Origin of the sequence: Nocardioides ochotonae, from assembly GCF_011420305.2 — a bacterium.
Taxonomy (GTDB): Bacteria; Actinomycetota; Actinomycetes; order Propionibacteriales; family Nocardioidaceae; genus Nocardioides; species Nocardioides ochotonae.
The window spans coordinates 1760631-2669839 of sequence record NZ_CP061769.1 but is presented as its reverse complement, the minus strand read 5'-3'; the positions used below and the strand labels follow the sequence as shown (position 1 = coordinate 2669839).

878 protein-coding genes, 7 tRNA genes, 3 rRNA genes, 1 other RNA gene, 6 pseudogenes and 3 riboswitches (1 of these 898 only partly in view) are annotated in these 909209 nt (G+C 72.0%); of the genes and pseudogenes, 508 read left to right on the top strand and 387 right to left on the bottom strand.

What is annotated here, in order from left to right:
- The 3 genes in view from HBO46_RS12955 to HBO46_RS12945 are tightly spaced (each overlapping or abutting the next) and all read left to right on the top strand, a layout consistent with a single transcriptional unit that may run on beyond the window.
- Nucleotides 1-292, top strand: partial view of a hypothetical protein gene (locus HBO46_RS12955; RefSeq protein ID WP_166140753.1) — the 3' portion only. The gene continues 128 nt to the left of window position 1, outside the view; the window shows 292 of its 420 coding nt (coding positions 129-420); the start codon falls outside the window, past its left edge; its stop codon occupies nt 290-292.
- A complete protein-coding gene (locus HBO46_RS12950) occupies nt 289-555 on the top strand; it encodes a hypothetical protein (protein ID WP_166140752.1) in 267 nt (88 codons plus the stop codon). Before HBO46_RS12955 ends, HBO46_RS12950 begins: the two co-directional genes overlap by 4 nt.
- On the top strand, nt 552-887 hold the full coding sequence (locus HBO46_RS12945; protein WP_166140751.1) for a rhodanese-like domain-containing protein: 336 nt from the start codon (nt 552-554) through the stop codon (nt 885-887). The genes HBO46_RS12950 and HBO46_RS12945 overlap by 4 nt, the downstream gene beginning before the upstream one ends.
- Nucleotides 888-983: 96 nt before the next feature.
- Here HBO46_RS12945 and rnpB read toward each other — a convergent pair.
- Nucleotides 984-1394: RNase P RNA component class A (rnpB, locus tag HBO46_RS12940), an RNA gene on the bottom strand.
- A gap of 52 nt (nt 1395-1446) precedes the next feature.
- Here rnpB and HBO46_RS12935 point away from each other — a divergent pair.
- A complete protein-coding gene (locus HBO46_RS12935; RefSeq protein WP_207950105.1) occupies nt 1447-1890 on the top strand; it encodes a tetratricopeptide repeat protein in 444 nt (147 codons plus the stop codon).
- A gap of 106 nt (nt 1891-1996) precedes the next feature.
- On the opposite strand, the gene map (HBO46_RS12930) is transcribed toward HBO46_RS12935, so the two are convergent.
- Nucleotides 1997-2845, bottom strand: a complete 849-nt coding sequence (map, locus tag HBO46_RS12930; protein WP_191480152.1) for a type I methionyl aminopeptidase — start codon at nt 2843-2845, stop codon at nt 1997-1999.
- 24 nt (nt 2846-2869) lie between these two features.
- On the opposite strand from map (HBO46_RS12930), the gene HBO46_RS12925 reads away from it, so the two are divergent.
- A complete protein-coding gene (locus HBO46_RS12925) occupies nt 2870-3073 on the top strand; it encodes a hypothetical protein (protein WP_166140749.1) in 204 nt (67 codons plus the stop codon).
- A gap of 45 nt (nt 3074-3118) precedes the next feature.
- Here the strand turns inward: HBO46_RS12925 and HBO46_RS12920 are convergent, their stop codons facing one another.
- From HBO46_RS12920 to HBO46_RS12895, 6 genes are all read right to left on the bottom strand, one after another.
- Nucleotides 3119-3532: a VOC family protein gene (locus HBO46_RS12920; protein WP_166140748.1), complete on the bottom strand. Its 414-nt coding sequence runs from the start codon at nt 3530-3532 to the stop codon at nt 3119-3121.
- A 26-nt stretch (nt 3533-3558) separates the two neighbouring features.
- On the bottom strand, nt 3559-4740 hold the full coding sequence (locus tag HBO46_RS12915) for a PQQ-dependent sugar dehydrogenase (RefSeq protein ID WP_166140747.1): 1182 nt from the start codon (nt 4738-4740) through the stop codon (nt 3559-3561).
- A gap of 76 nt (nt 4741-4816) precedes the next feature.
- Nucleotides 4817-5080, bottom strand: coding sequence for a response regulator transcription factor (locus HBO46_RS12910; RefSeq protein ID WP_224769037.1), 264 nt, complete (start codon nt 5078-5080; stop codon nt 4817-4819).
- The gene (locus HBO46_RS12905; protein ID WP_166140746.1) at nt 5077-5268 is read right to left on the bottom strand and encodes an ATP-binding protein; all 192 of its coding nucleotides are present in this window, start codon (nt 5266-5268) and stop codon (nt 5077-5079) included. Before HBO46_RS12905 ends, HBO46_RS12910 begins: the two co-directional genes overlap by 4 nt.
- Before the next feature lie 315 nt (nt 5269-5583).
- The gene (panB, locus tag HBO46_RS12900) at nt 5584-6441 is read right to left on the bottom strand and encodes a 3-methyl-2-oxobutanoate hydroxymethyltransferase (RefSeq protein ID WP_166140745.1); all 858 of its coding nucleotides are present in this window, start codon (nt 6439-6441) and stop codon (nt 5584-5586) included.
- A gap of 102 nt (nt 6442-6543) precedes the next feature.
- Nucleotides 6544-7041, bottom strand: a complete 498-nt coding sequence (locus HBO46_RS12895; RefSeq protein ID WP_166140744.1) for a VOC family protein — start codon at nt 7039-7041, stop codon at nt 6544-6546.
- 102 nt (nt 7042-7143) lie between these two features.
- Here HBO46_RS12895 and HBO46_RS12890 point away from each other — a divergent pair, with 102 nt between their 5' ends.
- The 10 genes from HBO46_RS12890 (at nt 7144) to HBO46_RS12845 (ending at nt 18552) form a co-directional block, all read left to right on the top strand.
- On the top strand, nt 7144-7902 hold the full coding sequence (locus tag HBO46_RS12890; protein WP_166140743.1) for a class I SAM-dependent methyltransferase: 759 nt from the start codon (nt 7144-7146) through the stop codon (nt 7900-7902).
- A gap of 74 nt (nt 7903-7976) precedes the next feature.
- Complete coding sequence (locus tag HBO46_RS12885) at nt 7977-10019, top strand: NAD(+) synthase (RefSeq protein WP_166140742.1); 2043 nt, start codon at nt 7977-7979, stop codon at nt 10017-10019.
- 151 nt (nt 10020-10170) lie between these two features.
- Nucleotides 10171-11508, top strand: a complete 1338-nt coding sequence (locus tag HBO46_RS12880) for a glutamine synthetase family protein (protein ID WP_166140741.1) — start codon at nt 10171-10173, stop codon at nt 11506-11508.
- Between the two features lie 37 nt (nt 11509-11545).
- Nucleotides 11546-11935: a hypothetical protein gene (locus HBO46_RS12875; protein ID WP_166140740.1), complete on the top strand. Its 390-nt coding sequence runs from the start codon at nt 11546-11548 to the stop codon at nt 11933-11935.
- On the top strand, nt 11932-14910 hold the full coding sequence (locus tag HBO46_RS12870; protein ID WP_166140739.1) for a bifunctional [glutamine synthetase] adenylyltransferase/[glutamine synthetase]-adenylyl-L-tyrosine phosphorylase: 2979 nt from the start codon (nt 11932-11934) through the stop codon (nt 14908-14910). The genes HBO46_RS12875 and HBO46_RS12870 overlap by 4 nt, the downstream gene beginning before the upstream one ends.
- Before the next feature lie 165 nt (nt 14911-15075).
- Nucleotides 15076-15699 (top strand): TasA family protein, encoded by a 624-nt coding sequence (locus HBO46_RS12865; RefSeq protein ID WP_166140738.1) that lies wholly within the window; start codon nt 15076-15078, stop codon nt 15697-15699.
- Between the two features lie 296 nt (nt 15700-15995).
- Nucleotides 15996-16643, top strand: coding sequence for a TasA family protein (locus HBO46_RS12860; RefSeq protein WP_166140737.1), 648 nt, complete (start codon nt 15996-15998; stop codon nt 16641-16643).
- Between the two features lie 76 nt (nt 16644-16719).
- Nucleotides 16720-17334, top strand: coding sequence for a TasA family protein (locus HBO46_RS12855; protein ID WP_166140736.1), 615 nt, complete (start codon nt 16720-16722; stop codon nt 17332-17334).
- Nucleotides 17335-17524: 190 nt separating this feature from the next.
- Complete coding sequence (locus HBO46_RS12850) at nt 17525-18187, top strand: signal peptidase I (protein WP_166140735.1); 663 nt, start codon at nt 17525-17527, stop codon at nt 18185-18187.
- Nucleotides 18184-18552 (top strand): Hpt domain-containing protein, encoded by a 369-nt coding sequence (locus tag HBO46_RS12845; RefSeq protein ID WP_166140734.1) that lies wholly within the window; start codon nt 18184-18186, stop codon nt 18550-18552. The genes HBO46_RS12850 and HBO46_RS12845 overlap by 4 nt, the downstream gene beginning before the upstream one ends.
- A gap of 10 nt (nt 18553-18562) precedes the next feature.
- On the opposite strand, the gene HBO46_RS12840 is transcribed toward HBO46_RS12845, so the two are convergent.
- On the bottom strand, nt 18563-19306 hold the full coding sequence (locus tag HBO46_RS12840) for a response regulator transcription factor (RefSeq protein WP_191480151.1): 744 nt from the start codon (nt 19304-19306) through the stop codon (nt 18563-18565).
- Nucleotides 19307-19430: 124 nt separating this feature from the next.
- Between HBO46_RS12840 and HBO46_RS12835 the strand changes: the two genes are divergently transcribed.
- A complete protein-coding gene (locus HBO46_RS12835) occupies nt 19431-19907 on the top strand; it encodes a hypothetical protein (RefSeq protein ID WP_166140733.1) in 477 nt (158 codons plus the stop codon).
- A gap of 139 nt (nt 19908-20046) precedes the next feature.
- On the opposite strand, the gene HBO46_RS12825 is transcribed toward HBO46_RS12835, so the two are convergent.
- Nucleotides 20047-21516 (bottom strand): NUDIX domain-containing protein, encoded by a 1470-nt coding sequence (locus HBO46_RS12825; protein WP_224769035.1) that lies wholly within the window; start codon nt 21514-21516, stop codon nt 20047-20049.
- Between the two features lie 109 nt (nt 21517-21625).
- On the opposite strand from HBO46_RS12825, the gene HBO46_RS12820 reads away from it, so the two are divergent.
- From HBO46_RS12820 to HBO46_RS12800, 5 genes are all read left to right on the top strand, one after another.
- A complete protein-coding gene (locus tag HBO46_RS12820) occupies nt 21626-22867 on the top strand; it encodes a lipase family protein (RefSeq protein ID WP_224769033.1) in 1242 nt (413 codons plus the stop codon).
- A gap of 34 nt (nt 22868-22901) precedes the next feature.
- Nucleotides 22902-23519 carry a GNAT family N-acetyltransferase gene (locus tag HBO46_RS12815; RefSeq protein WP_166140732.1) on the top strand — a complete coding sequence of 206 codons (618 nt, stop codon included), beginning with the start codon at nt 22902-22904 and terminating at the stop codon, nt 23517-23519.
- 76 nt (nt 23520-23595) lie between these two features.
- A complete protein-coding gene (locus tag HBO46_RS12810) occupies nt 23596-25128 on the top strand; it encodes an ABC transporter substrate-binding protein/permease (protein WP_224769032.1) in 1533 nt (510 codons plus the stop codon).
- A complete protein-coding gene (locus HBO46_RS12805) occupies nt 25125-25889 on the top strand; it encodes an amino acid ABC transporter ATP-binding protein (RefSeq protein ID WP_166140731.1) in 765 nt (254 codons plus the stop codon). The genes HBO46_RS12810 and HBO46_RS12805 overlap by 4 nt, the downstream gene beginning before the upstream one ends.
- A 52-nt stretch (nt 25890-25941) precedes the next feature.
- Nucleotides 25942-26017 (top strand) — tRNA-Gly (locus HBO46_RS12800).
- A gap of 82 nt (nt 26018-26099) precedes the next feature.
- Here the strand turns inward: HBO46_RS12800 and HBO46_RS12795 are convergent.
- Complete coding sequence (locus tag HBO46_RS12795; protein WP_166140730.1) at nt 26100-26390, bottom strand: DUF1540 domain-containing protein; 291 nt, start codon at nt 26388-26390, stop codon at nt 26100-26102.
- Nucleotides 26391-26631: 241 nt separating this feature from the next.
- Between HBO46_RS12795 and HBO46_RS12790 the strand changes: the two genes are divergently transcribed.
- Nucleotides 26632-27492 (top strand): calcium-binding protein, encoded by an 861-nt coding sequence (locus tag HBO46_RS12790; protein ID WP_166140729.1) that lies wholly within the window; start codon nt 26632-26634, stop codon nt 27490-27492.
- 46 nt (nt 27493-27538) lie between these two features.
- Nucleotides 27539-28090, top strand: a complete 552-nt coding sequence (locus HBO46_RS12785) for a pyridoxamine 5'-phosphate oxidase family protein (RefSeq protein ID WP_166140728.1) — start codon at nt 27539-27541, stop codon at nt 28088-28090.
- 66 nt (nt 28091-28156) lie between these two features.
- Here HBO46_RS12785 and HBO46_RS12780 read toward each other — a convergent pair whose 3' ends face one another.
- Nucleotides 28157-30334 (bottom strand): ABC transporter permease, encoded by a 2178-nt coding sequence (locus tag HBO46_RS12780; protein ID WP_166140727.1) that lies wholly within the window; start codon nt 30332-30334, stop codon nt 28157-28159.
- 157 nt (nt 30335-30491) lie between these two features.
- On the opposite strand from HBO46_RS12780, the gene HBO46_RS12775 reads away from it, so the two are divergent.
- Entirely contained in the window at nt 30492-31097 is a 606-nt protein-coding gene (locus tag HBO46_RS12775) for a TetR/AcrR family transcriptional regulator (RefSeq protein WP_166140726.1), read from the top strand.
- A 93-nt stretch (nt 31098-31190) separates the two neighbouring features.
- Nucleotides 31191-32258 (top strand): DUF2776 family protein, encoded by a 1068-nt coding sequence (locus tag HBO46_RS12770; protein ID WP_166140725.1) that lies wholly within the window; start codon nt 31191-31193, stop codon nt 32256-32258.
- Nucleotides 32259-32313: 55 nt separating this feature from the next.
- Here HBO46_RS12770 and HBO46_RS12765 read toward each other — a convergent pair whose 3' ends face one another.
- The 7 genes from HBO46_RS12765 to HBO46_RS12735 form a co-directional block, all read right to left on the bottom strand.
- Nucleotides 32314-32802, bottom strand: coding sequence for a DUF4234 domain-containing protein (locus HBO46_RS12765; RefSeq protein WP_166140724.1), 489 nt, complete (start codon nt 32800-32802; stop codon nt 32314-32316).
- 178 nt (nt 32803-32980) lie between these two features.
- Nucleotides 32981-33619 carry a DUF427 domain-containing protein gene (locus tag HBO46_RS20595; protein ID WP_224769031.1) on the bottom strand — a complete coding sequence of 213 codons (639 nt, stop codon included), beginning with the start codon at nt 33617-33619 and terminating at the stop codon, nt 32981-32983.
- Nucleotides 33620-33669: 50 nt separating this feature from the next.
- Nucleotides 33670-34092: a hypothetical protein gene (locus tag HBO46_RS12755; RefSeq protein WP_166140723.1), complete on the bottom strand. Its 423-nt coding sequence runs from the start codon at nt 34090-34092 to the stop codon at nt 33670-33672.
- 118 nt (nt 34093-34210) lie between these two features.
- A complete protein-coding gene (locus HBO46_RS12750) occupies nt 34211-35137 on the bottom strand; it encodes a calcium-binding protein (RefSeq protein WP_166140722.1) in 927 nt (308 codons plus the stop codon).
- A 148-nt stretch (nt 35138-35285) separates the two neighbouring features.
- A complete protein-coding gene (locus HBO46_RS12745; RefSeq protein ID WP_224769030.1) occupies nt 35286-37139 on the bottom strand; it encodes a RecQ family ATP-dependent DNA helicase in 1854 nt (617 codons plus the stop codon).
- Nucleotides 37140-37256: 117 nt separating this feature from the next.
- Nucleotides 37257-38150 (bottom strand): alpha/beta hydrolase family protein, encoded by an 894-nt coding sequence (locus tag HBO46_RS12740; RefSeq protein ID WP_166140721.1) that lies wholly within the window; start codon nt 38148-38150, stop codon nt 37257-37259.
- Nucleotides 38151-38251: 101 nt separating this feature from the next.
- On the bottom strand, nt 38252-38899 hold the full coding sequence (locus tag HBO46_RS12735) for an alpha/beta hydrolase (protein WP_166140720.1): 648 nt from the start codon (nt 38897-38899) through the stop codon (nt 38252-38254).
- 83 nt (nt 38900-38982) lie between these two features.
- On the opposite strand from HBO46_RS12735, the gene HBO46_RS12730 reads away from it, so the two are divergent.
- From HBO46_RS12730 to HBO46_RS12500, 47 genes are all read left to right on the top strand, one after another.
- Nucleotides 38983-40455: a recombinase family protein gene (locus HBO46_RS12730; protein WP_191480150.1), complete on the top strand. Its 1473-nt coding sequence runs from the start codon at nt 38983-38985 to the stop codon at nt 40453-40455.
- 465 nt (nt 40456-40920) lie between these two features.
- Nucleotides 40921-41238: a hypothetical protein gene (locus HBO46_RS12725; RefSeq protein WP_166140853.1), complete on the top strand. Its 318-nt coding sequence runs from the start codon at nt 40921-40923 to the stop codon at nt 41236-41238.
- 11 nt (nt 41239-41249) lie between these two features.
- Nucleotides 41250-41786, top strand: a complete 537-nt coding sequence (locus HBO46_RS12720; protein WP_166140854.1) for a hypothetical protein — start codon at nt 41250-41252, stop codon at nt 41784-41786.
- Between the two features lie 282 nt (nt 41787-42068).
- Nucleotides 42069-42440, top strand: coding sequence for a calponin homology domain-containing protein (locus HBO46_RS12715; RefSeq protein ID WP_166140855.1), 372 nt, complete (start codon nt 42069-42071; stop codon nt 42438-42440).
- Between the two features lie 255 nt (nt 42441-42695).
- Nucleotides 42696-42932, top strand: coding sequence for a hypothetical protein (locus HBO46_RS12710; protein ID WP_166140856.1), 237 nt, complete (start codon nt 42696-42698; stop codon nt 42930-42932).
- Between the two features lie 303 nt (nt 42933-43235).
- Complete coding sequence (locus tag HBO46_RS12705) at nt 43236-43448, top strand: hypothetical protein (RefSeq protein WP_191480149.1); 213 nt, start codon at nt 43236-43238, stop codon at nt 43446-43448.
- On the top strand, nt 43445-43603 hold the full coding sequence (locus HBO46_RS12700; RefSeq protein WP_191480148.1) for a hypothetical protein: 159 nt from the start codon (nt 43445-43447) through the stop codon (nt 43601-43603). Before HBO46_RS12705 ends, HBO46_RS12700 begins: the two co-directional genes overlap by 4 nt.
- A gap of 422 nt (nt 43604-44025) precedes the next feature.
- Nucleotides 44026-44355 (top strand): DUF7246 family protein, encoded by a 330-nt coding sequence (locus HBO46_RS12695; RefSeq protein ID WP_224768996.1) that lies wholly within the window; start codon nt 44026-44028, stop codon nt 44353-44355.
- Nucleotides 44356-44652: 297 nt separating this feature from the next.
- The gene (locus HBO46_RS20870; RefSeq protein ID WP_397185645.1) at nt 44653-45345 is read left to right on the top strand and encodes an HNH endonuclease; all 693 of its coding nucleotides are present in this window, start codon (nt 44653-44655) and stop codon (nt 45343-45345) included.
- Between the two features lie 858 nt (nt 45346-46203).
- A complete protein-coding gene (locus tag HBO46_RS12685) occupies nt 46204-46878 on the top strand; it encodes a hypothetical protein (RefSeq protein ID WP_166140836.1) in 675 nt (224 codons plus the stop codon).
- Nucleotides 46875-47114 carry a hypothetical protein gene (locus HBO46_RS12680; protein ID WP_166140837.1) on the top strand — a complete coding sequence of 80 codons (240 nt, stop codon included), beginning with the start codon at nt 46875-46877 and terminating at the stop codon, nt 47112-47114. The genes HBO46_RS12685 and HBO46_RS12680 overlap by 4 nt, the downstream gene beginning before the upstream one ends.
- Nucleotides 47115-47127: 13 nt before the next feature.
- On the top strand, nt 47128-48519 hold the full coding sequence (locus HBO46_RS12675) for a terminase large subunit (RefSeq protein ID WP_166140838.1): 1392 nt from the start codon (nt 47128-47130) through the stop codon (nt 48517-48519).
- A 21-nt stretch (nt 48520-48540) separates the two neighbouring features.
- Entirely contained in the window at nt 48541-49980 is a 1440-nt protein-coding gene (locus tag HBO46_RS12670; protein ID WP_166140839.1) for a phage portal protein, read from the top strand.
- Between the two features lie 175 nt (nt 49981-50155).
- Nucleotides 50156-50662: a hypothetical protein gene (locus HBO46_RS12665; protein ID WP_166140840.1), complete on the top strand. Its 507-nt coding sequence runs from the start codon at nt 50156-50158 to the stop codon at nt 50660-50662.
- 60 nt (nt 50663-50722) lie between these two features.
- The gene (locus HBO46_RS12660; protein ID WP_166140841.1) at nt 50723-51631 is read left to right on the top strand and encodes a phage major capsid protein; all 909 of its coding nucleotides are present in this window, start codon (nt 50723-50725) and stop codon (nt 51629-51631) included.
- An 83-nt stretch (nt 51632-51714) separates the two neighbouring features.
- Nucleotides 51715-52155, top strand: a complete 441-nt coding sequence (locus tag HBO46_RS12655) for a Gp19/Gp15/Gp42 family protein (RefSeq protein WP_191480147.1) — start codon at nt 51715-51717, stop codon at nt 52153-52155.
- Nucleotides 52152-52481, top strand: coding sequence for a hypothetical protein (locus HBO46_RS12650; RefSeq protein ID WP_191480146.1), 330 nt, complete (start codon nt 52152-52154; stop codon nt 52479-52481). The genes HBO46_RS12655 and HBO46_RS12650 overlap by 4 nt, the downstream gene beginning before the upstream one ends.
- Nucleotides 52478-52768 (top strand): hypothetical protein, encoded by a 291-nt coding sequence (locus HBO46_RS12645; RefSeq protein ID WP_191480126.1) that lies wholly within the window; start codon nt 52478-52480, stop codon nt 52766-52768. The genes HBO46_RS12650 and HBO46_RS12645 overlap by 4 nt, the downstream gene beginning before the upstream one ends.
- 5 nt (nt 52769-52773) lie before the next feature.
- Nucleotides 52774-53163: a hypothetical protein gene (locus HBO46_RS12640; protein ID WP_166140845.1), complete on the top strand. Its 390-nt coding sequence runs from the start codon at nt 52774-52776 to the stop codon at nt 53161-53163.
- Nucleotides 53160-53333 carry a hypothetical protein gene (locus HBO46_RS12635; RefSeq protein ID WP_166140846.1) on the top strand — a complete coding sequence of 58 codons (174 nt, stop codon included), beginning with the start codon at nt 53160-53162 and terminating at the stop codon, nt 53331-53333. The genes HBO46_RS12640 and HBO46_RS12635 overlap by 4 nt, the downstream gene beginning before the upstream one ends.
- 12 nt (nt 53334-53345) lie before the next feature.
- A complete protein-coding gene (locus tag HBO46_RS12630; protein WP_166140851.1) occupies nt 53346-53918 on the top strand; it encodes a phage tail tube protein in 573 nt (190 codons plus the stop codon).
- Between the two features lie 368 nt (nt 53919-54286).
- A complete protein-coding gene (locus HBO46_RS12625; protein WP_166140847.1) occupies nt 54287-54535 on the top strand; it encodes a hypothetical protein in 249 nt (82 codons plus the stop codon).
- A 52-nt stretch (nt 54536-54587) separates the two neighbouring features.
- The gene (locus HBO46_RS12620; protein WP_166140848.1) at nt 54588-54956 is read left to right on the top strand and encodes a hypothetical protein; all 369 of its coding nucleotides are present in this window, start codon (nt 54588-54590) and stop codon (nt 54954-54956) included.
- A 27-nt stretch (nt 54957-54983) separates the two neighbouring features.
- A complete protein-coding gene (locus HBO46_RS12615; protein ID WP_191480145.1) occupies nt 54984-57569 on the top strand; it encodes a tape measure protein in 2586 nt (861 codons plus the stop codon).
- The gene (locus HBO46_RS12610) at nt 57566-59386 is read left to right on the top strand and encodes a DNRLRE domain-containing protein (RefSeq protein WP_191480144.1); all 1821 of its coding nucleotides are present in this window, start codon (nt 57566-57568) and stop codon (nt 59384-59386) included. The genes HBO46_RS12615 and HBO46_RS12610 overlap by 4 nt, the downstream gene beginning before the upstream one ends.
- A gap of 13 nt (nt 59387-59399) precedes the next feature.
- Nucleotides 59400-60584: a hypothetical protein gene (locus HBO46_RS12605; RefSeq protein WP_166139616.1), complete on the top strand. Its 1185-nt coding sequence runs from the start codon at nt 59400-59402 to the stop codon at nt 60582-60584.
- Nucleotides 60581-63454 carry a hypothetical protein gene (locus HBO46_RS12600; RefSeq protein ID WP_166139614.1) on the top strand — a complete coding sequence of 958 codons (2874 nt, stop codon included), beginning with the start codon at nt 60581-60583 and terminating at the stop codon, nt 63452-63454. The genes HBO46_RS12605 and HBO46_RS12600 overlap by 4 nt, the downstream gene beginning before the upstream one ends.
- Nucleotides 63455-63526: 72 nt before the next feature.
- Complete coding sequence (locus tag HBO46_RS12595; RefSeq protein ID WP_166139612.1) at nt 63527-64357, top strand: N-acetylmuramoyl-L-alanine amidase; 831 nt, start codon at nt 63527-63529, stop codon at nt 64355-64357.
- Nucleotides 64354-64635: a hypothetical protein gene (locus HBO46_RS12590; protein ID WP_166139610.1), complete on the top strand. Its 282-nt coding sequence runs from the start codon at nt 64354-64356 to the stop codon at nt 64633-64635. Before HBO46_RS12595 ends, HBO46_RS12590 begins: the two co-directional genes overlap by 4 nt.
- Nucleotides 64636-64646: 11 nt before the next feature.
- Complete coding sequence (locus HBO46_RS12585) at nt 64647-64898, top strand: hypothetical protein (RefSeq protein WP_166139608.1); 252 nt, start codon at nt 64647-64649, stop codon at nt 64896-64898.
- Between the two features lie 127 nt (nt 64899-65025).
- Entirely contained in the window at nt 65026-65232 is a 207-nt protein-coding gene (locus tag HBO46_RS12580; protein WP_166139606.1) for a hypothetical protein, read from the top strand.
- Nucleotides 65223-65777: a deoxynucleotide monophosphate kinase family protein gene (locus tag HBO46_RS12575; RefSeq protein ID WP_166139604.1), complete on the top strand. Its 555-nt coding sequence runs from the start codon at nt 65223-65225 to the stop codon at nt 65775-65777. Before HBO46_RS12580 ends, HBO46_RS12575 begins: the two co-directional genes overlap by 10 nt.
- 183 nt (nt 65778-65960) lie before the next feature.
- Nucleotides 65961-66497, top strand: a complete 537-nt coding sequence (locus tag HBO46_RS12570; protein WP_191480130.1) for a hypothetical protein — start codon at nt 65961-65963, stop codon at nt 66495-66497.
- A 234-nt stretch (nt 66498-66731) separates the two neighbouring features.
- Entirely contained in the window at nt 66732-67553 is an 822-nt protein-coding gene (locus HBO46_RS12565; RefSeq protein ID WP_224769029.1) for a hypothetical protein, read from the top strand.
- Nucleotides 67550-67906 carry a hypothetical protein gene (locus tag HBO46_RS12560; protein ID WP_166139601.1) on the top strand — a complete coding sequence of 119 codons (357 nt, stop codon included), beginning with the start codon at nt 67550-67552 and terminating at the stop codon, nt 67904-67906. The genes HBO46_RS12565 and HBO46_RS12560 overlap by 4 nt, the downstream gene beginning before the upstream one ends.
- A 117-nt stretch (nt 67907-68023) precedes the next feature.
- Nucleotides 68024-68722, top strand: a complete 699-nt coding sequence (locus HBO46_RS12555; protein WP_224768999.1) for a recombination directionality factor — start codon at nt 68024-68026, stop codon at nt 68720-68722.
- Nucleotides 68719-68892 (top strand): hypothetical protein, encoded by a 174-nt coding sequence (locus HBO46_RS12550; RefSeq protein WP_166139597.1) that lies wholly within the window; start codon nt 68719-68721, stop codon nt 68890-68892. The genes HBO46_RS12555 and HBO46_RS12550 overlap by 4 nt, the downstream gene beginning before the upstream one ends.
- Before the next feature lie 242 nt (nt 68893-69134).
- Complete coding sequence (locus HBO46_RS12545; RefSeq protein WP_166139595.1) at nt 69135-69320, top strand: hypothetical protein; 186 nt, start codon at nt 69135-69137, stop codon at nt 69318-69320.
- A gap of 81 nt (nt 69321-69401) precedes the next feature.
- Nucleotides 69402-70151, top strand: a complete 750-nt coding sequence (locus HBO46_RS12540; protein WP_191480143.1) for a DNA adenine methylase — start codon at nt 69402-69404, stop codon at nt 70149-70151.
- Nucleotides 70148-72595, top strand: coding sequence for a phage/plasmid primase, P4 family (locus HBO46_RS12535; protein WP_191480142.1), 2448 nt, complete (start codon nt 70148-70150; stop codon nt 72593-72595). Before HBO46_RS12540 ends, HBO46_RS12535 begins: the two co-directional genes overlap by 4 nt.
- 230 nt (nt 72596-72825) lie before the next feature.
- A complete protein-coding gene (locus HBO46_RS12530) occupies nt 72826-74106 on the top strand; it encodes a DNA cytosine methyltransferase (protein ID WP_166139589.1) in 1281 nt (426 codons plus the stop codon).
- 29 nt (nt 74107-74135) lie between these two features.
- A complete protein-coding gene (locus HBO46_RS12525; RefSeq protein ID WP_317983900.1) occupies nt 74136-76055 on the top strand; it encodes a DNA polymerase in 1920 nt (639 codons plus the stop codon).
- A 31-nt stretch (nt 76056-76086) separates the two neighbouring features.
- Nucleotides 76087-76398, top strand: coding sequence for a DUF7169 domain-containing protein (locus tag HBO46_RS12520; protein ID WP_166139587.1), 312 nt, complete (start codon nt 76087-76089; stop codon nt 76396-76398).
- A gap of 154 nt (nt 76399-76552) precedes the next feature.
- Nucleotides 76553-77395: a sigma-70 family RNA polymerase sigma factor gene (locus HBO46_RS12515; protein WP_166139585.1), complete on the top strand. Its 843-nt coding sequence runs from the start codon at nt 76553-76555 to the stop codon at nt 77393-77395.
- A gap of 150 nt (nt 77396-77545) precedes the next feature.
- Nucleotides 77546-79624, top strand: a complete 2079-nt coding sequence (gene nrdJ / locus HBO46_RS12510) for a ribonucleoside-triphosphate reductase, adenosylcobalamin-dependent (RefSeq protein WP_224769028.1) — start codon at nt 77546-77548, stop codon at nt 79622-79624.
- A 213-nt stretch (nt 79625-79837) separates the two neighbouring features.
- Nucleotides 79838-80236: a hypothetical protein gene (locus HBO46_RS12505; protein ID WP_166139583.1), complete on the top strand. Its 399-nt coding sequence runs from the start codon at nt 79838-79840 to the stop codon at nt 80234-80236.
- A gap of 77 nt (nt 80237-80313) precedes the next feature.
- The gene (locus tag HBO46_RS12500) at nt 80314-80544 is read left to right on the top strand and encodes a hypothetical protein (protein ID WP_166139581.1); all 231 of its coding nucleotides are present in this window, start codon (nt 80314-80316) and stop codon (nt 80542-80544) included.
- A 595-nt stretch (nt 80545-81139) separates the two neighbouring features.
- Here HBO46_RS12500 and HBO46_RS12495 read toward each other — a convergent pair.
- A complete protein-coding gene (locus HBO46_RS12495; protein WP_166139010.1) occupies nt 81140-82705 on the bottom strand; it encodes a peptide chain release factor 3 in 1566 nt (521 codons plus the stop codon).
- A 140-nt stretch (nt 82706-82845) separates the two neighbouring features.
- On the opposite strand from HBO46_RS12495, the gene HBO46_RS12490 reads away from it, so the two are divergent.
- The 3 genes from HBO46_RS12490 to HBO46_RS12480 all read left to right on the top strand — a co-directional run bounded on the left by HBO46_RS12490 (nt 82846) and on the right by HBO46_RS12480 (nt 85163).
- Nucleotides 82846-84327, top strand: coding sequence for an APC family permease (locus HBO46_RS12490; protein WP_166139013.1), 1482 nt, complete (start codon nt 82846-82848; stop codon nt 84325-84327).
- A 5-nt stretch (nt 84328-84332) separates the two neighbouring features.
- Entirely contained in the window at nt 84333-84752 is a 420-nt protein-coding gene (locus HBO46_RS12485; protein WP_166139016.1) for a hypothetical protein, read from the top strand.
- 84 nt (nt 84753-84836) lie between these two features.
- A complete protein-coding gene (locus HBO46_RS12480; RefSeq protein ID WP_166139019.1) occupies nt 84837-85163 on the top strand; it encodes a carboxymuconolactone decarboxylase family protein in 327 nt (108 codons plus the stop codon).
- A gap of 8 nt (nt 85164-85171) precedes the next feature.
- Here the strand turns inward: HBO46_RS12480 and HBO46_RS12475 are convergent, their stop codons facing one another.
- The 5 genes from HBO46_RS12475 to HBO46_RS12455 all read right to left on the bottom strand — a co-directional run bounded on the left by HBO46_RS12475 (nt 85172) and on the right by HBO46_RS12455 (nt 90889).
- On the bottom strand, nt 85172-87436 hold the full coding sequence (locus tag HBO46_RS12475; protein WP_166139022.1) for a LuxR C-terminal-related transcriptional regulator: 2265 nt from the start codon (nt 87434-87436) through the stop codon (nt 85172-85174).
- Nucleotides 87433-89526 carry a YhgE/Pip domain-containing protein gene (locus HBO46_RS12470; protein WP_166139025.1) on the bottom strand — a complete coding sequence of 698 codons (2094 nt, stop codon included), beginning with the start codon at nt 89524-89526 and terminating at the stop codon, nt 87433-87435. The genes HBO46_RS12475 and HBO46_RS12470 overlap by 4 nt, the downstream gene beginning before the upstream one ends.
- Nucleotides 89523-90341 (bottom strand): ATP-binding cassette domain-containing protein, encoded by an 819-nt coding sequence (locus tag HBO46_RS12465; protein WP_166139028.1) that lies wholly within the window; start codon nt 90339-90341, stop codon nt 89523-89525. The genes HBO46_RS12470 and HBO46_RS12465 overlap by 4 nt, the downstream gene beginning before the upstream one ends.
- 69 nt (nt 90342-90410) lie before the next feature.
- A complete protein-coding gene (locus HBO46_RS12460; RefSeq protein WP_166139030.1) occupies nt 90411-90776 on the bottom strand; it encodes an urea transporter in 366 nt (121 codons plus the stop codon).
- A gap of 14 nt (nt 90777-90790) precedes the next feature.
- A complete protein-coding gene (locus tag HBO46_RS12455; RefSeq protein ID WP_224769027.1) occupies nt 90791-90889 on the bottom strand; it encodes an urease subunit gamma in 99 nt (32 codons plus the stop codon).
- A gap of 294 nt (nt 90890-91183) precedes the next feature.
- On the opposite strand from HBO46_RS12455, the gene HBO46_RS12450 reads away from it, so the two are divergent.
- The 3 genes from HBO46_RS12450 to crcB are packed head-to-tail and all read left to right on the top strand — an operon-like array spanning nt 91184 to nt 95519.
- The gene (locus tag HBO46_RS12450) at nt 91184-94660 is read left to right on the top strand and encodes an FUSC family protein (protein ID WP_166139033.1); all 3477 of its coding nucleotides are present in this window, start codon (nt 91184-91186) and stop codon (nt 94658-94660) included.
- Complete coding sequence (locus HBO46_RS12445; RefSeq protein WP_166139036.1) at nt 94660-95142, top strand: fluoride efflux transporter FluC; 483 nt, start codon at nt 94660-94662, stop codon at nt 95140-95142. The genes HBO46_RS12450 and HBO46_RS12445 overlap by 1 nt, the downstream gene beginning before the upstream one ends.
- On the top strand, nt 95139-95519 hold the full coding sequence (gene crcB, locus HBO46_RS12440) for a fluoride efflux transporter CrcB (RefSeq protein WP_153324187.1): 381 nt from the start codon (nt 95139-95141) through the stop codon (nt 95517-95519). Before HBO46_RS12445 ends, crcB begins: the two co-directional genes overlap by 4 nt.
- 29 nt (nt 95520-95548) lie before the next feature.
- Here crcB and HBO46_RS12435 read toward each other — a convergent pair whose 3' ends face one another.
- Together HBO46_RS12435 and HBO46_RS12430 are read right to left on the bottom strand one after the other, a co-directional pair.
- Entirely contained in the window at nt 95549-97141 is a 1593-nt protein-coding gene (locus HBO46_RS12435; RefSeq protein WP_166139038.1) for an ABC transporter permease, read from the bottom strand.
- Nucleotides 97138-98079: an ABC transporter ATP-binding protein gene (locus tag HBO46_RS12430; protein WP_166139041.1), complete on the bottom strand. Its 942-nt coding sequence runs from the start codon at nt 98077-98079 to the stop codon at nt 97138-97140. Before HBO46_RS12430 ends, HBO46_RS12435 begins: the two co-directional genes overlap by 4 nt.
- Before the next feature lie 182 nt (nt 98080-98261).
- On the opposite strand from HBO46_RS12430, the gene HBO46_RS12425 reads away from it, so the two are divergent.
- Nucleotides 98262-100685, top strand: coding sequence for a phosphoketolase family protein (locus HBO46_RS12425; RefSeq protein WP_166139044.1), 2424 nt, complete (start codon nt 98262-98264; stop codon nt 100683-100685).
- 88 nt (nt 100686-100773) lie between these two features.
- Here the strand turns inward: HBO46_RS12425 and HBO46_RS12420 are convergent, their stop codons facing one another.
- Entirely contained in the window at nt 100774-102084 is a 1311-nt protein-coding gene (locus HBO46_RS12420; RefSeq protein ID WP_166139047.1) for an HNH endonuclease signature motif containing protein, read from the bottom strand.
- Nucleotides 102085-102235: 151 nt separating this feature from the next.
- On the opposite strand from HBO46_RS12420, the pseudogene HBO46_RS12415 reads away from it, so the two are divergent.
- A pseudogene (locus HBO46_RS12415) lies at nt 102236-102521 on the top strand (hypothetical protein); the annotation flags it as partial.
- Nucleotides 102522-102835: 314 nt separating this feature from the next.
- On the opposite strand, the gene HBO46_RS12410 reads toward HBO46_RS12415, so the two are convergent.
- The gene (locus HBO46_RS12410) at nt 102836-103963 is read right to left on the bottom strand and encodes an acetate/propionate family kinase (RefSeq protein WP_166139050.1); all 1128 of its coding nucleotides are present in this window, start codon (nt 103961-103963) and stop codon (nt 102836-102838) included.
- Between the two features lie 116 nt (nt 103964-104079).
- Here HBO46_RS12410 and HBO46_RS12405 point away from each other — a divergent pair, with 116 nt between their 5' ends.
- The 3 genes from HBO46_RS12405 to HBO46_RS12395 all read left to right on the top strand — a co-directional run bounded on the left by HBO46_RS12405 (nt 104080) and on the right by HBO46_RS12395 (nt 105822).
- Complete coding sequence (locus tag HBO46_RS12405) at nt 104080-104286, top strand: DUF7218 family protein (RefSeq protein WP_166139053.1); 207 nt, start codon at nt 104080-104082, stop codon at nt 104284-104286.
- Nucleotides 104287-104288: 2 nt separating this feature from the next.
- Nucleotides 104289-104444, top strand: coding sequence for a hypothetical protein (locus tag HBO46_RS12400; protein WP_166139055.1), 156 nt, complete (start codon nt 104289-104291; stop codon nt 104442-104444).
- Nucleotides 104445-104523: 79 nt separating this feature from the next.
- Nucleotides 104524-105822 (top strand): HNH endonuclease signature motif containing protein, encoded by a 1299-nt coding sequence (locus HBO46_RS12395; RefSeq protein WP_166139058.1) that lies wholly within the window; start codon nt 104524-104526, stop codon nt 105820-105822.
- A gap of 33 nt (nt 105823-105855) precedes the next feature.
- Here HBO46_RS12395 and HBO46_RS12390 read toward each other — a convergent pair whose 3' ends face one another.
- The 5 genes from HBO46_RS12390 to HBO46_RS20805 form a co-directional block, all read right to left on the bottom strand.
- Complete coding sequence (locus tag HBO46_RS12390; RefSeq protein WP_166139061.1) at nt 105856-106491, bottom strand: HhH-GDP family DNA glycosylase; 636 nt, start codon at nt 106489-106491, stop codon at nt 105856-105858.
- A gap of 16 nt (nt 106492-106507) precedes the next feature.
- Nucleotides 106508-107239, bottom strand: coding sequence for a FliA/WhiG family RNA polymerase sigma factor (locus HBO46_RS12385; protein WP_166139064.1), 732 nt, complete (start codon nt 107237-107239; stop codon nt 106508-106510).
- A 123-nt stretch (nt 107240-107362) separates the two neighbouring features.
- Complete coding sequence (locus HBO46_RS12380; RefSeq protein WP_166139067.1) at nt 107363-107770, bottom strand: hypothetical protein; 408 nt, start codon at nt 107768-107770, stop codon at nt 107363-107365.
- Nucleotides 107767-108186, bottom strand: a complete 420-nt coding sequence (locus HBO46_RS12375; RefSeq protein WP_166139069.1) for a hypothetical protein — start codon at nt 108184-108186, stop codon at nt 107767-107769. Before HBO46_RS12375 ends, HBO46_RS12380 begins: the two co-directional genes overlap by 4 nt.
- Before the next feature lie 114 nt (nt 108187-108300).
- A complete protein-coding gene (locus HBO46_RS20805; protein ID WP_191480140.1) occupies nt 108301-108717 on the bottom strand; it encodes a prepilin-type N-terminal cleavage/methylation domain-containing protein in 417 nt (138 codons plus the stop codon).
- Nucleotides 108718-108935: 218 nt separating this feature from the next.
- Between HBO46_RS20805 and HBO46_RS12365 the strand changes: the two genes are divergently transcribed.
- The 3 genes from HBO46_RS12365 to HBO46_RS12355 are packed head-to-tail and all read left to right on the top strand — an operon-like array spanning nt 108936 to nt 112683.
- Nucleotides 108936-110249, top strand: a complete 1314-nt coding sequence (locus tag HBO46_RS12365) for a type IV pilus modification PilV family protein (RefSeq protein ID WP_224769026.1) — start codon at nt 108936-108938, stop codon at nt 110247-110249.
- Nucleotides 110246-110971, top strand: coding sequence for a PulJ/GspJ family protein (locus tag HBO46_RS12360; protein ID WP_166139074.1), 726 nt, complete (start codon nt 110246-110248; stop codon nt 110969-110971). The genes HBO46_RS12365 and HBO46_RS12360 overlap by 4 nt, the downstream gene beginning before the upstream one ends.
- 11 nt (nt 110972-110982) lie before the next feature.
- On the top strand, nt 110983-112683 hold the full coding sequence (locus HBO46_RS12355) for a pilus assembly PilX family protein (RefSeq protein WP_166139077.1): 1701 nt from the start codon (nt 110983-110985) through the stop codon (nt 112681-112683).
- A gap of 480 nt (nt 112684-113163) precedes the next feature.
- Here HBO46_RS12355 and HBO46_RS12350 read toward each other — a convergent pair whose 3' ends face one another.
- The 5 genes from HBO46_RS12350 to HBO46_RS12330 form a co-directional block, all read right to left on the bottom strand.
- On the bottom strand, nt 113164-114384 hold the full coding sequence (locus HBO46_RS12350; protein ID WP_166139079.1) for a type II secretion system F family protein: 1221 nt from the start codon (nt 114382-114384) through the stop codon (nt 113164-113166).
- A gap of 65 nt (nt 114385-114449) precedes the next feature.
- The gene (locus HBO46_RS12345) at nt 114450-115928 is read right to left on the bottom strand and encodes a type IV pilus twitching motility protein PilT (protein ID WP_224769025.1); all 1479 of its coding nucleotides are present in this window, start codon (nt 115926-115928) and stop codon (nt 114450-114452) included.
- A gap of 90 nt (nt 115929-116018) precedes the next feature.
- Complete coding sequence (locus HBO46_RS12340; protein ID WP_166139082.1) at nt 116019-117716, bottom strand: GspE/PulE family protein; 1698 nt, start codon at nt 117714-117716, stop codon at nt 116019-116021.
- Nucleotides 117713-118246: an RsiG family protein gene (locus HBO46_RS12335; protein ID WP_224769024.1), complete on the bottom strand. Its 534-nt coding sequence runs from the start codon at nt 118244-118246 to the stop codon at nt 117713-117715. The genes HBO46_RS12340 and HBO46_RS12335 overlap by 4 nt, the downstream gene beginning before the upstream one ends.
- Nucleotides 118246-119349: a type IV pilus twitching motility protein PilT gene (locus HBO46_RS12330; protein ID WP_224769023.1), complete on the bottom strand. Its 1104-nt coding sequence runs from the start codon at nt 119347-119349 to the stop codon at nt 118246-118248. Before HBO46_RS12330 ends, HBO46_RS12335 begins: the two co-directional genes overlap by 1 nt.
- Nucleotides 119350-119599: 250 nt before the next feature.
- Here HBO46_RS12330 and pilM point away from each other — a divergent pair, with 250 nt between their 5' ends.
- From pilM to HBO46_RS12295, 7 genes are all read left to right on the top strand, one after another.
- Nucleotides 119600-120700, top strand: coding sequence for a type IV pilus assembly protein PilM (gene pilM, locus HBO46_RS12325; RefSeq protein ID WP_166139087.1), 1101 nt, complete (start codon nt 119600-119602; stop codon nt 120698-120700).
- A complete protein-coding gene (locus HBO46_RS12320) occupies nt 120697-121455 on the top strand; it encodes a hypothetical protein (protein WP_166139090.1) in 759 nt (252 codons plus the stop codon). Before pilM ends, HBO46_RS12320 begins: the two co-directional genes overlap by 4 nt.
- Complete coding sequence (locus HBO46_RS12315) at nt 121452-122054, top strand: type 4a pilus biogenesis protein PilO (protein ID WP_166139093.1); 603 nt, start codon at nt 121452-121454, stop codon at nt 122052-122054. The genes HBO46_RS12320 and HBO46_RS12315 overlap by 4 nt, the downstream gene beginning before the upstream one ends.
- A 69-nt stretch (nt 122055-122123) precedes the next feature.
- Nucleotides 122124-123092 carry a hypothetical protein gene (locus HBO46_RS12310; RefSeq protein ID WP_166139096.1) on the top strand — a complete coding sequence of 323 codons (969 nt, stop codon included), beginning with the start codon at nt 122124-122126 and terminating at the stop codon, nt 123090-123092.
- The gene (locus HBO46_RS12305) at nt 123089-123880 is read left to right on the top strand and encodes a hypothetical protein (RefSeq protein ID WP_166139099.1); all 792 of its coding nucleotides are present in this window, start codon (nt 123089-123091) and stop codon (nt 123878-123880) included. Before HBO46_RS12310 ends, HBO46_RS12305 begins: the two co-directional genes overlap by 4 nt.
- A complete protein-coding gene (locus HBO46_RS12300) occupies nt 123877-124680 on the top strand; it encodes a prepilin peptidase (RefSeq protein ID WP_224769022.1) in 804 nt (267 codons plus the stop codon). Before HBO46_RS12305 ends, HBO46_RS12300 begins: the two co-directional genes overlap by 4 nt.
- 85 nt (nt 124681-124765) lie before the next feature.
- Complete coding sequence (locus HBO46_RS12295) at nt 124766-126076, top strand: sensor domain-containing diguanylate cyclase (protein WP_166139101.1); 1311 nt, start codon at nt 124766-124768, stop codon at nt 126074-126076.
- Nucleotides 126077-126104: 28 nt separating this feature from the next.
- Here HBO46_RS12295 and HBO46_RS12290 read toward each other — a convergent pair whose 3' ends face one another.
- Complete coding sequence (locus HBO46_RS12290; RefSeq protein WP_166139104.1) at nt 126105-128600, bottom strand: EAL domain-containing protein; 2496 nt, start codon at nt 128598-128600, stop codon at nt 126105-126107.
- Nucleotides 128601-128814: 214 nt separating this feature from the next.
- Here HBO46_RS12290 and HBO46_RS12285 point away from each other — a divergent pair, with 214 nt between their 5' ends.
- Nucleotides 128815-130116, top strand: coding sequence for an L-lactate MFS transporter (locus HBO46_RS12285; protein WP_166139107.1), 1302 nt, complete (start codon nt 128815-128817; stop codon nt 130114-130116).
- A 99-nt stretch (nt 130117-130215) separates the two neighbouring features.
- Nucleotides 130216-130407, top strand: coding sequence for a hypothetical protein (locus HBO46_RS12280; protein ID WP_166139109.1), 192 nt, complete (start codon nt 130216-130218; stop codon nt 130405-130407).
- A gap of 60 nt (nt 130408-130467) precedes the next feature.
- Here the strand turns inward: HBO46_RS12280 and HBO46_RS12275 are convergent, their stop codons facing one another.
- From HBO46_RS12275 to HBO46_RS12260, 4 genes are all read right to left on the bottom strand, one after another.
- Complete coding sequence (locus tag HBO46_RS12275) at nt 130468-132342, bottom strand: ABC transporter permease (RefSeq protein ID WP_166139112.1); 1875 nt, start codon at nt 132340-132342, stop codon at nt 130468-130470.
- The gene (locus HBO46_RS12270; protein WP_166139115.1) at nt 132339-133118 is read right to left on the bottom strand and encodes an ABC transporter ATP-binding protein; all 780 of its coding nucleotides are present in this window, start codon (nt 133116-133118) and stop codon (nt 132339-132341) included. Before HBO46_RS12270 ends, HBO46_RS12275 begins: the two co-directional genes overlap by 4 nt.
- A 124-nt stretch (nt 133119-133242) precedes the next feature.
- Entirely contained in the window at nt 133243-133896 is a 654-nt protein-coding gene (locus HBO46_RS12265) for a response regulator (protein WP_397185618.1), read from the bottom strand.
- 8 nt (nt 133897-133904) lie between these two features.
- Nucleotides 133905-135176: a sensor histidine kinase gene (locus tag HBO46_RS12260; RefSeq protein WP_166139120.1), complete on the bottom strand. Its 1272-nt coding sequence runs from the start codon at nt 135174-135176 to the stop codon at nt 133905-133907.
- Between the two features lie 157 nt (nt 135177-135333).
- On the opposite strand from HBO46_RS12260, the gene HBO46_RS12255 reads away from it, so the two are divergent.
- The 15 genes from HBO46_RS12255 (at nt 135334) to HBO46_RS12185 (ending at nt 151843) form a co-directional block, all read left to right on the top strand.
- Nucleotides 135334-136035 (top strand): hypothetical protein, encoded by a 702-nt coding sequence (locus tag HBO46_RS12255; protein WP_166139123.1) that lies wholly within the window; start codon nt 135334-135336, stop codon nt 136033-136035.
- A gap of 61 nt (nt 136036-136096) precedes the next feature.
- On the top strand, nt 136097-136549 hold the full coding sequence (locus HBO46_RS12250; protein WP_166139126.1) for a nuclear transport factor 2 family protein: 453 nt from the start codon (nt 136097-136099) through the stop codon (nt 136547-136549).
- Nucleotides 136550-136710: 161 nt separating this feature from the next.
- Nucleotides 136711-138348, top strand: coding sequence for a class I adenylate-forming enzyme family protein (locus HBO46_RS12245; protein WP_166139129.1), 1638 nt, complete (start codon nt 136711-136713; stop codon nt 138346-138348).
- A complete protein-coding gene (locus tag HBO46_RS12240) occupies nt 138345-139856 on the top strand; it encodes an acyl-CoA carboxylase subunit beta (RefSeq protein ID WP_224769021.1) in 1512 nt (503 codons plus the stop codon). Before HBO46_RS12245 ends, HBO46_RS12240 begins: the two co-directional genes overlap by 4 nt.
- The gene (locus HBO46_RS12235) at nt 139853-140677 is read left to right on the top strand and encodes an enoyl-CoA hydratase-related protein (RefSeq protein ID WP_166139132.1); all 825 of its coding nucleotides are present in this window, start codon (nt 139853-139855) and stop codon (nt 140675-140677) included. The genes HBO46_RS12240 and HBO46_RS12235 overlap by 4 nt, the downstream gene beginning before the upstream one ends.
- A gap of 148 nt (nt 140678-140825) precedes the next feature.
- Complete coding sequence (locus HBO46_RS12230) at nt 140826-142016, top strand: acyl-CoA dehydrogenase family protein (RefSeq protein ID WP_166139135.1); 1191 nt, start codon at nt 140826-140828, stop codon at nt 142014-142016.
- 12 nt (nt 142017-142028) lie between these two features.
- Nucleotides 142029-143171: an acyl-CoA dehydrogenase family protein gene (locus HBO46_RS12225; RefSeq protein WP_166139138.1), complete on the top strand. Its 1143-nt coding sequence runs from the start codon at nt 142029-142031 to the stop codon at nt 143169-143171.
- Complete coding sequence (locus tag HBO46_RS12220) at nt 143164-144423, top strand: CaiB/BaiF CoA transferase family protein (RefSeq protein ID WP_166139141.1); 1260 nt, start codon at nt 143164-143166, stop codon at nt 144421-144423. Before HBO46_RS12225 ends, HBO46_RS12220 begins: the two co-directional genes overlap by 8 nt.
- Complete coding sequence (locus HBO46_RS12215) at nt 144420-145712, top strand: CaiB/BaiF CoA transferase family protein (RefSeq protein ID WP_166139144.1); 1293 nt, start codon at nt 144420-144422, stop codon at nt 145710-145712. The genes HBO46_RS12220 and HBO46_RS12215 overlap by 4 nt, the downstream gene beginning before the upstream one ends.
- Nucleotides 145713-145722: 10 nt before the next feature.
- Nucleotides 145723-146247, top strand: a complete 525-nt coding sequence (locus HBO46_RS12210) for an FAS1-like dehydratase domain-containing protein (protein ID WP_166139147.1) — start codon at nt 145723-145725, stop codon at nt 146245-146247.
- Nucleotides 146248-146258: 11 nt separating this feature from the next.
- Nucleotides 146259-146726: a MaoC family dehydratase gene (locus HBO46_RS12205; RefSeq protein WP_224769020.1), complete on the top strand. Its 468-nt coding sequence runs from the start codon at nt 146259-146261 to the stop codon at nt 146724-146726.
- Complete coding sequence (locus HBO46_RS12200; RefSeq protein ID WP_166139150.1) at nt 146723-147928, top strand: thiolase family protein; 1206 nt, start codon at nt 146723-146725, stop codon at nt 147926-147928. The genes HBO46_RS12205 and HBO46_RS12200 overlap by 4 nt, the downstream gene beginning before the upstream one ends.
- A 3-nt stretch (nt 147929-147931) precedes the next feature.
- Entirely contained in the window at nt 147932-148393 is a 462-nt protein-coding gene (locus tag HBO46_RS12195; protein WP_166139153.1) for a Zn-ribbon domain-containing OB-fold protein, read from the top strand.
- A complete protein-coding gene (locus tag HBO46_RS12190; protein WP_166139155.1) occupies nt 148390-150117 on the top strand; it encodes an N-acyl-D-amino-acid deacylase family protein in 1728 nt (575 codons plus the stop codon). The genes HBO46_RS12195 and HBO46_RS12190 overlap by 4 nt, the downstream gene beginning before the upstream one ends.
- A gap of 106 nt (nt 150118-150223) precedes the next feature.
- Nucleotides 150224-151843, top strand: a complete 1620-nt coding sequence (locus tag HBO46_RS12185; RefSeq protein WP_166139157.1) for an ABC transporter substrate-binding protein — start codon at nt 150224-150226, stop codon at nt 151841-151843.
- A 75-nt stretch (nt 151844-151918) separates the two neighbouring features.
- Here HBO46_RS12185 and HBO46_RS12180 read toward each other — a convergent pair whose 3' ends face one another.
- From HBO46_RS12180 to HBO46_RS12170, 3 genes are read right to left on the bottom strand one after another with little or no spacing between them, the layout of a single operon-like run.
- Entirely contained in the window at nt 151919-153541 is a 1623-nt protein-coding gene (locus HBO46_RS12180) for a flavin-containing monooxygenase (protein WP_166139159.1), read from the bottom strand.
- Nucleotides 153538-154494: an alpha/beta hydrolase gene (locus HBO46_RS12175; RefSeq protein ID WP_166139161.1), complete on the bottom strand. Its 957-nt coding sequence runs from the start codon at nt 154492-154494 to the stop codon at nt 153538-153540. Before HBO46_RS12175 ends, HBO46_RS12180 begins: the two co-directional genes overlap by 4 nt.
- 25 nt (nt 154495-154519) lie before the next feature.
- Complete coding sequence (locus tag HBO46_RS12170; protein WP_166139163.1) at nt 154520-155938, bottom strand: aldehyde dehydrogenase family protein; 1419 nt, start codon at nt 155936-155938, stop codon at nt 154520-154522.
- A 121-nt stretch (nt 155939-156059) separates the two neighbouring features.
- Here HBO46_RS12170 and HBO46_RS12165 point away from each other — a divergent pair, with 121 nt between their 5' ends.
- Both HBO46_RS12165 and HBO46_RS12160 read left to right on the top strand, forming a co-directional pair.
- Nucleotides 156060-157475, top strand: coding sequence for an aldehyde dehydrogenase family protein (locus HBO46_RS12165; RefSeq protein ID WP_166139164.1), 1416 nt, complete (start codon nt 156060-156062; stop codon nt 157473-157475).
- Nucleotides 157472-158632: a Zn-dependent alcohol dehydrogenase gene (locus HBO46_RS12160; protein ID WP_166139166.1), complete on the top strand. Its 1161-nt coding sequence runs from the start codon at nt 157472-157474 to the stop codon at nt 158630-158632. Before HBO46_RS12165 ends, HBO46_RS12160 begins: the two co-directional genes overlap by 4 nt.
- 70 nt (nt 158633-158702) lie before the next feature.
- Here the strand turns inward: HBO46_RS12160 and HBO46_RS12155 are convergent, their stop codons facing one another.
- On the bottom strand, nt 158703-159359 hold the full coding sequence (locus HBO46_RS12155) for a PadR family transcriptional regulator (RefSeq protein ID WP_166139168.1): 657 nt from the start codon (nt 159357-159359) through the stop codon (nt 158703-158705).
- A 126-nt stretch (nt 159360-159485) separates the two neighbouring features.
- Here HBO46_RS12155 and HBO46_RS12150 point away from each other — a divergent pair, with 126 nt between their 5' ends.
- The 4 genes from HBO46_RS12150 (at nt 159486) to HBO46_RS12135 (ending at nt 164350) form a co-directional block, all read left to right on the top strand.
- Nucleotides 159486-160496 carry an alpha/beta hydrolase gene (locus HBO46_RS12150; RefSeq protein WP_224769019.1) on the top strand — a complete coding sequence of 337 codons (1011 nt, stop codon included), beginning with the start codon at nt 159486-159488 and terminating at the stop codon, nt 160494-160496.
- Nucleotides 160477-162075, top strand: a complete 1599-nt coding sequence (locus tag HBO46_RS12145; RefSeq protein ID WP_166139172.1) for a flavin-containing monooxygenase — start codon at nt 160477-160479, stop codon at nt 162073-162075. Before HBO46_RS12150 ends, HBO46_RS12145 begins: the two co-directional genes overlap by 20 nt.
- Nucleotides 162072-162797: an SDR family NAD(P)-dependent oxidoreductase gene (locus HBO46_RS12140; RefSeq protein ID WP_166139174.1), complete on the top strand. Its 726-nt coding sequence runs from the start codon at nt 162072-162074 to the stop codon at nt 162795-162797. Before HBO46_RS12145 ends, HBO46_RS12140 begins: the two co-directional genes overlap by 4 nt.
- Nucleotides 162798-162862: 65 nt before the next feature.
- Nucleotides 162863-164350 carry a class I adenylate-forming enzyme family protein gene (locus HBO46_RS12135; RefSeq protein WP_166139176.1) on the top strand — a complete coding sequence of 496 codons (1488 nt, stop codon included), beginning with the start codon at nt 162863-162865 and terminating at the stop codon, nt 164348-164350.
- Between the two features lie 11 nt (nt 164351-164361).
- On the opposite strand, the gene HBO46_RS12130 is transcribed toward HBO46_RS12135, so the two are convergent.
- From HBO46_RS12130 to HBO46_RS12120, 3 genes are all read right to left on the bottom strand, one after another.
- Nucleotides 164362-165195, bottom strand: coding sequence for a hypothetical protein (locus HBO46_RS12130; RefSeq protein ID WP_166139178.1), 834 nt, complete (start codon nt 165193-165195; stop codon nt 164362-164364).
- 53 nt (nt 165196-165248) lie between these two features.
- Nucleotides 165249-166112 carry a universal stress protein gene (locus tag HBO46_RS12125; RefSeq protein ID WP_166139180.1) on the bottom strand — a complete coding sequence of 288 codons (864 nt, stop codon included), beginning with the start codon at nt 166110-166112 and terminating at the stop codon, nt 165249-165251.
- A gap of 86 nt (nt 166113-166198) precedes the next feature.
- A complete protein-coding gene (locus HBO46_RS12120) occupies nt 166199-166813 on the bottom strand; it encodes a DedA family protein (protein ID WP_224769018.1) in 615 nt (204 codons plus the stop codon).
- 423 nt (nt 166814-167236) lie between these two features.
- On the opposite strand from HBO46_RS12120, the gene gap (HBO46_RS12115) reads away from it, so the two are divergent.
- The gene (gap, locus tag HBO46_RS12115) at nt 167237-168250 is read left to right on the top strand and encodes a type I glyceraldehyde-3-phosphate dehydrogenase (RefSeq protein ID WP_166139182.1); all 1014 of its coding nucleotides are present in this window, start codon (nt 167237-167239) and stop codon (nt 168248-168250) included.
- Between the two features lie 62 nt (nt 168251-168312).
- Here gap (HBO46_RS12115) and HBO46_RS12110 read toward each other — a convergent pair whose 3' ends face one another.
- Nucleotides 168313-168516, bottom strand: coding sequence for a cold-shock protein (locus HBO46_RS12110; RefSeq protein WP_153324115.1), 204 nt, complete (start codon nt 168514-168516; stop codon nt 168313-168315).
- Between the two features lie 313 nt (nt 168517-168829).
- On the opposite strand from HBO46_RS12110, the gene HBO46_RS12105 reads away from it, so the two are divergent.
- Nucleotides 168830-169192 (top strand): hypothetical protein, encoded by a 363-nt coding sequence (locus HBO46_RS12105; protein ID WP_166139184.1) that lies wholly within the window; start codon nt 168830-168832, stop codon nt 169190-169192.
- Here HBO46_RS12105 and HBO46_RS12100 read toward each other — a convergent pair.
- The gene (locus HBO46_RS12100; protein ID WP_166139186.1) at nt 169189-170010 is read right to left on the bottom strand and encodes a class II glutamine amidotransferase; all 822 of its coding nucleotides are present in this window, start codon (nt 170008-170010) and stop codon (nt 169189-169191) included. The two genes, HBO46_RS12105 and HBO46_RS12100, sit on opposite strands and share 4 nt — an antisense overlap.
- Before the next feature lie 109 nt (nt 170011-170119).
- Between HBO46_RS12100 and HBO46_RS12095 the strand changes: the two genes are divergently transcribed.
- Nucleotides 170120-172198: an HAD-IIIC family phosphatase gene (locus tag HBO46_RS12095; protein WP_166139188.1), complete on the top strand. Its 2079-nt coding sequence runs from the start codon at nt 170120-170122 to the stop codon at nt 172196-172198.
- A gap of 58 nt (nt 172199-172256) precedes the next feature.
- Entirely contained in the window at nt 172257-172727 is a 471-nt protein-coding gene (locus HBO46_RS12090; RefSeq protein WP_191480139.1) for a tRNA (cytidine(34)-2'-O)-methyltransferase, read from the top strand.
- Between the two features lie 16 nt (nt 172728-172743).
- Here the strand turns inward: HBO46_RS12090 and HBO46_RS12085 are convergent, their stop codons facing one another.
- Nucleotides 172744-173223 carry a helix-turn-helix transcriptional regulator gene (locus HBO46_RS12085; protein WP_166139190.1) on the bottom strand — a complete coding sequence of 160 codons (480 nt, stop codon included), beginning with the start codon at nt 173221-173223 and terminating at the stop codon, nt 172744-172746.
- A gap of 228 nt (nt 173224-173451) precedes the next feature.
- Between HBO46_RS12085 and HBO46_RS12080 the strand changes: the two genes are divergently transcribed.
- Nucleotides 173452-174291: an alpha/beta fold hydrolase gene (locus tag HBO46_RS12080; protein WP_166139191.1), complete on the top strand. Its 840-nt coding sequence runs from the start codon at nt 173452-173454 to the stop codon at nt 174289-174291.
- 59 nt (nt 174292-174350) lie between these two features.
- The gene (locus HBO46_RS12075) at nt 174351-174665 is read left to right on the top strand and encodes a GNAT family N-acetyltransferase (RefSeq protein ID WP_166139194.1); all 315 of its coding nucleotides are present in this window, start codon (nt 174351-174353) and stop codon (nt 174663-174665) included.
- Between the two features lie 11 nt (nt 174666-174676).
- Here the strand turns inward: HBO46_RS12075 and HBO46_RS12070 are convergent, their stop codons facing one another.
- Entirely contained in the window at nt 174677-175711 is a 1035-nt protein-coding gene (locus HBO46_RS12070; RefSeq protein ID WP_166139196.1) for an NAD(P)-dependent alcohol dehydrogenase, read from the bottom strand.
- A gap of 193 nt (nt 175712-175904) precedes the next feature.
- Between HBO46_RS12070 and HBO46_RS12065 the strand changes: the two genes are divergently transcribed.
- Nucleotides 175905-177602, top strand: a complete 1698-nt coding sequence (locus HBO46_RS12065; RefSeq protein ID WP_166139199.1) for a DUF726 domain-containing protein — start codon at nt 175905-175907, stop codon at nt 177600-177602.
- Between the two features lie 66 nt (nt 177603-177668).
- On the opposite strand, the gene HBO46_RS12060 is transcribed toward HBO46_RS12065, so the two are convergent.
- The gene (locus tag HBO46_RS12060) at nt 177669-178937 is read right to left on the bottom strand and encodes an HNH endonuclease signature motif containing protein (RefSeq protein WP_166139202.1); all 1269 of its coding nucleotides are present in this window, start codon (nt 178935-178937) and stop codon (nt 177669-177671) included.
- Between the two features lie 179 nt (nt 178938-179116).
- Here HBO46_RS12060 and HBO46_RS12055 point away from each other — a divergent pair, with 179 nt between their 5' ends.
- Both HBO46_RS12055 and HBO46_RS12050 read left to right on the top strand, forming a co-directional pair.
- The gene (locus tag HBO46_RS12055) at nt 179117-179638 is read left to right on the top strand and encodes a 2'-5' RNA ligase family protein (RefSeq protein WP_166139205.1); all 522 of its coding nucleotides are present in this window, start codon (nt 179117-179119) and stop codon (nt 179636-179638) included.
- A gap of 42 nt (nt 179639-179680) precedes the next feature.
- Nucleotides 179681-180058: a hypothetical protein gene (locus tag HBO46_RS12050; RefSeq protein WP_166139208.1), complete on the top strand. Its 378-nt coding sequence runs from the start codon at nt 179681-179683 to the stop codon at nt 180056-180058.
- On the opposite strand, the gene HBO46_RS12045 is transcribed toward HBO46_RS12050, so the two are convergent.
- Together HBO46_RS12045 and HBO46_RS12040 are read right to left on the bottom strand one after the other, a co-directional pair.
- Complete coding sequence (locus tag HBO46_RS12045) at nt 180055-180660, bottom strand: GNAT family N-acetyltransferase (protein WP_166139210.1); 606 nt, start codon at nt 180658-180660, stop codon at nt 180055-180057. The genes HBO46_RS12050 and HBO46_RS12045 overlap by 4 nt on opposite strands.
- Before the next feature lie 39 nt (nt 180661-180699).
- Nucleotides 180700-181440 (bottom strand): alpha/beta fold hydrolase, encoded by a 741-nt coding sequence (locus tag HBO46_RS12040; RefSeq protein ID WP_166139213.1) that lies wholly within the window; start codon nt 181438-181440, stop codon nt 180700-180702.
- A gap of 99 nt (nt 181441-181539) precedes the next feature.
- Between HBO46_RS12040 and HBO46_RS12035 the strand changes: the two genes are divergently transcribed.
- The 4 genes from HBO46_RS12035 (at nt 181540) to HBO46_RS12020 (ending at nt 185480) form a co-directional block, all read left to right on the top strand.
- Nucleotides 181540-182529: a helix-turn-helix transcriptional regulator gene (locus HBO46_RS12035; RefSeq protein WP_166139215.1), complete on the top strand. Its 990-nt coding sequence runs from the start codon at nt 181540-181542 to the stop codon at nt 182527-182529.
- 164 nt (nt 182530-182693) lie between these two features.
- A complete protein-coding gene (locus HBO46_RS12030; RefSeq protein WP_166139218.1) occupies nt 182694-183299 on the top strand; it encodes a DUF6518 family protein in 606 nt (201 codons plus the stop codon).
- Nucleotides 183300-183365: 66 nt separating this feature from the next.
- On the top strand, nt 183366-185165 hold the full coding sequence (locus HBO46_RS12025; protein ID WP_166139220.1) for an alkyl/aryl-sulfatase: 1800 nt from the start codon (nt 183366-183368) through the stop codon (nt 185163-185165).
- Nucleotides 185166-185198: 33 nt separating this feature from the next.
- Nucleotides 185199-185480 carry a hypothetical protein gene (locus HBO46_RS12020; protein ID WP_166139223.1) on the top strand — a complete coding sequence of 94 codons (282 nt, stop codon included), beginning with the start codon at nt 185199-185201 and terminating at the stop codon, nt 185478-185480.
- Between the two features lie 12 nt (nt 185481-185492).
- Here HBO46_RS12020 and HBO46_RS12015 read toward each other — a convergent pair whose 3' ends face one another.
- Nucleotides 185493-186668 (bottom strand): geranylgeranyl reductase family protein, encoded by a 1176-nt coding sequence (locus HBO46_RS12015; RefSeq protein ID WP_166139225.1) that lies wholly within the window; start codon nt 186666-186668, stop codon nt 185493-185495.
- A 169-nt stretch (nt 186669-186837) separates the two neighbouring features.
- Between HBO46_RS12015 and HBO46_RS12010 the strand changes: the two genes are divergently transcribed.
- Entirely contained in the window at nt 186838-189174 is a 2337-nt protein-coding gene (locus tag HBO46_RS12010; protein ID WP_166139228.1) for a transketolase-like TK C-terminal-containing protein, read from the top strand.
- Between the two features lie 147 nt (nt 189175-189321).
- Here HBO46_RS12010 and HBO46_RS12005 read toward each other — a convergent pair whose 3' ends face one another.
- Nucleotides 189322-189609, bottom strand: coding sequence for a hypothetical protein (locus HBO46_RS12005; RefSeq protein WP_166139230.1), 288 nt, complete (start codon nt 189607-189609; stop codon nt 189322-189324).
- Between the two features lie 173 nt (nt 189610-189782).
- On the opposite strand from HBO46_RS12005, the gene HBO46_RS12000 reads away from it, so the two are divergent.
- Together HBO46_RS12000 and HBO46_RS11995 are read left to right on the top strand one after the other, a co-directional pair.
- Nucleotides 189783-189953, top strand: coding sequence for a hypothetical protein (locus HBO46_RS12000; RefSeq protein WP_166139232.1), 171 nt, complete (start codon nt 189783-189785; stop codon nt 189951-189953).
- 5 nt (nt 189954-189958) lie between these two features.
- The gene (locus tag HBO46_RS11995) at nt 189959-190414 is read left to right on the top strand and encodes a rhodanese-like domain-containing protein (RefSeq protein WP_166139002.1); all 456 of its coding nucleotides are present in this window, start codon (nt 189959-189961) and stop codon (nt 190412-190414) included.
- 411 nt (nt 190415-190825) lie between these two features.
- On the opposite strand, the gene HBO46_RS11990 is transcribed toward HBO46_RS11995, so the two are convergent.
- Nucleotides 190826-191446: a hypothetical protein gene (locus tag HBO46_RS11990; RefSeq protein ID WP_166139234.1), complete on the bottom strand. Its 621-nt coding sequence runs from the start codon at nt 191444-191446 to the stop codon at nt 190826-190828.
- A 252-nt stretch (nt 191447-191698) separates the two neighbouring features.
- Complete coding sequence (gene glnA / locus HBO46_RS11985; protein ID WP_166139236.1) at nt 191699-193117, bottom strand: type I glutamate--ammonia ligase; 1419 nt, start codon at nt 193115-193117, stop codon at nt 191699-191701.
- A gap of 210 nt (nt 193118-193327) precedes the next feature.
- Here glnA and HBO46_RS11980 point away from each other — a divergent pair, with 210 nt between their 5' ends.
- Complete coding sequence (locus HBO46_RS11980; RefSeq protein WP_224769017.1) at nt 193328-193735, top strand: RDD family protein; 408 nt, start codon at nt 193328-193330, stop codon at nt 193733-193735.
- Nucleotides 193736-193797: 62 nt separating this feature from the next.
- Nucleotides 193798-194691 (top strand): DUF6612 family protein, encoded by an 894-nt coding sequence (locus HBO46_RS11975; RefSeq protein ID WP_166139237.1) that lies wholly within the window; start codon nt 193798-193800, stop codon nt 194689-194691.
- An 88-nt stretch (nt 194692-194779) separates the two neighbouring features.
- Here the strand turns inward: HBO46_RS11975 and HBO46_RS11970 are convergent, their stop codons facing one another.
- The 5 genes from HBO46_RS11970 to lipB form a co-directional block, all read right to left on the bottom strand.
- Entirely contained in the window at nt 194780-195541 is a 762-nt protein-coding gene (locus HBO46_RS11970) for a DUF4191 domain-containing protein (RefSeq protein WP_166139239.1), read from the bottom strand.
- A gap of 84 nt (nt 195542-195625) precedes the next feature.
- Entirely contained in the window at nt 195626-196567 is a 942-nt protein-coding gene (lipA, locus tag HBO46_RS11965) for a lipoyl synthase (protein WP_166139241.1), read from the bottom strand.
- Between the two features lie 94 nt (nt 196568-196661).
- A complete protein-coding gene (locus HBO46_RS11960) occupies nt 196662-197654 on the bottom strand; it encodes a hypothetical protein (protein ID WP_166139243.1) in 993 nt (330 codons plus the stop codon).
- Complete coding sequence (locus tag HBO46_RS11955) at nt 197654-198622, bottom strand: ABC transporter ATP-binding protein (protein WP_166139245.1); 969 nt, start codon at nt 198620-198622, stop codon at nt 197654-197656. Before HBO46_RS11955 ends, HBO46_RS11960 begins: the two co-directional genes overlap by 1 nt.
- Before the next feature lie 100 nt (nt 198623-198722).
- Nucleotides 198723-199457, bottom strand: a complete 735-nt coding sequence (lipB, locus tag HBO46_RS11950) for a lipoyl(octanoyl) transferase LipB (protein ID WP_166139247.1) — start codon at nt 199455-199457, stop codon at nt 198723-198725.
- A 96-nt stretch (nt 199458-199553) separates the two neighbouring features.
- Between lipB and HBO46_RS11945 the strand changes: the two genes are divergently transcribed.
- Entirely contained in the window at nt 199554-200126 is a 573-nt protein-coding gene (locus tag HBO46_RS11945) for a hypothetical protein (RefSeq protein ID WP_166139249.1), read from the top strand.
- On the opposite strand, the gene HBO46_RS11940 is transcribed toward HBO46_RS11945, so the two are convergent.
- The 4 genes from HBO46_RS11940 to lpdA form a co-directional block, all read right to left on the bottom strand.
- The gene (locus HBO46_RS11940; protein ID WP_166139251.1) at nt 200089-200946 is read right to left on the bottom strand and encodes an alpha/beta hydrolase family protein; all 858 of its coding nucleotides are present in this window, start codon (nt 200944-200946) and stop codon (nt 200089-200091) included. The two genes, HBO46_RS11945 and HBO46_RS11940, sit on opposite strands and share 38 nt — an antisense overlap.
- Nucleotides 200943-201848, bottom strand: a complete 906-nt coding sequence (locus HBO46_RS11935; RefSeq protein WP_166139253.1) for a TIGR01777 family oxidoreductase — start codon at nt 201846-201848, stop codon at nt 200943-200945. Before HBO46_RS11935 ends, HBO46_RS11940 begins: the two co-directional genes overlap by 4 nt.
- Before the next feature lie 123 nt (nt 201849-201971).
- Nucleotides 201972-203747 (bottom strand): 2-oxoglutarate dehydrogenase, E2 component, dihydrolipoamide succinyltransferase, encoded by a 1776-nt coding sequence (sucB, locus tag HBO46_RS11930; protein WP_166139255.1) that lies wholly within the window; start codon nt 203745-203747, stop codon nt 201972-201974.
- Between the two features lie 41 nt (nt 203748-203788).
- On the bottom strand, nt 203789-205168 hold the full coding sequence (gene lpdA / locus HBO46_RS11925) for a dihydrolipoyl dehydrogenase (protein WP_224769016.1): 1380 nt from the start codon (nt 205166-205168) through the stop codon (nt 203789-203791).
- 168 nt (nt 205169-205336) lie between these two features.
- Here lpdA and HBO46_RS11920 point away from each other — a divergent pair, with 168 nt between their 5' ends.
- Together HBO46_RS11920 and HBO46_RS11915 are read left to right on the top strand one after the other, a co-directional pair.
- Nucleotides 205337-205660 (top strand): hypothetical protein, encoded by a 324-nt coding sequence (locus tag HBO46_RS11920; RefSeq protein ID WP_166139258.1) that lies wholly within the window; start codon nt 205337-205339, stop codon nt 205658-205660.
- 250 nt (nt 205661-205910) lie between these two features.
- Nucleotides 205911-207041, top strand: a complete 1131-nt coding sequence (locus HBO46_RS11915) for an HNH endonuclease (RefSeq protein WP_166139260.1) — start codon at nt 205911-205913, stop codon at nt 207039-207041.
- A 100-nt stretch (nt 207042-207141) separates the two neighbouring features.
- Here HBO46_RS11915 and HBO46_RS11910 read toward each other — a convergent pair whose 3' ends face one another.
- Nucleotides 207142-208659, bottom strand: coding sequence for a leucyl aminopeptidase (locus tag HBO46_RS11910; RefSeq protein WP_166139262.1), 1518 nt, complete (start codon nt 208657-208659; stop codon nt 207142-207144).
- A gap of 42 nt (nt 208660-208701) precedes the next feature.
- Between HBO46_RS11910 and gcvT the strand changes: the two genes are divergently transcribed.
- Genes gcvT through HBO46_RS11860 form a run of 10 tightly spaced genes read left to right on the top strand, consistent with a single transcriptional unit; the run spans nt 208702 to nt 216671 of the window.
- On the top strand, nt 208702-209826 hold the full coding sequence (gcvT, locus tag HBO46_RS11905; protein ID WP_166139264.1) for a glycine cleavage system aminomethyltransferase GcvT: 1125 nt from the start codon (nt 208702-208704) through the stop codon (nt 209824-209826).
- Between the two features lie 2 nt (nt 209827-209828).
- Nucleotides 209829-210086: a hypothetical protein gene (locus tag HBO46_RS11900; protein ID WP_166139005.1), complete on the top strand. Its 258-nt coding sequence runs from the start codon at nt 209829-209831 to the stop codon at nt 210084-210086.
- 14 nt (nt 210087-210100) lie between these two features.
- Nucleotides 210101-210526: a hypothetical protein gene (locus tag HBO46_RS11895; protein WP_166139266.1), complete on the top strand. Its 426-nt coding sequence runs from the start codon at nt 210101-210103 to the stop codon at nt 210524-210526.
- Nucleotides 210527-210545: 19 nt separating this feature from the next.
- On the top strand, nt 210546-210890 hold the full coding sequence (locus tag HBO46_RS11890; RefSeq protein ID WP_166139268.1) for an aminoglycoside adenylyltransferase domain-containing protein: 345 nt from the start codon (nt 210546-210548) through the stop codon (nt 210888-210890).
- A gap of 40 nt (nt 210891-210930) precedes the next feature.
- Complete coding sequence (locus tag HBO46_RS11885) at nt 210931-211773, top strand: PhzF family phenazine biosynthesis protein (RefSeq protein WP_166139270.1); 843 nt, start codon at nt 210931-210933, stop codon at nt 211771-211773.
- Between the two features lie 9 nt (nt 211774-211782).
- A complete protein-coding gene (locus HBO46_RS11880) occupies nt 211783-212592 on the top strand; it encodes a thymidylate synthase (protein WP_166139272.1) in 810 nt (269 codons plus the stop codon).
- 13 nt (nt 212593-212605) lie between these two features.
- On the top strand, nt 212606-213073 hold the full coding sequence (locus tag HBO46_RS11875; RefSeq protein WP_224769015.1) for a dihydrofolate reductase: 468 nt from the start codon (nt 212606-212608) through the stop codon (nt 213071-213073).
- A gap of 25 nt (nt 213074-213098) precedes the next feature.
- A complete protein-coding gene (locus tag HBO46_RS11870) occupies nt 213099-214037 on the top strand; it encodes an LLM class F420-dependent oxidoreductase (RefSeq protein WP_166139275.1) in 939 nt (312 codons plus the stop codon).
- A 43-nt stretch (nt 214038-214080) separates the two neighbouring features.
- The gene (gene dapA / locus HBO46_RS11865; RefSeq protein ID WP_166139277.1) at nt 214081-214974 is read left to right on the top strand and encodes a 4-hydroxy-tetrahydrodipicolinate synthase; all 894 of its coding nucleotides are present in this window, start codon (nt 214081-214083) and stop codon (nt 214972-214974) included.
- A gap of 11 nt (nt 214975-214985) precedes the next feature.
- Nucleotides 214986-216671 carry a ribonuclease J gene (locus HBO46_RS11860; protein ID WP_166139279.1) on the top strand — a complete coding sequence of 562 codons (1686 nt, stop codon included), beginning with the start codon at nt 214986-214988 and terminating at the stop codon, nt 216669-216671.
- A 118-nt stretch (nt 216672-216789) separates the two neighbouring features.
- On the opposite strand, the gene HBO46_RS11855 is transcribed toward HBO46_RS11860, so the two are convergent.
- Nucleotides 216790-219924, bottom strand: a complete 3135-nt coding sequence (locus tag HBO46_RS11855) for a M4 family metallopeptidase (RefSeq protein ID WP_166139281.1) — start codon at nt 219922-219924, stop codon at nt 216790-216792.
- A gap of 740 nt (nt 219925-220664) precedes the next feature.
- Here HBO46_RS11855 and HBO46_RS11850 point away from each other — a divergent pair.
- The 8 genes from HBO46_RS11850 to HBO46_RS11815 all read left to right on the top strand — a co-directional run bounded on the left by HBO46_RS11850 (nt 220665) and on the right by HBO46_RS11815 (nt 233878).
- Nucleotides 220665-223367 carry an FtsK/SpoIIIE family DNA translocase gene (locus HBO46_RS11850; protein ID WP_191480138.1) on the top strand — a complete coding sequence of 901 codons (2703 nt, stop codon included), beginning with the start codon at nt 220665-220667 and terminating at the stop codon, nt 223365-223367.
- Nucleotides 223364-225265, top strand: coding sequence for a helix-turn-helix domain-containing protein (locus tag HBO46_RS11845; RefSeq protein ID WP_166139283.1), 1902 nt, complete (start codon nt 223364-223366; stop codon nt 225263-225265). The genes HBO46_RS11850 and HBO46_RS11845 overlap by 4 nt, the downstream gene beginning before the upstream one ends.
- A gap of 142 nt (nt 225266-225407) precedes the next feature.
- Nucleotides 225408-226883, top strand: a complete 1476-nt coding sequence (gene rimO, locus HBO46_RS11840) for a 30S ribosomal protein S12 methylthiotransferase RimO (RefSeq protein ID WP_166139285.1) — start codon at nt 225408-225410, stop codon at nt 226881-226883.
- Nucleotides 226880-227497 (top strand): CDP-diacylglycerol--glycerol-3-phosphate 3-phosphatidyltransferase, encoded by a 618-nt coding sequence (pgsA, locus tag HBO46_RS11835; RefSeq protein ID WP_166139287.1) that lies wholly within the window; start codon nt 226880-226882, stop codon nt 227495-227497. The genes rimO and pgsA (HBO46_RS11835) overlap by 4 nt, the downstream gene beginning before the upstream one ends.
- A gap of 231 nt (nt 227498-227728) precedes the next feature.
- Nucleotides 227729-229984 (top strand): bifunctional metallophosphatase/5'-nucleotidase, encoded by a 2256-nt coding sequence (locus HBO46_RS11830; protein ID WP_166139289.1) that lies wholly within the window; start codon nt 227729-227731, stop codon nt 229982-229984.
- Nucleotides 229985-230066: 82 nt separating this feature from the next.
- A complete protein-coding gene (locus HBO46_RS11825) occupies nt 230067-232937 on the top strand; it encodes an ExeM/NucH family extracellular endonuclease (RefSeq protein WP_166139309.1) in 2871 nt (956 codons plus the stop codon).
- A gap of 93 nt (nt 232938-233030) precedes the next feature.
- Nucleotides 233031-233531, top strand: coding sequence for a CinA family protein (locus tag HBO46_RS11820; protein WP_166139311.1), 501 nt, complete (start codon nt 233031-233033; stop codon nt 233529-233531).
- A 35-nt stretch (nt 233532-233566) separates the two neighbouring features.
- Nucleotides 233567-233878, top strand: a complete 312-nt coding sequence (locus tag HBO46_RS11815) for a helix-turn-helix domain-containing protein (RefSeq protein ID WP_166139313.1) — start codon at nt 233567-233569, stop codon at nt 233876-233878.
- Between the two features lie 22 nt (nt 233879-233900).
- On the opposite strand, the gene HBO46_RS11810 is transcribed toward HBO46_RS11815, so the two are convergent.
- The 3 genes from HBO46_RS11810 to HBO46_RS11800 are packed head-to-tail and all read right to left on the bottom strand — an operon-like array spanning nt 233901 to nt 240210.
- Nucleotides 233901-234728, bottom strand: a complete 828-nt coding sequence (locus tag HBO46_RS11810; protein ID WP_224769014.1) for a DNA-formamidopyrimidine glycosylase family protein — start codon at nt 234726-234728, stop codon at nt 233901-233903.
- The gene (locus HBO46_RS11805) at nt 234712-239334 is read right to left on the bottom strand and encodes an ATP-dependent helicase (protein ID WP_166139317.1); all 4623 of its coding nucleotides are present in this window, start codon (nt 239332-239334) and stop codon (nt 234712-234714) included. The genes HBO46_RS11810 and HBO46_RS11805 overlap by 17 nt, the downstream gene beginning before the upstream one ends.
- Nucleotides 239335-239373: 39 nt before the next feature.
- Nucleotides 239374-240210 carry an EamA family transporter gene (locus HBO46_RS11800; RefSeq protein WP_166139318.1) on the bottom strand — a complete coding sequence of 279 codons (837 nt, stop codon included), beginning with the start codon at nt 240208-240210 and terminating at the stop codon, nt 239374-239376.
- Between the two features lie 89 nt (nt 240211-240299).
- Here HBO46_RS11800 and HBO46_RS11795 point away from each other — a divergent pair, with 89 nt between their 5' ends.
- From HBO46_RS11795 to HBO46_RS11760, 8 genes are all read left to right on the top strand, one after another.
- A complete protein-coding gene (locus HBO46_RS11795; protein WP_449866937.1) occupies nt 240300-241244 on the top strand; it encodes an ABC transporter ATP-binding protein in 945 nt (314 codons plus the stop codon).
- On the top strand, nt 241244-242092 hold the full coding sequence (locus HBO46_RS11790) for an ABC transporter permease (protein ID WP_166139320.1): 849 nt from the start codon (nt 241244-241246) through the stop codon (nt 242090-242092). The genes HBO46_RS11795 and HBO46_RS11790 overlap by 1 nt, the downstream gene beginning before the upstream one ends.
- Complete coding sequence (locus HBO46_RS11785) at nt 242089-242895, top strand: ABC transporter permease (RefSeq protein WP_224769013.1); 807 nt, start codon at nt 242089-242091, stop codon at nt 242893-242895. Before HBO46_RS11790 ends, HBO46_RS11785 begins: the two co-directional genes overlap by 4 nt.
- Before the next feature lie 53 nt (nt 242896-242948).
- Nucleotides 242949-243143: a DUF3046 domain-containing protein gene (locus HBO46_RS11780; RefSeq protein ID WP_153323887.1), complete on the top strand. Its 195-nt coding sequence runs from the start codon at nt 242949-242951 to the stop codon at nt 243141-243143.
- Between the two features lie 190 nt (nt 243144-243333).
- Nucleotides 243334-244395, top strand: a complete 1062-nt coding sequence (gene recA / locus HBO46_RS11775; RefSeq protein WP_449866936.1) for a recombinase RecA — start codon at nt 243334-243336, stop codon at nt 244393-244395.
- An 11-nt stretch (nt 244396-244406) separates the two neighbouring features.
- Nucleotides 244407-245159: a regulatory protein RecX gene (locus tag HBO46_RS11770; RefSeq protein ID WP_166139324.1), complete on the top strand. Its 753-nt coding sequence runs from the start codon at nt 244407-244409 to the stop codon at nt 245157-245159.
- Nucleotides 245160-245208: 49 nt separating this feature from the next.
- Nucleotides 245209-245706, top strand: a complete 498-nt coding sequence (locus HBO46_RS11765; RefSeq protein WP_166139326.1) for a phosphoribosyltransferase — start codon at nt 245209-245211, stop codon at nt 245704-245706.
- Between the two features lie 65 nt (nt 245707-245771).
- A complete protein-coding gene (locus HBO46_RS11760; protein ID WP_166139327.1) occupies nt 245772-246617 on the top strand; it encodes a PPK2 family polyphosphate kinase in 846 nt (281 codons plus the stop codon).
- Between the two features lie 31 nt (nt 246618-246648).
- Here the strand turns inward: HBO46_RS11760 and HBO46_RS11755 are convergent, their stop codons facing one another.
- Nucleotides 246649-247326, bottom strand: coding sequence for a peptidase associated/transthyretin-like domain-containing protein (locus HBO46_RS11755; protein ID WP_166139329.1), 678 nt, complete (start codon nt 247324-247326; stop codon nt 246649-246651).
- Nucleotides 247327-247514: 188 nt separating this feature from the next.
- Between HBO46_RS11755 and HBO46_RS11750 the strand changes: the two genes are divergently transcribed.
- The gene (locus HBO46_RS11750) at nt 247515-248258 is read left to right on the top strand and encodes a HipA family kinase (protein ID WP_224769012.1); all 744 of its coding nucleotides are present in this window, start codon (nt 247515-247517) and stop codon (nt 248256-248258) included.
- Entirely contained in the window at nt 248255-248638 is a 384-nt protein-coding gene (locus HBO46_RS11745; RefSeq protein ID WP_166139333.1) for a DUF3037 domain-containing protein, read from the top strand. The genes HBO46_RS11750 and HBO46_RS11745 overlap by 4 nt, the downstream gene beginning before the upstream one ends.
- A gap of 72 nt (nt 248639-248710) precedes the next feature.
- Here HBO46_RS11745 and HBO46_RS11740 read toward each other — a convergent pair whose 3' ends face one another.
- The 4 genes from HBO46_RS11740 to HBO46_RS11725 all read right to left on the bottom strand — a co-directional run bounded on the left by HBO46_RS11740 (nt 248711) and on the right by HBO46_RS11725 (nt 252216).
- The gene (locus HBO46_RS11740; protein ID WP_166139334.1) at nt 248711-249454 is read right to left on the bottom strand and encodes a sirohydrochlorin chelatase; all 744 of its coding nucleotides are present in this window, start codon (nt 249452-249454) and stop codon (nt 248711-248713) included.
- A gap of 94 nt (nt 249455-249548) precedes the next feature.
- Nucleotides 249549-250295, bottom strand: a complete 747-nt coding sequence (locus HBO46_RS11735; RefSeq protein ID WP_166139336.1) for a phosphoadenylyl-sulfate reductase — start codon at nt 250293-250295, stop codon at nt 249549-249551.
- Nucleotides 250292-250510 (bottom strand): hypothetical protein, encoded by a 219-nt coding sequence (locus HBO46_RS11730; RefSeq protein WP_166139338.1) that lies wholly within the window; start codon nt 250508-250510, stop codon nt 250292-250294. The genes HBO46_RS11735 and HBO46_RS11730 overlap by 4 nt, the downstream gene beginning before the upstream one ends.
- The gene (locus HBO46_RS11725; RefSeq protein WP_166139340.1) at nt 250507-252216 is read right to left on the bottom strand and encodes a nitrite/sulfite reductase; all 1710 of its coding nucleotides are present in this window, start codon (nt 252214-252216) and stop codon (nt 250507-250509) included. The genes HBO46_RS11730 and HBO46_RS11725 overlap by 4 nt, the downstream gene beginning before the upstream one ends.
- 448 nt (nt 252217-252664) lie before the next feature.
- On the opposite strand from HBO46_RS11725, the gene HBO46_RS11720 reads away from it, so the two are divergent.
- Nucleotides 252665-254107: a glycine hydroxymethyltransferase gene (locus tag HBO46_RS11720; protein WP_166139342.1), complete on the top strand. Its 1443-nt coding sequence runs from the start codon at nt 252665-252667 to the stop codon at nt 254105-254107.
- A 77-nt stretch (nt 254108-254184) separates the two neighbouring features.
- Here the strand turns inward: HBO46_RS11720 and HBO46_RS11715 are convergent, their stop codons facing one another.
- From HBO46_RS11715 to HBO46_RS11705, 3 genes are all read right to left on the bottom strand, one after another.
- Nucleotides 254185-255243 carry a tartrate dehydrogenase gene (locus HBO46_RS11715; protein ID WP_166139344.1) on the bottom strand — a complete coding sequence of 353 codons (1059 nt, stop codon included), beginning with the start codon at nt 255241-255243 and terminating at the stop codon, nt 254185-254187.
- 1 nt (nt 255244) lies between these two features.
- A complete protein-coding gene (locus HBO46_RS11710; protein ID WP_166139346.1) occupies nt 255245-256861 on the bottom strand; it encodes an SLC13 family permease in 1617 nt (538 codons plus the stop codon).
- Nucleotides 256862-256938: 77 nt separating this feature from the next.
- A complete protein-coding gene (locus HBO46_RS11705; protein ID WP_166139348.1) occupies nt 256939-258606 on the bottom strand; it encodes an acyl-CoA dehydrogenase family protein in 1668 nt (555 codons plus the stop codon).
- 18 nt (nt 258607-258624) lie between these two features.
- Between HBO46_RS11705 and HBO46_RS11700 the strand changes: the two genes are divergently transcribed.
- From HBO46_RS11700 to HBO46_RS11690, 3 genes are all read left to right on the top strand, one after another.
- Nucleotides 258625-259620 carry a YihY/virulence factor BrkB family protein gene (locus HBO46_RS11700; protein WP_166139349.1) on the top strand — a complete coding sequence of 332 codons (996 nt, stop codon included), beginning with the start codon at nt 258625-258627 and terminating at the stop codon, nt 259618-259620.
- A gap of 94 nt (nt 259621-259714) precedes the next feature.
- Nucleotides 259715-260815: a potassium channel family protein gene (locus HBO46_RS11695; protein ID WP_224769011.1), complete on the top strand. Its 1101-nt coding sequence runs from the start codon at nt 259715-259717 to the stop codon at nt 260813-260815.
- A 116-nt stretch (nt 260816-260931) separates the two neighbouring features.
- The gene (locus HBO46_RS11690; protein ID WP_166139351.1) at nt 260932-261120 is read left to right on the top strand and encodes a hypothetical protein; all 189 of its coding nucleotides are present in this window, start codon (nt 260932-260934) and stop codon (nt 261118-261120) included.
- Between the two features lie 19 nt (nt 261121-261139).
- Here the strand turns inward: HBO46_RS11690 and HBO46_RS11685 are convergent, their stop codons facing one another.
- On the bottom strand, nt 261140-261898 hold the full coding sequence (locus HBO46_RS11685) for a PIG-L deacetylase family protein (protein ID WP_166139352.1): 759 nt from the start codon (nt 261896-261898) through the stop codon (nt 261140-261142).
- A 115-nt stretch (nt 261899-262013) separates the two neighbouring features.
- Between HBO46_RS11685 and HBO46_RS11680 the strand changes: the two genes are divergently transcribed.
- Genes HBO46_RS11680 through HBO46_RS11665 form a run of 4 tightly spaced genes read left to right on the top strand, consistent with a single transcriptional unit; the run spans nt 262014 to nt 265611 of the window.
- The gene (locus HBO46_RS11680; protein ID WP_166139354.1) at nt 262014-262589 is read left to right on the top strand and encodes a hypothetical protein; all 576 of its coding nucleotides are present in this window, start codon (nt 262014-262016) and stop codon (nt 262587-262589) included.
- A 50-nt stretch (nt 262590-262639) separates the two neighbouring features.
- On the top strand, nt 262640-264133 hold the full coding sequence (locus HBO46_RS11675) for a hypothetical protein (protein WP_166139356.1): 1494 nt from the start codon (nt 262640-262642) through the stop codon (nt 264131-264133).
- A 30-nt stretch (nt 264134-264163) separates the two neighbouring features.
- Complete coding sequence (locus tag HBO46_RS11670) at nt 264164-265210, top strand: glycosyltransferase family 2 protein (RefSeq protein WP_166139358.1); 1047 nt, start codon at nt 264164-264166, stop codon at nt 265208-265210.
- 8 nt (nt 265211-265218) lie between these two features.
- Nucleotides 265219-265611: a GtrA family protein gene (locus HBO46_RS11665; RefSeq protein ID WP_166139360.1), complete on the top strand. Its 393-nt coding sequence runs from the start codon at nt 265219-265221 to the stop codon at nt 265609-265611.
- Nucleotides 265612-265758: 147 nt separating this feature from the next.
- Here HBO46_RS11665 and HBO46_RS11660 read toward each other — a convergent pair whose 3' ends face one another.
- Nucleotides 265759-266049: a DUF4193 family protein gene (locus HBO46_RS11660; protein ID WP_153323850.1), complete on the bottom strand. Its 291-nt coding sequence runs from the start codon at nt 266047-266049 to the stop codon at nt 265759-265761.
- A gap of 299 nt (nt 266050-266348) precedes the next feature.
- Between HBO46_RS11660 and HBO46_RS11655 the strand changes: the two genes are divergently transcribed.
- From HBO46_RS11655 to HBO46_RS11645, 3 genes are all read left to right on the top strand, one after another.
- Complete coding sequence (locus tag HBO46_RS11655; RefSeq protein ID WP_224769010.1) at nt 266349-266861, top strand: DUF4383 domain-containing protein; 513 nt, start codon at nt 266349-266351, stop codon at nt 266859-266861.
- A gap of 61 nt (nt 266862-266922) precedes the next feature.
- Nucleotides 266923-267621 carry a histidine phosphatase family protein gene (locus HBO46_RS11650; protein ID WP_224769009.1) on the top strand — a complete coding sequence of 233 codons (699 nt, stop codon included), beginning with the start codon at nt 266923-266925 and terminating at the stop codon, nt 267619-267621.
- The gene (locus tag HBO46_RS11645; RefSeq protein WP_166139364.1) at nt 267618-268499 is read left to right on the top strand and encodes an NAD(P)H-hydrate dehydratase; all 882 of its coding nucleotides are present in this window, start codon (nt 267618-267620) and stop codon (nt 268497-268499) included. Before HBO46_RS11650 ends, HBO46_RS11645 begins: the two co-directional genes overlap by 4 nt.
- Nucleotides 268500-268537: 38 nt before the next feature.
- Here HBO46_RS11645 and HBO46_RS11640 read toward each other — a convergent pair whose 3' ends face one another.
- Nucleotides 268538-268711, bottom strand: a complete 174-nt coding sequence (locus HBO46_RS11640; RefSeq protein ID WP_166139366.1) for a hypothetical protein — start codon at nt 268709-268711, stop codon at nt 268538-268540.
- Between the two features lie 285 nt (nt 268712-268996).
- On the opposite strand from HBO46_RS11640, the gene HBO46_RS11635 reads away from it, so the two are divergent.
- Complete coding sequence (locus HBO46_RS11635) at nt 268997-269818, top strand: MBL fold metallo-hydrolase (protein WP_166139367.1); 822 nt, start codon at nt 268997-268999, stop codon at nt 269816-269818.
- A 118-nt stretch (nt 269819-269936) separates the two neighbouring features.
- On the opposite strand, the gene HBO46_RS11630 is transcribed toward HBO46_RS11635, so the two are convergent.
- From HBO46_RS11630 to HBO46_RS11615, 4 genes are all read right to left on the bottom strand, one after another.
- Entirely contained in the window at nt 269937-271001 is a 1065-nt protein-coding gene (locus HBO46_RS11630; protein ID WP_166139369.1) for an NAD(P)/FAD-dependent oxidoreductase, read from the bottom strand.
- Nucleotides 270998-271522 carry an isoprenylcysteine carboxyl methyltransferase family protein gene (locus tag HBO46_RS11625; RefSeq protein ID WP_166139371.1) on the bottom strand — a complete coding sequence of 175 codons (525 nt, stop codon included), beginning with the start codon at nt 271520-271522 and terminating at the stop codon, nt 270998-271000. The genes HBO46_RS11630 and HBO46_RS11625 overlap by 4 nt, the downstream gene beginning before the upstream one ends.
- Entirely contained in the window at nt 271519-272595 is a 1077-nt protein-coding gene (locus tag HBO46_RS11620; protein ID WP_166139373.1) for a type III polyketide synthase, read from the bottom strand. The genes HBO46_RS11625 and HBO46_RS11620 overlap by 4 nt, the downstream gene beginning before the upstream one ends.
- A 94-nt stretch (nt 272596-272689) precedes the next feature.
- The gene (locus HBO46_RS11615) at nt 272690-273565 is read right to left on the bottom strand and encodes a UbiA family prenyltransferase (RefSeq protein ID WP_166139375.1); all 876 of its coding nucleotides are present in this window, start codon (nt 273563-273565) and stop codon (nt 272690-272692) included.
- A 228-nt stretch (nt 273566-273793) separates the two neighbouring features.
- Between HBO46_RS11615 and ctaD the strand changes: the two genes are divergently transcribed.
- The 7 genes from ctaD (at nt 273794) to HBO46_RS11580 (ending at nt 280908) form a co-directional block, all read left to right on the top strand.
- Nucleotides 273794-275635 (top strand): aa3-type cytochrome oxidase subunit I, encoded by a 1842-nt coding sequence (gene ctaD, locus HBO46_RS11610; RefSeq protein WP_317983877.1) that lies wholly within the window; start codon nt 273794-273796, stop codon nt 275633-275635.
- A gap of 205 nt (nt 275636-275840) precedes the next feature.
- Nucleotides 275841-276986 carry a zinc-dependent alcohol dehydrogenase gene (locus HBO46_RS11605; RefSeq protein ID WP_166139378.1) on the top strand — a complete coding sequence of 382 codons (1146 nt, stop codon included), beginning with the start codon at nt 275841-275843 and terminating at the stop codon, nt 276984-276986.
- Nucleotides 276987-276998: 12 nt separating this feature from the next.
- Complete coding sequence (locus HBO46_RS11600; protein ID WP_224769008.1) at nt 276999-277628, top strand: hypothetical protein; 630 nt, start codon at nt 276999-277001, stop codon at nt 277626-277628.
- Nucleotides 277625-278143, top strand: a complete 519-nt coding sequence (locus HBO46_RS11595; protein ID WP_166139380.1) for a DUF1360 domain-containing protein — start codon at nt 277625-277627, stop codon at nt 278141-278143. The genes HBO46_RS11600 and HBO46_RS11595 overlap by 4 nt, the downstream gene beginning before the upstream one ends.
- Nucleotides 278144-278172: 29 nt before the next feature.
- Nucleotides 278173-279957 (top strand): thiamine pyrophosphate-requiring protein, encoded by a 1785-nt coding sequence (locus HBO46_RS11590; RefSeq protein ID WP_166139382.1) that lies wholly within the window; start codon nt 278173-278175, stop codon nt 279955-279957.
- Between the two features lie 119 nt (nt 279958-280076).
- Nucleotides 280077-280574, top strand: a complete 498-nt coding sequence (locus HBO46_RS11585) for a DUF1269 domain-containing protein (RefSeq protein ID WP_166139383.1) — start codon at nt 280077-280079, stop codon at nt 280572-280574.
- Nucleotides 280575-280716: 142 nt separating this feature from the next.
- On the top strand, nt 280717-280908 hold the full coding sequence (locus tag HBO46_RS11580; protein WP_166139385.1) for a hypothetical protein: 192 nt from the start codon (nt 280717-280719) through the stop codon (nt 280906-280908).
- 207 nt (nt 280909-281115) lie between these two features.
- On the opposite strand, the gene HBO46_RS11575 is transcribed toward HBO46_RS11580, so the two are convergent.
- Nucleotides 281116-282171 (bottom strand): hypothetical protein, encoded by a 1056-nt coding sequence (locus tag HBO46_RS11575; protein WP_166139387.1) that lies wholly within the window; start codon nt 282169-282171, stop codon nt 281116-281118.
- Nucleotides 282172-282262: 91 nt separating this feature from the next.
- A riboswitch (cobalamin riboswitch) is annotated at nt 282263-282395 on the bottom strand.
- An 88-nt stretch (nt 282396-282483) separates the two neighbouring features.
- Nucleotides 282484-282596, top strand: a riboswitch (cobalamin riboswitch).
- 69 nt (nt 282597-282665) lie between these two features.
- Between HBO46_RS11575 and HBO46_RS11570 the strand changes: the two genes are divergently transcribed.
- The 11 genes from HBO46_RS11570 to HBO46_RS11520 all read left to right on the top strand — a co-directional run bounded on the left by HBO46_RS11570 (nt 282666) and on the right by HBO46_RS11520 (nt 293497).
- Entirely contained in the window at nt 282666-284066 is a 1401-nt protein-coding gene (locus HBO46_RS11570) for a hypothetical protein (protein WP_166139388.1), read from the top strand.
- Nucleotides 284063-285070: a hypothetical protein gene (locus HBO46_RS11565; protein WP_166139390.1), complete on the top strand. Its 1008-nt coding sequence runs from the start codon at nt 284063-284065 to the stop codon at nt 285068-285070. Before HBO46_RS11570 ends, HBO46_RS11565 begins: the two co-directional genes overlap by 4 nt.
- Nucleotides 285067-285996, top strand: coding sequence for a hypothetical protein (locus HBO46_RS11560; protein WP_166139391.1), 930 nt, complete (start codon nt 285067-285069; stop codon nt 285994-285996). The genes HBO46_RS11565 and HBO46_RS11560 overlap by 4 nt, the downstream gene beginning before the upstream one ends.
- Nucleotides 285993-287387: a hypothetical protein gene (locus HBO46_RS11555; RefSeq protein WP_166139393.1), complete on the top strand. Its 1395-nt coding sequence runs from the start codon at nt 285993-285995 to the stop codon at nt 287385-287387. Before HBO46_RS11560 ends, HBO46_RS11555 begins: the two co-directional genes overlap by 4 nt.
- 104 nt (nt 287388-287491) lie before the next feature.
- The gene (locus HBO46_RS11550) at nt 287492-288322 is read left to right on the top strand and encodes a hypothetical protein (RefSeq protein WP_166139395.1); all 831 of its coding nucleotides are present in this window, start codon (nt 287492-287494) and stop codon (nt 288320-288322) included.
- A complete protein-coding gene (locus HBO46_RS11545; protein ID WP_166139397.1) occupies nt 288319-289338 on the top strand; it encodes an AAA family ATPase in 1020 nt (339 codons plus the stop codon). Before HBO46_RS11550 ends, HBO46_RS11545 begins: the two co-directional genes overlap by 4 nt.
- 3 nt (nt 289339-289341) lie before the next feature.
- Nucleotides 289342-290235 (top strand): DUF58 domain-containing protein, encoded by an 894-nt coding sequence (locus tag HBO46_RS11540; RefSeq protein ID WP_166139398.1) that lies wholly within the window; start codon nt 289342-289344, stop codon nt 290233-290235.
- On the top strand, nt 290225-290695 hold the full coding sequence (locus tag HBO46_RS11535; RefSeq protein WP_166139400.1) for a hypothetical protein: 471 nt from the start codon (nt 290225-290227) through the stop codon (nt 290693-290695). Before HBO46_RS11540 ends, HBO46_RS11535 begins: the two co-directional genes overlap by 11 nt.
- Nucleotides 290686-291645 carry a VWA domain-containing protein gene (locus HBO46_RS11530; RefSeq protein WP_166139402.1) on the top strand — a complete coding sequence of 320 codons (960 nt, stop codon included), beginning with the start codon at nt 290686-290688 and terminating at the stop codon, nt 291643-291645. The genes HBO46_RS11535 and HBO46_RS11530 overlap by 10 nt, the downstream gene beginning before the upstream one ends.
- Nucleotides 291642-292592 (top strand): VWA domain-containing protein, encoded by a 951-nt coding sequence (locus HBO46_RS11525; RefSeq protein WP_166139404.1) that lies wholly within the window; start codon nt 291642-291644, stop codon nt 292590-292592. Before HBO46_RS11530 ends, HBO46_RS11525 begins: the two co-directional genes overlap by 4 nt.
- Nucleotides 292589-293497, top strand: a complete 909-nt coding sequence (locus HBO46_RS11520) for a hypothetical protein (RefSeq protein ID WP_166139406.1) — start codon at nt 292589-292591, stop codon at nt 293495-293497. The genes HBO46_RS11525 and HBO46_RS11520 overlap by 4 nt, the downstream gene beginning before the upstream one ends.
- Before the next feature lie 92 nt (nt 293498-293589).
- Here the strand turns inward: HBO46_RS11520 and HBO46_RS11515 are convergent, their stop codons facing one another.
- A complete protein-coding gene (locus HBO46_RS11515; RefSeq protein ID WP_166139408.1) occupies nt 293590-294135 on the bottom strand; it encodes a hypothetical protein in 546 nt (181 codons plus the stop codon).
- A gap of 98 nt (nt 294136-294233) precedes the next feature.
- On the opposite strand from HBO46_RS11515, the gene HBO46_RS11510 reads away from it, so the two are divergent.
- Nucleotides 294234-294554, top strand: coding sequence for a hypothetical protein (locus tag HBO46_RS11510; RefSeq protein WP_166139307.1), 321 nt, complete (start codon nt 294234-294236; stop codon nt 294552-294554).
- A 59-nt stretch (nt 294555-294613) separates the two neighbouring features.
- On the opposite strand, the gene HBO46_RS11505 is transcribed toward HBO46_RS11510, so the two are convergent.
- Nucleotides 294614-295261, bottom strand: a complete 648-nt coding sequence (locus HBO46_RS11505) for a hypothetical protein (RefSeq protein WP_166139410.1) — start codon at nt 295259-295261, stop codon at nt 294614-294616.
- Between the two features lie 438 nt (nt 295262-295699).
- Between HBO46_RS11505 and HBO46_RS11500 the strand changes: the two genes are divergently transcribed.
- Nucleotides 295700-296176: a hypothetical protein gene (locus HBO46_RS11500; protein WP_166139412.1), complete on the top strand. Its 477-nt coding sequence runs from the start codon at nt 295700-295702 to the stop codon at nt 296174-296176.
- A 126-nt stretch (nt 296177-296302) separates the two neighbouring features.
- On the opposite strand, the gene HBO46_RS11495 is transcribed toward HBO46_RS11500, so the two are convergent.
- The 6 genes from HBO46_RS11495 to HBO46_RS11470 form a co-directional block, all read right to left on the bottom strand.
- Entirely contained in the window at nt 296303-297379 is a 1077-nt protein-coding gene (locus HBO46_RS11495; protein ID WP_166139414.1) for a hypothetical protein, read from the bottom strand.
- A 9-nt stretch (nt 297380-297388) separates the two neighbouring features.
- On the bottom strand, nt 297389-298018 hold the full coding sequence (locus tag HBO46_RS11490; protein ID WP_166139416.1) for a hypothetical protein: 630 nt from the start codon (nt 298016-298018) through the stop codon (nt 297389-297391).
- Nucleotides 298003-298404, bottom strand: coding sequence for a hypothetical protein (locus tag HBO46_RS11485; protein WP_166139418.1), 402 nt, complete (start codon nt 298402-298404; stop codon nt 298003-298005). The genes HBO46_RS11490 and HBO46_RS11485 overlap by 16 nt, the downstream gene beginning before the upstream one ends.
- Before the next feature lie 228 nt (nt 298405-298632).
- Nucleotides 298633-298707, bottom strand: a tRNA-Val gene (locus HBO46_RS11480).
- Nucleotides 298708-298731: 24 nt separating this feature from the next.
- Nucleotides 298732-298802, bottom strand: a tRNA-Cys gene (locus HBO46_RS11475).
- A gap of 44 nt (nt 298803-298846) precedes the next feature.
- Nucleotides 298847-298919, bottom strand: a tRNA-Gly gene (locus HBO46_RS11470).
- A gap of 142 nt (nt 298920-299061) precedes the next feature.
- On the opposite strand from HBO46_RS11470, the gene HBO46_RS11465 reads away from it, so the two are divergent.
- From HBO46_RS11465 to HBO46_RS11420, 10 genes are all read left to right on the top strand, one after another.
- Nucleotides 299062-299835, top strand: coding sequence for an aminotransferase class IV (locus HBO46_RS11465; protein WP_166139419.1), 774 nt, complete (start codon nt 299062-299064; stop codon nt 299833-299835).
- 21 nt (nt 299836-299856) lie between these two features.
- A tRNA-Val gene (locus tag HBO46_RS11460) sits at nt 299857-299928 on the top strand.
- Nucleotides 299929-300782: 854 nt separating this feature from the next.
- Nucleotides 300783-303401, top strand: a complete 2619-nt coding sequence (locus HBO46_RS11455; protein ID WP_166139421.1) for a vWA domain-containing protein — start codon at nt 300783-300785, stop codon at nt 303399-303401.
- Complete coding sequence (locus HBO46_RS11450; protein ID WP_166139423.1) at nt 303382-306861, top strand: tubulin-like doman-containing protein; 3480 nt, start codon at nt 303382-303384, stop codon at nt 306859-306861. The genes HBO46_RS11455 and HBO46_RS11450 overlap by 20 nt, the downstream gene beginning before the upstream one ends.
- On the top strand, nt 306839-309496 hold the full coding sequence (locus HBO46_RS11445) for a hypothetical protein (RefSeq protein WP_166139425.1): 2658 nt from the start codon (nt 306839-306841) through the stop codon (nt 309494-309496). Before HBO46_RS11450 ends, HBO46_RS11445 begins: the two co-directional genes overlap by 23 nt.
- Nucleotides 309497-310033: 537 nt before the next feature.
- Entirely contained in the window at nt 310034-312115 is a 2082-nt protein-coding gene (locus HBO46_RS11440; protein ID WP_166139426.1) for a hypothetical protein, read from the top strand.
- Nucleotides 312112-313578 (top strand): GAP1-N2 domain-containing protein, encoded by a 1467-nt coding sequence (locus HBO46_RS11435; RefSeq protein ID WP_166139428.1) that lies wholly within the window; start codon nt 312112-312114, stop codon nt 313576-313578. The genes HBO46_RS11440 and HBO46_RS11435 overlap by 4 nt, the downstream gene beginning before the upstream one ends.
- Entirely contained in the window at nt 313575-314624 is a 1050-nt protein-coding gene (locus HBO46_RS11430) for a hypothetical protein (RefSeq protein ID WP_166139430.1), read from the top strand. The genes HBO46_RS11435 and HBO46_RS11430 overlap by 4 nt, the downstream gene beginning before the upstream one ends.
- A 227-nt stretch (nt 314625-314851) precedes the next feature.
- Nucleotides 314852-315739: a TRAFAC clade GTPase domain-containing protein gene (locus HBO46_RS11425; protein WP_166139432.1), complete on the top strand. Its 888-nt coding sequence runs from the start codon at nt 314852-314854 to the stop codon at nt 315737-315739.
- Entirely contained in the window at nt 315736-316272 is a 537-nt protein-coding gene (locus HBO46_RS11420; RefSeq protein WP_166139434.1) for a TerD family protein, read from the top strand. Before HBO46_RS11425 ends, HBO46_RS11420 begins: the two co-directional genes overlap by 4 nt.
- Before the next feature lie 20 nt (nt 316273-316292).
- Here HBO46_RS11420 and HBO46_RS11415 read toward each other — a convergent pair whose 3' ends face one another.
- Nucleotides 316293-316796, bottom strand: coding sequence for an HNH endonuclease family protein (locus tag HBO46_RS11415; protein WP_166139435.1), 504 nt, complete (start codon nt 316794-316796; stop codon nt 316293-316295).
- A 516-nt stretch (nt 316797-317312) separates the two neighbouring features.
- On the opposite strand from HBO46_RS11415, the gene HBO46_RS11410 reads away from it, so the two are divergent.
- From HBO46_RS11410 to HBO46_RS11390, 5 genes are all read left to right on the top strand, one after another.
- On the top strand, nt 317313-318500 hold the full coding sequence (locus tag HBO46_RS11410; protein WP_166139437.1) for a hypothetical protein: 1188 nt from the start codon (nt 317313-317315) through the stop codon (nt 318498-318500).
- An 87-nt stretch (nt 318501-318587) separates the two neighbouring features.
- Entirely contained in the window at nt 318588-319034 is a 447-nt protein-coding gene (locus HBO46_RS11405) for a hypothetical protein (protein ID WP_166139439.1), read from the top strand.
- A gap of 221 nt (nt 319035-319255) precedes the next feature.
- On the top strand, nt 319256-320197 hold the full coding sequence (locus HBO46_RS11400; RefSeq protein WP_166139441.1) for a hypothetical protein: 942 nt from the start codon (nt 319256-319258) through the stop codon (nt 320195-320197).
- A 212-nt stretch (nt 320198-320409) separates the two neighbouring features.
- Nucleotides 320410-322596 (top strand): AAA family ATPase, encoded by a 2187-nt coding sequence (locus HBO46_RS11395; protein WP_224769503.1) that lies wholly within the window; start codon nt 320410-320412, stop codon nt 322594-322596.
- A 2-nt stretch (nt 322597-322598) separates the two neighbouring features.
- The gene (locus tag HBO46_RS11390) at nt 322599-323717 is read left to right on the top strand and encodes a 5-methylcytosine restriction system specificity protein McrC (protein WP_224769007.1); all 1119 of its coding nucleotides are present in this window, start codon (nt 322599-322601) and stop codon (nt 323715-323717) included.
- A 12-nt stretch (nt 323718-323729) separates the two neighbouring features.
- On the opposite strand, the pseudogene HBO46_RS11385 reads toward HBO46_RS11390, so the two are convergent.
- A pseudogene (locus tag HBO46_RS11385) lies at nt 323730-324871 on the bottom strand (IS3 family transposase); the annotation flags it as partial.
- Between the two features lie 380 nt (nt 324872-325251).
- On the opposite strand from HBO46_RS11385, the gene HBO46_RS11380 reads away from it, so the two are divergent.
- The 7 genes from HBO46_RS11380 to HBO46_RS11350 all read left to right on the top strand — a co-directional run bounded on the left by HBO46_RS11380 (nt 325252) and on the right by HBO46_RS11350 (nt 331770).
- Nucleotides 325252-326142, top strand: coding sequence for a collagen-like protein (locus HBO46_RS11380; RefSeq protein WP_166139447.1), 891 nt, complete (start codon nt 325252-325254; stop codon nt 326140-326142).
- Nucleotides 326143-326287: 145 nt separating this feature from the next.
- On the top strand, nt 326288-328417 hold the full coding sequence (locus tag HBO46_RS11375; protein ID WP_166139448.1) for an acyltransferase family protein: 2130 nt from the start codon (nt 326288-326290) through the stop codon (nt 328415-328417).
- Nucleotides 328418-328542: 125 nt separating this feature from the next.
- Complete coding sequence (locus HBO46_RS11370; RefSeq protein WP_166139450.1) at nt 328543-329490, top strand: YhjD/YihY/BrkB family envelope integrity protein; 948 nt, start codon at nt 328543-328545, stop codon at nt 329488-329490.
- Nucleotides 329491-329697: 207 nt separating this feature from the next.
- Nucleotides 329698-329850 (top strand): hypothetical protein, encoded by a 153-nt coding sequence (locus HBO46_RS11365; protein ID WP_166139452.1) that lies wholly within the window; start codon nt 329698-329700, stop codon nt 329848-329850.
- 28 nt (nt 329851-329878) lie between these two features.
- Entirely contained in the window at nt 329879-330133 is a 255-nt protein-coding gene (locus HBO46_RS11360) for a helix-turn-helix domain-containing protein (protein ID WP_224769006.1), read from the top strand.
- An 83-nt stretch (nt 330134-330216) separates the two neighbouring features.
- Entirely contained in the window at nt 330217-331476 is a 1260-nt protein-coding gene (locus HBO46_RS11355; RefSeq protein ID WP_166139456.1) for a cation:proton antiporter domain-containing protein, read from the top strand.
- A 123-nt stretch (nt 331477-331599) separates the two neighbouring features.
- A complete protein-coding gene (locus HBO46_RS11350) occupies nt 331600-331770 on the top strand; it encodes a hypothetical protein (RefSeq protein WP_166139458.1) in 171 nt (56 codons plus the stop codon).
- 12 nt (nt 331771-331782) lie between these two features.
- On the opposite strand, the gene HBO46_RS11345 is transcribed toward HBO46_RS11350, so the two are convergent.
- Together HBO46_RS11345 and HBO46_RS11340 are read right to left on the bottom strand one after the other, a co-directional pair.
- Nucleotides 331783-332289, bottom strand: coding sequence for a flavodoxin domain-containing protein (locus HBO46_RS11345; RefSeq protein ID WP_207950084.1), 507 nt, complete (start codon nt 332287-332289; stop codon nt 331783-331785).
- A gap of 34 nt (nt 332290-332323) precedes the next feature.
- The gene (locus tag HBO46_RS11340; protein ID WP_166139460.1) at nt 332324-333253 is read right to left on the bottom strand and encodes a universal stress protein; all 930 of its coding nucleotides are present in this window, start codon (nt 333251-333253) and stop codon (nt 332324-332326) included.
- A gap of 179 nt (nt 333254-333432) precedes the next feature.
- On the opposite strand from HBO46_RS11340, the gene HBO46_RS11335 reads away from it, so the two are divergent.
- The 4 genes from HBO46_RS11335 (at nt 333433) to HBO46_RS11320 (ending at nt 338109) form a co-directional block, all read left to right on the top strand.
- Nucleotides 333433-334305, top strand: a complete 873-nt coding sequence (locus tag HBO46_RS11335; protein ID WP_166139461.1) for a universal stress protein — start codon at nt 333433-333435, stop codon at nt 334303-334305.
- Nucleotides 334306-334307: 2 nt separating this feature from the next.
- Nucleotides 334308-335249 (top strand): ABC transporter ATP-binding protein, encoded by a 942-nt coding sequence (locus HBO46_RS11330; protein ID WP_166139463.1) that lies wholly within the window; start codon nt 334308-334310, stop codon nt 335247-335249.
- Nucleotides 335246-336820 (top strand): ABC transporter permease, encoded by a 1575-nt coding sequence (locus HBO46_RS11325; RefSeq protein WP_166139464.1) that lies wholly within the window; start codon nt 335246-335248, stop codon nt 336818-336820. Before HBO46_RS11330 ends, HBO46_RS11325 begins: the two co-directional genes overlap by 4 nt.
- Nucleotides 336821-337032: 212 nt before the next feature.
- On the top strand, nt 337033-338109 hold the full coding sequence (locus tag HBO46_RS11320) for a TolB family protein (RefSeq protein WP_166139466.1): 1077 nt from the start codon (nt 337033-337035) through the stop codon (nt 338107-338109).
- A 22-nt stretch (nt 338110-338131) separates the two neighbouring features.
- Here the strand turns inward: HBO46_RS11320 and HBO46_RS11315 are convergent, their stop codons facing one another.
- On the bottom strand, nt 338132-338341 hold the full coding sequence (locus HBO46_RS11315; RefSeq protein ID WP_166139468.1) for a PspC domain-containing protein: 210 nt from the start codon (nt 338339-338341) through the stop codon (nt 338132-338134).
- A 97-nt stretch (nt 338342-338438) separates the two neighbouring features.
- Nucleotides 338439-339149 carry a DUF4389 domain-containing protein gene (locus HBO46_RS11310; protein ID WP_166139470.1) on the bottom strand — a complete coding sequence of 237 codons (711 nt, stop codon included), beginning with the start codon at nt 339147-339149 and terminating at the stop codon, nt 338439-338441.
- A 165-nt stretch (nt 339150-339314) separates the two neighbouring features.
- Between HBO46_RS11310 and HBO46_RS11305 the strand changes: the two genes are divergently transcribed.
- The 8 genes from HBO46_RS11305 to HBO46_RS11270 all read left to right on the top strand — a co-directional run bounded on the left by HBO46_RS11305 (nt 339315) and on the right by HBO46_RS11270 (nt 345704).
- Nucleotides 339315-339935: a hypothetical protein gene (locus HBO46_RS11305; RefSeq protein ID WP_166139471.1), complete on the top strand. Its 621-nt coding sequence runs from the start codon at nt 339315-339317 to the stop codon at nt 339933-339935.
- Entirely contained in the window at nt 339916-340818 is a 903-nt protein-coding gene (locus HBO46_RS11300; RefSeq protein ID WP_166139473.1) for a DUF6544 family protein, read from the top strand. Before HBO46_RS11305 ends, HBO46_RS11300 begins: the two co-directional genes overlap by 20 nt.
- On the top strand, nt 340815-341459 hold the full coding sequence (locus HBO46_RS11295; protein ID WP_166139475.1) for a response regulator transcription factor: 645 nt from the start codon (nt 340815-340817) through the stop codon (nt 341457-341459). The genes HBO46_RS11300 and HBO46_RS11295 overlap by 4 nt, the downstream gene beginning before the upstream one ends.
- Before the next feature lie 88 nt (nt 341460-341547).
- On the top strand, nt 341548-342237 hold the full coding sequence (locus HBO46_RS11290) for a hypothetical protein (protein WP_166139477.1): 690 nt from the start codon (nt 341548-341550) through the stop codon (nt 342235-342237).
- A complete protein-coding gene (locus HBO46_RS11285; RefSeq protein WP_166139479.1) occupies nt 342227-342727 on the top strand; it encodes a hemerythrin domain-containing protein in 501 nt (166 codons plus the stop codon). Before HBO46_RS11290 ends, HBO46_RS11285 begins: the two co-directional genes overlap by 11 nt.
- 96 nt (nt 342728-342823) lie before the next feature.
- Nucleotides 342824-343018, top strand: a complete 195-nt coding sequence (locus tag HBO46_RS11280; RefSeq protein ID WP_166139480.1) for a hypothetical protein — start codon at nt 342824-342826, stop codon at nt 343016-343018.
- 117 nt (nt 343019-343135) lie between these two features.
- Nucleotides 343136-345178 carry an acyltransferase family protein gene (locus HBO46_RS11275; protein WP_166139483.1) on the top strand — a complete coding sequence of 681 codons (2043 nt, stop codon included), beginning with the start codon at nt 343136-343138 and terminating at the stop codon, nt 345176-345178.
- 28 nt (nt 345179-345206) lie between these two features.
- Nucleotides 345207-345704: an FBP domain-containing protein gene (locus HBO46_RS11270; RefSeq protein WP_166139485.1), complete on the top strand. Its 498-nt coding sequence runs from the start codon at nt 345207-345209 to the stop codon at nt 345702-345704.
- Between the two features lie 213 nt (nt 345705-345917).
- Here HBO46_RS11270 and HBO46_RS11265 read toward each other — a convergent pair whose 3' ends face one another.
- The 3 genes from HBO46_RS11265 to HBO46_RS11255 form a co-directional block, all read right to left on the bottom strand.
- Nucleotides 345918-346112 (bottom strand): hypothetical protein, encoded by a 195-nt coding sequence (locus HBO46_RS11265; RefSeq protein WP_166139486.1) that lies wholly within the window; start codon nt 346110-346112, stop codon nt 345918-345920.
- Between the two features lie 49 nt (nt 346113-346161).
- Nucleotides 346162-346668 (bottom strand): phage major capsid protein, encoded by a 507-nt coding sequence (locus tag HBO46_RS11260; protein WP_166139488.1) that lies wholly within the window; start codon nt 346666-346668, stop codon nt 346162-346164.
- Between the two features lie 444 nt (nt 346669-347112).
- Nucleotides 347113-348240 (bottom strand): hypothetical protein, encoded by a 1128-nt coding sequence (locus HBO46_RS11255; protein ID WP_166139490.1) that lies wholly within the window; start codon nt 348238-348240, stop codon nt 347113-347115.
- A gap of 241 nt (nt 348241-348481) precedes the next feature.
- Between HBO46_RS11255 and thrS the strand changes: the two genes are divergently transcribed.
- The 17 genes and pseudogenes from thrS (at nt 348482) to HBO46_RS11170 (ending at nt 366020) form a co-directional block, all read left to right on the top strand.
- Nucleotides 348482-350419, top strand: a complete 1938-nt coding sequence (gene thrS / locus HBO46_RS11250) for a threonine--tRNA ligase (RefSeq protein WP_166139659.1) — start codon at nt 348482-348484, stop codon at nt 350417-350419.
- Nucleotides 350420-350689: 270 nt separating this feature from the next.
- Nucleotides 350690-351646: a glycoside hydrolase family 25 domain-containing protein gene (locus HBO46_RS11245; protein WP_166139492.1), complete on the top strand. Its 957-nt coding sequence runs from the start codon at nt 350690-350692 to the stop codon at nt 351644-351646.
- Nucleotides 351647-351704: 58 nt separating this feature from the next.
- Entirely contained in the window at nt 351705-352256 is a 552-nt protein-coding gene (locus HBO46_RS11240) for an HIT family protein (protein ID WP_166139493.1), read from the top strand.
- Nucleotides 352253-353053 carry an inositol monophosphatase family protein gene (locus tag HBO46_RS11235; RefSeq protein WP_224769005.1) on the top strand — a complete coding sequence of 267 codons (801 nt, stop codon included), beginning with the start codon at nt 352253-352255 and terminating at the stop codon, nt 353051-353053. The genes HBO46_RS11240 and HBO46_RS11235 overlap by 4 nt, the downstream gene beginning before the upstream one ends.
- A 12-nt stretch (nt 353054-353065) precedes the next feature.
- Nucleotides 353066-353686 carry a phosphatidylinositol phosphate synthase gene (gene pgsA / locus HBO46_RS11230; protein WP_166139495.1) on the top strand — a complete coding sequence of 207 codons (621 nt, stop codon included), beginning with the start codon at nt 353066-353068 and terminating at the stop codon, nt 353684-353686.
- 41 nt (nt 353687-353727) lie between these two features.
- Complete coding sequence (pdxS, locus tag HBO46_RS11225; RefSeq protein WP_166139496.1) at nt 353728-354639, top strand: pyridoxal 5'-phosphate synthase lyase subunit PdxS; 912 nt, start codon at nt 353728-353730, stop codon at nt 354637-354639.
- Nucleotides 354640-354971: 332 nt separating this feature from the next.
- A pseudogene (locus HBO46_RS20865) lies at nt 354972-355577 on the top strand (metallophosphoesterase); the annotation flags it as partial.
- A gap of 247 nt (nt 355578-355824) precedes the next feature.
- A complete protein-coding gene (pdxT, locus tag HBO46_RS11215; protein WP_166139498.1) occupies nt 355825-356406 on the top strand; it encodes a pyridoxal 5'-phosphate synthase glutaminase subunit PdxT in 582 nt (193 codons plus the stop codon).
- A gap of 112 nt (nt 356407-356518) precedes the next feature.
- Nucleotides 356519-357283 (top strand): YebC/PmpR family DNA-binding transcriptional regulator, encoded by a 765-nt coding sequence (locus tag HBO46_RS11210; RefSeq protein WP_166139500.1) that lies wholly within the window; start codon nt 356519-356521, stop codon nt 357281-357283.
- A gap of 105 nt (nt 357284-357388) precedes the next feature.
- Nucleotides 357389-357943: a crossover junction endodeoxyribonuclease RuvC gene (gene ruvC, locus HBO46_RS11205; protein WP_166139502.1), complete on the top strand. Its 555-nt coding sequence runs from the start codon at nt 357389-357391 to the stop codon at nt 357941-357943.
- A complete protein-coding gene (gene ruvA, locus HBO46_RS11200) occupies nt 357940-358548 on the top strand; it encodes a Holliday junction branch migration protein RuvA (RefSeq protein WP_166139504.1) in 609 nt (202 codons plus the stop codon). Before ruvC ends, ruvA begins: the two co-directional genes overlap by 4 nt.
- A gap of 4 nt (nt 358549-358552) precedes the next feature.
- A complete protein-coding gene (ruvB, locus tag HBO46_RS11195) occupies nt 358553-359623 on the top strand; it encodes a Holliday junction branch migration DNA helicase RuvB (RefSeq protein ID WP_166139506.1) in 1071 nt (356 codons plus the stop codon).
- Nucleotides 359624-359799: 176 nt separating this feature from the next.
- Entirely contained in the window at nt 359800-360114 is a 315-nt protein-coding gene (gene yajC, locus HBO46_RS11190; protein ID WP_166139508.1) for a preprotein translocase subunit YajC, read from the top strand.
- Between the two features lies 1 nt (nt 360115).
- A complete protein-coding gene (gene secD, locus HBO46_RS11185; protein WP_166139510.1) occupies nt 360116-361894 on the top strand; it encodes a protein translocase subunit SecD in 1779 nt (592 codons plus the stop codon).
- The gene (gene secF / locus HBO46_RS11180) at nt 361894-363132 is read left to right on the top strand and encodes a protein translocase subunit SecF (RefSeq protein WP_166139511.1); all 1239 of its coding nucleotides are present in this window, start codon (nt 361894-361896) and stop codon (nt 363130-363132) included. The genes secD and secF overlap by 1 nt, the downstream gene beginning before the upstream one ends.
- Before the next feature lie 20 nt (nt 363133-363152).
- On the top strand, nt 363153-363692 hold the full coding sequence (locus HBO46_RS11175; protein WP_224769502.1) for an adenine phosphoribosyltransferase: 540 nt from the start codon (nt 363153-363155) through the stop codon (nt 363690-363692).
- Between the two features lie 96 nt (nt 363693-363788).
- Nucleotides 363789-366020, top strand: coding sequence for a RelA/SpoT family protein (locus HBO46_RS11170; RefSeq protein WP_166139667.1), 2232 nt, complete (start codon nt 363789-363791; stop codon nt 366018-366020).
- 166 nt (nt 366021-366186) lie between these two features.
- Here HBO46_RS11170 and HBO46_RS11165 read toward each other — a convergent pair whose 3' ends face one another.
- Entirely contained in the window at nt 366187-367416 is a 1230-nt protein-coding gene (locus tag HBO46_RS11165; protein WP_166139513.1) for a DUF349 domain-containing protein, read from the bottom strand.
- 130 nt (nt 367417-367546) lie between these two features.
- Between HBO46_RS11165 and HBO46_RS11160 the strand changes: the two genes are divergently transcribed.
- From HBO46_RS11160 to HBO46_RS11050, 23 genes are all read left to right on the top strand, one after another.
- Nucleotides 367547-368260: an MBL fold metallo-hydrolase gene (locus HBO46_RS11160; RefSeq protein ID WP_166139515.1), complete on the top strand. Its 714-nt coding sequence runs from the start codon at nt 367547-367549 to the stop codon at nt 368258-368260.
- 4 nt (nt 368261-368264) lie between these two features.
- Nucleotides 368265-369545: a histidine--tRNA ligase gene (gene hisS / locus HBO46_RS11155; RefSeq protein ID WP_166139516.1), complete on the top strand. Its 1281-nt coding sequence runs from the start codon at nt 368265-368267 to the stop codon at nt 369543-369545.
- Entirely contained in the window at nt 369542-371335 is a 1794-nt protein-coding gene (aspS, locus tag HBO46_RS11150; RefSeq protein WP_166139518.1) for an aspartate--tRNA ligase, read from the top strand. The genes hisS and aspS overlap by 4 nt, the downstream gene beginning before the upstream one ends.
- A 147-nt stretch (nt 371336-371482) precedes the next feature.
- Nucleotides 371483-372511 carry an ABC transporter permease gene (locus HBO46_RS11145; RefSeq protein ID WP_166139519.1) on the top strand — a complete coding sequence of 343 codons (1029 nt, stop codon included), beginning with the start codon at nt 371483-371485 and terminating at the stop codon, nt 372509-372511.
- Between the two features lie 68 nt (nt 372512-372579).
- The gene (locus tag HBO46_RS11140; protein WP_166139521.1) at nt 372580-374352 is read left to right on the top strand and encodes an ABC transporter substrate-binding protein; all 1773 of its coding nucleotides are present in this window, start codon (nt 372580-372582) and stop codon (nt 374350-374352) included.
- A gap of 216 nt (nt 374353-374568) precedes the next feature.
- The gene (locus HBO46_RS11135) at nt 374569-375576 is read left to right on the top strand and encodes an ABC transporter permease (protein ID WP_166139523.1); all 1008 of its coding nucleotides are present in this window, start codon (nt 374569-374571) and stop codon (nt 375574-375576) included.
- A gap of 47 nt (nt 375577-375623) precedes the next feature.
- A complete protein-coding gene (locus tag HBO46_RS11130; RefSeq protein ID WP_166139525.1) occupies nt 375624-376682 on the top strand; it encodes an ABC transporter ATP-binding protein in 1059 nt (352 codons plus the stop codon).
- Nucleotides 376682-377941 carry an ABC transporter ATP-binding protein gene (locus tag HBO46_RS11125; protein WP_166139526.1) on the top strand — a complete coding sequence of 420 codons (1260 nt, stop codon included), beginning with the start codon at nt 376682-376684 and terminating at the stop codon, nt 377939-377941. Before HBO46_RS11130 ends, HBO46_RS11125 begins: the two co-directional genes overlap by 1 nt.
- Nucleotides 377942-378000: 59 nt before the next feature.
- Nucleotides 378001-379398, top strand: a complete 1398-nt coding sequence (locus tag HBO46_RS11120) for a replication-associated recombination protein A (RefSeq protein ID WP_166139528.1) — start codon at nt 378001-378003, stop codon at nt 379396-379398.
- A gap of 35 nt (nt 379399-379433) precedes the next feature.
- Complete coding sequence (locus HBO46_RS11115) at nt 379434-379967, top strand: hypothetical protein (protein ID WP_166139530.1); 534 nt, start codon at nt 379434-379436, stop codon at nt 379965-379967.
- A complete protein-coding gene (locus tag HBO46_RS11110; protein WP_166139532.1) occupies nt 379964-380293 on the top strand; it encodes a DUF6167 family protein in 330 nt (109 codons plus the stop codon). The genes HBO46_RS11115 and HBO46_RS11110 overlap by 4 nt, the downstream gene beginning before the upstream one ends.
- Nucleotides 380293-382971: an alanine--tRNA ligase gene (alaS, locus tag HBO46_RS11105; RefSeq protein ID WP_166139534.1), complete on the top strand. Its 2679-nt coding sequence runs from the start codon at nt 380293-380295 to the stop codon at nt 382969-382971. Before HBO46_RS11110 ends, alaS begins: the two co-directional genes overlap by 1 nt.
- Before the next feature lie 3 nt (nt 382972-382974).
- Nucleotides 382975-383445 carry a Holliday junction resolvase RuvX gene (gene ruvX, locus HBO46_RS11100; RefSeq protein ID WP_166139536.1) on the top strand — a complete coding sequence of 157 codons (471 nt, stop codon included), beginning with the start codon at nt 382975-382977 and terminating at the stop codon, nt 383443-383445.
- On the top strand, nt 383442-384656 hold the full coding sequence (gene mltG, locus HBO46_RS11095; protein WP_166139538.1) for an endolytic transglycosylase MltG: 1215 nt from the start codon (nt 383442-383444) through the stop codon (nt 384654-384656). The genes ruvX and mltG overlap by 4 nt, the downstream gene beginning before the upstream one ends.
- Nucleotides 384656-385480: a shikimate dehydrogenase gene (locus HBO46_RS11090; protein WP_166139540.1), complete on the top strand. Its 825-nt coding sequence runs from the start codon at nt 384656-384658 to the stop codon at nt 385478-385480. The genes mltG and HBO46_RS11090 overlap by 1 nt, the downstream gene beginning before the upstream one ends.
- Before the next feature lie 3 nt (nt 385481-385483).
- The gene (locus HBO46_RS11085) at nt 385484-386212 is read left to right on the top strand and encodes a prepilin peptidase (RefSeq protein WP_166139542.1); all 729 of its coding nucleotides are present in this window, start codon (nt 385484-385486) and stop codon (nt 386210-386212) included.
- A 40-nt stretch (nt 386213-386252) separates the two neighbouring features.
- Nucleotides 386253-387431: a chorismate synthase gene (gene aroC / locus HBO46_RS11080; RefSeq protein ID WP_166139544.1), complete on the top strand. Its 1179-nt coding sequence runs from the start codon at nt 386253-386255 to the stop codon at nt 387429-387431.
- The gene (locus tag HBO46_RS11075) at nt 387428-387928 is read left to right on the top strand and encodes a shikimate kinase (protein WP_207950082.1); all 501 of its coding nucleotides are present in this window, start codon (nt 387428-387430) and stop codon (nt 387926-387928) included. Before aroC ends, HBO46_RS11075 begins: the two co-directional genes overlap by 4 nt.
- Nucleotides 387925-389046 (top strand): 3-dehydroquinate synthase, encoded by a 1122-nt coding sequence (aroB, locus tag HBO46_RS11070; protein ID WP_166139546.1) that lies wholly within the window; start codon nt 387925-387927, stop codon nt 389044-389046. Before HBO46_RS11075 ends, aroB begins: the two co-directional genes overlap by 4 nt.
- A 5-nt stretch (nt 389047-389051) precedes the next feature.
- A complete protein-coding gene (locus HBO46_RS11065; protein WP_166139671.1) occupies nt 389052-389486 on the top strand; it encodes a type II 3-dehydroquinate dehydratase in 435 nt (144 codons plus the stop codon).
- Between the two features lie 124 nt (nt 389487-389610).
- Nucleotides 389611-390924, top strand: a complete 1314-nt coding sequence (locus tag HBO46_RS11060) for an HNH endonuclease signature motif containing protein (protein WP_166139547.1) — start codon at nt 389611-389613, stop codon at nt 390922-390924.
- Nucleotides 390925-391067: 143 nt separating this feature from the next.
- Entirely contained in the window at nt 391068-391325 is a 258-nt protein-coding gene (locus HBO46_RS11055) for a hypothetical protein (RefSeq protein WP_166139549.1), read from the top strand.
- A gap of 316 nt (nt 391326-391641) precedes the next feature.
- On the top strand, nt 391642-392106 hold the full coding sequence (locus HBO46_RS11050; RefSeq protein WP_166139551.1) for an NUDIX domain-containing protein: 465 nt from the start codon (nt 391642-391644) through the stop codon (nt 392104-392106).
- A gap of 124 nt (nt 392107-392230) precedes the next feature.
- On the opposite strand, the gene HBO46_RS11045 is transcribed toward HBO46_RS11050, so the two are convergent.
- Complete coding sequence (locus tag HBO46_RS11045) at nt 392231-394318, bottom strand: 3-hydroxyacyl-CoA dehydrogenase NAD-binding domain-containing protein (protein WP_166139553.1); 2088 nt, start codon at nt 394316-394318, stop codon at nt 392231-392233.
- 1 nt (nt 394319) lies between these two features.
- Nucleotides 394320-395519: a thiolase family protein gene (locus HBO46_RS11040; protein WP_166139555.1), complete on the bottom strand. Its 1200-nt coding sequence runs from the start codon at nt 395517-395519 to the stop codon at nt 394320-394322.
- 148 nt (nt 395520-395667) lie between these two features.
- Between HBO46_RS11040 and HBO46_RS11035 the strand changes: the two genes are divergently transcribed.
- The 3 genes from HBO46_RS11035 to HBO46_RS11025 are packed head-to-tail and all read left to right on the top strand — an operon-like array spanning nt 395668 to nt 398332.
- A complete protein-coding gene (locus HBO46_RS11035) occupies nt 395668-396609 on the top strand; it encodes a proteasome assembly chaperone family protein (RefSeq protein WP_224769003.1) in 942 nt (313 codons plus the stop codon).
- Nucleotides 396609-397460, top strand: a complete 852-nt coding sequence (locus HBO46_RS11030) for an acyl-CoA thioesterase (RefSeq protein WP_166139557.1) — start codon at nt 396609-396611, stop codon at nt 397458-397460. The genes HBO46_RS11035 and HBO46_RS11030 overlap by 1 nt, the downstream gene beginning before the upstream one ends.
- A complete protein-coding gene (locus tag HBO46_RS11025; protein ID WP_166139559.1) occupies nt 397460-398332 on the top strand; it encodes an acyl-CoA thioesterase in 873 nt (290 codons plus the stop codon). Before HBO46_RS11030 ends, HBO46_RS11025 begins: the two co-directional genes overlap by 1 nt.
- Nucleotides 398333-398434: 102 nt before the next feature.
- Here HBO46_RS11025 and HBO46_RS11020 read toward each other — a convergent pair whose 3' ends face one another.
- From HBO46_RS11020 to HBO46_RS11010, 3 genes are read right to left on the bottom strand one after another with little or no spacing between them, the layout of a single operon-like run.
- The gene (locus HBO46_RS11020; RefSeq protein ID WP_166139560.1) at nt 398435-398656 is read right to left on the bottom strand and encodes a hypothetical protein; all 222 of its coding nucleotides are present in this window, start codon (nt 398654-398656) and stop codon (nt 398435-398437) included.
- Nucleotides 398657-398716: 60 nt separating this feature from the next.
- Nucleotides 398717-399568, bottom strand: coding sequence for a MaoC/PaaZ C-terminal domain-containing protein (locus HBO46_RS11015; protein ID WP_224769002.1), 852 nt, complete (start codon nt 399566-399568; stop codon nt 398717-398719).
- 2 nt (nt 399569-399570) lie between these two features.
- Complete coding sequence (locus tag HBO46_RS11010; RefSeq protein WP_166139562.1) at nt 399571-400929, bottom strand: 3-oxoacyl-ACP reductase; 1359 nt, start codon at nt 400927-400929, stop codon at nt 399571-399573.
- 100 nt (nt 400930-401029) lie between these two features.
- Between HBO46_RS11010 and HBO46_RS11005 the strand changes: the two genes are divergently transcribed.
- Nucleotides 401030-402328, top strand: a complete 1299-nt coding sequence (locus HBO46_RS11005; protein ID WP_166139564.1) for an acetyl-CoA C-acetyltransferase — start codon at nt 401030-401032, stop codon at nt 402326-402328.
- Nucleotides 402329-402356: 28 nt separating this feature from the next.
- Here the strand turns inward: HBO46_RS11005 and HBO46_RS11000 are convergent, their stop codons facing one another.
- Nucleotides 402357-403046 (bottom strand): TetR/AcrR family transcriptional regulator, encoded by a 690-nt coding sequence (locus HBO46_RS11000; protein WP_166139565.1) that lies wholly within the window; start codon nt 403044-403046, stop codon nt 402357-402359.
- Between the two features lie 152 nt (nt 403047-403198).
- On the opposite strand from HBO46_RS11000, the gene HBO46_RS10995 reads away from it, so the two are divergent.
- From HBO46_RS10995 to HBO46_RS10980, 4 genes are all read left to right on the top strand, one after another.
- Nucleotides 403199-404836, top strand: coding sequence for an ABC-F family ATP-binding cassette domain-containing protein (locus tag HBO46_RS10995; RefSeq protein ID WP_166139567.1), 1638 nt, complete (start codon nt 403199-403201; stop codon nt 404834-404836).
- Between the two features lie 1204 nt (nt 404837-406040).
- Nucleotides 406041-406928 (top strand): HNH endonuclease signature motif containing protein, encoded by an 888-nt coding sequence (locus HBO46_RS10990; RefSeq protein WP_263457777.1) that lies wholly within the window; start codon nt 406041-406043, stop codon nt 406926-406928.
- A gap of 76 nt (nt 406929-407004) precedes the next feature.
- Nucleotides 407005-408291, top strand: a complete 1287-nt coding sequence (locus HBO46_RS10985; protein WP_166139569.1) for an MFS transporter — start codon at nt 407005-407007, stop codon at nt 408289-408291.
- Nucleotides 408292-408393: 102 nt separating this feature from the next.
- Complete coding sequence (locus tag HBO46_RS10980; protein ID WP_166139571.1) at nt 408394-408957, top strand: dihydrofolate reductase family protein; 564 nt, start codon at nt 408394-408396, stop codon at nt 408955-408957.
- 16 nt (nt 408958-408973) lie between these two features.
- Here HBO46_RS10980 and HBO46_RS10975 read toward each other — a convergent pair whose 3' ends face one another.
- From HBO46_RS10975 to arsM, 3 genes are read right to left on the bottom strand one after another with little or no spacing between them, the layout of a single operon-like run.
- The gene (locus tag HBO46_RS10975; protein WP_166139573.1) at nt 408974-409414 is read right to left on the bottom strand and encodes an arsenate-mycothiol transferase ArsC; all 441 of its coding nucleotides are present in this window, start codon (nt 409412-409414) and stop codon (nt 408974-408976) included.
- Nucleotides 409411-410499, bottom strand: a complete 1089-nt coding sequence (arsB, locus tag HBO46_RS10970) for an ACR3 family arsenite efflux transporter (RefSeq protein WP_166139575.1) — start codon at nt 410497-410499, stop codon at nt 409411-409413. The genes HBO46_RS10975 and arsB overlap by 4 nt, the downstream gene beginning before the upstream one ends.
- The gene (gene arsM, locus HBO46_RS10965; protein WP_166139576.1) at nt 410496-411323 is read right to left on the bottom strand and encodes an arsenite methyltransferase; all 828 of its coding nucleotides are present in this window, start codon (nt 411321-411323) and stop codon (nt 410496-410498) included. Before arsM ends, arsB begins: the two co-directional genes overlap by 4 nt.
- Nucleotides 411324-411417: 94 nt before the next feature.
- On the opposite strand from arsM, the gene HBO46_RS10960 reads away from it, so the two are divergent.
- Entirely contained in the window at nt 411418-411765 is a 348-nt protein-coding gene (locus HBO46_RS10960) for an ArsR/SmtB family transcription factor (RefSeq protein ID WP_166139578.1), read from the top strand.
- A gap of 197 nt (nt 411766-411962) precedes the next feature.
- Here HBO46_RS10960 and HBO46_RS10955 read toward each other — a convergent pair whose 3' ends face one another.
- The 56 genes and pseudogenes from HBO46_RS10955 to HBO46_RS10700 all read right to left on the bottom strand — a co-directional run bounded on the left by HBO46_RS10955 (nt 411963) and on the right by HBO46_RS10700 (nt 456595).
- Nucleotides 411963-412592, bottom strand: a complete 630-nt coding sequence (locus tag HBO46_RS10955) for a hypothetical protein (protein WP_166139580.1) — start codon at nt 412590-412592, stop codon at nt 411963-411965.
- 225 nt (nt 412593-412817) lie between these two features.
- Nucleotides 412818-413000 (bottom strand): HIT family protein, encoded by a 183-nt coding sequence (locus HBO46_RS20860; protein ID WP_397187351.1) that lies wholly within the window; start codon nt 412998-413000, stop codon nt 412818-412820.
- Entirely contained in the window at nt 412915-413367 is a 453-nt protein-coding gene (locus HBO46_RS20855) for an HIT domain-containing protein (protein ID WP_397187349.1), read from the bottom strand. The genes HBO46_RS20860 and HBO46_RS20855 overlap by 86 nt, the downstream gene beginning before the upstream one ends.
- A complete protein-coding gene (locus HBO46_RS10945; RefSeq protein ID WP_317983876.1) occupies nt 413312-413551 on the bottom strand; it encodes an ATP dependent DNA ligase in 240 nt (79 codons plus the stop codon). Before HBO46_RS10945 ends, HBO46_RS20855 begins: the two co-directional genes overlap by 56 nt.
- A gap of 141 nt (nt 413552-413692) precedes the next feature.
- Nucleotides 413693-413923, bottom strand: coding sequence for a hypothetical protein (locus tag HBO46_RS10940; RefSeq protein WP_191480137.1), 231 nt, complete (start codon nt 413921-413923; stop codon nt 413693-413695).
- Nucleotides 413924-414000: 77 nt separating this feature from the next.
- Nucleotides 414001-414399: a hypothetical protein gene (locus HBO46_RS10935; RefSeq protein ID WP_166139583.1), complete on the bottom strand. Its 399-nt coding sequence runs from the start codon at nt 414397-414399 to the stop codon at nt 414001-414003.
- Nucleotides 414400-414611: 212 nt separating this feature from the next.
- Nucleotides 414612-415247 (bottom strand): hypothetical protein, encoded by a 636-nt coding sequence (locus HBO46_RS20585; RefSeq protein WP_224769001.1) that lies wholly within the window; start codon nt 415245-415247, stop codon nt 414612-414614.
- Between the two features lie 110 nt (nt 415248-415357).
- Nucleotides 415358-415672 (bottom strand): annotated as a pseudogene (locus HBO46_RS20850) (hypothetical protein); the annotation flags it as partial.
- A 53-nt stretch (nt 415673-415725) separates the two neighbouring features.
- Nucleotides 415726-416688, bottom strand: coding sequence for a hypothetical protein (locus HBO46_RS20575; RefSeq protein ID WP_224769000.1), 963 nt, complete (start codon nt 416686-416688; stop codon nt 415726-415728).
- Between the two features lie 150 nt (nt 416689-416838).
- Complete coding sequence (locus HBO46_RS10925; RefSeq protein ID WP_166139585.1) at nt 416839-417681, bottom strand: sigma-70 family RNA polymerase sigma factor; 843 nt, start codon at nt 417679-417681, stop codon at nt 416839-416841.
- Between the two features lie 153 nt (nt 417682-417834).
- Entirely contained in the window at nt 417835-418146 is a 312-nt protein-coding gene (locus tag HBO46_RS10920; protein WP_166139587.1) for a DUF7169 domain-containing protein, read from the bottom strand.
- A 31-nt stretch (nt 418147-418177) separates the two neighbouring features.
- Entirely contained in the window at nt 418178-419956 is a 1779-nt protein-coding gene (locus HBO46_RS10915; RefSeq protein WP_224769500.1) for a DNA polymerase, read from the bottom strand.
- Between the two features lie 170 nt (nt 419957-420126).
- Nucleotides 420127-421392 carry a DNA cytosine methyltransferase gene (locus tag HBO46_RS10910; protein WP_191480136.1) on the bottom strand — a complete coding sequence of 422 codons (1266 nt, stop codon included), beginning with the start codon at nt 421390-421392 and terminating at the stop codon, nt 420127-420129.
- A 245-nt stretch (nt 421393-421637) separates the two neighbouring features.
- Complete coding sequence (locus HBO46_RS10905; protein ID WP_191480135.1) at nt 421638-424085, bottom strand: phage/plasmid primase, P4 family; 2448 nt, start codon at nt 424083-424085, stop codon at nt 421638-421640.
- On the bottom strand, nt 424082-424831 hold the full coding sequence (locus HBO46_RS10900; protein WP_191480134.1) for a DNA adenine methylase: 750 nt from the start codon (nt 424829-424831) through the stop codon (nt 424082-424084). Before HBO46_RS10900 ends, HBO46_RS10905 begins: the two co-directional genes overlap by 4 nt.
- A gap of 81 nt (nt 424832-424912) precedes the next feature.
- A complete protein-coding gene (locus HBO46_RS10895) occupies nt 424913-425098 on the bottom strand; it encodes a hypothetical protein (protein ID WP_166139595.1) in 186 nt (61 codons plus the stop codon).
- Nucleotides 425099-425339: 241 nt separating this feature from the next.
- Nucleotides 425340-425513: a hypothetical protein gene (locus HBO46_RS10890; RefSeq protein ID WP_191480133.1), complete on the bottom strand. Its 174-nt coding sequence runs from the start codon at nt 425511-425513 to the stop codon at nt 425340-425342.
- Entirely contained in the window at nt 425510-426208 is a 699-nt protein-coding gene (locus HBO46_RS10885) for a recombination directionality factor (RefSeq protein WP_224768999.1), read from the bottom strand. The genes HBO46_RS10890 and HBO46_RS10885 overlap by 4 nt, the downstream gene beginning before the upstream one ends.
- Before the next feature lie 117 nt (nt 426209-426325).
- On the bottom strand, nt 426326-426682 hold the full coding sequence (locus HBO46_RS10880) for an LAGLIDADG family homing endonuclease (protein WP_191480131.1): 357 nt from the start codon (nt 426680-426682) through the stop codon (nt 426326-426328).
- Entirely contained in the window at nt 426679-426867 is a 189-nt protein-coding gene (locus tag HBO46_RS20570) for a hypothetical protein (protein ID WP_224768998.1), read from the bottom strand. Before HBO46_RS20570 ends, HBO46_RS10880 begins: the two co-directional genes overlap by 4 nt.
- A 292-nt stretch (nt 426868-427159) precedes the next feature.
- The gene (locus HBO46_RS20565) at nt 427160-427498 is read right to left on the bottom strand and encodes a hypothetical protein (protein ID WP_224768997.1); all 339 of its coding nucleotides are present in this window, start codon (nt 427496-427498) and stop codon (nt 427160-427162) included.
- 233 nt (nt 427499-427731) lie between these two features.
- Nucleotides 427732-428268, bottom strand: coding sequence for a hypothetical protein (locus HBO46_RS10870; RefSeq protein ID WP_191480130.1), 537 nt, complete (start codon nt 428266-428268; stop codon nt 427732-427734).
- A 183-nt stretch (nt 428269-428451) separates the two neighbouring features.
- Nucleotides 428452-429006, bottom strand: a complete 555-nt coding sequence (locus tag HBO46_RS10865; protein WP_166139604.1) for a deoxynucleotide monophosphate kinase family protein — start codon at nt 429004-429006, stop codon at nt 428452-428454.
- Entirely contained in the window at nt 428997-429203 is a 207-nt protein-coding gene (locus HBO46_RS10860; RefSeq protein ID WP_166139606.1) for a hypothetical protein, read from the bottom strand. The genes HBO46_RS10865 and HBO46_RS10860 overlap by 10 nt, the downstream gene beginning before the upstream one ends.
- Nucleotides 429204-429329: 126 nt before the next feature.
- Nucleotides 429330-429581 carry a hypothetical protein gene (locus HBO46_RS10855; RefSeq protein WP_166139608.1) on the bottom strand — a complete coding sequence of 84 codons (252 nt, stop codon included), beginning with the start codon at nt 429579-429581 and terminating at the stop codon, nt 429330-429332.
- 11 nt (nt 429582-429592) lie between these two features.
- Nucleotides 429593-429874, bottom strand: a complete 282-nt coding sequence (locus HBO46_RS10850) for a hypothetical protein (protein ID WP_166139610.1) — start codon at nt 429872-429874, stop codon at nt 429593-429595.
- The gene (locus tag HBO46_RS10845) at nt 429871-430701 is read right to left on the bottom strand and encodes an N-acetylmuramoyl-L-alanine amidase (RefSeq protein ID WP_166139612.1); all 831 of its coding nucleotides are present in this window, start codon (nt 430699-430701) and stop codon (nt 429871-429873) included. The genes HBO46_RS10850 and HBO46_RS10845 overlap by 4 nt, the downstream gene beginning before the upstream one ends.
- A 72-nt stretch (nt 430702-430773) precedes the next feature.
- Nucleotides 430774-433647 (bottom strand): hypothetical protein, encoded by a 2874-nt coding sequence (locus tag HBO46_RS10840; protein ID WP_166139614.1) that lies wholly within the window; start codon nt 433645-433647, stop codon nt 430774-430776.
- Nucleotides 433644-434828: a hypothetical protein gene (locus HBO46_RS10835; RefSeq protein ID WP_191480129.1), complete on the bottom strand. Its 1185-nt coding sequence runs from the start codon at nt 434826-434828 to the stop codon at nt 433644-433646. Before HBO46_RS10835 ends, HBO46_RS10840 begins: the two co-directional genes overlap by 4 nt.
- Before the next feature lie 13 nt (nt 434829-434841).
- Nucleotides 434842-436662 (bottom strand): DNRLRE domain-containing protein, encoded by a 1821-nt coding sequence (locus HBO46_RS10830; RefSeq protein ID WP_166139617.1) that lies wholly within the window; start codon nt 436660-436662, stop codon nt 434842-434844.
- A complete protein-coding gene (locus tag HBO46_RS10825) occupies nt 436659-439241 on the bottom strand; it encodes a tape measure protein (protein WP_191480128.1) in 2583 nt (860 codons plus the stop codon). Before HBO46_RS10825 ends, HBO46_RS10830 begins: the two co-directional genes overlap by 4 nt.
- A gap of 27 nt (nt 439242-439268) precedes the next feature.
- Nucleotides 439269-439460: a hypothetical protein gene (locus HBO46_RS10820; RefSeq protein ID WP_191480127.1), complete on the bottom strand. Its 192-nt coding sequence runs from the start codon at nt 439458-439460 to the stop codon at nt 439269-439271.
- 228 nt (nt 439461-439688) lie between these two features.
- Nucleotides 439689-439937 carry a hypothetical protein gene (locus HBO46_RS10815; protein WP_166140847.1) on the bottom strand — a complete coding sequence of 83 codons (249 nt, stop codon included), beginning with the start codon at nt 439935-439937 and terminating at the stop codon, nt 439689-439691.
- A gap of 368 nt (nt 439938-440305) precedes the next feature.
- Nucleotides 440306-440878 carry a phage tail tube protein gene (locus tag HBO46_RS10810; protein WP_166140851.1) on the bottom strand — a complete coding sequence of 191 codons (573 nt, stop codon included), beginning with the start codon at nt 440876-440878 and terminating at the stop codon, nt 440306-440308.
- Nucleotides 440879-440890: 12 nt separating this feature from the next.
- On the bottom strand, nt 440891-441064 hold the full coding sequence (locus tag HBO46_RS10805; RefSeq protein ID WP_166140846.1) for a hypothetical protein: 174 nt from the start codon (nt 441062-441064) through the stop codon (nt 440891-440893).
- Entirely contained in the window at nt 441061-441450 is a 390-nt protein-coding gene (locus HBO46_RS10800; RefSeq protein WP_166140845.1) for a hypothetical protein, read from the bottom strand. Before HBO46_RS10800 ends, HBO46_RS10805 begins: the two co-directional genes overlap by 4 nt.
- Before the next feature lie 5 nt (nt 441451-441455).
- On the bottom strand, nt 441456-441746 hold the full coding sequence (locus HBO46_RS10795) for a hypothetical protein (protein WP_191480126.1): 291 nt from the start codon (nt 441744-441746) through the stop codon (nt 441456-441458).
- A complete protein-coding gene (locus HBO46_RS10790) occupies nt 441743-442027 on the bottom strand; it encodes a hypothetical protein (RefSeq protein ID WP_166140843.1) in 285 nt (94 codons plus the stop codon). The genes HBO46_RS10795 and HBO46_RS10790 overlap by 4 nt, the downstream gene beginning before the upstream one ends.
- 41 nt (nt 442028-442068) lie before the next feature.
- Nucleotides 442069-442509, bottom strand: a complete 441-nt coding sequence (locus tag HBO46_RS10785) for a Gp19/Gp15/Gp42 family protein (protein ID WP_166140842.1) — start codon at nt 442507-442509, stop codon at nt 442069-442071.
- 83 nt (nt 442510-442592) lie between these two features.
- A complete protein-coding gene (locus HBO46_RS10780) occupies nt 442593-443501 on the bottom strand; it encodes a phage major capsid protein (RefSeq protein WP_166140841.1) in 909 nt (302 codons plus the stop codon).
- Nucleotides 443502-443561: 60 nt separating this feature from the next.
- Entirely contained in the window at nt 443562-444068 is a 507-nt protein-coding gene (locus tag HBO46_RS10775; RefSeq protein WP_166140840.1) for a hypothetical protein, read from the bottom strand.
- Between the two features lie 175 nt (nt 444069-444243).
- Nucleotides 444244-445683, bottom strand: coding sequence for a phage portal protein (locus HBO46_RS10770; protein WP_166140839.1), 1440 nt, complete (start codon nt 445681-445683; stop codon nt 444244-444246).
- A 21-nt stretch (nt 445684-445704) separates the two neighbouring features.
- On the bottom strand, nt 445705-447096 hold the full coding sequence (locus HBO46_RS10765) for a terminase large subunit (RefSeq protein ID WP_166140838.1): 1392 nt from the start codon (nt 447094-447096) through the stop codon (nt 445705-445707).
- Nucleotides 447097-447109: 13 nt separating this feature from the next.
- A complete protein-coding gene (locus tag HBO46_RS10760; protein WP_166140837.1) occupies nt 447110-447349 on the bottom strand; it encodes a hypothetical protein in 240 nt (79 codons plus the stop codon).
- Nucleotides 447346-448020 carry a hypothetical protein gene (locus HBO46_RS10755; RefSeq protein ID WP_166140836.1) on the bottom strand — a complete coding sequence of 225 codons (675 nt, stop codon included), beginning with the start codon at nt 448018-448020 and terminating at the stop codon, nt 447346-447348. The genes HBO46_RS10760 and HBO46_RS10755 overlap by 4 nt, the downstream gene beginning before the upstream one ends.
- A gap of 856 nt (nt 448021-448876) precedes the next feature.
- A complete protein-coding gene (locus HBO46_RS20845) occupies nt 448877-449116 on the bottom strand; it encodes an HNH endonuclease (RefSeq protein ID WP_166140835.1) in 240 nt (79 codons plus the stop codon).
- Between the two features lie 752 nt (nt 449117-449868).
- Entirely contained in the window at nt 449869-450198 is a 330-nt protein-coding gene (locus HBO46_RS10745; RefSeq protein WP_224768996.1) for a DUF7246 family protein, read from the bottom strand.
- Between the two features lie 425 nt (nt 450199-450623).
- A complete protein-coding gene (locus HBO46_RS10740; RefSeq protein ID WP_166140834.1) occupies nt 450624-450782 on the bottom strand; it encodes a hypothetical protein in 159 nt (52 codons plus the stop codon).
- Nucleotides 450779-451126 carry a hypothetical protein gene (locus HBO46_RS10735; protein WP_166140833.1) on the bottom strand — a complete coding sequence of 116 codons (348 nt, stop codon included), beginning with the start codon at nt 451124-451126 and terminating at the stop codon, nt 450779-450781. Before HBO46_RS10735 ends, HBO46_RS10740 begins: the two co-directional genes overlap by 4 nt.
- Nucleotides 451127-451138: 12 nt before the next feature.
- Complete coding sequence (locus HBO46_RS10730; protein ID WP_166140832.1) at nt 451139-451309, bottom strand: hypothetical protein; 171 nt, start codon at nt 451307-451309, stop codon at nt 451139-451141.
- A gap of 15 nt (nt 451310-451324) precedes the next feature.
- Nucleotides 451325-451561, bottom strand: coding sequence for a hypothetical protein (locus HBO46_RS10725; protein WP_166140856.1), 237 nt, complete (start codon nt 451559-451561; stop codon nt 451325-451327).
- A gap of 255 nt (nt 451562-451816) precedes the next feature.
- On the bottom strand, nt 451817-452188 hold the full coding sequence (locus HBO46_RS10720; RefSeq protein ID WP_191480125.1) for a calponin homology domain-containing protein: 372 nt from the start codon (nt 452186-452188) through the stop codon (nt 451817-451819).
- A gap of 281 nt (nt 452189-452469) precedes the next feature.
- Nucleotides 452470-453006 (bottom strand): hypothetical protein, encoded by a 537-nt coding sequence (locus HBO46_RS10715; protein WP_191480124.1) that lies wholly within the window; start codon nt 453004-453006, stop codon nt 452470-452472.
- 11 nt (nt 453007-453017) lie between these two features.
- Nucleotides 453018-453335, bottom strand: coding sequence for a hypothetical protein (locus tag HBO46_RS10710; RefSeq protein WP_191480123.1), 318 nt, complete (start codon nt 453333-453335; stop codon nt 453018-453020).
- Nucleotides 453336-453798: 463 nt separating this feature from the next.
- Entirely contained in the window at nt 453799-455271 is a 1473-nt protein-coding gene (locus tag HBO46_RS10705) for a recombinase family protein (protein ID WP_191480122.1), read from the bottom strand.
- Nucleotides 455264-456595, bottom strand: coding sequence for an ATP-dependent DNA ligase (locus tag HBO46_RS10700; RefSeq protein ID WP_166137885.1), 1332 nt, complete (start codon nt 456593-456595; stop codon nt 455264-455266). Before HBO46_RS10700 ends, HBO46_RS10705 begins: the two co-directional genes overlap by 8 nt.
- A 130-nt stretch (nt 456596-456725) precedes the next feature.
- Between HBO46_RS10700 and HBO46_RS10695 the strand changes: the two genes are divergently transcribed.
- The 32 genes from HBO46_RS10695 to HBO46_RS10540 all read left to right on the top strand — a co-directional run bounded on the left by HBO46_RS10695 (nt 456726) and on the right by HBO46_RS10540 (nt 494979).
- The gene (locus HBO46_RS10695; protein ID WP_166137888.1) at nt 456726-457907 is read left to right on the top strand and encodes an ROK family transcriptional regulator; all 1182 of its coding nucleotides are present in this window, start codon (nt 456726-456728) and stop codon (nt 457905-457907) included.
- 227 nt (nt 457908-458134) lie between these two features.
- Nucleotides 458135-459403, top strand: a complete 1269-nt coding sequence (locus HBO46_RS10690) for an ROK family transcriptional regulator (protein WP_166137891.1) — start codon at nt 458135-458137, stop codon at nt 459401-459403.
- Nucleotides 459400-460977 (top strand): sugar ABC transporter ATP-binding protein, encoded by a 1578-nt coding sequence (locus tag HBO46_RS10685; protein WP_166137894.1) that lies wholly within the window; start codon nt 459400-459402, stop codon nt 460975-460977. The genes HBO46_RS10690 and HBO46_RS10685 overlap by 4 nt, the downstream gene beginning before the upstream one ends.
- Complete coding sequence (locus tag HBO46_RS10680; protein ID WP_166137897.1) at nt 460974-462083, top strand: ABC transporter permease; 1110 nt, start codon at nt 460974-460976, stop codon at nt 462081-462083. The genes HBO46_RS10685 and HBO46_RS10680 overlap by 4 nt, the downstream gene beginning before the upstream one ends.
- Before the next feature lie 76 nt (nt 462084-462159).
- The gene (locus HBO46_RS10675; RefSeq protein WP_166137899.1) at nt 462160-463230 is read left to right on the top strand and encodes a substrate-binding domain-containing protein; all 1071 of its coding nucleotides are present in this window, start codon (nt 462160-462162) and stop codon (nt 463228-463230) included.
- A gap of 79 nt (nt 463231-463309) precedes the next feature.
- Nucleotides 463310-464509 carry a Gfo/Idh/MocA family protein gene (locus tag HBO46_RS10670; protein ID WP_166137902.1) on the top strand — a complete coding sequence of 400 codons (1200 nt, stop codon included), beginning with the start codon at nt 463310-463312 and terminating at the stop codon, nt 464507-464509.
- Nucleotides 464506-465669 carry a xylose isomerase gene (xylA, locus tag HBO46_RS10665; RefSeq protein ID WP_166137905.1) on the top strand — a complete coding sequence of 388 codons (1164 nt, stop codon included), beginning with the start codon at nt 464506-464508 and terminating at the stop codon, nt 465667-465669. Before HBO46_RS10670 ends, xylA begins: the two co-directional genes overlap by 4 nt.
- A 155-nt stretch (nt 465670-465824) precedes the next feature.
- The gene (locus HBO46_RS10660) at nt 465825-472094 is read left to right on the top strand and encodes a ThuA domain-containing protein (RefSeq protein ID WP_224768995.1); all 6270 of its coding nucleotides are present in this window, start codon (nt 465825-465827) and stop codon (nt 472092-472094) included.
- 304 nt (nt 472095-472398) lie between these two features.
- Nucleotides 472399-473406, top strand: coding sequence for a sugar phosphate isomerase/epimerase family protein (locus tag HBO46_RS10655; RefSeq protein WP_166137908.1), 1008 nt, complete (start codon nt 472399-472401; stop codon nt 473404-473406).
- Nucleotides 473407-473418: 12 nt separating this feature from the next.
- Nucleotides 473419-474810, top strand: a complete 1392-nt coding sequence (gene xylB, locus HBO46_RS10650; protein WP_166137911.1) for a xylulokinase — start codon at nt 473419-473421, stop codon at nt 474808-474810.
- 58 nt (nt 474811-474868) lie between these two features.
- The gene (locus HBO46_RS10645; protein WP_166137914.1) at nt 474869-476017 is read left to right on the top strand and encodes an inositol-3-phosphate synthase; all 1149 of its coding nucleotides are present in this window, start codon (nt 474869-474871) and stop codon (nt 476015-476017) included.
- Nucleotides 476014-476898 carry an SCO3242 family prenyltransferase gene (locus tag HBO46_RS10640; RefSeq protein ID WP_224768994.1) on the top strand — a complete coding sequence of 295 codons (885 nt, stop codon included), beginning with the start codon at nt 476014-476016 and terminating at the stop codon, nt 476896-476898. The genes HBO46_RS10645 and HBO46_RS10640 overlap by 4 nt, the downstream gene beginning before the upstream one ends.
- Nucleotides 476895-477764 carry a sugar phosphate isomerase/epimerase family protein gene (locus HBO46_RS10635; protein ID WP_166137917.1) on the top strand — a complete coding sequence of 290 codons (870 nt, stop codon included), beginning with the start codon at nt 476895-476897 and terminating at the stop codon, nt 477762-477764. The genes HBO46_RS10640 and HBO46_RS10635 overlap by 4 nt, the downstream gene beginning before the upstream one ends.
- Nucleotides 477761-478399 (top strand): EboA domain-containing protein, encoded by a 639-nt coding sequence (locus tag HBO46_RS10630; RefSeq protein ID WP_166137919.1) that lies wholly within the window; start codon nt 477761-477763, stop codon nt 478397-478399. The genes HBO46_RS10635 and HBO46_RS10630 overlap by 4 nt, the downstream gene beginning before the upstream one ends.
- A 1-nt stretch (nt 478400) precedes the next feature.
- Nucleotides 478401-479282, top strand: coding sequence for a TatD family hydrolase (locus HBO46_RS10625; RefSeq protein WP_166137922.1), 882 nt, complete (start codon nt 478401-478403; stop codon nt 479280-479282).
- Complete coding sequence (gene eboE, locus HBO46_RS10620) at nt 479282-480478, top strand: metabolite traffic protein EboE (protein ID WP_166137925.1); 1197 nt, start codon at nt 479282-479284, stop codon at nt 480476-480478. The genes HBO46_RS10625 and eboE overlap by 1 nt, the downstream gene beginning before the upstream one ends.
- Nucleotides 480479-480513: 35 nt before the next feature.
- Nucleotides 480514-481896 (top strand): nucleotide pyrophosphatase/phosphodiesterase family protein, encoded by a 1383-nt coding sequence (locus HBO46_RS10615; protein WP_166137928.1) that lies wholly within the window; start codon nt 480514-480516, stop codon nt 481894-481896.
- An 11-nt stretch (nt 481897-481907) separates the two neighbouring features.
- Nucleotides 481908-482465 (top strand): copper resistance CopC family protein, encoded by a 558-nt coding sequence (locus tag HBO46_RS10610; protein WP_166137931.1) that lies wholly within the window; start codon nt 481908-481910, stop codon nt 482463-482465.
- 87 nt (nt 482466-482552) lie between these two features.
- A complete protein-coding gene (locus HBO46_RS10605) occupies nt 482553-483155 on the top strand; it encodes a TetR/AcrR family transcriptional regulator (RefSeq protein WP_166137933.1) in 603 nt (200 codons plus the stop codon).
- Complete coding sequence (locus tag HBO46_RS10600) at nt 483152-484405, top strand: cytochrome P450 (protein ID WP_166137936.1); 1254 nt, start codon at nt 483152-483154, stop codon at nt 484403-484405. Before HBO46_RS10605 ends, HBO46_RS10600 begins: the two co-directional genes overlap by 4 nt.
- On the top strand, nt 484402-485199 hold the full coding sequence (locus HBO46_RS10595) for an SDR family oxidoreductase (protein WP_166137939.1): 798 nt from the start codon (nt 484402-484404) through the stop codon (nt 485197-485199). The genes HBO46_RS10600 and HBO46_RS10595 overlap by 4 nt, the downstream gene beginning before the upstream one ends.
- On the top strand, nt 485196-486590 hold the full coding sequence (locus tag HBO46_RS10590; RefSeq protein WP_166137942.1) for a cytochrome P450: 1395 nt from the start codon (nt 485196-485198) through the stop codon (nt 486588-486590). Before HBO46_RS10595 ends, HBO46_RS10590 begins: the two co-directional genes overlap by 4 nt.
- Nucleotides 486591-486603: 13 nt before the next feature.
- Nucleotides 486604-486810, top strand: coding sequence for a ferredoxin (locus tag HBO46_RS10585; RefSeq protein ID WP_166137947.1), 207 nt, complete (start codon nt 486604-486606; stop codon nt 486808-486810).
- The gene (locus tag HBO46_RS10580; protein WP_191480121.1) at nt 486803-487459 is read left to right on the top strand and encodes a nuclear transport factor 2-like protein; all 657 of its coding nucleotides are present in this window, start codon (nt 486803-486805) and stop codon (nt 487457-487459) included. Before HBO46_RS10585 ends, HBO46_RS10580 begins: the two co-directional genes overlap by 8 nt.
- Nucleotides 487456-488919, top strand: coding sequence for an aldehyde dehydrogenase (locus tag HBO46_RS10575; RefSeq protein WP_166137950.1), 1464 nt, complete (start codon nt 487456-487458; stop codon nt 488917-488919). Before HBO46_RS10580 ends, HBO46_RS10575 begins: the two co-directional genes overlap by 4 nt.
- A 33-nt stretch (nt 488920-488952) precedes the next feature.
- The gene (locus HBO46_RS10570; protein WP_166137953.1) at nt 488953-489699 is read left to right on the top strand and encodes an SDR family oxidoreductase; all 747 of its coding nucleotides are present in this window, start codon (nt 488953-488955) and stop codon (nt 489697-489699) included.
- Nucleotides 489692-490546, top strand: coding sequence for an NAD(P)-dependent oxidoreductase (locus tag HBO46_RS10565; protein ID WP_224768993.1), 855 nt, complete (start codon nt 489692-489694; stop codon nt 490544-490546). The genes HBO46_RS10570 and HBO46_RS10565 overlap by 8 nt, the downstream gene beginning before the upstream one ends.
- Nucleotides 490543-490941, top strand: a complete 399-nt coding sequence (locus tag HBO46_RS10560; protein WP_224768992.1) for a carboxymuconolactone decarboxylase family protein — start codon at nt 490543-490545, stop codon at nt 490939-490941. The genes HBO46_RS10565 and HBO46_RS10560 overlap by 4 nt, the downstream gene beginning before the upstream one ends.
- Nucleotides 490942-491061: 120 nt before the next feature.
- Nucleotides 491062-491778: a DinB family protein gene (locus HBO46_RS10555; protein WP_166137956.1), complete on the top strand. Its 717-nt coding sequence runs from the start codon at nt 491062-491064 to the stop codon at nt 491776-491778.
- Nucleotides 491775-492371 carry a mycothiol transferase gene (locus HBO46_RS10550; RefSeq protein WP_166137959.1) on the top strand — a complete coding sequence of 199 codons (597 nt, stop codon included), beginning with the start codon at nt 491775-491777 and terminating at the stop codon, nt 492369-492371. Before HBO46_RS10555 ends, HBO46_RS10550 begins: the two co-directional genes overlap by 4 nt.
- Nucleotides 492372-492562: 191 nt before the next feature.
- Nucleotides 492563-493969, top strand: coding sequence for a hemolysin family protein (locus tag HBO46_RS10545; protein WP_166137964.1), 1407 nt, complete (start codon nt 492563-492565; stop codon nt 493967-493969).
- Nucleotides 493969-494979, top strand: a complete 1011-nt coding sequence (locus HBO46_RS10540; RefSeq protein ID WP_166137967.1) for a hemolysin family protein — start codon at nt 493969-493971, stop codon at nt 494977-494979. Before HBO46_RS10545 ends, HBO46_RS10540 begins: the two co-directional genes overlap by 1 nt.
- A gap of 45 nt (nt 494980-495024) precedes the next feature.
- On the opposite strand, the gene HBO46_RS10535 is transcribed toward HBO46_RS10540, so the two are convergent.
- Nucleotides 495025-495810 (bottom strand): enoyl-CoA hydratase/isomerase family protein, encoded by a 786-nt coding sequence (locus HBO46_RS10535; protein ID WP_166137970.1) that lies wholly within the window; start codon nt 495808-495810, stop codon nt 495025-495027.
- Between the two features lie 93 nt (nt 495811-495903).
- On the opposite strand from HBO46_RS10535, the gene HBO46_RS10530 reads away from it, so the two are divergent.
- Together HBO46_RS10530 and HBO46_RS10525 are read left to right on the top strand one after the other, a co-directional pair.
- The gene (locus HBO46_RS10530) at nt 495904-496842 is read left to right on the top strand and encodes a DNA-3-methyladenine glycosylase family protein (RefSeq protein WP_224768991.1); all 939 of its coding nucleotides are present in this window, start codon (nt 495904-495906) and stop codon (nt 496840-496842) included.
- Between the two features lie 54 nt (nt 496843-496896).
- The gene (locus HBO46_RS10525; protein WP_166137973.1) at nt 496897-499047 is read left to right on the top strand and encodes a PI-PLC domain-containing protein; all 2151 of its coding nucleotides are present in this window, start codon (nt 496897-496899) and stop codon (nt 499045-499047) included.
- A 30-nt stretch (nt 499048-499077) separates the two neighbouring features.
- On the opposite strand, the gene HBO46_RS10520 is transcribed toward HBO46_RS10525, so the two are convergent.
- Complete coding sequence (locus HBO46_RS10520) at nt 499078-500337, bottom strand: phospholipase D-like domain-containing protein (RefSeq protein ID WP_224768990.1); 1260 nt, start codon at nt 500335-500337, stop codon at nt 499078-499080.
- Nucleotides 500338-500411: 74 nt separating this feature from the next.
- Between HBO46_RS10520 and uvrB the strand changes: the two genes are divergently transcribed.
- Nucleotides 500412-502535 carry an excinuclease ABC subunit UvrB gene (uvrB, locus tag HBO46_RS10515; protein ID WP_166137976.1) on the top strand — a complete coding sequence of 708 codons (2124 nt, stop codon included), beginning with the start codon at nt 500412-500414 and terminating at the stop codon, nt 502533-502535.
- A gap of 24 nt (nt 502536-502559) precedes the next feature.
- On the opposite strand, the gene HBO46_RS10510 is transcribed toward uvrB, so the two are convergent.
- Complete coding sequence (locus HBO46_RS10510; protein WP_166137979.1) at nt 502560-503129, bottom strand: DUF1707 SHOCT-like domain-containing protein; 570 nt, start codon at nt 503127-503129, stop codon at nt 502560-502562.
- Nucleotides 503130-503177: 48 nt separating this feature from the next.
- Between HBO46_RS10510 and HBO46_RS10505 the strand changes: the two genes are divergently transcribed.
- From HBO46_RS10505 to HBO46_RS10495, 3 genes are read left to right on the top strand one after another with little or no spacing between them, the layout of a single operon-like run.
- Nucleotides 503178-503615 (top strand): VOC family protein, encoded by a 438-nt coding sequence (locus HBO46_RS10505; RefSeq protein WP_166137982.1) that lies wholly within the window; start codon nt 503178-503180, stop codon nt 503613-503615.
- 20 nt (nt 503616-503635) lie between these two features.
- Nucleotides 503636-504925 (top strand): MFS transporter, encoded by a 1290-nt coding sequence (locus HBO46_RS10500; protein WP_224768989.1) that lies wholly within the window; start codon nt 503636-503638, stop codon nt 504923-504925.
- A 17-nt stretch (nt 504926-504942) separates the two neighbouring features.
- The gene (locus HBO46_RS10495) at nt 504943-505353 is read left to right on the top strand and encodes an MmcQ/YjbR family DNA-binding protein (RefSeq protein WP_166137985.1); all 411 of its coding nucleotides are present in this window, start codon (nt 504943-504945) and stop codon (nt 505351-505353) included.
- On the opposite strand, the gene HBO46_RS10490 is transcribed toward HBO46_RS10495, so the two are convergent.
- A complete protein-coding gene (locus tag HBO46_RS10490; protein WP_166137988.1) occupies nt 505328-506005 on the bottom strand; it encodes a two pore domain potassium channel family protein in 678 nt (225 codons plus the stop codon). The genes HBO46_RS10495 and HBO46_RS10490 overlap by 26 nt on opposite strands.
- Nucleotides 506006-506145: 140 nt before the next feature.
- Here HBO46_RS10490 and HBO46_RS10485 point away from each other — a divergent pair, with 140 nt between their 5' ends.
- From HBO46_RS10485 to HBO46_RS10465, 5 genes are read left to right on the top strand one after another with little or no spacing between them, the layout of a single operon-like run.
- Nucleotides 506146-507114 carry an NAD(P)/FAD-dependent oxidoreductase gene (locus HBO46_RS10485; protein ID WP_224768988.1) on the top strand — a complete coding sequence of 323 codons (969 nt, stop codon included), beginning with the start codon at nt 506146-506148 and terminating at the stop codon, nt 507112-507114.
- 10 nt (nt 507115-507124) lie between these two features.
- The gene (locus tag HBO46_RS10480) at nt 507125-507316 is read left to right on the top strand and encodes a ferredoxin (RefSeq protein WP_166137991.1); all 192 of its coding nucleotides are present in this window, start codon (nt 507125-507127) and stop codon (nt 507314-507316) included.
- A 4-nt stretch (nt 507317-507320) separates the two neighbouring features.
- Nucleotides 507321-508235, top strand: a complete 915-nt coding sequence (locus tag HBO46_RS10475; protein ID WP_224768987.1) for a 3-oxoacyl-ACP reductase — start codon at nt 507321-507323, stop codon at nt 508233-508235.
- On the top strand, nt 508235-508990 hold the full coding sequence (locus tag HBO46_RS10470; RefSeq protein ID WP_166137995.1) for an SDR family NAD(P)-dependent oxidoreductase: 756 nt from the start codon (nt 508235-508237) through the stop codon (nt 508988-508990). Before HBO46_RS10475 ends, HBO46_RS10470 begins: the two co-directional genes overlap by 1 nt.
- Nucleotides 508991-509030: 40 nt before the next feature.
- Nucleotides 509031-509534 (top strand): pyridoxamine 5'-phosphate oxidase family protein, encoded by a 504-nt coding sequence (locus HBO46_RS10465; RefSeq protein ID WP_166137998.1) that lies wholly within the window; start codon nt 509031-509033, stop codon nt 509532-509534.
- Between the two features lie 14 nt (nt 509535-509548).
- Here HBO46_RS10465 and HBO46_RS10460 read toward each other — a convergent pair whose 3' ends face one another.
- A complete protein-coding gene (locus tag HBO46_RS10460; RefSeq protein WP_166138001.1) occupies nt 509549-510154 on the bottom strand; it encodes a TetR family transcriptional regulator in 606 nt (201 codons plus the stop codon).
- Nucleotides 510155-510351: 197 nt separating this feature from the next.
- Here HBO46_RS10460 and HBO46_RS10455 point away from each other — a divergent pair, with 197 nt between their 5' ends.
- The 3 genes from HBO46_RS10455 to HBO46_RS10445 are packed head-to-tail and all read left to right on the top strand — an operon-like array spanning nt 510352 to nt 513449.
- Nucleotides 510352-511617 carry a glycosyltransferase family 4 protein gene (locus tag HBO46_RS10455; protein WP_166138004.1) on the top strand — a complete coding sequence of 422 codons (1266 nt, stop codon included), beginning with the start codon at nt 510352-510354 and terminating at the stop codon, nt 511615-511617.
- Complete coding sequence (locus HBO46_RS10450) at nt 511604-512329, top strand: class I SAM-dependent methyltransferase (protein ID WP_166138007.1); 726 nt, start codon at nt 511604-511606, stop codon at nt 512327-512329. The genes HBO46_RS10455 and HBO46_RS10450 overlap by 14 nt, the downstream gene beginning before the upstream one ends.
- On the top strand, nt 512322-513449 hold the full coding sequence (locus tag HBO46_RS10445) for a prenyltransferase (RefSeq protein WP_166138010.1): 1128 nt from the start codon (nt 512322-512324) through the stop codon (nt 513447-513449). Before HBO46_RS10450 ends, HBO46_RS10445 begins: the two co-directional genes overlap by 8 nt.
- On the opposite strand, the gene HBO46_RS10440 is transcribed toward HBO46_RS10445, so the two are convergent.
- A complete protein-coding gene (locus HBO46_RS10440; RefSeq protein WP_166138900.1) occupies nt 513417-514070 on the bottom strand; it encodes a class I SAM-dependent methyltransferase in 654 nt (217 codons plus the stop codon). The genes HBO46_RS10445 and HBO46_RS10440 overlap by 33 nt on opposite strands.
- Nucleotides 514071-514153: 83 nt before the next feature.
- Here HBO46_RS10440 and HBO46_RS10435 point away from each other — a divergent pair, with 83 nt between their 5' ends.
- Complete coding sequence (locus HBO46_RS10435; protein ID WP_166138013.1) at nt 514154-516232, top strand: acyl-CoA dehydrogenase; 2079 nt, start codon at nt 514154-514156, stop codon at nt 516230-516232.
- A gap of 76 nt (nt 516233-516308) precedes the next feature.
- Here the strand turns inward: HBO46_RS10435 and HBO46_RS10430 are convergent, their stop codons facing one another.
- The 3 genes from HBO46_RS10430 to kstD form a co-directional block, all read right to left on the bottom strand.
- The gene (locus HBO46_RS10430) at nt 516309-517559 is read right to left on the bottom strand and encodes an alpha/beta hydrolase (protein ID WP_166138016.1); all 1251 of its coding nucleotides are present in this window, start codon (nt 517557-517559) and stop codon (nt 516309-516311) included.
- Between the two features lie 26 nt (nt 517560-517585).
- Nucleotides 517586-518605, bottom strand: coding sequence for an LLM class flavin-dependent oxidoreductase (locus tag HBO46_RS10425; RefSeq protein ID WP_166138019.1), 1020 nt, complete (start codon nt 518603-518605; stop codon nt 517586-517588).
- Nucleotides 518606-518691: 86 nt separating this feature from the next.
- Nucleotides 518692-520419 carry a 3-oxosteroid 1-dehydrogenase gene (gene kstD, locus HBO46_RS10420; RefSeq protein WP_166138022.1) on the bottom strand — a complete coding sequence of 576 codons (1728 nt, stop codon included), beginning with the start codon at nt 520417-520419 and terminating at the stop codon, nt 518692-518694.
- Between the two features lie 64 nt (nt 520420-520483).
- On the opposite strand from kstD, the gene HBO46_RS10415 reads away from it, so the two are divergent.
- The 5 genes from HBO46_RS10415 (at nt 520484) to hsaB (ending at nt 524645) form a co-directional block, all read left to right on the top strand.
- Nucleotides 520484-520861, top strand: a complete 378-nt coding sequence (locus HBO46_RS10415; protein WP_166138025.1) for a VOC family protein — start codon at nt 520484-520486, stop codon at nt 520859-520861.
- Nucleotides 520862-520936: 75 nt separating this feature from the next.
- Entirely contained in the window at nt 520937-522103 is a 1167-nt protein-coding gene (gene hsaA, locus HBO46_RS10410; protein ID WP_166138028.1) for a 3-hydroxy-9,10-secoandrosta-1,3,5(10)-triene-9,17-dione monooxygenase oxygenase subunit, read from the top strand.
- Nucleotide 522104: 1 nt separating this feature from the next.
- A complete protein-coding gene (hsaD, locus tag HBO46_RS10405) occupies nt 522105-523025 on the top strand; it encodes a 4,5:9,10-diseco-3-hydroxy-5,9,17-trioxoandrosta-1(10),2-diene-4-oate hydrolase (RefSeq protein WP_166138031.1) in 921 nt (306 codons plus the stop codon).
- A gap of 31 nt (nt 523026-523056) precedes the next feature.
- Complete coding sequence (hsaC, locus tag HBO46_RS10400) at nt 523057-523953, top strand: iron-dependent extradiol dioxygenase HsaC (protein ID WP_207950075.1); 897 nt, start codon at nt 523057-523059, stop codon at nt 523951-523953.
- Nucleotides 523954-523997: 44 nt separating this feature from the next.
- Nucleotides 523998-524645, top strand: a complete 648-nt coding sequence (gene hsaB, locus HBO46_RS10395) for a 3-hydroxy-9,10-secoandrosta-1,3,5(10)-triene-9,17-dione monooxygenase reductase subunit (protein ID WP_166138034.1) — start codon at nt 523998-524000, stop codon at nt 524643-524645.
- A gap of 7 nt (nt 524646-524652) precedes the next feature.
- Here hsaB and HBO46_RS10390 read toward each other — a convergent pair whose 3' ends face one another.
- Together HBO46_RS10390 and HBO46_RS10385 are read right to left on the bottom strand one after the other, a co-directional pair.
- Nucleotides 524653-525006, bottom strand: a complete 354-nt coding sequence (locus HBO46_RS10390) for a hypothetical protein (protein WP_166138037.1) — start codon at nt 525004-525006, stop codon at nt 524653-524655.
- A gap of 53 nt (nt 525007-525059) precedes the next feature.
- Nucleotides 525060-526223, bottom strand: coding sequence for a steroid 3-ketoacyl-CoA thiolase (locus HBO46_RS10385; protein WP_166138040.1), 1164 nt, complete (start codon nt 526221-526223; stop codon nt 525060-525062).
- A 144-nt stretch (nt 526224-526367) separates the two neighbouring features.
- On the opposite strand from HBO46_RS10385, the gene HBO46_RS10380 reads away from it, so the two are divergent.
- Both HBO46_RS10380 and HBO46_RS10375 read left to right on the top strand, forming a co-directional pair.
- Nucleotides 526368-527603, top strand: a complete 1236-nt coding sequence (locus tag HBO46_RS10380) for a cytochrome P450 (protein ID WP_166138043.1) — start codon at nt 526368-526370, stop codon at nt 527601-527603.
- Nucleotides 527604-527650: 47 nt separating this feature from the next.
- Nucleotides 527651-528886 (top strand): cytochrome P450, encoded by a 1236-nt coding sequence (locus HBO46_RS10375; RefSeq protein WP_166138046.1) that lies wholly within the window; start codon nt 527651-527653, stop codon nt 528884-528886.
- Nucleotides 528887-528896: 10 nt separating this feature from the next.
- Here the strand turns inward: HBO46_RS10375 and map (HBO46_RS10370) are convergent, their stop codons facing one another.
- The 4 genes from map (HBO46_RS10370) to HBO46_RS10355 all read right to left on the bottom strand — a co-directional run bounded on the left by map (HBO46_RS10370) (nt 528897) and on the right by HBO46_RS10355 (nt 532941).
- The gene (map, locus tag HBO46_RS10370; protein WP_166138049.1) at nt 528897-529664 is read right to left on the bottom strand and encodes a type I methionyl aminopeptidase; all 768 of its coding nucleotides are present in this window, start codon (nt 529662-529664) and stop codon (nt 528897-528899) included.
- A gap of 79 nt (nt 529665-529743) precedes the next feature.
- A complete protein-coding gene (locus tag HBO46_RS10365; RefSeq protein ID WP_166138052.1) occupies nt 529744-530907 on the bottom strand; it encodes a thiolase domain-containing protein in 1164 nt (387 codons plus the stop codon).
- 1 nt (nt 530908) lies between these two features.
- Nucleotides 530909-531961, bottom strand: coding sequence for a thiolase domain-containing protein (locus HBO46_RS10360; protein WP_166138055.1), 1053 nt, complete (start codon nt 531959-531961; stop codon nt 530909-530911).
- A gap of 14 nt (nt 531962-531975) precedes the next feature.
- On the bottom strand, nt 531976-532941 hold the full coding sequence (locus tag HBO46_RS10355) for a Zn-ribbon domain-containing OB-fold protein (RefSeq protein ID WP_166138058.1): 966 nt from the start codon (nt 532939-532941) through the stop codon (nt 531976-531978).
- A gap of 59 nt (nt 532942-533000) precedes the next feature.
- Between HBO46_RS10355 and HBO46_RS10350 the strand changes: the two genes are divergently transcribed.
- Both HBO46_RS10350 and fadD8 read left to right on the top strand, forming a co-directional pair.
- Nucleotides 533001-534044 carry an LLM class F420-dependent oxidoreductase gene (locus tag HBO46_RS10350; protein ID WP_166138061.1) on the top strand — a complete coding sequence of 348 codons (1044 nt, stop codon included), beginning with the start codon at nt 533001-533003 and terminating at the stop codon, nt 534042-534044.
- Nucleotides 534045-534099: 55 nt separating this feature from the next.
- On the top strand, nt 534100-535692 hold the full coding sequence (gene fadD8 / locus HBO46_RS10345) for a fatty-acid--CoA ligase FadD8 (protein WP_166138066.1): 1593 nt from the start codon (nt 534100-534102) through the stop codon (nt 535690-535692).
- 21 nt (nt 535693-535713) lie between these two features.
- Here the strand turns inward: fadD8 and HBO46_RS10340 are convergent, their stop codons facing one another.
- Complete coding sequence (locus HBO46_RS10340) at nt 535714-536598, bottom strand: aldo/keto reductase (RefSeq protein WP_166138069.1); 885 nt, start codon at nt 536596-536598, stop codon at nt 535714-535716.
- 243 nt (nt 536599-536841) lie between these two features.
- On the opposite strand from HBO46_RS10340, the gene HBO46_RS10335 reads away from it, so the two are divergent.
- Nucleotides 536842-538080 carry a hypothetical protein gene (locus HBO46_RS10335; RefSeq protein ID WP_166138072.1) on the top strand — a complete coding sequence of 413 codons (1239 nt, stop codon included), beginning with the start codon at nt 536842-536844 and terminating at the stop codon, nt 538078-538080.
- A 130-nt stretch (nt 538081-538210) separates the two neighbouring features.
- On the opposite strand, the gene HBO46_RS10330 is transcribed toward HBO46_RS10335, so the two are convergent.
- Nucleotides 538211-539029 carry a crotonase/enoyl-CoA hydratase family protein gene (locus HBO46_RS10330; protein ID WP_166138075.1) on the bottom strand — a complete coding sequence of 273 codons (819 nt, stop codon included), beginning with the start codon at nt 539027-539029 and terminating at the stop codon, nt 538211-538213.
- Between the two features lie 46 nt (nt 539030-539075).
- Here HBO46_RS10330 and HBO46_RS10325 point away from each other — a divergent pair, with 46 nt between their 5' ends.
- On the top strand, nt 539076-540740 hold the full coding sequence (locus HBO46_RS10325; protein ID WP_166138078.1) for an acyl-CoA synthetase: 1665 nt from the start codon (nt 539076-539078) through the stop codon (nt 540738-540740).
- Complete coding sequence (locus HBO46_RS10320; protein WP_166138081.1) at nt 540740-541837, top strand: NAD(P)H-dependent flavin oxidoreductase; 1098 nt, start codon at nt 540740-540742, stop codon at nt 541835-541837. Before HBO46_RS10325 ends, HBO46_RS10320 begins: the two co-directional genes overlap by 1 nt.
- A 15-nt stretch (nt 541838-541852) precedes the next feature.
- Here the strand turns inward: HBO46_RS10320 and fadD1 are convergent, their stop codons facing one another.
- Together fadD1 and HBO46_RS10310 are read right to left on the bottom strand one after the other, a co-directional pair.
- A complete protein-coding gene (gene fadD1 / locus HBO46_RS10315) occupies nt 541853-543451 on the bottom strand; it encodes a fatty-acid--CoA ligase FadD1 (RefSeq protein WP_166138084.1) in 1599 nt (532 codons plus the stop codon).
- Nucleotides 543452-543724: 273 nt separating this feature from the next.
- The gene (locus HBO46_RS10310; protein ID WP_166138087.1) at nt 543725-545044 is read right to left on the bottom strand and encodes an HNH endonuclease signature motif containing protein; all 1320 of its coding nucleotides are present in this window, start codon (nt 545042-545044) and stop codon (nt 543725-543727) included.
- Between the two features lie 214 nt (nt 545045-545258).
- Here HBO46_RS10310 and HBO46_RS10305 point away from each other — a divergent pair, with 214 nt between their 5' ends.
- A complete protein-coding gene (locus HBO46_RS10305) occupies nt 545259-545498 on the top strand; it encodes a transposase (protein ID WP_166138090.1) in 240 nt (79 codons plus the stop codon).
- A 912-nt stretch (nt 545499-546410) separates the two neighbouring features.
- On the opposite strand, the gene HBO46_RS10300 is transcribed toward HBO46_RS10305, so the two are convergent.
- Both HBO46_RS10300 and HBO46_RS10295 read right to left on the bottom strand, forming a co-directional pair.
- Nucleotides 546411-547526 (bottom strand): acyl-CoA dehydrogenase family protein, encoded by a 1116-nt coding sequence (locus tag HBO46_RS10300; RefSeq protein ID WP_166138093.1) that lies wholly within the window; start codon nt 547524-547526, stop codon nt 546411-546413.
- 38 nt (nt 547527-547564) lie between these two features.
- Nucleotides 547565-548752 carry an acyl-CoA dehydrogenase family protein gene (locus HBO46_RS10295; RefSeq protein WP_166138096.1) on the bottom strand — a complete coding sequence of 396 codons (1188 nt, stop codon included), beginning with the start codon at nt 548750-548752 and terminating at the stop codon, nt 547565-547567.
- 122 nt (nt 548753-548874) lie between these two features.
- Here HBO46_RS10295 and HBO46_RS10290 point away from each other — a divergent pair, with 122 nt between their 5' ends.
- From HBO46_RS10290 to HBO46_RS10275, 4 genes are all read left to right on the top strand, one after another.
- Nucleotides 548875-550047, top strand: coding sequence for a Rieske 2Fe-2S domain-containing protein (locus HBO46_RS10290; RefSeq protein ID WP_166138098.1), 1173 nt, complete (start codon nt 548875-548877; stop codon nt 550045-550047).
- A gap of 5 nt (nt 550048-550052) precedes the next feature.
- Nucleotides 550053-550355: a hypothetical protein gene (locus HBO46_RS10285; protein ID WP_166138101.1), complete on the top strand. Its 303-nt coding sequence runs from the start codon at nt 550053-550055 to the stop codon at nt 550353-550355.
- A 71-nt stretch (nt 550356-550426) separates the two neighbouring features.
- Complete coding sequence (locus tag HBO46_RS10280; protein WP_166138104.1) at nt 550427-551539, top strand: ferredoxin--NADP reductase; 1113 nt, start codon at nt 550427-550429, stop codon at nt 551537-551539.
- Between the two features lie 201 nt (nt 551540-551740).
- Entirely contained in the window at nt 551741-552022 is a 282-nt protein-coding gene (locus HBO46_RS10275; RefSeq protein ID WP_166138107.1) for an HU family DNA-binding protein, read from the top strand.
- A 99-nt stretch (nt 552023-552121) separates the two neighbouring features.
- Here the strand turns inward: HBO46_RS10275 and HBO46_RS10270 are convergent, their stop codons facing one another.
- From HBO46_RS10270 to HBO46_RS10260, 3 genes are all read right to left on the bottom strand, one after another.
- Nucleotides 552122-552364 (bottom strand): hypothetical protein, encoded by a 243-nt coding sequence (locus tag HBO46_RS10270; protein ID WP_166138110.1) that lies wholly within the window; start codon nt 552362-552364, stop codon nt 552122-552124.
- 174 nt (nt 552365-552538) lie between these two features.
- The gene (locus HBO46_RS10265) at nt 552539-553219 is read right to left on the bottom strand and encodes an MBL fold metallo-hydrolase (protein WP_207950074.1); all 681 of its coding nucleotides are present in this window, start codon (nt 553217-553219) and stop codon (nt 552539-552541) included.
- The gene (locus HBO46_RS10260; RefSeq protein ID WP_166138116.1) at nt 553213-553947 is read right to left on the bottom strand and encodes a maleylpyruvate isomerase family mycothiol-dependent enzyme; all 735 of its coding nucleotides are present in this window, start codon (nt 553945-553947) and stop codon (nt 553213-553215) included. The genes HBO46_RS10265 and HBO46_RS10260 overlap by 7 nt, the downstream gene beginning before the upstream one ends.
- A gap of 200 nt (nt 553948-554147) precedes the next feature.
- Here HBO46_RS10260 and uvrA point away from each other — a divergent pair, with 200 nt between their 5' ends.
- The 11 genes from uvrA to HBO46_RS10205 all read left to right on the top strand — a co-directional run bounded on the left by uvrA (nt 554148) and on the right by HBO46_RS10205 (nt 566428).
- Nucleotides 554148-557117: an excinuclease ABC subunit UvrA gene (uvrA, locus tag HBO46_RS10255; protein WP_191480225.1), complete on the top strand. Its 2970-nt coding sequence runs from the start codon at nt 554148-554150 to the stop codon at nt 557115-557117.
- Nucleotides 557118-557150: 33 nt separating this feature from the next.
- Nucleotides 557151-557573: a Rieske (2Fe-2S) protein gene (locus HBO46_RS10250; RefSeq protein WP_166138121.1), complete on the top strand. Its 423-nt coding sequence runs from the start codon at nt 557151-557153 to the stop codon at nt 557571-557573.
- Between the two features lie 35 nt (nt 557574-557608).
- A complete protein-coding gene (gene uvrC, locus HBO46_RS10245; protein WP_166138124.1) occupies nt 557609-559639 on the top strand; it encodes an excinuclease ABC subunit UvrC in 2031 nt (676 codons plus the stop codon).
- A 32-nt stretch (nt 559640-559671) separates the two neighbouring features.
- On the top strand, nt 559672-560553 hold the full coding sequence (gene rapZ / locus HBO46_RS10240) for an RNase adapter RapZ (protein ID WP_263457799.1): 882 nt from the start codon (nt 559672-559674) through the stop codon (nt 560551-560553).
- Entirely contained in the window at nt 560554-561522 is a 969-nt protein-coding gene (locus tag HBO46_RS10235; RefSeq protein ID WP_166138129.1) for a gluconeogenesis factor YvcK family protein, read from the top strand.
- Between the two features lie 99 nt (nt 561523-561621).
- The gene (whiA, locus tag HBO46_RS10230) at nt 561622-562608 is read left to right on the top strand and encodes a DNA-binding protein WhiA (protein WP_166138132.1); all 987 of its coding nucleotides are present in this window, start codon (nt 561622-561624) and stop codon (nt 562606-562608) included.
- A 120-nt stretch (nt 562609-562728) separates the two neighbouring features.
- A complete protein-coding gene (gene gap / locus HBO46_RS10225) occupies nt 562729-563724 on the top strand; it encodes a type I glyceraldehyde-3-phosphate dehydrogenase (RefSeq protein ID WP_166138135.1) in 996 nt (331 codons plus the stop codon).
- 3 nt (nt 563725-563727) lie between these two features.
- Complete coding sequence (locus tag HBO46_RS10220; RefSeq protein ID WP_224769480.1) at nt 563728-564942, top strand: phosphoglycerate kinase; 1215 nt, start codon at nt 563728-563730, stop codon at nt 564940-564942.
- A gap of 5 nt (nt 564943-564947) precedes the next feature.
- The gene (gene tpiA, locus HBO46_RS10215; RefSeq protein ID WP_166138138.1) at nt 564948-565748 is read left to right on the top strand and encodes a triose-phosphate isomerase; all 801 of its coding nucleotides are present in this window, start codon (nt 564948-564950) and stop codon (nt 565746-565748) included.
- 30 nt (nt 565749-565778) lie between these two features.
- Nucleotides 565779-566012, top strand: a complete 234-nt coding sequence (secG, locus tag HBO46_RS10210) for a preprotein translocase subunit SecG (RefSeq protein WP_166138141.1) — start codon at nt 565779-565781, stop codon at nt 566010-566012.
- Nucleotides 566013-566068: 56 nt separating this feature from the next.
- Nucleotides 566069-566428 carry an RNA polymerase-binding protein RbpA gene (locus HBO46_RS10205; protein WP_166138144.1) on the top strand — a complete coding sequence of 120 codons (360 nt, stop codon included), beginning with the start codon at nt 566069-566071 and terminating at the stop codon, nt 566426-566428.
- A gap of 123 nt (nt 566429-566551) precedes the next feature.
- On the opposite strand, the gene pgl is transcribed toward HBO46_RS10205, so the two are convergent.
- Genes pgl through tkt form a run of 6 tightly spaced genes read right to left on the bottom strand, consistent with a single transcriptional unit; the run spans nt 566552 to nt 574645 of the window.
- Complete coding sequence (gene pgl, locus HBO46_RS10200; RefSeq protein WP_166138147.1) at nt 566552-567286, bottom strand: 6-phosphogluconolactonase; 735 nt, start codon at nt 567284-567286, stop codon at nt 566552-566554.
- Nucleotides 567283-568197 (bottom strand): glucose-6-phosphate dehydrogenase assembly protein OpcA, encoded by a 915-nt coding sequence (locus HBO46_RS10195; RefSeq protein ID WP_166138150.1) that lies wholly within the window; start codon nt 568195-568197, stop codon nt 567283-567285. The genes pgl and HBO46_RS10195 overlap by 4 nt, the downstream gene beginning before the upstream one ends.
- 13 nt (nt 568198-568210) lie before the next feature.
- On the bottom strand, nt 568211-569734 hold the full coding sequence (zwf, locus tag HBO46_RS10190) for a glucose-6-phosphate dehydrogenase (protein WP_166138153.1): 1524 nt from the start codon (nt 569732-569734) through the stop codon (nt 568211-568213).
- A gap of 13 nt (nt 569735-569747) precedes the next feature.
- Complete coding sequence (locus HBO46_RS10185) at nt 569748-571388, bottom strand: glucose-6-phosphate isomerase (RefSeq protein WP_224769479.1); 1641 nt, start codon at nt 571386-571388, stop codon at nt 569748-569750.
- On the bottom strand, nt 571385-572491 hold the full coding sequence (gene tal, locus HBO46_RS10180) for a transaldolase (protein WP_166138156.1): 1107 nt from the start codon (nt 572489-572491) through the stop codon (nt 571385-571387). Before tal ends, HBO46_RS10185 begins: the two co-directional genes overlap by 4 nt.
- Before the next feature lie 48 nt (nt 572492-572539).
- Entirely contained in the window at nt 572540-574645 is a 2106-nt protein-coding gene (tkt, locus tag HBO46_RS10175; protein WP_166138159.1) for a transketolase, read from the bottom strand.
- Between the two features lie 99 nt (nt 574646-574744).
- On the opposite strand from tkt, the gene HBO46_RS10170 reads away from it, so the two are divergent.
- The 3 genes from HBO46_RS10170 to HBO46_RS10160 all read left to right on the top strand — a co-directional run bounded on the left by HBO46_RS10170 (nt 574745) and on the right by HBO46_RS10160 (nt 577245).
- Complete coding sequence (locus HBO46_RS10170) at nt 574745-575701, top strand: heme o synthase (RefSeq protein ID WP_166138162.1); 957 nt, start codon at nt 574745-574747, stop codon at nt 575699-575701.
- Nucleotides 575702-575745: 44 nt separating this feature from the next.
- Nucleotides 575746-576633 (top strand): aminoglycoside phosphotransferase/kinase family protein, encoded by an 888-nt coding sequence (locus HBO46_RS10165; RefSeq protein ID WP_166138165.1) that lies wholly within the window; start codon nt 575746-575748, stop codon nt 576631-576633.
- Nucleotides 576634-576849: 216 nt separating this feature from the next.
- On the top strand, nt 576850-577245 hold the full coding sequence (locus HBO46_RS10160) for an AMIN-like domain-containing (lipo)protein (protein WP_166138167.1): 396 nt from the start codon (nt 576850-576852) through the stop codon (nt 577243-577245).
- 120 nt (nt 577246-577365) lie between these two features.
- Here HBO46_RS10160 and HBO46_RS10155 read toward each other — a convergent pair whose 3' ends face one another.
- The 3 genes from HBO46_RS10155 to HBO46_RS10145 are packed head-to-tail and all read right to left on the bottom strand — an operon-like array spanning nt 577366 to nt 580071.
- Complete coding sequence (locus HBO46_RS10155; protein ID WP_224769478.1) at nt 577366-578313, bottom strand: COX15/CtaA family protein; 948 nt, start codon at nt 578311-578313, stop codon at nt 577366-577368.
- Nucleotides 578314-578320: 7 nt separating this feature from the next.
- Nucleotides 578321-579139, bottom strand: a complete 819-nt coding sequence (locus HBO46_RS10150; protein ID WP_317983895.1) for an ABC transporter permease — start codon at nt 579137-579139, stop codon at nt 578321-578323.
- Nucleotides 579136-580071, bottom strand: coding sequence for an ABC transporter ATP-binding protein (locus HBO46_RS10145; protein ID WP_166138170.1), 936 nt, complete (start codon nt 580069-580071; stop codon nt 579136-579138). The genes HBO46_RS10150 and HBO46_RS10145 overlap by 4 nt, the downstream gene beginning before the upstream one ends.
- Nucleotides 580072-580145: 74 nt before the next feature.
- Between HBO46_RS10145 and HBO46_RS10140 the strand changes: the two genes are divergently transcribed.
- The 13 genes from HBO46_RS10140 to HBO46_RS10080 all read left to right on the top strand — a co-directional run bounded on the left by HBO46_RS10140 (nt 580146) and on the right by HBO46_RS10080 (nt 589607).
- Complete coding sequence (locus HBO46_RS10140; RefSeq protein WP_166138173.1) at nt 580146-580502, top strand: hypothetical protein; 357 nt, start codon at nt 580146-580148, stop codon at nt 580500-580502.
- Nucleotides 580495-580887, top strand: a complete 393-nt coding sequence (locus HBO46_RS10135) for a hypothetical protein (protein WP_166138176.1) — start codon at nt 580495-580497, stop codon at nt 580885-580887. The genes HBO46_RS10140 and HBO46_RS10135 overlap by 8 nt, the downstream gene beginning before the upstream one ends.
- Nucleotides 580888-580970: 83 nt before the next feature.
- On the top strand, nt 580971-581675 hold the full coding sequence (locus HBO46_RS10130; RefSeq protein ID WP_191480245.1) for a helix-turn-helix transcriptional regulator: 705 nt from the start codon (nt 580971-580973) through the stop codon (nt 581673-581675).
- A complete protein-coding gene (sufB, locus tag HBO46_RS10125) occupies nt 581672-583090 on the top strand; it encodes a Fe-S cluster assembly protein SufB (RefSeq protein WP_166138182.1) in 1419 nt (472 codons plus the stop codon). Before HBO46_RS10130 ends, sufB begins: the two co-directional genes overlap by 4 nt.
- A gap of 46 nt (nt 583091-583136) precedes the next feature.
- Nucleotides 583137-584327 carry a Fe-S cluster assembly protein SufD gene (gene sufD / locus HBO46_RS10120; RefSeq protein ID WP_166138185.1) on the top strand — a complete coding sequence of 397 codons (1191 nt, stop codon included), beginning with the start codon at nt 583137-583139 and terminating at the stop codon, nt 584325-584327.
- Nucleotides 584328-584329: 2 nt separating this feature from the next.
- Nucleotides 584330-584665 (top strand): non-heme iron oxygenase ferredoxin subunit, encoded by a 336-nt coding sequence (locus HBO46_RS10115; RefSeq protein ID WP_166138188.1) that lies wholly within the window; start codon nt 584330-584332, stop codon nt 584663-584665.
- Between the two features lie 50 nt (nt 584666-584715).
- Nucleotides 584716-585474, top strand: a complete 759-nt coding sequence (gene sufC, locus HBO46_RS10110) for a Fe-S cluster assembly ATPase SufC (protein WP_166138192.1) — start codon at nt 584716-584718, stop codon at nt 585472-585474.
- A gap of 2 nt (nt 585475-585476) precedes the next feature.
- Complete coding sequence (locus tag HBO46_RS10105; RefSeq protein WP_166138195.1) at nt 585477-586742, top strand: cysteine desulfurase; 1266 nt, start codon at nt 585477-585479, stop codon at nt 586740-586742.
- Between the two features lie 7 nt (nt 586743-586749).
- On the top strand, nt 586750-587220 hold the full coding sequence (gene sufU / locus HBO46_RS10100; RefSeq protein WP_166138198.1) for a Fe-S cluster assembly sulfur transfer protein SufU: 471 nt from the start codon (nt 586750-586752) through the stop codon (nt 587218-587220).
- Nucleotides 587213-587626 (top strand): metal-sulfur cluster assembly factor, encoded by a 414-nt coding sequence (locus HBO46_RS10095; RefSeq protein ID WP_166138201.1) that lies wholly within the window; start codon nt 587213-587215, stop codon nt 587624-587626. The genes sufU and HBO46_RS10095 overlap by 8 nt, the downstream gene beginning before the upstream one ends.
- Nucleotides 587627-587637: 11 nt before the next feature.
- On the top strand, nt 587638-587991 hold the full coding sequence (locus HBO46_RS10090; protein ID WP_166138204.1) for an ASCH domain-containing protein: 354 nt from the start codon (nt 587638-587640) through the stop codon (nt 587989-587991).
- Entirely contained in the window at nt 587988-588623 is a 636-nt protein-coding gene (locus HBO46_RS10085) for an acVLRF1 family peptidyl-tRNA hydrolase (protein ID WP_224769477.1), read from the top strand. Before HBO46_RS10090 ends, HBO46_RS10085 begins: the two co-directional genes overlap by 4 nt.
- 63 nt (nt 588624-588686) lie before the next feature.
- Nucleotides 588687-589607, top strand: coding sequence for a phosphotransferase (locus tag HBO46_RS10080; RefSeq protein ID WP_166138207.1), 921 nt, complete (start codon nt 588687-588689; stop codon nt 589605-589607).
- Between the two features lie 40 nt (nt 589608-589647).
- On the opposite strand, the gene HBO46_RS10075 is transcribed toward HBO46_RS10080, so the two are convergent.
- Entirely contained in the window at nt 589648-590073 is a 426-nt protein-coding gene (locus HBO46_RS10075; protein ID WP_166138210.1) for a response regulator, read from the bottom strand.
- Nucleotides 590074-590176: 103 nt separating this feature from the next.
- On the opposite strand from HBO46_RS10075, the gene HBO46_RS10070 reads away from it, so the two are divergent.
- From HBO46_RS10070 to HBO46_RS10060, 3 genes are all read left to right on the top strand, one after another.
- Nucleotides 590177-591775 (top strand): ABC-F family ATP-binding cassette domain-containing protein, encoded by a 1599-nt coding sequence (locus tag HBO46_RS10070; RefSeq protein ID WP_166138213.1) that lies wholly within the window; start codon nt 590177-590179, stop codon nt 591773-591775.
- A gap of 77 nt (nt 591776-591852) precedes the next feature.
- Nucleotides 591853-592656 carry an enoyl-CoA hydratase/isomerase family protein gene (locus tag HBO46_RS10065; protein ID WP_166138216.1) on the top strand — a complete coding sequence of 268 codons (804 nt, stop codon included), beginning with the start codon at nt 591853-591855 and terminating at the stop codon, nt 592654-592656.
- Between the two features lie 87 nt (nt 592657-592743).
- Entirely contained in the window at nt 592744-594618 is a 1875-nt protein-coding gene (locus tag HBO46_RS10060; protein WP_166138920.1) for an ABC transporter ATP-binding protein, read from the top strand.
- Nucleotides 594619-594697: 79 nt separating this feature from the next.
- On the opposite strand, the gene HBO46_RS10055 is transcribed toward HBO46_RS10060, so the two are convergent.
- Nucleotides 594698-595579 carry an SURF1 family cytochrome oxidase biogenesis protein gene (locus tag HBO46_RS10055; RefSeq protein WP_166138219.1) on the bottom strand — a complete coding sequence of 294 codons (882 nt, stop codon included), beginning with the start codon at nt 595577-595579 and terminating at the stop codon, nt 594698-594700.
- A 47-nt stretch (nt 595580-595626) separates the two neighbouring features.
- On the opposite strand from HBO46_RS10055, the gene moaA reads away from it, so the two are divergent.
- Complete coding sequence (moaA, locus tag HBO46_RS10050; protein ID WP_166138922.1) at nt 595627-596619, top strand: GTP 3',8-cyclase MoaA; 993 nt, start codon at nt 595627-595629, stop codon at nt 596617-596619.
- A gap of 7 nt (nt 596620-596626) precedes the next feature.
- Here the strand turns inward: moaA and HBO46_RS10045 are convergent, their stop codons facing one another.
- Both HBO46_RS10045 and HBO46_RS10040 read right to left on the bottom strand, forming a co-directional pair.
- Entirely contained in the window at nt 596627-596824 is a 198-nt protein-coding gene (locus HBO46_RS10045) for an acetone carboxylase (RefSeq protein WP_166138222.1), read from the bottom strand.
- Nucleotides 596824-597183, bottom strand: a complete 360-nt coding sequence (locus tag HBO46_RS10040) for a DUF3099 domain-containing protein (protein ID WP_166138225.1) — start codon at nt 597181-597183, stop codon at nt 596824-596826. Before HBO46_RS10040 ends, HBO46_RS10045 begins: the two co-directional genes overlap by 1 nt.
- 76 nt (nt 597184-597259) lie before the next feature.
- On the opposite strand from HBO46_RS10040, the gene HBO46_RS10035 reads away from it, so the two are divergent.
- From HBO46_RS10035 to HBO46_RS10020, 4 genes are all read left to right on the top strand, one after another.
- Complete coding sequence (locus tag HBO46_RS10035) at nt 597260-597472, top strand: dodecin (RefSeq protein WP_153323372.1); 213 nt, start codon at nt 597260-597262, stop codon at nt 597470-597472.
- 94 nt (nt 597473-597566) lie between these two features.
- The gene (fabG, locus tag HBO46_RS10030; protein WP_166138228.1) at nt 597567-598316 is read left to right on the top strand and encodes a 3-oxoacyl-ACP reductase FabG; all 750 of its coding nucleotides are present in this window, start codon (nt 597567-597569) and stop codon (nt 598314-598316) included.
- Between the two features lie 53 nt (nt 598317-598369).
- The gene (fabI, locus tag HBO46_RS10025; RefSeq protein ID WP_166138231.1) at nt 598370-599140 is read left to right on the top strand and encodes an enoyl-ACP reductase FabI; all 771 of its coding nucleotides are present in this window, start codon (nt 598370-598372) and stop codon (nt 599138-599140) included.
- A gap of 36 nt (nt 599141-599176) precedes the next feature.
- Nucleotides 599177-599695 carry a SixA phosphatase family protein gene (locus tag HBO46_RS10020; RefSeq protein WP_166138234.1) on the top strand — a complete coding sequence of 173 codons (519 nt, stop codon included), beginning with the start codon at nt 599177-599179 and terminating at the stop codon, nt 599693-599695.
- Between the two features lie 34 nt (nt 599696-599729).
- Here the strand turns inward: HBO46_RS10020 and serB are convergent, their stop codons facing one another.
- Both serB and HBO46_RS10010 read right to left on the bottom strand, forming a co-directional pair.
- Nucleotides 599730-600953, bottom strand: a complete 1224-nt coding sequence (gene serB, locus HBO46_RS10015; protein WP_166138237.1) for a phosphoserine phosphatase SerB — start codon at nt 600951-600953, stop codon at nt 599730-599732.
- A 45-nt stretch (nt 600954-600998) separates the two neighbouring features.
- The gene (locus HBO46_RS10010) at nt 600999-601745 is read right to left on the bottom strand and encodes a hypothetical protein (protein WP_166138239.1); all 747 of its coding nucleotides are present in this window, start codon (nt 601743-601745) and stop codon (nt 600999-601001) included.
- A gap of 51 nt (nt 601746-601796) precedes the next feature.
- On the opposite strand from HBO46_RS10010, the gene HBO46_RS10005 reads away from it, so the two are divergent.
- From HBO46_RS10005 to HBO46_RS09990, 4 genes are read left to right on the top strand one after another with little or no spacing between them, the layout of a single operon-like run.
- On the top strand, nt 601797-602591 hold the full coding sequence (locus HBO46_RS10005) for an ABC transporter ATP-binding protein (protein WP_166138242.1): 795 nt from the start codon (nt 601797-601799) through the stop codon (nt 602589-602591).
- 9 nt (nt 602592-602600) lie between these two features.
- Nucleotides 602601-603059 carry an NfeD family protein gene (locus HBO46_RS10000; protein ID WP_166138245.1) on the top strand — a complete coding sequence of 153 codons (459 nt, stop codon included), beginning with the start codon at nt 602601-602603 and terminating at the stop codon, nt 603057-603059.
- Nucleotides 603060-603116: 57 nt separating this feature from the next.
- The gene (locus tag HBO46_RS09995; protein WP_166138248.1) at nt 603117-604250 is read left to right on the top strand and encodes an SPFH domain-containing protein; all 1134 of its coding nucleotides are present in this window, start codon (nt 603117-603119) and stop codon (nt 604248-604250) included.
- Between the two features lie 3 nt (nt 604251-604253).
- A complete protein-coding gene (locus HBO46_RS09990) occupies nt 604254-605012 on the top strand; it encodes a sulfite exporter TauE/SafE family protein (RefSeq protein ID WP_166138251.1) in 759 nt (252 codons plus the stop codon).
- Between the two features lie 136 nt (nt 605013-605148).
- Here the strand turns inward: HBO46_RS09990 and HBO46_RS09985 are convergent, their stop codons facing one another.
- Genes HBO46_RS09985 through HBO46_RS09975 form a run of 3 tightly spaced genes read right to left on the bottom strand, consistent with a single transcriptional unit; the run spans nt 605149 to nt 607389 of the window.
- Nucleotides 605149-605511: a DUF4267 domain-containing protein gene (locus HBO46_RS09985; protein WP_166138254.1), complete on the bottom strand. Its 363-nt coding sequence runs from the start codon at nt 605509-605511 to the stop codon at nt 605149-605151.
- A 16-nt stretch (nt 605512-605527) separates the two neighbouring features.
- Nucleotides 605528-606529: an alpha/beta hydrolase gene (locus HBO46_RS09980; protein ID WP_166138256.1), complete on the bottom strand. Its 1002-nt coding sequence runs from the start codon at nt 606527-606529 to the stop codon at nt 605528-605530.
- Entirely contained in the window at nt 606526-607389 is an 864-nt protein-coding gene (locus HBO46_RS09975) for a glycerophosphodiester phosphodiesterase (protein WP_166138259.1), read from the bottom strand. Before HBO46_RS09975 ends, HBO46_RS09980 begins: the two co-directional genes overlap by 4 nt.
- 88 nt (nt 607390-607477) lie before the next feature.
- Here HBO46_RS09975 and HBO46_RS09970 point away from each other — a divergent pair, with 88 nt between their 5' ends.
- The 5 genes from HBO46_RS09970 to HBO46_RS09950 all read left to right on the top strand — a co-directional run bounded on the left by HBO46_RS09970 (nt 607478) and on the right by HBO46_RS09950 (nt 613357).
- A complete protein-coding gene (locus HBO46_RS09970) occupies nt 607478-608704 on the top strand; it encodes a PP2C family protein-serine/threonine phosphatase (protein ID WP_166138262.1) in 1227 nt (408 codons plus the stop codon).
- Nucleotides 608705-608722: 18 nt separating this feature from the next.
- Nucleotides 608723-609148, top strand: a complete 426-nt coding sequence (locus tag HBO46_RS09965) for a Fur family transcriptional regulator (protein ID WP_166138265.1) — start codon at nt 608723-608725, stop codon at nt 609146-609148.
- Between the two features lie 65 nt (nt 609149-609213).
- Nucleotides 609214-611391, top strand: coding sequence for a catalase/peroxidase HPI (gene katG, locus HBO46_RS09960; RefSeq protein WP_166138925.1), 2178 nt, complete (start codon nt 609214-609216; stop codon nt 611389-611391).
- 179 nt (nt 611392-611570) lie between these two features.
- Nucleotides 611571-612743, top strand: coding sequence for an LLM class flavin-dependent oxidoreductase (locus tag HBO46_RS09955; protein WP_166138267.1), 1173 nt, complete (start codon nt 611571-611573; stop codon nt 612741-612743).
- Complete coding sequence (locus HBO46_RS09950; RefSeq protein ID WP_166138270.1) at nt 612740-613357, top strand: FMN reductase; 618 nt, start codon at nt 612740-612742, stop codon at nt 613355-613357. The genes HBO46_RS09955 and HBO46_RS09950 overlap by 4 nt, the downstream gene beginning before the upstream one ends.
- Nucleotides 613358-613390: 33 nt before the next feature.
- Here HBO46_RS09950 and HBO46_RS09945 read toward each other — a convergent pair whose 3' ends face one another.
- Nucleotides 613391-613918: a YbhB/YbcL family Raf kinase inhibitor-like protein gene (locus tag HBO46_RS09945; RefSeq protein ID WP_166138273.1), complete on the bottom strand. Its 528-nt coding sequence runs from the start codon at nt 613916-613918 to the stop codon at nt 613391-613393.
- Nucleotides 613919-614042: 124 nt separating this feature from the next.
- Here HBO46_RS09945 and cobA point away from each other — a divergent pair, with 124 nt between their 5' ends.
- The 3 genes from cobA (at nt 614043) to HBO46_RS09930 (ending at nt 616774) form a co-directional block, all read left to right on the top strand.
- Entirely contained in the window at nt 614043-615272 is a 1230-nt protein-coding gene (cobA, locus tag HBO46_RS09940; RefSeq protein ID WP_224769476.1) for a uroporphyrinogen-III C-methyltransferase, read from the top strand.
- Nucleotides 615272-616075, top strand: a complete 804-nt coding sequence (locus tag HBO46_RS09935; RefSeq protein WP_166138280.1) for a TrmH family RNA methyltransferase — start codon at nt 615272-615274, stop codon at nt 616073-616075. The genes cobA and HBO46_RS09935 overlap by 1 nt, the downstream gene beginning before the upstream one ends.
- 75 nt (nt 616076-616150) lie before the next feature.
- The gene (locus tag HBO46_RS09930) at nt 616151-616774 is read left to right on the top strand and encodes a hypothetical protein (RefSeq protein WP_166138283.1); all 624 of its coding nucleotides are present in this window, start codon (nt 616151-616153) and stop codon (nt 616772-616774) included.
- A gap of 10 nt (nt 616775-616784) precedes the next feature.
- Here HBO46_RS09930 and def read toward each other — a convergent pair whose 3' ends face one another.
- Nucleotides 616785-617384: a peptide deformylase gene (def, locus tag HBO46_RS09925; RefSeq protein ID WP_166138286.1), complete on the bottom strand. Its 600-nt coding sequence runs from the start codon at nt 617382-617384 to the stop codon at nt 616785-616787.
- A 63-nt stretch (nt 617385-617447) separates the two neighbouring features.
- Here def and HBO46_RS09920 point away from each other — a divergent pair, with 63 nt between their 5' ends.
- The 8 genes from HBO46_RS09920 to HBO46_RS09885 all read left to right on the top strand — a co-directional run bounded on the left by HBO46_RS09920 (nt 617448) and on the right by HBO46_RS09885 (nt 627842).
- Nucleotides 617448-618419: a LysR substrate-binding domain-containing protein gene (locus HBO46_RS09920; RefSeq protein WP_166138289.1), complete on the top strand. Its 972-nt coding sequence runs from the start codon at nt 617448-617450 to the stop codon at nt 618417-618419.
- Between the two features lie 100 nt (nt 618420-618519).
- On the top strand, nt 618520-619893 hold the full coding sequence (locus HBO46_RS09915; RefSeq protein WP_166138292.1) for an MFS transporter: 1374 nt from the start codon (nt 618520-618522) through the stop codon (nt 619891-619893).
- Nucleotides 619890-621776, top strand: coding sequence for an FAD-dependent monooxygenase (locus HBO46_RS09910; protein ID WP_166138295.1), 1887 nt, complete (start codon nt 619890-619892; stop codon nt 621774-621776). The genes HBO46_RS09915 and HBO46_RS09910 overlap by 4 nt, the downstream gene beginning before the upstream one ends.
- A gap of 55 nt (nt 621777-621831) precedes the next feature.
- Nucleotides 621832-623046: a homogentisate 1,2-dioxygenase gene (locus HBO46_RS09905; protein ID WP_166138297.1), complete on the top strand. Its 1215-nt coding sequence runs from the start codon at nt 621832-621834 to the stop codon at nt 623044-623046.
- Entirely contained in the window at nt 623043-623945 is a 903-nt protein-coding gene (locus HBO46_RS09900) for a hypothetical protein (protein WP_166138300.1), read from the top strand. Before HBO46_RS09905 ends, HBO46_RS09900 begins: the two co-directional genes overlap by 4 nt.
- Nucleotides 623942-625135, top strand: a complete 1194-nt coding sequence (fahA, locus tag HBO46_RS09895) for a fumarylacetoacetase (protein WP_166138303.1) — start codon at nt 623942-623944, stop codon at nt 625133-625135. The genes HBO46_RS09900 and fahA overlap by 4 nt, the downstream gene beginning before the upstream one ends.
- Before the next feature lie 128 nt (nt 625136-625263).
- Nucleotides 625264-626628: an acyl-CoA dehydrogenase family protein gene (locus HBO46_RS09890; protein WP_166138306.1), complete on the top strand. Its 1365-nt coding sequence runs from the start codon at nt 625264-625266 to the stop codon at nt 626626-626628.
- On the top strand, nt 626628-627842 hold the full coding sequence (locus HBO46_RS09885) for an acyl-CoA dehydrogenase family protein (RefSeq protein ID WP_166138309.1): 1215 nt from the start codon (nt 626628-626630) through the stop codon (nt 627840-627842). The genes HBO46_RS09890 and HBO46_RS09885 overlap by 1 nt, the downstream gene beginning before the upstream one ends.
- 14 nt (nt 627843-627856) lie before the next feature.
- On the opposite strand, the gene HBO46_RS09880 is transcribed toward HBO46_RS09885, so the two are convergent.
- Nucleotides 627857-629017, bottom strand: a complete 1161-nt coding sequence (locus HBO46_RS09880; protein ID WP_166137882.1) for a hypothetical protein — start codon at nt 629015-629017, stop codon at nt 627857-627859.
- A 120-nt stretch (nt 629018-629137) separates the two neighbouring features.
- Entirely contained in the window at nt 629138-630340 is a 1203-nt protein-coding gene (galK, locus tag HBO46_RS09875) for a galactokinase (protein WP_166138312.1), read from the bottom strand.
- A gap of 65 nt (nt 630341-630405) precedes the next feature.
- On the opposite strand from galK, the gene HBO46_RS09870 reads away from it, so the two are divergent.
- The gene (locus HBO46_RS09870; protein WP_166138314.1) at nt 630406-631842 is read left to right on the top strand and encodes a GuaB1 family IMP dehydrogenase-related protein; all 1437 of its coding nucleotides are present in this window, start codon (nt 630406-630408) and stop codon (nt 631840-631842) included.
- On the opposite strand, the gene HBO46_RS09865 is transcribed toward HBO46_RS09870, so the two are convergent.
- The 3 genes from HBO46_RS09865 to HBO46_RS09855 form a co-directional block, all read right to left on the bottom strand.
- Nucleotides 631808-633616: a BCCT family transporter gene (locus HBO46_RS09865; RefSeq protein WP_317983894.1), complete on the bottom strand. Its 1809-nt coding sequence runs from the start codon at nt 633614-633616 to the stop codon at nt 631808-631810. The genes HBO46_RS09870 and HBO46_RS09865 overlap by 35 nt on opposite strands.
- Before the next feature lie 99 nt (nt 633617-633715).
- Nucleotides 633716-634294, bottom strand: a complete 579-nt coding sequence (locus HBO46_RS09860; RefSeq protein ID WP_166138317.1) for a LysR family substrate-binding domain-containing protein — start codon at nt 634292-634294, stop codon at nt 633716-633718.
- 45 nt (nt 634295-634339) lie between these two features.
- The gene (locus HBO46_RS09855) at nt 634340-634888 is read right to left on the bottom strand and encodes a type 1 glutamine amidotransferase domain-containing protein (RefSeq protein WP_166138320.1); all 549 of its coding nucleotides are present in this window, start codon (nt 634886-634888) and stop codon (nt 634340-634342) included.
- Between the two features lie 127 nt (nt 634889-635015).
- On the opposite strand from HBO46_RS09855, the gene HBO46_RS09850 reads away from it, so the two are divergent.
- Entirely contained in the window at nt 635016-635462 is a 447-nt protein-coding gene (locus tag HBO46_RS09850) for a GAF domain-containing protein (RefSeq protein ID WP_166138323.1), read from the top strand.
- A gap of 17 nt (nt 635463-635479) precedes the next feature.
- Here HBO46_RS09850 and HBO46_RS09845 read toward each other — a convergent pair whose 3' ends face one another.
- Complete coding sequence (locus HBO46_RS09845) at nt 635480-636277, bottom strand: SDR family NAD(P)-dependent oxidoreductase (RefSeq protein ID WP_166138326.1); 798 nt, start codon at nt 636275-636277, stop codon at nt 635480-635482.
- A gap of 94 nt (nt 636278-636371) precedes the next feature.
- Here HBO46_RS09845 and HBO46_RS09840 point away from each other — a divergent pair, with 94 nt between their 5' ends.
- Entirely contained in the window at nt 636372-637409 is a 1038-nt protein-coding gene (locus tag HBO46_RS09840) for a GmrSD restriction endonuclease domain-containing protein (RefSeq protein WP_166138329.1), read from the top strand.
- Nucleotides 637410-637455: 46 nt separating this feature from the next.
- Here HBO46_RS09840 and HBO46_RS09835 read toward each other — a convergent pair whose 3' ends face one another.
- From HBO46_RS09835 to HBO46_RS09820, 4 genes are all read right to left on the bottom strand, one after another.
- Nucleotides 637456-638028 carry an AAA family ATPase gene (locus tag HBO46_RS09835; RefSeq protein WP_166138332.1) on the bottom strand — a complete coding sequence of 191 codons (573 nt, stop codon included), beginning with the start codon at nt 638026-638028 and terminating at the stop codon, nt 637456-637458.
- Nucleotides 638025-638483, bottom strand: coding sequence for a TA system antitoxin ParD family protein (locus HBO46_RS09830; protein WP_166138335.1), 459 nt, complete (start codon nt 638481-638483; stop codon nt 638025-638027). Before HBO46_RS09830 ends, HBO46_RS09835 begins: the two co-directional genes overlap by 4 nt.
- Before the next feature lie 100 nt (nt 638484-638583).
- On the bottom strand, nt 638584-639096 hold the full coding sequence (locus HBO46_RS09825; RefSeq protein WP_166138338.1) for a hypothetical protein: 513 nt from the start codon (nt 639094-639096) through the stop codon (nt 638584-638586).
- A gap of 97 nt (nt 639097-639193) precedes the next feature.
- Nucleotides 639194-639282 (bottom strand) — tRNA-Leu (locus tag HBO46_RS09820).
- An 80-nt stretch (nt 639283-639362) separates the two neighbouring features.
- Here HBO46_RS09820 and HBO46_RS09815 point away from each other — a divergent pair.
- On the top strand, nt 639363-640697 hold the full coding sequence (locus HBO46_RS09815) for a M20/M25/M40 family metallo-hydrolase (RefSeq protein ID WP_166138341.1): 1335 nt from the start codon (nt 639363-639365) through the stop codon (nt 640695-640697).
- Between the two features lie 81 nt (nt 640698-640778).
- On the opposite strand, the gene HBO46_RS09810 is transcribed toward HBO46_RS09815, so the two are convergent.
- Nucleotides 640779-640997, bottom strand: a complete 219-nt coding sequence (locus tag HBO46_RS09810) for a DUF5703 family protein (protein WP_153337227.1) — start codon at nt 640995-640997, stop codon at nt 640779-640781.
- Nucleotides 640998-641001: 4 nt separating this feature from the next.
- A complete protein-coding gene (locus HBO46_RS09805; protein ID WP_166138344.1) occupies nt 641002-641949 on the bottom strand; it encodes an aldo/keto reductase in 948 nt (315 codons plus the stop codon).
- A 74-nt stretch (nt 641950-642023) separates the two neighbouring features.
- On the opposite strand from HBO46_RS09805, the gene HBO46_RS09800 reads away from it, so the two are divergent.
- Entirely contained in the window at nt 642024-642848 is an 825-nt protein-coding gene (locus HBO46_RS09800; protein WP_166138347.1) for an undecaprenyl-diphosphate phosphatase, read from the top strand.
- A 28-nt stretch (nt 642849-642876) separates the two neighbouring features.
- On the opposite strand, the gene corA is transcribed toward HBO46_RS09800, so the two are convergent.
- The gene (corA, locus tag HBO46_RS09795) at nt 642877-643860 is read right to left on the bottom strand and encodes a magnesium/cobalt transporter CorA (protein WP_166138350.1); all 984 of its coding nucleotides are present in this window, start codon (nt 643858-643860) and stop codon (nt 642877-642879) included.
- Nucleotides 643861-643913: 53 nt separating this feature from the next.
- Between corA and HBO46_RS09790 the strand changes: the two genes are divergently transcribed.
- The 4 genes from HBO46_RS09790 to mshC are packed head-to-tail and all read left to right on the top strand — an operon-like array spanning nt 643914 to nt 647276.
- Entirely contained in the window at nt 643914-644645 is a 732-nt protein-coding gene (locus tag HBO46_RS09790; protein ID WP_166138353.1) for a histidine phosphatase family protein, read from the top strand.
- 9 nt (nt 644646-644654) lie between these two features.
- Nucleotides 644655-645230 carry a DUF3090 domain-containing protein gene (locus HBO46_RS09785; RefSeq protein ID WP_166138356.1) on the top strand — a complete coding sequence of 192 codons (576 nt, stop codon included), beginning with the start codon at nt 644655-644657 and terminating at the stop codon, nt 645228-645230.
- Nucleotides 645231-645246: 16 nt separating this feature from the next.
- Nucleotides 645247-646014: an SCO1664 family protein gene (locus HBO46_RS09780; RefSeq protein WP_166138360.1), complete on the top strand. Its 768-nt coding sequence runs from the start codon at nt 645247-645249 to the stop codon at nt 646012-646014.
- A gap of 23 nt (nt 646015-646037) precedes the next feature.
- A complete protein-coding gene (gene mshC, locus HBO46_RS09775) occupies nt 646038-647276 on the top strand; it encodes a cysteine--1-D-myo-inosityl 2-amino-2-deoxy-alpha-D-glucopyranoside ligase (protein ID WP_166138363.1) in 1239 nt (412 codons plus the stop codon).
- A gap of 108 nt (nt 647277-647384) precedes the next feature.
- On the opposite strand, the gene HBO46_RS09770 is transcribed toward mshC, so the two are convergent.
- Nucleotides 647385-648233: a PAC2 family protein gene (locus tag HBO46_RS09770; RefSeq protein WP_207950070.1), complete on the bottom strand. Its 849-nt coding sequence runs from the start codon at nt 648231-648233 to the stop codon at nt 647385-647387.
- A 145-nt stretch (nt 648234-648378) separates the two neighbouring features.
- Between HBO46_RS09770 and metH the strand changes: the two genes are divergently transcribed.
- The 6 genes from metH to HBO46_RS09740 all read left to right on the top strand — a co-directional run bounded on the left by metH (nt 648379) and on the right by HBO46_RS09740 (nt 657873).
- Nucleotides 648379-652119 carry a methionine synthase gene (metH, locus tag HBO46_RS09765; RefSeq protein WP_224769475.1) on the top strand — a complete coding sequence of 1247 codons (3741 nt, stop codon included), beginning with the start codon at nt 648379-648381 and terminating at the stop codon, nt 652117-652119.
- Nucleotides 652120-653358: 1239 nt separating this feature from the next.
- Complete coding sequence (locus HBO46_RS09760; RefSeq protein WP_166138369.1) at nt 653359-654339, top strand: ABC transporter ATP-binding protein; 981 nt, start codon at nt 653359-653361, stop codon at nt 654337-654339.
- Nucleotides 654336-655145: an ABC transporter permease gene (locus HBO46_RS09755; RefSeq protein ID WP_166138372.1), complete on the top strand. Its 810-nt coding sequence runs from the start codon at nt 654336-654338 to the stop codon at nt 655143-655145. The genes HBO46_RS09760 and HBO46_RS09755 overlap by 4 nt, the downstream gene beginning before the upstream one ends.
- 17 nt (nt 655146-655162) lie before the next feature.
- On the top strand, nt 655163-656242 hold the full coding sequence (locus tag HBO46_RS09750; protein ID WP_166138375.1) for a sensor histidine kinase: 1080 nt from the start codon (nt 655163-655165) through the stop codon (nt 656240-656242).
- Nucleotides 656239-656913, top strand: a complete 675-nt coding sequence (locus tag HBO46_RS09745; protein WP_166138378.1) for a response regulator transcription factor — start codon at nt 656239-656241, stop codon at nt 656911-656913. The genes HBO46_RS09750 and HBO46_RS09745 overlap by 4 nt, the downstream gene beginning before the upstream one ends.
- A gap of 246 nt (nt 656914-657159) precedes the next feature.
- A complete protein-coding gene (locus HBO46_RS09740) occupies nt 657160-657873 on the top strand; it encodes an HAD family hydrolase (protein WP_317983899.1) in 714 nt (237 codons plus the stop codon).
- Here the strand turns inward: HBO46_RS09740 and HBO46_RS09735 are convergent.
- Complete coding sequence (locus tag HBO46_RS09735) at nt 657855-658748, bottom strand: RecB family exonuclease (protein ID WP_166138384.1); 894 nt, start codon at nt 658746-658748, stop codon at nt 657855-657857. The genes HBO46_RS09740 and HBO46_RS09735 overlap by 19 nt on opposite strands.
- Nucleotides 658749-658822: 74 nt before the next feature.
- Here HBO46_RS09735 and HBO46_RS09730 point away from each other — a divergent pair, with 74 nt between their 5' ends.
- From HBO46_RS09730 to HBO46_RS09645, 18 genes are all read left to right on the top strand, one after another.
- The gene (locus HBO46_RS09730; RefSeq protein ID WP_166138387.1) at nt 658823-659989 is read left to right on the top strand and encodes a site-2 protease family protein; all 1167 of its coding nucleotides are present in this window, start codon (nt 658823-658825) and stop codon (nt 659987-659989) included.
- A gap of 137 nt (nt 659990-660126) precedes the next feature.
- Nucleotides 660127-661026: a tRNA (adenine-N1)-methyltransferase gene (locus HBO46_RS09725; RefSeq protein WP_166138933.1), complete on the top strand. Its 900-nt coding sequence runs from the start codon at nt 660127-660129 to the stop codon at nt 661024-661026.
- A 225-nt stretch (nt 661027-661251) separates the two neighbouring features.
- The gene (gene arc / locus HBO46_RS09720) at nt 661252-662994 is read left to right on the top strand and encodes a proteasome ATPase (RefSeq protein ID WP_166138936.1); all 1743 of its coding nucleotides are present in this window, start codon (nt 661252-661254) and stop codon (nt 662992-662994) included.
- Nucleotides 662995-663317: 323 nt separating this feature from the next.
- Complete coding sequence (locus HBO46_RS09715; protein ID WP_166138390.1) at nt 663318-664700, top strand: glutamate decarboxylase; 1383 nt, start codon at nt 663318-663320, stop codon at nt 664698-664700.
- 208 nt (nt 664701-664908) lie between these two features.
- Entirely contained in the window at nt 664909-666420 is a 1512-nt protein-coding gene (dop, locus tag HBO46_RS09710; RefSeq protein ID WP_166138393.1) for a depupylase/deamidase Dop, read from the top strand.
- Between the two features lie 159 nt (nt 666421-666579).
- Entirely contained in the window at nt 666580-666777 is a 198-nt protein-coding gene (locus tag HBO46_RS09705) for a ubiquitin-like protein Pup (RefSeq protein WP_166138396.1), read from the top strand.
- A 4-nt stretch (nt 666778-666781) separates the two neighbouring features.
- Nucleotides 666782-667627, top strand: a complete 846-nt coding sequence (gene prcB / locus HBO46_RS09700) for a proteasome subunit beta (RefSeq protein WP_166138399.1) — start codon at nt 666782-666784, stop codon at nt 667625-667627.
- Nucleotides 667624-668424 carry a proteasome subunit alpha gene (gene prcA / locus HBO46_RS09695; protein ID WP_166138402.1) on the top strand — a complete coding sequence of 267 codons (801 nt, stop codon included), beginning with the start codon at nt 667624-667626 and terminating at the stop codon, nt 668422-668424. Before prcB ends, prcA begins: the two co-directional genes overlap by 4 nt.
- A 157-nt stretch (nt 668425-668581) precedes the next feature.
- Complete coding sequence (locus HBO46_RS09690; RefSeq protein ID WP_166138405.1) at nt 668582-669580, top strand: hypothetical protein; 999 nt, start codon at nt 668582-668584, stop codon at nt 669578-669580.
- Between the two features lie 100 nt (nt 669581-669680).
- The gene (pafA, locus tag HBO46_RS09685) at nt 669681-671042 is read left to right on the top strand and encodes a Pup--protein ligase (RefSeq protein ID WP_166138408.1); all 1362 of its coding nucleotides are present in this window, start codon (nt 669681-669683) and stop codon (nt 671040-671042) included.
- Between the two features lie 154 nt (nt 671043-671196).
- Nucleotides 671197-672159 (top strand): FKBP-type peptidyl-prolyl cis-trans isomerase, encoded by a 963-nt coding sequence (locus HBO46_RS09680; RefSeq protein ID WP_166138411.1) that lies wholly within the window; start codon nt 671197-671199, stop codon nt 672157-672159.
- A gap of 60 nt (nt 672160-672219) precedes the next feature.
- Complete coding sequence (locus HBO46_RS09675) at nt 672220-673239, top strand: helix-turn-helix transcriptional regulator (RefSeq protein ID WP_166138414.1); 1020 nt, start codon at nt 672220-672222, stop codon at nt 673237-673239.
- On the top strand, nt 673236-674222 hold the full coding sequence (locus HBO46_RS09670) for a helix-turn-helix transcriptional regulator (protein WP_166138417.1): 987 nt from the start codon (nt 673236-673238) through the stop codon (nt 674220-674222). Before HBO46_RS09675 ends, HBO46_RS09670 begins: the two co-directional genes overlap by 4 nt.
- 46 nt (nt 674223-674268) lie before the next feature.
- On the top strand, nt 674269-674550 hold the full coding sequence (tatA, locus tag HBO46_RS09665; protein ID WP_207950069.1) for a twin-arginine translocase TatA/TatE family subunit: 282 nt from the start codon (nt 674269-674271) through the stop codon (nt 674548-674550).
- 4 nt (nt 674551-674554) lie between these two features.
- Complete coding sequence (gene tatC, locus HBO46_RS09660) at nt 674555-675400, top strand: twin-arginine translocase subunit TatC (RefSeq protein WP_224769473.1); 846 nt, start codon at nt 674555-674557, stop codon at nt 675398-675400.
- Between the two features lie 7 nt (nt 675401-675407).
- Nucleotides 675408-675842, top strand: coding sequence for a hypothetical protein (locus HBO46_RS09655; RefSeq protein ID WP_166138420.1), 435 nt, complete (start codon nt 675408-675410; stop codon nt 675840-675842).
- Between the two features lie 32 nt (nt 675843-675874).
- Nucleotides 675875-676753: a diacylglycerol kinase gene (locus HBO46_RS09650; protein WP_166138423.1), complete on the top strand. Its 879-nt coding sequence runs from the start codon at nt 675875-675877 to the stop codon at nt 676751-676753.
- A gap of 20 nt (nt 676754-676773) precedes the next feature.
- Complete coding sequence (locus HBO46_RS09645) at nt 676774-679578, top strand: DEAD/DEAH box helicase (RefSeq protein ID WP_166138426.1); 2805 nt, start codon at nt 676774-676776, stop codon at nt 679576-679578.
- A 69-nt stretch (nt 679579-679647) separates the two neighbouring features.
- Here the strand turns inward: HBO46_RS09645 and HBO46_RS09640 are convergent, their stop codons facing one another.
- Complete coding sequence (locus HBO46_RS09640; protein ID WP_166138429.1) at nt 679648-680307, bottom strand: NAD(P)H-binding protein; 660 nt, start codon at nt 680305-680307, stop codon at nt 679648-679650.
- A gap of 239 nt (nt 680308-680546) precedes the next feature.
- Between HBO46_RS09640 and HBO46_RS09635 the strand changes: the two genes are divergently transcribed.
- Nucleotides 680547-680930, top strand: a complete 384-nt coding sequence (locus HBO46_RS09635; RefSeq protein WP_166138432.1) for a VOC family protein — start codon at nt 680547-680549, stop codon at nt 680928-680930.
- Nucleotides 680931-681039: 109 nt separating this feature from the next.
- Here HBO46_RS09635 and HBO46_RS09630 read toward each other — a convergent pair whose 3' ends face one another.
- Nucleotides 681040-681945, bottom strand: coding sequence for a 5'-3' exonuclease (locus HBO46_RS09630; protein ID WP_166138944.1), 906 nt, complete (start codon nt 681943-681945; stop codon nt 681040-681042).
- Nucleotides 681946-682014: 69 nt separating this feature from the next.
- Here HBO46_RS09630 and HBO46_RS09625 point away from each other — a divergent pair, with 69 nt between their 5' ends.
- Nucleotides 682015-682470 (top strand): Lrp/AsnC family transcriptional regulator, encoded by a 456-nt coding sequence (locus HBO46_RS09625; RefSeq protein WP_166138435.1) that lies wholly within the window; start codon nt 682015-682017, stop codon nt 682468-682470.
- Nucleotides 682471-682586: 116 nt separating this feature from the next.
- On the opposite strand, the gene HBO46_RS09620 is transcribed toward HBO46_RS09625, so the two are convergent.
- Nucleotides 682587-683978, bottom strand: coding sequence for a KamA family radical SAM protein (locus tag HBO46_RS09620; protein ID WP_166138438.1), 1392 nt, complete (start codon nt 683976-683978; stop codon nt 682587-682589).
- 150 nt (nt 683979-684128) lie between these two features.
- Here HBO46_RS09620 and kdd point away from each other — a divergent pair, with 150 nt between their 5' ends.
- The 7 genes from kdd (at nt 684129) to HBO46_RS09585 (ending at nt 691106) form a co-directional block, all read left to right on the top strand.
- Entirely contained in the window at nt 684129-685187 is a 1059-nt protein-coding gene (kdd, locus tag HBO46_RS09615) for an L-erythro-3,5-diaminohexanoate dehydrogenase (protein ID WP_166138440.1), read from the top strand.
- A complete protein-coding gene (gene kamD / locus HBO46_RS09610) occupies nt 685184-686743 on the top strand; it encodes a lysine 5,6-aminomutase subunit alpha (RefSeq protein WP_166138443.1) in 1560 nt (519 codons plus the stop codon). The genes kdd and kamD overlap by 4 nt, the downstream gene beginning before the upstream one ends.
- Nucleotides 686740-687480 (top strand): lysine 5,6-aminomutase subunit beta, encoded by a 741-nt coding sequence (gene kamE, locus HBO46_RS09605; protein ID WP_166138445.1) that lies wholly within the window; start codon nt 686740-686742, stop codon nt 687478-687480. Before kamD ends, kamE begins: the two co-directional genes overlap by 4 nt.
- Nucleotides 687477-687893, top strand: a complete 417-nt coding sequence (gene kal, locus HBO46_RS09600) for a 3-aminobutyryl-CoA ammonia lyase (protein WP_224769472.1) — start codon at nt 687477-687479, stop codon at nt 687891-687893. The genes kamE and kal overlap by 4 nt, the downstream gene beginning before the upstream one ends.
- A 390-nt stretch (nt 687894-688283) precedes the next feature.
- A complete protein-coding gene (gene lnt, locus HBO46_RS09595) occupies nt 688284-689834 on the top strand; it encodes an apolipoprotein N-acyltransferase (protein WP_224769471.1) in 1551 nt (516 codons plus the stop codon).
- A gap of 59 nt (nt 689835-689893) precedes the next feature.
- On the top strand, nt 689894-690613 hold the full coding sequence (locus HBO46_RS09590) for a polyprenol monophosphomannose synthase (protein WP_166138952.1): 720 nt from the start codon (nt 689894-689896) through the stop codon (nt 690611-690613).
- A 22-nt stretch (nt 690614-690635) separates the two neighbouring features.
- Nucleotides 690636-691106: an FxsA family protein gene (locus HBO46_RS09585; RefSeq protein ID WP_166138447.1), complete on the top strand. Its 471-nt coding sequence runs from the start codon at nt 690636-690638 to the stop codon at nt 691104-691106.
- An 11-nt stretch (nt 691107-691117) separates the two neighbouring features.
- Here HBO46_RS09585 and HBO46_RS09580 read toward each other — a convergent pair whose 3' ends face one another.
- The 4 genes from HBO46_RS09580 to HBO46_RS09565 form a co-directional block, all read right to left on the bottom strand.
- Nucleotides 691118-691504, bottom strand: a complete 387-nt coding sequence (locus tag HBO46_RS09580; protein ID WP_166138449.1) for an RNA polymerase-binding protein RbpA — start codon at nt 691502-691504, stop codon at nt 691118-691120.
- 157 nt (nt 691505-691661) lie between these two features.
- Nucleotides 691662-693062, bottom strand: a complete 1401-nt coding sequence (locus HBO46_RS09575; RefSeq protein ID WP_166138452.1) for an MFS transporter — start codon at nt 693060-693062, stop codon at nt 691662-691664.
- Nucleotides 693059-693883: a glycerophosphodiester phosphodiesterase gene (locus HBO46_RS09570; RefSeq protein WP_224769470.1), complete on the bottom strand. Its 825-nt coding sequence runs from the start codon at nt 693881-693883 to the stop codon at nt 693059-693061. The genes HBO46_RS09575 and HBO46_RS09570 overlap by 4 nt, the downstream gene beginning before the upstream one ends.
- Nucleotides 693884-694031: 148 nt before the next feature.
- Nucleotides 694032-695558 (bottom strand): helix-turn-helix domain-containing protein, encoded by a 1527-nt coding sequence (locus HBO46_RS09565; RefSeq protein WP_166138457.1) that lies wholly within the window; start codon nt 695556-695558, stop codon nt 694032-694034.
- Nucleotides 695559-695649: 91 nt separating this feature from the next.
- Between HBO46_RS09565 and HBO46_RS09560 the strand changes: the two genes are divergently transcribed.
- Nucleotides 695650-696666, top strand: coding sequence for a zinc-dependent alcohol dehydrogenase family protein (locus tag HBO46_RS09560; protein ID WP_166138459.1), 1017 nt, complete (start codon nt 695650-695652; stop codon nt 696664-696666).
- A 99-nt stretch (nt 696667-696765) separates the two neighbouring features.
- On the opposite strand, the gene HBO46_RS09555 is transcribed toward HBO46_RS09560, so the two are convergent.
- The 3 genes from HBO46_RS09555 to HBO46_RS09545 form a co-directional block, all read right to left on the bottom strand.
- A complete protein-coding gene (locus HBO46_RS09555) occupies nt 696766-697191 on the bottom strand; it encodes a hypothetical protein (protein WP_166138462.1) in 426 nt (141 codons plus the stop codon).
- Between the two features lie 114 nt (nt 697192-697305).
- Nucleotides 697306-697626: a Dabb family protein gene (locus tag HBO46_RS09550; RefSeq protein WP_166138463.1), complete on the bottom strand. Its 321-nt coding sequence runs from the start codon at nt 697624-697626 to the stop codon at nt 697306-697308.
- Between the two features lie 53 nt (nt 697627-697679).
- Nucleotides 697680-698426, bottom strand: coding sequence for a maleate cis-trans isomerase family protein (locus tag HBO46_RS09545; RefSeq protein ID WP_166138466.1), 747 nt, complete (start codon nt 698424-698426; stop codon nt 697680-697682).
- Between the two features lie 84 nt (nt 698427-698510).
- On the opposite strand from HBO46_RS09545, the gene HBO46_RS09540 reads away from it, so the two are divergent.
- The 5 genes from HBO46_RS09540 (at nt 698511) to HBO46_RS09520 (ending at nt 701680) form a co-directional block, all read left to right on the top strand.
- On the top strand, nt 698511-699362 hold the full coding sequence (locus HBO46_RS09540) for a class I SAM-dependent methyltransferase (protein WP_166138468.1): 852 nt from the start codon (nt 698511-698513) through the stop codon (nt 699360-699362).
- Nucleotides 699363-699371: 9 nt separating this feature from the next.
- Nucleotides 699372-700184, top strand: coding sequence for an alpha/beta fold hydrolase (locus HBO46_RS09535; RefSeq protein ID WP_166138471.1), 813 nt, complete (start codon nt 699372-699374; stop codon nt 700182-700184).
- 244 nt (nt 700185-700428) lie between these two features.
- The gene (locus HBO46_RS09530; RefSeq protein ID WP_166138473.1) at nt 700429-700743 is read left to right on the top strand and encodes an RES domain-containing protein; all 315 of its coding nucleotides are present in this window, start codon (nt 700429-700431) and stop codon (nt 700741-700743) included.
- A 98-nt stretch (nt 700744-700841) separates the two neighbouring features.
- Nucleotides 700842-701294, top strand: coding sequence for a hypothetical protein (locus HBO46_RS09525; protein ID WP_166138476.1), 453 nt, complete (start codon nt 700842-700844; stop codon nt 701292-701294).
- A 2-nt stretch (nt 701295-701296) separates the two neighbouring features.
- Nucleotides 701297-701680: a PadR family transcriptional regulator gene (locus tag HBO46_RS09520; RefSeq protein ID WP_224769469.1), complete on the top strand. Its 384-nt coding sequence runs from the start codon at nt 701297-701299 to the stop codon at nt 701678-701680.
- Nucleotides 701681-701683: 3 nt separating this feature from the next.
- On the opposite strand, the gene HBO46_RS09515 is transcribed toward HBO46_RS09520, so the two are convergent.
- The 3 genes from HBO46_RS09515 to HBO46_RS09505 all read right to left on the bottom strand — a co-directional run bounded on the left by HBO46_RS09515 (nt 701684) and on the right by HBO46_RS09505 (nt 703961).
- On the bottom strand, nt 701684-702538 hold the full coding sequence (locus tag HBO46_RS09515) for a hypothetical protein (RefSeq protein WP_166138478.1): 855 nt from the start codon (nt 702536-702538) through the stop codon (nt 701684-701686).
- A 216-nt stretch (nt 702539-702754) separates the two neighbouring features.
- Nucleotides 702755-702955 carry an Arc family DNA-binding protein gene (locus HBO46_RS09510; RefSeq protein ID WP_166138481.1) on the bottom strand — a complete coding sequence of 67 codons (201 nt, stop codon included), beginning with the start codon at nt 702953-702955 and terminating at the stop codon, nt 702755-702757.
- Between the two features lie 22 nt (nt 702956-702977).
- On the bottom strand, nt 702978-703961 hold the full coding sequence (locus tag HBO46_RS09505; RefSeq protein WP_224769468.1) for an SPFH domain-containing protein: 984 nt from the start codon (nt 703959-703961) through the stop codon (nt 702978-702980).
- A gap of 114 nt (nt 703962-704075) precedes the next feature.
- Here HBO46_RS09505 and HBO46_RS09500 point away from each other — a divergent pair, with 114 nt between their 5' ends.
- Complete coding sequence (locus HBO46_RS09500) at nt 704076-704987, top strand: metallophosphoesterase (protein WP_166138484.1); 912 nt, start codon at nt 704076-704078, stop codon at nt 704985-704987.
- Nucleotides 704988-705069: 82 nt separating this feature from the next.
- On the opposite strand, the gene HBO46_RS09495 is transcribed toward HBO46_RS09500, so the two are convergent.
- From HBO46_RS09495 to HBO46_RS09485, 3 genes are read right to left on the bottom strand one after another with little or no spacing between them, the layout of a single operon-like run.
- Nucleotides 705070-705960, bottom strand: a complete 891-nt coding sequence (locus HBO46_RS09495) for an aminoglycoside phosphotransferase family protein (protein ID WP_224769467.1) — start codon at nt 705958-705960, stop codon at nt 705070-705072.
- A 9-nt stretch (nt 705961-705969) separates the two neighbouring features.
- On the bottom strand, nt 705970-706386 hold the full coding sequence (locus HBO46_RS09490; RefSeq protein WP_224769466.1) for a type II toxin-antitoxin system death-on-curing family toxin: 417 nt from the start codon (nt 706384-706386) through the stop codon (nt 705970-705972).
- Complete coding sequence (locus HBO46_RS09485; RefSeq protein ID WP_166138487.1) at nt 706383-706583, bottom strand: type II toxin -antitoxin system TacA 1-like antitoxin; 201 nt, start codon at nt 706581-706583, stop codon at nt 706383-706385. The genes HBO46_RS09490 and HBO46_RS09485 overlap by 4 nt, the downstream gene beginning before the upstream one ends.
- 82 nt (nt 706584-706665) lie before the next feature.
- Here HBO46_RS09485 and HBO46_RS09480 point away from each other — a divergent pair, with 82 nt between their 5' ends.
- Entirely contained in the window at nt 706666-707709 is a 1044-nt protein-coding gene (locus HBO46_RS09480; RefSeq protein ID WP_166138490.1) for a S66 family peptidase, read from the top strand.
- Nucleotides 707710-707781: 72 nt separating this feature from the next.
- Here HBO46_RS09480 and HBO46_RS09475 read toward each other — a convergent pair whose 3' ends face one another.
- A complete protein-coding gene (locus HBO46_RS09475) occupies nt 707782-708465 on the bottom strand; it encodes a sortase domain-containing protein (protein ID WP_207950067.1) in 684 nt (227 codons plus the stop codon).
- Nucleotides 708466-708493: 28 nt separating this feature from the next.
- Nucleotides 708494-709360: an LLM class F420-dependent oxidoreductase gene (locus HBO46_RS09470; protein ID WP_166138495.1), complete on the bottom strand. Its 867-nt coding sequence runs from the start codon at nt 709358-709360 to the stop codon at nt 708494-708496.
- Nucleotides 709361-709402: 42 nt separating this feature from the next.
- Between HBO46_RS09470 and HBO46_RS09465 the strand changes: the two genes are divergently transcribed.
- Together HBO46_RS09465 and HBO46_RS09460 are read left to right on the top strand one after the other, a co-directional pair.
- Nucleotides 709403-709624, top strand: a complete 222-nt coding sequence (locus HBO46_RS09465; RefSeq protein WP_166138497.1) for a hypothetical protein — start codon at nt 709403-709405, stop codon at nt 709622-709624.
- Nucleotide 709625: 1 nt separating this feature from the next.
- Nucleotides 709626-710099, top strand: a complete 474-nt coding sequence (locus HBO46_RS09460; protein WP_166138500.1) for a hypothetical protein — start codon at nt 709626-709628, stop codon at nt 710097-710099.
- Between the two features lie 2 nt (nt 710100-710101).
- On the opposite strand, the gene HBO46_RS09455 is transcribed toward HBO46_RS09460, so the two are convergent.
- On the bottom strand, nt 710102-710917 hold the full coding sequence (locus tag HBO46_RS09455) for a pentapeptide repeat-containing protein (RefSeq protein WP_166138502.1): 816 nt from the start codon (nt 710915-710917) through the stop codon (nt 710102-710104).
- A 72-nt stretch (nt 710918-710989) separates the two neighbouring features.
- Here HBO46_RS09455 and HBO46_RS09450 point away from each other — a divergent pair, with 72 nt between their 5' ends.
- From HBO46_RS09450 to HBO46_RS09440, 3 genes are read left to right on the top strand one after another with little or no spacing between them, the layout of a single operon-like run.
- On the top strand, nt 710990-711826 hold the full coding sequence (locus HBO46_RS09450) for an aldo/keto reductase (RefSeq protein ID WP_166138505.1): 837 nt from the start codon (nt 710990-710992) through the stop codon (nt 711824-711826).
- Between the two features lie 5 nt (nt 711827-711831).
- Nucleotides 711832-712902: an alanine racemase gene (locus HBO46_RS09445; protein ID WP_166138965.1), complete on the top strand. Its 1071-nt coding sequence runs from the start codon at nt 711832-711834 to the stop codon at nt 712900-712902.
- Between the two features lie 22 nt (nt 712903-712924).
- On the top strand, nt 712925-713626 hold the full coding sequence (locus HBO46_RS09440) for a peptidylprolyl isomerase (protein ID WP_166138508.1): 702 nt from the start codon (nt 712925-712927) through the stop codon (nt 713624-713626).
- 1 nt (nt 713627) lies between these two features.
- Here the strand turns inward: HBO46_RS09440 and HBO46_RS09435 are convergent, their stop codons facing one another.
- Nucleotides 713628-714119, bottom strand: coding sequence for an OsmC family protein (locus HBO46_RS09435; protein ID WP_166138510.1), 492 nt, complete (start codon nt 714117-714119; stop codon nt 713628-713630).
- Between the two features lie 121 nt (nt 714120-714240).
- On the opposite strand from HBO46_RS09435, the gene HBO46_RS09430 reads away from it, so the two are divergent.
- From HBO46_RS09430 to HBO46_RS09420, 3 genes and pseudogenes are all read left to right on the top strand, one after another.
- Entirely contained in the window at nt 714241-714525 is a 285-nt protein-coding gene (locus tag HBO46_RS09430) for a Fe-S cluster assembly protein HesB (RefSeq protein WP_166138513.1), read from the top strand.
- A gap of 234 nt (nt 714526-714759) precedes the next feature.
- Complete coding sequence (locus HBO46_RS09425; protein WP_166138515.1) at nt 714760-715758, top strand: NADP-dependent oxidoreductase; 999 nt, start codon at nt 714760-714762, stop codon at nt 715756-715758.
- Between the two features lie 82 nt (nt 715759-715840).
- Nucleotides 715841-716272: pseudogene (locus tag HBO46_RS09420) on the top strand (HAD family hydrolase); the annotation flags it as partial.
- A gap of 16 nt (nt 716273-716288) precedes the next feature.
- Here the strand turns inward: HBO46_RS09420 and HBO46_RS09415 are convergent.
- Entirely contained in the window at nt 716289-716549 is a 261-nt protein-coding gene (locus tag HBO46_RS09415; RefSeq protein ID WP_166138522.1) for a hypothetical protein, read from the bottom strand.
- A 266-nt stretch (nt 716550-716815) separates the two neighbouring features.
- Here HBO46_RS09415 and HBO46_RS09410 point away from each other — a divergent pair, with 266 nt between their 5' ends.
- Nucleotides 716816-718084 (top strand): HNH endonuclease signature motif containing protein, encoded by a 1269-nt coding sequence (locus tag HBO46_RS09410; protein WP_166138524.1) that lies wholly within the window; start codon nt 716816-716818, stop codon nt 718082-718084.
- A gap of 319 nt (nt 718085-718403) precedes the next feature.
- Here HBO46_RS09410 and HBO46_RS09405 read toward each other — a convergent pair whose 3' ends face one another.
- From HBO46_RS09405 to HBO46_RS09395, 3 genes are all read right to left on the bottom strand, one after another.
- Nucleotides 718404-718868, bottom strand: a complete 465-nt coding sequence (locus tag HBO46_RS09405; protein WP_166138526.1) for a hypothetical protein — start codon at nt 718866-718868, stop codon at nt 718404-718406.
- Between the two features lie 193 nt (nt 718869-719061).
- Nucleotides 719062-720804: an aminotransferase class V-fold PLP-dependent enzyme gene (locus HBO46_RS09400; protein ID WP_166138529.1), complete on the bottom strand. Its 1743-nt coding sequence runs from the start codon at nt 720802-720804 to the stop codon at nt 719062-719064.
- 82 nt (nt 720805-720886) lie between these two features.
- Nucleotides 720887-722686 carry a hypothetical protein gene (locus tag HBO46_RS09395; protein WP_166138532.1) on the bottom strand — a complete coding sequence of 600 codons (1800 nt, stop codon included), beginning with the start codon at nt 722684-722686 and terminating at the stop codon, nt 720887-720889.
- Nucleotides 722687-722845: 159 nt separating this feature from the next.
- Here HBO46_RS09395 and pepN point away from each other — a divergent pair, with 159 nt between their 5' ends.
- Both pepN and HBO46_RS09385 read left to right on the top strand, forming a co-directional pair.
- On the top strand, nt 722846-725356 hold the full coding sequence (gene pepN, locus HBO46_RS09390) for an aminopeptidase N (protein WP_166138534.1): 2511 nt from the start codon (nt 722846-722848) through the stop codon (nt 725354-725356).
- Nucleotides 725353-726186, top strand: a complete 834-nt coding sequence (locus HBO46_RS09385; protein WP_166138537.1) for a formate dehydrogenase accessory sulfurtransferase FdhD — start codon at nt 725353-725355, stop codon at nt 726184-726186. Before pepN ends, HBO46_RS09385 begins: the two co-directional genes overlap by 4 nt.
- Before the next feature lie 7 nt (nt 726187-726193).
- Here HBO46_RS09385 and HBO46_RS09380 read toward each other — a convergent pair whose 3' ends face one another.
- The 4 genes from HBO46_RS09380 to HBO46_RS09365 all read right to left on the bottom strand — a co-directional run bounded on the left by HBO46_RS09380 (nt 726194) and on the right by HBO46_RS09365 (nt 729077).
- Nucleotides 726194-726598, bottom strand: coding sequence for a hypothetical protein (locus HBO46_RS09380; protein ID WP_153323174.1), 405 nt, complete (start codon nt 726596-726598; stop codon nt 726194-726196).
- Nucleotides 726599-726647: 49 nt separating this feature from the next.
- The gene (locus tag HBO46_RS09375) at nt 726648-727253 is read right to left on the bottom strand and encodes a TetR/AcrR family transcriptional regulator (RefSeq protein WP_166138539.1); all 606 of its coding nucleotides are present in this window, start codon (nt 727251-727253) and stop codon (nt 726648-726650) included.
- 64 nt (nt 727254-727317) lie between these two features.
- Nucleotides 727318-727983, bottom strand: coding sequence for an ABC transporter ATP-binding protein (locus HBO46_RS09370; RefSeq protein ID WP_224769464.1), 666 nt, complete (start codon nt 727981-727983; stop codon nt 727318-727320).
- A gap of 14 nt (nt 727984-727997) precedes the next feature.
- Nucleotides 727998-729077 carry an ABC transporter permease gene (locus HBO46_RS09365; RefSeq protein WP_224769463.1) on the bottom strand — a complete coding sequence of 360 codons (1080 nt, stop codon included), beginning with the start codon at nt 729075-729077 and terminating at the stop codon, nt 727998-728000.
- Between the two features lie 239 nt (nt 729078-729316).
- Here HBO46_RS09365 and HBO46_RS09360 point away from each other — a divergent pair, with 239 nt between their 5' ends.
- Both HBO46_RS09360 and HBO46_RS09355 read left to right on the top strand, forming a co-directional pair.
- Complete coding sequence (locus tag HBO46_RS09360; protein WP_166138549.1) at nt 729317-730474, top strand: exonuclease SbcCD subunit D; 1158 nt, start codon at nt 729317-729319, stop codon at nt 730472-730474.
- Nucleotides 730474-733485 carry an AAA family ATPase gene (locus tag HBO46_RS09355; protein ID WP_166138552.1) on the top strand — a complete coding sequence of 1004 codons (3012 nt, stop codon included), beginning with the start codon at nt 730474-730476 and terminating at the stop codon, nt 733483-733485. Before HBO46_RS09360 ends, HBO46_RS09355 begins: the two co-directional genes overlap by 1 nt.
- Here HBO46_RS09355 and HBO46_RS09350 read toward each other — a convergent pair.
- Nucleotides 733460-733882 (bottom strand): VOC family protein, encoded by a 423-nt coding sequence (locus HBO46_RS09350; RefSeq protein WP_166138555.1) that lies wholly within the window; start codon nt 733880-733882, stop codon nt 733460-733462. The genes HBO46_RS09355 and HBO46_RS09350 overlap by 26 nt on opposite strands.
- Before the next feature lie 111 nt (nt 733883-733993).
- Between HBO46_RS09350 and HBO46_RS09345 the strand changes: the two genes are divergently transcribed.
- The 3 genes from HBO46_RS09345 (at nt 733994) to HBO46_RS09335 (ending at nt 737939) form a co-directional block, all read left to right on the top strand.
- Nucleotides 733994-735532, top strand: coding sequence for a TldD/PmbA family protein (locus tag HBO46_RS09345; RefSeq protein WP_166138557.1), 1539 nt, complete (start codon nt 733994-733996; stop codon nt 735530-735532).
- Nucleotides 735529-736923: a metallopeptidase TldD-related protein gene (locus tag HBO46_RS09340; protein ID WP_166138560.1), complete on the top strand. Its 1395-nt coding sequence runs from the start codon at nt 735529-735531 to the stop codon at nt 736921-736923. Before HBO46_RS09345 ends, HBO46_RS09340 begins: the two co-directional genes overlap by 4 nt.
- A gap of 266 nt (nt 736924-737189) precedes the next feature.
- Nucleotides 737190-737939, top strand: a complete 750-nt coding sequence (locus tag HBO46_RS09335; protein ID WP_166138563.1) for an Ig-like domain-containing protein — start codon at nt 737190-737192, stop codon at nt 737937-737939.
- Between the two features lie 96 nt (nt 737940-738035).
- On the opposite strand, the gene gcvP is transcribed toward HBO46_RS09335, so the two are convergent.
- From gcvP to HBO46_RS09270, 13 genes are all read right to left on the bottom strand, one after another.
- A complete protein-coding gene (gene gcvP, locus HBO46_RS09330; RefSeq protein ID WP_397187335.1) occupies nt 738036-740810 on the bottom strand; it encodes an aminomethyl-transferring glycine dehydrogenase in 2775 nt (924 codons plus the stop codon).
- Between the two features lie 190 nt (nt 740811-741000).
- Nucleotides 741001-741110: riboswitch (glycine riboswitch) on the bottom strand.
- 112 nt (nt 741111-741222) lie between these two features.
- Nucleotides 741223-741789, bottom strand: a complete 567-nt coding sequence (locus HBO46_RS09325) for a MerR family transcriptional regulator (protein ID WP_224769461.1) — start codon at nt 741787-741789, stop codon at nt 741223-741225.
- A gap of 208 nt (nt 741790-741997) precedes the next feature.
- Entirely contained in the window at nt 741998-742471 is a 474-nt protein-coding gene (locus HBO46_RS09320; RefSeq protein ID WP_166138569.1) for a bifunctional nuclease family protein, read from the bottom strand.
- Nucleotides 742472-742545: 74 nt separating this feature from the next.
- Complete coding sequence (gene ftsR, locus HBO46_RS09315) at nt 742546-743244, bottom strand: transcriptional regulator FtsR (protein WP_191480224.1); 699 nt, start codon at nt 743242-743244, stop codon at nt 742546-742548.
- 51 nt (nt 743245-743295) lie between these two features.
- Nucleotides 743296-743814: an FHA domain-containing protein gene (locus HBO46_RS09310; RefSeq protein WP_166138571.1), complete on the bottom strand. Its 519-nt coding sequence runs from the start codon at nt 743812-743814 to the stop codon at nt 743296-743298.
- 131 nt (nt 743815-743945) lie between these two features.
- Complete coding sequence (gcvH, locus tag HBO46_RS09305; protein WP_166138574.1) at nt 743946-744332, bottom strand: glycine cleavage system protein GcvH; 387 nt, start codon at nt 744330-744332, stop codon at nt 743946-743948.
- A gap of 65 nt (nt 744333-744397) precedes the next feature.
- Nucleotides 744398-745180, bottom strand: coding sequence for a DUF881 domain-containing protein (locus tag HBO46_RS09300; protein WP_166138577.1), 783 nt, complete (start codon nt 745178-745180; stop codon nt 744398-744400).
- Nucleotides 745173-745505, bottom strand: a complete 333-nt coding sequence (locus HBO46_RS09295; protein WP_153323140.1) for a small basic family protein — start codon at nt 745503-745505, stop codon at nt 745173-745175. The genes HBO46_RS09300 and HBO46_RS09295 overlap by 8 nt, the downstream gene beginning before the upstream one ends.
- Nucleotides 745502-746416, bottom strand: coding sequence for a DUF881 domain-containing protein (locus HBO46_RS09290; RefSeq protein ID WP_191480223.1), 915 nt, complete (start codon nt 746414-746416; stop codon nt 745502-745504). Before HBO46_RS09290 ends, HBO46_RS09295 begins: the two co-directional genes overlap by 4 nt.
- Complete coding sequence (locus HBO46_RS09285) at nt 746409-746954, bottom strand: CDP-alcohol phosphatidyltransferase family protein (RefSeq protein WP_207950124.1); 546 nt, start codon at nt 746952-746954, stop codon at nt 746409-746411. Before HBO46_RS09285 ends, HBO46_RS09290 begins: the two co-directional genes overlap by 8 nt.
- Before the next feature lie 190 nt (nt 746955-747144).
- Entirely contained in the window at nt 747145-748194 is a 1050-nt protein-coding gene (locus HBO46_RS09280) for a hemolysin family protein (protein WP_166138586.1), read from the bottom strand.
- Complete coding sequence (locus HBO46_RS09275; protein ID WP_166138588.1) at nt 748191-749609, bottom strand: hemolysin family protein; 1419 nt, start codon at nt 749607-749609, stop codon at nt 748191-748193. The genes HBO46_RS09280 and HBO46_RS09275 overlap by 4 nt, the downstream gene beginning before the upstream one ends.
- A gap of 169 nt (nt 749610-749778) precedes the next feature.
- Nucleotides 749779-750231, bottom strand: a complete 453-nt coding sequence (locus tag HBO46_RS09270) for a hypothetical protein (protein ID WP_166138591.1) — start codon at nt 750229-750231, stop codon at nt 749779-749781.
- A gap of 117 nt (nt 750232-750348) precedes the next feature.
- On the opposite strand from HBO46_RS09270, the gene HBO46_RS09265 reads away from it, so the two are divergent.
- Complete coding sequence (locus HBO46_RS09265) at nt 750349-750495, top strand: hypothetical protein (RefSeq protein ID WP_166138594.1); 147 nt, start codon at nt 750349-750351, stop codon at nt 750493-750495.
- A 219-nt stretch (nt 750496-750714) separates the two neighbouring features.
- A complete protein-coding gene (locus tag HBO46_RS09260) occupies nt 750715-751203 on the top strand; it encodes an HNH endonuclease signature motif containing protein (protein WP_166138597.1) in 489 nt (162 codons plus the stop codon).
- A gap of 41 nt (nt 751204-751244) precedes the next feature.
- Here HBO46_RS09260 and HBO46_RS09255 read toward each other — a convergent pair whose 3' ends face one another.
- The gene (locus HBO46_RS09255) at nt 751245-752111 is read right to left on the bottom strand and encodes a phosphotransferase family protein (RefSeq protein ID WP_224769460.1); all 867 of its coding nucleotides are present in this window, start codon (nt 752109-752111) and stop codon (nt 751245-751247) included.
- Between the two features lie 201 nt (nt 752112-752312).
- Here HBO46_RS09255 and HBO46_RS09250 point away from each other — a divergent pair, with 201 nt between their 5' ends.
- Nucleotides 752313-753083 (top strand): HAD family hydrolase, encoded by a 771-nt coding sequence (locus HBO46_RS09250; protein WP_166138600.1) that lies wholly within the window; start codon nt 752313-752315, stop codon nt 753081-753083.
- Nucleotides 753080-755599 carry a glycoside hydrolase family 65 protein gene (locus HBO46_RS09245; protein WP_166138603.1) on the top strand — a complete coding sequence of 840 codons (2520 nt, stop codon included), beginning with the start codon at nt 753080-753082 and terminating at the stop codon, nt 755597-755599. Before HBO46_RS09250 ends, HBO46_RS09245 begins: the two co-directional genes overlap by 4 nt.
- Before the next feature lie 15 nt (nt 755600-755614).
- On the opposite strand, the gene HBO46_RS09240 is transcribed toward HBO46_RS09245, so the two are convergent.
- The 7 genes from HBO46_RS09240 to HBO46_RS09210 all read right to left on the bottom strand — a co-directional run bounded on the left by HBO46_RS09240 (nt 755615) and on the right by HBO46_RS09210 (nt 766582).
- On the bottom strand, nt 755615-757105 hold the full coding sequence (locus HBO46_RS09240; RefSeq protein ID WP_166138605.1) for a hypothetical protein: 1491 nt from the start codon (nt 757103-757105) through the stop codon (nt 755615-755617).
- Nucleotides 757102-759486: a transglycosylase domain-containing protein gene (locus HBO46_RS09235; protein ID WP_166138608.1), complete on the bottom strand. Its 2385-nt coding sequence runs from the start codon at nt 759484-759486 to the stop codon at nt 757102-757104. Before HBO46_RS09235 ends, HBO46_RS09240 begins: the two co-directional genes overlap by 4 nt.
- Before the next feature lie 57 nt (nt 759487-759543).
- Entirely contained in the window at nt 759544-759777 is a 234-nt protein-coding gene (locus tag HBO46_RS09230; RefSeq protein WP_166138611.1) for a DUF3099 domain-containing protein, read from the bottom strand.
- 54 nt (nt 759778-759831) lie between these two features.
- A complete protein-coding gene (locus HBO46_RS09225) occupies nt 759832-760566 on the bottom strand; it encodes a hypothetical protein (protein WP_166138614.1) in 735 nt (244 codons plus the stop codon).
- Between the two features lie 156 nt (nt 760567-760722).
- Complete coding sequence (locus HBO46_RS09220) at nt 760723-764304, bottom strand: ATP-binding protein (RefSeq protein WP_166138617.1); 3582 nt, start codon at nt 764302-764304, stop codon at nt 760723-760725.
- Nucleotides 764301-765050, bottom strand: coding sequence for a DUF4194 domain-containing protein (locus HBO46_RS09215; RefSeq protein ID WP_166138619.1), 750 nt, complete (start codon nt 765048-765050; stop codon nt 764301-764303). Before HBO46_RS09215 ends, HBO46_RS09220 begins: the two co-directional genes overlap by 4 nt.
- Nucleotides 765047-766582 carry a DUF3375 domain-containing protein gene (locus HBO46_RS09210; RefSeq protein WP_166138622.1) on the bottom strand — a complete coding sequence of 512 codons (1536 nt, stop codon included), beginning with the start codon at nt 766580-766582 and terminating at the stop codon, nt 765047-765049. The genes HBO46_RS09215 and HBO46_RS09210 overlap by 4 nt, the downstream gene beginning before the upstream one ends.
- Before the next feature lie 168 nt (nt 766583-766750).
- Here HBO46_RS09210 and HBO46_RS09205 point away from each other — a divergent pair, with 168 nt between their 5' ends.
- From HBO46_RS09205 to HBO46_RS09190, 4 genes are all read left to right on the top strand, one after another.
- Nucleotides 766751-767398: a helix-turn-helix transcriptional regulator gene (locus HBO46_RS09205; RefSeq protein ID WP_166138625.1), complete on the top strand. Its 648-nt coding sequence runs from the start codon at nt 766751-766753 to the stop codon at nt 767396-767398.
- 209 nt (nt 767399-767607) lie between these two features.
- On the top strand, nt 767608-768204 hold the full coding sequence (locus HBO46_RS09200) for a copper resistance CopC family protein (protein ID WP_166138627.1): 597 nt from the start codon (nt 767608-767610) through the stop codon (nt 768202-768204).
- Nucleotides 768201-770174, top strand: coding sequence for a cytochrome c oxidase assembly protein (locus HBO46_RS09195; RefSeq protein WP_166138630.1), 1974 nt, complete (start codon nt 768201-768203; stop codon nt 770172-770174). The genes HBO46_RS09200 and HBO46_RS09195 overlap by 4 nt, the downstream gene beginning before the upstream one ends.
- 86 nt (nt 770175-770260) lie before the next feature.
- Nucleotides 770261-770929 (top strand): hypothetical protein, encoded by a 669-nt coding sequence (locus tag HBO46_RS09190; RefSeq protein ID WP_166138632.1) that lies wholly within the window; start codon nt 770261-770263, stop codon nt 770927-770929.
- A 25-nt stretch (nt 770930-770954) separates the two neighbouring features.
- Here the strand turns inward: HBO46_RS09190 and HBO46_RS09185 are convergent, their stop codons facing one another.
- From HBO46_RS09185 to HBO46_RS09175, 3 genes are read right to left on the bottom strand one after another with little or no spacing between them, the layout of a single operon-like run.
- Complete coding sequence (locus HBO46_RS09185) at nt 770955-772691, bottom strand: ABC transporter ATP-binding protein (protein WP_166138634.1); 1737 nt, start codon at nt 772689-772691, stop codon at nt 770955-770957.
- Nucleotides 772688-774505 carry an ABC transporter ATP-binding protein gene (locus HBO46_RS09180; RefSeq protein WP_166138637.1) on the bottom strand — a complete coding sequence of 606 codons (1818 nt, stop codon included), beginning with the start codon at nt 774503-774505 and terminating at the stop codon, nt 772688-772690. The genes HBO46_RS09185 and HBO46_RS09180 overlap by 4 nt, the downstream gene beginning before the upstream one ends.
- Nucleotides 774502-775302: a siderophore-interacting protein gene (locus tag HBO46_RS09175; protein WP_166138639.1), complete on the bottom strand. Its 801-nt coding sequence runs from the start codon at nt 775300-775302 to the stop codon at nt 774502-774504. Before HBO46_RS09175 ends, HBO46_RS09180 begins: the two co-directional genes overlap by 4 nt.
- A 161-nt stretch (nt 775303-775463) precedes the next feature.
- Between HBO46_RS09175 and HBO46_RS09170 the strand changes: the two genes are divergently transcribed.
- The 5 genes from HBO46_RS09170 to HBO46_RS09150 all read left to right on the top strand — a co-directional run bounded on the left by HBO46_RS09170 (nt 775464) and on the right by HBO46_RS09150 (nt 781902).
- A complete protein-coding gene (locus HBO46_RS09170; RefSeq protein ID WP_166138642.1) occupies nt 775464-776501 on the top strand; it encodes an iron-siderophore ABC transporter substrate-binding protein in 1038 nt (345 codons plus the stop codon).
- Nucleotides 776498-777574, top strand: a complete 1077-nt coding sequence (locus HBO46_RS09165) for a FecCD family ABC transporter permease (RefSeq protein WP_166138644.1) — start codon at nt 776498-776500, stop codon at nt 777572-777574. The genes HBO46_RS09170 and HBO46_RS09165 overlap by 4 nt, the downstream gene beginning before the upstream one ends.
- Nucleotides 777575-777606: 32 nt before the next feature.
- The gene (locus HBO46_RS09160; protein ID WP_166138646.1) at nt 777607-778641 is read left to right on the top strand and encodes a FecCD family ABC transporter permease; all 1035 of its coding nucleotides are present in this window, start codon (nt 777607-777609) and stop codon (nt 778639-778641) included.
- On the top strand, nt 778638-779465 hold the full coding sequence (locus HBO46_RS09155; RefSeq protein ID WP_166138649.1) for an ABC transporter ATP-binding protein: 828 nt from the start codon (nt 778638-778640) through the stop codon (nt 779463-779465). Before HBO46_RS09160 ends, HBO46_RS09155 begins: the two co-directional genes overlap by 4 nt.
- 76 nt (nt 779466-779541) lie before the next feature.
- Nucleotides 779542-781902 (top strand): ATP-binding cassette domain-containing protein, encoded by a 2361-nt coding sequence (locus tag HBO46_RS09150; RefSeq protein ID WP_166138651.1) that lies wholly within the window; start codon nt 779542-779544, stop codon nt 781900-781902.
- 73 nt (nt 781903-781975) lie between these two features.
- Here HBO46_RS09150 and HBO46_RS09145 read toward each other — a convergent pair whose 3' ends face one another.
- The 8 genes from HBO46_RS09145 to HBO46_RS09110 all read right to left on the bottom strand — a co-directional run bounded on the left by HBO46_RS09145 (nt 781976) and on the right by HBO46_RS09110 (nt 790693).
- The gene (locus tag HBO46_RS09145) at nt 781976-783211 is read right to left on the bottom strand and encodes an enterochelin esterase domain-containing protein (protein WP_166138654.1); all 1236 of its coding nucleotides are present in this window, start codon (nt 783209-783211) and stop codon (nt 781976-781978) included.
- Nucleotides 783208-783993, bottom strand: a complete 786-nt coding sequence (locus tag HBO46_RS09140) for an ABC transporter ATP-binding protein (protein ID WP_207950063.1) — start codon at nt 783991-783993, stop codon at nt 783208-783210. Before HBO46_RS09140 ends, HBO46_RS09145 begins: the two co-directional genes overlap by 4 nt.
- Complete coding sequence (locus HBO46_RS09135; RefSeq protein ID WP_207950062.1) at nt 783990-785024, bottom strand: FecCD family ABC transporter permease; 1035 nt, start codon at nt 785022-785024, stop codon at nt 783990-783992. The genes HBO46_RS09140 and HBO46_RS09135 overlap by 4 nt, the downstream gene beginning before the upstream one ends.
- Nucleotides 785021-786097, bottom strand: a complete 1077-nt coding sequence (locus HBO46_RS09130) for a FecCD family ABC transporter permease (protein ID WP_224769459.1) — start codon at nt 786095-786097, stop codon at nt 785021-785023. The genes HBO46_RS09135 and HBO46_RS09130 overlap by 4 nt, the downstream gene beginning before the upstream one ends.
- On the bottom strand, nt 786090-786959 hold the full coding sequence (locus tag HBO46_RS09125; protein WP_166138658.1) for a hypothetical protein: 870 nt from the start codon (nt 786957-786959) through the stop codon (nt 786090-786092). The genes HBO46_RS09130 and HBO46_RS09125 overlap by 8 nt, the downstream gene beginning before the upstream one ends.
- The gene (locus HBO46_RS09120) at nt 786956-788986 is read right to left on the bottom strand and encodes a hypothetical protein (protein WP_166138661.1); all 2031 of its coding nucleotides are present in this window, start codon (nt 788984-788986) and stop codon (nt 786956-786958) included. Before HBO46_RS09120 ends, HBO46_RS09125 begins: the two co-directional genes overlap by 4 nt.
- Nucleotides 788983-789987 carry an ABC transporter substrate-binding protein gene (locus HBO46_RS09115; RefSeq protein ID WP_207950061.1) on the bottom strand — a complete coding sequence of 335 codons (1005 nt, stop codon included), beginning with the start codon at nt 789985-789987 and terminating at the stop codon, nt 788983-788985. Before HBO46_RS09115 ends, HBO46_RS09120 begins: the two co-directional genes overlap by 4 nt.
- Before the next feature lie 70 nt (nt 789988-790057).
- A complete protein-coding gene (locus tag HBO46_RS09110) occupies nt 790058-790693 on the bottom strand; it encodes a FadR/GntR family transcriptional regulator (protein WP_166138663.1) in 636 nt (211 codons plus the stop codon).
- A 194-nt stretch (nt 790694-790887) separates the two neighbouring features.
- Between HBO46_RS09110 and HBO46_RS09105 the strand changes: the two genes are divergently transcribed.
- Entirely contained in the window at nt 790888-792891 is a 2004-nt protein-coding gene (locus HBO46_RS09105; RefSeq protein WP_166138665.1) for a hypothetical protein, read from the top strand.
- Between the two features lie 89 nt (nt 792892-792980).
- Nucleotides 792981-794336 carry a hypothetical protein gene (locus HBO46_RS09100; RefSeq protein ID WP_166138667.1) on the top strand — a complete coding sequence of 452 codons (1356 nt, stop codon included), beginning with the start codon at nt 792981-792983 and terminating at the stop codon, nt 794334-794336.
- On the opposite strand, the gene HBO46_RS09095 is transcribed toward HBO46_RS09100, so the two are convergent.
- From HBO46_RS09095 to HBO46_RS09060, 8 genes are all read right to left on the bottom strand, one after another.
- Nucleotides 794323-794976: a 4'-phosphopantetheinyl transferase family protein gene (locus HBO46_RS09095; RefSeq protein WP_166138669.1), complete on the bottom strand. Its 654-nt coding sequence runs from the start codon at nt 794974-794976 to the stop codon at nt 794323-794325. The genes HBO46_RS09100 and HBO46_RS09095 overlap by 14 nt on opposite strands.
- A gap of 15 nt (nt 794977-794991) precedes the next feature.
- Nucleotides 794992-798966: a non-ribosomal peptide synthetase gene (locus HBO46_RS09090; protein ID WP_166138672.1), complete on the bottom strand. Its 3975-nt coding sequence runs from the start codon at nt 798964-798966 to the stop codon at nt 794992-794994.
- Entirely contained in the window at nt 798963-799922 is a 960-nt protein-coding gene (locus HBO46_RS09085; protein ID WP_166138675.1) for an isochorismatase family protein, read from the bottom strand. Before HBO46_RS09085 ends, HBO46_RS09090 begins: the two co-directional genes overlap by 4 nt.
- The gene (locus HBO46_RS09080) at nt 799919-801631 is read right to left on the bottom strand and encodes a (2,3-dihydroxybenzoyl)adenylate synthase (protein ID WP_166138678.1); all 1713 of its coding nucleotides are present in this window, start codon (nt 801629-801631) and stop codon (nt 799919-799921) included. The genes HBO46_RS09085 and HBO46_RS09080 overlap by 4 nt, the downstream gene beginning before the upstream one ends.
- A complete protein-coding gene (locus tag HBO46_RS09075) occupies nt 801628-802785 on the bottom strand; it encodes an isochorismate synthase (protein ID WP_166138680.1) in 1158 nt (385 codons plus the stop codon). The genes HBO46_RS09080 and HBO46_RS09075 overlap by 4 nt, the downstream gene beginning before the upstream one ends.
- Nucleotides 802782-803558: an SDR family oxidoreductase gene (locus tag HBO46_RS09070; RefSeq protein WP_166138682.1), complete on the bottom strand. Its 777-nt coding sequence runs from the start codon at nt 803556-803558 to the stop codon at nt 802782-802784. The genes HBO46_RS09075 and HBO46_RS09070 overlap by 4 nt, the downstream gene beginning before the upstream one ends.
- Nucleotides 803559-803701: 143 nt before the next feature.
- Complete coding sequence (locus HBO46_RS09065; protein ID WP_166138685.1) at nt 803702-803860, bottom strand: hypothetical protein; 159 nt, start codon at nt 803858-803860, stop codon at nt 803702-803704.
- Nucleotides 803861-803897: 37 nt separating this feature from the next.
- The gene (locus HBO46_RS09060; protein ID WP_224769457.1) at nt 803898-805439 is read right to left on the bottom strand and encodes an MFS transporter; all 1542 of its coding nucleotides are present in this window, start codon (nt 805437-805439) and stop codon (nt 803898-803900) included.
- 62 nt (nt 805440-805501) lie between these two features.
- On the opposite strand from HBO46_RS09060, the gene HBO46_RS09055 reads away from it, so the two are divergent.
- From HBO46_RS09055 to HBO46_RS09045, 3 genes are all read left to right on the top strand, one after another.
- A complete protein-coding gene (locus tag HBO46_RS09055; RefSeq protein ID WP_166138688.1) occupies nt 805502-805954 on the top strand; it encodes a MarR family winged helix-turn-helix transcriptional regulator in 453 nt (150 codons plus the stop codon).
- Nucleotides 805955-806221: 267 nt separating this feature from the next.
- The gene (locus tag HBO46_RS09050; RefSeq protein WP_166138690.1) at nt 806222-806527 is read left to right on the top strand and encodes a hypothetical protein; all 306 of its coding nucleotides are present in this window, start codon (nt 806222-806224) and stop codon (nt 806525-806527) included.
- 69 nt (nt 806528-806596) lie between these two features.
- On the top strand, nt 806597-806998 hold the full coding sequence (locus tag HBO46_RS09045) for a VOC family protein (protein WP_166138692.1): 402 nt from the start codon (nt 806597-806599) through the stop codon (nt 806996-806998).
- Between the two features lie 3 nt (nt 806999-807001).
- Here the strand turns inward: HBO46_RS09045 and HBO46_RS09040 are convergent, their stop codons facing one another.
- Genes HBO46_RS09040 through HBO46_RS09015 form a run of 6 tightly spaced genes read right to left on the bottom strand, consistent with a single transcriptional unit; the run spans nt 807002 to nt 814689 of the window.
- Complete coding sequence (locus tag HBO46_RS09040) at nt 807002-807682, bottom strand: response regulator (RefSeq protein ID WP_166138695.1); 681 nt, start codon at nt 807680-807682, stop codon at nt 807002-807004.
- Nucleotides 807679-810189 (bottom strand): ATP-binding protein, encoded by a 2511-nt coding sequence (locus tag HBO46_RS09035; protein WP_166138698.1) that lies wholly within the window; start codon nt 810187-810189, stop codon nt 807679-807681. Before HBO46_RS09035 ends, HBO46_RS09040 begins: the two co-directional genes overlap by 4 nt.
- 4 nt (nt 810190-810193) lie before the next feature.
- Nucleotides 810194-810808, bottom strand: coding sequence for a potassium-transporting ATPase subunit KdpC (gene kdpC, locus HBO46_RS09030; RefSeq protein WP_166138701.1), 615 nt, complete (start codon nt 810806-810808; stop codon nt 810194-810196).
- A gap of 4 nt (nt 810809-810812) precedes the next feature.
- Nucleotides 810813-812945, bottom strand: coding sequence for a potassium-transporting ATPase subunit KdpB (gene kdpB / locus HBO46_RS09025; RefSeq protein WP_166138704.1), 2133 nt, complete (start codon nt 812943-812945; stop codon nt 810813-810815).
- Nucleotides 812942-814600: a potassium-transporting ATPase subunit KdpA gene (kdpA, locus tag HBO46_RS09020; RefSeq protein WP_166138706.1), complete on the bottom strand. Its 1659-nt coding sequence runs from the start codon at nt 814598-814600 to the stop codon at nt 812942-812944. Before kdpA ends, kdpB begins: the two co-directional genes overlap by 4 nt.
- Nucleotides 814600-814689, bottom strand: coding sequence for a potassium-transporting ATPase subunit F (locus HBO46_RS09015; RefSeq protein ID WP_166138709.1), 90 nt, complete (start codon nt 814687-814689; stop codon nt 814600-814602). Before HBO46_RS09015 ends, kdpA begins: the two co-directional genes overlap by 1 nt.
- A gap of 178 nt (nt 814690-814867) precedes the next feature.
- On the opposite strand from HBO46_RS09015, the gene HBO46_RS09010 reads away from it, so the two are divergent.
- From HBO46_RS09010 to HBO46_RS09000, 3 genes are all read left to right on the top strand, one after another.
- A tRNA-Pro gene (locus HBO46_RS09010) sits at nt 814868-814941 on the top strand.
- Between the two features lie 137 nt (nt 814942-815078).
- The gene (locus HBO46_RS09005; protein ID WP_166138712.1) at nt 815079-816077 is read left to right on the top strand and encodes a GNAT family N-acetyltransferase; all 999 of its coding nucleotides are present in this window, start codon (nt 815079-815081) and stop codon (nt 816075-816077) included.
- Between the two features lie 49 nt (nt 816078-816126).
- A complete protein-coding gene (locus tag HBO46_RS09000; RefSeq protein WP_166138715.1) occupies nt 816127-816276 on the top strand; it encodes a hypothetical protein in 150 nt (49 codons plus the stop codon).
- Nucleotides 816277-816411: 135 nt separating this feature from the next.
- Here HBO46_RS09000 and HBO46_RS08995 read toward each other — a convergent pair whose 3' ends face one another.
- Complete coding sequence (locus HBO46_RS08995) at nt 816412-816708, bottom strand: STAS domain-containing protein (protein WP_166138717.1); 297 nt, start codon at nt 816706-816708, stop codon at nt 816412-816414.
- 206 nt (nt 816709-816914) lie between these two features.
- A complete protein-coding gene (locus HBO46_RS20555) occupies nt 816915-817364 on the bottom strand; it encodes a dihydrofolate reductase family protein (protein WP_224769456.1) in 450 nt (149 codons plus the stop codon).
- A 354-nt stretch (nt 817365-817718) separates the two neighbouring features.
- Between HBO46_RS20555 and HBO46_RS08985 the strand changes: the two genes are divergently transcribed.
- Nucleotides 817719-820394, top strand: a complete 2676-nt coding sequence (locus HBO46_RS08985; protein ID WP_224769455.1) for a choice-of-anchor Q domain-containing protein — start codon at nt 817719-817721, stop codon at nt 820392-820394.
- A gap of 155 nt (nt 820395-820549) precedes the next feature.
- Here the strand turns inward: HBO46_RS08985 and HBO46_RS08980 are convergent, their stop codons facing one another.
- Together HBO46_RS08980 and HBO46_RS20755 are read right to left on the bottom strand one after the other, a co-directional pair.
- The gene (locus tag HBO46_RS08980) at nt 820550-821164 is read right to left on the bottom strand and encodes a dihydrofolate reductase family protein (RefSeq protein ID WP_166138723.1); all 615 of its coding nucleotides are present in this window, start codon (nt 821162-821164) and stop codon (nt 820550-820552) included.
- A gap of 244 nt (nt 821165-821408) precedes the next feature.
- Nucleotides 821409-821681: pseudogene (locus HBO46_RS20755) on the bottom strand (NUDIX hydrolase); the annotation flags it as partial.
- Between the two features lie 199 nt (nt 821682-821880).
- Between HBO46_RS20755 and HBO46_RS08970 the strand changes: the two are divergent.
- From HBO46_RS08970 to HBO46_RS08960, 3 genes are read left to right on the top strand one after another with little or no spacing between them, the layout of a single operon-like run.
- Nucleotides 821881-822243 carry a hypothetical protein gene (locus tag HBO46_RS08970; protein WP_166138726.1) on the top strand — a complete coding sequence of 121 codons (363 nt, stop codon included), beginning with the start codon at nt 821881-821883 and terminating at the stop codon, nt 822241-822243.
- 54 nt (nt 822244-822297) lie between these two features.
- The gene (locus HBO46_RS08965) at nt 822298-822798 is read left to right on the top strand and encodes a SigE family RNA polymerase sigma factor (RefSeq protein WP_166138728.1); all 501 of its coding nucleotides are present in this window, start codon (nt 822298-822300) and stop codon (nt 822796-822798) included.
- Nucleotides 822795-823385 carry a hypothetical protein gene (locus HBO46_RS08960; RefSeq protein WP_166138731.1) on the top strand — a complete coding sequence of 197 codons (591 nt, stop codon included), beginning with the start codon at nt 822795-822797 and terminating at the stop codon, nt 823383-823385. Before HBO46_RS08965 ends, HBO46_RS08960 begins: the two co-directional genes overlap by 4 nt.
- Nucleotides 823386-823445: 60 nt before the next feature.
- Here HBO46_RS08960 and HBO46_RS08955 read toward each other — a convergent pair whose 3' ends face one another.
- Nucleotides 823446-824714: an HNH endonuclease signature motif containing protein gene (locus tag HBO46_RS08955; RefSeq protein ID WP_166138733.1), complete on the bottom strand. Its 1269-nt coding sequence runs from the start codon at nt 824712-824714 to the stop codon at nt 823446-823448.
- 149 nt (nt 824715-824863) lie between these two features.
- On the opposite strand from HBO46_RS08955, the gene HBO46_RS08950 reads away from it, so the two are divergent.
- Entirely contained in the window at nt 824864-825301 is a 438-nt protein-coding gene (locus tag HBO46_RS08950) for a hypothetical protein (protein WP_191480222.1), read from the top strand.
- A 174-nt stretch (nt 825302-825475) separates the two neighbouring features.
- Nucleotides 825476-825634 carry a hypothetical protein gene (locus HBO46_RS08945; protein ID WP_166138737.1) on the top strand — a complete coding sequence of 53 codons (159 nt, stop codon included), beginning with the start codon at nt 825476-825478 and terminating at the stop codon, nt 825632-825634.
- Nucleotides 825635-825701: 67 nt separating this feature from the next.
- Here HBO46_RS08945 and HBO46_RS08940 read toward each other — a convergent pair whose 3' ends face one another.
- From HBO46_RS08940 to HBO46_RS08930, 3 genes are read right to left on the bottom strand one after another with little or no spacing between them, the layout of a single operon-like run.
- Entirely contained in the window at nt 825702-826463 is a 762-nt protein-coding gene (locus tag HBO46_RS08940; protein ID WP_166138740.1) for an amino acid ABC transporter ATP-binding protein, read from the bottom strand.
- Nucleotides 826463-827254 (bottom strand): amino acid ABC transporter permease, encoded by a 792-nt coding sequence (locus HBO46_RS08935; protein WP_166138741.1) that lies wholly within the window; start codon nt 827252-827254, stop codon nt 826463-826465. The genes HBO46_RS08940 and HBO46_RS08935 overlap by 1 nt, the downstream gene beginning before the upstream one ends.
- A 47-nt stretch (nt 827255-827301) precedes the next feature.
- Nucleotides 827302-828090, bottom strand: a complete 789-nt coding sequence (locus HBO46_RS08930; RefSeq protein WP_166138744.1) for a transporter substrate-binding domain-containing protein — start codon at nt 828088-828090, stop codon at nt 827302-827304.
- A 257-nt stretch (nt 828091-828347) separates the two neighbouring features.
- Here HBO46_RS08930 and HBO46_RS08925 point away from each other — a divergent pair, with 257 nt between their 5' ends.
- The 4 genes from HBO46_RS08925 to HBO46_RS08910 all read left to right on the top strand — a co-directional run bounded on the left by HBO46_RS08925 (nt 828348) and on the right by HBO46_RS08910 (nt 831037).
- Nucleotides 828348-829790 (top strand): MFS transporter, encoded by a 1443-nt coding sequence (locus tag HBO46_RS08925; RefSeq protein WP_166138747.1) that lies wholly within the window; start codon nt 828348-828350, stop codon nt 829788-829790.
- Nucleotides 829791-829809: 19 nt separating this feature from the next.
- Nucleotides 829810-830238: a hypothetical protein gene (locus HBO46_RS08920; RefSeq protein ID WP_166138749.1), complete on the top strand. Its 429-nt coding sequence runs from the start codon at nt 829810-829812 to the stop codon at nt 830236-830238.
- A gap of 83 nt (nt 830239-830321) precedes the next feature.
- Nucleotides 830322-830522, top strand: coding sequence for a DUF5708 family protein (locus HBO46_RS08915; protein ID WP_166138752.1), 201 nt, complete (start codon nt 830322-830324; stop codon nt 830520-830522).
- The gene (locus HBO46_RS08910; RefSeq protein WP_166138754.1) at nt 830519-831037 is read left to right on the top strand and encodes a TetR family transcriptional regulator; all 519 of its coding nucleotides are present in this window, start codon (nt 830519-830521) and stop codon (nt 831035-831037) included. Before HBO46_RS08915 ends, HBO46_RS08910 begins: the two co-directional genes overlap by 4 nt.
- Nucleotides 831038-831344: 307 nt before the next feature.
- On the opposite strand, the gene HBO46_RS08905 is transcribed toward HBO46_RS08910, so the two are convergent.
- The 5 genes from HBO46_RS08905 to HBO46_RS08890 all read right to left on the bottom strand — a co-directional run bounded on the left by HBO46_RS08905 (nt 831345) and on the right by HBO46_RS08890 (nt 834849).
- Nucleotides 831345-832172 carry a class I SAM-dependent methyltransferase gene (locus tag HBO46_RS08905; RefSeq protein WP_166138757.1) on the bottom strand — a complete coding sequence of 276 codons (828 nt, stop codon included), beginning with the start codon at nt 832170-832172 and terminating at the stop codon, nt 831345-831347.
- 84 nt (nt 832173-832256) lie between these two features.
- On the bottom strand, nt 832257-832379 hold the full coding sequence (locus tag HBO46_RS20750) for a hypothetical protein (protein ID WP_263457790.1): 123 nt from the start codon (nt 832377-832379) through the stop codon (nt 832257-832259).
- 42 nt (nt 832380-832421) lie between these two features.
- Entirely contained in the window at nt 832422-832850 is a 429-nt protein-coding gene (locus HBO46_RS08900) for a DUF309 domain-containing protein (protein ID WP_166138760.1), read from the bottom strand.
- Between the two features lie 108 nt (nt 832851-832958).
- Nucleotides 832959-833576 carry a class I SAM-dependent methyltransferase gene (locus HBO46_RS08895; RefSeq protein ID WP_166138763.1) on the bottom strand — a complete coding sequence of 206 codons (618 nt, stop codon included), beginning with the start codon at nt 833574-833576 and terminating at the stop codon, nt 832959-832961.
- A 64-nt stretch (nt 833577-833640) separates the two neighbouring features.
- The gene (locus HBO46_RS08890) at nt 833641-834849 is read right to left on the bottom strand and encodes an MFS transporter (RefSeq protein WP_166138766.1); all 1209 of its coding nucleotides are present in this window, start codon (nt 834847-834849) and stop codon (nt 833641-833643) included.
- 348 nt (nt 834850-835197) lie between these two features.
- Here HBO46_RS08890 and HBO46_RS08885 point away from each other — a divergent pair, with 348 nt between their 5' ends.
- The gene (locus tag HBO46_RS08885) at nt 835198-835872 is read left to right on the top strand and encodes a hypothetical protein (RefSeq protein WP_166138769.1); all 675 of its coding nucleotides are present in this window, start codon (nt 835198-835200) and stop codon (nt 835870-835872) included.
- 16 nt (nt 835873-835888) lie between these two features.
- On the opposite strand, the gene HBO46_RS08880 is transcribed toward HBO46_RS08885, so the two are convergent.
- Nucleotides 835889-836908, bottom strand: a complete 1020-nt coding sequence (locus HBO46_RS08880) for a zinc-dependent alcohol dehydrogenase family protein (RefSeq protein ID WP_191480221.1) — start codon at nt 836906-836908, stop codon at nt 835889-835891.
- A 100-nt stretch (nt 836909-837008) separates the two neighbouring features.
- On the opposite strand from HBO46_RS08880, the gene HBO46_RS08875 reads away from it, so the two are divergent.
- Nucleotides 837009-837806 (top strand): hypothetical protein, encoded by a 798-nt coding sequence (locus tag HBO46_RS08875; RefSeq protein ID WP_166138771.1) that lies wholly within the window; start codon nt 837009-837011, stop codon nt 837804-837806.
- 47 nt (nt 837807-837853) lie between these two features.
- On the top strand, nt 837854-838369 hold the full coding sequence (locus HBO46_RS08870; protein ID WP_166138774.1) for a DUF2243 domain-containing protein: 516 nt from the start codon (nt 837854-837856) through the stop codon (nt 838367-838369).
- A gap of 13 nt (nt 838370-838382) precedes the next feature.
- Here the strand turns inward: HBO46_RS08870 and HBO46_RS08865 are convergent, their stop codons facing one another.
- From HBO46_RS08865 to HBO46_RS08820, 10 genes are all read right to left on the bottom strand, one after another.
- Complete coding sequence (locus HBO46_RS08865; RefSeq protein ID WP_191480220.1) at nt 838383-838550, bottom strand: hypothetical protein; 168 nt, start codon at nt 838548-838550, stop codon at nt 838383-838385.
- Nucleotides 838551-838648: 98 nt separating this feature from the next.
- Complete coding sequence (locus HBO46_RS08860; protein ID WP_207950056.1) at nt 838649-839470, bottom strand: glycosyltransferase family 2 protein; 822 nt, start codon at nt 839468-839470, stop codon at nt 838649-838651.
- Nucleotides 839467-840468, bottom strand: coding sequence for a glycosyltransferase (locus tag HBO46_RS08855; RefSeq protein WP_166138780.1), 1002 nt, complete (start codon nt 840466-840468; stop codon nt 839467-839469). The genes HBO46_RS08860 and HBO46_RS08855 overlap by 4 nt, the downstream gene beginning before the upstream one ends.
- A 16-nt stretch (nt 840469-840484) precedes the next feature.
- Nucleotides 840485-841555 (bottom strand): glycosyltransferase, encoded by a 1071-nt coding sequence (locus tag HBO46_RS08850; protein WP_166138782.1) that lies wholly within the window; start codon nt 841553-841555, stop codon nt 840485-840487.
- Nucleotides 841556-841559: 4 nt separating this feature from the next.
- Nucleotides 841560-842681 carry a glycosyltransferase family 4 protein gene (locus tag HBO46_RS08845; RefSeq protein WP_166138785.1) on the bottom strand — a complete coding sequence of 374 codons (1122 nt, stop codon included), beginning with the start codon at nt 842679-842681 and terminating at the stop codon, nt 841560-841562.
- A gap of 67 nt (nt 842682-842748) precedes the next feature.
- On the bottom strand, nt 842749-843555 hold the full coding sequence (locus tag HBO46_RS08840; protein ID WP_166138787.1) for an SDR family NAD(P)-dependent oxidoreductase: 807 nt from the start codon (nt 843553-843555) through the stop codon (nt 842749-842751).
- Between the two features lie 89 nt (nt 843556-843644).
- Complete coding sequence (locus HBO46_RS08835; RefSeq protein WP_166138790.1) at nt 843645-844703, bottom strand: NAD-dependent epimerase/dehydratase family protein; 1059 nt, start codon at nt 844701-844703, stop codon at nt 843645-843647.
- Nucleotides 844704-844759: 56 nt separating this feature from the next.
- On the bottom strand, nt 844760-846334 hold the full coding sequence (locus HBO46_RS08830) for a phytoene desaturase family protein (RefSeq protein ID WP_166138793.1): 1575 nt from the start codon (nt 846332-846334) through the stop codon (nt 844760-844762).
- Nucleotides 846327-846776 (bottom strand): SRPBCC family protein, encoded by a 450-nt coding sequence (locus tag HBO46_RS08825; protein WP_166138795.1) that lies wholly within the window; start codon nt 846774-846776, stop codon nt 846327-846329. Before HBO46_RS08825 ends, HBO46_RS08830 begins: the two co-directional genes overlap by 8 nt.
- Nucleotides 846776-847738 (bottom strand): TIGR03557 family F420-dependent LLM class oxidoreductase, encoded by a 963-nt coding sequence (locus HBO46_RS08820; protein ID WP_166138798.1) that lies wholly within the window; start codon nt 847736-847738, stop codon nt 846776-846778. The genes HBO46_RS08825 and HBO46_RS08820 overlap by 1 nt, the downstream gene beginning before the upstream one ends.
- 103 nt (nt 847739-847841) lie before the next feature.
- Between HBO46_RS08820 and HBO46_RS08815 the strand changes: the two genes are divergently transcribed.
- Nucleotides 847842-848504 (top strand): HAD family hydrolase, encoded by a 663-nt coding sequence (locus tag HBO46_RS08815; protein ID WP_166138800.1) that lies wholly within the window; start codon nt 847842-847844, stop codon nt 848502-848504.
- A 64-nt stretch (nt 848505-848568) separates the two neighbouring features.
- Here the strand turns inward: HBO46_RS08815 and HBO46_RS08810 are convergent, their stop codons facing one another.
- Both HBO46_RS08810 and HBO46_RS08805 read right to left on the bottom strand, forming a co-directional pair.
- Nucleotides 848569-849717 (bottom strand): alcohol dehydrogenase catalytic domain-containing protein, encoded by a 1149-nt coding sequence (locus tag HBO46_RS08810; protein WP_397187174.1) that lies wholly within the window; start codon nt 849715-849717, stop codon nt 848569-848571.
- A 106-nt stretch (nt 849718-849823) separates the two neighbouring features.
- The gene (locus HBO46_RS08805; protein ID WP_166138805.1) at nt 849824-850129 is read right to left on the bottom strand and encodes a MerR family transcriptional regulator; all 306 of its coding nucleotides are present in this window, start codon (nt 850127-850129) and stop codon (nt 849824-849826) included.
- Nucleotides 850130-850212: 83 nt separating this feature from the next.
- Between HBO46_RS08805 and HBO46_RS08800 the strand changes: the two genes are divergently transcribed.
- Entirely contained in the window at nt 850213-850650 is a 438-nt protein-coding gene (locus HBO46_RS08800) for an Hsp20/alpha crystallin family protein (RefSeq protein ID WP_166138808.1), read from the top strand.
- 55 nt (nt 850651-850705) lie between these two features.
- On the opposite strand, the gene HBO46_RS08795 is transcribed toward HBO46_RS08800, so the two are convergent.
- From HBO46_RS08795 to HBO46_RS08675, 25 genes are all read right to left on the bottom strand, one after another.
- Nucleotides 850706-851260 (bottom strand): DinB family protein, encoded by a 555-nt coding sequence (locus HBO46_RS08795; RefSeq protein WP_166138811.1) that lies wholly within the window; start codon nt 851258-851260, stop codon nt 850706-850708.
- Nucleotides 851261-851412: 152 nt separating this feature from the next.
- Nucleotides 851413-852792, bottom strand: coding sequence for a ribosome biogenesis GTPase Der (gene der / locus HBO46_RS08790; RefSeq protein WP_166138813.1), 1380 nt, complete (start codon nt 852790-852792; stop codon nt 851413-851415).
- Nucleotides 852789-853574 (bottom strand): lysophospholipid acyltransferase family protein, encoded by a 786-nt coding sequence (locus HBO46_RS08785; protein ID WP_166138815.1) that lies wholly within the window; start codon nt 853572-853574, stop codon nt 852789-852791. Before HBO46_RS08785 ends, der begins: the two co-directional genes overlap by 4 nt.
- Entirely contained in the window at nt 853571-854257 is a 687-nt protein-coding gene (gene cmk / locus HBO46_RS08780) for a (d)CMP kinase (protein WP_224769454.1), read from the bottom strand. Before cmk ends, HBO46_RS08785 begins: the two co-directional genes overlap by 4 nt.
- An 11-nt stretch (nt 854258-854268) precedes the next feature.
- Nucleotides 854269-855318, bottom strand: coding sequence for a prephenate dehydrogenase (locus HBO46_RS08775; protein WP_224769453.1), 1050 nt, complete (start codon nt 855316-855318; stop codon nt 854269-854271).
- A gap of 132 nt (nt 855319-855450) precedes the next feature.
- A complete protein-coding gene (locus HBO46_RS08770; protein ID WP_166138821.1) occupies nt 855451-855849 on the bottom strand; it encodes a VOC family protein in 399 nt (132 codons plus the stop codon).
- 4 nt (nt 855850-855853) lie between these two features.
- On the bottom strand, nt 855854-856657 hold the full coding sequence (locus HBO46_RS08765; protein WP_166138824.1) for a helix-turn-helix domain-containing protein: 804 nt from the start codon (nt 856655-856657) through the stop codon (nt 855854-855856).
- A gap of 51 nt (nt 856658-856708) precedes the next feature.
- Entirely contained in the window at nt 856709-857470 is a 762-nt protein-coding gene (locus tag HBO46_RS08760) for a pseudouridine synthase (protein ID WP_166138826.1), read from the bottom strand.
- Nucleotides 857467-858168: an SMC-Scp complex subunit ScpB gene (gene scpB, locus HBO46_RS08755; RefSeq protein WP_166138828.1), complete on the bottom strand. Its 702-nt coding sequence runs from the start codon at nt 858166-858168 to the stop codon at nt 857467-857469. Before scpB ends, HBO46_RS08760 begins: the two co-directional genes overlap by 4 nt.
- A complete protein-coding gene (locus tag HBO46_RS08750; RefSeq protein ID WP_166138831.1) occupies nt 858165-859034 on the bottom strand; it encodes a segregation and condensation protein A in 870 nt (289 codons plus the stop codon). Before HBO46_RS08750 ends, scpB begins: the two co-directional genes overlap by 4 nt.
- Nucleotides 859031-859423, bottom strand: a complete 393-nt coding sequence (locus HBO46_RS08745) for a hypothetical protein (RefSeq protein ID WP_166138834.1) — start codon at nt 859421-859423, stop codon at nt 859031-859033. Before HBO46_RS08745 ends, HBO46_RS08750 begins: the two co-directional genes overlap by 4 nt.
- On the bottom strand, nt 859408-860319 hold the full coding sequence (locus HBO46_RS08740) for a ParA family protein (RefSeq protein ID WP_449866944.1): 912 nt from the start codon (nt 860317-860319) through the stop codon (nt 859408-859410). Before HBO46_RS08740 ends, HBO46_RS08745 begins: the two co-directional genes overlap by 16 nt.
- A gap of 343 nt (nt 860320-860662) precedes the next feature.
- On the bottom strand, nt 860663-860956 hold the full coding sequence (locus HBO46_RS08735) for a GNAT family N-acetyltransferase (protein ID WP_166138835.1): 294 nt from the start codon (nt 860954-860956) through the stop codon (nt 860663-860665).
- Between the two features lie 41 nt (nt 860957-860997).
- Entirely contained in the window at nt 860998-863643 is a 2646-nt protein-coding gene (locus HBO46_RS08730; protein ID WP_166138838.1) for a DEAD/DEAH box helicase, read from the bottom strand.
- Nucleotides 863643-864590: a site-specific tyrosine recombinase XerD gene (xerD, locus tag HBO46_RS08725; protein ID WP_166138841.1), complete on the bottom strand. Its 948-nt coding sequence runs from the start codon at nt 864588-864590 to the stop codon at nt 863643-863645. Before xerD ends, HBO46_RS08730 begins: the two co-directional genes overlap by 1 nt.
- Nucleotides 864583-865707, bottom strand: coding sequence for an alanine dehydrogenase (ald, locus tag HBO46_RS08720; RefSeq protein ID WP_166138843.1), 1125 nt, complete (start codon nt 865705-865707; stop codon nt 864583-864585). Before ald ends, xerD begins: the two co-directional genes overlap by 8 nt.
- Nucleotides 865704-866339 (bottom strand): NUDIX domain-containing protein, encoded by a 636-nt coding sequence (locus HBO46_RS08715; RefSeq protein ID WP_166138846.1) that lies wholly within the window; start codon nt 866337-866339, stop codon nt 865704-865706. Before HBO46_RS08715 ends, ald begins: the two co-directional genes overlap by 4 nt.
- Nucleotides 866340-866400: 61 nt before the next feature.
- The gene (locus tag HBO46_RS08710) at nt 866401-868086 is read right to left on the bottom strand and encodes a CTP synthase (protein WP_166138849.1); all 1686 of its coding nucleotides are present in this window, start codon (nt 868084-868086) and stop codon (nt 866401-866403) included.
- An 11-nt stretch (nt 868087-868097) separates the two neighbouring features.
- The gene (locus HBO46_RS08705; protein WP_166138851.1) at nt 868098-868970 is read right to left on the bottom strand and encodes a copper transporter; all 873 of its coding nucleotides are present in this window, start codon (nt 868968-868970) and stop codon (nt 868098-868100) included.
- Nucleotides 868967-870145 (bottom strand): putative cytokinetic ring protein SteA, encoded by a 1179-nt coding sequence (steA, locus tag HBO46_RS08700; protein ID WP_166138854.1) that lies wholly within the window; start codon nt 870143-870145, stop codon nt 868967-868969. The genes HBO46_RS08705 and steA overlap by 4 nt, the downstream gene beginning before the upstream one ends.
- A 132-nt stretch (nt 870146-870277) precedes the next feature.
- Nucleotides 870278-872032: a DNA repair protein RecN gene (gene recN, locus HBO46_RS08695; RefSeq protein ID WP_166138856.1), complete on the bottom strand. Its 1755-nt coding sequence runs from the start codon at nt 872030-872032 to the stop codon at nt 870278-870280.
- Nucleotides 872025-872960: an NAD kinase gene (locus HBO46_RS08690; protein WP_166138860.1), complete on the bottom strand. Its 936-nt coding sequence runs from the start codon at nt 872958-872960 to the stop codon at nt 872025-872027. Before HBO46_RS08690 ends, recN begins: the two co-directional genes overlap by 8 nt.
- On the bottom strand, nt 872957-873832 hold the full coding sequence (locus HBO46_RS08685) for a TlyA family RNA methyltransferase (protein ID WP_166138862.1): 876 nt from the start codon (nt 873830-873832) through the stop codon (nt 872957-872959). The genes HBO46_RS08690 and HBO46_RS08685 overlap by 4 nt, the downstream gene beginning before the upstream one ends.
- An 11-nt stretch (nt 873833-873843) precedes the next feature.
- Nucleotides 873844-874056 (bottom strand): hypothetical protein, encoded by a 213-nt coding sequence (locus HBO46_RS08680; protein WP_166138865.1) that lies wholly within the window; start codon nt 874054-874056, stop codon nt 873844-873846.
- Nucleotides 874057-874065: 9 nt separating this feature from the next.
- Nucleotides 874066-875085 carry an HAD-IIA family hydrolase gene (locus tag HBO46_RS08675; RefSeq protein ID WP_166138868.1) on the bottom strand — a complete coding sequence of 340 codons (1020 nt, stop codon included), beginning with the start codon at nt 875083-875085 and terminating at the stop codon, nt 874066-874068.
- A gap of 51 nt (nt 875086-875136) precedes the next feature.
- Here HBO46_RS08675 and HBO46_RS08670 point away from each other — a divergent pair, with 51 nt between their 5' ends.
- Entirely contained in the window at nt 875137-876273 is a 1137-nt protein-coding gene (locus HBO46_RS08670) for a DUF1015 family protein (protein ID WP_166138870.1), read from the top strand.
- On the opposite strand, the gene HBO46_RS08665 is transcribed toward HBO46_RS08670, so the two are convergent.
- The 15 genes from HBO46_RS08665 to argC all read right to left on the bottom strand — a co-directional run bounded on the left by HBO46_RS08665 (nt 876236) and on the right by argC (nt 892912).
- Nucleotides 876236-876610, bottom strand: coding sequence for a single-stranded DNA-binding protein (locus HBO46_RS08665; RefSeq protein WP_166138873.1), 375 nt, complete (start codon nt 876608-876610; stop codon nt 876236-876238). The genes HBO46_RS08670 and HBO46_RS08665 overlap by 38 nt on opposite strands.
- Nucleotides 876611-876791: 181 nt before the next feature.
- Nucleotides 876792-876908 (bottom strand): 5S ribosomal RNA (gene rrf, locus HBO46_RS08660).
- Nucleotides 876909-877076: 168 nt separating this feature from the next.
- Nucleotides 877077-880196: ribosomal RNA gene (locus HBO46_RS08655) — 23S ribosomal RNA — on the bottom strand.
- Nucleotides 880197-880584: 388 nt separating this feature from the next.
- Nucleotides 880585-882103, bottom strand: a 16S ribosomal RNA gene (locus HBO46_RS08650).
- The 16S, 23S and 5S rRNA genes sit together here, the layout of an rRNA operon.
- A 447-nt stretch (nt 882104-882550) precedes the next feature.
- Nucleotides 882551-883144: a DNA-3-methyladenine glycosylase gene (locus tag HBO46_RS08645; RefSeq protein ID WP_166139927.1), complete on the bottom strand. Its 594-nt coding sequence runs from the start codon at nt 883142-883144 to the stop codon at nt 882551-882553.
- Nucleotides 883145-883157: 13 nt separating this feature from the next.
- Nucleotides 883158-884585, bottom strand: a complete 1428-nt coding sequence (argH, locus tag HBO46_RS08640; protein WP_166139926.1) for an argininosuccinate lyase — start codon at nt 884583-884585, stop codon at nt 883158-883160.
- A complete protein-coding gene (locus tag HBO46_RS08635) occupies nt 884582-885046 on the bottom strand; it encodes an NUDIX hydrolase (RefSeq protein ID WP_166139925.1) in 465 nt (154 codons plus the stop codon). Before HBO46_RS08635 ends, argH begins: the two co-directional genes overlap by 4 nt.
- Nucleotide 885047: 1 nt before the next feature.
- Nucleotides 885048-886478, bottom strand: a complete 1431-nt coding sequence (gene argG / locus HBO46_RS08630; protein WP_166139924.1) for an argininosuccinate synthase — start codon at nt 886476-886478, stop codon at nt 885048-885050.
- 104 nt (nt 886479-886582) lie between these two features.
- Nucleotides 886583-887128 (bottom strand): arginine repressor, encoded by a 546-nt coding sequence (locus HBO46_RS08625; protein ID WP_166139923.1) that lies wholly within the window; start codon nt 887126-887128, stop codon nt 886583-886585.
- Nucleotides 887125-888057 (bottom strand): ornithine carbamoyltransferase, encoded by a 933-nt coding sequence (gene argF, locus HBO46_RS08620; protein ID WP_166139922.1) that lies wholly within the window; start codon nt 888055-888057, stop codon nt 887125-887127. The genes HBO46_RS08625 and argF overlap by 4 nt, the downstream gene beginning before the upstream one ends.
- Nucleotides 888054-889238, bottom strand: coding sequence for an acetylornithine transaminase (locus HBO46_RS08615; protein WP_166139921.1), 1185 nt, complete (start codon nt 889236-889238; stop codon nt 888054-888056). Before HBO46_RS08615 ends, argF begins: the two co-directional genes overlap by 4 nt.
- Complete coding sequence (gene argB / locus HBO46_RS08610; RefSeq protein WP_224769496.1) at nt 889238-890158, bottom strand: acetylglutamate kinase; 921 nt, start codon at nt 890156-890158, stop codon at nt 889238-889240. Before argB ends, HBO46_RS08615 begins: the two co-directional genes overlap by 1 nt.
- Before the next feature lie 26 nt (nt 890159-890184).
- Nucleotides 890185-891336, bottom strand: coding sequence for a bifunctional glutamate N-acetyltransferase/amino-acid acetyltransferase ArgJ (gene argJ / locus HBO46_RS08605; protein ID WP_166139919.1), 1152 nt, complete (start codon nt 891334-891336; stop codon nt 890185-890187).
- Nucleotides 891333-891872, bottom strand: coding sequence for an ACT domain-containing protein (locus HBO46_RS08600; protein ID WP_166139918.1), 540 nt, complete (start codon nt 891870-891872; stop codon nt 891333-891335). The genes argJ and HBO46_RS08600 overlap by 4 nt, the downstream gene beginning before the upstream one ends.
- The gene (gene argC, locus HBO46_RS08595) at nt 891869-892912 is read right to left on the bottom strand and encodes an N-acetyl-gamma-glutamyl-phosphate reductase (protein ID WP_224769452.1); all 1044 of its coding nucleotides are present in this window, start codon (nt 892910-892912) and stop codon (nt 891869-891871) included. Before argC ends, HBO46_RS08600 begins: the two co-directional genes overlap by 4 nt.
- 83 nt (nt 892913-892995) lie before the next feature.
- Between argC and HBO46_RS08590 the strand changes: the two genes are divergently transcribed.
- Nucleotides 892996-893811, top strand: a complete 816-nt coding sequence (locus HBO46_RS08590) for a maleylpyruvate isomerase family mycothiol-dependent enzyme (RefSeq protein ID WP_166139916.1) — start codon at nt 892996-892998, stop codon at nt 893809-893811.
- Between the two features lie 61 nt (nt 893812-893872).
- On the opposite strand, the gene HBO46_RS08585 is transcribed toward HBO46_RS08590, so the two are convergent.
- Nucleotides 893873-894574 carry a PIG-L deacetylase family protein gene (locus tag HBO46_RS08585; RefSeq protein ID WP_224769451.1) on the bottom strand — a complete coding sequence of 234 codons (702 nt, stop codon included), beginning with the start codon at nt 894572-894574 and terminating at the stop codon, nt 893873-893875.
- 269 nt (nt 894575-894843) lie between these two features.
- Between HBO46_RS08585 and HBO46_RS08580 the strand changes: the two genes are divergently transcribed.
- Nucleotides 894844-896151 carry an HNH endonuclease signature motif containing protein gene (locus HBO46_RS08580; protein WP_166139914.1) on the top strand — a complete coding sequence of 436 codons (1308 nt, stop codon included), beginning with the start codon at nt 894844-894846 and terminating at the stop codon, nt 896149-896151.
- A 79-nt stretch (nt 896152-896230) separates the two neighbouring features.
- Here the strand turns inward: HBO46_RS08580 and pheT are convergent, their stop codons facing one another.
- The 8 genes from pheT to HBO46_RS08540 form a co-directional block, all read right to left on the bottom strand.
- The gene (pheT, locus tag HBO46_RS08575; RefSeq protein WP_166139913.1) at nt 896231-898726 is read right to left on the bottom strand and encodes a phenylalanine--tRNA ligase subunit beta; all 2496 of its coding nucleotides are present in this window, start codon (nt 898724-898726) and stop codon (nt 896231-896233) included.
- Nucleotides 898726-899832 carry a phenylalanine--tRNA ligase subunit alpha gene (gene pheS / locus HBO46_RS08570; RefSeq protein WP_166139912.1) on the bottom strand — a complete coding sequence of 369 codons (1107 nt, stop codon included), beginning with the start codon at nt 899830-899832 and terminating at the stop codon, nt 898726-898728. The genes pheT and pheS overlap by 1 nt, the downstream gene beginning before the upstream one ends.
- Before the next feature lie 96 nt (nt 899833-899928).
- Nucleotides 899929-900993 carry a sensor histidine kinase gene (locus HBO46_RS08565; RefSeq protein ID WP_224769450.1) on the bottom strand — a complete coding sequence of 355 codons (1065 nt, stop codon included), beginning with the start codon at nt 900991-900993 and terminating at the stop codon, nt 899929-899931.
- A 39-nt stretch (nt 900994-901032) separates the two neighbouring features.
- Nucleotides 901033-901818, bottom strand: coding sequence for a TrmH family RNA methyltransferase (locus HBO46_RS08560; protein WP_397187332.1), 786 nt, complete (start codon nt 901816-901818; stop codon nt 901033-901035).
- An 8-nt stretch (nt 901819-901826) separates the two neighbouring features.
- Entirely contained in the window at nt 901827-902219 is a 393-nt protein-coding gene (gene rplT / locus HBO46_RS08555; protein ID WP_166139911.1) for a 50S ribosomal protein L20, read from the bottom strand.
- Nucleotides 902220-902292: 73 nt separating this feature from the next.
- The gene (gene rpmI / locus HBO46_RS08550; RefSeq protein WP_028471567.1) at nt 902293-902487 is read right to left on the bottom strand and encodes a 50S ribosomal protein L35; all 195 of its coding nucleotides are present in this window, start codon (nt 902485-902487) and stop codon (nt 902293-902295) included.
- 79 nt (nt 902488-902566) lie between these two features.
- The gene (gene infC / locus HBO46_RS08545; RefSeq protein ID WP_397187149.1) at nt 902567-903337 is read right to left on the bottom strand and encodes a translation initiation factor IF-3; all 771 of its coding nucleotides are present in this window, start codon (nt 903335-903337) and stop codon (nt 902567-902569) included.
- Nucleotides 903338-903629: 292 nt separating this feature from the next.
- Nucleotides 903630-904208 (bottom strand): SseB family protein, encoded by a 579-nt coding sequence (locus tag HBO46_RS08540; RefSeq protein ID WP_166139910.1) that lies wholly within the window; start codon nt 904206-904208, stop codon nt 903630-903632.
- Between the two features lie 69 nt (nt 904209-904277).
- Here HBO46_RS08540 and HBO46_RS08535 point away from each other — a divergent pair, with 69 nt between their 5' ends.
- Genes HBO46_RS08535 through HBO46_RS08520 form a run of 4 tightly spaced genes read left to right on the top strand, consistent with a single transcriptional unit; the run spans nt 904278 to nt 907533 of the window.
- A complete protein-coding gene (locus tag HBO46_RS08535; protein ID WP_166139909.1) occupies nt 904278-904739 on the top strand; it encodes a cellulose synthase in 462 nt (153 codons plus the stop codon).
- Nucleotides 904739-905998: an amino acid deaminase/aldolase gene (locus HBO46_RS08530; RefSeq protein ID WP_166139908.1), complete on the top strand. Its 1260-nt coding sequence runs from the start codon at nt 904739-904741 to the stop codon at nt 905996-905998. The genes HBO46_RS08535 and HBO46_RS08530 overlap by 1 nt, the downstream gene beginning before the upstream one ends.
- Nucleotides 905976-906575 carry a nucleoside/nucleotide kinase family protein gene (locus tag HBO46_RS08525; protein ID WP_224769449.1) on the top strand — a complete coding sequence of 200 codons (600 nt, stop codon included), beginning with the start codon at nt 905976-905978 and terminating at the stop codon, nt 906573-906575. The genes HBO46_RS08530 and HBO46_RS08525 overlap by 23 nt, the downstream gene beginning before the upstream one ends.
- A 34-nt stretch (nt 906576-906609) precedes the next feature.
- Nucleotides 906610-907533: an aldose 1-epimerase family protein gene (locus HBO46_RS08520; RefSeq protein WP_166139907.1), complete on the top strand. Its 924-nt coding sequence runs from the start codon at nt 906610-906612 to the stop codon at nt 907531-907533.
- Between the two features lie 37 nt (nt 907534-907570).
- Here the strand turns inward: HBO46_RS08520 and HBO46_RS08515 are convergent, their stop codons facing one another.
- Genes HBO46_RS08515 through HBO46_RS08505 form a run of 3 tightly spaced genes read right to left on the bottom strand, consistent with a single transcriptional unit; the run spans nt 907571 to nt 909171 of the window.
- Nucleotides 907571-908047, bottom strand: a complete 477-nt coding sequence (locus HBO46_RS08515) for a PH domain-containing protein (RefSeq protein WP_166139906.1) — start codon at nt 908045-908047, stop codon at nt 907571-907573.
- Complete coding sequence (hisG, locus tag HBO46_RS08510) at nt 908031-908873, bottom strand: ATP phosphoribosyltransferase (RefSeq protein ID WP_166139958.1); 843 nt, start codon at nt 908871-908873, stop codon at nt 908031-908033. The genes HBO46_RS08515 and hisG overlap by 17 nt, the downstream gene beginning before the upstream one ends.
- 34 nt (nt 908874-908907) lie before the next feature.
- On the bottom strand, nt 908908-909171 hold the full coding sequence (locus HBO46_RS08505; RefSeq protein WP_153322989.1) for a phosphoribosyl-ATP diphosphatase: 264 nt from the start codon (nt 909169-909171) through the stop codon (nt 908908-908910).
- Nucleotides 909172-909209 lie beyond the last annotated feature (38 nt).

Below are 909209 nucleotides of genomic sequence, written 5' to 3'. Positions count from 1 at the left end.
CGTCACCCGCGCGTACGGCGGGTGGGCGCTCGCCGTACCCCTGGTCGGCCTCGCCCTGGCCGCCGTGCAGGGGCGGACGACGGAGGTCTGGGTGGTCGTCGCGATGGTGCTCACCGCGATCGCGGGCGGTCTGCTGGCCCTGCAGATCGTGCCCCGTCAACGCGAGGCGCTTCAGGGCGACGGCGCCGCCACCGGGCTGCGGACGCTCGCCATCCAGGCGGGCGTCTTCAATCTGCTGTGGAGCCTGGTGGTGGTCCTGATGATCACCCGCCCCGGATCGAGCAACGGGTGAGCCCGCTGCTGCGCACGCTCGCCGTGCTCTCCGTGCTGGAGCTGATCACCGTGGCCGTCCTGCTGGGCAACCTCGCGACCGTCCACGACGACGCGGTCACCAGCGTCCTGGGTCCCGCCCACGGGGCGACGTACCTGGCCGTTGCGACGACCGCGCTGCTGGGCCGTGGCCTGGCCGGGCGTACCCGAGCCGGAGCGCTGGTGCCCGCGATCGGCGGGCTGCTGACGCTGCTGAACGTACGCCGCGAGGCGGCCCGCGGATGAGCCTGCGCCACTACCTGCACCGGCCGCCGGCGATCTCCGCTGCCGACGCGGTCCGCCTGGTCGCCGAGGGGGCGCTCGTCGTCGACGTACGCCGCGACTTCGAGTGGCGCCGCGCGCACATTCCTGGTGCCGTGCACCTTCCCCTCGACGAGCTGCCGCAGCGCTGCCTGGAGCTGCCCGAGGACCGGCTGCTGATCACGTTCTGCACCGGCGGGATCCGCTCGGCCGGGGCCGCGAACCTGCTGGTCGAGAACGGCTTCGAGGCGGTGAACATGAGCCGCGGGCTGATCGACTGGCGCGCCGCGGGCGGCCCGCTCAGCACCGGGTCCTGACCTGGTGCGAAGGGGAGGTGCAACCCTGGGCACCCCGTCTGCGAGGCGCGGTGCCGAACGGCGTGGTACTGCTCGCGGTGCAGGTCAGGCGTTTTGCGGACGGGCTGGCCTGTAGGCCGGGTTCTGTCCCCGGGGCCCTTGCGGGCGTCCGGGTGGCGACCATCCATCTACGACTGCCGTTGCCGACAGCCTCCAGCGATCTACCCGCGTGCTCGGGCGGGCCGCCCTCGAACGCACGCGCACCGCGGTGCGAAACCGCGGCTTCTTGACCTTGCTCCGGGTGGGGTTTACCTAGCCGGCCCGGTCGCCCGAGCCGCTGGTGGTCTCTTGCACCACCGTTTCACCCTTACCTCCCGGCCCGGTTGCCCGAGCCCGGAGGCGGTCTGTTCTCTGTGGCACTGTCCCGCGGGTCACCCCGGGTGGGCGTTACCCACCACCCTGCCCTGTGGAGCCCGGACCTTCCTCGACGCACTCCGAGGAGTACGGCGCGGTCGCCCGGCCAGCCCATCCGCGGGCACAGCCTCTCACATCCACGACCTCACCCGTCTAGGTTGGTCGGATGGACGAGTCGTTCGAGGAGCTCCAGGCCCCGCCGGTGGTGTTTCCGGGCCAGCGCGGCCACGAGGCGGCGTACAGCACCGCCCACGACCTGCTGTCGCGCCGGGCGCCGGTGGAGGCCCTCGAGGTGATCGAGCCGGCCCTGGCCGAGGAGCCCACCAACACCGGACTGCGCTCGCTGCGGGCGTGGGCGTTCCTGATCCGCGCCCAGCTCGGGCGGGCCGAGGAGGAGCTCACGTCCCTGGTCGCCGACAACCCCGACGACGACTGGGCGCGCCACGCGCTCGGGCGTGCGCTGGAGCGCCAGTCGCGCTTCGCCGAGGCGCTCCCGCACCTGCGCCTCGCGGCGGCGATGAGCGGCGAGCCCGAGCACGAGACCGCGGTGCTGCGGGTGGAGCGGCGCCTCGCCGAGATCGGCGAGCGCTCGTACGACGACCTGGCCTGAGGCCGGCGTACCGAGCGACTTCCCACGTGCTGTGGACGCTTCGCACGCCGTACACCACGTGTGAAGCGACGATAACCCCGCGTTACAGGTGGTCGCGGGGGCGGACTCACACCTCCGTGAGCACCTCGGCGCCCTCGGGGGTGACGAGGAGGGTGTGCTCGAACTGGGCGCTGCGGCGGCGGTCGCGGGTGACGACCGTCCAGCCGTCGTCCCACATCTCCCACTCGTGGGTGCCGAGGTTGAGCATCGGCTCGATGGTGAAGGTCATGCCGACCTCGATCAGGTCGTCGTACTCGGACTCGTCGTAGTGCGGGACGATCAGGCCGGAGTGGAACGCGGTGCCGATGCCGTGGCCGGTGAACTCGCGGACCACGCCGTAGCCGAAGCGCTTGGCGTAGGACTCGATGACCCGGCCGATCACGTCGATCCGCCGGCCCGGGCGCACCGCGTTGATGCCCCGGCGCAGCGCCTCGCGGGTGCGCTCGACGAGCAGCCGGCTCTCCTCGTCGACCTCGCCGGCGAGGAAGGTCGCGTTGGTGTCGCCGTGCACGCCGTCGAGGAACGCGGTGATGTCGATGTTGACGATGTCGCCGTCCTCGATCACCCGGCTGTCCGGGATGCCGTGGCACACCACCTCGTTGACGCTGGAGCACAGCGACTTGGGGAACCCGCGGTAGCCCAGCGTGGAGGGGTAGGCGCCGTGGTCGCAGAGGAACTCGTGGCCGATCCGGTCCAGCTCGTCGGTGGTGATCCCGGGCCGCACGTGCGAGCCGACCAGCTCACGGGCCTGCGCGGCCAGGCGCCCCGCCCGGCGCATCCGCTCGATGGTCTCGGCGTCCTTGACCTCGCTGCCGGTGTACGCCGCGGGGGCGGGCTGGTCGACGTACTCGGGCCGCGGGATGTGGGCGGGGACGGGTCGGCGGGGGGAGACGGTCGCAGGAGCCACAGGAGTCACGGTCGGTGAGTGTAGGTTCTGGCCATGAGCGACGGTGAGTTCTGGTTCTGCCTCAAGCACCGCACGGTCGAGGGACGTGACGGGTGCCGCAACGCCGACCGGCTGGGGCCCTACGCCTCCGCCGCGGAGGCCTCGCAGGCCCTGCAGCGGGTCGAGGAGCGTAACGAGTCCTGGGACAACGACCCCGACTGGAACGACGACGCGGGGCCCGACACCGACGAGACCTGACGCCTCGACGCCGCCAGCGGCCCGATCGCCTGGGCCGCATCCGGCTCAGGCCACGAACAGGCAGAACGGGTGCCCGGACGGGTCGGCCAGCACGACCAGCGGCTCCTCGGGGTCGTCGGTGCGGTCCAGCAGCAGCCGCGCGCCCAGCATCTCCGCCCGCGCCGAGTGACGCGCGAGGGCGTCGAGATCCGGCACCGTGAGGTCAAGGTGCAGCTGCATGGGTACGTCGTGGCTCGGCCAGGTCGTCGGCTCCAGGGTCGGCACCTGCTGGAAGGCGAGCCGGCGTACGTCGTGCTCGTCGACCAGCACCAGCCAGTCCGCGTCGTCGGGGGCGCCGTCGGTCGACGGCTGGTCCCCGGCGCGGTAGCGCAGGCCGAGCAGCTCGCGGTAGAACTCCGCCAGGCCGCGCACGTCGGTGGTGTCGAGCACGGTGTGCAGCAGGTGCGGGACGTCCGGCATCGCTCCTCCTCGGGCCTGGCGGGTCCTCAGCGCCGCGGGGAGACCCGCAGCACCTGGTCGTTACCGCCGTTGGAGGTGGTGATCAGCAGAGAGCCGCCGGGCGCGACGGTGACCGAGCGCAGCCGGCCGTAGCGACGCAGCTCCTGAGGGGTGCGGGTGCGCACCAGCTTGCCGTTGCGGTCGAAGCGCAGGAACACCACGCGCTGGCCGGCCAGTGCGGCGACGGCGAGGTCGCCGGCGTAGGCGCCCCAGCCGCGGGCCGGCACGAACGCGGCGCCGCTGGTCGCGATCGTCGAGGGGCCCGAGCGCCAGCGGGCGGCCCGCTGGCGACCGGGCAGCGACTGGTCGGTCATCGGCACCGACTGGTTGTAGCCGGGCACCGGGTTCCACCCGTAGTCCCCGCCCTTGATGAGCCGGTTCACCTCGTCGTTGCGGTAGCTGCCGTGCTCGACCGACCACAGGGTCCCGTCGCTGCGCTGGGCCAGGCCCTGCACGTTGCGGTGGCCGTAGGTGAACACGTAGCGCTTGGCCTTCCGCTTCGCCTTCACGAACGGGTTGCCGGGCCACGGGGCGCCGGTGCGCAGCAGGCGCAGCGTCTTGCCGCCGTACGACGCGCGGTTGCGGGGGTTGGTCCCCACGGTGCCGTCCCCGGTGCCGACGAGCAGCGAGCCGTCGCGCAGCACCAGCAGCCGGCAGCCACCGTGACGCCCGTCCGCGGTGGCCGGCATTCCGGACAGCAGCGTGCGCACCCGGGTCGCGCGGCGGGCGCCGGGGCCCAGGCGCCAGGCGACCACGTCGACCTCGGGGCTCCCGCCCGCGGGCCGGTCGCCCTGACAGGTGTAGAAGCGGCGGTTGTCGGCGAAGTCCGGGTCGACCTCCAGCGACATCAGGCCGGTCTCGCCGGAGCGCCACACCTGGGCGCTGGGGAACCGGACCCGCCGCTTGGCGCCGTCGGCGACGACCCAGAGCCGGGCGGCGTTGCGCTCGGTGACCAGCAGCCGACCGCGCCCGATCGGCTGGACGTCCCAGGGGATGTCCAGGCCGCCGACGACGGTGCGCACCCGTAGGGCCGGGGCCTCGCGGGCGGCCGGGGCCGGGGCGGGGTCGGCGTTGGTGAGATCGGCTGCGGCGCCGGCCGAGGCCGGCGCGAGCAGACCCAGGCCGAGCAGGAGCGCGGCAGGGACCGAGACGAGCGAGGACCGGCGCATGGGGGGAAGGTATCCCGACGTCCGCGACCGACACCCGGGATCGACAGGCAGACCGCCAGGGGGAGCGGGGAGTGCCTCAGAGCCACCCGTGCCCGTCGGCGGTCAGCACCGCCTCGGCCCGGTTGGTGGCGCCAGTCTTGCCGATCGCGGCGGAGAGGTGGTTGCGCACCGTGCCCTCGGAGAGGAACAGCCGGGCGGCGATCACGGCCACCGAGGCGCCGTCGCGGGCGGCGCGCAGGACGTCGCTCTCGCGCGGCGTGAGCGGGGAGTCCCCGGCCACGAGGGTGTCGGCGGCCAGCATCGGGTCGACGGCGAGCAGCAGCCGGATGCTCCCGCTCACGGTCGGGCCACCTGCAGGCAGAACCCCGGCTCCAGGGCGCGGACCCGCACGGTGGCGCCGACGGCGGCCGCCCGCTCGCGCAGCCCGGCGAGGCCGGTGCCGTCGGACACGGTGAGCCCGGCCGGGGACGCGGCCGGAGGCCCGGCCCCGTCGTCGCGCACCTCCACGCCGGTGGGGGAGAGGGCCACCTCGCAGGAGCCTGCCCCGGAGTGCCGGATCACGTTGGTGACGCCGCCCTCGCGCACCGCCCAGGCGAACAGCTCGGTGGTGGTCTTGCCGGCGCCGTTGGGTCCGGGTGAGGGTGCTGGTGGGAGTCATGGCTCCACCCTCGGGCCGCTGCGGCCCGGCGCCCTCGCCCGGACGTCACGACCTGGCCATGACCGATGTCATGGGTGCGGGTACGGGGTGCGCTTTTCCGCGCAGTTGCGCGGAGAAGTACCGCTACCGGTGGGTAGGAGGTGCTTCCCAGCGCAGTTGCTGAGTTACGCGCACCCCGCGGCCGCTCAGAAGGTGTGCTCGGGCCCGGGGAACGTCCCGGCCCGGACGTCCTCGGCGTACGCGCGAGCGCCGTCGAGCAGGGCGGTGCGCACGTCGGCGTACTGCTTGACGAAGCGCGGCATCTTGCCGGTGCGCAGCCCGAAGGCGTCCTGCCACACCAGCACTTGGCCGTCGCACTGGTTGCCGGCGCCGATGCCGATGGTGGGGATCGACAGCTCGCGGGTGACCTCCGCGGCCACGTCGCCGGGCACCATCTCCATCACGACCGCGAACGCGCCGGCCGCCTCGACCGCGCGGGCGTCGGCGAGGATGCGCTGGGCGGTCTCGCCGCGGCCCTGGACGCGGTAGCCGCCGAGGGTGTGCTCGCTCTGCGGAGTGAAGCCGATGTGCGCCATCACCGGGATGCCGCCCTGGACCATGCGGGTGATGACCGGCGCCATCTCCTCGCCGCCCTCGAGCTTGACGCAGTGCGCCCCGCCCTCCTTCATGAACCGCACCGCGGTGAGGTAGCCCTGCTCGGGGGAGGCCTGGTAGGACCCGAACGGCAGGTCGCCGACGACCAGCGCCCGGCGCGCGGAGCGGGAGACCGCACGGGTGAGCGGGATCAGCTCGTCGACCGTGACCGGCAGCGAGGTCTCGTTGCCGAAGACGTTGTTGGAGGCGCTGTCGCCGACGAGCAGCACCTCGATGCCCGCCTCGTCGAAGACCTGGGCGGTGTACTGGTCGTAGGCGGTGAGCATCGCGAAGCGCTCGCCGCGCTCCTTCAGCTCGCGCAGGTGGTGGGTGCGGATCCGCTTGCGGGGGGTGGCGGCGGTCTCGGTGGCCGCCGCGCCGCTGCCGTACGGCGCGGTCTCTTCGCTCATCGTCGAGCTCCGTTTCCTGTGGCGTCTCGAGGCTCCCTCGTGGAGTCCCCGGACGGCCCTCAGGCTAGACCGGTGCAGCCGGTGCCTTCACCGTGAGGGCCATCACGCGGGGGCCGCGGCGTCCGCGGCGGCCTCCAGGTCGGCCACCACGATCCGACGCATCTGGAGCATCGCCTGCTGGGCCGCGTGCGCGCGGGCCGGGTCCGGGTCGCGCAGCAGCTCATAGAGGCGGCGGGGGGTCACCTGCCAGGAGACGCCGAAGCGGTCCTTGAGCCAGCCGCACATCGACTCCTCGCCGCCGTCGGTGAGCCGGTCCCAGTAGTGGTCGACCTCCGCCTGGTCGGCGCAGTCGATCTGGAAGGAGACCGCCTCGCTGAAGCGGAACTGCGGGCCGCCGTTGATGCCGCGGAACATCACCCCACCGAGGGTGAAGTCGGCGGCCAGGACGCCGCCGTCGGGACGACGCAGCACGTCGCCGACCGAGGAGGTCGGGAAGATCGGGGTGTAGAAGTCCATCGCCGCCTCGAGATCGTCGTCGAACCACAGGCACGGGCTGATCACGACGGTCGTCGGGGGCGAGGCGGAGTGCGGAGTGGACATCGTTACCTCCAGGGGTGGTGGCGCCGGGATGCGCTGCGAGTCAGACTGGATCGACGAGGCGAACTCATCGCCGACACAGGTGCCGAGTACCGGGAGCCAGGTGTGTCCTTCGAGGTGTCCGCGCAGGCGTACGACCGTTTCATGGGTCGCTACTCCGAGCCGCTCGCCGACCTGTTCGCCCAGGCCAGCGGCGCCGAGCCGGGTCACCGGGCGCTCGACGTCGGCTGCGGTCCCGGCGCCCTGACCGCGCGGCTGGTGGAGCGCCTCGGCGCCGCCCATGTGGCCGCGGTCGACCCGGTGCCGGCCTTCGTCGATGCCACCGCCGCACGCTGTCCCGGGTCGCTCGTACGACGCGGCGACGTCAGCCTGCTGCCCTTCGACGACGCGGCGTACGACCTGGTGCTGGGACAGCTGGTGGTGCAGTTCATGCCCGACCCGGTGGCCGGGCTCCGGGAGATGGCGCGGGTCGCGGGCCCGGGCGGCACGATCGGCGCCTGCGTGTGGGACCACGCCGGGGACAGCGGCCCGGTGTCGGCGTTCTGGGGCGCGGTCCGGGCCCTGGAGCCCGACGTGCACGGCGAGGCCGGCCTGCCCGGCACCGCCAAGGATGACCTGCCGCGCCTGGCCGAGGCCGCCGGGCTTCGGGTCACCTCCGCCGAGCGGCTCACCGTGCGGGTGCGCCACGAGTCCTTCGAGGACTGGTGGGAGCCCTACACGCTCGGTGTCGGTCCGGCCGGCGCGCACGTCGCGAGCTGCCGCGGTGACACCGCGGAGCGGCTGCGCGAGGAGTGCCGGCGCCGGTTGCCCGACGAGCCGTTCGACGTGCACGCGACCGCCTGGTCGATCCTCGCGCGGGCCTGACCCGAGTCCCGAGCGGTCGCCCGCGCGCGGGCGGCGGTCCACGGGCGGCGGCCGGGGGTGCGAAACTCACCCGCGTGGACTTCTACTCCGCCTACGCCCACGGCTTCGCACGCGTCGCCGCCGTCACCATGCCGGTGCGGGTCGCCGACCCGGCGACCAACCTCGCGAGCGTGCTCGAGCAGGCCCGGGCCTGCCACGACGAGGGCGTGGCGGTGGCGGTCTTCCCCGAGCTGTGCCTGTCCGGCTACGCCCTCGACGACCTGTTCCTCCAGGACCCGTTGCTCGACGCCGTGCGGGCGTCGATCGAGGTGCTGGTCAGCGCCTCGGTCGACCTGACCCCGGTGCTGGTCGTCGGCGCGCCGCTGGTCCACGGCAACCGGGTGCTCAACGCCGCGGTCGTGGTGCACCGCGGCCGGGTCCTGGGCGTGGCGCCGAAGTCCTACCTGCCGACGTACCGCGAGTTCTACGAGCGGCGCTGGTTCGCGCCCGGCGACGACGTCACCGGCACCGTGGTGCTGGCCGGTCAGGAGGCCCCGATCGGCCCGGACCTGATCTTCGACGCCGTCGACGTGCCCGGCCTGGTGCTGCACGCCGAGGTCTGCGAGGACATGTGGGTGCCGGTCCCGCCCAGCGCGGAGGCCGCCCTCGCCGGGGCCACCGTGCTCGCCAACCTCTCCGGGAGCCCGATCACCGTCGGGCGCGCGGAGGATCGCCGGCTGATGGTCCGCTCGGCGTCCTCGCGCTGCCTCGCGGCCTACGTGTACGCCGCGGCGGGTCAGGGCGAGTCCAGCACCGACCTGTCCTGGGACGGTCAGACGATGGTCTACGAGCACGGCGAGCTGCTGGGGGAGAGCGAGCGGTTCCCCGACGGCCCGCGCCGTACCGTGGTCGACCTCGACCTGGACCGGATCCGCCTGGAGCGGCTGCGCACCGGCACCTTCGACGACAACCGCCGGGCCGTGGCGGCCCGCTCCGCGGGCCGGGGGTTCCGCCGCGTCGAGTTCCGCCTCGACCCGCCCTCCGGCGACCTGGGGCTGCGGCGCAGCGTGGACCGCTTCCCGTTCGTGCCCGACGACCCCGAGCGGCTCGCGCAGGACTGCTACGAGGCCTACAACATCCAGGTCTCCGGGCTCGAGCAGCGGCTGCGCGCCATCGGCGACCCCAAGATCGTCATCGGCGTCTCCGGCGGGCTGGACTCCACCCACGCGCTGATCGTCGCGGCCAACGCGATGGACCGGCTGGGCCGCCCGCGCAGCGACATCCTCGCCTTCACGCTGCCCGGGTTCGCGACCAGCGAGGCGACCCGCACCAACGCCGTACGCCTGATGGAGTCGCTCGGCACCACCTACGAGACGATCGACATCACCGCGGCCGCGCGCCAGATGCTCAGCGACATGGGGCACCCGTTCGCCCGCGGCGAGGAGGTCTACGACGTCACCTTCGAGAACGTCCAGGCCGGGCTTCGCACCGACTACCTGTTCCGCCTGGCCAACCAGCGCGGCGGCATCGTGCTCGGCACCGGTGACCTCTCCGAGCTCGCCCTGGGCTGGTGCACCTACGGCGTGGGCGACCAGATGTCGCACTACAACGTCAACGCCGGGGTGCCGAAGACCCTGATCCAGCACCTGATCCGCTGGGTGATCGGCCACGACCAGTTCGACGCCGACACCGTCGAGGTGCTCCAGGAGATCCTCGAGCAGGAGATCTCCCCGGAGCTGGTGCCCAGCCGCGAGGACGAGCGGCCGCAGAGCACCGAGGACGTGGTGGGTCCTTACGCGCTGCAGGACTTCACCCTCTTCCACGTGCTGCGCTACGGCATGCGGCCCAGCCGGATCGCCTTCCTGGCCTGGCACGCCTGGCACGATGCCGCCGCGGGGCAGTGGCCCCCGGGCTTCCCGGCGGACAAGCGGGTGGCCTACGACCTCGACGAGGTGCGGCACTGGCTGGAGGTGTTCGTACGCCGCTTCTTCGCCTCCCAGTTCAAGCGCTCCGCGCTGCCGAACGGGCCGAAGGTCAGCGCCGGCGGCACCATGTCGCCGCGCGGGGACTGGCGGATGCCCTCGGACGCGAGCCCTGCCGCCTGGCTGGCCGACCTCGAGTCGGTGCCCCCGTCCTGAGCACCGTCCGGAGCGCGGTGACCGCATGAAACCGCGTCGAAACATGCCCGAAACACGCCGCGTCGGAGGCGTGGCCGACCTCACGTCGGGCGAGGTCGCCTCATGGGTGGGTGGCATCGCGACTGTCCCTGCACGTGGATAGGGTGCGGTCATGGGCAAGCAGGAAGACTTCGTTCTCCGCGCTCTTGAGGAGCGAGACGTCCGGTTCGTCCGGCTGTGGTTCACCGACGTGCTCGGGTTCCTCAAGTCGGTCGCGGTCGCTCCGGCGGAGCTGGAGGGCGCCTTCTCCGAGGGCATCGGCTTCGACGGCTCCGCGATCGAGGGCTTCGCCCGGGTGCACGAGGCCGACATGCTGGCCAAGCCGGACCCCACGACGTTCCAGATCCTGCCGTGGCGAGGCGACTCGCCCAGCACCGCGCGGATGTTCTGCGACATCGAGATGCCCGACGGCTCCCCGTCGTACGCCGACCCGCGCCACGTGCTCAAGCGCACCCTGGGCAAGGCGGCCGACAAGGGCTTCACCTTCTACACCCACCCCGAGATCGAGTTCTACCTCTTCAAGGACACCCCGGTGCCGGGCGCCGAGCCCGAGCCGGTCGACCGCAGCGGCTACTTCGACCACACCGCGCAGTCGATGGGTGCGGACTTCCGCCGCGAGGCGATCCACATGCTGGAGTCGATGGGCATCTCGGTGGAGTTCAGCCACCACGAGGCCGGCCCCGGCCAGCAGGAGATCGACCTGCGCTACGCCGACGCGCTCAGCACCGCCGACAACATCATGACCTTCCGCACCGTCATCCGTGAGGTGGCGCTCAACCAGGGCATCTGGGCCTCGTTCATGCCCAAGCCCTTCACCACCCACCCCGGCTCGGGCATGCACACCCACGTCTCGCTCTTCGAGGGCGACCAGAACGCCTTCTACGAGGCGGGCGCGGAGTACCAGCTCTCCCAGACCGGGCGCCAGTTCATCGCCGGCGTGCTGCGCCACGCCAGCGAGATCAGCGTGGTCACCAACCAGTGGGTCAACAGCTACAAGCGGATGATGACCGGCGGCGAGGCCCCCTCCTACATCTGCTGGGGCCACAACAACCGCTCGGCGATGATCCGGGTGCCGATGTACAAGCCCGAGAAGGGCCAGTCGACCCGCATCGAGCTGCGCACCATCGACGCCGCGTGCAACCCCTACCTCGCCTTCGCGGTCACCCTGGCCGCCGGCATGAAGGGGATCGAGGGCGGCTACGAGCTGCCCCGCGAGGCCGAGGACGACGTCTGGGCGCTCAGCGAGCGCGAGCGCAAGGCGCTCGGGATCCAGCCGCTGCCGCGCAGCCTGTCCGAGGCGATCAGCGTGGCCGAGGACTCCGAGCTGCTCGCCGAGACCCTCGGTGAGCACGTCTTCGACTACTTCCTGCGCAACAAGCGCGCGGAGTGGGACGAGTACCGCGGCCAGGTCTCCGCCTTCGAGCGCGACCAGATGCTGCCGGTCCTCTGACCCCGCGCCGGGTCTGGGCAGCGGTCACGGACTGCACGTGAACAGCGACGGGATGGCGCCGGTGCTCTACTCACCGCGCCGTGCCCGGGCGCTGCACGTCGCCTTGTGGGTGGCGTTCGTGCCGTCGGCACTGGTCGCGCTCGGCGCGCTGGCGGAGATCGTCGCCGATGCCCGCGACCTCCCCGACCGGCTGCCGCTCGTGGTGGCCCGGGCGCTGGTGGGGCTGGTGCTGGTCGGCCTGTGCGTGCTCGCGCTGCGGCGCCTCGAGGCCCGCGACCGGGGCGCCCGGACCGCCTGCCTGCTGCTCGGTCTCGCCCTGATCGTGCTGGCGGTGCCGCTGTTCGGCCTCGTGGTGGCCTTCGTGATGCCGCTCAGCGGCGTCGCGCTGCTCGCGCTCGCCCTGGTGCCCGGGCCGGTGGCCGCATGATCCGCCCGACGACCGGCCGGACCGCGCTGGTGCGCCTGGGGTTCGTCGACACCGAGACGGCGCGGGACCGGCTGCTGGCCCTCGGTGACGCCGCCGACCCGCTGCTGTCGGTGTTCGGACGGGCCGCCGACCCCGACGAGGCGTTGGCCGGACTCACCCGGCTGGTCGAGGCGGCCCCGGACGGCCACGAGCTGCTGGAGACCCTCGCCGACGACGAGGGCACCGCGATGCGCCTGCTGATGGTCCTCGGGGCCAGCCCCGCGCTGGGGGACCACCTCGTGCGCCATCCCGAGCACTGGCGTGAGCTCACCGATCCGCTGCTGGGATCGACCCGCCCCCCGGCGTACGCACTGCGCGAGAGCCTGCTGGGCGTCGTCGGTGCCGACCCGCACGCCGACTCGCCGGTGGCCGCCGTCCCGGACGCGCAGGCGGTGGACGCGCTGCGGGTGGAGTACCGCCGCCTGCTGCTGCGGCTGGCCGCCCGCGACCTCGCCCACGGCGTCGGCATCGACGACGTGGCCGCGGAGCTCTCCGACCTGGCCGCCGGCACCCTCGAGGCCGGGCTCGCGATCGCGCGGCAGCGGGTGGGGGAGCCCGCCGACCTGGTGCGCCTGGCGGTCGTCGCGATGGGCAAGTGCGGCGGCCACGAGCTCAACTACGTCTCCGACGTCGACGTGATCTTCGTCCACGAGCCCCTCGAGGGCGCCCCCGAGGCGGCCGCGCTGCGGGCTGCGACCCAGCTGGCCAGCAACCTGATCCAGATCTGCTCCGACCACACCGGCGAGGGCACCATCTGGCCGGTCGACGCCGCGTTGCGACCCGAGGGCAAGGCCGGGCCGCTGGTGCGCACGCTGGCCAGCCACCGTGGCTACTACGAGCGCTGGGCGAAGACCTGGGAGTTCCAAGCACTGCTCAAGGCGCGTCCGGTCGCCGGCGACCTCGCCCTCGGGGCGGCGTACGTCGACATGGTGGCCCCGATGGTGTGGAGCGCGGCCGAGCGCGACCACTTCGTCGAGGACACCCAGGCGATGCGCCGCCGGGTCATCGAGCACATCCCGGCCAAGGAGGCGGAGCGGCAGATCAAGCTGGGCTCCGGCGGGCTGCGCGACGTGGAGTTCGCGGTGCAGCTGCTCCAGCTGGTGCACGGTCGCGCCGACGAGCGGATCCGGGTGCCCACCACGCTGAGCGCGCTCGCCGAGCTCACCCGCGGCGGGTACGTCGGTCGTGAGGACGGCGAGGCGATGCACGAGGCCTACGCCTTCCTGCGCGCGCTCGAGCACCGCATCCAGCTGCGCCGCCTCCAGCGCACCCACGTGGTGCCCGACGACGAGGAGGCGCTGCGCTGCCTGGGGCGCAGCCTGGGGTTCATGAAGAGCCCCGCGGCGAGCTTCGCCAGGGTCTTCGAGCACCACCGCCGCGAGGTCCGGCGCCTGCACGAGAAGCTCTTCTACCGCCCCCTGCTCTCGGCCGTGGCGTCCATCCCCGGCCACGAGGTCCGACTCTCGCCCGAGGCGGCCGAGAAGCGCTTGAGCGCGCTGGGCTACCTCGACGCCCGCGCGGCGCTGCGCCACCTCGAGGCGCTCACCAGCGGGGTGTCGCGGCGCGCCAACATCCAGCGCACGCTGCTGCCCGCGATGCTCGACTGGTTCGCCGAGGGCGCCGACCCCGACGCCGGGCTGTTCGGCTTCCGCCGGATCAGCGAGTCGCTCGGCTCGACGCCTTGGTACCTCGCCACCCTGCGCGACGAGGGCGCGGTCGCCCAGCGGCTGGCGCGCCTGCTCGCCACCTCGCGCTACGTCACCGCCCTGCTCGAGCGCGAGCCCGAGGGGGTGCGGATGCTGGCCGGCGACCTGGTGCCCTCGGGCGCGGAGTCGCTGACCGCGGAGATGGTGGCGACCGCGCGCCGCCAGGACGACCCCGAGGAGGCGGTGCGCCGGATCCGTGCGATCCGTCGCCGCGAGCTGGTGCGCATCGCCTCCGGCGACGTGCTCGGGCTCACCGACGTCGCCGACGTGGGCGACGGCCTCACCCGGCTCACCGACGCCACGCTCGAGTCCACGCTGCAGGTCGTCGAGGCCGCCGTACGACGTCAGCGCGGGCTGGCGGAGGCCCCGACCCGGATGGCGATCGTCGCGATGGGCCGCTACGGCGGCTTCGAGCTGTCCTACGGCAGCGACGCCGACGTGCTGTTCGTGCACGACCCCGTCCCGGGTGCGGACCCGCAGCGGGCGTCGTCGTACGCCCAGGCCGTGGCCAACGAGCTGCGCCGCCTGTTGGCCGCGCCCGGTCCGGACCCGGCGCTCGACATCGACGCCGACCTGCGTCCCGAGGGTCGCCAGGGGGCGCTGGTGCGCACTCTGGACTCCTACGCCGCCTACTACGCGCGGTGGTCGAAGGTGTGGGAGGCCCAGGCCCTGCTGCGCGCCGACGCGGTGGTCGGTGATCCCGACGTGCGCCGCCGGTTCACCGAGCTCATCGACCCGCTGCGCTTCCCCGAGGCCGGGATCAGCGCCGACGACGTGCTGGAGGTACGCCGGATCAAGGCGCGCGTCGATCGCGAGCGGCTGCCGCGCGGCGCCGACCCGCAGACCCACCTCAAGCTCGGGCCGGGCGGGCTCACCGACATCGAGTGGACGGTGCAGCTGATCCAGATGCGCTTCGCCGGGCAGGTCCCTGGGCTGCGCACCCCACGCACGCTCTCCGCGCTGGCGGCCGCGCGTGAGGCCGGGCTGATCGAGGCGGCCGACGCCGAGGTGCTCGAGGAGGCCTGGCGGCGGGTGAGCCGCACGCGGAACGCCGCGACCCTGGTGCGCGGCAAGCCCAGCGACCAGCTCCCGCGCGACACCCGCGAGCGGGTCGGGGTGGCCAACATCCTCGGCTACGGGCCGGGGGAGTCCGAGGAGATGGTCAACGACCACCTGCGCTGCACCCGCAAGGCGCGCGCCGTGGTCGACCGGGTGTTCTGGGAGGACTGAGGCGCCTCACCGGGGCTTCCCGAAGCCCTTGTCCTTTCCTTGAGACAACGTGAGGCAAGGCGAGGGGGTTTGCCGGTCCTTGCCTTGAATCGCGGGCGGCAGAGTTCTGGTCATCGAGAGAACGCCAGCCGACACCCGGTCTGGCTCAGACCGGAGGAGATCCCGATGCGCAAGAACACCACCACCAACCGCCGCTCCAACGCCACCAAGGTGATCGCCTCGGTCGCCCTCCTCGCCGGCGCCGCGTCGGTCGCCGGCCTCGGCACCTTCGGTGCCTTCACCGACACCACCGCCGCCGACCAGAAGGTCAGCACCGGCACCGTCGAGTTCGACGGCCTCAAGACCGGCCTCGGTGTCGACGTCGCGGGCATGGTCCCCGGCGACTGGATCGAGCGCCCCCTCACCCTGACCCGCGCCGCGAACAGTGTCGACTTCGGCACCGTGACGCTCACCACCACCGCGACCGGTGACGCCCTTCTCACCAGCGACGTCACCAACGGTCTGCAGCTCGCCATCGACGCGTGCGATGTCGAGTGGAAGGTCAACGCTGACAAGAGCATGACCTGCTCTGGTACTGCTGCTTCCCCCGTGCCGCTGGTCGAGGGCGCGGTGCTCGGCGCGGACCGCACGCTCACCGGAGTGGCCGAGGCGCTGAACAAGGTGGGCAAGGAGTCCCACCTCCGGGTGACCCTGACGCTTCCGAAGGCCGCTGGCAACGACTTCAAGAACCTCAGCACCACCGTCAAGTTCGACCTCACCGCCACCCAGCGTGACGGCAAGGCGCTCTGACACCTGGCCGCAGCGCACCACCAAGCCCCCGGGCGGGCCTGGTACCCCGTCTCGTGCCCGCCCGGGCCTGCCACGACCCGGCCGCCCACCCCCGCGGTGGCCGGCCGGGTCGTGCACTTCCGCCGACTCGTCCAACCACTGGCTAGTCCAACCATTGGCGCCTTGCGAGTCCCTTGTGGCAAAGGCGCGGTTGTGCAGGGGCCGGCCTTGAGGCCGGAACGGCAGAGTCCTGTCCAGCGAAGCAGAAGCACCCGCCCGGCCGGGCGGTCACCCGACGTCACCGAGAAGGAGCCGACATGAGCCGCAGCACCGGGCGTCACGCCGCTCCTCGCCGCCGCGTGCGTCGTACGCCGACCCGCCGCCACTCGACCGCGACCAAGCTGGTCGCCTCGGTGGCCCTGGTCGCCGGCTCCGCGTCGGTCGCGGGCCTGGGCACCTTCGGCGCCTTCACCGACACCACCACGGCCAACCAGGCGGTCGCCTCAGGCACCGTCACGATCGGCGCCGACGCGGCCAGCATGAACCTGGCGGCCGCCGGCCTGGTCCCCGGTGACACGGTGCAGCGCGCGATCACCCTCACCCGCGGTGGGGGCGAGACCTTCGGCTCGGTCAAGCTGAGCACCACCGCCGGCGCCCAGAACAAGCTCGTCACCGACCCGACCAACGGCCTCCAGCTGACCGTCGAGCAGTGCCCCACGGCATGGACCGCGTCGGGCAACACCTGGCGCTGCTCGGGCACCGTGACGTCCGTGATCGCGAAGCGTGCCGTCATCGGCACCGGTCTCGACCTCGTCGCCCCCCTGGCGCGCCTCAACTCCGAGAAGCAGTCCTTCCTGCGGATCACCCTGACGCTGCCCACCGAGGCCAACAACGACTTCCAGGGCCTGAACAACACCCTCACCTTCACGTTCGACGCGCTCCAGCGCGCCGGCCAGCCGAAGTGAGTGCCGCGCCCGTCCACACCGCATCGACCGGACACCGGCCGACCAGACCTGGCCGACCAGACAAGAGGAGCACCCGATGAGCACGACCACCCGACCCGGCCGTCGTCGTACGGCGACCAAGGTGTTCGCCTCGCTCGCCCTTCTCGCCGGCGCAGCCTCGGTGGCTGGTCTCGGCACCTTCGGTGCCTTCACCGACACCACGACCGCGGACCAGAAGGTCTCCACCGGCACCATCGACCTGGGCGACCTCAAGGGGAGCATCAGTGAGCCTGTCAGCGGCCTGGTGCCGGGCGACTGGATCGAGCGCCGTGTCACCCTGACCCGTGCCGCGAACAGCGAGCGTTTCGGGTCCCTCACACTGACCACCAGCGTGAGCGAGGTCAAGGGTGCGGTGACCGACCCGACCAACGGGCCTCTGCTCGCCGTCGACGCGTGCAGCGTCCCGTGGGTCGACCAGGACGGCACCGCGGAGCTCACCTGTGGGGGAGAGACGACCGGCGTCGTCTCCAGCAGGTCGGCGCTCGGCAGGTTCGACCTCAAGGACGCGCTGCCCGCCCTGAACGACCACGCCACGGCGCACCTCCGGATCACGCTCAAGCTCGCGGAGACCGCCGGCAACGAGTACAAGAACGCGAGCGCCAAGGTGAGGTTCACCTTCGACGCCGGGCAGCTCGGCGGCAAGCCGCTCTGAGCACGGGTCCACGACCCGGTCGTCCACCCTGGGGGTGGCCGGCCGGGTCGTGGCCATTTCGGGTCCGCCCGCCTTGCGCCTTCCTTGAGGGAATGGCCCGGGTTCGCACGGTCCGGGCTTGAGGTCGAGGCGGCAGAGTTCTGTCCATCGAGAGAACAGCTCCACCACGGCAGATCCCCGGAGGTACGCCATGAGCACGATCGCACCGGTTCACCCCGGCCGCCGGCATGGCGTCGAGGACCCGACGGGTACGCCGTCCGAGGCCGGCCCGGGCCGGTTCCGCCGGGCAGTGGATTCGGTGTTCAGCATCCTGGTGACCGTGACCCTGGTGATCGCGCTGGGCGGGTTCTTGTTCCTCGTGATCGGCCCGCACGTGCTGGGCTACCGCACCTCGACCATGCTCACCGGCAGCATGGAGCCGATGATCTCGCCCGGCGACGTCATCGTCATCAAGCAGATCCCCTCCACCGAGCTGGAGGTCGGCGACATCGTCACCTACCACATCCCGGTCGAGGACCACCGTGTCGAGACGCACCGCGTGGTCGACGTGAGCAGGGTCGACGGCCAGGTCGCCATGCGGACCAAGGGCGACGCCAACGCGGGCGAGGACCCCTGGACCGCCATCATCGAGAGCGAGTCGGTCTGGGTGGTCGACGAGGTCGTGCCCCACATCGGCAAGGCGATCCGGTTCCTGCACACCCCCTGGGTCAACAAGGTCGTCCTCTGGATCGCCGTGGGCGGCGTGCTCGTGCTCGGGTTCCTCCAGATCTGGGGTCGCCCCGAGGACTCCGACGACGCAGCGGACACCGCGGACGCAGCGGGGACGGATCCCGACGAGGACGACGTGTCGTGACCGTCATGGACGACACCGCGTTGGACGTCGCCGTCCTCGAGCGCCTGGCCGCCGACCTGGGGGACCGGGCGTTCGTCGCCTCGCTGCTCGTGCGCTTCGAGGGCCTGCTCGAGCGCCGGCTGCACCGGATCGTTGCGTCCCTGCGGACCGACGACGCCGTCTCGGCGATGGACGCGACGCTGAGCCTCAAGTCCTCGGCCGCCACGATCGGTGCGCGCGAGCTGCTCGACCTCGCCGTCGTGATCGAGCACGACGTACGCCGTGGCGACCTCGCCCGGGCGCTCGCCGAGCTGCCGCGGCTGCACGACGCGGCGCACCGCTGCCGCCGGGCGCTCGCCGACTACCTCGGACGCGGCGAGCGCTGAGCGGTCCGGCTCAGGCCAGCGACTCCATGCGGTAGCCGACCCCACGCACGGTCCGCACGAACTTCGTCGTCTTGTCCTCGCCCAGCTTGCGGCGCAGGTTGCCGATGTGGACCTCGACGAGGTGGGTGTCGGAGGCCCACTCGGTGTCCCACACCGAGCGCAGCAGCGCCTCACGGGTCCACACGCGTGCCGGCGTGCGCATCAGCTCGGTGAGCAGGTCGAACTCGGTGCGGGTGAGCGTGAGCTCCTGGCGGTCGCGGAAGGCCCGGCGGCCGTCGACGTCGACCCGCAGCGGACCGTGCTGGAGCACCTCGTGGTCGGCGCCGTTCGCGCGGGCGGTCTGGGCGAGCGGGGTCGGGACGTCGGGCCCGCGGCGCGGGCGGCGGAACATCGCGTTGACGCGTGCCTTGAGCTCGTGGACGTCGAAGGGCTTGGAGATGAAGTCGTCGGCGCCGGTCTCCAGGCCGATCAGCCGGTCGATCTGCTCGTCGCGCGCGGTGATCATCACGACGTAGGCGTCGCTGAACTCGCGGATGCGCCGGCAGGTCTCGATGCCGTCGATGCCGGGCAGACCCAGGTCGAGGGTCACCAGGTCCGGGTCGCGCTCGCGCGCGTGGTCGACCCCCTCCATCCCGGACCCGACCGCTGTCACCGCGAACCCCTGGGTGGAGAGCGTGAACTCGATCAGCGATCGAATGTCCTCGTCATCCTCGACCACCAGTGCCTGACGTTCTGCCCCCGAAACGCTCCCCATGGGCCACATGGTGCCAGACCTTGAGAGTTCCTTGAGTTCGAACCGCGCACGACTTGAGGACCGTTCGACACAGTGGGGTCATCACGCCGCACCACTCGGTGCGTCACCCGGTGGAAAGGCGCCCATGAGCCCGCTGTCAGATCGGCTGCGCCGCGCGACGACGCTCGTGCTGGTCGTCGCTGCGCTGGTGCTCGGACCGCAGCTGGCCTTCGCGACCTTCGGCTCCTCGACGGCGGCGCCGGCGCTGAGCGTCGGGACGGCCACGATGGTGGCGCCGACCGGGGTGACCGGGACGTACGTATGCGAGCTGGGGTTCTTCGAGGAGTTCCTGCGCGTGGACGTCACGGGCTTCACCGACGACGGACCCTCCGGGGCGCAGTACGTCTACACGATCGTCCAGAACGGCCGGTCGCGTATCACCACCACATCATCGAACCGGCGGGTCTCGCTCCAGGGCAAGATCGATCTCCACGCTGGGCCGACGACGTGGGAAGTCACCATCACGTCCAAGCTTGGGAACTGGACCAGCCCGACGTCTTACCGCAGGAGCATCACCTGCCCGTGGTTCAACGCCGGCGAGACGGCCTCCGGCAACCTCTGACCCCCCGCCGGGCCGGCGCTCAGTCCATCCCCGGGATACGGACTGCGACGCCGACCGGCGCGACAGGGTGTCTGGACCAATTTGCCCAGCCCGGTCCGCGCCGAAACCCGTGCGCCCTGTCACGCGCCACGTGTGGCCCTCAGCCGACGGCGTCGGCCAGCAGTGCCGGCAGCACCCGGAGCTCCAGCAACGGCGCGAGGGCGACGTCCGGGGCCGCGGGGTCGATCCAGCGGGCCTCGGCGATCTCGGCGGCCGCGACCGGCGTACCGCTGGTCGCGGCGGTGAAGATCGTGGACTCCACGATCGCGCCGGGCTCGTTGGCGGCCGGTGCCTCGAAGCGGCCCAGCTCCTCGACGTCGGTGAGCTCGAGCCCGACCTCCTCGCGGGTCTCGCGGAGGCCGGCCGCGAGGGGAGTCTCGCCCGGCTCGAGCTTGCCGCCCGGCAGCTGGAAGAGCTTGCTGCTCGCCTTGCGCACCACCAGCAGGTGGCCGCGCTCGTCGCGCACGCACATGCCCGCGACCACGATGCGCTCCGGCCCCGGAGAGGAGACCGGAGAGGGCCCCGGAGCGGAGGCCGGGGGCTCGGTCAGCACCCGCAGCGCAAGCGCCGTCGTCGAGCCGACTCCGAGGAAGTCCACGACGCGCGCGACCCGTTCATGGTCGAGGGGGAGCAGGCCCCGGGAGCCGGGCACATCGGGGGTCAGCCCGAGGTCGAGGTCGGTGCGCCCGGACATGATCGCGAGGTTGAACTGGTAGCGCTCGCGGGCACCGGGCGCGCTGAGCCGCTTCAGCAGGGTGGACCCGATGCGGCGCAGTCCGTGCTCCTCGCAGTAGGAGTCGAGGGTGGCGACCAGGTTCGCGCCGCCGCAGTGGTCGATGTCGGCCCAGACCGCCTGCATCGAGCCCATCTGGGACAGCAGCAGCGGCGCGGTCTTCTCCCCGATGCCCGGTACGCCGGGCAGGTTGTCGCTGGCGTCCCCGCGCAGCGCGGCGAACTCGAGGTAGTGGTGCGCGGGCACGCCGTACAGCGCCTCGAGGCGGGCCGGGTTCAGCAGCGGTGACGCGGAGATGCCGCCGTTGATCAGCCGCAGCACCTGCGTGTGCTCGCTGATGTGGGCGAAGGAGTCGCGGTCGGAGGTGATGAGCACGCAGCGCCAGTCGTGCTCGACGGCCCAGGCAGCGGCGGAGGCGTTGACGTCGTCGGCCTCCAGGCCGCGCGGGGTCAGGGTGAGGAACCCGAGCGCATCGAGCAGGGCGCCTGCCCGGTCGAGCTGGTCGACGAGCGTGGCGTCCTTCGCGGCGCGCCCGGCCTTGTAGCCGGGGTAGAACCGCTCGCGCTGGGAGCTCACCCGGTCGTCGAGGCCGAAGAGCAGCGCATCGGGAGCGAACAGGTCGACGGCCTCGAGGATCTGGCGCAGCATGCCGTGCAGCGCCCAGGCCGGCCGGCCGTGCCGGTCGCGCAGGTCGGTGTGGGCGCGCGCGTGATGGTTGCGGTGCAGCAGCGAGGGCGCGTCGACGGCGAGCAGCAGGCGTCGCTCGCCGGGCTCGGGTGCGCGCCCCTGCGCGGCGAGGCGGGCGGCGTTCGGAGCGGGGGACTGATCGGTGTGCATGGCCGCTCGTACCTTACGTGCCCGCGCCGACAGGGGCCTTGTCGGTGACGGGCGTCACATGGTCTGCTGTGGCGCGCCGTCCCCCCACCCCCACCCAAGGAGCCCCGCTGTGTCCCACCGCCTCGGAAGGATGGTGGCCGCCGCGGCAGCCGCCGTCCTCGTCCCGCTCACCTCCCTGTCCGCCCCGAGTGGTCACGCCGCCGAGGCGTCGAGCACGCAGGAGGACCTGCCGGCCTTCTACCGTGCCCCCGCCACCCTGCCGCCGGCCAACGGCGACCTGGTCCGCAGCGAGCCGCTGCGCTTCACCCTCGACCCGGCCGGCGCCGCCCGGATCGCCCTCACCACGACGCGCGTGCTCTATCGCTCGACCGACCGCACCGGCACCCCGCACGCGGTCTCGGGCACGGTGCTGGTGCCCAAGACGCCGTGGATCGGTCCCGGGCGCCGCCCGGTGATCGGGTACGCCGCCGGGACCCAGGGCATCGGCGACACCTGCGCGCCCTCGCGCCAGCTCGGCGAGGGCATCGAGTACGAGAGCATCTTCATGTCGGGGATGCTGGCGCGCGGCTGGGCGGTCGCGATGACCGACTACGAGGGTCTCGGCACCGCCGGCATGCACACCTACATGGACCGCGAGTCGCAGGGCCGCGCCGTCCTCGACGCGGTGCGCGCCGCGCAGCGCCTCCCCGGCTCCGGCCTGACCGGCGCCAACCCGGTCGGCCTCTACGGCTACTCCCAGGGCGGCGCCGCGGCGGCGTCGGCCGCCGAGCTCGCCGGGTCCTACGCCCCCGAGCTCAAGGTCCGCGGCACCGTCGCCGGTGCGGCCCCGGCCGACCTGACCCAGCTGCCCGGCGCCATCGACGACAGCCTGTTCTCCGAGTTCAGCTGGTACGCCATCGCCGGCCTCACCGCCAGCTACGACGTCGACTTCGCGCCGTACCTCAACGAGGCGGGGCGCGAGATGTACGCCGAGATGGCCGACAACTGCGTCTTCGACCTCTTCGGCAGCGCGTTCACCAGCTCGGCCGACTACACCGCCGACGGGGCCTCGCTGGCCGAGCTCATCCAGCGCGAGCCGTTCCGCACCATGATCGACGACCAGCGCATCGGGCGGCGCGCGCCGTCGGCTCCGGTGCTGATCACCCACAGCCGCCTCGACGACGTGGTCCCGTTCGCTGTGGGCGAACAGCTGGTGCGCGACTGGTGTGCGCGCGGGGCGAAGGTGCGGTTCAGCCCGAACGTCACGCCCCTGCACGTCGGCGGCATGCTGAACAACGCCACCGAGGTCTATGCGTTCCTCGAGGCGCGGTTCCTCTCGCTCCCGGTCCTCTCCTCGTGCGGTCGCGTGTGAGTCAGGCCGTGGGCTCGGCTGCGAGGATGCTCCCGTGCCGATCATCGCCGGGGACCAGCGTCACGTCAGCGCAGCCGCTCGGCTGCTGGAGCGCTCGTTCCCGCCGGAGCTGCGGGCGCCCGAGCCGCAGCTGCGGGCGCGCCTGGAGTCCGGGGTTGCGCGGCTGAGGGTAGCCGTCGAGGGCGAGCAGGTCGTCGGCTGCGCGGTGCTCCGCGCGCTGCCGCTGGCGGCGACCTGCCTGGACTACCTCGCCGTGGACCCCGATGTCCGTTCCGGTGGGGTGGGCCGGGCGCTGCTCGACGACGCGGTCGCGGTGGCGGGGGAGCGCGGTGACGACTGGCTGGTGCTCGAGGTCGAGCCCGAGGAAAGTCCCGCCGCCGACCCGGCGTACGGCGACCCGGCGCGGCGGATGCGCTTCTACCGCCGCGCCGGCGCCTTCGCCGCCTGCACGGGGTACGCCGCCCCGGACCTGGCCGCCGGCTCGGGGCTCGTCGACCTCGAGCTGATGGTCATCGCCGCGCGACCCGGGGCCTCCGGGCCGACGATGAGCCAGGTTGTGGACTGGACCCGTGCCCTGTGGGGCCCCGAGGGCTACGGTCGCCCCGCCGACGACCCGGACCTGCGCACGGTGCTCGACCGGCTCGGCTACTGAGCGCGTCCCGGGGGTACCGGTCCGCTGGTCGTCCTCCGACCACCCGCCCGCCAGCCCTGCGACCCGAGTGAGCGCCGTGGACCAGCACCCCCGCACCCGCCTGTCGCGGCGTGCCTCCGCCGCGCGCCGCGCCGTCGGGCTCCTGCTGCTCGGCGGCCTCCTCGCCGGCCTGATCGGCGCCCTGGGCTTCGGCACGCCTGCCCCGGCGTACGCCGCCGACGAGGACGAGCGAACGGTGGTGCGGGTCGGCACCGAGGGCACCTACCCGCCGTTCACCTACGTCGACCCCGACGAGGGCCTCACCGGCTACGACATCGAGGTCATCGAGGCGGTCGCGGACCGGGCCGGCTGGGAGCTGGAGTTCGTCCGCGCCCAGTTCGACGCGCTGTTCCCCGCCCTGGACTCCGGGCGCGTCGACGTGCTCGCCAACCAGGTCACGATCAACCCCGAACGTCGCGCGCGCTACCTGTTCAGCACGCCGTACACGTTCTCGCGTGGCGTCATCGTCACCGCCGCGGACACCGATGACATCACCTCCCTGGACGACCTCCAGGGTCGCACCGTCGCGCAGTCCGAGACCAGCAACTGGGCCCAGGTCGCCCGCGATGCGGGGGCGGACGTGGAGTCCGTCGAGGGGTTCGCCCAGACCGCGGAGCTGCTGGTGCAGGGCCGGGTCGACGCGACGGTCAACGACAACATCGCGGTGCTCGACTACCTGGCCTCCAGCGGCACCGACGAGATCAAGATCGCCGGTGACGCCGAGGGGGAGGAGGGCCGCCAGGCGCTGGTCTTCCGCCGTGACGAGACCGCGCTGCGCGACCAGGCCGACGCCGCGCTCGCCGAGCTGCGTGCGGACGGCACGCTCGCGGAGATCTCCGAGGAGTACTTCGGCGCCGACGTCTCGGTCGCCGGCTCCGGGGACGTCGACGTGGCCGGCTCCGACCGTGACCGCGGCGCGGCGGAGGTGCTCCAGGACGCCGCCTGGCCGATGCTGCGCGGCGCGCTGCTCGGCACCATCCCGCTCACCGTGGTCAGCTTCGCGTGTGGCCTGCTGATCGCGTTGGCGGTGGCGCTCGCCCGGATGTCGCCCTCGCGGCTGCTGCGCGCACCGGCTCGGTTCTACGTCTCACTGGTGCGGGGCACGCCGCTGCTGGTGCAGCTGTTCATCGTCTTCTACGGGCTGCCGCAGATCGGTGTGGACCTGCCCAGCTTCGCCGCGGCCTGCCTGGCGCTCAGCCTCAACGTGGGCGGGTACGCCGCGGAGATCATCCGGGCCTCGATCCTCTCGGTGCCCACCGGCCAGGTCGAGGCGGCCGCGACCGTCGGCCTCGACGGCTGGGCGGCCATGCGCCGCATCGTGCTGCCGCAGGCCGCGCGGATCGCCGTACCCCCGCTGTCCAACACGCTGCTCTCGCTGGTCAAGGACACCTCGCTGGCGGCGGTGGTGCTGGTGACCGAGCTGTTCCGCGAGGCCCAGGTGGCGGCCGCGCTGAGCACCGAGTACCTCCCGCTGTACTGCCTCGCGGCGCTGTACTACTGGATCCTCTGCTACCTGATCACCCTGGCCCAGGAGCCGCTCGAGCGGCGGCTCGGGAGGTACGTCGCATGAGCGCGCTCATCCGCGCCGAGGGCCTGCGCAAGACCTTCGGGGACCAGGAGGTGCTGCGCGGCGTCGGCTTCGAGGCCGACGCCGGCACCTGCACCGTGCTGCTCGGGCCCTCGGGCTCGGGCAAGACCACCGTCCTGCGCTCGCTCAACGCCCTGGCCGAGCCCGACTCCGGCACGGTGCGCATCGGCGAGGTCGAGGTCGACTACGGGGCGCTCCCCGCTGGGCGGCGCGACCGGCGCGCGCTGCTGCGTCGGCTGCGGCTGCGCAGCGGCATGGTCTTCCAGTCCCACAACCTGTTCCCGCACCGCACGGTGCTCGGCAACGTGATCGAGGGCCCGGTGCGCGCCCAGGGCATCGCGCGTGACGAGGCGGTCGACCGGGCTCGCGAGCTGCTCGCGCAGGTCGGGCTGGCCGGGCGCGAGGACGCCTACCCCGCGCAGCTCTCGGGCGGCCAGCAGCAGCGCGTCGGGATCGCCCGGGCACTCGCGCTGCGCCCGGAGGTGGTGCTGTTCGACGAGCCCACCTCGGCGCTCGACCCGGAGCTGGTGGGGGAGGTGCTGGGCGTGGTGCGCGACCTCGCCGGCACCGGCTGGACGATGGTGATCGTGACCCACGAGGTGCGCTTCGCCCGCGACGTCGCCGACCAGGTGCTCTTCCTCGACGGCGGCGTGGTCGCCGAGCGGGGTGGTCCGGAGGTGCTGAGCGATCCGGTGACCGAGCGCGCGCGGCAGTTCCTGCGCCGGGTGCTCGAGGCGGGCTGAGCCCCCGATGTGGGACTGATGGGACGCATGGTGCATGATTGACCTCGCACCTGCGGACGTAGCTCAGTTGGTAGAGCGCAACCTTGCCAAGGTTGAGGTCGCGAGTTCGAGTCTCGTCGTCCGCTCCAGATGCAGCAGCCCCCGACCGGTCGGTCGGGGGCTGCTGTGCTTCTTGGGCTTCTCGGGCTTCTCGGGACCTCGCGGCCCAGGTCAGGCGCCCGGCGAGTAGGTCATGCAGTCGGCCTCGTCCCCGCCCCAGGCGATCGTCACCGAGTCGGCGTGGCACAGCAGGTCGTGGTTGTGGACGCAGTCGGCGCGCTGGCAGGCCCCGACATGGGCACGCACCGTGGGCAGCCCGCCGCTGACACCGAGCGAGATGAACGTCGCGCAGGTCGCGTGGTCGCCGGTGCTTCCGACGGTGATCGCGTCCGCCGTGCAGCCGTCGTGGTTGAACGAACAGGTCTCGACACTGCAGGTGCCGACATCGGCCATGGTGCTCATCGGGAGACCTCCGGGTGGGGTTGGGTCGGTCTTCCACAGTGCGCCCGGCCGCTGGATGGTGTCCAGACAGGACAGGCTGCCCTCAGCTCTGCGCTCCTGCTCACCTTGGGTACGCCTCCGGAGGACGCTACGGTGTGCGGCGCCACCTCGTGGCGACGGGGGCGAGGCGCTCCAGACGGGTATGCCTCGGTCGAGAGGGAGAGCGAAATCCTCGGGAGGATCCACCCCCATGCTCCGACGCATGCCTCTGCACGCAGCCCAGGCCCGTGGCCGCCGCTGGTCCCTCGGACTGCTCGCCACCGTGACCGCCGGCTCCCTGCTGGTCGGGTCGCCGGGAGCGTCCGCCGCCGACTCGCTGCCCACCCCCACCCCGCCGGACGGCGTGGGCACCGCCGGCCCGCCGTACGACTACACCACCGAGCTCATGGGCCAGTTCCCGTTCATCCCGCTCAAGGACCAGGCGCGGCTCGTCCGTACCGCTCACGGCTACCGCTACCTGACCGGACAGCAGGACAACCGGATCACGCTGCGGCAGCACGGCAACCGGATCAGGATCACCGACACCGGCACCCAGCGCTTCCACAAGCTGGCCAAGGCCTGCAAGCGGGTCAAGGTACGCCGCGGGGTCGGGGCGTCGTGCCGGCTGCCGAAGGCCAGCCCGCGCAAGCCGGTGCTGCTGGAGGTCTGGCCGCGCCTCGGCGACGACCACGTGGACGCCTCCACGCTCTCGGCCTCGTTCGCGGTGACGGTGCTCGGCGACGCCGGCAACGACCGGGTCCGCTTCGGTGCGGGGGACGACTTCTTCAACGGCCACACCGGTGTCGACCGGGTCTGGGGCGGCGGCGGCCGCGACTGGATCCGGGCGGGGTCGGGCAACGACGTGATCCACGGCGGTGCCGGGCGCGACCAGATCATCGGACAGGACGGCCGCGACCGGTTGCACGGCGACGCCGGTGACGACCGGGTCGGCGGCGACGACGGGAACGACCGGCTGTGGGGAGGCGGCGGACGCGACATGCTCCTGGGCGGGAACGGCCGCGACACGGTCTGGACCGACGGCCGCGACCGGCTGCTCACGACCGAGGTCGTCCGGCGCCGCTGAGCCCGCTCGCCGATGACTGCGCGCGGCGCGTGCGGTCCACACCGGTATGGAGACCATCAACCTCGCCGAGCTCTACGACTCGCCCACGATGAGCTGGGAGGCGGTGCACGACCGGCTGGAGGCCGATCTGGAGCCCGGGGCCAACGATCCGGGGACGAGGTCGGACAACCGGGGACCGCAGCGCTACACCTGCTGGTTGCACAGCCTCAACGCCGACGGGAGCCCGCACGCCAACGCCGTCGGTGCGACGTGGGCGGACGAGCGGTTCTGGTTCGTGACCGGGCTCGACACCCGACGGGGGCGCAACCTCGTCCGTGACCCGCGGTGCGTGCTCGCGGTGAGCCTGCGCGAGGTCGACCTGGTCATCGAGGGGCGCGCGGCGCTGGTGCAGGACCCGGCGCTGCTGGAGCGCCTCGCCGGGCGGTGGGCCGCGGAGGGCTGGCCGTGCGAGGTGGACGCCTCCGCCGGAGCGCTCACCGCGCCGTACAGCGCGCAGTCGGCAGGACCGCCGCCGTGGCACGTGTTCGGCATCGAGGCCGCGTCCGCCCACGGGGTCGAGGTCGTCGAGCCGTACGGCGCGACGCGCTGGAGGTTCTGAGGCCACGAGGAACGCCGAAGGGTCGGGGGCCGCTGGGCCCCCGCCCCTTCGTGGTGTGCTGCGTGCTCAGACTCCGGCGGGCTCCAGCGCCGCGTCGCCCGGGCGGGCGCCGGTGTCGTCGCCGTCGTCATCTGCCGCCGACTTCTTCGGACGCTCCGGGCGGTAGCGCGGGCCCATCGGGGCGGGCGGTCGTGCGGAGGCGCGGTTGACCCACGGGTCGACGACCAGCAGGTTGAGCGCGAGGCCGACGGCGCCCCAGATCGCCAGCACCAGCAGGTTGCCGCCCACGCCGCTGCCGTCGAGGTAGACGACCGAGCGGGCGATGTCGACCGCGGCCGGCAGCGGCAGGATGTCGGCGAGCGGGCGGAAGAACTCCGGGACCATGTAGATCGAGAGCCCGCCGCCGGAGGCCGGGACGCCGGCGAGCATGACCACGATCATCACCGGGACCAGCGCGCCGAGACCGAACAGGCGGGTGAAGACCGCGCTCGCCCAGCCCACGGCGAAGACCGTGAGCGCGCCGTACCCGATCATCTCCAGGGCGTGGCCGTTGACGGCGCCGATCAGGACGTCGAAGAGGAACCACAGCCAGACCGAGATGCCCACCGACCAGCCCGTGAGGAGCGGGGCCAGGCGGCGGGTGCGGGTCAGGTCCGGGGCGCCGCCGCGCATCACGGCGAAGAAGAGGAAGCCCGCCATGATCCACGACATGCCGACGTAGAGGCTGTTGCTGCCGTTGACGTCGTCCTCGCTCAGCGGGGCGATGTCCTCGACGACGAGCTCGGCGCCGCCCTCGGCCGCCACCGCGTCGAAGATCTGGGTGGCGACGGTCTGCTGGCTCATGCCCGCGCCGCTCGCGGTCAGCAGGGTCGGCGACTCGCCGGCCGCGGTCGGCAGCACGTAGGCCGCGACCAGCTCCTGGTCGATGATGAGGTCCTTGGCCTCCTCCACCGACTCCACGACCCGCAGGTCGGTGATCTCGCCCATGCCCTCCTCGAGCGCGGTGACGACCTGCTGGGCCTGCGCCGGCGAGGCCACGACGGCGACCGGGAGGCCGGAGACGTCCGGCTTGTGCATCGAGATGCCCATGACGGTGACGACCGTGACCATGATCGCCAGCGGGAAGAGCGCGACCGCGATCAGCCGGGTGCGGTAGCGGGCCACCGGGCCGCCGGAGAGCGCCGGGAGCGGGGCGTCGGGGGCGGTGTAGAGCGGACCGCCGACGATGAGCTCCCCGGACCTGCGCTCCTTGAGCGCGGCCAGCACGAGCGGGATGACGAACCACAGCGCGAGCGTCAGCACGTGGCGCCACGCCCCGTTGCCCTCGAAGTAGAGCACCGAGCGCAGCGTCTCGCCGGCGGCCGGCAGCGGCAGTACGCCGTGCAGCCAGCCGAAGAAGGCGGGCATGGTGTCCACGGACATGGCCAGGTTGGACGCCGGCATCCCGAGCACCACCAGCAGGAGCATGCCGAGCAGCACCGCGAACGGGCCCATCACCTTGGTGAACAGCAGCTGTGCGGTGGTGACGGCCACGACGGCGAGGGTGCCGACGCCGAGGAACAGCGGGTAGTGCCCCGAGACCGCGCCGACCACGGGGCCGAGGATCAGCCAGATCAGCGAGCTGGTCAGCACGCCCCAGCCGATCGCGAGCGGCATGAACCGGCGCAGGCGCAGCAGGTTCGGCGCGCCCATGAGCAGGCCGCTGAGCGGTACGTAGCCGGCCAGCATCATGCCCATCGCGGCGAACAGCACGAGCGTGCCCGTGCCGTCGCCCTCGGTCAGGGGTGCGTGGTCGACGGTCTCGACCTGCCAGCCCTCGGCGATCGCGGCGGGGGTGAGGAGCTGGGTGACGAGGGAGGCCTGCGAGGCGCCGCCACCCATCGCCTGGTGGAGGGTCGCGACGTTGTCGCGGCCCGGCAGCGAGATCGCGCCGACGACCTCTTGGTCGAGCATGAGGTCCTCGACCGTGTCGTCATCGGCGACGACCCGTACGTCGAGCGCACCGTCCGAGCCGGACTCCAGGACCTCGGCGAAGGTGGCCGCCGCCTCGCCCTCACCGACGACCGCGACCGGCATGTTCCGGGGCGTCGGCTCGTGCATGGTGCCCATGTAGGTCGCGTACATCATCGTGACCATCAAGAACGGCATCACGAACAGGGCGATGATGCGGCCCTTGCGCTCGGCAGCCGTCTCAGGCGGGGGCGGGGGGTACTTCTCGGTGGTCGCGACGGTTCCTGCGCTCAACGTGCGTCTCCTCGGGGCGACCGGCCCCGAGGGAGGGGCGGACGGTCGCGGGTCATCGGGGTCGGAAGCGACCCACCCGTCCAGAGTAAGTCAGATGGCGTAAAACGGGGAAAGTCCGTACCGTAACCGTCGTCACTGTCCGGTGGGAGGAGCCCCGATGCCCCGAGTCGACGCCAGCCAGTCCCTGCTGGACGCCGCGGAGCGGCTCTTCGCCGAGCAGGGCATCGCCCACGTGTCGGACCGCAAGATCGCCGAGGTCGCCGGCAACAGCAACCACTCGGCGGTCGGGTACTACTTCGGCGGGCGCGCCGGCCTGCTGCGGGCCCTCGTCGAGCGCCACCAGCGCGCGCTGGATCCGCTTCGCGAGGCGGCTCTGGCGGAGTCCGACTCGCTGGTCGGGGACATCCGAGCGCTCGTCGTGCCGCTGACCCAGGTGCTCGCGCAGCTGCCCGTCCCGAGCTGGCGGGCCAGGTTCTTGGACCAGGCGTTCCACGACCCCGCGATCGCGGAGATGCTCGGTGACGCCGACGACCTCATCCGGGCAGGGATCCAGGTCTACGACTCGATCGCGGCCCGTCTCTGTGATCTCGACCCGGAGATCGTCCGGGCCCGCGCGTCGCTGATGGGGCACATCGTCGCCACGGTCTGCGCTCGCATCGAGCTGCGAGTCCAGGAGAGCGGCGACACCGCGGAGTGGGGCGCGACGGCCGACTTCCTCAGCGACGCGATCGCCGGGATGCTTCAGGCGCCGATCACGCACTGACCCGGTCGGCCCGACCGGCTGTGTTTCACTGGATGGGCCGGCGCGACTTGGCCGGTCACTCCATCCGGCAATTCGGCTGAGGGTCGTGGTCGCGTGAACTATCTGGTGAGCGTCATCTTCCGTGCCATCCCGCTCGCGATGATGGGGGTGTGCGTCGGCTTCGGCCTCTACGTCGCGAACGCGGGGGACCAGCCCGGCAACTTCGTCGCGGGACGCGTCGTGACCGCGCTCGGCGCGATCTGCCTGTGCCTGTTCTGCACGGCCGCGACGATCATCCGCCAGCTGATCGGGCGGTTCAACGCCGTCGACCGGGTCCTGTACCCGGCGCTCGGCTACCTCGTCGCCGCGATCACCGTGGGCTACGGCGTCTCGGTGTTCGCCGGGGAGTCGGGCGCCGGGCAGAACGACCACTACGTCGCCGGTCACGTGGTGTTCGGGATCGGGCTGATCAGCGGCTGCGTGGCCACTGTCGCGCTGGCGTCCACGAAGTTCTCCCTGATCCCGGCGAACTCCCGGTTGCCGGTGGGGGAGCGGACCCCGCCCGCGGGTGCCTTCCCGCGCTCCGCGGTCACCGTGATGGCAGTGATCCCGGTGGTGCTGGCCGTCGTGGGGTGGGGGTTCGCGATCACCAACCTGGCGATGACCACGTCGCCCGCCCGCTTCACCGTGGGGCACGTGGTCGCCGGGCTCGCGATGATCTGCACCAGCCTGATCGGCCTGGTGCTGAGCATCCTGCGCCAGATCCAGGACGACTACGGCCCGCGGGACCGCTCGCTGTGGCCCGGGCTGGTGATCGCGATGGGCACGCTCAGCCTGGTCTGGGGCGTCGTCCTGCTCGTGCTCGACCGGGAGCCGTACTACCGCACCCCGGGGTTCGTGATGATCGGGCTGGGCCTGGTCTGCTTCAGCATCCTCAGCAAGGTCGGCCTGCTCGCCCTGGTCTGGCGGCACACCTTCGCCCTGGCCAACCGGGTGCCGCTGCTCCCGATCGGCACCGCGCTTGCCTGCCTGTTCCTGGCCGCGTTCGTGTTCCAGGCGGCGCTCACCGACACCAACGTCTTCATCGCCGCGCGGGTGCTCGTCGGGCTCGGCGCGATCTGCTTCTCGCTGTACTCCATCGTCAGCATCCTGGAGAGCGGTACGTCGTCCTCCGGCTCGTGAGGCGCACCGCGGGCGTCGCCGCACGCGGGGTGGCCGCGGGCGGCGTGCGGGTGGGTCAGGCGGCGCCCTGTGTGCGCCAGTAGTCGTTCAGGGCGCCGTTGGTCTTGATGAACCAGATGAGCGGGCCGACGATGATGAACGAGCCCGGGAAGTACCACAGACCGGTGGTGCCGGAGACCGGTGCGGGCCTGTTGCGGCGGGCGTACAGGTTCCCCACCTCGCTCGAGGTCAGGTACGGCATCACGATGCTGACGAAGAACGCCAGCAGCAGGGCGACGCCGCCGCCGAGGCCGGCGCCCGAGTGGTTCTTCATCTCCTGGTGCACCTTGTAGTACCAGACGAGCGTGTAGATGCCGAAGGTGCAGATCGCCAGCGCGATGCAGACGCCGGTGCCGCGGATCTGGCCCACGGGTCCGTTCCCTGCGTGGTACGGCGCGGGGGCGTGGCCGGGCGCGGGGGCGTAGCTCGGAGCCGGCGCGAAGGCCGGGGCCGCGGAGGGAAGCCCGGAGGCGTCACCGGGAGGGGGCGTGGTCTGCTCGGTCATCGTGCGTGCTCCTGACTGGCGGGAGTGCAGGCAGGCGCGCCGTGCACGGGCCTTCCCGCTGCGCGGGCCGGCCGGGCCGAACGTACAAAGCCGGCGCGGTGGGGGGACGGGGTTCGCCCACACCCGACCACGTGGTCTAGAACGGGTCGCTCGGTGGGCCGGACGGCGACCGGCGCTCTCAGCTGAACGGTGTCGTCGGCCGCTGGTGGATGACCCCGTCGACGGTGAGGTCGACGCGCTCGTCGTAGAACGCGACCCGGCCGGCGATCTTCGCGACGGCAGGCAACGGGTCGGCGTAGGACCAAGCGATGTCGTCCGCCTCAGGGTGGCCCGGGAGGCTCCAGTAGTCGTCGGTGGTGCCCTTGTAAGGGCAGGTGCTGCGGGTGTCGGATGCCTCGAGCAGTTCGAGGGCGACGTCCTCGCGGGGCAGGTAGTAGCGGGTCGGGAGGCCGGTCTCGAGCAGCAGCACCGGGCGCCTGCTCTCCGCGAGGCGTACGCCGTCGAGCTCGACGACCACGTGCCGGCTGCTGGCCAGCGCCTCGACCCGCTTGTGCGGGTCGCGCGGGTGCATGAGGACCGTCTCGTCCTCCTCGGTCCACCGGTCCAGGACCCCGGGCTGCCAGCTGAGGATCAGCAGGTCCGCGAGCGCGGGATCGTCGCGCACCCAGGCGGCGTGCGGGACCGTGCGCTCGCCGAGCGCCACGTCGTACCACTGCGCGACCGGGCCGTGCGGCCCGAAGAACGAGGACGGGTGGCGTGGCGCGTCGCGCGAGGGCCGGCTGTCGACGACCACCTGGTCGTCGAGGTGGGCGCGCACCCGCTTGTCGATCGGTTCGGTGCGCGGTGACGGACGCCCGCGACCGACTCTCAGCAGCGGGCGATGCTCGCGCGCCTCATCGTGCCGCCCAGCCCGCCGACGGTGACCTCCGAGATGCCGGAGCCGACGACGTCCCCGCGGGTCAGACGTAGCGACTTCGTGGCGGACTGCTTGCCGGCGGCGGCCCGCACCTTGACATTGGTCTGCTTCCCGTCGCGCTGGCGGTAGAGCAGGCCGATGTGGGCGTGCTCCGCCTTGCGGTTGTCGAGGCGCACGCGGACCCGCAGGTCGCCGCCGTCGAGGGGGACCTTGCAGACCAGGACGTTCCCACCGTGCACGAGGACGCCGCTCGTCCAGGCCGCCTGGGCGGGAGAGGCGAGCAGGGTGCCGGCGCCCAGGACGGACGCCACGACCGTCGCGGCCGCCGCCCGTCGGAGGGAGGCGCGGGCAGGGACATGGAGGGGATGAGGCATGCCAGGGTCCTACCCATCCGAGGAGGGGTTCAGACCTCCCTGAGTACGGCGAGCACGGGCCCACCCCGCCGCTCGAGCGCCGATGCCCCGAGCGACGCCGACGCCGGCGACCCCAGGGTCAGGGGATGCTCCGCCTGACCTCGCAGCTCTGCGCGACGTCACGGCCGGACCCGCCGTCGCAGCGGTCGCGGCTGGTGCCGCCCACGAGCACGTCGCGTCCGGTCCCACCGGAGATCCGGTCGCGACCGGAGAAGCCGCGCAGGATGTCGGCGCCGTCCTCGCCCCGGATGTTGTCCGCGCCGTCGCCACCGTTCACCCAGTCACCGTCGTCACCGGCCAAGATGGTGTCGGAGCCCAGGCCGCCGTACACCAGGTCCGCGCCGCCACCGCCTCGGATCACGTCGGCGCCGGTATCGCCGCACAGCACGTCGCGCCCGTTCGTGCCGACGAGGACGTTGCCGCCCGCACCTCCCGTCCTGGTGCAGCGCGGCGCGACCGTGATGTCGTCGGTGACCTCCGTGAGTGGGGCGGCCACACCGGCGGCGGTCACGTAGGTGAGGACCGCTCGATCGAAGACCCGAGCGTTGCCGTATCGGATCACCTGGTCCATGACGTCGTTGGCGTTCACCTCGACTTCGGTGCTGCCGACCTCGGTGGTGCCGCGGAAGACCTCCAGACGCGCCTTCGCGGTGGTGTCGACGATCGCAGGGTCGTCGTTGCCGAAGGCCATCTCGATGCTCGTGGTCGGGCGGGTGAGACGGATGTCGAGACCGGCCGTATCGCCGAAGGCGGCGATCGCCTGCCCGTTGCTTTGCGCGCCGTAGTTTCCGACGGAGATGTCCCCGGAGGTCGCGCGGAAGCTCACGTCGGGGGTCGCCACGCTGACGAAGCCTGCGGGTTTGTCACCCGGGGTGTCCCCGGTGAAGTCGATGACCGTGTCGGTCGGTACGACTGCGGCCGCCGGACCGGCGCCGAGCAGCGCCCCGGCGGCCCCGGCGGCCAGGGTCACGGACACGACGCTGGCCGTCCTGATCGTGGTGTGCATGGGAATCCCCTTCCACTCGTGCGGCGCCGGACGACGCCTCCCACCATCGAAGGACGGTCCTCGAGCAGGGTCAGCGCTGACCGCTGACCTCCCCGAGATCAGGGACGGCGGCGTTCACTGGGCGAAAGCGGGTGGGTGAGGGGCAGGCTCAGTGTCGGCCGAGCACCCCGAGCACCGACCCACCCCAGCGCTCGAGCTTCGTGGGCCCGATCCCGGCGACGTCGAGCAGCTGGGCGGTGTCGCGCGGGTTGCGCTCGGCGATCGAGACCAACGTGCGGTCCTGGAGGATGAGGAACGGCTGCAGACCGAGGGCAGTGGCCTGCTCGCGGCGCCACGCGTGCAGCGCGTCGAAGCGGTCCCGGGCCGCGGCGTCGAGGTCGCCGAGGACGACCGGAGCGGCGGCGGTGCGGGTCGTCGTACGCGTGCGGCCGCGGCCGGTACGACGACGCGAGCGCTTCGAGGTGCTGCGTCGCTTGCGGCTGGCCCGCGGCGCCCGGGCGGCCTCGACCGGCTGGTCGCGGCGCAGCTCGACGCGGACCTCCCCGCGCAGCACCCGCGCCGACGTCGGGGTCAGGTGCAGCGTCTGCCGGCCTCGGACGTCGCAGGCGAGGTGGCCCTGCGCGAGCAGCTGTCGTACGACGGCGCGCAGCCGCTCCGCGGGGACCTCCGTCTCGCCCAGGTGCTCGAGCAGGCCCGCGGTGTCGACCACCTGCCGGTCCTGGGCGAGCTCCGCGACGGCCCCGAGCAGGGCCTGGGCAGCAGGCGTGGCGTCGTACGCCGCGGGCGGCTCGGTGCAGGTGTCGCACCTCCCGCAGCGCTCGGGTGCCGGCTGGGCGAAGTAGGCCAGCAGCTGTCCGCGGCGGCACTGCAGGGTCTCGCACAGGGCGAGCATCGCCTCGAGGTTCGCGGTCTGCACCCGGCGCTGCGCCACGCCGCCGGGCGAGCGCGCGATGAAGCGGCGCAGCTGGGCCACGTCGCTGGTCCCGTAGGCGAGCCACGCGGTGGCGGGGCGCCCGTCGCGCCCCGCGCGGCCGGTCTCCTGGTAGTAGCCCTCGATCGACTTCGGCAGGTCCAGGTGGGCCACGAAGCGCACGTCGGGCTTGTCGATGCCCATGCCGAAGGCGATCGTCGCGACCACGACCAGCGGCTCGTGCTGGAACCGGGCCTGGGTGGCGCTGCGGACCTCCGTCGGCATCCCGGCGTGGTAGGCGAGCGCCTCGATGCCGTGCTCGGTGAGGAAGGCGGCGGTCTTCTCGACCGAGCGCCGGGTGAGGCAGTAGACGATGCCGGAGTCGCCGCGGTGCTCGCGGACGAGCAGGTCGAGCAGCTGGCGCCTCGGGTCCGCGTCCTTGGCCACGATCCGGTACTCGATGTTGGGCCGGTCGAAGGACGCCACGAACCGGCCCTCGCCGTCCGGGCCGAGTCGCAGGTCGAGCCGCTCGGCGATCTCGGTGGCGGTCGCCGCGATCGCGGTGGCGGTCAGGGCGATCCGCGGCACCTCGGGGAACCGCGCGGTGAGACGCGAGATCGTCAGGTAGTCGGGCCGGAAGTCGTGGCCCCACGAGGCCACGCAGTGCGCCTCGTCGATCGCGATCACGCTGATCGGCGCCCGGGCCAGCAGGTCGAGGGTGCCGGGCGCGGCGAGCCGCTCGGGGGAGAGGTAGAGCAGGTCGAGCTCGCCGGCGGCGTACGCGCGAGTGACCTCGCGGCGCGCGGCCGGGTCGAGGGATGAGTTCCAGAACGCCGCGCGGATCCCGAGCGCGCCCAGGGCCACGACCTGGTCGTGCATGAGGGCGATCAACGGCGAGACCACGACGCCGGTGCCGGGGCGCACCAGCGCCGGGACCTGGTAGCACAGCGACTTGCCGCCACCGGTCGGCATCAGGACCAGGGCGTCGCGGCCGGCGACGACGGTCTCGATGATCGCCGCCTGCTGGCCGCGGAACGCGTCGTGCCCGAACCGGGTCCGCAGGACGTGCAGGGCGGTCTCGGCGTCGGGCACGGGGTCAGCGTCTCGCACCGACCACGGACGGACCGCCACCGGGGTGGCGGCCCGTCCGGGCCGGAGCAGGCCAGATCAGCCAGGCCAGATCAGCCAGGTCAGATCAGCCAGGTCAGATCAGCGCACGCTGCTCACCGTGACGCTGGTGTCCGCGGCGTCGCCCGTCGTGTAGACGTACGTCGCCGCGGCGCTGTCGCCGAGCTGGGCACGCAGCCAGAGCGCCGACCACCGGGCGGCGGTCTCGATGCTCGCCGCCTGGGTGCTGGTCTGGGCGCTGGTCTCCGCCGTCGCCCCGCTGGGGTTCTGGACGTTGGTGATGCCGTAGTGGTTGGCACCGGAGACCCGGACGATCTGCTTGCGCCCGTTGGCGATCTTGGCGTAGGTGTTCTCGGCCTGCGCCGGCTCGGCCATGCCGTCGGACTGACCCTGCACGAGCTGCACCGGGATCTGGTTGTCGATGCTCGGGTGGATCCCGAGGATCGCGTTGTTGGTGCCGTAGAACGAGCCCGCCTTCACCGCCGCCGGCAGGTCGAAGGAGAGGGTCGTGCAGAACGGGATGGAGCACTTGTCCTCGGCGATGGACAGCCCGGTCGCACCTCCGAAGGAGTGGCCGAGCAGCACCATCGTGTCGGTGTCGATGCGCCCGTGCAGCGGCGAGGACGCCTTCGCGTTCTCGGTCGCCATCCACGACAGCGTCTCCCCGACCTGGCTGGTCGAGGTGTAGTAGTCGGTGTCGAAGAAGTTCAGCCGGCGGTGGTTGGGGGTCACCACCACGAAGCCGTACGACGCGACGGCCGCGGCGTACTGGCTGTAGTGCTGGCGGTGCACCTTGCCGCCCTGGAGCAGCAGCGCGACCGGCAGCTCGCCGGTGGCGTTCGTCGGGTAGTAGACGCTGGTGCCGTCGTTGGTGATCTGCGACTGGTAGGTCGAGACGGCCGCGGGCGTGATCGGGGATGCGGTTTCCGCGGTGGCCGTGCTCGGCGCCGCCAGCCCGAGGAGGGCGGTGAGCACCAGGGCCGAGAGTGCGCGCGTCGGTAGGGCGCGAAGTCGTGACATGGTCGTCCTTAGGTGGGGGGAGTGCCTGCGCCGCAGGGGCAGGCAGGTGACGAGGGTCAGCGGATCGGCGCGGCGAGCGGCAGGCTGCGGTCGACGAGGTCCTTCACCTTGGACCCGCAGGTGGAGACGACCGCCGCGTCGGTGCAGTAGTACGCCGCGGTGCGGGTGCCGGTCGCGAGGTCCTTGGCCCACGTGGAGCCGAAGTCACGCAGTCGCGCGGTCTGGGTCTTGTTGGCCGAGCAGCCGGCACCGGCGATGCCGATGATGTCGGTGTTCTCGCCCTCGACGTCGATGTGGCAGCTGCCGCCGACCGGCACGCCCAGGGTGTACTTCTCCCACACGAGCTGAAGGCCGACGTAGGGGTTGGCCAGCCCGATCAGCGCCTCGTGGGCGTTGTTGAAGCTGTTGGTCAGGCTCGGGCGGGCGGTCACGGCGAGCACCTGGCGGTTGCCGCCGTCGGAGATCGCCTGCAGGTTGGCGGTGAAGCCGCCGGCGGCGACGGGGTCGAACAGCACCGCGCCGGCGAGGTTGCCGTAGCCGTTGGCGTCGAGGCGGGCGCCCAGCGCGCTCGCGAAGTGACCGCCGGCGGAGTGCCCGCCGACGATGTAGCGGCTCGGCAGCGCCTTGCCGGCCGGCGGAGCGAAGGTCCGTGCCGTCATCAGGTCACCCAGGTCGTTGGCGAGCTCGGGGTTGCCGGCGGTCATGTCGCCGTTGACGAATCTTGAAACACAATCACGCACACCTAGACTGGATGCCGCACCACCCGCACGAACGAAGGACACGCACGATGACTGACCGCTGCTATGGCCGTATCTCACTGGACCGGGTCGACACGTCTGGCTCGATCAACAGGCAAGCCAACGCCCTGCACGAGAAGGTCGTGGGCGACTACGTCGACTACTTTGACCGGTCCGTGTCTGGGTCGGTGCCGTTCCGCAAGCGCCCTGAAGGCGCGCGCCTGCTGGCCGACATGAGGCGGGGCGACCGGTTCCTGGTAACGAAGATCGACCGCATGGCCCGCGACCTGAAGGACCTCCTGTGGCTGGTCGCCACACTGGACAAGGCGGGCGTCGAGCTGGTCGTCGTCGAGCAGGCTGGGCTGTCCGGTAGCGGCATGGGGAAGTTCATGCTGATGATCCTGGGTGCGGTCGCCGAGTTTGAGCGCGACCTGATTAGGGAGCGCCGCACTGAGTCCGCGAAGGCGTTCCGCCTGGACAAGCGGCACTCGTCGGGTCGCCCGCCCTACGGGCTGCGCGCCGTCCCTAACCCTGCCGGTCGCGGGCTGGTCCTGCGCCCCGACCCGGTCCAGGCCCCCCTCCTGCGGGACGCCGTCGCCGCGGTCATGGCGGGTGAGTCTGCCCGAAAGGTCGCGGCGGGCCTGGGGCTGTCGCCCGGCAACTTCTCGAAGTTGCTGCGCAACGAACGGCTCGCCGGAATCATCCCGCCCCCGCGCGTGCGCGACGCTAATGGGCGCGACACGAAGGAGCCTGTGCCCGGCGTCGCCGCGCTCGAGGATCCCGACATGGCAGTGTTCACGATGACCGAATGGGCGGATATCCAAGACTGGGTTAACCGTAAGGGCACTAAGACCTGGACCCCGAACGGCGGCTACGGCGCGGCCCTGGCCTGCGAGGCCTGCGGCGGACGCCTCTACAAGGTGCCGCACGCCCGCTCCGACGGATATCAGTACCACTGCCGCCGCGTGGACCCGGTCCACACGATCGACAAAGCCCCTGCCGGGTCGATTTCGGTCGCCCGCGCCGACGGCTACCTCGAGCGGCAGTTCCTGACCATGTTCGGATCCCTGCCGGTCATGGAGGTCGTCCAGGACAGTGACGACACCGCCAAGCGTGAGGCGATCGCCCGCGCGACCCACCACCTGCACGCGATCACTGAGGCAATCGCGCACGCCGACCTGGAGGACATGGACCGCGTCACTGAGCTCCAGGCCGAACAACTGGCAGCCATGCGCGCGCTAAAGGAGGCGCAGGCGATGGACGTTGCCAGTGTCAGGATCGAGCGTCCCACCGGTGAGACGTACGCCGACGTGTGGCACCGGGCGACCGACACTGAGCGCGCGGATCTGCTGACGAGGTTCGGGCCGTGGACGGTCCGCCCTGGGCGGATGAAGAACTGGGAGGAGCGCCTCTCCTGGACCCCGACTGACGCGGCCCTGCGCGACACTGCCACGGCCCTGGCCCCCGACTATCTGGCAGGCCAGACCGACGAGGTCGCCGTGGAATGGGATGCCACTGCCTGACCTGTAACCTGCGCCACCGTGAAGGGGTCGCCGGGACGCGATTAGCGTCCTAGCGGCCCCTTTGGCGTGTAGCAAGTGTCGAAACTACCTACATCCTCTATTAGTGCTAGAAGCGGTCGGTCGCTTCTAGCGGGAATAGGGAATGTAGGTAGTTTCGACATTTCCTACATCGGCAGGGCACAACTGCCCCACGCCCCCCGGTCGTTCGGCCCGACCCCGCCCCCGAGGCCGGGCGCAGGCTGAGGGACTGAGCCGAAACCGGGAGGGACGGATGCCTACCTATGTCTGCGAGGCGCGCCTAGACCTGTGCCGCCGCGAGTACCAATGTGCCCACACGACCACGGACTACGCCGCCCACTACCTGCACGAGGCCCGCGCGCAGCACGTCAACTACGACATACCCGACGACAAGGGCTACCCCGTCGCGGTCATGTGGCAAGACCACCCGCCGCTAGGGAGCCCGCGATGACCGCCATGAGTGGCGCGCCGCGGGTGTACCGGCTGACCGCCCTATTTCCCATCATCGACATGCCACCCGACGAGGTCGTGACCGACGCCGACGCTGTCGACTACGCCGCCGCGCAGCTCGATCGCATCCTCGGCGCGCGCCGCGCGTCGGTCCTGGTCGGCGACGTCGCTGGCGCGTCCCTAGTCCCTGGCGGGATGGCCGTCGCCGTGACGACATTTACCGTCGGCCCCCGTGAGGACCCCGACGTGGTCGGCGGCGGGATCCTGGCCCTGGCCGGCTGTATGGGCTACTGGGAACTAGTCCATACCCGATGAGGAGGACCGCTATGGAAACCACCCCCTACCGCTGCCCGTCCACCATCGTCGTCGGCGGCAAGATCCTCCAGTGTGCCTTCGAGGTCGGCACGTCTGCGCCGGTCTGGGAGGCGCACCGCTACACCGGGTCGCACTGGAACGAAGAACTAACCGACGACGACGGCGACGCGCTGACAATCTCCTGGGAGGCTGCCCGCCCCGCGCCCCCGCCGCAACATGTCACCGGGACGTATCAGATCACCCTCACCGCGTCGCCGGTCGCGCGTCCAGGCTGGAACAGTACGGAATCCGCCGACCGCCTGCGCCGCCTCATGCTGACCACCCTGGCCGACGCCCGGCGCACGGAGCTGACGGTCACGCCGGTACGCGACGACGACGGCGAGCCCGCCCTGGTCGTCGCCACGCAGTTCGCCGCCTACGACGACACGCACGCCCTGAGGATCGCCCACGCCCTGCGTCAAACTGCGGCGGGCATAGGCACGATCGCCACCACGAACCACCTGTGGGATATCGACCACCACCCGGCGCGCATCATCGAAGCGCCCTAACGCGCGCCACCCGACGCCCGCCCCCCGACGGCGACCCCGACGAGGGGCGGGTCTGGTGTCTAGGGCACTAGGTCCTGTCGACCCGCGCCGCCGTACCCCTTCCGCGCACCCCGTCCCTGAGGCACGCTAGGGATATCGCGTCGGGACCGCCGTACTGGCACGCGGACTCAACAACCCGACGCGCTAGGGCGCGGGACGTCCCGACCGTCCCCGGTCGCCACATAACTGACGTCCCGCGCCTGACCCCGGCCCGACTCACCTGCAGTGTCTAGGAGGTGCGGCATGTCCGAACTGATCGAGGTCCTACGCGAACGGCAGGCACGGGGCGGACGCCGACGCGCAGCCCTGTACCTGGGCGGATTCACCTACCCCGCTGTCGAGCTGGGCCACCGTCACGCGCACGCGCCGACCGGCCCCGACAACGCCCCCGTGCATACCCTCATGTGGGGCGGGCATCATGCCGCGGTCACTTTGGTTTCCGACCCGCGCCACGCGCACCGCTACGACGACGCCGACGACCTGGGCGCAGCCCTGACGCTGCTGGCGCACCTGGGATTCCACGGACGCCCCCGACAAGCTCCGCCGACGCCTGCGGACCTGGACGCCGACCCGCCCCCGACTCGCTGGCCGGCGGATCCCGGCGCACGGCGATAGGTGCCGCTTCCGCGCGAGACGCCCTCTCTTCCACCACTAACATACTACCGCGCACCGCGTCAAACCCCCAAAACGGCCCCGCCGTTCGCGCCGTTCCCTACCCCGTGGTCGGGACTGGTCGGAAGGTGACACCCGCAAAGTAAGGCGAGCGGCGGGGTCCGCAGAACCGTGCCCGCGCCCTGCCCCCGAGTCGCGCGAAACGTTGCGCGGAGGTACAATGAAAGCCCAAAGAGGGAAAGGGAAAGGAGAGGGACAATGGACTGGGAAGCTTTCGCAGAGGGTGTCTGGGAGGCAGTCTCCGCCCACGCTTGGGATGCCATGTACGAAGCCCCCGACGGGAGCGGGTGGACTGCCGCGGTCGGCGAGACTTGGGCGGGTGCCCTGTACGGGGTCGAATGGAACGCCTACGGTCAGCAGGCCGTCTACCACTTCGACACGGTCGAGGAACAAACCAATTGGTTCGACAACGTCGTCGCGGGTGCGGCGGCGTGAAAGGAGTTGAGCACGATGACCACCATGACCACTGACCACGAGGTCCACGTCGAGTACGTCGGCGGCAACTACTGCTGGAAGCCCGTTTGCACCTGCGGCGCGCACATGTGGGGGTACACCGCAAAGCACGCCGCCGAATGGGTCGGCGAGGACCACGTCAAGGGTCTACCTGGTCCTGGGTAACGAGCCCTACGAGCTGGTCGCCGACTACACCGTTAACCTGGACCCCTGGATGGACCCCATGACCCACGACTGGTGGGGGTATGAGTCCTGGGCACCCTGGAACTGAGGAGGCTGAGTCCGATGATCGTCCTGCACACCGAGCGGCACGGCACCTACGCCGTCCACGCGGACGCGCTAGCCAAGACCCTGCCTGAGTACGACGGCTGGCCGTCCGCGCACCTCACCGATGCGATCGTGGCCCTGGTCGGCGTGCCCGTCGGCGACTATTCCGACCTGACCGACCTCGAGAAGGTCATCGTCCTGACGTGGCTGACAGGAGGCGCAGTCGGATGAGTGACCTGATCTACGTGGCGTATACCGACGTCGACGGTGCGCAGCACATCGAGGGCGTGAGCCCGCCCCTGGCTGCGGTCCTGCTCGAGGCCGGCCTGGGTCGCCTAGCGACGTGGCGCGATAGCGGCGACCCGGTCATAACCGACCACGACTGACAACGCCCCCGACCCCTAACTAGGGACCGGGGGCGTTAGGCGTTTAGGGACGCGATCAGTTCCCACCTACCCGCGCACTGGACGACCTGCGCCGCTGCCTGGACGCCGCTGCGGTCGTCCGTATTGCCCTGACCGCCTTGCGTCCGGCGCGCAGTAGTGGGCGGGACTGCTCCTCAAACTGCGTCCAGCAATCCCGGCACATCTCCAGCTCCACGCGCTGGCGGTCGACTTCGACGGTATGGGTTTGGACGTCGAACAGTTCGCCGACGTGGTCGCATAGGTCGCATGACAGGACGACGATCGTTTTACTGGTCATGTCTGGCAAGGTACGCCGACCTGCCCCGGTTGTGAAGCATCTCTGAGCAACTGCCCCCGCACTGGCGCACTCACTCATCGTCAACCCCCGACATGAGGAGGCGCCTATGCCCCCGCGCCGTCGCAAGACTGCGCCACCCCCGCCGCGTCACGACCCCGCCGCGGGCTGGATCTTTACGACCGACTACGTCGCGCCGTCGGGTCGCCACCTGCGCCCCGGCGTGGAGTTCTCGGTGCGCGGCGAACGTGGCCGCTTCCGGTTCCTGCGCCACGTCCGAACGGAGACCGGGACCGAATGGGTCGAGGGCATCGGCGGGCCTAAGGGCTGCCACCAATGGCGCTCGTTCCGGCCCGACCGGATCCGGCGCGTCCACGTCAAGGCGCGCGTTATGCCGGTCAGTCGCGTCGGACTCAAGGCGGTGGGCCGTGCCCGATGAGCTCGAGGATCTGGCCCTGCGTTTCGTGGACGACCCCGACGACGTCGAGGCCCTGGTCGCCGCCACCCGTCGCCGGATCGAATGGCGCACCCGCCGCGGTGGGAAGCGCTGCTCCAGGTGCGGTGAGGTCCTGCCAGTCCGGCAGTTCGCCCGCGACTCTGGACGGTCCGACGGACTGGACCACCGCTGCCGCGCCTGCCGCCGACGGGCGTGACGACCCGCCCCGAATACGGGGCGTATGTGGGGCGGGCCGTCACTTAGGCGGCGACGCTACCCCACTACTGGCGCACTAACTATATGGACAGGGGCACACCTGTACGCCGTGCCGCGCGACCTTATATAGCGGGCAGGCTACCGGCTGCCCCTGTCCTTGACCCTGTCCCTGAGTCTGCCGCCGATGACGTTGCGCCGCGCCTGCTCGCCCGCGCCGCTTCGGTGGCCCGCCCCCGTGCTGCTCCCTGGTCACGTGCCGGGTCGAGCGCCGGGGGCGTTCTCGTTTTAGGAGCGCCCTCATGCCGACGATCACCGAGCCGCTGTTGCGTCTCCGCGTCATTCGGGCCGGTGGCTATCGGTGCGGGTGGCGTCCGCGTAAGAACGTCTCCCCGTGCGGCGCGCCCGCGCGTTTCGCCGGATTCTCGCCCGCTAGCCGCACCCCTATCCCTTTGTGCCCCCGCCATGCCGACGACGCCTAAGCCACGTAAGAAGCGGCCCCGGTCGTCGGCGAGGTGGCGCAGGTTGCGGGCGCACCTAATGCGAAAGGCGATCGCGCACGGTACTTTCAAGTGCGTCGAATGTGGCATCGCCCTGGACGCGAAGGCCCCTCGCTACACCCCGACCGCTGCCGAGCTGGACCACATCCTCCCCGTGGTCGATCGCCCAGACCTAGAGTTCACTCCCTCAAACCTTGCATGGCGCTGCCACCCTTGTAATCGGCGTAAGGGTCGCAACCCTGACCCGCTGATCTACATGCCTACGACGAGGCACTGGTAGGCCCCGCCCTGGGACATAGGGGCGGGGGTCGTAGGTGGCCCCCGGCGCGGGATCCAGGCGGGGCGGAGGGCGGACCGGGGGCAGTGGTGGGCGGTCCTGGACATGGCCCGGCCCTACTACTTGAGCCCGACCCTCGGACCTAGGCGTGGCGTGGGAACCGTGGCCGGCTGTTGGCTACTGACTGCACGGGCATCCCCCGTGCCTGCCCTCGACCACAACCAAGCGGCGCTCGGCACGGCGCATCCATGCACCAAGCACGCGCTTGGTAAGCGCGCGTTGACGCCCCAACCAAGCGACCGTTTGGTCGACCACCGAGCGCAACGAACGAAAGCAAACTACCAAGCACGCGCTTGGTTTAAAGACGGACCCCCGCACCGCACGCGCGTCGACGAGCGCGTCCCGACGACCAACCAAGCGTCCGCTTGGTCGCAATCGACCAAACACTTGCTTGGTTGACCCTGGGGACCGACCCCTAAAGGGGGCTGATTACACCCCCCTCGTTCCTTGTCCCCCCTACACACACGGCTGACGGATTCCACAGGGGCAGGCCGGCCGCTCGTCGACGAAGCGCCACCAACCAAGCGTCCGCTTGGTGACGCCACCCAAGCACCCGCTTGGTGCCCCCGGTCGGATTTAAAGACGGCCCCTATGCGTCGACCTAGCACTTGCTTGGTACCCCGCCCGCCGCAGCGGCAGGGTACCCAAGCACCCGATTGGTTTCTTACCAAGCGCCCGCTAGGGACGCGCGCCGCATCCCGCGTCATATCAACCGATGCGGGCCGTTCACCAAGCGCGCGCTTGGTTCCCTGCCGCACCTCTAGACAGGAAGGACCGCCCGTGGGCGACACATTTCGGGCCGTGACGTGGAACGTCCAACACGGCACGCCCCTCGACACGATCGAGCGCATCCTCATTGACCTCCTCCGCGACGGCGTTAGCGTGTTCCTGATCCAGGAGGCGACCGCCCCTGGACTGTGCGCGATGCTGCGCCGCCACGGCCTAGGCGTCGCCTTCGAGGCCCCCGAGTTTGTCGTGGCCTGGCGGCGTGATGAGTGGACCGCAGTGGCGAAGCGCGGACACGTCCTGAGCCCGACCCCGTACGGGCGCAACCGTCGGTCCCGCGCCGTGTCGGCGATCCTGTGCGACCGGCAGGGGCGCACCCTCGAGGCGCTCTGCTACCACACGCCGTCACAGGTCCAGAACGTCAACCCCCGCACCGATCGCCCCAACCGGGTCAAGGCCGTGCGCGAGTCGATGGCGACCCTGAAGACGATCGCCGACAAGTCGCACACCCGCGCGGTCCTGTTCGGCGGCGACGACAACGTAGACGAGCGGCACGGTCGCGGGTGGGACTTCATGCTGGCCGCGGCGACCGGGCTGCGGCAGCTCGTGGCCCCCGCGGGCACGCACGGCACGCGCAAGATCGACGACTTCCGCGTGCGCGGGCTGGTCCCGGTCGGAGCTGGCTCGGTCCGCCCCGGTGGCGGCGACCACCGGGCGCACGTTCGCCGCTTCCGGTGGGCGGGCCGATGAGGCCCCTCACCGACGCGGTCGCCGTGTCGCGCCTCGAGGGCTTGATCGCCCTCCGCGACCGACTGGCCGCGCAGATCGACGAGACCGCCTCGGCGCGCGACGTCGCCGCCCTCTCCAGACAACTGACCGAAGTGATGCACCAGATCGACGACCTTACGCCGAAGGAGGACGCCGCCGATGACCTCGCCGCCCTCATCCCCGGCCCCGCCTGCGGAGACCTCTCACCGACCCGGTGAGGCTGCGCCCCGCGTGCGGCACGCCCCGCCGCGCGTCGGCACCGTCGGCGAGAAGGTCGTCGGCCTGGCCCGAAACATCGGCCTAGTTCTCGATCCCTGGCAGCGCGACGTCATCCTCGACGCCCAATCTGTCGACCCGGTTACCGGCCTGTGGTCGACCCCGCGTGTCGCCGTTAGCGTCCCGCGGCAGAACGGTAAAGGCGCGATCATCGAGGCCCTCGAGGTCGCGTTCCTGCTGGGTGTGTTCGGCGACGCCCGACTCCTGATCCATTCCGCGCACGAGTTCAAGACCGCGCAGAACGGTTTCCAGCGCCTGCTCTCCTACTTTGAAACCGTGCCCGCCCTTGAGCGCGCACGCAACGAGAAGCGGGTCAAGATCGGCACCGCGGCGGCGCGCGAGTTTGTCACCGTCGACGGTCGGACCGTCAAGTTTCTGGCCCGCTCGAAGGGGTCTGGCCGTGGGTTCTCTGCGGATCTGCTAATCCTGGACGAGGCGCAGGAGCTGGGCGAAGAAGTGTTCGCCGCGATCCTGCCGACCGTGTCGGCGCGCCCTAACCCGCAGATTTGGCTGTTCGGCACGCCGCCGTCGCCGACGATGTGCGGCGAAGTGTTCACCCGCTTCCGTGAGTCTGCACTATCCGGCGACGATTCGCGCCTCACGTACCTCGAATGGTCGGCGACGACCGATGACCCATTCGATTCCCCGGCGACCTGGGCGGCGACAAACCCCGCGCTCGGCGTCCGCATTTCCGAGGACACGATCCGCGACGAGTTCTTCGCTATGGACGAAGAGACGTTCTGCCGCGAACGCCTCGGCATGTGGGATGGCAGCCTGGCCGCGCTCCGCGTGATCCCTGAGGACGCCTGGGCGGCGCTCGTCTCCGACGCCGACCCCGAGGGTCGCGTCGTATTCGCCGTCGACGTGTCGCCTAATCGGGATCATGCCTCGATCGCCGTCGCCGGGCGCATCGCCGACGGTCGCGTATCCGTCCAGGTCGTCGACAACCGTCGCGGCACCGGCTGGGTTGTCGACCGCCTCGCCTCACTTACCGCGCGCTGGCCGACCGCGTACGTCGCCGTCGATTCGATCGGCCCTGCCGCCTCACTGCTCCCCGAGATGAAGCGGGCAAAGATCAAGCGGATCAAGGTCCTATCGGGCCGTGAGGTCGCGCAGGCGTGCGGAGGGTTCTACGACGCCGCCGTGCAAGGCCGACTCGCGCACCCCGATCAACCCGTCCTAAACGACGCGCTAGCAGCGGCGCGGAAGCGCCCGCTCGGCGACGCCTGGGCATGGCACCGCAAGGACCCGACAACCGACCTGACCCCTCTGGTCGCCGTCACCTTCGCCGCCTTCGGCCTATCCCTCGCCCCTGAGCGCACCCCGTCGCGCGTCGTCATTCTTTGACCCCGAAAGGAGCCCCCCACGGTGGCCGTCGCTATCGACCTGTCGACCCTGCGCCTCACCGACGATGAGGCCGACCTGATTGCTGAGCACCTGCACACCCTGGCGCGCCTGCGTATGGGGAACCTGATGCGCGCCGCCTACTACGACGGAAGGCAGCGGGTCCGGCACCTGGGCATCGCAATCCCGCCCGCCCTGCGCAACATCGAGGTTGTCGTCGGCTGGCCCGGTACCGCCGTGGACGCCCTCGAGGAGCGCCTGGACTTTCAAGGCTGGACCTCGACGTCGGGCGGCGACCTGTTCGGTCTGGACGAGATCTTCGAGGACAACGGGCTGGCGATCGACGGTGCGCTGGGCCACCTGGACGCGCTGATCTACGGCGCGTCGTTCGTCATCCTGGGCGCTGCCTACGACGATGAGCCGAGCCCCCTCATTACCGTCGAGTCGCCCCTGCGCGTTACCGGCGAATGGTCTGGCCGGCTGCGCCGCCTGACGTCCGCCGTGTCGATCGACGAGGTTACCGACGCGGGCGACCCGCAGACCATCACCCTGTACCGGCCCGACTACAACGTGACCGCGACGTACCGCAGCGGCGTATGGCACGTCGAGGACACCGAAGGCCGGCCCGGTCGTGACCCGCACCGGCTGGGACGGGTCCAGGTCGTGCCCCTGGTCAACCGTCCGCGCGCGTCCCGGCCCTGGGGGCGCTCGGAGATCACCCGCGCAGTCCGGTCGACCACCGATCAGGCCGTGCGGACGTTGCTCGGCATGGAGGTCAACCGGGAGTTCTACAGTGCCCCGCAGCGGTACGCCCTGGGTGCCGATGAGTCGTCCTTCGCCGACGCGGATGGCAACCTGCGCACCGGCTGGGAGCTGGTCATGGGCCGGATGCTGGCCCTGCCCCGCGACGAGGACGGCGAACTGCCGCAGGTCGGCGAGTTCAACGCTGCCAGTCCCGCGCCCTACCTGGAACAGGTCAGGGGACTGGCGCAGTTGCTGGCCGCTGAGGCTGCGATCCCGGCGACTTACCTGGGCTTCATTTCCGACAACCCTGCCAGTGCCGACGCGATCCGCGCCGCTGAGGCGCGCCTGATTAAGCGCGCTGAGCGTCGACAGGTCACCTTCGGGCGTGCGTGGCGTGAGGTCGCCCGCCTGGCGCTGCTGATCCGTGAGGGACACGTCCCCGATGGTTTCAACGAGGTCGGTGTCAAGTGGCGCGACGCTGCGACCCCGACCCGTGCCGCTGCTGCCGATGAGGCCGTGAAGCTGGTCGCCGCGGACATCCTTCCGGCTGATTCTGAGGTCACCTACGACCGCCTGGGCCTGACCCCGCTGGAGAAGCGGGTCCTGGCCGCGGACAAGCGGCGCGCGCGCCCCGCGGTGACCGTCGCGGCCCCGGTCGCGCCGACCCCGGCGCAGGCAGGGCTCGAGGACACCGACGACGACGCGGATCCCGCCGCGTGAGCCTGGGCGCAGGCCACGGCCCCTGTGACTGCGTGCCCGTCCCTGTTTTTCCGGGAGCGGCCCTGCCCTACGGCTACCGACCCGGTCGCTACAGGACCCCCTGACGGTCCTGTCGCCCGCGCGTGACCGCACGGTCCCGCGCCACCAACCAACTACCCGCACGGGAGGACCCCTTATGTCTGCCATCGAAACCACCCCGACCCCTGACGCCCCTGAGGAGCCGCACGGCACCGATGAGGCCGCCGAGGCGCCGACCGTTGACGCCCTCAAGGCTGAGCTCGAGGACGTCAAGCGCCATTCCCGAAAGTGGGAGGAGCGCGCTAAGTCGAATAAGGCCGCAGCCGATCGCCTGGCTGAGCTCGAGCGCGAGCGCATGACCGACGACGAACGGCGCACCGCTGACCTCGACGCTGCGAACACCCGCGCCGATGAGGCTGAGGCCCGCGCCGCTGAGGCTGAGGCTGCCCTCGTCCGCCTGCGGCTGGCCGTCGAGCTGGGCCTGTCCAGTGAGGACGCCGAGGCACTTTCGAAGGTCAAGGGCGACGAGGACACCTTGCGCGCCCTGGCTGAGCGGCTGGCAGACCGTCCCGGCCCGCGCCCCAACCCTGGGCAGGGCAAGACCCGAAAGTCCACCGAGTCGACCGCGGATCAGTTCGCCGCGGTCCTGGGCGGGCTTCTCTGACCTACCTAACCACCGCGAACCGTCACGCGCGGCTCGCGCACCCCGAAAGGATTGACCCTCATGGCTGAGAAGATGCACCGCGGCGACGCCCCTGCCGCGATCCTGCCGAAGGAGGTTTCTGCTGAGATTTGGCAGGACGCGCAGGAGCAGTCTGCCGTTATGTCGCTGTGCAACCGGATCAACCTCCCCGGCGTCGGTATTTCCGTCCCGATGATTACCGGCGACCCGGCTGCCGACTGGGCCGGTGAGACCGACGAGATCGCCGTCGGTGACGCGGCTGTGGACTTCCGCGAGATGAAGGGCCACAAGATTGGCGTCATCGAGACCTTTAGCAAGGAGTTCCGCCGCGACCTGCCCGCCCTCTACGAGGAGCTGCGCCGTCGCCTGCCGGGCACCATCGCCGCGAAGTTTGACGCCACTGTGTTCCACGCCGAGAACGGCACTGGCCCGGTTAACGGGACCACCTTTGACAGCCTCAAGGCGAAGGTTACGCAGGAGGCCGGCCTGGCTGCTGCCACCGCGTACACCGACCTGGTCGAGATTGACGGTCTGGTGTCCGCCGCTAACGGCACCGTGACCGGTTTCGCGCTGGCCCCGAAGGCCCGCGGCATCCTCCTGTCCGCGACCGACGGCAACGAGCGTCCGCTCCTGCTCAACGACGTCGCCCGTGAGGGTTCCGTCAACTCCCTCCTCGGCGTCCCGGTCAAGCGGGTCGGCGCGGTCTACGCCCCCGCGGATGACGGGGCGGAGGTCCTCGGCTACGCCGGTGAGTGGTCGAACGCCTTCTATGGCGTTGTGCAGGATATCCAGGTCGAGGTGTCCGATCAGGCCACGATCACGAAGGGCGGTAAGGCCCTCAACCTGTGGCAGCGCGACATGTTCGCCGTCAAGGTGACCGCGCACCTGGGCTTCATGGTCCGTAAGGGCCGTGAGGACCGCTTCGTGCGGATCACTGGCGCGTCCGCCTGAGCGGATTAGCCCCGTAGCGGGGGTCAGGTGCCACGCCTGGCCCCCGCTCCTGGCATATCCGCCCCACACGAAAGGAGCCGCACATGGCCCTTCTTTGGTCGACCGTTAGCGACGTGTCAGACCGATGGATCGGCGATCCGGTGCCTGCGACGCCCGCGCAGATTGAAACGCTGCTGGGCGACGCTGAGGACCTGATCGTGCGCGAGTTCCCTGATATGCCGGACCGGATCGAGGCCGGTGCCGTGCCCCTGGCGCGCGTGCGGCGGGTCGCGGCGCGTGTCGTTATCCGGCACCTGCGCAACCCCGACGGGATCCGGTCGCGCATGGAAGGGGCGGGTCCGTTCCAGAAGAACACGACTTACGGGGGCGACGACCCCGGCGCACTGGTCCTGACCGACGAGGACCGCGCCGACCTGGGCGGTACGAAGTCGCGGCGCGCCTATCAGATCGACATGGTTCCTGCTCTGCCCGCCGACGCGGCCCGCCCGCTCTGGCGGTCGTCGACGAGCTGGGAGGACCTGTGATTGCCCGGCTGCCGGTCGGCGTGCGGCGCTTCGTGGCTGGCGTGACCGACGCGCACGGGAACGAGGTTCCTACCTGGCTGCCCCCGGTCGAGGTCCTGGTCTACGGCGCGTATCCGAGGACGACCTCTGAGCCGCTGGCCGACCGTGACGAGGCCTGCCTGCACTGGTCGCTACTGGTCCCGGCGTCATTCGTCATCGGATCCCGCGACCGCGTCGTCATCGGCGAACGGGAGTTTGAGGTCGAGGGCGACCCCCTGGACTACACCCGCGGGCCATTCGGCTGGGCGGCTGGCACTGAGGTCTACCTAAAGCGAACGGAGGGATGATGGTTGCACGCGACGCGCGCGGACGCTTTACGTCGTCCGGCACTACGCGCATTAGTTGGAACCTGCGCGCCTTCGAGGCCATTCGCCGTTCGCCCGGCGTGGACGCCGCCCTACGCGCCAAGGTCGACAAGGTCCTGGCGCAGGTTGGCCCCGGCTACGTCGGCCACGTCGAGGCGGGTCGTACGCGATCCCGCGGCGCAGTGGTCACGGCGACCGGCGAGGCTATGCGGGACAACGCCGAAAACCACACCCTTGTACGCGCCCTGTCGAACATTCGGGGCGGGTGAGGCGCATGGCTGAGGCGATTGTCTTTCCTGACCCCGAAGCCCTGCTGGTCACGCACCTGCGGGACGCGCTGGGCGTGCGGGTCGTGACCCGCGTGCCTAACCCCCGGCCCGACCGCTTCGTGCGGGTCGTGCGGGTCGGCGGCAACCGTCGCAACCTGGTCACGGATTCCGCGATGGTCGTCGTGGAGGCCTGGGCACCCGACGACGTCGCCGCGTCCGAGCTGGCCCGGCTGGCCCGCGCCTATGTCGGGGCGCTCGAGGGCGAGACCGTCGGTGGCGCGTTCACGCGGCGCGTGACTGAGGTCGCCGGTCCGCAGAACCTGCCCGACCCCACTAGTGCGACGCCCCGCTACGTGTTCACCGTCGCCCTGGACCTGAGAGGAGACGCCCTGTGATTGACCTGCGTCATCCCTACTTCCCTGACGTCGTGGTCGCCGTCCCTGCCGATCGTGTCGGCGCGTGGGCGGCTGCTGGGTGGCTGGCCCCTGAGCTCGAACCGGAGCCGCTGCCGACCCCCGCCGACCCCGACCCCGACACCGAATCTGACACCACCCCTGAGGAGTAAGTAATGCCTAACATGGCTGCCAACGTTGTCGCCGGTAAGCCGCTGGCGACTGGCGGCGTCCTGATCGCCGCCCTGGGGACTGTCCTGCCGACCGACGCCACGACCGCCCTCGATGAGGCGTTTAAGGGCGCGGGCTACATCGGTGAGGACGGACTCACTGAGACCACTGAGCGATCCACGGAGAAGGTCAAGGCCTGGGGCGGCGACACCGTCAAGGTCCTCCAGACCGACTTCGCCGTGTCGTACCAGTTCACCTTCCTTGAGACGCTTAACGGCGACGTCCTGCGCACCGTCTACGGCGACGCGAACGTGACCACCACCCCGGCGACCGCTGAGGCGGGCACCCTGCACGCCGTCAAGATCAACGGCGAGACCCTGCCGCACAAGACCTTCGTCTTCGAGGTCAAGGACGGCGAGGCCCGTATCCGCATCGTCGTCCCTGACGGGCAGATCACTGAGGTCGGTGAGGTCACCTACGCCGACGGTGAGGTCGTCGGCTATCAGGTGACCGTCGAGGCGTTCGTCGACCCGACCCTGGGCGCTAACGCCGTCAAGTATGTCGACGACGGTAAGAAGACCGCCTGAGGTCACGTCTAACGTCCTGCGCGACTAGCGCAGGTCCCTAGGCCCCCTGTCCGCGCGGTTTCTACGCGCAAAGGTCCGCCGCGCGGGCAGGGTCACCAACTGCACCCCCTGGACCGATGCGCAACCTGGGCGCGCCGTCAACATGACGCCGCCCACACCTGTCATGCGGCTGGCACTCATGCCCCGCGACTGCCAAAACGGCACCTTTCGCCCCCGCCCTGACCTGCGCCTTCGCGCGTAGTGGACGCCCCCGCTCGCCTGCGGGTGGTTGCCCGATGGGCGGGGGTCAGGCCGTCTGCGGGCCGTTTACGCCTGTCTGACGGCGTCCCACGATCTGAGACCAAACCCCGAAAGGACCTACGCGCACCATGACCACCGACCTGTTTACGTTCGAGCACGACGGCGAGACCTACACCTTCGAGCGTCCGCTTGACGTCGTCCGCACCCCCGGCTGGCTGCGCGCCAACCGTCGCCGTGACGAGCTGGACCTGGCCTTTACGATCCTCGAGGCCGTCGCTGGCGATGAGGCCCTCGAGGTCATCGACAACATGACCCCGGCGCAGTTTGAGGCCCTGGCGACCCGTCTGCACGAGGCCATTAACGCCTCCTTTCGGTGAGGTCATCCGCGCCGTCTACGGGCTGTCCTACGTCGATCTGCACTCACTCCTGGTGACGGTCGACCGCTACGCCGAGGCGATCGCCTACGACCTGATCGGCCTAGGGCTGCGCCTGCGGGACGTCGGGTCTGCGCACTTCTCGTGGGCAGACCTGTACGTCATCGTGCGGCAGTCGCCGCGGTCGTCGGCGCTGGCCCGCGCCCTGGATCCCGAGGCCGTCGACTGGGGCATGACCGAGCTGCTGCTGGCCGAGGTCGCCGACGCGGCCCGCGTCGCCAACTGGCAGCGATCTGGCGGCAAGCGGCGCGACTACCCGAAGCCGATCCCGCGCCCCGGCGTGGACGACCCCGACACCACCTACGGACGCGGCGCGCTGCCGATTGACGACATGGCCGCCTGGCTCGGCTGGTCGACCCCCTAACCCCTGCCCACTGAAGGAGGCTGCCCCGTGGCTATCGAACTAGGAGCCGCGTATATCTCAATCCTGCCTAGCACGAACAAACTGGCCTCGGGCGTCCGTTCCGAACTGAGCTCGATCGGTAAGCAAGGCCTCGGCGCGGGACAGACCCTGGGCGCTGGGCTGCTCAAGGGTGCGAAGGCTGCCGTCGGCGTGGCCGGTCTGGCTGCCACTGTCGTCGGCGGCGCGGCCCTCAAGGGCGGTATTTCGCGCCTGCTGGATATCGAGGACGCGCAAGCCAAGCTCCGCGGGCTGGGCCACGATGGGAAGTCCATCCAGAAGATCATGGACTCCGCCCTCGGGTCGGTTAAGGGCACGGCGTTCGGCCTGGGTGAGGCTGCCACCACCGCAGCGGGCGCGGTCGCCGCTGGGATCGAGCCCGGTAAGGAACTGACCAACTACCTGATGGCGGTCGCCGACGCCGCAACCATCGCTGGCGTGCCTATGGCCGAGATGGGGTCGATCCTTAACAAGACGACCACACAGGGTCGCGCCTACACGATGGAACTAAACCAACTGGCGGACCGCGGCATCCCGATCTTCCAGTGGCTGGCCGATGAGTACGGCGTAACGTCCGACGCCCTGCGCGAGATGGTCGCCGACGGCAAGGTCGACGCGGCGACGTTCCGCAAGGTCATCACTAAGAACATCGGCGGCGCGGCGCTTGAGTCCGGCGAAACGACGCGGGGCGCGTATAAGAACATGATGGCCGCCCTGGGTCGTATCGGGGCTAACTTCCTCGAGGGCGCAGGCTTCGGTCAGGCCAAGGACGTATTCAAGGGTCTGACCGACCTAATGGCCCCGATCGAGGGCACGGCGGCCCGCATCGGCACTGCGGTCGGCACGCACGTAAACGGCGCGGTCGACAAGGTGAAGGCGTCCCTGGCCGACGGTGGCGGCGTTGACCTGTCTGGCCTCGTCGGGTCGTTTGCCACGATCGGGACCGCCCTGGGCAACGCCTGGGGCAAGTTGTCGCCGGTCCTGTCGTCCCTGGGATCCGAACTGTTTGCCACCCTGGGCGACGGCGTTTCGAAGATCGCCGATATCTGGACGACAAAGTTTGCCCCTGCCCTGGCGGACCTAATTCCGATCGTTACGCCTATCGCGCAGTTCTTCCTCAAGGTATTCGGCAGTGCGGTAATCGGGGTCATTAACGGCATTATCCAGGGCTTTGGCGGTTTGATGACCGTTGTGGCCGGCGTTGTGTCGGTCATTTCCGGCCTGCTGCACGGCGATTTCAGTAAGGCCTGGCAGGGAATCAAGGACATTGTTAAGGGTGCCATTAACTTTGTCATCGGACTCATTAGGGTCTGGTGGAATATCGGCATCATTAACATTTTCAAGAAGGGCGCACTCAAGCTCCTGGGTTCCTGGAAGGGCGCATGGACGGCGCTAAAGAAGGTCCCCGGTCTGGCCCTGAAGTTGGCCGGGAAGGCGGTTTCGCTCGCTATTCGCCTGCTGTGGCACATTCTGAAGAATGGCGTCAAGAATATCGGTAAGATTTGGAAGGGAATGGGGAAGCTCCTTTCCAAGGTTACCAAGGCGATTTGGAACGGCATTAAGAACCTTTTCGTAAAGGCCTGGGAAGGTATCAAGTTCTATATCAAGGCCGGGCTTTTGAAGCTGAAGGACCTGTGGAACAAGGGACTGTCCAAGATTAAGGACGTCGCGTCTAATATCTGGGACAAGATCAAGTCCGGCGTTACGGGAATGTTCGACAAGGTTCGATCCGCCTTTAGCAACGGGGTCGAGGCCATTCGGAATATCTGGAATGGGATCAAGGACGCCGCCCGCAAGCCGGTCGAGTTCGTCGTTAACACGGTCTGGAATAACGGACTGCGAAAGGTCATTAACGCCATTCCTGGCGTTGGTGACCTGCCGACGATTACCTTCGCCCGCGGTGGTTACACCGGACCCGGCGCTAAGTTCGCCCCTGCTGGAATTGTCCACGCCGACGAGTTCGTTATCCGAAAGGAAGCGCGCCGTCGGTTTGAGCGCGACTTCCCCGGTGCCCTGGATTACCTTAACCGATACGGAACGCTGCCCGGTCTTGCGGGTGGTGGTCTTTTGTCCAGTATCCGCGATTTCGGATCCAAGGTATTCGGCACCGACAAGGACGACAAGAAGGACAAGAAGGGCGGGCGACTCAAGAAGTGGCTCGGCGTTATCACGAAGCTTAAGGACCTGATTTCCGGTTTTGACCTTAGTGGGCTGACCGGCGCGTGGGGCGATCTGATCCGCCCCGCGATTCAGTCCCTGGCTAATAGTGCCGTCGCCTACGTTAACCGTCTGATCCCTGATTGGGGTCCGATTCCCGATAACCCGATCCCGCAGATTTTTGACAATGGCGGGATCTTGGAGCCCGGCGCGCTTGCCTTTAACGCGAGCCGCAAGCCCGAGGCCGTATTCAACCATCGGCAGTTTGCGGCGTTCGCTGAGGCGAACAACGCCCGGCCCCGCCGCGTCGAGCTGGTCGTCGGCGATCGGCGATTTGACGCCTATATGCGTGAGGTCGCCGAGGACACCTACCACGGCGAAACTGCCTACGCCGGTACCACTAGGAGGATGATGCGATGAGTAGCGTGACCGTTAGGTCAGGCTTTGATACGCACGCCGCTAAGCGAAAGGAGGGGCGCAATTTTGCGGGGGCGAAGTCCCTGGAACTGCGCCCCGCTGAGGCCGTCGGTTTCGTCTACTTCCGGTCGCCGGTGCCGCAGGGCGCGACTGTCACGAAGGCGACCCTGCGCGTGTATGCGCGCGGGGCGTCTAAGGGTCCGTCGCGCACCGTGAGTGTTCACCGCGTGTCTGAGTCGTGGAAGCAACGGCAGGTCACCTGGAATCGTCGCCCTGACGTGACCGGGTCGCCTGCCGTTAGTGCGGCCCTGGGCAACCTGCGCGACGGGCGGGCGATCACGGTCGACGTCACGAGCATTGTCCAGGCCTGGGCGAACGGCGCGCCTAACTACGGCGTCCGCCTGTCCCTGTCCGCGGTCGACGACGCTGACCGCCTGCTGCGCCTGTATTCGTTCAACACCGGCAAGCGTCCGACGCTGGAGGTGTCGTGGTCGGACCGTCCCGCGACCCCGACCGACCTGCGCCCTGCTGGCGGCATCGTGTCCACGACGCACCCGACGCTCCGGTTTGACTACCTGGACGTCGGTGGTAACACGCGCCTGTCTGCGGTCCAGGTGGAGATCCGCGACCCTGACACCGGCGACACCTGGACGTCGCCTGTGACTGAGACGCGCGCCGCCGAGCTGGACCTGTCCGAGACCGACTTCGGTGGTTTCGGATCGACGGGGCTGGAATGGCGGGTGCGCGCCCGTGACGGCGCGGGGCTGTGGTCTACCAACTGGTCGGACTGGTCCGACGAGGTCACCTATGAGGCCCTGACCCCGCCGACGATCATTAGCCCTGCCGACGGCGTCGTGTGGGAAACCACCCCGCCGATCGTGTGGGAGCCCCACGACGGGCAGGTGCGTTATCAGGTCATCGTGCGCGATGAGGGCGGCGACAAGGTCTACGACTCCGGTGAGATTCCGAGCGACGACGTGGTGCATAACATCCGCACCCCACTGTCCGACGATCAGACCTACAGGGTGGTCGTGCGGGTCTGGGACGCGCGGCTCCGCGTGGAGACCCCTGGCGCACCTGCGCACGCCTCCAGCCCTGCTGTGTCGTTCGCCGTCCAGGTCGACGACACGATCCCGGCCCCGACCGACCTGACCTGTGCCCCGCCCTACCGCGGCGCGCCGTACGTCGAGCTGCGCTGGACGCGGCCCGACACCCCCGACAACTGGACGATCTACCGCGACGGTCGAGCCCTGGCCGTGGAAGTCCTGCCTGAGGAGACGATCCAGGACGACGGTGCGACGTTCGTCTGGCGCGACTATTCGGCGCAGCCGCACACCGCGCACCGCTATTACGTCCGCCCGAACGTAAACAACCGATTGGGCAACCGGAGCGCAGTCGTCACGACGACGATGGGCACCGAGGGACTCTGGCTGGTCAACACCGAAACCGGCGCGTCGGTCTGTCTGTTCGGCGACGACGACGGGTCCTGGTCGATGCCTGAGGAGTCCTCGGTCTATACCCCCGTCGGGGGTAGTCGCCCTATCCGCATCGTGTCTGCCATGCGTGGACTTGAGGGCAACCTGAGCGGCGACCTTATGGACGGTTTCGGGCGGACCTGCGCCGAATGGCAGGCCGACCTAATGGCGATTAAGGGCGACCCGACTGCCGTCCTGCGGCTGGTCGCGGGTGACGTCAATATCCCGGTACTGGTCGGAAACATCGCCATGTCGCCTAGCCCGAAGTCGCGGGCTGGGCAGTCCCTCATGTCCGTCACGTTCGACTTCTGGCAGACCGGAGAACTGCCGTTCAAGATCAAGTAAAGGAGGGCACCGGTTGAACACCCTAGGACTCAAGGACGGCGACCGGCTGCTATTCGAGGACGCGCTGCGGTCGACCCACCGCGTGCGCGTCCTGGTCAATGTGACTGACCTACAGGGCGCGGTCGTATCCCGCCTAGTCGACCCGAAGACTGGCGGGTCGGAGGTCCTGATCGACGGTCAGGTCACGGTCGACCGCGACGCCGACGTCACCCGCACGGCGTCCCTGACGCTGCTGGATCCCACCCACGCCCTGAGCTTCGACACCGACTCGCCCGACGACGGTGCCCTGTACGCCGATCGCATGATCCAAGTGATCTACGGCGTGTACGTCGAGGCCCTGGGGCGCTGGGTGGACGTGCCTGTGTTCCTGGGACCGGTCACGAAGCTGGACCGCGCGCGCGACGTCGTCACGGTTGAGGCGCAGGGCAAGGAGACGCTCGCCGCGGGCGCGATCTGGCGGACCCTCAAACTGACCCGCGGCACCCGGTCATCCGATGCGATCCGCACACTGATGATTAACCGGGCCGGTGAGGGCCGGGTCAGTGTCGCTAAGGGTCGCGGCCCGAAACTGCCGAAGGCGCGCAACCTTGACCGCACCCTGTCGATCTGGGAGACCGCCCAGAGTTTCGCCCGCGGCATGGGCGAGCAGTTGTTCTACACCGGCGACGGGACGCTAACCCTGCGCAAGCGACCGGAGAACGTCGTCTATACGTTCACCGACGGCGATGGGGGCGACGTCCTAAGCGACGTGCAGGTGTCCTACGAACTGACCGACCTGAAGAACACGATCCAGGTCCTGGGTAAGAAGCCCGAGGGAAAGGGCAAGCAACGGGTCCGCGCGCAGGCCACCGCGCCGCGCGATCACCCGCTGAGTCCCTGGCGACTGGGCCGAACCGGCGCGCCTAAGTACCTGCCCGAAACGATCGAGGACACCTCGATTAGGACCCGCAAGGATGCCGCCGAACGGGCACGGGCGACCCTGTCGGCGCGGCTGGCCGAGACCGTGACGGTCGCCTTCGATTCCCTGCCCATTCCGCACCTTGAGCCGGGCGACAAGGTGCGTGTTAAGACAGGCGACTTCACGACGACGTTCTACCTGCGGCAGTTCACGATCCCGCTAACCCCGTCGGGCGACCCGGTTATGTCCGTCGGCTATTTCAAGAAGACCACCCCGAACCGGAGGAGGATCCGTCGATGACCTACACCACCGGGCAGATCGTCGCCGTTAATGCGGAGACGGTCTGTGACGAGCTGGTCGTGTCCGCTGCCGTCGGCGACACGGTCCTGTACCTGGACACTGCCGACGAGTTCAATGAGGGCGGCGGGATCCTGCGGCTGGACGACGGCACCGACGTCGCCTACGCCGCTGCGGACCTGGACACCGGAGCGGTCACCCTGACTGACCCCCTGCCGGTCGCCCTGGAGGCGGGTGACCTGGTCGCGCCCCTGGACATTGACGGCGCGCCGATCACCCGAATGGTGGCGCATGTCGCCACTGAAGGACTTGAGGAGGCCGACGACGTCCTCGAGGCCGACGTGCCGCACAACCTGATCCCGTACCTGCCCGAGGGCATCCGCGACGAGGGCAGGGGCGAACCGGTCCGACTGGCCTACGACGGGTCTGACCTGTACGTCGTGGACGTCCTGGGCGTGACCCCGCGCCTGGACGGTGCGACGGTCGACACCTCTGGGATGGAGGTCATCCCGCCCCCTGCCCCTGAGGTGTCGCCGTCCCTGGTCGCCTACGGCAACCCCCGCGGGATCGTCCTCGAGGTCGTCGGGGCTGACCCCGCCCTGGTCCTGACGCTGGATTACCACATGTCGACCACGTCGGGCTTCACCCCCGACTCCGCGACACTGGTCACCACCACCGCGTCACAGGTCGTTTCTGTCCAGGCCCTGCCCGACGGATCGCCCCTGGATCCCGACGCGGTCTACTACTTCCGCACGGTCGCCCGCAACGTGTCCGGTGAGGCCGGCCCCGGCCCCGAAACCGAGGGCAGCCTGCGCCTGATTGACGACGACGCGGTCACGACCCTGGCCGCATCCAAGATCGTCGCGGGCGACCTGGTCGGCGGGTACGCCCTGCTGGGATCCCTGTCGGTCGGCGGGCGTATTTCGCTGTCGCACGAGCAGGGCATCATCGTCCAGCTCGAGAACGGTGGCGTTATCCACTTTCCTGCCGACGGTTCCGCTGCCACGATTACCGCCGAACTGATTGCCCTCGCCCTGACCGTCCAGAATGGCCTCCAGATTCTGGGTCGTAACAATGTCATCGCGCAGGGCGCGGAGGTCGCGCTAGCGGAGGGCGTTTCCGACCCCGCGAAGGTGCCGACGGTATTCTACGGCTGGCCGACGGTCGCGCTAAACGGTTTCGTGGACGACGACCACCGAAAGGCCGAGCGCGTTCTGGGCGTCGAAAACACCGACGGTTCCATTATCGCTATCGTCGCGCAGCACACCGGCGACCGCGCCGGACAGGTCTATTACGAGAAGATCATTCCGTCCACTGGCGCGGTCACGCGATATAGCGCGACTATCCGCAAGTTTACGCCGGGCAATATGTGGCTTCGCGGTATGGTCGTGGTCGGCGGGAAGCGTTACGTTCTCTACCGCGATACCGACGTTTCGGTCCACTGGCGCGTAATGCGCCTAAGCGGCACGACCATCGAAGCCGAGAATACGGTTGCGACGCAGATCGAGGTCGGTTCCCGAAACGATAACGGCGACCCGTCGCGCAATTTCGGCGCGCCCGCAATTGCGTCATGGCTGGATACGGAAGTGGCCGTCCTGTTCGTGGACAAGAATGGCACCGTGGTAAAGCGTTTCCTAAACACCGAAACGCTCGCGCCCGTCGGCGCGGGTGTATTCGGTGGCGACGCGACCATTACCGGCTATACCGCGCCGACTGGTGCGCGCCGTTTGGTGGCCGCCTATGGAAACGGTAACGGCACCGCCGATACCACGTCCTGGATCGCGTTCTGTAATACCGCCGATAACCGGGCACCGTACAATGGTCGGTTTACGGGTATTGCGGTCAGTTACTTGAACGAAAACCCCCTCGACCCGCACCATTCGTTTACGGTCGCCACGAGTGCCGAATATCCTGGCGTCCCTGATAGCGCGTCGACCAATTACCACCTGAGTCCTACGGATGAGGGATGGATCCTGTTCGCCTACGGGGCGGGCAAGTGGCCGACGCGCAGCGACGGTAACGCGCAGATCGGCAGTCTGTACGAGACCGTGCGGTACACCCTGCGCGACGATGCCGGGCACGAGACGCTGGCTAGTCCGCCGCGGCAGGTCACCTACCCGCCGCGGGCCGTCCTGGTCGTGTCCGCCCCGCCCGTGCCGTCCGACGTCGACTACGTGCGCGTATACACCTACTGGGCTGGCGACTCGACGGGCTGGACCGCCTGGGATGCGCCTGTGGGCGTCGAGACGATCGCCCTGGACATGAGGACCGGGACGCCGGGCCTGGCCCTGCCTGAGGCCAGTTCCTTCGCCGCGGCGGGCATCCCTGCCCGACTGGTAAGTGCGCGCACTGACGCCGCCGGGCCTCTCATCGAGCTGCGTGGCGACGGCGCGGGGCGGGTCGGCCCCCTGGCGTGGAACGCCGACGGCGCGCGCACCGACGACACGGGCTGGATCGACGTAACCCTGGCTAACTCCTGGGTGGCCTACGGCACGCCCTACGCGACGCCCGGTTATCGCCGGATCGGCAACCGGGTCCACCTGCGCGGCGTCCTCAAGTCGGGCACGGTCGGCAACATGTTCCGCCTTCCTGAAGGCCACCGACCCGCCTATGACGTCGAGCTGCCTGCCGTCGCTGCCGCGGTCACTGCGGACGTGACTGCCGCTCTGACGACGCACCGCACGACCACCCCAATTAACGATGCTGTGGCGACCCACCGACACGACGTAAACGTGCAACCCAGTGTCTCGGCAGTTACCCGATCGGTCGCGGTCCGGCTGACCGTTATGGCTGACGGTGCGGTCCATATCGGCGATTCCAACGTGGACCACACCTGGATATCGCTGGACGGGATCACGTTCCTGACCGACTGACCTACCCCGCCCTATCGCCCCTGTCGCCTCATGGCGGCGGGGGCGATTTGGCGTGCCCGAAAGGAGCCCCGCATGGCATACAAGTATCTGCCCGCCGACCTGCCTAAGCGACTGCGCGCGGCGGGTCTGACGGTAGTTGAGGTCGACGGGTGGCGCACCCGCGGACGACCCGCCTCGACCGGCGCACATGCCCCTGTCGGCGTCCTGTGCCACCACACCGCGACCGGTCGGTCAGTGTCCGACACCGCAGTAGTGGCGCTGCTCAAGAATGGCCGGTCGGACCTGGCCGGCCCCCTGGCGCACTTTGGTCTGTCCCGTAACGGAACGGTCTACATGATCGCCGCGGGGCGTGCCAATCACGCCGGGAAGGCGAAGGCGTCGGGCAGCGTGTCCGGTGGCGATGGTAACGCCCTCTATGTCGGCATCGAGGCGTTTAACGACGGCGTCGGTGAGCCCTGGCCGTCGGCGCAGTACGAGGCCTACGTGACCCTGTGCGCTGTCCTGTGTCTGCACGTCACGGGCAACTCCGCTAAGACGGTGCGCGGGCACCGCGAGACGTCGGTAACCGGCAAGATCGACCCGACGTTTGATATGGCGAAGTTCCGCGACCGGGTCGCCGCGCGGATGGGTGAACTGCGCGCCCCTGCTGACACCCGCCCCGCCGTGTCGCTCGAGCGGGTCAAGCGTGCCGCGCAAACCCCCGCATGGCGGCGCGCCCTGACCGGGAAGCGCGTCCTGGCCGATCGTCGCCGCGTACGCGCGGCCCTCAAGGCCGAGGGCTGCGCGACGTTCGCCGAATGGCAGCGGCGCCTCGGCTACACCGGTGCCGACGCCGACGGGATCCCTGGCCGTGCGTCCCTGACCGCCCTGGGCGACCGTCAGGGCTTCAGGGTCGTGCCGTGAGGCCCGAGGACGACGTCGTGCCCGATGAGTCCGTGCCGACCTGGGCGGTACGCCTGGAGGCGAAGGTCGACGTCGCCCTGGCCCGGCACGGGTCGCAACTGGACGCCCACGAGCGCGATATCGCCGACCTGCGCGCCGCGGCGCACGAGCACGATGCCCGCCTACGCGCCCTTGAGCGCGTCCCGGCGATCACGCCTAGGCAACTGGGCGCGGCTGCCCTGGGCGTCGTCGGCGCGGTCGGCGCGCTAGTTCCGTTCCTGGATCGTGTCTACACCTGAGGAGGTCACCTATGCCCCTGCCGTCTAACCCGTACGTCCGCATGTTCATCGGTGGTCTGGTCGCGGCGATCGCCGTTGCTACGCCGATCGTTGACGACGGCGTGACCATGTCGGAGGCCCTGTCGATCCTGGCTGCGTTCCTGTCCGGCACCGGTCTGACTGCCGTCCCGGCTGCCAACCGTCAGGCGGTCTGCGAGGCCCTTGAGCTCGATGAGGCCGACCTGGTCGATGACGAGCTGGCTGACGCCGATCTGGGCGGGTAGGCCCTGCCCTAATGAGCCCGCGGCATTAGGTCCACACCTGGGCAGTCCGCGCCTCACTGGCGCACTACCTCACCGGTAAGTCGCGGGGCGATTGCGCCCCGCCCCATCACTGGGAGAGGAGGACCTAATGTCGTGGGACGACGACCACGACCGGGCAGCCGACGCCCTGCACGACGAGGCCGAACTACTGGCCGATATGGCGCGCTTCGCCCACTTCGGCGACCCTGAGCGCGCCGCCGAACTGCGGCAACGCGCGACCGATCTGGTACGCCTCGCCGCCGCGATCCGCGCAGCGGGTGAGGCCGACAAGGGCGGCGGGTGCGAATGTCCCTAGTCGGAATCGTCGGCAAGAAGCGCGCCGGGAAGGACACCCTGGCCGGCTACCTGATCCCGCACGGTTACACCCGGTTTGCTTTCGCTGACCCCCTCAAGGTCGCGCTACTGGCGACTAACCCCCTTTACAAGGGCGGGCAGCGGCTGGGCGACCTGATCGACTCCACTGGCTGGGAGACCGCGAAGGCCCTGCCTGAGGTACGTCGGCTGCTACAGGAGTTCGGCGGCGCGGTCCGCGCGCTTGACCGCGACTTCTGGGTGCGCGCCACGCTGCCGCACGCCGTGGCGAACGGTCGCGCGGTCGTTACCGACGTGAGGTACCGAAACGAGGCCGACGGGATCCGCGCGGCGGGCGGCTACCTAGTCCGCGTCGTACGCCCTGACTGCCCGACCACCTTGCGCACCGGCGACGGGCAGACCGTCCCGCTGGACACGCACGATTCTGAGACTGAGCTCGATGGATACCCCGTGGACCTTGAGGTCGTAAACCACACCCTTGAGGACCTCGAGGCCGCGGCTGCGACGATCCTGGCGCGCGCCGCCTGACCACTGACCCCCGTCCCTGGACCTGACCGGTCTGGGGGCGGGGGTCTTTCGCGCTTCTAGGGACCTATAGCGGCGCGCTACAGATCCCTACAGGGGCGGCCCCTGAGTCGCGCGAAACGTCACGCGCGCTATCATGGGGGCATGAAGACGAAACCACTGCCCCTCAAGGTCACGCACGATCGGATGGTCAAGGCACTGCGGGAGTACCTGCGCAAGGACGAGGCCGACCGGACCCCCGACCTGCGCATGATCGCCGCCCTGACCGTCCTGGCGCGTGAGGCCATCCCGCAGGCCGACGGAGAACCGGACTGGCGCGGGCGTACACATGCGTACCGCGAGTGGATCAGTGAGGCCTACCGGGACGCCGGTATCTACGGCGAGGACGCACGCAAGATTCAGTCTGCGGCGCGCTATCACGTCGGGGTCGCCCTGCGCGACTACCTGGACGCCGACACCCTGGCTGACTACGGGCTGGCGCAGGCGTCGCCGGTCGACCGTGCCCGCACACACCGGCGCGTCCGCGCGCAGACTGCGCACGCCCTGAGCGACGCGGGTGGCCCTGGGTTGAAGCTGGGCGCGGCCCTGTCGATCCTCACCGACCTGGATCCCGCGGCCCTGGCAGCCCTGCCCCCTGAGGATCAGGCGACGGCGCGCGGGGCGCTGGCCGACCTGGAGCGCCGGGTCGCGGCCCTGATCGGGGGTCTGTCCGACGCCGGATGAGGCCCGGCAGTGTCGCAAGTGTCGAAACTACCTACATCCTGTATTAGTGCTAGAAGCGGTCGGTCGCTTCTAGCGGGAATGGGGAATGTAGGTAGTTTCGACACTTCCTACACGCAGTGACCTACATGACAGGCCGGCCCCGCCCCCGCCCCGTGCCCCGACCGGGCAGCGCCCTGCCCACTGGCGCACTAACTAGGTGTCCCTGACCCCTAGTTAGGAGGGAGCCGCCGCAAGGTGACCCAACCTAAGATCAACACGATTAAGCGCGGGGGCGCGCGCCTGTACGTCCACCCTGAGACCGCCGACAAGGTCCCCGGCGTTACGTCCATCCTCAACATGTTGCCGAAGGACTTCCTTCGGTTCTGGGCTGCCAAGGTCGTCGCCGAGACCGCAGTCGACAACCTGGGGTCTGTCGTCGGGCTGGCGCTTAACGACCGTCAGGGCGCGGTCGACTACCTGAAGCGCGCCCCGCAGCGCGACACCGGACAGGCCGCCGATATGGGGTCCGCAGTCCATGACCTGTTTGAGCGGCTGGCCCGCGGTGAGTCTGCGGGGCGGGTGCATCCCGACCTGAAGCCCTACCTGGCGATTTTCAAGGGCTTTGAGGATCAGTACGCCCCCGAGTTCCTGCACCTGGAGGAGACCGTCTGGTCGGACACCTACGGGTATGCGGGATCGTTCGACTTCATCGCCCGCGTGACTGACCCCGGCACGCGCGAACAGATCACGGTCGTCGGCGACTGGAAGACGACCCGGTCGGGTGTCCATGAGGAGGTCGCCCTACAGGAGACCGCCTACAGTCGCGCGGACTACATCATCCGGCCCGACGGTGGCCGCGTCCCGCTGCCGCGCCTTGACGGGGGTCTGGTGGTCCACGCCCGCCCCGAGGGCGGCAAGGTCGTCCCGGCCCGCCTGGGCGATGACCTGTTCGACGTATTCCTGGCGCTGCTCAAGGTCTACGAATACGAGAAGGACCTGAAGCGCGGCGTCCTGGGCGCTGACCTGCCGATCGCGCCGGTGGAGGACACCCGCACCCGTCGGGGGCGCTCCGCATGAGCCGGGACGACCTGATCTGGCTGGCCGGTCTGCTGGAGGGCGAAGGGTCATTCGACCTGCACCGCGGACGCTACCCCCGCGTGCGGCTGGCGATGACTGACCGCGACGTCGTCGGTCGAGCTGCGACGCTGCTGGGCGGGTCGGTCCGCCTGAGCCTCAAGCCTGCGCCGCATCGGGCTATGTGGCACGTCGAGGTATCCGGCACGAAGGCGTCCGCTGCCATGCGCGCGATCCTGCCCTTCATGGGCGCGCGCCGCTCTGCGCGGATCGCCGACGTCCTGGGCCACGCGACCCTCGAGCCGGGCACATCCGGCGCGCCTGGCCCCGCGATCTGCCGCCCGCCTGCCATGTGACCCGCACCCCCTGAGCAATCGCCGCCTCCCTGGCGCACTGACCTACTGACGCGCCTACACAACGCCGTCACAACACACCCCCCAACTAGAAGAAGCGAAAGGACGACACCCGCACACATGGCTGGTCTTCGTATCTTTGGCGACGCTGACACCGCTACCACCGCGCCTAAGCGGCGTACTGATGACGTCGTGGGCCGGTTCCGTTCGGGCTACGTGGCTAACAACATGCCGGTTGCCCTGTCCGACTGGCGCGTGACCACGGGTGACCCTGAGGTCGCCGAGCGCGTGGCTGAGCTCCTCAACGGCGATGAGCCGCAGACCTGGGACGCGACCGGTGAGGACAACCTCGAGGTCTTTACGAAGTCGACGTCGGTTGAGGTCATCCTCGACGGCCCGCGCGCACTGCGGCAGGCGATGGTCCTCTACGGGCGTAAGGGCATCCTCCGCGTGTCCGACGGCGAAACGATCACCTACCCCGAGGAGGACAAGGGCAAGCCTGACCCGCAGGCCGGACAGTCGCTCCAGGAGCGCAAGGACGCCGCCCGCGCAGGCACCGGCGCGGAGCCGCGGATCGAGCTGTTCTTCCGGCTGGCCGACGCCCCCGACCTGGGCGTATTCAAGTTCCAGTCGGGGTCCTGGTCCCTGGCCCGCGACCTTGCCTACTTTGGCACCGAGGACGAGCTGGCCGACTACGACGGACCGGTGCGCGCGACCCTGGCCCTGGAGCCGGTTTCTTTCGTGGCTAAGTCTGGTCCCCGCGCGGGTCAGAACGTGTCCTACACGAAGCCGGTTATCAAGATCCTGGGCGACGCATGATCGTGACTGTCCTGCTGGTCGTCGGCGCGTTCCTGCTGGCGATCCTGCTGGGCGTGACCGCAGGTCTGGTCGCCGAGGGCTTCAACCTGCCCCCGACCGCCTGCGGCGCGGTCTGCCTGTCCGTGACGATGCTGGCCCTGGTTGAGGGGCTGGCCGCGGCCCTGCCGTAACCCCACCCCCACACGCGAAGCGCCCCTGCCTGTCCTGGCGGGGGCGCTTTCGTGCGTTCCGAAAGGACCCACCCGTGTCTAATCCGCAGAAGGCTAAGGGCACCCGCTGGGAGACCGCAGTCTGTCGGTTCCTACAGGATCAAGGCCTCCAGGCCTACAAGCCCCGGCAGGCAGGTCGCCGCGATATCGGCGATATCCACGTGCCCCCCTTTGTCCTACAGGCAAAGGACTACCGCGACGTCGTGACTGCCCTGCGTGAGGGCGTCGAGGGCGTGCGCGTCCAACGTCTGCACGCCGACCTGCCCTACGGCGCAGCGGTCGTCAAGCGTGCGCGCAAGCCGGTCGAGGACGCCTACGTGGTCCTGCGCCTGGGCGACTTTCCCCGGCTGGTCCGCGACCTGATCGCCGCTGAGTCCCGCGACGTGTGACGCAGGCCGCGCGGGCAGTTCCGGCCCCCTAGGCGCACTACCTAGTCGTAAGCAACCCGACCCGAAAGGAGGCCGGACCCTGTGAGGTATCAGGGCGGCAAGCATCGGCTCGCTAAGGAGCTGGGACGCATCATCATCGAACGTGCCGCGGGCCGGTCGACCTACGTCGAGCCCTTTGTCGGAGGCGCGTCGGTCCTGGCGCAGGTCGCACCCCATTTCCGCCGTGTCGTCGCCGCGGACGCGCAGGAGGACCTGATCCTCATGTGGCGCGCCGTCCAGGACGGCTGGATCCCGCCGACCACGATGCCCTCGGTGGAGGACTACTGGGCCATGCGCGACGACCCGACCCCGTCGCCGCTGCGCGCGTTCACCGGTTTCGGTTGCTCGTTCGGGGGCGGCTGGTTCGCCGGTTACGCACGGTCCAACACGCTCCGTGAGGACTTCGCTATGGCCGCGCACCGCGGGATCCTGCGCAAGGCCGCCAACTTCCCACACGCGGAGTTCCGGCACTGCGACTACAGGCTCCTGGGCGACGTCATCGGCCCCGACGCGGTCGTCTACTGCGACCCGCCGTACGCCGGGACGCGCACCTACAAGGGCACCCCGTCCGCGGGCTTTGACCACGACATGTTCTGGCGCGTCGCCGCCCGGTGGTCTGAGGCCGGCGCGGTGGTCCTGGTGTCTGAGTACGCCGCGCCGGATCACTGGGTGCCGATCTGGTCTAAGACCCGCCATGTCGACTTCTGTCTGGATAACAAGGGTCACAAGGCCGTCGAGCGCCTGTACGTCCACCCTGCCCACCTGACTGCCGCCGACCGGGAGGCCGCGTGACCCTCGACGACCTGATTTCACGCTTCGACGTAGTCGAGCACGACCCCGACGGCTACCGCGTCCACTGCCCCGCGCACCACGACACCGACCCGTCCCTGAGGATCACGGTTTCTGAGAAGGGCGCGGTTCTGGTCAAGTGCCGCGCCGGTTGCCCGACGGCGACGGTCGTGGCGCAGCTCGGCCTGACGATGCGCGACCTGGCGACCATGACCGCGGGCGATTCCCTGGACTTTCGCCGCGCGGCCTCGACGGACCGGCCCGCGTCGCCTGCCGACGTCGCCCGCCTGGCCGTCGACCTGGACCGGTGGTCGGCTGCCCTGGCCGACTGCCCTGAGGTCCAGGACTACGCCGCGCGCCGGTTCGGGCTGACCCCCGCGGACATGGAGCGCCTCGGGCTGGGCGCAGCCGACGACCTGCCCGGTGGCGTCCGGCTGGTCGTGCCGTTCCGTGACCCCGACGGCGTCGCCCGTGGTTTCCAGGCTCGAGCCCTCAAGCGGGACGCCGCCGTGCGGTGGTTCGGTCCGCGGTCGCCCGAGGGCGCGTCCTGGGCGAAGGTCGCCTACTTTCCTGGTGGCGCGAACTGGGACGAGGTCCTCATCACCGAGGGTCCTGGCGACTCACTGACCGGCGCGGCCCTGGGCTACGACACGATCGGCGTGCGTGGCGCAGGCCTGGCCTCTAACCCCGCCGTGGTCGAGGCGATCGCCGACATGTTGGACGACCGGCTGGCCGTAATCTGCGGCGACGGCGACCCCGCGGGTCGGACGTTCGCTACGACCCTGTCGCGCGAGTTGCTGGCCCGCGGCAAGCGGGTCAAGGTCCTGCCGGTCCCTGACGACCACGACCTGACCGACTGGCGTGAGGTCGACCCGGTCCGGTTCCCTGCGCAGGTCATTCGGGCGATCACTGACACCCGTGAGGAGACCACCGTCGCCGCCGTCCTGCGCGAACGTGACGAGACCCGCTACCCCCTGACCGACCTGGGCAACGCCTACTTCGCGCGCGACTTCATCGCCGCGCGCGGGTCTGGGGTCAAGTATTCGCCTGAGGTCGGTTTCTTCCTGCTGCACGGCGGGGTCTGGCGGCACGACCGACTGGACCGGACCCGCTCCCTGGTCCAGGCCGCGGCGCAGCAAGTCGCCGAACTGGCCGCCGACCTATCCGCGGCGTCCCTGGCTGAGCCTGAGAACACGACGAAGGCGCGGGTGGCCCGGCACTGGGCCGGATGGGCGCGCTATTCGCAATCGTCGCGCGGGATCGAGTCGGCACTCAAGGAGCTGGCGGCCCTGCGGGACGTGGCGATGGACGTCAACGACTTCGACCGACACCCCGACCTCCTGGCCGTCGCTAACGGCGTCGTGGACCTGCGCACCGGCACCCTGCGGCCCCACGACCCGGCGCTCCTGCTGACCCGGCGCGTCGAGGTCGACTACGACCCTGACGCCCGCTGCCCGCGGTGGGATGCGTTCCTGCGGGAGATCTTTCCTGCGCATCCCGACCTGCCCGACTTCATGCGCCGATGGGTCGGCTACGGGATCACAGGGCGCACCGACGAGCAGGCGTTCGCCGTCCTTTGGGGCACCGGCGCTAACGGTAAGTCTGTCCTAACCGACACCCTGACTGAGGTCTTTCGCGAGCTGACCGTCACGACGCCCTTCTCCACCTTTGAGGAGAAGTCTGCTGGCGGGATCCCGAACGACCTAGCGGCCCTCAAGGGCGCGCGGCTGGTCATGGCTAGCGAGGGCGATCAGGGGCGACCTATGGCTGAGGCCGTCCTCAAGCGGGTGACCGGGCGTGACCTGATCGCTGCCCGGTTCATGCGCAAAGAGTTCTTCGAGTTCCGCCCGACGTTCGCCCTCATGCTGGCGACGAACTACAAGCCCAACTTCCGCGGACAGGACGAGGGTCTGTGGCGTCGGGTGAAGCTGGTTCCGTTCGAGCGTTACTTTGCCCCCCATGAGCGCGACCACCGTCTAGGCGACACGCTGCTGGGCGAGCGCGCTGGGATCCTGGCGTGGGCTGTGCGGGGCGCGGTCGAGTGGTTTGCGCGTGGACTTGAGGACCCTGAGGTCATCCGGCACGCGACCGCCGAATACCGCGAGACGTCTAACGCCCTGGCCGGTTTCCTGCCCGGCGTATTCGTCGTCGAGGACGGCGAACGGCTGACCGGCAAAGCCCTCTTCGATGCCTACCTGGAATGGGCCGACGAGGAGAACCTGCCTGGCCGCGAACGTTGGACCCGCCGCACGTTCTTCGCCGCCCTTGAGGAGCGCGGGCTGGTCAAGCGGCGCGCAGCGGCGGGCGTTGTGTTTGAGGGCGTACGCCGTGCCCGCGCCGCCGACCGTGAGGAGGTCGGGGTCACACGGGCAGGACAGGCCCCGCTGGCGCACTCACCTACTGACACCGCGACGGCCCCTGGCGGTCCGTCCCTGTTCGACGTCTAAGGAGGTTTGCCCTGCTGGTCATCCCTGCCCACTGCCCCCGGTGCGGGTGCGGAGTGTTCGTGACCGAACTGCCGACGGTCTGCCCTGACTGCCTCGAGGAGGGCTACGTGGTCGACGTAGTCCCTGCACCCGCCGACTGACCAACCCACCAACTGCGGCCCTAGTGAGGCCCCGCCGCTTAACGGGATGAGCGGTCCGGGATTTGTACGATATCTAAAGGAGGATCGGTTGTGGACGCGCGTAGCGTGGACGCTATCGTATTGTTTTCGGGACCCGGCGGAGTCTGTGAAGGGCTCCGAATGGCTGGGATGAATAAGGTCGTTGGCGTCGAGCACGAGCCGGACGCCGTTGCTACGGCACGCGCGGCGGGCCATGCGGCTTTGCTGGAGGACGTCCGCGAGCTCGACCCGCGTGAGGTTGCCGACCTTTACGGGCTGGGAGCCGACGGGCGGCATTTGCTAATCCAGGCGTCTCCGCCGTGTCAGGGCCTTAGTATGGCTGGCCGTGGCGCGGGCCGTAAGGACCTGGCCGCGCTCGCCGCTGCTGTCGAGTCTGGCGCGCTGGGAGATTGTTACGACGAGCGTTCACCGCTCACTATCGAAGTGCTCCGCTGGATTGCGGCCCTGTCGCCTTCCTTTGTGATGCTGGAGCAGGTTCCCGCCGCTCTCGTGGTTTGGGAGGCAATCGGCCACAAGCTGGAGCGCGAAGGCTATAGCGTCTGGACCGGATATGTGCAGGCGGAGCAGTACGGCGTTCCCCAGACGCGAAAGCGCGCTATTCTGCTCGCGTCTCGCCTAGGGCCGGTTAGCGCGCCGACTCCGACGCACTCCCGGTATTACTCCCGCTCTCCGGAGCGGCTCGACCCGGACGTTTTGCCGTGGGTCAGTATGTCGGAGGCGCTGGGCTGGGCCGCGCCCGGCGCTCCGAAGGGTTACCTTTTTGGCCAGCACGATCGGCCGATCGCGGCGGAGCGGGCCGAGCGTGTGGCACGTCGAAAGGCGGACGATAACGGGCCCTGGGTTCCGCACGAGCGCGACGAGCCGTGCGACTGTCCGGTAACGCTTAGCGCGACAAATCCGCGCCCGAATTCCGCGCACCGTACGCCGTGCATGCCGTCGCCGACTCTGGCATTCGGCCACGAGCGCCCGCGCTGGAACCCGCGCGAGACGCTGGACGACGGTTCTCCGCGCTGGAATGACCAGAGCGGGACGCCGGTAGATGAGACCTGGCCGGATAAGCGACCCGCTACGACTGTCGCCGGTCGTGGACTCGTGCAGAATCCGGGCGCGACGGCCAACCGCTATAACGGCTCCACAAAGTCCCGTAATGATGGCGTACGCGTGTCCGTCGCGGAGGCTGGCGTACTCCAGAGCTTCCCAGCGGATTATCCGTGGCAGGGCAGCGCTACTAGCCAATTCGTCCAGGTTGGCAATGCCGTCCCGCCGCTTATGCAAATGCGCCTCACTGTTCACCTGCTGGCCGGCGTCGCGCATTCCCAGGAATCCCGCTAGCGCGTCCCGCCGACTGACCAACCCACCAACTGCGGCCCCCGTCCCTGTCCTGGGGCGGGGGTCGCCCCCTGCTGGGACCGATAACGAAAGGACCCCCCGCCCTGCACACCTACCGGCACACCCTGGCCGGGTCTGAGGTCGCTATCTACTTTCCTGAGACCGAGGACGACCTGGCCGGTTTCGATGCGTTCCTGGCCCGCGGCGACAAGGTCCTGGGCCTGGACACCGAGACCACCAATCTCAACGTCTACGCCCCCGGTTTCGCCGTCCGGCTGGTCCAGCTCGGAAACGACCGTGAGGCCTGGGTCCTGCGCGCCGACCGGTTCCGCGACCACATCGTGCGCGCCCTGAGGCAGCCGCGACGGTTCACCGTCCACAACGCCTCCTTTGACCTCCAGGTAATCGACCGCGCCCTGGGCGTGCCGATCGAGGACCTGGCCCCGCGCACCTTTGACACGCGGATCCTCGCGCACCTACTGGACCCCCGGCAGCGCCATGAGGGCGGCACCGGCCTGGCCCTCAAGGAGTTGTCGGAGGTCTACGTGGACCCGTCGGCCCCTGACACTCAAGCGGGCTTGCACGAGGTATTCCGCCGCGACTACCGCGCAACCAAGGAGACCGGCTGGGCTGTCATCGACGTCGACCACCCGACCTACGTGCGCTACGCCGGTCTGGATCCCATCCTGGCGCGCCGGTTGTTTGACGAGCTGCTGCCCCTGGTGCGCGACGTCGGCCTGGACCGCCTGTCTGTCTTCGAGCACCGGCTACAGGCGCTGCTAGCGATGATGCAACGGCGCGGCGTCCTGCTGGACGTGCCCTACATCCAGGACCTGAAGGGTCGTCTGGGCGATGAGGCCGAGCACTACCGGCAGGCCGCGGCACGCTACGGCGTCGCCAACGTCAACTCCACGGCGCAGATCGCTGAGGCCCTGACCGCGATGGGTGAGGACCTGACCGAGCGGACCCCGTCGGGTGCGCTCAAGGTCGACAAGGGCGTTCTCCTGCCCCTGGCCGACCTGGACACGCAGTGGCAGCGCATCGAGGCCCGCACGCCTAACCCGCTGGCCGACGCCGTCCTACGCGCGAAGCGGGCGGACAAGTGGTCGACCTCGTACGCGCAGGCGTTCCTAGACCTGCGCGACGACCGCGACCGGCTGCACCCGATGATTGGCGCACTACAGGCGCGCACGGCGCGTATGTCGATCAGTAACCCGCCCCTCCAGCAACTGCCCTCGTCGGACTGGACGATCCGCCGCGGCGTCATCGCCGACCCTGGACAGGTCATCGTCGCCGCCGACTATCAGGCCGTCGAGATGCGCGTCCTGGCTGCCCTGTCCGGCGACGAGCGCATGATCCAGGCGATCCTCGACGGTGAGGACCTGCACTCATTTACCGCACGAATGGTCTACGGGCCGGAGTTCACGAAGGCGCACCGCAAGATTAGCAAGGCCGTCGGATTTGGAAAGGTGTTCGGCGGGGGCGCGGCGACGATCCAGCGTCAGACCGGTGCCGACCTCGAGGCCGTGAGGACCGCCCTGCGCGGGTACGACGAGACCTTCCCTGGCATCCGCCGCTTCGCGCAGCGCCTACAGAACCGGGCCGACTACGGGAAGCGTGAGGTCGTGACCCCGACCGGTCGGCACCTGCCGCTGGACCGCGACCGCCTGTACGCCGCCACTAACTACATCGTCCAGTCCACGTCCCGCGATCTGCTGGCGCAGGCGATCGTCGACATCCACGAGGCCGGCCTGGGCGAGCACCTACTGCTGCCGGTCCATGACGAGCTGATCGCGCAGGCCCCCGCCGACGTCGCCGAAGACGTCATCCAGGAGATCGGGCGACTCATGGAGTCGACCTTCGGGGGCGTCCCGATCGTGTCTGAGCCTGAGGTCTATGGGCGGTCCTGGGGATCCGGCTACGGCTGCCCGCCCGAGGCCGACGCCGCCTGACCACCTACCCACCTGAGAGGAGCAAACCCCCGTGCGTGACCTAATCGAGCTGGTCGCCGCAGTCCGCACCGAAACCGACGCCCTGGCCGCCCTGCTGCCCGACGCCGCGGCGCGGCAGTGGTCGGCGTCGCCCGTGCCCCGCCCCCGCGAGGACACCACCGAACGAGCCACCGGTGGCCCCGCGTCCGACCCGACCGCCGACACCGTCCTGGACCCGCGCCGCCTGGCCGTGCGCGACACCGTCGCCCGGTCCCGGCAGGTCCTGCGCGAGACGGTCGACCGCGTCCACGCCGTCCGCGTCGCCATGACTCTGGCCGTGGACCGCTACGACGGCGACGCCTAGCGGAGGACGGCCCTCCACTTAGGACCGCCTAAGTGGACGGGATCACCCCCGCAACGTGGAAGACGCCGCCGGTTGGACTGGTTGTGTAGTGCAACTGTTGTCCCCGACAACCTTGTAACGACGAGCCCCCCACTACCAAGGAGGACCCGCCCTAATGTTCTACGGACCGGGCTTCATCGAGTCGGTCTTTAGCACCATGTCCGACCGGGTCGACCTGCCCGAGGACCTTGAGGTCGAGACGATCCGCGCCGCGCAGGCTGGCGACCACGGCGCGCAACTGCGCCTAGTCCAGGCGTACGCCCCGGCCCTGCGGCGACTTGCCACGACGTTCCTGCGCCGGTTCCCTGCTGAGGAGCGCGCGGCTGCGACTGAGGACGTACGCGCGGAGGCCCTGGTGGCGTTCCTGGGCATGATCCAGGATCACGACCTCGAGCGGTCGCCGCGGCTGGCCGGTCGCGTCGTCCAGGTCGTGACCGGTGCCCTGCGCCACGCCGCGCGGCTGGACGCCTCTATGGCCGTGCCGTCACGGACCCTGTCGCGGTTCTACACGATCCTGGGCAAGGTCGACGGCGACGTAGACCTGGCCCGCGCGATCGCCCCCGACTACGCGATGGCCGTCACGACCTTTGACGAGGTCCTGCGGATCGTGCGCGGCACCGTGCCCCTGAGCGATGAGGACGACGAGGGCGGCTGGCTCGTGGCTGCGCCCCTGGCCGACGGACAGGGCTCCCTGTCTGAGGTCGAGGACGCCCTCATGGTCGCCCATGCGCTGCGTGTCCTGAGCTCCGACGAGCGGCAGGTGGTCCGGTACGCCTATGGGTTTGAGACCGGCGAGCCGCTGAGTGACGCGGGCGTCGTCCAGGCCATGAGCGAGGCCGCCCTGGGCCGTGAGGCCGTCGACGCCGGACAGACCGTTGTATCCCGCCAAACCGTCCAGCGGCGACGCGGCGCTGCACTGGCGCGTATGCGTGAGGCCCTGGGCGCACCCCCGATCTGAGGAGGCCCCATGACGGCGACCTTCGCCGCCGTACGCCGCCCTGGCCTGTGTGTCTGGTGCGGCACCCGCGAACTACTGACCCCCGGTGGCGCTGTCGTCTGCCCCCGGTGCGACTGCTACACCCCCGACGATGAGAGGACCCGCTAGACCTTGTTCGACCTTGCCAACCTGCCTGCCCCGAACTGGGGACCGACTGGCGAGACTGTGTTTACCCGCACCTACGCCCGCCCCAACCCTGACGGTAGTCCTGAGACCTGGGCTGAGACCGTGCGGCGCGTCGTCGTGGGCAACCTGGGGCTCGTCTACGGCGACCCTGAGACCTGGCCCGCCGACGTCGTCGATGAGGCGCGGCTCCTGTTCGACTACATCTACCACTTCAAGATCCTGCCCGCGGGTCGCCACCTGTGGGCGTCCGGCGTCAAGGGTCGGCAATTTCTGTTCAACTGCCACGTCTCTGGGTGGGGCGACACGTTCGCCGGTCACTTTGCGTTCACCTTCCTGCGCCTCATGGAGGGCGGTGGCGTCGGCGCGAACTACTCATCGCGCTTCCTGACCCGCTACGGCGCGCCCCGGCGTCGCCTGCGGCTGCACATCGTGGCCGACCCCGAACACGCCGACTATGACGCCATGCGCGAGGCGGGGCTCCTGTCCGATGAGTACGCCGCCGACTGGCCCGGTGCCTACCGCATCGAGGACACCCGCGAGGGCTGGGCTGCCGCCCTGGTCGACCTGATCGAGACCTATTTCGCCGACGACGTCCGGCACCCGAACCGGGTCTACGACGTGTCCCTGGTCCGTCCTCGAGGCGCGCGGCTGCGCACGTTCGGCGGCACCGCGTCCGGCCCGCTGCCCCTGGCCGAGCTGCTGGCGACGGTGGTCGAGGTCCTCAACCGTGCCGCCGACGCCGGGCAGATCACGCCGCTGGACGCCATGTCGATGGATCACGCCGTGGGCAAGTGCGTTGTTGCTGGCGGCGTGCGTCGGTCCGCGCGCATGTCGATCGTCCACTGGGCCGACCCCTGGATCCACGACTTCATCGCGTGCAAGTCGGACCCGGCGCAGCACTGGACTACGAACATTTCGGTTGAGATTGACGAGGACTTCCTGCGCCTGATCGCCAACCCCGACGACGCCGACGACCCCGCCCGCGTCGAGCTGGCGCGCGCCGTGCATCGGGCCGTGGTCGACGGGATGCTGCGCAACGGTGAGCCGGGCTACTGGAATAGCACCCTGTCCAACGTCGGTGAGCCTGGCTACGTCGAGGCGACCAACCCGTGCGGTGAGATCGCCCTCCAGGCCTGGGAAAACTGCTGTCTCTCGAACGTCTGTTTGGAGGCGTTCGTCCACCCCGACGGGCAGGGCTACGACGAGGCCGGGCTGTTCATGGCGCACCGGCTGGCCGCGCGGTTCCTGATCCGCGCCACGTTCGGCGACGTCACCGACGACGCGCAGGCCGCGCGGATCGCCCGAAACCGGCGCATCGGCGTCGGGCACCTGGGCGTCCAGGGCTTCCTCGTCCGCCTGGGGATCCGCTATAGCGACGCCCCGCACATCCCTGAGGTCGCGGCGCTGCTGGCCGAGCTGCGGGACACCGTGCGCGCTGAGGCCCGCGGGTACGCCTTCGGGCTGCGGATCCCTGAGCCGGTCAAGGTCACGACCGTCGCGCCGACTGGCACGGTTGCCAAGCTCCCTGGCGCTACCGAGGGCATCCACCCGATCTACGCCCGTTACTTCATCCGGCGCGTGCGCTTCTCAACCCTGCGCCCTGAGGAGGTCGCGCAGGTCGAACAGTTCCGCGCCGAGGGCTACCACGTCGAGCCCTGCCTGTACGCGCCTAACACCCTGGTTGTGTCGATCCCAACCAAGGAGCGGCTCGTGGAGGCTGTTGAGGCCCTGGGCCGGCCTGCGGAGCTGGTTGAGTCCGCCGACGAACTGAGCCTCGACGCCCTGCTGGCGTTCCAGGCCATGTACCAGACCTACTACGCCGACAACGCCGTGTCCTACACCGTCAACGTCCCCGAGGGACGCTACGACGTGGACTACGTCGCCGACACCCTGGCCGGCTGGCTGCCGTTGCTCAAGGGCACGACCATGATGCCCGACGGCACCCGCCCGCAGTCGCCATACGAGCGCCTCACCCGCGAACAGTTCGAGGCCCTGACTGTCGCTGCGGTCGTGGATGACTCATACGACGAGGCCTGTGCGTCGGGGGCGTGCCCGATCAAGTAAGCCCCCACCCGACCGCCCGCCCCCGCCGATTCTGACCACCCCGCGTCGTCGTCAATCGGACAGGCACGGGGGCGGGAAACCACAAACGACCCCCGGCACCTCACCCGAACTGAGGACCGGGGGTCGTTTGCGTTAACCCCCCGTAGGCCGCTGCGCGTGGCCGCGACCTGCGGCGCTGTTCTATCACGAGGGCGCGGGCGTACCGTCGCTCGCATGGCCCGCGCACCACTACGCCCCGCCCCCACCCCCTACTTCGTCGAGGCCCTAGCGGTCTATCCGACGTCGCCGCCTGAGGTCATCGTCGTGCCGCGCCACCTGGGGGCGCTGCCGGGTCTGTTCGGCCCTGCCGGTTTCGACGTGGTCGCCCCCGACGAGGAGCCGCCGCCGTGGCTGGCCCTGGTGGACGCGCAAGGCGTCGCCGATGGGATGCGCCCGAACGGTATGGCGTCCGTGCTGATCGCCCTGAGTGGCTGCCGCGTCCACGCCGCGCCCCTGCTAGGGCTCGTCCTGTTCGTCGGTGCCGATGACTACCGCGTGGACAACGTCCCGGCAGACATGATCTACATGGCCCGCTGCCTGGACGACGACCTGCCCCGCGACCTGCTCCCGTAGCCACCCCCGCGAGTCGCGTCAAACGTTCCACGGAGGTACAATGTAAGCCCAAAGAGGGAAAGGGAAAGGAGAGGGAGATGGCCGCGCCGACCGTTACCTACACCGACGGGCTGTACGCCCACTACGCCGTCAAGGCGGACGCCCTCGACGTCACGCTGGACGTCGTCGCCGACTGGGACACCGGGCAGATCCAGGACGCGATCTGGTCGACCCCTGGGGCAGCCCTGGCCGCGCCTAAGACCGAGGGACTAAACAAGGTCGAGCTCGCGATCGTCCTCACCTACCTGACTGGTGGCGCTGCCGACTGACCGGCCCCGTAGGCTGGCCCCTGCCCTGGACCTCCCTGGCGTGGAGGTCCGGGGTCCAACCGGGGCGACATGGCCCCTGACCTGCGGATATGTCCAGGTAGGACTGTGCGTGATTCTGTTGAGGGATTCACGCAGAGCACCATCACGCCCTTCTCGGCGATCGCCTTGCTGGTGCCCCGCAGGTTGCCGCAGCCGCGGGTGAACCCGTGGTTGAGCACCATCAGCGCCGAGGCAGTCGAGTTGGGCAGGTACCAGTCGACGCTGTGGCTGGTCCCGTCGATGACGAGCTGGGTGTTGACGCACCTGCTGGTCGACGAGCTGTAGTTGTTGCACGCCTGCTCGGCGGCCTGCGCCGTCGGCGCCATGCCGACCAGTCCGCTGAGCATCGTGCCTGCGGCCAGCAGTCCGGCGAAGAGGGCCTTCTTCTTGCTGCTTCTCACAACATCCTCCGATGGTTGTGTGATGCGACACGTTTGCCGCATCCCCACGCGGAAGGTAGGGGCCGCTAACCATAGAAGGATATATCCTTTCGCCGGATGTCGGCGAATGTGATCGTGCCGTGACCTCGGTTCCGCTGTGCGGACCGTTCCGGCCCTCAGCTCCCGCCGGCCGGGAGCGCCTCGAGGCGGATGTCGGGGTTGTCGCGCGCGGTCACGTTGGCGCGCCACTGGTCGACGAAGAGCGCCAGGTGGGTGCCGTCGGTGCGCTGGAGGACCTCCACGCCGCGCTTGCCGCGCAGCGCCAGGGCGCCGTCGGCGTCGGTGATGCGGGCGACCTGGTAGTCCAGCCGGGAGAAGCGGATGGGGGAGTTGAACTCGTTCTTCATCCGGTCCTCGACGACCTCGAACTGCAGCGGGCCGACGGCGGCGAGCACCGGGCTCTGGTCGCCGCGCAGGTCCGAGCGCAGCACCTGCACGACGCCTTCTTGGTCGAGCTGCTCGATGCCGCGGCGGAACTGCTTGTAGCGGCCGATGTCGCCGGCGCTGGCGGCCATGAAGTGCTCGGGCGCGAAGCTCGGGACGGGCGGGTACTCGATCGGGTCGCCGACGTAGACGGTGTCGCCCACGCGGAGCGCCTGGGCGTTGACGAACCCGATGATGTCGCCGGGGGAGGCGTGGTCCACCGAGGCCGTGTCGCGCCCGAAGACCGACTGGGCGTACTTGGTCGCGAACGGGCGGCCGGTGGCCGCGTGGGTCACGACCATGCCGCGCTCGAACCGGCCGGAGACCACCCGGGCGTAGGCCAGCCGGTCGCGGTGGGCGTTGTTCATGCCCGACTGGACCTTGAAGACGAAGGCGCTGAAGTCGTCGTCGACCTCGCGCACGGTGCCGTCGACGCCCGCGGTCGCGCTCGGGCCGGGCGCGAGCTCCAGCAGCAGGTCGAGCAGCTGGGCGACACCGAAGTTCTGCAGTGCGGAGGCGAACATCACCGGCGTGGTGGCGCCGGCGAGGAAGCGCTCCTGGTCGTGGTCGGCCTCGTCGAGGGTGAGCAGCTCGTGCTCCTCGACCGCGTCGGCCCAGACACCGGCGTCGGTCTCGTCCACTTCGCTCGAGGACATCCGGCGCTCCGGGGCGATCGTGGCGCCGCCGGCGGTGCGGGTGTACTTCACGAACTCCCCGGTACGACGGTCCAGCACGCCGCGGAAGTCGCCGGCCTCGCCGACCGGCCAGGTCAGCGGGGTCGGGCGCAGCTTGATCCGGCGCTCGATCTCGTCCATCAGCTCCAGCGGGGAGAGGCCGGGTCGGTCCCACTTGTTGATCACGGTGATGACCGGGATGCCGCGCAGTGCGCACACCTTGAACAGCTTGAGCGTCTGCGGCTCCAGCCCCTTGCCGGCGTCGACCAGCATCACCGCGGAGTCGACGGCGGAGAGCACCCGGTAGGTGTCCTCGGAGAAGTCGCTGTGGCCGGGGGTGTCGACCAGGTTGATCACGTGGTCGCGGTAGACGAACTGCAGGGCCGCCGAGGTGATCGAGATCCCGCGCGCCTTCTCCATCGCCATCCAGTCCGAGACGGTGGCTCGTCGGTCGCCCTTGCCGTGGACCGCGCCGGCCTCGGTGATCACCCGCGCGTGCAGCGCGAGCGCCTCGGTGAGGGTGGACTTGCCGGCGTCAGGGTGGCTGATGACGGCGAACGTACGGCGGGGACGGGTGTCGGACACCCGCTGAACCTACCGGGGACCGGGCGTCGGGCCTCAGTCCGCGTCCTCGCCCTGTGACGTCACTCATCGTGAGTGATGACCCTTCCCGCGACCCCGCCGTAGCGTCGTAGCCCGGACCAAACCAGCGGAAGGCGGGGGTCATGGCGCACGCTCAGGACCAACAGCCCGAGGGGCCGGGATCACAGGCACAGGGACAGACGCCCGGAAAGTCGTTCATCAGCTGGACCTCGATGGCGATCCTGATCGCCACGGCGGTCGCCAGTGTGCGCGGCCTCCCGGCGATGGCCCCCTACGGGTGGGCATCGATCTTCCTCTACATCCTCCCCGCGATCCTCTTCATGGTGCCGGTCGCCCTCGTGGCCGCCGAGCTCGCCAGTGGGTGGAAGGGCGGGGTCTTCGTCTGGGTGAAGGAGGCGTACGGCGACCGGGTCGGGTTCATCGCGATCTGGCAGCAGTGGATGCAGAACGTCGCGTGGTACCCCGCCCAGCTGGCCTTCTTCGCCTCGGCGCTGGCCTACGTGTTCGACCCGAAGCTGGCCAACTCCGGCCTCTTCACCGGGATCGTCATCCTCGCCGTCTACTGGCTCTCGACGCTGATCGCGACCCGCGGCGTCGACGCCTTCGCCAAGGTGGGCACCTGGGGGTTCCTGGTCGGCACGCTCGTCCCGGCCGCGGCCCTGATCATCTTCGCGGTCGTCTTCATGGTCGATGGCGGGACGTCGAACCTGCAGTCGATCGACGACGCGAACTGGTTCCCGAAGTTCACCGGGTTGGCCAGCGTCGTCCTGATCGTGAGCAACTTCCTCTCCTACGCGGGCATGGAGATGAACGCCGTGCACGTGAACGAGATGCGCAGGCCCGGCCGGGAGTTCCCGAAGGCGATCGTGCTCTCGGTCGTCGTCATCCTCTTCGTGTTCATCCTGCCCACCCTCGCCATCTCCGTGGGCGTTCGGGGCTCCAGCGTCAACCTGACCCAGGGCGTGCTGCAGGCCTTCGACGTCTTCTTCGGACATCTCGGGATCCCTTGGGCGACCACCGTGATGGCCCTGCTGATCGTCATCGGAATCCTCGCCTCGGTGGTGACCTGGATCCCCGGCCCGAGCAAGGGCCTGCTCATGGTGGGCAAGGAGGGCTACCTCCCGCCGAGCCTGCAGAAGACCAACAACCGGGGGATGCAGGTCCCGATCATGCTGGTGCAGGGCCTGATCGTCACGGTCCTGGCGGTGCTGTTCGCGGTGCTGCCCTCGGTGCAGTCGGTGTTCTGGATCCTCACCGCGATGGCCGTGCAGATCTACCTGATCATGTACATGATCATGTTCCTGGCAGCCATGAAGCTGCGGCGCAGCCACCCCGACGTGAAGCGCGGATTCCGCACCCCCGCCATGACCTTGGTCGGATCCGTCGGGTTCCTCGCGAGTGCGGCCGCCTTCATCCTCGGGTTCGTCGAGCCCTCGGGCAACGCGGACTCGACGCCCCAGAGCATCTACATCCTGATCCTCGTGGCCGGCATCGTCCTGCTCGGCATCTGGCCGCTGGTGCTCTACAAGCTCCGCAAGCCCGAGTGGAAGGTCGAGCCTTCCGCGGACGACCCCACCCACGACGCGCCGGTCCAGGAGGCCTGATCGCGATGACCACCCACCGTCTCTACGCAGCCGCCCTCGCCGTCGCGGCCGGCGTCGCGCTCTCCTCCTGCTCGGCCGCGGGGACCGCGTCCGACACCGACGGCGACCGAGCCAAGGAACTTGCCCAGCAGCTGAACGAGAACCTCGCCGACGAGGGGCTGGTGCCTATCGATGAGGAGACGGCGACCTCGCTGTACGGCACCGACGGCGGGGTCAGCTGCGAGAACGTCGGTGAGCTGCAGCAACAGCTGTCGCTGTCGCAGTTCGGCAACAACGCGCTGCATCTGCGCCGCGTCGTGCTGGACCCGAGCGTCGTCGAGTACGACCTCACCGTCGTCGACACCTACTGCCCGGACAAGGCCGACGAGGTCCGCGACGAGCTCCAGGACCTGGGCACCGAGGAGACCATCCCGACACCCGACTAGCCGACCCGGCCTCGCCGGCCCACGGGCCGGGAGACCGCATCAGGCGCGGAGCGGGACGACGACGCCGGAGGACGGGACATCCTGATGGATCCACGTGAGGTGCTGCGCCGGCTGGCCTTCCACCAGCTGCCCGCAGGCACCGAGACGGCTGAGACCGGGTCTGAGGCCGCTCTCGATGCGAAGACGACGGCACTGGTCAGGCTGGGCGCGCTCGTGGCCGTCGGTGCGGGCGCCGGCGCTTCCTATGGCCGGCTCACCGATGAGGCCCTGAGCGCCGGGGCACGGGTCGAGGAGATCGTCGAGGTCCTCCTCTGTGTCCTGCCGGTCGTGGGCCCGGCGCGGGTCGTCGCGGCCGCACCCGCGCTGGGTCTGGCGTTGGGCTACGACACCGACGACCTGCCCGAGGTGTGAGCGTCCGTTCAGCCACCCAGCAGCCCGAGCACCGTCGCCTGCTGCACCGCCTCGCTTCGCGAGGAGACGCCCAGCTTGCGATAGATCGCGGAGACCTCGGTGGCGACGGTGTTGCGGGAGATCCGCAGCCGGTCGGCGATCTCGGCGATCTTGAGGTGCGTCTGGAGGTAGGGGAGGAGCCGCAGCTCGGCGGGTGTGAGCGGCGCCTCGTGGGGGACCGCGCCGGTCGTCGCGGTCGTGGCGGTCGTCGTCAGGGCACGGAACTCCGCGACCTCGTCGACCAGCGTGCCGAGGTCCGGCCGGTGCCGCAGCACGTCGTCGATCTCGCGCAGCAGGTGCCGCGTGCTCGCCCGGTCACCACGGGCCCAGTAGACCTTCGCCAGGTGGAGCCGGCCCCGCGCCGCCAAGTAGGGGAGTGCGAAGCTCGATGAGGGCCGGCACCGCATGGCCCGGACGAGCTGGCGGTCGGCCTCGACGAGGTCCGCCCTGTGCAGGGCGAGCCGTGCCGCGGCCGCACCGGCGAGGAGGCTGATCGCGTAGTCCGCCAGCCGGTGCTCCTCGATGGTGCGTTGGGCGAGCCGCACGTGCGTGGCCGCGTCGTCCCACCGCCCGGTCTCCATGGCGGCGAGGGCCAGGCTCGCCTCGCTGAGCACCACCGTCTCGGTATTCCCTGCCGCGAGGCCCAGCGCCGTCGCCTCCTCGAAGCTGCTCGCTGCTCGGTCCGGTGCGCCGACGAGCAGCTGTGCCTCCGCGAGGAGCCACAGCGCCGTGCCGCGCCAAGGGCTCCACAGCGGTTCTGCCTCGGCCGCGACCTCGGCGTCGCTCAGCATCTGGGCGGCGCCGTCCTCACACAGCAAGGCGCGCAGCATCGCGCGCGACGACGCCAGAGACGCCGTGCCGTCGGCGGGTGTCAGGTCGAAGGAGCTCGCGTCCGCGACCGCCGCCCATCTCCGCGCCTCGGTGGTCTCTCCCTCGACCGCTGCCATCCGTCCGGCGAGGACGGCAAGAGGCGGGTAGGCCTCGATCGCCGAGTCGCCGAGCGCTGACAGCCACCGTCGGAGCACCGCGATCTGCCCCTCGCCGTACGTCTTCAGCGCCAGCCCCGCCACGAGCTGAGCGCATCGGTGCCGCTGGCTCGTGGCCAGGAGGTGCTCGACCGCCATCCCGGGGGAGCCGTGGGCCTCGAACCAATCGGCGGCGCGCAGGTGCAGCTTCTCGATCAGCTCCGGCTCGGTCCGGCGCAGCTCGGCGAGCAGGAAGTCACGGAACAGGGTGTGGTGGCGGTACCACTCCCGGCGTCGGTCGAGGGGGGAGAGGAAGGCGTGAGACGCCTCGAGCTGCCGCAACAGGCTGGTGGACCCGGGCTCCTGCAGGACGGCGTCACACAGCGGACCGTGGAGGCGGTCGAGGATCGCGGTGCGTCGCAGGAACTCCCGGACCGTGGGGTCCAGCCCACGGAAGACCGCGAGGTGGAGGTAGTCGGCGACGAACGGGTCCTCGCCGGTGAGCTCCCAGTCCTCGGTGTGCCCCTCACGGGCGATCATGGCCGCGAGGCGCAGCCCGACCGGCCAGCCCTCTGTCCGCTCGGTCACCGCGCCGGCCTGCTCCGGTGTGAGGTCGACGTGGGCTGCGGAGAAGATCCGGGCAGCATCACGGGAGTCCAGGGTGAGGTCGTCCGTGGTGATCTCGAGGGCGTCGCCCGCCGCCCGCAGCAGCGGCAGGTGCGGCTGCTCGTGGCGGCTGGCGGTCACGACCTGCGAGCCGGGTGCGATCGCGGCCAGGACGACGGCCAGGACGTCGTGGCAGGCGGGGGTACGGAGCTCGTGCAGGTCGTCCACCAGCAGGACGAAGGGCACCGGCGCCTGGCTGAGGGCCGAGGCGACGTACGGCGCTCCGCGCGCGAGTGCGGCCGTGCCCAGGCCGCGCAGCGCCCCGGCCAGACCGGCCTGCTCCGGCATCGCCCGCTCGTACGCCGAGGCGAGCAGGAAGAGCAGCGTGCCGGGGTCGTCGTCGAGAGGATCGAGGGAGATCCACCCGGTCCTGCGCTGCTCGCGGCGCGCCCACTCGACCAACAGCGTCGACTTGCCGTAACCGGCGGGCGCGGTGACGCCGACCGCGCGGGCGCCGCTGTCCCGGGCCGTGTCCGTGAGCTCGGCGCGGCTCACGAGCCCCGGATGCTGCTGCGGAACCGACAGCTTGAGGTCGAGCAGGACGTCGTCGAGCGCCCTCGGTGACGGCGTGGCCTCGGGGCGACGCTCAGCGCGGCGGGTCACAGCACGAGCTCCGGTTGGAGCCGGTTGGGCGTCCAGACCTTCTGCCGCCGCGCCGCGAGCGCGGTCGCCAGCAGAGCGACGAGGCACACGCCGAGCAGCACCCCGAGGTTGCGCGCCACGATCGCCAGCTCCCCGCCGTACAGCGTCTGGCGCAGGCTGTCCACGGCATAGGTCATCGGCAGGAACCAGTGCAGCGCGCGCAGCGGCTCGGGGATCGTCTCCCACGGGAAGGTGCCGCCCGCGGTGACCAGCTGCACGAGCATCAGCACCAGGCCGATGAACTCCCCGACGGTGCCCAGCCAGGCGTTGAGCGCCTGGATGATGGCCACGAAGGTCACCGACGCGACCAGCAGCACCGCGGCGGTGGCGAGCTCGTGCACCGGGTCGATGCCCAGGCCGAAGCGGACGATCGCGAACATCACGGCGGTCTGGAAGACCCCGACCAACGCCGGCGGGACCAGGCCGCCCAGCGCGGTGCGGCCCGAGGGGCCGTCCGCCGCCAGCGCGCGCACCGAGAGCGGGCGCACCAGCAGGAAGAGCATGTAGGCGCCAATCCAGACAGCCAGGGACATGAAGAACGGGGCGAGGCCGGCGCCGTAGGACCCGGCGCGGGCGAGGGTGTCGTCACGGACGCCGACGGGGTCGCCGATGGTCTGCGCCGTCCGCCGCTGCGTCTGCTCGTCGAGGTTCGGGACCTTGCGGAGCCCCCGGGCGAGGCCGTTGCGCAGCTCGGCCGTGCCCGACTCCAGCTGCGCGCCTCCGTCGCGCAGCGTGGCGCTGGACGAGGCGAGCCGGCTCGCGCCCGCGGACAGCTCGGCGGTGCCGGACGCCAGCCGGCCGGTGTCGTCGGCCAGCGTGCGCGCACCGCTCGCGAGCGTGCTGCTGCCTGCGGCGATCTGGGAGCCACCGGAGGCGGCCCGCGCGATGCCGTCGGTGAGGGACGGCGCCGCCGCGGCCAGCCGCCGCGCGCCCGAGGCCACCTCGGCGGATCCCCGGCTGAGCCGGTCCAGCTGGGCGGCGGCGCGCTGGATGCGGGCGTTGGCGCGGTCGACCGGGATCGCGGTGACGGCGAGCTGACCGCGCAGCTGGTCGGCCTCGGCGCGGGTCAGCAGGCCGTCGGCGACCAGCTGCGTGAGCGCGTCGTCGAGCGACCTGCGGGCGACACCCAGCTGGGCGACGACGACCCGTGAGATGGCGGCCGCCTCCCGCCCGATGCTCGCCACCTCCCGGTTGCCGTCGGCCACCTCTTGCGCCCCGCTCGCCAGCCGGTCGGTGTCCGCGGGCAACGACGCGGTCCGCGTCTGCAGGGTCTGCAGGCCCGCGTCCAGGGTGGCGGTGCCCTGCTCGAGCTGGTCCGCCCCCTGGGAGAGCCGGGTCGTCCCCTCGGAGAGCCGCGTCGCGCCGCTGGCCGCCTGCTCGGCGCCGCCGGCCAGCCGCCCGGCGCCCTCGACGAGCTCGACGGTGCCGCGGGAGAGCCGGGTGGTCCCGGCGACGAGCCGCTGCGCGCCCTTCACCCCGCGTGTGAGGTCGGTGTGCACGACGCCGAGACCCTGGAGGAATCGACTGGCGGCCTTGGTGCCGACCTCCTGGGCGATCGTCTTGCGCACGTCGTTGGCGATGGTCGTGGCGATCGTGGTGGCGAGGTAGTTCGTCGCGTCGTTCGTGAGCAGGTCGAGGCTGGCCTGGCGCGGCTTGAACCGCGAGGTGGAGACGAGGTCGGCGGAGAAGCGCGGCCCGATGACGAGGGCGGCGTCGTAGCGTCCGGTCGCGACGCCCTCCTGGGCCTCCTTCTCGGTGGTCTCGACCCAGCCGAACCCGCCGTCCCCCTCGAGCAGGCGACGGGCGACCTCGTCGCCGTAGTTCACCTCCTGGGTCTCGCCCGGGACCGAGCTGCGCAGGGTCGCCCCTTGGTCCTGGACGACGAGCGCGGCCGGCACCCGCTCCAGCGCGTCGTAGGGGTCCTTGTTGGCATAGACGTAGAGCCCGGCGTACAGCGACGGGATCACGACCATGGCCAGGATGGCCATCTTGGGGAGCACCCCGGCGGAGATGCGCCGCAGCTCCGTGATGGCCAGACGGATGACGATCATCGCTCCTGCTCCCTCCGCTGTGGAGCCTGAGGCCCCAGGTGCGCCTCGCCGGCGGGGGGAGCGCCGAAGAGCCAGATCGTGTCGACGATGTCGGCCGCCGGCGGGGGCGCCGCGGCGCCGTCGTGCTGGTGCGCGTCGCGCTGCGGGCGCAGCCGCATCGCCTCCAGCGGTGTCGTGCGTTGGTCGCTGCCGTGTGCCGGTGGTGGCAGGGTCGCCCCGAGGTCGCGTGCGGAGGACAGGCCGCACTGCACGAGCACGCCGTACCCGACCGTGGCATAGGCCTGGGCGACGGCCCACCACTGCGACGGGTCGCCGCCGTGCCGGTCGGGCAAGGAGAGCACGAGGAACCGCACGCCCTTGCGCTCGGCGGCCAGCGCGGTCAGCAGCGCGGTGCGCACCGCGCCCGGCAGTGTGTCCACCCGGTTGCGCTCCAGCGAGGCCAGCCGGTGCGCGGAGAGCCACTTGACCGGCACCCCGGGCCACGCGGTGCGTCGAGCGAGGGAGAGGTCCTCGGCGACGACGGTCCCCACGTGCACCGCCTCGACGGGCTCGGAGACTGCTGGGAGGTCGACCACCGCGCTGCGCCGGCGCAGCTCCTTGCGCTGGGCCGTCTGCGAGCCGTCGTCGCGCAGCAGCCGGACCCGGCCGGCTTCCGGCGCCAGCCGCCCGGTCAGCACCAGCGCGAGCGCGGTGTGGCCCTGACCGGGCTCGCCGGCGAGGAGCACGCACTCACCGGTCTCGAGCTCGAGGTGGTCGAGTCGGAGCAGCGGGCCGCGCCGGCCCTGGACGTGGATCCGGTCCAGTGAGAGCTGCACGTCAGTGCCTTCCTGGTGCGGCGCGGAGGCCGGGTGCCGGGCGGGAGTGGGTGTCCCCGCGCGGCGTGCTCATGGCCGCCGCAGTGCGGGGATGTAGGCAGCGATGACGAGCAGGACGGCGTAGGCCCAGGCGGCGGCGTTGCCGACCAGGAACACCGCGGCCAGCGCGATGGCGGTCAGGACGCCGGAATAGCCGGAGAGTCCCTGGTCGATGGTCGCCGAGCTCTCGCCCATCGCCCAGGCGCACAGCGTGCCGATCAGGCTGCCCATGGCGGCCGCGAGCCCGACCTTCCAGGAGGCGACGAAGAGCCCGATCAGGATCAGTGCGCCCGACCGGACGCTGTTGACCAGCACCACCTCGGAGACGTTGGTGAGCAGAGAGCGCAGCATCGACTCGCCGGTGCCGTCGGCGATGTGCTGGGGGGTCGAGCGCACGTGCACGCTCGTGGTCAGGGCATGAGCTTCGTGCCCCGCTCCCGACGACGCCGGGCGAGGTCCGCGACCTGGTAGACGTAGAGCTTGTCGATCTCTCGAGGGGTCAGGTTCATGGCCTCGACGACCTTCCGGGTTGGGGACCGCCAGCACAGCCGGTGACGGAGTGTCGAATATCACGAACACCCTCGCCCAGAGCCGATGGGGCAGGTAGGGCCGAAGTCCCGCCCCCGGGCAGGGCCCTTGTCCTCCCCCGCCCGAGGGGGCCCAGATATAGGAAAACCCCGGCCCTGATACCCGCGCCCCCAGATTCGGCAGGCTCTGGCCAGGCCGACACCTCTGTGTGGTAATGGGGCTATGTCGTCTCCGCTCGCCAGCGAGCCACCCTCGACGAGCGGTTAGCCGGGTTGATGGACAACCTGTGGCTTCTTCTCGGGATCGTCGTCCTCACGGCGGCGCTGCTCGACGTCGTCCTCACGGCGCTGGACTTCGACGAGGCCGGCTTCATCTCCGGGCGACTGAGCCGGGGCGTCTGGCTCGTCGTGCGCCTGTTCACGCGCCGCATGTCGCGGCGCTGGCGGCGCGCCGTCCTGCGCCAGGTCACGTGGGTGCACATGGTGGTGATCATCATCGCCTGGCTGCTCGGGATCATCGTCGGGTTCGGCCTCATCTATTACGGCCAGATGTCGCGCAGCACCTTCTCGGTCTCGGGCACCGACGCCGGCCTGACCCTCTTCGATGCTCTCTACTTCAGCGCCGCGCAGCTCTCGACAGTGGGCGGCTCCGCCCTCACCGCCGAGACCGACCTGCTGCGCTTCCTCAGCATCGCCGAGACCCTGAGCGGGGTCCTTCTGCTGTCGCTGATCCTGACCTTCCTGCTCGGCGTGTTCTCGGTGATCAGCGACCTCAGCGCCCTGTGCCGGTATTTCTTCACCGCCGAGCGGGGGGCGGGGTCACCGGTCGCGAGCCTGGCGGCGTTCTTCCGTGAGGGCGAGCCCAGCGGTCTCGACGGCCACCTCGACGGCATCGCGGGCTCGTTCTCCTCCTACGTCGACGGACTGCGGTTCCACCACTCGGCGTACTACTTCCAGAGCGGGCAGGACCAGTTCGCGCTGCCGTACGCCGTCCGGATGCTCGCGGGGACACTGAGTGCGCTGCGGTGGGGGCTCCCGACCGGCCACCCGGCCGCCACCGAGCCGGGACTGGTACCGCTGACCTTCCAGTTCCTGGAGTTCGAGGACTACCTCGAGCGGATGGCCACCTGGCGCAACGTGACGGTCCCGGAGGTCGTGAGCCGCGAGGAGTTCGAGCGCATCGTGGGCCACCCGGAGCGTGACACGCAGGACCTGTGGGTGACGCGGTTCGTCGAGCTGAACGCCGCGATGGGCCAGTTGGCTCGCATCGACCCGCTCGCGGACCTCGACGACGCCTACCAGCGCTACCGCCAGTGGCTGCCGTTCGAGTTCCGCGCGCAACGCATGACCCTCGCCGTGAGCGACGACCTCGACTACCAGCCGGTGATCGTCAGCGACCGGCCCGTCTCCATGCTCCAGGCCGAGGACAGCGTCGCCCTGGACAGCGTGCAGACGGGGACGGTCCCGGACATCGACCCGCGCCTGCTGTCGGTGCGGGCCAGCCGTGAGCCCCCGACGCGTCGCCAGCTGTTCGCTGCCCGGTTCCTGTCCCTGACCGACCCCGGCAACGCCCGCCTCCGCGCGGCCACGCGTGCGATGCTCGCCGCGGTCGCCTCCGCGGGGGCGCTGTACGCGGTCTTCGACGAGCTCGACCGGACATCCGTCGAGCCGGCGGTCTTCGGCGGTTTCGTGGCGATGCTGAGCTCGGGCGCGGCCGTGGGCCAGACCCAGCGGGATCGGCGGATCACCAGCCTCGTCGTCGCCGTGCCCATCTCGGCGCTGGTGCTGCTCGGAGCGCTCGTCTCGGACTCCGTCTGGCTCACCGGTGTGCTCGTGGTGGCGGTGGCGACCCTCGCCGTGGCGGCCAGACGCTTCGGGCCACGCTGGTCGACGCTGGGGCAGGTGTCGTTCATGGGCTACTACTTCGCGCTGATCCTGCGCCTCGAGCCCTCCGACGTCCTCGCCTACGTCGCGGCCGCGGTGGTCGGCGTCGGGGCGGCGTTCGTCTTCAACCACGTCCTCATCCCCGAGCGGCCGCCGGTGGTCCTGCGTCAGGGCCTCGAGGGCTACGCCCGACGCATGGTCTCCTCGATGGACGCACTGCTGGATGCTGTCTCCTGGGCGCGCTGGGACCGCGCGGTGCGCGCGCACGTCGAGGTCGAGCTCCAGCAGCTGCGTGCTCACGCGACGTTCGTCGGCGGTCAGCTCCGGCAGGGAGAGGCCACGGCCGGGATGCCGGCCGGGCGCGCCGTGGCCCTGCGGCTCCGGCTCTTCGACTCCGAGCTCGCCCTGATGAGCCTGGTCGCGTCGGCTCGCGGCCTCGCCGGCGTCACGGTCTCGTTGGAGGCGCGTGCCCGCCTCGCCGGCCGTGTCGAGCTGCTCCAGGCCCATCTGGCCGAGCTGACGGTGGCCTCGCTGCCCGGCTCGGACGGGGGGAGACGGGCGCCGAGCGGGCTGGCGCCGTGGGTGGACGCCGACCCGCCCGCAGCATGGCCGCGTGCGGCGCGCCTGGTCTTCGAGTCCGTCGACGAGCTGCACCGTTCGGCCGTGCGGTTGCGTGACGCGGCGATCGCCGCGATGGACCCGCCGGTCGCCGAGGTGGCCGCGACCGCACAGGCCGAGGAGGAGCGCGAGGAGGAACGCCAGGAGGTCGCCGACACCACCACCATTCCCGCCGCGGGCGACACCGGTGTGGCAGCAGCGCCCGACGCAGGCCGGGGGAGCGGACTGCTGGCGCCGGCGGTGCGGCGGGCCGTCCAGGCCGGGGTCGCGAGCGCGGCCTCGCTGCTGGCCGGCTGGCTGGTCTCCACCACCCATCAGTACTGGGCGACGCTGTCGGCGTTCCAGGTGCTCGGCGACACCGACGGGGACACGTTCGTGAAGGGCGCGCGGCGGGTCGCGGGCACCGTGGTCGGCGCAGCCGTGGGCTTCGGGATCGCGCTGTCCGAGGCTGCGATCGCCCCCGTCATCATGCCGCTGCTGGCCCTCGCCGTGTTCGCCTCCGTCTACTACCGCCAGGTGAGTCCGGCGGTCGCGACGTTCTGGACGACCATGATCTTCGCGCTGCTCTACGAGTACCTCGGCAACCTGACCACCTTGGCGCTCGCGCAGCGGGTGGCGGAGACGCTTCTCGGCGCCGTCATCGCTCTCGTGGTGGCCTACGTCGTCCTGCCGACGCGGACCCGGACGGTGCTCGACGAGAACGTCAGCGTCCTGGCCCGCGACATCGATGCGATCGTCACCGCCAGCATGGGGCGGCTTGCCGGGGCGCCCCCGACCGCGCTCCCGGAGCTGAGGCAACGGGTGCTCACCGCCAGCCAGGACGTCCGCACGGTGGTGGCGACGGCCGAACCGCTGCGGCACGCGCCCGGGGCGCTCGGACCCGAGGGCATCGAGGGCCGCCTCACTGCGGTGTGGGCGCTGACCAGCCACGCGCGCCGTCTCGTGCGTGCCGCCGAGCGGGCGATCGTGACGGGGGTGGGGCCGCACGACCAGGACTGGCGCGGGATGGCCCGGTCCACGAGCACGAACATCGCCGCGCTCACCACCGCCCTGGACGGGCGGCTCCCCGGCCCGCTCGTGCTCGAGGTCGCGTCCTTCGAAATGAGCGGTAGCGGCCCGACGGACCGGCTGATGGACGACGTCATGCGCGAGCTGACCCGGATCAACCAGACGGTGCTGGCGCTGCTCGAACTGGTCTCTCCGGGTGCCCTCGAGGGTGTCGCCCCGGCGCACGACAGTACGGTCGCCTGATGCTCGACACCACCAGCACGCCCGGGGACTCCGGCGGCCGGCGACGCAGGCGTCCGGCGCACTTCCAACCGGCGTCGATCGGTCTGGTGCTGCTCGGCGGCGGCATCGGTGCGGGGTGCCGCGAGGTGCTGTCGCGGGAGATCCCGGACCTCGACGGGATCCCGGTGATGATCCCGGTCGTGAACGTGATCGGCGCCTTCCTGCTCGGGTTCCTCTACGAGGGGCTCAGCCGCACCGTTCCCAGGCCGATGGACACCGTGCGCCTCAAGGCGCTGCTCGGCGCAGGCTTCTGTGGCGGCCTCACCACGTACAGTGCCTTGGCGACCGACACCGCCGTGCTGCTCGACAACGGCCGGATCGGAATGGCGCTGGCCTACGCATGCGGCACCGTGGTCGTCGGGGCCGCGGCCACGATCGCGGGCATCGTGGCTGGGGCCCGGATCCAGCGGCACCCGGCACCGGGTGAGGAGGTGGAGCGGTGACCCTGCCGCTCTACCTGCTGCTCGTGCTCACCGGCGGCGTCGGCGCTGCGCTGCGCTATGTGCTCGACGGCCTGATCGGGTCCCGGACGAAGGGGTCGTCGTTCCCTTGGGCGACCACGATCATCAACGTCAGCGGCGCCTTCGTCCTCGGTCTGCTGACTGGCCTGGTGGCCGGGCGGATGGAGGACACCGACGTGCGCGCGATCCTCGCTGTGGGACCGCTGGGCGGGTACACGACCTTCAGCACCGCCAGCTACGAGGCGGTGCAGCTCGTGCGGCAGAAGCAGTACGGCCTGGCGCTGGCCTACGGCGTCGGCGTGCTGGTGGTCTGCGTCGGCGTCGCGTTCGTGGGCTACTACTACGGGTCGCGGGCCTAGACACCACCCGCGCGGCCGCGTGGGTCGGCTCAGGCGACGTCGCGGCGCCGGAACCCGGCGAAGCCGACGGCGAGCAGCGCGCCGACGACCACGCCCAGCCCGGTGAGGCCGGCCCAGTCGGGGGAGTCGGCCGTGACGTCGGGGACGTGGCGCAGCGGGCTGATGTCGAGGGCCCAGTCGGGCAGCTTGAACGTCGGGCCCAGCAGCGTGAGCCCGAAGGTCGCCACGACCCCGAGCCAGCCCACGAGGCGACGCGTGGGCGCGGCCCCGACGAAGGCGAGGGCGAGGGCCACCAGGGCCCAGACCCCCGGAACGGTCACCGCCGCCTGCGCCACGACGTCGCGGAAGGCGACCGTGTCGTCCCGGGTGGAGGCCACCAGCGCGAGCGTGGTGCCGGCGACGAGCATTGCGATCGCTGACCCCACCAGGGCGATGGTGACGTGGCTGGCGAGGAACGTCGTACGCCGCAACGACCCGGCCAGGAGCGGCTCGACGCGGTGCGCGACCTCCTCGCCGTAGATGCGCTGCGCGACCTGCACCCCGGTGATGGCGGCGACGATGGCGATGATCTGCAGGATCGTGGTGATGAACGCCGACGTGAGGTCGACGCCGGCGCCGCCGCCCGAGGCGACGATGTCTGCCAGTGCCGGGCTGTCTGCGGCGACGTCGCCGACCGAGGTGGCCAGGTTGCCGAAGACGAAGCCCAGGGCGACGAAGGCGATCAGCCAGGTGGCCAGGGCGCCGACGTTGAGCCTCAGCGCCAGCCCCCAGACGCTGCCGGCCAACCCGGCACGAGCCGGTCCCGGCCGTTGCGAGAGCATCCCCTGCGCGAAGTCGCGGTGCTGCTGCAGCACGAACGCGATGGCCACGAGCGCGATCGCGAGGACCAGGGCGAGGAGCAGCGGCCACGGGTTGTCCTCCGTGCCCGGCCGGGTCTGTGACAACCAGCCCAACGGCGTGAGCCAGGTGGCGTCGCTGTCGGGGTCCGAGGAGTCGACGTAGCCGCGCGCCACGTAGCAGACACCGAGGGTGCCGATCGCGATGCTCGACGCAGCGTGGGCGTCCGAGCCCAGCTGCGCAGCGATCGCAGCGACGCCGGTGAACATCAGCCCCGAGGCGGTGAACGTCGCCGACAGGATCAGCGTGGCGCTCGCCCCGCCTCCGCAGGCGAGGGTCACCGCGAAGCAGACCACACCGAGGGCGACCGAGGCGGTGCTCGCCATCAGCACGGCGACCGCGAGCCGGGTGCCCCGCGCCAGGACGCCCGAGGCGACCAGCTCCGCCTGCCCCGAGTCCTCCTGGGCGCGGCTGTTGCGCACGACGATCAGGATCGCCATCAGCGCGGCGAAGAACGCCCCCAGCATGCCGGCGCGCCAGCTGTTGAACCCATCCGCGGTCGTCAGGTCACGGGCCGGGCCGAAGATGAGAGCGAGGGCGGGGTTGACCCCCAGCGTCCGGGCGAGCTGCTCGCGGTCGGAGGCATCGGGGAAGATCCAGGCGTAGGCCAGGATCGAGGACGCGGAGAGCGCCGAGATCCCGGCCACCCACGGGGCGATGTGGCGGGCGTCCTGTCGCAACGACACCTTCAGCAGCGGACGGGTCCCGGTCAGCGCCGTGCTCACGGCCCAGCGTCCTCGGTGTGCTCGGTGTCGTAGTGGCGCAGGAAGAGATCCTCCAGCGACGCCGGCGACACGGTGAGCGCGGACAGGTCGTAGGCCACCAGCGCGGCCATCGCCTCGTTGATCCGGTCCGGATCGACGGTGGCGGTGAGGCGGTGCCGCGCGTCGAGCACGGCGTCGTGGAGCACGCCGTCCAGCGCGCCGAGACCGGACCGGTCCGCGGGTGGACGGCCGAGGGTGGCACTGATCGCGACCCGCGCCTGACCGCGCAGGTCGGCCAGTGTCCCGGTCTGGGCGATGGTGCCCTGGCGGATGATGCTCACCCGGTCGGCGAGCGCCTCGACCTCGCTCATGATGTGGCTCGACAGCAGGATGGTGCGTCCTCGGGCCTTCTCCGCGCCGACCTCGTCCTGGAAGACCGCCTCCATCAGCGGGTCGAGGCCGGAGGTCGGCTCATCGAGGATGAGGAGCTCGACGTCGGCTGCGAGGGCGGCGACGATCGCGACCTTCTGCCGGTTGCCCTTGGAGTACTGACGGCCCCGCTTGGTCGGGTCCAGCTCGAAGCGCTCGATGAGCCGATCGCGTCGCGCCGGGTCGAGCCCGCCGCGCAGGTTCCCGAGCAGATCGATCGCCTCGCCGCCGGAGAGCGACGGCCAGAGCACCACGTCACCGGGCACGTAGGCGAGCCGGCGGTGGAGCGCGACCACGTCGCGCCACGGGTCGCCGCCCAGCAGCTCGACCGTGCCCGCGTCGGCCCGCAACAGCCCGAGCAGCACCCGGATCGTCGTGGACTTGCCAGCGCCGTTCGGACCGAGGAAGCCGTGCACCTCGCCCCGCCCGACCCGCAGGTCCACGTGGTCCAGGGCAGTGAACGACCCGAACCTCTTGATCAGGCCCTCGATGCGGATCGCGGCGTCCGGGTCGGGTGTCGTCGTGGCCACGGCCTCTCCCTCGTCGCCGGGGTGCGCGCTCCTCACCGTACGCCTGCAGACCCCCGGTGACGGCCCGTTCGGACCGCTGTGGCGCGCGACGGCGCGGTAGGCGGTTCCGCTCCCGGCCGATCAGCCCTAGCGTGCAGACCAGCCCATCGGCACGCACCTCCTCACCAGCACAGGAGCGCCCCATGACCGAGCACGCCCTCGACGACGACCAGCTCGCGGACCTCGACGCGTGGTGGCGGGCGGCGAACTACCTGTCCGTCGGACAGATCTACCTGATGGACGACCCGCTCCTGAGGACGCCGCTGACCCGCGAGGACATCAAGCCGCGCCTGCTCGGCCACTGGGGGACCACCCCGGGACTGAACCTGCTGTGGACCCACCTCAACCGGCTGATCCGCGAGCGCGACGTCGACATGATCTTCCTCGCCGGCCCCGGGCACGGCGGGCCGGCGGCGATCGCGAACGCGTGGCTGGAGGGCACCTACAGCGAGGTGTACCCGCAGGTCAGCGAGGACGCCGAGGGGATGCGCCAGCTGTTCCGCCAGTTCTCCTTCCCGGGCGGGGTGCCCAGCCACGTGGCGCCGGAGACCCCCGGCTCGATCCACGAGGGCGGCGAGCTCGGCTACGTCTTGTCCCACGCGTACGGCGCGGCGATGGACAACCCCGACCTCGTGGTCACCGCCGTGGTCGGGGACGGGGAGTTCGAGACCGGCCCGCTGGCGGCGTCGTGGCACGCCAACAAGTTCGTCGACCCGGTGCACGACGGCGCCGTGCTGCCGGTCCTGCACCTCAACGGCTACAAGATCGCCAACCCCACCGTGCCGGCGCGGATCCCGCGCGAGGAGCTGCTCGCGCTGCTGCGCGGCTACGGCCACGAGGTGCTCACCGTGGAGGGCGACGACCCCGCCGACGTACACCGTCAGCTCGCTGCGGCGCTGGACCAGGCGCACGACCGGATCACCGAGATCCAGCGGGCGGCGCGTGAGGGCGGCGACCTGGAGCGCCGGCCCTGGCCGATGGTGCTGCTGGTGACCCCGAAGGGCTGGACCGGCCCGCACACCGTGGACGGGGTGCAGGTCGAGGGCACCTGGCGCGCCCACCAAGTGCCGCTGTCGGGCACCCGCGACAACGCCGAGCACCGCGCGATCCTGGAGTCGTGGCTGCGCTCCTACCGGCCCGAGGAGCTCTTCGACGCCGAGGGGAGTCCGGTCGCCCGGTTGCAGGAGCTGGCACCGCGGGGAAACCGGCGGATGAGCGCCAACCCGCACGCCAACGGCGGCCTGCTGCGCCGGCCGCTGCGGCTGCCGGACTTCCGCGGCTCGGCGGTGGACGTCCCGACCCCGGGGGCCTCCGTCCACGAGGCGACCCGGGTCCTGGGTCGCTACCTGATCGAGGTGGTGCGCCAGAACCCCGACAACTTCCGCATCTTCGGACCCGACGAGACGGCCTCCAACCGGCTCGACGCCGTCTACGAGGTCACCGACAAGGTCTTCGCCGGCGAGATCCTCGAGACCGACGAGCACCTCGCCCCGCACGGACGGGTGGTCGAGCTGCTCTCCGAGCACACCTGCCAGGGCTGGCTCGAGGGCTACCTGCTCACCGGTCGCCACGGCCTGTTCAGCTGCTACGAGGCGTTCATCCACCTCGTCGACTCGATGCTCAACCAGCACGCGAAGTGGCTCAAGACCACCCGGACGATGTCCTGGCGCCCGCCGATCTCCTCGCTCAACTACCTGCTCACCTCGCACGTGTGGCGCCAGGACCACAACGGCTTCTCCCACCAGGACCCCGGCTTCATCGACCACGTCGTGAACAAGAAGGCCGAGGTCGTGCGGGTCTACCTGCCGCCGGACACCAACACCCTGCTCTCCACGATGCGGCACTGCCTCGAGACCACCCACTACGTCAACGTCGTGGTCGCGGGCAAGCAGCCGACCTTCGACTGGCTCGACGCCGACGCCGCGGACCTGCACTGCGCGCGGGGGCTGGGCATCTGGGACTGGGCCTCCAGCGACGACGGCGACCCCGACGTGGTGATCGCGTGCGCCGGCGACGTACCGACCGTGGAGGCGCTCGCGGCGACCTCGATCCTGCGCGAGTACCTGCCCGAGCTGAAGGTCCGCTTCGTCAATGTCGTGGACCTGATGCGCCTGCAGGACGACACCGAGCACCCGCACGGGCTCTCGGCGCGCGACTTCGACACCGTCTTCACCGCCGACAAGCCGGTGGTCTTCGCCTACCACGGCTACCCGTGGCTGATCCACCGGCTGACCTACCGCCGCACCAACCACGCCAACCTGCACGTCCGCGGCTACAAGGAGGAGGGCACGACCACCACGCCCTTCGACATGGTGATGATGAACGACCTCGACCGCTTCCACCTGGTCATGGACGTCATCGACCGGGTGCCCTCGCTCGGACAGCGCGCCGCCGCCCTGCGCCAGCGGATGGTCGACACCCGCCGCCGGGCGCACCAGTGGACGCGTGAGTACGGCGAGGACCTGCCGGAGGTCCGTGACTGGTCCTGGACCCCCGGCGCCACCCCCGCCCGCGGCGCCTCACCCTCCACCACCGCCCGCCCCTCGGTCTCGTCCGAGCAGCGCTGAGGCCCGCTGTCGTCGGTCGAGCTTGTCGAGACCCACGCAGCGGTGTGGCCCCGCCGGCAAGGTGTCGGCGGGGTCCGGGGCGGTCGATCTACTCGTCCGGCGGGTGCGCGGTGACGAGGCGGGTGGTGCCTTGGTCCTTCACGAGGTGAAGTCCGTGCGGTGATCGCCAGAGGTAGGTCGCGGCGTCGGTCTTGTCGTAGGTCCACGCGGTGTGGGTCTTGGCGCGATGGTGTCGGCGGCACAGCGGCGCAAGGTTGCAGGAGCACGTCGGGCCATCGGTCCCGTGGGCGACGACGTGGTCGGTGTCGCAGCGGCGGGCCGGGCGTTCGCACCACGGGAACGCACACATCGGCTGGACCAGACGGGTCTGGTCGACGAGGCGGTCGGGGATGGCGTAGGCGTCGGTGTGGTGGTGGGCCTCGAGGTCGATGACCGGCTTGATGACCACCAGGGCGTCGCTGCTGCACCAGTCGCGGACCTGCTCGGTCGACACGATGGACCGGGTCTCCTCGACGTGCGCGATGCCCGCCTCGTTGCGAGTGATCGCGGCGTGGGACAGATGGACGTGGATGACGACCTGGCGCGGCTTCACCACCGAGGCAGCGTCTACGCCGGCGCTGCCGGCCTCGGCGCGCAGGTCGAGGGCCAGCTGGCGTCGGGCGAGCTCCCCGGCGGCCATCGAGCGGCGCACGTCGAGGGGCTCGGTCGACCCGAGAGTCGCGAGCTCCTCGGCGCCCTGCCGGATCGCGGTGTCGAGGTCGATCGCGTCGGCGAGGTCGAGGACACCCTCGACGTGGACGGTCCCGTCGTGGCTGGCTTCGCGCGTGTGGACGTCGAAGCGGCGCGACTCGGCGGCAGCGAGTCGGTCCTCCTCCGCACCCTCGGGGTCGAACGCGACGCGGGCCTGGTCGACGAGCCGCTCGATCCCGGCCCAGCTGATCTTTCCGACGAAGGCGGCGAGCTGGCGGTCCACGAACTCGGCACCGTCCATCGGCAGAGCGGTCGTCAGCTGCGCGAGTCGCCGGGCCTTCCACAGCGGGACCCTGCCGGCGCGGACCAACTGCCAGGTGCGCTTCAACCGGTGGGCCAGCTCGAGCGCGTCACCGACCAGCGAGCGGGCCGAGTCGGTGGACATGCCGAGCGCGGCGCCGAACTCCATCGGCGCGAACTCCGCCACCAGCGGCGCCCCCTCACCGGCCAGCGGGACGGCCACCTCCCCGAACACCAGCCCGGTCGTCGGCGCCACCTCGGCGACCGACTCCTCCGGGTGCATCGACGCCCACACCAGGGCCGCCTCCAGGACGTCGATCTCCGCCCGCTGGGCCGCCGCCCGACGGGCCTGCGCGAACGCCAGCACAGCAGCTGGGGAGTCGCAGTCGGGGAGCTCGGGGTCGGCCATGCCTCATCCTACTCGAACGCACGTTCGACGACAAGAGTCTTTCCACCACGGTCTCGATGTCATGTCTCAAGACATCGGTGACGGTTCTGTGTCAGGACATCGGTGACACAACTGGGGTGCTTGGTGGTGACACTTCTGGCTCTCTGGTGGGGTGCCTTCCGCCAATGAGCCTGTCGATCCTCGTGTCCGTCTCGCGATCGTCCAGTGGCCTGAGGATCCGCCACGAGGCGCGGTGACCACGTTCTGCGAAGAGCATCCCGATCTCACGTAAGACGTTCTACGCGATCCGTGCCCGGTCGCGACGGTTCGTCTACCCGGCCCCGAACGCGTGCTGGCAGCTCGACGCCACCGAGTACGTCCTGACCCGTGGGCGCAAGTGCGTGATCTTCCAGCTCATCGATGACCACTCCCGCTACGCGGCGGCGTCCCATGTCGCCTGGGGCGAGAGGGCTTGTCGGTGATCGGCTCGACACTCAGAGCCATGACGTGGTCCACCAGCTGGCCCAGCTGCAGGCCAAGGTCGACGCGTTCGACGAGGTCTACAACACCCAGGGACCTCGGAGCTCGACGGCGGGCAGTGGGGCGCCCGCTCGGTGCCCGCCCACTGAGCGGGGCGCCAGCGCACCCACGAAGGCACCGAGGACCGACCCCTTGGCCGCGCTCGAGGTGGTCCGGTGGCGCAGGTGCCCGATCCGGGGTTCGTGCGAGCCGAGCATCCAGGTCACCGTCACCGTCACCGCGTCGAGGACGCTCAGTCCGCCAACGCCTCGACGACCTGCCGGGCGATCGAGAGCTCCTCGCGGGTGGGGACGACCAGCACCGTCACCTCGGAGTCGTCGGCGGAGATGCGGGCGGGGCCACGGGCCGTGCCGTTGTGGACGGGATCGACGATGATCCCGAGCCGTTCGAGGCCGGCGAGGACGTCGGCGCGCAGGCGGGGGACGTGCTCGCCGGCGCCCGCGGTGAAGGTGATGACGTCGGCGCCGCCGAGCACGGCGAGGTAGGCGCCGAGGTACTTGCGCAGCCGGTGGCAGTAGACGGCGTACGCGGTCGTGGCAGCCTCGTCACCGGCGTCGCGGGCCGCCTGGAGGTCGCGGAAGTCCTGGAGTCCGCACAGTCCGCGGAGGCCGGAGCGGTGGTGCAGCAGGTCGTCGAGCTGATCGACGTCGAGGCCGCCGACGCGCAGCAGGTGCAGCAGCACGCCGGGGTCGAGGTCGCCGCCGCGGGTGCCCATCACCAGTCCTTCGAGCGGGGTCAGGCCCATCGAGGTCTCGACCGGGCGCCCGCCCTGGATCGCGGTGGCCGAGGCGCCGTTGCCGAGGTGGAGGACGATCTGGTCGAGCTCGGCGAGCGGGCGGCCGAGGAACGCCGCGACCTCGGCGGCGACGTAGTGGTGGCTGATGCCGTGCGCGCCGTAGCGCCGGATGCCGTGGCGCTCCGCGAGCGTGCGGTCCACGGCGTACGTCGCGGCCTCGACCGGCAGGTCGGCGAAGAACGCGGTGTCGAAGACCGCGACCTGCGGCAGGTCCGGGTAGACCTCTCGCGCGTGGCGCACGCCCTCGATCGCCGGCGGGTTGTGCAGCGGGGCCAGCGGCACGAGCTCCTCGAGGCCGGCCAGGACGGCGTCGTCGACCAGCGTCGGCACCACGAAGCGGGAGCCGCCGTGGACCACCCGGTGCCCGACCGCCGCGAGCGCGTCGGCGCCGAGGCCGGCGTCCGCCAACTCCGCGCTGACGCGGAGCAGGGCGGCGGCGAAGTCGTCGTGGTGCAGCCGCTCGAGGTGGCCGCCGAGCAGCGACTCGCCGGTGCCGGGACGCAGCACCTGGTACTTCAGCGAGGAGGAGCCGGCGTTGAGGACGAGCACGGGCCGATCGGACATGCCGGACTCCCTTCCGAGGTCCTTGCACGGTAGCCGTGGGCACCGACGCTGTCGCGCATGTGCGTGACGCGGCCGGGTACCGCGTCCGGCAACCGTGAGCGAGTCGGGGGTGCCAGATGGCCGGGAACATCAAGAACCAGAAGCAGTACGAGGCCCTCAAGGACAAGGGCATGTCGAAGGAGCGGGCCGCGAGGATCGCGGACGCCAAGGACTCCTCGAAGCACGGCGGTGAGCAGTCCGGCAAGGGCCGCAACGCCACGCAGGGCGGCACGACCGCGCAGAAGAAGGAGGCCGGCCGCAAGGGCGGCAAGGCCAGCCACTGACCATGACCCTGTTCGGCCTGATCCTGACGATCCTCCTCACCGCCGGTGTCGTGGCGGCGATCCTGCTCTTCGAGCGCAGCCGCGCCGAGGGCATCCGCCGCGACCTCGCCGAGGATGCCCGCCGCGACCGCGAGGAGCGCGAACGCCGGGAGCGCTGACCCACTCGTCCCTGAAGTCTTTACCTTCGGGTTCACCGCCCACGCTTCTCCTCGAACGTGCGTTCGAGTAGGATGAGGCATGGTCGACCCCGAGCTCCCCGACTGCGACACTCCAGCCGCCGTGCTGGCGTTCGCGCAGTGCCGACGGGCTGCGGTCCAGCGCGCGGAGTTCGACGTCCTGGACGCGGCGTTGGCGTGGGCGGCGATGCACCCGGCCGAGTCGGTCTCGGACGCGGCATCGACAGACGGCTGGATCTTCGCCGAGGTGGCGGTGCCGCTCGGTGGCGAGGGCACCCCGCTGGTGGCGGAGTTCGCGCCGATGGAGCTGGGTGCCGCGCTCGGGATGTCGACGGATTCCGCGCGGGCGCTGGTCGGATCCGCGCTCGAGCTGGCGCACCGGCTCCCGCGCACGTGGAAGATGATGCGGGCCGGTGTGGTGCCGGTCTGGAAGGGACGTCGGCTCGCGCAGTTGACCCTCGCTCTTCCGCCCGAGGGTGCCGACTTCGTCGACCGTCAGCTCGCTGCGGTCGTCGGCAAGGTCGGCTGGGCAGAGATCGAGCGGCTCGTCGACCACGCCCGGGCGACGTTCGATCCCGAAGGTGCGGAGAAGCGGCGCCGTCAGGCCGCGGACGGGCGCCGGTTCGAGGTCCGGACCCGTGACGTGACCCACGACGGCACCGCGTGGGTGGAAGGCGTCCTCGACCTCGCCGACGCCCTCGACCTGGATGCCGCGATCCGCCACGGCGCGGAGGAGCTCGCCGCCCTCGGCTCGACCGAGTCGTTGGACGTGCGGCGCTCGATGGCGGCCGGTGAGCTCGCCCGACGCCAGCTCGCGTTCGACCTGCGGGCAGAGACTGGCGAGGGTGCCGCGTCGGTGGTGAAGCCTCGCCAGGTCGTCATCCACGTGCACCTGTCGGAGGCGGCGATCAGCCGTGACGAGCCGGGCGTCGCCCACATCGAGGAGACGCGGTCGATCGTGTCGACCGAGCAGGTCCGCGACTGGTGCGGCGACGCGCAGGTGGTGATCAAGCCGGTGATCGATCTCGATGCCCACCACCACACCGACGCCTACGCGGTTCCGGACAAGCTGATCGAGCAGGCCCGTCTCGCCCAACCGGTCTGCGCGTTCCCGTGGTGCGAGCGACCCGCCCGGCGCTGCGACACCGACCACGTCGTCGCCCACGGTGCGGGTGGCTCGACCTGCTCGTGCAACCTCGCCCCGCTGTGCCGGCGACATCACCGGGCCAAGACCCACACCGCCTGGACCTACGACAAGACCGACGCCGCGACCTACCTCTGGCGATCCCCGCACGGGTTGCACCTGATCAAGGACGGCGGCACCACGCGGCTCGTCACCGCCCATCCGCCCGACGACTGACCGCGTTTCGTCGGTCGAGCCTGCCGAGACCCCTCAGGTCGGCCCAGCACCCCGCACGTCGTCGACGACCAACTTGTCGCGGGCGGCCCGCACGCAGCCGGCGACCAGCCGGGGCAGGTCCCGGTCGGGCACCAGGCCCGCCAGCGCGTCGGATGAGGTGGGCAGCCCGAGCCGCTCGGCCCCCTTGGCGGTGAGCTCGTCGACGTACGGTGCGAGGTCGGGCCAGACGCCCTGCACCTCGCGACAGAAGATCGCCGCGCCCGCGGGGCCGATGCCCTTGAACTGCTGCAGGTCGCGCCCGAGGTCGTCGCTCTGCTCGTGCAGGCGCCGCAGGTCCCCGTCGTACCGGTCCAGGACGGTGGTGGCGAGCTCGGCGAGCTGGGTGGCGGTGCGCTCGTCGTAGCGGCGGTACCCGGCGCGTCCGAGGGCCGCGATCAGCCGCGGACGCGGGGTGTCGCGGGTGCGCGGGGAAGTGGTGCAGCCGGCCGCGAAGAGCTCGCGGGCGGCGGCGACGGCAACCTCGGAGCGGATCCGCGCGGAGAGCAGCAGGCTGAGCACGAGCAGCTGCCAAAGCGGGGCCGGGGCGTCGTCGAGGCGGATCCCCGCGTCCTCGGCGTACGTCGTGCCGTGGCGCGCGAGCAGGGCCGCGACCGTGTCCTTCTCGTCCATGGACGGGCGGTACCCGTCAGGCGTCGGCCTGCTCGGCGATCCGGCGGCGCAGGGTGAGGGTGGCGCGGCTGTGCAGCTGGCTGACCCGGGACTCGGTCACGCCGAGGACCTGGCCGATCTCGGCGAGGGTGAGGCGGTCCCAGTAGTACAGCGCGATCAGGATCTGGTCGCGCTCGGGAAGACTGCGCACCGCCTGGAGGAAGCCGTCGGGCCAGTCCTCGCCGGGGCCGGGCAGGTAGCTGGCGGCCGGCGCCGGGTCGTCCTCGCCGGTGGTGCTGGCCTCGAGGCTGAGCACGTTGGTGTAGCTGGTCTGGGCGTACATCTCCTGGAGCTCGGTGATGCCGATCCCGAGCTCGGCGGCCACCTCGGTGTCGTCGGGGGAGCGGCCCAGACGTCGTTCGAGGGTGGTCTGCGCGGCGTTGAGGTCGCGGATCTTCTCGCGCACCGAGCGCGGCACCCAGTCGGTCGAGCGGAGGCCGTCGACGATCGCGCCGCGGATCCGGGACACCGCGTAGGTCTGGAACTGCAGGCCGCGCTCGGGATCGAACTTGTCGACCGCGTCGAGCAGGCCGAGGACGCCGTCGGAGGTCAGGTCGTCGCTGTCGACGCTGGCCGGGAGGCCGGAGCGGAGGCGACCCACGACGTACTTGACCAGCGGTGAGAACTGGAGGACCAGCTGGTCACGTGCCTGCGGGTCGTGGTCGTGCTTGAAGCGTCGCCAGAGGTCGTCGACGTCGTCGACCGGCATCTGAGTCCCCATCCCCGTGCTCCCCTCTGGAGTTCCGCACCACCGTAGTGGGTCGGAGGGGGCCAGGGGGACCAGTGGGACGTGATGGGATTCTCGGCACGTCTCCGGCCGGGCGCGTGGGGATCAGTCGTCGAGGAAGGCGAGCTCGGCCAGCAGGCCGACGTTGTGCCGCTCGGGGGCCGGCGGCAGCGGGTCGACCACCGCGAGGCGCGGGACCGCGGCGAGGGCCGGCATCCAGTCCGCGTCGTCCTCCGCCGGGGCGGCGTACGCCGCGGGGGCGGGCTCAGGGTCGGGCTCGACGGCCAGCTGGAGCGGCTCCGGCTCGGACGGCTGCGCGAGCGCCACGGGAGCGTGAGGGGGCGCGGCAGCGGGCGCAGCGCTCAGCGTCTCGGGTTCGGCGGGGGCCTGGAGCGCGACCCCGAGGATCACGCGGGTCACCGAGGCCATCGAGCGCAGCGTGGTGCGGGCGGTCTCGGCATCGAGCACCCGCTCGTCGAGCGGGTGACCCAGATGGGTGCTGTGAGTGCTCATCGGTTCCTCCCGGAACGCTGCCTGCTGCTGTCGATGGCGCGCGGCTCGACGCTCAGCGTCGTGACGACCTCGGCCAGGCCCTCCAGGAAGGGCACGTGCTTGAAGAGGAGGGTCGGCGCGGTGGTCGCGCCGGTCAGCTCGACGGTGTCGTCGGCGTAGATGGTGAAGTCGTCCTCGCGCACGGTGATGTCGTGCTTGCCCGCCTCGGCGCGGGCGGCCTCGAGGGCCGCCACCGCGGTCGTGCTCGTGGGCACCGGGTCGTTGCTGTGGCTGACCACGGCGGCCGCCTTGAACCCGGCCTCCTCGAGTTCGTCGGGGGTGGCGAGGGTGGTGAGCAGCACCGAGCCGCCGTCGATGGCGGTGAGCCCGATGATTGCGACCACGACCAGGCTGGCGATCTTGCGGACTGCGGACACGAGTTGCCCCCCGGCGTGTGGTTCAGAACGAACGAAGCGGCGTCGTTGTGTCGACGCCGCGTAGTGCGTGCGCGGGGTGGGCGAGAGACTCTCTCGCCCACCCCGCGCCGGCGATCAGCAGCCTGCGTCGTACGCGGCCTGCAGGCCACCCTTGGCGGAGTCGTAGACGACGAAGTCAACGTCCTCGCTCGAGGCGTCGTTCGTGGCCTGGATGCAGTACTCGCCGATGGTCCCGCCCGCCGTCACGGTGACGGTGTTGCCCTTGGTGGCCGTGAAGCCCTCGTACTCGTCCTCAGCGGCGCCGGCGGGGACCGCGGTGGAGGGGTTCTCGGTCATCCAGGTCTCGACGATCGTGGCGGCGTTCTTGACGTCGCTCTTCATCGAGGCGTCGACGCCCTTCTGGCGCTGGTTCAGGAAGGCCGGGATGGCGATCGCGGCCAGGATGCCGATGATGATGATGACGACGAGGAGCTCGATCAGGGTGAAGCCCTGGTCCTTCTCCTTCATCGACTTCTGCAGACGAGCGAGCATGTGATTCCCCTTTGCGGAAGGTGTGGTGCTGTGTGCCCTGCGCCCCTCCCCGGGGTCAGGTGCTCTTGTCGAAGGGAGATGTCGGCCCCGTCGGTCCCCGGCTTGAGGGCGGCGGCGAGAAAGTGCGGCCGGTCTGGTCACCCTCGCCGTTCCTCAAGTGAGGACGTCCGGCAGCCGATCTGATCCTCGGTCGAGTCCGTCACGAGGAGAGGAACGCGATGCTGCTGTCCACACGAGCCCGCTGCAGCGCCCCTGCGCGCCGGGACGACGGCATGACCCTCATCGAGGTGGTGGTCGCGCTCGCGCTGTTCCTGGTCATCACCGGCGCCGTGCTGAGCCTCCTGGGCAGCGCGATCCGGCTGGCCAAGGAGGACCGCTACCGGATGGTGGCCACGAGCCTGGCCACCCGCGAGCTGGAGATCACCCGCGATGCGTTCACGTCGCTGACCCGCGGACCGACCACCATCACCACCAACCAGGTGGTCAACCCCAACCAGGTGCCGGGCGGTGTGGCGAACGCGCCGCTGGTCGTCGACAACGTGCCTTACACCGTCACCCGCACGGCCCAGTGGGCCCAGGTCGGCTCGACCGCCGCGTCCACGTGCGACGACGGAAGCAGCGCGGAGCTCGCGTTCCTGCGGGTGCGGGTCGAGGTGACCTGGCCTGGGCTCGGCGCGGACCGCCCGCCGGTCTCGACCGACACCGTTATGACGCCACCGAAGGGCACCTACTCCCAGAGCACCGGACACATCGGGGTCCGGCTCCTCGGCGCCGAGGGCGAGCCGCTCGAGGGCAGGTCGGTGACGGTCTCGGGCCCCGGGGGCACGAGCAGCAGCCTGACGGCGGACGACGGGTGCGCGGTCTTCGCGTTCCTCCCGGAGGGCGCCTACACGATCACGCCCAACCTCCCGGGACACGTCAACCGCGACGGCACGACGTCCAAGACCGTGCAGGTCCAGGCCGGCCGGCTCGTGCGCACGACGATGGAGTACGCACTGGCGAGCCGCGTCGTGGTCACCTACGAGACGCGGCCCGGCCACGAGCCCAAGGGCGCGACCGGGTTCCCGGTGACGCTCGCCAACAGTGCCCTGCTGCCCAGCGGGATGACCGTGGTGCGCGGGGGCGTCGACAGCGCCGGCACGCAGGCCCTCACGAACCTGTGGCCCTATCCGGCGGGCTACGAGGTCTGGGCGGGCGCCTGCGCGGACAGCGATCCCTACCAGAGCGACCGCCCGCGTGCGCTGGTCACCGCCACCCCCGGTGGGACGAGCACGGTGACCCTTCCGTTGGCGGCGGTCGTGGCGGAGTGGGCAGGTGGCGGGTCGAAGTCGAACCGCGAGGTGATCGCGGAACGAGGCGACGACGCCGCGTGCCCCGGAGCCGCGAAGATCGTGCTCGGCAAGACCGACGGCACCGGCAAGCTCAGGACCAGCGTCCCCTTCGGCACGTGGCGGATCAGTGTCGGCAACCGGGGGCCGCAACAGGTCACGCTGCCCTGGGACGGCACCTACCCGCGCGTGGTGACGCCATGACCCGCCGGCGATGCTCGCCGGGCGCCTTCGGTGACCGGGGCATGACCCTCGCCGAGCTTCTGGTCGCGATGGCGATCTTCACCATCCTGATGACCGGTCTCGGGACCACCGCGGTGCTGGTCATCCGTACCACCGCGGCGCTGGAGAACAGGCTGGACAACGCCACCCAGAGCCAGGTCTCGGTCGACGCGGTCAGCAAGGTGCTGCGCACCGCAGTGCTGCCGGAGCAGGCCACGGAGCTGGCCTGCCCCACCTGTGCGGACACCGCGCTCAAGGCGGCCACGCGCACCCGGGTGCAGTTCTACGCCAACCTCAACACCGTCGGCTCCGCGCCACTGCTGGTGACCCTCGAGCTCGAGCGCGACACGCATGCCGCGCAGACCTCGGGACAGCTCGTGCAGCGGATCCAGCGTCCGATCATCAACACCGCCACCCAGTCCTACAGCTACTGCGACGCGACTCTGCCGACCTGTTCTGTGCAGAAGCGGGTGCTGGCCCGGGGCCTGGCCTGGCCGGCGGTGGACACGTTCTTCTACTACGACTCCGGCGGCACTCTGATCACCCTGGCGAGCCTGGGTGACGTCGAGCTGCCGCTGGTGTCCAGCGTGGAGATCGCGCTGAAGGTGCAGACCGTGCGCGGCAACACCCGTTACAAGCCGGCGACCGTGTTCAAGCGGGTGCGCCTGCCCAATGCCGAGATCAACGTCCTGGTGGACAACTGATGGGGGAGATCATGAGTCGCTGGCGCGTGCGCAATCGGGACGAGGGGTCGGCACTGATCGTGGTGCTCGGGACGACGATGGTGCTGATCATCCTGGCCACCGTGGCAGCCACGGCTGCGATGAACACCAACCGCGTCGCCCGGCACTCCAGCGACTGGAACCAGGCGCTCGCCGCCGCTGAGGCCGGCGTCGACGACTACCTGGCGCGGCTGAACAAGAACGACCTCTACTGGCAGACCGCGACCGACTGCTCGAACCCGGCGATGAAGCGGCCGAACGTCAGCTCGTGCGCCTGGGGCGCGGGCACGCCGGTCGGCTGGGTGAAGGTGCCCGGTGCCGACCGCGCCGAGTACCACTACGAGGCGGAGACGGGCAGCACGCCCGTCAACGGGACCATCAAGCTGACGGCCACCGGCCGGGTGGGCACGGTCACCCGGTCGGTGCAGACCGTGCTGCGGCGCGGTGGCTTCGGTGAGTTCCTCTACTACACGGTGTACGAGGAGGTCGACCCGGCGAACGACTCCACCTACAACGGGAACCCCCGCAGCACCACGTGGGCGGCCAACAACTGCGTGCGCTACTGGTGGCCGAGCAGCAGTCCCCGGCACTCCGACTGCGTCAACATTCAGTTCGCGGGCGGCGACGTGATCAACGGCCCGATGCACACCAACGACCGGATCCTCACCGGTGGCGCCGTCCGGTTCAAGGGCACGACCACGACCTCCTGGCCGGACTGTGCCAAGACCGGCAGCGCCAAGAAGTGCTACGAGAAGGCCGGCGGCAGCAACCCGATCTTCGAGAAGGGCGTCAGCTACCGCCCCGAGATCGAGCTGCCGACCACGATCGGTGACCTGCGGCAGTACGTGAACGGGACCAACCCGCTCGTCGCCAGGACCGGTTGCCTCTACACCGGCCCGACGCGGATCAAGCTCATCGCGACCTCGGCCACCCATTCCACGATGGAGGTCTGGAGTCCCTACTCGCGCACGACGCTCAACCCCGGGTGCGGCAACGCGGCGAGCTTCGCGAGCTCGCCGAACACGTCCCAGACGATGACGATCCCGCACAACAGCCTGATCATCGTGCAGGACATCCCGGCCAGCGCGCCGTTCACGGTGAAGCAGAACACGAACGGCTCGTGCCAGACAGGGACGATCAGCGTCTACCCGCAGGCCGAGGACTGGAACGAGACGCTCAGCGACGCGCGCTGCCGCTACGGCACGTTGTACGTCGAGGGGACGCTCAAGGGCCGCCTGACGCTCGTGGCGGACAACAACATCATCATCACCGACCACCTGACCTACAACGGCGGCAAGACCGGGGTCGACTCGCTGGGCCTGATCGCCGGGAACTCGGTGAAGATCTACCACCCGGTGAAGAAGTCCGGCAACAACTTCTCCGACCTGAACAGGCCCGAGTCGAAGGGGCTGTTCAAGAACGCGGTCGTCCACGCGTCCATCCTGACCCTGATGCACAGCTTCAACGTGCAGGCCTGGGACAAGGGCTCGACGAGCGGGCTCGGGAAGCTCAACCTCTTCGGCTCGTTCGCCCAGCGCTACCGCGGTCCGGTGGCGCTGACGTCGGGCACCGGGTACGAGAAGAACTACGAGTACGACACCCGGCTGCGCTACGCGCCGCCGCCGTACTTCCTGGACCCGGTGCGCTCCTCCTGGGGCATCAAGGCGTACGGCGAGATCTCGGCCGCCTACTGATCGAACGTGCCGGGCTGGTTCCGGCCGTGTCCGCGCAGGGCCGGGTTCCGAGGGGAGCCCGGCCCTGCGGCATTTCGGCGCCGTCGCCGAGCCAGCGGCGCGGCGTGGGTCTCGGCCGGGAGCGAGTCGTCGTTGGCCGGGTGCGCCTCTGCCGTGGGGCGGGCACCGGTGGCAGCCCTGCGTGTCCGTCCGGCGCCCGGAGTGCTCGTCACCGCGCAATCGCTGTTGCTCGAATGCGTGCCGCCCGGCGACGGGTCGCGTCCGGCGTCACTCGCCGCCTCGTGTGCCACCGCCCGTACACCACGCCCTGGCGTGTACGCCGAGCCTGTAGACCGGCTGACGCCAGGGGCTCGCGGCGGGACCCGGACGCGGCAGGGACAGGGGCCACGGACGGGGGCGGGACGGACAGAGGCACCCGCTGCCCCGGGGGACAGCGGGTGCCTCAGCAGCCGGGCGCGTCGGCGACGCGGGGAGTGAGCCTCAGAGCAGGTTGCCGACGTTGAAGATCGGCAGGTACAGCGCGACTAGCATGCTGCCGACGATGACGCCGAGGAAGGCGATCATCAGCGGCTCGACCATGGCGCTGAGCTGCTCGGTGGTGGCCTCGACCTCGGAGTCGTAGAAATCGGCGACCTTGTGCAGCATCTGGTCGATGGCGCCGGACTCCTCGCCGGAGGCGATCATCTGCTGCACCATCGTGGGGAAGATGGGGTGGTCCGCCAGCGGGCCGGCGAGGCTCTCGCCGCGGCGTACGGAGTCACGGACGTCGGCGAGCGCGCGGGTGACGACGATGGAGCCGGTGGTGTCGGCGACCACGTCGAGGGACTGCAGGATCGGGACACCGGAGCCCATCAGGGTGCCGAGGTTGCGGGCGAAGCGCGCCAGGGCGAGCTTCTGCACCAGGCCGCCGAAGACCGGCATCTTCAGCTTCAGCGGGTCCCAGACGTTGCGCACCCGCTCGGTGCGGTTGTACTTGCGCCACCAGGCGACGAACGCCACGATCGCGACGACCGTGATCGGGACGACGTACTTCATCGTGCCGGCGATCATCAGCAGGATCCGGGTGGGGAAGGGGAGCTGGCCGCCGAGGCTGGTGAAGATGCCCTCGAAGGTCGGCACGACGAACACCATCATTGCGCCGCACATCACGATCGCCATCACGAACACGACGACCGGGTAGGTCATCGCGGACTTGATCTTGGCGCGCAGCTTGACCTCCTTCTCGAAGTTGTCGGCGACCTGGTTCATCGCCCGGTCCAGGAAGCCGCCGGCCTCGCCGGCCTTCGCCAGGTTGACCATGATCGGCGGGAACGCGGTGTGCTTGCCCATCGCCCCCGAGAGGCTCGAGCCGGCCTCGACGTCCTGCTTGACCGCGCGCAGGACCTTGCGCAGCTCGAGGCTGTCGACCTGCTCGGAGAGGATCGTCAGCGCACGGAGCATCGTCAGTCCGGCGTTGATCATCGTGGAGAACTGCCGCGAGAAGATCGCGAGGTCCTTGAGCTTGATCCGCTTCGGCGGCCCGAAGGACAGCTCGCGCTGCAACCCGGCGTTGGCGAGCCGCACGTCGAGCGGCACGTAGCCCATCGAGAGCAGCTTCTCGGCGACGGCGGCCTCGTTGGGGGCCTCGACCTTGCCCTCGACCATCTTGCCCCGCTGGTCGCGGACCTTGTAGGCGTACGTCGTCGTGGTGGGTGCTGCCATGGCGGCCTCTTCGAGCTCGGGTGCGGATCAGCGGGTACGGCGCGCGGCCGGGCGGCCGCGGTGGGTCAGGACCAGGCGGGGGTCGGGCGCACGCTCGCCGACCGCGCCAGGGTCTCGAAGTCGTGACGGTCCGAGCAGGCCTCGAGGCCGGCCTCGAAGGTGATCCGCCCGGCCTTCACCAGCGCCGCGAGGTGCGAGTTCAGCGTCTGCATCCCGTCCTTGGCGCCGGCCTGGAGGGAGCCCTGGATCTGGTTGAGCTTGTCGTCGCGGATCATCGCGCGGATGCCGGGGTTGCAGACCATCACCTCGACGGCGGCGGCGCGGCCCTTGCCGTCGGAGGTCTTGACCAGGTTCTGGCAGACCACGGCCTGCAGGGTCGCGGCCAGCTGGGTGCGGATCTGCTGCTGCTGCCCGGCCGGGAAGACGTCGACCACGCGGGAGATCGTGTCCTGCGCCGACTGGGTGTGCAGGGTCGCGAAGACCAGGTGACCGGTCTCGGCGGCGGTCAGCGCGACCGAGATCGTCTCGAGGTCACGCAGCTCGCCGACCAGGATCACGTCGGGGTCCTGGCGCAGCACGTGCTTGAGGGCGGCCTGGAACCCATGGGTGTCCTCGCCGACCTCGCGCTGGTTCACCAGGCAGCGGCGGTGCTCGTGGAGGAACTCGATCGGGTCCTCGATGGTGACGATGTGTCCGCTGCGGGTCCGGTTGATCCGGTCGATCATCGCCGCCAGCGTGGTCGACTTGCCGGAGCCGGTCGCGCCGGTGACCAGCACCAGGCCGCGCTTGAGCTCGGTGAAGCTGTTGATGACCGGCGGCATGCCGAGGTCCTCGAGCGGCTTGATCTCCCACGGGATCAGGCGCATCACGGCGCCCACGGCCTCGCGCTGCTGGAACACGTTGACACGGAAGCGCGCCTGCCCGGGGACGGCGTAGGCGAAGTCGAGCTCGAGCTCCTCCTCGAACTCCTTGCGCTGGCGCTCGGTCATCACGCCGTACATCAGGTCCTGAAGCTGCTTGGCCTCCAGCGGCTCGTAGCCCTCCAGCGGCCGCATGTCACCGCGCAGGCGGATCATCGGCGGCGCGCCGCGGGTCAGGTGCAGGTCGGAGCCACCCGAGTCGACCAGCCCGAGGAGGAGGTCGTCGAGGGCCAGCGGCGCGGACTCCGCCGGAGGCTCCGGCTCGGGCGCGCGCGGTGCGGGCGCGGCAGCCGCCGGACGCGAGGCCGCCGGCTCCAGGAGGGTCGGCATCGTGATGGTCGGTGCCGGCACGGCCGGCGGGGGAGCCAGGGTGGCGACACCCAGCGGCGCCGCGATCGGTACGTCGAGGGGAAGCGGCGGCGGTGCCATCGGCAGGTCGAGCGGCGCGGGCGGGACCGCGGCGTGGGTCGGCGCGGGCGGGACCGCGGCGTGGGTCGGCGCGGGCCTCGGCGCCGGCGGCGCGTCCAGGCGGGGCACGTCGGGGCGCGCCTCGTCGGTCCGCGGCGCGTCGGTGCGCGGCGTGGTCGTCGGGAGGCCGAAACGGCTCCGGATCAGGTCGGACACGGTTCCTCCGGGCGAGACGAGGGGTGATCTGCCACCCTCCTCTTCGGCACCCCGACCACCCCACTTGAGACCGGGCGGGAGCGGATCGGGCTAGGCCACGACCCGCAGGACCTCCTCGATCGAGGTCTTGCCCGCGGCGACCTTGGCCCACCCGTCCTGCTTGAGGCCCACCATGCCGTCGGCGTACGCCGCCCGCGCGATCTCGTCGGTGGAGGCGCGGGTGACCGCCAGCCGGGCGATCTCCTCGCCCACCGTCATCACCTCGTGCAGCGCCATCCGGCCGCGGTAACCGGTGCGCGCGCAGCGCGAGCATCCGACCGGGCGGTGCAGCACCGGCAGGGACCCGTCCGCGGGGAGCGGGAAGCCGATCCGCTCGAGCTCGGCCCGCTCGGGCACGTACTCCTCCGCGCAGTGGCCGCACAGCGTGCGGCACAGCCGCTGGGCCAGCACCGCGTCCATCGCCGAGCCGACGAGGAACGGCTCTATGCCCATCTCGACCAGCCGGGTGACCGCGGAGGGCGCGTCGTTGGTGTGCAGCGTGGACAGCACGAGGTGGCCGGTGAGCGCGGACTCCACCGCGATCTGGGCGGTCTCGTGGTCGCGGATCTCACCGATCAGCACGATGTCGGGGTCGGAGCGCAGGATGCTGCGCAGCGCCGCGGCGAAGGTGAGGCCGGCCTTCTGGTTGACCTGCACCTGGTTGATGCCGGGGAGCCGGTACTCCACCGGGTCCTCGACGGTGATCACGTTGACCTCGGGCCGGTTCAGCTGGTTCAGGGTGGCGTAGAGGGTCGTCGACTTGCCCGAGCCGGTGGGGCCGGTGGCCAGGATCATCCCGTAGGGCTTGGTGAAGGAGCTGCGGAAGCGCGCGAAGTTGTCGGCGCTGAAGCCCAGGTCCTCGAGCCCGAGCCGGGTGTTGGAGTTGTCGAGGATTCGGGCCACGACCTTCTCGCCCCACACCGTCGGCAGCGCGGCGACACGCAGGTCGATGCGGCGGCCGCGGTGGGTGATCGACATCCGGCCGTCCTGCGGCACCCGCCGCTCGGCGATGTTCATCTCCGCCATGATCTTGAGCCGGGAGATCACGCCGTTCTGGATGTTCTTGGGGGAGCGGTGCGCGTCGACGAGCACGCCGTCGATGCGGTAGCGGACGCGCAGCTCGTGCTCGCCGGGCTCGATGTGGATGTCGGAGGCGCGGTCGGTGATGGCCTGCTCGATGAGCAGGTTGACGAAGCGCACCACCGGCGCCTCGTCGGAGACCTCGGTCAGGTCCGCGAGCGCGTCGCCGCCGCTGTCCTCATCGACCGTGAGGTCGGAGGTCAGGTCCTGCAGCTCGCCTTCGGCGCGGTAGATCTGGCCGATCTTGGTGATGATGTCGGCCCGGTTGGCGATCGCGAACCGGATCCGCTGGCGGGTGATCCGGGTCAGGTCGTCCTTGAGCTCGATGTTGCCGGCCTGGCGCACCGACACCGCCACCAGCAGCTCGCCGCCGTCACGGCTCAGCGGCAGCACCGCCGCCCGGTGGGCGTAGTCCGCGGGCAGCAGCGAGGCCGCCGAGGCGTCGACCTGGAAGTCGGTGAGGTCGACGTAGGCCAGCCCGGCCGCGGCCGCCGTCGTGCGCAGCACGGCGACGCGGTCCACGGTGCCCTGCTCGAGGAGCACCTCGACCACCGAGCGCGACCCCTCCCGGGCCACGTCGGTGGCGACCCGCAGCTGGTCCTCGTCGATCAGGCCGTGGTCGAGCAGGATCCGCGAGATCTCGCCGACCGTGGGAGCGGGGGCGTTCATGGACTCTCCTGGGGGATCAGGGTGAGCGCTGCCCGCGGGTCCTCGCGGTAGCGCAGGATCAGCTCGCCGGTCGCCTCGTCGATGCGCTCGTGCAGCGCCCGTCGGTACGCCGTGAGCTGGTGCTCGGCCTCGGCGAGGCGCTGGAGCGCGTCGGTGACCGCCTCGGGGTCGTCGGTGTCGACGCGGGTCACCCACATCTCGGCCAGCTCCGGCAGCTCGGGCAGCGGGTCCGCCGGCTTCACGCTGAGCAACACCCGTCGGGTGCGCCCGGTGGCGGTGTCCCCGAGAGCCCGGGCGAGCGCGGCGACGCTGAGCGTGAAGCCCGCCGTCGACTGGGCCTGGAGCACGTCGGTGCGCGCGTGCACGAGGCGGCGCCAGTAGGAGACCCGCTCCTCCTCCGCCTCGAGCCGCAGCCGGTAGGACCGCAGGGCCACCAGGTCGAGCTCGCTGAGGTGGGGGGACGGCTCGGCGGGGGCCAGGCTGGTCCGGCGCACCGGGCCGGCCTTGCGGGAGGCGCGCGCGGCCGTCATCACGACACCCGCGCGTCTCGGACCGCGACGTCGCCGCCGGCCCTCTTGAGCATCACCGAGAAGTCGTGCGGGCGGCTGCTGCAGGCCATCGCGACCTCGACGGACACCTCGCCCTGCTGGACGAGGGCGACCAGGTGCTGGTCGAAGGTCTGCATGCCGGAGTAGGCGCCGTCGGCGACGATCTCGGGGATCAGCGCGGTGCGGTCCGGCTCGGCGATCGCCTCGGCCAACCGCGGGGTGTTGACGGCGATCTCCATCACCGCGGTGCGGCTGCCGCCGTCGATCCGCGGGACCAGGCGCTGGCAGACGATGCCGCGCAGCGAGGACGACAGCGCATGGCGGATCTGCTGGTGCTCGTGGGCGGGGAAGAACTCGATGATGCGCCCGACGGTCTCCTTGGCGTCCTTGGTGTGCAGCGTGGAGAGCACCAGGTGACCGGTCTCGGCGGCCGCGAGCGCACTGCGGACGGTCTCGGCGTCGCGCATCTCGCCCACGAGGATGACGTCGGGGTCCTGGCGCATCGCGGCGCGCATGGCGGTGGACCAGTCGCCGGTGTCGGTGCCGACCTCGCGCTGGGTCACGCTGGCGAGCTTGTCGCGGTGCACGATCTCGATCGGGTCCTCGAGGGTCAGCACGTGCACGGCGCGGCTCTCGTTCACCGCGTCCACCATGCCGGCCAGCGTGGTCGACTTGCCCGACCCGGTCGGCCCCGTGACCAGCACCAGTCCGCGCGACTCCAGCGCCAGACGGCGTACGACGTCGGGCATGCCGAGCTCGTGCAGCGGGGTCGGGTCGTCACCGACGAGACGCAGCACGGCACCCACCTCGCCGCGAGCGCGGAAGGCGTTGACCCGGAACCGCCCGACCCCCTCGACCACGAGCGCGTAGTCGGCCTCGTTGGTCGCGTCGAAGTGCGCGGCGACGTCGTCGCTCATGGTCTCCCGCACCATCTCTGCCACGGCGTCGGGGGCGAGCGCGTCCACCTGCAGCGAGACCAGCGAGCCGGTGATCCGGATCCGCGGGGGGACCGAGGCCTTGAGGTGCAGGTCGGACCCGCCGTTGTGGACGACGGCACGCAGGTACGGCGTGATCTGTGGACTCAAGGCGGGGCCTCCTTGTGGCGGAGCGGGGGGAAGTGGTGGGGCGGCCCGAGCCAGATCCCGGGAGAACGATGGTGCAGGCGGCTGGGCCGCCGACATCTGGGTCTTCTTATCCGGGTCTTCGGCATCTCGCACGTCGCACTTGACCCCGCGGTCCCGGCGCGCCGATCCGCTGCGGCTCGGCCCTCAAGTCGTCGTCCGGAGTCGCCGATCAGGTCCTCGTAGCCCCGCCCACCACCCAAGGACGCGATCCATGTCATCCACGCTGATCGGCCTCGACATCGGCACGTCCGGTGTCCGGGCAGCCGAGCTGGTGCCGAAGCGACGCTCGTTCGCCCTCAAGCGCTTCGCCGAGGTCCCCCTTCCCAGCGGCGTGGTCCGCGCCGGGACGGTGGTCGACCCGACCCGGCTGTCCGAGGCGCTGCGCGAGCTGTGGGCGGTGGGCAAGTTCGGGCACCGCCGCGTCACCCTCGGCATCGCGAACGCCGGCGTGCTGGTGCGTCAGATGGACTTGGAGTGGATGCCGCCGGAGGACTTCGGCAAGGCGCTGCGCTACCAGGTCCAGGACGTCCTGCCCTTCCCGGTCGAGGACGCCAACCTCGACTACTACCTGCTTGGCGAGCCCGAGGTCCCCGACGCCCAGGGGGTGCTCCAGCGCAAGGCGCGGGTGCTCCTCGTGGCGGCCACGCGGGAGATGGTGGACTCCTTCGTGCTTGCGGTGCACGGCGCCAAGCTGCACGTCGACGCCGTCGACCTGATGCCGTTCGCGCTCGTCCGGGCGCGTACGCCGGGTGGGCTCGCGCCCGCCGGGGACGTCGAGGCGATCGTCGACATCGGCGCCGACATCACCTCCGTGGTGGTGCACGCCGGCGGGGTCCCGCGGTTCGTGCGGATCATCTCCGGGCTCGGCGGCGACTCGATCACCCGCGCGGTGCAGCAGCGCTACGACTGGACCTGGGAGGACGCCGAGCGCACCAAGGTCGCGCTCGGGCTCGTGGGCACGCCGGCCACCTCCACCGACCCGCTCGTCCCCGCGGAGTCGCACCCGGCGCTCGGCACGATCGTCGAGGCCACCGAGGCGCTCGTCGCCGAGATCGAGACCACCTTGGACTTCTATCGCAGCTCGACGGCGGACCCGCTGGGCGGTGCCGAGTCCGTCGGCATCGCGCGAGTGCTCCTCGCCGGTGCGGGCTCCCGCCTGAGCGGCCTCGACCAGCTGCTGAGCCTGCGGCTGGGGCTCGACACCGCGCCGCTGGACGTGCGTGGCCACCTGCGGGTCGGCGCCGCCGACCTCGCCCCCGACCAGTCCGGCGCCCTCACGGTGCCGACCGGCCTCTGCGTGGGCGCCCGATGAGCCGGCGTCGCCCGGCCGGGCACCCCGCCCCGTCGCTGCCCACGGTCAACCTGCTCTCGCCCGCGGCGTTCGAGCTGATCGCGGTGCGCCAGCTGCGCCGCCAGTTCGTGCTCGCCGGCGTCGCCCTTCTGGTGCTCCTGGTCGCCCTCACCGGCTTCCAGCACAAGCGCGTGCTCGACGCCGAGGGGCTCGTGGACCGCGAGTCCGTGCAGACCGCCAAGCTCACCGGCGAGGTCAACGAGCTGATGCCGGTGCAGACCTACGTCAGTGGCGTGCGCGCCCAGGTCGCTGCCCTGCAGGCGACGATGATGGGGGAGATCTGGTTCTCCAGCGTCTTCACCGGACTCCAGGACGCACTGCCCGAGAGCGCCAAGGTCGACACCCTCACCGTCGCCCTCGCCGACCTGGCTGGGGCGCTCAAGGCGGTCCAGGCGGCGGACGGGGGCGAGGTCGCGGAGGACGCCGTGGCCGCGGCCGTCGCGTCGCCGTGCCCCGGGCCGGACCCGTTCAACCTGCGCCTGGTCGTGGGCTGCGTGTCGATCGCCGGCACCGCGGCCAGCCGGGCCGCCGTCGGCGAGCTCGTGATCGCGCTCGGTGAGAACGGTCTCTTCGTCGAGCCGTTCATCACGACCACCACGTCGGCCGACTCGACCGGGGTCGCCTTCAGCGGCTCGGTCGGGCTCTCCGAGAAGGTCTTCAGCGGGCAGTACGTCGACCTGGCGGACGAGCTCTTCGACGAGAAGGCGGACAAGTGAACCTGAAGAGTGCCACCGGTACGAAGATCGCGGGCGCCCTCGCGCTGCTGGTCGTCGCCGCGCTCGGCTGGCTGCTGGTCCTGGGGCCCCGCACCGACGCGGTGGCCGAGGCCAACGAGCAGGTCGAGATCGTGCGCGAGCAGAACGCGGCCCTGGCCGCCCAGCTGGCCAACCTCCAGCGCCAGAAGGCGGACCTCCGCCCGGTCAAGAAGGTCGCCAAGAAGCTGGCCAAGGAGTTCCCGCCCACCGCCGACCAGCCGGGCCTCTTCGCCGAGATCACCGAGGCCGCGGTGGCCGCCGGGATCGGTGCGGAGGGCGTGACCGCGCTGTCCCCGAGCGCACCCACCCTCGGCGGTGCCGAGCAGGCGACCGGCGCCACCAGCGCGAGCCCGGTGCCCTCGAACGACCAGCTTGCCCGCCAGGAGGTCAGCGTCAGCGTCCAGGGCGACTACGGCCAGACCATCCGGCTCCTCGAGAACCTCGAGGACATGGACCGCGCCTACCTGGTGACCGCCGTCGACCTCACCGGCACCGAGGGCGACTACACCACGACCGTGGTCGGCAGCATGTTCGTCATGCGGCCCGTCCCGAAGCCCTGACCGGCTCCCGATCGACCTGACGGCGTCCTGCGTCGTCGACCCCGCACCCCACAGCCCCGGAGGACCGCCATGCAACCCGACTACCTGATGCCCGTCGCCGGCCTTGTCGCCGTGCTCGTGCTGCTGTCGGTGGTGGTCGTGATGCGCCGGCGGCGCGCGGCGGCGGAGCCTGACGCCGTCGAGGGCGAGGCAGCGGCCCAGTCGCCGTCGGCCGGGGCGGACACCTGGGAGGTCGGCCACCTCGACCACGTCGAGCAGGCCGGCTCCACCGGCGACCCGCTGGTCGGCACCGTCCACGACGCCCGAGGTGAGGTGGGGACCGACGCGGACCCCGACGGCCAGGTCGAGGTGCGGTGGCTGCGGGCCCAGGTGCACACCCTCGAGCAGACGCTGGAGCGGCTGAGCTCGGCCCCGGCACCCGGCGAGGAGCCCGAGCAGGTCAGCGTGACCGCCGGCCCCTCGCTGCACCTGGCCGGTCGCCGTACGGCCCGCCCGGAGGCGGCGACGCCTGCGGACGCCGCGCGCTACCGGCGCCAGGTCACCGCGACGCTTCGCGGGCTGGCCGGTCGCACCGCCCCCGACGAGGCCCCGGCGCGCACCATGGCCCGGGTGGTCGCCGCGGTGGAGCGCCTGGAGTCCACCGAGACCGTGGCCCGCCCGGTGCTGCCCACCGTCCCGGCCGGTACGGCGCTGGCGGCACCCGCCCATCCGCGACCCGCTGAGCTCTCGACGCCACCTGCCCCGCCCGCTGCCTCGGCCCCGGCCGCTTCCGCAGCCCCGGCCGAGCCGGCAGCCCCGGAGGCCCCGGTGGAGGACACCGCGCCCGCCACCCGGACCGTCCCCGAGCCGCCGCCGGCCGCGGCGTACGACGAGGTCGACGCACTCGGGCACGACGACGACGGCACGGAGCAGATCGCGCCCGTCGCTCCCGTGCCGGGGATCGCACCGGTCGGCGCGGTCCCGGTGGGCGGCGCACGCCGCAGCACCCGCTGGTCGCGCCGCGACGCCAGCCACAGCCAGGGGAGGAGCCGGTCATGACCGCGATCCAGCACACCAGCATCCAGCAGCCGCCCGTGCGTCAGCGTCTCGACGACCTCGCCCAGCGCTACGCGCGCCGTGGCGAGGTGTGGGCGGCCGTGCTGACCACCTGGGCCGTGGAGATCCACGGGCTCGAGGAGGTGCTGTGGGACCAAGGCCTGCAGGTGGCCTCCGACCCGCACGCCGAGCTCGCCGCCGTGGGTGCGGCCGTGGCCCGCTCCATGGAGGCCGCCGCCGATCGGGTGAGCGGCGACGTCACCGCCCGCGAGATCGTGCAGATCGCGCGGGACGCGCTGCTCGGCACCGTCGACGCCGCCGTGCGCGAGCTGGTCGTCGAGGGCTTCCAGCGCCTCGACCACCTCATCGACCTCCCGGCCTCGCAGGCGCGCCGCAACGGGCACGCGGTGGAGCGGCTCGAGGAGCGCACCGCCGAGCAGCTCGTGGTCGAGCTCCTCGGCGCGGCGGGCGACTGCATGGCGGTGGCCCGCGAGCTCCTCGTGGAGCACGAGTACGAGGCCGCGGCGCGGATGGCCCGGCAGGCCGACGTCGCCACCTTCGAGGCCTACCTGGTCGCCGCCGCGTCGCTCGCGGGGGAGGACGACCTGGGCTCGGTCCAGCTGCGCTGGGACCTCGCCCGCGACCTCGTGCCCCGTTCGTCCGAGACGATCACGGGCGCCGAGATGCTGGCCCAGGCGGTGCGCGAGCAGCGCGAGCAGCTGGTCGCGCTGCTGGGCTCGGCCGAGCAGGGCGTGCTGCTCCAGACGTTCGAATCCGCACCGTCGCCGTGAACGCCGCCAGTCTTCCGGGCGGCACCTTCCTGGCGCTGCTCGGCGTGCTCGGACTGCTGATCGGATCCTTCCTCAATGTCGTCGTGCACCGGGTCCCGCTCGGGCTCTCCATCGCCTCGCCGGGCTCGGCCTGCCCTGCCTGCGGCGACCCGGTCCGGCCCCGGGACAACGTGCCCGTGGTGTCCTGGCTGCTGCTGCGCGGACGCTGTCGCGGCTGCGCGGAGCCGATCTCGGTGCGCTACCCGCTGGTCGAGCTGAGCACCGGCCTGGTGTTCGTGCTCGCCGGCTGGCGCTTCGGCGTCTCGGCGTACACGCTCGGTGCCGTGGTGGTCCTCGCCGCCGGCGTCGCACACTTCCTGATCGACCTCGAGCACCAGCGGCTGCCGTTCCCGATCACCGGCGTCGCCGCGTGCGGGGCGCTGGCCGCCCTGGGCCTCGACGCCGCACTGAACGGCCCCGACGTGCTGTGGCCGGCCGTGGCCTCGGCCGGTGTCTGGCTGGCGGTGTACGGCGGGATCTGGCTGGGGACCGCGGGCCGAGGCATGGGGCTGGGCGACGTCGCGCTGGCGCCGGTGCTCGGACTGCTCCTCGGGTGGCTGGGCTGGGGACCGAGCCTGGTCGGCCTGGGCGCCGGCTTCGTCATCGGCGGGCTGGTGGGCGTCGCCCTGATCGCCTCCGGTCGGGTCGGCCGACGGGCGCGGGTGCCGCACGGGCCGTTCCTCCTGAGCGGGGCGGTGCTCGGCATGTTCGCCGGGGCGTCGCTGTGGGAGGGCTACCTCGGCGTGGTGGGGCTCACATGAGTCGCGCACCCTCGACCGGCCGGTCGAGCACTAGCCTCGGGCACTTGACCGCGGCGCCTCGGTGGCGCCGCTGCCGGGAGGTCCGATGGTGTTGGACGCACACGTCGTGCTGAGCGGCGTCTCCCTGGCGGCCGACGACTGCATCCTCTGCGTGGACACCGACCAGCAGATCGTCTTCGCGAGCGCCGCGACGCAGGCCGTGCTCGGCTGGGTCCCCGCCGACCTGGTCGGCCGTCCGGTGGCGACGGTGCTGCCCGACATCGCCGACGGCCCGGTCGGCTCGCCGTCCTGCTCCCCGGTCGCGCGCGCCCTGGGCGGCGAGGCGGTCCCGACGTACGTCACCCGCCGGCGGCTGCGCGATGGTGCACTGGGCAGCGCGGCGGTCTCCCTGGACACCCTGCGCAACGGCGGCGAGGCCGTCGGTGTGACTGCCGTGGTGCGCGCCGACTCCGGCGACCGGCGCGCCGCCGATCCCGCGCCACACGCCGTCGCGGACGCCCAGCCCGCCGACGCCACCGTCTACCGGGCGATCGTCGAGACCGCGGGGGAGGGCATCGCGGTGACCGGCCCGGACGGCGCGGTCGTGCTCGCCAACGCCCGCTTCACCGAGCTGCTCGGTCGCGACACCGCCGAGCTCGAGCACACGGACCTGCACGCGCTGCTCGGTCTGCCACCGGTCCCCGTGCAGGAGCAGGCCGGCGCCGAGGAGCCGGTGCAGCGCCAGAGCAGCTACCCGCACCCGGACGGCACCACCCGGCTGCTCAGCGCGAGCCGGAGCTCGCTGCGCGCCAGCGGCGACACCGGGTGGCTGCTGCGGGTCTCCGACGTGACCGAGGCCCGCCGCGCCGAGGACGAGCTGCGGCGCCTGGCGCTGCACGACGCGCTCACCGGGCTGCCGAATCGCCAGCTGGTCCACGACCGGCTGGAGATGGCCTCGGCGCGCGTGCACCGCCACGCGAGCGGCACGGTCGGGGTGCTCTTCCTCGACCTCGACGGCTTCAAGACCGTCAACGACACCCTGGGGCACGCCGCCGGCGACGCCGTGCTCGTCGAGGTCGGCCGCCGGCTGAGCGAGACCGTGCGGGCCAGCGACACCGTCGGCCGGCTCGGTGGCGACGAGTTCGCCATCATCTGCGAGCAGGTCGGCGAGGCCGCGCTCGCCGAGGTGGCGGCCCGGCTGCACCGCGCGATCCAGGAGCCCATCGAGCACGCCGGCGGTCGTCTGGTGGTCCGTGCCAGCATCGGCGTCGCGCTCGCGCCGCCCCACGAGGTCGGCGACCTCCTGCGCCGCGCCGACGAGGCGATGTACGACGCCAAGGTGCTCGGCCCCGGCGGCACCTCGCTGGCGGACCCGGACGGCGGCTCGCGGCCGCTCACCGTGGCCGGCGGGGACTAGCCGGCACCCACCCGCGTCCGGGGCAGCGTCAGGCGGTGGCCGTGGCAGCAGCGGCGCGCGGGCGGTGGAGGCCGGCGTACCCACGCACCAGCACCCGGCTGACCCGCGCCTCCTTCGGGGAGATGGCACGGCTCCACAGCCAGCCCTGACCCGAGGTGCAGCCCATCGCGGTGAGCAGACGCGCGTGTGCGACGGTCTCGACACCCTCGGCGACCACGCTGAGGCCCACCGCCCGGGCGAGCTCGACGACCATCTTCGCGATCGCGAGGTCCTGGTGGTTGTCCGCGATACCGGCGACGAAGCTGCGGTCGATCTTGAGCGTCGTGATCGGCAGGGTGCGCAGGTAGGCCAGGGAGCTGTGCCCGGTGCCGAAGTCGTCGAGCGCGATCTGGAAGCCCTGCTCGCGCAGCCGGCCGAGCATCGCGCGGGCGGCCTCGGGGTCGCTCATGACGCTGCCCTCGGTCACCTCCAGCACGATTCCGGCCGGGCAGATGCCCAGGGTCCGGGCGGTGGCGGCGATGTAGGCCTCCATGCCGGGCGCGCTGAGGCTGCGGGCGGAGAGGTTGATCGCGACGTACGCGCGACGGTCGAGCACGCCCCGGTCGCGCATCTGGCGTACGTCGCGAAGCGCCGTCCGCACGGCCCAGCGGTCGAGCTCGGGGGCCATCCCGGTCCGCTCGGCGATCGCGACGAACCGGCTCGGCTCGATCGGGCCAAGGGTGGGGTGGTCCCAGCGCGCCAGCGCCTCGACGCCGACGACGGCGCCGGTGCCCAGGTCGACGACCGGCTGGTAGTGCAGGCGCAGGCTGTCCTGGGACAGGGCGCGCCACAGGTCCGAGCCCAGCTCGAAGGCCTCCTTCGCCCGGTCCGACAGCTGCGGGTCGGAGACGAGGACCGTGCCCCGGCCGGCGGCCTTGGCCGCGTGCATCGCGGCGCTCGCGCTGCTCAGCAGCTGGTGCGCAGACTCGGCGGGGGAGACCGCGACGCCGGCGGAGGCGGTCACGTGGAGCTCGTGGCCCTGGATGTGGAACGGCGCCCGCATCGCGGCGGACAGGGCGGTGACCACCCCGAGGGCGCGCGCCTCGTCGGCGGGCTCGCAGACGATGACGAAGGTGTCGGCACCGAAGCGGGCGACGGTGTCGGTCTGCGGCACGTTCTCCTGCAGCCGCTCGGCGACGGCGACCAGGAGGTCGTCGCCGACCCGGTGACCGCAGGCGTCGTTGACGTGGCGGAACCCGTCGAGGTCCAGGGCGATCACGGCCGTACCGGCCCGGGTGCGGGTCAGCGCGAGCTCGAGACGGTCCAGGAGCAGCGCCTGGTTGGGCAGCCCGGTCAGCTGGTCGCGCAGGGCCGAGCGGCGCAGCTCGTCCTCGAGGCGGCGGGCCCGGGTGACGTCGGCGAGCAGCAGGAGGTACGCCGGGCGGTCCGCGACCTCGGCGTGCTCGATGGTCGTGAGCGCGATGGTGAGCACCAGCTCGGTGCCGTTCGGGTGCAGGTAGGTGGTCTCGTGGCGCACCCGCGCGACCTCCTCGCCCGCGGCGCTGTCGGCGCGCAGCTGGATCGGCACCTCACCGAGGAGGCCACCGAGCAGGGGCGGGTCGAGCTCGTCCGGGGCGACGCCGAGGATCTCGCTGAGCCGGTCGTTGGCGTAGAGCGTGCGGCCGTCGGGGTGCACCACCCACATGCCCTCGGTGGAGCGGTCGGCGATCGCGCGGTGCAGCGCGTCGGAGGCGCTCAGCGCCCGCTCGGCACGCAGCCGGTCGGTGACGTCGCGCAGGTTGAAGACCATGCCGCCGACGGCGGTGTCGAACATGTTGCTGACCGCGCCCTCGACCCAGCGCCAGGCGCCGTCCCGCCGGCGGATCCGGAACCGGGTCAGGGCGCCGCCGCCGCTGTCGACGGCCCGCACCGCGGCGACCGCGGCGGCCCGGTCCTCGGGGTGCACGAAGCGCCAGGCCTCGGCCCCGACGACATCGATGAGGTCGTAGGCCAGCATCCCGCTCACGCTCGGGGAGGCGTAGACGATCTGGCCGAGCGGGTCGAGCACGATGGCGAGGTCGCTGCTGCGACGCGACATCGACTCATAGAAGTCCAGTTGCACGCGTCGACGCCGCGCGCCGAGGCCGCGGCGGGGGGCACGGGGCTCGACGGCGACTGCGCCGGCCTCGGGGAGCTCGGCCGCGGCCGTGGTGGTGCCTGTGACGGGGGCGATCGGATGCAGCACCGCGGTCAGCCAGGTGGGCCGGTGCTCCGCGTCCTGCTCCAGGATCCAGGTGAGCGCCAGCGGGATGCTGCTCTCGGCGCCGCACCAGTCGACCCGGAGCTGGCCGGTGCGCTCGCCGTTGCGTGCCGCGGCCAGCTGCTCCTCCCAGACGCGGTACGTCGAGAACGTGGCGATGCGGTGCAGGGCGCGGCCGACGAGCTGCTCGGGGGCGCTGCCGACCAATCGGCAGAGGTCGTCGTTCGCCTCGACGAGCACGCCGGTGAGGTCGAGGCGGGCCACGGCGAGACGCGGGGACGCCACAGGAGCGTGTGACTCCGTGCGCACAGCCATCAGCCCTCCCCCCGGTCGGATACTTCGGACATTAGGGAGAGGACCGCCCATTTGTCCCCAATATCGATTAGTTGTCCAGTCCAGTGGCCAATTGCACGTTCTGCGCCCGGGCGGCCGGAGGGTCGGCTGCGGTTCGGATCGTGGCTGCGGGGTACTGCCCTCACGAGCGAGCGGAGGTCCGTCCATGAGCGAGATCCACGAGTCAGAGGCCACCACCGCGGACGGGGGTGTCCAGACCCCCTCAGCCAGCCGATGGGTGCTGGTCGGGGCCGGTCTGCTGCTGCAGTTCTCCATCGGCGCGGTCTACGCCTGGTCGGTCTTCGCCAAGGCCTACCAGGACGCGGAGCCGTGGCAGCTGTCGAAGGTCGAGTCGTCGCTGCCGTTCACGGTCACGATCGCGATGATCTTCATCGGCAGCTATCTCGGCGGGCGGGTCCAGGACCGCCGCGGCCCGCGGGTCGTGGCCCTCGCCGGCGGGGTGATCTACGCGATCGGCATTTTGCTGGCGTCGTTCACCCGCGGCTCCGAGGACCTGTGGCTGCTGGTGCTGAGCTACGGCGTGATCAGCGGATTCGGACTCGGTGTCGCCTACATCGTGCCGATCGCGATGCTGCAGAAGTGGTTCCCCGACAAGAAGGGGCTGATCACGGGTCTGGCGGTCGGCGGCTTCGGCTTCGGCGCGGTGCTCACCTCGCCGGTCGCGAGCTGGCTGATCGGGATGGACGAGGACCAGCCGTCCAAGGCGTTCCTCTGGCTCGGCCTGGCCTACCTGGTGATGTCGCTGGTCGGTGCCTCGTTCTTCCGCAACCCGCCCGAGGGCTACGTCGTGCCCGGGCACGAGAAGGAGACCGGCGCGGCCAGCGCCGAGGTCGCCAAGGACTACACCGAGAAGGAGGCGCTGCGCACGCCGCAGTGGTACCTGCTCACCGCCATCCTCACCCTCAACGTCGCCGCCGGCATCGCGCTGATCTCGCAGGCCGCGGGGAGCGCGGAGGGCATCGCGGCGTACAGCGGCGCGGCCGCGGCCACGGTGGTCGGCGTGCTCGCGGTGTTCAACGGCGGTGGCCGCATCGTCTGGGCAGCTGCCTCGGACTACATCGGGCGGATGCCGGCGTTCGCGGCGATGCTGGCGCTGCAGGGCGTGTGCCTGATCGTGCTGCCGCACGCCAGCAACCAGGCGCTGTGGTTAGTGCTGGCCGCGGTGATCTACCTCTGCTACGGCGGCGGCTTCGGCACCATGCCCGCCACCGCCGGGGACTTCTTCGGCGTCAAGAACGCGGGCGGGATCTACGGGCTGATGCTGGTCGGCTGGAGCCTCGGCGGCGTGCTGGGTCCGATCCTCATCTCGGCGCTGTTCGGCGACGGCGACGAGCCGAACTACACCCTCGGCTACACCACGATCGGCATCATCGCGCTGGTCTCGGTCGTCCTCACCCTGGTCACCAAGCTCCCGGGCGATCGGCGCGAGGTCGTCGCCAAGGGCTGACGCAGTTGTGCGCGCATAGCCTGCTGGTGTGGGCGCCGTACCGCCCAGGACTTCTGGGGGAGCCTGGAGCACAAGATCTTCTACAAGTACCACCGGGCGGTGCCGCGCGACCTGAGTGAGGCGCTGCGTGCCGCCGCCACGGCCGCGGAGCTCGTCCAGGAGATGGAACGGCTGTCGGTGGAGGTCCAGGAGCTCGGCGGCACCGACCCGGGCCCCGAGACGATCGCCGACCAGACGGTCGCCGACTTCCTGGCCCTCATCGCCTCCGCCCAGCAGGACCGGACCGACTGACCGGCCCAGCGGCGGACCGCCGGACCGGCTCCGCCGCTGAGGGCGGCCGACCGAGCGGCCTCAGGCGGCCGCCGGGTCCCGCGGGGCCAGCGCGGCGCGCGCCACCACCGGCACGACGGTCAGCAGCGGGATGAGCAGCACCGTGGCGCTCAGCGCGGCGTACGTCGTGAGGGCGACCGGCGGGACCGCGAGGCCGAGCAGCCCGACGCTCGCGCCCAGGACCGCCGGGACAACGGTGACGGTGCCGACCAGCCACGCCACGAACCCGGTGAGCAGCGCCTCGACGCCGGCCATCGCGACCAGCTGGCGCCGGGTGGCCCCGGTGCGCCAGAGCAGCAGCAGCTCCGCCCGGCGCCCGGCGGTGGCCAGCACCAGCGCGTTGGCGGCCGCCACGGCGACGAAGACCATCAGCAGGAGCAGCAGCATGGTGGAGAGGTCGCGTGCCCCTTCGCTCGCGGCGTCCGCGGCCGCGACGTACTCCTGCTCGTCGGTGACGGCGAGGCCGAGGTCGGCGAGCGCCGCGCGCGTGGAGGGGTCGCTGGTGCGCAGCAGCACGGTGTCGGGAGCGACGTCGACGCCGTGCGCGGCCGGCGTGCCCTGGCCGACGAGGTAGGCGCCGAAGCCCAGGCTGCGGTCGTAGACCGCCACGACGGTGGCATGGGTGAGGTCGCCGCCGTCCCAGCGCAGCGCGATCCGCTCGCCGATGCCCTTGCCGGTCTCGAGGCGGGCATCGCGGCTGATCGCGATTGTGTCCTCGCGGTCCAGTGCGGCCAGGTCGCCGTCGCGCACCTGCGGGTCGAGGGTCCCGACGACGCCGCCGGCGGGCAGCGCGCGCATCTGCGTCGGCTCCCAGCCGAGCCAGCCGCTCTCGTCGTCGGTGCGGACGTCGGCGGGCACGGAGGCCAGCGGGGTCGCGACGTCGACACCGGGTGCCACGGCGACCGCGGCCAGCGTGTCGGCGTCCAGGGCCTCGCCGGTGACGATCAGGTCCGCGTGCAGCCCGTCCTCGAGCTGGCGTGCCCCGGCGGCCGCCAGGGTGTCGTCGAGCGTGGCCTGCACGGTGCCGACGCCCAGCGCGAGCGCGAGGGGTACGACGACCGTGGTGAGCCGCCGCGCGAAGCCGCGGGTGTTGGCCACAGCGAGCCGGGTGGCCGGTCCGCCGCGCCGGCCGTCGACACGGTGCAGCATCCATTCCACGAGCGCCGGGCCGGCGAGTGCCGCCGCGCCGATGAGCAGGAAGGCGGAGACGGCGGCGGTGGCGCTGCCGAGCGCGCCGGGCACGACGGCCGGGCTGAGCGCGGCGGCGAGGCCCAGGGCAGCCACCACGACCGCGGCGGTGCGCCGGACGCGTCCGATGCCGACGGGCTCGACCACGCTCTGCGTGACGGCCGCGGTGGGCGAGGTGCGCAGGGTGCCGCGGGTGGCCAGGCGCGCGGCGAGGTGGGCCACGGGCAGCAGGAACAGCACGGCGGCCAGCACCGGCAGCGGGGAGAGGGACATGGTGAAGCCGGGCTCGACCATGTCGGCGTCGCGCAGCATCGGCGTCAGCGGGCGTACGGCGAACAGCCCGACGACCGCGCCCACCGGTGCGGCCAGCACCGCCACCAGGCCGACCTCACGGGCGACCAGACCGCGGACCTGGGCCCGGGTCGCGCCGACCGCGCGCAGCAGCGCGAAGTCGCGCTGCCGCTGGCGCAGCGCCAGCGACACGGTGGCCGAGACGACGAAGACCACCAGGAGCAACGCGGTGCCGGTGAAGGAGAGCGCGAGCGCGACCAGGAACTCGGCCTCGCCGGGCGAGCGCAGGCCGGACTCGACCAGCACGCCGGTGCCGGAGACGAGCACGCCCGCGAGCGCGATGACGAGGAAGGGGGCCACCAGGCCGGGCACGTGGGCGCGGGCGCCGGAGCGCGCGAGCCGCCACAGGGCGTTCACCGCTCCAGTCCCAGCATCCGGTCCGCGACGGCGTGCGCGGTCGGGTCGGCCAGCCGGTCCACGAGCCGCCCGTCGGAGAGGAACAGCACCTGCTCCGCGGTCGCGGCGACCTGGGCGTCGTGGGTCACCATGACGACGGTCTGGCCGAGGCGCCGCGCGGTGTCGCGCAGCAGGGCCAGCACCGCGATGCCGGTGCGGGCGTCGAGGGCCCCGGTGGGCTCGTCGGCGAAGACGACCGTCGGGCGGGAGTAGAGGGCGCGGGCGATGGCGACCCGCTGGGCCTGGCCGCCGGAGAGCTCGCCGGGGCGACGCTGCGCCAGGCCGTCCAGGCCCACGGCCCGCAGCAGCTCGTCCTGCCAGGCCGGGTCCGGGTCGCGCCCGGCGAGGATCACCGGCAGCTGCACGTTGTCGGCGACGCTGAGGTGCGGGACGAGGTTGTAGGACTGGAACACGAACCCGACCTGGTCGCGGCGGAACCGGGTGAGGGCGTCGGGGGAGAGGGCGCTGATGTCGTGCTCGCCGACGAGGACCCGGCCGCTGCTGGGCACGTCGAGGCCCGCGGCGACGTGCAGCAGGGTCGACTTGCCGGACCCGGACGGGCCCATGATCGCGGTGAACGAGCCGGTCTCCAGGGTCAGGGAGACGCCGCGCAGGGCATGGACCGGCTCCGGCGCCCCGGCGTACTGCTTGTGCACGTCGAGGAGCCGGAGCGCGGGGGCGCCGGTGGTGCCGGCGGATGCCGGGTGGATGGTGCGGGACGGGGTGGGGCCGGTCATCGGACTTCCCTCGGTAGCGGGATGGGGACATCCATGAACCTAGGAGTTCCGGGCGTCCGCCACGAGCCGCCTGAGAGGGAGATCGCGAGGTTGCATCCTTCGATGCAAGCGGCCTCCGATCGGGTCAGTCGGGGACCGCGACGACCTTGTTCTGGTAGGCCCAGACCGCGGCCTGGAGGCGGGAGCGGACGCCGAGCTTGGGCATCATCCGGGCCAGGTGCGACTTCACCGTGGAGGTCTCCAGCACCAGCTGCGCGGCGATCTCGTCGTTGGAGAGTCCCTGCGCGAGCAGCAGCAGGATGTCGTGCTCGCGGGCGGTGAGCAGCTCGGAGGCGCGGCCAGCGGTGACCGGGACGATCTCGCGACGGGTGACCACCTCGCGCAGCACCCGCTTGGTGAGCGCGGAGTCGAGGGTGCCGTTGCCGCGGGCCACGGTGTGCACGGCCGCGACCAGGACCTCGGGCTCGGCGTCCTTGAGCAGGAATCCGGAGGCGCCGGCCTCGAGGGCGCCGAAGAGGTAGTCGTCGATGTCGAAGGTGGTGAGCACCAGCACCGGGATCGGATCTGCCACGCCCGGCCCGCACAGCTCGCGGGTCGCGCTGATGCCGTCCTGGCCGGGCATCCGGATGTCCATGCAGACCACGTCCGGGCGCAGGGTCCGCGCGGCCTCCACCGCCTCGCGGCCGTCGGCGGCGACCGCGACCACCTCGAGGTCGGGCTCGGCGTTCAGCAGGGTGCGCAGGCCGGCGCGCACCAGCGGCTGGTCGTCAGCGACCACGACCCGGATCATGCGTGCTCCCTCGTGGTGGTCTCGAGCCGCTGCTCGCGCGGCACCCGCAGCGCGACCTCCCAGCCCCCGCCCGGGGTGGGGCCGACGACCAGGGTGGCGCCGGTGAGGTCGGCCCGCTCGCGCATGCCGAGGATGCCGAACCCGTCGCGTCCCTCCGGTGCCGGCGCCGCCGCGGGGCGGTCGTTGCGGACCCTCACCTCGACCGCCGCGGGGTCGCGGTCGTCGATCACGACCTCGGTGCGGGCGCCCGGCGCGTGGCGGGCGGCGTTGGCGAGTGACTCCTGGGCCATCCGGTACGCCGCGAGCTGGGCGAGCGGGCCGACCCCGTCGCCGAGCGGGCGGTCGCCTGACTGCCCGGACAGCACGGTCAGCCCGACGTCGCGGCCGGCGGTGGTGAGGTCCTGGACGAGCGCGGTGATCCCGGCGATCGACTCGGGCCGCACCCGGTCGGGGTCGGCGGAGCCGGCGTCGTCGCGCAGCAGCCCGACCAGGCTGCGCAGGTCGCGCAGGACCTCGGTGCTCTGCTGGCGCACCTGCGCGACAGCGGCCTTGGCACCCTCGGGGTCGGAGTCGATCTGGGTGCGGATCGCGGCGGTCATCACGGCGATGCCGGAGAGGTGGTGGGCGGCGATGTCGTGCAGCTCGCGGGCCATCGCGGTGCGCTCGCGGGCGACGGTCGCCTGCACGAGGGCCCCGTGCTCGCGCTCGAGCGCGTCCGCACGGCTGGCGCGCGCCTGCCGGATCTCGCGGCGCGTGGCGACGACGACCCCGATGGCGAGCGGGAGGCCCACGGTCGCCACCCCCTGCGTCAGTCCCAGGCTGATCGCGACCGCCAGGTCCTCGCCGCCGTCCAGGCCCGCGGTCGCCGAGCCCGCGCCGGCGAGCAGCGCCGCCCCGACGAAGGTCGGCACGGTCTCCCGGGAGAGCGGCCGTTCGACCCCGAGGGTGTACGCCGCGATCAGCACCGCCGGCTGGGCCAGGCCGATCGCGTTGCCGAGCCCCCACGCCGCGCACAGAAGCATGCCCAGCGCGGTGACGAGGAGGACCGCGCGCGGCGCCGTACGACGCCACAGCAGCGCGGTCGCCTGGAGCAGCAGCGTCACCGCGCCCAGGATCCAGCCGGCCGTCGAGGGCACCGGGTCGACCACCCCGGCGTCCGGGGCGAGCTCGGTGGCGACGGCGAGCGCCGCCAGCCCGAGCAGCACGACCACCCCGGTCCCCACCGCGACGCGCACGTCGACGGGCGCGACACTGCTTGGTTGACTCACGGCCGGAACGCTACCTGCCCGCACGCCGGTCCTTGCGTGATGGCGGTGCTCCGCAGCCACGGGCTGACTGCGGAACACCGCCATCAGCCAAGGGCGTGCCGGTTCCGCTGGACGGGAACCGCCGACAGGGCGGTGCGACGGTGTGGCAGACAGGAGCATGCGCACGATCACGCCCAGCGAGACCCAGCCCGTGACCTACGGCCCCGACGGGGCGGGCTACGTCATGCGCGACTACCTCGGCAGCCACACCGCGAAGGAGCCGGGGGAGCAGGCCTACCTGGTCGAGCAGCAGGCGGGCGAGCTGCGCGCGCACTTCCACGAGGTCGACCAGTTCCAGGTGGTCGTCGGCGGCGAGGGGACGATCGGGCGCGACCGCGCCGTGCCGGGCGTCGTGCACTACACCGACGCCTACGCCTCCTACGGCCCGATCCGCACCGATCCGGCGATCGGCATCTCCTACCTGACCCTGCGCCGCGACCCGACCACCGGCATCAACTACATGCCGGAGGAGCGGGAGAAGCGACGCCGGCTGGCGGGCCGCGGTGAGCACTTCACGGTCCTTCTCGACGAGCGGGTCGCCACCGGGGCCGGGCCGGTCGAGCTGGGCGGCACCGGGCGCGGCGCGCGGGCCTACGGCGTACGCCTGGCGCCCGGCGAGATGCTGTGTCTGGCCGACCTCCCGGCCGGGCAGGCGGGGTACGCCGTGGTGCTCGCCGGCGCGCTGGTCGCGGACGATCGTCGGCTCCCGGCGGGGAGCCTGGTGTCCTTCCAGGACGTCGCCGAGGTTGCGGGCGTCACTGCCGGCCACGGCGCCGAGGAGGCTGAGGTCGCGGTGGCGCTGTTCGCGCCGTCGCGCTGAGCGCCGGTGTCGGCGCGCGCTGCCAGACTCGGGAGCACCGCCGGTTCGTTGGAGGAGCGCCATGACCCGTCCGCCCCTGCCCCCGTTCACCGCTGAGACGGCCGCCCGCAAGGTGCGCGCGGCCGAGGACGCCTGGAACACCCGGGACCCCGACGTCGTCGTCGCGGCGTACACACCCGACACCCGATGGCGCAACCGCGACCTGTTCCTCACCGGCCGCGAGGAGGTCAGGGGCTTCCTCGTCGAGAAGTGGCGGCGCGAGCTCGACTACGCGCTGCGCAAGGACCTGTGGGCGTACGGCGAGGACCGGATCGCGGTGCGGTTCCAGTACGAGTGGCACGACGCCGAGGGCCGGTGGTGGCGCAGCTACGGCAACGAGAACTGGCTCTTCGACGCGGAGGGCTACATGGCCGAACGCCACGCCAGCATCAACGACGTGCCCATCGCCGCCGCCGAGCGACGGATCTTCGGGGCGCGGCACGAGGAGGAGACCTCGGCGCAGCCGCTGCGCTGAGCGCCGGGCGTTTTCGGTGAGCGGGAAGCCCTCGCCGTGTGACGCGGGTCGCGACTAGCGTCCGAGCGTCCCGAGTCGTCCCGAGGAGCCCTCATGCGTACCCCCGTCATCGCGGTTGCCGTCCGCACCCCGCACGCCACGAGCGAGCGGAGCCGGCGCCGATGATCACCCGAGACGACGCCCTCGCCCGGCTCACCGCACCCGGCCAGCCCTTCGAGATCCGCCGCGAGGAGGTCCGCGGGCAGCAGGTCCAGGTCTTCGCGAACCGCCAGCGCAGCCTCGGCCGGCTGCTGCTCGACTCGGCGCGGCACGGGGACGCGGAGTACCTCGTCACCGAGACCTCCCGGATGACCTTCGCCGAGCACCTCGACGCCGTCGCCGCGCTCGCGGCCGCGCTGCGCGCCGAGCACGGTGTCGGACGCGGCGATCGGGTCGCCATCTGCGCCGCGAACTCCCCGGAGTGGATCGTGACGTTCTGGGCCGCGCAGGCCCTGGGTGCCGTCGTGGTCGGCATGAACTCGCTGTGGGCCGGCCCGGAGATCCGCTACGGCCTGGAGCGCACCGAGCCGACCGTGCTGGTCGCCGACGGCCCGCGCCGCGCGCTGGTGGGCGACCCGGGCATCCCGGTGGTCTCGGTCGAGGAGGACCTGCCGGCCCTCATCGAGCGGTACGCCGGGGCGACCCTGCCCGCCGACCTCGACACGCTGGTCGCCGAGGACGACCCCGCGGTCGTGCTGTTCACCAGCGGCACCACCGGTCGCCCCAAGGGCGCCACCCACTCGCACCGCAACGTGGTGGCCGCGGTCTGGTTCCACCTGCTCAACGACGCGGTCGCCACCGAGCTCGGCATGGCCCCGCCGCCGCGCCGCTGGCTGCTCGCGACCCCGCTGTTCCACATCGCCGCGCTGCACAACATCGCGGTGATCCGGCTGGCCGTCGGCGATACCGCGGTCATCCACGTCGGCAGGTTCGACATCGACCGGGTGCTGCGGCTGGTCGAGGCCGAGAGGATCACCAACTGGGGTGCGGTGCCGACCATGGCCAGCCGGCTGGTCGAGCACGCGGACACCCACGGCCTGGACGGCTACGACCTGTCCTCGCTGCGGACCTTCACCGTCAACAGCGCGCCCTCCGCCCCGACGCTCAAGCAGCGGGTGCGCGAGGTGCTGCCGGTCGCCGGCCGGGCGCTCGGCACGACGTACGGGCTCACCGAGTCCTCGAGCGCCGCGACCCTCGCGAGCGCCGCCGACCTGGTCGCCGACCCCGAGACCGTGGGCCGACCGGTGCCGACGATGGAGGTCGAGGTGCGCGACCCCGAGAACCGTCGGGTGCCCGACGGCGTCGAGGGCGAGGTCTGCCTGCGCGGCCCGCTCGTGATGATCGGCTACTGGGACGACCCCGAGGCCACCGCCGCGGTCACCACCGCCGACGGGTTCTTCCGCACCGGTGACCTCGGCACGATGCGCGACGGGCAGCTGCGCATCTCCAGCCGCCGCTCCGACCTGATCCTGCGCGGCGGGGAGAACGTCTACCCGGCGGAGGTCGAGAACGCCCTCGACGCCCACCCCCACGTCCGCGAGAGCATCGTGCTCGGCGTCGAGCACCCCGACTGGGGCGAGGAGGTGGCCGCGGTCGTCGTGCTCGACGAGGGCTCGACGACGACCGCCGAGGACCTGCGCGCGCACGTGCAGTCGCTGATCGCGCGCTACAAGGTCCCGACCCGCTGGACGTTGACCTCCGAGGCGCTGCCGCGCAACGCCACCGGCAAGGTGATGCGGCGCGAGGTCCGGGTGTCATGACCCCGTCCGGGCACCGCGACGAGTGGGAGCCGCTGCTGGCGGACCTCGCGCGCCGGCGAGCAGCCGCGCGGTCGATGGGTGGCCCGGACAAGCTGGAGCGCGTCCGCAGAGCCGGGCGCCTCGACGCCCGCGCCAAGGTCGCGGCCCTGCTCGACCCGGACAGCTTCGCCGAGCTCGGCACGCTGGCCGGGGACGGCGAGACTCCCGCCGACGCGTTCGTCGCCGGCTCGGGACTGATCGACGGTCGCCCGGTGCTGGTCGGGGTGGAGGACTTCACCGTCGCCGGCGGCTCGATCGGTACGGCGGGGGCCACCAAGCGGGCCCGGCTCGCCGCGCTGGCCCGGCAGGAGCGGGTGCCGCTGGTGCTGGTGCTCGAGGGGGCCGGGCACCGCGCGACCAACGCGCTCGCCGTCCACCGCCCGGCGCCGAACGACCTCCAGGCGCTGGTCGAGCTGGCCGGGCTGGTGCCCACCGCGGTCGTGGTGACCGGCCCGTCCGCCGGGCACGGCGCCCTCGCCGCGCCGCTGGCCGACCACGTCGTGCTGGTCGAGGGCGACGGCTCGCTGTTCACCGCCGGCCCGCCGCTGGTGAAGGCGTCGCTCGGCGAGGTGGTCACCAAGGAGGAGCTCGGCGGCGCCGCGGTGCACGCCGAGTCCAGCGGGGTGGTGCACGAGGTGACCCCCGACGTGCATGCCGCCCTGCAGGCGGTGCGCCGCTGGCTGTCCTACCTGCCCGCCAACGCCTGGGAGCACCCGCCCACCACGACCGGTCCGGACACCGGCGAACGCCTGTTGGACCGGGTGCTCGACGTGGTCCCTCCCAACCCGCGCCGGCCCTACGACATGCACCTGCTGCTCGAGGAGCTGTTCGACGCCGGGTCGCTGCTGGAGCTGCAGGCCCGGCACGGCCGGTCGTTGATCACCGCGCTGGGTCGCCTCGGCGGCCGTCCGGTCGCCGTGGTCGCGAACCAGCCCGCGGTGCTCGCCGGGGCGATCGACGTCGCGGCCGCCGAGAAGGGGGCGCGCTTCGTCGAGCGTGCCGCCGCCTTCCACCTCCCGCTGCTCCAGCTGGCCGACAACCCCGGCGTGCTCGCGGGCAGCGCCTCGGAGAAGGCCGGGATCCTGCGCGCCGCCGCGCGGATGTTCGCCGCGCAGCACCGTGCCCGGGTGCCCAAGCTGCACGTCACGGTCCGCAAGGCCTTCGGGTTCGGCAGCTCGGTGATGGGCCAGAACGCCTTCGGCGGGCAGACCCTCTCGCTGGCGTTCCCCGGGGCGATGCTCGGCGGCATCCCGGCCGCGGTCGGCGGCGCCACGTCGGGCGCGGACGCCGAGACCCGCGAGGCCCTGCTCGCCAACGAGGCGGCCGGTCCGTGGCGCCTGGCCGCGTCCGCGACGTACGACGAGGTGATCGACCCGCGCGAGCTGCGCAACGCCCTGCTGGCCGGGCTCCGCCTGGCCCGACCCGTCGCCCGGCCGGAGCCGGTCGTCCACGCGGGCTACCTGCCGTGAGCGCGAGCACGGTGCTCCTCGACGTCGCCGACGGGGTCGCCACGCTCACGCTGCACGCGCCCGAGAAGCGCAACGCCTTCGACGCCGGCACCGGCCGCGAGCTGGCCGCGGCGTACGCACGCTGCGACGCCGACGACGAGATCCGCGCAGTGGTCCTCACCGGCACCCCGCCCGCGTTCTGCGCCGGCGCCGACCTGAGCGCGGGGGAGTCGGCCCTCGCCGGGACCGACGACGGGTTCAGTGCCGCGGGGGTGCGCTTCCCGGCGTTCGCGGTCCGCAAGCCGGTGATCGCCGCGGTCAACGGCCACGCCCTGGGCATCGGGCTGACACTGGCGCTGCAGTGCGACGTACGCTTCCTCGCCGCCGACGCGCGGTACGGCGTGGTGCAGGCGCGCCTCGGCCTGCTGGGCGATGCGTGGTCGCACTGGGTGCTGCCGCGGATGATCGGGGTCTCCCGCGCTGCGGAGGTGCTGCTCGCGGGGTCCACCTTCGACGGCCATCGGGCCCTCGAGCTCGGGCTCGGCAGCCGGGTGCTGCCGGCCGACGAGGTGCTGCCCGCCGCCCTCGCCTGGGCCCGCGACGTGGCCACGCACACCGCGCCGCAGTCGGTGGCCGCGAGCAAGCAGCTGCTGTGGGCCGCCTTCGACCTCGACGCCGCCGAGGTCGAGCGCCTCGAGACCGCCTGGCACCGCCGGCTGATGGACCACGACGACGTGCGCGAGGGCGTGCGCGCCGTTCGCGAGCGACGGGCTCCGCGGTGGACCGGCCGGGTGAGCGACCTGCCGCCCGCGCCCCACCCGTTCCGTCCCGACGCGGGCTGACACGCGTCGGCGGCGAGCGCGTCGTCGACCGCAGCGGTTGGTCGCCACCCGGGCGTGAGACCGCCGTTGACAGCACCCCGGCGATGTCGTTGACTGCATATGCCGAACAGGAATAGTTCGGATCAGACGGACGAAGGGTGGCCCGCCGGTGGACTTCGAGCTCGACACCGAGCAGCGTGCGTGGCAGGAGGAGGTCCGGGCGTTCCTGCGTGAGCACGTCACCCCGGCGCTGCGGGCCGAGCTCGCCGAGCACGACCTCGAGAAGCGCGACGGCGAGCTGATGGCGTTCCGCCGCAAGATCGGCGAGAAGGGCTGGTTCGGCCTGAACTGGCCGGTCGAGCACGGCGGTCTCGGCCTGGGCCCGATCTTCCAGCACCTGCTGGTCAGCGAGTTCGAGTACTGGGGCGTCCCGGGTCCCGACCTCACCGTCACGTCGGTGGCGCCGATGATCATGCGCCACGGCAGCGATCGCAACAAGGCGGAGTTCCTGACGCCGATCGCGCGCGGCGAGATGGTCTGCGCCGTGGGCTACTCCGAGCCCGGCGCCGGCACCGACTTGGCGAGCCTGCGCACCCGCGCGGTGCTCGAGGGGACCATGGAGGACGGCGAGTGGGTGATCAACGGCGCCAAGACCTGGAACAGCGGTGCCCAGCGCTCCACCCACGAGTGGCTGTGCGTCCGCACCGATCCCGATGCCCCGAAGCACCGCGGCATCTCGGTGATCATCGTGCCGATCGACCACCCGGGGGTGACCATCCGCCCGCTCACGGCCTGGTCGGGCTACCGCACCAACGAGGCGTTCTTCGACGACGTTCGGGTGCCCGCGACCAACCTGATCGGCGAGGTCAACAAGGGGTGGCGCTACATCACCGGCGCGCTGGACCTCGAGCGCGGTGCCCTCACCAACGCCGGCGACCTGCGCCGCGCGGTCGACGACCTCCTCGAGCTTGCCCGTCAACCTCGCCGCGACGGCGTCGTGCCGGCGAACGACCCGACGGTGCGGCGCCGGCTCGCCCACCTCGACGCCGACGTCGAGGTCGCCACGCTGATGGGCTTCGAGGCCGCGTCGCTGCTCGACGAGGGCGTCATCCCGAGCGTGGAGGTGAGCGTCGAGAAGATCTTCACCAGCGAGCTGCGCCAGCGCATCGCGGAGGTCGCGCTCGACCTGCTCGGTCCCGACGGACTGCTCGGGCACCGCACCGCGGCCGCCCCCGACGACGGCCGCTTCGAGCGGCTCTACCGGATCGCGCCGCTGCTGCGCTTCGGCGCCGGCACCAACGAGGTGCTGCGCGACGTCATCGCCCAACGCGGGCACGCCATGCCGTCCTACGGTCGCTGAGAGAGGGAGTCCGTGAAGCTCGTCGTCACCACCCAGGAGCGCGACCTCGCCGCCAGCCTGCGTGAGCTGTTCGCCACCCACTGCCCACCCGAGCTGGTCCGCGCGCTGCGCGAGCCGGGCGGGGAGCGGGTCCCGGAGAAGCTCTGGGCATCGCTGGTCGCCGCGGAGGTGCTCGCGCTGCCGTTCGGCGAGGACGTCGGCGGCGCCGGCGGCACCCTCGACGACCTGGCGGTCGTGTACGCCGAGGCCGGGCGCGCGCTGTGCCCCACGGTCGTGCTCAGCACCCTCCACCTCGGCCTCGCGGTGGCCGCCCTGGGCAGCGCGGAGCAGCAGTCACGGGTGCTGACCCCGCTGTGCCGCGGCGAGCTGCGCGGCGCCGTGGCGCTGGCCAGCCCCTACGACGCCGCCGACGTGCGCCCGACGCTCCGGGCGGAGCGGATCGGCGGGGACCGGGTCGCGGTGAGCGGTCGCCTCGACCACGTCCTCGACGCCGACCTCGCCGACCGGGTGCTGGCCACCGCCACCCTGACGACGTACGGCGAGCCGGACCGGCTGGTCGGGGTGCTGCTCGATCCGCGGGCCCCGGGGCTCACGCTCACCGCGCTGCCGACCAGCGACTCCGACCGGCTCCAGCAGCTGGACCTCGACCACGTCGTGGTGCCGGCGGCGGACGTGCTGACCGGGCCCGAGGGGGCCGGTCTCGCCACGGACGGGGTGCGCCGCGTCGCGCTGCTCGTCCGGGCGCTCCAGTGCGTCGACATGGCCGCCGGCGCGGACGCGGTGCTCGAGCGCACCGTGGCTCACGTCCGGGGCCGTGAGCAGTTCGGCAGGGCCATCGCGTCCTTCCAGGCTGCCCAGCACCTCGTGGCCGACGTGCACATCGCGGTCCGGGCGGCCCGGTTGGCCGCCCGGAGCGCGGTCTTCTGGCACGGCCGCGGCCGGCCGGCGGTCCGGGAGACCGCGGTCGCGGTGCTGCGAGCCGCCACGGCGTACCGGCGCGCGACGCTCGACGGCCACCAGCTGCACGGTGGCATGGGCTACGTCGTCGAGACCGACCTGCACCTGTGGTCCGAGCGGGCCCGCCTGCTCGGGGCGCTCGGCGGCGGGCCGGACGTGGCCGCCGGCTGGCTCGAGGAGGAGATCGCCCGTGGCTGACACGGCTGGAGCTGGCGAAACCGGATCTGGCGCACCGGCGCAGGTGCTCTCCGGGGTCCGCGTGCTCGACCTCTCGCGCTGGGTGGCGGGCGAGTACGCCACCAAGCTCTTCGCCGACTTCGGTGCGGACGTCGTCAAGGTCGAGAAGCCCGGGGAGGGCAGCCTCACCCGGCGCTGGGGCCCGTTCCCCGACGACCGCCCCGACCCCGAGCGCAGCGCGCTCTTCCTGCACCTCAACACCAACAAGCGATCGGTCGCCCTGGACCTGCACGACCCGGCGGACCGCGAGCTGCTCCTCGGGCTGGTGCGGGACGCGCACGCGGTCGTGGAGTCGTTCCGTCCCGGCCACCTCGAGCGCCTCGGCCTCGGCCCCGACGTGTTGCGCGCGGTGAACCCCCGCCTGGTCCTCACCCGGATCAGCGCGTTCGGCCAGACCGGTCCGCGCCGCGACCACGAGGCCAGCGGCCTGGTGCTCCAGGCGGCCGGCGGCCCCATGCACGCCACCGGGCAGGCGGAGCGCGCGCCGCTGCGCAAGCCCGCGCTGCTCGAGCACTACACGGTCGGGCGCAGCGCCGGGCAGGCCACGCTCGCTGCCGTGCTCGGCGCCCGGCGCACCGGACGCGGCGCGACGATCGACGTGTCCGGCCAGGAGGTGCTGCTGGCCGGCGCCGACCGGCGCGCGTCGTACCTGCTCTCCGCGTCGTACTCCGGCATCACCGCGCCGCGAGGCGCCCGCAGCCCGCACCGGCACGGCGCCACCTTCACCGGGCCGTTCCGGGCCGCCGACGGCTTCGTGATGGTCTACGTGACCAACCAGGCCTTCTGGAACCGCTTCGTGCACCTCGTCGGCGCCGAGGACCCCGCGTTCCGCGAGCGGTTCCTGGACCGCCAGACCGTCGCCGGCGAGGACCGCGAGGAGTTCCTGGCCCACGTCGCGGGATGGATCGCGGCGCGGCCGAAGGTCGCGGTGATGGAGGCCGCCGAGGCGGCACGGATCCCGGTCACCGCCTACCTCTCGGTCTCCGAGGTGCTGACCCACCCCCACTTCCGCGAGCGCGGTGCGTTCGTCGCCGCCGACCACCCCCGGGCCGGTCGGCTGGAGTACGCCGGCCCGCCGTGGCGGATGGATCGCGGCTACGCCCTGCGCACGCCTGCGCCGCTGCTGGACCAGCACGGCGCCGACGTGCGCGCCGAGGCAGCTGGCCCCACCGCCACCGAACCCACCGAGCCGACCCAGGAGGTGCCCGCATGAGCCCGCGTGAGGACCTGCCGCTGTCGGGGATCCGCGTCGTCGACCTGACCGTCGTGTGGTCCGGGCCCGGCGCTACCGCGCTGCTCGGCGACCTCGGCGCGGAGGTGATCCGGGTGGAGGGCAACGACCGGCTGAGCCGGCAGGTCTCCGCCAAGGTCACCAAGGCGTCGTTCGAGAAGACCGGCTACCACGGCGGCACCTACCCCGACAAGGATCCCGGTGCCCGTCCCTACGACCGCTCGGCGCTGTTCAACTGGCACGCGCGCAACAAGCTGTCGGCCTGCATGAACCTCGACACCCCCGAGGGCCACCGCGCCTTCCTCGAGCTCGTCCGGGTCAGCGATGTGCTGGTGGAGAACAACTCCAACGGCGTGCTGGAGAAGCTCGGCCTGGGCCACGAGCGACTGCTCGAGGTGAACCCGCGACTCGTGGTGGTCCGGATGCCGCCGCTGGGCATGACCGGCCCGATGAGCGACTACCTCGGCTACGGCCCGAACTTCAACAGCCTGGTCGGGATCGCGGCGATGGACGGCTACGAGGGCGAGGACCCCGACTCGGCCGGCGAGAACTACCACATGGACGAGGCGGCGCCGGCCGGTGTCGGGTTCGCCGTGCTGGCCGCGCTGTGGGACCGGGAGACGACCGGACGCGGCGGCCTGGTGGAGTTCGCCCAGGCCGAGAACGTCATGGCCGAGGTGGGCGAGCTCTTCCTCGACCACCAGCTCAACCACCGCGACCCGCCGGTGCTCGGCAACGCCGACCCGTGGGCGGTGCAGGACGTCGTACGCGTCGCCGGGGAGGACCGCTGGGTGGCGGTGACCGTCCGCGACGACCGCGACTGGCGGGCCCTGTGCGCGGTCCCCGGGCTCGACGAGGACCCGCGGCTGCCGGGTCCGGACGCCGACGGCGACCTGCGCCGCAGCCGCAGTGCCGACATCCGCGCCGCGCTCGCCGACTGGTGCGCAGACCGGGAGGCCGACGACATGGTCGCGACCCTCCAGGGCGCCGGGGTCCCGGCGGCGGAGGTGGTGAGCGAGCCGCAGCTGCTCACCGACGCCCACCTTGAGGCCCGCGGCTGGTGGCGCGAGCGCAGTCACCCGGCGATCGGCACCCACCGCTACCCGGGCCACCCGTGGCGCAGCGACGACCTTGACCTCGCCTTCGGCCGGCCCGTGCCGGGCTTCGGCGAGGACAACGAGCACGTGTACCTGACCGTCCTGGGCTGGTCCCGGGAGGAGTACGACGACCTGGTGGCCCGCGGTCTGGTGACCGACCACCAGCTGGCCTGAGAGGACACGCATGACCCAGCAGACCGAAGAGACCGGGCAGGTGCCGGACCTGGTCCCGCCCGAGGCCGCGGCCCAGGTGGGCAAGGTCGTCGCCCGCGCGAGCGGCGAGGTCGTCCGCCGCGACTGGCAGCGGTGGGCGGTCGCGGTGGGGGAGGACAACCCGCTGTGGTTCGACCCCGAGCACGCCCGGGCCCACGGCTTCGACGACGTCGTCGCGCCCCCGCTCTACCTGCAGTACGCCGTCCTGGGCGTCACCCCGCTCGACCGGCTGCGGGCCGACGGCTCCTCCGGGGCCTCGTCGGGCGACCTGGCGTTCCCGGACGCGCCGCGCCGGATGGCCGGTGGGGAGAGCACGACGTTCCACCGCTACTGCGGGCACGGCGACGTCGTGACGATGGAGCGCCGGGTCGAGTCGATCGTGCAGAAGCAGGGCCGCAGCGGCCCGTTCGTGCTCGTCACCTGGCGCACGACCTACACCGACCAGTGCGACGAGCTGGTGGCCGAGGCCACCACCTCGATGATCGCGCGCCCGTGAGGAGCCCAGGAGTGAGTACCGGAACCAGCGCCGCCCCGACGGCCGGGCAGCTGCACTTCGAGGACGTCGCCGTGGGCGACGAGGTCCCGGCCCTGGAGGTCGTGGTCGACGAGACCCAGATGTTCTTCTTCAGCGCGGCGACCTACAACGGCCACCGCATCCACTACGACAAGGACTGGGCGCGCGAGCGCGAGGGCTACGACGACGTGCTGGTCCAGGGGCCGTTGCAGTCCGCGCTCCTGGCCCGCGCGGTCACCGACTGGATCGGCGGCGCCGGACGCCTGGTGAGCTTCTCGGCGCAGAACCGCGCCGTGGCCTTCCCCGGCCAGACCCTCTCCTTCGGCGGCCGGGTCACCGGCGCCCGGGTGGAGGACGGTCGCGGCGTGCTCGAGCTGGAGATCGCCGGGCGCCGTGGCGACGACGTCCTGATGCCGGGCAGCGCGACCGTCTCGCTGCCCCTGCGCGGGGACGGCGGATGAGCGGCCTGCGTGGGGAGGCCGCGATCGTCGGCATCGCCGAGCTGCCCGCCGAGAAGAAGCAGAGCGGGCCTGCGATGTTCACCCTCGACCAGTACGCCCGGCTGGCCCGGATGGTGCTCGACGACGCCGGACTGCCCGCGTCGGTGGTCAACGGCCTGGTCACCCACGGGGTGCAGGAGTCCGACATGTTCGCGCCCGCGACGCTGTCGGAGTACCTCGGACTGCCCCTCGACTTCGGCGAGCGGGTCGACCTCGGCGGCGCGACGTCGGCCGGCATGGTCTGGCGCGCGGCGGCCGCGGTCGAGCTCGGCATCTGCGACGCGGTGCTGTGCGTCGTCCCGGGCTCGATGATCCTGCCGCGCTCCTCGCGGGCGGGGGCCCCGGCGACCCCGCCCTGGTACGGCGCCTCGAGCGGCAAGTACGGCTCGCCCCAGGCCGAGTTCGAGATCCCCTACGGCAACGTCGGGCAGAACGCGCCGTACGCGCAGATCGCGCATCGCTACGCCGCCGAGTTCGGCTACGACCCGCGTGCCACCGCCAAGATCGCCGTCGATCAGCGGACCAACGCCGCGGCTCACCCGGGTGCTGTCTTCCACGGCAAGCCGCTCACCGTCGAGGACGTGCTCGCCAGCCCGGTCATCGCCGACCCGATCCACATGCTCGAGGTGGTGATGCGGGTGCAGGGCGGTGCTGCGGTGCTGGTGGCCAACGCCGACCTCGCCCGGCGCTCGCGCAACCGCCCGGTGCGCATCACCGGCTTCGGCGAGCACGTGGCGTTCAAGACCCCGACGTACGCCGAGGACCTGGTGCGGACCCCGATCGCCCGCGCGGCGGACCGGGCGTTCGCGATGGCCGGGCTCGAGCGGTCCGACGTCGACATGGCCTCGATCTACGACTGCTACACGATCACGGTGCTGATGAGCCTGGAGGACGCCGGCTTCTGCCCCAAGGGCGCGGGCATGCAGTGGGTGACCGAGCACGACCTCACCTTCCGCGGCGACCTGCCGGTCAACACGGCCGGCGGCCAGCTGTCCTTCGGCCAGGCCGGGATGGCCGGCGGCATGCACCACGTCGTCGACGCCGCGCGTCAGGTGATGGGACGCGCGGAGCAGGCCCAGGTCGCGGACTGCCACACGGCGTTCGTGACCGGCAACGGCGGCATCATGAGCGAGCAGGTCGCCCTGCTCCTGCAGGGGGAGTGAGCGATGACCCGGTCGACCAGCCAGCCCATCAGCCAGTCGACCGGCAAGCCGGCTGAGCCCCGGCCGCTGCCGGAGCCGACCCCGGTCTCCCAGCCGTTCTGGGACGCGCTGCGCGAGCACCGGATCCGCATCCAGTGGTCCCCGTCGGGACGGCAGTGGGTGTTCTACCCCCGTCTCCTGGCGCCGGGCACGCTCGCCGACGACCTGGAGTGGCGCGAGATCTCGGGCCGCGGCACCCTGCACACCTTCACCGTCGCGCGGCGCCCGACCGCGCCGCCGTGGGCCGACGCCGTGCCGCAACTGCTCGCCGTCGTGGAGTGGGACGAGGGCCCACGGGTGAGCACCGAGCTGGTCGACGTCGACCCGGCCGACCTGCGGGTCGGCATGCGCGTCGTGCCGGTGTTCCACGATGACCCCGACGGCGGCCTGACGCTGCTGCACTACCGACCGGAGGACGAGGGATGACGGGCAACGAGCACGACCTGGTGGTGCGCGGCGGCACCGTCGTCGACGGGACCGGCTCGCAGCCGTTCACCGCCGACGTCGCGGTGCGCGACGGCGTGGTGGTCGAGGTGGGGCGGGTCTCCGGCCGCGGGCACCGGGAGGTGGACGTCGACGGCGCGCTGGTGATGCCCGGCTTCGTCGACGTGCACACCCACTACGACGGCCAGGCGACGTGGGACAGCCGCCTCCAGCCCTCGTCGTGGCACGGCGTGACCACCGTGGTGATGGGCAACTGCGGCGTCGGCTTCGCACCTGCCGTGCCGGCCGACCACGGTCGGCTGATCGCGCTGATGGAGGGCGTGGAGGACATCCCCGGCGTCGCGCTCACCGAGGGGCTGGCGTGGGACTGGCAGTCCTTCCCCGAGTACCTCGACGCGCTGGAGCGCCGGCCCCACGACCTCGACTTCGCCGCCCAGGTGCCGCACGCCGCCCTGCGGGTGCGGGCGATGGGGGACCGGGCGGCCGCCCACGCGCTGGCCACCGACGAGGAGGTCGCGCTGATGGCCAAGCTGGCCGCCGAGGCGATCGAGGCCGGGGCGCTCGGCTTCACCACCTCGAGGACGCTCAACCACAAGACCCGGGCCGGCGAGCTGACCCCGTCGTACGCCGCCGGACGTGAGGAGCTCGTCGCGATCTCCCGCGCGGTCGGCCAGACCGGGCACGGCGTGCTGCAGCTGGTGACCGACTGGGACGACGACACCATCGAGACCGACTTCGACCTGATCGCCTCGATGGCCTCGGGCGCCGGCCGGCCGATGTCGTTCTCGCTGGGGCAGAGCCCGTCCTACCCCGATCGGTTCCGCAAGGCGCTGGCGTTCCTCGAGCGGGCCAACGCCGACGGCCTGCGGCTGCGCGCCCAGGTGGCGGCGCGCGGGATCGGCATCCTCATGGGCCTGGACTGCACCCTCAACCCGTTCGCGGCGAACCCCGCCTGGCTGCGGATCTCCCACCTGCCGGTCGCCGAGCAGGCCCGGGCGATGCAGGACCCTGCGCTGCGCGAGGAGATCCTCCGACTCGGCATCGTGGACGCCGAGAACATCATCGGCGGCGCGCTGCTGGACCGCTTCGAGATCATGTTCGAGCTCACCGACCCGCCGGACTACGAGCCGGACCCGGCCTCGACGATCGCCAACCGGGCGGCCGCGCGCGGGATCAGCCCGTTGGAGCTGGCCTACGACATCCTCGTCTCCGACGAGGGCCGGGGCATGTTCTACCTGCCGTTCACCAACTACGTCGACGGGTCCCTCGACGGCTGCGCCGAGATGCTCGGCCACGAGTTCACGATCCCCGGCCTCTCCGACGGTGGGGCCCACGTCGGCACCATCTGCGACGGCTCCTTCCCGACCACGCTGCTCCAGCACTGGGTGCGCGACCGCGGCACCTTCCCGGTCGAGATGATGGTCGCGCGGCAGGCCAGGGCCACCGCCGAGGCCGTCGGCCTGCTGGACCGCGGCCTGCTCACCCCCGGGCACAAGGCCGACCTCCTCGTCGTCGACCTCGACCAGATGCACCTGCACAAGCCGGAGATGCACCACGACCTGCCCGCCGGCGGACGCCGGTTGCTGCAGCGCGCCGACGGCTACCGCCACACCTTCGTGTCCGGGGTCGAGACCTACGTCGACGGCGAGGCGACCGGTGAGCTCCCGGGCCGGCTCGTGCGCGGTGATCGCCCCGGCCCCCGCTGACCCACTCGGCGGCAATGACTGTTTGAAGCGTGCTTCACAGAAGTATTCCGAATAGTTATAGTCACTCGCAGTGGGCCGTCCGGCCTGCCCGGACCAGGAGGATGCGATGAAGCGACGCAGGAACGTGCTGCGGCCCGCGGTGGTGCTGGTGGCGGCCCTAGCGCTGGTGGCCGGCTGTGCGAGCGACTCGGACGACGGCGGCAGCGGCGGTGACACCGAGGCCGGGGGCCGGTTCGAGTACACCGAGGGCATGGTCGGTGGGGAGGACGCCGGCGGCGAGCCGAAGGCCGGGGGACAGGTCAGCTATGCGCTGTACTCCGAGCCCCGCAGCCTCGACCCGGCGGTCTCCATCGCCGCGGTGACCACGGGTGGCGCCGAGATGGCGGCCCTCTATGACGTGCTGCTGCGCTACGACACCGACACCCGAGAGTTCGTCCCGCAGCTCGCGGAGGCGATCAAGGCCAACGGTGACAACACCGAGTGGACGCTGACCCTGCGCGACGGGGTGAGCTTCTCCGACGGCACGCCGCTGGACGCCGCGGCGGTCAAGGCCAGCCAGGAGCGGTACGCCGCGGCCCCGGCGCCGGAGGCGGCGCTGTGGAACGAGAACGTCAGCGGGATCGAGGTCGCCGACGAGCGCACGGTCGTCTACTCGCTCAACCGGCCCTGGGCAATGTTCCCGGCGATGCTCGCCTCGGGCCCCGGCATGATCGTGGCCAAGTCCTCCGGTCCGGTCGGCGAGGGCTTCAAGCCCGTGGGTGCCGGCCCGTTCACCCTCGTCCACCAGCGTCCGAGCGAGGAGGTGCTGGTCGGGGCCAACGAGGACTACTGGAACGGCCGGCCCCACCTCGACGAGGTCCGCTTCGTCTACCTCGGCGACCAGGCCACCGTCGAGGACTCCTTCAACAACGGCAGCCTCGACCTGGCGTTCTTCCGCGACCCCGACGTGGTGGATGCCGTCCTCGAGGAGGGCACTCGCGGCTACTCCAACCTGGTCGCGGTCAGTGACACCGCGCTGATCAACGGCACGGAGGGCCGGCCGGGCGCCGACGTCCGCGTGCGCCAGGCGATCCAGCTGGCGCTCGCCCCCGACCTGGTGCGCGAGCGGGTGTACGACGGGCACGGCATGGCCAGCACGCTGCTCTTCCCGGAGTACTCGCGCTGGCACTCCGAGGAGATGACCGGCATCGAGCCCGACCAGGACGCCGCGCGCGAGCTGCTCGAGGAGGCCAAGGCCGACGGCTACGACGGCGCGATCAGCTACCTCGACGCCCAGACCTCGGCGGCCCGCGACACCGCGCAGGTCGTGAAGGCGTCCTTGGAGGCGGTGGGCTTCGAGGTCGAGATCGAGATGGTCCCGACCGTCACCGACCTCATCAACCGCCTGGCCGCGCAGCGTGACTACGACCTGGCCGGTTGGGGGATCAACTACCGAGAAGGCGACCCGTTCTCCAAGCTCTACGCCTCCCTGCACAGCACCGGCACCCAGACCTACGGCATGCCGACCACTCCCGAGATGGACGCCGCGCTGGAGGAGTTCCAGGGGGCCGCCGGCGAGGAGGCCCAGAAGGCCGCGGTCGTCAAGATCCAGGAGGCCTGGAACGACAGCGTGCCGTTCCTGGCCTGGATGCCGATGGCCGAGCTGACCGCGTGGAGCGACGAGCTGCACGGCGTCAAGGGCGCCGCCAACTCCATCGTCCTGCTCGACGAGGCCTGGCTGGACTGAGCCCGCCAACGCGACGAAGCGCCCGCCCCGGTGACGGGGCGGGCGCTTCGTCGTGCAAGCCGTGCGATCAGCCGATCAGCCGATCAGCAGCCCGGGGTAGCCGTCGCGGGCGACCTGGTCGCAGCGGGCGCGGTAGTTGCCGACCCCGCCGATGTAGGGGAGGAACACCCGGGGCTTGCCCGGGACGTTGGCGCCCATGTACCAGGAGTCCGTGCGCGGGTAGAGCGTCGCGTTGCCCGCCAGCTGCACGTGCTCGGTCCACTCCTTCTCGGCCCGGTCGTCGGCCTCGACCAGGCGGGCGCCCCGCTCCTGGGCGTGGGCGAGCAGGTCGGCCAGCCACTCGACGTGCTGCTCGATCGAGACGACGGCGTTGCTGAGCGCGGACGGGCTGCCGGGCCCGGTGAGGGTGAACATGTTCGGGAACCCCGACACCGCGATCCCGAGGTAGCTGTGCGGGCCGTCGTGCCACTCCTCGCGCAGGGTGCGTCCGTCGCGCCCGCGGATGTCGATGGCCAGCAGCGGGCCGGTCATCGCGTCGTACCCGGTGGCGTAGACGAGGTCGTCGAGCGGGTGCTCCACGCCGTCCACCACCACGCCGGTGGCGGTGATCCGCTCGATCGGGGTGCGGCGCAGGTTCACCAGGGTCACGTCGTCGCGGTTGAACGTCGCGTAGTACCCGGTGTCCAGGCACGGGCGCTTGGTGCCGTACGCGTAGCCGCGCGGCGTGAGGTCCTCGGCCACCTGCGGGTCGTGCACCATCTCGGCGATCTTGCGGCGCACGAACTCCGCGGCGGTGTGGTTGGAGTCCTCGTTGCGCACCAGGTCGTTGTAGGCCTGCAGGATCCCGGTGAGGGTGCCCTCCTCCCAGCGCCGGCGGTACTTCTCCTCCCGCTCCTCCTCGGGCACCTCCAGGGCGCTCTGGGTCGGCGGCTCCAGCAGGATGCCGTACGACGAGGAGCGCAGCTCCTCCTTGACCCGGGCGTGGTCCGCACGCAGGCGGGCCACCTTCTCGGGGTCGGGAGCACCGTTCTTGGCGGGGAGGCTGAAGTTCGGGGTGCGCTGGAAGACCGTGAGGTGCTCGGCCTGCTCGGCGACCAGCGGGATCAGCTGGATGCCGGAGGACCCGGTGCCGATCACGCCGACCCGGCGGCCGGTGAAGTCGACCGGGTCGTGCGGCCACGCGCCGGTGTGGAACGTGCGTCCGGCGAAGTTCTCGCGGCCCTCGATCTGCGGCAGGTTGGTGCTGGAGAGCAGGCCGACGGCGAGCACCAGGTAGGTCGCCGAGACCCGCTCCCCGGCGTCGGTCGTCACGGTCCACCGGTCGGCGTCCTCGTCGAGGTGCGCGGAGACCACCCGGGTGTCCAGGGTGATGTCGCGGCGCAGGTCGAATCGGTCCGCGACGTGCTGGAGGTAGGCGAGGATCTCGGGCTGGGCGGCGTAGCGCTCCGACCACTCCCACTCCCGGGCCAGGTCGGCGTCGAAGCTGTAGGAGTAGAAGACACTCTCGATGTCGCAGCGTGCGCCCGGGTAGCGGTTCCAGTACCAGGTCCCGCCGACGTCGGAGCCGGCCTCGACCACGCGGACCGACAGGCCCTGGCTGCGCAGCCGGTGCAGTGCATAGAGGCCGGCGAAGCCGGCGCCGACGACGACCGCGTCGACGGTGCTCGCGGGGCCGGGGGTCTGGTCGGTGGTGCTCATGCAGGCTCCTGGGTCGGCGCGGGGGTGCGGGTCCCGGCGAGGTGCCGGTCGATCTCGGCGGCCACGTGGTCCAGCGCCTCCGCCGAGGCCGGGAGCAGCCCGACCATGGTGAAGAAGCCGTGCATCTGGCCCTCGAACCGGCGGCACGACGCGGGTACGCCGGCCGCCCGAAGCGACGCGGCGTACGCCTCGCCCTCGTCGCGCAGCACGTCGTGCTCGGCGGTGAGGACCACCGCGGGCGGCAGGCCGGCCAGGTCCTCGGCGCGCGCCGGCGACGCGTCGGGGTGGTCGCGGTGCTCCGCGGGCACGTAGTGGTCCCAGAACCAGCGCAGCGTGTCGCGGTTCAGCGCGAGCTGGTTGGCGGGGTCGGTGTAGGAGCCGTTGTCGAAGTCGTGGTCGACGACCGGGTAGATCAGCACCTGGAGGTCGATCGACGGGCCCCCGGTGTCGCGTGCGTGCCGGGCGAGGATCGTGGCCAGGTTGCCGCCGGCGCTGTCGCCGGCCACGACCAGTGGCGCGCCGGGGCCGGCGAGGTCGGCACGGTGCTCGTCCACCCAGGTCAGCAGGTCCCAGGCGTCCTCCACCGCCGCCGGCCACGGGGACTCGGGGGCCAGGCGGTAGCTGCCGAGGACGACGGCGCACCCGGTGCGGTGGGCGAGCTCGCGGCCGAGCGCCTCGTGCTCGGCGGGGGAGCCGACGACCCAGCCGCCGCCGTGCAGGTAGAGCAGGACCCCGCGCGGCGACGCGGGGGCGATCACGCGCACGGGCAGCGAGCCCGCGCGCGTGGGCACCGTGGCGTCCTCGGCGCGGGCCGGCTCCGGGCCCGGCGGGTAGAGCGCGGCGAGCCCCGCCATCCGCGCGCGGGCGGTGGCGGGGTCGACCTCGTGCATGGGTGGCCCGCCCGCAGCGGCGAGCTGCTGGAGCAGGGCGGTGGTGGCGGCGTCGAGGGTCATGGATCCTCCGGGGTGGTGGGCGTGGTCAGCCGCGCGGCGGCGGCTGGATCGACTTGACCTCGAGGAACTCCTCGAGACCGAAGCGGCCGTACTCGCGGCCGAGGCCGGACTGCTTGTAGCCGCCGAAGGGCGCGAGCCGGTTGCCGTTGATGCCGTTCACGTGCACGGTCCCGGAGCGGATCCGGCGGGCGACGGCGAAGGCGCGGTCGGGGTCGGCGGCGAAGACGCCGGCCGACAGCCCGTAGTCGGTGGCGTTGGCGAGCCGGACGGCGTCGTCGTCGCCGCGGTGGGTCTGCACGGCCAGCACCGGGCCGAAGACCTCCTCGCGACCGACCGCCATCTCGGGAGTGACCCGGCCCAGGACGACCGGCGCGAGATGGAACCCGCGCTCCGGGCGCGCCGGTGCGGGGTCGCCGTGGACCACCTCGGCGCCCTCGTCCACGGCCCGGGCGAGATGGCCCAGCACCCGGTCCCACTGCGCCGCCGACGCCAGCGGGCCGAGGTTCTCGCCGGGCACGAACGCCGCTGCGGTCGCGGTCGCGACGGCGACCGCCTCGTCGTAGCGCTCCTCCGGGACCACCAGCCGGGTCCAGGCGGCGCACGTCTGGCCGGTGTTCATCAGGCAGAAGCCGACGCTGGTGCGCACCGCGGTGGCGAAGGCCTCGTCGTCGAGGTCGTCGAGCAGCACGCTGGGGGACTTGCCACCCAGCTCGAGGGCGACCCGCTTGACGGTGCCGGCCGCGGCACGCTGGATCGCCCGACCGACCGCGGTGGAGCCGGTGAAGGAGACCATGTCGACGCCCGGGTGCTCGGCCAGCGCCGAGCCCACCACGTCGCCGCGGCCCGGCAGCAGCTGCAGCCACCCAGGCGGTACGCCGGCGTCCCGCGCAGCCTCCACCAGCAGGTACGCCGTGAGCGGGGTGGTCTCGGCGGGCTTGAGCACCACCGGGCACCCGGCCGCGAGTGCGGCGCCGACCTTGGCCAGGGCCTGGTGGAGCGGGAAGTTCCACGGCGTGATCGCCGCGACCACCCCGATCGGCTCGCGCGCGATGGTCGAGTCGCCGAGCGGCTCGTCGAAGGAGTAGCCCTCCAGCACGTCGACGGTGGTGGCCAAGGTGGCCAGCGGCATCCCGACCTGCACCTGGCGCGAGAGCGTCGCCGGCGACCCCATCTCCGCCGAGATCGTGTCGGCGAACAGGTCGGTGCGCTCGGCGATCCGGTCGTGCAGCGCCCGCAGCGCAGCGACCCGGGCCGCGACCGGCCACGCCGGTCCCTCGTCGAGGACGCGCCGGGCGCCCGCGACCGCCCGGTCCACGTCCGTGGCGTCCGCGAGGCGAACGGTGGCGTGCACCTCGCTCGTGCGGGGGTCGACCAGCTCGAGGCGCTCGTGCCCGTGCGGCTCGACCCACTCCCCGTCGAGGTGGATCCGGTCCCTGGTCTCCATCGCATGCCCCTTGACCACTTGAATGTATTAGGTTGAAGTATTCCTAGATGACATATTGCGACATGGCAAGCATGGCAACCATGTCGGGGTCGCCGCTCGTGCGGCGAGATGAGGGGACGGGATGCAACAGGTGCAGGCGACGTACGTCGACGCGACGTGGGCCGCGGGTGGTGGCGCGGAGCTGGAGGTCGGCAGCGCCGCCGACGGGAGCGTGCTGGCGCGCTTCCGCGGCGCGGACGCGCAGGACGTGGACCGGGCCTGCGCGGCCGCGGACCGAGCCTGGGACGCGTGGGCCGCGACGAGCGTGGGGGAGCGTGCCGGCCTGCTGCGGGCGACCGCGGACCTGGTCGCCAAGCGGGCCGACGAGCTGGGCGCGGTCGCCTCCCTGGAGGTCGGCACCCCGGCCCGGATGGCGAGCACCGTCCACGGCCACCTGGTCGCCGCGACGATCCGCGACGTGGCCACCACCCTGGAGTCCTACGCCTTCGAGGAGCGGGTCGGCACGTCGCTGGTGCTCAAGGAGCCGATCGGCGTCGCGGCCGCGATCACCGCCTGGAACTACCCGCTCTACCAGCTCGCCACCAAGCTGGTCCCCGCGCTCGCCGCCGGCTGCACGGCCGTGCTCAAGCCCTCGGAGATCGCGCCGCTGACCACCGTCGCGTTCTTCGAGGCGCTGGCCGAGGCCGGTCTTCCCGCGGGCGTGGCCAACCTCGTCGTCGGCACCGGCGCCGAGGCGGGCGAGGCCCTGGTGACCGACCCCCGGGTCGGCATCGTCAGCTTCACCGGCTCCACCCGCACCGGCGCGCGGATCGCCGAGCTGGCCGCGCCGGGCATCACCCGGACCACCCTCGAGCTCGGCGGCAAGTCGGCGAGCGTGGTGCTCGACGACGCCGACCTGGGCCAGGCCGTGTCCGCGTCCCTGCGCGGCTGTCTGATCAACAACGGGCAGACCTGCGCCGCGCTCACCCGTCTGGTCGTGCCGCGCTCGCGGCTCGCCGAGGTCGAGCGGCTGCTCGTGGACGCCGTCGCCCAGCTGGTGACCGGCGACCCCCGCGACGAGGCCACCGACGTCGGCCCGGTCGCCTCCGCCGCCCAGTGTGAGCGGGTCCTCGGTCACATCGAGGACGCCCTCGCCCAGGGCGCCGTGCTCGTGGCCGGCGGCCCCGGACCGGTGGACGGCGCTCCGGCGGGCGGGCACTACGTGCGACCCACCGTGCTGCGCGTCGAGCCGCACCTGCGGATCGCGCGCGAGGAGGTCTTCGGGCCGGTGCTGTGCGTGATTGCCGTGGACTCTACGGAGGAGGCGGTCGCGGTCGCCAACGACACCGACTACGGCCTCTCCGGTGCGGTCTGGTCCGGCGACCCCGACCGCGCGCTCGCGGTCGCTCGCCGGCTGCGGACCGGTCAGGTCGCCGTCAACGGCGGCGCGTTCAACATCTCCGCGCCGTTCGGCGGCTACAAGCGCTCGGGCTACGGGCGTGAGGGAGGCCGATTCGGCCTGGAGGAGTACTTCGAGACCAAGGCGGTTCAGCTGTGACGACCTACCCGACCACCGGCGCCCCGGCGTTCCGGGCCGCGGCCACGCCGGGCGCCTCCCGCACCCGGGTCCGCGCCGCCGTGCTGAGCGCGGCGCCCGGGCACCTCGAGGTGCTCGACGTCGAGCTCGACGACTGGCTGGCCCCCGACGAGGTGCGCGTGCGCGTCGACGCCTGCGGGCTGTGCCACTCCGACCTGCACATGATCGACGGCGAGCTGCCGGTCGTGATGCCGACCGTCCCCGGCCACGAGATCGCCGGCACGGTGGAGGGCGTGGGCGCCGCGGTGCTCGACCTGGCCCCCGGGGACCGGGTGGTCGCCTGCCTGTCGATGTTCTGTGGCAGCTGCGCGGAGTGCCGCGCCGGACGGACCTTCCTCTGCGACCGCCGCAACGACCTGGGCCGCGCCGAGCGGCCGGTGCCCCGGCTGGTCCGCGACGGCCAGCCGGTCGGGCAGGTCGCCGGCCTCGGCGGCCTCGCCGAGCGCACGATCCTGCACCGCAACTCCGTGGTGCGGGTGGCCACCGAGCTGCCGGTCGACCGCGCCGCGCTCCTGGGCTGTGCGGTGCTGACCGGAGTGGGCTCCGCCCTCCACGGCGCGGGCGTCCGCCCGGGCGACAGCGTGGCGGTGATCGGCTGCGGCGGCGTCGGGCTCAACGTCGTCCAGGGCGCTCGGCTGGCCGGCGCGACCCGGATCGTGGCCGTCGACCTCGGCGCCGACAAGCTCGAGGTCGCTCGCCGCTTCGGCGCCACCCACGTGGTCGACGCCGCGGCGGGCGATCCCGTGGCGGCGGTGCAGGAGCTCACCGGCGGGGTCGACCACGCCTTCGACGTGGTCGGTCGGCAGGCGACGGTCGCGCAGGCGGTCGGGATGGTGCGCGCGGGCCGCACGGCGTACGTGGTCGGGATCCCGCCGGTCGGCGAGCAGTTCGTGCTGCCCGGGCTGCCCCTCGTCACCTCGGCGAAGGGCGTGCGCGGGCTGCTGATGGGCGCCAACCACTTCCCCCGCGACATCCCGGTGCTCGCCGACCTCTACCAGCAGGGCCGCCTGGAGCTCGACGCCCTGGTGTCCGCCTGGATCCCGCTGGACGAGGCGGACGAGGGCTTCGCCCAGATGCGCCGCGGCCAGGCCACGCGCGTGGTCGTCACCTTCGACTGACCCGGCGCCTGACCCGGCGCCTGACCCGTCTCCCCGGACGCCGGCCCGGTGTCCGGGGAGCGAGCCGTGCTCAGGCCTTGTGCGAGCGCAACTCCTCCGAGGAGCGCCGCGCGGGGTCGGCAGCGTCTGCGGCGCGCTTGCTCTTGGTGAACGCGTCGTCGAGCTCGGCGAGCATCTGGTCGGCGCGGTCGCGCTCGTCGGCGTAGTAGCGCTCCGACCAGCGCAGCACCATCTCGGGGAATGCCCAGCCGGGCTCCCGGCGCGCGCCCTCGGCGTCGACCTCGGCACGTACCCGCATCTTCTCGCTCTGGTCGCGGTGCTCCTCGAGCATCGCGCGCAGCCGCGCGGGGTCGCTGGCGTGCCCGAGCCACATCCGCAGCATCACGCCGTGCTTGAGCACGACCGGCTCGACGGGGGCCTCGGCCGCCCACCGCGCCACCGCGCGCTCACCCTCCGGCGTGATCCGGTACAGGCGCTTGCCCCGCACGTCGTCCTTGTTGACGACGCGGGAGGTGGCGAAACCGAAGCCCTCGAGCTTGCGCAGCTCGCCGTAGATCTGGCTGTACGACGGGGCCCAGTAGAAGAACCGCATGCTCCAGTCGGCCCACTTCTTCAGGTCGTAGCCGGAGAGCTCCTCGCCGAACGAGAGCAGCCCCAGGACGGCCCAGCTGGTGTTGCGCAGGTCGGGGAGAGGCGCCTCGTCGTGCGTCTCGTCGTCGTTCGCCATGCCTCAGCGTACCCCGAGCCGACTTCTCGGCATGTTCCGCATCGGTACATGCCGGAAGTGATCTGCGTCCCTCTTGCCGTCGGCGACTATTTCGGTTAGTAATAGTTCGGACCGAAGGAGATGAGTGTGACAGTCTTGGACGAGGCACTGGGCGGCGAGGTGGCGGGTCTGCTCGCCGTCCTCGAGGAGGGCTTCCCGCCGGTGCACCTGATGAGCGGCCCGGAGGCGCGCGCCGCCGTGGCTGCCCGGGCGGTCCCGGTGAGCAACCTGGACGACGTCCGGGCGGCCGAGGACCACGACGTGGTCACCGACGCGGGGCCGCTGCGCGTGCGGGTCTACCAGCCGCACGGGACCGACGAGGATCGGCCGGCGGTGCTGTTCCTGCACGGTGGCGGCTTCGTGTTCTGCAGCATCGAGAGCCACGACGGCTTCTGCCGCTCGCTCTCGCGTGCCCTCGAGGCAGTGGTGGTCTCGGTGGACTACCGACTCGCGCCCGAGCACCCGGCACCCGCGGCCGCCGACGACGCGCTCGCGGCGTTGCGGTGGATCCAGGACAACGCGCCCGCGCTTGGTGTCGACCCGGCGCGCGTGGTCGTCGCCGGTGACAGCGCCGGCGGCAACCTCGCGGCGGTCACGGCCCTGCGCGCCCGCGACGCCGGGCTCGCGCTCGCCGGCCAGGTCCTGCTCTACCCGGTCATCGAGCCGGACTTCGAGTCCGAGAGCTACCAGCGCTACGCGACCGGGCACTTCAACACCCGTGCCGCGATGGAGTGGTACTGGACCCACTACCTCGGCGGGCCCCCCGCCACCACCCCGCTGCCCGAGCCGACGGAGCACGTCGTCCCGTCCCGGGCGCCGAGCCTGTCCGGTCTCGCCCCGGCGGTGGTCGTCACCGCGGGCCGCGACCCGCTCTCCAGCGAGGGCTGCCGCTACGCCGGGCTGCTGCGCGACGCCGGCGTACGCGTGCGGCACCGGCACTATCCCGACCTGTTCCACGGCTTCGCCACGATCGGCCCGTTCCCTGCGGCGGCCGCCGCCCGCGACCTGCTCTGGCACGACGTACGACGCCTGCTCGCCCCGGCACCCGCCGTGGCCGGCGGCGCCACGAAGGAGAACCATGACCAGCTCAGCCGTTGACGTCCTCGTGGTGGGAGCCGGGTTCTCCGGTCTGTACGCCGTGCACAGCGCGCAGAAGCGGGGGTGGAGCGTCGCCGGTGTGGAGGCCGCCCCCGAGGTGGGCGGCACCTGGTGGTGGAACCGCTACCCGGGCGCCCGCTGCGACGTGGAGAGTCTCGACTACTCCTACTCCTTCGACGAGGACCTCCAGCGTGAGTGGAGGTGGAGCGAGCGCTACGCCACCCAGCCGGAGATCCTGCGCTACATCCAGCATGTCGCCGACCGCTTCGACCTGCGCCGCCACTACCGCTTCGACACCCGGGTGGAGGGCGGCCGCTTCGACGAGGAGGAGTCGCGCTGGGTGGTGCGCACCGACGCCGGGGAGGAGCTGCGCGCGCGCTACCTCGTCCTGGCGACCGGCAGCCTCTCCGCGCCGCTGGACCCGGCGATCCCGGGGTTGAGCAGCTTCGAGGGCCGGATCCTGAGGACCTCGAGCTGGCCCGAGGAGCCGGTCGACCTCACTGGCCAGCGCGTCGGCGTGGTCGGCACCGGGTCCTCGGGGATCCAGGTGATCCCCGAGCTGGCCGACCAGGCCGCCCAGCTCACCGTCTTCCAGCGCAGCCCGAACTTCTCGGTCCCGGCCTTCAACCGCCAGCTGAGCGACGAGGACTGGGAGCAGGCCCAGCGCGACTACGCCGAACGACGTCGGCTCTCCTGGGCCGGCGCCGCCGGCTCCCCGCACGTCAGCCACCCCGAGGACCCCTTCACGATGTCGGAGGAGGCGCGCCGCGAGGTGCTGGGCGAGTTCTGGCAGGGCGGCGGCGTGCTGTTCGGCAAGGCGTTCCCCCAGCAGTCCATCGACCCGCGCGTCAACGACCTGGCCCGCGCCTACGCGGAGGAGCGGATCCGCGAGGTCGTCAAGGACCCGCAGGTGGCCGACGACCTGGTCCCCACCGACCACCCGATCGGGACCAAGCGGATCTGCACGGACACGAACTACTACGAGACCTTCAACCGCGACCACGTCACGCTGGTCAACCTGCGCCGCGACCCCATCGAGGCCGTCGAGGCCACCGGGGTGCGGACGGCGTCGGGCTTCCACGAGCTCGACGTGCTGGTGCTGGCCACCGGGTTCGACGCGATGACCGGGGCGATGACGCGCATCGACCTGGTCGGACCGCGCGGCGACCGGATCACCGAGGCGTGGGCCGACGGGCCGGTCACCTACCTGGGCCTGTGCGTCCCGGGGTTCCCGAACCTGTTCAACCTCGCCGGCGTCGGCAGCCCGTCGGTGCTGTCCAACATGGTGCTGGCGGGGGAGCAGCAGGTGAACTGGCTGGTCGACCTGTTCGAGCACTGCGCGCAGGAGGGCCACACCCAGGTCGAGGCACGCGCGGACGCCGCCCATGCGTGGACCGCGCACGTCGACGCCGTCGCCTCGCGCACGCTCTTCGTGCAGGCCAGCTCCTGGTACATGGGGGCCAACGTCGAGGGCAAGCCACGCGGGTTCATGCCCTATCTCGGCGGCTTCGCGGCGTACGGACGCCTCTGCGACGAGGCGCGCGACGGCGGGTACGCCGGATTCGTGCTGAGCTCGTGAGCGCCCCGCTGATCGACCTCACCGGCAAGGTCGCCCTGGTGACGGGCGCGGCCCGGGGGCAGGGCGCCGCCGAGGCCGAGCTGTTCGTGGCCCTGGGCGCCACGGTGGTGCTCACCGACGTGCTGGCCGACGAGGCCGGGGCGCTCGCGGAGCGCCTCGGCGACCGCGCCAGCCACCACCGGCACGACACGTCGTCCGGGGCGGACTGGCAGCGCGTGCTGGAGGCGGTGCGCGCCGAGCACGGTCGCCTCGACGTGCTGGTCAACAACGCAGGGGTGTACCGCACGGGGGACCTGACCGAGTGGCCCGAGCAGGACCTGCGGGCACTGCTCGACATCAACCTGGTCGGCCCGGTGCTCGGCATGCAGGCCGCCGTACCGCTGATGCCGCGCGGGTCCTCGATCGTCAACGTCGCCTCGATCTCGGGGGTGCGCGGGCACGCCGGCGCGCTGCCGTACGCCGCCTCCAAGTGGGGGCTGCGCGGCGCCAGCCGATCGGCCGCGCGGGAGCTGGGGCCGCGAGGCATCCGGGTCAACTGCGTGTGCCCGGGCTCGGTGGACACCCCGATGCTCGCGAGCAGCACGATGGACCTCTCCCACCTGCCGATCCCGCGCCGCGGCACCGCGGGGGAGGTGGCGGCGATGGTCGCGTTCCTGGCCAGCGACGCCAGCGCCTACACGACCGGGGCGGACTTCGTCGTCGACGGTGGTGCCACCGCCTGAGCCCCCGGGTTCGATGGGTGGGAAGTGGAGGACACGCGCGCGGGGGCTTTGCTTGGATGCGGGACATGGTCCAGATCGCTGGTGCGCGCACGCTCGGTGAGCTGTGCGAGCTCCGCGTCGTCACCCACGCCGACCGGCCCGCGGTGCAGGACGACGCCACCGAGCTGACCTACGACGAGCTCGTGTCCCGCGCCCGGGCCGTGGCCCGGTTCCTCCGGGAACGCGGGGTCGTCGCGGGTGACCGGGTGGTCGTGCAGGGACCCAACCGGGTCGCGTGGGTGGTCGCGGCGTACGGCGTGCTGCTGGCCGGCGCGACCGTGGCGCCCCTCGGTCACCGGGTCCCCGATGCCGAGCGCGAGCGGTTGCTGGCACGCCTCGCCCCGCGTCTGGTGCTCCACGACGACGCGGTGCCGGCCGCGGGCGATGCGGTGAGGTTCTCCGAGCTCGAGGCGCTGGACCCGGTGGCACAGCCACTGGCTGGTCCGACCCGGACGCAGCCCGACGAGGCGGCGCTGGTGCTGTGCAGCTCCGGCACCTCCGGGGTGGTCAAGGCGGTGCCGATGACCCACGCCCAGCTGCTCCGGGTCTACGACCACGTCGCGCGCGTCCTGGACGCGCGCGACGACGACGTCTGGCTCGCGACGGTGCCGCTGGCGCACTCGTTCGGCTTCAACGGGATCCTGCTGGTCGCGATGATGGCCGGTGCCACGGTCCGGTTGCTGGCCGGCTACGACCCCTCCCGGCTGACACGTCTGCTCCGCGAGGAGCGGATCACCGTGCTCGCCGGGCCACCGACGATCTACCACGACCTCGCCGCGCTGGACGCCGATGCCTCGCGACGCCACACCCGCCTGGGCATCGTGGGCAGCACCGAGGTCTCGGCTCCCGACATGGCGCGCCTCGCGCAGCACCTCGGCATCCCGCGGGTGGTCGCCGGCTACGGGATGACCGAGACCAGCGGCACCGTCGCGCTGGGCGAGCTGCCGGCGCAGCCGGACGGCCCGGTCCCGTGGATGGTGCCGCTGCCGGACTGCGAGGTGCGGATCGGTGACGACACGGGGGCGTCCGTCCCGCCCGGCGTGCGGGGCCGGGTGCAGGTGCGCGGCTACCACGTGTGCCGCTCCGATCTCGGCGCTCCGGACGTCGACCCCGACGCCTGGTTCGACACCGGCGACCTGGGCGAGCTCGACGCGGCCGGGCGGCTCGCGATCGCGGGGCGGGCGGGGGACACGGTCATCGTCTCCGGGTTCAACGTCGACCCCCGCGAGGTCGAGGCGGCGCTGCGCGAGCACCCGCAGGTCGCCGACGTGGCCGTGGTCGGGGTGCGCGACGCGCGCTCGGGCCAGCGGCTGCTGGCCTGCGTGATCCCTGCCGGCCGCCCGCCCACCAGCGCCGAGCTCGTCGCCCACGGCCGTGCGCGGCTCTCGCCGTACAAGGTGCCTGGGGAGTACGTCGTGCTCGGTGAGCTGCCCCGCACCGCCACCGGCAAGCTGTCCCGTGCCGCGCTGCGGCGCATGGTCGAGGGTGGCGCGGCGGAGGCCGTGCGCGGCTGACGGCGGAGGGGTCAGCGGCTCCCTGGCTCCGGCTCGTCGAGCGCCCGGGCATGAGCCTCGTGCACGGCCCGCCAGAAGTCGGCGAGGGTGAGCGGGAACCGGAGATGGGCGTCGCTCCGCGCGAAGCGGACGATCAGGTCGTCGGGGGCCTCGGGGTGGCCGCGGACGAAGGCCCGGAGCTCCGTGGTGGCGGAGATCCAGTCGGCGAGATCATCGATCCCGCGCGCGTCGGCGTAGAAGAGGAGAGCATCCGGGGCGCGGAGCTCGGCCGTCGTGCCGTCCTCGCTCGCCCACCACCGTTGCTCGCACTCCGCGCAGATGGCGTCGTACTGGCCGACGACGCAGCCGCCTGACTGGAGCCAGGGAGGACGCAGGGAACCCTCCGATCCCTCGGGGGCGGGCATGCCCCACTCGACACGTGTCACGTCGGCCGAGCCGCACCGCGGGCAGGTGCCGCGGATCGGTCCGAGCTGCTCGATGCCGCCGCCCTCGATCGTGCGTGACAGCCAGCGGCGGTGGAGGAGCGTGCGCTCGATCTCCGGGTCCGATCCGTAGCCGTGGCCGACGTCGAGAGTGCCCGCCGTGACCACGAGGGCCGCGAGCGACGGCTCGCCGCGCTCGAGGCAGTCCACGGACAGGAGGTCGAGCAGATGGCCCACATCCTGGGGCTCATGGGGCAGCTCGAGATCCCGCACCATCTCCCCGTAGGTGACCTGCCCGCCCGCTCGGGCCACCCCGATCAGGTAGGCGCGCGCAAGAGGGAGGCTCCGCGCCGCCAGCTCACCGACGGTGACGTCGCGATCACCCAGGTCCACCTCGTCGCCAGCCTTGATCCGCATCTCCATCCGGTGATCCTCGCAAGGGGCACCGACATCGGCAGGGGCCGCGCGTCACCGCCTCACGATGAGCGCGGCCCGACCGGCACCACCGCCACGGTCGAGTGCGCGCGCTCGATCACGGCGGTGGCGATGGAGCCGGTGAGGAGTCGCTGCAGCGACGTCTTGGGGTGGCGGCCGACGACGATCATGTCGCACCACCCGGCGTCGCGAGGGCTGAGCGCCTCGTCGGCGAGGCCGTGCTTGAGCAGGAGGCTGACCGGGACGTCGGGGTACCGTGCGGCGACCTCCGCCAGCCACGACGACAGGGTGGCGCGCAGGTCCGCGAGGTCGGGACCGCCCCCGCTATCCCCGCTGCCTCCGCCTTCCCCGCGGTCGTGCTGCGCCAGCGCGGTCGTCGCGTCCCAGTAGGAGTGCACGACGGTCAGCGGCAGGTCGCGCAGCGACGCCTGGCGGAAGGCGAACTCCAGCACCGGGAGCGACTCGGGCGTCCCGTCGGCGCCGACCACCACGCCGGCCTCGGTGGGGCCGACGTTCGCGGGGCGGCACACGACCACGGGGCAGGTCGCGTGCGCGCTCACCGCGGTGCTGACCGAGCCCAGCAGCATGCTGCGGACGGTGCCGCGACCGCGGGACCCGACGACCAGCAGGTGCGCGTGCGTCGAGGCGTCGATCAGCACCTGCCGTGCGTCGCCGGACGCCGCCGACGCGACCACCGTCAGTGTGGGGTCCAGCCGCCGTGCGGCCGCGGCGGCGCGCTCGACCAGCTCCCCGCTCTGCTCGCCGGCCGAGACCACGGCGAGCCGCAGTCCCTCGAGCGCGGCCTGGTCGACCGCCCACGGGACGGCCCGCTCGCCGTCCTCGGAGCCGTCGACGGCCACGACGATGCTGCCGCGGAGGTGGGCGGGGTCCAGTGAACGCTCCATGACCGCGAGGATGGCGCGTCCCCGCGCCGTACGACACGGCACAAGGGCTCTCGGGGCGGGTGCCGATCGGCCCTCGGAAGCGGCGCCTAGCGCTCGGCTGCCCGGCGGGCGCGGTTGCGCCACCACCAGGCGAGGGCCGCCACGAGCACGACCGCGGCGATGATGTCACCGCCGACGCCCAGGTCGTGGGCGAGCGCGCGGTACGACGCGCCTACCGCGTAGCCGGCGACCGCGATGGTCGTGGCCCACAGTGAGCCGCCGAGCACGTTCGCGACGGTGAAGCGCGGCTGGGCCATCCCGCTGGTCCCGGCGACGCCGGGGAGGATCGCGCGCAGGACGGCGACCCACCGGCCGACCGCCACGGCCGTAGCGCCCCGCCGGCGCACCAGGTCCAGGGCGCGGTCGAGGTCCCCGGAGCGGCGTACGAACGCAGGGAGGTGGTCGACCAGCCGGTTGCCGTAGCTACGCCCGAGCAGGAACCCGACCTCATCACCGACCGCGGCGCCGCTCGCCGCGGCGAGCACGACCGCCCACAGCGGCGCCCCGCCCCCGTGGGCGATCACGCCACCGAGCAGGACGGCGGTCTCGCCGGGGATGAACACCCCGACCATCAGGGAGGCCTCGGCGGCCGGCAGCGCGAAGACGATCAGCAGCACCAGCCAGGGCGGCAGGCCCACGAGTACGTCGAGCAGCGTGCCCACACGTCCTCCCGGCGGTTGCCGTGCCCTCGCGTCCAGGGTCGTCCCAACCGCCCACTCCACGCCACCGGAGGGCGGATCGGCAGGGGCATCCGGCCCGGGGCAGAGGGCGGCGGGTCCCACGGCGGCGTGCAGGTCGGGCTCGGTCACCCTCGGGGGACGGGGAGGCGGGCTGGTGCTCGACCCCCGTCATGACCCTCGCGGAGGGATTCTCCGGTGCCGCACTGACCCGGTGTGCGGCGGGCCGGCGGCGGTGCGGCCCCGCGCGAGGCCCCGTCACATCTACGAGACACGGCGGTGCGGCCACGCCGGCAGCCCGGGGGAGTCGGAGGACCATGCGGACCCGGCCTTTGGCCCTGATGCGACCGGGGCGCGACGCCGAGCCTTGAGGGCGACGAGCGACGTCGGCACTGCGAAGGGAACGAGATGAGCATCCGAGTGGGTATCAACGGGCTGGGCCGGATCGGCCGCGCCGTCCTGCGGCGAGCGGCGCAGAGCGACGACCTCGAGGTGGTCGCGGTCAACGACCTCGCGGACATCGCCAGCCTGCGACGGCTGCTGCGCCGCGACAGCACCTACGGACGGTTCGCGGGCTCGGTCGAGCTCGACGGCGACGCCTTGGTGATCGACGGTCGCCGGGTGCCGGTCAGCGCCGGCCGCGAGCCCGGCGACCTGCCGTGGGGCAGCCACGACGTCGAGGTCGTCCTGGAGTGCACCGGCAAGTTCCGCAGCCGCGACACCGCCGCCGAGCACCTGCGCGCCGGAGCCAAGAGGGTCGTGATCTCCGCGCCCGGCAAGGGCGTGGACGCCAGCATCGTGATGGGCGTCAACGACCACGTCTTCGACCCGGCGGCCCACCAGGTCGTCTCCAACGCCTCGTGTACGACGAACTGCGTGGCGCCGATGGTGAAGGTCCTGCACGACGCCTTCGGGCTGCGGCAGGGACTGATGTCGACGGTGCACGCCTACACCGGCGGGCAGAACCTGGTCGACGGACCCCACAAGGACCCCCGGCGGGCCCGTGCCGCGGCGATCAACATCATCCCGACCACCACGGGCGCGGCCAAGGCGGTCGGGGAGGTGCTCCCCGAGCTCGCCGGTCGCCTCGACGGGGTGGCGCTGCGCGTGCCGGTCGTCGACGGCTCGCTCGTGGACCTGGCCGTCGTCCTGGAACGGGACGTCACGGCGAGCGAGATCAACGAGGCGTTCGCCGCCGCTGCGGCGGAGGGGTCGCTGGCCGGGAGACTGCGCTACGAGGACGAGCCGTTCGTCTCCTGTGACGTGATCGGCGACAGCGCCGCGTGTGTCTTCGACTCAGCGCTGACCCAGGCGGCGGGACCGTTCGCGAAGGTCTTCGGCTGGTACGACAACGAGTGGGGCTACGCCTGCCAGCTCGCCGACCTCACCCGGTTGGTCGCCGGCCAGCGCACGGGCGGCTGAATTCGGACCCCGAAATGCACGAAAGGCCCGACCGCAGAGCGGTCGGGCCTTTCATCGCGAGATCAGATCGCGCGAACGTTCTCAGCCTGCGGGCCCTTGGGACCGGCGGCGAGGTCGAACTCGACCTTCTGGTTCTCGTCGAGCGACTTGTAGCCCTGCGTCTGGATCGCGGAGTAGTGGACGAACACGTCCTCGCCGCCGCCATCCTGAGCGATGAAGCCGAAGCCCTTGTCAGCGTTGAACCACTTGACGGTGCCCTGAGCCATGATGGTGTTCCTTTGTTCGGTGCGGAGGGCCTTGTGCCCTCGAGGTGCTGAAGACATCCAACTGAGCTGATATCCAGCGAACCGAAAACCAGGAGTACGAGATACGAGCCACGACTACTTGCGTGGCCAGGAAAGCCTGTTGGGGCGATCCCTTCAACACGGAAGACACTAGACCATGGCCGACCGAATCGCGCAATCGGGGACGAGACCGGTCGAATTCGGCCGATTCCAGTCGGTTCGCGGTGCATGCGGGCGGTGGTGAAAGGGCTGCCGCTCCCTGCGTGCGACGCCGGCGTCCCCTAGGGTGGCGAACATGCGTTCGAGTCGTGGCGAGGGTCAGCTGTCCCTGTGGGACGGCGAGCCTCCTCGCACGGCTCGGGGAGCCCGACCGGGGCGGCGGGCCCCCGACGCTGCCGATCGCACGGTCGTGGTGAGCGGGGGCGAGTTCGCCAGCCGTGGCTGGGAGCCCGGCACGGTGCTGCACCACCGGCCGGCGACACGTGCCGCGCGCGGGGAGCTCGTCGTCGTACGCGATGGCGAGGAGCTGCTGCTCGGGTTCTGGGGCCTCGAGATCGGCCGCCCAGCGCTCTTCACCGACCAGGGATCGACCTGGCTGGGGGAGTCGGCCCGGGTCGTGGGCGTCGTGACCGCGGTGGAGGCGCCGCTCGCGTTCTAGGCGGGGACGGCCGGGTGGAACGGGCGGATGTCGTCGTGGCCGGCCCGCACCACGGCGGCGGACGCCTCCGGCATCTCGGTCCACGCGCCCTCCAGGTCGCGCAGCGGCTCGGAGACCACCAGCCGGGTCTCGTCGCCGAGGCGGTGCAGGACCTCGACCTCGGGATGGAGCCGGCGCAGCGCGCTGATCTCGGTGGAGTAGAACAGCGTGCGGCTCGCCTGCTCGCTGGAGTACCGGAACACCCAGGTCGACTCGCCGTCCGTGGTCGCCACCGTCATCTGCACCGGGTGCTCGATGCCGTGGGCGCGCCCCACCGCCTCCACGAACCCGACGGCGCGCTCGACGGCGCCGAACGGGTCGTCGTGCAACCCGAAGGTGAGGGCGAGGAAGAAGAGGGTCTCGGAGTCGGTCGAGCCCCTGACATCGCCGTAGAGCGAGGGGTCGACCGCCATCATCAGCTCCCGCTTGATGTCGTGGAAGCCGCGCAGCGAGCCGTTGTGCATCCACAGCCAGTCCTCGTGGCGGAACGGGTGGGAGTTGCTGCGCTGCACCGGGGTGCCCGTGGCGGCACGCACGTGCGCGAACAACAGAGGCGTGCGGATCTGCCCGGCGATCTCGTGCAGGTTCTCGTCGTTCCAGGCCGGCTCCACGCTCTTGAACACCGCTGGCGTCGACCCCTCGCCGTACCAACCGATGCCGAAGCCGTCACCGTTCGTCGTGGTCGCGCCCATCCGGGAGTGCAGGCTCTGGTCGATGAGCGAGTGCGTCGGGCGGAACAACAGGTCCGCCGCGAGGATCGGTTCTCCTGAGTACGCCATCCACCGGCACATGCCACCACCTAACACGCGGTGGGGGCCGTTGAACAGGGCCACCGGGATACCGAAAAGGGTGGTCGTCGCCGGGGGCGACACTTCCTAGCCTCGGGTCATGACGTTGACGGAGAGCCGCGATGTCGGCGCGCGGCTGGCCGCCCTGCTCGCGGAGCGCATCGAGGAGGTCATCGACCTCTGGGACGACCTGGGGGAGGCCGGTCCGACGTTCGGTTCTCCGGTGGCCGGCAGCCCCTCAGAACGTCGCGAGCGCTACCTCCGCCCGCTCGCCAGGGTGCTCGTCGGGGCGCTCGGGGGCTCCGCGGACCATGCGGCGATCTACCTCGACGAGCGTCGCCGCTACGCCTCCCCGGAGCTCGACGCGTCGGGGTCTGCCGCCGAGTTCGGACGTCGACTCCCCGCCGAGCTCGACCGCCTCGCCGGTCTCGTGGCGGACCGGCTCCCGGGCGATCTCGCCCTCGAGCCGCTCGAGCGGCTGCATCGCGGTCTGACCGAGCACCGGGTCCCGTCCGCGCGTGTCCTGTTCATCGGTGACTGCCTGTTCGTGGAGACCCGGGCGCTGCTCGTGGCGCGCGAACCCGAGACGCCGGTCGACGTCCGGCACATCTTCTTCAGCACCCGCCAGCAGCTGGCCGACGTCAACACCGCGATCGTCAACGAGGTCGTGGCCTACCGCCCCGACGTCGTGGGGCTCTCGCTGTTCACCTTCGAGGGCGTGCCGCCGTTCACCGCGACCTGGCGCGCGGCCGCCGCCCCCTGGGGGGCACCCGGGGCGATGCGCTCGGTGGCGGGACTGGTGGAGCTCGTCCGGGAGACGATCGAGGACGTCCGGTCGGTCTCCGACGCGACGATCGTCGTCCATGCACCCGGTGGGGTCCCCGTCGGTCGCTGGCGCAGGCGGCTCGGCGCGCTGCCCGAGCACGCCTGGGGGCAGCGACGCCTGTTGCGGGCACTGCGGGCGGGCGTGCAGGACGTCGTCGCGCACACCAGCAACACGATCCTGCTCGACGAGGAGCCGATCGTGGCAGCGGCGGGCGGCGCGCGCCGGATCGGCGGACCGCTCTTCGACCCGGCCGACGTGCCGCCCGGCTACTTCCACACCACGCGCCTCGGCGCCCGCGTCGCGGAGGAGTACGCCGGCGTGCTCGCCGACCACCGGCTGCTGGCGCGCACGAAGGCGCTCCTGGTCGACTTCGACAACACCCTGTGGTCGGGCGTCATGGGGGACGGCGCGGTCGTCCACGACCGGGGGCTGCAGCGCCTCCTGCTCCGCCTCAAGCAGGCGGGTGTGCTCCTCGTGGCGCTGAGCAAGAACGACCCGCAGACCATCCGCTGGGAGGAGCTGGAGCTCTCGCCGGACGACTTCGTGCTGCACAAGATCAACTGGTCGCCCAAGCCCGACAACGTCTCCCAGGCGGTCGCGGAGCTCGACCTCGCGCCGTCCGCCTTCGTGCTCCTCGACGACAACCCCGTGGAGCGGGCGCTGGTGACCGAGCAGGTCTTCGGGGTGCGGGCCCTGGATCCCGCGGAGCCCGAGGCCCGGCGCGCGCTGGAACGCTGGTTCGAGCTGCCGTCGACCACGCAGACGGCCGAGGCGCGCCGTCGTACCGAGATGTACCGGGAGGCCGCGGAGCGACGCTCGGCGCTGTCCCAGACGCACGACTACGCCACGATGATGCGCAGCCTGCGGTTGCGCTACGACGTCCGCCCCGCCGGCTCGCAGGACCGTGAGCGGGTGCTCGAGCTGGTGCAGCGGACCAACCAGTTCAACACCACCACGCAGCGCCGCAGCGCCGCCGAGGTGGACGACCTCCTCGCCGACGAGCGGTACGGCGTCCACGTCGCCACGCTCGGTGATCGCTTCGGGGACCTCGGCGTCGTCGCGTTGGCGGTCTTCGCGCGGGAGCGGCGCGAGGTCGACGCGGTGATCATGTCGTGCCGGGCGATGGGCTTCGGGCTCGAGATCGCCCTGCTGAGCCGCGTGCTGGCCGCCGAGGGGTCGGGCCCTGTGACGGCGAGGTTCGTGCCGACCGAGCGCAACGGCCCGGCCGCGGACCTCTTCGCGCGCGCCGGGTTCCGCGAGGTCGGCGGGCACCGGTGGGAGCTCGCCGGCGACGCGGAGCGCCCGGCCGTGCCGGAGTGGTTCGGCCGGCCCAGCGGCGTCGGAGGACGCTGAGGATCCACGTCCGACCGGCCGCAGGCGATCGGAGCCGGCGGTCGGGATACCGTGCCGCGTGTTCCACGTGATGTTCCTCGAGCCCCGCATCCCTCCCAACACGGGGAATGCGATCCGGATGGTCGCCGCGACCGGAGCGACGCTGCACCTGGTCGAGCCGCTCGGTTTCGACCTGTCCGAGCCCAAGCTGAAGCGCGCCGGGCTCGACTACCACGACCTCGCGTCGGTGGTGGTCCACCCGGACCTCGAGGCGGCGCTGGCCAGCGACGCGCTCGCGGCCTCGCGGGTCTTCGCCTTCACCGCCCATGCGAGCCGCTGGCACTCCGACGTCGCGTTCGAGCCGGGCGACGTGCTCCTCTTCGGTCCCGAGCCCACTGGGCTTCCCGACGAGGTCCTCGCGCATCCCCGCGTCACCGACCGGCTCCGGATCCCGATGATCCCGGGCCGCAGGTCGTTGAACCTGGCGAACTCCGCCGCCGTGGTGACCTACGAGGCCTGGCGCCAGCAGGGGTTCCCCGGCGCGCAGTAGGACGTTGCGCGGGTCCTCACGCCGGGTGGCCGGTACTCGGGCCACGAGCGCTCGGCCTGCCGGCCCCGGCCGCGAGGTCCTGGAGGGCGCCGAAGCCGTGGCACAGCGCCCAGGTCACGGCTTGGGCCCGGGTCCGCAATCCGATCTTGCGGTAGGCGGTGCGCAGGTAGGTCTTCACCGTGTTGACGCTGAGGTACAGCACCTCGCCGATCTCGGGGTTCGAGAGTCCCTGGGCGACGAGCCCCAGGATCTCCGCCTCCCGCTCGCTCAGGCGATGGGTCCGGACGGCGCGTGCGCGCGCGGTCTCGTGGTTGCCGGTCGAGCGCGGCGAGGTGTCCTCGGAGACGATGCGAGCCTGGTACGCCCCATGGGAGAGGTCGATCACGAGCGGTCCCTCGCGATGCGCGTCGATCGCGTCGCGGAGGGCGCGCAGGTCGCCGGTCAGCACGAGTGCTGCGTCAGTCTTCGAGCGGGAGGGCGGGGTCTGGGTGTCCATCGGACTCCGATGATCGTCAGTCCGAACGGATGCGTTGGTCCGCAGTCCGGTACATCCACCGAGGGTACGGGTGCCGCGACCGCGGCCCTCAAGCCGCCGGGTCCGTCATGGCCGGTCACCAAAGATCGGGAGCATCGCATCTCAGACGCCGCGAGCCCGTCGGTGACGTGCAGTCTGCTGCTCGGGAGCCCACGGCGCTCCCCGCGCCCACGAGGAAGGCAGCACACCATGGGACTCATCACCGTCGGGAACGAGAACAGCGTCCCGATCGAGCTCTACTACCAAGACCACGGCAGCGGACAACCCGTCGTCCTCATCCACGGCTATCCGCTCGACGGTGACAGTTGGGAGCGCCAGACCCGCGACCTGCTCGAGGACGGCTATCGGGTCATCACCTACGACCGTCGCGGCTTCGGCCGGTCCTCCAAGGTCGGCAGCGGCTACGACTACGACACGTTCGCCGCCGACCTCCACGCCCTGCTCGAGGCCCTCGACCTGCGCGACGTCGTCCTGGTCGGGTTCTCGATGGGCACCGGCGAGCTCGCCCGCTACGTCGGCAACCACGGCGCGAAGCGCATCGCCAAGCTCGCGTTCCTCGCCTCCCTCCAACCGTTCCTCGTGCAGCGCGAGGACAACCCGGCCGGCGCGCCGCAGCAGGTCTTCGACGGCATCGTGGCCGCCGCCAAGGGCGACCGCTACGCCTGGTTCACCCAGTTCTTCCACGACTTCTACAACCTCGACGACACCCTCGGGTCGCGGGTCAGTGAGGAGGTGGTCCGGGGCAACTGGAACACCGCCACCGCCAGCGCCCCCGTCGCGGCGTACGCCGTCGTGGCGAGCTGGATCGAGGACTTTCGCGACGACGTCGAGGCGGTCCGGGCCACCGGCCTGCCGACCCTGATCGTGCACGGCACCGCCGACAACATCCTGCCGATCGACGTCACCGCGCGGCGCTTCCGCGACCTCGTCCCGCGCGCCGAGTACGTCGAGATCGAGGGCGCCCCGCACGGCCTGCTGTGGACCCACGCCGAGGAGGTCAACGCCGCCCTGCGCACCTTCCTCGGCTGAGCCGGCGGTCGCAGCACCGACAGCAGTCCCGGCACCGACGACAGAGAGGCCCCACCGACATGTCCACCGACATCACCGTGATCAGAGACCCCGACCGGCTGCGCTACGTGGCCGTCGACGGCGAGCGGAGGGTCGCGGGGTTCATCGACTACCAGGAGAGCAGCGCGATGCTCGCCCTCACCCACACCGAGGTCGACCCCGCCTTCGAGGGCAGGGGCGTGGGCAGCGCCCTGGCCCGCGCGGCGCTGGACGACATCCGCGAGCGTGGCCTGAAGGCGCGGGTGATCTGCCCCTTCATCACCGGGTGGCTGCGCCACCACAGCGAGTACCGCGACCTGCTCGACGACGCGGCGCCCTCCAAGGCGAGCGAGTAGGGGCCTGACACTCAGGGGACGACGACCGCCCGGCCACGCAGCTGGCGCGCGTGCATGCGCTCGTAGATCGTGGGCGCGTCATCGAGGCTGAAGACCTCGGTCTCGACCCGGATCGCGGCGGAGCGGGCCAGGGCGAGGACCTCGTGCAGCTCGGGGATCGTGCCCCAGTACGGCGACCGCACCTTCACGTTGTAGGGCATCGTGAGGAACCCGACCGGGACGGCGCCGTCGCCGACACCGACCACGACGATCTCGCTCTGCGGGTGCACCATCCGGGGCGCGAGCACGGTGCTGGCCTGCATCCCGACGAAGTCGAAGACGGCGTCTGCCATGCGGCCGCCGGTGACCTCGCGGACCGCCTCGATCGCGGACTCGTCGGAGGCGAACGCGTGGTCGGCGCCGACCTCGCGGGCGAAGGCGAGCTTGTCCTCGCCGAGGTCGAGGGCGACGACCTGGCAGGCGCTGAGCGCCTTGAGCATCTGGATCGCGAGGTGCCCGAGCCCGCCCGCGCCGATCACGACCGCGGTGGTGCCCGGCACAAGGCTGGGAAGGACGGGCTTGATGGCGTGGTACGGCGTGAGGCCCGCATCGGTGAGCGGCGCGGCCGTCACCGGGTCGAGGCCCTGCAGCGGGACCAGGTGTCGCGCGTCGTCGACGAGGAGGTACTCCGCCATCGCGCCGGGGGCGCCGAGGCCGGGCGGCCGGATGCCCAGCTCGCCGGCGCGCTCGCAGTACTGCTCGGCCCCCGTCGTACAGGTGTGGCAGCGACCGCAGCCCCACGGGCCGTAGACGGCGACCGCCTCGCCGACCTCGACCCCGGAGGCCGCCGGGCCCAGTTCGGCGACGACGCCGACCCCCTCGTGCCCGAGGGTGAGCGGCAGTTCGATGCCCAGGGCTTCAGAAGGCTGGCTCATCACGAACTCGTCGGAGTGGCACGCGCCTGCGGCCAGGACCTTGATCAGCACCTGCCCGCCCGTCGGGGTCGGCGTCGGGACCTCCCGGACCTCCGGGGGCCGACCGTTCGCGATGTGCTGCAGGGCCCTCATGTGTCGTCCTACCTTCGTTGTCCGGGCTGCTCGTCTGGCGGTGCAGGACGAGACTAGGGCCGTGTGGCGGGTTTTCCACCTGGTGGTCTCGCCCGGCACAGGTCCCAGGTGAGATATCGCCCGAAATAGTGCGGAGATATTCACCCTGCCGTATTTCCCCTCGCTGTCGCGTGGCATGTGGAACTATCCGGCCATGGCTGGCTCGATTCATGCGCATGTGGTGGAGGGAACCCGGATCCGGGTTGACGTCGAGTCGGACCAAGGAGCGACGCTGGCTCTCGTTGGGAATCTGACTGATCTAGAGCCGACGGTCCAGAGCGGAGGGGTCCTTCAGCACAATCCTGCGCTCCTGAGCAACATGTGGGCGTTCGCGAAGACGTGGCACGAGGCCAACGCGACCTCTCACGCCGAGGCACTTGAGATTTCAGATCCGAAAGAGCAGAAGGCGGCGCTCAAGCAGTGGGAGGAGCGAAGGAAGGCGGCCCACAAGCGCGCTGAGGCCTATGCGAAGGTCGCCCAATGGATCGCAGATGTCGCTGACGACGTCTCGCCGTACCAGCCGAAGAACAGTTGGTGCTCGTCGTGTTTCTTCCAGACAGAGCACCGGAAGTCGAACCGACCTGCAGGCCAGCTTCCCGTCTACGTGTGTCAGGGCTGCGGTACGCCGACCCTGCCGTGCGTCGCACCTCGATGCGACAACATGGCCGTGCGAGAGCGTGGCGCCATCCGCGTTCCGCAGTACTGCGCGGAGCACCGTCACGACATCTCCGGCTTCGAGAAGGCCCACGCGCGCATCGGGGAACTGCACGACTACGAGGACTTCCTCCGGTACGTCAAACCCAACCTGACCAAGACGTCCCGGCTGGTTGCAGTCGGTGTGGCCAGCTTGAGCGCCGCGGCCCCGCTCGCGCTGCTCGCCGCCCCCGCCATCGGCGGTGCCATCGGTTCGCTCGGGATCTTCGGCGGATTCTCGGGGGCCGCCGCGACGTCCCACGGGCTGGCTCTGCTCGGCGGGGGAAGCCTGGCAGCGGGCGGGCTGGGGGTGGCGGGCGGCACGACCGTCGTGACGGCGGTGGGTGCAGCGGTCGGAGGGACGTTGGGCGCCTCGGTGTCGAACGCCTACCTTCGCGAGGACAGGTCCTTCCGGATCGAGCTCCTGCGCCCCGGCACGGGAGGGGTGCCCGTCCTGGTCGCCAACGGCTTCCTCACCGAGGGAGACGACGACCGCTGGGGCGGCTGGCGGACGATCGTCGACGCGCGGTACCCGGACTCCCCGGTCTACCGCGTGAGGTGGGGAGCGAAGGAGCTCAGGGACTTCGGAGCGTTCGGCGGCGGGCTCGTCGCGCGGGCCGGCGGTGCCTTCACGACTCAGGGGGCAGCGGCGATCGCGACGAAGGCCGGCGCCAGGTTGCTCGGCCAGGCCATCGCCCCAGCCCTCGTGGCGGGCGACCTGGTGAGGAACCCCTGGCATGTGGCGAAGAACCGCGCGGACAAGACCGGCGTCATCCTCGGAGACCTGATCGCCCGCACGGACAGTGAGTCCTATGTGCTGATCGGGCACAGCCTCGGCGCCCGGCTCATGGTGGTTGCCGCCGAGGTACTGGGGACCAAGCCAGGCGGACCGCGGATCCAAGAGGCTCATCTGCTCGGCACCGCTATCGGGGCGAGCAGCAACTGGGACGCCTTGACCGCGGCAGTTGATGAAGGCGTCTACGGGTATCACTCGGTCAACGACAGCGTCCTGAAGCTCGTGTACCGGACCGTGCAGGCAGGTCAGCCGGCCGCCGGCTGCGTAGGGTTTCGGCCCGCTTCGCCCAAGCTCGTCAATGTCGATGTCTCGGACAGTGTGAAGACGCACTTCGACTACCAGGACAACGTCCAGCTCGCTTGATCGAGGACGATCAAGCGGCCCGTGAGCGACGGTCACGTCGCGGGTCCTGATCACCTTGGCGTCGGTCTAGCACCGTCGGTGGAAGGTGAGCTTGCCGTCGGGTAGATGGCGGGTCTCGTAGGCGGGATCGTGGGCTCGAGCGTGGTGGCGGGGACAGAGCAGCCGGCCGCTGGCCACGCTGGTATCACCGCCGCGTGACCAGGGGACGTCGTGGTGGGCGTGGCACAGGCCGGGCGGCCAGTCGCAGCCCTCGGCGGTGCAGCCGCCGTCGCGCAGGGCGAGCGCGACGCGGTGGGACTTGGTGTGGAACCGGCGCTCGCGGCCGACGTCCAAGGGGCGGCCCTCGCCGTCGAGGACGGCGGGCACGATCCCTGCCTGGCACGCGAGCCGGCGCGCCTCGGTGGCGGAGATGGTCTCGCCGGTGTGCAGGTGCGCCGCGCGAAGCCCGCCGAGCAGCGAGTCGAGGGGCATCGTGACCACGATGGTCGCGGCCACACCGCCGGCGTCGGGGAGCCGGTCTGCGGGATAGCGCTCGAGGAACTCACAGAACGCCTGCCCCATCCGCTCAGGACCCGGCCGCCGCTCAGCCCCGACAACTCCCGCGCCGTTCACCGCGTGCTGGTGCTTCGGCGCGGCGATGGCGAGGAGTGCCGCGCGCAGCATCGCTGCGTGGTGGGTGGGGATGGTGAACCGGCCGTGGGTCTTGCCGTGCCCGTCGTCGCTCATCGTCAGCCGGGCGGTTGCGCGGGCGGCGGCCTCCTCGGCCTCAAGCCGGGCAGCCTCGGCGGCGTCGGCCTGCTCGGGGGCCGCAACTTCGACCAGCCGCTTGGCCAGGCGCCGCAGGGTGATCGCGTCGTGCTCGCCCGCCTGGTCGAGGAGGAACTGCTCGGCCTTGGCCCGGGTCTCGTCGTCGACGACCTCGGCGGGGAGGTCGTCGACGGCGTCGATGATCACCTGCGCCTGGTCCAGGTGGATCCGCCCCGCAGCCAAAGCGCCCCGCACGCCGTCGTGCTGCCCGGTGTCCAGGGCCCGGGCCAGCCGCATCAATCGGTGGGTCTCCGGGCGAGTGAGACGCGACTGGTGGGCCCACCAGTTCGCGGTGCTCGTCGCACCGACCGCGTCGCCGACCTCGACGGCATGGGCGTGGGCCGCGAGGCGCAGCCGCAGCTCCTGCAACCGGTCGATCTCGGACGTCAGATCCAGCAGCGTCGCCCCGGCCTCGGCCTCGCTCAGCGACCACACCGGCGCATCAGCCACGGCGTCGAGTGCCTCGTGCACGCACGCCACCGCCGCAGCCACCGGGTGGCCGGATCGGGGTGCGAACGAGGGTTCCATGGACCTACTCAACCACCCACCACCGACAGTCCCGGCCAGTCGTTGTCGCAGGTCAGAGCACCTGTGGACAACCGCCCGCGCTCCCTCGACAGCCCTAGCCGGCGTACCCCACCGGACGGCGGCGTCGAGCCGGCGCCGCTCGGCTCCGCTCGGCTCCGTGCCTGACCTATCCTCCAACCGTGCCCGACCACGCTCTGGAGCTCAGCTTCGAGCCCGACTCCGCGGCTGCGGTGGTGGCGCAGTGGGAGGCGCTCAAGGCCGCCGGGCTCCCGTCGCAGGCCCACCACCGGTCGATGACCAATGCACCGCACGTGACGCTCGCGGCGGCCGTCGGCATCGACGACGCAGCTGTACGAGCGGCGCGCGAGGCGGTCGGCCCGTTGCTCCCTGCGCGGCTCGGCCTGCGGGGGCTGGTCCTGTTCGGCCAGGGCCCTCGAGTGACGATCGCCCACCTGGTCGAGCCGGACCCGACGCTGGCGGTCGCCGTGGCCCGGATCCGGGCGCTGGTCCCGACCCTGCGCCACCCGGTCTGGACCCCGCACGTGACCGTCGCGCGCCGGGTCCCGCGGCGCGTGCTCCCGGAGGTGCTCGCCGTCCTGCACGCCACCGAGGGACCTCGGGAGCTGGTGTGCGACCGGCTCCGGTGGTGGGACCCGGAGCTCGACCTCATCGAGGACGTCGTGGTCGCCGGGCGCGAGTGAGCCATTCCTCGGACTGTCGGTGCGCCCTGCGATGCTGCCGCTGTGAGTCCCCAGATCCGTCCCAGCTATCCGGTCGTCCTGCTCGTTGGACGGGAGGACTTCACCCCGCCCAGCTCGTTCGGCGACGCCAACGTCGCCGCCACGCCTGACTGCCTGGCGGTGGGCCTGCGCGCCACCAGCGTCGGCCCCGTCCAGGTGCAGATCGTTCCCTCGACCGAGGCCGCCGTCGTGGACCGCCCCGATCTCGACCACCTCGGCGACTTCGAGGTGGAGTCCGAGGGCCAGCTGAGCGTGCGCGACGTCCACGGTCGTGAGTACGACGCCATGGGCGTCGAGCCGGGCACGCACCGGGTCACCGTGCTCGGCACCGACCTGTCCGAGCCCGACGACGTGGTCTTCGTGGTGACCGTCGCCTCCTAGGGCAGCGGGGTGGAGGGGGCGTCCGGTCGCCGTCGTACGACGCGCCGGCGCAGCGTGGGCGCGGCGACGACCTCGTAGCCGGCGTCGAGGAAGACCTGCACCAGCCCGACCGAGGCCTCGTCCCAGATCACGCGGCGCCCGGGCGGCTGCTCCATCGGGTAGCCCTCCAGGATCTGGGCGCCGACCTGCCGGCCGTACTCGACCGTGGCGGCGGCGAGCTCGTAGGTCAGTCCTGACCTGCGCCAACCCTTGCGTACGACGAAGCAGGTCACCGACCAGACGCCTGCCAGCTCGGGGTCCATCCGCATCCACGGCTGCTTGCGGCTCCACAGCCGCGGATAGTCCTCACGCCTCTCGACCGCCACCCAGCCCGCCGGCTCGCCGTCGACGTAGCCGATCAGGCCGGACGTCGGGCCAGCGGTGCCGCAGGCGGTCTGCTCGAGCAGCGCGGCGTCCCGCTGCTCCTGGGTGGTGTCGCGCCAGATCCACCCCGGCACCTTCAGGGCCTGGCAGCGGCACTTGCGGGCGCTGCCGCTGCCGAAGACCGCCTCGACGTCGTCCACGGTCGCCCGGTTGGCGGGGAGCCAGGTGAACTCAGGCATGGCACGACCATACGACCGGCCGGTGCTTCGCCCGCCGTACTAGCGGCCGACCGAGTCCAGCGCCTCGGCGAGCTCCGCGGGCCGGCTCACCATCGGCCAGTGCCAGGTCGGGAGCTCGCGGTAGGTCCAGTCGCCGTCGACCATGTGCGCGAACACCGGTGCGTGCGGTGCCATCTGCCGCAGCTGCTCGACACCGAAGCTGCACAGCACCCCGGTGCGAGGCAGTCGCTCCCAGGCGCCGGTGAGCGCGACCGGTTGGGTCGCGGTCAGCCAGGGCTGGGGGCGGGATCCGTCGACCAGTGCGGCGACCGCCGCGTCGTCGACCCCCGGCACCTCGGTAGCCAGTGCGGCCCAGTCCGGCGGGGGGAGCTGCCAGCCCTCGCCCCGCGTCATGACCAGGTCGTGGTTGGCCGCGCGCGCGTCGGGGCCCTCGAAGTCGGCCTGGGCGATGCCGTTGGGCAGCGGGCCCGAGTCGATGTAGACCAGCTGCGCCACCCGGTCGGGCATCCGGTCGGCGGCGCCGGTCGCGACGAGGGCGCCATAGCTGTGGCCGACGAGCACGACGTCGTGCAGGTCGTGCTGCTCGATCAGGTCCACGACGTCGTCGATGTGGGTGGTCAGGTCGGTCTCGGGGGTGGCGAGGTGGGCGCGCTCGCCCATCCCGGTGAGGTCGAGGGCGTGTACGAGGGCCCCGCGCGCTCGCAGCGCGTCGGCGACCGGGCGCCAGACCTCGGCGCCGAGCCAGAAGCCAGGGATGAGGACATAGGTGGTCGTGGTCATGGTGTCGACGCTAGAGTGGATTGTGGACAGGTTCCGCCCGGTATGCCGAACGATCTTGTTCCGTCCCTGTTCGGGCAGCGAGGGGCGGTGAGGAGGGCCGTGACTCGCCCCACCGCCCGTGTGCTCGCCATGCTGGAGCTGCTCCAGGCGGGCGGCCAGCGCACGGTCGGCGAGCTCGCTGCCCGGCTCGGGGTCGATGAGCGCACGGTCCGGCGCTACGCCGAGCACCTCACCGACCTCGGTATCCCCATCCAGGCGCAGCGCGGCCGGTACGGCGGCTACCGGCTCGCCCCGGGCTACAAGCTGCCGCCGCTGATGCTCACCGACGACGAAGCGATCGCTGTCGTCCTGGGGCTCACAGCCGCGGAGCGCGCGGGGCTGGCCACGACCGGCGAGGCAGCCACTGCGAGCGCGCTGGCCAAGGTCTCGCGGGTGCTGCCGCTGGGCCTGGGGGAGCGGATCCAGAGCCTGCTGTCGACCGCCCAGTTCACGACCCCGGTGAGCGCCACCGCTCCCGCCGGCGCCGACACACTGCTCGGACTCGCCTCGGCCGCGCAGGCCCGGCGCACCGTCGCGATCACCTACACCGACTGGGCCGGGCGGGAGTCGCGGCGCGAGCTCGACGTGTACGGCCTGGTCTTCCACTCCGGCCGGTGGTACGTCAGCGGGCACGACCACTCCCGCGACGACGTACGGACCTTCCGCCTGGACCGCATCGCCTCGCTCGCCCAGGGAGCCGGCTCCTACGTCGTCCCTGCCGACTTCGACGCCACGACCCAGGTCGTGTCGGGCATCGCCGCGGTCAAGTGGTCGCACGAGGTCGCCGTCGTCCTGCGGACCACCCTCGCGGATGCAGGCGAGCGGCTCCCGCGGAGCGTGGGCCGGCTCAGCGCGCACGCCGACGGGGTGCTGCTCGAGACGCGCGCCGAGCACCTGGACGGCATGGCCCGCATGCTCGCCGGGCTCGGCTGGGACTTCGAGGTGCTCACCCCGGCGGCCTTGCGTGAGGAGGTCCTCGCCCTGGCCGACCGCCTCCGAGCGAGCGCCGCACGCAGCGCCGTCGCCACAGGCACGTCGCCGCACGAGTGATGCCACGTCGCGGGACTGCCGGGGGTCCCCGGCGCAGGGTGTCCCGATGGCCGACGGCCCCGTCGATGGCGTCCTCTCCTCCGCTGGTGCCGACCTTCTGGACCCAGGTACCGGGTGTACCCGAACCGTGCCGATCGCCCACAGCGCGCGTCGACGATGGAGTCGTGAACGCCTCTCTCCGCGCTATCTCGTCCGCCCTGGCCGTCCTCGCCGCCAGCCTGCTGCTGGGAGGCCTGACCTCGTGGGCGCAGGGCGTGCTGCCGGACGCGCTGGCGTCGTTCGCGAACTCGCCCTCCGGCTGGACGGTGCTGACCGCCCTGCTCGTCGCCGCCGCCCGGCCCTCGCTGACCGGGGGCGCCGCGCTCGGGGTCGCCTCGTTCGTCACCCTGGTGCTGGGCTACACCGTCGCCTCGCAGCTGCGTGGGCTCTCCTACGACCCGGTGCTGTGGAGTGTGGTCGGCGTCATCGCCGGCCCGTTCGTCGGTGCAGCCGCCGCTGCGATCATGGGGCACCGCGTCGTCCACGCCGCGCTCGGTGCGGGCACGCTCGCGGGCGTGTTGATCGCGGACGGGATCTACGGCCTGACCGTCGTCGCCTCCGACACCAGCCCGGTCTACTGGACGCTGTGTCTGGCGGCCGGCGCCGCGTTGATCGGCGTCACGGCCACCCGCCTGCGCACTCCTCGCGCCGCGGCCGGCGTGGTGGCCAGCGCGGTGGCGGCCACCGGTGTGCTGATCCTGGGGTACGGCGTGCTCAACGGGGTGTCCTGAACCCGGCGATCCACTCACCCAGCGCGGGTGACGCGACGGCCAGCGACGGCTGCTTAGCGTCGTGACATGGCACTGGACTACTCGGACCGCACCGACTTCGACAACGCGGGGCGCGGACTGGTGGCTCGTCTCGAGCCCGGGCAGATCAAGAACGCCGAAGGCAGGGTCGTCTACGACGCCGACATCTACGCCGCGGTGACGGCGGGGGACTGCCCGGACACGGTGGATCCGAGCCTGTGGCGACAGAGCCAGCTGACTGCGATCCAGGGCCTGTTCGAGGTCACCGACGGCATCTTCCAGCTGCGCGGCATCGAGCTGTCCAACATGACGATCGTCGAAGGTGACACCGGGATCATCGTCATCGACCCGGCGGTCTCGATGGAGGTGGCCGCCGCCGGGCTCGCGCTGTACCGGAAGCATCGCGGGGAGCATGACGTGCGGGCGGTGATCTTCACCCACTCCCACATCGACCACTTCGGCGGAGTGCTCGGCGTGGTCGACGCCGATACCGACGTGCCGATCATCGCCCCGGCAGGGTTCCTCGAGCACGCCGTGTCGGAGAACGTGTATGCCGGAACCGCGATGCTGCGTCGCGGGGTCTATCACACCGGGATGGGACTCCCCGTGGACGCGACCGGCACCCTCGGTGTCGGCCTCGGGTCGGGCACCTCGACCGGAGCCCCAGGTCTGCTCGCGCCCACCCTGGACATCACCCACACGGGTCAGGAGGAGGTCCTCGACGGCGTCCGGATCCGGTTCCAGATCACGCCTGGCACCGAAGCACCGGCGGAGATGAACTTCCACTTCCCCGACCATCACGCGCTGTGCATGGCGGAGAACGCCACCCACAACCTGCACAACATCCTCACCCTGCGTGGCGCCGAGGTCCGTGACGCCCGCGGCTGGTCGCGCTACCTCGCCGAGGCGATCGAGCTGTTCGCCGACGACACCGACGTCGCGTTCGCCTCCCACCACTGGCCCACCTGGGGCCGGGACAACATCGTCGCGCTCCTCACCGAGCAGCGCGACCTCTACGCCTACCTCCACGACCAGACACTGCGCCGGATGAACCAAGGACTCACCGGCGCCGAGATCGCCGAGGACTTCGAGCTGCCGCCCGCACTGGACTCCGCGTGGCACGCGCGCGGCTACTACGGCTCGGTCAGCCACAACGTCAAGGCGATCTACCAGCGCTACCTCGGCTGGTACGACGGCAACCCGGCACACCTGTGGCAGCACCCGCCCGAGGCCCTCGGATCGCGCTACGTCGAGGTCATCGGAGGCATCGACGCCACGGTCGCGAAGGCGCGCGAGTATGCCGAGGGCGGCGATCTGCGGTTCGCGGCCGAGCTCGCCAGCCACGCCGTGTTCGCCGACCCGCAGCACCAGGACGCCGTCGACCTACTGACCGAGGTGCTCACCCGGCTCGGCTACGGCGCCGAGTGCGCCACGTGGCGCAACAACTTCCTCACCGGCGCCCAGGAGCTCCACCAGGAGACGTCAGCCGCCCCGGTCGCGTCCTCGGGAATGCTCCAGGCTCTCACCGTCACCCAGCTCTTCGACAGCATCGCCATCCGCGTCGACGCCCAGCGTGCCTGGGGCACTGCGGCGTCGGTGCGCTGGCACTTCACCGACAGCGACGAGACCTACCGGATGGAGCTGTCCAACGGCGTCCTCATCCACTACCCCACCCAGAAGGCCGACCCGGCCGGGGTGGTCGTCACCCTCACCAAGCCAGAGCTGCTCGCGCTCCTGGCCGGCGCCGGACATGAGGACGTACAGCTCGACGGGGATCCGGGAAACCTGCAGACGATCCTGTCCCTGCTCGACCAACCGAACCCGGCGTTCGCGATCGTCACGCCCTGACCGGGACCGGCGCTCGAGGTCACGGTCCCGATCGTGATGCGGGCGGCTTCGTCGACTGAGTTCCTGCTGGCCACCTTCCTCGTGCCGGGCGCGTCGGCCGAGGGAACCAGCGAGCTCACGTGTGACCACGTCGTGACCGGCATGGTCGTCGGCTCTCGTCGCGACACGCGGGAGCTCTACTCGATCACGGTTCGCGACAACGACGTGGAGGTCGAGCTGCTGTGGCCCGGCAACCCGCGGTGGAGTGACTACCCGAGCCTTGCGTATCAGATCGAGATCGACCGATTCCGGGAGTGGGTGACGAAGCGGAGGTGATCTGCGCGGGCGTTACCGGTTCCCGGGGTGGGTGAGGAGGGAACGGCCCAGGGCGAGCCCGAGGCGTGCGGTGATGCGCCCGTCGCCCAGGCCCAGCTCGACGAGGCCGTCGAAGGCGGCCGGGTCGTGGGTCGCCGCGCTGATCCCGGCGTGCACGACGCGGGGTCGGCGGGTGAGCTGGGAGGCGGTCCAGGTGTGCCGCAGGTGGCGGGACAGGCGGCGGCGTACCGCGGAGCGGTAGGCAGCGCCGGCCGCCGCGGGGGAGCCGTCGGCGATCGCGCTCGCGGCCGCGCGGCCGGCCAGCAGGCCGGTGAGGGTGGCGTAGAAGATGCCCTCGCCCGTCATCGGGTTGACCAGCCCCGCCGCGTCGCCGGCCAGCAGGACCCGGCCGTCAGGCTGGTCCCAGCGCCAACTCGACAGCGGCAGGTGGTGGCCGCGCCAGGCGGTGCCGCCCTCGACGTAGCCGGGGAGCAGCAGCTCGAGCTGGTCGAGCAGCAGCGCGCGCGTGGGGCGCTGTGCGCCGTCGTGGTCGACGAGCTCGCCGTACCCCACGTTGGACCACCCGTCGCCCCGGTCGAAGGCCCAGGCGTACGACGGCTGCCGCCGCTCGCCGTACCGGATGAGCTGGCGACCGGTGCCCTGCGGCAGCGTCGGGGCGTAGCCGCGCAGGGCCAGTGCGCGGCGCGGCGCCCGTGCGGGCCCGAGTGCGGAGCGGACGACCGACTCGGCGCCGTCGGCGCCGACGACCACCCGCGCGCGGATCTCGCCGTCGAGGGTGGCCGCGCCGTCCTCGACCACCACCTCGCGCACCCGCTGCCGCCGCAGCACGGCGCCGGCCGCGACCGCGTGCGCGACCAGGCGGGCGTCGAAGACCTCGCGGGGGATCACCCACACCGAGCGCTGCATCGTGCCGCTGACAGCGTGGTCGCCGCGGGAGAGCCGCAACACCTCGACGGGCCGCCAGCCCGCGGTCACCGACTCGGCACCGACCTCGCGCAGCACGTCGCCGACGTGGGGCGCGATCCCGTCGCCGCAGCACTTGTCGCGGGGGAAGTCAGCGCGGTCGAGGAGCAGGACCCGCAGGTGCGGCGCCGCCCGCAGCGCCGAGAGCGCGGTGACCGAACCGGCCGGCCCCGCCCCGACGACCACGAGGTCCCAGGTGTCGTCGGAGCTCACCGCCCGCGCCATGACGCCAACCTAGCCGGGGTGTCGCAAGTCTCGCTCTGCCCGCGCCCACGACGATCCGAGCGATCGCGACAACCGTGGCCTGGCTCGAGGGTAGGTTGGCCGAGCGGTTGCCCGGTGCGCTGTCACACGCCGGCGGGTTCCCGTGCCTGCCGAACCGAGAGGACTCCGCGTGACCCAGCTCGACGCCCCGGGAGCGGCCCCGACGCAGGGGACCCTGGCGACCCTGCGGGAGATCTCCCAGCGGGTGCTCTGGTTGTCCACGGCGATCGTGGACGCGGCCAACCGGCAGCGGCCCAACTCCTCCGGCGTCAAGGTGGGCGGCCACCAGGCGTCCTCGGCGTCGATGGTGGACATCATGGTTGCCCTGTGGTTCCACGAGCTCACCGCAGAGGACCGGGTGTCGGTCAAGCCGCACGCGTCTCCGGTGCTGCACGCCGTCAACTACCTCCTCGGTGACCTGGACCCCGCGTACCTCCCGACCCTGCGAAGCCTGGGCGGGCTGCAGTCCTACCCCAGCCGCTTGAAGGACCCCGACACCGTCGACTTCTCCACCGGGTCGGTGGGGATCGGGGCGACCGCCTCGCTCTGGGCGGCGATGGCCCATCGCTACACCTCCTCGCACTTCTCGGACACGCCGCGTGCGGGCCGCTTCATCAGCCTGCTCGGCGACGCCGAGCTGGACGAGGGCGCGATCTGGGAGGCGGTCGCCGACCCGGCGGTCGCGCGGATGGGTGAGCTGCTGTGGGTGGTCGACCTCAACCGCCAGTCGCTGGACCGGGTCGTGCCCGACATCCAGATCGAACGGCTCCAGGGGATGTTCGCCGCCGCCGGGTGGCAGGTCGTGACCCTGAAGTGGGGCCGGCTGATCAGCGAGCTCTTCGAGCGCCCGGGAGGCGCGGAGCTGCGGGTGCGCCTGGAGCGGATGCCGAACGAGGAGTTCCAGCGGATGCTGCGCGTCGGCGCCGACGAGGTCGCCGACCGCCTCCTGGCCGAGGGCGGGTCGCCGGAGCTGCGGGCGCTCGTCACCGGTCTCGAGCCGGAGGTGCTTGCTGCTGCAATCCGTGACCTCGGTGGCCACGACCTGGGTCTGTTGGTCGAGACCTTCGCCGGGGTGGACGAGGACCGGCCGACGGTCGTCTTCGCCTACACGGTCAAGGGGCGTGGTCTCCCGACCGAGGGCCACCCCAACAACCACTCCGCGCTGCTGACCGAGCCGCAGATGCAGCAGCTCGCCGACGCCAGCGGGACCACCTTGGACGACCCGTGGCGCGGGTTCGACGAGGGCACCGCGGCCGCGCGGCTGTGCGCCCGGCGGGCGGACCAGCTGCGGCGGGTCGCCGTCTCCCCACCCCCGCCGCTGAAGGTCCCCGTCACGCTGGGTCGGCCCCATCGCAAGCCGATCTCCACCCAGGCGGCTCTGGGGCGACTGCTCGCCGACGTCGCACGCGACGTTCCCGCCATGGCTGAGCACGTGGTGACGTGCAGTCCGGACGTGGCGTCGTCCACGAACCTCGGCGGCTGGATCAACAAGACCGGGGTCTGGTCGGTGACCGACCGGACCGACTGGTTCGCCGACGACCGCGAGCGCCTCCTGCGCTGGTCGGAGACCAGCTCTGGCCGCCACATCGAGCTGGGGATCGCCGAGGTCAACCTCGTCGGTCTGCTCGGGGAGCTCGGAGCGACCTGGAGTCGGTGGGGCCAACGACTGATCCCGATCGCGACGCTCTACGACCCGTTCGTGTCACGGGCGCTCGAGCCGTGGTCCTACGGTCTGTACGCCGGTGGGCAGTCGATCCTGGTCGGCACCCCCTCGGGCGTCACCTTGGCTCCCGAAGGCGGCGCACACCAGTCGATCACCACACCGTCGATCGGGCTGGAGCAGCCGGGGTGCGTGGCGTGGGAGCCGGCGTTCGCGCAGGACCTGGAGTGGACCTTCCTGCGGGCGATGTCGCAGGTCGGCGTCGCGGGCGGGACGTCGGCGTACTTCCGGTTGTCCACCCGCCCGATCGACCCGGCGCTGGCCCAGTTGCCCGAGGACCCGACGCTGCTCGAGCGACGTCGCCGGCACGCCGTCGCGGGCGGCTACCGGATCACGCAGCACGAGCCCGGCGCCGAGCAGGTCACGCTCGTGGGCATGGGCGCGATCATGCCCGAGGTGCTGGCTGCGGCGGCGCTCCTCGAGGGGCTCGGCGTCGTCACCGGCGTGGTCTGTCTGACCAGCGCCGACCTGGTGTTCCGCTCCTTCCAACAACGAGGCCGCCGCCGGCCCGCGGGCGGCGGCATCCTCGACACCCTGCTGCCGCCCGAGCACCCGGCGCCGCTGGTCACCGTGCTCGACGGCCACCCGCACACGCTCGCCTTCCTCGCCGCCGCCCGGGGGGACCGGATCCAGTGCCTGGGCGTGACCGACTTCGGTCAGTCCTCGGCCCTCGAGGACGCCTACGCGCTCCACGGGATCGACACGACCTCGATCGTCGATGCCGCGCTCGGGCTCATCGGTCGGTAGCCGCGACCTGGCTCGTCGCCGGGCTCGGCCGGGCTCCGAGGTGATCCCCCCCCGGAGGGGAGCAACCCGGAGCCCGAGCTGTGGCGCACCGGGCCCGCCGCCGTTCGCGACCCATGCCGGCGTGCAGTCCGGCACCCGGAGGACCGCTCAGGTGCCGCGCTTCGGGAGCCGCGCGGGGTGGAAACGCGGTGCGGCGGCCCACGCACGGCGGTTCGCGACGATCCGGTCGTGCAGCAGCCGGCGCGCGATCGACTCGCACAGCGCGAGCCGGGCGGGCCCGGCGTCGGCGGAGTGGCAGGCCAGGACATGGGCGCGCTCGACGGCGCTCACCACCTGACCGGGCGGCACACCCCCGGCGTACTCGACGACGAGGTGCTCGGCCAGGTCGTCGACGGGGCTGTGGTCGTACGGCGCGGGCATGGACTCTCCGTTCACGTGCGGACCGAGGGCACGACCTACCGTGACCCGCGCCACGTACGGGGTGTAGGGCCCAACGGCCCGGCTTGAAGCGGGACCGACCCGACCCCCTCTCGACCTTAACCCCCCGGGGGGTTAAGGTCGTGGCAGTCGCCGGATCCCTCGGCGGCGCAGAACCGAAGGAGAACCCCATGTGCTCGCCCAAGACCTGCAAGACGTGCGGCAAGACCACCTGGCGCGGATGTGGACAGCACGTCGCACAGGTCAAGGCGATGGTGCCGGCCGGGCAGTGGTGCAACGGCCACGCCGACGAGGCGGGCGCGAGCCGGGGCGGCTTCCTCGCCAGGCTCATGGGACGCTGACCGCCGTGCTGACCCGGATCGCCGGCGCCCGCCCGGTGCTCGCCGGCTTCGCCGCCGCGCTGGTCCTCGTCGCCTGCGGCACCGCGAGCGAGGAGGAGGCCGGTGCGCCGGCCGCCTCCACCCCGGCCTCCGCCGCCGACCCGGTCCCCGGCATTGACGTCGAGGAGTTCCGGGAGCGGACCGAGCGGAGGGACGTCGTCGTCCTCGACGTGCGCACGCCGCAGGAGTACGCCGCCGGGCACCTCCCCGGCGCGGTCAACCTCGACGCCAGCGACGCCGACTTCGCTGCGCGGGTCGCCGAGCTGGACCCGTCGGCGACGTACGCCGTCTACTGCGCGAGCGGCAACCGCTCGGGCGTGGCGCTCGCGCAGCTGCGCGAGGCCGGCTTCACCGCCGCCGAGCACCTCGCGGGCGGCATCGCCGCCTGGCAGGCTGTCGGCGGACGCATCGTGACCCGCTGATCCGGACACACTCACGTCGCTCGAGCGGGACCGCTGGCTCGACGATGGTCTCGACTGGATCGACCTCGTCGAGCTGCACGGTGCATTCGCTGCGACCCGGGCGGATTCAGCGTGGCCGGGTCAGGTGTCGCGGAGAACGACGCCGAGCCCCGCAGCGTGTGCTCGAACCCCGGTGCGTGGCACCGATCGAGGGTGGCCCGCGTGCGGGCTCTTGGCGGACCACGGCCCCACGCAATGGCCCTTGCCTGCGTCTCGGCAAGTCAGGACTGCGGGCTCGCAAGGTCGATCAGGCCCTGCTGCATCCACCGGTGTCCCGCGTCCCTCTCGGTGCGGGGTGACCACGTCCGGTCTCGGTGCTGGGCTGCAGTCTCTCGCCACGGTGGCTCGAGGAACCGGCTGCCGGCCGCGCCCTCAGCCACCGAATGGTGCCAGCTGCGCCCCGTCGAACACCTTTCGCTCGTCGAGGTCGGCGTCCTCGATCCGCACCGAGACATTGATGAAGGTGCCGCTGGACACGAGGGATGTGGCCGCCACGACCCTGTCGAGGAGCGCAAGCAGTCGGGCCCAGACCAAGGCGTCCTCCGTTTGCTCGGTCGCCACCACCCATCCCGAGTGAGCGTCCACCTCCAGCCCACCCCCCGAGGATCGCGCCAGAGTCTCAGCTCCTCGAAGGGGGATCCGCAGATGAACGCTCAGGAGCCAGCGCCTCGGAAGGGTGGCGCCGGGGGAGGAAACGTCCATCGAGGGCACCCTGGACAGGTCCGATACGGGCATCTCCCAGGCGGTTTCCTGGTCCTGACCTTCCACATCGAAGGTGACTATCGTGAACTTCGCCTTCTGGCGGGCTGCCGACTGGCAGGCGGACGCCGCGCGGGCGATCAGGTGAGGTACTTCAGTGCCGCAGAAGGTGAGGCTCCAGACGCCAGCAGGTGATTCCGTTGCCGCGTCGGAGACTCCGTCCCCTAGCCAGTTCGGTGCGGGCGGCGCGTCCCAGAGGAGGATCAACTCGCCTATCCATGACTGGGTCATCACGGACCGACTTTAACTTTCGGCCGTCGTATCTGCGACTGGTATGGACGGTCGACTGCTTCTCAGGCGTGATGCGACCTGGCCCAGGGGGAGCGGTGGCGCGGGCGAGGCGCGGCCTGCGCCGGACGGTTGAGAGCCAACGCTGAGAAACGGCGAACGCCGCCGAGCGACCAAGGGTCGCTCGACGGCGTTCGTGCTGATCGGACTAGGTCTCAGGCTCGGGCAAACGGCCCTTGCACCTCGACCAACGCCGGATCAGATGTCGTAGTACAGCTCGAACTCGTGCGGGTGCGGACGCAGCTGCACCGGCGCGATCTCGTTGGTGCGCTTGTAGTCGATCCACGTCTCGATCAGGTCGGGCGTGAAGACGTTGCCGACGGTCAGGTAGTCGTGGTCGTCCTCGAGCGCGTCGAGCACGGCACCGAGCGAGGTCGGGACCTGGTCGATCTCGGCCATCTCCTCCGGCGGGAGCTCGTAGATGTCCTTGTCGATCGGCGAGGCCGGCTCGATCTTGTTCTTCACGCCGTCGATGCCGGCGAGCATCAGCGCGGAGAACGCGAGGTAGGGGTTCGCCGACGGGTCGGGGAAGCGGGTCTCGACGCGCTTGGCCTTCGGGTTGGAGCCCGTGAGCGGGATCCGGATCGAGGCGGAGCGGTTGCGCGAGGAGTACACCAGCGAGATCGGCGCCTCGAAGCCCGGCACCAGGCGGTGGTAGGAGTTCACCGTCGGGTTGGTGAAGGCCAGCAGCGACGGGGCGTGCTTGAGGATGCCGCCGATGTACCAGCGGGCCATGTCCGAGAGGCCGCCGTACCCGGTCTCGTCGTAGAACAGCGGCTCGCCGCCCTTCCACAGCGACTGGTGCACGTGCATGCCCGAGCCGTTGTCACCGAAGATCGGCTTCGGCATGAAGGTGACCGACTTGCCGGCCTCCCAGGCGGTGTTCTTGATGATGTACTTGAACTTCATCACGTCGTCCGCGGCCTTGAGCAGCGTGTCGAAGCGGTAGTTGATCTCCGCCTGACCCGCGGTGCCGACCTCGTGGTGAGCGCGCTCGACCTGCAGGCCCGAGGCCTCGAGGTTCTTGACCATCACGTCGCGCAGGTCGGTGTAGTGGTCGTACGGCGCAACCGGGAAGTACCCGCCCTTGAGGCGCGTCTTGTAGCCCAGGTTGTCGCCCTCCTTGCCCGAGTTCCACCAGCCCTCGACGGAGTCGATGTGGTAGTAGCTCTCGTTGACACCCGTGGAGTAACGCACGTTGTCGAAGATGTAGAACTCCGCCTCGGGGGCGAAGAACGCGGTGTCCGCGATACCCGTGGTGTCCAGGTAGGCCAGCGCCTTGCGGGCGATGTTGCGCGGGTCGCGGGAGTAGGCCTCACCGGTGATCGGGTCGTGGATGAAGAAGTTCACGACCAGCGTCTTCGCGGTGCGGAACGGGTCCAGGTATGCGGTGGTCACGTCGGGGAACAGCGACATGTCCGACTCGTTGATGGCCTGGAAACCGCGGATCGAGGAGCCGTCGAAGCCGAGACCGTCATCGAAGACCGACTGGTCGAAGGACGACGCCGGCACGGTGAAGTGCTGCATGATGCCGGGCAAGTCGCAGAAGCGGACGTCGATCATCTCGACGCCCTCGTCCTTGATGTACTTGAGCAGCTCGTCGCTGTTCTGGAACATTCATCCTCCTTGGCTGCACCGAGTACGCAGCCGGCATGTGGGAAAAAGCCGGGCGGCGCGGGGCCCCGTTGCTCCGGCCTAGTGCCCACAATCTGTCGTGGGCCAGTTTCCAGACGGTACCCGGTGTGTTTCCGGCATGTAACAGGTGCTCCCGGTCCAGATCGCGTGGGCGATCGTGGGGCCCGGGACTGCGCCAACTAGCCTAGAGGGGTGACCGAGACGAACGTGGAGACGGCCAGCTGGGCGCGACGCATGCTGGCGCTGATCGTGGACTGGGCCGCCTCCACCTTGGCCGTCGTGCTCGTCGTCGGCCCCCAGCGGTACGCTGAGGACAGCGCCGCCAGCTTCTGGGTGCTGCTCGTCTTCGTCGTGGAGTCCGCGCTGTTCACCGCCCTGCTGGGCGGCTCGTTCGGGCAGATCGCCACCCGCCTGCGCGTCGTACGCGTGAACGGCGACCCGCGCCCGATCGGGCTGATCCAGGCCTTCGTCCGCCAGATCCTCATCGCCCTGGTCATCCCGCCGCTGGTGTTCCGCCCCGACGGCCGCGGCCTGCACGACCTTGCGGTCGGCTCGGCCACCGTGACGTTGCAGACATGGCGGGGGATGACGGGTCGCTGAGCTCACTTCGGGGTAGGACCTACCGTGGAACCAGACCCCGAAGCCCCGAGAGAGGCCACCTGATGTCCCGACGCTCCCTGACCGTCCGCAGCGCCGCCGCCGCTGCCCTCGTCCCGCTCGCCCTGGGCTCCCTGAGCGCCTGCGGTGAGGACGAGGGCGAGCCCACCAAGGCCGCCGCGGCCGAGAGCAGCGAGTCCTCGGAGTCCAGCGCCGAACCCGCCGGGGAGACCGGCGACGGTCCGGACGCCGCCCCCGGCGAGACCGTGGACAAGGACGAGTTCATGGAGCTCTACCGCGCCTCGGTCGAGGACCTCTCCACCGCCGACTACACGATGGACGTCGACGGCGACGGGACGGACGTGACCGCCAAGGGCGTCATCGACTACAGCAGCGACCCCGCCGCGATGGAGATGTCCTTCACGGGCCTCGGCCCCGGCCAGAACATCGAGATGGTCATGGTCGACAACGTCATGTACATGAAGTCCCCCGACATGGGCGAGAAGTGGGTCACCTTCGACCTGGAGGACGCCGCGGAGGGCCTGGGCATGGACTTCGGCTCCCAGATGGACATGCGCCAGCTGCTCGAGACCTTCGAGAAGGGCCTGACCAAGGTCGTGTACGTCGGGGAGACCGACGCGAACGGCGACGACGCCGACCAGTACCGCCTCACCGTCGACACCAAGGAGCTCCTCGGCGCGGCCAACCTCCAGGGTCTCGGCGCCCAGGCGGACCAGGTCCCGGCCACCATGGACGTCGAGATCGTCTTCGACGACGACGAGCGGTTCCGCCGCATGGACCTTGACATGGGCAAGTCCGGCGCCGTGAGCATGTCGTTCGACAACTGGGGCACCGACGCGGACATCGAGGCGCCCCCGGCCGACGAGACCACCTCGATGGAGGACCTGATGGGCTCGATGGGCGGCGGCGCGGGAGCGGGCGGCGGCACCCGCTCCTGATCCCAGCCCCACGACGTACGACGGGCGCCGACCGTGATGGTCGGCGCCCGTCGGCGTATCTGGGGAAGCCCAGTGGGGGGAGCGGTGCTCAGCGGCCGCGCAGGTTGCCGCGCATGCCCTTCATGCTGGTCGGCACCGGACCCTTGGGGATCGGGATGTTGGAGCGGTTGGCGTCCATCGCCTTGAGCCGGTGGATGATGTCGGTCAGCTCCGGGCCCTTGACCTTGCGGCCGAGCTTCTGCACCTTGCGCACCAGCTTGGGCAGCGGGACCTCGTCCTCGCCGCGGCCGCAGACGATCTCGTGGATCGGCGCCTCGGAGGCGACGCGCTCGTGCTTGCGGCGCTCGGAGGCCAGCAGCTGGCGCACCCGGGTCGGGTTGCCCTCACCGATCAGCACGATGCCGGGCGGGCCGACGACGCGGTGCACGACGTCCTGCTGGCGGTTGAACGCGATCGCCGGCTCGGTGACCCAGCCGCGGCGCAGCATCCCGAGCGCCGCCGCGGCGGCACCGGGCTGGCCCTCCATCTGGCTGTACGCCGCGTTCTGCGCGCGGCGGCCGAAGATGATCATCGCGGCGAGCAGACCGAACAGCAGGCCACCGACGACGGAGAGGATCCACTCGATCACGCCGCTGCCGGGGAGGATCTTGAAGATGGTGAAGCCGATGGCGCCGAAGACCAGGAACGAGCCGAGGATCCACAGACCGATCCGGGGATCGCTCTTCTTGGTCATCCGGTAGGTCTCGGCCATCTGCTGTCGACGGCTCATCTTGCCGGGGTCGGCGGGTGCCTTCCCCTTCGTCGCCTTCGAGGCCTTGGGAGCCTTCGCGGCCTTCGGTTCCTTCGCCATTGCGCTGGGTGTGCCCTTGTCTGGTCGAGTTCTGGTCGAGCGGTTCGGCCGATCCGACGGACGGGTGCCCTTCGGACCTGAGGGTCAGGCCGAGGCGCCCTGGCGGGCGTCCATCGCCTGACGGTACAGGCGTCCGGCACGGTACGACGAACGCACCAGCGGGCCGGACAGAACGCCGGAGAAGCCGATGTCCTCGGCCTCCTCGCGCAGCTCCACGAACTCCTGCGGCTTGACCCAGCGCTCGACGGGGTGGTGGCGCAGCGAGGGGCGCAGGTACTGGGTGATGGTGATCAGCTCGCAGCCGGCGTCGTGGAGGTCCTGGAGCGCCTGGCTGATCTCCTCGCGGGTCTCGCCCATGCCCAGGATCAGGTTGGACTTGGTGACCAGCCCGAAGTCGCGGGCCTGGGTGATGACGTCCAGGGAGCGCTCGTAGCGGAACGCGGGGCGGATCCGCTTGAAGATCCGCGGCACGGTCTCGACGTTGTGTGCCAGCACCTCGGGGCGCGACTCGAAGACCTCGCGCAGCAGGTCGGGCTTGCCGTTGAAGTCGGGGATCAGGTTCTCCACCCCGGTGCCGGGGTTGAGCTCGTGGATGGCGCGCACGGTCTCGGCGTAGAGCCAGGCGCCGCCGTCCTCGAGGTCGTCGCGGGCGACGCCGGTGATGGTGGCGTAGCGCAGCTCCATCTTCTGCACCGACTCAGCGACCCGGCGGGGCTCGTCGCGGTCGAGGGCCTGGGGCTTGCCGGTGTCGATCTGGCAGAAGTCGCAGCGGCGGGTGCACTGGTCGCCGCCGATGAGGAAGGTCGCCTCGCGGTCCTCCCAGCACTCGAAGATGTTGGGGCAGCCGGCTTCCTGGCACACGGTGTGCAGGCCCTCGGACTTCACCAGGCCCATCAGCTCGGTGTACTCCGGGCCCATCTTGGCCCGGGTCTTGATCCACTCCGGCTTGCGTTCGATCGGGGTCTCCGCGTTGCGGACCTCGAGTCGGAGGAGCTTCCTGCCTTCGGGTGCGGGCGCCTGAGTCACCCCCTTACTGTACGCCGCGCGCCTCACCCGCCCGCGATCGGCGCAGGCGCCGGGCAGGCATCCGCGCCGACGCGGTCCGGGCGTCCCGGGCGGCTCACGGCACGTCGCGACGCCGGTGCGAGCCGAGCGAGGCGGCGCCGATCCCGAGCGTCAGGACGCCGAGGTAGCCGGCGCCCTGGGCGAGGCTGAGGTGCCGCTCGCCGCTGCAGTTCACGTCCGCCGGCACCAGCGGTGCGTCGCAGAGGGCCGGCGGTTCGACCCAGTAGGTCGAGCCGTTCAGGACCACCGCAGCCAGGTTGTTGGGCGGCAGCCAGCGTCCCTCGCCGTCGAGGCCGAGCACCGCCATCAGCGTGCCGCTGACCAGGACCACGGCGAACAGGACCCCGACCGTGGCCACGGTGCTGCGGAACAGCATGGTCAGCGCGAAGCCCACCAGCGCCGCCACCGCGGCCAGCGCCGCGCCGCGCAGCCCCTGCTCGAGGCCGTCGCGCACCAGCCCATCGGGGATCTCGAGCCCGCGGCCGTTGGCGACGGCGTACAGCGTCAACCACCAGCCGGTGGTCACGACCGCGGCGAGGAGGAACACCGTCGCCGTCACGGCCGCGGCCTTGGCCAGCCAGACCCGGTGGCGGCGGGGCTCGAAGAGCAGCTGGTTGCTCATCGACCCGCTCGCCCAGTCGTGCCCGGCGAACGTCGTGCCGACCAGGATCGCGATCATGCCCAGGACCGTCACGACGCCCAGCGCGCTGCCGGCGTGCTCCTCGGCGAGGTCGAGCTTCGGCGCGCCGTACCACTCGGCCTGGGGGAGCACCCACTCCTCGCACCTCGCGGCGTGGTCGTCGCCGGGCTCGATACCCCAGCCGTCCGGGTCGTCCATGCACTTCGCGAGCCGGCGCTGCACACCCTTGCGGTTGCTCTCCTTCTCGATCATCGCGTCGATGCTGGCCTGCCGCTCCGCCGACGGCGGACGGGTCTCCCAGACGCGGCTGAACCCGATCACGGCAGGGATGACGATCGCGAGGCCGATCAGCGCGACGACCGCGCGGCGCCAGCGCAGCCGGGTGAGCTCCACACGGAACAGGCGCATCATCGGACGGTCTCCTGTGGGGTCGTGACGTAGCCGGTCGTCGAGGTGTCGGGGCCGTCGAGGGAGGAGGCCGCTGTGAGCTCGAGGAAGAAGGTCTCGAGGTCGGGACGCAGCGGGGTCAGCTCGGTGAGCCAGATCCCCGCCTCCGCGAGCCGGCGGGTGATCGACTCCGGGTCGTCGGTCTCCACCCGCAGCGACCCGGCGGTGTCGGGGGAGACGACCAGCCCGCTGCTCGCCAGCGCGCGGGCCGCGGCGGTGGGGTCCGCGGCGGCGACGCGGTACGCCGTACCGCTGCCGAGCAGGTCCTCCACGGTGCCGGAGGCGAGCAGGCGACCCTGGCCGATGATCGTGGCCGAGGTGCAGACCTGCTGGACCTCGGCGAGGATGTGGGAGCTCAGCAGCACCGTCACCCCGGCGTCGGCGAGGGTGCGGATGGTCTCGCGTATCTCGCGGATGCCGGCCGGGTCGAGGCCGTTGGTGGGCTCGTCGAGGATCAGCAGGTCCGGCTTCTTCAGCAGGGTCGCGGCGATCGCGAGGCGCTGCTTCATGCCGAGGGAGTAGGACTTGAACCGGTCCTTCTCGCGGCCGCTGAGGCCGACGGTCTCCACGGCGTCGTCGACGTGGCTGTCGGGCACGCCGATCGAGCGCGACAGCAGCAGCAGGTTGCGCCGTGCGGAGAGGTTGGGGGAGAACTTCGGGGACTCCACGACCGCGCCGATCCGGTCGACCACGGCCGGCAGGCGCCGGGGGACCGGCTCGCCGAACAGCCGCATCTCGCCGCGGGTGGCGCGTGCCAGCCCGAGCAGCATCCGGATCGTCGTGGTCTTGCCCGACCCGTTGGGGCCCAGGAAGCCGTGCACCCCGCCGGCGGGGACCGCGAGGTCCAGGTCGTGCACGGCGACACGCACGCCGCCTCGCCCCCGGAACTCCTTGCGGAGCCCGGAGGTCTCGATCACCAGCTCGCTCACGGCCTGCCCTTCGTCACCGGGCCCGTTTGGCCCCTGGTGATCCAAGCAGCGGGCGCCGACGGCGGGTGGCACCCACGCCGCCGGTCTGGACCGCGAGGGGTCAGCTGCCGCCGGGGGTGAGCAGCTGGATGCGGGGTGCCTTGGCCGGGTCCGGGCGCGGCTCGTAGTCCGGCGTGGCGTCGTACGGGCCCCAGGCGAGGAGGTCGGCGACGTGGCGGCGCACCAGCGGCAGCACCTCGGCGACCGGGACGTCGCGGCCGAGCTCGGCGCTCAGCGAGGTGACGCCGGCGTCGGCGATGCCGCACGGGACGAAGCGGGAGTACCAGTCCAGGTCGACGTCGCAGTTCAGCGAGAAGCCGTGCATGGTGACGCCGCGGCTGACCCTGATTCCGATCGCGGCGATCTTGCGCTCGGGACCGCGGTCGTCGGCGCGCAGCCACACGCCGCTGCGGCCCGGGACCCGGGCGGTGGTGACGCCGAGGTCGCGGCAGACCCGGATCAGCGCCTCCTCGACGCGGCGTACGTAGTCGACGACCTTGACGTGGTCGGGCAGCGCGACGATCGGGTAGCCGACCAGCTGGCCAGGGCCGTGGAAGGTGATCTTGCCGCCGCGGTCGACGTCGATGACGTCGGCGCCGCCGGGGTCGAGCGGGCGCTCCTCGGGAAGGGTGCGCTTGCCCGCGGTGAAGACCGGCGGGTGCTCGAGCAGCAGCACGGTGCCCGGCTGCTCGCCGTCGGCGACGCGTGCGTGGACCTCGCGCTGGAGCTCCCAGGCCGCCAGGTAGTCGATCGCGTCGGCCCCCAGGCCGGCCTCCTCGAAGTGCAGCTCAGTCACGCGTCGAGCGTACGCCGTGTCGAGGTGCGGCCCGGGCCTGCCCGTGCCTGTGGACGAGCGTTGCGCGCTGACGCCGCGAGCCGGTAGGAACCACGGATGAGGTCTGCGCGCTGGCTCCCGATCCTGTTCGTGGTCGTCGTGCTGCCGCTGCTCGTCGGCACCGCCGTGGTCGTCGTGGCCGAGTCGCGCTCCCGCGGCGAGAGTGGCGAGAGCGTCGATACGGCCAACCTCGGGGAGGGGACGGTGCCCTCGGAGGACGTCGTGCTCCCGCGCACCATGGCCCGTGAGGTGCTCGCCGAGTGGGACGCTCGCCGTGCCGAGGCGTGGGCCGCCGGCGACGCGGTGGCGCTGTCGGGGCTCTACGTCCCGAGCAGCGTCGCCGGGCAGCGCGACGTCGAGATGCTGGTGGCCTGGACTCGGCGCGGGCTGGTGGTCCGCGACCTGCGCACCCAGCTGCTGCGCCTCGACGTACGCCGCGCGGGGCCGGAGCGGCTGGTGCTCGACGTGACCGACCGGCTCGTCGGTGGCGTGGCCGTGGGGCCCGGGGTGCGGCAGGCACTGCCGGTCGACCGGGCCTCGCGGCGGGTGATCGTGCTGCGTCGCGCCGGCGAGCTCTGGCAGGTGGCCGCGGTCAGGGGCGCCGGTGCACCCGCGCCAGCCAGTCGGTGAGCGTCGGCACGATGACGCCGGGGTGGCGGGCCCAGCGCAGGTGGTCGACCTCCGCGTAGCCCAGCGCCACCGGGTCGAGGTGGACCCGCTCGACGTGCTCGCTCGGGAACCGCCCGGCCAGGTCGTCGACGGAGGCCGGCGGGGCGAGCTCGTCGCCTTCGAGCGACACCGACAGCACCGGCAGCGCGGTGCTCGCCATCGCCCGGCCGTGGTCGCGCCTCGGCCGGCCGAAGACGAAGCGTCCGGTGCGGGCCAGCCGCGCCCAGTCGGTCATCTGGGTGCGGGCCTCGCGGCCCGCGAAGCCGAACCGGTCACCGGGGAAGTGCCCCAGCACCGCAGCGATCACCGGCACCAGCTGGGTCATCGCCAGCATCCGCGGCGAGAACACCCGCCAGTACGGCGTGCCGGACGCGACGTGGATCAGTCCCGCGAGCCGCTCGGGGCGGGCGGCGGCCTCCACGGCCGCGAGCTGGCCGCCCATGCTGTGGCCGAGCAGGTGGATCGGCGCGCCGGGCAGCCGGGCCGCGAGGGCGCTGACGGCGCGGTCCAGGTCGTCGACGAGGTCGCCGTAGCCGAAGTCGCGCCGACGCCCGGCAGGCTCCCCGCCCTCCTCGTGACCGCGCAGCTCGGTCGCGGCGGCACTGACGCCGGCCGCCTCCAGCGCGGCCAGCAGCCGCAGGTAGTAGCGCGAGCCGAGCCCCATCGCGGGCACGACCAGCACGGCGGGCGCGCCCTCGGCGGCGGGCCGCAGGCTCAGGTGGAAGCTGGTCCCGTCGGGCCGCGTCACGCGCAGCCGCTCGGGAGCCCGGGAGGTGCTCACGAGGCGGCGAGCCCGGTGGCGAGCACCGCGGCGACGTCCGGGTCGTGGAACTCATAGCCGCTGTCGAGCAGCCGCGCGGGCCGCACGTTGAGCGACCCGAGCAGCTCGGGCGCCATGGCGCCCGCGCCGAGCCGCAGCAGCGGGCCCGGGACGAACGCGAGGGCCGGCCGGTGCAGCTGCGCGGCGAGCTCGCGGGTGAACTCGGCGTTGGTGGGCGGCTCGGGGCAGGTGAGGTTGATCGGCCCGTCGAGGTCCGGGTGCTCCGCGGCGTGCACGACCCCGCCGACCCAGTCGCGCAGCGAGCACATCGGCATGTGCTGGCGCCCGTCGCCCAGCCGGGCGCCGAGCCCGGCGCGGAAGAGCGGGAGCAGCTGGCGCAGCGGCGCCGCGCGGCGGTCCATCACCGGCGCGGTCCGCAGCACCACCACGCGGGCGCCGGCGTCGATCGCGGGCTGGGCGGCCGCCTGCCAGACCCGGGTGACCCGGGTCAGCAGCGCCTGGCCGCGGCTGTCGGAGACCTCGCTCAGCTCCTGGTCGCCGTGGTCGCCGTAGTAGGAGATGCCGTTGCCGGCCAGGAACGCCGGCGGCCGTCCGCCGCCGGCGCACTCGGCCACCGCACGGGCCAGCACCTGGGTGGTGCGCACCCGGCTCTGCTCGAGCTCGTGCGCCCAGCGCTGGGAGTGCGGGTTGCCGAGGGTGGGGGAGCCGGCCAGGTTGACGACCACGTCGGCGGACGCGACGACGTCGCGGTCGAGGGTGCCCGCGCCGGGGTCCCAGGTCGACTCCCCGCTGCCGGATGCGGGGCGGCGTACGAGCGCGGTGGTGCGGTGCCCGCGGCGCTCGAGCTCGGCGCGCAGGTGGGTGCCCAGGAAGCCGGAGGAGCCGGCGATGACGACGTGCATGGGCTCAGCGTGCCATCCGGGTCCCCCGAAATGCGCGAGTCGGCGCGGACGTCGGGACTGCCCACCGGCCGAAGCCGGGGAGAGCACCCGTCGTCCGCGCCGACTCGGCGCGAGCGGTGTGGATCAGATGTCGAAGACGCCAGCCTCGAGACGCTTCTTCACGTCGGTGAGGAAGCGACCGGCGTCCGCACCGTCGACCAGGCGGTGGTCGTAGGTCAGCGCGAGGTAGACCATGTGGCGCACCGCGATCGTCTCACCGAGGTTGGGGTCGTCGATCACGACCGGGCGCTTGACGACCGCACCCGGGCCGAGGATGGCGACCTGGGGCTGGTTGATGATCGGGGTGTCCCACAGGGCGCCGACGCTGCCGAGGTTGGTGATGGTGAAGGTGCCGCCACCGAGCTCGTCCGGGCCGATCTTGTTGGTGCGGGTGCGCTCCGCGACGTCGGCGATCTTCTTCGCCAGACCGGCGATCGAGAGGTCGCCGGCGTCCTTGACGACCGGGGTCAGCAGGCCCTTGTCGGTGTCGACGGCGAACGCGACGTTCTCGCGGTCGTAGTAGGTCACCTCGCCGGCCTCGGCGTCGATGGTCGCGTTGAGCTTGGGGTGCTGCTTGAGTGCGTCGACCGCTGCCTTGGCGAAGAACGGCAGGTAGGTCAGCTTGACGCCCTCACGGGCCAGGAAGTCGGCCTTCGCGGCGTCGCGCAGACGGGCGACGTTGGTGACGTCGACCTCGACGACCTGGGTCAGCTGCGCCGAGGTGTGCAGCGAGTCCAGCATGCGCTCGGAGATGATCTTGCGCAGGCGGCTGATCTTCTCCGTGGTGCCGCGCAGCGGCGACGGGGTCGCCGAGGCAGCGGCGGGCTGCTGGGCGGTCGACTGCTGCGGGACAGCGGCGGCCGGGGCGGCCTGCTGCTTCGCGGCGGCCGCGGCGTCGAGAACGTCCTGCTTGCGCACGCGCCCACCGACACCGGTGCCGGTGATGCTGCCGAGATCCACGCCGTGCTGCTGGGCGAGCTTGCGCACCAGCGGGGTGACGTAGCCGTGGCCATCACCGGAGGAGGTGGGGGCGGAGGAGGCGGCAGGAGCGGCGGGCTTCTGCTCGGGCTCGGGCTTCTTCTCGGCCGGGGCGGGCTTCTGCTCCGGCTCGGGGGCCTTCTCCTGGACCGGCTCCGGCTCCGGCTCCGGCTCGGGCTCGGGCTCGGGCTCCGGCTCCGGCTCGGCGGCAGGCTCCGGCTCGGGGGCCTTCTCCTCGGCGGGAGCGGCACCGGCGTCGCCGATGATCGCGAGCTCGGCGCCGACCTCGACCGTCTCGTCCTCCTCGGCCTTGATCTCCAGCAGGGTGCCGGCGATCGGGGAGGGGATCTCGGTGTCGACCTTGTCGGTGGAGACCTCGAGCAGCGGCTCGTCCACCGCAACGGTGTCACCGACCTGCTTGAGCCAACGGGTGACGGTGCCCTCGGTGACGGACTCACCGAGCGCGGGGAGGGTGACGGGGGTGCCGGAGCCGCCGGAGGGCTTGGTCTCGGCGGCGGGCTTCTCGGCCTCCTCGGCGGCCGGGGCGGGCTCCTGCGCGGCTGCGGGCTCCTCGGCCTTCTCCTCCTCCGGCTCGGGCTCCTCGGCGGGAGCCTCCTCGGACTCGGAGCTGCCGGCGGACTCGCCCTCGTCGCCGATGAGCGCCAGCACGGCGCCCACCTCGACGGTGTCGTCCTCCTGGGCCTTGATCTCCAGCAGGGTGCCGGCGATCGGGGAGGGGATCTCGGTGTCGACCTTGTCGGTGGAGACCTCGAGCAGCGGCTCGTCCACCGCAACGGTGTCACCGACCTGCTTGAGCCAACGGGTGACGGTGCCTTCGGTGACGGACTCCCCGAGTGCCGGGAGGTTGACTTCGGTGGCCAATGGAGGTTCCTTCGCTCGCGTTCTCTTCGATGTGGGTGGTGTCAGGAATGCGTGTGGAGCGGCTTGCCGGCCAGGGCGAGGTGTGCCTCGCCCAGCGCCTCGTGCTGCGTGGGGTGGGCGTGGACGAGAGGCGCCACGTCTTCGGGGTACCCCTCCCAGCCGTGGATCAGCTGGGCCTCGCCCACGAGCTCGCCCACCCGGTCGCCGACCAGGTGGATGCCGACGACGGGGCCGTCGGCGCGCCGGATCAGCTTCACGAACCCCTGGGTCTTGAGGATCTGGCTCTTGCCGTTGCCCCCGAGGTCGTAGGTGAGGGTCTCGATCCCGTCCTCGCCGTACGCCGCGCGGGCGGCGCTCTCGTCGAGGCCGACCGAGGCCACCTCGGGTGAGGTGTAGGTGACCCGGGGGATGCCCGCCTCGTCGATGGGGCGCGGGTCGAGCCCGGCGATGTCCTCGGCCACGAAGATGCCCTGCGCGAAACCGCGGTGGGCGAGCTGGAGGCCGGGGACGATGTCGCCGACGGCGCGGACGCCGTCGAGGTTGGTGCGGCAGCGCTCGTCGGTCAGCACGAAGCCGCGCTCCATGGCCACGCCCTGCTCGTCGTACCCGAGTGCGTCGGTGCGCGGGCCGCGCCCGACTGCGACGAGCAGCAGCTCGGCCTCGATCACCTCGCCGCCGGCCACGGTGACCGCGACCCCGGTGTCGGTGTGCGTGACGCTCTCGAAGGCGGTGCCGGTGCGCACGGTGATGCCTCGCTTGGAGAAGGCGCGCTGGAGGGCCTTGGAGGAGGCCTCGTCCTCGCCGGCGACGAGCCGGGGGAGTGCCTCGATGATGGTGACCTCGGCGCCGAAGCTGCGCCACACGCTCGCGAACTCGCAGCCGATGACGCCGCCGCCGAGCACGGCCACCGTCGCGGGCACGCGGTCGAGGGTGAGCGCGTGGTCGGAGGTCAGGACCCGCTCGCCGTCGATGTCGAGGCCGGGCAGCGTGCGCGGGTAGGAGCCGGAGGCGAGCACGACGTGCCGCGCTGTGTAGGTGGTGTCGCCGACGGTGACCTGGCGGGGGCCGGTGAGGCGGCCGTGGCCCTCGATGACGGTGATGCCGCGGCTGCGCACGAGGCCGGTCAAGCCGTTGAACAGGCGCTTGACGACGCCGTCCTTGTAGGCCTGGACCCCGGCCATGTCGATGCCCTCGAGCGAGGCGCGGACGCCGAACTGCTCGGCGTGGCGCGCGGAGTCGGCGACCTCGGCGGCGTGCAGGAGGGCCTTGGTGGGGATGCAGCCCTGGTGGAGACAGGTGCCGCCGACCTTCGACTCCTCGACCACGGCGACGCTCAGGTCCAGCTGCGCGGCCCGCAGGGCGCACGCGTAGCCACCAGAGCCTCCGCCGAGGATGAGTACGTCGTAGTCGGTGTCGGCCACCGTGTTCCTTCCCTGTGTGCCGCGCGAGCGGGGCCCCATCTTCGCACCTTCCGCCACGCTGTCCACACCGGGTCGCGGGCGGTGAACTGGCCCGCAAGTGCGGTGCCAGCAGGCAGACTGTCCCTCATGGGTCTGATGGATCGCTTCCGACGTCGCTCCGGTGGCCGGATGAGCAAGCCGGCAGCGGACGGGTTCCGCACCGGCTCCACGAGTGTCCGGGCAGCGAGCAAGGTCGACGAGGAGCACCTGCGCACGTGGGTCACCGCGCGCCGCGGCGTCGAGGGCTTCGTCGAGCCGCGGACCGCCGTCAGCGACGTCACGCTGCTTCTCGTCGCCCACGACGGTGAGTGGACGCGCCGCCGCGTCCCCTCCGTCGAGTGGGCCCACCGCTTCTGCAACACCTTCCAGGTCCCGTCGTACGACGCCGCCGTCGTCGGCATCCCGCAGCGCATGCGCGACTACAACCGGCGCCGCAAGCAGCAGGGTCTGTAGGGCCTGCCCGTCGGTCGAGCGCTGGGCGGTAGGTGGGCGGGCCCCTTGGTCGAGTGGTGCCCGTGGGTCGAGCTCGTCGAGACCCCCGAGGGCCGGCTCGCGTCCGCGATTTTCTTTACTTCACAGGCCTTGCTCGCCCCTGTTCCTCGAACGTGCGTTCGAGTAGAATGAGGCATGGCCGACTCCGAGCTCCCCGACTGCGACACTCCAGCCGCCGTGCTGGCGTTCGCGCAGGCGCAGCGGGTCTGCCGTGCAGCGGGGCGAGCTCGCCGTGCCGCTGGCCGGGGAGGGGACGCCGCTGGTCGCTGAGTTCGCGCCGATGGAGTTCGGCGCCGCACTCGGCCTGTCCACCGACGCGGCCCGGGACCTCGTCGGTGACGCGCTCGAGCTGGCCCACCGGCTGCCGCGGATCTTCAAGCGCGTCCGCGCCGGCGAGGTGCCCGCCTGGAAGGCCCGCCGGGTCGCGCAGCTGACCACCGCGCTGCCGCTGGCCGGTGCCGAGTTCGTCGACCGACAGCTCGCCGCAGTCGTCGGCAAGATCAGTTGGGCCGGGATCGGACGTCTCGTCGACAGCGCCCGGGTGACGTTCGACCCCGAGGGTGCGGAGAAGGACCGCCGCGAGGCCGCCGACGGACGCCGCTTCGACGTGCGCACCGACGAAGCCACCCACGACGGGACCGTGCACGTGGAGGGTCTCCTCGACCTGGCCGACGCGATCGATCTCGACACCGCGATCCGTCAGGGCGCCGAGGAACTCGCGACCCTGGGGTCCACGGAGTCGTTGGACGTGCGCCGCTCGATGGCCGCCGGGGAGCTCGCCCGGCGCCAGCTGACCTTCGACCTCCGCACCGAAGCCGGTGAGGGCGCCGCCTCGGTGGTCAAGCCGCGCCAGGTGGTCATCCACGTCCACCTCTCGCACGCCGCGATCAGCCGTGACGAAGCCGGCATCGCCCACGTGGAGGAGACCCGATCCATCGTCTCCACCGCCCAGGTCCGCGACTGGTGCAGCAGCGACGCCCAGGTCGTGATCAAGCCGGTCATCGACCTCGAGGACCACCACCACACCGACGCCTACGCGATCCCCGACAAGCTGGTCGAGCAGACCAAGGTCGCCCAACCGGTGTGTGCGTTCCTGTGGTGCGAGCGCCCCGCCCGTCGCTGCGACACCGACCATGTGATCGCCCACGGGACCGGCGGCCCGACGTGCTCGTGCAACCTCGCCCCGCTTTGCCGCCGACATCACCGGGCGAAGACGCACACCGCATGGACCTACGACAAGACCGATGCCGCGACGTACCTCTGGCGCTCACCCCACGGGCTGCACCTGATCAAGGACCACGGCACCACCCGGCTCGTCACCGCCCACCCGCCCGACGAGTAGGTCCACCGCCTCAGACCCCGCCAGAATTTTCTGGCGGGGTCTGACGGTTGCCCAGGCTCTGCTTGCCGGTCTCGACAGGCTCGACCGACGGAGGCCCGGGTCAGCGCTCCTGGGCGGCCAGGGCCCGTGCGTAGTCGACCAGGGTGGCGACGGCGAAGCCGGTGCCGCCGGAGGTGACGTGGCCCGAGGCGCCGCCGGAGGTGTACGCCGGGCCGGCGATGTCGAGGTGGGCCCAGGGGAGCCCGGCGGTGAACTCGCGCAGGAAGGCCGCGGCGTACAGCCCGCCGCCCCAGCGGATCCAGTCGTGCTGGGCGAGGTCGGCGATCTTGGAGGAGTGGATGCGCTCGTCCATGATCTCGGGGATCGGCATCGGCCAGACGTCCTCGCCGGCGCTGGCGGCGGCGGCGCGCACCTGCTCGACGATCTCAGGGGAGCCCATCACGCCGGCGACCTTGTCGCCGAGCGCGACGACCATGTGGCCGGTGAGAGTGGCGACATCGACCACGACGTCGGGCTTCTGCTCGGTGGCCCGGACGAGCGCGTCGGCCAGCACCAGGCGGCCCTCGGCGTCGGTGTTGAGGATCTCGACGGTGGTGCCGCCGTACATCCGCAGCACGTCGCCTGGGCGGGTGGCGGAGCCGGAGAGCATGTTCTCGGCCATCGGCACGAACGTGCTGACACGCACCGGCAGGCCGAGCCGGGCGATCGCGACGGTCGCCTGCACGACGGCGGCGGCGCCGCCCATGTCGGACTTCATCTCGTGCATGTTGGCGGCCGGCTTGATGCTGAGGCCGCCGGAGTCGAAGGTGATGCCCTTGCCGACCAGCGCCAGGTGGGTGGTGGCGCCCTTGGGGGTGTAGCTGATCTCCACCAGTCGCGGGGGCGCGTCGGAGCCGGCGCCCACGCCGAGGATGCCGCCGCAGCCGAGCTCGGCCAGCCGCTTCTCGTCGAGCACCGTCACCGACAGCTTCGGAGCGCCGCGGCCGCTGCCGATCTCGTTGAACGCGGTCTCGACGGCGTCGGCGAACGCCGGCGGGCGCAGGTCGCCGGGCGGCGTGTTGACCCAGTCGCGGCAGGTGGCCACGGACTCGGCGACCACCTGAGCCTCCTCGAAGGCCGCCTTCACCTCGGCGTCGCGCGCGTCCGGGGTGAGCACGACGACCTCGCCGGGGTGCTCGCTCGCGGTCTCCTTCGCGGAGTCGGACTTGTACGCCGTGAACGTGTAGCCGCCGAGCATCCAGCCCTCGGTGACGGCGCGCACCAGCGCGGGGGAGTCCGCGGGCAGCGCCACCGCGACGGAGGCGGAGTTGGGCACCGCGCGGGCGGCGGCACCGGCGGCGCGGCGCACCTGGACCGGCGTCGGCTCCTTGCCCAGGCCCACCAGCACGAGCAGCGGCGCGGTGATGGTGCCGCCGGTCGGGATCCGGGTGATCTCCCCGGCGCCGCCCTTCACCGCCAGGCTGGCGAGCAGCGGCGAGAGCTTGCGGCCCCACGCCGACGCGACGTCCTCGCCGCCGGGGGCGAGCTGCACCCCCTTCGGCGTCTGCACGACACCGACGACGACAGCGTCGCAGCGGGTCTTGGCGGGACTGGCCTTACGCAGCGTGTACGACGTCACGGTTGCAGGCTAACCGGTGGCCGTCGACGGTAGGTTGACGCCATGGTCGGAACCACTGCGCCGCTGCTCAGGTCCCCGCTGCACGAGCGCCACACCGAGCTCGGGGCGAAGTTCGCCGAGTTCGGCGGCTGGTCGATGCCGCTGGAGTACCCCACCGGCGTGGTCAAGGAGCACCAGGCGGTCCGCACCGGGGTCGGCCTCTTCGACGTGAGCCACCTGGGCAAGCTCGTCGTGCGCGGTCCCGGCGCCGCGGCGTACCTCAACTCCGTCCTCACCAACGACCTGGACCGGATCCGCCCCGGCCAGGCGCAGTACACGCTGTGCTGCGAGGACGCGACCGGCGGCATCGTCGACGACCTGATCGTCTACCTGCGCGGTGACGACGAGGTCCTGCTGGTCCCCAACGCGTCGAACTCCGCTGAGGTCGAGCGCCGCCTCGCCGCGCAGGCACCGCCCGGCGTCGAGGTCGTCGACGAGCACCGCGACCACGTCGTCCTCGCCGTGCAGGGCCCGGAGTCCGACGAGGTGCTGACCGAGCTCGGCATGCCCGTCGGCCATGACTACATGTCCTTTGCGCTGGCGCCGTTCCGTGGCGAGCGGGTCGTGGTGTGCCGCAGCGGCTACACCGGCGAGCGCGGCTACGAGCTGATCGCGCCGTACGCCGTCGCGGTCCCGCTGTGGGACGCGCTCCTGGAAGCCGGTCACCGGCGCGGCATCGTGCCGTGCGGGCTGGGTGCGCGCGACACGCTGCGCACCGAGATGGGCTACCCGCTCCACGGGCAGGACATCACCCTCGACACCACGCCCGTCCAGGCGCGGCTCGCCTGGGCGGTCGGCTGGGACAAGCCGTCGTTCTGGGGCCGCGAGGCGCTGCTCGCCGAGCGCGCCGCCGGCCCGAGCCGGGTGCTGCGCGGGATCGTGGCCGCCGGTCGCGGCATCCCGCGTCCCGGCATGACGGTCTCCGAGGGCCCTGACGCCGCCGGCGACTCCGCCGGAGAGGTCACCTCCGGCACCTTCTCCCCGACGCTGCGCAAGGGGGTGGGCCTGGCCTATCTCGCCCCGCACGTCAAGGTCGACGCCGAGGTCGGCGTCGACGTCCGCGGCCGCCGCGAGGCCTTCGTGGTCACCAAGCCCCCGTTCGTCCAGCCGTCCGTGCGAGAGGTGTAGCCGTGTCCCTTCCCGACCAGCCCCCGACGTTCCGCGCCCCCGTCCCCGCCGAGCAGCCGTGGTGGTGGCGCCCCGAGGACTCCACCGGCGCCGAGGTGAGCCTCGAGGGCGAGCTCGCCGGACAGCGCTTCGAGAGCCAGGCCGACGCCGAGTCCTGGGTCGGCGAGATCTGGGCCGACCTGGCCGACGCCGGCGTCGACGCGGTCACGCTCTTCGAGCACGACCGCGCGGTCTACGGCCCGATGTCGTTGCACCCCTGAGCGTTCCCGACCCGGTGACGCGCCCCGTCGGCGACAGCCTCCCGGGGCCCGTCGCCGACCTCTGCGCTGACTTCCTCGCCGCGGCGCCCCCCGGCCTGGTCGAGGCGCTGCACCTGCGCGGCGGCGTCGCGTTCGGCGAGTGGGTCGAGGGGCACAGCGACGTCGACTTCGTGGCGGTCCTGGCCCGGCGACCCGACGCCGCGGACCTGCGCGCCCTGCGGGCCGTCCACGCGCACCTGGCTACGAGCCACCCGACGCCCTTCGATGGCTACCACCTGCTCGCCAGCGACCTGGCGGGCGACCCGCGCCGATGCCCCGACGTGCCTGGCGTGCTGCACGGGCACTTCGAGGACGAGCAGACCGTCCACGAGGCCGTCGTGGTCTGGCACGAGCTCGCCCACCGGACTGACCGTCGCCGGGCGGCCGCTCGTCGCAGGTGAGGTCTGGACCGATGCGGACGTGCTGCGCGAGTTCACCCGCACCAACCTCGACACCTACTGGCGCGAGACCGCCCACGCTCTCGCCGCGATGCCGGGCGAGGCGGCCCGGGAGCAGTCGTGCTCCTGGTGCGTGCTCGGCGTGGCCCGCCTGGACCACCTCCTGGTCACTGGCGAGATGACCACCAAGTCGCGGGCCGGCCGCTGGGGCCTGGGCCACTATCCAGTGCGCTTCCACCAGGTGCTGCGCGAGGCGCTGCGCCTGCGAGAGCACCCCGCCGCGCCCTCGTCGTACGACGACCCGGCGCGCCGCGGGCGCGACGTCGCGGCGTTCACCGCCCACGTGGTCACCACCGGCGCCGGCTGAGCGCCACTGGTCCCACCGCCGGCTGGGTACGGTGCCGGGCATGCACCGCTTCCGCCAGGTCGACGTCTTCTCCTCCGCTCCGCTGCTCGGGAACCCGGTCGCCGTCGTCCACGACGCCGACGACGTCAGTGACGCCGACATGGCGGCGTTCGCGCGCTGGACCAACCTGTCCGAGACCACGTTCCTGCTGCGCCCGACCGAGCCGGGCGCCGACTACCGGCTGCGGATCTGGACGCCGGGCGGCGAGCTGCCGTTCGCCGGGCACCCCACGCTCGGCAGCGCGCACGCCTGGCTCGAGGCCGGCGGCGTACCGGCGGGCGAGGACCTGGTGCAGGAGTGCGGTGCGGGTCTGGTGCGGATCCGGCGCACCGACCGGCTGGCCTTCGCCGCGCCGCCGCTGATGCGCTCCGGCCCGGTCTCCGAGGCCGACCTGGCGCGGATCGCCGGCGCGCTGCGCATCGACGTCGCCGAGATCGCCGGCAGCGCCTGGATCGACAACGGCCCGGGCTGGGTCGGGATCCAGCTCGGCGACGCGACGGCGGTGATCGGCCTGCAGCCGGACTTCGCGGCGTTCGGCGACCTCAAGATCGGCGTGCTCGGCATCTACCCGCCCGGCGCCAGCGACGCGGAGATCGAGGTGCGCGCGTTCTGCCCGGGCTACGGGATGCCCGAGGACCCGGTGACCGGCAGCCTCAACGCCGGTCTCGCCCAGTGGCTGGCCGGCTCCCGTCTGCCCGCGTCGTACGTCGCCTCGCAGGGCACCGCGCTGGGACGGCGCGGCCGGGTGCACGTCGAGACCGCCGAGGACGGCACCATCTGGGTGGGCGGCGACACGGCGACCACGGTGGACGGCAGCGTTCTCCTCCCCGGCGCCGACGGCTAGGCTCGCGCGGTGCGCGCCTACCTCGACCTCATGCAACGGGTGCTCGACGAGGGTGTGGAGAAGTCCGACCGCACCGGCACCGGCACCCGGTCGGTCTTCGGACACCAGATCCGCTTCGACCTCACCGCCGGCTTCCCGCTGGTGACCACCAAGAAGGTGCACACCCGCTCGATCTTCGGCGAGCTGCTGTGGTTCCTGCGTGGCGACACCAACGTCGCGTGGCTGCACGAGCGCGGCATCTCGATCTGGGACGAGTGGGCCGACGACAACGGCGACCTCGGCCCGGTCTACGGCCGGCAGTGGCGCTCCTGGCCGACCCCGGACGGCGGCCACGTCGACCAGATCGCCCAGGTCGTCGCCCAGCTGCGCGCCGACCCCGACTCGCGCCGCCACGTCGTGTCGGCCTGGAACGTCGCCGACATCCCGTCGATGGCGCTGGCGCCCTGTCACACGATGTTCCAGTTCTACGTCGCCCCGCAGACCGACGGCCCCGGCCGGCTGTCGTGCCAGCTCTACCAGCGCAGCGCCGACGTGTTCCTCGGCGTGCCGTTCAACATCGCCTCCTACGCGCTGCTCACCCACATGGTCGCCCAGGTGACCGGGCTCGAGGTCGGCGACTTCGTGCACACCTTCGGTGACGCCCACCTCTACAGCAACCACCTCGAGCAGGCCCGTCTCCAGCTCACCCGCGAGCCGCGGCCGCTGCCGACGCTGCACCTCGACCCCTCGGTGACCGAGCTCGACGCCTTCGACCTCGAGCACATCACCCTCGAGGGCTACGACCCGCACCCGGCGATCAAGGCCCCCGTTGCCGTCTGAGGCGCGGCCCCGGGTGGTGCTGATCGCCGCCGTCGCCGACAACGGCGTGATCGGCGCGGACGGCACGATCCCGTGGCACCTGCCGGAGGACTTCGCCCACTTCCGGCGTACGACGCTGGGCCACGCGCTGATCATGGGCCGCGCGACGTACGACTCGATCGGGCGCCCGCTGCCCGGGCGCACCACGATCGTGCTCACCCGCGACCGGGCCTGGTCGGCCGAGGGCGTGCTCGTGGCCCACGACCTCGACGAGGCGCTGGCGCTCGCGGCCGAGCGCGGGCTGACCGCCTACGTCGCCGGGGGAGCGGCGGTCTACGCCCTCGCGCTGCCGGTCGCCGACGAGCAGGTGCTCAGCGAGGTCCACCTGAGCCCCGAGGGCGACACGCGCTACCCCGACTTCGACCGTGGCCAGTGGCGCGAGAGCGCTCGCGAGGCCCACGACGGGTTCGACGTGGTCCACCTGGTGCGCGTGCGCGACTGACCCGCCCGCCTGTCAGAGTGGGGCCATGAGCAACGGTGTCGAGCTGCGCGTGTTCACCGAGCCCCAACAGGGCGCGACCTACGACGATCTGCTGCGGGTCGCCCAGGAGGCCGAGCGACTCGGGTACGGCGCCTTCTTCCGCTCCGACCACTACCTGACGATGGGCGGCGACGGCCTGCCCGGCCCCACCGATGCGTGGACGACGCTGGCCGGGCTGGCGCGGGAGACCAGCACCATCCGCCTCGGCACGCTGATGACCTCCGCGACCTTCCGGTACCCCGGCCCGCTGGCGATCCAGGTCGCGCAGGTCGACCAGATGAGCGGCGGGCGCGTCGAGCTCGGCCTCGGCGCCGGGTGGTTCGCCGCCGAGCACGCGGCGTACGCGATCCCGTTCCCCGACACCCGCGAGCGCTTCGACCGCTTCGAGGAGCAGCTCGCGGTGATCACTGGCCTCTGGCGCACCCCGGCGGGCGAGATCTTCGAGCACGCCGGCACCCACTACCCGGTCACCGGGTCGCCCGCCCTGCCCAAGCCGACGCAGACCCCCGGCCCGCCGGTGCTCATCGGCGGGCGCGGCAAGCGGCGCACCCCGGCGTTGGCGGCCCGCTACGCCGACGAGTTCAACCTCCCGTTCGTCGACCTCGAGGAGACCCGGGCGCAGATCGCGCGGGTCACCCGCGCCTGTGAGGACCTGGGGCGCGACCCCGCGACGATGACCTGGTCCAACGCCCTGGTGCTGTGCGTCGGCAAGGACGAGGCCGAGATCGCCCGACGCGCCGCAGCGATCGGGCGCGAGGTGGCCGAGCTGCGCGAGAACGGTCTGGCCGGCACGCCGCAGGAGGTCGTGGACAAGATCGGCGCCTACGCGCAGGCCGGTGCCCAGCGGATCTACCTGCAGGTACTCGACCTCGCCGACCTCGACCACCTGCGCCTGGTGGCCGCCGAGGTGGCGCCGCGCCTGTGACCGGTGGCGCTCCCGCGGGTCGTGGGGGGATAGCCTTGCCCGCATGACCTCGGCTGCACCCTTCGGCACCGTCCTCACCGCGATGGCCACTGCGTTCCACGCCGACGGCTCACTCGACCTCGACGGCACCGCCCGCATCGCGCGCCACCTCGTCGACAACGGCCACGACGGCCTCGTCGTCTCCGGCACCACCGGCGAGTCGCCCACGACGACCCCCACGGAGGACGGCGAGATCCTCGCCGCCGTGAAGGACGCGGTCGGTGACCGCGCCACGCTGGTCGCCGGTGTCGGCACCAACGACACCCGCACCTCGATCACGCTCGCCCAGCAGGCCCGGCGCAACGGCGCCGACGGCGTGCTGCTCGTGACGCCTTACTACAACAAGCCCGGGCAGCGCGGCATCCTGCAGCACTTCCGCCAGGTCGTCGACGCCGCCGAGCTCCCGGTCATGCTCTACGACATCCCCGGTCGCACCGGCAGCCAGATCTCCCTGGAGACCTACGCCGCGATGGCCGACTGGGAGAGCGTCGTGGCGGTCAAGGACGCCGTCGGCGACCTGCCCCGCGGCGTGCGCATCATGCAGATGGGCTACGCCGTCTACTCCGGCGACGACATCGCCAACCTCGGCTGGCTGGCGCACGGCGCCGCCGGCTTCGTGTCCGTGTGCGGACACGTGATGGGCAACGAGCTGCGTGCCATGCACGACGCCTACCGGGCCGGCGACGCCGTCAAGGCCCTCGAGATCTTCACGCGGATGCTCCCCGCGATCGACGCCGTGATGGGCGTCGCCAACTATGGAGCGACCACCGCCAAGGCAGCGCTCCAGCTCCTCGGCGTACTCGACAACCGGCGCGTCCGCTCCCCTCTGGTGGAGCTGGACGACGACGAGGTCGCCGCGCTGCGCGCGGCCCTGGTCGCGGCCGACCTACTGCAGTAAGGACCCGCATCTTGAGCCACTCCCACCCCGAGCTGTCCGCACCGCCCGCACTGGCCAAGGGAGGCCTTCGGGTGACCCCGCTCGGCGGCCTGGGCGACGTCGGGCGCAACATGACCGTCTTCGAGTACGACGGCCGCCTGCTGATCGTCGACTGTGGCGTGCTGTTCCCCGAGGACCACCAGCCCGGCGTCGACCTGATCCTCCCGGACTTCTCCTCGATCCGCGACCGCCTCGAGGACATCGAGGCGCTGGTGCTGACCCACGGCCACGAGGACCACATCGGCGCCACGCCGTACCTCCTGCGCGAGCGCCAGGACATCCCGCTGGTCGGCTCCGAGCTCACCCTCGCGCTGCTGGACTCCAAGCTGCGCGAGCACCGGCTGCGCCAGACCGTGCACCACAAGGTGCGCGAGGGCGACACCATGACCTTCGGGCCCTTCGAGCTCGAGTTCGTCGCGGTCAACCACTCGATCCCCGACGCGCTCGCCGTCGCGATCCGCACCGGCGCCGGGGTCGTGCTGCACACCGGCGACTTCAAGATGGACCAGCTCCCGCTGGACGGCCGGATCACCGACCTGCGCGCCTTCGCCCGTCTCGGCGAGGCGGGCGTCGACCTGTTCCTCACCGACTCCACGAACGCCGAGACGCCCGGGTTCACGCCCGCGGAGAAGAACATCACCCCGGTCATCGACCAGGTCTTCCGCGAGTCCTCCCAGCGCATCATCGTGGCCTGCTTCGCCTCCCACGTGCACCGTGTCCAGCAGGTCCTCGACGCCGCCGTGGCGCACAACCGCAAGGTCGCCTACGTCGGGCGCTCGATGGTGCGCAACATGGCGATCGCCCGCGACCTGGGCTACCTCACCGTGCCCGAGGGCGTGATGGTCGAGGCCAAGGAGCTCGCGCACCTGGCCCCCGAGCGCCAGGTGCTGATCTCGACCGGTTCGCAGGGCGAGCCGATGAGCGCGCTGAGCCGGATCGCGCAGCGCAACCACAACTTCGTGCACATCGAGGAGGGCGACACCGTCCTGCTCGCCTCGAGCCTGATCCCGGGCAACGAGAACGCCGTCTACCGCGTCATCAACGGCCTGGCCCGCTGGGGCGCGCGAGTGGTGCACAAGGGCAACGCGATGGTGCACGTCTCCGGGCACGCCAGCGCCGGCGAGCTCCTGTACTGCTACAACATCGTGCAGCCGCGCAACGTGATGCCGGTGCACGGCGAGATCCGGCACCTGCTGGCCAACGGCGAGCTCGCCAAGGCCACCGGCGTCGAGAACGTCGTCATCGCCGAGGACGGCATGGTGGTCGACCTCGTCGACGGGGTCGCCCGGGTCACCGGCAAGGTCGACTGCGGCTACGTCTTCGTCGACGGCTCCTCGGTCGGCGACATCACCGAGTCCGACCTCAAGGACCGCCGGATCCTCGGCGAGGAGGGCTTCGTCTCGGTCATCGTCGTGGTCGACTCGGTCAGCGGCAAGGTGGCCTCCGGCCCGGAGATCCACGCACGTGGCAACACCTTCTCCGACGCCGACTTCGAGGACATCAAGCAGCCGATCATCGACGCGATTGACCGCGCGATCGCCGACGGCAACACCGACACCTACCAGCTGCAGCAGACCGTGCGCCGCACGATCGGGCGCTGGGTCAGCAACGCCCACCGCCGCCGGCCGATGATCATCCCGGTGGTCATCGAGGCCTGAGCCTCCGCACGAAAGGAACGGGCCCCGCCGGACATCGTCCGGCGGGGCCCGTTTCGTCGTGCGGGGAGTCAGCGGGGGAGTGGCGGCACCGACCGCGAGACCGGTGCCGCCACCCGCGCTACTTCTTCTTGGCGACCACCCGGATCTTGAAGGTGGTCCGGCTGCCGTTGACGGTGTCGCTGCCGAGGTACTTCGCGGCCAGGGTGTGCGTGCCGGGCTTGAACCGCGGCCCGCCTGCCTTCACCTTGATCGTGACCGTGCCGTTGGCGCCGAGCGTGCCACGGGCGACGTTCTTGCCCGCCTTCAGCAGCTGGACGGTCCCGGCCGGGGTCGTGCCCGCGGCCTTGACCTTGACGACGGCCTGGAAGGAGCCGCCGCGGGTCACCTTGGCCGGCTTCGCGGTCGCGGTGGTGGTGGAGCGCACCGCAGCCGGCGGCGCGACGGTGCCGTCGGAGCAGACGACGACCTGGATGTCGTCGACGTACCAGCCGTCGATGCCGTTGCAGCCGTCGCGACCCATGTCGAAGCGGAACTGCAGCGTGTCGCCGGCCTTGCCGATGGTGCTGAGGTCGACCTGGGTCTGGCCCCAGCTGCCGCGGATCTCGCCGCCGTCGGTGCCGGTCCAGGCAGGCTCACCGGCCATCGGGCTGGTGTTGCCCTCGGCCGCCGTCGCCAAGGCGGCGTTCGGGGCGTTGAAGAGGAAGGCCTCCTCGGGCAGCAGCTCGAAGTCGCCGCCGTTGACGCTGACCTTCACGTTGCCGCCGTCCCACGACGCCTCGGTGGAGACGTAGTGGTCGAACGTCATCCGCGGCGAGGTGCCCCTGGGCAGCGTGAGGACCGGGCTGATCAGCCCGTTGCGGCTGGAGACGTCTTCGGCGTCGCCGGCGCAGCTCCCCTCGTCGGCGGGGTCGGGTGCGAAGGCGACCTGCGAGGTGTGCCCGCCCGGCGCGTCGGCCACGGTGGTCCACTCATACCCGTAGCCGTCGAAGGTGAGCTCCTCGTCCTGGGTCCAGCCGGCCAGGCCGTCCTCGAAGTCCTCGGACCACACGACCTCGGTCTCCAGACCGTCCCCGCACTCGAGCTCGGGGGCGTTGGAGTCGAGCAGCGGCTTGAAGTCGCACTGCGTGGGCTCCTGGTCGAGCTCGACGGCAGCGGCGGCCGCCGTGACCGCGGCGCAGTCGGCTGCGCTGATTACCTCGTCCGAGGCCCGCTGGTCGCGGGCGTCGGTCGAGAGCGCGTTGAGACCGCGGCCGGTGAGGTCGGTGCAGGAGGCTGCCAGCCCGTCGGCGAGGTCGGTGAAGTCCGACGTGGGCGTCAGGTAGTTGGCCTGGGTGCGCCAGAAGAGGTGCGCGGCCTTGGTCAGCCCGATGCCGGGCACCGTGACGTCGTTGAAGGTGCCACCGTCGACCAGCAGGGCGAAGGCGTGGTTGGGGACACCGGAGTTGCTGTGCACGCCGCCGGCGTCGTCGGTGCTGCAGTGGTACTGGGCGTCGGAGACCTTGCCCGGGTCGCCGTAGCAGTTCGGGTTCCACATGTCGCGGATCGCGCCGCCGAAGGCCGGGTCGCCCTCGCCGGAGAGCCAGCGGTAGGAGTTGTCGGTCTCGTCCTCGCCGGCCGGGCCGACGGTGATGTTGACCGGCCCGTTCGCGGCCTTGATCTTCGCGCCGTCGGCGGTGCGGACCATCAGGCCGTAGATGTCGGCGCTTCCGGACATCGAGATGGGTGCGCCGCCCGGGTCGTTGTTGCCGACCACGATGCCGGTGGCGCCCGCGTCCTCGGCGTTGGCCGCCTTGATCGCGAACGAGCAGGTGCCGCGGTCGACGTAGGCGAACTTGCCGGCGACCGCGCCGGCGTTGGTGAACGCCGTGCAGCCGTCGGTGGCGGTGGTGCCGTCGGTGGCGTCGTCGGTGGCGACCACGACGTCGGTGGTCAGCGGCGCGCTGAAGACCGGGCCGAACGAGGCCGGGGCGGCGTCACAGGGGCCGGCGATGTCGGCGGGGGAGTTGATCGTCATCTCGATCGGGCCCCGCGTGTAGGCCGAGCACTGCCCGTCGGCACGGCGGCTGTTGGGCGTCTCGTTGAAGCGGTCGTTGAGCTGGTCGACGGTCTCGCCCCAGATGTCGGAGAACGACTCGTTCATCGCGCCGGCCTGCCACTGGTAGATCAGGCCCGAGGTGTACTCGGTGTAGGCGTGGCCCCACTCGTGGGCGACCGTGTCGTCGCTGGTCACCCCGTTGCAGTAGTTGGTGGTCACGCCGTTCCAGTTGGCGTTGGGGCAGCTGATCCGCGGGTCGTTGTTGACGGTGCGCATGATCGCGCCGCGGTCGTCGTAGGAGTCGCGGCCGAAGGCGTTGTAGAAGAACCAGTACGCGTCGCCGGTGCCGTCGACCAGGTCGAGCTGGGAGGAGGTGAGACCGGTGCGCGGGTTGCCCTCGCGCCAGACCCGGTCCAGCTTCACGGTGTCGTCGGCGGCGTCGTCGGGCGTGCCGCCGTTGTTGACCGAGGCCTCGTAGAGCTCGCGCTCGAGGCTGTGGATCATCGACCAGCGGTTGACCGGCTTGCCGCTGGCGGCGTCGACGATCACCGTCTCCCGCACGTCGCGCTCGTTGGTGACCTCGACCTCGTAGGCGAGCACGGCGTCGCCGGCCTCGCCCTTGATCGCACCGAGGCGGTAGATCACCAGGTCGCTGGCGGCGGCCTCGAGGCCGCCGGGTCGGGCGCCCTCGGGCGGGTCGGCCTTGACGGTCGCGACGGCGCGCTCGCCTGCCTGCGCCGCGGTGAGGCGCGGAGAGGTGGAGATGTCGAGATCGGGCGCCACGAAGCCGTTGACGGCGGTCAGGTCGCCCTCGCGGTCGAGGTGGGCGCGCAGCCGGGAGCCGAACACCTCCACGCCGCGGTAGCGCTGGACGTAGTCGACGGTCCAGCCGTGCTCGTCGGCGGTGACGCCGCTCTGCACGAGCTGGGCGCGCGGCGCGCCGAACGCGTCGCTGTAGCGGTCGAGGTAGGCCGAGGCCTTGTCGACGGAGCCCTTGCGGGAGCCGCCCTCGACCGAGGGGAGCAGGTCGGTGGCGCGGACGAAGCCGACGGCGCCGGTCGCGTCCTCACGGGTGAGGCTGACCTTGCCCTCCGCGACGTTGCGCATCTTGGCGACGAGGGAGTCGTCCGCTGCGGTGGTGCGGGGTGCGGGCCCCGCGGCCGAGGCGTGGAGCCCCGGTGCGGCCGCGAGGCCGGCTGCTACGAGCGCAAGGCTCAAGCCCTGCATGGAGAACTTCACGAATGCTTCCCCTCCGAGTTGGGTGACACAGGCGACCTCCTGCGGGTGGCCGTGGACGCACAGTAGAGACCGGCGGGGACAGCGGTCCATAGGCTGGCCGGAAATCGTCCGCGCCGGACCCGGGCCGGCGAGAGATTCGACCGACCCCGCCGCCCGGTTCCGGAGGACGTGCCCGCGCGTGCGGTTCTCGCGACCCGGCCGCCCGGCGGTGTCGGGTGACCTCACATGCGGACCTCCGCCACCGCGGCAGGAGCCGGCGACCGGACGGGGGAGTACAGATGAGAGCTCGACCGCGGAGCGCTCGGTATCGCCTGGGTCCTGGTCTCGGCGCGGACGGGAGCAGGTGAGTCGCCCACCTTCCGGTTCGTCACGCTGCGACAGCGCTACACGATCGCGCTCACCTGCCGTGGCCCGGAGCAGTCGAGGTCCTGCCCGGCCCCGGTGGGCACGTCACGTGCAACGGCATCGCGTCGGCCACGATCGTCGCTGGACGACCGCCCGGCCCGGAGCAGCTCCGGCTCCGCGCGGGTGACCGCACGCGCTGGCACGTCGTGGTGTAGAACGGCGACCCGGTGCGGGCCCGCGCGGTGTCGGCGCGGTCCACCCACCGGTAGCGGCACCCCACCCTGGACGCACGGGACAGGCTGCACCTGCGACACACCCCTGGACCACGCCTGTGGTCCCTGTGACGGGTGGTGCGTTGGCCTAGTGTCGTCACCATGGCGACCCGTACGTCTTCCCCGCCGGGGTCGCGGAGCAAGAGCACGTCCACCAGCGGATCCCGTGGATCCGCCAAGACTGGTTCGAGCACCCGACCCCGGAGTACCAGCTCCTCGACCCGCTCCGGCACGGCCCAGCGCAAGCCGGCCAGCCGGTCGCGCTCTGCCGCCTCGCGGCCGGCACCGCGCGCCGTGCGCAGTGGCCCAGGACCGGTCGCCCGGATCTTCACGGCCCTCGGCCGGGGCCTGACCGCGGTCTGGCTGGGCCTGGCCCATGCCATCGGCGCCACCGCCCGCAGCCTGGGGCGCAGCGCCCGTGATCTCGAGCCCGAGCACCGTCGCGACGGCGTCGGCCTGCTGCTGATCGGCCTGGCCGTCGTGGTCGCCGCCGCGGTGTGGTTCCAGGTCGGCGGCTCCGCCATGGACCTGTCGCGGACGATGGTCGCCGGCACGGTCGGCAAGGTCGCCTGGCTGGTCCCGCTGGGTCTGGTGTGGATGGGCTGGCGCACCATGCGCGACCCCGTCGGCAACGGCCCGGTCGGTCGGCAGGTGATCGGCTGGACCGCGCTCGCCTTCGGCGTGCTCGGCATCGTGCACATCGCCAACGGCAGCCCCGAGCCGGTGCAGGGCGACGCCAGCCCGCTGCAGGACGCCGGCGGGGCCGTCGGCTTCGTCGTGTCCTCGCTGCTGCTCGACCTGCTCCGGTCGGCGTACGTCGTGGTCCCGCTGCTCGGCCTGCTCTCCTTCTTCGGCACCCTGGTCATCACCGCCACACCGCTCTACCAGGTGCCCGACCGGCTGCGCGACCTCAGCGACCGGCTCACCGGCCGTCCGCTCGAGGACGACGAGGAGGCGGCCCCGCGGGGTCGCTCGCGCCGCCACCACGACGACGAGATCGACCCCGAGATGGGCGACCCGGCGTACGACACCCCGGTGCTGGAGGACCGCGAGGTCGCCAAGCGCCGCCGCAAGCGCGATGCCGTGGACGTCGCGCTCGAGCAGGACGCCCGCAAGGAGGCGCGCCGCGAGGCCGCCGACCAGGCTGCCGCCGACGACGGTGACGACGTGGGGATCGACCTCTTCGCCGAGGCGCCGACCCAGCTCACCCCGGTGGTCTCCCCGGTCGTCCCGGACCCCGACCACGGTGCCTCAGCCGCGGGCCGGAAGGGCGACCTCGAGCCGCCCCCGCACTCGCCGATCCCCGCCCGCGTCGAGCAGCTCGCGCTGTCCGGCGACGTGGTGTACTCGCTGCCCGCCGACGACGTGCTCAAGCCGGGGTCGCCGCACAAGCTGCGCTCCAAGGCCAGCGACGACGTCGTGCTGCGCCTGCAGAGCGTGCTCGACGAGTTCAGCATCGACGCCCAGGTCACCGGCTACACCCGTGGCCCGACCGTCACCCGCTACGAGGTCGAGCTCGGCCCCGGGGTGAAGGTCGAGAAGATCACCAACATCCAGAAGAACATCGCCTACGCGGTCGCCTCCGCCGATGTCCGGATCCTCTCGCCCATCCCCGGCAAGTCCGCGGTCGGCGTGGAGATCCCCAACCTGGACAAGGAGATCGTCTCGCTCGGCGACGTGCTCCGGTCGAACGCCGCCCGCGCCGCGCACCACCCGATGATCGCCGGGCTCGGCAAGGACGTCGAGGGCGGCTTCGTGGTCGCCAACCTGGCGAAGATGCCGCACCTGCTGGTGGCCGGTGCCACCGGCTCGGGCAAGTCCTCGTTCATCAACTCGATGATCACCTCGGTGCTCATGCGGGCCACGCCCGACGAGGTTCGGATGATCATGGTCGACCCCAAGCGGGTGGAGCTGAACGCCTACGAGGGCGTCCCGCACCTGATCACCCCGATCATCACCAACCCCAAGAAGGCCGCCGAGGCGCTCCAATGGGTCGTGCGCGAGATGGACCAGCGCTACGACGACCTGGCCAACTTCGGCTTCCGCCACATCGACGACTTCAACAAGGCCGTCCGGGCCGGCAAGGTCGAGGTCCCCCTCGGCTCGGAGCGCAAGCTCACGCCGTACCCCTACCTGCTGGTGATCGTCGACGAGCTCGCGGACCTGATGATGGTCTCCCCGCGCGACGTCGAGGACTCGGTCGTCCGCATCACCCAGCTGGCCCGTGCGGCCGGCATCCACCTGGTGCTGGCCACCCAGCGTCCCTCCGTCGACGTGGTCACCGGCCTGATCAAGGCCAACGTGCCCTCGCGCCTGGCCTTCGCCACCTCCTCGCTCGCCGACAGCCGGGTCATCCTGGACCAGCCGGGCGCGGAGAAGCTGGTCGGCCAGGGTGACGGTCTGTTCCTCCCGATGGGTGCCTCCAAGCCCGTGCGCGTGCAGGGCTCGTGGGTCACCGAGGCGGAGATCGCCCAGGTGGTGGCCTTCTGCAAGACCCAGCTCGAGCCGGAGTACCGCGAGGACGTCACGGCCCCGGCCGCGTCCAAGAAGGACCTCGACGACGACATCGGCGACGACCTCGACCTGGTGATCCAGGCCGTGGAGCTCGTCGTCTCGACCCAGTTCGGCTCGACCTCGATGCTCCAGCGCAAGCTGCGCGTGGGCTTCGCGAAGGCCGGGCGCCTGATGGACATCATGGAGAGTCGCGGCGTGGTCGGTCCCAGTGAGGGATCCAAGGCCCGCGACGTGCTCGTCAAGCCCGACGAGATCGACGGTGTGATCGCAACCTTGCAGGGGGAGATGTGAGCAGCCAGCCCACGTACGACGACCCGACCGTGCACGACGAGCTCCCGGAGCCGCACGACTCCTCCCTGCTGCCCGAGGGTGTGGTGGAGGTGCGCCGCAACGGTGGCCTGGCCGCCGCGATCGGCGGCGTGGCCGCGGTCATCGCGATCCTCTACCTCTCGCGCGCCACCGGCAGCGGCGCGTGGGTCGACTGGACGCTGACCGCCGTGATGGGGCTGCTGGCGGCCGCCTGGCTCCAGGGCTTCGTGGACGCCCGCACCCCGCTGCTGGTCGCCGACCAGCACGGCATCCGGGTGCGCCAGGGCCGTGCCTGGCACGGCATGCCGTGGAACGACATCGACGCCGTCGAGCACCTGCCGCGTCACGGGCTGCTGCGCGACGGCCGGCTCGAGGTGTTCACCCACGACGGCGCCGCGGTCGCGGTCCCGCTGGCACTCTCGACCTCGGTGGTCGGTGACGGCGGGCACCTGACGGAGGCGCTCGCCCAGCTCGCCGGCGACAGCAGCGAGATCGTCGAGCTGGACCGGTTCGCGGCCGACGACGCCGAGGCCGAGGCCGATGACGAGGGCACCACCGACGAGCCCGTCGTCACGCACCCGGTCACCGACGAGGTGCCGGAGGTGCGCGAGCCCGTCGCCGCCACGCACGCCGAGGAGGCCGTCGAGGCCCCGCACCGCGACCTGACGGACGACCGGGCCGACGACCGGGCCGACGACCGGGCCGACGACCAGTACGACGCCCCGCGGCTGCCGGACCCCCGTCCCACCCTTGCCCGCGGCATCGGCGCGATGGCCTCGCGCCTGCGCCGCGGCGCCGGCGGGTCCGAGAGCGCGGGCACCGCGTCGGTCGGCACGCCGGGCGACGGCCCGACGCGCGCTCCGGGCGCCTCGCCCGCCGGGCTGCCGCTGGTCGCCAGCGCGACGCCCAGCCCGCTGCGCGAGCCGCTGGGCGCCACCCGCATCGAGGTGCGCAGCGACCTCACCTTGAACATCCAGGGCGCCAACGCGCTGCGCCTGGACCCCTCCGAGCGCGACGACGCCGGCGCCGGCGACCTCCCCGAGGCGCGCGAGCTGCGCCGGCCCGGCAGCGTGAGCCTGGTCGAGGACACCCGCTGGGGCGACCGGGTCTCGCCGATCGCGAAGGCCGGCGAGGCCGTCGCGCCCATCGTGATCGAGGACTTCTCGGCCGTTCCCGCTGCCGACCCGGTGATCGGTCCCGAGCTCGCGGCCGCACGCACCCGCCTCGGCCTCAGCGTGGACCAGCTGGCCGATCGCACCCGGATCCGCCCGCACGTCATCGAGTCGATCGAGGTCGACGACTTCACGCCCTGCGGCGGCGACTTCTACGCCCGCGGCCACCTGCGCACGCTGGCGCGGGTGCTGGGGGCCGACGCTGCCCCGCTGCTCACCGAGTACGACGCCAAGTACGCCGACGCGCCGATCAGCCCGCGGCGCGTCTTCGAGGCCGAGCTGGCCACGGGGGTGCACGGCGGCATCCGCGGCACGCGCGGCGGCCCGAACTGGTCGGTGCTGGTCGCCACGGTGATGGTCCTGGTGCTGGCCTGGTCGGTGGCCCGCCTGGTGATGGACAGCCCGTCCACCCTGAACGAGGCGCCGACGCTGAACGGCTCCGGCGGCCTGGCCGCTCCCGGGGACCCGGTCCCCGTGCTGCTCGACGCGGCCGGCGGCGGGGCAACGGTGAAGGTCATCGACGGCAACGGCAAGACGGTCTTCGACGGTGATCTCGCCTTCGGCCAGACCAAGAGCCTGGCCAAGGTGGTGCAGCCCGTGCAGGTCGTCACCTCGGACGGCTCCCTGGAGGTCTCGGTCGACGGCGTCGACGCCGAGCCCGTCGGGGACACCGGTGCGCGCTCGACGCGCACCTTCGGGAGCAAGTGACCAGCAGCTGACCAGCATCGTTTGCGTGACCGGCCGATCGGCCGGGTGACGTCCCGGGCGGGTGCGCCGTGCGTGAGCACGGTCACCCGCCCGGTGTTGCATTACGGTGCTTCGCCCCCGAGGCGTCATACTCGGTAGCGCCATGACCCTCCCTGACACAGCGCGCCCCGACGCGGCGCCCACCCCCCTCTCGGTCGCCCTGGTGACGCTCGGCTGCGCGCGCAACGAGGTGGACTCCGAGGAGCTCGCCGGCCGTCTCGAGGCCGGTGGTTTCGTGCTCGTCGAGGACCCCGAGGACGCCGACACCGTGGTGGTCAACACCTGCGGGTTCGTCGAGGCCGCCAAGAAGGACTCCGTCGACACCCTGCTCCAGGCCGCCGACCTCAAGGACACCGGTCGCGCCCAGGCCGTCGTGGCCGTGGGCTGCATGGCCGAGCGCTACGGCAAGGACCTGGCGGAGTCGCTGCCGGAGGCCGACGCCGTCCTTGGCTTCGACGACTACCCCGACATCGCCGCACGCCTGCGCTCGATCGTGGCGGGGGAGACCCACCACCCGCACACCCCGCAGGACCGTCGCCGGCTGCTCCCGATCTCGCCCACCGAGCGCTCCACGGACGCGGTCAGCGTGCCCGGGCACGCGGTGGCGACCACCGGCGACCTCGGCGTGGGCGGCCCGGCGAGCGGGCCCCGCGGCCTGCGCCGCCGCCTGGACGGCGGGCCGATGGCCCCGCTGAAGCTGGCCAGCGGCTGCGACCGGCGCTGCTCCTTCTGCGCGATCCCGAGCTTCCGCGGCTCCTTCGTCAGCCGTCGCCCGGCCGACGTGCTCTCCGAGGCGCGCTGGCTCGGCGAGCAGGGGGTGCGCGAGCTCTTCCTGGTCAGCGAGAACTCCACGTCGTACGGCAAGGACCTCGGCGACCTGCGCCTGCTCGAGACGATGCTTCCCGCGCTCGCCGCGGTCGACGGCGTCGACCGGGTCCGCGTCTCCTATCTCCAGCCGGCCGAGACCCGCCCGGGCCTGGTCGAGGCGATCGCGAACACCCCGGGTGTCGTGCCCTACTTCGACCTGTCCTTCCAGCACGCCAGCGCCACGGTGCTGCGCCGGATGCGCCGCTTCGGTGACCCCGAGAGCTTCCTCGGGCTGCTGGACCGGGTGCGCTCGCTCGCGCCGACCGCCGGGGTGCGCTCCAACGTGATCGTCGGCTTCCCCGGCGAGACCGAGGAGGACCTCGAGACCCTCTGCGACTTCCTGGTCGCGGCCCGCATGGACGTCACCGGCGTCTTCGGCTACTCCGACGAGGACGGCACCGAGGCCGCCAGCTACGACGGCAAGCTCGACGAGGACGAGGTCCGCGCCCGCACCGAGCACGTCACAGCCCTGGTCGAGGAGCTCAACGCGCAGCGCGCGGAGGAGCGGATCGACGAAGAGGTCGAGGTGCTCGTGGAGTCCGTCGAGGACGGCGAGATCGCCGGCCGCGCGGCCCACCAGGGCCCCGAGGTGGACGGTACGACGTACCTCTCCGGGACCAGCGCCAAGGTCGGCGACCTGGTGCGCGCCCGCGTGGTCTCCACCGACGGCGTCGACCTGGTGGCCGAGGCCATCGCGGGGGCGACCCGATGACCGACACCGGGGCCCGGCCCAGCAACCTCAACGTGCCCAACGTGCTGACCACGCTGCGCATCGTCATGGTGCCGTTCTTCGGCTGGGCGCTGCTGATGGACGGTGGCGACTCGATCACCTGGCGCCTCGTCGCGTGGGTGCTGTTCGCAGTCGCGATGATCACCGACAAGATCGACGGCGACCTGGCGCGCAAGCACAACCTGGTCACCGACTTCGGCAAGGTCGCCGACCCGATCGCGGACAAGGCGATCACCGGCATGGCCTTCATCGGGCTCTCGATCGTCGGCGACATCTGGTGGTGGGTCACCATCGTGGTGCTGCTGCGCGAGTGGAGCGTCACCCTGCTGCGCCTCTCGGTGCTCAAGAAGGTCGTGATCGCGGCCGCCGACCTCGGCAAGCTGAAGACCACCTTCCAGGCCCTGGCGCTCGGCGGCCTGGTGCTGCCCCTGCGCGACCCCGACCTGCCGTCGTGGGCCGAGCTGCCGGGCGAGGTGCTGTTCTACGTCTCCCAGGGCTGCCTGGCGGTCGCCGTCGCGCTGACCCTGTGGTCGGGCTATGAGTTCTTCCGCGGCGTCTGGCGCCAGCGCGACGAGCTCCGGGGCACGATTCGGTAAAAGTTGCGGGGCCCGAGGACGAAGCCGCCGGGTGCCCGCAACAGCGAGAACTGACGAGATCTCGCGCCCCGTTTGGGTGCGCGCTGCCGAGTGGGCCGGGTTGCGGGCGGGAACAGGGCCGATGCACACCGGTGGCGGGGATGAACGGTGATTTCGCCTTCATCGTGACGACACCCCACGACGTCTGGACCGGGTTAGGTTGCTGTCTCCCAGCACCCAGAAAGGTTCACCGTGGCCTCATCCGCACGGTCCCGGAGCGCACGCCGCTGCCTCGGGACACTCTCGGTCCTCGCCATCTCCGCCTCGTCCCTCGCCCTCGTGGTCCCCGCGGCGCAGGCCGCCGACCCGGTCGTCGTGACCCTGCTCAACATCAACGACTTCCACGGGCGCATCGACAACAACACCACCAAGTTCGCCACGACCGTCGAGCGTCTGCGCGCCGACGCGGGGGAGGACAACACCCTCCTGCTCTCCGCCGGTGACAACATCGGCGCCTCGCTCTTCGCCTCGAGCCTGGCCCAGGACCAGCCCACGATCGACGTGCTCAACGCCCTCGATCTCGCGACCACCGCGGTCGGCAACCACGAGTTCGACCGCGGCTACGCCGACCTCAACGGCCGGGTCACCGAGGCCGCGGACTTCAGCCACCTGGGTGCCAACGTCTACATGAAGGGCACCGAGACCCCGGCGCTGGAGGAGTACGACGTCTTCGAGGTCGCCGGCGTGAGCGTCGGCGTCATCGGCGTCGTGACCGAGGAGACCCCGAGCCTGGTCACGCCGACCGGCACCGCCGGGCTCGACTTCGGCGACCCGGTGGAGGCGGTCAACCGGGTGGCGGCGGACCTGAGCGACGGCGACACGAGCAACGGCGAGGCCGACGTCATCGTGGCCGAGTACCACGAGGGTGCCGGAGCCGGGACGCCCGAGGGTGCGACCCTCGAGGCCGAGGTCGCCGCGGGCGGCGTCTTCGCCGCGATCGTGGAGGACACCAGCCCGGAGGTCGACGCGATCTTCACCGGGCACACCCACAAGCAGTACGCCTGGACCGCCCCGGTCCCGGGCGCCGATCGGACCCGCCCGGTCGTGCAGACCGGCTCCTACGGCGCCAACATCGGGCAGATCGAGCTCACCGTGGACCCCGAGACCGGTGAGGTCAGCGCGTCCACGGCCGCGAACGTCGCCCGCCTGGACACCGAGGACCTGACCCTGCCGCGGGTCGCCGAGGTGAAGGGGATCGTCGACGCCGCGCTGGCCAAGGCCGCGGAGATCGGCAACGAGCCGGTCGCCTCGATCACCGGCGACATCACCACGGCGTTCGTGAACGGCGGCCGCGACGACCGCGCCGCGGAGTCCACCCTCGGCGGACTGGTCGCCAACGCCCTGTGGGAGGGGATGTCGGACATCACCGACGTCGACCTGGGCATCACCAACCCCGGCGGCCTGCGTGCCGAGCTGCTGTTCGCCGGTGACACCGCCGCCAACCCGGCCAACACCGACGGTGTGGTCACCTTCGCCGAGGCCAACGCGGTCCTGCCGTTCAGCAACACCGTCGCCACCGTCGACCTGACCGGCGCGCAGCTCGACGAGGTGCTCGAGCAGCAGTGGCAGCGCGACGACAAGGGCGAGGTCCCCTCGCGGCCCTACCTGCAGCTCGGGCTCTCCGAGAACGTCCGGGTGACCACCGACCCGACCCGCACGGAGGGTGACCGGGTCACCTCGATCCGCATCGACGGCAAGCTCGTCGACCCGGCCGCGACGTACACCGTCTCGACCCTGTCGTTCCTCGCCGCCGGCGGCGACAACTTCCGGGCCTTCGCGAAGGGCCGGATGACCGACACCGGGCTCCTCGACGCCGATCTGTGGCGTGGCTACCTCGCCGGGCAGTCGCCGATCTCGCCCGACTTCGCCCGCCAGCAGGTCGTCGTGTCGGGCAACGGCACGGTGGTCGCCGGACGACCGGGTGCCCTGGAGGTCTCGATGCTCGACCTCACCTCGCTCGGCAGCCCCGCCAACACCACCCTGGATGTCAGCTGGACCAAGGGCACCGAGACCGTGCAGGTCGGTGACGTCGTCGTCGTCGCCGGCGCCGCCCGCGTGCCGCTCGACCTCCCGGCCCGCGCCGGCGGCGGCACGCTGACCCTCCGCGCCGAGCCCAGCGGCACCACGATCGAGGTCCCGGTCCTGCGGGCGCCGAAGTCCGCCGCCCGGCTCACCGTCACCGCGACGCCGCGCAAGGCCCTCGCGACCCGCACCCGTGTGCTGGTCAAGGTGAAGGTCACGGCCGCCGACGCCGTCACCGGCGCCGTCAAGGTCCGCGCCGGTGGCCGGGCCTACGAGGTGAAGCTCAACGCCCGCGGCCAGGGCCGGGTCCGCATCGCGCCGTTCAAGAAGGCCGGCGCCCGTCAGGTCAAGGTCGTCTACACCGGCGACGAGCTGACCACGCGGGCCACCCGGACCGTCAAGATCCAGGTCGCGCGCCGCCGCTGACCCCCTGCGTCGTCGAGGAGCCCGCCTGCGCGGCGGGCTCCTCGACGACGACGCACACCCCCCACCTCTTGGAAGGTCCGTCATGACCCCAGCCCACCCGTCCCGGGCACCCCGCACCACCCGCCGCGTGGTCGCCGTGAGCGCCGCCCTCGCGGTCGCCGTCTCCGGCCTCGCGACGTACGCCGTCAGCCCCGCCACCGCCGCTGCGCCCAGCGCCGGCCTCGTGATCACCGAGGCCTATGGCGGCGGCGGCAACGCCGGTGCCACCTACACCCACGACTTCGTCGAGCTGCACAACCCCACCGACGCACCGATCTCGGTCGATGGCCTCTCGATCCAGTACCGCAGCAGCGGCTCGTCCTCCGCCGCCTCCGGCGTCACCGCGCTGAGCGGCACCGTCGCGCCCGGCGGGCGCTACCTCGTCCAGCAGGCCAAGGGGAGCGGCGGCACCCAGCCGCTGCCCACCCCCGACGCCACCGGCACGATCGCGATGAGCGGGACGGCGTTCACGGTGTGGCTGGCCGAGGGCACCACCGCGCTGAACCCGCCCACGGGCGACGCCGTCGGCACGCCCGGGGTCATCGACCTGCTCGGCGTCAACGGCGCCACCTTCGAGACGGCCCCCGCGCCGGCGGTCTCCAACACCACGTCGGCGACCCGCACCGGCGCCGACACCGACGACAACTCCGCCGACTTCGCCCCCGCCGCCCCCACCCCGGTGGGCACCGGCGGCGCGCCGGACCCGGAGCCGGAGCCCGAGCCGGAGACCCTGGAGATCTCCGAGATCCAGGGCGAGGGCACGGCGTCCCCCGTCGTCGGGCGACCCGTCACGACCAGCGGCGTGGTCACCGCGGCGTACCCCTCGGGGCTGTTCGGCTTCTTCGTCCAGGAGGCGGGCAGCGGCGGCGCCCAGACCGCGACCCGCACCGCGTCGCAGGGCGTCTTCGTCTACTACCCCACCGGCACCGGCACCGTCTCGGTGCGACCGGGCGACCGCGTCGAGGTCACCGGCACCGTGGAGGAGTACGCCGGCGGGACCCAGATCCGCATCGCCGACGCGGCCACCGACGTGACCGTCACCGGCAACGGTGCGGAGCTCGCGCCCGTCACCGGCGACTGGCCGGCGACGGACGCGGCCAAGGAGGCCCTCGAGGGCATGCTGGTGCTGCCCGAGGGCCGCTTCACGGTCTCCGACACCTACTCGACCAACCGCTACGGCGAGGTCGGCCTGGCCCGCGGCACCACCCCGCTGATCCAGCCGACACAGGTCGCGGACGCCCAGGACGCCGCGGCGATCGCCGCGGTGGTCGCGGACAACGCCGCCCGCGCGATCGTGCTCGACGACGGCTCGTCGACGGACTTCACCCGGTCGTCGGCGCTGAGCCCGGCGTACGTGTCGGCCCAGGAGCCCGTGCGCGTCGGGGCGGCCACCGCCTTCACGGCGCCGGTGATCCTGACCCAGGGCGGATCGCCGTCCGCCCCGACGTACCGCCTCCAGCCGACGGCGCCGGTCGGACCGGGCGTGGCCGGGTCCCCGGCGACGTTCGAGAACACCCGCACCGCGGCCCCGGACGAGCGGCTCCTCGCCGCGGACGGCACGCCGGACGTCAAGGTCGCGGCGTTCAACGTGCTCAACTACTTCACCACCCTCGGGGACGCCAACGACGACAACGTCGGCGACGGCGCGCCGCCGTGCCAGGCCTACCTGGACCGCGAGGGTGACGGCAACAACGTCAGCGGCGGCTGCGCGCAGCGCGGCGCCTGGGACCCGGCCGACCTCGCGCGGCAGCAGGAGAAGATCGTCGCCGCGATCAACGCCCTCGATGCCGACGTCGTCGGGCTGATGGAGATCGAGAACTCCGCGGTGCTCGGCGAGGAGCCCGACGAGGCGACCCGCACCCTCGTGGCGGCGCTCAACGCCGCGCTCGGCAAGGAGGTCTGGGCGGCGAACCCGTCGTCGACGGACCTGCCCGCGCTGACCGAGCAGGACGTGATCACCAACGCCGTGATCTACCGCACCGACACGGTCGTCCGGGTGGGCGCCTCGCGGGCGCTCGGGGAGCTCAGCGGCGACGACGAGGCGTTCAGCAACGCCCGCGAGCCGCTGGCCCAGGCCTTCCGGCCGCGCGCCGGCGGCACGCCGGTGCTCGTGGTCGTGAACCACTTCAAGTCGAAGGGCTCGGGCGTCGACGACGGCACCGGGCAGGGCTCGGCCAACCCGGACCGCATCGCGCAGGCCGAGGCGCTCGCCGCCTGGGTCCCGACGGTGCAGACCGCGGTGGGCGTCGAGGCCACGCTGCTGCTGGGCGACTTCAACTCCTACGCCCAGGAGGACCCGCTCCAGGTGCTGTACGCCGCGGGCTGGACCAACCTCGAGGCCGCGTCGGGCAACGAGGAGTACTCCTACTCCTACTCCGGCCAGGCCGGCTCGCTGGACCACGTGCTCGCCAACGACGCCGCGGTCGCTCGCCACACCGGGGTCGACGTGTGGAACATCAACGCGCCGGAGTCGATCGCGTTCGAGTACAGCCGGTTCAACATCCACGGGACCGACTTCCACGAGGCCTCGCCGTTCCGCTCCTCCGACCACGACCCGGTGATCGTGGGCCTCGACCTCGTCGCCGACCGGGCGCCGAAGGTGACGCCGCGGCTCAAGGTCACCCACACCCCGGGCAAGCCGGTCGCCGGCCGCTCGGTCGTGCGGCTGCAGGTGCGGGTGCGCACCGGCGCGGTCTCGGCGAAGGGTCGGATCACGGTCCGCGCCCAGGGCCGCAAGATCTCGGCCAAGGTGACCCGCGACGGCGTCGCGACCGCCCGGCTGGGTCGGCTGCGCGCCGGCAACAAGGTGCGGGTGGTCGTCAACTACTCGGGCAACGACGGGGTGCGCGCCGCCCGCGTCGTGCACACGGTGAAGGTCCGGACCGCTCCGCGGTCGAAGGGCGGACGTCGCTGACCGAGGGCACCTGACGCTCCGTCCGGGGCCGGCTCGCGGGGAGACCCGCGGGCCGGCCCCGTTGCGGTGGGGTGGCCTGCCTACGATGCGGGCATGGCTCGGGATCAGATCACTCTGTCGCAGAAGGTCCACCTGTGGCTGCGCGCGGGCGGGCACACCGTCGCGACCGCGGAGTCCCTGACCGGCGGGCAGCTCGCCGTCCGGTTCACCGAGACCCCGGGTGCCTCCGAGACCTACCTCGGCGGGGTGGTCACCTACGCCACGGCGCTCAAGCAGTCGCTGCTCGACGTCGACGACGCGATCGTCGAGAAGCACGGTGTGGTCTCGGCCGAGTGCGCCCGCGCGATGGCCTCGGGAGTCAGGGCGCTCACCGGCGCGTCGTACGGCGTGGCCACCACGGGCGTCGCCGGCCCGAGCGAGCAGGAGGGCAAGGCCCCCGGCACGGTATTCGTCGGGATCGCCGGCCCGGGCGTCGTGGAGGCCGTCGCGCTGGAGGTCCCCGGCGACCGCGCCGAGGTCACCGAGCGCACCTGTGACGAGGCATTGTCGGCGCTCGCTGACATCCTCGCCAGGGAAGAAGAGGGGCTCGGGTAGCGTTGGGCCTCACAGCAACGGAAAGGGGATCCCACATGGTGCTGTTTCGACGGCTCCTCGGCGACGTGCTCCGCGATCAGCGGATGCAGCGTGGGATGACCCTGCGCGAGGTCTCCGCCGAGGCCAGGGTCAGTCTCGGCTACATCTCCGAGATCGAGCGCGGCCAGAAGGAGGCGTCCTCGGAGCTGCTGGCCTCCCTGTGCACCGCGCTGGAGGTACCGCTCTCCGCGGTGCTCCGCGAGGTCTCCGACGCCGTGGCGCTCGAGGAAGCGGCCGTGGCTGCGACCCGCATCCCGGTCCCGACCCGCGTCGCCCCGCACGGCGACGTCGTCGCCTCCGCCGCCTGACGCCGGGCTGCCCCGCCTGCCCTCAGTCGCCGGGAGGCTCCGGCTGGCAGTGCGGACACCAGTACGTCGCGCGCTCGCGCCCGGGCGTCCCGCTCATGGCGACCGCGATCGGCGTGCCACACCGGCGGCACGGCGAGCGGTCGCGGCGGTAGACCCACATCCGCTCGCGCTCGGCGAGGCGGCCGGTGGTTGACTGCACCGCGCGCTCCTTGTTGAGGTCCAGCATCTGGCGGGCGCGCCGCACCAGTCGCGGCAGGGCGCCGACCGCGCCCACGGGCGTGAGCGGGTGCACCCCGGAGACGAAGCACAGCTCGGCGGCGTACATGTTGCCGAGGCCGGCGAGGTTGCGCTGGTCCAGCAGCGCGGTGACCAGCGGCTGGTCGGGGTCCGCACCCAGCCGACGCAGCGCCTCGTCCTCGTCCCAGTCCGGGCCGAGCAGGTCGGGGCCGAGGTGCCCGACGACGTCCTGCTCGCGGGCGGTCTCCAGCAGGTCGACCACGCCGAGGGAGAACCCGACAGCCACGGTGCGCTCGGTGCGCAGGACCACGCGCGCCTGGTGGGCGGGCCGGCGCCACGGCTGACCGGGGGAGTAGATCCGCCAGGCGCCCTCCATCTTCAGGTGGGTGTGCAGCGTCCACCGCTCGCCGGGACCGGGGCCGCGCATCCGGGTGAGCAGGTGCTTGCCGCGCGAGACGGTCTCCAGCACCTCGGCGCCGGCGAGGTCCGCGGTCGCGTGCCGCGGCACCCGCAGGTCGCTCGCGGTCAGCACCTGCCCGCTCAGGGAGCGGTCCAGCAGCCGTGCGGCGCGGAAGACGGTGTCGCCCTCGGGCACCTCAGCGACCTCCGGCACGGGAGTCCAGGCGCAGCCCGCGCGGGGTCGCGACGAAGCCCGCCGCCTGGAGCGCCTCGCGCAGCGGCGTGGGCCCCGAGCCCAGCAGCTGGGTGCCGTCGGCCTTCTCGACCGTGAGCCGGCCGAGCGCGCCCCGCTGGGCTGCCGCGGCCAGTGCCTGCGCCGCCGGGCCCAGGTCGTCGGGGTCCTCGCTCCAGGTGAGCAGGGTGCGCCCGCCGCGCTCGACGTAGAGGACCAGGCGCCCGGCGACGGTGACGACGAGCGCGCCGGCCTTGCGGCCGGGCCGGTGGCCGCGCTCGGTCGCGGACTCGGGGGCGTCGGGCCAGCCCAGCGCCGCGCCGTACGGGTTGGCGGGGTCGGTGGCGGCCAGCGCGAGGGCGGCGCGAGCGGTGGCCGCGGAGGCCTCGTCGGGTGCCGCGAACGTGCGCAGCCGGTCGACGGCGCCGGCGGTGCCGAACTGGGCGGCGCCCAGGCCCTCGACGAAGTACCCGCGGCGGCAGCGCCCGGAGTCCTCGAACGCCGAGAGCACCTTGTAGGCCGCGGCGAAGCCGCCCGGCAGCCGCTCGGCCACCACGGCGCCGCGGATCACCACGCCGTGGCGCTCGAGCAGCGCCTCGGCGGCTGCGTGGGCACGGCGGGTCGGGTCGTCGTCGAGCTCGGGCAGCAGCGCCCAGCGGCCGGCGGTCTGCGGGGGACCGGTGCGGCTCGGCATCCGGGCCCGACCGCCGGTGGTGCTGGCCATCCGCAGCCGCGGCGGCGGACGGCGGGTGCGGTGGGCGGGGGTGCCGCCGCGCACGAGCGCCCGCAGCGGGGTCAGCGTGTCGTTGCTGATGCGGCCGGCCCAGACCAGGTCCCACAGCGCCGCGCTGAGAGCGGCATCGTCGGTGGAGCCCACCGCGTCGGAGAGCTGGCGGAAGAACCAGGCACCGCCGGGGGCGAGCGCGTCGAGCACCGCCTGGTGCAGCTCGGCGTGCTCGAACGGCGTGGGGTCGGGCAGCGTGAGGTGCGCCCGGTCGGCGAGGTGGAGGGAGACCCAGCCGTCGGAGCCGGGCAGCGCGCCGTGCCCGGCCCACAACACCTCGCCCGAGGCGGTCAGCTCGTCGAGGAAGGCGGGCTCGTAGTCGCGCACCCGGGAGGCGAGCACGAGCGGCTCCAGGGCGCTGGCGGGGACGGCGCACCCGGCGAGCTGGTCGAGCACGGCGAGCACCCCGTCGACCCCGCGCAGGCCGCCGCGGCCGGTGCCGGCGGCGCTGACGTGCTGCCAGGCGGGCAGGAACCGGGCCAGCGCGGCTGGCTCGACCGGCTCCACCTCTTGGCGCAGCCGGGCCAGCGAGCGGCGGCGCAGCCGGCGCAGCACCTCGGCGTCGCACCACTCCTGACCCGTGCCGGAGGGCCGGAACTCCCCGTCGAGCACCCGGCCCTGGGCGGCGAGACGCTGGAGGGTGTGGCGCACCACGGCCGTGCCGAGGCCGAGGCGGGAGGCGACCTGCTCGGTGGTGAACGGGCCGTGGGTGCGGGCGTGCCGCGAGACCAGGTCGGCGAGCGGGTCCTCCACCGGGTCGGTGAACGCGTCGGGGGTGCCCGGGGGCACCGGGACCCCGAGGCCGTCGCGCAGCCGCGCGACGTCCTCGATGACGCTCCAGCGCTCCTCGCCCGCGACCCGGACGGCCACGACGCGGCGCGCCGCCGCCAGCGCCGCCAGCCAGGCCTCGACGTCGGCGCCCTCGACGCAGCGGGCCGCGGCCTCGGCGCCGGTGAGCGGGCCGAGCCCGCGCAGCAGGTCGACGAGGCCCTCGGCGTCGCGGGCGCGCCGGTCGGGGGCGAGGCGCTGGAGCTCGGCCTCGACCTCGGCGAGGACGTCGGGGTCGAGCAGCTCGCGCAGCTCGGCGCGCCCCAGCAGCTCGGCGAGCAGCCCCTGGTCGAGGGAGAGGGCGGCCGCGCGGCGCTCGGCGATGGGGGAGTCGCCCTCGTACATGAACTGTGCGACGTAGCCGAAGAGCAGCGTGCGCGCGAACGGCGACGGTGCGTGCGTCGCGACGTCGACGACCTGGGTCTCGCGGCGCTCGACGCCGCGCATCAGCGCGACCAGCGAGGGTAGGTCGTAGACGTCCTGGAGGCACTCGCGCACGGCTTCGAGGACGATGGGGAACGAGGGGTACTTGACCGCGACCTCGAGCAGCGACGCGGCGCGCTGGCGCTGCTGCCACAGCGGTGAACGCCGACCCGGGTCGCGGCGGGGCAGCAGCAGGGCCCGGGCGGCGCACTCGCGGAAGCGGGCAGCGAACAGCGCGGAGCCGCCGACCTCGGTGGTCACCAGGTCCTCGATCTCGCCGGGGTCGAAGACGACGATCTCGCCGCCGGGCGGCTCCGCATCGGTGTCGGGGATCCGGATCACGATGCCGTCGTCGGAGGCCATCGCCTGTCCGTCGGTGCCGTAGCGCTCGCGCAGCCGGGCGTTGATCGCCAGCGCCCACGGCGCGTGCACGGGGGTGCCGTACGGTGAGTGGACGACCAGGCGCCAGTCCCCGAGCTCGTCGCGGAAGCGCTCCACCAGCAGGGTGCGGTCGCTGGGCAGGGCGTTGGTGGCCTCGAGCTGCTCGTGGAGGTAGGTCACCAGGTTGTCGGCGGCCCACTCGTCGAGGCCCTGGGAGCGCGCGTGCGCCCGGGCGGTCTCGGGGAGCTGCGCACCCAGCTCGCGGGTGAAGGCGCCGATCGCCGCACCGAGCTCGGCGGGCCGGCCCAAAGAGTCGCCCTTCCAGAACGGCAGCCGGCCGGGGATCCCGGGTGCGGGGGTGACCAGGACCCGGTCGTGGGTGATGTCCTCGATGCGCCAGCTGGTGGCCCCGAGGGCGAAGACGTCGCCGACCCGGGACTCATAGACCATCTCCTCATCGAGCTCGCCGACGCGCCGGCCGGGCCCTTCGCCGCCGACCAGGAACACGCCGAACAGGCCGCGGTCGGGGATGGTGCCGCCGCTGGTGACCGCGAGCCGCTGGGCGCCCGGGCGCCCGGTGAGGGTGCCGGTGACCCGGTCCCAGACGATCCGCGGGCGCAGCTCGGCGAACTCATCCGAGGGGTAGCGCCCGGCGAGCAGGTCGAGCACCGCGTCGTACGCCGAACGCGGCAGCCGGGTGAACGGCGCGCTGCGCCGCACCAGGTCGTAGAGGTCGTCGGCCGACCACGGCTCGAGCGCGGTGGTGGCCACCACCTGCTGCGCCAGCACGTCGAGGGGGTTGGCGGGCACCCGCAGGGACTCGATCGCGCCGGTGCGCATGCGCTCGACGGCGACCGCGGTCTGGGCGAGGTCGCCGCGGTGCTTGGGGAACAGCACGCCGCGCGAGACCTCGCCGACCTGGTGCCCGGCACGACCCACCCGCTGCAGCGCGCTGGCCACCGATGGCGGCGACTCGATCTGGACCACGAGGTCGACGGCGCCCATGTCGATGCCGAGCTCGAGGCTGCTGGTGGCGACGACCGCGGGCAGCCGGCCGCGCTTGAGGTCGTCCTCGATCAGCGCGCGCTGCTCCTTCGACACCGAGCCGTGGTGGGCCTTGGCGATCACGACGCTGCTCGCCTCCGGTTCCGCCGGCGCGGTCACCGTCGAGCCGGCCTGCGCCATCACCTGGGCCGGGACCCGGGCGGGGGAGAGACCGGTCGCCCGGGCCGTGGCGATCTCGTTGAGCCGGGCGGTGAGCCGCTCGGCGAGGCGACGGGAGTTGGCGAAGACGATGGTGGAGCGGTGCTGGGCGATCAGGTCGGCGACCCGCTCCTCGACGTGCGGCCAGATCGACTGGGCGCGCTGCGGGTCCCCGTCGCCGTCGGGGTCGACCTCCTCGGGCGCGGTCATGTCCTCGACCGGGACGACGACGCGCAGGTCCCACTCCTTCTTCGCCGGCGGGGCGACGATCTCGACCGGCGCGGTGCCGCCGAGGAACCGGGCGACCTCCTCGAGCGGCCGGACGGTCGCGGACAGCCCGATGCGCTGCGCGGGCCGGGCGAGGAGGGCGTCGAGGCGCTCCAGGGTGATCGCCAGGTGGGCGCCGCGCTTGGTGCCGGCCACGGCGTGCACCTCGTCGAGGATCACCGTCTCGACCCCGCGCAGCGACTCACGCGCCTGCGAGGTCAGCATCAGGAACAGCGACTCCGGGGTGGTGATCATGATGTCCGGCGGGGAGGTGACCAGCTTGCGGCGCTCGGCGGCCGGCGTGTCGCCCGAGCGCACCCCGACCCGCACCGGCGTCACCGGGGTGCCGAGGCGCTCGGCGGTGTGGCGGATCCCGGCGAGCGGCGCGCGCAGGTTGCGCTCGACGTCGACCGCGAGCGCCTTGAGCGGGGAGATGTAGAGGACTCGGCACCGGTGCTGCTTCTCCACGGGCGGTTCGGTGTGCAGCAGCCGGTCCAGCGACCACAGGAACGCACTCAGCGTCTTGCCGCTGCCGGTCGGCGCGACCACCAGGGCGTGCCGGCCCGCCGCGATCGCCTCCCAGGCGGCGACCTGGACCGGGGTCGGCTCGGCGAACGCGGCCTCGAACCAGGTGCGCGTGGCCGGGCGGAACCGGGCCAGCGCGGTCTCCGCAGACCCGTCGGGGGTGGGTGTCGCTGCCACGGCGCCATCTTGCCCCACACCACCGACAGCGGCTCCGCCTCAGAGCACGACGAGGGCCACGCCGGCGGCCACGGCGACCGCGCCGCCCAGCCGGGCGGGGGTCAGCCGCTCGCGGCCGGTGAGCGCGAGCAGCAGCACGACCATCACCACGCTCGTCTCGCGCACCGCCGCGACCGGGGCGGCCGGTGCGTCGGTCAGCGCCAGCAGCACCAGGCCGTAGGCCCCGAGGATGCCGAAGCCCGCCACCAGCGTGCGCCACGCGTCGGGGCCGCGCAGCGTGGCGCCCACGAGCGGGCCGACGCCGGTGCGGGTGGCGATCGCGCCCGCCTGCACCAGCGCGGTCGTGCCCAGCACCACCACGAGCAGGGCGAGCGGCGAGGCGTGCTCGAGGGCGACGCTGTCGATGAGGGTGTACGCCGCGATGCACGCGCCGACGCCCACGGCCAGCACCACGTGGCGCACCCGGACGCCGCGCCGCGGCCCGCCGACCAGCAGCACCCCGGCGACCACGAGGGCGACCCCCGCCGCGGCGTACCACGCGACGGCCTGGCCGAGCGCGACCCAGCCGACGAGGAGCACCAGCACCGGCGCGCTGCCCCGGGCGACCGGGTAGACCACCCCCAGCGGCGCCACCCGGTACGCCGTGGAGAGGGCGACGAAGTAGGCCAGCTCGCACGCCACCGAGGCCGCGGCCAGCGGCCACACCTCGGGCTCCCACCGCAGCCCGACCAGCGCGAGCGGCGCCGCCACGAGGCACGCCACGATCATCCCGACGGCCGAGCGGGCCGCGGGGTTGGCGGACCCGGCCAGCACCTGGTTCCAGACCGCGTGCACGAGCGCGGCGGTGAGCGCGAGGGCGAGCGCGGTGGGGGTCATCGCTCGCATTCTGGCGGTCCCGGCCCGCAGCGGGGGCGGGACGGGACAGGAGGAGCCATGTGGGGGAGGTCACGCCTACAGTGCTGATCGTGTCCGAGACCGACGTGATGATCCGTGCCCGAGGCCTGCGCAAGTCCTTCGGCGACTTCGAGGCGGTGCGCGGCGTGGACGTCGACGTGCGCCGGGGCGAGGCGTTCGGCTTCCTCGGCCCCAACGGCGCCGGGAAGTCCTCCACGATGCGGATGATCGCCGCGGTGTCGCCGGTGACCGGGGGAGAGCTGCGCATCCTCGGCCTCGACCCCGCCACCCATGGCCCGGCGATCCGCGCCCGCCTCGGGGTCTGTCCGCAGGAGGACACCCTCGACACCGAGCTCAACGTGCGCGAGAACCTCTACATCTACGGCCGCTACTTCGGGTTGCCCAAGGCCGAGGTGCGCGACCGGGTCGAGGAGCTGCTCGAGTTCGTGCAGCTCACCGACAAGGCCGACGCGCTCGTCGAGGACCTGTCCGGCGGCATGAAGCGCCGCCTCACCATCGCGCGCTCGCTGGTCAACAGCCCGGACCTGCTGCTGCTCGACGAGCCGACCACCGGCCTGGACCCGCAGGCCCGCCACGCGCTGTGGGACCGGCTCTTCCGGCTCAAGCAGGCGGGGGTGACGCTGGTGATCACCACGCACTACATGGACGAGGCCGAGCAGCTGTGCGACCGGCTGGTGGTGATGGACAAGGGCGTGGTCGTCGCCGAGGACTCCCCGCTCGCGCTGATCCGGGCCCACTCCACGCGCGAGGTCGCCGAGCTGCGCTTCGGCGTCGCGGAGGCGGGCGCGACCCACGACGCGCTGGCCGAGAAGGTCGCCGACCTCGGCGAGCGCGTCGAGGTGCTCCCGGACCGGCTGCTGGTCTACAGCGAGGACGGCGAGGAGGTGGTCGCCAAGGTCCACGAGCGCGGCCTGCGCCCGGTCGCCACGCTGGTGCGCCGCTCCAGCCTCGAGGACGTCTTCCTGCGGCTCACCGGCCGCACCCTGGTGGACTGATGAGCGCCCCCGGCACCGACCTGCCCGGCACCGCGGACACCGCGGTCGCCCCAGCGGGCGGTGGACTCACCCTCGCCGACGGCGTACGCCGCCAGGTCGACTACTGGCTGGTCGTGGTCCGCCGCACCTGGAAGGGCTCGGTCGTCTCCTCCTTCCTCTCCCCGCTGCTCTACGTCGTGGCGATGGGCGTCGTGCTCGGCGGCTTCATCCAGGGCGACCCCGACACCCTCGAGGGCGCGGACTCCTACCTCGCCTTCGTCGTGCCCGGCCTGATCGCCGCCCACGCGATGCAGACGGCGGTCAGCGAGACCACCTATCCGGTGATGGGCATGATCAAGTGGCAGAAGGTCTACGACTCGATGCTCGCCACCCCGCTGCAGGTCCACCACGTGGTGGCCGCGCATCTCGGCTTCGTCGCGGTGCGCCTGGCCACCACCTGCGCGGTCTACAACCTCGTGATGGCGCCGTTCGGGGTGTTCGCGACCTGGTGGGGCGCGGTCCTGGCGTTCCTCGCCCAGGTGCTGGTCGGCATGTGCTTCGCGACGCTGGTCTACGGCGTGAGCGCGCGGCTGCGCTCCGAGGAGGGCTTCGGAGTGATGTTCCGGCTCGGCGTCTTCCCGCTGTTCCTGTTCTCCGGCGCGTTCTTCCCGGTCGCCAACCTCGGCGAGGTCGGCGCGTGGGTGGCCCGGCTGACCCCGCTGTGGCAGGGCGTGAGCCTGTCGCGCATGTTCGCCCTCGACCACGTGACCTGGTGGCTGGCGGCGCTCAACGCGCTGGTGCTGGTCGTGCTGTGCGTGCTGGGCTGGTTCTGGTCGGTATCCGGCCTGCGCCGACGGATGGTCTCGTGACCACCCGCGGCGGGGCGCGTCCCGGGCCCGCACCGCTCGGCGCGGTGCAGGCCGTCGGGTTGCTGGTCCTGCGCAACTACCTGACCTACAAGAAGGCCTGGAAGCTCTACCTCACCGGCTTCCTCGAGCCGTTCCTCTACCTGCTCTCCATCGGCATCGGCGTGGGCCAGCTGATCGACACCTTCGAGTTCAACGGCGAGCCGATCCCGTACGCCGAGTTCGTCGCGCCGGCGATGCTCGCCGCCTCGGCGATGAACGGTGCGCTGATGGACTCGACGTTCAACGTGTTCTTCAAGCTGCGCTACCAGAAGCTCTACGACCAGATGCTGGCCACGCCGCTGACCACCGCCGACGTGGCGCGCGGCGAGATCGCCTGGGGCCAGCTGCGCGGGGCCAGCTACTCCGCGGCGTTCCTCCTCGTGATGGCGGGCATGGGGCTGGTGCACTCGTGGTGGGCGCTGCTGGCGCTGCCGGCCGCGCTGCTGATCGGCTTCGCCTTCAGCGCGGTGTGCATGGCGTTCACGACCTACCTGACCTCCTGGCAGGACTTCGAGAAGATCACCCTGGTGCAGCTGCCGCTGTTCTTGTTCTCCGCGACCTTCTTCCCGATCACCGCGCTCGACCCGTGGGCCCGCTGGCTCGTCGAGGTCACCCCGCTCTACCGCGGGGTCGTGCTCTGCCGCGAGCTGGTCACCGGCTCCGTGACCTCCGCCTCCGCGATCTCGGTCGTCTACCTGCTGGTGATGGGCGTGGCCGGGCTCCTCGTCGTACGCCGCCGCCTGGACCGGCTGCTCCTGCCCTGATCCGGCCACCCGGGGCTGGGGGAGGTCCCGGGGCCTGTTCTACGGTGTGGCCCATGAGGCACACGGAGTTCTGGGCACGCATGGAGCAGGCCCTGGGAGCCGGGTACTGCCGGGTGTGGGCCGACCAGTTCGTGATGGCCGAGCTCGGCGGACGCACGGCCAGCGAGGCGCTCGCCGCCGGCGAGTCGCCCAAGCAGGTGTGGGCAGCGGTGTGGCAGGCGCTCGAGCTCCCCGCCCGCGAGCGCTGAGCGTCACACCCGTCTGACGACGGCGCGCGCGACACGCGGCGCGCCGAGGCCATGTCGAACAGATGTTCGGGCTATGGTGTGTGCACAGGTACGACGCCGGGCGAGGTCGTCCACAGTCGCGACGAGCTGATCAGGCTTTGTCGGTGGCTCGCTCTAGCGTCGCAGACGTACCTGACACACCGACGAACAGATGGGGATTGACATGGCTGGTGGAGACCGCGAGAAGGCCTTGGATGCCGCGCTCGCCAATATCGAGAAGTCCTTCGGCAAGGGCTCGGTCATGCGCCTGGGCGATGAGACGCGCGCGCCGCTCGAGGTGATCCCCACCGGGTCGATCGCCCTCGACGTCGCCCTCGGCCTCGGTGGCCTGCCGCGTGGCCGCGTGGTCGAGATCTACGGCCCGGAGTCGTCGGGTAAGACCACCGTCGCGCTGCACGCCGTGGCCAGCGCCCAGGCCGCGGGCGGGATCGTCGCCTTCATCGACGCCGAGCACGCCCTCGACCCCGACTACGCCAAGGCGCTCGGTGTCGACACCGACGCGCTGCTGGTCTCCCAGCCCGACTCCGGTGAGCAGGCCCTGGAGATCGCCGACATGCTGGTCCGCTCGGGCGCGCTCTCCCTCATCGTCATCGACTCGGTGGCCGCGCTCGTGCCGCGCGCCGAGATCGAGGGCGAGATGGGTGACAGCCACGTCGGTCTGCAGGCGCGCCTGATGTCCCAGGCGCTGCGCAAGATGACCGGTGCGCTCAACAACTCCGGCACCACCGCCATCTTCATCAACCAGCTGCGCGAGAAGATCGGCGTGATGTTCGGTTCGCCCGAGACCACCACCGGTGGTCGCGCGCTGAAGTTCTACTCCTCGGTGCGCCTCGACGTGCGCCGCATCGAGACGCTGAAGAACGGCACCGACATGGTCGGCAACCGCACCCGCGTCAAGGTGGTCAAGAACAAGGTCGCCCCGCCGTTCAAGCAGGCCGAGTTCGACATCATGTACGGCAAGGGCATCAGCCGCGAGGGCGGCCTCATCGACGTCGGCGTCGAGGCGGGCCTGGTCCGCAAGGCCGGCGCCTGGTACACCTACGACGGCGACCAGCTCGGCCAGGGCAAGGAGAACTCCCGCAAGTTCCTCCAGGACAACCCCGACCTGGCCAACGAGCTCGAGAAGCGCATCCTCGAGAAGCTCGGCGTGATCCCGAGCGTCGAGACCGACGCCGTCGCGACGGCCGAGCCGATCGGCGTCGACGACTTCTGAGGGAGCTCCACGTGAGGGAGGACCGGCCGCCGCCGTCGTGGCTCGGTGACGTCTCGGCGGGTGTGGATGCGTGGACCCAACGCGCCTCCGCTCCGCCGTCGGCACCGGCCGACGGCCCGGACGACACCCCGGGCGACACCCCCGATGGCACCGGGCAGGAGCGTCCGAGCGGCCGGCGCAGCAGCGCTCGCGGCACCCGTCGTACGACGGGCGGCCGGCGCACGCGCCGGACGCCGCCCCCCGACGACGTCGCCGCGCTCGGGCCGCCCGCCGATCCGGAAGCCGTCGCGCGCAAGATCCTGCTCGACCAGCTGACCGGGCAGGCGCGCAGCCGCAAGGAGCTCGCCGACAAGCTCGCGGGCAAGGACGTCCCGCCCGAGATCGCCACCGCGCTGCTCGATCGCTTCGAGGAGGTCGGGCTGGTCGACGACGAGGCGTTCGCGCGGGCCTGGATCGCCAGTCGGCAGCCCGGCAAGGGCCTGGCCCGCCGGGCGCTGGCCCAGGAGCTGCGTCGCAAGGGGATCGACGACGAGGTCGCCCGCGACGCCCTCGACGAGATCGACCCGGCCGACGAGGAGGAGGCGGCGCGCCGACTGGTGCGCAAGAAGCTCCGCTCCCTGTCCCGGGTCGACGACCAGACCGCCACCCGGCGCCTGGTCGGGATGCTGGCCCGCAAGGGCTACTCCTCGGGCCTGGCGTTCTCCGTGGTGCGCGAGGAACTGGCCGACGCGGGCCGTGACGAGCCCGACATCGACCTGGACTGAGACCAGGCTCCCTCGGACCCCGCGGTCCACGGCGGTGCACAATGCGAGGGTGGCCGACGATGAGCGCGAGATCCTGACCTATGAGCTGTTCGGTGTGGCCGTGCGCGAGCTGGCCCAGCAGGTGGTCGACTCCGGTTACCAGCCCGACCTGGTGCTGGCGATCGCCCGCGGCGGGCTCGGCCTCGGCATGGGCCTGGGCTACGCCCTGGACGTGAAGAACCTCTCTGCGGTCAACGTGGAGTTCTACACCGGCGTCGACCAGCGCCTCGACGTGCCGATGATGCTGCCGCCGACCCCGGCGGCCGTGGACCTGTCCGGGCTGAAGGTGCTCGTCGCCGACGACGTCGCCGACAGCGGTCGCACCCTCCAGGTGGTCCGCGAGTTCTGCGGTGACCACGTCGCGGAGGCGCGCACCGCCGTCATCTACGAGAAGCCGTGGTCGGTCGTGAAGCCGGACTACACCTGGCGTCGCACCGAGAAGTGGATCAACTTCCCGTGGTCGAGCGAGCCGCCGCTCGTCGACCGCCGGGGCGGCCTCGCGCACTGACCGCGCGCCGGACCGCGACGCCGGCAACGCGTCGAGGGCTTGACACCGCCCGCGAGGATCGAGTCATGGCGATCGCCCACCCGACCCGGCTGGCTCCGGGTCCCGTCGACCTGAGGGCCGTCGACACCCGCACCACGCCGGGCTTCGACGGCGACAAGGCAGCCGGGCAGGCAGCGCTCGAGCTTCTCGGCCGCGAGCTCACCGAGCTGCAGGAACGGCTCTTCGCCCACGGTCGGGTGGGCGGACGACAGCGGCTGCTGCTGGTGCTCCAGGGCATGGACACATCCGGCAAGGGCGGGACCGTCCGCAAGACCGTCGGGCTGGTGGACCCCCAGGGCGTGCGCACGGTGTCCTTCCGGGCGCCGACCGCGGAGGAGCGCGCGCACGACTTCCTGTGGCGTGTGCGCCGGGTGCTGCCTCCGGCCGGTGACCTCGGGGTCTTCGACCGCTCCCACTACGAGGACGTCCTCGTCGCGCGGGTGCGCGGGCTGGCGGATCCCGCGGAGATCGAGCGCCGCATGGAGGCGATCAACGCCTTCGAGGCCGAGCTCGTCGACGACGGCGTGACGATCGTGAAGTGCCTGCTGCACATCAGCCCGGAGGAGCAGCTCGCCCGGCTGCTGGCACGACTCGACGACCCGGCCAAGCACTGGAAGTTCAGCCCCGACGACATCGACGACCGGGCCCGCTGGGGGGAGTACCGCGCCGCCTACGAGGCCGCGCTGTGCCGCACGAACACCGACGCGGCACCCTGGTTCCTGGTGCCGGCCGACCGCAAGTGGTACCGCAACCTGGCGGTGGCGCAGATCCTGCTGGCGGCGCTGCGGGAGATGGACCTCGCGTGGCCGCCCGCGGACTTCGACGTGGACGCCGAACGGGCCAGGCTGCTCGGCACGGAGCCGAGCGCCTGACCCGTTCGGAGGCGACGCTGGGTGGGAGTGATCAGTACGTGTAGCCACGCACGATCGTCTTGGCGAACTTCTTGTTGCCCTTGAAGGTGATCTTCCACTGGAACCGGCCGGTGCGCGGGGCCGGCAGGTACACCGTGAAGCGGCCCTTCTTGTCGGTCTTCAGGGTGCGGAAGCCCTTCCACTTCTTGCCGGCCTTCTTCTGGACGACGACCCCGACCTTGCCCTTGGGGCTGACCTTGCCCTTGAAACCAGCGCGCTTGCCGCTGATGCCCTGGATGGACAGCTTGCGCTGCACCTTCTGGGTCTTCTCGATGCTCGAGCTGCTGTAGGCGGAGGTGCCGCCGTACACGGCGCGGTAGGTGCCGTTCTGGCGCGCCTTGATGGAGTCGTAGAGGTAGGCGGTCGAGGAGCTCGCGACGGTCTTCCACGACGAGCTGCCGGCGGCCTTGAACTGCACCTGCAGGGAGCCGTCGTAGATCTGGCTGCCGCCGGTGGTCTGCACGTTGATCGAGAGGCTGAGGGTCTCGCCGACCGCGGGGATCTTGCCCTGGCTGCGGTAGCCGGGGTAGAGCCACGGGGTGTTGCTGTTCCCGCTGACGATGCGGGTCGACTCGGCGGCCGATGCCGGGGCGGCGGTGCTGATCACGGCGGCGGTCGGGCCGACGAGTGCGGTGGTCAGCAGTGCTGCCAGGAATGGGCGAATGCGCACGGGATCATCCTGTTCTTGGTGGAGGTAGGTGAGGGGCCCCGAGGCCCGCTGTCGCTTCTTTCCCCGCACTCTCCCTGCTCACACCCACGAGCTGTGCGATCAGTCTCACCGGGGTCCGCGGCGTGTCCTGCCGTTGATTCCGGCGGGCGCCACCTCGCTAGGGTGACGCCGTGATCCCTGTCGTGGCCGTGACCCGTTATGTCACGCCGTTGCGGGAGGGCGGCTCCCTCCCCGGCGTGGTCGAGGCGGAGGACCTCGGCACCTACGTGTGCAAGTTCCGCGGAGCCGGTCAGGGGGTGCGGGTGCTCGTGGCCGAGGTGATCGTCGCCGAGCTCGCCCGCCGCATCGGCCTGCGTACGCCGCGCCTGGTGGGGCTCGACCTCGACGCGAGCCTCGCGCGCTACGAGGCCGACGAGGAGGTCCAGGACCTGCTGGTGGCGAGCGTCGGGCTCAACCTCGGCGTGGACTTCCTCCCCGGCTCGTTCGGCTTCGACGGCGAGGTCGCCGACCCGGACGTGGCCGCGACGGTGCTGTGGCTCGATGCGTTCTGCGCCAACGTCGACCGCAGCTGGCGCAACCCCAACCTGCTGCTGTGGCACGGCGACCTGTGGGTCATCGACCACGGCGCCTCGCTGTACTTCCACCACGGCTGGCGCGGCGGGATCAGCGACCCGGCCCGCTTCGCGGCACAGCCGTGGTCGATGGACGACCACGTGCTCGCGGCGTACGCCGGCGGGCTGCCGGCAGCCGACGAGCGGATCAGCGCCACGCTGGGCCGCGACGACTTCGTCGAGACCCTCGCCGTGGTGCCCGACGCCTGGCTCGAGCCGGTGCCGGGCGCCGAGACCCCCGAGGCGGTGCGCGCGGCGTACGTCGAGTTCCTCACCGCCCGCTTCGCCACCCGCGCCTGGCTGCCGGGGGTGCACGCATGAGCACCCGCCTGCCCTACCAGTACGTCGTGCTGCGCTGCGTGCCGCGCGTGGACCGCGAGGAGTTCCTCAACGTCGGGGTGGTCCTGTACTGCCAGGCCGCCGACTTCCTCGCCGCCCGCTGGGACGCCGACCGCGACCGGCTCGCTGCGCTGTTCCCCGGCCTCGACGTCGATCAGGTCTGCGGCGCGCTGGCCTTCGCCGAGGGCGTGTGCGCCGGCGACGAGCGCGGTGGCGCGGCCTCCGCACACCCGGCGGGCCAGCGCTTCGGGTTCCTCAAGGCGCCCAAGAGCACGGTGATCCAGCCCGGCCCGGTGCACGGCGGGCTCACCGACGACCCGGCCGCCGAGCTGGTGAGGCTCCTCGCCCACCTCGTGGGCTGAACGAGGAACAGCGGCGGCCAGCCGTCTCGAGGACGACCGGCCGCCGCTGCGTGGTGCGGTGAGCGGACGGGCTCAGACCGGCACGAGCTCCACGGCGCCGACGGCGTAGCGCGCCAGGATCGTGCGCGCGACCTCCGGGTGGGCACCCAGAGGGTCCGACACGGCGACCGCTCCGGCCTCGAGGGCCAGCTCGGCGGCCCGGTCGGGGAGGAAGCCCGGGGCGAGGAACAGCGAGGCGACCGCGATGTGGCGGCGGCCCTCGGCACGGAACGCCCGCACCGCCTCACCGGCGGCCGGCGGTGCGGCCGAGGCGAAGGCAGCCGTCACGGGCAGCTTGTGGTGGCTGCCCCAGACGCGCGCGAGGCGGGCGACCGCCTGGTTGGCGAGCGGGTCGCTGGAGCCGGCGGCGGCCAGCACGAGCGCGTCGAGCTCGCGGACCCGGGCCTGCGAGAGTGCCGCACGCAGGCGCTCGTCGAGCACCTCCAGGAAGCGCGTCTCCAGGCCGAGGATCGCGGTGGCCCGGATCTTCAGCCCGGGGTGGCGCTGGGTGGCGGCCTCGATCGCGGCCGGCACGTCCACCTTGGCGTGGAAGGCGTCGGTCAGCAGCAGCGGGACGACGACGATCTCCTCGTGCCCGGCCTTGACCAGGCGGTCCACGACCGTCTGGAACGAGGGTCGGGACAGCTCGAGGAACGCCTGCTCGATGCGCAGGTCCGGGCGCATGGCGCGGACCTCGTCGACCAGGGCGGTGATCGTCTGGGCGGAGCGGGGGTCACGGCTTCCGTGAGCCAGCGCCACCAGGGCGGGAGCAGCCATCAGTACGGCCTCCTCGGGTGCGGTGCTTCGGTGTGCGGGGCGACGGCACTGTCGCTCCGGGTCTGGGACGGGCGGGTGGTGCTGGGGCAGCGGGTCATGTGTGGATCCCGCACTCGGTCTTGTTCATCCCCGCCCAGCGGCCCGAGCGCGGGTCCTCGCCGGGGGCGACCCGACGGGTGCACGGCTCGCAGCCGATCGAGGGGTAGCCGTCGTAGACGAGCGGGTTGACCAGGATGCCGTTCTCGGAGGTGTAGCGATCGACCTGCTCGTCGCTCCAGCGGGCGAGCGGGGACACCTTGACCTTGCTCTTCTTGGCATCCCAGCCGATCACCGGTGCGATGACCCGGTTGCGGGTCTCGGCGCGACGCAGGCCGGTGGCCCACGCGTCGTACCCGGAGAGCATCCGGCTCAGCGGCTCGACCTTGCGCAGCTTGCAGCACAGGTCGGGGTCGGTGCGGTACAGCTCCTTGCCGTACGTCGCGTCCTGCTCGGCCACGCTCTGCACGGGCGTGATCGAGAGCAGGTTGACGTCGAGCGTGGCGGCGACCGCGTCGCGGGTGCCGAGGGTCTCGACGAAGTGGTAGCCGGTGTCGAGGAACAGCACGTCGACGCCGGGCACGACCTTCGAGACCAGGTGGGCCAGCAGCCCGTCACCCATGGAGGAGGTGACGCAGAAGCGCTCGCCGAAGGTGGCGGCGGCCCACTCGATGATCACCTCGGCGGGCGCCAGCTCGAGCTCGGCGCCCCAGTGGGAGACGATCTCGCGCAGCTCCTCGGGGCTGCGGCCGTCGGTCTGCACGCCGCGGGCGTTGCGCGCGGCGACGGAGGAGGCGGTGCTCATGCGGTTCCCTCCTTGCCTGTCTCGGGGCCGGTGTGGCGGTCACGGTCGCGCCGCAGCAGACCGAGGTACTTCAGCGAGAACGCGCGCATGCAGCCCCGGCACTCCCACGTGCCGTGCGGCGAGCTGACCTCGCCGTCCTTGGCGACGATCTCGTGGGGACGCAGGTCCTCCTCGCCGCAGTAGGGGCAGTGGAAGGGGGCGGCGCGCTCGCTCATGGTGCTCCGACCTCCTGGAGGCGGGGCTCGCCGCGCAGCAGCTGCTCGTCGGCGCGCACCACCCAGTCGGCGAAGGACTCGCCGTCCTGGCGGTCCTCCAGGTAGGCGGTGACCACTGCCGTGACGTAGTCGTCGAGCCCGGCGCTGGTCACCTTGTGGGCGCGCAGCTTGCGACCGAAGTTGGCCTTCAGCCCGGTCGCGCCGCCGAGGTGCACCTGGAAGCCCTCGACCTGCTCGCCGTCGGCCATGACCAGCTGGCCCTTGAGACCGATGTCGGCGACCTGGGTGCGGGCGCAGGCGTTGGGGCAGCCGTTGACGTTGATGCTGATCGGGGTGTCCAGCTCGGGGAAGCGACGCTCCAGCTCGGTGACGAGGCGGCGCGCGCGCTCCTTGGTGTCGACGATCGCGAGCTTGCAGAACTCGATGCCGGTGCAGGCCATCGTGTTGCGCCGCCAGTTCGAGGGGCGCGCGGAGAGCCCGATCTCGTCGAGGCGGGCGAGCAGGTCCTCCACCACCGCCGGCTCGACGCCGATCAGCACGATCTTCTGGTACGGCGTGAGGCGGACGCCGGCGACGCCGAACTCCTCGAGCAGGTCGGCGAGCTGCACCAGCGTGGTGCCGGAGATCCGGCCGGCGGTCGGCGCGACGCCGACGTAGAACTTGCCGTCCTTCTGCTCGTGCACGCCGATGTGGTCGCGGTGCCCGACGGGGGAGACCGGCGAGTCCAGGGAGACCAGCGGCTTGGCGAGGTACTCGGTCTCGAGGACCTCGCGGAACTTCTCCACGCCCCAGTCGCTGACCAGGAACTTCAGGCGGGCACGCGAGCGCAGCCGGCGGTAGCCGTAGTCGCGGAAGACCGAGGCCACGCCCTCCCACACGTCGGGCACGTCCTCGAGCGGGACCCAGACGCCGAGCTTGGCGGCGAGCATCGGGTTGGTCGACAGGCCACCGCCCACCCACACGTCGAAGCCGGGGCCGTGCTCGGGGTGCACCGAGCCGACGAAGGAGACGTCGTTGGTCTCGGGGGAGACGTCGTGGCTGGGGTGGCCGGTCAGCGCGGTCTTGAACTTGCGCGGCAGGTTCGAGAACGCCGGGTCGCCGATGTAGCGGCGGTAGATCTCCTCCAGCGCGGAGCTGCCGTCGATGATCTCGTCGGCGGCGACGCCGGCGACCGGCGAGCCCAGGAACGGGCGCGGGGAGTCGCCGCATGCCTCCAGCGAGCTCAGCCCGGCCTCGTCGAGGCGGTCCCAGATCGCCGGCACGTCCTCGACGCGGATCCAGTGGTACTGGATGTTGGCGCGGTCGGTGACGTCGGCGGTGTCGCGGGCGAAGTCCTGGCCGATGGTGCCGAGGGCGCGGACGGCGGCCGGTGCGAGCAGGCGGCCGTCGGAGCGCACGCGCAGCATGAAGTAGCGGTCGTCGAGCTCCTCCTCCGGCACCGTCGCGGTCTTGCCGCCGTCGAAGCCGGGGGCGCGCTGGGTGTAGAGGCCCATCCAGCGGAAGCGGCCGCGCAGGTCGGCCGGGTCGATGGAGTCGAAGCCGCGCTTGGAGTAGATGTTGATGATCCGGGCGCGGACGTTGAGCGGGTTGTCGTCCTTCTTGGACTGCTCGTTCTTGTTCAGCGGCTCACGGTGGCCGAGAGCCCACTGGCCCTCACCGCGCTTGGGGCGGGGGCGGGGGGTGCGTGCGGCGGTCTGGTCAGACATGGACGTGAGGGCTTCCTTGCAGGGGAGTGCGCGCGACTTCGTCAGGGCCCGGACCACGTCATCGGGGTCTGGTCGGCCTTCCGCAACCGTGCGCCCGGGAGTGACTCGGGGCGGCGGTTGCCGCAGGTACGTCGTGGACGTGCGTGCGGCTCAGCGGGGCCAACACATCATGCTGCGGGTACGCCCGAAGTCCACGTGGCGTCGGACCACGAGGTGGGTGTGGGTAGCAGCAGTGACCATGTCAAGGAGTCTCAGTCCTCGGAAGGTCCGCCCACAACCATCAATCTCATGCCGTGAGACGCGGGTCCACGGATTGAGACGCTGCGGAGCGCTCCACGCGTGGATCGCGGGTCCGGTGTGGCGCAGGTCGCATCCGTGCCCGGCATTCCGCGTCCCGGGAGTGGGCACGATGGGCGGCCCTGCCGCGGGCCGTTCTAGGCTGAGCACCATGAGCGACCTCGATGCCCTCACCAGCAGCGCCTACTCCCAAGCTCTTGAGGTCATCGCCTCGGTGGAGCCCCGGATCGCGGAGGCGACCCGCCAGGAGCTGGCCGACCAGCGCGGTTCGCTGAAGCTGATCGCGAGCGAGAACTACGCCTCGCCGGCGGTGCTGCTCACGATGGGCACCTGGCTGAGCGACAAGTACGCCGAGGGCACGGTCGGGCACCGCTTCTACGCCGGGTGCCAGAACGTCGACACCGTCGAGGCGCTCGCCGCCGAGCACGCCCGCGAGCTCTTCGGTGCCGAGTACGCCTACGTGCAGCCGCACTCCGGCATCGACGCCAACCTGACCGCCTTCTGGGCGATCCTCGCGCACCGCGTCGAGGGCCCGTGGCTGGAGCGCGCCGAGAAGAAGAACGTCAACGACCTCACCGACGAGGAGTGGGAGACGCTGCGCCGCGAGCTGGGCAACCAGCGGCTGCTCGGCATGAGCCTGGACACCGGCGGCCACCTCACCCACGGCTTCCGCCCGAACATCTCGGGCAAGATGTTCCACCAGCAGCAGTACGGCACCGACCCGGTCACCGGCCTGATCGACTACGACGCGCTCGCCGCCAAGGCCCGCGAGTTCAAGCCGCTCATCCTGGTCGCCGGCTACTCGGCGTACCCCCGCCGGGTGAACTTCGCCAAGATGCGCGAGATCGCCGACTCGGTCGGCGCGACGCTGATGGTCGACATGGCGCACTTCGCGGGTCTGGTCGCCGGCAAGGTGTTCACGGGCGACGAGGACCCGATCCCGCACGCCCACGTCGTCACCACGACCACCCACAAGTCCCTGCGCGGCCCGCGCGGCGGCATGGTGCTGGCCACCAAGGAGTACGCCCCGTCCGTCGACCGCGGCTGCCCGATGGTGCTCGGCGGCCCGCTCAGCCACGTGATGGCCGCCAAGGCCGTCGCCCTGGCCGAGGCCCGCCAGGAGTCCTTCCGCGGCTACGCCCAGGACGTCGCCGACAACGCCAAGTCGCTCGCCGAGGGCTTCCTGCGCCGCGGGGCCAACCTGGTCACCGGCGGCACCGACAACCACCTGGTGCTGCTCGACGTCACCTCCTTCGGCCTCACCGGCCGCCAGGCGGAGTCGGCGCTGCTCGACGCCGGCGTCGTCACCAACCGCAACTCGGTCCCGAACGACCCGAACGGCGCCTGGTACACCTCCGGCATCCGGCTCGGCACCCCGGCGCTGACCACCCGTGGCTTCGGCCGCGACGAGTTCGACCGGACCGCCGAGCTCATCGTCGAGGTGCTCTCGAACACCACCCCGGGCACCACCAAGGCCGGCGGCCCCTCGAAGGCGAGCTACGCGCTCGCCGACGGCGTGGCCGACCGGGTCCGCTCGGCCTCGGCCGAGATGCTCGACAAGCACCCGCTGTACCCGGGTCTCGAGCTCTCCTGACCCCGAGCCGCTCCGGCTCCGCACGGCCGTCCGCCCCACCGGGGCGGGCGGCCGTGCTGCGTTCCGGCTCGGACGGGTCAGGCGCGCACCGCTGCCACCAGCGCCTCGACGACCTCCGCCGTGCCGGCGCTCCCGCCGAGGTCGCGGGTGCGGGTCGCGGGCTCGCGCAGGCTGCGGCGTACGGCGTCCATCAGGTGCGCGGCCGCCTCGCCGTGGCCGAGGTGGTCGAGCATCAGCACCGCCGACCACACCGTGCCGATCGGGTTGGCGATCCCCTTCCCCGCGATGTCGGGTGCCGAGCCGTGCACCGGCTCGAACATCGAGGGGTGCTCGCGCGTCGGGTCCAGGTTGGCCGACGGCGCGATCCCGATGCTGCCGGCGACCGCCGCGGTGAGGTCGCTGAGGATGTCGCCGAACAGGTTGGAGGCCACGATCACGTCGAACCGGCCGGGCTCCAGCACGATCTTCGCGGCGAGCGCGTCGATCAGCTCGCTGTCCCAGCGCACGTCGGGATGCGCGGCGGCCCGCTCGCGCACCACCTCGTCCCAGAACGGCATGGTGTGCACGATCCCGTTGCTCTTGGTCGCCGAGGTCAGGTAGCCGCGTCGGCGGCGCGCGAGGTCGAAGGCATGGTCGGCGATCCGACTGACCCCGGCCCGGGTGAAGACCGCCTCCTGCACGGCCATCTCGTCGGGGAAGCCGCGGTTCATCCGCCCGCCGATCTCGCTGTACTCGCCCTCGACGTTCTCGCGCACGACGACGAGGTCGAGGCCGCCGGGCTCGACGGCGCGCAGCGGGCTGGTCATCCCCTCGAACAGCGCGATCGGGCGCTCGTTGACGTACTGGCGGAAGTGGCGGCGGATCGGGATCAGCAGCCCCCACAGCGACACGTGGTCGGGGACGCCGGGCCAGCCGACCGCGCCGAGCAGGATCGCGTCGTGCCGGGCCAGGGTGTCGAGTCCGTCCTCGGGCATCATCGTCCCGGTCTGGGCGTAGCGCCGGCACGACCAGTCGTGCTCCACCCAGGACAGCTCCAGGTCGTGCACGTCGGCGACCGCGTCGAGCACGGTGCGGGTCGCGTCGATCACCTCCGCGCCGATCCCGTCGCCGGGGATGACGCCGATCTCGTGGGCCACCTCAGACCAGGCCGATCATCGAGGCCATCACCGGCAGGAGGATCACGATCAGGATCGCGCCGATCACGTCGAAGGACGCCCCGGTGCGGATCATGGTGGTGATCGGCACCGCGCCGGAGCCGTAGACGATGGCGTTCTGCGGGGTCGAGACCGGGAGCATGAACCCGAACGAGGCCGCGAAGGTCGCGGCGAGCGCGGGCACGAATGGGTTGACCCCCGCCGCGACGGCGATCGGGATGATGATCGGCACCACCACCGCCGCCGAGGCGGTGTTGCTGGTCGTCTCGGAGACGAGGATGGCCAGCGCGACCGCGAACACGGTGATCCAGAACACGCTGGAGAGGCCCAGCGTGTCGGACGCGCCGTTGCCGAGCGTCTCGGCCAGGCCGCTGGACTCCAGCAGGCTGCCGAAGATGATGCCGGTGCCGAACAGCATGACCGTGCCCCAGTCGATGCGGGCCGCGTCGCTCCAGCGCAGCGTGAACTCGCGCTCCTCCCACTTGGTCGGGAGCAGGAAGAGCAGAGAGGCGCCGAGGATCGCCACGATCCCCTCGTCGAGGCGGTTCGTGACCGTCTCGTAGGTGCTGGAGTCGGTGCCGGCGACGAGGGCCACGACGCCGGGCAGGATCCACAGCGTCACGGTGACGGTGAAGGCGATCAGCGTGTTGCGCTCGGCGACCGAGAAGGCGCCGAGGCGGGCCTTCTCCTCGCGGACGTACTCCTCGACGCCCTCGAGGTGGCGGGTCTCGGGGCGGTTGAGCAGCAGCACCAGCACCGCGAGCGCGACGAACATCAGCGCGCAGATCGGCAGCGCCATCATCACCCAGTCGAGGAACGAGATCCGCTCGCCCGTGGCCTCCTCGATCAGGCCGCGCCCGATCAGGTTGGGCGGGGAGCCGACCGGAGTCAGCAGCCCGCCGACGCTGGCGCCGTAGGCGAGCATCAGCATCAGCGCCGCGCCCACCCGCAGCCGCAGCGGGTCGAAGTCCTCGGCGACCTCGCCGCGGGCCTGGAGCAGCTTGGCGACCACGGTGAGGATGCCGATCGCGGTCGGCAGCAGCATCGCGACGGTCGCGGTGTTGGAGACGAAGGCCGAGAGCAGCGCGGTGATCGCGCCGAAGGCGATGATGATCCGGATCGTCGAGGTGCCGATGCCGGGCAGGCTCAGCACGAACATCGCGAAGCGCCGCGCGACGCCGTGCTTGAGCATGGCCTGGGCGAGGATGAAGGCGCCGATGAAGGTGAACACGGTCGAGGAGCCGAACGGCTCGAGGGCCTCGTCGGCGGTGACCACGCCGAGCAGCACGATCGCGCAGATGCCGATGAAGCCGCCGATGGGGATCGGCACCGGCTCGGTGACCCAGAGGACGATGACGCCGAGCAGCACCGCGGCGAGCGTGTGCTGCTCGTCCTCCAGCCCGGTCGGCACGAGCAGGAAGACGATCGTGACCAGCGGCGCCAGCACCAGGCCGACGGTGCGCCGGGTCTTCTCGAAGCGCTCCTCGCGCGGGGACAGGTGCTGCTCGCCGAGGCTGCGGTACGTCGCGTTGTCGAGGAAGGCCTGGTCGACGTCGGTGCGCCGGCCCTCTCCCTGGTCTCGCTCGTGGGCGGTGGTCACGGGGCACCTCCGGCAGGTGTGGGCTGCGTCACAGTCCCTTACCCGCGCGCGCCGCCCGGAAACGGCGGGTGGCCGCCTCAGACGCGCGGCGTCGCGCGCTCGACCAGGGCGCGCAGGTCGCCGCCCTCGAGCGCGCCGAACGTCCCGTCGTACGACGTGCCGAGACGGGAGGCGCAGAACGCGTCGGCGACCTCGGGCGGGGCGAAGCGCACCAGCAGCGAGCCCTGGAGCACCGCGGCCATCCGGCCGGCCAGTCGGCGCGCGCCGACCTCGAGCCGCTCGGCGTCGGCCATCAGCGAGCCGAGCAGGGCGAGGGTGTCGTCGACGGCCCGGTCGAGGCGGGCGTCGCCCCCGCGGGCGCGGCCGACCTCGGTGATCCACGCGTTCAGCGCCTCCGGCTCCCGGGTGATGGCGCGCAGCACGTCGAGGGCGTTGACGTTGCCCGAGCCCTCCCACACCGAGTTGAGCGGGGACTCGCGGAACAGCAGCGGCAGCACCGACTCCTCGACGTAGCCGTTGCCGCCCAGGCACTCCAGCGCCTCGGCCACCACGGCGGGGGTGCGCTTGCAGACCCAGAACTTCGCCAGCGGCAGCGCGATGCGGCGCAGCGCGGCCTCGTGCGGGTCGGCGAGGTCGTCGACGGCCGCCGCGAGTCGGAGGGCGAGCGCGGTGGCCGCCTCGGTCTCGACGGCGAGGTCGGCGACGACGTTGCGCATCAGCGGCTGGTCGAGCAGTCGCGCGCCGAAGGCCGAGCGGTGCGCGGCGTGCCAGGCGGCCTCGGAGACCGCGCGGCGCATGAGGGAGGTGGAGCCGAGCACGCAGTCCAGGCGGGTGGCGGCGACCATCTCGATGATCGTGCGGACCCCGCGACCCTCCTCGCCGAGCCGGACCGCGACGGTGCCGTCGAGCTCGAGCTCGGCGGAGGCGTTGGAGCGGTTGCCGAGCTTGTCCTTGAGCCGCACCACGTCGAGCTGGTTGCGGGTGCCGTCGGGCAGCACCCGCGGCACGACGAAGCAGCTCAGCCCGCCCGGCGCCTGGGCGAGCATGAGGAAGACGTCGTTCATCGGTGCCGAGGTGAACCACTTGTGGCCGTGCAGCGTGTAGGTGCCCTCGGTGCCCGTCGCCCGCGCCTCGGTGCGGTTGGTGCGGACGTCGGAGCCGCCCTGCTTCTCGGTCATCCCCATCCCGGCCAGCGCGCCGAGCTTGTCCTCGGGCCGGCGCACGCCGGGGTCGTAGATCCGCGAGGCCAGCAGCGGGGACCACTCCGCGGCGAGCGCCGGGTCGGTGCGCAGCGCGGGCACCGCGGCGTACGTCATCGAGACCGGGCAGCCGTGGCCCGGCTCGGTGTGCGACCAGGCCATGAACCCGGCCGCGCGGCGTACGTGGGCGTGGGCGTCGCCGTCCTCCTGCTGCTCCCAGGCCGTGGCGCCGAGGCCGTGGCCGACCGCACGCTCCATCAGCCAGTGCCAGGAGGGGTGGAAGGCGACCTCGTCGACGCGGTGGCCGTAGCGGTCGTACGCCGTGAGCCGCGGCGGGTGCTCGTTGGCCAGAAGGCCGTGCTCGCGGGCCTCCGCGCTGCCGGCGTCCGCCCCGAGCGGCACCAGGTCGGCCAGCACCGCGTCGCCCGCGTGGCGGACGACGGCCTCGCTCAGCGCGAGGTCGGCGGTGACCACGTTGTGCCCCACCAGCGGGGGCGCCTGGTTGATGACGACGCGGAGCGCAGATCGCGGGTGGGAGGTCTCCATGTGGTTACGGTAAGTGCCATGGCCTCGCACTCCCGGCACGCAGCGGCCGGGGCGGCGACGGCGGACCGGCTGAGGCGCGCTCGCCACACCCTGTGGCGCCTGGTGGTCAGCACCGTGGGCTCGTGCCTGCGGCACCGGGTCACCGGGCTCGCCGCGGAGGGCGCGTTCTTCGCGGTGCTCTCGGTGCCGCCGCTGATCTTCGCGATGGCCGGCGCGATCGGCTACGTCACCGGGCGGTTCTCCCCGGACGAGGTGGCGAACGTGCGCGACGCGGTGATCGAGCTGTCCTCGCGGCTGCTCACCGACGGTGCGGTCGAGCGGGTGATCGTGCCGACGATGGACGACGTGCTCGAGGGCGGGCGCTTCGACGTCATCTCGCTGGGCTTCGTGCTCGCGCTGTGGTCGGGGTCGCGGGCGCTCAACGTCTTCGTCGACACCATCACGATCATGCACGGGCTCGGCGGGTCGCGCGGGATCGTCCGCACCCGTGCCCTGTCGTTCGTGCTCTACGTGCTGGCGCTGGTGACCGGCGTCGTCGCGGTCCCGCTGATGGTCCTCGGCCCGGCGCTGCTGCGCGACTGGCTGCCCGGGGGCTTCGACTTCGTGCTCGGCTTCTACTGGCCGGTGGTGGTGCTGGTCTGCATCTGCTTCCTGGCCACGCTCTACCACGTGTCGGTGCCGGTGCGGACCAGCTGGCGATTCAACCTCCCGGGCGCGACGTTCTCGCTGTTCGCCTGGGTGGTCGGCTCCTACCTGCTGCGCTGGGTGCTCACCGCGACCGCGGCCGACTCCCGCTCGGTCTACGGGCCGCTGGCCGCGCCGATCGCGGTGCTGCTCTGGCTCTACGTGGTGGCGATCGCGGTGCTGATCGGCGCGGCCGTCAACGCCGCCTTCGACCAGGTCTTCGCGCAGTCCTCCACCTCGCGCGCCCGTCGCGAGCTGGTGCAGCGGCTGCGACAGCTGGGCGGGCGCGAGCGCCCCGCGGCGGCGCCGGCGCCGGCGCCGGAGGTCTGAACCGGAAGCCTGATCCCGGGGGTCTGGTCCGGGACGCGCCGGTGAGCGGGGCCGCAGTGGCGCCATCCGGGCCGGAGGGGACTAGATTCGGGACGTGCCCGTCGCCCCTCCCGACCCCGCCCAGGAGGGCGTTGGCGTCGTGTCCCTGCCCGAGCGCGTGCGCTCGCCGTGGTGGGAGCTGGGCCGGCGGCTGCTGGCCGCGCTGGCGATCCTGGTCGGCACGGTCATGCTGGTGTACTTCGACCGCGACGGCTACGTCGACGGCAACGACCCCACCGGCCAGATCGACCTGCTGGACGCGATCTACTACACCACCGTCACACTGAGCACGACGGGCTACGGCGACATCGCCCCCGTGAGCGAGACCGCCCGCACGATCAACGCCTTCGTCATCACCCCCGCCCGTATCGCCTTCCTGGTCCTCCTCATCGGGACCACCCTCGAGGTGCTCGCCTCGCAGGGCCGGGAGATGTTCCGGGTGGCTCGTTGGAGGAAGCACATGGGTCACCACGTCGTGGTCGTCGGATACGGCACCAAGGGCCGCAGCGCCGTCGACACCCTGGTCCGCAACGGGCTGAACCGCGAGGCGGTGGTCGTCGTGGACCCCAGCGGCACCGCCCTGCAGGACGCCCACGCCGACGGGCTGGCGGTCGTCACCGGCGACGCCACGCGGCGCAACGTGCTGCGGCGTGCCGGAGTGGGGGAGGCCGACCAGATCATCATCACCACCGACTCCGACGCCTCCAACGTGCTGGCCACGCTCACCGTGCGCCAGCTCAACCCGGACGCCTGGATCGTCGCCTCGGTGCGCGAGCAGGAGAACGCCCCGCTGATGAAGCAGTCCGGCGCCAACTCGGTGATCACCTCCTCCGACGCCGTCGGCCGCCTGCTGGGGCTCTCCTCGCTGTCGCCGACGCTCGGGTCGGTCATGGAGGACCTGCTCACCTACGGCCACGGCCTGGAGGTCGCCGAGCGCGAGCTGCTGGTGTCCGAGGTCGGGCGCCCACCGCAGTCGCTGCCCGACCAGGTGATCTCGGTCGTGCGCGACGAGAAGGTCTACCGCTACTTCGACCCGGTGGTCTCGCTGCTCGCGCGCGGGGACCGGCTGGTCGTGGTCCGCGCCGCCCGGGAGCTGCCGTGGGCACCGCGACCGGGCACCCACGACGAGGACCTCGCCGCCGACCCCGAGGACTGACCCCGAGGACTGAGCGGGGTCGTGCCGCTCGGCACCGACCCACCCTGGCGCGTCTCGAACAGATGTTCTAATCTGAGGGGGTGCGAGATCAGGTCACAGGGTTGCAGGGACACGACGTGCCCCGCCACGTCTGGGTCTGCCGCACCGGGCGCTGGCAGGAGCGCAGCCCCGGGCTGATCCTGGAGTGGCGCCGCGTCCAGGGCCACTGGGAGGCGCTGGTGGTGTGGGCATCCGGTGGCGGCGTGCGCGCGTGGGAGCTCGCCCACGGATGGGTGCGTGCCGAGCACGTGAGACCACGGGACTGAGCCCGGCCCGAGCGTCCGCTCAGCTGCCCCAGCCCATGGGGAAGACCTCGAAGGCGGCCGCGAAGGTCGTGCCGAGGCGCTGCCCGGCGCCGCGGGACGCGCCCTCGAGGAACTCGCCGGCGTCCCAGTCCTCCCAGCCCAGTCCGGCGATGTAGGCCTCGTGCGCCTCCAGCGAGGCGACGCCGGCCTGGAAGGTCGCGGTGGTGTCGACGGCGTGGGCCGCCTGCGGGGACCCGGCGGCCCAGACCTCCCGGACGCCGCCCCAGGGCTCCATGCCGTCGGTGAGCTGCTCGGGGAACACCCAGCGGTTGCCGGCGTCGCGCACCGCGTCGAGGGTGGCGCGGCCCACCGCGATGTGGTCGGCCTGGTTGAGGTTGCGCCCGCCCCAGGTGTCGCGGAAGTTGTTGGTGACGACGATCTCCGGGCGGTGGTGGCGAACCGCAGCCGCGATGGCGCGGCGCAGGGCCACGCCGTACTCCAGGATGCCGTCGGGCAGGCCGAGGAAGTCCATGACGTCGACCCCGACGATGCGGGCCGACTCGACCTGCTCGGCCTCCCGCAGCCCGCGGCACTGCTCGGGATGCAGCCCGTCGATGCCGGCCTCGCCGCTGGTCACCATGGCGTAGACGACCTGCTTGCCCTGGCCGGTCCACCGCGCGACGGCGGCCGCGGCGCCGAACTCGAGGTCGTCGGGGTGGGCGACGACGCAGAGCGCGCGGTCCCAGTCCTCGGCGACGGGTGCCAGCGGGGCCGGCGGGGTGGTGACGTCGGGGGTCATGCCTCCACTGTGGCAGCGCCGCCGTGTGCTGCCCAGCACACGGCCGCGGATCCGCCGCCCCGAGTTCGGCATCCTCCGCGTGGCGGGGGCACCGAGCGCCTAATATCGGGCCGTTATGCCTCGTGCCGATCATGCTGCCCCTTCCTCCCGGGCCCGGGCGCTGCGCGCGCCCCACGCCGTCCTCCTCGCCGTCGCCGGACTGGTCGTCCTCGCTCTCGTGGGCGCGACCCAGGGACGGGCCGAGCCGACCGGGAACTACCGCCCCGAGCTGGCGGCGGACCCGCTGGAGGTGGGCTGCTACCCGTTGCCGGAGGGCCTGGAGCTCGACTTCCCCTACGTCGTGCGCACCGACGGCGACATCGGCACCGGCGACCGGGCCCGCCGGCACCTGGTGCTGCACTGGTCGCTGCTCGACCGCGCCGAGGTGCGCGACCGGCTCGAGGCGGCGCTCACCGTGGCGGGCTACGCGACCGAGACCACCTCCGACGGCCTGGTCGGGCGCCGGACGGTGGCCGGCGAGCCCAGCGAGGCCGGTCGGGTCGAGATCCGGCTCACCGAGCTCGACAACCCCGCGCCCGACCCGATCGTCCGGGGTGTCGTCGAGCTGGACCTGCCGACCACCGAGCGCGCGTCGGCCGACCCGGACTGCGACAACAGCTTCGTCACCAAGCGGTTCGAGGTGGCCCCGTGAGCGCCGAGAGCCCCGCGCGGCCCGTGATCCCTGTGAGTCCTGAGCGTCCTGTGAGTCCCGAGAGTCGAGTGCGGACCTGGTGGCAGGCCCGGTCGCGCGGGGAGCGGGTCCTGCTCGCCCTGGTCCTCGCACACCTGGCCATCAAGCTGGTCGTGTACCTCCAGATCGCCCAGGGCCAGCTGGTCGGCGACGAGTCGTCGTACGTCAACGGCGGCAAGGCGCTGTCCAACATGCTGCGGGACGCAGTCACCTTCACCGGGCCCGACTGGGCCGAGGTGGAGCGCAACGTCGTGAGCAGCGGCTGGTTCATGCCCGGCATGGCGATGCTGCTGACGCCCCTCTACCTCGTCGTCCCGGACGCCGACATCGCGGTGCTGCGCGGCTACCTCGGCATCGTGACCAGCCTGGTCTTCCTCGCCACCGTGCTGCGGGTGTACCGCAGCCTGGGGGTCGTGTACGCCGGTGCGCTGCTGGTGCTGCCGGGCCTGGTGCCGGTGTGGGCGGCGTTCTCGATGGCTGCCTGGGGCGACCTGTTCGCCGGCATCCTGGTGGTGCTGCTGATCGTCGAGCTGGTCGAGCTCAGCCGGGTGCTGCGTCGTGGTGAGGCGCCGACGCTCGCCCAGGGGGCGCGGCTGGGCCTGGTGGCGATCGCGGTCGTCTACTTCCGCTCCAGCGCCGCGCTGCTGGTCGCCGGCCTCGGCGTCGTGGCACTCGTGGCCGCGATCGCGCTGCTGCGCGGGGCCGAGCGACGACGCGCGGTGGTCTCCGCGGGCCTCGGGGCGCTGACCTTCGTGGGCCTCCTGGTGCCGTGGTCGCTCGCCGCGTCGAGCAGCCTGGGCGGCACGGTGATGACCACGACCTCGGTCCCCACGGTCCTGGCCAACACCTTCGGCGACCGCAGCCAGGTCTGCTTCGGGCCCTGCGACCCGGGCTCGACGGCGTGGTTCAGCCCGCTGCGCTACTCGCGGGAGACCGCGCGCGCCACCGGGCTCTCCGAGATGGACGTGGCCGAGCAGATGTCGGCGTACGCGCGTCGAGACGTCACCGCGGCGAGCTATGCCAGCGACGTCCTCGACAACCTCGACGCCTACGTGCGCCACCCGGAGCGGTTCTACAGCTACCTGCGACCCGACACCGACCCCGACCGTCCGCACGACGCCGTCGTCGACGTGGTGACGCGGGGCATGGTGTGGGGCGCGTTCGCGATCGGGGCGGCCCTGCTGGTGGGCGTCGTACGCCGCTGGCGCGAGGACCAGGTCGTGAGCGTGCTGCTCACCTTGTCGCTCGGCGCGCTGCTGACCCAACCGTTCGTGCACATCGCGGGCCCGCGGTACTGGACCACCGCGGCGCCGGTGCTGGGCCTGGCGGCGGCCCTCCTGCTGGGCCAGCTGCTGCTGCGCCGTACCCCCGTCGACACGCCGGAGATCGCCGTCGGGGAGCGGGATCGGGCGCTCGGGACGTGGCTCACTCGCGTGCAGGTGCTGCTCGCGTGCGGCACGGTGCTGGTGGTGATAGGGATCATGGCCCTCGCGTCTGCCGGATAAGAGGGCTCTTCTTCCCTAGACTCGTGCACCATGGGCCCCACCTCGCACACCCGTCCAGCGGTGACCTACGTCCTGCCGGTCTTCAACGAGGAGGCCAACATCGGTGCGTTCCACACCGCGCTGATCGAGGCGACGGACGCCCGGCCCGACCTCGATTTCGAGTTCCTCTACGTCGACGACGGCAGTCGCGACGCCTCGCTCGAGCGGCTGCTCGAGCTGCGTGAGCGCGATCCGCGAGTGAGCGTCCTGGGGTTCTCCCGCAACTTCGGCCACCAGATCGCGGTGACGGCCGGGCTGGACCAGGCCGAGGACGCCGACGCCGTGATCGTGATGGACACCGACCTCCAGGACCCGCCCCGGGTGAGCCTGGAGATGATCGAGGTCTGGGAGCGCGGCGTCGATGTCGTCTACGCCCAGCGCCGCACCCGCAAGGACACCCGCTTCAAGCGGCTCACGGCGTACCTCTTCTACTGGCTGCTGGCCCGGCTGGCCTCGATCGACATCCCGCGCAACACCGGCGACTTCCGGCTGATGGACCGCCGCGTGGTGGCGGAGGTGAACCGCTACCGCGAGCACGAGCGCTTCCTGCGCGGGATCGTGGCGCACGTCGGGTTCCGCCAGGAGGCGCTGCTGTTCGACCGCGACTCGCGCTTCGCCGGCACCTCGGGCTACCCGTGGAAGAAGATGGTGGCCTTCGCCGCGAGCGGGATCTTCGGGTTCTCCACGACGCCGCTGCGGATGATCTCGCGCCTGGGCTACCTGATCTCCGGGATCAGCTTGCTGCTCGCCGTCTACGTGCTCGCGGTGCGTCTGCTCACCCCGGACAGCGCGGTCCCCGGGTGGGCCTTCCTCGGGGTCGGCATGTTCCTGCTCAGCGGCCTCCAGCTGATCATGATGGGCGTCATCGGCTCCTACCTCGGTCGGGTATATGTCGAGATCCAGGACCGTCCGCTCTACTCGGTCGCCCTCCAGGCGCGGGGAGCGCACCGCACGCCCGTCACCCGCGGCCTGGGCGTCGACGTCCGTGCCGCGGGCGCGGAGCTGGCCGGCGAGACCACGAGCGGGAGCCTGCGCTGAAGGCTCGGGTGCGCGCGTTGCTGGACTCCTCGGCGGTGCGCTTCGCCGCGGTCGGCGTGGTCAACACCGCGATCGACGTCGTGCTGTTCACGCTGCTGCACGAGCACCTCGGCATCGTGCTGGCCAACCTGATCTCCACGAGCGCGGGCATGGCCTTCAGCTTCACCGTCAACGGTCTGCTGGTCTTCAAGGCCGGTCGACTGCGCTGGCGCGACGCGGCGCGGTTCCTGGCCACGACCGGCGTGAGCATGTGGGTGCTCCAGCCGGTGTTGATCCACCTGCTCCTCGCGCTCGGCCCGGCACCGCTCGCCAAGCTGCTCGCCACGGGAATCACGGTGGTCGTGAACTTCGTGGCCTACCGCTACCTGGTCTGGCCCACGAGGGCCCGGGCCGGGGTCTGAGCCGCCGCCCGAGGGGTGAGCCTGGGGTAGTCCGTGTCGTACGGGCCTGTGGAGGTGTCCTGCACAGGCGCCTACGTCACGGACTACCGCCCGGGACTCAGAGGCTCGCTACTGCCGTGTCGGCAGGCAGCGAGCCGAGGGCTCGACTCAGTCGCAGTCGCGGCAGTGGTCGGTGCCCGGCACCCGCATCGAGGGGCCGTGGAGCAGGAAGCAGCGCGAGCACATGAACTCGTCGTCCTGGCGCGGAGTCACCACGATGTGGAGCTCCTCGTGGGACAGATCGGCGCCGGGAAGCTCGAAGGAGTCGCCCTCGGTGTCCTCGTCGACGTCGACCTTGGGCGACTGCTTCTCGGTCGGATTGCCCCGCAGGGCCTCGATCGAATCGGCCTCCGGCTCGTCCTCGGGCCGGTTGCGTGGTGCGTCGTAATCGGTCGCCACAGCGACCACCTCCTCGTGAGCAGCGGAGCGCCGCACGATACGGCAGGTCCAGCGTGTGTCCGGAGGTGCCTTCCCGCCGGACGCCCTCGTGCATGGCGTACCTCACGCTGTGCCCATCGGAGCGGAAAACGCAAGGGTCTTTCGGGACTCGACACGGCGCCCGGAAGCGGGGTCCGCAGCGCTCCGCCTGGGCCCCTATTTCCTGCCTTCGGAGGTGCTTCGTGACCCACGGCGGGGGATACAGCTCACCTACCGAGCAGGGCATCGGGCCCCGGCTCTCGCGATCTCAGGAGGAACTCATGACCGAGCAGACACCCGGCCGCGCGCAGCCGCAGGAGCCCAGTCCCCATCGCGGCATCGCGGCGCCCTCGCCCGGTGAGCGCCTCGCCCGCACGATGGCGCTCGGCACCGGGGCGCTGTTCCTGGTGGTGGGCGTGCTGGGCTTCGTCCCGGGCGTCACGACCAACGTCGGCGACCTGGAGTTCGCCGGCCATCACAGCGGCGCCGAGCTGCTGGGGGTCTTCCAGGTCTCGGTGCTGCACAACCTGCTGCACCTGCTCTTCGGCGTCGCCGGGATCGCCTTGTCTCGCCGCGGCATCCACGCGGCCGGGTACCTCCTCGTCGGCGGTGTGGCCTACCTCGGGCTCTGGGTCTACGGCCTGGTCATCGACCACCACGGCGACGCGAACTTCGTGCCGCTGAACTCCGCGGACAACTGGCTGCACCTGGTGCTCGGCGTGGCGATGGTCGTGATGGGCCTGGTGGGCCTGCGCGTGGTCCGGGGTGGCATCGGCAGCCAGACGGCCATGTGAGCAATCGCGTCGTGCGGGGTACGGGGCGCACGTGCATCCTCGATGGCTCAGCGGACCTCACGTGCTCACCCTCGTCCGTCACGGTGAGAGCGTCGGCAACCAGGCGGACCGGGCGGCGCGCGAGGCAGGTGCCGAGGAGCTGGAGCTCACGGTGCGTGACGCGGACGTCGAGCTGTCCGAGACCGGTCGTGAGCAGGCGGAGGCGCTCGGGCGCTGGATGAGCGACGCGCCCGAGGAACTCCGGCCGACCCTGGTGATCAGCTCGCCGTACCGCCGCGCGGCGCAGACGGCGGAGGTGGCGGCCGCGCGGGCGGGTCTTCCGGTGTCCTTCGACGAGCGCCTGCGCGAGCGCGACCTCGGCGCCCTCGACGGGCTGACCGGGCGAGGGATCCGGGCGCGCCACCCGGAGGAGGCCGCCCGGCGCAGCCGGCTGGGGAAGTTCTACTACCAGCCGCCGAGCGGGGAGAGCTGGGCCGACGTCGCGCTGCGGGTGCGTGGCCTGCTGGCCGACCTGCGCCACGGGTACGACGGGGAGCGGATCTGGATGTTCAGCCACCAGGCGGTGATCATGACCTTCCGCTACGTGCTGGAGGGGATCGGCGAACCCGACCTGCTGGCGCTCGACGGCGACGTCGACATCCCCAACGCCTCGATGACCCGCTACCGACATGTCGAGCAGGGGTACGCGCTCGACGCGTTCGCCGACACCCGTGCCGTGGAGCGGTCCGACGCGGCCGTCACCGAGGAGGACTCGCGATGAACGCACCCGCGCCCTTGGTCGTCACCCCCGCGGCGCTGCGCGACTGGCCGCTGGCCGAGCCGGGCAGCTCCAAGGCCGCGCGCGGCGAGCTGCTCGTGCTCGGCGGCGGCCGGACCACCCCCGGCGCGCTGCGGCTGGCGGGCGAGGCGGCGCTGCGGGCCGGGGCGGGCAAGCTGGCCCTGGCCACCGTGGCCAGCGTGTCGGCCGCCCTCGGGGTCGCGGTCCCGGAGGCGCAGGTCCTCGACCTGGCCGAGGACGACGAGGGCGACATCGGGTTTGGATGCGTGGAGCGCGTCGTCGACCGCACGGAGGCCGCCGACGTGCTGCTCGCCGGGCCCGGGCTCAGCGACCCCGCCCATGCGGCGACGCTGCTCGCCGGCGTGCTGCCGCGCGTGCAGTGCCCGGTGGTGATCGACGCGCTCGGCACTGCCTACCTCACCGAGAACCCGGACGGGCTGCGCCACCTGGCGGGACGAGCGGTGGTCACGGCCAACCCGGTCGAGCTCGCCCGGATGCTCGGTCGCGACGAGCTCGACGGGGACGAGGCGCTCCTCGATGCCGCACGCGAGCTGGCGGCCCGCTGCCAGGCGGTCGTCCTCGCGGGCGCGGCCACCAAGCATGTCGCGGCGCCGGACGGGCAGACCTGGGCGGTCGCCGGCGGCGGCCCGGGCCTCGGGGTCTCCGGCTCCGGCGACGTGCAGGCCGGCATCGTCGCCGGGCTCCTGGCCCGTGGCGAGGAGCCGGCGAAGGCAGCGGTGTGGGGGGCCTATCTCCACGCGCGTGCGGGGGAGCGGCTGGCGAGCGCAGTCGGTCAGGTCGGCTACCTCGCGCGGGCCCTCCCCGGGGCGGTGCCGGGCGTCCTCGAGGAGCTGCGCTGACGCGGTAGGGCCGGCCGGCCCTCGGCTACCGGGCACGGCTACCGGGCTTTGTGACTGTCGTTCGCCCACCACGTGCCGCGGGTGATCAGCCGGGCCATCCGCGCACGCACCGAGCGCCGCCGCCGGCGTACGTCGTCGAGCAGCGGCAGGAGGAGGTTCACGATCAGGCTGGCCCCGGCCAGCGCGGTGACGATCACGAGCAGCGTGAGCACGGTGGTCTCCCAGCTTCGACCGGGTTGGTGGCGGGAGCACCCGCCGCCGGGGACACGATCCCGGTGACCTCGTGAGGTGCTGCGAAGCCCACCCGGAGGGGTTGTCCCTCCCGCCAACGTAGCCCTGCCCCGGGCGCCGGGGACCGAGTCACGAGGCGGGTCATGCGGTCTGGGTCATGGGGGAGCGGCATTCGGGACACCGGGGCTCATGGCGCACCGACACCCCGCCCCGCCGCCGGCGTTCCGTGCGGCACGAGCCGTGACCGACCCGCGCGGGGGACGCTGATGACCACCGCGGCGAGCCTGGAGTTCGTCGGCACGGCCACCACGATCCTGCGGCTCGGGCCGTTCACGGTGCTCACCGATCCCAACTTCCTGCACCGCGGGCAGCGCGCGTACCTGGGCAAGGGGTTGTTCTCCCGGCGCCGCACGGAGCCCTCCCTGCAACCGGGCGACCTCCCGCCGATCGACCTGCTGGTGCTCTCGCACCTGCACGGCGACCACTTCGACCGGGTGGCGCGCGCCGAGCTGGACCGGCACCTGCCGATCCTGACGACCCACGCGGCCGCGCGCCGGCTGAGCCGGTGGGGCTTCCGCCAGGCGCAGCCGCTGGACACCTGGACCAGCTCGCGCCACGAGCGCGACGGGTGGTCGCTCACCGTGACGGCGGTGCCTGGCACCCATGCCCCGCTGCTGGCCCGCCCGCTGCTGCCCTCGGTGATGGGCAGCGTGCTGCACCTCGTCGACCCGGCCGGGGAGGAGTTCCGGCTCTACCTGAGCGGGGACACGCTCTACCGGCCGTGGCTGCGCGAGGTCACCCAGCGGACCGGCCCGCTGGACGCCGCGGCGGTCCACCTCGGCGGCACCCGGGTGCTCGGCCTCCTGGTGACCATGGACGGGCGCCAGGGAGCCGATCTGGTCGAGCTGCTGGAGCCCGCCGTGACCGTGCCGATCCACTACGACGACTACACGGTCTTCCGCTCGCCGCTCTCGGACTTCACCGACGAGTGCGCCCGTCGCCGGCTGCCGACCCGGGTCCGCACGGTCGCACGAGGCGACGTGGTGGCGTTGGACACCGGCTCGCTGGTCGACGACGAGCGTCCGTGACCGGCGGGGCCCAGCGGGCCGGCCAGGGGTCCGCGAAGTCCGGTGTGTACTCGGCCGCCTTCGTCTCGCCGTACCCGTCCTCGCCTCGGGTCTGGATCCGGTCGAGCCCGGCCGGGGCTCAGGCGGACCCGGCCGCCGTGGTGAGCGGCCCCACCGGCCGGGCGAGCTCGTTGACCGCGCCGTCGAAGATCCGGGGCAGGGCGAGTGCGGCGGGCACGATGGCGCGGCGCAGCGGGCGCAGCCGGGTGCCCGCGAGCAGGCCCGCGGTGAGCCAGCGGTAGCGGCGGGTCAGCAGCACCCAGTCCCGCTCGTAGCGCTGCGGGTCCCCGGCCAGCAGCGCCGTGACCGCTGCCTGCGCCTGGGCGAAGCCGAGCGCCAGCCCCTCGCCGGTGAGGGCGTCGACATAGCCTGCGGCGTCGCCGACGAGCAGCACCCGCCCGGCGACCCGACGGCGTGCGCCCTGGCGCAGCGGCCCGGCGCCGCGGACCTGGCTGGCCGGCGCGGCGCCCTCGAGGCGGCTGCGCAGCTCGGGGAACGCGTCGAGGTGGGCGTCGTAGGCCGCCTTGGACGCGCCGAGCACGGCGACCGACACGAGGTGGTGCCCGACCGGGGTCACGTAGGCCTCGACCTGCGAGGCCCAGTGCACCTCGACGTACGGCGACCACGGAGCCACGGCGAAGTGGCGACGCAGGCCGAAACGGGCGTGGCGGGCAGCGGGAGCCGCCAGGCCGAGGCGGCGCCGGACGGGGGAGTGCAGGCCGTCGGCGGCGACGAGGTAGCGGGCGCGCACGTCCTCGACGCGCACCTCGTCGGCGTCCTGGCGCAAGGCGCCGACCGCCCGCTGCTCCACGCGTACGCCGGCCTCCTGCACGGCGCGGGTCAGCTCCGCGTGCAGGGCGGTGCGCCGGATCCCGCGGCCGGGACCGTGGCGGAAGTGGGCGGTGGCGGCGCGGCCGTGCGCGGCGTACCGCACCCCGTGCAGGTCGCGACCGGGCGGATCGACGCCGAGCTCGTGCAGGGCGGCCAGGGCGCCCGGCATCAGCCCCTCGCCGCAGGCCTTGTCGATCGTGCCGCGGCGGGGGTCCCAGACCTCGACGTCCCACCCGGCGCGGGCCGCGTGCAGCGCGGTGGCGAGGCCGGCCGGTCCGCCGCCGGCCACCAGCAGGTCGACCGAGCGGCTCACGACGCCGTGGCCATCCGCAGCGCGCGGTCCTCGACCCGGATCCGGATGCTCAGCAGCGCGGCGTTGGCGACGGTGAACACGACCGCGGTGACCCAGGCGCCGTGGATCAGCGGCAGCGCGAGGCCCTCCAGGACGACGACGAGGTAGTTGGGGTGCGGCAGGAACCGGTAGGGCCCGGCCTGGACCAGCGGCAGGTGCGGGACCACGATCACCCGGGTGTTCCACTGCCGCCCGAGCACGGTGATGCACCACCAGCGGACCGCCTGGCAGACCACCACGAGCGCCAGCATCGACCAGCCCAGCACCGGGTAGAAGCTCCGGTCGGCGGCGTGCACCTCGACCAGGCAGCCGACCAGCAGTCCTGCGTGCAGGACCACCATGACCGGGTAGTGCCCGCGTCCGGACTCCACGCCGCCCTGCCCGAGGGCCCAGGCGGCGTTGCGCTGGGAGACCACGACCTCCGCGCCGCGCTCGAGCGCGACCGCGAGGATGATCGCGGTGTAGAGCAGCTCGCTGCTCATCGCGGCATCCGCATCAGCACGAGCTCGGAGCAGAACCCCGGCCCCATCGCCAGCAGCAGGCCGTAGGACCCCGGGCGGGGCGGGCGGTCGCGCAGGGTGTCGGCCAGCACGTGGAGGACGGAGGCCGAGGAGAGGTTGCCGATGTCGCGCAGCGAGTCCCAGGTGACCTGGAGCGCCTCCCGCTCGACCCCCAGCGCCTCCTGGAGCGCCTCCAGCACCTTGGGTCCGCCGGGGTGCGCGACGTACCACTCGATATCGGCGCTGGTGAGGCCGTGGTCGGCGAGGAACCGGGTCGTGTCGTCGCCGACGTAGCGGCGCACGACGTCGGGGACCGCGCCGTCGAGCACGATCTTCAACCCGCCGGAGCCGACGTCCCACCCCATCACCCGCTCGGAGGCGGGGTAGAGCCGGCTGCGGGCGGCCAGCACCTCGGGCTGGACGTGTCCCTCGGAGGCGAGCTCGGCGGCCCGGTCCCGGCCGGCGGCGACCACCGCGGCGGCCCCGTCGCCGAACAGCCCGCTCGCGACCAGGTTGGCCACCGAGGGGTCGTCGCGCTGGAGGGTGAGCGAGCACAGCTCGACGCTCATCAGCACCGCCACCGCGTCGGGGTGCCCGAGCAGGTAGTCGTGCAGGCGCGCGATCCCGGCGGCCCCGGCCACGCACCCCAGGCCAACGAGGGGCATGCGTACGACGTCCTCCCGCATGCCGATCCGCCCCGCCACCCGGGCGTCCAGGGAGGGGACGGCCAGTCCCGTGACGGTCGCGGAGATGAGCAGGTCGACGTCGCTCGGGTGCAGGCCGACCGCCTTGAGCGCGTCCACCACCGCCTGGGCCCCGAGCTCGACGCCGTGGGCGATGAACGCGTCGTTGGCGGCGCCGAAGTCCTCGAGCGCGTGGTACCCGTCCAGCGGGAGCACGGTGTGGCGGGTGGCCACGCCCGCATTGCCGTGGAAGCGCTCCACGACCCGGCGGTCCAGGCCGGCGGGCAGCATCGTGTCGATGAAGGAGGCGGTGATGTCCGCCTGGGGGTGACGGTGCTCGGGGAGGGCACCGCGGACGCTCAGAACGCGCATGGTCGACTCGTCTTCCGGGTGGGGACAGGGGCGGGCGGGGCAGGGCAGGACGGGGTGGAACTGGGCAGGACGGGAGGGGCAGGGGCTGGCGGGCTCATGCGCTGGCTCCGACGAGCAGGACGACGTCGAGCAGGGCGATGGCCATGGCGGCGCGGAACGGCCACCGCCCGGAGCCGGCCAGGGCCACGACACCCAGGCCCGCGACGCCGGCGAGCACCGCGAGCGACCAGGCGGCCGGGGCACCCGCCGGGCCGAGCACGGCCACCGCCGTCGCAGCCGCGAGCAGCACGGTCGCCGTGAGCCGGCAGCGCGTGGCGCCCAGGCGGTGGGGTAGACCCCGCACGCCGGTGCGCGCGTCGTCGTCGAGGTCGGGTACGGCATTGAGCAGGTGTGCGGCGACGCCGAGGACGGCACCGGCGAGCACCGCCCACCAAGCAGCTCGCACGGGGTCGCTCCCCGCCAGGGTGGCCACGGCCGGGAGCAGGCCGAACGCCCCGGCGTACGGCAGCCACGACCAGGCGGTCGCCTTGAGGCCGAGGTTGTAGGAGTGCGCCAGCCCGACGCAGGCCAGGTGCGCCACGGCGGCACGCCAGCCGAGCAGCGCCGACAGCGCCACGCAGGCGACCAGCGACACCCCCAGCGCGGCCCGGGCCATGAGGACGCTGGCCTCGCCGGTGGCCAGCGGCTTGTCGCGGCGCCCGGTCGCCCGGTCGCGGCGCAGGTCCACCAGGTCGTTGCCCCAGCCGATGCCCACCTGGCCGCACAGCACGGCGGCGCAGACGAGGACCACGGTGCCCGCCGGCTTGGCGGCGGCGACCGCGAGCAGGGTCGCGATCATGGTCACGGCCACGACCGGTCCCGGGTGGGTCGCGCGCAGCAGCGGGCGGAGGGCACCCGGTCGCGCGGCCGCGCCGCTGCCGGGCACGTCGGTCAACGCGGGGTGCAGCTTCGCGGCACGCGCACGGTCCATCCTCGCTGCCTCCTCCGGCCAGGTACCCGAGCCGGTGCCCGACCGGCGCGCGATCACACCGGTTCGAAGGGGAGGGGTTTGTTTCCTCGGTTCGGGGTTACCCGCACGCATCGGCAGGTGCCGGTCTACGGTGCCTGCGCACACCAGCTGGAGGAAGCCGCCGTGGTCGCAGAGCAGGCACTTCTACGCTCCACCGTCCGCCCCCGCCGCCCCCTGGGTCGGGAGCTGGTGCGGGTCCTGACCACCACCGACCACAAGCTGATCGGCAAGCTCTACCTGACCACCTCGTTCGTGTGGTTCCTGGTGGGCGGCCTGATGGCGCTGCTGATCCGCTCGGAGCTGACCTACCCCGGCCAGCAGGTGGTGAACGACGAGCTCTACAACCAGCTGTTCACCATGCACGGCACGATCATGCTGCTGCTGTTCGCTACGCCGCTGTTCTTCGGCTTCGCGAACGTCCTGATGCCGATCCAGATCGGCGCTCCCGACGTGGCGTTCCCGCGGCTGAACATGCTGAGCTACTGGCTCTACCTCTTCGGCGGGCTGATCGCCGCCTCCGGCTTCCTCACCCCCGAGGGCGCGGCCTCCTTCGGCTGGACCGCCTACACGCCGCTCTCGGACGACGTGCGGACCCCCGGCGTCGGTGGCGACCTGTGGATCATGGGGCTCTACATCGCCGGTCTCGGCACGATCCTGGGCGCGGTCAACTTCATCACGACCATCATCTGCATGCGCGCGCCGGGGATGACGATGTTCCGGATGCCGATCTTCACCTGGAACACGCTGGTCACCAGCCTGCTGGTGCTGCTCGCCTTCCCGATCCTGGGTGGTGCGCTGCTGATGCTCGAGGCCGACCGGCTGCTCGACGCCCAGATCTACGACCCCAGCAACGGGGGACCGTTGCTGTGGCAGCACTTGTTCTGGTTCTTCGGCCATCCCGAGGTCTACATCATCGCGCTGCCGTTCTTCGGCATCGTCTCCGAGATCATCCCGATCTTCAGCCGCAAGCCGATCTTCGGGTACGTCGGCCTGGTGGGGGCCACGATCGCGATCGCGCTGTACTCGGTGGCGGTGTGGGCGCACCACATGTTCGTGACCGGTGCGGTGAACCTGCCGTTCTTCTCCGGCATGACGTTCGTGATCGCGGTGCCGACCGGGGTGAAGTTCTTCAACTGGATCGCCACCATGTGGGGCGGGTCGTTGTCCTTCGAGACCCCGATGCTGTGGACGATCGGCTTCCTGGTGACGTTCCTGTTCGGCGGTCTGACCGGGGTCATCCTGGCCAGCCCGCCGCTGGACTTCCACGTCTCGGACTCCTACTTCGTGGTCGCACACTTCCACTACGTCGTGTTCGGCACCGTGGTGTTCGCGATGTTCGCCGGGTTCTATCTGTGGTGGCCCAAGCTCACCGGCCGGATGCTCGACGAGCGCCTGGGCAAGGTGCACTTCTGGCTGCTCTTCGTCGGCTTCCACATGACGTTCCTCGTGCAGCACTGGCTCGGCGTCGAGGGCATGCCACGCCGCTACGCCGACTACCTGCCCGAGGACGGCTTCACCGCCCTCAACCAGGTCTCGACGGTGGGTGCGTTCCTGCTGAGCCTCTCGACGTTGCCGTTCCTCTACAACGTCTACATCACCAGCCGGAACCCGCAGGTCCGCTCCGACGACCCCTGGGGCTGGGGGCGCTCGCTGGAGTGGGCGACCAGCTCCCCGCCGCCGCGGCACAACTTCGAGCAGCTGCCGCGGATCCGCTCGGAGTCCCCGGCGTTCGACCTGCACCACCCGGAGACCGCGCTCACCGAACTGCGGGAGAACCCGCGGGAGGGCGACCCCGAGGAAGGGGCGATGGTGGACGCGCCCGACCAGGCCGGGCGCGCCGACTACCTCCGCGAGGAGCTCGGTGAGATCCCGCCCGGCGCGGTGCGGGACGCGACACTGAAGCGGCAGCACGACGGCGAGGACTCCGGGCGCACCCAGACCAAGCGGTTCCTCACCGCGATGTTCGTCCTGGGTGGTGTCGTCGTCGCGCTGATCGGGATGCTCATCGTCGGGATCCTGCTGCTGCGATGACGACCCGTCATCACCCTCGCCACACATGCTGATCCTGCTCGTCCTGGTCGGCCGGCACGCGCGGCACGCCCGGGGTCCGGTGGTTCCCACCCGTCCGGGGGAGTGACCGCGCGTCCCGTACGGGGCACGTGGGGTTCGGGGCCACGCCGACCCAGCCGCAAGACCGAGCGGGGCGTGCCCATGAACGCCGAGCGAAGGAGTACGGATGCGCGCCATGGTCTACCGGGGGCCCTACCGGGTCCGGGTCGAGGAGAAGGACCGGCCTCGGATCGAGCACCCCGGCGACGCGATCATCAAGGTCACGCTCGCGGCGATCTGCGGCTCCGACCTGCACCTGTACCACGGCATGATGCCGGACACCCGGGTCGGCCACACCTTCGGTCACGAGTTCATCGGGGTCGTGGACGAGGTCGGGCCGGACGTGCGCAACCTGGCCGTCGGCGACCGGGTGATGGTGCCGTTCAACATCTACTGCGGGTCCTGCTTCTTCTGTGCGCGTGGGCTCTACTCCAACTGCCACAACGTCAACGCCAACGCCACCGCGGTCGGCGGGATCTACGGCTACTCCCACACCTGCGGCGGCTACGACGGCGGCCAGGCGGAGTACGTCCGGGTGCCGTTCGCCGACGTCGGACCGGCGCCGATCCCGGACTGGATGTCGGATGAGGACGCCTTGATGTGCACCGACGCGCTGGCCACCGGTTACTTCGGCGCCCAGCTCGGCGCCATCCGCGAGGGCGACACCGTGGTCGTGTTCGGCGCCGGCCCGGTGGGCCTGTACGCCGCGCAGTCGGCCTGGCTGATGGGGGCCGGGCGGGTCCTCGTCGTCGACCACCTCGACTACCGCCTCGAGAAGGCCCGCACCTTCGCCCACGCCGAGACCATCAACTTCGCCGAGCATCGTGACGTCGTGGTGCACCTCAAGCGGATCACCGGGTTCCTGGGCGCGGACGTCGCCATCGATGCGGTCGGCGCCGAGGCCGACGGCAACCTGCTGATGCACGTCACCTCGGCCAAGCTCAAGCTTCAGGGCGGCTCGCCGGTGGCGCTGAACTGGGCCATCGACGGCGTCCGCAAGGGCGGCACGGTCTCGGTGATGGGCGCCTACGGCCCGCTCTTCAGCGCGGTGAAGTTCGGCGACGCGCTCAACAAGGGGCTCACCCTGCGGATGAACCAGTGCCCGGTCAAGCGGCAGTGGCCCCGGCTCTTCGAGCACATCCGCAACGGCCACCTGCGCCCCAGCGAGCTCGTCACCCACCGCTTCCCCCTCGAGCACATCGCCGAGGGCTACCACACGTTCTCCGCCAAGCTCGACGGGATCATCAAGCCCGTCGTGGTGCCGGCGACCTGAGAGAGGCTCTCCATGTCCCAACAGACCGACGACGGCTCGGAGCAGACCGTGGCCGAGCTGATGACGCAGTACACCTACGCCCGGCACAGGCCGCCGCTCGCGGAGTCCGCCGAGGTGCTGCGGGCGCGCATCCCGGGCTGGGGCGCCGACCTCGACCCGGCGGACCGACCCTCGGTGCCGCAGGAGGTCTACGACCCGGCCGCGACCGGGGCCCACTGGACCTTCCCCGAGCGCCAGCCCGGGGGAGAGGGCCGTGAGCGGTCCATCGAGCACGCGTTCCTGACACCGGTCTTCGGCACCGCGCAGCCGCTGCGGGGAGCATCCGGCCTCCTGCGGCGCGTCGCCTACCGCCGCTTCAGCGAGGCCCGGGCGGCGCACTGGCTGGTGCTGATGGCCGCCGACCGCGTCGACGTGGCCGAGGGGTTCGCCTCCTCCCTGCTGCGCGCCCGCCCCGACAACCTCATCGCCGAGACCGGGGTGCCCTCCGAGCGGCGCCGCCACGGCCTGGCCTCGCGGCTGGGCCGCGGACGCGCCGACGTCGGCCACCATGCGCTCGACCCGGTCGTGGTGGCCGGGCCGTGGGTGCTCGCCGGGGCCGCCGGCTACCGCTTCGCCCGCCGGGTCCGGAGGGCGCGCCGATGAGGATCGCGACCGCGTTCGAGGGCACGCCCGCCTCGGCGCAGACCGAGCCGGAGCCGTCGCAGAGCCCGCACGAGCCGCAGCGCCAGGCCGGGTACGCCGCCGCGATGACGACGTACGCCGGCGCGGCGACGCTCGCCGCGCTGGTGGCGCGGCGTACCGGACGGTTGCCGGACCACTACGCCGTCGGCGACCTGGTGCTCGGCGCGCTCGCCACCCACAAGTTCGCCCGGATCATCGCCAAGGAGGGGGTGGCCACGCCGCTGCGCGCGCCGTTCACCGTCTTCGAGGGCGAGGCCGGCGCCGCCGAGGTCGACGAGCGCCCCCGCGAGGGGCACCGGCACACGATCGGCGAACTGCTGCTGTGCCCGTTCTGCCTCGGGCCCTGGATCGGCGGCGCCTACGTCGCCGGCCTCGCGCTCGCGCCGCGCGCCGCGCGGGCCTGGGCGGCGACGTTCTCGATCGTCGGGGCCTCGGACTTCCTCCAGCACGCCTACGCGCGCCTGCGCGACGACTGACACCGACGGACCGACGAGGGAGAGAAGACATGGGTGAGGAGCGGCTGGTCGCCGATCTGGTGGTCGAGCGGCTGCTGGCATGGGGGGTGCACCGGGTCTTCGGCTACTCCGGCGACGGCATCAACGGGCTGATGGGCGCCCTGCGCCGCGCCGGCGGCGATCCTTCGTTCGTGCAGGCGCGGCACGAGGAGAACGCCGCGCTGATGGCGGTGGGCCACGCGAAGTACACCGGCGAGGTCGGGGTCGTGGTGAGCACCCAGGGCCCGGGCGCGGTGCACCTGCTCAACGGGCTTTACGACGCCAAGCTCGACCACCATCCGCTCGTCGCGATCGTCGGCCAGCAGCCGACCACCGCGCTCGGGGCGGAGTACCAGCAGGAGATCGACCTCACCGGGCTCTTCAAGGACGTCGCGGCTCAGTACGTGCAGGCGGTGCTGGCGCCCGAGCAGGCCGCGATGGTCCTCGACCGGGCGTTCCGCACGGCGCTGGCGACCCGGTCGCCGTGCGTCGTGGTGCTCCCGCACGATGTGCAGGTGGCGCCCGCTCCGGTGGTGCCGCCGCACGAGCACGGCGTGGTGCCGACCGCTCCCCAGTGGCGCCCGCCGCGGGTGCTGCCCACCGACGACGACCTCGCCGAGGCCGCGGCGGTGCTCAACGCGGGGGAGCGGGTGGCGCTGCTGGTCGGCCAGGGGGCGCGCGACGCAGGTGACCTGGTCGCGGAGGTCGCCGAGCGGCTCGGCGCCGGGGTGAGCACCAGCCTGCTGGGCAAGCCGCACTGGGATGAGTCCCTGCCGTACAGCTGCGGGGTGATGGGCCACCTCGGCACCACCGCCTCGGGGTGGCTCTACGACCAGTGCGACACGCTGCTGATCGTCGGCAGCAACGACCCGTGGACCGAGTTCTACCCCGCGCCCGGACAGGCGCGCGCCGTGCAGATCGACATCGACGGACGCCACCTCGGCAACCGCTACCCGGTCGAGGTCGGGCTGGTGGGCGACACCGCGGAGACGCTGCGTGCGCTGCTGCCGCTGCTCGAGGAGCGGCGCGACACGACGTGGCGCCGCCAGGTCGAGGCCGAGGTCGAGCGCTGGCACACGCTGGCGCAGGAGCGGGCCGAGCAGGCCGCGGACCCGCTCAGCCCGGAGCTCGTCGTACGCACGCTGTCCTCCCACCTGCCCGGTGACGCGCTGGTCAGCGTGGACGTCGGCTCGGTGGTCTACTGGTACGCCCGACACCTGCGGCTCCCGCCCGGCGTGCCCGCGCACCTGTCCTCGACGCTGGCCTCGATGGGATCCGGGCTGCCCTACGGGCTGGCGGCCAAGCTCGCCGCCCCGGACCGGCCGCTGGTCGCACTGGTCGGCGACGGCGCGATGCAGATGAACGGCATCGCCGAGCTCGTCACCGTCGCGCACCGGTGGCGCGACTGGGCGGACCCGCGGTTCGTCGTGCTGGTCCTGCACAACGGCGACCTCGCCGAGGTCACCTGGGAGCAGCGCGAGACCGAGGGCGACCCGCGCTACGACGCCAGCCAGACGCTCCCCGCCTTCCCCTATGCGCGGTACGCCGAGCTACTCGGACTGACCGGCATCCTGCTCGACCGGCCCGAGGACGTGGACGCCGCGTGGGAGCGGGCGCTCGCCGCGGACCGCCCGGTGGTCATCGAGGCGCTCGTCGACCGCGATGTACCGCTGCTGCCGCCGTTCCCCGGTGGTCGGGAGAAGCTCGACAGCTTCCGCCGCGGGCTGGACCAGGAGGAGGACAGCGGGCACGCCCGGGCGCTGCTCGAGGAGCAGGCCGCCCAGGAGGAGCGCTGAGGGCGGAGCCTCGATCCACCTGAACGGGTGAGGATCGCCAGCCGGCCGAGCCGCACGGTGGAAGAGCACCTCTCGTCGGCCCACCGGTCGCCGAGCCCGCTCAAGCGAGGAGCCCAGCGATGGCCCAGCCCACCTTGACCGTGTGGAAGTTCGATGACCCCCGAGGCGCCGACGAGGCCGCCGCCACGCTCGCCGAGCTCGCACGGGCGAACGTCGTGAACGTCCTCGACTCCGCCACCGTGTCGTGGGAGGAGGGGAAGAAGCGGCCCAAGACCCACCAGAGCAACGACATGACCGGCATCGGGGCGCTCGGTGGGGCCTTCTGGGGGATGTTGTTCGGGCTGATCTTCTTCGTCCCGCTGCTCGGCGCGGCGGTGGGTGCGGCCACCGGGGCGCTCGCCGGTTCGCTGACCGACGTGGGGATCGACGACGACTTCATCGCCCAGGTGCGCGACCAGGTCACACCTGGCACCTCCGCGTTGTTCGTCATGACCTCCGACGCCGTCGTGGACAAGGTGCACGAGGCCTTCGCCGGGCACAAGCCGGCACAGCTGCTGTTCACCAACCTCTCCTCGGATCAGGAGGCCGCGCTGCGCAAGGTCTTCACCGAGGAGTGACGGTTCGGCGGTCGGCCCCCGGCGGGCCGGCCGCCCGGCCGAACAGCTGGCCGGGGGGTCACCGGTGCGTCGAGGGCCCCTGGGGTGACGCCATGAGCGACGACCGTGGGCTGTTGCGGGGGACTTGGCGTGCGCGCGCTCTGTGCTGCTCGACCCTGCGCTGTTCACCGCACAGGAGCTCGGTCTGCTCGCAGGTCTGGAGGCGGTCGGGCACGCCACGAGCCCGGTGCTCGACGAGCAGGCCTGGGACCGCTTGGAACACGCGGTCGCCAGGTGGTGCCGCGCCCACCCCGAGCCCCTCGCGCGCCCGCTCGACCCGGACCTCCGACGCTAGCGGGGCGTGGGTCGGCCTACGTGCCGGGCGAAGCGGAGGTCGCCGTTCGGCATCCCTGCGGCGATTCTGTGGAAGCCGATGCCACCAGGACGGAGCTCCGCCGGACCAGGCGATGCGAGACGTCGTGAGCCCGCTCCCGGACGCGCGCCCGCGGGCTCGGGGCCTCGAGGACGAGGCGTCGTCGCGGATGCAGCGACCAGGTGTGCGCTACCCCTTGACGCGCACCGACTTCGCCGACGCCCGCGTGACCGCGACGTACCCCGCCTTCCTGCCCGTCACGCGCACCGTGATCCTCGTGCCGCGGTCCGCCGGACGCAGCCGGTAGTTCCGGGCGGTGGCGGCGAGGGGCTTGCCGTTGCGCAGCCAGCGATAGGTGAACCGCACCGTGCCGGGGCCCCAGGCGCCGGGCTTGGCCTGGAGCCGCTGGCCGACCTTGACCCGTCCGGTGATCTTCGGCCTGGCGCTCGTGAGGGTTCCTGCGGCGACGGACGCCGTCGGTGCTGAGACGAGCACGGTCGTGGTGTAGCCGGCGAGCGTGCCGCTGACGCGCACACGCAGGCGCCTCCCGCGGTCGGCGGCGGTGACGACGTGGCTGGCGCGGGTGGCGCCGACGATGGGCTGGTTGCCGCGCAGCCACTGGTAGCCCAGCGAGGCGCCGGCGCTCCAGGACCCCGCGTCCGCGGTGAGCCGTACGCCGACCTGGGCGCGGCCGGTGACCAGCGGCGTGGAGCCAGCGACCGCCGGGTCCGGCTTCGGCTCGGGGTCGGGCTCGGGCTGGCCGAACTGCGGGGCGGGGCGGGGGACGTTGACCCAGTCGTCGCCGACGAGCCGGGCGCCGAGGGCCTTGTTGAGGTTCGGGCCGTCGCTGACGATGTCGTGGTAGGCGGTGTCCCACGGCCCGCCGACGGTGGCGCCCGAGAAGAACCACCAGCCGTCGGGGTCGAACTCCTCCACCCCGTCGATGGCGGTGACGTACCCGCCGCGGTCCGCCTCGACGCCGAGGCCGACGGCCCGCAGGGCGGCCACGCGGGTGCCCCGGCCGTCCGCCTGGATCTCGCCGCCGACGAGACAGCGCACGAGCCAGCCCTCGGTGGGGACCGTGGCGGCGGTGGAGGCGCCGAAGTCGACGACGACGCTCAGGCCCTCGTCCTCGACGCACCATCCGGTGCGCCAGTCGGCGGCGTGGGCGGGGGCCGCCCCGGTGGTCAGTGCGGTGATCAGGAGAGTGCCGGCACTCGCCAGCACCGCGCCTCGGGTCTTCATGGTTTCTCCGGTCCCGGCGCAGGGGGAGCCGACGGCGATGCCGGCGACCTGCTGCAGTCCTCGACAGCGTGGATTGGTCACGGTGACGCGGAAGGTGCTCCGACTTCAGGACCGGGTCTCACCGGGGCCTGTCACGGTTGCGGGTCAGCGCCGGATTCGCACCGGCTTCCCCTTCGACGTACCGGGACCGGACGTTAGCGCACGCCTGCCGGCGCCCCGGAAATCGCCATCGCGTGGGCTGCGTCACCGCGGACCGGCGGGGTGGGGGTGCTGTCGTGGGCCCTCGGACGGGTGTGCCACGATCCGCTCGTCACTGAGTTGAACGTGGCCCTGAGCGAGGAAGCCGGTGTGAATCCGGCGCTGTTGCGCAACCGTGAGCTGGCGAGACCAGCAAGTCGGGAACTCCTGGGCCATGACCGTCACCCGTCGTCGCACAAGCGCGGGCACGGAGGTCGATCGGGCCACCCTGCCTTGCCGTACCCAGGAAGGGCCCGATGCCTCGCCGTCCCGCCTGCCCGGCGTCCTCCGGGCGTATGCCGACGCACCGCCGTCCGCTCGGCGCGCCGCTCGGCGCGCCGCTCGCGAGCCTGCTGCTCGCCGCGGTCGCCGTCACCTCGGTCACGGCCACCGTCGGGGTGGCCCAGGCCGGGGAGCCCACCCAGCACCGGCTGTGCGACGGGTTCGCCGAGCCGTGCCGGATCACCACCCAGAGCACCCTGGCGGCGTACGACCAGATCCTCGCCACCGACGTGGTCGGCAATCCCGGCGTCGACGTGGCGCTGCAGTTCTATGCGATCGAGTTCAACTCCGACGGCGCCATCACGGGCCTGGTCCCCAGCGGCGCGCAGCTGGGCGGGAGGACCCGGGAGTCGCGCCCCGGGTACGGCCGCCTCGACCACGTGAAGCTGGTGCCGCGCACCACCTCGGACGTGCCCGGTGGCTGGGGCTTCGTCGGTCTCGCCGACGACACCTCGATCGACCTGCGCTCCCGCCTGGGGCAGGTGGTGCAGTTCGGCGGACGCACCCCCAAGCTGCTCGGGGACGGGTACGCCGAGCACAAGCCGGCTGGCGTCGAGCTCGACCTGCACGTCGTCGGCCACGTCATGGGGGTCGGCTACTGGGTCGAGTACCTCGACGACGCGGGCGAGTGGGTGGCGGTCCCCGGGCACGGGTTCGACCGGGCCACCCGGCTGAGCAACACCTCCGGGGAGATCGCGCACCTGCACTACACGGTGCCCGCCACCCTGACCCCCGGCCGGCGCTACCAGTTCCGGATCAACCACCACCTCAACTTCGGCGGCGGCCAGGACCGCCCGATCAGCGACCCGGCCTACGCGCAGTGGACGGTGGTCCCCTCCGAGCATGGCGAGGCGGAGGACCGCGGCGCCCAGTTCGACCCCGGCCTCGCGCCCGGCGTGCCCGACGCACCCGCGGCACCCGGTGGCTCCGGTGGCCCCGGTGGCCCCGAGGCGCCGGCCACGCCGTCCACCTCTCAGCCCGCAGGCCCCGCCGGGCCGGCGTCGCCCGCGCCGAGCACCGCTCCGGTGCCCCCGGTCGCGCCGGGCACCCCGACGCCCGCGGCACCCGCCGCCAGCCCGACTGGCCAGCCGACTGCGCCACAGTCCGCCCAGCCCGGCGCCCAAGGGTCCGCCGGGCCCGGCGCCCAGGCGTCCGCCCGTCCCAGCGCTCCGCCGTCTGCGGGTGCCTCCGGCCCGGCCGACGTGGTGTGGGGCGAGGAGGCGATCGGGGAGCCGAGCGCCGCCACCGGCGCCGCCAGCCAGGGCGTGTCCGGCGCCATGGCCCTGCTCGGCGCGCTGCTCCTGCTCGCCCCGCTCGGTTGGTGGTGGGCGCAGCGGCGGCGCACCACCCGGCTCGCCGAGGGAGAGACCCTGTGAGCCCGACCGGACGACAGCTGCTGGCGACCACCGCCGCGGCACTCGCCTTCGCGACCCTGGGTACGCCGCCGGCCCACGCCGCCGCGAGCTCTGAGACCCGTGCCCTCTGCGCCTCCTCGTCGGTGCCCTGCTCGGTCCAGGCACCGGTGTCGTGGATCGAGGGCGCCACCCACGAGGTGGCCGTGACCGGCAACCCACGGGTCCGGGTGCGGGTCCAGGCCCAGCGCGTCACCCTGGACGCCGCCACCGGCCGCGCCCGGCTGCGCCCGCTCGGCCCGACCGTGGAGATCCGCACCGACGACCACGGGTTCGGCGCCGCCGACCTCACGCTCCCGCTGCTCGCGGACGGCCGGGCCGGTGGGCCGGTCCTGCTCACCCTGGCCGACACCACCCAGAGCGACCTCGCCCAGGTGCTCGGCACCTGGACCCAGCTGGCCGCCCGCACCCCGATCGTCCGCGGCGACGGGTTCGCGCGGCGCAAGCCGGTCGGACAGGAGCTGACCCTGCTGCTGGAGGCGACGGTGCCCGGGACCACCTTCGACGTCGAGCACGCCGACGGCAGCGCCTGGCACTCGACCGGCACGACCACGACGCAGCCGTGCGGCACCGGGGTGCCGTGTCGCGTCGGGTACGAGGTGCCGCGCGGACTCACGCCCACCACGCACCGCTTCCGTCTGGTCAACCTGCGCACCGGCACGCCCGTGGCCCACTGGCGCGTCGTCCCCGCCGCGACCGGGACGCCCGAGGCTCCCGCGCCCGTCGAGGCCTTCCCACCGGTCGGCTCCCGGGTGCGGGGCGCGCTCACCCACGGCGCAGGCGCCAGCGGCACCCCCGCGCCGCGACCCCGGTCGCGCAACCTCGACGTTCCCGACGCGGCGGCCGACGTCGTCGGCGCGGGTGGCCCGGTCGGGCACCGGGTCGACACCGTCCGCGACGCGTCGGCGCTGCTCGGCGTCGCCGCCCTGGTCGCGACCCTCGGCGTACTGCGTCGGAGGCGGGCATGAGGTTCCCGACCACCGCGGTCGCCTGGCTGTGCTGGGCGGTCGCGACCTACCTCGCTTTGCAGTCGTACGCCGGCTGGTGGGTGCCGGCGTCGCTGCTGGGCTCCGTGGCCGCCGCCTGGTGGCTGGTCGGGGCGGAACGCCGGGGCACCGGTGCCCTCGTCGTCGGCGCCTGCCTGGTGCTGGTGGCGCTGTGGTTCGTCCTCGGCGTGCTCCTGGACCGCGGCGTCCCCGGAGGGGACGTGCTCTGGGTGCTGCCGAGCTGGACTCCCGAGACCGGGGGCTCCTTCGGGGGTGCGGTCACGACCGGCCGGCTCGTTGCGGCGCTGCGTGAGGCCCTGATCGGCGCCGCCCTGCTCGCCGTGCTTGGCCTGCTGCAGCGCGCGGTGCCCGCGGCGGAGTGGCAGCGGCTCCTGGACCTGGTGGCCGGTCGCGGCGCCGCGGTGCTGGCCCCGGTGGTCTTCTTGGGGGAGGCCTGCGCGGCCCGGCGTGCGGACCGGATCGCGCTGCGCGCCCACGGGCTCGACCTCCCTGCCGCCGGCGTCGCGGACCTGTGCGACCGGGCCCGCGACGCCGCCCGGGCGTGGACCAGCACCTCCGGCACCCGGGTGGAGCCGGCCTGGCACGCCGGAGTCCGGGTGGTCGGCGCGGCCCTGCTGGCCTGCGCAGTGCTCGCCGCGGCCGTCGTCCCCGGCGACCGGACCGGCGCCGAGCTCGGCGCCCTCGCCCTGATCGTCGCGCTCCTCGGCGGTGCCGTGCTGGCGCGCACCGGCCTGCCGCGCCTGTCCGGCCCGGCGCTCGCCCCCGCTGTGGCAGCGCTCGCGCTGCTCCTCGCCGTGTACGCCGTACCCGGCCGCGACCCCGTCGTGGTCGCTGCGGCGGTCCTCGTCCTGCCCGTCGTGGCGCTGCCGACCCGGAGGTCCGCATGAGCGTGCAGGTCGGCGGTCTCTCGGTGTGGCTGCCCGGGCGAGGTCTCGCGGTGTCCGAGGTGAGCCTCGAGGTCGAGGGCCTCACGCTCCTGACCGGGGTGAGCGGCTGCGGCACGACGACCGTCCTGCGCGCGATCGCCGGTCGCCTGCCGGCGGGCGCACTGGTCCGCGGCGACCTCCCCGGTCGCCGGGAGCCGGGCGCGCTCGTCGAGGCGCTGCCCGGCACCGAGCTGCCGGACCGCGCGGTGCACGAGCTGCTCGGGTCCCGTCCCGACCAGGAGCTGGTCGCCGAGCTCGGCCTCGAGGACCTGCTGGAGACGCCGGCGCGCTCGCTCGACGCCTCGCGCCGTGCGGCGCTCGGCGTCGCCTGGGTCACCGGCCACCCGCGGGCCGAGGTCGCGCTCGTGGACCAGCCGCTGAGCCGGCTGCACGCCACCCACCGCGCGGCCGTGTCAGCGGCGTTGCGGCGCCTCGCCGACCGGGGCACCCACGTGCTGTGGGCCGAGCACGTGCTCGAGGACGCCGTCGCCCTGGCCGACCGCGTCGTCGAGCTGGTCCCCGGCGGCGCGATCGCCAGCGCGGCGCAGAGCTGGATGCCGCGCACGCTGCCGGCCCCACCGCAGCTGGCGCTGGCACGGGCGCTGGGCCTGCCGCGGGAGGAGTGGGCCGACCTGGCCCGGCTGGGCACTCGGCGCGAGGTGGCCTCGGCCAGCCCGCGTACGACGGCCCGCCGGAGCCCGGTCGGCGAGCTGCTCGTCGCGGCACCCACCGACCGGACCGGGCTCCCGCACGAGGTCCGGGTGCACCATCTCGAGACCCTGGGCGTGGTGGCCGAGGCGGGCCAGGAGCCGCGTGCCCTGGACGTGGCCCGGCGCCTCGCCGCCCTCGCCGGCCACGGCACCCGCCTGCCGCGCCCGCTCGTGCTGCCTCGCGGCGTACCGGTGGGCCGGATAGCCCGCCTGTGGGCGAAGCGGCACGCGACCACCGCCGAGGAGGTCCTCGCGCTCGCGGGCCGGCTGGTGTCCCTGGACCCCGCGCGCACGACCACGCAGCACTCCGACGGAGAGCGTGCCGCGTTGCGCTGGGCGCTGTCCACCCTGGCCAGCGGCCCGACCCTGCTCGTGAACCCCGACGCCGGGCTGGACGCCGGAGCGCGCCGCCGGCTGGCGGGCCTGCTCGCCGACGAGCCGCGCGGCACCTCCGTGCTGCTCAGCCGGGACCCCGAGCTGCTGGTCCGCGCCTGCCACCGGCTCCTGGTGCTCGGCCCCGACGGGCAGGTCGCCGACGGGACCCCGGTCGTGGTCGCCGACCGGCTGCCCGTGGCGCCGGTGCTGCGGCGCGCCGGAGCCCGTGCGCTGCGGGTGCGCGACGTGCTGGGAGCCCCGCAATGAGGCCCGCGATGAGCTCCGCCACGCAGCCCCGGGCGAGCCGCCGGGGCGGCCGGGCCAGAAGCAGGTGGCGCACCGTCGGAGTCGGCGCCGGGTGGCGCTCGACGTTGACGATCGCTGTCCTGGCGCTGCTCGGCCTGGCCTGGATCGGGTGGCCGGTGTGGGACTCCCTGACCCACCCCTCCCGCGAGCAGCTGCGCGCCGAGGCGCCGTGGGTGCTCGGGGCGTTGGTGTGCGGGCTGGCGCTGCTGGCCGCCACGATCTGGCGCGACGCGGGGCGACGTCACGACGTGCTGGCGCCGGTCGCGGGCCTGGTGCTCGCGAACTGCGTGCTCCGCGCGGTGCTGAGCCCGTCGTCCTCCGGGGTGGAGCTGGTCCACGTGCTCCCGTTGCTGGCGGGGGTCGCGCTGGGCGCCCCGGCGGGGTTCCTGACCGGTGCCGCGTCGGGGCTCGTCTCGACCGTGCTGGTCGCCGTACCCGCCGAGACGCTGCCCAGCCAGGCGGTGGTGTGGGGGCTGGTCGGCCTGAGCGGGGGACTGCTGGTGCGGCTGCGCCCGACCGCGGCCTGGCTCGCCGCGCTGCCCGTCGCCCTGGCCGCGGGGGTCGGCAGCGGGGTGCTGCTCAACCTCATGGGGTGGGCGCAGGAGACCGGGTCGAGCACCAGTCACTTCCATCCCGGGCTGCCGCCGTCCCAGGTGCTCGAGCGGCTGTGGGCCTACACCCTCGACACCTCGATCGCTCTCGACCTGACCCGTGGCGTCACCACGGCGGTGGTGCTGCTCCTCGTGGGCCGCCCGCTGATCGTGGCGTTGCGTCCGACCCCGGGTGACCTGCGGGTCACCACCACCCAGCAGACCGACCAGGTGCGGCCCGCGGCGCTCGAGCGCCGCGGGGACCGTGCCCGCCTTGACCGACTGTGGAACGAAGGAACCAGATGATCCCCCTGACGACACCGACCCTGGGCTCGCTGCCGACGCTGACGAGGGGGGAGCTCGACGAGGCCGCCCGCGTGACCGGCGACATCGAGCGGGCGTTCACGGCGACCGTGGTCGGCCAGCGCGGGCTGCTGCGCAGCCTGCTGGTGACGATGATGGCGCGCGGCCACCTGCTGATGGAGTCGGTGCCCGGGCTCGCGAAGACGCTGTCGGCCCAGGTGCTCGCCTCCTCGGTGGACGCGCGGTTCTCCCGCATCCAGTGCACCCCGGACCTGCTGCCGGCCGACATCATCGGCACCCAGGTCTACGACCCCGCGACGGCCACGTTCAGCACCCAGCTGGGCCCGGTGCACGCCAACTTCGTGCTCCTCGACGAGATCAACCGGTCCTCGGCGAAGACGCAGTCGGCGATGCTCGAGGCGATGCAGGAGCGCCAGACCACGATCGGCGGGCGCACCCATCGGCTGCCCCGCCCGTTCCTGGTGCTCGCCACCCAGAACCCCATCGACGAGGAGGGCACCTACGTCCTGCCGCAGGCGCAGATGGACCGCTTCCTGCTCAAGGAGGTCCTCGACTACCCCTCGCCGGAGGAGGAGTCGCTCGTGCTGAGCCGGATCGCGGACGGCACCTTGCAGGCCCCCGCGTCCGCCCCCGTGGCCACGCTGGCGGACGTGGAGTTCCTGCAGGGGGTCGCCGACCGGGTGCACGTCGCGGAGTCGGTGCGCCGCTACATCGTCGAGATCGTCAACGTGACGCGCCATCCCGACCAGTTCCTGCCCACCGACACCGCCCGCTACCTCGAGCACGGCGCCAGCCCCCGCGGCGCGATCGCGTTCCTGCAGGCGGCCCGCGCCCTGGCGGTCCTGGCCGGGCGCGGCCACGTGCTGCCCGAGGACGTCGTGGCGCTGCGCCACTCGGTGCTGCGCCACCGCATCCTGCTGACCTTCGAGGCCGCCGCGGCCCGGGTCCGCCCCGACGACGTCGTGGACGCGGTGTTCGCCGCCGTACCCACTCCCTGAGCCATGGCGCTGCTGACCAAGGTCAAGACGCGGGTCACCCTCCACGCACGCCGCAAGGTCGCGGGGCTGCTGGACGGGCAGTACGCCGCGACGCAGTCGGGCCGCAGCCTCGACTTCGCGGACCTGCGTGCCTATGTGCCCGGCGACGATGTCGCGGACATCGACTGGTTGGCCACCGCGCGGCACGGGGACCTGCTCGTCCGGCGCTACGTCGCCGAGCGCAGACACACCGTGCTGCTGGTCGTGGACACCGGGCGCGAGCTGTCCGCGCTGGCCTCGTGGGAGGACGGTGACGGCGACCTCAAGCGCGACGTGGCCGTCACCGTCGCCGGCCTGGTCGGCTGGGTCGCGATCAGCCACGGCGACTACGTCGGGCTGGTCTGCTCGACCGAGGACGGGCCCGCTGTGCAGCGCCCTACGACGCGGGAGCTCCCGCTGGAGCGGATGCTGGAGCTCGTGGTGCGCAGCAGTGCCACCGACTCCCCGCCTCAGCGCACCCTCGACCTGCTCGACTACGCCGCGGGCGTCGTACGCCGGCGCACGATCATGGTGCTCGTCCTCGGCGACGTGGCCTGCGACCACGAGCTCGAGGCCCGTCTCGCCCGGCTGCTGGCCCAGCACGAGCTGCTGGTCGTGACCCTCGCGGACGTCGACCCGACTCGGCCGGGACGCAGCGGCCGGCGGGTGCGGGACGTCGGCACCGGGCGCGGCTTCCCGGACTTCGCCGCACGCAGCGCCGCGCTGGCCGCCGAGGTGGCGGCGGCGGACCGGGCGCGCGCCGAGCAGCGGGCAGCGGTGCTGGCGCGCCTCGGGGTGCCGCACGTGCATGTGGAGCGCGAGGACCGAGCCGTGACCGAGCTGCTGACCCTGATGGACAGGACCCGTCGTGCGCGCTGAACGCAGCCCGATCAACCCGCCGGCCGACTACTCCTCGTGGTGGTGGGCGCTCGCAGCGGTCTGCGTGGTGCTCATCGTCGTGCTGGTGTGGCGCACCCGGCGGGTGCTGCGCGAGACCGCGGCACCCGCCGGCGGGGACCCACTGGAGGCGGTGCGCGCCGAGGCGCTCGCCCGCATCGACGACTGGCGGGCCGCGGCCGAGGCCGGTGACGTGACCGCGCGCGCCGCGGTGAGCGGACTCAGCGCCGAGGTGCGCCGCTTCGTCGGCCTCGCGGGCGAGGGCGACGCCGACTACGCCACGCTGCCCGACCTGCGCCGGCAGGCCGTCAAGGACCCGCGGCTGGCCCCGACGGTCGACTTCGTGGCCTGGACCGCGCCTGCGCTCTTCGACCCGACCGCTGACGTCGACCTCGCCGCGGCCCACCACCGCGCCCGCGAGGTGGTGACCTCGTGGCACTGATCCAGTGGTGGGTGGGCGCGCTGGTCCTGATGCTCGGCCTGGCCGTGGGGCTCACGGCGTGGTGGTGGCACCGGCTGCGCCGTCGCGGTGACGGCGTCGCGGTCGCGGGTCTGGAGCGGGTGCGGGCGCTGCCGGCCTTCCGCGCGCTGGTACGCCGCGAGGTGCGGGCACGGCGCCTCGAGGTGCTGAGCCTGGTGCTCGCGCTCGCCGGCGCCGCGCTGATGGCGGCCCGGCTGGTCGGGGTCTCCGATGAGTCCGAGCAGATGCGCACCCGCGACGTCGTCTTGTGCATGGATGTCTCCGGCTCGATGGCCCCGGTGGTCACGGACGTGCTGGACACCTACCTGTCGCTGGTGGCCGAGCTGAGCGAGGAGCGCATCGGGTTCGTGATGTTCGACGGCAACGCGGTCACCGGGTTCCCGCTCACCGACGACTACGACTTCGTGGTCCGCGGCCTGCGTGATGCGCGGGTCGCGGTCGAGGCGGGGCCGGTCCCGGGGACCGAGGCACCACGCTCGGGATCCTCGCTGGTGGGCGACGGGCTGGCGAGCTGCGTGCAGCACTTCGACCGCCCCGAGGACCAGCGGGCCCGCACGGTCGTGCTCGCCACCGACAACCTCGTCTCGGGCGACGCGATCTACACCCTGGCCCAGGCCACGGAGCTGGCGGTGCAGAGCGAGGCGATGGTGTTCGGCGTCGTACCGGACCACAACCGGGCCGAGGCCACCGCCGAGCTGCGCAGCCAGACCCGGCGCACGCACGGGGACGTGCTGGTCGTGGACGCCGGCGACGACGCCAACACGGTGGTGATCGCGCGCGCCGTGGAGCGCCAGGAGAAGAAGGCGATCCTGGCCGCGGCCCGCGACCACAGCTTCGACCGGGTGGAGCCGGGCGGCCTGATGCTCGTCGTCGGCCTGCTGGGTGCCTGGACGAGCAGGAGGCGGGGATGAGCGTGCAGCCGGTGTGGCCGGTGCTCGTGCTGGCGGCGGTGGCGCTGGTGCTGTCCTGCTGGTCGCTACGGGACTGGCGCTCCTCCTCGGGCATGCAGCGCGGCGCGCTCGCCGCCCGGGTGGTCCTCGCGCTGCTGGCGGTCGGCATCGGTCTGCGACCGACCGGCCTGCACGAGGTCGAGGTGCCGGTGCCGAGCACCACCGACCTGGTCCTGCTCGTGGACCGGACGGCGTCGATGGGGGCGCTGGACGGCCCTGCGGGGCGGGCGCGGATCGAGGCGGCGGGGGAGGACCTCGCCGAGCTCGTGCAGCAGACAGCCGGGGCCAACACGACGGTGATCGTCTTCGACGACGTGGCGCGGGTGGCGGTGCCGTTCACGACCGACGCGGCGGCGGTCTCGACGTACCTGCGGACCGTGGGCTGGCGCCCGTCGGCGAAGGCCACGGGATCGGACATCTCGGTCGCCGTCGAGCTGGCCGAGCAGGTGCTGAGGTCCGCCCGCGCGGAGCATCCGGAGCACCAGCGCTACCTGGTGTACGCCGGGGACGGCGAGCAGACCCAGGACGGTGCACCCGGATCCTTCGGGTCGCTGCGCGAGGGACTGACCGGCTCGCTGGTGCTCGGCTACGGAACCGCCGAGGGCGGTGCGATGCCGGTGGCCCCCGGGGAGCAGCGGCTGGTCGAGATCGAGGGCGAGGAGCAGGTGTCGCGCATCGATGGCGCCGCGCTGTCGCGGATCGCCGAGGAGCTGGGCGGGCAATACCTGCACCGCACCGGTCCGGGGTCGCTGCCGCCCCTGACCCGCGGCCCCACCAGCGCCCGGGTCGAGCTGCAGCCGGGCGAGGAGCACTACTGGGTGCTGGCCCTGGCGGCGGTGCCTTTCCTCCTCCATCTGTTGGCGGTGGCCGTGTGGGGATCTCGAGCAGCGAAGGAGGAACAGCGATGACGTGGACCGACCCGGTACGCAGCCGGCGACGGCGCCGGGCGATCGCGGGGGCGGTCGTGGGTGTCGTGGTGCTGGGGGCGGTGGCGCTCCAGGTGGTGGTGAAGCTCGGCGCGCAGCACCTGGGCGAGCGGGCCTGGCGCTCGGGGGATCACGTGGCGGCGGGCCGGTGGTTCGCCCTCACCGAGCGGGTCGATCTCCTGGAGCGGTGGGTCGCGCCGTACAACAGCGGCGTGGCGGCCTACGGGCGCCACGAGTGGCAGAGCGCGGCGGACTGGTTCGAGCTCGCCGGCGGCCTCGCCCCGGACCACGCGGTGTGTCGGGTTGTCCTCAACCACGCGCTCGCGCTCGAGTCGTTTGGCGACGAGCTCACGAGCGCCGGTGACAACGCCGGCGCGGACCAGCGCTACCGCGCGGCGCAGCGCCTCCTGAGCGGCGCCACTGGCTGCTCGACCGAGTCGCCGGACGGCGGGGAGGGAGAGGCCGATCAGGAGGCGGACGACGCCCAGGACGCCGGGAGCGAGGGGCAGGCAGAGGACGAGGGCGAGAACGAGAGCGAGGGCGAGGACGAGCCGCAGGATCAGGACGGTCCGGAGGACCAGCACGGTCAGCAGTCCGATGAGGACCACGGTGACTCCGGGGAGCCTGCGGAGTCGGGGGAGCCTGCAGAGCAGGGAGATTCGGGCTCACAGTCTGAGCAGGAGCAGCTCGACGCCGCGACGGGTCGCCTGCAGCAGAAGCTGGGAGAGGGCCAGGGATCATCGAAGCCCACGGACGCGGAGCCCACCGAGTCGCAGGCCGACCGGCTCGCCGAGCGCACCATGGAAGGCGCCCGTCGGCAGCAGGAGGCTCGGGACGAGGCCGCGGTGCCGCAGGGCCGCGGCGGCGGCGCCGGCCGGACCTGGTGAGCTGGGCTCCGCGGGGCGAGGGCCCGCGCATGCGGAAGCCCCCTCGCCGAGTGTGATCGACGAGGGGGCTTGCGGCGCTGGGTGAGCCAGTGTCAGCTCGCCGGGCCGGGGCTGCGGTGACTGCCGCCGGAGCCGCCGTCGGCGGGACCGTCGGTGTCGGCCTGCCCGTCCCGGTAGCCCTCGGTGTAGTCGTCGGCTCCGCCGGTCGGCGCCGGGGGAGCGGACTCGGTGGGCGCGGTGCTGCCGTTCTCAAGGTGGCGCCCGTCGGGGACCTCGGGGCGGTAGTCGCCGGAGCGGTGGTCGACCGCGGGGTCCATGCGGTCCGCCTCGCGGACCACGTCCTCCTGTCGGGCGGAGGTGGCGGCAGCTGCCTGGCGCGCCTCGGCGGCCTGCACCTCGGCGTGCTCGGCCTCGGCCCGGCGCAGCTCGGCCTCCGCCTCGGCCTTGCGGGCCTCCAGCTCGGACTGTTGGACCGCGGGCTGGTGCTGGGTGGCCTCGCTGCGCAGCTGCTCGGCCTGGGCGTGTGCCAGGGCGCGGTCGCGCTCCTTCTTGCGCTTGAGGAGCACGTAGGCGAGCGCCGCGAGCAGCGCGACCACCACCACTGCGATGACGATCCACACGACGTCGTCGTTGTTCATGCCAATGACCTCTCGTAGGGTCCCGGCCCAGTACCCGCGTTCGCCGCTGGGTACGCGGGACGGGTATCCGGTCCCGAACTGCCCACGAGGAGCGCCCGATGACCGTCCGCAGCACCCTCGCCCGCGCCGCCGCAGGCGCCCTGCTCGTCAACGCCGTGCCGCACGGGGTCGCCGGGGCTCTCGGTCGCCCGTTCCCCACGCCATTCGCGGATCCGCCCGGCGTCGGGCTGTCGGGGCGCGTGCCCAACCTGGCCTGGAGTGCGGCCAACGCGGCGGCCGGCGTCGTCCTGCTTCGCGGGCAGGAGGGGTCGGCCCGAGAGCGTGCGGCGCTGCTGGTGTCGGGTATCGCCACGGCCGCGGGCCTGACGGCGTACTTCGGGCGCCTGGACCTGCGCCCACCCGGCGACCGGAACGGCTGAGCGGGTGCTTCGGCATACCGGAGGCGGGTGCGCCCTTGATGAGGCGTGACGTGCGGCCCTCAGACCTGCAGCTCCTCGCAGGAGATCCGTCCCATCCGGGTGGGGCTGCAGTAGACGACCCCCCGGTCCCAGACGACGTGGTGCTCCTCGCCGTTCCACTCGTACGTGATCCGCACGGCGTCCGCGGCTGACCAGTCGGTCCTGCGGTCACCGACCACCCGGACCAGCAGGATGTAGTCCCGGTTCGCGGCACCGGCCGGGATCACCGCCTCGTCGGCGGAGAGCAGCGGCGCCCCGTAGTCCTTCGCCCCGAGCCGGCCGCCCGAGAGCGACGGCGTGGTGCGGTCGGGCCCGGCGAGGCGGAAACTCCGGACGGTGACCTGGCCGGGGCTGTCGGGGGCGGCGACCAGGTCGACATCGGTGATCGTGATCGGGTGCTCGGTCGGGTTCTCCAGGGGGATGTTCGGGTCCACGTCGTCGACGAGACCGTGGTCGCCGTTGAGGTGCAGCACGAGGCGGGCGTCGTCCTCGGGCTCGAGCGGGCGGCCGGCGCCGTCGCGCAGCACCAGGAACAGCGCGACCGCGAGAGCGACGACGACGCCGAGCGCGAGCACGGTGATCCGCCTGCCTGTGGGGCGGGCGCCGGCGCGCCGGCCCGCCGCGGACTCCCGCGTGAGCTCCTCCTGCAGACCGCCAGATCGATGCATGGATCCTCCGAGTAGAGCCGATCGGAGCCTCTCCTACCCAGGACGGCTCCGGCTGATACAGCGACAACCCCCGCCAAACTGGGGCCTGCTGCACGGATCGGTGACCCGGACCGTTCGCTCATCTGCCATGCGGCCGGGCACGGGGTGGGGCCGACGCACGCGAAAGACGCCTACTTTGCGTGGGGAACGGCGAGGATCTCCTGGCTTGCATGCAGGACCCCCACACGCGGTCACCACACGAAGTGGATCGCGCACATCTCTTGAGAGGCTGTTCGGCTATGAGGTCACGCATCATTGCTGGCGCGTTGCTGTTCGCTGTCGCGGCCACGAGTGGGTGTACGGCGTCGGAGGATTCGTCGTCGGACGTGTACCTGTACGAGGCCGGGAGCCTCGTCGAGCTCGACTCAGCGTCTGCCGCGGTGACGTGGGTCGGACACCTTGGTCGTCTTCACCGTGGAGTCTGAGCGTGCTCTTTCCGACGCCCCGTGGGAGGAGAAGGTGATGACCGGGCGGCGGGTGAGCGTGCGGATCGACGACGTGCTCTGGAAGCGGGCAGGGGCCGATCAGCCGCCGATGTCTTTCGAGGCCCAGGCCCCGGGCTGGTATCACGACGACGATGATCAGATGATCCCGATGAGGGCGGAGGACGGTGTGCGGCTAGAGGTCGGCAAGACCTACCTCGCCGCCGTCATCTTCATTGACTCGTGGGGCTTCGACGGCAACTACCTGGAAGTCGTCGACGGCGTGGTGACCGCGGCACGGCAGCAGGAATCCCTGTTGGCCACGCAGCTCGACGGCAAGACCGTGGATGAGGCAGCGAAGGTGATTGCTGCTGCCCGAGCTGAGCCGGGCGCGGGCCCGTTGGGCGCTACCACGGCTGATCAACTCGAATCGGTCGGCGTCAGCGTCGGCTGACAGTTCCCCACACAGGGAGCACGTTGCACTCGGGCACTGGCTTTGCGGATGGGCTCCGGGGCCGACTGGGAGTTCGGCATCCGATCGTGCAGCCGCCCCCGCGGGCAGAACATCACCACAGCTGGCCTAGTAGGCCAGCGCGAAGGTCGCGTCGAAGTTCAGGGCCTGCAAGCGTGCTCGGTCGATGAGGACCATGAGGCGCACTCTGTCGGGGTCGGGCACGGGACCAGGCTCAGGGTCCGTGGGGCCGTCGTACAGCACGACGATGTCCCTGACTGTGCAGCCCAGTGCTGACTCGGCCTCGGCCGTCCAGACGCGCAGGTCGGGGACGGGGAACCCTCCCATGCGGGCCATGGGCACGTACCCCAGGTGCTGCTCGTCGTCCCGGCTGGTGTTCCTGAACAGGTTCAGGTCGTACGGCCTCCGGTCGGCGTGGACGCGCAAGAGGGAGGGCAGCCGATCATCGCCGACCCTTTCCGCGCTCAGTTCGTCCACCGGCGGCAGGGTGAGTGCCCCGACGGGGTTGATGAGTACGGGGTCCGCGTCGTTGACGTCGCTGCGCCTGGGTGGCTTCAGCGGTTCGTCGCCACCCGCGCCGCTGGGGAACGCGACCACTCGGTGGTCCAACGGCCCGACGGTCACGTCGAGGTCGGCGAAGATCTGGATGATGAGGTCTGCGGGCAGCCCGACCGCCCCGAAGCCCGCGAGACTGGAGGCAGCTGCGCCAAGGTCCATCTGAACGAGGAAGTCGAGGGCGCCGCCGTCCCTGCCCACCGGCCATGCGTCGTGACCCTGCGACTTCTGCGGGCGGCCGAAGAACCAGCCGGCAGCGTGCTCCCATGGTTTCTTCAGCTTGCGCAGGCTCTTGGGCTGCACGGTCACCTCGTCGATCGCGAGGAACAGGGCCGGCTGGGTGGGTATGGTCGCCTCGGCGTAGCGAAGCTGCCTCGGCGGGTCCTCGTCGAGGCTGAGGTCGGGCTGGAGCTGGAGCCTCAGCCAGTCGGCGACCACCTCGGACCGTGGGTTCTCGAGGTAGTCGAGGACAGCCGCCAAAGCGATCGGGTCCCGGCGCAGGTGCTCATCGAGCTCGTGGAGGAATGGGTCGACCTGGTCGGTGAGCTCTTCACTCCACACAGGCAGGCCAAGCGCCGCCAGTCGTTCGAGGTTGTCGATCAGACGGATGACCGCAGTCTCTTCGTTCATCAGGTCCCGTCACCACCACGTCGACGCCACACAGGTCGAGCAACCGTAGTCCGTTTCGGTAGTCGTACCCTTCAACGCCCCGTGCGGACTCGACGCCGTGAACGGCGTCGCGGCTATTGCCCGACAGCCAGCACGTCCGCGTCCTCGAACCTTCGACCAGTGTTGCTCGAGGTTCTCCACCTCGGCGCGGTGGCGTTCATGGAAGGACGTCGAGAGCTCCGCCAGCAGCGTCACCGCATCGTCGTACTGCGGTTCAACACAGGCCCTCAACGCCTCGACAACAGATAGCTCCCACGCACGGAACTCCTGAAGGCCACGAAGATCGCCATCGTCGAGGCCCAAGCCGGTGGCGCGCTCGTTAGCCAACAGATCAAGGTCCTCCAAGCGACGTCCGTTCAACGCCGGGGACTTCTGGTCCTCCACGCAACGGGTGAACTCCCGAACGTCGCCCAGGTCAGCGAGGCCCTCGGCCAGGTGCTCTCCCCACGTCGCCTCAAGCTCGACGAGACCCGCCGGTGTCGTGACGGCTGCGACTTCGCTGTCGCTGGCACTGTCTCTCACGCCGGGCGCCAGGCACTCATCCTCAGCGCGGACCTCTTCCGCCGGTCGCTCAGGGGGATTGTTCAGTTGCTCCTCCACCCTGTCGCCCGAGCCGCCAGCTCGATCTCGGCGGAGAACAACTTCTCCTCGGGGCCGATGAGCCACGGCGAGTTGAGAAGGTTCGGCGTAGTGACCGGGAATATCGAGTCTCTCCAGTCGAAACGATCGAAGCCGCGATCCGCGAGGCAGTCGTCGAGAGCTTTGTTCAACATTGCGCTCGTGACGACCTCGGCAGCTTGCCGATCCTCGAGCGTTCCGCTCCAGGCCGCCAAGTCAGAGCGCACGTCCGCAACCACCTCCGCCGACGAGGGTGCTTCGACGCCCGCCTGCGCCCCACACCCCGCAGCAAAGAGGAGGCTGACACAAGCAGCCCCCACTGTCCGCCAGCTGCCGGTCTTCATGCGCTCGCTCAGCTGCAGTCCCACGGCCAACTCCCAGGTCCGAAGCAACGCTCAGGCGTCTTGTTGGACTCCTGGCCCAGGAGGGGCGACACGCTGGCTATCCAACGGTGCGTCCACCGCAGCGTAGCGCGGCCGCAAGTATCTGGTGCCGGAGTTGGCTGACCACGGTCGCGAGGACCTGACGCCACGGGGGGATACTCCGCCGCATGCGAAAGGCCCCGGCTGCGTCTTCGCAGCCGGGGCCTTTCGTAATGGTGGGCGATACTGGGTTTGAACCAGTGACCTCTTCCGTGTCAAGGAAGCGCGCTACCGCTGCGCCAATCGCCCATGTTATTCAGTTGTGGTAAATCGAGGTGGGTACGGGATTTGAACCCGTGTAGACGGATTTGCAGTCCGTTGCCTCGCCTCTCGGCCAACCCACCGCGGTGGTCCTCCCATGGGAGGACCCGGTGGAAAGACCCTTCCGAGCGGACGACGAGGCTCGAACTCGCGACCTCAACCTTGGCAAGGTTGCGCTCTACCAACTGAGCTACGTCCGCTTGCTGCCTTGAGCCGGGGCTCTCGGTGCGGACAGAACATTAGCCCCCTGTGGTCCGGGGCGCAAAACCGGGGGGTCCGTGGGGTGTCGGCGGTGCCCCGCTTGCGCGGCGTTTGCCGAGGTCAGAGCCCTAGAGTGGCCCCGTGGACACGTCAAGAGGGATCGCCACGGGCGAAGGGGTCTTCACCTCGGTGCTGGTCGAGCGGGGTCGGGTGTTCGCCCTCGATCGACACCTCGACCGGCTGCTGGGCAGCGTCACCGCTCTCGGGCTGCCATCGCTTCCGCGTGACGAGGTACGCCGGGCGGTCGTCGAGGCGGTGCGCTGCCGCCCGGTGGACCGCGGTCGGCTCCGGATCGTGTGGGCGCTCGGGCCCGACGGTGGGGAGTTGCTCGTCGAGCTCGACCCGGTCCCGCCCGCGGCGAGCGCGGTCGAGGTGGTGACGCTGCCGTACGTCGTGGACCACCGCGGCGCACTCATCGGCCACAAGACCACGGCGTACGCCGACAACGTCGTGGCGCTGGCTGCGGCGCGAGCGGCGGGTGCGGGGGAGGGGATGCTCGCCAACGCTGACGGCGGCCTCTGCGAGGCGACGGCCGCCAATGTCTTCCTCGTCCTGGACGGTGGGCTGGTGACCCCGCCCCTCGGCAGCGGCTGTCTGCCCGGTGTGACGCGGGCTCTGGTGGTCGAGGCCTGCGGTGTGCGGGAGGTCGACGTGCCTCTGGGGGATGCTGCGGCCCGCGCCGAGGAGGTCTTCCTGACCTCCACCACCCGCGGCGTGCAGCCGGTCAGTGCCTGGGACGGTCGGGCCCTTCCGACGTCGGGTCAGGCCGTCCGTGAGGTGCGCGAACAGTGGTCGCAGCGGTCGAGCGACCTGTGGGTGGACCCGGGATGTGAGCTCGCGGAGGAGATGCGTTAGTGTTTCTGACCGCAGCACAACGGGCGATTGGCGCAGTGGTAGCGCGCTTCGTTCACACCGAAGAGGTCACTGGTTCGAACCCAGTATCGCCCACATAGATCGATCGCAGCAGAGGCCGGCTCCCACGTGGGGGCCGGCCTCTTTGCGTCCGTGGCATCGCGACACGGCGCGGCGCGGATCTCCTCTTGGTGAGGGGGGGCGGATCATGGCGGCCATCAAGGGTGACGTGGGCCTCTTCTTCGCGAACGACGCACCGACTGCGTGATGCCTGTCTAGACTTTTCGACGGCGCGGATATGGCGATGCCGAGCGTCGTGCTCGCGGAAAGTTTCGGTGATTCCGGCCGCGGTCGTCGAGGTTCGTGCAGTGTCTTTGACAGGCGCTGGTTCAGCAGCTTCTTCGCATCTGGCGTCAGGGTTGCCAGTTGCGGCGCACCATGGTTGCGCGAGCCCATGTCTCTGGCGGAATCGGCAGACGCGACGTACAAAATCGATAACCTAGTGGCATTCACGCGCCGTGAATCGTTGAATGCGAAAGAGGTCTACCCATGTCATCGGGGTCTGAGTGGACGTGGGTGGAGTCATCGGGAACCAACGGCTACGGGCACCAACCGCCCGGAGTCGCTCACGTGTCGAGCCCGCCTCTGTTTCTCCTAGTCCTAGGCTCGGCGGTAGGCAGCGCGGGGCTCCTGCTCGGCTTGGCCACGCGCTCTCTGGTGCCGAACGTTGTCGGATGGCTTCTTGGCGGTGTGCTCGCCCTGCTACTGCTGGGCATGTTCCTCCTCGCAGACACGCGTCGGCGCTCGAAAGGGCTTGTTCGGTCGTCTCGTTGGACAAGGCCGCTTCAGCGTGCCGTGACCGTGCTGGCGCTGCTTGCAGTTGGCGCCAACGCCTGGCGGATCGCTGATCAGGTGTCCCGGTGGTGAGCCGCGCCGGACTGTGGATCTTGATGTCGGTTGTGCTGCTGTCCTCTGCGCTCGGGTTCCCCGCAGCTGGCCACCCGTCCGAACGTCCGCAGGAGCAGCAGCCGCTCCAGGACTTTGGCGCGTGCATCAGCGGCGGGGGCGAGGGGCGCGTGCTGTTCCTCCTCGACACATCTGCTTCGCTGAAGGCGAGCGATCCCAAGGCTGCGCGAATTGACGCGGCGCTGCACCTGTCGGATCGACTCAGTGAGTTCGCAGGTGCTTCGGAAGCGACCCTCGAAGTCGCAGTGGCCCGCTTCGCCGAGGGTTTCACCGTCACGCAAGGTTGGACGGAACTCGATGGCGGGGGAAACGAGACCCTTGCGCGCGCATTCGAGCAATACCGTGACGAGCCCGAGGGGTGGGAGACCGACTACTGGCAGGCCCTGCAGGGTGCTCGGGCGTATCTGCTCGACGGTTCCGCTGAGGCGGGCTGCTCCGCACTGGTCTGGCTGACGGACGGCATGTACGACCTGGACCATCGGAGCACCGAGGCCGAGCAGGATCGCTACGGCACGACCAAGCCCTACGCATCGGACATCGAGCTGGTGACGGCTGAAGCAGCAGAGGAGGTCGAGCGCAAGGGGACTAGCGATCTCTGCCGCCCCGGTGGCGGCGCGGACGCCCTACGCGCGGACGGCATTACGGTGCTGGCCATCGGGCTGCAGGGCGGCGCCGACTCGGGGGACTTCGACCTCATGTCCGGCGTTGCGACGCAGAGCCCCGTCGACGGTGCCGCCTGTGGCCGACGGGACGCGTCTGGTCGCGGCTCCTTCGTGCTCGCCGAGGACATCGGGGATCTCTTCTTCGCCTTCGACGGCCTGGCCGATCCCGAGAACTTGCCAGCGCAACTCTCAACGGCACTGTGCCAGGACGCGATATGTGACGCCGGCAGCCATCGCTTCGTCACGGACCGGTCGATCTCCTCCGTGTCTGTCATGGGTGGCGCTGACGTTGCCGGCTATCGGGCTGTCTTCGTGACTCCACGGGGAACGCAGCACGTCCTCTCGTCCGGCGCTTCGCTCGAGGAAAGGACCCCCGGCTACACGCTCAAGGCGCGGTGGCTGACGGGCTCGGTGTTCACGGCCAGTATCGAGCGCGGGAAGGCAGGTTCCTGGTCGGGTGAGTGGGCCGTCGTCTTCGTCGACCCGGGTAGCTCCGGCGCTGGTACGGCGCGCTCCAGCATCCGTCTCGTCAGCGACCTTTCGCCGGTGTGGGGCCGTGGGGATGACCTGGTGACCGGAGAACAGGTTCCCCTCGACCTGGGTGTGGAGCTTGCAGACGGCTCGCGGCTCGATCCTGCCGACCTGGCCGGAAGCATGAGCCTGGATGTGGTTCTTGCCCGAGACGGCGAAGACCCGGTGCCCCTCGTCGAAGGCCTGAGCGCAGCAGATCTCGGAGCGCCGGTCGAGGTCGATCTGAGGAATCAGGCGCCCGGCGCGGCACAGCTGCGGCTCGAGCTGAACCTCGTCACCGGCGCAGCGCGTGGCACCGGCACTCCGCTACCCACCCGCGTTGTCAGCTACCCCGTCCTTCTGCAAGCACCGGGGGATTACCCGCAGTTGCCGCAATCCATCGATTTCGGTCGCGGCGACAGCACTGACGAAGTCGTACGGACCATCAGTTGGGATGGACCTGGATGCGTGTGGCTCTCGGGTACCGACATTGAGGTCGTTCCCAGCGGGAGCTCCGGCGCCTCGGTGAACTCGTCCACCGACGGTCCTGAGGACTGTGCTGAGAGCGAGATCCAGGTGGCACTCGTCCCCCGGAGTGAGGGAACCGGTCTCCTGGGCGGGACCGTGATGCTGTCCGCGTCTCCCGGCTCCGGTCCAGGGGATCCGATCGAGGTACCGGTGCGTTTCCGGTACGAGATGGAGCCTCCGCCCAACGAACCGGTGAAGTGGGCTGTCTTCGTCGCTGTGCTGATGCTGGGCCTCGCGGTGCCGCTTGGTCTGCTTGCGGCTGTGAAGAGGCGCGCAGCAAAGCTCGCCGGTGACCATCTGGCCGTCGAGGTGCTCGCAGGGCGCATCACGGCGAGTTCATCCTTCCTCGCCAGCGCAACGGTGGACCGTCAGCAACAGACCGTTCTTGCGTTCGACAGCGTCGGACGCACACGCGTTCGCGTCAGTGACCGCGCAACGCTGGTGGTCAGGGCGCGGGCACTCAACCCGCTCAAGATGCCTGAAGTGGTGGTCGAGGGCGCCCCCCACGTGACCTCGCAGGGGGAGTTCCTGCCGCTCGCGGTGCAGGGCACATGGTTGGCGCTACTGGACCCGGCCGACCTCGAGAGTGGCGCCGTCCAGGTGGTTCTCCTTCTGCCGGTCTCCGGCATAGGTGCCGAGGAGCTGCTTCGCGACGCCGCGGACAAGGTTCCGGGGGCCATCGCGCAGTTGCGAGACAGGATCAGCGCTGTCACTGCGCCCAGGGCGGGCCAGGATCGGCGGTCTCCACGCGTCGCGGCTGCTGGTGACGACGATGGGTGGGGTCCGCAGCCCGGTTCTGGTGCTTCGGCACGCACGAAGGAAGGCACCCGGGATTCGCCCGGCGGTGCTGCAGGCTCGGCCGTACCTGCCGGGGACGTCGTCCATGACGACGACGACTGGTGAACATGACAAGGAAAGGAATCCAGTGAGGAAGTTCATCGTCGTCGGTGTCGGGGGGTCTGGCGGTGCGACCGTCCGCTACCTCATGGATCAGTTGAGTGCTGATCTCAGGACCCGTGGAATCGAGCAGTTGCCCGCGGCCTGGCAGTTCCTGCAGGTCGATGTCAACCCACGACCCGATTCATCGGGAGGGCTGGATTCGATCCGGGATCTGGGCGGCCGTTACGTTCCCGTCAGCGCCAGTGCCAACACGCTCGAGGTCGTACGTCGGCAGCTGGAGTCGCGTCTCGAGACGGCGGGTCATCTCTCAGGTCTGCTGGGCTGGGCGCCCGAACCGCGCGCCCAGGCCAACAACGTTGCTGTCACCGAGGGCGCCGGGCAGTACCGAGCGGTCGGCCGCATGCTCACCCTGACGCGCCTCGACCGAATTCAGTCCGAGCTGCAATCCGCGTGGCAGAGTCTCCAGCAGCCCACGGCGTGGGAATCGCTTCCCCAGCAGATGGAGGAGCAGCGCCCGTTCTCGAGCTCAGCCACGGTCGTGCCGATTGTCATCGGGTCGATGGCTGGCGGCTCGGGTGCCTCGATGTTCCTCGATGTCTGCCGGGTGATGGGCCGGGTCGGCGGGCTGCAGAGGACGAACCTCGGCGTCTTTCTGTTCACGCCCGATGTCTTTCATGCCCTGCCTCCCGCGTACCGAGTGGGGATCGACGGCAACGCCATGGCCACCTTGGCGGAACTGATCGCGTCGCAGACCCGTGCCGGCGACGACGCTGACAACCAGCTCATGACTGCTCTCGGGCTGGCTCCCGAGAGCGACGACCAGCGGGCCTTCGGACGCGTGTTCCCGATCGGTGCCTCCATCGGTGGCGACGGGGCCAAGTTCGGGGACAGCCCGGAAGACGTCTTCCGCGGGCTCGGACGAGCGATCGCGGCCACGATGCTGTCGGAGAACGCTACCCAGCAGTACCTGCAGACGCGCTTCGAGAACCAGACGCCTCCCAACGTCACCGAGAAGATCATCGGTTGGGGTGCAGAGACCTCCGAGATGACCTGGGGATCCTTCGGCTACTCCAGCCTGAGCCTCGGCCGGGACCGCTACGCGGAGTACGTCGCGCAGCGGCTCGCGCGGCTTGCGGTCGATCGTCTGGTGGATGGCTACAAGCGCGAGGGGAGCACTCTCCCGCCGCAGGAGCAGCTGCAGCGCGACGTCTCAGCACAGTGGGAGACGTTGCTCCGACGACTTCAGCTTCCTGTTCCAGGTACGCGCACCAGCAAGTGGATGAGGGACCTGCTGGGCGCTCGGGCCGAGGGCATGGCCCGCGACGCGCTTGGCCAGCTCGTGGACGGACTCCAGAGGGCAGAGACCGGGCCGCGGGCATCCGACTACCTGAGGATCATGACCGAACGCCTTTCGGGTGATCAGGCCGCTGCCGCGTCCGCCTTGGAGCGAGAGGCCTACGGGTGGACGGTGCGCTACGCGACGGACCTTGAGGGACGTCTCCGTGACGAGGTCGCACGGGTGCTCGCCCACCCGCGGCAGGGACTTCCGTACGCCCGCAAGGTGCTCGAAGGCTTGACGGATCAGTTCCGTCAGCTCTCCAAGGACCTTGAAAGCGCCCCTTCCCCTTCTGCCTCACCACTGCGATTCTCCGACACGGTGACCGGCCTGGGACACGTGGACAACACAGCTGAGTTCCGTCAGCAAGCGGCGGCGAGTGTGGGGGAGGCGGCTGCCGCCGACGTGCGCTACCGCGTGGCACATCTGCTCAGTCGTGTGAGTCGGTCCGTCGCTGACGACGTCCTCCCGGCACTGCAGCGTGCCCTGGTGGCTGCCCAGACCGACCTCGAGAGCGCCATGCGTGCGACCGGGCGACAGTCGGGGCTCGCGCAGTTGCACACGACCTCGTACGGCGATTGGCCCGCTGGGGAGACCGTCCCTCCACGGTTCGAGCACGCCTACAACGAGGTTCTCCTGACGACGGCCGACGGTTTTCCTGCGACCTTCCGGGCACATGTCGAGGCAGGCGCACCCGACATGGCGTTCGCCGATGCGGTCGAAGCGATGGTTGAGCAGATCGTCCGCGGAAAATGGGAAGACCAGGGGGCGGCGCGGAACGAGTACCCGGTCCTCGTCAGCCGGGTGCGGTGGCGCTCCGCAGCGTTCCCGCGCGATGAAGTCACCGACGAGCCCACTCCCGCATCGACTCCCGACTATTCCCTCGCGGTCAGGCCATCGGACCTGCTGGAACGAGCCGCTGCGTACGCGGCCCGCAAGGACCACCACTTCGCGCAGTTCAGCAACCAGACGTTCGAGGCCTACCTCAACGAACCGGGGCTGGCTGACTCCGAACAGGAGCACCGTCGGCAGCGGCTGCGCGCGAAGTTCAGCGAGGCCGTGCACCAGGCCTATCCGCTGGTGGGTGTGAGTGACCGGATGGTGGAGGCGCTTCACGGAAGCCGGCTGCAGGTGGAACTGACCTTCAGCGAGGTCCCACTTGCCCCCGGCACGCCGGCTGCCAAGGCTCTGGAGGAGGAGCTGGCGCACTCGGAGCGGGTTCAGAGCCAGTCGGTGGGCCGGCTGACAGATGCGTTTACGCCGCAGAGCTCGGTCAACAAGATCGCCATCTACGGGTCGTATCCGAAGTACTTCCCGCTGGTGTTCACGTCGGTCCTCGATCAGCTCAAGGACCGCTGGGCTGGTTCGACCGAAGAGGGCCGTCGAGAGCTCTGGAAATGGAAGCGAACCCGGCCGCTGCCTGCTGCCCTGGCCATGAGTAAGGCGGAGCAGGCCGCGATGGTGCGTGGGTGGTATCTCGGGCGGGCGCTTGGCCTCGTCACTCACCCCGCCATGCCGTCGCAGGCCGGGCCTGTGCAGGTGTACGACGTTGTCCGGCGCGAGTGGAAGGCGTTCCCGGATCCGTTGCTGACCGCTCGGGAGCAGATGACTGAGGGCCTCAGCTGGCTGCCGTCGATTCTCGAGGGGCACACCTTGGCAGTGGTGCAGTGCTCCAATGACGTGGCGTTCTCAGCGCTGCAGCCGTATCGAGCGCTTCGGCAGATCCACCACCGCGGGTCGGAGCCCGCCAGTGGGCGCAGCGATGGGGAGACCCTCCTGGCGGACTGGCTGCGAGACGGAGCCTGGCCGTCCGGCCACCCATCTGAGATCGATGCGATCCGCACTTCGGGTGCCACACCCGATGACCGGGCGGAAGCTCTGGCGGGTTGGCTCATGGTCCTTCAGACCTACTACGAGAAGCGATTCGTCGTTCCGCCGGACGGACCGGGTGTTCGCGCAGTTCCGCGTCTGCGGGTCGCGACGGTCGACGACCTGCTGGGAGCGCATATGGACGGTGGGCTGGCCCTGATGATCAGGGAAGCCCTCGTCGACCTGCGCGAGATGACCACGCGCGCACTCGAACGAGCGCGTCCGACTGCCGGCGGTGGCGATGTCCCCCAGTTCTGACATCGTCGTCCTCGCGGCGAGCCGTGAGGAGCTGCCGACATGGCTGGGGACTCTCCAGGATTGGTCAGCCCTCGGACTGGTCCGCGACTTCGTGGCGATCGCGCTGGAGGACATCGAGTCCTCCGAGTGGAGATGCGTCCTGGTGAGCGGCGGAGCCGCCAGCCCCGTGGTGCTCCAGCAGGAGATCGCGTCACGCCAAGGTGTGCTGTCCGCGGCGGTGTTCTCCCTCGGAAGCATCGGGGACAGGACATCCTTGCCGCCGATGTCGAGCTCGGCACGACTTCGCGAGGAGGTTCACCACGCTCTGCCAGGGGTCCCGGTCACATGGGGGCAGCTGCTCTCAGTTGGCATAGCCGAGGTCTGGCCATTCGCAGAGCCCAGCGAGGTCGCCTGGATCGGCGCCCACAACATCCTTCTCGCGCCGGAGAGCTCGCAATCACCTCGTGGTGGCGTGGCTGCCATCCGGGCGCGTGATCTGCGTCGCCCGGCAGGGCTGACCCATGCGGCGGCGGGTGCCGCCACGGTTGCTGGGCTCTGGACGGGACAGCGCACCGGTGCTGTCCGGGGGGAGCCCGTCGCCGGCGGAGGGCAGGTAACGCTGTTGCGTTCCTACACACGTCATGTGGCGGCAGGCGGTGCTGTCAGCCGTTTGCTAGGCGGCGTCATCGATGTAGGCGATCGGTACCCGGTGCCTATCGATCCGGACGGCCGGCAGCTCCAGCGAGCTTCTGATGAGGTCGGCGAGGCGATGCGCCTGGCGGGTTCACTTCTTGAGATCCACGCGCCAGTGCTTCGATCAAGCCCGCGTGCTGCGGTCGAGTTCAGGGCGCAAGCCGTGTCTTTCAGGGAGCTTCTCCGACGCTTCTTCAGTTTCATGGGTGGTGTCCTTCGGGGTGCACCTCTGGCGTTCGCCCAGGCGCTCGAGACCCAATCGGTGGGCAGGCTGGCCCCGGTCGTGCAGCGTATGGTCCTCGGAACAGGCTCCGGCCACCAAGTGACGATCCGCAACATCTCTGGTGTGGCCGACGACGGTCGGCTTGTTCCATCGTTGACGGTCGAAGCGGACCTGGACGAGCGCATTGCGGGTCTTTCCGGTGGCACTCATCCGACAACGCCTCCACGCCACGACCATCCCGAACTGTGGAGGGACTTCGTTCACGGAGCGATGTCCCTACTCGATGGCCACGAGCGGCACGACCGAATGTCGGTGGCGGTTGAGTCCGGTGTGTCCGTGGTGGTCACGAATCCGCGTGCCGTGGTACCTGACCTTGAGAGCGAGTTCGTGCTTCCGCCAGCGGTGAGGAGGCTCGTCGCAGTCAATTCCTTGCGGTCCGATGACTTCGAGCGCATCTCGACGGTCGACCAGGTGTTGGCCGAACATGACCAAGGAGAGTCCGCGGACGCGGTCGAGGTGGGAAACGTACGCCGGCGCATGGCGGAGTGGTCCGACTCCACGAGGCGTTCCTACTCCGGCCGGGTGGGCGCGCACATTGCCACGACGATCGCTGACTTGCGTGCTGAGGCGCTACATCACCAGCGGAGGCTCGCAGAGCACAGTGAGCAGGGCGGGCTCCCCGAGGACGTCAGGCGACAGCAGGCGACTCTGGGGGCGATCACCTGGGTCATGGTGCTCGTGGCGGGCTTGGTCACGGGTGGCCTCATCCTCGCGGGACGCGGGGACTTACTCACCTGGGACCGCGTCGCCGTACGCGCAGGGTTGTTCTGGGCTGTGACTATCGCCGTGCTCCTGGTCGTCTTCATCCGTCGGCAGCGTGCATTGTTCCAGCTGATCCACCGGCGCGACGCCGCTCGACATGAAGTGGAAAGCACGCTCCACAACCTGTCAGCGACGTTGGCAGATCTGCGCCGGATGCTGGCTGTGAACCGTCAATACCTCGATTGGAACAAGGCACTGGCCGCCTTCGTCTCGGCCCCATGGGGTGACGTGGCGGAGGTCGCCGGGCGTACGGCCGAGCTAGGTCCGGGCTTCCCCCATAATCACCGGTTCGGACAAGTACTGCCGGAGTCGAGCTCAGCGACGGAGCTCATCCGAGAGTTGCAGGGCCGTCTACTTCCCCCCGGCTGGCTCTCCGAGGCGTGGGAGCAGTTCATCGGGGACCTTCCAGAGTTTCCGGATCGTCACCTGGTCAAGAGCGATCCGGGCCTGCTCTTCTCAGATGCGCGGATGGGAGAGAAGCCCGTTCTGACCCTCTGGAGCGAGGCTGTCTCACGCGCACCGCGACAGGACGTCGCAACGGCGTTGCGTACTCGCTTGGAGGAGCTGGTCGAGCGAGCCCCAGGCGAGGTCAGTCGGAAGGTGAGCTGGCTCGACGGTGACGGCCAGCGGCACGAGACGGCGTACGAGGAGTTCGCCGCAGGTGTCACAGCCGAGCAGGCCGACAACTCCACTGCGCACCGAGAGTTCTCTCGCCGGATCTTCGTCGCCGCACCCGACACGGTGGATCCCTGGGCTGTGGGGGACACACAGTTCCACGATCTGACAGCAAGCGGTGGCCCGCAAGTGCTCATCGAGCTCACCCAACCGATCGCGGCGCGCGATCTCGTGTTCTGCAGGAGAAGTGATGCCTCCGCCCCGTCAAGCGCTCGCAGCTACGGCGCCGCGCCCCAGGTCTGAGATGACGATCGCGTGGGCGAACGCAGTTGCCGCTGCGGGAACGGGAGCCTTGTGTGCCGCGGTGCTGGCCGATGCCCGAAACCCGGTTCCGGGGGTCGAGGAGGCGCTTCTCATGACAGCGGCAGTCCTCACCTTCTTCGCCGTCAGGTGGGCACCGCAGGACGGGGTCGGTGGGGAGAAGTACCTGCTTCCCGTGCTGGGCGGGGCATGGGTCGTGTCAGCCGTTGTCCTGATCGTTGCCGAGAGGTATGTGGCAGCAGGTTCCTCGGCGGCGCTCGTGGTCTCGTTGGTGGCTCTCCGGCCGACACGACGACCCGCAGCGACGCCCGTTTCGACAATTGATCATGAATGGAATTCAGGGCAGCCACTGGCCCGAGAACTAGACGCAGAGGATGGCTGGTGACTGGATCGCAGGTCAGGCGGGCTCGCGCCCGTGGCTGGTGGGAGAACTTGCCGGAGGACATCCGTCCGGACCTGCAGGACGTGGAGACATGTGCTCGCTTGGGCGTCTCGGAGCCTGGAGCACTCTCGCGACTGGTGCTCAAGGACTCGATGTCGTTGTTGCCGCTCTTCGCCGACCTCGTCGCGGTCTGCTCTTCGGCGGATGCATCGACGCCGGCAGAGTCGGTCGGACCGATCGGTCCGACCGAGGCGGACGCGTCCCTGGACGCTGACGCATCTGTCGAGGGCGCGGTCTCGCCGCGCGCCTTGAGTGATGAGGAACGGGTCCCCGAGCCGCCCGCTCCGGACCCGCGCGGGGAAGAACTCCGAGCGTATGTGCGTCAGGCCCGCGAGCGCGGTCCGTGGAACGAGCGTCTCGACGACGCGTGGGTGGTGCGCGTCCTGGCCGACTCAACCGCTCTTGCGGAGATGCCTGCCAACGTCGCTCGCAAGCACAAGCCCAAGATCCAGGAGCTGCTCGGCGTCGGGCTGCTGGTCCCGGGGCCGACGCCGGGGGCAGCCGCCGAGCTGTTCACGGCGACGCCGTCGATCGACCGGCATGAGGCGACCCATCAAGTGAGCTTCACCCCTGGCGTGGACGGCGCCACCGAGCTGACTTGGCAAGGTGTTCCGCCAGGCGACTTCGCTTGGTTCAAGGTCTTTGCCGGTGTGGGGATGCAGCTGCCGCTCCTGTACGAAGGTCGCCTGGTCGGCCAAGGAGAGAGGTGCTCGGTCACCGACTTCGTGCCAGTGACCAGCGGTTGGCGCCAGTACGCCGTGTGGGTTCACCATGCGCGTGACGTCAAGGCCGCCGCCGCCGAGCGCCCCCGCCTGTGGGCTCGTGGCGTGCTCGTTGCCTCCGTCGCGGATGTGCGTGTGGCTGTCCGGGCGAGGCATGTGACGGCGACGTGGTCCGTCGACGCCAGCGTTGATCGGGTCGAGGTGCATCGGTTCCTCGCTGCCGATGCGCCGAGCTTGGACGTTGTCTCCGACATGGCCCTCATCAGCGGCGACCTCGAGGGAATGAACCTGACGGGATTCGAGGATCACGATGTTCCCCCCGGGGACTACGTGTATCGGTTCTACGCCGTCTCCGTGCTCGATGGTGTCGTGCACCGCAGCGCGCCATTCGAGGCCGAGGCGAGCGTGGAGGTCCTGGTATTGCCAGTCCAGCGCCTGCATGTCGAGCATGATGAGGCGGAAGGCCGCATCAAGGCGTCCTGGGACGATGTCCCGGGGGCCAAGGTCGAGCTCCACTGCACCCGGGAGGATCTCGGTCACGGGATTCGGGACAACCAGCTTGATCGCGCCGGCCTGGAGCGCGCGGGCTTGGGCGAGCCCACGCGAGTCAACGCCCCCGCGGTGATGGAGGACGGTCGCTGGACGGTCCATTTCGACTGGCCGGATGCAGAGTCTCGGGTCCACCTGGTCGCCGTGTCAGCGGCCGATGGTGCGTACCGTGTGGGCGCCTCCGAGGTCTGCGTACGCCTTGGAATGCTCGCGCAGCCGGTCCTGCACGAGCGCGTCGATGAGCAGTACCTCACCTTCCCGTGGCCCGATGGAGCAAGCAAGGTCGTCCTGCGGCAACAGGGCCACAAGGAGGAGACAGATCCCCACCGGTGGCAGGAGATCGGTGACATAGACCGGGGTAGCCACAAGCGATACGGCGGCCTTCGGGTGCCCGGCCTTCCAGCGGAGGGATGCAAGCTTGCCCTGGTCCCGTTCGTCAGCGAGGGGCGTGCCCAGAAGTGGGGGATCCCGAGGATTCTCGACTATCCAGGGCTGCACCGGGTCTCCTACTCGCTGGGTGCCGGAAGCGCTCCTGCGCCAGCGGCACGCTCCCACTTCTGGCAGCGGAAGGAGACACACGAAGTCGTCCCCTCTCGGCGACGCATCGAGGTGCTGTGCGAGCCTGCGGCTGCAGTGACCGTTGTCCTGGTCTCGCTGCAGCATCGCCTGCCCTTGCATGCCGACGACACCGAACCGGGCCGAGAGTCACGTCGCTGGCAGCTCGGCACGCTCCGCGCGGATGGTCGGACGTCATCGCTGTCTGTGGACCTTCCGGCGGTTCACGAGGAGGGCTGGTTCCGGCTCTTCGTGGACGTTTCCGCAGACGAGCAGCCGCGCTACGCCGTCTTGGATCCAGAGGTGTCGCAACTGAAGGGGGATTCGCGATGACGTGGCATCAGCTGAGCTACGCCTCGTCGGGGCGAAGCGGCGACGGCGCGGGTGGGTGGGGCGTCCTGGACGCCGACCCCGGTATGCCCTCACCGCTGAGGGAACTCTTGGAGCAGGGCGTCGTCGCTCGACTCGACAGCGGCCAGGACCTCGATGATTTCGCGCCGCAGGCGCTCGTCCGCGCACGGGTACGGACGCTTTCGTTCCGATACGACCCGATGAGGGGCGCTGGCTGGTGGCACGCCTGCCAGGCAGGAAATGACGTCACAGGACGCCCTGGGAACGTCTTCACCCACGCTGCGGGGACCCAAACCCCCGCCCGGGGGCTACGGCCGATCACTCTGGTCCGCTCGTCCAGTTGGTTGATGCCTTTCGGTCACCGCGAGGTCGACGCGGCGAAGCTGGGTGCGTTCCATGTCCCGGACGTCCGTGGGCCCAACCGCGAGGTCTTGGCCCGCGCGTTCGCCGACGGTCCCAGGACTGAAGCCTTGTTGGCCGCCGTGTCGTACTGCTTCCAGGAGGATCGTCCGCTCCTGCTTCTGGGGTCGACGCACGAGGTCGTGGACGCTCTCGAACGGATCTCGTGGATGACCTCAGGGGTGGTCAGCTGCACGATTCCCTTTACAACCCACCTGGGGGTGCGAGCCATCCCCACGCTTGGTTCTCCGTTCATGGTGGTGGGTTTGCCGTCGAAGCACCGTGAGGACGCGCTGGCACTGGTGGCCGCCCGCGAAACGCACGCGCTGGTATTCGACCTCGCCTGGGTGCCCGAGGAGGTTGCCGAGACAGCCTGGGAGCTGGGCGGGCAGAAGTGGGACGTCGATCATCTCTGGCAGGACGCCTTCTACACGGTGTCGGAGATGGACCTGGACACAGCCGCCTTGATCGCAGGCGCGATGGATGAGGTCTGTGCAGACCTGCGGCCCGAGGATCTGCTGAGCCCGTCGTGGCCCCTGGCGCTTGCCGTCCTCGGCCATCTGGGGGAGGCATATCCCGAACGTGACGACATGTGCGCCGAATGGGCACGTACCCGGCCGTGGGACGGCCTTCGAGATCCACGCTTGCGAGCCCTGCTCGGACTCACGGAGAGCGAAGAAGTCTTGAGCGCGTACTCGGGTGAAGAAGCGTCGTGCTCAGCGTGCGACGGAGGTTCTGGGGACCAATCTGTCGTGCAGGCCCTGGAGGCCATTCTTGCCGTCGCCTCTGACTCGGACGAGTCCGAGTCGACGAGGCTCGTCTCAGCGGTGCGCGTGGCCCTCGGATTGGCTGCGCCGTCCGACGCGCCGGGCGAGGGCCTGGTCCAAGGACTGGCGGCGGGCGCAGCGACAGGGTCCCGACTGCGCCACTTGCTCGCGCAGGAAACGGGAAGCCTCGCTTCGGAGGAGGCTCGATCCCCGAAACCGCATTCTGAGCTGTCAAGAGAGCCAGCTGTCCGTGAGAGCAATGGAAAGGAGGAGGCATGAACGCCAGGGTTCAACTTTCGTCGAGTGGAGGCTCGGCGAACCTGAGTGGCGGATACTTGCGAGCCCGCCTCATCGGTGACGTGCAGTCCACTCGCCTGCTCGCTCAGGGCGCGCAGGGCAATGACCTGGTCCACGTGCGGGATTCGGCGCACAGCGTTGTCCTCACACCGACGAGCGAGCCGGTGTCCTTGTTGGTGGTTCCGGCGGCCGGCGGTGAGTTCCACGCCGGCACCCGCATCGGTCTGGAGATCCAGGTCGTCACCGATGGTGGCTCGTCGACACTTCCTACCGCGGCCGAGGTAGCTCGGCTCGACATCGGCGGATTTCGTCGATTCGAACTCGCTTCCGCAAGCGGCGACAGCAACGGGTGGATCCTCGAGGCAGGGATGTCGGAGTCTTCCCCGTTTGACTTCCTCATGGAGGCAAAGCACGTCGTACGCCTCGACGAGCGCGAGCAGCCCTGGGTCGTTCCGGGTCGATATGTGCTGCGTTCCGAGCGGCAGGGCGAAGATGTGCCGGCATCAGGTCGCACCTGGGCGCTGGTGCTCGACTCGTCGGCGTCCTTCTTGCACGCGTTGGACGCCGCAGAAGTGGCAGAAGTGGCGCGGGTGCTGGCGGGCTTGATGGCCGAGGAGACGGGGTTAACGCCCAGCTGGTTGGGCGCAACCGGCCTGCTCTCTCCAGTGCGTGCCGGAAAGGATCCCGCAGCTGTCGCGGAGTCTCTTGACCCGGGGCGACCGGCCTCTTGGTGCCTCGCTGCACCTGCCGCAGCGCAAGCAATTGCAGCTGGTGCCCGCACTGTGGTGTTCCTGGGCGACTCTGTTCCTTCTGACCTGCGTGAGATGGGGGAGGAGCTGGAGAAGGCCGCCGGCGAGGCCGTGGTGGTACTCGTCAGTCGGGAAGGCGGCGAGCGGCTCCTGGCCTCTTCCGGCGGCGAACGGGCGCATGGGACGCACCTCGCGGAGCTGTATGTGCAGCCTCTCCAAGCCGCTCACGAGTGGGACTGGTCCCAGGTGTGCCGGGCGCTGACAGGTGTGAGCCGATGAAATGCCCCACGTGCTTCCGCGTTCTGCCTGAAGAGGTGGAAACCCTCGTGTGCGAGGGACCCTGCGAGGCTTATCCGACGGCTAGTCTCAACAGCGAGTACGGCGGTAGGGACGTGCCGGTCAAGCCGGTGTTCAGCGCTGAGGAGGGTCACTGCCCTCAGTGCCGAACGCCCTCGCGTGTCGAGGCATGCGCACACTGCCGCTCTGCTGTGCCTCATGAGTGGCGGTTGTCGCCCGACACCAAGGTCGTCTGTGTGGCCATGGCCGGTGCTCGCAGTGCCGGCAAGAGCATCTATCTGGGCGTTCTGCGTCAACAGCTCGAGCTTTGGGTGGAGGAGACGCATCGTTCGACGCTCGATCTTCTCGGCGAGACGGAGAAGCACTACTGGGCACGTTACGGCGCAGCCTTGTTCGTCGAGGGCGTGATCCTCGAGGCGACCGCGGAGATGTCCAAGGACCCTGACGGTCACCGGCCGTTGATCTTTCAGTTCCTCGACAAGACCGGTCGCCGCTTGATCCTGGTGGTGAGGGATGTCGCCGGTGAAGATCTTGAGGACCTGGCGAATCGGCGCCCCGCCCTTGCTTTCGTTCGACGGGCAGATGCGGTTGTTGCGCTCATTGACCCGCTGAAGGTCGCTGGCCTTCGCGAATCACTGCGCGGAGTGCTGCAACCTGGCGAGCTCGGCGGTGATGGTGTCGAGGTGGTGCGGCAGCTCTTGAATCTGTTCACCGATGACGGGCGAGCCTCGGTGCCACCGGACCTGCGGCTCGCGGTGGCTCTGTCCAAGGCAGATGTTCTTCAGCAAGTGCGTGACGTACCGGGTGCGCCGCTCCGTCCCGTCATGCTCCGTGCCGGGTCCCCGCTTCAGCGCGATCCCTCGATGAGCTCGGCGTCGTTCGATGTCGTGGACGCGGACTTGGTACACGCCGAGGTCGAGTCCGTCCTGACGGTCCTCGTGGGGCCCAAGCTTGTCAATCTGCTGAGGAACGGCGATGTCGAGTATCGCTACTTCGTTCTGTCGGCTCTGGGGGCTCAGCCGGACGGTACCCGCCTCAACAGCTCCGGGATTGCGCCGTTCCGGGTCCTGGACCCGATCAAGTGGGTGCTCTCATGAATCGCCTTCGGGGAGATGCCGACGTGATCTTGTTGGATCCGGTGGGGAACGCCGTCGTGATCGACGTGGAATGGTCGTGTCCGGGGCAGGGCGTATCCCTGTATGTGCTGTGCGGAGACGATCAGAGGCGAGTGTCCGCGAAGGACCACGTGGTCTGGGCGGGGCAGCCGCATCTCATGGGCGACGCTGTCGTTCTGCGCACGGCCTCGTCCGACGGGGACCGCAGCCTGGCGCAGGCGCAGGTGCTGCTGGAAGACCTACCCGACGGGATTTGCGGTCTGGAGCTGGTGCTCGCGGCGAGTCAGGCCAACGTCGTTCTGAACCAGGTGCGGGACATCACCGTCACTGCGTGGGATCCGGCGACCGGAGAATCCGTGCGCACGTCATCCATCGCGAGCCCCGGGATCGCGAAATGCGTGTCGCTGGGTGTACTGGCGAGGCAGGACGGTCGCTGGCGGTTGACGCTTCAGCCGACGCCGTTCGATGGAGTGATCGCTCAGTTCGTCTGGTCTCGCTTCAAGGGATCTGACTGAAGCGCATCGGACCGGCGCGATCACTCGCACGAGGAGCGCGCGACCTCTTCCATTGCAGCCCTATCAGCTGTGGTGATCGGAAGCTGCCAGTAGACGCTTGCGCGCGTATAGCGAATGCTGTACTCGCAGTGGAAGGCGAGGTTCGGGGGTAACCACTCCCCGGGGGTCATGTCACTTTTGGCCTGGTTGGCGGCACCGTCGACGGCGAGGAGTTCATGCTCGACGTCATTCGCGAACGTCTCGCGACGAGACTGCGGCCAGGTCGATGCGCCCAGGTCCCAGGCAGCAGCTAGGGGTATGAGGTGATCGATCTGAACCTCTGCGCTGGTGTAGTAGCCCCTTTCGAAGGCGGTGGTACGCCCGGTGTAGGGGTCCCGGAGCACTCCACGACGAACGACGCAGTCATGCGTGCCGGGGTCGATCACGAGCCGCGTGAGGTCACGCGCCAGCACGTCATTACGGGTGTCACAACCGTTGCGGCTCATGGGGGCGTCGGTCGCGTCGTTCCATTCGGTGCCGAACACGCAGGAGGCGCCGGGAGAACAGCTCCGGTCGTACCCGGGAGCCTGGGGCCGGATGTCGACGACATCGACCTGCCGAAGGAGGGCCAGCAGGGTGGCACGGTCGGTTGTGGGCGCCTGGGAGCGTGGCGTGCCCGCGCTCGTGGAGGATGAGGCGGGTCCGGCGCTCGGGCTGGATGAGGTGGTCGGCCCGGTTGCCGTCGAAGGTGCGGGCGCCGTCGGGACTGGGGCCGGCGCAGGCGGGCGTGTCGACGTCGTATGCCCGGTCTCGTGATCGCTTGAGGGAAGAGCTGCGAGGGCCGTATGAGCCGTTAGCACGAGCAGAGCAGTGATGCTGGCCACTCGAAAACCGATTCCCTGTCGGGAGTGCGGAATGACGATCACCTCAGTTGTTGCGAATGGCCGCGCGAGTTCGGCGTGGCCCATACCGTGGACTGGTCCGGCTGGCGCCAGTCGTGAAGTTTACGCCCAGGAGCGCCGGTGTCGGACCTATCGAGCAAACAAGTCCAGGAGGAAATGGTGTCCGACGAACGCACAGTGTGCGCCGACAAGCTCGAGAGGCTGGCTGCTGATCCGAGATTCGACACACGTGCCGAGGACCTGCGGTCCCTCGCGGCCGCTGTTCGCGACCAAGGCGATGGCACCTGGACCGGAATCGATCTGATTGGTGCTTTCCCTCCCGAGGCCAGCATCAATGTCAGCAAGCAGCACTGGCTCGAGCGGGTACTCGGTGTTTCCGCCGGAGCCTCGGTGTTCCTCCCGGTGGCGTGGACGTGGTGGAGCATTTACGAGGCTTCGGGCGCCTATCGAGACCTCATTCGATCGGGTGATGAGCAGGGGCGCACGTTCCTCGGTATGTGGACCACTGGTTTCGACGGGCGGTTGGCTGGGCGGCACGACTTTGGAACGACCGCGATGGTGTCCTTCGGGCTGGTGGCGCTCGCTGTGCTTCTGGTGGTGCTGAACCGTTGGGTGTCCGACCGCTACATCTTCAAGGAAGAGACCTCCGGTGGCGAGGCACGTCGCGATCTCGCGGCTGCTCTCGGCAGCGCTCAACGTTTCCTGAACGAGCGACGAACTGACGATCCGCGCTTCTTGGAGGCGGCTCTCAAGCGATCGGTGGCCGAGCTCAACGAGGCCCACGCTGCCAGTCGCGAAGGCGTGCAGATGCTGCGCGACGCCACGTCTGCGGCCGTGGGGCAGCTCGAGGGCGCCGCCACCAAGATCCTCACCGAGCTGAGCCCGCTCCTGCAGTCCGCGAACCAGGTGAGCAATGTGCTCGCGGAGTCCGCTGGCTCCGTCTCCGGGTTGCAGGAGAAGGTCCTGCAGAGCACGCACGAGTTCGACGGGACGGTGCGAGGCGCTCTGTCCGCGTTCCAGGAAGGCATTGCTGCCAGCACCAGCACCTTGGCGAGCAGCAGCGAGAACGCAGCGTCGACCTTGACGGGTGGTGTGAGGCAGGCGGTGACCGGCCTGGCTGAAGGCGTGCAGCGCCTCGAGGCCGCGCAGAGAAGCTCTGAGCAACTGATCGCAAGTGGCGTGCAGGCGCAGGGTCAGGCTTCCGCGGCGGCGCAGGAGGCGGCAATCAACCTCGGGCGTCTCATCGAAGTCCACCTGACCGCGTTGCAGGGGCAGACATCGGACATCTCGCAAGCCGGGGACCTTGCAGGTCAGCTGCTCACTGAGCTACGGGTCCGGGGGAGCTGAGTCGTGCGCGTCAGTGCTTCTCTGAGTCACGGGCGTCGTGGGCGCCTACGGTCGACCGAGTCGTTGGCGGGTTGGGTCTTCGCAGACATGCTGCTCGTCCTGTTCCTGATTGGTCTCGGGACGGCAGTCGCGGTCGACCCGCCGAAGCCAGAACCGAAACCGGAACCGGAACCGGTGAAGATCGTCGGGATGAAGACAGACCCGGTCAAGTTCGATGTCGCGGTCTCCCCGGACGCACTCGTTGCCGGCGATCCAGGTGCTGAGAAGCGCGCCAGACAGGCGATTGAGCGAGCGATCGGGCCCATTGATCGGGGGCAGAATGAAGCGGCGTTGGTCCTGATCTTCGGTGGTGCCGAGTCTGCGGCGCCCGGGCAGCGCGTCGCCGAGGCCCTTCGCCCACAGATGTCTCGGACGTCGTCGGGGCTGTTCCCGAAAGACACGCCGAGCAGATTCTTCTGGGATGGCAGCCTGGAGTATGGCGAAGTGAGACTCGAGGTCTTCCTGTTCGCCAAAGAGGAGACTCCCGCGCCATGACGACGGATTCGTGGTGGAACCCTGGGATTCCATGGGGCGACCTGTCGTGGTGGACAGATCTGGCGCGCGACTGGTGGTTGCCCGTGGTGGTGGCGGGGTGTGTCGCGATCGTGGGCACTCGTCTAGTCGCCCGGCGGGCGGCTGCCCGGCCAGAAGCGCGAGAGCTTGTCACGAGGGGACCTGACCGCCTATCGCCGCTTCCACTACCCGACGTTGCAGGGATGAAGTTCGGTGCGTACGAGTTCTTGCTCGATGACGGATATGTTCCCGATGGCTCCATCACGCCGCTCACAGAGAGCCAGCGTCGGTCTCTCAGTCACGACGACTTGATCGATACTGCGGGGGCTGACGCCCGTGTCTGTGACGGAGGAACGGTGTATCGGGCGAAAGACGGGCGCGAGGCGCTGGTTCTCGATGCTGCCCCCGCTGCGCGGCGGGCTGAAGACGAGTTTCGCCCTGTTCTGGAACGGTCGCCGGCGATCGGCCGGAGCGAGAAGGTGCGAGTAGATCTGCGGTGGCCCGATGAGATCTACATCGACCTCGAGGGCAAGGCACTGGGATACTTTGGCCCGGCACTCGACGACTCGTTCCTTCATGAGGGCGTGAGGCCGAGGACGTTGGCAGAGTGGGTGATGGCCCAAGGCGAGTCGCTGTCGATCGAGCGCCGGCTAGCCCTCGCACGTGCGGTATGCGCCTGGCTCCATGGGCAGCACCGTGCGGGTCTGATCAATGGGCAGGTGGATTCGCGGCTCATCCTCACGAACGAGGGCGGTTCGGCGATCACGCCGGTGCACTACCGACGGCTCCGATCCTTCGGCGCTGGTCACTGGAATGGGGAGCGCGCTGACGGCAGTTTCGATCAGGATCGTGCTGGCTTCGCGCGGATCGTCTTCTTGTTGCTGGCACCGTCCGGATCGGATCCTCGGGACTGGATTGCCTCCGATGGACCTGTGGGTTCCCTTGGTGACTGGTCGAGCAGCCGGATCCGGGCGCTCTTCCGGCGAGGCCTCGGGGCTCCCGGGACCATGCCGACGATGGAGGAGTGGCAGGCGGCCCTCCATGAGCGCGGCCCGCGGCTCGGATCAGCCACGCCGCAGTCAGCTACAGCGGCGCGGGCTACGGCTGGGCGCCTGGTGGCGGGCGACGCCTGCGGGAGGCCGTAGCGGCTTGGCTTCCTCCGTCGGGGGGCCTGGGCCCGACAACCAGACTGGATGGCAGCCGCGGACCGGGCCTCCGAGGATCGCCCGGCCGTCGCCGAGGCGGAGCGGCCGTCCAGACTCGTTCCTGCCTGAGAACTCTCGTGGCGTGTCAGCATGGCGATCTAGTCGGTAGATCGGAGTGTGCTGGCATGGCGAGTAGTCACGAGGACCGCGTGATGTGGGGAATCCACAACGACCGGCCTGACATCGACCCACTCACCGATGGAGCTGTGCGGGTTTCGTGGGATGAGACGGGGGACCTCTCAGACGTCGCCGCCTCTCGTGAGGCGTTCAAGGAACGTCTGCTCGCCACGATGCCTGACGTGGACCCACGGCGACTGCCGGGCTGGGCGGGCACGCTCTACCGGTTCGTGCACGAGATCAAGGTCGGCGACGTGGTCGTGTCCCCCAATCGCGCAAAGAGGACGCTTCGCATCGGCGTGGTCAGCGGACCGTACGAGTTCCATGCTGAGACCGCCGCCTACCGCCATTGGCGTCCGGTGACGTGGCTCAAGACGGACGTCTCGCGCGACGAGCTCTCGACCGCGGCTCAGCACGAGATCAGCTCGCTCATCACCCTGTTCAAGATCGTGACCGGTCGCGAAGAGGTCGAGCAACTCATCGCGAAGCCGGCGGCGTCCGAGGCGGATTTCGCCTGGACGGCCTTCTACCCCGACCTCGCCGACCGGATAATCGAGTATGCCGACAACCGCGAGGCGCTCCTGCAGAAGGTGTGGTCAGTGGCAGAGGCCTCTGGGGTGCCGCATCTGTTCAAGTACCTCAGAGGCGACCACCGCCTCGACGGTAGCTACGGACCGCTCCGGGACGTCGACCCGTTCACGGTCCTGGCGAGCTTCAATCGCGGGATCAGGGAGGATGCCAGGGCAGCAATCGCCGCAGCGTTTGCGGCGGAGTTCGGCGTGACCGCATCGGCACCGACCAAGTTCTCCGGTATCCCGATCGCCAACAACTTGATGTCGTGGTTCATCGGCTTTGAGACCGAACGAGGTCCGCACGCGGTCGTTGCGCTCTGGGAACTTGCGAAGGCAGCGGTGGACTATGCCCGCAATGCCGATGAGGTGACCCGGGAACGTCTGGTCAGTGCCTTCGATGAATGCGCCACCGGAAACACGCGGCTTCTGACGATGGGCCTGTACTGGATCCGTCCGGCAACCTTTGCTGCGTACGAAAGCACGAACGCAGTGTTCATCAAGACGAAGCTCCCCGAGCTCGCACAACGGCTCTCGCTGGGCGCCAAGATCTCAGGCGAGCAGTTCCTCTCCAACACCGAAGCGATGCACGAGTGGCTCGGCTCGCCGACCACGGGCTTTGACCACACGTGGGAGCTCTCCTACGCCGCTTTCGTCGACTCTCACGAAGCAGCGGGCGCCAACGGCGCTGCTCCGTCGGTTCCCAGCACGGATGCGCCCCTGGCGGCGAAGGCGGTCACTGCGGATGATGCAGGTGATCCGTACGATGCCGCGTCCATTCGCGACGACGGCTGCTTCATTCCGGAGGAGGAGCTTGAACCGATGCTCGAGCGGCTTCGGTCCAAGAAGAACATCGTGCTCCAAGGTCCTCCGGGCACCGGAAAGACATGGCTCGCCCGCAGGCTGGCCTGGGCGCTGTGCAACGAGCGTGAAACCAGGCGGGTCCAGATCCTTCAGTTCCACCCGTCACTCGCCTACGAGGACTTCGTGCGCGGCTGGCGCCCCTCCACGACCAGTTCCGGCGGTGGACTGAGCTTGGAGGATGGGCCCTTCCTGCAGATGTGCAAGCAAGCCGTGGAGGACCCCGAGCGTGTCTATGTGCTCGTCATCGAGGAGATCAATCGCGGCAACCCGGCCCAGGTGCTCGGTGAGCTGCTCACTCTTCTCGAGGCAGACAAGCGCAACGAGAGCTCCGCGATGCGTCTGGCCTACCCCAACACCCCGGACGAGCGGTTCTTCATCCCGCCCAACCTGTACGTGATCGGCACGATGAACGTGGCCGACCGTTCGCTCGCCATCGTCGACATGGCGCTACGCCGGCGGTTCGCCTTCATCGAGCTGACCCCGCGCCTCGGGGCGGACTGGGTCGAGTACGTCAGCCAGCTCGGGTACGACCCCAAGCTCCTCGAGGTCTACGGCCAGAGAGTTGAGGCACTGAACGCACAGATCACGAAGGACAGCGCACTAGGACGGCAGTACTGCGTGGGGCACTCCTACTTCACCCCGACGGTGTCGCTCGAGTCGACCGGGATCGATACGGAGGAGTGGTGGGAGCGCGTGGTCGAGACCGATGTTCGGCCCCTCCTGGAGGAGTATTGGTTCGACCGCAGCGAACTCGCGGACGAGGCATGCAAACGGTTGCTGGGTGGCTGAGTATGCAGATCCCGATCCGCAACCTCTGGCTGCTGCAGTTCTTCGCCTCTGAGCTGTTCCGCGCCGACGGCTACGACATGGTCGGTGCGGAGGACGCCCCGGACGACATTCCCGACCTGGTTGCGCGCATCCTCGCAGAAGAGGTTGCACAGCGACTGCACCGCGGACTCTCCGTGGGCTTCCAGGCGGTCAGCCGGAACGAGAGACGCGTCAAGGGCCGGATCAACCAGCTCGCCACCGAGCGACACGGCCTGATCAGTCGTGGACAGGTCAACTGCACGTTCGACGAGATCGTCACCGATACTCCCTCGAACCGGCTCGTCCGGGCCGCGCTCGAACGAGCCGCTGTCCTCGTGCCAAGCGAGACACGCTACCGCTCGTTGTCGCGGCAGATGGAGGTTGCCGGCGTTCGCGGCGCCTGCCCTCGCGTGGCCGAGGTCCGGCACATGCGATCTCAGCGGTTGCTGCAGCGCGACCGGACCATGATCGCGGCCGCCGAGCTTCTCTTGACCCTGGACATCCCCACCACCGGCCCAGGGGACAGGTACTTGCCCTTGCCCGCGCAGGACGACGGGTACCTGCGCCGACTGTTCGAGAATGCTGCGTTCGGGGTCTATCGCCACCACCTGACCCCATTGGGCTGGCGGGTGAAGCACGGCGCCAAGCAAGATTGGGACATCTCCGAGGCAACGGATGGGATGCGCGCCGTACTCCCCGGGATGCAACTCGACATCGTGCTCGAACACCCCTGCCCCGACGGGCACGGGCCGCGACGGATTGTCATCGACACCAAGTTCACCTCAGTGACGAAGGCGGGCAACTATCGGGCGCAGACGCTGAAAAGCGAGTATCTCTACCAGATCTACGCCTACCTCATGTCCCAGGCGTCAGCCGAGGGGGAGACCCCTTCCGAAGGCCTGATGCTGCATCCCACGGTTGACGGAACCTTCGATGAAGAGGTGGTGATCCAAGGACGGCGTATCAGATTCGCGACTGTTGATCTCACGGCGACGGGGTGGGAGATCGCCGACGAGTTCCTCTCGGCCATCACACCCGGTCCGGCAGGGTGGTCTGCCCCGGGTTCGGTGGAGTCGCGGTCTTGGATTCTCATGCCACGGTGATGGTGTGGTGCGCTCGAACTCTACGGGTGTGAGCATGCCGAGTTGGCTGTGTCGACGTCTTCGGTTGTGCCAGATCTCGAGGTAGTCGAACATCGCGTTGGCCAGTTCCACGCGGGTCTTCCACTTGCGCCGGTTGAGGAGTTCCACCTGCATGCGTGACCAGAACGACTCGATCACGGAGTTGTCATAGCAGTCGCCCACGCTGCCCATCGAGGGCACGAGGCCGGACTCCTTCGCGCGTCGGGTGAAGGCCCAGGAGGCGAATTGGACGCCCTGGTCGGAGTGGATCGTCGTGCTGGCCTGCTTCGGGGTCTGCTTGGTGTTGCCGAGGCGGGTGTCGATGGCCATGCCGAGCGCGTTGGTTGCGAGCGCAGCGGTAGGTGAGCTGTCGATGGACCACCCAACGACTCGCCGGGAGTAGGTGTCGAGGACCACGCAGCAGTAGACCTTGCCTTCGCGGGTCGGGTGCTCGGTGATGACGGTGACCCACAGCTGGTTCGGACCGGGGCGGGCGAAGTCTCGTTTGACCAGGTCAGTGGCGATGTTGTCGGGCTTGACCCGCTTCCACCGCGCTCGTCCGCCCACGCCCTGAAGGCCGGCGCGGCGCATGAGGAGCTCGACCTGGCCGTGGCCGACCTCGATCCCGCGTCCGAGGGTGAGCTCGGCGTGGACCCTGCGACCCCCGTAGGTGCCGCGGGAGTCGCGGTGGATCTGGGTAATGAGGTCGCTGAGCAGGGCGTGGCGGATCGAGCGCTGCGAGGGCGCTCGGTTGATCCGGGCGTACCAGCCGGACTCGGAGATCCCGACGACCCGGCAGGCGATCTGGACGGGAGTTCCCTCGGCGACGATCACTTCCGCCGCCGAGTACCGCCTTTTGGGTCCGCGGACGCCTTCAGCAGTTCGATCGCGCGTCGTGCGGCCTTCAGCTCGGCCTCGAGGTCGGCGATCTGCTTGCGCGCCGCACTCAGCTCGGCCTTCTCGCCGCTCGACAGTCCCGGCGCGAGGCCACGGTCGATCCTGTCTTGGCGTCGCCAGGTGTAGATCGACTCCTGGCTGATGTCGAGATCATGTGCGACCTGCGCGACTGATCGGCCTTCTTCGAGCAGGTCCAAGACCTTGCGTCGGAACTCTGGCGGGTAGCCCCGTCTTCCCACTTCTGCCTCCTGGCGAAAGACACCAGAATCCAGTCAGCCCCCTCCACGGAACGCGGGACACGCCACCTTCCACCAGACCCGGGGCGATTCACTTTTTGTGTCCGTTGTCGATGGAGATGGTCGTGCGCAGGCGACACCGTCCGGTCTCTGCCGCCAGCCCCCAGGTCTGATTTCAGCGGCCGCCGATGTGGCCCGCGTCTCACCCATGCGGGTGATGGGACAAACAGGTCCGGGCCCACCTGAACGCCGATACGCTCCCCGCGACCGTCTGTCGTGTGCGCGTTCCCGGGCTTGAGAGCACTCGTCGTCCCGACGGCTCAGGCACCCGCCTCACACGTGAGGCGGACTGCCTCCATCACTAAAGGATCGGGAACGAACGAATGAGCGTGCTCAAGTCCAAGACTGCTCGGGTGGGGGCCGCCGCAGTCGTACTCCTCGGCGTTGCAGCGGGGACCGCGGCTGCGGCCGCCCAGAACGAGCGGGCCGCCGCCCGGCAGAAGATCACGGTGTGCGCCGGCGCCAAGGTGAGCACGCTGCGCCTGGTGCCCAACGGCACCACCCGGTGCCCCAAGGGCGAGACCCTGTTGAGCTGGAAGACCAACGGTGCGCAGGGCAAACCGGGCAAGGCAGGCGCCAAGGGCGCCGCCGGCGCTGACGGAGCGAGTGCATACGAGATCGCCGTCTCCTACGGGTTCAGCGGGGACGAGTCGGCCTGGCTGAGCTCCCTCGTCGGGGAGGCCGGCCCCGTCGGGCCGCAGGGCCCCGCTGGGGTGCCGGGTCCTGCCGGACCTCAGGGGCCTGCCGGCCCCGCCGCGGCCGGACGGACCGTCAAGGACGGGCAGGGGCGCACGCTCGGCGACGTGGTCGGGCTGACGCAGTACGGCGCGACGCTGCTGACCTCGCAGGGCTACCAGATCGACGTGGGCTGGGACGGCACGCTCTACCCGGCTCAGGCCTGGTACACCGGCGCAGACTGCACCGGCACCCCGTTGCTCAACTCCGGCAGCGGCGGCGACGGCGGCGCCATCTTCGCCAAGACCCTGGTCTACCTCGGCACCCCGAACACCCTCGCCGTCCCGGATGTCGCATCCTCGGCGATCTCCGCGCCCGAGGTCGGGCTGCCGGTGTCGTCGATCGACAACCCGACCTGCGGCTCTTCGGGTTCTGCGGTGCGCTACGGATGGAAACTGCGTCCGACGACGGCCGCCGCCGTGGGTCTTCCGCCGCTCGCCGGAGCGGGCAGCTTCGCTGCTCCGCTCTCGATCTCCTGACCGCCTGACTGCCAGGACCCAGGCCGCCCCGCACACAGTGGGGCGGCCTGGGTCGGCGCAGCCACCACCCGGCAGCGACCGGTGTGGTGTACGTCCCTAGGATCACCCGGGTCGTGTCCACCTCGGGAACGGGACTCTCACACTCATGACGGACCTGCCCAGGCGGCTCGACATCCAGGGCCTGCGGGCCGTCGCGGTCGGCCTGGTGGTCGCCGGGCACGTGTTCGGCAAGCCAGCCGGCGGGTTCGTCGGGGTCGACGTCTTCTTCGTCATCTCCGGCTTCCTCATCACCGGCCTGCTGCTGCGCGAGGCCGAGCGGGGCGGGCGGATCTCGCTCACCGGCTTCTACCGCCGCCGCGCGCGCCGGATCCTGCCGGTGGGGCTGCTCGCGCTGGCCGTCACCGTCTCCGCGTCGTACGTCGTCCTGCTCGAGGACCGCTTCGAGCGCACCGCAGCGGACGCGGGCTGGGCGGCTGGCTTCCTCGCCAACTGGCGCTTCGCGGCCAGCGACGCCGACTACTTCGACTCGGGGCTGCCGCCCTCGCCGCTCCAGCACTACTGGTCGCTGGGGGTGGAGGAGCAGTTCTACGTCGTCTGGCCGCTGCTCCTGCTGGCCGTGGCCGCCCTCCTGCGACGGAGTGGTGGGCGCGCGCACCTGCGCGCCACGGTCGCCGGCCTTGCGGGCGCCGTGGTCGTGGGTTCGTTCGTGTGGGCGTGGGTGCAGTCGGCCCAGGAGCCGACCCTCGCCTACTACTCCTCGTTCACCCGGGCCTGGGAGGTCGCGGCAGGGGCACTGCTCGCCGCGCTCTCCCCGCGGCTCACCGCGCTGCCGGCGCAGCTGCGCAACGTCCTCGGCGCCCTCGGCCTGGCCGGCATCGCCGCCAGCTGCCTCCTGCTGAGCGGCGCGAGCACCTTCCCCGCCCCGTCGGGGGCGCTGCCGGTCCTGGCCACGGTGCTCGTGCTGGCCTCCGGGATCGGCGCCAGCCAGGTCGGGGTCACCCGGTTGTTGCACACGGCGCCGCTGGTCTACCTGGGCGCCCTGTCGTTTTCGATCTACCTGTGGCACTGGCCGGTGCTGGTCCTCGGTGACGTCCTCGTCACCGAGCGGAACCTGGTCTTCCAGGTGGCGGTGCTGGCGCTGACGCTCGCCCTCGCCGCGGCCTCCTACCACCTCGTCGAGCGCCCGGTCCTCGACTCCGAGTTCCTGCGCGCGGGTCACCGGATCGACTGGCCCACGAGCCGTCCCGTGGCCCTCGGCGCGCTGGCGGTGAGCGCCGTCCTCCTCGTCGTGGCCGTCGCCGTACCGCGCTGGACGGCCCCGTCCACGCCGTCGCCCGTGGCTGCCAGGTCCGCGCCCGGGCCTGCCCAGAGCGCCCCGGGCGCCCCGGGCGTCTCGCCGCAGCAGGCCGCCGAGGACGAGGTGACCGACGCACTGGTGAGCGGCCTGATCGCCCAGGAGTTCCCCGAGCTGTCGCCGCCGCTCGACGACGTGGTCGACCAGGGCATCAACCCCGAGCTCGAGCCCGGTGCGGAGTGCCTCAACCCGACCAGCCTGACCGACCCCGACCTCTGCGTGCACGGCACCGGGCCGCGCCGGGCCATGCTCGTCGGGGACTCCGTGGCCATCTCGTGGATGCCCGCGTTGCGGGAGGCGCTGGGCAAGCGGTGGTCGGTGCGCGGCTACGCGCTGTCGAACTGTCCCTACGTCTCCGCCACGATCGAGATCGACTACGACCCCGAGGGCGCCGCACGCTGCAACGAGGCCCGGGCGACGATGCGCGAGCAGGTACGCCGCGAACGCCCCGACCTGCTGGTGCTCTCGACCTTCGAGGCGGGCGTGCTGTGGCTGGGGGAGTCTCCGCTGGCCTCGGCCCAGGACGCCTGGCAGCGGGCGGCGGTCCGCGGGATCCGCGAGATGGCGGCCCCCGGCACCCGGGTGGTGATCCTCGCGCCGCCGCCCGCCGGGCACGCCGTCGAGGGGTGCGTCAGCCGGTTCTCGGTGCCCCGTGACTGCCAGGGCTCTCCCAGCGACGCGTGGAAGGCGCAGTCCGCCGCCGAGCTGGTCGCCGCCCGCACGACCGGTGCGACCTACATCGACACACTGCGGTGGTTCTGCCTCGACGACCAGTGCCCGATCTTCGCCGGCGACACGGTGGTGCGCTGGGACATCGTCCACCTCACCCGCCAGTACGCCGCCTCGCTCGCCGATGTCCTGGGCTTCGCCCTGCGGCCCGCCATCCGGCCGACGACGGGGTCGGCCCCGGCCGTCGGCTGATCGACCGTCCATCTCGGGGTGGGTGACCCAGGGCTCGCGCCGCCCGGGGCTCACCCCGTCCGAGTGGTGCGGAGCGCGAGTACGTCGGGCAGGCTCGTGGGCAGGGCGAGCGCGAGGAGGCGTCCATGGGAGCGACCCGCGCCGGCGCCGACGCTGGCTTGACGCCGGAGGACGGCCGCCCGCCGGGCTCGGCGGAGGCCGCGGCGTACGCCGCCATCGACCGGCTGCCGGGTTGGTTGCAGCGCCCGATCCTGCGGCTGCTCGCGGGTTGGCCGGGACGCATCGTCTTCCGCAGCGTGGCCACCTGCCTGCAGCTGGAGATCTTCGACCGGGCGATGAGCATCGCCGCCCAGATCTTCACCTCGGTGTTCCCGATCCTGATCCTGCTCACGACGTGGGCAGGCAGCGCTGACACCGTCGCCGACGCGCTGGACCTGCCCCAGGAGTCCCGGTCCTTGCTCGACCAGGCGGTAGCGCCACCCGGGGGTGGTGGTTTCGGCGTCCTGGGTGTGGTGTTCCTCCTGGCCTCCGCCACGAGCCTGTCCCGCGCGCTGACCCGCGCCTTCGCCGTGGCGTGGGAGGTGCCTCGGCCGAGGAGCAGCTGGCGCGCGGCGTGGCGATGGCTGGCGGTCGTGGTCGCGATGGCGCTGTCGCTCGTGGTCGTGCGCGCCCTGAGCGGGTTCGCGGCGGCGGTGCCACCGGGGGCCGTCTGGCAGCGGATGGTGGCGTTCGCGTGCGACCTCAGCCTGATGACCTACGTCCCCTGGCTCCTGCTGACCGGAGCGGTCCCGCTGCGGCGGCTGCTGCCCGGGGCCGCGATCTTCGCGGCGCTCATGCTGGCTGCCCGCCCGGCGTCCGCCCTCTGGCTGCCGCGCGCGCTCGAGGTGAGCGCGGACCGGTACGGGTCGATCGGGGTGGCCTTCACCTACCTCGCGTGGCTGTACGCCGTGGCCTTCGGCATGCTCCTGGCGACAGCCGTGGGACGCGCGGTCGCCGTCGACCGCGGCCGGGTGGGCCGCCGGATCCGGGGCGAGCCCGACGCGGGCGCCACCCTCGAGGTCGAGGAAGGCTGACGGGGTTCATCCGTCGCCGACGATCACGGCGCCCAGGCGATCCCCACAGTGGCATCAGGGTCATGGTCGGTGCGACGTATGAGATCCGCGTCGCGGGGACGTTGCCGCCGGACCTGGTCCGCCAGCTCCGGCAGGTCACCGTGACGGGCCAGGAAGCACGCAAGTGTCGTGGACACCCTCGAAGCCCGGGCTGATCGAGGAGGTGGCGTGCGCACCCGCTGGCACCGCTACCACCCCTTCTTCCGTGAGCTGCTCTGTGCGGAGCTGGCCTACGCCTCGCCCGCGGGACTGACGAGCCTGCAACGACGGGTCTCGCGCTGGTACGCCGAGCGTGGGTGCGGCGCCCAGCGGGGTCGGTGACCGGGCCACGGCCGGCGGCGCCCGTCCGGTGCCCGCCCGTCCGGTGCCCGCCCGTCCGGATCTGGTGCCGGAGGGCTGCGTCGTCGAACCCCTCACCGGCAAGGAGCGGGAGGTGCTCGGTCTGCTCCCCGGGCTGCTGAGCACCGAGGAGATCGCCGCCGCCATGTTCGTCTCGGTCAACACCGTGCGCTCCCAGGTCCGCAACATCCTGCGCAAGCTCGCCGTGAGCCGCCGCAACGAGTCCGTACGCCGGGCCCGCGCCCTGGATCTGCTCGGCAGCTGAGCGGGTCACTCGTCCGGGGTGATGCCCGCAGGCCGGGGCTTCGACAAGGGTGGTGGCCGGACCCGCCTGAGCAGGAGGCGCACATGGGCGAGTGGACGCTCCCCACGCTCGCGATCGTCCTGGTGGCCTACGCCGGGGTCTCGCGTCGGGCCCAGTCGTCGTGGATCACCCAGGCCATGGTCTTCAGCGCCGTCGGCCTCGTGGTGGGCAACCGGGTGCTCGACGTCGTCGAGGTCGAGGTGTCGGGTCGGTTCCTGCGACACCTGGCCGAGGCGACGCTGGCGCTGATGCTGTTCACCGATGCCGCGCGGATCAACCCGGCCACGCTGCGACACGCCGTACGCCTCCCCGCGAGGCTGCTGGGGCTGGAGCTGCCCGTCACGATCGCCCTCGGCACCGCGACGGCGATGGTGCTGCTGCCTGACCTCGACCTCTGGACCGCCGCGGTGCTGGCCACGATCCTGGCGCCCACGGACGCGGCACTGGGCCAGCCCGTGGTCACCGACGAGCGGCTGCCCTCGAGCCTTCGCCAGGGGCTCAACGTGGAGAGCGGCCTCAACGACGGCATCTGCGTCCCGCTGCTCATCATCTTCGTGACGATCGCGGAGGCGTCGGACGGGGGAGGGACAGGAGGGCTGCACCCGTTCCGCATCCTCTCGGAGGAGATCGGCCTCGGCGCCGCCGCGGGGATCGTCGCGGGCGTCGCGGGCGGCGGGGTGCTGCGCGTCTGCGGCCGGCGGGGCTGGGTGGCGCCCAGCTGGCGACAGATCAACGCGGTCGCGGTCCCGCTGCTGGCCTACACCGTGGCCGCGGCCCTCGGCGGCAGCGGGTTCATCGGTGCGTTCGTCGCGGGCATCGCGTACGCCGCGGTCGAGCCGCAGCGCGCCGCCGAGAGCACGTCCCTCGCCGAGGGGGCGGGGGAGCTGCTCGATGCGCTGACCTTCCTGCTCTTCGGTGCCGTGCTCCTCGGGCCCGCGCTCGAGGTTCTCGACTGGCGCACCCTGGTGTACGCGGTGCTCAGCCTCACCGTGATCCGGATGGTGCCGGTCGCGCTCGCCCTGATCGGCACGGGTCTGCGTCCGGTCACCATCCTCTTCCTCGGGTGGTTCGGCCCCCGTGGCCTCGCCTCGATCGTGTTCGTCCTGCTCCTGGTCGAGGAGAGCGAGCTGGACGGTGCGGCGTCGGTGCTCACGGTGGTGGTCGTGACGGTCGCGCTGTCGGTCCTCCTGCACGGCGTGACGTCGTGGCCCGGCGTCGGTCGCTACGCGAGCTGGTACGACGCGCACGATGAGCCGTACCTGGCCGAGGTGGTCCCGGTCAGCCCCTCGCGGCGACGCGCCTGAGCGGACCCGCCGGGAGGCGCTCGGGCGATGCGCGGCGTGGTCGAGGACACGGACCGGCGGAGTGCGCGCTAATCCCCCCGGGGGGTTAGGGTCGAGGGGTTCGTCAACTGAGGGAGAAGACCCATGTGCTCACCGAAGACCTGCCGTCAGTGCGGCAAGACCACCTGGCGCGGATGCGGCCAGCACATCGCCCAGGTGAAGGCCCAGGTCCCGGCCGGGCAGTGGTGCGACGGCCACGTCGACGCCGCGCCCGCGGCTGGCGGCGGTTTCCTCCGCAGGCTCCTGGGGCGCTGAGCCCCGCTCGGCTCACCCCGACGCCGGCAGCTGCCGGGCGATCTCGTCGGCCCACGCGTCGATCGCGCGCCAGTCGCGGAAGTCGCCGTACCGCGCACCGGTCAGGCGCATGACCAGCCGGCTCATCCGCGGGAATTGGTCCTTGCGCACCACCCCGGAGAACAGGCGGGTGTCGCGTGGGTGCAGCGTGTCGAGGAAGGGCGCCACCGACAGCGGGCCCTCCTTGACCGCCAGGCGCCGCGCCGGTCGGGGAAGCGCGTCGACCATCCCGACGCTGAACAGCCAGACCGGACGCGCCGCGAGGTCGGCGGCGTGCAGGTTCACGAAGCCGGCCGCCTCGGGCGTCCATGCCTGCTGGTGCACCGCGCTGCCCATCACCACCGCGTCGTACGCCGTGATGGTCGGGAACTGCTCGATCGACACGCACTCGACGCTCGGTCCGTGCTCGCGCAGGCGCGCCGCGAGCCGCTCGGCGATGGTGCGGGTGGATCCGTGCGGGCTCGCGTAGGTCACCAGCACGCGTGGCATCGTCACCGTCCCCGTGCCGAGGTGCTCATTCGCTCGCCACGTGGCGACCCGGCGCGGGGAGGTCGACGTCGGCCTCGATGATGACCGGACAGGCCGACTCGCGCAGGACGACGCGGGTGACCGGACCCAGGTGCGAGCCGAGCGGAAGGCGCGGGTGGTGGCGCCCGACGACGACCACGCGCGCATCCTCGGAGGCCGCGATGAGCGCCTCCGCCGGCCGCGCATGGACGATGACGAGCGGGGTGTCGACATGGGGGAAGTCGGCCAGGAGCGGTCCGAGCTCGCTCTCGAGACGCTCGCGTTGGCGCTGGGTCTCCTGCTCGCCGGCCTCCCCTGCGAAGGTGAGGTTGTCGAAGGCGTCGGAGTACCACCAGGCGTGCACCAGCTCCACCACGTCGTCGGGCTCCCGTGTCCGCTCGAGCACGGCGCGCACGATCTCCTCGGACTCCTCAGCCCCTTCCACGCCGACGACGACAGGGGCGGCCGGGCGGTCCGCCCCCCACTCCCGGGGCACCACGGCGACCGCGCTGTGCCCACGGGCGGCCACCCCGTGCACGACCGACATCGCGCTGAGCACGGGCGTCGGCCGGGGATGGCGACGCACCAGCACGACCAGGTCCACGTCGCGGCTGGCCTCCACCAGGGTGGGGACCACTCGCCCGTGCAGCACCTCGCCGGTCACCGGTACGTCGGCGCCGTCGAGCGTCTCGCGTACGGCCTCGGTCGCGTGCTCCACCGCGGCGTTGCCGAGCAGCTGCATCTCCTGACCGTCGAGCCCCACCTCGGAGGTGATCGGCAGACCCGGGAAGGCCGGGGGGACCACGTGCACGACGTGGATGCCTGCCCCGCGGCGCCGCGCCTCCTGGGTGGCGAACGCGACGCCGGGTCCGTGGTCGTCGACGCCGTCGACCGGAAGGAGGATCTTCGGGGACGGGTCCGTGGGGGACTGGCTCATGGCGGCTCCTCTCCGTGGGCCAATCTGGCGCGGAGCGGCGCGTCCGTACAGGGCCCTATGGCCCGGGGTCCTGGCCCGGACGGCAGGGAACGGGTCCTTCGTCCCTAACGCCGGCCCGCGCGGCGATGGACCCTGAACGGACCGGCCGCGGCCGGCCCGTCACCCGAAGGAGTCCCGAGATGTCGCTGCTCGACACGTGCGCGGAGGCGGTGGTGGCCGGCGTCGACGGCTCGGACTCCGCCGACCAGGCGCTGGACTGGGCCGCCGCGCAGGCGGCGCTGGAGAGGCGCCCGCTGGTGATCGTGCACGCGGCGAGCCTGACCACGCTGACCGGCGACGACGTCGACCCCGCGATGCTGGTGGCCGCGCTGCGGGCCGAGGGGCGCGCCCTGGTGCAGGGGAGCGCCGCCCGGGTCGCCGAGCGTGAACCGGACGTGGAGGTGCGCTCCGAGATGGTCCTCACCGACGCGCGGGTGGCGCTGCTCGAGGCCGCGGAGTCCGCGCACCTGATCGTCGTCGGGTCCCGGGGTCGCGGCCCGGTCAGCAGCCTGCTGCTCGGCTCGGTCGGGGTGGCGCTGTCGCAGCACGCCCGCTGTCCGGTGGTCGTGCGACGCCCGCACCCGCCGGAGTCGGCCGGGGAGGGGATCCTCGTCGGCACCGACGCGACCCCGCACTCCGACCCGGCCGTGGAGTGGGCGTTCGGTCAGGCCGCGCTGCGGCGTACCCCGCTGAGCATCGTCCGCACGTTCTTCGAGGCCGGCCTGGAGGGCGAGGTCACCGAGTCCGAGGGCGGGTACGACGAGCTCTGGGCGCAGCTGCGCGAGGTCGGCGACCGGTTCGGCCCGCGGTTCCCCGACGTCGAGGTGCGCCTGCGGCTGCGCCGGGGGCTCGCCGACGAGGAGCTCGCCCGAGCGGCCGAGACCGCGGAGATGGTGGTGCTCGGCAGCCACGTGCGGCGCTCGATCTTCGGGCTGCTCGACCTCGACGTCCCGCACGGCGTCCTCGTGCACGCGCCGCGGTACGTCGCGGTGGTGCCCACCCCCGAGGAGTGAGGGTGACCGCGCCGGTCGGGACCGCGCCTGCCGTCCAGGTCGAGGGCCTGGTCAAGACCTTCGGCCGGGTCCGGGCGCTCGACGGCCTCGACCTGCAGGTGCGCCCCGGGGAGGTGCACGGCTTCCTCGGCCCGAACGGGTCGGGCAAGTCCACGACGATCCGGGTGCTGCTCGGGCTGCTGCGCGCCGACGCGGGGCAGGTGCGGCTGCTCGGCGGCGACCCGTGGCGGGACGCGGCGACCCTGCACGAGCGCCTCGCCTACGTGCCCGGCGACGTCGCGCTGTGGCCGGGCCTGACGGGCGGTGAGGTGATCGACCTGCTCGGCCGGCTGCGCGGCGGACTCGACGAGGCGCGGCGGCGGGCGCTGGTGGAGCGCTTCGCCCTCGACGAGACCAAGCGCTGTCGCACCTATTCCAAGGGCAACCGGCAGAAGGTCGCCCTGGTCGCTGCGCTCGCCGCCGACGTGGACCTGCTGCTGCTCGACGAGCCCACCTCGGGCCTCGACCCGCTCAAGGAGGCGGAGTTCCGCGACTGCGTGCGCGAGGTGCGCGACCGCGGCACGGCGGTCCTGCTCTCCAGCCACGTGCTCGCCGAGGTGGAGCAGCTGTGCGACCGGGTCAGCATCATCAGCGAGGGGCGCACCGTGGAGTCCGGGACCCTTGCCGAGCTGCGCCACCTCTCCCGCGCGGAGGTGGTCGCCGAGCTGGCCGGGCCGCCGCCGGACCTCGCCGGCACGGCCGGTGTCCACGACCTGGTGGTCGAGGGCAGCGTGCTCCGCTTCGACGTCGACACGGCCGCGATGCCGGAGGTGCTGCGCGAGCTGCTCGCGCACGGGCTGGTCTCGCTCACCACGCAGCCGCCGAGCCTGGAGGAGCTGTTCCTGCGCCACTACGGCACCCGGTCTGGGTCGCCGCCGTCCGTGGCCGGGGCCGGGGAGCGATGAGGGGCACCGCGCTGCTGCTGGGTGCCCAGCTGCGGCGCGATGCCTGGCAGGTGCTGGCGTGGTCCGTCGGCCTCGCGCTGCTGTACTGGAGCCAGGCGGTGAGCGTCGACCGGCTCTACGAGACCCGCGCCGACTTCGAGCAGGCCGCGGCGAGCATGGAGGGCAACCCGGCCTTCATCGCGATGACCGGCCCGACCCGCGCGCTGGACACCGTCGGCGGTCAGGTCGCGTGGCAGTCGGCAGCGTTCGGCGCCGTGCTGGCCGGGCTGATGAGCATGTTCCTCGTCGTGCGCCACACCCGCGGCGCCGAGGAGGGCGGGCGCGACGAGCTGGTGCGGGCGGCGCCGGTCGGGCGATTCGCCGGGGTCGCCGCCGCGATGCTCGAGGCCGCGGTCGCCCAGGTCATCGCCGGTACGGCGGTCGCCCTGGCGCTGGTGACCTACCCGCTGGAGGCAGCGGACTCGGTGGCGATGGGCGTGGGCCTGGCCCTCACGGGCTGGTGCTTCGCCGGCCTGGCGCTCCTCGCCGCCCAGCTGGGCGCGAGCGCCCGCTCGGCGTACGCCCTGGTCGGTGTCGGTCTGGCCGCGGCGTACGCCCTGCGCGCGGTCGGGGACGTCGGCGCCCCGGCGCTCTCCTGGCTCTCCCCGATCGGGTGGTACCAGGCGATGCACGCGTTCTCCGGGCTGCGCTGGTGGCCTGCCCTGCTCCTGCTGGCCGGCACTGCGATCACGGTGGCCGGGGCCTGCTGGGTGCTGGTGCGCCGAGACCACGGCAGCGGCGTGCTCGCGGATCGGCCCGGACCGGCGCGTGCCGGCCCGTCCCTGGACGGTGCGTTCGGGTTGGCCTGGCGTCTGCAGCGGACCTCGGTCGCGGCCTGGGCGGCCGGTCTGTTCGTCGCCGGACTCGCCTACGGCTCGATCGGCGACGACGTCGAGGACCTGCTCGGCAGCTCGGGGACCACTCGCGAGCTGTTCGCGGCGGATGCGGCCGGCGACCTCGTCGCTGCCTTCCAGGCGACCTCGGTGCTGACGCTGGCCCTGCTGTCGACGGCCTTCACGATCTCCTCGGCGCTGCGCCCGCGCGCGGAGGAGGGGCGTGCCCGCGTCGATGCGCTGCTGGCCACCGGCCTCTCCCGGTCGCGCTGGTGGTGGGGCCACGCCGCGGTGACGATCACCGGGACCCTGGTGGTCCTGCTGGCCGCGGGGCTCGGGCTCGGGGTGGGGTACGCCGCGGTCACCGGCCGCTGGGGGAAGGTGGCGGAGCTGACCGCGGCGACGCTGCCGTATTCCGCGCCGGCGCTGGTGCTGGCCGGGGTCACCTGGACGCTGCACGGGATCACCGCGCGCGCCGCCCCGCTGGGCTGGGCGGGGCTCGGGGTCGCCTTCGTGGTGATGGTCTTCGGCGACCTGATGAACCTCCCCGCCGCGGTGCAGGGACTCTCGCCCTTCGAGCACCTCGCACTGGTGCCCCTGGAACGCTTCCGGGTCACCCCGGTGCTGCTCACCGCGGTGCTCGCCGGCCTGCTCGCCGCCGCGGGGCGTCGGCTGCTGCTCGCCCGCGACCTCGGGTGAGCCGGCCGTGCTCGCCGTCGGGTCGACGTCGTTCGCGCCGCCCGGTGGTTCATCTTGGGCATCCTGCTTCCCCGCGCCTGCGAGATCGGCTTGTCTGGAGGTCGAGGCGCGGGGTCGTCGCGGCGGGGCGCAGCTCCCGTGACGGCGACCCGGTCGCCTGTGACGGACAGGCGGAGGGCGCCCCCCCCATCCCCACGTCACGAGGAGGAACCATGAGACCCACAGGAGCCGGCCGCGCCGCGCGCTGCCTCACCACGGTCGGGCTGCTGGTCCTGACCTGCCTGATCGTGCCGGCGACGCCCGCCACCGCGACCTTCGACGGGGAGAACGGCCGGATCGTTTTTCGGCGGTTCACCGACGCCGAGCAGACCACCGGAGCGTTGTTCAGCGCCCGGCCGGACGGGTCGGGCGAACGCCAGATCACCTATCCCGCTGAGGGCGTCCACGACCGCAGCCCGGACGTGTCGCCCGACGGGAGGCGCATCGTGTTCCAGCGCTCCGGGCCCACCCAGGACGACATCTTCGTCGTCAACGCAGACGGCACGGGCCTGCGCCAGCTCACGAGCAGGTCCCATCCGGAGGGCAACTGCCTGCCGCTGAGCGGGGTCTGCAACTTCACGCCCGCCTGGTCCCCGAGCGGCAGGCACATCGTGTTCAGCCGGGCCTTCGGGCCGGTCGAGGATGACCTGGTCGAGACCCTCGCCGTGTTCATGATGCGTGCCGACGGGACGCACCTGCGCCAGCTCACCCAGCTGCGTCCCCCGGCGAGCGGCGCGACCGGCGAGGACCTCGAGCCGCAGCTGTCGCCGGACGGCACCAAGGTCGTCTTCCGGCGCGAGAACGTCCGGGCGGCCCGGCCCGTCGACGGGGTCGCGGTCTGGGTGCTCGACCTGCGCACCGGCCGGGAGCGCCGGGTGACGCCGTACCGCATGGGTGCGGGTGACACTCCCGACTGGTCACCGGATGGGCGACGGATCGTGTTCACCGACCACGTCTTCGACACCGAGACCAACGCGAACGTCTACACCGTGCGCCCCGACGGCCGCCACCTGCGCCAGCTCACCTTCGCCGACGACGGGATCACCCGCTACCTCGCCACGTCCTTCTCGCCGGACGGACGCTGGATCACGGTCGGCAAACGACCGTCGACCGGCGGGCCCGAGCTGAACGCCGCGGACGTCGCCATCATGCGTCGGGACGGGACGGACGAGCGGCTGGTGACGAGGACCGAGGCCCCGGACAGCTATCCGGACTGGGGTCCGCGGGTCAGGTCGCGGCACGTGCGCTGAGCCGCCCGGATCGCCTCGCCGGTCACTCGCTCGGCATCAGGATCCACAGCACGGGATAGATCAGGAACTGGCTGCCCGGGATGACCATGAGCAGCAGGACGAAGAGCAGGCGGGCCACCCACGGGCTCAGGCCGAAGCGGCGCCCGAGACCGGCGCACACGCCGGCGATCGCACGGTCCTGGCGCGGGCGGAGCAGTCCCTGGCGGGCGAGGCTGGCACGGATGTCGCTCATGGGTGGTTCCTTGGGTCGCTGGGGTGGTGCGACCAGCCTGCCGCACCGCGCCGACACCTCCCATCGGGAGGAGCCCTGGTCCCACCCTGATCCGCGCTCAGGTGTGCGGCGGGGGCGGCGGGCCCGGGGGAGGCGCTGCGGGAGTCGTCGCGTCCTCACGACCCCCTTGGTCCAGGCGGAACGGCGGGTAGACGTCGGTCATCAGCGCGGCGTACCCCGCGACCCGCAGCGACCATCGGTTCAGGCCGACGACGAGGTCGAACAGCGGCTGCGGGTAGCGGCCGGTGAACAGCAGGATGACGCCGGCGAAGAAGACCAGGACGCTCGACAGCCCGGGCGTCGAGGCGGTCACCTCACCGGTGGCGGTGCTCGTGGCGTACGACGTCCCGGAGACGATCAGCCCGACCACGATGTAGTGGGGGATGGCCAGCAGCCACCACTTCACCAGCACCAGGCCGCGCGAGAGCCGCTCGGGGTAGTCGATCTCGAGGTGCGCGGGGTAGTCGGGCACGTCGCGCAGCGTGAACGGCGGGTAGCGGTCGGTGCCGAGCGCCGAGTAGGTGTAGAAGCTGACCCGCCAGCTCCAGCGCATCACCCCGACGTTGAAGGTGAAGATGCCGCGCGGGTAGTGCGCGGTGATCAGGATCGCGAAGAACGCGACCACGCTCAGCACCAGGAAGGCCAGGTACAAGAAGAACAGCACGACCAGGTGCGGGATGGCCAGCAGCCACTTCACCAGCCACAGCCAGCGGCTCAGCGGCTCGTCGAGGTCACCGGTCACCTGGACCGGGTAGCGGTAGGCGGCCATGGCGCACTCCTCGTCCGACGTCGCTCCACGGTCCGTCCACGCGCGGTGACCCGGGTAGGGCCGAACGGACCAGGAACGCCGGGACCGTTGCCCTCGGCAACGGGACGTTCGCGCCTGTCCGCGCGCGCGGACTGGCGGTCGAATGGCGGTGGGAGGGTGATGGCCATGGAGAGCGAGCGGGACGCCGCCGCGGCCGGCGTCGACCTGTACTGGCTGCCTCTCGGCGCCGGCGGGCGGACCGGGGTCGTCCGGGCCAGCGGCCGGGTCTACGAGGCGATCGCGGCCCGGCGCGAGCACCGCGCCCCGGCGCCGTTGTTCCACTCCGCCCTCGAGGTGCAGTACGCCGGGGCGCGCTACGCGCTGGAGATGGCTCCGGTGTGGAGCGGCTCGGCCGCCGGGCACGGCGTGGTGTGCGAGGGACCGGTGGGGCTGGCCTGCCTCGGCCGCTCACGGCTGTTCCGCTACGAGGTGCGCTGCTGGCGCGGCGGCGCGATCCCCGACCTCGAGGAGGCGGTGGGCGGTGCGCAGCGCCTGAGCACGGACCCGCTCCGGGCGGAGCGGCTGCTCGCCGTGGTGTCGGACTTCCCCGCCGCCACCTGGGGTCGCGACGAGCTGGGCGCGGGGGAGATGTGGAACTCCAACTCGCTGGTCGCCTGGCTGCTGGCACGCAGCGGGCACCATCCCGAGGCGCTGGCGCCACCGTGCCGCGGACGGGCGCCGGGCTGGTCGGCCGGGCTGGTGGTGGCCGCCAGGGAGGAGCAGGGACGTGCGGACCCGCAGGACTGAGACGGGCGGCAATCTCGCCGCGTGGCAGGCACGGCTCCTCACGCCCGCGCCCCCGGAGGTGTTCGGGGCCGAGGAGCTCGACGGTCTGCCCGAGCCGGTACGCCGCCACCTGAGCGCCGCGATCGCGCCCGGGACACCGCTCGCGCGCGGTGCCACGCTGACCATGCGCGGCAGCCTGCGGCTGGGCCCGCGGTGGCTGCCGTTCCGCGCCGTGGAGGTGCTCGACCCACACGTCGGCTTCGTGTGGGGGGCGCGGGTGGGCGGCCTGATCGCCGGCTCCGATCAGTACGTCGACGGCGCGGGGGCGATGCGCTGGCGGCTCGCGGGACTGCTCACCGTGGCGCAGGGCGAGGGCCCCGACGTCTCCCGCAGCGCTGCGGGGCGTGGCGGTGCGGAGGGGGTGTGGGTCCCGACCGCACTGCTGCCGCGCTACGGCGTGCGGTGGTCGGCCGAGGACGACACCCACGTCACCGTCCACCACCGTCTCGGGGACAACCCGGTCGACGTCCGCTGCACCCTCGACGACGACGGCCTGCTCCGCTCCTTCGTGCTCGAGCGCTGGGGCGACCCCGACGACACCGGCAGCTGGGGGTGGCACCCCTTCGGCGGCGAGATCACCGAGCACCGCACGTTCGGCGGTCTCACGATCCCGGCCCGCGGCACGGTCGGCTGGCACCACGGGACCGACCGCTGGGCCGCGGGTGAGTTCTTCCGCTTCGACGTCGGGTCCCTGCGGGTGCCGTCCCCGGCGTCCCCTGAGAGCCCGGCCGCGCCCCCTCACCACCAGGGGTGTGAAACGGTGGGAGGCGACATCAGCGAGCGGGGCGGACGAACCAGCGAGAGGCGCCGGGCGACGAGCCCGCAGAGAAGAGCATCCACATGAAGCCTGTCAAGGTGGTGCTGTCGAACGACTACCAGCTGGTGTTGCGCGGCCTGGTGGCCCTGCTGGCCCCGCACTCCGACCTGGTCGAGGTGGTGGAGGTGTCCACCGGTACCGACTTCGTGCCCGAGGCCGACGTGATCTTGTTCGACACCTTCGGACGCCTCCCCGACAAGGACGAGAAGCTGCGTGCGGTGGTCACGGCCAACCCCAAGGCGAAGATCGTCGTCTACAGCTGGGAGACCTACCCGCCCGAGGTCGCGCACGAGCACGGCGCGGTCGGCTGGATCGGCAAGGGTGTGTCGGGGGAGGAGCTGGCGGAGCGGCTGGTCGAGGTGCACCAGGCCGAGGGCAGCGACTCGTTCACGATGAAAGCCGACGGTGACCCCAAGCCCGACGAGGCCACGATGGCCGACTGGCCCGGGCGCGAGCAGGGCCTCAGCCCCCGCGAGGGCGAGATCCTCGGCATGATCTGCCACGGCCTCACCAACGAGGAGATCGCCGCACGGTCCTTCCTCAGCATCAACACGATCAAGACCTACATCCGCACGGCGTACCGCAAGATCGGCGCGACGAGTCGCCCGCAGGCGATCTTGTGGGGTGTCGACCACGGGCTGCGGGGCGAGGGCTCGATCGAGCCGTAGCCCCGGCCGGCGCCGTGCACGCGCCTCACCCGTCGGAGTGGTGTCGCCGCGCGAGGCGCGGGGTACCAGTCGCGCGGACAGGAGGCCCATGGACCCGCACCCGCTCACCCGCGCCGCTCGCGCCGGCGGCGTGCTGCTCGCGGCCGGCACCAGCGCGCTGGCGGCGGTGCGCTCCGCCCGCAAGCCGCTGCACCCGGAGGGCGACCTGCGCGCCGGACGGCTCCACCGCACCGGGTCCGCCGAGCCGAGCGGCGTCGCGTGGATCGACGAGCCGGGGGAGGACGAGGTCGTCGTACGCCTCTCGCGCGCCATCGGCCTGCCCTCCCGGCTCCCCGACGTCCACGGCCTGGCGCTGCGGGTGCCGACCACCGACGGTCCCGGCGACCTGCTGTTCGCCAGCACCGGCTGGGGACGGCTCACCCGCTTCCTGCTGACCGGTGGGCGTCGGCCCCGCAGCCGCCCGATGACCACGCTGCTGCCCTACGACAGCCCGACCGGGCCGGTGCTGCTGGGGCTCCAGGGCGGTCCGGCTCCCGAGAGCTACGAGCTGCGCTGGGCACACGCGAGGGGACCCTGGCACCCGTTCGCGGAGCTGCGGCTGGTCCCCGACACCAGCGACGACGGGCCGGTCTCCTTCGACCCGGTGCGTCACCGGATCCCGGGCCTGCGCCAGTACGACGTCGTACGACGGCTGCGCGAGCCCGCCTATCGCCGTGCGCGGGCCTCGCGCGCGGACGACCCGTCACCCACCACCGAGGAGTCTCCCCGTGTCCACTGACGCCATCGTGATGCTCAAGGACGACCACAAGCTGATCCTGAAGACCTTCCGCGACTTCGAGGCCGCCGGCGAGGCGGCGTACAAGACCAAGGGCAGCCTGGTGGACCGGATCATCGAGCTGCTGACGGTGCACACCTACATCGAGAACGAGGTGATGTACCCCCGCGTCCGCGAGCTCGTCCCGGAGCTCGAGGACGACGTGCTGGAGTCCTACGAGGAGCACCACGTCGCCGACGTGCTCGTGATGGAGCTGGCGGGGATGCAGCCCACCGACGAGCGCTTCACCGCCAAGACCACCGTCCTCATCGAGAACGTGCGCCACCACATCGAGGAGGAGGAGCAGGAGTGGTTCCCGCAGGTGCGGGAGGCCCTGGGGCGCAAGGTCCTGCAGGAGATCGGTGCCGAGATGACCCAGGCCCGGGAGAGGGCGCCGCGCCGCCCGTCCCAGCCGAGCGCGCTGAAGAAGGCCGTGGACGCCGTCATCGCCTGACCCGCCCGCCCCGCGGTCCATACCGGCGGTCCCCACCGGAGGGGATCTCCGGGCGTTCGGCGTGCAGGCCGTGGGGGCCAGCACCACGATGAATCCATGATCGCCAGGAACCGGCGGGTCGTGGTCACGGGCGTGCCCGGCTCGACGACCTCGATCGCTCGACGCGGCGCCGACGCGATCGAGGCGGACCGGTGTACCGCGATCGTGCCCCCGCAGGCGGCGCTCGTCGTGCGCAGCACCCCGCCCGCGGTCCTCGGCTGGCTCATTGCGCGCACCGGCTGGCGTCGCTGAGGGACGTCACTGTCCGGCGTGGCGACGCCCGCGGGGACCCGGGGAGCCGCACTCTGGTGCGGTCCGGGGGCCACGCCGCTGGTCATCGATCGACAACGGGACGAACGGACGAACGACGTGAGCCAGGCCTCCGCGCCGACCACCCACCGCGGCGACATCCAGGGCCTGCGCGCCCTCGCCGTCCTCGCGGTGGTGGCCTACCACGCCGGGATGCCCGGCATCAGCGGCGGTTTCGTGGGCGTCGACCTGTTCTTCGTGCTCTCGGGCTTCCTCATCACCGGCCTGCTGCTGGCCGAGCACGGCCGCACCGGCACGGTCTCGCTGCGCGGGTTCTGGGCGCGGCGCGCCCGCCGCCTGTTGCCGGCCTCGACCCTGGCGCTGGTGGCGACCGGCCTGGCCGCCGCGGTGTGGATGCCGGTCCTCGACCGCCGCACGGTCGCCCACGACATCGGCTGGTCCGCGCTCTTCTCGGCCAACTGGCGCTTCGCCCAGCAGGAGACCGACTACCTCGCCCAGGACCGCACCTCCAGTCCGGTGCTGCACTTCTGGTCCCTCGGCGTGGAGGAGCAGTTCTACGTCGTGTGGCCGCTCCTGGTGGTGGGCCTCGGCGTGCTGGTGGCCCGCGCGGGGCTGCGCCGGCACCTGCGCACGGCGTACCTGCTGCTCTTCGCGCTCGTGGTCGTGGCGTCCTTCGCCTGGTGCCTGCACCAGACCGGGGTCAGCCAGCCCTACGCGTTCTTCGGCACGCCGGCGCGGGCCTGGCAGCTGGGCCTCGGCGCGCTGCTGGCCGCCGCGGTGCCGTTGCTCCGCCTCGGTCGGCGTACCTGTGCGGCCCTCGGGCTCCTCGGCCTGGTCGGGTACGCCGTGGCGCTGGTCGCGCTGCAGGAGAGCGGCGCCGGCGGGTACGCCTACCCCGGCTTCCTCGCGCTGCTCCCGTCGCTGGCCGCGGTCGCGCTGATCGCCGCTGGCACCGGCGCCGGTGGGCAGGCGACCCTGCTGGGCCGCGCCCTGTCGGTGCGTCCGCTGCAGTGGCTCGGGGACCTGTCGTACTCCTGGTACCTGTGGCACTGGCCGGTGCTCGTGATCCTCCCGTACGCCGTCGGCGGCGACTCCTGGCCGTGGCGGGTGCTCGCCGTCGCGCTCTCGCTGCTCGCCGCGTGGGGCTCCTACGTGCTGGTCGAGCAGCCGGTGCGCCGGGCGCGGGTGCTGGCCGTCCGGCCGTGGCGCTCGATCGCCTTCGGTGGGGCGCTCGTCGCGCTGGTCGCCGTACCGGTGACGGTGCTGGCCTCGGCACAGACCGACGGCGTCGTGGAGCTGCGCGACGGGCGCACGGTGGCGCTCACCCCGAACCCCGCGGTCGCGGCGGAGGACGTGTTCTCGATGCGCCAGCGCGGTTGCGACCTGGGCTATGAGGAGCGTGCGCTCGAGGATCTCGGCGCGTGCGGCTTCGGCGACCCGGCGGGTCAGCGGGACGTCGTGCTGCTCGGCGACAGCCACGCGGTCCAGGTCTTCCCCGGTCTGGACGTCGCGGCGAAGGCGGAGGGATGGCGGCTGTGGGCGTGGTCGAAGAGCGCCTGCCCGATCGCCGACGTCACCAGGTTCGACGGGGCGCTCGGCCGCGAGTTCGAGGAGTGCGACGACTTCCGCGCCGCGATCATCACGGAGGTGATCGCCGCCGATCCCGAGCTCGTCGTGCTGGGGATGGCCAGCGACGGGCTCCGGGTGATCGACCGCGACAGCGGCGACCTCCACGACGCCCACGACTCGCGGCCGCTGCTGGTCGAGGGCCTGCGCCGCACCGTGGAGCGGTTCACCGACGCCGGGATCGCGGTGGTGATGGTCGCCAGCCTGCCGTCCGCCAAGGTGAACCCGCCGTCCTGCCTGGTGGAGACCGGCCGGGTCTCGGAGTGCCTGGTCACCGCGCGCCGCGGCGCGCGCATCGAGCACGCGGCGCTGGCCGACCTCTCCGGCGTCGAGTTCTTCGACCTGCGCGACGGCGTGTGCCGCCAGCGCGTCTGCACGCCGGTGCAGGGCAGGACGCTGGTGTACCGCGACACCAACCACATCACCCGCACCTACGCGCTCACGCTGGCGCCGCGGTTCCGCGCGCTGCTCGCGGGTCAGGAAACGGCCCGCCAGGACACCGCCCGCCCGGACTGAGCGCCGTGGCGGGTGCGAGGCTGGACTCATGCAACCGCTCACCGCCCAGGAGATCCGCGGTTCGTTCGTCAACTGCACCAAGGGCGAGGCCACCCGGCTGCCGCTGCCCAAGGCGATCGCGCCGTCGCGGTGGGAGCAGCTGGACTTCCTCGGCTGGCGTGACGCCGGCGCCCCCGACAGCGCCTACCTGGTCGTGCCGGGCGACAGCGGCCCGGTCGGGCTGGTGCTGCGGATCAGCAACGGTGCCGGGCGCGGCGGGCGCAAGAACATGTGCGCGTTCTGCCTCACCACCCACTCCAGCACCGACATGGCGCTGATGGTCGCGCCCCGCGCCGGCGCTGCCGGACGCGCCGGCAACACCGTCGGCACCTACCTCTGCGCCGACCTGGCCTGCTCGCTCTACGCCCGCGGCATCAAGCGCCCCGACCGCGCCCAGCCGCACGAGACGCTCACCCCCGAGCAGCGCGTCGAACGGCTGTGCGCCAATGTCGACACGTTCGTACGCCGGGTGCTCACCCCGCGCTGATCCCTAGACGTCCGGCGGGTGTGCGCTGAGGAGCGCAGTGGTGCCGCGGTCCTTGATCAGGTGCAACCCGTGGGGCGATCGCCAGAGATAGGTGGCGGCGTCGGTCTTGTCGTAGCGCCAGCCGGTGTGGGTCTTGGCCCGATGATGTGGCCGGCACAAGGGCGCCAGGTTCCTAATTCCGGGGTTAACTACCCAGCCCTGGCGGTCAGCAACTCAGTCGCGCAGCAACCCAAGGGCGATGAGGACTAGGCCGTAGATGCCAACCCATCCGCCTGCCGCTCCAGCGACGACGAGCAGCGTGGGCGGAGTCTCGCCGTCCGCCTCCATCTGGCGGGTTGCGGCGATGAGTATGACGCCGAGGAGCCCAATCACCACGAGGCCGAGCCCGCGTTTCACTCTCTCCGACATGGGGCCGACCGTAACTGAGAGGCGGTATCCGCGCTGGCTGACCGCGTAATCACGGTCGCGGGACGGGTGGCTCCGACGCGGGCCGTCCCGGGACGCAGGCCGCCGCGTCCCGGGACGGGTGGGCCGAAGGAAGACCCTGGAACCCCTCAGGCCCGAGCGGCCCGGCCCAGGGGGAGACGTGTGAGGACAGCCCCGGGCCGGGCCACGTTTCTTGCTTGGCGGTCGACCGGCTGCCGCCGGAGAGGGTCAGCTTCGTCAGCGACGACGGCCGGGTCACCGCGGTGCCGACGCGCTCCTCGGCGCGGATCGACTGGATGTTGTGTGACCAGTTGTCGCCGGTCGTGCCCAGGTCCACGACGAGGGGCCCGCGGCGGAAGATCGTGACGCCTGTCGGTTCCACCACCCACACGACGGCCGCGGTCGCCGCCGGGGTGGAGATGACGGGCACGCCGAGGATCGAGGACGGTCCCGCCGTGGTCGGGTCGAGGACGTAGGTGCCTGCCGTGGTCGCCTTCGACTTCCGGACCTCCGCCACCACGTTGGGGTGCGCGATCACGGCGGCCGGGCTCGAGTGCGGCACCCACCAGTGCCCGGGCCGCGTCGGTCGACATGCCGAGGGCGGCCCCCAGCTCCATCGGCGCGAACTCCGCGACGAGCGGCGTCCCCTCGCCCCCGAGCGGCATCGCGACCTCGGCGAAGAGCCACCCGCCGTTCGATCCACCGTTGGTCGAGCCCTCGTCGGTCGAGTTGGTCGAGACCGGGTGCATCGCGGCCCACAGCAGGGCGCCCTCCAGGACCAGGACCTCGGCTCGCTGGGCTGCGGCCCGCTGGTCCTGCACGAACGCCAGCACGGCGGCGGGGGAGCCGCTGTCGGGGAGTTCGGGGGAGGCCATACCTCATCCTAGTCGAACATGCGTTCGAGGGCAAGAGGTTCGTCGACAGCCGGTAGTGGTGGCCCGTGCAGGAGTGTCTCGCTCTGCGCGTCCGCGGAGGAGGTCCCTCAGGGCCGGAACCGCGCCCAGCCGCGTGCCGTGACGCCACCCACCCGGGAGAACTCACCGCCGAGCACCAGCGCATCGGGGGTGGCCGTGATGGCGTGGATCCCCCAGAACCCGTCGACGGGCGGGCGGAAGTCGGGGTCCAGGGCGCCGGTGCTGACCCGGGCGGCGAGCACCTTGAGGGTGGTGTCCCCACGAAACCCCTCGTGGAATCCGAAGTAGACGTGGTCGCCCTGGACGTCGAGCGCCTGCACGTCGCCCATGGCGGTGTGGCGGAACAGCTGCGCGCCGGACGCCGCGTCCCAGGCGACCAGCGCGTTGGCGTACTCGCCGGCGGCGACGAGGAGGCGGCTGCCGTCGGAGGAGACCTCGACGCCGAAGGACGGGTGGACCGACGCGGCGTACGCCGGCCCGCGCAGCACGCCGGTGGCCTTGGCGACCACACCCACGCCGCGGCGGGCCTGTCCGCCCAGGGCGGTGAACTGCCCGGCCAGGTAGACGCGGTTCCCGCTGACCGCGATGCCCTGGACGGCGCGGTTCACCGACGGGCGGAACTTCGGCACCGGCCGGCCGGTGGCGGCGCGTACCCGTGCGAGCCGGGGGAGGGCCGCGCCGCCCACCGAGGTGAAGTCGCCGCCCAGGAAGAGCGCCTTGCCGGAGAGCTCGAGCGCCAGCACGGCCGCGTTGGCGTTGGCGCGGAACGCCTTGTCCACCACGCCCCAGTGCGCCCACACCTTGGCCGCGCGCGCCCGGGCGACCCCGCCGATGCGGGTGAAGGAGCCCCCGACCCACAGCGACCGACCGTCGGTGGTGAGGGCGCGGACGGCGCCGTTGGTGTCGGCGCGCCACCCGGTCAGCAATGCGCCGGTGCGCAGCGAGAACGCCGCGAGGTTGGCGCGGGGCACCCGTTCCCCGGTGGGGCCCACCGCTGCGGAGAAGCTTCCCCCGACGACCACGACGTTGCCCGCGACCGCTGTCGCGAGCACCGGTCCGTCGACGCCCCAGCTCGCCACGGCTTCGGGGCGCACGTGCGCGGCCTGCGCGCTCGGGGGAAGGAGCGCAGGAAGGCCCAGCACCGGTACTGCGATCGCGAGCAGCAGGAGGGCGACGCGGCACGGCACGGCATGCATGTCGGCAGCCTGAACGGCGACGGTCTCGCCCGCATCATCGGAAGTGGGGACGCGGCCCGGGCGCCGGGGCCGAAACCGATGCGGGGTGCGGGGCGACTGCTCGATACGATCGCGAGGGACGCCCTTCGGCGCCCCACCCCGCACCACCGTCACGCGGTCGAACCGCGCCGTCCCGACCCCAAGGAGCACCCACGTGTCCGACAAGAAGATCGTCCTCGTCCGCGCCGACGCGCGTGAGGACATGACGGTCACGGCGGGCACCAAGGCCTGGCAGCTGTTCTCCGAGACCCCGGAGGTCATCGCCGCCCGGGTCAACGGCGAGCTGAAGGACCTCTCCTACGAGCTGGTCGACGGCGACGTCGTCGAGGGCGTCGAGATGTCCTCCAAGGACGGGCGCGACATCCTGCGTCACTCCACCGCCCACGTGCTGGCGCAGGCGGTGCAGCAGCTCTACCCGGACGCCAAGCTCGGCATCGGTCCGCCGGTGACCGACGGGTTCTACTACGACTTCGACGTCGAGACCCCGTTCGTGCCCGAGGACCTGGTCAAGATCGAGTCCGCGATGCGCAAGATCATCAAGGAGAACCAGCGCTTCGAGCGCCGGGTCACCACCGACGCCGACGCCCTCGTGGAGCTCGCCGAAGAGCCCTACAAGGTCGAGCTGATCGGTCTCAAGGGGTCGGGCAACGCGGAGAGCGCCGCCGAGGGCGCCTCTGCCGAGGTCGGCGCGGGCGAGCTGACGATCTACGACAACATCAACCGCAAGGGCGAGGTCGCCTGGTCCGACCTGTGCCGCGGCCCGCACCTGCCGACCACCAAGCGGATCCCGGCCTTCAAGCTGATGCGCACCGCCGCGGCGTACTGGCGAGGCGACGAGAAGAACAAGATGCTGCAGCGCATCTACGGCACCGCGTGGGAGTCCAAGGAGGCCCTCGAGGAGCATCTGCACCGCATCGAGGAGGCCGAGCGCCGCGACCACCGCAAGCTCGGTCGCGACCTCGACCTGTTCAGCTTCCCCGACGAGCTGGGCTCGGGCCTCCCGGTCTTCCACCCCAAGGGCGGTGTGCTCAAGCGGGTCATGGAGGACTACGTCCGGGCCCGCCACATCGAGGAGGGCTTCGAGTACGTCGGCACCCCGCACATCTCCAAGGACGGGCTGTTCCACACCTCGGGGCACCTGCCGCACTACGCCGACACGATGTTCCCGCCGATGGAGTTCGAGGGGTCGAACTACCAGCTCAAGGCGATGAACTGCCCGATGCACAACCTGATCTACAAGAGCCGCGGGCGCTCCTACCGCGAGCTGCCGCTGCGGCTCTTCGAGTTCGGCTCGGTCTACCGCTACGAGAAGTCCGGCGTGATCCACGGCCTGACCCGGGTGCGCGGCTTCGCCCAGGACGACTCGCACTCCTACTGCACCCCCGAGCAGGCGCCCGAGGAGGTCAAGCACCTGCTCAGCTTCATGCTGAGCGTGCTGCGCGACTTCGGCCTCGACGACTTCTACCTCGAGCTGTCCACCCGCGACCCCGAGAGCGACAAGTTCATCGGCACCGAGGAGCAGTGGGCGGTCGCGACCAAGGTGCTCGAGGACGTCGCCACCGAGACCGGTCTCGAGCTGGTCCCGGATCCGGGCGGCGCGGCCTTCTACGGCCCCAAGATCTCGGTCCAGGCCAAGGACGCGATCGGGCGCACCTGGCAGATGGGCACGGTGCAGTACGACTTCAACCAGCCGCACCGCTTCGAGCTCGCCTACCAGGCCGCCGACGGCTCGCGCCAGGAGCCGGTGATGATCCACTCGGCGAAGTTCGGCTCGATCGAGCGGTTCATCGGCGTACTGGTCGAGCACTACGCCGGTGCCTTCCCGCCCTGGCTCGCGCCGGTCCAGGCCGTGGCGATCCCGATCGCCGAGCGCCACGACGACTACCTCAAGGACATCGTGGCCCAGCTCAAGGCCGCCGGGCTGCGCGCCGAGGTCGACCTGAGCGACGACCGGATGCAGAAGAAGATCCGCAACGCCCAGCTGCAGAAGGTGCCGTTCATGCTGATCGCCGGCGACGACGACGTCGAGGCGGGCGCGGTGTCCTTCCGCTACCGCGACGGCCGCCAGGACAACGGGGTCCCGGTCGCCGAGGCGATCGCCCGGATCACGGCTGCCGTGGAGGCGCGCGAGCAGGTCTGATCGGCCTCTGCCTCTGGCTCTGCCTCTGCCTCGGGTGGTGCTTTTCGGCGCAGTTGCGCGGAAAGGCGCCACCCGAGGCGTTCTTCTCGGTGCGACCACACCGGCCCCAACCGCCACATCGCGTCGACGTTTGGTCCCCAACGACAATCATCTGGGCCGTTGGGGTGCCGTTCGTGACCAATCGGCGGCCCGGCAGCGCCCCGCTCAGCCGGAGCGAGGAGGCCTCCCGACCCCCGCAGAACCTTCGGTGCGCGACCTACGCTGGAGGCCATGTCGGTGCTCCGCTCGATGCTCGTGCTCGTCATGGCGACGGTGCTCCTCCTCAGCTGTGGGAGGGACGGCGACGAGCCGGCGGAGCGCGACGCGGCGGCCTCCAAGGCACCGTCCCAGGACTCCGGCTCCGACCGCGGCCGGGGCGCCCCGGGTGATGCGAACCGGCCCGATCCGGACGAGCTCGAGTCCCTCGCGGGGCGCGCGGAGAAGGAGGCGGTCAAGGAGTCCAAGGCACGTCGCCCGCTGCTGGGGGCCGACGCCGGCTGGCCGCAGTGCCGCAAGGGCCTGGGCATCCCCGCGCGTCCCACCCAGGGCCAGCCGATGCCGCTGCCGCAGGCCCGCTACGTGATCCTCGGGCTGACCAACGGCCCCGGCTTCACCCGCAACCCCTGCCTGCCCTGGCAGGTCCGCTGGGTGCGCCAGCGCGGGATGCTCCTCGGGGCCTACGCGGTGGTCAGCTATCCCTCGCGGGCGCAGCTGGCCAAGCACCGCGACGCCGGGCCGTACGCCGGGGGCACCCGGATCGGCGCGCTGCGCAACGTCGGCTACGAGCAGAGCCGGGCCAACCTCACCACGATGAAGCGGGCCAAGCTCAAGGTCCCCGCCGTGTGGCTCGACGTCGAGCCGGTGACCATCTGGGAGTGGAGCCCGGATCGCCGCGCGAACGCCGCGGTCGTGCAGGGCGCCGCGCGCGCCTACCGCGAGGCGGGCTACAAGATCGGGGTCTACTCGACGGCCCACCTGTGGGAGCTCATCGTCGGTGACTTCAGCCTCGGGGTGCCCGAGTGGCGGGCTGCGGGGGAGACGTCGCGGGCCGAGGCGCTGAACCGCTGCGGCAAGGCGCACTCCATCCAGGGCGGCCCGTCGGTGCTCAGCCAGTGGGTCGCGCTCAACCGCGACCAGAACGTCACCTGCCCCGGCGTCAACGCGCTGCCGTGGTTCGGCAAGCCCTGATCCGAGCAGGCCGTACCGGCCGCGCCGGTGTCGGCGCACCGCCCTAGGATCGGGTGTCATGAGCCAGTCCGAGGAGACCCTGACCCAGGACGGGATCGGCCGACCCGATGACCTGGAGCGGCTCTGGACGCCGCACCGGATGGCCTACATCCGCGGCGAGAACAAGCCGAGCGACGCCTCGGCCGGCGAGTGCCCGTTCTGCCGGATCCCCCGTGGGGAGGACGCCGACGGGCTGATCGTGCACCGCGGCGAGCACTCGTTCGTGGTGCTCAACCTCTACCCCTACGCGCCGGGTCACCTGATGGTCTGCCCCTACCGCCACATCGCCGACTACACCCAGACCACCCCTGCGGAGATGGTGGAGATCGGCGAGCTGACCAAGCGCGCGATGACGGTGCTCCGCTCCCGCTCGGGCGCCGAGGGTTTCAACATCGGCATGAACCAGGGCCACATCGCCGGCGCCGGCATCGCCGCGCACCTGCACCAGCACGTCGTCCCGCGCTGGGCCGGCGACCAGAACTTCATGCCGGTCATCGGGCGCACCAAGACCGTGCCGCAGCTGCTCGCCGACACCCGCGACCTGCTCGCCGAGGCCTGGGACGAGGCGTGAGCGGGGCCGGCGACCCGGCCGGCGACCTCGTCGGCGACCTGTGCCGCGACGCTGAGCTCGCCGTACGACTGGTGACCGCAGGGGGCCAGCTGGCCCGGCAGATGCGGGCCGGGGGACTGCATGCCGAGCAGAAGACGTCGATCTCCGACGTGGTCACCGCCGCCGACCATGCGGCCGAGCGGGCGATCGTCGACACCCTCGCCGCCGAGCGACCCGCCGACGGTGTCCTCGGCGAGGAGGGCTCCGCCCACGACGGCACCAGCGGGCGCACCTGGGTGATCGACCCGGTCGATGGCACCTACAACTTCGTCGCCGGCCTGGACTGGTGGTGCTCCGCCCTCGCGCTGCGCGACGGCGACGAGCTGCTCCTCGGCGCCGTGCACCACCCTGCGAGCGGGACGACGTACGTCGGCGGGCCGGGCCTCCCGGCGACGGCCGACGGCGTGCCGCTGGCGCCGCTGGTCGACCGCCCGCTGGCGCAGTCGTGCCTGGCGACCTACCTGCACCCGCCGTTCCTGGGCACCCCCGTCGAGGACGCCTTCGCTCGCGCCGCCCGCAGGGCCGCCACGCTGCGGATGCTCGGCTCGGGCTCGATGGACGCGATGGCCGTCGCGAGCGGGATGCTGCACGTCGTGTGCCAGCACTCGGTGCCGCCGTGGGACGAGCTCCCGGGCGCCGCGATCATCCGCTCCCTGGGCGGGGAGACCCGGCACGTCGAGGCCGCCGGCAAGCGTTGGTACGTCGCCGGCGTGCCCACCGCGGTCGCCGAGGTCTGCGCCGCGCTCACCGAGGGGTAGCCTGCTCGCGCCATGATGGATCACTTCCGCGCTTTCTGGACCAAGATCGTCGCCGCGCCGATCGCCGCCCTCCTCGTCCGGATGGGGGTGAGCCCGGACGCGGTCACGCTGGTCGGCACCCTCGGCGTCAGCGCCGGTGCGCTGGTGTTCTTCCCGCAGGGCAAGCTGCTCACCGGCGTCCTGGTGATCACCGCCTTCGTGTTCAGCGACCTCATCGACGGCACCATGGCCCGCTCGACCGGCCGGGTCAGCAAGTTCGGTGCCTTCTGGGACTCCACCCTGGACCGGATCGCCGACGGTGCGATCTTCATCGGCCTCGCGCTGTACTTCGCCTGGGAGGAGCCCAGCCGGCTCTACCTCGTGCTGTCCCTGGTGTGCCTGCTCATGGGCGCGGTGACCTCCTACGCCCGCTCGCGCGGTGAGACCCTCGGCTACGACGTCAAGGTCGGCATCGCCGAGCGCGCCGACCGCCTGGTCGCGATCCTGGTGATGACCGGTCTCTCGGCGATCTTCGACCTGCCGTGGCTGATGTACGCCGCCCTGTGGTTCCTCGCCGTGGCCAGCACGATCACCGTCGGTCAGCGGATCTGGGTGGTCCGCAAGCAGGCCCTGGCCGAGGCCGCCGCCGGCTGAGACCGACGACGCAGGGTGCGCCGGGGTCCTACGATCGCTGCATGTCGCAACCCGAGCAGTTCGCGCCCACGACCGGCACCGGCACCACCCGCGTCAAGCGAGGGATGGCCGAGATGCTCAAGGGCGGCGTCATCATGGACGTCGTCACCGCCGAGCAGGCCCGCATCGCCGAGGACGCCGGCGCCGTGGCGGTGATGGCGCTGGAGCGGGTGCCCGCCGACATCCGCGCCGAGGGCGGCGTGTCCCGGATGAGCGACCCCGACATGATCGACGAGATCATCGCCGCGGTCTCGATCCCGGTGATGGCCAAGGCTCGCATCGGGCACTTCGCCGAGGCCCAGGTCCTCCAGAGCCTCGGGGTCGACTACATCGATGAGTCCGAGGTGCTCACCCCCGCCGACTACGCCCACCACATCGACAAGTGGGACTTCGACGTCCCGTTCGTCTGCGGCGCCACCAACCTCGGGGAGGCGCTGCGCCGGATCACCGAGGGCGCGGCGATGATCCGCTCGAAGGGCGAGGCCGGCACTGGGGACGTCTCCAACGCCGTCACCCACATGCGCACGATCCGCGCGGAGCTGCGCCGCCTCGCTGCGCTGGCGCCCGAGGAGCTGTACGTCGCGGCGAAGGAGCTCCAGGCGCCGTACGACCTGGTGCGCGAGGTCGCGGAGACCGGCAAGCTCCCGGTCGTGCTGTTCACCGCGGGCGGCATCGCGACTCCGGCCGACGCAGCGATGATGATGCAGCTGGGCGCCGAGGGCGTCTTCGTGGGCTCGGGCATCTTCAAGTCCGGCAACCCCGCGCAGCGCGCCGCGGCGATCGTCCGGGCCACGACCTTCCACGACGACCCGGACATGGTCGCCAAGGCCTCCCGCGGGCTCGGCGAGGCGATGGTCGGCATCAACGTCGAGGAGATCCCGCAGCCGCACCGGCTCGCCGAGCGCGGCTGGTGATCGGCAGCTGAGCGGACCGGCAGGCCGTGTCCGACCTGGCGGTCGACGTCGCCCGGGTCCTGGGCCTGCTGGTCCTGGCGGCCCTGGCGGCGGGCTGGTTGCGCTGGCTGCACCGCCGGCTCGCGGTGGTCACCGGCTGGCCGGTGTGGGCACGCCGGGCATCGTTGGTGGTGCTCGGCGGGGGAGCGCTGCTGTGCGTTGCCGCCAACCTCGCCTACCGCACCGTCGACCCGGCGCCGTGGCGTCCGCTGGTGTGGCTGGGCCTGGCCTGGTTCGCGCTCGCCTGGTACCTCACCCTCGGCTGCGCGGTGCTCGCCGTCCTCGTGCTGGTGATGAGCCTCGCGCGCGGCCCCGAAGCCGGGACGCAACTGCTCCGGTGGGGGACACCCGCGGTGGTGCTGGGCACGGTCGCGGTGGTCGCCGCGGGCGCCGTCATCGCCCAGCGCCCCCACGTCACCTCCTACGAGGTGGTGGACCCGGCGCTGCCGCCGGGCTGGGACGGCACCCGGGTCGTGCTGCTCACCGACCTGCATGTCGGGGCGGTGCGCGGACGGGCCTGGGTGGAGCAGGCGGTCGAGATGGTGAACGCCGAGGACCCCGACCTGGTCGTGCTCGCCGGCGACCTCGTCGACGGTCGCGAGCGGTACACCGGACCGGACCTGGCGCCGCTGGCCAACCTCGACGCCCCGCTCGGGGTGGTCGCTGTCTCGGGCAACCACGAGATGGAGACCGGCGACGCCGCGGCCTACCTCGAGCGCTGGGAGGAGCTGGGCATCACCGTGCTGCGCAACGAGCGGGTCGTGCTCACCCGGGGCGGCGACGAGATCAGCATCGCGGGCATCCACGACGAGACGGGCACCGGCGACCTCGCGCCGGACCCGGACGCCGCGCTGGCCGGGGCCGACCCGGGCGGCTTCACGGTGCTGGTCGCGCACGAGCCGCGCCAGCTGGTCGCCGACGCAGGGGTGGACCTCCAGCTGTCCGGGCACACCCACGGAGGTCAGCTGTGGCCCTTCGGCTGGCTGGTGGCGCTGCAGCAGCCGACCCTGGCCGGCGTCGACGAGGTGGACGGGGTCACGGTCGTGACCTCGCGGGGCTTCGGCACCTCGGGGCCGCCGGTGCGCACCGGCGCCGCGCCTGAGATCACCGTCGTGACCCTGCGCCGCGCTCACTAGCCTGAGGCCCGTGACCGGACCGACGATCGGTGTGCTCGCCCTCCAGGGCGACGTGCGCGAGCACCTCGCCGCCCTTGAGCGGCTGGGGCGCCGCGGCGTACGCGTGCGGCGACGCGAGGAGCTCGACGACTGCGACGCGTTGGTGCTGCCGGGCGGGGAGTCGACCACGATGTGCCGGCTCGCCGGGAGCCTCGGCCTGCTGGAGCCCCTGCGCGCGCGGGTGGCGGCGGGCATGCCGGCCTTCGGCACCTGTGCGGGGATGGTGCTCCTCGCCGACCGGGTGCTCGACGGCGCCGCCGGGCAGGAGCTCGTCGGCGGTCTGGACGTCACGGTGCGGCGCAACGCGTTCGGGCGCCAGGTCGACTCCTTCGAGGGGCCGCTGGCGGTGCACGGACTCGCGGACCCGGTGCACGCGGTCTTCATCCGGGCCCCGTGGGTGGAGGAGGTCGGCGCCGGGGTCGAGGTGCTGGCCGAGGCCGCCGGGCACCCGGTGGCGGTGCGCCAGGGCCGCCTGCTCGCGACGTCGTTCCATCCAGAGGTCGGTGCGGACACCCGGCTGCACGGCCTGTTCGCGGAGCTGGTGGACGGCTGACGCCGGCGCCGGTCCGGGGTGATGCCAGCCCCGTCCCGGGCACGTCGTACGACGCCGGTCACAGACGCGAGTAGGATCGACAGCCGATTCTCGGCGAGCAGAAGAGGGACGCATGTCTGGGCACTCCAAGTGGGCCACCACCAAGCACAAGAAGGCGGCCATCGACGCCAAGCGCGGCAAGATGTTCGCCAAGCTGATCAAGAACATCGAGGTCGCGGCCCGCATGGGCGGCGGTGACCCCACCGGCAACCCGACGCTGTTCGACGCCATCCAGAAGGCGAAGAAGTCGTCGGTCCCCAACGACAACATCGACCGCGCGGTCAAGCGCGGCTCGGGCGCCGAGGCCGGCGGGGCCGACTACTCCACGATCATGTACGAGGTCTACGGCCCGCAGGGCGTGGCCTTCCTCGTGGAGTGCCTCACCGACAACAAGAACCGCGCCGCGATGGAGGTGCGCACCGCCGTCACCCGCAACGGCGGCACGCTCGCCGACCCCGGCTCGGTCTCGCGGCTGTTCACCCGCAAGGGCGTCGTGATGGTGCCCAAGCACCACGAGGACAGCGAGGTCAGCGAGGACGACATCCTCGAGGCGACCCTCGACGCCGGCGCCGAGGACGTCATCGACCTCGGGGAGTCCTTCCAGGTGCAGTCCGAGGCCACCGACGTGGTCGCGGTCCGTACGGCGCTGCAGGCCGCCGGCATCGAGTACGACTCCGCCGACGTCCAGTTCGTCGCCAGCCTGGAGATCCCGGTGGACGCCGAGGCCGCCGGCAAGGTCTTCCGCCTCGTCGACGCGCTCGAGGACCTCGACGACGTGCAGGACGTCTTCACCAACGTCGACGTGCCGGACGACGTGATGGCCCAGCTCGAGGAGTGACCCCGCACGCGTGAGTCGGCGTCGCGGGCGTGTCGGTGTCGGCACGCCCGGGACGGCCCGATAGCGTGTTCCCCGAACAGACGTTCGAGGAGAGGTTGGTCGTCCATGCGCGTGCTCGGGATCGATCCCGGTCTGACCCGCTGCGGTGTCGGCGTGGTCGAGGGTGAGGTCGGTCGACCGCTCACGCTGATCGACGTCAACGTCGTGCGCACCTCCGCCCACCTCGCGGTGCCCGAGCGGCTCGTGACCATCGAGAAGGGCATCGACGCCTGGCTCGACGAGCACCGGCCCGACGCGGTGGCGATCGAGCGGGTCTTCGCCCGTTCCGACGTCAGCACCGTCATGGGCACCGCCCAGGCGAGTGGCATCGCGATGGTCTGCGCCGCACGACGCGGCCTCCCGGTCGCGCTGCACACTCCCAGCGAGGTCAAGGCCGCGGTCTCGGGCAACGGCCGCGCCGACAAGGCCCAGGTCGGCGCGATGGTCACCCGGATCCTGCGCCTCGACGCGCTGCCCAAGCCCGCCGACGCCGCCGACGCGCTGGCGCTGGCCATCACCCACATCTGGCGCGGCGGTGCGCAGGCGCGCATCGACGCCGCGCTCGCCACGGCCCAGCGTCAGACCCAGCGCCCGGCCCGACCTGCGAGGAGCAGAGCATGATCGCGTTCGTCAGCGGTGAGGTCGCCGCGGTGACCCCCACCAGTGCGGTGCTGGAGGTCGGCGGCATCGGCGTCGAGCTGATCTGCACCCCGGGCACCCTCGCCACCCTCTCGCCGCGGGTCGGCTCGCGCGAGCGCGCCACCCTCTCGGCCAGCATGGTCGTGCGCGAGGACTCCCTGACCCTGTTCGGCTTCCTCGACGACGACGAGAAGGCGGTCTTCGAACTGGTGCAGACGGCCTCCGGCGTCGGCCCCAAGCTCGCCCAGGCGATCCTCGCCGTGCTGACCCCCGACGACCTGCGCCGCGCGATCGGCTCCGACGACGTCAAGACGCTCACCCGGGTGCCCGGCATCGGGCAGAAGGGCGCCCAGCGGATCATCCTGGAGCTCAAGGACCGCATCGGCGCCCCCGTCGGCGGCCGTACGCCGGGCGCGGCGCCGGCCGCAGACCCGTGGCGCGATCAGGTGCTCCAGGGCCTGGTCGGGCTCGGCTGGTCGACCAAGGACGCCGACCAGGCGGTGGAGGCGGTCGCCCCCGAGGCCGGCGCCACTCCCGACGTGGCGACGCTGCTGCGCTCCGCCCTGCGCGCCCTGAGCAAGGCCTGACGTCGTGCCGTTCCACGAGGACGAGCTCGAGGAGGCCGAGAGCAGCCACCTGCGCTCGCTGACCACCGCCGAGGCCGACGGCGACGAGCGGGCGATCGAGGCCGCGCTGCGCCCGCGCACCCTCGACGAGGTGGTCGGCCAGACGCGGGTGCGCGACCAGCTCGGTCTGGTGCTCGAGGCCGCGCGTCAGCGCGGACGCGCCCCCGACCACGTGCTCCTCTCCGGGCCTCCCGGGCTCGGCAAGACCACGCTGGCCATGATCGTGGCCGCGGAGATGTCGGCGCCGCTGCGCCTGACCAGCGGCCCGGCGATCACCCACGCCGGCGACCTCGCCGCGATCCTCTCGGGGATGAACGAGGGCGACGTGCTGTTCGTCGACGAGATCCACCGCATGTCCCGGCCCGCCGAGGAGATGCTCTACATGGCGATGGAGGACTTCCGCGTCGACGTCGTCATCGGCAAGGGCCCCGGCGCGACCGCCATCCCGCTGGAGATCCCGCCCTTCACCCTGGTCGGGGCCACCACCCGGGCCGGCCTGCTGCCCGGCCCGCTTCGCGACCGGTTCGGCTTCACCGCCCACCTGGAGTTCTACGAGCCCCACGAGCTGGACCGGATCGTGCACCGCTCCGCCGGGCTCCTCGACGTACGACTCGAGGCGGAGGGGGCGGCCGAGATCGCCTCGCGCTCTCGCGGCACGCCCCGCATCGCCAACCGGCTGCTGCGCCGGGTGCGCGACTACGCCGAGGTCCGTGCCGACGGGCTGGTGACCCTCGAGGTCGCTCGGGCCGCGCTCGACCTCTACGAGGTGGACGCGCTCGGACTCGACCGGCTCGACCGGGCGGTCCTCGACGTGCTGTGCCGTCGCTTCGGCGGCGGCCCGGTCGGCGTCTCGACGCTGGCCGTGGCGGTGGGGGAGGAGCGCGAGACCGTCGAGGAGGTCGCCGAGCCGTTCCTGGTCCGCATGGGCTTCCTGGCGCGCACGCCCCGAGGGCGGGTCGCCACCGCCGGGGCCTGGAGCCACCTGGGTCTGGCCGCGCCCCGGCACCTGGGCGACGTACCGCTTCCGGAGGAGTGAGCGGGGCCCGGCGGTGAGCGGCGGGGTGTCCGTGCGTCGGCGCGGGCGAAAAAGACCGCGTCCGGCTTGGGCAGGGATGGCCCCGTGCTGCGGCGCCACCGTTACACTTTGCCGTCGGCCCCGCGCGCCCTCCGCGACCGCGGGCCCCCTCCCATACTCGTTCGAGAGGTTTCGCCTTGCTTGAGCTCCTGCCCATCTTTGCGGTAGCGCTGCTGTTCTGGCTCCTGATCATCCGGCCCGCCAGCCGGCGCCAGAAGGAGCTCTCGCGCATGCAGGGATCTCTCACCGTGGGCGACGAGGTGATGCTGACGTCCGGCATCCTCGGCACCGTCCAGGAGATCACCGACGACCACGTCGCGGTGCTCGTCGCCGACGGGGTCGCGATTCGGGTGATCCGGGGCGCGATCGGCTCGATCATCGAGCGCGCGCCGATCGAGGACGAGAACGACTCGATCGACGGCGGCGCCGGGGACGGGCCGGAGGCGGTCTGACATGGCCAGGCCCATGAACCGCCCCGGACGGGTGCTGATCACGTTCTTCGCGGTGGTCGCGATCATGTTCGGGCTGGTCGCCATCGGTGGCGACTGGAAGCCCGCGCTCGGCCTGGACCTCCAGGGCGGCACGCGCATCACCCTGACCGCCGAGGGCGACCCCGACGAGGGCAGCCTCGACGAGGCCCGCAGCATCATCGACCGCCGCGTCAACGGCTCCGGCGTCGCCGAGGCCGACGTGACCACGCAGAGCGGTCAGTACGTCCAGGTGGAGATCCCCGGCGACACCCGCCGCGACCTCGTCGAGGTCGTCCAGCGCCAGGCGCAGCTGCGCTTCCGCCTGGTCGGCTGCAGCGAGCTCGACGGCCGCTGCGGCACCCCGGACCCGGTGATCCAGCAGACTCCGCAGGACCCGACCGGCGGCGCCGGCAACCAGCAGCAGGGCAACCAGCAGCAGGGCAACCAGCAGCAGGGCAAGCCGAACCAGCAGAACCAGGGGCCGAAGAACCGCCCCGCCACCGGCTTCGCGACCGATGACTCCGCGACCCCGGCCCCGGAGCCCGCTGCCCCCAGCGAGGAGGCCAGCGAGGCCCCCGGCGGCGGTGCCAGCGCGCCCGCGAGCAAGACGCCGGAGCCGAAGGACGAGACCGAGCGGGTCCAGCAGCTGCTCGACTGGCAGAACAACCCGCCGGCCGCCGACATCCAGGCCTACAACGCCTTCACCTGCCCGCCCGGCAACAACCCGGACGCACTGGTCCCGGTCGACGACGTCCCGGACAAGCCGCTCGTCACCTGCGGGTGGATCGAGGGCGAGAACGAGGGCGAGGGCTCCTGGGCCAAGTTCCTCCTCAGCGCCACCGTCGTCGAGGGCACCGAGCTGAAGTCCGCCTCGGCCGGCATCCCGCCGGACAGCGTCGGCTGGGCCGTGCAGCTCGACATCGGTGGCAAGGGCGAGGACGCCTTCGAGCAGATCTCCCGTGCGCTGGTCCAGAGCGACCGGCAGTTCGCGATCGTCCTCGACGGTCAGGTCATCTCCTTCCCCGGCTTCACCAGCCCGATCACCAACGGCCAGGCCCAGATCACCGGTGACTTCTCCGAGGCCGAGGCCAACGACCTGGCCACCAGCCTGAAGTTCGGCGCGCTGCCGATCTCCTTCCAGGACGACGCGACCGTCGAGACCATCGGCCCCTCGCTCGCCGGCAACCAGCTCACCGCCGGCATCTGGGCGGGCGCCATCGGCCTGCTCCTCGTGATGCTCTACTGCTTGTTCTACTACCGCGGTCTGGGCATCGTCGTCCTGGCCTCGCTGGTGGTCGCCGCGGCGATCACCTACGCACTGGTGCTGCTCCTGGCGAAGACCGCCGGGTTCACGCTCACGCTCCCGGGCATCGCCGGACTGATCATCGCCGTCGGTGTCACCGCCGACTCCTTCATCCTGCTGTTCGAGCGCATCCGTGACGAGATGCGCGAGGGCAAGTCGATGCGGGTCGCGGTCGAGAGCGGCTGGCGTCGGGCGCGGGTCACCCGACTCGCGGCCAACACGGTCTCGCTGCTCTCGGCCCTGGTGCTCTACATCTTCGCGACGGGCGCGGTGAAGGGCTTCGGCTTCGCACTCGGCCTGTCCACGCTCATCGACCTTGCCGTGCTGTTCTGGTTCACCCGCCCGATGGTGGTCCTGCTCTCGCGGTACAAGTTCTTCAACGGCGGCGGCCGCTGGTCCGGGCTCAGCCCCGAGACCCTCGGGATCGACCACCGCGTCCCGGTAGGAGGCAAGGCCTGATGGGCAAGTTCTCGCGGCTCGGCAACGACCTCTACACAGGTCGTCGATCGCTCGACTTCGTCGGGCATCGCCCGATCTGGTACGGCGTCTCGATCGTGCTGGTCGCCCTCGCGATCATCGCGGTGATGGTCAAGGGGCTCAACTTCGGCGTCGAGTTCACCGGCGGCACGCAGTACAAGGCGGTGCTCACCTCGAGCGCCTCCCAGGAGGACGCCGATGCCGTGCGCGAGGCGATCGGCGAGGCCGCGATCGAGGGCGCGGAGTCGCCCTCCGTCGTGACCGCCGGCTCCGACTCGCTCACCATCAAGGTCGGCGAGCTCGACCCCGAGGCGACCGAGCAGATCGCCGACGTGATCGGTGAGACCGTGGACCTGTCCTCGGCGATCTCGATCGAGGAGATCGGCGCGAGCTGGGGTCAGGAGGTCGCCGAGCGCGCGCTCCTGGGCGTCGCGGTGTTCCTGGTCCTGGTCATGCTCTTCATCTGGGCCTACTTCCGCGAGTGGAAGATGTCCATCGCCGCGCTGGTCGCGCTGTTCCACGACATCATCCTGACCGTCGGCGTCTACTCCCTGTCGGGCTTCCAGGTGACGCCGGCCGCGGTCACGGGTCTGCTCGCGATCCTCGGCTTCTCGCTCTACGACACCGTCGTCGTCTTCGACAAGGTCCGCGAGAACACCCACGGCCTGCGGCGTACCGGCCAGACCTACGCCGACGCCACCAACCTCGCGGTCAACCAGACCCTGGTCCGCTCGATCAACACCAGCATCGTGGCGCTGATCCCGATCGGCGCGATCTTGTGGGTGAGCGCCATCCAGCTCGGCGCGAGCTCGCTGCAGGACCTCGCCCTCGCCCAGTTCGTCGGCACCGCCGTCGGCGTCTACTCCTCCGTCGTGCTGGCGCCGCGCCTGCTGGTGCAGCTGAAGTCGCGCGAGTCCGACGTGCAGATGGCCGACCGTCGTGCCCGTGCGGCCGCCAAGCGCAACGTCGACCCGTACGCCTCGGTCCCGGCGTTCGTCGAGGACATGCCCGTCCACGACGAGCCCGGCATCGAGCTCGGCGACCCGGACGACGACGACGCCCCGGGCGCTCCTCGCTCGGAGGCTCCGGCCCCGCGTCCCCTGGGTGCCACCGGCCGCGGCCGCGTGGTGCCGAAGCCGAAGAGCGAGACCCGCTCGACCGGTGCCTCGGGCCGCGCACAGCCCGCCCGGCAGCCGCGCTCGAAGCGGGGGCGCAAGTGAGCGCTCGCGCCGACGAGCGGATCGCGGCGGCTCGGGAGGCGATGTCGCGCCTGGTGCGTGACATCCCCGACTTCCCCGAGCCGGGCATCGTCTTCAAGGACATCATGCCGCTGCTCGCCGACCACGACGGGTTCCACGCGGTCGTCACCGCCCTCGCGGAGAGCGGTCGCGACGAGCACGGTGAGGTCATCGTCGACAAGGTGATCGGCATGGAGGCCCGCGGCTTCCTGGTCGGCGCCCCGGTGGCGCTCGCCCTGGGCGCCGGCTTCACGCCGGTGCGCAAGGCCGGCAAGCTCCCGGGCCCGACCCACGCGGTGACCTACGATCTCGAGTACGGCACCGCCACGCTGGAGATGCACCAGGACGCCATCGAGCCCGGCGACCGGGTGCTCCTGGTCGACGACGTGCTCGCCACCGGCGGCACCGCACGCGCGACCGCCGAGCTGGTCAGCCGCTGCGGCGGGACGGTCGTCGGCGTCGCGGTGCTGATGGAGCTCGGGTTCCTCTCCGGCCGCGAGCAGCTCGGCGACCTGCCGGTCGACAGCCTCGCCGTGGTGTGACGGACCTAGACTGACCACGTGACCGAGGACCGCACCACCCCGCCGCGCCGCGAGCGTCCCCCGGAGCGCTCCGAGGGCGCTCCGACGGCCCGCAGCATGCGCGCGCGCCTGGCACGGATGGGCACGCGCAACCAGACGGCGAACCCGGTCCTGGAGCCGCTGTTCCGCGCCGTACGTGCCAACCACCCGAAGGCCGACCTGGCGCTGATCGAGCGGGCGTACAAGACCGCCGAGGAGCAGCACGGCGCGCAGATGCGCAAGAGCGGCGATCCCTACATCACCCACCCGCTCGCGGTCACCACGATCCTCGCCGGCATCGGCATGACCGAGCCGACCCTGGTCGCCTCGCTGCTCCACGACACCGTCGAGGACACGCCGTACACCCTGGACCAGCTGCGCGCGGACTTCGGCGACGAGGTCGCCCGCCTGGTCGACGGGGTGACCAAGCTCGACAAGGTCCAGTACGGCGAGACCGCCGAGGCCGAGACGATCCGCAAGATGATCGTCGCGATGTCGCGCGACATCCGGGTCCTGGTCATCAAGCTCGCCGACCGTCTGCACAACATGCGGACGCTGCGCTACGTCAAGCAGGAGACCCAGGAGCGCAAGGCGCGCGAGACCCTCGACATCTACGCGCCGCTGGCCCACCGCCTCGGCATGAACACGATCAAGTGGGAGCTGGAGGACCTCGCGTTCGCGACCCTGCACCCCAAGATCTACGACGAGATCGTGCGTCTGGTCGCGGAGCGCGCGCCCTCGCGCGACCAGTTCCTCGCCGAGGTCATCCAGCAGGTCGAGCACGACCTGCGCGAGGCCAAGATCAAGGCGACCGTCACCGGGCGCCCGAAGCACTACTACTCGATCTACCAGAAGATGATCGTCGGGGGCCGCGACTTCTCCGACATCTACGACCTGGTCGGCATCCGGATCCTCGTCGAGGACGACCGTGACTGCTACAGCGTCCTCGGTGTGCTGCACTCGCGCTGGAACCCGGTGCTGGGCCGGTTCAAGGACTACGTCGCGATGCCGAAGTTCAACATGTACCAGTCGCTGCACACCACGGTGATCGGCCCGCAGGGCAAGCCCGTGGAGCTGCAGATCCGCACCTACGCGATGCACCGTCGCGCGGAGTACGGCGTCGCGGCGCACTGGAAGTACAAGGAGAACAACCGCGCCGGGGTCGACACCGACCGTGCCGGCGACATGGACGACATGACCTGGGTGCGTACCCTCCTCGACTGGCAGAGCGAGGTCGAGGATCCGGGGGAGTTCCTGGAGTCGCTGCGCTTCGAGATGAACCGCGCCGAGGTCTACGTCTTCACCCCGCGCGGCGACGTGATGGCGCTGCCCGCCGGGGCGACGCCGGTCGACTTCGCCTACGCGGTCCACACCGAGGTCGGGCACCACACGATCGGCGCGCGCGTCAACGGGCGCCTGGTGCCGCTGGAGTCGACGCTCGACAACGGCGACGTGGTCGAGGTCTTCACCTCCAAGTCCGCCAATGCCGCTCCCTCGCGCGACTGGCTGACCTTCGTGAAGTCGCCGCGGGCGCGCTCCAAGATCCGCCAGTGGTTCACCAAGGAGCGCCGCGAGGAGGCGATCGAGCGCGGCAAGGAGCAGATCGCCAAGCTCATGCGCAAGGAGGGCCTGCCCCTCAAGCGGCTGATGTCGCACGAGTCGCTCACCCTCGCCGCCGCGCACTTCAACATCGCCGACGTCTCCGCGCTGTACGCCGCGGTCGGCGAGGGCAACCTGTCGGCACAGGCGGTCGTCAAGCGGGTCATCGAGGAGCACGGCGGCAACGACGGCGCCCAGGAGGACCTCGCCGAGGCCGTCACCATCACCGGGCGGCGCAGCCGCAGCCAGGTGACTGGCGGAAGCCACGCGGGCGTCATCGTCAAGGGCGCCTCCGAGGTGTGGGTCAAGCTCGCCAAGTGCTGCACCCCCGTGCCGCCCGACGACATCCTCGGCTTCGTCACCAAGGGCGGGGGCGTGTCGGTGCACCGCACCGACTGCACCAACGCCTCCGCGCTGCTCGCCCAGCCCGAGAAGCTGCTCGAGGTCGAGTGGGCCCCCACCTCGGACTCGACGTTCCTCGTCAACATCCAGGTCGAGGCGCTGGACCGGGCCCGGCTGCTGTCCGACATCACGATGGCGCTCTCCGACGCCCACGTGAACATCCTCAGCGCCAGCCTCTCCACCACCCACGACCGGGTCGCGAAGAGCCGCTTCAGCTTCGAGATGGCCGAGGCCAAGCACCTCGACAACGTGATCAAGGCCGTCCGCGGCGTACCCGGCGTCTTCGACGCCTACCGCGTCACCCAGTAGCGCACCCGCCTTCTCCGCGAGTCGGCGTGAGTGGTGCGCCGAGTCGGCCCCTGTGGCGGCGTACGTCTCGACTCGAGTGGTCGGAACTCTCGATTCGACCCTCAGAACTCTCGATTCAACGAAAGAACCCCCGCCCTCAGGGGCGGGGGTTCTTTCGTCGAGCCGGTCAGCCGGAGTAGTCGGCGCTGGCGCGGCGGGCCATCTCGAGGAAGGACTGGCGCGAGGCGAGGTTCTCCTCGAGCTCGCGGACCTTCTTCTCCTGCCCGGCGCTGCGGGCCTTCTCCAGGTCGGCCTCGACCTGGGCGATGGCGGCCTCGAGCTTGGACACGAGGTCCTCGGCACGCGCGGACTTCTCGGGGTCGGAACGACGCCATTGCTCGTCCTCGACGGCGCGCAGGGCCTGCTCGACCTTGCGGAAGCGCCCCTCGAGGTCCTTCATCCGGTCGCGCGGCACCTTGCCGGCGGCGTCCCAGCGGTCGGCGAGGTCGCGGAAGGCGCGCTTGGCGGCGTCCAGGTCCTCGATCGGCAGCAGCTGCTCGGCCTCGACCAGCAGCTCCTCCTTGACGACTGCGTTGGCGGCGAACTCCTCGTCGAGCGCGGCGTTCGCGGCGTCCCGGGCGCCGAAGAAGTGGTCCTGCGCGGCGCGGAACCGCTTCCACAGCGCGTCGTCGACGTCCTTGGGCGCGGGGCCGGCGGCCTTCCAGTCGCGCATCAGGTCGCGGTAGCGGCCCGCGGTGAGACCCCAGTCGGTGGAGTCCTGCACCGCCTCGGCCTCCGTGACCAGTCGCTCCTTGATCGCCCGGGCGCTCTCGCGCTTCTCGTTCTGCTCGGCGAAGTGCGCCTTGCGCCGGCGGGTGTACGCCGTGCGCGCGGTGGAGAACCGGCGCCACAGGGCGTCGTCGGAGCTGCGGTCGATGCGCGGCAGCGCCTTCCACTCCTCGAGCAGGTCGCGGAGCCGGTTGGCGCCGTTGCGCCAGTCGTTGCTCTCGGCGAGGCGCTCGGCCTCGGCGACGACCTTCTCCTTGGCCTCGCGGGTCTCGGCCGCCTTGGCGGCCTTCTCCTTGCGGCGCACCTCGCGCTGCGCGGCGATGACCGGCCCGAGGGCGTCGAGGCGTGCACCGAGGGCGGCGAGGTCACCGACGGCGTTGGCGTCGGTCACCTGGGCGCGGACGGTCTTGACCGACTCGACCGCCTCCTCGGGCGAGAGCACGCCGGACTGCACGCGCTTCTCGAGGAGCTCGACCTCGAAGGCGAGCGCGGCGTAACGCTCGGTGAAGAACGCCAGGGCCTCCTCCGGGGTGCCCTCGGGGTACTGACCGACCGACCGCTCGCCGTCGGCGGTCCTGACGTAGACGGTGCCGTCGTCGTCGACCCGGCCCCACTCTTGGCTCGTCACTGGTGTTCCTCTTCGCTGGTGGCGGACACGCAGCCGCCATGCTAGTCGTCACAGCGGCCGAGCGGGGCCTCTCGGTGGTGGCCGAACAGCCGATGAGGCGCGGATGCGCCCGTCTCGATAGTGTGGCGGGGTGTTGATCGCCGGCTTCCCCGCGGGTCCGTGGGGCACGAACTGCTATGTCGCCGCGACCGGTCCCGGCACCGAGTGCGTGGTCATCGACCCGGGCAAGGACGCCGCCGACGGCGTGGCGGAGGTCGTGCGCGAGCACCGACTCAAGCCCGTCGCCGTGCTGGTCACCCACGGCCACGTCGACCACATGTGGTGCGTGGCCCCGGTCGCCGGCACCTACGACGCCACCGCGTGGATCCATCCCTCGGACCGCCACCTGCTGACCGATCCGATGGCCGGCATGTCGCGGGAGACCACCCAGATGCTGCTGGGCGCGAGGCACGAGTGGGCCGAGCCCGACGACGTGCGCGAGCTCGGCGACGGTCAGGAGCTCGAGCTGGCCGGCCTGCGGTTCGTGGTCGACCACACCCCCGGGCACACCCAGGGGTCGGTCACCTTCCGCACGCCGTACGACGCGCAGCCGGAGATCTCCGAGGTGATGTTCTCCGGGGACCTGCTCTTCGCGGGCTCCATCGGACGCACCGACCTGCCCGGCGGCGACCACCCCACCATCCTGCGCAGCCTCGCCGACAAGGTGCTGACCCTGCCCGACGACATCGTCGTGCTGCCGGGCCATGGCGAGCAGACGTCCATCGGTCGCGAGCGTGCGACCAACCCCTACCTGCGCGACCTCCTCGAGAGTGGCGACGCGGGACGAGTCACTCGAGGTCTGTGAACAGATGTCCGACACCCTCTCCGCGCCCAAGGGCGTCCCGGAGTACCTCCCGCCCGAGTCCGGCGCCTGGCTCGCCGTGCGCGAGGCGCTGACGCGCCCCGCCGTCCTGGCCGGCTACGGCTACATCGAGCTGCCCATCTTCGAGGACACCGCGCTCTACGTCCGCGGCGTGGGGGAGTCCACCGACGTGGTCTCCAAGGAGATGTACACCTTCACCGACCGCGGTGACCGCTCCCTGACGCTGCGCCCCGAGGGCACCGCCGGCGTGATGCGCAGCGTGATCGAGCACCGCCTCGACCGCGGCCAGCTGCCCGTGAAGCTCTGGTACACCGGCCCGTTCTTCCGCGCCGAGCGTCCCCAGCACGGCCGCTACCGCCAGCTCCAGCAGTTCGGCGTGGAGGCGATCGGCTCCGACGACCCCGCGCTCGACGCCGAGGTCGTCACGCTGGCCGACGAGGGCTACCGTGCGCTCGGCCTGACCGGCTACCGCCTCGAGCTCACGTCGCTGGGCTGCCGCGAGTGCCGTCCGCCGTACCGCGAGACGCTCGTGGCCTTCCTCGAGGGCCTCGACCTCGACGAGGCGACCCGCGAGCGTGCGCGGATCAACCCGCTGCGCGTCCTCGACGACAAGCGCCCGGAGGTGATCGCCCAGCTCGCCGACGCCCCGCTGATGCTCGACCACCTGTGCGAGGCGTGCGCCGAGCACTTCGCCGCCGTACGCCGCCTGCTCGACGAGCACGGCACCCGCTACGTCGTGAACCCCCGCATGGTGCGCGGGCTGGACTACTACACGCGCACCACCTTCGAGTTCGTCCACGACGGCCTCGGCGCCCAGTCGGGCATCGGCGGTGGCGGCCGCTACGACGGCCTGATGGCCGACCTCGGCGGCCAGGAGCTGTCCGGCATCGGCTTCGGCCTGGGCCTGGACCGCACCTACCTCGCCTGTCAGGCCGAGGGCCTGCAGGTCGGCCCGCCCACCGCGCTGGACGTGTACGTCGTCCCGCTCGGCGCCGCGGGACGCACCGCCGCCCCGGCGCTCGTCGCCCAGCTGCGCCGCGCCGGCCTGCGCACCGACCAGGTGTTCGGCGAGCGCGGCCTCAAGGGCGCGATGAAGTCCGCTGACCGCTCCGGCGCCCCCGCCGTGGTGGTCCTCGGCGAGCGCGACCTCGAGGCCGGGGTCGCGCAGGTCAAGACCATGGCGACCGGGGAGCAGGTCGCCGTATCGCTCACCGAGCTCGTCACCCACCTCACCCAGCAGCACCAGACCAAGGAGTCCCTCTCGTGATCCGCACCCATGACGCCGGCGCCCTGCGCGCCGAGCACGTCGGCCAGACCGTCACCCTCGCCGGGTGGGTGGCACGCCGTCGCGATCACGGGGGCGTGGCGTTCCTCGACCTGCGTGAGGCCAGCGGCGTCGTCCAGGTCGTCGTCCGTGACGAGGCCGTCGCGCACAGCCTGCGCAACGAGTACTGCCTGAAGATCACCGGCGAGGTCACCGCCCGCCTGGCCGGCAACGAGAACCCCAACCTCGCGACCGGAGAGATCGAGGTCGTCGCCACCGACGTCGAGGTGCTGAGCACCGCGGCGCCGCTGCCGTTCCCGATCGACGACGCCGCGAGCTCGAAGGGCGGCGAGGTGGGGGAGGAGACCCGCCTCAAGTACCGCTACCTCGACCTGCGCCGCAGCGAGCCCAACCGGATCCTGCGCCTGCGCAGCAAGATCAACAAGGCCGCCCGCGACGTGCTCGACCGCCACGACTTCGTCGAGATCGAGACCCCCACGCTGACCCGCTCCACCCCCGAGGGCGCCCGCGACTTCCTGGTGCCGGCCCGCCTGCACCCGGGCAGCTGGTACGCCCTGCCGCAGAGCCCGCAGCTGTTCAAGCAGCTGCTGATGGTCGGCGGCATGGAGCGCTACTACCAGATCGCGCGCTGCTACCGCGACGAGGACTTCCGCGCCGACCGCCAGCCGGAGTTCACCCAGCTCGACATCGAGATGAGCTTCGTGGACCAGGACGACGTCATCGCGCTGATGGAGGAGGTCCTCGCGGCGATCTGGGCCCTGGAGGGCCACGAGATCCCGCGCCCGATCCCGCGGATCACCTACGCCGACGCGATGGCCCGCTTCGGCTCCGACAAGCCGGACCTGCGGATGGGCCAGGAGCTCGTCGACTGCACGGCGTACTTCGCCGACACGACGTTCCGTGTCTTCCAGGCGCCGTACGTCGGGGCGGTGGTCATGCCCGGCGGCGCCAGCCAGCCGCGTCGTCAGTTCGACGCCTGGCAGGAGTGGGCCAAGCAGCGCGGCGCCAAGGGGCTCGCCTACGTCACGATCTCCGCCGAGGGCGAGCTCGGCGGCCCGGTCGCCAAGAACCTCTCCGAGGAGGAGAAGGCCGGCCTCGCCGCGCACACCGGCGCCCAGCCCGGCGACTGCATCTTCTTCGCCGCCGGCGCCCCCAAGGCCAGCCGGGCGCTGCTCGGCGCTGCGCGCCTGGAGATCGGCCAGCGCTGCGGGCTGATCGACGAGAGCCGGTTCGCCTTCACCTGGGTCGTCGACGCGCCGCTGTTCGAGCCGGCCGACGACGCGGTCGCCAGCGGCGACGTGGCGGTCGGCGCCGGCGCGTGGACGGCCGTGCACCACGCGTTCACCAGCCCGAAGCCCGAGTTCCTCGACACCTTCGAGTCCGACCCGGGCTCCGCGCTCGCCTACGCCTACGACATCGTCTGCAACGGCTCGGAGCTGGGCGGCGGCTCGATCCGTATCCACCGCGAGGACGTGCAGAAGCGCGTCTTCGAGGTGATGGGCATCGGCCCCGAGGAGGCCCAGGAGAAGTTCGGCTTCCTCCTCGACGCCTTCAAGTTCGGCGCGCCGCCGCACGGCGGCATCGCGGTCGGCATGGACCGGATCGTCGCGATCCTGTCCGGGGCGGACTCGATCCGCGACGTCATCGCGTTCCCCAAGTCGGGCGCGGGCTTCGACCCGTTGACCGCGGCCCCGGCTCCGATCACGCCCCAGCAGCGCAAGGAGGCCGGGGTGGACGCCCCGCTGGCGAAGGAAGTCCCGGCCGAAGGCTGATCCACCGCAGACTCGCCCGATGGTCGAGACCAGATCGTTACTCGCGGGTGATCGTCGGGGGAGAGCAAGTCACATAGAGTCACGGGCGGCGCGTCGACTGACGCGTCGCCCGTGTCCCGTTTTTTCCAGCACCCAGATGGGGAGAGAATGTCGCTGCCTCCGGTTTCCACCGAGACGCTGGGCCACCTCAGCGACGAGCCGGTGGACGGCGGCCCGGCGGGCGGCGGTAAGGGCAAGGGCTCGGTCGTCGGCAAGTCGCCGATGCAGATCGCGCTCTCCCGGCTGCTGCACGACAAGGTCGCTGTCCTGTGCCTGATCGTGGTGATCATCTTCGCGCTGATCGCGGTCTTCGCCGACGCGCTGATGAAGCTCTTCGGCGTCACGACCGACACGGTCCGCCCCATCGGCCTGATCGACCCGTTCGGCGGCAACCTGCCGCTCATCGGCCCGCCGAACAACGGCTTCGACCCCGAGCACCCCTTCGGCATCGCGCCGGGCACCGCCGTCGACAACCTGGCGTACTGGCTCAAGGGTGCGCAGACCTCGATGATGATCGCGGCCCTGGCCACCGTGGTCTCCGCCGTGGTCGGCGTGACGCTGGGCCTCCTGGCCGGCTACGCCGGTGGCTTCGTCGACCGGGTCATCTCGTTCTTCATCGACTTCTTCCTCACCGTCCCGTTCCTGCTGGCGGCGCTGACGATCGCGCCGATCATCAACGAGCGCTTCGGTGCCCAGGAGAACTACCCGATGATCCAGCGCTGGACGCTGATCGGCGTGCTGGCGATGTTCGGCTGGATGTCGATCGCGCGACTGATCCGCGGCGAGGTGCTGTCGCTGCGCGAGCGGGACTTCATCCAGGCCGCCCGGGTGCTCGGCATGCCGACGCGCCGGATCCTGGTGCGCGAGCTGCTCCCGAACATCGTCGCGCCGATCGTGGTGTCGGTCTCGCTGATGCTCCCGACGTTCGTCGCCGCCGAGGCCGGCCTGTCGTTCCTCGGCATCGGCGTCACGGACGGCAAGTCGTGGGGCCAGATCATCGCCTCCGCCACCGACTACTTCCAGACCTACCCGCTCTACCTCTACGAGCCCCTGCTGGGCATCGTGCTGCTCGTGGTCGCCCTGAACCTCCTCGGCGATGCGATCCGCGACGCGCTCGACCCCAAGACCCGGCGCTGACCGGGCTCCCCGCTACGTCGTCGACCGTGATCCCTCGGTGACGCGATCAAGGAAGAAAGGCTGAATCAATGAGGCGAAGCAAGCCCCTTGCGCTGCTCGTCGGGGCCTCGATGCTGACTCTCGCCGCCTGTGGTGGCGGCGACGGAGGAAGCAACAACGAGGGCACAACTGGGGACGACCGCGAGTACGCGGCCGCTGACGAGATCGTCAAGAACCCCGATCGTGCCGACGGCCCGGCGTACGAGATCAAGGACGCGACCCCGGGTGGCGACATCACCGTCTACCTCCCCGGCGACCCCGGCCCGAGCACCCTCGAGCCCGCCGAGGGCTGGTCGGTGACCGGCAACTCGATCCAGCAGGCGCTGACGAACCGCTCGCTGACCCAGTACGCCCGCAACCCTGAGACCGGCGGGATGGAGCTCATCCCCGACCTCGCCACCGACCTCGGTACGCCGAACGAGGACTTCACCGAGTGGACCTTCACGCTGCGTGACGGCGTGAAGTGGGAGAACGGCAAGGACATCACGCCGGAGGAGCTTGCCTTCGGCATCTCCCGCACGCTCGACGCCGAGGCGTTCCCGAGCGGCCCGGGCACCGAGTACTCCAAGCACTACTTCCTTGACGGTGAGACCTACAAGGGTCCCTACACCTCCGGCCAGGAGTACAAGGGCGTCGAGGTCAACGGCCGCGACGTGACCATCAAGATGTCCGAGCCGTTCCCGGACATGGACTGGTGGGGCGCCTTCATGGCGATCGGCCCGGCCCCGCTGGGCGAGGCCGCCGCGCCGCCGAAGTACGGCCGCGACCCGCTCGCGACCGGTCCCTACAAGATCGAGTCCTTCACCCCGACCGACGAGCTGGTCCTGGTGAAGAACGAGCAGTGGGACCCCAAGACCGACCCGGGCCGCCACCAGTACCCGGACAGCTACACCTTCAAGTTCAACGCCGACCCGGCTCAGACCGACCAGATCCTCCTGAGCGGCAACGCCGCCTCGGAGACCGTGATCTCGACGGACCTCGACTCGGTCAACTACCGGCGCGCCGCCAAGGAGCTCGGTGACCGCCTGGTCCAGCAGTCCTCGCAGTGCACGAGCTTCCAGTACCCGGTCTACGACAAGACCACGAAGGGCGTGCGCCAGGCGATGGCGCTGGCCATCGACTACGAAGCCACCTGGCTCGCCGGTGGTCAGGTCCCCGGCGTGACCCGCGTGCCCGCGAACTCGATCATGCCCCCCGGCATGGCGGGCAAGCCCGACTACAACGCGCTGGGCGAGCCCACCACGTTCAACCCGGAGAAGGCCAAGGAGATCCTCGCTGAAGAGGGCTACGACGAGTCGAACCCGTTCAAGATCGTGATGATCTACTACGAACCCGACCCGCTGGCGGTCAAGACCAACGCCCAGCTGGTTCGCGGCTTCGAGGAGGCCGGCTTCGAGGTCCAGGCGATCCCGGTGCAGGTCGACCCGTACGACATCTGGCTCGACCCGGACAACGCCACCAACAAGAAGCTCACCCTGCGTGGCGTCAACTGGTGCTCGGACTGGCCCTCGGGTCTGACCATGCTCCCGTCGCTCCTGCGCACCGGTGCGGTCTACAACACCGGTGGCTACTCCAACCCGGAGATGGACAAGGAGATGGACAAGATCTCCCTGCTGCCGGCTGAGGAGCAGGCCGAGGCCTGGGGCGCTCTCGACGAGCTCATCCAGACCACGGACTTCCCGATCATCCCCACGGCGTACCGCAACGACCTGTACACCCACGGAACCCGGATCGGGAACTTCTACGGTGACGGTGCCATCGGTGCCCCGAACTACAAGGACCTGTACGTCATCTCCGAGTGAGGCTCCGCCTCATGAGGGTGCTGACGACAGAGCGTCACCTCGCGTGACGTCCTGAGCACCATTGCAAGACCCCGTCGGGTGGGGGACTCTGGGCCGCAGGCCCAGGGCCCCCACCCGACTCCCGTGCCCGCCTCATAACCGTCGTGCTGCCGAGCGGGGCCCGTGACCCGGACCTCCCCGTGCGACGAACCACCAGAATCAGGAGATGGTGCTGCGATGTTCGCCTATGTGGTGAAGCGTCTGATCGCAGGGTTCTTCGTCGTCATCCTCGTCTCGATGTCGATCTTCGCCCTGTTCTGGTACGGACCCCAGGAACCGGCACGACCCCTGTGCAACCTTGAGACCAGCCAGCGCTGCACGCCTGAGCGGCTGGAGATCTACACGGAGTCGATGGGCTACAACAACCCCATCCACACCGAGTACCTCAAGTTCATGAAGGGCATCGTGGCCGGTCGTGACATCACGATCGCCGGGCGCACCCAGGAGTGCCCCGCCCCCTGCTTCGGCTTCTCCTACGCCACGGACCGGCCGGTCTGGGGCGAGATGAAGGAGCGGCTCCCCGCGACCGTCTCGGTCGCCCTCGGTGGCGCCGCCCTCTACGTCATCCTCGGCGTCCCCATCGGCATCGCAGCCGCGCGACGGCGAGGCTCATTGAGCGACAAGGTCCTCGTCTCGACCTTCCTCGTGATCAGCTCGGTGCCGTACTACCTGTTCGCGCTGATGCTGTGGCTCTACGTCACGCTCATCTGGCAGGTTCCCGGGCTGAGCGAGACCGGCTACGTGCCGTTGAGCGAGAACCCCGCCAAGTGGGCCGCCGGACTGGCGCTGCCGTGGCTGGCCCTCGGCATCTTCGGCTCGACCCAGTACACCCGTTTCGCCCGTGGCTCGATGATCGAGGCGCTGAGCGAGGACTACATCCGCACCGCGCAGGCCAAGGGGCTGCGTCCGCGGGCGGTGGTCTACCGCCACGGCCTGCGTGCGGCGCTGGTGCCCATCGTGACGATCTTCGGCATCGACCTCGGCACGCTCCTCGTCGGCACGATCTTCACCGAGCGGATCTTCGACATCCAGGGCATCGGCCTGTGGGCGCTGCTCGCGGTCGGTGACAAGGACCTCCCGGTCGTCCAGGCGACCGCCCTGTTCGGTGCGGTGGTGATGGTCGTGTGCAACCTCCTGGTCGACCTCGTCTACAGCGCACTCGACCCGCGGGTGAGGCTGTCGTGAGCCACATTCCGACCCCCCACCAGTCCACCCCCGAGACGGAGTCACGCGTGAGCACGTCCGATCCGTTCCTGGTCGTCGACGACCTGACGGTCAAGTTCCCGACCGAGGAAGGGCAGATCACCGCGGTCAGCGGACTCAGCTACAGCGTCTCGCGCGGCCAGACCCTCGGCATCGTGGGCGAGTCCGGATCCGGCAAGTCCGTGTCCAGCCTCGCCGTGCTGGGCCTGCACGACGCGAAGCGCTCCGCGATCACCGGGTCGATCAAGATCGGCGGGCAGGAGATCGTCGGCGCGTCCGAGGAGACCATGCGCGCGTTGCGCGGCAACCAGGTCTCGATGATCTTCCAGGACGCCCTCGCCGCGCTGCACCCGTTCTACAAGGTCGGCGCCCAGCTGGCAGAGGCGTACCGCGCCCACCACCCGTCGGCCTCCAAGCGCGACGCCCGGCGCAAGGCGATCGAGATGCTCGACCGGGTCGGCATCCCGCAGCCCGACAGCCGCGTCGACGACTACCCGCACCAGTTCTCCGGCGGCATGCGCCAGCGCGCGATGATCGCGATGGGTCTGATCAACGACCCGGCGCTGCTGATCGCCGACGAGCCGACCACCGCACTCGACGTGACGGTGCAGGCCCAGATCCTGGACCTGCTCCAGGAGCTGCAGGCCGAGTTCAACTCCGCGGTCATCATCATCACCCACGACCTCGGCGTGATCGCCGAGATGGCCGACGAGGTGCTGGTGATGTACGCCGGACGCGCGGTCGAGCACGGCACGACCAAGCAGCTGCTCACCCACCCGGAGATGCCCTACACCTGGGGCCTGCTCTCCAGCGTCCCCGACGTCACGGCCGACACCGACGCGCGGCTGATCCCGATCCCGGGCAACCCGCCGAGCCTGGTGAACCCGCCGTCGGGCTGCGCCTTCCACCCGCGGTGCACGCACCGGGACAAGGTGCCCGGCGACCTGTGCCGCACCGAGATGCCCGCCCTGCTGCCCGCGACCGTCGGTGTAGGCCACCTCAAGCGCTGCCACCTGGCCGACCCCGAAGCGATCTACCAGCAGGAGGTCCTGCCGGAGATCGCGCCTGAAATGGTCGAGGAGAACTGATGTCCGACGACAAGACCCCCGCGGTGCCCGACCCGATCAGTGAGGCCCAGAGCCCGCAGACGGAGACGTTCGCCGAGGCGGCGGCCCAGGGCCACACCGCCACGACCCTCGACCCCACGGCGCGTCCGGTGCTCGAGGTCGACAACCTGCGCATGTGGTTCCCCGTGAAGTCCTCGGGCGTGGTGCGGCGCACGGTCGGCCACGTGCAGGCCGTCGACGGCATCTCCTTCCAGGTCCCCGAGGGCGGCGCCCTCGGTCTGGTGGGGGAGTCCGGCTGTGGCAAGTCCACCACCGGGCGACTGATCACCCGGCTCTACAAGCCGACCGGCGGAGCGATCAACTTCGAGGGCCGGGACATCGCCCAGCTGTCCAACCGCTCGCTGAAGCCGCTGCGCCGCAACGTGCAGATGATCTTCCAGGACCCGTACACCTCGCTGAACCCCCGTCACACGGTGGGCTCGATCGTCGGTGCGCCGCTCGCGGTGCACAACGTGGTGCCGAAGAACCAGATCAAGGACCGGGTCAAGGAGCTGCTCGAGGTCGTCGGCCTCAACCCCGAGCACTACAACCGCTACCCCAACGAGTTCTCCGGCGGCCAGCGCCAGCGCATCGGCATCGCGCGGGCGCTGACCCTGAACCCCAAGGTGCTCGTCGCGGACGAGCCGGTCTCGGCGCTCGACGTGTCGATCCAGGCGCAGGTGGTCAACCTGCTCCAGGACCTGCAGCGCGAGTTCAACATCGCGTTCCTCTTCATTGCCCACGACCTGGCGATCGTGCGGCACTTCTGCCCCGAGGTCGCGGTCATGTACCTCGGCAAGATCGTCGAGATCGCCGACCGCGAGACGCTGTACTCCCGCCCGCACCACCCCTACACCCAGGCGCTGCTCTCCGCGGTGCCGGACGTGAAGCAGGCGGCGATCGGCGGGCGTCGTGAGCGGATCCGTCTCCAGGGCGACGTCCCCTCGCCGATCAACCCGCCCTCGGGCTGCCGGTTCCGCACCCGCTGCCACCTCGCCCAGGAGATCTGCGCCAAGGTCGAGCCGCCGCTGCTGCAGATCGGCCCGCGCCACAAGGTCGCCTGCCACTTCCCGGCACCGCTCGGCCAGGCGCCGGCCACCCCGTCGACCGCCGGTCTGCTGGGTGTCGACGACCAGGGCAACCCGGCGCCGGGTGCCACCCCCGTGGCCGACCTCGGCACCGGCCCGGGCTTCAACCAGAGCTGGTTCGACGTCGAGCGCCGCACCATGGTGGGCGCCTGATCCATCGTGACGCGGGGGCGTACGCGGTACGCCCCCGCCTCGATGCGTAGGCTCGTGACGTGGACGGCCTCTTCGACGTGCCCCGCCCCGGCGGGACCTCCGGCGGGGGATCGCTGACGGCGAACACCCATGCGTCCGCACCGCTCGCGGTGCGGATGCGCCCGCGTACCCTCGACGAGTTGGTCGGGCAGGAGCAGCTGCGTGCCCCGGGGGCGCCGCTGCGCCAGCTGATCGAGAACGAGCAGTCGATGTCGCTGCTGCTGTGGGGCCCGCCCGGCACCGGCAAGACCACCATCGCGGCCATCGTGAGCCAGCAGACCGACCGCCGGTTCGTGGAGGTCTCGGCGGTGTCCGCCGGGGTCAAGGAGGTTCGCGCGGCGATCGACTCCGCCCGCGCCGAGCTGGTGGCCACCGGTCGGGAGACGGTGCTCTTCGTCGACGAGGTGCACCGCTTCAGCAAGGCCCAGCAGGACGCGTTGCTGCCCGGGGTGGAGAACCGCTGGGTCACGCTGGTGGCCGCCACGACGGAGAACCCGTTCTTCTCGGTGATCTCCCCGCTGCTCTCCCGCAGCCTGCTGCTGCGACTGGAGTCGCTCACCGACGACGACATCCGCGCGGTCATGCACCAGGCGCTCGTCGACGAGCGCGGGCTCTCCGGGCGCTTCGTCCTCGAGGACGACGCGCTCGAGCACCTCGTGCGTCTCGCCGGCGGCGACGCGCGCCGCTCGCTGACCTACCTGGAGGCCGCGACGCGTGCGGCGGTCTCGACGAGCTCGACCAACGGGTCCAACGGGTCCGGGTCCGACGGGCCGATCGTGGTGGACCTGGCGACGGCGGAGCTGGCGGTGGACCAGGCCGCGGTGCGCTACGACCGGCAGGGCGACCAGCACTACGACGTCACGAGCGCGTTCATCAAGTCGGTGCGCGGCTCGGACGCCGACGCGGCGCTGCACTACCTGGCGCGGATGATCGTGGCGGGGGAGGACCCCCGCTTCATCGCCCGCCGGCTGCTGATCCTGGCCTCCGAGGACATCGGGCTCGCCGACCCCCAGGCCCTCCAGACGGCCGTCGCGGCCGCGCAGACCGTGCAGCTGATCGGGATGCCGGAGGCGCAGCTGACCCTCGCCCACGCGACCATCGCCCTGGCCGTGGCGCCGAAGTCCAACGCGGTCACGACCGCGGTGTTCGAGGCGATCGCCGACGTCAAGGCCGGCAAGGTCGGTCCCGTGCCGGCGCACCTGCGCGACGCGCACTACGGCGGCGCCAAGGACCTCGGGCACGGCAAGGGCTACAAGTACAGCCACGACGAGCCGTACGGCATCGCCGAGCAGCAGTACGCCCCCGACGTGGTCGCGGACGCGGCGTACTACCGCCCGACCTCCCTCGGCGCCGAGGGTCCGATCAAGGAGCGGTGGGAGCGGGTGCGGCGGATGATCCGGGGCAAGCACCGTGGCTGAGGGACGTCTCGCCCGCCGCGATAGGGTCGTCGACTGTGACTGAGCAGTGGAACGTGCCCGCCGGGGCCGTCGTGGCCGTGGCCGTGGTGCTCGCGGTGCTGCTCCTCGGCCTGGTGCTCACGCTGGTCCGCGGGCGCCGTCGTACCGCTGCCGAGCTCGCCGCCGCCCGTGCGGAGACCGAGGCCCTGCGCGCCGAGGTGGAGGCCCTCGCCCGGGCCGCCGCACCGCAGCACGTCACCCGTGACGACCACGAGTTCGTGATCACCGGCCTCGGTGCCGAGCCCGGTCCGACGGCGGGCGCCGTCGAGCCTGCCGAGGCCGCACCGGCCCTCCCGGCACGGCTCTTCGCCGACCTGGTGCTGCGTGAGAGCGTCGTGCGTGGCGCCACGCTGGCCGCCGGTGTGCGCCGGGCGCTCGCGCCCGAGACCCGCAGCCGGATCCGCTTCGAGTACAAGCGCGAGGTCAAGCGCTCCCGCAAGCACCGCCGCACGGAGGCCCGCGAGGCACTCGCCTTCTACCGGGCCCACCAGCGCGCCGCGCTCGACGACACCACGGAGGTGGCCTCATGACCCGCGGCCTCTGGTTCTTCGCCGGCGCCGGGGCGGGCCTGTACGCCGCCGTGCGCGGGCGTCGTGCCGCCGAGGCGCTCAGCGCCGACGGCATGCGCGATCGCGTCAACGGCCTGGTCGCCGGCGCGCGCCTGCTGCGCCAGGAGGTCGCGCAGGGCGCCGCCGAGGCGGAGCCCGTCATCCGCGAGCGGCTGGGCGTTCCCGGCCCCGCGGCCGGATCGCGCGCGCTACCCCCGCCCCGCCCGGACGGCCCCCGCGCCGTGCCGGCCACGCACCACCCCGACCCCCTTCCCGAGACAGCACTGCTAGAGAGAGGCACCCCCTGATGGAGACCGCGGAGATCCGACGGCGGTTCGTCGCCCACTTCGAGCGGCACGCGCACACCGTGGTTCCGTCCGCCTCGCTGCTGCTCGACGACCCCAACCTGCTGTTCGTCAACGCCGGCATGGTGCCGTTCAAGCCGTACTTCCTCGGCCAGGAGACCGCGCCGTACGACCGCGCGGTGAGCGTGCAGAAGTGCGTGCGGACCCTCGACATCGAGGAGGTCGGCAAGACCACCCGCCACGGCACGTTCTTCCAGATGTGCGGCAACTTCTCCTTCGGCGACTACTTCAAGGAAGGCGCCATCCGCTTCGCCTGGGAGCTGATCACCGGCTCCGTCGCCGACGGCGGCCTCGGCTTCGACCCCGAGAAGATCTGGGTCACGGTGCTGCCCAGCGACACCGAGGCCAAGGAGCTGTGGCGCTCGATCGCCGGCCTGCCCGACGAGCGGATCCAGGAGCGCGGCCTCAAGGACAACTACTGGAACATGGGCGTGCCCGGACCCGGCGGCCCGTGCTCGGAGATCTACATCGACCGCGGCCCGGAGTACGGCCCCGACGGCGGCCCGAACGCCGACGAGGACCGGTTCCTGGAGATCTGGAACCTGGTCTTCATGCAGGAGTCGCTCAGCGCGGTGCGCGCCAAGGACGACTTCGACGTCGAGGGCCCGCTGCCCGCGCAGAACATCGACACCGGCATGGGCCTGGAGCGGGTCGCCTACCTGCTCCAGGGCAAGCAGAACATGTACGAGATCGACGAGGTCTTCCCCGTCATCCAGCGCGCCAGCGAGCTCACCGGGCGCTCGTACGGCGCCAACGAGCAGGACGACGTCCGCTTCCGCGTGGTCGCCGACCACGTGCGCAGCGCGCTGATGCTGATCGGCGACGGCGTGACCCCGGGCAACGAGGGTCGCGGCTACGTGCTGCGCCGCCTGCTGCGCCGCGCGGTCCGCTCGATGCGCCTGCTCGGCTTCGAGGACCGCGCACTGCCCGAGCTGCTGCCGGTGAGCATGAGCAAGATGAAGGTCTCCTACCCCGAGCTGGAGAGCGACTTCGAGCGGATCTCCCGGGTCGCGTACGCCGAGGAGGACGCGTTCCGCAAGACGCTCGCCGCCGGCACCCAGATCTTCGACCAGGCCGCGGAGGAGGTCCGCAGCAGCGGGTCGACCACGCTGGCCGGCGCCAAGGCGTTCGCCCTGCACGACACCTACGGCTTCCCGATCGACCTGACCCTGGAGATGGCCTCCGAGGCCGGTCTCCAGGTCGACGAGTCCGGCTTCCGGGCCCTGATGACCGAGCAGCGCGAGCGCGCCAAGGCCGACGCCCGCGCCAAGAAGGGCCAGCACGCCGACACCGGCGTCTACCGCGGCATCCTCGACGCGCACGGCCCCACCGAGTGGCTCGCCTACGAGACCCTCGAGACCGAGTCGCGCGCCCTCGCGGTGCTGCGCAGCGGCGAGCGCGCCAGTGCGCTGGCCGAGGGCGAGGTCGGCGAGCTGGTGCTCGACCGCACCCCGTTCTACGCCGAGTCCGGCGGCCAGGCCGCGGACGCCGGCGTCATCGAGTTCGACGGCGGCAAGCTCGAGGTCCTCGACGTGCAGCGTCCGGTGCGCGGTCTGGTCGTGCACCAGGTCCGGGTGCTCGAGGGCGAGCTCGACCCTGCGCGTGCGCTGCACGCGAAGGTCGACGCCGAGTGGCGCACCGGCGCCCGCCAGGCCCACTCCGGCACCCACGTCGTGCACGCCGCGCTGCGTCAGGTCCTCGGGCCCACCGCGCTGCAGGCCGGCTCCTACAACCGGCCCGGCTACCTGCGCCTCGACTTCGGCTGGACCCAGGGCCTCACCCCGGGACAGCTGCACGACATCGAGCACGTCTCCAACGAGGCGCTGCGTGCGGACCTCCCGGTCGGCTGGCAGTACATGACCCTGGCCGAGGCCAAGGAGTGGGGCGCGATCGCGCTCTTCGGTGAGACCTACGACGACACCAAGGTCCGCGTCGTCGAGATCGGCGGGCCCTGGTCGCGCGAGCTGTGCGGCGGCACCCACGTCGAGCACTCCTCCCAGATCGGCACCCTGGTGGTGACCGGCGAGTCCTCGGTCGGCTCGGGCAACCGCCGCATCGAGGCGTTCACCGGCCTGGAGGGATTCGCCTACCTCGCCCGCGAGCGCGACGTCGTCGGCCAGCTCACCGGCCTGCTCAAGGCCCAGCCCGACGACCTCGTCGGCCGGGTCTCCGAGCTCGTCGACCGCCTCAAGGCCGCCGAGAAGGAGGTCGAGAAGGCCCGTCTGGCCCAGATCCTCGCCGCGGCGGGCGAGCTCGCCGCCGGCGCGCAGGACGTCGACGGGGTCGCGGTCGTCGCGCACCGCGTCGACGGTGCCGGGGGCGGCGACGTCCGAACCCTGGCCATGGACATCCGCAGCCGTCTCGGCGCCGGCCGTCCGGCCGTGGTCGTGGTGATCGGCGTGGCCGACGGCAAGGTCTCCGTGGTCGCGGCCACCAACGAGGCCGCGCGCGAGCGCGGGCTCAGCGCCAACGGTCTCGTGCGTGCGGTCGGCCCGCTGCTCGGCGGCAAGGGCGGCGGCAAGGACGACGTCGCCCAGGGCGGCGGCACCGACACCAGCCGCGTCGACGAGGCGCTGGGGGTCGTGGCCGCCGACGTCGCCCGGACGGTGAGCGGGGCCTGAGGCGTGCGGCACGGCGTACGCCTCGGCATCGACCCCGGTGACGCGCGCATCGGGGTCGCCCGCAGCGACCCCTCGGGGTTCCTGGCGACCCCCGTCGAGACGGTACGCCGCGGCAAGGGCGACCTGGCCCGGATCCGGCGCCTCCTCGCGGAGATCGCCGAGGATTCCGAGGTGGTCGAGGTCGTGGTCGGCCTGCCCCGCTCGCTCGCGGGCGGGGAGGGGCCGGCAGCGGTGAAGACCCGGGAGTTCGCGGCGTCGCTCGCGGCCCGGATCGCGCCGATACCTGTCCGACTCGTCGACGAGCGACTGACCACCGTGTCCGCGGAGGCTATGCTGCGCGACCGAGGGCGAAGCGGGAGCAAGCGCCGTGCGGTGGTCGACCAGGCCGCCGCTGTCCTGATCCTGCAGCATGCACTGGACACCGAGCGCGCGACGGGGAACGCGCCCGGCGAGATCGTCGAGGAGACGACATGACCGACCCGTATGACTCGCGAGACGCTGCGCCCGAGAACAGGGAGACACTTCTCTCCCTCGACGTGGCCGCCCACGAGCCGGCCCACAACCAGGGAGCGCACGCGTACGTCCCTGGCGGCCGTCGTCGCCGCGAGCGCAGCCGGCTGCCCGGCTGCCTGGCCGCCCTCGTGGCGTTGGCGGTCGTGGTCGGAGGGCTCTACTGGGGCGTCTCCGCCGGCGTGGCCAAGATCCAGTCGCTGTTCGGCGAGCCCGAGGACTACCCCGGCCCCGGTACCGGTCAGGTGATGTTCGAGGTCGCCCAGGGCGACACGATCTCGCAGATGGGGCGCAACCTGAAGGACGCCGGCGTGGTCGCCTCCGTGGACGCCTTCACCGACGCCGCGAGCGCGAACCCCGACTCCACCGGCATCCAGGTCGGCTACTTCGAGCTGAAGAAGGAGATGCGGGCCGCCGACGCCGTCGACGTGCTGGTCGACCCGTCCAACATCGTCTCCGCGGCCGTCACCATCCCCGAGGGCCTGCGGGTCGTCGACATTGTCGAGATCCTCGCCGACAAGACCGACTTCTCGGCCGGGGCCTTCGAGAAGGCCCTCGTCCAGCCCGGCAAGATCGGCCTGCCCGACTATGCCAAGGGCAACCCCGAGGGCTACCTCTTCCCGGCGACCTACGCCTTCGGGCCCAAGGACAAGCCGGTCGACATGATCCGCGCCATGGTGCGCCGCTGGGAGCAGGCCGCCGAGAGCGCCGGCCTCCTCGACGCGGCCAAGCGGCTCGGCTACACCCCGCACGAGCTGATGACGATCGCCTCCCTGGTCGAGGCCGAGGGCCGCGGCGAGGACATGCCCAAGATCGCCCGCGTGATCTACAACCGCCTCGAGACCGAGGGCTACCCGACCAACGGCAAGCTCGAGATCGACGCCACCGTCAACTACGCCCTCGGGCGCAACCTGGGCGTGGCGATCTCCCCGGAGGACCTCGCCGTCGACTCGCCGTACAACACCCGGCGCTACGCGGGCCTGCCGCCCGGGCCGATCGAGGCGCCCGGTGACGACGCGATCGCCGCCGCGGCGGCGCCGGCCGAGGGTCCGTGGTTCTTCTACGTCACCGTCGACCTGCGCACCGGCGAGACCAAGTTCACCGAGGACTACGACGAGTTCCTGACCTTCAAGGCGGAGTTCCAGGAGTACTGCAAGACCTCCGACGCGTGCTGATGGCGTCCGCGATGCGCTGCGCGGTGCTCGGCGACCCCGTCGCGCACTCGCTGTCCCCGACGCTGCACAACGCGGGGTACGCCGCGCTGGGGCTGGACTGGTCCTACGACGCGGTCCGGGTCCCGGCCGGGGGACTGGCGGCGTTCCTCGCCGGGCTCGACGAGACCTGGCGCGGGCTGTCGCTGACGATGCCGCTCAAGCGCGAGGTCCTCGACCTGGCCGACGAGGTCACCGACCGGGCGCGGCTGGCCGGCGCGGCCAACACCTGGGTGCGCGGCGAGCGCACGCTCGTGGACAACACCGACCTGCCGGGCGCGGTCGCGGCGGTGCGCGAGCGCTACGACGGCCCGGTGCACAGCGCCACGATCCTCGGGGCCGGGGCGACCGCCGCCTCCACCGGTCTCGCGCTGTGCGAGCTCGGGGCCACCCGGGTGACCTTGCTGGCCCGCTCCCCGGAGCGCGCGGCCGAGACCGCGGCCGCGATCCGTCGCCACCCGGCGGAGCCCGAGGTCGTCGTCGGCTCGCTGGCCGACGACGTGGCGAGCGGCGAGGTGCTGGTCTCGACCGTGCCGGCCGACGCCCAGACGCCCGACCTGCTGGCCCGCTGCACGGGCCCGGACGCGGTGTTCGAGGCGCTCTACGAGCCGTGGCCGACCCCGCTCGCCGCGCTCGCCCGCGACTCCGGACGCGCTCTTGTGGGCGGGCTGGACCTGCTCGTGCACCAGGCGGTCCTGCAGTTCGAGATGTTCACCGGCCGGCCCGCCCCGCTGGCGCAGATGCGCGCCGCGGGGGAGCAGGCGCTGGCCGCCCGCGCCGGGGCCTGACACGTGGTCGGGTTGGCCGGGCTGCTCGGGGCGCTGCTGGCCGGCGTCGGCGGCCTCCTGGTGCCCGCCCTGATCGCCCGGATCCCGGAGCCCGACGCCTCGCCGCCGGGGGAGCCGGGTGAGCCGGGTGAGCCGGCGAAGGAGACCTACGCCGCGATCGCGGCGACGCCCGGTCTCGGTGCCCGCGCCGCGGTGGTGTCGGCGGTGGCCGGCGGGCTGCTCGGCGCCTGGGTCGGCTGGCAGGCTCCGCTGGTGGGCCTGGTGCCGCTGGTGCCGGTGTGCGTGGCGCTGGCGGTCGTCGACTGGCGCACCCGGCTGCTCCCGCGGCTGGTGGTGCTCCCCGCGACCGGCGCGCTGCTGGTGCTGGTCGTCGCGGACGCGCTGGTGCTCGGCGAGCCGTCCGACCTGGTCCGCCCGCTACTCGGGCTGGTCGTGGCCCGCTCGCTGTTCTGGGGGCTGTGGTGGGTGCACTCCGCCGGCATGGGCTTCGGCGACGTGCGCCTGGCCGCGCTGCTCGGGCTCGCGCTGGGCTGGCTGGGCTGGGCGGAGCTGCTGGTCGGCCTCTACGCCGGGTTCGTGCTGTTCGCCGTGCCGGGGCTGGCGCTGGCCGTCGTACGACGCGACCGCGGGATGCTGCGCAAGGCCCGGCCGTACGGTCCCTTCCTGGTCGGCGGCGCGCTGGCCGGGGTGCTGATCGGGCCGCTGCTGCTGCCCGGTCTCGCGAGCGGGTGACGGTGCCGGGACCTCGGACCCGGCATGAAAGACTGCGCGCATGCTGCGTTGGCTCACCGCGGGCGAGTCCCACGGCCCCTCCCTGGTCGCTGTCCTCGAAGGCCTTCCGGCCCACGTCGAGATCACCAGCGAGGACGTGCGCGACTCCCTGGCCCGGCGGCGTCTCGGCTACGGCCGGGGTGCCCGGATGAAGTTCGAACAGGACGAGGTCACCTTCATCGGCGGCGTGCGTCACGGCCGGAGCCAGGGTGGCCCGGTCGCGATCAACGTCGGCAACACCGAGTGGCCCAAGTGGGAGACGGTGATGTCGGCCGACCCCGTCGACCCGGCACTGCTCGAGGGCTCGGCGCGCAACGCGCCGCTGACCCGGCCGCGGCCCGGCCACGCCGACCTCGCCGGCATGCAGAAGTACGACTTCGACGACGCCCGGCCCGTGCTGGAGCGCGCCTCGGCGCGCGAGACCGCCGCCCGCGTGGCGCTCGGCCGGGTGGCCACCAACTTCCTCGAGCAGGCGCTCGGGGTCCGCGTGGTGTCCCACGTGATCGAGCTCGGCGGCGTGCGCGCCCCCGCCGGCGTGCTCCCCGAGCCCGGTGACGTCGAGCGCCTCGACGCCGACCCGGTGCGCTGCCTGGACCCCGAGGCGAGCGCCGCGATGGTCGCGCGCATCGACCAGGCCCACAAGGACGGCGACACCCTCGGCGGCGTCGTCGAGGTCGTCGTGCACGACCTGCCGCCGGGCCTCGGCTCCCACGTGCACTGGGACCGCCGCCTCGACTCGCGCCTCGCCGGTGCGCTGATGGGCATCCAGGCGATCAAGGGCGTGGAGGTCGGTGACGGCTTCGAGATCGCCGCGACCCCCGGCTCGCTCGCCCACGACGAGATCGTCCCCACCGACGAGGGCCTGCGCCGCGTGAGCGGGCGCTCCGGCGGCATCGAGGGTGGCATGACGACCGGCGAGGTGATGCGCGTGCGCGCCGCGATGAAGCCGATCGCGACCGTGCCCCGGGCGCTGCGCACCGTGGACGTCGCCACCGGCGAGGCCACCGTCGCCCACCACCAGCGCTCCGACGTCTGCGCGGTCCCGGCCGCGGGCATCGTCGCCGAGGCGATGGTCGCGCTCGTCCTCGCCGACGCCGTGCTGGAGAAGTTCGGTGGCGACTCGGTGGGCGAGACCCGCCGCAACGCCCAGTCCTACCTCGACAACCTGCGCTACCGATGAGCCCGCGCGTCGTGCTCGTCGGGCCCATGGGGGCCGGCAAGAGCACCGTCGCCGCGCTGCTGGCCGAGCAGTGGGGGGTCGCCGCGCGTGACACCGACGCCGACGTCGAGGCCACTGAGGGCCGCTCGGTCAGCGACATCTTCGTCGACTCCGGCGAGGAGCACTTCCGGGCCCTGGAGCGTGCGGCGGTCGCGACGGCGCTGGCCACCCACGACGGCGTGCTGGCGCTCGGTGGCGGCGCGGTGCTGGACCCCGCGACCCGGGAGCTGCTCGCCGGGCACCGGGTGGTCTTCCTACGCGTCGGCCTCGCCGACGCGGTCAAGCGGGTCGGGCTCGGGGTCGGGCGGCCGCTGCTGCTCGGCAACGTCCGCTCCCGCGTGAAGGCGCTGCTCGACGAGCGCACGCCGATCTATGAATCGGTCGCCACCATCACCGTCGACACCGACGGCCGCACCCCCGAGGACGTCGCGGCCGAGATCCGAGAGGCCCTCGCATGAGCACCACCCCTGATCCCGCCCCCGACGCCACCGTCCTGCACGTCGGCGGCGCCTCGCCGTACGACGTCGTGGTCGGCCACGACCTCGCCTCTCGGCTGCCCGGCATCCTCGGCGAGGGCGTCCAGCGCGTCGCGCTGCTGTACGCCGGCCAGCTCGGCCACCTCGCCGAGCCGATCGCCGACGCGCTGGTGGAGCACTACGACGTGCTCGCCCTCGGCCTCCCCGACGGCGAGGACGCCAAGAGCGCCGCGGTCGCGAACGACTGCTGGGAGGCGCTGGGGGAGAAGGGCTTCACCCGCTCCGACGTGGTGGTGACCGTCGGCGGTGGCGCGACCACCGACCTCGGCGGCTTCGTCGCGGCCTGCTGGCTGCGCGGCGTCCGGGTCGTGCACGTGCCGACCACCCTGCTCGGCATGGTCGACGCGGCGGTCGGTGGCAAGACCGGCGTCAACACCGGTGCCGGCAAGAACCTCGTCGGCGCCTTCCACGAGCCCGCCGGCGTGCTGTGCGACCTCTCGACCCTGCGCAGCCTGCCGCGCGAGGAGCTCGTCGCCGGGCTGGGCGAGGTCATCAAGTGCGGCTTCATCGCCGACCCGGTGATCCTCGACCTGGTCGAGAGCACCGACCCCGCCGACCTCACCGCGGACTCCCCGGTGCTGCGCGAGCTCGTCGAGCGCGCGATCCGGGTCAAGATCGACGTGGTCGTCGAGGACCTCAAGGAGACCGGCGGCCGTGACGGCCACCCGGGCCGCGAGGCGCTCAACTACGGCCACACCTTGGCGCACGCGATCGAGCGGGCCTCGGACTACGCGATCCGGCACGGCGAGGCCGTTGCGATCGGCTGCGTCTACGTCGCCGAGCTGGCGCGTGCCGCCGGGCGCATCGACGACGCGCTCGCCGACCGGCACGCCGCCGCCTTCGGGCGCGTCGGGCTGCCCACGACGTTCGACGGCGCGCCCTTCGAGGACCTGCACGCGACGATGAAGGTGGACAAGAAGTCGCGCGGCTCCCAGCTGCGCTTCGTCGTCCTCGACGAGCTCGCCCGCCCCACGATCCTCGCCGGGCCCTCGGAGGACGACCTGCGCACGGCGTACGCCGCGATCGGCGGCGCTGCGTGACTGGGGTGACCCGCCGGGTGCTGGTGCTCAACGGTCCCAACCTGGGTCGGCTCGGCCGGCGCCAGCCGGAGATCTACGGCACCACCACCCACGCCGAGCTCGCCGAGCGGTGCGTGGCGTGGGGCGCGGACCTCGGCCTGGAGGTCGAGGTGCGCCAGACCAACCACGAGGGCGTGCTGCTCGACTGGCTCAACGACGCCGCCGACGAGGCCACGCCGGTGGTGCTCAACGCGGCGGCCTGGACGCACTACTCCTGGGCGGTCTTCGATGCCTGTGCCCAGCTCACCGCGCCCCTGGTCGAGGTGCACATCTCCGACCCGCGCCAGCGCCCCGAGGAGTTCCGCCACCACTCCGTGGTCACCCCGCACGCCGTCGAGGTGATCGCCGGGCATGGCATCGAGGGCTACCGGATGGCGCTCGAGGTGCTCGCGCGGGGCTGAGGCTTCCTGCCGCCGGGCGGGCGCACGTGTCGTTGGGCGAGCAGCGTGGGCAAGCCACGAGTCGTGCTCCACAGTTTTACCTTCGACCTCTTCACCTCGAACGTGCGTTCGAGTAGAATGAAGCATGGCCGACTTCGATCTCCCGGACTGCGACTCCCCAGCCGCCGTGCTGGCGTTCGCGCAGGCCCGCCGGGCTGCCGCCCAGCGGGCGGAGGTCGACGTCCTGGAGGCCGCTGTGGTGTGGGCGGCCATGCACCCGGAGGAGTCGGTTTCCACAAGCTCGACCAACGACTCAGCCGGGTTGGTGTTCGGCGAGCTCGCCGTGCCACTCGCAGGCGAGGGGACGCCGCTGGTCGCCGAGTTCGCGCCGATCGAGTTCGGTGCCGCCCTCGGCCTGTCCACTGACTCGGCCCGTTCGTTGGTCGGCGACGCCCTCGAGCTGGCCCACCGGCTCAAGCGGACCTGGAAGTTGCTGCGTGCCGGCAAGGTGCCGCTGTGGAAGGCCCGGCGGCTGGCGCAGCTGACCACCTCCCTGCCGATGGAGGGCGCGGAGTTCGTGGACCGCCAGCTCGCCGGCTTCGTCGGGAAGATCAGCTGGGCGGGGATCGAGCGGCTCGTCGACCAGGCGCGCGTCGCCTACGACCCCGACGGCGCGGAGAAGGACCGCCTCGCCGCAGCTGACGGCCGCCGGTTCGATGTCCGCACCGACGAGGCGAACCACCACGGCACCGTCCACGTGGAGGGGGTCCTCGACCTTGCCGATGCCGTCGACCTCAATGCCGCGATCTCCCAGGGAGCCGAAGGGCTGGCCGCGCTCGGGTCCACCGAGTCTTTGGACGTCCGGCGTTCGATGGCAGCCGGTGAGCTCGCCCGGCGCCAGCTGGCCTTCGACCTCCGCGCGGAAGCCGGTGAGGGCGCCGCGTCGGTGGTGAAGCCCCGCCAGGTCGTCATCCACGTGCATCTGTCCCACGCCGCGATCAGCCGTGATGAGGCCGGCTTCGCCAGCATCGAGGAGACCCGGTCCATCGTCTCGACCGAGCAGGTCCGCGACTGGTGCAACAACTCCGAGGCTCAGGTCGTGATCAAGCCGGTGATCGACCTCGAGGCCCACCACCACACCGAGGCCTACGCGATCCCGGACCGGCTGGCCGAGCAGACCAAGCTCGCCGCGCCGGTCTGTGCGTTCCCGTGGTGCGAACGACCTGCCCGCCGGTGCGACACCGACCATGTCACCGCCCACGGTGATGGCGGCCCGACGTGCAGCTGCAATCTGGCCCCGTTGTGCCGCCGACATCATCGGGCGAAGACCCACACCGCGTGGACCTACGACAAGACCGACGCGGCGACGTACCTCTGGCGGTCCCCGCACGGGATCCATCTCATGAAGGCCGGCGGCACCACCCGCCTGCTCACCGGCGATCCGCCCGGCGACCCTTAGGTCGCGCCTTTCCGCTGGTCGAGCTCGCCGCTCGACGGGCGGTCGCTGGCGGCTGTGTGACTGGGTGCGTCCCTACTGGCGATGCCAGTCACCGGACCTGCCGATGACAGGACGCGCCTGCCGGAGGATGGGAACGTTGCTGCGTGGAAGCATCACGAGACAACGACGGGACCGTGACGGTGCGTATGTCTTACTCGGAGGTGGTGGTGCTGCACGAGGCGATTGCCTTCTCTGAATGGGGAAACGACCTGCGTGAGATCGAGCTCCGTCAGCCAGCCGAGCAGAAGGTGTTCTCCGACCTGCAACAGGCGCTCGTCCCGCTGATCCCTGAACTGGGGACGGACAAGTACGGCGACACGGTCACCCAAGCGATCGCTCAGATCGACCCGGCGCCCTACTAACGTACGGACCTGCCGCGATGGGCGCGGTCGGGACAGATGGCGCAATGTCATGGCGATGCAGACGAAGTGGAGCCAGGCGTGCCGACTCGGGCGGAGGACCGGCTGCTTGTCGTCCCACCCGACCCGGCGGCCGCAGTGACCCCACGGTCGACCAAACGAGCTCGAGCCGGCCGGCGACGCGCTGCTGTTGTTTGGCGGCGGGTTGCGGCGGTCTCGATGTCCTCGCTGCTCGACCGGCGGTTGCTGGCCATGGGCTGACCGATGAGCGGATCCCGAGTCGAGCAGGCTACGGCCGAGCCAGTGCTAGCGTCCGCGCGTGGATTACATCGCGTCCCTGCGTCAGTACGTGGGTAACGCGCCGCTGATCATGCCCTGCGCGGGATGTGCCGTCCTCGACGCGCAAGGACGGCTCCTGATGCAGCACCGCGCGGACGGTTCTGACTCGTGGGGGCTGCCTGGTGGGGCGATGGAGCTCGGGGAGTCGATCGAGCAGGCGGCCCTCCGAGAGACTTTCGAGGAGACCGGCGTGCGAGCCCGGCCGGTGGAGCTTCTTGGCGTCTACACCGGACCGCCACACACGTTTGCCAACGGCGACGTCGTGCACTCGGTGGTCACCGTCCTGGTGGCCGAGCCCCTCTCAGTCAGCGAGGCATTCGACGGTGGGCGGGAGTCGATGGGTGTCGGCTGGTTTCAGCTCGACCGGCTGCCGACGAACCTGTTCGAGCCGAATCGGCCCATGCTGCGTGACCTCGTCGAGGGTAGGCGAGGGACCTGGGCGTAGGCGTGCGGCATCGCTGAGATGCCCCGTGTCCACCAGTTCCTGATCCAACGATGAGCACCCCCCGACGCCGCAGGGCGCCGGACCTCGCGGTCCGGCGCCCTGCGGGTGATGCGTCAGCGGGGGATCAGTGGAACTTCCCCAGGCCCTCGCGCTCCAGCAGCATGGTCAGGCCGCCGTTCCAGAACGAGAAGCCGGCGCCGGTGATCATGGCCAGGTCGAGGTCCTCGGCCGCGGCGACGACGCCCTCGTCGAGCATGATCCGGGCCTCGTCGGCCAGGCCCGTGAGCACCCGGGTACGGACCTCGGCGGCCTCGAGGACGACCGGCTCGGCCGGCGTCTCGAGCAGCGCCTCGACCTCGGGGTCCAGGGTGCCGTCGGGGGCGAAGTACGCCGGCTTGCGCGCCGCCACGACCCGCTCGAGGGCGGGGGAGACGTAGAAGCGGTCGGGGAAGGCCCCGGCCAGCGTCTCGGTGTTGTGCAGCGCGATCGCGGGCCCGACCAGGGCGATGAGCGTGAACGGCGACATCGGGGTGACCCCGGCGAACGCGCCGTCCACGACCTGCACGGGCGTGCCCTCGTCGACGATCCGGCTGACGTCGCTCATGAACCGGCCCAGCAGGCGGTTCACGATGAACGACGGGCTGTCCTGCACCAGGATCGTGGTCTTCTTCAGCGCCTTGCCGGTCGCGAACGCGGTGGCCAGCGCGGTGTCGGAGGTCTGCTCGCCGCGGACGATCTCGAGCAGCGGCATCACCGCCACCGGGTTGAAGAAGTGGAAGCCGACGACCCGCTCGGGGTGCGCCAGCTCGGAGGCCATCTCCGTGATCGACAGCGAGGAGGTGTTCGTCGCCAGGATGCAGTCGGGGGAGACGACCTTCTCGACCTCGGCGAAGACCGACTTCTTCACGCCCATGTCCTCGAAGACGGCCTCGATGACGAAGTCGGCGTCGGCGAACTCGGCGGCCTTGTCCACGGTGCCGGAGACCAGCGCCTTGTGGCGGTTGGCCTTGTCCTGGCCGATGCGGCCCTTGGCGAGCAGCTTGTCGATCTCGGCGTGCACGTAGGCCACGCCCTTGTCGACGCGCTCCTGGTCGAGGTCGTTGAGCACGACCGGGACCTCGAGGCGGCGTACGAAGAGCATCGCCAGCTGGCTGGCCATCAGGCCGGCACCGACGATGCCGACCTTGGTGACCGGGCGGGCGAGCTTGCGGTCCGGGGCGCCGGCGGGGCGCTTGGCCCGCTTCTGCACCAGGTCGAAGGCGTAGAGCGAGGCGAGCAGCTCGGGGGTGCGCGACATCGCCTCCAGCGCCTCGTCCTCGGCCGCGAAGCCCTCGTCGCGGGTGCGGTCCTTCGCCGCCGCGATCAGGTCCAGGGCCAGGGCAGCGGCCGGGGAGGCGCCGCCGGTGCGGGCCTCGGCGATGGCACGGCCGCGGGCGACCGCGTCGTCCCACGCGGCACCGCGGTCGACCTCGGGCCGCTCGACGGTGACCTCGCCGCGGAGCACGGAGGCCGCCCACAGCAGCGACTGCTCGAGGAAGTCGGCGCCCGAGAAGCAGGCGTCGGCCAGGCCGAGCTTGAAGCCGGCCTTGCCGGAGACGGTGCGGCCGTTGTTGAGCGGGTTCTCGATGATCAGCTTGACGGCGTTCTCGGCGCCGACGAGGTTCGGCACCAAGTAGGCGCCGCCCCAGCCGGGCACCAGGCCGAGCATGACCTCGGGCAGGCCCAGCGCCGGGGCGCTGTCCATGACCGTGCGGTAGTCGCAGTGCAGGGCGACCTCGAGGCCGCCGCCGAGCGCGAGGCCGTTGATGAAGCCGAACGACGGCTTGCCGCCGTCGCCGAGCTTGCGGAACACCGCGTGGCCGAGCTCGGCGACGATCCGTACGGCGTCGGGGCCGCCGCCGGCGATCGAGGTGAGGTCGGCGCCGGCCGCGAGGATGAACGGCTTGCCGGTCACGCCGAGCGCGGTGATCTCCGGGTCGGCCAGGGCGGCGTCGATCGCGGTGTTGAGCTCGAGCAGCGAACGCGGGCCGAAGGTGTTCGGCTTGGTGTGGTCCTCGCCGTTGTCGAGGGTGATCAGGCCCAGGACGGGCGCCTCGGTGCCGGGCGCGGCCGGCAGCGTGACCTTGCGCAGGTGGGCGCGGGTGACCCGCTCGGCGTCGGAGGAGATCTCCTGCGCGCGGGCCAGCAGGGACGAGATGTCAGTGGTCGACACGTCAGGCCGCCTCTCCGGTGTAGTGCGGGTTCTCCCAGATCACGGTGCCGCCCATGCCGATGCCGATGCACATGGTGGTCAGGCCGTAGCGGACCTCGGGGTGCTCCTCGAACTGGCGCGCCAGCTGGGTCATCAGGCGCACGCCCGAGGACGCCAGCGGGTGACCCATCGCGATCGCGCCGCCGTACGGGTTGACGCGCGCGTCGTCGTCGGCGATGCCGAAGTGCTCGAGGAAGGCGATCACCTGGACGGCGAACGCCTCGTTGACCTCGAAGGCGCCGATGTCGTCGATGGTGAGACCGGCCTGCTTGAGCGCCTTCTCGGTCGCCGGGATCGGGCCGGCGCCCATGACCTCGGGCTCGACGCCGACGAAGGAGTACGACACCAGGCGCATGCGGATCGGCAGACCGAGCTCGCGCGCGGTCTCCTCCTCGGCGAGCAGCGCGGCGGTGGCGCCGTCGTTGATGCCGGCGGCGTTGCCCGCGGTCACCCGGCCGTGGGCACGGAACGGGGTCTTGAGGGCGGCGAGCGACTCGACGGTGGTGCCGGGGCGCATCGGCTCGTCGGTCGTGGCCAGGCCCCAGCCCTGCTCGGCGGAGCGGGTGGCGACCGGGACCAGGTCGGGCTGGATCTTGCCGGCCTCGTAGGCGGCCGCGGTCTTCTGCTGCGAGCGCACGGCGTAGGCGTCCACGCGCTCCTTGGTGATGGTGGGGAACCGGTCGTGCAGGTTCTCCGCGGTCTTGCCCATCACCAGGGCGTCGGGGTCGACCAGCTTCTCGGAGACGATCCGCGGGTTGGGGTCCACGCCCTCGCCCATCGGGTGGCGGCCCATGTGCTCGACGCCGCCGGCGATGGCGACGTCGTAGGAGCCGAACGCGATGCCGGAGGCGGTGGTGGTCACGGCGGTCATCGCGCCGGCGCACATGCGGTCGATCGCGTAGCCCGGCACGCTCTGCGGGAGCCCGGCGAGCAGCGCGGCGGTGCGCCCGATGGTCAGGCCCTGGTCGCCGATCTGGGTGGTGGCGGCCACGGCGACCTCGTCGACCCGCTCCGGGGGCAGCGAGGGGTTGCGGCGCATGAGCTCGCGGATGCACTTGATGACGAGGTCGTCGGCGCGCGTCTCGGCGTACTGACCCTTGGCCTTGCCGAAGGGAGTGCGCACGCCGTCGACGAAGACGACCTCTCGCAGCTGTCGGGGCACCTGTTCTCCTGGTCTGCTGGTGGCTGGGAAGGTCAGATTACCCGCGGGTAACAACCTCGGACCGGCGGGGTGGGTGTGGGCGTCCTCACGCGTGTCCGGCAGGTCGACGCTGCCGGGCCCGCGGCGCCCGGGGGCCTATCGTGGGCCCGTGACCGAAACCAGGCTCGTGCACATCGTGGACGACGTACCCGAGCTCGACGGGCGTGCCGAGAGCGACCTGACCATGGTCGTCGTGCTCGACGGCTTCCTCGACGCCGGCAAGGCCTCCGGGCGCGCCGCGCAGCACCTCGCTGATCTCTGCGACGGCGGCTCGGTCGTGGCGACGTTCGACGTCGACCTGCTCCACGACTACCGGGCCCGTCGCCCCGCGGTGACCTTCGCCCAGGACCACTACGAGGCCTACGACGCCCCGCGACTGGTGGTGCGCCTGCTCCGCGACGCCGGCGGTACGCCGTACCTGCTGCTGCACGGCTCGGAGCCCGACGTCCGCTGGGAGGGATTCGCGCGCGCCGTGCGCTCGGTCATCGAACGGTTCGGGGTGACCCGCACCGTGCAGATCGCCTCGGTGCCGATGGCGGTCCCGCACACCCGCCCGATCGCGCTGACCCCGCACGCCAACGACCCGGCGCTGGTCAGCGGCCGCAGCCCGTGGAGCGGCGAGCTGCGGGTGCCCAGCAGCGCCCAGGCGCTGCTCGAGATCCGCCTCGGCGAGTGGGGACACCCCGCGCTGGGCTTCGTCGCCCACATCCCGCACTACCTCGGTCAGCTGGAGTACCCCAAGGCCGCCGCCGTCCTGCTCGAGCAGGTCGAGCGCGCCGGGAGGCTCACCATCGACCTGTCCGGGCTGCGCGCCGAGGCCGAGGACCGCGAGGCCGAGATCGAGACCTACCTCGCCGCCAACGCCGAGGTCGCCGACGTCGTCGCGGCACTGGAGCGGCAGTACGACTCCTTCGCCCGCGCCGAGGAGTCCGGCAGCAGCCTGCTGGCCGAGGACCAGGCGCTGCCGACCGGCGAGGAGATCGGACGCCAGTTCGAGCAGTTCCTGGCCGGCCTCGACGACGACGACCACCGCGACGACAAGCAGGGCTGATGGCCAAGGACATTCACGAGCTGCTCGGGCTGCTCGACCTCGAGACGATCGACGACAACCTCTTCCGCGGCGCGGTCGCCGACATGTCGCTGCAGCGGGTCTTCGGCGGGCAGGTCGCGGCGCAGGCGCTGGTCGCCGGCGCCCGCACGGTCGACCCGGAGTTCGTCGTGCACTCGCTGCACTCCTACTTCCTCCAGCCCGGCGACGCGCGCGCGCCGATCCTCTACGACGTCGACACCCTGCGCGACGGGCGCTCGTTCCTCACCCGCCGGGTGCTGGCCCGCCAGCACGGACGTCCGATCTTCGCGCTGACCGCCAGCTTCCAGCGCCCCGAGGACGGCCTCACCCACCAGGACCGGATGCCGCAGGTGCCGGCGCCCGACGAGCTCCCCGCGCGTGACCGCGGTCCGGCGCACGCCGAGGCCGACGCCGAGTGGGCGGTCGCCGACATCCGGCTGGTCGGCACCTCCGCCGCCGGGCTGCCCGCGGACCCGGCACGTCCCGGGCGCCAGCGGTCGTGGCTGCGCACCTCCGAGCGCCTGCCCGAGGACCCCTTCCTGCACCTCGCGGCGTTCACCTACCTCAGCGACATGACGGTGATGGGCGCGGCGCTGGCCCCGCACGGCCTGCACATGGGCGACCCCCGCGTGCAGCTGGCCTCGCTGGACCACGCGATCTGGTTCCACCGGCCCTTCCGGGCCGACGAGTGGTGGCTCTACGACCAGGTCTCGCCCTCGGCCGGCGGCGGGCGCGGACTGGTGACCGCCAACGTCTTCACCCAGGACGGCCAGCTGGCCGCCACGGTGGCGCAGGAGTTCCTGATGCGCCCGGCCCGCTCGAAGGAGAAGTGATGAGCATCCCGACCGCCGACGCGGTGGCCGAGCTGGTGCGCCTGCTCGACCTCGAGCAGCTCGACCCCGACCTGTTCCGCGGCCGCCAGCCCGACTCCGGGCGGGCCCGGGTGTACGGCGGCCAGGTCGCCGCCCAGGCGCTCATCGCCGCGACCCGCACCGTCGACCCGTCGTACGCCGTGCACTCGCTGCACTCCTACTTCCTGCGCGGCGGCGACTACGCGGTGCCGATCGTGTACGACGTCGAGCGCATCCGCGAGGGGCGCTCCTTCCAGACCCGCCGGGTCGTGGCGCGCCAGCACGGGCGCCCGATCTACTACCAGACCCTGGACTTCCAGGTCGTCGAGGACGGCTTCGAGCACCACGACGTGATGCCGGAGGTGCCGGGCCCGGACGCCGGGTTCGACCTCGGTGCGGTGATGCGGCGCGGCGGCAACCCCGAGGCCGACGCGCTCGCGCGCGAGTGGGCCTCGATCGACGCCCGCTACCTCGGCAACTCCTCCGCCGGCCTCGCGCCCGACCCGGACCACCCCTCGCGCGCCCAGATGTGGGCGCGGGTGCACGACGGGCTCCCGGACGACGCGACGATCCACCTCGCGGCCTTCACCTACGCCAGCGACATCACGCTGCTCGGCGCCAGCATGGCCGCGCACCCGGTCACGCCGGCCGACGTGCAGATGGCCTCGCTCGACCACACGATCTGGTTCCACCGGCCCTTCCGCGCCGACGAGTGGTGGCTCTACGACCAGGTGTCGCCGGCCGCCCAGGGAGCCCGCGGGCTCTCGCTGGGGCGGATCTTCACCGAGGACGGCCGCCTGGTCGCCACCTGCGCCCAGGAGGGCCTGATCCGCCCGGTGCGCCCCCGCGACTGAGCCCCGGCTGCGCCGGGTCGGCGCTGGCGGTGGCGCGAGTCGGCGCCAACGGCGACGCCCCCGTGCTCCTCAGGAGCATCGGGGGCGTCGGTGGAGTGGGGCTCAGCTGCGGCCGGGGACCTGCCCGGTCTCGCGCAGCCAGGCGGCGAAGGTCAGCTCCTCGTTCGGGTCCCGGCGCAGGCCGGGCTTGGGGGAGGACGGCCGGCTCTGCAGGGCGTCATCCGAGGCGTTCACGATCTTCTCCTGGTAGGCGAGGAACTGGCTGCGGGGGTAGCGGCGCTGGCGCAGGCTGTCCTGCGCCACGGGGGAGGTAGAGGTGCTCACGAGAAGTGACTGCCCCGGAAGCGACCGGCCCATGCGCGGGTGTTGTCCTTCTCACCCGTGTCACAGCGGGGAGGCGGCGCCGGCCAGGTGCGTCGACGCGCCGTCGGGGGAGGTGAGGGCGAACGCCCAGCCGTCGTCGGTACGCCGGGTGCCGAGGGCGACCGTGGCGGGCAGGAGCACCGGGCGGCGGAAGGAGACGTCGACGCGGGCGGCGGCGGGCAGCCGGTTCTCCAGGGCGGCCACGCAGCGGGCCATCGTCCACATGCCGTGCGCGATCTGGCGGGGGAAGCCGAGGGCGCGGGCGCTGAAGGGGTGGAGGTGGATCGGGTTGCGGTCACCGGAGACCGCGGCGTACCGGCGTCCGAGGTCGCCCGGCAGCGCCCAGGTGAGCGGCCCCACCGCCACCTCCGGGTACGCCGTGTCGGGCGCGGGATCCCCGGGCAGCGGCCGGCCGCGGGCGAGGTAGGTCGAGACCTCCTCCCACGCCACCGCGCCGTCCGCGTCGCGCACGGTCGTGGTGAAGGCGAAGGCCGCGCCCTTGCGGTGCGGCAGCGCCGCGCCGACGGAGACCTCGACGTCCAGGCGCTCGCCCACCCGGATCGCGCGCCGCGCCCGCACCGAGTTGTCGATGTGCACCGTGCCGATCGCGGGTGCCGGGAAGGCCCGGTCGGCGAGGATCGCCAGCTGGAGGTCGAAGCCGAGCAGGTGCGGGTAGGGCAGCGGCACCGCGTCCTTGCGCGGGAAGCCGCACACCGCGGCGTACGCGTCGACGTGCGCGCGCTCCACCACCACGCCCTCGCGGGTGCGGCGCAGCCCGGTGAACCCGTTGAGCGGCGCCTTGCGCACGCCCGGCAGGGACCCGATGCCCGGCACCGACGGGAGCGCCGCCCGCACCAGCGTCGCGACCCCCACGCTCAGGCGCCCAGCATCATCTGGCCGCAGACCCGCACGACGTTGCCGTTCACGGCGCGCGAGCCGGGGTGGGCGAACCACGCGATGGTCTCCGCGACGTCGACCGGGAGGCCGCCCTGCGCCATCGCGTTGAGGCGCTGGCCCACCTCCCGGGTCGCGAACGGCACCGCCGCGGTCATCTGGGTGACGATGAACCCGGGCGCCACCGCGTTGATCGTGATGGCGTCGGTGAGCTCGTCGGCGAGGGAGTCCACCAGCCCGATCACGCCGGCCTTGGAGGTCGCGTAGTTGGTCTGACCCACGTTGCCGGCGATCCCGGCGATCGAGGCGACGCCGATGATCGAGCCGCCGGCGTTCACCACGCCCTGGTCGAGCAGCTCGCGGGTGATCCGCTCGGGGGCGGTGAGGTTGACGGCGATGACGGAGTCCCAGCGGTCCTCGCCCATGTTGGCGAGCCGCTTGTCGCGGGTGATCCCGGCGTTGTGGACGACCACGTCGACGCCGCCGTGCTGCTCGCGCAGGTGGTGGGCGATGCGCTGCGGCGCGTCCGCGGCGGTGATGTCGAGGACCAGCCAGTCGCCGTCGAGCTCCGCCATCACGCCCTGGAGCTCGCTGGCCGCCTGCGGCACGTCGAGCCCGACGACGCGGGCGCCGTCGCGGTGCAGCGCCCGGGCGATCGCCTCGCCGATGCCGCGGCTCGCGCCGGTGACGAGCGCGACCTTGCCCGCGAGCGGACGGTCGGGGGCGGCCACGGCCGCGCCCGTAGCGTTGCCGTGGGTGCCGAGCCGCACCACCTGCCCGGAGACGTACGCCGCCTTGGGCGAGAGCAGGAAGCCCAGCGTCGAACCCAGCGTCGAACCCAGCGTCGAACCCACGGACTGCTCGGCGCCCGGCGCGACGTACACCAGCTGCACCGTGCCGCCCTGGCCGATCTCCTTGCCGAGGCTGCGGGTGAATCCCTCCAGGGCGCGCTGGGCGACCCGCTCGGCGCCGGTGACCTGCTCCGGTGGGGTGCCGAGCACGACGACGCGCGGGTTGGTCTCCAGGCTGCGCAGCCGCGGGGTGAAGAAGTCGCGGAGCGCGCCGAGCTGCTCGGAGGTGGTGAGCCCGGTCGCGTCGAAGACCAGGCCCTTGATCCGAGCGTCGGCCGGCGGCTCGGTGACCGCCTCGATGCCGAGGTCGCCGAGCGTCCCCGGCAGCGCGTCGGCCAGGCGCCCGCGCCCGCCGACCAGCACGGTGCCCGCGACCAGCGGTTCGCCCTCGCGGTGGCGCCGCAGGCGGGTCGGACGCGGCAGGCCGAGGTTCTTGACGAGGAGCTTGCCGACGGGGGAGGAGGCGAACTCCTGGTAGCGATCGCTCATGGGACTCCATGCAACTAGTGGTGTAACTCAATGTCCAGATTTCGTGATGTGGCCCTCACGGGGTTTATCAGTACCCACCCCACCGGCAAGACTGGGGAGCATGACCGGCCTCCAACCCGCCACCACCGTCCGCCGTGTCGCCATCGTCGGCGGCAACCGCATCCCGTTCGCCCGCTCGCACTCGGCGTACGCCGACGTCTCCAACCAGGAGATGCTCACCGCCGCGATCGACGGCCTGGTCGAGCGCTTCGGCCTGGAGGGGGAGCGGGTCGGCGAGGTGGTCGCGGGAGCGGTGCTCAAGCACGCCCGCGACTTCAACCTGGCCCGTGAGTCGGTGCTCGGCTCGCGGCTGGCGCCGGAGACGCCGGCGACCGACATCCAGCAGGCGTGCGGCACCGGCCTGCAGGCGGCGATCCAGGTCGCGAACAAGATCGCGCTCGGCCAGATCGACGTCGGCATCGCCGGCGGCACCGACACCACCTCCGACGCCCCGATCGCGGTGGGGGAGGGGCTGCGCAAGGTGCTGCTCGAGGTCAACCGGTCCAAGGACGTGAAGGGTCGCCTCGCCGCCCTGGCCAAGCTCCGCCCGGGTGACATCGTCCCGGCAATCCCGCAGAACGGCGAGCCGCGCACCCGCCTGTCCATGGGGGAGCACGCGGCGCTGACCGCGGTCGAGTGGAAGATCGGCCGCGAGGAGCAGGACGAGCTCGCGGCCGCCTCCCACCAGCACCTCGCCGCGGCGTACGACCGGGGGTTCCTCGATGACCAGATCACGCCGTTCCACGGACTGGAGCGCGACCAGAACCTCCGCCCGGACTCCACGCCGGAGAAGCTGGCCCGCCTCAAGCCGGTCTTCGGCCGTGGCTCGGCGGCGACCATGACGGCCGGCAACTCCACGCCGCTGACCGACGGCGCCTCGGTGGTGCTGCTCGCCTCCGAGGAGTGGGCGGCGGCGCGTGGGCTGCCGGTGCTGGCCTACCTCACCGACTACGAGACCGCGGCGGTCGACTACGTGCACGGCCACGAGGGGCTGCTGATGGCCCCGGCCTACGCGATGCCGCGGATGCTGGCCCGCCAGGGGATGAAGCTCCAGGACTTCGACTTCTACGAGATCCACGAGGCGTTCGCCTCGCAGGTGCTGGCGACGCTCAAGGCCTGGGAGGACCCGATCTTCTGCCGTGAGCGGCTCGGCCTCGACGCACCGCTGGGCGGAATCGACCGCAGCCGGCTCAACGTGACCGGCTCGTCGCTGGCCGCGGGGCACCCGTTCGCGGCCACGGGCGGCCGGATCCTCACGGTGCTCGCCAAGCTGCTCGCCGAGAAGGGCTCGGGGCGCGGCGTGATCTCGGTGTGCGCCGCGGGCGGCCAGGGCGTGACCGCGATCCTCGAGCGCCCCTGAGGAGTCGCGCAGGCCGTGCGACGTCGGCTCAGGAGCGGTGTGCGGCCAGCGCGAGCGCCGAGGTGACCAGGTAGTCCCGCACCTGGTCGGCGGAGATCTCGCCCAGCGTCGGGATGCCGGGCGCGGCCTCCTTGACCAGGATCCCGACCCGGGCGAGCTGGAGCGCGCCGAGGCCGCTGGCGTAGAGCGTGTTCGCGAGCAGGTGCGGGTCCTGCACGTGGAAGTCACCGGCCGCCACGCCGTCCTCCAGCACTCCGCTGAGGATCACCAGGCACGAGGAGATCGCCCGCCCGAGCCGGAACAGCGCGCCCTCGGAGATCTCGTCGAGCAGCTCGGGGCCCGAGCGGCGCATCAGCGCCTGGGCGCAGTCGACGAACGCGGGGTGGGCCACGCCGTACTCCACGAAGGCGGTGACGATCGCCTCGAGGCGTACGGCGGGGGCCGCGTCGGTGCTGCTGGCGGCCTCGAGGGCGTCGCGCAGCTCCTCGAGGTAGCCGACCAGGGTGAGCGCGAAGAGCTCCTCCTTGCCGGTGAAGTGGCGATAGACGATCGCCCGGTTGATGCCGACCGCCTTGGCGATGTCGTCGATCTGGGCGTCGCGCACGCCGCGCTGGTCGAAGAGTGCGCGGGTGGCGGCGATGATCTCGGCCTCGCGCTTGCGGCGCCGGACTGCTGCGGCGGACCGACGGCCGTCGGTCTCGGAGGCACTGGGGGGCATGCGGCTGATGCTAGCCACTGCCGCTCGTCCCGCCCGCCGAGTCGGCCCCAATGGTCGCGCGAGTCGAGGCCAATGGGTGCGCGAGTCGGCGCCAGTGGTTGTGCGCGGCCTCGGTCGCGGGAGGCGGCATGGCGACGACTACGATCCACGGCGTGACTGCCACCCTCGTCGCGAAGGGCCTGGCCGGCGGCCACGGCCATCGCGTGCTCTTCGAGTCCCTCGACCTCACGGTCGCCCCCGGCGACGTGGTCGGCGTCGTCGGCGCCAACGGTGCCGGCAAGTCGACGCTGCTGCGGCTGCTCGCCGGCGTCGACGCCCCGCTGGCCGGAAGCGTGTCGCTCGCGCCCGCGGACGCGTTCGTGGGCTGGCTGCCCCAGGAGCACGACCGGGTCCCGGGCGAGACGGTGGCCGGCTACATCGCGCGGCGTACCGGTGCGACGGCCGCGACCGAGGCGATGGAGTGGTGCGCCGCGGCGCTCGGCTCGGACACGCCCGGCGCCAACGACGCCTACGCCGTCGCCTTCGACCACTGGATGGCCTCCGGTGCCTCCGACCTCGAGGACCGGCTGCCGCCGGTGCTCGCCGACCTCGGGCTCGACGTCGGCCCGGACGCGCTGATGACCTCGCTGTCCGGCGGGCAGGCGGCGCGCGCCGCGCTGGCCGCGCTGCTGCTGAGCCGCTTCGACGTCGTCCTGCTCGACGAGCCGACCAACGACCTCGACCTCGACGGCCTGGAGCGGCTGGAGGCCTTCGTGCGCGGGCTGCGCGGGGGAGTCGTGCTGGTCTCCCACGACCGCGAGTTCCTGGCCCGCTGCGTGACCCGGGTGGTCGAGCTCGACCTGGCCCAGCACCAGGTGGCGGTCTACGACGGCGGGTACGACGCGTTCCTCGCCGACCGCGCGGTGGCCAAGCGCCACGCCCGCGAGGCCTACGAGGAGTTCGCGGACAAGAAGGCCGACCTGGTCTCGCGCGCGAAGGTGCAGCGCGAGTGGAGCTCCCAGGGCGTGCGCAATGCGATGAAGAAGTCACCTGACAACGACAAGATCCGCCGCCGCGCGCAGAGCGAGTCCTCGGAGAAGCAGGCGCAGAAGGTGCGCCAGATGGAGTCGCGGATCGCGCGGCTCGACGAGGTCGAGGAGCCTCGCAAGGAGTGGGTGCTGCAGTTCAGCATCGCCGCCGCGCCGCGTTCCTCGGCGGTGGTCGCGACGCTCAACGAGGCGACGCTGACCCAAGGTGACTTCACCTTCGGGCCCGCCTCGCTGCAGGTCAACGCGCGCGACCGGATCGGCATCACCGGTCCCAATGGCGCCGGCAAGACCACGCTGCTGCGGCTGCTCCTCGGCGAGGTCGCGCCCGACTCCGGCTCGGCGTCGCTGGGCGCCTCGGTGTCGGTCGGCGTGATCGACCAGGCCCGCACCGGACTGCCCGAGGACCAGCCGCTCGGCACCGCCGTCGAGCTCGCGGTCCCCGAGTGGACGCCGGCCGAGGTCCGCACCCTGCTTGCGAAGTTCGGTCTCAAGGCCGACCAGGTCTCCAGCCTCGTCGGCCGGCTCTCGCCCGGTGAGCGGACCCGCGCCGCGATGGCGCTGCTCCAGGCCCGCGGGGTCAACCTGCTGGTGCTGGACGAGCCCACCAACCACCTCGACCTGCCCGCGATCGAGCAGCTCGAGGAGGCGCTCGCGTCGTACGACGGCGCGCTGCTGCTGGTCTCCCACGACCGCCGGCTGCTGGCGAACGTCGCGCTGGATCAGCGCTGGCGGGTGGAGGACGGACGGGTGCAGGTCGGCTGAGGCGCGCTGCTCAGGCGATCCAGCGGCGAAGCTCGCCGGCGAGCACCCGGCCGAACCGCAGCTCGGGGAAGTGCGATCCGGCGCCGATGACGTGCTCTCCCTCGAGCTCACGGAACAGCCGCCCGCGCACCTGCGCGGCGAGCCCGGGGTCGGCGTCTCCGATGGACGCCTGAGGAGACGACGACGGAGAGGTGTCCGGGGGTGTGCCCGGGCGTCATGACGAGGTCAACCCCGGGGGCGATCGACGTGTCGTGGTCGACGAGGTGAGCTGTCCACCGATGAGGAAGCAGCCGATCGGCAGGAACGCCTTGCCGTCCGATGCGAAGTAGTCCTCGTGCCCGTGCGTGGTCACGGGGTCGCCGAGTAGCCCGGCCCGGCACGGAACGTGCCGTCGGTGAGCGGGTGCAGGTCGATGTCGCCGATGCGCACGGGAGCGCTCCTTCCTGCCCGATCTCCGGTTCGGCGTGAGCCGAGTCTGCGGGCGGTGCTGTCGAACGTTCCGCACCTGTTCGGACGGCGCAACCGGGCACAGCCCGGCGCTGGTCGACTGCATGAGCGGCGCCCGACGTTCGGATAACAGACGCAACCGGAAGCGACTCACCGGGCACGAGGAGCCCCGCCACCCGCCGTCCCAGACAGGCAGCAACGACAACGGGCACCCCCGGGGGAGTGCGCTCGCCGCTCCTGCGCGGATGGCAGACGTACTGCTCGGGCCGAGGCGCCCGCTTGCCCGTCCGGGCAGGTCGGGTGGTTGTCCACAGGTCTTCTGACCTGGGGGAACGGTCGCCCGGGACTGTCGGTGGTCGGTGGTTGAGTAGGTCCATGGAAGCACCTCGCCAGCCCCGATCCGGTCACCCGGTGGCCGCGGCGGTGGCGTGCGTGCACGAGGCCCTCGACGCGGTCGCCGATGCGCCGGTGTGGTCCTTGAGCGAGGCGGAGACGGGGGCGGCGCTGCTGGCCCGGGGGGCTGAGATCGACCGATTGCAGGAGCTGCGGCTGCGCCTCGCGGCCCACGCCCATGCCGTCGAGGTCGGCGACGCGGTCGGGGCGACGAGCACCGCGAACTGGTGGGCGCACCACGCCCGTCTCACCCGCCCGGAGACCCACCGATTGATGCGGCTGGCCCGGGGCGCTGGACACCGGGCAGCACGACACTGTCCGGGAGGCGTTTGCCGTCGGGCGGATCCACCTCGACCAGGCTCAGGTGATCGTCGACGCGGTCGACGACCTACCGGCCGAGCTGGTCGACGACGACACCCGCGCCAAGGCCGAGGAGTTCCTCCTCGAGCAGGCGGGCGAGCATGACGCGATCACCCTGCGCCGCCTGGCCAAGCGCCTGATGGAGGTGGCTGCTCCCGAGCAGGCCGACGCCGCCGAGGCCGCACGGCTGGAGCGCGAGGAGGCCGCGGCGCGTGCCGCGGCCCGGCTGACGATGTCGGATGACGGGCACGGCAAGACCCACGGGCGTTTCACGATCCCGCCCCACCATGCGGCGATGTTGCGCGCCGCGCTGTTGGCGATCGCCGCCCCGAAGCACCAACACGCGGTGAACGGCGCCGGCGCTGTGGCAGGTGAGCGGCGGCCGGGGCCGGAACGGCTCGGGCAGGCGTTCTGCGGCTATCTCGAGCGCTATCCCACCGACCGGGTCCCCGACGCCGGGGGCGTGGCCGCGACCATCGTGATCACGATGACCCTGGACTCCCTGCTCGGTGGGCTGCGCGCCGCACACCTGCACACCGGCGAGACGATCTCCGCCACCGAAGCCCGGCGCCTGGCGTGTGAGGCCGGGATCGTGCCGGCCGTCCTCGACGGTCAGGGCCGTCCGCTCGATGTCGGTCGCAAGCGCCGGTTCCACACCAAGACCCACCGTGTCGCCCTGGCGCTGCGCGACGGCGGCTGCACCGCGGAGGGGTGCGACTGGCCGCCGGGTCTCTGCCACGCCCACCACGACGTTCCGTGGTCGTGCGGCGGTGTGACCAGCGTGGCCAGCGGCCGGCTGCTCTGTCCCCGCCACCACGCCCGAGCTCACGACCCTGCCTACAAGACCAAACACCTACCCGGCGGCAGGCTGACCTTCCACCGACGCTGCTAGACCGACCCGGCATGGTTGGTCCTGCAACCGATCCGGCCTGGGAACGACGCGAGGCCCGAAGCACCACGGAGAACCCATGACGCCTGCCTCGCCGGCAACCGACCCGATCGGAGCCGAGGAGCAGCGGCGCCTCTACCGGCGCACGCTCACGGTTGTCGTCATCTCCCAGGTGTTCGGTGGCGCGGGCCTGGCCGCCGGCGTCACCGTCGGCGGCCTCCTCGCCCAGGACCTGGTCGGCGGCGAGAGCGTCGCCGGTCTCCCGGCCGCGCTGTTCACTCTCGGCTCGGCGCTCGCGGCGTTCACCGTGGGCCGGGTGTCCCAGCGTTCCGGGCGTCGCCTCGGGCTCGCCGGCGGCTTCCTCGTCGGCGCCGTGGGCGCGGCGTTCATCGTCCTCGCGGCGGTGCTCGAGAACCTGCCGTTGTTCTTCGTCGCGCTGTTCGTGTACGGCGGCGGGACCGCCACCAACCTGCAGGCGCGGTACGCCGGAACCGACCTGGCGCCCGCGCAGTCGCGCGGCACCGCGGTCTCGATCGCCATGGTGTCGACCACCTTCGGCGCCGTCGCCGGCCCCAACCTCGTCGACCCGCTCGGCGACCTCGCGCGCGCCCTCGGCGTACCGGCGCTGACCGGGCCGTTCCTGTTGGCCGCCGTGGCCTACGGGCTGGCGGGGCTGGTGCTCCTCGTCTTCCTGCGGCCGGACCCGCTGCTCACCGCGCGGCGGATCGCCGACGAGCGCAGCCGGGCGGCGCTCGCTGCGGGCGGGGAGGGGTCGGACGCGGCCCTCGAACCGGCCGCCGGGTCGTCGCGCGGGGTCGCGGTCGGGGCGACCATCATGGTGCTGACCCAGGTCTCGATGGTCGCGATCATGACGATGACCCCGGTGCACATGCGCCATCACGACCACAGCCTCGGCGATGTCGGGTTCGTGATCGGGCTCCACGTCGGCGCGATGTTCCTGCCGTCCCTGGTCACCGGCCCGCTGGTCGACCGGATCGGTCGCGTCCCGATGGCGGCTGCCTCGGGGGTGACCCTCCTCGCCGCGGGCGTGCTGGCCGCCCTCGCCCCGGGCGACTCGATGCCGCTCATCGCGGCGGCCCTGGTCCTCCTGGGCCTGGGCTGGAACTTCGGGCTGATCGCCGGCACGGCGCTCATCGTCGACGCCACCACGCTGGAGACCCGCGCCAAGACCCAGGGCGCCGTCGACGTGCTCATCGCCCTCTCGGGTGCCGGTGGTGGGGCGCTCTCCGGGATGGTGGTCGGGGTGTCCAGCTTCGCCACGCTCGCGCTGGGCGGCGGACTGCTCGCGCTGCTGCTGGTGCCTGCGCTGGTCTGGTACCAGCGACCACACCCGGCCGCGGTCTGAGCACGCGACCGGCGCACCCGGAGTTGGCCGCGCGCCGATGAGTTCGCGCCGGCGACGCGGTCGGTAGCCGACAGACCGGACGACGCGATGGAGGCTGACCACGTGCGCAAGCTGAGCTACATGATGAACGCGAGCCTGGACGGCTACATCGCCGCACCCGGCGACGACATCGGCTGGAGCGTGCCGAGCCCCGAGCTGCACCAGTGGTTCAACGACCGCGCCCGGGAGATCGGGCTCTCGCTGTACGGCCGCAGGCTGTGGGAGCTGATGAGCGCGCACTGGCCGACCGCCGACCAGCAGCCGGACGCGACGCCCGTGGAGGTCGAGTTCGCCCAGCTCTGGCAGCGGACGCCGAAGGTGGTGTTCTCCACGACCCTCGACGAGGCCGACGGCAACGCGCGCCTCGTCACCGGTGACGCCGTGGCCGAGATCCGCCGCCTGAAGGCCGAGGACGGCGCCCCGATGGAGATCGGTGGCGCCGGCCTCGCGGGTACGGCGATGCGCGCCGGCCTGATCGACGAGTACCAGGTGGTCACACACCCGGTCCTGGTCGGCGGCGGTACGCCGTTCTTCAGCGCCCTGGACAGCTGGGTGAACCTACGGCACGTGGGGACGCAGGACCTCCCGGACGGCGTGACCGCGGCCCACTACGAGGTCCGGCGCTGACCGGTCGACCCGGTCCTCAGCCGTCGAGGACGCTCGCCGCAAGCGGGAGATCGGGGACGAGCTCGCGCAGCAGGTCGCGGACACGGGTGTCCAGGTCGGCGACGATGCGGCGCACCGTGGCGTCGTCCTGGCCGCCCGGGTCGTCAACGGGCCAGTCGCGGTAGGTCACCCCGGGGACGTAGGGGCACTCCTCGCCGCAGCCGAGCGTGATGGCGAGGTCGCTGGCGGCCACCATCTCGGTGGTGAGGCGCTGGGGGCGCTCGCGGGAGGTGTCGAGCCCGAGCTGCTCGAGCGCGCGGGCGACCTCGGGGTGGATCCGCTCTCCGGGCTGGGTGCCGGCCGACACCGCGACGACGCGGCCCACGGCGTACTGCTCGGTGAGCACCCGGGCGATCACCGAGCGCCCGCCGTTGCGGACGCAGGCGAACACCACCTGCGGCACCCGCTCGGCCGTCATCGGGCGACCCCCTGGGCCTGGTCGGGGAAGAAGCGGCGCGCCCAGAGGCTGACGTACACCAGTCCCACCAGGACCGGGACCTCGATGAGCGGACCGACGACCCCGGCGAGCGCCTGGCCGCTGGTGACCCCGAAGACCGCGATGGCGACGGCGATCGCGAGCTCGAAGTTGTTGCCCGCGGCGGTGAAGGCGACGGTGGTGGCGCGGGCGTACCCCAGACCGACGCGGCGGGCCAGCAGCAGCGAGCCGGCCCACATGAGCGCGAAGTAGATGACCAGCGGTACGGCGATGCGCGCCACGTCGAGGGGCTGGCCGGTGATCGTCTCGCCCTGGAGCGCGAACAGCACGACGATCGTGAACAGCAGCCCGTACAGCGCCCACGGGCCCAGGCGCGGCAGGAGGCGCTCCTCGTACCACTCGCGGCCGCGTCGCTTCTCGCCGATGCGCCGGGTGAGGTAGCCGGCGGCCAGCGGGATCCCGAGGAAGACGAGCACGCTCCAGGCGATCTGCCAGGGGGAGACGTCGAGGCCGGTGGTGGACAGGCCCAGCCAGCCGGGCAGCAGGTCGAGGTAGAACCAGCCGAGCAGCGCGAAGGCGAGGACCTGGAAGACGGAGTTCACGGCGACCAGGACCGCGGCGGCCTCGCGGTCCCCGCAGGCCAGGTCGTTCCAGATGATGACCATCGCGATGCAGCGGGCCAGGCCGACGATGATGAGCCCGGTGCGGTACTCGGGCAGGTCGGGCAGGAACAGCCAGGCCAGGGCGAACATCAGCGCCGGGCCGAGGACCCAGTTGAGGACCAAGGAGAGCGCCATCATCCGCCGGTCGCGGACGACGTGGCCGACCTCGTGGTAGCGGACCTTGGCCAGCACCGGGTACATCATCACCAGCAGGCCGAGCGCGATCGGCACCGAGATCGAGCCGACGGTGACGGCGTCGAGGGCGTCGGCGATCCCGGGCACCCAGCGACCGGCGAGCAGGCCGGCGACCATCGCGATCCCGATCCACACCGGGAGGTAGCGGTCGAGGGTGGACAGCCGCCGGCCGGCTGCCGCGTCGGTGGTCGAGGAGACGGTGCTGCTCATGCGGTCGGCTTGGTGGCGCGGATGATCGCGCCGTGCATGCCCGGGGCGGCCTCGTGGGTGAACTCGACCTCCGCGTCGACGAACCCGGCGGCACCGAGCCCGTCGAGGTACTCGCTGCGCGACAGGGCGCCGGCGATGCAGCCGACGTACGAGCCCCGCTCGGCGCGGTCCTCGGGCGTGAGGTGGTCCTCGGCGACGACGTCGGAGATCCCGATCCGGCCGCCCGGGACGAGCACCCGGTGCATCTCGGCGATCACCCGGGGCTTGTCGACGGAGAGGTTGATGACGCAGTTGGAGATGACGACGTCCACGGCGGCGTCCGGCAGCGGGATGTCCTCGATGGTGCCCTTGAGGAACTCGACGTTGCTCGCGCCGGCCTTCGCGGCGTTGGCGCGGGCGAGGTCGAGCATCTCGTCGGTCATGTCGACGCCGTAGGCGAACCCGGTCTCGCCGACCCGGCGGGCGGAGAGGAGTACGTCGATGCCGCCCCCCGAGCCGAGGTCGAGCACCTTCTCGCCGGCGCGCAGGTCGGCGACCGCGGTCGGGTTGCCGCAGCCCAGGCTGGCCGCGACCGCCTCGGCGGGGAGGGCCTGCTGGTCGTCGCTGCTGTAGAGGGTCGCGCCGAACGACTCGTCGACCGCGACCTCACCGCTGCAGCACGAGGTCCCGCAGTCGTCCTCGACCACCTGGAGCGCCTCATTGAGCTCGGCGTTGCCGGTGCCGCCGACGACGGCGGTGGCTGCCTGGGCGTAGCGGCTGCGGACCTCCTCGCGCAGCTGCGAGGCCTCGGTGTTGGTCTCGTCGGGGGTCGGGGTCGTGGTCATGACCGCCTGCCTTTCGCGTCGTATCGGCGTGTGTCGATGGATCGAGGGTTCTCTATCTATCGACGATTGTCAATGCGTCTGGCAGACTCAAGCCATGACCGCCGCCACGTCCCTCCCCGTCGTCGACGCCTCGGCCTGCTGCTCCACCGTCACCGGCGGCGTGCTGGACGTGGAGGAGGCGCAGCGACTGGCGCGGACGTTCAAGGCGCTCGGCGACCCCACGCGGGTCCGGCTGCTGTCCCTGATCGCCGCACAGCCCGAGCGCGAGGCCTGCATCTGCGACCTGACCGAGCCGGTGGGTCTCTCGCAGCCGACGGTGTCGCACCACATGAAGCAGCTGGTGGACGCCGGGCTCGTCGTGCGTGAGCAGCGGGGGCGCTGGGCGTTCTACCGGCTCGTCGAGGAGACGCTCGCCGCGTTGAGTGGTGCGCTGAAGCCCTGATGTCTGCGGGTTTCCTGCCGGGGTATTGGCCTAGGTGACTCGCCATGGAGGTGCATGTTGGTGGGGGAGTTCACGACACCGTGGTCTCGCGCCCGCTGACTACCCGCTGACCGCCCGCCTGTGGTGCGCGCGAACGGGGTGGAGCGACACTGCCAGAGCTATAGGAACCTCAGAGATGCGCCGATTGGCGGCTTCGCCTAAACGAGTCGGGGAGGGTTCTGGGCTACTGGCTGTGGCTCCTCTCCACGTGCGCGACCGACCTCGGCAAAGTGGTCGCGAATGTCGGCGAGCCATTGCATATACAGGAGGGGGGTCACCCACGCCCACACCGCCCTTTGGCCATGGAGTGACGGGTCGAGCATTTTGCCGCGGAGTTCGGCGCGAGCGCGGGGCTCGCCGCCACGGAAGTGCCAGTTGCCGTTGTGCGCGCAGGCGTTCCGGAAGTGGCGGGTAAACTCAAGTAGGGGATTTTCTCTGTCGCGAAAATTACCACTTTCGACAAGCGCGGCGACTCTGATCCCGCCCTGCATCATGGCAACGTGTAGTAGGTCCTCTACCCGCGAGTCGCCCGAGAGGTTTGCGCACTGTATTAGGATTTCACGCGAACTGAAGGTCTCGCCGTCATCGCCTACCCCTTCCGTGATCGAGAAGGGCTGGTCGACCGGCACACCCCGATTTCCGCAAGCTTCGTTGACGGCGCGGAGCAGTGGAATGCTCGGGAGCGAAAGAGCTACGACGGCCATGCTCATCCCGACGTAGATGATCCGAAGCTCTTCTGCTCGCCTTGCGATGTGCGATGCCGTGACCGGCCCGAACTGCTGTTCCAAAACTAAACCTTCCGGTCTTGCGCTTACGTTTCTGCGGGCGTTGACTCGCTTGACAATGGACCTTGCGGATCATAGGTAACCACTTACACGTCGGGCCGGAGTGGCTAAGAGGCTCAAGGCGGCCATATGCGGTCGTCGTCGTGGTCCGGAATACCCGGCCCGACGCGGTTGCGCGCTGCGGAGGTGTGTCTGTCCCTTGGCGGAGTGTCGCGCGTGGCCACAGGGTCACGCGGTCGACGCGAGGGCGCTTCGGATCGCCTGCGCGTCGCTGTCCAGCAGCGATCTCTCGCGCGACGGCGAATCGGGGGTCAGGGTCCACCCGTCATCCGGATAGCGCGGGATGACGTGCAGGTGGAAGTGGAAGACAGACTGGAAGGCGGCCGCGCCGTCGCAGATGAGGAGGTTGATCCCTCGGGCACCGCAGGCGCGAGCGTCGCAGGGCTCGAGCCATGTCCTGGCCGACCGACCAGACATGGGCGCTGGTCTGGCGATCGATGTCGTCCAGGCCGACTGCGTGCCGGCGCGGTACGACGAGGAGGTGACCGGGTTGAGGTCCATGAAGGCCACGGCGGTGTCGTCCTCGTGCACCACGCTGGCCTCGGCCTCGCCCGCCATGATGGCGCAGAAGACGCACTCCTGCGCCGCGGGCGTCGGGTCCTGGGTCATGGCGCGAGGGTGCCAGCGGGCGCGGCGGGGCGCCACTGAGTTGAGCCGGAGGATCAGGCCAGGCGACGCACGGTCTCGATCGTGTCGGCCTCGGCGGCGGTCTTGTCATCGCGGTAGCGCAGCACGCGGGCGAAGCGCAGCGCCAGCCCGCCGGGGTAGCGGGTGGAGCGCTGGAGGCCGTCGAAGGCGATCTCGACGACCTGCTCCGGGCGGACAAACACCGTATGGCCCTCGCGGTGCGTCTCGAGGGCGAGGAACCGCTCGGTCTGCCAGGCGAGCATCTCGTCGGTCATGCCCTTGAAGGTGAATCCCTCAACAGAATCACGCACAGTCCTACCGGGACATATCCGCAGGTCAGGGGCCATGTCGCCCCGGTTGGACCCCGGACCTCCACGCCAGGGAGGTCCAGGGCAGGGGCCAGCCTACGGGGCCGGTCAGTCGGCAGCGCCACCAGTCAGGTAGGTGAGGACGATCGCGAGCTCGACCTTGTTTAGTCCCTCGGTCTTAGGCGCGGCCAGGGCTGCCCCAGGGGTCGACCAGATCGCGTCCTGGATCTGCCCGGTGTCCCAGTCGGCGACGACGTCCAGCGTGACGTCGAGGGCGTCCGCCTTGACGGCGTAGTGGGCGTACAGCCCGTCGGTGTAGGTAACGGTCGGCGCGACCATCTCCCTCTCCTTTCCCTTTCCCTCTTTGGGCTTACATTGTACCTCCGTGGAACGTTTGACGCGACTCGCGGGGGTGGCTACGGGAGCAGGTCGCGGGGCAGGTCGTCGTCCAGGCAGCGGGCCATGTAGATCATGTCTGCCGGGACGTTGTCCACGCGGTAGTCATCGGCACCGACGAACAGGACGAGCCCTAGCAGGGGCGCGGCGTGGACGCGGCAGCCACTCAGGGCGATCAGCACGGACGCCATACCGTTCGGGCGCATCCCATCGGCGACGCCTTGCGCGTCCACCAGGGCCAGCCACGGCGGCGGCTCCTCGTCGGGGGCGACCACGTCGAAACCGGCAGGGCCGAACAGACCCGGCAGCGCCCCCAGGTGGCGCGGCACGACGATGACCTCAGGCGGCGACGTCGGATAGACCGCTAGGGCCTCGACGAAGTAGGGGGTGGGGGCGGGGCGTAGTGGTGCGCGGGCCATGCGAGCGACGGTACGCCCGCGCCCTCGTGATAGAACAGCGCCGCAGGTCGCGGCCACGCGCAGCGGCCTACGGGGGGTTAACGCAAACGACCCCCGGTCCTCAGTTCGGGTGAGGTGCCGGGGGTCGTTTGTGGTTTCCCCCCCCGTGCCTGTCCGATTGACGACGACGCGGGGTGGTCAGAATCGGCGGGGGCGGGCGGTCGGGTGGGGGCTTACTTGATCGGGCACGCCCCCGACGCACAGGCCTCGTCGTATGAGTCATCCACGACCGCAGCGACAGTCAGGGCCTCGAACTGTTCGCGGGTGAGGCGCTCGTATGGCGACTGCGGGCGGGTGCCGTCGGGCATCATGGTCGTGCCCTTGAGCAACGGCAGCCAGCCGGCCAGGGTGTCGGCGACGTAGTCCACGTCGTAGCGTCCCTCGGGGACGTTGACGGTGTAGGACACGGCGTTGTCGGCGTAGTAGGTCTGGTACATGGCCTGGAACGCCAGCAGGGCGTCGAGGCTCAGTTCGTCGGCGGACTCAACCAGCTCCGCAGGCCGGCCCAGGGCCTCAACAGCCTCCACGAGCCGCTCCTTGGTTGGGATCGACACAACCAGGGTGTTAGGCGCGTACAGGCAGGGCTCGACGTGGTAGCCCTCGGCGCGGAACTGTTCGACCTGCGCGACCTCCTCAGGGCGCAGGGTTGAGAAGCGCACGCGCCGGATGAAGTAACGGGCGTAGATCGGGTGGATGCCCTCGGTAGCGCCAGGGAGCTTGGCAACCGTGCCAGTCGGCGCGACGGTCGTGACCTTGACCGGCTCAGGGATCCGCAGCCCGAAGGCGTACCCGCGGGCCTCAGCGCGCACGGTGTCCCGCAGCTCGGCCAGCAGCGCCGCGACCTCAGGGATGTGCGGGGCGTCGCTATAGCGGATCCCCAGGCGGACGAGGAAGCCCTGGACGCCCAGGTGCCGACGCCGATGCGCCGGTTTCGGGCGATCCGCGCGGCCTGCGCGTCGTCGGTGACGTCGCCGAACGTGGCGCGGATCAGGAACCGCGCGGCCAGCCGGTGCGCCATGAACAGCCCGGCCTCGTCGTAGCCCTGCCCGTCGGGGTGGACGAACGCCTCCAAACAGACGTTCGAGAGACAGCAGTTTTCCCAGGCCTGGAGGGCGATCTCACCGCACGGGTTGGTCGCCTCGACGTAGCCAGGCTCACCGACGTTGGACAGGGTGCTATTCCAGTAGCCCGGCTCACCGTTGCGCAGCATCCCGTCGACCACGGCCCGATGCACGGCGCGCGCCAGCTCGACGCGGGCGGGGTCGTCGGCGTCGTCGGGGTTGGCGATCAGGCGCAGGAAGTCCTCGTCAATCTCAACCGAAATGTTCGTAGTCCAGTGCTGCGCCGGGTCCGACTTGCACGCGATGAAGTCGTGGATCCAGGGGTCGGCCCAGTGGACGATCGACATGCGCGCGGACCGACGCACGCCGCCAGCAACAACGCACTTGCCCACGGCGTGATCCATCGACATGGCGTCCAGCGGCGTGATCTGCCCGGCGTCGGCGGCACGGTTGAGGACCTCGACCACCGTCGCCAGCAGCTCGGCCAGGGGCAGCGGGCCGGACGCGGTGCCGCCGAACGTGCGCAGCCGCGCGCCTCGGGACGGACCAGGGACACGTCGTAGACCCGGTTCGGGTGCCGGACGTCGTCGGCGAAATAGGTCTCGATCAGGTCGACCAGGGCGGCAGCCCAGCCCTCGCGGGTGTCCTCGATGCGGTAGGCACCGGGCCAGTCGGCGGCGTACTCATCGGACAGGAGCCCCGCCTCGCGCATGGCGTCATAGTCGGCGTGTTCGGGGTCGGCCACGATGTGCAGCCGCAGGCGACGCCGGGGCGCGCCGTAGCGGGTCAGGAAGCGCGATGAGTAGTTCGCGCCGACGCCACCGCCCTCCATGAGGCGCAGGAAGGTGAACGCAAAGTGACCGGCGAACGTGTCGCCCCACCCAGAGACGTGGCAGTTGAACAGAAATTGCCGACCCTTGACGCCGGACGCCCACAGGTGGCGACCCGCGGGCAGGATCTTGAAGTGGTAGATGTAGTCGAACAGGAGCCGCGCCTCATCGACGACGTCGGCGGGCCAGGTCTCAGGGTCGCCGTAGACGAGCCCCAGGTTGCCCACGACGACGCGCCGCACGGTCTCAGCCCAGGTCTCAGGACTACCGTCAGGGTTGGGGCGGGCGTAGGTGCGGGTAAACACAGTCTCGCCAGTCGGTCCCCAGTTCGGGGCAGGCAGGTTGGCAAGGTCGAACAAGGTCTAGCGGGTCCTCTCATCGTCGGGGGTGTAGCAGTCGCACCGGGGGCAGACGACAGCGCCACCGGGGGTCAGTAGTTCGCGGGTGCCGCACCAGACACACAGGCCAGGGCGGCGTACGGCGGCGAAGGTCGCCGTCATGGGGCCTCCTCAGATCGGGGGTGCGCCCAGGGCCTCACGCATACGCGCCAGTGCAGCGCCGCGTCGCCGCTGGACGGTTTGGCGGGATACAACGGTCTGTCCGGCGTCGACGGCCTCACGGCCCAGGGCGGCCTCGCTCATGGCCTGGACGACGCCCGCGTCACTCAGCGGCTCGCCGGTCTCAAACCCATAGGCGTACCGGACCACCTGCCGCTCGTCGGAGCTCAGGACACGCAGCGCATGGGCGACCATGAGGGCGTCCTCGACCTCAGACAGGGAGCCCTGTCCGTCGGCCAGGGGCGCAGCCACGAGCCAGCCGCCCTCGTCGTCCTCATCGCTCAGGGGCACGGTGCCGCGCACGATCCGCAGGACCTCGTCAAAGGTCGTGACGGCCATCGCGTAGTCGGGGGCGATCGCGCGGGCCAGGTCTACGTCGCCGTCGACCTTGCCCAGGATCGTGTAGAACCGCGACAGGGTCCGTGACGGCACGGCCATAGAGGCGTCCAGCCGCGCGGCGTGGCGCAGGGCACCGGTCACGACCTGGACGACGCGACCGGCCAGCCGCGGCGACCGCTCGAGGTCGTGATCCTGGATCATGCCCAGGAACGCCACCAGGGCCTCCGCGCGTACATCCTCAGTCGCAGCCGCTCGCTCCTCAGCAGGGAACCGGCGCAGGAACGTCGTGGCAAGTCGCCGCAGGGCCGGGGCGTACGCCTGGACTAGGCGCAGTTGCGCGCCGTGGTCGCCAGCCTGCGCGGCGCGGATCGTCTCGACCTCAAGGTCCTCGGGCAGGTCGACCCGGTCGGACATGGTGCTAAAGACCGACTCGATGAAGCCCGGTCCGTAGAACATTAGGGCGGGTCCTCCTTGGTAGTGGGGGGCTCGTCGTTACAAGGTTGTCGGGGACAACAGTTGCACTACACAACCAGTCCAACCGGCGGCGTCTTCCACGTTGCGGGGGTGATCCCGTCCACTTAGGCGGTCCTAAGTGGGGGCCGTCCTCCGCTAGGCGTCGCCGTCGTAGCGGTCCACGGCCAGAGTCATGGCGACGCGGACGGCGTGGACGCGGTCGACCGTCTCGCGCAGGACCTGCCGGGACCGGGCGACGGTGTCGCGCACGGCCAGGCGGCGCGGGTCCAGGACGGTGTCGGCGGTCGGGTCGGACGCGGGGCCACCGGTGGCTCGTTCGGTGGTGTCCTCGCGGGGGCGGGGCACGGGCGACGCCGACCACTGCCGCGCCGCGGCGTCGGGCAGCAGGGCGGCCAGGGCGTCGGTTTCGGTGCGGACTGCGGCGACCAGCTCGATTAGGTCACGCACGGGGGTTTGCTCCTCTCAGGTGGGTAGGTGGTCAGGCGGCGTCGGCCTCGGGCGGGCAGCCGTAGCCGGATCCCCAGGACCGCCCATAGACCTCAGGCTCAGACACGATCGGGACGCCCCCGAAGGTCGACTCCATGAGTCGCCCGATCTCCTGGATGACGTCCTCGGCGACGTCGGCGGGGGCCTGCGCGATCAGCTCGTCATGGACCGGCAGCAGTAGGTGCTCGCCCAGGCCGGCCTCGTGGATGTCGACGATCGCCTGCGCCAGCAGATCGCGGGACGTGGACTGGACGATGTAGTTAGTGGCGGCGTACAGGCGGTCGCGGTCCAGCGGCAGGTGCCGACCGGTCGGGGTCACGACCTCACGCTTCCCGTAGTCGGCCCGGTTCTGTAGGCGCTGCGCGAAGCGGCGGATGCCAGGGAAGGTCTCGTCGTACCCGCGCAGGGCGGTCCTCACGGCCTCGAGGTCGGCACCGGTCTGACGCTGGATCGTCGCCGCGCCCCCGCCGAACACCTTTCCAAATCCGACGGCCTTGCTAATCTTGCGGTGCGCCTTCGTGAACTCCGGCCCGTAGACCATTCGGGCAGTGAATGAGTGCAGGTCCTCACCGTCGAGGATCGCCTGGATCATGCGCTCGTCGCCGGACAGGGCAGCCAGGACGCGCATCTCGACGGCCTGATAGTCGGCGGCGACGATGACCTGTCCAGGGTCGGCGATGACGCCGCGGCGGATCGTCCAGTCCGACGAGGGCAGTTGCTGGAGGGGCGGGTTACTGATCGACATACGCGCCGTGCGCGCCTGTAGTGCGCCGATCATCGGGTGCAGCCGGTCGCGGTCGTCGCGCAGGTCTAGGAACGCCTGCGCGTACGAGGTCGACCACTTGTCCGCCCTCTTCGCGCGTAGGACGGCGTCGGCCAGCGGGTTAGGCGTGCGGGCCTCGATGCGCTGCCACTGCGTGTCCAGGTCGGCCAGGGGCAGGAGAACGCCCTTGTCGACCTTGAGCGCACCCGACGGGGTCCGCTCGGTCAGGTCCTCACCCATCGCGGTCAGGGCCTCAGCGATCTGCGCCGTGGAGTTGACGTTGGCGACGCCGTAGCGTGCCGCGGCCTGCCGGTAGTGGTCGGCCTCATCGCCCAGACGACCCTTCAGGTCCTGGATGTAGGGCACGTCCAGCAGGACGCCGCGCCGTTGCATCATCGCTAGCAGCGCCTGTAGCCGGTGCTCGAAGACAGACAGGCGGTCCAGGCCGACGTCGCGCACCAGGGGCAGCAGCTCGTCAAACAACCGGCGCGCCAGGATGGGATCCAGACCGGCGTAGCGCACGTAGGTCGGGTGGTCGACGTCGATGACAGACCAGCCGGTCTCCTTGGTTGCGCGGTAGTCGCGGCGGAATACCTCGTGCAAGCCCGCTTGAGTGTCAGGGGCAGACGGGTCCACGTAGACCTCCGACAACTCCTTGAGGGCCAGGCCGGTGCCGCCCTCATGGCGCTGCCGGGGGTCCAGTAGGTGCGCGAGGATCCGCGTGTCAAAGGTGCGCGGGGCCAGGTCCTCGATCGGCACGCCCAGGGCGCGGTCGATTACCTGGAGGTCAAAGGAGGCGTTGTGGACGGTGAACCGTCGCGGCTGCCTCAGGGCGCGCACGATGTGGTCGCGGAACCGGTCGGCGCGCAGGACCCAGGCCTCACGGTCGTTTCCGAGCTGGACCAGCCGGACGGCGAAACCGGGGGCGTAGACGTTGAGATTGGTGGTCTCGGTGTCCAGGCCCAGGACCTTGTCGCCGCGGGCCAGGAACGCATCGAAACCGGCCAGGTCGTCCTCGGTCTCAGGAAAGTAGATAGCGACCTCAGACCCGGCCAGGGTGTGCCGGTAGGTGTGCAGGGCGGGGGGTCCTTTCGTTATCGGTCCCAGCAGGGGGCGACCCCCGCCCCAGGACAGGGACGGGGGCCGCAGTTGGTGGGTTGGTCAGTCGGCGGGACGCGCTAGCGGGATTCCTGGGAATGCGCGACGCCGGCCAGCAGGTGAACAGTGAGGCGCATTTGCATAAGCGGCGGGACGGCATTGCCAACCTGGACGAATTGGCTAGTAGCGCTGCCCTGCCACGGATAATCCGCTGGGAAGCTCTGGAGTACGCCAGCCTCCGCGACGGACACGCGTACGCCATCATTACGGGACTTTGTGGAGCCGTTATAGCGGTTGGCCGTCGCGCCCGGATTCTGCACGAGTCCACGACCGGCGACAGTCGTAGCGGGTCGCTTATCCGGCCAGGTCTCATCTACCGGCGTCCCGCTCTGGTCATTCCAGCGCGGAGAACCGTCGTCCAGCGTCTCGCGCGGGTTCCAGCGCGGGCGCTCGTGGCCGAATGCCAGAGTCGGCGACGGCATGCACGGCGTACGGTGCGCGGAATTCGGGCGCGGATTTGTCGCGCTAAGCGTTACCGGACAGTCGCACGGCTCGTCGCGCTCGTGCGGAACCCAGGGCCCGTTATCGTCCGCCTTTCGACGTGCCACACGCTCGGCCCGCTCCGCCGCGATCGGCCGATCGTGCTGGCCAAAAAGGTAACCCTTCGGAGCGCCGGGCGCGGCCCAGCCCAGCGCCTCCGACATACTGACCCACGGCAAAACGTCCGGGTCGAGCCGCTCCGGAGAGCGGGAGTAATACCGGGAGTGCGTCGGAGTCGGCGCGCTAACCGGCCCTAGGCGAGACGCGAGCAGAATAGCGCGCTTTCGCGTCTGGGGAACGCCGTACTGCTCCGCCTGCACATATCCGGTCCAGACGCTATAGCCTTCGCGCTCCAGCTTGTGGCCGATTGCCTCCCAAACCACGAGAGCGGCGGGAACCTGCTCCAGCATCACAAAGGAAGGCGACAGGGCCGCAATCCAGCGGAGCACTTCGATAGTGAGCGGTGAACGCTCGTCGTAACAATCTCCCAGCGCGCCAGACTCGACAGCAGCGGCGAGCGCGGCCAGGTCCTTACGGCCCGCGCCACGGCCAGCCATACTAAGGCCCTGACACGGCGGAGACGCCTGGATTAGCAAATGCCGCCCGTCGGCTCCCAGCCCGTAAAGGTCGGCAACCTCACGCGGGTCGAGCTCGCGGACGTCCTCCAGCAAAGCCGCATGGCCCGCCGCGCGTGCCGTAGCAACGGCGTCCGGCTCGTGCTCGACGCCAACGACCTTATTCATCCCAGCCATTCGGAGCCCTTCACAGACTCCGCCGGGTCCCGAAAACAATACGATAGCGTCCACGCTACGCGCGTCCACAACCGATCCTCCTTTAGATATCGTACAAATCCCGGACCGCTCATCCCGTTAAGCGGCGGGGCCTCACTAGGGCCGCAGTTGGTGGGTTGGTCAGTCGGCGGGTGCAGGGACTACGTCGACCACGTAGCCCTCCTCGAGGCAGTCAGGGCAGACCGTCGGCAGTTCGGTCACGAACACTCCGCACCCGCACCGGGGGCAGTGGGCAGGGATGACCAGCAGGGCAAACCTCCTTAGACGTCGAACAGGGACGGACCGCCAGGGGCCGTCGCGGTGTCAGTAGGTGAGTGCGCCAGCGGGGCCTGTCCTGCCCGTGTGACCCCGACCTCCTCACGGTCGGCGGCGCGGGCACGGCGTACGCCCTCAAACACAACGCCCGCCGCTGCGCGCCGCTTGACCAGCCCGCGCTCCTCAAGGGCGGCGAAGAACGTGCGGCGGGTCCAACGTTCGCGGCCAGGCAGGTTCTCCTCGTCGGCCCATTCCAGGTAGGCATCGAAGAGGGCTTTGCCGGTCAGCCGTTCGCCGTCCTCGACGACGAATACGCCGGGCAGGAAACCGGCCAGGGCGTTAGACGTCTCGCGGTATTCGGCGGTCGCGTGCCGGATGACCTCAGGGTCCTCAAGTCCACGCGCAAACCACTCGACCGCGCCCCGCACAGCCCACGCCAGGATCCCAGCGCGCTCGCCCAGCAGCGTGTCGCCTAGACGGTGGTCGCGCTCATGGGGGGCAAAGTAACGCTCGAACGGAACCAGCTTCACCCGACGCCACAGACCCTCGTCCTGTCCGCGGAAGTTGGGCTTGTAGTTCGTCGCCAGCATGAGGGCGAACGTCGGGCGGAACTCGAAGAACTCTTTGCGCATGAACCGGGCAGCGATCAGGTCACGCCCGGTCACCCGCTTGAGGACGGCCTCAGCCATAGGTCGCCCCTGATCGCCCTCGCTAGCCATGACCAGCCGCGCGCCCTTGAGGGCCGCTAGGTCGTTCGGGATCCCGCCAGCAGACTTCTCCTCAAAGGTGGAGAAGGGCGTCGTGACGGTCAGCTCGCGAAAGACCTCAGTCAGGGTGTCGGTTAGGACAGACTTACCGTTAGCGCCGGTGCCCCAAAGGACGGCGAACGCCTGCTCGTCGGTGCGCCCTGTGATCCCGTAGCCGACCCATCGGCGCATGAAGTCGGGCAGGTCGGGATGCGCAGGAAAGATCTCCCGCAGGAACGCATCCCACCGCGGGCAGCGGGCGTCAGGGTCGTAGTCGACCTCGACGCGCCGGGTCAGCAGGAGCGCCGGGTCGTGGGGCCGCAGGGCACCGGTGCGCAGGTCCACGACGCCGTTAGCGACGGCCAGGAGGTCGGGGTGCCGGTCGAAGTCGTTGACGTCCATCGCCACGTCCCGCAGGGCCGCCAGCTCCTTGAGTGCCGACTCGATCCCGCGCGACGATTGCGAATAGCGCGCCCATCCGGCCCAGTGCCGGGCCACCCGCGCCTTCGTCGTGTTCTCAGGCTCAGCCAGGGACGCCGCGGATAGGTCGGCGGCCAGTTCGGCGACTTGCTGCGCCGCGGCCTGGACCAGGGAGCGGGTCCGGTCCAGTCGGTCGTGCCGCCAGACCCCGCCGTGCAGCAGGAAGAAACCGACCTCAGGCGAATACTTGACCCCAGACCCGCGCGCGGCGATGAAGTCGCGCGCGAAGTAGGCGTTGCCCAGGTCGGTCAGGGGGTAGCGGGTCTCGTCACGTTCGCGCAGGACGGCGGCGACGGTGGTCTCCTCACGGGTGTCAGTGATCGCCCGAATGACCTGCGCAGGGAACCGGACCGGGTCGACCTCACGCCAGTCGGTCAGGTCGTGGTCGTCAGGGACCGGCAGGACCTTGACCCGCTTGCCGCGGGCCAGCAACTCGCGCGACAGGGTCGTAGCGAACGTCCGACCCGCGGGGTCGCCGTCGCCGCAGATTACGGCCAGCCGGTCGTCCAACATGTCGGCGATCGCCTCGACCACGGCGGGGTTAGAGGCCAGGCCTGCGCCACGCACGCCGATCGTGTCGTAGCCCAGGGCCGCGCCGGTCAGTGAGTCGCCAGGACCCTCGGTGATGAGGACCTCGTCCCAGTTCGCGCCACCAGGAAAGTAGGCGACCTTCGCCCAGGACGCGCCCTCGGGCGACCGCGGACCGAACCACCGCACGGCGGCGTCCCGCTTGAGGGCTCGAGCCTGGAAACCACGGGCGACGCCGTCGGGGTCACGGAACGGCACGACCAGCCGGACGCCACCGGGCAGGTCGTCGGCTGCGCCCAGCCCGAGGCGCTCCATGTCCGCGGGGGTCAGCCCGAACCGGCGCGCGGCGTAGTCCTGGACCTCAGGGCAGTCGGCCAGGGCAGCCGACCACCGGTCCAGGTCGACGGCCAGGCGGGCGACGTCGGCAGGCGACGCGGGCCGATCCGTCGAGGTCGCGCGGCGAAAGTCCAGGGAATCGCCCGCGGTCATGGTCGCCAGGTCGCGCATCGTCAGGCCGAGCTGCGCCACGACCGTCGCCGTCGGGCAACCGGCGCGGCACTTGACCAGAACCGCGCCCTTCTCAGAAACCGTGATCCTCAGGGACGGGTCGGTGTCGTGGTGCGCGGGGCAGTGGACGCGGTAGCCGTCGGGGTCGTGCTCGACTACGTCGAAGCGTGAAATCAGGTCGTCGAGGGTCACGCGGCCTCCCGGTCGGCGGCGGTCAGGTGGACAGGGTGGACGTACAGGCGCTCGACGGCCTTGTGACCCTTGTTATCCAGACAGAAGTCGACATGGCGGGTCTTAGACCAGATCGGCACCCAGTGATCCGGCGCGGCGTACTCAGACACCAGGACCACCGCGCCGGCCTCAGACCACCGGGCGGCGACGCGCCAGAACATGTCGTGGTCAAAGCCCGCGGACGGGGTGCCCTTGTAGGTGCGCGTCCCGGCGTACGGCGGGTCGCAGTAGACGACCGCGTCGGGGCCGATGACGTCGCCCAGGAGCCTGTAGTCGCAGTGCCGGAACTCCGCGTGTGGGAAGTTGGCGGCCTTGCGCAGGATCCCGCGGTGCGCGGCCATAGCGAAGTCCTCACGGGGCGTGTTGGACCGTGCGTAACCGGCGAACCAGCCGCCCCCGAACGAGCAACCGAAACCGGCGAACGCGCGCAGCGGCGACGGGGTCGGGTCGTCGCGCATGGCCCAGTAGTCCTCCACCGAGGGCATCGTGGTCGGCGGGATCCAGCCGTCCTGGACGGCGCGCCACATGAGGATCAGGTCCTCCTGCGCGTCCGCGGCGACGACACGGCGGAAATGGGGTGCGACCTGCGCCAGGACCGACGCGCCGCCGACAAAGGGCTCGACGTAGGTCGACCGGCCCGCGGCACGTTCGATGATGATGCGTCCCAGCTCCTTAGCGAGCCGATGCTTGCCGCCCTGATACCTCACAGGGTCCGGCCTCCTTTCGGGTCGGGTTGCTTACGACTAGGTAGTGCGCCTAGGGGGTCGGAACTGCCCGCGCGGCTTGCGTCACACGTCGCGGGACTCAGCGGCGATCAGGTCGCGGACCAGCCGGGGAAAGTCGCCCAGGCGCAGGACCACGTAGGCGTCCTCGACCGGCTTGCGCGCACGCTTGACGACCGCTGCGCCGTAGGGCAGGTCGGCGTGCAGACGTTGGACGCGCACGCCCTCGACGCCCTCACGCAGGGCAGTCACGACGTCGCGGTAGTCCTTTGCCTGTAGGACAAAGGGGGGCACGTGGATATCGCCGATATCGCGGCGACCTGCCTGCCGAGGCTTGTAGGCCTGGAGGCCTTGATCCTGTAGGAACCGACAGACTGCGGTCTCCCAGCGGGTGCCCTTAGCCTTCTGCGGGTTAGACACGGTGGGTCCTTTCGGAACGCACGAAAGCGCCCCCGCCAGGACAGGCAGGGGCGCTTCGCGTGTGGGGGTGGGGTTACGGCAGGGCCGCGGCCAGACCCTCAACCAGGGCCAGCAGCGTCACGGACAGGCAGACCGCGCCGCAGGCGGTCGGGGGCAGGTTGAAGCCCTCGGCGACCAGACCTGCGGTCACGCCCAGCAGGATCGCCAGCAGGAACGCGCCGACGACCAGCAGGACAGTCACGATCATGCGTCGCCCAGGATCTTGATAACCGGCTTCGTGTAGGACACGTTCTGACCCGCGCGGGGGCCAGACTTAGCCACGAAAGAAACCGGCTCCAGGGCCAGGGTCGCGCGCACCGGTCCGTCGTAGTCGGCCAGCTCGTCCTCGGTGCCAAAGTAGGCAAGGTCGCGGGCCAGGGACCAGGACCCCGACTGGAACTTGAATACGCCCAGGTCGGGGGCGTCGGCCAGCCGGAAGAACAGCTCGATCCGCGGCTCCGCGCCGGTGCCTGCGCGGGCGGCGTCCTTGCGCTCCTGGAGCGACTGTCCGGCCTGCGGGTCAGGCTTGCCCTTGTCCTCCTCGGGGTAGGTGATCGTTTCGCCGTCGGACACGCGGAGGATGCCCTTACGCCCGTAGAGGACCATCGCCTGCCGCAGTGCGCGCGGGCCGTCGAGGATGACCTCAACCGACGTCGACTTCGTAAAGACCTCGAGGTTGTCCTCACCGGTCGCGTCCCAGGTCTGCGGCTCATCGCCGTTGAGGAGCTCAGCCACGCGCTCGGCGACCTCAGGGTCACCCGTGGTCACGCGCCAGTCGGACAGGGCAACCGGCATGTTGTTAGCCACGTAGCCCGAACGGAACCGGCCCACGACGTCATCAGTACGCCGCTTAGGCGCGGTGGTAGCGGTGTCAGCGTCGCCAAAGATACGAAGACCAGCCATGTGTGCGGGTGTCGTCCTTTCGCTTCTTCTAGTTGGGGGGTGTGTTGTGACGGCGTTGTGTAGGCGCGTCAGTAGGTCAGTGCGCCAGGGAGGCGGCGATTGCTCAGGGGGTGCGGGTCACATGGCAGGCGGGCGGCAGATCGCGGGGCCAGGCGCGCCGGATGTGCCCGGCTCGAGGGTCGCGTGGCCCAGGACGTCGGCGATCCGCGCAGAGCGGCGCGCGCCCATGAAGGGCAGGATCGCGCGCATGGCAGCGGACGCCTTCGCGCCGGATACCTCGACGTGCCACATAGCCCGATGCGGCGCAGGCTTGAGGCTCAGGCGGACCGACCCGCCCAGCAGCGTCGCAGCTCGACCGACGACGTCGCGGTCAGTCATCGCCAGCCGCACGCGGGGGTAGCGTCCGCGGTGCAGGTCGAATGACCCTTCGCCCTCCAGCAGACCGGCCAGCCAGATCAGGTCGTCCCGGCTCATGCGGAGCGCCCCCGACGGGTGCGGGTGTCCTCCACCGGCGCGATCGGCAGGTCAGCGCCCAGGACGCCGCGCTTCAGGTCCTTCTCGTATTCGTAGACCTTGAGCAGCGCCAGGAATACGTCGAACAGGTCATCGCCCAGGCGGGCCGGGACGACCTTGCCGCCCTCGGGGCGGGCGTGGACCACCAGACCCCGTCAAGGCGCGGCAGCGGGACGCGGCCACCGTCGGGCCGGATGATGTAGTCCGCGCGACTGTAGGCGGTCTCCTGTAGGGCGACCTCCTCATGGACACCCGACCGGGTCGTCTTCCAGTCGCCGACGACCGTGATCTGTTCGCGCGTGCCGGGGTCAGTCACGCGGGCGATGAAGTCGAACGATCCCGCATACCCGTAGGTGTCCGACCAGACGGTCTCCTCCAGGTGCAGGAACTCGGGGGCGTACTGATCCTCAAAGCCCTTGAAAATCGCCAGGTAGGGCTTCAGGTCGGGATGCACCCGCCCGCAGACTCACCGCGGGCCAGCCGCTCAAACAGGTCATGGACTGCGGACCCCATATCGGCGGCCTGTCCGGTGTCGCGCTGCGGGGCGCGCTTCAGGTAGTCGACCGCGCCCTGACGGTCGTTAAGCGCCAGCCCGACGACAGACCCCAGGTTGTCGACTGCGGTCTCGGCGACGACCTTGGCAGCCCAGAACCGAAGGAAGTCCTTCGGCAACATGTTGAGGATGGACGTAACGCCGGGGACCTTGTCGGCGGTCTCAGGGTGGACGTACAGGCGCGCGCCCCCGCGCTTAATCGTGTTGATCTTAGGTTGGGTCACCTTGCGGCGGCTCCCTCCTAACTAGGGGTCAGGGACACCTAGTTAGTGCGCCAGTGGGCAGGGCGCTGCCCGGTCGGGGCACGGGGGGGGGGGGGGCCGGCCTGTCATGTAGGTCACTGCGTGTAGGAAGTGTCGAAACTACCTACATTCCCCATTCCCGCTAGAAGCGACCGACCGCTTCTAGCACTAATACAGGATGTAGGTAGTTTCGACACTTGCGACACTGCCGGGCCTCATCCGGCGTCGGACAGACCCCCGATCAGGGCCGCGACCCGGCGCTCCAGGTCGGCCAGCGCCCCGCGCGCCGTCGCCTGATCCTCAGGGGGCAGGGCTGCCAGGGCCGCGGGATCCAGGTCGGTGAGGATCGACAGGGCCGCGCCCAGCTTCAACCCAGGGCCACCCGCGTCGCTCAGGGCGTGCGCAGTCTGCGCGCGGACGCGCCGGTGTGTGCGGGCACGGTCGACCGGCGACGCCTGCGCCAGCCCGTAGTCAGCCAGGGTGTCGGCGTCCAGGTAGTCGCGCAGGGCGACCCCGACGTGATAGCGCGCCGCAGACTGAATCTTGCGTGCGTCCTCGCCGTAGATACCGGCGTCCCGGTAGGCCTCACTGATCCACTCGCGGTACGCATGTGTACGCCCGCGCCAGTCCGGTTCTCCGTCGGCCTGCGGGATGGCCTCACGCGCCAGGACGGTCAGGGCGGCGATCATGCGCAGGTCGGGGGTCCGGTCGGCCTCGTCCTTGCGCAGGTACTCCCGCAGTGCCTTGACCATCCGATCGTGCGTGACCTTGAGGGGCAGTGGTTTCGTCTTCATGCCCCCATGATAGCGCGCGTGACGTTTCGCGCGACTCAGGGGCCGCCCCTGTAGGGATCTGTAGCGCGCCGCTATAGGTCCCTAGAAGCGCGAAAGACCCCCGCCCCCAGACCGGTCAGGTCCAGGGACGGGGGTCAGTGGTCAGGCGGCGCGCGCCAGGATCGTCGCAGCCGCGGCCTCGAGGTCCTCAAGGGTGTGGTTTACGACCTCAAGGTCCACGGGGTATCCATCGAGCTCAGTCTCAGAATCGTGCGTGTCCAGCGGGACGGTCTGCCCGTCGCCGGTGCGCAAGGTGGTCGGGCAGTCAGGGCGTACGACGCGGACTAGGTAGCCGCCCGCCGCGCGGATCCCGTCGGCCTCGTTTCGGTACCTCACGTCGGTAACGACCGCGCGACCGTTCGCCACGGCGTGCGGCAGCGTGGCGCGCACCCAGAAGTCGCGGTCAAGCGCGCGGACCGCGCCGCCGAACTCCTGTAGCAGCCGACGTACCTCAGGCAGGGCCTTCGCGGTCTCCCAGCCAGTGGAGTCGATCAGGTCGCCCAGCCGCTGCCCGCCCTTGTAAAGGGGGTTAGTCGCCAGTAGCGCGACCTTGAGGGGGTCAGCGAAAGCAAACCGGGTGTAACCGTGCGGGATCAGGTAGCCGGCCAGGGTGTCCTTCCCGGCGCGCTTCTTGCCGACGATTCCGACTAGGGACATTCGCACCCGCCGCCCTTGTCGGCCTCACCCGCTGCGCGGATCGCGGCGGCGAGGCGTACCAGATCGGTCGCGCGTTGCCGCAGTTCGGCGGCGCGCTCAGGGTCGCCGAAGTGGGCGAAGCGCGCCATGTCGGCCAGTAGTTCGGCCTCGTCGTGCAGGGCGTCGGCTGCCCGGTCGTGGTCGTCGTCCCACGACATTAGGTCCTCCTCTCCAGTGATGGGGCGGGGCGCAATCGCCCCGCGACTTACCGGTGAGGTAGTGCGCCAGTGAGGCGCGGACTGCCCAGGTGTGGACCTAATGCCGCGGGCTCATTAGGGCAGGGCCTACCCGCCCAGATCGGCGTCAGCCAGCTCGTCATCGACCAGGTCGGCCTCATCGAGCTCAAGGGCCTCGCAGACCGCCTGACGGTTGGCAGCCGGGACGGCAGTCAGACCGGTGCCGGACAGGAACGCAGCCAGGATCGACAGGGCCTCCGACATGGTCACGCCGTCGTCAACGATCGGCGTAGCAACGGCGATCGCCGCGACCAGACCACCGATGAACATGCGGACGTACGGGTTAGACGGCAGGGGCATAGGTGACCTCCTCAGGTGTAGACACGATCCAGGAACGGAACTAGCGCGCCGACCGCGCCGACGACGCCCAGGGCAGCCGCGCCCAGTTGCCTAGGCGTGATCGCCGGGACGCGCTCAAGGGCGCGTAGGCGGGCATCGTGCTCGTGCGCCGCGGCGCGCAGGTCGGCGATATCGCGCTCGTGGGCGTCCAGTTGCGACCCGTGCCGGGCCAGGGCGACGTCGACCTTCGCCTCCAGGCGTACCGCCCAGGTCGGCACGGACTCATCGGGCACGACGTCGTCCTCGGGCCTCACGGCACGACCCTGAAGCCCTGACGGTCGCCCAGGGCGGTCAGGGACGCACGGCCAGGGATCCCGTCGGCGTCGGCACCGGTGTAGCCGAGGCGCCGCTGCCATTCGGCGAACGTCGCGCAGCCCTCGGCCTTGAGGGCCGCGCGTACGCGGCGACGATCGGCCAGGACGCGCTTCCCGGTCAGGGCGCGCCGCCATGCGGGGGTTTGCGCGGCACGCTTGACCCGCTCGAGCGACACGGCGGGGCGGGTGTCAGCAGGGGCGCGCAGTTCACCCATCCGCGCGGCGACCCGGTCGCGGAACTTCGCCATATCAAACGTCGGGTCGATCTTGCCGGTTACCGACGTCTCGCGGTGCCCGCGCACCGTCTTAGCGGAGTTGCCCGTGACGTGCAGACACAGGACAGCGCACAGGGTCACGTAGGCCTCGTACTGCGCCGACGGCCAGGGCTCACCGACGCCGTCGTTAAACGCCTCGATGCCGACATAGAGGGCGTTACCATCGCCACCGGACACGCTGCCCGACGCCTTCGCCTTCCCGGCGTGATTGGCACGCCCCGCGGCGATCATGTAGACCGTTCCGTTACGGGACAGACCAAAGTGCGCCAGGGGGCCGGCCAGGTCCGACCGGCCATTCTTGAGCAGCGCCACTACTGCGGTGTCGGACACTGACCGACCGGTCGCGGTGTGGTGGCACAGGACGCCGACAGGGGCATGTGCGCCGGTCGAGGCGGGTCGTCCGCGGGTGCGCCACCCGTCGACCTCAACTACCGTCAGACCCGCCGCGCGCAGTCGCTTAGGCAGGTCGGCGGGCAGATACTTGTATGCCATGCGGGGCTCCTTTCGGGCACGCCAAATCGCCCCCGCCGCCATGAGGCGACAGGGGCGATAGGGCGGGGTAGGTCAGTCGGTCAGGAACGTGATCCCGTCCAGCGATATCCAGGTGTGGTCCACGTTGGAATCGCCGATATGGACCGCACCGTCAGCCATAACGGTCAGCCGGACCGCGACCGATCGGGTAACTGCCGAGACACTGGGTTGCACGTTTACGTCGTGTCGGTGGGTCGCCACAGCATCGTTAATTGGGGTGGTCGTGCGGTGCGTCGTCAGAGCGGCAGTCACGTCCGCAGTGACCGCGGCAGCGACGGCAGGCAGCTCGACGTCATAGGCGGGTCGGTGGCCTTCAGGAAGGCGGAACATGTTGCCGACCGTGCCCGACTTGAGGACGCCGCGCAGGTGGACCCGGTTGCCGATCCGGCGATAACCGGGCGTCGCGTAGGGCGTGCCGTAGGCCACCCAGGAGTTAGCCAGGGTTACGTCGATCCAGCCCGTGTCGTCGGTGCGCGCGCCGTCGGCGTTCCACGCCAGGGGGCCGACCCGCCCCGCGCCGTCGCCACGCAGCTCGATGAGAGGCCCGGCGGCGTCAGTGCGCGCACTTACCAGTCGGGCAGGGATGCCCGCCGCGGCGAAGGAACTGGCCTCAGGCAGGGCCAGGCCCGGCGTCCCGGTCCTCATGTCCAGGGCGATCGTCTCGACGCCCACAGGCGCATCCCAGGCGGTCCAGCCCGTCGAGTCGCCAGCCCAGTAGGTGTATACGCGCACGTAGTCGACGTCGGACGGCACGGGCGGGGCGGACACGACCAGGACGGCCCGCGGCGGGTAGGTGACCTGCCGCGGCGGACTAGCCAGCGTCTCGTGCCCGGCATCGTCGCGCAGGGTGTACCGCACGGTCTCGTACAGACTGCCGATCTGCGCGTTACCGTCGCTGCGCGTCGGCCACTTGCCCGCCCCGTAGGCGAACAGGATCCATCCCTCATCCGTAGGACTCAGGTGGTAATTGGTCGACGCGCTATCAGGGACGCCAGGATATTCGGCACTCGTGGCGACCGTAAACGAATGGTGCGGGTCGAGGGGGTTTTCGTTCAAGTAACTGACCGCAATACCCGTAAACCGACCATTGTACGGTGCCCGGTTATCGGCGGTATTACAGAACGCGATCCAGGACGTGGTATCGGCGGTGCCGTTACCGTTTCCATAGGCGGCCACCAAACGGCGCGCACCAGTCGGCGCGGTATAGCCGGTAATGGTCGCGTCGCCACCGAATACACCCGCGCCGACGGGCGCGAGCGTTTCGGTGTTTAGGAAACGCTTTACCACGGTGCCATTCTTGTCCACGAACAGGACGGCCACTTCCGTATCCAGCCATGACGCAATTGCGGGCGCGCCGAAATTGCGCGACGGGTCGCCGTTATCGTTTCGGGAACCGACCTCGATCTGCGTCGCAACCGTATTCTCGGCTTCGATGGTCGTGCCGCTTAGGCGCATTACGCGCCAGTGGACCGAAACGTCGGTATCGCGGTAGAGAACGTAACGCTTCCCGCCGACCACGACCATACCGCGAAGCCACATATTGCCCGGCGTAAACTTGCGGATAGTCGCGCTATATCGCGTGACCGCGCCAGTGGACGGAATGATCTTCTCGTAATAGACCTGTCCGGCGCGGTCGCCGGTGTGCTGCGCGACGATAGCGATAATGGAACCGTCGGTGTTTTCGACGCCCAGAACGCGCTCGGCCTTTCGGTGGTCGTCGTCCACGAAACCGTTTAGCGCGACCGTCGGCCAGCCGTAGAATACCGTCGGCACCTTCGCGGGGTCGGAAACGCCCTCCGCTAGCGCGACCTCCGCGCCCTGCGCGATGACATTGTTACGACCCAGAATCTGGAGGCCATTCTGGACGGTCAGGGCGAGGGCAATCAGTTCGGCGGTAATCGTGGCAGCGGAACCGTCGGCAGGAAAGTGGATAACGCCACCGTTCTCGAGCTGGACGATGATGCCCTGCTCGTGCGACAGCGAAATACGCCCGCCGACCGACAGGGATCCCAGCAGGGCGTACCCGCCGACCAGGTCGCCCGCGACGATCTTGGATGCGGCCAGGGTCGTGACCGCGTCGTCGTCAATCAGGCGCAGGCTGCCCTCGGTTTCGGGGCCGGGACCGGCCTCACCGGACACGTTGCGGGCGACCGTGCGGAAGTAGTAGACCGCGTCGGGATCCAGGGGCGATCCGTCGGGCAGGGCCTGGACAGAAACGACCTGTGACGCGGTGGTGGTGACCAGTGTCGCGGAGTCGGGGGTGAAGCCCGACGTGGTCGACATGTGGTAATCCAGCGTCAGGACCAGGGCGGGGTCAGCCCCGACGACCTCGAGGACGATCCCGCGGGGGTTGCCGTAGGCGACCAGGGACGGCGACACCTCAGGGGCAGGGGGCGGGATGACCTCCATCCCAGAGGTGTCGACCGTCGCACCGTCCAGGCGCGGGGTCACGCCCAGGACGTCCACGACGTACAGGTCAGACCCGTCGTAGGCCAGTCGGACCGGTTCGCCCCTGCCCTCGTCGCGGATGCCCTCGGGCAGGTACGGGATCAGGTTGTGCGGCACGTCGGCCTCGAGGACGTCGTCGGCCTCCTCAAGTCCTTCAGTGGCGACATGCGCCACCATTCGGGTGATCGGCGCGCCGTCAATGTCCAGGGGCGCGACCAGGTCACCCGCCTCCAGGGCGACCGGCAGGGGGTCAGTCAGGGTGACCGCTCCGGTGTCCAGGTCCGCAGCGGCGTAGGCGACGTCGGTGCCGTCGTCCAGCCGCAGGATCCCGCCGCCCTCATTGAACTCGTCGGCAGTGTCCAGGTACAGGACCGTGTCGCCGACGGCAGCGGACACGACCAGCTCGTCACAGACCGTCTCCGCATTAACGGCGACGATCTGCCCGGTGGTGTAGGTCATCGACGGATCCTCCTCCGGTTCGGGGTGGTCTTCTTGAAATAGCCGACGGACATAACCGGGTCGCCCGACGGGGTTAGCGGGATCGTGAACTGCCGCAGGTAGAACGTCGTCGTGAAGTCGCCTGTCTTAACACGCACCTTGTCGCCCGGCTCAAGGTGCGGAATGGGCAGGGAATCGAAGGCGACCGTCACGGTCTCGGCCAGCCGCGCCGACAGGGTCGCCCGTGCCCGTTCGGCGGCATCCTTGCGGGTCCTAATCGAGGTGTCCTCGATCGTTTCGGGCAGGTACTTAGGCGCGCCGGTTCGGCCCAGTCGCCAGGGACTCAGCGGGTGATCGCGCGGCGCGGTGGCCTGCGCGCGGACCCGTTGCTTGCCCTTTCCCTCGGGCTTCTTACCCAGGACCTGGATCGTGTTCTTCAGGTCGGTCAGTTCGTAGGACACCTGCACGTCGCTTAGGACGTCGCCCCCATCGCCGTCGGTGAACGTATAGACGACGTTCTCCGGTCGCTTGCGCAGGGTCAGCGTCCCGTCACCGGTGTAGAACAACTGCTCGCCCATGCCGCGGGCGAAACTCTGGGCGGTCTCCCAGATCGACAGGGTGCGGTCAAGGTTGCGCGCCTTCGGCAGTTTCGGGCCGCGACCCTTAGCGACACTGACCCGGCCCTCACCGGCCCGGTTAACCATCAGTGTTCGGATCGCATCGGATGACCGGGTGCCGCGGGTCAGTTTGAGGGTCCGCCAGATCGCGCCCGCGGCGAGCGTCTCCTTGCCCTGCGCCTCAACCGTGACGACGTCGCGCGCGCGGTCCAGCTTCGTGACCGGTCCCAGGAACACAGGCACGTCCACCCAGCGCCCCAGGGCCTCGACGTACACGCCGTAGATCACTTGGATCATGCGATCGGCGTACAGGGCACCGTCGTCGGGCGAGTCGGTGTCGAAGCTCAGGGCGTGGGTGGGATCCAGCAGCGTCAGGGACGCCGTGCGGGTGACGTCGGCGTCGCGGTCGACCGTGACCTGACCGTCGATCAGGACCTCCGACCCGCCAGTCTTCGGGTCGACTAGGCGGGATACGACCGCGCCCTGTAGGTCAGTCACATTGACCAGGACGCGCACGCGGTGGGTCGACCGCAGCGCGTCCTCGAATAGCAGCCGGTCGCCGTCCTTGAGTCCTAGGGTGTTCAACCGGTGCCCTCCTTTACTTGATCTTGAACGGCAGTTCTCCGGTCTGCCAGAAGTCGAACGTGACGGACATGAGGGACTGCCCAGCCCGCGACTTCGGGCTAGGCGACATGGCGATGTTTCCGACCAGTACCGGGATATTGACGTCACCCGCGACCAGCCGCAGGACGGCAGTCGGGTCGCCCTTAATCGCCATTAGGTCGGCCTGCCATTCGGCGCAGGTCCGCCCGAAACCGTCCATAAGGTCGCCGCTCAGGTTGCCCTCAAGTCCACGCATGGCAGACACGATGCGGATAGGGCGACTACCCCCGACGGGGGTATAGACCGAGGACTCCTCAGGCATCGACCAGGACCCGTCGTCGTCGCCGAACAGACAGACCGACGCGCCGGTTTCGGTGTTGACCAGCCAGAGTCCCTCGGTGCCCATCGTCGTCGTGACGACTGCGCTCCGGTTGCCCAATCGGTTGTTTACGTTCGGGCGGACGTAATAGCGGTGCGCGGTGTGCGGCTGCGCCGAATAGTCGCGCCAGACGAACGTCGCACCGTCGTCCTGGATCGTCTCCTCAGGCAGGACTTCCACGGCCAGGGCTCGACCGTCGCGGTAGATCGTCCAGTTGTCGGGGGTGTCGGGCCGCGTCCAGCGCAGCTCGACGTACGGCGCGCCGCGGTAGGGCGGGGCACAGGTCAGGTCGGTCGGGGCCGGGATCGTGTCGTCGACCTGGACGGCGAACGACACAGCAGGGCTGGAGGCGTGCGCAGGTGCGCCAGGGGTCTCCACGCGGAGCCGCGCGTCCCAGACCCGCACGACCACCCTGTAGGTCTGATCGTCGGACAGTGGGGTGCGGATGTTATGCACCACGTCGTCGCTCGGAATCTCACCGGAGTCGTAGACCTTGTCGCCGCCCTCATCGCGCACGATGACCTGATAACGCACCTGCCCGTCGTGGGGCTCCCACACGATCGGCGGGGTGGTTTCCCACACGACGCCGTCGGCAGGGCTAATGATCGTCGGCGGGGTCAGGGCCTCATAGGTGACCTCGTCGGACCAGTCCGACCAGTTGGTAGACCACAGCCCCGCGCCGTCACGGGCGCGCACCCGCCATTCCAGCCCCGTCGATCCGAAACCACCGAAGTCGGTCTCGGACAGGTCCAGCTCGGCGGCGCGCGTCTCAGTCACAGGCGACGTCCAGGTGTCGCCGGTGTCAGGGTCGCGGATCTCCACCTGGACCGCAGACAGGCGCGTGTTACCACCGACGTCCAGGTAGTCAAACCGGAGCGTCGGGTGCGTCGTGGACACGATGCCGCCAGCAGGGCGCAGGTCGGTCGGGGTCGCGGGACGGTCCGACCACGACACCTCCAGCGTCGGACGCTTGCCGGTGTTGAACGAATACAGGCGCAGCAGGCGGTCAGCGTCGTCGACCGCGGACAGGGACAGGCGGACGCCGTAGTTAGGCGCGCCGTTCGCCCAGGCCTGGACAATGCTCGTGACGTCGACCGTGATCGCCCGCCCGTCGCGCAGGTTGCCCAGGGCCGTACTAACGGCAGGCGACCCGGTCACGTCAGGGCGACGATTCCAGGTGACCTGCCGTTGCTTCCACGACTCAGACACGCGGTGAACACTCACGGTGCGCGACGGACCCTTAGACGCCCCGCGCGCATACACGCGCAGGGTCGCCTTCGTGACAGTCGCGCCCTGCGGCACCGGCGACCGGAAGTAGACGAAACCGACGGCCTCAGCGGGGCGCAGTTCCAGGGACTTCGCCCCCGCAAAATTGCGCCCCTCCTTTCGCTTAGCGGCGTGCGTATCAAAGCCTGACCTAACGGTCACGCTACTCATCGCATCATCCTCCTAGTGGTACCGGCGTAGGCAGTTTCGCCGTGGTAGGTGTCCTCGGCGACCTCACGCATATAGGCGTCAAATCGCCGATCGCCGACGACCAGCTCGACGCGGCGGGGCCGGGCGTTGTTCGCCTCAGCGAACGCCGCAAACTGCCGATGGTTGAATACGGCCTCGGGCTTGCGGCTCGCGTTAAAGGCAAGCGCGCCGGGCTCCAAGATCCCGCCATTGTCAAAAATCTGCGGGATCGGGTTATCGGGAATCGGACCCCAATCAGGGATCAGACGGTTAACGTAGGCGACGGCACTATTAGCCAGGGACTGAATCGCGGGGCGGATCAGATCGCCCCACGCGCCGGTCAGCCCACTAAGGTCAAAACCGGAAATCAGGTCCTTAAGCTTCGTGATAACGCCGAGCCACTTCTTGAGTCGCCCGCCCTTCTTGTCCTTCTTGTCGTCCTTGTCGGTGCCGAATACCTTGGATCCGAAATCGCGGATACTGGACAAAAGACCACCACCCGCAAGACCGGGCAGCGTTCCGTATCGGTTAAGGTAATCCAGGGCACCGGGGAAATCGCGCTCAAACCGACGGCGCGCTTCCTTTCGGATAACGAACTCGTCGGCGTGGACAATTCCAGCAGGGGCGAACTTAGCGCCGGGTCCGGTGTAACCACCGCGGGCGAAGGTAATCGTCGGCAGGTCACCGACGCCAGGAATGGCGTTAATGACCTTTCGCAGTCCGTTATTCCAGACCGTGTTAACGACGAACTCGACCGGCTTGCGGGCGGCGTCCTTGATCCCATTCCAGATATTCCGAATGGCCTCGACGCCGTTGCTAAAGGCGGATCGAACCTTGTCGAACATTCCCGTAACGCCGGACTTGATCTTGTCCCAGATATTAGACGCGACGTCCTTAATCTTGGACAGTCCCTTGTTCCACAGGTCCTTCAGCTTCAAAAGCCCGGCCTTGATATAGAACTTGATACCTTCCCAGGCCTTTACGAAAAGGTTCTTAATGCCGTTCCAAATCGCCTTGGTAACCTTGGAAAGGAGCTTCCCCATTCCCTTCCAAATCTTACCGATATTCTTGACGCCATTCTTCAGAATGTGCCACAGCAGGCGAATAGCGAGCGAAACCGCCTTCCCGGCCAACTTCAGGGCCAGACCGGGGACCTTCTTTAGCGCCGTCCATGCGCCCTTCCAGGAACCCAGGAGCTTGAGTGCGCCCTTCTTGAAAATGTTAATGATGCCGATATTCCACCAGACCCTAATGAGTCCGATGACAAAGTTAATGGCACCCTTAACAATGTCCTTGATTCCCTGCCAGGCCTTACTGAAATCGCCGTGCAGCAGGCCGGAAATGACCGACACAACGCCGGCCACAACGGTCATCAAACCGCCAAAGCCCTGGATAATGCCGTTAATGACCCCGATTACCGCACTGCCGAATACCTTGAGGAAGAACTGCGCGATAGGCGTAACGATCGGAATTAGGTCCGCCAGGGCAGGGGCAAACTTTGTCGTCCAGATATCGGCGATCTTCGACGCCGTCGCCCAGGGTGGCAAACAGTTCGGATCCCAGGGACGACAGGACCGGCGACAACTTGCCCCAGGCGTTGCCCAGGGCGGTCCCGATCGTGGCAAACGACCCGACGAGGCCAGACAGTCAACGCCGCCACCGTCGGCCAGGGACGCCTTCACCTTGTCGACCGCGCCGTTTACGTGCGTGCCGACCGCAGTGCCGATGCGGGCCGCCGTGCCCTCGATCGGGGCCATTAGGTCGGTCAGACCCTTGAATACGTCCTTGGCCTGACCGAAGCCTGCGCCCTCGAGGAAGTTAGCCCCGATACGACCCAGGGCGGCCATCATGTTCTTATACGCGCCCCGCGTCGTTTCGCCGGACTCAAGCGCCGCGCCGCCGATGTTCTTAGTGATGACCTTGCGGAACGTCGCCGCGTCGACCTTGCCGTCGGCGACCATCTCGCGCAGGGCGTCGGACGTTACGCCGTACTCATCGGCCAGCCACTGGAAGATCGGGATGCCGCGGTCCGCCAGTTGGTTTAGTTCCATCGTGTAGGCGCGACCCTGTGTGGTCGTCTTGTTAAGGATCGACCCCATCTCGGCCATAGGCACGCCAGCGATGGTTGCGGCGTCGGCGACCGCCATCAGGTAGTTGGTCAGTTCCTTACCGGGCTCGATCCCAGCGGCGACCGCGCCCGCTGCGGTGGTGGCAGCCTCACCCAGGCCGAACGCCGTGCCCTTAACCGACCCGAGGGCGGAGTCCATGATCTTCTGGATGGACTTCCCATCGTGGCCCAGCCCGCGGAGCTTGGCTTGCGCGTCCTCGATATCCAGCAGGCGCGAAATACCGCCCTTGAGGGCCGCGCCGCCGACGACAGTGGCAGCCAGGCCGGCCACGCCGACGGCGGCCTTCGCACCCTTGAGCAGCCCAGCGCCCAGGGTCTGCCCTGCGCCGAGGCCTTGCTTACCGATCGAGCTCAGTTCGGAACGGACGCCCGAGGCCAGTTTGTTCGTGCTAGGCAGGATTGAGATATACGCGGCTCCTAGTTCGATAGCCACGGGGCAGCCTCCTTCAATGGGCAGGGGTTAGGGGGTCGACCAGCCGAGCCACGCGGCCATGTCGTCAATCGGCAGCGCGCCGCGTCCGTAGGTGGTGTCGGGGTCGTCCACGCCGGGGCGCGGGATCGGCTTCGGGTAGTCGCGCCGCTTGCCGCCAGATCGCTGCCAGTTGGCGACGCGGGCCGCGTCGGCGACCTCGGCCAGCAGCAGCTCGGTCATGCCCCAGTCGACGGCCTCGGGATCCAGGGCGCGGGCCAGCGCCGACGACCGGGCGACTGCCGCACGATGACGTACAGGTCTGCCCACGAGAAGTGCGCAGACCCGACGTCCCGCAGGCGCAGCCCTAGGCCGATCAGGTCGTAGGCGATCGCCTCGGCGTAGCGGTCGACCGTCACCAGGAGTGAGTGCAGATCGACGTAGGACAGCCCGTAGACGGCGCGGATGACCTCACCGAAAGGAGGCGTTAATGGCCTCGTGCAGACGGGTCGCCAGGGCCTCAAACTGCGCCGGGGTCATGTTGTCGATGACCTCGAGGGCCTCATCGCCAGCGACGGCCTCGAGGATCGTAAAGGCCAGGTCCAGCTCGTCACGGCGACGGTTGGCGCGCAGCCAGCCGGGGGTGCGGACGACGTCAAGCGGACGCTCGAAGGTGTAGGTCTCGCCGTCGTGCTCGAACGTAAACAGGTCGGTGGTCATGGTGCGCGTAGGTCCTTTCGGGGTTTGGTCTCAGATCGTGGGACGCCGTCAGACAGGCGTAAACGGCCCGCAGACGGCCTGACCCCCGCCCATCGGGCAACCACCCGCAGGCGAGCGGGGGCGTCCACTACGCGCGAAGGCGCAGGTCAGGGCGGGGGCGAAAGGTGCCGTTTTGGCAGTCGCGGGGCATGAGTGCCAGCCGCATGACAGGTGTGGGCGGCGTCATGTTGACGGCGCGCCCAGGTTGCGCATCGGTCCAGGGGGTGCAGTTGGTGACCCTGCCCGCGCGGCGGACCTTTGCGCGTAGAAACCGCGCGGACAGGGGGCCTAGGGACCTGCGCTAGTCGCGCAGGACGTTAGACGTGACCTCAGGCGGTCTTCTTACCGTCGTCGACATACTTGACGGCGTTAGCGCCCAGGGTCGGGTCGACGAACGCCTCGACGGTCACCTGATAGCCGACGACCTCACCGTCGGCGTAGGTGACCTCACCGACCTCAGTGATCTGCCCGTCAGGGACGACGATGCGGATACGGGCCTCGCCGTCCTTGACCTCGAAGACGAAGGTCTTGTGCGGCAGGGTCTCGCCGTTGATCTTGACGGCGTGCAGGGTGCCCGCCTCAGCGGTCGCCGGGGTGGTGGTCACGTTCGCGTCGCCGTAGACGGTGCGCAGGACGTCGCCGTTAAGCGTCTCAAGGAAGGTGAACTGGTACGACACGGCGAAGTCGGTCTGGAGGACCTTGACGGTGTCGCCGCCCCAGGCCTTGACCTTCTCCGTGGATCGCTCAGTGGTCTCAGTGAGTCCGTCCTCACCGATGTAGCCCGCGCCCTTAAACGCCTCATCGAGGGCGGTCGTGGCGTCGGTCGGCAGGACAGTCCCCAGGGCGGCGATCAGGACGCCGCCAGTCGCCAGCGGCTTACCGGCGACAACGTTGGCAGCCATGTTAGGCATTACTTACTCCTCAGGGGTGGTGTCAGATTCGGTGTCGGGGTCGGGGTCGGCGGGGGTCGGCAGCGGCTCCGGTTCGAGCTCAGGGGCCAGCCACCCAGCAGCCGCCCACGCGCCGACACGATCGGCAGGGACGGCGACCACGACGTCAGGGAAGTAGGGATGACGCAGGTCAATCACAGGGCGTCTCCTCTCAGGTCCAGGGCGACGGTGAACACGTAGCGGGGCGTCGCACTAGTGGGGTCGGGCAGGTTCTGCGGACCGGCGACCTCAGTCACGCGCCGCGTGAACGCGCCACCGACGGTCTCGCCCTCGAGCGCCCCGACATAGGCGCGGGCCAGCCGGGCCAGCTCGGACGCGGCGACGTCGTCGGGTGCCCAGGCCTCCACGACGACCATCGCGGAATCCGTGACCAGGTTGCGACGGTTGCCGCCGACCCGCACGACCCGCACGAAGCGGTCGGGCCGGGGGTTAGGCACGCGGGTCACGACCCGCACGCCCAGCGCGTCCCGCAGGTGCGTGACCAGCAGGGCTTCGGGGTCAGGAAAGACAATCGCCTCAGCCATGCGCCTCACCCGCCCCGAATGTTCGACAGGGCGCGTACAAGGGTGTGGTTTTCGGCGTTGTCCCGCATAGCCTCGCCGGTCGCCGTGACCACTGCGCCGCGGGATCGCGTACGACCCGCCTCGACGTGGCCGACGTAGCCGGGGCCAACCTGCGCCAGGACCTTGTCGACCTTGGCGCGTAGGGCGGCGTCCACGCCGGGCGAACGGCGAATGGCCTCGAAGGCGCGCAGGTTCCAACTAATGCGCGTAGTGCCGGACGACGTAAAGCGTCCGCGCGCGTCGCGTGCAACCATCATCCCTCCGTTCGCTTTAGGTAGACCTCAGTGCCAGCCGCCCAGCCGAATGGCCCGCGGGTGTAGTCCAGGGGGTCGCCCTCGACCTCAAACTCCCGTTCGCCGATGACGACGCGGTCGCGGGATCCGATGACGAATGACGCCGGGACCAGTAGCGACCAGTGCAGGCAGGCCTCGTCACGGTCGGCCAGCGGCTCAGAGGTCGTCCTCGGATACGCGCCGTAGACCAGGACCTCGACCGGGGGCAGCCAGGTAGGAACCTCGTTCCCGTGCGCGTCGGTCACGCCAGCCACGAAGCGCCGCACGCCAACCGGCAGCCGGGCAATCACAGGGCCTCCCAGCTCGTCGACGACCGCCAGAGCGGGCGGGCCGCGTCGGCGGGCAGAGCAGGAACCATGTCGATCTGATAGGCGCGCCGCGACTTCGTACCGCCCAGGTCGGCGCGGTCCTCGTCGGTCAGGACCAGTGCGCCGGGGTCGTCGCCCCCGTAAGTCGTGTTCTTCTGGAACGGACCCGCCCCTTCCATGCGCGACCGGATCCCGTCGGGGTTGCGCAGGTGCCGGATAACGACACGCGCCGCGACCCGCCGCACGCGCGCCAGGGGCACGGCACCGGCCTCGATCCGGTCCGGCATATCAGGGAACTCGCGCACGATCAGGTCCTCAGCGTCGCCCAGCAGCGTTTCAATCTGCGCGGGCGTCGCAGGCACCGGATCGCCGATCCATCGGTCTGACACGTCGCTAACGGTCGACCAAAGAAGGGCCATGTGCGGCTCCTTTCGTGTGGGGCGGATATGCCAGGAGCGGGGGCCAGGCGTGGCACCTGACCCCCGCTACGGGGCTAATCCGCTCAGGCGGACGCGCCAGTGATCCGCACGAAGCGGTCCTCACGGCCCTTACGGACCATGAAGCCCAGGTGCGCGGTCACCTTGACGGCGAACATGTCGCGCTGCCACAGGTTGAGGGCCTTACCGCCCTTCGTGATCGTGGCCTGATCGGACACCTCGACCTGGATATCCTGCACAACGCCATAGAAGGCGTTCGACCACTCACCGGCGTAGCCGAGGACCTCCGCCCCGTCATCCGCGGGGGCGTAGACCGCGCCGACCCGCTTGACCGGGACGCCGAGGAGGGAGTTGACGGAACCCTCACGGGCGACGTCGTTGAGCAGGAGCGGACGCTCGTTGCCGTCGGTCGCGGACAGGAGGATGCCGCGGGCCTTCGGGGCCAGCGCGAAACCGGTCACGGTGCCGTTAGCGGCGGACACCAGACCGTCAATCTCGACCAGGTCGGTGTACGCGGTGGCAGCAGCCAGGCCGGCCTCCTGCGTAACCTTCGCCTTGAGGCTGTCAAAGGTGGTCCCGTTAACCGGGCCAGTGCCGTTCTCGGCGTGGAACACAGTGGCGTCAAACTTCGCGGCGATGGTGCCCGGCAGGCGACGGCGCAGCTCCTCGTAGAGGGCGGGCAGGTCGCGGCGGAACTCCTTGCTAAAGGTCTCGATGACGCCAATCTTGTGGCCCTTCATCTCGCGGAAGTCCACAGCCGCGTCACCGACGGCGATCTCGTCGGTCTCACCGGCCCAGTCGGCAGCCGGGTCGCCGGTAATCATCGGGACGGAAATACCGACGCCGGGGAGGTTGATCCGGTTGCACAGCGACATAACGGCAGACTGCTCCTGCGCGTCCTGCCAAATCTCAGCAGAAACCTCCTTCGGCAGGATCGCGGCAGGGGCGTCGCCGCGGTGCATCTTCTCAGCCATGAGGGTCAATCCTTTCGGGGTGCGCGAGCCGCGCGTGACGGTTCGCGGTGGTTAGGTAGGTCAGAGAAGCCCGCCCAGGACCGCGGCGAACTGATCCGCGGTCGACTCGGTGGACTTTCGGGTCTTGCCCTGCCCAGGGTTGGGGCGCGGGCCGGGACGGTCTGCCAGCCGCTCAGCCAGGGCGCGCAAGGTGTCCTCGTCGCCCTTGACCTTCGAAAGTGCCTCGGCGTCCTCACTGGACAGGCCCAGCTCGACGGCCAGCCGCAGGCGGACGAGGGCAGCCTCAGCCTCAGCGGCGCGGGCCTCAGCCTCATCGGCGCGGGTGTTCGCAGCGTCGAGGTCAGCGGTGCGCCGTTCGTCGTCGGTCATGCGCTCGCGCTCGAGCTCAGCCAGGCGATCGGCTGCGGCCTTATTCGACTTAGCGCGCTCCTCCCACTTTCGGGAATGGCGCTTGACGTCCTCGAGCTCAGCCTTGAGGGCGTCAACGGTCGGCGCCTCGGCGGCCTCATCGGTGCCGTGCGGCTCCTCAGGGGCGTCAGGGGTCGGGGTGGTTTCGATGGCAGACATAAGGGGTCCTCCCGTGCGGGTAGTTGGTTGGTGGCGCGGGACCGTGCGGTCACGCGCGGGCGACAGGACCGTCAGGGGGTCCTGTAGCGACCGGGTCGGTAGCCGTAGGGCAGGGCCGCTCCCGGAAAAACAGGGACGGGCACGCAGTCACAGGGGCCGTGGCCTGCGCCCAGGCTCACGCGGCGGGATCCGCGTCGTCGTCGGTGTCCTCGAGCCCTGCCTGCGCCGGGGTCGGCGCGACCGGGGCCGCGACGGTCACCGCGGGGCGCGCGCGCCGCTTGTCCGCGGCCAGGACCCGCTTCTCCAGCGGGGTCAGGCCCAGGCGGTCGTAGGTGACCTCAGAATCAGCCGGAAGGATGTCCGCGGCGACCAGCTTCACGGCCTCATCGGCAGCAGCGGCACGGGTCGGGGTCGCAGCGTCGCGCCACTTGACACCGACCTCGTTGAAACCATCGGGGACGTGTCCCTCACGGATCAGCAGCGCCAGGCGGGCGACCTCACGCCACGCACGCCCGAAGGTGACCTGTCGACGCTCAGCGCGCTTAATCAGGCGCGCCTCAGCGGCGCGGATCGCGTCGGCACTGGCAGGGTTGTCGGAAATGAAGCCCAGGTAAGTCGCCGGGATCGCAGCCTCAGCGGCCAGCAACTGCGCCAGTCCCCTGACCTGTTCCAGGTAGGGCGCGGGACTGGCAGCGTTGAACTCGCCGACCTGCGGCAGTTCGCCGTCCTCGTCGCGGGGCAGGGCCAGCATCCGGCCCATGACCAGCTCCCAGCCGGTGCGCAGGTTGCCATCCGCGTCGGCGAAGGACGACTCATCGGCACCCAGGGCGTACCGCTGCGGGGCACTGTAGAACTCCCGGTTGACCTCCATGCCGAGCAACGTCCGCACGGCCTGATCGGTGGTCGACCGGACTGCGCGGGTGATCTCCGAGCGCCCCCAGGGCCGGGACGCGCGCGGACGGTTGACCAGGGGCACGACCTGGACCCGTCCCAGCCGGTGCGGGTCACGACCGGGCCGGCCTTCGGTGTCCTCGACGTGCCATACGCCGCTGCGGTACGTCGCGGTCACGTTGTAGTCGGGCCGGTACAGGGTGATGGTCTGCGGGTCGCCCGCGTCGGTAACCTCGTCGATCGACACGGCGGACGTCAGGCGGCGCAGCCGGCCAGACCATTCGCCGGTAACGCGCAGGGGCGACTCGACGGTAATGAGGGGGCTCGGCTCATCGTCGTAGGCAGCGCCCAGGATGACGAACGACGCGCCGTAGATCAGCGCGTCCAGGTGGCCCAGCGCACCGTCGATCGCCAGCCCGTTGTCCTCGAAGATCTCGTCCAGACCGAACAGGTCGCCGCCCGACGTCGAGGTCCAGCCTTGAAAGTCCAGGCGCTCCTCGAGGGCGTCCACGGCGGTACCGGGCCAGCCGACGACAACCTCGATGTTGCGCAGGGCGGGCGGGATTGCGATGCCCAGGTGCCGGACCCGCTGCCTTCCGTCGTAGTAGGCGGCGCGCATCAGGTTCCCCATACGCAGGCGCGCCAGGGTGTGCAGGTGCTCAGCAATCAGGTCGGCCTCATCGTCGGTGAGGCGCAGGGTCGACAGGTCGATAGCGACGGCCACCGTGGGGGGCTCCTTTCGGGGTCAAAGAATGACGACGCGCGACGGGGTGCGCTCAGGGGCGAGGGATAGGCCGAAGGCGGCGAAGGTGACGGCGACCAGAGGGGTCAGGTCGGTTGTCGGGTCCTTGCGGTGCCATGCCCAGGCGTCGCCGAGCGGGCGCTTCCGCGCCGCTGCTAGCGCGTCGTTTAGGACGGGTTGATCGGGGTGCGCGAGTCGGCCTTGCACGGCGGCGTCGTAGAACCCTCCGCACGCCTGCGCGACCTCACGGCCCGATAGGACCTTGATCCGCTTGATCTTTGCCCGCTTCATCTCGGGGAGCAGTGAGGCGGCAGGGCCGATCGAATCGACGGCGACGTACGCGGTCGGCCAGCGCGCGGTAAGTGAGGCGAGGCGGTCGACAACCCAGCCGGTGCCGCGACGGTTGTCGACGACCTGGACGGATACGCGACCGTCGGCGATGCGCCCGGCGACGGCGATCGAGGCATGATCCCGATTAGGCGACACGTCGACGGCGAATACGACGCGACCCTCGGGGTCGGCGTCGGAGACGAGCGCCGCCCAGGCGTCCTCAGGGATCACGCGGAGCGCGGCCAGGCTGCCATCCCACATGCCGAGGCGTTCGCGGCAGAACGTCTCTTCGTCCATAGCGAAGAACTCGTCGCGGATCGTGTCCTCGGAAATGCGGACGCCGAGCGCGGGGTTTGTCGCCGCCCAGGTCGCCGGGGAATCGAATGGGTCATCGGTCGTCGCCGACCATTCGAGGTACGTGAGGCGCGAATCGTCGCCGGATAGTGCAGACTCACGGAAGCGGGTGAACACTTCGCCGCACATCGTCGGCGACGGCGGCGTGCCGAACAGCCAAATCTGCGGGTTAGGGCGCGCCGACACGGTCGGCAGGATCGCGGCGAACACTTCTTCGCCCAGCTCCTGCGCCTCGTCCAGGATTAGCAGATCCGCAGAGAACCCACGGCCAGACCCCTTCGAGCGGGCCAGAAACTTGACGGTCCGACCGTCGACGGTGACAAACTCGCGCGCCGCCGCGGTGCCGATCTTGACCCGCTTCTCGTTGCGTGCGCGCTCAAGGGCGGGCACGGTTTCAAAGTAGGAGAGCAGGCGCTGGAAACCGTTCTGCGCGGTCTTGAACTCGTGCGCGGAATGGATCAGGAGTCGGGCGTCGCCGAACACACCCAGCAGGAACGCGACCTCGAGGGCCTCGATGATCGCGCCTTTACCGTTCTGCCGCGGGACGCTAACGGCGACACGCGGGGTCGACCACAGGCCGGTAACCGGGTCGACAGATTGGGCGTCGAGGATGACGTCGCGCTGCCAGGGATCGAGAACTAGGCCGATGTTTCGGGCCAGGCCGACGACCTTCTCGCCGACGGTGCCGACGCGCGGCGGGGCGTGCCGCACGCGGGGCGCAGCCTCACCGGGTCGGTGAGAGGTCTCCGCAGGCGGGGCCGGGGATGAGGGCGGCGAGGTCATCGGCGGCGTCCTCCTTCGGCGTAAGGTCGTCGATCTGGTGCATCACTTCGGTCAGTTGTCTGGAGAGGGCGGCGACGTCGCGCGCCGAGGCGGTCTCGTCGATCTGCGCGGCCAGTCGGTCGCGGAGGGCGATCAAGCCCTCGAGGCGCGACACGGCGACCGCGTCGGTGAGGGGCCTCATCGGCCCGCCCACCGGAAGCGGCGAACGTGCGCCCGGTGGTCGCCGCCACCGGGGCGGACCGAGCCAGCTCCGACCGGGACCAGCCCGCGCACGCGGAAGTCGTCGATCTTGCGCGTGCCGTGCGTGCCCGCGGGGGCCACGAGCTGCCGCAGCCCGGTCGCCGCGGCCAGCATGAAGTCCCACCCGCGACCGTGCCGCTCGTCTACGTTGTCGTCGCCGCCGAACAGGACCGCGCGGGTGTGCGACTTGTCGGCGATCGTCTTCAGGGTCGCCATCGACTCGCGCACGGCCTTGACCCGGTTGGGGCGATCGGTGCGGGGGTTGACGTTCTGGACCTGTGACGGCGTGTGGTAGCAGAGCGCCTCGAGGGTGCGCCCCTGCCGGTCGCACAGGATCGCCGACACGGCGCGGGACCGACGGTTGCGCCCGTACGGGGTCGGGCTCAGGACGTGTCCGCGCTTCGCCACTGCGGTCCACTCATCACGCCGCCAGGCCACGACAAACTCGGGGGCCTCGAAGGCGACGCCTAGGCCGTGGCGGCGCAGCATCGCGCACAGTCCAGGGGCGGTCGCCTCCTGGATCAGGAACACGCTAACGCCGTCGCGGAGGAGGTCAATGAGGATGCGCTCGATCGTGTCGAGGGGCGTGCCGTGTTGGACGTTCCACGTCACGGCCCGAAATGTGTCGCCCACGGGCGGTCCTTCCTGTCTAGAGGTGCGGCAGGGAACCAAGCGCGCGCTTGGTGAACGGCCCGCATCGGTTGATATGACGCGGGATGCGGCGCGCGTCCCTAGCGGGCGCTTGGTAAGAAACCAATCGGGTGCTTGGGTACCCTGCCGCTGCGGCGGGGGGTACCAAGCAAGTGCTAGGTCGACGCATAGGGGCCGTCTTTAAATCCGACCGGGGGCACCAAGCGGGTGCTTGGGTGGCGTCACCAAGCGGACGCTTGGTTGGTGGCGCTTCGTCGACGAGCGGCCGGCCTGCCCCTGTGGAATCCGTCAGCCGTGTGTGTAGGGGGGACAAGGAACGAGGGGGGTGTAATCAGCCCCCTTTAGGGGTCGGTCCCCAGGGTCAACCAAGCAAGTGTTTGGTCGATTGCGACCAAGCGGACGCTTGGTTGGTCGTCGGGACGCGCTCGTCGACGCGCGTGCGGTGCGGGGGTCCGTCTTTAAACCAAGCGCGTGCTTGGTAGTTTGCTTTCGTTCGTCGCGCTCGGTGGCCGACCAAACGGTCGCTTGGTTGGGGCGTCAACGCGCGCTTACCAAGCGCGTGCTTGGTGCATGGATGCGCCGTGCCGAGCGCCGCTTGGTTGTGGTCGAGGGCAGGCACGGGGGATGCCCGTGCAGTCAGTAGCCAACAGCCGGCCACGGTTCCCACGCCACGCCTAGGTCCGAGGGTCGGGCTCAAGTAGTAGGGCCGGGCCATGTCCAGGACCGCCCACCACTGCCCCCGGTCCGCCCTCCGCCCCGCCTGGATCCCGCGCCGGGGGCCACCTACGACCCCCGCCCCTATGTCCCAGGGCGGGGCCTACCAGTGCCTCGTCGTAGGCATGTAGATCAGCGGGTCAGGGTTGCGACCCTTACGCCGATTACAAGGGTGGCAGCGCCATGCAAGGTTTGAGGGAGTGAACTCTAGGTCTGGGCGATCGACCACGGGGAGGATGTGGTCCAGCTCGGCAGCGGTCGGGGTGTAGCGAGGGGCCTTCGCGTCCAGGGCGATGCCACATTCGACGCACTTGAAAGTACCGTGCGCGATCGCCTTTCGCATTAGGTGCGCCCGCAACCTGCGCCACCTCGCCGACGACCGGGGCCGCTTCTTACGTGGCTTAGGCGTCGTCGGCATGGCGGGGGCACAAAGGGATAGGGGTGCGGCTAGCGGGCGAGAATCCGGCGAAACGCGCGGGCGCGCCGCACGGGGAGACGTTCTTACGCGGACGCCACCCGCACCGATAGCCACCGGCCCGAATGACGCGGAGACGCAACAGCGGCTCGGTGATCGTCGGCATGAGGGCGCTCCTAAAACGAGAACGCCCCCGGTGCTCGACCCGGCGCGGGGGCCAGGGAGCAGCACGGGGGCAGGGCCACCGACGCGGCGCGGGCGAGCAGGCGCGGCGCAACGTCATCGGCGGCAGACTCAGGGACAGGGTCAAGGACAGGGGCAGCCGGTAGCCTGCCCGCTATATAAGGTCGCGCGGCACGGCGTACAGGTGTGCCCCTGTCCATATAGTTAGTGCGCCAGTAGTGGGGTAGCGTCGCCGCCTAAGTGACGGCCCGCCCCACATACGCCCCGTATTCGGGGCGGGTCGTCACGCCCGTCGGCGGCAGGCGCGGCAGCGGTGGTCCAGTCCGTCGGACCGTCCAGAGTCGCGGGCGAACTGCCGGACTGGCAGGACCTCACCGCACCTCGAGCAGCGCTTCCCACCGCGGCGGGTGCGCCATTCGATCCGGCGACGGGTGGCGGCGACCAGGGCCTCGACGTCGGCGGGGTCGTCCACGAAACGCAGGGCCAGATCCTCGAGCTCATCGGGCACGGCCCACCGCCTTGAGTCCGACGCGACTGACCGGCATAACGCGCGCCTTGACGTGGACGCGCCGGATCCGGTCGGGCCGGAACGAGCGCCATTGGTGGCAGCCCTTAGGCCCGCCGATGCCCTCGACCCATTCGGTCCCGGTCTCCGTTCGGACGTGGCGCAGGAACCGGAAGCGGCCACGTTCGCCGCGCACCGAGAACTCCACGCCGGGGCGCAGGTGGCGACCCGACGGCGCGACGTAGTCGGTCGTAAAGATCCAGCCCGCGGCGGGGTCGTGACGCGGCGGGGGTGGCGCAGTCTTGCGACGGCGCGGGGGCATAGGCGCCTCCTCATGTCGGGGGTTGACGATGAGTGAGTGCGCCAGTGCGGGGGCAGTTGCTCAGAGATGCTTCACAACCGGGGCAGGTCGGCGTACCTTGCAAGACATGACCAGTAAAACGATCGTCGTCCTGTCATGCGACCTATGCGACCACGTCGGCGAACTGTTCGACGTCCAAACCCATACCGTCGAAGTCGACCGCCAGCGCGTGGAGCTGGAGATGTGCCGGGATTGCTGGACACAGTTTGAGGAGCAGTCCCGCCCACTACTGCGCGCCGGACGCAAGGCGGTCAGGGCAATACGGACGACCGCAGCGGCGTCCAACGGGCGGCGGCGCAGGTCGTCCAGTGCGCGGGTAGGTGGGAACTGATCGTGTCCCTAAACGCCTAACGCCCCCGGTCCCTAGTTAGGGGTCGGGGGCGTTGTCAGTCGTGGTCGGTTATGACCGGGTCGCCGCTATCGCGCCACGTCGCTAGGCGACCCAGGCCGGCCTCGAGCAGGACCGCAGCCAGGGGCGGGCTCACGCCCTCGATGTGCTGCGCACCGTCGGCGTCGGTATACGCCACGTAGATCAGGTCACTCATCCGACTGCGCCTCCTGTCAGCCACGTCAGGACGATGACCTTCTCGAGGTCGGTCAGGTCGGAGTAGTCGCCGACGGGCACGCCGACCAGGGCCACGATCGCATCGGTGAGGTGCGCGGACGGCCAGCCGTCGTACTCAGGCAGGGTCTTGGCTAGCGCGTCGGCGTGGACGGCGTAGGTGCCGTGCCGCTCGGTGTGCAGGACGATCATCGGACTCATCCTCCTCAGTTCCAGGGTGGCCCAGGACTCATACCCCCACCAGTCGTGGGTCATGGGGTCCATCCAGGGGTCCAGGTTAACGGTGTAGTCGGCGACCAGCTCGTAGGGCTCGTTACCCAGGACCACGTTTCGCGCGACTCAGGCTACCTGTTCGGCCTGCTCCTTGACGTGGTCCTCGCCGACCCATTCGGCGGCGTACTTTGCGGTGTACCCCCACATGTGCGCGCCGCAGGTGCAAACGGGCTTCCAGCAGTAGTTGCCGCCGACGTACTCGACGTGGACCTCGTGGTCAGTGGTCATGGTGGTCATCGTGCTCAACTCCTTTCACGCCGCCGCACCCGCGACGACGTTGTCGAACCAATTGGTTTGTTCCTCGACCGTGTCGAAGTGGTAGACGGCCTGCTGACCGTAGGCGTTCCATTCGACCCCGTACAGGGCACCCGCCCAAGTCTCGCCGACCGCGGCAGTCCACCCGCTCCCGTCGGGGGCTTCGTACATGGCATCCCAAGCGTGGGCGGAGACTGCCTCCCAGACACCCTCTGCGAAAGCTTCCCAGTCCATTGTCCCTCTCCTTTCCCTTTCCCTCTTTGGGCTTTCATTGTACCTCCGCGCAACGTTTCGCGCGACTCGGGGGCAGGGCGCGGGCACGGTTCTGCGGACCCCGCCGCTCGCCTTACTTTGCGGGTGTCACCTTCCGACCAGTCCCGACCACGGGGTAGGGAACGGCGCGAACGGCGGGGCCGTTTTGGGGGTTTGACGCGGTGCGCGGTAGTATGTTAGTGGTGGAAGAGAGGGCGTCTCGCGCGGAAGCGGCACCTATCGCCGTGCGCCGGGATCCGCCGGCCAGTGAGTCGGGGGCGGGTCGGCGTCCAGGTCCGCAGGCGTCGGCGGAGCTTGTCGGGGGCGTCCGTGGAATCCCAGGTGCGCCAGCAGCGTCAGGGCTGCGCCCAGGTCGTCGGCGTCGTCGTAGCGGTGCGCGTGGCGCGGGTCGGAAACCAAAGTGACCGCGGCATGATGCCCGCCCCACATGAGGGTATGCACGGGGGCGTTGTCGGGGCCGGTCGGCGCGTGCGCGTGCCGGTGGCCCAGCTCGACAGCGGGGTAGGTGAATCCGCCCAGGTACAGGGCTGCGCGTCGGCGTCCGCCCCGTGCCTGCCGTTCGCGTAGGACCTCGATCAGTTCGGACATGCCGCACCTCCTAGACACTGCAGGTGAGTCGGGCCGGGGTCAGGCGCGGGACGTCAGTTATGTGGCGACCGGGGACGGTCGGGACGTCCCGCGCCCTAGCGCGTCGGGTTGTGAGTCCGCGTGCCAGTACGGCGGTCCCGACGCGATATCCCTAGCGTGCCTCAGGGACGGGGTGCGCGGAAGGGGTACGGCGGCGCGGGTCGACAGGACCTAGTGCCCTAGACACCAGACCCGCCCCTCGTCGGGGTCGCCGTCGGGGGGCGGGCGTCGGGTGGCGCGCGTTAGGGCGCTTCGATGATGCGCGCCGGGTGGTGGTCGATATCCCACAGGTGGTTCGTGGTGGCGATCGTGCCTATGCCCGCCGCAGTTTGACGCAGGGCGTGGGCGATCCTCAGGGCGTGCGTGTCGTCGTAGGCGGCGAACTGCGTGGCGACGACCAGGGCGGGCTCGCCGTCGTCGTCGCGTACCGGCGTGACCGTCAGCTCCGCGCGCCGGGCGTCGGCCAGGGTGGTCAGCATGAGGCGGCGCAGGTGGTCGGCGGATTCCGTACTGTTCCAGCCTGGACGCGCGACGGGTGACGCGGTGAGGGTGATCTGATACGTCCCGGTGACATGTTGCGGCGGGGGCGCGGGGCGGGCAGCCTCCCAGGAGATTGTCAGCGCGTCGCCGTCGTCGTCGGTTAGTTCTTCGTTCCAGTGCGACCCGGTGTAGCGGTGCGCCTCCCAGACCGGCGCAGACGTGCCGACCTCGAAGGCACACTGGAGGATCTTGCCGCCGACGACGATGGTGGACGGGCAGCGGTAGGGGGTGGTTTCCATAGCGGTCCTCCTCATCGGGTATGGACTAGTTCCCAGTAGCCCATACAGCCGGCCAGGGCCAGGATCCCGCCGCCGACCACGTCGGGGTCCTCACGGGGGCCGACGGTAAATGTCGTCACGGCGACGGCCATCCCGCCAGGGACTAGGGACGCGCCAGCGACGTCGCCGACCAGGACCGACGCGCGGCGCGCGCCGAGGATGCGATCGAGCTGCGCGGCGGCGTAGTCGACAGCGTCGGCGTCGGTCACGACCTCGTCGGGTGGCATGTCGAGGATGGGAAATAGGGCGGTCAGGCGGTACACCCGCGGCGCGCCGCTCATGGCGGTCATCGCGGGCTCCCTAGCGGGTGGTCTTGCCACATGACCGCGACGGGGTAGCCCTTGTCGTCGGGTACGTCGTAGTTGACGTGCTGCGCGCGGGCCTCGTGCAGGTAGTGGGCGGCGTAGTCCGTGGTCGTGTGGGCACATTGGTACTCGCGGCGGCACAGGTCTAGGCGCGCCTCGCAGACATAGGTAGGCATCCGTCCCTCCCGGTTTCGGCTCAGTCCCTCAGCCTGCGCCCGTCCTCGGGGGGCGGGGTCGGGCCGAACGACCGGGGGGCGTGGGGCAGTTGTGCCCTGCCGATGTAGGAAATGTCGAAACTACCTACATTCCCTATTCCCGCTAGAAGCGACCGACCGCTTCTAGCACTAATAGAGGATGTAGGTAGTTTCGACACTTGCTACACGCCAAAGGGGCCGCTAGGACGCTAATCGCGTCCCGGCGACCCCTTCACGGTGGCGCAGGTTACAGGTCAGGCAGTGGCATCCCATTCCACGGCGACCTCGTCGGTCTGGCCTGCCAGATAGTCGGGGGCCATGGCCGCAGCAGTGTCGCGCAGGGCCGCGTCAGTCGGGGTCCAGGAGAGGCGCTCCTCCCAGTTCTTCATCCGCCCAGGGCGAACCGTCCACGGCCCGAACCTCGTCAGCAGATCCGCGCGCTCAGTGTCGGTCGCCCGGTGCCACACGTCGGCGTACGTCTCACCGGTGGCACGCTCGATCCTGACACTGGCAACGTCCATCGCCTGCGCCTCCTTGAGCGCGCGCATGGCTGCCAGTTGTTCGGCCTGGAGCTCAGTGACGCGGTCCATGTCCTCCAGGTCGGCGTGCGCGATTGCCTCAGTGATCGCGTGCAGGTGGTGGGTCGCGCGGGCGATCGCCTCACGCTTGGCGGTGTCGTCACTGTCCTGGACGACCTCCATGACCGGCAGGGATCCGAACATGGTCAGGAACTGCCGCTCGAGGTAGCCGTCGGCGCGGGCGACCGAAATCGACCCGGCAGGGGCTTTGTCGATCGTGTGGACCGGGTCCACGCGGCGGCAGTGGTACTGATATCCGTCGGAGCGGGCGTGCGGCACCTTGTAGAGGCGTCCGCCGCAGGCCTCGCAGGCCAGGGCCGCGCCGTAGCCGCCGTTCGGGGTCCAGGTCTTAGTGCCCTTACGGTTGATCCAGTCTTGGATATCCGCCCATTCGGTCATCGTGAACACTGCCATGTCGGGATCCTCGAGCGCGGCGACGCCGGGCACAGGCTCCTTCGTGTCGCGCCCATTAGCGTCGCGCACGCGCGGGGGCGGGATGATTCCGGCGAGCCGTTCGTTGCGCAGCAACTTCGAGAAGTTGCCGGGCGACAGCCCCAGGCCCGCCGCGACCTTTCGGGCAGACTCACCCGCCATGACCGCGGCGACGGCGTCCCGCAGGAGGGGGGCCTGGACCGGGTCGGGGCGCAGGACCAGCCCGCGACCGGCAGGGTTAGGGACGGCGCGCAGCCCGTAGGGCGGGCGACCCGACGAGTGCCGCTTGTCCAGGCGGAACGCCTTCGCGGACTCAGTGCGGCGCTCCCTAATCAGGTCGCGCTCAAACTCGGCGACCGCACCCAGGATCATCAGCATGAACTTCCCCATGCCGCTACCGGACAGCCCAGCCTGCTCGACGACGACCAGCTCGACGCCCGCCTTGTCCAGTGTGGCGACCAGCCACAGGAGGTCCTTCAGGTCGCGGGCCATGCGGTCGATCTTCGTTACCAGGAACCGGTCGCCCCGCCTCATGTCGGCCAGCAGGCGCGCGCCTTCAGGGCGCTTGCGGAACGGCACCGACCCAGACACGGACCGGTCAAAGTAGTCGACGTAGTCGCCCACGACCTTCTCGTGCAGGGCGTTGGCTTGCCTGTTGATCGAGCCAGACGTGTCGACCCGGTCCAGTGAGATACGGCCATAGCAGCGGTCAGTCATCGTGCGTGTCCTTCGTTCGTGCGGGTGGTGCGGCATCCAGTCTAGGTGTGCGTGATTGTGTTTCAAGATTCGTCTTGCCCAGCATCACGAACCCGTCGCCGGCGCGGGCGCCGAGGTGGATGTTGGACAGCCACCCGGAGCGCCGGCCCGAGCCCCACTCGACGGCGAGGACGACCAGGTCGAGGGTGTGCACCGGCTTCACCTTCACCCACGACGCGCCCCGGCGCCCCGCGTCGTACGGCGCGGCGAGGTTCTTCACCACCACGCCCTCGTGCCCGCCGGCGAGGACGGTCGCAGCGAACTCCTCGGCCGCGGCGACGTCGTCGGTGACCAGGCGCGGCACCCGCCACGGCTCGGGCACGAGCGTCTCGAGCGCGGCGAGGCGCTCGGCGCCGGGGGAGTCGAGCAGGTCCTCCTCGTCGAGGTGCAGCAGGTCGAAGAAGTACGGCGTCACGGCGATCTCGCTGACCGCACGCTGGGCGGTGCGTGAGGCGGTCTCCTGGAACGGCCGCGGGCGCCCGGTGGCGTCCAGCGCGATCGCCTCGCCGTCGAGCACGAAGCGGCCTCCCGGCAGCGCACGGACCACCTCGACGACCTCCGGCAGCCGCGCGGTGATGTCCTCCAACGTGCGGGTCGCGATCCGCACGTCGTCGCCGTCGCGGTGCACCTGGATGCGGATCCCGTCGAGCTTGGTGTCGACCGCGACGGTGCCGCCGCCGGCACGCTGCATCGCCTCGGTGAGGGTCTTCGCCGACGAGGCGAGCATCGGCAGCACCGGTCGCCCGACCTCGAGGCCGATCGCGGCGAGCGCGTCGGCGCCGCCCGCGAACGCCGCGGTGACGACCGCCCGGGTCGACCCGGCCAGCATTGCCGCGCGTCGTACGACGGGGAGCGGGACGCGCGCGGCGACCGCGACGGCCTCCTGCACCAGCGCGTCCAGCGCGCCCTGGCGGACCTCGCCGGTGACGGCACCGCGCAACCAGCGCTGCTCCTCGGGCGTGGCCAGCCCGAACAGCGCCTCCACCGCCGCGGCCCGCGCGGCCTGGGAGCCCGGGCCGGCGAGCGAGGCGATCCGCTCGAAGGCCGCGTCCACGTCTGCCACCTCCAGGGTGGCCTCGGTCGCCGGGTCCGGCAGCTCCCCGAGACCGCGCCAGCCGAGCCCGGTGCGCCGCTGGCGCAGTGTGCCGCCGACGTAGGCGGTGACGACCTCGAGCTCGCCGGGACCGGTCGCCGCGAGCAGCTCGGCGATGGCGGCGACCTTGGCCTTGCGCGAGCGGGTGCTCGCGACGGCGGTGGACGTGGCGACGACCTCGGCGAGGAGCATGCGCACCATCCTGCCCGGCGTGCCGAGACCCGCCCGGGTCGCCGGGTGGGGCCCGAGGCCCTGTCCACCTGCCCGGCGACCTGTCAGGATCCAGCCCATCCATCGGCGGGACCTCGGGACGGAGAGCGCCATGACCCAGGTGAACCCGGCGCTGCCCTCGCTCGAGGGGCGGCTGCTGCGGCTGCTGCGTGACGAGGGACCCCGCACCCGTTCCGAGCTCGCCCGGGCGCTGGGGGTCTCGCGTACGACGGTGACCGGCGAGGTCGCCTCGCTCGCGGGCGCGGGGCTGGTGGCCCCGGGACCCGTGGCGCCGAGCTCGGGCGGGCGACGCTCGAGCACCGTCGGGCTAGGACCCGCGGTCCGGATGGCCGCGGTGTCCGTCGCGGAGTCCCGGGTGCGCGCCACCGTCGTCGACGCGACGTTCGCGATCTCCCGCCCGGTGACCCGGGACCGCGCCGGTGGGGAGTCGCCCGAGGAGCTGTGCCGGCTGGTCGTGGAGACGGTGTCGCAGGCGGTGGCGCAGGCGGAAGCGGAGTCATCGGGGCACCACGCCGTGCTGGCCACCGGCCTGGCCCTCGCCCCCGGTCTGCCCGTGCAGCTGGACGAGCTCGTCACGGGCATCGAGGCGGCCACGGGCGGCGCTCCGGTGGTGGTCGAGCAGGCCGCGCGTGCCATGGCCATCGGCGAGCGGCACGCCGGCGGGGCCCGCGGGCTCGACGATCTCGTCGTCCTGCGGCTCGGCACCACGGTGAGCACCGCGACCTTCATGGACGGCCACCTCGGACGGGGCAGCGCCGACCTGGCGGGCGCGATCGGGCACACCCGGGTCGACGAGTTCGGCCCGGCGTGCGCGGGCTGTGGGAGCAGCGGCTGCCTGGACTCCTTCGTCTCGGTGGCCGCAGTGGCCGAGCAGGCGGCGGCCGCGGCCCGTTCCGGGCGGTCGCCCGCGCTGGCCCGGGCACTCGCCGCCGGCGACGAGGTCGACTGGGCCGCGGTCGTGGCCGCGGTCGGCGGCGGAGACCCGGTCGCGGTGCAGCTCGCGCGGGACATGGGCCGGCGGGTGGGGGAGACGATCGCAGGGCTGGTGGCCTTCGCCAACCCCTCGATCGTCCTGGTGGGCGGGCCCGGCGCCGCCCTCGGACCGCACCTGCTCAACGAGGTGCGCAGCGCGATGTACCGCCGCGCGCCCGCCCACGTGGTGGCCGGGACCCAGGTGGAGCTCGGAGCCCCCGGGGACCGCGCCGCGCTCCTCGGCGCGGGCCTGCGCGCGGCCGAGATCGCCCTCGATGACGGGTCGAGGGCGAATCACTAATTCCCCGCCCGAAGGCCGCTCCAGGCCCGATTTCGCGGCGTACAGGCCCGACTTATGTCGGCATCCATCGCACTTCTGTCGGCAAAAGGCGGAAGTGAAATCTGGGTGCGGTATTCCGCCCCAAGGGCGGTTGTGGGAGCGCTCTCCTCGCCTTTAGTTTGAGCGTCGCCTCAACAAACGTGTGACGGCGATCACAGCGGCCTCACGGGCCAGGCAGGAGGGCGACGATGACCTCGCTCGATGCCCCCGCTTCGGCGCAGAGTGTCGACCACCTCGACCTGCGGCGCGCGAACCTCGGACTCGTCCTGCGCTGGCTGCGCGACCACGGTCCGCGCTCACGCGCCACCCTCGCCTCCGAGCTCGGGATGACTCGCTCGACGGTGTCGACGCTGGTCTCGGAGCTGGCCGAGCGCGGGCTGGTCCGCGAGGGCAAGGTGCAGCGCGCGAGCGTCGGCCGGCCCAGCACGGCGGTCGAGCTCGACGGGTCCCGCGTCTACGGCCTCGGCGCCGAGGTGAACGTCAACCACGTCTCCGTGCTCGCCCTCGACCTCGCCGGTCGCACCGTCGGCGAGCACCGGCTGGCTCTCGACGCGCGGGCCCTCGGCGCCGAGGTCGTCATCGACCACCTCGTGCGCCTGGTGAACGAGACCGTCGCGGAGCTCGACGGCGGCGACCGCTGCCCCGCGGGCCTCACCGTCGGCGTCGCGGGGCTGGTCGACCGGCGGCGCGACCTGCTGACGCACGGGCCCAACCTCGGGTGGTTCGACGTGCCGGTCGGCGAGCTCATCCGCCACCGGCTGGACGGGTCGTTCCCCGTGCGCATCGACAACGAGGGCAACCTCGCCGCGACGGCCGAGGCCACCCCGGGCGTCGCGGACCGCCAGGACATCCTGGTGATCTTCGGCGAGGTCGGGGTCGGGGGCGGGATCGTCGCCGACGGCCGTCTGCTCCGCGGTCGCCACGGGTACGCCGGGGAGTTCGGCCACATCATCGTCCAGCCGCGGGGTCGGACCTGCGGCTGCGGGCGCACCGGCTGCTGGGAGACCGTGAGCGGGCTGCGGGCCCTGCTCGAGCTGGTCGCGGAGCCCCACGACCCGATCCGGAACCCGGCGCTCGGCCTCGACGAGCGCCTCGCGGAGATCAACCGCCGCGCCGACCTCGGCGACGCCCGCACCCTCGACGCGCTCGAGCAGGTCGGCACCTGGGTCGGGGTCGGAGCCGCCATCCTCGCCAACGCCCTGAACCCCGCCGCGATCGTGCTCAGCGGCTACTACTCCGCGGTCGGCCACCACATGCGCGACGCGGTGGAGCGCGAGATCGGCGCCGGCGTGCTCGCCGTCGACGCCGGCGGCACCCGCGTGGAGATCTCGACCATGGGCTTCGCCGCCGCCGTGCGCGGGGGAGCGATGGCCGCGCTCGACCCGGTCTTCGCCGCCCCCTCGATCATCGCCCGACGCCCCCACCCCGCTGGTCCCGTAGGAGAGGTGGTCGCATGACCGCGCCGACCCCGTCGTCCCCCTCAGGCCAGTCGGCCGCCGGCACCGACCGGCCCGCGAGCCAGCCCGGCGAGGTGCTGCTCCGGATGACCGGCGTCGTCAAGCAGTTCTCCTCCGTCCGCGCCCTCGACGGCGTGGACCTCGACGTGCGCGCCGGGGAGGTGCACTGCCTGCTCGGCCAGAACGGCGCCGGCAAGTCCACGCTGATGAAGGTCCTCTCCGCGGCGTACCAGCCCGACGAGGGCACGATCTGGTGGGACGGCGAGGAGGTCCGGCTCAGCACCCCTCAGGCCGCCATCAAGGCCGGGATCAGCACGATCTACCAAGAGCTCGACCTGGTGCCCGGCCTCTCGGTGACCGAGAACATCTTCCTCGGCCACGAGGTCGCCACGGCCGGCCTGATCCGCCGCAAGCAGGCGCAGCGCATGGCCCAGCAACTGCTCGAACGCCTCGGCCACGGCGAGATCCCGGCCTCGCGGCTGGTCGCCGAGCTGTCGCCGGCGGGCCAGCAGATCGTCAGCATGGCCCGCGCCCTCAGCCACTCGACCCGGCTGCTGATCCTCGACGAGCCGTCGGCGGTGCTCGACCACGGCGAGGTCGACAACCTGTTCCGGGTCATCCGCGGGCTCACCGCCGAGGGCGTGGCGGTCGTCTACATCTCCCACCGCCTCGAGGAGATCCGCCGCATCGGCGACCGGATCACCGTCCTCAAGGACGGCAGCACGGTCGCCACCGGTCTGCCCGCCCTCGACACCCCCACCTCCGAGCTGATCCGGCTGATGACCGGCCGCTCGATCGAGTACGTCTTCCCGCCGCGCAAGCCGCCGCCCGTCGATGAGCAGCCGGTGGTGCTGGAGGTCCAGGGGCTGGCGCTGGCCGGGGTCTTCTCCGGCGTCGACCTGACGGTGCACGCCGGGGAGGTGGTCGGCCTCGCCGGGCTGGTCGGGTCCGGGCGCACCGAGATCCTTGAGACGCTGTACGGCGCGCGCCGCGCGAGCGCCGGGACCGTGCGGGTCGACGGGCGCCAGCTGCGCCGCGGCTCGGTCACCCAGGCGGTGCGCTCCGGGGTCGGGCTGGCCCCGGAGGAGCGCAAGAGCCAGGGCCTGCTCCTCGACGAGACCGTCTATCGCAACATCACCGTCTCCTCGCTGCACGAGTTCTCCAAGCTGGGCTTCCTCGCCAGCCGCGACGAGCGCCGGCGCGCCGCCGAGCTCACCCGGTCCCTCGACGTACGGCCGGCCGACGTGGACCGCGTGGTGCGCACCATGTCGGGCGGCAACCAGCAGAAGGTCGTCCTCGCCCGGTGGCTGCTGCGGGGCTGCCGGGTGCTGCTCCTCGACGAGCCGACCCGCGGGGTCGACGTCGGGGCCCGCTCCGAGATCTACCGGTTGATCGCCGGTCTGGCCGACTCCGGGGTCGCCGTGGTCGTGGTCTCGAGCGAGGTGGAGGAGGTGCTCGGCCTGGCGGACCGGGTGCTGGTGGTCCGGGAGGGCCGGGTGGTCCACGAGGCCGCCGCCGCCGACATCGATGAGTCACAGGTCCTCGACCTGGTGATGGAAGGAGCACCCGCATGACCGAGCACGTGCAGGCCTCGTCGTCGAAGGACCGCGAGTCTCCCTCCGCGGCGGGTGAGGGCGTGCCGCCCGCCGGCACCGCCTCCCACCAGACCATGGTCGTCGACGACCCGACGACGAGGTCGCGAGGGCAGGGGGTCCTCCAGTGGCTCTCCGCCGTCGGCTTCTTCCGCATCCTCGGGCTGGTCGTCGCCCTGGTGGTGATCTGTGTCGTCGGTGCGCTCACCGCCGGCAGCAACTTCGCCAACAGCGACAACGCGCTGACCATCCTGCGCGGCGCGGCGGTGGTCGGTGTGCTCAGCGTCGGCATGACGTTCGTGATCACCGGCGGCGGCATCGACCTCTCGGTCGGCGCGATCCTCGCCCTGTCCTCGGTGTGGTGCACGACGCTGGCCACCCAGACGATGGCGCGCGACAACCACTGGCTGGTGATGGTGTTCGTCGCCCTGGCGGTCGGCGCGGGCTGCGGCCTGGTCAACGGGCTGCTGGTGTCCTACGGACGGATCGTGCCGTTCGTGGCGACCCTCGCCATGCTGATCGCCGCGCGCGGACTCGCCGAGATCCTGTCCGACAAGAAGACCCAGATCGTCGACGTCGACGGTTTCACCGACGTGTTCGCCTCCGACTACCTCGGCATCGACTTCTCCATCTATCTCTTCGCCCTCGTCGCGGTCGTCGGGTGGGTGCTGCTCAACCGCACCACGTTCGGGCGTCGCACCTTCGCCGTCGGCGGCAACCCCGAGGCCGCCCGCCTGGCCGGCATCAACGTGCGGCGCCACACCGTCCTGCTCTACGTGCTGGTCGGCATCTGCTGCGGCATCGCGGCACTGATGCTCGTGGCCCGCACCACCACCGGCACCTCCACGCACGGCACGCTCATCGAGCTCGACGTCATCGCCGCCGTGGTGATCGGCGGAACCCTCCTCGCCGGCGGCCGCGGCACCATCACCGGCACCGTCCTGGGCGTCCTGATCTTCACGACCCTCACCAACGTGTTCATCCAGAACCAGCGCGACTCCTCGGAGCAGTCCGTGCTCAAGGGCGCCGTGATCGTCGCCGCCGTCCTGCTCCAGCAGTGGTTGGCGTCTCGCAAGAGCACCACCTGATCGACCGCCTTCTCGGGCGGCGGCCACCGCAGCACCCTCCCCGACACATCCACACCAGATCCAAGGAGCACCCGCCATGACCGTGAAGTCACTGAAGAAGAGGTCCACCCCGACCAGGATCGTCGGCAGCGGCGTCGCGGTCGTGGCCGTCCTCGCCATGTCCGCGTGCACCAGCAACGAGGCCGAGGACGACGGCGACGAGCGCGGCGGCGGCTCGGCGCAGGCCGAGGCGGGATCCAACGACGAGGCGGGCGACACCGTCGTCATCGGCTTCTCCGCCCCCGCGGCCGACCACGGCTGGATGGCCTCGATCACCGAGGCGACCGAGCAGGTCGCCGGCCAGTACGACGACGTCGAGCTCAAGGTCGCCACCGGCACCAACGACGTCAACGTGCAGATCCAGCAGGTCGAGACCTTCATCAACGAGGGCGTGGACGCGATCGTGCTGCTGCCCTTCGACGGTGCGGCGATGACCAAGGTCGCCCTGAAGGCCATGGACGCCGGCATCCCGGTCGTCAACGTCGACCGCGAGTTCAGCGACCCCAATGCCGCCCGGGTCACCGTCCTGGGCGACAACTACGGCATGGGTGTCTCGGCGGGCACCTACATCTGCGAGCAGGTCGGGGACAAGGCGGGTGCGGTGGTCGCCGAGATCGCGGGCATCGACTCGCTGCCGCTGACCCAGGACCGCAGCCGTGGCTTCAAGGACGCGCTCGCCGAGTGCGGTCTCGACGTCGACAACCGGGTGGCGGCCGACTTCACCGTCGAGGGCGGCGAGGAGGCAGCGTCCAACCTGCTGCAGGCCGAGCCGAAGATCGACGCGGTGTGGAACCACGATGACGACCAGGGCGTCGGGGTCCTCGCTGCCATCGAGAACGCCAACCGTGACGAGTTCATCATGGTCGGCGGCGCCGGGTCGGCCAACGCGATGCGCGCCATCAAGGACGGCGACAGCGTGCTGAAGGCGACCGTCATCTACCCCTCCACCCAGGGCGCCGACGGCCTCAAGCTGGCCCGGCTGCTGGCCCAGGACCGCGCGGTCTCCGACCTCGTCGAGGTCGAGGTGCCCCGCCAGGTCCAGCTCTACGCGCCGGTCGTGACGGCCGACAACGTCGACCAGTACCTCGACACCGCCTTCGAGTCCTGAGCGACGACGGCCAGCGCCGCAGGTCGGCGTCGTCGCCCCGAGCCCGCATCCCTCCGGACGAAACGAGTCAGGAAAGCCGATGACCCACCCTCCCTCCTCAGCGGACCCCTCGACGCTTCGCGTCGGCATGGTCGGGCACGCCTTCATGGGCGCCACGCACTCCCATGCCTGGCGCACCGCGCCCCGCTTCTTCGACCTGCCGCTGCACCCCGTCATGCAGGTCGTCTGCGGGCGCGACGCGACCCGGGCCGGCGCCGCCGCCGACCGGCTCGGGTGGTCCGAGACGGAGACCGACTGGCGTCAGCTGGTCCAACGCGACGACGTCGACCTGATCGACATCTGCACCCCCGGCGACACCCACGCCGAGGTCGCCGTCGCCGCGCTCGAGGCCGGCAAGCACGTGCTGTGCGAGAAGCCGCTGGCCAACAGCGTGACCGAGGCCGAGGCCATGACGGACGCGGCGGAGCGGGCCGCCGCGTCCGGGGTCATGGCGATGGTCGGCTTCACCTACCGTCGGGTGCCGGCCGTCGCGCTGGCGCGCAAGCTGGTCGCCGACGGCCGGCTGGGGGAGATCCGCCAGGTCCGCGCGCAGTACCTGCAGGACTGGATCGCCGACCCCTCGGCGCCCCTGTCCTGGCGCCTGGACAAGAAGCAGGCGGGCTCGGGGGCCCTCGGCGACATCGGCGCCCACATCGTCGACCTCGCCCAGTTCATCACCGGCGACCGGATCGCGTCGGTCTCGGGCCACCTGCAGACCTTCGTCCACGAGCGCCCGGTCGCCGCCGAGTCGACGGCGGGGACCCTCGGGGGCGGCGGGGCGAGCGGTGAGACCGGTCCGGTGTCGGTGGACGACGCCGCGGTCTTCCTCGCCTCGTTCGCCAGCGGCGCGCTCGGGGTCTTCGAGGCGACCCGCTTCGCCTACGGGCGCAAGAACGCCATCCGCCTCGAGGTGAACGGCTCGCTCGGGTCGCTCGCCTTCGACTTCGAGGACATGAACGTCCTCCAGCTCTTCGACGCCACCGAGCCGGCCGAGACCGCGGGCTTCCGCCGGATCCTCGTCACCGAGCCCGAGCACCCCTACGTCGGGGCCTGGTGGCCGGCCGGCCACGGCCTCGGCTACGAGCACGCCTTCACCCACCAGGTCGTGGACCTGGTCCGGGCGTTGGCCGCGGGCGAGCAGCCCACCCCGTCGTTCGCCGACGGCCTGCAGGTCCAGCGCGTGCTGGCCGCGGTCGAGACGAGCTCCCACACCCGCCAGTGGCAGGAGACCACCGCATGAGCACCGACCACACCCCCCAACCCGAGGACAAGTTCTCCTTCGGCCTGTGGACCGTCGGATGGGAGGGCGTCGACGTCTTCGGTCCGGCGAGCCGGCCGCGGCTCGACCCCGTCGAGTCCACCTACAGGCTCGCCGAGCTCGGGGCCGCGGCCGTGACCTTCCACGACGACGACCTGCTGCCCGACGACGACGACCGTGAGCGCACCCTCGACCGCTTCCGCAAGGCGCTCGCCGAGACTGGCATGCGGGTGGAGATGGTCACGACCAATCTGTTCGGCCCGCCGGTGTTCAAGGAGGGCGCGCTCACCGCGAACAACCGCGAGGTACGCCGCTACGCCACCCAGAAGGTGCTGCGCAACATCGACCTGGCAGCGAGCCTCGGGGCCGACACCTTCGTGCTGTGGGGCGGCCGCGAGGGCGCCGAGCACGGGGGAGGGAAGAACATCCGTGCCTCCCTGGACCGGATGAAGGAGTCGCTCAACACGTTCTGCGCCTACGTCCAGGAGCAGGGCTACTCCCTGCGGTTCGCCCTGGAGCCGAAGCCCAACGAGCCGCGGGGCGACATCCTGCTCCCGACGATCGGTCACGCGATCGCCCTGATCAGCGAGCTCGACCGGCCGGAGATGGTCGGGCTGAACCCCGAGGTCGGCCACGAGGAGATGGCCGGGCTGAACTTCGCCCACGGCATCGCGCAGGCGATGTGGCACGGCAAGCTCTTCCACATCGACCTCAACGGTCAGCACGGGCCGCGCTTCGACCAGGACCTGCGCTTCGGCGCCGGGAACCTGCGCGGCGCCTTCTGGACCGTCGACACCCTCTTGGGCAGCGGGACCGGGGACGCCTACGACGGCTACGTGCACTTCGACTTCAAGACCCCGCGCGTCGAGGCCGTGGACGGCGTCTGGGAGGCCGCGCGGGCCTGCATGCGCAACTACCTGATCCTGCGCGAGCGTGCCCTGGCCTTCCGGGCCGACCCTGCGGTCGCCGAGGCGATGGCTGCGGCCGAGGTCGGCGAGCTGGACCGGCCCACCCTGGGCGCGGACGAGCAGCTGGCCGACCTGCGCGACGCGACGTACGACGTGGGGGCGCTCGCCGAGCGCAGCACCGCGTTGGAGGCCCTCGACCAGCTCGCGATGGAGCACCTGCTCGGCGTCCGCTGACGCCGCGCGCCCGACATCCACCCGCCACCCACCGACCCACCAGCAGCACCGCAGCACCAGCAGCACCGCACGACCAGCACCGCCAGGGGCCGAACGCCCGGGGACCCGCCCCGGAACCGCCGCAGCGCATGTCGTCATCAACGAAGGAGAACGTGATGCATCAGCTCATCACGCGGCTGAGGAAGGGCTCGCGCACCGCGCTGGGCTCGACCCTGGCCACGGTCGTGTCGCTGCCGTTGGCAGCCACGGTCGGTCTGGGCCTCAGCGCCCCGGCGGCCCAAGCCACGGAGCCGGAGAAGGCGCCCTCGGCGTCGGCCAAGGCCTCTGACCGCACCCAAGCGAAGGCCCAGAAGGGGGAGAAGGGCAAGCAGGCCAAACAGGGCAGCAAGGCCCTGCGCGAGTCCGTCCCGCTCCCGTGGACCATGGACGCCGCGGCCGCAGCCGAGGGGGAGGCCGAGCAGTTCGACGCGCTGATCTTCTCCAAGACCGCTGCGTTCCGGCACAGCAACATCGACGAGGCCACCACGGCGATCCAGCAGCTGGGCACCGCCAACGACTTCACGGTGACCGCCACCGAGGACGCTGCCGCCTTCACCGACGCGAACCTCGCGCAGTACGAGGTCGTCATCTTCCTCTCCACCACCGGTGACGTGCTCAACGAGACCCAGCAGGGTGCGTTCGAGCGCTACATCCAGGGCGGCGGCGGGTTCGCCGGCATCCACGCGGCGTCGGACACCGAGTACTCCTGGCCGTGGTACGGCGAGCTGGTCGGCTCCTACTTCGCCAGCCACCCTCCGGGCACACCGACCGCGACCGTCAAGGTCGAGGACCCCGCGCACCCCTCCACCGCCGGCATCGAGCCGCGCTGGGAGCGCACCGACGAGTGGTACAACTACCGCACCAACCCGCGCGGCGCCGTGCACGTCCTGGCCTCGATGGATGAGACCACCTACGCGCCGGGTGGCAACGCCATGGGCGTGGAGCACCCGATCGCCTGGTGCCAGGACTACGACGGCGGCCGCAGCTGGTACACCGGCATGGGCCACACCGAGGCCTCGTTCACCGACGAGAAGTTCCTGGGCCACATCCTCGGCGGGATCCAGACCGCCGCCGGTGTCCTGCCCTCGGACTGCAGCGCCACGCTCGAGGACAGCTTCGAGAAGGTCGCGCTCGACGAGAACACCTCCAACCCGATGGAGCTCGCCATCGCCGAGGACGGCCGGGTCTTCTACGTCGACCGCAACGGCGCCGTGCGCATCATCCTGCCCAACGGCACCGTGGTGACCGCCGGCACCATCCCCGTCTACACCGGCCAGGAGTTCGGCCTGCTCGGGATCGCACTCGACCCCGACTTCGCCACCAACAACTGGGTCTACCTCTACTACTCCCCGACGGGGAACGAGGCGATCGACCGGGTCGCGCGCTACACGATGTCGGGCAACACCCTGCAGCTCGACACCGCGACGACGATCCTCGACGTCCCGACCCAGCGCGTGGAGTGCTGTCACGCGGGTGGGTCGCTGGAGTTCGACAACGACGGCAACCTCTACCTCGCCACCGGCGACAACACCAACCCGTTCGCCTCCGACGGCTACACCCCGATCGACGAGCGTCCCAACCGCGCCGCGTGGGACGCCCAGCGGACCTCGGGCAACACCAACAGCCTCAACGGCAAGATCCTGCGCATCACCCCGCTGGACGCCGGCGGCTACGCGATCCCCGAGGGCAACCTGTTCGACGAGGACGCCGACGCCGACGACAAGACCCGGCCCGAGATCTACGCCATGGGCTTCCGCAACCCGTTCCGCATCGGCCTGGACGTGCAGAACAACAACATCCTGGTCGCTGACTACGGCCCGGACGCGGGCGCGGTGAGCGCCACCCGCGGGCCCAACGGCCGCGTCGAGTGGAACATCCTCGACGAGCCCGGCAACTACGGCTGGCCGTACTGCGTGGGCGACAACACGCCGTACCACGACTACAACTTCGCCAACAGCACCGCGGGCGCGGCCTTCGACTGCGCCAACCTGGTCAACGACTCGCCCCACAACACGGGCCTGACCAACCTGCCGCCCGCCAAGCCGGCGGTCATCTGGCAGAGCAACAACGCCTCCATCACGGGCACCCCGGAGATCGGCGCGAGCGGGGCCCCGATGACGTCGGGCACCTACTCCTTCGACCCCGACCTGGTCTCGGACCGCAAGTGGCCCGCATACTTCGACCGCAAGGCGATCTGGGCGGACTGGAACAACAGCCGGCTCTTCACCGTGCAGCTGAACCAGAACGGCACGAACTACACCGACATCAACCGATTCCTGCCGAACCTGCCGATGGTCCGTCCGCACGCCCTGCAGTTCGGGCCGGACGGCGCGCTCTACATGATCGAGTGGGGCAGCGGCTTCAACGGCAACAACACCGACTCCGGCATCTACCGGATCGACTACGTGGAGGGCAACCGTGCTCCGGTCGCCCGCGCCACCGCGGACCGGACCTCGGGCCCGGCGCCACTCACCGTCGAGTTCGACGGCAGCGCGTCCTTCGACGCCGACACCGGCGACGCCACGGGCCTCACCTATGCGTGGGACTTCGACGGTGACGGCACCACCGACGCCACGACGCCCACCGGCACCTACACCTACGCCGAGGCGGGCAACTACACCGCCCGGCTGACGGTGACCGACGAGGGCGGCCGGTCCGCCACGACCAACATCGACATCGTCGCCGGCAACACCGCTCCGACCGTGGAGCTGACGCTGCCGGTCGATGGCGGGTTCTTCGAGTTCGGGGACTACCTGCGCTACGAGGTCGAGGTCACCGATCCCGAGGACGGCACCATCGACTGCGACCGGGTGGTCGTCCAGCCCGGGCTGGGCCACGACGAGCACTCGCACGACTACGAGCAGTACACCGGCTGCAGCGGCACGCTCGCGCTGCCCGGCGACTCCGGCCACGTCGGTGCCAACATCTTCGGCACCATCAAGGCCACCTACACCGACGGCGGGGCCGGCGACGCCGGCGCCCTGACCGGCGTCGACGGCATCATCGTGCACACCAAGCACAAGGAGGCCGAGTTCTTCGACGAGACCGGGCGCACCGGCGGCGAGACCGGCGGCACGCCCGGGGTCACGGTCCAGACGACCACCGACACCGGCGGCGGCCAGAACGTCACCGGTGTCGAGACCGGCGACTGGTTCCGCTGGGACGTCATGAACCTCACCGGCATCACCGGCGTCACGATGCGGGCCGCCTCGGCGACCGCAGGCGCGACGTTCGAGGTCCGCCAGGGCTCGCCGACCGGCACCGCCATCGGCACCCTCTCGGTGCCGAACACCGGCGGGGCGCAGACCTACCAGGACGTCTCCACGACGTTCACCGGCGCCACCGACACCAGCGGCGAGCTCTACTTCGTCGCGACCACCGGCGGGGCCAACGTCAACTGGCTGGAGTTCAACGGCCGCGGCATCACCGACAACCGCCCGCCGACCGTGGCGATCTCCGCCAGCACCACCAACGGCGAGGCGCCGCTGCCGGTCGACTTCACCAGCACGGTGAGCGACGCCGACGGGGACACCCCCATCACCTACGCGTGGGACTTCGGCGACGGCACGACCTCCACGGAGGCCTCGCCCAGCCACACCTACACCACGCCGGGACGCTACGTCGTGGAGCTGACCGCCACCGACGCACGCGGGGCGAAGACCTCCCGCACGCTCGAGATCGTCGTCACCCGGGCCGCGGACACCTGCTTCAGCGGGCGCTCCGACGACTTCGTGGGCGACTCCCTCGACACCGAGCGCTGGAACCGCAGCGTCCGGGTCGACCAGTCCCTGACCGTCGCCGGCGGGACGCTCAACATCCCGATCACCGCGACCGACATCTACCAGACCACCAACACGACGCCGAACATCGTCCTGCAGGACCTGCCGTCGGGCGCCTTCGAGGTGACGACCAAGGTCACGCTGCCGGCCACCCGTGCCTACCAGCAGGCCGGACTGGTGATCTACGGCAACGACGACAACTACCTCAAGCTCGTCTACTCCGGCCGCTCCAACGAGCCGAACAAGGCGAACAACATCATCCAGATGGCCAAGGAGGTCAACGCGTCCGCGACGGAGACCAACTCCGCCGACCTCGGCGCCGCCTTCCCCGACACCGTGTGGCTGCGGCTGAGCAGCACCGACGGCAACGTCGTGGCCGGCTCGTGGAGCAGCGACGGTGAGACCTGGACCGATGTCGCCTCGACGCGCGACCTCGCCGGGATCACCGCGCCCAAGGTCGGGCTCCTCGCCCTGGGCAGCCAGCCCGCCTCGCCGGGCATCACCGCCGGCTTCGACCACTTCACCCTGACCCCCGACGACACGGCCGTGCCGTGTGAGCCGGGTTGTCTGGTCGAGCAGTTCGACGGCACTGCCCTCGGGTCCGACTGGGACGTCGTGCGGCCCAGCGGAAACCTGGAGGTCTCCGGCGGCACGGTCGACATCCCGCTCGAGGCGACCGATCTCTACCAAGGCACGAACACCGCCCGGGACCTGGTCCTCACCGACCTGCCCGACGGCCCGTTCGTGGTCACCACCAAGGTCAGCGCGCCGATCAACCGGTCCTACCAGTCGGCCGGCCTGCTGATCTACGGAGACGACGACAACTACATCAAGCACGTCTTCCAGGGACGCAGCGACCAGCCGGACGCCGCGTCGAACATCATCCAGCTCGCCAAGGAGCTCGAGGCCACCGCCGCTGAGACCAACACCTCCGGCCTCGGCGCGGAGTTCCCGTCCACCGTGTGGTTGCGACTGACCAGCGAGGACGGCACCGACGTCATCGGCTCCTACAGCACCGACGGCGAGACCTGGACGGAGATGTCGGCCGGCTTCGACATGAGCGGCATCACCGACCCGCGGGTCGGGCTGCTGGCAGCGGCCAACACCACCGCCGGCGCCGGCATCACCGCCTCCTTCGACTGGTTCACCCTCGGCGCGGACACGCCGTGCGGGCCGGGCGAGGAGCCGGGCGAGGACGAGACGGCGCCGCAGGTCGACGCCACGGTCCTCGGCTCGTACGCCGGTGAGGTCACCGACATCGCCGGGGGCAGCATCGGTGGGGAGGCCACCCTGGTCTCCGCAGCCGACGGCTCGGGCTACACGAGCACCGCGACGCTCGAGCTGACCGGTCTCGACCCGGCCGCGTCCTACGAGTCGCACCTGCACCTCGGTGGCTGTGGCGGCTTCGAGGGCCACTACCGCGACGACCCGGACGGAGCAGGCACCCCGCCGAACGAGCTCTGGCCGACCAACCCGGGCTGGGAGCCCGGCGAGCCGCGGATCAAGCCGGCGGCCGACGGAACGTCGTCGGCGACGGCCACGGTCCCGTGGGCGCCGCGGATCGAGGGCCGCTCCCTGGTCCTCCACCGTGAGGGTGCGATCGTCGCCTGCGCCGACCTCGCCCTGACCGGTGCCGGCACGGTCGTCCTGGACGCCTCGGACGACGTCGGGGTCACCTCCTTCACCTACACGGTGGACGGTGGCGAGGAGACGGCGTACGAGGACCCGTTCCGGATCACCGAGCCGGGCACCCACGTGGTCGCGTACACCGCCACCGACGCCGCGGGCAACGAGACGACCGGCGAGTTCGAGGTCGTCGTCCCGGAGACCGACGAGGCTCCGGCCCCGACGGTGAGCATCGCCACGACGCCCGCGGCCCCGAACGGGTCCGCAGGCTGGTTCACCTCGCCGGTCACCTTCGCCCTCACGGGTGCGGGCGGCAACGGGGAGCTGAACCTCCAGTACCGCCTCGGGACGGGCGGCTGGACGGCCTACACGGCACCCGTGCGGATCGCCCGAGACGGCATCACCCGGGTCCAGGCCCGGGCGACCGACGCGGACGGCACGGTCTCGGAGGTCGCGACCACGACCATCCGCATCGACACCACGGCACCGGCGATCAAGGTCACCGGCGTCACGGCGGGCACGAAGATGAGTGTCGCGGCGACGCGTACCGCACGGGTCACGGCCACCGACGCCACCTCCGGGATCGCCTCGCGCGTGATCCGGCTGGACGGCAAGGTCGTGACCTCCCCGGTCCGTCTCGACGCGATGCGACTGCGCACCGGCACCCACCGGCTCGCGGTCACCGTCACCGACAAGGCCGGCAACCGGCAGACGCGCACGATCACCTTCCGGGTGGTCGCGACGTACGCCGGCGCGAAGCAGCTGGTCAAGCGCCTGGACCGGGAGAACACGATCGGTGCCCGGCTCGCCACCTCGCTCACCACCGCGATGAACGCCGCCCAGCGCGCCGATCGCCGCGGCCAGGAGCGGCAGGCGCGCCAGGCCCTGACGAGGTTCCAGTCGCTCGCCGCGGGCGTGCGCAAGGCCCCGGCCAAGGCGGCGCTCACCGATGTCGCGCGCCAGCTGAAGAAGCAGCTCTAGGCGCTCGACGAGAAGAGAGGAGAACGTCCGCAGATGGGGGTCCCGGCCACGCGGTGCCGTGAGGTGCCGCACCCGACCGCTCGCAGGATCGGCCCTGCGATCCGGTCGGTGGCCGGGCCCCCATCGGGGCGGGGGAGCGGCGTCCTCGGGACGTCGGTCCCCGCGACCGGTGCCGGGACAGCGCGCTGTGTCCCGGCACCGGCTCGCACCCACGCTGACGGCGCCGCCGCCGTCGCCGTCCGCACCACCCCCACCGGCTGTCCGCACCCCAGCGGTGCGCCCACCTGAGCAAGAGGAGCCACGCATGCCACGCCCGATCACCCTGTTCACCGGCCAGTGGGCCGACCTGCCGTTCGAGGAGGTCTGCCGCCTCGCCTCCGAGTGGGGCTACGACGGCCTCGAGATCGCGTGCTGGGGCGACCACCTCGACCCCTGGCAGGCCGCCGAGGACGACGCCTACGTGCAGGGCAAGCTCGACCTGCTGGAGAAGTACGGCCTCAGGACGTGGGCCATCTCCAACCACCTCAAGGGCCAGGCCGTCTGCGACGACCCCATCGACGGGCGCCACCAGGCGATCCTGCCCGCCCAGGTCTGGGGCGACGGGGACCCGGAGGGCGTGCGGCAGCGCGCCGCCGAGGAGATGAAGCTGACCGCCCGGACCGCGCAGCGGCTCGGCGTCGACACCGTCATCGGGTTCACCGGCTCCTCCAGCTGGAAGTACGTCGCGATGTTCCCGCCGGCCACCGAGGAGATGGTCGCGGCGGGCTACCGCGACTTCGCCGACCGCTGGAACCCCATCCTCGACGTCTTCGACGAGTGCGGCGTCCGCTTCGCCCACGAGGTGCACCCCTCGGAGATCGCCTACGACTACTGGACGACCGTCGCCACCCTGGACGCGATCGGCCACCGCCCGGCGTTCGGCCTCAACTGGGATCCCTCCCACTTCGTGTGGCAGGACCTCGACCCGGTCGGGTTCATGTGGGACTTCCGGGACCGGATCTACCACGTCGACTGCAAGGACGCGAAGCGCCAGACCGGCAACGGGCGCAACGGTCGGCTGGGCTCGCACCTGCCCTGGGCAGACCCGCGCCGGGGCTGGGACTTCGTCTCGACCGGTCACGGCGACGTGCCCTGGGAGGCGTCGTTCCGGATGCTCAACACGATCGGCTACGACGGCCCGATCTCGGTGGAGTGGGAGGACGCGGGCATGGACCGCCTCGTCGGCGCCCCGGAGGCGCTGGAGTTCGTCCGCCGCCTCGCCTTCGACCCGCCCTCGGCCGCCTTCGACGCCGCGTTCTCGGCCTCGTCGTGAGGCGGTCGTGACGTGACGCTCGTGCTGGGCATCGACTCCTCGACCCAGTCCACCAAGGCGGTGCTCGTCGACGCCGACGACGGGACCGTGGTGGAGTCCCGGGCGGCCCCCCACCCGCCCGGGACCGAGGTCGACCCCCGCGCCTGGCTCGCGGCGTGCGACGCCGCCGCGGGGCCGCTGCTGGAGCGGGCGGACGCGGTGTCGGTGGCCGGCCAGCAGCACGGCATGGTCGCCCTCGGAGACGACGGCGAGCCGGTGCGCGATGCCCTGCTGTGGAACGACGTGCGCTCGGCCGCCGCCGCCCGCGACCTGGTCGCCGAGATGGGTGGGGGACAGGCCTGCGCCGAGGCGGTCGGCAGCGTGCTCGTCGCCTCGTTCACCTCCACCAAGCTGCGCTGGCTCCGCGACCACGAGCCCGCGGCCGCCGGGCGGGTCGCGGAGGTGCTGCTCCCGCACGACTACGTCTCGCGCCACCTCGCCGCCCCGGGCACCCGGGCGTTCACCGACCGTGGCGACGCCTCGGGGACCGGCTACTTCGACACCGCCCACGGGCGGTGGCGTCCCGACCTGCTCGCGGCGGCCCTCGGCCACGAGGCCGCGGTGCCCGAGGTGGTGCCGGGCGGTGCCGTCGCCGCCCGCACCTGCGGCGGGGCGGTGGTGGGGGCCGGCACGGGCGACAACATGGGCGGGGCGCTCGGCATGGAGCTCGAGCCCGGCGACGTCCTGGTCTCGATCGGCACCAGCGGGGTCGCCTCGGCGCTGAGCCGTGACCCGGTGGCCGACGGCACCGGGACGGTGACGGGGTTCGCGGACGCCCGCACGGGCTTCCTGCCGATGGTCACCACGATGAACGCCGCCGGGATCCTGGACCTCCAGGCGCGCTGGCTCGGTGTCGACCACGCCGAGCTCGCCCGGCTCGCCCTCTCCGCGGACTGGGGCTCGCGCGGGCTCACCGTGCTGCCCTACTACGGCGGCGAGCGCACGCCCGATCGTCCCGACGCCGTGGGCGTCTGGCACGGGCTCACCCCCGCGACCACCCGCGCCGACCTCGCCAGGGCGGCCTTCGAGGCGATGCTCTGCGGCCTCGCCGACGCCGTCGACCGGCTGGTCACGGCCTCCGGGGTCGAGCCCGACCGCGTGCTCCTGGTCGGCGGCGCCACCCGCAGCGCGGCGCTGCGTGCCCTGGCGCCGGGGTTGCTGGGCCGGGCGGTGGCCTTCCCCGCGCCCGGTGAGTACGTCGCGCTGGGCGCCGCCCGCCAGGCCGCGTGGGCGCTCGCCGGGACCGACGCGCCCCCGGAATGGCCGCGCAGCGGGCTCGAGGAGCGGCCGCCGCCGCCCGAGGCGGAGCGTGAGCGCGGCGCGGCGGTGCGGGCGGCGTACGCCTGCCTGCGCGACCGCACCTGATCCAGCCGCACCGCGCGGCGGCCCCCATCCCCCCAGAGCAGGACGCGAGGACCAGGCGATGACGAGCGACGAGAGCAGCACGCACGAGCGAGCGGAGCGCACGGGGGTGTGGTTCGTGGGCGCCCACGGCTCGGTCGCGACCACGGCGGTCGTCGGCGCGCTCGGGATGCGCCACGGGCTCGCGCCGCGCACCGGGATGGTGACCGAGCTGCCCGAGCTCGACCCGGCAGGCCTGCCGGCCCTGGACTCCCTGGTCTTCGGCGGCCACGACGTCGTCTCCCGGTCCCTGGCCAAGAAGGCGGAGGCGCTGGCCAGCGGCGGCGTGCTGCCCGCGGCCCTGGTCGGGGCCGTGGGCGCGGAGCTCGACGCGATCGACGCCGACGTGCGACCGGGCTACGTGGCGGGAGAGGAGACCGTCGCCGAGGCGGTCCACCGGCTCGGCGCGGACCTCGGGGCGTTCCGGGAGCACCACGACCTGGCCCGGGTGGTCGTCGTCGACGTCGCCAGCACCCAGCCACCGGTCGTCGACCCCGAGAGCCTGCGCAGCCTCGAGGACCCGCTCCCGGGCGCGGCGATCTATGCCCTGGCGGCGTTCGAGGCCGGGGCGGCGTACGTCGCGTTCACCCCCAGCCCCTGCCTGCGGCTGCCCGTGGTGGTGGAGGCCGCCGCGCGCGCCCGCCTGCCGTACGCCGGGTGCGACGGCAAGACGGGGGAGACGCTGGTGAAGTCGGCGCTCGCCCCGATGTTCGCCGCCCGGGCCCTCGAGCTGCGCTCCTGGGCGTCGGTCAACCTGCTCGGCGGCGGCGACGGGGCGACGCTGGCCGACCCGGAGACGGCGCGCAGCAAGACCTCGGCCAAGCGCAGCGGGCTGGACGCCATGGCCGGCCGTCCGGTCCCGGGCCCGATGCACATCGACCAGGTCGAGGACCTGGGGGAGTGGAAGACGGCGTGGGACCACGTGCGCTTCGACGGCTTCCTCGGCACCACGATGACCCTGCAGTTCACCTGGCAGGGCTGCGACTCGGCCCTCGCGGCGCCGCTCGTGCTGGACCTGGCCCGCCTGGTCTCGGCGGCCCACGCGGCGGGCCGGTCCGGGGCGCTGCCCGAGCTCGCCTTCTTCTTCAAGGACCCGGTCGGCGGCACCGAGCACCGGCTCGCCGAGCAGTGGCGCGACCTGGTCGCCTGGCGGCAGGGGCTGGACCGGTGAGCGGGCTGCCCGCCGCCCGCGACCTCGCGGCGCTCGTGCGGCTGCCCGCGGCGCTGACCGTCCCCGGCGACGCCTGGTCCGGCGCGGCCTGGTCCACGCGCTCGGCCGCGCGTGGGGGAGCGATGATGCCGCTGGGATCGACCCTCCTCTACTGGTCCGGGATGGCGCTGAACGACTGGGCCGACCGCGAGGTCGACGCCGTCGAGCGTCCCGAGCGGGTGATCCCGTCGGGCCGGGTGCCGGCGCGGACCGCCCTCGCGCTGGCGGGGGCCCTCGGCGCGGCCGGGCTCGCGGTGAGCGCCGCCGTGGGCGGGCGCCGCGCGCTGCGGATCAGCGTGCCGCTCGCCCTCCTCGTCGCGACGTACGACGTGCTGGCCAAGGACTCGCCCGCCGGCCCCCTGGTGATGGCCTCCACCCGCGGCCTCGACGTGCTCCTGGGCGCGGCCGCCGCCCCGGGTGCCGCGGTCGCGCCGGCGGCGTCGGTCGCCGTGCACACGGCCGGGATCACGCTGCTCAGCCGGGGGGAGGTCCACGGCGCCGGGCCCGGCGCGGCGCTCACGGCACTGGTGGGCACCGGGGCCGCGGCGGGCGTGCTGCTGACGACGACATGGCGCGACCCGGCGGCGAGCACGGCAGCGCGCTGCGCGGCCATCGGGCTCGCCGGCGCCTACGGGACCGTCGTCGGCGGCGCCCAGGTGCGCGCGCTCGCGGACCCCCGCGACGCCGCCCGGGTGCGGGCCGCCACCGCCGCCGGCATCGGCGGGCTGACCCTCCTCCAGGCGGCGTGGCTCGCCGCGCGGGGACGCTTCACGGGCGCCGTGGTGGTCGCCGGCGCCGGCCCGCTGCTGCGCCGGGCCGCGCGGACGGTGAGCCCGACATGACGCTTCGTCTCGGCTACGGGCTGAACGGCTTCGCGGGCCACCGCCTCGCCGACGCGTGCGCGGTGGTCGCCGGCCTCGGCTACACCGGTGTCGGGCTCACCCTCGACCAGCCGCACTTCGACCCCTTCGGCGACCTCGCCGGGCAGATCACGCACGCCCGCCGCTGCCTCGAGACCCAGGGGCTCGCCTCGGTCGTCGAGACCGGCTCGCGCTACGTGCTGGACCCGTGGCACAAGCACGAGCCCACCCTGGTCAGCAGCGCCGGCCGAGAACGCCGGGTCGACCTGCTGCGCCGGGCGGTGCGGATCGCCTGCGAGCTCGGCTCCGAGGCCATGTCGTGCTGGTCGGGCACCGCCCCCGCGGACGTCAGCACCGCGCAGCTGTGGGCCCGGGTGGTCGACGGTCTCGGGCCGGTGCTCGACGACGCCGCCGCCCTCGGGGTCACGGTGTGCGTGGAACCGGAGCCCGGGATGTTCCTCGCGACCCTCGACGACGTGCTCGATCTGCGCGCCCGGCTCGGGCACCCTGAGCACCTGAGGGTCACCCTCGACCTCGGGCACCTGGTGTGCAACGAGCCGCGCCCGCCCGCCGCCACGGTGCGCCACGCGGGAGAGCTGGTGGCGAACGTGCAGGTCGACGACATGGTCCGCGACGTGCACGAGCACCTCGAGCTGGGCGCCGGCGCGCTCGACCTCGACGCGGTCCTCGCGGCGCTCCTCGACATGGGGTACGCCGGCCTCGCTTGTGTCGAGCTGCCCCGCCACTCCCACGCCGCGCCCACGGTGGCGCGCTCCACGATGGCCGCCCTCCAGGCGTCCCTGGACCGGATCGGCTCCGCCGCCCCTGCCCCCGGAGGTGCCCGATGACGCTCGTCCACCCGCTCCTCGCCCCGGAGCGGCTGCGCGCCGCGCTCGGCCCCGACGGCGCACGCGGCCTCGAGGACATGCTCGCGACCCTGGCCGGCGATCCGCTGCGGCTCGGCCGGCTGTTCCCCGGGGCGGCCCGGCGTACCGCGCGGGGCGACCTCGGCGACGGCCATCGACTCGAGGACGCCGTCCGTGTCGAGCTGGTCGGCGCGGCCGCCGCCGGGCTCGGTCCCGACGCCCTCCTCGCCGAGCTGGGTGAGCTCTACCGCTACGGCGACGCCGACGAGAAGCGGGCAGTCCTCCTCGCGCTCGGCGCCGTCGCGGACCCGGGCGTCGACGGCGCAGACCTGCTGCTCGACGCGCTGCGCACCAACGACGTACGGCTGGTCGCGGCCGCGATGGGGCCGCACGCCGACCGGCTCAGCCCCCACGACTGGCGGCACGGCGTCTTGAAGTGCCTCTTCGTCGGGGTGCCGCTGAGCGCGGTGGACCGCCTCGCCGACCGCACCGACGCCGAGCTGCTCGCCATGGTCCGCCGCTACGCCGCAGAGCGCGAGGCCGCCGGGCGCCCGGTGCCGGACGACGCCGTACGGCTGCTCGCCTCGACCGCCTCGACCACCGACCCGGAGGGCTGACATGCGCATCTTCGATCCGCACATCCACATGAGCTCGCGCACCACCGACGACTACGAGCGGATGCACGCCGCCGGGGTGCGGGCGCTGGTCGAGCCGTCGTTCTGGCTGGGGCAGCCGCGCACGAGCGTCGGCTCGTTCACCGACTACTTCGACGCGCTGGTGGGCTGGGAGCGGTTCCGGGCCGCCCAGTTCGGGATCACCCACCACTGCACGATCGCGCTCAACCCCAAGGAGGCCAACGACCCCCGCTGCGCCGGGGTCCTCGACGTGCTGCCCCGCTACCTCGACAAGGACGGCGTGGTCGCGGTCGGCGAGATCGGCTTCGACTCGATGACCGCCGCGGAGGAGGACTCCTTCCGCCACCAGCTCGACCTGGCCATCGAGTTCGGGCTGCCGGCCATGGTGCACACCCCGCACCGCGACAAGGAGGGCGGCACCCGGCGCACCCTCGATCTGGTGGAGGAGGCCGGAGTCGACCCGGGCATGGTCGTGGTCGACCACCTCAACGAGCGGACCGTCGCGCCGGTCGACGAGCGGGGCTGCTGGATGGGGTTCTCGATCTACCCCGAGACCAAGATGGATCCCGACCGGATGGTCCGCATCCTCCAGGACCGGGGGACCGAGCGGGTGCTGGTCAACTCCGCCGCAGACTGGGGACGCAGCGACCCGCTGCTCACCCGGGCCACCGGCGAGGCCATGCTCGCCGCGGGCTTCAGCGACGACGACGTCGACCGGGTGCTGTGGCGCAACCCCGTGGAGTTCTTCGCCCAGAGCGGGCGCCTGCTGCTGCCCGAGGACGAGACCGATGCCGCCGCCCCCGCCGCGGACGCGAGTGCGACCTTCGAGGGGAACTCGGTGCTCCGCGGCGAACGGGTCGGCTGATGCGACTGCGACACCCGGACGGCACGGTCGTCCACCTCGGCTACGGCACCAACGTGCTGCCCGCCGAGGACGTCGACGGCCTGGTCGCGCAGGCGGTGGGAATGGGCGGACGCATCCGCCGCGCCATCGCCCAGCGACCGGGGGGCCCCGGCGTGTCCGGGCGCGTGGGGCTCGGGCTCTGGCTGCCCGCGGCCGCCGCGCACCGGCTGGCCGCCGACCCCGCCGGCGTACGACGGGTGCGCGAGCGGCTGGCCGAGCACGGGGTCGAGGTCGTGACCGTCAACGCCTTCCCGTTCGCCGCCTTCCAGGGCGCCGTGGTCAAGCATGCCGTCTACCTGCCCACCTGGGCCTCCCCGGAGCGCCTCGACTACACCCTGGCCGCCGCCCGCGTGCTGGCCGGTCTGCTGCCGGACGACGCCGACCACGGCTCGATCTCCTCGCTGCCGTTCGCCTGGCACACCCCCTGGTCCCGCGAGGACCAGCAGCGGGCCGAGGCCCAGCTCGCCGCGCTCGCCCGGGGACTCGCCGAGATCGAGGCCGGGACCGGCCGTCGCGTCGTGGTCGGGCTGGAGCCCGAGCCCGGCTGCGTGGTCGAGACGGTGGAGCAGGCCGTCGACCGGCTGGCCGGGGTGGACCGCGACCGGATCGGCGTCTGCCTCGACCTGTGCCACCTCGCCGTCGGCTTCGACGAGGCGGACCGGGCCCTCAAGGTGCTCGACGAGGCCGGTCTGCGGGTGGTCAAGGCCCAGCCGGCGTCCGCGCTGGTGGTCGACGACCCCGCCGACGAGGCGGCGCGCTCCGCGCTCGCGTCGTACGCCGAGGACCGGTTCCTGCACCAGGTGCGCCAGGCCCGCCCCGACGGGCGACCCGTCGCCGCGCGGGACGACCTGCCCGAGGCGCTCGACGGGCCCGACCCGCTGGCCGTCGACGCACCGTGGCGGGTGCACTTCCACGTGCCGGTGCACGCCGACCCACGCCCGCCGCTGCGCACCGGGCGCGCGGAGCTGCGGGCCTCGCTGGCCGCGCTCCTCGGCGGTCCGGCGGCCCGCGTCGCGCACCTCGAGGTCGAGACCTACACCTGGTCGGTGCTGCCGGACGGCCCGCCCGCCGACGACGACGCCCTCGCCGCGGGCCTGGCGGCCGAGCTCGCCTGGGTGCACGCCGAGCTCGTCGACCTCGGCCTCACCCCGATCTGACCCCGGATCCGACGCCGGAACCCTTGGAGGAACTGATGGACAAGCTGCTCGTCGTCGACGTCGTCGGCCTCACGCCCGACCTGCTCCCGCACATGCCCCGGCTGCGGAGGCTGGCGGAGTCCGGCTCGTCGGCGGTGCTCGACCCGCTGCTCCCGGCCGTCACCTGCAGCATGCAGTCGACGTTCCTCACCGGGCTCACGCCGGCGGACCACGGCATCGTGGGCAACGGCTGGTACTTCCGCGACCTCGGCGAGGTCTTCCTGTGGCGCCAGCACAACCGACTGGTGCAGGGGGAGAAGGTCTGGGAGACGATCCGGCGCCAGGTGCCGGGCTACACCGTCGCCAACGTCTGCTGGTGGTACGCGATGGGTGCCTCGACCGACTGGACGGTGACCCCCCGGCCGATCTACTACGCCGACGGCAAGAAGGCCCCCGACTTCTATGCCCGGCCGCCGGCGCTGCACGACGAGCTGCGCGAGGAGCTCGGGGAGTTCCCGCTGTTCCAGTACTGGGGACCCACGGCGTCCCTGCGCTCCACGGAGTGGATCGTCGGGGCGGCGCGGCGACTGATGCCGCGCGCCGACCTGACCCTGGCCTACCTCCCACACCTCGACTACGACCTCCAGCGCTTCGGCCCCGACGCCCCGCAGGCGCGCCGCGCGGCCGCCGACGTCGATCGGGCGCTGGCCCCGCTGCTCGACGACGCCGAGCGGTGCGGAGCGCGCGTGGTGGTGCTCTCGGAGTACGGCATCACCCGGGCCGACACCCCGGTCGACGTCAACCGGCTGCTGCGCGCGGAGGGGCTGCTGGAGGCCTACACGCAGGACGGCATGGAGTACCTCGACCCGTGGGCCTCCCGCGCCTTCGCGGTCGCCGACCACCAGGTCGCCCATGTGTACGTCGCCGACCCCGCGGACCTCGAGCGGGTGCGTGCGGTGTGCGCGGGCCTGCCGGGGGTGGCCGAGGTGCTGGACCGGGACGGCCAGGCCAGGGTCGGGCTGGACCACGAGCGGGCCGGCGAGCTGGTGCTGGTCGCGGAGCCGACGGCGTGGTTCACCTACTACTACTGGGACGACGACGACCGGGCCCCGGACTTCGCGCGGGGCGTGGAGATCCACCGCAAGCCGGGCTACGACCCGGCCGAGCTGTTCTTCGACCCGAACGACCGCCTGGTCAAGGCGCGGGCGGCCCTCACCCTCGCGCGCAAGGCGGTCGGGCTGCGCTACGCGATGCAGGTCGTGCCCCTCGACCCGGCGCCGGTCCGCGGGACGCACGGCCGCCTGCCGTTGCGCGACGAGGAGGGGCCGATGGTGTTGTGCGACCGGCCCGGGGTGCTGGGCGAGCGCCTCGCCGCCACCGCGGTGCGCGACCTCATCCTCGACCTGGTCGGTGCCGGATCCGCGGCCCCGGTGGCGTGATGGGCGTCGCCATGTCCCCGCTGTCCCGGGGGTTGCTGCCCTTGGTGATGGTCGTCTGGTGGGGCGTCTGGTTGGGAGGGGCGCCCGCACCCCCGGCGGCGGCCCACGCTGCGCTCGTCTCCTCCGACCCGGCGGAGGCGAGCCTGGTGGAGACCCTCCCGTCGCGGGCCGTGCTCAGCTTCAGCAGCCCGATCCTCGAGGTCCACGAGCTCACCGTGACCGGGCCCGACGGCGACGTGGTCAACGGCGAGGCGACGCTGGCCGAGGCGGAGGTGCGCCAGAACCTCTGGGCGGGCCCCGACGGCGACTACGTGATGGTCTACGACGTGGTGGCCGCCGACGGCCACGAGATCAGCGGCGAGGTGCGCTTCGAGGTGGGCGCGCTCTCCGCACCGGCAGGGGCCGCAGGCGGCCTGGACGGCAGCGCGGAGGGCAGTGAGGAGGGCAGTGAGGGCGGCAGGGAGGCCGCCGGGCCCTGGGCGGAGCGGAGCCTCCTGCTCGCCGCCGCCCTGGTCGTGCTGGGCGGGCTGGTGCTCGTGCACAGACGGCGGGCGGCCGATCGGGCCTGAGCCGCTCGTGGGGCCGGGCGGGCACCCGACTGCACCGTTGCGGCGAAACCCTTGCACGTGTGCGAGAACACGTTCTAGGTTGGACACGTGTCCAGCCAGGTGTCCAACGTCACACGACGCGGCGTGAACCCCCGCCAGTCCGAGACCGTCGCCCGGCTCCTGGCGGCAGGAGCCGAGGAGCTCCGTGCGGTGGGCGCCGAGGCGCTGACGATCCGCACGGTGGCGGCCCGGGCGGGCGTCTCGCCGGCGACGGCGTACACCTACCTGGCGTCCAAGAACCACCTGTTCGCCGACCTGTTCTGGCGCTACCTCGCCGAGGACACCGGTGGCCTTGCGGGCCCCGACGCGGACCCCGACGTGGTCGCCCGGCTGCGGACCGTCACCCGGCACCTCGCCGCGCGGTTGGCAGCGGCACCCGAGCTGGCCGCGGCCGTCACCCCGGCGCTGCTCGGCACCGACCCCGACGTGGACCGGCTGCGGCTGCGCATCGGCGGGGAGCTGGTGCGCCGGTTCCGCACCGCGCTGGCGCCCGAGGGCGACGTACCCGTCGACGAGGCGGTGCTCGAGACCCTGACGCTGTCGTTCTTCGGCGCTCTGCTGCAGACCGGCATGGGGCTGCTGACCTACGCCGAGCTCGCCGACCGCCTCGACGCGGTCGTCGCCGTGATCATGAAGGGCCACACCCGATGAGCACCCTCACCGAGACAGAGGCGCGGGTCTCCGGGCCGCTCGTCTTCGACCCCTACGACTACGCCTTCCAGGCCGATCCCTATCCGGTCTACCGACGCTGTCGCGACGAGGACCCGCTGCACCACAATCCCGACCTCGATCTCTGGGTGCTGACCCGGCACGCCGACGTCCAGCACGCGGTGCGCACCGAGGGCGTCTACTCCAACGCGATGGGCGTCTCGATCGACAGGTCTGCCTGGGGACCCGATGCGCACCGGGTGATGTCGTTCCTCGGCATGGACCCGCCGCGTCAGACGCGGTTGCGCTCGCTGGTCTCCAAGGGGTTCACGCCGCGCCGGGTCACCGAGCTGGTCCCGCAGGTCGAGCGGCTCACCGCGCTGCACCTCGGCCGGTGCGTCGAGCGCGCCCGGGACGGTGAGGGCCTGGACTGGATCCACGACTTCGCCGGCCGGCTGCCGATGGACGTCATCTCCGAGATGATGGGCGTGCCCGAGGCCGACCGCGCCGAGCTGCGCCGCCTCGCCGACCTGGTCGTGCATCGTGAGCCCGGCACCTACGACGTACCGCAGGCCGGCATGGAGGCCAGCCTCCACTTGGTCGCGTACTACGCCGAGATGGTCGCCCAGCGCCGCCGCCGGCCCACCGACGACCTCACCGGCGCGCTGCTCGCCGCCGAGATCGACGGCGACCGGCTCGAGGACGAGGAGATCATCGCCTTCCTCTTCCTGATGGTGGTCGCGGGCAACGAGACCACCACCAAGCTGCTCGGCCACGCGTTGTTCCACCTGACCCGCCACCCCGACCAGGAGGCGGCGGTCTTCACCGACGTCGCCGCGGGCGAGCAGCTGGTCTCGCCGTGGATCGAGGAGACGCTGCGCTACGACACCTCCAGTCAGATGGTCGCGCGCCACCTGCTCGCCGACGTCTCGCTGCACGGGCGCACCGCACCCGCCGGCGCCAAGCTGCTGCTCGTGCTCGGCTCGGCGAACCGCGACGACCGGGTGTTCGCCGACCCGGACCGCTTCGACGTCTTCCGCGACAAGGCCGAGGTCGCCCAGCTGCTCAGCTTCGGCGGCGGCCGGCACTTCTGCCTCGGCGCCAACCTGGCCCGCATGGAGGCCCAGATCGCCCTGCGCGAGCTGGTCCGCGCCGTACGCCGCGTCGAGGTCGACCACGCCGCCAGCGTGCGGGTGCACTCGGTCAACGTCCGCGGCTTCGCCTCGGTGCCGGTCCGGCTGGAGGTCCGATGAGCCCCCGCGAGAGGTACCACCGCCCCGCCCGGCGCCCGGTCGTCGTCACCGGGGCGTCCTCCGGCATCGGCGCGGCGACGGCCCTGGTGCTGGCCGCCGCCGGCCACCCGGTGGCCCTCGGCGCCCGGCGCAGCGAGCGCTGCGAGGAGGTTGCCGCACAGATCCGCAGCACGGGTGGCGAGGCGTTCGTGCACCCCCTCGACGTCAGCGACGAGGAGTCGGTGGAGACCTTCGCGAAGGCGGCGGCTGCGGCGCTCGGCGACATCGAGGTGCTGATCAGCAACGCCGGCTCGCTGGCTCCCGGCACCATCCACGAGGTCGAGCCCTCGCGGATCGCCGCCGAGCTCGACGTGAACGTCGTGGGCGCGCACCGAATGATCCGGGCGCTGGTGCCCGGCATGGTCGAGCGGCGCCGCGGCGACGTCGTGTTCGTCTCCAGCGACGTCGCCGTGCGGGCCCGCCCGCACATGGCCGCCTACGCCGCCGGCAAGTGGGGCCTGGAGGGGCTGGCCCACGCGATGCAGATGGAGCTGGAGGGCACCGGCGTGCGCGCCTCGATCGTGCGCCCCGGTCCGACCTGGAGCGAGATGGGCGCCGACTGGGACCCCGAGGAGGGCGCCCGGGTGCTCAACGCCTGGGAGCGGTTCGGGCTGGCGCGGCACCCGCACTTCCTCAAGCCGACCGCGATCGCCGAGGCGATCGGCACGGTCGTCGCGGCGCCGCGCGGCGTCCACATCAACCTGATCGAGGTCTCGCCCGAGGCTCCGCTCGCCGACCGTTCGGAGGACCGATGAGCAGCACCACGACCGGGCTCGAGGGCATCCCCGAGGTGTCCTACGCCCTCGGCGACGGACCCGAGCGCGACGCCGCCGCCGAGTGGGGACACCTCGCCGAGATGCGGGTCGACCCGATCGGGCTCTTCGACCGGCTCCGCGCCGAGTGCGGCGAGATCGGCCGGTTCCGGCTCGCCGACCGCGACGTCGTGCTGGTGTCCGGCGCGCAGGCCAACGAGCAGTTCTTCCGGGCCCCGGACGCGACCCTCGACCAGGCCGCGGCGTACCCGTTCATGACGCCGATCTTCGGCAAGGGCGTCGTCTTCGACGCCTCCCCGGAGGAGCGTCAGCAGATGCTCAAGAACCAGGCGCTGCGCGGCGACATGATGCGCGGGCACGCCGCCACGATCGAGGCGGAGGTCCGGCGGATGGTCGCCGACTGGGGCGACGAGGGCGAGATCGACCTGCTCGACTGGTTCGCCGAGCTGACCATCTACACCACCTCGGCCTGCCTGATCGGCAAGCCGTTCCGCGAGGAGCTCGACGCCCGCTTCGCCCGGGAGTACCACGACCTCGAGCGCGGCACCGACGCGCTGGCCTACGTCGACCCGTACGCCGACATCGAGAGCTTCCGGGTCCGCGACGCCGCGCGCGAGAACCTGGTCGCCCTGGTGCAGGACATCATCGACCGGCGGGTCGCGGCCGGCTCCGGTGCCGGCTCGGATGCCGGCAAGCGGGACCTGCTGGACGTGCTGATCTCCCTCGACATGAGCGCCGACTACATCACCGGCATCTTCATCTCGATGATGTTCGCCGGGCACCACACCACCTCCGGCACCGCCTCGTGGGCGCTGATCGAGCTGATGCGCGACCCCGCCCTGATGGCAGAGGTGGTCACCGAGCTCGACGAGCTGTACGCCGACGGCTCGGAGGTCTCCTTCCAGGCGCTGCGCTCGATCCCGGTGCTGGAGGCGGCGCTGAAGGAGACGCTGCGGCTGCACCCGCCGCTGGTGATCCTGATGCGGGTCGTGGCCGAGGAGATCGAGCTCGCCGGGCACCGGATCCCGCCCGGCGTCACCGTCGCCGCCTCGCCGCGGGTCTCCAACAGGCTGGCCGAGGACTTCCCCGACCCCGAGCGGTTCGACCCCTCGCGCTACCTCGACCCGCGCCAGGAGGACCTGCAGAACCGCTGGACCTGGATCCCCTTCGGCGCCGGCAAGCACCGCTGCGTCGGCAACGCCTTCGCGATGATGCAGATGAAGGCGATCTTCTCGGTGATCCTGCGCGACTTCGAGTTCGAGCTGGCCCAGCCGAGCGAGGCCTACCGCGACGACGTCTCCAAGATGGTGATCCAGCTCCAGCAGCCGTGCCGGGCGCGCTACCGGCGCCGGGATCGCGAGACGAGCGGGTGATGAGGGTCCGGCGATGAGGGTCCGGGCCGACCTGGACCTGTGCCAGGGCCACCAGATGTGCCTCGGCGAGGCACCGGACGTCTTCGGGTTCGACGCCACCGCCGACGTGGTCACGGTGCTCCAGGAGCACCCCGCCGAGTCCGCGCGTCCGCAGGTCGCGGCCGCCGTGAAGTACTGCCCAGCGATGGCGCTGGCGCTGGAGGAGGACAACGATGAGTGAGCTCACCCGTGCCGAGATCGAGGAGTTCTGGGAGTCCTGGCTGGAGGTGAACCGGGAGGCCGAGCGCATCGGGGACTGGCGGGTGCTGGCCGAGTCGTTCGCCGAGGACGCGACGTACGGCTGGATGTACTCCGTCGACGAGCACTTCATGGCCGTCGGGCGCGAGCAGATCCGCGACTGGGCGATCGGCATCGAGATGGACGGCTTCGACGGCTGGCGCTACGACTACCAGTGCGCGGTGATGGACGAGCGCAAGGGCATGATCGTCGGGTTCTGGAAGCAGCGTTCCGGCATCGTCGACGACCGCACCGGCGAGGAGTTCGAGATCCGCGGCCTCGGCGGCAGCTGGTTCGGCGTCGAGCGCCAGGTGGGCGGTCCGGACGACGGCCTGGTCAAGATCGCCTGGCAGCGCGACTGGTTCGACATGCCCTCGACCGCGCACACGTTCATCGAGATCCTCAAGTCCGGCAAGGCGCCCGAGACGCTGACCGAGCGGATGAAGGTCACCGGCCTGGAGGTGCCCGGCCACTACCGCCACGCCGACCTGCCCTCCACCGTCTGGCCGCCGCCGGTCGAGGAGGGGCGCTACCTCGCCCCGAAGTCGGTACAGCAGCAGGTCCAGCCGCCGGCCGCGGGGCCGTCCGCGTGAGCGGGCCGAGCACGCCGCCGGCGCAGCAGCTCGTCGACGGCAAGCTGTCCGGGGCCTCCGACGGCGCGACGTACCCGATCCACAACCCGGCGAACGGCGCGGAGATCGGGGTGGCGCCGGACTCGACGGCCGCCGACGTCGATGCCGCGATCGCCGCGGCCCGGCAGGCCTTCGACGAGGGGGAGTGGCCCCACGACGTGGCGCTGCGGGTGCGGTGCCTGCGCCAGCTGCACGCGGCGCTGCTGGAGCACGCCGCGGCCTTCACCGCACTGACCACGGCCGAGGTCGGGATGCCCGGGTTCATGATGGGCGCCGCCGGGTTCGACGTGCCGGTGGCGGGGCTGGCCTGGGTCACCGACCTGCTGGAGACCTACGAGTTCGAGACCGACCTCGGGGTCGCCAAGCCGATGGGCATCGCGTCCCGGCGTACGGTGCGGCGCGAGCCGGTCGGGGTGGTCGCGGCGATCACGCCGTGGAACGTGCCCACCCAGATCAACCTGGCCAAGATCGGTCCCGCGCTCGCCGCGGGGTGCACGGTCGTGCTCAAGCCGGCCCCTGACACGCCCTGGGTGGCCGCGGAGCTGGGCCGCCTGGTCGCCGAGCACACCGACATCCCGCCGGGGGTCTTCAACGTCGTCACGCCGCGATCGAACGAGGTGGCCGCGGTGCTGAGCACCGACCCGCGCGTCGACATGGTGTCGTTCACCGGCTCCACCGCCACCGGCCGCGCGATCATGGCGGCGGCGGCGCCGACGCTGAAGAAGGTCTTCCTCGAGCTCGGCGGCAAGTCCGCCGCCATCGCCCTCGACGACGCCGACGTCGCCGCGGTGGCCGGCGCCGCGGCGTTCACCACCTGCATCCACGCCGGCCAGGGCTGCGCGATCACGACGCGCCTCCTGGTCCCGCGCGAGCGGTACGACGAGGCGGTGCAGGTGGCCGCGGCGACGATGGAGTCCATCGGCGCCAAGGACCCCGCCGACCCCGGCGCCATCTGCGGGCCGGTGATCTCGGCGGTGCAGCGCGACCGGGTCGAGGCCTACCTGCGCCTCGCCGAGGAGGAGGGCGGGGTGTTCGCCACCGGCGGGTCGGTGATCGACCAGCCCGGCCACTGGGTGCAGCCCACGGTCGTCGCCGGGCTCGACAGCTCGGCCCGCGTGGCGCAGGAGGAGATCTTCGGGCCGGTGCTCGTCGTGCTCGCCCACGACGGCGACGACGACGCGGTCCGCATCGCCAACGACTCGGTCTACGGCCTGTCCGGGTCGGTCGACTCCGCATCCGTGGAGCGGGCCACCGCCGTCGCGCACCGCATCCGCACCGGCACCCTCGCCGTCAACGGCGGGGTCTGGTTCAGCCCGGACGCGCCGTTCGGCGGCTACAAGCAGTCCGGCATCGGTCGGGAGATGGGGGTCGCGGGCTTCGAGGAGTACCTCGAGACCAAGACCCTCGCGTTCCCGGCCTGAGCCGTCCACCTCCACCCGCTCGAGAGGAACACCATGCGTCTGCAGGACAAGGTCGTCGTCGTCACCGGGGCGGCGCAGGGGATCGGCGAGGCCTACGCCCGCGCGATCGCCGCGGAGGGCGCCGCGGTCGTGGTCGCCGACCTCCACGAGGAGGCGGGGCAGAAGGTGGCCGCCGGGATCGAGGAGAGCGGCGGCCGGGCGATCTTCGTGCGCACCGACGTCTCCTCCCACGACTCCGCGGCGGCGCTGGCCGAGCGCACGGTCGCCGAGCTCGGCGGCATCGACGGGCTGGTCAACAACGCCGCGATCTACGGCGACATGCAGTTCGACCTGCTGATCAGCGTGGACTGGGACTACTACCGCAGGTTCATGGCCGTGAACATGGACGGCGCGCTCGTGATGACCCGTGCGCTCTACCCGCACCTGCGGCGCCGCGGCGGTGGCGCGATCGTCAACCAGAGCTCGACGGCCGCCTACCTCTACTCCGGCTTCTACGGGCTCGCGAAGGTCGGGATCAACGGCCTCACCCAGCAGCTGGCCCACGAGCTCGGCGGGATGGGCATCCGGGTCAACGCGATCGCCCCGGGCCCGACCGACACCGCCGCGACGCGCACCCAGGCGGGCGGGGCCGCCGAGGAGCTGGTCAAGGCGATGGCGATCAAGCGGATGGGACAACCGGCCGACATGGTCGGCGCGTGCGTCTTCCTGCTGTCGGAGGAGTCGTCGTGGATCACCGGCCAGATCCTGGCCGTCGACGGCGGGCAGACGTTCCGTGGTTGAGCAGGGGGTCGGGCGCTCGCCGGTCGTCGGGTTCGTCGGGCTGGGCAACATCGGGCGCCCGATGGCGCTGCGCCTGGCGGCCTCCGACCTGGCGCTGGTGGTGTACGACGTCGCACCGGAGCCGCTGGCCGAGCTGGCCGCCGCCGGGGCGAAGGTGGCCGACGATGTGGCCGGCCTCGCCCGCGAGTCCGACGTCGTCTGCGTGATGGTCCGCGACGACGAGCAGGTGCGCGACGTGCTCGATCAGGTGCTCGCCGGCGCCGAGGGCCCCCGCACGGTGGTCGTGCACTCGACCGTGGCGCCGGGAACGCCCGCGGCGCTCGCGGAGCTCGCCGCGCCCCACGGCGTACGACTGCTGGACGCGCCGGTGAGTGGCGGCGCCATGGGGGCCGCCGACGGCACCCTCGCGATCCTCGTGGGGGGCACCGACGCGGCCTTCGAGTCCGCGCGGCCGGTGCTGGAGGTGATGGGCTCGAAGGTCGTGCACGCCGGACCGGTCGGGGCCGGCACCCGCTTCAAGCTGGCGCGCAACCTGATGCACTTCGTCGCGTTCACGGCCGCCACGGAGGCCCAGCGCCTCGCCGAGGCCGCCGGGCTGTCGTTGAAGGACCTCGGCGAGGTGGTGCGCCACACCGACGCGGTCACCGGCGGGCCCGGCGCGATCATGCACCGCGAGACGACTGCGCGGCTCGAGCCTGACGACTTCTGGCACGGCGTGATGTCCCACGTGGTGGCGCTGGGGGAGAAGGACCTCGGCTTCGCCCTCGACCTCGCCGACGAGCTCGGCGTCGACGTACCCCTGGCGCGCCGGGCGCGCGCCGACCTCGCGAAGGGACTGGGCCTGTGAGCACCGGCAAGTTCGACGACCTGCCCGAGACCCGCCGCCGCGGGCTGGAGCGGATGGAGCAGGTCTACGGCTTCGACATGAGCGACGGCGACGGCGACTTCTTCCGCTACACCGCCGACCACCTCTTCGCCGACATCTGGAACCGCCCCGGCCTCTCCGACCGGGACCGGCGACTGCTGCTGATCGGCCTGCTCGCCGGCTCCGGCGGCCAGGACGTGCTGACCATCCAGATCCCCGCCGCCTACGCGGCCGGCGAGCTCGACGCGACCGAGCTGCGCGAGATCGTGATCCTGCTGTGCCACTACGCCGGCTGGCCGATGGGCTCGCGAGTCAACGCGATCGTCGAGGACACCATCGCCAAGGCGGAGAGGAAGGCGCGGAGCCGGGAGGCGTAGTGGTGCCGGGGGCCGGTGTCTTTCGGCGCAATTGCTGGGATACGTGCACCCCGCGCCCACTCGCACACCTACCCCGTCGAGGCGAAGTCGGATGTCGGCGTACGGGGCTACCGTCGACGGATGGACGAGGAGCAGCTGCGCGGAGCGACGATCCGCGACGTCGACCTGAGCGGCACGCGCTTCGTCGGCGTGGTCGCCGAGCACCTGGAGATCACCGGGGAGTTCGATCGCCTCGAGGTCAACGGGGTCGACGTCGTGCCGCTGGTCGCCGCCGAGCTCGACCGGCGCCACCCCGAGCGCGCCCGGCTGCGCCCCACCACCACGGCGGGCTACACGGAGGCGTTCACGCTGCTCGAGCAGCTGTGGGCGGGCACCGTCGATCGCGCCCGCGGGCTCGACCCGGCGCTGCTGCACGAGCGGGTCGACGACGAGTGGTCCTTCACCGAGACGCTGCGCCACCTCGTCTTCGCCACCGAGAGCTGGATCGGCCGGGTGGTCCAGGGCGTGCCCTCGCCGTGGCACCCGCTGTCGCTGCCGTGGGAGCAGATGGCGCCGACTCCCGGCGTCCCCTCCGACCGCGACGCCCGCCCCGGCCTCGAGGAGGTGCTGGAGCTGCGCTCCTCACGCCAGGCCTGGGTGCACGACGCCCTCGACGGTCTCCCCGACGCCGCACTGACCGAGGTCCGCACCGTCCCCGACGGACCGGGCTGGCCGCCGGCGGGGAAGCAGGTCCCGGTCGCGCACGCCCTCGACATCGTGATCAACGAGGAGTGGTGGCACCGCCAGTACGCCGAGCGTGACCTCACCGCACTCATCCACCGTCAGGAGCAGACATGACCACCTCCGAGCAATCGTCCACGCCTCCCTGGGAGCCGCCGTACGCCGGCGCCGAGGCCGAGCAGCTGCTCGCCGCGCTCGACCGGCTCCGCGCGACGTTCCGCTGGAAGACCGACGGCCTCGACGCAGCGGGGCTCAACGCCGGGATCGGCAGCTCCGCGCTCACCCTGGGCGGGCTGCTCAAGCACCTCTCGGCGGTCGAGGCGACCCACGTGCCGTGGAAGATGCTCGGCATGGCGCCGGGTGAGCCGTGGCAGTCCCACGACTGGGACGCCGACCCCGACTGGGACTTCCGCAGCGCCGCCGACGACAGCGCGGCCGCGCTCTACGCGCAGTACGACGACGCTGTCGTCCGCTCACGCGAGCTGCTGAACGCCGCTGTGGCCGACGGCGGCCTCGACCGGCCCGCGGCCGTCAGCGAGCAGTGGGGCGAGACGGTCACCATGCGGCGGCTGGTGTGCGACCTGATCGAGGAGTACGGCCGGCACACCGGGCACGCCGACCTGCTCCGGGAGGCGGTCGACGGTCGCACCGGCGAGGACCCGCCGCAGCACTGGCGGCCGTCCGGCACCGGCGGTGCCTGGCTCGTGTGAGGACCGCCGCAGCGAGGGGGCCACCCGGCGGGAACCAGGCCTTGGGACCATACGTTGGCACCATCGACGATGCCGCGGATGAGCGGCTCGTCACCAGGTCCCCCGACTGAAAGAGCCATGGACGTTCAACATCCGGTCCCGCCCGGCCCAGCGGTCCCCGCCCACCCGACGAGGCGTGAGGGGGCCGGGCGATGACACCGCTGCTGTCCCTCCTGCTCGGCATCCTGGTGATCACGCTGATCACGGCCGTCACCGGGTACTTCGTCGCCCAGGAGTTCGCCTACATGGCGGTCGACCGCTCGCGGCTCAAGGCGCACGCCAGCACCGGCGACCCGGTCGCCCGGCGCGCGCTGCAGGTCACCGGGCGCACGTCGTTCATGCTGTCCGGGGCCCAGCTCGGCATCACCGTCACCGGCCTGCTCGTCGGCTACGTCGCCGAGCCCCTCGTCGGCTCGGCCCTCGGCGAGATGCTGGGCGGCGTCGGCGTACCGACCGCTGTCGGCGTCGGCGTCGGCACCGTGCTGGCGCTGCTGCTCTCGACCGGCATCCAGATGGTCTTCGGCGAGCTGTTCCCCAAGAACCTCGCGATCGCCCGCCCGGAGCCGGTCGCGCGGAGCCTGGCGACCTCGACCCTGCTCTACCTCAAGGTCGCCGGCTGGCTGATCTGGGTCTTCGACCAGTCCTCCAACCTGCTGCTGCGCGCCCTGCGCATCGAGCCCGTGCACGACGTGGAGCACTCCGCGACCGCACGCGACCTCGAGCACATCGTGGCCGAGTCCCGCGCCGCCGGTGACCTGCCCGAGGAGCTGTCGATGCTCTTGGACCGGGTGCTCGACTTCCCCGACCAGAACGTCGCCCACGCGATGATCCCGCGCGTGCGCGTGGACACCGTCGAGCCCGGCATGAGCATCGCGGAGCTGCGTGCCGAGATGGCCGGCGGCCACTCGCGCTACCCGGTGCTCGACGACGACCGGGTGGTCGGCGTGGTCCACCTCATCGACATCCTGGAGTTCGACGGCGACGCCGCGCTCAGCACCGTGGGCGACCTCGCCCGTCCGCCGCTGATGCTCCCCACGGCGATGCGGCTGCCCGACGCCGTACGCGAGCTCGCTCGCACCCGCAACCAGCTGGCCTGCGTGCTCGACGAGCACGGCAGCTTCGACGGCATCCTCACCGTCGAGGACCTCGCCGAGGAGCTGGTCGGCGAGATCACCGACGAGCACGACCAGCTCGCCGACCGGGTCTTCGCCGTCGACCTCGCCTCCGACGCGTCGTCGGCCTGGACGCTGGCCGGCAGCCGGCACGTCGACGAGGTGGAGCGGGCGGTCGGCCACGACCTGCCCGAGGGCGAGTACGAGACGATCGCCGGTCTGCTCATCGAGCACCACGGCCGGTTCCCCGAGGTGGGTGAGGTGATCACCGTCGAGCTGCCGCTCGACCCCGGCGGCTACGCCGAGAGCGAGGACCCGCAGCCGGTCCTGGCACATTTCGAGATCCTCGAGGTCGAGGACCACATCCCCGCCTCGGTCCGGCTCTCGCTGAGCACCGAGTCCGACGCTGGCAGCACCAGCCACCTGGTCGAGGAGGGCCGGTCCTGATGGAGAACCCCTGGGTGGTGGCCCTCGCCACCGTCGCCATCATCGCGCTGAGCGCGTTCTTCGTCGCGGTCGAGTTCGCCCTGATCGCGGCCCGGCGTCACCGTCTCGAGGACGCCGCCACGACCAGCCGCTCCGCCCGCGCCGCGCTGCGCAGCTCCTCGGAGCTCACGCTGCTGCTCGCCGGCTCCCAGCTCGGCATCACGGTCTGCACCCTCGCGCTGGGTGCGATCACCAAGCCCGCCGTGCACCACTGGCTCACCCCGCTGTTCGCCGACTGGGGCATGGCGGCCTGGCTGGCCGACGTCGCCGGCTTCGTCCTCGCCCTGATCATCGTGACCTTCCTGCACCTGGTGGTGGGCGAGATGGCGCCGAAGTCGTGGGCGATCGCGCACCCCGAGCGCTCCGCGATCATGCTGGCCATCCCGATGCGGGCCTTCATGTGGACCACCCGTCCGCTGCTGCGCGGGCTCAACGAGGCCGCGAACTGGTGCCTGCGCCGGGTCGGGGTCGACGCCACCGAGACGGTGTCCAGCGGCCAGGACCCCGCCGCCCTGCGCCAGCTCGTCGAGCACTCGACCAACGTCGGTGCGCTCGACGCGAGCTACTCCGCCCAGCTCTCGGGCGCGCTGCAGCTCGAGACCATGACCCTGGCCGACATCGTGCGCCGCGCAGCGGTGGTCTCGGTGCCCCGTGCTGGGACGGTGGGGGAGGTGCAGGCGGCCTCGCGGGCCTCCGGGCACCTGCGGATCCTGGTGGCCGAGCCCACCGGCAGGGTCGAGAGCGCCGTGCACGTGCGCGACACGCTGGCGCTGAGCGCCGAGGATCCGTTCGAGGAGCTCGTGCGCCCGGTCGCGCGGTTCCCCGTGTCGATGACCGTCTACGACGCGCTCGCCCGGATGCGTCGGGACTCCAGCCACCTGGTGCTCGTCGAGGACGCCGGCGAGGTCGTGGGCGTCGTGACGATCACCGACCTGCTGCGTCAGCTGTTCCCGCACGTCGCAGCGGCCTGAGCCGCCTGCCGTCCTCGCCGTCCGGCCGGCGCCCTCCTCCGCGGGTCACCAGCCGGGCGGCAGGGCGGTGAAGTCGGCCGGGCGGCCCTCGGCGAAGGCGCTCAGCGCCTCGAGGTTGGCGGGTCCGCCCATCAGCTCGGCGAACGCGGCGTTCTCGCGCTCCCGGGCGGCGTCGATGTCGGCGCGCAGCGGGGCGCTCATCGTGCGCTTGACCGCGACCAGGCTCGAGATCGGGCGGGCCGCGAGCACCTCGGCGTGCCGGGTCGCCTCGGCCAGGAGGTCCCCGGGCTCGCAGACCTTCCACACCAGGCCCATCTCGTGCGCCTGGGCGGCGTCGATCCACTCGGAGGACATCAGCATCCACGCGGCGTCCTGACGCCCGACCAGCCGCGGGAAGAGGTAGGACGACGCCGCCTCGGGCGCCACGCCCAGCGAGGTGAACGGGCACTTCAGCCGCGCGGTGCTCGCCATGAACGCGAGGTCGGCGAAGCCGAGGATCGTCGCGCCGATGCCGATCCCGATGCCGTTGACCGCGCAGATCAGCGGCTTGGGGAACTCCACGAGCGCGTCCAGCAGGCCGATGAACCCGTGCTTGCCCGGCACGAACTCCGGGTCGGTCGTGCGCGCGTGCATCTCGCGCAGGTCGGTGCCGGCGCTGAAGGCCCGGCCGGCCCCGGTCAGCAGCACCACCGCGACGCCCGGGTCCGCCGCCGCGTCCAGCAGCGCCTCGGTGGTCGCGTCGTACAGCGCCTCGTCGAAGGCGTTGAGCGCGTCGGGACGGTCGAGCACGAGGGTGCGCACCCGCTGGTGGTCGGAGATCTGCAGCGTCATGGGCCGCAGACTAGAACAGGTTGCAGGCCTGTGGAGGGTCGCCGTGGTCGGCCCCGACGACCCGCTGTCGGCGGGCGGGGTTAGCGTCGGGGGGTGAGCTCCTCCGCCGCGCGCGAGCGGGTCTGGCGCCCGTCGTGGCCGGCCACCCCGCAGACGATGCGCGCGCTGCGCCGGGGCCCGGGGGACCCGACCTACCAGGTGGACGGAGCGGGCCGCCACTGGCGCGGGATCGGTACGCCGGAGGGCCCGGCGACCCTGGTCCTGCACGCGCGCCGCGACCTCGGCGAGATCCACGCGCAGGCCTGGGGCCCGGGGGCCGACTGGGCGCTGGCCTCGGTCCCCGACCTGCTGGGCGACAGCGACGACTGGAGTGGCTTCGAGCCCCGGCACCCGGTGCTGAAGGAGGCCTGGCGGCGCCATCCGCACCTGCGTCTCGGGCGCACCGGGCTGGTGCTCGAGGCCCTGGTGCCGGCGGTGCTGGAGCAGAAGGTCACCGGCCAGGAGGCGTTCGCCGGCTTCCGGATGCTGGTGCAGCGCTACGGCGAGCCCGCACCGGGCCCGGGCGCCGACCGGCGGCTGCGCGTCCAGCCCGGCGCCGAGGCGTTGCGGCGCGTCCCGTCCTGGGCATGGCTGCAGATGCACGTCGACGGCGCCCGCTCCCGAGCGATCGTGACCGCCGCGCGGGTCGCGGATTCGCTCGAGCGGACGGTCGGGCTGCCCGGCGACGAGGTGGACCGCCGGCTGCGCTCGCTCCCGGGCATCGGCGTCTGGACGAGCGCCGAGGTGCGCCAGCGCGCCCATGGCGACCCCGATGCCGTGTCGTTCGGGGACTACCACGTGGCCAAGGACGTCGGCTGGGCGCTGACCGGCACGGAGTTCGACGACGCCCAGCTCGAGGCCTTCCTCGAGCCCTGGCGCCCCCAGCGCGGCCGCGTCCCGCTGCTCGTCGTGGTCGCCGGCCTGCACCGACCCCGGCGTGGCCCCCGGATGGCGCCCCGCACCCACCTGCCGGCGCAGGTCCGGCGGCGCTGATCCGGTGGTCCGGTCGAGCAGCGCGGCCGCGCCGCCACGCACTAGGCTCCGAGCGTGGCCGCGCACGAGGACCCGCCGCCGCTCGAGCAGCCGGTCGAGCGGCCGGTCCTGAGCCCGGGGGTCCGCTGGCTCGCGCGCGGGCTGACCGTCCTCGGTGTGCTCTGCCTGTTCGTGGGGATGCTCGCCGGCGTCGTGAACCGGGAGGTCGTCGACGGCAGCGAGTTCGCCCGGCACGCCGACGCGGTGCGCTCCGACCCGGCGGTCGCCCGGCACCTCGGCGTCGCGTTGACCGACGAGGTCCTCGAGGCCGAGCCCGAGCTGGCCGCGGTGCGTCCTCTGGTCGAGTCGACGGCGAGCGCGATCATCGCCAGCGACGCCCTCGGGCCCGTGGTCCGCTCGGTGCTGGAGCCCCTGCACGGCGCGCTCGTCTCCACCGACCAGGACCAGGTGGTGCTGCGCATCGCCGACGTCGCGGCCGTGCTGGTCACCGCGCTGCGCGAGGTCGCGCCCGACGCCGGGGCCCGGATCCCCGACGACCTCGAGGTCACGCTCTCCGCGTTCGGGGGCCAGGACTTCACCACCGATCTGATCGAGGCGGCGCAGGCGATCGCCCTGCTGGCCTGGTTGCTCCCGTTGCTCGGTGTGCTCCTGCTCGCCGCCGCCGGGTGGCTACGCCTCCGCACCTGGGACTCCGCGCTCCGACGTGTCGGGGAGGGGGCGTTGCTGGTGGTCGCTCTCCTCGTCGTCGGCAACGTGGTCACCGGCGCGCTCCTCGGCGCCCGGGCCGGCGACGGCCTGTCGGGGGCGCTGGTGCTCGCCATCTGGGACGAGCTCGACGACTCGCTGTGGCGCACCACCGCCGTGGTCGGGGCGGTGGCCCTGCTGACCGTCCTGGTCTCGACCCCCGAGGCCCGGCAGTCGCCGGCCGCGCTGGCCGCCCGTGGCCGCGAGCTCGCGCTCGGCACGGGGACCCCGCGGATGACCGCAGCACGCGGCGCCGCGGTCCTGGGGGGCGGTCTGCTGCTGGTCGTGCGCCCGCTGCAGGTGTTGGCCGTCGCCCTGGTCGCCCTCGGTGTGGCCCTCGTCCTGTACGGGCTGCTGGAGCTGGGTCGGTCGTTCATCACCTACCTCGACCGGGTCTCGCCACGACCGGGCCACGCGCACGGGCGGCTCCTGCGCGTGGTCGCGGGCGGGCTCGCCGCGCTGCTCATCGCCGGGACGCTGGTCCTCGGCGGCTGGCCCGCCGGCACGCGCTACCCCGCGGCGAGCAGGCCGGACCCCGGCTGCAACGGCCACGTCGAGCTCTGCGACCGCCGTTACGACGAGATCGCCCAGGTGGCCACGCACAATTCGATGGCGGCCGTCGACGAGCCCGGCTGGTTCCTCGGCGAGCAGCCGACCGGGGTGATCGGGCAGCTCGAGGACGGCGTCCGGGTCTTCCTCATCGACTCCTGGTACGGCCAGACCACCGACCGTGAGGGTGTGATCGCGACCGCCGAGGACGGCCGTGACGCGGCGCTGGCGGAGGCCCGCGAGCTGTACGGCGCGGCGGTCGTCGAGTCCGCGTTGCGGGTGCGCTCGGCGCTCTCCCTGGAGCCGACGGGGGAGCCCGAGCCGTACCTGTGCCATGCGCTGTGCGAGCTCGGCTCGACGGCCTGGACGCCGCTGATGAGCGAGGTCGAGGAGTGGCTGGAGGCCAATCCCCGCCAGGTGCTGACGTTCTTCATCCAGGACGAGGTCAGCCCCGAGGACACCGCGAAGGTGTTCGACGACGCTGGCCTGCTGCCCTCCGTCTACACCCCGGAGCGTGGGGAGCCCTGGCCGACGCTCGCGGAGATGTCGGAGTCCGGCCAGCGTGTGGTCGTGCTTCACGAGAACGTCGGCGGCGGGGATGAGTACCCCTGGATCATCGACGCCACGATCTGGTCCCAGGACACGCCGTACAGCTTCGCCAGCCCGTCGGACTTCACCTGCGAGCTGTTCCGTGGGCGCGCGACCGCACCGCTGTTCCTGGTGAACCACTGGCTCAGCGGGTTCGCGACCAAGGTGGCCAGCGCGAGCCGGGTGAACTCCGAGGACGTGCTGCTGCCGCGCCTGGAGCAGTGCTGGCGCGAGCGTGGGCAGATCCCCAACTTCGTCGCCGTCGACCACTACGACCTCGGGGACGTCCAGGGGGCCGTCGACGCGATCAACGGCGTCGGCTGAGCCGCGGCCGCCGGCCGCCGGGCCCGGCGCTCAGAGCAGCGGACGCAGCGGGGCGAGCACGTTCTCGGTGAACTTGCGGTGCAGGTCGCGCGCCGCCCACTCGCCCGCGGTGAGCTCGAGGGAGTGGGACTGGTCGACGCTGAAGATCTCCTCGAGGTTCTGCGCCAGGCCCTCGTCGAAGATCTCGACGTTGATCTCGTAGTTGCCCTGGAGGCTGAGCCGGTCGATGTTGGCGGTGCCGACGGTGCTCCAGCTGCCGTCGATGGTCATGGTCTTGGCGTGGACCATCGCGTCGCGGTAGCGGAAGATCCGCACCCCGGCGTCGAGCAGCTGGCTGTAGTAGCCGCGCGAGATCCAGTCGGCCACGACGTGGTTGGACTTCAGCGGCACCAGGAGCCGCACGTCGACCCCGCGCTGGGCCGCCGCGCGCAGCGTGTCGACGAAGTCCTGGTCGGGCAGGAAGTAGGCGGTGGTCAGCCAGACCCGGCGGTAGGAGCGGGCGATCGCCTCGAGGTAGAGGTTGCGGATCGGGAACATCCACAGCCGCGGCACGTTGCGGTGGATCCGGATCTGCGGCTCCCAGGTGGAGGCGGTGTCGAGCAGCAGCGGCGGCTCGCTGGCGTGCAGGCGCCGGCGACGGTTGAGGTTCCAGAAGTCGGCGAAGGCGCGCTTGAGGTCCCACACCGCCGGGCCGGTGACCCGGATGTGGGTGTCGCGCCACTCCGTCTCGTAGGCCGAGCCGATGTTGTAGCCGCCGACGAACGCCTCGGAGTCGTCGACCACGAGGATCTTGCGGTGGTCGCGGCCGTAGCGGGTGACGTCGAAGAAGCGCCACCCCGCGGCGTACGAGGGGAAGCGGAGCACCTTCATCGGGCGCGGGAAGCGCTTGAACCGGGGGTTCACCACGAGGTTCCCGAACCCGTCGTAGATGCAGTAGACCTCCACGCCGCGCCGCGCGGCGTCGGCGAGGGCCCGCTTGAATCGCTCGCCGACCTCGTCGCCCTTCCACAGGTAGGTCTCGAAGAGCACCTGGCGCTTCGCGCCCTGGATCGCGGCGAGCATGTCGGCGTAGAGGTCGGCGCCGTAGGTGTAGGTCGTGATCGTGCCCTCGCCGACGTCGACGCTGCGCGGCGGCGTCACCGGGAACGGCTTCGGCTTCTTGCCCCGGCGCCGGTAGGAGTCGACCAGCGACATCGCGATGGCCAGGATGAACGGCGCTGCGACCAGCGCGGCCAACGCCCTGCGCAGGTTCAACAGCAGGCGGTCGGTGCGCGGGGCAGGGCTCGTCACGGGAGCCAACCTAGTCAACGCCCCCACGAAGCGCGCGTCCCGGTTGTCGGGGGGTCGCGTCTAGGCTCGGTGTCATGCGACCGGTCACCGATCTCGAACGCCGCGTGGCGCCCTTCAAGGTCGTCTCGGACTACTCACCCTCCGGCGACCAACCGGCGGCGATCGCCGAGATCACCAAGCGGGTCAACGCCGGGGTGCAGGACATCGTGCTGCTCGGCGCCACCGGCACCGGCAAGACGGCCACCGTGGCCTGGGTGGCCGAGCAGGTGCAGCGCCCGGTGCTGGTGCTCCAGCCCAACAAGACGCTCGCCGCCCAGTTCGCCAACGAGCTGCGCCAGCTCTTCCCCGACAACGCGGTCGAGTACTTCGTCAGCTACTACGACTACTACCAGCCCGAGGCCTACGTCCCGCAGACCGACACCTACATCGAGAAGGACTCCTCGATCAACGAGGAGGTCGAGCGGCTGCGGCACAGCGCGACCAACTCGCTGCTGACCCGGCGCGACGTCATCGTGGTCTCGACGGTCTCCTGCATCTACGGCCTCGGGACCCCGCAGGAGTACGTCGACCGGATGCTGCGCCTGCGCGTCGGCGAGGAGCACGACCGCGACTCGATCCTGCGCCGCCTGGTCGAGATCCAGTACACCCGCAACGACATGTCCTTCACCCGCGGCACCTTCCGGGTCCGTGGCGACACCCTCGAGATCTTCCCGGTCTATGAGGAGCACGCCGTGCGCATCGAGTTCTTCGGCGACGAGATCGAGCGGCTGATGACCCTGCACGCCGTCACCGGTGAGGTGCTGACCGAGGACGAGGAGCTCCACGTCTTCCCGGCGTCGCACTACATCGCGGGCCCCGAGCGCATGGAGCGCGCGATCGCCGGGATCGAGGCCGAGCTCGAGCAGCAGCTCGCCAAGTTCGAGCGCGAGGGCAAGCTGCTGGAGGCCCAGCGGCTGCGGATGCGCACCACCTACGACATCGAGATGATGCGCCAGGTCGGCTCCTGCTCGGGCATCGAGAACTACTCGATGCACATGGACGGCCGCGCCCCCGGCAGCGCCCCCAACACCCTGCTCGACTACTTCCCCGAGGACTTCCTGCTCGTCGTCGACGAGTCGCACGTCGCGGTCCCGCAGATCGGCGGCATGTACGAGGGCGACATGTCGCGCAAGCGCAACCTGGTCGACCACGGGTTCCGCCTGCCCAGCGCGATGGACAACCGGCCGCTGCGCTGGGAGGAGTTCCTCGAGCGCATCGGGCAGACGATCTACCTCTCCGCGACCCCGGGCGACTACGAGCTCGACAAGGTCGGCGGCGACGCCGTCGAGCAGATCATCCGCCCCACCGGCCTGATCGACCCCGAGGTCGTGGTCAAGCCGACCAAGGGCCAGATCGACGACCTGATCCACGAGATCCGGCTGCGCACCGAGCGCCACGAGCGGGTCCTGGTCACCACGCTCACCAAGAAGATGTCCGAGGACCTCACCGACTACCTCCTCGACGCCGGCATCCGCACTCGCTACCTGCACTCCGAGGTCGACACCCTCAAGCGCATCGAGCTGCTGCGCGACCTGCGCCTCGGCGAGTACGACGTCCTGGTCGGCATCAACCTGCTGCGCGAGGGCCTCGACCTGCCCGAGGTGTCGCTGGTCGCGATCCTCGACGCCGACAAGGAGGGCTTCCTGCGCTCGGACAAGTCGCTGATCCAGACGATCGGGCGCGCGGCCCGCAACGTCTCCGGTCAGGTGCACATGTACGCCGACAAGATCACGCCCTCGATGGAGAAGGCGATCGAGGAGACCAACCGGCGTCGCGAGAAGCAGGTCGCCTACAACACCGCCCACGGCATCGACCCGACGCCGCTGCGCAAGAAGATCGCCGACATCACCGACATGCTCGCCCGCGAGGACGAGAACACCCAGGCGCTGCTGCAGACCTGGGCCGGCACCGAGGCCAAGGGTCGCGCCGGCGGGGTGAAGGCCAAGCAGCCGGTCCCGGCCCTGGGCGCCGACGCGGGCAAGCACGCGGCCGATCTCGCCGGCATGCCGAGCGCCGATCTGGCCCAGCTGGTCCAGGATCTCACCGACCAGATGCGCAACGCCGCCGCGGAGCTGCAGTTCGAGGTCGCCGCCCGGCTGCGCGACGAGATCTCCGAGCTCAAGAAGGAGCTGCGCCAGATGATCGAGGCGACCAAGTAGGTCCGGCCGCCCGATCGCCGAGGCTCAGTACGCCCCCGGCGGCAGGCCGCGACGCTGGCGCTTCAGCGCCTTCGCCCGCTCGCGCTCGATGCGGCGCACGTGCTCCTCGATCCGATCGTGGCGACCGACGGTGGTGCGCAGCAGGTTGACCAACGTCGCCGCCATGACGATCAGCGGCCACGGGAAGTACGGCTCGAAGTGCCCACTCCCGAACGAGGTCGCCACCCAGACCGCCCAGCAGATGAGGGTGGGGCCGATGAAGGCGAGGATGGCGGCGCGCCGATCGGCCTCGTAGCGCCGAGCCGCCTCGCGGCGTACGTCCTCGACGCGCATCGGCACCCGCAGCCCGGACTTCACGGTGACGGTGATCGGCACCAGGTCGAGGACCAGGGCGGGGATCTCCGCGTAGGTCTTGAGGGCGTCCGCTGCCGCGGAGCGCTCCTCGAGCTCGTCGTGGTCGAGGCGGCCCTCGGCGTAGGCCTGGGCGAGCAGTTGCTGCACGGCCGCCCGGTCGCCGTCCGAGGCCCGTAGGGCTGCGTGCTGCGGAAGTCGCGGGTCCAGGCTGAACCCTGCCCAGGGGTCGTCGGTGCTCACCCGAGCCATCGTAGGTCCGTTGTCGGTGCCCAGGCCTAGGTTCGAGGCATGAGCGAGATTCGAGAGGTCCAGGTCACCGTCGACTGCGCCGACCCTCGGGCGCTGTCCCTCTTCTACAACGCCGTGCTCGGCTACCAGCTGCCACCGCTGCCGCCCGGGTTCGGCTCCTGGGACGACTTCGCCGCGAGTCTGCCCCCCGAGCAGCGCAACAGCGCCTCGGCCAGCGAGGACCCGGTCGGTCGTGGGCCGCGCATGTTCTTCCAGCGGGTCCCTGAGGCGAAGAGCGTCAAGAACAGGATCCACCTCGACGTGCGGGCCGCGCCCGGGCTGACGGGAGAGGAGCGGATGGCCGCGCTCGAGGCGGAGGCCGAGCGGCTCGTCGCCCTCGGGGCACGCCGTCTCGAGCGGCACGAGCCCGCGCCGCCCATGGGTGCGGGACACCTGGTGATGTCCGACCCGGAGGGCAACGAGTTCTGTCTGGACTGAGCACCTCCTACGATGAGGCGGTGACAGGCCAGTCAGCGCCGCGGTTCGCGGTCTCCATCGGAGTCTGGGCGGTCGCTCTCAGCGTCTACGTGCTCGCGGTCTTTCACCGCTCGTCCCTGGCCGTCGCGGGGCTGGCGGCCAGCGAGCGCTTCGACATCTCCGCCTCCCAGCTGGCGACGTTCACCATGCTCCAGCTGCTGGTCTATGCGCTGATGCAGATGCCGGTCGGTCTCCTGGTGGACCGCTTCGGCCCGCGCACGGTGCTGCTCACCGGGCTGGCGATGATGACCGCGGCCCAGACCCTCTTCGCGCTCGCCGACTCCTATGCGCTCGCACTCCTCGCGCGGGTGGTCGTCGGGGCCGGCGACGCGATGGTGTTCATCTGCGTGCTGCGGGTGGTGAGCAGCTGGTTCCCGGTGCGCCGGATCCCCGTCTTCACCCAGCTCACTGGCACCGTCGGCCAGCTCGGCGCCCTGGCCGCCGCGGCACCGATGACCTGGGCGCTGGGCGCCGTGGGCTGGACGCGCGCCTACCTGGTCGCCGCGGCCCTGGGCCTGCTCATCGGCGTGGCCGTGCTGCTGGTGGTGCGCGACAGCCCGGAGGAGCGCCACGTCCGCGGCCCCAGCACCTCGCCGCGCGCCCTGGTCGGCGGGCTCGTGGAGGCCTGGCGGCTGCCCGGCACCCGGCTGGGCTTCTGGGTGCACTTCTGCACGCCGTTCAGCGCCAACCTGCTCACGATGCTGTGGGGCTACCCGTTCTTCGTGAAGGGGGAGGGCCGCACCCCCGGCGAGGCCGGCCTGCTGCTGTCGCTGATGGTGCTCACCTTCATCGTCGCCGGCCCGGTCATCGGCTGGTACATCGGCAACAACCCCTGGCACCGCTCCACGATCGTGCTGAGCGTGGTCGCCGCGATGGTCCTGACCTGGGCCGTCGTCCTGGCCTGGCCGGGCAGCGCCCCGATGTGGCTGCTGGTCGTGCTGGTCGTGGTGGTGGCGATCGGCGGGCCGGCGTCGGTGATCGGGTTCGACATCGGCCGTACGTCGAACCCCGTCGAGCGGCTCGCCAGCGCCACGGGGATCATCAACCAGGCGGGCTTCTACGCGACCCTGCTGCTGGTGATCCTCGTCGGCGTCGTCCTGGACTGGCGCACCCCCGGTGGGGGCACGGACTATCCGCCCGAGGCGTTCACCTGGGCGATGAGCGTGCAGTTCCCGTTCTGGGCGCTGGGACTCCTGCAGACCTGGCGCTACCGACGCCGCGCCCGCAGCGCGCTGGGCGGGGTGGCCACGCAGGTGCCGGCCACGTTCTGATCCGCCATGATCGGGCGATGGACGTCGTCGAGCTGACCGCACGGGCCCGGGCGCTGCCCGGCGCCTGGGCCGACAACCCCTGGGAGCACGCGCACCCGGTGATCAAGGTCGGGCCGGGGGAGCGCGGGAGGATCTTCGCCTTCCTGAAGGCCGACGCGGTCGGGGTGAAGTCCGCCCGGACGCGCGAGGAGGCCGACGAGTGGCTGCACCGCCATCCCGAGGACGCCACGGTGATGCCCTACCTCGGCCGGAACGGCTGGAACGACCTGCGCCTGGACGGTGCGATCCCCGACGACGAGCTACTCGCGGCGCTCGAGGAGTCCTACCGCCTCGTCGTCGCGGGGCTCCCGGCGCGGCTGCGCCCGCCGGGCTGGGAGGACCCGGGAGCCGCGGCGGCCGGCGTCAGGACACCCGACGGGCGACGGTGAGCCCGACCAGGCGTGAGATCACCAGCGCGACGTAGAGCACGCCGGTCACCATCTCGACCATGACGATCGAGCGCGCGTGCGCGGCCACCGGGGCGACGTCGGAGAGCCCGACGCTGGTGAGCACCGAGAACGACAGGTAGAGCAGCTCGAACCAGTCGCGCGCATCGCCGCCCTCGGCGCCGATGAACGACCCCGGCCACACGACCTGCGCCGCGGCGTACAGGTAGGCGAATGCCCACGCCACGACGGTGAACGCAGCGCCCGTGGCGTACAGCTCGTCGCGGGTCACCCGGTCGTCGTGGAAGAGGTAGCGGATCATCGCGTAGGAGACGTAGAAGTAGAACGGCGCGTGCAGCAGCGCCGAGACCAGCACCACCCAGTCGGTGTCGGGCGCGATCGCCTCCGCCACCGTGAACGCCATCGCGGGCGCACCGAAGCACGCCGCGACCCAGCTCAGCGCCGGCGTACGCCGCACGGCCCAGCCGGCGATCAGGACGACCCCCATCTGCACGACCCCGAGCACCGCACGTCCCGCGGCGGCACCGTCGAGGAAGGGGTAGGCGAGCACGGCGACCAGCTGCGCGACCAGCAGGACCGCGGAGGGGTGGGTGCCCAGCACGGTGCGGACGCTCGGCGTGGAAGGGGCGCTCACCCGGCGATCGTAGGCGCAGCCGGTCGGTACGTGACGCGGGCGACACGCCCTGCTAAACTAGAACCTGTTCTAGAAATCGGCCGTCTGGACCGCAGCGTGGGGTCTTGAGCCCGCACCGGGGGAAGGGGAGGATCGCGGCTGTGACCGTGGACACAGACCTCCTGATCATCGGCGCCGGCCCCACTGGGCTCTTCGCCGCCTACTACGCGGGCTTCCGCGGCCTGCGGACGGCGGTGGTCGACTCGCTGCCCGAGCTCGGCGGCCAGGTCACCGCGATGTACCCCGAGAAGCAGATCCTCGACATTGCCGGTTTCCCCTCGGTCAAGGGCCGCGACCTGGTCGCCGGCCTGGTCGAGCAGGCCAACACCGCCAAGCCCGACTACCTCCTCGAGCGCACCGCGCAGACCCTCGAGCACGACGACGACGGCGTCACCGTCGGGCTCGACGACGGCACCGAGGTGCGTGCCGGGGCGGTGCTGATCACCGCCGGCATCGGCCGGTTCTCCCCGCGCCCGCTGCCGGCAGGTGAGGGCTGGCTGGGGCGGGGTCTGGAGTTCTTCGTCCCGAGCTTCGCGCCGTACGCCGGCCGCGACGTGGTCATCGTCGGCGGCGGCGACAGCGCGTTCGACTGGGCGCTGCACCTCGAGCCGGTTGCCGCGTCGGTGACCCTGGTGCACCGCCGCGACGCCTTCCGCGCCCACGCGCGCACCGTCGAGCAGGTCCGGGAGTCGTCGGTGCGGATCCTCACCAACGCCGAGGTGAGTGCCCTGCGCGGCGAGCGCACGCTCGAGGAGGTTGACGTCGTCATCGGCGGCGAGACCACCACGCATCCGGCCCAGGCCGTGGTCGCCGCGCTCGGCTTCATCGCCGACCTCGGCCCCATCCAGGAGTGGGGCCTGGAGGTGTCCAAGCGGCACGTGGTCGTCGACCCCTCGATGCGCACCAGCCTGCCGCGGGTCTTCGCGGCCGGCGACGTCACCGAATACCCCGGCAAGGTGCGCCTGATCGCCGTCGGGTTCGGTGAGGCCGCGACCGCGGTCAACAACGCTGCCGTGGCGATCGACCCGAGCGCCAAGGTGTTCCCCGGTCACTCGAGTGAAGGAAGCTAGGAGACCCCCCATGCGGATCAAGGTCGACTTCGACCTGTGCGAGTCCAACGGACTCTGCGAGGCGATGGCCCCTGAGGTGTTCGAGCTGGACGACGACGACTTCCTCCAGCTCAAGGTCGAGGAGACCACGCCGGAGAACGTCGATGAGGTCAAGCGCGCCGCGGCGGCCTGCCCGCGCGCGGCGATCACCCTGGAGGGCTGAGCGCGTGGCTGCTCCGCTGGATCCCCGACTGTCCCTCGACGGCCGGGTGGCCGTGGTGACCGGCGCCGGTGCCGGGCTCGGCCGCGCCGAGGCGCTCGCCCTCGCCGACGCCGGCGCCCGGGTGGTGCTCAACGACCTGCCCGGTGCCGCCGACCAGGTCGCCGAGGAGATCCGCTCGCGCGGTGGCCAGGTTCGCGTCGTCGAGGGCGACGTCGCCGAGCGGCGCACCGCCGACGAGATGCTCGCCGCGGCCGTCGACGGCTTCGGCTCCCTCGACGTGGTCGTCAACAACGCCGGCATGACCCGGGACCGGATGTTGTTCAACATGAGCGACGAGGAGTGGGACGCGATCATCCGCGTCCACCTGCGCGGGCACTTCCTGCTCTCGCGCAACGCCGCGTCGTACTGGCGCGGGCTGGCCAAGGAGACCGGCGCGCCGGTCTACGGGCGGGTCGTCAACACCGCCTCGGAGGCGTTCCTCGCGGGGCCGCCCGGCCAGGCGAACTATGCGGCCGCCAAGGCCGGCATCGTCGCGCTGACGATGTCCACCGCACGGTCCCTGGAGCGGATCGGGGTGCGGGCCAACGCGATCTGCCCCCGCGCCCGCACCGCGATGACCGCAGAGGTCTTCGGCGCCGACGAGTCCGGCGCCGAGGTCGACCCGTACTCGCCGGCCCACGTCGCCCCGGTCGTGGCCTACCTCGCCTCGCCTGCGGCCGCGACGATCACCGGGCAGGTCTTCGTCGTGTACGGCGGGATGGTCGCCCTGGTCGCGGCGCCGGTCGTCGAGCAGCGCTTCGACTCGAGCGGGACCGTGTGGGACCTCGCCGAGCTCGACAAGCAGGTCGGCTCGCACTTCGAGGGCCGCGAGCCCGGCCGCGGGTTCGCCGCGGACTCGATCATGGAGCTGGAGCTGTGATGGGGCGGCTGGCCGGCAAGGTCGCGATCGTCACCGGCGCGGCCATGGGCCAGGGCGCCGGCATTGCCCGCGCCTACGTCGAGGAGGGAGCCCGGGTGGTGCTGGCCGACGTCGCGAAGGACGCTGGGCAGGACCTCGCGACGGCGCTGGGGGAGTCCGCGCACTTCGTGCACCACGACGTCAGCGACGCTGCGTCCTGGGCGGGGGTCGTGGAGGAGACCGAGCGCCGCTTCGGACCGGTCTCGGTGCTCGCCAACAACGCGGGGATCCTGCGATTCGGCCAGATCGACTCGATGCCGGTGGCCGACGTGGAGACGCTGTTCCGGGTCAACCAGCTCGGCTGCTTCCTCGGCATGCAGGCGGTGGTGCCGACGATGCGTGCCCAGGGCGGCGGCGCGATCGTGAACGCCTCGTCGGTCGAGGGCCTCGCCGGGATGGCCGGGTGCACGGCGTACGCCGCGACGAAGTGGGCGATCCGTGGCATGACCAAGTGCGCCGCGATGGAGCTCGGGCCGCACGGCATCCGGGTCAACTCGGTGCATCCCGGGATGATCGACACCCCGATGACGCGGGTCCACGGGGGCGACGCCGCGATGGAGTACGGCGCCTCGCGCGTGCCGCTGCGCCGCGTCGGTCTGCCCGGCGACGTCGCCCCGCTCTACGTCTTCCTCGCCAGCGAGGAGAGCGCCTACATCAACGGCGCCGAGATCTCCGTCGACGGCGGCGTCACCGCGACGCACGCCTTCGGCGGCTGAGCCCCACCCCACCCGCACCCCGACAGGAGCCCCCTGCCCGATGGCCAAGCAGCGCACCCAGATCGTCATGACCGACCAGGAGATCGAGGCCTTCCTCAGCGAGCAGCGCAACGCCACGGTCGCCACCGTCGGCCCGCAGGGCGCGGTCCACCTCGTGGCGATGTGGTACGCCCACCTCGACGGCACGATCTACCTGGAGACCAAGGGCAAGTCGCAGAAGGCGCTCAACCTGCGACGCGACGGCCGGATGAGCTTCCTGGTGGAGGCCGGGCAGACCTACGACCAGCTGCGCGGGGTGGCCCTCGAGGGCACCGGCGTGCTCGTCGAGGACGACCCCGAGCTGCTGTGGGACGTGTGCGTCAACGTCTTCGAGCGCTACAACGGGCCCTACTCCGAGGAGCTGCGCCCGTTCGTGGAGACGATGACCCACAACCGGGCCGTCGTACGCCTCGACGTGGACCGGGTGCGCAGCTGGGACCACCGCAAGCTCGGTCTGCCCGCGATGGAGCTCGGTGGTACGACGGCCGCCTCGGTCGGCGCCTGAGCGCCGCCCGGCGATCAGCGCTCGCGCAGCAGCAGGTTGACCGCGACCTCGATGTGACGGGCGGTCTGCTCGGCGGTGTTGCGACCGGTGACCCACGCGACCAGCGCGGAGAGCCACACGTCGCCGAGCACCCGGGCGATCGCGACGTCGTCCTCGGTGAACTCCTCGCGGCCGGGGTGCATCGCCCGGGTCATCATCCGGGTGAGGATCATCCCGACGCCGTGGATCTCCTGGGCGACCGAGGCGTCGGCGAACATGAACGACCGGGTCAGCGCCTCGGTGAGGTGGGAGTCGCCCTGCATGCCGCGGCTGGTCCGCTTCAAGATGTTGATGACGCGCTCGGCCGGGGTGTCGCCGACGGCGGGACGGTCGCGGAGCACCAGCTCGGCACGCTCGAGCTCGCGGCTCAGCGCGGACACCAGCAGGTGGATCTTGGAGGGGAAGTAGCGGTAGAGCGTCCCGAGGGCGACGTCCGCGCGCTCGGCGACCGCCCGCATCTGGACGGCATCGAAACCGCCCTGGGAGGCGAGGTCGATCGTGGCGTCCAGGATCCGCTTGCGCCGCTCGCGCTGGGCGGCGGATCCAAGCTCCTCGACACTCAGCGAGTTGGCGCTGCTCACGGTCTACCCCTTGCTGGGTTGTGGTGGATGTCCGGTGTGGCGTACGTCGCGGGGCCGGGCTCGGGCCGGCTGCGGCGTCCCCTAGGCTACCAATGCGTAGACCATGATAGGAACACGTTCTACTTTGCTGGGCTCGGGGCGCGACTGCGCTGAAGGTCGCGGCGAGTCCCGGTGATCACCTCGAGAAAGGCCACAGTGTGCGGATCGCGATGCTGTCCTACCGCAGCCATCCCCACACCGGCGGGCAGGGCATCTACCTGCGCCACCTGAGCCGGGAGCTGGCCAACCTGGGGCACCAGGTCGAGGTCATCTCCGGCCAGCCCTACCCCGAGCTCGACCACCCCGGCGTCACGCTGACCAAGCTGCCGAGCCTCGACCTCTACCGTCAGCCGGACCCGTTCCGCGTGCCGAAGCGTCGCGAGTTCCGCGACCGCATCGACGTGGAGGAGTTCGCCACGATGTGCATCGCCGGGTTCCCGGAGCCGAAGACCTTCAGCCTGCGCGCCGCGCGGCACCTCGCGGACCGCGTCGAGGACTTCGACATCGTCCACGACAACCAGGTCCTCGGCTACGGCATGCTCGAGATCGAGAAGCTGGGTCTGCCGCTGATCACCACGCTGCACCACCCGATCACCTTCGACCGGCGCATCGACATCGCCCAGACCCGCAACCCCTGGCGCAAGTTCACCCTGTGGCGCTGGTACGGCTTCCTGCGGATGCAGGCCAAGGTGGCCCGGGCCGCCCGCCGGATCATGACGCCCTCGGAGGCCTCCAAGCGCGACATCGCGAAGGACTTCGGCGTCGACCCGGCCCGCATGCAGGTCATCCTGCTCGGCGTCGACGACGGGTTCGTGCCGCCGACGAAGCCGCGGGTGCCCGGCCGGATCCTGGCGATGGCCAGCGCCGACGCCCCGATGAAGGGCATCTCCACGCTGCTCGAGGCGTTCGCCAAGCTGCGTACCGAGCGCGACCTGGAGCTGGTGCTCGTCACCAAGCCGCGTCCGGGCGGTCGCACCGAGAAGCTCATCGACAAGCTCGCCATCACCGACTCGGTCCGCTTCGTGTCGGGTGTCAGCGACGCCGAGCTCGTGGAGCTGATGGGGTCGGCGGAGATCGCCTGCGTCCCCTCGCTCTACGAGGGCTTCTCTCTGCCGACCGCCGAGCTGATGGCGTGCGCGACCCCGCTGGTCGTCTCGCGCGCCGGCGCAATCCCGGAGGTCGTCGGGCCGGACGGCGAGTGCGCCGACCTGGTCACCCCGGGCGACGTCGGTGAGCTCGGTACGGCGATCGCCGCCCTGCTCGACGACCCCGAGCGCCGCGAGCGGATGGGGCGCGCGGGACGCAAGCGCGTCGAGGAGCTGTTCAGCTGGCGGGCGGTGGCCGTGAAGGTCGCTGCCGCCTATGAGGACGTCATCGCCGAGTACCGGCGCGAGCAGGAGGAGCACACCGATGCTGACCGTTGATTTCGACCGGCTCGGGCTGCGCCCCGGCGACCGGGTCCTCGACATGGGCTGTGGCGCCGGCCGCCACGCCTTCGAGATGTACCGCCGCGGCGGCGACGTCATCGCCTTCGACATGGACGCCGACGAGCTGGCCAAGGTGCGCGAGCTGTTCGTCGCGATGAAGGAGGCCGGCGAGGTCCCGGCCGGCGCCGAGGCCGACGTCAAGGAGGGCGACGCCCTGGCGCTGCCGTTCGCCGACGGCGAGTTCGACCGCATCGTCGCCGCCGAGGTGCTCGAGCACATCCCCGCCGACATCCAGGCGATCCAGGAGCTGGTCCGGGTGCTGCGCCCGGGCGGCACGCTGGCGGTGTCGGTGCCGCGATGGTTCCCCGAGGTCGTGAACTGGAAGCTCTCCGACGACTACCACAACGTCGAGGGCGGCCACATCCGCATCTACACCGACAAGGAGCTGACCGACAAGGTCACCAAGGCCGGGTTGGAGTACGAGGGTCGCGACTACGCCCACGGCCTGCACTCGCCTTACTGGTGGATCAAGTGCGCGGTCGGCGTCGAGAACGACGAGCACCCGCTGGCCCGCGCCTACCACAAGCTGCTGGTCTGGGAGATCATGAAGCAGCCCAAGGCGCTGCGGCTCGCGGGCAAGGTGCTGGACCCGCTGATCGGCAAGAGCATGGTGCTGTACTTCCGCAAGCCCGAGGCCGCCGATGCCTGAGGGCCCCGTCTCCCCGGTCGACCTCGCCCGGGTGCCGTGGGTGCAGGGCGTCCTGACCGCCGCCGACGTGGCCGAGACCGCGGCGTCGATCGCGCGGATGCAGGAGCCCTGCGGATCGGTGCCGTGGACGACCGGCGAGCACACCGACATCTGGAACCACGTCGAGGCCGCCATGGCGATGCTCGTCGGCGGCCAGGTCGAGGCCGCCGAGCGGGCCTACGACTGGGTGCCCACCATGCAGCGCGCCGACGGCTCGTGGCCGATGAAGATCGTCGGCGGCGAGGTCGAGGACCCACGCGGCGAGGTCAACATGTCGGCGTACTTCGCGGTGGGGCTGTGGCACCACTGGCTGGTGCGCTCCGACATCGCCTTCGTGCACCGGCACTGGGACTCGGTGCGCGCCGGGCTGGACTGGGTGGTCTCCCAGCAGCTGGCTTTCGGCGGGATCAACTGGACGCCGGAGGAGGAGGGCGCGCTGCTGGCCGGCTCCTCGAGCATCTACCAGTCGCTGCGGGCCGGGGTGGCGCTCGCCGACCTGCTCGGTGACCCGCAGCCGGAGTGGGAGCTCGCCGGCGGCCGGCTCGGGCACGCGCTGCGCGAGCACCGCGACCTGTTCCTGGACAAGGCCAAGCACTCGATGGACTGGTACTACCCCGTCCTCGGCGGCGCCGTGCGCGGCACCCACGGCCTGGCGATGATCGACGCCAAGTGGGAGCACTTCGTGCGTCCCGGGCTCGGCATCCTCTGTGTCGACACCAACCCCTGGGTCACGGGCGCGGAGACCTGCGAGCTGGTGATGGCCCTGGACAACCTGGGCGACCACGCGCGGGCCAAGCAGCTGTTCGCCGACATGCAGCACCTGCGTGCCGAGGACGGCAAGTACTGGACCGGCTGGGTCTACGGCGACGACGTCAACTGGCCGCCGGAGTGGACGACGTACACCGCCGCCGCGGTGGTGCTCGCCGCCGACGCGCTGGGGGAGACCTACGGGCACAGCACGCCCGGCTCGGGGATCATGCGCGGCTCGTCGTTGGCCCCGCACTTCCGCGAGCTGGCGCTGGAGTGCGGCTGCCCCTCGCCGGAGGTCTCAGCCGACGGGGTCTCCGGCCACGCCGGCTGAGCGGCGCAGCACCCGCATCGAGCCGACGGCCTCGACCTCGGTGAACGCACCGCTCGCGAGCGCCCGCAGGAACACGTGGTAAGGCGGCTGCCCGCCGTCCGCGGGGTCCGGGAAGACGTCGTGGATCACCAGCAGGCCGCCGGGCATCAGCCACGGCGCCCAGCCGGAGTAGTCGTTCTGGGCGTGCTCCTCGGCGTGCCCGCCGTCGATGAACAGCAGCGAGAGCGGCGTACGCCAGTGGGCGCTGACGGTGGTGCTGCGCCCGACCACCGCGACGACCTGGTCCTCCAGCCCGGCGTGCGCGAGGGTGCGGCGGAAGACCGGGAGCGTGTCCATCAGGCCGGTCTCGGCCTCGACCAGCGTCGGGTCGTGGTGCTCCCAGCCGGCCTGGTTCTCCTCGGAGCCGCGGTGGTGGTCGACGGTGAACACGACCGCCTGCGGACCGCCCACCTCGCGGGCGGCGGCGCCGAGGTAGATCGCCGACTTCCCGCAGTAGGTCCCGACCTCCAGGACCGGACCGTGCGCGAGACGCTCGCGCGCGGCACGGTGAAGCAGCAGGCCCTCGTCCTCGGGCATGAAGCCCTTGGCTTCGCGGGCGTGGGCGAGCAGGTCGGCGGGCATCGATGTCACGCCGGCAGACTATAGAGTGAGAACACGTTCTACTTTTGGGTGGGCTGCGGTCCGCCCCATGGGAAGGTCGAAGCATGTCGATCGGGATCTCCGAGGACCACGTCGAGCTCGCAGCGTCGCTGCGCAAGTGGGCCTCGTCCCTGGGCGGGTGCGACCTCGCGCGCGCCGCCGAGAGCGACGAGGACGCCGGCTTCGCCGAGGTCTGGGCGGCCGCGCAGGAGATGGGCATCACCACGATCGGGCTGCCCGAGTCCGTCGGGGGTGGCGGCGGAACGGTTCTCGATGTCGCCGTCGCACTCGAGGCCTGCGGGCACGAGCTGCTTCCGGGCGCACTGCTCGGCCCGGCGGTGGCCGCCCTGCTGCTCGCGCCGACCGAGCACGCCGCGACCCTCGCCGACGGCGCGGTCGTCGGTCTCGCGCTCGGCGAGGTCCTGTGGGACGCCCCCCAGGCCACCCACGTGCTGCTGGCGACGCCCGGGGACGCCTGGGTGCTCGCGCCCCGCGACGCGGTCGAGGTGACCCTCGCCGCGCCCGGCATCGACCTGACCCGGCGCTTCGGGACCGTGCGCCTGCTCGACGAGACGCGGGCGACCCCGGTGCCCGAGCTGACCCTCGAGCGGGTCCGGCGCGCCGCGGTGACGCTCGGAGCCGCGGAGGCGGCCGGCCTCGCGCGCTGGTGCCTTGCGACGGCGGTGGACTACGCGAAGGTCCGTGAGCAGTTCGGTCGCAAGATCGGCAGCTTTCAGGCCATCAAGCACCTGTGCGCGGAGATGCTCGAGCACGCCGAGGCGCTCACCAGCGTCGCCTGGGACGTCGCGAACGCCGCGCAGTCCGGCGACGAGGCGCAGTGGACCTACGCCAGCGACGTCGCGGCCACCATCGCCTTCGACGCCGCCCTCGAGGTCGCCAAGTCCTGCATCCAGGTGCTCGGCGGCATCGGCTTCACCTTCGAGCACGACGCACACTTCTACTTCCGCCGCGCCAGCGCGCTGCGTGCCCTGCTCGGCTCCGGCGACGCGGCGGCGGTGCGGCTCGCGTCCCGCGCGGTCGCCGGCGAGCGCCGCGTGGTCGAGGTCGACCTCGACGGCCGCGACGAGCCGCTGCGCCCCGAGGCACGTGCCACCGCCGAGCGGATCGCCGCGCTCGGCGAGCCCGAGCGCCGGGCCGGGCTGGTCGACAGCGGCTACCTCACGCCGCACTGGCCCACGCCGTACGGGCTGGGGGCGGACGCCGTGCAGCAGTTGGTCATCGACCAGGAGCTCACCCGCGCCGGCGTCGAGCGCCCGGACCTGGTGATCGCCGGGTGGGCGGTCCCCACCATCCTCGAGCACGGCACCGACGAGCAGCGGGCCCGGTTCGTGCCGCCGTCCCTGCTCGGCGAGCTGGTGTGGTGCCAGCTCTTCTCCGAGCCGGGTGCCGGCTCCGACCTCGCCTCGCTGCGCACCCGCGCCGTGAAGGTGGACGGCGGCTGGCGGCTCACCGGACAGAAGGTGTGGACCTCGGGCGCCCAGCACGCCGACTGGGGCATCTGCCTGGCGCGCACGGACCCCGACGCCCCGCAGCACCGCGGCATCACCTACTTCCTCGTCGACATGCGGAACTCGCCGGGCATCGAGGTGCGCCCGCTGCGCGAGATGACCGGCGACGCGCTTTTCAACGAGGTGTTCCTCGACGACGTCTTCGTCCCCGACGACTGCGTGGTCGCGCAGCCGGGGGACGGCTGGCGCCTGGCCCGCACCACGCTCGCCAACGAGCGCGTCGCGATGGCCTCCAGCCGACTGGGCAAGAGCACCGAGCGGGCCGTGGAGCTCGCCGCCGGGGGTCTCAGTGAGGCGGAGCTGGTCAAGGTCGGCCGCGCGGTCGCCCTGGCCACGGTCTGCTCGCTGCTCGGCGTCCGCACCGTGATGCGCTCGCTCGCCGGGCAGGGCCCCGGCCCGGAGTCGTCGGTGGCCAAGCTGCTCGGCGTCCGCAGCCGTCAGGAGGGCTCCGAGCTCGTCGTCGCGCTCCAGTCCGACCGGCTGGTGGTCCCCGACGCGCAGCTGCGTGCCGACGTGTGGGAGATGCTCAGCACTCGCTGCCTCTCGATCGCCGGCGGCACCACCCAGATCCTGCGCAACATCGCCGGCGAGCGGATCCTCGGCCTGCCCCGCTGACCCGCGAGTCGGGGCTGATGGTGCCCGGATGGTTGCGTGAGTCGGCGTCAGCGGTGGCGCCGACTCCGCGCCCGGGTCAGGCCGCGGAGTCGGGGCGCGAGCGGCGCCAGCGGTTCCAGTGCCAGTGCAGGTAGCGGTCGATCGCGCGGACGACGTAGGTGCTGCGGATCGAGGGGAACATGTCGAAGGCGTGCTGGGCGCCGGGCAGCTCGGCGTAGGACACCGTGGCCTTGCCGACCTCGCGCAGCCGCTCCACGAACAGCCGTGCCTGCTCGACCGGCACCAGCCCGTCGTGGGTGCCGTGGATGACGAAGAAGTCCGGTGCCTCGGGGGTGATCCGCAGCAGCGGCGAGCCCGCCTCGAAGATCTCCGGCGCCTCGGCGTAGGTACGGCGCACCACCCGGGGCGCCAGGAACCGGTCCCGCATCAGCTCCGCGCGGCGCTGGCCGGTGGAGGCGGCGAAGTCGTAGACGCCGTAGTGGGGGACCGCCACCTGCACGCTGGTGTCGGCGTCCTCGAACCCCGGTTGGTACGCCGGGTCGTTGGGGGTGACCGCTGCCAGCGCGGCGAGGTGCCCGCCCGCGGAGCCGCCGGTGATCGCCACGTAGTCGGGGTCCCCGCCGTACTCGGCGATGTGGTCCTTGACCCAGGCCAGCGCGCGCTTGACGTCGATGATCTGGGCCGGGAACGGGTCGCGCGGGGCGAGGCGGTAGTTGATCGAGACGCACACCCAGCCCTTGGCGGCGAGGTGGTTCATCAGCGGCAGGCCCTGCTCGTCCTTGGAGCCGATCGTCCAGCCGCCGCCGTGGACCTGCACGAGCACCGGCGCCCCGGACAGGTCGCCCTCGGCGGGGCGGTAGACGTCGAGCAGCCCGCGCTTGCCGTGCTCCGGGGCGTAGGCGATGTCGCGCTCGACGCGCACGGTGAGCTCGCGCACCCGGAACGGGTAGACCATCCGGCGCCACGGCACGGCGAGGTCGGCGGGCGACGGCTGCGGGTCGAGCTGGTCGAGGTAGTCCGCGCCGAGCCCGGTCGACAGCGCCGTCTCGGTGTCCTCACGCGCGTGACGCGCCTGCTGGAGCAGCACGCCCAGGCCGACGAGGCTGGCCGCGCCGAGCACCAGCCCGGTCCGGCTGCGGCCCCTGGAACCGCCCCACACGGCGTGGGCGGCGGTGTCGGCGGCGGTCACCGCGAACATGTGCGGCGCCAGCTCCGTGGTCATCCAGCCGGGCACGAAGGAGACGATCCCGCCGCGGTAGCCCGGGAGGGGGCGCAGTGCGTTGGCCACCAGGGCTGCGGTGAGGATCCGGCGGCTCAGGAACGGCATGGCCGACATCCTAGGAGCGGGATGGCTCAGCGCCAGCCCAACGACGGCGCGAGTTCACGCAGCACGGTCTCCAGGACGTGGGCGTTGTAGTCGACGCCGAGCTGGTTGGGGATGGTCAGCAGCAGCGTGTCGGCGGCCGCGACGGCCTCGTCGGCGGCGAGCTCGGCGACCAGCCGGTCGGGTTCCCCGGCGTACGTCTTGCCGAAGCGTGCCCGGCCGCCCTCCAGCATCCCCACCTGGTCCTGGCTGCCGGCCTCGCCGCCGAAGTAGGCGCGGTCGGTGTCGTTGACGATGGGGAAGATGCTGCGGCTGACCGAGACCCGCGGCTCGTGCTCGTGCCCGGCGGCGCGCCAGGCGTCACGGAAGCGCTGGATCTGCTCGGCCTGGAGCTGGTGGAACGGTACGCCGGTGTCCTCGGTGAGCAGCGTCGAGCTCATCAGGTGCATGCCCTGCTGCCCGGCCCACTCCGCCGTCGCGCGGGAGCCGGCGCCCCACCAGATCCGCTCGCGCAGGCCGGGTGAGTACGGCTCGAGGCGCAGCAGCCCCGGCGGGTTGGGAAACATGGGACGCGGGTTGGGCTCGGCGAACCCCTTGCCGGTGAGCACCTCGAGCAGCACCTCGGTGTGCTCGCGAGCCATGTCGGCGTCGGTGCGGCCCTCGCTGGGCTGGAAACCGAAGTAGCGGTAGCCGTCGACGACCTGCTCGGGTGATCCCCGGCTGATGCCGAGCTGGAGCCGCGAGCCGGCGATCAGGTCGGCGGCGCCGGCGTCCTCGGCCATGTGCAGCGGGCTCTCGTAGCGCATGTCGATCACGCCGGTGCCGATCTCGATGCGGCTGGTCCGCGCGCCGATCGCCGCGAGCAGCGGGAACGGCGAGGCCAGCTGGCGGGCGAAGTGGTGCACCCGGAAGTAGGCGCCGTCGGCGCCCAGCTCCTCCGCGGCGACCGCGAGGTCGATGGACTGGTGCAGGACGTCCGCCGCGGTGCGCGCATGGGACTGCGGCGAGGGGGTCCAGTGGCCGAAGGACAGGAAGCCGATCTTCTTCACGCCGGGTCAACCTCTCGCGGGTCCCGCGTCTTCCCGCGGTGGCGGTCCGGGTTGCGCCGAAAGACACCGACCCCGGGCGTACCGGCTCAGGCGCTCCGCTCGCCGGCGTCGGCGTCGGCGTCGGTGGAGGGCGAGGCGGAGGTGGAGGACGAAGCGGAGGCGGCGATGTCCTCGGCGGCCAGGTAGCCGAAGGTCAGCGCGGGGCCGATGGTCGCGCCGGGGCCGGCGTAGGTGCGGCCCATGACGGCGGCGGAGGTGTTGCCGGCGGCGTACAGCCCGGGGATGACGCTGCCGTCGGTGCGCAGCACCCGGGCCCGCTCGTCGGTCACCAGCCCGCCCTTGGTGCCCAGGTCGCCGGGGACGATCTTGACCGCGTGGAAGGGGCCCTGGTCGATGGTGTGCAGCGACGGGTTCGGCTTCACCGTCGGGTCGGAGTAGTAGCGGTCGTAGGCGCTCTCGCCGCGGTGGAAGTCGGCGTCGACTCCACTGCGCGCGAAGCCGTTGAACCGCTCGACGGTGGCGCGCAGCGCCTCGGCCGGTACGTCGATCTCCGCGGCCAGTCCCTCGATCGTGTCCGCGCGCCTGACCACGCCGTGCTTGTACCAGCGTCCGGGGAATGGCTGGCGCGGGCCGAGCCCGGCGAACAGGTAGCGGTTGCGGTAGCGCTGGTCGATGACCAGCCAGCTCGGCACGTGGGTCACCCCGGTCGCCTCGCCGCGATAGATCTCGTGGGTCGCCTCGACGTACGGCAGCGCCTCGTTCATGAACCGCTGCCCGGCGCCGTTGACGATGATCGAGCCGGGCAGGTTGCGCTCGGCGAGGCAGAACCACGGTCGGTTCGGCAGCGGGATCGTCGGCCCCCACCAGGCGTCGTCCATCAGGTCCACCGCGGCGCCCGCCTCGAGGCCCGCCAGGATGCCGCCGCCGGTGTTGTTCTGCGACCCGGTCGTCCACTCCACCGACGTGGGCCGCGGCTGGTAGCGCTCCCGCATCTCGAGGTTGCGCTCGAACCCGCCGCTGCCCAGCACCACGCCGCGCCGCGCCCGCACCTCGTGGGTGTCGCCGTCGCGCTCGACTCGTACGCCGACCACCCGGCCGTCCTCGACCAGCAGGCTCCTCAGCGTGGTCTCGTAGTGCACCGGTACGCCGGCGTCCAGCAGGCCCTTGCGCAGGCCGATCGCGATCGCGTTGCCCATCGCATACATCCGCTGCCCGCGCAGGCCGCTGAGCAGCCGCTTGAGCGCGACCTTGATCCCCGTGATCGGACCGCGGATCGTCCGCATGCCCAGGCTGAGCTTCCGGAAGTCGGCCTGGGTGACGACCATGTTCGCCGGTGCCTTGGTGTACTGCGGGTGCAGCCGCTCGAGCTCCTCGCCCAGGAACCGCGCGTCCAGCGGGACCGGCTCGCAGCTGCGCCCGGCCGCGCGCCCGCCGGGCTGCTCGGGCAGGTAGTCGGAGTACTGCGGCACCCAGCGGAAGCGCAGCGGCGTGTGGTCGCGGATGAACTCCAGCACCTCGGGGCCGCGGTCGATGTAGGTGTCGCGACGCACCTTCGAGACCACGTCGCCGACGATCGCGTCGAGGTACTGCTTCGCGAGGGCCGGGTCGTCGGCCTGCCCGGCGGCCGCGAGCGCGTAGTTGCCGGGGATCCACACCCCGCCGCCGCTGCGGGCGGTGGAGCCGCCGAACCACGGGCTCTTCTCGACGACGACGGTGTCCAGGCCGCGGGCGGCGGCCGCGAGGGCGGCGCTCATGCCGGCGCCACCGGCACCGACGACGACGACGTCCACCTCGACGGGTAGCGGGGCGCTCATGGGCCGAAACTGTAACAGGTTCTATTCGGGTGCAGCGATGTCCGCGACGTGGCACCCTCGCGCCATGAGCTCCCTCGTCTCGAACCTGTGCATCGACGCTGCCGACCCCTACGCCCAGACCATGTGGTGGGCGCAGGTGCTCGAGGACTTCACCGTCCAGCCCGACGACGACCAGGGCCCCGGTGACGACGAGTGCGGCCTGCGCGGTCCGGACGGTCGCTGGTTGCTCTTCCTCCAGGTGCCAGAGGCCAAGCAGGTCAAGAACCGCATGCACATGTGCCTGCGTCCCGCCGACCGCAGTCGCGACGAGGAGGTCGAGCGGGTGCTCGGTCTCGGCGCCACGCTGGTCGCGGACCTGCGCGAGGGCGACCGGGGCTGGGCCGTGCTGGCCGACCCTGAGGGCAATGAGTTCTGCGTGCTCGCCCGCACCGCCTCCCACTAGGGGAAACGAGCGTTCCTCGCGCGAAACGAGAACGTGTTCTAGTATTCCTGTCGTCCACCACGACAGGAGAACGCCATGTCCCAGGCAGTGCTCGACGCGGTCCGTGACCTGCTCCCGACCTTCCGGGAGCGGGCCGACGAGACCGAGCGGCTTCGCGTCGTACCGGAGGCCTCCGTCAAGGAGCTGGCGGACACCGGCTTCTTCCGGCTGCTCCAGCCGAGGCGCTTCGACGGCTTCGAGGCCGACCCGGTGACCTTCTACGCCGCGGTGCGCGACATCGCCTCGGCGTGCGGGTCGACGGGGTGGGTCTCCAGCGTCGTGGGTGTTCACCCGTGGCAGGTCGCGCTGTTCACCGACGAGGCCCAGCAGGCGGTCTGGGGCTCCGACACCTCCACCCGGCTCAGCAGCTCCTACGCGCCCACCGGCAAGGCCACCCGGGTCGACGGCGGGTACCGGCTCTCGGGTCGGTGGAGCTTCTCCTCGGGCTGCGACCACTGCTCCTGGGTGCTGCTCGGGGCTCTCGTGTTCGACGGCGAGGGCAACGTCGTGGACTTCAAGACCTTCCTGGTGCCCCGTGAGAGCTACGCGATCCACGACGTCTGGCACACCGTCGGCCTGCGCGGCACCGGCTCCAACGACATCGCCGTGGACGACGTGTTCGTGCCCGAGGCGTTCACCCTGTCGATGGGCGAGACCGGACGCTGCCACGGGCCGGGCCAGGAGCAGAACACCGCCGACCTCTACAAGCTCCCCTTCCACTCGGTCTTCACCTCCACGATCACCACTCCGATCGTCGGCATGGCGCGCGGCGCCTACGACGAGCACGTTGCGATGCAGAAGAAGCGCGTGCGCGCGTCGTACGTCGGGGAGAAGGCGTCCCTCGACCCGTTCGCTGCGGTCCGCGTGGCCCGGGCCTCCTCCGACATCGACGCCACCTGGGCGCTGCTGATGGGCAACCTGCGCGAGGAGATGGCGCTGGTCGCCCGGGGCGAGACGATCCCGCTCGGCCTGCGGCTGCGGGTGCGCCGCGACCAGGTGATCGGCACCCAGCGCTGCATCGACGCCATCGACACGCTCTTCGAGGCCTCCGGCGGCCGGGCGCTGGCCGAGGGGAGCTACCTCCAGCGTGCCTGGCGCGACGCGCACGCCGGCCGGGTGCACGCCGCGAACGACCCCGAGCGGGCGCTGCAGATGTACGGCGCGCACGAGTTCGGCCACCAGGTCGACCCGGGGATGTACTGAGATGGGCGCCCCCACGGCGTACGAGCAGGAGGCCGTGCGCCGCTCGGCGAAGGCCGGGGGACTCACCCTCAACTACTACGAGGCCGGCCCGGACGGCCCCGACGCGGGCAGTCCGGTCGGCGGCGGACTGCCGCTGGTGATGCTGCACGGCGGCGGCCCGGGCGCCTCGGCCTGGTCCAACTTCGGCCGGGCGCTGCCCCACTTCGCCGCGTCGTTCCGCACCCTGCTCGTGGACCAGCCCGGCTTCGGTGGCTCCGACAAGCCGGCGGTCGAGGGCAACTACTACCGCTTCGCCGCCGACCACGTCGTGAGCCTGCTCGACGAGCTGGGCATCGACCGGGTGCACCTGCTCGGCAACAGCCTCGGCGGCGGTACCGCGATGCGTCTGGCGCTCAGCCACCCCGACCGGGTCGGGCGGCTGGTGCTGATGGGCCCCGGCGGCCTCTCGCTCAACCTCTTCCACGCCGACCCCACCGAGGGCGTCCAGCGGCTGATGGAGTTCGGCGCCGAGCCGACCCGCGAGGCGCTGCGCGCGTTCATCTCCACCATGGTCGTGGACCAGTCGCTGGTCACCGACGAGCTCGTGGAGGAGCGCTTCGCCGACGCGACCGCCCCCGGTGCGCGGGAGGCGATGCGCTCGATGGGCATGTCCTTCTTCAACCCCGAGACCGCCGAGGACGGCATGCTGTGGCGCGAGGCGCACCGGCTGCGCGCCCCCACGCTGCTGACCTGGGGCCGCGAGGACCGGGTCAACCCGCTCGACGGCGCGATGGTCGCCCTCAAGTTGATCCCCCAGGCCCGCCTGCACGTCTTCGGCAACTGTGGGCACTGGGCCCAGATCGAGGCTGCCGAGGAGTTCGCCGAGGTCGCCACGGCGTTCCTCGCCCGCCACGTCGAGCGCACCCCGCCGCCCACGCCCTGACCCGCCGTACCGCCCACCGAAAGCAGGATCCATGATCGACATCAAGTCCATGGGCTACGTACGCGTCGCCTCCACCGACCTCGCCCAGTGGTCGCAGTTCGCCGGCAAGGTGCTCGGCCTGGCCGAGGGCCGCGGCCCGAACCCCGACCACCAGTACTGGCGCATCGACGAGGTCTCGGCCCGGCTGGTCGTGTTCCCCGCTGACGTCGACCAGCTCGCCGCCACCGGCTGGGAGCTGGCCGACCACGCCGCGCTCCAGGCGGCCCGCGAGCACCTGGAGAAGGCCGGCGTCGCGGTCGAGGAGGGCACGCGCGCGGAGCTCGACGAGCGCCGGGTCCAGGAGCTGATCCGCTTCAGCGACCCGTGGGACAACGTCTTCGAGCTCTTCCACGGCATCACCTACGAGGCCCACCCGCTCGTGACGCCGTACGCCGCCCGCTTCGTGACCGGCAGCCAGGGCATGGGCCACATCGTGGTCCCGGTCGGCGACGACGTCGAGGCGCTGCGCTTCTACCGCGACGTGCTCGGGTTCCGGCTGCGCGACTCCATGTCGATGCCCGGCGAGTTCGTGGGCAAGGAGCCCGGGTCGAAGGTCTGGCTGCGCTTCCTCGGGGTGAACCCGCGCCACCACTCGCTCGCGTTCCTGCCGATGCCGAACCCGGCGCGCTGCGTGCACATCATGCTCGAGGTCGACTCCCTCGACCACGTGGGCCGTGCCCTCGAGCGGGTGCTGAAGCACGGCGCGCCGCTGTCGGCGACCTTGGGGCGGCACATGAACGACGAGATGGTCTCCTTCTACGTACGCTCCCCGGGCGGGTTCGACGTCGAGTTCGGCTGCGAGGGCCTCCAGGTCGACGACGGCTCCTGGGTCGCGCGCGAGTCGACGGCGGTCTCCTACTGGGGCCACGACTTCGGCGGCGGGCGCTAGTGGGGGACCGCGCCGACGCAGGGTCGAGGGCTAGGGTCGAGGAGATGAGCTCGCGACCCACCGACGGAGACGAACCGGAGATCCTCGCCGGCATCCGTGCCGACGCCCGTCAGGCGTGGCCCAGCCAGGAGCTGATCAGCTCGTGGCTCGGTGACGCCGAGCCGGACTTCGAGCTCAAGCCGGGCGAGGCGGTCCCGGTCCCCGACGACGCTGAGGCGCTTGCGCAGGCGCGCCGCTTCCGCGACGTGCTCGGCCGCTTCGCCTCCGGGGTGACGGTCGTGACCGCGGTGAGCGGTGGCGAGCCGGTCGGGATGACCTGCCAGTCGTTCTCGAGCGTGTCGTTGGACCCGCCGCTGGTGCTGTTCGTGCCCGCCAAGACCTCCCGCGCCTGGCCGCTGATCCGGCGCGCGGGGAGGTTCTGCGTCAACGTCCTGGCCGCGGACCAGGCAGAGCTGTCCAACCGGATGGCCAGCCGGGGCACCGACAAGTTCAGCGGGGTCGCCTGGAAGCCGTCGGCGCACACCGGGTCGCCCGTGCTCGATGGTGCCCTCGCCCATCTCGACTGCACGGTCCACGCCGTGCACGAGGCGGGGGACCACTTCGTGGTGATCGGGCGGGTGCAGGACCTCCGGGCCGCCGATGCCGAGGAGCCGCTGCTGTTCTACCGCGGCGGCTACCGCACGACCGACTGAGCGGGGCTCAGCGCAGGACGAGCCAGACGCCGAGCACGCCGGGCAGCACCCCGAGGATCAGCCACGGGCTCGCCGGCGAGCGGCGGTGGATCGCCAGGCCCGAGGCCATGCCGAGGACCCCGAAGACGCCGGCGATCACGCAGAGCCCGATCTGCGAGGCTCGCTTGTCGTCGTCGATGTAGGTCGCGAACAGCACGAGCGCGGCGGCCATGTGCCAGATCGTGGTGACGGCCAGGACGGAGAGCACCCACTTCTGGACACCCTCGATGCCCATGCCCGGGCCCGACCTCCGCACCGGCTGCGGACGCGGGTTCGACATGTCCATCAGGTGACGCGCCCTGCGGGGCTGAGTCTCGTTCACGTCTTTGAAACTACTCGCCCTCGCGCGGCCGGACTCAACCGGGTGGGGGGTTCTCAGATCCGCTCGATGATCGTGGCGGTGGCCATCGCGCCGCCCGCGCACATCGAGATCAGCGCGGTCGAGGCGTCGCGGCGCTCGAGCTCGTGCAGCGCGGTGGTGATCAGGCGCGTGCCGGTCGACCCGACCGGGTGGCCGAGGGCGATGGCGCCGCCGTTGACGTTGACCTTGTCCATGTCGACGCCGTGCACCTTGGCCCACGACAGCACGACGGAGGCGAAGGCCTCGTTGACCTCGAACAGGTCGAAGTCGCCGATCGACATGCCGGTGCGGGCGAGGATCGAGCGGGTCGCCTCGATCGGGCCGTCGAGGTGGAAGTAGGGGTCCGAACCGACCAGGGTGTGGCGCACGATCCGGGCCCGGGGGGTGAGGCCGAGATCGCGGGCGCGCTGCTCGTCCATGATCAGCACCGCCGAGGCGCCGTCGGAGATCTGCGAGGAGGTGCCGGCGGTGTGCAGGCCCTCGGGCAGCACGGTGCGCAGGCCGGCGAGGCCCTCGAGGGTGGTGTCCCGCAGGCCCTGGTCGGTCGAGACCAGCCGGGTCTCGCCGGTCGGCTTGCCGTCCTCGTCGAGCACCGGGGCGTCGTACGGCGCGATCTCGCGGGTGAAGCGCCCCTCGTCGACCGCGACGCGGGCCTTGCGCTGGGACTCCAGACCGAACGCGTCCAGGTCCTCTCGGCTGATCTGGTGGTGACGGGCGATCCGGTCGGCGCCCTCGAACTGGTTGGGCATGTCGATCGACCAGTCGTCCGGGCGCGGGTCGCCCAGCCCGGGCGGGACGTTGCCGCCGAGCGGCACGCGGGACATCAGCTCCACGCCGCAGGCGATGCCCGCGTCGATCGAGCCGGCGGCCACCATGTCGTTGATCAGGTGCGCTGCCTGCTGGCCGGACCCGCACTGCGCGTCGAGCGCGGTGCCGGCGGTGCGCTGGGCCAGGCCGGCGTGCAGCCAGGCGCGACGGACCATGTCGTTGGACTGCTCGCCCGCCTGGGTGACGCAGCCGCCGATCACCTGGTCGATGACATCGGAGTCGACGCCCGCGCGCCGCAGCACCTCGGTCTGTGCGAAGCCCAGGAGCGTGGCGGGGTGCACGCCGGCGAGCCAGCCCTTGCGCTTGCCGAGGGGAGTGCGGACTGCTTCGACGATGACGGGAGTGCCCATGCCCGGCAACGTAGAACGGGTTCTGGGGAACGGCAAGGCGTCGTCCTGCTCAGCGGGGGACCGTAACCCCTGTTGCTCCGTACCGTTGGTATGTAACCTGCACCACTAGAACGTGTTGCACCACCCCTGCGAAAGGCATCCGACGTGAGCACCTCGCTCGAGATCCCCGTGAACTTCGACCCGACCGACCCCGACGTGATGCGCGAGCGGGTTCCCCACGACGAGCTGCTCGCGCTGCGGCGTACCGCTCCGGTCTCGTGGGTCGCGCAGTCGGAGGCCGGCCTCGGGGGCTTCCAGCACACCGAGGGGTTCTGGGCGCTGAGCAAGCACGCCGACGTCGCCGCCGTGTCCAAGGACCAGGCGAACTTCTCCACCCGTGAGAACGGCGTGATCATCCGGTTCAACCCCGAGATGACGCGCGAGGAGGTCGAGCAGACCGGCTTCCTGCTGATCAACCACGACGCGCCCGACCACACCAAGCTGCGCCAGATCGTCTCGCGCGCGTTCACCCCGCGCGCGATCAACGCGCTGGCCGACGACCTCAAGGTCCGGGCCGCCAAGATCGTAGAGGACGCGGTGGCCAAGGGCTCGGGCAACTTCGTCGAGGACGTCGCGGCCGAGCTCCCGCTCCAGGCGATCGCCGACCTGCTCGGGGTGCCGCAGGAGGACCGCGGCAAGCTCTTCGAGTGGTCCAACCAGATGATGGCCTACGACGACCCTGACGTCCCGGGTGACCAGATGACCGCCTTCATGGAGATCCTGGCCTACTCGATGGCGCTGGCCGATGAGCGCCGCCAGCGCCCGCAGGACGACATCATCACCAAGCTCGTCACCGCCGACGTGGACGGCCAGGGACTCGGCGACGACGAGTTCGGCTTCTTCATGATCCTGCTCGCGGTCGCCGGCAACGAGACCACCCGCAACGCCACCACCTGGGGCATGCACGCCTTCCTCAACAACCCCGCGCAGTGGGAGCTCTACAAGCGCGAGCGACCGCGCACCGCCGTCGATGAGATCATCCGCTGGGCCACCCCGGTGACGGTCTTCCAGCGCACCGCGATCAACGACATCCGCATCGGCGACGCGGAGATCAAGAAGGGCGACCGGGTCGGGCTGCTCTACGCCAGCGCCAACTTCGACGAGGACGTCTTCACCGACCCCTTCACCTTCGACATCACCCGCGACCCCAACCCGCACCAGGCTTTCGGCGGACACGGGGCGCACTACTGCATCGGCGCCAACCTGGCCCGTCTCCAGGTCGACCTGATCTTCAACGCCCTCGCCGACCTCGCCCCCGACATCCGTCAGGTCGGCGAGCCGGACCGGCTGCGCAGCGGCTGGCTCAATGGGGTCAAGGACTACCAGGTCACCTACCGGTGACCTGAGCATCGCGCCTCCGGGCGCCTCGCAGAGGAAGACCCAGTGCCATGAGCGCCGTCCTGTCTGAGGGGTTCGACCCCACCGATCCGTCCGTCCTCGAGCGGGGGGTCCCGCACGAGGAGTTCCGGCTCCTCAGGCAGGAGGCGCCGGTCGCCTGGATCGAGCAGGTGCCCGGCGCGTACGACGGGATGTCGGAGGAGTCCGGAACCGGCTACTGGGCGATCACCCGGCACGCCGACGTGTCGGCGATCTCGAAGAACAGCAAGGACTGGTCGAACGCCGAGAACGGCGCGATCGTGCGCAACACCGCAGGGATGCAGCGCGAGCAGGTCGAGCTGCAGCGGGTGATCATGATCAACCAGGACCCGCCGGAGCACACGACGACGCGGCAGATCATCTCGCGCGCCTTCACCCCGCGCTCGATCGGGGAGCTCGAGGAGGTGATGACCCGGCGGGCGCACGACATCGTGGCGGCCGCGCGCGCCACCGGCGACGGCAACTTCGTCGACCAGGTCGCTGCCGAGCTGCCGCTCCAGGCGATCGCCGACCTGATCGGGGTCCCGCAGGAGGACCGGCGCAAGCTCTTCGACTGGTCCAACCAGATGCTCGCCGGCGACGACCCGGAGTACGCCGGGAACTCCGAGGTCGCGGCGGCGGAGATCCTCGGCTACGCGATGCTCCTGGCGGCCGACCGCACGGCGCACCCGCGCGAGGACCTGATCACGCGGATGATCAACGCGCACAAGGGCGAGCGCGGCCTCAACGACGACGAGTTCGGCTTCTTCGTCATCCTGCTCGCGGTCGCCGGCAACGAGACCACCCGCAACGCGATCGCCCACGGGATGGCCGCGTTCCTCGACCACCCGGAGCAGTGGCGGCTGTGGTGCGAGGAGCGGCCCGCGACGATGGTCGACGAGGTGATCCGCTGGGCCACGCCGGTCACGGTCTTCCAGCGCACCGCCCGTTCCGACCAGACGGTCGGCGGCGTGCCGATCGCGGCCGGCCAGCGCGCCGCGCTCTTCTACGCCAGCGCCAACTTCGACGAGGACGTCTTCACCGACCCCTACCGCTTCGACATCACCCGCGAGGTCAACCCGCACCTCGCCTTCGGCGGGCACGGGGCGCACTACTGCCTGGGCGCCAACCTCGCGCGCCAGGAGATCCGGTTGGTCTTCGAGGCGCTCGCCGACCAGGTCCCCGACATCACCCGCGCCGGCCCCGAGCGCCGGCTGCGGCACGCCTGGGTCAACGGCCTCAAGGACCTGCCGGTCCGCTACGCGTGATGGCGGGCGGTCAGTCCCGGGCGGTGAGGACCAGCGGGCCGTCGCCGGTGATCGCGATCGTGTGCTCGGAGTGGGCGCCGCGCGAGCCGTCCGCCGAGCGCAGCGTCCAGCCGTCGGGGTCGGTGAAGATCTCGTCGGTGGTGTGCAGGAACCACGGCTCGATGGCGATCACCAGCCCGGCCTGGAGCTTGAGCCCGCGACCGGCGCGCCCGTCGTTGGGCACGTGCGGGTCGCCGTGCATGGTGCGACCGACGCCGTGGCCGCCGAACTGGGTGTTGATCGAGTAGCCGTCGCCCCGGGCGACCGCGGCGATCGCGGCGGAGATGTCACCGAGGCGGTTGCCGACCCGCGCCGCGTCGATGCCGGCGGCGAGCGCGCGCTGGGTGGTGTCGATCAGGCGCAGGTCCTCCTCGCGCGGCGTACCGACGACCAGGCTGAGCGCGGAGTCGGAGACCCAGCCGTCGACGGCGGCGGCGAAGTCGACGGAGAGCAGGTCGCCGTCGCGCAGCGCGTAGTCGTGGGGGAGGCCGTGCAGGACCGCGTCGTTGACCGAGGTGCACAGCACCTTGCCGAACGGCGAGGCGCCGAAGGAGGGGTGGTAGTCGAGGTAGCAGGACTCCGCGCCGCGCTCCTTGATCATCTCGTGCGCGACCCGGTCGAGCTCGAGGAGGTTCACGCCCACGTCGGCGACCTCGGCGAGGCGGGTGAGGACGTCGGCGACGAAGCGGCCGGCCGGCTTCATCTGCTCGATCTGGGCGGGGGTGCGGAGCTCGATCACCCTCCGAGCCTAGGTCCCGGGGCCGCGGCGCGCACAACGCCCGCGGCCCCGGGGCTGGCGCATCCCGGGGGATCGCGGCTCAGGAGGTCGGCTTCTCGCTGCCGACGACCCACATCGAGAAGAACTGCGAGCCGCCGCCGTACGCGTGCCCCAAGGCCCGTCGTACGCCGTCGACCTGGTGCTCCCCGGCGGCCCCGCGGGCCTGGAGCGCGGCCTCGCCGAAGCGGAGCATGCCGGAGGCGCCGATCGGGTTCGAGGACAGCACCCCGCCCGAGCAGTTGACCGGCAGCGAGCCCGTCATCGCGGTCTCGCCGGCCTCGGTGAGCTTCCAGCCGCTGCCGACCTCGGCGAACCCGAGGCTCTCCAGCCACATCGGCTCGAACCACGAGAACGGCACGTAGATCTCGGCCGCGTCGATCTCGGTGAACGGGTCGGTGATGCCGGCCTGCTTCCACAGGTGGGCCGCCGCATCGCGCGAGGCCTGCGGATTGACCTGGTCGCGCTCGGCGGAGCTGGTCGCCTCCGAGCGCATCACCGTGCCGTGGATCCAGGCCGGGTTCGGCGAGGCCTGCGCGGTGTCCTCATCCACGATGACCAGCGCGCACGCGCCGTCGGAGGAGGGGCAGGTCTCGTCGTAGCGGATCGGGTCCCACAGCATCTGCGAGGCCAGCACCGACTCCACGGTCGTGTCGGGGTTGCGCAGGTGGGCGTAGGGGTTCTTCAGCGCGTTCTGCCGGTCCTTGGCCGCCACCACCGCGCCGATGTGGGTCGGGGCACCGGAGCGTCGGATGTAGGAGCGCACGTGCGGGGCGAAGTAGCCGCCCGCGCCGGCGTGCACCGGCATGTTGAACGGCACCGGCACCGAGAGCGCCCACATGGCGTTGGACTCGGACTGCTTCTCGAAGGAGACCGTCAGCACCCGCCGGTGCACGCCGGCCTGCACGAGGGAGGCCGCGACGATGGCTGTCGAACCGCCCACGGAGCCCGCGGTGTGCACCCGCAGCAGCGGCTTGCCGGCCGCGCCGAGCGCCTCGGCGAGGAACAGCTCGGGCATCATCACGCCCTCGAACAGGTCGGGGGCCTTGCCGACGACGATCGCGTCGATGTCGTCGAGGCCCATCCCCGCGTCGAGGAGCGCGCGGTCCATCGCCTCGCGGCACAGCCCCGCCATCGAGACGTCCAGGCGCTTGGCCCGGTGGTGGGTCTGCCCGACGCCGACCACCGCTGCTGGCAGCTTGCCCATCTCAGGCCCGTCCTTCCATCACGCACACGAGGTTCTGCTGGAGGGCCGGGCCGCTGGTGGCGTGCCCGAGCACCTTGTCGGCGCTGCCGTCCCACACCCGGCGGGCGGCCTCGCCGATCCGGATCAGGCCACCGGTGAACATCGGGTTCCCGGTCAGGGAGCCGCCCGAGGGGTTGATGGCCACGTCGTCGGCCAGCGCGAGCTCGCGGCGCAGCACCAGCTCCTGGTGGCTGAACGGCGCGTGCAGCTCGGCCACCTCGACCCCGCCGAGGTCGCAGCGCGCGGCGGACGACGCCGCCGACGGGGCGCGGGTCAGGTCGCGGGTGCCCATGCTGAGCGCATCGACGTACGTCGCGATGCCGGAGATCCACGCGGGCCGGTCGGAGACCTCGCGGGCCCGGTCGTCGGCGGCCAGCACGATCGCGGCCGCTCCGTCGGTCACCGGGGCGCAGTCGTGCTTGCGCAGCGGGTCGGCGTACAGCGGACGGGCGAGCAGGTCCTCGACGCTCGAGCCGCCGCTGCGGATCGCGTGCTCGTTCTTCTCGGCATCCGTCAGCGAGCGGTGCGCGACCTCGGCCATCGCCCGCTCGTCCCACAGCCCGGCGTCGATGCCGGCGCGGGCCTGGAGGCCGGCCAGCGACACGGTGTCGGGCCACAGCGGCGTCATCGTGTAGGGGTCCAGCTGCAGCGCGAGCGTACGGCGCAGCAGCCCGGCCGAGCTCTTGCCGAAGCCGTAGACCAGCGCGGTGTCGACCTCCCCGGTCTGGATCTTCAGCCAGGCCTCGTAGAGCGCCCACGCGGCGTCCATCTCGACGTGCGACTCGTTGACCGGCGGCATCACCCCGATCGCGTCGACGGCCGACACGAACGAGAAGGACCGCCCGGCCAGGTAGTCGGAGGACCCCGAGCACCAGAACCCGATGTCGCGGCGCGTCCACCCGGTCTGGGCGTAGCACTCCGCGAACAGCGGGACCAGCAGCTCCACGCAGTTCGGCGACCCGTCGAACTCCTTCATCTGCCGCTGGGCGAACCCGACGACGGCGACGTCTCTCATCAGTTGCTCGCCTCTCAGAGGTGGTGCTGGTAGGTCTCGTAGTCCGCGTCCGGCTCACCGGTCGGCGCGAAGTGGCTGATGTTCTCGATCGTGGTGCCCCATTCCTCGCGGGGCTTCCAGACCGCCTTGACCCGCATGCCCATCCGGACCTCCTCGGCCGGGATGTCGAGGATCAGGTGCAGGAACGCGATGTCGGCTCCGTCGAGCAGCACGTACGCCGAGACGTACGGCGGCGTGATCCGCTGGCCCAGGAACGGCACGTTGACCACGCAGTACGTCGTCACCGTGCCGGTGTGCGCGAGCTCGACCTCGTCGGTGGTCGGGGTGCCGTCGGCGGGGCAGGCCGGCCGCGGCGGCACGTAGACCTTCGAGCAGGTCGGGCAGCGCTGGGCGACGATGCGACCCTCGGCGAGGCCGCGGTAGAAGGCGGACTCCTCCGGGGAGGCGGCGTACACGTAGTCGAGGGCGACGGGGGTGATCACGCCGGTCACCGGGTCCATCTCGGCGGCCGCGGCGGGCGGCGGAGTGGCGTCGGCGGGGGTGCTGGACGTGGCCGGCTCGAAGCAGGCGATGTCGGTGATCGCGCCGACCCGCTCCTCGGCCCAGCGGACCTGCACGCGCATGCCGGTGCTGACCTGGTCGGGGGAGTCGACGTCGAGGGCGTGCAGGAACGCCGCGTCCGCACCGTCGAAGCGGACCAGCACGAAGGCGAAGGGCCGCTGGAGCGGCTGCCCGGCCACCGGCTCCGGCACCCAGGTCCACGACGTCACGGTGCCGGTGGGGGCGACCTCGACGAACTCGGTGACCGGGTCGTGGGTCCCCGGGTCGTACTCCGGAGGCGGGACGACGACCCCGGCGCTCGTGCGGGCGCCGACCACTCGGGCGTCGCGCAGCCCGGTGAGGAAGCGGCCGAGCACGGGACCGGTGGAGCGGGTGTAGTCGAAGGCGACGGTGACAGGGGCTGACAAGGTGCGAGCCATGGCGCTGAAACTAGAACAGGTTCTATCGCGCTGACAAGGGGTCTGCCATGGTGTGCGTCATGAAACTTGGACTGCAGCTGGGCTACTGGGGCGCGCAGCCCCCGCAGGGGGTCGGGGAGCTCGTGGCGGCGGCGGAGGAGAGCGGCTTCGACGCGATCTTCACCGCCGAGGCGTGGGGCTCGGATGCGTTCACTCCCTTGGCGTGGTGGGGTCGCGACACCTCCCGCGTGCGGCTGGGGACCTCGATCGTGCAGATGTCGGGCCGCACGCCGACCTCGATCGCGATGCACGCGCTCACCCTCGACCACCTCAGCGGTGGCCGGGTCGTGCTCGGCATGGGCGTGAGCGGCCCGCAGGTCGTCGAGGGCTGGTACGGCGCGCCGTTCGCCAAGCCGCTCGCGCGGACCCGCGAGGTCGTCGAGATCATCCGCCAGGTGCTCGCTCGGGAGGCGCCGGTGACGAGCGCCGGCCCGCACCACCCGCTGCCGTACGTCGGCCCGGGTGCCGTGGGCCTCGGCAAGCCGCTCAAGCCGATCGTGCACCCGCTGCGCGCGGACCTGCCGATCTGGCTCGGTGCCGAGGGGCCGAAGAACGTCGCGCAGACCGCGGAGATCGCGGACGGGTGGATCCCGATCTTCTACACCCCGAAGTCGGCGGGGATGTACCAGCCGTGGCTCGACGAGGGGTTCGCCCGGCCCGGGGCGCGGCGTACCCGTGCGGACTTCGAGATCGCGGCCACCTGCCACCTCCAAGTGGTCTCCTCGGCCGCGGAGAAGGCTGCTGTGCTCGACGCGATGCGGCCGTTCGTCTCGCTCTACATGGGCGGGATGGGCGCGAAGGAGGCGAACTTCCACAAGGAGGTCTTCGTGCGGATGGGGTACGGCGCGCTCGCGGACGAGGTGCAGGAGCTCTACCTGACGGGGGAGAAGGACCGCGCGACCGCGCTGATCCCCGACGAGCTCGTCGACGACATGCACATCATCGGCACCGCGGGGGAGGTTCGGGAGAAGGTCGCGCAGTGGGAGGAGACCGGGGTGAGCACGCTGCTGCTCAGCTGCCGTTCCCCCGAGGAGGTGCGCTCGGTCGCCGAGCTGCTCGCCTGAGCGGGCCGGCACGTCGCAGTGGCGCCGCACTGGAACGCGTTCTAGTCTCGGCGCCATGAGCGACGAGATCCGGACCGGCACCCACAACGGCCACCTGATGGTGGCCGCCCTGCGACGGCACCGGCGCAGCCCCGTGATGTACCTCGGCGACTCGACGCTGACCGGCGGCGAGGTCGCGGAGCGGATCAGCCAGTACGTCCAGGCCTACGAGGCGCTCGGCGCCGGGCGGGGGACCTCCGGGGCACTGCTCGCGCTGAACCGCCCCGAGGTGCTGTTCATCCTCGGCGCCGGGCAGACCCAGGGCTACCGGCGGACGTCGCTGCACCCGCTCGGCTCGCTCGAGGACCACGCCTACGTCATCAACGACGCGGAGATCACGACGCTGAGCATCGACCCGGTGCCGATGTTCGTCGAGCGGGCGCTGGGGCTGCTGGAGCGGTGCCCGAAGCTGGAGAAGGTGCTCACGATCGGGCCGGTGCCGGACGCGTTGGCCCACGTCGGGCACGACCTGAGCGCGGCCGCGGCGTCGTACGACCCGCTGCCGCTGGAGGCAGCGACGCTCGCGCCTGACCACATCGTCTCCATCACCTACACCGGCGGCACGACCGGCAAGCCCAAGGGCGTCGTCGGGACCGCCCGCTCGATGCACGCGATGACCCAGGTGCAGATGGCGGAGTGGGAGTGGCCCGAGGCGCCGCGCTTCTTGATGTGCACGCCGCTGTCGCACGCCGGCGCGGCGTTCTTCGTGCCCACCGTGCTCCAGGGCGGCTGCCTCCACGTGCTGGCGAAGTTCGACCCGGCCGAGGTCCTCCGCACGATCGAGGAGCAGCGGATCACGGCCACCATGCTGGTGCCCTCGATGCTCTACGCGCTCCTGGACCACCCCGACTCGCACACCCGCGACCTGTCGTCGCTGGAGACCGTGTACTACGGAGCCTCGGCGATCAACCCGGTGCGGCTCCAGGAGGCGATCGACCGCTTCGGGCCGATCTTCGCGCAGTACTACGGCCAGTCCGAGGCGCCGATGGTGATCACCTACCTGGCCAAGGGTGACCACGTCAGCGGCGACGAGCGGCGTCTCGCGTCGTGCGGGCGGCCCTCGGCGTTCCTGCGGACCGCGCTGCTCGGCGAGGACGGGCAGCCGGTCCCGACCGGCGAGCCCGGCGAGATCTGCGTGGCCGGACCGCTCCTGGCCGACGGCTACTGGAACCTCCCCGAGGCGACCGCGGAGACCTTCCGCGACGGCTGGATGCACACCGGCGACGTGGCGCGCGAGGACGAGGACGGCTACTGGTACATCGTGGACCGGACCAAGGACATGATCGTCACCGGCGGGTTCAACGTCTTCCCGCGCGAGGTCGAGGACGTCGTCGCCGAGCACCCCGCGATCGCCCAGGTCGGTGTGATCGGCACGCCGCACGAGAAGTTCGGCGAGGCCGTCACGGCGGTCGTCGTGCTGCGTGAGGGCCACGAGCTGAGCGACGAGGTGGTCGCGGAGATCCAGCAGATGGTCAAGGACCGCAAGGGCTCCGTGCAGGCGCCCAAGCAGGTGATCGCCACCGACGCGCTCCCGCTCACCGGGCTGGGCAAGCCGGACAAGAAGGCGCTGCGCGCGCTCTACTGGACCGGCGAGCGCGCGGTCGGCTGAGCGTCGCGCCCGCCGACGGCGTCAGGAGGCGTCGAGGCGCGCCACCTCGTCGGCGCTGAGCTCGAGGTCCGCGGCCGCCGCGGAGTCCCGGATCGACTCCGGCCGCTTGGCGCCGGGGATCGGGATCACCCGCGGCGACTGCGCGAGCTCCCAGGCCAGGGCGACCTGCTGGGCGCTGACGCCGTGCGCGGCCGCGACCTCCGCGAAGGCGGGGTGCTTGTCGGCCATCGCCTTCGCGTCGCCCAGACCGCCGAGAGGGCTCCACGGCAGGAACGCCAGGCCCAGCTCGTCGCACAGGTCGATCTCGGGGGCGCTGCTGCGGAACGCCGGGGAGAACTGGTTCTGCACGCTGACCAGCGAGTCGCCGAGGACCGCGTGGGCGAGCCGGATCTCGGCCCGGTCGGCGTTGGAGATCCCCAGCATCGCGACCTTGCCGGAGTCGGCGACCTGCTTGAGGGTGACCAGGACCTCCTCGTAGGGCACCTTCGGGTCCGGGCGGTGGTGCTGCCACAGCGCGATCTGCTCGACACCGAGGCGCTCCAGGCTGGCGTCGACCGCGTGGTGCAGGTGCTCGGGGGAGGAGTCCAGCGCCCAGGCGCCGCCGCCGGCGCGCACGTGGCCGGCCTTGGTCGCCAGCAGGACGTGGTCGCGCACACCCAGCTCGTCGAGCAGCGAGGCGATCAGCAGCTCGTTGGCGCCCTGGGCGTCGGCGCCCAGCTCCTCGCCCCAGCCGTAGGCGTCGGCGGTGTCGAAGAGGGTGACGCCGGCGTCCAGCGCGGCCCGGACCGTCGCGAGCAGCTGCTCGCGGGGCTGCGGGCCGGACTGGTCAAAGGTCATCAGCCCGAGGCCGATGGCGCCCACCTCGACGCGGCCGACGCTGTCGTTGCCCAGGGTGCGTGTGTGCATGCTGGCATCGTTCCATCCCGGTCCACACGTTCCCCTCCGGTAGGCCGGGTTGTGCGCCCGGGTGGTGGCCCGGGTTCGCGCGCCCGGGGTTGCGCGCGAAACTGCGCAATTGCTGGGAGAAGGACCTGCCGCCGCGAGGAACCGGTATCAATCCCAGCAATTGCGCCGAAGAGCACCGACCTCCGGGCATCACCGTGGCCCGACCTGTTGACACCCGCGCCGGGCTGACCCACGATCGGCCCCATGCCCAGCCGGTACGACGACCTGTCGCGCGAGCAGCTCGCCGTACTCGTGCCCGAGCTGCTGCTGATCGGCCAGCTCATCGACCGCTCCGGGATGGCGTGGTGCATCAGCGCGTTCGGGCGCGAGGAGATGGCGCAGATCGCGATCGAGGAGTGGGCCGCGTCCTCGCCGATCTACACCCGGCGGATGCAGCGCGCGCTCGGCTACGCGCCAGCTCCGGGCGAGGGCGACGTGGTGACGATCTTCAAGGGGCTCCAGCTCGACATCGGGGCGCCGCCGCAGTTCATGGACTTCCGCTACACCGTCCACGACCGCTGGCACGGCGAGTTCCACCTGGACCACTGCGGTGCCCTCATGGACGTCGAGCCGATGGGCCCCGACTACGTCCGCGCGATGTGCCACGACATCGAGGACCCCACCTTCGACGCGACCGCCGTGGCGACCAACCCGCACGCCCAGGTGCGCCCGCTGCACCGGCCGCCGCGGGTCCCCGCGGACCGTCAGCCGCACTGCGCCTGGACGGTGCGCATCGACCCGGCGCACCCGCCGGTGGCGGCCATCGCCCAGTGCGAGGTGATCGCCCGCACCCACGCGGCCGGTCTGGACCTGGACCCCATCGACCCCGCCGACGACGGGCTCGCCGACTACGCCGGCCCGCTGCTGGCGGACTTGGACTTCACGCGGTTCTCCCGGTCCGCGCTGGTGCGGATCGCCGACGAGGTGTGCGTGCAGATGCACCTTCTCAACCTCGCCTTCACCCTCGCCGTCCGCGCCCGGGCCGGCGAGGACGCCGAGCTGCTCCGCACCATCACCACCCGCCAGCTCGTCGGCATCGCCGGCGTCGCCGCGGCCCGCCTGCACCGCGCGCTCGACCTGCCCGACGTGATGGCCGGCGCCCTGCGGGTGCTCGAGCTGCACCCCCTGCTCAACCCGGCGGCGTACGTCGACGCGTCGTTCGCCGCTGGTGAGCTGCGCGTGCGCGAGTCGGCCGCGACCCGGGACGGCGCCTGGATCACCCGCTGCGGGCCGTCGTCGATCGCACCGCTCCAGGCGATCGTCCGCGCTGTGGACCCGCACCTCGACGTGGAGGTCGCCGGCACCGACGAGGAGTGGGTGGCCCGGCTCGTTGCGCGTGAGCAGCCGGCTCCGGTGGCCGACGAGGTCGCCGTGACCCGGTTCAGCACCGGCGCGGACTTCGCCTTCGAGCCGCGACGCTCCCTGCCGATCAGCCCGGTCTGAACCGGTCCGCGGTCGTTTCCACGCGCGCAATTGCTGGGAGAAGCACCTGCCGCCGCGCAAAACCGGTATCAATCCCAGCAATTGCGCGGAGAAGCACCGACCCCGGGGAACCGGAAACCCGCCGACCGACTCAGCGCCCCGTGAACCGCGGCGCGCGCTTCTCGGCGAAGGCGCGCGGACCCTCCTTGGCGTCGTCGGAGGCGAAGACCGCCGCGCCGACCCGGGCATCGTCGGCCCAGCAGTCGTCCTCGTGGCGACCCTCGGAGTCACGCATCGTGCGCAGGATGGCCTGGACCGCCAGCGGGCCGTTCGCACAGATCTGGTCGGCGAGCTCGTGGGCCTTCGCGAGCGCCTGCCCGTCCGGCACGACGTGCCCGATCAGGCCGAGCTCCTTGGCCTCGGGGGCGAGCACGTGGCGTCCGGTCAGCAGCAGGTCGGCGGCGACGGTGTAGGGGATCTGGCGCACCAGGCGCACCGCCGAGCCGCCCATCGGGTAGAGGCTCCAGCGTGCCTCGGAGATGCCGAACTTCGCGGACTCGCCGGCCACCCGGATGTCGGTGCCCTGGAGGATCTCGGTGCCGCCGGCGATCGCGGGACCCTCGACCGCGGCGATCAGCGGCTTGGTCAGCCGGAAGCCCTTGAGCAGGGCCTTGATCACCGACGGGTCGTACTCCCCGGACTCGAAGCTCTCCGACGGCGGTTTCGCCGACATCGCCTTGAGGTCCGCGCCCGCGCAGAAGTAGCCGCCGGCGCCGGTGAGGATGCAGACCCGGATGCCGTCATCGGCGTTCACCCGGTCCCACGCCTGCTCCATGATCGCGAGCATCTCGCCGGACAGAGCGTTGCGCCGCTCGGGTCGGTTCATCGTGACGACCAGCTTGTGGCCGTCCTGCTCGACCAGACAGTGGGGGGCAGCACCGGTCGCGGGCGAGTTCTGGGTGGCGGTCATGGCGAGATGCTAGCCAAGAACAAGAACGTGTTCTAGTCTCCGGACCGTGGCCCTGAACATCGCTGACCTCGTTGAACATGCCGTCGACGCCGCGCCGGACAACCGCGCCCTCCTGGTGGGAGACCGTGGCGTCTCCTTCGCCGAGCTGGAGGCTGAAGCGAACCGCCTGGCGCACCATCTGCGCGCCCAAGGGATCGGGGTGGGCGACCACGTCGGCATCTATGCCAAGAACAGCATCGAACACGTCGTGGCGGTGCTGGCCGTGATGAAGATCCGCGCCGTCTGCATCAACGTCAACTACCGCTACGTCGAGGCCGAGCTGGACTACCTCTTCGACAACGCCGACGTGGTCGCGCTGATCGTCGAGCGCACCTACGCCCCGCTCGTGACCGCGACGTTCCCGCGCCACGACAAGTTGCGCCACGTCGTGGTGATGCCCGACGTGCTCGAGCCCGACGACACGAGCGACATCTCCGGCTTCGACGGGGTGCTGTGGGCCGACGCGATGGCCGGGCAGAGCACCGAACGCGACTTCGAGGAGCGCAGCGCCGACGACCTGCACATCATCTACACCGGCGGCACCACCGGCTTCCCCAAGGGCGTGATGTGGCGCCACGAGGACTTCTGGCGGGTGCTCGGCGGCGGCATCGACTTCTACACCGGCCAGGTCCTCGACGAGTACGACCAGTCCGAGCAGGCCAAGTCGCCCGGCCGTATGGTGACCTTCCCACTCAGCCCGCTGATGCACGGCGGCGCCCAGGCCGGCCTGCTGATGCACCTGTTCGCCGGGCACCTCACGATCCTGGAGCCGAAGTTCGACCCGGCCCGCACGTGGCAGATCATCGACCGGGAGAAGGTCCAGCTGATCTTCATGACCGGCGACGCGATGGCCCGTCCGCTGATCGAGGAGTACGAGCGGCAGGCCGCCACCGGCGCGCCGTACGACGCGTCCGGGCTGTTCGCGATCAGCAGCAGCGCCGCGATCTTCAGCCCGTCGGTCAAGGAGCGCTGGATCGCTGCGCTGCCGGACGCCATCTACACCGACTCCGTGGGCGCCTCGGAGACCGGCTTCCAGGGCATGGGCATGCAGGACAAGGACAACATCGGCACCGACGGCCCGGTGGTCGCGCTCGGCCCGAACAGCGTCGTGCTCGACGACCAGAACCGCGTGCTGGACCTGGCCACCAACGTCGGCAGGATCGGCCGCCTGGGCCGCGGCGGCTCGGTGCCGGTGGGCTACTACAAGGACCCGGTCAAGTCCGCGGCCACGTTCATCGAGGTCGACGGCGAGCGCTACTCGGTGCCCGGCGACTTCGCGCGGATCGAGACGGGCAACCGGGTGACGATGCTCGGGCGCGGCTCGAACTGCGTGAACACCGGCGGGGAGAAGGTCTACCCCGAGGAGGTCGAGATGGCGATCAAGCGCCATCCGGGCGTGTACGACGTGCTGGTCGTCGGCGTCCCCGACGAGAAGTTCGGTCAGGCGGTCGCGGCCGTGGTCGAGCTGCGCGAGGACACCACCCTCGAGCTCGACGAGCTGCGGACGTTCCTGCGCGAGCACCTCTCGGGCTACAAGCTGCCGCGCGTGATGGTGGCCGTGCCCGAGATCCCGCGCAACGCGACCGGCAAGGCGCAATACCCCCGGGCCAAGGAGATGGCCCTCGCCGAGCGCGCCGACGCTGCCGCCCAGACCACGGAGGCGAACGCCTGATGCGCACCGCACTCTGCGAGCAGTTCGGGATCGACTACCCGATCTTCGCCTTCACCCCCTCCGAGCACGTCGCCGCGGCCGTGTCGCGCGCCGGCGGCCTCGGCGTCCTGGGCTGCGTGCGGTTCAACGAGGCCGAGGAGCTCGAGAAGACCCTGTCCTGGCTCGACGACAACACCGACGGCAAGCCGTACGGCGTCGACATCGTGATGCCGATGAAGGTGCCGACCGAGGGCACCTCCGTCGACCTCGGCGCGATGGTCCCCGAGGCGCACAAGCGGTTCGTCGACGACACCCTGCGCAGGCTCGGCGTACCGCCGCTCGCCGAGGGCGAGGGGCGCGAGGGCGTGCTCGGCTGGCTGCACTCGGTGGCCCGCTCGCACCTCGACGTCGCGCTGAACCACCGCCCGGTGCTGATCGCCAACGCGCTGGGCTCACCGCCCAAGGACGTCATCGACAAGTGCCACGAGCACGGTGTCCAGGTCGCCGCCCTCGCCGGAGCGGCGAAGCACGCGCTGAACCACGTCGCGAACGGCGTCGACATCATCGTCGCCCAAGGCCACGAGGCCGGCGGGCACACCGGCGAGATCGCCTCGATGGTGCTCACGCCCGACATCGTCGACGCGGTCGGCCCGGACGTGCCGGTGCTCGGCGCCGGCGGCATCGGCTCCGGTCGCCAGGTCGCGGCCTCCCTGGCGCTCGGCGCGCAGGGCGTGTGGACCGGGTCCATCTGGCTCGGCACCACGGAGTACCAGAACCTCCAGGGCAGCCCGGGCTGGACCGAGGCGTTCACCCGCGCGACCTCGGCCGACACGGTTCGCACCCGCATCTACACCGGCAAGCCCGCCCGCCTGCTCAAGACGAAGTGGACCGAGGCCTGGGCCGAGGAGGGGGCTCCCGAGCCGCTGCCGATGCCGCTGCAGAACCTGTTGGTGGCCGAGGCCCACAACAGGATCACCGCCTCCGGCGACCCGGACGTCATCTCGATGCCGATCGGCCAGATCGTCGGCCGGATGAACGAGGTCCGTCCGGTCGCCGACGTGATGGCCGACCTGGTCGCCGAGTACGACGCCACGGTCGCCCGGCTCGCCAGCCTCTGAGCCGCCGCTGCCGGCTCAGCCGACGGCTGTCACCGCGTCGTCGGCGGGCCGGTAGCTGCGGCCGCGCTCCTCGCGCACCCAGAGCACCCCGTCCCCGGCGGTGGCGCCCTGGGCGGCGAGCTCGCGCTTGAGGACCTTGTTGGTCGCGGTCGAGGGCAGGTCGGGGGCGACCCGGACGTAGCGCGGCCAGGCCTTGGGGGACAGGTCGGGCTGCGCGGCGAGGAACTCCTCGAGCGCCGCGGGGGTGAGGGTGACGTCGTCGCGGAGCACCACGGCCGCCATCACCTGGTCGCCCACGTGGCCATCCGGCACGGCGTACACCGCGACCCGGCTGAGCGTCTCCAGGCGCATCAGCACCCGCTCGATGGGCGCCGCGGCGAGGTTCTCCCCGTCGACGCGCATCCAGTCGCCGGTGCGCCCGGCGTGGTAGATCCAGCCGTCGGCATCGCGGTAGCCGAGGTCGCCGGACCAGTACATGCCCTGGCGCAGCCGGTCGGCGTTCGCCCCCGGGTCGTTGTAGTAGCCCTGGAAGTAGCCGCCGCCCGTGGTGTTCACGATCTCGCCGATCGCCTCCTCGGGGTTGACGAGCGCGCCGTGCTCGTCGAAGACCGCGCGCGGGCACTCCTGCCCGGTGCGGGAGCTGTAGATCGCCACCCCGTCGGCCGGCATCCCGATCGAGCCCGGCGGCGTGCCGGGCTCCCGGGTGATGGTGACCGCCAGCTCGGTCGAGCCGAAGCCGTCCCACACCACGCAGTCGAAGCGGCGCGCGAACTCCTCGATGTCGCGGTCGCTGCCCTCGTTGCCGAACGCGACGCGCAGCGGGTTGTCGGCGTCGTCGGGCTGCTCGGTGGTGGCGAGCACGTAGGCGAGCGGCTTGCCGACGTAGTTCATGTAGGTCGCCCCGTAGCGCCGGACGTCGTCGAGGAACTGCGAGGCGCTGAACCGCGCGGGCGCCATCGCGGCCCCGCCGCACACCGCCACCGACCAGCCGGCGAGCACGGCGTTGGAGTGGAAGAGCGGCATCGAGAGGTAGCAGGTGTCGGCGTCGGTGATCTCGTACTTCTGCGCGAGCATCAACCCGGCGAACAGCACGGTGATGTGCCCGACCTGCACGGCCTTGGGGTCTCCGGAGGTGCCGGAGGTGAAGATCAGCATGAACGTGTCGGTGGGCGTGGCCTCGCGCAGCGGGGTGAGCGGACCGGCCGCCCGGGTCAGGTCGGCGTACGCCGGGCCCTCGACATCGATGACCTGCACGGCGCCGAGGTCGAGGCCGTCGAGGGTCGGCAGGTGCTCGGCGTCGGTGAGCAGCACCTGGCAGTCGGCGCGGCGCACGTCCGCGGCGATGCCCTCGCCGCGGCGGGTGTCGTTGATCCCGGCGAGCACGTAGCCACCGAGCCCGGCCGCGGCCATCGCCCGGAGCATCTCCGGGCCGTTGCCGAGCAGGGTGCCGACGTGCGGCGGACGCGCGGCGTCGAGCAGGCCGATCAGGGCGCTGGCCTCCGCGCCGGCCTCGGCGAGGTGCTCGCGCCAGGTCCAGGTGCGTTCCTCGTGGCGCACGCCCACCGTGTCCACCTCGAGGAGCTCGCGCAGCCGCTGTTGGACGGTCTCGGCCATGGTGGGGTCCTCCCGCAGTGAGTTGACGTGCGTCACATTGTGGGGCACGTCACACCGCAGCGTGCGGCTTTGCCGCGATACCTCGTGCGTGAGCCCGAACCGTCGTCGGTGATCGCAGCCGTCCCCGTCGTTGGGCGAGTCGAGCTCGCTGATCGCCACACCCGGCGACCGCCAGCTCAACCGCGCCCTATGACCCTTGACCATGCATGGGAGCGTCCCGCGCAGGGGTGTTGCCCCGCCGGCTCAGTGCCGGCGGGGTGCGGGCCGGTGGATCTACAGGTCCGGTGGGTGTGCGGTGACGAGCCGGGTCTCGCCGTGGTCCTTGACCAGGTGCAGCCCGTGGGGTGATCGCCAGAGGTACGTCGCGGCGTCGGTGGCGTCGTAGGTCCACGCCGTGTGGGTCTTGGCGCGGTGATGTCGGCGGCAAAGCGGGGCGAGGTTGCAGCTGCACGTCGGACCGTCCGCACCGTGTGCGACGACGTGGTCGGTGTCGCACCTGCGGGCCGGGCGTTCGCACCACGGAAACGCGCACACCTGCTGGGTCAGACGGGTCTGCTCGGCGAGCCTGTCGGGGACCGCGTAGGCGTCGGTGTGGTGGTGGGCCTCGAGATCGATGACCGGCTTGATCACCACCTGCGCATCGCTGCTGCACCACGCACGGACCTGCTCGGTCGACACGATCGACCGGGTCTCCTCGACGCGGGCGATCCCAGCCTCGTCGCGGCTGATCGCAGCCGCTGAGAGGTGGACGTGGATGACCACCTGGCGCGACTTCACCACCGACGCGGCGCCGTCACCGGCGATGCCGGCCTCGATGCGCAGGTCGAACGCGAGCTGGCGTCGGGCGAGCTCACCTGCGGCCATCGAGCGGCGCACGTCCAAGGACTTCGTCGACCCGAGGGCCGCGAGCTCTTCGGCGCCCTGGCGGATCGCGGTGTCCAGGTCGAGGGCGTCGGCCAGGTCGAGCTCACCCTCCACGTGCACGGTGCCGTCGTGGGTCGCCTCGCGGGTGTGGACGTCGAACCGTCGTCCGTCGGCGGCCTCGCGGCGCTGCTTCTCCGCCCCCTCGGGGTCGAAGACCGCACGCGCGTGATCGACGAGCCGCTCGATGCCGGCCCAGCCGACCTTCCCGACCCTCCCGACCCTCCCGGCGAGCTGGCGGTCCACGAAGTCCGCACCCTCCGGTGGCAGCCGCAGCGTGAGCTGCGCGAGCCGGCGACCCTTCCAGACCGGCACCACTCCGGCACGCATCTGGGCCCAGGTCCGCGGCAACCGGTGCGCCAGCTCGAGCGCGGCACCGACCAGCGCACGCGCGGCGTCGGTCGAGATCCCCAGCGCCGCACCGAGCTCCATCGGCGCGAACTCCGCCACCAGCGGCGTCCCCTCCCCACCGAGCGGCACGGCCACCTCGGCGAAGATCCACCCCGCGGCCGGTGCCTGCGGCGAGATCGACTCCGCCGGGTGCATCGCCGCCCACACCAGGGCGGCCTCCAAGACCCCGAACTCCGCCCGCTGGGCCGCAGCCCGCTGCTCCTGCGCGAACGCCAGCACGGCGGCTGGGGTGTCGCATTCGGGGAGCTCGTGGTCGGCCATGCCTCATCCTACTCGAACGCACGTTCGAGGACAAGGGGATTTCCACCGCTGGTCTCATCTTCCCCCGGCCGCTACCTCCGGGGATCTCGACGACCGCTCGCTGGCGCTCACTGCTCGAGCAACGGCGATCACCACCGGCCGCGGGCGGTTGGTCGACAGTCTCACTAGGTGTGTCCCTATTGCACGGGCGGCTTCCGTGGGCACCGTGCGAGGCATGCCGTACCCCAGTGACCTGACCGACGACCAGTGGGACCTGCTGGAGCCGGCGTTCAACCCGCCCGGCAAGCGCGGCCGCAGGCACGCCGATGACCTGCGAACCGTGGTGGACGCGATGCTCGACATCGCCCAGACCGGCTGCCAGTGGCGCTACCTCCCGGCGTCCTTCGGGCCATGGACCCGGTTTGGTCGCAGTTCCGGCGCTGGTCACGCAACGGCACGTGGGCGCAGGCCCTGACACGGGGCGGTCCCTACGGGCGCACCAAGGGCGCCAAGCGCGTCGTCGCCGAAGACGTGACCGGCCTCCCGGTCGGCGCCCTCGTCGTGCCCGCATCCACCCACGAGAACCGGGCCAGCGAGCTGATGTTGGAGCACCTGACCCGACAGGGCGTCAGCGGCCAGGCCCACAGGACAGATGGCGCAGCGTGGTGGCGATACAGGCGACCTGAAGCCAGCCGGTTGCCGAAGTAGGCAGGCTCCAGTCAAGGGGACGCGTCTCATCATTCGCGATCCCATCTGCTGGTTCTTGGTCGTCAGTAGGACATCACGTCCGTTTGAACGCTTCCATCGGTCAAGATGCAAGCGCGACCGGGTGACGTTCGAGTCCTCGGCGGCTCCAGCCCTGACGGATCGCAGAGTCCCACAGCGGATCGTCGCGGACCGCTCCCCGACGGAGGGGCCGCCTCGTGTGTCGAGTCATACGACCCGAAAGCCGTCACGCGGCACGCGTTCGCGTTCGATGGAGTGGTGGTGGCCGTGGGTGATTCGGTTTCCGACCGCGGTGACGAGGCCGACCTGGCACTACCTGGAGTCACCTTTGAGGTTCGGGAGTGGTTCTCCGGCGGCCGGGGCGACACGGTCACGGTCGACGTGCAGCCCCCGACCACCGGCTCAACGGACCCGTCTGATCCGGGGTACGCCTACGGCGTCGGTTCACGGCTACTGGTGAGCGGTGAGGACAGGTGGGGCGGTTCCCCGCTCGAGTCTCCGATCGCCTGGGGCTGCGGGTTCAGTCGCTACTACGACCCTGAAACCGCCCCGGTGTGGCGTGACGCCCTCGCGCCCTGAACGGCGACCCGAGAACGCCTTCGAGTGGGACGGTCGAGTGTTCACGGGCGCCAGGAGCGTGCCGCAAGAGGGACACACCCAGTCACACCGCCGGCTCGGCCGCCAGCGCACGCCCGATCCGCAGCGCCTGCTCGGTCGCGCCTCCGTGGACGAGCTCGAGGCGCTTGGCGTGGGTGAAGTAGCGGTGCGTCTCGCCGTCCAGGTCGATCCCGACGCCGCCGTGCACGTGCACCGCGGTGTGGGCGAGGCGGTGCCCGGCGTCCGCGGCCCACAGCTTGGCCGCGGCGACCGCGGTGGTGATCGGGAGTCCCTCGGCCAGGCGCCAGGCGGCCTGCCAGAGCATCAGACGCTGCCCGAGCACGTCGATGTAGCCGTCCGCGAGGCGCTGGCTGACCGCCTGGAAGGTGCCGATCGGGCGGCCGAACTGCTCGCGCGTCTTGGCGTACGCCGCGGTGAGGTGCAGCGCCCCCTCGGTCACGCCCAGCTGCTCGGCGCACGTCGTGACCGTGAGCAGGTCGTGCAGCCGGGCGGTGGCGCTGCCGTCGGCCGGGCCGAGCACCCGGTCCGCGCCGAGCACGACGTCGGCGAGGTCGACGCGCGCGACCGGGTCGCCGTCGGAGACCGCCTGGGCGACCACCGTGACGCCGGGGTCATCGGGCCGCACCAGGAGCACCGCCGGCCCGGTGGGGGTCGAGGCGGTGACGAGGAGCCCGTCGGCGAGGGTGCCGCCGCCGACGACGGTCTTGGTGCCGGCGACCCGGTGGCCCGCGCCGTCGGGGTGGGCGGTGGTCGCCGGGCGCGCCGGCAGGCTGCTGCGGTCCTCGGCGGTCGCGGCGGCGAGCACCCGCTGCCCCGTCGCGGCGCCGGCGAGCCACTCCGCGTGCTGGGCGGGCGTGCCGAGCTCGGCGAGCAGCAGGCCGGCGGCGCCGTGGGCGGCCAGCGGCACCGGTGCCACCACCCGGCCGACCTCGACGAGCACCCGGCACAGCTCGACCAGCCCGAGGCCCGCCCCGTCGTGCTCCTCGGGCAGGGCGAGGCCGAGCAGCCCGGCCTCGCCGAGGGCGCGCCACAGGTCGGGGTCGAAGCGCTCGCCCGCGCGCTCCACGGCCTGCAGGCGCGCCGGCGTGGCGTGGTCCCCGAGGATCCGGGCGGCCAGGTGGGCGGCCTCGTCCTGCTCGGGGGTGAAGGAGTAGTCCATGTCGTCGTCCGTTCGGTGGAGGGCTCGTCGGCGCGCGGTCAGCGCTTGGCGGCCGGCAGGCCCAGGCCCACGTAGCCGATGATGTCGCGCTGGATCTCGTTGGTGCCGCCGCCGAAGGTCATCACCAGCGCGGAGCGGTGGTATCGCTCGAGGCGCCCGGCGAGCACCTCGCCCTCGGAGCCGGCGCGGACCGCGGCGTTCGGGCCGACGATCTCCATGAGGGCGCGGTAGACCTCGGTGGCGAGCTCGGAGCCGTAGATCTTGGTGGCCGAGGCCTCGGCGGGGGAGAGGTCCACGCCCCGGTCGGCGTCCGAGGCGAGCTTGAAGTTCAGCTGGGTCAACATGTCGACTCGGGCATGCGCGCGGCCGAGCGCCACCTGCACCCACTCGGTGTCGATGACGCGCTGGCCGTCGGGGTTCTTCGTCTCCTGCGCCCACTGGCGCACCAGGCGCAGCGACTGCACCAGCGGCGCCGAGGAGGTCAGCGCCACCCGCTCGTGGTTGAGCTGGTTGGTCATCAGCGACCAGCCGCCGTTCAGCTCGCCGACCAGGTTGCCGACCGGCACCCGCACGTCCTCGTAGTACGTCGCGCTGGTGCTCACCCCGGCCACGGTGTGCACCGGCGTGTAGGAGAAGCCGGGTGCGTCGGTGGGGACCAGGATCATCGACAGGCCGCGGTGGCGGGGCTGGTCGGCGTCGGTGCGGCAGGCCAGCCAGATCCAGTCGGCGTACTGGATCAGCGAGGTCCACATCTTCTGCCCGTTGATCACCCACTCCTCGCCGTCGCGGGTGGCCCGGGTGCGCAGCGAGGCGAGGTCGGTCCCGGACTCGGGCTCGGAGTAGCCGATGGAGAAGTGCAGGTCGCCGGCGAGGATCCGGGGCAGGAAGTACTCCTTCTGCTCGGGGGTGCCGTAGCGCATGATCGTCGGCCCGACCGTGTTGAGGGTCAGGTAGGGCACCGGGACGCCGTGGTCCGCGGCGACGTCGGTGAAGATCAGCTGCTCGACCATCGAGCGGGCCTGGCCGCCGTACTCCTCGGGCCAGCCGATGCCGAGCCAGCCGTCGGCACCGAGTCGGCGGATCACGGACTTGTAGATCTCCGCGTCCCCGAACTCGCCGGAGGCCGCGGCCAGTCCGGCGCGCACCTCCGGGGTGATGAGGGCAGAGAAGTAGTCCGCGAGCTCGGCGCGCAGCGCGACGTGCTCGGGGTCCAGGGCGAGGTGCATCGGGGGCTCCCAGGGGCAGGCGGGTGTCGGAGGCCGCCACGACGTCGTCGGGGGTGTGGCCTCACCACCGGAAAAACTATAACCTGTTCTTGTTTTGGTCCAGATCCCATCCGGAGGACGTCATGAGCGAGACCGCCACCACTGCCCGGACGCTCGACCTCGGTACGCCGCCGGAGCGGTTCGCCCGCGGCTGGCACTGCCTCGGGCTCGCCTCGACGTTCGCCGACGGCAAGCCGCACGGGATCGAGGCGTTCGGCACCAAGCTCGTCATCTGGCAGGACAGCGCCGGCGAGATCAAGGTGCTCGACGGCTACTGCCGCCACATGGGCGGTGACCTGACCCAGGGGAGCGTGAAGGGCGATGAGGTCGCGTGCCCGTTCCACGACTGGCGCTGGGGCGGCGACGGCAAGTGCAAGTCGATCCCGTACGCCCGTCGGGTCCCGCTGCGTGCGCGCACCCAGCACTACCCGGTGGTCGTGCGCAACGGGCAGGTGCTGGTCTGGCACGACGTCGAGGGGTCCGCCGCCGACGAGTCGGTCCTCCCGCCCGTGCTGCCCGGGGTCGGCACCGACGCCTACACCGACTGGTTCTGGAAGGTCGTGCCGATCGAGGGGTCCAACTGCCGCGAGCTGATCGACAACGTGGTCGACATGGCGCACTTCTACTACGTGCACCTGTCGTTCCCGACCAGCTTCCGCAACGTCTTCGAGGGCACGGTGGCGACCCAGTACATGGCCTCCAAGGGCCGCCCCGACGTCAGCGGCGGGTACGGCGCCCCGGAACTGTTCTTGAAGTCCGAGGCCACCTACTTCGGGCCGTCGTACATGATCAACTGGCTCGAGGTCGACTACAAGGGGTTCCTCACCGAGGTCATCCTGATCAACTGCCACATCCCCACCGGCCCGGACTCCTTCACCCTGCAGTACGGCATCACGGTGAAGAAGCCCGAGGGCCTCGACGAGGCGTCGGTGGCCTACATCAGCCGCAAGTACGCCGAGATGTTCGGCGACGGGTTCCTCCAGGACGTCCACATCTGGAAGAACAAGGTGCCCGTGCAGAACCCGCTGCTGTGCGAGGAGGACGGGCCGGTCTACCAGCTGCGCCGCTGGTACGAGCAGTTCTACGTCGACCAGGCCGACGTCGCCCCGGAGATGGTCGAGCGCTTCGAGTTCGAGGTCGACACCACCAAGGCCAACGAGTACTGGCAGGTCGAGGTCGCCGAGAACCTCGCCCGCAAGGCCGCGGAGGACGCCGAGCGCGAGGCGTCCGGCGCCGAGACGGCGACGGGTTCCTGAGCCCGGTGGCCTCCTTCGTCCCGCGCCACCCCGAGACCCTCGAGGACCAGCGTCGCTACACCCGTGCGCGGCTGGTCGAGGTCGCCTGCCTGGACTGCCTGACCACGGTCGCGGTGAAGAAGAACAGCGAGCACCACACCTCGATCCAGTGGCACGGCGACGCGCGCGGCCAGTGCCCGGAGCTGCGACGCGTGCGGGAGCCCGAGCGGGCCCGGTCGCTGCACCGCGGGTGCCCGCGGCTGCTCGCCGCCATCGAGGCCGCGGCTCTCGACGGCCGGATTCCGATCGGGGCCGAGGACGGCTACTGAGGCATCCTGTCTCCTGGCTCCCCACCTGCGCGGCCGACCGGCGCCGTACGTCCCTGTAGAGGAAGAGATCCGTGGACACCGACTCCTTCGAGCTCAAGGTCATCGACGTCGTCGAGGAGACCGCCGACGCCCACTCGATCACCGTCGAGGTGCCGGAGGGCGCCGAGGAGCACTTCGCCTACCGGCCGGGGCAGTTCCTGACCGTGGCGGTGCCCAGCGACCGCACCGGGGTTGCGGCACGCTGCTACTCCCTGTCCAGCAGCCCGGTGGGCGACGGGCCGCTGACGATCACCGTCAAGCGCACCCCGGACGGGTACGCGTCGAACTGGCTGTGCGACCACGTGCGGGTCGGTGACACGCTGCGGGTGCTCCCGCCGAGCGGCATCTTCACCCCCGCCTCGCTGGACGCCGACCTGCTGCTCCTCGCCGCCGGCTCCGGCGTCACCCCGGTCATGTCGATCATCCGCGCCGCCCTGGCCGGGGGCACCGGTCGAATCACCGTCTTCTACGCCAACCGCGACGAGCGCTCGGTGATCTTCGCCGACGAGCTGCGCCGCCTCGCCGCCGAGCACCCCGAGCGGCTGCGCGTCGTGCACTGGCTGGAGTCGGTGCAGGGCCTGCCCACGCAGGAGCAGCTGCGCGTCCTCGCCGCCGACCACCTCGAGGCCGACGCGTTCGTCTGTGGTCCGGGTCCGTTCATGGCGATGGCCGTCGCGGCCCTCAAGGAGCTGGGCTTCCCGCGTGCTCGCCGCCACCAGGAGAAGTTCATCTCCCTGGGCGGCAACCCGTTCGGGGACCTGCACGACGTCGAGGTCGCCGAGCAGGAGATCGAGGCCGCCGAGGCCGATCCCGAGGACGCCGCCGCCTCCGCGGTCCCCGGAGAGGACACCGTCGCGGTGCCGGCCGCCCCGGTGCGCCTCGAGGTCGAGCTCGACGGGGAGACCCACAGCTTCGACGACTGGGTCCCGGGCACCACGATGCTCGAGCACCTGGAGGCCAAGGGCGTGAAGGCGCCGTTCTCCTGTCGCGAGGGGGAGTGCTCCGCCTGCGCGGTCCGGCTGCTCGAGGGTGAGGTCTCGATGCGTCACAACGACGTCCTGGATGCCGAGGACCTCGCCGACGGCATCCGCCTCGCCTGCCAGGCCGACCCGCTCACCGACGTCGTGCGGGCGTCGTACTCCTGAGCGGTGCGGCATCCCACCGACCTCTCCGTTCGAGCCCCGGGAGGCGTCCCCGGACGCGCGCGTGGGCGTGCCAGCGGGCGAGAAACCCTGTACCAGCGCGTGTCGCGGGCCACGCCAACGTGGTGAGACGGCCCGACACGGGTACGTTTCCCTGCGAAGAGGCCTTCCAGTGGCCTCACTTTCGAAAGGTGATCATCACCCATGAACAAGACTGAGCTGCGCGACGCGGTTGCTGCCGCTGCTGACCTGACCAACGCCCAGGCCGACAAGGCCCTCAACGCGGTGCTGGACTCCATCACCTCGGCGCTGGCCTCCGGCGACAAGGTGACCCTGCCCGGCTTCGGCACGTTCGAGACCCGCGACCGCGCCGCCCGCCAGGGCCGCAACCCGCAGACCGGCGAGTCGATGGAGATCGCCGCCAGCACCAACCCGGCGTTCAAGGCCGGCGCCCAGCTCAAGGCCGCGGTCTCCAAGAAGGCCTGACCGCACTCGGTGCGCGGGCGCGCCTCGCCGCGCTCCACCGCAGTCCGCGATGTCGGCGCCCCCGCACGGGGGCGCCGACATCGCTGCGTCCGGAGGGTGTCAGCGGCAGGCCGCGGACCTGGCCCGCACGGTGCCGGGCCTGCCGGCGGCCTTCCCGGTCGCCTTCCTGGCCGCCTTCTCGACGCACGCGCGTCGTACGGGCGCCGGAGCGGCCACGGGCTGAGCCGTGACGGGGGCGGCGAGCGGCGCGGTGGTCCTGGTGGGGGTCACCCCGGTCGGCGCGAGCGCCGAGGTGGCGGCGATCAGGGCAGCGGCAAGGGGCAGCTGGGGAAGCGGCTTCACGGCGGGTCCTTCGGGGGGGGATTGGGGGGATCGAGCCCAGCGCGGGGAACCCGCGGCCCCGGCGCGTTCACCCCACCGGACCTGCTGCCCGTCCAGACCGAGTCAGCATCGCGCATCAGGACGACCCGCGCGTCAGGTTTCCGGGAATCGCGCTGTTCCGGCCGGGCCGGCTGGCTACCAGCCCCGCTCGCGCCACTCGGCCAGGTGCGGACGCTCGGCGCCGATCGTCGAGTCGTTGCCGTGGCCGGGGTAGAACCAGGTGTCGTCGGGCAGCCGGTCGAAGATGCGCTCCTCGACGTTCGCGAGGAGCTGCACGAAGGCGTCCGCGTCGCCGAAGGTGTTGCCCACGCCGCCCGGGAACAGCGAGTCGCCGGTGAACAGGTGCGGGTGCCCGCCTTCGGGACGGTCGTCGAGGAGCAGGGCGATCGAGCCGGGGGTGTGACCGGCGATCGCGATCACCTCGAGCGAGCTCTGTCCGACCGGGACGGTGTCTCCCTGCTCGACGCGGCGCTGCACCGCGACCCCGGTCTGCTCGGTGATCGCGTCGGCGTCGGGGGCGCCGGCCACGACCTCGGCCCCAGTGGCGTCGATCACCGCGCGCAGCGCGCGGTGGTGGTCCCAGTGCTGGTGCGTCGTGACGACCGTCCGCAGGCCGTCCGCCCCGATGAGGTCGAGCAGAACGGCGGGCTCGGCGGCCGCGTCGATGAGCACCTGCTCGCCGGTGCTGAGGCACCGCAGCAGGTAGCAGTTGTTCGACATCTTATCGTCGACGGCGACCTTCGTGATCCGCACGCCGCCCAGCTCGCGCACGTCCGCGGGACCCCCGGGTCGGACCTCTCCGGTGTAGCTCACCATGCTCCTGTCCGCGGCAGCTCGCCGCTGTCGGTCTCCAGCCCGTCGCCGCCTCCGCGGCCCGAGAGCCACCACGCGAGGTCGGCGGCGGTGCCGCTGACCGTGGGGCCGGGGGAGACGCTATCGTCCCCGCCCGCCGTCCAGGTCCGGCCGACGTCGTGCGCGTGCAGGGTGCACGGACTCGTGACGCGATGGGTCAGCGAGGCCGCCAGCGTCTCGGCCACGCCGTCGGTCCAGTCCGCCCGCGTGAAGGGCATGCCGAGGTCGGCGTGGTGGAGCGCCACCTCCCGCAGCCGCATCAGCGGTACGTCGGCCGCGGCGAACGTGGCCCGGTTGCCGGGGGTCCGTTGCGCGCGGGTGGGCCACTGCTCCGGTGCCACGGCGACGATCGCGTCGGCGAGCCCGGTGACGGAGGCCAGCAGCCGGTTGCGCAGCACGGCGGCGTCGCGCCCGGCGAGGTTCTCGATGTCCGCGTCGCGGGCCTCGACGGACCGGTACATCGGGACCGCGGCGCCCAGTGCGGTCCCGCGGAGCACGCTGCCGAGACCCTCCGCGTTGAGGGCCAGGTGGGCGACGAGATGGCCGCGGGTCCAGCGCGGCAGCAGGCTCGGCGCACGCAGGTCGTCCTCGCCCAGCCCATCGACGGTGCGCACGAGGCTCCGCGTCGCGGCGGCGAGGTGCTCGAGCACGCTGGGTGGAGGCGGGCCGACCCCGAGGTCAGTGGTGCGCACCACACCATCGTGCCCCGTGCGGGGGCGTAAGGCGAGGGGGTCGGCTCCGGACGTCGGGACTGTCGGTGCCGTGTGACAGGCTCGAAGCGGTTCATTGGACCATCCCGCTACAATCACGAACGTTTGTTCGAACCCCCAGATCGGCCTCCGGGCCGGTGGGGAGCGCACTCCGTCCGCACTCTCATTCGAGGATCGCATTCGTGGCCGACCAGCTGATCATCCGGGGCGCCCGGGAGCACAACCTGAAGGACGTCTCGATCGACCTCCCACGGGACTCGCTCGTCGTCTTCACCGGGTTGTCCGGGTCGGGCAAGTCCTCGCTGGCGTTCGACACGATCTTCGCCGAGGGCCAGCGCCGCTACGTCGAGTCGCTCTCGGCCTACGCCCGCCAGTTCCTCGGCCAGATGGACAAGCCCGACGTCGACCTCATCGAGGGCCTGTCGCCGGCCGTCTCGATCGACCAGAAATCCACGTCGAAGAACCCACGCTCGACCGTCGGCACGATCACCGAGGTCTACGACTACCTGCGACTGCTCTACGCCCGCGTCGGCCGCCCGCACTGCCCGACCTGCGGCGCGCCGATCGAGCGACAGACCCCGCAGCAGATCGTCGACCGCGTCCTCGCGCTCGAGGAGGGCCGGCGCTTCCAGGTGCTGGCCCCCGTGATCCGCGGCCGCAAGGGCGAGTACGTCGACCTCTTCACCCAGCTCCAGACCCAGGGCTTCTCCCGGGCGCGGGTGGACGGTGAGACCTACACCCTGGACGCGCCGCCGACGCTCGAGAAGCAGAAGAAGCACACGATCGAGGTCGTCGTCGATCGGCTCGCGGTCAAGGAGTCCTCCAAGCGGCGCCTGACCGACTCGGTCGAGACCGCGCTCAACCTCGCCGGCGGACTGGTGGTCTTCGACTTCGTCGACCTCGACGCGAAGGACCCGGGCCGGGAGCTGAAGTTCAGCGAGAAGATGTCGTGCCCGAACGACCACCCCATCGACACCGACGAGCTCGAGCCCCGCTCGTTCTCGTTCAACTCCCCGTTCGGCGCCTGCCCGTCCTGTCACGGCATCGGCACCCGCATGGAGGTCGACCCCGACCTCGTCGTCCCCGACCCGCGCGCGACCCTCGGCGAGGGCGCGATCCAGCCCTGGAGCAGCGCCCACGTCGCCGACTACTTCCTGCGCCTGATGGGCGCCCTCGGCGACGAGCTGGGCTTCGATCTCAACACCCCGTGGGAGGAGCTGACCCCGAAGGCCCGCAAGGCGATCCTGGAGGGCCACCCCACCAAGGTCCACGTGGTCACCCGCAACCGCTACGGCCGCCAGCGCGCCTACTACGCCGAGTTCGAGGGCGTGCGTCCCTACATCGAGCGCCGGCACCGCGAGGCGGAGTCCGACACCAGCCGCGACCGCTACGAGGGCTTCATGCGGGAGGTCCCGTGCCCCGCGTGCGGCGGCAGCCGGCTCAAGCCGGTGACGATGGCCGTGACCGTGGGCGGGCTCAGCATCGCCGAGGTCTGCAGGCTCTCCCTCGACAAGACGGCCGAGTTCCTGGCCGGCGTCGAGCTCAGCGACCGCGAGCGCCAGATCGCCGACGTCGTGCTCAAGGAGATCGAGCAGCGCCTGCGATTCCTGCTCGACGTCGGCCTCGAGTACCTCTCCCTGGACCGTGCCTCGGGCTCCCTGTCCGGCGGCGAGGCCCAGCGGATCCGGCTGGCGACCCAGATCGGCGCCGGCCTGGTGGGCGTCCTCTACGTCCTCGACGAGCCGTCGATCGGCCTGCACCAGCGCGACAACGCCAAGCTGATCGAGACGCTGGTCCGGCTCAAGGAGCTCGGCAACACCCTGATCGTCGTCGAGCACGACGAGGACACGATCAAGGTCGCCGACTGGGTGGTCGACATCGGCCCCGGGGCCGGCGAGCACGGCGGCCAGGTCATCCACAGCGGGTCGGTCGCCGACCTCTACACCCACCCCGACTCGATCACCGGCCAGTACCTCTCCGGGCGCCGCGAGATCCCGGTCCCCGCCGCCCGCCGCCCGCGTACGACGGGCCGCGAGCTCACGGTCGTCGGTGCCCGGGAGAACAACCTGCGCACCATCGACGTCTCGTTCCCGCTCGGCGTGTTCGTGGCGGTGACGGGTGTCTCCGGGTCCGGCAAGTCGACGCTGGTCAACGACATCCTCTACACCGCGCTCGCCAAGCAGCTCTACAACGCCCGGGCCATCCCCGGGCGCCACACCCGGATCAACGGTCTCGAGCACGTCGACAAGGTCATCCACGTCGACCAGTCGCCGATCGGGCGCACGCCGCGGTCGAACCCCGCGACCTACACCGGCGTCTTCGACCGGGTGCGCAAGCTGTTCGCGGAGACCCCTGAGGCCAAGATGCGCGGCTACCTGCAGGGCCGCTTCTCGTTCAACGTCAAGGGCGGGCGCTGCGAGGCCTGCATGGGCGACGGCACCATCAAGATCGAGATGAACTTCCTGCCCGACGTCTACGTGCCGTGCGAGGTCTGCCACGGGGCGCGCTACAACCGCGAGACCCTCGAGGTGCACTACAAGGGCAAGACGATCGCCGAGGTCCTCGACATGCCGATCGAGGAGGCCGTCGACTTCTTCGCGGCCGTCCCGGCGATCTCGCGCTACCTCCAGACGCTCGTCGAGGTCGGTCTCGGCTACGTCCGCCTCGGCCAGCCGGCCACCACCCTGTCCGGCGGCGAGGCGCAGCGGGTCAAGCTGGCCACCGAGCTGCAGCGGCGCTCGACCGGACGCACGCTCTACGTCCTCGACGAGCCGACCACCGGTCTGCACTTCGAGGACATCCGCAAGCTCCTCGGGGTGCTCAACCGCCTGGTGGACGCCGGCAACACGGTGCTGGTCATCGAGCACAACCTCGACGTCGTCAAGACCGCCGACTGGATCATCGACATGGGCCCGGAGGGCGGTTCCGGCGGCGGCATGGTGGTCGCCGAGGGCACCCCCGAGCACGTCGTCACCGTCGCGGAGAGCCACACCGGTCGCTACCTCGCGCCGATCCTCGAGGGCAAGGAGGCCGCACAGCCGAAGCGTCGGCTCCCCGCCAGCTCCGCGCCTGACCCCCGCGGCCGCACGGCCGCGTCGGCAAAGAAGCGTGGCGAGCGTGTGCAGGCGGCGCGCGCCTCCGCGAAGTCCTGACGCCCGCACCGCCACGACCGAGAGGAACCATCGATGACCCCTGAGTGCACTGGGCCCTGCCTGGACCGCCGCGGCGCCCTGACGGCGGCCGCTGTCGCGGGCGTCGGCATCCCCTTCCTCGCGGCCTGCGGGGACGGGTCCACCGCGAAGCCGAGCGCGGCCCCGTCCGGCACGACCCTGACCACCACCGACGCGGTGCCGGTCGGGGGCGGCGTCGTGCTCGGCGAGGAGAACGTGATCGTCGTCCAGCCGGAGGAGGGCGAGTTCAAGGCGTTCTCCTCGGTCTGCCCGCACCAGCGCTGCCAGGTCTCGGGCGTCCAGGACGGCGAGATCGTCTGCCACTGCCACGACAGCCACTTCTCCCTCGACGACGGCGCGCCGACGTCGGGACCTGCCAGGGAGCCCCTGGGCGAGGTCCGGATCACGGTCTCGGGCAACGACATCCAGATCGCCTGACCGCGCCTGTCGACGCAGGACCGTAGGGTTGGTGCGTGCCTCCCGCTCGTCCCGCCCGCTCCGCCCGGGGGCCGCAGTCCTACCGTCCCGCCCCGGGCTCCATCCCGACCCAGCCCGGTGTCTACCGCTTCCGTGACCCCAGCGGACGGGTGATCTACGTCGGCAAGGCGAAGAACCTGCGTGCCCGGCTGTCCTCCTACTTCCAAGACGTCGGCCAGCTCCACCCGCGCACGGCCACGATGGTCACCACCGCGGCCAGCGTGGAGTGGACGGTGGTCAACACCGAGGTCGAGGCGCTGCAGCTGGAGTACTCCTGGATCAAGGAGTACGACCCGCGATTCAACGTCAAGTACCGCGACGACAAGTCCTACCCCTGGCTCGCGGTCACCGTCGGCGAGGAGTTTCCGCGTGTGATGGTCGGGCGCGGGGCCAAGAAGAAGGGCACCCGCTACTTCGGCCCCTACAGCCACGCGTGGGCGATCCGCGAGACCGTCGACGTGCTGCTGCGGGTGTTCCCGATGCGCTCGTGCAGCAACGGCGTCTTCAAGCGCTCCGCGCAGATCGGCCGGCCCTGCCTGCTCGGCTACATCGACAAGTGCGCGGCACCCTGCGTCGGCAACGTCACCGCGGAGGAGCACCGCCGCATCGTGGAGGACTTCTGCGACTTCATGGGCGGGCAGACCCGCACCTTCCTGCGCCGCATCGAGAAGGAGATGTACGCCGCCTCCGACGCGATGGACTTCGAGAAGGCCGCACGGCTGCGCGACGACCTCGGCGCCATGCAGCGGGCCTTGGAGAAGCAGGCGGTGGTGCTCGGCGACGGAGCCGACGTCGACGTGATCGCGCTCGCCGAGGACCCGCTCGAGGTCGCGGTGCAGATCTTCTACGTCCGCGGCGGCCGGATCCGCGGCCAGCGCGGCTGGGTCGCCGACCGGGTCGAGGAGGGCGAGGTCCCCGAGCTGGTCGAGCTCTTCCTGCTGCAGCAGTACGCCGGGATCGACGCCGACCAGGCCGCTGACGCGATCCCGCGCGAGATCCTGGTGCCGGCCCTGCCGCCGGACCCCGAGACCCTCGAGGAGCTGCTCGGTGAGCTGCGCGGCGCCAAGGTGGCGATCCGGGTGCCGCAGCGCGGTGACAAGAAGACCCTGCAGGAGACCGTCGCGCGCAACGCCGCCCAGGCGCTGGCGCTCCACAAGACCAAGCGGGCCAGCGACCTCACCACCCGCAACCGGGCGCTGGAGGAGATCCAGGAGGCGCTCGAGCTCGACGAGGTCCCGCTGCGCATCGAGTGCTACGACGTCTCCAACCTCCAGGGCACCGAGGTGGTCGCCTCGATGGTCGTCTTCGAGGACGGGCTGGCCCGCAAGAGCGAGTACCGCCGCTTCGTGATCAAGGGCGTGGATGGCCAGAACGACGTCGCCTCGATGCACGAGGTGATCACCCGCCGGTTCCGCCGGCTGCTCGACGAGCAGGCCCGCAGCGAGGTGCGACCGGGCGACGACGAGAGCGGGCCGATGCTCGTGGATCCGGAGACCGGCCGGCCACGCAAGTTCGCCTACGCCCCCGGCCTGGTCGTCGTCGACGGCGGGCCGCCCCAGGTCGCGGCCGCCAAACGCGCGCTCGACGAGCTGGGCATCGACGACATCCCGGTGTGCGGGCTGGCCAAGCGGCTCGAGGAGGTGTGGGTGGTCGCCCAGGAGGACCCGGTGATCCTGCCCCGGTCCTCCGAGGGCCTCTACCTGCTCCAGCGCATCCGCGACGAGGCGCACCGCTTCGCCATCAACCACCACCGCAGCCGCCGCTCCCGCTCGATGGTCGAGAGCGCCCTCGACGACGTGCCCGGGCTGGGGGAGGTGCGTCGCAAGACGCTGATGAAGTACTTCGGGTCGCTCAAGAAGCTGCGCGGGGCCTCGCTGGAGGAGATCGCCGAGGTGCCGGGCATCGGGCCACGCACCGCCGCGGCGATCAAGACCGCCGTGTCCTCCCCGGAGGAGGGGAGCGACGTCGCACCCCCCATGATGAGCGTCAACACCGCGACCGGCGAGATCATCGAGGAGACCCCGTGACCCAGCGCGACGAGACCGTGTCCGGGCTGCCCGTGGACCCCGACCAGGACGCTGCCGCAGCCGGCCCGCTCGTGGTGATCACCGGCATGACCGGTGCCGGACGCAGCACGGCCGCCAAGGAGCTGGAGGACCTCGGCTACTACGTCGTGGACAACCTGCCGCCCAGCCTGCTGCGCGACGTCGTCCGCCTGGTCGACGAGAACCGCGGCACCGGCCAGCCGATCGCGGTCGTGGTCGACGTCCGCTCCGGCTCCTTCTTCGGATCCCTGCAGGCCAACCTCGCCCAGCGGGCGACCGGTCGCCGCGCGACCCTGGTGTTCCTCGACGCCACCGACGAGATCCTGGTCCGCCGCCAGGAGGCGGCCCGCCGCCCGCACCCGCTTCAGGGCGGGGGCCGGCTGCTCGACGGTCTCCAGCGCGAGCGCGCCGTGCTGGCCGACCTGCGCGGCGCCGCCGACCTCGTGATCGACACCTCCGGGCTCAACGTGCACCAGCTGACCGACCGGATCGCGGAGGCGTTCGGCACCGCCGACACCACCAAGTTGCGCGTCACGGTGCTCAGCTTCGGGTTCAAGTACGGCATTCCCGTCGACGCCGACTTCATCGCCGACATGCGCTTCCTGCCCAACCCGCACTGGGTCCCCGAGCTGCGTCCGGGCAACGGTCGCGACGCCGACGTGGCGGCCTACGTCCGCTCCCGCGCGGGAGCCGAGGAGTTCCTCGACGGCTACGTCCCCGTCCTCGAGGGAGTGGCCGAGGGCTACCTGCGCGAGGGCAAGCGGTTCATGCGGGTCGCGGTCGGCTGCACCGGCGGCAAGCACCGCAGCGTGGCGATGGCCGAGGAGATCGGCCGCCGGATCGCCGAGTCGGGTCACATCGTGCGCACCGTCCACCGTGACCTCGGGCGGGAGTAGATGAGCCTGCGTGCCCAGTCGGTCGTCGCCTTCGGCGGCGGCCACGGTCTCTCCGCGTCGTTGCGCGCGCTGCGCCGGCTCGTCGACGACCTCACCGTCGACGAGCTCACCGCGGTCGTGACCGTCGCCGACAACGGCGGTTCCTCGGGACGGCTCCGCGGCGAGTTCGGGGTGCTCCCGCCCGGGGACCTGCGGATGGCGCTGGCCGCCCTGTGCGGCGACGACGACTGGGGCACCACCTGGGCCGACGTGCTGCAGCACCGCTTCACCGGGGACGGCGAGATGCGCGGCCACGTCGTCGGCAACCTGCTGATCGTCGGCCTCTGGGAGCTGCTCGGCGACCACGTCGACGCGCTTGACCACGTCGGCCGGCTGCTCGGCGCCAAGGGTCGGGTGCTGCCGATGGCGCTCACCCCGATGGACATCACCGCCGAGGTCCGCGGCTTGGTCCCGGAGGATCCCGACACCCTCGTCACGGTCCGTGGGCAGGTCGAGGTCGCGACCACCGGCGGCGTCATCACCTCCATCGCGCTGGACCCGCCGGACCCGGCCGCGTGCCCCCAGGCCGTGGCGGCCGTGGCGGAGGCGGACTGGGTCGTCCTCGGGCCGGGCTCGTGGTTCACGTCGGTGATCCCGCACCTCATGGTCCCGGCGATGCGCGAGGCCCTGGTCGCCACGAGCGCCCGCGTGGTCGTCGTGCTCAACCTGGCCGAGCAGGCGGGGGAGACCGGCGGCTTCGGCCCGGCCGACCACCTCGCGGTGCTCGCCGAGCACGCCCCGGACCTCGCGATCCACACGGTCCTCGCCGACCGTGCGGGCGTCGGCGACGGGCTGGAGGAGCTCCAGGAGTGCGCCGATGCGTTCGGCGCACGGCTGGTCCTCGCCGACGTCGCGGCGGACGACGGATCCCCGCGCCACGACCCGGTCAAGCTCGCCGCCGCCTTCGCGCAGGTCATCGAGGGCGGCTGAGCGCGGCGTACCGACGAGGAGGCGGGTGGGTGTGAGCTGCGCTGGACCTCCCCGATGTCAGTGTCCCGATCGATTGACGCGCGTGGGAGGATCTCGCCCATGGCGATGACGGGACAGGTCAAGGCAGAACTGGCCAACACCCAGATCACGAAGACCTGCTGCCGCAAGGCGGAGGTCGCCTCGCTGCTGCGTTTCGCAGGCGGGCTGCACATCGTGAGCGGCCGGGTCGTGCTCGAGGCCGAGCTCGACACCGGGGCCGCCGCGCGCCGGCTGCGTACCGACATCCTCGAGGTCTACGGGCACCAGGCCGACGTGGTGGTGGTGCAGGGCAGCGGGCTGCGCAAGGGCAGCCGCTACCTGGTCCGCATCGTCAAGGACGGCGAGGCCCTGGCCCGCCAGACCGGGCTGCTCGACCAGCGCGGGCGCCCGGTGCGCGGCCTGCCGCCGGCCGTGGTGTCCGGGGGCGCCTGCGACGCGGTCGCCGCCTGGCGCGGTGCGTTCCTCGCTCACGGCTCCCTGACCGAGCCCGGCCGCTCGTCCTCCCTCGAGGTGACCTGCCCCGGTCCCGAGGCGGCCCTGGCCCTCGTCGGCGTGGCCCGCCGGGTGGGCATCCAGGCCAAGGCGCGCGAGGTCCGCGGCGTGGACCGCGTGGTGATCCGCGACGGTGACGCGATCGGGCAGCTGCTGACCCGGGTCGGCGCGCACGAGTCGCTGATGGCCTGGGAGGAGCGCCGGATGCGCCGCGAGGTGCGCGCGACCGCCAATCGGCTCGCCAACTTCGACGACGCCAACCTGCGCCGCTCCGCACGCGCCGCGGTCGCGGCCGGTGCCCGGGTGGAGCGGGCCATGGAGATCCTCGGCGAGGAGATCCCCGACCACCTCAAGCTCGCCGGCGAGCTGCGCCTCGAGCACAAGCAGGCCTCCCTGGAGGAGCTCGGGCAGCTGCACGACCCGGTGCTCACCAAGGACGCCATCGCCGGGCGGATCCGTCGGCTGCTGGCGATGGCGGACAAGCGCGCCGAGGACCTCGGCATCCCGGACACCGAGGCCTCGCTGACCGCGGACATGCTCGCCGACGAGGGGTGAGCACCCCGGTCCGCGATCTCGCGGACTACCGATAGGCTCGGGGCGACCGTGACGGCCAACACCGTCCGGTCCGACCATCGCGCCCCGCGCGTGACACCAGCGTTCCGAGGAGTCTTCGTAGTGACCGTTCGAGTAGGCATCAACGGATTCGGCCGCATCGGCCGCAACTTCTTCCGCGCCGTGCGTGCGTCGGGTCTCGACATCGAGATCGTCGGCGTCAACGACCTCACCGACACCGCCAGCCTCGCCCACCTGCTGAAGTACGACTCGATCCTGGGTCGTCTGGACGCCGAGGTCACCTCGACCGAGGACGCCATCAAGGTCGGCGACCAGGAGATCAAGGTCTCCGCCGAGCGCGACCCGGCCAACCTCAAGTGGGGCGAGCTGGGCGTCGACGTCGTCGTCGAGTCCACCGGCTTCTTCACCGACGCCACCAAGGCGAAGGCGCACATCGACGCCGGCGCCAAGAAGGTCATCATCTCCGCGCCCGCCTCCAACGAGGACATCACCGTGGTGATGGGTGTGAACCACGAGGACTACGACCCGGCGAACCACCACGTCATCTCCAACGCCTCGTGCACCACGAACTGCCTCGGCCCGATGGCCAAGGCGCTCCACGAGGAGTTCGGGATCGTGAAGGGTCTGATGACCACGATCCACGCCTACACCGCGGACCAGAACCTGCAGGACAACATCCACAAGGACCTGCGCCGCGCCCGCGCCGCCGCGCTCAACATCGTCCCGACCTCGACCGGTGCGGCCAAGGCCATCGGCCTCGTCATGCCCGAGCTCAAGGGCAAGCTCGACGGCTACGCGCTGCGCGTGCCGACCCCGACCGGCTCCGCCACCGACCTCACCTTCGAGGCCGGCCGCGAGACCACCGTCGAGGAGGTCAACGCGGTGATCAAGAAGGCCGCGGACGGCCGCTTCCTGCGCTACTCCGACGCGCCGATCGTCTCCTCCGACATCGTCACCGACCCGGCGTCGTGCATCTTCGACGCGCCGCTGACCAAGGTCATCGGCAACCAGGTCAAGGTCGTCGGCTGGTACGACAACGAGTGGGGCTACTCCAACCGCCTCGCGGACCTGATCGACTACATCGGCAAGTCCCTCTGAGGCATGACTGACATCGGCACGCTCGCCTCGTTGATCGAGCAGGGTGTCCAGGGCAAGCGCGTCCTGGTCCGCTCCGACCTCAACGTCCCGCTCGATGGCACCACCATCACCGACGACGGCCGCATCCGCGCCAGCGTCCCGACCATCCGTGCGCTGGCCGAGGCCGGCGCGCGGGTGATCGTGACGGCGCACCTCGGCCGCCCGAAGGGTGCCCCCGACGACCGCTACTCCCTGCGCCCGGTCGCAGCCCGCCTCGGCGAGCTGCTCGGCCAGGACGTGGCGTTCGCGACCGACACGGTCGGGGAGTCCGCCCGGTCCACCGTCGCCGGCCTCGCCGACGGCCAGGTCGCCGTGCTGGAGAACGTCCGGTTCAACCCGGGCGAGACCAGCAAGGACGAGGCCGAGCGTGCCGTCTTCGCGGACCAGCTCGCCGGCCTCGCCGACGCGTTCGTCTCCGACGGCTTCGGCGTCGTGCACCGCAAGCAGGCCTCGGTGTACGACGTCGCCAAGCGGCTCCCGCACGCCATGGGCGGGCTGGTGCAGGCGGAGGTCGACGTCCTGCGCCGGCTGACCGACACCCCCGAGCGGCCCTACGTGGTCGTGCTCGGCGGCTCGAAGGTCTCCGACAAGCTCGGCGTCATCGACAACCTGCTCGGCAAGGCCGACAAGCTGTTGATCGGCGGCGGCATGGTCTTCACCTTCCTCAAGGCCCAGGGCCACGAGGTCGGCAAGAGCCTCCTCGAGGAGGACCAGCTCGACGTGTGTCGCGCCTACCTCGAGCGGGCCGAGCAGACCGGCGTCGAGCTGGTGCTGCCGACCGACATCGTGGTGGACACGACGTTCCCGACGGGTGCGGCCACGCCGCAGCCCTCGGTCGTCGCCGCGACCGAGATCCCGGCCGACGCCCTCGGCCTGGACATCGGCCCGGAGTCCGCTGCGGCCTTCGCCGCGGCTCTCGCCGACGCGCGCACCGTGTTCTGGAACGGCCCGATGGGCGTCTTCGAGGTGGAGGAGTTCGCCTCCGGCACCCGCGCGGTCGCCGAGGCGCTGACCAAGGTCGAGGGCCTCTCGGTCGTCGGCGGCGGTGACTCCGCCGCAGCCGTGCGCACGCTCGGCTTCGACGAGGCGGCGTTCGGCCACATCTCCACCGGCGGCGGCGCCAGCCTCGAGTACCTCGAGGGCAAGGAACTGCCCGGCATCAAGGTCCTGGAGGACTGACACCCATGGCGAAGTCTGCTGCCCGTGTCCCGCTGATGGCGGGCAACTGGAAGATGAACCTGAACCACCAGGAGGCGGTGGTCCTGGTGCAGAAGCTGGCCTGGACCCTCACCGACAAGCGTCACGACTTCGACAAGGCCGAGGTCGTCGTGGTTCCGCCGTTCACCGATCTGCGCTCCGTGCAGACCCTGGTCGACGGCGACCGGCTCAAGGTGAAGTACGGCGCCCAGGACGTCTCCGTCCACGAGTCGGGCGCCTACACCGGCGAGATCTCGGCCGGCATGCTGGCCAAGCTCGGCTGCTCCTACGTCGTGGTGGGGCACTCGGAGCGGCGTGAGTACCACGCCGAGTCCGACGCCACCGTCGCTGCCAAGGCGCACGCCGCCCACGCGGCCGGCATGACGCCGATCGTGTGCGTCGGCGAGGGTCTCGAGGTCCGCCGCGCGGGCGAGCAGGTCCCCTACACGCTGGCGCAGGTCGACGGCTCCCTGGACGGCTTCACCGCCGAGCAGGTCGCGGGCCTGGTCATCGCCTACGAGCCCGTCTGGGCGATCGGCACCGGCGAGGTCGCCACGCCCGACGACGCGCAGGAGGTGTGCGGGGCGATTCGCACCCGGATCCGTGAGGTCCACGGCGACGCCGCGGCCGACGGCGTACGCGTGCTGTACGGCGGCTCGGTCAAGGCCTCGAACGTCGCCGGGATCATGGTCAAGGAGGACGTCGACGGTGCTCTCGTCGGGGGCGCGAGCCTCCAGGCGGAGGAGTTCGGCGGAATCTGTCGCTTCTACGACATGCCGGTCCTGTGACCGGCGGTCGGTGACGTAGGATTTCACACTGTGACTACCGTCCTCTCCGTCCTGCTCGTCATCGCGAGCCTGCTGATGATCCTCCTGGTGCTCCTGCACAAGGGTCGCGGTGGCGGCCTCTCCGACATGTTCGGTGGCGGCGTCTCCAGCTCGCTGGGCGGCTCGTCGGTCGCTGAGCGCAACCTCGACCGGTTCACCATCGGCGTCGGCGTCATCTGGTTCGCGTGCGTGATCGCACTCGGCCTGGTGCTCGCCTACCCCTGAGTCGCAGCAAACCCACTCCGCACCATCGTTGACTAGAGCTTGAGGAGACGTCGTCCGTGGCAGGTGGAGGAAGCGCAATCCGTGGCAGCCGGGTCGGTGCCGGCCCGATGGGCGAGGCCGAGCGGGGTGAGGCTGCTGCTCGTCAGACAGTGACCTACCACTGCTCGAACACCCACCGGTCCGTCATCGCCTTCGCGATCGAGGCAGTGGTTCCCGAGGCCTGGGACTGCCCGAAGTGCGGGCTGCCCGCGAGCCAGGACGCGGCGAACCCGCCCCCGGCTCCGAAGAACGAGCCGTACAAGACGCACCTGGCGTATGTGAAGGAGCGGCGCTCCGACAAGGAGGCGGCCGACATCCTCGACGAGGCGCTCAAGCTGCTCCGCACCCGTCGCAAGGCCGGCGACCTGATCTTCTAGGTCGCCCGCCGCCCCTCCGTTCCAGGGGGAGCATCACCACCACTCGAACGCCGAGTCGGCGCCCATGGCGCGCCGACTCGGCGTTCGTGGTCGTGCGAGCACTCGCGCCGACTCGCGGTGGGGTCAGCGGAGGCGGGAGGCAGCGGGGAGGTCGAGGTGGACGAGCGTCTCGTCGGTGCCGCCCACCCACGCCGCGGGTACGTCGACGCGCGGGGGGCGGGGGGTGGCGAGCGCCTGGGCGACCGCGTCGGCCTTGCCCTCGCCGCTGACCAGCAGCCACACCGCGCGGGCGCGGGCGAGCGCGTCGAAGGTGAGGCTGATCCGGGTCGGTGGCGGCTTGGGGGAGTCGTGAACCGCCACAGTGGGCCGGCCGCCGACGTCCAGGGCGGGGTGGCCGGGGAAGAGCGAGGCGACGTGGGCGTCGGGGCCCAGCCCGAGCATCACCACGTCGAAGGCGTCGGCGCCGTGCGCGGCAAGCTGTGCGGCGTAGACGTCCGCGCCGTCCTCGGCCGTGGCGGCGGTGTCGGTGGAGGCCATCGCGAACACCTTCGCGGGGTCGACCGGGACCCGGTCGAGCAGGTCGGCGTGCGCCTGGCCCGCGTTGCGCTCGGGGTCCTCGGCGGCGACGAACCGCTCGTCCCCCCACCAGACGACGACGCGCGACCAGTCGACGCCCGAGCCGGGGGAGAGCCGGGCGACCTCGCGGTGCACCTCGCGGGCGATGGTGCCGCCTGTCAGCACGATCTGCGGCTCACGCCCCGCGGCCTGTACGTCGGCCAGCCGCTCGAGCAGCGCCCGGGCGACGGCGGTGGCGAGCGCGGCGGCGTCGTCGTGGCGGACCACCACTGCCGCGCTCATGCGCGCTCCGCCTCGCCCCGCAGCACGTGCGCGGCGGTCTCGGCGTAGATCTCGTCCTCGTCGAGGCGCCGAAGCTCCTCGGCGAGCAGCGCGGGCAGGTCGCGGCGGCGGAGCGCGGTCGGCCGGTCCGGCCGCCCCGGGGAGCTGAAGCTCGCCAGCCGGCCGTCGGGCCGGTCCAGCCGGATCGGTCCCTGGCGGGTCTCGAGCTCGACCTCGGTGATCCCGGGCCCCTCGGTGCTGCGTCGCTCGATCGGCACCTTCAGCCGGCTGCCCAGCCATGCGGCGAGCAGGTCCGCGCTCGGGTTGTGCCGCTCGGCGGCGACCAGTCCGGCGGTGACGGTGAGGTGCTGCTGGTCCAGGGCACCTGCGAGCAGTGCGCGCCACGGCGTGAGCCGGGTCCAGGCCAGGTCGGTGTTCCCCCGCGTGTACGACGCGCACTGGCGCTTCAGGGCGACCGTACGCGCCTTCGTGGCACTCGCGCTGTCGGTGATGCGCCGCTGCGCGAGCGCGCCGAGCGGGTCCGCGGCGGGGTCCTCGGGGGCGTCGGTCGGCCACCAGGCGACGACGGGGGAGTCGGGCAGCAGCAGCGGCAGCACCACGGACTCGGGGTGCCGGGTCACCTCGCCGCTGAGCCGGATCAGCGCGGTCTCGCCGCTCCATCCGGCGCCGATGCCGACCTGGGCGTCCACGCTGCCCCGGCCCCGGCCGTCGCCGATGATCACACCCAGCACCCGGGCGGGATGCTCGTGGGAGGCTTGGCGGGCGACGCGCATGGCGTCCTCGGCCTGGTCCTCGTCGACCACGACCACGAGCGTCATCACCATGCCCATCGCCGGGCTGCCGGCCCGGGTGCGGGCGCGCACGAACTCCGCCGCGATCGCCGAGGAGGTGGTGTCGGTCAGCTCCAGCATGCTGCTCCTCCGTTCACGGCCGGCGCCAGACACGTCCGTCGCGCCGCAGCATGGCGTCGGCGGACTCGGGTCCCCAGGTGCCGGCGGGGTAGGGGTCCGGCTTGCCCTTGCGCGCCCAGGCCTCCAGCACGGGATCGAGGATCTGCCAGGACAGCTCGACCTCCTCGTGGCGGGGAAAGAGCGGCGGGTCGCCGAGCAACACGTCGAGGATCAGCCGCTCGTAGGCCTCCGGGGAGGCCTCGGTGAACGAGCCGCCGTAGGCGAAGTCCATCGACACGTCGCGGATCTCCAAGGTCGTGCCCGGCACCTTGGAGCCGAACCGCACGGTCATGCCCTCGTCGGGCTGCACCCGGACCACGATCGCGTTCTGGGTGAGCTCCTCGGTCGAGGTTGCGCTGAACGGCAGGTGCGGGGCCCGCTTGAAGACCACCGCCACCTCGGTCACCCGTCGCCCGAGCCGCTTGCCGGTGCGCAGGTAGAACGGCACACCGGCCCAGCGCCGGTTCTCGACGTTCAGGGTGACCGCGGCGTACGACTCGGTGGTCGACCCGGGCGGCATGCCCTCCTCCTCGAGGAAGCCCAGGACCTTCTCCCCGCCGGCCCAGCCGCCGACGTACTGACCGCGGGCGGTGGTGAGGTCGAGGCGGCGGGGAAGCACGATCGAGGAGAGCAGCTTCTGCTTCTCCAGTCGCAGGGTCTTGGCGTCGAAGGCGGGCGGCTCCTCCATCGCGACGAGGGCCATCAGCTGGAGCAGGTGGTTCTGGATCACGTCGCGGGCGGCGCCGATGCCGTCGTAGTAGCCGGCGCGGCCGCCGATCCCGCCGTCCTCGGCCATCGTGATCTGCACGTGGTCGACGTAGTTGGCGTTCCAGATGGGCTCGAAGACGGTGTTCGCGAAGCGGATCGCGAGGATGTTCTGCACCGTCTCCTTGCCGAGGTAGTGGTCGATGCGGAAGATCGAGTCCTCGGGGAAGACCTCGCTCAGCGCCCGGTCCAGCTCGCGCGCGGACTCCAGGTCGTGGCCGAACGGCTTCTCGACCACCACCCGGCGCCACGAGCCGTCGGGTACGTCGGCGAGCCCGTGCTGCTTGAGGCGCTGCACGACGGTGCCGAAGGAGCCCGGCGGGATCGCGAGGTAGAAGGCGTGGTTGCCGTCGGTGCCGCGCGCAGCGTCGAGCTCGTCGACGGTCGCGCGCAACCGCTCGAAGGCCCCGGGGTCGTCGAAGGACCCCGGGACGAACCGCACGCCCTCGGAGAGCTGCTCCCAGACCTCCTCGCGGAACTCGGTGCGCGCATGCTCCTTGACCGAGTCGTGCACGATCTGCGCGAAGTCCTGGTCGGCCCAGTCACGGCGGGCGAACCCCACCAGGCTGAAGCCGGGCGGCAGCAGGCCCCGATTGGCGAGGTCGTAGATCGCCGGCATCAGCTTCTTGCGGGACAGGTCGCCGGTCACGCCGAACAGCACCAGGCCGCACGGGCCCGCGATGCGGGGCAGGCGACGGTCCCGGGGATCCCGCAGCGGGTTCTGCCAGGTCATCGCGCGCCCGCCCTCAGCCGAGCGTCGTGCGTACGACGTCGAGGCCGGCGGGTGACTCCACGTGCAGCCGCAGCACCGGGCGACCGTGCCCGGCGAGCACCTGCCCGTCACCGACCGCTTGGGCGGTGATGAACTCCTGGAAGGTGAAGGAGCGCCCCGGTACGGCGAGGTCGGCCGCGGGGGCGGAGGTGACCTGGAGGAAGACGCCTGTCGCGGGTCCACCCTTGTGGTACTGGCCGGTGGAGTGCAGGAACCGCGGGCCCCAGCCGAAGGTCACCGGGCGGCCGGTGCGGAGCGCCAGCCGGTCACGGGTCTCCGCGAGCGCGGCGTCACGGTGCCGGTCGAGGTAGGCCTGGACCGCGAGGTAGCCGTGGTCGGGGTCCAGCCTGGCCAGCAGCGCCGCCACCGCGTCGGCGACGGTGGCGGTGGCCTCGGGCAGCCAGCCGTCGGAGGCGTAGACGGTGACCGGCCCGTCGGTGAAGACCGGGGTGGGGGAGGGCGCGGCACCGTCGAGCATGCTGCGTGCGGCGGCCTTCGCGCTCTCCACGTCGGGCTGGTCGAAGGGGTTGATGCCCATCACCCGGCCGGCGACGGCGGTGGCGTACTCCCAGAGGAGCATCTGCGCGCCGAGCGGGAGGTCGAGGTGGGCGCGCCAGCCGGAGGCCACCTCCACGGCGGCCGCGGCGTCGCTGTCCGCGCCGTACGTCGCGAGCAGCACGTCGGGGTGGCGGGCGGTCTGTGCCGCGGCCTCGAGCGAGCCGACGACGACCGGCAGGATGCCGTGGCCGTCCTTGCCGGTGGACTCGGCCACCAGCTGCTCGACCCAGTCGCCGAGGCCCGGGTAGCGGTCCCCGGCACCGGCCAGCGCGAGCTTGTCGACCCCGGCCAGGTTGGCCGCCCCCAGAAGGGAGCCGAGCACGAGCCCGGGGTTGTCGGAGCTGTTCTTCTCGAGGGCGGGCCGCACCGACTCGGCCTGATCGAGCAGACCGGCGATGTCGGCACCGGCGAGGCCGCTGGGCACCAGGCCGAAGGCGGTGAGCGCGGAGTAGCGCCCGCCGACCTCGGGGTCGGCGAGGAAGACCCGGTAGCCGGCCTCGCGGGCCGACTGCTCGAGCGGGGAGCCGGGGTCGGTGACGACCACGATCCGCTCGGCGGGGTCGATGCCCGCGTCGCGGAAGGCCTGCTCGTAGGCACGGCGCTGGCTGTCGGTCTCGACGGTGCCGCCGGACTTGGAGGAGACCACCACGACGGTGTCGTCGAGGCGGTCCTCGATCGTGCGTCGTACGACGTCGGGCGCGGAGGAGTCGAGGACCTCGATCTCCACACCGGCGGCCGCGCAGATCACCTCCGGGGCGAGCGAGGAGCCGCCCATCCCGCAGAGCACGACGCGGGCAAGACCGCGTGAGCGGAGCTCGACGCCGAGCACGGAGATCTCGGTGACCAGGTCACGCGAGGTCTGGCTCAGGCCCACCCAGTCCAGGCGCTTGGCGGCCTCGTCGACGGCCGCCTCGCCCCACAGCGTGGGGTCGCGGTCGGCCATCCGGCTGGCGACCTGGTCGGTGACGAGGCGGTCCAGGACCTCCCCGTACTGCGACCCGGCGGGCGTGCTGACGGCGATCGCCCCTGACTCGTCCCACGCCATCGCCCAGGTCACGCGTTCGCCTGCTCCATCTGGCCGCGGACGGTCGCGACGAGCTCATCCCAGGACTTCACGAACTTCTCGACGCCCTCGGTCTCCAGGGCCACGAGCACGTCGGCGAAGTCGACACCGACCTCCTCAAGGCGGGCGAGGACCGCGCGGCCCTCGTCCTCACGGCCGGTGACCACGTCGCCGCGGACCTCGCCGTGGTCGGCGAAGGCCTCGAGGGTCTTCTCCGGCATCGTGTTGACCGTGCCGCCGACGACCAGGTCGGTGACGTAGAGGGTGTCGGGGTAGTCGGGGTTCTTGACCCCGGTCGAGGCCCACAGCGGGCGCTGGACGTTGGCGCCGGCCTCGGCCAGCGCGCGCCAGCGCTCGGAGCCGACGACCTCGGCGTACGCGCCGTACGCGATCTGGGCGTTGGCGATCGCCGCCTTGCCACGCAGCTCGAGCGCCTCCGGGGTGCCGATCTTCTCCAGCCGGGCGTCGACCTCGGTGTCGACGCGGGAGACGAAGAACGACGCGACGGACTGGATGCTCGACAGGTCGAGGCCCGCCTCCTTCGCCCGCTCCAAGCCGGCGAGGTAGGCGTCCATGACGGCGCGGTAGCGCTCCTCGGAGAAGATCAGCGTCACGTTCACGCTGATCCCCTCGCCGATCACCGTGGTGATCGCGCTGAGCCCGGCCTGCGTGGCCGGGATCTTGATGAGGACGTTCGAGCGGTCGACGGCCTTGAAGAGGGCACGTGCCGAGGCGATGGTGCCCTCGGTGTCCTGGGCGAGGTCGGGCTCGACCTCGATCGAGACCCGCCCGTCGCCGGCGGAGGTGCCGGCGAGCGGGGCGAGCACGTCGCAGGCGTTGCGGACGTCCTCGGTGGTGAGCTCGAAGATCACCTCGTCGACGCTGCGGCCCTCGGCGACCAGGCGCCGCACCTGCTCGTCGTAGCGCTCGCCGTTGGCGATCGCGCCGGCGAAGATCGTCGGGTTCGTGGTCACCCCCACGACCGAGCGCTCCTTGGTCAGCTCGGCCAGGTTGCCGGTCTCGATCCGCTCCCGGGAGAGGTCGTCGAGCCAGATCGAGACGCCGGCGTCGGCCAGTGCCTGCAGACGGTCACTCATGTACTGCCTCCTGAAGTCGTGGTGGTGAAGTACCCGAGCGGGGCGTGCTCAGACCGACGAGACCCGGACGCTGTCGCGCGCGGCGTCGGCCACGGCCTCGCCGGTGATGCCGTACTCGGCGTACATGCGCTGGTAGTCGGCCGAGGCGCCGAAGGTGTCGATCGACACGATGCGGCCGTGGTCGCCGACGATCTCGCGCCAGCCCATGGCCACGCCGGCCTCCACCGAGACGCGCGCCTTGACGGTGGGCGGGATCACGGTCTCGCGGTAGGCCTCCTCCTGGGCGTCGAACCACTCGCGGCACGGCATCGAGACCACGCGGGCGCGGATGCCGTCGGCGGCGAGGAGCTCGCGGGCCGCGACCGCGACCTGGACCTCCGAGCCGGTGCCGATCAGCACGACGTCGGGCAGCCCGCCGTCGGCGTCGAGCAGCACGTAGCCGCCGCGGTGGACGTTGGAGGTGTCGCTGAAGCCGTCGGTGCCGCGAGGGAAGACCGGGACGTTCTGGCGGGTCAGCGCCAGGCCGGCGGGGCGGTCGGTGTGGGAGAGGATCGCTGCCCAGGCGGCGGCGGTCTCGTTGGCGTCGGCCGGGCGGACGACGTCGAGGCCCGGGATCGCGCGCAGCGCGGCGAGGTGCTCGATCGGCTGGTGGGTCGGGCCGTCCTCGCCGAGGCCGATGGAGTCGTGGGTCCACACGTAGGTGACCGGCAGGCCCATCAGCGCCGCCAGACGCACCGAGCCACGCATGTAGTCGGAGAACGTGAGGAAGGTGCCGCCGAACACGCGGGTGCCGCCGTGCAGGGCGATGCCGTTCATGATCGCGCCCATGCCGTGCTCGCGGATGCCGAAGTGCAGCACCCGGCCGGCGGCGGGGTCGCCCTGCCACTGGTCGGTGGTGCGGTCCGCCGGGATGAACGAGGGGACGCCCTTGATCGTGGTGTTGTTGGACTCGGCCAGGTCGGCCGAGCCGCCCCAGAGCTCGGGCATCAGCGGGGCGACGGCGTTGATCACCGCGCCGGAGGCCTTGCGCGTGGCCATCCCCTTGGGGTCGGCGTCGAAGGTCGGCAGCGCGGCGGCGAGGCCCTCGGGCAGCGCACGGGTCTGCATGCGCTCCCAGGCGGCCAGCGCCTCCTTCGAGGCGCGCTCGCGCCAGGCGGCGAAGCCGGCCTGCCAGTCGGCCTGGGCCTGCTTGCCGCGGGCGACCAGGCTGCGGGTGTGCTCGATGACGTCGGTGGGGACCTCGAAGTCCTGCTCGGGGTCGAAGCCGAGGATCTTCTTGGTGGCCGCGACCTCGTCGGCGCCGAGGGCGGAGCCGTGCGAGGCGCCGGTGCCCTGGGCGTTCGGCGCGGGCCAGGCGATCACCGTGCGCAGCACGATGAAGCTGGGTCGGTCGGTCACGGCGTGGGCGGCCTGCACGGCGTCCCACAGCTGCGGGACGTCCTCGACGTACGTCGTGCCGTCCTGGGTCCAGTCGACGGTCTGCACGTGCCAGCCGTAGGCCTCGTAGCGCTTCGCGACGTCCTCGGTGAACGCGACGTCGGTGTCGCCCTCGATCGAGATCCGGTTGGCGTCGTAGATCACGGTGAGGTTGCCGAGCTGCTGGGTGCCGGCGAGCGAGGACGCCTCGGCGCTCACGCCCTCCTGCACGTCGCCGTCGCTGCAGATCGCGTAGATCTGGTGGTCGAACGGCGACTCGCCGGGTGCGGCGTCGGGGTCGAGCAGGCCGCGCTCGCGGCGGGCGGCCATGGCCATGCCGATGGCGTTGCCGATGCCCTGGCCGAGCGGCCCGGTGGTGGTCTCGACGCCGGCGGTGTGGCCGAACTCGGGGTGGCCGGGGGTCTTGCTGCCCCAGGTGCGCAGCGACTTGATGTCCTCGATCTCCAGGCCCCAGCCGCCGAGGAAGAGCTGGTTGTAGAGCGTGATCGAGGAGTGGCCGGCGGAGAGGACGAAGCGGTCGCGGCCGGCCCAGTTCGGGTCCGCCGGGTTGTGGCGCATGACCTTCTGGAACAGCAGGTACGCCGCGGGAGCCAGGCTCATCGCGGTGCCCGGGTGACCGTTGCCGACCCGCTGCACCGCGTCCATCGCGAGGGTGCGGGCCGTGTTCACGGCCTTGTCGTCGATGTCGTTCCAGTCCAGGGCAGCAGCAGTGCTCACAGGGTTCCTCTCGCGGGGCTTCGGGCGATACCGAGCCTACTCACGTCGCGGGATAGACTCAGCATCGCTCCACGCTTCCGAACATCTTCGAGGACACCAGTGACGTACGTCGGCCAGCCGGCCCCCGCTGCACCGCCGCAGTCGACCGGCGGCGAGTCCGGTCGGGCCACCTTCAAGGACGTCGTCGCGGCGTACGTCGGCCTCACCAAGCCCCGCGTCATCGAGCTGCTGCTCCTGACCACGGTGCCGGTGATGTTCTTCGCCCAGCGCGGTGTCCCGCCGCTCGGACTGGTCGCCGCGACGGTCGTCGGTGGCGCGTTCTCGGCCGGGTCCGCCTCGGTCTTCAACTGTGTCTACGACCGCGACATCGACGAGCAGATGCGCCGCACCCGCCGGCGCGCGCTGCCTCGCCACATCGTCTCGGCGCGCTCCGCGCTGGTCTTCGGGGTCGTGCTGGCGGTGCTGTCGACGGTGGTGCTGGCCCTCTGGGTGAACTGGCTCTCCGCCGGTCTCTCGCTCGGCGCCAATGCCTTCTACGTCTTCGTCTACACGATGCTGCTCAAGCGGCGCACCACCCAGAACATCGTCTGGGGCGGTCTCGCCGGCTGCTTCCCGGCGCTGATCGGTTGGACCGCCGTGACCGGCGAGCTGTCCTGGGTCCCGGTCGTGCTGTTCATGGTGGTGTTCTTCTGGACGCCGCCGCACACCTGGGCGCTGGCGCTGCGCTACCGCGAGGACTACGCCAACGTCGACGTCCCGATGCTGCCCGTGGTGGCACCGGCCCACGTCGTGGGCCGCCAGATCGTGCTCTACAGCTGGGTGATGGTCGCGACCTCGCTGCTGCTGTGGCCGGTCGCCGACACCAGCCTGGTCTACCCGGTCGTCGCAGCGGTGCTGGGTGCGGTCTTCCTGGTGCAGGCGCACCGGATGTGGGCGCGGACCAGGACCACCGACGACCTCGCGGTGATCCAGCCGATGCAGCTGTTCCACTCCTCGAACCTCTACCTCACCCTGCTCTTCGTGGCGGTCGCACTCGACCCGATCCTGGGTCTCTGAGCGCAGGCCCCACCTCGACGCGGGCGGGGCGCTAGCGTCGCGGCATGGATCGTGCTGCCGGCGTCCGGCTGCTGCAGGAACCCGACTGGGCCTGGCGCCGTCGCGGTCCCACCGCGTCTGCGGTCGACGCCTTCGGCGTACGAGGTGGGTCGTTGCGGCGATTGCCCGGGGGAGCCGGACACGTCTGGACCGACGGCCGGCTGGTGCTCAAGCCGGTCGGCTGCGTGCCGGAGCACACCTGGGTCTGCGAGGTGTACGCCGCCTGGACGAGCGACGAGGTACGGGTCCCGCGGCCGGTGGCCCCGGCAGCCGGCCCGGGCGCCGGGTGGTCGGTGGAGGGCTGGGGCGCCCACGTCTTCCTGCCCGGCCGTGACGCCGACCAGTCCCGCGACCTGGCGCGGATCAGGGAGGCGAGCGACGCCTTCCACCGCGCGGTCGCGGACCTGCCTCGGCCGGCGTTCATGGACCGCCGCGACGACCCGTGGGCCTTCGGCGACCGGCTGGCGTGGGAGGGCGCCGAGCCGGAGGGGGACCCGGCGACCCTTGCGCTGATCGCGCGGCTGCGCGCGGCGCTCTCACCGGTGCGGGGACCCGACCAGCCGATCCACGGCGACGTGCTGCCCAACGTGCTGGTGGCGGACCGGCTCACCCCGGCCGTGATCGACTGGCCGCCGTACTTCCGGCCGGCGGGGACGGCGATCGCGGTGGCCGTCACCGACGCGGTGACCTTCCGCGGCGCGCCGCTCTCGCTGCTCGAGGAGTGGAAGTCCGGACCGGACTGGGACCAGCTGCTGATCCGCGCCCTGCTCTACCGCCTCGGCCCGACCGGCATCTTTGCGGCTCGCAACCGGCTGATGGGCAGCCTCGTCACGCACGTGGAGCGGGTGCGACCGGTCGTCGATGCGGTGCTCGCGCGTTTACAGGCCGGATGAGTCGCGCGACAACCATCCACCGCCTTCGCTCGTCCCACTGTCATGAGATCCCAGATGACGGTGTCCGGCGTCGTGCTTGGGCTCGTGCTCGCCCTGTCGACGTCGTGCGGTGGCTCCGCCGGCGACCGGCCGCAGGATGCGACTGCAGGCGACTCGGCGAGGAGCAAGTCGTCCGTCTCGTCCCGCCCGCCGTCGGTGACCGGGCCCGATCCGCGGGTGCACAGGCACTCGGGCGCCTACGACCTGGTGCTCCAGGATGTCTCGGTGGTGCAGCGCGAGGCCCACGACCGGGTCGTGCTGAGGTTCGCCGGCACCGGCAGGCCCGGTTGGGCCGCGCGGTTCGTCGCGGAGGCGGTGCTGGAGGGAAGCGGCAGGATCGTCGACCTCGACGGTGACACGATCCTCCGGCTCGACATCACCGGGACCCCGACCCGTGCGTCGGTCGACGATGCTCCCGTTCGCACCCGGCTCGGTGGTGACGTCGTCGACCTGCGGGCGAGCGGTGCGTGGGAGGGCATGACGCACGTCTTCATCGGGCTCCGCGGCGGTCGCGGCGCGTACCGGATCGACGTTCGCGCCACGCCTGCACGTCTGGTCGTCGATCTCGGGTGACCCGCGCCGCCGTGCTGGGCGTTCACCGGTCGGTGTGTGTCGTGCGACGCCGAACAGTCCCACCGGGTTGTCGACGGTTCCCACGCCCCACACCACGTGTGCAGCGTCGACAACCCCGCGTTACAAGCGGGTGGGCGGCACCGGAGCCTCGGCGGCCTCGAGCTCGCGCGGGTGGCGTACGGCGACCAGCACCCACGCGATCGCGGCGGAGGTGAGGGAGGCGCCGAGCATGTGGAAGCCGACCAGGACGATCGGCAGGTCGGTGAAGTACTGCACGAAGCCGATGGCGCCCTGCCCGATCTGCACGGCGAACAGCGCCCACAGCGCGCGGCGTGCGGAGGCGCCCTGGCGCCAGGCGTGGACGGCGAAGAGCAGGCCCACCGTGGCGCCGATGAAGAAGAACACCGCGTCGGCGTGCAGCTGGCTCATCTGCGCCGGGTCCAGGCCGTTGCGCGGGGAGTCGGCGTCGCCCGCGTGCGGGCCGGCGCCGGTGACCATCGTGCCGATGTAGAGCACGACCCAGCCGGCGGCGAAGACCACCCAGGCCAGCCCCACCACCGGTCCGCGGGCACGCGGCAGGTCGTCGCCGCGCACCACCAGCTGGATGAAGCGCACCGCCAGGCAGATGATCAGGAACGAGCAGATCAGGTGCAGCGAGACGATCCACGGATTCAGGTCGGTCAGCACCGTGATGCCGCCGATCACCGCCTGTGCGGGGATGCCGACGCCCATCCAGAGGGCGAGCCAGATCAGCGAGCGGCGACCGGTGCGGACCGCGGCGATGAACGTCGCGATGGCGATCGCCGCGAGCACGAAGGTGAGCAGCCGGTTGCCGAACTCGATCACGCCGTGGATGCCGTACTCGGCATGCGGTGTGTAGGACTCGTCGGTGCAGCGAGGCCAGGTCGGGCAGCCCAGGCCGGAGCCCGTCAGCCGGACGACGGCGCCGGTCACGACCAGCGCCATGTTGGCGACCAGGCTGCTCCAGCCGAGGCCGAGCACCCACCGGTGGCCGGCGGGACGCTCGACCCGCTCCACGTCGGTCGGGTCGGTCGAGGTGGCGGTCACGAGCAGATCACTCCCACTTGAAGGTGCGCGCGCTGAGCGCGGCGCCGAGAACTGTCCAGATCAGGAGGACGGCGATCGCGGGCCACGCGATCGTGCCGTCGATCAGGGCATCGCGCATGCCCTCTCCGAGCGCACCCGATGGTAGCCACTGCACGAGCCCCTCGAAGCCCCCGTACGCCGTGGCAGGCAGCACAACGGCGCCGCAGGCCATCAGCAGCAGGTAGATCAGGTTCGCCGCGGCCAGGGTCGCCTCCGCTCGCAGCGCCCCGGCGACCAGCAGGCCGAGGGAGGCGAAGGCGGCGGTACCGGCGGCGATGATCAGCAGGACCCCCATCACCCCGGCCACGCCCGGCTCCGGCGACCAGCCGAGCCCGAGTGCCACCGCCGAGAGGACGACGAGCTGGAGCAGCTGCACGAGCAGCAGCGCCAGCACCTTGCCCGCGAGCAGGCCGGAGCGCGGCAGCGGCGAGCTGCCGAGCCGCTTGATGACGCCGTAGCGGCGCTCGAAGCCGGTCGCGATCGCGAGCGCGGTGAACGAGGTGGACATCACCGCGAGCGCCAGCACCCCGGGGGTGAAGACGTCGACGGCCGGGTGGTCGAGGTCCAGGCTGAGCCGGTCCGATCCGGCGACCGCCGCCACCAGCACCACGACGGGGACCACGACGGCGAGCAGCAGCTGCTCGCCGTTGCGCAGCATCAGCCGCGCCTCCATCGAGGCCTGGGCGAGCACCATCCGCCCGAACGGCGCGGCGCCGGGCCGTGGGCTGAAGGTGCCGGCGGCACCGGCCCGAGGGCCGTGCTGAGGGCCGGTCTGAGGGGTGGTCACGAGGCGAGCTCCCGTCCGGTGAGCTGGAGGAAGACGTCCTCGAGGTTGCGGGCGCCGAGGTTGAGCGACTCGGGCAGCACGTCGTGCTCGGCGCACCACGCGGAGATCTTCGCCAGGGTGGTGCCGTCGGCGGGGCCGCTCACCACCATGCTGAGGTCGTCGACCTGGGTGACCGACGTCGCGTCGCCGAGGACCCGGCGCAGCGACTCTGGAGCACCGGGCGGGAACGGCCGGGTGACGACGAGCCGGATGGTGGCCACCGATCCGCCGCGGGTCAGCTCAAGCGGAGTGCCCGAGGCCACGAGCCGGCCGTGATCGACGATGTGGACCTGGTCGGCGAGGCGCTCGGCCTCCTCCATGTAGTGGGTGGTGAGCACGACCGTGACGCCGTCGCGGCGCAGCTCGCCGAGCAGCTCCCAGATCGTGCGGCGCATCTGCGGGTCGACGCCCGCGGTCGGCTCGTCGACGAAGACCACCTCGGGCCGCCCGACCAGCGCCATCGCCAGACCGAGGCGCTGCTGCTGGCCGCCGGAGAGCCGCCGGTACGGCGTGCGTCCGCACTCCTCCAAGCCGAGGCGCTCGGAGAGCACGTCGAGGTCGAGGGGGTGGGCGTGCAGCTTCGCGACGTGGCGCAGCATCTCGCTCGCGCGCACCCCGCTCCAGGCACCACCGCCCTGCAGCATCACCCCGATGCGGGGGAGCAGCTCGCGGCGCTGGCGGACCGGGTCCAGCCCGAGCACGCGCACCGTGCCGGCCTGGGGTCGTCGGTAGCCCTCGCAGGTCTCGAGGGTGGTCGTCTTCCCGGCGCCGTTGGGGCCGAGGACAGCGGTGATGGTGTGGCGCTCGACGGTCAGGGAAAGGTCGTCGACTGCGACCTTGTCGCCGTACCTCATCACCAGCCCGTCGACAGCCACTGCAGGGGCGTCGGGCACCACCCCAGTCTAGGGATCCCTCGCCGGCGGGGCTGGCGAGGGGCCTGTGACGGACGCGGCCTAGGGTTTGGGACGTGAATGTCTGGCTCCTGGTCATCGTCCTGGCACTGGTGGCCATCGGCGTCGTCGCGACGATCGTGCTGCTCGCCAAGGACGAGACGGCCGGCGACCCGACCTTCGCCCTGCTGGCCGCGATCGAGGTGATCCTGCTGGTGCAGGTGGTGTGGGGACTGGCCACCATGTCGGGGGACTCGATGGACCGCGCGACGTTCGTGGGCTACCTGATCGCGGTGCCGCTGATCCTCCCGCTGGGCGCGTTCTGGTCACTGGCCGAGCGCACCCGCGCCGGGACCGCCGTGCTGCTCGTGTCCTTGGTCACGGTCGCGGCCCTCGAGCTGCGCATCGACACCCTCTGGGGCGGCGGTGCGTGACCTCGCCGCGGGTCCCGGCCGGATCCTGGTCGCCGCCTACTCCGTCTTCGCGATCGCGGCGACCGGCCGCTCGCTGACCCAGCTGCTGCTGCAGGCCGACCGCGCACCCCTGGCGTACTCGCTCTCGTTGGTCGCGGCGGTCATCTACATCGTCGCCACCGCCTGCCTGGTGATCGGCGGCCCCCGCGCCTGGCGGGTCGCGGTCGTGGCCTGCGCGGTCGAGGCGCTCGGCGTCCTGGTGGTCGGCACCCTGTCGCTCGTCGCGCCGGAGCTGTTCCCCGACCGCACGGTGTGGTCCCACTTCGGCCAGGGCTACGCGTTCCTGCCGCTGGTGCTGCCGTTCGCCGGGCTCTGGTGGCTGCGGCGCACCGCTCCCGGCGCCTGATCCGCCGGCGCCACGGGCCGGGCGGGTAAGGGTGACCTTCCTTGAAGCGCCCCGAGCAATAACGGCACACTACTGTTGTGGAATTGATCGAGGGGCGCCTGCGAGGTGACGACCTGCCGACCCGGCAGCGCGTCGCCCGCTCGATCCTCGACAACGGCCCCTCGACCGCCGCCGACCTCGCCGAGCGTCTCGACCTGACGCCGGCCGCCGTACGCCGCCACCTCGACCTGCTGGTCGACGACGGCCAGGTCGAGGTCCGCGAGCCGCGTGCCCACGGCCAGCGTGGCCGCGGGCGCCCGGCCAAGGTGTTCGCGCTCACCGAGAGCGGGCGCGACCACTTCGACCAGGCCTACGACGACCTGGCGGCCCAGGCGCTGCGCTTCCTCGCCGAGACGGGTGGCGACGAGGCGGTCCGGGAATTCTCCCGGCGCCGGGTGGCTTTCATCGAGGAGAGGTTCCACCGGGTCAGCGCAGCCGACCCGTCGCTGGGGCCTGCAGAGGTCCTCGCCCGCGTCTTCACCGACGAGGGGTACGCCGCGGCGGTCCGTGACCTCGGTCCGATCAACGGCAAGCCGATGGGGGAGCAGCTGTGCCAGCAGCACTGCCCGGTCTCCCACGTTGCCCACGAGTTCCCCCAGCTGTGCGAGGCGGAGACCGAGGCCATCAGCCGGGTCCTCGGTCGCCACGTGCAGCGGCTGGCGACCATCGCCCACGGCGACGGCGTCTGCACCACGAGCATCCCGAACGTTTCGAGCACCACCAATGAGAAGGAGCAGGTCACTCCATGACCTCCATCGAGGAGCTGAACCCCGAGCTCAAGGGCATCGGTCGGTACGACTTCGGCTGGGCCGACCCTGACGTCGCCGGCGCCGAGGCGCAGCGCGGCCTCAACGAGCACGTCGTTCGCGACATCTCCGCCAAGAAGGACGAGCCCCAGTGGATGCTCGACCTGCGGCTCAAGGGTCTGAAGCTCTTCGGGCGCAAGCCCATGCCGACCTGGGGCTCCGACCTCGGCGGCATCGACTTCGACAACATCAAGTACTTCGTGCGGTCCTCGGAGAAGCAGGCGACCTCCTGGGAGGAGCTGCCCGAGGACATCAAGAACACCTACGACAAGCTCGGCATCCCCGAGGCGGAGAAGCAGCGCCTCGTCGCCGGTGTCGCGGCGCAGTACGAGTCCGAGGTCGTCTACCACTCGATCCGCGAGGACCTCGAGGAGCAGGGCGTCCTGTTCCTGGACACCGACACCGCACTGAAGGAGCAGCCGGAGCTCTTCCAGGAGTACTTCGGCACCGTCATCCCCGTCGGTGACAACAAGTTCGCCGCGCTCAACACCTCGGTGTGGTCCGGCGGCTCGTTCATCTACGTGCCCAAGGGCGTCCACGTGGACATCCCGCTGCAGGCCTACTTCCGGATCAACACCGAGAACATGGGCCAGTTCGAGCGCACGCTGATCATCGTCGACGAGGGCGCCTACGTGCACTACGTCGAGGGCTGCACCGCGCCGATCTACTCCTCGGACTCGCTGCACTCCGCGGTCGTGGAGATCATCGTCAAGAAGGGCGGCCGCTGCCGCTACACGACCATCCAGAACTGGTCGAACAACGTCTACAACCTCGTCACCAAGCGCGCGGTCTGCGAGGCCGGCGCCACGATGGAGTGGGTCGACGGCAACATCGGCTCCAAGGTGACCATGAAGTACCCGGCCGTCTACCTGATGGGCGAGCACGCCAAGGGCGAGACGCTCTCGATCGCGTTCGCCGGCGAGGGCCAGCACCAAGACGCCGGCGCCAAGATGGTCCACGCGGCGCCGCACACCTCCAGCTCGATCCTGAGCAAGTCGGTGGCGCGCGGTGGCGGGCGGACGTCGTACCGCGGCCTGATTCAGGTCAACGAGGGCGCCTACGGCTCGAAGTCCAACGTGCTGTGCGACGCGCTGCTGGTCGACCAGATCAGCCGCTCCGACACCTACCCCTACGTCGACATCCGCGAGGACGACGTGTCGATGGGCCACGAGGCCAGCGTCTCGAAGGTCTCCGACGACCAGCTCTTCTACCTGATGAGCCGGGGCATGGAGCAGGACGAGGCGATGGCGATGATCGTGCGCGGCTTCGTCGAGCCCATCGCCAAGGAGCTTCCGATGGAGTACGCCCTCGAGCTCAACCGTCTCATCGAGCTGCAGATGGAGGGCGCGGTCGGCTGACGCCGGCCTCGTCGCTTCGTCCACCCCGTTCGTAGAAAGAAGATCCGTGACTGCAATCGACACTGCGCGCGACAGCGTGGAGTCTGCCCTCGAGCTGACGCCGGTGGACTCCCACCTGCACCCCGAGGGCTCCTTCGACGTCTCCGACCACCCGGTCCCCACCGGTCGCGAGGAGATCTGGCGCTTCACCCCCCTCAAGCGGCTGCGTGACCTGCACGGCGAGGCCGTGTACGGCGCCGGCGCCACCCAGGTCACCTGGAACACCCCTGCGGGGGTCCGCGTCGAGTCGGTCGAGGGGGATGAGGCCCGCGCCCTGCGCGGCGTGAGCGGCTGGGTCCCCAACGACCGCTTCAGCGCCCGGGTGCTGGCCGAGACCGCCGAGACCCTGCTCGTCGACGTCCCCGCCGAGCTGGAGGTCGCCGAGCCGGTGGTCGTCACCCTCGACGGCACCGACGTCGAGGCCACCGAGGCCGGGCACGTGGTGCTCCGCTTCGGCCGGTTCGCCAAGGCGGTCGTGGTGCTCCAGCACCAGGGCCACGCCTCGCTGGCCCAGGTCGTCGAGGTCGTCGTCGGCGACGGCGCCCAGGTCTCCGTGATCTCGGTGCAGGACTGGGCCGACGACGCGGTGCACCTCGCCCACCACGAGGCGAGCGTCGGCCGCGACGCGTCGTACAAGCACGTGGCGATCTCCTTCGGCGGCGACCTGGTCCGCATGGACGCCAACGTGACGTACGCCGGCCCCGGCGGCTCCGCGGAGATGTACGGCCTGTACTTCGCCGACGCCGGCCAGCACCTCGAGCACCGGCTCTTCGCCGACCACACCGCCCCGCGCACCAAGAGCAACGTCGTCTACAAGGGCGCGCTGCAGGGCGAGGGCGCCCACACCGTGTGGGTGGGCAACGTGCTGATCCGCAAGATCGCGGAGGGCATCGAGACCTACGAGGAGAACCGCAACCTCGTGCTCACCGACGGCTGCCAGGCCGACTCGGTGCCGAACCTCGAGATCGAGACCGGCGAGATCGAGGGCGCCGGTCACGCCTCCGCCGTCGGCCGCTTCGACGACGAGCAGCTGTTCTACCTGCGCTCGCGCGGCATCTCCGAGCCCGAGGCCCGCCGCCTGGTCGTGCACGGCTTCTTCAACGACCTGATCCGCAAGATCGGCATCCCCTCCCTGGAGGAGAAGCTGATGAGCACGGTCGAGGACGAGCTCGCCAAGAACGTTCTGCGGGGAGCCTGAGCATGGGCTTCGAGCGCGTCTGCAGCCTCACCGAGGTGCCGGCCGACGAGGGCCTCGCGGTCACCGTCGGCGGCCTCGCCGTGGCGGTGGCCCGTGACGGCGAGGAGGTGTTCGCCGTCCAGGACCTGTGCAGCCACGCCGCGGTCGCGCTGAGCGAGGGCGAGGTCGCCGACTGCCAGATCGAGTGCTGGCTGCACGGCTCCCGCTTCGACCTGCGCACCGGCAAGCCGGTCGGCCCGCCCGCGATCGACCCGGTCGCGACCTTCCCCGTGGAGGTCCGCGACGGCGAGGTCTACGTCGACGCCAGCACCACCCTGAACGGCGTGCGGCCCGGCTGAGCGCCGCCACCCACGCCACCACGACTTTCGAACACGAGGAAGAGACAACAATGAGCACGCTGGAGATCAAGGACCTGCACGTCACGGTCGACACCGAGGACGGCCCCAAGGAGATCCTCAAGGGCGTCACGCTGACCATCGGCGACGGCGAGACCCACGCGATCATGGGCCCCAACGGGTCCGGCAAGTCCACGCTGGCCTACTCGATCGCGGGCCACCCGAAGTACACCGTCACCGGCGGCACGGTGCTCCTCGACGGCGAGGACGTGCTGTCCATGTCGGTCGACGAGCGCGCCCGCGCCGGGCTGTTCCTGGCCATGCAGTACCCCGTCGAGGTGCCCGGTGTCTCGGTGTCGAACTTCCTGCGCACCGCGAAGACGGCCGTCGACGGCGAGGCCCCCAAGCTGCGCACCTGGGTCAAGGACGTCAACGGCGCCCTGGAGCGGATGAACCTCGACACGACGTTCTCGCAGCGCTCGGTCAACGAGGGCTTCTCCGGTGGTGAGAAGAAGCGTCACGAGATCGCCCAGCTCGAGCTGCTCGACCCGAAGGTCGCGATCCTCGACGAGACCGACTCCGGCCTCGACATCGACGCGCTCAAGGTCGTCTCGGACGGCGTCAACCGCTTCCGCCAGCAGGAGGGCAAGGGTGTCCTGCTGATCACCCACTACACCCGCATCCTGCGCTACATCCAGCCCGACAAGGTCCACGTCTTCGTCAACGGCCGCGTCGCCGAGCAGGGTGGCCCCGAGCTCGCCGAGCAGCTCGAGGCCGAGGGCTACGACAAGTACGTCAAGGCTTCGGTCTGAGCATGCCTGAGCTGACCGGTCTCCTCCCCGAGCTGGAGGTCATCCGCAAGGACTTCCCGATCCTCGAGCGCGAGCTCGCGGACGGGATGCCCTTGGTCTACCTGGACAGCGCGAACACCTCGCAGAAGCCGCAGTGCGTCATCGACGCCATGGTCGACCACCTCGAGCGGCACAACGCGAACGTCGCGCGTGCGATGCACCAGCTCGGCGCGGAGTCCTCGGAGGCCTTCGAGGGGGCCCGCGACATCGTCGCGGGGTTCCTCAACGCCCCGAGCCGCGATGAGGTGATCTTCACCAAGAACGCCTCCGAGGCGCTCAACCTGGTGGCGAACACCCTCATGTGGGCGACCGGTGAGCTCGAGATCGGCCCCGGAGACGAGGTGCTGATCACCGAGATGGAGCACCACTCCAACATCGTGCCGTGGCAGCTGCTCACCGAGCGCAAGGGCGCGACCCTGCGCTGGTTCGGGCTCACCGACGAGGGCGAGCTCGACCTGTCCAACATCGATGAGCTGATCAACGAGCGCACCAAGGTGGTCTCGCTGACCTGGGTGTCGAACATGCTCGGCACCATCAACCCGGTCGCCGACATCGCCCGCCGTGCCCACGAGGTCGGCGCGATCGTGGTCGTCGACGCCTCCCAGGCGGCGCCGCAGCTCCCCGTCGACGTCGTCGCCTCGGGCGCCGACCTGCTGGCCTTCACCGGCCACAAGGTCGTCGGTCCGACCGGCATCGGCGTGCTCTGGGGTCGTCGCGAGATCCTCGAGAAGCTGCCGCCGTTCCTCGGCGGCGGCGAGATGATCGAGACCGTGCGCATGGAGGGCTCGACGTACGCCGGGCTCCCGCACAAGTTCGAGGCCGGTACGCCGCCGATCGTCGAGGCCGTCGGCCTCGGCGCCGCGCTGCAGTACCTCTCCTCGATCGGCCTCGAGGCGATCCACGCCCACGAGCAGGCGCTCACCGGCTACGCCCTCGAGGGCCTGCAGGGGGTGCCCGGCATGCGGGTGCTGGGTCCGCTCGACCCGACCCGGCGCGGCGGTGCGATCTCCTTCGAGCTCGACGGGGTGCACCCCCACGACATCGCCCAGGTGCTCGACTCGCGCGGCATCGCGGTGCGCGCCGGACACCACTGCGCGCGCCCCGCGCACGCCCGGTTCGGGGTGCAGAGCTCGACGCGGATGTCGTCGTACCTCTACACCACGCCGGCGGAGATCGACACGCTGATCGAGGGCCTCGAGTACACCCGCTCCTACTTCAAGGTGGGCTGATCCGTCGATGACTGCTGACCCGAACCTCGACTCGCTGTACCAGGAGATCATCCTGGACCACTACAAGAACCCCCACCACAAGGGGCTTCGCGAGCCGTTCGGCGCCGAGGTGCACCACGTCAACCCGACCTGCGGTGACGAGATCACCCTGCGCGTCCACCTGGCCGACGGGGCCGAGGGCCCCGTGGTCCAGGACGTCTCCTACGACTCCGTGGGGTGCTCGATCTCGCAGGCCTCCGCCTCCGTGCTGACCGACCTGGTGATCGGACGCCCGGTCGCCGAGGCGATGACGGTGCACGAGAGCTTCCTGACCCTGATGCAGGGCAAGGGCACCGTCGAGCCCGACGAGGACGTCCTCGAGGACGGCATCGCGTTCGCCGGTGTCGCCAAGTTCCCTGCGCGCGTCAAGTGCGCGCTGCTGTCCTGGATGGCGTTCAAGGACGCCACCGCCCGAGTCACCGAGGAGAACCATGCCTGAGACCGAGACCACCGCCGGGGACACCGGCGCCGTGGACCACGGCGACCTGCCGGAGGTGCCCGCGGCGAGCGGCTCGGGCAGCAGCTCGGCCACCTCGTCCGTGAGCGTCGACGACGTCACCGAGGCGATGAAGGACGTCGTCGACCCCGAGCTCGGCATCAACGTCGTCGACCTCGGCCTGGTCTACGACGTGCACATCGACGAGAACGCCAACTGCGTGCTCGACATGACGCTCACCTCGGCGGCCTGCCCGCTGACCGACGTCATCGAGGACCAGACCCACGGCGCGCTCGAGGGCATCGTCAGCGACGTCGCCATCAACTGGGTCTGGATGCCGCCGTGGGGTCCGGACAAGATCACCGACGACGGTCGCGAGCAGCTGCGCGCCCTCGGCTTCAACGTCTGACCCGCACCGACATGGATGCGGTGGAGAACTTCTGGCAGGTCGCGCGCTCGCACGCCCGGCTCCAGCCGCTTCCCGGCTACTTCCCGGCCACTCCGGTCGGTGCGGTGCCGCCGCCCACGTGGTCGTTCGGTGAGGAGCCCGCGCAGGCCGACGCCGGCCTGCGCGAGCTCCTCGACGGCTCGGGCACGACGCTCGCGGTCCCGCTGGCGGAGCTCGAGTCCGCCGGTGTCCCGGCACCCGAGGTCGGCACCCTGGGCATCGTCCTGGACGGCGCGGGGAGCCCGCGGGCCCTGGTGGTGACCGAGCGGGTCGAGGTCGGCCCGGTCGAGGTCGTCGAGCACCTGCGCGTGCTGCACAGCCAGTGACGCCCCCGCCGACGCGGGTGCTCCTCGCCCCGCAGCGCTGGGAGCGCTGGGTGGAGAACTTCCGGGCCCGGCACGGTGCGACCGCGCTGAGCGTCGCGGACGGCGCGCTGGGCGGGCTCGCCGAGGACGGCTCGACGTTCCTCGCGCGGCTGCCGTTCGCCGCGTCGTACGACGGGCCGGCGGACGCTGCGGCCTTCGCGGCTGCGGCGAGCGTGCCGCAGGACTGGGGCGTGCTGCTGGTGCGCAAGGGTGGCTTCGCGGTCGCGCGCCTGGCCGGGGAGCGCACCGTCGCCTCCAAGGTCGGCCAGCGCCACGTGCAGGGACGCACGAAGGCCGGCGGGCAGAGCCAGCAGCGCTTCGCCCGGCGACGCGACAACCAGGCGCGGCAGGCCTACGAGGCGGCCGCCGAGCACGCCGTCCGGATCCTCGGGGACCTCACCGGTCCCGTGGTCACCGGTGGCGATCACACCGCCGTCGAGGAGGTCCTCGCCGACCCGCGGCTGCGCGGCCTGGCGCCGAGCGACCTGTGGCTGGCCGTCCCGGACCCGCGCCGCGCGGTGCTCGAGGAGGCGGTCCGCGACGCCGGCAAGCTGGCCGTCGAGGTCCACAACGCCGAGCCCGGCGAGGACTGAGCCCCGCCGCACCCACGCGCGACCTCCCGGCCGGCGGCCCCTCGCTCTGTCAGGATGACCGGCATGTGGCAGCCCGAGCCCGGCTGGCAGCCCCTTCCCGGTGGCACCGGCACCTCCACCCTGGGGGTCTGGCGCGCCCGGCTCGGCGGGCAGGAGGTGGTCGTCAAGCGGCTGCTCGCCCCGGCAGCGGACGACCCGGCGGCCCTGAGCCAGCCGCGTCACGCGGCGTACTGGCGACGGGAGGCGGACGCCGCGACCAGCGGCCTGCTCGACGCGACGCCGGGGCTGCGGATGCCGACGACGGCCGTCGAGGAGGACGCCGACGGCATCACCCTCGTCCAGGAGTCCGTCGCGGACGCGCGCAACACCGGCCTCTTCGTGGCGCGGGCCCTGGGGCGCTTCGCAGCGAGCGGCGTGCGCGCGCCGTGGCTGGCGAGCGACCAGCTGCGCGACCGGGTGCTGCGCGTCGAGCGGTACGGCGGGTGGCGCACCCTCGCGCGGACGCCGGTCGCCGACGTGGCGGAGCACCTGTGGACCCGGCGCGGCAGCCTGCTGGACTCCCTCGACGCGCTGCCGCAGGTCCTCCAGCACGGCGACCCGGTGCCCGGCAACCTCCCGGGCCGCCACGACGCCGACGTCGTCGCGCTCGACTGGGGCACGCTCGGCACCGGCCCGGTGGGCGGGGACCTCGGGTACTACCTGCTCTCCGCGCGCGAGAGCCTCGAGCCGCTGCTCGAGGCCTACGTCGGCGGGCTGGCCGGGCCGCCGTCCGAGGCGGTGCGCCGCGAGGCAGCGCACGGGGCGCGGGTCACCGCCGTACTCACCGCGCTGAACCGGGCCGAATGGGCGCTGGCCCGGGTGGCCGGGGGAGAGGGCGCGCTCGCCGGCAAGTACCGGCACCCGGCAGTGGCCCCGCACCTGCAGGCCCTGCAGCGCCAGTTCCCACTGATCGAGGACCTGCTGGGCTCAGCGCGCAACCATTAGCCCCGACTCGCGCAACCATTGGCGCCGACTCGCGGGAGGATCAGCGGCGGGGGAGGCTGGCGATCACGTCGGCGATCTGCTGGAGCCGGAACGGCTTGGGCAGGACCCGCGAGACGCCGAGCTCGGCCAGCGTCGGGCGCTCGTCGTGGGCGGAGGCGCTGATCACCACGATCGTCAGGACGGCGCCGATCTCGGGGCGGTTGTTGACCCACCGCACGACGTCGAGACCCGACATCCGCGGCATCGACAGATCGAGCAGGAGCAGGTCGTGCGGCGCACGCTCCAGAGCCTGCACGGCCTCCTGGCCATCCGCGGCCTCGGAGACCTCGTGGTGGCCGAGCTTCTCCAGCATCCGCACGGCGAGGGTGCGCACGGGTTCGAAGTCGTCGGCGACCAGCACCCGCAGGGGTCTCCCCGTGGCCGCGCGCGGCGCCGCCGACCGTTGCTCCCCGCTGGCATCGCTCACGTGGGGCAGGCTAGCGCCTCAGGGTGAGGTCGGCAGCACTCTGCGCGAGGAATCTGCGGCGAAGATGGGGAAGCCCGGTGCCGCCTCTAGACTCGTGCCCCTCATGATCACTGCCTCCCAGCTGGAAGTCCGGGTGGGCGCACGCCTGCTCATGGAGAACGTCTCTTTCCGTGTCGCCGCCGGCGACAAGGTGGGTCTGGTCGGCCGCAACGGCGCCGGCAAGACCACGCTGACGAAGATCCTGGCGGGCGACGCGCTGCCCGCGTCCGGCACCGTCACCCGCTCCGGCGAGCTCGGCTACCTGCCGCAGGACCCGCGTACCGGCGACCCCGAGGTGCTCGCACGCGACCGGATCCTCTCCGCGCGCGGCCTCGACGACGTCGTACGCCGGCTGCGCCAGGCCGAGGAGCAGATGGGCAGCGACGACCCGGCCGTGCGGGAGAAGGCGATGCGGCGCTACTCGCGCGCCGACGACGAGATGCACGCCGCCGGCGGGTACGCCTCGGAGTCCGAGGCGGCCACCATCGCCTCGAGCCTCGGCATCGAGGCCCGCATCCTCGACCAGCCGCTCAAGACGCTGTCGGGCGGCCAGCGCCGTCGCGTGGAGCTCGCCCGGATCCTCTTCTCCGACGCCGAGATCCTGATCCTCGACGAGCCGACCAACCACCTCGACGCCGACTCGATCGTGTGGCTGCGCGACTTCCTGAAGTCCTACAAGGGCGGGTTCATCGTGATCAGCCACGACAACGCGCTGCTCGAGGAGACCGTCAACAAGGTCATGCACCTCGACGCCAACCGCGCGGCGATGGACATCTACAACATGGGCTGGCGCCACTACCTCACCCAGCGCGAGACCGACGAGAAGCGCCGCAAGCGCGAGCGGGTCAACGCCGAGAGCAAGGCCAAGACGCTCACCGACCAGGCCAACAAGATGCGCGCGAAGGCCTCCAAGGCCCAGGCCGCGCAGTCGATGCTCAAGCGCGCCGAGAAGATGCTCGCCGGCGTCGAGGGGGAGCGTGCCTCCGACAAGGTGGCCCGGATCTCCTTCCCGAAGCCGGCTCCCTGCGGCAAGACCCCGATCACCGCGGAGGGCCTGTCGCGCACCTACGGCTCGCTGGAGGTCTTCACCGACGTCAGCCTGGCCATCGACCGCGGCTCCCGGGTCGTGATCCTCGGGCTCAACGGCGCCGGCAAGACCACCCTGCTGCGGATGCTCGCCGGGGTCGACGAGCCGGACAGCGGCCGGGTGATCCCGGGCCACGGGCTCAAGGCCGGCTACTACGCCCAGGAGCACGAGACGCTGGACACCGAGCGGACGGTGCTGGAGAACATGCAGAGCGCCGCGCCCCAGCTCACCGACACCGAGGCACGCTCGGTCCTCGGGTCGTTCCTCTTCTCCGGCGACGACGCACACAAGCCCGCCAAGGTGCTCTCGGGTGGTGAGAAGACCCGGTTGGCGCTCGCCAGCCTCGTCGTCTCCAGCGCCAACGTGCTGCTGCTCGACGAGCCCACCAACAACCTCGACCCGGCCTCCCGCGAGGAGGTGCTCAACGCGATCCGCAGCTATGAGGGCGCGATCGTGCTGGTCACCCACGACGAGGGCGCCGTGCGTGCCCTCGAGCCGGACCGGGTGCTGCTGCTGCCCGACGGCGACGAGGACCTGTGGACCGAGGACTACGCGGACCTGGTGTCGCTGGCCTGACCTCGGGCCTGACCTCGGGCCGGGCCCGGAGGGGGACGGGTGCGCGCCGCGGCGCGCGCCGTTCCTAGACTGCGGCCATGACCTCTCCCGTGAGCCCCGACGTCCTCGCCGACAGCGGCCTGCAGCTCGCCCAGGACGGCGCGGTCCTCACGATCACGCTGGACCGCCCGGCGGTCCGCAACGCCCAGACCCCGCTCATGTGGCGGACCCTGGCCGAGATCGGCGCGTCCATCGGCGACGACGTACGCGTCGTCGTGGTGCGCGGCGTCGGCCAGAGCTTCTCGGCCGGGCTGGACCGCTCGATGCTGGACCCGACCGCCGGCGCCCCGGGCACCGAGACGGTCGCGGACCTGCTCCGCCTCGACGACGCCGGGCTCTCGGCCACGATCGAGGAGTACCAGCGGGGCTTCACGTTCCTGCGCGACCCGCGGTTCGTCTCGATCGCCGCGGTGCAGGGCTACGCGATCGGCGCGGGCTTCCAGCTCGCCCTCTCGTGCGACCTGCGGGTCCTCGCCGAGGACGCCCAGCTGTGCATGAAGGAGTCGGCGCTCGGGCTGGTCCCCGACCTCACGGGAACAAAGCCCCTCGTCGAGGCCGTTGGATATGCACGAGCACTCGAGATCTGCGCCACGGCCCGGATGGTCGACGCGCGCGAGGCCGCAGCCATCGGCCTGGCCCAGCGCGTCGTACCCACCACCGAGCTCGACGCCGCGGTGGCCGACCTCGCAGCTGCTCTCACCGCGCCGATGGTCGGGGCGGTGCGCGAGACCAAGGCGCTCCTGCAGGGGGCGGCCGACCGGAGCCTGGACGAGCAGCGCCGCCTCGAGCGCGAGGCGCAGGGCCGGCGCTTCCGCGAGGTCGCGGCACTCGTCGGGCGCTGAGGCGCCGGGCCGATCGGGCGGCCCGACACCACGATCGAGCACCACGGGGGACACGAGCAGGAACGAGCAGGAGGACAGGTGTCCGGGATGCAGGGCATGGGACCGGCGATGCGCCACTTGCGCACCGATCGCAGTGCGGTGGAGAACAGGATCGAGCGGGGGACCCTGCGACGCATCCTCGCCTTCGCGCGCCCGCACCGGGCGCTGATCGCCGTCTTCCTGGTCCTCACCGTCATCGACGCCGCGACCGTCGTGGTCACGCCGCTGCTGGTCAAGAAGGTCGTCGACGACGGCATCCTCGGCAACGACAGCGGTCTGGTGACCGTGCTGGCCCTGGCGATGGCCGGGTTCGCCGTGCTCAGCGCCATCCTGACCGTGCTCAACGGCTGGTTCTCCTCCCGCATCGGTGAGGGCCTGATCTTCGACCTGCGCACCAGCGTCTTCGCCCACGTGCAGCGCCAGAGCCTGGCGTTCTTCACCCGCACCCAGACCGGCGCCCTCGTCTCGCGGCTCAACAACGACGTGATCGGCGCGCAGCGCGCGTTCACCACCACGCTCTCCAGCACGGTGTCCAACTCGATCGCCGTGGTGGTCGTGGGCATCGCGATGCTCACGCTCAGCTGGCAGGTCACCCTGCTGTGCCTGGCGCTCTTCCCGGTGCTGTTCCTCGCCAGCCGGTTCGTCGGTGCCCGGCTCGCCGGGCTGACGCGGCAGCAGATGGACGGCAACGCCGACCTCGGCAACATGATGACCGAGCGCTTCAACGTCGGCGGCGCGATGCTCCTCAAGCTCTTCGGCCGCCGCGGCGACGAGGACGCGCTCTACGCCACCAAGGCGGCCCGCGTGCGCGACCTGGGCATCCGGATCTCGCTGCTGACGCGGGTCTTCATGGCCGCGATGGCGCTGGTGCCGGCCCTGGCCGTCGCCCTCGTGTACGGCGTGGGCGGCCACCTCGTCCTCGACGACACGCTCACCATCGGCACCCTGCTGGCGCTGGCGACGCTGCTGCTGCGGCTGCTCGGGCCCCTGCAGGGGCTCTCCAACGTGCGCATCGACGTGATGACCGCGCTGGTGAGCTTCGAGCGGGTCTTCGAGGTGCTCGACCTGCCCTCGCTCGTGCAGGAGCGCCCCGGTGCCGGCGAGCTCTCCCCGCAGGCCGCGCGCCTGGAGTTCGACCACGTCGGCTTCACCTACCCGCACGCCGACGACATCTCGCTGGCCTCGCTCGAGGTCGTCGCCCGCTCCGAGTCGCGAGCCGCGGCCCAGGTGCTCCACGACGTCACCTTCACCGCCGAGCCCGGTCAGATGATCGCCCTGGTGGGCCCCTCCGGCGCCGGCAAGACCACCGCCACGCACCTGGTCGCACGCCTCTACGACGTGGACACCGGCGCGGTGCGCCTCGACGGCCACGACGTCCGCGACGTGACCCTCCAGTCCCTCGAGGACGCCGTCGGGTACGTCACCCAGGACGCCCACATGTTCCACGACACGATCCGCAACAACCTGCTCTACGCCCGCCCCGACGCCGACGACGACGCCGTCTGGCACGCGCTGGAGGCCGCGCAGGTGGCCGGGCTGGTGCGATCGCTGCCCGACGGGCTGGACACCGTGGTCGGCGACCGTGGCTACCGGCTCTCCGGCGGCGAGCGCCAGCGGCTCGCGATCGCCCGGCTGCTGCTCAAGGCGCCGTCGGTCGTGGTGCTCGACGAGGCCACCGCCCACCTGGACAGCGAGTCCGAGGTCGCGGTGCAGCGTGCCCTCGACGCGGCCCTGGAGGGCCGCACCTCGCTGGTGATCGCCCACCGGCTCTCCACCGTGCGCCAGGCCGACCAGATCCTGGTGCTGGAGGGCGGCCGGATCGTCCAGCGCGGCACCCACGCCGAGCTGCTCGCGCAGGGCGGCCTCTACGCCGACCTGTACCGCACCCAGTTCCTCGACGACGTCGTGGTGCCCGGCGCCTGACCACCGCGAGTCGGCGCCAATGGTTGCGTGACTCGGCCCTTGTGGTTGCGCGAGCCCGCCGGTACGCCGCCGGAAGGGGTCAGCGGGTGCTGTCGGCCGGGGCCCGGTCCTGCTGCTCGGCGGCCAGTCGGGCCTCGCGCTCGGCCTGCTTGGCGGCCGCCCGACGCGCCCGCCTGATGTCGGCCTTCGACGGCGGCCTCTCGCCCTGGCGCTGCTTGCGGTTGGCAGGCCCGCCGCGCCACTCGTCGTACGCCAGGTAGAGGAAGCCACCCAGGCCGAGGACGCCGAAGAACCACCACTGCAGGCCGTAGAAGAAGTGCGGGCCGTTGTCCAGCGTCGGCAGCTGAGCCGACTCCAGGGGCGCCGCGCTCTGCCCGTCCTCGTCGCGCAGCTCGATCCAGCCGCCGTACGTCGTGCCGAGGCCCTCGGCCTCGCTGATCGCCTCGGAGCTGATCGCGCGCGTGGAGCCGTCGACCACCTCGGTGCTGGAGCCCTCGCCGTCGGGTCGCACCCAGCCGGTCACTGTCACCTCGCCGTCGGGGGGCTCAGGGATGTCGCCGATCGTGCCGCTGATGTCGGCGCGCACCTGCCACCCGCGATTGACGAGCAGCACCGCGCCGTCGGTGGTGCGCAACGGCACGACCACGTCCACACCGCTTCCCTCGCCGGACGGGCTGGTCGCGTAGCGGACCAGCACGGTCTCCTCGGGCAGGTAGCGGCCCGTCGCCTCGACCAGGCGCCACTCGTCGTCGGAGTCGATCTCGGCGCCGGGGGAGAGGACCTCCTCGACCGGGGACGGGGTCAGCATCTCGTTGGTGCGCACCACCTCGTTGGCAGCCTTGCGCTTCTCCAACTGATCGAACTGCCATTCGCCGAGCCACCAGGTCCCGGTACCGAGGACGATGATCGCCAGCAGGAAGAGAATCCAGCGGCGAGTGAACAGGAACGACAAGGACCGCACCTCGCAAGGGTAGCCAGCAAGGCCCGCGTGCCTAGACTGCGGGTGTGATGAGAGCGCTGGAGGACCGCTACGGCCGGGTGGCCACGGATCTGCGCGTCTCCCTGACCGATCGATGCAACCTGCGCTGCTCCTACTGCATGCCGGAGGAGGGCCTGGACTGGCTCGCCAACGAGCGGCTGCTGAGCGACGACGAGGTCGTCCGGCTCATCGACATCGCGGTCACGATCCTCGGGGTCCGCGAGGTGCGGTTCACCGGCGGGGAGCCGCTCGTACGCCGCGGCCTGGTCGACATCGTGCAGCGCACGGCGGCCCTGGCGCCCCGGCCCGAGCTGTCGCTGACGACCAACGCGCTGGGCCTGGCCCGCACCGCCCCCGCCCTCGCCGCGGCGGGCCTGGACCGGGTCAACGTCAGCCTGGACACCGTGCGCCGCGAGACCTTCCTCGAGATCACCCGGCGCGACCGCCTCGACGACGTGATCGCCGGGCTGGAGGCCGCCCAGGCGGCGGGCCTCGGCCCGGTCAAGATCAACGCGGTCCTGCTGCGCGGCGTCAACGACACCCAGGCCGCCGAGCTGCTGGCCTGGTCCCTGGAGCGCGACTACCACCTGCGCTTCATCGAGCAGATGCCGCTCGACGCCCAACACGGCTGGGACCGGGCCGCGATGGTGACCGCCGACGAGATCCTCGCGCACCTCGAGACCCGGTTCTCCCTCTCGCCGGCCGTCGAGCCGCGGGGGAGCGCACCGGCCGAGCTGTTCCGCGTCGACGGCGGCGCGGGCACGGTCGGCGTCATCGCCTCCGTCACCCGCCCGTTCTGCGGGGACTGCGACCGCGTGCGCCTCACCGCCGACGGCCAGGTGCGCAACTGCCTCTTCGCCCGCGAGGAGTCCGACCTGCGCGGCGCGATGCGCGACGGCGCCAGCGACGAGGAGCTGGCCGAGCGGTGGCTGATCGCGATGCGCGGCAAGCGGCCCGGGCACGGGATCGACGACCCGACGTTCCTGCAGCCGGACCGCCCGATGTCCGCGATCGGCGGCTAGCCGAGCCTCAGGCGGCGGGCTCGTGCGGGACGACGTCCTTGAGGAACCCGCGCGAGCCGAGGAACGACGAGAGCGACTCGCGGTGCTCCCCGCAGGCCAGCCAGGTCTTGCGGCGCTCGGGGGTGTGGATCTTGGGGTTGTTCCACAGCAGCTGCCACGCAGCCGGGGCCTGACAGCCCTTCGCCGAGCACAGGTCGGGGTCCATCAGGCGTCGTCCTTCGTCTGGCCCCGGCTCCCGGGGTCCTGCTGGGGTGGAGTGGTCTGGCCGTGCCCGAGCTCGTGGCGGTAGTTGCTGTCGGGCAGCTCGAAGGCGTCCGAGCGGGTCTCCGCCGCGTTGGCCTCGACGACCGCGACGTACGGCAGGAAGATGCCGGCGGCGATCAGCACCGGCCACAGCCAGTTGATGCCCATGGCGCCGGAGATCGCCGCGCCGATCACGCAGGCGGTGCGGATCGTCATCGCCACGATGTAGCGCTTCTGGCGCGCCGCGATGTCGCTGCCGCGGGTCGTGGCGGCGGTGGTGATGCGGACCGCCTCGGACGGGCGGGACCGGTCCTTGGCCATGCGCTCATCCTACGTCGCGCGATGTGACCTACGATCGCAAGCCCGCCCGCTGCACGCAGACCGAGAGGTTCCTCCCATGACCAACCGCACCTACCGCGTCTCCGAGATCGTCGGCACCTCGCCCGAGGGCATCGACGCCGCCATCCGCAACGGCGTCTCCCGGGCCGGCAAGACCCTGCGCCACCTCGACTGGTTCGAGGTCACCCAGATCCGCGGCCAGGTCAAGGACGGCGAGGTCGAGCACTTCCAGGTCGGCATGAAGGTCGGCTTCCGCCTCGAGGACGACTGACCTCCCGCTCGCGACTGCGAGCCCGGCGCACCCTCGACGGCGCGCCGGGCACCTGTTTTCGTCTACCCCCCGGTAATCACTAGCGTCAGGCGACGTGAGCGACGCAACGCCCGACCCCAGGTCCGAGTCCAGTCCTGAGAGCCCCCGTTCGGTGCTCGTCACCGGCGGCAACCGTGGCATCGGCCGCGCCATCGCCGAGGCGTTCCTGGCCCAGGGCGACAAGGTGGCGGTGACCACCCGCTCCGGCGGCGCACCCATGGGCGCGCTGGACGTGCGCTGCGACGTGACCGACCCGGCCGCCGTCGACGCCGCGTTCGCCGTCATCGAGGCGGCCCACGGCCCCGTGGAGGTGCTGGTCGCCAACGCCGGCATCACCGCCGACACGCTGCTGCTGCGCATGTCGGAGGACGACTGGTCCTCGGTGATCGACACCAACCTCACCGGCACCTTCCGCCTGGCGAAGCGCGCCAGCAAGGGGATGCTGCGCCTCCGGCGCGGCCGGATCATCCTCATCTCGTCCGTGGTCGGCATGCTCGGCTCCGCCGGGCAGGTCAACTACGCCGCGTCGAAGGCCGGCCTGGTCGGCATGGCGCGCTCGATCGCCCGCGAGCTCGGGTCCCGCTCGATCACCGCCAACGTCGTCGCCCCGGGCTTCGTCGAGACCGACATGACCGGCGTGCTCAGTGACGAGCAGAAGGCCGCGATCAAGTCCCAGGTGCCGCTCGGGCGCTACGCCCAGCCCGCCGAGGTGGCCAGTGCGGTCACCTGGCTGGCGGGCCCCGGCGCCGCCTACGTGACCGGTGCGGTGATCCCGGTCGACGGCGGCCTCGGCATGGGCCACTGACCCGCACCACCGACCCGTACACATCGAGCACGAGCGCGAGAGCAGAGGACGACATGGGAATTCTCGACGGCAAGCGGATCCTGGTGGCCGGGGTGACGATGGACTCCTCCATCGGCTTCGCCACCGCCAAGGTCGCGCAGGAGCAGGGCGCCACCGTGCTCATCTCCAACTTCGGCCGCGCGCTGGGCATCACCCGGCGCATCGCCAAGCGGCTGCCGGTCGAGCCCCCGGTCCTCGAGCTGGACGTCACCGACGCCGAGCACCTCGAGCGCCTGCCCGAGCTGGTCCGCGAGCACGTCGACGGCCTCGACGGCGTCGTGCACTCCATCGCCTACGGCAACCCCGAGACGCTGCTCGGCGGCAAGTTCATGACCGGGCCGTGGGAGGACGTCGCCCAGGCGGTGCACGTCTCGGCGTACTCCCTCGCCTCCCTCGCCCGGGCGGCCAAGCCGCTGATGGGCCCGGGGTCCTCGGTCGTGGGCCTCACCTTCGACGCGACCGTCGCGTGGCCGGCGTACGACTGGATGGGGGTGGCCAAGGCCGGGCTCGAGTCGACCTCGCGCTACCTCGCCCGCGACCTCGGCGCCGACGGCATCCGCTGCAACCTGGTCTCCGCCGGACCGCTGAAGACCCTGGCCGCCAAGGCGATCCCGGGCTTCTCCGACCTGGAGGCGATGTGGGAGACCCGCGCGCCGCTCGGGTGGGACAACGCCGACCACACCCCGACCGCCAAGGCCGTCTGCGCCCTGCTCTCGGACTTCTTCCCGGCCACCACCGGGGAGATCGTGCACGTCGACGGCGGCTTCCACGCGATGGGCGCCTGAGCGCCGCCGGGCGCCTCGTGTGCCACGCTGGGAGGCGTGAGCGAGCAACCACGCCTCCTGGTCCTGATGCGTCATGCCCAGGCCGAGGCCCACGGTCCGAGCGACCAGGAGCGTGAGCTCGCCCCGCGCGGGCGTCGCGATGCCCGCGTCGGCGGCGAGTGGCTGGCCGCCCGGGGCATCACCGCGGACGCCGCATTGGTCTCCGGCGCGCTGCGCACCCGGGAGACCTGGGAGTCGCTGGCGACCGGCGCCGGCTGGGACCTCGACGCCGCGTCGTACGACGACGGGCTCTACTCCGCCGGGCCGGAGAGCGCCCTGGACCTGATCCGGGCGACCGACGACGCAGTGCGCACCCTGGTGGTGATCGGCCACAACCCCACGGTGGGGATGCTGGCCCAGCAGCTCGACGACGGGCAGGGCGACCCCGAGGCGTCGGCCGCGATGCTCGGCGGCCACCCGACCGCCGCGACGACCGTGTTCGAGGTCGGCGGCGGCTGGGCAGGTCTCGGCGCCGAGGGCGCCCGGGTGGTCGCCTTCCACGTGCCCCGCGGCTGACCCGCGGGCGAGGCGCCGCAAGGCGCCGGCAGCCTCAGACCGGCGGTGCCGGCGTCACGATCCCGGCCGCGGCGTCCGCGGCCTCGACCTCCTCGCGGGAGATCCCGAGGAGGTACATGATCGTGTCGAGGTAGGGCACGTTGACCGCGGTGTCGGCGGCGTCGCGCACCATCGGCTTGGCGTTGTAGGCGATGCCGAGGCCTGCGGAGCCGAGCATGTCGAGGTCGTTGGCACCGTCGCCGATGGCGATCACCGCGTCCTCGGAGACCCCGACCTCGGCGGCGAACTCACGCAGGGCGCGCGCCTTGCCGGCCCGGTCCACGACCTCGCCGACGACGCGGCCGGTGAGCCGGCCGTCGACGATCTCGAGCTCGTTGGCGCGGGCGTAGTGGATGCCGAGGTCGGCGGCGAGCCGGTCGGTGATCTGGCTGAACCCGCCCGACACGATTGCGAAGCGGTAGCCCAGCCGGCTCAGGGTGCGCACGAGCGTGCGTGCCCCGGGGGCGAGGACGATCGAGTCGTAGACCTCGTCCAGCGCGCTGGCCGGGACCCCCTCCAGCAGCCGGACCCGCTCGCGCAGGGACTGCTCGAAGTCGAGCTCGCCGCGCATCGCGGCCTCGGTCACCTCGGCGACCTTCTCCTCGCAGCCGGCGTGGGCCGCGATCATCTCGATCACCTCGCCCTGGATGAGCGTGGAGTCGACGTCCATCACGATCAGTCGCTGGCCGCGGCGCACGAGGCTGGCCGGCTGCACGGCCACGTCGATGCCCTGGGCGGCGCCCTCGGCGGCCAGCAGCGCACGCAGGCGGGCCGGGTCGGCGCCGGAGACGTGCAGCTCGATGGCGGTGACGGGGTAGCGGGCCATCCGCTCGATGCGGTCGATGTTGGCGCCGGCGTCGGCGATCCGTCCGGCGATCGCGGCCATCGCGGCGGGCCGCAGCGGGCTGCCCAGCAGCGTGACGTGCGAGCGGCCCTGCGGCCGCGGCCGGTTGTCGCCGGTGCCGGGCTCGATCTCGACGCTCATGCCGAGCTCCTCGCCGGTGCGGTGCACCGCCTCGCTGAGGCGGCGCCAGTCGCGCGGCGCGGTGACGAGGACGCCGAGCACGAGGCGCCGGCGCAGCACGATCTGCTCGACGTCGAGCACCTGCACGTGGGTCTGCGCGAGCGTCGAGAAGACCGCGGAGGTCACGCCGGGCCGGTCCTTGCCGGTGAGCGTGATCAGGAGGGTCTCGGGCCGGGCGCCTGGGGTCTGTGTCATCGCGGGACGAGGCTACCGCTCCGCGGCGCGGCCCCGGGGATCGGCTCAGGCCGGTGGCCACGCCTCGGGGGAGCAGGCCGCCACCAGGGCGCGGCGACCCGCACGCTCGAGTCCGACGAGCGCCGTACGCCGGGCGTCCGCCTCGTGGGCGGAGATCGAGGCGCCGTCGTCGACGAGCGCGGCCTCGACGACCTCGACGGCCTGGGTGGCGCGCTCGGCGAGCTCCACGCAGCGCTGCGGCACCCCGGGCGGAGCGACCAGCGGTGCGCGGTGGCGCAGGTTCATCAGCAGGTCCGCGACCTCCGGGCGCCAGCGTGCGACGTCGAGGGCCGCGAGCGCGGACGCGGCCTGCGTCAGCTCGCGGCGCAGGGCCCGGTCCGCCTCGCCCACGTCGGGCAGCTGGCGACGCTGGGCGCGGTGCGCGACCCAGGTCGTCGTCGGCCCGACGGAGACCGGCACCAGGCCGACACCCACGTCGGTGACCACCGCCTCGCCGGCCTCGAGCGCCGCCGCGTTGAAGTCCGCCGGGCCGCCCAGGCCGGCCGGGTCGCCCTCCGCCGGGAACGCCGCGCCGACGCTCCGCGCGCCCTCGACGCGAAGCCGCGCCAGTCCGCCGACCAGGGTGTCGGTGCCCGTCGGACCGCCCAGGCCGAGCGCGTGCAGGCCGGCCACGGCATGGGTGACGTCGTCGCCCAGGACCGCGTCGACGACGAGGTCGGTGACCACCTGATCGCGCAGCCAGGCCGTCGCCCACCAGGCGAGGCGACCGGAGACGGGCAGGTGCGTGGACACGGCCCGAGACTGTACGCCGACCCCCTCAGCCGCCCCGTTAGGGTGGCCCGCATGACTGCCGTCCTCGACTTCGCCGATGTCACCATCCGTCGGGGTCAGGCCACCTTGCTCGACACCGTGAACTGGACAGTGGAGGCCGACGAGCGTTGGGTCGTCCTCGGTCCCAACGGCGCCGGCAAGACCACGCTGCTTCAGCTGGCCTCCGCCCAGATCCACCCCACCACCGGCGTCGCCGCGGTGCTCGAGGAGGTCCTCGGCCTCGTCGACGTCTTCGAGCTGCGCCCGCGCATCGGCGTGACCAGCGCGGCCGTCGCCGACCGGATCCCGCGCTCCGAGCGCGTGCACGACGTCGTGGTCTCCGCGTCGTACGGCGTGGTCGGGCGTTGGCTGGAGCAGTACGACGAGCTCGACCACGACCGGGCCGAGAGCCTGCTGGTCGAGCTCGGCGTGCGCGGCCTCTCCGACCGCACGTTCGGCACCCTGAGCGAGGGCGAGCGCAAGCGCGTCCAGATCGCGCGGGCCCTGATGGTCGACCCCGAGCTGATGCTGCTCGACGAGCCGGCGGCCGGCCTCGACCTCGGCGGCCGCGAGGATCTGGTCGCGACGCTGTCGGCGCTCGCTGCCGACCCCACCTCGCCGGCGATGGTGCTGGTCTCCCACCACGTGGAGGAGATCCCGCCCGGCTTCACCCACGCGCTGCTGCTGCGCGACGGCGCCGTGGTGGCCGCCGGCCCCCTCGAGGAGACGCTGACCGAGGAGAACCTCTCCGCGACGTTCGGCATGCCGCTCACCCTCGGTCACGAGGACGGCCGCTGGACCGCTCGGCGCGCTGTGCGGCACCGGTAGGGTCTGGACATGGATTGGCTGAGCGACCACCAGTGGGCGGCCTGGCTGGCGCTCGCGATGACACTCGGCGTCATCGAGATCTTCAGCCTGGAGCTGATCTTCGCCATGCTCGCGGCCGGCGCCCTGGCCGGCATGGGCACCGCGCTCCTCGGGGCGCCCGTGGTCGTGTCGGCGCTCGTCGCGGCCGGCGTCTCCGCCGCCACCTTGATGTTGCTCCGCCCCACCCTCGTCCACCGCCTGCACGGCGGCCCCGAGCTCAAGCTCGGCCACGGCAAGCTGGTCGGTCAGCAGGGCACCGTGACCCAGCGGATCAGCGGCCTGGAGATCGGCCGGGTCCGCCTCGCGGGCGAGATCTGGTCGGCGGCGCCGTACGACTCGACCATCACGATCGAGCCGGGGGAGACCGTCGAGGTCTTCGAGATCCGCGGCGCCACCGCGTTGGTCCACCCGGTGCCGCGGCTCGAGTGAGCCGGCACCGCACCGCACGCCACGCAACACCGTGATCCATCTACCGGAGGAGAAGACATGGGGGGCACGATCGCCCTGATCCTGCTCGGCCTGCTGTTCGTGCTCGTCGTCACGATCCTGGCCAAGACCGTGCGGATCGTGCCCCAGGCACGCGCCGGGGTCGTCGAGCGGTTCGGCAAGTACAAGCAGACGCTGCCGGCGGGTCTGAACATCGTCGTGCCCTTCATCGACAAGGTGCGCTACGTCATCGACCTGCGCGAGCAGGTCGTCAGCTTCCCGCCGCAGCCGGTGATCACCGAGGACAACCTCGTGGTCTCCATCGACACCGTCATCTACTTCCAGGTCACCGACCCGGTCGCGGCGACCTACGAGATCGCCAACTACATCCAGGCCGTCGAGCAGCTCACGATGACCACGCTGCGCAACATCGTCGGCGGCATGGACCTCGAGCAGACGCTGACCAGCCGCGAGGAGATCAACTCCGGCCTGCGCGGCGTGCTCGACGAGGCCACCGGCAAGTGGGGCATCCGCGTCAACCGCGTCGAGATCAAGGGCATCGACCCGCCGCCCTCGATCAAGGACGCGATGGAGAAGCAGATGCGCGCCGACCGCGACAAGCGTGCGCTGATCCTCACCGCGGAGGGCCAGCGTCAGTCCGCCATCCTCACCGCGGAGGGCAACAAGCAGTCCGCGATCCTCAACGCCGAGGGTGAGCGGGAGTCGCAGATCCTGCGCGCCCAGGCCGAGCGGGAGGCGCAGATCCTGCGCGCCCAGGGTGAGGGGCAGGCCATCCAGACCGTGTTCCAGGCGATCCACGACGGGCGCCCGGACCAGTCCCTGCTGGCCTACCAGTACCTCCAGATGATGCCGAAGATCGCCGAGGGCGACGCCAACAAGGTGTGGATCGTGCCCAGCGAGATCGGCAAGGCGCTGGAGGGCCTCGGCTCCACGATGAACGACCTGCGCGGCATCCCCCAGGAGGTCGACGGTCCGCGCACCCGCGTGGACATGGGCCCCGGAGCCGTCGAGACCCGTGAGGACAGCGCCACCGCGCGGTCGGCCAACGAGGCCGTCCAGGCGGCGATCGCCGAGGCGGCCTCCGCGGCCACGACCCCCGGCGTGCGCACCGCCGACGCGCCGTCGGTCCCCACGGACCCCGAGCCCCCCTCCGACGCACCCGCGGCCGGCTGAGGGTTGGGGCTCCTCGAGGCGCTCGCCATCGCGATGGCGGGCGTCGCTGCAGGCACGATCAACACCATCGTCGGCTCCGGCACCCTGATCACGTTCCCCACGCTGCTCGCGTTCGGGGTGCCGCCGGTGACCGCCAACGCCTCCAACACCATCGGCCTGGTCCCGGGCTCGCTCTCCGGGGCCTGGGGATATCGCCGCGAGCTGCGTGGCCAGCGCGCTCGCGTGGTGCGCCTCGGCCTCGCCTCGCTGGTCGGCGGCACCGTGGGCGCGGTCCTGCTCCTGGTCCTGCCCGCTGACGCCTTCGAGCGGATCGTGCCGGCCCTGATCGCCCTCGGCGTCCTGCTCGTGCTGCTCGGGCCGCGGGTGTCACGGTGGGTCGCCCGGCGCCACGGTGACACCGTCGGGCAGCGCCCGGACGCGCGCTGGGTCACCCCCGCGGCCGCCGCCAGCGGCGTCTACGGCGGCTACTTCGGGGCCGCCCAGGGCGTGATCCTGATGGGCATCCTGGGGATCGGCGTCGACGACTCGATCCAGCGCCTCAACGCGGTGAAGAACGTCGCCGCCGGCCTGGTCAACGCGGTCGCCGGGCTAATCTTCGCCGTCGTCGCCGACGTCGACTGGATGGTCGTCGCGCTGATCGCCGTCGGCGCGGTCGTCGGCGGCCAGATCGGCGCGTCGTACGGACGCCGGCTGCCGCCGAATGTCCTGCGCGCCGTGATCGTCATCGTCGGGGTCGTCGCGCTGGTGTCGTTCACGGTCTGACCCCCGACGGGCCCTGTCCGGCCCCGCCCCCACGATTGGTCACGAACGACACCGGGAACCCCCGGAGAACTGTCGTTGGGGACCAAACGTGGGGGTACGGCGCGTGGCTGGCCGGCGCCCGGGGCGAACGGCGGGCTCAGCCCCGGGGACGGCGTAGCGCCAGCAGGCCGACCAGGACCGCGCCGGTCGCCGGCACCAGGAGCCCCAGCGCGCCCTGCCGGCTGATCGCGTCGGTGCGGTGGCCGTGCACGGCGGTCGCGACGTCCGCGACGTCGACCGCCACGCCGGCCGCGAGCAGCGCCCGCCGTCCGGCCCGCGGGGCGACCAGGGTGAGCGCGCCGAGCGCCACCTCCCGGGCGCCGAACAGGCGCAGCACGTAGGGCAGCTGCGGGTTCGCCGCGGCGTCGACGCGGAAGGCGTTCGCCGCGACGTCGGGACGGGCGAGGGAGACGGCACCGAGCACGATGCGGCCGAGTGAGAGGCCGGTCACAGGATCCATGCGCCGGACCCTAGCGTCAGCGGGGCGGTGCGGGGGCGGGACCGGCCGGGTCGCGGTCCGCGAGGTACGCCGCGTGCCAGCGCTCCAGCTCGGCGTAGACGCGCTCGCGGGGCTCGGGCCGGGAGAGCACCACGTCGTGGCGGGCCCCGGGGACCGCCACGTAGGTCACGTGGGTCCCGATCGCGGTCGCCCAGCGCCGGATGTGGGCGACGTCGAGCACGACGTCGTGGCCGTGGACGTCCTCGCCCATCGCGGTCGGCCAGCTGCTGGCCCCCGAGGAGAGCACCAGCACCGGGCCGGGGACGTCGAGCCCGGCCTGGAGGCGGGCGTGTCCGTTGCGGACCGCGCGCAGCCACCCGGCGTACACCGTGAACGACTCCAGCGGCTTCCAGGTCAGGTCGAAGTCCCACTCGCCGTGGTGGTCGCGGTGCAGGCTGGCGCCGTAGAGGCCGTTGACGGTGCGCGGGATCGCGCGCCGCGGCTGGCGCTGGCCGAGCTGCTTGAGCGCGACGGTGCCGATGGTCCGCAGGAAGACGCTGCCCTGGAGATCGAGCCAGGGGGAGTTGAGCACCATCCCGGCGAGCTCGGCGGGACGGCGCGCGTCGGCCCACAGCGGCATGGTGAGGCCACCGGTGGAGTGCGCCGAGACGACGACCTCGCGATGGCCGTCGCGCGCGGTGATCCGGCGCCACGCCTCGTCGATCTCGGGGCGGTACTCGGCGAGGTCGGTGACGTAGTTGGGGGTCTGGTGGGGGAGCAGCGAGCGGCCGTACTTGCGCAGGTCGAGGGCGTAGAAGTCATAGCCCCGCGCGCACCACCACGCGGCGTACTCGGTCTGGAAGAAGTAGTCGGCGAAGCCGTGCACGTGCAGGACGGCGCGGCCGGTCGGCTGCTCGGCGCGCCGGGTGACGAGCGTGGCGACCACCGCGCCCTCGTCGTCGTCGTCGAGCGTGATGGTCTCGGCGTGGAACGGCTCGCCGAGCACGTCCACGCGCTCGCTCTCCTGCTCGTGGGTCATGCCCGCATGTTCCCAGAGCCTGCGCGGGGAGTGCGCCGCCGGCGTCCCGGAGCGGACCGCAGCCCCCGCAGTCGCCGGTTCTGGCGCTCGCGGACGGCGAGGGCGACCTCGGGGCGGTTGGTGGTCACCATCCACGCCCGTCCCGGGCGCAGCCAGTACTCCAGCGACCGCTCGGTGTCGATGGTCCACACCAGCAGCGGCAGTCCCCAGCGGCGCGCCAGCGCCGCGACCCCCAGACGGGCGAGGGCGTGGTTGACGACCATGACGTTGGCACGCGAGGCGCGGTAGCGCATCCGTGGACGCACCTCCGAGAGCCGGATCCGGGCCTGCACGCGCCACGGCAGGCCGCGCACGCCACGCCCCAGCGACAGGCCGACCAGCAGCCGCAGTCCCTGCTCGTCGGCCCAGTTGCGCACCGCGCGCACCGAGCGGTCGTCGAGGGTGGTCACGACGAGGTTCTCCACGCCGAGCATCTCCACCGCACGCCCGACCGCCGCGACCTCCGCGACGCCGCCTGGGGAGGCGAACTTGAGGTCGAGGTGGGCGCGGCCCCGGCCGGCGAGGATCGCGAGCGCCTCCTCGTAGCGCAGGAAGTGCTCGGACTGGGCGGTCAGCATGTCCACGCCCACCGTGCGGATCCAGTGCCGTTCCCCGCCGATCCACAGCCAGTCGTCGTGGAAGAGCACGAGCTCCCCGTCGCCGCAGCGGTGCACGTCGAACTCGACGTAGTCGACCCCCATCGCGAGCGCGCGCTCCAGGGCGGGGCGGGTGTTCTCCAGCGCGGGGTCGCCGCCCGCGCCGCACCGGTGGGCGCTCAGCAGCACCGGCGCGGCGGAGGACCCGGCGGACGGATGCTCCATGCCCTCACTGTGCCAGCGGTTGACCACCACGGGGGAGAGGCCTGCACGAACGGCCCGCAGCGGCGCCCGGGACCGCTACGCTGCGCGCGTGATCGTCGTCACGCGGCGGGCGCTTCGGCGTACCCTGCACCGGAACCACGGCACCGCCCGCGGGCAGGTGCTGCACTGGAGCACGGGTTCTCGGCGCAGCCAGCAGGTCTCGCTGGGGCTGCTGCTGGCAGGCCTGACGGCCTCCTTCGCGATCTCGCTGGTGGAGTACACGTGGATGCCGCTCACGGCGTACTTCGTGTGGTTGCTCCTCGGGATGGTGCTGCTGCGCTTCCGCCCGCTCGCCGTGCTGTGCGCCGCCACCGTGGCGTGCGGCGTGGTGGCCGTCGCGCTCGACGGCCCGTCGGGCACGCTGCGCGTGAGCAGCGTGCTGGGCATGCTCGCCGGGGTCGTGGTGATCCTCGCGCAGTCCAGGCGGCAGCGCTCGGGACTGCCGGCCGCCCTCGGCGAGGCGGTGCTGGCCGAGCTGCGGGACCGCCTGCAGGCGCAGGCGACGGTGCCGCCGCTCCCGACCGGCTGGTGGTCGCAGTCGGCGATGCTCGCCGCCCACGAGAACGGGTACGCCGGCGACTTCCTCGTCGCCGACCTGCGGAACCGTGCCGACGGCGGCCGCGACCTGGAGATGGTGCTGGTCGACGTCTGCGGCAAGGGGGTCGACGCCGGCCCCGACGCGCTGCAGTTCGCCGGCGCCCTGGGAGGCCTGATCGGCGCGCTGCCGCCGGAGCCGCTGATGCGCGCGGCCAACACCTTCCTGATGCGTCAGCCCTCCGACGAGGCGCTGGCGACCGCCGTACACGTGCTCGTGGACCTCGATACCGGCGACTACCAGATCCACAGCGCGGGACACCCGCCGGCGCTGCGCTGGGACGGCGGGTCCTGGGCGGTCGACACCGCCCGTGGCACCGCGCTCGGGATCGTCCCCGATCCGGATCTGGAGGCCACGACCGGATGCCTTGCGCCCGGGGAGGCGCTGATGTTCTACACCGACGGTGTCGTGGAGTCCCGCTCCGCCTCGATCGAGGACGGGATCGCCTGGCTGCGTGCGGTCGGTGCCACCGCCATGAGCGACGGACTGCCCGGCGCCGCGGGGCGCATCATCGCCGAGGTGCCGCGTGGCCAGGACGACCGGGCGGTGCTCATCCTCGCCCGCACCCACTCCGAGGCGGGCACCGCAGTGCCGTCGACGACCCCGCCGGGGTCCACGGCCGCCCGTCAGCCCTCACCGGCCGCCGACGCACCCACCCGAGACTTGAACCATTCCAGATAACTGTGCCATGATCAGCACGTGCCGACGACCGACCATGAAGACCTGCTGCGCGAGGCCCGCTTGCGGGTCACGAAGCCTCGGGTCGCCGTGCTCGACGCGGTCCACGACCACCCGCACGCCGACACCGAGACCATCTACGGCACCGTCCGTGAGCGCCTCGGAGAAGTCTCCCAGCAGGCGGTCTACGACGTGCTGCGGGTCCTGACCGAGTCCGGGCTGATCCGCCGGATCCAGCCCCAGGGCTCGGTCGCCCGCTACGAGTCCCGCGTCGCCGACAACCACCACCACCTGGTGTGCCGCGGTTGCGGCGTGATCGTCGACGTCGATTGTGCGGTCGGGGCTGCCCCCTGCCTCACGGCCTCGGACGACCACGGCTTCAGCATCGACGAGGCCGAGGTCGTCTACTGGGGCCACTGCCCCTCCTGCTCCACGACCAGCTCGTGACCCCCATGCCCGAAGAACCGGAAGGAAACACTGTGGCTGACAGCCCCGACGCAGTAGTCGGCGAGATGAACGACGAGAGCGACGCCCGCGGGGGTTGCCCCGTGATGCACGGCTCCCAGCAGCCGCTGCCCGCCCAGGGTGACGCCAACAAGAACTGGTGGCCCAACCAGCTCAACCTCAAGATCCTCGCGAAGAACCCCGCGGTCGCGAACCCGCTGGGCGAGGACTTCGACTACGCCGAGGCCTTCAGCTCCCTCGACCTCGCCGAGGTCAAGCGCGACATCGCGCAGGCGCTCACCGACTCCCAGGACTGGTGGCCGGCCGACTTCGGGCACTACGGCCCCTTCCTCATCCGGATGGCCTGGCACAGCGCGGGCACCTACCGCATCAGCGACGGCCGCGGCGGCGCCGGCGCCGGCCAGCAGCGCTTCGCGCCGCTGAACAGCTGGCCCGACAACGCCAACCTCGACAAGGCCCGGCGTCTGCTGTGGCCGGTCAAGAAGAAGTACGGCCAGAAGATCTCCTGGGCCGACCTGATGATCCTCGCCGGCAACGTCGCGCTCGAGGACATGGGCTTCAAGACCTTCGGCTTCGCCGGTGGCCGCGAGGACGTCTGGGAGGCCGACGCCGACGTCTACTGGGGTCCCGAGACCGAGTGGCTCGGCGATGAGCGCTACACCGGTGAGCGCGACCTCGAGGACCCGCTCGCCGCGGTGCAGATGGGCCTCATCTACGTCAACCCGGAGGGCCCCAACGGCAACGGCGACCCGCTCGCGTCCGCCAAGGACATCCGCGAGACCTTCGCCCGCATGGCGATGAACGACGAGGAGACCGTCGCGCTGATCGCCGGCGGCCACACCTTCGGCAAGACCCACGGTGCCGGCGACGCCGGCCTGGTCGGCCCGGAGCCGGAGGCCGCCCCGATCGAGGAGCAGGGCCTGGGCTGGAAGTCGTCGTACAAGTCCGGCAAGGGCATCGACGCGATCACCTCGGGCCTGGAGGTCACCTGGACCTACCACCCCACCCGCTGGGACAACGAGTTCTTCCACATCCTCTACAGCTACGAGTGGGAGCAGTTCAAGTCGCCCGCCGGTGCGCTGCAGTGGCGTCCGGTCAACAAGGGCGGCGACGGCCTGGTGCCCGAGGCGTTCGGCGACGGCAAGCGCGAGCCGCGCATGCTGACCTCCGACCTCGCGCTGCGGGTCGACCCGGAGTACGACAAGATCTCGCGCCGCTTCAAGGAGGACCCGGAGGCCTTCGCCGACGCGTTCGCCCGCGCCTGGTTCAAGCTGACCCACCGCGACATGGGTCCGCGCGACCGCTACCTCGGCCCCGAGGTCCCCGAGGAGGTCCTGATCTGGCAGGACCCGCTGCCGGCCCACGAGGGTGAGCTCGTCAACGACAGCGACATCGTCGTGCTCAAGGAGAAGATCGTCGCGACCGGCCTCAGCGTCTCCGAGCTCGTCTCGGTCGCCTGGGCCTCCGCCGCCACCTTCCGCGGTGGCGACAAGCGCGGCGGCGCCAACGGCGCCCGCATCCGTCTGGAGCCCCAGAAGGACTGGACCGTCAACAACCCGGTCCGCCTCGCCAAGGTCCTGGAGGCGCTCGAGGGCGTCAAGGCCGACTTCGACACCGAGTCGAAGAAGGTCTCCCTGGCCGACCTGATCGTCCTCGCCGGTGGCGTGGGCATCGAGCAGGCCGCCAAGGCCGCCGGCACCGAGATCGTCGTCCCGTTCACCCCGGGTCGCACCGACGCCACGATCGAGCAGACCGACGTCGAGTCCTTCAAGGCCCTCGAGCCCCGCCACGACGGGTTCCGCAACTACCTGTCGCGCACCTCGAAGGTCCCCACCGAGTACCTCCTGCTCGACCGGGCGAACCTGCTCACGCTGAGCGCCCCGGAGACCACCGTGCTCGTCGGTGGCCTGCGCGTCCTGGACACCAACTGGGACGGCTCGAAGACCGGTGTCCTCACCACGACCCCGGGTCAGCTGACGAACGACTTCTTCGTCAACCTGCTCGAGCTCGGCCAGGAGTGGACCCCCGTCGACGAGGCCGGGGAGCTGTTCTCCTCGACCGCCGGCTGGACCGGTTCGCGCGTGGACCTGGTCTTCGGCTCGAACTCCGAGCTGCGTGCGCTCGCCGAGGTCTACGCCTCGGATGACGCCAAGACCAAGTTCGTCGAGGACTTCGTCGCCGCCTGGGTCAAGGTCATGGAGCTGGACCGCTTCGACCTGCGCTGATCCACCGCACCACCCCTTCGGGGCCCGGCCGCACTGCGGCCGGGCCCCGTTCGGCGTCTCCGGCTGTCCCCGTCCGCCAGTGGCGCCGACGCGGAGCCGGAGCGGCTGCCCGGAATACCTGCGCGGCGCCGGCGGTTGTGGGGTGTAATCGCACTTTCAACTACCGAGCGAGGCACCTCATGCAGATCGGCATCTTCAGCGTCGGCGACGTGACGACGGACCCCACGACCGGCCGGACGCCGACCGAGCAGGAGCGCATCAAGGCCACCGTGGCCATCGCTCGCAAGGCCGAGGAGATCGGCCTGGACGTGTTCGCCACCGGCGAGCACCACAACCCGCCGTTCATCGCCTCGAACCCCACGGCCACGCTGGCCTACATCGGGGCGCTCACCGAGCGGATCATCCTCTCGACGGCGACCACGCTGATCACCACCACCGACCCGGTGCTGATCGCGGAGGACTACGCCAAGATCCAGCACCTCACCGACGGCCGCGTCGACCTGATGATGGGCCGCGGCAACACCGGGCCGGTGTATCCCTGGTTCGGCAAGGACATCCGTCAGGGCATCAACCTGGCCATCGAGAACTACGCGCTGCTGCGCCGGCTGTGGTCCGAGGACGTGGTGAGCTGGGAGGGCCGGTTCCGCACCCCGCTGCAGGGCTACACCTCCACCCCGCGCCCGCTCGACGGCGTCGCGCCGTTCGTGTGGCACGGCTCGATCCGCAGCCCCGAGATCGCCGAGCAGGCGGCGTACTACGGCGACGGGTTCTTCCACAACCACATCTTCTGGCCGGCCGGGCACACCCAGCAGATGGTCGACCTCTACCGCCGCCGCTTCGAGCACTACGGCCACGGCCCGGCGGACACCGCGATCGTCGGCCTGGGCGGGCAGTTCTTCATGCGACGCAACAGCCAGGACGCGGTCGCTGAGTTCCGTCCCTACTTCGACAACGCGCCGGTCTACGGGCACGGCCCGTCGCTGGAGGACTTCACCGAGGCCACGCCGCTCACCGTCGGCTCGCCGCAGCAGGTGCTGGAACGCACCCTGTCGTTTCGTGAGTACGCCGGGCACTACCAGCGTCAGCTGTTCCTGGTCGACCACGCGGGACTGCCGCTGAAGACCGTGCTGGAGCAGCTGGACCTGCTCGGCGAGATCCTCCCGGAGATGCGCCGCGGCTTCGCCGAGGGCCGTCCCGCCCACATCCCCGACGCCCCGACCCACGCCTCGCTGGTCGCGCGGGCCGGCGGCGCCACGGACGCGACGGTGTACGCCGCGCCGGACGCGGCCACCGGGCACCGCGCCGAGGACCAGGTGGGGTCCGAGGCTGGGTCCGAGGGGGTGCGGGCATGACCCGGATCGTCGTGGTCTCGGCCGGGCTGTCCACGCCGTCCTCGACCCGGCTGCTGGCCGACCGGCTGGCGGCCGCGACCACCGAGGCGCTGGAGGAGGTCGACCTCGTCCAGGTCGAGCTGCGCGACGTGGCCCACGAGCTCACCGACCACCTGCTCACCGGCTTCCCGGGTCCCGCGCTGGCGGCTGCGATCGAGGCGGTGCGGCACGCCGACGGCGTGATCGCGGTGACGCCGGTGTTCTCCGCGAGCTACTCGGGGCTGTTCAAGACGTTCATCGACGTCCTCGAGCCGGGCCTGCTGGACGGCACACCGGTGCTGATCGCCGCCACCGCCGGCACCGCGCGCCACTCGCTGGTGCTCGAGCACGCCCTGCGCCCGCTGTTCGCCCACCTGCGCGCGGTCGTCGTGCCCACCGGAGTGTTCGCGGCCACCGACGACTTCGCCGGCCCCGACCTCGACGCCCGGGTGCGCCGGGCGGCAGGGGAGCTGGCGCTGCTCGCGGGGAAGGTCGCGCCGGCCGATGCCGCCCGCACCCCGCGTCGTACCGTCGCGGACGAGCTGGCTGCGCCCACGCCGTTCGAGGAGCTGCTGCGCCGCGCCAGCGAGGGCTGACGCTGCTGCGGGTCCGGGGTCGCCGGGCCCGCTTCAGTGCTGGTAGGTCCCGTGCAGGATCGCGCGGCCGGCGGTCTTGAACGCCAGGTTGAACGACACCACAGCGGGCGAGGCGTCGGCGTCCACGCCGAGCGTCTCCTCGGTGACCGCGTGCACGACGAAGAAGTAGCGATGGACCTGGTCGCCCTGCGGCGGGGCAGCGCCGACGTACGCCGGGGTGCCGAGGTCGTTGCGGCACATGAACGCCTTGCCCGGCAGGGTCGCGCCCTCGGCCCCGGCCCCGGTCTCCAGGGAGGTCACGTCGGCGGGCAGGTCGACGAGCACCCAGTGCCAGAAGCCGCTCGGGGTGGGCGCGTCGGGGTCGAAGCAGGTGACCGTGAAGCTCTTGGTGCCGGCCGGGGCGCCCGACCACGACAGCTGCGGCGAGGTGTCGCCGCCGGACTGGACCTGGTCGTCCTTGAGGGGCCGGCCGTCCGTGACGTCGGTGCTCGTCACCTCGAAGGAGGGGACACGGGGCAGCAGGTCGTACGGGTTCGGCGTGACGGGTCGCTCGAGGTTCATGTCGCTCCTGGGTGGGTCGGTGCGGCTGTCGGCATTCTCGTGCCCGACGGGTGGTTCGCCGACCGTAGTCCGCTTCCTGAACCCGCTCCACCGGTGCGCGTCGACACACCGCGAGAATGACCGGGTGGACGACTACACGCCGTACCCCTCGGGGCTCATCCTCACCGGCCGCCGGGTCCTGGTCGTCGGCGGCGGACACGTCGCCCAGCGCCGGGTCCCGGCCCTGATCGCCGCCGGCGCCGATGTCCACCTCGTGTCACCGGAGGTCACCCCGGCGATCGAGGGACTGGTCGGGTCCGGCGAGGTCACCTGGCACCGCCGCCGCTTCGAGGCCGCCGACGTCGACGGCGCCTGGTACGCCTTGGCCACGACCGACGACCCGGCCGTCAACGCGCAGGTGTGCGCCGCCGCCGAGACGCAGCGCATCTTCTGCGTGCGCGCCGACGACGCCCGCGGCGGTACGGCGTGGACGCCGGCCGTCGGCCGGCACGCCGGCGTGACCGTCGCGGTGCTCGGCAACCGGGACCCTCGGCGCTCCGCCGCCGTACGAGACGAGGTCCTCGAGGGCCTGCGCGAGGGGACCATCGCGGCCCGCCACCAGCGCGACCGGACCCCGGGCGTGGTGCTCGTGGGTGGTGGCCCCGGCGACCCGGACCTGATGACCGTGGCCGGGCGCAAGGCGCTGATGGAGGCCGACGTCGTCGTCGCCGACCGGCTCGCGCCGCGGGAGCTGCTCGGCGAGCTGCCGGCCGACGTGGAGCTGATCGACGTCGCCAAGCTGCCCCGCGGGCGCTCGGCGCAGCAGGAGGAGATCAACCGTGTCATCGTCGACCGCGCCCTGGCCGGCAAGCGGGTGGTGCGCTTCAAGGGCGGCGACAACTTCGTCTTCGGCCGCGGCTACGAGGAGGTCCTCGCCTGCCGGGCCGCCGGCGTACCGGTCACGGTGGTGCCCGGGCTCACCAGCCCCGTCTCCGTGCCCGCGGTGGCCGGCATCCCGGTGACCCATCGCGGCGTCGCCCACGAGTTCACCGTCATCTCCGGGCACCTGCCGCCCGGGCACCCCGAGTCGCTGACCAGCTGGAAGTCCGTCGCCGGTCTCTCCGGGACGCTGGTGCTGATGATGGCGGTGCAGAACGCCCCCGCCATCGCCGAGGCGCTGCTCGACGGCGGCCGGAACCCCGACACCCCGGTCGCGGTCGTCTGCGACGGCACCATGCCCGGGCAGCGCACGGTGCTCGCCACCCTCGCCACGCTCGCGGTCGAGCTGGAGGCCCAGGCGGTCCAGCCGCCGGCGATCATCGTGGTCGGCGACGTCGTCGCCGTCGCCCACCCCGAGCGGTACGGACGCCCCTGATGGCCACGATCATCGAGATCAGCGACCCCGCCGACCCGCGGCTCGCCGACTACCGCGACCTGCGCGACGTACAGCTGCGCAAGAGCCTGGAGACGGAGAACGGGCTCTTCCTCGCCGAGGGCGAGAAGGTGGTCCGCCGCGCGGTCGAGGGCGGGTTCACCCCGCGCTCGTTCCTGATGGCGCCGCGCTGGCTCGAGGGCCTCGCCGACGTGCTGGCCACCACCGACGCGCCCTGCTACGTGCTCTCCGAGGCACTGGCCGAGGAGGTCACCGGCTTCCACGTGCACCGCGGGGCGCTGGCGTCGCTGGAGCGCCGCCCGCTGCCGTCGGTCGAGGAGGTCCTCGACGGTGCCCGCTCGGTGCTGGTGCTCGAGGAGATCGTCGACCACACCAACGTCGGCGCGATCTTCCGCAGCGGCGCCGCCCTCGGCTTCGACGCGGTACTGCTCGCGCCGCGGTGCGCGGACCCGCTGTACCGCCGCGCGATCAAGGTCGGGATGGGCGCGGTGTTCACGATGCCGTGGACCCGCCTCCCGCAGTGGTACGACGCCCTGCCGGACCTCAGCGCCCGCGGGTTCACCACCGTCGCGCTGACGCTGACCCCGGACGCCACCGCGATCGAGGACGCGGTCGCGGGCCTGGACCGGGTCGCGCTGGTGCTCGGCTCCGAGGGCCACGGCCTCTCCGCGCGCTGGGAGGAGAGCGCCGATCGGCGCGCGATCATCCCGATGCGCGAGGGCATCGACTCCCTCAACGTGGCCGCCGCCAGCGCCGTGGCCTGCTACGTCACCGCCCGCCGCTGACCCAGGCCCACCTCGCGCCACCACGAGGGCCGACTCAGGCAACCACTCACCCCGACTCGACGATAGGTTCGCGGGATGCCGGACGAGCTCGCAGACCAGACACCCCAGCAGCCCGCCGACTCGGCGTACCACCGCACGCTGCCGATCGGGGAGCGGGTGTCGGGAGAGCCGCTCGTCGACGACCCGCTGTCCTCCTTCGAGGAGGTGCGGCTGCGCCCGCTCGCGCCGATGCTCGTGCCCGAGGCCCCGCGGATCGGCACCGTGGACCGCGCGGAGTGCGGGCACTGCCGTCCCAGCGCGCACACGATCTGGACCGACGGCACCTGGCAGGTCCGCTCCGGGTTCACCCGGTCCGGCCTGCCGTTCATCGGCGGCATCGCGCCGGTCGACCACGTGCTGCTCGACAGCGCGCCGGTCGAGCTGCTCGCCGGCCTGGGCCCGCTGATGCAGCGCATCAGCGCGGCGGTCAAGTCGGTCCCGGGCGTCGCGCGCTGCCACTTCTCACGCTGGGGCGACGGCTCGGAGCACTTCCACCTGTGGGCGCTGGCCCGCCCGGCCGGCATGATGCAGGGCCGCGGCCCGATGCTGGCCTTCTGGGACGACGTGCTGCCCGACGTGCCGGACGACCTGGCCGCCGAGCATCGTCGGATCGTGGCCGAGAACCTGGCCCGCGGCGGGGGAGAGGCACTGGCCACCTGACGGCCTCCGCTCAGGAGGTGGCGGGCCAGCCCTCGGGGTAGTCCGCGACCGCCTTGTCGTGGGCCTTCTGGAGCTTCTTGCGGGCCTTGGTCGGCAGTCGGTCGCCGAAGACCGTGCCGAGGGTGTGGTCGGTCTCGTGCTGCAGGCAGCGAGCCAGCAGCCCGTCGCCGGAGAAGGTCACCGGGGAGCCGTCGAGGCCAACGCCGTGCACGGTGGCGAAGTCGGGGCGCGCGCAGTCCACGAAGGCGCCCGGGAAGGACAGGCAGCCCTCGTCGTCGACGTCGAGGTGGCGGTCCTTGCCCTCGGGGAGCACGACCTCGGGGTTGCACACCACGCCGACCGTGCGCTCGCCGCTCGCGTCGGGGCAGTCGAAGACGAAGACCGCGAGGTCCTCACCGATCTGGCAGGCGGCCAGGCCGACGCCGTCGGCGGCGTACATCGTCGCGACCATGTCGGCGACGAGCTGGCGCAGGTCCTCATCGAAGCTCTCGACGCGCGCCTGGGGGCGGTGCATGACCGGCGTGCCCCATCGGGTCATCGGCCGGACCCGGCCGCCCTCGGGGAGGGGACCGTACGGCGCGTGCTCGGGCGGGGCGGAGGGAGCGGACATGACCAGGAATGCTAGCGGGGGCCGAGCGGCGGGGGCGGACGGGCTCGGCGGTACCGTCAGGTCGTGGCCAGGGCCGAAGGCGTTGCGACGTTCACGATCAACCAGCTCGCGGCGTTCGTCGCCGTCGCCGACGTCGGCACCATCAGTGGTGCCGCCCAACAGCTGCACCTCTCCGCCTCGGCCCTCTCGGCCAACCTCACCGAGCTCGAGCGCGCACTCCACACCCAGCTGCTCACCCGGCAGCGCGCCAAGGGCGTGCAGCTGACCCCGACCGGCGAGCTGCTCGTGCCCCGCGCCCGGCTGCTCCTGCACCAGGCCCTGGAGCTGGAGGCCGACGTCCGCGGCGAGCGCGGCGCGGCCGGCACCGTCCGGCTGGGCTGCTACCCCTCGCTCGCGCCCACGATGCTGCCGCCCCTGATCACCGGCTTCGCGGAGTCCCAGCCGCAGGTCCATCTCGAGGTCACCGAGGCGACCCAGGACCAGCTCACCGCCAGCCTCGAGGGCGGGCTGCTGGACGCCGCGATCATGTACGACCTCGACCTGGCGCCGACGTGGCGCCGCGCCGGCCTCGCCCTGCTGACGCCGCTCGTCGTGCTGCCGGGGGACCACCCGCTCGCCGTCGACGGGGGAGCGGTGGACCTCGGCGACCTGCGGGCGGACCCGCTGGTGCTGCTCGACGCGCCGCCGAGCTCGGCTCACGCCATGAGGTGCTGCACGATCGCCGGCTTCACCCCGCGCATCGGCTACCGGGCCCGCACCTACGAGACCGCGCGCGCGTTCGTGGGACGCGGGCTGGGCTGGACGATCCTGCTCCAGCGTCCCAGCGCCGACGTGACCTACGAGGGGCTGCCCGTCGCGGTGCGCGAGATCGCGACGCCCGGCATCGAGCCGGTCGCGGTGGACGTCGTCTGGCATCCGGACTCGCTGCTCAACCGCGCGACGCGCACCTTCCTCACCGAGGCGGTGCGGCTGACCGCCCGGCACCTCAGGGGTGGCGGCATCCGCAACGGCGCTTCCACGGAAATCCAGAGGTAATACTGCGTTAACCGGGCCTTTCCAAGCATCCGGGCAAACCTTCACCGTTAGTGATCTCCACCTCCCTCGGTGGACTGACACGAGCGAAAGGCCCACCCTCATGGGAGCACATGCCGCGGAGACCGCACCCGCACCGACCAGTGCCCGCCGTGCCGTCGCCAGCAGCTTCGTCGGCACCGCCATCGAGTGGTACGACTTCTTCATCTACGGCACTGCCGCCGCCCTGGTCCTCGGCCCTCAGTTCTTCCCGACCGACTCCGACCTGGCCAGCACGCTGTCCGCGTTCGCCACGCTCGCCGTGGGCTTCATCGCCCGCCCCTTCGGCAGCGTGATCATGGGCCACTTCGGTGACCGCACCGGCCGCAAGTCGATGCTCGTCATCTCGCTGTTCGTCATGGGTGGGGCCACGGTCGGCATCGGCCTGCTCCCGAACTACGACGCGATCGGCGCGTGGGCACCGGTCCTGCTGGTGCTGCTGCGCTTCGTGCAGGGCATCGGCGTCGGCGGCGAGTGGGGTGGCGCGGTGCTGATGGCCACCGAGCACGCACCGCCCGGCAAGGCCGGTCTCTACGGCTCCGCCCCGCAGATGGGCGTGCCGGCCGGCGTCCTGCTGGCCAACCTGGTCTACCTGGCCTGCACCCAGTCGATGAGCGACGAGGCCTTCCTGGCATGGGGCTGGCGGGTGCCGTTCCTGCTGAGCATCGTGCTGATCGGCGTCGCCATGTGGATCCGCCTCGGTGTCATGGAGAGCCCGGAGTTCGATGCCGTCAAGGCCGAGGAGCAGGTGGCCCGGATCCCGATCGTCGAGGTGCTCACCAAGAGCTGGCGCACCGTGCTGCTCGCCGGCGGCACCTTCATCGCGACCAACGGCATCGCCTACGTCTTCATGGCCTACCTGCTGACCTACGGCACCAAGGAGCTCGGCTTCGGCCGCGGCACCATGCTCGCCCTGCTGATCGCGGCCTGCCCGGTGTGGATGCTCGGCATGGGTGTCTCGGCGTACTGGTCCGACATCGTGGGTCGCCGCAAGATCTACGTCGGCTCGACGATCGGGCTGCTCGTGGTCTCGGCCTTCTTCTTCACCCTCATCGACACCGCGTCGGTGCCGGTGATGCTGCTCGCGATGATGCTGCTCGCCTTCGTGCTCGGCTGCACCGTCGGCCCGCAGTCCGCGCTGTTCGCCGAGCTGTTCCCCGCGCACGTGCGCTACAGCGGCGCCTCGCTGGGCTACCAGGTCGGCGCGATCCTCGGTGGCGGCATCGCCCCGTTCATGGCGACCTGGCTGTACGCCGAGTTCGGCACCAGCAACGCGATCTCCGTCTACTTCGTGCTGATCGCGCTGATCAGCCTCACCTGCACGCTCGTCCTGCTGCGCCGTCCCCCGAGCGAGCTGGCCGGCCGGCCGGCCGGCGCCGCCCAGCCTGCTGCTGAGCCCACTGCTGAGAGTGCCGTCCCGACAGGAGCCGTCCGATGACCTCGCCGTACTTCCAGCCGCCGACCTACGAGCGCAGCCGCGTCGCCGAGCCTGCGCCCGACGCCCCCGCGCTCCCGGTCCTCGTCGTCGGCGCCGGCCCGGTGGGCATGAGCGTCGCGCTGGGCCTGGCCCACCGCGGCATCCCGGTCACCGTGCTCGAGGCGGCCGACCAGGTCTCCTTCGGCAGCCGGGCGATCTGCATCTCGCGCCACAGCCTGGAGGTCGCCGACCGCCTCGGCTTCGGCGAGCAGCTCTCCGCCCTCGCGCTGGAATGGCAGGGCGGACGCAGCTACCACCGCGACCGCGAGGTCCTGCACTTCACGATGCCGCACGAGGCGGGCGACGTGCGCGCGCCGATGGTCAACGTGTCGCAGTCCGAGCTCGAGCAGATGATGGTCGAGACGCTCGAGAAGCACCCGCTGATCACCCTGCACTGGGGCACCCCGGTCGTGGGCGTGCAGCAGGACGACGAGGGCGCCCGCGTCACCGTCGACACCGTCGAGGGCCAGCGGACCCTGCGTGCGCAGTGGGTGGTGGCCGCCGACGGCGGTCGCAGCGCGGTGCGCCAGCAGCTCGGCCTGCGCCTGGAGGGCACCAGCTACGAGGGCCGCTACGTCATCGCCGACATCCACTGGGTGTGCGACCTGCCCGCCGAGCGGCTGGTCTGGTTCGACCCGCCGAGCAACCCCGGCTCGACGGTGATCATGCACCGCCAGCCGAACGACATCTGGCGCATCGACTACCAGCTCGCCCCCGGCGACGACGCGGAGGTCGAGACCCAGGAGGAGCGGATCCGCGAGCGGATCGCCAAGCACCTCACCTGGCTGCGCCACGAGCAGCCGTGGACCCTGGAGTGGCACGGCTTCTACCAGGCCCGCGCGCTCGCGCTGCCGGACTTCGTGCACGGCCGGGTGGTCTTCACCGGCGACGCCGCCCACCTGGTGCCGATCTTCGGCGTGCGCGGGCTGAACTCGGGCATGGAGGACGCCGACACGCTCGTGTGGACGCTCGCCGCCGTGCTCCGTGGCGACGCCGACCCGGCGCTGCTCGCGGCGTACTCCGCCGAGCGGCACGACGCCTGGCAGCAGAACGTCGCGAACGCCGGCAAGTCCACGCTGGTGATGACGCCGGGCACCGACGGCTACCGCGCCACCCGCGACGCGCTGCTGCACCTCAGCGAGGTCCGCCCGGAGTTCAGCCACCTGCTCGACCCCCGGCAGAGCAGCGCCACCCACGCCCGGCGCTCGCCGCTGACCCTCGGCGCGACCGACGGCGAGGCCGCGGACACCGGGCTGGTGCCCGGCGACCCGGTGCCGGACCGCCGGGTGCGCACCGCCGCCGGCAAGGAGTCGAGCGTGCACGAGGTGCGTGGCACCGGCTTCGGGCTCTACGCCTTCGCCCCGCTCGACGAGGCGGCCCTGGAGTCGGTCCACCGCCTGCGCGGCGACCTCGCCTCGGTGCTTCCGCACGAGGACGCCGTCGTGGTGCTGGTCGGCCTCGGCGACACCGAGCACTCGCTGGTCGACGAGGCCGGCGAGCTGGCCACTGCCTGGGGCGCCGCTCCCGGCGAGGTCTTCGTGGTCCGCCCCGACGGCCTGCTCCTGGCCCGCGGCCGGGCCGGCGACCTGGCCGGTGTGCCCGCCCACCTGCGCGCCGGCGGCACCGCCCGAGCGCAGGGCGCCGAGGTCGCCGACCCCCGGGTCGGGCTGCCACCCGAGCAGGCCGCCCGCGAGCAGGTCTGGCTCGCGCTGTCCGACGCGCTGGACTCGGTCGAGCCCGACGCGCGTGCGGACCTGCTCACCCGCCTGGCCCTGGTTCTCGGTGACCAGGTCGGTCCGGCGGCGCTGCGTGATGCGGTCCTGGCCGCCGGCGCGGCACGCTGATACCGAACGCCCACCCGAACCCACCCCACCCGACACGAGACAAGGCAGGCATCCCATGCCGTACTACCGCTCCGCCGGCTCGGTCCCCCCGAAGCGCCACACCCAGCACCGCACCCCCGAGGGCGGGCTGTACTACGAGGAGCTGATGGGCGAGGAGGGCTTCTCCTCCGACTCCTCGCTGCTCTACCACGTCAACATCCCCTCCGCCGTCCTCGACGTGCGGGTCTGGGAGGTCGGCGACCAGAGCCTGACGCCGAACCACCCGCTGCGCCCGATCCACCTCGACACCCACGCGCTGTTCCCCGACGAGGAGTCGACCCGGGGCGTGGACGCGGTCACCGGGCGCCGGCTGCTGCTCGGCAACGCCGACGTGCGTCTCGCGTACGTCGTGGCGACCGAGCCGAGCCCGTACTACCGCAACGCGATCGGCGACGAGTGCCTCTACGTCGAGGAGGGCCGTGCCCGCGTGGAGACCGTCTTCGGCGACATCGACGCCGCGACCGGTGACTACGTGATCGTGCCGCGCGCCACGACGTACCGCGTGGTGCCGGAGGGCCCGGTGCGCATCTACGCGATCGAGGCCAACTCCCACATCGGCCCGCCGAAGCGGTTCCTGTCCAAGTTCGGCCAGCTGCTCGAGCACGCGCCGTACTGCGAGCGCGACCTGCGCGGCCCCAGCGCCCCGCGCGTCGTCGAGGGCACCGAGGTCGAGGTCTACGTCAAGCACCGCACGTCGGCGGGGATCGTGGGCAGCGTGCACGTGCTGCCCGAGCACCCGTTCGACGTCGTGGGCTGGGACGGCTGCCTCTACCCCTACGCCTTCAACATCTCCGACTACGAGCCGATCACCGGCCGGGTGCACCAGCCGCCGCCGGCGCACCAGGTGTTCGAGGGGCAGAACTTCGTGATCTGCAACTTCGTGCCCCGCAAGGTCGACTACCACCCGCTCGCGATCCCGGTGCCGTACTACCACTCCAACGTCGACTCCGACGAGGTGATGTTCTACTGCGGCGGCGACTACGAGGCGCGCAAGGGCTCCGGCATCGGCCAGGGCTCGATCAGCCTGCACCCCGGCGGCCACGCCCACGGCCCGCAGCCGGGCGCCTACGAGCGCTCGATCGGTGCGGAGTTCTTCGACGAGCTCGCGGTCATGGTGGACACCTTCCGCCCGCTCGAGCTCGGCGAGGCCGGGCTGGCGACCGACGACGGCAGCTACGCCTACTCCTGGAGCGGCGGCCGGCGCCTCGGCGGGGAGGGCGGCACGGCATGACGGCGACCGGACCGGTCCCGGACGCGCTGCTGCGCGGGCTGTGCGACGACGCCGCGATCTTCCCGCCCGGCAACCTCCCCCTGGAGCTCGCGGTGCCCGCGCACCTCGAGCACCTCGGGTCGGCGCACGCGTCCCTCGTGGGGCCGTTCATCGTCTCCGCGGCACGTCTCGACGACCTCGACGGGCTGCTCGCCGGGCAGCCCGCGGGCTCCTTCGGGATCGCGCTGACCGTGGCGACCCTGGCGGACCTGGTCCCGGCGCTCGCCGACGCCGACGCGATCCCCGCGGTCCGCGTCGAGGGAGTCGAGGTGGCGCTCGCGCCCGACACGGCCGCCGACGCGGTCGTGCCGCTGCTGGACCGGGCGCTCGCCCAGCACGCGGGCGTCACGGTCTTCCTCGAGGTGCCGCGCGACGCGCGACGCCCCGACGTCGTCGCGGCGCTGGCCGGTACGCCGTACCTGGCCAAGCTGCGCACCGGCGGGGTCCGGGCCGACCTGTACCCGGACGAGGCCGAGCTGGCCGAGGCGGTCGTGGCGACCGCGCGCGCCGGCGTACCGTTCAAGGCCACCGCCGGCCTGCACCACGCGATCCGCAACACCGACCCGGACACCGGCTTCGAGCAGCACGGCTTCGTCAACCTCATCGCTGCCGTCGACGCCGCGCTCGACGGCGCGGACGTCGCGGAGGTCGAGCGGCTGCTCGCCGAGCGCGACGGCACGACCCTCGCGACGTTCCTGCGCGACGCGATCGACGACGCGGCCGCCACCCGTCTGCGCCGGCAGTTCCGCTCGTTCGGCACCTGCAGCATCCTCGAGCCGGTGGAGGAGCTCGCCGGCCTCGGCCTGCTCGACCCCACGCTCGTTCCCGCACCCACCACCCCGGAAGGACCCACCCGATGACCACCGTCACCGCCCCCGAGGGGTCGGAGTTCGGCCTGCAGAACCTGCCCTATGGCGTCTACTCCGTCGGCGCGGGACCGCGCCGGGTCGCCACCCGGCTCGGTGACACCGTCGTGGACCTCGGAATCCTGCTCGCCGACCTGCCCGAGGCCGAGGCGTTCACCGCCTCGACCCTGAACCCGTTCATGGCCACCGGCCACGAGCGCTGGGTGGCCGTCCGTGCCGCGATCGCCGAGCGGCTGCGCGGCGACGTGGCGCCCGAGGCGCTGCACCCGCTCTCCGCGGTCACCCTGCACCTGCCCTTCGAGGTCGCCGACTACGTCGACTTCTACGCCTCGGAGCACCACGCGTCCAACCTCGGCCGGCTCTTCCGCCCGCAGAACCCGGACCCGCTGATGCCGAACTGGAAGCACCTCCCGGTCGGCTACCACGGCCGCTCCGCCTCGATCGTCGTCTCCGGCACCGACATCGTGCGTCCCTGTGGCCAGCGCAAGGGACCGCAGGACCCCGAGCCGGTCTTCGGCCCCTCGGTCCGCCTGGACATCGAGGCCGAGCTCGGGTTCGTCGTGGGCACCGGCAACGCGATGGGGGAGCCCATCGACGTGGCCGACGCCGAGCGCCACCTGTTCGGCGTGGTGCTCTTCAACGACTGGTCGGCCCGTGACATCCAGGCCTGGGAGTACGTCCCGCTCGGCCCCAACCTGGGCAAGTCGTTCGCCTCGACGGTGTCCCCATGGGTGGTGCCGATGCTCGCGCTGGCCGCGGCCAAGGTGGCCACGCCCACCCAGGAGCCGACGCCGCTGCCGTACCTGGCGATGGAGCAGCCCTGGGGCCTCGACGTCGACCTGGCGGTGGAGTGGAACGGCGAGGTCGTCACCCGCCCGCCGTACAAGGAGATGTACTGGTCGCCGGCGCAGATGCTCGCGCACCTGACCGTGAACGGCGCCCCGACCCGCACCGGCGACCTGTTCGCCTCCGGCACCATCTCCGGGCCGGAGAAGGACCAGCGCGGTGCGTTCATCGAGCTGACCTGGGGCGGCGCCGAGCCGGTCCAGGTGGCCGGTGAGGAGCGCACCTTCCTCCTCGACGGCGACGAGGTGGTCCTCACCGCCTCCGCCCCCGGCCCGGACGGCACCCGCCTGGGCTTCGGCGAGGCCCGCGCGCGCATCCTCCCCGCCCGACAGGCCTGAGCCCGTCCCCTGAGCCGAGCGGTGGCCCGGACACCCCCCACGTCCCCCTTCTGTCCGGGCCACCGTCTCGCATCGCTCTTCTCCAGAAGAGTGTCGCGTGATGTGTAACTAGCAGTTACCTTGTGCGCATGTCCCTCCTCCAGAGCCTGCGCGCAGGCGGTCGGCACGGGCTGGCCAGCCAGGAGACGCGTGACCCGATCGGCTACGCCGTCGCCGCGCTGCACCGCCTCGCCCAGAGCGACCTCCTCGACCGGACCGGGCTGCGACGCCCGACCGAGCGGGCCGTCTACACCGCCACCCGCGGCGGCTTCCGGGCCGCGACCACGGCCGGGCGCACGTTCCGGCGCATGGGGTCGCCGCACTCCGCGGGCCTGCGGCCGGCCGCGACCGCCGCGCGCGGCGTCTTCGACCTCACCCCGACCGAGGACGAGCAGCTGCTGCTCGACGTCGCCCGGCCGCTGGCCGCCGACGTGCTGCGGCCCGCCGCCGCGGAGGCCGACGCCGCGTGCGCGGCACCGCACGAGGTGCTGCGCGCCGGACAGGAGCTCGGGCTCCCGGTCCTGGGCCTGCCCGACACGCTCGGGGGCGTCGTGGCGGACCGCTCGGCGATGGCCGGCACGCTGGTCGCCGAGGCGCTCGGTCACGGCGACCTGGGGCTCGCCGTCGCGTCGCTGGCCCCCGGCGCGGTCGCCACCGCCCTCGGACTGTGGGGGAGCGAGGAGCAGCAGCAGACCTATCTCCCGACCTTCGGCGGGGACGACCTCCCGGCCGCGGCCCTGGCCCTCTGCGAGCCGCGGGTCCTCTTCGACGTCCTCGAGCCGGCCACCCGCGCCGAGCGCCGGGGCGGGCAGATCGTGCTCGACGGCATGAAGTCCGCCGTCCCGCGCGGCGCCGAGGCCGAGCTCTTCGTGGTGGGCGCGATGCTCGAGGGCCGCCCGGTCCTGGTCCTGGTCGAGGCGGGCACACCGGGCCTCGCCGTCGAGGCCGACCCGTCGATGGGGGTGCGGGCCGCCGGGCTCGCGCGGCTCCACCTGACCGGGGTCTCCGTGCCCGCGGCCGCCGTGCTCGGTGACACCGAGGGGACGGCATACCGCGAGTGCGTGCGCCTCTCCCGCCTCGCCTGGTGCGCGCTCGCGGTCGGGGTCGGCCAGGCCGTGCTCGACCACGTCACGCCGTACGTCACCGAGCGTGAGGCGTTCGGGGAGCCGATCGCGCACCGGCAGTCGGTGGCGTTCATGGTGGCCGACATGGCCATCGAGCTCCAGGCGATGCGCCTGGTCACCTGGAAGGCGGCCTCGCGGGCCGCCGCCGGCCAGGACTTCGCCCGGGAGGTGGCCCTCGCCCGCCAGCTGTGCGCCACGCACGGCATGCGGATCGGTCTCGACGGCGTCCAGCTGCTGGGCGGCCACGGGTTCGTCAAGGAGCACCCCGTGGAGCGGTGGTACCGCGACCTGCGGGCGATCGGCGTGATGGAAGGTGCGGTGCTCATCTGATGGCCATCAACCTGGAGACCCCGAAGAGGTTCCGGCCGCTGGTGGGCCAGGCCCACCAGGTGGCGATGAACATGCTGCGCCCGATCTCGAGGCGCTACGACCGCGCCGAGCACGCCCATCCCCACGAGCTCGACATGCTCGCGGCGATGATCGACGGGCTGGCCGCCTCCGGGGCCAGCGAGGGAGCCGGCGCCGCGGGGGTGCGGACCCACGACGGCGACCTGCCGCCCGACGGGGTGCGCAACGGGTCCCATCTCGCGTCGGTGCTGTCGATCACCGAGATGTGCTGGGGCGACGTCGGCCTGCTGCTCGCGATGCCCCGCCAGGGTCTCGGCAACTCCGCGATCGCCTCGGTGGCCGACGAGGAGCAGCTCGCGCGCTTCGCGCGCGTCTGGGCGGCGATGGCGATCACCGAGCCCGGCACCGGCTCGGACTCCGCGCGCATCCGCACCACCGCCACCCGCGACGGCGACCACTACGTGCTCGACGGCGAGAAGATCTTCGTGACCTCGGGCAGCCGCGCCGACCACGTGGTCGTCTGGGCGACGCTGGACCGCGACCGCGGCCGGGCGGCGATCCGGTCCTTCGTCGTCCCGCACGGTACGCCGGGGATGCGGGTCGAGCGCCTGGAGCACAAGCTCGGGATCCGCGCCTCCGACACCGCGACCATCCTGCTCGAGGGCTGCCGGGTCCCGGCGGAGAACATGCTCGGCGCACCGGAGATCGAGGCCGGCGGGTTCGCCGGGGCGATGGCGACCTTCGACAACACCCGGCCGCTGGTGGCGGCGATGGCGGTCGGCTGCGCGCGGGCCTCCCTCGACCTCACCCGCGACCTGCTGGCGCGCGCCGGCGTCGCCGTCGACCACGACCGGCCGGCCCAGGTGCAGTCGGCCGCGGCCGCCCGGCTGCTGGAGCTGGAGGCCGACTGGGAGGGCGCCTACCTGCTGATGCTCCAGGCCGCGTGGAAGGCCGACAACCGCCTGCCGAACTCGCTCGAGGCCTCGATGGCGAAGGCCAAGGCGGGCCGGGTCGGGTCGGCGATCACGCTGGGCTGCGTGGAGCTGTGCGGCTCACTGGGCTACAGCGAGACCGAGCTGCTGGAGAAGTGGGCCCGGGACTCCAAGATCCTCGACATCTTCGAGGGCACCCAGCAGATCCAGCAGCTCATCGTCGCGCGCCGGGTGCTGGGCCTCTCGAGCACCGAGCTCAGGTAGCCCCGGGCCGGCGATCAGGCCTCGGTCGACCCCGACTGCGCAGCCTCCGCAGCGGACCCGTCGCCGCCCTCGGTGGTGGCCTTCGGGGACGGCGCCTTCTTCGCGGGCAGCTGCCCGCCGGGCGCCGACGCCTTCGCCGCGCTCTTCTTGGCCGTGCTCCTCTTGGCGGTCTTCTTGGCGGCGCCCTGCTTCGCGGCAGGGGTCGACGCCGAGGTCGCGGCGGCCTCGGTGGCGGCCTCGGCTGCCAGGGGAGTGGCGGTCTTCGGGGTGGCGGTCTTGGCGATGTCGGCCGGCGTGGCCTCCACCTTGGCAGGGTCGGCGGCAGCGTCGATCGAGGTCTGCGGCGCCGAGGTCGTGGCCGCAGCGGTCCGCTGAGCGGCGGCCTTGGTCGCCGCGGGCGCCTTCTTGGCGGTGCTCGTGCCGGTGGTGGTCTTGGCCGCGGTCTTCTTGGCGGGAGTCGTCTTGGCGGCAGCCTTCTTGGCGCTCGGGGTGGCCTTCGTGGTGGCCTTCTTCGCCGCCGGGGCGATCTTCGCGGCCACGTCGTTCGGGGTCGCCGCCACGGCTGAGGGGTCCGCGCCGGCGTCGATCGAGGTCTGCGGCGTGGACGTCGTCGCCGCCGGGGCCTTCGCGGCCGAGGCGGGCTTCGCGGCCGGGGCAGCCTTGGCAGCAGGCGCCTTGGTGGCGGCCGCCTTCGGAGTCGGGGTCGGGGCCCCGGGGTCCTTGGTCGCGCCCGGGTCCTTGGTGACCGGGCCCTTGGCGACCGGCGGCACCTTCGTGGCGACCGCCTTCGCGACCGGGGCCTTCTTCGCCGGGGCCTTCTTGGCGGGCGCCTTCTTGGCCGGGGCCTTCTTCACGGCGCGGGTGTCGGCGTCCTGCATCATCGGGTCCGCGGCGAGCGTGGCCGGTGGCACCACGGGCGCCGACCGGGTGGTGTCCTCGTCCTTGACCGGGGGCACGTCGAGGTCCTCACCCGCGCGACCGGCGAGCGCGGCGACGGACTCCAGCGTCTCGCCGACCCGGGTGAGCACACCGGCCGCGACCTGGTCCGCGACCGCCCGGCCGAGCCCGACCGTGGCCTTCGCCTGGCCGATCGCCTTCTGGCCCGCGGCCAGTGGGTCCTTGAGGGTGTCGAGCGCGGCATCCTTGATCAAGCTGATCGGGCTCTTGCGGGCCATGGGAGATCCTTCCGGGGTCCGACGAGGTCAGGGCGCGGCGGGGCCGCAGCCTCTCCGTACCCCGAGTATGCCGACCCACACGGCACCGTCCGCCCCGCGGTCACCCACTGGTCGGCGAGATCAGCCGCCGAGCGCGTCGACCGCCTCGACCGACGCGCCGGCCCCGGGCTGGACGACCAGGTGGCTCGGCGCGGCGTAGCTGCGCTGCGTGAACGCCGCGTCGATCGCACGCACCACCGCGGACAACCGCTCCTCCGGCACGATCGCGACGGTGGAGCCGCCGAAGCCGCCGCCGGTCATCCGGGCCGCCAGCGCCCCGGCCTCGACGGCCACGCTGACCGCGGTGTCGAGCTCGTCGGTGCTGATCTCGAAGTCGTCGCGCATCGAGGTGTGGGAGTCCAGGAAGCAGCGCGCCACCTCGGACCAGGCCCGCTGCGCGAGCGCATCGACGGTGCGCTGCACCCGGGCGATCTCGGTGACGATGTGGCGCGCGCGGCGCCGTACCCGCTCGTCGGTGAGCCCCTCGACGTCCTCGAGGCTCGCCCGGCGCAGGGAGTCCAGACCGAGGGCGCTGGCCGCGGCCTCGCAGTCGGCGCGCCTCGCGGCGTACCCACCGTCGGTGAGCTCGTGGCTCACCCGGGTGTCGGTGACCAGCAGGACGCGCCCCTCGAGGTCGAGGTCGAGGTGGCGGCGGGCGCCGTCATCGAAGTCGATGAGCAGGGCGCTGCCGGCGCGGGCGTGCACGGCGACGGTCTGGTCCATGCCGCCGGTGGGAGCGCCCGCGACCTCGGTCTCCGCGCGGATCCCGGCGCGCACCAGCACGTCGCGCAGGGGTACGCCGTCGTGGGTGTCCTCGAGGGACCGACCCAGCAGCCCGACGAGGGCTACACCGACGGCGCACTCCAGCGCCGCGGAGCTGGAAAGGCCCGCGCCGAGCGGCACCGTGCTGTGCACGTGGAGGTCCAGCCCCGGGATCTCGAGGCCCTCCTCGCGCAGCGCCCAGAGCACCCCCGCCGCATAGGCGGCCCAGCCGGTGATCGCCGCGGGCTCGAGGTCATCGAGCGTGCCGGTCCACAGCGCGTCCTGCTGGGCGCTGGACAGGCGCAGCTGCCGGTCCGCGCGGGGTGCGACCGCCACCCACGTGGCGTGCGGCAGGGCGACGGGAAGCACGAGGCCGCGGTTGTAGTCGGTGTGCTCGCCGATCAGGTTCACCCGCCCGGGGGCCCACCCGACGAGCCTCGGGGGCCGGCCGAACCGCTCGGTGAAGGCTGCGGTGGTGGTGGCGATGAGGTCGGTGGGGCTGCCGGGCTCGAGCAGGGGCATGACGTCACCCTAGGTCGCGCGCGTCCGGCTCCCGGGCGACCCCATGGCGCGTATCGTCAGGTGGCGTGCGCTTCCTCACAGACTCGGTCCCTCAGCACGACCTGACCTACAACGACGTCTTCATGGTCCCCGAGCACTCCACGGTGACCAGCCGCTACGACGTGGACCTCTCGGTCGCCGACGGCACCGGCGCCACGGTGCCGATCGTGGTCGCCAACATGACGGCGATCGCCGGGCGCCGGATGGCCGAGACCGTGGCCCGCCGGGGCGGGCTGGTCGTGCTGCCCCAGGACATCCCGATCCCGGTCGTGGCCGAGGTGGTGGCCTGGGTCAAGCGCCGGCACCTGGTCTTCGACACCCCGATCGTGCTGCGCCCCGACCAGACCGTGGCCGAGGCGCTGTCGCTGATCCCCAAGCGCGCCCACCGCGCGGCGGTCGTGGTGAGCGAGGGCCGGGCGGTCGGGGTCGTCGCGGAGGACGACTGCGTCGACGTGGACCGGTTCGCCCAGGTGCGGGAGGTGATGGTCCCCCCGGCGGTCACCATCGCCGAGGACACCGACCCGCGCACGGCGTTCGAGGCCCTCGACGGCACCCGGGCCGGGCTCGCGGTCGCCGTGGACGACGAGGGACGCCTGGTCGGCGTGCTGACCCGCACCGGCGCGCTGCGCGCCACGCTCTACACCCCGGCCACCGACCTGAACGGCGGGCTGCGGGTGGCGGCCGCGGTCGGCGTCAACGGTGACGTCGGGGACAAGGCGGCCCGCCTCCTCGACGCCGGCGTGGACTGCCTCGTCGTGGACACCGCGCACGGGGACCAGGAGCGGATGCTCGACGCGCTCGCCGCCGTACGCTCCCTCGAGCCGCCGGTGCCGGTCGCGGCCGGCAACGTCGTGTCCGCCGCGGGGACGGCGCGACTCATCGAGGCCGGGGCCGACATCGTCAAGGTCGGCGTCGGCCCGGGCGCCATGTGCACCACCCGGATGATGACCGGGGTCGGTCGCCCGCAGTTCTCCGCGGTGCTCGAGTGTGCCGCGGTGGCCCGCGAGCTCGGGCGCCACGTCTGGGCGGACGGCGGCGTGCGGCATCCCCGCGACGTCGCCCTGGCGCTCGCCGCGGGCGCGGCCAGCGTGATGGTCGGGTCCTGGTTCGCCGGGACCCACGAGTCACCCGGCGACCTGATGCTGGACGCCGACGGCCGGGCCTACAAGACATCCTTCGGCATGGCCTCCAGCCGTGCCGTCGCGAGTCGTACGGCGGGGGAGTCGGCCTACGACCGGGCGCGCAAGTCGCTCTACGAGGAGGGCATCTCCTCCTCGCGGATGTACCTCGACCCGGCCCGTCCCGGCGTCGAGGACCTCATCGACGAGATCTGCTCCGGGGTGCGCTCGGCGTGCACCTACGCCGGCGCCCGCAACCTGGCCGAGCTGCACGCCCACGCGATCGTGGGCGTGCAGTCGGCCGCGGGGTTCAGCGAGGGCCGGCCCCTGTCGACGTCGTGGTGACGGTCACCAACTGGTCGTCCCCGTCGTTCTTGTCGTCATGGCCGTCGCCGGTGGACTCGATGGACAGCACGAAGTCGTCGCCGTGCTCGGTCACACCGGCGATCACCGCCTGCTCGACGGCCTCGCGGGCGTAGGCCCGGCGCAGCACCACCGGGTCGGCGCGCAGGTCCTTCACCAGCGCGACCGCGAGCCCGACCATCACCAGCACGAACGGCAGCGCGGCGACGATCGTGATCGACTGCAGGCCGTTGAGGGCCTCGGACCCGCCGACGAGCAGCATCACCGCGGCGACCGCACCGGTGGCCACACCCCAGAACACCACCGTGCCGCGCCGCGGCGTGGTCGTCCCGCGCTCCGAGAGCGTGCCCATCACGATCGAGGCGGCGTCGGCGCCAGAGATGAAGAAGATGCCGACGAGCACCATGACCAGGATGCTGGTCGCCGTCGCCGCGGGGTAGGCCTCCAGCATCGTGAACAGCTGGGACTCGGTCGAGGCCGCGCCGGCGATGTCGGCCGCGCCGGAGGACTGCAGGTCGATCGCGGCGCCGCCGAAGATGCAGAACCAGACGAGGCTGACCAGGCTCGGCACCAGCAGGACGCCGGAGACGAACTGGCGGATCGTGCGCCCGCGCGAGATGCGGGCGATGAACATGCCGACGAACGGCGTCCACGACAGCCACCAGGCCCAGTAGAAGACCGTCCAGCCCTGCAGCCAGTCGCTGGTGTCCCCGCCCTCGGCACCGGTGCGCGCCGCCATCGTCGGCAGGTCCGCGACGTACCCGCCGATCGCGGTCGGCAGCAGGTTGAGCACGAAGATCGTCGGGCCGACCAGGAACACGAAGAGCGCCAGCACGAGGGCCAGCACCATGTTGATGTTGGAGAGCCACTGGATGCCGCGGGCCACGCCGGAGACCGCGGAGGCCACGAAGCCGACCGTCAGCACCACGATGACCATCACCAGCAGGCCGTTCCCGACCTCGTCGAGGCCCGCCACGATCTCCAGGCCGCTGCCGATCTGCAGCGCTCCGAGGCCGAGCGAGGCCGCCGAGCCGAACAGCGTCGCGAAGATCGCGAGCATGTCGATGACCTTGCCGACGGGGCCGCGGGCGTGGCGGCCCAGGAGCGGCTCGAACGCCGCGGAGATCAGCTGCACCCGGCCCTTGCGGTACACGCCGTACGCGATCGCGAGACCGACCACGGCGTAGATCGCCCACGGGTGCAGGGTCCAGTGGAACAGGGTGGTCGACATGGCGGTCTTCATCGCCTCGGCCTCGGTGCCGCCCTCGGTGCCCGGCGGCGGCGTGGTGAGGTGCGCGATCGGCTCGCTGACCCCCCAGAACATCAGGCCGATGCCCATGCCCGCGCTGAACATCATCGCGACCCACGAGGTGGTGCGGAACTCCGGCTCCTCGTCGTCGCGGCCCAGGGTGATCGCGCCGAACCGGCTCAGCGCGAGCCAGAGGACGAAGACCACGAAGCCGCTGGCGGTGATGACGAACAGCCAGCCGGCCTTGTCCATCGTCCAGCCCAGCGACGCCCCGGAGACCGACGCCAGCGAGTCGGTGCTGATGAAGCCCCAGACCAGGAACGCGAGCGCCAGCGCGGCGGTGACGCCGAACACGACACGGTCCAGCCCGGGACGGACCCGGTCGGTCGCACTGGGGGCCACATCGAGGACCGGGTGGGGCACCACGTCGTCGACCGGACTGGCGGCGACGCGGCGCAAGCGGTCCGCGGCGCTCGAGGTACGGGAGGTCTCGCCTTGTCTGCTCACGAGGGGCTTACATACCCCCGCCATCCGCGCGACACACGGAATCGTGAGGGGACTCACCCGCTCGATCGACGGGGCGGACGGCGCCGAGCAGGTGGCCGCTCAGGTGCGCGAGCTGCGCGCGGTCCGGCCTCGCACGATGCCGATGAAGGTCTGCACGCGCGGGTCCTCGTTGTCGATCAGCCAGGCCAGGCCGACCGTCGTCGGCGGCAGGTCGGCGACCGGACGGCTGACGACGTCCTTGCGGTGGTGCAGGCGCGCCACCGACATCGGCACGAGCACAATGCCCGTGCCCGAGGCGACCACCTCGACGGCGTCGCGGACGCTCATCGGGGGCCAGTCCAGCTGCTCGGCGCTCGGCGTCCAGCCGGAGCGGTGGGGGAGCACCAGCTGCTCGTCCTCGAGGTCGGCCAGCGTGACCTCGTCGGCGGCCGCGACGACGTGCTCGAGCCCGGCGACCACCACCGGGCGCTCCTCGTAGAGCGGGATGCAGTGCAGGCCCTCGCGATCGACGGGCAGGCGCACCAGGCACATGTCCAGCGAGCCGTCGCGCAGCCAGGCCTCCTGCTGGTCCTCCTCGACCGGGACCAGCTCGAGGGGGATCCGGCTGCGCTCGCGCCAGGCCCGGGCCCACTTGTCAGGGGTCGCACCGGTCACGAATCCCACGCGGAAGGCAGTCACGCCCCCGAGCCTAGGGCTCGGGGGCGTGACGCCGGGTGCGGGGCCTCAGCCGTTGATTCGGCTGAGCAGCTCGCGGTTGAAGGCGGGCAGGTCGTCGGGCTTGCGGCTGGTGACGAGGTTGGCGTCGGTGACGACCTCGGCGTCGGTCCAGCGTCCGCCGGCGTTGCGCACGTCGGTCTGCAGGCTCGGCCAGGAGGTGACCTCCCGGTCGCGAAGCACGTCGGCCTCCACCAGCATCCAGATCGCGTGGCAGATCGCCGCCACCGGGCGTCCCGACGCGACGAAGTCGCGCACGAACGCCACGGCGGTCTCATCCATGCGCAGCGCGTCGGGGTTCGCCACGCCACCGGGGAGCACCAGGGCGGCGTAGTCCTCGACCCGTACGTCGCCGACCACGGCGTCGACGCTGAAGGTGTCGGCCGCGTCGAGGTGCTCGAACGCCTGCACCTTCCCCGGCTCGGTGCTGATCAGGACCGGCTCGGCACCGGCGTCGCGCACCGCTGCCCAGGGGGAGGTGAGCTCAATCTGCTCGATGCCCTCGGGGGCCACGAGGAAGGCGACCTTGGTCTCGGAGGTGAACTGCTGCTCTGCCATGTCGTGGTCCTCTCATCGGGGTACGCCGTTCGCGGTAGCCGGTGGGCACATGTTCAAACCGACCGCACTCCTGACGGCGGTGCCCCGGGGTCCGCGGGCCCCAGCCCCGGGCCCCTAGGATCGAGTGATGCCCGAGACCTACCGCGCCCCGCTGCGCAGCCGACGCGACGACGTCGACGACGCAATGGCCCAGGCGCGTGCCGTCTCCCTCGGGCTCGTCGGGATCGGCGGTCGCCTCGACCCGGCTCCGGGACCCGACGCGGGACTGGCGGAGATCGTGGCGCGCACCGTCGTGGAGCACGGCGAGCGCACCGCCCGGCGCGTCGAGCGGTTCGCCGCCGTGCCCGACGGGGCGGTGGTCTGGACGCGCGACGTCGATGGACGCTATCGCCGCGGCGTGGTCACCGGTCCCTGGCGCTACGACGCCACGCGGCAGGCCCACGCCGCGGACCTGGTGCACGTGCGCCCGTGTGCGTGGGAGGAGCCGGTCGACGAGCCTCGGGTCCCCGCAGCGGTCGTGGCGTCGTTCGAGCGCGGCGGGCGCAACTTCCAGCGGATCCGGGCGGCCGGCTGAGCCGGCCCGGCCAGCCCTCAGCCGACCAGCGACGCGAGCTTGCGGGCGATGAACTGGTTGGCCCGCCGCGGCATCGCCCGGGTGAACGCGTCGAGGAACCGGGCGTCCTTGCCGATCAGGACCCGATAGCTGCCGCGTTCGGTCGCCTCGACGATCTGGCGGGCCGCGTCGACGGCGGTGGTCAGCTGCATCGGGGCGTCCTCGGCGTCCTGCACCGCGACCTGCGCCCCGGAGTTCTCGGCGATCCCCGTGCTCACCCCGCCGGGCAGCACCAGCGTCACCGCCACGGCGGTTCCCCGCAGCTCCGAGCACAGCCCGGCGGTGAACTGGCTGACCGCCGCCTTGCTCGCGCCGTACGCCGTCTGGCCGGGGACCGCGATGAAGGAGCCCATGCTGGAGACGTTGGTGATTGAGGCCTCCGGTCGGGTGAGCAGCACCGGGAGCGCCGCGGTGGTCACGTTGACCACGCCCCAGAAGTTCACCGCCATGACCCTCTCGAAGGCCGTGCGGTCCAGCTCCTTGACCGCCACGAACGGCTGGATGATGCCCGCGACGTTGAGAACCCCGTCGAGCTGGCCGTGCGCGACCAGCACGTCGGCCACGGACTGCTCGACGGCGGCGCGATCGCCCACGTCGAGACCGTGGGTCGTCAGCCGGGTGCACGCGCCGGCCAGCCGCGCGGTCTCCGCGAGCCCCTCGACGCTGAGGTCCACGGCCGCGACCCGTGCTCCGCGGGCCAGGAGCGCGAGCACGACCTCCCGGCCGATTCCGTTGCCGCCGCCGGTGACCAGGAAGACTCGTCCAGAGATCTGCATGCCTCACCGTATCGGGGTGCCCGCCCGCGCGAGTGTCGGTGCGACACGTCAAGATCGAGCCGTGTCTGCGCCCTCCGTCCCCTCCGCCACTGCCATGTCGCATCGCGTCCGCGCCGCGGGCGTCGGCCTCGCGCTGCTGCTCGTCGCCGGCTGCACGCCCGCGGCGGAGGGCCCCGAGACCGCGAGCGCCCCCAGCACCGGGGAGCCGACGAGCTCTGCCAGCGCGCGTCCCAGCCCCAGCCCCAGCTCCGGCCCCAGTTCCGATGCACGCCCCGACCGCGCCCCGGCCGCGCTGGAGGGCCGTCCGGGGGAGCGGGTGAAGACCTCGCTGGCCGCCGCGGTCGCCGCGCTGCCGGTCGCCCCCGAACGCCGTACCGGCTATGACCGTGACCTGTTCGCGCACTGGTCCGACGCCGACCGCAACGGCTGCGACACCCGCGACGAGGTGCTGATCACCCAGAACCGCGCCCCGGGGGCGCGCCTGGCACCGGGCTGCACGGTGGTCGCGGGGGAGTGGTTCTCCTACTACGACCAGGTGACCACGACCAGCGCGTCCTCGTTCGACGTCGACCACCTGGTCCCGCTCGCCGAGGCGTGGGACTCGGGAGCGCACGCCTGGTCCGCAGAGCGGCGCGAGGCGTTCGCCAACGACCTGGGCGACCGGCGCGCGCTGATCGCGGTCAGCGCCTCGTCGAACCGCACGAAGTCCGACGCCGACCCGGCGCAGTGGATGCCGGCGTACAAGTCGTGCGTCTACGTCTCATCCTGGGTCGCGGTGAAGGTGCGGTGGGGCCTGAGCGTCGACCCGCTCGAGCACAGGACGCTCACCCGGTACGCCGCCAGCTGCGGCAAGCGTCCGCTCACCGTGCGCCTCGCGAAGCTGCGCGGCAGCACCGTCGCCGACGCCCGGCCCTCCGACTCGGGCCGGCTGACGCCGACCACACCGGCTGCACCGGCCTCACCGGCTGCGCCGACGGCGGGTAACAGCGGTGGCGGAGCCGGGCTGGACCCGCGCTTCGACTACTGCACCTCCGCGATCGCCGCGGGCCACGGCCCCTACGTGCGCGGCCGCGACCCCGAGTACGCCTGGTACCGCGACGGTGACGGGGACGGCACGGTCTGCGAGTCCTGAGCGCGACCCGGCGGGTCGCGAAGCCGTCGCGGTGAGGGCGCCGGCTTCAGCGCCAGGAGTCGGTCAGGTCCTTCGGTGTCCACTCCGGCCATGCGACCGCGCCATAGGCGATGCCGGCACTCAGCCGGGCCACCCGCACCGGGCTGCGTGCGGTGTTGTCGTAGAAGTCAGCGGTGTCGCACAGAAGAGCTGCGCGGACGACGTTCTCCCACAGTCGCTGGTAGCGGCTGCGGACCTTCTCCTCGGGCACCTGATGCCCGCCTTGGGTGACGCGTTTCGCCACGCGTGCGACGGTCTCGTCCTCGGGAAGCATCAGCACGTGCAGGTGAACTCGGTAGCCGGCGGCGACTGCCTCCTCGATGAGGTTGATCTTCGAGGGGTGGGAGAAGACGGTCTCGGCGATGAAAGGCTCACCCATCGCCACGAAGGCCGCGCGCAGGACCTCGGCAAGGCGGGCAGCGATCCGCGACTTCACGACTTCGTCGCCTGGCCAGTAGGTCTTGGCGATCTCGTCGGCGTTGACGAAAGCTTGGTGCGGGAACGTGGGGAGAAGGATCCGGTCGACGAAGGTCGACTTCCCGGCACCGTTGGGACCAACGACAAGGTCCAGTCGCGTCACCGACCGGCCTCTGCCGACTGCGGCTCAGCTTCGAGGGCCTGGTCCAGTGCTGCCAGTGCTTCACGAAGCTGCTCGCGCGCACGCTCACTGACCTCCTCGCGGGAGGCCAGGTCCGCCAGGACGCGGTGGGGGTCGGGCGAGGCCTCGGCGAAGTTCGGCAGCGGGGCAGAGGCGAAGTCGGCGTGCGCCACGGCGTCATCGATGCGGACCGCGATCGCGGCGTCGAACTGGCGCGCCTCATCGAGGGTCAGGTCCCGCTGGGCAATGGTGCCCTCGAGCGCGAGGCGGACCCGGTTCAGGGGCGCCTCGACCTGGGCAGAGAGCGCAGCACCGAGTCGCGCCCAGTGCTCGAGCTGCTGGCGAGCCGACCGTGACTGCCGTGACCCTTCGGCCGCGGCGGTCTCGAACAGGGCCTCGTCGAAGCGGGTGACGCGTTCAGCCTTGGTTCCCACCATGCACCTCCAGGCACCTCCGGGGTGTAGCACTTGTCTACCAACGTAGCACTCTGCTACGGCCCATCAGAAGGACGCACCGTGCTGTGGTGGCCGGGTCGGTTCAGTTGCGTGTGGCGACGTGCGCAGCCGAGCACCACAGGACGACAGCGCTTGCGTAACCCACGGCAGCCTGAACGGTGACGTTCTGGGCGCCGGCCAGGACCAGGACCGCACCGCCAAGTCCCACCACGACCAGCACGACAGCGGTGCCGCGGTACTGGGGCTGGTCGAAGGCGGTAGCCAGGGGCAGGAAGTGCAGGCCGACGACGGCGGCGACCGCCGCCGGGATGTAGGCGGCCTGGTCCAGCCTCGTCAGGCCGATCGCCACGGCCGCGATAACCAGCAGCTGAGCGATGTTGACCGCAGCGACGCCGCGCGACCACCAGGGCGGGAGCCTGCGGGCCCGGGCAAGGGCCGGGTCGTGAGCCGAGCGCCGGACGACCACGACAAGGACCAGCGACACGACCACGGCCGCCACGGCGCTCGGAAGGGCGGCGGCCGAGGCGCCGGTCGCGGACAGGCCGGAGGCGGCAGCCGCAGACCAGACGACCGCGAAGATCGACAGGATCCACACACCGCGCAGGCGCGCGTGGACGCGGAGCTGAGGGGTTCGCAGCCACGAGTGAAATGAGAAACGGCCAGGCTCTCTGTCGAGAGCCTGGCCGTTCCGCTGGTGTCCGAGGGGGGACTTGAACCCCCACGCCCGATAAAGGGCACTAGCACCTCAAGCTAGCGCGTCTGCCAATTCCGCCACCCGGACCCGAGTGCTGGAAAAACTTAACACTGGGTCCGGGGAAACACGGAATCGGGGGGTGGTTGAGCGGATGTCATGCTGACCTCATGGCTGCTGACCCCCACGACCTGACCACCGTCGCGGCACCGCCGTACGACCCCGCGGGCGAGGTCGTCGAGCTGTGCCGCGACCTGCTGCGCATCGACACCTCCAACTACGGCGACGACTCGGGGCCGGGGGAGCGGCCCGCCGCGGAGATGGTGGCCACCCTGCTCTCGGACGTGGGCATCGAGCCGCGCATCTATGAGTCCAGCCCCGGTCGTACGTCGGTGATGGCGCGCTGGGGCGGCACCGAGGGCGACGGGCTGCTGCTGCACGGGCACCTCGACGTGGTCCCGGCGGCGGCCGAGGACTGGCAGGTGGACCCGTTCTCCGGTGAGATCCGCGACGGCTACCTGTGGGGGCGGGGCGCGGTCGACATGAAGGACTTCGACGCGATGCTGCTCTCGGTGGTCCGCGCCCGCCAGCTCGCCGGCGCGGTGCCCACCCGGCCGATCGTGCTGTGCTTCACCGCCGACGAGGAGGCCGGCGGCCACCAGGGGGCCGAGGTGCTGGTGCGCGACCACCCCGAGGAGTTCGAGGGCGTCGCCGATGCCGTCGGCGAGGTCGGCGGCTTCAGCACGACCGTGCGCGGGCGGCGGCTCTACCTCCTCGAGACCGCGGAGCGCGGCATGGCCTGGATGCGGCTCACCGCCCGCGGCCGCGCCGGCCACGGCTCGATGGTCAACCCTGACAACGCCGTCACCCGCCTCGCCCAGGCGGTGGCCCGGATCGGCGCCCACGAGTGGCCGGTGCGGCTCACCCCGGCGATGGAGGTGCTGCTCGCCACGGTCGCCGACCTCGCCGGCACCCAGGTCACCCCGGACAACGTCGAGGAGCTCGTCGAGGAGTTCGGCCCCGCAACCAGGATGCTCGGCGGCGTGCTTCGCAACTCCACCAACCCGACGATGCTCCACGCGGGCTACAAGGTGAACGTCATCCCGACCGAGGCGACCGCCCACGTCGACGGCCGCTTCCTGCCCGGGTACGAGGACGAGTTCTTCGCGACGCTGCGCGAGCTGGTCGGTGACGGCGTCGACATCGACATGGTCAGCCACCAGCAGCCCTGGGAGTCGCCGTACGAGGGCGACCTGGTGCGCGCCATGACCCGCTCCATCCTCGCCGAGGACCAGGACGCCCTCGTCGCGCCGTACCTGATGGGTGCCGGCACCGACGCGAAGCACTTCCGCAAGCTCGGGATGCGCTCCTACGGCTTCGCGCCGCTGCGCCTGCCCGCCGACCTGGACTTCACCGCGCTGTTCCACGGCGTCGACGAGCGGGTCCCCGTCGACGCCCTGGAGTTCGGCGCCCGGGTCTTCGACCGGTTCCTCGACGAGGTCTGAGGGCCCGACACCCTCACGTTTGGTCCCCAACGACAACAGATCGGCCACGAAAAGTGTCGTTGGGGACCAAACGTGGGGTTCTCAGGCGGTCCGGACCGCCTTGATCACCCGCCGCCGGAGCAGCACCCGGCGTACGCCGTCGGCGCCGATGCGGACCCGGTCGAGCTCCCAGCCGCCCTGCTCGGCGCGCTCGGTGAGCAGCTTGGTCACCACGCCGCGGGGGTACTCCGGGGAGAACGTGACGCTGTCGAGTTCCCACTCCACCCCGGGGCGCAGCGGCTGACGCAGCACACGGGACATCGGCTCACTCCTCGCTGACGTCGTCCAGGGCCAGGACGATCTCGGGGGGCAGCGACAGCTCCTCGATCGCGAGCGCGGCGCGCAGCTGGGCGGCGGTGCGCGCGCCGAGGATCGGGGCGGTCACGCCGGGGCGGTCGCGCAGCCAGACCAGGGCCACCTCGAGCGGGGTCCAGCCCAGCCCGTCGGCGGCGCGCGCCACCGCTTCGACCACGCCGCGACCGAAGCCGTCGAGGTAGTTCTCCACCCGCGAGGCGAACCACGGGTCGGCGGCGCGGGAGTCGGCGGGGGTGCCGCTGCGGTACTTGCCGGTCAGCACGCCGCCGGCGAGCGGCGACCAGGCCAGCACGCCGAGACCGAGTGCGTCGGCGGCCGGGAGCACCTCGTGCTCGACGCCGCGGTTGAGCAGGTTGTACTGCACCTGAGTAGAGGCCAGCGGCACCCGGCCGGGCACCGCGCGCTGCCAGGTCGCGGCCTGCGCGGTCTGCCAGCCGGTGTAGTTGGAGATGCCGACGTACGACGCGCGCCCCGACGTCACCGCGAGGTCGAGCGCCTGGAGCGTCTCCTCCAGCGGCGTGCGGTCGCTCCACACGTGCACCTGCCACAGGTCCACGTGGTCCACGCCCAGCCGCTTGAGGGAGCGGTCCAGCGCGGGCAGCAGGTGACCGCGGGAGGTGTCGACACGACGGGAGTCCCCGCGGCGTACCAGTCCCGCCTTGGTGGCGAGCACGATCTCGTCGCGTGCCACGACGTCGCCGATGAGGGAGCCGATCAGCTCCTCGGCGGCGCCGTCGCCATAGCTGGCCGCGGTGTCGAGGAGCGTGCCGCCGGCCTCGGCGAACGCGATCAGCTGGTCGCGCGCCTCGTGCTCGTCGGTGTCGCGTCCCCACGTCATCGTGCCGAGGCCGAGACGGGACACGCGGAGACCGGTCTGGCCGAGGGACCTGAGCTGCATGGCAGAAACGTAGTGGTCCCACTCACGGACGCCGTCGGCGGCACGCGGTTCGGGCCCGCGTAGGCTGCCCGCCCGTGTGGGAACTCTTCCAAGCCATCGTGCTCGGCACCATCCAGGGACTCACGGAGTTCCTCCCGATCTCGAGCAGTGCGCACCTGCGCATCTACCCCGAGATGTTCGGTTGGGGCGACCCCGGAGCCGCGTTCACCGCGGTGGTCCAGATCGGCACCGAGCTCGCGGTGCTCATCTACTTCCGCAAGGACATCTGGCGCATCGCCACCGCGTGGCTGAAGTCCTTGGTGAAGCCGGAGTACCGCGGCACCCTGGACGCCCGGATGGGCTGGTTCATCATCATCGGGTCGCTGCCGATCGTGATCCTGGGCATCGCGCTCAAGGACATCATCGAGAACGAGTTCCGCAGCCTGTGGGTCATCGGCGTCACGCTGATCGTGCTCGGCATCGTGCTCGGCCTGGCCGACAAGTTCAGCAGCAACTCCAAGCAGATCAAGCAGATCAACGTCCGCGACGCCATCCTGATGGGCGTCGCGCAGGCCTGCGCGCTGATCCCCGGCGTCTCCCGCTCCGGCGCCACGATCTCGATGGGCCGCGTCCTCGGCTACGAGCGCGAGGCCGCCACCCGCTACGCGTTCCTGCTCGCCATCCCGGCCGTGGTCGGCGCCGGCGTCTTCCAGCTCAAGGAGATCCCCGGCGGGGACAACCCCTACGGCTGGACCCCCACGATCGTGGCGACGATCGTGTCCTTCATCGTCGGCTACGCCGCGATCGCCTGGCTGCTGCGCTACGTCTCGACGCGCTCCTACACCCCGTTCGTGATCTACCGGGTGGCGCTGGGTGCGCTGGTCCTGATCCTGCTCGGCACCGGAGTGCTCACCGCCTGATCGGCGCCGGACGCCGGGCGCTCAGAGCTCAGAGCCACCCGGAGCGCTTGAAGCACACCCACAGCACCGCCGCGGCGCCCACCATCAGCAGCAGCGCGAACGGGTAGCCGAAGCGCCAGTCGAGTTCGGGCATGTACTTGAAGTTCATGCCGTAGATCCCGGCGATCAGCGTCGGCACCACCACCAGCGCCGCGCCGGCGGAGATGGTGCGCATGTCGTCGTTCTGCTGCACCGAGATCTGGGCGACGTGCGCGTCGAACGCCGCGGACAGCAGCTGCTCGAGGTTGTCCACGGTCTCCCCGACCCGGTTGAGGTGGTCGGTGATGTCGCGGAAGTACGGCGCCACGTCGCCGTTGATGCCGGCGATCCGTCCCTCCGCGCAGGACTGCATCGGGGCCTTCAGCGGCTGGATCGCGCGCCGGGCCTCCGCGATCTCGCGCTTGAGGGTGTAGATGCGCTCGGAGTCGCGGGTGCGCTCCGGGGAGAACACCGACTGCTCCACCTCGTCGACGTCCTCCTCCAGGAAGTGGGCCACCTGGGTGTAGTCGTCGACGACCTTGTCGCACACGGCGTACACGACCGCCGCCGGCCCGCGGCCCAGGACGTCGGAGACCTCCTCGAGGTGGGCGCGGGTCACGCTCAACTCGCTGCCCGCGCCGTGCCGCACGGTCACGACGTACCCCTCGCCGACGAACAGGCTGATCTCGCCGGTCTCGACGGCGTCCTCGGCGTCGATGTAGCTGAGCGTCTTGAGCACCAGGAAGAGCATGCCCTCGTAGCGCTCCAGCTTGGGCCGCTGGTGGGCCTTGAGGGCGTCCTCGGTGGCCAGCGGGTGGAAGCCCAACTGGTCGGCGATCGCGTGCAGCTCCGAGGGCGTGGGCTCGTGGACGCCCACCCACAGGAAGTCGCCCTTGTCGCGGTCCCGCGCGCTCAGGACTCGGGCGAGGTCGCTGACGTCGAAGGTCTCCGGGACCCGGACTCCGTGGCGGTAGAAGGCGCAGTCGACGATCATCTGGACACGTTAGCCACGCGGAGGCCTCCGCATGCCCGGCTACAGTCCGCGCCATGGCCACCCTCATCCTCGTGCGGCACGGGCGCACCACCGCGAACGCCTCCGGCACCCTCGCCGGCCGTACGCCGGGGGTCCGCCTCGACAGCACCGGGCAGCAGCAGGCGGCGCGGGCCGGTGCCCGGCTCGGCGACGTACCGATCTCCCTGGTCGTCACGAGCCCCCTGGAGCGCTGCCGCCAGACCACCCGGGCGCTGCTGGCCGGGCGCGAGGACGCGCCGCCGGTGGTGACCGACCGTGGGATCACCGAGTGCGACTACGGCGAGTGGCAGGGCCGCGCGATCAAGGACCTCGCCCAGGAGAAGCTGTGGAAGGTGGTCCAGACCCAGCCCTCCGCCGCCGCGTTCCCCGGCGGGGAGAGCATGACCGCGATGCAGGCCCGCGCGGTGGGCGCCGTACGCCGCCGCGACGCGCAGGTCGAGGCCGAGCACGGCCCGCACGCGGTCTGGGTGGCGGTCAGCCACGGCGACATCATCAAGGCGGTGCTGGCCGACGCGCTGGGGATGCACCTGGACCTGTTCCAGCGCCTGCACGTGGACCCCGCCTCGATCTCGATCGTGCGCTACACCGAGTCGCGGCCCTACGTGCTCGCGACCAATTCCCACGCGGGCGACCTGTCCTGGCTGCGCCCGCCCGCGGATGCCGCCGACGACGCGTCCGCCACCGGCACCGACGCGCTGGTCGGCGGGGGAGCGGGCCCCGCGGCCACCGGTCGGGACGGGTCCTAGGCTGGGCGCATGCCTCTCGTCCACTCCTTCGACCCGCCGGAGCGCTTCGTCACCGGCACCGTCGGCGCGCCCGGCTCCCGCACCTTCTTCCTCCAGGCGCGCAGCGGAGCCCGGATCGTCTCGGTGGCCGTGGAGAAGCAGCAGGTCGCCGCGCTCGCCGAGCGGGTCGACGAGCTCCTCGACGAGGTGATGGCCAGCGAGCCCAGCAGCACCGTGGTCCCCGCGGTCGCACCGTTCGACCTCGTCGACAGCGAGCCGCTCGACCAGCCGATCGAGGAGGAGTTCCGCGCCGGCACCATGACCCTGTCGTGGGACCCCCGCGACGAGCGGGTCGTGATCGAGGTGTTCCCGTTCAGCGAGGCCGCGGTGGTCGCCCCCGACCAGCTCGAGGAGAGCATCGTGGAGCCCGAGCCGGAGGAGGTGCTCCTGGTCAGGCTCTCGCCCGGCTACGCCCGCGCCTTCGTGCAGCGCAGCGGCCAGGTCCTCGAGGCCGGTCGTCCCGCCTGCCCGTTCTGCGGCAACCCCATCGACGTCGACGGCCACCTGTGCGTGCGCGCCAACGGCTTCAAGCGGCGCGACCCGTGACCGGCAGCCCCGGCCGATGACGGCACTGCCCGACCTGCTCACCGGCGAGCTGGTGCTGCACGGCCGGATCATGCCGGCCTCCAACGCGACCTTCCTGGGCGCGGTGGGCGAGCACCGCGTGGTCTACAAGCCGATCTCGGGGGAGCGGCCGCTGTGGGACTTCCCCGGCGCCGTGCTGGCGCACCGCGAGCTCGCGGCGTACCTCGTCTCCGAGGAGCTGGGCTGGAACGTCGTCCCGCGCACCTGGCTGCGCGACGGCCCGCACGGCCCCGGGATGGTGCAGACCTGGGAGGAGCCGGACGAGGACCAGGAGCCGGTCACCCTGGTGCCCGCCGGCTCGGTGCCGCCCGGGTTCCGCCACGTCTTCGACGGCATCGACGGCCTCGACCAGCCGGTCTCCCTGGTCCACGAGGACTCCGCCGCGCTGCGCCGGATGGCGGTGCTCGACGTGGTGATCAACAACGCCGACCGCAAGGGCGGCCACGTGCTCGCGATGCCGGACGGGCACCGCTACGGCGTCGACCACGGCATCGCCTTCCACCACGAGCCCAAGCTGCGCACCGTGCTGTGGGGCTGGACCGGCGAGCCGCTGACCGATGACGAGCTCGACGCCGTACGCCGCCTGGGCGCGGCCGTGCACGGCGAGCTCGGGGACGCGCTGGCGCCGCTGCTGAGCGACCTCGAGATCGAGGTGCTGGCCCAGCGCTGCCGCCGGCTGGCGTCGGCGGGGGTGATGCCCGCCCCGCGCGGGGACTCCCCGGCCATCCCGTGGCCGCCGTTCTGAGGGCGACCACTACAGTTCACCGCATGCGCGCCTGGTCCTCCCCGGAGATCCCGACCCTGCCCGTCGAGGGCCCGCCCGTCATCCTCCACGACACCGCCAGCGGCGGTCTGGTGACCACGCAGCCCGACGGTGCGGCCCGGATGTACGTCTGCGGCATCACGCCGTACGACGCCACCCACCTGGGCCATGCGGCGACCTACCTGGGCTTCGACCTGCTGAACCGGGCCTGGCGCAACGCCGGGCACGAGGTGAGCTACGTCCAGAACATCACCGACGTCGACGACCCGCTGCTCGAGCGGGCCCAGAAGGTCAACGTCGACTGGGTCGAGCTCGCCGAGCGCGAGACCGAGCTGTTCCGCCAGGACATGACCGCGCTGCGGGTGCTCGCGCCCGCGCACTACATCGGCGCGGTCGAGTCGATCCCGCTGGTGATCCGCCTGATCGAGCGGCTCCAGTCGGCCGGCGCGATCTACCGCGTCGAGGACGACCTCTACATGTCGGTGACCGCCGACCCGACGTTCGGCCAGGAGTGCGGCCTCTCCCGCGAGGAGATGCTGCGGATCTTCCCCGAGCGCGGCGGCGACCCCGAGCGCCCCGGCAAGAAGGACCCGCTCGACTGCGTGGTGTGGCGCGGCGAGCGTCCCGGCGAGCCGTCCTGGCCCAGCCCGTTCGGCCCCGGCCGGCCCGGCTGGCACATCGAGTGCACCGCGATCGCGCTGGAGCACCTCGGTGCGGAGTTCGACGTCCAGGGTGGCGGCAGCGACCTGGTCTTCCCCCACCACGAGATGTGTGCGGGCCACGCCCAGGTCGCCGACCCCGAGCACCGCTTCGCGAAGGTCTACACCCACGCCGGCATGGTCGCCTACGACGGCGAGAAGATGTCGAAGTCGCGCGGCAACCTGGTCTTCGTCTCCGCGCTGCGCAACAGCGACGTGGACCCGATGGCCATCCGCTTCGCGCTGCTCGCCCATCACTACCGCAGCGACTGGGAGTGGACCGACGCCGAGCTGTGGGACGCCGTGGACACCCTGGCCGACTGGCGCCGCGCCCTGGCCCTCGGCGCCGGCGCGCCGTCCGAGCCGGTCGTGCGCGAGGTCCTCGCCGCCTGCGCGGCCGACCTCGACGCCCCGCGTGCGCTGCGCGCCGTCGACGCCTGGGTGCGCGCGACGCTGGGCACCGACGGCCTCGCCGACACCAGCGACCCGGACGCCGCCCGCGCGGTCTACAACGTCCTCGACGCCGCCCTCGGCCTGGCGCTCTGACGCCGCCCCGGCGGACCGCCGGGGTCCCTCAGCGTTGTCGTTTGGTCACCAACGGCAACAAATCGGTGCCGAAACCTGTCGTTGGGGACCAAACGACGACCTCCGACCTCAGTTGTCGCCGCCCTGGCGACGCTTGAGGTACCGCTCGAACTCCCGCGCGATCGCCTCGCCGGTCGCCTCGGGCAGGTCCGTGGTGTCGCGGGTCTCCTCGAGCGAGCGGACGTAGTCGGCGATGTCCTCGTCCTCCTCGGCGAGCTCGTCGACCCCGCGCTCCCAGGCGCGCGCGTCCTCGGGCAGGTCCCCGAGCGGGATGCTCACCTCCAGCAGGTCCTCCAGCTGGCGCACCAGCGCGAGCGTCGCCTTCGGGCACGGCGGCTGCGCGACGTAGTGCGGCACCGCCGCCCAGTACGACACCGCCGGCACGTCGAGGAGCACGCAGGCGTCCTGGAAGACCCCGACGATCCCGGTCGGACCTTCGTAGGTCGACTGCTCGAGTCGCAGCCGGTCGACCAGCTCGGGCTCGGTCGCCGTACCGGTGACGGGGATGGAGCGGGTGTGCGGGGCGTCGGCGAGCAGTGCGCCCAGGGTGATCACCAGCTCGCCGCCGAGGTCGTCGCAGGCGGCCAGCAGCTCGGCGCAGAACTGGCGCCAGCGCATGTTCGGCTCGATGCCGCGGATCAGGATCACGTCGCGGTCCAGGTCCGGGGGAGAGGCCACCGCGATCCGGGTGGTCGGCCAGCTGACCCGCCGGTGGCCGTCGGCGTCGATGCCGATGACCGGCCGGTTGACCTGGAAGTCGTAGAACTCCTCGGGGTCGATCGCCCCGATGACGCGCGCGTCCCAGACCTCGATCAGGTGGTCCACGACGGCGGAGGCCGCGTCGGCGGCGTCGTTCCAGCCCTCGAAGGCGGCGATCACCACCGGGGCGACGAGGTCGGGCAGGTCATCGCTGTCCATCACCCGCCCAGCCTAGTCAGAGGCGACGATTTCGCCGCCGCACCGGCCCGATGTCACGATCTGGTCTGTTCGTCCAGCAGGTGGACACGCCTTCTTACGCTGGTGGACAAGGCCGGAACCGCCCGGCCTCTCGAGAGGAGTCACCTTGACCGATCGGGCCTTCGAGCCGTTCCTGCGCCCCGATGCGACGGAGGCGCTCACCACGATGCTGCGCGAGCGCATCTTGGTCCTGGACGGCGCGATGGGTACGGCGATCCAGCGGGACCGCCCCGACGAGGCCGGCTACCGCGGCGAGCGGTTCGCGGACTGGCCGAGCGACCTGCAGGGCAACAACGACCTGCTGACGCTCACCCAGCCGGCGATCATCCGCGCCATCCACGAGGAGTACCTCGCCGCCGGCGCCGACATCATCGAGACCAACACCTTCAACGCCAACGCCGTCTCCCTCGGCGACTACGGCATGGAGGAGCTCGCCTACGAGCTCAACTACTGCGCGGCCCGGCTGGCCCGCGAGGCCGCGGACGCCCACGGCACCCCCGAGCGGCCCCGCTACGTCGCCGGCGCCCTCGGCCCGACCACCCGGACCGCCTCGATCTCCCCGGACGTCAACGACCCGGGCGCCCGCAACGTCACCTTCGACGAGCTGGTCGAGGCCTACCTGGTCGCCGGCCGCGGCCTCATCGACGGCGGCTCCGACCTGCTCTTCGTCGAGACGATCTTCGACACCCTCAACGCCAAGGCCGCGATCTTCGCCCTCGAGACGCTCTTCGAGGAGTACGACCGCCGCTGGCCGGTCGTCATCTCCGGCACCATCACCGACGCCTCCGGACGCACCCTCACGGGGCAGACCACCGAGGCCTTCTGGGCCTCGATCCGGCACGCCCGCCCGCTCGCGGTGGGGCTCAACTGCGCCCTCGGCGCGACCGAGATGCGCCCCTACATCGCCGAGCTCTCCCGGATCACCGACTCCTTCGTCTCCTGCTACCCCAACGCCGGGCTCCCCAACGCCTTCGGCGAGTACGACGAGGCGGCCGCCGAGACCGCCGCGGTGGTGGGCGAGTTCGCCGAGGCCGGCTTCGTGAACCTGGTGGGCGGCTGCTGCGGCACCACCCCCGAGCACATCGCCGCGATCGCGGACGCCGTCGCGGACAAGACCCCGCGGGTGCCCGCGCAGAACGACGCCGCGCTGCGGCTCTCCGGCCTCGAGCCGTTCACGGTCCGCGACGACACCCTGTTCGTCAACGTCGGCGAGCGCACCAACATCACCGGCTCGGCCCGCTTCCGCAACCTGATCAAGGCCGGCGACTACGACACCGCCCTGTCGGTGGCCGCCCAGCAGGTCGAGAACGGCGCGCAGGTCATCGACATCAACATGGACGAGGGGATGATCGACGGCGTCGCGGCCATGAACCGCTTCACCCGTCTGATCGCCAGCGAGCCCGACATCAGCCGGGTCCCGGTCATGGTCGACTCCTCCAAGTGGGAGGTCATCGAGGCCGGCCTGAAGAACATCCAGGGCAAGGCCGTCGTCAACTCCATCTCGCTGAAGGAGGGCGAGGAGCCGTTCATCGCCCACGCCCGGCTGTGCCGCAAGTACGGCGCCGCCGCGGTCGTCATGGCCTTCGACGAGGACGGCCAGGCCGACAGCCTCGCGCGCCGGATCGCGATCTGCCAGCGTGCCTACCGGATCCTGGTCGAGGAGGTCGGCTTCCCGGCCGAGGACATCATCTTCGACCCCAACGTCTTCGCGGTCGCGACCGGCATCGAGGAGCACGCGTCGTACGGCCTGGACTTCATCGAGGCCACCCGCTGGATCAAGAAGAACCTGCCCGGCGCGCGGGTCTCCGGCGGCATCTCCAACGTCAGCTTCAGCTTCCGCGGCAACAACCCGGTGCGCGAGGCGATCCACGCGGTCTTCCTCTTCCACGCGATCGCCGCGGGCCTGGACATGGGCATCGTGAACGCCGGCGCGCTGGTGGTCTACGACCAGGTCGACCCCGAGCTGCGCGAGCGCATCGAGGACGTCGTGCTGAACCGCCGCGAGGACGCCGCCGAGCGGCTCCTGGAGATCGCCGAGGTCCACAACAAGGCGGCCGTCCAGGACGAGGCCACCGCGGAGGAGTGGCGCTCGCTGCCGGTCGGGGAGCGGATCACCCATGCGCTGGTGAAGGGCATCGACGCTCACGTGGAGGCCGACACCGAGGAGCTGCGCGCGCAGATCGCGGAGCGCGGCGGCCGGCCGATCGAGGTCATCGAGGGCCCGCTGATGCAGGGCATGGACGTCGTCGGCGACCTCTTCGGCGCCGGCAAGATGTTCCTGCCGCAGGTGGTGAAGTCCGCCCGGGTGATGAAGAAGGCCGTGGCCTACCTGATTCCCTTCATCGAGCAGGAGAAGCTCGACAACCCCGCCCTGGCCACCGCCAAGGAGACCAACGGCACCATTGTCATGGCCACGGTGAAGGGCGATGTCCACGACATCGGCAAGAACATCGTCGGCGTGGTGCTGCAGTGCAACAACTTCGAGGTCATCGACCTCGGCGTCATGGTGCCGGCCCAGAAGATCCTCGACACCGCCCGCGAGGTCGGGGCCGACATCATCGGCCTGTCCGGGCTGATCACCCCCTCCCTGGACGAGATGGTCACGGTGGCCGCGGAGATGCAGCGCCTCGGGCTGGAGATCCCGCTGATGATCGGCGGCGCCACCACCTCGCGCGCCCACACCGCGGTCAAGATCGACCACAAGTACGACGGCCCGGTGGTGTGGGTCAAGGACGCCTCACGCTCGGTGCCGACCGCCGCCTCGCTGCTGCACCCCGAGCGTCGGGTCAAGCTGATGGCCGACGTGCAGGCCGACTACGACTCGCTGCGCACCCGGCACGCCGCCAAGAGCGACCGCCCGCAGCTGACGTACGCCGACGCGGTCGCCAACGCCTCCCCGATCGACTGGACCGGCTACCAGCCGCCGGCGCCGCGCACCCCCGGCGTCCACGTGCTGCGCGACTACCCGATCGCCGAGCTGCGCGAGTACATCGACTGGCAGCCGTTCTTCAACGCCTGGGAGATGAAGGGCAAGTTCCCCGACATCCTCAACAACCCCACCACCGGGGAGACCGCGCGCAAGCTCTTCGCCGACGCCAACGAGATGCTGGACCGCATCATCGAGGAGGGCTGGCTCACCGCGCACGGCGTCTACGGGCTGTTCCCGGCCGCCTCACGCGGCGACGACGTCGAGGTGTACGCCGACGAGGACCGCTCCGAGGTGCGTGCGGTGCTGCACCAGCTGCGCCAGCAGGGCAAGCACCGCGACGGCGTCCCGAACCGCTCCCTGGCCGACTACGTCGCGCCCGCCGAGACCGGCCTGGCCGACCACGTCGGCGGGTTCGCGGTCACCGCCGGCATCGGGCTGCCCGAGAAGGTCCAGGAGTTCAAGGACGCCCTCGACGACTACAACGCGATCATGGTGGAGGCGCTCGCCGACCGCCTCGCGGAGGCCTTCGCCGAGCGGCTGCACCAGCGGGTGCGCACCGAGTTCTGGGGCCACGTGGAGAGCGAGCAGCTGTCCAACGAGGACCTGATCGCGGAGAAGTACACCGGCATCCGCCCGGCCCCCGGCTACCCCGCCTGCCCCGACCACACCGAGAAGGCCACCCTGTGGGACCTGCTCGACGTCGAGGCAAGCACCGGCATCACGCTCACCGAGTCGATGGCGATGTGGCCCGGCGCCTCGGTCTCCGGCGTCTACTACAGCCACCCCCAGGCCCAGTACTTCGTCGTCGGCCGCCTCGGGCGCGACCAGATCGAGGCGTACGCCGCGCGCAAGGGCTGGAGCATCGCCGAGGCCGAGAAGTGGCTCTCGCCGAACCTCGGCTACGACCCCGACGACTGAGCCGCGGCGGGGGCAAGACCCCCACGTTTGGTCCCCAACGACAACATTTCGGTCCCGGAATCTGTCGTTGGGGACCAAACGTCGACCCTCCGCGCCGTCGACCCAGCCCCGGGGCGCGCGCCGAGCAGGTCCGCGAGCGCCTTAGAATTGTGCGCGCACCCGACGCCGCACCGCGCTCATGGGAGGGCATTCTGAGTACCGCGTACTCGCGAGGAACAGACCGACGCACTCCTGGGGGAGACCTGCCCCCCCCCCCCCGGGCCGTCCTGTGGGACATGGACGGCACGCCGGGTGCTCTGGGGTACTTCCAGGTGCGTTGACCTACACGTTAGCGCAGGTCAGGTGGGCCGTCGGCGTCCTCGGCGGGCGTTCAGAGGCATAGGGGCGCATTCGAATTTGTAGCGTATAGCCGCATGGATAGTCGCATGGCGCTCAAGGCCCGACGTCATGCATCCTCCCGCTGGTCGGCTGAGTGGAGGCGCCCGTCCTGCCAGCCGGTCACACGACATCCCTGACTGATGCGTTGAGCGCTGAACCGTCGCATCGATAGTCGCATCGTGACCCCGCGTCGGGTGATCCAGTGCGGGGCTAGCGTCGCTTGCCGAGCCCGGGCGAGCCGCCCTGCTCGATACGCCGGACGCCCCCGAAGAGGTTGCGGGCCGAGCTGACGCCGGTCAAGTCCCGCGTAGTGACCGAACCCGAGATCGGAGCTGATGACCTGCCCGCGCTGACTGCCTGACACCTCATCGAGGAGAACGCTGCCGACGCTGTCGTTGGCGCGGAATGGAGACGGCCCAACCCGGGCCGCGCCGCACAGCGCAACGGCTACCGCCATCGCGCCTTAGACACCCGTGTCGGCACCCACCTTGTGGCTGCGTTAGCTGCCCGACCACCTTGGTCTACAGGAGGCGGACGACGGTTTCGCCGTACGCCGCCACAGCTGCGTCCGCGAGGCCGTGGCCGGCGGGACCTGTTCGGCCAGGGCGAGGATCTGCGCGACCACACCCAGGTGCTCCAGCTGATCGCCCTGGGGCGCACCTACCTGACTGCGCCGAAGGTCACCACGGTCATCGCGTGGCCGTCGCGTGGCCGTCGCGTGGCCGTCGCAGGGCCGGTCCAGGGACCTGGTCGGGTTCGTTTGCACTGCTTACAGTCTCCAGGGACCTCTGCCCGGGGGCAGAGGTCGGGTTCTGCCTCCGGGCCGATGTGCCGAGGGTCCCCGCGACATGGAATGGGGGCATGCAACCAACACCCATGCGCCACGCCACCGAGCACATCTCTGGGCCGGTCGTCACCGTGCGCGGACTGACCAAGTCGTACGGCGGACGAGTCGTCGTCGACAATCTCGACCTGCACGTGGGGGCTGGTGAGATCGTCGGTCTCATCGGCGCCAACGGTGCTGGCAAGACCACCACCGTCGAGTGCCTGCAGGGCCTGCGGACGCCCGACTCCGGGGTGATCCGGGTCCTCGGCCTGGACCCGGTCAAGCAGGCCGATCGCCTGCGCCTGCAGGTGGGCAGCCAGCTGCAGAGCTCTGGGCTGCCCGACCGGCTGCGGGTCACCGAGGCGGTGGACCTGTTCGCCGGCCCGCACGCCCAGGACCGGGACCGACTGCTCGAGCAGTTCGGCCTCGGGCGGCTGCGTCGCTCCCCGTTCGCGGGGCTGAGCGGGGGAGAGCGGCAGCGGTTGTTCCTCGTGCTGGCGCTGCTCAACCGGCCGCGCCTGGTCATCCTCGACGAGCTCACCCAGGGCCTGGACCCCGCCGCACGGCGTGAGGTGTGGTCCGCCGTTGCGCAGCTGCGTGACGAGGGCACCACCGTCATGCTCGTGACGCACGAGCTCGACGAGGCGGAGGCACTGTGCGAGCGTGTCGTCGCCATGCGGCAGGGGCGGGTGCTCGACCAGGGCACGCCCGCCGAGCTGGTCGCCCGCCACGCCCCTGGAGTCACGGTCCGCTTCGGCCTTCCGGGTGCCGGGGGTTCGGCGATCCGCGGCGAGCTCGATCGACTTCCCGGCGTACACCGGGTGAGCCAGGAGCGCGACCAGGTCGCGATCGAGGGCGCGCGCGAGGCCATCGCCCACGTGGGGGCCTGGCTCGTCGCGAGCGGACACCCCGTGCCGGTCGATCTCCGGGTCGACATCCCCGACCTCGAGTCGGCGCTGCTGACCCTGCTCGACCAGTCCACCGATCTCCCCGAGACCAGGAAGGTCGCATCATGAGCACGTTCGTCCCCATCCAGCCGGACACTGCCGGCGCCGATCCGCGCTCCACCGCCGGGCCCGCGCCCAAGCACCGCTCGGCCACCCGCCGACTCGTCACCACCGAGCTCCGGCTGCTCAGCCGCGAGCCGTTCACCCTGACCTTCGTGCTGGTGTTCCCGATCGTCTCCATGCTGATCATCGGCGGCTCGTTCGGGACCCAGCCCGACGACGCCTTCCCGGTGAACCCGTCGCACTGGTACGTCGCTTCCTACTTCACCGTGGTGATCGGGGCGACCGGACTGATCATGCTGCCGGTGCACATCGCCACCTACCGGGAGCGAGGAGTGCTGCGCCGGTTCGCGGCGTCGGGGTTCCCACGGTGGTCGTTCGCGTTGGCCCAGCTCGTGGTCGGCCTCACCGCGATCGCGATCTCGGGTGCGCTCCTGCTGGCCGTCGCCGCACCGGTCTACGGCATCCCGAGCGTCGAGGACCCGGTGCGGGTCGTGGCCGGCGTGGTCGTTGCCTCCGTGGCGTTCGCCAGCATCGGGGTGCTGCTCGGGACGATGCTGCCCTCGGCGCGGGCGGCACAGGCCGTCGGGCTGCTGCTGTTCTTCCCCTCCTTCCTGCTCGGTGTCGGCGGCCCACCGCCGGCGGTGATGTCGGATGCGCTGCGGGAGATCTCCGAGCGGCTGCCGCTGTCGCTGGCCAACCAGGCGATCCGGGAACCGTGGCTCGGGATCGGCGACGCCACGGTCGCCCTGGTGGCCGTCACCGTGATCGCGGTCGGCGCCATGGCCCTGGCGGCACGGCGCAGCGCCCTGTGACGTCTAGGGTCGCTCCCATGACGGAGTGGGCAACGCGAGCCGCGGCACCTGCCGCGCTCGCGTTCTTCGCGCTCCTGGGAGTGCTGATGACGCGCCAGTCGACCCCGGTGGCGCTGTGGTCGGCCGCGGGCATCGTCGCTGCGGCGCTGGCGCTGGCGAAGTGGGCGCCGTCGGGCTGGCGGCTCGCGGCGGGGTTGGTCATCCCGATCGCGGGGCTGGTGGTGCTCGGTCACGAGCAGTCCTCCAACCTGTCCTGGATGGGGCTGTGCGTCATCGCCGCCTGGGCCGCGCTGTCGTCTGCGTTGCCGGTGGCCCTGACCACGCTCGTCGTACTCCTCGCAGGACCCGTCGGGGAGTGGGCGATCCACCCCTCGGAACCCGGATGGGGTGCCTGGGTCATCGGTACGGCGTTCACGACCATCGCCTGCGTGTTCGCCCGGCGACTGCGACTGACCGTGGTCGAGCTCAACCGCACCCGGGCCGAGCTGGCCGAGCGCAGCAGGGCCGAGGAGCGCAGCCGGATCGCCGGTGAGGTGCACGACGTGATCGGCCACGCCCTGACCGTCTCGCTGCTGCACATCGGCAGCGCCCGGCTCGCACTCGACGACGAGCCCGAGGAAGCGCGCGCCTCCCTGGTCGAGGCGGAGAGGTTGGCCCGACAGAGCCTGGAGGAGGTCCGCGCCACCGTCGGCCTGATGCGCACCGACGACCCCGTCCGGATGGCGCCGCTGCCCGACGCCCGTGACATCACCGACCTCGTGGACTCGTTCCGCCGAGCCGGCGCTGCCGTCGAGCTCAAGGTCGAGGGAGACCTTTCCTCTTTGGGATCCACCCGGGGACTGGCTGCCTACCGGATCGTCCAGGAGGCACTGACCAACGCCGCTCGGCACGCCGCCGGCGAGCCAGTCGCTGTCTGCGTGATCGCCGGCAAGGCAGACGTCACGGTGACGGTGCGCAACGGCGGGACGCCCGACCCCGCGGCCACCCCCGGTTCCGGCCTCGACGGCATGCGCGAGCGCGCCGAAAGCGTCGGTGGCCGACTCACCGGCGGTCCGGTCCCGCAGGGCTGGCTGGTCGAGGCGGTGCTGCCGTCATGACCCAGGAGGTGGTCCGGGTGCTCCTGGTCGATGACCAGGAGCTCGTCCGCACGGGGCTGCGCGGGATCCTGCGCTCCCGGTTCGGGTTCGAGATCGTCGGTGAGCTGGCGAGCGGCGAGGGCATCGTCGACGCGGTGGTGTCCCTGCGTCCCGACGTGGTGGTGATGGACGTGCGGATGCCCCGGGTCGACGGCGTCGCCGCGACCCGGTTGCTGGCCGACGTACCCGATGCGCCACCGGTGCTGGTGCTGACGACGTTCGAGGACGAGGAGGTGCTCGCCGGGGCGCTCCGCGCCGGGGCGGCCGGCTTCCTGCTCAAGTCTGTCCCGGCCGAGGACCTCCAGCGCGCTGTCCGGGCGGTCGCCGCCGGCGACTCGTGGCTGGACCCGGCCGTCACCGGCCGGGTGCTCACGGCCTACCGCGGAGCGCAGGCCCCACCGGTGTCCGGCGCGGCTGTCGAGACGCTCACGCCACGGGAGCGAGAGGTGCTCGCCCTGATCGGCGCCGGTCTCAACAACACCGAGATCGCCGCCAACCTGTTCCTCGGCGAGGGCACGATCAAGACCCACATCGGGCACATCTTCGCCAAGCTCGGCCTGCGCGACCGCGCTGCCGCCGTGGTCTTCGCCTTCGACCACGGGCTGGTCCAGCCGGGGCGCCGCTCCGGGTGAGGTTGGGCTTGGCCGCTGCCTGTGCCGCTTTACGGCGCACGGGGGGTTAGCGCAGGTCAGGCTCCCCATCTGATCGGGGCGGCGATCGTGTGGTTGCTCATGCATGTCAGGTGTGAGCGGTCGACCACGTGAAGCGGCTCAACCCCGCCGGATGTCAGTCGTTCACCGGGATGCCCGTCAATGGGGAAGGGGGCGCACCTAGGGTGCATAGTCGCATCGTTAGTCGCATGGAGCTTGTTGGAGGGCATTCTGAACACCGCGTCTTCTCGTGAACCTGCAGGTCAGCACGAGGAAGTTGGTCGGAGGCTGCCCGCGGCCGTCCTCTGGGACATGGACGGCACCATCGTCGACACCGAGCCGGCCTGGGTGGCGGCCGAGACCGCGCTGGCGCATCGCCATGGCGCGGAGTGGACGGAGGCCGACGGGCTCAGCCTGGTCGGCAACAGCCTGCTCACCTCGGCGCAGTACATCAAGGAGCGGATGGGGCTCGACCTCAGCCCGGAGGAGATCGTCGAGGAGCTGCTCGACGGGGTGGTGGCCAGCGTGGCCGAGTCGGTCCCGTGGCGCCCGGGGGCGCGGGAGCTGCTGGAGGAGCTGCACGAGCACGGCGTACCGTGCGCGCTCGTCACGATGTCCTACGAACGGCTGGTGGCGCCGATCCTGGCGCACCTTCCCGAGGGCATCTTCGACGTGGTGATCACCGGAGACCGGGTCACCCACGGCAAGCCGCACCCCGAGCCCTACCTCACCGCCGCCGCCGCGCTCGGGCACGATCCGGCGTACTGCGTCGCCATCGAGGACTCCGCCACCGGCGCCACGTCGGCGGAGACTGCGGGGTGCACGGTGCTGGTGGTGCAGAACCACGTCGCCGTACCGCCCGGTCCGCGGCGGGTGTTCCGCGACTCGCTCGCCGAGCTGAGCAGCAGCGACCTCGCCGGGCTTCAGTCCGAGCTGAGCTGAACCGGCTCGAGCGGCGGCGGGGCCGCAGCGGGCGTCGGCAGCGTCGGGGGAGTGCCGCCGAATGCCGGGCAGATCGCTTGGTGGGCGCACCAGTCGCACAGCCGACTGCGGTGCGGGCGCCAGTCGCCGGTCTCGGCGGCCTCGCGGATCGCGCGCCACACCGCCTCCACCTTGCGCTCGGTGGCGCGCAGGTCGTCCTCGTCGGGGGCGTAGCTGACGATCTCGCCGCTGCCGAGGTAGATCAGGCGCAGCATCGCCGGCACCACGCCACGCGTGCGCCAGATGACCAGGGCGTAGAACTTCATCTGGAACAGCGCCTTGGCCTCGTAGCCCGGCCCCGGCGCCCGCCCGGTCTTGTAGTCCACCAGCCGGATCGCGCCGTCCGGCGCCACGTCGACGCGGTCGATGAACCCGCGCAGCAGCAGCCGGGAGTCCAGCAGCGTCTCGACGTAGAGCTCGCGATCCGCGGGCTCGAGGCGCCGCGGGTCCTCGAGGGTGAAGTAGCGCTCCAGGACGGTGCGGCACGACGCCAGCCACGGCGCCACCTCGGGCCCCTCCTCGCCGAACAGCTCACCCAGCTCCGGCTCGGCTGCGCACAGCTGCTCCCAGGTGGGCTCCAGCAGCGCCTGGGCGCGCTGCGGGGTGCGCTCGGCGGCGGGCAGCTCGAAGAGGTCCTCGAGCACCTTGTGGACCAGGGTGCCGCGCACGGCGTCGGCCGACGGGGGCTCGGGCAGGCGATCCACGGTGCGGAAGCGGTAGAGCAGCGGGCAGGTCAGGAAGTCACCGGCCCGGCTCGGGGACAGCGCACCGAGGACCTCGACACCGTCGACCGGGGTCGAGTGCCGATCGGCCGGCGAGACGGGCTGCTGATCCACGCCGGGAACACTAGGCGACCGCGCCGACAGTGCCGAGTGCCAGGCACCCGCCCGTCGTCGGATAGCGTCGTGACGTGGCCGAACACCCCGACCGTACGCCCGGCAGCGCCCCGACCCGCTCCGCGTCGCGACCCGCCGGGACGTTCAAGGTCGGCACGATCGCCGGCAGCGACGTCCTGATCTCCTCGACCTGGTTCATCGTGGCGGCCCTGATCGCCCTGGTGCTGGCGCCCGCGGTCGAGGAGGTGCAGCCCGGTCTGGGCGCGCTGAAGTACGTCGCGGGCGTGGCGTTCGCGATCGTCCTCTACGGCTCGGTGCTGCTGCACGAGGCCTCGCACGCGGTGATGGCCAAGCACTACGGCTTCCAGGTCACCTCGATCACGCTGCACTTCCTCGGCGGGATGACCTCGATCGAGGGGGAGGCGCGCACCCCGCGCCAGGAGTTCTGGATCGCCGTCGTCGGCCCGCTCACCTCGATCGCCGTCGGCGCGGCCGCCGCGGGCCTGTGGTTCGTGGTGCCCGGCGGCCTGATCGGCATGGCGGTCGGGGGCCTGGCCTCCGCCAACCTCCTGGTCGGGGTGCTCAACCTGATCCCCGGGCTGCCGCTGGACGGCGGCCGGGTGCTGAAGGCCGGCGTGTGGCGGGTGACCGGCAACCGCCACACCGGCTCCATCGCCGCCGGCTGGGGTGGCCGAGTCACCGCCGCGCTGGTGCTGCTGTGGCCGATCGGCATGGAGGTCTTCCTGGGGATCGAGCCGCAGGTCGTGGACTTCGTGCTCGCCTTCATCATCGGGCTCTTCCTGTGGACCGGCGCCTCCGCATCGATCGCCACCAGCAAGGTCCGGGCCCGCCTGCCCCAACTGCGGCCGCGGATCCTCGCGCGGCGCAGCGTGATGGTGCCCGAGGACCTCCCGCTCGCCGAGGCGGTACGCCGCGCCCAGGAGGCGCAGGCCGGCGGCGTCATCACCCTCGCGCCGAACGGGGAGCCGGCCGGTCTGGTCAACGAGGCCGCGCTCCTCGCCGTACCGCAGGAACGGCGCCCGTGGGTGCCGGTCTCCTCCGTGACCCGCACGCTCGAGCCGGGCCTGCGCCTCTTCGCCGACATCGACGGCGAGCAGTTGCTGGCCGCCATCACCAAGACCCCCGCCACGGAGTACCTGCTGCTCGAGGCGGACGGATCGGTCTTCGGCGTCCTGGTCACCGCCGACGTCGAGGCGGCGTTCCAGCGCGCCTCGCACTAAAGTGTCTGCTCGTGCCTGACGCCGAGCTCGACGCCGCCGCGACCGCTTCCGACGACGCCCCGACCGGCGCAGACCCACAGGGCTCCACGGCGAGCTCGGAGGTCGCGCCCGACGTCGACCCCGAGGCCTGGTCCGGGGTGCACCGCGGCCCGCTGCGGGTGGGGGAGTGGGTGCGCCTGGTCGACCAGAAGGGCCGGCGCCACAACTTCGAGCTGGTGCCGGGCAAGCGGTTCTTCTCCAACCGCGGCCACCTCGAGCACGACGACCTGATCGGGCGCGAGGAGGGCTTCACCGTCACCTCCTCGGCCGGCGGGGAGTACCTCGTGTTCCGACCGCTGCTCTCGGAGTTCGTGGTCTCGATGCCGCGCGGCGCCGCGGTGGTCTACCCCAAGGACGCCGCCCAGATCGTGGCGATGGCCGACATCTTCCCCGGCGCCCACGTGGTGGAGGCCGGCGTCGGCTCCGGGGCCCTGACCTGCTCGCTGCTGCGCGCCGTCGGACCCCAGGGCCGGGTGTCGTCGTTCGAGCGCCGCGAGGAGTTCGCCGACGTCGCGCGCCGCAACGTCACCCAGTTCTTCGGCGGCGACCACCCCGCCTGGGAGCTGACGATCGGCGACCTGGCCGAGGCGCTGCCCGCGTCCGGCGAGCGCTGCGACCGGATCATCCTGGACATGCTCGCGCCGTGGGAGTGCCTGGACGCCGCCGCCGATGCGCTGCGCCCCGGCGGCATCGTGTGCGCCTACGTCGCGACCACCACCCAGCTCTCCCGCTTCGTCGAGACCGTCCGCCTGCACGGCGGGTTCACCGAGCCGCAGCCGTGGGAGTCCCTAGTCCGCGACTGGCACGTCGAGGGTCTCGCAGTCCGCCCGGGGCACAAGATGATCGGCCACACCGCCTTCCTCGTGACCGCCCGCCGGATGGCCCCCGGACAGCGCCCGCCGCTGAAGAAGCGCCGTCCCGCGCCCGGCGCGTACGGACCGGACTACACCGGTCCGCGGCCGCCCGGGGTGCCGGTCGAGGCCGTCGACGGGGAGTAGTTTCCCGCGCGCAGGGTTGACGTTTGGTCCCCAACGACAACGATCCGGGCCCCCGGAATGTCGTTGGGGACCAAACGTCAACAGGCCGCGTCCCAGACGTCCCACCCCACCCGGGACCGAATCGTGACCTTCCCGGCCATTCGGCCCCTTCCGTCCCACTATCACGCGGGTATGGTCGCCACCACATAGGAGGTGGCGCAGATGACATCTGACAACCCGTTCGGCATGGACCGGGGCTTCACCGGCGGACCGACCGCGGACGATCTCGCCCGCCAGGTGCGCTACCTGGAGTCGGAGGTGGCCGACCTCCGCCGGCGACTCAGCGAGTCGCCGGGCGGCACCCGCGGCCTCGAGCTCAAGCTCGCTGACACCGAGCGCTCGCTGGCGGCGCTCAACGGCCAGAACGAGCGACTGGCGCAGACACTGCGCGACGCCCGCGACCAGATCCTCAAGCTCAAGGAGGAGGTCGACCGGCTGGCGCTGCCGCCGGCCACCTTCGGCACCTTCCTGGAGCGTTACGACGACGAGACCGTCGACATCCTCACCGGCGGTCGCAAGCTGCGGGTCACGGTGAGCCCGAGCATCAAGGCCGACGACCTCGTGCCCGGCCAGGAGCTGCTGCTCAACGAGGCGCTCAACGTCGTGGAGGCGCTCGCCTACGAGAAGGTCGGCGAGGTCGTGATGTTCAAGGAGCTGCTCGCCGACGGCGAGCGGGTCCTGGTCATCGCCAACGCCGACGAGGAGCGCGTCGTACGCCTCGCCGAGCCGTTGCTGCGCGAGACCATCCGCGCCGGCGACAGCCTGCTGCTCGACGCCCGCGCCGGCTACGTCTACGAGAAGGTGCCCAAGTCCGAGGTCGAGGAGCTGGTCCTCGAGGAGGTCCCGGACATCGACTACGCCGCGATCGGCGGCCTCGGCAACCAGATCGAGATGATCCAGGACGCCGTCGAGCTCCCGTACCTCTACCCCGAGCTGTTCGCCGAGCACCGGCTCAAGCCCCCGAAGGGCGTGCTCCTCTACGGCCCGCCCGGCTGCGGCAAGACGCTGATCGCCAAGGCGGTCGCGAACTCGCTGGCCAAGAAGGTCGCGGCGCGCACCGGGCAGGAGGGCAAGTCCTACTTCCTCAACATCAAGGGCCCCGAGCTGCTCAACAAGTACGTCGGGGAGACCGAGCGGCACATCCGGCTGGTCTTCCAGCGGGCGCGGGAGAAGGCGAGCACCGGCACCCCGGTGATCGTGTTCTTCGACGAGATGGATTCCCTGTTCCGCACCCGCGGCACCGGGGTGTCCTCCGACGTGGAGAACACCATCGTCCCGCAGCTGCTCAGCGAGATCGACGGCGTGGAGCTGCTGGAGAACGTGCTGGTCATCGGCGCCTCCAACCGCGAGGACATGATCGACCCCGCGATCCTGCGACCGGGACGCCTGGACGTGAAGATCAAGATCGAGCGCCCGGACGCCGAGGCGGCCCGCGACATCTTCAGCAAGTACCTCGTGCCCGACCTGCCGCTGCACGCCGAGGACCTCGCGGAGTTCGGCGGGGACCGGCAGGCCTGCGTGGACGCGATGATCCGGGCCACCGTGGAGCGCATGTACACCGAGACCGAGGAGAACCGCTTCCTCGAGGTCACCTACGCCAACGGCGACAAGGAGGTCCTGTACTTCAAGGACTTCAACTCCGGCGCGATGCTGCAGAACATCGTCGACCGGGCCAAGAAGATGGCGATCAAGGACTTCATCGACCACGGACAGCACGGCCTGCGGGTCTCCCAGCTGCTCCAGGCGTGCGTGGATGAGTTCAAGGAGAACGAGGACCTGCCCAACACCACCAACCCCGACGACTGGGCGCGGATCTCGGGCAAGAAGGGCGAGCGGATCGTCTTCATCCGCACCCTGATCACCGGCAAGCAGGGCACCGAGCCGGGCCGCTCCATCGACACCGTCTCCAACACCGGCCAGTACCTCTAGGCACCTCTGGGCCAGCACCCCCGGCCCGGCAACGACCCACGGACGGCGAGCGCTCAGGAAGCGCTCGCCGTCCGCCGCGCCCGCTGGTCCCGGGTCCTTGTGCCCCGGTGCGGGGTGAGCGTCGACGGTCGCGGGCACTCCCGTGCCGCGTGGCTCGCGAATTTCGCGCTGGTCCGCGGCAGGGCCACATGGCCCTACTCGCCCCGCCGCCGCCGTGCAAGCGTCGAGTCGAGTGCTCCAGCTGACCACCGTGGTCGTGCCGCGCCCCTCACCTACCCGAGCACTTCGGGGCGCCGAGCGGCTGCACCGAAAGGACCGCCGACATGAGCGAGAACGACATGGAGAAGCGGCTGGCCGTCAACCCGCTGTTCGCGCGTCCGGGAGAGTCCCAGGACATCCCGCAGTTCACGTTGCCCGAAGACCCGATGATGCCGGAGACGGCGTACCAGTTCGTCCACGACGAGGCGATGCTCGACGGCAACGCGCGGCTGAACCTCGCCACCTTCGTCGGCACTTGGATGGACCCGATGGCCTCGAAGCTCTACGCCGAGACCTTCGACAAGAACATGATCGACAAGGACGAGTATCCCCAGACCGCCGCGATCGAGGAGCGCTGCTGGCGCATCCTGGCCGAGGTCTGGAACGCGCCGGACCCGTCGAACTCGATCGGAACCTCCACTATCGGGTCCTCCGAGGCGTGCATGCTGGGCGGCCTCGCCCTCAAGCGCCGATGGCAGCAGGCGCGCCGCGCGGCCGGCAAGTCGACCGAGCGCCCCAACCTGGTGATGAGCTCCGCGGTCCAGGTGTGCTGGTTGAAGTTCTGCAACTACTTCGACGTCGAGACCCGGACCGTCCCGATCAGCGACGAGCACCGCACCATGGACGGGTTCGAGCTCGAGAAGTACGTCGACGAGAACACCATCGGCGTCGTCCCGATCATGGGCGTGACCTACACCGGGATGTACGAGGAGATCAGCAAGATCTGCGACGCCCTCGACCGGATCCAGCAGGACACCGGGCTCGACATCCCGATCCATGTCGATGCCGCCTCCGGCGGGTTCATCACGCCGTTCCTGCAGCCGGACAAGCTGTGGGACTTCCGGCTCGACCGCGTGCACTCCATCAGCGTCAGCGGACACAAGTACGGCCTGGTCTACCCGGGCATCGGCTGGGTGGTGTGGAAGGACAAGGACTTCCTGCCCGAGGAGCTCATCTTCTACGTCTCCTACCTGGGCGGGAAGATGCCGACCTTCGCCCTGAACTTCTCCCGGCCCGGCGCGCAGGTCCTGCTGCAGTACTACAACTTCATTCGGCTCGGCCGGAAGGGCTACACGGCCGTGCAGCAGGAGAGCCTCGACGTCGCTCAGTACCTCGCGCGGGAGATCGAGGCGATGGGCCCGTTCACGCTGTGGAACGACGCCTCCGACATCCCCGTGTTCGCCTGGGAGCTCAAGGCGGACCACACCTCCAACTGGAACCTCTACGACCTCTCCGACCAGCTGCGTCAGCGTGGCTGGCTGGTGCCCGCGTACCCGTTGCCCGAGAACCTCGAGAAGCGAACGGTGCAGCGGATCGTGGTCCGCAACGGTCTGTCCCGTGACCTGGCCAGCCGCCTGCTCGACAGCCTCCGCTCGAGCGTGGAGTTCCTGGACACCCTTCCCGGCCCGCTGCCGCGTGAGCAGGAGGCCCACATGTTCCACCACTGAGGTCGCGATGGTCGGCGGGTGGGCCACCCCCGCGCGGGACGGCTCGCCAACGGGCCCGGGGGCGTTATCGCCTCCGGGCCCGTGTCCCTGCCGGTTGCCGACGCGTGCCTTGTCGAGCGCCTGGTGCGGACGGCGCGACCGGTGAGGCGACCCGGTCGGCGGCGCAGACGCCCTCCGGCGGGCTCGGTCGGGACGTACGCTGACAGACATGAGCGTGCGACGGGTGATGGGGACCGAGATCGAGTACGGCATCTCCGTGCTCGGTCAGCCGATGGCCAACCCGATGGTGGCGTCGACGCAGGTCGTGAACGCCTACGCCTCCTCGACGCTGCGCGCCCGGCGCGCCCGCTGGGACTTCGAGGAGGAGTCACCGCTGCGCGACGCCCGGGGCTTCGACATGTCGCGCCAGGTCGCGGACTCCACCCAGCTCACCGACGAGGACCTCGGGCTGGCCAACGTCATCCTCACCAACGGGGCCCGGCTCTACGTCGACCACGCCCACCCGGAGTACTCCTCCCCGGAGGTCACCACCCCGCTGGACGCCGTGCTCTGGGAGAAGGCGGGGGAGCAGATCATGCTCGACGCCCAGCGCCGGGCCAGCCAGCTGCCGGGCGGCCCGTCGATCGCGCTGTACAAGAACAACACCGACAACAAGGGCGCGTCGTACGGCGCGCACGAGAACTTCCTGATGCGCCGGGCCACGCCGTTCGGCGACATCGTGCGGCACCTGACGCCGTTCTTCGTCAGCCGCCAGGTCGTGTGCGGCGCCGGCCGCGTCGGGATCGGCCAGGACGGGCGCGAGCACGGCTTCCAGGTCAGCCAGCGCGCGGACTTCTTCGAAGTCGAGGTCGGCCTCGAGACCACGCTGAAGCGCCCGATCATCAACACCCGCGACGAGCCGCACGCGGACCCCGATAAGTACCGGCGCCTGCACGTCATCATCGGCGACGCCAACCTCTCCGAGATCTCGACGTACCTCAAGGTCGGCACCACCGCGCTGGTGCTGGCGATGATCGAGGACGGCTTCATCACCCGCGACCTCTCCGTCGACGGGCCGGTGCGGGCACTGCGCGCGATCTCCCACGACCCCACGCTGCGCCAGACGCTGCGGCTGAAGGACGGGCGCACCCTCACCGGCGTCCAGCTGCAGATGGAGTACCTCGACCTGGCCAAGAAGTACGTCGAGGACCGCTTCGGCACCGACGCCGACCGCCAGACCGTCGACGTGCTGGCGCGCTGGGAGTCGGTGCTGGACCGCCTCGAGCGGGACCCGATGCTGTGCGCCACCGAGCTGGACTGGGTGGCGAAGCTGAAGCTGCTCGAGCAGTACCGCCAGCGCGACGGCCTCGGCTGGGACGCAGCGAAGCTGCAGCTCATCGACGTGCAGTACTCCGACATCCGCCCCGAGAAGGGCCTCTACCACCGCCTCGTGGCCGGCGGGCGCATCGAGCGGCTGCTCCACGACGCCGAGATCGAGGCGGCCATGCACGAGCCGCCCACCGACACCCGCGCGTACTTCCGCGGCCGCTGCCTGGAGAAGTACGCCGAGCACGTCGCCGCCGCCTCCTGGGACTCGGTGATCTTCGACCTCCCCGGCCGCAACTCCCTCCAGCGGGTCCCCACCGCCGACCCGCTGCGTGGCAGTCGCGCGCACGTCGGTGAGCTGCTCGACCGCTGTGCCACCGCCACCGACCTGTTCGCGGTGCTCACCCGGTCCTGAGGCCTTGCGGGACCCGGCAGACCCACGTTTGGTCCCCAACGACAGTTCAGCGCACGGTTTCGTTGTCGTTTGGGACCAAACGACACCCGCTGGCCGCCCCCGGCGATTCGCTCCGCTCACCACCGCCCACAGCACCCACTCAGTGGATAGGGTCGGTCCATGGCACAGGAGCAGAAGCAACCGCGGAAGTCCGCGGAGACTGACGACGCGGTCGAGGTCACCCCGGAGACCGACGTCGCCGACCGCAAGGAAGCCATCGACGACGAGGTCGACGACATCCTCGACGAGATCGACGACGTGCTGGAGTCCAATGCCGAGGACTTCGTGAAGTCCTTCATCCAGAAGGGCGGCGAGTGACCGCGTGAGCGATCCGCGTCTTCCCCCCGCCTACCTGCGCCCCGGCGTCTCCTCCTTCGCCGACTTCCTCGCCGGGCAGTCCCCGGACCTGCTGCCGGGCAACCGCGCGCTGCCCGCTGGCCAGGCCGGCGACCTCGCCCCGCACGGCACCACCATCGTCGCGCTGACCTTCCCCGGCGGAGTCGTACTCGCCGGCGACCGGCGCGCCACGATGGGCAACATCATCGCCCAGCGCGACATCGAGAAGGTCTTCGCCACCGACGAGTTCACGGCCGTCGGCATCGCCGGCACCGCCGGGATCGCCGTCGAGCTGGTCCGGCTCTTCGGCGTCGAGCTCGAGCACTACGAGAAGATCGAGGGCACCACGCTCTCCATGGACGGCAAGGCCAACCGCCTCTCCGCCCTCATCCGCGGCAACCTCGGGCTGGCCATGCAGGGTCTCGCCGTCGTCCCCCTCCTGGTCGGGTACGACGTACCTGCCGCGGCCGGGCGGATCTTCAGCTACGACGTCACCGGTGGACGCTACGAGGAGACCGGGTTCCACTCGGTCGGCTCCGGGTCGCTGTTCGCCCGCGGCGCGCTGAAGAAGCTCTACCGCCCCGACCTGAGCGAGCCCGACGCCGTGATGACCGCCGTACAGGCGCTGTACGACGCCGCCGACGACGACTCCGCGACCGGGGGCCCCGACATGACCCGCCGGATCTTCCCGATGGTGCACGTGATCACCAGCGAGGGCGGGCGCCGCCTGCCCGAGGCCACCGTGGCCGAGGTCGCCGACCGGATGATCGCCGCCCGCATGTCCCGTCCCGACGGCCCGCTCGCGGGCCTTCCCGGAGGTCCCGCCGCATGAGCATGCCTTTCTACGTCTCGCCCGAGCAGCAGATGAAGGACCGGGCGGACTTCGCGCGCAAGGGCATCGCCCGCGGCCGGTCCGTCGTCGCCGTGCAGTACGCCGACGGGATCCTGTTCGTCTCCGAGAACCCCTCGCAGGCGCTGCACAAGGTCTCCGAGATCTACGACCGCATCGCCTTCGCCGCGGTCGGGCGCTACAACGAGTTCGAGAACCTGCGGATCGCCGGCGTCCGGCTGGCCGACATGCGCGGCTACGCCTACGACCGACGCGACGTCACCGGCCGGGGTCTGGCGAACGCCTACGCCCAGACGCTCGGCACGATCTTCTCCAGCGGCGGGGAGAAGCCGTACGAGGTCGAGCTCTTCGTCGCCGAGATCGGCGACACGCCCGAGCAGGACCAGATCTTCCGCCTGACCTACGACGGCCAGGTCGCCGACGAGCACGGGTACGCCGTGATGGGCGGCGCCGCCGAGTCGGTGGCCAGCTACCTCAAGGAGCGCTACTCCACCGGCACCTCGCTGGACGACGCGCTGCACCTCGCGGTCTCCGCCCTCGGGCACAACGACACCGAGGACCGGGTCATCCCGGTGGACGACCTCGAGGTGGCGGTCCTGGACCGGACCCGCTCGCAGACCCGCAAGTTCCGCCGGCTCAGCCCGTCGCGGCTCGAGACCATGCTGGGGGACCGGGTGCCCTCCGAGGGTGCCACCACCGCCGTCGAGTCGACGGCCCCGCAGGGCACCGCCACCCAAGCCGGCGAGCCCGACCCGCCGGTCGCCCCGCCGCTCAGCTAGCCGCACCGGGCCACGTTTGGTCCCCAACGACAGTTCTTCGGCCCCGGTCGATGTCGTTGGGGACCAAACGTGCCCATCGACGCCCCGAGACCCGGGCCCCGTCCACAGCACGCCGTCGCCCGGTTTCGGCACCCACCTGCGGTCGCAGCATCTGAGAATGCCGCCGCCACGAACCGACTCCGTCCACCCGCACGCCGAAGTCGTGCGGGGCCAGGTGCGCCTGACCTCGTTCCGGCGGGTCAGCCACGGGCTGTACCTGCGCAAGGCGGAGAGGCTCGGTGACCACGAGGAGTTCCTTCGCGAGCTGCGGGCCTGGACCCGGGTGCTGCCGCCCGGCGCGGCCTTCACCCATCTCACCGGCGCCCGGTTGCGCGGCTGGCGGCTACCGGCGGTCCCGCCGCAGGTGCCCGTCTTCGCGGCGGTGCACGGCACCGAACGCCGTCCCCGTCGCCCGGGCCTCATCTGCTCCCGGCTCGTCGAGCCCGCGGCGGGCACTTGCACGATCGAGCTCCGGCACGGTCTCCCGGTCGACGCCCCCGAGGAGATCCTCCTGCGAGCGGCACGCGACCTCGGCGTACTCGACCTCGTCATCATGATCGACTCCGCACTCGCCGCCGGCGACCTCGACCCCGATCGCATGCAGGCCCTCCTGTCCAGCGGCCGACCCGGGGTCCGGGTCGCGCGCACGGCGTACGACCTCGCGACCGCGCGGTGCGAGTCCGCCGGCGAGACCGTCCTGCGCTTGTTCCACCAGCAGATGGAGGTCCAGGTCGAGCCGCAGGTGGACCTGTACGACGCCGCCGGCACCTTCCTCGGACGGGCCGATCTCCTGGTCTCCGCCCTCGGCGCGGTGCACGAGTACGACGGGGCCGGGCATCGCCGCGCCGCGCAGCACCGAGCCGACCTGCGGCGTGAGCGCGGCTGGAGCGGCACCGGTTACCAGCGTCGCGGGTTCACCCTCGACGACCTGCTCAACCACCCCGCCATCGTCATGCACGAGCTGGACCGCGCCCTCGGGCGCGCTCACGACCCGCGCCGCGTCGTGCGGTGGCGCCGGCTGGTCGCCAACTCCCTGTACGACGAACAGGGCCGCTCCCGCACCCTGAACCGCTGGCGGCGGGCGATGGGCTTCGACGATTGGTCACGAACTGCATGAGATCGGCGCCATTTCCTGTCGTTGGGGACCAAACCACAACACCCGGGCGTACCGTGTCGCATCTCACACCCACCACCCACCGGCGCCGTAGTGTGGCCCCATGGAGCGGCGGATCTTCGGGATCGAGAACGAGTACGGCGTGACGTGCACGTTCCACGGGCAGCGGCGGCTGAGCCCGGATGAGGTGGCGCGCTACCTGTTCCGCAAGGTGGTCAGCTGGGGGCGCAGCAGCAACGTGTTCCTGCGCAACGGGGCGCGCCTCTACCTCGATGTCGGCAGCCACCCGGAGTACGCCACCCCCGAGTGCGACGACGTCATCGAGCTGGTGACGCACGACAAGGCGGGGGAGCGGGTCCTGGAGGGGCTGCTGCTCGACGCCGAGCAGCGCCTGCACGACGAGGGCATCGCCGGGGAGATCTACCTGTTCAAGAACAACACCGACTCGGCCGGCAACTCCTACGGCTGCCACGAGAACTACCTGGTCAGCCGGGCGGGGGAGTTCAACCGGCTGGCCGACGTGCTGATCCCGTTCCTGGTGACCCGCCAGATCATCGTCGGCGCCGGCAAGGTGACCCAGACCCCGCGCGGGGCGTCGTACAGCATCAGCCAGCGCGCCGAGCACATCTGGGAGGGCGTCAGCAGCGCGACCACGCGCAGCCGCCCGATCATCAACACCCGCGACGAGCCGCACGCCGACGCGGAGAAGTACCGCCGCCTGCACGTCATCGTCGGCGACTCCAACATGAGCGAGACGACCACGATGCTCAAGGTCGCCTCCTGCGACCTGGTGCTGCGGATGATCGAGGAGGGCGTGGTGATGCGCGACCTCACGATGGAGAACCCGATCCGCGCCATCCGCGAGATCTCCCAGGACGTCACCGGACGCCGCAAGATCCGGCTCGCCAACGGCCGCGAGGCCAGCGCGCTGGAGATCCAGGGGGAGTACCTCGCCAAGGCCCGCGACTTCGTGGACCGCCGCGAGCTGGCCACCCCGGTCATCGAGCGTGCACTGGACCTGTGGGAGCGCGGTCTCAAGGCCGTGGAGTCCGACGACCTCGGCCTGGTCGACACCGAGATCGACTGGGTCATCAAGCTGAAGCTGATCGACGCCTACCGCGCCAAGCACGGCCTGGCGATGGGGCACCCGCGGGTCGCCCAGCTCGACCTGACCTACCACGACATCCGCCGCAACCGCGGGCTGTACTACCTGCTCGAGAAGCGCGGCCAGGTCGCCCGGGTGACCAGCGACCTGCGCATCTTCGAGGCCAAGACCGTGCCGCCGCAGACCACCCGCGCCCGCCTCCGCGGGGAGTTCATCCGCCGCGCCCAGGAGCGCCGCCGCGACTTCACCGTCGACTGGGTGCACCTCAAGCTCAACGACCAGGCCCAGCGCACCGTCCTGTGCAAGGACCCGTTCCGCGCCTACGACGACCGCGTCCAGCGCCTCATCGACGGCATGTGACCCCCGGTCCGGGCCGCGGACCCAGCGCGACCCGCGGCGTACCGGTGCCGGGTCCTCTCAGCATCGCCGTCTAGTGTTCGCCTCGCCCGATTTCCGAGCTTGACTTCCGAGCTCGACCCCCGGGCACCGACTCCCGAGCCGATTGGTGATCTCCGTGTCGCGACGCCTGCGCCGCCTGCCCGCACTCCTCGTCCCGCTGCTCGTCCTGCCCGCGCTGTCCGCGTGCGGTGACGACGACAGCAGCGCCGCCTCTGCCTCCGCCGACGACCTGCTGGAGTCGCTGAGCATCAAGGGCGCGCACGGCAAGGCCATCCGGGTCGGCTGGGACGGCCGCATCGAGATGGAGGAGGGCAGCGACACCACCGTGCTCTCCGAGGGCGACGGCGAGGAGGTCGCCGCCGGCAACGAGGTCACCGCGCACATCTGGATCGGCAACGGCTACACCGAGTCGGAGTCGTTCAGCACCTACGACTCCAAGACGCCGCAGACGCTGACCCTCAACGACAGCCTGGCCGAGGGCTTCCGCGACAGCCTCGAGGGCCAGCAGGTCGGCTCGCGGATCGCCACCGTCGCGATGGCCGACGAGTTCTTCGGCGACGGCGGCAACCCCGGCCTGCAGATCGCCAACAAGGACACCATCGTGGTGATCATGGACATCCTCGGCACCGCCGACGTCCTCGAGCGCCCCCAGGGCAAGGAGCAGGAGGCCCCGGCGTGGACGCCCGAGGTCGTCACCGACGACACCGACGCGGTCACCGGCCTCGACTTCACCGACGCCCCCAAGCCCAACGGCCGCCTGCTCGGCGCCGACCTGGTCGTCGGCGACGGCGCGACGGTCGAGAAGGGCCAGACGATCACCGTCAACTACTTCGGCCAGGTGTACGGCGCGGACGCGCCGTTCGACGAGTCCTTCACCAAGAGCCCGGCCTCGTTCGGCATCGGCACCGGCCAGGTCATCAAGGGCTGGGACAAGGCGCTGGTCGGCAAGACCATCGGCAGCCGGGTCCTGCTCGCGATCCCGCCGGCCTGGGGATACGGCGAGAAGGGTCAGCCCGGCGCCGGCATCAAGGGCACCGACACCCTCTACTTCGTCGTGGACATCCTCGCCGCGTCCTGAGCCGATCGGCTCGGGGGTGAGCGAGAATGACGGCGTGAGGACCGACGGAGGGGGACCGGCGTGACGGTGGCCAAGAGTGAGCGGCTGCTCAACCTGCTCATCATGCTGCTCGTCCAGCGCCGCCCGGTGCCCAAGCAGCGGATCCGCTCGATCCTCTACGCCGACTCCACCCCCGAGGCGTTCGAGAAGATGTTCGAGCGCGACAAGGAGGAGCTGCGCAGCCTCGGCGTACCGGTCGAGGTGGACCAGATCGACCCGCTGTTCGACGACGAGCCGGGCTATCGGATCTCGCCCGCCGACTTCGCGCTGCCCGAGATCGACCTGCGCCCCGACGAGGCGGCGGTCATCGGCCTCGCCACCCGCGTCTGGCAGCACGCCCGGCTCGCCGCGGCGACCAGCGACGCCGTCCGCAAGCTCAGCGCCGCCGGCATCGACGTCGACACCACCGCCCTCGACATCGTCGAGCCGCGGCTCAGCGCGGACGAGCCGTCCTTCGACGTGTTCTGGGAGGCCACCCAGGAGCGCAGCGCGGTGGTCTTCGACTACGCCCGCCCCGGTGCGGACACCGCCACCCGGCGCCGCCTCCAGCCGTGGGGAGTGGTGCGCTACTCCGGGCGCTGGTACGTCGTGGGCCACGACATCGACCGCGGGGCGGAGCGGGTCTTCCGGCTCTCCCGGGTGCGCGGCCAGGCGCGACGCACCGGCCGGCCCGGGGCGTACGACGTGCCCCCGGGCACCGACGTGCGCGAGGTGGCGCGCCGCCTCGCGCCGGCCCCGTCCACCGAGCACGCGGTGCTGCTGGTGCGCCAGGGCGCCGGGCACGCGCTGCGCCGCGGCGCCGACGCCGTCGAGCCCGACGTGCCCGGCCCCGACACCCGCACCCGCTGGGACCGGGTCTCGCTGAGCCGCAGCCTGGGCCTGGTCGACGAGGTCCTCGGCCACGGCCCGGACGTCGTGGTCGAGGCCCCCGACGCGCTGCGCCGCTCCGTCGTCGACCGACTCGCGGCCGCCCTTGGCCAGCCGGGGGACCGGCCGGTCGACCGGCCCGCACCGCACCCCACCGCCGAGGAGCGCGCATGACCCAGGCCCCGCTCGGCGCCAAGGAGCAGGTGGCCCGCCTGCTCACCCTCGTGCCCTACCTGCACGCGCGCGACGGCGTACGTCTCGAGGACGCCGCGCGCGCCCTCGGCGTAGCGCCCAAGCAGCTGCTCAAGGACCTCAAGGTCCTGCTGATGTGCGGGCTGCCCGGGGGCTATCCCGACGACCTCATCGACGTCGACCTCGACGCCCTGGAGGACCCCGAGGGCGACGGCGTGATCCGGGTGTCCAACGCCGACTACCTGGCCCGGCCACTGCGGCTCACCCCGACCGAGGCGACCGCCGTCATCGTCGCCCTCCGGGCTCTGCGCAACGGCGCCGGCGCCGAGACCCGCGAGGTCGTCGACCGGGCGCTGGCCAAGCTCGAGGCGGCCGCCGCCGAGGGCTCCGCCGCACCCCGGATCGACCCGGGCACCGACGCGGTCGACGCCGACCAGGCGCTGCTGGCGCGCCGGCTCCAGGACGCCGCCGACCGCGGCCGGCAGGTCCGGCTGACCTACTTCGTGCCCTCGCGCGACGAGGAGTCCGACCGGGTGGTGGACCCGCGCGGCGTGGTGACCGCGCGCGACGTGGCCTACCTCGACGCCTGGTGCCACTCCGCCGAGGCACCGCGGCTGTTCCGCCTCGACCGGATCAGCTCCGCCGACGTGCTCGACCACCCGGTGGTCTCCGAGCCGGTCGCCCCGCGCGACCTCTCGGCCGGCTTCTTCCCGCCGTCCAGCGACGCCCTGCCGGTGACCCTGCACCTCGACCCGGCCGCCCGGTGGGTGGTGGAGTACTACCCGGTCGAGGAGGTCCGGGCGCTGGCCGACGGCGCGGCGGAGGTCGACCTGCTGGTCGCGGACCGCCGCTGGCTGACCCGGCTGCTGCTGCGCCTGGCCCCGCACGCCCGGGTCGTGCGGCCCGACGCGATCGCCGAGGAGTTCCGCGCCGCGGCGCAAGACACGCTCGGCCTCTACCGTTGACCCGGCGTAGACTGAGAACGCCGTCTACCAGCACCGTGAGGACATCATGATCACCCCGCTCATCGCAGGCCTCGGCACCACCGAGCTGCTCATCATCCTCGCCGTCCTGGTGCTGCTCTTCGGCGCCAGCAAGCTGCCCGAGCTCGCCCGCGGGAGCGGTCGCGCGCTGCGCATCTTCAAGGCCGAGACCAAGGGCCTGATGGACGACGACGAGGAGCTCAAGACCCCCGAGCAGCGCGAGATCGAGGCCCGCCAGGCCCTGCTCGACCAGGAGCGTGTCGAGGCGGAGCGCCAGGCCGAGCGCCGGCGCCGCGGCGACACGGCCTGAGGGCTTGTCCGCGCTCTCCGGGTTCGTACGCCTCTACTCCGGTCGCCCCCAGCACCCGGTCGGGCCGGGTGGCCGGATGGCGCTCTCGGACCACCTGCGTGAGGTCCGCGCCCGACTGCTGCGCTCCGCGACCGTGCTGGTCGTGGCCTTCGTCGTGGCGCTGTTCTTCTACGACCAGCTCCTCGACCTGGTCCTCGACCCGTACAACGACGCGCGGGCCGCGTTGCCCGACACGATCGAGACCAAGGCCTACATCGCCAGCGCCGGCGGCCCGCTGCTGCTGCAGCTGAAGCTGTGCGGGGTGGCCGCGATCGTGGCCTCCAGCCCGTACTGGCTCTACCAGATCTGGGCGTTCATCGTCCCGGGCCTGCACCCGGGGGAGAAGCACTGGACCCGGCTGTTCGCCGGGGTCGCCGGGCCGCTGTTCATCGGCGGCGTCGCCCTGGGCTACTACGTGCTCCCGAAGGGCCTGGAGGTCCTGATCGGGTTCACCCCCGACGGGCTGGAGAACCTCGTCGAGTTCGGCGAGTACTTCAGCTTCTTCACCCGGATGATGCTGGTCTTCGGGATCGCGATGGAGATCCCGCTCTTCGTGATCATGCTCAACCTCGCCGGTGTGCTCAGCGGCCAGGTCCTGGGGCGCTACCGGGCCTGGATCATCGTCGGCACCTTCGTGTTCGCCGCGGTCGCCACTCCCTCGACCGACCCGTTCTCGATGCTGATGCTGGCCGTCCCGATGCTGGTGCTGTTCCTGGTGGCCGAGGCGGTCTCCCGCCTCATCGACCGCCGCCGCGGCCGCGGCGCCCACGGCACCGACCAGTGGGACGACGACGAGGTCTCGACCCTGTGAGCCGGCGATGAGCACCGCGCCCGCCCCGCTGCGCGAGCTCGACCCCTTCGACCTCCCGGACTGGCTGGGCACCGGCGAGGTCACCTGGGCCTCCCGCTCCGGGCTGCGCGCCGGGCACCTGGTCGTGGGGATGCTGCACCCCGCGGCGCACCCGGCCGCCGACGGGCCGGTGGTCGACTGCGACCTGCTGGCCGTCGATGCGGCGTACCCGGTGCCGGTGGTGGGGGAGCCCGACCGCACCCGCACCCACCAGGCCTGGCACCGCGGCGAGGTGTATCTCGTCGCCCGCGAGGACCGGCTCACCCTCGCGATCCCGGGCACCGGCTTCGACGCCGACCTGGTGCTCGACGCCCTCGGCCGGCTGGCGCGCGCGGTCGGGGCCAGCCCCGAGCGCTACAGCGCCTGCCTGCGCCTCGGCGGCGGTCCGCGGCGTACGCCCTGAGCGCCCCGGCGCCGATGGCCTAGGGTTCGGCCGTGACCGGCCCGCGCGACATCGCAGTGCTCTCCAACCCCACCTCGGGCAAGGGCCGCGGCGCGCGCGCCCGGGCGCTGACCATCGGGCGGCTGCGCCAGGCGGGCGTGCACGTGCGCGACCTGGCCGGCGCCGACGCCGTGGAGAGCGGCGAGCTGGCCCGGGCCGCGGTCGCCGACGGCGTCGACGCGGTGGTCGCGGTCGGCGGCGACGGGCTGGTGCACGTCGCGGTGCAGGTGCTGGCCGGCACCGGGGTGCCGCTGGGGATCGTGCCCGCCGGCACCGGCAACGACGCCGCCCGGGCCCTCGCCATCGACCCCAGGGACCCCGCGGCGGCCGTGGACCGGGTGCTGGCCGGGCGCACCCGGGTCGTCGACCTGGCGCGCAGCGGCGCGACGTACTACTCCACCGTGCTGTGCGCGGGCTTCGACGCCGTCGTCAACGAGCGCGCCAACACGATGACCTGGCCGCGCGGGCAGATGCGCTACAACCTGGCCACCGTGGCCGAGCTGCGCACCTTCCGGCCGCTGTCCTACGTGCTCGACCTGGACGGGGAGGTGCTGCGCACCGACGCGATGCTGGTGGCCGTCGGCAACGGCCCGTCCTTCGGCGGCGGGCTGCGGATCACCGAGGGCGCCTCGCTCGACGACGGGCTGCTCGACGTGGTGGTGATCAAGCCGCTCAGCAAGCTCTCGCTGGTGCGGACCTACCCCAAGCTGTTCCGCGGCACCCACGTCACCCACCCGCAGTACGAGCGCCACCTGGTGCGCCGGGTGACCATCGCCGCACCCGGCATCGTCACCTACGCCGACGGGGAGCGCTTCGGCCCGCTGCCGCTCACCGTGGAGTGTGCGCCGGGAGCACTCACCGTGCTCGCCTGAGCCTCACGTAGGTTGGGCGCATGAGCGCCGACGAGCTGTCCCCGTCGGAGCGGTACGCGTCGTACCGACAGCACAAGAACCACCCGGTCCTGCGGGAGTTCCAGTCGCTGCACGACTTCCCGCTCGACGACTTCCAGCTGCGAGCCTGCCGCGAGATCGAGGAGGGGCGCGGGGTCCTGGTGGCCGCCCCCACCGGGTCCGGCAAGACGATCGTGGGGGAGTTCGCGATCCACCTCGCCCTGGCGACCGGTCGCAAGGCCTTCTACACGACGCCGATCAAGGCGCTGTCGAACCAGAAGTACCACGACCTGGTGGCCCGCTACGGCCCCGACCAGGTCGGGCTGCTCACCGGTGACAACACCATCAACGGCGAGGCGCCGGTCGTGGTGATGACCACCGAAGTGCTGCGCAACATGCTCTACGCCGGCTCCCGGACCCTGCTCGGCCTCGGCTTCGTGGTGATGGACGAGGTGCACTACCTCGCCGACCGCTCGCGCGGCGCGGTGTGGGAGGAGGTGATCATCCACCTGCCGGAGTCGGTGGCGCTGGTCTCGCTCTCCGCGACCGTGTCCAACGCCGAGGAGTTCGGCGAGTGGCTGGCCACCGTGCGCGGCGAGACCGCCACGGTGCTCGAGGAGCGACGACCGGTGCCGCTGTACCAGCACGTGATGGTGGGGCGCCGGCTGCTGAACCTGTTCGCGGGCTCCGACGTCGACGCCTCCGCCGGCTTCGTCAAGGAGGGCGCCGCGGTCAACGGCGAGCTGATGAAGGTGGCCCGCGACGACTGGGCGGCCACCCATGTGCGCGATCGCCGCTCACCGCGCGGCCAGGGCGGCAGAGGGGGCAAGGGCGGGCGCCAGGTCGGCAACGGCCGCCGGGTCTGGGTGCCGAGCCGTCCCGAGGTCATCGAGCGCCTCGAGCGCGACGGGCTGCTGCCGGCGATCGTGTTCATCTTCAGCCGGATCGGCTGCGACGCGGCGGTGCAGCAGTGCCTGGCCAGCGGCGTACGCCTCACCTCGCCGGAGGAGCGCGACGAGATCTATGAGTACGTCGAGGAGAGCCTGCGTCACCTGCCCGACGAGGACCGCCACGTCCTGGGCTACCACGACTTCCTCGACGGTCTGACCCGCGGCGTGGCCGCCCACCACGCGGGCATGCTGCCGGCGTTCAAGCAGTGCGTCGAGGAGCTGTTCACCCGCGGGCTGTGCAAGGTCGTCTTCGCGACCGAGACCCTCGCGCTCGGCATCAACATGCCCGCGCGCACCGTGGTCATCGAGAAGCTGACCAAGTGGAACGGCGAGACCCACGCCTCGATCACGCCGGGGGAGTACACCCAGCTGACCGGGCGCGCGGGCCGCCGCGGCCTCGACACCGAGGGCCACGGCGTCGTGCTGTGGCAGCAGGGGATGAACCCCAAGGAGCTGGCCGGGCTCGCATCGACGCGCACCTATCCGCTGCGCTCGTCGTTCCGCCCGTCGTACAACATGGCGGTCAACCTGGTCCACCAGTTCGGCCGGGCGCGATCGCGGGAGTTGCTGGAGCAGTCCTTCGCCCAGTTCCAGGCCGACAAGGCCGTCGTCGGGCTGGCGCGTCAGCTGCGCAAGGCCGAGGACGCCCTCGACGGCTACCGCGAGGCCGCGACCTGCCACCTCGGCGACTTCATGGAGTACGCCGCGCTGCGCCGGCGCATCACCGACGTCGAGAAGGACGCCAGCCGGGCCCGCAAGGCCGACCGGCGCGTGGAGGCGATCGAGTCGCTGCGCGCGCTGCGTCCCGGCGACGTGATCCGGGTGCCGACCGGCAAGTTCGCCGGGTACGCCGTGGTGATCGACCCCGGCTGGTCGCCGGACGGCCCGCGGCCCTACGTCGTCACCGCGGACCGGCAGGCCCGGCGCTTGGCGATGATCGACTTCCCGACGCCTGTCGAGGCGCTGGCGAAGGTGCGGGTGCCGAAGAACTTCAACGGCCGCAACCCGCAGATGCGTCGCGACCTGGCCTCCGCGCTGCGCTCGCGCACCCACGACCTCGCGCCTCCGCCGCCCGGCGCCCGGAGCGGTGGTGCGCGGACCGCGATGGCGCACTCCGGGGCCGACGAGGAGGTCGCCCGGCTGCGCGACGAGCTGCGCGCGCACCCCTGCCACGCCTGCCCCGAGCGCGAGGACCATGCCCGCTGGGCCGAGCGGTGGCACAAGCTGCGCCGCGACGCCGACACCCTCCAGCGCCGGGTGGAGCAGCGCACCAACACCGTGGCGCGCCAGTTCGACCGGGTCTGCGACGTGCTGACCGCGCTGGACTACCTCGACGGCGACGAGGTGACCCCGCGCGGGCGGCACCTGATGCGGCTCTACTCCGAGCTCGACCTGGTCGCGGCGGAGTGCCTGCGCCACGGGCTGTGGGACGACCTGTCGCCTTCCGAGCTCGCCGCTGCCCTGTCGGTGCTGGTCTTCGAGGCTCGGCGCCCCGACGACGCCTCCGTGCCGCGGCTGCCCGGCGGCCGGGCCCGCGACGTGATCGGGGAGATGGTGCGGGTCTGGGGCGAGCTGGACCGCCTCGAGAAGGACAACCGCCTCGACTTCCTGCGCCAGCCCGACCTGGGGCTGGCCTGGACGGCGTACCGCTGGAGCGAGGGTGACGACCTCGACGACGTGCTGCGCGCCAGCGAGCTGGCCGCCGGCGACTTCGTGCGCTGGATGAAGCAGCTCCTCGACCTCGCCGGGCAGGTCGCCAACGCCGCCGGGGACTCCCCGGTGCGCCACACCGCGCGCCAGGTCGTGGACCGGGTACGCCGCGGCGTGGTCGCCTCCGGCGGGCTCGCGGAGGACTGAGCAGCGCTCAGCCCGGGGCCGATCGCCCCGGGCTGAGCGGTGTCTGCTGGTTCTGCGGGATCCGGTGCGTCAGCGCGAGGCTGCGGCGACCGCCTCTGCGACCGGGGTGGTGCCGTTGACCAGGTTCCACTGGTGCCGGATGCTGCCCGGGGTGTCGAGGACGGCCGCGATCACCGCCGCCACGTCGGCTCGGGTCACCGCGTCACGCTCGACCTCGCCGCCCAGCTCGACCTCACCGGTGGCCGGGTCGTCGGTGAGCATGCCGGGGCGCAGGATCGTCCAGTCCAGGCCGCTGTCGCGCAGCGCGGCGTCGGCGTCCCGCTTGGCCTCGACGTACGCCTTCCAGACCGGCGCGGTGTCCTCGGGCAGCGGGTTGTCGACGCCGATCGCGGAGACCTGCACGAACCGGCTGATACCGGCACGGCGGGCGCCCTCGATCGACTTCAGCGACCCCTCGAGGTCCACGGTGCGCTTGCGCTCGATGTTGCCGTCGGGTCCGCCGCCTGCGGCGAAGACCACCGCGGCGCAGCCGGCGAAGGCCTCCGCGAACGCCGCGGCGTCCTGGCCCTCGATGTCGAGCAGGCGCACCTCGGCGCCCTGGGACTCCAGTTCCTCGCGGTACTCCTCGCGGCGCACCAGCGCCACCGGGGTGTGCTCGCTGCGGCGCAGGACGTGGATGAGCTGCTGGGCCACCTGACCGTGGCCCCCGACGATTGCGATGCGATCCATGCGCTCACGCTACGAGGGGGTTGGTGACGGCGCCCGCGGCGGCCGCTGTGGGTCGAGAAGGTCGTCGTTTGGTCCCCAACGACAACATTTCGGGCCCCGGGAATGTCGTTGGGGACCAAACGTCGCATCGCTCGGCGCCGGCCGCACGCCTCCAGACCACCGAGATGAGTGGTCGCCCGGGGCAGCTGCGAGAGCCGATGCGGACGCCGCGGACCCTCGGTCCGCCCTACCCTTCTCGCATGGCGATGCACTGGACGTTGGGCGGTGACGCGAACGACCCGCACGCGCTGGCGGCGTTCTGGGCGAGCGCGCTCGGGTACGTCCTCGAGCCGGGTTACGAGGAACCGGCTGGCGCCTCCATCGTCGACCCGGCGGGGAAGGGGCCTGCGATCGCGTGGCTGCGCGTCCCCGAAGCCAAAACGGCGAAGAATCGGTTCCACATCGACATCCGGGTGACCAGCGAGGAGAGCCCCGACATGGCCGCACGGGCGCAGATCATCCGGGACAAGGTCCGCGCGCTCACCTGCCTCGGCGCCTCCGTGGTCCGCGAGCAGCACTACGGCGACGCACTCGGCCATGTTGTGATGCTCGACCCCGAGGGCAACGAGTTCTGCGTGGCCTGACGGATCCCGGGGGCCAGGAAACTGTCGTCGTTTGGTCCCCAACGACAACAGTTCGGGCCCCAGGAGTGTCGTTGGGGACCAAACGTCGCATCGCCGAGCGAGAGCTGCCTCAGCCGGCGAGGGCCTTCAGCAGCCGCTCGGTGGGCGACTCGAGCCCCCACTGGGCGGCGAGGGCGCGGACCCGGTCGGGGTCGGCGGGGGAGCGGGGGATGTCGTGGCCGGTGCGCGGGAGGTCGAGGTCGCGCGCCACCGCGACCACCTGGGGTGCGACCGCGAGGTAGTCGGCCGCCGCCTTGATCTTCGCGCGCGGCCCGGGCCCCATGCCCGAGGCGGGGTCCTCGGCGGCGGCGAGGATGCCGGGCATGTCGCCGTACCGCTCCAACAGGGTGGCCGCGGTCTTCTCACCGACGCCCTTGACCCCGGGCAGCCCGTCGGAGGCGTCTCCGCGCATGGTCGCGAAGTCGGCGTACTGCGCGGCGTCCACGGCGTACTTGGCCCGCACCCAGTCGTTGGTGACCCGCTCGTGCTTGCTGATGCCGCGCGCGATGTAGAGCACGCGCACCTCGGCGTCGTCGTCGACGAGCTGGAACAGGTCGCGGTCCCCGGTCACCACGTCGACCGGGCGTCCGGCGCCGGTGGCGAGGGTGCCGATGACGTCGTCGGCCTCGTAGCCGTCGGCGCCGACGACGGAGATCCCGAACGCCGCGAGCACGTCGCGGATGATCGGCACCTGCACCTGCAGCGGATCCGGCACGACCTCCACGTCGGGGGCCTGCTCGACCTCGGCCTCGACCCGGTGGGTCTTGTACGTCGGGACCAGGTCGACGCGCCACTGCGGGCGCCAGTCGTTGTCCCAGCAGCAGACCAGCTCGGTGGGCCGGTACTCCTCGACCAGGCGCGAGATGAAGTCCATCAACCCCCGCACCGCGTTGACCGGGGTGCTGCCGTCGGGGGCGAGGATCTCGGGGACCCCGAAGAAGGCGCGGAAGTACATCGACGCGGTGTCCAGGAGCATCAGGCGGCCGGGTGTCTGCGGTGCGGTCACGCTCGGATCCTCCCACGCCGTTGTGGCACGCTGAGCGTCGTGACCGCCGCCGAGGTCGAGACAACCGACCGCAAGATCCTCCAGCTGCTGGCTGCGGACGGCCGGATGTCCTACACCGACCTGGGCCGCGCGACCGGCCTGTCCACCTCCGCGGTGCACCAGCGGGTCAAGCGCCTCGAGCAGCGCGGGCTGATCTCCGGCTACGGCGCCACCATCAACCACGGCCAGCTGGGGCTGCCGCTGACGGCGTTCATCTCCATCCGGCCGATCGACCCCTCGCAGCCCGACGACTGCCCGGAGCGGCTGCGCGACGTGCCCGAGATCGAGTCGTGCTGGTCGGTGGCCGGGGACGAGTCGTACATGCTGAAGGTCCGCACCGCCACCCCGGTGGCACTCGAGGACCTGCTGGCCCGCATCCGCGCCGCCGCCAACGTCTCCACCCGCACCACGATCGTGCTCACGACGTACTACGAGAGCCGACCGGTCACCGGCTGACGCCCCCGGGCGTCGAACGTCGCTGCGCCTTCGCGCGCCGCCAACACCCTGTCGTTTGGTCCCCAACGACAGCAAATGGGGCCCTCGGATTGTCGTTGGGGACCAAACGACACACCTCAGGCGTGCCGGGCCCACCACTCCTGCCCCGCAGCGGGGAGCGTGTGGATCGGGTCGTAGTACTCGAACCGGCGGCCCAGGGCGTCGGGGTCGGCGCTCTCGATCGAGGTGCGGTAGTTCTTCGTCCAGTACGAGATCCCGCGCTCGGTGTCGTAGTCAGCGATCTGGTGCACCCACCGCTTGCCGACGAACGGCACGTCGCACACGATCCGCGGGGTGGCGAAGCCGGGGAGGTAGCCCATGATCTGGTGCTGCAGCCGCTGGGCGTGGGCGACCGAGACCCGCCAGTGCTCGCTGAACGGGATCATGTCGCACATGTAGAAGTAGTAGGGCATCACCCGGGCGTCGTCGAGCAGCCGGAAGCTCAGGTCGAGCAGCGCGTGCGGGTCGGCGTTCACGCCGTCGAGCAGCACCCCCTGGTTGCGCACGTCGCGCAGCCCGGCGTCCAGCATCGCGCCGCTGGCGCGGGCGACCAGCGGGGTGATCGACTGGGCGTGGTTGGCGTGGGTGTGGATGGCCAGCGACACCCCGCGGGAGCGGGCGAGCTCGGCGACCCGGGCCACGCCGGTGACGACGTCGGGCTGCAGCCAGTGCTGGGGCAGCCCGATCAGTGCCTTGGTCGCGAGCCGGATGTCGCGGATGTTCTCGATCTCCAGCAGCCGGATCAGGAAGTCCTCCAGCCGCGGCCACGGCATGTTGGCGACGTCGCCGCCGGAGACCACCACGTCACGCACCTCCGGGGTGCGGCGCAGGTAGTCGAGCATCGCGTCGAGCCGGTTGACCGGCTTGAGCTCGAAGCGCAGCTTGTCCACCACCGGGGTCGAGGTGCCCACCAGGTCCATGCGGGTGCAGTGCCCGCAGTACTGCGGGCAGGTGGGCAGCAGCTCGGCGAGCACCTTGGTCGGGTAGCGGTGGGTGAGCCCTTCGCTGGCCCACATGGCGTGCTCGTGCAGGGAGTCCCGGCTGGCGTGCGGGTGCGAGGGCCAGTCGGTACGCCGGTCGGAGAAGACCGGGATCATGTACCGGCGCACCGGGTCGGCATAGAACGCCGCGGTCAGCGACCCCGGGCCCCGCGGCTGCACGTCGGGCGCCATCGTGTTGAGCATCTGCGGCGGCACCAGCATCGACATCGTGGCCCGCTCCGCCTGGTCGCGCGCCAGGTCGTCGTAGAAGACCTCGTCGACGAGGCCGCCGAGCAGCTCGCGCAGCTGACGCAGGTTCTTGACGCAGTGGGCGCGCTGCCACTGCACCGACTCCCACTGCTCCACCGTCACCTCCCGCCAGCCGGGGAACCGGGTCCAGTCGGGCTCGACCAGCTCGGTGCGGCGGTAGGCGTACGGCTGCTCGCCCCGAGGGGCCTCCGGTCGCGAGGTGGTGGCGTGGACGGTCATGGGCGGTCTCCCGGGTGGCGGCGGACGCTGAGGGCGCACGGTCGTTGTGTGACCTGCGTCATGTCTGCCACAGTAGGAGTCGATCCTCCTGCCCGTCCACCCATCGGCCGCAAGATTTCCCGTCTGCTGGCCGGAGATACGGAGATGCGAATGCGAGCGCTGCTCACCAGCGACCCGACCGGCCTGCACCGCGTGCTCGACGCGGAGCGGGTCCTTCCGCAGGCCGCCGAGCGCCTCGACACCCGCCGCGAGCTGTGGCCCGACGAGGTCCGGGTGCGCGTGGAGCGCCTCAACCTCGACGCCGCGTCGTACGGCCAACTGTCCCGTGCCCACGGCGGGGACGGTGCGGCCGTGCGGCGCGCGGTGCTCGACATCGTCGCGGCGCGCGGCAAGATGCAGAACCCCGTCACCGGCTCCGGCGGCATGCTGGTCGGCACCGTGGAGGAGGTGGGCCCGGAGTCCCCGCTGGGGCTACGGGTTGGGCAGCGGGTCGCGACCCTGGTCTCGCTCACCCTCACCCCGCTCGTCATCGAGGACGACCTGGCGGGCTGGGACGGACTCGACGAGCAGGTGCCGTGCACGGGTCATGCGGTGCTCTTCGGCCGCTCGGTGGCCGCCGTGCTGCCCGAGGACCTGCCGACCGCGCTGAGCCTGGCGGTGATGGACGTGTGCGGGGCCCCGGCGCTGACCCGCCGCGTCGTGGAGCAGTACGCCGCGCGCCCCGGCGCCCGCCCGCCGACGGTCGTGGTGCTGGGGGGCGGGGGCAAGTCCGGGTCGCTGAGCCTGGCCGCGGCCCGCGAGGCCGGTGCCGGGCGCACCGTCGGCGTGGTCCCCAGCGAGGAGGAGGCCCGCCGGCTCGCGGCCACCGGACTGGCCGACACGGTGGTGGTCGCCGACGCCCGCGACCCGATCGCGCTGCGGGACGCGGTGCGCGAAACCGGAGGTCCCGCCGACGTGAGCGTCGTGTGCGTGGACGTGCCCGGGTGCGAGGGCGGCGCGGTGCTGGCCACCGCCGAGGGCGGCACGGTGGTGTTCTTCTCGATGGCGACCTCCTTCTCCGCCGCCGCCCTGGGCGCGGAGGGCCTGGCCGCCGACGTCACGATGCTGGTCGGCAACGGCTACGTGCCGGGGCACGCGGCGTACGCCCTCGACCTGGTGCGGCGCCACCCCGGCGTCCGTGACCTGCTGACCGAGCGGGTGGGCCGATGAGCACCCTCGGTCTCGACCCGACCACGATCCGCCAGGCACGCGAGCTGGCCCGGCGCGCCGGCGAGCCGATCGTGCAGATGGCCCACGCGCACACCACCGTCGCCGTCGAGCGCGCGACGCTGCGCCTGGGCGGGCTCACGGGCGCCGACGCCGAGGGGACCCCGTGGGTCAACCGGCTCGCCGACGCGGTGCGCGACGCGGTCGGCCTCGAGCACGGCGTCGCGCTCCCGGTCTGGGACGCGCTCCTACGCGGCGAGGCCCACGACCTGGCCACGCTCGCCCAGAAGGCGGCCGTGGGCTCGGTGTCGTTCCGGCTGCCGACCGGGACCGACGCCGTCCGCGCCCGGGAGGTCTCCCGAGCCCGGGTCGGCGAGGGCCTGGCGCGCATCGACCGGCGCCGCCACGAGCGCGAGACCCTGATCGCGACCCACGGCGACGCCCCCAGCAAGCCCTGGATCTACCTGATCGTGGCCACCGGCGACATCCGCGAGGACATCCCGCAGGCCCAACAGGCCGCCCGTGAGGGCGCCGACGTGATCGCGGTGATCCGTTCCACCGGGCAGAGCCTGCTGGACTACGTGCCGGAGGGGGAGACCCACGAGGGCTTCGCCGGCACCTACGCCACCCAGGAGAACTTCCGGCTGATGCGCGCCGCGCTCGACGAGTCCAGCCGCGAGCTGGGCCGCTACGTGCGCCTGACCAACTACGCCAGCGGGCTGTGCATGCCCGAGATCGCCGTCCTGGCCGGGCTCGAGCGGCTCGACATGATGCTCAACGACTCGATGTACGGGATCCTCTTCCGCGACATCAACCCGGTGCGCACCTTCGTCGACCAGCGCTTCAGCCGCCAGGTCCATGCCCGGGCCGGGATCATCATCAACACCGGCGAGGACAACTACCTCACCACCGCCGACGCGGTCGAGGCCGCGCACACCGTCACCACCAGCCAGCTGCTCAACGAGTACTTCGCCAAGGAGGCAGGCCTGGAGGACTGGCAGCTCGGGCTCGGGCACGCCTTCGAGATCGACCCGGACCTGCCCGACTCCTTCCGACTCGAGCTCGCCCACGCGATGCTGGCCCGCGAGCTCTTCCCGGACGCACCCCTGAAGTGGATGCCGCCCACCCGGCACATGACCGGCGACGTGTTCCGCGGCTACCTGCTCGACGGGTTCTTCAACCTCGCCGGCGCGCTCACCGGCCAGGGCATCCTGCTCGTGGGGATGATGACCGAGGCGGTGGTGACGCCGTGGCTCTCCGACCGCGACCTGGCGCTGCGCAACGTGCGCTACGTGCTGGAGGCCGCGGGCGGGCTGCACGAGGACTTCCACCCGGCCCCCGACGGCCTGATCGCGAACCGCGCCCGGCAGGTGCTGGGGGAGTCGGTCGACCTGCTCACCCGGATCACCGAGCACGAGCACGGCCTGCTCGACGCCATCGCCGACGGCACCTTCGGGCTGATGCGCCGCCCCGCCAACGGCGGACGCGGCCTCGACGGTGTCGCCGAGAAGGCCGACGGCTACCACAACCCCGCCACCGACCTGCTGGAGGAGTCATGATCGTGCGCCCGTACGGCGACACCACGGGGGACGGGATGGTGCAGGTCAGCTTCACCCTCCCGCTGCCGCACTCGAAGGTCGCGGAGGGCGCGGCCGCGCAGCTCGCCGCCTCGATGGGCATGGACCCGGCGATGGTGGTTCACGCGCAGGCGATGGGCCCCGGGTTCACCTTCTTCGTGGTCTACGGCCGGGTCTCCCACCTGGTCGACACCGACACGGTGCGGGTGGTCGAGCGCGACTACCCGCTGCTCACCCCGGCCGAGGTCAACGCCTCGATCCGACGCTCCCTGCGCCGCCGCCTGGTGGTGGTCGGCGCCTGCGTCGGCACCGACGCGCACACCGTGGGGATCGACGCGATCCTCAACATCAAGGGGTTCGCGGGGGAGAAGGGCCTGGAGTACTACCGGGAGGTCAAGGTGGTGAACCTCGGCGCCCAGGTGGAGGTGGACCACCTCGTCGCCCGGGCCGTCGAGGAGGGTGCCGACGCGGTGCTGGTCTCCCAGGTGGTCACCCAGCGCGACGCGCACCTGCTGCACGCCCGCCAGGTCGCCGCCGGGTTCGCCGCGGCGTACCCCGACGGCGGACGTCCGCTGCTGGTCGTCGGCGGGCCCCGGTTCGAGGAGTCCGCGGCCGCCGCGCTCGGCGTCGACCGGGTCTTCGGGCGGGGTACGACGCCCGGCGAGGTCGCCTCGTTCCTCGCCCACCGGGTGGCCGCCCGCGCGGGGGTCGAGGCGTGAGCGGCGAGGGGCCGGTGATCGGCACCCGGGTGGTGCACCGGCGCTACGTGCCCCACAGCCACGCCCACTACGCCGGCAGCCTCGTCGACGGGGCCTACGGACTCGGGCTGTTCGGCGACGTGGCCACCGAGATGTGCATCCGCACCGACGGCGACGAGGGGCTCTTCGCCGGGTACGCCGACGTGCGCTTCCTCGCCCCGGTGCGCGCCGGCGACGTCGTCGAGGCGACCGCCGAGCTCGTCGCCGTCGGCACCCGCTCGCGCACCCTCGAACTCGCGCTGCGCGTCGTCGCCCGCGGCTGCGGGAGCGCCGCCCAGCCGGGCGCCGCCGAGGTGCTGGAGCCGCCGCTCCTCGCGACGACGGCACGCGGGACCGTGGTCGTGCCCGGAGCAATAGCACACGCCACGGGCTGACGCCGGGCAGATCTGCCGACGCGCCGAAGTGGTCTGGATTCGCTGCAAAAATTGGGTATGCCCGATCATGCCCCTGACCTGCGAGGACATCCGTTCGCGCAGGTCAGCGCGGTGTTGACAGTCGCACCCGGAGCATGGACTGTGAAGCGTCCGCCCATGCAGATCGTGGTCGGCGAACCGGCGTCCGAGTGGCTGTGTCGAAGGGTGTGGGTGCCAGGCACCTGTTCGACATTGTTCGCGGAGGTCGGTTCGCCCCGCGGGGCTGGCACGGGAGGAACCCGGACCCCCTAGACAACAACCACGCGGTCGGCAGCCAGCCGGGCATCGGGTTGGACCGAAGGGTTTCGGGCTCCTCCCGTCGCTCTGCTGGGCCCCGGTACCGTGGGTGTCGTGCTGAAGCGGACCGCCCTGGCCCTCGTCGCCGGTCTGGCGCTCGCGCTGGCCTTCGAACCCGTCGCCCTCCCGATCCTGCTGCCCCTCGGCGTCACCGGCTTCGCCATGGCCACGCGCGGGCTGCGCGCGCGCAGCGGCTGGATCCCGGGCCTGGTCTTCGGGGTCGCCTTCTACTACACCCACATCTGGTGGATGCGCTCGGTCGGCACCGACGCGTGGCTGGCCCTCGCCGGTATCGAGGCGCTCTTCTACGGCCTGCTCGGCTCGGTCGCGGCGATCCTGCACCGGCGCCGGTGGTGGCCGCTGTGGCTGGCCACGGCATGGGTATCGATGGAGGTCTGGCGCAGCGGCTGGCCGTTCAGTGGCATGCCCTGGGGCCGGCTCTCCTTCGGCGTCGTCGACACCCCCGTCGCGAACGCGCTGCCGTACGTCGGCGCGGTCGGCGTCTCCTTCATCCTCGCCCTCGGCGGCACCCTGCTCGCCGCGCTGGTGATCGAGCGCGGGCGGGCGCGCCGCGTGGTCGCGGGCGTGCTCGTCGCGGGCGTCGCGCTGCTCGCCGTACCGGTGCTGGCGCCGTGGTCGCCCACCCCGACCGGGGAGGCGACCGTGGCCGCGGTGCAGGGCGACGTGCCCGGCCCGGGCAACGACATCCTCTACGACGCCCCCGGGGTGACCCGCAACCACGTCGAGGCCACCCTCGACCTGGCCCGCGCGGTCGACGCGGGCGAGGCGCCGCGCCCCGACTTCGTGGTCTGGCCGGAGAACTCCACCGCCTCCGACCCGTTCCGTCCCGGTGAGATCCGCGACGGCATCGACCGCGCCGCGGCGGCCATCGGCGTCCCGGTGCTGGTCGGCGGACTGGTCGACGGCGGCCCCGGCAACGTGCTCAACCAGGGCATCGTGTGGGACCCCGAGACCGGGCCGGGGGAGCGCTACACCAAGTGGCACCCCGTGCCGTACGGCGAGTGGATCCCGTTCCGCGACTTCTTCACCGCCCAGTTCGGGCGGCTGGCGATGATCCCGCGCGACATGCTCAGCGGCACCCGCACCTCCCCGCTGGACATCGCCGGGGTCCCGGTCGCCGACGCGATCTGCTTCGACGTCGCCTACGACGACGGGATCTACGCCCAGGTCGAGAACGGCGCGGAGATGCTGGTCGTGCAGACCAGCAACGCCACGTTCATCCACACCGACCAGATCGACCAGCAGTTCGCGATCACCCGGCTGCGCGCGATCGAGACCGGCAAGTGGGCGGTGGTCGCCGCGACCAACGGCGTGTCCGGCGTGATCGCCCCGGACGGCACGGTCGTGGCCAGCGCCGACCCGCGCACCCAGGAGGTGCTCCTCGAGCGCCTGGAGCTCAACGACGCGGTCACCCCTGGCATCCGGCTGGCCCCGTGGATCACCGCCGCCTGCCTGGTGGGCACCGGCCTGGCGCTCCTCGCCGGACTGGTCCCGTATCGTCGACGGGTGCGACCGACACCGGTCGACGACGGCTCGCGCGAGCTCGTCACCGCCGGCAGTCCCCGAGGAGCCACCCGATCGTGAGCAGCAGCCCGACGTACGACACCCGCGCGAGCGGGGCGCTCCCGTCGCAGCGGCTGGTGATGGTGCTGCCGACGTACAACGAGGCCGAGAACCTGGCCTGGATCGTCGGGCGCCTGCACGCCGCGCAGCCCGACGTCGACGTCCTCGTGGTCGACGACGCCTCGCCGGACGGGACCGGCGACATCGCCGACGAGCTCGCCGGGACCGATCCGCGGGTGCACGTGCTGCACCGCACCGGCAAGGAGGGCCTTGGCGCCGCCTACCTCCACGGGTTCGCGCACGCCCTCGACTCCGGCTACGACGTCATCGGGGAGATGGACGCCGACGGCTCGCACCAGCCCGAGCAGCTGCACCTGCTGCGCGACGCCCTCGCGGACGCCGACCTGGTGATCGGCTCACGCTGGGTCCCGGGCGGCACGGTGGTGAACTGGCCGCGGCGCCGTGAGCTGCTCTCGCGCGGCGGCAACCTCTACGTGCGGCTGCTGCTCGGGATCTCGGTGCGCGACGCGACGGCCGGGTTCCGGCTCTACCGGCGCGCGACGCTGGAGGCGATCGACCTGGCGTCGGTGCAGTCCACCGGCTACGTGTTCCAGACCGAGCTGGCCGCGCGCACGCTGCAGGCCGGGCTCCGGGTGCGCGAGGTGCCCATCGAGTTCGTGGAGCGCGAGCGCGGCGACTCCAAGATGAGCGGCGCGGTCGCGGCGGAGTCGCTGCGCCGCATCACGACCTGGGGCCTGCGGGAGCGGGCCGCGCAGGTGCGCAGGGTACTGGCCCGATGACCGTGCTGGCACGATGGACCCCATGAGCACGACCCGACGCCCACGCACCCGCTGGGTGCTGCTGTTCTTCTTCGTCCTGCTGCCCCTGGCCGAGCTCTTCGTGGTCATCCAGGTCGGCCAGGAGATCGGGGCGTGGTGGACGATCGCCCTGCTCGTCCTGGGCAGCGTCGTGGGTTCCTCGCTGATCCGGCACGCCGGCGCCCGCGCGTGGGGCGCGCTGCGCACCGCGGTCGAGACCGGCCAGGTGCCGGGCCGCGAGGTGTCCGACCAGGCGCTGGTGCTCATCGGCGGCGCGCTGATCGTGTTCCCGGGCTTCCTCACCGACGCCCTCGGGGTGCTGCTGGTGCTGCCGTTCACCCGGCCGCTGTTCCGCCGACTCGTCAGCGGCCTGGTCGCCTCCCAGCTCGTGGTGATCAGCACCTCCACACAGCGACGCCCCGGACCCGGATCCGAGGGATCCGTGGTCCGGGGCGAGGTCGTGGACGACGACTGAGCCCGCTGGGCTCAGGCCGTGGCCTTGCGCTTCTTCGCGTTGGCGCGGTGCAGGTGCGCCGGGCCGATGTCGCCGCCGCGCAGCAGCTCGAGGCGCTCCTTGAGGATGTCCTCGAGCTCCTTCTCCGAGCGGCGCTCCAGGAGCATGTCCCAGTGCGTGCGGGCCGGCTTCTCGACCTTCTCCTCGCGCTGGATGCCTGCGGTGCTCAGCGCCTCGGCGCCACACCGGGGGCACTCCCACACAGCGGGGATGTCGGCCTCGACCGACATGGTGATCTCGAACTCGTGGTTCTGCGGGCAGCGGTATCCGACCTGCTGACGCGCCGCGAACTCGATGCCGCGCTCGTCCTCGAAGCTCTGGCCGCCGAGTCGGGCTCCACGCAATGTGCGCTCTGCCATAGAGGCGCCTCCGTTCTGTTCCCCGTGTAGCGGTGACTGGAGTCGGGATCCGGCTCCGAAGTACTCAACGCTACTGAGGGGTCAAGGATTCCGACAATCGACGGTAACCCGGTTGACGTCCGCGTAACCCCCGCCACGCCCCGGGGGAGGGCTTGCCTCAGCCCGGCGGCGGCGTGGTGACCAGCGCGGAGTCGCTGCGGACCCCGCTGCGCACCGGCAGCAGCAGGAGCAGACCGAGCAGGATCACCGTGACGATGCCGAGGATGCCCCAGTGCTGGGCGTCGTCGAGGTCGCTCACGCCGGTGACCTTGGCGCCGATCCAGATCGAGCTCGCGAAGGCCGCCGGGGCCAGGAAGCTGACCGCGCGCCCGGTCGTGGCGTAGAGGCCGAAGACCTGCCCCTCGCGGCCTGCGGGGATCAGCCGCGCCAGGAAGGTGCGGGAGGCCGACTGGGCCGGTCCCACGAAGATGCACAGTGCCAGCCCGCACACCCAGAAGGTCGTCGTACCGGTGTCGTGGAGGAAGAAGATCAGCGTGCCGGCGAACAGCATCACACTCAGCGACAGCACGATCACGCGCTTGGGCCCGATCAGGTCGTCGAGGTGGCCGAAGGCGATCGTGGCGATACCGGCCACCACGTTGGCGGCGATGCCGAACACGATCACCCCGCTGTCGCTGAAGCCGAACACCTTCGCCGCGATCACGGCCCCGAAGGTGAAGACGCCGGCCAGGCCGTCGCGGAAGACCGCCGAGGCGCCCAGGAAGTACACGGTGTTGCGGTCGGTGCGCCACAGGTCGGCGATGGTGGCGAACAGGGCACGGTAGGAGGCGAGCACGCCCATCCGGGGGCCGCGGGGGCCGCGCTGGGAGCGGTCGTCACGCAGGGTCAGGATGAGCGGCAGCGAGAAGACGAGCGTCCAGACGGCGCAGAACAGCATCGTGACCCGCACGTCGAGGCCGTCGGCACCCGTGACGCCGAAGAGGCCCTTCTTCGGGCTGATCAGGCCGAAGTAGACGATCAGCAGCAGCACGATCCCGCCGAGGTAGCCCAGCCCCCAGCCGAGCCCGGAGATCCGACCGACCGTCGCTGGGGTGGAGATCTCGTTGAGCATCGCGTTGTAGTTCACCGAGGCGAGCTCGAAGAACACGTTGCCGGCGGCGAGCAGCAGCAGGCCCAGCCACAGGTAGTCCGGCGACGGCTTGACGAAGAACAGCCCGAGCGTCGCCAGGATCACCAGACCGGTGTTGACCGCCAGCCAAAAGGTACGACGACCCGAGCGGTCGGCGCGCTGGCCGCTGATCGGGGCGAACAACGCGATCAGCACGCCCGCGCCGGCGAGCGCCCAGCCCAGCTTGGAGGAGGCGCCGGGCCCGAAACTGTCGGAGGTGATGTAGACGCTGAACACGAAGGTCGTGATGACGGCGTTGAACGCCGCCGAGCCCCAGTCCCACAGGCCCCAGGCGTACACCGGCCAGCCGTAGCGGTCGCGCGGCGTGCCGGGCCGTTCCGGGTCGGCGATGCCCCCGCCGGTCTCGCCGGACGGCTGGGTCGTCGTCATGCCTGGTCCCTCCACTGGTCGGTCCACTGGCCGCGCTCGACGAGCACGCCCTTCAAGGTGTCGGTGCGGTCGGTGAACAGCCCGTCGACCCCGAGGTCGAGGAGCTCGCGCATCTGGTCCGCGTCGTCGATGGTCCACACATGCACGTGCTTGCCGGCGGTGTGCGCGCGGCGAACGAGTCCCGGGGTGGTCAGCGGCCACGGACCGCGCCGGTGCGGCACCTGCAGCGCCGCGACCCGCCCGCGGGTGAGGAGGTCGGCGAGCCGGCCGCTGGGCAGGAAGCGGAAGGCGATCACCTCCAGCGGGTGCGCGGAGGTGGGCACCCGGTGGTCGGTGAGCTCGCGGAAGCGGCGCAGCCGCCGGGGGGAGAAGGAGCCGACGAGGACCCGGTCCCAGGCGTCGTGGGTGTCGATGAACTCGGCCAACGCGCTCACCGCGCCGTCGGCCTTGAGGTCGATGTTGAACCGGGCGTCCGCGAACTCCTCGAAGAGGCGCTCGAGGGTCGGCACCGCCTCGCGGCCGCCGACCAGTGCCTGACGCACCTCGGCGTAGGTCAGCGAGGCGATCTCGCCGCGCTGGTCGGTCACCCGATCGAGGACCCGGTCGTGGAAGGCCAGCAGCACCCCGTCGGCGGTGACGTGCACGTCGGTCTCGAGGTAGCGGTAGCCGAGCGCCACGGCGTGCTTGAAGGCCGCGAGGGTGTTCTCCAGGCCCTCGAGGCCGGGGTGGTAGGCCCCACCGCGGTGCGCGAACGCCAGCACCTCACGCCGACCCGCGACCGTGTCGAGGTAGGCGTGCCCGGTGTGCGGCCGTGTGCTCACCGGAGCAGTAAACACCCCGCCGCCGGCGGGCGCGGTGTGCGGCCCGCGGGTGGGGGAGTGTCGTCGTTTGGTCCCCAACGACATCTCCGGGGGCCGGAAAGTTGTCGTTGGGGACCAAACGTGGGGGTCGGCGACCCCTCAAAGATCCTCAGATGTCGCGGAACGACTCGATCTGGGCGCCCAGCAGGTTGAGCCGCTGGGCGAGGTCCTCGTAGCCCCGGTGGATCACGTAGGTGCTGCGCAGCACCGAGGTGCCCTTGGAGGCGAGCATCGCCAGCAGGATGACCACGGCCGGACGCAGGGCCGGCGGGCAGACCAGCTCGGTTCCGGTGAAGGAGGTTGGGCCCTCGATCATCACCCGGTGCGGGTCGAGCAGCTTGACGTTGCCGCCGAGCTTGTTGAGGTCGGTGAGGTAGATGGCGCGGTTCTCATAGACCCAGTCGTGCAGCAGCGTCTGGCCCTCGGCCACGGCGGCGATGACCGCGAAGAACGGCAGGTTGTCGATGTTGAGGCCAGGGAACGGCATCGGGTGGATCTTGTCCAGCGGCGCGTGCAGCGTCGAGGGCTTGGTGGTGATGTCGATGAGCCGGGTGTGGCCGTTGCGGGCGACGTACTCCGGGGAGCTCTCGTAGCGCAGCCCCATCTCCTCCAGCAGCGCCAGCTCGATCTCGAGGAACTCGATCGGCACCCGCTGGATGGTGATCTCCGACTGGGTCACGATTGCCGCGGCGAGCAGCGACATCGCCTCGATCGGGTCCTCGGAGGGGGCGTAGTCCACGTCGACGTCGATGACCTCGCGGCCGGTGACGGTCAGCGTGGTGGTGCCGATGCCCTCGATCTCCACCCCGAGGCGCTGGAGGTAGAAGCACAGGTCCTGGACCATGTAGTTCGACGAGGCGTTGCGGATGACGGTGGTGCCGGGGTGCAGCGCGGCGGCCATCAGCGCGTTCTCGGTGACGGTGTCGCCACGCTCGGTGAGCACGATCGGGCGCTGCGGGACCACGTTGCGGTTGACCTGGGCGTGGTACATGCCGTCGCTGGCCTTGACCTCGAGGCCGAAGGGGCGCAGCGCGGACATGTGCGGCTCGACGGTGCGGGTGCCGAGGTTGCAGCCGCCGGCGTACGGCAGCTCGAAGTCGGTGGCGCGGTGCAGCAGCGGGCCGAGGAACATGATCACCGAGCGGGTACGGCGGGCCGCAGCCTCATCGATGCGGCTCAGGTCCAGGTCGCGCGGCGGGATGATCTCGAGGTCGTTGTCGTCATTGAGCCAGCGGGTGGCCACGCCGAGGCTGCTGAGCACCTCGAGCAGCCGGTTGACCTCCTCGATGCGCGCGACCTTGCGCAGCACGGTGCGCCCGCGGTTGAGCAGCGAGGCGCACAGCAGGGCGACGCCGGCGTTCTTGGAGGTCTTGACGTCGATCGTGCCCGACAGGGTCGTGGGGCCGGTCACGCGCAGGTGGACCGGGCCGGCGCCGACGGCGACGATCTCGGAGTCGAGGGCCGCGCCGATGCGGGCCAACATCTCCAGGGAGAGGTTCTGGTGCCCCTTCTCGATCCGGTTGATCGCGCTCTGGCTGGTGGCCAGGAGCTCGGCGAGCTGGGTCTGGGTCAGACCACGGTGCTTGCGGGCGTCACGGATCAGATTGCCGATACGGCCCTTGTAGTCCTCACTCATGCCAACCACGGTAACTCACATGTGAGATATGGCAATTCGCGCCGCGCCGTGGTCTCCAGAGCCCTCGGGGACCGGGTGCAAGGATGCACGCATGCGTGCCACGACGATCCACGGAACCCGCGACATCCGCGTCAGCGACGTCCCGGACCCGACCATCGAGCTGCCCACCGACGCCATCGTCCGGGTCACCGCGGGCTGCATCTGCGGCTCCGACCTGTGGCCCTACCGCGGGGAGAACCCGATCACCCCGGGGGCCACGATCGGCCACGAGTGCATCGGGGTGGTCGAGGCGGTCGGCGCCGATGTGCGGGACATCCGGGTCGGCGACTACGTGGTGGTGCCGTTCTGCCACTGCGACAACACCTGCGCGCACTGCCGTGCCGGGGCCCAGTCGGTGTGCACCCACCTCGGCATGACCGTGTCCGGTCAGGCCGAGCTCGCCCGGGTCACCCAGGCCGACGGCAGCCTGGTCAAGGTCGGCGACACCCCCGACCCCGCGCTGGTGCCCTCGCTGCTGGCGCTGAGCGACGTGATGCCCACCGGGTGGCACGCCGCGGTGAGCGCCGGCGTACGACCCGGGTCCACGGTGGTCGTCGTCGGTGACGGCGCGGTCGGGCTGTGCGGGGTGCTGGCCGCCTCGACGATGGGTGCCGAGCGGGTGATCGCGATGTCGCGCCACGCGCCGCGCCAGGAGATCGCCCGCGCCTTCGGCGCCACCGACGTGGTGGCCGAGCGGGGCAAGGAGGGCGGCGCGATCGTCAAGGAGCTCACCGACGGCATCGGCGCCGACGCGGTGCTGGAGTGCGTGGGCACCGACGAGGCGATGCGGACGGCGTTCGGCGTGGCCCGCCCCGGCTCGATGGTCGGGTTCGTCGGCGTCCCGCACGGCGTGGAGCTGCCGGTGCGCACGATGTTCTCCAAGAACGTCGGTCTACGCGGCGGGATGGCGCCGGTGCGCCGCTACCTGCCCGAGCTGCTCGACCTGGTGCTGGCCGGGCGCATCGACCCCGGGCGCGTCTTCGACGCGACCGTCGGGCTGGAGCAGGTCGCCGAGGGCTACCGCGCCATGGACGAGCGTCGCGCGATCAAGGTGCTCGTCGAGCCCTGAGCAGGTCCCGGGCCTGGCGGCCGAGGAACGCACCGCAGAAGACGAACGGCCCCGCCCCTCGAGTGAGGGGCGGGGCCGTTCGCGAGCGTCAGCCGAGGCTCAGCGGATGTCCTTCGGGGAGGAGGCCATCATCGCCGCGCCGATCAGGATCGTGATGCCGCCGCCGATCTCGCTGATCATCGTGCCGGTGGCCGAGTCCTGGAAGATGCCCGCCAGGAGCGAGGCGAGGCCGCAGAGGCCGATCACCGCGAGGAGCGGCACCCGCGCGATGTCGACCTTCAGCGCGAGGATCGCCATCAGGGCGATCGTGGCCAGGATGCTGGCGCGGTAGCCGTCGTACATCCCGTCGTGGTCGTTGGGGAAGATCAGCCAGGCGCAGAGCATCAGGGCGATCGAGCCCGAGAGCGCGATCACCCAGCCGAGCGGGGCCACAACGGGCGGCAGCGGCTCGACCGGGACGTAGGTCGTCGGCTCCACCGTGGCGGGTGTCGTCGGGGCGTCGGTACGGCGGACGGGCGTGCTCACAAGGATCTCCTTGGCAGATGTCGGAACGCGCTGAGTCTAGTGACCGGCCGCCCCCGCGCTCGGGCGGGTCGGCCCCCGTGTCGTCCGGGGCTCGCGTCGGGCGACCGGCGGGGCTCAGACCAAGGCGTCGGCGGCAGGTTCGGCGTCGTCGACCTGGAGGAAGGTCTTGCTCGCGAGCACCGGGCCGATGACGGACTTCACGACCTCCACGTGCGCGGGGTGGGTGCTGTAGGTCTCCCAGTCCGCACGGGAGTCGAAGCCCATCACGAACAGGACGTCGGAGTTGCCCTCCTTGATGCCCGCGTCGAAGACGACCCGCGCCGAGCGCAGGCCGTCGATGCGCCCGAGCAGCGAGGCCAGCCCGTCGGCGATGGCGGTGCGGTCGGCCTCGGTGGCCTCGTCGGTGAGCGTCAGGACGCCGATGTGCTGGAACACGGGAATGTCTCCTTCGATGGGGCGGGAGTGGTCGGGGCAGTGCGGGGCTGCGATCAGTGCAGCTCGAGCAGCGAGCCGTGGCCGGCGATCTTGTCCTCGATGCCGTTGGCCCGCAGCGCGTGCCAGATGGTGGCGACGTTGATCGCGATGACCGGCTTGCCCAGCTCCTTCTCGAGCTCCGCGGCGACCGCGATCGCCTCGAGGTTGGTGCCGCACTGGATCAGCGCGTCGACGTCCGGACCGTCGACGGCGAGGAACGCCTCCCGGATGGTCTCGGGGGTCTCGTCGGCGATCGACGTGGCCGACGCGGAGCACAGGCCCTTGATCGCGGCGACCTCGAAGCCGAGCTCGCTGAAGTAGGCCACGACCTGCTCGTCGCCGACCGGCTGGTACGGCGTGACCACGCCGATCCGCTTGGCGCCGAACGCGGCGAGCGCCTCGCCGGCGGCGGTGGCACCGGTGCTGACCTCGAGACCGGTGAGATCGCGGACGTGCTGCTCGAACGCCGCGTTGCCCTTCACCCCGCCCCAGAACGTCTCCGCCGACATCCCCATCACGATGTAGTCGGGCCGGCAGGTCATCACGACCTCGAGGGCGTCGGGCAGGGCCTCGTTGAGGCACTCGCGGAACTTGCCGAACGCATCGGCGGAGTCCAGGGCCGGAGCCTTGATCATGATCCGGCCGGTGTGCCAGGACAGGTCCCGCGGCCGGATGTGGTGGTACTCGCGCTCCACCGAGGTGTTGGTGGAGGGGACGACCAGCGCGAACTTCGGGCCCTTGACGACGGTGGCTGCACTCATGGGGAGGAAGATATCGGATATACGATCCGCGTGTCTCGGGACCTTCGACCCGTGTCGGGGCCGTGCGGATGCTTCGATGTCGCGATGCAGCAGACGACGGGGGAGACCGGCACCACGACCGAGACCGGCGCGGGTAGGTGGTCCGGCGTCGCCGACGCGTACGCCGCGTCGTTCGCGACCCTGTGCCACGGCGGGGTGCCGGGCCTGCTGGACGCGGCCGCCGCCCAGCTGGGCGAGCTGGCCGGCCGGAGGCTGCTCGACGTCGGCTCGGGCACCGGTGCGGTGGCCGCCGAGGCCGTCCGGCGCGGTGCGCTGGTCACCGCCGTCGACCCGGCCCCCGACCTGCTCGCGCTCAGCGCCGCGGTGTTCGACGGGCCGGTGGTGCTCGGCGGACTGCCGCGACTGCCGTTCGCGGACGCGTCGTACGACGTGGTCGTGGCGGGGTTCGTGATCAACCAGGTGGGCGACCCGCGCGCCGGCGTACGGGAGCTGGCGCGGGTGGCCTCACGGGTCGTCGCGGCAACCATCTGGCCCTCCGGCCCGCGTCCGAGCGCCCTGCTGCTCGATGAGGTGCTGCGCCGCGGCGGGGCGCAGGCGGCGCCGGGGGAGCGACTGCCGGCGGAACTGGACTTCGATCGTTCGGTCGACGGCCTCGGGGGCCTGCTGGTGGAGGCCGGGCTGGTCGACGTCGCCGCGCGCGAACTGCGCTTTCCCTGGCGGATCACTCCGGCAGCACTGTGGACAGGGGTCGCCGGGGGAGTCGGCGTGGTCGGGCGCACCTACCTGGCGCAGTCGACGGAGGGACGGGCGCGGGTACGCGCGGCGTACGACGCCGTGGTCGGCGAGCGGCTGGCCGAGCAGATCCGAGAAGGCGGCTCCGGCGAGGAGCTGGTGCTGGACGAGGTGGCGGTCGTCGCGGCGGGTCGACACCCCTAGGCTGGCCCGGTGAGCACCGCCGCGACGTCCACCAGCACCGCGATCCACAGCACCGAGGTCGGCGACAGCGGCAGCCGGGTCGTCTTCCTGCACGGCCTGTTCGGCCAGGGCCGCAACTTCACCCAGATCGCCAAGGCGCTGCGCCCGGAGCTGCGCTCGCTGCTGGTGGACCTGCCGAACCACGGGCGCTCGGCGTGGACCGAGGGCTTCGGGTACGCCGAGACCGCCGACCTGGTCGCCGAGCACCTGCGCGCCGGCTTCGCCGCCGATGGGCCGGTGCACCTGGTCGGGCACTCGATGGGCGGCAAGACCGCGATGCAGCTCGCGCTGCGCCACCCGGACCTGGTGGACCGCCTCGTCGTCGTGGACATCTCGCCGGTCGCGAACGGGAGCACGGGGGAGTTCGAGCACCTGCTCGACAGCCTCGCCGGCCTCGATCTGTCCACCCTCGAGCGCCGCGGCGACGCCGACGAGCGGCTCGCCGAGCCGATCGCCGACGAGCGGGTGCGCGGCTTCCTGCTGCAGAACCTGCGCTCGACCAGCGAGGGGTTCCGCTGGCAGGCCAACCTCGAGCTGCTGCGCCGCGACCTGCCCGAGATCGGCGGCTGGCCCGAGGCGGACGCCACCTTCGACCACCCGGTGCTGTGGCTGGCCGGCGAGAAGTCGCCGTACGTCCGGCCCGAGCACGAGGACGCCATGCGCACGCTGTTCCCGCGCACCCGGCTGGCGACGATCAAGGGCGCCGGGCACTGGGTGCACTCCGAGCAGCCCGAGTCGTTCGTCTCCGCGTTGCGCGTGTTCCTCGGCGCTGCGGCGGGTTGAGGGCGACATAACCTCACGTTTGGTCCCCAACGACAACATTTCGGGGGACTCGGGTGTGGTTCGTGACCAATCGTGGCACTGGTTCGGGTTCGCTGACGGGGTCTCCGTCGGTGATCACGCCGTCATCGCGGCGGCCCGGCAGCCCCTTCCGAGACCTCAGCGCATATCGCCGATAACTGACATTATGTCAGGTTATGGTTTCAGCGGCCTCCCCTCGGCTCGACCGAACCCCCGGCGCCCACCCATGCCAGACGCCCGCCGGTTCGACCTCACCGCCGCCGACCTCACCGACACACCACCCACCACCTACTCCCAGACGGTGGCGTGGGCACACGAGGCCTGGAAGGCCGGGTACGACGGCTGCGCGTGGGTCTCCAAGCAGTACAGCAGCCAGTTCGCCTACGCCCTGTTCGGCGCTGTTACTCACGACGCCGACGCCCCGGCGAACAACCTCCACGCAATCCCCGACCACCCTGAGACCCGGGTCTTCATCAATCCCGCCGACTTCGAGTGGCTCGCTGGCGTCTGCGCCAGCATGCACGTGACCACCACGCGGTGACCGACGCACCACCTGTCTGATCGTCCGAGAACCAGTTGCGGCGCCAGCGGCGGCACTTCCCTCTACCATCGGCACTGTTCCATTGGTACGGTGCCCAGATGAGCACACCCACCTTGGCCCCACCCTCCACCAACGCCCGCGCGCTGCTGCTGCCGTACGCGCTCGGGCTGCTCGCGGCGGCGGTGGTCCTGCAGGCCGTCATCGCGCTGGCCGGCGGCGAGATCACGGTGCTCGCCGGCGTACTCACCGCGGTGCTGGGCGTCGGCATCGCCGCCTGGCTGCTGCGCCACCACCGCGAGCTGGCCCATGTCCGCTTCGGGTTCGTGGTCGCACACTCCCTCGCCTTCGTCATGGTCACGACGTCGTTCAACGCCCACGCCGTGATCCGCACGCTGCAACTCGGTGCCACCGACGGCGGGTTCGAGGTCGCTGCGCAGGAGCTGCTGGCGACGCCGTGGTTCGGCGCCACCTTGGTGATGAGCGCGGCGTGGGGCTGCGGGCTGCTCGTCCACCTCGTCGGTTCCGTGCTGGGGCGAGGCTGGGACCGCTGACCGTGGCGGCTTCCCGTCCCTCCGAGGACCAGGAATGGGTCACCTCGCGGATCGAGTCGTGGGTCGAGACCTACAAGAAGTCGATGCTCACCCCGGTCGTCCTGAACGTCGTGTCCGCCCACGGTCCCGCCGGCGTCGCCGACATCGCCCGTCACATCGCCGCAAGCACGGGGTGGCAGCTCACGGAGCGCGGCCTGTATCGGACCCTCAAGCGGCTCGAGGACTCCGGGCTGCTGGCGAGCATCGGTGTCGACGCCCCGCGCACCGGGGCCAAGCGCAAGGAGCTGTCACTCACTCCCCTGGGCGCCGCCTTCCTCGACGGCGTACGCGCCCACCTCGTCGAGCTGTCGACCGCCGAGGCGACGCCCGAGCTGCCCGAGACCTGAGCCTCACGCCGGGATCGTCTCGGGTGAGTACGCCAGCCGTCCCAGCGACAGGTCCGCCGCGCGAAGTCCCGCGGCCGGCGACGCCCCGGTGTGCAGCCAGGTGCGGGCCGCGGCGGCGTGGGTGCGGTTCAGGCTGCGCGAGCTCAGGGGCAGGCCGCGTGCATAGACGCTTCCGTTGCGGGTGCCCGGGCGCAGCGTCACGAACAGGGCCCGCACCCGCTCCGAGGCCACGACCTGCTCGCGGACCGCGAGCCACGCACGCACCGCCTCGAGGGCGGGCCCGGGCAGCGTGAGCGGGAGGACGTACGGCGCGCCGGGGCCCGGCGGGTTCCGGATCAGGTCCGCGACCTGGCCGTCGGGCGACACGCTGCGGTCGGTGAGCGAGGCGATCTCCCCCACCCACAGGCCCGCGGAGGCGAGTGCCGCGGCCGCCCAGGTCCGAGCGCCGGACTCACTGGTGTCGTTGCGTAGCCAGGTCAGGAACGCACGACGCGCGACGCCGTCGGTCCAGCCGCGTTCGGGCGCCGTCCCGACGACGGGGACCGCACCCTCCAGACCCGCCACGGCGCTCAGCTCGCGCAGGACCGAGGACCGCACCCGCATGGAGGCCTCGGTCGAGGGATGCGCGCCGCTCCCCCGGCTGCGCAGCGCGCCTGCGGCCGCGAGGGAGAGGTAGGTCCGCGCCCGGTCCTCGGCCAGCCACGCGTCACACTCCGAGGTGTCGTCTCCGTGCAGCTCCTTGGCCCGGTGGATCTCCCCCACGACCCAGCTCACCTGCCGGGCACGCCCCGGGCCGGCGGCCTGCGCCGCCGTCCGCGCAGCCGTCCACAGGGAGCATCGCCGTTCGGTGCACGTCACCCGCCGCACGGTAGCCGCGCCCACCCCCAGTCCCCTCCCGTTGCTGCGGGACGGTGGACCGGAGAGCCGGCCTGGCGAGGTGCATGGATCAGTGCTCGGATGCGTCTGTTATCTCGGCGTACTTCGAGCACGATTGGTCACGAACGACACCTGTACCCCCCGAAACGTTGTCGTTGGGGACCAAACGACATACGGCGCGACCGGCGAAACCACCGATCACCCACCCGCCCGCTCGTCCGGATCCTCACCGGGCAGCCGACCGGCGCGCAGGAGCGCGTCGTGCAGGATCTTCTCGATCTGGGCGTTGACCGAGCGCAGCTCGTCGTTGGCCCAGCGGCGTACGGCGTCCGCGACCTGCGGGTTCAGCCGGAGCGGGATCTGCTTCCGCTCCGGCCGGCCGGGCACTCCGCGGGGCACGTCGAGTCCTCGGCCGTCGCGCTCAGGAGTACAGCGAGCCGACGTTGAGGACCGGGGTCGCCGATCCCCCGCCGACCAGCACGGTCATCAGGTTGGAGGTCATCGCGGCCCGGCGCTCGGGGTCCAGGTCAATGCCGCCGCTCTTCTCCAGCGCCGTCAGCGCGTCGGTCACCATGCCGACGGCGCCGGTGACCATCACCTGGCGGGCGTCGAGGACCGCCTGGGCCTGCTGGCGCTGGAGCATCGCGCCGGCGATCTCCGCGGCGTAGGAGAGGTTGGACAGCCGCACCTCGAGCACCTCGAGGCCGGCGATGTGGATGCGCTCGTTGAGCTCCACGACCAGCTCGTCGGCGACCTCGGCGCCGTTCTCGCGCAGGGTGATCACGTGCGGGGACCGCTCGACCTCCGCCTCGGTCTGGTCGGTCGCGGCCGCCTGCGCCTGCGCGTCGTAGGGGTGCGTCGCGACGACGTGGCGCAGTGCGGCCTCCGCCTGCGTGGTGATGAACGCGTTGTACTGGTCCACCGCGAACGCCGCCTTCGCGGTGTCCGCGACCTGCCACACGACGATCGCCGAGACCTCGACCGGCGAGCCGGTCTTCTCGTTGACCTTAAGGGTCTGGGTCTCGAAGTTCTGTACCCGCACCGGCACCTGGCGGCGTCCGGTGAGCGGCACCGTCCAGGACAGGCCGGTACGCCGGACGGTGCCGATGTAGGCGCCGAAGAACGTCACCACCCGGGTCTCCCCCGGCTGGATCACGCTGAAGCCGGTGAGGGCCACGAAACCGGCGGCGGCGAGCACGACCCCGAGCGCGAACAGGGTCACCGCGACGCCGACGCTGTCGCTCTCCCCCGCACGAATCCCCAGCACGACGAGGGCCACCGAGGCCAGGAGGCCCACGAGCACGGCGCCGAGGACCGGCCAGCCCCCGACCGCGAAGCCACGCTTCTCCTGGATGTCGACACGGACCGAGGGTGTCGGGACGACAGCGGGCGACGCAGCGCTCACGGGCAGCTCTCCTTGGAGTATGTCGGGCGCCTCGCCCGAGAAGTGATATCACGACGATATCAGCGATCCCGAGCGCGGTGGCAGGGAGTCTCGACCGCACGAGCGCCCGGGGCCATGCTGGGCCCACCCGCGTACGACGACCGGAGGGACCCCGTGACCCGGATCCTGCACCTGTCCGACACCCACGCCACCGCCACGGGCGTCGACATGGACGGCGTCGACGCCGCCGCAGCGCTGGAGCGGGTGCTGCACGACGTGCGCCACGTGCCCGGGATCGAGCTCGTCGTGGTCAGCGGAGACGTGGCCGACGACGGCTCCGAGACCGGCTACCGCGCGGTGCGCGAGCAGGTCGGCGCCTTCGCCCGAGCGCGCGGGATCCCCCACGTGTACTGCACCGGCAACCACGACGACCGCTCCGCGTTCGGCGCCGTCCTCGGCAGCGGTCATCTCGGCCCCGACGGCGAGGACCGCGGGACGCCGCTCGTCCCGGGATCGCCGCTGCACGCGGCGTACAGCATCGTCGACGGGCTCCGGGTCGCGACGCTCGACACCCTCGTCCCCGGCCACGCACACGGCGCGCTCGACGGCGACCAGCTCGACGCCCTGGCCGGGCTGCTCGCGACCCCGGCACCCGCGGGAACCGTACTGGTGCTGCACCACCCGCCGTTCCACATCGCCTCCTTGCCGCTGCTCGCCGAGGTCGTGCTCCGCGACATCCCCGACCTCCGCGACGTCGTGCGCGGCACCGACGTGCGGGCCGTGCTCGCCGGCCACCTGCACCACCCGGTCACTGGCTTCCTGGCCGGTACGCCGGTCTGGGTGGCGCCCGGTGTCGTCACGCGCATCGACACCACCGCGCCGGCCCACCTGGTTCGCGGCGTGCTCGGCGCCGGTGCGGGACTGCTCGACCTCGGCCCGGCGGACGCGACGACGTACCACCTGCTGCACGCGCGAGACCCGCGCGCCGGCGAGCTGGTCTACCTGTACGACGCGGCGAGCGGCGAGGACGTCGCCGAGGAGCGGTGAGCGCACCGCACTCCCCCGGCGCCCGTCGTCGTTGCTGCGCGTCTGGGACGGTGTGGGCTCGCGGGTCCTGGTGTCCGGCGAGCTACCTCCGGTTGCGTCTGTTATCCGGGTCGGGTCCGTCCTCGGCCAGCAGCTCCGCGATCATCCGGTGGCCCTGGGCCTCGAAGGGCTCGTCGCCGACCTGGTGTGCCCACACGGCGGTACCGATGGCCTCGCGGACCCGGGTGCGGAACCAGGCGCCGGCGTCGCGGGGGTCCGCGCCGTAGCCGGCGAGGAACGCCGCCTCGGCCCCCGGTAGGACGCGGAACTGCTGGGCGGCCAGGCGGGTCAGGTCGCTCATCGCCGGGCGCAGGTCGGCGCGGCCGAGATCGATCGCATGCACGATCGCACCGTCGATCAGCCAGTTGCGCGGGTGCCAGTCGCCATGGGTCGGCACCAGCCGCGTCGGCGGCGTCGGCCAGCCGCTCACCATCTCGTGCAGCGTGGCCGCGGCGTCGGGCTCGATGCGGTGCGGGCGGGCCAGCCAGGCCAGCGCCTTGTCACGCTCACGGGCCTCGAAGCCGTCGTCCACGACGCCCAGCTGGTCGTGGAGCAGCCGCAGCAGCCAGCCGGCCTGCTCGTAGGTGTCCGGGTCGCTCTCGGCGGGGTTCCCCTGCACCAGCTCCCCGGGCAGGTACCGGGTCACGAGCAGCTTGGCCGCCTCGTCCCCGCGCACCAGCACCGGCGCGCGACCGCGGGAGGTCCACGGCGCGAGCCACTCGCGGTGGGCGCGCAGCTCGCGGGCCAGGTGGTGGTCGGCGGCGTCGCCGGCCTTGACGACGTACTGCCCGCCGTCATGCTCGACCTGCAGGACGGTGGTGCCGACCAGCCCCCAGCCGAGGTCGCGCACCAGGCGCCAGCCCGGCAGCCACCCGGCGAGGAGGTCGGACTGCTGCTCGCTCAGGCGCCCGGTCGCAGTCTCGCTCTGCCCCACCGCAGCAGGCTAGTGCGGGTCCTGCCCCGGCGAGCGCGTCTCCCACCGGCGCAGCGTCGCGCCGATCTTGTCCACCTCGCGCAGCGTGCCGTCCTCCACCGCCAAGATCAGCTCCACCTTCTCGTCCTCGGTCGCGACGATCGAGACGTCGTTGAGGGCGTAGAACAACCGGGTGGCCACCAGGGCCAGCCGCTTGTTGCCGTCGACCAGCGGGTGGGAGGTCACCAGCGAGTGCAGCAGCGCCGCCGCCTTGGTGGACAGGTCGGGATAGGGCTCCTCGCCGTAGATCGACGTCGCGGGGCGCGCCGCCGCCGAGGCGAGCAGCCCGTGGTCGCGCACGGCGCCGGCCTGGCCGGCCGTGATGGCCTCGACGACGGCGTACAGGTCGTCCATGGTCAGGTAGACCACGGACTGGGCAGCGCTCACGCGTGGGCCAGGCGATCCAGGGCTCCGGCGTCCTCGGCGATGATCTGGGCGAGCAGCTCGTCGCGGCGCCGCTCCCGTCGCGCGGCAGCGTCCAGGGCAGCGTCGAGGATGAACTGGTGCATGGACTTGCCCTCGATCTCGGCCGCCTTGGCGATGCGCGCCTGCTGGTCCTCGGTGGGGCGGAGAGTCATGGCCATGACCCGATGATACCGGGGTGGTATCAGATGGCGCCACCCTTCCGTGTCCCTCCTGCTGGCGCCTCCCCTAGGGTCAGCTCCCATGGAGCTCCTCGCCGTCCCCAAGGCCAGGCCGGGCGACAAGGTCGCCGTCCTCTCCCCCTCGTTCGCGGCGCCGGCGGTGGCACCCGCCGTGCACGAGCAGGCGCTGGCCCGACTGACGACCCTGACGGGACTGGTGCCGGTCGAGTACCCGACCACCCGCCAGCTGGGTGCGTCGGCCGAGGCGCGCGCCGCCGACCTCAACGCGGCGTTCGGCGATCCCGAGATCCGCGCGGTGCTGGCCACGGTGGGCGGTGAGGACCAGATCACCGTGGTCCCCCACCTGGACGCCGCCCTGGTGACCCGCGACCCCAAGCCGTTCCTCGGCTACAGCGACAACACCAACATCTTGAACTGGCTGTGGGGCCATGGCGTCCCCGGCTTCTACGGCGGCTCCACGCAGGTCCACCTCGGGGCCGGCCCCGGCATCGACGCCGTCCACGGGCAGTCCCTGCGCGCCGCCCTCCTCACCGGTGAGCGCCTCGAGATCACCGAGCCCGGCGAGTCGGAGGACTTCGGTCGGGACTGGGCAGATCCCCGCGCGCTGCACGAGTACGGCGACCGCGAGTCGACCGAGCCGTGGACCTGGGCAGGTCCCGCCCGCGCGGTCACCGGGCGCACCTGGGGCGGCTGCCTCGACGTCCTCCAGTGGATCCTGACCGCCGGACGGTTCGCGGCCGACCCGGCGGTGGTCGCCGGCGGCGTGCTGCTCCTGGAGACCTCCGAGGAGCTGATGCCGGCCACCGAGTTCGGCTGGATCCTGCGCAGCCTCGGTGAGCGCGGGATCCTCGAGGCCGTCGACGCGGTGGTCGTCGCCCGCCCGCCGACCTCCGACTTCACCCGGCGCCCGTCGTCCGCGGAGCGCCTGGCCGCGCGCGAGGAGCAGCGCGACGTCGCGATCGAGCTGGTCGGGCGCTACCACCGCGACGCGGTGGTCGTGGTCGGCCCGCCCTTCGGACACACCCGGCCGCAGTGGATCGTGCCGTACGGCGGGGTGATGAGCGTCGACGGCGCGGCCCGGCGGCTGTTCGCGGACTACTCCTGAGCCGCCGACTTCCGCAGGCCTGTGGACGCTTCCTCCGTCGTACGCCGCGTGTGAAGCGACGACAACCCCGCGTTACAGCCGGTTCTCGGCGCGTTCCCCCACCTCGACCTCGACCAGCACCGCGACCTTGTCGATGCGGTGCTCGGGGTTGCCGTGCTCGTCGGACCACCAGTTGCCGGCGGCATGGTCCTCGGGGGTCGCACAGGTCGACAGGGTCAGCATCGCTCGCCGCGGGGTGGCACCCGGGCGGCCCGGGACCGCGGCACGCTGCTCGCGCAGCGACTGCGCCGATCGGAACGACGTACGCCGGGTGGCGCGCACCTCGTAGACGTAGCGGGTCTCCCCCACGTCGACGAGCACCCGCGACCCGTGGCCCAGCGACGGGAGGTGCTCGAAGGCCCGCGTCGAGGAGACCCGGTGCGCGGTGACCTGGAAGTTGCCGACCCCGCCCGGACCGGTGCCACCGCCGGGGCCGTGCGGGCTCGCGGCCACGCCGCCGTCCTGGATCGCGGTGCCCGGCGCATCGTCGGTGACCCCGCGGTAGGGCACCACGGCGAGGTCGGCGATGCCGAGCGCGGGCACCGAGAGCAGCGCCCGCGCCGGGCGCCCGTCGCTGACCGCCAGCTCGAGCACCTGGCCCGCCGCGGCGGGCCAGGTCGCCACCACGGGTGCGGCTGGGATCGGCTCCTCCGCGGCACCCCGCGGGGAAGCGCCACCGCCGCCACCACCGGCGGAGCACGCGCTCACCAGCAGCATCCCGACCATCGCGGCCGGCCAGCGCCGCTCAGAGCGCGCGCAGCCGCGGCACCACATCGTCCACCAGCGCGGTGGTCCAGGCGACGGGGTCCTCGGCGGTCGGCATCACCGTCACCAGGTCGATCCCGAGCGCGGCGTACTGCTCCACCAGCGCCAGGAACCCGTCCCGGTCGCCGACCGGGTCGAGCGCGACCAGCACCGTCTTCTCGATCTCGTCGTAGTCGCGGCCGAGGTCGTCGCAGTGGCGGCGCAGCACGTCGAGCTTGTGCTTCATCTCCTCGGGCTCGAAGGCGAACAGGTTGCACGCGTCGGCGTACGCCGCGACCAGGCGCAGCGTCTTGCGCTCACCGCTGCCACCGATCAGCACCGGCACCCGGCCGCGCACCGGCGGCGGCACGCAGACGGTCTCGGCGAGCCGGTAGTGCCGGCCGCGGTAGGGGCCGTCGTCCTCGCTCCACATCTGCCGACAGATCTGCAGCGTCTCCTCCAGCCGCTCGAACCGCTCGGCGGTGGGCGGGAAGGCGACTCCGAGGCCGTCGTGCTCGCGCTCGTACCACGCGGCGCCGATCCCGAGCACCGCACGGCCACCGGAGAGCACGTCGAGGGTGGTGACGGTCTTGGCCAGCAGCCCCGGGGCCCGGTAGGTGACCCCGGTGACCAGCAGCCCGAGCCGGAGCCGGCGGGTCACCGCGGCCAGGTAGCCGAGCGTCGTGTAGCCCTCGAGCATCGGCGACGGCGGCCCGCCGAGGTCCTCCATCTGGAACCAGTGGTCCATCACGCTCATCAGCGCCACGCCGCCCTCGTCGGCCACCCGCGCGGTCTCGCCCACGCGCTCGACGAGCCGGGTGTCCCAGCCCGGGTGGTCGAAGCGGGCGTAGTGGATGCCGAGGTCCATGCTCGCGAGCGTACGCCCGGAGACGGTGGGTACTGCCCGGCCATGACTGAGCAGCGAAGCAGCGAAGAGATCGAGGCCGTGCAGAACGTCGTCGACCGGGTCACCTCCTGGCAGGACGGCGCGACCGAGGGCACCGTGCACGAGGAGCTGCAGCGCGGCTTCCTCGCCGCCGGCGTGACGGTCACCGAGGAGGAGATCACCCGGCTGACCGACGCGATCGAGTCGCGCCACGGCGCCGTCGACGCCCAGGCAGTGCTGGGCTGACATGCCCGGGCCGGACCGCGCCCACCAGCGGCCGCCCGGTGTCGGCGACGACACCGTGGCGGCGCTGGGCAAGCTGTCCGAGGCGCTCGAGTGCGTGGAGGTCGCCCGCGGCCACCTCTACGCCTTCCACCGCCTCAGCGGCACCGCCGACCTCACGATGGGCGAGGCGGTGGCACGGCTGCGCGACGCCGGTCACGACGAGATCGCCGACCGGGTCGAGCGCGAGCTGGTCGGGCGCAACGTCATCGACGGCCGCTGGACCTTCCAGGTCGTCGAGGCCTACGACGACACCTACTACTCCGCGTTCAAGGCGCTCGAGCAGGAGGCGCGCGACGCCCTGGTCGACGGTCGCCGGCACCTCTACGAGGCGCAGATGAAGGAGGACCGGCGCACGCCCGGCCATCCCGACCACACCGCCACACCCGACACGAGCCCCGATGCCCCTCCTGATGCGGGCCCCGAGCGGATCGGCTGACCTCAGTGCGCGCCGCCGGCGCGGGGCGTCCAGTGCCCCGGACGTGTCAGCCCGTCGGGCAGGCGGGTCCGCTCGTCGCCGCGGGCTGCGTCGACCTGCGGCTGGGTGAGCAGGAACGCTCCGGAGAGATCGGCACCGTCGAGGCGGGCATCGCGCAGGTCGGCGCCCAGCAGATCGGCCCGGCTCAGGTCGCTCCCGCTCAGCCTCGCCGCGACCAGCAGCGCGCCACGCAGGTCCGCCGCTTGCAGGTCGGTGCCGCGCAGGTCGCGGCCCACCAGGTCGGCGCCGGCGAGCGCCGCGCCCTCGCCCCCGCGGACCTCCGCGCTGAGCCGCCGCAGCAGGTCCCCGACCGCCGCGCGGTACGCGTCGACCTCGACGTCGAGCACCTGCGCCGGCGTACCGCCGCTCGCGGCCCGCAGCCGGTCCCGCAGGGTGACGAGCTCGCGGTGCCCGGCCGGCGCCCAGCGCACGGCGTCGGTGAGCAGCACGAGCATCTCGTGCAGGGCGCGGACCACCGCGAAGACCGCGAACATCTCCCCCGCCACCGGCTCGCCCTCGCGCCACGAGCGCCCGGCGTACACCACCTGGGTCACCTGCTGCCCCGCGCCGTGGCAGCCGTAGACGGTGCACCCGATCATCCCCCGCTCGCGGAGCTCGGCGTGGATGCCGCAGCCGTCGGCCGGGGTCAGGTGGCGACACGCCTCGCCCGCCGCCTTGTCGAAGGCGAAGTCGCGCGAGCGTCCGAACGGCAGCGCCACGCAGCACAGGCCCACGCAGGCGCCGCAGTCCGGGCGCAGGGTGGGGTCGACGTCGCTCACGGGGCCATTGTCCCGGGCCGGGTGCCCGTGCGCCTCTCCCCCGTCCGCCGCGGCGGCGCTAGCGTCGAGGACATGCCTCTCGCCGACCACACGCTCCACGACGGCCGCACCCTTCCCGCGATCGGGTTCGGGACCTACACGCTGACCGGCGAGGACGGCGTCCGCGCGATCACCAGCGCCCTGGAGGCCGGCTACCGGCTGCTCGACACCGCGGTGAACTACGACAACGAGCGTGAGGTCGGCGAGGCGATCCGCCGCGCCGACCTGCCGCGCGAGGAGCTGCGGGTGACCAGCAAGCTGCCGGGCCGCCACCACGCGTACGACGCCGCGATCCGCAGCACCCACGAGTCGCTCGAGCGGCTCGGGCTGGACCGCCTCGACCTGCACCTCATCCACTGGCCCAACCCCAGCCAGGACCAGTACGTCGAGGCGTGGCGCGCCCTGGTCGACCTCCAGGCGCAAGGGCTGGTGACCTCCATCGGCGTCTCCAACTTCACCGAGGCCCACCTGACGCGGATCATCGCCGAGACCGGGGTGACCCCGGTGGTCAACCAGATCGAGCTGCACCCGTGGTTCCCGCAGGCCCCGCTGCGCGCGGTGCACGCACGGCTCGGCATCCTCACCGAGTCGTGGAGCCCGCTGGGCAAGCGCAACGCGCCCTTCGACCAGCCGGCGGTCGCCGACGCCGCCCGCGCCCACGGGGTCAGCCCCGGGCAGGTGGTGCTGCGCTGGCAGGTCCAGCTCGGCAACCTGCCGATCCCCAAGTCGGCCACCCCCGAGCGCCAGCGCGCCAACCTCGACCTCGACGGCTTCGAGCTGAGCGAGGACGAGATGGCCGCCATCACCGCCCTCGGCCGCCCGGACGGGCGGCTGTTCGGGGGCGACCCCGACGTCCACGAGGAGCAGTGAGCGCGATGTTCGTGACCGTGCCCGAGGAGCCACGCACGCCGTACCTGCGCGCCGACCTGTCCCGCGTCCACCGCAACCTGCAGCGCGCCGCCGACCTCGCGGGCGCCGCGGGGGTGAGCCTGCGCCCGCACGCCAAGACCCACAAGTCACGTGAGGTCGCCGAGCTCCAGTTGAGCGCCGGCGCGGTCGGGCTGACCGTGGCGACGATCGGCGAGGCGGAGGCGTTCGCGGCGTACGGCTGCACCGACCTGTTCATCGCCTACCCGTTGTGGCTCGAGGAGCACGCGGCCCGGCGGCTGGTCGACCTCGCCGAGACCACCCGGCTCGCGATCGGGGTGGACTCCGTGGCCGGCGCCGCCAACGCGGGGCGCCACCTGGGAGGTCACGGCATCGAGGTGCTCGTCGAGGTCGACAGCGGCCAGCACCGCAGCGGCACCGAGCCGCACGACGCCGGTGCGGTCGCAGAGGCGGCCGCGCACGCCGGGCTGCCGGTGCGCGGGGTCTTCACCTTCCCCGGTCACGGGTACGCCGCCGACCCCGCCACGGTGGCCCGCGAGGAGTCCGAGGCACTGAGCGGCGCGGTGGCCTCGCTCGCCGCCGCCGGCATCGAGGCGCGCGTGGTCTCCGGCGGCTCCACCCCGACCCTGGCGCACACCGACCTCGGCGTGGTCAGCGAGCTGCGCCCGGGCGTCTACGTCTTCAACGACGCCCAGCAGTGGGAGCTCGGGGTCGCCAGCCCCGACGACATCGCGCTCACCTGCGTGGCCACCGTGGTCAGCCACGCTGGCGGCCGGCTGGTGCTCGACGCCGGCAGCAAGGCGCTCGGCGCCGACCGGGCGCCGTACGCCACCGGGTGGGGGCGGCTGCCACGGGCGCCGTTCGCGCGCATCGTGCAGCTCGCCGAGCACCACGCCGTGGTCGACTTCGCCGACGCACCGCTGCCGCCGCTGGGCAGCCTGGTCGAGATCGCGCCCAACCACGTGTGCGCCGCGGTCAACCTGCACGACGTCATCTGGTCCGAGGACGCCGCCGGTCCGCAGCCGTGGTCGATCACCGCCCGCGGCCGCAACGGCTGAGCGTCTCGCTACGATCGAGACCATGCCCGCCGCCGCGCTGAAGCGCCCTCTCGCCGCCCTTGCCGCCCTCGCCGTGCTCGGCACGCTCGCCGCGTGCGGCGACGACGAGGAGTCGCCGGAGTCGGCCGAGACCTCCACCTCGCCGTCGGAGTCGGAATCCGCGACTGCCGGTGCCTGCGAGTACGTCCCGGACGGCACGCAGGACGGACCGGAGATCCCCGCCGCCGAGCCCGAGGTCAGCGGCCAGGTGACGGTCTCCATCGCCACCACCGTCGGCGACCTGAGCGCGACGCTCGACGCCGACGCCGCGCCGTGCACCGTGAGCTCGTTCGTCTCGCTGGCCGAGCAGGGCTACTTCGACGACACCCCGTGCCACCGGCTCACCACCGCGGGCATCTTCGTGCTGCAGTGCGGCGACCCGACGGGGAGCGGCACGGGCGGGCCCGGCTACACGATCCCCGACGAGGTGACCGGCGAGGAGACGTACCCGGCCGGCACGCTGGCGATGGCCAACACCGGGGTGCCGAACAGCGGCGGCTCGCAGTTCTTCATCGTCTACGAGGACGCGAAGGGTGCGCTGGCACCCAGCTACACCGAGTTCGGCACGATCTCGAAGGAGTCGCTCGCCGAGGTCCGCGCGGTCGCCAAGGACGGCGTCGAGGGCGGCGGCAACGACGGTGCGCCCGCGACCCCGGTCGAGATCACCTCGGTCACGGTGGAGTGACTCAGCCCGCTTGCGGGCTCAGGTCGCCGGTCCGGTAGTCCACCCGGTCGCCGACGGTGACGGTGCGCCCGACGGTGCACAGCCGGTCCTGCACCTGCTCCACGGTGCGCTCCAGCACCGCGCGGGCCCGGTCGCCGGCCTCGCCCTCGGGGAACGCCACGTCGAAGGTGACCGCGAGGTCGACCATCCGGTTGCCCTGCTCGTCGCGGATCTTGTGGCCCTCCCCGCGGGCCGCGAACGCGCTGAACGGCGCCCGCTTCGCGGTGACCGACTCCAGGTCGATCGCCCCGCAGGCGGCCAGCCCCGCGAGCAGGAGCTCGACCGGGGTGAAGTCGTCGTCCTCCCCCGAGCCGATGGCCAGCGTGCCGCCGCGGCGGTTGGTGGCCACGAAGTGCAGGTCACCGTCACGGGCCAGCTCGATGCTGCGGTGGGTCGACTCGTCGCGCGCGGGGGTCTGCGGGGTCCGGGGGGTCTGCGGGGTCTCGGCTGCCATGCCTTCCAGCCTCGCACCGCGGCGTACTCCGCGACACGCCCGGGCCACCGCCGTCGACTTGAACGGGTGCCGCGGGTGGGACACGGTGGAGGAGTCCTGAACGACCATCGGAAGGCGAGTCATGCTCACCCTCACCGAGAACGCCAGCACGATCGTCCGAGAGATCTCCACCCAGCCCGGCCTCCCCGAGACCGCCGGGCTGCGCATCACCTCCGAAGGGACCACGGAGCCGTCCTTCGCGGTCAGCGCCGCCGACCAGGCCCAGGAGGGCGACCAGATCGTCGAGCAGGGTGGCGCGACCATCTTCCTCGACGAGGCGGCCGCGCTGATGCTCGCCGACAAGGTGCTCGACGCCGCCGTCGATGCATCCGGGAAGGTCGAGTTCGCGCTCGGCACCCAGGTCTGACCCCCCGCTCCCCCGGGCTGCGCGCCCGGGGGGCTGATTCCCCGGGGAACGCTCCTCGGGGAGGGTAGATCGTGACGTTCGGGACTGTGGATAAGCCTTTCCACAGTCCCGAACGTCGCGAACTACCTGTTTGTCCTTCCTCACGCCGGCCACCGCCGACCGAGAGCCATGCCTGTGGACGGCTGCCGGCCCGGGTTCCGGCCCGGCTCACCGCCGCCCTGTCAGGATCGCGGCATGCCGACGAAGACCCGTGAGATCCACCTGGCCGCCCGCCCCACCGGCTGGCCCGCCCCCGACGACTTCCGCCTGGTCGAGACCGAGCTGCCCGACCCGGGACCCGGCGAGGTCCTGGTCCGCAACACGGTGATGTCGGTGGACCCCTACATGCGGGGCCGGATGAACGACATGAAGTCCTACGTGCCGCCGTACCGGCTCGGCGAGGTGCTCGACGGCGGCGCCGTCGGCACCGTCGTGGCCTCCAACGACGACTCCCTCGCCGTCGGCGACACGGTCCTGCACCAGCTCGGCTCGCGCGAGCACGCGCTGGCACCCGCCGCCTCCTTCCGCCGCGTCGACACCAGCGGCGTCGAGGAGTCCGCCTACCTCGGCGTGCTCGGCATGCCGGGCCTCACGGCGTACGTCGGGCTGACGGCGATCGCCGGGCTGCGCGAGGGCGACCGGGTGCTGATCTCCGGTGCCGCCGGCGCGGTCGGGTCGACCGCGGGCCAGGTGGCGCGGCTGCTCGGCGCGAGCGCGGTGGTGGGATCGGCCGGGTCTGCGGAGAAGGTGGCCTGGCTGACCGACGACCTCGGGTTCGACGCCGCGGTGAACTACCGCGACGGGTCCCCGCTGAAGCTGCTGGAGCCGCACGGCCCGTTCGACGTCTACTTCGACAACGTCGGCGGCGAGCACCTCGAGGCCGCCATCGCGCTGCTCTCCGACCACGGCCGGATCGCCGCCTGCGGCTCGATCGCGAGCTACAACGACGAGTTGCCGACCCCGGGCCCGCGCAACATGTTCCAGGTGGTCACCAAGCGGCTGCGGATGCAGGGCTTCATCGTCACCGACCACGGCGACGTGGCCCGGGAGTACCAGCAGCTGGCGAGGCAGTGGGTCGCCGACGGCAAGCTGGTCAGCCGCGAGACGGTCGTCGAGGGGCTCGACCACGCGGTGGACGCGTTCCTGGGGCTGCACCGTGGCGAGAACCTCGGCAAGATGTTGGTGCGGTTGTGAGGGTCCTGGGGCTGCGCTGAACCGCTGCCCCTCGCTCTACGGTTGAGCTGCGACATCGGCTGACAGCGTCTGGGCCGACTACCGGTCGCAGATGCCGTCGCTCGTGACGGTCACCGACGCGGACCGGCGCGCCCTGGCCGAGCTTCGGACAGCCGGCTGGACTCTCGGCGTCATCACGAACGGCATGCTCGACAACCAGGAGGGCAAGATTCGCCGCACCGGCCTGGACGCCCTCGTCGACGGATGGGTCGTGTCCGACGCTGTCGGTGCCCGCAAACCGGCTCCTGCCATCTTCCACGCGCTCGCCAGCAGGCTCGGTTGCACGCTCGAGGGCTGGATGATCGGCGACAGTCTCGAGCTCGACGTCGCGGGTGGGGCTGCCGTCGGGCTGAGCACGGCGTGGCTCGACGACGGATCGGACCCGACGGGCCACCAGCCGGATCTGGTGGTCGGCTCGGTAGCGGCAGCCGCTCGAGCCATCTTGGATGGCCAGCCGAGCCCTACCCCGCGCTGAGGCAGGCCGGTAGGCGCTATTCGCGGTACAACGGCGCCTCCTGGCCGTAGAGCACCTGTCGGACTGCCCCGGGTAGCGCTCGTGCCAAGTCTTGGGACGCATCGACGGAGCAGCCCACGGTGAACTCGATCTCCTCGTCGACGTCGCAGGCCAGGCACCAGGCCTGATCCTCGGGCCAGACGACGTTCGGTTCTTGATGGTGACCCTGCGCGGAGCCGTACCAGGCGAGCGCCGGCGCGTCTCTGAGCTCGCCGACGGGGCCGGTGAAGAGCAGCATCTCTCGATTCGGAATCATCACTCGCGGGGCCTTGGGGACCGTCCCCCGATTCGTCCAGCCCTCCCAGATCGCGACTGCCGCGATCCGCGCCTCCGGGGCGAGGGCTACCGCTGTCACACCTCAATCGCATCAGGGCCCGCCCGGTCCGGCGACCTTTATCCACAGATTCATCCTTTACCTTCCATGCTGTTCGAAAGATTTCGAACACGGGTAGGATCGGGATATAGGGGAACCCACCCCACATCCCTTGATCTCGGGAGGCATCGATGGCCGACACGGCTCATCCCTACCTCGCCGACGTGGGGTGCGCGGAGGCGTTCCTCGACAAGATCGCCGACCGCGATCCGACCTTCCTGTCGATCTCGGAGAAGCGCCAGGCGCTGAGGATGACGGCCCACCTGGCCTCGCGGGCCCAGGCGATGCACGCGCGGGTGATCGCGTGCGCCGACGACGTGGCCGACGCCGACGGGTGCCGCGACGTCGCCGCCTGGGTGGCACACCGCACCCACACCGCCGCCCCGACCGCCCAGCGACTGCAGCGGCTCGGAGTCGCCTGCGAGCGGAGCTGGCACCGCGTCGGGACCGCGCTCGCGGGCGGACACGTCAGCCTCGACCAGGGCCACGTGATCGTGGCCGCGCTCGACGACCTCACCGACGCCTTCGACCTCATCGAGGCAAGCGCCGAGGAGTGGGCCGACATGCTCGCCCGCGCCGAGACCTACCTCGTGGAGCAGGCCGCCGACTTCGGGCCACGTGAGCTGGCCCGCCTAGCTGAGCGGCTGCTGGAGGTCGTCGCGCCGGAGTGGGCCGAGAAGGTCGAGGAGGAGCAGCTGCGCGCCGCGGAGCGCCGCGCCCGGCGGCGTACGACGCTGGGGGTGCGGCACCTCGGCGACGGATCCGCAGTGATCCGGGCCCGGGTGCCGGAGAGCATCGCGCTGCGACTGACCACGATGCTGGAGTCGTTCACCAACCCTCGGCGCGCAGCAGACGAGACCGCTTCGCCTGCCACTGACGGGCGGCGGGTGCCCTACGAGCGCCGGCTCGGCGAGGCCTTCTGCTCGCTGCTCGAGGCCATCGACCCCTCGAGACTCCCCCTGCACGGCGGCGACGCGACCACTCTCGTGATCACGATGGACCTCCAGGCGCTCGTCGACGGCCTCGGGTCCGCGACGCTGGCGGACGGCTCCCGCATCACCGCGGGCGAGGCCCGCAGACTCGCCTGCACAGCCAATCTCGTCCCCGCGGTGCTCGGCACCCAGTCGGTGCCGCTCGATCTCGGTCGCACGAACCGGCTCTTCAGCCCGGGTCAGAGAAAGGCCCTGGCAATTCGCGACCAGGAATGCCGCGCCGACGGATGCACGATTCCCTCGACCTGGTGCGAGGCACATCATGTGAATCCATGGTCAGCGGGCGGGAAGACCGCTCTCGGCAACGGATTGCTGCTGTGCTCGCATCACCATCATTTGATCCATGACGACCGATATGTCCACCAACGGATGCCGAACGGCGATATCCGATTCAGTCGGCGGACGTGAGCACATGGTCGCAGCCGGGGATAGAAGGCCGCGTCCCCGGCCCGATATCAGCTCGTCGCGGCTGCGGGGTAGGACCCGGCGCAGAACCTGCCGCGCTTGTTCGACGCAGTTGCGGTGATCGTGACCTCGCCCCGGCCGACGCGAGTCAGCACTCCACTGTTCCACGACCCGCGAGCGTTCACCGTCGATGCCCCTTCCCCACCTGCACTGTTGCCGTTGACACTCATGCTGAGCCGCCAGGTCCACTGAGCTCGCGGTGAGAGCTTCCGGGCAGCGATGCGCGCACGGTCAGTCCCGCAGCCATCGCTTCGCTCCATTCCTACGTGACCGGCGTGACGGACACGCCTTCTGGTGTGCCGTCGTAGATGCTCAGGGCCCAGTCGCTGCCATCTCCCGCTCGAACCTGGATCCGCTTGGCGCCCGGGGGCGCGCTCACGATCGTGCTGGTCGTAACCCCGTCGCAGCCGATGACGGACGCGGCATCGGGGTAGTCGAAGTTGACGAGCTGAGCTTCAGCTCCGGCGACGGACGACGTACAGGTCATCGCGATCGTGTAGGTCACCCCCCTGGGGGTGAACTCGTAGACCTCGGAGTTGCCGGCACCGAGGGTGGGCTCAACCCTCACGCGCGCCGCGTCGGGAATGGCGGGCAAGATCTCCTCCGCCGCTTCTGTGTCGGCAGCCGACTGTTCGGTCGGCTCGGGGGTCTCCGACTCGCCTGGGTCTGCCCCGGGGGCGACGGCCAGAACGGCAACGATCGCCACGATTGCCAGCCCGACCTTCACTCGCGCGCCCCTCATCACAGCTGCTCCTTGGTCAGGACCCAGGCCTTGGCCCAGGGCGCGCTCAACGTTGCGTAGTGACGGCACTGTGCACCTTCTGACCTCCGTCAGGCGGAATGTTGTTCGTCCCTACCTAAAGTTCGCTGGCTCAACGGCCGTTGGTCGAGGTGCGCGACCCGCCCGCGACCTGACTCACTCAGCCCGCGTCGACCGCCACACACTCGGCCGGCAGGTCGAACCAGCGCAGGTGCTCGAAGTCGGCGCTCACGCTGCCGGGGTGGGAGGTGAGGTCGGGGCCGGGGCGCTCGCCGAGGATCCGGGCGGCGTCGCGCAGGTGCTCCTCGAGCAGCTCCACTCCCCCGGTGGCGGTGTGCTCGGGCAGGTGCACCCGGCCGTCGGCGTACGACACGTCGTGGAGCGACAGCGGCGGGTCGACGACGCCGGCGCGGTGGCGCCACAGCCCGGTGGCGGGCTCGAAGGAGTAGTCGCCGAGCAGCCGCCAGCCGTCGCGGGCGACCATCCGCACCGCGTCGACGACGTACTGCGCGACGGCGTCGGGCACGAAGTAGTTGAAGTTCACGCGCACCCACCCGGGCTTGATGCCCTCGCAGCCGCCGGTGATCTCGCGCTCGAACTCGTGGGAGCGCTCGATGTCGATGCCGAGCAGCCGGTGGCCGTAGGGGCCGGCGCACGAGCAGCCGCCGCGGGCCTGGATGCCGAACAGGTCGTTGAGCAGCGCGACCACGTAGTTGTGGTGCAGGTAGCGACCGGTGGGCGAGCGCACCACGAACGACACGATCGAGAGCCGCTCGGCGTCGAGGTTGCCGAGCAGCTCCAGGCCCGGCTCCTCGCGCCACGCCGCGACGGCGCGAGCGAGGTGGCGCTCCTCCTGGGCGCGGATCGTGTCCACGCCGACGGCCTGCTTGAGCTGGAAGACCAGCCCGGCGCGGATCGCCTCGACGATCGCGGGCGTGCCGCCCTCCTCGCGGTGGGTGGGGTCGTCGAGGAAGCGGTGGTCGTCGGTGTTGACGTAGGCGACGGTGCCGCCGCCCGGGACGTCGGGCACCCGGTTCGCGAAGAGCTCGCGGCGCGCGACGAGCACGCCCGGGGTCTGCGGCCCGCCGACGAACTTGTGCGGGGAGATGAACACCGCGTCCTTGTAGGACAGCGGACGCGTCGGGTCGCTGGGGCCCATCGTGATCTCGACGTACGGCGCGGCAGCGGCGTAGTCCCAGAAGCTGAGCGCGCCGTGCTCGTGGAGCACCGTGGCGATGCCCGCGACGTCGGACATGATCCCGGTGACGTTGGAGGCCGCGGAGAAGGAGCCGATGCGCAGCGGCCGGTCGGCGTGCTCGACGAGCCGGGCGCGCAGGTCGTCGAGGTCGACCTGGCCGTCGGCGTCCTCACGGATCACCACCACGTCGGCGACCGACTCGCGCCAGGGCAGCTCGTTGGAGTGGTGCTCGTAGGGCCCGACGAAGACGACCGGGCGCTCCTCGCGCGGGATGTGGCGCAGCAGGTGGTGGCGGTCCTCCAGCACCGAGGGCAGCCGCAGGCCGAGGACGCCGACCAGCTTGGCGATCGCGCCGGTCGCGCCGGAGCCGGTGAACAGCACCACCGTGTCCTCGTCGCCGCCGACCGCGTCGCGGATGATCGCGCGGGCCTCCTCGCGCAGCCGGGAGGTCTGGAGCCCGGTGCCGCTGGACTCGGTGTGGGTGTTGGCGTAGCCGGGCAGCACCTCGCGGCGCACGAAGTCCTCGATGAACGACAGCGCCCGGCCCGAGGCGGTGTAGTCGGCATAGGTGACCCGCCGCCGTCCGTACGGCGTGGCCATCAACAGGTCCTCGCCGATCACGGAGTCGCGCACCAGCGCCAGCAACCGGTCCTTCTCGGCCAGGCTGCTCGCCGTCGCCACCGCTGTCACGTCCTGCGCACCCATGCAAGCAGGGTACGGCGGGCGGGAGCGTCGCTCCCGCCCGCCGTCGGTCGTGCGTGGGTCCTGCGTGGATGGTGCGGGCGGACTACTTCCGGATCTTCACGTTGATGTTCGCCGCACCGGTGACCACCTGGTCGTACGGCGCCGAGACCCGGCTGCGCAGGAAGGACTTCGCCCGCTTGGCGTCGGCCCGGAAGTACTCGTCGCCGTAGTAGTCACCGGCGTACTCGACCTTGTCGCGGGTGCCGAACTGCACGCGGACCTGGTCGTTGCGCAGCGTCGAGGCCACGAGCTTCTTGGCCCCCGTGAGGTTCTTGAACGAGGTGCTGTTGTAGGTGCTGCCGCCCGAGGACACCGCCACGCGGGTGTTGCCGCGGTACTTCGCCGCCGGCGCCGCGAAGCTGACCTTCTGGAAGCGCTTGGTGCCGCCCGGACCGGTGATGACCACGCGGAGCTTGATCGTGCGACCGGCACGCACCTGGATCGGGGTCTTGTTGTTCACGGTGGTCCAGGAGCCGTTGCGGTGCTGCTCCACGCGGGCGATGTCGAGCGTGCGCGCGTCGCGGACGAGCTCGGCCCGGAGGTCGATGCTGCGCATCTCGACGCCCTCGAGACGGCTCAGGCCCCACGCGAAGTCGGCCACGCCGTACGCCGCGTCCCACAACGCCTCAGCACCGGCGAAGCGGTCGGTGAGCCGCAGCGTGAACGGCGCGCCGGCCGGGTCGGTGCCGGTGATCGTCCAGGTCAGCAGCTCCGAGCCCATCGGGTCGTTGTCGAGCAGCTGCTCGTGGGCGGCGAAGAACTGGTAGTACACGGCGTCGGCGGCCGCGTCGTCCACGTAGACGTCCGTACGCCCGCTCACGGTCTCACCGGCGAGGGTGGCCGCACTGGTGAGGGCGATCGCCTCCGGCAGCGCGCCGAGACGACCAGCGATCGCGGCGCGGCGGTCGTCGTCGATGGTGCCGACCGGTGCGGAGATGTTGGCGAGCTTGAACGGCGCGCCCGCCGGGTCGGGCTGCACGTAGACCGCGTCGGCCGGGTGCAGGCCGAGCGACGTGGAGCCCAGGGAGTACGCCGGGTGCCCGAAGCCGACCACCCGGTCGCCGCACACCGAGGTCACGGTGCCGACGCCACCCATGGTCACGTCGCCGTACGCCGCGGTGGTGGCCAGGTTGCCGCCGGGCACGATCGCGCTGGCGTCGGGGGCGGCCGCGGCCGACGACCGGGCGAGCCGGTAGCTGGCGGACTTCAGGTAGGGGCGCTTGATGCCGCGCTTCGCCAGCTGCTCGGCCTTCCCTGCGAGGAAGTCCAAGGTGCGCTGGGACACGCCCGAGACACCCAGCGGCACGGTGAGCTCACGCATGCCGCGACCAGCCTGGGCGGCGCTGACGTCGGTGCTGGCGGCGATCTTGCGCGCCATCGCCGTCGGCACGGGGACCCGCGGGGCCGGGTCGGCCTCGAGAAACTCCTCCATGTCGCCGAACGGGGTCACACCGGCGATCGGGCTCGGGCCCCAGGCCAGGCCGTAGGAGATGGCGCCGACGACGCGACCGTCCTCGGCGTACAGCGGGGAGCCGGACATCCCCTGCCAGATGCCGCCGGCCTGGTCGCCGCCGGGCAGCTCGATGTCGGGGACCTCGACGTCGACCATGATCATGTCGATGCCGGCGGCGATGCCGTCGTCGAGCACCCCGAGCACGGTGCCCTCGAAGCCGACCGGCTCGGTGCCCTTGACGACCGTCAGTCCCGAGAGGACCTGACCGGGCGCGAGCTCCGCCGCCGGGAACGGCTGGTCGCACCCGGGAGGTGCGGCGGCGGCCGGCGAGGGAGCCGCCCCGACCGCGGCGGCGCCGAGCAGCAGGCCGGAGGCGGCGACGCCTGCCACGAGCCCCCTGCGAGGGCGGAAGGTCGAACGTGTCATGAGGTTCCTCCGAGTGATGGGGACGCGAATTCGTCCATGCCCCTCAGACGCGCCGGACCACGAAGAGGTTGCCGCCGCTGATGCTAGGGCTCCGAGCGCGGCGGGGTTGCCTAGTCTGGCGAAGTGACCTCATCGCATCCCGACCTCCAGCACGCCGCGCCACGGAGCCTCCAGCGCACCGAGGCGGAGGCACGCGCCGCCCTGCTCCGCGTCGAGTCCTGCGAGGTGGAGCTCGACCTCGCCTCCGATGTCGAGTCCTTCGGCTCGCGCACCACGCTGCGCTTCACCAGCGCCGGCGGCGCGACGTTCGTCGACCTCAAGCCGCGCCGGGTCCGCTCGCTGGTCCTCAACGGCAAGCCGCTGGGCGCCGACGACCTGGTCGGCGGCCGGTTGCCGCTGGAGACCGTCCCCGGCGCCAACGAGCTGGTCGTCGACGCCGTGATGGCCTTCCGCAACGACGGTGAGGGCCTGCACCGCAGCGTGGACCCCGCCGACGGGCGCCACTACGTCTACGGGATGTCGTTCATGGACGCCGCCCCGAGCATCTTCGCCTGCTTCGACCAGCCCGACCTCAAGGCGCCGTACACCTTCACGGTGCGCGCGCCGCGGGACTGGGTGGTGGTCGGCAACGCCCCCGCCACCAGCCCGGAGCCCGGGCTGTGGCGCATCGGGCCGACCCCGCCGCTGTCGACGTACTTCGTGACCGTGGTGGCCGGTCCGTACCACGTGATCCGCGACGAGCACGACGGCATCCCGCTCGGGCTGAGCTCGCGCGCCAGCCTGGCCGGGGCGCTGGACGCCGACGCCGAGGACCTGCTCGCGGTCACCCGCGCCAGCCTCGACGAGCTGCACCGCCTGTTCGGCATCCGCTACGCGTTCGGGGACTACCACCAGGCGTTCGTGCCGGAGTTCAACGCGGGCGCGATGGAGAACCCCGGCTGCGTGACGCTGCGCGACCAGATGCTGTCCTCGACCCGGCTCAGCCGGGGCGCCCGGATCGTGCGGGCCACCACGATCGCCCACGAGCTGGCCCACCAGTGGTTCGGCAACCTGGTCACCCCGCGCTGGTGGGACGACCTGTGGCTCAACGAGTCCTTCGCCGAGTACGCCGGCACCCGGGTCGTCGCCGACGCCACGGAGTACGCCGATGCCTGGGTGGACAACTCCTACCTGCGCCGCTGCTGGGGGCTGGGCGCCGACCTCGGCCCGAACACCCACCCGGTCGCCGGCACCGGGGCGGTGGACGCGCTGGCCGCGCTCCAGGACTTCGACGGGATCTCCTACGCCAAGGGGGCCAGCATCCTGCGCCAGCTCAACACCCGGCTCGGGGACGAGGTCTTCCTCGGCGGGGTGGTCGAGCACATGCGTCGCCACGAGTTCGGCAACGCGACCATGCACGACCTGTTCGCCGCGTGGGAGCAGGCCGGCGCCGGTGACCTGTCGGCGTTCACCGGCGCGTGGCTGCGCACCTCGGGGGCGGACACGATCACCCTGGACCGCGCGGCCGGCGTCGTCCGGCGCACGCCCCCGCCCGGTCAGCAGGTCGCGCGCACCCACACGCTGAGCATCGCGGTGCGCGCGGCGGCCGGCTGGACCAGCCGCCCGCTGGTGCTCGACGCCGCCGAGACGCCCGTCGAGTTGCCTGCCGAGATGCCCGGTGAAGTCGGCGGCCCACCCGCCCCGGTGATGCTGGACCCCCACGAGCAGACCTGGGCGCTGGTGCTGCCCGACGCCGCCACCGTCGAGGCGCTGCCCGCCGAGCTGCCGGCGGTGCGCGACGACCTCCAGCGCGCCGCGACCTGGAACCAGCTGCGGATGGCCCACGACCACGGCGTGCTCGACCCTGCGCTGGTCGTGGACGTGGCGGTCGCCGCGCCGCCGGTCGAGGACCTCGAGGACACCCCCGTCCGCGCGGTGCCCCGGCGTACCGTCCCGTGGCTGCTCCAGACGCTGCTCCCGCTCGCCCCGGACGGCTCGCGCGAGCGGGTGCACCTCGCCGCGCTGGCCCGGGTTGCCGCGGAGCCCGCCGGTGCCGAGCACCAGCACTCCGCCTTCCGGCTCGCGATCGCCACCGCCACCGACCCCGGCGCGCTGCGCGGCTGGCTCACCTCACCCCCGGAGGGCATCGAGATCGACCAGGACCTGCGCTGGCGGGTGCTGGTCCGCCTCGCCGTGCTGGGCGCGTGCGACGCCGCGGAGCTGGACGCCGCGCTGGCCGACGACCCGACCGCGCAGGCCCGCGTCGAGCACTCCCGGGCCCGCGCGTCGCTGCCGGACCCCGCGGCCAAGGCGTGGGCCTGGGCGCGGTTCACCGGGGAGGTCAGCGTGCCCAACTACGACCTCGAGGCGGCGGGGACCGGGCTGTGGCAGCCCGGCCAGGAGGAGCTCACCGCGCCGTACGTCGCCCGCTACTTCGACGCCCTCGACGCCGTCGCGGAGGTCCACCAGGGCTGGGTGCGCGGCACCGCCGTCGAGGCGTTCTTCCCCGCGACCGCGTTGGGCCAGGAGACCCTGGACCGGGCGCGCGAGCGGCTGGCCGACGAGACACTCGACCTGACCGTGCGCCGCCGGCTCGCCGACGCCACCGACCTGCTGGCGCGCCGCCTCGCGGTCCGCACCCGGTACGGCGCATGAGCGGGCGCGCACGCCGGCCCGGACCCACGGTCCGCACCCGCGTCCACGAGTTCAACGAGGACGGCGAGCGGCGCCGCGAGGACCGGCTGGCCACCGAGGAGCCACTGGAGATCCGGCTGGCCTGGCCCGGCGCGGACGCCCGCCGCGCCTGGGTGACCATGCGGACCCCGGGCCACGACTTCGAGCTCGCCGCCGGCTGGCTGGTCCACGAGGGGCTGACCCGGGCGGACGGGATCGCGACCGTCGCCTACTGCACGGACGTCACGCTGGCGCCGGAGCAGGAGTTCAACGTCGTCACCGTCACCCTCGCCGAGCCGCCGCTGCGCGAGGTCGGGCACCGTCACAGCGCGTCGTCGTCGGGGTCCTCGGCCTGCGGGGTGTGCGGCAAGGACAGCATCGGCGACGTGCTCGCGCACCCGGCCGCGGCCGTGCGCTGGTCGGGCCCGCTGCCGGACGCCGCGACGGTGCGCTCCCTGCCGGACCGGCTGCGCGAGCACCAGTCGCTGTTCGCCCGCACCGGCGGCGTGCACGCGGCGGCGGTCGTGGCCGCGGACGGCGAGATGCTCGTCGTGCGCGAGGACGTCGGGCGCCACAACGCGCTGGACAAGGTCACCGGGGCGCGGGTGCTGGCGGGCCACTCGCCCACCCCGGCGTGCCTGGTGGTGAGCGGCCGGGCCGGGTTCGAGCTGGTGCAGAAGGCGGTGGCCGTGGGCGCCGGGGCGCTCGTCGCCGTCGGGGCGCCCACGAGCCTCGCCGTACAGCTGGCGGCGGACGCCGGTCTGGCCCTCTACGGGTTCACCGGCGCCCGCCGTACGGTGCGCTACTGCTGAGCGTCGCTCAGCGCTGGACCAGCACCACCGGCGCCGCCACGGTCTCCTCGTCGGCGACCTTGTGCGGCGTGGACCAGAAGACCGCCACCACGGTGGTGACGATGGTGAGCACGAGCAGCGCGGCCCACAGGCCGGTGCTGATGGCGGCCTTGCGCATGTTCACCAGCGCCAGGACCAGGATCACCAGTCCGAGGCCGAGCTTGACGGCGATCTTGGTGTGGTTGACGTCGGCGTCGAGGCCCTCGAGCACGCCGACGAGCAGCAGGCCGGCGACGAACGCGGTGCCCGCGCCGTCACGCACCCACGAGGTGATCCGCTTGGTGGGCTCCTTAGCCTGGACGATCAGGCCGCCGAACAGCACGGCGAAGCCGAGCAGGTGGATGGTCAGCAGCACGAGACGGACGGTGTCCATGTGTTCTCCGGTGGTGGTGGGGATGTGGTGTCGAAAATCGGGTGCGGGATCAGGATGGCGGGGACGCCGGCAACGCGAGGTAGGGGCCCAGCAGACGGCGCAGTCGCGCCCGGGCCACCTCCTGCGCCGCCCCGTCATCGGCCGAGGGAAGGTCGGCCCCACGCGAGGCCTGCACGATGAGGGCGTCGATGTGCTCGGCCATCGCCTCGGGCTCGGGCTCCCCGAACTCGGTCAGCGCCTCGCGCAGTGGCACCTGCAGCCGGGCGTGGAACTCCCTCATCGGCCCGACCAGCACGTGCGGCTCGACCACCCGGGTCAGTGCCCGGGCGACCGCCTGCTCCGCGCTGGCGAAGAGCTCGACGTTGGCCTCGATGTAGGCCCAGACCCGCTCGGCGGGGCTGCCCGCCTCGGCCACCCGGTCGGCGACCCGGGCTCCCCACTCGGGGAAGACGTCGGCGACGACGGCGGCGAGGAGGTCCTCGGCCGAGCCGAAGTACTGGTAGACGCTGGAGCGCGCGAGCCCGGCGCGCCGCCCCACCGCCGCCATCGAGGGCACCTCGGGCGCTTCCGCGAGCAGGCCCCGCGCCGCGTCGAGCAGCGCACGCTCCATGCGGGCGTGGTGCTCGGCCACGGTGGGGGCCTGGATGCGGGGCACTCGGGTCCTCGGGTCGGTCGGGCGGGGGGGAGGGGGGGCCGGTCGGCCGGGTCTGGCGGGTCTGTCAGGAAGCGGTGACCCGCACCGGGGCCAGCCGTCCGTCGATCATCTCAAGCACCCGATCGCAGTGGTGCAGCACGTCATGGTCGTGGGTCACCATGATCGTCGCCACGCCCTGCTCGTGGGTCTCGCGGGCCAGCAGCCCGACCACGTCCTGGCTGCGCTGGCGGTCCAGCGCCGCGGTCGGCTCGTCGACCAGCAGGACCTGCGGACGGGTGACGAGCGCGCGGGCGATGCCGATGCGCTGCCGCTCGCCGCCGGAGAGCTGGTGGGGACGGCGCTTGGCCTTGTGCCCCATGCCGACCGCCTCGAGGAGCTCCTGCGGGTCCCGGGCGTCCGCCACCTTGCCGAAGGTGAGCGGCAGGCGCAGCTGGTCGAAGCTGGTGAGCGCCGGGACCAGGTTGCCGCTCTGGAAGACGAACCCGATCCGCTCGCGGCGCAGCCGGGTGAGGTCGCGGTCCGTCGCCGCCACGAGGTCGACGTCGCCGAGCCGGACCGCGCCCGAGGTCGGCCGGGTCAGCGCACCCGCCACGGCGAGCAGGCTGGACTTGCCGGCGCCGGAGGGACCCACGACGGCGACCAGCTCGCCGGCGTCGACCTCGAGGTCGACGTGGTCGAGAGCGGTGACCGTCTCCTCGCCGTCGCCGTGCAGGAGGGTCACGTCTGTCATGGAGAGGATGGTGGTCATCGGCTGCCTCCCAGGGCGCTCAGCGGGTCGACTCGGGTGATGCGCAGGACCGCGACGGCCGCACCGGCGACGCCGAGCCCGATGAGGAGCGCGCTGGCCCCGGCGATCGGGGCGGCCTCGAGGGCGAACGGCATCGGCGTGGATGCCAGCCCGGCGCCGGCGGCGACGCCGACCCCGACGCCGACGGCGACCGAGACCACGAGCAGGATCAGCGACTGCGCCAGGCTGTCGCGCAGGAGGTACGACGTGCTGGCGCCCATGGCCCGCAGGACGGAGATCTCCTGCTTGCGCTGGACCGTGAGCACGGTGAAGAAGGCGCCGATCACCAGTGCGGAGATCGCGTAGAGGAAGCCCTGCACCAGTTGCAGCGTCGAGGTCTCCGCGGTGTAGCCCGGCGAGGCGCCGTAGCTCTCCTCGAGGGTCATCGACTCGGTGCCGGCCGCCTCGTCGCCGGCGGCCATGTCGACCTCGGCGTCGTCGTCGGCGCGGATGGCGACCGCGGTGATCTCGTCGTACACGCGGTCGGGCACGACGTCGCCGTCGCGCACGCCGGCCTTGACCTCCTGCCACGTGCGCAGCGGCAGGTAGCCGATGTCGACGTGGCCGAAGGTGTGCTGGTCGGCCAGGATGCCGACGACCTCGAGCTGGTAGCCGGAGGGGTCGATGGTGATCGTGTCGCCGATCTCGACGCCCTCCTCGGCGGCGGTGGCGCTGACCACGACCTCGCCCTCGCCCGCCAGGGCCTTGCCCTCGGCGACCTCGGGGTCGAGGTAGGAGCCGGTCTCGACGCCCCACAGCGCCAGGTCGATCTCGACGTCCTGGTCCGTGCGGGCGTTGACCAGCGCGTTGCCGAACGGCGCGGCGTCCTCGACACCGGGCTGCTCGCGCCAGGTCTCCACCGCGTCGGTGGACACGACGCTGCGCGAGAAGGCGGAGTCCTTCGAGACCCCGTCCTGCACGGCCAGCGACGTCGCCGGGAGGCGCTGCAGGCCGGACACGCCGTCGTTGACGAGCCCGACGGTGAGACCGCTGAGCAGCACCATCAAGATGGCGATGAGGGCCACGACGACGCCCATGAGGGCGAACCGTCCGCGAGCGAAGATGAGTTCACGCAGCGCAAGGAACACGGCGCTACACCGCCTGAGCAGGAATCGACATCATGTCGGGAAACGTACCGACACGATGTCGGCAACCCAAGGCCACACCCCGGTTTGTGAAACATTTCACGACCGCGGCTCCTCGGCTACGACGCCCGGGCCCCGCGCCGGCGGCGTGGGTACGAGCACTGTCGGAGGCGCCGACTACCGTGCCGCACATGCGGATCCTGCACACCTCCGACTGGCACCTGGGCCGGTCCTTCCACCGTGAGGGGATGCTGGAGCACCAGGCCGGCTTCGTCGACCACCTGCTCGAGGTGGTCGCCGCCGAGCGCGTGGACCTGGTGCTCGTCGCCGGCGACATCTACGACCGGGCGCTGCCCGCCGTGGACGCCGTGCGCCTGGCCGACGAGACGCTGGCCCGACTCGCCGCCTCCCGCGCCCGGGTGGTCCTGACCAGCGGCAACCACGACTCCGCGCAGCGCCTCGGCTTCAGCTCGCGCCTCATCGACGCCGCCGGGGTCTTCATCCGCACCGACCCCGCGACCGTCGGCACCCCGGTCCTGCTCGAGGACGAGCACGGGCCGGTGGCAGTGCACGGCATCCCCTACCTCGACCCCGACGCGGTGCGTGAGCCCTGGGGGCTGCCCGCCCGGTCCCACCAGGCCGCGCTGACCGAGGCGATGCGCCGGGTCCGCACCGACCTCGGTGCGCGGCCCGGGACTCGCTCGGTGGTCCTCGCCCACGCCTTCGTCGCCGGCGCCGAGCCCAGCGACTCCGAGCGCGACATCAGCGTGGGCGGCGTCTCGCTGGTCCCGACCTCGGTCTTCGACGGCATCGACTACGTCGCCCTAGGCCACCTGCACGGACGCCACACGCTGCACGACCGGGTCCGCTACAGCGGCTCGCCGCTCGCCTACTCCTTCTCCGAGGCCACCCACCGCAAGGGCAGCTGGCTGGTCGACCTCGACCGCGACGGCACGGTGCGCGCGGAGTTCATCGACGCGCCCGTCCCCCGCCCGCTGGCCCGGATCCGCGGCACCCTCGACGACCTGCTGGTCGACCCCTCCCTGGCCCGCCACGAGGGCTCCTGGCTCCAGGTCACCCTGAGCGACGAGGTCCGCCCGGTGCGCGCGATGGAGCGGCTGCGCCAGCGCTTCCCGCACACCCTCGTCCTGGGCTTCGAGGCGACGCCCACCGGCATCGGGATGCTGCCGACCCAGCGCCCCAGCAGCCGCTCCGACCACGCCATCGCCCAGGAGTTCGTCACCCAGCTGCGCGGCACGCCGCCCTCCGAGGCCGAGGCGGCGCTGCTGCGCGAGGCCGTCGACTCCTGCTGCGAGGACACCGACCTCGACCCGGTGGTGGCCGGCTGATGCGCCTGCACACCCTCGAGATCACCGCCTTCGGGCCGTTCGCCGACACCGTCACCGTCGACTTCGACGAGCTGTCCCGGGCCGACCTGTTCCTCCTCTCCGGGCCGACCGGCGCCGGCAAGACCAGCGTCCTCGACGCCGTGTGCTTCGCGCTGTACGGCGACGTGCCCGGCGACCGGGGATCGGCGCGCCGGCTGCGCTCCGACCACGCCGCGCCGGGCGTCGCGCCCCGCGTGGTGCTGGAGACCACCCTCTCCGGGCGCCGCTTCCGCCTGAGCCGCTCCCCCGCGTGGGAGCGGCCCAAGAAGCGCGGCACCGGCACCACCACCGAGCAGGCCTCGGTGGTCATCGCCGAACGCGTCGACGGTGAGTGGGTCACCCTCTCCACCCGGCTTGACGAGACCGGGCACCTGGTGGCCGGGCTGCTCGGCATGAACCTCACCCAGTTCACCCAGGTGGCGATGCTGCCGCAGGGCCGCTTCCAGTCCTTCCTGCGCGCCCGCTCCGAGGAGCGCCACCAGCTGCTCCAGCGGCTCTTCCGCACCGGCCGGTTCGAGCAGGTCGAGGGATGGCTGCGCGAACGCCGCCGCACCCTCGCGCGGTCCTGCGACGCCGCCCACCAGGACGTCGCCGACCTGGTCAGCCGGGTCAGCGAGGCCACCGACGCCCACCCGCCGGCCGACTGGGACCCGCGCGACCTGACGGTCCCCGCGGCCGACGGCTCCGTGCGCGCCTGGGCCCGCGGCCTCGCGGACGACGCCGCTCGCGCCGACGTCGCCGCGGAGGCCGCGGCCGGCGCCGCGGCGGCGGCCGAGCACGCCGCCCGACAGGCACTCGACGACGCCCGCGCGCTGCTGGTGCGCCGCCGTCGCCTCGACGCCGCCGCGGCGGAGCTGCGCGCGCTCGACGACGCGGCCGAGAGCCATGCCGAGGACGCGCAGCGCCTCGACCGGGCCCGTCGTGCGGCCACGGTGGCCCCCGTCCACCGCGTGGCGCTCGGCGCCGCGGCGGCGCGTGAGCGCACCGCCCTCGCCGCGGACGCCGCCCTCGACGACGCCGCGGCGGCGCTCGGTCTGCTGGTGGCCGGTCGCGCGGACATCACCGACGCCCACACGAGTGCGCTCGACGCCGCCGCCCAGGTGCGCGCGGCGATGCCCGACGAGCGCCGTCTCGCCGCGCTGGAGACGCAGGTCGCCGACCTCACCGAGCGCGACCGGGTGCTTTCCACCCGCGCCACCGCGCTGCGCGAGGACGCCGCCGCCCTGCCGGCCACCCTCGCGACGCTGCGTACCGACCTCGACGCCGCCCGTGGCAGCGCCGCGGAGGCCGGCTCGCTGGGCGCCGCCGTCGCGGCGCTGGAGCAGCGGTGGGCCGCGCACCGCCAGCTCGGCGAGCTCGGCCCGCAGCTCGTGAGCGCCACCGCCGAGCTCGACGCCGCGCGCGCCACGCTCACGAGCCGCCGCGAGGAATGGCTCGACCTGCGCGAGGCCCGCCTGGAGGGGATGGCCGGCGAGATCGCCGCGGCGCTCGCCGTGGGCGAGTGCTGCCCGGTGTGCGGGTCGCAGGACCATCCGCTCAAGGCCGAGCGCGGTGCCGACGCGATCGACGCCGCCGTTGAGCGCGAGGCCCAGCGTGCGGTCGACGACGCCAAGTCCGAGGAGCACCTGCGTGCCGAGAAGGTGCGCGAGCTGACCATGCTGCTCGAGCTCGCCCGCGAGCGCGCCGGCGAGGGCGACGAGCCGACGCTCGCCGCCGAGCTCGACGCGACCCGGGCCCGACTGGCCGACGCCCAGCGTGCCGCCGACCTCGCCGGCGAGCTCACCGAGCGCCTCGAGAGCACCGAGGCCCGGTTGCGCGGGCTCACCGAGCAGCACGCCCACCTCACCGCCGAGCAGAGCGCCCTGACCAGCGAGCTCACGGGCTGCCGCGCGGAGGCCGCGCGGGTCCGCCAGTGCGTCGAGCAGCTCCTCGTCGGCTCCGAGCACACCGACCTCGCCTCCCTGGCCGCCGAGCACGAGCGCCGGGCACGGGTGCTGGCCGCCGCGCTCCGGGCGGCCGAGGAGCACGACGCCGCCACCGCGGCGGCCCGGGAGGCCGAGGCGGCGCTCGCGGCCGCCGTCGCCGACGCCGGGTTCCACAGCGTCGAGGACGCCCTGGCCGCGGTGCTCCCGTCCCAGGAGATCGAGCAGCTCGCCCGCCGTGTCGCCCACCACGAGCAGCGGCGCGCCTCGGCGCTCGAGGTGCTCGCCGAGCCCGACAGCGCAGAGATCGCCGCGGCCGAGCTGCCCGACCCGGCTGCCCTGGAGGCCGCCCACGGCGACGCACTCGCCGCGCTCGGCAGCGCACGGTCCACCGCCGCGCTGTGGGCCGGGCGCGCCCGGCGGCTCACCCAGCTGAGCGCCGCCCTCGGCACCGCCCTCGATGCCTGGGCGCCGGTGCGCGAGGACCTCGACCTCACCACCCGCCTGTGCTCGTTCGTCGACGGGCGGTCCCCGGACAACCACCTGCAGATGCGGCTCTCCGCCTACGTCCTGGCCTACCGGCTCAGCCAGGTGGTCGCGGCCGCCAACGAGCGGCTCGCGGTGATGAGCGACCAGCGCTACACCCTCGAGCACACCGCGCGCCGCGGCGCCGGTGAGACCCGTGGCGGCCTCAGCCTGCTGGTGCGCGACGACTGGTCGGGTGAGTCCCGCGACCCGGTCACCCTGTCCGGCGGCGAGACCTTCGTGGTGTCCCTCGCCCTCGCGCTGGGGCTGGCCGATGTCATCACCCAGGAGGCCGGCGGCGCCGACCTCGACACCCTCTTCGTCGACGAGGGCTTCGGCTCCCTGGACGCCGACACCCTCGACGACGTCCTCGACGTGCTGGACTCGCTGCGCGACGGCGGGCGGGTCGTCGGGGTGGTCAGCCACGTGTCGGAGATGCGCGACCGGATCCCGGCCCAGCTGGTGGTGACCAAGACCCGCAAGGGCTCCTCGCTCTCGCTCAGCCGGCCGGCGTCGGCGTACTGATGTCGACCATCCAGCTGGTTCCGTAGCGGTCGATGCACATGCCGAAGGCGTCGCCCCACGGCGCCTGGGTCAACGGCATCACCACGGCCCCGTCGTCGCTGAGCCGCTCCCAGAAGCCGCGCAGCTTCGTCTCGTCCGCACCGCTCAGCGATACCGCGAAGGCGTTGCCGGGGATGCGTTCGAGGCCCGCGGGGTTGTCCGCGCCCATCAGCACGAACCCGTCGGCGCTGACGAGCATCGCGTGCATCACCTTGTCACGCTCCCCCGGCTCGTCGCTCTGACCCGCCTCGGCGTACGACGTCTGAGCGAGGTGGCCGCCGAAGACGCCGCGGTAGAACTCCATCGCCTCCGCTGCCGTGCCGTCGAAGCTCAGGTAGGGGTTCAGTCGCAGGTCCATGGCTCTCCTCGGATCGGTCGGGTGGTCGCGCGCCCCATCGATCCGACCCCGCGGCGGGGCCGGAGTCATCGGCCGCGACCGATGCGTCCCGCTCGGGGTAGGTTCACCGCCATGACCGGCCCGAGCTCGCTGGACCCGACGTTCACCGCCCTGCCCTACCGCGGCCTGGGCGAGGCCGCGCTCTCCCGGGCCCGGGACCTCGGCGCCACGCATGCCGACTTCCGCTTCGAGCGGGTGCGCTCCCAGGTGCTCTCGGTGCGCGACGGCGTGCTCCAGGGCGCCAGCGACCGCGAGGACCTCGGCTTCGCCGTGCGCGTCGTGCACCGCGGCGCCTGGGGCTTCGCCTCGGGCGTGGTGCTGACCCCCGAGGAGGCCGTGCGGGTCGCCGGCGAGGCGATCGCCGTCGCCGAGCTCTCCGCCACGATGACTCCCGTCCCGGTCGAGCTCGCCGCCGAGCCGACGCATCGCGACGTCACCTGGGTCGGCCCCTGCGAGATCGATCCGTTCGCGACGCCGCTCGCCGACAAGGCGGCGGTCCTCATCGACTGGACCGAGCGGCTGCGTCGCGGCGCCGACGTCGACCACGCCTCGGCGTACCTGCTGCAGGTGCACGAGAACAAGTACTACGCCGACACCGCCGGCACCCGCACCACCCAGCAGCGGGTCCGGGTCCAGCCCGGGTTCGAGGCGATGGGCACCGTCGGGGACACCTACGACTCGATGGCGAGCATCGCCCCTCCCGTCGCCCGTGGGTGGGAGTACGTCGCGGGCCGGCCCGGATCCGGCAGCGGCGCCTGGGACTGGGACGCCGAGCTGGCCGAGGTGCCCGAGCTGCTCGCGGAGAAGCTGCGGGCACCGGGCGTCGTCGCCGGCGAGCACGACCTGGTCATCCACCCCTCCAACCTGTGGCTCACGATCCACGAGTCGATCGGGCACGCCACCGAGCTGGACAGGGCGCTGGGCTACGAGGCCAGCTATGCCGGCACCTCGTTCGCGACCCCCGACCAGCTCGGCACCCTGCAGTACGGCTCCCCGGTCATGAACGTGACCGGCGACCGCACCGTCGAGCACGGGCTGGCGAGCATCGGCTACGACGACGAGGGCGTCGAGGCCCAGTCGTGGGACCTGATCCGCGACGGCGTGCTGGTCGGCTACCAGCTCGACCGGGCCATGGCGCACGCGATGCCGGAGCTCAACGACGGGCGCTCCAACGGTTGCGCCTACGCCGACTCCCCCGGTCACGTGCCTATCCAGCGGATGGCCAACGTCTCCCTCCAGCCAGCGCCCGACGGCCCGAGCACCGAGGAGCTGATCAGCCGCGTCGAGCGCGGGCTCTACGTCGTGGGCGACAAGAGCTGGTCGATCGACATGCAGCGCTTCAACTTCCAGTTCACCGGCCAGCGCTTCCACGAGATCCGCGACGGCGAGCTGCGCGGACAGGTCCGCGACGTGGCCTACCAAGCGACGACCACCGACTTCTGGGGATCGATGGAGGCGGTCGGCGGGCCGCAGACCTGGGTCCTCGGCGGCGCCTTCAACTGCGGCAAGGCCCAGCCCGGCCAGGTCGCCTCGGTGAGCCACGGCTGCCCGAGCGCCCTGTTCCGCGGCGTCCGCATCCTCAACACCACCGACGAGGCAGGCACCCGATGAGCAGCTCCTTCTCGCCCCAGTCCTTCGTCGAGCACGCCCTCACGACCTCCGACGCCGACGAGTGCGTCGTGCTGGTGCGCACCACCGCCTCCGCCAACCTGCGCTGGGCCAACAACACCCTCACCACCAACGGCGTCACCCGCGGGTGCGAGGTCACGGTGATCTCCTTCGTGCGCACCGCGGAGGGCACCGCCACCGGCTCGGTCACCGGCACCGCGACCCTGCTGGCCCAGGTCGCCGACCTGGCCCGGGCCGCCGACGCCGTCGCCCGCGCCGCGTCGCCCGCCGAGGACGTCGCGCCGCTGGCCGGCGACGCCGTCTCCGCCGACTGGGACGATGCCCCCGCCGCCACCGACATCGGCGTCTTCGGCTCCTTCGCCCCCGCTCTCGGCACGGCGTTCGGCCGGGCCGCGGGCGCCCAGCGGGTGCTCTACGGCTTCGTCAGCCACGAGGTCACCACCACCTACCTCGGCTCCAGCACCGGTCTGCGGCTGCGCCACGTGCAGCCGACCGGGCACTACGGGGTCACCGGCAAGAGCGCCGACCTGACCCGCAGCGCGTGGGTCGGCGGCGCCACCCGCGACTTCGCGGGCATCGATGCCCTCGCCCTCGACGACGAGCTCGCTCAGCGCCTCGCCTGGGCCTCGCGCCGCGTGGAGCTGCCGGCGGGGCGTTACGACACGATCCTGCCGCCGAGCGCGGTCGCCGACCTGATGATCGACGCGTACTGGTCGGCCGGCGCGCGCGTCGCGCACGAGGGGCAGTCGGTGTACAGCCGACGCGGCGGTGGCACCCGGATCGGCGAGCGGATCGCCCGACCCGGCGTCCATCTGCTCTCCGACCCGGCGTACGACGGGCTCCAGGCGGCGCCGTTCGTGATCGCGACGACCTCGGGCAACGAGTCCTCGGTCTTCGACAACGGCCTCCCGCTGCACCGCACCGAGTGGATCCGCGACGGCGAGCTCGCGGCCCTGCTGCAGACCCGGCACTCCGCCGCGATGACCGGGCAGCCGCTCACCCCCGCCATCGACAACCTGGTGCTGTCCGTCGACGGCGCCACCGGCACCCTCGACGACCTGGTGGCCGGCACCGAGCGCGGCCTGCTGCTGACCTGCCTGTGGTACATCCGCGAGGTCGACACCCAGAGCCTGCTGCTCACCGGGCTGACCCGCGACGGCGTCTACCTCGTCGAGGACGGCAAGGTCACCGGCGCGGTCAACAACTTCCGCTTCAACGAGAGCCCGATCAGCATCCTGGACCGGTTCACCCACGCCTCGGCCACGGTGCCGAGCTTCAGCCGGGAGTGGGGCGAGGACTACTTCTCGCGCACCGCCACCCCGGCGCTGCGGGTCCCGGACTTCAACATGTCGAGCGTCTCCCAGGCTCTCTGAGGACGCAGGCCCACTGAGGGCCTGAGGACGCAGGCCGCGGGCTCGCCGGCTGCCCTGGCCCGGTGGGACCCGCAGGATTGGTCACGAACGACACCGGAAGCTCCCGAACCGATGTCGTTGGGGACCAAACGTGAGGTGTCCGCCCGCTGTCCCGGCCTGTCCTGTGACGCGAGGCACCCGCGGACCTCAGCTGATCCCGGGACACCGACAGCGGGCCGCCGTAGCGTGGCCGGGTTCACAGCGGCAACACGCACCCCAGGAGTCCCATGCGCCACCAGTCTGTCCGCAGCGTCAGCCGAGCGGCGGTGGGCGTCCTCGCCGCCGCGACGATGTTGCCGCTCATGAGCGCGACCGCGCACGCGGAGCCGAACACCGCCCCGGTCGCCGGCGACGACGCGGTCACCCTCTACGCCACCGGCATCACGCACCTCGACCTGCTCGCCAACGACGCCGACGCCGACGGCGACGAGCTCGCCGTGTGCCGTGTCGAGCGCTCGCCCGTTCGCCGGGTGCTGCTCGCCGCCAACGGCTCGGTCAGCTCGATCGGCCTGGCCGACCTCCTCGGCCTCGGGGAGGACGAACTCGACGAGCTCGGTCCGCTCGCCGAGCCCGGCTACGCCCTCGTGGCGACGGGGCCGAAGGCCAGCGGCACCTACCGGTTCACCTACTACGCCTGCGACCGCACGGCTCTCGCCCCGGCCACCGTCACGGCCACCGTGCTGCCCGCCCCGAAGGTCACGGTCCGCAAGGTCGCCGGCAAGCCCGGCCGTCTGCGGGTCACCAACCCCAGCACGCTGCCGATGCGGTTCAGCTGGGAGCCCCACGACCGGAGCGCCGAGCTCCCCTGGCTCGGGGCGCGAGGCACGTCGGCCGCTCGTGCGTACGGCGCTGTCCGCGTGCCCGCCGGTGCCACCAGGACCGTGCGGGTCAAGGGTCCGGTCGTGTCCTGGGACGCGACCGGCCGCCGCGGGGGCTTCCACCTCGAGGGCCGGGTCCGCGGCATCCGCACCCGCTGACGATCCGCCCGGCCGCAGGTCGGCGTAGTTCGTGACGTCCGGGACTGTGGAGAAGGCTGTCCACAGTCTCGAACGTCACGAACTACCGCGAAAAGCTCACCCCTCCGCGAACGCCTCCGGCGGCGGGCAGGAGCAGACCAGGTTGCGGTCGCCGTACGCCTGGTCGATGCGGGCCACCGGGGGCCAGTACTTGTCCGGGTCCGGTCCGGTCGGGAAGGCGCCGAGCTCGCGCGGGTAGGCGCGGTCCCACTCGCCCAGCACGGCCGCCGAGGTGTGCGGCGCGTGGCGCAGCGGGGAGTCGGCGACCTTCCACTCCCCCGACGCGACGCGCTCGATCTCGGCGCGGATCGCGATCATGGCGTCGCAGAACCGGTCGATCTCGCCGAGATCCTCGGACTCGGTGGGCTCGACCATCAGGGTGCCGGCCACCGGGAACGACATCGTCGGGGCGTGGAAGCCGTAGTCGACCAGCCGCTTGGCCACGTCGTCGACGCTCACGCCGGTCGCCTTGGTCAGCGGGCGCAGGTCCAGGATGCACTCGTGCGCGACCAGCCCGTTGTGGCCGCGGTAGAGCACCGGGAAGTACTCGTCGAGCCGGGCTGCGACGTAGTTGGCGGCCAGCACCGCCGACGCCGTCGCCCGGGTCAGCCCGGCGGCACCCATCAGGCGCACGTAGGCCCACGAGATCGGCAGGATCCCGGCCGAGCCGTACGGCGCCGCGCTGATCGCGCCGATGCCGTCGCGGCGCTCGGGGTCGGGGTGCATCCCGTGGCTGGGCAGGTACGGCGCGAGGTGCGCGCGCAGCGCGACCGGGCCGACGCCCGGCCCGCCGCCGCCGTGCGGGATGCAGAAGGTCTTGTGCAGGTTGAGGTGCGAGACGTCGCCGCCGAACTCCCCGGGCTTGGCATAGCCGAGCAGCGCGTTGAAGTTGGCGCCGTCGATGTAGACCTGCCCGCCGTGCGCGTGCACGATCTCGCACAGCTCGGTGACGGTGTCCTCGTAGGCGCCGTGCGTGGAGGGGTAGGTGACCATGATCGCGGCGAGATCGTCGGCGTGCTTCTCGCACTGCGCGCGCAGGTCGTCGAGGTCGACCGCGCCGTCCTCGCCGGCCTTGACGACGACCACCCGCATGCCGGCCATCACCGCGGAGGCGGCGTTGGTCCCGTGCGCCGAGGACGGGATCAGGCAGACGTCACGAGCCTCCTGGCCGTGGGCCCGGTGGTAGCCACGGATCGCGAGCAGACCCGCCAGCTCGCCCTGGGACCCGGCGTTGGGCTGTACCGAGACCCGGTCGTAGCCGGTGGCCTCGGCCAGCCAGCCCTCCAGCTCGGCGACCAGCCGGTGGTAGCCGGCTGCGTCCTCGGCCGGGACGAACGGGTGCAGGTCGGCGAAGCCGGGCAGCGACACCGGCTCCATCTCGGTGGTCGCGTTGAGCTTCATCGTGCAGGACCCGAGCGGGATCATCCCGCGGTCCAGCGCGTAGTCGCGCGCGGACAGCCGGCGCAGGTAGCGCAGCATCTGGGTCTCGCTGCGGTGCGCGGAGAACACCTCGTGGGTGAGGTACGACGTCGTGCGGGCCAGCTCCGCGGGCAGGGCGGCCGCCGGCTCGACCTCCTGCGCAGCGACGCCGAAGGCCGCGTGCAGCCCCCGCAGCGTCTGCTCCCCACTGACCTCGGAGAAGGACAGCCCGACGGTATCGGCGTCGACCAGCCGGAGCTGGAGCCCCTCGGCCCGAGCGGCGGCAACCACCTCGGCCGCGCGCCCGGGCACCACGACGCCGAAGGTGTCGAAGAACGTGTCGGTGGTGATCGCCAGGCCCGCGGCGGCCAGCGAGGCCGCAGCGCGCGTGGCCAACGTGTGCGTGTGCCGCGCGATCCCCCGCAGCCCCTCGGGGCCGTGGTAGACGGCGTACATCGAGGCGACGACGGCCAGCAGCACCTGGGCGGTGCAGATGTTGGAGGTCGCCTTGTCGCGGCGGATGTGCTGCTCGCGGGTCTGCAGCGCCAGGCGGTACGCCGGGCGGCCCTCGGCATCGATGGACACCCCGACCAAGCGGCCGGGCAGATGCCGCTCCAGCCCGGCGCGCACCGCCATGTAGCCGGCGTGCGGCCCGCCGTGGAAGAGCGGGACGCCGAAGCGCTGGGTGGTGCCGACCGCGACGTCGGCGCCCAGCGTGCCGGGCGACTCCAGCAGGGTCAGCGCGAGCAGGTCGGCGGCGACCACCGCCAGACCACCCCGCTCGTGTGCGGCGTCGATCGCCGGGCGCGGGTCGGTGATCCGCCCGGACGCGCCGGGGTACTGCACGAGCACCCCGCACACCTGGTCGAGCCCGGCGGGCAGCCCGTCGGTCAGGTCGGCGAGCACCACCTCGATGCCCATGGCCTCCGCACGGGTGCGCACCACCTCGATGGTCTGCGGCAGCGCGTCGGCGTCGACCACGAACGGACCGGACGCCGCGCGGTTGGCCCGGCGTACCAGGGTCATCGCCTCGGCGGCCGCGGTGCCCTCGTCGAGCAGCGAGGCGTTGGCGGTCGGCAGGCCGGTGAGGTCCCCGACCATCGTCTGGAAGTTCAGCAGCGCCTCGAGGCGGCCCTGGGAGATCTCCGGCTGGTACGGCGTGTAGGCGGTGTACCAGCTCGGGTCCTCCAGCACGTTGCGCCGGATCACCGGCGGGGTGATCGTGGCGTGGTAGCCCAGTCCGATCATCGCCTCGCCGGGGCGGTTCGCGGCCGCGAGGGCACGCAGCTCGTCGGCCACCTGGTGCTCGGAGAGCGCCGGCGGCAGGTCGAGCGCGTCTGCGCTGCGGATCGCGCCGGGCACGGCGGCGTCCATCAGCTCCTCGAGCGAGGCGTGACCGACGCGGGCCAGCATGGTCGCGACGGCGTCGGCGGAGAGCCCGACGTGACGGTCGACGAAGGGCAGCGCCCCGTGCAGCTCGGGCAGGTCGGTGCGGGACGGGACGGCGCTCACGGAGGGCTCCTCGGATCGAGATGATCGGGTCGCCTCCCCCTCTGTCACCACGCCCGCCCGGCCTTGCCGGGGGTCGCCGCTCCAGAGTTGCCTGGTTCGCACGGTCCGGGTGCCTGAGAGGTTCCGGGGAGGAATTGCCCCTTCGGCGCTCGCCAGCGGATCGGTGAGGATCCGCCGCGAAGACTCTCCCGTGCGGGTTCGTCAGCGCGGCCAATCTAGCAGCCTCAACGGCACCGGCAGGCTTGTCCGGACAGCGATACGCCCCCGCAACCGGGTGGTTGCGGGGGCGTGTCGGAGGAACGTGCAGCTCGGCTCAGACGATCCGTCGTGCCCGCCGGGCGGCGAGCTCGTCGCTGGCCGAGGGTGCCGAGTCGTCGGAGGTCCGCTCGCTCGGCAGCTCGGCGAGGGTGCCCTCGATCTCGCGCCAGACACCGCCGATCGCGATGCCGAACACACCCTGACCGCCCTGGAGCAGGTCGATGACCTCGTCGTTGCTCGTGCACTCATAGACCGACGCACCGTCGCTCATCAGCGTGACGCGGGTGAGGTCGTCGGTGCCGCGCTCCCGCAGGTGGTGCACGGCGGTGCGGATCTGCTGCAGCGAGATGCCCGCGTCGAGAAGGCGCTTGATGACCTTCAGCAGCAGGATGTCGCGAAAGGAGTAGAGACGCTGCGTGCCGGAGCCGCTGGCGCCTCGGACGGTCGGCTCGACCAGGCCGGTGCGGGCCCAGTAGTCCAGCTGCCGGTAGGTGATCCCGGCGGCGCTGCACGCCGTCGGGCCGCGGTAGCCGGTGTCACTGGGCAGGGTCGAGACGTCGTCGTTGAAGAGGAGTCCCTGTTCGCCGGCGGCTTCTGCTGCCCGCGCGACATCGGGACTCACCTCCTGTTCATGCTCATTCACACGGTCCTCCGTGGGTCTACTCCGTTGTGCGTAACTGCCAGGGGAAGGTGCTGTCGTCCTGCGGGCACGACGACAACGGTGGAGTTACAACAGAGACAGTTCAAGGTACGGCCACGGGCAGGGCCGGTCAACGAGGTGCGCGGCGTGTCGCCGACCCTCAACCTGCGGGTGAGGGTGAGCATCCTCATCAGCCCTCGTGGGCGTCGAAGTCCTCGGGCGTGACGTGGTCGAGGAACTCGCGGAACTTCTCGACCTCGTCCTCCTGCTCCGCGGGGACGGCGAGTCCGGCCTCGTCCAGGACGCCCTCCGCACACAGGATGCGGGTGCCGGTGCGCAGCGCGAGGGCGATGGAGTCGGACGGGCGTGCGCTGACCTCGACGCCGGAGCTGAAGACCAGGGTCGCGAAGAAGACGCCGTCGCGGACCTCGGTGATGCGGACCTCGCTCAGCTCGTTGCCGGTGGCCTCGAGCACGTCCTTGAGCAGGTCGTGGGTGAGCGGGCGCGGCGGTACGACGCCCTGCTGCGCGAACGCGATCGCGGTGGCCTCGACGGCCCCGATCCAGATCGGCAGGTACCGCTCCCCCGACACCTCGCGCAACAGCACGATCGGCTGGTTCGACGGCATCTCGACACGGACACCCATGACATCGACTTCGCGCACGAGTTCAGCCTACTCCGCCGGTGATGGGTCCGGGCGCCGCGCGGCGGGCGCGGACGGGTCCGCGCCCGTGGGGGCTAGCGCGAGCGCAGGGCGCGCTTGACCAGCGTCGCGTGCAGCCGCACCGACAGCGCGGCGATCTCGGCGGCCGCCTCGTCGGCACGGGCCCGGGCCGCGGCGTCGTGGGCGCGACGGTGCGGCGCCACGACCTGCTCGACCAGGCCGACCTCCCGGTCCGCGGCGGTCTTGAAGGCGCGCAGGTGGCGCGGCTCGATCCCGAAGTCGGCCAGCTCGCGCGCGGTGCGGGCGACCACCAGGCAGTCGGTGTCGTAGTGCCGCGAGCCGGGGCGCCGGCCAACCAGGCCGTACTGCTCCAGCTCGATGAGCAGCTCCTCGGTGATCCCGGCGATCTTGATCAGCTCCAGGCGCGAGAGGCGTACGTCGTCGCGCCGGGCGAACGACTCCGGGCTCGGCAGCCCGTCGGGTGCCAGCGCGACGCTCGGCACGGTGGGCACGATCGGATCGATGGGCGGCGGCTCGAGGCCGCGGTCCAGGGCGTCGAGGTGCTCGCCGATCACCTTGAGCGGGAGGTAGTGGTCGCGCTGCATCCGCAGCACGTAGCGCAGCCGCTCGACGTCCTCGTGGGAGAACTTGCGGTAGCCCGCGGGCGTGCGCTCGGGCTTGATCAGGCCCTTGTCCTCCAGGAAGCGGATCTTGGGGATCGTGACGCCGGGGAAGTCCGGTCGCAGCAGGTCGAGCACCTGCCCGATGTTCATCCGGGCGGGCGCTGCGCCCGCGGCACCTCCGGGAGCCGTGGCCGCCAAGGCTCAGGCGCTCTCGTGCCCGGAGAAGAAGACCAGCCGGTACTTGCCGATCTGGACCTCGTCGCCGTCGCTCAGCCGCACGTGGTCGATGCGGTCGCGGTTGACGTAGGTGCCGTTGAGGCTGCCGACGTCGGCGACGGTGAAGGTGTCGCCGTCGCGGGTGAACTCCGCGTGCCGGCGCGAGACGGTGACGTCGTCGAGGAAGATCTCGCTGTCGGGGTGCCGTCCGGCCTTCACCACGTCGGTGTCGAGCAGGAACCGGCTGCCGGAGCCGGGGCCCCGCTGCACGACCAGCAGCGCGTGACCGGCGGGCAGCGCGTCGACCGCGGCCGCGTCGACCGGGTCGAGCTGGCGGTCGGAGGTCTCCGACTTCTCCGCCGGCACGCCGATCTGGATGGTCGCCGTCGTCTCGCCGGCGGGCTCGCTGGCGGGGGTCTCGACGCTCACGAGGCGGGTTCCGCACTGGGCGCAGAAGCGGGCGTCGTCGGGATTCTGCCTGCCACACGCGGTGCAGAACGGCATTCGGTCATCCTCCGGGATCGTGGTCCCCCAACCCTCAAGGACGGGTCGAGGTTGACGGTTGTCAGAACCTACCAGTCGGGCCGGACGCTTCAAGCCGGAACGTCCGGCCCCGGGCACCCGGCCCGCGACGCTCAGCTCTCGAGCGAGTCGGCGTACGTCGTGGCGTCCATCAGCTCATCGAGCTCGGCCGGGTCCGAGGGCACGACCTCGAAGAGCCAGCCGCCGGCGTACGGGTCGCTGTTGACCAGCTCCGGCGTCGCGTCGAGCGCCTCGTTGCGGGCCACCACCTCGCCGCTGACCGGCGCGTAGATGTCGCTGACCGACTTGGTCGACTCCAGCTCGCCGCACGGCGACCCGGCGGTCACGATCTCCCCCACGGCGGGCAGCGAGGCGTAGACGATGTCGCCGAGCGCGTCCTGGGCGAAGTGGGTGATGCCGACACGCACGGAGCCGTCGTGCTCGCCGGGGCGTCGCACCCACTCGTGCTCACTGCTGTAGGTCAGGTCGTCGGGGTACACGGGCGCTCCTCGCGTCGGGGTGACGATGTCGGGTGACGATGCGGTACGGCTGCAGTGCTGTGAGGCTACTGCTCCGGCGCGGGCTGCGCGTACTCCGGTTCCACGGGTCGGCGCACGGCCTCGATGTCGATGGAGGAGCGCTCCTCGATCGTCATCGTGCCGCCGGAGGCCTCGATGTTGTCGCGCGGCCCGTCGTAGAAGGTCAGCGCGTTGGCGAGGTTGTCGGGGTCGCCGATCACGTCGAAGACGTACGGCGCGGTCACCACCTGGCCATCGATGGTCATGCCGCCGGCGGCTTCGTCGAAGTAGCTCTGCGCGATCAGCCGCACCTGGCCGTTCACCTGCATCGCCTCCGCGCCCGCGGTGCGCAGCTCCTGGACCATGTCGACGAGGTCGCTGGCGCGCACGGTGCCGTCGCCCTCGTCGATCGTGATCCGCAGCCCCGGGCCGGTGACGGGCACCAGGCCCGCGAGGATCGCCAGCGTCTCGGACTCCTGCTGGGCCTGCTCCAGCGCGGTCGTCCGGCTCGTCGTGTCGGAGAGCAGCTCGGCCCGGGTCTCCTCCAGCCGCTCGATCTCCGCCTCGGCGCGCTGGCTGGTGCTCGACAGGCCGTTCAGGACGTCGATGAGGTCCTGCTCGCGGTACCCGGCGAAGGAATCCTCGACCTCGGTCTGGCGCACCTGGGTGACGGTCGCGAAGGCGAGGAGCGCGAGCAGGAAGGCGACCACCGTCTGCGCCCGTGACGGACGCACCAGCGCGTTGCGCAGTCGCTGTCGACCGCTCGGCGGCTCCGGCGGGGACGGGGGCTGGGACGGGTCGGCCTCGGGGGCCTTCGGGCGCTCAGGCATGGAACAGGTGCCGTCGGATTGCGGCGACGTTGGAGAAGATCCGGATGCCGAGCACGACGATGACACCGGTGGAGAGCTGACCGCCGACCCCGAGCTTGTCGCCGAGGTAGACGATGCCGGCGGCGATCACCACGTTGCTCAGGAACGACACGACGAACACCTTGTCGTCGAAGATGCCGTCGAGGTAGGCGCGCAGTCCGCCGAACACGGCGTCCAGCGCGGCCACGACCGCGATCGGCAGGTAGGGCTCCAGCGCCAGCGGTACGTCCGGTTCGAGGGCGAGGCCCAGGACGATGCCGACGAAGAGTCCGAGGGCGGCGATCACGATGAGTTCTCCTCGTCCTTGCGGTTCGGGCGTTCAGCGGCGTCGGCCTCGGTGACCGCGACCAGCCGTTTGGAAGGCGCCGCCGGGAGGGTGAACGACTCGACGTCCTCCATCTCCAGGGTGAAGCCGTACTGCGACATCAGGACCGTGAACTCGTCGAACGTCGAGGTCTCGACCAGATTCGCCTGGAGCGTACGCGGGTCCCCGATCGCCTGCAGCGTGTAGGGCGCCCGGATCGGGGTGAGATCGATGTTGATGGCACCGCCGGAGTTGTTGATCGAGGTCAGCACGGTCAGCCGGCGCCCGTTGAGCGTCGCCGCCTCGGCGCCCGCTGCCCACAGCGCGTTGATGAGCAGGAAAAGGTCGTCCTTGCGGATCCGCTCCACCGCGCTCTGGGCGTCGTTCGCGACCAGGCGCACCCCCGGGCCGGTGACCGCCACGAACCCCGTGCGCGCCTGAAGGCGCCGCAGCGCCGAGGTGGTCGACTGCTGCTCGGCGCTGACCTCGGCCAGGTCGTCCTCGAGCTCGTTGTTCTCGGCGCGCACGGCGGCGGCCCGCTCCTGCAGCGAGGAGAGATGGTCGCGCTGGTTCTCGATCCGGGCGATGAGGGTGTTCTGGCTGGCGTCGTTGATGTCGGCGTTGCGCGAGGTCTGTACGGCGGCCGTGGTCACCAGGATGCCGAACAGCATGATCACCACCACCGCGATCACCTGCGGGCGGCCCTTGGAGGGCGCCTGGCCGCCCAGCACCCGTCGCTCGGCGGCCAGCACGTAGTCCTCGTCGAGGGACTGCTGGGTGATCAGCGTCAGGAGGGGCAGCGTCACCCGCACCGGGGGCGCCGGTGCCGGAGCCGGCGGCCGCGCCGGCTGACGGGGGGCCGGCTCGCGGTCGCGCGGCGTCCCCTCAGCCATCGCCCACAGCCGGACGTCGCTCGGTGGTGCGCAGCAGGGTCCGCACCTGCCAGGCGTAGAGCAGCCCGGCCCACCAGTACAGCCCGATGCCCCAGAACGCGAACGCCCAGCCGAAGACCTGCGCGAGCTCCGCGACCACGCCGTCGCCGTCCCCGAGCAGCAGCAGCGGGAAGGCGTAGAGCAGGTTGAACGTCGCCGCCTTGCCGAGGAAGTGCACGGGCAGCGCGCTGTAGCCGCGGGTGCGCAGCAGCGGCACCAGGCCCCACAGCATCAGGTCGCGCAGCGGCAGCAGCACCGCCACCCACCACGGGATGATGTCGCGCATCGCGAGGCCGAACACGACGGCGAGGATGTAGAGCCGGTCGGCGATCGGGTCGAGCAGCTGGCCGAGCACCGTGGTCTGGTCCAGCCGGCGCGCCAGCCAGCCGTCCGCGAAGTCGGTGATGCCCGAGACCATCAGCAGGGCCAGAGCCCAGCCGTCGGCCTCCGGCCCGAGCACGAGCCACAGGAAGACGGGGACGCCGGCCAGGCGGAGCATGCTGAGCACGTTGGGCAGGGTCCACACCCGGTGGGCCCTCGTCGTCTCTTCCGCCACGTAAGACCTGATCCTCGTCGCTGCTGCCGGGGGTACCCGTTCACCCTAGCCGCAGGCCGCGGACGCCGCGCCCGGAGGCGGGCGCCCGCGGGCCCCGAGGGGGCCAGCCAGGCCCTGAAAGGCTCAGCCGAGGTCAGACGGGCTCGTCGGAGTGCACCGCGTCGCGGATCTCGCCGATCAGCTCCTCGATGACGTCCTCGAGCGTCGCGAGGCCGATGGTCTGCCCGGTGGGGTCGACGACGCGTGCCATGTGGGCGCCGCGGCGCTGGAGCTGCTCGAGCGCGTCGTGGAGCAGGTCGTCGGGGGTGACCGGCGCGAACGGCCGGATCCACTTGTCCTCGACCGGACGCAGCCGGCGCTCCTCGTCGGGCTCCAGCACGTCCTTGATGTGCAGGTAGCCCATCAGCTCGCCGGTGTCGGACTCCACCGGGAACCGGCTGAAGCCGGTCGCGGCACAGAGCGCCTCCACGTCGGCCGCGGTCGAGCCGCGGCGTACGGTGCTGAGCGTCTCCGCCGGCATCAGGACCGCGGCCACGGTCTTCTCGGTGAAGCCGAGCGCGCCGGCGAGCCGGTCGTACTCGTCGGCCTCGATCATGCCCTCGCCGTGCGACTCCTCGACCAGCGCGGCGACCTCCTCGCGGGTGAAGCTGGAGCTGATCTCGTCCTTCGGCTCCACCCGCATGGCCCGGAGCACGCCGTTGGCGACCGCGTTGAGCACGACGATCACCGGCTTGAGCACCGTGACGATGCCGAGCAGCGGCGGGCCGAGCACCAGCGCGGCCCGGTCGGGACCGGCGATCGCGATGTTCTTCGGCACCATCTCGCCGAGGACGACGTGCAGCGCGACCACGATGCCGAGGGCGATCACGAACGCGATCGGGTGCACCAGGTCGTGCGGGACGCCGAGCGCGTCGAAGCCGGGCTCGAGCAGGTGCGCGACCGCGGGCTCGCCCACGGCACCCAGGAGCACCGAGCAGACGGTGATGCCGAGCTGGGCGCCCGCCATCATCAGCGAGACGTTCTCCATCGCGCGCAGGGTGGTCCGCGCGACGCGCGACCCCTCCCGCGCCCGGGGCTCGATCTGGCTGCGGCGCGCGGAGACGAGCGCGAACTCCGCGCCGACGAAGAACGCGTTGAGGCCCAGCAGGACCACTGTCAGGACGACGGCTGCCCAGTCGCTCATCGCTGGCCCTCCTTGCGCGCGCCGGAGCGCTCGGCGTTCCGGTCACCGCGGCGGTCACGGTCCTGCTCGGTCGGCTCCTCGCCGTCGAGCAGGCGCATGGTCAGACGGTCCACCCGCAGGCCGTCCATGTGCTCGACGGTGAGCAGCGCGAGCTGTTCGCGGGTCTCCTCGTCGTCGGTGCGCACGGGGACGGGCACCTCGGCGACGTCGCCGCGCGACGGGACCCGGCCCAGCACCTTCAGCACCAGCCCGGCCACGGTGTCGTAGTCCTCCGCCTCGGGGAGGGTGATCCCGGTGATGTCCTCGACCTCGTCGGGGCGCAGCAGGCCGGAGATGATCCAGCTGCCGTCGTGGCGCTGGCGCGCCCGGGCCCCGAGCCGGTCGTGCTCGTCGGAGATGTCGCCGACGATCTCCTCGATGACGTCCTCGAGGGTGACGATGCCGGCGTGGCCGCCGTACTCGTCGAGGACGACGGCCATCTGGAAGCCGTCCTGGCGCAGCAGCGCGAGCAGCGGGTCGAGGCGCAACGAGTCCGGCACCACCACGGGGCGGACCATCAGGTGCTTGACCCGGGTCGTCGGCCGCTCGTGGAGCGGTACGGCGACCGCGTGCTTGACGTGGACGGTGCCCACCACCACGTCCTCGGCGTCGAGCACCGGGAAGCGGGAGTGGCCGGTCTGGCGGGCCATCTCGATCACGGCGCTCGCGCGGTCGTTGACCTCGAGGCTGTGGGTGCGCACCCGCGGCGTCATGATCTCGCCCGCGGTGCGGGTGCCGAACTCCACCGAGCGCTCCATCAGCTCGGCGGTGTCGGCGTCGAGGGTGCCCTCGTCGGCCGAGCGCTGGATCAGCGAGGCCAGCTCGGAGGAGCTCCGCGCCGAGCGCAGCTCCTCCTGCGGCTCGACGCCGAGACGGCGTACCAACGCGTTGGCGGAGTTGTTGAGCACCCGGATCGGGAGCTTGTTGAGGGCGGTGAACGTCCGCATCAGCCCCTGGGTGGCCCGCGCGGTCTCGAGCGGGCGGGCGATCGCGAGGTTCTTCGGCACCAGCTCGCCGAAGATCATCGTCAGGATCGTGCTGAGCACGAGGCCGATGGTCAGGGCGAGCGGCGACACCGCGCCGGCCGGCGTACCGAGGTCCTCCAGCGGCTCACGGATCAGGTCCGCGATCGCGGGCTCGGCGAGGAAGCCGATGCCGAGGTTGGTGACGGTGATGCCGACCTGGGCCCCGGAGAGCTGGGTCGAGAGCTGGCGCAGGGCCAGCTGGACACCGCGGGCGCGCGCGTCGCCGTCGGCGACGGCCTGCTCGACCTTGTTGCGGTCGACCGCAACGAGGGCGAACTCCGCGGCCACGAACACGCCGCAGGCCGCGATGAGCAGCAGGGCGCCCACCAGCAGGATGAGTGAGGTCGTCATGTGGGCTCTCCGCGGTGGGAGAGCCAGCTACTTTGAGAGCCGTCCATGGGTGGTGCTTGGGGTCCTTTGCAGATCCAGGGCCGAATGCGAGCGTTCAGTGTACGGCCGGCGCCGCCCGAGCGGCCCGACCGGACACCTCATCCCTGCGCGACCTCCGCGCGTCCTGGCCTCAGGACTCGTTCAGGTCGATGTCGCAGCTGTCCTTGGCGTGCTTGGTGATCGCCTCGCCGGACTCGTTGATGCCCTCACCGAGGCCGTTGAGCTCCTCGCCCAGCGCAGCGAGATCCTCCGGGGAGACGCCCTCGGGCAGCTCGCTGCTGTCGCCCATCGCGTCGAGGTCGTCCATGCTCACGCCGGCGTCGTCCATCGCCGCGTCGAGCTCGTCGAAGTTCTTCTGGATCCGCTCCCAGTCGTCGGCCACCTCGTCGGGGGCCGCGTCGGCGAGGTCGCTCGTGGCGGCGCGGAAGTCGTCGAACGAGCCGACCTCGCCAGAGTCCAGCGCCGAGAACTCCTCGCGGGTGCTGCTGAGGGTGTCGCAGTAGTCCTCGCCGTCGCCCCCGCACCCGCTCAGCAGGCTCGTGCCCAGCACCGCTGCCGCCGCCAGGATCCCGAATCGCTTCACATTCACTCCTCTAGGTGGTCGCTGCCGAGGAGCCGCGGTTGCGGGTCGGCCGACGGCCCTCACCATCCCACCGCCCGGACGTGCCGAAACGTCACCGGAAGTGGGTACCTGCGCCCCATGGGAATCTTCAAGAAGGCCGCCAGTCTCGCCGTCGCCAAGCGGGTCTACGACGAAGCGCGCAAGCCGCAGAACCAGGCCCGTCTGCGCAGCGCCACCTCCAAGGTGCAGGAGCAGGTCGCCAAGCGGCGGCGCCCGGGGCGCTGAGGTTGCTGGTCTAGCGGGGTGCCCTGTCGAGCGGGTCTCGAGCTTGCCGAGACCCGCTCCCCCGACGGCGCTGCCGCAGTCCGAGGTCCTTACCTTGCAGATCCACTCTCACCACGAGCTCCCCGACTGCGACACCCCAGCCGCCGTGCTGGCGTTCGCGCAGGAGCAGCGGGCCGCGGTGCAGCGAGGCGAGGTGCTGATCCTGGAGGCCGCCCTGGTGTGGGCGGCCATGTCCACCTCTCGGACGCCGCGATCAGCCGCGACGAGCCCGGGATCGCACACGTCGAGGAGACCCGCTCGATCGTCCCCACGGAGCAGGTCCGCGAGTGGTGCAGCGGCGAGGCCCAGGTCGTGATCAAGCCGGTCATCGATCTCGAGGATCACCAGCACACCGATGCCTACGCGATCCCCGATCGCCTCACCGAGCAGACTCGGCTCGCCCAACCGGTGTGCGCCTTCCCGTGGTGCGAACGCCCCGCCCGGCGCTGCGACACCGACCACATCACCGCCCACGGCGATGGTGGCCCGACGTGCTCGTGCAATCTCGCACCGCTGTGCCGGCGACATCATCGGGCAAAGACCCGCACCGCCTGGGCCCACGACACCGCCGACGCCGCGACGTACCTCTGGCGCTCACCCCACGGCCTGCACCTGATCAAGGACCGCGGCGGGACCCGGCTCGTCAGCGCGCACCCACCGGACGAGTAGGACCGACCACCGCGCCGACCGCGCGCACCGGCGGTCGGCGCTCAGCTGGCCTGCAACGCCGCCAACTGAGTTGCTCCCCAGACAGAGAGCCGTTCCCGCAGCCGGACGGCAGTCAGGTCCGCCAAGCCGATGCCCGCATAGTTCGGCGCCCAGTCCTCGACGGCGTCCTCTGCCTGCGCTGCGGCCTGGAGGTCCCACTCCGCCATGGTGTCCACTGCGCATCCCGTGCGCTCCTCGTAAGCGGTCAAGAACGTCTCCGCGGCGGCGACGTGACCCATCAGCACGAGGTCGAGGCGGCACCACGCGAGGTCCTGCCCACGTGGTGCCTGTCGTGCGCCGGACCAGTCGACGACCCCGGTGAGCCGATCACCGACCCACAGCGTGTTGCCGCACCAGTAGTCGTAGTGCGTGAGCACCAGCTCCTCGTCGGCCAGCGCATCGAAGCGTTCCCGTGCCGCAGCGGCGAAGGGGCCACGTCCGCTCGGTGCGCCCGCGGGTGCGCGCCGCAACCCCTCCCCGTCTGCGGCATGGATCCGCGCCAGCACGACGCCCATCTGCTGGGCAAGCGCCGTCGGCGAGACGTCCCGACCGGGATGGCCGCCCGGCACCCGCGACGTCACGATCAGAGGACCACCCGTCTCGCTCCCGACGTCGGCGGCAACGAGCCTCGGCACCAGCGGCGCCAGGTGTTGGATGCGCGGCAGGATTCCGGTCTCGTGACCGACGGCCGCGTCTCCCGCCGGGAAACGTCGAACGACGTACTCCTCGACCCCGTCGGTGACGACGCTGGTCCGGGCGTGCTCGCCACCGCCCAGCGTCGACACGAACCGCAGTCCGCGGCCGAGGAGCCGAGACGCGACGTTCACGTCGTCCTCGGAACTGCCTCCGAGCGAGCGCGATGGAGTCACGCCGCACACTGTGTCAGTCGGGCGGTCCCGCCCGGCTCGGGGAGGGCGGCGCGGGCAGCCCGAGGACCTCGGTTCGGTGGATGTGGAAGGTGCGGAGGAGCTCCTCGAGGTTGGACGCGAGCCTGCCCTGCTGGCGAAGTGCGACGGGACTCACCACCCTGGAGGGCCGGAGGCGGGGCGGGAGCCTCTAGCCTCGACAGTGTGGATCGAGTCGACTGGACCTCTTGGCGTGCTGTGCTCTTCGACCTCGACGGTGTGGTGACCCCGACCGCCGAGGTCCACATGCGTGCGTGGAGCGAGATGTTCAACGCCTTCCTGACCGACGACGCGCCGACGCTGCCGGACGCCGCGAGCGCGGACCTGTCGGCGTACACCGACGCCGACTACTTCGCCCACGTGGACGGCAAGCCGCGCTACGACGGGGTGCGCGACTTCCTCATGTCCCGCGCGATCCTCCTGCCGGAGGGCACCAGCGAGGACCCCGGCACCGAGCTCACCGTGCGCGGGCTGGGCAACCGCAAGAACGACGCCTTCAACGCCGTGCTGGCGCGCGACGGGGTGACCGCCTACCCCGGCTCCGTCGAGCTGCTGGACCACCTGCGCGAGCTCGACCTGCCACTGGCCGTCGTCTCCTCCTCGGCCAACGCCCCCGCGGTGCTCGCCGCGGCGGGCCTCGCCGACCGCTTCCGCTGCGTCGTCGACGGGCGCGTCGCCACCGAGCTCGGCCTGCCCGGCAAGCCCGCGCCGGACACCTTCCTGCACGCCGCGGAGGCGCTCGGCGCCACCGCCGCCGACTCCGTCGTCCTCGAGGACGCCGTGTCGGGCGTGCGTGCCGGCGCGGCCGGCGGGTTCGGCCTGGTGATCGGCGTCGACCGCGGCGCCGGGCCCGACACCCTCACCCGGGCCGGCGCCGACCTGGTCGTCGCCGACCTCGCCGAGCTGGTCGTGCCGGCGACGGGAGGTGCCCGATGAACCCCCGCCAGCAGGCGCACCAGCCGATGGACCGCGGTCGCTTCCCGGCCGACCCGTGGCGCCTGGTCGAGACCCAGCACCGCGCCGAGGACCTCGGCACCACCGAGACCCTCTTCAGCGTCGGCAACGGCTACCTCGGCATGCGCGGCAACCCCGAGGAGGGCCGGGACGCCTACGCCCACGGCACCTTCATCAACGGCTTCCACGAGACCTGGCCGATCCGGCACGCCGAGGCGGCCTTCGGCTTCGCGCGCACCGGCCAGACGATCGTCAACGCCCCCGACGCCAAGCTGATGAAGCTCTACGTCGACGACGAGCCGCTCATCCTCGGCACCGCCGACCTCGAGCACTACGAGCGCAGCCTGGACTTCCGCGACGGAGTGCTGCGCCGCAGCCTGATCTGGCGCACCCCGTCGGGCAAGCGCGTGCAGGTCGAGTCCACCCGCATGGTCTCGATGACCCAGCGCCACCTCGCGGTGCTCACCTTCGAGGTGACCATGCTCGACGGCGACGCCCCGCTGGTGATCTCCTCGCAGCTGCAGAACCGCCAGGACGGCACCGACGAGTACCACGTCCCGTCGGCGTCGATGGGCGAGGCGACCGACCCGCGCAAGGCCGGCGGCTTCGACCAGCGGGTGCTGCTGCCGCGCGCCGCCCACGCCGACGAGCGCCGGATGCTGCTGGGCTACCAGTGCGCCCGATCCGGCATGACCATCGCGGTCGCCGCCGACCACCGGGTCGAGACGCCCGACGAGCACGAGCTGATCGTGCGCGCCGACGACGACCTGGCCAAGATGGTCATCCGCGTCGAGGCCCGCGAGGGCAGCACGCTGCGCCTGGAGAAGCTGGTGACCTACCACACCTCGCGCGGCGTACCGGTGCGAGAGCTGAGCGAGCGCTGCGAGCGGACCCTGGACCGCGCGACCGGTCACCCGGTGGCCGAGCACCTCGCCGAGCAGCAGCGCTGGTACGACGAGTTCTGGGACGCCGCCGACGTCGAGGTGGCCACCGACGACGCGACCCAGCAGGCGATCCGGTTCAACCTGCTCACCCTCGCCCAGGCCTCGGCACGCGCCGACCGCCAGGGCGTCCCCGCGAAGGGCGTGACCGGCTCGGGCTACGAGGGCCACTACTTCTGGGACTCCGAGATCTACGTCGCGCCGTTCCTCACCTACACCCAGCCGCACCTGGCCCGGAACCTCATGCACTTCCGCACCCGGATGCTCCCGGCCGCCCGCGCGCGGGCCCGGGAGATGGCGCAGAGCGGTGCCCTCTTCCCGTGGCGCACGATCAACGGCGAGGAGGCCTCGGCGTACTACGCGGCCGGCAGCGCGCAGATGCACATCAACGCCGACATCGCCTACGCGCTGCTGCAGTACGTCACCGCCACCGACGACATCGGGTTCCTCATCCGCGACGGCATGGACCTGCTGGTGGAGACCGCGCGGATGTGGACCGAGCTGGGGTTCTGGCGCACCAACGGCGGCGCCCCGACCTTCCACATCCACGGCGTGACCGGCCCCGACGAGTACACGACGGTGGTCAACAACAACCTGTTCACCAACGTCATGGCGCGCTTCAACCTCGACGCCGCCGCCCAGGTGGTCGACAGGCTGAAGGAGCAGCGCCCCGAGGACTTCGAGCGCCTCGTGCACCGCCTCGGCGTCAAGGAGGACGAGGTCGCCGAATGGCGCCGCTGCGCCGAGGGCATGACCATCCCCTTCGACGAGGGCCTCGGCATCCACCCGCAGGACGACTTCTTCCTCGACCGTGAGGTCTGGGACCTCTCCCGCACCCCCGACGAGCTGCGGCCGCTGATGCTGAACTACCACCCGCTGGTGATCTACCGCTTCCAGGTGCTGAAGCAGGCCGACGTGGTGCTGGCGATGTTCCTCCAGGGCGACAAGTTCACCCCGGAGGAGAAGCGCGCCAACTTCGAGTACTACGACCCGATCACCACCGGCGACTCCACCCTGTCGGCCGTGGTGCAGGCGATCATCGCGGCCGAGGTCGGCTACGAGGACGTCGCGATGGACTACTTCCGCCAGGCGCTGTACGTCGACCTCGGCGACCTGCACCACAACACCGTCGACGGCATGCACATCGCCTCCGCCGGCGGCGTGTGGAGCGCCCTGGTCTTCGGCTTCGCCGGGATGGGCGACCGCCGCCGCCGCCTGCGCTTCGACCCGCGCCTGCCCCGCGACTGGCCGGGGATGCGGTTCCGGATCCGCTGGCACGGCAGCCGGCTGCTCGTCGAGCTCACCCAGGACGCGATCACCTTCACGCTGCTCGCGCGTGGCGACGACCCGGAGGTCTCGGTCAACGTGCGCGGGGAGTACTACACGATCACCTCCGCCGAGCCCGTGCGCGTGCCCCTGGACCACCAGGGCCCGCGGGTGCCCGGGCTGCTCGGCAACCGCCCGCAGACCGGCGGCATCCGCGCCGACGGCACCCGCATCACCGCCGGGGTGCCCGAGCCGATGGTGTTCGAGGAGGACACGCCCGGGCCGGTCTGAGCGGCCGTCGCCGGGTCAGCGCTGGCCGGCGGGACGAGGGTCGGCCGGCGGCTCCGGCTCGGGCTGCGAGGGCGGGACCTCCTCCTCGAGCACCGACGGCAGGGTCGGCGGGCAGTACAGGACGTACTGGGGGCTGAGCGGGTCCTCGGCGTACCACTCCTCGCAGCGGGCGGTCTCGTCGGCGTAGCGCTCGCGGGCCCGGGTCTGGGCCTCGATCAGGTCCGTGCGGGCCTGCTCGGCGCGCTCCCACTCCTGCCGCGCCAGCTCGTAGTCGGCCCACTCCCCCGCGATCACGTCCCAGGCGCGCGCGACGCGGGCGACCTCGTCGGCATAGACGCGGTAGTCCTCGACCGCGTCGAGGTAGGCCGCGTAGTCGACCCAGTAGTCGACGACGTCGCGCTGCCAGCGCGTGCCGTCCTCGACCAGCGCGGCGCGGGCGCGCCGCAGCGCGTCGGCGTTCGCCGCACGCACGTCCGCCTCGTCGTACGCCGGTGCCATGGTCGCCGCGAAGTCCCAGCCGCAGCCGGGTCCGACGGGGTCGGGGATCCGTTGCGGCGCGAGCGTCTCGGTGCGGTGCGGGGTCACGTCGGTGGGCGGGTCGGGCACCGCCGCCGGCTCCGGCAGCGGCGGCCAGACGGGGTACGCCGGCGTGGCGGGCGGCACGGCCGGGCTCACGGACGCCGCCGGGCCGGGCACCTGGATGGCGCGCACGCCGCTGTCCCGCAGGTCGGCGGGGAGCTCGGGCCAGTCGGCCTGCGCGGTGCGCACCGGCTCGCCACGGGTCTGTCCGGTGAAGTCTGCGCCCGCGTGGACCTGGTTGCGCAGCGCGTCCTCGGGCACCGAGTCCTGCGCGGCGCAGCGCTCGGCCACCTCGCCGGCCAGCACCTCGTCCATCCGGGCCGCAGCGGTGTCCAGCGCCGCCCGGTCGGTGCCGGCGACGAAGCCGACCACGTCGCCCCGGCGCCACGCGAGCACCTCGTAGGCGGTGTCGGTGCCGGAGACCGCGAACGCGTGCCCCTCGATGCCGAGTGGCAGGTCGCCCACGACCTGCACCGCGAGCGCCGAGGGCGCGCACCCGGCACCGTCCTCGACCATGTCGGCCAGCGCGGCGGCCCCGACGCCCGCGGGCCAGGCGGCGATCGTCGCCTGGACGTTGCTGGCCTCGACCAGAAGCGTCTGCGACATCGCCACCGCCGGCGGCACCTCGACGCACGACAGCGGGTGCGGCACGCTCGCCGCGGTCAGCAGCCGTCCCTGCCGCTCCCAGTCCGCGGGCAGCGCGGCGAAGGTGCGGCTGAGCGCGCGCCACGCGGGCAGCGGGCTCTCCTCGACCACCCGGCCGTAGACGACCGCCACCTCCTCGGGTGCCTCCTCGGCCTCGTCCTCCTCACCGCTGAGGCCGAGCACCGGCAGCCCCAGCAGGACCAGGCCGAGGGTGCAGAGCAACGCCGCCAGCGCCGCAGCGGCCGGCAGCACGTGGAAGGGGTCGTCGCGGTCGAACCTCATCGCTCACCGCCCCCGGCGACCTCGACCAGCCCGCGCAGGTCCAACGCGGTCTCCGAGCCCGCGGTCAGCGTGAGCCGCACCTCGGCGCCGCGGCCCACCGCCGTGGCGGCCGCGGGCTCCTGCTCGGCCACGTGGTCGGTCGCGCCGCCCGCGGTCTCGCTCGGCCGCGAGCGCACCCGGACCTCGAAGCCGGAGGCCGCGAGCAGCGTCACCGCCTCGTCCACGCCCATCCCGACCACCGAGGGCACCGCGGTGTTGACCAGCACCGCACCGGCGCCCTGGATCGGCGGGAACTCCTCGACGGACAGGCCCTCGTGGACCGCCTCCATCGTGCGCCGCCAGACCGGTCCGGCGCCGGTGCCGCCGTAGAGCACCGAGTGGTAGTAGCCGTGCGCGTAGACACCGGTGAGCGGGTTCGCCTGCCCGCCGCGCGGGTCGCCGACCCACACCGCCGCGGCGTACTGCGGTGTGTAGCCGGCGAACCAGACGGCCGCGGCGTCGTCGGTGGTGCCGGTCTTGCCCGCGGCCGGGCGGCCGCCGCCGAGACCCACCGACGAGGCCGTGCCGCCGGCGTCGAAGGGCGCCCGCAGCACGTCGGAGACCTGCACCGCCACCGCCGGGCTGATCGCCTGGTGGCAGTCCCCGTCGGGCACCGCGATCTCCTCCTCGGACGCCACGTCGCGCGCGGAGAGGATGAGCACCGGGTCGCAGCGCACGCCGCGGGCGGCCAGGGTCGCGTACGCCGTGGCGAGCTGGAGCGGCGAGCTCTCGAACGCACCGAGGGTCAGCGAGCCCTCGCGGCCGCTGAGGTCGTCGGGGATCGAGGTCAGCCCGAGGCGCCGGGCGACGTCGGCGGTCTCCCGCACGCCGACGTCGGCCAGGAGCTGCACGAAGTAGGTGTTGACCGAGCCGCGCATGGCGCCGTACGAGTCGAGCACCCCGTGCCCCTGCCGGTCGTCGTTCTTGTAGCCGTCCTCGGGCGCGTCGAGGCCCTCGACCTGGAGACCGTTGGGGGTGTCGTACGTCGTGCGCACGCTCATCCCGCTCTCCAGGGCCGCTGCCAGGGTGATCGGCTTGAACGTCGAGCCGGTCTGGAACTCGCTGGTCGCGTAGACCACCTGGGTGCGGGAGAGGTCCCCGTCGTCCTCGGGCGTGCCGAAGGTGCGGTTCTGCGCGATGGCCACCACCTGGCCGGTGCCCGGCTCCATGACCGCGACGCCGCTCCCGACCCGGTTGGTGCGCCCGAACCCGGCATCGACGGCGCCCTCGGCGGCGCGCATGGCATCGACGTCGAGGGCCGTGCGGATCACCAGACCCCCGGCGTTGAGCCGGTTCTGCCGCTCCTCGCGCGAGGCGCCGAACTCCGGGGAGCGCAGCACGTGCTCGATGAGCATCGCGCAGTAGAAGGGGAACTCCGAGGCCGCGCACCCCGAGCGCGGGCGCGACTCCTTGATGGGCGTGGGGTGGCGGCGCAGCCGCTCGAAGCGCTCGCGGGTCAGGGCGCCCTCGGCCACCATCCGCGCCATCACCACGTCGCGACGCTCGCGGGAGCGGCCGGGGTGGGTGAGCGGGTCGTACGCCGTGGGCGACTTGAGCATCGCCACCAGCGTCGCGGCCTGCTTGACGCTGAGGTCCGCCGCCGAGGTGGAGAAGTAGCGGCGCGCGGCGGCCTCGACGCCGTACGCGCCGTTGCCGAGGTAGACCACGTTGAGGTAGGCCTCGAGGATCTCGTCCTTGGAGTAGCGGCTCTCGAGCTCGCCGGCGAGCTTGAGCTCGGCGATCTTGCCGCTGAGGGTCGCGGCCTTGGCGAGGCGGCGCTCGTCGTCGGTGGCGGCGTTGAGGATCCGTAGGTTCTCCACGAGCTGTTGGGACAACGTCGAGGCGCCTTGGAGGTCGGAGCCCACGACGTTGTTGACCAGCGCCCGGGCCACCCCGCGCAGGTCGACCGCGCCGTGCTCGTAGAAGCGGCTGTCCTCGGTGGCGAGCAGCGCGGCGACGACGTGCGGGCTGATGTCGGAGAGCCTGGTCGCCACCCGGTTCTCGGTGAACAGCTGGCCCCACTGACGGCCCTCGCGGTCGAGCAGGACGGTGCGCTGCTTGGCCTGGATCGGCGGCAGCTCCGTGCCGATGCCGTCCCAGGCCCGGATCGCGCTCTGGGCGGCGCCACCGAGCACCAGCGTGAACGGGAGCAGGGCCAGGCAGGTGACCAGGCTCAGCACCCCCACGACGAGGCCGGCGGAGCGCGCGAGCGCCCCAGCCGCGGGCCGCCCCGGGTGACGCTCGACCTCGACCATGAGGTCGTCGAGCCCGGCGACGGGCTCCTCGTGCGGTCGACGACCGCGCCCCGTGGGGGTGCGCGCGCCGGTGCGGGGTCTGTTCACGATGCCCCTATCCTGCTGCCCGGCGGCTCGAGGTGGGGGCAGGTTCCGCCATCCGGGTCATCTCCCCTCGCCCCAGTTCGCCACCAGGACGGCGATCGGCGGGAGCACGGCGGCGACCGCCGACATCGCGACCGCCGCGGGCACCGACCACAGGCGCACGACGTTCCACGCCAGCACGATGAGGACCACACAGGTCCCCATCAGGGCGAAGTACCACCGCTGGCGGCGTCGCTGGCGCGCGCTCTGCGGCTCCGGCGCGTCGGTGACGCGCGGGACGGGACGGCGGCTCATCCCTCCAGCCTGACGCACCGGGGCACGATCGCGCAGCAGCGACGGGCCGCCGGTTCAGCCAGGCGGCGGAGTCGGGTCGGTCGGCGAGGAGCCGCCGCCCCCGGTCGGCGTCTCCGAGGGGGCGCTGTCCGAGGTGTCGCCCGGGGAGCCCGACGGGTCTGTCGGCGTCGGGGGGTTCTCGGGCGTCGTGACCGGCGGGTCGGCCGGGGTCACGGGCGGGTCCGAGGGCGTGGGCACCGGCGGGTCGGCCGGGGTCACGGGCGGATCGGAGGTGGTCACCGGCGGGTCGGCCGGGATCACGGGCGGGAATCCCGGCGGCGTCAGCGGCGGCGTGGCGGTGGAGGAGTCCGCCGGGGTGCCCCCGCCGTTCCCCGCGGTCGGGGTGGTGGTCCCGCCGGGGCCCGAGCCGGGACCGGTCGCCGTCGCGCCCTCACTCGCCGCTTCGGCGGCAGCCTGGATCGCGGTGGCGAGCCGGGCGGCGTAGGCGAGCGCGAGCGACGGGACGCCGTCGAGGAGGCCACCGCCGAGTCCGACCTCGGGCCAGACCGGCAGTCCGTCGGGTCCGATCCGGAGCTGGGTCGTCGGTGCACCGCGGTCGCCGGGGCGTGCCGTCCCCGCGTCGACCGCCTGGCCGGCACGCGCCTGCGCGGCGGCGGAGGCCCGCGCCGCCGAGGCAGCCGGCACGGTGTCCTGCGGGCCACCGGAGTGGCGGGGCACCGCGAGGATCACGCCCGCCGCGACCGTGACGACCGCGAAGGCCGCCAAGGGACGCGCGTGCTCCGACTTCACCCGGGTGCTCCTGCCGTCGTGCCCGCGACCCACGCACGGGAGAGATGTCTGGACCTCCACGGTACGCCGCGAAACGCGGTGTCGGCACATCTGCGCCCAACCAAGGATCCCTCCTGAGAAAATCACCCTTTCAGGCGATGGGGCCCCGCTTCCGGATCAGCCGTTCGCCTGTGCGTCGCTGACCCGGAAGACCGACGAGAGCTGGGTGTCGGTGTGCTTGGTGATCACCAGCAGCGCGTCCATGTGCGGCTCCAGACCGGTCACCTTGTCGAGCGGTACGGCGATGACGAGCTGGAACCCCAGGCCCTTCCACGCGCGCACCGCACGTCCGGCGAACTCCGAGTCGGCCTTGACGAAGCCCTCGTCGAGGAAGACCGGCGCGAAGCGGGGGCGCGAGCGCATCTCGTCACCGAGACGGAAGCGCAGGGCCGAGCCCACGATGAACGCGACCAGCTCCTGGCTCTCGCCGCCCGACTTCTCCCCCAGGGTGCGGTACGTCGACTTGAGCTCACCGGTGAGCCGGTCGTAGCGCTCCGCGCTGACCTCCACGTGGCGGCGTACGTCGAGCAGCCGCTCGCGCTCCCCCACACGCTCGGGGTCCGCGCCCTGCGCCGGGCCGCGCAGCTGGCCCATGAAGCGGCGCAGCCGGGTGAAGCGCTCCTCCAGCGCGGCCTCGTCGAGGTCGCGCACGGTGCCCCGGGACAGCTCGCGCAGCTCGCGCAGGAAGACCTGCACGTGCGCGGGCGCCAGGCGGCGCAGGCGGATCCGGAGGCGGTCCTTCTCGGCGCCGAACTCCAGGCGACGCAGGATCGCGTTGATCGGCTCGAGACGGTCCTCGATCTCCTCCACCGAGGACGACATCGCCCCAGCGAGGGGCACCAGGTCCTGCCCGCTCCACTCGGTGAGGCGTCGGCGCCACTCGGCGCGGCGCTGGGGCAGGCCGGTCGCCTCGATGTCGGCGAGGATCCGCGCGAAGTCGGGGTAGGAGTCGGCGGTGGTGCCGAGGTTGGGGTCGGCCCAGTGCAGCTGGTAGGCGCGGAAGATCGCGGCGAGCTCGCGGTCGACGTGCTCGACCTCGACCTGGGCCTCCTGGACCGCCGCGGTGAGCCGGGCCTGGAGGCGCCCCGAGCTCTCGTGGAAGCGGTCGAGGTCCTCGGGGTCGTCGGGGTCGGCGGCCGCGCGGAACTCCTCGTCCAGGCGGCGGGCCTGCTCCTCGGTGCACACGACGTGGCCGGCGCTGGCGATCCGCTCCAGCTCGTCGTTGACCAGGTCCTCGCTGTCGACCAGCTCGGCGTGCTCGAGCTCGAGGCGGCGCCGGCGCTCGTCGAGGCGGAACCGCTCGAGGCGGGCCGCCTCCAGCCGCTCGGCGAGCTCGGTCATCTGCTGCTCGGTGGTGCCGAGGCGGTCGTCGGCGGTGAGGATCTGCTCGCGGCGGCGCTCGAGGTCGGCCAGGCGCTGGTCGCACGCGGCCACGTCGAGGTCGTCGAAGGACTGGGTGCCGAGGGCGTCGTACGCCGTACGGCGGCGGTCCTGGACGCGGGTGGCGGTCTCGACGCGGGCGATGCGCTCGTCGACGGCCCGCAGCTCGGCCTCGAGGGCGGCGATGTCGGCGTCGATCTCGGCGAGCGCGTCGGAGTTGCTGAAGCCGATGATGCTGCGCTGGTCACCGCGACCGTGGGAGCCGCGGCGCCCGGAGCGGGTCTGGCCGGCGAGGGTGACCCGGAAGCCGCCCCCGCGCAGGTCGTCGGCGCTCTCCACGCACAGCGCGTTGCGCGCGGGCTCGGCGACGTGGCGCTGCACCCAGCCGCGGAACGGCGAGTCGGCGAAGACCAGCTTGCCGGCGACCTGCTCGGGGTCGAGCAGGTCGGGGCCGTCGAGCCCGAGCTGCGCGCCCTCGAAGGTCAGCCGGCCGCGCAGGCGCAGCGAGTCGATGGCGGCCGAGAACTCCTCGAGGCGCGGCAGCGGGACCAGCATCGTGCGGGCGGTCGCGCCGAGCACCGTCTCGATGGCCAGGCGCCAGCGCGACTCCTCGGGGGCGACGTCGAGGAGCTCGGCGACGAACGGCAGCTCGCTCACCGACAGGCCGCTGGCGCGGGCGACCTCGCGGCGCATCGCGTGCAGGTGCTCGGGCACGCGCCCGGAGCGGCCCTCGAGGGAGGCCCGCTCCCCCTGCAGCTCGGTACGGCGGGCCAGCAGCGGGTAGCGCTCGGCGAGCAGCTCGTCGCGCTCGGCGACCAGCCGGTCCCCGGCGTCCACGTGCCCGGCGAGCCACTGCTCGGCGTGGTCGGCCAGCGCGGCGAACGCCTCACGACTGGCCAGGGCCGCCGTGGGGTCGATGCGCTCGCCGCCGTCGTCGTCGAGCACGGCGAGCGGCGCGAGGCGCTCGAGCAGCGTCTCGCGGCGGGCGCGGCGCTCCTCGCGCAGCAGCCGCTCGCGCTCGATCTCGCCGTCCAGGCGGCCCACGCTGGCGCCGCCGGCGTCACGGTGCTCGTCGCGCGCGGCGTCGAGGTCGGCGCTGAGCTCGGCCACCCGGCGGTCCGCGGCGCGCAGCTCGTCGCGCACCGCGGCGCGGTCCTGGCGGTTGGCCTCGACCCCGGCGCCGAGCAGCCGTGCGTGGGTGCGCAGCAGCCAGTACCGCACCGGGGTGTCGCCGGTCGCGGTCACGCCGTACGCGTCGAGCTCGGCGGCGCGCTCGCGCGCGGCGACCTTGCGCGCGTGCAGCTCGGTGATCGGGGCGAGGAGGTCCTGCTTCTCCTCCTCGGTGCGCATGGCCGAGTACGCCGACTCCAGGGCGTCGAAGTGCTCGACGGCGCGGTCGGCGGCCCCGAAGGTCGCCGGGCGCTCGAGGACCATCTCCTTGTAGAGCTCATCGACGCTGCGGACCTGGTTGCCGGCCTGGATGCGGGCCAGCAGGCCGAGCGCCTTGGCGCCGTCGCCGTTGGCGCCGATGCCGAGCCGGGCGTGCAGCACCGCGGAGAACTCGGTGTAGGTGCGGTGCACGCGCAGGCCGGGGCTGAGCTTCTTCAGCGTGTTGGCGTGGAAGCGGTCCGGGACCGCCGCCTCGAGGGTGGCCAGGTCGATCGCGGCGTCCAGGGTGACCAGCTGCATCTGGACCTCGCCGGAGCGGGTCGCGCGGCGCGGCACGTAGTAGGTGCGCAGCGCGGTGAACCGGCGCTCCTGGTCGTTGACGAACGTCATCGCGACCGCGCCCCAGGTGTCCCCGTCGCGACCGCGCAGCAGCCGCTCGACCGGGCGTCCGGTCCGTGGGTCGTCGACGACGTCGACCGCGCCGCGCAGGTAGGACAGCAGGTTGCGCTGCCCGGCGCCGCGCGCCCGCCCGGTGACGGCGTCGTTCGAGGCGCCGTTGAAGCGGGTGTCGGAGGGCATCATCAGCGCCGTGTAGGCGTCCAGCAACGTGCTCTTGCCGACACCGGAGGCGCCGGAGATCATCGTCGCGTCGGCGTGCAGGTCGATCGAGATCCGGCCGGAGAAGCCGCCCCAGTTGACCATCTGGAGCACCTCGGCGCGCCACTGGAGGGTGTCGTCGGACGGCGTGAGCACGACCTCCTCGTCGAAGAGGCCGACGCTGCCGACCTCGGTCTCGACGCGGGCCGGGTCGTCCTGGAGCCGCTCGGGGAGCGCCTCGGCGGGGATGACGGGCCGGGTCGCGGTCTGCGCGTCGCCGGCGTCGCCCTCTCGGGACTTCGTGCCGGGCTCGGGCTGCTGGGTGGTGCTCATGCCTGAGCCTCCTCACGCTCGGTGCGGACATCGCCGAACAGCACCTGGTCGCTCGGCTCGGGCGGGGCCTCGTTGGCCTGGCGCAGCGTGACCAGCAGCTCCTGGAGGACCTCCAGGGGCAGCAGGGACTCCACCGCCTCGCTGACCTCGAAGCGGTCGTCGGTCGGCGAGCCGATGAGCAGACCGGCCTTCTGCACGCTGGAGACGGCGTTGCGGGCGCGCTTCTCGTCGCCCGACAGGTCGGTGCCGTGCACGGGGCGGAAGCCGGAGACGTGCTCGACGAGGTCCTCGCGGTCGACGAAGACCCGGTCCTCCCCGGCGGCGGCCGCGGCCCGGAACCGGTCGCGCAGGTGCACCAGCACGATGGTCTCCTCGCGGCTCCAGGCCGTGTCGTGCAGCAGCGTGGGGAAGCGCTGGCCGGTCTCGGAGAACGCCTGGCGCTTCCAGGCGACCTCGCGGACCCGGTCCACCTGGAGCTCCAGGAAGAGGTCGTTGAGCCGGGAGCGCAGCAGCTGCTCGTTCTCCACGAGCACCTGCCAGTCGCGCGGGTGCGTGCGCGCGCTGATGAAGCGCTGCTTGAGAAGCGCGACCAGCGCCTGCCGCTCGGACTGCTCGAGGGTGCCCTCGTCGCCCTCGAACAGCGACACCGAGGCCAGGTGCTCGCGGGGCTCGACGAGCTCCTCGGTGTCGGGTGCCTGCGCGCCGTCGTACCCCTCGGGGGCGGCCGGGTCGGCGGTGGTGCTCATCGGGTGGCCTCCGTGCGGGATCGGTCGTGGTCGGTGTCGGCCGGCCCAGTGGACGGCTCTGTGGGCGGTACGTCGGGATCACGCAGCTCGACGCGGGGCACCGCGAACGCGCGCTCGGTGCCGTCCGGGCGGACCGCGCGGTAGGTCTCGGGCTCGTCGCCGACGGCGAGCTCGCGCTCGGCGGCCAGGTGCAGCAGCCCGAAGATCTCGACGGGGCGGCGCAGCTCCGGCTCGAGGGCGTCGAAGAACGCACCCAGCGAGGCGCTGTCCGCGGCCGAGAGGGCCGCCACGAAGCGGGAGCGCATCTCCGGCACCGAGGGGCCGCCCTGCGCGCGCAGTTGCTCATACGTCGGCGGCGCCGCGGGCGGCGGCGGGGCGGCCGGGAGCCGCACCGGCCGCACGTGGTCGGCGGGGTCGTAGAAGCGCTCGCGCAGGTGCTCCACGCCCACCCGCTCGGGCAGCAGCGGCATGTCCAGCACGGTGCGCGGCCCGGTGTTGTCCATCCAGGTCATCAGCTCGGACTCGACCTGGCGCAGGGTCTGCTCCAGCTCCCGGTCGCGGGCCGCGTCGTGGGCGACGATGTACTCCTTCAGCGTCGCGGTGACCCGCGCACGCTGGGCGAGGACGCGCTCCAGGCCCTCGCGGATCAGGCGCACGGTGCCGCGCAGCTCCGCGCGGTCGACCTCGGCGAGGATCGCCCCCGACAGCGGGTGCTCGAGCAGCGCGGAGAGGTCGTCGCGCAGCTGGGCGACGAGCTCGTCGTCGCGCAGCAGCGCGAAGGCGCCCTCGAAGGCGCGTCCCTCGGGGGTGGCGGTCATCAGGGTGTCGGCGCGCGCGAGGTACTCGTCGACCACCTCGCCGGCGGGGCGCTGCTCGGCGCGGAACGCCGCGAGGATCTCGGCGCGGATCTCGGCGAAGCGCTCCTCGACCCGGGCGAAGTCGCTGGGCAGCGCGGAGACCAGCAGCTGGAGCTCGGTGAAGCCCTGCGCCATGTAGTCCTCGTCCGCGGCGTCGACCGTGCCGCCCTCGAGCAGCCGGTCGCGCTCGGACTGCAGCCGGGCGATCTCGGCGTTGAGGATGCCGACGCGGGCGCCGGGGTCGGGGTTGGCCTCGCTGTTGAAGCGCCGCACGGTCGAGAGCAGGGTGCCGATCCGGTGCTCGCTGAGCGTGGCCCGGTCGCGGGAGAGCGCCTTGACCTGCTCGAGGGCCTGCTGGGCGTGCGAGGTCAGCGTGTAGACCTCGTTGCCGGTCTCGTCGAGGGAGCGGACCAGCCACTGCCCCTTCATCCAGCGCTGGCACAGGTCGCGCCCGGTGCCCTGGGGCAGGTCCCGCTCGCCGGCCAGTCGCAGCTCGGCGAGGTGCTCCTCCACCTGGGCGTGCAGGCGCCCGGTCGAGACCGGACGGTTGTCGCGCCCGAAGGCCGCGCGGAACACCGTGATCACCACCGGCGCCTGGCGCTGGTGGAGAAGGGTCAGCGTGGGCTGCTCGAACGCGCTGCGCACGCGGGCCAGCTCACCGGCCACCTCGCTCATCGCCACTCCACCCTGCTCATCGCTCTCTCGCCACGGATCCGCCTGCGGCGCGCGGGGGCTCCGGCGCGAGGCGACGCGACAGCATCCCATCCGACCCCCGGTCCCCCACGAATCGGGCCCCCACCGACTCCGGGTGTTGGAGGGGGCGGGGAACGGGTACTCCAGACCATGACCTCCGCTCCTGTGAGCCCGCAGCCGCAGTCGACGCCGGTGCGCCTGGCGATCGCGAACGACTACGAGGTCATCGTCCGCGGACTGCACGCGATGCTCGAGCCGTACGACGACGTCGAGGTCGCCGAGCTCACCATCAAGGCGGAGCTGAACCGCTCGCCCGCCGTGATCCTCTACGACACCTTCGGGCGGCTGCCCGGGCGCGACCCCAACCTCGCCAAGCTGGTGCGCGACCACCAGGCACCGGTGCTGGTCTACAGCTGGCGCACCTACCCCGCCGACGTCGCGATGGCGCAGGGGGCGGCGGGCTACCTGCACAAGAGCTGCACGGCCGACGAGCTGGTGAAGGCGGTCGTCGCGGTCCACGAGGGGCACACGGTCGTGGCGTCCGACACCTCCCACCAGGGCAGTCGCCACCCCCGACGCAGCACCTGGCCCGGCGAGCACCAGGGGCTCTCGCCGCGCGAGGCCGAGATCATCGCCTGCATCTCGCGCGGGATGAGCAACCAGGAGATCGCCGACCAGTCCTTCCTGAGCATCAACACCGTGAAGACCCACATCCGCTCGGCGTACCGCAAGATCGGCGTCGAGCGCCGCTCGCAGGCGGTGCTGTGGGGCGTCGCCCACGGCCTCGGCGACCGCTGAGGCTCCGGTCGGCGCCCGGGACCGGGACGCGGCCACCGTGACCTGCGCCTCTCGGGCCGCCGCCGGTTCGGCGGCGCGAACCGGTGGTTGCGACACTTGTCGCACCATGGAGACCCCTGCGCGCCACCGACGGCGTTCCCTGCGGTCGCCTGGTGGTACGTCGCCGTCCTCATCCTGATCCGTTTCTGGGACTACTGGAGCACCCTGCTGTGAACCACCGCCCTGTCACGTCGTCGACCCCGCGCCGCCGCCTCGCCACGCTCGCGGCACTGCTGGTCGCCCTGGTCCCGGGCCTCCTGCTCGCCACCGCCCTCCCGGCGTCGGCGCACGCCGCCCTCGTCTCCTCCGACCCCGCCGACGCCAGCAGCGTCGAGACGCTGCCCGACGAGGTGACGCTGGAGTTCAACGAGTCGATCGCGGACCCGGCGTACGTCGTGGTCACCGCACCCGACGGCGTCCGGGTGAACAGCGGGGACGCCGCGGTGGCCGGCCCGCAGGTGACCCAGGCCCTCGACGCCCAGGGCCTCGCGCTGCCGGCCGGGACCTACACGCTGGCCTACCGGGTGGTGTCCGCCGACGGGCACCCGATCAGCGGCGAGCAGACCTTCGAGGTCGAGACCCCGACCGTGGCCGACGCCGACGCCGACGCCGCCGACGCCGCCCAGACGGACGAGACCGCCGAGGGCGCCGGGAACGGTGACGGCGGGGACGCCCTGTCCACCGTGCTGCTCGTGGCGGGCGTCGTGGCGGTCTTCGGGCTGGGCGGGGCACTGGTGCTCCGGGCGCGTCGCGGAGGCTCGCAGTGAGTCCACGTCTGCGCATGCTGCTGCTCGCCGTGGGCGGCGGGCTGGTCGCGCTGGTCGCCTTCCTGCTGCTCGGCGGAGGCGCTCCCGAGGCGCCGCCGGCCGGGCTGCCCGACCCCGGCGCGCTCACCGGCTGGGGCGTGCCGGTGCTCGGCTACGCCTCGCTCGCGCTCGGCGTCGCGACCGTCGGCGCGCTGCTGGTGCCGCTGCTCACCGGCGCCGGGCCGCGCAGCGAGCTGACCGGGCGCGCCTACCGCGCCGTCGCGTCGGTGCGCTGGCTGGCCGGCGCGTGGCTGCTGGTCTGCCTGGCCGAGCTCACCCTCACCTACTCCGACCTGTTCGCGGTGCCGCTGCGCAACGTGCGGCCCGGCACCGTGTGGGACTTCGCCCTGCAGTCCGACCAGGGCCAGGTGCTCCTGGTCCAGGCCGTCGCCGCCGTCGTGCTCGCCGCGGCCTGCCGCTGGGTGCTCGCGGTCCGCGAGTCGGCCTTCCTCCTGGTGCTGGCGGTCCTCGCCAACCTCACCGGCGTCCTGACCGGGCACTCCGCCTCCTCGGGCAGCCACGACACCGCGGTCATCGCGCTCGCGCTGCACGTCGGACCGGTGACGGTCTGGGCCGGCGGCCTGGTCGCGCTCGCCTGGTTCCTGCGCGAGCCCACCGAGGCCCGCGCCCGGGCCGCCCGCCGGTTCTCCGGCCTCGCCGCCTGGTGCCTGGGTCTCACCCTGGCCTCCGGCGTGGTGAGCGCCCTGGTCAACCTCGGCTCCCCCGCCGAGCTGTTCACCACGGCGTACGGCGCGGGCGTGCTGGCCAAGACCGCCGTCCTGGCGCTGCTGTGCTGGGTCGCCCTGCAGGCCCGGCGCGCGCTCGTCGAGCGCCCGCAGACGGTGAGCGGGGTGCGCGACCTGGCCCCCGTCGTCGGCCTCGAGCTCGTGCTCATGTCGGTGGCCGCCGGCCTCGGCGTCGCCCTGGGCCGCACCGCGCCGCCGGTCGGCGAGCCGTACGCCAACGGCGCGGAGAGCCTGCTCGGCGGTCCGCTCCCCGACCCCCCGAGCGTCGCGAACCTGCTGTTCACCTTCACCCCCTCCGGCATCGGCCTCGCCGTCGTCCTGCTCGGTACCGCCGGCTACGTCGCCGGCATCATCGCCGTGCGCCGTCGCGGCGGCCGCTGGTCGGTCGGCCGCACGGTGTCGTGGTTCGTGGGCCTGCTGCTGGTCGCCTACACCACCCTCGGCGGCCTCGCGGTCTACTCCGAGGTCATGTTCAGCGCCCACATGGCCGCGCACATGGTGCTCTCGATGGTCGCCCCGATCTTCCTGGTCGTCGGCGCCCCGGTGACCCTGGCGTTGCGCGCGCTTCCCGGCGCCGACACGCCCGGCGGCCACGGCCCGCGCCAGTGGCTGTCCTCGGTGCTCCGCTCGCGCCCGGCGCGGTTCCTCACCCACCCGCTGGTGGCGGCCGTGATCTTCGTCGGCAGCCTCTACGCCGTCTACCTGACCGGCGTCTTCGAGGCGCTGATGCAGAACCACCTCGGCCACGCCTTCATGGAGCTGCACTTCCTGATCGCCGGCTTCCTCTACTTCGAGGTGCTGGTCGGCGACGCCCCGCTGCCGCACCGCCCCTCGCACCTGGCCCGGCTCGGGCTGATGCTGCTCGTCACGCCGTTCCACGCGTTCTTCGCCATCGCGCTGATGAGCGCGGACGCGGTCGTGGCCGGCGACTACTACTCGATGCTGGACCGCGGCTTCGCCACCGACCTCTCCCAGGACCAGTACGTCGGGGGCTCGATCACCTGGGCCCTGGGCGAGATCCCGCTGCTCATCGTCATGGTGGTGCTGCTGTTCCAGTGGTTCCGCAGCGACACCCGCGACGCGGACCGCCACGACCGGCAGTCCTCGCGCGACTCCGACGCCGAGCTGGAGGCCTACAACCGCATGCTGGCCGGGCTCGCCGACCACGATCGGAGCTCCTCGTGAGCCCTGGCGGTGGCGCCGACCGTGACCCGGGTCGCACTGCTCAGGGCGGTGCCGCTGCGCCGGACGCGGTGCGGCAGGCTGGAACCATGACTTCGACACCGTCCCCCGCAGACGCAGCAGCGGCCCTCGAGACCGGCGAGCGGCTGGCGGCCTGGCTCGAGGAGCTCGGCCTGGTGGCGGCGCTGCGCGAGGCCGGCCTGCCGACGATGACGCGCGACTGCCACGGCCGCGCGGTGTGGACCGACCCGCGCACCGGCGCGCAGCTGAGCGCCGAGCAGCTGGCCGACCTCGACCGCCAGCTGCACGCCGAGGGCACCGAGCCCCAGCACGCCGTACCAGTGCCGCTGCTGCAGCTCGCCCAGCGCGCCCGGGTACGCCAGGAGCTGCTGGCCACCGAGTGGTTCACCTACGAGACCCTGGCCGCGCGCCGCGGCTCCTCGGTCGACGCCGCCCGGTTCAGCATCCACAAGGCCGCCTCGCGCCACCAGCTGCTGGTGCTCACCGAGGGCGAGCGGGTGCTGGTCCCCGGCTTCCAGCTCGACGCCGAGGGCCAGGTGCGCCCCGAGCTCCTCCCCGTCCTCGAGCCGCTGCTCGCCGCGCGCATGGACCCGTGGAGCGCGTGGGGCTGGCTCACCCGTCCGGCCGCCCTGCTCGGCGGGCTGGTCCCCGAGCGGGCCGCCGCCGACCCCGACGAGGCGCCGCTGGTGCGGCACGCGGCGCTCCGGCTCGCCGAGAAGGTCACCGCCGGCTCCTGAACGCCGCTCCCGGCGAGGTCTCGCCTCAGCGACTGGACCAGGCCGACCACAGCCGCGCGTAGCGGCCGCCGGCGGCCACGAGCTCCTCGTGGGTGCCCAGCTCGACGGCCACGCCGTCCTCGAGCACCAGCACCCGGTCGGCGTCGCGGGCCTGCACCAGCCGGTGCGCGATCGTGATCGTGGTGCGGCCCTCGGTGACGGCACGAGCCGCGTCCTCGAGCGCGCGGGCCCCGGCCGAGCCCGCCTCGGCGGTGGCCTCGTCGAGCACGACCACCTGGGGGTCGGCGAGCAGGACCCTGGCCAGCGCGACCTGCTGGGCCTGGGCGGGCGTGAGCGGGACGGCGCCACCGCCGACCTCGCTGTCCGCACCCTGCGGCAGCGCCGCGACCCAGCCCGCGGCGCCGACCGCCGCCAGGGCCGCGTCGACCTCGGCGGGGGTGGCGTCGGGACGCGCGAGCAGCAGGTTCTCGCGCACGGATCCGGCGAAGACGTGCACCTCCTGGGTCACCGTCGCCACCACCGGACGTCCCGGGAGCGCGGCGTCGGCGACGTCCACGCCGCCGACCAGCACGGTGCCGGCGCTGGGGACCAGCCGGCCCGCCACGATCGCGCCGAGCGTGGTCTTGCCGGCGCCGCTGCTGCCGACGACCGCGACCCTCTCGCCGGGGGCGATGTCGAGGTCGACGCCGGCCAGGGCGCGGTGCCCGCCGTCGTACACGTGCCCGACGCCGACGAGCGAGACGCCGCCGTGGGCCGGCGCGGTGCCGGACCCGGTGACGGGCGGCGGAAGCAGCGCCACCCCGGCGAGGCGGGTCAGCGAGGCGCCGGCCGACTGGACCTCGTCGAAGAGGAACAGCACCGCGCCGATGGGGTTGAAGAGCCGGTGGAAGAAGAGCGCGGCGGTCGTCACCGCGCCGACCGTCGCCACGTCGGCGCGCACCACCCAGAAGCCGGTGCCGAGCACCAGCAGCAGCCCGATCGCCTCCGCCCGGTTGGTGCGACCGCCGAAGCGCATCATCAGGTCGAACACGTCGATGGAGATCCGCGCCGAGCGCCAGGACGCCTGCGCGATCCGCTCCTGCTGCTGCCCGGCGGTGCCCAGTGCGCGCAGCGGACGGCTGCCGTGGACGCCGGCGAGCAGCGTCTCGGCGCGCTCGCCGTTCGCCTCGCGCTCGCGGCGGTAGTAGGGCCCCGAGCGCGGCAGGTACCAGCGCAGTGCCAGCACGAACGCCGGGGCCGCGGCCAGGCCGGCGAGACCGAGGCGCCAGTCCAGGGCGAGCAGGCCGACGAGGGTGAAGAGGATGGCCATCAGGGAGTTCACGACGAGCGGCACCGCCTCGGTGAGCGAGCCGGCGACCACGCGTACGTCGTCGCTGACGCGCGCGAGCAGGTCGCCGCTGCCGGTGGCCTCGAGCTGCTCGGTGTCCAGGTGCAGCGCGCGGTCCAGCACGTCCTCGCGCAGCTCGGCGAGCGCCGGCTCGGCGGCGCGGGCCAGGGCCGCGACCGACACCGCGGTGGCCAGCGCGGCCACGAGCGCGGCGGCGCCGATCCAGCCCGCGGCGGTGAGCACCTCCCGGGTGCTGCCGCCGGTGCTCACCAGGTCGGCGATGCGGCCCAGCTGCCAGGGGGCGACCAGGCCGGCGGCGCCGGCCACCGCGAACATCGAGGCGCTGAGGGCGAAGGTCCACCGGCGCCGGGTGAGCAGGCGGCGGGTCAGCGCGTAGGCGTCGCGCGCGCTGGAGACCGGGAGTCGCGTGGTCATCGCAGCACCGCCGCCCGGTAGCGCTCGTCGGCGACGAGGTCGTGGTGGCGGCCGCGGGCGACCACCCGGCCCGCGCGGAGGTGGACGACGACGTCGGCGCGGGCCAGCAGCGCCGGGCTGCTGGTCACGACGAGCGTCGTGCGCACCGGCGCCCCGGGGGCGTGGCGGAGGTCGTGGAGGCCCTCGGCGATCCGGGCCTCGGTGACCGCGTCGACGGCGGTGGTGGGGTCGTGCAGCACCAGGACGCCGGGGTCGGCGGCGAGGGCACGGGCCAGCCCGAGCCGCTGACGCTGGCCGCCGGAGAGGGTGGTGCCGCCGACGCGGACGTGCTCCTCGAGACCGGTGGGCGCCTGGGCGACGACCTCGTCGGCGGCGCAGGCGTGCAGCACCCGCGCGAGCCGCTCGGCGTCCAGGGCGGTGTGCGGGTCGACGTTGCTGCGCAGGGTGCCGTCGAAGAGCTCGACGTGGTGGTCGGCGACCAGCAGCGCCGCGTGCAGCTCCTCGACGTCGAGGTCACCGACCGCACGCTCGCCGACGAGCACCGTGCCGGCGTCGGGCACGGCCTCGCCGCGCAGCAGGGCGAGCAGGGCGGCGGCGTCGGCGGGGTCCTCGGCCACCACGGCGACCGAGCGGCCCGGCGCGGCCTCGAGGGTGAGGTCGGCGAGCGGGCCGGAGGACACTGCGCGCAGCGCCAGCGACGGCGTGCTCGAGGCGCTCGGTCGGGCGTCGGAGGAGTCGGGGTGCGTGCCGGCGTGCTGCTCGCGGGTGGCGAGCACCAGCGGCGGGGTCGCGAGGAAGTCGACGATCCGGGCGGCGGAGGCGCGTGACTGGGCCAGCTGGGCGACCAGGAAGGTCAGCATCCGCAGCGGCTCGCCGAGGAACTGGCTGATGCCGACGACCGCGACGAACTCGCCGACGCCGATGTCGCCGTTGACCGCGCGGACACCGGCGACCAGGGCGACGACGGCGAGGAACAGCCCGCTCAGGCCCTCGGTCATGCCCTGCATCACGCCCTCCCAGCGGGCGGCGCCGACGCTGGCGGTGGCCGCCTGCTGGCTGCGGCGGCGGTAGCGGTCCAGCGCGGCGTCCTCACCGGCGACCCCCTTGAGCGGGCGGATCCCGCGGACCAGGTCGCTGGCGATCCCGGCGGCCTCGCCGAGGGCCTCCTGGCGCACCGCGCTGCGCGTGGCCAGGCGCGGGGACAGCAGCTGGGTCACGACCAGCACGCACGGCACCCCGACCAGCACGACCAGCGCGAGCACCGGGTCGATCGCGGCCAGCACCACGGCGCTGACCAGCAGGCCGACCGCGCCCGCGACGGTGAACATCACCTGGCGCACGACGACGGCGACCATCTCCGCATCGGCCGTCGCGATGCTCACGACGTCGCCGGGCAGCCGGTCGGCGCGGGCGCCACGGCCCGACAGCACGTGGGCCGAGACCTCGGTGCGCAGCGCGTGGGACTCGGTGTGCAGGGCGCGGTTGCCCATCCGCGCGCCGAAGCGGTAGCTGAGGCTGAGCACCACGAAGTGCAGCGCGAAGACCGCCGCCCACAGCAGCATCTGCCAGCCGTCGCCGGTGACCACCGCACGGTCGATGACCACGCCGATCAGCACCGGCACCATCAGCTCGGCGACCTGCCAGACGGTCACCAGCGCGGAGGCGCCGGCGAGGGCTCGGGCGTGGCGCCGCACGGTACGGCGCAGCAGCGCGCCCGCGGTCGTGGGCGCGTGCCCGCCGGCGAGCACGGGGGGTGCGGTGGCGCTCTCGGTCCGACGCAGGTCGTCGGCCGGCGCGTGGGTGCGGGTGCTCAACCGAGATCGGCGTCCATGGAGGCGACGAAGTCGGCCTTCACCTGGCGCCAGGCCTCGTCGGTCATCGTGCGCCGCCAGTACGGCGAGCACGACATGGCGGAGCGCTCCAGGCCACGGTCGAGGAGCAGGTGGCGGCGCAGGCCGCGGATCTCGTCGGCCTCGCCGTGGACGAACGCGTCCGGGCGGCCGGCGGGCAGCGCGAGCGCCGCGACCGCGTCGAGCAGCAGGCGCCCGGGGTCCGCCGCGCCGCGGCGGTGCAGCCAGCGCAGGTCCAGCTGCCCCGGGGTGCTCAGCGGGATCTCGTGCGCGGCGTCGTCGCAGACCAGGCGCACCACGACCGGGCGGCCGGGCCGGACGCCCTCCAGCGAGGCGGCGATGGCCGGCAGCGCGGACTCGTCGCCCACGAACAGGTGCCAGTCGGCGTCGGGGTCGGGCGCGTAGCCGCTGCCGGGGCCCTCGAACACCAGCACGTCACCGGCGACGGCACGGGCCGCCCACGGACCGGCGACCCCCTCGTCGCCGTGCACCACGAAGTCGAGGGTGAGCTGCCGGCTCGCCGGGTCCCAGGCGCGCACGGTGTAGCGACGCCGGGCCGGCCACCACTCGCGCGGCTGCTCCTCGCGCACCTGCCGCGGGTCGAAGACCGCGTCGTACGGCGCGCCGGGCGGGGCGATCGCGAGGTTGACGTAGGCGTCGGTGGCGGCCGGCATCGCGAACTCCGCGAGGCCCTCGCCGCCGAGCACCACCCGCACGATCGAGGGCGTGACCCGCTCGGTGGACACGACTGCGCCGTACATGGGACCTCTTTCCGGAGACGTGGAGCACTTAGGTTAGCCTCACCAACGCCTGGTGCCCGCACCGCCCGCACCGCCGTCGGGTCGGCGGAGGTGGACGAGCCTTCCCGGCGCCTGCCACCCCCGGCTCCTCCGTTCCATCCCCCGAACCCGAAGGACCTCCCGTGCGTTCCCTGCGACTCCTCGTCGGCTCCGTCGGCGCCGCCGCCCTGCTGCTCACCGGCTGCTCGTCCTCCGCGGACAGCGACGACACCGCGACCGACGGCAGCGTCGGCGCCGACTCCGGCGCGACGTACCCGATCACGATCGAGCACGCACTGGGCACCACCGAGATCCCGGAGCGGCCCGCGCGGGTCGCCACCGTGAACTGGGCCAACCACGAGGTCCCGCTCGCCCTCGGCGTGGTGCCGGTCGGCATGGCGGCGGCGAACTTCGGCGACGACGACGGCGACGGCCTGCTGCCCTGGGTGAGCGACCGGCTCGAGGAGCTCGACGCGGAGACCCCCGTGCTCTTCGACGAGACCGACGGCATCGACTTCGAGGCCGTCGCGAACACCGCGCCCGACGTGATCCTCGCGGCGTACTCCGGGCTCACCCAGGAGGACTACGACACGCTCCAGGAGATCGCTCCGGTCGTCGCCTACCCCGAGGCGCCCTGGTCGACGGACTGGCGCGAGATGATCACGCTCAGCAGCAAGGCGATGGGCATGGCCGAGGAGGGCGAGGAGCTGGTCGCCGACCTCGAGGGCGAGATCGCCGACACCGTGGCCGCGCACCCGGGCCTCGAGGGCACGGGCGCGATGTTCCTGACCCACGTCGACACCACCGACCTCAGCGAGGTCAGCTTCTACACGACGCACGACACCCGGGCGCGTTTCTTCGAGGACCTCGGCCTGGCCACCCCGGCGAGCATCGCGGACGCCTCGGCGAAGACCGACCAGTTCAGCCTGACCCGCAGCGCCGAGCAGATCGACGGCCTCGACGACGTCGAGCTGATCGTGACCTACGGCGACGAGACCCTGGTCGAGGCGCTCGAGGGCGACCCGCTGCTCTCGAAGATGCCGGCCGTGGCGAACGGCGCGATCGTGCTGCTGCCGAACAACCCGCTGGGCACCGCCGCGAACCCGACGCCGCTGTCGATCTCCTACGTGCTCGAGGACTACGTCACCATGCTCGCCGAGGCCGGCACCGCCACCCGGTGACAGGTTCCACGACCGGCTCGCTGCCGGACACCGCGACGCCCGCCGTCGCACCCGCACCCGCCGCGGGCGTCGTCCGACGTCCGCGGCGGGTGCGCGCCGCCTGGCTCGCCGGGTCCGTGGTGCTGCTGGCGCTGCTGACCCTGTGGTCGGTCGCCGTCGGCTCCCGCGAGGTCACCTTCGAGGAGATCCTCGCCGGGCTGGGCGGGTCCACCGAGACCATCGGCGAGGCGGCCGTGGCCAAGCGGATCCCCCGCACCCTGCTGGCGGTACTGGTCGGCGCGGCGCTCGCCGTCGCCGGCGCGGTCATGCAGGGCGTCACCCGCAACCCGCTCGCGGACCCCGGCATCCTCGGCGTCAACATGGGCGCCTCGCTGGCGGTCATCACCGGCATCGCGTGGTTCGGGCTCACCGCCGCGTCGAGCTACATCTGGGTCGGCATCCTCGGCGCGGCCGCCGCCGCGGCGTTCGTGTACGCCGTCGGGTCGCTGGGACGCGGCGGTGCCACCCCGCTCAAGCTCGCGCTGGCCGGCACCGCCACCTCGGCCGCGTTCGCCTCCGTCATCACCGCGGTGGTGCTCCCCCGCAACGACATCGCCGGCGGCGTGCGGTCCTGGCAGATCGGCGGCGTCGGCGGCGCGTCGTACGACACGATCCGGCTGGTCGCGCCGTTCCTGCTCGTCGGCCTGCTGGTCTGCGTGGCCACCTCGCGCGGGCTCAACTCCCTGGCGCTGGGCGACGACGTCGCCGCCGGCCTGGGCGAGCGGGTCGCGCTGACCCGCGGCGCCGCCGCGTTCGGCGCGGTGCTGCTGTGCGGCGCCGCCACCGCCGTGGCGGGGCCGATCGGCTTCGTCGGGCTGGTCGTGCCGCACCTGTGCCGGCTGCTGGTCGGAGTCGACCACCGCTGGCTGCTGCCGTTCTCCGCCGTGGTGGGGGCCGCACTGCTGACCGCCGCCGACGTGGTCGGTCGCATCGTGGCGCGCCCCAGCGAGGTCGACGTCGGCATCATCACCGCGCTCGTCGGGGCGCCGGTCTTCATCCACGTCGTACGCCGCCAGAAGGTGCGGGCCCTGTGAACGGGTCTGCGAACGGGTCTGTGAACGGGTCTGTGAGCGCCACGACCCTCGAGCGCGTGACCCACGCCCGCCGGCACCGCGCGGCGCGCCGTCGCACGGTGACCCTCGTGCTCGCGGCGCTGGTCGTGGCGATGCTCGCGGTCAGTCTGATGGTCGGGCGGACCTTCTACGGCCCCGGCGAGGTGCTGGGCGTGATCGCCGGGCAGGACGTGCCGGGGGCCTCCTTCACCGTCGGGCGGCTGCGCCTGCCACGCACCGTGCTGGCACTGCTGAGCGGGCTGTGCTTCGGCCTTGCCGGCGTGGCCTTCCAGACCATGTTGCGCAACCCGCTGGCCAGCCCCGACATCATCGGCATCAGCGCCGGCGCGAGCGCGGCGGCGGCGGTCGCGATCGTGATGCTGTCGCTGAGCGGCGCCGCGGTCTCGGCGTTCGCGATCGCCGTCGGGCTCGGTGTCGCGCTGCTGATCTACGTGCTGTCCTTCCGCGACGGCGTGGTCGGCACCCGGCTGATCCTGATCGGCATCGGCATCGCCGCGATGCTGGAGAGCGTCACCTCCTACGTGCTGAGCCAGGCCGCCGAGTGGGACCTGCAGGAGGCCACCCGTTGGCTCACCGGCAGCCTCAACGGCGCGGACTGGGGCGACGTGGTGCCGACCCTGCTCGCCCTCGTCGTGCTGGGTCCGGTGCTGCTCTCGCGCGCCGGCGGCCTGGACATGCTTCGCCTCGGCGACGACGCCGCCTCCGCGCTCGGAGTCCGGGTCGAGGTCACCCGCATCGTGGTGATCCTCACCGCCGTCGGGCTGGTCGCCTTCGCCACCGCCGCCACCGGGCCGATCGCGTTCGTGGCGTTCCTGGCCGGACCGATCGCGGCCCGTCTCGTCGGCCCGGGCGCCTCGCTGCTCGTGCCGTCGGCGCTGGTCGGCGCCCTGCTGGTGCTGGTGGCCGACTTCTGCGGCCAGTTCCTCTTCGAGCACCGCTACCCGGTCGGCGTCGTGACCGGCGTGCTCGGGGCGCCGTACCTCGTCTATCTCATCGTCCGCACCCACCGCGCCGGAGGCTCCCTGTGACCGACCGCCACACCCTCACCGTCGAAGAGCTGGCGCTCGGCTACCGCGAGCGCACCGTGATCGAGTCGCTCGACCTCACGGTGGCGACCGGCCGGGTGACGGCCATCGTCGGCGCCAACGCCTGCGGCAAGTCCACCCTGCTGCGCTCGATGTCGCGGCTGCTCGCCCCGCGCGCCGGGCGGGTGCTGCTCGACGGCGTGCAGGTGCACAAGATGCCGGCCAAGGAGCTCGCCCGCACCCTCGGGCTGCTCCCCCAGGCCCCCACCGCGCCGGAGGGGATCACCGTCAGCGACCTGGTCGGGCGCGGCCGCAACCCGCACCACGGCTTCCTGACCCGCTGGACCCGCGAGGACGACGCCGCGGTCGCCGCGGCGCTCGAGGCGACCCAGACCGTCGAGCTGGCCGAGCGGCCGGTCGACGAGCTCTCCGGTGGGCAGCGCCAGCGGGTCTGGATCGCGATGGCGCTGGCCCAGGAGACCGACGTGCTGCTGCTCGACGAGCCCACGACGTACCTCGACGTCAGCCACCAGATCGAGGTCCTCGACCTGCTCACCGACCTCAACCGCCAGCGCGGGACCACGATCGTGATGGTGCTGCACGACCTCAACCTCGCTGCGCGGTACGCCGACCAGCTGGTCGCGCTCGCCGGCGGCCGGCTGCACGCCTGCGGGACGCCGCAGGAGGTGCTCACCGAGGACACCGTCCGGGCGGTGTTCGGCCTGGAGAGCAGCGTCGTCACCGACCCGGTCTCCGGTCGGCCGCTGATGCTGCCGATCGGGCGCCACCACGTGCTGGCCGACGCCGCCACGGCGGCCCGTCCCTGAGCAGCGGTCCAGAGCGCCTCGCCGCCGTCGGTGTGAACTGGTTGAATCTGCACTCACTCCGAGCGAGGGAGAGCCGATGAGCGCGACCCGGGCAGCGGACCGCCACGACCTCATCAGCGTGCACGGCGCACGGGTCAACAACCTGCGCGACGTCGCGGTGGAGATCCCCAAGCGGCGCCTGACCGTCTTCACCGGGGTCTCGGGGTCCGGCAAGAGCTCGCTGGTCTTCGGCACCATCGCCGCGGAGTCCCAGCGGCTGATCAACGAGACCTACAGCGCGTTCGTGCAGGGGTTCATGCCGACCCTGGCCCGCCCCGACGTCGACGTGCTCGAGGGGCTGACCCCCGCGATCATCGTCGACCAGGAGCCGATGGGCTCCCACCCGCGCTCCACGGTCGGCACCGTGACCGACGCCCACGCCATGCTGCGCATCCTGTTCAGCCGGCTCGGGGAGCCCCACCTCGGCCCGCCCACGGCGTACTCCTTCAACGTCCCCTCCGCGCGCGGCAGCGGGGCGATCACCGTCGAGCGCGGCGGGCGCAGCACCACGGAGAAGGCCACCTTCCACCGCCTCGGCGGCATGTGCCCGCGCTGCGAGGGCCGCGGCACGGTCACCGACGTCGACCTGACCGCGCTCTACGACGAGACGCTCTCGCTCAACCAGGGCGCGGTCACCATCCCCGGCTACAGCATGTCGGGCTGGCAGGGCCGGATCTTCCGCGCCTGCGGCTACTTCGACCCCGACAAGCCGATCCGCGACTTCACGGCCCGCGAGCTCGACGACCTGCTCCACAAGGAGCCGACGAAGATCAAGGTCGACGGCATCAACCTCACCTACGCCGGGCTGATCCCGCAGATCCGCAAGTCGTTCCTGGCCAAGGACGTCGACGCGATGCAGCCCCACGTGCGGGCCTTCGTCGAGCGTGCGGTCACCTTCACCACCTGTCCCGACTGCGACGGGACCCGGCTCAACGAGGCGGCGCGCTCCTCCACGATCGGCGGCACGAGCATCGCCGACGCCTGCGCGATGCAGATCAGCGACCTCGCCGACTGGGTGGCGGGGCTGGACGCGCCGTCGGTGGCGCCGCTGCTTCGCTCGCTGTCGGCGACCCTGGAGTCCTTCACCGGGATCGGGCTGGGCTACCTCTCCCTGGACCGGCCCTCCGGCACCCTGTCCGGGGGCGAGGCGCAGCGCACCAAGATGGTGCGCCACCTCGGCTCCTCGCTGACCGACGTCACCTACGTCTTCGACGAGCCGACCATCGGCCTGCACCCCCACGACATCCAGCGGATGAACGAGCTGCTCCTGCAGCTGCGCGACAAGGGCAACACCGTGCTCGTCGTCGAGCACAAGCCGGAGACGATCGCGATCGCCGACCACGTGGTCGACCTCGGGCCGCTGGCCGGCAGCGCCGGCGGCGAGGTCGTCTTCGAGGGCTCGGTGGCCGGCCTGCGGCGCAGCGGCACGCTCACCGGGCGCCACCTCGACGACCGGGCCCGGCTCAAGGACGAGGTCCGCACGCCGACCGGCACCCTCGAGGTCCGCGGCGCCGACACCCACAACCTGCGCGACGTCGACGTCGACATCCCCCTTGGGGTGCTCGTCGCCGTGACCGGGGTCGCCGGCTCGGGCAAGAGCTCGCTGGTGCACGGCTCGATCGCTGGACGCGAGGGCGTCGTGGTGGTCGACCAGAGCACGATCAAGGGCTCGCGGCGCAGCAACCCCGCCACCTACACCGGACTGCTGGAGCCGATCCGCAAGGCCTTCGCCAAGGCCAACGGCGTCAAGCCCGCGCTGTTCAGCGCCAACTCCGCCGGTGCCTGCCCGACCTGCAACGGCGCCGGCGTGATCTACACCGACCTGGCCACGATGGCCGGGGTCGCGACCACCTGCGAGGAGTGTGAGGGCCGGCGCTTCTCCGCGGAGGTGCTCGAGCACCGCCTGGCCGGGCGTGACATCAGCCAGGTCCTGGCGATGTCGGTCACCGAGGCGGAGGAGTTCTTCGCCGCCGGGGAGGCCCGGATCCCCGCCGCGCATCGCATCCTGGAGCGACTCGCCGGGGTCGGGCTGGGCTACCTCACGCTCGGCCAGCCGCTCACCACGCTCTCCGGCGGCGAGCGCCAGCGCCTCAAGCTCGCGATCCGGATGGGCGAGGACGGCGAGGTCTACGTGCTCGACGAGCCCACCACCGGGCTCCACCTCGCCGACGTGGAGCAGCTGCTCGGGCTCCTCGACCGGCTGGTGGACTCCGGCCGCTCGGTGATCGTCATCGAGCACCACCAGGCGGTGATGGCGCACGCCGACTGGATCATCGACCTCGGCCCCGGCGCCGGCCACGACGGCGGCCGGGTGGTCTTCGAGGGCACCCCCGCCGCCCTCGTCGCCACCCCCACCACCCTGACCGGGGAGCACCTCGCCGCCTACGTCGCCGGTTGAGTCGAGACTTCTGAGCGTCGAGTCGAGACTTCTGAGCGTCGAGTCGCGAGTCCTGACCGGTCGAGTCGAGACCTCACGCCGGCCGGAGGTACGCCGCCCCGATGCCGCGGACCGCGAGCAGCCCGTCGGCGATCCCGCCGCGCCACCACGCGTAGTCGTGGCCGCCGTTGTGGACCGCGACGTCCAGGCGGATCCCGCGGGCGGCCATCGCCTCCGCGAGGGTGTGGTGCGGCGGACCCAGCACCCACTCCTGGGCGCCATGGGCGAGGTGCACCCGCAGCGGCTCGGCCCCGGGCCGGTGGCGGGCGACGGCGTCGAGCAGGTCGTCCTGCCACAGCGAGGCGGAGTGGCTGACCACGTTGCCCACCGCCTCCGGCGCGAGCAGCCCGGCGCGAAGCGCAGTCAGCCCACCGAGGCTCTGCCCGGCCACCGTGACGTGCCGGGGGCCGGGCAGCACCGCGCGCCGGGCGCGCAGCCAGGGCAGCACGGTGTCGACCACCAGCTCGACGCCGGCGCCGTCGGCGGCCAGCTCGGTCCAGCGCTGGTCGTGCCCGCCGGACTCCACGAACACGGTGCGCCAGCCGCGCACCCAGCCCTCGGCGTGCAGGTTGTCCAGGCTCGTCGGCAGGTCCTGGTGGCCGGTCCACACCTCGCCGTCGAGCACGACCAGGGCGGGCAGCTCCTCGTCGGTGCCGGCCGTCGCGGGGTCGTGCAGCCAGGCGCGGCGTCCGTCGGGCAGCCGGGTCTCCTCGACCGGGCCGGGCGCCACGTCGCCCCGGCGTACCAGCCAGGGCTGGGGCGGTGCGTCCGGCAGCGAGGCCACCGACTGCGTGGTGCCCACCCGGTTGCGGCACACGTCGGGGTTGCGCGGGTCGGCGAGGCCGCGGTCGAGCGCGGCCCGGATCGCGACCTGGTCGCCCTCGCCCAACCAGGCCGGCCGCTGCCCGGTCGCCTGCGGCAGGAAGCAGTACGACGCGCGCCAGTCGCGGCGCAGCCGGTAGGTCACGTGCCACACGTCGGTGCCGGGGATCCGGGCGAGCAGCGAGTCCTCGAGGCGGGTCTCGTCGGTGAGCCGGTTGGCGAACAGGAGCACCTGCTCGGCGTCGGCGTCACGCCAGCAGAAGCTGACCAGCACCTCCTCCCCGCGGCCGCCGGGCACCTCCTCGACCAGGGGCAGCCGGGCGGCGGGTCCGGCCCAGAAGGCGCGCACCGCGGCGGGCGTGGCGTTCGCCGCGAGCGCGGCCAGGGTCGGGCTGTCCGCGCGGGCCACGGGCTCCGGGCGCGGCACCTTCGGCGGCTGGCGCCTCATCGCGACGCCCCCGCGAGCGGGATCACGATCGGGGTGCCGCTGACCGGGTCGGTGATGATCCGGCAGGGCAGGTCGTAGACCTCCTCGACCAGCGCGGCGGTGACCACCTCGCGCGGGTCGCCGGTGGCCACGACCGCGCCGTCGCGCATGACCACCAGGTGCTCGGCGTAGCGGAAGGCGAGGTGCAGCTCGTGCAGCACCGCGACCACCGTGCGGCCCTCGCGGCGCAGCCGGCGGGCGAGCTCGAGGACCTCGACCTGGTGGGCGATGTCGAGGTACGTCGTGGGCTCGTCGAGCAGCAGCAGCGGCGTCTCCTGGGCCAGCGCGAGCGCGAGCCAGACCCGCTGGCGCTGGCCGCCGGAGAGCTCGTCGACCGCGCGGTCGCGCAGGTCGGCGACGTCGGCGGCGCGCATCGCGTCCTCGACGGCCCGCTCGTCCTCGCGCGACCACTGCCGCCACAGCCCCTGGTGCGGGTAGCGCCCACGGGCCACCAGGTCCGCGACGCTCATGCCGCTGGGCGCGGTGGCCGACTGCGGCAGCAGGCCCAGGCGCCGGGCGACCTCCTTGGCCGGCAGCCGATCGATGGCGGTGCCGTCGAGCAGCACCTCGCCGCCGGTGGGGGCGAGCATCCGGGCCAGGCTGCGCAGCAGCGTGGACTTGCCGCAGGCGTTGGGACCGACGATCACCGTCATCAGGCCGTCGGGGATCTCCAGGTCGACCCCGTGCAGGATCTCCCGCCCCGCGTACCCCGTGGTGAGGTCGCGGGTGAGCAGTCGTGTCATCGGTGGCCCTTCCGCCATTCCGTGGTGAGCAGGACGATCAGGTACAGCCCACCGACGGCGCCGGTGACGACGCCGACCGCGAGCTCGGTGGGCGCCAGCAGCCGCTGGGCGAGCAGGTCGCTGCCGAGCACCATCACCGCGCCGGTCAGCCCGGGTCCGAGCAGGCCGGGGACGGCGCTGCCGGCCAGCCGGCGGGCGATCTGGGGCGCGGCCAGCGCGACGAAGGCGATCGGTCCGGTGGCCGCGGTGGCCACCGAGACCAGGCAGACCGCGATCAGCACGGCGACAGCGCGGACCCGCTGCACGCCGATCCCGGCGGCCCGGCAGACGTCGTCGCCGAGCACCAGCATCGACAGCGGGCGGGCCAGGGGCACCGTGAGCGCGAGCAGCACCGCGACCGCGACCAGGGTCAGGGTGGCCCGCGGCCACAGCACCGCGTTGAGCGAGCCGGCCAGCCACTGCGCGGCGGTCTGGGCGGCGACCAGCGAGGCCCGCACAACGAGCAGCGTGTTGAGCGCGGCCAGCGTGGCGCCCACCCCGAGCCCGACGAGCACCAGGCGCTGTCCGCTGAGCCCGTGGCGCCGGGTGAGCAGGTGCACCAGCCCGGCGGTGGCCAGCCCGCCGACGAGCGCGCCGAGCGCGACCCCCCTGGTGTCGGCGCCGACCACGATGATCTGCACGAGCGCCCCGGTGGCGGCGCCGGTGGTGAAGCCGATGATGTCGGGGCTGCCCAGCGGGTTGCCGGTGACGTTCTGGAAGATCGCGCCCGCCACCCCCAGGGCCGCGCCGACGCCGAGCGCGGTCAGCACCCGCGGCGCGCGCACCTCGGTGACGAAGTACGCCGCCAGTGGGTCCTCCGCGCGGCCGACCAGGGCGGCCAGCACCTGGCCCGGCGCCACGGCGTACTCCCCCAGGCCGAGGCCGAGGACCGCGAGCACCAGCAGCGCGGCGGCGCTGAGGAGCGCCGCGACGAGGGTGCGGCGGCGCAGGCGCACCGACACCGGGCCGCGGCGGACCAGCAGCTCGCTCACAGCGTCGGCACCGTTCGCCGGCAGCAGACCGCGATGAACACCGGCGCGCCGATGAGCGCGGCGACCGCACCGACCGGCACCTCGGAGGGGGCCAGCACGACCCGGGCGGCGCTGTCGGCCAGCAGCACCCAGGCCGGGCCGAGCACCAGGCACAGCGCGGTGACCCAGCGCTGGTCGTGCCCGACCACCCGGCGCGCCACGAGCGGTACGGCGAGCCCGACGAAGCCGACCGGCCCGACCGCGGCGGTCGCGCCGCCGCACAGCAGCGTCACCGCGACCAGCGACAGCACCCGGGTGCGGACGACGGCGACGCCGAGCGCGCGGCCGGACTCCTCGCCGAGCGCGAGCACGTCGAGGGACGGCGCCACCAGCACCGCGAGGACGGCACCTGCGAGGAGCAGCGGTGCGACCGCGCCCAGGACCTCCCACGTGCGGCCCTCCAGCGACCCCGCCACCCAGAAGCGGAACTCGTTGAAGGCCTCCTGGTCGGCCAGGATCACCGTCTGGGTGATCGCGGTGAGCGCGGCGGAGACCGCGACGCCGGCGAGCGCCAGGCGCACCGGGGTGCGGGCGGCGGGGCCGGTGCCGCCGAGCACGTAGACCAGCACCGCGGCGACGGCCGCCCCGGCGCAGGCGTACCAGAGGTAGATGTGCACGCCGGTGGTCCCCAGCAGCGCGACGCCGAGCACCACCACCAGGGTGGCGCCGGCGTTGATGCCGAGGATGCCGGGGTCGGCCAACGGGTTGCGGGTCAGCGACTGCATGACCGCGCCGGCCAGGGCGAGCGCCGCCCCGACCACCGCGGCCAGCACGGTGCGCGGCACCCGCAGGTCGTGCAGCACCAGCGACTCCGTCGAGCCGTCCGGGGCGAGCAGCAGCCGCCACACGGTCGCCAGATCGATCCGGTTGGACCCCACCGACAGGCTCACCGCGACCGCGGCCACCAGCACCAGGGCGCCGAGCAGCACCGCCGAGGCGCGCCGGGGCCGCCGAGGTGCGCGGTCGCGCGGGGCTGCCGCGTCGTCGGGGACCCCGGCCGGGCGGGTCGGCGCCGGGGCGAGCACGTCAGGCACGGGAGCGCCGCCGCGCGCGCAGGAGGAGTACGCCGGCCGCGCCGAGCAGCACCGCGAGGCCGGCCAGCCCGGTGACGGGGAGCCCGGGGTCGTCCGCCGCGGGGGCCGCGGTCGGTGCCGGGTCGGTCGCCTCGGGATTCACGTCCCCGGACTTCACAGCGTCGGACGGCACGGCGTCGCGAGCCGCAGCACCGGACTGCGCGGGGCCGCTGCCGCGGCCGGTCGCGCCGCGCGGCAGCCGGACCACGAGCGTGTCGCCGGCGGCGAGGGGTGCGTCGCCCTGCGTGCTGCCACCGCCGGCGACGCCGGTCGTCGGAGCGGCGCCGGTCACCGCAGGGGCTGGGGCGCTCGCGCCGGAGCCGGCGTCCGTGCCCGCGCCGGGCGCAGGGGCCGTGGCGCCGGAACCGCCCGCGACCACGGTGAAGTCGGAGCCGCCGCGGGCGGTGTAGCCCTTCGTGCCGGCGTACGCCCCCGAGGCGTCGGTGACCTCCTCGCTGGCGAGGAAGCGCAGCCAGTGCTCGCCGGCGGCGAGGTCGCGCGGCACGGCGAAGGATCCCGTGACGGTGCCGGAGGCCGGGATGGCCTGTTGGTGGACCACGCAGGCCCCGTGCACCGACGCGGCGCTGCAGCTCTGCCCGTCGTCGATCTTGACGTAGAGCGTCTCCCCGCCGGGGAAGCCGCTCACCCGGAACGACAACAGCCCGCCGGGGGCGACCTGGCGCGGGGAGACCGAGGCGGAGGTGCCGGGGGTGTCGGCCCCCGCGCCGCCGCCCGGGACCGCGGCCGCGACGCCGCCGGGCGCCGCGGCGACCGCGCCGCCGAGGAGCGCGCCCAGCAGCGTCGCCACGAGCCCGCGCCTCACGCCGTCACCGTCCCGCGTCGGGTGCGGAGCACCGCGCCGGCCAGCGCGAGCGCGCCGAGCGCCAGCAGGCCCGCGTCCGCGGCGGTGAACCAAGACCGGTCGGCGGTGTCCTCGCCCGCCATCGGGCTCGCGGCGTCCTCGTCGAGGATCGCGGCCGGGATCGTCTGTTCGACGTACGTCGGGCCGCCGGGGGTGGCCGGGGCCCAGCCGAGCAGGCGGCCGTCGGCGGCCTGCACCGCCACGAGGACCTCGGAGCCGGCGAGCCCGCGCACCCGCATCCGCAGGGCGCCGTCGGCGTCGAGGAGGACCCAGCCGCCGTCCAGCACGAGCGCCTGCCGGCCGGCCGACGATCGGCCGGTCACGGGGTAGACCCGCACGTGCACGGCCTCGCCGTGCCGGCCGCCGGCGACGAGCACCCGCAGCGCGGAGCCGTCGACCGCGACGCGTACGCCGCCGCGGGGCAGCTCGCGGAGCGCGGCGGCGTCGACCGCCGGGGCCGCGGGCGTCACCAGCGGGCCGGTCGGGACCGGTGAGAGCGCCTCGAGAGCGGGCGTGCCGGGGGCGCCCGGGTCGGCGCCGGGCACCGGGCCGCCACCCGCGGGTGCCGCGTGCCCTGCGGGCGCCGCGGCCACGGTGAGCGGGGCCCAGCCGAGCAGCCGCCCGAGCCGGTCCTGCTCGCCGCTCTGCACGCTGAGCCGCAGCCGCTCGGCGGGCAGCCGGCCGGCGCGCGGGAGCACCACCCGGCGCGCATCGTCGAGGCGGAACCAGCGGGTCCAGGGGTAGCGCGGCGAGCCGTCGGCGGCGTACGCCGTGACGAAGACCCACTCGTGCGCCCGGGCGCGGGGCACCCGCAGGAGCAGGTCGCCGGCGACGAGGCGGGCGGCGACGGCCCCGCGGGTGCCGGGTCGCAGGTCCGTGGCCGCCTCGAGCGGCTCCGGGGTCCCGGCCGGGCGGTAGCGCCCGATGGTGAAGGGCTCGCTGAGCACGCTGCGCGGCGTGTCGCCGGTGCGCAGGGTGCCCGAGAGCAGCCGCAGCGTGTGCGCCCCGGTCGCGAGCGCGGGGGTGGAGGTCGCGGTGGTGCCGTCGGGCAGGCGCAGCCGGGTGCGGAAGGTGCCGGTGCGGGCGTCGGCCTGGACGATCGCCCAGATGGTGCGGTTGGCGTGCACGGCGTCGTCGGTGCGCGCCAGCGCGCCCTCGTCGATCTTCACGCCGATCCGCGAGCCGCCGCCCTCGGGGTGGCACCAGCCCGCGCCGCTGATCTCCAGCTCGCCGCCCAGGGCCACGACGGGCGTCTCCACGCGGACCGTGGGTCGCGGGGAGGTCGGGAGGCAGGTCGTCGTGTCGTCGGGTCCGGGGCCGGTCCCGCCGTTGGTGTCATCGCCGGTCCCGTCGTCAGTTTCATCGCCCGTGTCGCCGTCGGGGTCGCCGGTGCCGTCGGGGCCATCGGGGCCATCGGGGCCATCGGGGCCGGCGACGGTGAACGTCCCGGCGAGGCTGCGGGTCACGTCGCCGGCGAGCAGCGAACCGGTGAGCACCCGCACCTCGTGCTCCGACCCGGGCACCCAGTCGGTCCAGCTGCCATCGGCGAGCCGGGCGTTGGCGGCGCTCGGGTAGGGGATCCGCGCGGTCCAGCTGCCGTCCGCGTCCGCGCGCACCAGCGCCTGGCTGCGGGTGTCACCGGTGGCCTTGCCGGTCACCGGGTGGAGCACGGTACGCCGGGTGTGGACGGTCGTCGGGTCGCCGGAGAAGCGGGCGTCGAGCAGCACGTTGACCAGCGACCCTGCGCTCGCGTCGCCCAGCTGCCACCCCGTCCCGGCGATCACCAGGTCGGCACCGGGCTCGACACTCCGCGGGTGGGTCAACGTCACGGTGCGACCGCTGGGGTCCGTGGACGTCACGGTGCCGGTCCCGGTGCCCGCGTCGGGTCCCGCGGCGGCGGCGCCCACCGCGGCGAGTCCGCTCACCGCGGCGAGCGCCGCGGCCGCGGTCCACACGGCGAGGCGCCGGGGCCGGGACAGCACGCTCATCCGAGGCTCTCCAGCACCGAGGCGACCAGGCGGCGCATGAGCAGCGGGCCGCCCGTGGAGGTCCACAGCGAGCCGTCGACCAGGATCACGTGGCCCTGCCGGTAGGCCTCGAGCTCGCGGAAGCCGGGCACCTTCTCCGCCTCGGCGAGCGCCTGCCGCGCGCCCTCGGTGTCGGTGCGGCCACCGGCGTCGGCGTTTCCCACCGACGACCCGCCGAGGGTGCCGAAGAAGAGGTAGTCGGCGTCGACGTCGGCGAGGTTCTCCAGCGAGACCGGCTCGCTGTGACCGCGGCCGCGCCGGTCCTGGCCCGGCGGGCGGGACAGGCCGAGGTCGCGCAGCGCCATCCCGGCGGGCAGCTCCTGGAGGATCAGCGCGGCCGAGCCACCCTGCCAGCGCACCACGGAGAACGTGTCGCCGGCGTACCCGGCGAGCCGCTCGCGCGCCGCCTCGACCTCCGCGTCGTACGCCGCGAGCACCTCCTCGGCCTCCGCCTCCCGCCCGACGGCGGTGGCGACGTGGCCGAAGTTGGCGCGCCAGTCCCCGCCGGCGAAGCCGGTGACGTAGGTGGGGGCGATCCGGCGCAGGATCTCGATCGCCTCGGCGTTGTTGTTGATGCTGGTGCCGTCGACGAGGATCAGGTCCGGGTCGGCCTTCCCGATCGCCTCGTACGACGGCTGGGCCACTCCGCCGAGCAGCGGGACGTCGCCGGCGAGGTCGGCCAGGTAGCCCGGCACCGCGGACTGCCCGCGGCCGGCGACGGTGCCGACCGGCTCGACGCCGAGCGCCAGCAGGCCGTCCAGGGTCGGCTCGGACAGCGCCACCACCCGGGCCGGGTCGGCCGGGACCTCCATCGAGGTGCCGTCGGCGTCGGTGACCGTGCGGGTCTCCCCCGTCGGCGAGGACGTGGCGCCGGCGCCACCGCACGCGCCGAGGGTCCAGACGAGCAGCACGACCAGGACCGGGGCCATGGCGGCGCGCACCGGACGGGGGAAGGTGGACATCGGAACTCCTGACGAAAGATAGGTGAGGCAACCCTAACCCTCATCAGACGTTTGTGGCGTCCGGGTCCCGCTACTCCCGCGCGAGCGCCAGGTCCGTGGCCGCATGCCGGGCGGCGAGCGCGGCGGCCGCCTCGGGATTGCGGGCCGCGATCGTGGCCAGCAGCGCCGCATGGTCGTCGTGGCGACCCTCGGCGTCCTGGCCGCTGACCACCTCGCCGCGTCGTCGCCCCTCGCGCAGTGCGGCGACCAGGCCGGAGTAGAGCTCGGCGAGCAACCGGTTGCCGCTCGCCTCCACCAGCAGGGAGTGGAACTCCCCCGGCGTGCGGCCACGCTCGGTCACCTCGGCGCCCGCGCCCGCCAGGTCGGCGTCGTGCACGCTGCGCAGCCGCTGGAGGTCCTCGGCGCTGCCGTCGCGGGCGACCAGCTCCGCAGCGAGCGTCTCCAGCGCCCGCCGTACCTGCAGGATGTCGGACCACGAGTGCTCCGAGGCGAAGTCGGAGAGCACCTGGTGCACGGGGTTGCGCGAGCGCACGAAGGTGCCGCGGCCGGGCGCCGGCTCGAGCATCCCCAGGTGCGCGAGCGCGCGCACCGCCTCGCGGATGGTCGAGCGCCCGACCCCCAGCTCCTCGGCGAGCTCGGCCTCGTTCGGGATCTTGCTGTTCACCGGCCACCGGCCCGAGACGATGCGCTCCTGAAGCGCTCGCACCGTGTCCCGCGCCCGTTCGGTACCGATTCCGCGCATCCCTGACCCCCTGGTCCGGCGCCCGCGGGCGCCGCTCGCCGTACTGCCGAGCGCCCATTCTTCGGTACGCCGACCCCCGGAGCACCATTCATCTGATCTAAGTTAGGGTCGCCTTGCCTAACTAACAGGCGTATCCCCCTGGAGTGAAGGAACCAACGATGACTGCTCTTCCCGCCCGGCGCGTGCGCCGACTGCGTCACACGCTCGCCGGCACCGCCGTGCTCGGCCTGGTCGGCAGCGGCCTCGCCGCGGCGTCGCTGACCACCGCGAGCGCCACCGATGCACCCAGCGCCACCAGCGCCGCCGGCACAGACACCCCCGCCCCCCGCGCGTTCTCCTTCGCCACCACCCAGCGCCCGCTGGTGGCCGGCCAGTACCAGGTCGCCGCCTCCGACGACACCGGCGAGCTGTTCGTGACCTCTGCCCAGGGCCGACCGCCGGTCCTCAACGCGACGCTGGCCAAGGTCGACCCCGACACGCTGGCCATCAAGGACCGCGCCGACCTGCCGGTGCTCGAGCACGGGACCGAGGCGACGCCCACCTACAAGCAGCTCTCCACCCACGGCGTCTACGTCGACGACGCGCACGACAACGTCTGGGTCACCAACACCCGCGACAACCAGGTCACCGTCTACGACCGTGAGTCCCTCGACCTGGTGTGGACCTCCTACGACTTCGACGCCGCGAAGGCCGACCCCGCCCAGCGCGCCCAGGTCGAGATCGCCCACCCCCGCGAGGTGATCATCGACGAGGTCCACCACCGCGCCTACGTCACCGCCGCCAACCGCGGCGGCGCGACCGACTCCTCGATCACCGTCTACGACACCACGACCTTCGAGCGGCTGCGCGACATCGCGATCCCGGCGCGCGCGAACTACCCGACCACCGGCGACAACGAGTCGGCCTACGCCGTGCCGATGGGCCTGGACATCGACGAGGCCACCGGCACGGTCTACGCCAACGACTTCCGCACCGACCAGTACTACGTCCTCGACTACGCCGCCGACCCGGCGAAGTACGCCGTCGAGCGCGTCGACATCCCGAACCCGCTCGCGGCCACCGAGGGCGTCGGCCTGCTCCAGCCCTCGAGCATCGCCATCGACGCCGAGGCCCGCGAGGTCTACTCCGTCAACCAGGGTCAGTTCGCCACGACCGAGGGCAGCCTGGACATCTTCGACCTCGACACCGGTGCCCACAAGACCCGCATCGTCACCGGCTCGCGCGCCCTCGGTGTCGACGTCGACACCGACCGCGGCCTGGTCTACGTCGCCGACTTCACCACCGGCGAGGTCACCGTCGTCGACGCCCGCGCCCAGGCAGTCGTCGAGACCATCGCGCTGCCCGGCACCCCGAAGTCGGCCAACCACCTGATCGTCGCCGGCGGCTCGGCGTACATGGTCGACAAGGCCGGCGCCACCACGCAGACCATCGACTACTCCGTCGACCCCGCCACCGGCGAGCGGACCACCGCCGAGACGAGCGTCGACTCGATCGCCAAGATCACCCCCGTCGACGCGACCGTCACCTCCGCGGCCGCCATCGGCGGCTCCGTCACCCTGGAGGGCCAGGGCTGGCTCGACCAGGCCGGCACCGCGGGCTCGACGATCGCGGTCAAGATCAACGACGGCGCGATCGCGCACGCCCCCGGCGAGGGCCCGCACAGCAACGACACCGTCTGGGCGGTCGTCGAGGCCGACGCCTCGGGCCGCTTCACCGCGAAGATCCCGCTGCCCGACGGCGGTACGACGGGCGCCCGCGGCTCCGTGCCCGCCGCGACCCCCGGCACCTGGACCCTGCGCCTGCTCAGCGGCTCGCTGAAGCCCGGCGACACCGCGCGCAGCACCGCGGTCGAGGTCGAGGTCAGGGCCGGCACGCTCCGTGCCACGGCCGCACCGAGGATCACCGGCAAGGCGAAGGTCGGCAAGACCCTGAAGGCCACCACCGGCACCTGGAGCGCCCCGGCGAGCACGCAGGTGCAGTGGCGGCGCAACGGCAAGGTGATCAAGGGCGCGACCGAGTCGACCTACCGGGTCGCCAAGGCCGACGCCGGTAAGAAGCTCACCGTCCGCGTGGTCGCCACCCGGCCGGGCTACGCCAAGGCCACCGCCACCTCGAAGGCCGTGAAGGTCGCCAAGGTCGCGAAGAAGAACCGCACGAAGTAGTCCACGAGCACCCCGCAGCACCGGCCCCCGCCGCGCACCCGCGCGGCGGGGGCCGCCCCGTCCCGCCCTCCAGCCTCCGAGGACCCGCCATGACCGTCCCGCCCGCCCGCGCGTCGCGCCGCGCCACCCCCTTCGCCCTCGCCGCCGCACTGACGCTGGCCGCGCTCGGGCCCGTGGGCGCCACGAGCGCCACCGCGGCCTGCACCCCGTCGTTCGCCGTGGACGAGCCGGGCCCGCTGGTCCCCGGGGAGACCCTCCACCTCAGCGGGTCCTGCTTCGCCCCCGGGCAGCGCCTGGCGATCAAGATGGATGCCGACTCCTACGGCCAGATCGGCGCCGACGACGGCGAGGACGCGCCGTACCGCACCCGGTCGCGGGTGCAGGTCGAGGACGACGGCACCTTCCGCGCCGAGCCGGTGGTGGTGCCCCGGTTCCAGCCCGCGAACGGCGTCGCGACGACCTCCGGGTCCCACACCCTGCACCTGCTCGACAACGACCCGGTGACCACCGTGGGCGCGACCTTCACGGTGCGCGCCGAGCACGCCGCGACCGCCGTGGTCGAGGGCGAGGAGCTGCAGATCAGCGGCACCGGGTTCCGAGACCGCGCCGGGACCGGCGGCTCGCAGGTGGCGGTGCTGCTGTGGTCCGGGGACGAGGTGCTGACCCGTCCGGCGCCGCACGCACCGCACGCCGACGCCAAGTTCTGGGCCACCGGGCAGGCCGACGCGAGCGGCGCCTTCACCCTCACCGCGTCCCTGCCCGACGGCGGCCGTCTCGGCGCCCGCGGCAGCGTGCCGTCCGCGGCGGGCAGCCTCGAGGTGCGGGTCTACAGCGGCCGTGAGCTCACCGGCCACGCGCGCGACCTGACCCGCAACCTCCCGCTCACCAGCGTCGAGGTCGCCCCGGCACCGGCCCTGACCGGGGACGCCCCGCGTGTCACCGGCCGACCCAGCCCGGGCGGCGAGCTGCGCGCGAGCGCCGCGTTCGCCCCCGCCGCGCAGCAGCTGAGCCACCAGTGGCTGCGCGACGGTACGCCGATCGAGGGCGCCACCGCGGCGGCGTACCGCCCGGTGCCCGGCGACGTCGGGGCCCGCCTGAGCGTCGCGGTCACCGGCGAGGCCGCCGGCCACGCGCCCACCACGCTCACCTCGCGCGAGGTCCCCGTGGTCCGCGGCGCCCTGGTGCGCACCGCGCGCCCGCAGGTGCGCGGCGTCGCCCGGGTCGGGCGGACCCTGCGGGCCACCCGCGGGTCCTGGAGCCCGCGCGCGAGCACCCGGGTGCAGTGGCTGCGCGACGGCCGGCCGATCACGGGCGCGACCCGGCTGACGCGCCGCGTCGCCGCCGCCGACCGCGGCCACACGCTCCGCGTGCGGGTGACCGCGTCGCGCCCCGGCTACGCGACGATGACGGCGCGCTCGACCGGGGTCCGGGTCAGGCGCGGCTGACCCGGGTGCCTGACGGCACCGCCCAGGCGCCGACGGCGTCCGCGGTGCGCCACTCCCCCAGGTCGAACCCGTGGGCGTGGGCGCGCAGCCCGTCCCGTGCGTCCGCTGCGCCCACCAGGTCGAGGGCCGCGGCGTCACCGAGCGTCGCGGCCCCGGCCTTGACCAAGGCCTCCTTGCGCACCCACAGCCGCAGGCCGGCGCGCGGATCCGCGCGGCCGGCCCCGTGGGCGAGCCAGTCCCGCTCGGCGGGGGCGAGCACCCGGTCGGGAACCCGCTCGCCCGGCAGGTCCTCGACGTCGACACCGCAGCGCCCGTGCACCGCCGCGGCGGCCACGTGGGCACCGGAGTGGCTCAGCGCGAGCCCGATCCCGGGCCGTCCGGCGAGCGCCGGGCGGCCGTGGTCGGTGCCCCCGCAGCCGGGGCACTCCTGGCGCAGCACCAGCTCGGCGACGTCGGCGCCCAGCAGCTGGGCGGCGCACCGGCGCACCAGCACGTGGGCGGCGCGATAGGCGGCCCGGTCCTCCGGGCGGCGCAGCCGCGCGAGCCTCGCCAGCTCCGCGGGCCCGAGCAGCTCGGGCCCGGCCACGTCGACATCGGCGACCCGGGCGAAGGCGACCACGCCTGTCGCCCGGTCAGACACGCCGGGCGGCCATGCTCAGGCACCCACCGGCTGGGCCTCGAGCAGGCCCGCCAGGATCCGCCCGACCTCGTCGACCGCCGGCGCGCGCACCAGGTCGCCGTGGGTGGAGTCGACCGGCACCACCTGCACCCGCCCGGCGACGTACGCCGACCAGCCGTCGGGGTCCAGGTGCTGCTCGGGCCGGGGCGCGGTGGCCACGACCAGGGTGAGGTCGCCGGGCAGCAGCCGGTGCCGGGAGGTGCGCACCAGCCGGGCCGCCTCGACCACCGAGGCCAGGCAGCCGTCGAGCACCGGCGCGGGCAGCGCGGCGAGCGCGCTGCCGCCGCGGCGCAGCAGCTCGGCCACGAGCGCCCGGTCGACGGGGGCGCCGGCGGGCCGGAGCCCTTCGACCCCGCCGAGCCGGAGCACGCCCACGAGCGCCTCCTCCTCGGTCGGCTCGCCGAGGTGGCGCCACTGGTCGGCCGGGTAGGCGTCGAGCAGCAGCACCGCACCGACCTGCTGGCCCTCGGCGCGGGCCAGCGCGGCGACCTCGTGGGCGGCCATCCCGCCGAGCGACCAGCCCGCGAGGTGGAAGGGCCCCTCGCCGACGACCCGCCGGATGGCCACCAGCTGGCGCTGTGCCAGCGCCTCGAGATCCGCCACCGGCTCCGGCAGACCGCTCTCGAGGCCCGGCGCCTGGACGACGTGGACGCCCTGGTCGACGGGAAGGGCGCGCAGCAGGCCGGTGTAGCACCAGCCCAGCCCGCCCGCCGGGGGCAGCAGGAACAGCGGCGGGCGGGTGCCGCGGTCCGGGCGCAGGCTCAGCACCTCCTCGAACCCGCCCGGCACCGCCGCGTCGCGTCCCAGCGCCGCGGCCAGTCCGGCCGGGGTGGGCGCGGCGAAGACGGTGCGCAGGTCGAGCGTGGTCGCGAAGGCGTCCTCGACCGCGCCCAGCAGGCGCAGCACGCGCAACGAGTCGCCACCGAGGGCGAAGAAGTCGTCGTCCGGGCCGAGAGTGGCCAGCCCGAGCACCTCGGCGAACAGCGCGCACAGGCGCTGCTCGGCCAGGTCGCGCGGCGCCTCGGTCGTACGCCGGGCCACCGGCGGGGCGATCTCGGCGAGGCGGCGGCGGTCGGTCTTGCCGCTGCTGCCCAGCGGCATCCGCGGCACCGGCAGGTAGGCCCCCGGCCGGATCGCCTCCGGGAGCCGCTCCTGCGCGGCCGCGCGCAGGCGCTGCTCGGCGACGTCGGGTCCGACGCCGTGCTCGGCGACGAACCAGACCACGAGCGAGCTCACCTCCCCCGCGGCGTCCCCGGCGGTGCCCGCGGCGAGCGCCGTCACCCCGGCGACCCCGTCGAGGGCGCCCTCGACCTCGCCGAGCTCGACGCGCTGGCCGCGCACCTTGACCTGGTCGTCGGTGCGCCCGAGGTACTCCAGGGTGCCGTCCGGACGCCAACGGGCCAGGTCGCCGGTGCGATACATCCGCCCGCCGGGCCGGAACGGGTCCGCGATGAAGCGCTCGGCGGTGAGGTCGGGGCGCCCGACGTACCCCTCGGCGAGCTGGACGCCGCCGAGGAAGAGCTCCCCGGGGACGCCGACCGGCCGGGGCTCGCCGTCGGCGTCGAGCACGTAGGTGGCGGTGTTCCAGATCGGGCGGCCGATCGGCACCGGGCCGCGGGTGCCGGCGACGGTCTGGAAGCAGGTGACGTCGACGGCCGCCTCGGTGGGGCCGTAGAGGTTGACCGGCGCGACGCCGAGGACCTCCTGGCAGCCGTCGACCAGCTCGGCGGTGAGCGCCTCGCCGCTGCACACGACGTGGCGCACAGCCGCCCCACGCGCCCGCTCGCGGGTCGCGCGGTCGGCGAGGAAGGCGCGCAGCATCGAGGGCACGAAGTGCAGGACCCGCACGTCGTGCTCGAGGAGGAGGTCGGCGATGCGGCGCGGGTCGCGGTGGGCGTCGGGCTCGGCGAGGACCACGCAGGCGCCGACCTGGAGCGGCCAGAACAGCTCCCAGACCGAGACGTCGAAGGTGACGGGGGTCTTGTGCAGCACCCGCTCCCCGGCGGCGAGCGGCAGGCGGTGCTGCATCCAGCGCAGCCGGTTGTCGATCGCCCGGTGGCCCACGAGCACTCCCTTGGGGCGTCCGGTGGATCCGGAGGTGAACAGCAGGTACGCCGGCGCGTCGGGGTCGTCGGGCACCGCGGGCAGCACCTCGCCGACCGGGCCGGCCTCGCCGACGTCCACGACCACGGGCGCCCCGGGGTCGCTCGCACGGGCCGGCTCGAGCAGCCCGCGGTGCGCGGCGTCGCTGACGACGAGGCGCGAGCCGGCGTCGGCGAGCATGCCGGCCAGCCGGGCCGGCGGCTGGTCGGTGCCGAGCGGCAGGTGCACCGCGCCGAGGCGCTGCACGGCGTACAGCGCGGTGAACAGCTCCTCGCCGCGCGGCAGCAGCACCCCGACGACGTCCCCGGCGCGGACGCCGCGCGCGTGCAGCGCCCGGGCCAGCCGGTCCGCGCGCGCCGCCAGCTCGGCGTACGACGTGGTCCGCCCGGCACAGCGCAGGGCGGGGGCGTCCGGGGTCCGGTCGACCTGGTCGCGGAAGCGCCGGGCCAGGGTGCGGTGCTCGAGCGGGACGGCGGTGTCGTTGAACCCGCGCACCACCAGCTCGCGCTCGGCGTCGGTGAGCAGCGGCAGGTCCGCGACCCGGTCGTCGGCCTGCGCGGCCGCGAACCGGGTCAGCCAGTGCGCGAGCCGCTCGAGGTGCAGGCGGACCTCCTCGGCGTCGTAGAGCCGCGGGTTGGCGTCGATCTCGAGGCGGACGACGCGGCCGCGGCCGGGGTTGCCACGCAGGCACACCGTCACGTCCTCGACCGGGCCGGCGGTGAGGTTGCGGACCGTGCCGGCGGCCGGGCCCAGGCGCAGCTCGAGGTCGAAGGGGATCAGGTTGACCTGGGCCCCGAAGAGCTGGGCGCCCGAGGAGCCCGCCCCGCGGGCCAGGCGGCGGGTCAGCTCCTCCTGGCGCACGAACGGGTTCGTGCGCAGGACCTCCTGCTCGCGGGCCACCGCGCCCAGGGCCTCGCCCACGGTGCCGTCGGCGGGCACGGTGGCCGGCAGCACGTTCATCGCGGTGCAGACCGTGCGGGCGCTGGGCAGCGCGCCCTGGCCAGGACGGGCGCGGTTCATCAGCGGCAGGCCGATCCGGGTGCCGGCGGCACCGGTGAGCCGGGCGAGGTAGCCGCCGACGCCGGCGAGCACCAGGTCGGCCCAGGTGGTGCCGAGGCGCCGGGCGCCGCGGGCCAGGGCCGTCTGCTGCTCCGTGTCGAGGACGAGCGAGGCCTTCAGCGCGGCGGGCGCCGGGGTCGCGGTGCGCCCGGCGAGGGCGACGACGCCGTCCATGGTGGCGAGTCGCTGGTCCCAGAACGCCTCGGCGCCGGGGTCGACCGCGGGGTCCGCGGCGACCAGGTCGGCGAGCGGCACCTGCTCGAGCGCGGCGAGTGGCGCCGCGTCGGTGAGCGCGGTGTAGCGCTCGGCGACCCGGCGCAGCAGCTGGACGACGCCGAAGCCGTCGAGCACGACGTGATGCGCGGCGTGGTACCACCACGACCGGGTCGGGCCGAGGCGCAGCAGCGCGCTGCGGACGACCTCGCCGCGGCCGAGGTCCATCGGGCGGGCGAGGTCCGCGCGCATCCACGCGGCGGCTGCGGCCTCGGGGTCGGGCTGGTCGCGCAGGTCCACGACCGGGCAGACCGGGCCCGACCGGCAGGACTCGTCGAGGACCTGCTGCTCGGGCCCGTCGGGCGTGGTGCGGTAGCGGGTGCGCAGCTGCTCGAACTCCGCGTAGGTCCCGCGCAGCGCCGCCTCGAGCAGCGCCGGGTCGAGGTCGCCCTCGATCTCGACCACCTCGGCCGTCGTGTAGCAGGGGTTCGCCGGGTCGAGCTCGTGGGCGAAGTAGAGCCCGCGCTGGGCGGCCGTGAGCGGCAGCCACCGGCGTGGGGCCGGGGCGTGGGTCACGACACGAGCTCGGCGCGCACGGCGCCCTGGCGCAGCACGAAGGCCAGCGTGGGCTCGCGGGTGAGGTCGGCGAAGTCGATGTCCACGCCGTCGTCGGCGAGCCGGTCCAGGAGGTCGAAGGCGCGCAGCGAGTTCAGTCCCAGCGTGAACAGGTCGGCCTCGGGCTCGGCGAACGCGGCGTCCGCGAACCCGGCGTCGAGCACCTCGACGAGCGCGGCGCGCACGCAGCCCGCCCAGTCCGCCGGCGCGGCGGGCAGGTCGTCGGCGCGGAACGACGTGGCCAGGGCGGCGACGACCTGGTCGGTCGTGGTCACCACGCCGGCACAGCTGGCGACCTGGGCCAGGGCGAGGCGGTGCTGCTCGGGACCGAAGTCGGCGACCGCGTCGGCCACCACGAACGGGTGCACCTCGCGCATGAACCCGTCCATCGCGGTCGCGGTGACGCCGATGTGGGCGTAGACGCCGGTGATCACCAGCTGGTCGCGTCCGGCGCTCGCCAGCCGCTCGGCGAGGTCGGAGTGGGCGAAGGCGCTGTAGCGGTGCTTGACCAGCACCGTCTCCCCCGGCGCGGGCGCCAGCGGCTCGACGATCTCGGTGTGCTCCGGCACGGCGCTCATCCCGGGGCCCCACAGGTCGCCCTGGAGACCGCGGGCCGGGGTCGCTCCGCCGTGGGTCTGGCCGTGGGTCTGGCCGCCTGTCTGATTGTCGGCCGGGCTGCCGGTCTGGGCGGTGTAGAAGACCGGTACGCCGGCCGCGCGGGCCGCCGCGAGGATGCGGGCGGTGGAGTCCACCGCGCCCACCAGCGCCGGACAGGTCGGGGCGTAGGGGCGCAGGAAGTAGCGCTGCATGTCGTGCACGAGCACGGCCGCGCGGCCGCTCTCCAGCTGCCAGGGCGCGCGGCTGGGGGGCAGGTCCGCGAGCGGCGCGGCGTACTCGATGAGGGCGGGGAGGCTCATGGTGACTCCTGGGGGGAGGCTCCGGCGGCGGCCGGGGTGGCGGGGGCGGGGGTGGGGGGAACATCGCCGGTGAGGCGTTCGGCGAGCAGGTGCCGCAGGTCGCGGCGGCTGTTCTTGCCGACCGGGGTGGTCGGGAAGGCATCGAGGACCACGACCTGGTCGGGCAGCTTGTAGGTCGCCAGGCCGGCGTCGCGCAGGTGGGCGCCGAGGTGCGCGGCGGCGGGCTCCGGGAGGGGACGGTCCGGCTCGGGCACCACGACGACGGCGATCCGCTCGCCGAGGTAGGGGTCGGGCACCCCGACCGCGACCGCGTCGAGGACGCCGGGATGGGTGAGCAGCAGCCCCTCGATCTCGTCGCTGGCGATCTTCTCCCCGCCCCGGTTGATCTGGTCCTTCTCCCGCCCCGTCACCACGAGATGGCCGCTGGGCAGGCGCCGGACCAGGTCCCCGGTGCGGTAGAACCCGTCGTGGGTGAAGGAGTCCCGGTTGGGCCCGTCGGCGCGGTAGTAGCCGCGGATCGTGTACGGCCCCCGGGTGAGCAGCTGCCCCTCCTCGCCGTCGGGCACGTCGATCCCGTCGGCGTCCACGACCCGGATCTCGTCGTACCCGCTGATCGGGCGGCCCTGGCTGCTGAGGACCAGGTCCTCCGGGTCCTCGGGGCGGGTGTAGTTGACCAGCCCTTCGGCCATCCCGAACACCTGCTGGAGGCGGGCGCCGAGCACCGGCTCGATCTCGGCGGCCACGCTGGGGGCGAGCTTGGCGCCGCCGACCTGGACGAGCTCGAGCGAGCTCAGGTCGGGACGGCGCCGCCGGGCCGCGGAGATCCACGCCTGCGCCAGCGGCGGCACCAGCGACACCAGGCTCACCCGCTCGCGCGCGACCAGCCCGAACGCCGTGCGCGGGCTGGGGTCGCCGGCCAGCACGACCGCACCGCCGGTGTGCAGGACGCCCAGGATGCCCGGGGAGCTCATCGCGAAGTTGTGCGCGGCCGGCAGCACCACCAGCATCCGGGTGGCCTCGCTCAGCTCGCAGATCTCGGCGGAGGCGCGCACGGAGTAGAGGTAGTCGGCGTGGGTGCGCGGGATCAGCTTGGAGACCCCCGTCGTGCCGCCGGAGAGCTGGAGGAACGCGACCTGCTCGGCGTCCAGCCGCGGGGCCGGGTAGTCGGCCGGCGCCGGCTCGGTCTCCCAGTCGCACACCGGCACCAGCAGCGGGGGTACGCCGCCGCGCTCCTCGACCCGTGCGGCGACCGCGGCGTGCAGCCCGCGGTGGTCGACGTCCGTGGCGTTGCCGGAGACGACCAACGCGGCGGCGTCCGCGAGCGCACAGAACTCGGAGAGCTCGAGCTCGCGATGCGACGGCAGCGCGAAGACCGGAAGCGCGCCGAGGCGGAAGAGCCCCAGCACGACCGCGACGTACTCCACGACGTTGGGCAGGGCGAGGACCACCCGGTCGCCCTGGCTCACCCCGAGGCCGGCGAACCGGGCCGCGGCCCGGTCGGCCTCCAGGCCCAGGCGCGCATAGGTCCACCGGTGCTCGGTGCCGTGCACGTCGCGGCCGACGACCGCGAGCCGGTCGGCGTGGCGGGTGGTCCGGTCGGCGACGAAGTCCGCGAACGTCTCGGTGGTCCACAGGCCGGCGGCGCGGTAGACCGCGCGGACCTCCTCGGGCCAGGTCGGCGACGACGCCAGCGGTGACCGCGCGCTCACAGGCCGACCGCCTCGAGCATCGTGCGCAGCTTGGCCGCAGTCTCGCGGACCTCGGCGTCGGGGTCGGAGCCGGCGACGATGCCGGCGCCCGCGAACAGCCGCAGCCGGGGGCCGTCGAGGAGCCCCGAGCGCAGCACCAGCGCGAGCTCGCCGTCGCCGTTGCCGTCCACCCAGCCCGCGGCGCCGGCCAGGTAGCCGCGCTCGCCGGTCTCCAGGCGCCCGATCAGCGACAGCGCCGCGTCGCGGGGACTGCCGCCGACCGCCGGGGTGGGGTGCAGCAGCTGGGCGAGGTGCAGGGCCGAGCAGCCGTCGGCGCCGGGGCGCACCCGGGCGACCACCCGGGTGCCGAGGTGCCACAGGGAGTCGGTGCCGACCACCTGGGGTGTCACGTCGTGCTCGACCTCGTCGCAGGCGCTCGCCAGCCGCCCGACGAGGTCGCGGACGACGAAGGCGTGCTCGTGGAGGTCCTTCGCCGAGGAGGCGAGTGCCGCGCGGCGGCGCTCGTCCTCGGCCGGGTCGGGGCTGCGGGGCACCGAGCCGGCCAGCGGCATCGCCTCGACCAGCGTGCCCTCGCGGCGCACCAGCAGCTCGGGGCTGGCCCCGAGCACGGTGGCGGCGCGCGATCCCGCGGCCCCCGGCGCCGGGACGGGCACCGAGAAGACGTAGCGGCCGGGACGGGTGCGCAGCAGACGCGCGACCACCTCGTCCACGGCGAGCGGCGGGTCGCTGTGCACCTCCAGGAACCGGCCGAGCACCACCTTGTCGACCGCGCCGTCGGCGATCGCGCGCAGGGCGGCGCGCACCTGGTCGGCGTACTCCCGCGGGGCGGGGACCTCCACGAGCGTCTGGGCGCGCTCGGGCGCCGGCCCCGGCGTCCGGCGCGGTGGCGTGGTCGGGATCTCGCGTGCGTCGAGCAGGCGGTGCATGACGCCGGGCGAGCCGGGGTCGAAGCCGATCACGCCGACCGCCCGCTCCCCCGGCGCGAGCGCGCCGACGACGGTGTCGGCCCACGCGGGCGAGTCGGAGCGAGCGGTGGTCCAGCGCTCACCGGCGCGCCCGAGCAGGGTGCGGGCACTGGTGCTGAACACGATGGACCCGGGCGCGGACGCGGCCGGCTCGGCGGGCCGCCGGAGCCGCTCGTGGGTGGTGGTCACAGCGAGGCTCCCCCGTCGACGTAGAGCTGCTGGAGGGTCACGTGGCGCGCGGCGTCGGAGAGCAGGAAGGCGACCACCCCTGCGACGTCCTCGGGCTCGGCGATGCGGCCCAGCGGGATGCCCAGGCGGTACGCCGCGGGGTCGCCCTCGACCGCAGCGCGACGGCCGGCCTCGGGGTCGGGCCACAGGTCGCGCTGCATCGCGGTCGCGGTCGAGCCGGGCTCGACGACGTTGCAGCGGATCCCGCGCGCGGCGAGCTCGAGCCCGGCGCAGCGGGCCAGGGCCGAGGTCGCGGCCTTGGAGGCGGCGTAGGCGAGCATGCCCGTGCGCGGCACGCGCGCGGCGTTGGAGCTGACCACGACGACCGCGCCGTCGTCGGCGAGGTGGTGCGAGGCCGCGCGCAGGCAGTGCAGCACGCCGGTGGTGTTGACGCCGAGGTGGGCCTCCCAGTCCTCGACCGTCACGTCCTCGAGGCCGCCCGGGCGCAGGATCCCGGCCGCGCAGGCCATCGCCCGTAGGCCCCCGAACCGCTCCGCGGCCTCGGCGACCGCGGCGTCGACGGCGTCGGCGTCGCGCACGTCCACGGCGAAGCGGAGCGGCTCCCGACCGGTGCTCGCCGCGATGGTGTCGGCGACCTCCGCCAGCCCCGCCGCGTCCCGGTCGAGCAGCGCCACGCGCCCCCCGGCCGTGGCCACCGCGAGCGCCGTGGCCGCCCCGATCCCCGAACCAGCACCGGTCACGAACGTGCCCGTGCCTCCCGCTTCCCGATTCATAGGATGATACTAAGGCCAGCCTTACCTAAAGGTCCTCCCAGGTCTCGCCGAGTCGGCGATCAGCACGAGGGCGGAGCGATGCCAGGCAACCCCGGTGCGCTCGTTGGCGGCACCGGGGTCGCCGGCCGGGGCATGGTCGTCGCTCACCGCGCGAGGACGAGCACCATCGCGGCCGCGACGAGCAGGACCGTCACCAGTACGGCGAGGCCGAACGACGGCCGCGGCTCACGGCGCCGCATCGCCCGCTCGGCGAGTGCCCAGCGGACCCAGGCCGCGACGGCGCAGATGCGCGGAACGCCCACGGACGGGACCCACTGGACGAGCCGCGCACAGCCGGCCTCAGAGGTCGCCGGCGGACCCCTCGACGGTCTCCTCGAGCACGGTGGCGACGTCGTGTCGCGCAGGCTCGCACACCGCGACCATCACCAGTGCCGCGACCGCGGCGCAGAGGACGGCGGCGACCACAAGACCCACGTGCAGACCGCCGACGAACGCGTCGCTGACTGCGGGCAGTCCCTCGAAGACGACGCCCGCGGCGGCCGCCTCCTGGGCGCTCTCGGGCAGCCCGGCGCCGAGCACCGCCGGGGCGACCTTGGCCGCGATGATCGCCGACAGCACGGCGGTGCCGATCGCGCCGCCCACCTGGATGCAGGTGGTCTGGAAGCCGCTGGCCACACCGGCGAGGTGCACCGGCGCGCCACCCACGATGAGGTCCGCACCCGAGGGGATCGCGAAGCCGGAGCCGAGACCGATGACGACGAACGGCACCGCCATCCGCCAGTACGACGTACCGGCGTCGACCTGGGTGAGCAGCGCGAGCCCGATCGCCATCAACACCAGCCCGAGGGCGGCCACCCGACGCGCGCCCACCTTGGCGGTGAGCATCGCGCCGATCGGGGCGGCGGGGATCGCGATCGCACTCAGCGGGAGCATCAGCACGCCGGCACGGGTGGTGGAGTTGCCCAGCGTGTTGAGCAGGAACAGGGTGATCAGGAAGGTGACCCCGAGCATCGCGAAGAAGTTGGCGACGAAGACCACCCCGCCGACGCTCAGACCCGCGGAGCGGAACATGCCCAGCGGGAGCAGCGGGAACTCGACGCGCGACTCCACCCGCACGAAGAGGGCGAACAGGACGGCCGAGGCCGCGAAGATGCCGATCGTGGCGGCGCTGCCCCAGCCCCAGACCTGGGCCTGGACGACGGCGAACACGACGCCGAGCAGCACCAGCGCGAGGAGCACGACGCCGACCAGGTCGAGGCGGCCCTCGACGACCTTGGGCGTCTCCTTGATGACGAGCGCACCGACGACGATGCCGATGAGGGCGATCGGGGCGTTGATGTGGAAGACCCACTCCCAGCCGACGCTGTCGACCAGCAGCCCGCTGACCAGCGGACCACCGGCGATCGCGACCGACGAGACACCGCCCCAGACGCCGACCGCCATGCCGAACTTCTCACGGGGGAAGGTGGCGCGCAGCAGCGCGATGGTCTGCGGCATCAGCATCGCGGCGCTGATGCCCTGCAGCGCCCGGAAGACCAGCACGCCCTCGACGCTGCCAGCCAGGCCGATCGCGACGCTGGCGACCGCGAAGATCGCGACACCGCTGAGGTAGAGGCGCTTGCGCCCGAAGCGGTCGCCCAGCTTGCCAGCGGGGATCAGGAAGACGGCAAGGGCCAGCAGATAGGAGTTGATGATCCACTGCAGCTCGCCGAAGGAGGCGCCGAGGTCGGCCTGGATGGCCGGATTGGCGATGTGGACCACCGTCGAGTCGAGGCCGACCATGAAGAGGCCGAAGCACACGGCGATCAGGGTCAGGCCGGGCCTGCCGCCGGACGGCGGAGCGTCGGTCTCGGCAACGGTTCTGGGTGCGGCGACAGCCACGCGATCCTACTTTCGGCGTTGATTATGGTTGTAGAACCATAACATGTCAGTAGGCTGGGACCGTGCCCCCGACGACCCCGACGCCCCCGCCCAGCACCGCCCAGCTGGTCGCGCTGGCCGACGTCGTCCTCGACCTCGCCCACCAGCTCGACACCCGCCACGCCGACCTGCGCGACGTCGTCCCCCTCACCGGTACCGAGGTCGCGGTGATCCGCGAGATCCACCGCCGGCCGCGCTCGACCCCGAGCCAGATCGCCGAGGCCACCGGCCTGCAGCGCAGCAACGTCAGTACGGCGATCCGCAGCCTCGTCGCCGGCGGACTGGTCCTCCGCGAGCAGGTCACCGGCAACGCGCGCTCGGTCGCGCTGGTCCCGACCGAGCTGGCCGAGCAGAGCGTCGCCCGGATCCACGCCTACTGGACGGCCCTGCTCGAGCAGGTGCCCGCCGACGTGCTCGCCGAGGGCGTCGCCGCCACCCCGGCGCTCGCCCGGATCGCGGGCAGCGTCTCGCACTGACGCGCCGCCCGGTTCCACCCACGATCGGTCACAGACGACACTCCGGGGCCCCGAGAACATGCCGTTGGGGACCAAACGACACCACGTCCGACCACCCGTTTGCACTCCCGGCGACCCGCGAAACAACACGCACCCGCCGCCGGGGATCCGCCATCCTGCACCCAGTCTGGCCCGACGGGCGCTGCCTCCGCGGTCGCTCCCCGGCGCCGGTCCGTCCGACGTCACCCTCGGGGTGGCGGCCACCCCGACACCGCGAAAGGCCCGCGCATGACCCTCTCGGGATGGCTACGACGTGCGCGGCCCAGACCTGCGCCGGCGCCGGTGGTGAACCGGGTCCGCGCGGCCGCCGCGACGGTCGGGCTGCTGACCGCGCTGGTCACCTGCGGCGCCTGCCAGGCCCCGGTCCGGGTCGACGCCGCGGGGCAGACCCTGCGCCACGGCGCGGACCGTACGCCGTACCCGCTGCGCGTCACGGAGGACGCCCGCGCCTGGGTCCTGGAGTGGGCCTGCCCCGGCTGCGCGGCCCCGAGCGTCTTCAGCCTGCCGAAGCTGCTGCCCGACGCGACGCCCTGAGCGCTGTCGCGCCCCGGCCCGCCGCGCCTAGGTTGGACCGGCCACCGCCGCACCGTCGAAGGGTCTGCCATGCCTGTCACCTCAGCCGCCGTGTCGTTGAACGTCCCCGACCCCGCCGCCTCGGCCCGGTTCGCCGCGGCCCTCGGGTTCACCGAGGCGATGTCGGCGGACGGGTTCGTCTCCCTCGAGCACCCCGACGTGGGGTTCAACGTGATCTTCCTGCGCACCGGGCTGTCGACGTTCAAGCCCGCGCACATCGCCGGATCCGCGGGCGAGGGCACCCTGCTCGCCCTCGTGGTCGACGACCTGGACGCCGAGTTCGCCCGGCTCGCCGAGTCCGGCGCGCGCGTGCTCACACCGCCGGAGACCGAGCCGTGGGGCGAGCGCTACTGCCAGTTCGCCGACGACAACGGGCTGGTGTGGCAGCTGGTCCAGTGGGTCACCCCACCCCCGGAGACGCACGCGCCCTGACCCTCACCCCTGTGGCGCGAAGCGGTAGCCCATCCCCGGCTCGGTGACGAACAGGACCGGTCGCGACGGGTCGGCCTCCAGCTTGCGCCGGATGCTGGCCAGGTGGACGCGCAGGTAGTTGGTCTGGCGCTCATAGCTCGGCCCCCACACCGACTGCAGCAGCTCGGTCTGACGCACCAGCCGCCCGCGACGGCGCACCAGGTGCTCCACGATCCGCCACTCGATCGGGGTCAGGTGCACCTCCTCGGTGCCGCGGCGGGCGCGCGAGTCCCCGAGGTCCAGCTCGAGGTCCCCCACCCGCACGCACGGCGCCGGCTCCACCGCGCCCGCCCGGCGGGTGGCCGCGCGCACCCGGGCGAGCAGCTCCTCGATCGAGAACGGCTTGGTGATGAAGTCGTCGGCACCCAGGTCGAGCGCCTCCACCTTGTCGTCGGAGCCGGTGCGCGCCGACACGACGATCACCGGCACCGAGGTGAAGGTCCGCAGCCGGGTCAGCACCGCGATCCCGTCGAGGTCGGGCAGGCCGAGGTCGAGCAGCACCACGTCGGGCATCCGCTCCTCGACCACCTGAAGTGCCGAGCGGCCGTCGCCGGCGGTCTCCACCTCGTAGTCGCGGGCGCGCAGGTTGATCGCGAGCGTGCGGCAGATGGCGGGGTCGTCGTCGACGACGAGCACGAAGGTCATGGCGCTTCCTTGCCGGCGATCCGGAGGTCGGGGATCCGGAGCTCGACGACGAAGGTGAGTCCCCCGCCGGGCGTCTCCTCGGTGCTGATCGTGCCACCCATCGCCTCGGTGAAGCCACGGGCGACGGCCAGGCCGAGGCCCACGCCGTCGCCCTGCGGGACGTCGCCGAGGCGTTGGAACGGCGCGAACAGCCGGTGCTGGTCCCGCTCGGGTACGCCGGGCCCGCTGTCGGCCACCCGCAGCACCACCCGCCCGCCCGCGCAGGCAGCGTCGATGCGGATGCGCGCCTCGGCCGGCGTGTATCTCAGCGCGTTCTCGCACACGTTGGCCACCACCCGGTCCAGCAGCCCCGCGTCGGCGAGCACCACGAGATCGGGGTCGAGGTCCACCTCGATGCGCCCGCCGCCCTCCAGCGACCCGATCGCGCGGTGCACGGTGCTCCCCAGCGGGACCTCGGTGAGCGCGACCCGCACCGAGCCGGTGTTGATCCGGCTCATGTCGAGCAGGTTCGCGACCAGGGCGGCGAGCCGGTCGGTGGACTCCTCGATGGTCTCCAGCAGGTCGGCCTCGTCCTGGGCGGACCACCGGATGTCGGGGGCGCGCAGGCTGGACACCGCGACCTTGACCGCCGCCAGCGGCGAGCGCAGGTCGTGCGAGACCGCGGCGAGCAGCGCGGTGCGGGTGCGGTCGGTCTCCTCGAGCCGCAGCCGCTCGACCTCGGCCGCGGTGGCGGCGCGCCGCTCCTCCATCACCTTGACGTACGCCGCGTAGGCGTTGAGCAGCCCGCGGTCCGAGGCCGGCAGCCGGGCCCCGTCGAGCACCAGCGTCGTCCCCTCGTCGATCGCGGTCGCCGCGTCGGCGGCCTCCGCGGACACCGGCGCGCTGCCGTGGGCGGCGACGACCTGCTCGACGTCGTGCTGGTCGCGGCGCAGGATCGCGGCACCTCGGGCGTTGAACAGCTCGCACGCCGAGGCGAGCAGTCCGTCGAGGTCGTCCCCGGCGTGCAGCAGGCTGTGGGAGAGCACCACCAGCGCGTCGGCCTCGGCGCGGGCCCGCGCCGCCTGCGCCGTACGCCGCGCCGCGGTGTCCACGACCGTCGCCACCGCGATCCCGACCAGCACGAAGATCACGATGGCGGCGGCGTTCGCGGGCTCGGCGATGGTGATGGTGTGCACCGGCGGGGTGAACAGCACGTTGAGCAGCAGCCCGCTGGACAGCGCGGCGACCACGGCCGGCACCAGCCCGCCGATCAGCGCGGTCGCCACGACCACCACCATCAGCGTCATCGCCTCGGTCGGCAGGCCCTCCATGTCGGACACGCTCAGCAGCACCAGGCTGACCAGCACCGGCGCGAGCACCGCGAAGACGAGGCCCAGGACCCGCCGGCGCCGGCTCAGCGCCTCCGGCGGTCGCCACCGGGCCCCGGAGCGGGCGTAGTCGTGGGTGACGATGTGGATGTCGATGTCCCCGGCCGCGGCGATCACCCGCTCACCGACACCGGGTCGCAGCAGCGTGCCGACCCGGCCGCGGCGGCTGGCCCCGATGATCAGCTGGGTGGCGTTCTCCGCCCGCGCGACGTCGAGGATCGCCTCGGCCGGATCGTCGCCGACCACCGTGTGCAGGGTGCCACCGAGCTCCTCGGCCTTGGCGCGCAGTGCGGCCAGCTGGTCGGGCAGCACCGAGGTCAACCCGTCCGGACGGGTGACGTAGAGCGCCAGCCACTCCCCGCCCGCCCCGCGGGAGGCGATCCGGGCGGCGCGGCGCATCAGGGTGCTCGACTCCGGGCCGGCGCTGACCGGCACCACGATCCGCTCGCGGGCGGGCCACGTGGAGTCGATGCGGTGCTCGTGGCGGTAGCGCTCCAGACCCTCCTCGACCCGGTCGGCCAGCCACAGCAGCGCGAGCTCGCGCAGCGCGGTCAGGTTGCCCTCGCGGAAGTACTGCGACAACGCAGCGTCGACCAGGTCGGGGGCGTAGACGTTGCCGTGCGCCATCCGGCGCCGCAGCGCCTGCGGGCTCATGTCGACCAGCTCGATCTGGTCGGCGGCGCGGACCACCTCGTCGGGCACCGTCTCGCGCTGACGCACCCCGGTGATCGCCTCGGTGACGTCGTTGAGCGACTCCAGGTGCTGGATGTTGACGGTGGTGACCACCTCGACGCCGGCGTCGAGCAGCCGCTCGACGTCCTGCCAGCGCTTCTCGCAGCCGCTGCCCGGGACGTTGGTGTGCGCCAGCTCGTCGACCAGCACCACCTCGGGACCGCGCGCCAGCACCGCCTCGACGTCGAGCTCCTCCTGCACCGTGCCCTTGTAGGCCACCCGGCGTCGGGGCAGCACCTCCAGCCCCTCGAGCGCCTCGGCGGTGCGGGCCCGCCCGTGGGTCTCGACGTACCCCACGACCACGTCGGTGCCCCGGGCCGCGCGGCGGTGCCCCTCCTGGAGCATCGCGAAGGTCTTGCCGACGCCGGGCGCGGCTCCCAGGTAGACCCTCAGCGTCCCGCGTTCCATGCGGTCAGTCTCCCCGCCCGCCGGCGGGTCCGGGTGAGGCGCTCCGCGGAGCGGCCTGCTCGAGGGCCACGTTGAGGGCGAGCACGTTGACGCCGGGCTCGCCGAGGAAGCCGAGCACCCGCCCGTCGGTCGCCTCGGCGACCAGGTCGCGGACCCGCTCCTCCTCGAGGCCGCGGGCTCGCGCGACCCGCGGCACCTGCAGTGCGGCGTACGCCGGGGAGATGTGCGGGTCCAACCCGGAGCCGGACGCGGTCAGGGCGTCCGCGGGCACGTCCGCGGGGTCGGCGCCCTCGACGGCGGCCACCTCGGTACGCCGTTGCGCGATCAGCTCCAGCAGGTCAGGGCTGGAGGGGCCGAGGTTGCTGGGCGCCGAGGCGAGGGAGTCGTGGTCGTTGGCCGAGGGCCGGGAGTGGAACCACTCCGCGCCCACGAACTGCTGGCCCAGCAGGCGCGAGCCGACGAGCACGCCGTCGAGGCGGACCGGTTGGCCCTGGGCCCGGTCGCCGAGGGCCAGCCCGGCGCCCCACACGGCGAGCGGATAGACGACGCCGAGGAGCACGGTGAGCACGAGGAGGGCGCGCAGCCCGGTCAGGGCCTGGCGGGAGAGGTCAGTGAGCATGTGATCAGCCGATTCCGGGGATGGTCGAGACGAGAAGGTCGATGAGCTTGATGCCGACGAACGGCACCACGACGCCGCCGAGGCCGAACACCAGCATGTTGCGGCGCAGGACGGAGGTGGCCGAGGCCGCGCGGAACCGCACCCCGCGCAGGGCGAGCGGGATCAGCCCGACGATGACCAGGGCGTTGAAGATGACCGCGGAGAGGATCGCCGACTGCGGCGTGGCCAGGCCCATCACGTTCAGTGCGTCCAGCGACGGGTAGGCCACGACGAACATCGCCGGGATGATCGCGAAGTACTTCGCCACGTCGTTGGCGATCGAGAACGTGGTCAGCGCCCCCCGGGTGATCAGCAGCTGCTTGCCGATCTCCACGATGTCGATGAGCTTGGTGGGGTCGGAGTCGAGGTCGACCATGTTGCCGGCCTCCTTGGCGGCGGCCGTGCCGCTGTTCATCGCGACCCCGACGTCGGCGGCCGCCAGCGCGGGTGCGTCGTTGGTGCCGTCGCCGGTCATCGCGACCAGCCGGCCCCCGGCCTGCTCGCGGCGGATGTAGTCCATCTTGTCCTCGGGCGTGGCCTCGGCCAGGAAGTCGTCCACCCCCGCCTCGGCCGCGATCGCCCGGGCGGTGAGCGCGTTGTCACCGGTGATCATCACCGTGCGGATGCCCATCGAGCGCAGTTCGGCGAACCGGTCGGCCATCCCCTCCTTGACCACGTCCTTGAGCTCGACCACGCCGAGCGCCCGGGCCTCGCCGGTGCTCGCGTCGCGGCAGGCGATCACCAGCGGGGTGCCACCGCGCCGGGAGATCTCCTCGATCGTCTCGTCCACCTCGACCGGTGGCCGCTGCCCGGTCCAGGCGGCCACCGCCGAGGCGGCGCCCTTGCGCAGGCAGCCGCCGTCGGGGAGGTCGACACCGGACATCCGGGTCTGGGCGGTGAACTCCACGAACGTCGCGCCGCTGGGCAGGTCCCGGTCGTCGGCCCCCTCGGCCGCACCTTCCTGGGCCAGTGCGAGGTCGACGATCGAGCGGCCCTCCGGCGTCTGGTCGGCCAGGCTGGCGTTGCGGGCCGCGTCGCGCAGCTGCTCGGGCGCCACGCCGGGGGCGGGCACGAACCGCACCGCGCGCCGGTTGCCGTAGGTGATGGTGCCGGTCTTGTCGAGCAGCAGCGTGCTCACGTCCCCGGCCGCCTCCACGGCGCGCCCGGACATCGCCAGCACGTTGACCCGCACCAGCCGGTCCATGCCGGCGATGCCGATCGCGGAGAGCAGCGCGCCGATGGTGGTGGGGATCAGGCAGACCAGCAGCGCGACCAGCACGACCAGGTCCTGCGGCGCCCCGGCGTACGACGCCATCGGGGCGAGGGTCGCGACCGAGGCGAGGAAGACCAGCGTCAGGCTGAGCAGCAGGATCGACAGCGCGATCTCGTTGGGAGTACGACGCCGCGAGGTGCCCTCGACCAGCGCGATCATCTTGTCCAGGAAGGTCTGCCCGGCGGCCGCGGTGATCCGTACGACGATCCGGTCCGACAGCACCCGGGTGCCGCCGGTGACCGCGCTGCGGTCACCCCCCGCCTCGCGGATCACCGGCGCGGACTCGCCGGTGATCGCGGACTCGTCGACCGAGGCGATCCCCTCCACGATGTCGCCGTCTCCGGGGACCACCTCGCCGGCCTCGACGACGACCAGGTCGCCGACCTCGAGCTGGGTTCCGGGCACGGGCGTCTCGGTGCCGTCTGCGGCCAGCCGGCGGGCGACGGTGTCGCTGCGCGCGGCGCGCAGCGAGGCGGCCTGCGCCTTGCCGCGGCCCTCGGCGACCGCCTCGGCGAGGTTGGCGAACACGACGGTCAGCCACAGCCAGACCGCGATCGAGATCGTGAAGACACTGGGGTCGACGACGGCGGCGACCGTGGTCGCGACCGAGCCGAGCCAGACCAGGAACATCACCGGGGAGCGCCACAGGTGGCGCGGGTCGAGCTTGCGCAGTGCCTCGGGCAGCTGCTCCACGCCCTGGGCGGCCAGCGTGCGCAGGCTGAGCCCTGCGCGGGCCCGGGACCTGGTGGACTCCGTGGTCCCGGTGGCGTCGGGGGCGCCGGGGGTGCTCCCGGGAGCAGCGGGCGGGTTGGTGGTGGTGGTCATGCGAGCGCCTCTGCGATCGGCCCCAGGGACAGGGCGGGGAAGTAGGTGAGGCCGGTGAGGATCACGATCACGCCGACCAGGAGGGTGACGAACAGGGGACGGTGGGTGGGCAGCGTCCCGGCGGTGGCGGGGACCTTGCCCTGCTCGGCCAGCGAGCCGGCGAGCAGCAGCACGAGCACGATCGGCACCAACCGGCCCAGGAGCATCGCCAGGGCGAGGGTGATCTGGAAGAAGTCCGAGGTCACCGTGATGCCTCCGAATGCGCTGCCGTTGTTGTTGGCGGCCGAGGTGTAGGCGTAGAGCACCTCGCTGAAGCCGTGACCGCCGCCGTTGCCCATCGCGTCGGGGGTGGAGTCACGGGAGATCGCCACGCCGGTGCCGACCAGCACGAGCACCGGGGTGGTGAGGGTGTAGAGCGCGACGTAGGTCATCTGCCGCGTGCTGATCTTCTTGCCGAGCAGCTCGGGGGTGCGGCCCACCATGAGCCCGGCGATGAAGACGGCGACGACGGCCATCACCAGGATCCCGTAGATGCCGGAGCCGACGCCGCCGGGGCTGATCTCGCCGAGCATCATGTTGACCAGCGCTCCCCCGCCGCCGACCGGGGTGAAGGAGTCGTGGGCGGCGTTGACAGCGCCGGTCGAGGTGCCGGTGGAGACCATGCCGAACAGGGCGCTGGCCCACTCCCCGAGGCGGGTCTCCTTGCCCTCCATCGCCGCACCGGCCGCCTGCGCGGACTGGGAGCGGGCGCCCGCCTCGCCGGCCGTCATCACGGCCAGCGAGACCGCCATCAGCACGCCCATCGCGCCCAGCACCGCCAGGCCCTGGCGCCGGTTGCCCAGCATCGTGCCGAGGGTGCGGGTCAGCGAGATCGGGATCAGCAGCATCAAGAAGACCTCGAGCAGGTTGGTGATGCCCGACGGGTTCTCGAAGGGGTGCGCGGAGTTGGCGTTGAAGAACCCGCCGCCGTTGGTGCCGAGCTCCTTGATCGCCTCCTGGCTGGCCACCGGTCCGCCGGTGAGGACCTGGCCGTGGCCGGCAAGGGTGTTCATCGTGGTGTCGGAGAAGCTCTGCACCACGCCGCCGAGCATCAGCAGCAGCGCGCCGAGGAACGCCAGCGGGAGCAGGATCCGCACGGTGCCCCGGGTCAGGTCGACCCAGAAGTTGCCGAGCGTCGCGCTCCGCACCCGCACGAACCCGCGGATCAGCGCCACCGCGACCGCCATGCCGACGGCCGCAGAGAGGAAGTTCTGCACCGCGAGGCCGCCCATCTGGGCCGCGAAGCCGAGCGTCGACTCCCCGGCGTACGACTGCCAGTTGGTGTTGGCCACGAACGACGCCGCGGTGTTGAACGCCATCGCCCAGCCCATCCCGTCGAGCTCGCGGCTCATCGGGAGGTGGGCCTGCCCCATCAGGATCGCCATCAGCACCGCCACGCTGACCAGCGAGAAGGCGATGACGCTCAGCGCGTAGGCCTTCGGGCTCTGCTCGGCGCCGGGGTCGACCCCGCTGAGGCGGTACAGGGCCCGCTCCACCCGCAGGTGGCTCGTGCCGGTGTAGACGCGCGCCATGTAGTCACCCAGCGGCACATAGACCAGTGCCAGCAACACGACCAGGGACGCGAGCTGCAGTGCTCCCGCGAGCGTGTCGGACATCAGAAGCGCTCCGGGAAGATCAGGGCCGCGAGCAGGTACGCCGCCACAGCGACGACCGCGAGGATCAGGAGGCCGTTCTCAATACTCATGAGTCCCAGCCAAGACCTCCGCGAGGTGTCGGACGCCGATCTTGACGCGGTCTTGACACGCGTTGACGCACTCTTGGCACGGCCGCCGTTCACCGCCCCGACCCGATTCCGGCGTACGGCGCGGGGTGGGGTAAGGTTCACCCGGTTCCTGACGCGGCCTTGCCGGGTCAAGGAAGTTCGGGCTGTAGCGCAGCTTGGTAGCGCACCTGACTGGGGGTCAGGGGGTCGCAGGTTCAAATCCTGTCAGCCCGACACACGAGAGGCCGGTTCGCCGCGGAGACGCGGCGGACCGGCCTTCGTGGTTCTGCGGCCACGGCGCCGCCCTGCTCCCGAGGCGACTGTCGACATCAGGCAGGATCGGCCCCTCCGCTCGAGACATGGGGTGTTCGATGATCGTGCCGTTGGAGCTGCGGGCCATCTCCGTGGACGACCCGTCCGCCCTGAGGGCGGTCTACCGCGTCGAGTGCGCGGCGACCGTGCACGCCCGGCCGGGCTGGGTGCCGCTCGACGAAGCGGCCAGGGCCGCGGTGTGGCAGGCCGACAACGGCTGGTCCCACCAGCTCGTCGGCGCCTTCGAGGGCGACGACCTGGTCGGGTTCGCCAGCTCCTCGACCGCCGACGACACCCCGGACACCGCCTGGGTCGACGTCTGCGTGCTGCCCACGCACCAGCGCCGCGGCACCGGCACGCGGCTCGCCCGGGCCGCGGAGGAGGCCGTCCCCGCGCGGGTGGAGCGGTACGTCGCCAGCGCCTACCTGCCGACGGCGACGGAGATCGATGCGCTCGTCGAGAGGTTCGCCGGCCCTCTCGGCTATGCGCGCGCCACCACGGAGACGGTGGTCGAGCTCGACCTGGCCACCGCCGAGCTGGCGCCCGTCGTGGTGCCCGCCGGGACCACCGTCTCCACCCATCTCGGCGGCGTCCCGGCGCACCTGCGCGCGCAGGTGGGCGTGATCAAGGGCCTGGTCGACGCCGAGGCGCCCCACGGCGAGCTCGGCTGGGAGCCGACGCCGGTCTCGGTCGAGGACTACGAGCGCGAGCTGGCCCTGTGGCGCGCGCAGGGCCGCACCTCCGTCGAGTCGATCGCGGTCACCGACGACGGCGTCGTCGCGGCCTGGACGTGCGTGGTCGTCGGGGCCGATCCGGCACGCCCGGCGCACGTCGAGGGGACGCTCGTGCTCACCGCCCACCGCGGCGCGGGACTCGGCCGGGCGGTCAAGGTCGCCTCGCTCCTCGCCGTACAAGCGCATGGCGAGGCGGTACGCGTGCGGACCAGCAGCGACGACGCCAACGTCTGGATGCGCGCGATCAACGATGACCTCGGCTTCGCCCCCGTCGAGTCCGAGGTACTGGTGCAGAAGGTTCGCCGGGGTCCCTCCAGGGCTTGAGTGCCCATGCTCATGTCCTCGAGCCGTCCGGGACCGTAGCGTCCCCGCCATGCCGACAGATACGCGAGAACCTGCGCGCCGGCTGTGGGGCGCGCTCAACGCGGCGCTGGCGCTCCTGGTGGTCGGGTACGGAGCCGTGTTCGTCTTCCTGGTCCTCGCCCTCGGCACCGACCACAGCGAGGTGGCGCCCGAGGAGTGACTGCGGCCGTGGGCGCTCGGGGCACTGGGCGGATCGGCCACTGCGCTCCTGGCTGGACGCTACGACCGCCGCTGCCTGCCCTGGACGGCGGCGCTCGTGCTCGCCGGAGTGTGTGCAGCCCCCCACCTCACCGGGCTAGTGCGCCTCGACCTCGCGGGAGCGCTCCTCGACGGGCAGCGTGAGCTCGGTCGCGTGCGGGAGCCCGTTCATCTCCATCACGACCTGCGCGATCGACCCCCGGACCGCACGCAGCGTGACCGGGCTGTCGCTCGGCGCGCGACGCAGCGCCGCGACGAGCTCATTGACCCCGACACTGGCGAGGAACTCGACCTGGGAGAGATCGACGACCAGGGCTCCCTTGCCGACCTTGTGCTCCAGCACCGCGCGCAGCTCCTGCAGGGAGAGCTCGTCGATGACCCCGCCAAGGGTCACAGCCTCTCCGTGCTGAACGGCGGTGAACTGATGGAAGTGCATGGCTCTCCAGGTGGCAGGGGGTAACCGACGGGGGTCGATGAAACTTGAATGTATCCAGACTGCGACGCATCCCGGCTCCCCTCATGGGGTGTAGTGGAGTCATCCGATGAGATTCCGGGGCGGTTTCCGCCGCCGCGACCCGTCGACGCGACGGGCGGCCACGCTCAGCGCAGGTCGTACGTCAGGTGCGTCGCCGTCGAGGTCGGTACGACGCGGCGCTGCACCAGCGTGCGCGGCGCCCCGGCGCTGAAGAGCGGCGTGCCGGAGCCGAGCACGACGGGTGAGAGGTGCAGGGTCAGCTCATCGACGAGGCCCGTTGCGAGGGCGGAGGCGACGGTGGCCCCGCCGCCCATCACCACGACGTCGAGGTCCGTGCCGGCGCGGGCCGACTCCGCCTCGGCGTGCCGGCGCGCCGCAGCGACCGCATCGGCGAGCCCCGTCGTCACGAAGGTCCAGTCGAGGTCGGTGAGCCTCACCGCGGCGGGCGCCGAGCCAGTGAGCACGAAGAACCCGGGCTGGGCAGCCTCTCCCGCGCCGTACCCGGTGTCGTCGTCCCCCGTCGAGTCGGAGGTGCTGCCAGAGGCTCCGCAACTGAGGCGGTTCACAGTGCTCACCCAGCGCTCCTCGTCTCGAAGCGACCTGATTCGAATGGGTGGGATCGTCCTCCGGGACCGTCCTGGGTGCGCTAACTTCGTGCCGCGTCTCTGCGCGCGCCATGTCTGCACGCTGCCGCTCGGGCCAAGCAAGACCCGAGGAGAATCATCGTGCCCCGCCCCCACGCCCCACAGGTCAGCCGCGCACTTCGAGGGGGCCTCGCGATCGCCCTGTCCACGGCGGTGGCCTTGGCTTCGATCGCGGTCTCCGGGCCTCCTGCGCGAGCATCCGCACCCATCACAGTGGCCCACGTCTCGTCGACCGGAATCGATGGCGACAACGACTGCTCGTCTGCTGCCTCGCCGTGTGCCACCGTGTCTCACGCACTGACGAAGACCGGCAGCGGAGCCACGATCTGGGTCAGCGGTGTCGTCCACGACCACATCCAGATCCCGGGCAGCACTGCGACGACGACCATCATCGGTGTCGCGGACAGCAACGCCACGCTCGACGGACAGCATCTCGACCGAGTGATCGATACCGACGCACCGCTGGTGCTCGAGAACATCACGATCCGCCACGGTCGCATCCTCAGTGGCCAGTGGGGCGGAATGGGCGCTGGCGTGCGGTCCACGCGTGGATCCCTGACGCTGCGGCGGGCGACGGTGACCGGCAACCACGCGGCCTACGGCGCTGGGGTCTTCAAGAGTGAGCCCGGATCGCTGACCGTGGTCGACAGCGTGGTCTCGCACAACACGGCCACCGTCCACGCAGCCGGAGTGTGGACGAGAGTCCCCACCACGATCACTCGCAGTGTGATCGACGGCAACGAGTCCGACGGCGACGCCGGCGGGGTCAGCGCTGGCGACAGCCTGCTGACCGTGGTCGACAGCACGCTGACGGGCAACCGGGCCGCTCGAGGTGGTGCGCTGTCCGGCGTCAACATGGTGGTCGCGGGGTCCACGTTCAACGGGAACTGGGCAACCTTCGGTAGTGCCCTGAACATGCAGACCGGGTCCTCGAAGGTCTTCAGCAGCACCATCGCAGGCAACACAGGGGGGCGTGCCGTCAGCACCGGGTTCGGTGAGGTCGCCTATGCAGGCACGATCCTCGCCCGGAACAGCGGCGGCGGATGCGAGTCCAACAATCCCGGCAGCCTGATCAGCCTCGGTCACAACCTCGGCGACGACGCCACCTGCGACCTGAGCGGCCCGGGCGACCAGGCGAGTACGCCGGCGCAGCTCGGACCGCTGGCGGACAACGGCGGGCAGCTCCTCACGATGCGGCCAGCCACGACGAGCCCGGCCGTGAACCGGATTCCGGTCGGCACCGTGGTGGAGGGGCATACGCTGTGCGAGCGCGTGGACCAGCGGGGCATGGCGGGACCTGTCGCGGGCGCCACCAAGTGTGCAGTGGGTGCCGTCGAGCCCGTCGACTTCGCCTTCCGTGAGCAGGAACCCTTGAGGATCACGTCGGCGGGCGGCGCCTTCAACGTGCCCGTGCCGTTGACCACGGCGGGCGGAACCGGCCGCGGCAACGTCACCTTCACCGCTGTAGACGGCACGGCCTCGGGCTGCCGAATCCTGCCGACGCTGCCGCCGTCCCTCGTGTCCGACGACCTCGGTACCTGCGAGGTCACCGCGGTCAAGGCCAGCCACGGCGGGTATCGCTCGGTGACGTCACCTCGAGCCACGCTCACCCAGACCACGGGAGTACAGGCGCCGCTGCGGGTGACGTCGACGTCCGGGCCGGCGGGCTTCGCCCTGGCGCTGAGCTCCGAGGGTGGTTCAGGAAGCGGCGCGGTGAGCTACGCGGTCGCCAACGGAACGGCCACCGGCTGCCGGGTCTCCGCGGCCAGTCTGCTCGCTGAGTCAGAGGGGACCTGCCTGGTCACGGCGCATCGGGCGGGTGACAGTCGCTATCAAGCGGCGCAGTCACCCGCCACCGCCGTCACCCTCGTCAAGCGGGACCAGGAGCCGTTGGCCCTCACGTCACTCGCTGCTGTGTACGGCCAACCGCTTGCCTTGACCACGATCGGCGGCTCGGGCACCGGAGCGATGACCTACTACGCCAGGAGACCGCTCGGCGACGGTCTGTACCAGATCGGCACGTGCGTCATCGAGGACGGGAAGTATCTGGTGGCCCACCATGCCGGCATCTGTGAGGTGACCGCCACGAAGTCCGCCGACGCGGAACACAGGGCGGTCAGCTCGCCGCCGACGGACGTGATGGTCGCGCACGCCCCGCAGGCACCGCTCACGGTCTCGTTCGTCGAGGTCGGGTGGGACTGGGCAGCGATCAGCTCGGGCGGCAGCGGCATGGGACGTGTGCACCTGACTGTCGTCGACGGCACCGCGCGTGGCTGCGGTACGTATGACCGTGGCGACGGCCATCAACGGATGACGTCTGAGACCCCGGGCACGTGCATCGTGACGGCGACCAAGGACGGCGACTTCGGCTACCTGCCCACCACGTCTGAGCCGGTCACCTTCCGGATGCCCAAGTTCCACCAGGACGAGGTCTTCCTCGCATCGGTTCGGGGAGTGGCCGGAACACCGTTGACGCTCGAGGCCTCCGGCGGTTCAGGCACCGGCGCCTACTCGTTCCTGGTCTTCGCCACCGGCGCCACCATGTGCCGCATCTCGGGGTCTGCACCCGCAGTGCTGCACGCGAGCGCAGCGGGCACTTGTCGTGTCGTCGCCACGCGAGCCGGCGATGACGACTACCACCAGCGCGAGTCGAACATCACCGACATCGTCATCGCCGAGGCGCCCAGGCCCGGCAAGGTCGGCAAGATCAAGGTCTCCGGTTCGCCGAAGGCATCGACACGCACGATCACGTGGACCGGTCCGCGCACCGGAGGGACGGTGACGAGCTACCAGGTTCTCATCACCAAGGGCAGGAAGAGGCTCGTCTCCAAAGTGGTGTCGGCACCGAGACTCGCGGTCAAGCGCAAGCGATTGGCCACGGGCAGGTTGACCGTCACGGTGACCGCTCGCAACGACACCGGCAGCGGCGCGAAGGTGACCAGGAAGTTCACCGTGAGGTGATTCGGCTCGTCGCGGTGGACCCCGGGTGGCGATGCCTCTCGAGGTCGTGGCGGACGCGCCGACGTCGCGGCCACCGGGGGACGAGCGCAGCATGTGCGAACACGCCCCGACCCCCGCCTGCGTGCCCTGCCCACCCGGGCGCCGGCCGCCCCGGCTCAGCGCACGTCGTAGGTCAGGTGTGTCGCCGTCGAGGTCGGTACGACGCGGCGCTGCACCAGCGTGCGCGGCGCCCCGGCGCTGAAGAGCGGCGTGCCGGAGCCGAGCATCACGGGCGCCAGGTGCAGGGTCAGCTCGTCGATCAGGCCGGCGTCGACCGCGGAGGCGACCGTGGCACCGCCGCCCATCACCACGACATCGAGGTCCGTGCCGGCGCGCGCCGACTCCGCCTCGGCGTGCACGCGCGCCGCGGCGACCGCATCGGCGAGTCCGGTGGTCACGAAGGTCCAGTCGAGGTCGGTGAGCCTCACCGCGGCGGGCGCCGAGCCGGTGAGCACGAAGAACCCGGGCCGTGCGGCCTCACCCGCGCCGTACCCGGTCTCGTCGTCCCAGCCCCACGGCCCGTCGACCACGTCGAAGAGCCGGCGCCCCATCACCACGGCGCCGGACCGGGCCGCCGCCTCCCGCAGGATCCGACCGTCCTCCGGGTCCTCGGAGAACGCCCAGGCGTGCAGGCCGTCCCCGCCGTCGCCCAGCCCGTTGGCCGGCCCGGGATCGGGTCCGGTGACGAAACCGTCGAGGGAGACCGAGATGTCGGCGATGATCCGCGTCATAGGAGGACAGGCAGGATCCGCGTCCGGAACTCATCGGCCCGGAACTCATCGGCCCGGAACTCATCGGCCCGGAACTCATCGGCCCGGAACTCATCGGCCCGAAACTCATCGGCCGAGGCTCACCGCACCGGCGGCACCGCGTCGCCGCCAGGGCGAGCGTGGGGATCACACTCCGTTCGACGAACACGACCTGGCACCCTTCGCCACAGGTCGCGTCCGCATCCGTGAGCGACGTATCCGCGGTGAAGAGATGCACGAGGTCCCGGCCGTGTAAGGCGCACGGCAGGTCATGCTGCCCGAGCCAGCCGAGGTCGTCGCAGACGATCCCCGTCTCCTCCCTCAGCTCTCGGTAGGCAGCGGCTTCCGGTGACTCGCCGGCCTCGACCCCACCGCCCACAAGGCGCCACTGCTCGGGCTCGACCGGCGCGAGCTCGTCGCGTCCTGCAGGAGGAGCCGCCCGTGCGCGTCGACGAGTCCCACCATGACCACTGACTTCATCGTGGCGCCATAGCGGCAGTTCTCCACAGATTCAGACTTACTCTTCGGGTCGTTCGAACGGATTCGAACGCGGATAGCCGCCGACGAGTGGTCCGAGATGCTGGCCTGTGCGGAGACCTACCTCGTCGAGCAGGCCGCCGACTTCGGGGCCGGCGAGAACACACGTGATCGCCGGGCGGGATAGCCTCAGCGCTCCACAGCCGAGCACAGGAGGACCCATGTCCGAGCAGCACGGAGCCTCACTCGCCGACACAGCAGCCGACAGTTGGCTCACCCCGACCGCCGCGTCGATCGCCGGCTTCACCCTCGCCGTGCTGAGCATGCTCAACGACGGCTCCTGGGTGCTCGCGCTGGACACCTTCGTCTCCCGTGACGGCTCGGGCTCCTTCCACGACACCGTCATCGCTGTCGGTGTCGTCCAGGGCCTGCTGGCCATCGCGGCGCTCATCCTTGCCAAGCGCGGTCTCGCCTCCCCCGACGCCACGGCCCGCAACGTCGGCGGCGCCACGGCGATCCTCGGCGTGCTCGGGGTGGGCTTCGCCTTCCTGAGCATCGCGTCCGGCCTGTTCGCGGCCATGTAGACCTCCGGACCCCTCCCGCGCGTAGAGAGGGTGAGACGCCCGGGAGGAGCGAGCATGGACCGGCATCAGCAGGACGCGGAGTTCGACCAGTTCGTCATCGCGCGTGCCGCGCAGCTGCGGCGCACGTCGTACGTCGTGGTCCGCGACTGGCACGCCGCCGAGGACGTGGTCCAGGCCGTGCTGGTCAAGCTGTTCCTCGCGTGGCCGCGAATCCGGAGGGACACCGTCGACGCCTACGCGTGGCGGGCAGTGGTCAACGCCAGCATCTCCCACCTCCGTCGCCACGGGCGCGAGTCGCCCACCGAGGTCGTCCCGGACACCGCGCAGTCCGAGAGCCCCGATCTGTCCCCCACCCTGGTCGCTGCCCTCCACGACCTCTCGCCCGTGCAACGGGCGGTGGTGGCGCTGCGGTTCCTCGATGACCTGCCGGTCGCCGAGGTGGCGGCGATCCTCGGCGTGTCCGAGAGCACCGTCAAGACGCACACCAGCAGAGCCTTCACCACCCTGCGACGGCTGATGCCCGAGCTCGTGCTCACCTCCGAGGAGGAACGATGACCGACGTAGACCTGCAGACCCGTCTGCGACGAGAGCTCGACGCCACCGAACCACCGCTGCGCCTCGACCTGGTGTCCCTGCGCCGAGTGGCGCGCGCCCGCCGGCGTCGACGCCGCGCCGCGGCGGCGGTCATCGGCGCCGCGGCCTCGGTGAGCCTGGTCGGCGCCCTGGCGCTGCCCCTGGGCGGAGGAGGCACGCAGGCCGACGACTTGGTCGCCACCGACCCGAACACCGGCGTCACTCCCGACCCACCGTCCACCCGGGGCCCGGTCGCGTCGCCGGACGACCCCCGGGTCGTCGCCCTCGGCAGCGGGACAGGGGTCGGCGACCGCGGCTCCCGCACCGTGCAGCTCGGGCCGCGGCCGCCGGAGGCATCCGCCGTGATCGTCTCGGTGACCTGCCTGACGGCGGGCACCGTGAGGTACGCCGGGATCGGCGCGATCTCCTGCTCGGCGGGGACCTCCGCGACCACCGACGTCCTGATCAGGCTGGAGCCCGGGCAGGAGAGCATCCGGATCCGCGCACGCGAGGACGTCGAGTGGGAGCTCAGCGCGACCTATGCCCGGATCAGGCTGGAGAAGCCCTAGTCCCCGGGCAGCAAGACGGCAGAAGACCACCGCAGGAGGTGCCAGACGCGGCCGGTCGGCCTAGCAGCGTCGGTGGAAGGTGAGCTTGCCGCCGGAGAGGGTCCTGGTCTCGTACGCGGGGTCGTGGGCTCTGGCGTGGTGGCGAGGACAGAGGAGCCGGCCGGTGGCGACGCTGGTGGTGCCGCCGCGGGACCAGGGCAGGTCGTGGTGGGCGTGGCACAGGCCGGGCGGCCAGTCGCACCCGTCGGCGGTGCAGCCGCCGTCGCGCAGGGCGAGCGCGACGCGGTGGGACTTGGTGTGGAACCGGCGCTTGCGGCCGACGTCGAGGGGACGGCCCTCGCCGTCGAGGACGGCGGGCACGATCCCGGCCTGGCACGCTAGGCGGCGCGCCTCGGTGGCGGAGATGGTCTCGCCGGTGTGCAGGTGAGCCGCGCGAAGCCCGCCGAGGAGCGAGTCCAGCGTCATCGTGATCACGATGGTCGCGGCGACACCGCCGGCGTCGGGGAGCCGGTCGCTCGGGTAGCGCTCCAGGAACTCACAGAACGCCTGCCCCATCCGCTCCGGACCCGGCCGCGGCTCAGCCCCGATAGGTCCGGCACCGTTCACCGCCTGCTGGTGCTTCGGAGCGGCAATGGCGAGGAGTGCGGCGCGCAGCATCGCTGCGTGATGGGTGGGGATCGTGAACCGGCCGTGGGTCTTGCCGTGCCCGTCATCCGACATCGTCAGCCGGGCCGCAGCACGCGCCGCGGCCTCCTCACGCTCCAGCCGTGCGGCCTCGGCGGCGTCGGCCTGCTCAGGCGCAGCGACCTCGACCAACCGCTTCGCGAGACGACGCAGGGTGATCGCGTCGTGCTCGCCCGCCTGCTCGAGGAGGAACTCCTCAGCCTTGGCGCGGGTGTCGTCGTCCACGAGGTCCTCGGGCAGATCGTCGACGGCGTCGGTGATCACCTGCGCCTGATCCAAGTGGATCCGCCCAGCCCCCAACGCCTCACGGACGCCGTCGTGGTGCCCAGTGTCGAGCGCCCGGGCCAGGCGCATCAACCGGTGCGTCTCCGGGCGGGTCAGACGGGACTGGTGTGCCCACCAGTTGGCGGTGCTGGTCGCACCCACCGCGTCGCCGACCTCGATGCTGTGAGCGTGGGCCGCGACCCGTAGCCGCAGCTCCTGCAGACGGTCGATCTCGGACGTCAGATCCAGCAGCGTCGCCCCGGCCTCGGCCTCGCTCAGCGACCACACCGGCGCATCAGCCACGGCGTCGAGTGCCTCGTGCACGCACGCCACCGCCGCGGCCACCGGGTGGCCGGATCGGGGTGCGAACGAGGGTTCCATGGACCTACTCAACCACCCACCACCGACAGTCCCGGCCAGTCGTTGTCGCAGGTCAGGGCACCTGTGGACAACCGCACCGACCCGTCGGAACGAGCCAGGTCTGCTCGTGGCTGAGGGAACCGATTTGAAGACGTGGGCGTCCATCAGTCATGCGAATCGCCCCCTCTCTGCTGTCCGGCCTCCTCCTCGCCGTCGTGTCCACCGGTTGCGCGAGCCCTGCCGGAGGCCGAGGAGAGCCCGACGCGCAGCAGGACGGGCCGAGCGAGCTGGTCGACTGCGTCAGCCCCTTCCACTTCGAGGGCCGCGAGTACCGGCTTGCCGCGGGTCCAGGAGTGAAGTCGGGCGACGTCGGCGAGCGACTCGGTGAGGGGTCCTACGAGTCGTGCGACCAGTACGGCCAGGGCGGAGGAGACGCGTCCCTCGTCGGGCCGCGCGCGGCCTACGCGTTACCGGGCGCGCCCGCCGAGCAGGCCATCGTGCTGACCAGCGCCGACGGCCGAGGATCGGTGCTTCTGGCCCACGACCGTCCCGAGGGCGGCTGGGATGCCGACCTGCAGGACTGGACGGCCCTGCTCGGTGCCGTGTAGACCGCCGCTCCCCCTCCGCGCGACTTTCCTCGGTTTCGGGCAGACCGGGGAAGCGCACGCCCTAGAGTCGGCCAGCGCCGGCTCGAGACGCGGGAGACGTGATGGGGACAGACGCTCGTGCCGGCTCACGCCGCCGTCGATGGCGCCGGGCCATCTGCCGCTCGCTCCACGGCGGTGCAGAGCCAGATCGACAAGGACGCCGACCTCATCGACCTCGGCTACCGCCTCGAATGGCACTTCTTCGCGGGGGCGACAGGCTGGGCCGTCGATGCCGCGGTGCTGGATGCCTTGGCCGAGTCCGGCATCCCCTTCTTCGTCCATCTCCCGGGCTGACGGCCCTGACCCATCGAGCGGGGCCGACGACCGTCCGCATCGCTGCGGACGGCCGCCAGCCGGTCCCTCAGAGGACCTTCGACAGGAACGACCGCGTCCGCTCGTGCTGCGGGGCGGCCAGCACCTCGGCGGGGTCCCCCTCCTCGAGGATCACGCCGTCGTCCATGAAGACGAGCTTGTCGCCGACCTCACGGGCGAAGCCCATCTCGTGGGTCACGACCATCATCGTCATGCCCTCGGCGGCGAGGTCCTTCATGACGGCCAGGACGTCGCCGACCAGCTCGGGGTCGAGCGCGGAGGTGGGCTCGTCGAAGAGCATCATGTCCGGCTGCATCGACAGCGCCCGCGCGATCGCGACCCGCTGCATCTGTCCGCCGGAGAGGTGCGCGGGGTAGGCCGACTCCTTCTCCGCCAGCCCGACCTTCGCGAGGTTGGCGCGGGCGATCTCGACCGCCTCGCCCTTGTGACGGTGCGCGACCTTCTGCTGGGCGATGGTGAGGTTGCGCAGCACCGTCATGTGCGGGAACAGGTTGAACTGCTGGAAGACCATCCCGATCCTCGAGCGGAGCTTGTCCACGTCGGCGTCGGGGTCGGTGATCTCCTCCCCCTCGATCAGGATCTTGCCCTTGGTGGGGACCTCCAGCAGGTTCACGCAGCGCAGCAGCGTCGACTTGCCCGACCCCGAGGGGCCGATGACGCACACCACCTGGCCGTTGCCGACGTGGAAGTCGATGCCCTTCAGCACCTGGTTGTCGCCGAAGTACTTGTGCAGGTCCTGCACGTCGATCGCGGCGTGACTGCGATCAGCGTTGGACTGTCCGATGCTCATCAGCGGGCCCTCTCCGCACGGCTCTCCATGCGACGTACGACGATCGACAGCGGCACCGTGATCAGCAGGTAGCACAGCGCGACCACGACGAGCGGGGTCATGTTGGCGTTGGCGTTCATCGCCTCGCGACCGAACTTGGTGAGCTCGTAGTCGCTCAACGCGAGTCCCAGGATGTAGACCAATGAGGAGTCCTTGGTGAGCAGGATCAGCTCGTTGGTCAGCGGCGGCAGGATGATCCGGAACGCCTGCGGGATCACCACGCTGATCATCGCCCGCGAGTGGGACATGCCCAGCGAGCGGGCCGCCTCCATCTGGCCCTTCGGCACCGCCTGGATGCCGGCCCGGATGGTCTCGGCCATGTAGGCGCCACCGACCAGGCCGAGCGCCAGCGTCACGATCCCGAGGTTGCCGAACGGGATCTCGCGGTCCGGGAAGGCCAGGCTGAACCCGACACTGAGCCCGATGAAGACCACCAGCGCCGGCAGCCCGCGGAACAGCTCGATGACGAAGGTGGCGATCCAGCGGTACGGCCCGATGCTGGACAGCCGCATCAGCGCCAGGACCAGGCCGAGCCCGAGGCCGAACGCGAAGCCGCAGGCGGTGTAGATGATCGTGTTCTTCAGCGCGATCGTGATGACGTCGGGGAACTGCTCCTTGACCAGGTCCCAGTTGAAGAACGCGCGACGCAACTGAGCCCAGTCGGCGAGCAGGACGATCCCGACGACGATGAGGACGAGTACGACGTACTGAACCGCGCGCCGTCTTCTGGCGCGCTGGCGTGGGCTTGCCATGGGTCAGCCCTTCGGCGTGGGGATCACGGGGTGGTGCTGCGGCGCGCTCACTGGCTCGGCGCCTTGCCGAACCACTTCTCGTAGGCCTTGTCGTAGTCGTCGCTGGCGATCGCGTCGTTGATGATCGTGAGCAGCTCGTCGTTGTCGTCCTTCTTCACCGAGAAGCCGTAGGCCTCGTCGGTGGTGAACTCGTCCACGATCTCGACGTCGGGGTTCTGGCTGACGAAGTAGTTGAGCAGCCCGTTGTCGTTGACGCCCGCGTCGGCCTTGCCGGTCTTCACCGCCTGCTGCATGAGGTTGGAGTCCTCGAAGGAGATGATCTCCGCACCGTCCGGGGCGTTGTCGCGCATGTAATCAGCGCCGGTGGTGGCGTCCTGGACCGCGATGGTCTTGCCGGCCAGGTCGTCGAGCGAGGAGATGCCCGACCCGGTCTTGGTCATCAGCGCCTGGGTGGCCTCGAAGTAGGGGTCGGTGAAGTCCATGACCGCCTCGCGCTCGGGCGTGATCGTCATGGCCCCTGCGGCGACGTCGCACTTGCCGGTGTTGAGCGCCTCGCCGGACACGATGCTCTCCCAGCCGATGTCGACGATCTCGGTGTCCCAGCCCTCGGCGTCGGCGGCGATCGTGAGCACGTCGGGGTCGAAGCCGACGACCTTGCCGCCCTCCTGGAACTCGAAGGGCTTGTAGGGCAGATGGGTGCAGATGGTCAGCGTGCCGTCGGAGACGAGCTTGGCGCCGGACTCGGTCGTGGTGGTGGGGTTCTCCTTGGCGCAGCCTGCGGCCCCGAGGATGACCGCGGTCGCGCCCAAGGCGATGGCAATCTTTTGGGTGCTCATGAAAATCAACGTATCCACATCCCGCGGCGATTAGACCTCGCTGCCAGCGGGTTTTCTCACAGAATTGGGGACGCTGAAGCCCGGCCCGGGCAGTGTCGGCCACCTCACCCCGGCGCCAGCACGCGCTCGGAGCGTGCCTTGCGTAGAGTTCACTCTTCTGACCCGGGACGGACCGGGTGAGGCGAACGTGCGCTTCGCGCCGGCGGTCCGAGGCTGGAAACCTCCAGAGCCCCCTTGGACCCTCTGGAGATTCCTGCATGTCCTCATCCCCGCCCTCCCCCAGCACCCGCTGGTGGGCCCTCGTCGTACTCGGTCTCACCCAGCTGATGGTCGTCCTGGACGGCACGATCGTCGCGATCGCGCTGCCCGCCGCCCAGGCCGACCTCGGCATCGATGACGGCCAGCGCCAGTGGGTCGTCACGGCGTACGCCGTCACGTTCTCCGCGCTGCTGCTGCTCGGCGGGCGGATCGCCGACTACTGGGGCCGCAAGCGGACCTTCATGGTCGGCATGGTCGGCTTCGGCGCGGCCTCGGTGTGGGGCGGCCTGGCGCAGTCGGGCGGTGAGCTCATCGCCGCGCGCGGCCTGCAGGGCGTGTTCGCGGCGCTGCTCGCACCCGCCGCCCTGGCGATGGTCGCTGTGCTGTTCCCCAGCGGTCGCGACCGCAACGTCGCCTTCGCGGTGTTCGGCATCATCGCCGGCACCGGCGCGGCGTTCGGCTTCCTGCTCGGCGGGGTGCTGACCCAGTACGCCGACTGGCGCTGGTGCCTGCTGGTCAACGTCTTCTTCGTCGTCGCCGGCCTGATCGGCGGCAAGCTGCTGCTGGTGGAGAGCAGGGCGGAGGGCGACACCCGCTACGACGTGCTCGGCACCGTCACCGTCGCGCTGGGCCTCGGCGCGCTGATCTACGGCTTCGCGCGCGCCGAGCACGGCTGGGCCGAGAGCGACACGATCGGCTTCCTGGCCGTCGGCGGCGTGCTGCTGGCCGTCTTCGTGTGGTGGCAGGGCCGCACCTCCCACCCGCTGCTGCCCCTGCGCGTGGTGCGCGACCGGGTGCGCGGCGGCGCGTTCCTCCTGCAGGCCTTCGTCGGCGTGGTCATGGTCGGCGCGATGCTCTACCTGACCTTCCACTTCCAGATCGTGCTGGGCATGAGCCCCGTCGCTGCCGGCTTCGGCAACGTCGCGATGACGGTCGTCATCATGGCGACCGCGCCGATCTCGACGAAGCTCTTCACCACCTTCGGCCCGCGGGTGGTGCTCACCGTCGGCCCGCTCCTCGTGGCGGCCGGGCTCTTCTTCCTCAGCGGCATCACCGCCGAGGGCAGCTACTGGTCCGAGGTGCTCCCCGGCATGGTCGTGATGGGGCTCGGCTTCTCGCTGATCTTCGTGCCGCTGCAGAACCTCGCCCTCTCCGGCGTCGACCCGCACGACGCCGGCGTCGCCTCCGCGCTCGCCAACGCCTCCATGCACGTCGGCGGCTCGATCGCGGTCGCGGTGTTCACCGCGCTCTACACCTCCTCGGTGACCGACGCCGTGGCCTCGGGCACGGCGCGGATGCCCGCACTCGCCGGCGCGTACGGCGACGTCCTGTTCGCCGCGGCCTGGGTGATGGTGCTGGGCGCCCTCACCTCGTTCGCGCTGATCCGCGGCCCCAAGGCCGAGCTCACGCCGCCGACCGATGCGGTGGTCGCCGCGCACTGACGTCCTGCAGGATGTCGGCATGCCGATGCCTCCGACGCACGCGACCTCATGGCTGGCGGCGTCCGGGTCCGGCGTGCCGGCGTTCCTGCAGCCGTCCTGCGTCCCCGACGACCTCGAGGTCGCCTTCGACGGCTGCACGCTGACGCGTAGCAGGGTGACTGTCACCGATGACCACCTGACCATCCGCTTCGACATGCGAGGTCGGGCGGCGAGCGTGGAGTTCCCTACGGACCACGTCGTGGTGATTCCCGAGGGCGGCGAGGAGAAGCTCGACAGCCTCGGCGGCTGGGGCGGGTACGGCGACGACGGCTCGCACTTCTTCGAGTGGGAGCTGCGCCGCCAAGGTGCTGAGGCGGTCCGGGTGGTCTACCTCGACGACGAGGACGTCGTCGTCGCGGAGGAGCGACTGCCCGCGTCCGGGCGCTTCGAGGAGAGGGCCGCTCACTGAGGCCTGCGTGACCGGGACGCTTGCGCACGAACGGCCCACGTCGTACGTTCGTCCTATACATTCGTATAGGTAGGGGGCGCCTCATGAGCAGACATGCGCGGGACCTGTGCATCGGCGCGGGCATGATCCTCGTCGGGCTGGTGATGTTCTTCGCGTTCCACGACGTCGAGACCCCCGTGATCGGCCTGCGTCAGGCCGGCCTCGTGATCGCGGCGCTCGGCCTGATCGAGCTCGTCGTGACCGGGTGGTCGATGGTCCGGTCGCGGCGGCCACAGGACCGATGAGCGCCACCCGCGTGCTCGACGGCGTGCTGAGGGTGCTCGCCGAGCAGGGCGTCGGCGCGCTCAGCGTCCGGAGCGTCGCCGCGGCCGCGGGCGTGTCTGCGGCGCAGGTGCAGTACTACTACCGCACGAAGAGCGAGCTGGTGCGTGCCGCCTTCGACCACGCAGGGGAACAGCTCCTCGCCGACATCGCGGCCGCGAAGCCCACCACCCTGATGGGTGTCGTGGAGCAGTGGCTGCCGTTGGACGATCCACGCGAGCGCCGCGCCCGCGTCTGGCTCGCGTACGCCGCCATCGCAGCAGCCGACGCGGATCTGGCGGCGGCCTCGGCTCGGCTCGACGAAGAGCTGCGGCACTGGTTCACCGACCAGGGACTGTCGGACCACGCGGCCGCCCAGCTCTTCGCGCTGGTCGACGGCGTCACCCTCCAGTGCCTGATGCTGCCCCTCTCAGCGCGTCGGGCCCTCGTCGCGCGCACGATGGTGCCCTTCCTCGACCAGCTCGAGGCAGACGGCTGACGACAGGGGTCGAGCACCGTCTCTGGCCCCCGGGCTCAGGGTCACCACCTCACCGGGCACTAGGACGAGTGGACTGCGGCCGTCCTCGAACCGGAGAACGCCCGCGGCACAGTCCGCCGAGACAGGGCCGACCGGCAGCGGCACCACCACGCCAGCCACCAGCCCAGCCAACAGCAGCGCGCCGGCGAGACGAATCCGTCCACGTCGCATCCCTCACCCCCCGCAGGTCGGACAGCGCCTCGGCCGACGTGGTTCCACGCTCCCACGAGCCGGGCGTTGCCGCTCCTGCACCCGGCGTCGAGCACCCTCAGGCCCGCGGCGTCACCGGCGGGACGCAGCATCTCCGGGTGCTCCTGGCAGGCGTTGAAGAGGCTGCGCGCGTTGCAGGCCGAGTACGCCGAGCCGCCACGCGGTCCAGCACCAGCAGCGGCGTCACGTAGTGCTCGGTGACCCGACCGCCGAGGTCGTCCACCGCCTGCGCGGCGGCCTCGACCTCGTCGCCGGTCCAGTCGCTGAAGGTGCTGAACAGGCCACGGACCTGCTGACTGTCCAGCTGGACGCTCCACCGGAACACCTCAGCGTGCCGCTCCACGAAGTAGCCGCCGGCGGTGAGCTCGCGGACCCAGCGGTCGAGGTCGAGTGCATCGGGGCGCGAGACCCGCGGACCGCTCGCCATGATCCGCGCCACCCGCCGCCGGAAGGCGGTGTCCGCCTCGGGGTCGCGAAAGACGGTCCGCCAGACCGCCAGCCGGCCACCGGGACGTAGCGCTCGGTGCAGCTTCGGCAGCACGATGTCGAGGTCGAACCAGTGCGCAGCCGTGGCCGCCACTGCGAGGTCGAAGGCCGCCTCCGGAAGGACCGCCTCCTCCGCCGTGGCGATCATGACCTCCGCCGCCGGCACCCGACGGCGTAGCCGGGCGGCCAAGGAACTGCCCGGCTCAACTGCGGTCACCACCGCTCCGGCCGAGACCAGCCGTACGGCGGCCTCCCCCGTCCCGGCGCCCAGGTCGAGGACGCGGCGACCACTCCGCAGCACCCCCAGCTCGTACAGCCGGACCCAGAGCTGCTCGGGGTACGGCGGTCGATGACGCTCGTAGTCCGCGGCATGCGCGTCGAAGTGCCTCGGGTCGGCCACGGCGGTCACGGTACGCCGCCGGACACCGCCACGGCGGGGCCGCGCACGCATGGCGCACCAGCCAGCCGCTGGTGAGGGCGTGGGTCACGACGAGATGGTGGCTGCCGCGCTCGCCGTGGCCTGTTCCGGCTGGTGCCCGCGCTCGGTCAACGCGCCGTTGCTGTCCGGCTCGGCGTGCCGCGCGAGGTAGAGGTGGTGCACCGGCATGCGATCAGGCTCCCTTCTCCGCCTTCGGTCGGACGCCGGCGCTCACCCGTGCGCGACCCGTCCCCGGGCACACCCGATGAGCGCGGCGAGGTCGAGACCGTACGTCGGACCACCGCCCAGCTCGTACGCCGACAACCGGCCCGCGGCACGCTCGACCAGCCGGGAGGCGCCCACGGCGTTGCCGCGCGCGTGGTGGGTGAGCCCCACGCACAGCTGGGCCAGGCCCTGCCACAGCTCGCGCTCCTCAACCGGGCACGACTTCCACCGCACCTCGAGGGCCTCGTGGGCGGCGAAGGGCCGACCCTCGTCCAGCAGCTGGCGCGCATAGGCGAGGGTCTCCGCCGGCGGGCGGGGCTCCTCGGAGATCGGCTCGACGCCCACCGCGCCGTACGCCAGCGGCCGGCCGAGCTCGTCACGCGGCCGGGCCTGCTCGGCTCGGCCCGCCGCGTTGCGGTCACGGTCGCCGGTCACGTCAGCGCCGCCTCGTGGGCGATGGGCTCCTGGTGCATCGCTTCCCTTCCGTCGCCGTCCACGGCGCACGGTAGCCCGTGCCCGCGGGCGAACCGACCGGGCCGCTGCTCAGGCAGCGGCGACCCCGAGCCGGGCGGCCGCGAACACCTTCGGGGCGCCCTTCTCGTAGAACTCCTCGACGTGCCCGGGCGTGAATCCCGCGCGCGCGATCGCCTCGACGATCCGCCGGTCCAGGTGGCACCCGCCGGCCACCCGCTGCTGCAGCGGGTCGAGGCGGTGCTGCCAGCGTGCGACCGACTCGTCGGGGGCGAGGCCGTGCTCGACGAAGTGCAGGGTCCCGCCCGGGCGCAGCACCCGGCGCAGCTGCCCCAGCGCCGCATCGAGATCCGGGATCGTGCACATCGTCCAGGTGGAGAGCGCGCAGTCGAACGTGTCGTCGTCGAACGGCAGCGACTGGCCGTCCAGCCCGGCGCGCTCGACCGGGACCGACCCGGCCGCGCGCCGGTCCGCTGCCAGCCGCCAGGCCACGTCCGAGGGCTCGATGGCCGCGACCCGCGACACGGTGGCCGGATAGTGCGGCACGTTGAGGCCCGAGCCGAAGCCGATCTCGACCACCTCCCCGGCCAGGCCGGAGCACACCCGCGTGCGGAGCTCGTGGGTCATCGGCCCCGAGGCACAGGCCACGTTGATGAGGCGGGGGACGACCTGTTCGCGATACCAGCCCATGTCCGGCTCCTTCCTGGACCCTTCCACCCTCCACCCCCGACCGCGCGGCTGTCGACCGCGGACCTCACGTCGACGTGTACGGCGTCCCGCCGGATGCCGTCTCCCGAGGCCGGAGGGCCGAGCGGGCCACCAGGGCGAGGAGTGCCGCGAGCGCGACGATGGCGGCCGAGGTCCACGCGACCGCGGTGAGCCCCGAGGCGGCCATCACCGCTCCCCCGACGGCCGCACCGCCGCCGATGCCCGCGTTGCTGCTGGCGTTGATCCACGCGCCGGCGGTCTCGGGCGTGCTCGACGACGTCCGCACCGACGCCGACTGATACAGCGACGCGGCCGGTCCGAAGGCGGCCAGCCAGACCATGCCGGCGAGGACCACGAGGCCGAGCCTGGGATAGGCCAGCGCCACGGCCGCCGTGCCGGCGGCCATCAGCGCGGGGATGACGACGGCGCTGCCGTGCGGGCGGTGGTCGAGCTGGGTCGCGGCGAGGCGCAGACCGACCAGCCCGCACACGCCGAAGAGCAGCAGGGTCGGGCCGACCCAGCCCCCGGGAGCCCCGGAGTCGCGCAGCAGGACGCTGATGTAGGTGTAGAGGACGTAGGTGCCCAGGTAGGTCACGCCGTTGGCTGCGACCACCGTCGCGAGGTCGCGCCGTCGCCCCGGGTACGGCGCGTCGTCGCCCCGCGGTCCGGCGACGGGCGGCAGCACCACCGCGGCCATCACCAGGACGAGCGCGACCACCGCGGCGAGGGCGCCGAACGCGAGCCGCCAGCCGAAGGCGTCGCCGAGCGCCGTGGAGAGGGGCACCCCCAGCACCAGACCCCCGGAGATCCCGGCCGACGCGAGTGCCAACGCCCGGCCGGTCCGGCCCGCCGGGACGAGCCGGGTCGCATATCCGATGCAGACCGAGAAGAACAGGGCGTGGGTGAGGCCGCCGATGACCCGCCCGGCGGCGAGGACGGCGAAGCTCGGCGCCACTGCCGCGATCGCGTTGCTCACCAGGTAGCCACCGATGGTCGCGAGCAGGACCGGCTTGCGCGGCAGCCGCCGGGTCGCGAGCGCCAGCGGGACCGACAGCACCGCGACCATGCCGGCGTACGCGCTCACCAGCAGCCCTGCCTCCGCGTCGCTCACACCGAACGCCGCGCTGATCTGGGGCAGCAGACCGACCGGCAGCAGCTCGGTGGTCACGGCGGCGAAGACGGCGACGGCGAGGACGAGCAGGCCGGTGCGCGCGGGGCCGAGCCCATCCTCGGGGGCCTGTCGCGGCGCGCTCACCCCGCCACCTTCTCACTGTTCCCGGGGCCTGCCCCTTGCCGTGCCGGGGCCGCGGGCGGACCATGGAGATTCCACCCCTCGACGCCGGTCGGTACGGCGCGCGCCGGGCACGGCGCCACACAGGAGTCCAGGGAAGGGGCCCACGGAGAGGGCCCCGGAAGGGGTGCACCCGGGGGCGGCCGGAGGCAGACCGTTCCCGGGTCACGGGGAGCCACGCTCCCCTAGGCTCAGCGGAGCAATCCGCTGAGAGGACCCGCCCTGAGCACCGCACCGCCCCCCGCGCCTGACACCGAGGTGGCGCACCCACCGGTCCTCACGCCCCGGACCCGGGATGTGCGGCGCCTGCGGGTGACCCAGGCGGTCGCCGTGGTGCTCCTCGTGGGCTGGGCCGCTCTCCTGGTGGCCACGGTGGCCCAGGGCCACCGCACGTCGTCGTACTCCGACCTCGTCTCCGCGGTCCGCTCCGGCGACGCCACCGACGTCCAGGTGTCTCCCAGTCTCCGGCCACGGACGACCAACGGTCAGCGCACCGTCGAGATCCGCTGGCGCGACGGCCTGGTTCGCCACACCACCTCGGTCCTGGAGGTCCGGGGGCGCCAGGCCGGCTCGTGGGGCGACGGCACCTCCGCGGTGCTCCGCCGACCGGTGCCGGACGCGCTGCGCGCCCTCGACCCCGGCCTCGAGATCACGCCGATCTCCCGCGACGGCGACGGCGGCGGCCTCGGCGTCAGCGCCACGTACCTGGGCTGGGAGGTGCCGGCACGGCCCGCGGGGGCCTACCTCGCTCTCTGGCTCGGCACCGTGCTGCTGCTCGCGGTGGGACCGGAGCCGCGCCGGGTGACCCCGTGGGGATGGTTCTGGTTGCTCCTGCTGACCGGGCCGATCGGCGCGATCGCCTTCCTGGTGCTCTCCGGGGCGCTGTCGCGCAAGCCGGTGGCCGCGCCGATGGCGCCTCGCACGGGCGGTGGCTGGGCCCTCATCCTCGCGCTCGCGCTCGGCACCGTGACCGGGACGCTCGACTAGCCGCACGGACCGTGGGTCACGGCGTGAGCAGGACCTTGATCGCCGTTCGGTCGTCCATGGCCTGGTAGCCCTCGGCGGCGCGCGCCAGCGGCAGGACCCGGTCGAAGACCCGACCGGGGTCGATCTCGCGGTCCCAGATGCGTCGCACGAGGTCGGGCAGGAACCGCCGCACCGGGGCCGGACCGCCGTGGAGGTGGATGCCGGCCATGAACAGGTCCTCCCCCGGGAGCGCCACGCCGTGCGAGACGCCGACGAAGCCCATGTGCCCACCGGGCCGGGTGGAGTGCATCGCCTGGAGCATCGACTCCTGGGTGCCGACCGCCTCGACGACCGAGTGCGCCCCGAGACCGTCGGTGAGCTCGCTGACGCGCGCAGCCCCGTCCCGACCGCGCTCCTCGACGATGTCGGTGGCGCCGAACTCGCGGGCGAGCGCCTGGCGCTCGGGGTGCCGGCTGAAGGCCACCACCCGCTCCGCGCCGAGCTGGCGCGCGGCGAGCACGGCCAGCAGCCCGACCGCGCCGTCGCCCACCACGGCCACGGTCCGCCCGGGCCCGGCCTCGGCGGCGGTGGCCGCGAACCAACCGGTGCCGAGCACGTCGGAGGCCGCCAGCAGCGAGGGCACCAGTGCCTCGTCCGGCGGCCCGGGGGTGGCGACCAGGGTGCCGTCGGCGAGCGGGATCCGGGCCCGCTCCGCCTGGGTGCCGATCGTCCCCATGAGCACCCGGTGCACGCAGTAGGCCTGGTAGCCGGACCGGCAGATCTCGCAGGTGTTGTCGGAGGCCCAGAACGATCCGACGACGAAGTCGCCCACCTTGACGCTGCGCACGTCGGCGCCGACCTCCTCCACGACCCCGACGTACTCGTGCCCCATCACCTGGTCCTCGACCGGCTCGGCGCCGCGGTAGGGCCACAGGTCGCTGCCGCAGATGCAGCTCGCCGAGACCCGGATGATCGCGTCGGTCGGCTCCTCGATCCGTGGATCCGGGCGCTCCTCCACGCGTACGTCGCCGGGCCCGTGCATCACCACTCCGCGCATGACTGCTCCCTCGTCTCGGTGGCCCCGCCCTTCCCAGTGAACCCTCGGACTGGTTGGCGCTAGCGTGACGCGCGTTCGCACCCATCCTCCGGAGGTCCGCATGCCCCGATCACCCGTGTCCCTCCGCCTGCTCGCGAGCCTCGTCGCCGGCCTCGTCGCCGCCCTGGCCCTGGTCGTCACCGGTCCGGCCGGCGCCGCTCCGGTGTCGGACAGCCCAGTGCCCGAGCGCGCGGCAGCCGGCGACGCGGCGGCCAAGCCCGCGGCGTACCCCTGGCACACACGGATCGTGGCCACGACCTTCTGGGTGGGCGAGATCTTCGACCCCGACGCCCCCGACGGCAGCCAGATGATCTCCACCTACGACGACGACTGGTACGCCAGCTACGGCGGCTGCGACGGTCGGATCCGGGGCGGGGTCTGCCGCACCGAGCGGCGGTTCAAGCGCGACGGCTGGTTCCCCCGGCACATGACGCCGAAGCAGAACCCCTTCTACCTCGACGTGCCCTACGACGACCTCAACGACAAGATCGGCTTCCGTCGCCGCGGCGAGGTCGTCCCGTGGGCGACCCGGCCCCGGTACGCCGACCTGGTCGACGACCGCGACGTGAGCCTGATGAAGAACCGCTGGGTGCAGCTCCGCTCGCGCGGGCGCACCTGCTACGGCCAGATCCAGGACGCCGGGCCGGGCAGGTACCACGACGTGCGCTACGTCTTCGGCCACCGCGACGCCCGGCCGGCCTCGAGGCGCTACAACAACGCCGGCATGGACGTCTCCCCCGCCCTCAACGGATGCCTGCGCTTCCGCTCGCTCAACGGCCAGCGCGACCGGGTGGACTGGCGCTTCGTGGATGCGCGGGACGTCCCGCGCGGGCCCTGGAAGCGGATCGTCACCCGCTGAGGCGATCGACACGCGTGACCGGGCGTGGCCGCGGGAACCGGTGGGGCATGAGCGACACGAGCCCGCGACGCCACGAGCGCCCCTCGCCCGCACCGGGCCTGATGTTCGGCATCGGCCTGGGCGGGTTCATCGACGGCATCGTCCTGCACCAGATCCTGCAGTGGCACCACATGGCCAGCGCCACCTCCGAGGACCCGAAGACCCTCGCCGGGCTGGAGGTCAACACGATGGCCGACGGCTTCTTCCACCTCTTCGCGTGGTTCATCGTCGTCGCAGCCTCGATCGTGACCGTCGCGCTGTGGCGCCAAGGTCGGCTCGCGCCGTCGTGGACCTTCCACGTCGGCGGGCTGCTGAGCGGCTGGGGCCTGTTCAACCTCGTCGAGGGGATCGTCGACCACCAGATCCTCGGGGTGCACCACGTGCGCGACGACCTGGGCGGGCCGCTGTCGTGGGACCTCGGGTTCCTGGCCTTCGGCGCCGTGCTCGTCATCGTCGGCCAGCTGCTCCAGCGCCGCGGCGCCGCCACTGCCCGTCGTACCGACGAGGAGGCCGTGGCGCGCTGACCGGGGCCCCGGGTCAGGGGCGGGGGCCGCCGCGCCGGGTGTTGGTCGGGCAGTCGGGGTTCTGGCACACCCGCTGGTCCACCGGCTCGTCCCCCGCGCCGACCACCCCGTCCGGCGGTCCCACCGGCCCGTCGCTCGCGGCCTCCGCCGCCCCGACGTCCTCCCGCGCCCGCAGCCGCACCGCGGACCCGCAGACCTGACATGGCTTCTCGTCCTCGTACACGCCGGGCCGGTACCCACCCGCGGCCACGACGCCGCGCCCCGGCGGAAGCGGCAGGGTCAGCCGAGGCGCATCCAGTCCTCGCCACGGCGGGCGACCAGGCCGCGGCGCTCGAACTCCTCCAGCCAGCCGCGCATCGGCCAGCTGCCCCAGCGGGCGCGGTAGAGGCGGCCGTTGCGCAGGATGTCGTCGAGGTGCTCCACCGGCGGGCTGCTCACCGGGTGGTGCTGGTGGTAGGCCCTCGCGGCACCGACCCAGGCCAGGTCGAGGCCCGCGCGCACCACCCGTCGACCGAAGTCGGTGTCCTCGGCGCCGTAGCCGACGTAGGCCTCGTCGAAGCCGCCCGTGCGCTCCCAGGCCGCTGCCGAGAGGGCGAAGGACAGCGACCAGAACAGGTCGGGCTCTCCCCCGGTCGCGACCTCGCCGGGTGCCGGCGCCGGACGGGCCGGGTGGGGGTCGTCGAGCTCGGACAGCCGGTCGAGCGGATAGCCCCCGGGCCCGGACGGCGGCAGGTAGGTGACCGGGCCGGACCACACCCGGTCGGGATCTTCCCGCACGGCCCGCGCATAGCCCGCGACCAGCCCGGACCCGGCCAGGCAGTCCACGTCGAGGCCGATCACCACGTCGCAGCCCGCGGCCCGTGCGGTCTCGAAGCCGGTGTTGCGTGCGGCCGCGAGCGGCAGCCGCCGCGGGTCGGCGGCGAGCGGCACGCACCGCGGGCGTACGCCGCCGTCCGCCAGCACTCCCTCGATCTGGGGATCGCCCATCGCCACCACGACGTAGAGGTCCGGCACCACCTCGCCGCGCGCCAGCGTGGCCTGCTGCGCGCGCAGGTGCGCGTGGCGCCCGTGCACGACGGTCACCACCGCCACGCCGCTCACGCCGGCGCCCCCATCACCGGGTCACCTGACAGCACCGCGGCGAACCGCTGCGCGGCCGCGCCGTCGCACCAGCCCTCCCAGATCCGGCCGTCGAGCGACGCAGCACGCTCGAGGCGGGCGGCCCAGCCGTCCGTGGGGAAGGTCCCCTCCACCAGCACCGGCCAGCCGCCCGCGCCGAGGGCGGCGGCGGACACGCGCTGCTCGTCGTGCGGGCGGTCCTGGGGCACCAGCACCGCCGGTCGCCGGGCCGCGGCGACCTCGGCGACCGCGTTCTGACCGGCGTGGGTGATCACCACGTCGGCGTCGCGGACCAGCGCGTGCGGGTCCTCCACCCACGGGCCGGGCGGGCCGCAGACCTGCCACTCCCATCCCGGCGCCGAGCGCATCGCGGCCGTCACGGCGTCCGCGGAGATCGCCGAGCCGCCGGCACCGCCGAGCAGCACGACCCGCGGCGGCCCGGGACGGCGTACGCCGGGCTCGCGGAGGGGTTGGCGCGACAGGGCGCCGACCGCCTCCACCCGTCGTACGACGTGGGCCGGGAGGCCGGGCAGCATCGCCGGCGTCGCCGCAGGCGGCCACATGCCGACCAGCCGGTCCGCGACGTCGAAGCCCAGCAGGTGCGCGGCATCGTCGCGGCGCCCGGGCAGCACCACCCCCACCACCGGTACGCCGTGGAGCCGGGCCAGCAGCGCCACCTCGACCGACACGTCGCTCACCAGCAGGCGCGGGCGGGCGGTGGCCAGCCAGGCCGACAGCTGCTGCATCCGCACGGCCAGCCCGTCGTCGCCCACCGGCACCCAGTGCAGCCGCCCGGCGGCGGTGGGATCGCGCGGGTCGGTGCCGAGGTCGTCACGGTCCAGGTGCACCCAGGCCTCCGTGTGACCGACGGGCGGGGCCAGCGAGGAGAGCAGCGTGACCGGCTCCTCGAGCGCCTGCTGCACCGCCAGCGCGCGGTGCAGGTGCCCGCGGCCCTGGTGGTGCACGTAGTAGCCGATCACGCCGTCACCCTCGCGTTCACGCGGCCTCGACCCCGACCCCGACCAGGCGGGCGTAGCGCTGCTCGTACTCGCTCACCATCCGGTCCGCGGACAACCGTTCGACGGCATGGCGGCGCACCGCGCGGCGGTCGCACCGGCGGGCGCGGTCGATCGCGGCCGCGAGATCGGCGGTGTCGCCGGGCCGCGCGAGCGCACCGACGCTGGCGTCGACCAGCTCGGGCAGCGCGCCCCGGGCGTAGGCCGCGACCGGGGTCCCGCACGCCATCGCCTCGGCGGCGACCAGCCCGTAGGGCTCGTCCCACTCCGGGGTCACCACGGCAACGGAGGCGCTGCCGAGCAGCCCGGCGATGGCCCGGTGGTCGAGGTGGCCGGCGTACACGGCGTCCTCGCCGAGCCGGGGTGCGACGCAGTCCTCGAAGTAGTCGGGGTCCGGGGCGGGCCCGACCAGCACGATCGGGATCCCGGCCGCCCGCGCCGCGTCGATCGCGACGTGCGGCGCCTTCTCGCGCACCAGCCGCCCCGACCAGACCGCCGGCCCGCCGCCGGGACCGAGGCGCCAGGTGTCGACGTCCACGCCGTTGAGCACGGTGTCGCTGGCGACCACGTGCGACCACGCCTCGGCCGTACGACGGCTGACCGCGGTGAACGACGAGGCGCCCGGGGCGGTCGCGATCGCCGACTCCAGCCAAGGCACCGGCGGGGTGTGCAGGGTGGTGAGCAACGGGATCTCGAGCATCGGCGCCATCGCCACCGGCAGGTGGTGGAGGCTGTGGTTGTGGACCAGGTCGAAGCGGCCGGCGCCGTCCCGGGCCAGGTCGAGCATCAACGTCAGGTAGGCGTGGTGCTCGGCCATCCAGCTCGCCGCGGGGGCGTTGACGTCGCGCTGCGCGGCGGGGCTGGGCTCGAAGGTGCCGGCGTCGATGAGCGTGACCGGGAGGTCGGGGTCGCTGCCGGAGGCCGCGAAGAGGGACACCTCGTGGCCACGGGCGGCCAGCTGCCGGGCGAGCTGGTGGGTCAGCGCCTCCAGGCCGCCGGCGAAGGGCTCACGCACCGGGTAGCGGCTCGAGGCGATCAGGCACACGCGCACGCGCTCACCCCAGCAACGTGCGGTAGAGGGCGTCGTGGGTCGCCGCGACCTCGGCGCGCTGCGCACGGCGCTCGGCCACGCTCGCGCCGTACTGCGGCCGGCTGCTCCAGGCCTCGCGGATCGCGGCCGCCAGCAAGGCGGTGTCCGCGCCCTGCTCGTCGTGGCCGTAGCTCAGCACCGGCCCCTGGTCGGCGAAGTGGCCGCACGTCGGCGCCACGACCGTGGTGCCGAGGTCGCGGCAGGCCTCCAGCCACCCGGAGTGGGTGCCGAAGCGGTAGGGCAGCACCGAGACGTCGAGCGAGGCGAGGTAGGCCCACAGGTCGTCGTCGGAGAGGTAGTCGTGCACGCGCAGCTCGAGGCGACCGCGCGCGGCCTCCTCGTGCAGGTACCTCGCCAGCGCGTCGTCGCGCCGCGCGCCGTCGTCGTCGAGGACGTCGCGGTGGGCGTTGACCTGCAGCACTGCGTCGGGCAGCGCGCCCACCGTCTCGACCAGGGTCGGCAGGATCGCGAGCGGGTCCATGCTGGCGCGCAGGCTCTTCACGTGCACGCCGACCCGGAAAGGCGTCCCCGGCCGGGCCGCGCGCTCGCGCTGCAGACGCGCCATCGTGGGCAGGTCGACCACGTGCGGGTGCGGCACGACCAGCGCCTCACGGCCCCAGCGCGGGGCGATCTCGTCGGCCGCGCCGCGGGTCAGGGTGATCAGCGCGTCGGCAGCCGGGACCAGCAGGTCCAGGTGCGCGTCGTGCGCGGCCCGGTCGACGTGATGGGGGTTGCGCAGGTCGTGGACGGTGTAGACGAACGGCGCGCGCCGGGCGCGCAGCACCTCCACCAGCTCGCGCAGCCGGGCCGGCTCGCAGGCGTCGAAGCCGAAGTGCAGGTGGAACAGGTCGAAGTCGGCCCCCGCGGCCCACTCGGGGTCGAGCATCACCGGCGGCCACCAGGTCGCGCCGGCCGGCCGGTCCGGGCGGGACGGGTCCGGGTCGGGCAGGCGGTACGGCGCGGGGCCGTCCTCAGGTGCGAGGTGGCGGACGTAGACGTGCCCGGAGGGCACCGAGGCCACCCGGACCGGGCGATCGGTGGGGGTCGCGCGCCGGGGCTTCCCGGGGGCGCTGCTGGTCGTGGTCACTGGCTCGCGGTACCCGAGTGCCCACCCCGGCACGACGCCCGCAGGGGTGACCTCGCTCCCGCTCTGCTCAGTCTCGGGGCTTCGTCAGGCGGGCCAGGAGCGGGGTGGCGAGGGCATCGGGCAGGTGGGTGCCGATCTCGGCCTGGAGCCGGTTCTTGAACGACCCCGGCACCACGCTCGAGCGTCCGGCCATCATCGCCTCGAAGCCCTCCTTGGCGACCGTCTCCGGGTCGTCCTTGCCCTTCATCCGGCCCAGCGGGGTGTCCTCCATGTCGGCGCGGGCGAAGAACTCCGTGTCGGTCGGGCCGGGCATCATCGAGGTCACCGTCACCCCGGTGTCGCGCAGGTCCTGGCGCAGGCCCTCGGCGAAGGAGTGCACGAACGCCTTCGAGGCGGCGTACGTCGCCTGGAAGGGCCCGGGCGCGACGGCCGCGATCGAGGAGGTGATCAGCACCCGCCCGCGCCCGGCGGAGACCATGACCCGGGTCGCCAGCTTGGCCAGGTGGACCGTCGAACGGACGTTGAGGTCGACCACGCTGAGGTCGTCCTGCAGCGGGATCTGGTCGAAGCGGCCGCTGACGCCGACCCCGGCGTTGAGGGCGACCGCCTCGAGGCGCGCGCCGGTGGCGTCCACCGTCGCCCAGGTGCTGTCGACCCCGGCCGCGGTGCGCAGGTCGGCCTGAACCGGGACCACCCGGCGGCGCCCGGACGACGCGAGCTCGCGGGCGACGTCGTGGATGCGGTCCTCCTCCGCGACCACCACGAGGTCGAACCCGTGATCGGCGAACTGGCGGGCCAGGGCAAGTCCGATGCCGGTCGAGGCGCCGGTGACCAGGGCGAGCGGGGCGAGCGGGGCGTCGGTGTGGGAGTCCATGTCGCCCGGTCTCCGCCGTCGCGGTGCTCATGCGCGGCCCTGCGGCACTCCGTTCACGGCAGGGTTCTCCGGAGGCTTCAGGCGAGGGTTCAGGGCAGGCGCCGCCGGCTCACCGGGCCCTGCCTCACCGCCCGGCGCAGCCCGTCGGCGATGGTGCGCTCGCGCAGCACCTCCGCGTCGCCGTGGGCCGCGTCCGCCATGCCCGCGACCGCCTCGGCCAGCACGTCGTGCGCGGCCCGGCGCGGGCGCCACCCGAGCTCGGTGCGGGCACGGGTCGAGTCGAGGACCGGGACGCCGAGGGCCATGTCGACCCATCCGGGGTCCAGCGGCTGCAGGTGGGCGCGCCAGGTGAGGTCGGCGGCCGCGCGCAGCACCGCGAAGGGCACGTGCACCGGGCGCGCGCCGAGCACCGAGGCGATGTCGGCGTGGCGCAGCAGCGGCTCGGTGGCGAGGTTGAACGCGCCCGGCGCCCTCGCCTCGAGGATCCGCACCATCGCGTCGGCGACGTCGTCGGCGTGGACCACCTGCAGGGTCACCCGCCGGTCCAGCGGCAGCACCGGCACGTGACGCAGCACCCGCGCCGGCACCACGGTGGGCAGGAAGTAGCGCAGCTGGGCGCTGCTCGCGCTGCGCTGGCCGATGATGCCGGGCCGGGTGCGGCTGACCACCACGCCGTGGCCCGCCTCGAAGTCGTCGAGCAGCCGCTCCGCGGCGGACTTGTGCCGGCTGTACGGCGAGGCCTGGATCCCGTCCGTGGGCCAGTCCTCGGTGACCGGCCGGTCGTCCAGGCGCGGGGAGTACGCCCCGATCGAGGACTGGTGCAGCAGGTGCCCCACGCCGGCGTCCCCGACCGCGTCGAGCACCCGCCGGGTCCCGCCGACCCCGACCTCCTCGAGGTAGTCGATGCGGTGGGTCGGCTGGAAGCCCCAGACCAGGTGGACGACGGCGTCGGCGCCGCGGAAGGCGTCGACCAGCACGTCGTGGCACTCGCGAGACAGGTCGGCGCGCACCCACTCCTGCGGTCCGTCGACGACCTGCCGGGCCGGTGGGCGCCGGGCGATCCCGACCACCTCGTGACCGCCCGCCCGCAGCCGGCGCGCGAGCGCCGTACCGACGTTGCCGGACGCGCCGGTGACGACCACGCGCATGGGTCCTCCTCAGTCAGGGTGGGTCAGGGTGGGTAGTGGGCAGCTGACGGCGCCGGCTAGACCCGGCGCACCCGCCGGGCCAGGATCGCCGCGCGCGCGGCGTTGCTGCCGGCGGCGCCGTGCACGCCGCCGCCGGGGTGCGCCGAGGCCGAGGCCAGGAACAGCCCACGCACCGGCGTCTCGGCACGGCCCAGGCCGGGGACCGGACGGAACACCAGCTGCTGGTGCAGCTGGGCGGTGCCGCCGCCGAGGGCGCCGCCGATCAGGTTGGCGTTGCGCGCCTCGAGCTCGTGCGGGCCCAGGATCCGCCGCGCGGTGACCCGGTCCCCGAATCCGGGAGCCAGCTGCTCCACGCGTGCCTGCATCCGGTCGGCCAGGCGTTCGAGGTCGTCGTGGTCCCAGCGGCCGGTGATCCCGTCCTCGCCGGCGTCGCGGCGCACGTCCTGGGGCATGTGGGTGTAGGCCCACACCGACTCCGTACCGGCCGGCGAGCGGACCGGGTCGGTGGTCGTCATCTGCCCCAGCAGCAGGAACGGGCGCGCCGGCACCGCGCCGGCCTCGATCTGGGCGTAGGTCTCGGTCAGCTCGGCCACGGAGTCGGCCACGTGCACGGTGCCCGGGGCCTGGGGCGGCGCGACCGCCCACGGCACCGGCCCGGAGAGCGCCCAGTCGACCTTGATCGTCGAGGGGTCCATCTGGAAGTCCTGCATCCGGCGCAGGGTGCGCGCGGGCAGGTCCTCGGGGCGCACCAGCCCGCCGTAGAGCCGCGGCGCGGCCACGTCGGCGAGCACGGCCCGGGCGCGGATCCGCTCGCCGTCCGCGAGCCGCACGCCGCGTGCCCGGCCCCGGTCCACCTCGACCCCGACCACCTCCGCGGAGCAGCGCAGCGTGCCGCCCCGGGACTCCAGGCGGCGTACCAGCGCCTCGGCCAGGCGGCCGGCCCCGCCCTGCGGCACCGGCCAGCCCACGGTCTGGCCGAGCATCGCCAGCAGGACCGCCATCAGCCCGGAGCCGGGCGCGTCGAGCGGGATGTCGGCGTGGCTGGCGTTGCCGGCGATCAGCAGGCGTGCGGCCTCGCTGCCGAACCGCTCACGGGCCAGCGACGACGCGGGCGTCAGCAGCGTGCGGACCAGGTCCAGGCCGCCGGCACGTCGTACGGCGAGCGCGGCGGAGATCCCGCTGCGCACCGGCGGGAACGGCGACAGCAGCGCCCCGACGAGGGAGTCCCCCACGACGTCCCAGGTGCGGCACAGCTCCAGCCAGGCCTCGCCGTCGCCGGGGTGCAGGTCCTCCAGACCGGCGGCGGTCAGCTCCCGGTCACGGTGCAGCGTCGCCCAGCGCTGCGACGCGGGGTCGAAGTGCCCCAGGACGGCCGGCGCGTGGCTCCAGGTCAGCCCGTGCTCCTCCAGCCCGAGCCCGCGCACCACCGGGGAGGCGGCCGCGAGCGGGTAGAACGAGCTCATCGTGTCGTGCACGAAGTCGGGGTGCACGTCGCGGTCGCTGCGCACCGCCCCGCCGGGGGTCTCCTGGGCCTCGAGCACGAGCACCGACCAGCCCGCGTCGGTGAGCAGGTTCGCCGCGACCAGGCCGTTGGGGCCGGCGCCGACGACGACCGCGTCCCAGTCAGTCACTGGCGGCCGTGACCGGACGCTCGGCGACGTAGGCGAGGCGCCGCAGGCTCTCGTCGTTGCGCCACGACAGCGCGGCGTCGCGCAGCGGCTTCGGCATCAGCGTGCCCGGGCCGGACACCACGTCCTCCTCCATCACCACCCGGGTGCCGGAGCCCTCGGGCTCCAGGGTCAGCCGCACGGAGGCGACGCCGCTGGGCTGGGCGCGGGCACGCAGCGTCAGGGAGACGCCGGGATCGACCGCGGTGACCTCGGTGTAGTCGTCGATGAGCACCGGCCAGGTGCCCACCGAGTGGTGCAGCCGGGAGCCGGCCTCGGGCCAGCCCTCCTCCACCGCGCGCATCCGGGAGGCGCCGACCACCCACAGCGGGTAGGTCCAGCCGTCGGCGAGCACCTCCCAGACCCGCTCGGGGCTCGCCTGGATCAGGGTCTCGTTCCTCGCCATCAGCCGGTCCTCTCCTCGTGCACGGCGGGCAGGACGTGCTCACCGTAGAACTCGATCATCGCCAGGGTGTACGGGCCCATGTTGGCCACGTACAGCTCGTCGTAGCCCGCCTCGGCGTACTGGCGCACCAGGGCGACGTGGTCCGCCGGGTCGTTGCCCGCGACTGCGGACTCGCGGGTGGACTCCATCGTGACCAGCTGGGTCGCCTGTTCGAAGTGCTCCGGCGTCGGCAGGATCTGCGCCATCTCGCCGGGCAGGCCCGCGTTCGGCCACAGCCGGTGGGCGTGCTCCCAGCCCTCCTCCTTGGTCGGGGCGAAGGCCACCTTGGCCCCGCCCTGGGCCGGCCGGCCCCCGGAGGCCTTCTTGAACGCTCCGACAAGGTCGGCGTCCGGCGAGGTCCCGATGTAGCCGTCGCCGATGCGCGCCGCGACCTCGACCGCCTTGGGGCCGAAGGCCGAGACGAAGATCTCCGGAGGGGTCGCGGGCACGTTGTAGATCCGCGCGTGCTCGACGGTGTAGTGCCGGCCGCGGTGGCTGACCACCTCGCCGGTCCACAGCCTCCGGATCACCTCCACGGCCTCCTCGAGCATCTCCAGGCGTACGTCGGCGCTGGGCCACGCCCCGCCGAGGATGTTCTCGTTGAGCGCCTCCCCGGTGCCGACCCCGAGGGTGAATCGGCCCTCGAGCAGCTCCGCGCAGGTGCCGGCCGCCTGGGCGACGATCGCGGGGTGCAGGCGCACCGTGGGGCAGGTGACGGCCGTGGTCACGTGGAGATCGCAGACCTGGCTGACCGCGCCGATCACGCTCCACACGTGCGGGCTGTTGCGCTGCTCGTTGTTCCAGGGGTGGAAGTGGTCGCTGATCCACAGCGCCTCGAACCCGGCCTGCTCGGCCGCGCGGGCCTGGGCGACCAGCTCGGCGGGGGTGTACTCCTCGGTGGACAGGAAGAACCCGATGCGCATCCGCTCTCCTCCGGTTCGTGGTCGTGCCCGCTCGTGGTCGTGCCCGCGCGGTATCCCGAGCAGACCCGGCGCATGCGGCGCCGCGACCGGGTACCGGCCCGCGATGAGCGACTCCACCACCGCCGTGCTGCTGGACATCGACGGGACCCTCGTCGACTCGACCTACCACCACGCCCTCGCCTGGCACCGCGCCTTCGCGCGCCACGAGACCGCCCCGCCGATCTGGCGCATCCACCGCACGATCGGCATGGGCGGCGACAAGCTCGTCGCCCATGTCGCCGGCGAGGAGGTCGAGCAGCGCTCCGGGGACAAGCTGCGCGCGGCCTGGAAGGAGGAGTACGCCGCGCTGCGCGAGGAGGTGCTCCCGCTGCCCGGCGCCGCCGATCTGGTCCGCGACCTGCGCGGGCGCGGCCACCGCGTCGCCCTCGCCTCCTCCGGGGACCCGCAGTTCTCCCGGGAGGCCGTCGAGCTGGTCGGGATCGGCGAGGACATCGACCTGCTCACCACCTCCGAGGACGCCGAGGCCTCCAAGCCCGAGCCGGACCTGGTCGGGGAGACGCTCGCGCGCCTCGGGGGCGTCGAGCGGGCGGTGTTCGTCGGCGACACGCCGTACGACGTGGAGGCCGCGGCCCGCGCTGGCCTGCCCTGCCTCGGGGTGCTCACCGGCGGGTTCGGCCGCGAGGAGCTGCTCGCGGCCGGCGCCGCCGCGGTCCTCGACGGACCGGGCGACCTGCAGGAGATCGACTGGGACTCCTACCTGGGCTAGCAGCCGTCGGCCGAGCCGGTCGAGACGTGTCTCGACCGGCTCGGCCTCGGGACGTGCGCTGGGCTCAGGGCTTGAAGACGACCTTCACCATGCCGTCGGCCTTGTCGCGGAACTTCGCGTAGGCCTCCGGTGCCTGGGCCAGCGGCAGCCGGTGGGTGGCGAACGTCTCGACACCGAGCCTGTCCTCGTCCTGGCTCAGGACCTCGAGGATGTCGTCGGTCCAGGCGCGCACGTTGGCCTGGCCCATCCGCAGCTGGAGCTGCTTGTCGAACATCTGCATCAGCGGCATCGGGTCGGCGGCGCCGCCGTAGACCCCGGAGATCGAGATGGTGCCGCCGCGCCGCACGCTCTCGATCGCGAGGTAGAGCGCGCTGAGGCGGTCGATGCCTGCCTTCGTCATCACCGCACCCTGGACCTTCTTGGGCAGCAGGCCGAGCGCCTTCTGGGCGGTCTCCGCGATCGGCGAGCCGTGCGCCTCCATGCCGACCGCGTCGATCACGGAGTCGGCGCCGCGCCCGTCGGTGAGCTCGCGGATCAGGCCGGGCACGTCGTCGATCTTGGAGATGTCGACCGCCTCGGCGCCTCGTGCCGCGACGCGGTGCAGCCGCTCGGGGACCCGGTCGGCGACCACGACCCGGTGGCCGCGGTCCAGCGCGATCCGGGCGGCCATGTCACCGATCGGCCCGGCGCCCAGCACCAGCAGCGTGCCGCCGTCGGGCACCGCGGCGTACTCCACGCCCTGCCAGGCGGTGGGTAGCACGTCGGAGAGGTAGAGGAAGCGCTCGTCGTCGGGGCCCTCGGGCACCTTGACCGGCAGGAAGTCGGCGAACGGGACGCGCAGGTACTCCGCCTGCCCGCCGGGCACCTGGCCGTAGAGCTTGCTGTAGCCGAACAGGCTGGCGCCGGTGCCCTGGCTGCGGTTCTGGGTGGTCTCGCACTGGCTGTGCAGCTGGTGCGAGCACATCCAGCACGAGCCGCAGCTGACGTTGAACGGCACGACCACCCGGTCGCCGGCCTTGAGCTCGCGGACGCCGGGGCCGACCTCCACGACGACGCCCATCGGCTCGTGCCCGACGATGTCGCCGGGGGTCATGAACGGCGTCAGCGGGTCGTAGAGGTGCAGGTCGGATCCGCACAGCCCGGTGCTCGTGATGCGCACGATCGCGTCGGTCGGCTCCTGGATCGTGGGGTCGGGGACCTCCTCGACGCGCATGTCCTGCCGGCCTTGCCACGTGACTGCTCGCACTGCGTACCTCCGGTGTCGGGGCTGGGTGGGGGTGCCCTGCCGGTACCCGAGCAGCCCGTGCGGATGCCCGCGCTCAGTCCCGGTGCGCGGCGTCGCACCGGCGCACCCGCTCCTCGAGCACCCGCACCCGCTCCTCCAGGGCGAGCACGCGTGCGACGCCGGCCAGGTTGAGCCCGTCGGCGAGCAGGTCGCGGATGCGGTGCAGCCGCTCGATGTCCTCGGGGCTGTAGAGGCGCGAGCCGCCCGGGGTGCGGTCCGGCTCCACGAGGCCGCGGCGCTCGTAGACACGCAGGTTCTGGATCTGCATGGAGACCATGTCCGCGGCGACCGAGATCGCGAACACGCCGCGGCGGCGTTCTCCCGCTTGCGTCGACGTCATGTTGTGAGTATAAGAAATCTCTAACAGCCGTTACAGATCCGCAGACCCCAGGTCGCGGACCGCGCCCGTCAGGAGGACCCGTGATGTTGCTTCGTACGACCGACCCGTTCCGTGACCTCGACCGCTTCGCCCAGCAGGTCCTCGGCACCACGAACCGCCCGGCGGTCATGCCGATGGACGCGTGGCGGGAGGGCGACCGGTTCGTCATCGAGTTCGACCTTCCCGGCGTGTCCCGCGAGAGCATCGACCTCGACGTCGAGCGCAACGTGCTCACCATCCGCGCCGAGCGCACCACGCGCGCCGGTGACGCGGAGATGCTCGCCTCCGAGCGCCCCACCGGGGTGTTCAGCCGCCAGCTGGTGCTCGGCGACAACCTCGACCTGCAGCGGATCGAGGCGACCTACGCCGACGGCATGCTGCGCCTGGTGGTGCCCGTCGCGGAGAAGGCCAAGCCGCGCAAGATCCAGATCACCGGCGGCTCCGAGGGCGAGGGCGAGGGCCACGCCGCGATCAGCGTCTGAGCACCGAGCGGACACCCCGGTCGAGTCCGCTCGACCGGGGTGTCCGGCCGGCGCGTCAGCCCATCGTCTTCTGGCCGTCGATCGTCTCGCGGATGATGTCGGCGTGACCGGCGTGCTGGGCGGTCTCGGCGACGATGTGCAGGAAGGCTCGCCGGGCCGTCCAGGACGCGCCGGGCTCGAACCACGGCGCCTGCGGCAGCGGCTGCGCCCGGTCGAGGTCGACGGTGGCCACCAGCGCGTCGGTGGCCGCGGCGACGTCGTCGTACGCCGCGAGCAGGCCGGCGACGGTGTCGTCGCCGGTCATCTCGAACTCCGCCTGGTGGGCGAGCACCTCGGGCGGCGGGTCGGTCCAGTCGATCGACTCCCAGTCGACCGGCTCCCCCGGGCCGTTGACGACGAAGTCGGCCCAGGTCCGCTCGGCGGCCGAGACATGCTTGAGCACGCCGCCGAGGCACAGCTCGCTCCTGGTCGGTCGGGTCGCGGCCTGCTCGTCGCTCACACCGGAGACGGCGTAGCGCAGGAAGCCGCGGTGCTTGCCCAGCAGGTCCAGCAGGTCGCGGCGCTCGGCGCTGAGGGTCGTGGGGTCGGGGGTTCGGGTGTGCTGTGTCATACCGACCACGCTAGGAGCCGAAGCGGTCAGTCCCTGACCGCTTGCCCCGACATGTCCGAGGTCCTTCCCGAACGGCGACGGCCGGGGCGGCGGGTGCCGCCCCGGCCGTCCGGAGCCGTGCGCGAGCCGGTCGTCGGACCGGTCGCGGGACCTCAGCGCTTGCGCTTCTCGCGCACCCGCTGCTGGATCACGATCGGGGTGCCGGCGAAGCCGAACTCCTCGCGGAGCCGACGCTCGATGAAGCGCTCGTAGGAGGCGTCGAGCTTGCCGGAGGTGAACAGCACGAACGTCGGCGGCGCCGTGGTCGGCTGGGTGCCGAACATGATCTTGGGCTGCTTGCCGCTGCGCACGGGGTGCGGGTGCTCGGCGACCAGGCGGCCCAGGAAGGTGTTGAGCGCGCCGGTGCCCACGCGGGTCTCCCAGCCGGCGATCGCCTTCTCCAGGGCCGGCACCAGCCGGTCCACGTGCCAGCCGGTGCGCGCGGTGATGTTGATCCGCGGCGCCCACTGCACCTGCACGAGCTCACGCTCGATCTCGCGCTCCAGGTAGTAGCGGCGCTCCTCGTCGACCAGGTCCCACTTGTTGAACGCGATGACCAGGGCGCGGCCGGCGTCGCGGATGGTCTGGATGATCCGGATGTCCTGCTCGGAGATCGACTGCCCGCCGTCGACGACCAGCACGGCCACCTCGGCGCGGTCGATCGCCGTCGTGGTGCGCAGCGAGGCGTAGTACTCGTGGCCCGACGCGGACTTCACGCGCTTGCGGATGCCGGCGGTGTCGATGAAGCGCCAGGTCGTGCCGCCCAGCTCGATGAGCTCGTCGACCGGGTCGACGGTGGTGCCGGCGGCGTTGTCGACGACGACGCGGTTCTCCCCCGCGAGCTTGTTCAGCAGCGAGGACTTGCCGACGTTCGGCTTGCCGACGATCGCGATCCGGCGCGGACCGCCGACCTCCGCCTCGCCCCGCGGGGGCGGCTCGGGCAGCGCGGCCAGGATGGCGTCCAGCATGTCGCCGGAGCCGCGGCCGTGCAGCGCCGAGACCGGGTACGGCTCGCCGAGGCCGAGGTTCCACAGCCCGTAGGCCTCGGCCTCGGTCCGCTGGTCGTCGACCTTGTTGGCGGCCAGCACGACCGGCTTGCCGGACTTGCGCAGGATCTTGACGACCGCCTCGTCGGAGTCGGTGATCCCGACGGTCGCGTCGACGACGAACAGCACGGCGTCGGCGAGGCTGACGGCGACCTCGGCCTGCGCCGAGATCGACAGGGCGAGGCCCTGGGCGTCGGGGTCCCAGCCGCCGGTGTCGACGACGGTGAAGGCGCGCCCGTTCCAGTTGGCGTCGTAGGACACCCGGTCGCGGGTGACGCCGGGGACGTCCTCCACGACCGCCTCACGGCGGCCGATGATGCGGTTCACGAGCGTCGACTTGCCGACGTTCGGGCGTCCCACGACGGCAAGGACGGGCACCGGTCCGGACGCGCCCCCGTCGATCGTCGGGTGGGTGTCGTGCTCGGGCAGGTCGTGGCCCTCGGTCATGGTGCTCCTCGGTCGGTGACCCCGGTGTCGGGGTCTGGGTCCTTCTCGTCTCCCGGCAACGGACCGGGCAGCGTCTGCCCGGTCAGAGCCAGGGCGTGGTCCAGGTGGACCAGCATGTGCTCACGGAGCAACAACGACGTGTGCTCCACCTGTTCCCGGGTTCGTGGCCACGGGACAGGATCACAGTGGTAGGGGCGGCCGAACACCAGGTCGACGCGACCGCCCTTCGGCGGCAGCGACGAGCGGTGCCCGCCGGGCGGGCGGGTGCCCAGCATGACGACCGGCACGACCGGCGCGCCGGAGACCAGCGCCAGGTAGCCCGCGCCGCGGTGGAAGCGGGCCAGGTTGCCGGCGTCGCGCCGGCCCTCGGGGAAGACCCCGACCGGGTGGCCGTCGCGCAGCACCCGCAGGCAGGTCTTCACCGCCCGCGGATCGCTGTTGAAGCGGTCCAGCGGGATCTGCCCGGCGAAGCGCAGGAAGGCACCCAGCGCGCCGCGGAACATCTCGATCTTGGTGAGCGCGTGCACCGGGCGGTGCGGGGCGAAGATCGCCAGGAACGGGCCGTCGGCGACGCCGATGTGGTTGGCCGCGAAGATCACCGGGCCGGTGCGCGGGATCAGCCCGCTGCCGTGCACGCGCACGTCGTAGCGGCGCCGGACCAGGAACCGCGAGAGCGGGCGCAGCGGGCTGTGCAGCGCGCCCCGGAACGGGTGCCGCACGCTCGTGCTGCGTGGTAGCGCCCCGTGGTCGGTGCACGGTCGCGCCGGGACGGGGCTGCTCACCCGACCGCTCTCACCAGCGCGACGACCTGGTCGACCACCTCGTCGAGCGTGTACGGCGTGGTGTCGATGTGGACGGCGCCGTCGGCGCGCACCAGCGGGGCCGTGGCCCGCGAGGAGTCGATCCGGTCCCGGCTCAGCAGCAGCTGCTCGGTCGCAGCGAGGTCGGAGCCGCCCTCCTCGGCGGCGCGGCGGGCGGCCCGCGCGGCGGGGTCGGCGGTCAGGTAGACCTTGACCGGTGCGTCCGGGGCGACCACGGAGCCGATGTCACGGCCCTCCACCACGATGCCGGGGCCGGCGCTCAGCGCCTCCGCGATCGCGGCCCGCTGGAGCTCCAGCAGGCGGGCGCGTACGTCGGGCACCGCGCTGACCGGGCTGACGGCGCGCGTGACCTCCTCGGTGCGGATCGCCTCGGCGACATCGGTGCCGTCGACGGAGATCGTGGGGGCGAGCGGGTCGGTGCCGGACTCGAGGTGCGGCTCCAGCGCGTGCTCGGAGACCGCGACCGGGTCGTGGATGTCGACGCCGTCGCGCAGCATCGCCCAGGTCATCGCGCGGAACATCGCCCCGGTGTCGAGGTAGCGCAGACCCAGCCGGGCGGCCACCGCCCGGGAGGTGCTGGACTTTCCCGAGCCGGAGGGGCCGTCCACGGCCACGACGATTCCGTTGACGATCCCGTTGCTCACAGGGGGTGAGCCTACCTGTGGGTGACCCAGCCGCGAGACTCCAGGGACCCGAGGAGATGCTCGACACGCGACTCCTCGACCAGCAGCTCCACCAGTCCGACCGGCCGGGCGGGATCGTGGTCGATGCGGATGTCCTCGATGTTGACCTCGCTGGCGACCGCGTCGGCGAGCAGCCGTGCGAGCTCGCCGGCGACGTCGGGCACCGAGACCCACACCGAGCCCATGGGCCGCGGGGGTCCGCCGTGCTTGCCGGGGATGGCTCGGGTGCCGGCGACGCCCTCGGCCAGCAGCGACTCGAGCGCGTCGCGGTCCCCCGCGCCGACCGCCGCGATCACGCGGTCCAGCTGCTCGCGCACCTCGCCGAGCAGGGCGAGCACCGCCTCGGCGTTGCCGGTGACGATCTGGCCGTAGAGCGCGGGGTCGCCCCCGGCGACCCGGGTGACGTCGCGGACGCCCTGGCCGGACAGCGCGAGGTGGTTCTCCGGGGCGGTGGCCAGGCGGGAGGCGACGGTCGCGGCCACCAGGTGCGGGACGTGGGAGGTGCGGGCGACCGCGCGGTCGTGCTCCTCGGGGGTGAGCCAGACCGGGGTGGCCCCGCACAGACGCACCATCTCCTCGACGAGCTCGACTGCCTCGACGTCGGAGTCGAGATGGGGCGTGATCGCCCAGGGACGGCCGTCGAACAGCGAGGCGCTGCCCGCGAGCGGGCCGGAGCGCTCGGAGCCGGCCATCGGGTGGCTGCCCACGTAGCGGGCGACGTCGGGGTGGTCGGCCACGGCGGCCAGCGGTCCGCTCTTGACCGAGCCGACGTCGGTGATGACCGCGCCGGTGCCCGCCGTACGGTCCAGGGCCTCGCGGATCGCCGTACCGAGGTGGTCGGGCGGGACCGCGACCACGACCAGCGCGGGTCGGTCATCGGCCCGGCGCGGGCGCCCGGCGCCGAGGCCGGAGGCGGTGCGGACGTGCTCGGAGGAGATGTCGGTGAGCAGGACCTCGACGCCGGAGCGGCGACAGGCCAGCCCGACCGAGGTGCCGAGCAGCCCGGCGCCCACGATCTCCACCGGACCGAAGGGTGCGTCCTGCGCGTCCGTGCCTGCGTGCCCCACGTCGCTCCCTGCCTCGGCCTCTTCTGACCGGACAAGGCTACTGGCGGCCGGCCCGGCCGCTCGGCGGGGTGCGCGACGCCGGACGCCTCAGGCCCCGCCGGGCTGGTAGTCGCCGAAGGACCAGTGGTTGCCCTCCGGGTCGGCCACGCTGCCGCCGCGACCGCCGTAGTCCTGCTCGACCATCTCGCGCAGCACGCTCGCGCCGGCGGCGACCGCCTTGTCGAAGACGGCGTCGGGGTCGGCGGTGACGAGGTAGGCGGCCGAGCCGCCCGCGTTGTCGACCGCGGCCCCGGGGCGCCGGCTGCCGAACATGATCCCGCCGCCCTCGGGCCACACCCACTCGGCGTGCATGACGAGGGCCGGGTCGGCCTCGTCGCGGTACGTCGCGTGCTCGACGAAGCCGATCGCGCGGAGCCAGGTCATCGCCGCGTCGGCGTCGGCGAAGGTCAGGGTGTGCCAGAGACGGATGTCGGATGCGTGGGTCATGTCCTCAGCCTGCGTCCGCGCCGACCTCGGGGTCTTGGAGGAACGGGAACTCCTCGCGCAGCCAGGTCGTGGGCGCGCACCCGGCCAGGGCTCCCCACTCCCGGGTCAGGTGCGCCTGGTCGGCGTACCCGCAGCGGTGCGCGACCTCGGCGAGAGGTGCCCGGCCGAGGCCGGCCCGGGCGCGCTCGAACCGGGCCAGGCGGCGCACGTCGCGCGGGGTCAGACCGCACTCGGCACGCACCAGGGTCGCGAGGTGGCGCCGTGAGTAGCCGACCTCCGCGGCGGCCTCCTCCACGCGCAGGCCGCGGGTGAGCGCGGCCAGGGCACGCCCGACCTCGGCCCGTGGCGGCCGCGCCGCACGGCCCGACCGGCCCAGCCGGGCCAGCAGGACCTGCTGCACCAGCGCCGCGCGTTGCTCGGGACCGACCCCGGCGAGCCGCTCGGGCAGGTCCCACAGGGCCGGGACGACGTCCTCGAGCTCGACCAGGGTGCCCGCCAGTGCGGCCGCGGGGACGCCCAGCAGCGCCCGGGCGCCGGCGGTCGTCAGCGCCAGCTGCACCCCGGCCTGGTGGCCGTCGTGGTGGATCTGCGCGGGGTGGGCGTGCAGGCCCGAGAGCGTTGACCAGCGCCGCGCCCGGGTCTCCGGCCGGCCGGCCCACCCGACGTCGAGCGGCTCCCCCGCCGGCAGCACGAGGGTGAGCGTGGTCCCGGGCAGGCCCCGGTGCACCCCGGGCGCGCCGAGGTCGACGTCGTAGGCCGTCAGCGAGGCGACGTACGGCGCGAGCGCGGGGTGGACCGGCCTGCCCATCGCCCCACGGTACGACGGGGGGCGCGGCGTCGTCAGTGCCCGAGACCAGCCTCAGAGGCTGGCGCTGTCGAGCAGCAGCCCGAGCTCCTCGCGGCTCAGCTCGCGGATGTCGCCGGGCTTCATCCCCATCAGCAGCACCGGCCCGAAGGCGGTGCGGGTCAGGCGGCGTACCGGGTGGCCGACCTCGTCGAGGAGGCGCCGCACGATCCGGTTGCGGCCCTCGTGGATGACCAGCTCGATGATCGAGCTGCCCGACGCCTTCTGGTTGCCGCCGACCAGCTTGGCCCGCTTCACCGTGACCGGGCCGTCCTCGAGGGTCACCCCGTCGAGCAGCCGCTTGACCGTGGCCCGGCTGACGATGCCCTCGACCTCCGCGACGTAGGTCTTGTCGACCTCGTAGGAGGGGTGCGCCATCCGGTTGGCGAAGTCGCCGTCGTTGGTGAGCAGCAGCAGCCCGGAGGTGTCGGTGTCGAGGCGGCCGACGTGGAAGAGCCGCTCGGGGCGGTCGGCGACCAGGTCGGAGATCGTGCGCCGGCCCTCGGGGTCCGACATCGTGGAGACCACGCCGCGGGGCTTGTTCAGCACCAGGTAGACCTTCTCCGAGATCGGCGGCAGCCGCTTGCCGTCGACGTGGATGACGGCGGTGCGCGGGTCCACCTTGGCGCCCAGGCGGGTGACCACCTCGCCGTCGACCACCACCAGGCCGTCGAGCATCAGCTGCTCGCACTTGCGCCGGGAGGCCACGTCGGACTGCGCCAGCAGCTTCTGCAGGCGGATCAGGCCGTCGTCGTCGGTCTCGATCTGGGGGCTCACGTCGTCATGTCCTTCGGGTGGGTGCTGCCGATGTCGGGTGCAGTGTCGGGTGCGGTGTCGGGGGTGTGCTCGGGTGCGGGCGGCGGCTCGGGGACGGCGAAGGGCGCGGCCATCGCGGCCAGCTCCTCCTCGAGATCGTCCATGTCGGGCAGGTACGGCGCGATCTCGGGGAGGTCCTCCAGCGCGGTGACGCCGATCCGCTCCAGGAAGTATCCCGTGGTCCGGTACAGGTTCGCACCCGTCTCCTGGTCCCGGCCGGCCTCCTCCACCAGGCCGCGGGTGATCAGGGTGCGCATCACACCGTCGACGTTGACCCCACGGATCGCGGAGACCCGGGCGCGCGAGATCGGCTGTTGGTAGGCGACCACGGCGAGGGTCTCCAGCGCCGCCTGGGTCAGCCGGGCCTGCTGGCCCTCCAGCACGAAGCGCTCCACGACCGCTGCGTGCTCGGGGCGGGTGTAGTAGCGCCAGCCACCGGCCACGTGGCGCAGCTCGAAGCCGCGGCCCTGCTCGGCGTACTCCTCGGCGAGGAGCTGGAGCGCGGCCACGACGTCCTCGACCGGGTGCCCGACCGCCGTCGCCAGCGTGGGCGCGTCCAGCGGCTGGTCGGCGACCATCAGCACCGCCTCGAGCGAGGGGCGCAGCGCGGCCGGCTCGACCTCGGGCGCGGCGGCGGTGTCGTCGGTGTGCTCGCTCATGGCTGCTCCCCCTCGGTGGGCGCCTCGGGCGGGGCCCCGTCGAACTCGTCGTTGATCAGCTCATCGAGGTCGGTCTGCTCCTCGCCGGTCCAGCGCACGGTGAGCTCGCCGAGCGGCGTGAGCTGCTCGAACCCGACCGCGCTCTCGCGGAAGAGCTCGAGCAGGGCCAGGAACCGGGCCACGGTGGTGAGCCGGTCCGGGGAGTCCCCGCACAGTGCCCGGAACGTCATCGCGCCGTGCCGGCGCAGCCGCTCGACCACGATCTCCGCCTGCTCGCGCACGCTCACCTGCGGCGCGTGGATGTGGTCCAGGCGCACCTCGGGCACCGGCTTGGGGGCCAGCGCGCGCGCCGCGAGGGCGGCGAACTGCTCCAGCCCGATCCCGATGAGCACCTCGGGCAGCAGCCCGGCGTACCGCTCCTCCAGGCCGACCGCCCGCGGGTGGCGGCGGGCCTCCCCCGAGAGCCGCTCGGCGAGCACCGCGGCGACGCTCTTGAACGCCTTGTACTGCAGCAGGCGGGCGAAGAGCAGGTCCCGGGCCTCCAGCAGCGCCAGGTCCTCCTCGTCCTCCACGTCACCCTGCGGCAGCAGCCGCGCGGCCTTGAGGTCGAGCAGGGTCGAGGCGACCAGCAGGAACGAGGTCGTCTGCTCCAGGTCCCACACCGGGCCACCGGCCTTGACGTGGGCGATGAACTCGTCGGTCACCCGCGACAGCGCGACCTCGGTGACGTCGAGCTTGTGCTTGGCGATCAGGTGGAGCAGCAGGTCGAAGGGGCCCTCGAAGTTGTCCAGCCGCACCTCGAACCCGGTCGCCGCCACGGCCCCGGTCGCCGTGGAGGTGCCGGAGGTGTCGGCGGACGTGGTCATCCCTCCGTCAGCCGGCGCACGAGGATGCTGTCCTCGCCGTTGGCCTCGAGGTCCGCGAGGACCAGCGAGACCGCCTCACGCACCAGCCGGCCGCGATCCACGGCCAGGCCGTGGGTGCGGCGCAGCGAGAGGCGCGCGTGCTCGATCTCGAGCAGCTCCTCGGAGGTGACGTAGACGGTCATCTTCTCGTCGTGGCGCACCCGGCCGCTGGGCTTGCGCGGCGTCCGCTGCTTCGCGGCGGGCTCGGTCTCCGGCTCGGCGTCCGCGGCGCGGACCTGGTCGGGTACGGCGCGCACCGCCGGCGCCCGGGGCGGGGCCGCCATCTCGGGCTGCGGAACGGTCGGCCGGAACAGGTCGTCGGCCGAGGGCAGGCTCACCCGTCGAGACAACGTGCGAGCACCTCCCGGGCGAGCTGGCGGTAGGCCTCCGCGCCCGTCGAGCTCGAGGCGTAGGACGTGATCGGCTCCCCGGCGACGGTGGAGTCGGAGAACTTCACGGTGCGCCGGATGACGGTGTGGAACACCTTGTCGCCCCAGGCCTGGACGAGACGGTCCATGACCTCGCGCCCGTGCAGGGTGCGCCCGTCGAACATGGTGCCGAGCACGCCGTCGACCTCCAGGCGCGGGTTGAGCCGCTCCTGGACCTTGTCGATGGTGGTCTTCAGCAGCGCCACGCCGCGCAGCGCGAAGTACTCGCACTCCAGCGGCACGATCACGCCGTCGGAGGCAGTGAGCGCGTTGACGGTGAGCAGGCCGAGGGAGGGCTGGCAGTCGATCAGGACGACGTCGTAGTCCTTGATGACCGGGCGCAGCACCCGCTGGAGGGTCTGCTCGCGGGCGACCTCGTGGACCAGCTGCACCTCGGCGGCGGACAGGTCGATGTTGGAGGGCAGCAGGTCCATGCCCGGCACGTTGGTGGGCACGATGACGTCGTCGACGTCGACGTCGCGCTCCATCAACAGGTTGTAGACGGTGAGGTCGATCTCGTGCGGGTTCAGGCCGAGGCCCACCGAGAGCGAGCCCTGCGGGTCGAAGTCGACGAGCAGCACCTTGCGGCCGTACTCGGCGAGCGCGGCACCGAGGTTGATCGTGGTGGTGGTCTTGCCGACGCCGCCCTTCTGGTTGCACATCGCGATCACCCGCGCGTTGCCGTGCTCGGTGAGCGGCTTCGGCTCGGGGATCACCGGCATCGGGCGCCCGGTGGGGCCGATCACGACCTCGGAGGTCGGGGCGGCGGCGGGGCGCTCGGGCACCAGGGGCTGCTCGAACGGCAGGGGGTCGGACACGTGGTCATCTCCGGAAGTGGTCGGTGGTGGCGGCGGGGTGGGGCGCGGGGCGCGCACCAGCGGGGGCATGTCCGGGGCGCCTGTCCCGGAACGGAAACCGCCATCGCTCATCTGCTGCTCCCGTCCCATTATGTCGACACGACGACTTGTGACCGACTTGCGGGGGAGCCTAGGACCGCCCGCCGACGCCTCACAAGCGCTCTCACCCACACGGGGGCACCCGTGCGGACATCTGTGCAGAGCGCAGGCGCACCCTGCACAGGCCACCCCTCCCCTGTGCACAGAGCTGTGGAGGAGATGACCCGAGGTCGGTGCGTGTGGCGGCGCCGCCGGTACGACGCGCTCAGACCGGGTCGGCGACCAGGTCGGCGTAGTCCGGGTGCTTGTCGATCCAGCCCTTGATGAAGGAGCACATCGGCACCACGTCGCGCTCCCCCGAGCGGCGTACGTCGTCCAGCGCGCCGCGGGCGAGCGCGGAGCCGACGCCCTTGCCCTCGAAGGCGTCGTCGACCTCGGTGTGGGTGAACACGATGCGGCCCTCGCGCAGCACGTAGTCGGCGAAGCCGGCCAGCTCCCCGTCGATCCGGGCCTCGTAGCGGCTGTTCTCGGGTGCGTCGGCGACGTCGATCTCACTCATGCCCCGACCCTACGGGGCGACCGGTTCCGCGCTGCATGCGCTCACAGCCGCCGCATCGCCTCCGTGGCCAGCACCAGCTCCCCGGCCTCGTCGGAGGCGTCGAGGTCGGCGACGGCCTCGATGAGCCAGTCGTGGTGGCCCTCGGGGTCGGCGATGGTCTGGCGCACCCGCCACAGCCGGGCGCCGCCCGGCCGGGCCTCGGCGTGCTCGTCGGGGTCCACGCCCAGCGGTACGCCGGTGGCGTGCTCCACGACGAGGTGCTGGGGTCCGCGCGCGTCCTGGTCGGTGCCGACCCGGTCGTGCTCGGCGTAGTAGGCCTCGATCGCCTCGTCCCAGCGCGAGCGGGTCATCACCACCTCGCGGGCCGGCTCGGTGCGGTCCGCGGCGGCGCGCTCGAGGGCCATCAGGCCGTCGAGGTCGTCGCGGGCGACCAGCTCGACGCGCCGCCACATCGCGTTGCGCACCATGACCGCGAAGGCGCGCTCCTGGCGCGAGATCGGGCGCGCGGAGGTCGGCGTCCCCGCATGCGCGAGCTCCGCGGCGCGCACCGCCACGGCGGCCGGGTCGGTGAGCGCCTCCCACTCGTCGAGCAGCGAGGAGTCGGTCTGGCGCACCGTCTCCCCCAGCCACTCCTGGAGGTCCTCCAGCTCGGCGGTGCGGTGCGCCTCCGGCACCGTCTGGCGCAGCGTGCGGTAGGCATCGGTGAGGTAGCGAAGCACCAGTCCCTCCGAGCGGGCCAGCTGGTAGCGGCGCACGAAGTCGGTGAAGCTCATCCCCTGCTCGTACATCTCCCGCACCACCGACTTCGGACCGAGGGCGTCCTCGGGCAGCCACGGGTGGCGCTGGCGGTAGATCTCGTACGTCGCGCCGAGCAGCTCGGCCAGCGGCTGGGGCCAGGTGATCTCCTCCAGCAGCGCCATCCGCTCGTCGTACTCCAGCCCGTCGGCCTTCATCTCCGCGATCGCCTCGCCGCGCGCGGCGTGCTGCTGGGCGAACAGGATCTGGCGCGGCGCGTCCAGCACGCTCTCGATGACCGACACCACGTCCAGGGCGTGGTCCGGGGAGTCCGGGTCGAGCACGTCGAGGGCGGCGAGCGCGAAGTGCGCGAGCGGCTGGTTGAGCGCGAAGTCGGCCGGCAGGTCGACGGTGAGGACGTAGCGGCGCCCGTGCTCGTCGAGCTCGTCCAGGCGGGTGATCACCCCCGAGTGCAGGAGCGAGCGGGCCAGCCGCAGCGCGCGCCGGGCCAGGCGGCGCTGCTGGCGCACGTCCTCGTGGTTGTCGGTCAGCAGGCGGCGCATCACCGCGAAGGCGTCCTCCTCGCGGGCGAGGACGTTGATCAGCATGGAGTTGTCGACCTTCATCCGCGAGACCAGCTGCTCGGGCTGGCCGGAGACGAGCTTGTCGAAGGTCTGCTCGCTCCACACCACCGCGCCCTCCGGCGGCTTCTTGAGCTGGGCCTTGGACTTCTTCTTCGGGTTCGCGGCGTTCTTGGCGGCCGACTTGGCCTTGGCGCGCTCGTTCTCGATGACGTGCTCGGGCGCCTGGACCACGACGTAGCCGGCGGTGTCGTAGCCGGCCCGGCCCGCGCGCCCGGCGATCTGCAGGAACTCGCGGCTGCGCAGGATCCGCTGGCGGTTGCCGTCGAACTTGGCCAGCCCGGTGAACAGCACCGTGCGGATCGGGACGTTGATGCCCACGCCGAGGGTGTCGGTGCCGCAGATGACGCGTAGCACCCCGCTCTGGGCCAGCTGCTCGACCAGGCGGCGGTAGCGCGGCAGCATGCCGGCGTGGTGCACGCCGATGCCGCGGCGCAGCAGCTTGGACAGGGTCTTGCCGAAGCCGGCGCCGAAGCGGAAGGCACCGATCCGCTCGGCGATCTCGTCGCGCACCTCCTTGCTGGGCTGGCCGATCCCCGAGGACGGCGAGAGCAGCGAGGTGGCGTGCTCGACGGCCGCGGCCTGGGTGAAGTGCACGACGTAGACCGGGGACTGCCCCGTCGTGACCAGCTCCTCGACGGTCTCCGCGAGCGGGGTCAGGGCATAGCTGAAGGTCAGCGGCACCGGGCGCTCGGCGTCGTCGACGATGGCCGTCTCGCGCCCGTTGCGCGTGGTCAGGTCGGCGGCCAGCTCGCTGACGTCGCCGAGGGTGGCCGACATCAGCAGGAACTGCGCGTGCGGCAGCTCCAGCAGCGGCACCTGCCAGGCCCAGCCGCGGTCGGGCTCGGTGTAGAAGTGGAACTCATCCATCACCACGAGCCCCACGTCGGCGCTCGCGCCCTCACGCAGCGCCAGGTTGGCCAGCACCTCCGCGGTGCAGCAGATGATCGGGGCGTCGGCGTTCACCGAGGCGTCGCCGGTGAGCATGCCGACGTTCTCGGCGCCGAACACCTCGCACAGCGCGAAGAACTTCTCGCTCACCAGCGCCTTGATCGGCGCGGTGTAGAAGCTGACCCGGTCACCGGCCAGCGCGGCGGCGTGCGCGCCGATGGCGACCAGCGACTTGCCCGAGCCGGTCGGGGTCGCCAGCACCACGTTGTTGCCGCCCAGCAGCTCGATGATCGCCTCGTCCTGGTGCGGGTACAGCGCGAGGCCCTGGCGGGCGGCCCAGTCGCTGATCGCCTCGTAGACCCGGTCCGGGTCGTCGACCCGGGGGACCCATGCGGCGCCGTCGGTCTTGGTCTCAGTCATCAGTCCCGTGCTCTCGGATGTGCGGTCGCGAAGACCTCGCGGAGGTTGTCCACGGTGACCAGTGTGTAGACCTGGGTCGTGGTCACCGACGCGTGCCCCAGGAGCTCCTGCACGACGCGCACGTCGGCGCCGCCGTCGAGCAGGTGCGTGGCGAAGGAGTGGCGCAGCGTGTGCGGGCTGACGTCGCGCGTCACGCCGGCCCGGTCGGCGGCCTTGGTGAGCACCGCCCAGGCCGACTGGCGCGAGAGCCGGCCGCCGCGCGCGTTGAGGAAGAGCGCGGGTGTCCCCCGCCCCTCGGCGAGGAGCGCGGGCCGACCGCGCACCAGGTAGGCGGCGACCGCCTCGCGGGCGTAGGAGCCCACGGGGACCAGGCGTTCCTTGCCGCCCTTGCCGCGCAGCAGCACGGTGCCGTCGCCGGAGGCCTCCGGGCCCGCGGGGCCCCAGTCGAGGTCGTCGACGTCGAGGCCGACGGCCTCGGAGATCCGCGCCCCGGTGCCGTAGAGCACCTCGAGCAGGGCCCGGTCGCGCAGGGCCAGCACGGTGCCGGGCGCGCCGGCGGCCTCGAGGATCGCCTCCACGTCGGAGAGCGGCAGCGCCTTGGGCAGCCGCTTGGCCGGGGTCGGCGGCTTCACCGCAGCGGCAGGGTCGGCCTGGGCCAGCCCGTCGGCGACCGCGAAGCGGTGGAAGCCGCGGACGGCCACGACCGTGCGGGCCGCGGACGTCGCGCTCAGCGGCGGGTGCTCCTCGTCGCCCTCGCGCAGCCGCGCCAGGAACTCGGCGACCGTGGCCTCGGTGACCTCGTCGAGGTCGGCGATGCCGACCGCGGCCAGGTGCGCGCTGTAGCGGCGCAGGTCGCGACGGTAGGACTGCAGCGTGTTGGCGGCCAGCCCGCGCTCGACGGAGAGGTGGTCGAGGTAGGTGCGGACCGCCCGGGAGACCTCAGCCACCGGCAGCGAGCGCCTCGGTCACCGCGATGGCCTGGATCCCGGTCGCCTCGCCGACGGCGGCGTTGGTCAGCCGGCCGGCGTGGGTGCTCAGGCCGCGCGCCAGCGCGCCGTCCTCGGTGCAGGCGCGGTGCCAGCCCTTGCCGGCGAGCGCGACGACGTAGGGCAGCGTGGCGTTGGTGAGGGCATAGGTCGAGGTGTTCGGCACCGCGCCCGGCATGTTGGCCACGCAGTAGAACGTCGAGCCGTGCACCGTGTACGTCGGGTCCGCGTGGGTGGTGGGCCGGGTGTCCTCGAAGCAGCCGCCCTGGTCCACGGCGATGTCGACGAGCACCGAGCCGGGCTTCATCGCGGCGACCAGCTCGTTGCTGACCAGCTTGGGCGCCCGGGCGCCCGGGATCAGGACGGACCCGATCACCAGGTCGGCCTGGATCACCTGCTGCTCGATCGCCAGGCCGGAGGAGGCCAGGCCGTGCACGCGGTTCTGGTAGCGCCAGAACGACATCCGCAGCTTGTCCAGGTCGTTGTCGAGGATGGTCACGTCCGCGCCCATGCCGAGCGCGATGTTGGCGGCGTTCTGCCCGGCCACCCCGCCACCGATCACCACGACCTTGGCGTTCGCGACGCCGCCGACCCCGCCGAGCAGGACGCCGCGTCCGCCCTCGGCGCGCAGCAGGGCGTGCGCGCCCACCTGCGGCGCCAGGCAGCCCGCGACCTCCGACATCGGGTACAGCAGCGGCAGCGAGCCGGAGGACAGCTGCACGGTCTCGTAGGCGATGGCGGTGACCTCGCGCGCCACCAGCTCCTCGGTGAGGCGCTGGTCGGCGGCCAGGTGCAGGTAGGTGAACAGCAGCAGGCCGGGGCGCAGCCGGTGGTACTCCTCGGCGACCGGCTCCTTGACCTTGAGCACCAGGTCGACGCTCCCCCACAGCTCGTCGGGGTCCGCGCAGAGCCGCGCGCCGGCGGCGACGTACTCCTCGTCGGGGATCAGCGAGCCGGCCCCGGCGCCGACCTGGATGAGGACCTCGTGGCCGGCGGCCACCAGCTCGTGCACGCCGACCGGCGTGATCGCGACGCGGTACTCGTGCACCTTGACCTCGGTGGGGACCCCGATCTTCACCGTGCCACGCTCCTCTCGCTCGACGTGCCACCCAGCAGCCCGCGGCCGCGGGCGATCAGGGTGGCCATGATCACCGGCGCGTCGGTGACGCGTCCGGACAGCACACCTTCGACGAGATCCTCGGCGGGGACCCACACCACCTGCATGTCGGCCTCCTCGTGGTGCGGCACGAAGTCCCCGCGCCCCACCTCGTGCAGACCGCGGGCCAGGTAGATGTGCACGACCTCGGAGAGGATCCCCGGTGAGGTGTACGCCGAGGTGAGGTGCTGCCACTCGTCGGCGACGTACCCGGTCTCCTCGCGCAGCTCGCGCTGCGCGCCCAGCAGCGGGTCCTCGCCCTCCACGTCGCACAGCCCGGCGGGCAGCTCGAGGAAGCGGCGGCCGACCGCGTGGCGGTACTGCCACAGGCACAGCACCCGGGGTCCGTCGTCACCCTCCTCGACCGCGAGCACGATGACCGCGCCCGGGTGCTCGAGCACGACGCGCCGGAACGGCTCCTCGTCGGGGCTGTCGGGGCGGTCCACCCAGTCGGCGCGCAGCGCCATGATCCAGTCGTCGCGGTGCAGGTCTGCGCTGCGCACCACCGGCCACCGCTCGTCGACGTCGGAGATCGGGGTGGGGATCGCGGTCATGGGGGCACGGTACAAGCCGGCCCCCATGCCGCGATGCCTGGCGTGGCCCCGCGGTGGCGTGTCAGGCCTCGGCCGTGGCCGACTCCTCGATCGGGAAGCGGAGCTCGTCCTTGCGCGCCAGCGCCGCCTTCACCAGTCCGGCGAAGAGCGGGTGCGGGCGGGTCGGGCGCGAGCGCAGCTCGGGGTGCGCCTGGGTGGAGACGTAGTACGGGTGCACCTCGCGGGGCAGCTCGACGAACTCCACGAGGGTGTTGTCGGGGCTGGTGCCGGAGAAGACCAGGCCGGCCTTCTCGAGGCGGTCGCGGTAGGCGTTGTTGACCTCGTAGCGGTGACGGTGCCGCTCCTCGATGCGCGCCGCGCCGTACGTCGCGCGCACGACCGAGCCCTCCTTGAGGACCGCCGGGTAGAGACCCAGGCGCATGGTGCCGCCGAGGTCGCCGCCGCCCTCGACGATGTCGACCTGCTCGGCCATCGTGGCGATGACCGGCTCGGGGGTCTGCGGGTCGAACTCGGTGGAGCCGGCCTGGGTCAGGCCGAGCTCGGTGCGGGCGTACTCGATCACCATGGACTGCAGGCCCAGGCACAGCCCGAGGGTGGGGATCTTGTTGGTGCGCGCGTAGGTCAGGGCGCCGAGCTTGCCCTCGAGGCCGCGGATGCCGAAGCCGCCGGGCACGCAGATCGCGTCGACGTCGTGCAGGTGGCGCGCCGCGCCCTCGTGGGTGGCGCACTCGTCGGAGGCGATCCAGCGGATGTTCACCTTGGCCTCGTTGGCGAAGCCTCCGGCGCGCAGCGCCTCGACCACCGAGAGGTAGGCGTCGGGCAGGTCGATGTACTTGCCGACCAGCGCGACCGTGACCTCCTCCTTCGGGTGGTGCACCCGGCGCAGCAGGTCGTCCCACAGGCTCCAGTCGACGTCGCGGAACGGCAGGTCCAGGCGGCGTACGACGTAGGCGTCGAGACCCTCGCGGTGCAGCACCTTGGGGATGTCATAGATCGACGGCGCGTCCGCGCAGGTGATGACGGCCTCGGTGTCGACGTCGCACATCAGCGCGATCTTGGCCTTGATGCTGTCGGGCAGCTCGCGGTCCGAGCGGCACACGATCGCGTCGGGCTGAATGCCGACCTGGCGCAGGGCGGCGACCGAGTGCTGGGTGGGCTTGGTCTTGAGCTCGCGCGAGGGGCCGATGTAGGGCACCAACGAGACGTGGATGAAGAAGCAGTTGTCGCGTCCGACGTCGTGACGCACCTGGCGCGCCGCCTCGAGGAACGGCAGCGACTCGATGTCGCCGACCGTGCCGCCGACCTCGGTGATCACCACGTCGACGGTGTCGGTTCCCTCGCCGGCCATGGCGCGGACCCGGTCCTTGATCTCGTTGGTGATGTGCGGGATCACCTGCACGGTGTCGCCGAGGTAGTCGCCGCGGCGCTCCTTGGCGATCACGCTCGAGTAGACCTGGCCGGTCGTGACGTTGGCGATCTGGTTGAGGTCGGTGTCGAGGAATCGCTCGTAGTGGCCGATGTCCAGGTCGGTCTCGGCTCCGTCGTTGGTGACGAAGACCTCACCGTGCTGGAAGGGGTTCATCGTCCCCGGGTCCACGTTGAGATAGGGGTCGAGCTTCTGCATGGTCACGCGGAGTCCGCGCGATCGCAGCAAGCGGCCCAGGCTCGAGGCCGTGAGTCCCTTGCCGAGCGAGGAGGCGACGCCTCCAGTGACGAAGATGTGCTTGGTCTGGGTCCCGGGCTTCACGGGATTCCATGCTATCCCAGAGGGACCGGTCCTGCCTCACCCGACGCACCGAAGGACCCGCCTGTGCCGTCGATCTCACGCACGAGGGCCAGTACGGCGCTCACCTGGCCGAGCACGGTCTCCACGCCGTCGACGGTGGTGACCTGGGTGGCGGCCGGGTCCTCGCGCAGGTCGGCGAGGTCGCCGTTCGCGGCCGAGGCGGCGTCACCGGCGACCACGACGCCGGTCGCGGTCGTGGCCAGACCGGAGACCAGGCCGGCGAGCACGGTGGGCTCGGCGTCCTCGCCGAGCACCAGCAGCACCAGCGGCGCCAGGCGCGCGTCCTCGTCGGACGCGGTCACCAGCTCCGCGGCGACGAGGCTCTGGCGCACCGTCTCCGCATCGCTGCCGGGGCGCTCGGGCCTGCCGGTGCTGGCCACGGCGCGGCCCAGGAGCTGGCCGATGCGCACGTACGTCGTGGCCTCGGCGTCGACCAGGCCGCTCTCGACCTGCTCGACCAGCTGGGTGCCCAGGGTGTCCACGAGGGTCTTGGAGGAGCCGGAGAGCAGCTCGGTGCCCAGGTCGTAGCGTCCGGCGACGCTGCTGCCGGCGGCCTCGATCTGGGCGGTGAGCCCGGTGACGGCCTCCTCGTCGACACCGGGCGCGGTGAGCAGGGCCACCGAGCGCTGGCGCAGTCCCCCGTCGTACAGCTGCGGAGCGGCGGTGGCGGCGAACTGCTCGGCGAACGCGAGGGTGCGCTGGTCGCCGGCGTCGAGGGTGTCCGCGGCCGTGGCGGAGTCGTCGCGGCCGAGGTCGCTGAGCGGGCCCCCGCCCAGCACCACCCCCGCGGCGAGGGCGAGGAAGACGGCGACGAGCGAGACGACGTGCTGGCGGTAGGAGATCAACCCAGGATTCCTTCGAAGAGTGTGGAGAGCTGGTCGAACCACTCCTGCCCGACCGGCGTCACTCCGACGGCGGCCGCGAGGGCGACAAGGCCGGAGAGCATCACCAGCAGCAGGTGGTGGGGGCGTACCCGCCCGGAGTAGAGCCGCGGCACCGCGGCGGCGTCGACCAGGAGCGGGCCGAGCTTGAGACGGGTGAGGAAGGTGCTGGGGAGACCGGAGCGCTGCCGGTCGAGGAACTCGGTGAGCGTGGCGTTCATCCCCACCCCGACGACGAGCGCGGCGTCGCCGGCGGCGGCGAGCAGCAGCGCCACGTCCTCGGCGGTCGCCCCGGTGGTGACGACGGAGGGGCTGATGCCCATCCTCATCAGCGGGTCGACGGGGGCGGCGCGGCCGCGCTCGACGCGCAGCACCACCTCGCGTGCGGACTTCAGGGTCTGCGCCGAGGGCATCGCCGCCTCGTCGGCGGCGTCGACGACCAGGACGTCCACCCGCTGCCGGCGCTCGCGCAGGTCGTCGCCGGCACGCCCGACCGCGACGACGACCGGCGCCTGCTCGCGCAGCCAGACGCGGGCGGCGTGCAGCTCCGCGGCGTGGTCGTGGCCCTGGACCACGACGACGACCGAACGCCCCGCCATCCGGGTCGCGAGCCGCGGCAGACCGCGGCCGTGCAGCAGCAGGCCCTCCTCCTGGCGCAGGAACTCCGCGGCGTTGCGGGTGAAGCTGTCCAGCTGGGCCGTGAGACCGAGGCGGGCCCGCTCCATGCGGGCGCGCAGGGTCTCGGCGTCGACCACCTGACCGGTGGCGACGGCGGGTGCGTCCGGCTCGGCGCCGGCGTGCACGACACCGTCGTGGATGCGCACGACGCTGGCGTCGCGGACGTCGGCGAGCAGCGCCGCCCCGGCGTCCTCGACGAGCAGCACGCCCGCGTCGGCGAGGAGGGCGGCGCCCTGGCTGGGATAGCGCCCCGACAGCATCGGGGAGGCGTTGAGGACGGCGCCGACACCGGCGTCGAGGAGCGCCCGGGCGGTGTCGCGGTCGAGGTCGAGGTGGTCGATGACCGCGACGTCGCCGGGGCGCAGGCGCGGCAGCAGCGCGCCGGCGCGGCGGGCGACGCGGGCGGTGGCGACGACACCGGGAGGGGCGGTTGCGGACCGGGTGCGAGCAAGGGACTTCATGGCTCTGCCAGTGTCACAAACCGGCAGGGTCGTCCTCCGGACGTGCGCGGCGTGGGCGCGTCGGTGTGGGCGGCCTCACGTGCCGTACGGCGCGCGTCCCGCCTGCCCCGGCCCGGGGCCGCTGCTCCGCAGTCAGCCGAGCGCGCGGACCGGCGCGGCGACCTCGAGCAGCTCGCGGGCGTGGGCCAGCGCGGTGTCGGACTCGGTCATGCCGGCCAGCATCCGCGACAGCTCGCTGACCCGCTGCTCGTGGTCGAGCACGGTCAGGCCCGAGCTCGTGACCGACCCGTCCTGCGACTTGCGCACGACGACGTGGCGATCGGCGTAGGCCGCCACCTGCGGCAGGTGGGTGACCACGAGGACCTGGGCGTCCTGGGCGAGACGGGCGAGGCGGCGGCCGATCTCGACGGCGGACGTGCCGCCGACGCCGGCGTCGACCTCGTCGAAGACGAACGTCGGCACCGGGCTGGTGCCGGCCAGCGCGACCTCGAGGGCGAGCATCACCCGCGAGAGCTCACCTCCGGAGGCGCCCTTGCCGAGCGGACGCGGCTCGGAGCCGACGTTGGCGGCGAGCAGGAACTCCACCTCGTCGATGCCGGACGGCGCGTAGCGCAGCCAGCGCTTGCCGACCCGCAGCGGGCCGCCGGGGACGGGGGCAGCGGGAGCGTCGACCTCGTGCTGGCGCACCTCGATGCTCACCCGGGCGTGCGGCATCGCGAGCAGCCGCAGCTCAGCGGTGACCGCCTCGGCCAGCTCGGCCGCCGAGGCCTGCCGGGCCTCGGACAGCGCGGCCGCAGCCGCCGCCAGGTCCACGCGCAGCTGCTCCTGCTCGGCGCGGAGCTGCTCGATCCGCTCGTCGGTGCCGTCGAGCTCGAGCAGCCGCCGTGCGGAGGTCTCGGCCCAGGCGAGCACCTCGTCGATGCTCTCGCCGTACTTGCGGGTGAGGGCGGTCAGGGCGGCCCGGCGCTCGGACACCGCGGCGAGGCGGGCCGGGTCGGTGTCGATGCGCGAGGCGTAGGACGCCACGTCGGCGGCGGCGTCGGAGAGCAGGTAGGAGATCTCCGCGAGGCGGTCGGCGAGCTCGCCGGCCTCGGTGTCGTGCTCGCGGACGCCGTCCAGCGCGGTGCGCGCGGCGGTCACCGTGGCGAGCGCGTCCGGGGAGCCGTCCTCGCTGGAGAGCGCCTCGCGGGCCTGCTCGGCGGCCATCCGGAGTGTGTCGGCGAACCCGAGGCGGGTCTCCTCGGCCGCGAGCGCGGCGTCCTCCCCCGGCTCGGGCGAGACCTGCTCGACCTCGTCGAGGCCGAAGCGGAGCAGGTCGGCCTCCCGGGCCCGGTCACGGGCGTGCTCGACGACGTCGGCGAGCTCGCGCTCGGCCGCGGCCAGCCGGGCGAACAGGTCGGCGTAGGCGGCGGTCAGCTTGGCGGTGTCGTCGCCGCCGAACCGGTCCAGGGCGTCGCGCTGGGCACGAGGCTGGAGCAGCCGGTGCTGGTCGGACTGACCGTGCACCGCGACCAGCGGCTCGGTGAGCCGGCCCAGGGTCGCCACCGGGACGCTCGCGCCGCCGACGTAGGCGCGTGAGCGGCCCTCGGCCGACACGTTGCGCGCCAGCACCACCCGGCCGTCCTCGACCTCGCCACCGGCCTCCTCGACCGCCGTGGCGAAGTGCGGCAGCGTCGAGGTGGCCACGACGCCCTCGACGCGGGCCGACCGGGCGCCGGTGCGCACCGCACCACTGTCGGAACGGCCGCCGAGCAGCAGTCCGAGCGCGGTCACGATCATGGTCTTGCCCGCGCCGGTCTCACCGGTGATCACGGTCAGGCCGGGACCCAGCTCGAGGGAGGAGGAGTCGATGACTCCCAGGGACTGGATGCGGATCTCCTCAAGCATCGGTGCCCTGTCGTCGACGTCGTTCCGCGGAGCCGCGCCAGCCCTCGACCGAGAGACCGAACTTCGCGACCAGGCGGTCGGTGAAGGGGGCCTCGTGCAGCCGCACCAGGCGCACCGGGGTGTCGCCGCGGCGCACCTCGATCCGCGCCCCGGGCGGCAGGTCGACCGCGCGGCGCCCGTCGCACCACAGCACGCCACGGCCGTCGGTGCGCGCGATCAGCTCGACGGCGAGCACCGAGGTCGGTGCCACCACCATCGGGCGGGCGAACAGGGCATGGGCGCTGATCGGCACCATCAGCAGGGCCTCGACGCCGGGCCACACCACGGGGCCGCCGGCGCTGAAGTTGTACGCCGTGGAGCCGGTCGGCGTCGCACAGACCACGCCGTCGCAGCCCCAGCGCGACAGCGGCCGCCCATCGACCTCCACGACGACCTCGATCATCCGCTCCCGGGCCGCCTTCTCGACGCTCGCCTCGTTGAGCGCGAAGGTGGAGGTCACCAGCTCGCCGTCCTGGTAGACGCGCACGTCGAGGGCGAGGCGGTCCTCGGCGCTGTAGCGGCGCTCGACGATCGCCTCGATCGTGGACTCCACGTCGTCGTGCTCGGCCTCGGCCAGGAACCCGACGTGGCCGAGGTTGACGCCCAGGACCGGGGTGCCGCTGTCGTGGGTGATCTCGACGGCGCGCAGGATCGTGCCGTCGCCGCCGATGACCAGGGCCAGCTCACAGTCGTCGCCGGCGCTGTGCTCGGCGCTGGTGAGCTCCAGGGGCGGGTCGTAGGCCCCGGGCTCGAGCTCGAGGTCGCGGGCCTCCGCGGTCGGGACGCGCACCACGATGCCGTGGCCCGTGAGCGCCTTCGCACAGGCGCGGGCCACGTCGCGGGCGTCGTCGCGTCCGGTGTGCGTGAGCAGCAGGACGCGTCGGGTCATGGCTCCACCCTCTCACCAGGCGCCGACGGCGCCTCGGTGCGGCCCGCGGTGGGGTGGGCCTCCGCAGCCGGGCCGCGCTCGACCTCCGCGCGGATCTCCTCGCTGCCGATGGTCGCCGGGCCGCGGCGCAGCCACAGGAAGAACTCCACGTTGCCCGACGGACCGGGCAACGGGCTGGTCACCACCGCGCGGGCGCCCCAGCCACGCCGGCCCGCGGCCTCGGCGACGCCGAGCACGGCCTCGTGGCGCAGGCCGAGGTCGCGCACGACCCCGCCCTTGCCGACCCGGTCCTTGCCGACCTCGAACTGGGGCTTGACCATCAGCGCGAGGTCGCCGTCCTCGGCGGTGACGCCGAGCAGCGCGTCCAGCACGATCTCCAGGGAGATGAAGGACAGGTCGCCGACCACGAGGTCGACGCTGCCGCCGATCAGGTCCACGCTGAGGTCGCGGACGTTGGTGCGGTCGTGGACCAGGACGCGCTCGTCCTGCTGGATGCGCCAGGCGAGCTGGCCGTAGCCGACGTCGACGGCGACCACCTGCGCGGCGCCGTGGCGCAGCAGCACGTCGGTGAACCCACCGGTGGACGCGCCGGCGTCGAGGCAGCGGCGGCCCTCCACCTGCAGTCCGAGCGGCTCGAAGGCGGCGAGCGCACCGGCCAGCTTGTGCCCGCCGCGCGAGACGTAGTCGGGGCGGTCCGGGTCGTCGGCGACCACGAGGGCGACGTCGGTGGTCACCCCGGTGGCCGGCTTGGACGCGACGGCGCCCTGCACCTTGACCCGTCCGGCGGCGATCAGCTCGCTGGCGTGCTCACGGGACCGGGCCAGGCCACGACGGACCAGCTCGGCGTCGAGACGAAGGCGACGCGGAGGCACCTGCCTCCCCCTCAGCCGTCCGCGCCGGGACGCGGGGCGCCCGGCTGCACCGGCGGCTGGACGTCGAGGGCGCCGCGCAGTCGCTCGTGGGCGTCCTCGAACACGGCGACGTGCTCCTCCAGCGGACGTCCGGCCAGGGCGTCGACGGCGACGACGACCTCGTCGACGCTGGCGACCCCGGTCTGCACCGGTCCCTCGGGCTGCACGGCACCGGTCTCAGTCATGCCCCGAGGCTACCGCTGCGGACCGACAGCACCCGGAGAGGGCACGGCCAGCCCGGCCGTGTCGATCACCACGCCGGTGGCGTCCAGGTGCGCCCAGGCCGCGACGGCGACCGCACGCCACCAGGACTCGGCGTCTCCGTCCCCGCGGACCACCAGACGCCCCTCCTCGGCGCTCGCGGTCCAGCCGCCGAGGCTCGCGACACCGTCGGCCACGCGGGGCGCCTCGTGCGGCGTGCCGAGGGCGCCTAGGTCGGTGCCGAGGTACGTCGGGCGCAGCGGCGCCGGCGCGCTCACCAGCTCGGCGAGACCGGTGACGCCGGTCAGCACCAGCAGGCTGTCGATCCCGATGCGCCGGGCCCCCTCGATGTCGGTGTCCAGGCGGTCGCCCACCATCAGCGGCCGGGTGCCACCGACTCGGCGCACGGTCTCGTCGAGGAGCGGGCGCTCGGGCTTGCCCGCCACGACCGGCCCGACGCCGGCGAAGCGCCGGATGGTGTCGACGAGCACCCCGTGGCCCGGCGCCACGCCGTACGCCGTCGGGATGCTCAGGTCGGTGTTGCTGGCCACCCACGGCAGCCCCTCGCGCACCCGCACCGCGGCACGCATCACGTCGCGCCACAGCACGTCGGGCCCGTAGCCGGTGACCAGCGCCACGGCGTCGTCCTCGACGCCGACCGGCACCAGACCGTCGCTCTCGAGGGCGGCGCGCAGGCCGTCGGCGCCGAGCAGCACGACCGCGGCACCGGTGCCGTGGCGCTCGAGCAGCACCCGGGACGCCGCCTGGGCAGAGGTCACCACGTCCTCGGGCGCGGCCTCGACACCGAGGGAGCGCAGGTGCGCGGCGACCGTGTCGGGGGTGCGGGAGGCGTTGTTGGTGATGAAGGCTAGACGCGCGCCGCTGGCCCGGGTGCGCTCCAGGTGGGAGCTCGCCCCGGGGACCGCGTCACCGTCGATGTAGACGACTCCGTCGAGGTCGAGCATGACCAGGTCGAAGGCCTGATCGAGGGGCTGGTGCGAGGACCCGAGCATGTGAGGCCTTCCTGGCGCGAACTGATTGCCGCAGCACCCTACGATGCACCGATGAGCTCCCGCGCCGTGGTCGTGCCCCCGCACGTCGCCCGACCGCTGCGCCTGCTGCCGTTCCGGGGCCTCATGCTGCCGCCGGCGCGCGGTCCGCGCGGCACCGTCGAGCGGGCGCTGGCCCGCCCAGGCGCCCGGGTCGAGGAGCTGCTCGCCCGATGGGCGGCGGAGGGCCGGTTGACGCACGACGCCACCCCGGGGCTCTACCTGCACGAGTACACCACCGCCGGGATCACGGTCCGCGGCCTCGTCGGCGCCCTCGACGTCTCCCGCCGCGCCCACGACCCCGGCGAGCAGGCCGTGCTCCCCCACGAGGGCGTTCACTGCGACCAGGTCGAGCAGCTGGCCGAGCGGATGGACCACATGGAGGTCGACCCCGCACCGATCCTGCTCGTGCACCGCGGCTCGGCGGACCTGCGGGCACTCCTGGCGACGATCCGGGAGACCGCGCCCCTGGCCCGCTTCACCGATCACACCGACCAGCACCATCGGCTGTGGGCCGTACGCGACCCCGACCACCTGGCCCGTGTCGAGGCGGCGCTCGCCACGAGCCGCGTGCTGATCGCCGACGGCCACCACCGCTACGCGGCCTACCTGGCGCTGCAGGCCAGGCACCCCGGCGGGACGCGAGACACCGGTCTGGCCATGCTGGTGGACCACGACGACACCCCGATGTTCCTCGGCCCCATCCACCGGGTGCTTCCGGGCACCAGCCTGGAGTCGCTGGCCGGTGCCGCACGCAGCGCGGGCCTGGACTTCACCTACGTGCCCCGGCGCCAGGCACTGGCCGCCCTCGGTCCGACCTCGGTGGTTGCCACCGACGGACGTCGCTGGGCGATCCTCGCCATCGCGTCCACGGCCGATCGGGCTGCCGTCGAGATCCTCCACCAGGACCTGCTGCCCGCGCGCCCCGGCAGCCCGCCGCCGGCGGCGTACCGCCACAGCGTGGAGTCGGCGCTCGCCGACGCACGTCCCGGCGAGTCGGTCGCGGTCCTGATGCCGGCGGTCGACCTCGACCTCGTCACCAGGATCGCCACCACCGGGCGCCTGCTGCCGGAGAAGGCCACGTCGTTCCAGCCCAAGCCGACGCCGGGCCTGCTCATCCGCGCGCTGCGCGACGGACCCGTCGCCCGCTGAGCACCTCGATCTCGTAGCGCGACGCGGCGCCCGTCCCGCCCCGGAAGAACCGGCGCCGCACCGCGCCGCTGAGCTCCACCACGTCACCGGCGTCCCACGACCGCGCCGCCGCACGCACCCGGCCACCCCACACCGCGCAGTCGAGCACGTCGACGCGCTGGCGGGAGCCCCGCAGGTCACCGGTGCGGGCCACCACCAGACGGAACAGCAGGACGCTGTCCCCGCTGGGCAGCTCGCGCTCCTCGGGCGCCTGGGAGACCCGGCCGATCAGCCGCACCTCGTTGCGTCCCTGCTCGACGTCGCCGTCCGCGCGCACCTTCGTCGTCTCTGAGTCCATGGGGCCTCACCTCCGTGACCCACCCTGCGACCGCGCACCGACGAGCACCGGTCCGCAGCGCGCCCCTGGGGACGACGCGGTCCGGAGCGCTTCCTGTGCACGGGAACCGGTGCCACATCCGGGCGCGCAAATAGCAGAACGGGTCGCACCCCGTGGGGTGCGACCCGTTCTGTGAATGATTGTCCGGCGGCGTCCTACTCTCCCACAACCTCTCGGTTGCAGTACCATCGGCGCTGAAAGGCTTAACTTCCGGGTTCGGGATGGGACCGGGTGTTTCCCTTTCGCTATGGCCGCCGTAACTCTATCGACTCCACCCATCAACACCGGCCACAAAACCGTGAGGTTTCGGGGGTGTGTGTCTGGGGAGCCAAGCCACTATTCACATGTTTGTGCCATGTGGGTGTTGTGTTGGATCGTGGACGCGATCAATTGCGCGGTCGTCTTGATAGTTTCAGTAAAGTGAGTGTAAGACAAGCCCTCGGCCTATTAGTACCGGTCGGCTAGGCATTGCTGCTGTACACCTCCGGCCTATCAACCCAGTGTTCTGCTGGGGGCCTTACCCCGTTAACCGGGTGGGAAACCTCATCTTGAAACGTGCTTCCCGCTTAGATGCATTCAGCGGTTATCACTTCCGAACGTAGCCAACCAGCCGTGCCCCTGGCGGGACAACTGGCACACCAGAGGTTCGTCCATCCCGGTCCTCTCGTACTAGGGACAGCCTTTCTCAAGTTTCCTGCGCGCGCGGCGGATAGGGACCGAACTGTCTCACGACGTTCTAAACCCAGCTCGCGTGCCGCTTTAATGGGCGAACAGCCCAACCCTTGGGACCTGCTCCAGCCCCAGGATGCGACGAGCCGACATCGAGGTGCCAAACCATCCCGTCGATATGGACTCTTGGGGAAGATCAGCCTGTTATCCCCGGGGTACCTTTTATCCGTTGAGCGACGCCGCTTCCACATGCCGACGCCGGATCACTAGTTCCGACTTTCGTCCCTGCTCGACATGTCTGTCTCACAGTCAAGCTCCCTTGTGCACTTACACTCAACACCTGATTGCCAACCAGGCTGAGGGAACCTTTGAGCGCCTCCGTTACATTTTAGGAGGCAACCGCCCCAGTTAAACTACCCATCAGGCACTGTCCCTGATCCGGATTACGGACCTAGGTTAGACATCTAGTACGACCAGAGTGGTATTTCAACGATGACTCCACAACCACTGGCGTGGCCACTTCACAGTCTCCCACCTATCCTACACAAGCCGAACCAAACACCAATACCAAACTATAGTAAAGGTCCCGGGGTCTTTCCGTCCTGCCGCGCGTAACGAGCATCTTTACTCGTAGTGCAATTTCGCCGAGTCCACGGTTGAGACAGCGCCCAAGTCGTTACTCCATTCGTGCAGGTCGGAACTTACCCGACAAGGAATTTCGCTACCTTAGGATGGTTATAGTTACCACCGCCGTTTACTGGGGCTTAAGTTCTCAGCTTCGATCTTGCGATCTAACCGGTCCCCTTAACCTTCCAGCACCGGGCAGGAGTCAGTCCGTATACATCGTCTTACGACTTAGCACGGACCTGTGTTTTTAGTAAACAGTCGCTTGGGCCTGGTCTCTGCGGCCCTTCACGCTTCCCCAGCAAGTGGGTACACGATCCGGGCCCCCCTTCTCCCGAAGTTACGGGGGCATTTTGCCGAGTTCCTTAACCGTGGTTCGCTCGATCGCCTTGGTATTCTCTACCTGATCACCTGAGTCGGTTTGGGGTACGGGCGGCGCATAGCTCGCTAGAGGTTTTTCTCGACAGCATAGGATCACCGACTTCCCCAATTGGGTCCCCATCACACCTCAGGATCGACATCAAAGTCAGCCACCCGGATTTGCCTGGGCGGCTCCCTACATGCTTGGCCGTACACAACCATCGGTACGGTTCGACTACCTTCCTGCGTCACCCCATCGCTTGACTACTACCAGTTCGGGTCCCACGCTACGCCGCAGCCTCTTCCCCCGAAGGAGTCGATAACCGCGGTTTCAGATGGTTAGCATCACCAGGTTCGTCATGGGCGCTACTTTGCCGGTACGGGAATATCAACCCGTTGTCCATCGACTACGCCTGTCGGCCTCGCCTTAGGTCCCGACTTACCCAGGGCAGATTAGCTTGACCCTGGAACCCTTGATCATTCGGCGCAGGAGTTTCTCACTCCTGATTCGCTACTCATGCCTGCATTCTCACTCGTGTCGCATCCACCACTAGATCACTCTGCGGCTTCACCCGCGACACGACGCTCCCCTACCCATCCACACACCCTTTCGGGCTCTCCACACAAGGTGGGTGCGAATGCCATAGCTTCGGCGGATGACTTGAGCCCCGCTACATTGTCGGCGCGGAATCACTTGACCAGTGAGCTATTACGCACTCTTTCAAGGGTGGCTGCTTCCAAGCCAACCTCCTGGTTGTCACTGCGACTCCACATCCTTTTCCACTTAGTCACCGCTTAGGGGCCTTAGCTGATGGTCTGGGCTGTTTCCCTCTCGACTACGGAGCTTATCCCCCGCAGTCTCACTGCCGCGCTCTCACTTACCGGCATTCGGAGTTTGGCTAACGTCAGTAACCTTGTAGGGCCCATTAGCTATCCAGTGCTCTACCTCCGGCAAGAAACACGCGACGCTGCACCTAAATGCATTTCGGGGAGAACCAGCTATCACGAAGTTTGATTGGCCTTTCACCCCTATCCACAGGTCATCCCCTCAGTTTTCAACCTAAGTGGGTTCGGTCCTCCACGCGGTCTTACCCGCGCTTCAACCTGCCCATGGATAGATCACTTCGCTTCGGGTCTTGAGCGCGCTACTGAATCGCCCTATTCGGACTCGCTTTCGCTACGGCTTCCCCACACGGGTTAACCTCGCAACACACCGCAAACTCGCAGGCTCATTCTTCAAAAGGCACGCCGTCACAAGGCACAAGACCTCGCTCCGACGGATTGTAGGCACATGGTTTCAGGTACTATTTCACTCCCCGCCAGGGGTACTTTTCACCTTTCCCTCACGGTACTTGTCCGCTATCGGTCATCAAGGAGTATTTAGGCTTAACAGGTGGTCCTGCCAGATTCACACGGAATTTCAGGGGTTCCGTGTTACTTGGGATCCCACTCGACAGCCACAGCCTTACACCTACGGGGCTATCACCCTCTACGGCTCCACTTTCCAATGGAATTCGACTTCAACTGTGGTTTCTTACTGTCCGGATCGCCGGCAGACGACCCTGAATGGTCCCACAACCCCCCATACGCAACCCCTGCCGGGTATCACACGCATGAGGTTTAGCCTGATCCGATTTCGCTCGCCACTACTCTCGGAATCACTATTGTTTTCTCTTCCTACCGGTACTGAGATGTTTCACTTCCCGGCGTTCCCTCCACACACCCTATATATTCAGGTGCAGGTAACTGGACATGACTCCAGCTGGGTTTCCCCATTCGGACACCCCCGGATCACAGCTTGGTTGCCAACTCCCCGGGGCTTATCGCAGGCTCCTACGTCCTTCATCGGCTCTTGATGCCAAGGCATCCACCATGTGCCCTTCATAGCTTGTCTCACAAACACTCAACAAAAACTACAAAGACTTAATTGCAATATGTGCAACACACAACGTGTGCCACACAAGATGCTCGCGTCCACTATCCAGTTCACAAACAACCAACCCACCAACCACCACCACCCCAAGACTCAGGGCAGCAACCGAAGGAGGCATCCGAGCTCACAACCCAAACTGGGCTGATCCCTCAAAGCTCAACAGTGTGTCACACGACCAATCCCCACCACACGAACCGCACCAGGTTCCACGCCCCACCAGCTCAAGAGCAGGAGGGACAGTACTGAGGCACGACCATGCACCAGGCACAGCCTTCATCGACGATTCCACTAGTGAACACCACCATGCGCAACCGAACAGGCGCCGGTTGTCGGGGCGTGTGCTCCTTAGAAAGGAGGTGATCCAGCCGCACCTTCCGGTACGGCTACCTTGTTACGACTTCGTCCCAATCGCCAGCCCCACCTTCGACGGCTCCCTCCCACAAGGGGTTAGGCCACCGGCTTCGGGTGTTGCCGACTTTCGTGACGTGACGGGCGGTGTGTACAAGGCCCGGGAACGTATTCACCGCAGCGTTGCTGATCTGCGATTACTAGCGACTCCGACTTCATGGGGTCGAGTTGCAGACCCCAATCCGAACTGAGACCGGCTTTTTGGGATTCGCTCCCCCTCACGGGATCGCAGCCCTTTGTACCGGCCATTGTAGCATGCGTGAAGCCCTGGACATAAGGGGCATGATGACTTGACGTCATCCCCACCTTCCTCCGAGTTGACCCCGGCAGTCTCCTATGAGTCCCCACCATGACGTGCTGGCAACATAGGACGAGGGTTGCGCTCGTTGCGGGACTTAACCCAACATCTCACGACACGAGCTGACGACAGCCATGCACCACCTGTATACCGACTAAAAGGGGCTCTATCTCTAGAGCTTTCCGGCATATGTCAAACCCAGGTAAGGTTCTTCGCGTTGCATCGAATTAATCCGCATGCTCCGCCGCTTGTGCGGGCCCCCGTCAATTCCTTTGAGTTTTAGCCTTGCGGCCGTACTCCCCAGGCGGGGCGCTTAATGCGTTAGCTGCGGCACGGAACCCATGGAATAGGCCCCACACCTAGCGCCCAACGTTTACGGTGTGGACTACCAGGGTATCTAATCCTGTTCGCTCCCCACACTTTCGCTCCTCAGCGTCAGGTAATGCCCAGAGAACCGCCTTCGCCACCGGTGTTCCTCCTGATATCTGCGCATTTCACCGCTACACCAGGAATTCCGTTCTCCCCTGCATACCTCTAGTCTGCCCGTATCGGAAGCCAGCTCAGAGTTAAGCCCTGAGTTTTCACTCCCGACGCGACAAACCGCCTACGAGCCCTTTACGCCCAATAATTCCGGACAACGCTCGCACCCTACGTATTACCGCGGCTGCTGGCACGTAGTTGGCCGGTGCTTCTTCTGTACCTACCGTCACTCTCGCTTCGTCGGTACTGAAAGAGGTTTACAACCCGAAGGCAGTCATCCCTCACGCGGCGTTGCTGGATCAGGCTTCCGCCCATTGTCCAATATTCCCCACTGCTGCCTCCCGTAGGAGTCTGGGCCGTGTCTCAGTCCCAGTGTGGCCGGTCACCCTCTCAGGCCGGCTACCCGTCGAAGCCTTGGTGAGCCATTACCTCACCAACAAGCTGATAGGCCGCGAGCACATCCTGCGCCGAAAAAACTTTCCACAACCCACCATGCGGTGCGTTGTCATATCCGGTATTAGCCACCGTTTCCGATGGTTATCCCGAAGCGCAGGGCAGATTACTCACGTGTTACTCACCCGTTCGCCGCTCGTGTACCCCCGAAAGGGCCTTACCGCTCGACTTGCATGTGTTAAGCACGCCGCCAGCGTTCGTCCTGAGCCAGGATCAAACTCTCCGTTGAAAACAACACCCACAACCACCCAAGGGCAGTTGCGGAAAAAGAGATGCCCCTGACAGGAGAAACTAGCTGACAAAAATTGTCTAACCAGAATCATTGTCAAAGAAACCATCGACACCACCAAGAACCGAAGTCCTCACCGAGTGCCGACGGGGCATAACAAACTAATTCGTCGACTATATGACACACTGTTGAGTTCTCAAGGATCAGACACACCCGGTGATCCGCCTTGCGGCTTCTCTGTCGGGGCAACCTGCAGAAACTTACCGGATCTGAGCGAGCCGGTCAACTCGGCGCTGCCGAGCTGGTGTTTCCGGTGCCGGGGCCTGGACTCCTCGGCGCTGCGGGCGGTGAGCCCGGGTCTCGGAGCCGCGTCCTGCGGCGAGAAGGAACATTACACGGGCGCCGGGGAGGTGCCAAACCGGGGGGTGCCCAGCCCCTCGGCCCCGCTCAGCGCGCCTTCGCCGGGCGGTACGCCGAGACGCTGCGCTCCCCCGCGAGCCAGAACCGCCAGGGCCGGTCGGGTGCCCCGCGCAGCCCGACCCGTGGACCGGTCAGCACCTGCACCGGCTGCTCGCCCGGCGCCGCCAGCCGGAGCCGGATCGGCCCGTCGACCAGGTCGGCTCCGTCGTCGGCCAGGGAGATCCCGAGCGCCTGGCACAGCCGGGCCGGTCCCCTGACCAGGTCGCGCTCGCTGCTGCGCGGCCGGCGCTCCCGCACGACCTCAAGGCCGTCGACGACCTCGCCGGCCCGCAGCAGCACCGCGCTCGGGTCGCCCTCGGGGCCGGTCACGACGTTGCAGCACACGTGCATGCCGTAGGTGAAGTAGCAGTACAGGTGCCCGGGCGGGCCGAACATCGTCGCGTTGCGCGCGGTCCGGCCCCGGTAGGCGTGTGAGCCCGGGTCCCGCGGGCCGGCGTACGCCTCGACCTCGGTGAGCCGGATCGCCACGGGGCCATGGCGCAGCTCGGCACCGAGCAGACGCGGCGCGACCTGCTCCACCGGCCCCTGGAGGGCGGCGAGCAGGTCGGCGCGAGCGGTCATCGGTGCGGTCGGCTCAGGCGGAGAGCCGCTCGCGGTGCGTGGCAACGGCGGCGCGGAGCTCGTCGAGCTGCTCGCGCACGCGCACCGGCGCGGTGCCGCCGCGGCCCGAGCGCGAGGCGACCGAGCCCTCCACGGTGAGCACCTCGCGCACCCCGGGGGTCAGGTGCGGGGAGATCTCGGCGAACTGCTCGTCGGTGAGCTCGTGCAGCTCGCAGCCCAGCTCCTCGCAGCGGCGCACGCAGGCGCCGGCGACCTCGTGGGCGATGCGGAACGGCACGTTCTCACGCACCAGCCACTCGGCGATGTCGGTGGCCAGGGAGAAGCCCTGGGGGGCGAGCTCGGCGAGCCGGTCGCGGTCGAAGACCAGCGTCGCGACCATCCCGGTGAACGCCGGCAGCAGGACCTCGAGGGTGTCCACGGAGTCGAAGACCGGCTCCTTGTCCTCCTGGAGGTCCCGGTTGTAGGCCAGCGGCAGGGCCTTCAGGGTCGCCAGCAGCCCGGAGAGGTTGCCGATCAGTCGCCCGGCCTTGCCGCGCGCGAGCTCGGCGATGTCGGGGTTCTTCTTCTGCGGCATGATGCTCGACCCGGTCGACCAGGAGTCGTGGAGCGTCACGAAGCCGAACTCGCGCGTCGACCAGAGGATGACCTCCTCGGCGAGGCGGCTGATGTCGACGCCGATCTGCGCGGCCACGAAGGCGAACTCGGCGACGAAGTCGCGCGAGGCGGTGCCGTCGAGGGAGTTCGCGCTGGAGCCGGAGAAGCCGAGCTCGGCGGCGACCTGCGTCGGATCGAGGCCAAGGCTCTGCCCGGCGAGGGCGCCGGAGCCGTACGGCGAGTCCGCGGCCACGCGGGCGTCCCAGTCGGCGAGGCGGGCCACGTCGCGCAGCAGCGGCCAGGCGTGGGCCATCAGGTGGTGGGCCAGCAGCACCGGCTGGGCGTGCTGGAGGTGGGTGCGACCGGGCATCACGGTCGGCGTCTCGTCGAGGTGCTCGCCCGCCTGGGCGGCCAGCACGTCGACCAGGTCGAGCACCTGACCGGCGAGGACCGCCGCGTGCTCGCGCAGGAAGACCTTGAACAGCGTCGCGATCTGGTCGTTGCGGCTGCGCCCGGCACGCAGTCGGCCGCCCACGTCGGGGCCGACCTCGTCGAGCAGCAGCCGCTCGAGCGCGCCGTGCACGTCCTCGTCCCCGGGGCCCGGGTGGAGCTCGCCGGCGGCGTAGCGCTCCCCCAGCACGTCGAGACCGCGCAGCAGCTCGGCGTGGTCGGCGTCGGTGAGCAGACCGGCGCGGTGCAGCGCGTTGGCGTGGGCGCGCGAGCCCGCCAGGTCGTACGGCGTGAGCCGCCAGTCGAAGTGGGTGGAGCGCGACAGCGCGTCCAGCTCGGGGGAGGGACCGCCGGCGAACCGGCCACCCCAGAGCTTGCCCTCGTTGGTGGTGCTCACGTCTCTCCTCTCACCACGGCGATCGCGGTGTTCATGATGTCGGGAAGGTCGGCCGAGGCCGCGGTGCCGTCCGCGGCCAGCGCCTCGGGGAGCCACCAGGCCGCGCCGAGGACGTTACCGACCTCGGCGGGCTCCAGCCCGGCCAGGCTGACCTCGACGTCGCGGTCCAGCGGCAGGGCGAAGAAGGTGTTGTCGCTCAGGTAGTCGGTGCCGTTCCAGGAGAACGGGTGCGCAACCCGGTGCAGCGGCGCGGACAGCGCCCGGGTCGACACCACGAGCCCGGTCTCCTCGCGCAGCTCGCGCACGGCCGCCTCGGCGAGGCTCTCCCCCGGGTCCACCGCGCCGCCGATCGAGACCCAGTGCAGGTCGTCGGGGCGGGCGGGGTCGCGGGCCTGCAGGAGCAGGACCTCGCCGGCGGGGCTGACGGGCAGCACCCGGGCGGCCGTGCGCAGGACCGGCATGTCAGTCCGTGCCGAACTCCATGGCGGCGGCCTCGAGCGCGATCTCCTCGTCGCCCGCCACGGCGGGGTTCTCGGTGATCGTGTCCGCGCCGCCCGGGGGCAGCTCGCCGAAGAGGGTGCCGTGCTCGACGAGCACCTGGCCCTGGTCGAGCGGCTGGGCGGCGTACATCTCCAGCTTGGAGCGGGAGTCGGCGATGTCGAGGTTGCGCATCGTCAGCTGGCCGATGCGGTCCAGCGGGCCGAAGGCGGCGTTCTCGGTGCGCTCCATCGAGAGCTTCTCGGGGTGGTAGGAGAACGAGTCGCCCTCGGTGCGCACGATCGTGTAGTCCTCGCCGCGCCGCAGCCGCAGGGTGACCTCGCCGGAGACCACGGAGGCGACCCAGCGCATCGTGGCCTCGCGCAGCATCAGCGACTGCGGGTCCAGCCACCGGCCCTCGTAGAGCAGCCGGCCCAGGCGGCGACCGCTCTGGTGGTAGTTGGCGACCGTGTCCTCGTTGTGGATCGCGTTGAGCAGGCGCTCGTACGCCGTCCACAGCAGCGCCATGCCGGGGGCCTCGTAGATGCCGCGCGACTTGGCCTCGATGATCCGGTTCTCGATCTGGTCGGACATGCCCAGGCCGTGGCGCCCGCCGATCGCGTTCGCCTCCAGGACCAGCGCCACCGGGTCGTCGTAGCGGCGGCCGTTGATCGTCACCGGCAGGCCCTGGTCGAACCCGATCGTGACGTCCTCGGTCTCGATCTCGACCTTGGGGTCCCAGAACTTCACGCCCATGATCGGCTCGACGACCTCCAGGGAGGTGTCGAGGTGCTCGAGGATCTTGGCCTCGTGGGTGGCGCCCCAGATGTTGGCGTCGGTGGAGTAGGCCTTCTCCTGGCTGTCGCGGTAGGGCAGGTTGTGCTCCACCAGCCACTGGCTCATCTCGGCGCGACCGCCGAGCTCGTGGACGAAGTCCGCGTCGAGCCAGGGCTTGTAGATGCGCAGCGAGGGGTTGGCCAGCAGGCCGTAGCGGTAGAACCGCTCGATGTCGTTGCCCTTGAACGTCGACCCGTCGCCCCAGATGTCCACGCCGTCCTCGTGCATGGCGCGCACGAGCATCGTGCCGGTGACCGCGCGGCCCAGCGGCGTGGTGTTGAAGTAGGTGCGGCCACCCGAACGGATGTGGAAGGCACCGCAGGCCAGCGCCGCGAGACCCTCCTCGACGAGCGCCGGGCGGCAGTCCACGGAGCGCGCGATCTCGGCGCCGTACTCCTTGGCACGCACCGGTACGCCCGCGATGTCGGGCTCGTCGGGCTGGCCGAGGTCCGCGGTGTAGGTGCACGGGATCGCGCCCTTGTCGCGCATCCACGCGACGGCCACCGAGGTGTCCAGGCCGCCCGAGAACGCGATGCCGACCCGCTCGCCGGCGGGGAGGGACGTCAGGACCTTGCTCACAGAGGTTCTCTTCCTGTTCGGATGGGTGTTGCTGATGCTGTGGGGGGCGGGCGGGCTCGTCCCGTCCCGTGGGGCGGGCCGCGCTCGGCCCGGTGCCGGAGGGCTCAGGCGTCGGGGTCGCGGTCCTCGGCGTGGGCCTCGGCCATCGCCAGGAAGCGTCGGGCCAGGGCCTCGCCGCCGTGGGGCTCGCGGCCGATGACCAGCACGGTGTCGTCGCCGGCGATGGTGCCCAGGACGTCGGCGGTCTCGGCCTTGTCGAAGGCGGAGGCCAGGAACTGCGCCGCGCCCGGCGGGGTGCGCAGCACCACCAGGTTGTCGCTGGACTCCGCGCTCACCAGGAGCTCGCCGCACAGGCGGGCCAGGCGTTGGCTGCCGGCCGCGGTCTCCCGCGGCGCGCGGGGCCGGCGGTCGCCGCCCTCGCCGGGTACGGCGTAGACCAGCGTGCCGGAGGTGGCGCGCACCTTGACCGCGTCGAGCTCGACCAGGTCACGCGAGAGCGTGGCCTGGGTGACGTGCACGCCGTGGCGCGCCAGCAGGTCGGCCAGCTCGGGCTGCGAGCGCACCTCGTGGTTGCCCACCAGCTCGATGATCAGCTGGTGCCGCGCGGTCTTGGTGGCCGGCCGCTGCAGCGGGCCGGGGCCCTCGCTCACGCCCGCTCCCGGGCATGGCGCAGCACGAAGTCGAGCACCGCCTTCTGGGCGTGGCGGCGGTTCTCCGCCTCGTCCCACACGACGCTCTGGATGCCGTCGAGGACCTCGGCGTCGATCTCCTTGCCACGGTAGGCGGGCAGGCAGTGCATCGCGATCGCGTCCGGCTCGGCGAGCTCGAAGAGCTCCTGGGTGACCGAGTAGGGCGCGAACACCGCGGTGCGCGCGTCGGACTCGCCCTCCTTGCCCATCGAGACCCAGGTGTCGGTCACCACGACGTCGGTGCCCCGGGCGGCCACGCGCGGGTCGGGCTCCCAGGTCGCGGTGCCGCCGGTCTGCGCGCCGATCTCGGCGGCGCGCTCGAACATCTCCGCCGCGGGCGTGTAGCCCTCGGGGGCGCAGATCCGCACGTGCATGCCGGCGGTGACCCCGGCCAGCAGCCAGGAGTTGCCCATGTTGCAGGCGCCGTCGCCGAAGAAGGTGGCGGTGAGGCCGGCCAGCTCCGGCTTGTGCTCACGCACCGTCATCAGGTCGGCCAGCAGCTGGCAGGGGTGGAAGTCGTCGGTGAGCGCGTTGACCACCGGGACACCGGCGTGCGCCGCCATCGTCTCGAGGCTCGACTGGGCGTAGGTGCGCCACACGATCGCCGAGACCTGGCGGCCCAGGATCCGGGCGACGTCCTCGACGGACTCCCGCACGCCGATCCCGGCCAGGGCGCCGTCGACGAGCATCGGGTTGCCGCCGAGCTCGGCGATGCCCGCGCCGAAGGACGCCTGGGTGCGCAGCGTCGGCTTGTCGAAGATCATCGCCACGCTCTGCGGACCGGCCAGCGGCTTGGCGTCGTACGGCGCGCGCTTCATCGCCGCCGCAGCCTCGAGGATCTCCGCCTGCTCGGCGGGGCTGAGGTCGTCGTCGCGCAGGAAGTGCCTCATGCGCCCTCCCCCGCGGCGTCGAGGATGCCGGGCCAGGCGGCGAGGAACGCGTCGATCTCCTCGGTGCCCACCACCAGCGGCGGTGCGAAGCGGACCCGGTCCGGGCCGGTGGCGTTGATGATCCAGCCGGCGGACTGGGCGGCTGCGACCACCGCGGGCGCGTCGATGCCGGCGAGGGTGAGCCCGACCAGCACGCCGAGACCGCGGACCTCGGTGACCCGGGGGTCGGCGGCGACGCCGGCCCGCAGCCGGTCCCCCGCCTCGACCGCGCGGGCCAGCAGGCCCTCGGTCTCGATGGTGTCGATGACGGCGAGCGCGGCGGCGGTGGCCAGCGGGTTGCCGCCGAAGGTGGTGCCGTGGTTGCCGGGGGCGAACAGGCCGGCGGCGTCGCCGAAGGCCAGGCAGGCGCCGATCGGCAGTCCGCCGCCGAGGCCCTTGGCCAGGGTGACGACGTCGGGGGTGACCGCGGAGTGGTGGGCGGCCAGCCAGGTGCCGGTGCGACCCATGCCGGACTGCACCTCGTCGAACCACAGCAGCGCGCCGTGCTGCGCGGTGATCTCCCGCGCCGCGGTGAGGAACTGCGCGGAGGCGACGTTGACACCGGCCTCGCCCTGGACCGGCTCGATGACCACCGCGGCGGTGCGCTCGGTGACCGCGGCGGCGAGCGCCTCGGCGTCGCCGTACGGCACCCAGGTGACATCGCCGGGCAGCGGCTCGAACGGCTCGCGGTAGGCGGCCTTCGAGGTCAGCGCGAGGCTGCCCATCGTGCGGCCGTGGAAGGCGCCCTCCATCGCGACCACGTGGGTGCGACCGGTGAGCCGGCTGAGCTTGAGCGCGGCCTCGTTGGCCTCGGCCCCGGAGCTGCAGAAGAACACCCGGCCGTCCACGCCGGGGGCGGCGAGCTCGAGCAGCCGCTCGGCCAGCTCGACCTGCGGCCTGGTGGCGAAGAAGTTCGACACGTGGGCCAGGGTCGAGACCTGGTTGCTCACGGCGGCGACCAGCGCCGGATGGGCGTGGCCGAGGGTGTTCACGGCGATGCCGCCGAGGAAGTCGACGTATTCGTTGCCGTCGACGTCCCACACGCGGCAGCCCTCGCCGCGCGCGAGCACCAGCTTCGGCGGGCCGAAGGTGTTCATCAGGGCACCGGCGTACCGCTCGGTCCACTTCAGGGTCTCAGACATCAGGCGTCGCGCACCTTCCGGGTCTTGGTCTCCACGCCGGGCAGCACCTGGGTGCCGACGCCCTCGCTGGTGAAGATCTCCAGGATGACGGCGTGCTCCTCGCGGCCGTCGACGACCGTGGCGCGGGGCACGCCGTTCTTCACCGCCAGCAGGCAGGCGCCCATCTTGGGCACCATGCCGCTCGCGAGCGACGGCATGATCTCCTCGAGCGCCTCGGGGCTGATCTCGCCGATCACGTCGGTGGGGTTCGGCCAGTCGAGGTAGAGGCCCTCGACGTCGGTGAGCACGAGCAGCTTCTCGGCCTTGAGCGCGATGGCCAGCGCGGCCGCCGCGGTGTCGGCGTTGACGTTGTAGACGGTGCCCTCGACGTCGGGCGCGACGCTGGAGACGACCGGGATCCGGCCGGCCTCGATCAGGTCGAGCACGCTCTCGGGGCGGACCTGGGTGACCTCGCCGACCAGGCCGAGGTCGACCTCCTCGCCGTCCACGACCGTGCTGGCGGGAACGGCGGTGAACAGCCCGGCGTCCTCACCGGAGCAGCCGACCGCGAGCGGGCCGTGCTCGTTGATCAGCCCGACCAGCTCGCGCTGGACCTGGCCCACGAGCACCATCCGGACCACGTCCATGGCCTCGGGGGTGGTCACCCGCAGCCCGCCGCGGAACTCCGACTCGATGTCGAGCTTGTCGAGCATCGCCGAGATCTGCGGGCCGCCGCCGTGGACGACCACCGGCTTGAAGCCGGCGAAGCGCAGGAACGCGATGTCCTCGGCGAACGCGCGCTTGAGGCGGTCGTCGGTCATGGCGTTGCCGCCGTACTTCACCACCACGATCTTGCCGTGGTAGCGCTTCAGCCAGGGCAGGGCGCCCGCAAGCGTGCGCGCCTTGGCCTGGTCGGGCTTGCTGGTGTCGAACGCGGTCATCGTCGGGTCGACGCTGGAGTCGTTGCTCATGAGGAGTACGCGCTGTTCTCGTGGACGTAGGCGTGGGTCAGGTCGTTGGTCCAGACCGTCGCCCGCTCGGAGCCGGTCTTCAGGTCGATGGTCACGGTGACGTCGCGCCCGGTGAGGTCGACCTCGCTGGGGTCGGCGTGCGGGGTGGAGTTGCGGCACACCCACACGCCGTTCATGGCGACGTCGAGGTCGGCGGGGTCGAAGGCGGCGGTGGTCGTGCCCACGCTGGCGAGCACCCGGCCCCAGTTGGGGTCGTTGCCGAAGACCGCGGCCTTGAACAGGTTGCTGCGGGCCACGCTGCGCCCGACCTCGACGGCCTCGTCCTCGGAGGCGGCGTTGATCGTGGTGATCGCGATCTCGTGGTCGGCGCCCTCGGCGTCCTTCAGCAGCTGCATCGCCAGGTCGGTGCAGGCCTGTGTCAGCGCGGCGGTGAAGTCCTCCAGCGGCGGCGTGATGCCGCTGGCGCCGCTGGCCATCACCGTCACCGTGTCGTTGGTCGACATGCAGCCGTCGGAGTCGAGCCGGTCGAAGCTGACCCGGGTCGCGGCGCGCAGCGCGGTGTCGAGGTCCTCCGCCGGGACCACGGCGTCGGTGGTGATCACGACGAGCATCGTGGCCAGGGCCGGGGCGAGCATGCCCGCGCCCTTCGCCATGCCGCCGATCGACCAGCCGGCGCCCTCGACCAGGACCTGCTTGCTGACCGAGTCGGTGGTCATGATCGCCTCGGCGGCGTCCGGGCCGCCCTCGGCCGAGAGCGCGTCGTACGCCGCGTCGACGCCGTCGAGCAGCGACTGGCGGGGGTTGGCCAGGCCGATCAGTCCGGTCGAGCAGACCACGACGTCGATGGCGCCGATGCCGAGGCGCTCCGCGACCTGCTCGGCGACCGCGTGGGTCGTCTGGAAGCCCTCGGGGCCGGTGTAGCAGTTGGCGCCGCCGGAGTTGAGGACGACCGCCTGGACGACGCCGTCCTTGACGACCTCCTGGCTCCACAGCACCGGGTTGGCCAGGCAGCGGTTGGTGGTGAACACGGTCGCGGAGTCGTGGCGGGGACCGTCGTTGACCACGAGGGCCAGGTCCTTGGCGCCGGTGCTCTTGAGGCCAGCGCTCACGCCGGCGGCCCGGAAGCCCCGGGGGGTGGTGATGCTCATTTGCTCTTCTTCTGCTTCCTGGACGGCGAGGCCTGCTTGGCCTTGTTCGCCCGCTTCGGCTTGACGGGGACGGCGAGGACGACGGTGTGCCCTCGTCGTCGCCATGCCTCGGCGGCGCGCTCCGCCTCCGTCGCAGGGATCAGGATCCAGTCGGTCTCATAGGTCGAGAGCGTGAAGACCGGGATCTCCGCCTCGGCCAGCGGGGTCAGCAGCTCGACCAGCACGCCCACCAGGGTCGGGTCGAGGGTGCCCTGCACGGCGAAGGCCGTCAGACCCCGGATCGCGGGGACCTTGGTCGGCACGTTGCGCCCGGCGCACACCAGCGACGTCTCGCGCGCGGTGGCGGTGATCGAGAGGATCGAGGAGGACTCGGTCCACTCGGGGATCTCCGCGCCGGGCGGGAGGTGGACGACGGCGAGCTTCTCCGGGAACTGCTCCAGGGAGAAGGTCCGCGAGGCCCGGGCGTCGGCCTGGGGAATCTGGGCGGCCTCGGGGGTCTCGGGCTGTGCTGCGGTGTCAGGCTGTTCGGCACTCACGGGGCTACTCCCACACTGGTCAGGCCCAGGCCCTCGTCGAGGCCGAGCGCGAGGTTCATGCACTGGACGGCGGCGCCGCCCGTTCCCTTCGCGAGGTTGTCGATCGCGCCGACCGCAACCAACCGGCGGGCGGTCTCGTCGACGGCCACCTGCAGGTGGACCGCGTTGGAGCCCAGCACCGACTGGGTCTGGGGCCACTGGCCCTGCGGCAGCAGGTGCACGAACGCCTCGCCGGCGTACGCCTTCTCGTAGGCCTCGCGCACCTCGACCGCGTCGACGCCGGCGGCCAGGGGCGCCGAGCAGGTGGCCAGGATGCCGCGCGACATCGGCACCAGCAGCGGCGTGAAGCTGACCCGCACGGAGGCGTCGGTGAGCTGGGAGAGGTTCTGGGTGATCTCGGGGGTGTGGCGGTGGGTGCCGCCCACGCCGTACGCGCTGGCGTTGCCCATCACCTCGCTGCCGAGCAGGTGGGTCTTGGCGGCCTTGCCCGCGCCGCTCGTGCCGGACGCCGCGACGACCACGACGTCGGGGACGACCAGCCCGGCGGCCACGGCGGGCGCGAGGGTCAGCGTGGAGATCGTGGGGTAGCAGCCGGGGACCGCGATCCGGGTCGCGCCGGCCAGCTGCTCGCGCTGGCCCGGCAGCTCCGGGAGGCCGTAGGGCCAGGTGCCGGCGTGCTCGCCGCCGTAGAAGCGCTCCCACTCCCCCGCGTCGCGCAGGCGGAAGTCGGCGCCGCAGTCGATCACGACGGTGGCGGGGCTGCGCTCGGCGAGGGCGGCGGCGATCGCCCCGGACTGCCCGTGCGGCAGGCCCAGGAAGACCACGTCATGCCCGGCGAGCACGTCCACCTCGGTCGGCTGGAGCACTCGGTCGGCCAGCGGCACGAGGTGCGGCTGGAGCGAGCCCAGCCTCTCCCCGGCGTTCGATCCGGCGGTGAGCGCCCCGATCTCGACCTGGGGGTGGGCGAGCAGGAGGCGGAGGACCTCTCCCCCGGCGTACCCGCTGGCTCCGGCGACGGCGACGGTGTGCGTCATGTGCATGACCATACATCCCCTTGCATGTTCATGTGTAACCGGGGTCAAACTCGGCGCGGACGGTAGGCGTGAAGTCGTACCGTCGAGGCATGCCGACGCCGACCACGCCATGCATCGAGTACCCGACGTACCTGGCCGCCATCCGCCGTGAGTCGGCGCGCTTCGGTGAGGCGCTCGCCACGTGCGACCCCACGGCGCGGGTGCCGTCGTGCCCCGACTGGGACGCCGCCGACCTGCTGTGGCACCTCACCTGCGTGCAGTCGTTCTGGACCGGGATCATCACCTCGCGGCCCGCGCCGCCGACCGAGAGCCCGTCCGACCTGCCCCGGCCCGCGACGTACGACGCGATGCTGGCGGCGTTCGCCGAGCACTCCGCCGCCCTGGTCGACGCGCTCGCCCTGGCGGACCCCGCCGACGCCGCCTGGCACTGGGCGCCGACGCAGACCGTCGGCACGTCGTACCGCCGCCAGGCCCACGAGGCGCTGATCCACCGCCTCGACGCCGAGCAGGCGGCGGGCCTGGTGACGCCGCTCGATCCCGAGCTCGCCGCCGACGGCGTGCTCGAGGCGCTCGACGTGATGTACGGCGGCGACGCCCCGGACTGGGGACGCATCGAGGCCGGGCCGCACCACGTGCGCGTCGACCTCACCGACGTCGGCCGGTCGATCTGGGCCCGCCCGGGCCTGTTCTTCGGCACCGAGCCCGAGTCGGGGCACACGTACGACGGCCCGCACGTGCAGGTCGTCGCCGACCCCGGGGACGCACCCGCGGCCGTCGTCGCCGGCACCGCCGCCGACCTCGACGCCTGGTTGTGGCGCCGCCTCGACGACAGCGCGGTCACGGTCACCGGCGACCCCGCCGCCTACGCCGCGCTCCACGCGGCGATCGACCAGCCGCTCGATTGAGGTCGTCGGGTCTGGAATGAGCGGCTGGGGCTGCGTGCCCTGGCTCTGCGACGGGGGCACGTCAGTGAGGCAGAGGCCGACGAATGAACCACTCGGTCGAGAGGAGCTCCTTGCGGGCCTTCGGCGACAGACCGGCGACAAGCCCCGGAAGGGCGCCCCGGTCGACTTCGGAGCGGTGGGCCAGGATCGCGGCCACCTTCTGTTCCCACCAGGGCGAGACGTCCACCCGGTCCGTGACCTGCTCGTCGGGCGTGGCGTGCACGGCTCCGCGAGTACCGAGGATCTCCTCGATGGCCTTCACCGACGAACGCGGATGGGTCGCCAGGTACACGAGGCTCGGCGCCCACGGACGCCCTGCCTCGGGATACACGTCCAGGCCCGCCGCCTCGGCGGCGAGCATTGTCACCCGATGGGTGTGCACGTGATCGAGATGACCAGTCAGACCGCCCAAAGCATCGAAGGTCACCACGGCTACCGGGCGGAACTCACGGATCTGCCTCACGAGCCTGCGCACCGCTTCCTCGAGCGGTGCGTCGCACCAGCGCGGCTGGCCCGGAGCCGACTCCGGGACCTTCGCGTCGGCGTACCCGAGCAACCTCGGCTCACCTGCCCCCAGGATCCGCAGCGCATCAGCCAACTCCGCTGCTCGCTGCGTGCTCGGAGCCCACGTGGCAGTCACGACCGCGGTCCGTGCGCCCGCTGCAGCATGTTGAGCGAGGATGCCGCCCGCCACCAGCGACTCGTCATCGGGATGCGCGAACACGGCCAGCAGGCTCGACAACCTCAACGGAGCGACCTCCCTGACAGGACCCCGGATCGGCCCCAGTATGGGCTCACGTCTGCCCACATGCCCGCCCGAGGAGCACGGGGTCGCGTCGCGTTCGTGATTGCTGGTCAACCCGCCCGACCCGGCGCCTCGCGACGTCGCCGATCGCCGGTCGCGGCGTCGAGGACCTACATCCCCCCGAACTCTTTACCTCACAGGGCTCGCCGACCCCTTCCGATCGAACCTGCGTTCGATTAGAAAGAGGCATGGCCGACTCCGAGCTCCCCGACTGCGACACCCCAGCCGCGGTGCTGGCGTTCGCCCAGCGCCGCCGGGCTGCCGCCCAGCGGGCGGAGACCGACGTCTTAGAGGCCGCGCTGGTGTGGGCGTCGATGCATCCGGATGAGTCGGTTTCGACAGGCTCAACCGACGGGGCCAATGGGTTGGTGTTCGGGGAGCTGGCCGTCCCGCTCGCTGGTGAAGGCGCGCCGCTGGGCGCGGAGTTCGCACCCATGGAGTTCGGCGCCGCCCTCGGCCTGTCCACCGACTCCGCCCGCTCGCTGGTCGGTGACGCACTCGAGCTCGCGCACCGGCTCAAGCGCACCTGGAAGCTGGTCCGCGCCGGACACGTCCCGCTGTGGAAGGCTCGCCGACTCGCGCAGTTGACCACCACCCTGCCGCTGGACGGTGCAGAGTTCGTGGACCGCCAGCTCGCCGGCTTCGTGGGGAAGATCAGCTGGGCCGCGATCGAACGGCTGGTCGACCAGGCGCGGGTCGCCTTCGACCCCGAAGGTGCGGAGAAGCAGCGCCGCCAGGCCGCCGACGGGCGACGGTTCGACGTCCACACCCGCGAGGGGACCCACAACGGCACCGCGTGGGTGGAGGGCGAGCTGGACCTCGCCGACGCACTGGACCTGGATGCCGCGATCCGTCACGGCGCCGAGGACCTCGCCGCGCTCGGCTCGACCGAGTCATTGGACGTGCGCCGCTCGATGGCCGCCGGCGAGCTCGCCCGACGTCAGCTGGCGTTCGACCTTCGCGCCGAGGCAGGTGATGGCACCGCGTCGGTGGTGAAGCCCCGGCAGGTCGTCATCCACGTCCACCTCTCCGACGCCGCGATCAGCCGCGACGAGGCCGGCATTGCACAGGTCGAGGAGACCCGGTCCATCGTCTCCACCGAGCAGGTGCGCGAGTGGTGCACCGGCGACGCGCAGGTGGTGGTCAAGCCAGTGATCGACCTCGAGGCCCACCACCACACCGACGCCTACGCGATCCCCGACCGGCTCGTCGACCAGACGCGTCTGGCCCAGCCGACGTGCGCCTTCCCCTGGTGCGAACGCCCCGCCCGGCGCTGCGACACCGACCACGTCATCGCCCACGAGTCCGGCGGGCCTACGTGCTCCTGCAACCTCGCCCCACTCTGTCGCCGACATCACCGGGCCAAGACCCACACCGGGTGGACCTACGACAAGACCGACGCGGCGACGTACCTCTGGCGATCACCCCATGGGCTCCATCTCGTGAAGGAAGGCGGGACCACCCGCCTCGTCTCCGCCCACCCACCCGATGACTGACGTACGTCGAGGCCAGTTCCCCCGCCGGGACCCACGAACGTGGGCCCCGGCGGGCGCGCCGGAGAGAGCTACGCCGCTCTCATCGCTGGACCGCGCCGACGCGCTCGGCGGCCGCGGCGACCGCGGCGTCGCGGGCGGCCGAGGTGTCCTCCTCGGTGAGCGTGCGGTCGGGTGCGCGGAAGCGCAGCGCGAAGGCCAGCGACTTGCGGCCCTCCCCGACCTGCTCACCGGTGTAGACGTCGAACAGCCGGATCGACTCCAGCAGCTCGCCCGCGCCGTCGCGCAGCGCCGCCTCGACCTGCACGGCGGGCACGCCGGCGTCGACGACCAGGGCGACGTCCTCCTTGGCGACCGGGAAGCTCGAGAGCTCCGGGCCCCGCACGGTGGCGGGCGCAGCGGCGAGCAGCGCGTCGAGGTCGATCTCCACGGCGGCCGAGCGGGCCGGCAGCCCGAAGGCCTGGCAGACCTTGGGGTGCAGCTCGCCGGCGTGACCGATCACCGCACCGGCGACGCTGACCTGGGCGCAGCGACCGGGGTGCCACGGCGCCCGCTCGGTGTTGGCCAGCTCCACGTCGACCGCGAGCTCGGCGGCGAGCCGGCGCACCAGCTCGACCGCGTCGGCCCAGGCGACACCGCGACCGGCGCCCCACCAGCCGGAGCGCTCACGCTCGCCGGCGAGCACCGCGCCGAGGTGGTTGGGCTGGTGCGGCAGCGCCGCGAACAGCGCCTCGAGCTCGGCGTCGCTGGGCCGGCTCTCGACCCCGTAGATCGGGGCGGGTCCGTGCTCGGAGGGGAAGGCCACCGGCCCGGTCTCGAACAGCGCGACGCCGGACGCGCCGCGTCCCAGGTTGCGGGCCGCGGCCTTGATCAGGCCCGGGAGCAGCGTGGTCGTGAAGCAGGGCTCCTCGGCCGACATCGGGTTGGCCAGCCGCACGGTACGACGCAGCGGGTCGTCGGCGTCGAGGCCGAGCGCGTCGAAGGTGGCGTCGCCGACGAACGGGAAGCTGACCACCTCGACGCAGCCGGCACCGGCGAGGGTGCGTCCGACCCGGCGGCGCAGCCGCTGGGCGCGGGTCAGGCCACGACCGGCGGGGGGCGTCGGCAGCACCGACGGCACCTCGTTGTACCCGACGATCCGCGCGACCTCCTCGACCAGGTCGAAGGGGTCGTTCAGGTCCGGTCGCCACGGCGCGGGCGTGGCCAGCACGACGGTGTCCTCCTTGACCAGGTCGCAACCGACCGCCTCGAGGTGGGCCAGCGTCACGTCGGCGGGCACGTCGGCGCCCATCACCTTCGCGGGCAGGTCGTAGGACATCGTGATCGCGGCACGCGCCGGCGGGGTGCCCACGACCGTGACGCCCGGCTCCGCCGTCGCCCCGCCGTACGTCGTGAGCAGCTCGACGACGCGGTCGGCCGCGGCCTCGCAGATCGTGGGGTCGACGCCGCGCTCGTTGCGCTTGCCGGCCTCGGAGGAGATCTTGTGGCGCTTGCCGGTGCGGAACATCGAGCGGGCGTCCCAGTGGGCCGACTCGATGAGCACGCGCGTGGTGGTCGCGGACATCTCGGTGGTCTCGCCACCCATGACGCCGCCGAGGCCGATGATCCCGGAGTCGTCGGTGACGACCAGGTCCTCGCTGCTCAGCACCCGGTCGGTGCCGTCGAGGGTCCGCAGCTTCTCGCCCTCCTCGGCCCGGCGCACGCGCACGGTGCCCTGGAGCTTGTCGAGGTCGTAGCCGTGGATCGGGCGGCCGAGCTCGAGCATCACGTAGTTGGTGACGTCGACGGCCAGCGAGATCGGGCGCATGCCGGACTGCACGAGGCGCTGCGCCATCCAGCCCGGGGTGGGCGCGGTCGGGTCGAAGCCGGTGACCGTGCGGGCCACGAAGACCGGGCAGCCCTCGGGGTCGTCGATCTCGACGGGGTAGCCCGCCGGTGCCTTCGAGGGCAGGTCGCGCAGCGCGGGGTCGCGGTACGGCGCGTCGAAGGCCAGGGCGGCCTCGCGTGCGATGCCGCGCAGCGACAGCGCGTAGGCGCGGTCGGGGTTGATCTCGAACTCGATGATCTCCTCGTCCAGGCCGAGCAGCCCGAACGCGCTCGCACCCGGCTCGGCCAGGCCCTCGGGCAGCACGATGATGCCGTCCTCGCCGGAGCCGAAGGGGTCCTCGCCGAGGCCGAGCTCGGAGGCCGAGCAGATCATGCCGGCCGACAGGTGGCCGTAGGTCTTGCGCGCGGAGATCGCGAAGCCGCCCGGCAGGACCGCGCCCGGGAGCACCGTCACGACCAGGTCGCCGGGACCGAAGTTGTGCGCCCCGCAGACGATCCCCTGCGGCTCACCGGTGCCGTTGGCGTCCCCGACGTCGACGGTGCACCAGTTGATGACCTTGCCGTTCTTCTGGGGCTCCTTCTCCTGCGTGAGCACCCGACCGACCACCAGCGGGCCGGTGATCTGGTCAGCGGCGCACTCGATGGCCTCGAGCTTGAGCCCGAGGTCGGTGAGGCGCTCGGTGAGCCGCTCCGTGCTGACGTCGGCCGGAAGCTCGACGTACTCCTTGATCCAGGACGCTGCCGCCTTCATCAGATCTCCGAACCGAATGCCGAGGTGAAGCGGACGTCGCCCTCGAAGAGCGCGCGCAGGTCCGCGATGCCGTGTCGCACCATCAGGGTGCGGTCGATGCCCATGCCGAAGGCGAAGCCGGTGTAGCGCTCCGGGTCGACGCCGCAGGCCTGGAGGACCCGCGGGTTGACCACGCCGCAGCCGCCCCACTCGATCCACGCCTCGCCGCGACAGGTGCGGCAGGTGGCGCCGTCCAGCTCACCGGTGCCGCGGCACACGAAGCAGACGAGGTCGACCTCGGCCGAGGGCTCGGTGAAGGGGAAGTACGACGGGCGGAAGCGGGTGCGGATGCCCTCGCCGAACATCGCCGCGGCGAAGTGGTCGAGGGTGCCTCGCAGGTGGGCCATGGTGATGCCCTCGTCGATGGCGAGGCCCTCGACCTGGTGGAACATCGGGCTGTGGGTCGCGTCGTACTCGTCGGTGCGGAAGACCCGGCCGGGGCACACGACGTAGATCGGGGGCTTGCGGGTCAGCATGGTGCGCGCCTGGACCGGCGAGGTCTGGGTGCGCAGCACGATGCCGTTGTCGGCCGGCTCGGTCCAGAACGTGTCCTGCATGGTGCGGGCCGGGTGGTCGGCACCGAGGTTCAGCGCGTCGAAGTTGAGCCACTCCGCCTCGATGACCGGGCCCTCGGCGACCTCCCAGCCCATCGCGACGAAGATGTCGGCGACCAGCTCGGCGCCGGTGGTCAGCGGGTGCCGGGCACCGGCCGGCTGGCGGTCGGTGGGCAGGGTGACGTCGACGGTCTCCTCGACCAGCATCCGGGCCTCGTGCTCGGCCTCGAGCACCTGCTGCCGGGCGGCGAGCGCCTTGTTGACGGCGCCGCGCGCCTGACCGATGCGCTGCCCGGCCTCCTTGCGGGCCTGCGGCGGCAGGGCCCCGATCTCCCGGTTGGCCAGCGCCAGCGGCGAGCGGTCCCCCGTGTGCTCGATGCGCACCTGCTTGAGCTGCTCCAGGTCGCCGGCCGCGGCGATCGCCGCCAGGGCGGCCTCGCGGGAGGCGTCGACCTCCTCCGGCTTCAGCGGGGTGACCTCGACGGGGTCGTAATCGGTGTTCGGTCCCGACATGACTGCCTTTCCAGCTCGGCGCGCACGCGGCGCGTGCAACTGGGCAAGTCTAGGAACCCCGACGGCACCGACGCGAACCGGTTCGCCGCTGCCGCCTCAGCCCGGGTCGACCGGGCCGGGCCAGGCGACGACGATCCGCGCTCCCCCGCCCTCGGCGTCCTCGATCACGACGCTGCCCCCGTGGGCGCGCACCAGCCCGTGCACGATGTAGAGGCCGAGACCGGACCCGCCGCTGGCGCCGTTGCGCCAGAACTTCGTGAACGCCCGGCTGCGCAGCTCGTGCGGGATCCCCTCCCCCTCGTCCTCGACGCTGATGACCACCCCGTCCCGCCCGTCCGGCCCGTCGTCGGCGACGCGGGGCGCCAGCGTGACGCGCACCCGCCCCGACCCGTGGTGCACGGCGTTCTCGACGAGGTTGGTGAGCACCTGGACGAACTTGTCGGGGTCGGCACCGACCTGCGGCAGGTCCTCGGCGGCGCTGAGCTCGACCAGGCGTGCGGTGCCGGCGCTCACCGAGTCCACCACGCGCCGTGCGAGCCCCGCGGCGTCGCTGGGACGCCGGTGCAGCTGGAGGCGACCGGTGTCGATGCGGGCCACGTCGAGCAGCTCGGCGATCAACCGGCTCAGCCGGTCGGCGTCGGCGCTGACCGTGGTGAGCATCAGCTTCTTCTGCTCGTCGTTGAGCCTGTCCCAGCGGTTCAGCAGCGCCTGGACGAAACCCTTCACACCGGTCAACGGCGAGCGCAGCTCGTGGGCCACGGTCGCCACCAGGTCCGAGCGCCCGCGGTCCAGCCGGGCGCGGCCGCGGCCCGAGCGCATGCTCACCACGACGCTCGACACGGGCGCGCCGAGCGCCGGGCGGTGGAGGCGTGCGGTGACGAGCACCTCGGTGCCGTCCGGGAGAAGCCAGGACTGCTCGGGCACGCCGGTGCGCGTCCGCAGCCCGTCGTAGGGCCGGTTCTGCTCGAACCACCGGTTCCCGTCGCGGTCGCGCAGGGCCAGTACGTCGACCAGCGGACGCCCGCAGAGACCCGCCGGGTCGGAGCCGAGCATCCGCGCCGCCGGGGCGGAGACCAGGGTCAGCACCCCCTCGCCGTCGGCGACCAGCACGGCGTCGGGCAGCAGGTCGGCCAGCGCCTGGGCCGAGGTGGGGGCACTCACGCCCGACACCCTACGCAGGGCGCCGCCTGCGCGGGCGACTCAGCGCCGGGCGCGGGCCGAGGCGTAGAGGCAGACCGCGGCAGCGGTCGCGAGGTTGAGACTCTCCGCACCGCCGAGGAGCGGGATCCGCACCCGGTGGTCGGCGAGCTCCGCGAGCTCGGCGGGCAGCCCCCAGGCCTCGTTGCCGAACAGCCAGGCGGTCGGACCGGCAAGCAGCTCGTCGGCGTCGAAGAGGTCGACCTCGCCCGCGCCGTCGGCGGCCAGGACGACCAGGCCGGCGCCCTGCGCGGCGCGCACCGCGGCGGCCGGATCGGGCTCGATGGCGAGCGGCAGGTGGAACAGGCTGCCGACACTGGCCCGCACCGCCTTGGCGTTGTACGGGTCGACCGAGCTGCCGGCCAGCACCACGGCGTCGCCGCCGGCGGCGTCGGTGGTGCGGACGACGTTGCCCGCGTTGCCGGGGTCGCGCACGTCTGCGCAGATCGACACCAGCGTGGGGGCGCGGTCCAGCAGGTGGGCCAGGGGGCGGTCCAGGTGGTGGCAGACCGCCACCACACCGGCCGGGGTGACCGAGTCGCTCAACGAGGCGAGCGCACGGTCCTCCACCAGCGTCCACGCGACGCCGGCGGCGTCGGCCGCGGCCACCAGGTCCGGGTGCTGCCCGGTCGCGCCCGTGGTCGCGAAGACCTCGGTCACGCAGCCGGTGACACCGAGCGCGCCCTCGACGGCCTTCGGGCCGTCGGCAAGGAACAGCCGCCGCTCGGATCGCTCCGAGCGGCGGCTGAGCTTGCGTGCAAGCTTGACGCGGGCGTTGCCCGCGCTCAGCGGGGTGTTCAGGCCGAGGCCTCCGCCTTGGGGGCGTTGACGTCCTCGGGCAGGGCCGCCTTGGCGACCTCGACGAGCGCGTTGAACGCCGCGATGTCGTTGACGGCGAGGTCGGCGAGGACCTTGCGGTCGACCTCGACACCGGCCAGGCCGAGGCCCTGGATGAAGCGGTTGTACGTCATGCCCTGCGCGCGAGCGGCCGCGTTGATGCGCTGGATCCACAGGCGACGGAAGTTGCCCTTGTTCTTGCGCCGGTCGTTGTAGCTGTAGACCAGCGAGTGGGTGACCTGCTCCTTGGCCTTGCGGTACAGGCGCGAGCGCTGGCCGCGGTAGCCGGCGGCGCGCTCGAGGGTCGTACGGCGCTTCTTCTGGGCGTTTACTGCCCGCTTGACGCGTGCCACTGTCTTACTCCTTGGTGCTCAAGTATCTCGGGGTGCTCAGGTCGGTGCTTCGACCCAGGGTGGTGCGGTCGGGTCAGCGACCGAGCAGCTTCTTCGCGCGCGGCACGTCGGCCTTGGCGACCTCGACCGTGCCGGTGAGGCGACGCGTGACCTTGGAGGCCTTCTTCTCGAGGTTGTGGCGCTTGCCAGCCTTCTCGCGAAGGATCTTGCCCGAGCCGGTCACGCGGAAGCGCTTGCCGGCACCGGAGTGGCTCTTGTTCTTCGGCATCAGTTGTCTCTCTCTCGTTGCTGCAGGACGCCCCGGTCGAGGCTCGGCAGGCTCGACCGGGCGGACGTGCGTCTGCGGGTCAGGCCTCGATCTCGGGATCGAGGTTCTCGGAGCGGCCGCGCTCCTTCTTCTTCGCCACCGGGCCAGCCAGGTGGGCGGCGTCGCGCTCGGCGCGCTCGGCTGCCTCGACGTCGGCACGCTCGGAGGCCTTGGCCTCCTTGGCGGCCTGCATGTCGACCTTCGCGTCGGCCTTCTTCTTGTGCGGGCCCAGGACCATGATCATGTTGCGCCCGTCCTGCTTGGGCGAGGACTCCACGAAGCCCAGGTCGGCGACGTCCTCCGCCAGACGCTGGAGGAGACGGAAGCCCAGCTCGGGGCGGTGCTGCTCGCGACCACGGAACATGATCGTGATCTTGACCTTGTCGCCGGCCTTGAGGAAGCGGACCACGTGGCCCTTCTTCGTCTCATAGTCGTGCGCGTCGATCTTGGGACGAAGCTTCATCTCCTTGATGATCACGTTCGTCTGGTTGCGGCGCGCCTCACGAGCCTTCTGGGCGTTCTCGTACTTGAACTTCCCGTAGTCCATGAGCTTGCAGACCGGGGGGCGCGCAGTCGGAGCGACCTCGACCAGGTCGAGGTCGGCCTCCTGCGCGAGGCGCAGCGCGTCGGCCGTCGGCACGATGCCGACGGTCTCGCCATTGGGTCCAACGAGGCGGACCTCGGAAACCCGGATCCGGTCGTTGATACGAAGCTCGGTGCTGATGTGTCCTCCTGATGGGGCTGTGGCCGGACGTCCCTCGCCGTGTCCCGGCCACCAGGGCCACCACGACAAAAAGGCTTCCGCTGTCACAAGCGGAAGCCAGTCTCGACACGTCCCCACGAGGGGGTCGTACCACCAGGAGGGAGCTCTCACGTCACGCGCGGGGCTACCTTCTTGGGACCGGACCCGACGACCTGTGCTGCGTGTCCTCCGGAGAGGGCGGTCGATGCGGGTGGGAGACGAACGAGCCGACTCCGCTTGTCAGATCGGTTCCGTCGTGCGGGCACGGGGAACTGATCGGTCAACACCAGACTTTAGCGGAGGATTCCCCGCGAGCGCCAATCCGGCGGGGGCGCGTCGCGAGCGGTGTCCTCGCGGGTCCTCACGTGTCCTCGCTGGACTCCGCCTCGGGCTGCACGTCGGGCGCGGGCGCCAACCAGACCGGCTCCCCGTCGACCACGGCGGGGCGCCACCCGTGGGCCACGGCGCGCAGGTCGTTGCCCTCCACGACCAGGCGGGCCGGGCCGGCGATGTCGATGACCAGCGCCGAGGCCTCCTCCTGGATCGCCGACTGCGCGGCGGCCTGCGCGGTGACCGGCACCGGACGCGCCTCGGGGTTCCAGGTGCGCATCGGCTCGGTGCCGGTGAACGCCAGCAGCCCGCGCCGGCCGTCGGGGGTGGTCATCAGCACCGCCGCCATGTCGCTGCTCTTCTCACGCGCGAGACCGTCCTCGCCGACCTCCACCTCGCCGAGCACCGCGACCACCGGCACCAGGAGCCGGGTGCCGACCAGCGCTGCGAGCACGGCGGCCCGCCCGCCCGTGCCGGCGGCGTACGCCGTCAGCGCGGCGACCAGCGCCGGGTCCTGCTGACCGGTGTCGTCGGGGAACGCCGGACCGAGCAGCCGGCGCGGACCGTGATCGCCGTGGCCGCTGTGATCCTCGCGGGAGTTCTCGGACATGCCATCAGTCTCGCGCACCCGGTCCAGCGACGTCCCCCCGGGCATCACCCCGTGTGGGAGGCTGGAGGTGTGGACGACGTCACCTGGACAGCACTCACGCTCACGCTGACGCTGCTCGGCGGCATCTGGACCTGGTTCGCGTTCCGACGACGCGGTCTGGCGGCCGGCCTGCGGGGCGCGGGCATCACGCTGCTGCCGATCGCCGCCTACCTGACCGACACGCTGCGGATGTTCACGCGCATCGTCGACGCCGTCTCCGACTGGGCGGTGCGCCTGGTGTTCAGCCCCACCGTGTGGGCGGGCGTGATCCTGGCCGCGATCGGCATCGCGCTGATCGTGGTCGCCGGGCTCCTCGACGCCCGCAGCGACGCCCGTCCCGCGGCCGCTGCCGGTCGCCGCTCGGGTGCGCTGCCCGGCTCGACGAAGGCCGGCTCGACGAAGGCCGGCACCAAGGGTGGCGCTGCCGGCAGCACCGGTGACAAGGAGCTCGACGAGATCGAGGCGCTGCTGCGCAGGCGCGGAATCTCCTGATGCCCGCCGAGGTCACGCCGGGCGCCGGTGCGACTGACGGGGACGTCTACCGCGCCGCCGCGCGCAACCGTCTCTGGAGCCGCCTCGACGCCGCCGTGACGGCGTACGACGGCCCGCTGGCCACCCCGCTGGTGGTGGTCGACCTCGATGCCTTCGACGCCAACGCCGACGACCTGGCCCGGCGCGCGGCGGGGGTGCCGATCCGGGTGGCCTCGAAGTCCGTGCGCGTGCCCGCGCTGCTGGAGCGGGTGCTCGCCCGGCCGGGGTTCCGCGGCGTGCTCGCCTTCACCCTCGCCGAGGCGCTGTGGCTGGAGGACCGCGGCGTCACCGACGACCTCCTGGTGGCCTATCCGAGCGTCGACCGGGACGCGTTCGCCCGGCTGGTGGCCTCCCCGCGCGCCGCCGGGCGGATCACGGTGATGGTCGACTCCCTCGAGCACCTCGCCGTCATCGACTCGGTCCGCAGCTCCCACGCCGTACCCGTCCGGGTCGCGATCGACGTCGACGCGGGCCTGCGGGTCGGTCCCGCCCACGTCGGCCCGAAGCGCTCGCCGCTGCACCGCCCCGACCAGGTCCTCGACCTCGCACGGGCCGTGCAGGCCCGCGACGGCTTCCACCTGGTCGGCGTGATGACCTACGAGGGACAGGTCGCCGGCCTCCCCGACGCGGTGCCGACCCGACGCGCCCGCTCGCTGGTGGTCCGCGGCCTCAAGTCGGCCTCGACCTCCCAGCTCGCCGGGCGACGCCGCGCGATCGCCGAGGCGCTGGCCGAGCTCGGCGGGCTCGAGTTGTGGAACGCCGGCGGCTCCGGCTCGATCGAGGCCTCCGCCGAGGACCCGGTCGTCACCGAGGTCAGCGCCGGGTCCGGGCTGATGGTGCCGACCCTGTTCGACCACTACCGCTCGTTCTCACCGCGACCGGCCGCCTTCTACGGCCTCCCGGTGACCCGCCGGCCGGGGCACGGCATGGTCACCGTGCACGGCGGTGGGCTGGTCGCCTCCGGTCCCGCCGGCGCCGACCGGCTCCCGCTGCCCTGGGCACCTGCCGGGCTGCACCTGCTCCCCCTCGAGGGCGCCGGCGAGGTGCAGACCCCGCTGGCGGGGGCCGGCGCCGACCACCTCGCGATCGGCGACCTGGTCTGGTTCCGCCACGCCAAGTCCGGGGAGCTCTTCGAGCACACCACCAGCGCCCACCTGCTGCGCGGGGACCGGATCGTCGACCGGGTCACCACCTACCGTGGCCACGGCCTCGCCTTCTGACCCGGCTGCCGCCGTCGACCCGGCGCAGCAGGCCCGCGAGGTGCTCTCCCTGGCGCGCTCGCGGCCGGCGCGACTCGGCGCCGGTCGCCTGGTGTGCCTCGACGGGCCGGCCGGCTCGGGCAAGAGCACGCTGGGCGCCGCCGTGCTCGCGGCGGCGCCGGAGGCGACCCTCGTGCACACCGACGACCTGCTCGACGGCTGGGACGGCCTGCCGGCCCTGCCCGCGACCCTCGCCGCGCTCCTCGCGCCGCTGGCCCGCGGCGAGCACACCGCCTACCGCCGCTACGACTGGCACGCCGGGCGTTTCGGCGACCGCGTCGACCTCGCCCCGGGACCGCTGCTGGTGCTGGAGGGGGTCGGGTCCGGCACTCGTCTGCTGGACCCCGTGCGCAGCGTGCTGGTCTGGGTCGACGCGCCCGCCGCGCTGCGCCGGGAGCGGTGGCTGGCCCGCGACGGCGAGGCCTCCGAGCCGCACCGGGAGCGCTGGGTCCCTGCCGAGCAGCGGCTGTTCGAGGCCGAGCAGACCCGGAACCGGGCCGACCTGCTGCTCGACGGCTCCCGGCGTACGGTCACCTGAGGCGGATCGGCGCTCGCGGTCCTAGGGTGGGCGGGTGCTTCCTCCCAGTGGTGAACAGTTCGAGATCTCGGCCGGCGGCTACCACGCCGTGGTGACCGAGGGCGGGGCCGCGCTGCGCTCGCTCACCTACGGCGGGCGCGAGCTCGTCGACGGCTTCGGGGAGCACGAGATGGCCAGCGGCGGGCGGGGTCAGGTGCTCGTGCCGTGGCCGAACCGGCTCCGCGACGGGCGCTACCGCTTCCGTGGTCGTGAGCACCAGCTGCCGCTGACCGAGCCGAGCCGGCACAACGCCTCCCACGGCCTGGCGCGCTGGGCCCCGTGGACCCTGGAGGAGCACACCTCCCGGTCGGTCGCGCTGGTGCACCGGCTGATGGCCCAGAGCGGCTACCCGTGGACCGTCGACCTGCGCATCGTCTATGACCTCTCCGCCGATGGGCTCACGGTCACCCAGACCGCCACCAACCACTCCCCCGAGCCCGCGCCGTACGCCAGCGGGGCGCACCCCTACCTCCGGGTCGGCAGCGGCACCGTGGACCATCTGGAGCTCACCCTCCCGGCGGCGACGCGCGCGCTCACCGACGAGCGGCTGCTGCCCGCGGGCACCGAGCCCGTGGAGGGCACCGAGTACGACTTCCGGGTGACCCGGCCGCTGCGCGACCTCGCCCTCAACCACGCCTTCACCGACCTCCAGCGCGACGCGGAGGGCATCGCCACGACGGCGCTGCGCGACCCCGCCAGCGGCCTCGGCGTGGCCCTGTGGGTCGACGAGGGCCACCCGTGGCTCCAGCTCTACACCGCCGACGACGTCCCGGCCACGGCGCGCCGCTCGATCGCCGTGGAGCCGATGACCGCGCCCGCCGACGCCTTCAACAGCGGGATCGACCTCGTCGAGCTCGGCCCGGCGGGCAGCCCGGCCGACGAGCTCAGCGTCGCCTGGGGCATCCGGGCGCTCGACTGATCCGGTCGGCCAGGACTGGTCGGTCAGGACCGGCCGGTCAGGACTGGCTGGTCGGCCCGGAGTAGTGCTGGGCCAGCACGCGCAGCTCGCGCACGGCCTGGTGGGCGCGGGCGCCATCGGAGCCCTGGATGCCCATGGCCGGCACCGTGGTGCCGTCGCTGAGGTCGAGCGTGGCCCACGGCGCGCCCTGCGGCAGCCGCACCGCGATCACCTCGGCCCAGTCCACCTCGCGGCGCTTGTAGCCGTTGATGATCACCAGGCCCTCGCGGGTGCCGACGACCCGGGAGCGAACCAGGGCGTTCATCGCCACGGCCGCGAGCCCGGCGAGGAAGAGGATCGTGGAGATCTGGAAGACCGTGAACTTCGCCCGGGTCTCCGCGTCGAAGGTGAACCAGGTGACCACGCAGACGATCGCCAACGCGGACCCGAACAGGATGCCCGCGAGGCGGGGGCCCAACGGACGCCAGGTCCGCGGGAGCTCGGGGAGGCCGGTGGCCTCAGAGCCGGCAGGCATTGATCTCCGTCAGCAGGATCCCGCGGGCACCGATCTCCCAGAGCTGGTCCATCAGCCGCTGCGAGCCGGCGCGGGGCACCATGGCCCGCACGGCCACCCAGCCCTCGCGGTGCAGGGGCGAGACGGTCGGGCTCTCGATGCCGGGGGTCAGCGCCACCGCGGTCTGGACGCGCTCGCGGTCGATGTCGTAGTCCATCATCACGTAGCTGCGCGCCACGAGGACGCCGTCGATGCGGCGCTTGAAGGTCTCGTAGCCCGCCGGGACGTCCGCGCCGCGGGTGATGACCACGGCCTCGGACTCCAGGATCGTGTCGCCGAAGACCTCGAGCCCGGCCTGGCGCAGCGTGCTGCCGGTCTCCACCACGTCGGCGATCGCGTCGGCGACGCCGAGCTGGATGCTGGTCTCGACGGCGCCGTCGAGGCGCACCACGTCGGCCTTGATGCCGCGCTCGTCGAGGAACGCCCGCACGACCCCGTCGTACGACGTGGCGATGCGCTTGCCCTCGAGGTCGGCCACGGAGCCGAAGACGCCGCTCGGCCCGGCGAAGCGGAACCGGCTGCGCCCGAAGCCGAGCGGGAGCACCTCGTCGGCCTCCGCGCCGGAGTCCTGGAGCAGGTCACGGCCGGTGATGCCGACGTCGAGGGTGCCCTTGCCGACGTAGAGCGCGATGTCGCGGGGGCGCAGGTAGAAGAACTCCACGCCGTTCTCGGCGTCGGTGAGCGCCAGCTGCTTGGAGTCGACGCGCTGGCGATAGCCGGCCTCGCGCAGGATCTCCTGCGCGGACTGCGACAGCGAGCCCTTGTTGGGCACCGCGACGCGGAGCAGGGGTGGGGAGACGGGCTGTGACACGGGATGTCCTCTACAGGTGGGTGTAGACGTCGTCGAGCTCGAGGCCGGAGGCCAGCATGAGCACCTGGGCGTGGTAGAGCAGCTGGCTGATCTCCTCGGCCGCCCGCTCCTTGCCCTCGTGCTCGGCGGCCATCCAGGACTCGGCCGCCTCCTCCACCAGCTTCTTGCCGATCGCATGGACCCCGGCGTCGAGCTGGGCCACGGTGCCGGATCCTGCAGGGCGGGTCCGAGCCTTCTCGGACAGCTCGGACCAGAGCTCGTCGAACGTCTTCACGGGCAACCAGACTAGGTGGTGCCCGCGCGGGGAGCACC

Excerpts from the sequence above, each read along its gene's own strand:
- HBO46_RS12945 (WP_166140751.1), top strand. The coding sequence starts at position 552 with ATGAGCCTGCGCCACTACCTGCACCGGCCGCCGGCGATCTCCGCTGCC.
- HBO46_RS12935 (WP_207950105.1), top strand. The coding sequence starts at position 1,447 with ATGGACGAGTCGTTCGAGGAGCTCCAGGCCCCGCCGGTGGTGTTTCCG.
- HBO46_RS12925 (WP_166140749.1), top strand. The coding sequence starts at position 2,870 with ATGAGCGACGGTGAGTTCTGGTTCTGCCTCAAGCACCGCACGGTCGAG.
- HBO46_RS12920 (WP_166140748.1), bottom strand. The coding sequence starts at position 3,532 with ATGCCGGACGTCCCGCACCTGCTGCACACCGTGCTCGACACCACCGAC.
- HBO46_RS12915 (WP_166140747.1), bottom strand. The coding sequence starts at position 4,740 with ATGCGCCGGTCCTCGCTCGTCTCGGTCCCTGCCGCGCTCCTGCTCGGC.
- panB (WP_166140745.1), bottom strand. The coding sequence starts at position 6,441 with ATGAGCGAAGAGACCGCGCCGTACGGCAGCGGCGCGGCGGCCACCGAG.
- HBO46_RS12895 (WP_166140744.1), bottom strand. The coding sequence starts at position 7,041 with ATGTCCACTCCGCACTCCGCCTCGCCCCCGACGACCGTCGTGATCAGC.
- HBO46_RS12880 (WP_166140741.1), top strand. The coding sequence starts at position 10,171 with ATGGGCAAGCAGGAAGACTTCGTTCTCCGCGCTCTTGAGGAGCGAGAC.
- HBO46_RS12870 (WP_166140739.1), top strand. The coding sequence starts at position 11,932 with ATGATCCGCCCGACGACCGGCCGGACCGCGCTGGTGCGCCTGGGGTTC.
- HBO46_RS12865 (WP_166140738.1), top strand. The coding sequence starts at position 15,076 with ATGCGCAAGAACACCACCACCAACCGCCGCTCCAACGCCACCAAGGTG.
- HBO46_RS12860 (WP_166140737.1), top strand. The coding sequence starts at position 15,996 with ATGAGCCGCAGCACCGGGCGTCACGCCGCTCCTCGCCGCCGCGTGCGT.
- HBO46_RS12855 (WP_166140736.1), top strand. The coding sequence starts at position 16,720 with ATGAGCACGACCACCCGACCCGGCCGTCGTCGTACGGCGACCAAGGTG.
- HBO46_RS12850 (WP_166140735.1), top strand. The coding sequence starts at position 17,525 with ATGAGCACGATCGCACCGGTTCACCCCGGCCGCCGGCATGGCGTCGAG.
- HBO46_RS12840 (WP_191480151.1), bottom strand. The coding sequence starts at position 19,306 with ATGGGGAGCGTTTCGGGGGCAGAACGTCAGGCACTGGTGGTCGAGGAT.
- HBO46_RS12835 (WP_166140733.1), top strand. The coding sequence starts at position 19,431 with ATGAGCCCGCTGTCAGATCGGCTGCGCCGCGCGACGACGCTCGTGCTG.
- HBO46_RS12825 (WP_224769035.1), bottom strand. The coding sequence starts at position 21,516 with ATGCACACCGATCAGTCCCCCGCTCCGAACGCCGCCCGCCTCGCCGCG.
- HBO46_RS12805 (WP_166140731.1), top strand. The coding sequence starts at position 25,125 with ATGAGCGCGCTCATCCGCGCCGAGGGCCTGCGCAAGACCTTCGGGGAC.
- HBO46_RS12795 (WP_166140730.1), bottom strand. The coding sequence starts at position 26,390 with ATGAGCACCATGGCCGATGTCGGCACCTGCAGTGTCGAGACCTGTTCG.
- HBO46_RS12790 (WP_166140729.1), top strand. The coding sequence starts at position 26,632 with ATGCCTCTGCACGCAGCCCAGGCCCGTGGCCGCCGCTGGTCCCTCGGA.
- HBO46_RS12785 (WP_166140728.1), top strand. The coding sequence starts at position 27,539 with ATGGAGACCATCAACCTCGCCGAGCTCTACGACTCGCCCACGATGAGC.
- HBO46_RS12775 (WP_166140726.1), top strand. The coding sequence starts at position 30,492 with ATGCCCCGAGTCGACGCCAGCCAGTCCCTGCTGGACGCCGCGGAGCGG.
- HBO46_RS12765 (WP_166140724.1), bottom strand. The coding sequence starts at position 32,802 with ATGACCGAGCAGACCACGCCCCCTCCCGGTGACGCCTCCGGGCTTCCC.
- HBO46_RS12755 (WP_166140723.1), bottom strand. The coding sequence starts at position 34,092 with ATGCCTCATCCCCTCCATGTCCCTGCCCGCGCCTCCCTCCGACGGGCG.
- HBO46_RS12750 (WP_166140722.1), bottom strand. The coding sequence starts at position 35,137 with ATGCACACCACGATCAGGACGGCCAGCGTCGTGTCCGTGACCCTGGCC.
- HBO46_RS12735 (WP_166140720.1), bottom strand. The coding sequence starts at position 38,899 with ATGACCGCCGGCAACCCCGAGCTCGCCAACGACCTGGGTGACCTGATG.
- HBO46_RS12730 (WP_191480150.1), top strand. The coding sequence starts at position 38,983 with ATGACTGACCGCTGCTATGGCCGTATCTCACTGGACCGGGTCGACACG.
- HBO46_RS12725 (WP_166140853.1), top strand. The coding sequence starts at position 40,921 with ATGACCGCCATGAGTGGCGCGCCGCGGGTGTACCGGCTGACCGCCCTA.
- HBO46_RS12720 (WP_166140854.1), top strand. The coding sequence starts at position 41,250 with ATGGAAACCACCCCCTACCGCTGCCCGTCCACCATCGTCGTCGGCGGC.
- HBO46_RS12715 (WP_166140855.1), top strand. The coding sequence starts at position 42,069 with ATGTCCGAACTGATCGAGGTCCTACGCGAACGGCAGGCACGGGGCGGA.
- HBO46_RS12710 (WP_166140856.1), top strand. The coding sequence starts at position 42,696 with ATGGACTGGGAAGCTTTCGCAGAGGGTGTCTGGGAGGCAGTCTCCGCC.
- HBO46_RS12705 (WP_191480149.1), top strand. The coding sequence starts at position 43,236 with ATGATCGTCCTGCACACCGAGCGGCACGGCACCTACGCCGTCCACGCG.
- HBO46_RS12700 (WP_191480148.1), top strand. The coding sequence starts at position 43,445 with ATGAGTGACCTGATCTACGTGGCGTATACCGACGTCGACGGTGCGCAG.
- HBO46_RS12695 (WP_224768996.1), top strand. The coding sequence starts at position 44,026 with ATGCCCCCGCGCCGTCGCAAGACTGCGCCACCCCCGCCGCGTCACGAC.
- HBO46_RS20870 (WP_397185645.1), top strand. The coding sequence starts at position 44,653 with ATGGACAGGGGCACACCTGTACGCCGTGCCGCGCGACCTTATATAGCG.
- HBO46_RS12680 (WP_166140837.1), top strand. The coding sequence starts at position 46,875 with ATGAGGCCCCTCACCGACGCGGTCGCCGTGTCGCGCCTCGAGGGCTTG.
- HBO46_RS12665 (WP_166140840.1), top strand. The coding sequence starts at position 50,156 with ATGTCTGCCATCGAAACCACCCCGACCCCTGACGCCCCTGAGGAGCCG.
- HBO46_RS12660 (WP_166140841.1), top strand. The coding sequence starts at position 50,723 with ATGGCTGAGAAGATGCACCGCGGCGACGCCCCTGCCGCGATCCTGCCG.
- HBO46_RS12655 (WP_191480147.1), top strand. The coding sequence starts at position 51,715 with ATGGCCCTTCTTTGGTCGACCGTTAGCGACGTGTCAGACCGATGGATC.
- HBO46_RS12645 (WP_191480126.1), top strand. The coding sequence starts at position 52,478 with ATGATGGTTGCACGCGACGCGCGCGGACGCTTTACGTCGTCCGGCACT.
- HBO46_RS12640 (WP_166140845.1), top strand. The coding sequence starts at position 52,774 with ATGGCTGAGGCGATTGTCTTTCCTGACCCCGAAGCCCTGCTGGTCACG.
- HBO46_RS12630 (WP_166140851.1), top strand. The coding sequence starts at position 53,346 with ATGGCTGCCAACGTTGTCGCCGGTAAGCCGCTGGCGACTGGCGGCGTC.
- HBO46_RS12625 (WP_166140847.1), top strand. The coding sequence starts at position 54,287 with ATGACCACCGACCTGTTTACGTTCGAGCACGACGGCGAGACCTACACC.
- HBO46_RS12610 (WP_191480144.1), top strand. The coding sequence starts at position 57,566 with ATGAGTAGCGTGACCGTTAGGTCAGGCTTTGATACGCACGCCGCTAAG.
- HBO46_RS12600 (WP_166139614.1), top strand. The coding sequence starts at position 60,581 with ATGACCTACACCACCGGGCAGATCGTCGCCGTTAATGCGGAGACGGTC.
- HBO46_RS12595 (WP_166139612.1), top strand. The coding sequence starts at position 63,527 with ATGGCATACAAGTATCTGCCCGCCGACCTGCCTAAGCGACTGCGCGCG.
- HBO46_RS12585 (WP_166139608.1), top strand. The coding sequence starts at position 64,647 with ATGCCCCTGCCGTCTAACCCGTACGTCCGCATGTTCATCGGTGGTCTG.
- HBO46_RS12580 (WP_166139606.1), top strand. The coding sequence starts at position 65,026 with ATGTCGTGGGACGACGACCACGACCGGGCAGCCGACGCCCTGCACGAC.
- HBO46_RS12575 (WP_166139604.1), top strand. The coding sequence starts at position 65,223 with ATGTCCCTAGTCGGAATCGTCGGCAAGAAGCGCGCCGGGAAGGACACC.
- HBO46_RS12570 (WP_191480130.1), top strand. The coding sequence starts at position 65,961 with ATGGTCAAGGCACTGCGGGAGTACCTGCGCAAGGACGAGGCCGACCGG.
- HBO46_RS12560 (WP_166139601.1), top strand. The coding sequence starts at position 67,550 with ATGAGCCGGGACGACCTGATCTGGCTGGCCGGTCTGCTGGAGGGCGAA.
- HBO46_RS12555 (WP_224768999.1), top strand. The coding sequence starts at position 68,024 with ATGGCTGGTCTTCGTATCTTTGGCGACGCTGACACCGCTACCACCGCG.
- HBO46_RS12550 (WP_166139597.1), top strand. The coding sequence starts at position 68,719 with ATGATCGTGACTGTCCTGCTGGTCGTCGGCGCGTTCCTGCTGGCGATC.
- HBO46_RS12515 (WP_166139585.1), top strand. The coding sequence starts at position 76,553 with ATGTTCTACGGACCGGGCTTCATCGAGTCGGTCTTTAGCACCATGTCC.
- HBO46_RS12505 (WP_166139583.1), top strand. The coding sequence starts at position 79,838 with ATGGCCCGCGCACCACTACGCCCCGCCCCCACCCCCTACTTCGTCGAG.
- HBO46_RS12500 (WP_166139581.1), top strand. The coding sequence starts at position 80,314 with ATGGCCGCGCCGACCGTTACCTACACCGACGGGCTGTACGCCCACTAC.
- HBO46_RS12490 (WP_166139013.1), top strand. The coding sequence starts at position 82,846 with ATGGCGCACGCTCAGGACCAACAGCCCGAGGGGCCGGGATCACAGGCA.
- HBO46_RS12485 (WP_166139016.1), top strand. The coding sequence starts at position 84,333 with ATGACCACCCACCGTCTCTACGCAGCCGCCCTCGCCGTCGCGGCCGGC.
- HBO46_RS12480 (WP_166139019.1), top strand. The coding sequence starts at position 84,837 with ATGGATCCACGTGAGGTGCTGCGCCGGCTGGCCTTCCACCAGCTGCCC.
- HBO46_RS12470 (WP_166139025.1), bottom strand. The coding sequence starts at position 89,526 with ATGATCGTCATCCGTCTGGCCATCACGGAGCTGCGGCGCATCTCCGCC.
- HBO46_RS12455 (WP_224769027.1), bottom strand. The coding sequence starts at position 90,889 with ATGAACCTGACCCCTCGAGAGATCGACAAGCTCTACGTCTACCAGGTC.
- HBO46_RS12450 (WP_166139033.1), top strand. The coding sequence starts at position 91,184 with ATGGACAACCTGTGGCTTCTTCTCGGGATCGTCGTCCTCACGGCGGCG.
- HBO46_RS12445 (WP_166139036.1), top strand. The coding sequence starts at position 94,660 with ATGCTCGACACCACCAGCACGCCCGGGGACTCCGGCGGCCGGCGACGC.
- HBO46_RS12425 (WP_166139044.1), top strand. The coding sequence starts at position 98,262 with ATGACCGAGCACGCCCTCGACGACGACCAGCTCGCGGACCTCGACGCG.
- HBO46_RS12420 (WP_166139047.1), bottom strand. The coding sequence starts at position 102,084 with ATGGCCGACCCCGAGCTCCCCGACTGCGACTCCCCAGCTGCTGTGCTG.
- HBO46_RS12410 (WP_166139050.1), bottom strand. The coding sequence starts at position 103,963 with ATGTCCGATCGGCCCGTGCTCGTCCTCAACGCCGGCTCCTCCTCGCTG.
- HBO46_RS12405 (WP_166139053.1), top strand. The coding sequence starts at position 104,080 with ATGGCCGGGAACATCAAGAACCAGAAGCAGTACGAGGCCCTCAAGGAC.
- HBO46_RS12400 (WP_166139055.1), top strand. The coding sequence starts at position 104,289 with ATGACCCTGTTCGGCCTGATCCTGACGATCCTCCTCACCGCCGGTGTC.
- HBO46_RS12395 (WP_166139058.1), top strand. The coding sequence starts at position 104,524 with ATGGTCGACCCCGAGCTCCCCGACTGCGACACTCCAGCCGCCGTGCTG.
- HBO46_RS12390 (WP_166139061.1), bottom strand. The coding sequence starts at position 106,491 with ATGGACGAGAAGGACACGGTCGCGGCCCTGCTCGCGCGCCACGGCACG.
- HBO46_RS12385 (WP_166139064.1), bottom strand. The coding sequence starts at position 107,239 with ATGCCGGTCGACGACGTCGACGACCTCTGGCGACGCTTCAAGCACGAC.
- HBO46_RS12380 (WP_166139067.1), bottom strand. The coding sequence starts at position 107,770 with ATGAGCACTCACAGCACCCATCTGGGTCACCCGCTCGACGAGCGGGTG.
- HBO46_RS20805 (WP_191480140.1), bottom strand. The coding sequence starts at position 108,717 with ATGCTCGCTCGTCTGCAGAAGTCGATGAAGGAGAAGGACCAGGGCTTC.
- HBO46_RS12365 (WP_224769026.1), top strand. The coding sequence starts at position 108,936 with ATGCTGCTGTCCACACGAGCCCGCTGCAGCGCCCCTGCGCGCCGGGAC.
- HBO46_RS12360 (WP_166139074.1), top strand. The coding sequence starts at position 110,246 with ATGACCCGCCGGCGATGCTCGCCGGGCGCCTTCGGTGACCGGGGCATG.
- HBO46_RS12355 (WP_166139077.1), top strand. The coding sequence starts at position 110,983 with ATGAGTCGCTGGCGCGTGCGCAATCGGGACGAGGGGTCGGCACTGATC.
- HBO46_RS12350 (WP_166139079.1), bottom strand. The coding sequence starts at position 114,384 with ATGGCAGCACCCACCACGACGACGTACGCCTACAAGGTCCGCGACCAG.
- HBO46_RS12340 (WP_166139082.1), bottom strand. The coding sequence starts at position 117,716 with ATGAACGCCCCCGCTCCCACGGTCGGCGAGATCTCGCGGATCCTGCTC.
- HBO46_RS12335 (WP_224769024.1), bottom strand. The coding sequence starts at position 118,246 with ATGACGGCCGCGCGCGCCTCCCGCAAGGCCGGCCCGGTGCGCCGGACC.
- pilM (WP_166139087.1), top strand. The coding sequence starts at position 119,600 with ATGTCATCCACGCTGATCGGCCTCGACATCGGCACGTCCGGTGTCCGG.
- HBO46_RS12320 (WP_166139090.1), top strand. The coding sequence starts at position 120,697 with ATGAGCCGGCGTCGCCCGGCCGGGCACCCCGCCCCGTCGCTGCCCACG.
- HBO46_RS12310 (WP_166139096.1), top strand. The coding sequence starts at position 122,124 with ATGCAACCCGACTACCTGATGCCCGTCGCCGGCCTTGTCGCCGTGCTC.
- HBO46_RS12305 (WP_166139099.1), top strand. The coding sequence starts at position 123,089 with ATGACCGCGATCCAGCACACCAGCATCCAGCAGCCGCCCGTGCGTCAG.
- HBO46_RS12295 (WP_166139101.1), top strand. The coding sequence starts at position 124,766 with ATGGTGTTGGACGCACACGTCGTGCTGAGCGGCGTCTCCCTGGCGGCC.
- HBO46_RS12285 (WP_166139107.1), top strand. The coding sequence starts at position 128,815 with ATGAGCGAGATCCACGAGTCAGAGGCCACCACCGCGGACGGGGGTGTC.
- HBO46_RS12270 (WP_166139115.1), bottom strand. The coding sequence starts at position 133,118 with ATGACCGGCCCCACCCCGTCCCGCACCATCCACCCGGCATCCGCCGGC.
- HBO46_RS12255 (WP_166139123.1), top strand. The coding sequence starts at position 135,334 with ATGCGCACGATCACGCCCAGCGAGACCCAGCCCGTGACCTACGGCCCC.
- HBO46_RS12250 (WP_166139126.1), top strand. The coding sequence starts at position 136,097 with ATGACCCGTCCGCCCCTGCCCCCGTTCACCGCTGAGACGGCCGCCCGC.
- HBO46_RS12245 (WP_166139129.1), top strand. The coding sequence starts at position 136,711 with ATGATCACCCGAGACGACGCCCTCGCCCGGCTCACCGCACCCGGCCAG.
- HBO46_RS12240 (WP_224769021.1), top strand. The coding sequence starts at position 138,345 with ATGACCCCGTCCGGGCACCGCGACGAGTGGGAGCCGCTGCTGGCGGAC.
- HBO46_RS12215 (WP_166139144.1), top strand. The coding sequence starts at position 144,420 with ATGAGCCCGCGTGAGGACCTGCCGCTGTCGGGGATCCGCGTCGTCGAC.
- HBO46_RS12210 (WP_166139147.1), top strand. The coding sequence starts at position 145,723 with ATGACCCAGCAGACCGAAGAGACCGGGCAGGTGCCGGACCTGGTCCCG.
- HBO46_RS12200 (WP_166139150.1), top strand. The coding sequence starts at position 146,723 with ATGAGCGGCCTGCGTGGGGAGGCCGCGATCGTCGGCATCGCCGAGCTG.
- HBO46_RS12195 (WP_166139153.1), top strand. The coding sequence starts at position 147,932 with ATGACCCGGTCGACCAGCCAGCCCATCAGCCAGTCGACCGGCAAGCCG.
- HBO46_RS12190 (WP_166139155.1), top strand. The coding sequence starts at position 148,390 with ATGACGGGCAACGAGCACGACCTGGTGGTGCGCGGCGGCACCGTCGTC.
- HBO46_RS12185 (WP_166139157.1), top strand. The coding sequence starts at position 150,224 with ATGAAGCGACGCAGGAACGTGCTGCGGCCCGCGGTGGTGCTGGTGGCG.
- HBO46_RS12180 (WP_166139159.1), bottom strand. The coding sequence starts at position 153,541 with ATGAGCACCACCGACCAGACCCCCGGCCCCGCGAGCACCGTCGACGCG.
- HBO46_RS12175 (WP_166139161.1), bottom strand. The coding sequence starts at position 154,494 with ATGACCCTCGACGCCGCCACCACCGCCCTGCTCCAGCAGCTCGCCGCT.
- HBO46_RS12170 (WP_166139163.1), bottom strand. The coding sequence starts at position 155,938 with ATGGAGACCAGGGACCGGATCCACCTCGACGGGGAGTGGGTCGAGCCG.
- HBO46_RS12165 (WP_166139164.1), top strand. The coding sequence starts at position 156,060 with ATGCAACAGGTGCAGGCGACGTACGTCGACGCGACGTGGGCCGCGGGT.
- HBO46_RS12155 (WP_166139168.1), bottom strand. The coding sequence starts at position 159,359 with ATGGCGAACGACGACGAGACGCACGACGAGGCGCCTCTCCCCGACCTG.
- HBO46_RS12145 (WP_166139172.1), top strand. The coding sequence starts at position 160,477 with ATGACCAGCTCAGCCGTTGACGTCCTCGTGGTGGGAGCCGGGTTCTCC.
- HBO46_RS12135 (WP_166139176.1), top strand. The coding sequence starts at position 162,863 with ATGGTCCAGATCGCTGGTGCGCGCACGCTCGGTGAGCTGTGCGAGCTC.
- HBO46_RS12130 (WP_166139178.1), bottom strand. The coding sequence starts at position 165,195 with ATGGAGATGCGGATCAAGGCTGGCGACGAGGTGGACCTGGGTGATCGC.
- HBO46_RS12125 (WP_166139180.1), bottom strand. The coding sequence starts at position 166,112 with ATGGAGCGTTCACTGGACCCCGCCCACCTCCGCGGCAGCATCGTCGTG.
- gap (WP_166139182.1), top strand. The coding sequence starts at position 167,237 with ATGAGCATCCGAGTGGGTATCAACGGGCTGGGCCGGATCGGCCGCGCC.
- HBO46_RS12110 (WP_153324115.1), bottom strand. The coding sequence starts at position 168,516 with ATGGCTCAGGGCACCGTCAAGTGGTTCAACGCTGACAAGGGCTTCGGC.
- HBO46_RS12105 (WP_166139184.1), top strand. The coding sequence starts at position 168,830 with ATGCGTTCGAGTCGTGGCGAGGGTCAGCTGTCCCTGTGGGACGGCGAG.
- HBO46_RS12100 (WP_166139186.1), bottom strand. The coding sequence starts at position 170,010 with ATGGCGTACTCAGGAGAACCGATCCTCGCGGCGGACCTGTTGTTCCGC.
- HBO46_RS12095 (WP_166139188.1), top strand. The coding sequence starts at position 170,120 with ATGACGTTGACGGAGAGCCGCGATGTCGGCGCGCGGCTGGCCGCCCTG.
- HBO46_RS12085 (WP_166139190.1), bottom strand. The coding sequence starts at position 173,223 with ATGGACACCCAGACCCCGCCCTCCCGCTCGAAGACTGACGCAGCACTC.
- HBO46_RS12080 (WP_166139191.1), top strand. The coding sequence starts at position 173,452 with ATGGGACTCATCACCGTCGGGAACGAGAACAGCGTCCCGATCGAGCTC.
- HBO46_RS12075 (WP_166139194.1), top strand. The coding sequence starts at position 174,351 with ATGTCCACCGACATCACCGTGATCAGAGACCCCGACCGGCTGCGCTAC.
- HBO46_RS12070 (WP_166139196.1), bottom strand. The coding sequence starts at position 175,711 with ATGAGGGCCCTGCAGCACATCGCGAACGGTCGGCCCCCGGAGGTCCGG.
- HBO46_RS12065 (WP_166139199.1), top strand. The coding sequence starts at position 175,905 with ATGGCTGGCTCGATTCATGCGCATGTGGTGGAGGGAACCCGGATCCGG.
- HBO46_RS12060 (WP_166139202.1), bottom strand. The coding sequence starts at position 178,937 with ATGGAACCCTCGTTCGCACCCCGATCCGGCCACCCGGTGGCTGCGGCG.
- HBO46_RS12045 (WP_166139210.1), bottom strand. The coding sequence starts at position 180,660 with ATGCCTGAGTTCACCTGGCTCCCCGCCAACCGGGCGACCGTGGACGAC.
- HBO46_RS12040 (WP_166139213.1), bottom strand. The coding sequence starts at position 181,440 with ATGACCACGACCACCTATGTCCTCATCCCTGGCTTCTGGCTCGGCGCC.
- HBO46_RS12025 (WP_166139220.1), top strand. The coding sequence starts at position 183,366 with ATGGCACTGGACTACTCGGACCGCACCGACTTCGACAACGCGGGGCGC.
- HBO46_RS12015 (WP_166139225.1), bottom strand. The coding sequence starts at position 186,668 with ATGGCGCGGGCGGTGAGCTCCGACGACACCTGGGACCTCGTGGTCGTC.
- HBO46_RS12000 (WP_166139232.1), top strand. The coding sequence starts at position 189,783 with ATGTGCTCGCCCAAGACCTGCAAGACGTGCGGCAAGACCACCTGGCGC.
- glnA (WP_166139236.1), bottom strand. The coding sequence starts at position 193,117 with ATGTTCCAGAACAGCGACGAGCTGCTCAAGTACATCAAGGACGAGGGC.
- HBO46_RS11975 (WP_166139237.1), top strand. The coding sequence starts at position 193,798 with ATGTCCCGACGCTCCCTGACCGTCCGCAGCGCCGCCGCCGCTGCCCTC.
- HBO46_RS11970 (WP_166139239.1), bottom strand. The coding sequence starts at position 195,541 with ATGGCGAAGGAACCGAAGGCCGCGAAGGCTCCCAAGGCCTCGAAGGCG.
- HBO46_RS11960 (WP_166139243.1), bottom strand. The coding sequence starts at position 197,654 with ATGCGCCTGTTCCGTGTGGAGCTCACCCGGCTGCGCTGGCGCCGCGCG.
- HBO46_RS11945 (WP_166139249.1), top strand. The coding sequence starts at position 199,554 with ATGAGGTCTGCGCGCTGGCTCCCGATCCTGTTCGTGGTCGTCGTGCTG.
- HBO46_RS11935 (WP_166139253.1), bottom strand. The coding sequence starts at position 201,848 with ATGCACGTCGTCATCGCCGGCTCCTCCGGCTTCCTGGGCACCCACCTG.
- HBO46_RS11920 (WP_166139258.1), top strand. The coding sequence starts at position 205,337 with ATGAGCAAGCCGGCAGCGGACGGGTTCCGCACCGGCTCCACGAGTGTC.
- gcvT (WP_166139264.1), top strand. The coding sequence starts at position 208,702 with ATGGTCGGAACCACTGCGCCGCTGCTCAGGTCCCCGCTGCACGAGCGC.
- HBO46_RS11885 (WP_166139270.1), top strand. The coding sequence starts at position 210,931 with ATGCACCGCTTCCGCCAGGTCGACGTCTTCTCCTCCGCTCCGCTGCTC.
- HBO46_RS11870 (WP_166139275.1), top strand. The coding sequence starts at position 213,099 with ATGAGCAACGGTGTCGAGCTGCGCGTGTTCACCGAGCCCCAACAGGGC.
- dapA (WP_166139277.1), top strand. The coding sequence starts at position 214,081 with ATGACCTCGGCTGCACCCTTCGGCACCGTCCTCACCGCGATGGCCACT.
- HBO46_RS11850 (WP_191480138.1), top strand. The coding sequence starts at position 220,665 with ATGGCGACCCGTACGTCTTCCCCGCCGGGGTCGCGGAGCAAGAGCACG.
- rimO (WP_166139285.1), top strand. The coding sequence starts at position 225,408 with ATGACCCTCCCTGACACAGCGCGCCCCGACGCGGCGCCCACCCCCCTC.
- pgsA (WP_166139287.1), top strand. The coding sequence starts at position 226,880 with ATGACCGACACCGGGGCCCGGCCCAGCAACCTCAACGTGCCCAACGTG.
- HBO46_RS11825 (WP_166139309.1), top strand. The coding sequence starts at position 230,067 with ATGACCCCAGCCCACCCGTCCCGGGCACCCCGCACCACCCGCCGCGTG.
- HBO46_RS11820 (WP_166139311.1), top strand. The coding sequence starts at position 233,031 with ATGGCTCGGGATCAGATCACTCTGTCGCAGAAGGTCCACCTGTGGCTG.
- HBO46_RS11815 (WP_166139313.1), top strand. The coding sequence starts at position 233,567 with ATGGTGCTGTTTCGACGGCTCCTCGGCGACGTGCTCCGCGATCAGCGG.
- HBO46_RS11800 (WP_166139318.1), bottom strand. The coding sequence starts at position 240,210 with ATGACCCCCACCGCGCTCGCCCTCGCGCTCACCGCCGCGCTCGTGCAC.
- HBO46_RS11790 (WP_166139320.1), top strand. The coding sequence starts at position 241,244 with ATGAGCGCCCCCGGCACCGACCTGCCCGGCACCGCGGACACCGCGGTC.
- HBO46_RS11780 (WP_153323887.1), top strand. The coding sequence starts at position 242,949 with ATGAGGCACACGGAGTTCTGGGCACGCATGGAGCAGGCCCTGGGAGCC.
- recA (WP_449866936.1), top strand. The coding sequence starts at position 243,334 with ATGGGGATTGACATGGCTGGTGGAGACCGCGAGAAGGCCTTGGATGCC.
- HBO46_RS11760 (WP_166139327.1), top strand. The coding sequence starts at position 245,772 with ATGGCGATCGCCCACCCGACCCGGCTGGCTCCGGGTCCCGTCGACCTG.
- HBO46_RS11745 (WP_166139333.1), top strand. The coding sequence starts at position 248,255 with ATGAGCACCCGCCTGCCCTACCAGTACGTCGTGCTGCGCTGCGTGCCG.
- HBO46_RS11740 (WP_166139334.1), bottom strand. The coding sequence starts at position 249,454 with ATGGCTGCTCCCGCCCTGGTGGCGCTGGCTCACGGAAGCCGTGACCCC.
- HBO46_RS11735 (WP_166139336.1), bottom strand. The coding sequence starts at position 250,295 with ATGAGCACCGCCTCCTCCGTCGCCGCGCGCAACGCCCGCGGCGTGCAG.
- HBO46_RS11730 (WP_166139338.1), bottom strand. The coding sequence starts at position 250,510 with ATGAGCGAGCGCGCCGCCCCCTTCCACTGCCCCTACTGCGGCGAGGAG.
- HBO46_RS11725 (WP_166139340.1), bottom strand. The coding sequence starts at position 252,216 with ATGTCTGACCAGACCGCCGCACGCACCCCCCGCCCCCGCCCCAAGCGC.
- HBO46_RS11720 (WP_166139342.1), top strand. The coding sequence starts at position 252,665 with ATGAGCGACCTCGATGCCCTCACCAGCAGCGCCTACTCCCAAGCTCTT.
- HBO46_RS11705 (WP_166139348.1), bottom strand. The coding sequence starts at position 258,606 with ATGGAGACCTCCCACCCGCGATCTGCGCTCCGCGTCGTCATCAACCAG.
- HBO46_RS11700 (WP_166139349.1), top strand. The coding sequence starts at position 258,625 with ATGGCCTCGCACTCCCGGCACGCAGCGGCCGGGGCGGCGACGGCGGAC.
- HBO46_RS11685 (WP_166139352.1), bottom strand. The coding sequence starts at position 261,898 with ATGACCCCCGACGTCACCACCCCGCCGGCCCCGCTGGCACCCGTCGCC.
- HBO46_RS11680 (WP_166139354.1), top strand. The coding sequence starts at position 262,014 with ATGCCTCGTGCCGATCATGCTGCCCCTTCCTCCCGGGCCCGGGCGCTG.
- HBO46_RS11670 (WP_166139358.1), top strand. The coding sequence starts at position 264,164 with ATGGGCCCCACCTCGCACACCCGTCCAGCGGTGACCTACGTCCTGCCG.
- HBO46_RS11655 (WP_224769010.1), top strand. The coding sequence starts at position 266,349 with ATGACCGAGCAGACACCCGGCCGCGCGCAGCCGCAGGAGCCCAGTCCC.
- HBO46_RS11645 (WP_166139364.1), top strand. The coding sequence starts at position 267,618 with ATGAACGCACCCGCGCCCTTGGTCGTCACCCCCGCGGCGCTGCGCGAC.
- HBO46_RS11635 (WP_166139367.1), top strand. The coding sequence starts at position 268,997 with ATGACCACCGCGGCGAGCCTGGAGTTCGTCGGCACGGCCACCACGATC.
- HBO46_RS11625 (WP_166139371.1), bottom strand. The coding sequence starts at position 271,522 with ATGAGCAGCGAGCTGCTCTACACCGCGATCATCCTCGCGGTCGCGCTC.
- HBO46_RS11620 (WP_166139373.1), bottom strand. The coding sequence starts at position 272,595 with ATGCGCGTTCTGAGCGTCCGCGGTGCCCTCCCCGAGCACCGTCACCCC.
- HBO46_RS11615 (WP_166139375.1), bottom strand. The coding sequence starts at position 273,565 with ATGGACCGTGCGCGTGCCGCGAAGCTGCACCCCGCGTTGACCGACGTG.
- HBO46_RS11605 (WP_166139378.1), top strand. The coding sequence starts at position 275,841 with ATGCGCGCCATGGTCTACCGGGGGCCCTACCGGGTCCGGGTCGAGGAG.
- HBO46_RS11600 (WP_224769008.1), top strand. The coding sequence starts at position 276,999 with ATGTCCCAACAGACCGACGACGGCTCGGAGCAGACCGTGGCCGAGCTG.
- HBO46_RS11595 (WP_166139380.1), top strand. The coding sequence starts at position 277,625 with ATGAGGATCGCGACCGCGTTCGAGGGCACGCCCGCCTCGGCGCAGACC.
- HBO46_RS11590 (WP_166139382.1), top strand. The coding sequence starts at position 278,173 with ATGGGTGAGGAGCGGCTGGTCGCCGATCTGGTGGTCGAGCGGCTGCTG.
- HBO46_RS11585 (WP_166139383.1), top strand. The coding sequence starts at position 280,077 with ATGGCCCAGCCCACCTTGACCGTGTGGAAGTTCGATGACCCCCGAGGC.
- HBO46_RS11575 (WP_166139387.1), bottom strand. The coding sequence starts at position 282,171 with ATGAAGACCCGAGGCGCGGTGCTGGCGAGTGCCGGCACTCTCCTGATC.
- HBO46_RS11570 (WP_166139388.1), top strand. The coding sequence starts at position 282,666 with ATGCCTCGCCGTCCCGCCTGCCCGGCGTCCTCCGGGCGTATGCCGACG.
- HBO46_RS11560 (WP_166139391.1), top strand. The coding sequence starts at position 285,067 with ATGAGGTTCCCGACCACCGCGGTCGCCTGGCTGTGCTGGGCGGTCGCG.
- HBO46_RS11555 (WP_166139393.1), top strand. The coding sequence starts at position 285,993 with ATGAGCGTGCAGGTCGGCGGTCTCTCGGTGTGGCTGCCCGGGCGAGGT.
- HBO46_RS11545 (WP_166139397.1), top strand. The coding sequence starts at position 288,319 with ATGATCCCCCTGACGACACCGACCCTGGGCTCGCTGCCGACGCTGACG.
- HBO46_RS11540 (WP_166139398.1), top strand. The coding sequence starts at position 289,342 with ATGGCGCTGCTGACCAAGGTCAAGACGCGGGTCACCCTCCACGCACGC.
- HBO46_RS11525 (WP_166139404.1), top strand. The coding sequence starts at position 291,642 with ATGAGCGTGCAGCCGGTGTGGCCGGTGCTCGTGCTGGCGGCGGTGGCG.
- HBO46_RS11520 (WP_166139406.1), top strand. The coding sequence starts at position 292,589 with ATGACGTGGACCGACCCGGTACGCAGCCGGCGACGGCGCCGGGCGATC.
- HBO46_RS11515 (WP_166139408.1), bottom strand. The coding sequence starts at position 294,135 with ATGAACAACGACGACGTCGTGTGGATCGTCATCGCAGTGGTGGTGGTC.
- HBO46_RS11510 (WP_166139307.1), top strand. The coding sequence starts at position 294,234 with ATGACCGTCCGCAGCACCCTCGCCCGCGCCGCCGCAGGCGCCCTGCTC.
- HBO46_RS11505 (WP_166139410.1), bottom strand. The coding sequence starts at position 295,261 with ATGCATCGATCTGGCGGTCTGCAGGAGGAGCTCACGCGGGAGTCCGCG.
- HBO46_RS11495 (WP_166139414.1), bottom strand. The coding sequence starts at position 297,379 with ATGAACGAAGAGACTGCGGTCATCCGTCTGATCGACAACCTCGAACGA.
- HBO46_RS11455 (WP_166139421.1), top strand. The coding sequence starts at position 300,783 with ATGTCGGTTGTGCTGCTGTCCTCTGCGCTCGGGTTCCCCGCAGCTGGC.
- HBO46_RS11450 (WP_166139423.1), top strand. The coding sequence starts at position 303,382 with ATGACGACGACGACTGGTGAACATGACAAGGAAAGGAATCCAGTGAGG.
- HBO46_RS11435 (WP_166139428.1), top strand. The coding sequence starts at position 312,112 with ATGACGTGGCATCAGCTGAGCTACGCCTCGTCGGGGCGAAGCGGCGAC.
- HBO46_RS11430 (WP_166139430.1), top strand. The coding sequence starts at position 313,575 with ATGAACGCCAGGGTTCAACTTTCGTCGAGTGGAGGCTCGGCGAACCTG.
- HBO46_RS11420 (WP_166139434.1), top strand. The coding sequence starts at position 315,736 with ATGAATCGCCTTCGGGGAGATGCCGACGTGATCTTGTTGGATCCGGTG.
- HBO46_RS11405 (WP_166139439.1), top strand. The coding sequence starts at position 318,588 with ATGCTGCTCGTCCTGTTCCTGATTGGTCTCGGGACGGCAGTCGCGGTC.
- HBO46_RS11400 (WP_166139441.1), top strand. The coding sequence starts at position 319,256 with ATGAAGTTCGGTGCGTACGAGTTCTTGCTCGATGACGGATATGTTCCC.
- HBO46_RS11395 (WP_224769503.1), top strand. The coding sequence starts at position 320,410 with ATGTGGGGAATCCACAACGACCGGCCTGACATCGACCCACTCACCGAT.
- HBO46_RS11390 (WP_224769007.1), top strand. The coding sequence starts at position 322,599 with ATGCAGATCCCGATCCGCAACCTCTGGCTGCTGCAGTTCTTCGCCTCT.
- HBO46_RS11380 (WP_166139447.1), top strand. The coding sequence starts at position 325,252 with ATGAGCGTGCTCAAGTCCAAGACTGCTCGGGTGGGGGCCGCCGCAGTC.
- HBO46_RS11375 (WP_166139448.1), top strand. The coding sequence starts at position 326,288 with ATGACGGACCTGCCCAGGCGGCTCGACATCCAGGGCCTGCGGGCCGTC.
- HBO46_RS11370 (WP_166139450.1), top strand. The coding sequence starts at position 328,543 with ATGGGAGCGACCCGCGCCGGCGCCGACGCTGGCTTGACGCCGGAGGAC.
- HBO46_RS11355 (WP_166139456.1), top strand. The coding sequence starts at position 330,217 with ATGGGCGAGTGGACGCTCCCCACGCTCGCGATCGTCCTGGTGGCCTAC.
- HBO46_RS11350 (WP_166139458.1), top strand. The coding sequence starts at position 331,600 with ATGTGCTCACCGAAGACCTGCCGTCAGTGCGGCAAGACCACCTGGCGC.
- HBO46_RS11340 (WP_166139460.1), bottom strand. The coding sequence starts at position 333,253 with ATGAGCCAGTCCCCCACGGACCCGTCCCCGAAGATCCTCCTTCCGGTC.
- HBO46_RS11335 (WP_166139461.1), top strand. The coding sequence starts at position 333,433 with ATGTCGCTGCTCGACACGTGCGCGGAGGCGGTGGTGGCCGGCGTCGAC.
- HBO46_RS11325 (WP_166139464.1), top strand. The coding sequence starts at position 335,246 with ATGAGGGGCACCGCGCTGCTGCTGGGTGCCCAGCTGCGGCGCGATGCC.
- HBO46_RS11320 (WP_166139466.1), top strand. The coding sequence starts at position 337,033 with ATGAGACCCACAGGAGCCGGCCGCGCCGCGCGCTGCCTCACCACGGTC.
- HBO46_RS11315 (WP_166139468.1), bottom strand. The coding sequence starts at position 338,341 with ATGAGCGACATCCGTGCCAGCCTCGCCCGCCAGGGACTGCTCCGCCCG.
- HBO46_RS11310 (WP_166139470.1), bottom strand. The coding sequence starts at position 339,149 with ATGGCCGCCTACCGCTACCCGGTCCAGGTGACCGGTGACCTCGACGAG.
- HBO46_RS11305 (WP_166139471.1), top strand. The coding sequence starts at position 339,315 with ATGGAGAGCGAGCGGGACGCCGCCGCGGCCGGCGTCGACCTGTACTGG.
- HBO46_RS11295 (WP_166139475.1), top strand. The coding sequence starts at position 340,815 with ATGAAGCCTGTCAAGGTGGTGCTGTCGAACGACTACCAGCTGGTGTTG.
- HBO46_RS11290 (WP_166139477.1), top strand. The coding sequence starts at position 341,548 with ATGGACCCGCACCCGCTCACCCGCGCCGCTCGCGCCGGCGGCGTGCTG.
- HBO46_RS11280 (WP_166139480.1), top strand. The coding sequence starts at position 342,824 with ATGATCGCCAGGAACCGGCGGGTCGTGGTCACGGGCGTGCCCGGCTCG.
- HBO46_RS11270 (WP_166139485.1), top strand. The coding sequence starts at position 345,207 with ATGCAACCGCTCACCGCCCAGGAGATCCGCGGTTCGTTCGTCAACTGC.
- HBO46_RS11265 (WP_166139486.1), bottom strand. The coding sequence starts at position 346,112 with ATGTCGGAGAGAGTGAAACGCGGGCTCGGCCTCGTGGTGATTGGGCTC.
- HBO46_RS11255 (WP_166139490.1), bottom strand. The coding sequence starts at position 348,240 with ATGCATGCCGTGCCGTGCCGCGTCGCCCTCCTGCTGCTCGCGATCGCA.
- thrS (WP_166139659.1), top strand. The coding sequence starts at position 348,482 with ATGACGGTCACGGCGGGCACCAAGGCCTGGCAGCTGTTCTCCGAGACC.
- HBO46_RS11245 (WP_166139492.1), top strand. The coding sequence starts at position 350,690 with ATGTCGGTGCTCCGCTCGATGCTCGTGCTCGTCATGGCGACGGTGCTC.
- HBO46_RS11240 (WP_166139493.1), top strand. The coding sequence starts at position 351,705 with ATGAGCCAGTCCGAGGAGACCCTGACCCAGGACGGGATCGGCCGACCC.
- pgsA (WP_166139495.1), top strand. The coding sequence starts at position 353,066 with ATGATGGATCACTTCCGCGCTTTCTGGACCAAGATCGTCGCCGCGCCG.
- pdxS (WP_166139496.1), top strand. The coding sequence starts at position 353,728 with ATGTCGCAACCCGAGCAGTTCGCGCCCACGACCGGCACCGGCACCACC.
- HBO46_RS11210 (WP_166139500.1), top strand. The coding sequence starts at position 356,519 with ATGTCTGGGCACTCCAAGTGGGCCACCACCAAGCACAAGAAGGCGGCC.
- ruvC (WP_166139502.1), top strand. The coding sequence starts at position 357,389 with ATGCGCGTGCTCGGGATCGATCCCGGTCTGACCCGCTGCGGTGTCGGC.
- ruvA (WP_166139504.1), top strand. The coding sequence starts at position 357,940 with ATGATCGCGTTCGTCAGCGGTGAGGTCGCCGCGGTGACCCCCACCAGT.
- secD (WP_166139510.1), top strand. The coding sequence starts at position 360,116 with ATGGCCAGGCCCATGAACCGCCCCGGACGGGTGCTGATCACGTTCTTC.
- secF (WP_166139511.1), top strand. The coding sequence starts at position 361,894 with ATGGGCAAGTTCTCGCGGCTCGGCAACGACCTCTACACAGGTCGTCGA.
- HBO46_RS11170 (WP_166139667.1), top strand. The coding sequence starts at position 363,789 with ATGCGCGCGCGCCTGGCACGGATGGGCACGCGCAACCAGACGGCGAAC.
- hisS (WP_166139516.1), top strand. The coding sequence starts at position 368,265 with ATGTCCGACACCCTCTCCGCGCCCAAGGGCGTCCCGGAGTACCTCCCG.
- HBO46_RS11145 (WP_166139519.1), top strand. The coding sequence starts at position 371,483 with ATGTCGCTGCCTCCGGTTTCCACCGAGACGCTGGGCCACCTCAGCGAC.
- HBO46_RS11140 (WP_166139521.1), top strand. The coding sequence starts at position 372,580 with ATGAGGCGAAGCAAGCCCCTTGCGCTGCTCGTCGGGGCCTCGATGCTG.
- HBO46_RS11135 (WP_166139523.1), top strand. The coding sequence starts at position 374,569 with ATGTTCGCCTATGTGGTGAAGCGTCTGATCGCAGGGTTCTTCGTCGTC.
- HBO46_RS11125 (WP_166139526.1), top strand. The coding sequence starts at position 376,682 with ATGTCCGACGACAAGACCCCCGCGGTGCCCGACCCGATCAGTGAGGCC.
- HBO46_RS11110 (WP_166139532.1), top strand. The coding sequence starts at position 379,964 with ATGACCCGCGGCCTCTGGTTCTTCGCCGGCGCCGGGGCGGGCCTGTAC.
- alaS (WP_166139534.1), top strand. The coding sequence starts at position 380,293 with ATGGAGACCGCGGAGATCCGACGGCGGTTCGTCGCCCACTTCGAGCGG.
- mltG (WP_166139538.1), top strand. The coding sequence starts at position 383,442 with ATGACCGACCCGTATGACTCGCGAGACGCTGCGCCCGAGAACAGGGAG.
- HBO46_RS11090 (WP_166139540.1), top strand. The coding sequence starts at position 384,656 with ATGGCGTCCGCGATGCGCTGCGCGGTGCTCGGCGACCCCGTCGCGCAC.
- aroC (WP_166139544.1), top strand. The coding sequence starts at position 386,253 with ATGCTGCGTTGGCTCACCGCGGGCGAGTCCCACGGCCCCTCCCTGGTC.
- HBO46_RS11075 (WP_207950082.1), top strand. The coding sequence starts at position 387,428 with ATGAGCCCGCGCGTCGTGCTCGTCGGGCCCATGGGGGCCGGCAAGAGC.
- aroB (WP_166139546.1), top strand. The coding sequence starts at position 387,925 with ATGAGCACCACCCCTGATCCCGCCCCCGACGCCACCGTCCTGCACGTC.
- HBO46_RS11060 (WP_166139547.1), top strand. The coding sequence starts at position 389,611 with ATGGCCGACTTCGATCTCCCGGACTGCGACTCCCCAGCCGCCGTGCTG.
- HBO46_RS11030 (WP_166139557.1), top strand. The coding sequence starts at position 396,609 with ATGGCCAAGGACATTCACGAGCTGCTCGGGCTGCTCGACCTCGAGACG.
- HBO46_RS11025 (WP_166139559.1), top strand. The coding sequence starts at position 397,460 with ATGAGCATCCCGACCGCCGACGCGGTGGCCGAGCTGGTGCGCCTGCTC.
- HBO46_RS11010 (WP_166139562.1), bottom strand. The coding sequence starts at position 400,929 with ATGAGCGATCGCTACCAGGAGTTCGCCTCCTCCCCCGTCGGCAAGCTC.
- HBO46_RS11005 (WP_166139564.1), top strand. The coding sequence starts at position 401,030 with ATGACCGGCCTCCAACCCGCCACCACCGTCCGCCGTGTCGCCATCGTC.
- HBO46_RS11000 (WP_166139565.1), bottom strand. The coding sequence starts at position 403,046 with ATGCCCCCCAGTGCCTCCGAGACCGACGGCCGTCGGTCCGCCGCAGCA.
- HBO46_RS10985 (WP_166139569.1), top strand. The coding sequence starts at position 407,005 with ATGACGCCTGCCTCGCCGGCAACCGACCCGATCGGAGCCGAGGAGCAG.
- HBO46_RS10975 (WP_166139573.1), bottom strand. The coding sequence starts at position 409,414 with ATGACGGCCGAGCGGGTGCCGCAGGTGGTGTTCGCCTGCGTCCGCAAC.
- arsB (WP_166139575.1), bottom strand. The coding sequence starts at position 410,499 with ATGAGCAGCACCGTCTCCTCGACCACCGACGCGGCAGCCGGCCGGCGG.
- arsM (WP_166139576.1), bottom strand. The coding sequence starts at position 411,323 with ATGACCACGACCCCGACCCCCGACGAGACCAACACCGAGGCCTCGCAG.
- HBO46_RS10960 (WP_166139578.1), top strand. The coding sequence starts at position 411,418 with ATGACCGCCGCCACGTCCCTCCCCGTCGTCGACGCCTCGGCCTGCTGC.
- HBO46_RS20855 (WP_397187349.1), bottom strand. The coding sequence starts at position 413,367 with ATGACAAGACCGCCGCCGAGGCCGACACGATCGAGACCGTGCGTCGCC.
- HBO46_RS10945 (WP_317983876.1), bottom strand. The coding sequence starts at position 413,551 with ATGACCGACGAGATGCTCGCCTGGCAGACCGAGCGGTTCCTCGCCCTC.
- HBO46_RS10940 (WP_191480137.1), bottom strand. The coding sequence starts at position 413,923 with ATGGTCGCGCCGACCGTTACCTACACCGACGGGCTGTACGCCCACTAC.
- HBO46_RS10935 (WP_166139583.1), bottom strand. The coding sequence starts at position 414,399 with ATGGCCCGCGCACCACTACGCCCCGCCCCCACCCCCTACTTCGTCGAG.
- HBO46_RS10925 (WP_166139585.1), bottom strand. The coding sequence starts at position 417,681 with ATGTTCTACGGACCGGGCTTCATCGAGTCGGTCTTTAGCACCATGTCC.
- HBO46_RS10890 (WP_191480133.1), bottom strand. The coding sequence starts at position 425,513 with ATGATCGTGACTGTCCTGCTGGTCGTCGGCGCGTTCCTGCTGGCGATC.
- HBO46_RS10885 (WP_224768999.1), bottom strand. The coding sequence starts at position 426,208 with ATGGCTGGTCTTCGTATCTTTGGCGACGCTGACACCGCTACCACCGCG.
- HBO46_RS10880 (WP_191480131.1), bottom strand. The coding sequence starts at position 426,682 with ATGAGCCGGGACGACCTGATCTGGCTGGCCGGTCTGCTGGAGGGCGAA.
- HBO46_RS10870 (WP_191480130.1), bottom strand. The coding sequence starts at position 428,268 with ATGGTCAAGGCACTGCGGGAGTACCTGCGCAAGGACGAGGCCGACCGG.
- HBO46_RS10865 (WP_166139604.1), bottom strand. The coding sequence starts at position 429,006 with ATGTCCCTAGTCGGAATCGTCGGCAAGAAGCGCGCCGGGAAGGACACC.
- HBO46_RS10860 (WP_166139606.1), bottom strand. The coding sequence starts at position 429,203 with ATGTCGTGGGACGACGACCACGACCGGGCAGCCGACGCCCTGCACGAC.
- HBO46_RS10855 (WP_166139608.1), bottom strand. The coding sequence starts at position 429,581 with ATGCCCCTGCCGTCTAACCCGTACGTCCGCATGTTCATCGGTGGTCTG.
- HBO46_RS10845 (WP_166139612.1), bottom strand. The coding sequence starts at position 430,701 with ATGGCATACAAGTATCTGCCCGCCGACCTGCCTAAGCGACTGCGCGCG.
- HBO46_RS10840 (WP_166139614.1), bottom strand. The coding sequence starts at position 433,647 with ATGACCTACACCACCGGGCAGATCGTCGCCGTTAATGCGGAGACGGTC.
- HBO46_RS10830 (WP_166139617.1), bottom strand. The coding sequence starts at position 436,662 with ATGAGTAGCGTGACCGTTAGGTCAGGCTTTGATACGCACGCCGCTAAG.
- HBO46_RS10820 (WP_191480127.1), bottom strand. The coding sequence starts at position 439,460 with ATGACCGAGCTGCTGCTGGCCGAGGTCGCCGACGCGGCCCGCGTCGCC.
- HBO46_RS10815 (WP_166140847.1), bottom strand. The coding sequence starts at position 439,937 with ATGACCACCGACCTGTTTACGTTCGAGCACGACGGCGAGACCTACACC.
- HBO46_RS10810 (WP_166140851.1), bottom strand. The coding sequence starts at position 440,878 with ATGGCTGCCAACGTTGTCGCCGGTAAGCCGCTGGCGACTGGCGGCGTC.
- HBO46_RS10800 (WP_166140845.1), bottom strand. The coding sequence starts at position 441,450 with ATGGCTGAGGCGATTGTCTTTCCTGACCCCGAAGCCCTGCTGGTCACG.
- HBO46_RS10795 (WP_191480126.1), bottom strand. The coding sequence starts at position 441,746 with ATGATGGTTGCACGCGACGCGCGCGGACGCTTTACGTCGTCCGGCACT.
- HBO46_RS10785 (WP_166140842.1), bottom strand. The coding sequence starts at position 442,509 with ATGGCCCTTCTTTGGTCGACCGTTAGCGACGTGTCAGACCGATGGATC.
- HBO46_RS10780 (WP_166140841.1), bottom strand. The coding sequence starts at position 443,501 with ATGGCTGAGAAGATGCACCGCGGCGACGCCCCTGCCGCGATCCTGCCG.
- HBO46_RS10775 (WP_166140840.1), bottom strand. The coding sequence starts at position 444,068 with ATGTCTGCCATCGAAACCACCCCGACCCCTGACGCCCCTGAGGAGCCG.
- HBO46_RS10760 (WP_166140837.1), bottom strand. The coding sequence starts at position 447,349 with ATGAGGCCCCTCACCGACGCGGTCGCCGTGTCGCGCCTCGAGGGCTTG.
- HBO46_RS20845 (WP_166140835.1), bottom strand. The coding sequence starts at position 449,116 with ATGCGAAAGGCGATCGCGCACGGTACTTTCAAGTGCGTCGAATGTGGC.
- HBO46_RS10745 (WP_224768996.1), bottom strand. The coding sequence starts at position 450,198 with ATGCCCCCGCGCCGTCGCAAGACTGCGCCACCCCCGCCGCGTCACGAC.
- HBO46_RS10740 (WP_166140834.1), bottom strand. The coding sequence starts at position 450,782 with ATGAGTGACCTGATCTACGTGGCGTATACCGACGCCGACGGTGCGCAG.
- HBO46_RS10730 (WP_166140832.1), bottom strand. The coding sequence starts at position 451,309 with ATGACCACCATGACCACTGACCACGAGGTCCACGTCGAGTACGTCGGC.
- HBO46_RS10725 (WP_166140856.1), bottom strand. The coding sequence starts at position 451,561 with ATGGACTGGGAAGCTTTCGCAGAGGGTGTCTGGGAGGCAGTCTCCGCC.
- HBO46_RS10720 (WP_191480125.1), bottom strand. The coding sequence starts at position 452,188 with ATGTCCGAACTGATCGAGGTCCTACGCGAACGGCAGGCACGGGGCGGA.
- HBO46_RS10715 (WP_191480124.1), bottom strand. The coding sequence starts at position 453,006 with ATGGAAACCACCCCCTACCGCTGCCCGTCCACCATCGTCGTCGGCGGC.
- HBO46_RS10710 (WP_191480123.1), bottom strand. The coding sequence starts at position 453,335 with ATGACCGCCATGAGCGGCGCGCCGCGGGTGTACCGCCTGACCGCCCTA.
- HBO46_RS10705 (WP_191480122.1), bottom strand. The coding sequence starts at position 455,271 with ATGACTGACCGCTGCTATGGCCGTATCTCACTGGACCGGGTCGACACG.
- HBO46_RS10700 (WP_166137885.1), bottom strand. The coding sequence starts at position 456,595 with ATGCTCCTCGCCGAGGTCGTCGCCACGTCCACCGCCGTCGCGAGCACC.
- HBO46_RS10695 (WP_166137888.1), top strand. The coding sequence starts at position 456,726 with ATGACCCAGGTGAACCCGGCGCTGCCCTCGCTCGAGGGGCGGCTGCTG.
- HBO46_RS10690 (WP_166137891.1), top strand. The coding sequence starts at position 458,135 with ATGACCTCGCTCGATGCCCCCGCTTCGGCGCAGAGTGTCGACCACCTC.
- HBO46_RS10685 (WP_166137894.1), top strand. The coding sequence starts at position 459,400 with ATGACCGCGCCGACCCCGTCGTCCCCCTCAGGCCAGTCGGCCGCCGGC.
- HBO46_RS10680 (WP_166137897.1), top strand. The coding sequence starts at position 460,974 with ATGACCGAGCACGTGCAGGCCTCGTCGTCGAAGGACCGCGAGTCTCCC.
- HBO46_RS10675 (WP_166137899.1), top strand. The coding sequence starts at position 462,160 with ATGACCGTGAAGTCACTGAAGAAGAGGTCCACCCCGACCAGGATCGTC.
- HBO46_RS10670 (WP_166137902.1), top strand. The coding sequence starts at position 463,310 with ATGACCCACCCTCCCTCCTCAGCGGACCCCTCGACGCTTCGCGTCGGC.
- xylA (WP_166137905.1), top strand. The coding sequence starts at position 464,506 with ATGAGCACCGACCACACCCCCCAACCCGAGGACAAGTTCTCCTTCGGC.
- HBO46_RS10660 (WP_224768995.1), top strand. The coding sequence starts at position 465,825 with ATGCATCAGCTCATCACGCGGCTGAGGAAGGGCTCGCGCACCGCGCTG.
- HBO46_RS10655 (WP_166137908.1), top strand. The coding sequence starts at position 472,399 with ATGCCACGCCCGATCACCCTGTTCACCGGCCAGTGGGCCGACCTGCCG.
- HBO46_RS10645 (WP_166137914.1), top strand. The coding sequence starts at position 474,869 with ATGACGAGCGACGAGAGCAGCACGCACGAGCGAGCGGAGCGCACGGGG.
- HBO46_RS10635 (WP_166137917.1), top strand. The coding sequence starts at position 476,895 with ATGACGCTTCGTCTCGGCTACGGGCTGAACGGCTTCGCGGGCCACCGC.
- HBO46_RS10630 (WP_166137919.1), top strand. The coding sequence starts at position 477,761 with ATGACGCTCGTCCACCCGCTCCTCGCCCCGGAGCGGCTGCGCGCCGCG.
- HBO46_RS10625 (WP_166137922.1), top strand. The coding sequence starts at position 478,401 with ATGCGCATCTTCGATCCGCACATCCACATGAGCTCGCGCACCACCGAC.
- eboE (WP_166137925.1), top strand. The coding sequence starts at position 479,282 with ATGCGACTGCGACACCCGGACGGCACGGTCGTCCACCTCGGCTACGGC.
- HBO46_RS10615 (WP_166137928.1), top strand. The coding sequence starts at position 480,514 with ATGGACAAGCTGCTCGTCGTCGACGTCGTCGGCCTCACGCCCGACCTG.
- HBO46_RS10610 (WP_166137931.1), top strand. The coding sequence starts at position 481,908 with ATGTCCCCGCTGTCCCGGGGGTTGCTGCCCTTGGTGATGGTCGTCTGG.
- HBO46_RS10600 (WP_166137936.1), top strand. The coding sequence starts at position 483,152 with ATGAGCACCCTCACCGAGACAGAGGCGCGGGTCTCCGGGCCGCTCGTC.
- HBO46_RS10595 (WP_166137939.1), top strand. The coding sequence starts at position 484,402 with ATGAGCCCCCGCGAGAGGTACCACCGCCCCGCCCGGCGCCCGGTCGTC.
- HBO46_RS10590 (WP_166137942.1), top strand. The coding sequence starts at position 485,196 with ATGAGCAGCACCACGACCGGGCTCGAGGGCATCCCCGAGGTGTCCTAC.
- HBO46_RS10585 (WP_166137947.1), top strand. The coding sequence starts at position 486,604 with ATGAGGGTCCGGGCCGACCTGGACCTGTGCCAGGGCCACCAGATGTGC.
- HBO46_RS10580 (WP_191480121.1), top strand. The coding sequence starts at position 486,803 with ATGAGTGAGCTCACCCGTGCCGAGATCGAGGAGTTCTGGGAGTCCTGG.
- HBO46_RS10570 (WP_166137953.1), top strand. The coding sequence starts at position 488,953 with ATGCGTCTGCAGGACAAGGTCGTCGTCGTCACCGGGGCGGCGCAGGGG.
- HBO46_RS10555 (WP_166137956.1), top strand. The coding sequence starts at position 491,062 with ATGGACGAGGAGCAGCTGCGCGGAGCGACGATCCGCGACGTCGACCTG.
- HBO46_RS10550 (WP_166137959.1), top strand. The coding sequence starts at position 491,775 with ATGACCACCTCCGAGCAATCGTCCACGCCTCCCTGGGAGCCGCCGTAC.
- HBO46_RS10545 (WP_166137964.1), top strand. The coding sequence starts at position 492,563 with ATGACACCGCTGCTGTCCCTCCTGCTCGGCATCCTGGTGATCACGCTG.
- HBO46_RS10540 (WP_166137967.1), top strand. The coding sequence starts at position 493,969 with ATGGAGAACCCCTGGGTGGTGGCCCTCGCCACCGTCGCCATCATCGCG.
- HBO46_RS10535 (WP_166137970.1), bottom strand. The coding sequence starts at position 495,810 with ATGACGCTGCAGATCTCCGACCACCAGCGGGTGCGCACCCTCGTGCTC.
- uvrB (WP_166137976.1), top strand. The coding sequence starts at position 500,412 with ATGCGACCGGTCACCGATCTCGAACGCCGCGTGGCGCCCTTCAAGGTC.
- HBO46_RS10505 (WP_166137982.1), top strand. The coding sequence starts at position 503,178 with ATGAGCGAGATTCGAGAGGTCCAGGTCACCGTCGACTGCGCCGACCCT.
- HBO46_RS10495 (WP_166137985.1), top strand. The coding sequence starts at position 504,943 with ATGGACGTCGTCGAGCTGACCGCACGGGCCCGGGCGCTGCCCGGCGCC.
- HBO46_RS10480 (WP_166137991.1), top strand. The coding sequence starts at position 507,125 with ATGCGGATCAAGGTCGACTTCGACCTGTGCGAGTCCAACGGACTCTGC.
- HBO46_RS10470 (WP_166137995.1), top strand. The coding sequence starts at position 508,235 with ATGGGGCGGCTGGCCGGCAAGGTCGCGATCGTCACCGGCGCGGCCATG.
- HBO46_RS10465 (WP_166137998.1), top strand. The coding sequence starts at position 509,031 with ATGGCCAAGCAGCGCACCCAGATCGTCATGACCGACCAGGAGATCGAG.
- HBO46_RS10450 (WP_166138007.1), top strand. The coding sequence starts at position 511,604 with ATGCTGACCGTTGATTTCGACCGGCTCGGGCTGCGCCCCGGCGACCGG.
- HBO46_RS10445 (WP_166138010.1), top strand. The coding sequence starts at position 512,322 with ATGCCTGAGGGCCCCGTCTCCCCGGTCGACCTCGCCCGGGTGCCGTGG.
- HBO46_RS10440 (WP_166138900.1), bottom strand. The coding sequence starts at position 514,070 with ATGCCCGCCGACCTGCTCGCCCACGCCCGCGAAGCCAAGGGCTTCATG.
- HBO46_RS10435 (WP_166138013.1), top strand. The coding sequence starts at position 514,154 with ATGTCGATCGGGATCTCCGAGGACCACGTCGAGCTCGCAGCGTCGCTG.
- HBO46_RS10430 (WP_166138016.1), bottom strand. The coding sequence starts at position 517,559 with ATGCCGTTCCTGAGCCGCCGGATCCTCACCGCAGCCCTGGTGGCCAAC.
- kstD (WP_166138022.1), bottom strand. The coding sequence starts at position 520,419 with ATGAGCGCCCCGCTACCCGTCGAGGTGGACGTCGTCGTCGTCGGTGCC.
- HBO46_RS10415 (WP_166138025.1), top strand. The coding sequence starts at position 520,484 with ATGAGCTCCCTCGTCTCGAACCTGTGCATCGACGCTGCCGACCCCTAC.
- hsaA (WP_166138028.1), top strand. The coding sequence starts at position 520,937 with ATGTCCCAGGCAGTGCTCGACGCGGTCCGTGACCTGCTCCCGACCTTC.
- hsaD (WP_166138031.1), top strand. The coding sequence starts at position 522,105 with ATGGGCGCCCCCACGGCGTACGAGCAGGAGGCCGTGCGCCGCTCGGCG.
- hsaC (WP_207950075.1), top strand. The coding sequence starts at position 523,057 with ATGATCGACATCAAGTCCATGGGCTACGTACGCGTCGCCTCCACCGAC.
- hsaB (WP_166138034.1), top strand. The coding sequence starts at position 523,998 with ATGAGCTCGCGACCCACCGACGGAGACGAACCGGAGATCCTCGCCGGC.
- HBO46_RS10385 (WP_166138040.1), bottom strand. The coding sequence starts at position 526,223 with ATGGGCACTCCCGTCATCGTCGAAGCAGTCCGCACTCCCCTCGGCAAG.
- HBO46_RS10375 (WP_166138046.1), top strand. The coding sequence starts at position 527,651 with ATGAGCGCCGTCCTGTCTGAGGGGTTCGACCCCACCGATCCGTCCGTC.
- HBO46_RS10365 (WP_166138052.1), bottom strand. The coding sequence starts at position 530,907 with ATGGGCAAGCTGCCAGCAGCGGTGGTCGGCGTCGGGCAGACCCACCAC.
- HBO46_RS10360 (WP_166138055.1), bottom strand. The coding sequence starts at position 531,961 with ATGAGAGACGTCGCCGTCGTCGGGTTCGCCCAGCGGCAGATGAAGGAG.
- HBO46_RS10355 (WP_166138058.1), bottom strand. The coding sequence starts at position 532,941 with ATGGCTCGCACCTTGTCAGCCCCTGTCACCGTCGCCTTCGACTACACC.
- HBO46_RS10350 (WP_166138061.1), top strand. The coding sequence starts at position 533,001 with ATGAAACTTGGACTGCAGCTGGGCTACTGGGGCGCGCAGCCCCCGCAG.
- fadD8 (WP_166138066.1), top strand. The coding sequence starts at position 534,100 with ATGAGCGACGAGATCCGGACCGGCACCCACAACGGCCACCTGATGGTG.
- HBO46_RS10340 (WP_166138069.1), bottom strand. The coding sequence starts at position 536,598 with ATGCACACACGCACCCTGGGCAACGACAGCGTCGGCCGCGTCGAGGTG.
- HBO46_RS10335 (WP_166138072.1), top strand. The coding sequence starts at position 536,842 with ATGCCCAGCCGGTACGACGACCTGTCGCGCGAGCAGCTCGCCGTACTC.
- HBO46_RS10330 (WP_166138075.1), bottom strand. The coding sequence starts at position 539,029 with ATGACCGCCACCCAGAACTCGCCCGCGACCGGTGCTGCCCCCCACTGT.
- HBO46_RS10320 (WP_166138081.1), top strand. The coding sequence starts at position 540,740 with ATGCGCACCGCACTCTGCGAGCAGTTCGGGATCGACTACCCGATCTTC.
- fadD1 (WP_166138084.1), bottom strand. The coding sequence starts at position 543,451 with ATGGCCGAGACCGTCCAACAGCGGCTGCGCGAGCTCCTCGAGGTGGAC.
- HBO46_RS10310 (WP_166138087.1), bottom strand. The coding sequence starts at position 545,044 with ATGGCCGACCACGAGCTCCCCGAATGCGACACCCCAGCCGCCGTGCTG.
- HBO46_RS10305 (WP_166138090.1), top strand. The coding sequence starts at position 545,259 with ATGCCGTACCCCAGTGACCTGACCGACGACCAGTGGGACCTGCTGGAG.
- HBO46_RS10300 (WP_166138093.1), bottom strand. The coding sequence starts at position 547,526 with ATGGACTACTCCTTCACCCCCGAGCAGGACGAGGCCGCCCACCTGGCC.
- HBO46_RS10295 (WP_166138096.1), bottom strand. The coding sequence starts at position 548,752 with ATGCACCTCGCCCTGGACCCCGAGCACGTCGCGCTGCGCGCCGAGCTC.
- HBO46_RS10290 (WP_166138098.1), top strand. The coding sequence starts at position 548,875 with ATGAGCGAGACCGCCACCACTGCCCGGACGCTCGACCTCGGTACGCCG.
- HBO46_RS10275 (WP_166138107.1), top strand. The coding sequence starts at position 551,741 with ATGAACAAGACTGAGCTGCGCGACGCGGTTGCTGCCGCTGCTGACCTG.
- HBO46_RS10265 (WP_207950074.1), bottom strand. The coding sequence starts at position 553,219 with ATGGTGAGCTACACCGGAGAGGTCCGACCCGGGGGTCCCGCGGACGTG.
- HBO46_RS10250 (WP_166138121.1), top strand. The coding sequence starts at position 557,151 with ATGACCCCTGAGTGCACTGGGCCCTGCCTGGACCGCCGCGGCGCCCTG.
- HBO46_RS10235 (WP_166138129.1), top strand. The coding sequence starts at position 560,554 with ATGAGCCTGCGTGCCCAGTCGGTCGTCGCCTTCGGCGGCGGCCACGGT.
- whiA (WP_166138132.1), top strand. The coding sequence starts at position 561,622 with ATGGCGATGACGGGACAGGTCAAGGCAGAACTGGCCAACACCCAGATC.
- HBO46_RS10220 (WP_224769480.1), top strand. The coding sequence starts at position 563,728 with ATGACTGACATCGGCACGCTCGCCTCGTTGATCGAGCAGGGTGTCCAG.
- tpiA (WP_166138138.1), top strand. The coding sequence starts at position 564,948 with ATGGCGAAGTCTGCTGCCCGTGTCCCGCTGATGGCGGGCAACTGGAAG.
- pgl (WP_166138147.1), bottom strand. The coding sequence starts at position 567,286 with ATGAGCGCGGCAGTGGTGGTCCGCCACGACGACGCCGCCGCGCTCGCC.
- HBO46_RS10195 (WP_166138150.1), bottom strand. The coding sequence starts at position 568,197 with ATGCTGGAGCTGACCGACACCACCTCCTCGGCGATCGCGGCGGAGTTC.
- zwf (WP_166138153.1), bottom strand. The coding sequence starts at position 569,734 with ATGACCTGGCAGAACCCGCTGCGGGATCCCCGGGACCGTCGCCTGCCC.
- tal (WP_166138156.1), bottom strand. The coding sequence starts at position 572,491 with ATGAGTGACCGTCTGCAGGCACTGGCCGACGCCGGCGTCTCGATCTGG.
- HBO46_RS10165 (WP_166138165.1), top strand. The coding sequence starts at position 575,746 with ATGGATCGTGCTGCCGGCGTCCGGCTGCTGCAGGAACCCGACTGGGCC.
- sufB (WP_166138182.1), top strand. The coding sequence starts at position 581,672 with ATGACCTCCATCGAGGAGCTGAACCCCGAGCTCAAGGGCATCGGTCGG.
- HBO46_RS10115 (WP_166138188.1), top strand. The coding sequence starts at position 584,330 with ATGGGCTTCGAGCGCGTCTGCAGCCTCACCGAGGTGCCGGCCGACGAG.
- sufC (WP_166138192.1), top strand. The coding sequence starts at position 584,716 with ATGAGCACGCTGGAGATCAAGGACCTGCACGTCACGGTCGACACCGAG.
- HBO46_RS10105 (WP_166138195.1), top strand. The coding sequence starts at position 585,477 with ATGCCTGAGCTGACCGGTCTCCTCCCCGAGCTGGAGGTCATCCGCAAG.
- sufU (WP_166138198.1), top strand. The coding sequence starts at position 586,750 with ATGACTGCTGACCCGAACCTCGACTCGCTGTACCAGGAGATCATCCTG.
- HBO46_RS10095 (WP_166138201.1), top strand. The coding sequence starts at position 587,213 with ATGCCTGAGACCGAGACCACCGCCGGGGACACCGGCGCCGTGGACCAC.
- HBO46_RS10090 (WP_166138204.1), top strand. The coding sequence starts at position 587,638 with ATGGATGCGGTGGAGAACTTCTGGCAGGTCGCGCGCTCGCACGCCCGG.
- HBO46_RS10080 (WP_166138207.1), top strand. The coding sequence starts at position 588,687 with ATGTGGCAGCCCGAGCCCGGCTGGCAGCCCCTTCCCGGTGGCACCGGC.
- HBO46_RS10070 (WP_166138213.1), top strand. The coding sequence starts at position 590,177 with ATGATCACTGCCTCCCAGCTGGAAGTCCGGGTGGGCGCACGCCTGCTC.
- HBO46_RS10065 (WP_166138216.1), top strand. The coding sequence starts at position 591,853 with ATGACCTCTCCCGTGAGCCCCGACGTCCTCGCCGACAGCGGCCTGCAG.
- HBO46_RS10060 (WP_166138920.1), top strand. The coding sequence starts at position 592,744 with ATGCAGGGCATGGGACCGGCGATGCGCCACTTGCGCACCGATCGCAGT.
- moaA (WP_166138922.1), top strand. The coding sequence starts at position 595,627 with ATGAGAGCGCTGGAGGACCGCTACGGCCGGGTGGCCACGGATCTGCGC.
- HBO46_RS10045 (WP_166138222.1), bottom strand. The coding sequence starts at position 596,824 with ATGGACCCCGACCTGTGCTCGGCGAAGGGCTGTCAGGCCCCGGCTGCG.
- HBO46_RS10040 (WP_166138225.1), bottom strand. The coding sequence starts at position 597,183 with ATGGCCAAGGACCGGTCCCGCCCGTCCGAGGCGGTCCGCATCACCACC.
- HBO46_RS10035 (WP_153323372.1), top strand. The coding sequence starts at position 597,260 with ATGACCAACCGCACCTACCGCGTCTCCGAGATCGTCGGCACCTCGCCC.
- fabI (WP_166138231.1), top strand. The coding sequence starts at position 598,370 with ATGGGAATTCTCGACGGCAAGCGGATCCTGGTGGCCGGGGTGACGATG.
- serB (WP_166138237.1), bottom strand. The coding sequence starts at position 600,953 with ATGACACAGACCCCAGGCGCCCGGCCCGAGACCCTCCTGATCACGCTC.
- HBO46_RS10005 (WP_166138242.1), top strand. The coding sequence starts at position 601,797 with ATGACTGCCGTCCTCGACTTCGCCGATGTCACCATCCGTCGGGGTCAG.
- HBO46_RS10000 (WP_166138245.1), top strand. The coding sequence starts at position 602,601 with ATGGATTGGCTGAGCGACCACCAGTGGGCGGCCTGGCTGGCGCTCGCG.
- HBO46_RS09995 (WP_166138248.1), top strand. The coding sequence starts at position 603,117 with ATGGGGGGCACGATCGCCCTGATCCTGCTCGGCCTGCTGTTCGTGCTC.
- HBO46_RS09985 (WP_166138254.1), bottom strand. The coding sequence starts at position 605,511 with ATGGATCCTGTGACCGGCCTCTCACTCGGCCGCATCGTGCTCGGTGCC.
- HBO46_RS09980 (WP_166138256.1), bottom strand. The coding sequence starts at position 606,529 with ATGACCCACGAGCAGGAGAGCGAGCGCGTGGACGTGCTCGGCGAGCCG.
- HBO46_RS09975 (WP_166138259.1), bottom strand. The coding sequence starts at position 607,389 with ATGGAGCATCCGTCCGCCGGGTCCTCCGCCGCGCCGGTGCTGCTGAGC.
- katG (WP_166138925.1), top strand. The coding sequence starts at position 609,214 with ATGAACGACGAGAGCGACGCCCGCGGGGGTTGCCCCGTGATGCACGGC.
- HBO46_RS09955 (WP_166138267.1), top strand. The coding sequence starts at position 611,571 with ATGCAGATCGGCATCTTCAGCGTCGGCGACGTGACGACGGACCCCACG.
- HBO46_RS09950 (WP_166138270.1), top strand. The coding sequence starts at position 612,740 with ATGACCCGGATCGTCGTGGTCTCGGCCGGGCTGTCCACGCCGTCCTCG.
- HBO46_RS09945 (WP_166138273.1), bottom strand. The coding sequence starts at position 613,918 with ATGAACCTCGAGCGACCCGTCACGCCGAACCCGTACGACCTGCTGCCC.
- HBO46_RS09935 (WP_166138280.1), top strand. The coding sequence starts at position 615,272 with ATGGCCACGATCATCGAGATCAGCGACCCCGCCGACCCGCGGCTCGCC.
- HBO46_RS09930 (WP_166138283.1), top strand. The coding sequence starts at position 616,151 with ATGCCGGACGAGCTCGCAGACCAGACACCCCAGCAGCCCGCCGACTCG.
- def (WP_166138286.1), bottom strand. The coding sequence starts at position 617,384 with ATGTCCGCTCCCTCCGCCCCGCCCGAGCACGCGCCGTACGGTCCCCTC.
- HBO46_RS09915 (WP_166138292.1), top strand. The coding sequence starts at position 618,520 with ATGGGAGCACATGCCGCGGAGACCGCACCCGCACCGACCAGTGCCCGC.
- HBO46_RS09910 (WP_166138295.1), top strand. The coding sequence starts at position 619,890 with ATGACCTCGCCGTACTTCCAGCCGCCGACCTACGAGCGCAGCCGCGTC.
- HBO46_RS09905 (WP_166138297.1), top strand. The coding sequence starts at position 621,832 with ATGCCGTACTACCGCTCCGCCGGCTCGGTCCCCCCGAAGCGCCACACC.
- HBO46_RS09900 (WP_166138300.1), top strand. The coding sequence starts at position 623,043 with ATGACGGCGACCGGACCGGTCCCGGACGCGCTGCTGCGCGGGCTGTGC.
- fahA (WP_166138303.1), top strand. The coding sequence starts at position 623,942 with ATGACCACCGTCACCGCCCCCGAGGGGTCGGAGTTCGGCCTGCAGAAC.
- HBO46_RS09890 (WP_166138306.1), top strand. The coding sequence starts at position 625,264 with ATGTCCCTCCTCCAGAGCCTGCGCGCAGGCGGTCGGCACGGGCTGGCC.
- HBO46_RS09885 (WP_166138309.1), top strand. The coding sequence starts at position 626,628 with ATGGCCATCAACCTGGAGACCCCGAAGAGGTTCCGGCCGCTGGTGGGC.
- HBO46_RS09880 (WP_166137882.1), bottom strand. The coding sequence starts at position 629,017 with ATGGCCCGCAAGAGCCCGATCAGCTTGATCAAGGATGCCGCGCTCGAC.
- galK (WP_166138312.1), bottom strand. The coding sequence starts at position 630,340 with ATGCCCCTGCTCGAGCCCGGCAGCCCCACCGACCTCATCGCCACCACC.
- HBO46_RS09855 (WP_166138320.1), bottom strand. The coding sequence starts at position 634,888 with ATGGCAGAGCAGCAGTTCACCTCCGAGACCAAGGTCGCCTTCCTCGTG.
- HBO46_RS09850 (WP_166138323.1), top strand. The coding sequence starts at position 635,016 with ATGCCCGAGACCTACCGCGCCCCGCTGCGCAGCCGACGCGACGACGTC.
- HBO46_RS09845 (WP_166138326.1), bottom strand. The coding sequence starts at position 636,277 with ATGCAGATCTCTGGACGAGTCTTCCTGGTCACCGGCGGCGGCAACGGA.
- HBO46_RS09840 (WP_166138329.1), top strand. The coding sequence starts at position 636,372 with ATGTCGCATCGCGTCCGCGCCGCGGGCGTCGGCCTCGCGCTGCTGCTC.
- HBO46_RS09830 (WP_166138335.1), bottom strand. The coding sequence starts at position 638,483 with ATGGTGGGAACCAAGGCTGAACGCGTCACCCGCTTCGACGAGGCCCTG.
- HBO46_RS09815 (WP_166138341.1), top strand. The coding sequence starts at position 639,363 with ATGGCTGCTGACCCCCACGACCTGACCACCGTCGCGGCACCGCCGTAC.
- HBO46_RS09810 (WP_153337227.1), bottom strand. The coding sequence starts at position 640,997 with ATGTCCCGTGTGCTGCGTCAGCCGCTGCGCCCCGGGGTGGAGTGGGAA.
- HBO46_RS09805 (WP_166138344.1), bottom strand. The coding sequence starts at position 641,949 with ATGCAGCTCAGGTCCCTCGGCCAGACCGGTCTCCGCGTGTCCCGTCTC.
- corA (WP_166138350.1), bottom strand. The coding sequence starts at position 643,860 with ATGATCGTCGACTGCGCCTTCTACCGCCACGGAGTCCGGGTCCCGGAG.
- HBO46_RS09790 (WP_166138353.1), top strand. The coding sequence starts at position 643,914 with ATGGCCACCCTCATCCTCGTGCGGCACGGGCGCACCACCGCGAACGCC.
- HBO46_RS09785 (WP_166138356.1), top strand. The coding sequence starts at position 644,655 with ATGCCTCTCGTCCACTCCTTCGACCCGCCGGAGCGCTTCGTCACCGGC.
- HBO46_RS09780 (WP_166138360.1), top strand. The coding sequence starts at position 645,247 with ATGACGGCACTGCCCGACCTGCTCACCGGCGAGCTGGTGCTGCACGGC.
- mshC (WP_166138363.1), top strand. The coding sequence starts at position 646,038 with ATGCGCGCCTGGTCCTCCCCGGAGATCCCGACCCTGCCCGTCGAGGGC.
- HBO46_RS09770 (WP_207950070.1), bottom strand. The coding sequence starts at position 648,233 with ATGGACAGCGATGACCTGCCCGACCTCGTCGCCCCGGTGGTGATCGCC.
- HBO46_RS09760 (WP_166138369.1), top strand. The coding sequence starts at position 653,359 with ATGCAACCAACACCCATGCGCCACGCCACCGAGCACATCTCTGGGCCG.
- HBO46_RS09755 (WP_166138372.1), top strand. The coding sequence starts at position 654,336 with ATGAGCACGTTCGTCCCCATCCAGCCGGACACTGCCGGCGCCGATCCG.
- HBO46_RS09750 (WP_166138375.1), top strand. The coding sequence starts at position 655,163 with ATGACGGAGTGGGCAACGCGAGCCGCGGCACCTGCCGCGCTCGCGTTC.
- HBO46_RS09745 (WP_166138378.1), top strand. The coding sequence starts at position 656,239 with ATGACCCAGGAGGTGGTCCGGGTGCTCCTGGTCGATGACCAGGAGCTC.
- arc (WP_166138936.1), top strand. The coding sequence starts at position 661,252 with ATGGACCGGGGCTTCACCGGCGGACCGACCGCGGACGATCTCGCCCGC.
- HBO46_RS09715 (WP_166138390.1), top strand. The coding sequence starts at position 663,318 with ATGAGCGAGAACGACATGGAGAAGCGGCTGGCCGTCAACCCGCTGTTC.
- dop (WP_166138393.1), top strand. The coding sequence starts at position 664,909 with ATGAGCGTGCGACGGGTGATGGGGACCGAGATCGAGTACGGCATCTCC.
- HBO46_RS09705 (WP_166138396.1), top strand. The coding sequence starts at position 666,580 with ATGGCACAGGAGCAGAAGCAACCGCGGAAGTCCGCGGAGACTGACGAC.
- prcA (WP_166138402.1), top strand. The coding sequence starts at position 667,624 with ATGAGCATGCCTTTCTACGTCTCGCCCGAGCAGCAGATGAAGGACCGG.
- HBO46_RS09690 (WP_166138405.1), top strand. The coding sequence starts at position 668,582 with ATGCCGCCGCCACGAACCGACTCCGTCCACCCGCACGCCGAAGTCGTG.
- pafA (WP_166138408.1), top strand. The coding sequence starts at position 669,681 with ATGGAGCGGCGGATCTTCGGGATCGAGAACGAGTACGGCGTGACGTGC.
- HBO46_RS09670 (WP_166138417.1), top strand. The coding sequence starts at position 673,236 with ATGACCCAGGCCCCGCTCGGCGCCAAGGAGCAGGTGGCCCGCCTGCTC.
- tatA (WP_207950069.1), top strand. The coding sequence starts at position 674,269 with ATGATCACCCCGCTCATCGCAGGCCTCGGCACCACCGAGCTGCTCATC.
- HBO46_RS09655 (WP_166138420.1), top strand. The coding sequence starts at position 675,408 with ATGAGCACCGCGCCCGCCCCGCTGCGCGAGCTCGACCCCTTCGACCTC.
- HBO46_RS09645 (WP_166138426.1), top strand. The coding sequence starts at position 676,774 with ATGAGCGCCGACGAGCTGTCCCCGTCGGAGCGGTACGCGTCGTACCGA.
- HBO46_RS09640 (WP_166138429.1), bottom strand. The coding sequence starts at position 680,307 with ATGGATCGCATCGCAATCGTCGGGGGCCACGGTCAGGTGGCCCAGCAG.
- HBO46_RS09635 (WP_166138432.1), top strand. The coding sequence starts at position 680,547 with ATGGCGATGCACTGGACGTTGGGCGGTGACGCGAACGACCCGCACGCG.
- HBO46_RS09630 (WP_166138944.1), bottom strand. The coding sequence starts at position 681,945 with ATGCTCCTGGACACCGCGTCGATGTACTTCCGCGCCTTCTTCGGGGTC.
- HBO46_RS09620 (WP_166138438.1), bottom strand. The coding sequence starts at position 683,978 with ATGACCGTCCACGCCACCACCTCGCGACCGGAGGCCCCTCGGGGCGAG.
- kdd (WP_166138440.1), top strand. The coding sequence starts at position 684,129 with ATGCGAGCGCTGCTCACCAGCGACCCGACCGGCCTGCACCGCGTGCTC.
- kamD (WP_166138443.1), top strand. The coding sequence starts at position 685,184 with ATGAGCACCCTCGGTCTCGACCCGACCACGATCCGCCAGGCACGCGAG.
- kamE (WP_166138445.1), top strand. The coding sequence starts at position 686,740 with ATGATCGTGCGCCCGTACGGCGACACCACGGGGGACGGGATGGTGCAG.
- HBO46_RS09590 (WP_166138952.1), top strand. The coding sequence starts at position 689,894 with ATGGTGCTGCCGACGTACAACGAGGCCGAGAACCTGGCCTGGATCGTC.
- HBO46_RS09585 (WP_166138447.1), top strand. The coding sequence starts at position 690,636 with ATGAGCACGACCCGACGCCCACGCACCCGCTGGGTGCTGCTGTTCTTC.
- HBO46_RS09580 (WP_166138449.1), bottom strand. The coding sequence starts at position 691,504 with ATGGCAGAGCGCACATTGCGTGGAGCCCGACTCGGCGGCCAGAGCTTC.
- HBO46_RS09575 (WP_166138452.1), bottom strand. The coding sequence starts at position 693,062 with ATGACGACGACCCAGCCGTCCGGCGAGACCGGCGGGGGCATCGCCGAC.
- HBO46_RS09565 (WP_166138457.1), bottom strand. The coding sequence starts at position 695,558 with ATGAGTGAGGACTACAAGGGCCGTATCGGCAATCTGATCCGTGACGCC.
- HBO46_RS09560 (WP_166138459.1), top strand. The coding sequence starts at position 695,650 with ATGCGTGCCACGACGATCCACGGAACCCGCGACATCCGCGTCAGCGAC.
- HBO46_RS09545 (WP_166138466.1), bottom strand. The coding sequence starts at position 698,426 with ATGAGTGCAGCCACCGTCGTCAAGGGCCCGAAGTTCGCGCTGGTCGTC.
- HBO46_RS09540 (WP_166138468.1), top strand. The coding sequence starts at position 698,511 with ATGCAGCAGACGACGGGGGAGACCGGCACCACGACCGAGACCGGCGCG.
- HBO46_RS09530 (WP_166138473.1), top strand. The coding sequence starts at position 700,429 with ATGCCAGACGCCCGCCGGTTCGACCTCACCGCCGCCGACCTCACCGAC.
- HBO46_RS09525 (WP_166138476.1), top strand. The coding sequence starts at position 700,842 with ATGAGCACACCCACCTTGGCCCCACCCTCCACCAACGCCCGCGCGCTG.
- HBO46_RS09500 (WP_166138484.1), top strand. The coding sequence starts at position 704,076 with ATGCTGGGCCCACCCGCGTACGACGACCGGAGGGACCCCGTGACCCGG.
- HBO46_RS09485 (WP_166138487.1), bottom strand. The coding sequence starts at position 706,583 with ATGGCCATGACTCTCCGCCCCACCGAGGACCAGCAGGCGCGCATCGCC.
- HBO46_RS09480 (WP_166138490.1), top strand. The coding sequence starts at position 706,666 with ATGGAGCTCCTCGCCGTCCCCAAGGCCAGGCCGGGCGACAAGGTCGCC.
- HBO46_RS09475 (WP_207950067.1), bottom strand. The coding sequence starts at position 708,465 with ATGCTGCTGGTGAGCGCGTGCTCCGCCGGTGGTGGCGGCGGTGGCGCT.
- HBO46_RS09470 (WP_166138495.1), bottom strand. The coding sequence starts at position 709,360 with ATGGACCTCGGCATCCACTACGCCCGCTTCGACCACCCGGGCTGGGAC.
- HBO46_RS09465 (WP_166138497.1), top strand. The coding sequence starts at position 709,403 with ATGACTGAGCAGCGAAGCAGCGAAGAGATCGAGGCCGTGCAGAACGTC.
- HBO46_RS09460 (WP_166138500.1), top strand. The coding sequence starts at position 709,626 with ATGCCCGGGCCGGACCGCGCCCACCAGCGGCCGCCCGGTGTCGGCGAC.
- HBO46_RS09450 (WP_166138505.1), top strand. The coding sequence starts at position 710,990 with ATGCCTCTCGCCGACCACACGCTCCACGACGGCCGCACCCTTCCCGCG.
- HBO46_RS09445 (WP_166138965.1), top strand. The coding sequence starts at position 711,832 with ATGTTCGTGACCGTGCCCGAGGAGCCACGCACGCCGTACCTGCGCGCC.
- HBO46_RS09440 (WP_166138508.1), top strand. The coding sequence starts at position 712,925 with ATGCCCGCCGCCGCGCTGAAGCGCCCTCTCGCCGCCCTTGCCGCCCTC.
- HBO46_RS09435 (WP_166138510.1), bottom strand. The coding sequence starts at position 714,119 with ATGGCAGCCGAGACCCCGCAGACCCCCCGGACCCCGCAGACCCCCGCG.
- HBO46_RS09430 (WP_166138513.1), top strand. The coding sequence starts at position 714,241 with ATGCTCACCCTCACCGAGAACGCCAGCACGATCGTCCGAGAGATCTCC.
- HBO46_RS09425 (WP_166138515.1), top strand. The coding sequence starts at position 714,760 with ATGCCGACGAAGACCCGTGAGATCCACCTGGCCGCCCGCCCCACCGGC.
- HBO46_RS09415 (WP_166138522.1), bottom strand. The coding sequence starts at position 716,549 with ATGCTGCTCTTCACCGGCCCCGTCGGCGAGCTCAGAGACGCGCCGGCG.
- HBO46_RS09410 (WP_166138524.1), top strand. The coding sequence starts at position 716,816 with ATGGCCGACACGGCTCATCCCTACCTCGCCGACGTGGGGTGCGCGGAG.
- HBO46_RS09400 (WP_166138529.1), bottom strand. The coding sequence starts at position 720,804 with ATGGGTGCGCAGGACGTGACAGCGGTGGCGACGGCGAGCAGCCTGGCC.
- HBO46_RS09385 (WP_166138537.1), top strand. The coding sequence starts at position 725,353 with ATGAGCGGGCGCGCACGCCGGCCCGGACCCACGGTCCGCACCCGCGTC.
- HBO46_RS09380 (WP_153323174.1), bottom strand. The coding sequence starts at position 726,598 with ATGGACACCGTCCGTCTCGTGCTGCTGACCATCCACCTGCTCGGCTTC.
- HBO46_RS09370 (WP_224769464.1), bottom strand. The coding sequence starts at position 727,983 with ATGACAGACGTGACCCTCCTGCACGGCGACGGCGAGGAGACGGTCACC.
- HBO46_RS09365 (WP_224769463.1), bottom strand. The coding sequence starts at position 729,077 with ATGGGCGTCGTCGTGGCCCTCATCGCCATCTTGATGGTGCTGCTCAGC.
- HBO46_RS09360 (WP_166138549.1), top strand. The coding sequence starts at position 729,317 with ATGCGGATCCTGCACACCTCCGACTGGCACCTGGGCCGGTCCTTCCAC.
- HBO46_RS09355 (WP_166138552.1), top strand. The coding sequence starts at position 730,474 with ATGCGCCTGCACACCCTCGAGATCACCGCCTTCGGGCCGTTCGCCGAC.
- HBO46_RS09350 (WP_166138555.1), bottom strand. The coding sequence starts at position 733,882 with ATGGACCTGCGACTGAACCCCTACCTGAGCTTCGACGGCACGGCAGCG.
- HBO46_RS09345 (WP_166138557.1), top strand. The coding sequence starts at position 733,994 with ATGACCGGCCCGAGCTCGCTGGACCCGACGTTCACCGCCCTGCCCTAC.
- HBO46_RS09340 (WP_166138560.1), top strand. The coding sequence starts at position 735,529 with ATGAGCAGCTCCTTCTCGCCCCAGTCCTTCGTCGAGCACGCCCTCACG.
- HBO46_RS09335 (WP_166138563.1), top strand. The coding sequence starts at position 737,190 with ATGCGCCACCAGTCTGTCCGCAGCGTCAGCCGAGCGGCGGTGGGCGTC.
- gcvP (WP_397187335.1), bottom strand. The coding sequence starts at position 740,810 with ATGCTGGCCCGCGTCGGTCACGCCTCGCTCGAGGAGCTGATGGACGCC.
- ftsR (WP_191480224.1), bottom strand. The coding sequence starts at position 743,244 with ATGAACATCGGGCAGGTGCTCGACCTGCTGCGACCGGACTTCCCCGGC.
- HBO46_RS09310 (WP_166138571.1), bottom strand. The coding sequence starts at position 743,814 with ATGCCGTTCTGCACCGCGTGTGGCAGGCAGAATCCCGACGACGCCCGC.
- HBO46_RS09300 (WP_166138577.1), bottom strand. The coding sequence starts at position 745,180 with ATGCCTGAGCGCCCGAAGGCCCCCGAGGCCGACCCGTCCCAGCCCCCG.
- HBO46_RS09290 (WP_191480223.1), bottom strand. The coding sequence starts at position 746,416 with ATGGCTGAGGGGACGCCGCGCGACCGCGAGCCGGCCCCCCGTCAGCCG.
- HBO46_RS09285 (WP_207950124.1), bottom strand. The coding sequence starts at position 746,954 with ATGCTCCGCCTGGCCGGCGTCCCCGTCTTCCTGTGGCTCGTGCTCGGG.
- HBO46_RS09280 (WP_166138586.1), bottom strand. The coding sequence starts at position 748,194 with ATGAGCGACTGGGCAGCCGTCGTCCTGACAGTGGTCCTGCTGGGCCTC.
- HBO46_RS09275 (WP_166138588.1), bottom strand. The coding sequence starts at position 749,609 with ATGACGACCTCACTCATCCTGCTGGTGGGCGCCCTGCTGCTCATCGCG.
- HBO46_RS09265 (WP_166138594.1), top strand. The coding sequence starts at position 750,349 with ATGGGAATCTTCAAGAAGGCCGCCAGTCTCGCCGTCGCCAAGCGGGTC.
- HBO46_RS09245 (WP_166138603.1), top strand. The coding sequence starts at position 753,080 with ATGAACCCCCGCCAGCAGGCGCACCAGCCGATGGACCGCGGTCGCTTC.
- HBO46_RS09240 (WP_166138605.1), bottom strand. The coding sequence starts at position 757,105 with ATGAGGTTCGACCGCGACGACCCCTTCCACGTGCTGCCGGCCGCTGCG.
- HBO46_RS09230 (WP_166138611.1), bottom strand. The coding sequence starts at position 759,777 with ATGAGCCGCCGTCCCGTCCCGCGCGTCACCGACGCGCCGGAGCCGCAG.
- HBO46_RS09220 (WP_166138617.1), bottom strand. The coding sequence starts at position 764,304 with ATGAGCACCACCCAGCAGCCCGAGCCCGGCACGAAGTCCCGAGAGGGC.
- HBO46_RS09215 (WP_166138619.1), bottom strand. The coding sequence starts at position 765,050 with ATGAGCACCACCGCCGACCCGGCCGCCCCCGAGGGGTACGACGGCGCG.
- HBO46_RS09210 (WP_166138622.1), bottom strand. The coding sequence starts at position 766,582 with ATGAGCGAGGTGGCCGGTGAGCTGGCCCGCGTGCGCAGCGCGTTCGAG.
- HBO46_RS09205 (WP_166138625.1), top strand. The coding sequence starts at position 766,751 with ATGACCTCCGCTCCTGTGAGCCCGCAGCCGCAGTCGACGCCGGTGCGC.
- HBO46_RS09190 (WP_166138632.1), top strand. The coding sequence starts at position 770,261 with ATGACTTCGACACCGTCCCCCGCAGACGCAGCAGCGGCCCTCGAGACC.
- HBO46_RS09185 (WP_166138634.1), bottom strand. The coding sequence starts at position 772,691 with ATGACCACGCGACTCCCGGTCTCCAGCGCGCGCGACGCCTACGCGCTG.
- HBO46_RS09175 (WP_166138639.1), bottom strand. The coding sequence starts at position 775,302 with ATGTACGGCGCAGTCGTGTCCACCGAGCGGGTCACGCCCTCGATCGTG.
- HBO46_RS09150 (WP_166138651.1), top strand. The coding sequence starts at position 779,542 with ATGAGCGCGACCCGGGCAGCGGACCGCCACGACCTCATCAGCGTGCAC.
- HBO46_RS09145 (WP_166138654.1), bottom strand. The coding sequence starts at position 783,211 with ATGAGGCGCCAGCCGCCGAAGGTGCCGCGCCCGGAGCCCGTGGCCCGC.
- HBO46_RS09140 (WP_207950063.1), bottom strand. The coding sequence starts at position 783,993 with ATGACACGACTGCTCACCCGCGACCTCACCACGGGGTACGCGGGGCGG.
- HBO46_RS09120 (WP_166138661.1), bottom strand. The coding sequence starts at position 788,986 with ATGAGCGTGCTGTCCCGGCCCCGGCGCCTCGCCGTGTGGACCGCGGCC.
- HBO46_RS09115 (WP_207950061.1), bottom strand. The coding sequence starts at position 789,987 with ATGTCCACCTTCCCCCGTCCGGTGCGCGCCGCCATGGCCCCGGTCCTG.
- HBO46_RS09105 (WP_166138665.1), top strand. The coding sequence starts at position 790,888 with ATGACTGCTCTTCCCGCCCGGCGCGTGCGCCGACTGCGTCACACGCTC.
- HBO46_RS09100 (WP_166138667.1), top strand. The coding sequence starts at position 792,981 with ATGACCGTCCCGCCCGCCCGCGCGTCGCGCCGCGCCACCCCCTTCGCC.
- HBO46_RS09085 (WP_166138675.1), bottom strand. The coding sequence starts at position 799,922 with ATGAGCCTCCCCGCCCTCATCGAGTACGCCGCGCCGCTCGCGGACCTG.
- HBO46_RS09070 (WP_166138682.1), bottom strand. The coding sequence starts at position 803,558 with ATGAATCGGGAAGCGGGAGGCACGGGCACGTTCGTGACCGGTGCTGGT.
- HBO46_RS09050 (WP_166138690.1), top strand. The coding sequence starts at position 806,222 with ATGACCCTCTCGGGATGGCTACGACGTGCGCGGCCCAGACCTGCGCCG.
- HBO46_RS09045 (WP_166138692.1), top strand. The coding sequence starts at position 806,597 with ATGCCTGTCACCTCAGCCGCCGTGTCGTTGAACGTCCCCGACCCCGCC.
- HBO46_RS09040 (WP_166138695.1), bottom strand. The coding sequence starts at position 807,682 with ATGACCTTCGTGCTCGTCGTCGACGACGACCCCGCCATCTGCCGCACG.
- HBO46_RS09035 (WP_166138698.1), bottom strand. The coding sequence starts at position 810,189 with ATGGAACGCGGGACGCTGAGGGTCTACCTGGGAGCCGCGCCCGGCGTC.
- kdpC (WP_166138701.1), bottom strand. The coding sequence starts at position 810,808 with ATGCTCACTGACCTCTCCCGCCAGGCCCTGACCGGGCTGCGCGCCCTC.
- kdpB (WP_166138704.1), bottom strand. The coding sequence starts at position 812,945 with ATGACCACCACCACCAACCCGCCCGCTGCTCCCGGGAGCACCCCCGGC.
- kdpA (WP_166138706.1), bottom strand. The coding sequence starts at position 814,600 with ATGTCCGACACGCTCGCGGGAGCACTGCAGCTCGCGTCCCTGGTCGTG.
- HBO46_RS09015 (WP_166138709.1), bottom strand. The coding sequence starts at position 814,689 with ATGAGTATTGAGAACGGCCTCCTGATCCTCGCGGTCGTCGCTGTGGCG.
- HBO46_RS09005 (WP_166138712.1), top strand. The coding sequence starts at position 815,079 with ATGATCGTGCCGTTGGAGCTGCGGGCCATCTCCGTGGACGACCCGTCC.
- HBO46_RS09000 (WP_166138715.1), top strand. The coding sequence starts at position 816,127 with ATGCCGACAGATACGCGAGAACCTGCGCGCCGGCTGTGGGGCGCGCTC.
- HBO46_RS08980 (WP_166138723.1), bottom strand. The coding sequence starts at position 821,164 with ATGACGCGGATCATCGCCGACATCTCGGTCTCCCTCGACGGTTTCGTC.
- HBO46_RS08970 (WP_166138726.1), top strand. The coding sequence starts at position 821,881 with ATGTCCGAGCAGCACGGAGCCTCACTCGCCGACACAGCAGCCGACAGT.
- HBO46_RS08965 (WP_166138728.1), top strand. The coding sequence starts at position 822,298 with ATGGACCGGCATCAGCAGGACGCGGAGTTCGACCAGTTCGTCATCGCG.
- HBO46_RS08960 (WP_166138731.1), top strand. The coding sequence starts at position 822,795 with ATGACCGACGTAGACCTGCAGACCCGTCTGCGACGAGAGCTCGACGCC.
- HBO46_RS08955 (WP_166138733.1), bottom strand. The coding sequence starts at position 824,714 with ATGGAACCCTCGTTCGCACCCCGATCCGGCCACCCGGTGGCCGCGGCG.
- HBO46_RS08950 (WP_191480222.1), top strand. The coding sequence starts at position 824,864 with ATGCGAATCGCCCCCTCTCTGCTGTCCGGCCTCCTCCTCGCCGTCGTG.
- HBO46_RS08940 (WP_166138740.1), bottom strand. The coding sequence starts at position 826,463 with ATGAGCATCGGACAGTCCAACGCTGATCGCAGTCACGCCGCGATCGAC.
- HBO46_RS08935 (WP_166138741.1), bottom strand. The coding sequence starts at position 827,254 with ATGGCAAGCCCACGCCAGCGCGCCAGAAGACGGCGCGCGGTTCAGTAC.
- HBO46_RS08930 (WP_166138744.1), bottom strand. The coding sequence starts at position 828,090 with ATGAGCACCCAAAAGATTGCCATCGCCTTGGGCGCGACCGCGGTCATC.
- HBO46_RS08925 (WP_166138747.1), top strand. The coding sequence starts at position 828,348 with ATGTCCTCATCCCCGCCCTCCCCCAGCACCCGCTGGTGGGCCCTCGTC.
- HBO46_RS08920 (WP_166138749.1), top strand. The coding sequence starts at position 829,810 with ATGCCGATGCCTCCGACGCACGCGACCTCATGGCTGGCGGCGTCCGGG.
- HBO46_RS08915 (WP_166138752.1), top strand. The coding sequence starts at position 830,322 with ATGAGCAGACATGCGCGGGACCTGTGCATCGGCGCGGGCATGATCCTC.
- HBO46_RS08910 (WP_166138754.1), top strand. The coding sequence starts at position 830,519 with ATGAGCGCCACCCGCGTGCTCGACGGCGTGCTGAGGGTGCTCGCCGAG.
- HBO46_RS20750 (WP_263457790.1), bottom strand. The coding sequence starts at position 832,379 with ATGCCGGTGCACCACCTCTACCTCGCGCGGCACGCCGAGCCGGACAGC.
- HBO46_RS08895 (WP_166138763.1), bottom strand. The coding sequence starts at position 833,576 with ATGGGCTGGTATCGCGAACAGGTCGTCCCCCGCCTCATCAACGTGGCC.
- HBO46_RS08880 (WP_191480221.1), bottom strand. The coding sequence starts at position 836,908 with ATGCGCGGAGTGGTGATGCACGGGCCCGGCGACGTACGCGTGGAGGAG.
- HBO46_RS08875 (WP_166138771.1), top strand. The coding sequence starts at position 837,009 with ATGCCCCGATCACCCGTGTCCCTCCGCCTGCTCGCGAGCCTCGTCGCC.
- HBO46_RS08870 (WP_166138774.1), top strand. The coding sequence starts at position 837,854 with ATGAGCGACACGAGCCCGCGACGCCACGAGCGCCCCTCGCCCGCACCG.
- HBO46_RS08840 (WP_166138787.1), bottom strand. The coding sequence starts at position 843,555 with ATGGACTCCCACACCGACGCCCCGCTCGCCCCGCTCGCCCTGGTCACC.
- HBO46_RS08835 (WP_166138790.1), bottom strand. The coding sequence starts at position 844,703 with ATGCGCGTGGTCGTCACCGGCGCGTCCGGCAACGTCGGTACGGCGCTC.
- HBO46_RS08825 (WP_166138795.1), bottom strand. The coding sequence starts at position 846,776 with ATGGCGAGGAACGAGACCCTGATCCAGGCGAGCCCCGAGCGGGTCTGG.
- HBO46_RS08820 (WP_166138798.1), bottom strand. The coding sequence starts at position 847,738 with ATGCGCATCGGGTTCTTCCTGTCCACCGAGGAGTACACCCCCGCCGAG.
- HBO46_RS08815 (WP_166138800.1), top strand. The coding sequence starts at position 847,842 with ATGAGCGACTCCACCACCGCCGTGCTGCTGGACATCGACGGGACCCTC.
- HBO46_RS08810 (WP_397187174.1), bottom strand. The coding sequence starts at position 849,717 with ATGCGCGTCGAGGAGGTCCCCGACCCCACGATCCAGGAGCCGACCGAC.
- HBO46_RS08805 (WP_166138805.1), bottom strand. The coding sequence starts at position 850,129 with ATGACGTCGACGCAAGCGGGAGAACGCCGCCGCGGCGTGTTCGCGATC.
- HBO46_RS08800 (WP_166138808.1), top strand. The coding sequence starts at position 850,213 with ATGTTGCTTCGTACGACCGACCCGTTCCGTGACCTCGACCGCTTCGCC.
- HBO46_RS08795 (WP_166138811.1), bottom strand. The coding sequence starts at position 851,260 with ATGACACAGCACACCCGAACCCCCGACCCCACGACCCTCAGCGCCGAG.
- der (WP_166138813.1), bottom strand. The coding sequence starts at position 852,792 with ATGACCGAGGGCCACGACCTGCCCGAGCACGACACCCACCCGACGATC.
- HBO46_RS08770 (WP_166138821.1), bottom strand. The coding sequence starts at position 855,849 with ATGACCCACGCATCCGACATCCGTCTCTGGCACACCCTGACCTTCGCC.
- HBO46_RS08765 (WP_166138824.1), bottom strand. The coding sequence starts at position 856,657 with ATGGGCAGGCCGGTCCACCCCGCGCTCGCGCCGTACGTCGCCTCGCTG.
- scpB (WP_166138828.1), bottom strand. The coding sequence starts at position 858,168 with ATGAGCGAGCACACCGACGACACCGCCGCCGCGCCCGAGGTCGAGCCG.
- HBO46_RS08750 (WP_166138831.1), bottom strand. The coding sequence starts at position 859,034 with ATGACCACGTCCGCCGACACCTCCGGCACCTCCACGGCGACCGGGGCC.
- HBO46_RS08735 (WP_166138835.1), bottom strand. The coding sequence starts at position 860,956 with ATGAGTGAGATCGACGTCGCCGACGCACCCGAGAACAGCCGCTACGAG.
- HBO46_RS08730 (WP_166138838.1), bottom strand. The coding sequence starts at position 863,643 with ATGACTGAGACCAAGACCGACGGCGCCGCATGGGTCCCCCGGGTCGAC.
- HBO46_RS08715 (WP_166138846.1), bottom strand. The coding sequence starts at position 866,339 with ATGACCGCGATCCCCACCCCGATCTCCGACGTCGACGAGCGGTGGCCG.
- steA (WP_166138854.1), bottom strand. The coding sequence starts at position 870,145 with ATGAAGTCCCTTGCTCGCACCCGGTCCGCAACCGCCCCTCCCGGTGTC.
- recN (WP_166138856.1), bottom strand. The coding sequence starts at position 872,032 with ATGCTTGAGGAGATCCGCATCCAGTCCCTGGGAGTCATCGACTCCTCC.
- HBO46_RS08690 (WP_166138860.1), bottom strand. The coding sequence starts at position 872,960 with ATGACCCGACGCGTCCTGCTGCTCACGCACACCGGACGCGACGACGCC.
- HBO46_RS08680 (WP_166138865.1), bottom strand. The coding sequence starts at position 874,056 with ATGACTGAGACCGGTGCCGTGCAGCCCGAGGGACCGGTGCAGACCGGG.
- HBO46_RS08675 (WP_166138868.1), bottom strand. The coding sequence starts at position 875,085 with ATGCTCGGGTCCTCGCACCAGCCCCTCGATCAGGCCTTCGACCTGGTC.
- HBO46_RS08670 (WP_166138870.1), top strand. The coding sequence starts at position 875,137 with ATGAGCTCCCGCGCCGTGGTCGTGCCCCCGCACGTCGCCCGACCGCTG.
- HBO46_RS08665 (WP_166138873.1), bottom strand. The coding sequence starts at position 876,610 with ATGGACTCAGAGACGACGAAGGTGCGCGCGGACGGCGACGTCGAGCAG.
- HBO46_RS08645 (WP_166139927.1), bottom strand. The coding sequence starts at position 883,144 with ATGACCGCTCGCGCCGACCTGCTCGCCGCCCTCCAGGGGCCGGTGGAG.
- HBO46_RS08635 (WP_166139925.1), bottom strand. The coding sequence starts at position 885,046 with ATGCCGGTCCTGCGCACGGCCGCCCGGGTGCTGCCCGTCAGCCCCGCC.
- argF (WP_166139922.1), bottom strand. The coding sequence starts at position 888,057 with ATGAGGCACTTCCTGCGCGACGACGACCTCAGCCCCGCCGAGCAGGCG.
- HBO46_RS08615 (WP_166139921.1), bottom strand. The coding sequence starts at position 889,238 with ATGTCTGAGACCCTGAAGTGGACCGAGCGGTACGCCGGTGCCCTGATG.
- argB (WP_224769496.1), bottom strand. The coding sequence starts at position 890,158 with ATGACCGCGTTCGACACCAGCAAGCCCGACCAGGCCAAGGCGCGCACG.
- argJ (WP_166139919.1), bottom strand. The coding sequence starts at position 891,336 with ATGAGCATCACCACCCCCCGGGGCTTCCGGGCCGCCGGCGTGAGCGCT.
- argC (WP_224769452.1), bottom strand. The coding sequence starts at position 892,912 with ATGCACATGACGCACACCGTCGCCGTCGCCGGAGCCAGCGGGTACGCC.
- HBO46_RS08590 (WP_166139916.1), top strand. The coding sequence starts at position 892,996 with ATGCCGACGCCGACCACGCCATGCATCGAGTACCCGACGTACCTGGCC.
- HBO46_RS08580 (WP_166139914.1), top strand. The coding sequence starts at position 894,844 with ATGGCCGACTCCGAGCTCCCCGACTGCGACACCCCAGCCGCGGTGCTG.
- pheT (WP_166139913.1), bottom strand. The coding sequence starts at position 898,726 with ATGAAGGCGGCAGCGTCCTGGATCAAGGAGTACGTCGAGCTTCCGGCC.
- pheS (WP_166139912.1), bottom strand. The coding sequence starts at position 899,832 with ATGTCGGGACCGAACACCGATTACGACCCCGTCGAGGTCACCCCGCTG.
- rpmI (WP_028471567.1), bottom strand. The coding sequence starts at position 902,487 with ATGCCGAAGAACAAGAGCCACTCCGGTGCCGGCAAGCGCTTCCGCGTG.
- HBO46_RS08540 (WP_166139910.1), bottom strand. The coding sequence starts at position 904,208 with ATGTCCGAGAACTCCCGCGAGGATCACAGCGGCCACGGCGATCACGGT.
- HBO46_RS08530 (WP_166139908.1), top strand. The coding sequence starts at position 904,739 with ATGCCCGCCGAGGTCACGCCGGGCGCCGGTGCGACTGACGGGGACGTC.
- HBO46_RS08515 (WP_166139906.1), bottom strand. The coding sequence starts at position 908,047 with ATGCCTGCCGGCTCTGAGGCCACCGGCCTCCCCGAGCTCCCGCGGACC.